This is a genomic window from Paenibacillus sp. FSL H8-0104 (assembly GCF_038050215.1).
GTDB classification, from domain to species: Bacteria; Bacillota; Bacilli; order Paenibacillales; family Paenibacillaceae; genus Paenibacillus; species Paenibacillus amylolyticus.
Genome location: NZ_JBBOTC010000001.1, coordinates 4786739 through 5709484 on the forward strand (window position 1 = coordinate 4786739; position 922746 = coordinate 5709484).

Sequence of the window (922746 nt, forward strand, 5' to 3'; positions counted from 1 at the left end):
ATGATGTGGTGATCTCCGTTTTCATCCGCGTAGATTACCTGACGCTTCACATCATCCGCTTCTCCATCCACATAAGGAGGATCTGCATACACACCTGTATCCAATTTCTCTGTCACGGAGAAGGGGATCAATCTGCCTTTGATGTAAGGAACCAGACCACGACATACCGCATCATCCCAATTCAGGATGGCTACGTCGTCAGGCTGCTGATTGGCGAATAGTTTGGCTTTGGAAGCCACATAATCATCCATGTTCCCGTGATAATCCAGATGTGTCTCAGCAACGTTAAGTAAGCTGGCAATCCGGGGTCGGAAATCAACCGTTCCTTTGAGCTGGAAACTACTAAGCTCAACAACCATCCAGTTATCTGGAGAAGCTTGCTCTGCCGCTTCACAGAGAGGTGTTCCGATATTACCGGCAACGATCGGCTTGAGGCCAGCATGCTCCAACATTTTACCCACCCAAGTGGTGGTTGTTGTTTTGCCGTTGGATCCCGTAATCCCGATCATGGGTGCAGCACATAGATGATAAGCAACCTCTACTTCGGTCACCACTTCAATGCCCAATGCCAAAGCTTGCTGCACAGGAGCTGCATGGTATGGGATACCGGGGTTTTTGACAACCAGCTTCACACCACTGTGAATCAGATCATCCGGATGCCCTCCGCATACAACAGAAATTCCCAAAGCCTCCAATTCGGAAGCTTCGGGACATTGATCTCTCTCTTTTTTATCATTTACTGTAACCTTCGCTCCGGCGCGATCCAGCACCTTGGCGACCTGTACGCCGCTTTTGGCCAATCCGAGCACGACTACTTGTTGTCCGCGATATGATTCAGGATGGTTCATGATCTACAACCCCTTGTTGAGATAAAGTCCAAGAGCGGCCAAAATTGCGCCTACCGCCCAAAAGGTAATAACAACCCGCCATTCTGACCAACCACTTAATTCAAAGTGATGGTGAATGGGGCTCATTTTGAATACACGCTTGCCACGAGTCTTGAATGATACCACTTGAATAATGACAGACAGGATCTCGATAACAAAAATACCGCCAATGATGACAAATAGAAGCTCTGTCTTGGTTACAATCGCTACCGCACCAATCGCACCGCCAATCCCCAGAGAACCGGTGTCTCCCATAAACACTTTGGCCGGATGTGCATTGTATACCAGAAAACCAAGTACGGCTCCGATCATCGCTGCTGCACACACTGCTGCCGGCATCGACGTGGCTTGCATCGCCACAATGGCAAACGCGCCAAAGGCAATTGCACTTACCCCTGACAGCAAACCATCCAGACCGTCGGTAAAGTTAACCGCATTGGTAATGGCAAGCATCATGAATACGACAAAAGGATAATAGAACCATCCGGTCCAGTCAAACGAGAATGACGTTCCCGGAATAGAGATGGCTGTGCTGTGTCCATTCTGGATCAGCAAGAAACACATCACTGCACTGAAGAACAATTGACCCAGCATTTTTTGTCTGGCTGTCAGTCCCAGCGAACGTTTGAACACAATTTTGATGTAATCATCCAGGAAGCCAATCAGCCCGAATCCCAGCGTAGCCACGAGCAAGACATAAAAGTCTGTATTCTTGACTGCTGAAAATTTCAAAAAGGCCAATGTGAACGCAACTAAAATGACGACTCCACCCATTGTAGGTGTTCCGCTTTTTTTCAAATGGCTCTGAGGCCCATCTTCCCTAACTTGCTGTCCGAATTTCATTCGACGTAACAGCGGAATCAGGAGCGGTGCGGCAATCACCGCCAGAATAAATGAAACGCCGATTGTTAACAGTAATACCTGAAAATCCATGGGTTCACCCCTCTAGTCTACTCGATTCTGTAATGGTGCTATTTGTAGTGCTTCGACCACGTCCTCCAGCTTCATGCCTCTTGAAGCTTTGAACAAAACAACGTCTCTGGGATGTAGTTTATCCAGTAGATAACGGGTCATTTCTTCTTTATCTATAAAAGCATGCACAGCCTCTGTAGGCATATGCTTGCTTGCTCCTTCAGCAATCTTAGCTGATAGCGGACCATATACCAGCACCATGTCCATTTTGGCCGATGTGATATACTCTCCGATTCCGTAATGCAGATCCTGCTCTTGGGGACCGAGTTCAAGCATATCACCAAGCACAGCCACTTTCATGCGGTATCCTTTCAGACCTTCTAGTACATCGATTGCGGCCTTCATGGAGGTTGGACTTGCATTGTATGCATCATTCAGCAGGGTTAGACCACTAACGCCTTGCGTAACCTCAATACGCATGCCTGTCAGTTTCAAGCGAGACAATCCCGCGGCAATCTGCTCCGTCGTCACTTTGAAATGACGGGCTATTGCCAAAGCAGCCAGACAGTTAACGACATTATGCGTTCCTAGCAGAGGTAGCGTAAATGCATGTTCTCCAGACTGTTTGGTGGTGAAAACTACCCCGTTCTGCGCATTCATAAGTCCGGTAGGATAGTCATCATTATCGGTTTGCAGACCAAATGTAAACCGCTGCAATCCATCGGGTTGTTTCGTTGCGGGTTCTTCAAGGACTTGTGCAATTAAAGGCTCGTCTCCGTTGTAGATCAGTAACCCGCCAGGCTTCAATCCCGCGGCAATCTCGGCTTTGGCTCTGGCAATCTCCAGTCTGGACCCCAGCTGAAGCAGATGTGATTCACCAATATTGGTAATGACCGCTACATCAGGCTGCGCAATAACCGACAGATCGTTAATTTCCCCGCGACCACTCATACCCATCTCCAAAATGATAATCTCGGTATCCGGGTCCATGCTTAGTACAGTCAGTGGTAAACCAATGTGATTATTGAAGTTGCCTTGCGTCTTATGCACTTTGAACGTCGTCGAGAGAATGGTATCTACGATGTCCTTTGTTGTTGTCTTGCCGTTGCTGCCTGTAATGCCGACTACAGCCGCTTTATTCTCCGTTAGATAAGCAGATGCGAGTGCTTGCAGCGCGACAAGTGTGTCGTCAACAACAATGACAGCTCCTTGTGGCGGAATACCATGATCCTTTTGCCAGATCGCGCCTGCAGCCCCCTTCTCTAGACAGACTTGCACAAATTCGTGTCCGTCAAACCTTTCACCCACTAGCGGGATAAATAAACTGCCTTCCAGAGGTTTACGCGAATCGGTAAACACCCCTTCGACCATTACATTGCCATGAGCAGCAACGTCACTTAATGTCCCTCCACACATCTCGGCCAATTGTGCCAATGTTCTTTTTATCAATTGGATTTGCCCCTTATCGCTTCTTTAGCTATGATTCGGTCATCAAAATCGGTTTTGGTTGTGCCGATAATCTGATAGGTCTCGTGACCCTTGCCCGCAATCAATACTACATCGGCTGGGCTTGCCATTTCAATAGCTTCATGAATCGCCTGGCGTCGATCCACAATCATCGTATAACGTTCAGCAGGAACGGATTCTTCAATCAGGCCCTGTTCAATGTCTTTAAGAATCAGATCCGGATCTTCTGTCCGTGGATTATCGGAAGTAACCAGTACAAAATCACTATAATTCGCAGCAATTTTCCCCATGAGAGGGCGTTTGGTACGGTCCCTGTCACCACCACAGCCAAACACGCAGATCACACGTCCTTCGGCAAATTCCTTCACCGTACGCAACACATTCTCAAGTCCATCCGGTGTATGGGCATAATCGACAATAACAGCAAATGGCTGTCCTTCGTCCACTCCTTCAACACGTCCATCCACGCCCGGAACCGTCTCCAGACTGCGCTTGATCTCTTCCAGCGGAATTCCTTCAACCAGCGCTGCAGAGATTGCTGCCATTGCATTGTATACATTGAATTTGCCTACCATGCGCAAGCGAATATCTGTGCTGCCTGCAAATGTATCCACGTGGAAAGAAGTTCCCTGAGACGTGATTGAGATTTGGGATGCGCGTACATCCGCCTTTTCACCCATGCCATATGTAATCACTTCAGCCGCAGTCACAGAGATGAAATAATCCGCTGCCGGGTCATCTGCATTGATAACAGCGAATTTACGCTGTGAGACATCTTCCGTATAACCGTTACCCAGACGTGCAAAGAATAATCCTTTGGCCCCGCGATATTCCTCCATGGAATGGTGGTAGTCCAAATGATCCTGCGTCAGGTTAGTAAATACCGCAGTACGGAAATTTGTTCCCTTTACTCGCCCTTGTTCCAATGCGTGAGAAGAAACTTCCATAACACAGCAGTCCGTACCCTTCTGAACCATATCATGCAGACTACGCTGCAGATCAAGCGCCTCTGGTGTTGTTCCTGACATCGGGTAGGTGCGACCGTCATACCGCATTTGAATAGTACCGATCAATCCCGTCTTGCGCCCGTAATCACTCATGATTTTTTCAATCAAATAGGTGGTCGTTGTTTTTCCGTTCGTTCCCGTTACACCAATCATATTCATCTTCTGGCTTGGAGAGTCAAAAAAGAAATCTGCCAGCACAGCCATCGCAAATCGGCTGTCCTTCACCAGCAATTGTGGTACAGGCAGATCCAGCTGCCGTTCAACCACCAATGCAACTGCACCGGCATTTACAGCTTTTTCTGCATAATCATGACCATCTACCGTATGTCCCGGAAGACAGATAAACAGATCACCCGGTTTTACCTGCCGGGAATCTGTCTGAAGGTTTTGGCATTCTGTATTTGATTCGCCCACGAGGCGGGCGGTGGTCAGCATCGATGCAAATTGTTTTAAAAGCACATGAATAACCTCACTTTTCCAATTATACTTCTGTTTTAACATATGTCTGTATTTATTAATATCGTCAATACAACCCAATAATGAAACGCACTTGGATGAATTTTGTTGCGCTAGAAGCCTCAAACTACCCCTAAGTCCTGTTATTCATCCTTTGTGTGATCATGTGCATCGTTCAGTACGTTCCCCATATAAATGCGGATGGTTGATCCCTGATCTACCCTCGCCCCAGGTTTGGGTGCCTGATTAATCACGTATTTACCACTGCCAGACTTCGCCAGCATAAAATTCATGTTCAGGTCTTCGTACAGATCTTCAACTGTAGCTCCTGTCAGGTCTGGGACTGTCACGATTTTGGTTTCACCATACTTGTATTCTTTGGCGACCTGATCCTTCCGAACAGGTACATTCATATAATGCAAAGCATCTTCAAGGATGTTCTGCACAATCGGGGCGGCAACCACACCTCCGAACTGAATTCCTTTGGGATTATCAACTGCGGTATAGACCACAATCTGTGGATCATCTGCCGGTGCAAATCCGATAAAGGATACGATATGCTCAGTCGAGGAATAACGTCCGTTGATAACCTTCTGGGCTGTACCTGTTTTGCCACCGACCCGGTATCCATCAATGAATGCCGGACGCCCGGTACCTTTTGCGACAACACTCTCGAGTGCTTCACGTACTTGTTTGGATGTATTCTCCGAGATCACCTGACGAACCAGTTCCGGCTTGGCCTCTTCCATGACTTCTCCCGTTACCGGATGGACCCACGCTTTCGTAACATATGGCTTGTAAAGTTTACCCCCATTGATGGCCGCTGACACAGCTGCTACTTGCTGAATAGGCGTAACCGATACACCTTGACCAAAAGCAGTTGTTGCAAGTTCGACAGGTCCTACTCTCGACAGTTTGAATAGAATTCCACTGGCTTCTCCACTGAGGTCAATTCCCGTTTTGGTACCGAAGCCAAAGTCTTTAATATAGGAGAAGAGCGATTCTTTGCCCAGCCTCTGCCCCAGAGCTACAAATCCCGGGTTGCATGAGTTCTCCACCACTTGCAAAAAGGTCTGACTTCCGTGGCCGCCCTTTTTCCAGCAACGCAGACGAGCTCCACCCACCTCAACATATCCGGGATCAAAAAATTGATCCTGTTGCAGATTGACCTTTTTCTCTTCAAGCGCTGCTGCCAAGGTAATAATCTTGAACGTAGAACCCGGTTCGTACGTCATCCAGATCGGTAAATTGCGATTGTATATCTCCGCGGGATATTGCTGATAATCGGCAGGTTCGTATCCCGGTCTGCTGGACATCCCCAAAATTTCACCCGTTTTCGGATTCATCGCTATGGCCAATGCTGAGTTCGCCTGGAACTTCACCATGGCCTGATCCAGTTCTCTCTCCATGATGGACTGAATGGATTTATCAATGGTCAGCTTGAGGTTAAGGCCGTCCTTCGGTTCCACATACTTCTCGGATGAGCCCGGCATTAGCCTTCCGGCCGCATCGGACAAGTAGGACACACTGCCATTCAAACCATTCAGCTTATCATCATATTTCTTCTCGACACCCGTTAAGCCCTGATTATCAATGCCCGTAAAACCAAGAATATGGGCAGCCAAATCATCATAAGGATAAAAACGTTTATTGTCTTCAGCAACAACGATACCCGGAAGCTTCAAATCACGGATGCGCTGAGCTTTCTCCATCGTAATTTTGCGGCCGCCGGGTTGTAGTCGTACAATGAGTTCTCGTTTCTTGATGGTTGCGAGCACTTTTTCTTCCGTCATCCCAAGCAATGGGGCCAGCGCTTTAGCCGTCGTTTCAGCTTCTTTAACCTGAGCCGGAATGGCCATAATGGTTGGTGTTGTCACATTATAGGCCAGAGAGGTTCCATTTCGATCCAGGATCTCCCCTCGCTTGGCTGAGTAAGGAATATTACGCCGCCAGGATTCTTCTGCTTTTGCTGACAATTCAGGGCCTTCCCCGAGCTGTACATAAGCAAGCCTGATCATCAGGGCCGAAAATAACAAAACTAAAATCATTAAACTCCATAGCAACCTGCGTCGCAGATTTACGCTTGATCCCTTCACTAAAAGATCCCCCCACTCGTCCCAAAATCATGACATTCGTTCCATTCATGAATATTCAGGACAACCGGGGGTTAGAACAAGCTGTCAGAGCTCCCTAAGGAAGTGTAGCTCCGTTTGTTGCTGGATCGTCAGAGGATTCGGATTCATTGGTAGGAGCCTTGTTGTTATCTGTTTCGTCTGTTTCGTCGGTTTTAGCTTCTCCGCCCGAAGCCTCTTGTTCCTTCACTTCAGCTTCTGATGACGGATCAGAAGAGATTGGAGCTTCATCGGCTATACCTGTCACTGCAGCTTTGGCAGTTTGCAAGTTCAGCTGTACAGTTCTCTGTTCACCTGCAACCTGCTCGGTTTGCTTCATGACATAACCCTCGCCCTTGACCGTAACCCCCACTTTCATGAGAGAAAGTACTTCAAGGGCATCCCGGAGAGATTCACCTGTTAGATCGGGAATCTTCATCTTGCTGCTTTCTTCCGTTAGCAGATAGATTCGTTGGCCTGGATTCATAGAGGCGCCAGCAACCGGATACTGCCGAATTACATTATCACCTTGACCAAGAGTCACATAAGCAATACCTGCGCTTAGAAGCTGGCTTCTGGCCTGTTTGGCTGTCTTGCCACTCAAGTCAGGCGCCTTGGCTTGCACGACAGAGACTTCTTTTGACTTTTTGTCAGGAGTTTTGGCTGTATCTTTGGGTATTCCCATGTATTGAAGAGTCTGGCTGACAATCTTTTTGAACACCGGCGCAGCTGCGGTTCCTCCCCCAATGTTGGTTCCATCCGGTTGGTCAATGACAACAAGTATAGCAATCTTCGGATTATTCACGGGCGCGAATCCAATAAACGATACAACGTCTTTTGACTTGCTGTATGCTCCGTTAACAACCTTTCTTGCTGTACCTGTCTTACCAGCTACACGGTAACCTTCAATATAGGCGTTACGACCGGTACCAATCGTCTGATCTGCAACCACTTGTTCCAGATAACCGCTCACCAGTTTGGAAGATTCCTTGGAAATCACCTGACGGACAACTTTAGGTTTGATGACTTCCGTTGTTCCATCATTCGGGTTCTTGATCTCCTTCACCAGATGTGGCTCCAACAATTTGCCGCCGTTGGCAATCGCAGAGATGGCTGCGACCTGTTGAATTGGTGTTACCTGTACAAGACCATGCCCATAGGCTGCCGTAGCAATCTCGGATTTGTAAACCAGTGGCTTGATCGGGGACGCTGCCTCATTTGGCAGATCAATACCCGTCTTTTTGCCGAAACCGAATTCGTCTATGTAATGACGCAGACGTTCACCGCCAAGCATGTTGTAACCCAAGTTAACAAAAGCAATGTTACTTGACCGTTTGACACCTTCGAGATACGAGATCCAACCATAGGAATGACCATTATCACTAATCGGGAAACCACCGATATACATGCGTTTGGATTCAAAACTTGCATTGGGATCGAAGAGTTTTTCTTCAACAGCCCCTGCTAGAGTAACTATTTTGAATGTACTACCTGGCTCATAGATGGATTGGGTAGCATGGTTGATAAAATTCTTTTGATCAGGTGTACTCCCATACGTATTCGGGTTAAAGGTTGGCCAGTTCGCCATCCCTAGAATCTCCATCGTGTTTGGGTCCGCAGCAATGACCGTCATGCTCAGTGGATTATACTTGGCAACGGCTTCTTTCATTGCATCCTCAATGTAGAACTGGATCGTATCATCGATGGTCAGCGTAAGGTTCTTACCGTTCTGAGGTGGCAGATAGTTATCCTGTGAATCCGGAAGTTTAATGCCTTTGGCATCCTTCTGATAATTCAGATATCCATCTGTGCCTGTCAGTGCTTCATCATATGAGACTTCAAGTCCATTGACAGCTTTCCCATCACGGCTCATATACCCCAAGAGGTGAGAAGCAAGTGTTTCTTCAGGGTAAAAACGCTTCGACTCCTGAGCCATCACAATTGCATTACGAGCCTTGTACTCTTCTTGTAATTCCTCACGCAGTTCGTTGACTTTTTCCGCAAGCTCTGGACTTATCTTATATCCTTCACTGCGTACTTCACGTTGTTGAAAAAAATCACCATCTTTATTCTTCGCTGTAACTAGAGTACGCATCTCACTCTCATTTTTCCCTAGAAGGGCAGAGAGCTTCTCCGTAACAACATCCTGTATGCCGAGTTCATCGATCAAGAGGGGATTAACGGAAACCGTATACGCAGGGGCATCGGTAGCCAAAATATTACCATTTCGATCCGTAATCGTTCCACGTGCAGCCTTAATCGTCTGTTCCCGCTCTACCAAACCGGCTGCCCGTTCCTGCCATACACCGCCATTCACAACTTGAATGAAAAAGATTCGGGTTACGAGTACAAGAAAAAAGAGGGTAATACATCCCCCTATAAGCAACGTGCGCATCTTTATTCTTTTTATCATCGGAACACCTCTTTACTTACTGCTTCCTGTATTCGAGGACGACTCAGTACCAGTTGATTTCGTACTTGTTGAGCGAGGTACATAAATGACATCCTTACCGGAAGCTTCAACGTAACCAAGTTGTTTTGCATTTTCGATGACCTGGTTGTTCAATGTTTCTTTTTCCACCTGCAGGTCTGCAATCGTCTTTTCATACCCCTTAATATCCGAAATAGTGGACTGCGCCTGCTTGTTCAAATCATAGATATGAGCATAACGAGACATCAAGGCTCCTCCAACAAGGATAACTGCAACCAGGGTAATCAGATACAAAATTTTCTCGCGTGCCGGAAGACCCGTACGACGGGTCACCACTTTGGTGGTTTCTTTGTATCGTTGCTGGGTCACACGTTCCTGGGACGCTTTTTCTTTTACAGCGAGATTACCACGTGTATATGCCATACTCCGATTCTCTCCTCCACTCTTGATCTACAATTTCTCGGCTACGCGCAGTTTGGCTGAACGAGCACGTGAATTTTCGGTCAATTCCGTTTCCGTTGGAATCAACGGTTTTCTGTTAACTAAACGCAGGCTCCCCTTGCCGCCGCATACACACAACGGAAAATCGGGTGGACATGTACATTTTTCCAGATAACTGCTGAAAATCTGTTTACATATCCGATCCTCAAGGGAGTGGAAGGTAATAACAGATACACGTCCTCCTGGTGCCAGACAACGAACAGCCTGATGTAAGCCTTCTTCAAACGCACCCAACTCATCGTTGACGGCAATGCGTAATGCCTGGAAGCTGCGTTTGGCAGGATGTCCACCTGTACGGCGAGCTGCCGCCGGGATGCCTTCCTTGATCAGTTCCACGAGTTCACCTGTCGTCTCAATGGTAGACTGCGCTCGTTTTCCGACGATAACACGGGCAATTCTTCTCGAAAACTTCTCTTCACCATAGCGATACAAAATTCGAGCAATCTCTTCTTCTGGCCACTCATTCACAATCTCTTTGGCCGTCAGCATTGCATCCTGGTCCATTCGCATATCGAGCGGAGCATCGTGATTGTAACTGAATCCACGTTCTCCTTCATCAAATTGCGGGGATGACACACCCAAGTCGTACAAAATACCGTCGACCTGTGGTGCACCATCCTTCATTGGTACATCCAGTTCCTTGAGTACCTGTTCCAGATCTCGAAAATTGGTTTTCACCAATGTTACACGTTCTCCATAAGCTGCGAGCTTCTCGCGAGCATTATCCAAAGCCCAATCATCCTGATCAAGTGCGATCAGACGTCCCCCTGGACCGAGCTTGGAAGCAATCACGGAGCTATGTCCGCCACCGCCTAAAGTGCAGTCCACGTATATACCGTCCTGCTTGATGTTTAATCCCTCTGTTGCCTCTTCTTTGAGTACGGTTATGTGGTGAAACAACCTGCACCCCTCCTGACTTTATAAATCAAAATTAAAATCGACCAGCTTTTCGGCAATGTCGTTGAATGCTTCTTCGGATTGATTGAAATAACTCTCCCATATGCCTTTGCTCCAAATCTCCACCCGGTTCGACACGCCAAGAACAACACAATCCTTGTCCAGCTTGGCATACTCTCTTAAATTGCCCGGCAGATTTACCCTGCCCTGTTTGTCCAGTTCACATTCGGTTGCACCCGAGAAAAAAAACCGGGTAAACGCACGTGCATCAGATTTCATCAATGGCAGTGCTTTGAGCTTCTGTTCCATGACCCCCCACTCCTCCATGGGGTACACGAAAAGACACTGGTCCAAACCCCGTGTGACAACGAAAGACGGTCCCAGAGATTCGCGGAATTTAGCCGGAATGATAACCCGACCCTTATCATCAATGCTATGTTGGAACTCCCCCATAAACATTGGCCCACTCACTCCTCACCCGTTTCTCCCACTTTGCCCCACTTTCCACCACCTAAGCATAATAGATTCGCACAAAAAAATCAAAACCCTTCTTGCATGACTTGATTTTTTAATTTTTCAGCATAAAAAAACGTCCTTGATCCTGTCACTCAGGATCAAAGACGCTTCCCTTAAACGGGCAATCGTATGTCTACCCGCACATGAGCCATATCATCAATAAACCATTCTATACCTATTGAATCATTTCATCAGCTTGTAATTATTGGATAGTGCTTAAAATTTCCAGCTATCCAGGTATTTCACTTGCTCAGCTGACAAGGAGTCGATGCCAATATTCAGGCTTTCAAGTTTATAGCTGGCAACTTGCTGGTCAATATCATAAGGTACATTAACAACGTTTTTACCCAAGTTTTCATAATTCTCACTTACATAACGCAGACCAAGCGCCTGCAGAGCAAACGTCGTATCCATGATTTCGGCAGGGTGACCATCTGCTGCACCCAGGTTCACAAGACGACCTTCTGCAAGAAGATACATTTTACGACCGTCTTTGAAACGATATTCCTCAATGTTGCGACGAACTGTGCGAATCGATTCCGAACGTTTAGCCAGTTCAGGTTTATTCACTTCAACATCAAAGTGACCTGCATTACTCAGGATCGCTCCGTCCTTCATCACATCGTAATGCTCACCTGTGATAACATCCTTATTGCCTGTAACTGCGATAAAGAAATCGCCCAATTTGGCGGCTTCCACCATCGTCATGACCCGGAACCCGTCCATGTGTGCTTCTACCGCTTTGATTGGATCGATCTCGGTTACGATCACATTTGCACCAAGACCTTTGGCGCGCATCGCTACACCTTTACCACACCAGCCATAACCTGCTACCACTACGTTTTTACCAGCGATAACCAAGTTAGTTGTACGAATAATCCCGTCGAATGCAGATTGTCCAGTACCGTAGCGATTGTCAAACAGATACTTGCAGTATGCGTCATTAACCGCAACCATCGGAAACTTCAATTGGCCTTCTTTCGCCAATGCTTTCAAACGGATAATACCCGTTGTCGTTTCTTCTGCTCCTCCGCGAATTGTTGCTGCGAGGTCAGGGCGCTCGGATGCAATAATGGTTGCAAAGTCTCCACCATCATCAATAATGAGATCAGGCTTCACCTCAAGCGCACGCAGTTGCAGTGATTTGAATTCCGCAGGCTCCGGATTGTACTTCGCATACACCGTAACCCCGTCTTCCACCAATGCTGCGCAAACATCATCTTGTGTAGACAATGGATTGCTATGCGTAATTGTTACTTCTGCACCACCCGCTTGGATCACTTTTGCCAAGTAAGCTGTTTTCGCTTCCAGATGAAGACAGATGGCAACCTTCAAACCTTTGAAGGGCAGATCCTGTTCGAACTGGCGACGAATGCGGTTTAGTACCGGCATATGCGCTTCTACCCAATCAATTTTCAGGTGACCCTCTGAAGCGAGTCCCATATCTTTAACAATACTGTTTTGCAATGCAGGTGTAGTCATTTCATATCCTCCTCGTTTATGTGTTTCTTCTATTATAAAGGGCTCTACAGTGCAATGACCTTGTGCTCTCCAAGGAATTCGCTTGAGGCCTTAATCAGTTCATCGATCCACTCGGTGCCATAACGATTCAGGTAAAAGAGTGCATTATGTACTCGTTCCTGTGGTTTGCCCGTTGGGAATAAGGAGTTCTGAATGCCGTGCCAGTGCCTTAGACTCACGTTATGTTTATCTTCGATAGCTTTGTGAGTCTGCTGTTTCAGATACTGCATTTGCTCGTTGATTTTACTCAAATTGGTATCGCCAATTCGTTCCAGCCCCGGATGAATCTCCGCGATCTCATCAAGCAACGGTCCATACAGATCAAGAAACGCTTCCTGAACCTTGTCAAACTGTTCATCTACCTGGAACGTCTCCTGCTGTGCGAGCCACTGCTCTTTCTTTTCTTCCATATGATATTGAACATCCTGAAAAGAAAGTCCATATTGTTTCATATGTTTGTGATGAATATCTTCCATAATGGTGAAAGACAACCGCGGCAACAAAATGGGCATTTGCAGTCCGAACTGACGGAATGCTTCCCGAGTCAAACCCCAATATGCAATTTCACCTTGCCCCAAAATAACAGCGGCTACAGGCAGCACGGAATCTTGCATTAATGGTCGTGTCAATACGTTGTTACTGAAGCGCTCCGGATGTTCTCCCAGTTCTTGAAGCAAACGTTCCTCTGTAAAAGAAACCAAACCTTTGCGATCACTATATAAACCGTCCTTCAACAACAAGAGCAGACGCGTACCTTCATGAATGTAGAACAGATTAGCTCCATCCTCCGCCACTTCGGCAGGCATAGCATAACCAGCTTGTTGTACCAGCGAAGCACCTTGAGTGTATGCGCTGCGCAGCACTTCATTTTTTCGTATCAACCGCTCAAACACGGGCTGTTCCAACCTGCGTAAATCTGGATCCGATGCATCCATTAGAACAAGTCCACTGCTGGCAAACAAAGCAGATATCATGCGGGCAAATGCATCACTCAGATTTGAACTGGATTGATGGATCTCTGTGATGCATTTCATCAGTCCTGGTTTATGTATCGTATCAGGTAAAAGATGTTCCACCTGTTCGAGTACATTCATCCACTGCTGCGTATCCACATGAACATTACTCACAGAATCCCTTCCTGCGAATCGTCCTTGTAACTTAACCTTGTTCATGTCTCCCTGACGATCAGGTAGATATGTGTGGTTAACCTCATCCCAGTCATGGTCTTCACCGGCAATCCAAAATACTGGGACTACCGGGCGTTGAAGTCTTTCTTCCGCTTCACGCGCAGCTGCCACTACGCTGGCGGCTTTGTATATGACGAACAGTGGTCCGGTGAGCAGACCGCTCTGCTGTCCTCCTGTAACCACTAGTGCATCTTGTTCTGCAAGACGTGTGATGGACGCATGAACCTCTCCATGGTCGTTCACCCGCTTATTATATATACGTAAATACTCTGCCAGATCACGACGATCAATACGTGTGTTTTCCGATTGGTCCAGCCACTCGGCACGCGCCTGAAGTCCTGATTCCCAGCGAATGTCATACTCGTAAAGGCCACGCGCAGCATCTCTTGAACAGATATAATCTTCTGCAAGTCTTGATCCGCTGCGGAGTGCCTCGGTAATACCGTTCATGAGGTCTGCCTCCTATTCTGCTTCAAAGAGCCTTTCTTGATTGTACCGAATTCAGGGCCGCTTCGTCAAAAGAAAGTAATTAAAATACGAAAAAAACCGCCGAACGAGTCGGCGGCATTTAATACATCAATAATAGCATATCGCTTTAATATTCCTATTATACGTAAGGTTCTGCAACCCAGTGACCTTTGGAAACCTCAATCAATTGAGAATTTTCCAGGTTGTACGGATCATTTGCAGGACCGCCAGATCCGTTCTGAATCGGGCTCATATGCTCTTCTGGCAGCAAGATGCGACGTTTGTTCGCTTCCACTTCCGGATCAGGTACAGGGATCGCGGAAAGCAATGTTTTGGTGTAAGGGTGGACAGGGTTCGCATATAGTTCTTCACTTTCTGCGAGCTCAACCACTTTACCCATGTACATTACAGCTACACGGTCACTGATATGTTTAACCATTGACAAGTCATGCGCAATAAACAGGTATGTCAAGCCGAGACGTTGCTGAAGCTCTTCAAGCAATTTAACGACCTGCGCCTGAATGGATACATCCAGTGCAGACAATGGCTCATCACAGATGATGAATTTAGGGTCTACAGCAAGCGCACGCGCAATCCCGATCCGTTGTCTTTGACCACCGGAGAATTCATGTGGATAACGAAGTGCATGACTTGGATTCAAACCTACCAGATCAAGCAGTTCCTCCACTCGTCTCTTGCGCTCTTTAGAGCTGGAAGCCAGACCATGAATATCGAGTGACTCCCCGATAATATCCATAACATTGAAACGCGGGTTAAGAGATGCATATGGATCTTGGAAGATCATCTGCATATCTTTACGCATTTCTTTCATTTTGCGCGGGGACAACTTGTAGATATCCGTTCCGTTGAAGTTAACATTTCCGCCAGTTGGCTCATAAAGACGCAGAATGGTACGACCTGTTGTGGATTTACCACAGCCAGACTCGCCTACAACGCCAAGTGTTTCACCTTCAAAGATATCAAAGCTTACGTCATTGACCGCTTTGAGAATGTTACCTTTACCCAAATTAAAGTACTGTTTCAAGTTTTTCACTTGTACCAGAGGCTTATTGCTGCCTTTGATAATACCAGCTGGAGCTGGTTTTTCCTTTTTGGGCTCGTCCAGACGTGGCAAGGCATTCAGCAATTTAATGGTGTATGGATGTTGAGGGTTACTAAAGATTTCTGCAGTTGTTCCTGTTTCAACAACTTCGCCTTCCTTCATAACAACAACACGGTCACACATACCCGCTACGACACCAAGGTCATGCGTAATCAGCATGATCGATGTTCCAAGCTTTTGCTGCATGTCTTTCATGACATCCAGAATTTGAGCCTGAATTGTAACGTCAAGTGCAGTTGTCGGTTCATCCGCAATCAGGAGGGATGGACGACATGCAAGCGCGATCGCAATCATGGCACGCTGACGCATACCACCAGAGAATTGGTGAGGATAATGATTCATGCGGATAGCCGCATTCTTGATACCTACAAGTTCCAGCATCTCCAAAGCCGCTTTATTCGCCGCTTGTTTGGACATGTTCTGATGCTTGCGCAATACTTCAGTAATTTGTTTACCAATTTTAATGGTAGGATTCAATGAAGTCATTGGATCTTGGAAGATCATACCGATATCTTTACCACGAATCGCTTCCATTTGTTTGTCTGTCTTATTCAGCAGGTCTTGCCCGTGAAAAGTAATTTCTCCGCTTTTGACCTTCGAAGGCGGGGAGGGAATCAATTTCATGATGGTTTGGGCGGTAACACTCTTACCACTACCCGATTCACCTACGATCCCCAGCGTCTCTCCTTTGCCAAGTTCAAAACTCACATGTTTAACGGCATCAAATTCACCAGAACGTGTTGAGAACGACACACTCAGGTCTTTGACAGTTAAAATCGGCTCCATAATCCCACCTCCTGTTTCTATTTACGTAATTTCGGATCGAGTGCGTCACGCAGACCGTCTCCGAGCAAGTTAAATGCAAGCATTGTAAGAACCATCAGACCTGCTGGGAACCACATCCGCCACGGGAATAGCGTCCAGCCTGTAAGTGCATCATTGATCATAGAACCAAGTGAAGATCTTGGTGCTGATACACCCAATCCAAGGAAGCTCAGGAACGCTTCAGCAAAGATTGCATTTGGAATGGACAACGTCAATGTTACAAGAATCGGTCCTATTGCATTGGGCAACAAATGACGGAACAATTGACGCCCTGTGCTTGCTCCCATGGACCTTGCAGCAAGAATAAAGTCTCTGTTTTTGAGTTGCATAATTTCACCACGCACAATCCATGACATGCTGATCCAGCCTGTGATGGTGAGGGCAATGATAATCGTTGTCAGACTTGGTTCCAGTACAACCAGCAACAAAATTACAACAAGCATGTACGGCAAGGAGTAGAGGATTTCGGAAAACTTGTTCATAATTCCATCTACACGTCCACCATAGAAACCCATGATCGCTCCATAAATAACCCCGATAACAAGGTCAATCAAGGCTGCGGCCAAACCTACAGTAAGGGATACACGTGCTCCTACCCAAGTTCTTACCCACACGTCGCGACCAAGCTCGTCCGTACCGAACCAGTGCTCCGCACTCGGTGCTGCATTGGCATTCAACAAATCATTGGAATAATAATTATAACTTGTAAACAAAGAAGTTGGACCAATCAAAGAGAAAATCACGACAAGAACCAACACGCTCAGACTGATCATTGCAGCCTTATTGGTTGCAAGTCTGTACATGGCATCTTTAAAAAGGGATACACTTTCTTGCGGTTTAACCGCTGCCTGACTAGTCAGGTTCGTGTTCGCCGTTTCATTCTTTTTATTATTCGTGCCAGACAACGTTATGCCCCCTTCCGGCTTTCCAGCTTAATTCTAGGATCAATCAGCACGTAAGCGATATCCGTAAAGAAACGAGCCAACATCAGGAGGATACCATAGAAAATCGTAATCCCCATGATCATAGTGTAATCACGGTTTGTGATACTCTCTACGAATACTTTACCAATTCCCCCGATGTTAAAGATCTGTTCAATTACAACGGAACCTGTGATGATATTCGCTGTCATTGGACCAACATAAGTTACTACTGGTAGAATACCGTTTCTTACAACGTGTTTAAACATAATTGCAGGCCACTTCAGACCTTTGGCTTTAGCTGTTTTGATATAATCTGCATGTAAGACTTCAAGCATGCTCGAACGCGTCAAACGAGCGATAAAAGCAATCGGAGATGCAGATAACGCTGCAACCGGAAGAACATAATCCAATGGACCATCAAAGCCCATAACGTTAAACCAGCCTAATTTAGTAGCAAAGAGGTACTGCAATAGTGACGCAAGCAAGAAGCTCGGAACAGCTATCCCTATGACAGCCAGGATCATCGTGATATCATCAATGAGTTTACGATGGTAAACTGCAGCAATAAGGCCCAGCAGAACACCCACGATAATGGAGATAACAATTGCAAACACTCCAAGCTTCAGCGAAGCGGTGAATGTTTCGCCGATCATTCCGGCTACATCTCGATTGAGATATTTCATTGAGACTCCGAAATCTCCCTTAATGATTCCACCCATATACTTCAGGTATTGTTCATACATCGGTTTGTCCAATCCATACTTCTGTTCCAGCAAGACCCGAATTTCAGGCGATACTTTTTTCTCAGATGTAAAAGGGTCACCCGGAATAGCCTTCATCAGGAAGAAGGTTGCAGATGCGAGTATGAAAAGCGATAGCAGCATAAATAATAGTTTTTTCAACACATACTTAACCAACCCTTGCACACCTCCACAAACAATATTTTGTATACAAATCGATTGTAGAATTAGACAGAAATAAAGTCCAATCCATTTATCGGAAATTTCAAGAATTATAAGGAAAATCGGTGCACATACAAAAAATCGGGATATATATGGAATTCCACATATATATCCCGAAGTATTCATATTAGACTTCAGAACAACTTATTTCTCTTCCAGATATGCACGAGTGTAGTCAATAGCTCCACTGAAATCAAGTTGTACACCTTTCAGGTAAGGCTTAGTCAAAGATACGTTAGTGTAATAATAGATTGGCATAACGCCCATTTCATCTTGAATCAGGATTTTCTCAGCGTCAGCAAATGCAGCCATACGTGCAGCTGGATCAGCAGATTTTACAGTTTCTTTAACATCTTTGTCATACTGTTCGTTGCTGAATTTGGAATCATTGTTTGTGTTTCCAGTAGTCCACATTTCCAAGAAGTTGTATGGATCGTTGTAGTCAGCAGACCAACCTGCACGAGCTACTTGGAAGTTTTGGTTTTGACGGTTCTCAAGGAATACGCCCCACTCTTGGTTTTCTGTTTTCACATCAACACCAAGATTTTGTTTCCACATGTCAGCAACCGCCAAAGCGATTTTCGCGTGACCATCACTAGTGTTGTAGATCAACGTAACAGCTGGCAATGTTGTGTAACCTTCTTCTTTCATACCTTCAGCAAGCAATGCTTTAGCTTCTTCAACATTTTCTGTGAAGTAATCGTCTTTGTGCTCATCACGGAATTCGCCGTTTTCACCACGGATACCTGGAGGTACAAAGCCGAATGCTGGAATTTGTCCACCTTGTGTAACTTTGTCAACAATCAGCTGACGCTGAATTGCCATTGCAAATGCTTTACGGATTTTTACGTTGTTAAATGGTGCTTCGTTTACGTTGAACTGATAGTAGTACGTACTTGCAATACCAGTAGCTTTGAACTCGTCCGGCAATTCCGCTTTTACAGAAGGAATTTGGTCGGATGGAATTTCACCGTTAGGTGCACCAGTGTAGTCCAATTGTCCTGATTTGTAAGCTTGCAGTTCGGAAGCACTGCTGTTTGTCAGAGACATATCGATTTGAGCCAATTTAATATCGGCAGCTGCATGGTAACCATCGTTTTTCTTCACAACAATTTTTTGACCTTTAGAGTATTGATCCATTACAAATGGTCCGTTAACGATCATGTTTTTGTAGTCTGTGAAGAATTTGTCATTGGTGTCAGCAGATGCATGTACTGGGTAGTACGTGTAGAATGCTGTCAGACCCAAGAAGTAAGGTGTTGGGTTTTCCAACGTTACTTCCAATGTGTGCTCATCATTAGCTTTAACGCCTACTTGTGAGAAATCTGTGACTTTAGTACCTTTGTATGTTTCATCTTTGCTGAGGTTGTAACCTTCAGCACCTTTAATGTAGTACAATTGGTATGCATATGGAGAAGCTGTTTCCGGTTTCAAAGCACGTTCCCAAGAACGAACAAAGTCTTCGGCAGTGATTGCATCACCGTTGCTCCATTTAGCTTCCGGGTTCAGGTTGAAAACATATTTCAAACCATCTTCGGAAATTTTCCAGTCTTTAGCTACGCCTGCTTGTTCTTTACCATCAGCATCAATGCGTACAAGACCTTCGTACAAGAATTTCAGAACTGTGTTGGTTTGGCTGTCTTTTGCTTGAGCCGGGTCCAACGTAGGAGGTTCAGCTGACAGGTTGATTTTCAGAATTTGATCTTTAGCAAGACCATTTCCTTCGTTTGCAGAACCAGTATCGGTGTTACCTGTGCCTTCGTTTTTCGATCCGCACGCTGCAAGTACGGTACCGAACGCCAAAATCAGCGTCAAAAGGACTAATAGACTTTTCCTTTTCATCTAACACGTTCCCCCTAAATTGATATGGTTTATATGTTTATAGATTATACAACCACCGGTCAAAAAAATCTACATTACTTTTTCAGAAAGTAATGTTTTTTTCAGTTTTCGACAAAATCGACACATTTTTTGCCTCTTTTGCGTTATGTAACCTTACATCAGTTGCATGAAGTATCTAAATAATCCAAATAAAGTAAACAAAACATACCCGAAACTCATGATAACGAAAGACATGCGCCATACGGCCCGGAACATTCTACCCCTATCGACCTTCCCTTTTAGTCGATTTTGCGCACCCCCGATGAATCCAAGTGCTACTAGTATGAGTATTAATGTCAGATAAAAACCAAAATTCGAATCAAATGTTAAGTTGAATAACGCTGAAACTGAAAATACAAGAAAAAAAGTGGTTACATCCATTGCCATTCGCAATGCTTTACGTTTGTCTTTTTTCCATACGTACATGCCCCAATAGACAAGAAAGAACGGAAAAAAGGGCAATATGCTCAACACAATAAAAAGTCCCATTAATTCACTCCTTCCGGTTGCATTCCTTCAATCAGATGAAGCAGTATTTCATGTGTAGGTGCAAAAAGGTCCAACTTCTGTGCCATCTTTACAATATGACCGTTAATTGACCTCACTTCTGTACCACGTCCAGCGAGAACATCTGCAAGCATGGAGGAAGTATTCGTGGCAGTAGAACGACAAACCGATATCAGTTGATCCCACATATCCTGATCCAAACATATTCCACTTGCAGAGTAGATTAACAATACTTCATCATATAACTGGCGCATTAGCCTCTTTCGTTCTTCCTTGACGATCAATTCTCCATTAGGGATTCGCCATAGTGCCGTGAGCGGGTTAATGACTGAATTAATCAATAGTTTTTTGTATATCAGCTTATCGATTTCATTCGACACTGTACAGTCAAATCCTGCCTGCTGCAACGATCCCGACAGAGTAAATGTTCTCTGCTCCTCTATAGAGGTAGAAGCTCCTATATGTATGTTGTACCTCCCCAGCCTAGTTTCACCTGTACCTGCACGAGTCACCTGACTTTGTGTTCGCTTCGCACCTTCTGTTGTAACCGCACTACACAGAAACGACTTTGGCAAAGCTGCTTGAAGTTTTGTAAGATGGCCCATCCCATTCTGAAAACAAGCGACATTCAGCACATGATCTTGTAATGGACTAATCTCATCAATGAAATCATCAATGCTTGTCTGCTTAACCATGAGCAGTAACCATTCTCCTTGTGTGTTCTTCCATGTGTCAGTCAGCTTACTTATTGGTTTCGCCTGTATTTGATCCGGTAGAATATGTATCTCCTCGTCTTGTTCCACAATGGTTACTCCATTATGGCTGAGGAGGTCTGCCTGAGCTGTTGTTCTGGTCCAAAATCTGACCTGGTTACCTGACGCCAGCAGTTTCCCGCCATACAAAAGACCAAGTGCCCCCGCTCCTACGATGTCAATGATCATATGATGCACTCCTCTCCGCTTCAGTAGTTTCTCCTTCTATTATCTATAATAGAACAAAAACACCAAACTAAAAACCCGTCATACCTGCCGTTGTGTAACGGAGGTGTGGCGGGTTCATACCTGACTTTCACAAATCAAACGTCTGAATTTGTTATTCAATTCGTTCCAGATTCCCGTTGGCATCCATCTTGAAACGTGTCTTAAGTTCCTCTTCTTCTTCGGACAAAAATGCGAGTCTGCGAGCCCGATCCATAATCTGAATCAAAGCTTTGTAGTCGTCATTCACCACACGGTAATCCGTCTGTACTTCATTCACTTCCTTGGAGAGACGGTCATTCTCAAGACGTAGTTCAAGCAATTCATCTTCTTTCTCCCGAAGCTCCTTCTCCAGCATCTTGAGTTGACGACTACTCTCCTGCACCGTTCCCTTCCATTGTCGCAGGAAGCGGATTACTGCATCCATCGATAATGAATCGTCTGAGATCCCATCTGATTTGTACAGATGTTCTTCAGTGTCCAGTGTAGACAGTGCTGCAACCTGCGGTCCGAGCATAGCTGGTTGCTTTCTGAGATAACTTCGTTTTTGTCGTTGTGCCTTGGCGTTACTGATGGCAGAATCATACTTTTTACGTACACAACTGTTCCAGCGAAAACCGCATGCGGCAGATGTTCTGCCTATTTTTTCGCCCACCTCTTCAAAAGCGGCCAATTGTGTACTGCCTTCCCGAATATGACGCAAAGTAACCTCAGCCAATATCAAATCGTCCTCTGTACTCCAAGCATCCTGTCTCACTGCAGTCATGCTATAATACCCTCCTAACAACATCCTAAAATAACCGTCCGCATTACCGGAAGCCCGGTATGTGAATTAGGTATAAAAGCTGCTTCATTCATTCTTATGCCTCTCATAGAGTTCATAGAATTGATTTCATACTAAAATGTATTTCCACATTCAGGCTTGCTCATACGTGACATATGTAAAACATATCCTTCTATACTTACTTTGAGCAAAAAAAGAATTCGCTTTCATATCCAAATTTGTTTACACGTTTTTCCTTTCCCGGTATAATGTTGTGTAGACAATCTATGAACGTACTTAGGAGAGGAGGATTTACCGTGGCACGCATGTTTCGGGTACTCGGGTTCTTCACGCTTGCAATTGGCCTGATGGCTTTTGCAGGAGATCTGGTCGAAATGGCTTTGCTTTTTTTCCTGCAGACTGCGTTTTTTGTCATTTTGGGATACTTGAAATTTACCGAGCGAACGTACATATTGCTCTTCTGGGGTTATATGATCGTAACATTCACGGGGTTCAGCTACTGGACCGTATTCGAAATGGGGTTGCCGCTCTAATCCACCTGCAGCATCAAAGTGATCCGATATCTGTCGGGTTGCTTTTTTGTTGTGTTCAGATTAAATGAATGCTCATGGTGTTATGTAACCACTAAGGATATTTCACGTATTTGTTTCATATATTGTCTGGAAGACAACAAGCCTGTACGATTGTCATTTAAGAAGTGGAAAGGAGAATGGATCGGTGAAACATCAACACGGCATTTCCGCCTTTATATTATGCATCATTTTATTCCTCCAGCTACCTTTAGCCTATGCCTATGGAGAGTCTTCACCTGAGGATACACGTGAGATATTACAAAAAAGTCTATCCATCGTTGAAATCGATCATGAAATCGAACGCATCACCGAAAGGCAGAAGCAGCTGGGTCAACAACACGAGACATTATCCGTCCAGCTGCAGGAACAGGAAGAGCAGATACATATTCAGCAAGATCGGGCCGGAGCTGTAGTGAGGTCCTACTACACAGGAGAACGCGACAGCCTCCTCATGACGGTCCTGGGAGCCAGGTCATTCAAAGACCTGTTTGTACTGTATGATTATTACCAGATTATTATCGGACGGGATCAGGCTGTGCTGGACAAGTATCAGGACCGTTATCGCACCCTGCAACAGACTTCCACTCAGATTCGTCAGACTACAACAGAATTAACCGAAATGAAGACTAATCTTCAAAACCAGCGGGAACGTGTAGTCGCCTTGGAAAAAGAAGTGGATGCCCAAATAGCCACCAGCGGAGATGCGGCAGCGATTCAGAAACTGATGGATGAATTAACCCTCTATTGGGAGAATATCGGCATCTATGAGGTGAAACGATATTTCAAAGCATTGGCATCTGCCATGCAGAACCTGCCCGATTTTATCCAAAAACAAAACGGAGGAATATCCACGACTGGAACAACGTATACGATTCGAATTGGACAGGATGAGCTTAATGCATTTCTACGTTCCCAAAATCCAATCTTTGAAGACTTTGCCTTTCAGTTTAATCAGGATAAGATTATAGCTTCCGGTCAGCGGGATCAGTTGCAATTAAGCATTGAAGGACATTATACGGTTGAAAATGAACCGCAAAACTCCATTCGTTTTCATGTGGACAAACTTGTATTCAACCAGCTTGAATTACCAGACACCACTCGCCGAATGCTGGAAAGAGAATTTGACCTTGGGTTCTATCCACAGAAAATCCTCTCGTTTGTGAAAGCAACCGATGTTTCGACAAGTGAAGGCATACTGGAAGTAAAACTAGCTATATCCTTTTAAAGAGGTTGAACACGAACTTAAAGTTAATTCGTTGTTTTAATACTGTCTACGTATTGATTCGCTGTAATTTCACCCTTTAAGAATTGTTGTACTTTTTTATGAAAACGAGTTATTAGAGCATGACTTTCGGTCGTTGCAGCAGGGACATCTTGGGTGGTCGGGAACCAGGATTGTCCCTTTGTCATGTCATAACGTCCAACGAGTTTCTCAGACTCCATATCCAGCTCCTGTTGCTTTGCGGGCAACCGGTTAACCTGTTGGTACCATTTCAGCTGTGTCGTAGCGGACGTCATTCCTTCAATCCATCTACTGGCCTCCTCAGCCTCAACCGACCCCGCAGTAATAACAAGGCTTCTGGAGTTTACGGTTTCCAAGGTTTCGAAAGAAATCCGCTCCAAAGAATCTTTATCAACTGCACTCGCTTGATCCGCACTTAATAATTGAGATAACAATGATACAACCATCGGTGTGCCGTTCTGGTCAGCAGTTGGAGAGAACTCTGAATTGGTAGACTCCAGCTTAATAAGGGGCTGAATCTGATTCATCAACTGAATCCCCTGCTGAAGATTCCCCGTTTGCGAATCTATCTGTGTTCGTTTAACTTGGTCTGGTGCCATTTTCGGTTCCAAATGATTCAGCCACGCATTTGTCCCGTACATATCATTGATGTTCATTGTAATTAAAGGGGTGCCTTCCGCAACGGCTTGTTGAGTAAGTTTGACCCACTGATCTTTATTGCGGGGTAATGACTCCAGACCAGCTCTCTTCAGAAATGAAGATTGTGTAGCCAGAATGTACGGATCAAAATCAAAAGGCATTCCCCACTGATAACCATTCCACTCTGTCATTCCCCGTAACCCAACTACCGTATCTCCTAGCGACTTCGATAATGTTGTTCCGTTTAACGGATACAGGTACCCTTTTTGGGCATAGTATTGCACTTCCTCACTATCAAGCAGAACAACATCACCGTTCTCCCCTAGTGAAAATTCAAGATCCAAAACATGCTTATATGTATCCGGCTTCTCATTCCGAAGATTAATCTCTACCAGCTGGGAGGCAGCAACTTCTTTGGCTATCTTTTGAAAGGCTTGAAACTCTTCATCCGACATGGCCACTACAATCTCCAGCGGAGCTTGAGCATCTTCATTACGGGACGAAGACCCAGGAAAAGCATCCTTCTCCTGATCGCGTTCCTGATTGAGCTGCGAACCTCTAAAGTCAAAACTCGGTGACAAGATCGTTAACGAAAGCAGCAATACCGCGAATAAAACAACCTGATGTCTACGCTTCATTAACTTCCCTCCCTGTTCACCTAGTTTTTTCCTGCAGCAATTATTGTAACAAATAAGTAGTACTCTTGTCCTACCCTGCCGAAAAACACTTTTTCGGATTTTTGCATAATACGAGCATATCGAGTTCTGTGTAATAACGCTTACTTATTTTTTCAGCAAAAAGCCGGCTCCAGGAGCCGGCTTCAATAACAACATTTTCCGGGAAATAAATCCCCTGAATTTTACAATAAATCAGCTGCAAGTTGTGCCAGCTTGGACCGTTCTCCTTTTTCGAGCATGATGTGTCCGCTGATTCCCTCTTGTTTGAACCGTTCCACGATATACGTCAGACCATTACTGGCAGAATCAAGATACGGGTGGTCTATCTGTTCGGGGTCTCCCATCAAAATAATCTTACTGCCTTCACCGACCCTTGATACAATGGTCTTCACTTCGTGGCGCGACAGGTTCTGGGCTTCATCAATAATGATAAACTGTCCAGGTATTGATCTTCCACGAATATACGTTAAGGCCTCCACCTGAATACTGCCAAGCCCCATTAGGATTTTATCGATATCTCCGGCTTTTTTGGTGTCAAACAAAAACTCCAGATTATCATATATCGGCTGCATCCATGGGCGAAGTTTTTCTTCCTTCTCACCAGGCAAATAACCGATATCTTTCCCCATTGGAACGACAGGGCGAGCGATCAACAGTTTTTTGTATTTATGATCATCCTCTACCTTAAGCAGACCTGCTGCAAGTGCCAGCAAGGTTTTTCCTGTTCCGGCTTTACCGGTGATAGTAACAAGCGGGATGTCATCATTTAAAAGCAGTTCCAGTGCCATGCGTTGTTGTGCGTTACGTGCACTAATACCCCAGACATTATCATTACTGAGGAAAAGCGGCTCCAGCTTTGTTCCCTCTGTGTTCACTTTAAGCAAAGCCGATTTATTGGTTCCCATCTCATCCTTGAGAATGACAAATTCATTCGGATACAACGAATAAGACAACTGTAACGGTTTGATTGGTAAAAAACGATATGTGTAAAACTCATCAATCACTGACGGATGAACTTTTAGGGCCGTATAACCTGGATATAACTCACTGAGTCCTGCCGTCCGATCTGATAAGTAATCCTGTGTGAACAGACCAAGTACATCCGCTTTGATACGCACAAGTACATCTTTACTGACAAGCACGACCTGACGTTCGACTACTTCCTTTTCATTCTCCTCAATCTGATAATTCAGTGCGACAGCCAAAATGCGATTATCGTTGGACACTTCACCAAACATTTCCTGAACTTTCACGAAACTCCGATGATTCAGCTCTACTTTCAGGTTACCTCCATTAGCCAAAGGTACCCCACTGTGCAAGTGACCCAGCTCTCGTAATCCATCTAACAGTCTGGATACATTACGGGCATTACGCCCAATTTCATCGGCATTTCTTTTTTTGGAGTCGATCTCCTCCAGTACAACCGCGGGAATGATTACCTCATGTTCCTCAAAGGCAAATATGGCATTGGGGTCATGCAGAAGCACGTTGGTATCCAATACAAAAATCTTTTTCATTCAATCCCCTCCAAAGCGGCGTCGTTAAAGGCATGAATAGTGTGATCTTTCAGCAGCGGCATGGACAATCATGATCCCATACATAAATGTATTCGACTAGGGCAAAATAATTGTCAACCATTCTGAAAAACTCCAAGAAAGGATGAACATTTATGAAAATATGGGTTTGCACGCTGCTTCTGATCTTTATACTTACAGGTTGCAACAGTTCCACACGCAGCGCTTCGCCGAATCAAGGTACACATGCGAAAGGTTACGGAGGAAATGTAACAACTCAGCAAGATCAAGGGAAAGGATCTCACATGCTCAATGCACAGGAAGATCGGATGAATCCTTCACGTTTGGACCGTCTCAATGAGAATACAGGTGAAGTCCATGATACCAACATTGCGGATGATGCACAGAGTGGCCGGATGCCCAATGAAAAACGAATCAATCACCTTAAAGCCCTTGCCAAGCAAGTAGAAGGTGTTGAAGATGCGAACTGCGTCATACTCGGTAATACAGCTGTAGTTGGCATCGATGTTGATGGTGAACTGGAACGTGCTCGGGTGGGTACCATTAAGTACGCTGTTGCCGAAGCACTTCGCAAAGACCCCGAAGGTATAGATTCCATCGTTACTGCTGATGCAGATGTCACTGAACGAATTAAAGAGATTGGTGAACATATTCGTCAAGGGCACCCAATTTCGGGTTTTGCTTCAGAACTCGCTGACATGGTGGGACGAATTATCCCTCAACTCCCGAAAGACGTCCAAGTCCGTCAAAATCCGGATGAACACATGAATCAAAAACAACAAATGCAGCAGCTGCATTCATCGGACAAAAGACAACAAAAAGCCCAGTGATCTCTCACTAGGCTTTTTTCATGGCAGCAAAAACCTGCTCATCTAATTTCTCAGCAGCACGCTGATCATATATTTTGACATATTGAGGCACAGAGGACAATTGAGCGCCGTAAAACAGAGCATTCCTCACCGCTTCAATTGTAATGTCGAAACAGCACATATTAAATGGAACGTCCAGCAGCGGATCTTGTCGTACCGCAGCACGTCCGTTCACTGCGTACACCGTCTCTTCTCCAAAGACAGTTACCGTAATGAGCGGATTAGTAATCATGTTATTCACTAAACGTGAACGATGATCGATCGCTACACGAAAAGTAGAAGCATTCTCCGCATAAATCCAGGAGATGGCTGTTGAAGTCGGACCTCCGGATTCTACATCCACTGTGCTCAGAAGCACAAAGGTCTCATTCTTGAATTGCTGTAAAAGAGATTCAGTTAATTGTGTGACGGCTTCGGACATTCAACCAGCCCCCTAACCTTCTTTATGCAATTCTTGTACTTGGTTTATGTTATTATAGCATACCGATTAACGTGCTTCCAATCCCAAAAGAATGAAGGTTATTCACTTGAAGGTGAAGCCGTTACTTTACCTGAAAGTGTATCTTGTAATGCCTGCTTGGCATTGGCGAGTTCCGTTTCATTAATATACACATATGGACTTCTCCACTCTCCAGTAACCGGAGTATAATGCACATCCGAAGTGGAAATGTTCCAATACGTTGAGATAAAGTTTTTCATTTGTTCCGATTCCACATCTGTCGTCATATTCTTGTCAACTGCACCAATCACTTTGCTGATCTTTGTAATGCCCCCAAGAGATTTCATCTGATCCAGCATAGAGTTCAGCACTTGGTTTTGACGTTTGTTACGATCAAAGTCATTGGATTCATCAGTCTTTGGATTACAATTGGATTTGCGGTAACGAACAAAATCTAGTGCTGCTTTACCATCGAGATGTTGTGCGCCTGCGACCAGATTGATATCTGTACCATCGGCTGTATCTCTATAACACATATTTTTATCCACAGTCACATCCACCCCACCTACGGCATTGACAGCATCACGGAATGCCTGGAAATTCAGGACGGTTGTATAATTAATATCTACATCCAAATACTTGCCCATCATTTCTTTCATCTGATCCTCTGCATTTTTGCCAGTGGTTTTTTCCTGTGCTTTGAATCTTGGATAATAGGAATTCAGCTTGTTGGATTTGTACCCATCCAATTGAATACGCGTGTCTCGAGGCAAAGATACAATGGTTGCCGTCTTGGTCTCCGGATTCAACGAAGCCACCATAACAACATCCGAGAGATGTGTGCCAGTTTCAGGACGGTTATCTGTGCCTAATAACAGCATCGTGATCGGTTTGGTTGTGGCTGACATCCCGGGAGGTACCGGTTTATCGATGCCTGTATCCACGACTTGATTGTATACCCAGTACGCATATCCACCGCCTACCACAATGGCAATAACCAATAGACTTAAAAGGATTCTGCCAAAAGCATTCATTCTCTTTTTCTTCTTAGGCTGCTTGCCCTTGCCATTCTTCGATCCAGAAGCACCGGATTGCGTTGGTGCCTGTCTCCGTGGAGGCAGTCCGTTCGAATTTGAGTTCATATCTTCAACACCTTTATCACATCTGTTTTTGTCTAAATAAAAGACAACCGCTTTCCCTAAGGAAAACGGATGGTCTGTACAAGACAGGATTTATGAGTTTCGAGCGGCAGCTTCCGCTTTTTTCTTTTGACGACCTTCAATAAAATAACGCACTCTCACTAATAACATCAAACCAACCGCCACCAGCAAACATTGAATGATGGGCAGCTTGTCGATCTGAAAAATAAGAAGCATGAATGTGCCCATCGCCATCAAAATATAGAGAACGATTTCCTTACCAAGTGGCAATTTCTGACGTACCCGAAACACCTTGTTATATACGTAAGTAATCAATACAAAGATGACGATGTAGGCTACGATCGGGTGTGATGCGAACCATGCTTGCATGCACAGCCAGCTCCTTTCGTGTTCATGCTAGGATAAGTTAACTGGTTGATGGAACAACACCAACAACATTAATTACAAAGCTCTGCAATATGACCGTTTCGGATTCGGATCGTTCTTTTGGTCGCTGTTATCCCCAGATTTTTTTGATCCATTTTTCAATGGTAAAATCCGGGGATAAAGGCGAACGCTTCGCTCCTACAGAATCGATTCCGTATCCTCCACTACTTTAGTGGATTGTAATCAACGCCGATGGTGCATATGTGTTCCATCAAATGCTAACTTATATAGTTTATTTTGTTGTTATTAGGCTTTAGAAGCCATTTTGCGTTGTTTTTCTGCACGTTCACGCTCGGATTTGTTCAGGATCTTTTTACGAAGACGAATAGATTTTGGTGTAATCTCACAATATTCATCTTCATTCAGATATTCAAGCGCTTGTTCCAACGAGAAGATAATCGGAGTTTTAATTTTAACCGTATCATCTTTACCGGAAGAACGAACGTTAGTCAGTTGTTTTTCTTTGCAGATGTTAACAACGATATCATTGTCACGTGTATGTTCACCAACAATCATACCTTCGTAGATTTCAGTACCCGGCTCCAAGAAGAGTGTACCGCGATCCTCAACGCCCATCATGCCATAGAACGTAGATGTACCCGTTTCAGTTGAGATCAACACGCCTTGGTGACGTCCACCCACTTGACCGGATACTACTGGAGCGTAGCTGTCAAATGCATGGTTCATTACACCGTAACCACGAGTCAATGTCAGGAAGTTTGTGCTATATCCGATCAAACCACGTGCTGGAATCAGGAACTCCAGACGAACTTGACCACTACCTGTGTTAACCATGTTAACCATCTCTGCTTTACGTGCGCCCAGGCTCTCCATTACGGAACCCATGCTCTCTTCAGGGATATCAATCAACAAGCGCTCAACAGGTTCCATTTTCTTACCGTCAACTTCTCTTACGATAACTTCTGGTTTGGATACTTGAAGCTCATATCCTTCACGACGCATATTTTCAATCAGGATACCCAAGTGAAGCTCACCACGTCCGGAAACGATAAATGCATCAGGGCTATCCGTTTCGTCAACACGAAGGGAAACATCTGTTTCCAACTCTTTCAACAAACGCTCACGAAGTTTACGGGAAGTTACCCATTTACCTTCACGACCTGCGAATGGACTGTTGTTCACGAGGAACGTCATTTGCAGTGTTGGCTCATCAATTTTCAGAACTGGCAAAGCTTCCGGGTTGTTAGGGTCGGCAATGGTTTCACCAATGTTGATGTCCTTGATCCCTGCAATGGCAACGATGTCGCCTGCTCCTGCTTCTTCCGTCTCAATACGTTTGAGACCTTGGAAACCAAACAGTTTCTCGATACGTGCAGTTTTACTCTTACCATCACGCATAATAACCGTTACCGATTGTCCTTGACGGATCACACCGCGGTTAACACGACCAATGGCAATACGGCCAAGGTATTCATTGTAGTCCATCAAAGTAACGAGGAATTGAAGTGGTTCTTCAACATTTTCGGTAGGGTGTGGGATATGACTAACGATGGTATTGTAGATCGCCATCATGTTGTCATCTTGTTTGGCAGGATCATTATCCATGCTGGATGTTCCGTTCAATGCGGAAGCATATACAACAGGGAATTCGAGTTGTTGATCGTTGGCACCCAGTTCAATGAACAGGTCCAATACTTCATCAATAACCTCAGTCGGACGAGCCGCTGGACGGTCAATTTTGTTTACAACAACGATTGGTGTCAGGTTATGCTCAAGTGCTTTACGAAGTACAAACTTCGTTTGTGGCATACAGCCTTCATAAGCATCAACAACGAGCAATACACCGTCAACCATTTTCATGATACGTTCAACTTCACCACCGAAGTCGGCGTGTCCTGGTGTATCCACAATATTAATCAAGTAATCTTTATAAGTTATAGCCGTGTTTTTGGCCAAAATCGTAATACCGCGTTCACGCTCCAAATCGTTGGAGTCCATTACGCGCTCCTGTACCGTTTCGTGATCTCGGTAAGTACCGGATTGCTGGAGCAACTTGTCAACGAGTGTTGTTTTTCCGTGGTCGACGTGGGCAATAATCGCAATATTGCGAATGTGTTCTCTTGAATGCATGTTTTGTATCCATATCCTTTCCAATTTCAAATCATATCTACTTAAACTTCCCGCAATTTCGCAGGTTACTCACAAAATAAGCGTCGGTGATATCCCGACGCATGTCTATATCCCTTATATTATAGTTTATTATAGGTAAAAATCAAGATATTTCGCACGAAAAGACCACTGGGAATGTTACCAGCCTCTCCCTTGACGTCCTCGTCCAAGTAATAACCAGACTCCACCCAAGATCAAAAGGACAGCAAGTACATAGATTATTCCCGTTTGCAGCAAGGTAAATCCGAATAATATGATGGACACCGCACCAAGGATCAAAGCTGCAGGTAACACATATTCCGGTCTTCGCCGTTCAGCCATTCCATATTCGAGTAACCCTATGGCGATCCCAAGCAAGAATGCTGGCCACAGCCTGCTCATAAGTCCAGCGCCCCAGGTATTCGTTATACTAAATAAAACACCATACACCGTTAGTATGCCGGCAGGAACGAGTGACCACGATGGTGAAATACGCGCATAATATAACGCATGAAGGGCGATGCCTGGCAGCAGGATCAGCAAAGGCCAGAAATTACGACCAATAAATCCAAACACGCCAAACTTGCCAAGCAGAATAATAATTCCCGCAGCTGCAATAAATAGTCCAATCGCTTTTTCATTTCTCATCCTCATCTAAAATCACCTCTTATACTATGGCTATGTACTTTATTTCTTCATAAACGATACGCATTCCATGCTGACTGTTGATAATCAAACCTTTAATCATGCTTCTAGTGTATCCGATGTTTCGGCAAAAAACTATACTTTATGTCGCACTTTGCGTGCGTCCTTTACCTGTATTACCCTAAAATGTGCAACTTATGACCAGCCCAATGATTGTTATATTGACAAGCGTATTATCTCACCACAAAACCGCCTAAACCGGACGGTTCAGACGGTCATATGTTCAAGCTTTTATCCAAAATTAAACTATGCGTTCTTCCGCACAAATTTATGTGCGCCTCCAATCGCAACCACAAGACAAGCCATGGCTACGGGTAGCAGCGTATGCACCTCTGATGCCATACCTCCCAGCCATTCTCCTAACTTGGGGTCTTTCATTACCATCTCACCTGCTGTGAAGGCCAGGATGCCTGATCCGACGAATATAAGAATCGGAAATCGCTTCAACAAACCAACAATTAACCCACTCCCCCATACGACGATGGGGATACTGATTGCAATACCAATGACGATCAGAGCCAAATCTCCATCTGCCAAAGCCGCTATGGCCAAAACATTATCCAAACTCATTACAAAATCGGCAATCAGAATGGTTTGAATGGCTTTCCAGGTCGTAGAAGCTTCTCGAATATGTACTTCATCCTCATTTTGAAGCAGCAGCTTTACTGCAATCCAGAGTAGTAACAGCCCACCTGCCGCTTGGATAAAGGGAATTCCCAGCAATAATACCGCTACAAAGGTTAACACACAACGCAGCAGTACCGCACCAAAAGCTCCCCACCATACCGCTTTTTTGCGTTGTATTGGTGGCAGATCCTTGCTGGCAAGCGCAATAACAACCGCATTATCTCCACTTAATACCAGATTGATCATTAAAATTTCAGTTAAAAGCCATAGTGTATCCATGTCCTCATCCCCCCACATTAACTTGTATGTCGGAGTTGTCCATGCTATTCTTAATGATTGAACCGTATATAAGGAGTGACATATATCATGGAGCTATTTAGTCCCACATTCTGGCTGGCTTTGCTGAACGTTGTCTTTATTGATCTAATTCTGGCTGGGGATAATGCCATCGTCATTGGTCTCGCAGCTCGAAACTTGCACCCTTCCGTGCAGAAAAAGGCGATTCTATATGGAACTGGCGGCGCACTTTTGATTCGAATTTTAGCAACAGTTGTTGTTTTATGGTTGCTTAAAGTTCCGTGGCTCTTGCTTGTGGGAGGCATACTTCTGATCTGGATTGCCTATAAATTATTGGCGGATCAGGGAGATGAACACAATGATGTTCAGGCGGGAACTTCCTTGTGGACCGCTATTCGTACCATCGTGATCGCGGATGCAGCCATGGGATTAGATAACGTGATTGCAGTTGCTGGAGCAGCGCAGCAGCATCTCGTGCTTGTCATCCTTGGACTCCTGATTAGTGTACCTATTATCGTCTGGGGCAGTACCCTGTTTATCAAGCTAATTAATCACTTTCCTTGGATCATCTATGTCGGAGCCATTGTTCTCGGGTATACGGCTTCCAATATGATCACTGAGGAACAGCGACTCTTGCCTTACTTTACGGAACATCCGGCATTACGCATTCTCTTCATCGTTGTGGTTATTGCAGGTGTAGTCTTTGCAGGTTATCGCAAACGCTCCAGCAGTTCCAGCCACAAGGGATCTGGCGGGGAGCAACAGCGCTCCTATTCGTAGGCTAATTTAAACTAACAATTTCATCTGAATACAGCAAAGGACTGAACGATATTTCATCGGACAGTCCTTTTTTGCAGTTAACATAGCCCTTATTATGTCAGCCATGCTAATTTTTATTGAGTTTAGAACCAGTCATCCTTCATGCCATTGTCTCCTGTTGGATTCGTTACCACAGAAGTTTCACCGGCGTGCAGTGTGATCGTTTCAGTTAGTTCCACCGCCTGATCCACCCATTCTGACAGATGGCTCATTGTTGATTCTATTTTATCCACAATTCGAAGATTTGGATTGGTTGAAGGTGACTTTGGCACAAAGAGAGTGCAGCAATCCTCATATGGCAAAATAGAAATGTCATACGTTCCGATCCGTTTGGACAAGGTAATGATCTCCTGTTTATCCATCATAACCAGTGGTCGCAACAGTGGCAGATCCGTCGCACGACCAATGACATTCATACTCGGAAGAGTCTGACTCGCTACTTGGCCCAGGCTATCCCCGGTGATCAGTGCGAGTGCCCGCTCACGCTCGGCAAGTTTGGATGCAATTCGCAGCATTGAACGTCGCATCAGCGTAATAATCAGATTATCCTGACCCAGCTGGGTAAATGCCGTTTGAATCTCTGTAAATGGAACCAGATGCAGCTTGATTGTTCCCGCATGATCAGCAAGGGCACGTGCCAAATCAATGACTTTCTCTTTGGCGCGCTCGCTTGTGAACGGGTAACTGTAAAAATGTACACATTCCACTTCCAGTCCACGGCGCATGGAAGACCAGGCTGCCACCGGGCTGTCTATTCCTCCTGATAGCAGTACCATCGCTTTGCCATTCGTACCCAGTGGAAACCCACCTACTGCCGGAATGGTTTCGTTGAAAATATAGGTGCCCTGATCCCGAATTTCCACTCGCAGTTCAATGTCAGGTTGACGAACATCAACACTTAATTGCTGAAACTTCCGAAGGATCGGGGAACCGACCAAATGGTTCATTTCATGGGAAGAGTTCGGGAACTCTTTCCAAACCCGCCTTACATTTACCTTAAATGTGGTGCCTTCTTTGAATTCGTCCTCCCTTTCGTCCATAAACGCAACTGCGGTTTTCACAATCTCATCAAGCTCAGATGGAGTAACTTTAACCGGACTAATCGACATCACACCGAATACCCGCTTCAGCACCTTAATCAGTTCAGTATGTGATTCACCGCCAAGATCCACATAGACACGGCCATATTCTTTGCGAAGGCTCGCTCCTGGATAAGGTTTAAGCAAAGCTTTCACCTGTGTAATGATCGTTTTCTCAAATCGGGCACGATTTTTCCCTTTTAACATAAACTCTCCGAAACGGAGAAGCAGCATATCATATTTCATATCCATTACATCCGCCTTTCGAGGGGCCGCAACTGCGCCACCATCTGATGTAAAGCCTGTTCAAGCAAGGCTACATCTTCTTCTGTATGTTCATCTCCAAGACTAATACGCAATCCGCCAACAGCACAAGCTGCATCTCTGCCCATCGCAAGTAGAGCCCGACTCGGTTCAGCCGAACGCGAAGAACAGGCAGATTGGGTCGATATGGTTACGCCAAGTTGCTCCAAGGTGTGCAGCGCCACTTCTGCCTTCATCCCGGGATAGGAGAAGTGTACAATATGAGGTGCACCCTCTGGGCGACTGTTCAATTCAAATTCAGGAATGGCACGTATCGTTTCCATCAATCGATCACGGAGCACCGTTGTACGCCGGGCAAAATCAACCTGATCTTCTGCTGCCATTCGCATAGCCTTTGCCATGCCTACCAGCAAGGCCACGTTTTCTGTGCCTGCTCTTAGGCCTTGCTCCTGTGATCCTCCTGACAATAGTGGCGTAAGCTCCACTCCACTTCGCACATACAGGAGACCTGCTCCCTTCGGTCCACGTATCTTGTGAGCAGACAGACTGTATAGATCTGCACCCCAAACGGCAGGTGTCGCCTTCATTTTTCCAAAGCCTTGAACACCATCCACATGGAAAAGCACCCGTGGTGCTTTCTTTTTGAGCTGTTTGCCAATCTCTGCAATCGGATGGATGGCTCCTGTTTCATTGTTTACATGCATCAGACTTACAAGCACCGTGTCGGGCCTGATCGCGTCTACAACCTGCTGAGCGTTGACCACTCCATCGGAATTCACGGGAACTAATGTCACTTCCCATCCCCACTGCTGCAATTGCATAAAACTTTCGTACACCGAGGCATGCTCGGTAGCCGTAGTGATGATGTGTCTGCCTCGTGACTGATAACGTAATGCCGCACCTTTTATCGCAAGATTGTTACTCTCGGTGGCACCGGAAGTAAATACAATCTCTTCAGGCTTAACGCCGATTGCAGCAGCGCATCCAGATCGAGCACGACGCAGCAACTGATCGGCACGCTCTCCATACCCATGGATGGAGGACGGATTACCGAATTGTGTCTCCATAATTTCGGCCATCGTACGAATCACATCAGGATGGGGAGGTGTGGTTGCAGCATAATCAAAATATTTCAAATGAGGTTAGACCTCCCTTATCTCTTCGTTCTTGAACCTACAGTGAGCATTGTAACACGATACCCATACAACACAAAAAGACCAACCGGGAACAGGCGTTTCAAGCGCTTCTGCTCCCACATTTGATCTCATCCTGTCTACCATGTGTTTTCACAACTGTCTATCTGTGAGTTTAGATCACATATTTCGACTGTGCCTTCTCCACCTTGGAGATATAATTCTGAGTTTCGGAAGGCAAACGGTTAAGTACACTCATCAGTTCGCTATCACTCGACACGCCCAGACGTGAAACACGCCCTGGCCCTGCATTATATGCAGCAAGTGCCATCTTCACTTCTCCACCGAAACGCTGGAGCTGAAGGGAAAGATACCTCGTACCCGCATCAATGTTCTGGGCAGGATCAAATGAATTACTCACACCCAGCCCTGCAGCCGTGCCATCCATTAATTGCATGAGCCCTTTGGCACCGGCAGAGGACACCACATTTGGGTTAAAATTGGACTCTGTGTCAATGACGGCCTTGATCAATGATTCAGGAACACCGTATTTGGCACTTGCCTCGGCAATCAAAGATTCATAATCCGTAGGTACAGATGCATCTGAATCCACGATTCCTGTATTGGATGAAGATAATAAAGACTCAACGATGTTATTGGAGACAGAGGACGATCCTGCCGTATTTATATCTGGATTGTACGTGCTTCCGAGTTGCAGCCACAACAGACCATCACTGGATCTTTTGGAGACCGTAGCGGTAGAATCTGTATTGCTCGTCGAATTGGCACCCGTACCTAACAGCCCGTCCATCACATTGGCGAAATCCACTGTTGAACCAGCATCCGATTGTGATCCACTGGTTTGGTTATTCACATTGGACAATTGCAGTTCCAACAACTGCCGCGATCCGCTTGGATCAATCTGCATGAGTTATACCCACTCCCGTATAATTAAGCGTATTATGACCTTATTCTACATCGTTTTACAGCAAGGTTCCATTGTTTTCAAAAAAATATATGAATCTCTCCACATAACCTGCGCATATACGAAAAAAACCTTCTGTAATTCACCGCATTTGGGTGAGAACAGAAGGCTTTTGAATGAATCATTTTACACGTTAGCGAGCGAATGGAATCATGAAAAAATAACTCAGCGTAGCTACAACACCCAGTCCAATGGACCAGGCTCCCGCTGTCTTACGACCATTCACATAGGCATAGTAACCCAGTACGGCTGCGGCCGGTCCAAGTACGATTGACCACATGAACAAAGACGCGATCCCGAAGGCAAGTCCCATGTAACCCGCAACCTTGCCTGTTGATTCCATGACCCGGTCTGCCTCATGCTTCTCAGGTACAGGTTCTGCCCGTTCGGTACCTCCAGTTCTTACGACAGTCGGAGGAGCGACCTCTGCCCCGTATTCTTCCCGATGTGCTTTTCTGGGATAATCGACGCGCATACGCTGTTTTTCACCGTCAACATTGATTTTAGGGCGATCCTGAAAATTAAACTTATTATCGTCATTTTTCATTGGGAAGCACCTCCGTTATGAATAGGGATGACTGCTCACTTGGGTTTGAACGTGTGACAGCATGTTGCAGAGGATGTGCGTGCATGATCATGGTGATCGGAGTCAAATGTCTCACCGGCAAATTCCTCATGCAGACGACGGGTGGCATGTTGGTCGATGTCAATCATGATGGCATCAGCGTGGCAGAAGTTGTTCTCTCCCCAAAAGTTGCAGTTGGAGACGCTGCATTTGACAATTGGTTTGTCTTGGCTCATTTTTTATCACCTCGACTACTATTGTCTCCCCGCCACAAACCTGATATTCCCCGTCAAAATGCCAGATGATGACATGATTACACCTCGTCCGATTCACACTAATAACACAAAAAAACCGCCACAAGGGCGGTTTCGTCCAATTTCATATTCAAGTTTAAACGTTAATTAGGCGTGATTCCGTTGATTTTGCATACGGCGCTGAGTCAGGTAATCACTTTCATAATATGCCAGATCATCGCGCAATTCTTCGTACGTTTTGGAAACCTCAAGAATGACATCCCGTACTGCACGGATTGGCTTGTCACGGAAACGAATGGCATCTTGTCCTGTGTAAGCGTATCTTCCGTCTTCGGAATAACATTCATTTTTGGGATAGAAAAAGCTGTTTACGCATTGGTGATACGTATTATAAAGAGCCTTTTCGGCAAAATCGACATCAAAGTTGGCACGACGCAGCACAACGCCAAGTTTTTCGTAAGAAACTTCAGAAAAAACGAGCAAATGACGGAGATCTGAAAGAAATCCTTTGTAGAAGGCTGTTGATTCTTCCGTCTGATTCTGATCCAGTTCAGGCAAAGCATTCTCATTCAAAAAATTTTCAATCCGATCGATAGCCGGTTTTAACTTTTCCCTAGTTGACTCACATGTTTTCTGTACATTGGCTGCTGACATAAAGGTAGCTCCCCCTTAAATAAGTCCTTACATATAGGTCGGCCAACGGTGGTTTTCCCCTGACCTTTGAATTCTCAGCTATAATCCTACCATAAAAAGATGACGAGCGGTATCCCTTAATCATGCTTTCCGCTTCTGCCGTTAAACATGCCTATTATACGCAGTTAGACTCGAACCCGCCTGCATAAAAATATCCGCTTTTTCTAACGATAGATATAACCAGTGACAACGACGAAGCACTGTTAATGATTGTCCAAAATGAACGAAGGAGGTTCCATCCACCATGTCCAGACCGAAATGGATTAACTGGGCCCTTGCAGCTGGTGCAGGAGCACTCGCCCTGACGCTTTTGCTCCCAACATCCAATCGTCCCGAACCTAAGCCAAGTGCCCTGTCCGACTCTGCTCATGAGGAGCACACGAGTAAGCATCGTCTGAAAGTGCAGGATGTCAAAGCAACCGATCTTCTGACCCGTATGGATGCCAAGCAACATCTCAGTATCATGCTGGAGAAAACCGCCACAATGAATGCTGCTCAGGTTAGCCGATATGTGAATGATCTCCAAAGTTCACATGAACATATCAGATCCATTCATCTGATGAATACCAATGGCTCTTTTAACAAGCCCTTTGATCACGCCTCCACACAAGGAAGCAAGTTGGAACAACAGAAGCTTCAACATTCGCTCAACCTTGCCAAAAAAGCGGTAAACAAACGTCAAAGTTTTGAATCCTCTTCTTTTCCTTTGGGAAAAGAAAAATATTTTGTTATGGGCCAACCCTCCAAAGATGGCAAAAGAGCTGTAATTGCCTTGTTCAGTCAGAACGTATTAAATGCTGTTGAACAACATCAGCGCAAAAATCTGCGCATGATCCCTTATCCGCGAGAGGGTAAATTCAAAATTGAGTCTGTTCACCCGGATACGCTTAACGAAATCACAGTGAAAACTGGACATGATAATGCAAATGCCAGTCATTTTTATGAAAATGAAATCGTCATCCGTTTTCGCCAAGATCCCGGTGAACGGGATATGCGTATCATTAAATCCGATCTGAGAGCGCAATCTGCGCGCAAGCTGGGATACACGTATGTTTTTCGGTCAGAACACATGAGTTACAAACAATTGCATAGTTATTTCGAAAGCAAATGGAATCCACTTTATATGGAGCCCCACTATATGTATTTAACCAATGATACTGTAACTGAACAAACAGATGTAACGATACCCAATGACATTTTGTTCTCCGATTATCAGTGGAACCTGCCTGCGATTGAGACAAACAGAGGTTGGAATATTACCAAGGGAAACAAAGATGTCATCGTAGCAGTAGTTGATACGGGGGTTGATATGAATCATCCTGACCTGAAGGGCAAGCTCCTTGAGGGTTATAATGTGGTCGAGCCGGGAAGCCAACCGATGGATGATGTGGGACATGGGACACACGTCGCAGGCATTATCGGCGCTACTGTCAACAATAATGAAGGCGTGGCAGGCATGAGCTGGTATAACAAGGTACTACCGGTTAAAGTACTCGACAACTCGGGTTCTGGTACCACATATGCCGTTGCCGAAGGCATCATCTGGGCAGCCGATCATGGAGCCAAAGTTATCAACATGAGTCTGGGCAATTATGCTGATGCGCAATTTCTTCATGATGCCATTAAATACGCTTTTGACCGGGATATCGTCCTGATTGCAGCCACGGGGAATGATAATACAGAGCGTCCAGGATACCCTGCTGCTTATCCGGAAGTATTTGCCGTATCTGCTACGGACCCGGATATGAGCAAAGCTTCCTATTCCAACTACGGGGACTATGTTGATGTGATGGCTCCAGGGTCCAGTATCGCCAGTACCTATCCAAATAATCAGTATGCGGCCTTGTCTGGAACGTCCATGGCTAGCCCTCATGTAGCCGCACTTGCAGGTTTGATTCGTTCGTTGAACCCGGACTTGACCAACACGGAAGTGATGGATTTGATGCGCCAAAGTGTTATTGACCTCGGTGATCCAGGTCACGACAAATATTTCGGCTATGGTCAAATCGATGTCTATAAGGCACTGCAAGCCGCATCAGGCAACAGCGCTCCTTTGCAGTTCTGGCCGCAACATGTCAGACAACAAATGGATAATACGATGAAAAAGTATACGCAGTAAGCGTAATGAGGATAATCTGTAAAAAATACAAAAGCAGCTGCGCCCCGGGGCGTACGCTGCTCTTTTTGGTTTATATCCAATTCCCCGGGGCACCCGCTGCGATTAGCGTTTGCGAGAAGTTGTGCGGGCTTTGCTTGATTTTTTTACGGATTTTTTCTTCGGATTATGGCTGGATACATAGCAAGGGTCTTCTTCTTTGACAACAACAGGATACATGTGGTGATGAATCGGAACACAGTGATGTTTTTTGATCACTTCAATCGGGTGGATTACAGGCACGATTTGTGGGATGTAATAATCCTCAACAACCTGGATCGGGTCACAAACAATCGGGCAAAGCGGTGGACAGTAATGGTTCATTTCAAAACCAACTCCCTTTCTGGTGATACTATAACCTATTGCAACAGATCGAAAGTGGATTGGATGTATGTCCATAGTCCGAAAAATTATATGAGCGGTAGCCTGTCCGCCACTGTCCCACCCTGCCCAGGTGTTACTCTGTCAATGACTTGGCACAGTACACGAAGTCCCTCACACAAAAGCTCAACGTTTGTTACCGTGAAGCAGATACGCAGACTTGGTGTATCCATCTCCCCTACATAACAGGCTGAACCAGGGAGGAAAGAGACCCCTGCAGCAAGTGACTGATGATGCAACTCACGCATATCCAAGTTACTCGGAAGTTGGAGCCACAGATTGAGTCCTCCCTCTGGCAAGCGCCATTGCATGCCCATAGTAGCATGCTCTTCCAGCACTTCAGATGCTGCGCACAAGCGAGAATACAATTCATCCCTCAATCGGGATACATAGGCACCGTACTGATTCTGAATGAAAGATTGCAGTGCCTTTTGTGTAAGCAGCGGACTCCCCAAATCCGCCGTAGATTTCGCGGCCACAAGCCGGGTCAATACACTTCCGTCTGCGATGGCGCAGGCTATACGGCAACCGGGAGACAACACCTTGCTGAAGCTTTTGATATATACGACATGACCTGTCCCATCCATCGATTTAATGGAAGCCGGGGGAGGTTCCCTAAAATAAAGATCTGCAAACGGATCGTCCTCCAGAATGAGGCAGTGGTAGCTTTGCGCGAGATTAAGAAGTTGTGCTCGTCTTCTTGCACTCATCGTGATACCTGTTGGATTGTGATAGGTCGGGATCGTATAGATCAGCTTGGGCGGATAGGTATCACATAATCGGGTCAACAGATCAATACGCATGCCTTCGTCATCCATCGGGACCGTAATGATCTTCGCGCCTCTACTCGTAAATACATCAATGGCTCCGGTATAGCTTGGTGCCTCCATGTATACAACATCCCCAGGTCCGACAAAAGTTCGTGCCACAAGATCGATCCCCTGCTGAGCACCACTTGTAATTAACATGCGTTCAGGTGCAGCCTGTAGTCCACGCTCGGCAAAGTGTTCGGCCAAGATCTGTCTAAGCTCCCGATCCCCCTGAAAAGATCCGTAAGCTGCCATACGCTCTGTATGATCAGAGGAGAGTCGGTAGGCGCTGTCGATAATCTCTCGTGTAGGCAACAGTTCAGGCTGAATCGCTGACATATGAAGTTCATACCGCACTTGAGGTGACGTATCAAAATGTCTCCAGAGCTGGGCTCGCGGTAAATAATCCACCAGTGCCATCTGCCAATTCCATGACGTACTGGATTCACTGTTGGCATTGTTTCGCTGCGTTCGGTCCACATCCTCCATCTGATCCACGTTCAATGTACCTCTCACATAACAACCTTTCCCCTGGGAGCAGGTGATCAATTGAATCGCTTCAAGTTCAGCATACGCTTTGGATACAGTGACCAGGCTGACACCCAAATCCGCGGTCATTTTACGCACAGAAGGAAGTCGGGTTCCGGGTTCGATGAGTCCTGATCTGATGCGATCGGCAATCGTTAGCGCAATCTGCACGTACAATTTGGTACTGCTTCCCCGCTTTAATTCAATATGCATATGTGCTCCCCCAACTGTTATGATCTTCATTTTACTGTTATAGTGTAGTCCGTCTATTATAGTTTATAATATCAGTATAACAGTGAATAACAGGAGATGAGAATAACATGAGTATCCCTTGGTCCAAAATGGCACAAAACACCCCGTCCTCTGTCGTTCGCGACATGCTCCAGGCCGCTCAGGCACCTGGAATGATCTCACTAGCCGGTGGATTACCCGCCCAGACTTCATTCCCGCTGGAAGCCATACGCGTTGCATATGAAAAAGTATTTATGAGCGGAGCAGCCGCTCTTCAATATGCGGAGACTGAGGGTTACCGTCCTCTTCGCGCCAAAATCGCCGAACGCCTTGAATCCAAGGGCATTCCCGCTTCACCCGATCACATGCTTCTCACTACGGGTTCACAGCAATCCATTGACTTGGTTTGCCGCATCCTTCTCGACCCGGGTGACCGCGTATTGGTTGAATCACCAACCTACCTCGCTGCTCTGCAAGTCATTCATTCCTATCAAGCTGAATCTCACGGCGTAGCCTGTGATGATCACGGTATGTTGCCTGAATCTCTGGAGGAACAACTCCAGTTGCATCGTCCAAAACTTGTCTACATTAACCCCACGTTCTCCAATCCTACGGGAAAAGTATGGTCACGAGAAAGAAGACAGCGAGCTGTGGATCTGTGCCGCAAGTATGGTGTACTTATTCTGGAAGATGATCCCTATGGTGAAATTCGGTTTAATCCGGAGCAATTGGATGTCCCTGCTCTCGCAGAACTGGATGCAGTATCCTATGACGGCCCTTCCAACGTTATCTACACCAGTACATTCTCCAAAACGGTAGCACCTGGCCTTCGTACGGGCTGGATACTGGCTGCTCCCGATATTGTCAAAATGGCAGCACGAGCCAAACAAGGTGCCGACTTGCACTCCAGCAGCATTGACCAAAGAGCGCTTCATGCACTGCTTGAATCTTTCGATCTGGATGCGCATATCCGCCATATTTCAGAGGATTATGAAAAACGCATGAAAACACTGACTACTCTTATGGCAGCCAAAGCATGGGAAGGTATCTCGTGGAATTCACCACAAGGTGGTATGTTCTTGTGGCTGCAACTGCCTGAAGGCATGTTGGCAAGCAATCTGTTCACTTACGGTATCCAGGAGAAAGTGTGCATCGTGCCAGGTGATTCTTTCTATGCAGGTACACCGGAGTTAAACCGCATGCGGATCAACTTTACTCATACGGACCCTGAGCTCCTTCCGGAAGCCGTGGAAAGAATGGATCGCGCCATCCAACGTTGGCATGCTTCCTTAACATCCGACAGTGTTGTTACACTGTAATGAACTGTCATAAACGTTTCGCGATTCTTTAGCGTATGAAGGTTAATAACTTGATATGAGAAACAAAAATAAGGCGGCAGGCCCGAGAATCTCGGAACTGCCGCCTTATTTTTATAGAACCTGTTATCAACAGGAGTTATGTTTTTTTAGATGTTTGTGGGTCCTTCTGATCAGTCAGGCCATCGGATAATTCATACGAGCTGTCCTCGACTGATAGGTGGACTACATTGTGTTGCAATAGTGTTGTTGTTGCAGTTAGGAAAGCTTACCGTAAGCCGGGTTCTGTGCTCTTCGTGGTTCATACGGGAACTACCCTCCCACCAGAAGCGACAATCATCTATCTAGGCCATACATTGCTGCACAGCTCAAGCGACCAACCTAGACACACCTCGGGCTAAGGTTGCCTCCTCCGAAAAGGCGGCTGTGTCCCATTAGGTCTTGCTCCAGATGGGGTTTACCAGGAACGAAGTCACCAGCGTTCCTCGGGGTCTCTTACACCTCGGTTCCATCCTTGCCTGTGCCGGAAAATCCGGCCATCGGCGGTCCATTTCTGTGGCACTATCCTTCAACTCGCGCTGACTGGACGTTATCCAGCATCCTGCCCTGTGGAGCCCGGACTTTCCTCTCGTGGCAACAAAGGCCACCAGCGATTGTCTGTCAAGCTTTCCGAACAACATTACATAGTATACAGGCATTTAGGTTCCCAGACAAGCTTAATATTACTGGGAGCTGCACATCAACGGTCTTTTTAGATAAACTGGAATACTTCCGTATTTACCTCAGAAGCCGTAACTTGCGTATCATATCGTTTTTCTTCCAAACGGGAACGAAGCCAATCCGCTGTTTTTGGTTTCATAATCTTCTCGGAATTATGTCCCGGGTCGATGATACACATACCTGCCATTAACGCATCATGAGCCGTGTGATAATCGATATCTCCGGTCACAATAACATCCGCACCTTTGAAGCGGGCAGTGAGCGCGTAACGGCTGCCAGAGCCGCCAAGAACCGCTGCTTTTTTGATCTGCTTGTTCAGATCTCCTACTACCCGCACATGAGGCACATTGAATTGGGTCTTCACGACCTCCACTAGCTCACCTAATGTCTTAGGTTCCCTAAGGGGTCCCAAGCGTCCCAGACCGAGCGTACGGCCCTTTAAATCCATTGCATAGAGATCATAGGCCACTTCCTCATACGGATGAGCCTTAAGCATCGCCTGAACGACCTTACTTCTCAGACTTTGGGGTACGATGGTCTCAATACGCATTTCTTCCACACGTTCCATCTGCCCTTGGGTACCGATAAACGGTTGAGTCCCTTCACCAGGTACAAACGTTCCTGTACCTTCCGTGTTAAAGCTGCACTTGTTGTATTGACCGATACTCCCCGCTCCGGTTTCCAGAATGGCCTGAAGAACCTGTTCATGATGGGTACGAGGCACAAACACAGCCAGCTTGTACAGATGATCTGTGTGTACATCTTCCAGCGATTCTTTACTCTCGATGCCAAGTGCCTCGGCCATCCAGTCATTCATCCCACCCTCGGCCACATCCAGGTTTGTATGACTGATATAGACAGCAATATCATGCTTAATCAGCTTTTCATACAATTTACCCATAGGTGTATCTGTACTCAGTGACTTAACCGGACGGAAAATGATGGCGTGATGAGCGATAATCAGGTTGGCTCCAATGCGAATCGCTTCGTCCACCACTTCATCCGTCACATCCAAAGCTACTAACACGTGACTGATTTCTTTTTGCAAACTGCCAAGCTGGAGACCAATGCGGTCATCCGGTACAGCCAGATGTTTGGGAGCGAGTTGCTCCATCAGTTGAATTACAGTTTGACCTTTGGCAAACATGCCAAAACCTCCTTCAAGTTTGCGATAAGACGCTCTACCTCAGCCGCCTTGTCCCGGGAAGAATCCTGATCGGATTTGGAGATGGAGTTAACAACCCCTTGCAGCTTGATGATCTCACTTTCCCATTTGGCAAAAAATACATCCGATGGACGATCCACCAAATAAGGTCCCATCCGCAGCAGCAAATCTTCCGTTAATTCTGCCCCGCCTTGAAGCGGACGTGCACGATACACCTCTACATTGGCAATCGGGCTTACAGATTGTGGCATCGCCGTTATAATCTCATAAATCTTGCCATCTTCTTCGAGCAACTGTTCTGCTACAACCACCCAGTGATGCTCCAGTAACCAGCGTCTGAGGATATCCTCACCCACATTTGGTTGCAAAATAAGTAACTGGACTCCTTCCAGTTTGGATATACCTCTGTCCAAAATAGAAGCAATCAAGGCACCGCCCATACCTGCAATGGTGATGACATCCACTTCACCCGCAGAGATCACATCAAGACCGTCTCCACGACGCACCGTGATTTTTTCTCTCAGGCCAGCATCGCTGACTTGTTTGCATGCAGCATCATAAGGGCCAGGATTGACTTCCCCGGCTACTGCACTTGCAGCTTTCCCACTGCGGATTGCGGCTACTGGTAGCAACGCGTGGTCTGAACCGATATCAGCCATGCGGCTGCCATCGGGAATTTGATCATGTATTCGCTGTAATCGATTCGAAAGTTTCATGAAGCACCTACACCATTCATTTAATTTATTGATTTGCATTGAACAAGGAAAAGCGATAAAATAAAATCCAATAAAACATTTCAAGGATGAATTTCCAAAACCAAGAAATCAAGACGTTTAAATTAAAAATAAAGGAGACCCCGCCGCCGCTAAAGCGTCTTGCGGAAAGTCTCCCATAGTTCGATTATTCGAGGAAATCCTTGAGTCGTTTACTACGACTCGGGTGACGCAACTTACGAAGAGCCTTGGCTTCGATCTGACGAATACGCTCACGCGTAACACCAAATACCTTGCCGACTTCCTCCAGCGTTCTCGTCCGTCCATCGTCCAGACCAAAACGTAGACGAAGCACGTTCTCTTCACGTTCAGTCAATGTATCCAATACATCTTCAAGCTGTTCTTTCAGCAACTCATACGCAGCAGCATCCGCCGGAGCAAGTGCTTCCTGATCTTCAATGAAGTCACCCAGATGGGAATCATCTTCCTCACCAATTGGTGTTTCCAGAGAAACCGGTTCCTGTGCAATCTTCGTAATTTCACGAACTTTCTCTACACTCAGATCCATCTCAGCAGCGATTTCTTCTGGTGTCGGTTCACGCCCAAGTTCCTGCAACAGCTGACGGGATACCCGGATCAGCTTATTAATCGTCTCCACCATGTGCACAGGGATACGGATTGTACGCGCCTGGTCAGCAATAGCACGAGTGATCGCTTGGCGGATCCACCATGTAGCATACGTACTGAACTTGTATCCTTTTTTGTGGTCGAACTTCTCAACCGCTTTGATCAGACCCATATTACCTTCCTGAATCAAATCAAGGAACAACATTCCACGTCCAACGTAACGCTTGGCGATACTGACAACGAGCCGTAAGTTAGCTTCAGCCAGACGACGCTTGGCTTCTTCATCCCCGTTCTCAATCCGTTTAGCCAGTTGTACTTCATCATCTGCCGACAACAGTGGCACACGACCAATTTCCTTGAGGTACATACGGACAGGGTCATTGATTTTGATACCTGGCGGCAAGCTCAGATCATCATCAAAGTGGAATTCGTCCTCTCCCTCTCTGGTGTTGTTCTCGGAATCTTCACTAGGACGAAGTGTAACCTCTTCATTGTTTTCATTCACTACATCGATACCCAGATCGCTCAGTTGCTCATAGAACTCATCCATTTGCTCTGCATCCTGCTCAAAAGGAGAGAGTTTCTCTATAATTTCCTTGTAATTCAGCGAAGCTCTTTTTTTACCTGATTCAATCAATTGATCTTTAACCTGATCCAGTGTCAATTCTGTTTCTAGTTCAGTATGCTGATCATTCGCCATAATTCGACTCCCTCCTCCCTAGAAACATCTAATCATCAGACGTTCACTGTCTCTCTAGGGCAATCATTTCAATTGCAATCTGTGCCGCGCGTACAGAATCACCTGCCCGCTCTGCAGCAATCATTTCTTCTTTTTTCAAATCGTACTCTTTCTTACGCGGATGCTTCAGCACTTCCCTGATGCAATCATCGAGCATTTGAATACTCCATTCACCTGGACCATCCATCATCGAGATTGAACTGACCGTTTTTTCCAGGCGATCGTCATGCAGTGAAGACATAAAACGGCTTGTATCCGACGGTTTGCCTTGCGCATAGTAGGCATATAGATAAGCAGCAATAGCTGCATGATCCTCCAAGTTAAATGCTTCACCAAGATGTTCATTCACGTACTGGGCAGCCTCATCATCCTGCAACATCCAGGCAATCAGTTTGCGTTCGGCAGCGTGATAAGCCGGCAACAGATTAGGTGTAGGCACCTGCCTATTTTGTTGCCTACCATTATTCCACCTTTTCGGGTTATTATCCCCAAACTGGAGGTTATTTTTCATCGCCTCCCGTTCTTCATTACACTCCTGCTTCAATGTTTCGAAGGATACGTCCACTTCTGCAGCCAGTTCACGAAGATACACTTCCCTTTCTGTTGGAGAAGGTAAGGGTGCAATCAACTTTACTGCTTCTTTCGAATAGGCGATTTGTCCGCCACCCTCTAGCAGTATATGGCTTTTTTTTAAGTTTATAAGTTTAAATTTTGTAGTTGTCACGGCACCGTCCACAATCTGGTTTCGGAACCGTTCACCACCATGCTTCCGGATAAAATCATCTGGGTCAAGTCCCTCGGGAATGAGAGCCACTTTGACCTGCAATCCAGCTTCCTCAAGAATAGGGAAGTTTTTGAGTGCAGCAGCCTGTCCTGCTCTGTCGCCGTCATAACATATAATGACTTCGTCGCACATCCCTTTGAGCATCAGTGCCTGATTCTCGGTTAACGCAGTGCCCATTGCCGCTACACCATTCTGGATATCCTGGTCCCATGCGGAGATGACATCACCATATCCCTCGAATAAAATGGCTTGTCTTTGTTTGCGAATTGCATTTTTGGCATGATGCAAATTATAGAGAACACGGCTTTTGTTAAATAACCGGGTTTCCGGTGAATTTAGATACTTCGGTTGCCCATCTCCCAATATGCGTCCTGCAAATGCAATCGGCTTACCGCTCCTGCCATTAATCGGGAACATAATCCGGTCTCGGAATCGATCCACATATCCCTGACCTTCATTTCGCGGTGACAGAAGTCCACCCTTTTCCATCTCTTCGAGCGGATAGTTACGTTTCTCAAGAAATTGTACCAGTGTGTCCCAACGATTTGGTGCAAAACCAATCTGGAACTGGTCGATTAACTTGTCGCCAAAACCTCTTGAGCGTAAATACTCCATGGCTGACTTGCCGTGCTCTGTATTTTTCAACAAAAAATGATACAGCTTCGCGGTAAGCTCATAAGCTTCCAACAGACGTTCCGTCTCCGGATTCACATGAGCAGATTCACGCCCTTGCCAGTCCCCCATAGAGATGTGACTTTCTTCCGCCATCGTTTTGACAGCCTCGGGAAAGGATAACCCTTCGATTTCCATCCTGAATTTGATGGCATTTCCACCCGTGCCGCAACCGTAGCAGTAGAAAATTTGTTTCTCAGGTGTAACGGTGAACGAAGGCGTCTTCTCGGAATGAAAAGGACAGAGGCCTTTCATATACTTCCCCTGTTTGGTCAGATGCACAAATCGGCTCACCGTATCGACAATATCATTCTGCTGTAACACCGATTCAATAATACTTTCGGGTATACCGCCTTGTCCGGTACTCATCTCTGGCCACCTTCATCTCTTCAACACGTAAATATAATTCGATAAACTTACACATTCTCCTGCAAATCTTTTAAAAGTTTTGTCAGTTTATGTTGAAACATTTCTCGATCCTGCTCTGTGAAAGGCTTTGGGCCTTTCCCGTAATGGCCTCTTTTTCGCGCTTTGGCCGCAGTATGACGAGAATCCAACATGAAATCAATGTCACGATCGTTGAACTCACGACCACGAAAGGACAAAACATAACAACGTTTGCCAAGCGCAAGTGCCGCAAGTCCATAGTCCTGAGTGATAACTACATCATATGGCTTAATATGATTAGCAATATACAGGTCTGCGCTCTGATCACTGCGATCCACTTGCACGGTTCGTACCCCTTCTCCTCCTTGAAGCAAATGATCAAATGAAGAGACTAACAGTACGGGGATGTTGAAAAGGCGAGCGGTTTGCGCAATCTCGGTTTTGACCGGGCAAGCATCACCATCCACAACAATGTGGCGTATATTTAACTCACTCAAACCCAGACCACCCGGTTTCATAAAATAGCTGCATATTGTTATATACGACCCCGGCCAGGCAAAATCCTTCTGCCGGAACGAGGGAAATCAAAGGCTAAAATACGGAGCGGTTGTCAAAAATACATTTCACAACCCGTTCCGTATATTTATACCCTCATATATCCTTCTTTAATACTGAATTTTAGCTTTGCGCCAAGTCTGTGGAAAAGGACTCATGAAATACGCCAATTACCAAACCAACTTGGAAAAATCAGCAAATCCTTTCAAGTCACGATCAATAGCCGCGAGCAAGGCAAGTCGGTTCGCCCGAACAGCTTCATCTTCGGCCATAACCATGACCGAATCGAAGAATGAAGTAATACCATCCTTCCAGGCAGATGCAATAGCCAGTGCTTCAGCAGCATGATGCTGAGTCAACGCCTGACGATATTCTGCATTCGTTTTGCTCCATGCCTCATGGAGCTGACGTTCTCCATCTTCTGTGAACAGTTCTGGATGTACGGAAGCATTGGATGCTTTGGCAGCCAGATTACCGACACGGTTGAACGATTCAACCGTTGTTTTGAATGCGTCTCCTGTCATAACAGCCGCCATCAACGCTTCACCTTTTGGAACCACAGCGCTGATATCATCGAATCCGGAAGAAATTACGGCATCCACTACGTCGTAGCGAACTGTTTCGGACAACAATTTTTTCACACGAAGACCAAAGAAGTCTTGCAGATCTTTACGAACCTCTTCGTCTGCACGTTTCAACAGGTTCATCTGGGCATGTACTTGAAGTGCTACTCCGAACACGTCAGACAATGTCAGCGGAAGCTTGTGATCCAGCAAAATCTGTACAATACCTGCAGCCTGACGGCGCAGCGCGTAAGGATCCTGTGAACCCGTTGGAATAATATTGATGGAGAAACAACCCACGATTGTATCCATTTTGTCCGCAGCACTCACAATGGCACCAACAAGAGAAGCAGGGGATTGATCTCCAGCGAAACGTGGCTGATAGTGTTCAAATACCGCTTTGGCCACTTCTTCTTTTTCGCCAGCTTTACGAGCGTAATCCTCACCCATCACACCTTGCAGTTCCGGGAATTCTCCCACCATCAGTGTCACCAGATCGAATTTGCAGATATCTGCTGAGCGGCTAACGGATTCAGCAATATCACCGGATACTTGCAGTTTGGCAGCAAGTCCATCCGCAATCTTGCGAATACGGCGCACTTTATCTCCAACCGTTCCCAGTTCTTCCTGGAAGACGATACTTTCCAGCTTCGACAATGCATCCTTAATCTGTAGCTTCTGATCTTCCTCATAGAAGAACTTGGCATCAGACAGACGTGCACGCAGAACTTTTTCATTCCCTCTGGCAATAACGTCCAGTGAATCACTTCCGCCGTTACGTACCGTCACGAAGAATGGCAACAATTGTCCTTCATTGTCCAGTACAGGGAAATAACGCTGATGCTCACGCATGGAAGTAATCAATACTTCTTGTGGAATATTCAAGAATGAGGAGTCAAATGTCCCGAACAATACGGTAGGTGTTTCCACCAGGAACAGGACTTCCTCCAGCAAGTCTTCCTTAATCGCGATATCCCATTTTTTCTCCGCAGCCAGTGCCTGAATCTGGGATACAATCATCTGTTCACGTTCCTGGATATCAGCAATGACATGTTCGGAACGCAACACTTCCACGTATGAAGACGGAGTGGAGATCACAGCCTCCTTACCGAGGAAACGATGTCCGCGAGTTACATTACCCGACTTAATACCTGTCACTTCCAGATCGATAACCTCACTGCCGAGCATAGCCACAATCCAGCGGATTGGACGTACAAATTTGAAATCATAGGAAGCCCAACGCATGAATTTTGGGAACGTCATGGCATGTAATACAGAAAGTAACCCTTCGCCAACCACAGACGCCGTCTCCACACCTTTGCTGCTCTTCGTTGCATAGATATATTCGACACCGTTCAGTTCCTTGAACGTGAACTGGTCCGGTTCAACACCTTGACTGCGGGCGAATCCGAGTGCAGCCTTGCTCCAATTGCCACTGTCGTCCAGGGCAATTTTGCGTGAAGGACCTTTCACTTCTTCCTCGATATCTTCCTGCTTTTCAGCCACATTCTGAATCAAAACAGCCAGACGGCGCGGTGTAGCATATGCATTCACTTCACCATAAGCAATGCGGGATGCGTCAAGCCATTTCACGACACGCTCTTGCAGCTGTGCGATTGCTGCGCGCATAAAGCGTGCAGGTACTTCTTCCAGCCCGATTTCAAACAACAGATCCTTAGACATGCTCGGCTCCCCCTTTCTTGATCAGCGGGAAGCCTAGCTTCTCACGCTCTTCCATATATGTTGCAGCGACTTGGCGAGCCAGATTACGAACACGTGTGATGTAACCCGTACGTTCCGTTACACTGATGGCTCCACGTGCATCCAACAGGTTGAACGTGTGGGAACATTTCAGCACATAGTCATATGCCGGGAATACCAGATGCTGCGCCATGGCTTTGTTTGCTTCTTCTTCATGCATGTTGAAGAGTGTAAACAGCATTTTGACATCAGATACTTCAAACGTATATTTAGAGTGTTCGAGTTCTGGCTGACGGAATACATCACCATAAGTGATACCTTCCACCCATTCCAGATCAAACACATTCTCTTTATCTTGTATGTAAGAAGCCAAACGCTCCATACCATACGTAATTTCAACAGCTACCGGATTTGTCTCGATCCCACCAACCTGTTGGAAATACGTAAATTGCGTAATTTCCATTCCGTCCAACCATACTTCCCAACCAAGACCTGCACAACCAAGGGAAGGATTCTCCCAGTTATCTTCAACAAACCGAATATCATGTTTGAGCGGATCAATGCCAAGACGTTTCAGACTTTCCAGGTAAATTTCCTGAATATTGTCCGGAGAAGGCTTGATGATGACCTGGAACTGATGATGCTGGTACAGCCGGTTAGGGTTCTCACCATAACGTCCGTCCGAAGGACGACGGGAAGGCTCCACATAGGCCACTTTCCAAGGTTCGGGTCCAAGCGAGCGTAAAAAGGTCATCGGGTTCATCGTACCTGCCCCTTTTTCCGTATCGTATGGCTGGACAATAATACAGTTATGCTCGGCCCAGAATTGTTGCAGCGTTAGAATCATCTGCTGAAAATTCATAATCATGCTCCTTTTCAATGGTTTGTTAGCAAGCTTAGGACGGTGAAGACAACAATAAATAGCCCCCGTCCTACGCCTGTTGTACAGACGTAGGGACGAGAGCTATTCCCGCGGTTCCACCCTACTTGGCTTAGATCAAACAAGATGATCCTGTTCGTTCCAGCCCACTTTTCCGTGTCCATTCATGCTCCCGAGTGCCGTTTCAAAGATCGATTCAGCCAGGCTCCCACCATCCCCGGCTCGCTCATTCATGATTCCCAAGTGTTATACAACGACTTGTCTCCATAAATGTAATAAATCCAGTCTTTTACTTTCTCGTTCAATGCATGTCTCATAAAGAGAAATTATATTTCATAATATATAAAATCTAGTATGAAGTCAAGATATAGTTTCACTTCCACCAAAACGCCTCAAATCCCGTACTTCTCCATCTGATCGAGGAAAGAACGGGATTTAAGATTCAGACCGAGCTGATGATCCATAAAGGCACGCATCAACTTTTTGATCTCATCACGGGTAGACTCACTCACTGATATATTCCCCAAGCGCTGCAGATCCAACTGTGCGAACAAACGCAACAACTTCAGAGCCTTTGGACTAACTGACATCGCTGGAGGATCAAAATGTTTGCATGCTCGACACAAGACGCCACCAAGTCTGGGACTTATAAACAACTGCTCATCTGGTCGCTCCTGGTTGCAGGAGATGCACTCATCGAACTGTGGACCATATCCGGATGCCTGTAATATTTTCATTTCGTACAGACTTGTAATAACAACCGGATCTTTCTCTTCCTTCAACGCCTGCAAACACGCCTTTAACTGTTTGAACCAAAATGTACCTGTTTCCTCATCCTGAAGCACCCGATCCAATAGTTCACACGCATAAGAGGCATAAGAGGCCTTGACCAGATCTTCACGCAACTCATGATAAGATTCAACAATTTCTCCAGCGTTCAATGTGCCTAGACCTGTATTGCGAAAATATACATATTGACCATACGTAAACGGCTGCACCAGTGCAGCATGTCGGCTCTTGGGCTTTTTGGCACCGCGGACGAGTACCCCTACTTTCCCGCCGCTTTCGGTGCAAAGCGTAATGATTTTGTTCCCTTCGCCGTAGTCCATGCTGCGGATGACAATCCCTTCCACCCTGTATAGCATGCCTCGTCACCTAACCATTCCCGAATCAGCCAGTTATCCTTCAGCTTCTTCATCTTCAATCACTTCCCTTGCATTATCCGACTCCTGTCCTAACGAGTTACAAGCCTCGGTATATAACAAATAGGACTCTACATCCCCCGTCATCGCAAAAACCTTCCACGAAAAATCTCGCATCGGAATTTCATCCTCTCTTCGGAAATGACGTCTGCATCTACCAAATAGGATGGAGTCTTGCAAGGTAAACTATGTGTTGCAATTACTGGATACAATTCCGACGATTAGTCGCGGCCAAAGCCAAGGTCACGCAGAACTCGATCCTGATTTCTCCAGTCTTTTTTCACTTTAACCCACAGGTCCATGAAAATTTTGGAGCCAAGCAAATTCTGAATGTCGTGTCGAGCTCGTTTACCCACTTCTTTCAGAAGGGCACCTTGCTTGCCGATAATGATCCCTTTTTGGGAATCCCGTTCCACAAAAATGACTGCTGAGATATAAACGACACCATTATCTTGCACTTTCATATCTTCGATCGTTACAGCAATGGAGTGAGGCACTTCTTCACGAGTCATTTGCAGAATTTTCTCACGAATCAACTCGGCACATACAAACTGCTCCGGATGGTCAGTAACCTGGTCATCAGGATAGTACTGTGGACCTTCTGGCAAATACTTGCCGAGCTGTTCCAGCAACGTGCTGACATTGCTGCCAAGCATGGCAGAGACAGGAACGATTTCAGCGAAATCGTGAAGCTTGCGATACGTCTCAATGAGTGGCAGCAGTGCTTCCGGCTCAATTTTGTCAATTTTATTCATGACAAGAATGACAGGCGTACGGATATTTTTCAACTGTTCCGCAATATAACGGTCACCGCCACCCAAGCCTTCCGAAGCGTCGATCAGGAACAGTGCTGCTTCTACTTCTCCGAGCGTATTCAGAGCAGTCTGGTTCATGTAATCGCCAAGTTTGGATTGACGTTTGTGAATACCCGGTGTGTCCAGGAATACGATTTGCTGATGTTCGGATGTATACACCCCATGAATTTTATTACGTGTGGTTTGTGGCTTGTCCGACATAATCGCAATTTTCTGTCCGATCACTTGGTTCATCAGTGTGGATTTACCTACGTTTGGACGTCCAATAATGGCTACAAAACCGGATTTAAATGCTTGTTTTTTCATATGTTCCTCCTCAGGCGCCTAGGCCTGGAATATTGGTTTATTTTTTGGCAGAATTCAGATCAGAAGGCCCAAAAGCCCAAGGTAACAGTTCAGCAACGGTGGTCTCTTGCAGATCACCTTTCAAGTTCCCCAAGATGACTTTCATATCAGGTTCACACAGTTCGTACATGACCTGACGACATACGCCACATGGAGCAATCGGACCATCCGTGTCTCCCACAATGGCAATCGCTGTGAAGCTGCGAGGCTTCTGCCCACCTGCAATGGCACTAAACATCGCCGTACGCTCAGCACAATTACCTGGTGTATACGCAGCATTCTCAATATTACAACCATGATGCACATGACCTTCACTGTCAAGCAAAGCCGCGCCAACACCAAAATGGGAGTAAGGCGTATACGCCTTCGTACGTGCCTTAATTGCTTCTTGCATTAACAAACCGTTATCCATTAATATTCTCTCCCTTAGGGTGCAATATAAAGTTAGTACCTACGAATTAAGTTCAACCAAAGCCAATTTTACACTAGCCACTCCGAGTCCAGAATAACCCTTCGATCGCTGTTACCCCCAGATTTTTTGATTCACTTTTTCAACGTGAAAATCCGGGGATAAAGGCGAACGCTTCGCTTCTACAGGTTTATTTCTGTCCTCTTCGTTATCGTGTAATGTCAACAAGTTCAACTTAAAAAACGGTCTAACTTCACAAATTTGTGTAGTATTAAAATCACAAAACAAATCAAAACAAAATCAGTACAAACCTAGCCAGCTCATCACCGGCTTAATGAAAACGATACAACCGATGATGACGGCGAATACCGCAGCCAGCAGAACTGCCCCGGCCGCGGTATCCTTTGCCGCTTTTGCCAGCGGGTGGATATGGGGGTGTGCCAAGTCAACCGCTGCCTCTACAGCCGTGTTCATCAATTCAGTCACCAGGACCAAAAAGACAGCGGTCAGCACAAACATCCAATCCGTTCTTGAGATTCTGAAAAAAAAGCCGGCTAAACACATCAAAATAGCCACTCCCGTGTGAACTCTCACATTACGCTGAGTCCGCAACCCATATGCGATTCCTTCCGCAGCATTGCGGAATACCAGACCCCAGGAGCGTCTTCTCATTATCGTGTCAACCCGGCCTGGGCCAATACCGCTTCTTGTTTGCCCATCATTTCAGCCTCACTTGCTTCATCCTGATGGTCGTATCCAAGCAGGTGCAAGAAACCATGGACAAACAGAAAACCAAGTTCACGTTCAAATGAGTGTCCATACTCTTCACTTTGCAGGATGGTCCGTGGTACGGAAATGATGATGTCTCCAAGAACATCCGGCATTTCTTCCATTTCTTCATCTTCGTCCAGCTCATAGATAATATCGAGCTCTTCATCCACCGTCTCGTTCATTGCAAAAGACAATACATCCGTAGGACGGTCAATACCGCGATAATCACGGTTCAACTCATGAATCTGCTCATCGTTCACAAAAGTCAGAGCCACTTCCCCGTCTGCAACACCTTCCGCTTCTCCTGCGAGATTCAGCAACTGTTCCAACATTGCAATCATCGGTTCTGTAATTTCTTTATCCTGTTGTTCATTATTCCATGCCAGATTAAGACTCATTCTTTCATAACTCCTGTCTGCTCATATTAGAGGTTGTTCAAAAAAGCATTTCTAGCTTCATCCCATCTTCTCGGTACTGAAAACCGGCCTTTTTGAACACAAACTATTATTAAATTAGCCTGCTTCGGGTGAAGTTGGCTTTGGTTTCTTGATCTCCTCCGGATATTCTATCCTGGAGTGGAAGATACCCATCACCGTTTCCTTCAATGTTCTGGCAACGATATCCAGTTCACGCATCGTAAGGTCACAATCATTGAATTGATGATCGTCCAATCGTCCTTTAATAATCTTCTCAATCATGGACTCCACTTGCTCCACTGTCGGTTTGCGCAAAGATCTCACAGCAGCCTCCACACTATCGGCAATGCCAACAATAGCCGATTCCTTGGACTGAGCCTTCGGCCCAGGGTAACGGAAATCTTCTTCCGTGAAATCAGGCTCAACGCCTGCTTCTTCCGCCTGGCGCAGTGCTTTGTGATAGAAATAGTGGAGAAATGTCGTGCCGTGATGCTGTTCCGCAATATCCCGAATAGGTCTGGGCAGCTTGTAATCCTTCTGCATTTCCACCCCATCGCGCGCATGGGCAACGATAATGGATTTGCTCAGTTTAGGATCAATTGAATCATGTGGATTCTCCATATTGTTCTGATTTTCAATAAAATAGATGGGCCGCTTCGTCTTGCCAATATCATGATAATACGAACCGACTCGGCATAGCAATCCGTTAGCTCCTATGGCTTCTGCTGCTGCTTCGGACAGATTCCCTACCATAACGCTGTGATGATAGGTACCCGGTGTCTCCGTCAGCAACTTGCGAAGAAGCGGATGGTTCGGATTAGATAGTTCTACCAGTTTGAGCGCTGATAAAATGCCAAATGAAGTTTCGAAAAATGGCATCAGCCCAATGACCAGTATGGCAGTCAGCACGCCACCAGCAAATGCAAACCCAACGCCATACAGTGTCGTGGTTCGATTCCAATCTCCCGAGTCAATCAAAGCCAAGGTGAAGACGGCTATCGACCCGAACAGACAGACCATAATGGCCCCTTTCAGGATCGTTGATCGCTGGCTAGCCTTATGAGTTGCGAAGATCGCAACAAACGAAACCAATACAGCGAAGAAACCTAATTCGAAGTCAAAAAGTTGACCCTGATGGGTATTCAAAATAATGCTGGACAACATACCGATCAAAATCGAACATACAAAGGCAAGCGAGGTATCCAGTAACAAGGCAATTAACATCGCTCCTACCGCAACAGGTGCAAGGAAGCCAACATAAGACCTCTCATTGGTCTGGATAATCGCCGTCACATGCATAACCACAATCGTAATAATAAAAATGAGAACAAGCATCAACAGCTGGGCATTATTATACTTAAAATGTGTTCCGCTGCCTTGCTGAATATACATCAGAATGGCTGCTGACAACAGGCAGGAAAACATAAGAAGTCCAAGCTGCGGCCAGTAGTTCACTTCATTTTTCAGCAAATCATTCTCACCCAGCAAAGTATACATCTCCGGGGTGATCATCTCACCCTTGGCAACTAATGTGTCCCCTTGCTTGATAAAGACGGTTTGCGTGTTCTCACGCGCCTGTACTTTGGCTTCCTTAGTTCCCTCTTCATCGTAGAAGCGGTTCGCGGTCACCACAAGGCGAGCAAGCTCTTGCACGACCTCACGTTGCGTACGCTTACCAAGAGAGCTGACACTCACCATCTCGGCTACTTTGGCACGAGCAGTGGTTGCATCGCTGATCTGATCCGTCATTAACCGGGCAACAATATCCCTCGCAACCGGCTTCATCTCCTGGATATCATCCGATGTCAGACGTGAGATTTTGATGTAAGTTTCTTCGGGAATACGGTAGCTTTGCTCCTGTACCACATTTCTGATTTCTTCCAAAAGAGTCTCGGAGTATGTACCGGCTTTCCGATTATTATTGATATAGTTGGTCACAAAATCCTTCTGGCGCTGCGGAATTTCATCCCGATATATATCAATCTTGTCCTGACTTGAGATCTGATCATCCTGATTTAATCGATCTACACGATCAAGCAGGGTAGTCATCAAATTTTCGTTTCGCAACTGGACAATCTGAAATATCGGCTGTACCCGTTCAGCAGCTTCTTCCTGTGCTTTGAGTGTGGCCTTGTTATTCGGAATCTGCATGGGCGCAGCAATGTCCACTTCACTCCGTGTCCCTTCCTGAATATCATAGCGCTCAGGGAGCAGTTTGGAAGCCAGACTGACGTAGAAAAGAATCACCAGAAACAAAAACAGAAGATAGCGTGCCCACACGCTATACTTCCATCCTGTAGCCTTATTCTGAAAAGATTTGCCTTTTGACGGTTCCTTCGAGGTCACTTTAGACAATCCCTTTCTATGCTTGATTTTCTGCGGCGTGGTTGTAAGCCACGATAATTTTCTGGACAAGGGAATGCCGTACAACATCTTGCTCGGCAAAATAGACAAATCCAATCTCGTTAACTTCGTTCAAGATCGTATTCGCTTCCACAAGCCCGGATTTCTTACCACGCGGTAAATCAATCTGTGTCACGTCTCCGGTGATGACCATTTTGGAGCCAAAACCAAGACGGGTTAGAAACATCTTCATCTGTTCCGGCGTTGTGTTCTGTGCTTCATCCAGAATGATGAAGGAGTCATCCAGCGTACGCCCCCGCATGTAGGCGAGTGGCGCGATTTCGATTAACCCTCGCTCCAGTGCCTTCGCGGTCTGTTCCTGTCCCATAACGTCATACAGGGCATCGTACAGTGGTCTCAGATAAGGGTCTACCTTCTCCTGAAGATCACCTGGCAAAAATCCAAGACTCTCTCCCGCTTCAACAGCAGGCCGTGTGAGTACAATGCGTTTGACGCTGCCTTCTTTAATTGCGGCAACAGCCAGTACAACAGCAAGGTAGGTTTTACCCGTACCAGCAGGACCAATGCCAAATACAATATCACGTTTTTTAATTGTAGTTACATAGTGCTTCTGTCCAATGGTTTTAACACGGATTGGTTTACCTCGGTATGTCGTTGTAATCTCGCCCTTGAACAGATCCAATAGCTGGTCTGCCCGCATATCCTTGGCAAGTTCAATCGCATACTTCACATCTCTCTCGGTTAACACATATCCATTGCGTATCAATTGCAGTAACACATCAAATAATTGTTCAAGCGATTCCACCTGCTGTGCGTTGCCAAAAATCACAATCTCCGCTTCACGGGATGCAATCTGGGCGGGAATCTCGGATTCAATCAGTTTAAGAAAAGTATCTTGGGGTCCAAAAAGAGATTGGCCCTCTCCCGCACTCTGGAGGGAGATTTGTATGCTGCGTGTTTGCTCTGACAAATATCCTCATTCTCCTTGACTATGGACTAGCGGAAGTTCTTCCGCAATGCTTTCTTCTACTTCAAATAAGACTTTCATATAAACTTTACCATTCTCTTTCTTCTCATGCAAAATTTTTTCACTTATAATTTTTGTTCCTTTGCCGTTTTTGGCGGTAATATCGTTCCTTGCTCCTTCCAATCCTTTCGTTCTGGCCCATTCTATCGTCTGTTGTTGCTCATGCTCTCGGGTCTCCAGATCTTTCTCTGTCAGCCAACCCATGGGAAGTGTAAAGGATCGCCACGTTAATGGTTTATGATTACTCTCGGTATCAAATGAACTGAACGGTGTACTTCCGTACCCCCACAGTTGAATCGCCCAATTCCCCAGCACCATGTAAAAACGTTCTTTGCTCTCACCTGTCATTGTATTATGTTTTTGCACCAGCGGAACCTCTACCTGATACTCACGCCATACCAGACCACGAACTTCGCCTTTGGCAACGATGGTTTTGGTGTTCTCCTCATCCCCGAGAATCCCCGAGATCAATACCTGACCCTTTTTGACACGCATGTCCTTCTGAACAACAGGGCGTCCCTGCTCCGCATAGATTTGAGTGACCACAGCATCTGACTTACTGATCAGATGCCTGGGATTCAGCAATGGTTCGCGCTTTGGTTGCGCCGATTCTACGACCTGAATGGTAATGGTTGTCCCTTCTTTGCTCACGCCAATCCAGGTTACATCCGGCAGAGCGAGTGCAAGCTGCCTGGAGAGCTTGTCTTGGCTTTGCAAACGGAACCCCCATTGCAAAGGATATATGCCCTCTTTTTTCGCTGCTGCAAGCACCTCGTCGGTGGGAATGGTGACGTTACCCTTGACCTCCACACTCCATACCATGGACGACAACGCAAACAAAGCTGCCACAAAAAACAGCATACCCCCAAGAAAGAACTTCCTCCGCAATAATCGGGCCGCAAAAAAAGGGAAACCGCTGCGATGGGTTACTTTCACCCTGCAGCCTGTCCGTTTCAACACAGGACGCAACCTGAAAAAATGCGGCAGCAGAATGTTCATCTCTGCCACGCGTCCATCGTGAGCACGCAGGTTCCACACTTCCAGTCCCTGCTCTGCCACCGTGTTGATCAATGTTTCAATGTCTCCCCCAGTGACCGTGATTCGGACTGCTCCCCGCAGTTTGTACAGACTGGGCTGCTTCATCCGTTCCCCTCCACTCCATTCATATGAATATCCAGAATCGTTCCTTCAACAGCTACTTCATCCGGCAAAATGTTACGTATCACCAAGGCAGTTCCTTTGATCTCTAACTGGCCTTGGGAAAGAGCCAACACGATACGATCCGGCGTGAAATGGATGACACCGCGATGATTCTCTATATACAGTTGCTTACTGCCGATCAGGGTTAACCGTGGCATATCATAAAGCACATCCTGCGGCAGATCCAACACTTCACTGGTCCATCTGCGCAGCTTGCGGCTGATCCGGGTCATTCGAAGGTCTTCCCCCTTCCTCTACAGTTCAACTTATGCGCAGATTCATGAAATTATGAAAATTCCGGGGCGTGTTAGGGACGAATGTTGAGAAAAAAGGGTAGAACACAGAAAAAGCCGTCTCCGGCGGCTTTATGCTCACCAGAGACGGCTTTATTTCCGTCCAATAAATTGACTTGTTTACAGTTTTCCTCTTGTACCAAACGGTTGCTTGGAACGAGGGGAACCCAGTACTTCTGCCCACAGGACACCTGTACGAATATCAGCAGGACGAAGTGGAGACGCTCCCGATTCATCGGTGCTGGTCTCATCCCAACTGGAATCAGACACAACTGGCCGATTCGCAGAAGAGATGCGATTCAAGCGTTCTTCAATCAAGCGCTGCTGTTCTTCCATGCCTCTCATCTGTTCCTCAAGTGAATTTGCCATCGCACTCATCGTGCCCTCACTTCTGTAGTCAGTTGCGGGGCGAGAAGATGCAGCAGGCTCCGAATACGGCTCATCATACTGATTCTCATATTGCACGTCATCATACCGATCGTCATACTGTTCATCATAGCGAGGGTCTGTAGGTCCGGAAGACTGCTGCGGAGATGAATTGTCTCTTGAACGTTCATCCCGGCCTGAATCACCACTGCCTCCAAATGTAGGCATCCCGTTGGCAGGACGCTTTTTGTTCGGATCAGCCGATTTGGCAGCTTTCCCCAAGAATGAGAAGAGTGCAAAACCGATGACGGCCACAATATACAGATTATCAAAAATCCATTCAAATAGGCCCATATGCACTCACCGCCTATCTTCCGTTTTTGGAATCACCCTGATCGTTGGAATTCGAACCTTCACCAGGTTTTCCCAATGTGTTACGCATTTGAGTATCTGCTTCAATGTTCTTCAGGTTCATATAATCCATCACACCGATTTTACCGTTACGAAGTGCCTCAGCCATCGCCAAAGGTACTTGGGATTCGGATTCAACAACGCGTGCTCTCATTTCCACTACGCGTGCTTTCATCTCTTGCTCTTGGGCTACGGCCATTGCACGACGCTCTTCGGCTTTTGCCTGAGCGATACGTTTGTCAGCTTCTGCTTGCTCTGTTTGCAAGAAGGCACCAATGTTCTTACCTACATCAACGTCAGCAATATCAATGGACAGGATTTCAAAAGCAGTACCTGCATCCAAACCTTTGGACAATACGGTACGGGAGATCAGATCCGGATTTTCCAGGACGTCTTTGTGAGAATTGGAGGAACCGTTCGTACTTACGATACCTTCACCAACACGGGCGATGATCGTTTCTTCACCAGCACCACCAACGAGACGGTCAATATTGGCACGAACCGTAACCCGCGCTCTAACTTTAACTTCAATACCATCTTTGGCAACCGCAGACACAATCGGTGTTTCGATAACACGTGGGTTAACGCTCATCTGTACGGCTTGTAATACGTCACGACCTGCGAGGTCAATCGCAGCAGCACGTTCAAATTCGAGTGGAATGTTGGCACGTTGTGCAGCAATCAGAGCGTTTACAACACGGTCAACGTTACCACCGGCCAAGAAGTGACTTTCCAGTTGGTTCATTGAGAGTTTAAGACCGGCTTTAGTTGCTTTAATCATTGGATTAACGATACGGCTAGGCGTTACACGTCTCAGTCTCATCGCTACCAGTGTAATAATACTTACGCGTACGCCGGATGCAATCGCTGAAACCCAGAGCATAACCGGGAAAAAGCTGAAGAATACGCTCAATACGATAATACCTACTACCGCAATGAGCAAAATCGTAATCATAGATGTGTCCATTGTTTAATTTCCTCCATTTGCAATTTGAATTTGATAAAAATGTTTGAGAAGACACTCATGAGTCCGCTGCTAAATTAAAGAATACACCACCTCGCTGGCAGCTTCAGCATGTGGTTATGTACATTGCCGAAGCGTTAATCCGCTTCGACAACAGAGCGAGTTACACCGGCAAAGCTTGCTGAACCACAATCCGGGTACCTTCCGCTTTAATCACAATAATCGGAGTATCGATGGGAATAAAATCTCCGTCGGTCACAACGTCAATTCGTTCCCCTTCAAACATCGCTGTTCCAGAAGGACGAAGTGGTGTCAGACTGATTCCTTGCAGACCAACCAGCTCTTTACGTTCTGTGGCTGATGAATAACCCCGATCCGCAGACATGCTATCACTCAGTATGAAGCGATTCCATATCCCTCGATCCTTAAAGATAATTGAGATGATCGCAATGACTACCAGTGCTGCTCCAAAAGCGATACCTAGAGATACAAATGCATCACTCGTATCATAAGCAGCCCTTACAACACCGGCCACAAGCGCAATTGATCCCAAAATCCCCAGAATACCAAAGCTCGGAATAAACATCTCCAGAATCATCATGATGAGTCCAACGGTAAATAGCACCCATGTCTCTGCTCCGGCAAATCCCGCAATGTAATTACCCGAGAAATACAACACGAAACACACGATACCTACAATACCAGGAACTCCAAAACCAGGAACAATCAATTCAATGATCACACCCGCGATTCCGAGGAACAATAACACAGTCATCACAACCGGATTGGTAAGAAAAGAGGAGATATTCTCCGCTGTTGTTCGTTCTACCTTAAATACGTCATCCTGACTGTAACCGAGCCAAGCTGCCGCTTCTTCCGGTGTGTTGCTGATGTGGTCGGCATAACCAACTTTCAGCGCTTCTTCAGCCGAGAGAGCAATAATTTCACCTTTTTGCTTGGTTTTATTGATCTCTGGCATTTCAACAACGATGTTAACATCCGTCATTCCAGCTGCAATCTTGCCATCACGACCACTGATTTCAGCCGCTCCCTGCATTTTGCTTTTCCAAAATGCAACAAGCTTTGGATCATCAACATGTTTACCCGTACTGTCGACCATTGCTGCCGCACCAATCATACTGCCTGGTGACATTACGATCTTATCTGCATTCAGAGCCAGAAAACTCCCTGCTGAAGCAGCATCTCCACGAACAAATGCAACAGTCTCAATCGGACTGTCCTTAATTAGGGTACCCAATGCTTCTGCAGTGTCGACACGGCCTCCCGGCGTATTGATATCAAGAACGATCAGGCCAGCATTCATCTCTTCTGCTTGCTTGAACCCGCGTTCCATGAACTTGCCAAGTCCCTGCTCGATTGGTTTATCAACCGGAATAATATATACGGCACCACTCTTCTCAGCTGCATGCGCTGACGGTGATCCAATCCAGACAGGAAGCAACAGCGTCAGCAGCATTAAGAGCATCAATGGCCCCGTAAGCTTCTTCCGGCGCTTTCCCTTCACAATAGTCCCCCCTTTTCCATTAATGTTATACTGTCCAGCTTATGGTATTTATTACGTGCAATGCAACATTTCGTTTCAAAATCTTAAAATTATATTTGAAAACTCAATCAATTGCAAGAATAAAAATCCATAATAATATATATTAACCATTAAAAAGAAATTTCGTCATCCCAAGGACATCATGCCTTCTGATAAATGGAAAAAACACCTCCTGACAAGTCAGAAGGTGTTTATTGATTTGCTTTATTGCAGAAATTGTTGAACTGCTTGATTTACCAGTTTGCCGTCCGCTTTGCCTTTAACTTTCGGCATAAGGGCCGCCATGACTTTCCCCATCTCGGCTTTCGAAGAAGCACCGGTTTCCTGGATGGTCTGCTGTACAATAACTTTAATTTCTTCTTCGGTAAGCTGTGTGGGAAGGTACTGGATGAGTACTTCAATTTCCGCTTTTGCATTTGCCGCGAGATCTTCACGGCCCGCTTTGTCAAATTCTTGGAGGGCATCTTTGCGCTGTTTGATTTCACGACTCAGGATATCAAGCACTTCGTTGTCATCCAAATCTCTTTTCAAATCTATTTCAAGATTCTTGATCGTCGAACGAATCAACCGAATGTTGGAGAGTCTGAACTTGTCCTTACTCTTCATCGCTTGCTTCATATCTTCGTTCAATCGTTCGCTAAGATTCATGTAATTAAAATCCTCCTAAAACTTTCTCTTACGAGCAGCCTCGGACTTTTTCTTGCGCTTTACGCTTGGCTTCTCATAATGCTTACGTTTCTTCACCTCAGCCAATACGCCATCTTTAGCGATGGAGCGTTTAAAACGACGAAGTGCAGCATCAATAGTCTCGTTTTTGCGAACTTTAGTTTCAGACACCAGTTTTCCCTCCCTCCGACCAGACCGTCCAAGAGCAATAACACGGTTCATCATCTTACATTATAGGCGAAAGATAATAAAGGTGTCAACCTCAATGTAATGATCACTTATTTGAATCCATTTTATAACTCAAAGGTATTATGAAATGGATTCATTATATAAGCATTTGGTCACACATTCATGGATTTAATGCATATGACTAAATCCTCAATAGTAGTACCCATCAGCTCGTTTATTTGTGAGAATCGGACAGACTTGTTAACACGCCAAGTCTGGTACCACCCAACAAGTGGTAATGCAGATGATGAACGGTTTGTTCTCCATCCTTACCACAATTGTTGATTAATCGATATCCTGTTTCCTCCACGCCAAGACGCTTCGCCGCTTCTTGAGCAGCCAGATGAATCTCGCCGATCAATGGCAGATCTTCTGCAGTAACTTCATTCATGGAAGCAATATGTTTCTTCGGAATGACAAGAACATGTGTCGGTGCAGCGGGCTGGATGTCATGAAAAACGATAACATGGTCATTCTCCAGTACTTTATTGGAGGGAATGCTGCCCTCTACAATTTTGCAAAATAAGCAATCCATAGTTCATACCCTCCTTTGTATTCCAGTGTATGTATTCCCCTCTATCATACTAAAAGTAAAAACCCACGTCCAATCTTTAGACACACAACCAGGTATTCTAGGTCAACTCTCCATCTATCATCGAGCCGAACACTATACAACATTGGATTGTATACCAAGCTCTTTTATCGAAATATGGTTTTATCACGCACTTTTCCTAATTAAACAAATATGTATGGTTAATGACACACAAAAGGAGATTGGTTAATTTGACCGTTTATCAACATGTGCAGGAACTTATAGGTAATACACCTCTGCTTGAATTAACTCGTTATCCATTACCGGAAGGAATCCGCCTGTTCGCCAAACTGGAATTCATGAATCCCGGAGGAAGTGTGAAAGACCGGATCGGCAAGTTTTTATTGGAGAAGGCCTTGGCAAGAGGAGATGTTAAGCCAGGTGGAACAGTGATTGAAGCTACCGCTGGCAACACAGGAATTGGTCTTGCAATGGCGGCTGTAGGCCTGAATTTAAAGGTCATTTTCACGGTACCTCAGAAGTTCAGCTTTGAGAAGCAGCAGTTGATGAAAGCCCTCGGTGCTACGGTCGTCAACACACCCACATCCGAAGGAATCACTGGTGCCATACGCAAGGCGGAATCGCTGGCGAAAGAAATACCGGGTTCGTATATTCCAGGTCAGTTCTCCAATGCGGATAACCCACTCGCACATTATGAACATCTGGGCCCTGAGATTTGGCGTGATCTGAACGGGCAGGTGGATGTATATATCGCCGGAGCCGGGTCTGGCGGAACTTTCATGGGAGTATCTCGCTATTTGAAGGAGCAAAAACCGTTAATTAAAACATGTATCGTAGAACCCGAAGGTTCGATACTCGCAGGAGGTCCATCGGGACCACATCGTACAGAAGGAATAGGGGTCGAAACGTTATCTTCTTTTATGGATGTGAGTTACTTTGATGCCATTCATACGATCTCAGATGAAGATGCCTTTGAGCGGGTAAAGGATCTGGCCTTGTTGGAAGGCTTACTGGTAGGAAGTTCCTCAGGTGCAGCTATGCAAGCCGCATTAAACGAAGCTGTTCACGCAGCTCCCGGAAGTAACATCGTCGTTATTTTCCCGGATAGCAGCGAACGGTATTTAAGCCAAAATATCTATAATGGAGGACAATGAAATGAGACCAAAAACCAAGCTGATTCATGCAGGTATTGTTGGTGATACACACACTGGAGCAGTGAGTGTACCGATCTATCAAGTAAGCACGTATGAGCAAGAATCGGTTGGCGTACACAAAGGATACGAGTATTCACGAACAGGCAACCCTACCCGTCATGCGTTGGAAGAAGTCATTAAAGAACTGGAGGATGGCGTTCGAGGTTTTGCTTTTAGTTCGGGCATGGCTGCAATTCACGCTGTACTATCTCTGTTGAAAACTGGAGATCACGTCATTCTGACGGATGACGTATACGGCGGGACTTACCGCATTTTCACCAAGGTGCTGAATCGTCTGGGGATCGAGTCTACCTTTGTAGATACCACCTCACTACAAGCACTGGAGCAGGCTTTGCAATCCAATACAAAGGCCATTTATGTAGAAACACCTACCAATCCGTTACTCAAGGTCACCGATATTACTGCTGTAGCGAAATGGTCAAAACAACATGAATTGTTATTCATTGTGGACAACACGTTTAGTACGCCTTATTGGCAGACCCCGCTGGCTCTGGGAGCGGATATTGTATTGCATTCTGCAACGAAATACATCGGCGGTCATAGCGATGTCGTGGCAGGACTTGCGGTTGTCAACAGCGAGCAACTTGGTGAAGATCTGCATTTTATTCAAAATGCAATTGGCGCAGTCCTGGGCCCTATGGATTCCTGGCTATTAATGCGAGGTCTTAAAACATTGGGATTACGGATGGAAGCGCAAGAACGCAATACAGAGCAGCTTGTGACATTTTTGAATCAACATCCAGCAGTAAGCAAAGTTTATTATCCCGGGTTGCCCGACCATTCACAGCATAAGCTTGCTTCCACGCAAGCGAGAGGTTATGGCGGTATGGTTTCCTTTGATGTAGGCAGTGCTGAAAAAGTAGATGACGTGTTAAGCAAAGTCCGTTATTTCACATTGGCTGAAAGTCTGGGCGCGGTGGAAAGTTTAATTTCTGTCCCTGCCCGAATGACACATGCTTCCATTCCCTATGAACGTCGGCAAGAATTGGGGATCACGGATGGTTTGATTCGTATCTCCGTTGGGATCGAGGATGTTGAGGATTTACTTGAGGATATGAAATCTGCATTAAGTTGAGGGCATATTTTGAAGTCCATGCTGGCTGAAACTTGCGAATGGGTAGTTGACCATTTTCTAAGGAACACAGGACGTCTTATTTGGCGTTCAGACCCACATTTGAAATTATAAGGGACATCAGGCACGTTATTTCTCGAAATAACTCAAAGAAATGCTGATTGCGGCTCTTTATTCGGTTATAACGTGTATCAGATTCCTTAAAATTCTGAGGGCGCTTCAAAGCCTTGAATAAGATGCCTGAGATTCGTCAGTACTCACACATCATGCTTTGCTCCTCCAACCGCGGGTAAGAGAACAGCATCGATTCCACACGAATCGAAGCTTTTTATCGGAATAGAGAATTAAAGCTATGCGGTGTCTTGATCATTTGCTCGCACATAGAAACGTTCTCGCATATTCAGGATGCAGTACACCAATTGCTGCTGCGTACACGTTCAGGTCAGGTTCTGCTTTCAGCAAGTTTGAATACACATTCTGTGCTACCCGTTTTTATTCGCTCTTACACTAATTAGGTTCAAAAAAAGGTCATACCTTACAGAAGTTCGCTTCTGCACAGGCATGACCTTTTTGGATATTCGGTATGTTGCCAGTTGTATTGCAATGACTATCGCGATACATCAGGCTGAGACTACATATGTGATAAGACCTCTCTATTTCATGCTGTACGGTACCATGAATGAAACATCCATCCTCAGCTTGTTATTTTCAAGATTTTCATAAGAAGCATGAGAATGAATCACGTTAGTTATGACTGTTTTTTCAATTTTAATAGTACGGTAAAAGGGTTAACGCTGTAAGCGCAAATAACGGGAGCACCAGTCGGTTAAAACGTCTACGGCCATAACCATAATACGGATAAGGCGTAGGGTAGCCGTAACCTGGATAAAATCCGCGAGTATGACCTATTGGATAGTTCGCTCCCGGCATTGCATTTGGAGCCCAGTTCGCATGATTCACCATGGCTTCCGGTCCAACGGGAACAGCCAGATAGATCATTTCGTCATCCACATTTTCCATAATGCCATCGTAGTGCATACCGTCATTCATCTGTACACATACATAACGGTGCATGTGTTCCTTACATATTTTCTTTGCTTCCACTTTTTCCACTTGCCAACGCCTCCCTGATTCTGCTCTTGATCACCTTTTCATGGTATTCAGAACTGGGCGAATTGACACTACTGACGAAAAAACACAAAAAAAGAAGCACCCCGTGAGCGGCTTCCTTGGAAGTCTGCTGCGCGGACATCTATTCAGGAAACGTCCTGATCAGATGTCCACCGGGGTACTTAAATAAAGTTTGTCGGCTTAACTGTAGTATAACAGCGGGATGAACCTGTATCTGTGATGTAACTCACTCCGCTAAGTTATCAAAGCAAGAAAAGAAATATTTTCACAAAAATAATATTACGTAATCGTGCGTGTTTAATAGGCACCATTCGTAATCAAAAGCGGACTTTTTGAACAACCTCTAATATTCATTTTGCTTGGACTATTAGAGGCACTTCTATGATCTATATTGCTTACACATTGCCCTCTACAGAGTCTCCAAGACCACACGTGAGCCGTTTCCGGCCTCACCTGCTGGAATCACCACAAGTTTGCGCGGCAAGCGTGCACGCAGTTCAGGCACGTGACTGATTACACCAACAGCCAATCGGTCGTCATGCAATTTTTCCAGAGACGTAATGACGGTATCCAACAGCTCAGGGTCAAGTGTACCAAACCCTTCATCCAGGAAGAAGAATTGAAGTGGGTACTGACCTCGCAGCTGAATCTGGGCCGACAGTGCCAAGGCCAGTGACAACGAAGTCAGAAACGTCTCGCCACCTGATAACGTTGATACCGGTCGTTTGACACCCCCGTTGGCATCATCACAAATTACAAAACCACCACCGGAATCCACCTCCAGTGAATAACGTTGTTTGGTCAGGAAACGCAGACGCTGAGATGCCGCATGACTAACCTGCATCAGTTGTTCTTCGGCAATATACTCGACAAAAGCATTGCCTCTGAACGCGGATTGCAGTTTGCTGAGCAGTTCGCCTTGGCGGCTTACCTCCACCCGCTTGTTCTCCAGTTCGGTCCAGCGAACATGTCGCTGCTCTACATCCTCCAGATCACGTTCTGCGCGTGCTTTGGCACGAAGCGCAGCTTCATCCTCAATCCGAACCTGCTGCAAACGTTCGGTGCAGGCTAACCACTGTTCCTCTGATACGACAGCACCATCCAGCTTTTGTTCCAATTCACGCAACTGGGATGCCAGTTCACGCTCACGTTCACGGTGCTGCTGGATCTCCCCTGCCAGTCGCTCTGCTTCCTGTGAAGGAATTGCCGCGGATACAACAGCATCATCCGAGTCAAACGGAGATTGTTCCAGCAATTGCTTCCACCGTTCCTGTGCCTGTTGCAGGTGTTCTGTGGCCGAGGCGGCTGCCTGTTGAGCCATAACGTCTTTTTTAGCTGATTCCTGCTTCAGCGTGTCCGCTTCTTTGAAGCGTTGTACCGAGTCCGAAGCTGTTTTCCGCAGTCCATCCAGACGAGCCTGAGCCGCAGTAATCAGATCTTCTACCCGTTGCTCCCCAACCCACTGGCGCAAGCGTTCTTCCTTCTCGGCCAGCTGTTTGCTATTGCCCTGCCACTCCGTTTGCCACTGAATCAGTTGTTTGTCCAATTCCACCAGCTTCTGCTGGAGAGATTGAATGATTTGGTCTTTTTCCTCAAGGAACGTCACGCTTTTGTTCAGACGTTCCTTGATGTCTTCGGCGCGCGCATCGCGCTCCTGCATCGCCTGATAGAGGGCCTTGGCCTCCTCCTGAGCGATGCCCGGTAGTTCCGCGGCCCAGCGGCTCTGCAAAGTAGCCGCTGCGGCCTCGCTCTCGGCCAGCTTGCGCTCCGCCTGAGTGAGCCCGGCACGGCCGGCCTCTTGCGCAGCTGCCGCTTCCATGCGGCGCTGCTGCGCGCCCACAGCCGCCTGCTGCAACGCGGCGGCTTCGGCCTGGAGCGGCGCTGCTGCGGTAGCCAGCGCCTGCGCGGCTTCGCGCAGCGCAGCGGCACGCGATGCCCAGCCTGCCGGGGAGCGCCCGTGTTCGGGCGACCCGGCGGGCTCGGGCTCCGCTGCCGCAGGCGCGGCCTCGGCTGCGGCCGGAGCTTCGCCGGCCGCAGCGCCAAGCTGCGTCAGCAGGCTGCGACGTTCGTGCAGCTGCTGGCGCAGCCCAAAGCGCAGCTCCTGCAGCTCCGCGTGCAGGCTGCGCAGCAGTTCCAGGTCCGCGTCGCCTGCGTGCGGACCTTCTCCCGGCGGCGCAGCCGGGAGCGGGTGATGCGGCGAGCCGCACACCGGGCATGGCTCGCCGTCGTGCAGTTCGGCGCGCAAAGCGGAGGACAGCCGGTGTAGCTCCTGCTCGCGCATCGTGCCACGCAGCCGTTCCTCCGCAAGGGCCAGCAGGCTTTGTTCGCGGCTAATATCCTGCTCACAGGCAAGCAAGGCCTCAAGACCTGCTGACGCCTGTTCTACCAGATGCTGACGCTGATCACTCAGGCGTTTTTCTTCCTCAGCCGCCGCCTTCAGCTTGTCGGCTCCCTGTTCTGCCGATTGCTTATAGGCTTGCATGTCAGCCTTATTTTGCTGCAACTGCTCCGCGGCAGTATCCACACGATGTTTCAGTTCTAGCGCAGCTTGAAGTTGCCTGCGTTCCTCTGACTTCACTTCATTTGGCTTGAGGCTCTCCTGTAGTTCCTCTCGCCGTTTGCGTCCGCGCTGTTGCAGTTCCTTTTCTTTCTCAAGCTGCTGTCCCAGCGTAGTTTGTTCGCTCTGCCCCTGTTCCAGCAACTGCGCGAGGCGCGAGCAATCGGCTTGAAGTCCGTCCCGTTCACGTTGCAGCTCTTTCGCTTGTTCGAGTTGCTCCAGGCGCAGCAGAAGTTTCGGTTCTTCCTCAGTCATTTGCTTGCGTGCCGTCTCAGCCTTCTCCGCTTCCTGAACAGCCAGACGCTCATGTTCCAGTGCTTGCTGATGAGCTGTCTCGGCAGTATCCTGCCGCTGCTTCTGTGTAGTCATGGCATCTCGAACCGTCTGCAATGCAGGCAGTATTGCATCTGCCGCAACGGATTGTTTCAGCCGTTGTTCGCCTACCTCTATCTGTGGTTCCAGTGCTTTCAGCTTCTGCTGTTCATCCGTCCGGGCCTGCCGTTCGTTACTTAACTCACGAATTTTGCCCAGTTGTTCAGCTTCCTTCACAGCTTCATCCAGCGCTTTGCGGGACAATTCAGACTGCTGAACAGCGTTTTGAAGAAGACGTTTCGTTTCTTCCAGCGTCTCCTTGCTGGCATTCCCAAGTCCCTGTTGCTCCGCAGCAAGAGATTGGTGAACCATATCATTATCCTTAACCCGCCGACTTAATTTGATGGCCAGCTGATCCCCATACTTCTCCAGATGGAACAATCGTTGCAGCATCTGACGACGTTCACTGCCTTTGAGTGACAAAAACTCGGCAAACTTCCCTTGCGGAAGCACCACTGCCCGTGTAAAATCATCCATCTTCAAACCGATCACATCTTCAACGCAGCGATTCACATCTGCCAATTTGTCGGCAAGTACCTGTTCTTCGCCATTAACCGTCTCTATGAATTTGCTGATTGTGTTACTCACCGAAACTTCATTATTTCGTTTGAAACGTCGCTCTACCCGGAACCTTCGAGTGCCTTCCGCCGACATCAGTTCAAATGTAAAAGCAACCGACAACGAATCCTCTGCATGATTCATAATGCCTTGCGTCCCGTTCACCGCGCGTTCCACTTTTCCGTACATGGCGAGTGTGATGGCATCGAGCAAAGAAGATTTACCACTACCCGTTGGACCGAAAATACCGAATAGTCCCGTCTCCGTCAGCACGGTAAAATCAATCTCCTGCATCTCCCGATAACTTTGCAGTCCGGCAACTTTTAATAAAATCGGCTTCATCTTTCCTCGACCTCCTCACGCGCACCCGGCTCGTCTTCATCCACAAGTTCCAGGAAAAGCTGTACCAGGCTGTCTTCCGGTTGTGCACCACCGGTCTGACGCTGATAAAATTTACGGAACAGTTCATGCACAGGTAGCTCGGATCGTTGCTCCAAAAGTCCTGCTGCAGCCATCTCGGGATACACCGGGCGAATATGGATGATACCTTCATGTGATTTTCGCAGCTGCTGAATCTCCTTCAGGGACATCGCTTCGTCCAGCCACACTTCCATGTCGATAAAAGCCTGTGGATCACGCCCCTCATCCAGCCAGCGATATACTTCTGCCAGACCACCACGGGCCTGCCAACGTACAAGCGGACGCCCGGACGTTAACAAAACTTCTTCTACCTGTGCTGCTCCACCCGGCGCCAGATCAACCATCGTGACAGACTTGCTCTGCCCTGCTTCCGAGAAGCTGTAGGCGAGAGGAGAACCGCTATATCGAATCACACCGTCTCCTTTGACAGCCTGTGCACGATGGAGATGCCCAAGCGCCGTGTATTGCGCACCAGTCGCTAAAGATGATGGATCCACCGTGTAGGCCCCACCGATTTGAATCGGACGTTCCGAATCACTCTCAAGTCCGCCGAGCACATAGATATGGCTCATGGCCAAGTTCACTGTATCCGGGCGAAAAGAAGCTGCCAGACGCTGCATTAACATGCCCACCCGGTGACTGTATGCCTGACGAAGCACATTTTCGTCCCCATCTGTTGTCAGCAATTCATTCAATCTGGCTTCAGAAGGATAAGGTAATGCGGCAATCTGTGCAATTTCTCCGGTTCGCTTTGCATGGATGGTTACCGCTTCTGAAGTAGGCATCCCTACGAGTGTAATGCCCTGTCTGTTCACAAGTGGAGTTACAGAAGCTACACGTTCTGGCTGATCATGATTTCCAGCAATCACCACGAGGGGTCTTCCATGCTCCGTCAGACGCGCTGCCGCTTCATAAAAAAGTTGTTCCGCCGCTGCGGGAGGATTCACCGAATCATACACATCTCCGGCCATCAATATGGCATCCGCCTGTTGCTCATCAGCGACCCTGACGAGTTCATCAACGAAATCTTCCTGTTCACGCAGTCGGCTTCGTCCTTCCAGCGTTTTTCCCAAATGCCAGTCCCCTGTATGCAAAATACGCATCGTCCGTTCCACCCCTCTCCCATGTGATATCCATGGTTTTAAATTCCGATCTTTTACAATTTCACTGCATGTCCACCATCAAAAAAGTACAGCCATTTCCGGTCAACTTTCCGACCCAATATATCTTCAATGGCCCGTCCATACAGATCTAGCTGGAAGCGATAATTTTTGGTGAGTTCATCCAAACCACCACGATGCTCCAATACCCGATCCGTCTTGTAATCAAGCAAGACAAGCTCGCCGTCCACCTCATACAGACAATCGATAATCCCCTGTACAAGCACGGTTTCATTTTCAATCGTTGCCTGCATTTTGCTATCTTCATTTATTATCTGCATATCTGAGTTCGCCGCCCGTTCATGTAGCCATTCCACAGGGGACTGATGTGCCGGAAGTCCATACACAAACGGAATCTCCCGTTTCACCCACGCTGCACGCAATAATTCTTTCCCTGGTTCTGTATTGAAAAATCCGGCCAGTTCTTCAGGTTCGATAGCCGCAGCATGATGGGGCAGCAAAATCTGAAGCTTAATCAATCGCTCAATTGTCTGTTCAATAAGTTGTGAATCAACAGATGATCCATCTATAGGAAGATGCTGCATCAACGTATGATACACGTTCCCCCGTTCTGCCCCTGTCAACTGCGTTGCCTCCATGAATTTGGGACGACGCAGGTGCAGTTTGAAAGACGTACCTGCAGATCCCGCATCCGGAAGGTTCACCGTACCGTTTGAATCTGTCCGTGATCCAGTCTCACGCTCGTTAGATTCATCGGATACGCCACGTAGTACATGGCCTGCTTCATCTTTGGTGTAATTGATTTCTGGGTTGTTGTGAGCCAATAATTTCTCGGACTGTTCTCCCAGTTCCTCCATCACCTCTACGGACTGGATATCCTGCATCGCAAGTAACGTTTTCAACTCCGTGACAGATGTACTGGCTGCTACTTGAGTTGCTGCTTCATAGGGGTACGTCCATGAAAGTCGTTGATCAACCTCGTTGATCAGCCGTGTCTCCTCTTGTTGAAGAGCTACTATGTCTGCACCTTCATCTCCAATGTTTTGGTTAGCCGTATCTTGTGCACTCTTCGTCAGCTCTTCTACAGTTGAAGATGTAACCAACTTCACGGGTTGGACGGCTTTTAGTGCAGCAATTCGTTCTTTCCGTACCTCATTTATCCCGTCTTCTTCTCCGAGTGTCAGATCTACCATATGGTCACGGGATACCTGATCTGCGGAAATAATAGAGATCGCCCATCGTGATTGATCATCTGCAAGACAAGCTGAGAACGAATCATTGCTTCCAGCAAGTTCACGCAGCACAGCCGCATCTGGATGTCTCATCAGGGATGGTCCAATCCAGTCCAGGTAACTCCGTCCAGCAGCAAGCAGATAGTCTGGCAATGCCAATTCAGGGCTATCCTTGACCTGAGACCACGCGAGCGCTTTTTTCGCGGCATCTTTTACAGTACCCAGCAGAATCATTTTCTCTTTGGGACGGGTCAACGCAACATACAGCACACGCATCTCTTCAGCAAGCAGTTCAAATTGCGCACGACGACGAATCGCCAGATTGGCTAATGTAGGATAGGCAACCCGATTCTCACGATCCACAAACCTCGGGCCAAATCCCAATTCCTTATGCATTAGAAACGGTGCGTTCAAGTCTTGCTGATTAAACATCTTGGATATGCCACCGACAAAGACAATTGGAAACTCCAAACCCTTACTCCGGTGAATCGTCATGATACGTACGGCGTTGTCCTGCTCACCAGAACTACTTGCTACAGTCCCGAGGTCTCCCCCGTTTTCCCGCAGTCTGGAAACATAGGTCAGGAAACGGAACAAGCCGCGATTCGCAGTTGATTCCTCATATTGTCGTGCGCGGTCGTACAATGCCTTAAGATTACTTTGACGTTGCAGCCCTCCTGGAAGACCACCAACCCAGTCCAAATAACCGGTTTCCCGATACATACGCCAGATCAGTTCACTTAGACTGCCTTGCCTTGCCTCAAGTCTCCACTGCTCCAATTGACGCATAAAACGAATTAACTTTTGCTGTAATTCCGAGCCTGAGATCTCCGTTATGCCCAAATCCTCACTTGCATGTCCCGCAACACCAGCATCTTGCATTCCATCTGTATGCAATGTATGCACATCGGATTCATAGACATCATCCAGGATCTCTGCCTCGACTGAAGCTGCTGTCTCCCGCTGTCCCTGTTCCATCTCTGCCCAGGCTTCCGGCCACTGCAACTGGACCATATTGGAATCAGGATGATTATCCTGCCGGGATTGTTGTACAGCATTAGTGGAGGAATCGCTCCAATCTCCCGCAGCCGATATAACCGCATCATAGAATGACTGTCTTTTGTCACCAAGCCGAATCTGTGCCAGTTCCTCTTCATCCAGTCCAACAATCGGGGAACGAAGCACGGAAGCAAGCGGAATATCCTGCCTTGGATTATCAACAAGCTGAAGCAGAGACATCATGATTTCCACTTCTGTAGCCTGAAAATAGCCCTTGCTCTGTTCTCCTCCAGCAGGAATTCCCTGCTGTCTGAACTCCTCAATCATGAGCGGAGCCCACATCAAGGTTGAACGCAGCAAGATGACCATGTCACCGTAACGTGCCGGGCGCATCGTTTGCAGAGCTTTGTCATATACATGAAGGGCAGGTTTGTCCGTGTCTCCAACCATCTCCCGAATACGCCTTGCGATTGCCCTCGCTTCCAACTGGGCTGTTTCAAGTTCGGCACTCTCCAGTTCTGCGGAGACCGATGCATCCCCATTCTCATCCGTACTCTCTGTCAGATCAGGACCACCACCCTGACGATCGATCAGCATGAGTTCAGGTGTATACGCCTCATCACCAAGTGTTTCTGACGGGAAGGTAGCCCCATATGCCAGTTGAGCTCGTTCATCGTAAGCAATCTCTGCCACACCTTCGTTCATGAGTTGCCGGAATATCATATTGACCGAATGCACGACTTCTGCTCGACTACGAAAATTCCGCGCAAGATCAATACGTTGACCTGTACGATGCAGACGTTCTTCCACCATTCCGTCCTCATTTGTGCTCGCTCCATACTGGCGATACTTGTTCATAAACAGACCTGGCTCAGCCAACCGGAAACGGTAGATACTCTGTTTGACATCACCGACCATGAATCGGTTACCCGGGTTTTCTCTGGAGATCAGTTTCACGATATCTTCCTGAACCGTATTGGTATCCTGATATTCATCAAGCAACACTTCATCGAATCGCGAACGGTACTCCATAGCCGCATCGGAAGGCATCGACAGTTCAGGCGTTGAATCCTCATGTCGCAAAATGTGAAGACAGTAATGCTCCAGATCACTGAAGTCAACTTGCCCACGTTCCTGTTTGGCCTGTCGATAACGTTCTCCAAATGTACTAACCAACCTCGACAACTCCTGCATGAGTGGTGCCGCTTGCTCCAACTCCTGCCAGAACGCAAACGCACTTCTCCCGAACAATGAACCTTTCAGGTCGGTAACTGCCTTTTTCGCGGCCTCACGGAGTTCCTTCACCTGATCCTGTAAAGCCGGGTCTGTTTGATCCTTTTTGCAAGGTTTCAGTTTGCCAAATGCAGCGGGTTGAAACACTTCAGGCAACCTCTCCCATGGCATAATCTCAACCGCAGACAACAGTTCTTCTACCATCACCAGGTCTTCTTTTAACGTATCTGCATAAGGTGCCGGACCTTCATGCTGCATGGAAATATGAATGCCTTGACGGAGCAATCCTGCTGCACCACTTAAAGCAAGAGCCGCATCACGCAAAATACTCTGAACCCATGCTGAATGTCCAAGTGCCTCTACACTTTCCACCTGAAAAGCAGACGCCATCTCTGAGAGCCAATGATCCGGCCAGGAATGACTGCGGGAGAAATCATACAAACGTTGCACCAGTCGATGCATCGCATCATCGTTTCGTTCTCCACTGAACCAGTCTACTAATTCGCGGAATGTACTCCCTTCATCTTCTTCGCCATACTTTTCCTCAAATAGTTCTTCAAGCAGTTCCTGCCGCATGATTTCCGCTTCATTTTCATTCAGGATACGGAAAGCCGGGTTCAACGGAATTTGCTGATAATAACGGCGAATGACTTCCATACAGAATGAATGCAGCGTTGTAATAGATGCCCGTCCAAGCAACGACAGCTGCTTACGCAGATGCTCTTCTCCAGGCTGTTCTTCCAGCGCACGTTCCAACGCTTCCCGAATCCGTTGTTTCATCTCGGCGGCGGCCGCTTTGGTAAACGTAGCTACAAGTAAACGATCCACACTGTATCCTTGGGAGGGATCTGCGATCTTGCGAATAATTCGTTCAACCAGCACGGCTGTCTTGCCTGATCCCGCCGCTGCGGCAACCAGTATGTCTTCTCCGCTTTCCGAGATGGCACTCCACTGGTCATCACTCCAGAAGCTACCCTCCGGTTTTGGCATATTCGTCATGATGTTTCCCCTCCCTTGGTGTGAGATAACATATCCCAGATTTGCTGTTTGCCCGGTTTGGACAACAGGTTATACTCATTTCCTTCTATATTCTCATCAAACTGACAAACAGGCTTATACGGACAGAACGTGCACGCCACTTCCTGCTGAATACGATAAGGCTCAATGGCCACATCCCCATCCGTAATTCGGGTACCAATCTCACGGATATTACTGCGAACCGAAGCAAGCAGCGTATCCCATTGCTCTGGCGTAGCTACAGCGGCGCTACTATAAAAGCTTCCGTCCGCCTTAAGAGCAACTGGAATAATAGCTGAATATCCCTTATCCAGGGTGTTGTCCATTTGAGCGATTGCGTCCCGATCAGCCAGAAGCAAACCTTTCATTTTGAACCGTTTCAGTAGTTCTTGTCCTGCCTGCTCTGATGTCATGCCGTTTGCAGATTGCAACAGCGGGTTATGCACATGGAAATACAACGTTCCTCCCGGCATCGCCGTTTCCCCAAGCCATTCTTCGGCAGCACTAAGCAGCACCTCCAGATAGGTGAGCATTTGCAATGACAGACCATAGTACACTTCATGTAACTTGAGGTCCGTCTGGCTTGATTTATAGTCAATGACACGCAGGAGCAGACCATTCTCTCCTTCTGCGACATCTACACGGTCAATTCGACCCACGATCTCCATCACACAGCCGTTCTCCAGTTCAAAACGTAGTGGCGGCAGTGTTTTATCGGGTCCAAAATCAAGCTCCAATCCAATCGGTTCAAAACTTCCACGTCTGGACTGTTCACCAAGAATAACCGATGCCCGGCTAACAATGTCCTTCAATTTGCGGAAAATATAACCGTATCGCTTGGTGCTTAGCAAAATCTCCCCTTGCAGCTGTGGTGCAATCTGCTCCACAGTTTGCTCGGCTTCCTGACGACATTGGTCTGGAGTCAAACTGCCCCAACTACGATTTTCTTCGCGCAATCGCATAGCCAACTGGCTTAGTGCAGCATGAAACAGCTGTCCGATATCAGGAGCCTGAAGGCGGTACAATTGCCGTTCTTTGAGACGCAGCCCATGCGAAGCAAAATGGGAGAACGGACAAGCGACGAACCGCTCCATTCGCGAGACACTCGTCCTCACCTCTGTACCATACAGTCTGCGACTGGTAGCTGTACGTAGTGGTAATGCCCGATTACGATAAAAGATTGATCCCATCAACCGTTCCAGCTGAGGTCTGCTTGTCTCTCGAGATACATGCCAATTGTAGACCGCCCACCACATTTCAGGGATGTCTTCTCCGCGGCGCCATTTGCGCAATTGTCCAATAAGCGTTGACAGACTCTGACCCGGATGGGTGACATAGGACCAATGCGCTTCTTCCGAGTTCGCAACCGGTGGTTGAGCGAGCAATGGCTGTTCTTGTAGACCAAACATCTTCCGTACATGGCGGACAATCTCGGAAGGAAGCAGTGCTTTCCCCTCATCATCAGCAACCGGGTAACTCAGCCACAACTGGCTGCTTGCGGCTGTAAGTGCCGTATAGATCAGAAAACGTTCATCCAGCATCTGCCTTGTTGCACCTGGTCCAAGCGCCACACCTCTTTCCGTCAGTAACGCTCTCTCCAGTTCCGTTAATACGCCATCATCCTGAGGTACGGCGGGCAATTCACCATCAACGGCGCCAAGGATAAATACGTATTTGATGTCCTGAAGGCGTGTACGGTCCATAGAACCAACTAATACCTGATCAAGTGCTGGTGGTACCAGGCCCAGCTTCAGTTCCGTCAATCCGGTCTCAATCATCCCGGCAAACAGCGTGATATCCAGCCGTTCATTCCCCATCATATCGACCATCTGATCCAATAAATCTAGCACAGCTCCCCACATCTGCCGATGTTCTCTCGACCGTTCGGGGTCACCTTGTGCCTTAGCTTCAGCAGACATGTTCTCCAGCTTCCATGCGATCTCAGCATCTTCCAGCAGTCTGTATAGTGCCTCGCACTGGGCTTTGGCTGTCTTTGCCTTTTTCATTCGTTTCTCAAAAGCACCCAAGGAATCTGTAATGACCGTTCGACAGCTCTCCATTAAAGAAAGCATCTGGTCCCGTCCTCGACTACTGCCATCCTGACCGTTATCTTCCAGTGATAAGCTAGGTACATACTTCCACGGTTTGCCGTCAGTCCAGCGATACCCGTGAATACCACAAGCCAGTACATAATTCTCAAGCTGGTCCATATCTTCACGAGTGATGGAACCATCACGCGGAAGTAGCAGATCCGTTTTGACACAGCGAAATACATCCTCGTAACGCCAATGTCGACGAACAATGTCGAGTGCAGAACGGATAAACTCGGATAATGGATGATGAAGTTCATTTCTTCTGCGGTCCAGAAAGACGGGTACGTCATAATCCCTGAATAGAGGTTCAGCTATATCAGCGTAGGTATCCAACTGACGAACAAGTACCGCCATATCCCGATAACGCGCACCTTCGTTTTGTGCCAGGCGCCGCATCTCACGCAGTGCTCCCTCCATCTCAGCTCGTCGGTTCTCCGCTGCAACCAGTCGAATTCCGGAATCAAGGCCTTCACTTTTCCAACGAATTCGCCGGTCGAAACCAGCCTCCAGATGAGCAAGTCCCGGGCGATCCTTGTATCTCGGTGGAATCTCCGAATCTAGCACGGTTATATCGCTCGTTACACCCAGTTCGTCAGCCATTCCTTTCAGGCGCGCATAGGCACTTGCCGTGGGATAAAATAGTTCCAGTTCTCCAGGCAGTGCGCCGTGATCATAAGGACGATCCAATGTCAGTGCAATCGTCACGGAAGAGGACTGCAACATCAGCCGACCAATCACACTCATCTCCTGTGGTGTGAATCCCTGAAAACCATCAATCCAGATCTGGGCATCCTGCAGCAATGCACTTTCCGACAAACGATCTGTCAGCTCGGTCAACGTGTCTTCATCATCAATATATAAATTGGTCAGTTCCTGTTCATAGTCACGATATATCAGATTCAAGTCATGCAACTTGTCCTCCAGAATTGGCGAAGTGGATGAGGTATTCCCTCCAGACAGCCCGTCTTCCAGCAATGATGGATCAACTTCATAACGTTTAAATTCACTATATAAGTCATTTAATTCGCCTATAAAACCCAGCTGGCTGCCGGATGCACCAAACAGCTTTAATTCTTCCTTACGGCGCTGGATGACCTTGTAGAGCAGCATCTTTTTGCCTTCGGCTCCGATCGGAATACGAGCAGAACCACCTGCTTCTTGCATTACACGATAGGCTAGACGGCGAAAGCCGAGCACTTCTGCACGCATGGTACCTTTAATTGCTCCAGAAGACACCAATGCCTGCTCTGTTCGAAAAGAATTCTGTTCGGGAACGAGTAAAATCAAAGGTGTGCCTTGCGGCTCCTTTTGAAGCAGGGATGTAATTTCCCGGGTAATCAGCAAGCTTTTTCCGCTGCCTGCCCGGCCAATAACAAAACGAACGGACATGTCTAATCCTCCAAACCACACGTACAAGATTTTAATTCCCAGTATAACATATCTGACTTGGTTCGGAACATACGTTTGCCACTATCCGGTAAAACCGGAGATCCTCTCCGTTAACACAGCAAAACAGCAAAAAGCCCGCAGCTATCACACTGTGGACTTTTGACTTGATCTATACTTGATTGGAACGAAAATCATACGATTAATTCTTTTTACTGCGCACTTCGAAAATAGCAAATTTCAGGTAATGTCCTTCATCCACACCCAAAATTTGTGGGTGATCCTTACCGGCTGCCTTCCAGTCGATCAAACGAAGCACTTTGCCTGCATCTTCTGCTGCATCAGCAATCGTATCTAGAAATAAGTCTGGACGCATGTGATACGAACAGCTGGCTGTTACCAAATATCCACCCTCATTGACCAGTTTCATTCCTTGCAGATTGATATCTTTATAACCGCGACATGCACCTTTAACTGCTGATTTCGTTTTGGCAAATGCAGGAGGATCAAGGATGACCACATCAAATGTTTTACCGCCAGCTGCCAGCGCTTTGGATGTATCCACTTTCTGTTCGGCTGCACGTGCACGTGCGGTACGTTCATCCAGTCCCTTCACTTGTTCACGCAAGTACTGGAATGCATCAGCAACTACGAATTCAACCCGGTCAGTGAAACCGTTCAGCTCCACATTTGTTCGTGCACTCTCAATGGCATGCTCCGAAATATCAAGACAAGTCACTTTTTTAGCTCCATATTTGCAAGCATTCAACGTAAAGCTGCCCGTGTGTGAGAAACACTCCAGTACAGTGGCACCATCCCAATATGGGAATGTAACTACTTTACCACTTTTATTCACAGGCAAGAGCTGCTCTGTGCCATCCTGCTCGGTCGTTTGTAGTGTGATTCCACTCTTGTAGCCCCAACCCTTCATAAGCGGTTCAATGGCTGCACGATTCTCGCGTTGGTCGAAGAAGTAACCTGTCTTCTGCCCTTCCACGATATCCACTTTAATGAGTAGTCCATTCTCTGTAACCGTGACATGTCTTGGGCAATCTCCGTACAGTGGACCTTTGGTCTGCTCCAAACCTTCCAGTTCACGAATCGAGACATCACTGCGCTCGTATATACCTTCCGGCTGCATTACTTCAATGAGTGCCTGTACGATGGCTTCACGGCAACGATCCATGCCAAGTGTAAGCAACTGTACAACGAGAATGCTGCCGAATCGGTCAACGATTAATCCTGGCAGAAAATCAGCTTCGCCGTAAACGAGACGGTATGCCTCTCCATCCTGGATAAAACGTTCCCGGTGACGCAAGCAATCGCGGAAACGCGCTGCAAAAAACGCGGTGTCCATCTGTTCGGACTCCAGAGGTTGATACGCTACAACCCTTACAGTGATCTGAGATGCAGGATTGTAATAACCTGTCGCCAGATAGCGACCTTGATGATTCAATACATTGACCAGATCTCCCGGTTCCGGGTTTCCGTCAACAGAGGCAATTTCATTGTTAAATATCCATGGATGTGCATGTTCAAGCCGCTTTTTGCGACTGCGTTCGAGTGTAACTGATGGCAAGGTAGATCCACTTCTTTCATAGTTAGTTAAAAAGATAGGTTTGGTGCGGCGCGTAGGTGGCGTTTCGGTTACGAATCGATCTTCCGATCGCTGTTGTCTCCAGATTTTTTTGATTCCCTTTTTTAAAGGGAAAATCCGGAGGCAAAGGCGCACGCTTCGCTTCTTCAGATTCGATTTCGTCCCCTCCACTACGTTTGCACGAATCACCGTATCTTTTGAATTGGGGTGGCACAATTAGGTGGCGCTACGGCGACGAATTGTTCCTCTGATCGCTGTTATCCCCGGATTTTCCCTTTTCTCAAAGGGAAAATCCGGGGATAAAGGCGCACGCTTCGCTTCTTCGGTAACAATTTCGTCTTCTTCGCTACGTTTGCACGAATCACCGTATCTTTCGAATTGGGGTGCAGCAGTTAAGTGACGTTCCGGTTACGAATCACCGTATCTTCCGAATTGGGGTGGGGTAATTTAGGTCGCTTCCCTCTGAATTCCTTTAGGCTTGTCATGGTTGTCTTTTCTTACTCATAGGATGAGTTAAGGAACCGGATGGAAGGAATGATATTTCTATGTTTAGAGATGTTATATTGCCCTTACTCTATGGGCTTATTATCTTTTTTGGTGGCATGAAGCTGATGGAAACGGCCTTGCAGCGCATGGCAGGGCCCATGTTGGCAGATTGGCTCAATCGTGCCACCTCTGCTCCATGGAAAGGCATGGCCTTCAGTGCAGGTGCAACGGCCCTGTTACAGAGCAGTACTGCGGTCACCGTACTCACCATTGGACTGGCTAATGCCAGATTAATTACCTATGGACGAACACTTGGCATCATCCTCGGCACCAACATCGGGACATGCCTGACGACGGAGCTGGTGGGACTGCAGATCGGACGTGCTTCCCTACCGCTACTCGTCCTGTCGCTAACGGGCTGGGCCATGTTTGTTGTTCTTGGTGAACGCAATCTGGCCGCTCCTGAACGCACGCGTCAGACTCTGTTTAACATCCAGTACAGTTTCCTCGCAGCTGCGGGATTTGCACTTGTTATGACAGGCATTCAGGTGATGCAATCCATTGCCTTACCCTTGCGGAGCATGGGCGTATTTCAATGGTTTCTCGACCGCTCGGCCGACAGCTTGTGGTGGGGCTTCCTGGCAGGTGCCTGTCTGACAGCGCTCATTCACAGCAGCGCAGCTGTCATTAGCATGGCGATTACGCTGGCAGCCACAGGGGTATTGCCTGTGGAGATCGGCATCGCCATTGTGATCGGGTCCAATGTGGGGACCTGCATCACCGCTGTGATTGCTGCCGCGGGCGGAGCATCCGCAGGCAAATTTGTCGCAGCCTCCCATGTTGTATTAAACATTGCGGGAGCGTTGCTGTTTATGCCGCTGATCGGCCAGCTGCATGCAGCTTCGGCCTGGCTGTCAGCGGACAACGGGGCACAGATTGCGCATGCCCAGACCCTTTTTAACATCACCAGTTCACTGCTTGCTTTGCCATTTTGTTACTTGCCAATCTGGCACAAAAAACCACCGGTCCACGCCCCCGCGGCGAAGTCACCCGTGGCTTGATGATCTGTCTATCCAGACCCACAGAGCTCGCGGCTAACTGACTCGAACAATAGTGCGTTATACGTTAATGCCTAACTTGTTCAGGGCTACACGCAAGATATCATCGTTATTATCATATCCGCTCTGCTGCTGTAAGGACCATGCTTCTTCCGGAGCATACCAATCCACACCCTTGATTTCTTCAATCTGAGGCTGTAGATCACCACTCTCGGCTTCAACGAGATAATAATGAACTTCCTTGTCCACCGGGCCAAAGTCTGCATGTTGGTACGTGTAAGCAATGATATCAACCGGCTCTACAATGCGGCCCACCATACCTGTCTCTTCCAAAATCTCGCGCAGTGCCGTCTGTTCAATTGTTTCTCCATCTTCCATTTTGCCCTTGGCGAGAGTTGTTTTACCATAACGATCTACGATAAGCTGAATTTGAAGACGTCCGTCTTCCCCTGTTCTATAAACAACTCCGCCTGCTGAAATTTCTTTTTTGTTCATCGTGCTCTCCCCCATCAACTTCGATATCTTTATCTTATTTTTTTGCAAAAGAAGGACCTCATCTCCCCGGGTAAGCTCCCCAAGGAAATGAAATCCTTGTTTCTGACGCCTCGATTACATCGCGGCGGACTTAAGATTCTCTTCCAAAACACGTACCAGCGTAGCCTGACTCTCGTTGACGCCGGCTTCAACCACTTTGACTCGGCACACTTTACCGACCATATCCATCGTTCCATCAAAGACCAGTTGAATGTAGTTGTCGCTATAACCGTGCAGCTTGCCACTTCCCTCGCGGCCTTTTGCTTCACCTTCGGGAATAACATCCAGTACCTGTCCGACAAACTGCTCAGCGTACTCCAGCTGCATCTGCTCAGACAAGTCAATCAGTTCATGCACACGTGCATTTTTGACTTCTTCGTCCACCTGATCTTCCATTCGTGCTGCTGGTGTACCCGTACGCTTGGAATAAGGGAATACATGCATTTCGGAAAAACCGATCTTCCGCATCAACTCATAGCCATTACGGTACATCTCATCCGTCTCACCTGGAAATCCAACAATGATGTCTGTTGTAATCGCTACATCCGGCATTGCTTCCCGAATGCGAAGCATCTTGTTGTAAAACTCTTCTGTCGTATATTTGCGGCGCATGCGTTTCAACACCGCATCATCACCCGCTTGCAGCGGAATATGGAAGTGACGAACGAGTTTATCCGAACGTTTGATCACGTCGAGCATGCGGTCATCGATCTGACTGGCTTCAATCGAGCTGATTCGAATACGCTCCAAACCCTCTACCTTATCCAAATCCCACAGTAGATCCGTCAGATCATAGTTCTCCATGTCATCGCCATACCCACCTGTATGAATACCAGTCAGAACAATCTCCTTGTATCCGGCGTGTACAAGTTGATGCGCCTGTTGAATAATGCTGTTCGCCTCACGGCTGCGTGAGAGACCACGAGACCACGGAATAATGCAGAATGTACAGAAGTTATTGCAACCATCTTGAATTTTTAGGAAAGCTCGGGTACGATCAGCAAAATCAGGTACATCCATTTCTTCAAACACACGGGTTTTCATAATATTACGCACCGCATTAACCGGTTGACGGGACTCCTGAATTTCATTAACATATGGCAAAATCTTGTCACGGTCCTGTGTACCGATAACCAGATCCACCCCTGGGATGTCCAGAATCTCTGCCGGAGAAGTCTGCGCGTAGCAGCCTGTAACGGCCACAATCGCCTCCGGGTTGCGCCGAATGGCACGACGAATAATTTGACGGCTCTTTTTGTCGCCGGTATTGGTTACTGTACAAGTATTAATCAAGTATACATCCGCTGTCTGTTCATCAAAGTCCACTTGATCGTAACCTTCGTTTTTGAACAATTGCCAAATCGCCTCTGTATCATAGAAATTAACTTTGCAGCCTAAGGTGTAAAACGCCACGGATGGCATAATTACATTCCTCCCATTTCTCCGGATTCATATAGCACGCAAGTTAGTGCTGCCATTCCAGCTGTCTCAGCACGCAAAATGCGTTTGCCCAGTCCAACAGATACAGCACCTGCCTGATCAGCCTCTGCCGTCTCCTTCTCAGAAAATCCACCTTCCGGTCCAACCACGATCAATACTTCTGCACTTGCACCAGGTGCAAGTTGCTCTACAAACGGCTTCAGTGCATCTCTCAGCTGTTTACCGTTTTCTTTCTCATAACAATAACATACCAGGCTATAGCCCTCAAAAGAAGATAACAGCCCTTTCCAGGAAAGCGGCTGCTCAACGGATGGAATACGATTCCGGTGACTCTGTTCGGCAGCTTCCTTGGCAATTTTCCGCCACCGCTCCAACCGTTTGCCTTCTTTCTTGGCATCATATTGCACAATCGTACGCTCTGATAGGAAGGGTACAAATGATACCGCCCCAATCTCAGTACATCTCTGGATGACTGTTTCCATCTTGTCACCCTTGGGTAAACTCTGTGCCACGGTTACACGAATCCGTGCTTCATGGTCCATCTCGATAGGTTCCACAATATTGGCTGTCACTTGGCCAACTTCAATACTCTCAATTTCCACGAGTGCTTCTCTGGAGTTTCCGTCACTGACAATCAGTTTATCTCCAGGTTTACCACGCATGACCTTGCCAATATGGCGTGCATCATCACCTGTGATGATCACAGCGTGTTCATTAAACTGTTCTGCAGATACAAAATATCGCTGCATAAGTCAATCCACCCATTCTGTCCTGTTATGACTGGAATTCACCCCGCCTGATGGTAGGCGTGAATCCAATCGCCACAGATGATCATACAACTTTTACGTGTTTCTGACCAGTATATCCGTCCAAAACACGATACGCTTTTAGCGATATAATTCAATAATCACCTTTGCCAGATCCACATACATCGTTTGCGCAGACTCATACAAAGGTTGAATCGTCACATTTTGCAACGGAGGTATAACAAGAATCAATAGGAAGATAAAAATAGACCATTGCTCCACCCCTTGCAGCTTGCGGCTGATTGAAGGTGGCAGTAGATCCTCTAGGATCCGATAACCATCCAGTGGTGGCAACGGAATCAAGTTAAACAGGAACAGGAAAAAGTTGGTTAAGTTAAAGATAGCGAAAAACGTCGTGATTGCTGTGAGCAGACGCTCATTATCAATCCCACCGAGTGCTCCCGAACCAACCAGTGAAGCATAGATGATTGTACCGATGATCGCGAGCAAAAGATTGCTCAGAGGCCCTGCTGCAGATACGATGATGCCCATCAATCTAGGTTTGTCGAAGTTAGCCCGATTAACGGGAACTGGACGTGCCCAACCAAAACCGGCAATAATGAGTAGCAGCACACCTAACAAGTCAAAGTGTACAACCGGATTCAGCGTGACCCGACCCAACAGCTTCGCTGTTGGATCACCAAATTTGTTAGCAAAATACGCATGCGAGAATTCATGCACCGTAAATGCGATCAGAATGGTCAGCAGGAAAAACGGAAGCTGATCGATCGGATAACGAAAGAACGAATTCCAAAAGTCCATACGTTACCCCTTTCTGGCTACAAACGCCAGCCAATCCTCATCACGGTGGATCGCACTCACTTCAAACCCCGAGGCTACAAGTGCATCATGCACAACCTGCTCTTTGTTCTTCCAAATGCCGGATACAATATAGGTGCCACCAGACTCAAGCGCATTATAGACATCGTCTACGAACAACAAAATGATCTCAGCCAGAATGTTCGCCACGACAACCTTAACCGGCAGTTGTACACCAAGTGCAGGGTCCTGACTCCCAAGGACGGACAACAGATCACTCTCTTTAACCGTAATTTGTTGCTCCAGCCCATTCAGTTCCACATTCTCCCTGGCACTAATTACGGCAACTGGATCAAGATCGAGCGCCAGTACATGTTTTGCCCCAAGTTTTATCGCTCCAATAGCCAAAATACCAGAGCCTGTACCTACGTCAATAACTTCCTCGCCGCCCTGAATAACCGTTTCCAGTGTGCGCAAGCAGAGTGAGGTCGTTGGGTGGGTTCCTGTACCAAAAGCCATGCCTGGATCAAGCTCAATAATTTTCTCATCCGGACTTTCAGGCGTATACTCTTCCCAAGTTGGCTTGATCGTCAAACGTTCCGATACACGTACCGGCTTGAAATATTGTTTCCAGGCTGTTGCCCAGTCATCTTCATCCACTGTACGCGTCTCATAACGAACCTCACCTGTATCAATTCCGAATTCGGAGAGTTCCTCAACTCTCGGATTAACTTCTGACTGTAATGCAACCATATCCGTACCTTCGGAGAAGTACCCTTTGATGACTGCAAAGCCTTCCGGAATATCATTCAAAGGAACGTCGTATAACTCACCATATGTCGTGTCCCGTTTTTTATTTAAAGTACCGGACTCTTCAATCGAAACCCCTCCAGCACCCGCTTCATGTAAAAAATTCGAAATCATCTCCACAGCTTCTTCTGTGGTATGTATTGTTAGTTCATGCCATAACATACTTGGTTTTTCCTCCTCATTTTTCAAACATCCCAACTATTGTACTACACAAGCTAGCCGGAGCACAAAGCCGCACCAGTAAAAGAAAAACAAAACAGGATATCCGCAGCCTGACTGCTCGAATATCCTGTCATCTATTCATACATATCTGTTTTATTTACTTCAGCATTTTGCATAATTTGAATCTCACTTAACAAAAACGCCCACCATTCTGCGTGATCATCTCTGCGGCTTGCGGGAGCGAATCGTTGGATACGGACACGGTTAGCAAAATTTCTTGTTTTAGCCTGTTGACCGAGTCCTCTTTGGGTGTATCATACACCTGACCATTGGACAACATTTCCGTTTCATCACTAATCAGGGCAAGTACATTTAGTTCGCCACTAAATCCTCCAACGACGGCCGTAGGAGAATTATCGGAGCCCGTAACATCGTTTGAGTCCAATGCAGAAGCTTCATTGCCAAGGCTCTCAATACTCAATTGGTTCGGGTGCAGCAATTCCAGGGCTCTGCGTGCAGACTCGGCCTCAGTCCAGCTTGTAAAAACAGCTTCGAGGGTCACTGCCGAGCGATCTTCAGTCATGAAGCTCCCGTCCCTGTCGTCGATCAGCCGCTTCACTGCGGCGTAGTGCTTCTATATCTTCATGATCCGCAGCTTCAGCGCTGAATTCCACGTCCTCATTTTTCGCGGATTGCATACGTTTCATCTTTTCCGTTTTTGTTAAGATCTTGCCTGGACGTTCATGTTCTGCCATTGTAATGCTCCTCCTTCATATTGGGAAACTAGATCATTCCACCGGCTTGTTCGATAATAGACATAGCGCGGTGATGTACCGATTCATCTACGATGACAGTTAGTAATACATCTCTTCCTGTAGGTCCACCCTGTCCACCATCACTCATGCCGCTTGCAGAAGGGTCCGCCGCAGCCATGATTCCAGCACTGGCATTTGTTTGCATCGAATCGGGCACCCATGATGAAAAACTGCCGGAAACGCCCGGCTTGTAGGAAGCCCCGCTTGGTCCTACACCCGCATATCGGCTGAATCGATTAATCGACAGGTCCTCCACTCGCAATGCCTCCAGTTTTTTGGCCGCCCCTTGAGCCTGCTCCGGGCTGTGAAAGTACGCCAAAATATTTTTCTCGGTCATCCGCTTCACCTGCTTTCCTAATTTCTCGCATATCAGCTATGCATATCATTCTCGCCATGCTATCTTTCCGCAAGTTCGCTCAGAATATACCGAAATGCTCCCACAAATTGCTGTCGTGCTTCGTAGCATAAATCCATGGATTTTTCGAAAACCACTCAATCAGTAAAAAAAGGCGTACAAAAAAGGACACCCCGCGGTAAAAACCGCTGTGGTGTCCTTTTGGACTTGCTTTATTTTATTCTCAGTCGCCGCGGAAGGCGCGTTTCACTCTATCAAAGAAAGATTGTTCATGCTCATGTGTTTGCTCTCCATCCAGCGAAGCAATTTGGCGAAGCAGATCTTTCTGCTCGTCATTCAGCTTACTAGGTGTAACCACAACCACTTTCACATGCTGATCCCCTTGCCCCATACCGCGCAGGCGTGGTACACCTTTGCCTTTGAGGCGGAAATACGTTCCCGTTTGTGTACCAGCTGGTACTTTCAACTTCACTTTCTCGGTCAACGTTGGGATCTCAACTTCATCTCCCAGAGCTGCCTGAGCAAAGGTAAGTGGGATTTCGCAATAAATATCGTCGCCTTCACGCTCGAAGAAATCATGTGATTTCACGCGAATGACAATATACAGATCTCCCGCTGGTCCGCCACGCAGGCCGCCTTCGCCCTCACCTGTCATACGCAGTTGCGCGCCATCATCTACACCCGCTGGAATGCGGACATGGATTTTGCGTTGCTTGCGGACTTTACCGCTGCCACTGCACGTTGTACATTTTTCTTTGATAATTTGGCCCGAACCGCTACAGTTCGAACATGCACGACGATTAACCATACGACCAAACGGTGTATTTTGCACGACTTCCTGCTGACCGCTACCTTGGCAGACCGAGCAGGTTTCCGGTTTCGTTCCAGGTTTGGCACCTGAGCCATGACAGGTATCACAGCCTTCGGTACGCGGAATCGTAATATCGGTTTCTTTACCGAATACAGCTTCCTTGAACTCTATTGTCATCGTGTACTGCAGATCATTCCCCCGTTGCGGAGCATTTGGATCACGTCGTCCACCGCCACCCCCGCCAAAGAACATGTCGAAGATGTCGCCAAATCCGCCGCCGCCAAAATCACCGCCACCACCGAATCCACCTTGATTCGGATCGACATGACCATATTGATCATATTGTGCACGCTTCTGACCGTCACTCACTACGTCGTAAGCTTCTTTAACTTCTTTAAATTTAGCTTCCGCATCAGCAGCCTTGTTTACGTCAGGGTGATACTGACGGGCAAGCTTACGGTAAGCCTTTTTAATTTCATCGTCGTTAGCCGTTTTACTAACGCCAAGCACCTCATAATAATCACGCTTTTCAGCCACTCTTCCACCCCCATATCATTCACCATATCGCACATCGTGACAAAAGGAAAGCCAAAGCGCGGGAGCCCCGGCTATGACTTTCCCTCTAATTCGAACGTCACCGATGTTTAATTCGCGTAGAACTACGAATTAGTTTTGTTTTTTATCTTCATCCACAACTTCGTAATCAGCGTCTACGACGTTGTCACGTTTAGCAGAACCTTGTTGTTGCTCTTCAGCACCTTGTGCTTCTTGCTCTTGCGCCTGAGCTTGCTCATACAGTTTCACGGACAGTTGTTGAACGATCTCTGTCAGTTCTTCTGTAGCAGCTTTGATATCTTCCAGGTTGTCGGAAGCCAGAACGCCTTGCAGTTTTTCTTTGGCAGCATTCGCTTTTTCAACTTCGCCAGCATCTGCTTTTTCGCCAAGATCTTTGATCGTTTTGTCAACAGAGTAGATCAATTGATCTGCACTGTTTTTCGCTTCAACGAGTTCTCTGCGTTTTTTATCTTCTTCAGCGTGCAACTCAGCATCTTTCATCATTTGCTCAACTTCAGCATCGCTCAAACCGCTGGAAGAAGTGATTGTGATTTTTTGAGTTTTGTTCGTACCTTTATCTGTTGCTGATACGTTAACGATACCGTTGGCATCAATATCGAAGCTAACTTCGATCTGTGGAACGCCACGTGGAGCTGGTGGAATATCACCCAACATGAAACGTCCAAGCGATTTGTTACCTGCTGCCATCTCACGCTCACCTTGCAGAACATGAATCTCAACGCTTGGTTGATTGTCTGCATATGTGGAGAACACTTGAGATTTGCTTGTAGGGATCGTTGTGTTACGCTCGATCATTTTAGTGAATACGCCACCCGCTGTTTCGATACCCAGGGACAATGGCGTTACGTCGAGCAATACAACGTCTTTCACGTCACCTGTCAGTACGCCCGCTTGTACAGCAGCGCCCAAAGCTACAACTTCATCCGGGTTAACGCCTTTGTGTGGCTCTTTACCCGTCAGTTTTTTGATCGCTTCTTGTACTGCTGGAATACGTGTCGAACCACCAACCAATACGATCTTGTCGATATCGTTAGGCGTCATACCCGCATCACTCAATGCACGACGAGTTGGTTCAAGCGTACGCTCAACCAGACCTTCAGAGATTTCTTCAAATTTCGCACGGCTCAGGTTCAACTCCAAATGCTGAGGAACGCCATCAGCAACTGTGATGAACGGCAAGGAGATCGTTGTAGTCAATACGCCGGAAAGTTCTTTTTTCGCTTTTTCCGCTGCATCTTTCAAACGTTGAACCGCTGCTTTATCTTTACTCAAGTCAATGCCTTGATCTTTTTTGAATTCACTTACGAGGTAATCAATGATCACTTGGTCAAAGTCATCCCCGCCTAGTTTGTTGTCCCCGCTAGTTGCTTTAACTTCGAAGAAGCCATCACCCAGTTCAAGAATGGATACGTCGAACGTACCGCCACCCAGGTCATATACGAGGATCGTTTGGTCTTCGGATTTCTCCATACCGTATGCCAAAGCTGCTGCTGTTGGCTCGTTGACGATACGCAGAACTTCCAAACCTGCAATTTTACCCGCATCTTTAGTCGCTTGGCGCTGACTGTCATTGAAGTAAGCTGGTACAGTGATAACTGCTTGAGTTACCGTTTGACCCAGATAAGCTTCAGCATCGGATTTCAATTTTTGCAGAATGATTGCAGAGATCTCTTGTGCGGAGTAGTCTTTGCTATCGATTGTTTCCTTGTGGGAAGTACCCATGTGACGTTTGATCGACATGATGGTACGATCCGGATTGGTGATGGCTTGACGTTTTGCTGTTTCACCAACAACGCGCTCTCCATCCTTTTTGAAACCAACTACGGATGGAGTTGTACGTGCGCCCTCCGGATTTGGAATTACGACAGCCTCGCCGCCTTCCATTACTGCTACGCATGAGTTTGTTGTTCCTAAGTCAATACCAATTACTTTGCTCATCCGAAAATTTCCTCCCTCAACAATTTAAAATGAATGGGTCTGATCTGACCCTTATTTAGATGTTCATGTTGCTAATCGTGCTCTATGTGTACAAACCTTTATATTAAACTTCGCCCACATTGTTCAACCATGGAGCCGACTCATTCCTTCCTATAAGGAATTTATGAGCTGACTTTAACCATAGCTGGACGAAGCACTTTATCTTTCAGCATGTAGCCTTTTTGGACTTCCTCAACAACGATACCTTCTTCGTACTCGTCGCTCTCCACTTGCATAATTGCTTGGTGGAATTCAGGATTGAACGGTTGTCCTACCGATTCCATAGCCGTCAGACCTTCATTATTCATCACGGTTTCCAATTGACGGAAAATCATTTGGATGCCCTTGGAGAAAGATTCGACCTCTGCTCCTTCCGGTACAGTAGCCATGGCGCGCTCGAAGTTATCAATAACCGGTACCAGTTCGGTGACCAGCTTCATCGAAGCGTATTTAGCCAATTCTTCTTTTTCCTTCTGCGTACGACGACGGAAGTTATCAAAATCAGCCTGTGCACGGACATAACGCTGTTGTTGCTCCTCAGCTTCTGCCTTCAGACGTGCAAGCTCATCCTGCTCCTGACCAGCCATCTCTTCAGCTTGTGCTTCTGCAGCGCCAGCTTCATTAATAGGCTCCTGCTCAGTTGCTGTTACCTCTTGTTCTTCTGTAAATGATTGCTCCTCTTTCAAGATGTTCACCTCCTTATACGAATGAAATGGTTCATTCCCGAATCTTATTTGAAACGATGTGTTAGCATCGCCGTCAAGTCACGGGATAGTGTATTTAAAATATGAATGACACGTGCATAATCCATCCGCGTGGGTCCTAGAATACCGATCGACCCCAAAGCCTCACCGTCCAATGAATAGGAGGCTGTAATCAGGCTGCAGTTGGCAAAGGCTTCATGATCATTCTCAGTGCCGATTCGCACTTGAATACCAGATCCACCCGGCACGGGCATCATCAATTTCATGAGTGTTGGTGTCTCTTCCAGCAGGTCAAGAATATCTTTTACCTTTTCGATATCTTTAAACTCCGGTTGAGTCAACATATTGGTGGCACCACTGAGGAACAGACGATTATCATGTTCGTTGTCAAAGGCACTGTTCAGCACCTGCATAACTTCCTCGTAACGTGTAATATGCCGTTCCATCTCTTGCCCAAGTTCGGTATAAAGACGGGATTTCAATTTGTAGATTGGTACGCCCACAAGCTTGGTATTTAACAAGCGAACCACATTTTCCATCTCGGCTACCGAGATTTCTGGTGGAATCTGAACCGTCTTGTTCTCCACTTGACCTGTATTGGTCACGATAATTGCCACAGCTTCACTCTCGTTCAACGGAAGCAATTGGAAGTGACGTAAGGACGTATGGAATACTTCCGGTCCAAGCAGGATCGAAGTATAATTCGTCATATGTGACAAAATATTGGATGCATGCTGAATAACTTGTTCCATGACGTTCAATTTTTCAGCGAAGAACGACTTGAGATCATCCAACTCCTGAGGCTCCACCTGATTCCAAGGGACCAAATGATCGACATAATATCGATAGCCTTTATGAGAAGGAATGCGTCCTGCCGATGTATGCGGCTGTTCCAGGAAACCCATATCTTCAAGGTCCGCCATTTCATTACGGATCGTCGCCGGACTGTATCCAACATCTCCCCTTTTGGAAATGCTCCGGGACCCTACGGGCTCAGCTGAACGGATATAGTCATCCACTATAGCGTTCAGAATCATTCGTTGACGCTCTGTTAACATGGTGAGTATCCCTCCTTCTGACTGTACTGTCCCATGTCGTTAGCACTCCGGTTAGATGAGTGCTAAGCGGTAATACAAAAATACCAAACTGACGTGAACATTGTCAAGTGAGTTTGATGAGTGGGCTCATCTATTTATAGTATAGACCAATGTCGACGAGTCCTAACAACTTTATTGAACATACTTTGAAGTAAAAAAGGACTGCATGTAGGGCAGAGGCTGACTCGGCTCGATTCATGCAGTCCATTCAGTTGTTATGCTGAAACGTTAAGCTCTTTTAATACCGCGATCTCATCGCAACAATCCTGCTTGCTGCAATGAACACAGTCGGTCCATACTTTCTCAGGGAAAATCTCTTTTTCCACCACGGCAAAGCCGTTTTTGAGGAAGAAGGATACTTCATATGTCAACGCCATAACCTTAGGAATCTGTTGTTTCTCTGCTTCTTCTACCAGTCGGTCCAGCAATCGGGAGCCAATACCGAGCCCTTTGTGTCCTTCCGAGATACCGAGTGATCTGACTTCCACCAAATCATTCCCCAGACGACAAAGCGATCCGCAACCCACCACTTCACCATCAACTTCGGCTACAACAAAGTGCTCCAGCTGTCGGTGCAGTATTTCCCGTGATCGCGGAAGCATGATCCCACGCTCTGCATAGCCCTTAATCATTTCATACAGTGGTTCAACATCTTCCGGCACGGCTTTTCTGCATATTACCGACATCCTGCTCTCCTCCTATTACCAAGCTTTCCAGAGGAAAGCTGACTTCGTAGTTGTTAAATTAACACGCTCTGTAAAATCAATATGAATAAATATACAACAGAGCGTATAGAATTTCAAGCTATGAATTCAGCGATAAGGACCCGATAAACTCCGCAAAAACGTCATTTCCGAACAGGATGCCCTGCTCGCTCAGTCGGAAGCCGTCTGCCGTCCGCTCAAGCAACCCTGCGTTCAACATTTTGCCCAAAGGCTTCGCAAACACTTCTTCCATGGACTCTCCGAACTGTTCGCTAAAGCGTGAGGCCGAAGCTCCCTCCAACATTCTCAGTCCAACCATCAGATAATCTTCCATAGCTTCCGGGCGAGCAATCTCAAAATGATCCAGACGAGGCAGTCCTGCTCGTGAAGCTTCAACATAAGGATTTATACCTTTAATATTCATATGCCGTTCGCGGCCCACATATCCATGCGCACCTGCACCCAGACCATAGTAGTCCTCATTACGCCAGTAGGTAATATTGTGACGACTCTCAAAGCCCGGCTTGGCAAAGTTACTAATCTCGTATTGTCCATAGCCCGCTTCTTTCATACGTCTCATTAATAGAAGATACATCTCCAGCTCATCATCTTCATGAGGAAGTGGTAACTGGTTCTTCTGATACAGGGTATGGAAAAGTGTATTCTCTTCCACTTTCAGGCTGTAGATGGAGTAATGCGGCAGATCCAGTTCCAGCGCTTTGTCGATACTCTCATTCAACATTTCAACAGTCTGGTTTGGCAAACCAAACATCAGGTCAATGGACAGGTTATTCAAGCCTGCTTTTCGAGCATTCTCCAAACTGCGGTATACATCATCCGTATTATGAATACGGCCAATGCCTGTCAGCAGATCATTCTGAAACGCCTGTACGCCAAAGCTGACACGGTTGACGCCGCCTTCTTTCATCGCAGCGAGTTTCTCCGCATCCGTTGTTCCCGGGTTGGCTTCCATCGAAAATTCAATATCGTCTGCCCAATTTGGGAAATACGTCTTCACGGAACGAAGAAATACGGCCATCTCATCCGGTTTCAGAGCTGTTGGCGTACCCCCACCTACAAATATCGTCTTGATCTCGCCCGGTGGATTGGCCTTAACTGTATGTTCCATCTCCCGTTCCAGCGCTTCGAGATATTGCATCACGGGCTGATCTTTCAGAACGTAAGAGTTAAAGTCGCAATAAAAACATTTATTCGTGCAAAAGGGAATGTGAAGATACACCGCTTGGGGCGCACCTGTCTTCCGGCTGTGTGCTGCCAATGTCATGGCAAGTCCCCCTCTATTTGAAAAAAGGAAAGCCATCCGGCTTCCCTTTCAGCTTAGTTATTTAATATTCTGTGTTGTAACCATGTTTGCAAGCAAACGTCCTACAATTCAATTTCGATACACACACTCTGTGATGTACCCGAGACAAAATATCGTTTATCCTTTCATACACAAATTATTGATGTACCAAAAGGATTCACGTGACGTTTGCAAGCAAACGTCCTAGTCATCAATTTTCAGTACCGCCATGAATGCCTCTTGTGGCACCTCAACGTTACCAACCTGCTTCATCCGCTTCTTACCTTCCTTCTGCTTCTCAAGCAGTTTCCGTTTCCGCGAGATGTCACCACCATAACACTTGGCAAGTACGTTTTTACGCATTGCTTTTACCGTCTCACGAGCAACAACCTTGGTACCTACAGATGCCTGAATTGGTACCTCGAACATTTGTCGTGGAATCAGCTCGCGCAGTTTCTCACAGACAATGCGTCCGCGGTTATAGGCACGGTCACGGTGAACGATGAAGGACAGAGCATCCACCTGTTCGCCATTGAGTACAATATCCATTTTCGCCAGATTGGACTGACGGTAACCGGACAGTTCATAATCCAGGGATGCATATCCTTTGGTACCGGATTTCAACTGGTCAAAGAAGTCATATACAATCTCGGACAACGGAATCTCATAGGTAATGGTAACCCGGGTTGTGTCCAGATATTCCATATTTACATATTCACCGCGTTTAGTCTGACACAGCTCCATAATGGTGCCTACATAATCATTCGGTACGATAATATCTGCCTTGACGTATGGTTCCTCGACGTAATCAATCCGTCCCACCTCAGGATAGTTGGATGGGTTGTCGATTTTCATCACTTCACCATTCGTTAAGGTAACGTGATAGATTACACTTGGTGCCGTTGTGATCAACGGAATGTTAAACTCCCGCTCGATCCGCTCCTGGATAACGTCCATGTGAAGCAGTCCAAGGAATCCGCAACGGAATCCAAAACCGAGAGCACTGGATGTTTCCGGTTCAAAGCTCAGAGACGCATCGTTCAACTGCAATTTCTCCAACGCTTCACGCAGATCAACATAGTCCGATGTTTCGATCGGATAGAGACCACAATACACCATTGGGTTAATTTTACGATAACCCGGCAAAGGTTCCAGTGTTGGATTTTTGGCATCCGTTACCGTATCCCCGACTTGTGTATCGCCAACATGCCGGATACCTGCAACGATAAATCCAACATCACCGACGTTCAGCTCGTCCACGATGGTCATACGAGGTTTGAACGCTCCAACTTCAATGACTTCAAATGATTTACCTGTTGCCATCATTTTGATTTTGGAACCGGATTTGATTTTGCCGTCAACAACACGCACATATACGATTACACCTTTGTACGGGTCGTAGTGCGAGTCAAAAATCAGCGCTTTCAAAGGCTGGTCAGGATCACCAGTTGGTGCTGGAACACTTTTCACCACTTGTTCCAAAATTTCTTTGATTCCGATTCCTGATTTGGCCGAAGCCAAAACCGCATTACTTGTGTCCAAACCAATAACATCTTCCACTTCCTGCTTCACCCGTTCAGGATCAGCGCTTGGAAGGTCAATTTTGTTGATAACCGGTAAAATTTCAAGATTGTTATCCAATGCCAGATACACGTTGGCAAGTGTTTGGGCTTCAATTCCCTGTGCCGCATCCACAACCAGCAGAGCACCTTCACATGCAGCAAGACTGCGTGATACTTCATACGTGAAGTCTACGTGTCCCGGTGTGTCAATCAGATTCAATAAATACTCTTCACCATCATCCGCTTTGTAAGTCAAGGCTACTGCTTGTAGCTTGATCGTTATTCCACGTTCACGTTCAAGGTCCATTTTATCCAGAACTTGTTCCTGCATTTCACGTGAAGTGAGCGCACCTGTGTGCTCCAAGATCCGGTCCGCAAGTGTTGATTTGCCGTGATCTATATGTGCAATAATAGAAAAGTTACGAATTTTACGTTGTCTTGCCCGAATGTCAGTCATTCCTTACCCCCAGAAACAGCCTAGTGTCAATCACTTCATTATAACAGTTGAAGCACAGTGCATCAATCCCGTGATGTCTCAACTTTATAATAAAGTGTCATCATGCACTCCCAGAGGTTATATTGTACCTTAAATTTATAGTATTTTATTCAGCAACGCCGCTAAAAAGAGAGACCACCCATTTGATTCCACTGTGTGAGAGATTTTGCAATAATCCAGCCGTTTTGTCTGCCAACACATCAACCGGAGCCTTATCTTGATCCGCCCCAAGCACTTGGCTTGGTGACTGAACAGGTACAAATGGTGGTTCTTTAATTTCCTTTTGGACAGGTGCAGTCGGAACAGATTCGGTCACCGATGAAGTTGGCTCAGTTCTCACAGCGGTTGACGTGCCGTCTGATGAATTACCCATATGAAAGTTGCTGCCAGCCAACTGCATTCCAAACAGCACACCCAGCAACATTAATACAGCGATGGATAACAGTCTTTTACCGAATCTGGACATATGCTTTGCCTCCTGTCACTCTCTACTATTTTTCCTTTTTACATATATGGTTCCTATCCACCCTGCGACGAGGTTTTGGCACTGGCTTTGTCCACCTTCTGATCTTCCCAATACACTTGGGCAATCATGTCTGCTAGAATCTTCGATGTCCGTTGGAGCTCAGCTCCTGTGTTGTCGATGCCACCAATCTCAATCAAAATGCTGTTGGGTGAAAGGGTTTGGTTATACTCTCCATTGTTGGCTCCTCCGCCATCTTTGCCCCACACACCACGGGATACCCCAGGATACTTGGCTTCCAGTTTCTTATGAATTTTCGCTGCAAAGGCTTCATTCTGCTGCCAATTTGGATTTTCATGTCCAATAATGAAATACACTTTGGCGTAGCCCAAGTCATTAATAGTGGTTGTTGTTTTGCCATGACGCTGTGAATCGCGATGAATGTCTATGAGATATGTCAGATCATCATTTTGAGCGAGTGCCGCTTTTACCGTTTGACGGGAGTATTTATAAGAATAGTTCCAGTTATAGTCCTTAACTTTAGTGGGGTAATCATCCTTGGCGTGTTCTACGCCGATTCCCAGCTTCTCCAGACTGTCTGAGAGGTAGGTTCCCACTTGAAACACATTGCCTGTTGATTTGCCTGATGATGGATTATCACTTTTCGTACCTAGCAGTGGATTGTAGCCTTCCCGTGGATGGGAATGATAGATAAGAATTGACTTTTTGCCTGTTGTCGGTGAGCCTGAATTGTCTTTCTCACCATTCTTTGCTGGGGGATCTTCTTTACCTTCTCCATCTCCAGGCTCACTCAACTCAGGTGGATCCGTATTATCCTGGCCTGGAGGAATGTGCAGCTCACTACCGGGTTTCCCTCCACCTGCGGAAGCCGTATCCGTAAGACCGGGACCGGGCTGATAATCTTCGGGAGCCTCGGCTTTTTCGTTACCAGATCCAGGACGGAGCAGAACAGGTTGGTTGGAACCCATGCCCGGCATTTCTCTCGCAATCAGGCTCTTTGGATCTTGAGGATTTACATTCGTTAGTAATTGGAAAACAAATGAGGTGAGATTTTCACCGGATATAGCTGAAGTCTGTTCCTTCTGGGTGAGATGGGGCATCTCCATACCGAGCATATCGACGAAAAAGCGGCTTGATACGGCACTCGCAAATCCTTTCATGGAAGAAACGGGTGAATTATTCAAGCGTTTCTCTGCCATTCCCCCGAGACCAAGTACGACAAAAAACAAAGCAGATATGATCATAAGCAACAACAACGTACGGCCCATGGCCAGCACGTGCAGACATCTTTTTTTCCACTTTCCAATATTCCAGGCCAATATCTTGTTCATTCTGCTGTCTCCTTCCCTGCTGGACAACTCTTATACTTCAACTCTATGAGCCCGCCCAATTTGATAGAACAGGAAAATGAAAGATTCCAAAAACAAAAAAAAAGAAAGTCCGATAGATTCGGACCTTCTTCTCAGCAGTTTTAAGTTTTAATGTGTATAGGCCGCTACGTTATCTGGATTCACAGCATCATGGAGTGCCGCGTTAAGTCCTGTAGCAATAACATTGGCAATTCCCTCAATAAACTCATCGATTTCCTTTGGGGTAACAATGAGGTCATGACCTAGTGGCTCCAGTACCTCTTTCACCAAACTCAAACGATCTTGCTCACCAATGTCGTCCAGCATACCCATGATCTGTTTGGTCTGATCCGTTTCCTGGCGGAAGTGTGAGCGCATCATCTCAATCACATTGTTCACAATGGTGGACGCATAACATACGGTTGGTACTCCGATGGCGATGCAAGGCACACCTAATATTTCACGAGTCAGGCCACGCCGTTTGTTCCCAATACCGGAACCAGGGTGAATACCAATGTCCGCTACCTGAATCGTTGTATTTACACGTTCCAAGGAACGGGAGGCCAGCGCATCAATCGCAATAATGGCATCCGGCTTGGTCCGATCTACAATCCCCTGTACGATGTCACTGGATTCAATGCCCGTTGTACCTAACACGCCGGGAGCAATCGCGCTGACTTCCCGATACCCTGGCGCAACCTGATCTGGCACCAATTCGAAATACTGACGCGTCACCATCAGATTTTCCACAACAAGTGGACCGAGTGAATCCGGAGTGACATTTAAGTTGCCCAAGCCAACAATCAAGACCTTGGAGGTTTTGTTAATTCCGGCCTTAACCATAAAATCTTCCATTTCACGTGTGAACTCGGCAGCAACTCGCTCCTGTAACTCGGTATCACCATTCCGTAGTGAAGGTACTTCCAAGGTGACATAGTGGCCTTTTACTCGACCAATAGCCGTAGCTGCTTCTTCAGTCAGGACATCAATACGTGTAATCGTAATGCCCTCTTTTTTCTCTACATCTTCCTGTAGTCCGGGAATCGTCTGTTTCTGTCCACCTTGCGCCATTTCCTTGGAGTCGATCGCCAAATCGGTACGAACTGTATAGTTTTGCAAATCCAGTGTCATTCTGTCCCTGCCTCCCTTACCGCATTTGAGCATATTGTGTGGGAAAAAGGGTTTCTTTATACAGCATGTCGAACATCGTAGGAATATCTGTTGCATTTTACATGCTAGCGTGATAGAATATTTTAAGTTGTGAAACGTTTGTATTCATGCAAATGCCTTACAGGAGGTGAATGTAATGCCAAACATCAAATCCGCTGTTAAACGCGTAAAAACGAGCGACAAGCGCCGCGCACTCAACGCTTCCCAGAAGTCTGCACTCCGTACAGCTGTTAAAGCTGCTGATGCTGCTCTGGTAAGTAACGAAGTTGATACTGCAAAAGCTGCGATTCAAGCTGCTTCCAAAAAGCTGGACAAGGCTGTAACTAAAGGTCTGGTTCATAAAAATGCTGCAGCACGCAAAAAGTCTCGCTTGGCGAAAAAACTGAACGCTCTTTCCGCACAAGCGTAAGAAGCGTTACTTATACGATCCAATGGAAAAATCCTGAACAGCATAGGCTTTCAGGATTTTTTAGTATCTGATTCGATAAGTATAAGACAAAGATAAAGCGACCTTTATTCCGATGATTTAACGATCATGGAGCAAAGGTCGCTTTGTTTGTTATTCACACTAGTAAGCTATTACGTTTCTTATCCATTCATGCACCAAGTCTCAATAAGAACAGCTCCAGACCAAGCACTTTATCCACCGCTCCTGTTTTCATCTGGTAATCCAGTTCGCTGAGGTGACTCAAAATCATTCTCAGACGTTCCGGCTGAAATTTCCGAGCTTGCTCACCTGCAATCTTAACAGCATACGGATGCAGACCTAGCTGACTGGCAATCTGCTGCTGGGAGTAACTTTGTTGGCCCAACTCTTTCACCTGGATCATGATCCGAAACTGGCGTGCGATTAGAGCCGCAATTTTAATCGGTTCTTCCCGCTGCTTCAGCAACTCATAGAAAAGAGCCAACGCTTTCTCCAGTCGCAAATTAGCGAGTTCCTCCACTAGCGAGAATACATTCTGCTCTGTACTACGGGCAACCAGTGACTCGATATCAGCACGTTTGATTGTCCCCCCATTACCCGCAAACAAACATAACTTATCTACTTCAGCAGACAGGGTCTGAAGACCTGTTCCTGCATAGCTGATCAACGTTTCCGCCGCTCCCGTCTCCAATGAAACATCCCGCTGCTTCGCAAGTTTTACTATCCAATTCAATAACTCTTCTCCACTGAGTGGAGCAAAAGCAAGAACTACTGCCTGTTTCTTGACAGCTTTCACCAGTTTCTTACGCTCATCCAGCTTATCCCCTTGGGCCAGGAAAACAATCGTACTGTAATCTGCCGGATTTTCCATATATGTAAGCAGACGATCAACCTGATGTTCAATCTTGGATTCTTTACCTGCGGTGAACAGGCTCGCATCCCTTACAATAATTAATTTGCGTGGAACCAGAAAAGGTACGGTCTCTGCTTCTTCAATAACGACCTCCACAGCCGTTTCAGACAAATCATATGGAATAATCGCAAAATCACGATGTTCTTCTTCAATAACCTGTTCTTTTAACATATCCGTAAATTGCTGTATCTGGTACTTCTCCGTTCCGTACAGCACATAGATCGGTGCCGTTTCTCCATTACGTATTGCCTTTGTTGCACTTTTTACATCCATTCACGGCGCCTCCTTATCCCTCTTATCCTACCAGAAAAAGCGCAAGACAACAAAGGGACCTTACATCCAGTTATGGATGAAGGTCCCCTGTCCTACATCTATATAAACGCTGACACCGGCAGTTCTAGAAAAAGCCGGTGCGCGGTCATACGACGTCAGTTGCTTGAACTGAGATAGGACGTTTTGTTACTTCCACTATATGCTTGTCATACTGAAAATGTTCTTTCGTTTTAGAGGAGCGCACTCCCCATTTTTAATTATTTCGCAGGAGCTCCACCTGAAACAGCAGGTACATTAAACGAGTTCTTCGCCGTTGTTCCGTCCTTGTCCGTTTCGTAATTAAATAGGGTACCATCCTTTGACCAACTCGCTGACTTCAGTGTCCCCTCTATGCTGCGTTGTTCAACCAAATTTAGAACATCCGGTTCGCTCACAGGTTTGGAGTATATGCTGATTTGATCACCAATAAGCATAACTACATAGGAGCCGTCAGGTGATTTCCATTCTTTTGGTGCTGCTGTTGTAGCCATTCCCTGATCCGGTCCTGCTGCGAATCCTTTGTTTCCTCCAGAAGCGTCTGCACCTGCACTGGAATCAGGTACAGTGTTACCTTCAACCGGAGCATCTTCAGTTATATTAGGTGTTGTATCCTGAGAAGTGAAGGATTGCGCATCTCCATTTTCTGTTTCTGTTACTCCACTCTCTTCCCCATCTGCAGAAGATTTAGGAGAATCTCCTGATCCCTGAATTCTCTGCTCAGAATCTTGGTTTTGAGCCGGATTCTTCTGATTATCGGTCGAAGGAGTTCTGGACGAATTATCCTGCGGTCCTTTATTCGGAGCAGGCGTTGATTCAGTGGCCGGTTGTTTAGGTGTCGGATCTGACTGAACTTCAGGCTCCTGTACCTCATCTCCACCGTCTTCAGGCATTGTTTCTACGTCTTGGTTATCTGGTTTAGTTGGTGAATCATTCGATTGACCCACAAACACATCGTTGTTGCTTGGTTGTGACGAAGTGGCAGGATCATAATTTTCAATATTCTTGCTTAACGAATTCTCATCCAAATTGCCGCTCTCTTGAGAAGCTCCAGAGCTCATCAGCATGGAATCGGCATTCTCAATCTGTTCAGGCGGATTTCCCCAGATGGCAAATCCCAATATAACTGCCGCAGCCGCTGCACCCATGGACATACGTCCTGCCATCGAGTTAAGCCATTTTTGCTTCGTTTTCCGCTCACTTGAACGTTGTAAATTCTCAAATGTAGCGGGGACAGGATTCATTTCCTGTATGGTGCTACTTTGTTCCTTCCGCGCTTCGTCAATGGCATCAAGCTGTGGCATAATCGCATCAACTAGACTAAATTTCGGGCTTACTTGCGGTAATTCTTCCAGTTCTCTGGAAAGAGCTCTGAGTAAACTAAAATTCTCGGCGCACTCCGGACACTTTGCCACATGCTGTAGCATCTGCGCGGTTTCCGCCTCGCCCAGATCATGATCCAGATAGCGGTGCATCCATTCCACCACCTCTTCGCATTTCATCCTGTCACACCACCTTTCTGATATTCCTGTAGTAGATTCTGTAACTGCTGTCTGGCTCTAAATAAATAAGATTTCACCGTATTCAACGGAAGATCGAGACAATCCGCAATTTCATTGTAGGATAAGTCCTGCAAATATCTTAGAACAATAACGGTACGATGATGCTCGGGAAGCTTGTTGATCGCATCCTGAATGTCCTGGGCCACATATGTAGACATGACCTCGTACTCCACATCCTGATTATCCTGAAAAACCATGTCATGTTCGTCAATGGAGACAGACGGCTTGGTTCTTCTGAATTTATCAATACAGATGTTCGTGACGATGCGTTGTACCCATGTTTTGAATTGGGCCTTTTCTTCGTATGAATTGATTTTGGTGTAAATTCGGATCAACGCTTCCTGCGCAGCATCCAAAGCGTCCTGTTCATTATTTAGAATGTAATATGCGGTCCGATAGACATGTTGTTCAATCTCCCGCAATAGGGTAATTAGAGCGTCGCGATCGCCCGATTGAGCGGCTCTGATGAGTTCCGGCTCTACCACAAAGGATCCCCCTCTCCCTGCAACCTTACAGACGTGATCATCAATAAAATTGTTGCAAAGTTAAGTATTTTTTTAATTTGCCATAACAAAATAACGGCGTATGTATTAGGGCCGCTGAAATCTTCTCTTAGAATAACAGAAATTGCATAACGAGTCACCAAACGTATCCAAAAGGGATTCCATTACTTACACGACTCAATTCAAATGCAATGGCATACATTATAGATAAGCACTTTTTTGGTTCCTAAAATAAAAAAAGTCGAAATTTGTCCAAATTTAAGCTGATTTTAATGCAATTTTCATGAAAATAGTGTATTGTAAATTTACATTCATAAACACGAGGTGATGAGCATGCCAGCTCTTGCGAAAATTCAAGCTTTAAAAGAACAAATGCCCAAAGAATATCAAAGTATTTCCCACTTTGTTGAACATGCATTGGAGTCCATTGATACTCTGGTCGAGGAACATCGGAAGTACGTAGCTGCACAGGCATTATACGGCGATAAAATCGTTGGATCGGAAGAACGCTTGTACAGAGAAACCGTACTGGATGTCAGAGCACAGCTATTGATGACTCTTGAGAAAACGGTAGAAGATCTGTTGCACAAGGGCGACAAACACTGGAGCAAACACTTTAAGGATGGCGTAGAGTAGTTCTTATATTTCTTCTACATTTTGAAAAAATGGCCCGTTTTCCGATATTCTCCCTCCTGGGGTGTAACGGAAAGCGGGCTTTTTTTGTACTGTGACTTGCAATCAAAAGAAGTGATTAATTGGTATATTCATCAGTAAATCGCCATCAGTTTGCCATTGAGAAACCCTAAAGCTCTTATGCCTGCGGAGCTGGCATACACCCAAACCTCGATTTTGCCTTTTGAACTCGTTTCATACGTAATGCTCGATGGATCTCCCCATGCAAGGCGCACCTGAGTTATGTTCATTCCTAAAGCTACTTCTCCAGCAATGATTTTATTCCAAGTAGACTTGGACCAATTGTATTTCTTATACGGATCAGAAGAGAAGAATTGGTTGGAATCGGCAAGCATCTCCGTCACACTGGAAGGCGCCCCTCCTGCATAGGCAGAAACGGTTTTTCCTTTTGCATTACGGAAGATAATAGAGTAACTTCGATCACCGTATTTAATCTTCTCAATTTTGATATCTGATATGGTCACTTTACTGAAACGTTGCCCTAAACTCGTATCACTGTTGATCCAGTAGGACTTGCCAATGAAGCGAGCAAGATTCCCCAACTCTTTTTTCTTGATCAGTGCAAGTGTATCCTTCGATTCCACCAGAATAGAAGAATTTCCAACCAGCACCTTGGCCTGCTTTAGCTCAGCATCCCATCGAACCTGAATACCCGCAGCCTGTCTTAACAAGTCCGCAGGAAATACAGTTTGCCCTCCAATGGTTTGTACTTTCCCTTTCAACTTCAGCTCTTTGTTGTTTAATCGCGCAACAGCACTCCCTTTTTGCAAAACAATACTGTCATCTCCAAATTGAATTTCAAAAGATGAACCCTTCACATCAATTTTGGCTCCCAAAGTTTTGAACACCGACTGTACTGGCAAGTATACATTTCCATCCAACAATGTGGCGCCTGTTAACTTTTGCTGTGAATCAACGTTCAGTTGAAGACTTGAGGCAAAATCACCTATCTTCAAAGTCACTTTGGTTGTTCCTATGCCCGTAACCTTCAGTTTGCCTCCTGCCTGAATTTGTGCAACTCGGGGCTGCTCCACTATAATTTCTTCAGGCAATGGCGCACGCTTGTTTTTGAAACCATTACTATAATTCTCCTGAACAGCAAGCGTGATCGTATCCCCAATATTAGCTTCCTTGGAAGATGCCGTAAGTGTCACTTGATTTAACGCGGGAGCTGATAGAGGAGTTAACTTTCCATTATCATATGTAGCCCATGATCCATCTTGTAACTGTGCATATAGCTCATCCAGATTAGGCGCATACACCATCCGCGATACGTTACTTAAACCAGGCAGTTGCTCGCCCTTATATTTGGCAGTTCGATCGTAGCTCCAGACGCTTCCATCCTGTTTCACCGTGAGCAGCTTATGCGTACTCCCCCACCAAATCAAAGATTGCACATTATTCGCAACCGTGATGTAGTCATCCTCATACAGCATACTTACGATCACTACCGAGTCATCATTTTTCAGCACTGCTGCGTAAACACCATTCGTTGCAATTGCTTTACCATCAGGTACATTTCCAGCTTTACGTATTTTGTTGTATTTGTCATAATATATATCTCCTGATGAAGATAATGCGCTATAAGAAGAATCGCTTCCAAAACTATAAGAATCCGCATCGATAATCGATTCCAAAACCTTAGCCTGATCATCAAAATTATAAAGGTTTCCATCCTGAAGCTGAACCCATCCATGGCCATAAACTTTCACAACGCCATTGAATTGTTTCGTTACTGGTTTATGCGCATTGTCCTTATTCCACCGAATCACTTGGCCATCGGCAGTCCACCCATAGATGGAATGGTCTTCTGATTTTGAAATACCAATCAGTTTTCGATTTTGTGTCCATACTCCACTTGTGGCCCCTTTAGACCAAAGTGTACCATCGTCCAGCAAATAGTCATTTCGGTCAAGAACTGAAGTGATGGAATTACCCGATCCAGATGATGCAAAAGCGGAGGACTGTCCTACGATCAAACCGATAACTAAAAGTCCAATGCATAGGGCTATCGCTTTTCTAATCCATTTCACTCTAAACTTCTGAGTTGCATTTCTGTTCTTTTTACTTTGCGACATTTCTACAAGTTCCATTTTCTTGATCCCCTCATTATTATGTATAGTGCTACGATCCCTAAGTATCTCTATCCCTCCTCTAAGGTGGGCCTAACTATTATTCGGTAAAAACAACCATAATCCTGCAACAAAAATCACATAACATTAATCAAATCCGTAACTAAAAACATATTTTTACATATATACAACAAACCAAATACAAATGATTGCATTTAATAATCTAAAATAGAAACATATTATAAACGAAATAGGGCGTGCAACCGTAACAAAACTATAAATGGATATGCGGGAGATTAAATGAATCTAATAATATTTTTCAAATACTTCCTGGGATTCTTTCTACTCAGTAGTGTGTTATTCATTGCATTTAATATGATAATTTGGCATAAAAGTTGGGATCAAATTGATCATATACTAAACTTATTCAGCGCAACTATAATTAGCTTGATAGTTGGCATATCAAAGGCAAGAGAGTAACTGATTTTTAGTCAACTATCCTAAGTGATAGTCTAGATGTCCTTACACTTCATGAAGTATTACTTACTTCTAGTACGAAAAGTTGAAAAAAAGATGACTGCATAACTAAAATATTATAACGCTGGAACCATCTGTCGCTAGCGAGTGAAGCAGCTTATGGACAAAATGTTCGTTAGAAAAACTCTTACATCCGTATCTGAATATAAGAAACTATGGAGAAATCGGAACAGCAAGGAATTATTTCAAATCCAAATAAAGGTCGGTTTATATAGGATGTGCAAATCCATTCTTATAGAGAAGGTACAAACCTTAGAAAAACGAAGGTTTGTACCTCTTTTGTGTGATGAACTTATTGATTATAATAAGGGCCATTTCCTGTGGATTTATTCAAGGACAACAACTGAGACACCGTTACGAATTGGTAGCCTTGCTTTTTTAGTGATTTAAGCATGTGGGGCAGCGCATCAGCTGTAGAAGCGTGAATATCATGCATAAGTACAATCGAACCTGATCTGATGTTTTTAGCAACCTCTTTATTTACGGCTTGAGCGTTCCGGCTTTTCCAATCCAGCGAATCCACTGACCATAAAATAATGGGTGTTTTCTGTTCTTTGGTGACTTTTTTGACTGATTCATTCATAGCACCATAAGGCGGACGGAATAGGGTTGGTTTTTCCCCAGTCGCATCTTTGATTCGGTGCGATGATTCTATGATTTGTTTGCGCACCTCACTCAGGCTCATATTCGCAAGATTCGGATGACTCTTGGAGTGATTGCCGATCTCGTGGCCGGCCTTAGCAACCTTTTTAGCCATATCAGGATAATACTCTACTTGTACGCCCAGCATGAAGAAAGTAGCCTTCGCGTTATACTCCTTCAAAGTCTTTAGAACTCTAGGTGTCACCTTTGGGTGAGGCCCATCATCAAAGGTAAGAGCAACATATTTCCCTTTAGGATCAAGCGGAGGCTGAGTTGGCCTCTTCCCTTTTGGTTCATCGTTATTTTCATAAGTAATATTCCATTTTTTAGTAAGGTCCTTCTTCAAGTAGGAATGCAAGGATTTCAGTGGAATGTTCACTTGGACCGTTCCGGCTGCACCTGCAGCGATCTCGTATTTATTAAAGTATAAAGTAAAGACTCCGTTACCTATGGACCATTTCCATCCAGATGGATTTTTTATAGATTTTTGAAGTTCTGCTTCGAATACATAAGAGTGAACGTTTTTCTGTTTCTTCAATTCCCCCTTCACGATGGACATAATATGGTTAACAGCTGCTTTGTCATAAGTCATGATATCAGATAAATTCAATATTTTATTTTCAGCTGTGTCGATATTAAAAGATTTTATTATCGATTGTCCATTAGCACCGCCTGTGGTGATTTGATAGGAAGTGAACACTAAACTATATAAATGGTCATTAATTTTATTCGTATCTACTGTAATATTCAATTCAGCACGATGATCGCCTTGAAGCGTTTTTGCACCGGTTTTAACCTGGGTTAAGAATTTCTTTTCCTGATCATTGACCCACGTCTGAATAGGAGTATTAATCTCCTTGCTGTTTGAGAGAACGTTGCTAATCGACAGTATATAATGCTTCGTATTCTTCGTCCTTGTTTCGATATTTAAGCCTGGGTATGCACTGGGCGACACTTCAACGTTCTCTGTAACGCTGTGGTTCCCAGCTAGAACATTTTGCACCATTAGATTGATTCCTAGAATCCCGCCAGCTAATACAATAAATCCAACCAGCCAAACGGGCCACCGTGTTTTCTTCCTTTTGTTCATTTCAAATCATCCTTATCTTTATTCTAGTCATAAAACTGCAAGTCATTGTCTATCATTTCTTCCGGCGATGGTGGCCCAAAACTATCGAAATACGATACCTGATGAAAAATCAACCATCAGTTATTCACATCAAACATCGATGACAGAAAGGCACCACTGAGTGCCTGCACTCTCGACAGATCGATAATGAGGAGCCACGCAAATCCCCCTAAGCCCATCATGCATTTTACTTTCGTCCTTATCTTTTTGATTTGTCGCTCATAGGCAGGACGCCGAGGTTGTGAAAAAAGTTTTCTCCAATTAATGTAATCAATGAAGAGAACAAAACAATTTCATGGAACTTCTGCCTTTAGAACTAAAAAAAGCATCCCGTAAGAAGAGAGTCTTCGGGATGCCACATTCAGAATAATCGTCATGTTTCCAGCATAAGACTTGAATTAATGTTGTACTTGTACATTTAGAATGTCGGACACAAATTGGATTGCACGTAAAACTGATTTTTATGAATCGAAGTGGCTGCGCCGAGCGCTTTGGGAGCCATTTTCGAGAAGAAGCAGGACTCCTCCTCGTAGGACGCGCTTGTCCACTGCTCATTTTATGCACTTTTGCAGACTTTGCGGCTGAACCTCACTACACTTCATATACAAGAGATTCTGTGCAATTTCGAGCAAAACGATCATCACGCCATAGGCTCCCTTAGTAAGCTGCCACCTTTTTCAGATCCAACTTTACTGCGACTTCTGGCTTCATATCATTCGGCTTTGCCTCAGAGGCTGGCATTCTTCAAATTGAAACGGAACTCCGGTGAACCCACATATCCCGGCGCGATACTGTATTTCGGGAAGACGATAACCAGTTCGCCTTTTTCAATATAAAACGACTGTTCCGTGAACGTCCCTTTGAATTCTTCCAGGAAGTATTGATCGGGATCCTTTCTCATTTGCGCAAGAATATCTGCATCAAGCTTTTCTTTGTAGTTAGAACCGAGGAGATCCTCCAGTGTCACGCGCTGAGCCGCATAGGCATTTTTCAAGTTGTAGGTATCGATCCGGGGCATGCTTGTTCCGCCCCTGTAACCTTCCGTGATTACTTCAAGCGAAACTACTCCTGCCGGGTTTCCAGTTCCGTCCGACTTTAGCTTATAGCTGACGTAAAATTCATAGGGGTGGAACTTCTGGTGATTTACTTTTGCCTTTTTGGCCGTTTTTGCGGCATCCTTCTCCCACTGAGCAAGATCCTTTTGCGCACGGGATAAAAGGATGCCATTCAGTTCATTCTGGTATCTGGTGTCCAGCATGCCGTCCAGCTGCGGTACCTTGATGTTCACAATAAGGTTCTTGCTTGTTGTGCTCAGTACCTTCTCCACGATTTTCACTCCTGTAGCCAAAGGGACGGTTGAATGTACCTTAGAGCTGACAGTTACGTTCGCTGAAACAGGTGCCGAGGCCAGCGCATTTGCAGATAAGCTCGCTGCGCCGACGCCGAGCATGGCTACACAGCCCATGGCCCCCATCTTCATGTATTTTATCGTTTTCTTTTTCATAGCTTTCATCCTCCATCTCTTTGTATGAGTGTCTAATCAAGCACACTCATTGGCTAGACGCATGAGATGGTACAGAAAGTTTTGGAAAATCAAAAACAGAACAATGTCTCTTCGACCAAAGTACTAACAAAAACCAGCTAATGTTTGTCAAGCATTTCTGGTTGGATGAGTTCTCTTTTCGTGGTATACTTTTTCCGACCAACACGAATAACCTCCACGGGTATGGAGGTTTTGGTTAAATATGGATTACACTTGGTAGGGCTGGCCTTTCTGCAAGATGGCGAAAATGTGATGTAACAGCTTGTTTGCGCAGGCGATCACGGCCACCTTGTAGGGCTTGCCCTCGTTTCTTTTTTTCTCGTAGTACGAACGGATTCTTGCATTCGCATTCTTTCGCATTCCACATTGCACCGCTAAATATAGTGAACGTCTGAGCCTTTTAGAGCCTCGTTTCGTAATTCGTGTACTTGTCGCTGTGAACTTTCCTGAACTGAAAATCCCTGGGTCAAGGCCCGCAAACGCTACAAGTTGCTTCGCATCACTAAACTGTTTCACATCACCTAGTTCAGCTACAATGGCTGCGGCCAGTTTCGTTCCAATTCCCGGGATACTTCTCACCAGTCCGACTTCAGGCAGATTTTCTGCAAGTTCCTCCATTTGTTTTTCGAGTTCCTCCAGTTGCCGAATCATCGTCAACAATAAAGAGACCATTCCGAGCAGTGCCTTGCTTTGAGCGGGGCTACGCCGAATTTCTCTCCATTCATCCAGTACTTCCTCCAGTTTTCTCGCTTTTTCATTGGTCCATCGCTTGGAATGGGATCGTCCCGAATTACCCTGAATGACTTCATTCCAATTCGTCACACTTCCCTCCAAACAATGAGACAGCACCGTCAATGATGTTGTTGAAAACACATTGTAAAATATCTGCTCATACGTCGGAAAAACTTGCTCCAGCAAGGCTCTGCTGTTCAGCTTCGCCTGCACAAAGATTCCCGTGACAAACTCATGCTGCCGAGTCAAATGCTGTAGCTCTGTAAACGTCTCATCCCAATTTCGATGCGGCTTCACGTCGCCGCGATAGTACATCTCTGCCAGATGCCAAGCATCTGCAGCATCTGTTTTAACTTTGCGTAACTGCGTTCCCTTCGCTCGCTTGGATTGCAAGGGATTCACAATGTAGTAGGTGTAGCCACTCCGATTCAGACAGGACACCAAGGCACGATGGTAATGCCCAGTCGCCTCCAAAACAACCACTGGAGCAACACCCGTTTCGGCTTGAAGGGCCCCTAACATCTCCGTGAATTGTTCGAATCCACTCGCAACATGCTCAATGACGATAGCTTTACCAACGGGCTCATTTCGTTTTTGAAACGCCTGTATCACACTTGAACCTTTAGCGACATCTACACCAACAACAGGTTCCATGCCCTCACTCCTTATCTTTCGTTTCGCCGGTCCTTTCCACGATGGTTCCAAACCCATAGCTTCGCTTGTTATACGGGGTCAACTGCCCCTACCAGCCCAAACATGGTCTTTTGGAGGTCGTGGGAGAACTGTTTTTGTTACGAGGTCCTAGCCCCTAAAACCGCCACGTTCTCCCGGCTTCCCCCATCGTAAAACGACCACAAAAAAAGGCCAACCAGTAATTACTGGCTAACCTGACAATACGAAAAACCGGCGCGGGGTACCCCATCACCGGTCTCTTCCATTACTTAATGTATTTGTTATTAATCAGAACGTCTTTCAACACATCCGTGGGAATGACGAATTCCACAGAACCCATATAGCCTGGCGCAACGTCATATTCGTTGAAAGCAATCACCAGCTTGCCGTCGTTGTTGATATAGAAGCCTTGATCCTTCGCGATGCTCTGGAACTCACTGGTGATCGGCACGTCGGTAGCTCCCGGAGCCCAGTAAATCTTATTAGGGTCCGCTTTCATTTGCACCTGCATCTGCTCTTTAACGTTGTCGCTGATGAGCCGTACATAACGATCGTCCTTGAACAGCATCGGCAGAGTTATGAGGATTTGGTTTTTCTTATCGATCGTATCAAACTGAAGCTCCTCCGAGGATGAAGCAGCGGTCTTGACCACGTATCTTTGTATAGATAAAATCTCGTCGTTGTCCGTCTTTACTTCATATCCGACATCAAGTCCCAGATGGCCTCCGCCTTGCTTCTTCAATTCGCTGATTTCCGCCTGGAACTTTTCGTAAAGCGCTTTGTTCTCCTTCATATATTTCTCGTTCAACCCGCTTTGCAACTGCTCATTCTCCATATCGGTAATGGAAGGCACTTTGATAATCGCATTGTAATTAGACTCGTCAACCACGTATTCCTTGAACGTGAGCACTTGGATAACCCGGTCCACACCCGGTATGGATGACAATGCTTTCGCTACAGGAGGGCTCACATTGATCGCAACAAGGAACATGACCGCAGCCGCACTGGAAACAGCTAACCATCTGTAATTTGAGCCGCGGCCCCTCCTTCCCTCCTTAGAGAATTTATGAATCGATTGGTTTACAATGCTATCCAATTCATCTGGAATGGGTATTTCTTGATATTCTTTTCGCAGCTGTTCCATGTTATTGTTCATCTTACTCGATCTCCTTTGGTTGTTTCATCATTCATTTTGATTCGCAATAGCTGATGCGCCTGATACAGCCTTGTTTTAATCGTATTCACATTCTCATCCAGCACAGCCGCAACTTCTTCGATCTTCATGTCTTCAAAATATCTCAGTATAATGACGCTCTTGTATTTATCCGGCAAGGATTCGAGCATTCGCTTCAAATCAATGTCCGTATACGTATCTTCTTCCCCGGGGCTGTAGGTTTCGATCATTTCATGATCCATCGCCTGAACCTTTTTGTTACTGCGCAGAAAATCCAGGGCGGTATTCACCACAATCCGGTAAAACCAGCTTTTGACCGCATCTGGGTTCTTCAAAAGTTCGAGATGCGTCATCGCTTTGTATATGGAGTCTTGTACGATATCCAGGGCATCATCCTTATTTTTGACATAGCTATACGCAAGTCGGTATACGTTCTCTTTATGCTCGGTAATACAGTGTGTCAGAATTTTTTCAGTTTTCCTATTGAACATGGCCGATTATTCCTTTTCTATATAAATCTTTTGTCGTAACAAGAAGTAAGACGTATACGGGTTCCCAAAAAGTTTTGGCATCCAAAATTTTTTTCACTTCTGCAAATCGTTCAAGGCCCTCACAAGCAGCTCAGCGTAAACCTCGGTGCCTCTATTAAATGCACCTCGTCCTTTTAAAAATAATCTTCCCATCCTTCACTTACCGAATACCAGTCTACTACCGATGACCGAATTCATTTGAAACTTTCGAAGGTTTCTTTCCGAAAAAACAATGTATCACTCGGAACCGAAAGTTGTTTGGTAGTCTGTAGCGCTTTTGTCGTTGTAGGCTTTCTATAGTAACGATATTTCATATTTTTAATCCGTCTCCTTCTGATCTGTGCCGGTGGAACCACGCTCCCCTCCCTCATTTCCTACCCTGCCACTACCAAAAAATATGTCACCACCATGCAATTAAGAAAAAAGTCGTTTCGCAGCGAAACGACTTCTTTCTTTTATAGGTCAACTAAGTACTTTCTTTCTCTAATTCCCACTTTTCCTCAACCTCTGTATGTTAAAATATAGTAACGCCTTAGCCTATCTCTTATTGAATATAGTTATTTAGGGAGGTCAATATTTAAATGACAAACACCCATAGAATCAATAGGCCGCGCGGAAAAATAGTTGCAGCTGTATTAACTGCAGTTCTCATTTCACTTGCAATGGGGATATATCACTATGTCCCTATAGATGAAAGATTAGAGAATACTTACTATTATTCATTCGGGTATAAATTTGCGGTTGGATTATTGATTAATCTCGCTATTTTACTTTTCTTACTTACGCCACTTTCTATATTGGTGGATGGATTACTTTTATACAGAAAAAAAGATAATACGTATAAAAGATTGCTCGTTGCAATCGTTGCATATGGTCTATTAGGCTTCATAGGTGGGATCATCTACTCGATATTTACACGTAACTTCAGTACTTTTTCTGCTCAAACTATCCACATTGTTGTATGTTCTCTTGTCTTTTTAACCTTCCAGTTGGTATTAAATCGGAGTTTTCTTCACTCATCTTCATACCGATAAATAGATTGCCTGCCTTCACTCAACTCCAAACAACTTGTACCGGATATCAATCTTCCCATCTTTCACCCTCATCTGAACCTCTCCCATCTGATCTGTCCGATAAATATCTGACCCGGTAGCCTCCAGACGTTCCATCACTCCCGGATTGGGATGCCCATATGTATTGTTAACTCCTGCAGATATCACAGCTGTTTTGGCGTTCCAGTATTGGAGCCAGGCTTCGGTGGACGACGTTTTACTGCCATGATGAGCGACCTTTAGAACGTCAATGGAGACAGATGCTGAAGCATCATTTAAATTACCTTGCAACGGGCGTGTAAGTACCCTTTGTACAACTCCCTCTGTAACTCCAATATCTGCACCTTTCTGTTCAAACTGGGCAGCCAACGAGCCATCCTGAATCATATAGAGCAGGTCCTGCTCGGCCGCAGCATCCATATCTCCGGTGAACAACATGGAAGCCCCCGCCATTTCCAGCAAAAAGACAACGGAATCGTGATTCTGATGTTCAGACACTGGTAAATTGCCTGATCCATTTACATCCATATGTTCCAGATCCGGAGCTATAAAATGTAAAATTGTCTCCTTATCAACCTTATAGGACATGCCTTGCTGAATGGCGTACAGAGGAATTTTACGTTCCATGGCTGTGTCCAGTAATTTATCAAAGTTTTCTTTACCACTGGTTGTGCCATTAAACATGAAACGTTTAACCGGAATCTGTTCCAGCACAGCCTGTAGTCCTCCGGCATGATCCTGATCGGCATGCGTTACAATTACAGCGTCCAGTTGATGGATACCTCTCTTTTTCAATAGAGGAACAACCACCTTGGCTCCCACCTCATACGGATCACGCCTTGTTTTCCACGATTGTTCGGTGTTCCCAAAACTAACCGTTCCCCCGCCATCCACCAGAATGTGTTTTCCTTCCGGGGTTGTAATCAATGTGCTGTCTCCCTGACCAATATCCAAAAACTGCACGATGCCGGTTCCAACAGGCTGCGGAGTCTGATATGCCCACCACAATCCAGCAATAAAGCTGAGCGCGAGCAACCCGCACAACCATTGCTGAGCTTTACTCATTCGTTCATGTGCATAATATCCTGCACCTCGTGCAGTAAATGCACTTGTATACTCCGGCCAGGCAATACTGGCTCCTAATGTCGTTAATGAAGTTTCTTTTCCATCTACACGGTTCTTACCTTGATCCTGTGCCACGTTAGACATAGAAGAGCGAATGCCCACATTCTCCATGGAAACTGGAGGTTGTCGCCTCACAAGAGGAGCCGTCTCTTCCTCAATAAACGTTGTTTCTCGCTGCTCACCATTGCCACGATGCAACAGGTAGAGTAAGGCATACAACACAGCATAATATGTGGAAATCCATAACAAGGGCGGTGTTGCCCAGATCAACACAAAACCTGGCAGGCTGTTCATCCACTCCACGCTTATAAATGTCAGTTGATTCAGTTGCATCGCAATCCATGCGAGAGGTTTCGCCAAGGGAACCCATATGAATGACAATAACATGGCGACCGTCCCCAGAGGTAATACAATAGCACTGATCAAAGAAACCAGCAGAAAGTTAGCTACAAATGAGAGTAGTGAGAACTGGTTGAAATACAAAATGGTTACTGGGAACGAAATCAGCTGAGCGGTCACGGTCACGGATGCCGTTGCAGCCAGAGATTTCGGCCAGCCGCTGAACAGCCGGTTAATCAATGGCATGTAGATCATCAAACCTGCGGTCACGAGAAAGGATAACTGGAAGCTCACGCTTAGCAAAAAGTACGGGTCCCACCACATCATCAGCAACGCTGCTGCACTGATCATCTGAAGACCGTCTCTGGCGAGACCACGACGTGCCATATACAACCCAATCATGGACATAATTCCTGCCCGAATCACTGAAGGTGAACCTCCGGATAACAGTACATAAGCTGGCACCAGGATCAGAACAATCGTGAGTGCCGTCTCTCTGGTAAGCCTTAGCCAAGATAGAATGAGAAGCAACGAAGCAACATATACAGCGACATGGGTTCCGGAGATTGCCAGGATATGCGTTAGACCGAGTTGTGAAAACTGACCATAGGTACCTGGATCGATATCAGTAGCCATCCCGATAATAAGACCCTTCATATAACCTGCATGAGGCTCTGGAAATAACTGCTCAACCGCCGAGCCCAACTTATGCCTAGTCCAATCCGTCCAACGTAGTACGTTATATTGTCCAAGTCCCTCAGGAGCAACTGCTGTGACCGAACTGGCTCCTTTCACTTTGAACAACCAGTGGATATGCAGGGTGCGCAAGTAACTGCGATAATCAAACCCGCCAAAGTTCCTGGCTTCACCAGGAAGGACAAAAGAACCATTAAGCGTAATCAAATTTCCCCTCTTCCAGCCCGCTGCTACCTGTTGTTCTTCTTCCTCCAACAGTCTGACTTGTACCATCAATTGTTCATCTATGTTGAATGCAGATGATGCTACAAGATCTGTATCTGCTGACGAATCCGATATTGGTAATATTGAAGACATCTGTATCTTAAAGTCAGCCCGATCTCCATCAATACGTACATCTGACACAATTTCACCCTTAATTTCAGCTGACCATCTGTCCAACTCATGAACAGCGATATGCATGGTCTCCGGCAGACTACTATGATTGCGTGCGTCATTCCACTCCCAATGTGCAGCGCCTCCAATAAAGGCAGCGAGTAAAAATAAAACAGACCATCCACGCACATCCATAAAACGAAGTAAAAGTGGTAAACATGCCAGAGCTCCAATTAACCCCCAGATTAACGCCCAGCCTGTTAACGCACATGCTATCCCGCTCCCGCACAACCAACAAATCGTAAAACTTAATAACGGTCTGCCTTTCATTTCTCCCCCTCCTTCATTTCACCCGTTGAACGCAGAAAAACCCCCGGAAAGCCAATTCAGGCTTGCCGGAGGTTCTCCCTCACATATTCGACCATATTCACATTAATTGCTCACAGTCATCATCGTTTCCCGCGGGGGCTGGTAATTCTCCAGCCTGCGGAACGTTATGCCCTTCTGTTCCATCATATTGGTAACCTTGCCGGTATCTTTAGGATAAGAACGATGAAACACGATTTCTGTAATCCCGCTATTCGCCAGCATATTGGCACATGTCCAGCAAGGTTCGTCGGTCACATACACGGACGAGCCTTCGCGGTCGATTCGATCTGTGAATAAAAGCAAATTTTGCTCCGCATGAATTGTGCGAATGCATCTTTGCTTTTTCACCATTTCTTCTTGCCCATCGGTCACGACCAACTCATACTCTTCCGATATCATGCAACCTGCTTCAGAACAATCCGGGACGCCGGTGGGTGCACCATTATAGGCTGTTCCCAGCAGTTTCTTTCCCTGAACAAGAACGGCGCCCACATGACGACGCGAACAGCGGGAACGGGTGGAAACCATATACGCGATGTCCATAAAATACGTATCCCAGTCCTTGCGTACCGCTGTACTCATGCTGCTTTCCTCCCGCTTAATACAATTTATATTTTAATTTTACCGGATCTGCACATACGGCGCCATCTTCTCCAGCATCTTCATCCCGATTCCTTTGACCTTTGTCAGATCACTGACTTTCGCAAAAGGACCATGTGCATTCCGATAGTCCACAATAGCTTGAGCCTTCTTCTCCCCAATTCCGGGAAGCTCGATAAGCTTGGAGACAGGAGCGGTATTCACATCAATCTTGCCATTGTCGCCAGATTCCTCACGAACTACAGGTGGATTACTGCTTGATGCCGTCTCCGAGGTAACCGAAAGATCAGAATTCGTACCCTGCGCAACTGGTTCAATCGAATTTGAGGTGTCCGGTGGATTATCATTCGTCTGACTTGTAGTTCGAACAGCTGTATCACCTTCAACCCTAACGCTCGCAAGCCCTTTAGACTCTTCTGCCTTTGTCTCATTCCCAGTCTGCATCCCACTTGCATCAGCTCCCGAAGATGCTCCTGTATTGCCCTGAACCGAAGTAGCCGACTGTACAACAGGGAGTTCCTGCTCTATCGTCGGCTTCTCGGTGCCGAGCTGCAAGGGTTCCCAGCCACTAGGTGGTTGTTCACTTTTGCCCGACCATAATATAAGTATACTTCCAACCACCGCAGCAGCAATGGTCATCCCTTTGTTCCATCTCATTCTTCCACACCTCTCCCTGAATTCAAAATCATTCATTTCGAACACGGGCGGTGCTTCCGAACCGTTGAACTTTCCTGATGAAACAAGTTGTGCATTTTTCATGTCATGTGAAACAGGTCCTCACGCATAGAATAGAGGGAATGAACTGCGCCAGTACCGTAAAGCATGAAAGGAGGCCTGAAACAATGAAGGTTGGATTTATCGGAACCGGCAGCATGGGCAGCCTGCTAATCTATGCCCTGATCCAATCGGGTGCACTTGAGCCCCGGCAGATCGCGGCCAGCAATCGAACCCCGTCCAAAGTACGTCAGTTATCCCTCCGTTACCCCGGTCTGCATGAATCCCAGAGCAATCGGGAAACGGTGATCCGAAGCAACATCATCTTCCTGTGCGTGAAGCCGCTTGAATTCAAACATGTTATTGACGACATCCTGCCTGTCGTGAATCCCAATCATATAATTGTCTCGATCACCAGTCCCGTGCAGCTGCGACATCTGGAATCTTCACTTCCTTGCAAAGTCTCCAAGGTAATTCCCAGCGTCACACACCAAGTCGGCAGTGGAGCATCCCTCTGCATACATGGCGAACGAATGACCAGTGAAGACCGCGCTGTGTTGGAAAGTCTGCTCAGTCATATAGGCAGGCCGTACCAAGTGGATGAAGCCTGTACACGAATCACATCCGACTTCTCCAGCTGCGGACCTGCATTCATATCGTTCTTTTTGGAACAGTGGATCGAAAGTGCAGTGAAGCTGACAGGCATCAAAAGGGCAGATGCCTGCGCTCTGGCTGGCGAAATGCTCCTGGGAACAGGCAAGCTGCTCACCGAAGGAGGATACACCCCGCAAGAGCTTCAGGCTCGTGTCGCTGTACCTGGCGGTATTACCGCTCAGGCACTCGCACTGCTGAAGGTTAGTCTTGACGGCGTTTTCGACAACCTGATCCACACGACACATGACAAATATGATGAAGATTTGTTAAAGCTGGATGAACTATTCCGAGCCGGTGAGATTAACCGGCAACAATATTAACGAGTTTGCCTGGAACGGCAATGACCTTGCGAATGGTCTTGCCTTCCAGCGCCTGCTTAACAGGTGCCAGCTCCATCGTAAAGTCCTGCATACCCTGTGCATCCAGATCCTTCGCGATCGTAGCACGAGTTACAATTTTACCATTTACCTGAACAACGATTTCTACTTCCGCATCCACTGTCATGGACTCATCATATTCAGGCCAAGCCACGTAAGAGATCCCACCTTCGTGACCCAAACGGCTCCACAGTTCCTCTGCCATATGCGGTGCCAGTGGTGACAACAGCTGCACAAATTTCTCCATCGCTTCACGAGGCAGTGTGTCCGCTTTGTATGCATCGTTGATGAAAATCATCAGCTGGCTGATGGATGTGTTGAAGCGCAGATGTTCCAGATCATCCGTAACCTTTTTGATCGTTTTGTGAGCAGTTCGTTTGAACTCATCCGTTCCACCGTCCACCGTAATCTTGTCATTGATGGCTCCTGTGTCTTCGTTAATGAAGAGACGCCATACACGTGACAGGAAGCGGTGCATGCCTTCAACCCCGTTTGCATTCCACGGTTTTGTCGCTTCCAATGGTCCCATGAACATCTCGTACAGACGCAATGTATCTGCACCGAATTCATTCACGATTTCATCCGGGTTAATGACATTACCACGAGATTTACTCATTTTCTCATTATTGGTACCCAGGATCATACCTTGGTTGACCAGTTTGTGGAAAGGCTCTTTGGTCTCCACAACACCCAGATCATACAGCACTTTGTGCCAGAAACGAGCGTACAGCAAGTGAAGTACGGCGTGCTCTGCTCCGCCAATGTACAGATCAACTGGCAGCCACTGCTGCTGTTTCTCCTTGGAGATCAGTTCCTTGTCATTGCGCGGATCGATAAAGCGCAGGTAATACCAGCAGCTACCCGCCCATTGTGGCATGGTATTGGTCTCGCGACGTGCCTTCATTCCCGTTTCCGGATCTACCGTATTCACCCACTCCGTAACATTCGCCAGTGGTGATTCTCCTGTACCCGAAGGTTTGATCTGGTCGATATCAGGCAGCAGCAGTGGAAGTTGATCCTCAGGTACTGTCTTCATCGTTCCGTCTTCCAGATGCAGAATCGGGATTGGCTCACCCCAGTAACGCTGACGGCTGAACAGCCAATCGCGCAGACGATAGGTCACTTTCCCTTGTCCTTTACCGTTCTCTTCCAACCAAGCAATCATCTTGGCAACCGCTTCTTCATTATTCAGTCCGTTCAAGAAATCGGAATTCACATGTGCGCCATCACCCGAATATGCCTCTTGTGTAACGTCTCCACCTTGAATAACCTCGATGATATCCAGACCGAACTGCTTCGCAAATTCCCAATCACGCGCATCATGACCCGGAACTGCCATAACCGCACCTGTGCCGTAACCTGCAAGAACGTAATCAGCAATCCAGATCGGCAGTTTTGCACCATTAACAGGGTTGATTGCATAAGCGCCAGTGAATACACCTGTTTTGTCTTTGGCCAAATCTGTACGTTCCAGATCACTCTTACGAGAAGCCTGCTCCTGATAAGCCTGAATAGCTTCACGTTGGTCATCGGTTGTAATTGCTTCTACCAACTCATGTTCCGGAGCCAGTACTGCAAAGCTCGCACCGAACAATGTGTCCGCACGGGTAGTGAACACCTTGATAACTTCCTCGCGACCCTCAATGGCAAATACAACTTCCGCCCCTGTCGATTTACCGATCCAGTTGCGCTGCATATCCTTGATGCTTTCAGACCAATCCAGCTCTTCCAGGTCTTCCAACAGACGCTCTGCATACTCGGTAATTCTCAGAACCCATTGACGCATCGGTTTGCGTACAACCGGATGTCCTCCGCGTTCACTCTTGCCATCAATAACCTCTTCATTAGCAAGTACCGTTCCAAGGGCTTCACACCAGTTAACTGCAACTTCATCTACATAAGCCAGACCTTTGTTGTACAGCTGAATAAAGATCCATTGCGTCCATTTATAGTATTCAGGGTCCGTTGTGCTGATCTCACGATCCCAGTCATAGGAGAAACCAAGCGATTTGATCTGGCGACGGAAATTGTCAATATTACGGAATGTAATATCTCGTGGATGTTCACCTGTATCCAGTGCATGCTGCTCAGCAGGCAGACCGAAAGCATCCCAACCCATTGGGTGCAATACGTTGTAACCGCGCATACGTTTGTAACGGGAAACGATATCCGTTGCCGTATATCCTTCCGGGTGACCTACGTGCAGACCTGAACCGGATGGATAAGGGAACATATCCAGTGCATAAAATTTCGGTTTAGCAGGGTCCTCACCCGTTTTAAACGTTTTATTTGCATCCCAATATTGCTGCCAACTTTTTTCCATGACTTGTGGCTGATAGCCGTGTTTCGGCTGGTTATTCTCACTCATCTATTGTTCCTCCTTCAGGTTATTCACTTTAGCTTTAATTGCAACAAAAAAACCTCAGCATCCCGTAGCGTTTGCAGCGCTAGGGACGAGAGGTTGAATTCCCGTGGTACCACCCTAGTTAGTGGACGAACGTGCTTCGTCATCCACTCCCTTTGGACCTGTAACGGCGGTTAACCGATGCGGATTTCCATTCCTGAACCCAAGCTTTATACAAGCAGGTTAAACAGAATGGTGTAATCACCGCATTTCTCCAAGGCGAGTTCGCAAATCACTGTCAACCGGCTTGCACCAACCGCCGGCTCTCTGTTATGTACAGGAATTACTACTGATCCTTATCATCGAAATATGTATACAATATCGGGACCATTATATAAAAAAGCAAGCCCAAAGTCAATATTACACGTTATAATGACCCTTTTAAGTCACACGGTTCGTACCGTTCAATAATACTCGTTGCTGTTCAGGATAACCGAAAACGCTCAATGCCTTCCTCCAGATTATGAATGGTCCAATTCACATGTTCCTGATTATCATATTGACGATAAGCGCACTCAATGCGCAGCACCAGATCAAAGTACAAGTCATAGAGACTTCTTCTTTTCAGCTCACTTTCAGTCGTAATCTCATGCCCATACCCTTTCACAAAACCGGGTGTATAGTTAAAATGACTGAAATAATGCTCCATCAGAGGATCTGCCCACAGTGAACGTTCAAAATCAATAATCGCTGTGATACGACCTTTGTCTACTAGAACATTGCCATCCCACAGATCCCAACTCACAAGAACAGGTTCTTTTACATCGTCCAGCACATCCGATTTCTCTTCAATCAAGCGTCTCAATTCAGGATAATCGATTGAAAATTTAATTCCGGCTTCTTCCCCGTCGGTAAGAATATCATCCATCAGATTCATAAATGCTTCTTTCCATGTGGAATATTGCTGTTTTTGCTCCGAGAAATATCCAAACTTCTCGCCTTTGATTTCATTAATTCGACGATTGTACCGACCGAGCTGGTGTTCAATGGCCTCCTGCTCTTCCGCAGAATATTGATCCTTGACCTGATTATAGGGTGTTCCAGACATGTACTCCATGATAAAATAACGCGCTGAAGCCATAGTTAACGAATCATCATAAGCCAGCACTTGGGGTACGGGAACATCCTGTAGCTCCGTGATGAGGCGTAGTGCCTCAATCTCAGCAATCATGAAATCCTGCTCACAGCGCATCAGATTTGTCGAAGCCGACGGTGCAATTTTGAGTACCACTCGCTGTGCGTCACTCAGTGTAATGAGATATGCATGATTGGCCCAGCCATCCACCATTTCCTTGTAGTCCTGTATACTTGCAGAGAAATGCTGCTCTATTATGGCATTCAACTGTTCTGACGTAAGTCTTGTTTTATATGTACTTTCCATTTCTACACCTCACATTGACATTTGATTTATTTCCTCAGAAAACGCTTTCTATCCGACTATTATCACCTTCTTTACTTTAACTGGCAATACTTTTTGTCACGTCGTTATGTCTTTTCTTGCATTCCTCTACCCTATTTAAGACTATTGCTATTCATTCTCCATAAAAAAATCAAACAAAAAACTGCCCTTATGCACCATAAGGACAGTTCTCATTATTCGCTCTTACTTCACAGCCACGTAGAACAAGCGCTGTGCGCTGTCTCCAGCTTCTTTCCATTCAAAATCCGCATATACCTTCACGTCTCTAAAACCTGCCTTGGACAACTCAAGCTTCATCCAGTCCGGGTTATATGCACGCTGGACATGAACTTCTTCAAACCGCTGATACATATCCTTGCTACCATCATCCACACGCGAAAAAATACTGAGATGATGTTCGATCTCACAGCGATCCTGATCCAGATCACATGTCCAAATATACGACACGGAGCGCTCATCCAGTACAAAAGGCTGCTCTTCATCATAACGAATAAGGGTATTGGGATGATGCACATCAAACAGGAACGTTCCATCAGGCTTCAGCATCTCGTATGTCCGCTGGAATGTTCGAACGACATCTTCTTGTTCAAGCAAATAATTGACGCAATCACAGAAAGATATCACCGAATCCACAGGTTCCGGAACTCGCCATTCCCGCATATCCTGCTGCACCCAACGGACACTGCCCTCACGATACAAGCGATGACCCTGAGGCGTAGCCTCCATCTTGCTGCGTGCAACCGACAGCATATCTGATGAGAGGTCAATGCCTGTAACTTCGAAACCGGAGTTCACGAGCGGGATCGTAATGGAGCCCGTTCCACAGCCAAGTTCAGCGACACTTTTGGGCATTCCATGCTTTTCCCATGCTGTTCTTGCAAACCTTATCCAGTCCGGATAAGGCATATCTTCCATTAATTCATCATACACATAGGCAAATTTCCGGTAAGACATGTCAGGCACCGCACTTTCAATTTCATTTTCCAATCCTGTTAACAAAAGAAAAAACAGGGGCATCCGGTGTTTACCCAGCCTATCCCTGCCTTATCCGAGTTCCATATTACAACTATTTAATCAGGAAGATTACTTGTTTTCACTTTGATCCGCAGGAGCAGATTCGGACAGATACGTCCAGCTTTCCTTTTGGACCACCAATCCGTCTTTCATCAATTTGCCCAAGGCACGCTTGAAGGCAGACTTACTGATGCCAAAGCGTTGCTTGATGATATCCGGCGGAGTTGCATCCGAGTATGGCATGCCACCCATAGGGCGTTCTTTCATAAAGGCGAGCAGCTTGTCTGCATCTTCGTTACGTCCAACTTGTTTGAGTTGAGTCATCGCCAGATTCACACGTCCGTCTTCACGTACCAGTGTCACCCGACATTTCACTTTTTCACCAAGACGCAGCATATGACTACGTTCGGATGAATGAATCATACCAATTGCGCCAAAGCCCAGTACACCGCCCTCTACAAGTACAAAAGTACCCATCTGCAGTGGCTTGTATACCGTCGCTTCAACCCACTCGTTCAACCATGAAGTTGGCGCATGGAAAGACAATGGTGAAAGCTCACGTTCCCCGGCCAATTTGGCACGCAGACGTCCCTGCTTGTCATGTTCCATGATTACAAAGACTTCATCCCCCACTTGAGGACGCAGTTCTTCCAGTTCAGGCAATTCACGAATAGGAAGCAGCAATTGCCGTCCAAGACCCATTTCCAAGAAACAGCCCAGTCGTGGGTGAACATCAGCCACAACCAGTCGTGCCATTTCGCCAAGCATGAGATAAGGCTTTTTCATCGTTACGGCCAGACGATCTTCTGTATCAAAGAATACAAATACCTCAAGCGTCTCACCAATTTTAATATCCCGTGTTAACTCGGTGTAGTGAAGCAGTACATCTTCCGATCCTGTCGTCAAAAAGAAGCCAAACGGAGACACTTCACGTGAAACCGGCAAAGAGACGACTGTTCCAGCAATCAAACTCATACAGTTTCCACCACTTTGGCATCAGACCATAGTCGTTCAATGTTGTAATATTCGCGCTCGTCACGGTGGAAGATATGAACAACAACATCGCCCATGTCCATCAATACCCAACGTGCGGAATCCATACCTTCGATACCTTTGATCGTCGCTCCGGCTGCATGAGCCTGTTTGCGAATTTCAGTGGCAATGGCTTGTACCTGTGTATCGGAATTCCCGTGACAAATAACAAAATAATCTGCCACCAGGGAAACATTAATCAGATCCAACGCTACAATGTTGGATGCCTTTTTGTCGTCAGCGGCAGCAACCGCCATATTCATAAGTTCTTTCGATGATACTGTCATGAACCAACCTCCATAATCTATAATTGTGCAATTAAGTCATTCCGCGACAGCATGGTCAAAGGATAAATGACACGTCGTTGCGAGATCAGCAAGCTGATCGTCGAATCGAATCCGGCAATTAAACCTTCCTCCAGACTACGTTCAGCCTGTTCGCGAATGTGATCCACTCCCGGGAAATCTCGTCCCGGTTCAATGTAATCGGCAAGACATACCACTTTGTCCAGCAAGCTCATGCCTACCCGACCCGAGGTATGCCACCGGATGGCATTAATAACTTCGGAATCTTCCACACCGTAATCACGCTTGGCTACAAAAGCACCGACTTCGGAATGCCAGAGTTGCTTGTCATGCTGCAGAAGTTCCTGGTTTAACCCGTTATCACGGATGACCGCTTCCATCTTCGCTACGGGCCAGTACTTCGCCACATCATGCAATATCGCTGCCAGATCTGCTTTCACAGGATCAGCACCGTATTTTTCAGCCAACATCACTGACGATTCCATTACACCCAGTGTATGCTTCCAGCGTTTTTCCGGCATTTGTCCGGATACGGCTTGAATCAGTTCATCACGGCTTAGTGCCATATAAACCGCTCCTTACAATGTATTGGTGCACTTCATCAGGAATCATGAAGCGTACCGAATGACCTTTGGCCAGACGTCTGCGTACGGCTGTCGATGAAATATCGACCAAGGGCATCTCGGCCAGCAGGACCCGATCCTGTAACTCGTCTGGTAAATCATCCAGATGTAACTGGAAGCCCGGCCGACCAACTCCGATAAAGGTTAAGCGTTCTGCAAGCTCTTCAATCTGCTCCCATTTGGGGAGATAGTTCACCATATCCGCCCCGATAATGAAATAAAATTCATGTTCAGGATGGCGACGCCACAGTTCCTTCATCGTATCGATGGTATAAGACACGCCGCCCAATTCCATCTCGATACCCAGCACCTCATATTGCTGCACACCATTCACAGCCGCTTCCGTCATATCGAGACGTTGCTGTCCCGAAGCTCCGGCTCCGCGTTTGTGAGGTGGAACATGGGAAGGCATGAACCAGATCTCATCCAGTGCATGTGAATCCCTTGCCGCTTCAGCTGCCAGGAGGTGTCCCATGTGGATCGGATCAAACGTACCACCCATGATGCCGATCTTCACCTGCGTCACGCTCCCTTATCTAGGTAGTTCGATTTGTTTGTTATCGCGAGATTCTTTGTACAGGATGATTGTGTTACCGATGAGTTGTACAAGCTCACTTCCCGTTTCACGGGCAACTTCTTCTGCCATCTCTTTTCTGTCCTCGTCATTGTTGTTCAACACTTGCACTTTCATCAATTCGCGCTTCTCAATCGCATCTTCGATGTGACGGAACAGGTGCTCGTTGGTTCCACCTTTACCAATCTGAAATACAGGGGTCAGGTGATGTGCCTGTGACCGCAAAAAGCGCTTTTGTTTACCGTTTAACATGAATACTCCATACTCCTTATGTTGAGCAGGCCCTGATCGACAGCGCAAAAACTGTCCGGACCTGACCATTCAATTATTATTTTTCAATGGTGAAAATGATCACTGAGTACACAAGGTGACTCCGATTGCAGTACCATCTTCCGATCGCTGTTATCCCCAGATTTTTCTGATCCCTTTTCACAAAGGGAAAATCCGGTGATAAATGCGACCACTTCGTTTCTTCAGATTGGTTCTGCACTCGTCGTCTGCCTGTACTCTTAATATCATTTTCACACTTCAAAACTGTTTAGCACTGCACGTCTCATCGTCTCCACAGGAGCCGGGATGCCGAGCCAATGTTCAAAGGCTACAGCGCCCTGATATACAAACATACCCAGACCACCGTGCACTGTGCATCCACGTAACCGCGACTCCCGAAGCAGGCGAGTTTCCAGCGGATTATAGATCAGATCACTCACAGCTGCGCCTTCACGAATTAGTGCAGGATCAACCGGTACGTCATCAACATGCGGGTGCATTCCGGCAGCCGTTGTGTTAATCACGATATCAGCCGTAGCCAGTACCGTTGTAGCGTCTTCCATGCCACTGCCCGAGATTTCTCCCAAGCCATGGCCTCGTAAATCCGAAGCAAGTGTAATAGCCCTGTCCGCTGTACGGTTCAGAATGTGGATCCGTTCAGGCTTCTCCAGTGCAAGTGCATATATGACACCTCTCGCTGCTCCACCTGCTCCCAGGACAGCGATACGTTTGCCCGCAAGCTCAGGCACAGCCTCTTCCTTCAACGATCGGACATAACCAATACCATCCGTATTGTACCCTGTCAGTGTTCCACCTTCATTAACGATGGTATTCACCGCACCAATCAGGCGAGCACTTTCATCGATCACATCCAGATACTGCATCACCTGCTCTTTGTGCGGGATGGTCACATTAACACCACGATAGCCCAGTGCCACAATTCCGCGAACGGCCGCTTCCAGTTGATCCGGATGAACATGCAGTGGCATATACATTCCATTCACTCCTGCAGCCTGCAGAGCCGCATTGTGCATTGCCGGAGACTTGGAGTGAGCAATAGGATCACCCATAACACCAAGCAACACGGGAAGTGAAGAGTTGAATTTGTTCTGCTCAGACATAGGTCCGCCTCCGATCCATCTGATGTACAGCTTCTGAGATTACTAGATCAAGGATGGGCGGATCTGTACACGAATGCCTTTTGGAGCATGAACAGCAACAAGCGCTCCAATATCGCCATTAACCTTAATCCAGCCCAGACCCGAGATGAATACATCCGATTGACTGCCGCGTTTGATGCGGAATTCATGTCTGGTCCATTCAGCCATCTCTGCTGCATCCTCACGGGTTGGCGGAGACAACAATTCTCCCAGATGGTCGCGGTACAGATCATCTGCACGCTCCAGCTTCGTCCGGTGAATATCAAGCGCAGTGCTGATAAAACAAGTGAACGACTGGCGATCACCTTCCACAAAGTCAAATCGAGCCATGCCGCCAAAGAACAGCGTCTGACCGGAATTCAACTGATACACAGCGGGTTTAAGCGGTTTTTCCGGCATGATGGCAGCGAGATCCTTACGTGAAACAATCTCGCTGAAACGCCATGGATAAACGATTCCGGGCGTATCAATGATATATTTTCCATCATCCAACGGAATGTTCACCATGTCCAGCGTTGTTCCCGGATAACGGGATGTGGTCAGTTCCTGCTCCAGATCGCTGTAATCACGGATCAGACGGTTAATCAGTGTGGATTTGCCCACATTGGTGCCGCCAACCACATATACGTCACGATCTTCGCGATAGGTTCCAACAAGCTCAAGCAGACGGTCGAAGCCCTGATTTTGCTTTGCACTGCACAAGACTACATCCACGGTACGCAAACCCTGTTCTTTGGCTTGCTTTTGTACCCAGTTGCGAATCTTGTTCCAGTTAGTTACTTTCGGAAGCAAGTCCGTTTTGTTCACAGCAAGCAATACCGGATTGTTGCCTACAAAACGTTGCAGACCGGAGATAATACTGCCATCAAAGTCAAACAAATCAACGATATGGATGACAAGTGCATCCTTATCCCCGATTTTGCTAAGCAGCGCCAGGAATTCGTCCTGATCCACCGTAACGGATGATGACTCATTGTAGTTTTTGATACGGAAACAGCGTTGGCATATAACCGGTTCACGATCCAATGCCTTCTCGGGGATAAACCCTGGTAATTCCGAATTTTCTGTTTGCAGATGCACGCCGCATCCGCTGCACCTTACGGCAAGGTTGCCGTTATGCGGTTCTGTCATTTCTTCTTTTCCTCCTCAAGCCATAAGCCTTTCTTGCGTAAACTCGTTAGAGCAATCCGTTCCACGCGTCGATTGAAGCGGGTCATAAAACCTTCGTCCCCAATGGAGATTGGCAGTACCAGAACGGTATATAACCCCATTCGGTTCCCTCCATAGACGTCCGTAAGCATCTGATCACCTACTACAATCGTTTTTTCAGGAGATAACTCCATCATTTTCATTGCTCTACGAAACGGTACATTCGATGGTTTGCGTGCACTATGCACAAACTGGATATCCAGCGGGGTCGCAAACAGGGATACACGATTCAAATTGTTATTGGACACAATCATCAGCTTGAAACCTGCCTCTTTCACACGTGCAAACCATTCAATCAGTTCGGGCGTAGCGTCAGGGGCTTTGGCTCCAACGAGTGTGTTATCCAGATCAGTTATAATTCCACGGTAGCCTTGAGCGTACAGCTCTTCCAGATTAATGTCAAAAACCGTGTCTACACGCAGCTTGGGCATTAACATTTTAAACAAAGAAGTCACCTCAGTTTCATACGACACACTATATCACAAATCCGTCTTTCCTGAAAATGCATACAGCGCCTGATGGCATAGGAAAAAAGGAAAAACGGGACGGGCAACAACTATGCCCGTTCCGCTTTCAGTTCCTTCCGCAGCTTCAAGGCGGTCTGATAGACGCCCTTCCAGTCGTCGGCAGTTACGGACGCCGGACTGTAACGAGTCTGTTCAAACTTCGTGAGAAGCTCATACAATGTTGCTTCTGCAGCAGGTTTTGCCTGGCTCCAGCGGGCTACCGATTCACGAAGTGTCTCGTCTCCGCTCCGGGTCAACCCTTTGCGTTTCACATACTGAATCCAACGCTCGGTCTCTGCCACTACCTTCTGTTCAGGGGTGAGCGGTCCACCTGTCCGTAGACGAAGCAGGAAGAATCGCATGGAGAAACGATTACGCCAGAACATATAGGCTACCCACAATACAATAATGGCTCCTGCAGCCCAGATAACAAAAGTTGGGATGGCAGACGATGTCTGCTCAGGTGCAGGGGTCTGTTCTTCCTCTTGTACCGGCTCCTCTTCTGGCTGTTCTTCAGGCTCATCTACAGGCTGTACATCAGGCTGTTCCGTCAGCAGCGGCATATCAAAGCCCGGCGTTGCTTCAACAGGAATCCAGCCATACTCACCAAAATAAACCTCTGCCCAGGAGTGTGCATCTGCATTGGTAACGGTGTAGGTCGTCTCAATCTCCGCGCCAGGTTGACGTGGGGCCTGCATGTCCGAATTCAGAGACAGTTGTCCAGGCGCATAACCTTTAACCCACCTAGCAGGAATGCCCTCCGAGCGCGCCATCATCACCAGCGCAGTGGAGAAGTAGTCACAGTAGCCTTCCATAATATCGAACAGGAAACCTTCCACAAAGTCGCTGCTTACTTTTCGAGATAAATCCGGATTGTTTGTGTATTCAAAATTAGTTTGTAAATAGTTTTGCAGTAATGCCACTTTTTCATACGGAGTATTCGCAGATGCCGTTATCTCGGCTGCCAGATTCGACACCCGGTCAGGGAAACGGGATGGTAACTGCAAGTACATATCATCTGCCGGATTACTGTTATACAGATCTTCAAATGACTTCGTACGAAGCTCATCTTCCACAATCACAGGGGCTTCCGATACGATAGTATACGTCTTGGGATACTGCGGTTGCTGACGGTCTGTCACCACATGCAGTTCAGCCTGTTCAGCATTCCACAACATCCGTTCCGTTCTGTCCTCACCATTAATTGAGCTCACTTCCGAGATCGAATAAGCACCAAAGAGAATCGGATAGACATTATCATTCAGCATCGTTACATTCTGAGTCACTTGTTTGGTATTCACATTACCGGATTCTTGGTTCTCCAGAGGCTGTCCAGCTTGAACATTCTCTGTCGTACCCCGTCCACGGTCATCCCAACCTGTGCCTGTATACTCTGCACGTGTCTCACCGCGCCAGTAACTACGCTCATTGGTCGTGACAGACATGACAGGGGTATAGTCGAAGTTGAATCCTCCACCAAGCTGATTGTCTTCCCTGCTGTATCCCGATTCGGTACCCGCGGGAATATCAAGGTTTCCGTTACCAGCCTGACTTGTGGAAGTTCCGGTATAGTTACGCCACGCCGTATATGGGTCCGTCAAGGTGGGTGGAATCTCAGGCATATTAACGCTGGCTACAATAATCAAAGAAAAGATAATGGCAATATTGGCCAGGACTTTATAAGGATACCGGATGATTCGTTTCCAACCTTGTGGATACTGTAGCTGATAGTTACGGAAATGCTGGCATACGAGCCATCCCATCCCCGCAAACATCACCCACGCGATTTCAATCCAGAGTGGAATCTGGGTGAAAGAATCGAGAATCCCCATCGAAATGATGTTAACACCCAGAAAAACAAGAATGCGACGTGTTGTGGTCACGAGTCGAAGCGCAGCTTCAAGCATCACCCATGCACACAGGGAGAACCAGATGTACGGCGTCATGTGTAATATGAATTGCTCCGCTCGGTCCGTTAAAGAGCCATAAGGGATGTATACCGTATAATCAATTAGCGTTTTATGCAAAATGTAACCAACAACGACCGCCTTGATGATCGCCCGATAGATCGTTTTGAAGGGCAGAATGACCTCCAGTACACTGACCGCTGCAAGTGTCCATAACACCAGAGAAGTTGTCTCCGTGTACCACGATTCCTGCGTAAATGAAATCCACTGCATTCCAATCAGGAAAATCCAGAGCAATGATGCTGCATGGTACCAGGATCGTTTGCCTGCAATACTTTCATTTCCTTTTGTACTCATACAGAACCTCCCCCCATCACCGTTGGAAGCTCCTGCAAGTGAGAAACAGTGAATGACCTCGTGCCTCTTCCACGCAACATGGCATTCCACTCGGCACTCCGGCGGGATTCACTGGTATCGATCAGAATATGACATGGAGTCATACCCCGCGTATCGGCCCAGCGCAACAGTTCCATTATTTTTTCATCCTTCTGGGGAGAAATCACAACAAAGTAAGCTCCCTGAGGCAGTTGACGTGCAATTCTTTCCACGCCGGGCAACAGATGGGTATCCTGACCGTTATATTGAATATCCACCAGATGATGCATCATCTTCTGTCGTTCCATCAGACTTTCACTGGGGGCCATGAAGGATGTCTGGTCTGACAATGTCAACAACCCCATCCCCATTCGTTCCCTGACACCATACTCCAGCAGAGAAGCAGCCGTGGAAACGGCAATTTCAAATGCATCCCCATGTTCATAACTTGATGCCAGCGCATCCAGAACCAGAACGGTTTTGGGCACAGACTCATGTTCAAACTCCTTGGACTTCCAGTTCCCTGTCTTTGCCGTTGCATTCCAGTGAATGCGGGAAAGTCGATCTCCGTATACGTAGTCACGTACACCATTGATCTGAGTGGTCTCTCTCCGTGAGCGGGTTAACGCCGTCTGAGGACCGGATAACCGTGATTTGCGGTCGTAAAGCTGCCAATATGGAATAAATGCCGTTCTTGGCAGTACGCGAAACTCACCTTTGGCCTTAAACTTTCCTCGATGTTCAATCAGTCCAAATATGTCCTCGCTGGCACATTCCGTTTCTGAAAAAACATACTTCCCCCGCTCAAGTGGTGGCGTCTGGAATGACAGCTCCCCATTACCTCGCATATTGGGAATCAAACTTTCCTTGAACGACCACGATTCTCCGTTATGCCGATGCAGCATTTCACGCACAACAACATAGGGAAGCGGGAGGAATCCCGGAATCGTCAGACTCAGCTGTACTTGAACCTGGTCACCCGCATGCAGCAATTCTTCGTGGTCTGGACCAGAAGATAACCTACGAACTCCTTGAGCACGTCTTACCCCGCTAAATCCAGCAATGGCAAGGTATACACCGAGCAGGGTCACCATCGACAGCAACATAAGGGATGTCTTCCCGCCCTGAAACAAAACATAAGCCAGACAGCACATCCACACCATTGCGATGCTCCATACGCGTGGGTGGCGTAACCCTCTATTCACTGTTCTCAAAAGCGGCTTCATGAACTATTGCCCCATGGAGACGGGCACGCGTACTTGCTGGAGTACGGCATTCAAAACGGCCTCGGAACTCATACTGTCCAGTCTCGATTCGGGACGAAGCACAATACGATGAGAGATCACATAAGGGGCCATCGTTTTCACATCATCCGGAAGCACATAATCACGTTCCTGCAAGAATGCAAAGGCTTTTACGGCCATCATGAACGATATGGCTGCCCGTGGGCTGGCACCCAGCAATACAGATGGGTGGGAGCGGGTTTGACGAACAACATCCAGCAAATAGTCCATAACCGGATCACCGATAAAGACCTCTTTAATCTCCTGCTGAATTGCCGAGATCTGGTCCATATGAGTCACGGATTCAAGGCGATCTACAGGCTGACCGAGCTGATGCTGTTTCAATAGGATTTTCTCAATTTCCTTATCGGGATAACCTAGACTTATTTTCAACATAAACCGGTCGAGTTGTGCTTCCGGCAACGTATACGTACCTTCAAAATCAATCGGATTCTGAGTTGCACAGAGCATGAATGGATGTGGCAGATCATACGTATCGCCATCAACGGTTACGCTGCGCTCCTCCATCACTTCGAGCAGAGCCGATTGGGTTTTTGTTGTGGCCCGGTTAATCTCATCAGCTAGCAAAATGTTGGTCATCACAGGACCTGGCCGGAAATAAAAACGCTCATCCTTCGGATGGAACACAGATACGCCCGTAATATCACTAGGTAAAATATCAGGATTACATTGAATACGTCGGTACTCACCGCGCATGGATTTCGATAATGCCTTGATTAACTGCGTTTTGCCAGTTCCCGGTACGTCTTCAATCAGAACGTGCCCGCCTGCAAGCAAAGCTGTAAGTAAAAGTTGAATTTCAAAGGATTTCCCCATAATGCAGGATTCCAGATTAGAACGAACTGCGGATATGATTTGGATCGACTCTTTGCGCACAGGCATGTGGTCTAACCTCCTAAAAAAGCATACAGATTTCCTTTTATTGTACATGATCCAGAGTCACGAGTACACTCGAAGGAACTCACAATTTGTTTCCAGCCCGTCAGATTCACCGCAGTTCTCGCATGAATACGACAAAAAAGCCCCGGATAAAAGTTATCCGGAGCCTCTGCTGAATCGCAATATGTTCAAGGAGATTCCTCATTCTATGTTAGCCTTTTGGTCTAACGACCAATGCCGCGAGAAAAGAAAAGATGATCGCTGACGATATTCCCGCAGCAGTCAGATCGAAAATCCCTGTAATCACACCCAGCCATCCCTCTTTTTCCAGCTCCGTCAATGCCCCGTGCACCAAGGAATTACCGAAACTTGTGATGGGGATGGTAGCACCCGCACCTGCAAATTTAACCAAGGGGTCATACACGCCAAATGCATCCGCAAGCGCACCTGTCACAACAAGTGTACTCATGGTATGAGCTGGCGTCAGTTTAACCCCATCCATTAGAAGCTGTCCGATAACACAGATTAAACCGCCAACAATAAATGCCCACAAGAACTGCATTACCTTTATCCCTCCTTTTCTATGGCTACGGCATGTGCAATACAAGGAATACTTTCACCCTGCTGGTACGAAATCGGAGATAACAGCGCCCCGGTAGCAACAACGAGCACCCGTTTAAGATCACCCTTCTGCATCCGGTTCAAAATATGACCATAGGTGACGGTGGCAGAACATCCGCAGCCACTTCCCCCGGCAACCACATAAGGCTGTTTCTCCCGATCATAGATCATCAGGCCGCAGTCATTAAAAACTGTCTGTTCCATTGGAATGCCTTCTTTTTGCAAAAGCTCTTTCGTAATTGGCAGACCGACGGAAGCCAGATCCCCGGTCACAATGAGATCATAATAGCCGGGTTCCAATCCCGTATCCCTGAAATGAGAGATTATAGTGTCGGCTGCTGCTGGCGCCATGGCTGAACCCATATTAAAGGGATCTTTGATGCCCAAATCCATAATGCGTCCAATGGTGGCTTTGGTAACAACGGGACCATCACCAGTACGGGAGACCACACCACACCCTGCTCCTGTGACGGTATATTGCGCATAAGGCGGCTTTTGGGAGCCATACTCCGTCGGATACCGAAATTGTTTCTCCACCGTACAGTTGTGGCTCACCGTTCCTGCAAGAACATAATCGCCAGCTCCGGAGTCAACAATCATGGACGCTAACGCTAACGTTTCCATGGAAGTAGAACAGGCTCCAAAGACACCCAAGTAAGGCACACCCAGTTTTCGCGCTGAAAAGGAACTGCTGATAATCTGGTTCATCAGATCTCCACCAACAAAAAATTGAAGCTCTTCCTTGGTGATATTTGCATTTATCAAAGCCAGTTGGGAGGCCTGTTCGAGCAGTTTACGTTCTCCCTTTTCCCACGTTTTCTCGCCGATCTCGAGGTTGTCGTAGACATAATCGAAATCAGATGACAGTGGACCCTCGCCTTCTTCTGGTCCTACAACTGCGGATTTACCGATGATCCGCGGACGATTCTCAAACTGCCATGTCTGGCGACCCAATCGTTTCACAGGTGCCCACCTCCAAATCCCAAAAAGGCATAAACGATCCCTACGACAAATGCTGCCACGACACCAAACACAATAACGGAACCAGCAAGTTTAAACATGTTGGCCCCTACACCGAGCACCAGTCCTTCAGCACGATGTTCCAGTGCAGCAGAACACATGGAATTGGCAAATCCGGTAACCGGTACAGCCGTTCCCGCTCCTGCCCATTGAGCCATTTTATCGTAAACGCCGAGACACGTTAGAATAACCGATATGAGAATCATGACCGCCACCGTAGGACTGGAAGCTTCCTTCGATGTCATGTCGAAACCGGCCATAAAAGCCTCTTGAATGGCCTGTCCAATCAAACAGACGGTACCCCCAACCAGAAATGCTTTGAGGCAATTTTTCAGGATTGGACGAGGCGGCTCATGTTTTTTTGCGACTTTTTTGTACTCCTTTTCATCCATGGACAGGGACGATGATTTTTTTTCGCTTCCGGATGCAGATTGAGCTGGCAAGATACAAGACCTCCTCTATGTGAAAATGGTTCAAAGCTACGGCTGAATGCCAATGTGTGTAATCCTATATTCATTGTTTGTTAATAATCGGAAGGTTATGTATCCGGCGACAGACAGCATATGTTTCCAACAAGATCATGTTGTGAAAGCAAGATGGGAATACGCCGGATCTGAGGACTTTTAGAGACGTCTATAAATAAAGAAGAACAATCACGAGCAAGATAAAAAGAACGATAAACAGTACTTTTTCCGTGCCCTCTTCTGGAGGCTTCATTGGATATTTAGCTCCTTCCTGTAAACAGACAAACAAATATTGAAATAAAGAACTTCACAAAATGATGACATCTCCTCCATATATTCATATTCATTGAAGTGGCATCAGGACTGCGACTACAGCGGATAGAGTCATGAAACTTGGACACGGTAAGCGCCCAAAATATGCCTTAAATACGTGACATAAACATGGACAATCACTTGCGCAAGGTTCATACTGTAATGTGACCAGTGGTTAAATAACAAGTCCTCAGCATATTAAAGTGCATGTTCAAAAAGATAAAAGACTTTTTGAACTACATCTTAAAAGGACAACAGGCGGGTAGCCGTTCTACTGTGACCTGAAATACATACCAACAGAGGAGTTGTTGACACATGAATGAAAAAACGATGGATATGTTCCGTACGTTGACGGAATTTCCTTCCGCATCCGGTTTTGAACGTGAGCTTCGCGGCTGGATGAAAGATAAGCTTTCCGCTTATACCGATGAGTTCGTCCAGGATCGCCTGGGGAGTCTATTTGGTGTATTACGCGGGGAGGAATCCGGTCCCAAAGTTATGGTAGCCGGACACTTTGACGAAGTGGGTTTCATGACTACTGGCATTACCGAAACAGGTATGATCAAGTTCCGTCCACTGGGTGGATGGTGGAGTCAGGCTGTACTGTCTCAACGATTGGAAATCATCACACCTGATCGTCGGATTACCGGAGTTGTAGGTTCTACACCTGCACACTTGCTGGACGAGTCCCAGCGGAACAAACCTGTTGATCTGAATTCCATGTATCTCGATATTGGAGCAGACAACCGTGCGGAAGCAGAATCCTGGGGCATTCATCCAGGGATGCAGATCGTGCCGATCTGTGAATTTACGCCTATGGCCAATCCTAAGAAAATTATGGCTAAAGCGTGGGATAATCGTTACGGCGTAGGACTTGCACTTGAACTGGTTGAAGCGCTGCACAAGGAAAAACTGCCTAACACGCTTTATGCTGGTGCAACGGTTCAGGAAGAGCTGGGGCTTCGCGGTGCACGTACGGCGGCCAATCTGATTCAGCCTGATATCTTCTTTGCACTTGACTGTAGCGCGGCGAATGATATGACAGGTGACAAACAGTCATTTGGACATATCGGAGAAGGAGCATTGCTTCGTATTTTTGACCCGGGTATGTTCACCCATCGCGGAATGGTGGAATATGTTCAAGATACGGCTTCATCCAATCAGATTAAAATGCAGTATTTCATCTCACCAGGGGGTACGGATGCAGGTCAAGTTCACCTGAGTGGCATTGGTGTACCATCAATAGTTGTTGGTATCTGCGCACGTTATATCCATACCTCTTCTTCCATCATTCATACGGATGACTACGATGCGGCCAAAGAACTGATCGTGAAGTTGGTCAAAGGTCTGGATCGGACAACGATGAATACCATAATTAATAACGCGTAACAGTTGACAAGAGACCTCCTAACCATCGGGAGGTCTCTTTTTTTATATTCACAACGATATCAGTTAGACACGTAGATTAATAGGCCGAACATTATAGGGAATTACACATAAGATACAATAACGGAAGATGAATTAAACACCAAGCAGCGGGGGACCTTTTATGGCAGTGAGAAGGAACGGAAAATCGAATAAAGGTTCCAAAAAAACAAATGCCGCAAACACCCTTCTCAATGGCAACCTTAAAGGAAGAAATCTGGAACTTATCGTTGCAGCATTACTGGTAAGTGGGAAGTTAAGAGTGGATGCGGTCACGTTGTTTCGAGAAGCTACACTGGTCGTTGAACTGGTCGGGCAGTATAAATCGCTACAAAATATTACACCCTCGAATCAAGACAAACTGGTGCAATTCCTCGATGAGATCGGTGGCGATATGACGTTGAATGACGTTATACGGGCTTTCCAACAGAGAATCAATTCCTAAACGCCAAGAAATGAGGTTGAAGTGATGTCTGACTTTGACGGAAATGGGTTCGCTGAACTACTGATCATTGTCATTCTTGTTGTTTTATTTGTATTCGGTTCTTCCGATATTGACGACCTGACTGATTCTCCTTCTCAATCCTGAATTGGCTAGGTTATTACGATTTATTCATTATGAAATCCATACCTGTAAACGCCAGCCCACAATATGCGGGCTGGCGTTTTTGGATGGCTATAGAAATAGCGGTGAGAATGCAATCCAGGCCAAAATAAGAGTAAGCACAATGCAGACATTCTCTACAACGGCCCCACGCTTGGTCCCTGTACTCATCAGATTCACCCGTATGCGCCACTTAAGTGGTGGTAACGGACGAATACCCCGATTGGTTAGTGAATCGGCCAACAGATGCATCGCATATGCCGTGCCTCCCGCTACCCAAATCTCCGGTCCCTGCTGCTGGGTCGTGCTGTACAACAAGCCCGCCCATATTGCGGTTCCGTATAGGGTATGTGTCAGTCCCCTATGAGTCAGTGTGGTGCAGAGCATTAACAAACTGCCTGCAATCAAGTTCCACGGTGCGAACGCGTGACCATAGAAGACCAGCCCAAGTCCAATCACAAACATCAACACTTTGCGAAGCGAACGTGAAGGCAGGAATGACACGAGCGCAATGAGGATCGCAAGCAACAGGTTCCATGGTTTGGCATGAACATAGAAGTACACAAATACAGCTGTGGGCAACAGAATCGTCTGTAACAACCTGATCAGACTGTTAGGCAAGGCTCTGGATACCAGCAGCGAATTTGGCTCATCAATGTCAGGCAATAACGAACCAATCAGAGCAACCGTAACTGCCGGTGCAGTCACCGGCATACCGGCCAACTGCAGAACAGAAAGCGACACGCCTGTCCCGATAATAAGGTGGGATCTTCCCATCATGATGCAAAAACGTCCTTTCGAAGAAATCGGGAACAATACGGCCCAGTTCCGATTTTACAACGAAAACAAAATAAGAACAATAGTTCGCATTTCTTATTTGTATGAAAATAAATATAACTTTCTGTGATAGGGCTCACACTATTATATTTATGACTCTTCTATCTTTATTAGTGAATTAAATCACATAAACTGTCGTCAACTACTTGTATAATTTCAAATATAAACCACTAAAATTGTTGGTAATGTACAGCGTCTATCCAAGGAGGCATACACACATGAACGGAAAAAAAGAGAAACTCGTTATCATAGGTAACGGAATGGCAGGAATCAGTACCGTAGAACAAATTTTGAAATTAACATCGCGATTTGATATTACTGTTTTTGGCACAGAGCCCTACCCTAACTACAACCGCATTATGTTGTCCTATGTATTGGAAGGAAGCAAAACACTGGATGACATCGTGCTGAACGACCTTCACTGGTATGAAGATTACGGCATTACATTGCACACAGGCACAACGGTGACACGAATCGATGCCGAGACACACGAAGTTGTGACTGAAGATGGAACTCGCGTTCCTTATGACAAAATCATCATTGCGACTGGCTCCAACTCCTTCATTCTCCCTGTACCAGGACATGACAAAGAAGGTGTTGTCGGTTTCCGCGATATCGCCGATTGTAATGTCATGCTGGAAGCTGCTAAGCAGTATAAACGAGCGGCCGTTATCGGGGGCGGACTGCTAGGCCTTGAAGCTGCCAAAGGTTTGGTACAACTTGGCATGGAAGTTACCGTAGTGCATCTGATGGAAGATCTGATGGAGCGTCAGCTTGATCCACAAGCTTCAGCCATGTTGAAGGCGGAACTCGAACGTCAGGGTATCCGCTTCAAAATGGGTGCGCAGACCTCCGAACTACTGGGCGGCGAACGCGTTGAAGGGATACGTTTTGCAGATGATACGGTTCTGAATGTTGATTTTGTTGTCATGGCTGTAGGGATTAAACCTAATACGGTCGTAGCTCGGGAAAGCGGTATGGAAGTCAACCGGGGCATTGTCGTGAATGACTATATGCAGACTTCACTTGAGAATGTGTACTCGGTCGGGGAATGTACAGAGCACCGCGGGGTATGTTACGGCCTCGTTGCCCCATTGTTTGAACAAGGTATGATTCTGGCGAAACATATCTGCGGTGTGGAGACCGCTCCTTATGAAGGTTCAGTTGTATCCACGAAATTGAAAATTTCGGGTGTAGATGTCTTTTCAACCGGTGAATTCATCGACAGTCCAGAGCACACCGTCATTTCGCACAAAGATGACTGGAAACGGACTTACAAAAAAATTCTGCTTCGTGATAATAAAATGGTCGGCGCTGTTCTTTTCGGTGACATTACGGATTCTGCCGAATTGCAGAAACTGATTAAAAATCAAACCGAAATGACCGAGGAATTGTACGGTTCACTCATGGGTACAGGCTGCGGCGGTCATAAGAAAGCAACTTCTGTTGAAACGATGCCCGAGGACGAAATCGTCTGTGGATGTAACGGGGTAACCAAAGGAGCCATTGTTGATGTAATTACAAACCAGGGCCTTACCACTGTTGATGAAATCAAAGCCTGTACCGGTGCAACACGCTCTTGCGGTGGGTGTAAACCGGTTGTGGAACAGATTCTGCAATATGTACTTGGAGACAGTTTCAGTACTGGAGCCAAACAGGGCATCTGCGGATGTACTTCCATGGGTCGAGATGAAATCGTAGCCGAGATTCGTGAAAAAGGATTACAAACGACCAAAGAGGTCATGAATGTACTGGGTTGGAGTCAGCCAGAAGGTTGTTCCAAATGTCGTCCGGCGATCAACTATTACCTTGGCATGATTGCACCAGACACACACGAAGATGAGAAAGAATCCCGTTTTGTTAACGAACGTATGAACGCGAATATTCAAAAAGATGGAACGTATACGGTTGTACCTCGGATGTATGGCGGTGTAACTACACCGGCAGACCTCAAACGCATCGCTGACGTTTCGGTCAAATATGATGTGAAAGCAGTCAAAGTGACTGGCGGTCAGCGTCTCGACTTGATTGGTGTCAAAAAAAGAGATTTGACCAAAGTCTGGGCTGAACTGGATATGCCTTCAGGTTATGCATACGCCAAATCGCTGCGTACGGTCAAAACATGTGTCGGCTCCCAATTCTGCCGCTTCGGTACACAGGATTCCATGGCCATGGGTGCTCGCATCGAACGTAAATTCGAACGTCTGGATCTGCCAGCCAAGTTTAAATATGCCGTCAACGGTTGTCCGCGAAACTGTGCAGAGGCATGTACCAAAGATATCGGTATCGTTGGTAACGACGGAGGCTGGGAGATCTTCATCGGTGGTAACGGCGGTATTAAAGCAAGACTGGCTGATTCCTTATGCAAAGTGAAAACGGATGAAGAGTTGATTGAACTGTGCGGCGCCATCATGCAATATTACCGCGAGACAGGTAACTATCTGGAACGGACGTCCGAGTGGGTGGAACGCATGGGTCTGGAGCATATTCGTTCGGTTGTTGTGGATAACCTTGAGGAACGTAAAGCGTTGATGCAGCGGATTGAATTTGCACTTGAGCATGTTGAAGAACCTTGGCAAAAAGCGATTCGCAATGAAGAAGGCCAAAGTAAAATGTTCCATGGCATCGAAGTATCAGCTCGTCCATAAGTAAGCTTGCAGATTAATACTGCCGGAATGTTAAATATAGATAAGGAGTGGTTTAAGATGACGACAAAACAATCAGGCACCTACTTCCCTGCCGGAGTAGTTGAAGAATTCCTGCCACGAATCGGAAGAGTAGTTGAGATTAAGGATCATCAGCTTGCTGTCTTTCTTGCATCGGATGGTACCATCTTCGCTGCGGATAATCACAACCCCCATCCTAAGGGTGGGCCGCTGGCTGAAGGCATCGTGTCCGGGCATTATCTGTACGATCCGCTGTATGATTGGAAAATCGACCTGACTACCGGTCTTGTGCAAGCACCAGACAACGGTCAAGTACAGATGTATCCAGTGAAGGTAGAGAACGGCCAGGTCTGGATTGAAATATAGCTCCATTGAAACGTTCGAAGATTGATGCAAAATAATGGGGGAAACCATGATGTATACACCAAGTGTTGAGGGAATTATTGAAGCTGCGGTTAAAAAACGGGATCAAATGAACGCAAGCCTGTCACGATATATGGTTGCTGCCTTGATGGCTGGTGCCTATGTAGGGCTTGGCATCGTTCTGATCTTCAGTATTGGTGCTCCGCTCCTTGCGGCACAGTCACCACTGCAAACTATGTTGATGGGCATGTCCTTCGGACTCGCGCTCACGCTGGTTATCTTTGCCGGATCGGAACTGTTTACAGGTAACAATATGTTCTTTACCATGAGTACACTGGCAGGCCGAACCACAGTGAACGAAACGCTGAAGAACTGGGGGCTCGTCTTTGTTGGTAACCTGCTCGGCGCAATTCTATTAAGTTTACTTATAGTCGGTAGCGGTCTATTCAAAACGGCCACACCGGAACATCTGTTATTCGTTGTCTCTGCCAAAAAGATGGCGGCGCCCGTGTCTGAGTTGTTCTTCCGCGGCATTCTCTGTAACTGGCTCGTCTGTCTGGCGATCTGGATGGCAGCTCGCTCCAAAGAAGATATCGCCAAACTTGTTCTGATCTGGTGGTGTCTGTACGCATTTATCGCAAGTGGTTATGAGCACAGTGTTGCCAATATGACTTTGCTGTCTTTATCCTGGTTGCTGCCAAACCACCCGGATACAATCACGATGGCAGGCTGGTTCCATAACATGATTCCGGTAACGCTTGGTAATATCATCGGCGGTGCCCTCTTTGTTGGAATGGCGTACTGGTATACTTCGCCGGTACGTAAAAAATCATAATTCTTGATTCAACTGCACTTATGTAGCGCTAGAGCACAACATCTACACACTGAAGCCACGATGGATGCCGAACTCACGTTCAGTCACACATCGTGGCTTTTTATTGTTTGTCGATAAGCTGCTACTCTCTTGTACGTTTCCCTTTCATCCTCTTGTCCTTCTATAGAGAATTAAAACTTCATTTTACCTTCGTCGCTATCCGCGTTAATCCACAGTTGACATAACTGGCGTATAGTCGATGGATACTCACACTTATACTCAACCAGCAAAGGATGAACGCTTATATGGGAATTCACACGTACTTCAGGTCACTAAACGATCTTGAACGTATTATTCGTACACCTGGCAAATTCAAATTCGAAGAACACAGCGTATCCGCCCATTCCTGGAAAGTCGTACAGTACGCCAAAACGCTCGCAGATATTGAGGAGCAACATGGAACCACCATCGATTGGAAGAAGTTATACGAAATTACGAGCAGTCACGATTATGGCGAAATCTTCATCGGTGATATCAAAACACCCGTCAAACATTATTCACTGGAGCTGCGTTCGATGCTGCAAAAGGTGGAAGAAGGCATGGTTGAACATTTTATTAATGAAAATATTCCTGAAGAGTTCCAGCCTATTTTCCGCAGACAGCTGCGTGAGGGCAAAGACCAATCGGTTGAAGGACTGATTCTCGAAGTCGCAGACAAGATGGATCAGGTATATGAAGCCTTTGCTGAGCTCCAACGTGGCAATACGGAGAAAGAATTTATCGTTATGTACCGTTATGCGTTGGTAAAAATCAAAAATATCGACCTCCACTGTGTGCAGTATTTCCTGGAACAGATTCTCCCCGACATGATCGAAGAAGGTATCCGCTCCCCGTTTGATATTCGCAAAATAACCGAAGAAGCTCTGGCCCAGTAATCAGCTCAAGTCAACATGGTGCTCATCATCCATGGACAGGGCTTTTTTTCGTTCCTGCAATTGCAGTCGGTACTCGCTAGGGTACATGCCCGTTTTGTTTTTGAAGATCCGGCTGAAATAGTGGGAATCACTATACCCTACCGCTCCACCAATAGTCTTGATATCCATATTCTCGTGCGTAACGAGCATGCGCTTCGCTTCATTAATCCGCAGGCCTGTCATATATTTTAGCGGAGTCTCACCCGTTACTTTCTTAAAACACTTTCCCAGATAGTCCACACTAAAATACATCTGTCCCGCCATGTCCTGGAGTGTAATCTCATGCATGTAATTCTGCTTCAAATACAACTTAACGGCCTCTGCGATATCCTCCGGCTTCACCTGCTCATCCAGTACGGCACTGACATGGGCAAGCGAATCCACAGCGCTCCCAAGCTTCAATTCCATCGCATCCAGCAGTGTACGAAGCTGGTCTTCCGATAATGGTTTGAGCAGATAATCCTCCACCTTGTAACTGATCGCCTGCCGTGCATATTCGAATTCATGATAACCACTCAGAATGACAATTTTCACATGCGGATAGGCAAAGTACAGATGTTTGGCGAGTTCCAATCCATTCATTACCGGCATCTGTATATCGGTTACAACCAGATCAGGTACAGAATGTTCAATGAGCTGTAATGCTTCCTGACCGTTCCGCGCTTCACCGATCACCTCGAACCGGGTGTCCAACTCTCTGAATTTGCGCGAGACATTCCGGCGAATCAGGGCTTCATCTTCCACAATAATCGTTCTATATTTGATTGTCACGGGTTCAGTCATGCTCCTTTCGAATGGAACCACCTATTGTAATCTGGACACCGCCGGAAGGCTTGTTTGTAATCTGCATGTGGGCTGCCGTGCCATACCATAATTTCAATCGGACCCATATATTCTTGAGTCCCATGCCGTTGATTTCGAGGTCAGGCATACGCTCCCACTCCTGTGACTGTTCGATGTAATGCATGATCTTGGCAAGTGCCTCGGGTTCCATGCCAGGTCCGTTGTCTTCCACGTGGATCTGCCAGGTCTGCTGTGCCGCATCCATATCTCCAGTAATATTCAGTTTCCATGGCGGGGTATCACCCAGTCCATATTTCATGGCATTTTCGAGTAGTGGTTGTACCATCAGCATCGGAACCTGGATATACTTCATCTCTTCCGGAATATGAAACTCGTAGTGTAGATCATCCTCAAACCTAATCTTCATACACTCCAGATATCGCTCACAATAATCCAATTCTTGAGACAGGGGAACCCCATTCTTTCCCGGAGTAGAAATATAACGCAGCATAGACGCAATATTGGCGCAGAACGCGACAATCTGCTCATTCATGCCCTCTTCCGCCATGATGCTAATATTAGTGATGTTGTTATAGAGAAAATGCGGGTTCATCTGGGATTGCAGCGCCAGTAATCTCGCTTCTGTCTCCTGAGATTTCATCGCCAGCCTGTCCTGAAACGATTGCACAAGCTGTTGATTCAGCCGGATAAACGTATCATTCAGCTCATCCATCTCCCGAATAGAACCGGGATGCTCCAGCTTGAACAACTGACCGGAATCCTGACCCGATACCAGATCATTCACACCCGTTTTCTGAATAATGCGCTGCAAACGATGTAGCGGCAAAGTAACCCGTTTGGAGATCAGATACGAGAGAACCAGAATCAGCATGAGAGTAGCTAACGTGGCACCGATAAACATCATAGCCATCCGGTTGAGACTCGCGAAAAGGGACTGTTTGGACTGCATGACAATAACGGTCCATCCCGTCTCCTGTGACGTCATGTACGTCATCATCTGTTTGGACTGACTCATAGGATCGGTGATCTCCTGCATCGTATCAGGCGGAAATGAAAGATTTTGAATCAAGTCCACATCATCGAAATGGCCTGCTTGAGAAGCATCGGCATCCGAAGAAAGTGGATACAACCTTGTATTTTGTTCATCCACTACATAGATCCGAAGATCGTCGTTATTTGTCTGCAAATCATTCAAATGCTGGAACAGGGTTCCGGCATCCTGCAAAATCTCAACGACACCCTGGCTGACATAATTGCCATCTTTGTATACACGGGTAAGCGAAATGTAAGGTTGATCTGAGTTACCCTCGCCGGTCGGCATGGGCAAGGCTCCGCCCTCTAACAATTGGATCACTCGCCAGCCACTCCGCTCCCAGGTTTCCTTGTACCACGGTCGCTGAGTCAGGTCTACCGACAGTTGACCGTTGAATGCACCCGCTCCCAGCATCTTGCCGTTCACATCATAGATGTTGGCCTGCTTGGCTGTATTGGAGCTGCTGATGATCGCGAGAATGACGTCAATTAGTGTGGTTGTATCCTTATACAATGCCGGATCACTCGTCATTGTCTGCTCACTGTCTTCTGCTGGTGCCAAGTAGTGACTGAAGTGTTCTTTGACCAGATTGGAATACACGATATTCATGGAGAAGTTGTTCATTTTCACCACTTCCTGATCCAGGTTACTGACAATTGATACCCCCAGTTGTCTTTGCTGTTCTTCACTTCGCTGACGAATGTCACTTGCGAGAAATACATACAGAAGCCCCGCCACAATCAGCGAAAAGATAATAAATACCGCAGAGTAATAGGCAAACAGACTTTGCTGAAGCGTTCCAAATCGATATCGCAATCCTCACACACCTCGTCCTATGATGATATCTGTCACACCATTCGAAAATGTCCACCCAACAGAACGCTTTTGTCTATTGAGCACATCCCTTGTTCACAGTAAAGTTATCCACATAAGAATACGCTTACATAAAGCGTTTCGGCAAGTGACAATTTTCTTTATATTCCGGGAGGTTCAATGATGAGAAAACGATTTCTATTTTCGCTTGCAAGTGTGCTCCTGCTCTCCACTCTGCTGCTTGTCGGGTGCAACTCAGGTAAAAGTACGGAAGGTTCGGGTAAGGTGACTCTCACGTTTGGAACAAGTCAATCCGGTATTCCGCGTACAGGCATCATGCAGACGATGGCCAAGGAATATGAGCAGGAGACGGGTGTCAAAATTGACTTCCAGGTCGTGCCTGACGCACAGTGGCGTGACCTGATCAAGGTGAAGCTCGCTTCTGGCGAAGCACCTGATATTTTCAATGTCGATGTGGACCCACTGAGCATGCCGGCTAACGTAAGACCGGAGGAGAATGCCATTGACCTGACCAATGAGGAATTCACAGGTCGGATGTCTGAAGAGATTTTGCCAACTGTCAGTCATAATGACAAGGTGTACGGGGTTTCTTTTGCGCCAACGAAAATCTGGTATGTGTACTATAACAAACGTATCTTCCAAGAGCTCGGCATAGAGCCTCCTACATCCTATGCGGAATTCAAGGCCATCAGCCAGAAAATTAAGGATAAAGACATCATTCCGTTCTATCAAGCACCTGCCAGCGGGTGGTATCAGGTTCTGCCTTTGTTCGAAACGGGACCTAACTATGAGCAAACAACAGCGGGAACTTACGAGAAATTAAACAACAATGAGATGAAAGTCGCAGATATGACACAGCTTAGGACGGTCATTGAACAGTTGAAAGAATTTGCGGATCTCGGTTATTTCGGCAAAGACTTCTTGTCCAATACGGTAGAAGCGGGCATTGAAGCGTTTGGTCAGGAGAAAGCGGCCATGCTGCTACGGGTGCCAGGTACGGAAAAGGAAGTGTCCGAAGCGTATCAGGAAATGGAAGACAATATGGGGTTCTTCGTCATGCCGTGGGGAGATAATCAGACGATTGGAGTGAATCCGGGCGGATCGGCTGCGATGTTTGGTAACAAAAACAGTAAACATCCCGAAGAAGTGCTGAAATTCTTCCGCTGGATTACCGAGCATGATCATCTGCAGCGTGTGTTCGATGAAGGTGAAGGCAACCTGACGATCTGCTGGCCGGAAATCGAACCAAAGCTGACACAGGACTACATCGACTATGAGAAAGATCATGAAAAAGGTACGGTTATGCAGGCCGCTGTGAAATACATTGATCCACAATGGATGGATATTGGCAAGGACTTGTCAGGCATGTTCGCTGGCGCAATGACACCGGATCAGATTCTGCAAAATATTGATAAACGTCGTGCTGAACAAGCCAAAGTGCTGAAAGATGAGAAGTGGTAGTAACAGCGCTCATCTCAGATAAATATAAACGCTGAACAACGTTACATGCAGCGGGCGTTTGCCCGCTCATGTATTTTGGCAGGAAGGAAAGGTGTTACGGATTATGAATGCGAACAAAATCTATCCCTGGTATTTCTCATCTGGAGCGATTGTGTTATATCTGCTGTTCATTGTCGCTCCCGCCCTGCTGGGCATCTATTACTCCTTCACCGACTGGAACAGTTATAGTTCGGAGAAGAACTTTATCGGTCTGGAGCATTTCCGCACCATTCTGGCGGGGGATCCGACCTATCTGCTTTTTATCAAAAACACAGTCCTCTTCACCCTGGTTACATCCATCGCCAAGACCGTGCTGGGCTTATTTCTGGCTCTACTCTTGGTTAGCGGTGTAAAGGCCGCCAATCTGCATCGGATGATTATCTTCTCACCACAGGTGCTATCGTTCCTGATTGTTGGACTTGTGTTCAAAAGTCTGCTTGACCCCAACAACGGGTTCGTTAACGTAACCCTGCGTTCCATGGGACTGGACGTTCTCGCCCAGAACTGGCTGGGCTCCCTGACCTGGGCCATGCCATCCATTATGGCAGTGGATACGTGGAAAGGCATGGGATACATCATGGTGCTGTTCATCGCCGGACTGCTCGCCATTCCCCGTGATTATTACGAAGCAGCATCCATTGATGGCGCCGGATTCGGGCAGAAGCTGTTCCGAATCACGATTCCGATGCTGATGCCTACCATTACCATCGCCACGGTGCTTAATATTACATATGGGCTGAGAGTTTTCGATGCCGTATACGTGTTAACCAATGGTGGACCCGGTAACGCAACAGATGTGATTAACACAGCGGTCTATTCCTCTTTTGCCAAAGGGTATTGGGGACTCGGAAGTGCACTATCCACCATCCTGTTTGTCATCATGGCAATCATCTCCTTTTTCATCATTCGTTTGATGAACCGAAAGGTGGAATACTGACATGCGATTGAGAAAAAGATTGGCTTCGATCGGGTTAAATGTACTCGCCTGGCTGCTTAGCCTGGTGGTCCTGATTCCTTTTGTCGTCATTGTACTGAATTCATTCAAGTCGGACGCCGAGGCCAAAGTGCTTAAACTGACGTTGCCCAAGAAGTTTATTTTCGAAAATTACAAAATTGTCTATGAACAGGGACATTTGGGCGGTTCCTTTTTCAACAGTCTGCTGCATTCTGGGGCTTCTTCTCTGCTACTGGTGTTTGTTGTGGCCTTCTCGGCCTTCACGTTATCTCGCAACCATTCGAGGCTCAGCAAGTTTCTGTACTTCTTCCTGATTCTTGGTATCACCCTACCGCTTAACTACATTCCGCTGATGGAAGTCATGAAGTCCATGGGTATGATCAATTCACATGTCGGCATGATTCTGCTCTACACGGCTATGGGGATTCCAATCTCGCTGTTCATTACGTATGCGTTTGTGTCTAACATCCCGAAGGAGCTGGATGAAGCCGCGATCATGGACGGATGTAACGGGATCAAGCTGTTCCTGAGAATCATTGTACCTTTGTTAACCTCGGTGCTGGTAACGGTATTTGTTCTTAATTTCCTGAGTGTCTGGAATGAGTTTACTGCCCCACTCTATATGCTGAATACAGTGGAGATGTGGCCGATGACGCTGGCTGTATATAACTTCTTTGGACAATTCAGTGCCCAGTGGAATCTGGTCAGTGCCGATATCGTGCTCACGTCATTGCCTGTGTTGATTGTGTTCCTCATTGGGCAAAAGTATATTGTAGGAGGACTAACTTCTGGGGCGGTTAAAGGGTAAGCTCCACCGACAATCTAAATACACAAACCCATCTTTTCTAAGTACATCTGCTGACTCCTCAGCACAAAAAGCCCTTGTCTGCTTCATCGTGTGAACAACTTCTTCGTACAGAAGAAGTATCACACGCTGCTGCGGACAAGGGCTTACGCTGTTGGATTCGAATTAATCGTGCGCCAACCCGCCAACATCGGATGGAGCCGCTATATCTGGGCTCTGCTCCAGAGATTTGATCATTTTCAAACGGGATGTGATTATTGCGATCAGAATAACAAACAGACCCGCGATGATAAACAGAAAGGCAATACCTCTGCCTGGCCCAGTTCCAATAATTTGACCAACAGACGAAGCCAGTGCTCCCCCCTCCATCAGCAACGGATTAAACACATGGTCGGCCAGAAATCCAGCCAAACTGTACGCGATAATAAACCCGAGTTGTGACAGAATACCAATGATTCCCCATACCCTGCCCTGCTTATCGTTGGCGATATTGTTTCGCACCAGCACATCTGCGCTCATATTGACAAACGGCAGCGATGACAGGAACAGAAAACCTGCGAAGATAATAAAATAAATGTTAGTGGATATCCCCAGAAGCGAAAAGGACAAACCGCACAAAATCAGCCCCATCACAAGTACACTTGCATATCTCTTTGTTATTGTAAATATGCCGATGCACAAGCTGCTAATCAGCATGCCGATGGCACTAACAGACTGAAACGTTCCAAGTGTCTTTGCATCCGTGAATGACAGAAGCATCGGACCAATGAGTGTCTCCAGGAATCCCAGATAAAAGGTGACAAGTGAAATAATCACCACCAGCAACAGTACTCCCTTGTTGGTTACAACTTCTCTCCAGCCCTCTTGAATATCGGTGATCCAGTTTTTTCCTTCTCGATCCTCTCGCTCCACCTTCATGCTCTTCCGAATAACCAGCACAGCCAGAATGGCAACCAGGAATGTCAGAATATTAATGACCAGAATGACTTCAATGGTTGTTATACTAAGCAGAATGCCCGCAATGATGGGTGAAAACAGAAACTTCGAGGATTCAGCCAGTTGTACAAGACCGCTTCCTTTTGAGAATTGATCCTTATCCAGCAGGTCCGTAGCAGAGGCCTTATATGCCGGGCTCTGCAACGCGGAAAACACCGAACTAAAGGCCACTCCCACATAGATATGCCATAATTGGATATCACCTGTGAGCATAATGGACAGAATGAAAATCAAACCGGCTGCCGACCCCAGGTCGCCGATAATCATCATCGTTCGACGGTCGAATCGGTCTGCCAGTACCCCTCCAATAGGTCGAAGCAGGATATTCGGCAGAAACGTGAATAAGGTAATCAATGCAACACTTGTTGCCGTATTCGTTTTTTCGAAGGCATACACCCCCAGGGAGAAGGCCGTAAGTCCAATCCCAATCATGGAGATGAGCTGACCGAACCATACGACCAGAAACTTTTTAAATGATTTTTGAACGGTATGTTCCATGGATAATACTCCTTTCTCGGCTAACCTTGATTCGGAAAATAAAGGCGAGTGACGTAGGCGAAGCTTCCTTGTTCTGCTCCCAGCACACGTTCCATAATATGTGTGAATGCTTCAACCTTTTTTTGGAGTTCTTCCTCCTCCCATTGAAAGATGCCTCGATCCAGCAAAAATTGTGACGATACGAGCAGGAATTCGATGGATTCCTTTGGGTTAGGTGTATGAAATACCCCCTCCTGAATGCCCTGCTCTACCACCTCGGCCAAGATGGGACTTAATCGAATTACCGTCTCAACAAGACTCTTTTGGTGCATCTCCACATTATGAACACTGTGCAATTGCTCGATGAGATCATGTTTTCTGCCGTCAGGCTGATTCTGCGCCATCATGATGCGAAAAATTTTGTCATGGGCATTCAGTTTGGGATCGGACACCACGTGCCTGGCCGATGCCTCCCCGCTCAGAATAAAACGCATGACGATGGCGTTCATGACCTCTTCCTTGGACTGAAAATAATAATAAAATGTACCCTTGGCAATGTTGCACGCCTGAAGGATATCCATGACCGTAGCTTTGGTGTACCCTTTTGTTATGAACAGAATCTCGGCGGCATCCAAAATCTCGTTCCTGCGTTCTTCCGGGTTTTTTATCAGTCTCATATCCTGGCCTCCGATACGTTCGACCGACTGTCGGTCTATTGTAGTCATGGAGTTCTTTTTTTAGAACCCCATTTCAGTCAACCATTGCGCCAAATGGCTTTCCCTTGTTTTCAGATCCTGACGCTCTCTTGCATATTTTCCAATATTTCTGTCTGCAACCAGCTTACCGTCCATCATAAACAGTACACGTTCCGATCTGGCAGCGACTTTCACATCATGGGTCACCAGCAGAATGGTTGTACCCGTTGCATTAATATCGCCCAGAATATCCATGATCTCATACGTTGATTTGGAATTCAGCGCCCCCGTTGGTTCATCGCCGAATAAAATATCTGGATTATTGATCAGCGCACGGCAGATGGCAATCCGTTGAAGCTGTCCGCCTGAGGCTTGGGTGATGTTATGCCCAGCAAGCTCATCAATCCCCATTTTTTTCATTAATGACATTGCCCGTGTATTAATCGTTTCTCTGCTGCTATTCTTGGCCAGATACGCGGAAAGTACGATATTGTCTAATAGATTCAGATTCTTGAGCAGATGAATATTTTGAAAGATGAATCCCATCTTGGTCAAACGTAGACTTGCCAGATCCCTCTCCTCAAATGCCGATATTTTTTTGCCATTAAAATAGACACTTCCAGCACTAATCTGATCCATACCACTTATGTTGTACAGTAAGGTAGACTTGCCTGAGCCAGATGGCCCCATGATGGAAACAAATTCTCCCTTTTTTAATTGAAGGTTGATATCTTTTAAGATGTTATGTTCTTCATTCTCGCCGATCGCTACGGATTTATTCACGTCTTTAGCCTCAAGTATAGTTGTCATCGTTGATCCTCCCTATTCGACAATCATTTTGGATATGCTCGTTTCCTTGATCGATTGGATACTAATCCATGCTGTCAGTACAATCGTGCCTGCAAGTAACAATGGACACAAAATATATGCTTGTAACGGGTTAACAACAAAGACAATATTGGAAGCACCAAACGTCGACATAATGGCACTAACCAGCAACGGACCCAACGTATTGGACAATATCGTTCCAGTAACAACCCCTAAGATTAATATGACAAGTGACATCACGACATACTTGAACTTGATTTTAGACAAGGCAAACCCAAGGCTTCTTAGTACAGCAATGTCGTTGTTGTCCTTGGCTACTAACATCTGAAGGAACAGTGCTGTAATTAAAATAGATATGAAGACACCGATGACCAAGGCCAGCATCGTCACCATTTTCAATTGTTGGATGGTTCCGCCTAACGTCTGATCCAGATAACCTTGAAGATCGGTTACTTTGGCTGGCGAGAAAGCCGCCTCATATTCAGCAATTTTGGTAGCCATGTCCCCGCGATTATTCAGATCCAAACTGACCACATACCACAACACACTATCCTTGTTGTAAGGTAATAAGGCCTTCGCCGTTTTCCCACCATTCGTAACGTCCTGGTATATTCCGCTGACCGTCATCATCTGGTCCTTGCCATTAACCAGCAAGGTAAGTTGCTCACCAGTCTTCAGGCGCAGCTCGCTACTGTTGGCATCAGATAACGCAATTTCATTCTCGGTTGTTGGCGCATTACCGCTAACATAAGACAATGGGAAAATACTGAAATCCCCAGTTTCTACACTCAGATTGTCGTAACTTCCTTCCGCATTTTTAATCTTGAACTGGCTTGTTACCAATGGGGAATACGTTTTGATGTCTTTATCATTTTGGATCTGGGCAACCAGATTGTCATAACGCTGCTCCACATCGTCTGTGTGCCTCAAGTCAATGCGAATATCACTTTGTCCAACACCCATATAAGAGATAAAACTTGGCGCCTGCAAAGTGTTCAGGAAGTTGACCGGCACAATCATGATAAATGAACTGACTACAAAGACAAATAACAATAATCGGAACATCTTGATTCGCTGTATCACTTCCTTCAGACCAAGAAAGACAGGTACGGAAGACCAGCGATTGCGGGACAAACTAAGCCGGTTTCGAATGATCTGTGTATCTCCCAGGCTCCCGGTACGGAGAGCATCCACCGCGGAGATGGAACGAAAACGCCGCAGTACCGTTCGACAAAACAGAACAACCATGGCAAATATTATTCCAGCGGCTAATAACGGAATCGCGAAATGCAACAGGGTTGCAGGTGCTTTTCCCATATACAACATGATGTTGGAAACAAATAATCTGTTAACGCCAAGTGATGCAATGTAACCAAGCACGGATGCAAATCCCGCCATAAATACATACTTCATCAGATACAGTCTTTTAATATCCTTCTCTGCAATCCCTATCGCTTTCATGACACTAATCTCACGATAATCCTCTTCGATGGTCGCAAGCATCGTGAATCGGATGCAGAGCATTGCAATCAGAATCAGCACAAGACTGACCAAAATAATAACGGCTGCAATAACTCCGTCGGTCATGGCATTCAATACCTGGAACAGCCCATAGGTTACGACTGGACCCGCGTTGGGAAGTCCGGCATTTTGGTAAGCCTGGGTAAATTCACTTGTCAGTCCGGGATCGGTCAACCGGAATTCGATGAGATACTCCATCTCTCCGATGCTCTGCTTCAGTTCTTGCAAATTCCCTGCACTCACGATAAAACGTTTGGAGTGCACAACCGATGGATTCATCTGAGCATCACGGACAAAATCAACGATGGTGTAAGAACGCTCAAATTGACCATTATCGATCCGAACCTGGTCGCCCACGCTCAATTTTTTTTGCTGCATGTAATATACCGGAACCGCGATCTCGCCATCGTTCACCTGAATAATCTCACTGTCCAGATTCAACAAATAGTCGAAACCCTGATTCTGTGTAACAAAGTCAATGTCCATAACGCTGTTCTTTTCGGACTCTGCTCCGAGAAACAGATTAGAGCCGTCAATGTTAACCATTTCCACAATCTGATGCTGCTGGACCATGGCATTTTCTTCAGCCCATGTATTCACTTTGACCTGATCGAGTTCTCCGGCATGCATTTGCACAAAATGTGGTGTTTTGGATTCAGAAAATAGATATTGGATGGAACTCGTCAGTTCCATAATCATTCGTGACCCCGAAGATACCAGCAAGGCGGCCAGCAGTACAAAAATAAATAAAGCAGCCGTAATCCCTTTTTTTCTCGTTATATCGTTTCTCAGCATTCGTAGCAGCATAAACGAACATGGCTCCTCTCATCTACAAGTTGTTCCTATTTATCTGGAGTCATAAAGCTTGTCAGACAATGCGCCACCGTTGAAGGTTGATGCATCATGAACATGTGAGCACCCTCTTTGATGGTTTGAAGCTTCATGGATGTGCCAAAATATCGGCCCCATCTCAACGCGGATTGAAGGGTAACGGTACGATCCCGTTCTCCCCACAGATACAACACCGGCAATGAGAGCGGCTCATATTCAAGCGTTGCTGCAGATTCCAGCATCCTGAAATCCGCCCGGATGACGGGCAGAAAATAATTCAATAATTCTTTTTCATGTATCAGTTCATGCGGGAGAGCTTCATAGGAAAACAGATGATCAATCAGATTTTCGTCTGACATCCGATCATAATTCTGCATCCCGCATTCGTCAGGCGTGTTGCAGGCTGATAACACAAGCCGTAGCGTTTTAGCTACATCTGGACGTTCCTGATATAAGCGCTGCGCAACGAAGTAGGCTGTAATTCCTCCCAGACTATGTCCAAATAACAGACTGCCAGGCTGTATAACATCCAGCAGCTTGCTGGTATACAGTTCTACGAGTTGCTGCATATGCTCCAGGGGTGTTTCGGTGTTCAGACCATGACCCGGGGGCGTAAACGCCCAAATTTCCGTGTCAGGAAGGTACGGCACTAGGGGCTGAAAACTGTTGGAGTTGCCACCGAGATAAGGAAAACAGACCATTTGTCTGTTTCCCTCCCCCTTTTGTAGCTGCTCCAAATAGATCGGTTCCATCACTTATCCACCACCATAACCAGGCTTACTTTCTTTCCAGAACATATGCAGGGAATGTCTGAAGTGAAGTATCCACATTTTTACGCTTGAAGATGACATGTATGACAATAGCCGATATTGCAAAAAAGAAGAATTGCATAATTTGAACTTGCGGATTAAAGTAGTACAAATCAATTTGACTTCCTGTAGCTACAAGCCAGAATGCAAGCAGATAAAACAGAAGTGTACCTTTGGTTGCATTGAAGATATAACTTTGGAACACGATAAATGCCATAAGCTGAACAACGTAGTATATGTAAGTGGTTGAGGTGCCAAAAGAGGAAATCAAGTATCCCGGAAGCACCCATAATCCGAACAACAGGCCGGTAATCAGACCACTTGTTATATTATTTTTTAACTTCCCTTGCAAGAATGGAAGCAAAAATCCGATCCAGCCAAACAGCCCACCAATCAGCCCCGTCTCCTTGATCAGATTCACAATCCCCAACCAGATCATTTCAGGTACACTATATGTCAGTTCAGGGACCGGTATGCCGAATAACAAGGAACCAAAGTGCATTGTTGATGCAAAGATGATGGAAATTCCAATAATGAGCGGTATCCAGAACAGGTCCTGTCTGCGCGGAACCAGCTTCATAAACATTCCTTTTAATGCTTCCTTTCCGCCCATCACATAACATGTAATTAATCCGGCAATGGAAGGTGAATACAGAGCAACGATCGCAAGTGGATGCATCAAGGTTAACTCACCTGTTATGGGTACAATAAAATCCGCAAAGAACATGAACAAACTTGCGATTCCATAACATGTGCCAAAGGAAATTCCCAAAAACAAATACATATATTTGTTGGACGGGCTGGTTGCCGGACTTGTGACTGGACGAATGGATGCCTGATTAGCTGTAATCATAGTGCCGCCTCCTTCTCAGTCAACTTTCTCTCAATAAGATCATGCAAACGGTTAATCGTGCAGAAATTAGCCAAATCCAGATCTTCATTTGCTATCTCAATCTGGAATCTACGCTCTACAAAGTCCACCAAACGCATCGCAAAGAGCGAATTGACGAACCGCTGCTCAAAATAATTGTCATTATCATTAATTTGAGTGTCCTCATGATCCATGGTGAGGTTGTTCCCGATAAACTCCCGAATTTCCTGACGATAATCCACTGCCCTTCCCCCTTGTTATTGATGTTGCCCCTCGGGCACTAAAACCTCAATGTAATCTGGAAATTCTACAGCCTGCTGCAAATCATGATAAAACAGTACTCTTCCTTCCTGATCTGCAGATTGCTGCTTGAAACCGGCAAAGCGATAGCTGATATTCATCATCCGGTTCCTTCCGGTATCCCTGAAGTCTGCAAGCATCTGTTTGCCCTGCTTCTGAGCTTCACGCATGATATACGTTAGCAGTACACTCCCTGCTCCCCTAGACATCACTCTGCAAGACATCAGAAGCATGTTTAGCCGCCATACTTTCTGCTGCATGTGAATTAGTGCAAGCCCAATTTTGCCATACGTCCCGTATTTGTCTTCGAGTTCACACACCAATAACATATGGTCCTGCGAGGTCATCAGTTGGTACAGCTCCTCGTAACTGTAGGTAATTCCCGTTGCATTTAGCTGATTGGTGCGAACGGTAAGTTCCTCTGCACGTTGAAGGTCATCCTCAGTAGCCTCGTAGATGGAAAATTTCATGCCAAGCGTAGCCAGAAATTGTTCTGAAGGTCCCTCATACTGTTCCTCAGCCTGTTTACGGAGCGTATCCGCCTGGTACATCTGCCTTCTGCACGCAGAGTCGGCTGTAATGAATCGAGGCATCAGCCTTGGGTCATCAAGCATGGTTTCATATTGATCCGCATGAAGTACCTGAATGTCAGCATGTACACTTTGCACTTCTTCCAGTTCAAAAGGTTGATCATCCACAAACAGAATGGCATCCATGCCGATATTAATGTTCTGCTGAATCCGCTGAACAGAGACGGACTTCGCATCCCAATGGATCTCGGGATACAGAAAATATTCGGCGATGCCCAGTTCGTTTAGTTTCGCCCAAGCCAGCTCTGCATCATTTTTACTGGCAACAGAGTGCAAAACACCTCGCTGGTCCAGTTTTTCAATCACCTCCTTTAAGCCCGGCTTCAGTTGCACATCTGCAGATTCAAGCAAAACCCCATCCCATATGGTGTGGTCCAGATCCCAAACGATACACTTGATATCCTTGAGCTTTTCCATGGTCTTGCCACCTTTCATCTTAGTAGGCATAGAATCCTTGACCCGTCTTCCGCCCCCACTGTCCTGCATCAACCATTTTCTGCAACATCGGACAGCATCGGAATTTGGGGTCCTGATAGCTGTCGTACAATACTTTCAATGAATGCACTACCGTATCCAGACCAATCAGATCCGCCGTCTCCAGCGGCCCCATCTGATAATTGAAGCCCTTCTTCATAATGGCGTCCACCTGCTCGGGTGTAGCGATTCCATCCTGTACAATGTACGCCGCTTCATTCATTAACAAGTGCGAGAGGCGATTAGAGACAAACCCGGGCAGATCCTCTATGACAACTGGACTTTTATCAAGAGTTTCCAAAAACGCTACCATCTCATGTTCCGTACCCTGCGTTGTATGATGTCCTTTGATCACCTCCACCATGGATTTAACGGGAACCGGATTCATCAGATGCACCCCAATGACTCGACCTGGGTCAGGCAAAAATGAAGCGAGCTTTGTCACGGAAATACAGCTTGTATTTAGCGCAAATAAAACATCCGGACGAACCTTGTGGGATAGTCGTGCATAAACTTCCTTTTTCAACTCCAGGTTCTCGGTTACATTTTCAATAATGATACTTGCCTCTTCCACACCTTCATCTTGTGTCTGGAACGAGATCCGTTCCATGATCTGATCCAGGGGCACCTGACCGTACCCTTGCTTCAGAAAGCAAGCTGAACGATATTCACGACGTATAACATCAGGGGCGTGTTCGATGACCGACGCCGAAATATCCTGCAAAATTACACGATAACCAGCCCTCGCGACATCCAGTGCTGTGGCGCATCCCATCACCCCTGCGCCAATGATTGCAATGAGTCGATTATGCATACCTAATCACCTCCTTATTGAGCTACCGTTAGATCAGCTCGTCGTAGATCTCTTTCATTTCTGCAAGTGCTGCGGGGACACGCTCACCGAACCAGGCAACATCTTGCATATCAAGCAGGATATTCGGATACATCCGCGAGAGCGTAGATACCAGAACACCGTGCTCAGCAAGCTTGCTATTTAACAAAATATCAAAAGACATCAATTCAAACGTATAATCAGCCGTATCCGTAAGCGGCTCCGTGCAGCAGTGATAAGAAGCACAGCCAGACGGACCCTGAACAATTAAAGGCAGACCTACCTTCACTGCTTCCTGGCAGAGTATGTCATGCATCATCTCAGCGTGGCGGTTCATGCTGTGCATCGCCTGTCCTCCATTGCGTCCCAACATTTCCAGCGTAGCTTTTACAGCAGCTGTACCTAATGGATAGCCATTAAACGTACCCGCATGAATTACTTTTTTGTCTACAAGCAACTTCATGATATCCGCTCGGCCAACCAGGGCTGACACCGGAACTCCGCCACCTGCGATTGCCTTCCCAAGTGTAGTCAGATCGGGCGTTACACCGAATAACTGTTGGGCACCACCGAGTCCCATACGGAATCCTGTTATAATCTCATCAAAAATGAGCACGACCTGGTACTGATCACATAACTGTCTGACTTTTTGCAGATAACCCGGAGCAGGCATGACTCCGCCTCCATTTACACAAACCGGCTCCATGATTACTGCTGCAATGTCGTCTCCATGCTGGCGAAATAGTTCCTCCAGACGGGGGGCGTCATTCCATGGCAGGAGGTAGGATTGAGATTCCATGGCATCCCTTGCCCTCCCCTTTGTTCCTTTCATGTCACCAGGATAATCTGAAGGTACAGGCAGACCTGTACGTGCAGTCTTGCCACCCATAATATTGTCCGCATTGCCATGATAATGGCCTTCAAAACGTACAAAGCGATTTTTACCTGTCCACGCCCGGGCAAGACGAAGTGCATTCTGGACAATCTCCGTGCCTGATAACCCAAAACGAATCATCTCTGCTGAAGGTACATATTGATGGATCAGTTCCAGAGCCTCTGCATCCAGATCGCAATGACTTACGGAAAGAACACGGTCAATGGTATCCTTCAGACACTCGTTATACTCCTCGTTGCCGTGGCCAACGATGAGGGCACCAAAGCGGGCATATAGATCCAAATACTCGTTGCCGTTCATGTCCGTCACTCTGCTTCGGGAAGCATGCTTGAAATGGAGCGGCGTCTCTTCCCAAGGAAGGTGAAAATTATAGTGCACACCTCCAGGCAGCCATTGTTTCACCCGCTGATTGTACTGCATCATCTCCGTGATCATCCCTTATCGCCTCCCCCACTTGTCTGGTTTACTGCTTCATATCGATCCAGTAACCTGGACCGATCTTGCGGATCATCCAGTGAATAGGCTGCAGACAAGGTCTTATTCTCAGCCAGCATATTTCTTACGCTCTGGCCTGGACCGATATCGATCCATACCGTCGTTCCCAGATTTTGAATGCGTGCCAATGCCTGATTCCAACGAATGGGTTGCAAAAGCTGGCTGCTCAGCAGCTTAGGAATGTCCTCGGCTCCGCGAATGAACTCCCCATGTACTGTAGAGCATATGGGAAACACCGGTGCAGAGAAGGAAATCCCTGCAAGCATCTCTTCAAGCTCAGGCTGAATGAACTGCATCAACTCGCTATGATAAGGTGCATCTGCCTTCATTGGCATCATGCGAAAAGGAATGAATTCCCCACCGTAGCCATCCACCTGATCATCCAGCAGTTGAAGACCCTTCGCAGTACCTGCGACGACAAACTGTCCCGGTGAATTATAACCGGAGATCGTCACATACTCGTTCTGACGAATATTCTTGACTAATTCTTCAAGCGCTTCTTGGTTTACATCAACAACAATACCCGCTCTTCCTTTTTGCTCCTGAATGGAGCGATGCATCAACGCACCACGCTGAGCTGTAAAACGGATCCCATCAGCAAATCGCAGTGCTCCCGCCGCTACTAAAGCCGAAATCTCCCCCAAACTGTGACCTACTGCATAATCTGGAGTCATTCCTGTTCGGCGAACAAATGAGTCAAATAAAACGTAGCTTGCCGTCAGTACAGCAGGCTGAGCATATTCAGAGACCGTCAATTGATCCAGGGTCCCTTCCATAACCAGTGCCTTCAAATCAAATCCGATCACCTCGCTCGCTTCCGCAAAGATCTGATTCGCCTCCGGTTCACTGTCCAACAACTCGCTGCACATTCCGATATACTGGCTGCCCTGGCCGGGAAATAGCGCACAGAACGTCATACGCTACCGCCACGCTTGTAATAGGCTTTTAGTCCGTAATGCGAGATCATCTCCTGCTGCATCTGAGAAGAACCTTCAATAATCTCCAGAATTTTGGCTTCCTTATACAGCCTGGCAACAGGATATTGGTTACTAATTCCGTTCGCACCATGAACCTGTAGCGCATCACTTGCAACTTCAACAGCAACTTTGGACGTAAAATATTTGGCGATCGTTGTCTCCATGGCGGCCTGCGGGTCCTTGGCTTCTCTCAGCTCGGCTGCCCGTAAACATAATGCTCGTGCTGCATGGACTTTTGTCACCGCATCTCCAATCATGCCGCGAATCAGCTGAAAATGACTCAGCTTCTGATCAAATTGCTTCCGCTTCCTTGAGTAAGTCACCATGGCATCCAGCGCTTCCTGCGCAATCGCCAACCCTGCCCAGGCAATGCTATATCTGCCCTGGTCCAGCGCCCCGGTTACGATGTACTCAAAACCTTCATTCAGACGTCCAATAATGTGATTCTTTGGTACACGCACCTCATGGAGATCAATCTCAGCTATACCTGTCTCTCCCGCAACCATGACACCTTCAATAGGTTGGGTCTGTACACCCTCAAACTGGCGTTCGACCCAAAAAGCAGTGCTTCGTCCCTGATTCGAGGCAATAATGATAAATACATCTGCCAGATGTCCAAACGTGATCCACTTCTTTTTTCCATTTAAAACAAAACAGTCCGATTCTTCTCTCCACTCGGTCTTTACACTTTTGGCATCCGAACCAACTTCCGGTTCAGTCAGACCAAAGGCAGCAATCCATTCTCCCTTCACCAACTTGGGCAGCCAGGACGATTTTTGCTCAGGCGTTCCGAAACGTACCAACGTTTCACTTACAAGTGAAGTATGTACCGTTAACAAGCTGCGAACGGCTGGAAGAGCCTTGCCAAATACTTCAGTCAACAGCCCGTACGCCTTAGGACCGAGACCCATGCCGCCATATTCAGCCGGGATCGAGGCAGCCAAGTAACCTTTTTCAGCCATGGCACGGATCAATGTTCTGGGAATGGCTTGCTGTTCTTGAATCTGTTGAGCATAAGGACGAATTTCACGGGCAGCAAACAATTCAGCTTCATGAATGATCTCTTGCTCTATATCTGCTTCAATCATTCGGCAACCCCCTCTTGAAGAAGAGATTCATTGAGATAAGCGGCGAACTCGGCAATTGTTTTGTATTCAAACAACGCAACCGGACTGATGTCAACTTGAAGATGCTTACGCGCACGGTTAATGATCTTGAGCGCCTGCACAGATGAGACACCAATTTTCAAAAAATTCATCTCTTCATCGATGTCCTCTGGCTCCTGATTCAACGCTGCAGCAATCTCGCTTTTAAGAAAAAGCTCAATTTCTTCTTTTGTCATATCATGACCTCCGTTCCCTGATTCACATCTATCCAATGTACATACGGCTCGAATGGGTGTGCTGGCAGATGTACGATCTGGCCAGAGCCATTCGGATGTAACTGTTCCCAATCCAGCGCAGCACCACGTACATAAAGCTGTCCCAGCAATAAAGCAAGCTGATCCTCCATGGTAAGTGTCGGCTCGGCAGACAGGCGGATGAAGCTCTCCTTGCCACTGTATTCAAGCTGCTGCTCTGTCTGATCTGCAGCAATCATAATTACAATGTCGGCGTTTGGCATCTTGCCAGGTGTGTCTTGCAGACTGTCTAACGTCACTCTGTTGTTCACTGGAAAGGATTGGCTTGCATGAGCGCTGTGATGTTCCTCGCCATCCAGATGTAAACTGGATACAAGTTCCTCTCCTGCAGCTATTCCTCGAATCTCTTGAATGGAAGGGACCAGACGTACAAGTGTCTCAAGCAAGGTCACCCAGTAGTTCAAGGTTGATACCGTATCTTCATTAGAATCGTCTGGCCTGAGTACCTTACGAGCTTGAGCTTCATCTTCTCCGCGAATCTCATGCCCCCCAACCACAATATTGACACGAGCAGCTCGGTTTCTAGGCTTGAAGCCAAATTCCATCTCTTCGATGTTCCACTCTCCGGTTGAGCTGACAGCTACTGCTGCACGATACCGATAATGTTTTCTATATCTGTTCCGGGTAAAACAAAGATCCTCTAGTGCCAGGTCCGCATGTTTCTTCACATATTGCTCCGTGTTATCAATCAGCTTTTTTAAAGCCTGTTCTGATTTCGCAGAGAACGTTAACAACTGGCCACGTGCGGGGGCATCTGCACGGACAGGGGCTTTCCATTCCTCCAGCACAATGTGGGCATTCGTACCTCCCAGGCCAAATGAACTGATGCCTGCCTTCCGTGTTTTTCCTTCAGGTACATCCCACGTTTTATGCTCGCTAACGATATGGAACGGCGATTGCTCCAGTCGGAGGGCCGGATTCGGATTATCCATGTGCAGACTTGGTGCCAGTTCCCCATGCTGCATACTGAGAAGAACCTTGGCAAGACTGGCTCCACTGGAGGCTGCAAATAAATGACCAATATTGGTTTTGACTGAACCTAATCCAATCGAATTATCGCTTGTATATCCATTTTCCCGGAACAGTCGGAGCAAGGCATTCACCTCAATTGGATCTCCAATCCTTGTCCCCGATCCATGTGCTTCAATATAAGAAATCTCGCTCGGGTTTAGGTTGGCGTCGCGATAAGCGGCACGGAGTACCTCATATTGCCCCTGAGGGTTGGGTGCCATAATGCCCAGGGAATATCCGTCGTTATTCACCGCTGTCCCGCGAATCACACCATAAACATGTTTATTGTTGCGAATTGCCTCTGTTAGCGGCTCCAGATATACAACAACAGCACCTTCTCCCAAGACTGAACCATCTGCTTCCCGGTCAAATACCTTCGTATGTTGAGTGGAAGAACAGATTCCAGCATTGCGTGATAGTTGATGAACATGCGGTGTAGCCAAAATGTTCGCTCCGCCTACAACTGCCCCAGAGATACGCTTGTCCTGAATGGCCGCCACAGCTTGTGTCAGTGCTACCAGAAAAGAAGAACATGCTGTATCTATGGACAGTGCCGGCCCTGTAAAATTGTACATGTGTGAAATGGAGGCCGCTGCAATATTGGACATATTGCCTACCATAGCGTGAGAATGAACAGCCTTTCCAAGACTCCGGTTCATATAATCAATAACCAGATCGAAGTATGTGCTGGGGTTAATCCCTACATACACACCCACATCACGCTTATCCTCATGATCCACGAGCATACCCGCATCCTCCAGCGCCTCATGAGCAACTTCCAGCAGCTTCCGATGTTGCGGATCCATAAATGCAGCTTGTTCAGACGGGATTTCAAAGAACTCATGATCAAACGTATCCGGTTGCTTCAGTTCCCCAATCCAGTCATCCCAACCAGGTTGCTTGGAACGTCTTGCACGCTCTAAACTAACCCGGTCAACACTATCTAACCCGTTAACCAGATTGCTCCAGAACTGTTCTTGGGTGTCAGCATCAGGCAGACGTAGAGACAGTCCGGTAATAGCAATAGCACGATGTACATTCAGGTGATTATCTGTTGTTTCAGCTTGTTCAGAGTCCTTCGTTTCTGCTGGAAGTTCCTGCAGATATTCCACCATCTCACGTACTGTACTGCAAAAAACAAGTAGTTCTTGTCCTAATTCACGTCCCATATGTGCAGACAGCTTGTCAAGTAATTGATAGGAGAAAATGGAATTGCCTCCAAGTGCAAGAAAAGAAGTATCCATCTCAATCTTTCCTGCGGGCAATTGAAGAATTTCGGCCCAGGCTTTACGTACGGTATATTCCAAAGACGATGTGGAAACCGTCTCGTGTCCTTGCTGTTGTGTGTTTTCGCGAATCAGCTCTTCAATGGCCTCGATGTCCTTGGTAAATACTCCACGCTCATATTCGTTTCTCAGCATGAAGCGCTGAACCTTGCCACTCGTCGTTTTGGGAATAACCTTGATTGGGAGAACATGGGTGATCTCAATACCCAATCCAGCCCTCATACGTTGGATCAGATCCTGTCGTACATCCAGAAACTGTGGAGTGCCCGATTTGTATTTAACAAATACAAGTAGCTCCTCTACTTGTTTGAGGCTGTTAAAGTGCCCGACTACCGTCAGATTCCCTCTCGGAATGCTGCTATTCTGGTACAAAATTTCTTCAAGATCATGCGCATAATGGTTCTGTCCCCGAATAAACACAATGTCCTTGATTCGTCCGCTTACAACTAGGGAGCCGTCAGCCATATAACCCAAGTCTCCAGTGCGAAGCCACCCATCCACATACATTTCACGATTGATCTCCGGGAGACTGTAATATCCGGAGGTTACCGATTCCCCACGGATCTGGATTTCGCCAACAACCCGTTCATCCAGCACTTCCCCCTGTTCATCCGCAATCCGGATCTGAATCCCTGTCATGGGATATCCTTCATGAACAAATTCGATCACATCCGAAGTATGGCTATCACTGCTAGGCAGCTGGACTGGCACAGCCAGTCCTTCCTGCACCAGCCGCGAACGCGAAATACGTTCAATTCGCGGCTCTTCCCCCAGTCTGGAGGTACATACACCTACTGTCGCTTCTGCCATGCCATACGCAGGAAACATCATATTGGAACGATAGCCACAAGAGCTGAATTTTTTGACAAATCGCTCGATAACAGACGTTGATATAGGCTCTGCACCATTCAAGGTCATACGCAATGAAGACAGATCAAGCGTTGAGAGCTTGGAATCCGGGATCTTCTGAACCATCCATTCGAAACCGAAATTGGTACAGCAAAACCATTTTCCCTGATGCTCCGTAATCTTGCGCAAGAACAGATAAGGCGACCGTACGAAGGTATAAGGTGACATCACCATGATGTTGGCTCCACTCAGGACGGGTGTCAGATGCTGTCCAAATATCCCCATATCATGCGTATGCGGCAACCAGGTAAACACATTATCTCCTTCTTCAGCTCCAAGAAAAGTCTTGCATGCAATACTGTTGGCGATAATATTGTGATTTGTTAACTGCACACCTTTGGGAATTCCCGTGCTTCCTGATGAGAATTGCAGGAACACAATGTCATCAGGAGAGGTTGGGCATAGATCAGCCATCTGCTGGCCTGCTTGAAGCTGGTTCACGCTAATCAACATAAGACCTTTGAATACCGGACTTTCCGCAAGCTGTTTATACTTGGGCATGTAGGCTTCCTCGACGATAACGACTGGACGCCCGAGTACCTCCCACACTTTCGTGAATTTCTCCAGACCGGCTGAGCCTGGTTCCCAGGCAGCCGGAGGACTAACCGGGGCGACAATAATGCCCCCCAGCATACAAGCCCAAAAGGTACGGTAAAATTCCTGTGACTGGTCAATTTCCAAAATAACAACCTGTCCTTGTTGAATGCCTTTCTCCTGAAGAGACTGCAGGTACTTGCGCGCCTGCATCAGTAATTCAGGATATGATTCAAACTGTTCGTCACCTGAAGAGCTGATATAGGTCATTCCCTTTTCTGGATGAGTATCTGCAATGTAGATTAGCATCTCAGCCACTGTTGAATAATGTTCTGGCACAATCAGCTCGGGTCCTCGCTGTATGGATTTACTGGACATGTTGCACCTCCATTGCCTCATTGTGAACTACCACTCTCACATCGCTACCAAGCTTGTCATCAATCAGCTGTTTCATACGTTTGATGTCCAGACCAGCCTGACAGGCCAGATGTACGTACAGACACTCTTCGTCGTAGCGAATAACCCATTCGAATTGGGCGAGTCCCGAATTCCAATCTTGGTCATCCGACGACTGAGACGACATTGGGATCGCTTCGCTGCTGGAGATGAAGCCTTGATAATTAAACAGAATCATCTGACGCGGCTCCTGTTCTGCTTGCCTGTAGGCAGTTCCCAATTGTTCCTGTATGCCATCATATTTTGCCGAGAGGGAAGAATCATGTGTAAGTGCCATAAAGTTAATGCTGTGTTGCTTCGTAAATTCCAGACGTTCCAACAGATCCTCCTGTGTGAATTCACTGTCTACCAGCACTGGAATCAGATCAAGGAATTCTCCCACATAATCGTAGTAGGAATCTTCGCCATACTCCCTTCCGTAATGCACCAGGGCTATTGGCAATTGGCTTATGTTCAGATAAGTCGCAATGATGTTGGAAAAAGTTTCAAAGCATGTCCACCAAACATCTGCAGGCTCCTTCCCTGCAAGGGACAACTCGACAGTCATCGCTGAAGGAGACAATGTTTCTGTTTCCTTCAACTTGTTCATGACGATGGTGTTACATCTATTCCATGCCTGAAGCGAAAATTGTTTCTCCATTTCATCTTCTGATACCCCTATGGGGCCTTGAGACAGAAAACTTACATAATCCTCATAATTTCGTACTTGGTACAGAAGATCACTCTCGATCTCTATACCTTGCGGTCTATATAATGCCTTCGACTCAAGTTGCTGCTTGATGATCTGGGCACTCATACCATCAAACGCAAGGTGATCAAAACTCCAAATCAGCTTATGCTCTCTGGCTCCTGTACGTAAAATACACAGACGCCAAGGTAGTTCCTTCAACGTATACGTTTTGTGTAACAGAGACTGAACCAGTTTGTACTCCAACTGCTCAATCGTAGCCGAAGCATAATGACGAATATCAAGATATGGGATAAGCTGTTGCAGCATGTCCGCCGCTAACGATATATCACATGGATGCCAATACAATTGTTCTTCCTCATATATCATGCTGTGCAGCAACTGATGCCGGGATATAACCCCAAGAATCAGGTGTTTTACAGCTTGTTCATTCAATTCGCCTTCCAGCGTTGTTGTAAATCCGCTTGCTCGTGAAGTCGTAGAAGCATGTGCTTGTTGAATTGGAGATAGTGGGAATTGCCCCATAGGGGTCATGCCCGCCATAAAAGATGAAACCTGATTGCAGCTGTCTAAGACATGCAGGACCAGGCTGTCCAGTTGTTTCTCATGAAGTGTTATGTCCTGTGGTATGACTATCGGGGACTGAATATGCAGGCTATCTTCGGACCAAACTGACGCCGGAGGATTAATATCTACCAATTTGGCAAGTCCTCTAACTGTCGGATATTGGAATAATTCGTTCACATTGATGGCAATTCCTTCTTTTGCCAAAATTTGAGTGAATGCAATCGCTTTGAGCGAATGCCCCCCATTTTGAAAGAAGTGATCTTCCACACCAATGCCCGGATTACCCAAGATCTGTCGCATGGCGGCAAGAATGACACGCTCTGTTATTGCCCGAGGTGAACTCACTTCCAGAGACCTCTGCTGCTCTTCAACCAAATGCTCGGACAATGCTCTTCGGTCCACTTTGCCATTGGCATTAATCGGAAGATAATCCATTCGAATAATGCGTGCAGGTACCATGTACTCTGGCAGCTGCTGGTGAAGTTCTCTTCGAATATACTCAGTATCTGCTCCAGTATCGGTTGTATAAAAAGCGGCAATGTATAGACTTCCTGATGATTCTGTAACTGTCATGACAAAGGCATCACGAACTCCCGAAACACGCTCCATACAATTGCCTATCTCCGATAACTCAATGCGAAAACCTCTAATCTTGACCTGGAAATCCGAACGTTCAATAAAAATCAGACTGCCGTCAATCAGACGTTTGACGATGTCACCTGTCCGATACATTCGTTCTCCCGTGCGGAAGGGATCATCAAGAAAGTGTTTTCGGGTAAGATCCTCACGGTTAAGATATCCAATACCTACCGCATCCCCACTGATATACAGTTCACCTGGAACGTTGGGTGGTACAGGCTTCAGCTTATCATCCAGAACATACAAGGCTGTGTTAGACAGGGGATACCCTATAGGCAGTGAGCCAGTATAAGGCTCTGTTTGCTGTAATAAGTGGTAGGAGGCAAAAAAGGTTGCTTCCGTTGGCCCATATCCATTTAACAGCTTGCCCGGCCCCACACATGCAAGCGCTTTGTTGGCATGACTCACCGATGCAGCTTCACCACCAAACATCACTCTACGCACATTCTTCAAGCATTCAGCATCCCAATCCACCAGCATATTAAACAAGGATGTCGGAATATAAAATACTGAAATCCGTTGCTGTCGGATGACATCCGCCAAACGAGCCATATCCAAAATGGTCTCTTTTGAGATTAATACAAGAGTAGCGCCATTTATTAATGAAGCAAAAATATCAAAAATGGAACCGTCAAACGCATAGTTAGAAATTTGCAGGATACGATCCTCTGGCACGACGGTGACAAAATTGCTATTTTTCATAACTTTGGTCACATTGCGATGACTCATCACAGTCCCTTTTGGGGTTCCTGTTGACCCTGATGTATAAATGATATAAGCCGGGTCAAGAGCAGTCTTGTTCATATGTTCAACGGGCTCCTGCATGTCTCCTGAATCAAATGCTGCCAGTTCATCTGCCGGCACGATACAAGGAACTACAGATTGCCATGTGGAGGCATACGCCGATTCAGTCAATAACACAGCCGCATCGCAATCTTGCAAAATAAATTCAATTCTCGATGGCGGCGAAGCCGGGTCGATCGGGACATAACTGCAACCCACTTGGAGTGTAGCAAGAATACTGATCATCTGGATCGGTCCGCGGTCCAGAATAAGAGCAATACTGGAGCCTGATTTTACCCCTTGTCCAAGCAACCTGAACGCCAGCCACTGAACACGTTCATACAGATCCGCATAGCTCCATTCACCGTCTTCCCAGACCAATGCTGTCTTCTGTGCATGCACATGAACTTGTTCCTCGAATAATTGGGAAATGGTCGCATCTCGCGGATACTGGGCGGCATTATCGTTGACTCCGTACAGCAGCCATTCCTCTTCCTCCGGTGTAGTGAGCTTAATCTGAGCAATTCGTTCATTATGCCCTGTTGTGATCTGAGACAGGATATACCGGAATTTATCCAGCATCAGTTCCATGGACTCCGCTTTAAACAAATCTGAGCGATAGTCAAGTTCAACCGTGTAACATTGCTTATGCTCGACCAGTGTCCAAGTCAGATCAAATTTGGCATCCACCTTACCTTCGACCCATGGTTCAAGTATCAGTTCCCCGGCTTCAGGATCATCGGTCCCCATATTAATGTAATTTAGCACCACATCAAATAGGGGGTTGCGGCTTAAATCACCGAATAGACCAAGTTGTTCCACCAGTGCTTCATAAGGATAATGCTGATGCTCATAACAGGATAACAGCTTGCCCCGCATCTCATTCAAATACGTCTCTGTGGACCATTCTCTGTCCATGCTGGTGCGAATGGCAAGCATGTTCACGAACATACCCATAACGTTATCGAGCTCTGGCTTATCACGCCCCGCAACCGCTGTACCAACGACCAAGTCGTCTTGACCTGTATACTTCCAGATTAATAAATTCAAAGTTGCCATAAACAACATATAAGGTGTAAGCCCTTGTTGAGTACAGAAGTCATTGACCTGTGTGCTTAACGACTCACCGAGTTCAATGGAACGTCTGTCTCCGCTGTAGGATGACGCGCCATGTCTTGGGAAGTCTGTAAGCAATTCAACCGGTGCAGGCATGTCCTCGAATTCCCGTATCCAAAACTCGGCGTCTTCAACAGATTGTGCATGTGACGCAGCTTCATCACGCCATTCCGCATAATCCTTATACTGAATGTCAAGAGATTGCAATGTTTCTCCTCTGTACATGCGTGCAAAATCCTGCATCAGGATCGCAATGGAACTCTGATCCGAAATAATATGATGCATGTCGATGAATAAGATGTGTTCCTCTTGAGAAAGGCGAATCAACTTAACACGAACCAATGGTGCGCTGGTCAGATCAAAAGGCTTGATCCATTCCATGACCTGCTCTAACCCTGCTGTTTCTAATTCCAGCAACTCCACAACGCTTGGAACCTGATCCTCGACAACCTGGAAAAGCTCACCGTCAATCATTTCAAATCTGGTACGGAATGCTTCATGTCTCTCTACAAGTGCATCCATTATTACTCTGAATTGGGTAGGGTCAAGTTTTCCTCTTACCCTATAGGAGCTGGCGAGATTGTACGCCGTACTCTCACCTTTCATCCACTCATGCACCACATACATTCTTCGCTGTGCAGAAGTGGTCTTATATTTCTCTTTCTTAGTAACAGGCAAGATTGGGTTCACTGAATCAGAGTCACTTGTAACCTGATGTTCAGCAATCCATTGAACCATGTGTTCAAATACAGAATGATCAAAAACCTCTTCCAGCCCCAAATTCAGTCCAAACATTTCTTTAATCCTCGACGCCAAGGAAATCGCTTTTAAAGAATGACCTCCAAGCTCAAAGAAATCATCTTCAAGGCCGACTGCTCCATTACCAAGCAACTCCTGCCACAATTGCGATAATACATGCCTTATCTCATCATCAGTCCGTTGAACCCTGACTTTCCCAGATGGAGATTGGTCTAATGCTGCGATAGAACCCGCTGCAACCTGCGACATACCTGCAAGCTGATACAACGCAACATCATGTTGATGAACAATGGGGTCAAAGGAATACGTCGGCAGCGAGATTTTCTGCCTACGCCCCGTTCCGTTTAACTGTTCCCAATCCAATTCCATGCCAGAGCACCAGCAAAAAGCAAGTACTTTCATTAAATACACATCTGCCTCAAGCAAGCTCTGACGATCTCCAGTAAGAGCAATGATGTTTGGCTCTGAAAATGAATCCGGGGCTATTTGTTCTGTATCCTGCAGCTGATTCGAAACGATCCACAGCGTATGCCCAGCAGATTCAGAAAGCGTCTTGCGATTTAGCAGCGTAAACAGGAAATTTGGAGATAACAGTGGTGCAATACTCGACGCAAGGTCTGTTACAGTTGCATCTGTCATCCTTCCTGTCAAAGCATCTGACAATGCTCCTTCTTCTAGTGACCAATGCTCCAGATTGTATAAAAGCCCCACGGCATGTACTGGATCAAGTGCATCACTAATAACCAACCCCACCAGTTCGCCAACGCCTTGCCCACAGACAGCATCTGGCTTGATACCAAGCTGCATCACGGTTTTATAAAGAGCATATTGCACAACAAAGCACTGCATGCGCTCAAGCCTTGAATCGGTTAACGATCGCCCTATGCCTTGGCGAATGGCATACTGTTCCTTGGACTCAAAGAGGTTCAGTATCTCTTCAAAGTGCTGTTTGAATATCTCTGAGACCTGACTGCGATACACAGAAGCGTATAGTTCCCGAATCTTGCGAGCTTCCCAACTTGCATTTCCGCTGAGATAAAACATGACCTTAGGCTTCCCATTCATCACACTTGCCTGTGTCTCAAACTCTACAGACTGCTCGCTTGGCGGAATATAACCATCTACAACGATCAGCGCTTTACGATGAATGAATCTGCTTCTTCCCTTCTGTAGCGTCCACGCAGCATTGGGCAACTGCTCCGGCAATGCATGGATCGCCTGTAGAACCGAATCGTACGTGCGTTCCAGCGCAGATTCACTCTTGGCCGAGAAGGGCAGCAGAAGCAAAGATTCATACTTGGCTTGGCTCTCTTGGACGGGCGGTTGCTCCAGAATGACGTGAGCATTGGTCCCCCCGATCCCAAACGAACTGACACCTGCTCGCAGGATACGCTTCGCGTCTTCTAATGGCTGTGGCTCCTTGTTGATATAGAAGGGACTATGCTCCAGCTCCAACATCGGATTCGTCCGATTCATGTGAATCTGTGGCGGAACCACCCGGTGGTAAAGCGTCAGTACGGTTTTAATAAAACCGGCGACACCTGCTGCCGCATCAAGATGCCCAATGTTGGCTTTCACAGAACCTAGAGCACAATAATTTCTACGATCTGTTCCCCATGACTGCCTGAGCGCTTCGATTTCAATCGGGTCCCCCAGTTTGGTTCCTGTTCCATGCGCCTCCAGATAGGAGATCTCTTTTGGAGACACTCCCGAACGATGCAGGGCTGATTGAATAACCTTGACCTGCCCGGCCACACTCGGTGCCGTATATCCAATTTTGTCCATGCCATCATTATTAATCGCTGAACCTTTAATGACTGCATAGATATGATCTCCATCTCTCTGCGCGTCGCGGAGTGACTTGAGCACAACCATTCCGCATCCATTACCAGACACAGTACCAGATGCCTGCTCATCAAACGGTCTGCAATGACCATCCTTTGAATAAATCATGCCTTCATGCCAGTGATAACCTTCTTTGAGCGGATAGGAGATAGAGACACCTCCCGCAAGTGCCACATCACACTCTCCCCGAATCAATGATTCAGCAGCTTGGTGGATAGCGACCAAAGAAGTTGAACATGCGGTCTGGACTGCCATACTCGGCCCTCTCAGATTTAATTTGTGAGATACCCGGGTTGTAATATAGTCCTTTTCATTTAAAGTCATGGCTTCAAAAGCCTGTAACAGATTACCGGAGCGACCGAGAAATTGCACCATCCATGGTAAGCTCAGTCCACTTCCGGCAAACAATCCTATAGATCCCTCATAACTGTAAGGATCACACCCGGCATGCTCAAGTGCCTCCCATGAGCACTGATGCAGCAGCCGTATTTGCGGATCCATCATGTTGGATTCCTGATGCGGATATTCGAAAAATCCGGAGTCAAAATACTCAGTATCTTCCAGTACACCTTTGGCCCGTACATAATCAGGATGTTTGAAGTCTTCCGGTCGTACACCCGCAGCGGTTAGATCCTCCTCATTCAGACGGGTGATACCGTCCTTACCTGCCATTAGGTTATCCCAGAACTCCTCGATATTTCTTGAACCGGGAAAATGCCCTGCCATACCAATGACTGCGATATCCGAGGAAGAAGAAATTCTGCTACTGTGTTCTGAAGCAAACGGGATACTCTGTTCCGGTCTGCCCTGATCTGGTCTTCTCTGTTCCACTTTGCTGTGTTCAACTGTGCTCATTACATACTCTTTTGGAGCTGTTGTCGGCTCCGGGTCCGTAACAGAATATCCAGTCGAAGCGATATGTCCGCTCTCCTCTTGTACCTGTTGTGTAACTGTCGGCAGCATCTGCTCAGCCACCAGATGATTGACCAGTGCTGCAATGGAGGAATGCTCAAACAATTGCACCAGCGGAACGCTTTTATCCAGATAGGCATTCAGCCGATTATTGATCAGAATAAGCCCCAGCGAGTTGCCTCCGATGTCAAAAAAGTGATCATGGATATTAACCGTATCCAGATTCAATATTTCCTTCCACGTTGCAATGAGCATCTGCTCTAGGTCAACTTTTGCCCGCTCGATTCCTTGAATCGATGAGCCATAAACCAGAGCCGGATTAGCCTTCTCTCCCGTTTCAAAATCAGCCAGACGAAGGGCATTGCGATTCAGTTTGCCATTAGGCAGCACAGGCAGATTTTCCAGACGAATCAAGCGAGAAGGCATCATGTACTGTGGAAGCCGCTGCTTTAACCAGGTCCGAAGCTGTACGTCTTCATCTCCCATAACGGAAGGCCCAATCCCAGGCTTCAGACTGTAGAAAAGGATTAATTGCAATGAATGTTGCTCGGCCCCTTCTACCTTAACGACAGCTTCTCTTACACGTTCATAATTCATCGCTGCCTGCTCAATCTCGTTCAGTTCAATCCGGTAACCCCGAATCTTCACCTGCTGATCTAACCGTCCCATTAACTCAACATCCCCATCCGGCAGTATACGGGCCAGATCGCCAGTTCGGTACAACCGGCCTCCCAAAACATTGGGGTTTGCAATAAATCGGGCATCGGTCTCAGCAGCATTGTGCAGATAACCGCGGGATAACCCTTTTCCTGCAATGCACAGCTCTCCATAACTTCCAGGTGGCAGTATTTCACCTTCATCATTCAGAATATAAATCTCTGTATTGGTAATGGGCTTGCCAATGGTAATTGCGGCTGTGTCATTCAATTCTTTGGTCGTTGACCAGATCGTAGTTTCCGTTGGTCCATACATGTTAAAGACTCGAGCGGGCGTAAGCCGCTTCAGATCGGTGAGGAGTCCCACAGGGACGTTTTCCCCTCCAGTAAGAACACACCGCAGATTACCCAGCGCCTGAGCGAATTCCGGATTTTCGACAAATGCCTTAATGCGTGAGACCGTGCTAAGAATGTGCGTAACACCATGTTCACGTATTCGACGTGAAGCAAGAGCCGGGTCAAGCTGCTCCTGCTCATTGGCCAGATACAGCGAATATCCGGTGCATAATGGTGTCCACACTTCAAATCCGAAAATATCAAAAGATATGGTCGTTACACTGATGATGCGATCTGTCTCATGTGCAAAAATATGTCGGTGCCTGATGTCCTCAACAAAATTGACCATCGCCTCATGAGTAATCATGACCCCTTTGGGACGACCCGTCGATCCTGAGGTAAAAATCACACAGGACAGGTCCGAAGACAGGAAGTTTACGTCCGGGTTAACGGATGAGCGCACATCCTGAGCAGTTGGATCATACACAAATCGCTCTCCGCTAAAAGTCACTGTGCCTTCTTCATCAGGCGTACACAGCAATACGTTCATTCGGCTATCTTCGATCATATTCACGATGCGCTGCGGCGGAAAGGCAGGGTCCAGAGGCACATAAGCCGCCCCAGCTTTCAGCACCGCCAATAGCATAATGATCAACGATTCATCTCGTCTGGATAATATGCCTACAGGTTCATCCCGGCGCACACCTTGATCAATCAGCTTCCAAGCCAGCGTATTAGCTTTTTCATTAAGCTCCTTGTAGGTTAAAGAGGCTCCGGATGATACAAGGAGAGCTTTCTTGTCTGGCGTGTGTTCTGCCTGCAGCTCGAACAGCCGATGCAGACCCACTGCAGGATTGTAATCCAGACGTGGACCAGCAAGACGATGGACTGGGTGCTCATGAGAAATGTTTCTCTCAAACAGTTCGCTCAGAGACAGATTAGGCTGTTGTACAACCTCTTGGCAGAGTCCGATAAACTCCTGCATCATACCTTCAACTGTGTCCTGGCGAAACAGATCCAGCGAATATTCGATATATCCTTCAATCACCTGCTTCTCCCTGTTTTCTTGACAGGTCATTAACAGATCATAAGTAGACGTACCCGTCTCCACCGGAAAAGAACTGAATTGCAAACCATGAAGTTCAAGTCCATGCAAGTCCATGTTCTGATAATCAAAACAAACATCAAATACCGGATTTCGGTTCAACTCACGTGTCACGCCCAGTTGTGCCACAAGCTCATTAAACGGATATTCCTGATACGCAAAAGCATCCAGTGTATGTTGTTTGAGTTCGCGTAAAAAATCAGTGTACGTCCGATCAAACGTTGGAAAATTCCGCATCCCAATCATATTGACAAACATGCCTACCGTCTCTTTCCACTCCTCTTGCATCCTTCCTGCAACAGGCGTTCCTACCACAATGTCCTGCTGACCTGAGCGGTGTGCAAGAAGAAGATTCCACACACTTAGCATTACCATATACATGGATGCTTCCAATGAGGAAGCCAGCTCATGCAAGTGTTGTGTCAACGAACGATTCAACGTGAAATGGAGACGTCCCCCTTGCATGGATCGCTGTGATGGACGCTCATGGTCAAGTGGAAGCTCCAGCACAGGTAAAGAAGGGCCAAGATGGTCCAGCCAGTACGTTTGATGTGAATTGTATTCATTTGAAGCGAGACGCTGCTGCTGCCATACCGCGTAATCTTTGTACTGCAATCGGACTGCTTGCTCTTTGCCAAAATATAAATCATTGAAGTCACGAGTGATGATTTCGACAGATGTACCATCCGCGATAATATGGTGAATATCAAAGAATAGCAGGTGCTTGCGCTCGCCTATCTTAATCAGTTCAACCCGCATAAGCGGAGCACTCCCCAGATCAAAAGGACGAATCAATGTCTCGATCATCGCAGGCAACTCTTGGTCATCTGCCACATGTTGCTCTGCATAACCCATACTTAAGCGAACCGAAGGTTGGATGATCTGAACGATCTGACCACCCCGTATCTCAAACGATGTTCTGAGCGCCTCATGATGTTGCATCAACTTCTGCAAAGCAGCCTCAACTCTTATACGGTCCAATTCACCTTCAATAATGGTTGCAGACGGTAGGTTGTAGGCCGTATTGCCTGGATCAAGCATCGCTTGTATGAACATACGCATCTGTGCAGAAGAGATTGGATACGCATCCATAGTGGGTGCAGATTGAATTATCTGTTGGTCCACTTTTGGTTTCGCCATGACATAGAGATGCTCCGCCAGTTGAATAGGCGTTGAATGATTGAAAACATCTGCTACCTCAGGCTGAATTCCTAAATGAGATCGGATCCATGCAGACAAGCTGACTGCTTTGAGAGAATCTCCTCCAACCGTAAAGAAATTAACCTCTTCATCTAGATCATCGATGCCAAAAATCGTTCGATATGCGTCCAGGACAATCTGTTTCAGTTGGTCTGAACCACCAGTATAAACTGTCCCTTTTATTAGAGTAGAGCCACTTCCCTTACCCAGATCTGCATGCTGCCTATCATCCCCGGTATCCATTCCTGCTGCCGCTGATGAGCCAGAAAGAGAAACACCCACAGGATAGGATTGTTTGTTGAAAACATAAGTAGGCAGAGAGCATTTGCGTCGTACCGTCTGACCTTTGAGCACCTTCCAGTCCGGTTCAATGCCTTCGCACCATAACTCCGCAAGTCTGCGGTTCACATAGATACTGTCCTGCTCCGTCTCCCTTACGTGACGTAGCATATTCAGTACCGTCTGGGAATCTCTTGATAGACTGTGCTGTCTGGCAAAGGAGCTTAGCGTTCGTCCTGCACCTACTTCAATTAATACAGCCCGTTCATCCTTTAACACTTCAGCCAGGTTTGATTCAAACAACACCGGCTGTAAAATATGACGGGACCAATAGTCAGGTTGTGTGATCTCATCTCCAAGCGCCCATGTTCCACTGGTATTGGACAGTAATGGGATCTGTGGCGTATGAAGTGTATGCTCCGCTAAATAACGTCTAAATTCCTCAGCGGCCTGATTCATCATTGGCGTATGGAATGCATGGGAAGTCTTCACACGAATGCACTTCCAGCCCAGTCCTTCAGCCTTGGCTTCCATCCGTGAAATGGCTTCAGCTGTCCCACCAATCACACTGGAACCTGTAGTATTCACCAGGGCAAGCCACACGTCTTCTTCCAGTTGTGACTTCACCTGCTGTGCATCCGCCATAATGGCAAGCATGATCCCGGGTTGTTGTTGCTGCATCAGACGTCCGCGAAGTCGAACTAACTTGACAGCATCTCCGAGTTCGAACACACCCGCTACCGCTGCGGCAGCCAATTCACCAATGCTGTGCCCGATCATGCCATCTGGCTTGATGCCCAGATCCAGCAGCGACTTGGCCAGCGCATAACTTGTCATGAACAGTGCGAATTGGCTGTACTCTGTTTGGTTTATTCGCTCAGGCTGCTGATCCCCGTATACAACGGACAGCATATCTTCTCGTTCTTCCGCAGGCAGAAGGTCCAATATTTCCTGAATATAACTTCTGAAGATTGGAGCTAGGCCTGCTTGCTCTATAGATCTGTATAGTTCTGCACCCATTCCCTGATACTGACTGCCCTGTCCGGGGAACATAAAGTATACGGGACGAGTGCCTTGAGCCGAATGGTATACCCGTGCTTTTCCCAGCTGCTGTATCAGCTTGTCCGGATTATCTTTCCATGTCTTATCCAGAATGAGTGCCTTGCGATACGCAAAAACAGATCTACCTGACTGCAAGGTCCACGCTGCGTTCGATACAGATTGATTCGACTGCTGAGTCAGATGTTCCATAATCCGTTCAGCGGTGCGGTTCAGCGAGTACTCTGTTTTGGCGGAAAAAAGCAATATATTTACGTCATCATCCGGACTGCACTTCTCCATCTCGGGAGCCTCCTCCAATACCATGTGAGCGTTCGTGCCCCCCACACCAAATGAATTGATCCCTGCGCGCATGACTCCAACATGGCCCTGTTTCCAATCCACACCTTGTGCATTAACTTTAAAAGGCGTATTTAAGAAATCAATTTTGGGATTAGGCTGCTCATAATTCGCTGTTCCAGGGATATAACCTTGTCCAAGACTGAGCGCTACCTTGATTAAACCAACCACACCTGCGGCTGTATCCATATGTCCCACATTGCCTTTGACCGAACCCAGATAACAAAATTGCTTTTGGTCGGAAGCAAAGGCCCGAGTTAACGAGTTTACTTCAATTGGATCACCAAGCAACGTTCCCGTACCATGTGCTTCGATATAACTCACCGTTTCGGGGTCTACTCCAGCTACCTTATAAGCATCCTGAATGACTTCAGCCTGTCCGCTTACGCTAGGAGCAAGAAAACTGAGTTTCTCTTGTCCGTCATTGTTAATTGCTGAGCCTTTGATGACCCCGTAGATATGATCTCCGTCCCGCAGTGCATCGGTTACCCGCTTCAGCACCACAATTCCCATACCATTGGAGAAGACGGTTCCACTGGCTGCCGCATCAAATGGACGACAGTGTCCATCTGTGGAGAACATCATGCCATCCTCAAATATGTAACCCCCTTCATTGGGCAACTCCACGGTGATCCCACCAGCCACGGCCACATCACATTCTCCAACGATCAAAGATTGACATGCCAGATGAGGTGTAACCAATGAAGTAGAACATCCCGTCAGAGCGGTATAGGCCGGCCCTTTTAAGTTCAGCTTATAAGCCATTCGGGTAGCGAGAAAATGATTGGTGCTGAGCGTAAATGCTTCGTATTTACTGCTATAGTTAGCATCGTTAAAAAGCACTTGACGGTACCATTCGAAGTCATCGGACCCACCAAGGAACACACCCACCTTACCCGCTTCATCCGGTCTGCAGCCTGCATCCTCCAGTGCTTCCCATATTCCCTGATACAAAAGTCTGAATTGGGGAGACATCATTTTGGCTTCACCGGGAGTATAGTCAAAGAACCCTGCGTCAAACTCATCGATGCCGTTGGCACGTCCTTTTGCCTTGACATAACGAGGTGAACGCAGCAGCGCTTCCTCCACGCCAAGCTCCCTCAATTCATCATCACTATAAAAGTGAATGCTTTCCCGCCGTTCAACAAGGTTACTCCAGAACTCCCTTATATCCTCAGCGCCCGGCACATTCACCGCCATGCCCACAATTGCAATGTCCTCACGCATAATGCCGTCTTTTCGTTGAAACAATTGTTCCCTTTCAGTCGGTATCCGAACTCCCTCATCTTTTGGTCCCAGCGCGGCAAATTGACGCAATGTCGGGCATTCGAAAAAACGAGGCACAGGGAACTCCACATCGGTATAATGCTTAAGTTTATTGTGAGCCTGAATGACAGAAAATGAATTTCCGCCCAATTCAAAGAAATGGTCATCGCGCCCTACTCTCTCAACACCGAGCACTTCGGCCCACACTTCGGCTATAACCTTCTCAAGCTCAGAAGACGGGGCGGTATAGAACGTACTGGAAGCGTGAGCATGCGTGATATCTGCCATAAGTGCCTTCCGGTCAATCTTCCCACTGCTATTCAATGGAAATTCGGATTTATGTACAAAAACGGATGGTATCATATATGCCGGTAACAAACGAGACAGGTGCTCTCTCAATTCGACAGAAGGCAGCTCCTGCTCTGACAGATAGTAGGCATACAGCAAGCCGGACCTACCTTCAAATGATTTCATGACTACCACGGTCTGGATGACACCCGGATAGGATGACAGGGTATTCTCAATTTCGCCTGTCTCCAGTCTGGCTCCCTGAATTTTAACCTGAAAATCAATGCGTCCCAGATATTCGATCGTACCGCTTGGGAGTGAACGTACCAGATCCCCTGTGCGGTACATGTACCTGAAATGCTCTGCGTCCTGTCCTTCTTGAAAGAAAGGATTAGGGACAAACTTCTCTCGGGTCATCTGTTCCAGATTCAGATATCCACGTGCAAGCCCAACACCGCTGAGACAAAGCTCCCCTGGAATACCTAACGGCTGAAGCTCATCATGATTTCCGACGACATACCATCTGGACTCATTGAGCGGGTAGCCAATCGGTACATTGCCCAAGCCTTCGTAATGGCTTAATGGATAATGAGAAACCCATATGGTGCATTCGGTTGGACCATATACATTTTCAAGACTTGCTCCAATGCCTAACCTGTTAAATTTCTCAATGATGTCTGGCGTGACTGCCTCTCCGCCAACAAACATCCATTTCAGCGTTTCCAATGCTGACAGATCGGAGCGAAGCTCCATCGTTTCCAGAAAAAGACGGAATAACGTTGGAACAAAGTTGATGTGTGTAACCTTATGTGATGCCACCGTAGACACAATACGAGCAGGGTCTTTTTCTGCTCCAGGCTCAAGAATACTTAGTGCACCTTCACCCATGAACCAGCCGAAAAGTTCCGTGGCCGACACATCAAAGGTATATGCCGTTTTCAGCAAGTAAACATCCTGCGCCTGCATTGGAAAACGACGCTCCAGATCAAGCAGTGTATTGACTACGCTATGATTTTCAACCATGACTCCTTTTGGCTTGCCTGTTGATCCGGACGTGTACATGATATAGGCAAGGCTATGCGGATTCAGCGCCTCTTCGAGGTTTGAGACATCCCCCGTATAGGCCTGATCGCCCTCAACGTAGATGTACTGGACATCCAGAGTCTCGTCATCTTTTTCGGGCTGCATAGCCAGCACGATGGATATGTCTGCATCCGATAAAATATAGGCCTTTCTGGACAAAGGATAGGAAGGGTCTACAGGCACAAAAGCACATCCGGCTTTTAATACAGCCAATAGGGCAATGACCATATCCGAGGAACGTGGCATCTGCACGCCAACTGCCGCGTTATCACTTTTTTTAATCGCAACGATCTGCCTAGCCAATTGATTCGCTTTTGCGTTGACCTGCGCATAGGCCTGATGCTGCTTGCCTTCCATTAGAGCTACCCGCTCCGGGAAACGTGCTACTTTATCGTGAAATATATCCATAATATGTTGTGGAGTGTAGGGAAAATAAGAAGTTTGATTGAATCGGTACAGTAGGTTTTCTTTCTCATCCTGCATCAGGAGGCTGAACTCCCTGATTTTTTGCTCAGAATTGGTTACTAGTTGATTCAGCAAATATAGAAATCGTTGGCCCATTCGCTCCATTGAATCTTCACGGAACAAGCTCGGTTTATATTGCAGCTTCAACTGAGCACCTTGCGGTAAACGGCTCAACACCACCATTAGATCTCCTGGAAACGTAACCTTATCTTGATCCAGAATACGAGTTCCGAGCATATCTTCCTCATAGGAATCATAAACAAAGGAGATATCAAACAATGATGGTGATCCGGGTTGAGCCTGTAACATGCTGTCTCTGACAATGAGGTTATTGGGATATCCGATGTTCCTGTACGTATCCATCCAGGTAGTGGCTACTTGTTGCAGCAGAGGTTTTAGAGTTGATTCGAGGTCAATATGGAATCGCATAGGCAACATATGGACAAAACATCCAATCGTTTCTTCCAAGTCCATACCGGGACGATGAGAATATGGGGAGGCAAAGGTGATATCGTCTGTACCGACATATTTACTCATAAGAATGCCAAAGGCACCCATAAAGAACATAAAAACGGTTACTTCATTATCTTTGGACATCTGTGTAATATCAGCCATTAACGATTCCGAAATATCAAATCGCAGTTCATGACCAATCCCTTCTTGTACAGAACCTGCTGGAAAGTCGTGCTTTAGAGAAAGAGGTTCCGCTCCCTTCATTTTGTTTAACCAGTATTCCCGCTCTTTGGAGTACTTGTTTTCGCGCAGTTTCTTGTTCTCTGCCTCAACATAAGAGATGAATCCTTCATCCAAATTGACATCCACAGGCTGATCTTCAAGAAGACACGTATATGACTGAATAAGTTTGTTTTTCATCAGTTCAAGCGACAAGCCATCACATATTAAATGATGAATACATAAGGTCAGAATATATCGGCTTTTATCCATCTGAACAATCATTATACGGAACAGAGGACCTTTCTCCAGCTCAAAAGGTGTCCCGATGCATTCATCCACCAGTGCTACTAACTGTTGTTCCTTTGGATTCTCCTGATTCTCGCTACTTAGGTCCCACAAGGCAAGTGAATAATCCATATCTTCATGAACGGATAACACGGGTACATCATTTTGAATCTCAATCCGAGTACGCAGCACCACTTGCTCATACATAAGCAATTCGATGGATTGGCGAAATATCTCCATTTGAAGATGATCAAATTGCATTGAAGCTGAGATGTTATACGAAGTGGGATCATTCACCTGACAATCAAAATAGATTCCCTTTTGTGTTTCGGAAAGTTCAACGGTTTTTTGTACCATCACGACCACACCTCATCGTTTAATTGAGATTCAAGCTGTGTAAGGCAAAAATCAGTTACAGCTTAGTGCATTACCCAGATTCCACCAGCCAATACGGAGAGAACCGTGATAAACGTTTGATACACCACATCCATAATGAGATTCCCGATACTGTCTCCATCTGCCTTGCGATTTTTAATCATGACATAAGTATGTGACCAAAGACCACTTAATCCGTATATGTACATCGTTACCAATACACCAACCCAAAAGTTCCCTTGGAACCAGATGGCCATAATCCCCATAACTCCAAGCCCTACCTGGGAAAAACCATATTTAACCTGAAATGGTCCACCAGGCCATCCTAACATTTTGGCTGTCTGATCCGCTCTGGCAATGTTGACAACATAACCAATCACTCCAACCAATCCAAACGTAACCACAAACTGATGAAGCAGCAACACCCTGCTAATCTCGCTCATTTCCCCGGGAAAACCTAACACATATAGGTGTACTCCCCCTGAAATTAGACCTAACAACCATAGAACCAAAAACCACATGCCTGTCCCACTCCCGCCGTTTGTTATTTGGAATCATTTGTAACTAAATGTACAATCTTGTAGTTAAACACATTATATAATCGCTTTTACATTTGTCAATTCATACATAATTTTCTAGTTTGTCGAAGCTTTTGTCCTTTTTCTTCTTCTGTACGCAAACAAGAAAACCATATAGTTCCATTTAACTTGAAAATAATAGGAATTTAGCCCTATTATTACATTAAAAGGTTTGAAACCTACTTCTTTTTTAACGCTTCAAAAGAACCACAACTCATTTATTTGACATAGCTGATAGTTCAATTATCATCTGTTTGATCATCTACGATTACAGAACAACAGCAACTATCCATTAAAATATAATATAAAGGAATTGACATCCGATCTCTTTGTAACTATTATAGTTACAACGGTGGTGATTATCCCATGAGACAAATCAGCAGTCGCTTTTCCATTGCGGTTCATACCCTGTCCCTGATCGCTGTTATGCCCAATGAATGCACCGGAGATGTGATCGCGCAGAGTGTGAATACAAATCCCGTGATTATTCGGCGGATTATGTCCAAGCTGAAACAGGCTGGACTGATTGACGTCAGACCCGGTGTGGGTGGTGCTTCCTTGTTGAAAGATCCAGCCGACATTACCCTTCTTGATGTATATCGAGCGCTTGAGGTCGTGGAGGATGGGGAATTGTTTAACTTTCACAAACATCCGAATCCGAAATGTCCAGTCGGCAACATGATTGAACACACCTTGCGTGCCGAACTCATTGAGGCTCAGACAGCCATGGAACAGCGCTTGAATCGTGTAACCATACAACAGATGATGGATCAGATTCATGTCTCTGAATAAAAAAGCTCATAATGAGCTTTTTTTAACCCTTTCGTTGTAATCACACCTGTTATAACAATTTTGATTACATCCATATGCAAACAAAACACATATCCTAGGAGGAAAAGAAAATGAAAATTTTGGTTACTGGCGCAACAGGTCAATTGGGTTCACTGGTTGTAGAGGCATTGTTAAAAAACAATTCTGCCAAGGATGTGGCAGTAAGTGTACGTAATCCGGAAAAAGCGGAAACATTCCGCGCTCAAGGCGTTGACGTACGTCACGGTGATTTCGATCAACCAGAGACGTTGGAGAAAGCTTTTGCCGGTGTAGATCGTCTGTTGCTCATCTCAACTGATGGTGACAATGAAACGCGTATTCGCCAACATCAGGCTGCCATTGACGCTGCCAAGAGCGCAGGTGTTGGATTCATCGCTTATACAAGCGTTGTGAATGCAGAGAAAAACACCCTTTCCCTGGCGGAAGTTCACCGCGCTACAGAAAAAGCTATTCGTGAATCCGGCATTCCGTATTCCTTCCTGCGCAACAACTGGTACCTGGAAAATGAAGCAGGCAGTGTGCAAGCAGCTACGCAAGGTGCACCTTGGGTTCATGCCACCAACAACAGCCAAGTAGGCTGGGCTACCCGCAGTGACTACGCCCATGCTGCAGCAGCTGTACTCGCAGGCGAAGGACATGAGAATACCGTATATGAATTGTCCGGCAAACTACGCACGCAAGCTGAACTGGCTGCCATTGTTGGTGAAGTGCTTGGGCAGGAAATCAACGTGCAAAACGTGGACGATGCCGCTTACGCCGACATCATGAAAGGTGCAGGTCTACCAGACTTTGTCGTATCGATGCTTGTTGATATGCAAAGTGCCATCCGTGAAGGCGCATTGGCTGTAGAGAGTGATACTTTAGAGAAATTGCTTGGCCGTCCGGCTCAGCCACTTAGCGAAGGTATTAAAGCAATTGTAGGCAAGTAAGTTTTGGATATGAGAAAGGGACACACCAACAAGTGTTGGATGCGTCCCTTTTTTTGTGTAGCTAACGATCAATACAACGGTATACAACTTGAACGGAAGACTGCACATTCAATCCATTCATTGCGACTGTTGCAATTCGAGATAGGTATTTATGCTTTCCACAACAGTTCATCACTCATTGCTCACCAGTCACTGCTCAAGAATATAACGTGCAGGAATGTGATCGGCCAGCCAGATATTTTCGTTTCCATGATAAAAGAGGATTCCGTCTGTGGAAGCTTGAGCAGCATTGATTCTCAAAATGACAGGCTGATCATCCCGTCTTCGTCCCACCTGATTGGCTGTATCGATGTCTGCGGACAGATGTACATATTGCCTTTGCCGCGGCTGTAAGCCATGTTCCATAATAGAATGCACTGCGCGTGCCGGGGTCCCATGGTACAGGGTTTCCGGTGGCTCAGCAGATATTTTCGATATCTTATGAGGTGTCGAATGTCCATACAATGCCCGAATGCGGCCAGAACGGATTTCATGTCTCTTTTTCTCCGAGGTTTGGATCATCTGCTCCAGATCGGCTTGCGTGACTTCCTTCCACTGCGGACTTTCATGTAAAGCCACCAGTAATTGCGAGATTTCCACCCAACCCTCTTCGTCCAGTTCCAGCTCATACTCCCATGGTGCATGTCGCAGAGCGTATGAGAGTTCCTTGCTTAATTTCATCAGATCCAATGCAATCATCTCCCACATCTAATAAAACCGTCTATTTTTGCGATTGAACCGCTGTTAAAATCTCCTGAATGTTACGTTCCAATCCTTCATCGTCTTCCTGATTGAATTGGCGGTGTCCATCAATCCCACGTTGGATAATCGTATTCATCACCGGATGAACCTCACGATCGGAAGCCACCCGAATCAGATCATCGGCAAAATCAACCGCCTGCTGTTCACTGTAATTAAACGGTTTAATCAGCATCCGAATGCTCAAGGCATGGGCCTGCGGCTCCGCCAGCTGATCCCGATGAGTGATGCCATACACCGCGCCAAAACCAAAAGCAGCCATGACCTGACGCTCCAGTTCTGTTGTCTGTTCCAAAGGCATGCCAATCAGCTCACACATTTTGTCCACCATCTGCTCCAACTCGTTTGCTGCCGCAGCCAGAATTACGTCATTAATATCGTCAGCGTTGATAAATTCAGTCATATTGGTTTTCTCCATTTCTGCACCGTATTTGATCCATTCTCTTAGACTCTATGAGAACATTGTATCGGAGTTGGGGTGTTCGTTTCAAATTCTATCTATAGGTGGAGCTGTTAATCACGGCATGATTTATCGTCTGGCTAACTTCGAGACGAACTCTATAAAATATAACGTCATTCAATTACATCCGATTCCCTATAACATAATAAATAACAAAAAAACCAAATCTCCTCTTTTATAAGTCGACTTGGTTTAATTTATCGTACGAATATGCTCATCTAGCATACCATTTTATAAAAGAGGTGTTATAACTCAAGCCATCTCATGTTGCTTTTTCGACTCCACTTCATAGACCTGCGTATGTTCATTCTCGGCTAAAGACCATTCCACTGTACCTGGCTTGCGCACTTTCCATACCCAGGCTTGAACTCGCAGCGAGCTTCTGACCCAAGCTAAGGAAGCACAGCGTTTCTCAGAACGAACCGTCAACCCCCAATGAATAACACGAGCGAGCCACGGATTCACATACTCATTATGTGAGCGAACAGATGGCAATTCATCCTGGAACAACCGCTGTTTCACGTCCATAGGGGGTTGCCCACATGTCCAATAATGGAGCAGAGCTGCCAAACTATAGATGTCCGACATCGGTCCTTGACTGGATTTCTCCGAATAAAACTCTAGCGGAGAATAACCTGCCGATGTAAATATCACCTGTTTCTCTCCAGATTGCATCGGCCAACGGGTAGCTGAGCCAAAGTCCAGAAGTTTGGGTGTACCATCCTCCATAACCATAATGTTGGAAGGTTTCACATCCCGGTGAAGAATGCCTTGCTTATGTATGTAATCCAATGTATCCACCAGTGGAAGCAGCGTCTCCGTTATGAAGGCAGCATCAAGAGCATGATTATGTTCATTCAAATACTCGGTCAATGTGATTCCCGTGCAGTATTCCATAACCAGATACCCCGTACCATTCGCTTCAAAATGATCCAAATACGATACAATATGAGGATGATCCAGTTTCGATAACAGTTCACCTTCGAGCAGAAATGCAGCCAGTAACTCCTGATATTGCCCACCGTATCCTCGTGAAGAGCAGAACACCCCTCGCTTGTCTGCCTGCCGTTCAGCCATTCTCTGTGGAAAAAATTCCTTAATGGCTACTTTGGCACCTGTATTACGATCTCGCCCTGCATATACAATAGCCAACTCACTGCTGGCTAATACCTGTCTTACCTGATATGTATCATTTATAATCACATTGCGCTGCAATGCCATTTTGCAATTGTCTTTTCTCATAACAGACCTCTTTTCAACCTTGTCGATCGGAAGACTTTCCGCGTAAATGCATCACTTGGTTCGACCAGTCAGCAATTCATCGCCAACTATACATATAAACCAAATGATGCAATTTGAAACACCTTACGCGAAATATTTAAATATTAATGATATCAAGCCTTCTTCGTTCTACTGCTAATCCCTATCCACACTATTCTATAGAAGAAAAGCATTCTCTTATATAGAGTATCGACAGATGGATGTAATTACTTTATTAAACTGGAGAATAACATTTCTCATCCTTCATTTACAGCTTTTATTAATAATTATTCTGTAAAAAACGCCCGATTTCCTCGTTCATCTGAACCAATACGTCCTGTGAAGGAAAATGTCCTGTATCATACTTGATGGCTTCTACATTCGTAATAATCTTTTGAGCTCGCTCAATACACTTATCCGCTGGGAAAAAGACATCCTTCTCCCCCACCAATAACAAGGTTGGTGACGTGTAGTTCACCAGTTCTTCCCGCTCCGTAAGCTTGGGCAGATCCTGATCTATGCTGACGTATTTAAAAAGTTTGCCGATAATGTTTTTATCCATTTCTTTCATGCAGTTGCATGACATGTTGTCCGTAATTTTTTGCAAAGAAGATGGTGAAGACGTCATACGATACTTGACGAGTGGCAGCGTGATATCCTGAGCTGTTTTAATTTTGGAATTGACCGCAAGACCCGCAGGAGCAACCAATACGGCACACGAGATGCGTTCCGGAATATAGGTAGCCAGTCTGAGGATAATGCCTCCTCCAAACGATGGACCGATAAATGCACTCTTTTCAATATCATAGTGATCTAACAGATCCGATACCCATAATGCCAAGCTATCAAACCGTGTCGAGATACTTGCTTCCTCACTATAACCAGGATGACCAATCGTATCAGGAGCAATAATCCGGTATTCTTTAAATAAAGAAGAGAACCAGGACAACGTCATCGGATTCACACAATTACCGCCTTGGAGAATAAATAACGGCTTGCCATCTAGAGGACCCGTCAGTAAAACATGTGTCTTTCCAAAACGCGTCTCTACATACTCCCGAGTAAATTCCTCACCCAACTCGTTCAAATAAATCTCATACTCTTCAAGTATGCTGCTCTTGCCTTCTTCACTTCTATAAATGGAACTCATGTCTGCCTCCTGCAATATATACTCAAATACCCCATTCTATTGAATGGACTTGCTAATCAGTGGACCAAAAAGATAAAGAGGGCCTGCAGATGACAGGCTCCTCCATATGTTTAACTAATCATATTCAGATGATTATAGAGCGGAAACTGGAAATTGTAAATAACGATTCTAATAGACCAGAAATAAAGGAGGCATCCTTTGGAAAAATCAATTTCATAACTCACTAAAAATGGATTTTTGTAACTAGATATAGACAAATTAAACCGCATTTATCTATATCTAGCCTTGATTGAAGCAGCGAAAGGTATTATGAAATTGATACGGATAAATACTTACTTCCGGCCGTAATCTGCCTTGATTTCGCCCCACTGCTTGGTCTGCCATTTTAGCACTTTATTGCTGTACGTATTCGTCTGGAGCCACTGCTCCGCACGATCAATCATCAGCCAGATCTCTTCCGTGGAGTTGTCTCTTGGCAACGTTGTGGCTACTTTTTTCTGCTTTAGCCATTTCATGGCATTGACCGAGTCGGTATACACCGTTTTGGTACTGCCTTCTTTTTTCAGATGTGCAAGGGCATGTACAATGGCCAAAAATTCGCCCAGATTGTTCGTGCCTTTGGAGATCGGTCCGACGGAGAAAATAACCTCACCGGTGCGGGTGTCTACTCCTTTGTATTCTACAGGTCCGGGGTTACCACGTGTGCCCACATCAACAGAGACGCTGTCGTAATCCACTTCCTCTGACGTTTCCATGCCAGCACTTCTTCCGCTACCAGCCGACTTTGTCTTCGACGCTCCGCCTGCACTTGAACCCCAGTTCCCTTTCCAGCCAGCACGATACGCTTCTTCTGCGGCTGTTTTGGACTCATAGGATTTATATTTTGCTCCAGTATAATGATCCGTCTGCGCTTTGCAATCTGCCCATGTGTTATACACACCCGGCTTCTTGCCTTCCCAGACAACATAATATTTCTGTTTTGCCACTGTAACCCGCTCCTTTGTTCACTTCATCAATACCCTATTGTAAACGATCTGGTGGGCGGAATGAAAGCTATGGATTTATCCATCTGCATAATTCCTCCAACTCCAGAACAGTCTAAGAAACAAAGCGCATACTGGAATAGAAAGGAATATACGTATGGACTGGATATGGAAATCTGTTTTACTTGTACTTATCGGCATGATTCTGCTGCGAATTGCAGGACGCAAGTCGATCTCACAGATGAGTGTCGCCACAACGGTCATCATGATCTCCATCGGAACAACGATTGTACAGCCCATCGCAAATCATGAGCTTGGCAAAGCGATTGGATCAGCATCGGTCTTCATTTTGACATTACTTGTGGTGGAACAACTGCAATTGAAATTTAATGTTTTTGAACGGTTAATGAGTGGCAGTTCCAAAATCGTGGTAGAGGACGGAAAGGTCATTATCCCGAATCTGAAACGCATGCGTTATACGATGGATCAGCTTGAGATGCATATGCGACAGCACGGAATTACAAGTGTAGACGATCTGGAGACGGCAACGGTGGAACCCAATGGCCAACTTGGTTATGTCCTGAAACGACATGCTCGTCCCGTGACGATTGGAGATCTGGAAGAGATCCTACGAAGTTATGCAATTACAGGCAGTAGTCCAGCAACGGGAGAACACCCACAACAAGACAACAGCAACAATTCTTCAACGCATAGCGATAACTCCTCAGATATTTTCCAAGAAGTCAGTAAAGGTGCTCATGTTCATCCCGTTGATCCTAAGCTTCAATAGACGCTCCTAGCCCCATCAAAAATTAAAGACCGGCCCTGCGAGCATGCAATAACATCGCTCCAACAGGTACGGTCTATGTTCATTTCAATTGATTATTTCGAAAGATTGCTCCAGGTCTCCAAACGAAGATATAGTCCCAATCAACGTGTACTCAGGTAAGCAATGCCTAAGCCGCCCGTAACTGGATTTGTATAGATTTCACAATCGACATCAAATACCTCACCAATCATCTCGCGAGTCAGAATATCTGCCGGTTTGCCATGGACTACAATCTGGCCCTTTTTCACCACATAGAGATAATCGCAATATTCTGCGGCGAGTTCGAGATCATGCAGCGCTGCCAATATACCAATGCCGAGTCCACGGACAATATTTAGAATTTGTAGCTGGTATTTGATGTCCAGATGGTTCGTCGGCTCGTCCAGGATCAGGAATTGGGGTTGCTGTGCCAAGACACGTGCCAAGACCACACGCTGTTTCTCTCCACCAGACAGAGACACGTAATTGCGGTCTGCATGTCCAGTCAGATGTACTTTTTCCAGAGCCTGCTCCACGATTTCGTGATCCCGTTCATTATCCGTCTCCAGCATTTTTTTGTGCGGGGTACGGCCCATCATGACCATCTCACGTACTGTAAAATCAAAACTCAATTCATTAAACTGGCCGACAACGCCCATGTGTCTGGAAACAAGCTTTGGACTGGATTTGAGAATATCGGTATTGTCCAGAAAAACCTTACCTTGCTGCGGTTTGATCACTTTATAGATGCTCTTGAGCAGCGTTGACTTGCCACAACCATTGGGTCCGATCAGTCCAACGAACTGTTTACCGTTCACCTGTAATGAAATATCCTTGATGATGTCCGTGTTCAGCACAGAGATGGATACATTTTCTACGTTCAGCTTCATGTTTAATTTCCTCCAAAACCGTAGCCTTTTTTGACCAGCATATACATAAACATTGGTGCACCAATCATGGCCGTAATAATACCTATTGGCAACTCCACGCTGGATATGAGGGATCGTGCAATAACATCCGTCCAGATGAGGAAAATGGCTCCAAACAGCACAGATACAGGCATCACTTTACGATGGTCGGAACCCACGAGACCTCTGACAATATGCGGAATAATGAGTCCAACAAAACCAATCATGCCACAGCTCGCCACCATAACGCCTGTCACCAAAGCGGTTAACAGCATGTACAGTCTGCGATACACACTCAGATTAATGCCCAGCGTAACAGCTGCTTCATCCCCCAATAACATCGTATTAAGAACTCTGGACTGTAAAAGGAAAAATAGAATCGCCACCAGCACGACGATACCCACGAGTGGAAGCTTGTTCCATCCGGAAGCCGCCAGGCTGCCCATGGTCCAGAATGTCACCGTTTTGATGCCTTCAGCATTGTTGGCAAAATAAATAATAAAGTTCGAAAAAGCGCTGCATAACGCGTTAATCACCATTCCGGCAAGCACCAGCTTGACCGACGTCATTTTCCCCCGAATCCCTGCCAAAGTCAGGACCAGTAAGGACGCACCCATCGCACCGGCAAAGGCCCAGAAAGCCACCCCCGTCTGACCTAGCCACCCAATCGCACCGAATCCAATAAGAATTGCAAAGGTTGCTCCAAGTGAAGCGCCTGAGGATATACCCAGTATGTAAGGATCAGCAAGTGGATTCTGCACAGCAGCCTGCATAACAGCACCGCACAAGGCCAAGCCTGCACCGATAAACATCGCCATCAGCACACGCGGGAAACGAATCTGCCAGATAATATCGGTAAAGGAACCTGCCTCAATGGGTGTTGTCCCCCACTGAAATCCCGTTAATTTGTATAAAAGAATACGATATGACTCCACCAGTGGAATTTGTACCTGTCCAATGGAAACTGCAATACCTACGGATATAAGCGTGATCATGATTAAAGCTGCAATCAGTAAAGCAAACCCGGATTTACTATGAATCAGAGACTCTCTTTTCCCCATACGCTGTGTCTGAACCTGAACCGTCTGTGCCATCTCTTCCCCCATCAATTCGCGTAAAATGTAGAACAAATTAAATTTAGCTATTTACAATGTGTTTTCTCGGATTATAATTGAGAATGATTATCTTTGTCAATTTAAAACACATAGAAAAGGGGTTCATCATTTAATGAAATTCACATCCAGAACCATTGGCTTTGCTGCTCTAAGTCTCCTGTTACTGCTACTTGCAGCCTGTTCGAACGCTTCAACTTCTTCCCCTGCCGAAGAAACAACTTCACCTACTAACACGACAGAAACTTCAGCTCCTGCTGAGAATACAAATAAAACGACGTACCCGCTCACCATTGAAAATTTCACGATCTCGGGTGAGGGTGGCGAGTGGAAACCCAAAGTGCAAGTATTCGATAAAGCACCTGAACGTGTTGTTGCGAATACCCAATCTGCGGCTGAGATGCTCATCAAATTAGGTCTGACCGATAAAATGGTCGGTGTTGCTGCTCTTTATGGTTCCGTTACACCCGATGTGGCTGATGATTTCGCCCAAATTCCGGTATTGTCCAAGGATTATGTAGGTAAAGAGCTGGTTGTAGGTGCAAGCCCGGATCTGGTACTCGGACGGGGCGACCTGTTCGCTGATGCAGACTGGGGCGTGGGTACCGTCGATGGATTGAATGACATGAATATCCGTACGTTCCTACAAACGACGAATCACAAAGGCACACTCGATAGCCTGTATAGTGATATTGCACAACTTGGGCAGATCTTCGATGTTCAAGATAATGCCGCAACATTCACGGAAAGTCTGAAGACTCGTGTTGCAGCCATTAAGGCAAGTGTAGCCGATCAGCCTGAGCAACGTTTTGCCTATATCGTACCCGCTACGGAAGACACCATTACGGTCAGCAGCATGCAAAATGATACGTATCAGCTTGATGCACTTGGCCTGTTGAGGCTGAAAAATACGTTTGATGGTGTGCAAGGTGAGGTAAGTGTTGAGCAACTGATCACAGCGAACCCGGACTACCTGCTCTTGTCCGCGTATGCCGGTTCACCGGATATCGATAAGCTGATTCAAAATCTGTATGCCAACCCTGCCCTGCAAAGTATGAACGCAATCAAAAACAAACAGATCTATGTCACAGATTTCAGCCAGTTCTGGGGTTATGGATATCAAATTCTGGACGGTATTGAGAAAATGGGACAGGAAATGAAAGCTAATCCGATGAAGTAATGACTTGAGCCAATGAGCAGGAGAAGACATTCTCACTGCTCTTTTTTTCAGTCCACTTTAGAACATACTAAATTAACGGATAAACTCACAAATTAAATTAAAAATCATGTTAAAACCTCCTTCTTACCTTTAATCCTGTATGCAAAAGTTTGATTTTTTCAGATAAGCTTATATGCATAGTTCTGGATAAGATTAAACGATAAGAAAAGAGGTTTTTTATTCATGGCCATTAACACACCCCTCCCAAAACAAAGGGAGCTGCCTTCCATATCTTCAGAACGCCTTCCGTGGGCTGGGCTACTTGCTTTAGCCATGGCGGGATTTATTTGCATCCTCACCGAAAGCCTGCCTGCGGGACTGCTGCCGCAAATTGCAAAAGACTTGGGGATCACAGAAGCCCTCACCGGACAATTGGTGACTCTTTATGCCATTGGATCACTTGTTGCTGCCATTCCCTTGACTGCTGCTACACGCGGATGGAGACGCCGGCCTCTTCTGCTGGTATGCATTAGTGGTTTTCTTGTCTTTAACACCGTTACCGCCTTATCTTCGGATTACATCCTGACACTTGCTGCTCGTTTCATGGCTGGAGTCTCTGCGGGTGTGTTATGGGGCATGACAGCTGGTTATGCTCGTCGAATGGTTCCGGATTCGTTAAAAGGTAAAGCCATGGCTGTGGCTATGGTCGGCACTCCGGTAGCATTAGCCCTGGGTGTCCCAATCGGTAGTTTTCTCAGTTCTTATGTCGGCTGGCGCCTCATCTTCGGGATGGTATCTCTTCTTACCGTAGCTTTAATCGTATGGGTTCTCTGGAGAATGCCGGATTTTGCCGGAGAGCCAGCTGGTGAACGTCTTCCACTGCATAAGGTGTTTTTAATTCCGGGAGTTAGGCCTATTCTGTTTGTTGTTCTGGCCTGGATGCTTGCCCATAACATCCTATATACCTATATTTCTCCCTACCTTGCCCAGACCGTATTTGCTAACAGAGTCGACTTGATTTTGCTCATTTTCGGTTTTACTTCCATTGTTGGAATTTGGTTAACCGGCATGCTCATTGACCGATTTTTAAGGAGATTGGTTATCATTAGCTTGGCATCATTCGCTCTGGCCTCTGTCGTGATGGGAATCGCTACTCATCAACCTATGATTATTATCCTTGGCATCATGATCTGGGGAATTACGTTTGGTGGGGCGGCCACGCTACTACAAACTGCCATTGCTCAAGCCGGAGGCAAAAGTACAGATGTCGCCCAATCGATGCTGGTTACAGCATGGAATCTGGCGATTGGCGGAGGAGGCATCATCGGGGGCATCCTTCTTGAGCTATTTGGAGCAGGATACCTTTCTGGGGCACTGTTTATCTTGCTCATTCCTGCGTTGCTTGTAGCTATGCGTGCTTATAAATATGGATTTCCTAAGTAAGTAAAATAACAGGAAGGCATTTTGCATGAGTTACACGCAGGAGGAAAGAGGAGTTCACTTGATGTGGACTCCTCTTCTGTTTTTCATTTTAAAGACCAGAATCTTATTCTGCCTGTGCCAACAGATTTGGTCCTTCCACTAGATTCTTATGTGCAATTGGAGAAGACATGGTGATTAAAGTCATGTAAGTACCGTACGGATCACACTTGTTCTGAAACTCCTCGAGTCCCTGAATGGTATCTGTGAGGATTTTCAGCAAGTAATTGTACTCTCCGCTTATCCGATAACATTCCACAACTTCAGGTGACGCACGACAGAAATCCAGGAAAGGATAACAATCCCGCGTACGAAAAAGAACATAGGCTGTGCTCTGCTTGCCCAATTTGGATGGGGAGATTACGGTTCGATATTCCTCGATAATTCCCTTTTCTTCCATTCGTTTGACTCGTTCAGTAACGGCGGGCTGAGATAACCCCACCAGTTTGCCGAGTTCGGTCATGGATAATCTCGCCTGATTCTCCAAGTGATACAGAATATGCTGATCTATTTCGTCCATGTGATCCACTCCTTTAAATACATAAGATATATTCAGAAATTACCTTAAGTATATTCGCCAATTCATTATAATGCCTTTAACAAACCATATAATACAAGATCAATCATTTATATAATAAAACACAGTTATCACGAGAAATCAAATACATCAGTTGGTGAGAGGAAGATAAGCATGAGAAAAAAAGACATGACGACATTGCATAATTATGTGGATGAAGCCATTGACCGCGCTCTAAGCGAAAAAAGAATCGTAGGAACAGTTGTACAAGTTGCTTTAAGAGGGGAACTGGTATACAGCCGGGCTGCTGGTTTCGCAGACAGGGAGCAAAAACGCACCATGTCGGAAAACGCTCTATTTCGACTTGCTTCCGTAACCAAACCTATTGTCTCGACAGCGGCTCTGGCATTAATCTCACAAGGAAAGCTGAGTCTGCATGATCCGGTGACACGCTGGCTTCCTGCATTCCGGCCCAAACTTGCTAATGGTCAGGACGCTTTAATATTAGTACATCAGTTGATGACACACACCGCAGGCTTGACATACCGTTTCTTCCAAAAAGATCAGGGAACCTATGAGCTTGCAGGAGTATCGGATGGAATGGATTGGTCTGAAATGAGTCTGGAGGAGAATCTGCAGAGGCTGGCTTCTGCTCCTCTTCTGTATGAGCCAGGCAACATGTGGAGATATTCCATTGCGACTGATGTACTTGGTGCCGTTATCGAAAAGGTAACTGGGATGTCACTACGAGAAGCTGTCCAAACGCTGGTTACTCATCCACTCCACATGACCGACACTGACTTTGTTGCGGTGGATTCGGAACGATTGACAGCCGCATATGCTAATGGTTCTGAAGAACCGCGTCTCCTTCATCAGGAGTTGGAGCAGATTCCTTTTATTGAGGGTACTGCTGGCTTCCGACTGTCACCCAATCGTGCGAATCGTACTTCTGCTTACTTGTCGGGCGGAGCGGGTATGGTTGGAACTACCGGAGATTTTCTTACTTTACTTGAAGCATTACGACAAGGAGGACAGCCTCTCCTTACAGAAGCCGTTGCGGCTGAGATGTCTACCAATCAAATCGGTGATCTCGTGATGCCATACTGGCCAGGAAGAGGGTTTGGCCTTGGTTTTACAGTACTTAAAGACCCTGTTGCAGCTGATACACCGGAATCCCCGGGTACGTGGCGGATGGGTGGAACCTATGGTCACTCGTGGTTCGTTGATCCACAAAAAGAACTTAGTGTCGTAGCATTCACCAATACAGCACTTGAAGGAATGTCAGGCCAGTATACTACCGATATCTGTGATGCCATCTACACAGGTATTCGTGAAGGCAAAGAGGCTGCAAGAATATAAATACGAATAACCGCCCAATATCATTGGGCGGCTTTATTTGGCAACGATGGTAAGACTACTGTCTGTTATTACTCAAATTTTTCTTTTTGAGAAGGTAGATCCCCGCAACAAGAATAAACCACACTGGCGTGACAAACAGTGCCACACGCGTATCTTCGGCCAATGCCAATACCACCAACACAAATGCCAGAAACGCCAGGATCAAGTAGTTCGAAAACGGATATAGTGGCAGTTTGAAGCGGCTGCGACTCGCCAGTTCCGGCTGAGTACGGCGGTATCTGAGATGACAGATTACCATGATGCCCCATACAAAGATGAAACACACGGTCGACACGCTCGTGATCAGCGTAAATACGCCTTCTGGCATGATATAGTTCAGCAGAATCGCGATCAAAATAACAATCGTGGAGAAAAACAGCGCGTTGGAAGGAACCTTCCTGTTATTCAATCGTGCAAACGATTCGGGTGCGTTGTGATCCTTTGCCATGGAGAACACCATACGGCTTGTACTGAAAATGGCACTGTTACACGCTGACGCTGCGGAAGTCAGTACCACGAAATTCACAATGCCGGCTGCAGCTGCAATACCCACAGCGGCAAACACTTGTACAAACGGACTTTCAGTAGGCACAATGGCGTTCCACGGGTAGATGCTCATAATAATCAGCAGTGCGCCAACATAGAAGAGCAGTACCCGGATCGGAATCTGGTTAATCGCTCTAGGAATAACCTTCTCCGGATTCTCCGTTTCCCCCGCTGTGAGTCCCACCAGTTCCATGCCTACAAAGGCGAACACCACCATCTGGAACGATATGATGAACCCATGCAGTCCATTCGGGAACCATCCCCCATGACTCCACAGATTGGTGAAACTTGCTGGACCCTGATCCGTGGTAAAACCTTTGAATATCATATATAAACCAACAACAATGAGTGCCAGAATGGCCACGACTTTAATCAGGGCAAACCAGAATTCCATCTCACCAAACAACTTGACCGTTGCCAAGTTCATGATTAGTAAAATGACTAACGCAATTAACCCTGGCATCCACTGAGGTACATTCGGAAACCAAAACTGCGTATACAAACCAACGGCCGTAATATCAGCCATGGCAATGGATATCCAGCAGAACCAATAGGTCCAGCCTGTAATAAATGCCGCCATATTTCCCAGGTAATCACGCACAAAATCGATAAAGGAATGATACTGCAAGTTGCTTAACAGCAGTTCCCCCAATGCACGCATGATCAGGAACAACACAACACCCGTAATGATGTAGGCCAGCAAGATGGATGGCCCTGTCAGCTGAATCGTTTTGCCTGCCCCGAGAAACAGACCTGTACCGATCGCACCTCCGATCGCCATCAACTGTACATGCCTGTTCTTTAATCCCCTTGTTAACGTTTCTTGCTGCATGATCAACCACCACTCTCTTTCTGCAAATGCTCTCTACGATGCAAAATATTATTACTCATCATATAATAATCTGCTCAGAATACATATCCCTCATTTATATTTTTTTTGCACAGCAAAGAGGCCACCTTTGTAAAAGGTGGCCTCTTCATATGCTCCTATTTCATGCCCCTGGCTTTTAAAACTTAAGTTGCATCCGATCCATACTATTCATCAGCCTATGTACATTCCTTTGTTATTCTCATGCCATGTCATGCTGATAATACATATCTATAGAAGTATTTTAAAATAAAAGCCAAGCATAGAGCGGCAACAACTAAAAAGGTAATCGCTAATGAACGTTCGTTTTTCCAAATTCGAATAGCATTTGCAACACTAATCATCGATAGCGCAATATAGTTAAGAACACTTGAATACGATTGGAACATGTTATAAACGATCATAATCATCCCCATGATACAGATTAACAAATACCACACTGGAATCTTCTGAAAAAGCTGCTTCATTATGATGTACTCCTTATATATTAAATTGGTCTGTGTACAAGATATTCTTCAACGGGAATGGAAATTCCTTTATTTAGGTCATAATCCCAAATAATTAATACTATTTAGATCCAGTTTTAAGTATCTTCACAGTAAAAAGGGCTCCCGATAAAGGCGCCCTCTGGTCTGTTAATCTATTCCTTTTTCTTTTCCAATCTGTTTTGAGGATATCAATTAGTGTAATTTCATTGCCCTCTTTGTCCGTGCCATTTTCAGAGAGCGCAGTGTATCAAATTTTCGATCTTAATGCATCTCCCTACAAATGCGGAAGGTTCAGAAAGCACCATCTTTTTAACGAAAAGCGCTATCTATCCAACAACTACTTTTGCTTATAAAACTCGTGGTACAGCTTCATTAACGCTCGCTTCTCAATCCTTGATACATAAGAACGTGAGATGCCCAGTTCCTTCGCAATTTCGCGTTGAGTTCGTTCCTCCCCGCCTGCCTCCAGGCCAAATCGACCGATTACAACTTCCTTCTCCCGATCATCCAGGATGTCTAGATTGCGATAAATTTTGCTTTTTTCAATCTTGAGCTGTACCCGATCTACAACATCATCAGCTTCTGTGCCAAGGATATCGATTAATGTAATTTCATTGCCTTCTTTATCCGTACCGATAGGGTCGTGCAGGGATACATCTTTGCGTGTTTTCTTCAGGGAACGCAGATGCATAAGTATCTCGTTTTCAATACATCTCGCCGCAAATGTGGCAAGCTTCGTGCCTTTGCCTTGTTGAAAACTTTCGATGGCTTTGATCAAACCAATGGTTCCGATGGAAATCAGGTCTTCCTGATCTTCACCCGTATTGTCGAACTTCTTGACGATATGCGCGACGAGGCGCAGATTGTGTTCAATGAGCAGATTGCGAGAGTGAGCATTGCCTTCAGCCATAAGGCGCAAATGTTTGGCTTCATCACCCTCAGCCAGTGGCTGGGGGAACGCATTATTTTTGACATACGAGACGAGTAACGTTAACTCTTTAATGAATAGAGCAATTGCGGTAAACAATCCGGGCACAGATGACACCTCCTGCAGTTTTACAACGATCTGGCCTGAGCACATGTGGGAACAGGGTCGATCTATTGTATGTAGGCAGAGGCCCAGAAGTGCACGTACACTTGAAAAAGGGGATGATCTTGCGAAGATTTCACAGACTCACAGAAACAATGGAGCCCACCCGCTGAAGCAGGAGAAATTCTTTTTCCACACTTTCGATAAAATACTTCTTTTCACCAAATAGGACAACATCATTCTGGGCTAATGAAACATCGCTTTTAAAATAGATTACATTGTCCGTTTCCCGGAATGCACCTTTGTAATAGAACATCCTATTTCTCTCCTTCATGTATCTACCTATGTAATTAACTACCCGCTCCATGTGGATCTGCTTCCTTCATGCTAACATATTCTCTCTCATTCATCATGTCATATTCGCACACTAACCAACATAAAGCCCCAGCCCTGTGCAGAACAGAACTGAGGCTACATATCGATATGAATTCCTGTTTCTCCTGTCGATTGCTTCAAGAAGCTAATTCAAATTAAATTATTTGAAGATTCGTTGTGAGAACTGATACAGGCCGCTGTTCCAGACAGATGGTTCATGTCCACCTACATCCAGATAAAAGGTATGCGGAATATTCATGCTGCTCAAGCCGTTTTTGAAGTTCTGGCTGACCCATAACAGACCGTCACTTGATCCACAGGAGATCCACAACAATTTGAGTTGGCTGGCTACTTGTCCCGGGTTGGAAACCAGCTGTGATACAGATTGCGTATTCGGTGCAGCCGAGAAGGCCCCTACCCAAGCGAAGGTATTCAGATTTTTCAATCCGAAGTTAAGCGATTGCCCACCACCCATGGACAGACCGGCCAACGCACGGCTATTCTTGTCTTTGTATACCGGATAATTGGCCTCGATATGAGGAATCAGATCCTTGAGCAGGTCTTGCTCAAACCGTTCAAACGCAGCCACTTTGTCCGGAGCAAAAATGTCACCGACTGGACGGTCGTCCTTCATGGCACGGCCATTCGGCATGACAACGATCATCTGGGACAGCTTGCCTTCCGAATACAGGTTGTCCAAAATGTTCTTGGGTTTCATTGCATTGACCCACTCATGCTCATCCCCGCCGATGCCGTGCAGGAGATACAAGACGTTATACTTTTTATTCGGAGAATATCCTGGCGGTGTATACACGGTCGCTTTCCGTGTATTGCCCACCGTTGTGGAGTAATAGGATATCAGATTGGTATTTCCGTGCGGAATATTGTTTCGATAGCCATCAAAACCCGGTGGTGCCGGCACCACCGGAGTATTAGCAAGCGCATTGTTTGCGTCATTGCCGGATACATTCATAGATTCATACGCTGTGTTCTGAGCACCAACCTCGCTGGAATCCGTAGCAAAAGCCATTGTTGGGGCAATCATGGCAACGATCATCGAAAGACTTAAAAGGATTGTAATACGTTTTTTCATCTCAATTTCTCCTCTCAATTTTGTCAAACTTAAGTATGCGTTTCTCGAAGTTTCACTGGATTACGCTTGATGCTGAAGTTCAACTTTTTCTAACGCGGTGAAGTAAGCTTCCTCTCAACCCAAAATTGAAAGCCCTTACAATAAACAGGTTAGATCACCTCCCTTCCCTTCAGAAAACACTGAAACATGTAGATTTCACTCTGTTTTCCCGACATAGAATTACTTATATAGTATATTTAAACTTATTTATCCATTTTTTGCAACAATATTTTCATTTCTAGCGATTCAATTCAATGGTCTTAGAGCATCAGAGTTTTTCTTCTTTCTTCTTTATTTTCGAATCATAATTTAAAATTGTAAAATACTGTTGTTAAATTGAATATTTTACCTTATTATAGCTTCCATAGGGGGTGTCTATGAACAATTTCAATAGATTCATAATATTTTTCTTCTGAGATATGCTTACGCAAAAGTTTCAACGTTTCGGCTACCAATATCTTTTGCAACTACTTTATTTTCTGGGAGGAAAATGATGATGTTCAATGTACGCTTTTCGATCAAAAAAGCATGGGCTTCATTCCTGGTTATTACATTATTGCTGCCTTTACTTGTGGGGTTATGGCCATCCAATGTCTATGCTGCATCTAACAATGAAGGAAAAATATCCATAACCGCAGATGATGAGTTCACACTTTTTATAAACGGCAGACAGACGGGAAAAGGCACCGACTGGGCCAAAGCCTATACGTTCCCTGTGCCGATTCAATCTGGCATCAATGTGATTGCAGTTCAAGCGAAGGATATAGGCCTCTATGCGGGACTGCTGGCAGACCTTAGCTACGGAGATGAGAATCTGGTTACGGATTTCAACTGGAAAGTATCTGAACGATATATCGAAGGTTGGGAGCAACCCAAATTCGATGATTCGTCATGGTCACGTGCTACTGACTTCGGACGGTATGGCAGTGATCCTTGGAAACAGATTAGTGGCATGCCTGAGGAGACCAGTGCACGCTGGATCTGGGCAGGCAAGACCAATGTGAATGCTCCAGTTTCAGAAGCATATTTTCGAATCTCATTTAACGTCTCCGAAGATGGACTGGCTATTAGCAACCCCATTTCTTCTTCAGGTCAATTCGAGCAAGTCGATTATCAGTTAAAACCAACCCAACCCATGCCTGCTTCCATGGTGAAGAGACTTCCCGTGGTAAATGCCGTCTTTGAAACGGTGGAAGAGAAAGGTTCTATAGAACTTAGCACCCAAGAGGCTGCCCAGATCGGTAATAACCTAGCTCCTGGTCAGATCTTTCTCGATCAGTCCTCTGCCCGGGCTATCAAAGTTACAAGCGTCAATAGAAGCTCTGGTGGTATGCGGGTAGATTACACCACTCCGGGTGTGGAGGAATTGTTCGATTACTATGATATTCCCGAGCAGGAGGTCTCGTTCGAAGAGCGCAATATCGTCATGCCTGATCCTGAGATGGTATTGGATAGCAAGGAATGGCTTGTTCAGGAAACCCCTTCCTTGTTAGAGACCGATATAGCTGATGATGCTGAAATGCGACAGTTCAACATCGACAACACGATTCAAAATGATTTGGATGCAAATACGGACATGGTTGCGGATGCAGAAACAATGGATATCGCTTCCACGGATATCGCACCCATGGACATGAATGATACAAATGATATGGATCTGAATGAAATAAACTCCACGGAATTAACTGATATTAATTCAACGGATCTGAATGATGTGATTCGTGCTGCTGGAGCAGGTGATTTTGCCAATTGCAAAAAATCCGGCAATGAGTTTGTCTGTGATTTCAAGAAGGTACTTGTAAATCAACAAAATGCAAACGGTAACAAAGTGTTCGTTGAAGCAGGTGGCAAGCTCACCTTGATTGCACCCAAAGTTACGGGGAAATACGGATTTTGGGGAAAATATGATCTGAAATTTACTGCTGGTGAGAAAGCCAACATCTATATTAAAGGTGATGCCAAGTTCAAAAAAGAAGTCAAAGTTCCAATCATGGGCTTCAACATTGGTGCTGGCAATCTCGGAGCCGTATCTGTCGGCGTTTTTCTGGTCATTGGTATTGACGGCAACGTCACCTTTGAATTTCAGGTCGATCAGGGATACACGGTTACCGCGGGAGTCAAAGGGAAAACACGTGTCTTTATTCCCGTGAAGATCCAGCCTTACAGCAGTGTGAACAGATATCTTACGGTAACCCATAAAATTGAAGGACAGATCACTGCTTGGGCAGGAGCCAAAGCGGAAGTCGGTCTGAAAATTGTCGGCAAAAAAATACTTGAGGTAAGTGTTTTTGCCGGCATTGAAGGCACAGGGAAATGGACAAGCAGCAATAATGTGCCCAGTACCATGTCTCTAAAGATTGATGCTCTCGTCAAAGGAGAAGGAGCTGTATTTAATAAGTCCTTCAAACTCTTCGAGTTGCGCTGGAATTTGGTGAATCTGGTGAAAACCCCTACCAATCCGGGAACCGGACAGAACCTGGCACGAAATGCTGCCATAACGGTAACTTCCACCTATCCCGGGTATTCAGCAGCCCGAATCAATGACGGGGATCGTAACACGGCCTTGGGGGAAAGTTATAGCTGGGCCAATAACCGTAATTCCTCACTTCCCCAATATGTCGTCATTGATTTGCCGGCATCGAGTTCAATCCAGCGAATTGATCTGTATACCACACAGGGATACCCGCTTGCCAATTATGATCTGCAATACTGGAATGGCTCAAATTGGGTGAATCTTGTACAGATTACAGGCAATCAAGAGTTAACGCGTTCACACACATTTTCAGCAGTCAGTACCTCCAAGATCCGTGTCGTAGCGAGTAAAGGTCCTTCGCATCAGCCAACCTATGTGCGAATCAATGAGCTTGAAATCTATTAAAACATCATGCCCAAAAAGCCTCAGCCCCTGGTTACACAGGATGGCTGAGGCTTTCTTGACATCTGTTTAGTGTACGGATACTGGATTAACTACCTCTGCACCCTCGGGTGAAGCCAGTCTGTCTTTCATCAACAGACTGATGAACAAACCCAACAAACCCAGTGCAGCAATTACTGCGGCATACAAAGGCACTGAGATAAGTCCTGTATGCGTAATTGCATACCCACCCATATAGGCACCAGCGGCATTTCCCAGGTTAAATGCCGAATGACTTGAGGTTGTCGCCAGTAGCGGCGCTTCGCGGGTCATATTCATAATCCGAATCTGAAGTCCCGGCATAATACCAAACGCGGCTACACCCCAGAAGAATATGGTGATTACCGCGAGATAAGGATTCTCTAGTGTAATCGTAAGTGCAGCTAACAGAACAGCTAAGATCCCAAAGTTGACGATTAACGAAGGCATCAGCTTCCAGTCTGCCAGACGGCCGCCAACCAAATTGCCCAAGGTTACACCGAAGCCAAACAACACCAGAATCCAGGTCACACTTTGCTCTGCAAAGCCGCTGATATCCACAAGCATCGGCGTAATATAGGTGAAGACTGTAAACAAACTTCCGCACCCCAACGCCCCAATAAGCAGAACCAGCAACACTTGTGGACGAACCAGATTCCGAAATTGCTGTCCGAGGTTCGCTGGTGCTCCTTGCGGGAGGATGGGAATGAAACGAATGATACCAATCAAAGAAACGATGCCCAAGATCGTAATCGCCCCGAAAGATGACCGCCATCCGAGCTGTTGCCCGATAAATGTACCAAACGGAACGCCAATAATGTTGGCAATCGTTAGCCCTGCGAGAACAACCGATACCGCTCCTGCCCTTCTCTCGGGCGCAACAAGCCGCGTCGCCATGATTGAACCTACACCAAGGAACGTACCATGAGCAAATGCCGTTAAGATCCGTGCTGAGATTAGCAACCCGTAAGTAGGAGCAATGACAGACAATGCGTTCCCGATAATGAAAATGCACATCAGCAGCACCAGCAGTTTTTTCTGCGGAATCTTGTGTGTAAATACGGTCAATATCGGCGCACCTACCGCTACACCAAGCGCATATCCCGTAATGAGTTGCCCAGCCTGCGGAATGCTTACATTCAGGTCTGTTGCCACATTGGGCAGCAGACCCATAATAATAAATTCAGTCATACCAATCGCAAAAGCTCCTATCGTCAGACATAACAGGGATAATGGAAACGCCCCTCGTTTACCTGACGGTGAAACCTGTGGTTGTACTGTGTGTCCAGTCGTGCTCATAGATGTTCTCTTCTCCTGTCTCTTAATCAACGATTTTCTGTCGCCTTCAACCACAAGGCATCGGTTAGTTGTTCGAACGCTCCACGCATAGCCAGCTTGTCCCGCCAGTGTGCCGGAATACCACTCAATCCATAATAAGCACCTGCGATCTGCCCATACACCGCACCTGTAGTGTCCGCATCATCACCCAGATTAACAGCTAACAACGCGCCTTCTTCAAAGCTTGATGACTTATGAAACGCCCATAGTGCTGCTTCAAGTGAACGAACCACATAACCACTGCCCTTAATTTCCGGCGGTTCTTTGCTCTGATAGGAACCCATAACAACCTCTTCAATAGCAGGCGAAAAAGTAGGTTCTTCCCTCCACTGTCTGCATGTCTCCGGCATCAGCATGACGCTCTTGTCCGCTCCGCGCAGACCGGCAACAATTATGGCGGCCAGCACTTCACATGCTTCCACGCTTTCCGTTGCAGCATGTGTTGTCCGGGAGCTCAGCCCAGCATAGTGGACCGCCTCGTTTGGTTGATTAGCGTAAGCCATCACGACAGGTGCAAGCCTCATGATAGAACCATTGCCCGCCGTCATCGGGTCGGTTGATCCGCTGTAAGCTTCTCCAGTTATCTCAAACCTCTCCAAGGCACTTCGCGTGGCCCCGCCGATATCAAAGCAATCGCCTGTGCTGCTCATATACCCGACCTTGTACCAATTGGTGTATCTGCGCATCTGATCCGCAGGATCAAAGTCTGCCTTACGTACCAGACTTTCTGCCAGACACAGAGCCATGGATGTATCATCTGTCCACTGCCCTGCCTCCAGCCCGAATACGCCGCCACCCACGATATCCGTTACGGGTTCAAATGCGCCCGGGCTACTGAATTCCACGGTAGTTCCCAACGCATCACCCGCTGCAAGCCCGATGAAGCAGCCATTGAAACGGTCCTTTTGCAGCATGTTTGTCTTCCTCCCTTACTCCATATACTTTTACAATCTTTCTTCCATTCTCCCACAGGGCCTGATCTGGCGTAAAGCTAATAAAATCCAATAAATTAAGCTCCATTTCTTCTATTATAAAAGTGTCGAAAGCTGTAGAACGGCCAGAATAGCAAATTTTCATAAAAAAAGTTTTATTTTTTTGAGCTGTAAAAACAGTTTATTCAGTACACCGCTTACATGCAAAAGGGTTAACGGTTTGCAACGTTCATCATTTTCTGAAAACAAATCATACATGTGAAAATTTTCAATGTAAACAATCATGACGCGCTTGACCCTTCGGTTTGTCCTATGTTACGGTTTTATTAGCTTCAAACGCATATTTTTTCCCAAATTAATATTCGTTTTCGGTGTATTGCGTCAACTAATATCCCGCAGGTTAATGAATACAGGGAATGAATTTGCAGAAAATTTTCACTTTTTATCCCCAAACTAATTCTGAAACAGGAGGAACAAATTTATGATTAAGGCACTGGTGTTTGATTTCGACGGAACGATTATTGATACAGAGACAGCATGGTATATTGCTTTTCGTGATGCTTACAAGGAACACGGCGTAGATTTAACCCTGGAGATGTATTCACAATGCATCGGTACCAGTCTGAAAACATTTAATCCATATGAGTACCTCATCACAGATTTGAATCTTCCCATCGATCGGGAAGAGTTCAGGGAATCCGTTCAGTTGCAGCACGCTGCATTGATGAACAAAGAAAAGGTGCGTCCTGGTATTCAGGAATATCTTGAACAAGCACGTGAAGCCGGACTAAAACTGGCTGTAGCATCCAGCTCCAAACGGGAGTGGGTTGAACAACATCTGGAACAACTGAAACTAAAAGATTATTTTGAAGTCATTCGTACAGCAGATGATGTTGCAAATGTGAAGCCTGATCCGGAACTCTACACTCAAGCACTTGAAGCCCTTGGAGTAACTGCAGACGAAGCCGTAGCGATTGAGGATTCACCTAACGGCGCGCGTGCAGCTGCTGCGGCTGGTATGCACTGCGTAGTCATCTCGAATACCATCACAGGAACACTGGAATTCGATATGCCTCACCAACGGCTATCTTGCTTGACTGACCTTACATTTAACGATTTGATTTCGAAGCCACTCGTCACTACCGTCTAAGGTCTGCACGAATTTCGCGATTCAATCCTTAAAGGGGGAGTTCACACATGAAAGCTGTACATTTTGGTGCGGGCAATATTGGCCGCGGTTTTATCGGTCATATGTTGTCCGCTTCCGACTACGAAGTCTGCTTTGTCGCACGTAACCCGAAGAAAATCTCCATGCTTCAAGAGAGACAGGAATATCCGATTACACTTGCCAATAGAGATCAGGACACTACGATTGTCAACAACGTGACGGCTATCAATGTGAATGAGCAGAATCTGGTTGCTGAAGAGATCGCTTCAGCCGATGTGATCACAACCGCGGTGGGGGTATCTGCACTCGGAGATATTGCCGAACCGATCGCCAAAGGCATTCAACTTCGCATGAAAAACAATAATCAGGCTCCACTGCATATTATCGCTTGCGAAAATGCCATCGGTGGTAGCACCAGGTTGAAGAAACGCATCTATCCATTTCTGGATGAACAAACTCGCAAAAAAGCCGAACGTTATGTTTCTTTCCCCAACGCAGCTGTGGACCGGATTGTTCCGGCTCAAAACCACAAAGACCCGCTGCAGGTCACTGTTGAACCTTTTTACGAATGGGTCGTTCATCGTCCAGCACTTCTGGATGGTTTTAAGAAAATAGATGGCGTCCACTATGTGGATTCGCTTGAACCTTACATTGAACGTAAAATGTTTACGGTCAATACAGGCCATTGTGTCGCTGCATACTTCGGCTATCTCGAAGGATTCAAGACGATCCGCCAGGTGATGAGTAATTCTACCCTGCGGGCCAAAGTGCGCCATGTTATGGAAGAGACCGGTCAGATGCTTATCCAGAAGCACGGATTCAACGCTCAGAAGCATAACAAATATATCGATACCATACTGGAACGCTTCGCCAATCCCAACCTGACGGATCAGGTCACCCGGGTCGGACGTTCCCCCCTTCGCAAGCTTTCGCCTCATGATCGGCTTGTTCGCCCAGCGATGCAGGCCAGTGAATTCGGAATTAAAATTCCTCATTTAACTTCTGCTATGGCGGCCGCAATGCTGTTCAATTACAAGCGCGACGAGGAAGCCATGAAGCTACAACACATGATTCGCAAAGATGGCGTCTCCGCCTTCATACGTGAACGCATGGGAATTCCCGACGAACATCCCGTTCATCAGAATGTAATCGCCCGTTATCAGGAACTCAAAGGGCGCAAGGAATCGACCATACTAACCTGAGTAACGGATCAGGGCATGGGTTTGATCCTGCAAACTGAATAGAAGCACGGCCAAGAAGCCGGGAGGAACCTATGCAGTTGCATCGCTCCTTCCGGCTATTTGTCTATGCACGGCGTGGCACGGCACGGTACATCTATCTATATTGTAGTAACGTTAATAAAACAGCGTATCTCCTCTCTCAAGGAAACACGCTGTTTGGGGAATCTTTTTAATTTATTTTCTACTCATTCATAATGGAATTGAGAGATGCATATGCCATGGGCAGGAAACCTTCCGAAGGCTCACCAATAGGTGCTTGGATGTGGAAAATGAAACCATTGCCGTCCAGTTCTTTCACGATAAAATACTCTGTTTTCTTATCATTCTGGGACATCATGTATAATTTTGCATCCTTCATCGGGCCGTTGCTGAGTTGTTCAGCCGTTAATTGCTTCACTTCTCCGGTCTCGGACAACTCTTCCTTGGCATCCATCTTCAGCGCATCCAGATTGTAATTCGCCGGCAGCTTCTCAATCTCTACCTCATAATCCGGATCAATCTTCATTGTTAATTCATGGTCTTCGGCGTCAAAAGCCATCGGTTCAAACACATAAAGTGAATAACCTTTCGCTTGTGCCAATGTCACTGGACGTTTCTCGGTCATTCCTTCTACCGTCACTTCCAGCTCTGATGTCTTCGGACGATCGGACGTTACTGTACCGCCTGCATTGGAACCGTTATTGTCATCACTCGATTCAATCTTTGTAATCTCTGTAAGTACCAACTGTTTCGTTGTTGCATCAATCGTTTTCTCTACATATTTGAAACGAACGGAATCTTCGTCATCGATATCATCCAGAGACTTCTGCAGATCTTCACTCACCTGGAATGACATCGGCTTCTCATTCACTCGAATCTCAACGGTATGCGGATCAGCCCATCCAGTCAGAATACCTTCTGCTTCAATTGCAGCACTTTCATTTGGTTGTTGCTCCGGTGCTGGTGACTGTTCTTTCGTATTATTCACTGTCGGCTGTGCAGCAGGATTACTGTTCCCACAAGCCACAAGCGAGAATCCCATAAGTAAAACCAGGAGTGATGCACTGACTTTCATTGTATTTCCTTTTCGCATATGAACACCTCCGTTAGCTTATACGCAATGATGCTTGTCCATGTTGCTTCTCATCCATTGGCTTGGCTGTATACTAGTACTTACACGGGAGACAGGCAGCTCAATCATGCAAAATGTCTGAATGGTTTCTCAGATCCTCTGCTCAGCTGGCCTGATCCATCTGTACCAGTTTGGCATTGGCTCCGTTAAACGCTTTGGTCTGGAGGTTAAATTGCTTTCGGAATTCAGCAAGCTTCGCATATTCGCTATTCCGTACCCGAATAGCTCGCTTAATCTTAACCAGATTAGGTTCTGTACTTTCTCTCATCAGATCATACAACTGCTCATCGGCACTCAGACTCAACTGATACGAAGCAACAAAATTTTCCAACGCACGTGCTCTAGCTTCATATTGATCCAGCACCTTTTCAGCCTGTGCCAATGTTTCTTCTTTTTCAAATGATAGATCCTTAAGGGAACTGCGCAAGGCCACCGTCTTCTCGTTGGTCTGTTTCATGGCCTCTTCCGCCTGTTTCAACAACGTTCTTCGTTCATGGATATGATCTGCTGCCTGATCCAGCAGTGCTTCGAGATCACTGTTTTTGTTCTTGCCTTTGTCTAAAATAGACTTGTATAACTTCATATCTTCCTGCTCATGACTGGTCAGCGTCTTCAAACTCTGATCGATCTCCTGACCGCTGAGCACCAATTGGTTTATCTGATTTGCCGCAGGCTCCTGCGGATCTCCACAACCACTCACCAGCAGAATTAGCAATACACTAACTGCCGCAAGCGCCACTTTTTTACTCGTTAGCACCCAAGTCCTTCCTCTCTTTCATCATCTTGTTGTTATATTACAAGCGGGTATCTCCGCTAAAATTGGCTACCCAGTGTGCATCCGGATCGTATACTTCGAACTCGTAACCCCGATCTTCGAGTAACTTCAGAATGCGTGGTAAAGCCTGAACCGTCTGCTCCCGCTCATGCATCAGAATCACTTCCTTATCCCGATGTACACTTTTGCTCACCCGGGCCACAATCTTGTCCGGCTGACCGGGAAGATTCCAATCGAGTGAATCTGTCGTCCAGTCCCACATTTTGAACCCGGCCGCAGCAATGTCCCCTCTGAACTTTTCACCGATCTGTGGACTGCTGCCATAAGGTGCACGAATCAGATGAGGCGTAAAACCAATCAGGTCTTGCACCATCTTCTGCTCCTTCTTGAATTCTTTCACAAAATTTGCAGAACTGCCGCTCTTATACAGCTTTTTATAGTTATGCGTCATGCTGTGGAGTCCAGGATAACTGCCTTCTTTCAACAGCCGTTTCACTGCTTCTGGATGCTGATTCAACTGACGTCCGATCATAAAAAAGGTAGCTTTCGCCTCATGCTGCTTCAATATATCCAGCAGTTGTTCTGTATATTCAGTTGGCCCATCATCAAACGTTATGTATGCCAATTTGCGAACCTGGCCCTGGAACCGTGCCGGCTCCTCCTTCGCATCCGGAGTAACTTGTATCATGCCGAGCTTGGCCGGCTGTTCGATTACAGTAATCGGAGGCGGCGCCACAACGCTTTTGATCCAATGCGTCATGCCAAAGAATACATATGTAATACCGGTAACGAACAGTACCAAGAGCATTAGAGCTATGATTACCCTTCCATACCGGATTTTTCTTCGTTTATGTGTTTTCGTGCGACTTGTGCTAGGCGGAATACTGCCACGTTCTCCCGCTCTCTCTTGTTGAACTCTCACTGTCATGCCACTTCCTTACTTTCATTTTTTCCCGATTATTGGTATATTATCTCGTTTCATGTCTCTATATAGAAGATTAATAGAAAAATGGATCGGGAGAATGACAGAATAGTTACAAGCCCGGTTACAATCTACTTATCTCTTCGTTCTCTTTATCTTTCCTGCGGTTGTCTTCTCCTGTATAATGAAGTGATTTACGCTATCAGACTTCAAGAAGGAGCTACACCCATGACAAGCTTGAACCGTGCCGGCAGATCCATCTATCTGTTATTCTTTGTCGGCATTATCGCCATTTCTTTCTCTTCGATCTTTGTACGCTGGTCTACCGCAGATGTTGCGGTCATTGCCATGTACCGTCTATTTCTGACCAATCTGCTAATGTTGCCTTTTGTCTGGAAATACAGACATGAGATGATGCGTCTGAGCTTACGGCAGTGGGGCTTGCTGCTTGCATCCGGTGTGATGCTGGCCCTTCATTTTCTGCTCTGGATGGGTTCGCTGCGGCTCACCAGTGTTGCCAGTTCCACAGTTATTCTCGCGCTGGAGCCAATACTGATTCTTGCCGGTTCGGTATGGCTGTTCAAAGCCAAAATTAACCGCATGATGATCATCGGCATGGGCATCGCCCTGCTTGGATCAATCGTCATTGGCGCAGGAGATTTCCAGTTGGCAGGTACTGCCCTGCAAGGTGATGTCCTGTCTTTACTTGGCACAATCGCAGTCGCCGTTCATATGCTGCTGGGTCAATTTTTGCGAGCGGGACTTAGTGCATTTTCGTATAACTTCTGGGTGTTCTTCGTAGCTGCTTGCACGCTGGCGGTATATAATCTGATCATGGGCCATCCGTTCGGAGGTTACGCTGCGTCAGAGTGGGGAATCTTCCTGCTGCTCGCCATTGTGCCAACGATCTTTGGACATTATCTCTTCAACTGGCTGCTTCAATATATGAATGCCACGACGGTATCCATGGGCGTACTTGGGGAACCCGTATTCTCTTCATTACTGGCCTGGATGCTGCTCGGCGAATCCCTCAGTGCATTACAGATGTCTGCCGGGGTCGTCATCATATTCGGGGTATGGATTTTCATTCGATATGGCAAAACCAAACCTCAGATTGCTTCAGCAGAAGCCTCTGTTGCGGGAAAAGGGCCTATTGAACCCACAACGGTATAACGTATTTTTTCGTAAATCATAGTAATAAAAGACTCTACCACTCTCATAAGGCGGTGTATTTTGATGAAAAATATTGTATCCATGCGCTGGCTGCTCGCCAGAATGTATGAACCAGATGTAGTTATTGCAGATTGCAGATTCTTGCTCGGTCAGCCGGAGGCTGGAAGACAAGCCTATGAATCTGGACATATTCCAGGAGCTGTCTATCTCGATTTGGAAAAAGATCTGTCTTCTCCTGTGTCTGCGCACGGAGGACGTCACCCACTTCCTGATCCGGCTGTGCTCGCAAGTCGTCTATCCAAAGCTGGCATCGGCTCCAATAGTCGTATTGTTGCTTATGACGATCAAGGCGGAATGAATGCATCTCGGCTATGGTGGCTGCTTCGCTATATCGGTCATGAACAGGTGTATATCATGGACGAAGGTTTCTCCGCTTGGAAAAACGCCAAATTCCCGGTGACTACGGATGTACCGGTTCAGATCCCATCTTCCTTTGAGGTGAATGTGCAGCCAGCCATGCTGGCAAGTGTTGAAGATGTTCAGCAGGCTTCGGCAAGTGGCAGTGTCGTGCTAATTGACTCCCGTGATGCTCGCCGCTATGCAGGTCTGGAGGAACCGATCGATGCCAAGGCCGGACATATTCCGGGTGCGGTGAATTATTTTTGGAAAGATGTGTTGGATTGGGATGGACGTTGGACAGATACTGCGGTGTTAGAAGAGCGTTTCAGTAAGCTGGACAAGGATGGTGCGATTATCGTGTATTGCGGCTCCGGCGTATCAGCCTGCCCGAACGTGATTGCACTGGAAGAAGCGGGATATACAAATGTGAAGTTGTATTCTGGAAGTTGGAGCGACTGGATCAGTTATGATGAGAATCCGGTGGCTACCGGGGAAAATTAAGAATGTAGCGAGGGTGCACATTATCTAAAAAAGAATACATCGCTAGGTGGCTTATCTGCCCCGGCGATGTATTTTTCTATGTTCGGAGTCAACATCAATTCAACAACACAACCCAGTAAGTATTTAAAAGCACACAGAAGTAGACATCAAGTGGCAGCTTTTTTTGATTCATGATAACGGAAAAAACCGTGATGGACATCTGTCCACCACGGTTAAATAATGAAATCTATTATTACTTTTTACTTAACGATACATTTGCTGTTAACGTCTTATCGATCGTCGTCCAGTTGACATAAGCACCTAGTATTTCATTAATAACAGAAACCGGAACTACGGTTTCGCTATTTAAAAGCTTAGGTACGTTACTATTGAACACTAGTTTATCGTTAATTGAATACACATCTGAACCAATTTGAGCACTTATATTTTTCGTACCTAATTTGATTTGCGTTGAACGCGTCTTATTATCCCATTCTACTGTGCCGCCCAATAGCTCCGACATTGTTCGAATCGGTACGTAGAACTCATCGTTATGAACAACCGGTTTGATTGTCGTACCACCCACATTCATGGCAACGTCAACATATTCAAGGAAATCGGTCTTTCGAATGAGTCCATGAACGCCTTTCGTTCGGTCCACGACCTGAGATACTTCGTAATCCGTTGCCGCCGATAAGTACGCATAAGCTACACTTCTATCCATATCAAGCTTATCGGATAAGAATTGAATCGATTCACGTACTGATTCTTTCATGGCTTCATCCAAATCAGGGTCCAGTCCAATCGGAATCCAATAATCCTCTGTTTCAGCAAAAGGTTGCGTGAATTCTCCACTGTGTGGTAATGATGAATCACCTTTCTTTAACACCGTTAACCGAACTGTCCCCCTTAAGGAGGCTTCCAATGCAGTTAACGCTACTTCTCCATCTCCTTGAGCAAAGTGTGGATCACCAGTATAGAATAGTCCGCCTTTAACTTGAATCGGATAATAAATAGTTGCACCAACACCCAACTCATTAATATCCATATTCCCTCCTGTTTCAATAGGTGGGATAGAACTCACAACTTCACTGGTATTTGGTGCAACCCCCATAACACCTAGAAACGGGTTAATTGGGAAACGTACATTTTTGCCAGCTTTTGTTGGTAATACCCCATACCAATTGCCGTTGATTTCTTCAATAGGCGTAAATATAGATACATTATTATATAATTCCGGTTTTGTTGCGCTAGCTCCCTCTTGTGGGCCTGTATTTTCTGGAAATTCGTTAGGAAGGGCACCTTTACCATGGCGGTTAGAAATGACACCATATGGAACTCGAGTTTGCAACGAAAGGACTTCTACTTTAAGAACATCTCCTGGCTCTGCTCCCTCAACCGCTACTGGCCCAGTGATAATATGAGGTCCGTCTTTTACATAATCATGCTTAATCTCAGAAGCCGCAATCACCTTCGCATCATCCAATACTCCATCGGGTGAGATACCGAATTTGCCGAAGTACTCCACTGGATTTCTCCCTTGATCCTCTATCAGTCCCTCATGCGATACCGTATCAAATGTTACAGCACTTCCTGATGGTACAGTAAGAATCGGAGAGCTGTCTCGATTAGGCAGTGATCCCCAGCGAATGTTCTTAATCGCAGACGTTACATAATAATCACCTTCTACCTTATCGATAGTTGTTGGTTGCAGCGGCATACTAAAACCCACTGAAGGTAGAGCAAATGTAAGCATACCTATAATCCCTACTGAAACTCCAAATCTCCTAATCGTTCGGTTAATAAACATTACGCTCCCCCTCTGTATTATGTAATATTTCCTAACATAAATAAACACTAACATATAAATATATTTACAACAATATTTTTTGTTAACAAAAGTAACATTAAAAAGCTAAATATCAAGAATAAACTTACAAGTATAAATGATATGTAAGTATAATTACCACAATTGAGTCATGTAAAACTTAAATACATTTAGCAAACTTAAGGATCCATCTTCAGAGATTTGAACAAACGAAATTAAGTTACAGGAAAACTATGTATGTATTTCATGTTTCTGAACCCGCCGCAGGAATACTACTGCACTCCGGTTCAGGCTTAATCACCTGTCTGCACGTGATTGCACTGGAAAAAGCGGGATACTCAAATGTGAAGTTGTATTCCGGAAGTTTGAGTTAGTGGATTAGTTATGAGGAGAATCCGGTGGCTATCGGGGAAGAGTAGGTACGGAGCACAAGTCTGCAGGATCTCAAAAACAAATACACTGCCATGCAGGCTGATGCCTGGGGCGGTGTATTTTCAGTGCCTGAGCGTCACTCGGGAATATGGGCGAGATAGAGGCATGTTTCATGGGGAGACTGATCCAACCAAATCCTTTCTCGCTCAATGAAACAGGATCTGCAAAAGAAAATGAGGAGAAGCATTCATGAGTCCATGTATCAAGATAATCACCCATATTTTACGATAGCGGGCCCATAAATAACCAAGAAACAGACCTGTAACCCCATGATTTGCAATTACTGTTGCCACATCAATATCCCAATGACCATTTCCTTGAATGGCGACATGCCAAATGGACCATAGTATTGAAACTAGTAGTATGGCGGGCCATCTTCCAAGCAACGTCTCCAATCGGGTTTGCAGCCATACCCGATAAAAAACTTCCTCCAATACGCTATTGATCATAAAACCAATCAACACCAAGAGAAGTAATTCTGTCATATCGGTTGCTACGATCTCTCCTTCTGGTTGTGCAATTGGAGAATAGAACTTTAGATAACCCCAGACCAAAATAACGATTAGTGGTACGATGACGTGTCTGCGAGTGCGAGGTTTTACCGAGATAATGTCTTGATGCCCGCCAGCCATTTTGCGATAAATCAGCAATAAAATCAACGGAGTGAACAATAATGTCGTTAACTTGAACGCCAAATAATATAGCTGGAAATGTAATCCTTGCTGGTCTATCGTTATCAGAGAAACCGTAAATAAAACGCCTGACAGCAATAATACAATCGATTGAACGACCAAGTGCTGTTTCTCCATTTGTTGGAAAATTGAGGAATCATGACTTTGATAAGGAATCATATGGATTAGAAAAATACCAAGGAATGCCGGTAACATACTATGCCATATTGGAATCACTTCCTCATGATCAGCCGTGTACCTTATATTCAAATTTCCGGTCCACACTAACCACAATACAGCAGCAAATATAATGATCATACATAATAAGCCGATTGCCTTTCCCCATGCTGGAAGCATTACTTTGAATTGCTGATTCATTCCAATTGCACTCCTTTGAGTGGCATGTTGCGTTTGCCCCATTCTTTTTTTAATTCAGTTGAGTTAAATAAATTCTAGCACATCCCTTCTTCATCGTCTATTTATTTCAGTTGAGTTAAATAATATGATATTCTGTGTGTATGCCAAAAATCGTGGACCATGAGAAGATGAAGAATATTATCGCTGAAGCTACTTGGAAAATCATTAGTGAGAAAGGCATTCATCATGCAACGTCAAGAACGATTGCGAAGGAGGCCGGATTATCACAAGGCGCTTTAAGACATTACTTTTCAAAACAAGAGAGTCTATTAGCGTTTGCAATTGAGTTAGTTAAGGAAAAGGTACTTACTCGAATAAAAAATCTGAATGCAAGAGAACTGGCGCCTCAAGAAAGAATTGTTGAATACTTGCTCGAACTAGTCCCGACGGATGAACAAACATTATTGGAAATGGAGGTTTGGTTTGCATTTGTAAGCTATGGAAAAACGCAAAAAGGGTTCGACGCCAATTATGAGGACCTGCAAAACGCAATCAAGAACTGCATCATGTACTTGAAAAATGAAGGTCTTCTGCGTACAACCGATGAAGAGAAGGAACAAGAAAAACTGTATGCCTTTATGAATGGGATGGCTCTCAATTTGTATCTAGAGCCGGATAAGATAAATAGAACACGAAGCAAAGAAATGATACAAGACTATATCAATTGGATTATACGTTAAAGGAAAACTTGATGCATAGATCAGGGAGCTAAGTCAGCTGACCCGCGCCTAGCAAAATACACAAGAAAGTCCGGTGGCTACCGGGGAAAAATAAAGATTAAAGAGCCCACGTTTTGCGTGGGCTTCTTTGTGCTTCCATTATATCCATGTAGCATTTTAGATGCTTACATTTCCGACCTCTGTAACGTTCAGATTCAGCCTATGTTTTCGGCATACTTCGTAAAAATTTTTTGAAACAATGGGTTTGAAGATATTTATATAATCCAGCATAAAAAATTCATGCTTGCCAATTCGCTCTTCATGAAGGCAGATTTGAGATACAACTTTGACGATCTTACGTGGAGGCTGTTGTACAGATGCAGCAATGACCGCTTTGCGCCCATATTCCGAACGTTCATAATCGAAAACATCCAAACGATCGAGCTGATGTGCAGTCCAATAGGTTTTTTCAACCGCACGACCGTCGTGGTAACACACCGTTGTCGGAATAAACTGTGTATTTGTTTTCGTTTCCTCCAATAGCATTTTAAAACGATCTGATACGTGTCTCGTTCCTGTGATCGTCTCAAAATAATCTACGTTCAGGTTACGCACCGTAGGCACTAACTCAACCTCTGCGGTTGTCCCCTCGGGCAACGGATTGTCTATCGCAAAATAATTCATATCTAATTGGGGAGTGAAGGTTGTTCCGCCACTAATAAACCCTCTACGTGGATATTGAGATTCCAGAAAATAATAGTTCAAAAGAATGATGTCTCCTTTCCAAATAAAGTGCCTTTCAATCAATTATACAGGTTAAGCGCCCCCTCCAATTACTCCGCGGTTTTAAGCAAGTTATCCACAATAAAATCAAGCTGTTTGTCTAACGAATAAATATCATTGTAGAAAAATAAACCAAAGCTCATATCAATCAGACGTCCTTCTTTGACTGCGGGGATGTTATTCCAAATTGAATTGTCTGACAGATCAACCATTCCTTCAAAGGAAGAACGGAATATATAATCACCCACATATTCAGGTAATACTTCATAAGAAACGTCTTTGCTTGTTGCATCGTTTCTTGCATTTTCAATTTCACGTTGCAAGACTTCAGGTGCTTTCATCCCTAAATACTGATAAATAATCTGCGACCCCCGGCCATAACCCAAGCCTGTCATTACAGCCATGGAACCTTTGTTACTTTCCATAATTGTGACGGTTTTATCCAAGATACCTGCTTGTTCAAGTTTTTCCTTGCTTTGCTCAACCTTTTTGTGAAGGTTATCTAACATTTCCTGAGCTTGTCCCTCTTTACCCAGAATTTCTCCAAGCAAATTCATACGTTCTTCTACTGGCAGGTCATAAGGAATATATACTGTAGGGGCAATCATTTTAAGTCCTTCATATATTTCTTCATTGGTAACAATAATGAGATCGGGATTAAGCGCAGTTACTGCTTCCGGGTCCGGCTTAAATGCTCCTAATGAAGTGGCACCTTCCAGTTCGCTCGCAAAAGCCGCTCCTTCTTCTATAGAAGAAATCCCCACAGGATTTACGCCTAAAGCAAGCAAATCACCCATTAGATACAGGACAACCACTCGTTGTGGATTAACCGGTACTTCAATATCACCTTTTATGGTGGTTACGGTCTTCATTTGAGATTGTGTATCTGTATTGTTAGCGTTGTTGGCCGATACCTGATTCGTTGGCTTCTGAGAACCTTCATTGGCTGCAGGACTTCCTGCCCCACCAGTTGAACAAGCACTAAGCAATAGGGTTAAACAAAGTAATAATGTGATAGCTAAGGGTGTCTTTCTACTTCTGTACATCAATAATTCCTCCTCAAATATATATTGATAATGATTATGATAATCATTATCAATATATAAGGAAGTTAGATCCTGTACAATGCCTAATCGTGCCACAGTCGATGGTACATTAGGACTTTCATGCTGCTTTCGATAACGAATAGGTGCAATCCCCATATATTTCTTAAATATTTTAGCAAGATAATAACCATCAGGATAACCAACAGCCTTGGCAATTTCCTGTAAAGTAGCATCTGTAGCAAGCAGCAGTTCCTTCGCTTTGTTCATCCGGATTTGAATGACAAAATCAATCGGACTATAACCAGTCTGGCGTTTGAATAGCCTTGATAAGTGACGTGGACTGCTATCCATAAGCTCTGCTAACAAGTCCATTGTGATGGGTTCAGCGTAATGTTCCTGCATATAATATTTCATTTGTGCAACCAGGTCTGGCTTTATTGTTGGCACGCGCCCATTGTGGATCTGCCATAACAACTCGTATACAAATTGATAAAATAATGACTTTACATGGAACTGTTCCAGTGCCTCTTGCTCTTCCCAAGCTGTCATCATGTATTGTACTTTGCTTAACAAGGAAACAGGCTGATCAGGTGCAAAGCCGTATTGAAGCTTGAAGGGATTACGGTGCTCCATCAAAGCCAAAATATCCTGACGCTCAGGTAGCGGAATGATGGCTTTGTAATAAATCATATAATATTCAAGGAACTCTTCAACAGGCAAAATGTTCAGGCAACAGCCCTTCCCACCATGCAAAACATGGAATCGTGAGACCTGATGATCTTTTCCATCCAACCGTATAACAGCATTGCCACGCACCATGTATAAGAAACAGCTCGCAGGGAATCGGTAGGAGTGAAGTACCTCCTTCCTTTGCATAGTTATATGGCGAATATCCATTATTTTAATAGATGCCTTGTTCCATAATAAAAGATGTTCATTGAAATGTAAGATGGCTTCCCAGCTCCTTAAAATCATTGGTCATATATAGTCAACAGAGAGTCAACTTGCATGCAAAATAGGGGCCGGATCACCCACTAACGTGAGTACCCGACCCCTTGCTTTGATATACATATGAATATACAGACCTTAATCAACACTTTAACAGATCAAAAAGAAACAGTCTATATTTTTGGGAAAATATTCTATATATTTAGGTTGCTGGCCGGCAAAATACAGATGAAACGGAGCATAGATCAATGACTTCCAACAACCATCTTACTCGTGAAGAATTACAGGATTATCTGCACAATGTATTTGGTGCCGGTTACCATATAACGCAGAGCGCAAGAATTCATGGAGGCGCACAAAAAGTCATTTACAAAATTGACTGCACGAATGGTTTCACTTGTATGCTGTACGTTTGGGATATTTCCAGCAACTATTTTCAGGAAGAGATCTTGAATGAGCCCACTTTCCACAGTTCCTATGGCAGCGAACTTTTCTCTTTGAATACTCGCTTTCTCGCTCAACATGGAATTCGAACACCAATCTTGTATGATCTGAATAACGATAGAGACCAGCACTCTTATGATTTTGCTCTTGTTGAGTATGTGGATGGACAGAAAGCCGAAGCCTATTTCCAGCACAAAAATCACAAAGATCGGGATGAGTTGTTTCAACGGATCAGGGATATGTTGTCTAATATGCATAACATCCAAAGAAACGTTTATGGAAGCGCCAACAATAACAGTAAAAAAGCTGGGCCTTGCTACCAAGTTCAGCGGTTGGATGCCGAAACAGCCTTATCCTATGCATCCAAGCACATGACAGATATAAGGAAAAATGACGAAAAGCTGCTTGAGAAACTTTACGAATTGGAAGCAGCGATTCAACCCAGAGATCTCTATAGTTTCATTCATGGAGAGTTGGGTCCGGATCATATATGGATAGATCATGCTTTGCAACCATGCCTTATTGATATTGAGGGCGCAGGATTCTTCGATCTCGAACATGAGCATAGCTTTCTGGAGTTTCGATTTGGAGACTTTTATCACTACTTTAAAAATAACGATATCGACCCGGAGCAGATGACATTTTATCGATTTTGCCATCATTTGTCCTTGATATCAGGAGGACTGAAACTGCTTCACAGACAATTCCCCGATCAGCAATTCGCTAGGGGTCTTGCAGAGTATCATGCCAGATGTGCAGTTCAGATGCTTTCATGAATATGGATATAAGCCTGGAAGGAGATTTGAGCATGGAGTTTATTCACGAAGATGAAAAACTTGCAGTGAGCGTTATTCAAGCCATTCACACTGGAGATATTCCAACGTTAGAGCAACTGCTGGCAGAGAATCCGGGATTGGCAAACATAAGAATATTGGAAAGAAAGCCTGACAACGTAGATGCAGACTCCAGTATCTCTCGAACGCTGCTGCACGTGGTGACGGATTGGCCAGGGCACTTCCCTAATGGAGCCGATGCCGTGCGAGTATTGACCAAGTTTGGTGCGGAAGTGAACGCTCCTTTTGTTGGTCCAAACATCGAGACACCTTTACATTGGGCTGCAAGCTCCAATGATGTTCAAGTGCTTGATGCCCTTCTTGATGCTGGCGCAGACATTGAAACGCCTGGCGCGGTGATCGCCGGTGGCACGCCGCTGGATGATGCTATTGCTTTTGCACAATGGGATGCAGCACGGCGCTTGGTTGAGCGCGGCGCGATCTTTGCCCTTTGGCATGCGGCCGCCCTTGGAGATATTCACGCCATACAAGAACATTTTAAAGGGGCCCAACTCCCGGGACGTTATCCTTGGGGAACAAGCACCTCCCCTTCTCCTCCCGATGCAGTAACCGTTGCCTTCTGGTGTGCTTGCCATGGAGGTCAAAGAGAAACAGCCGAATGCCTGCTTGACCAAGGCGCCGAACTGAACTGGATTGCCAGCTGGGATGGAATGACTCCACTGGACACAGCAAAACGTAATTTTTCATCGAAACTGATCCCGTGGCTTGAAAGTCAAGGTGCCAAATCCGCTAGCGAGATTCACAGGTAGATGAATAGCTTGGCATGGAATTGCCAATCGCCAGCGGCTGCGAATACAGTTATGAGGAGAATCCGGTGGCTACTGGGGAAGTGTAGAAGACTCCAACAAATAAACACAACGAAAAGGACATCGCCACTTGAGCGATGTCCTTTTCATTGTGTGGTGATTCTAAAACCGTGAGAGGCGACAAGGGTCTAATTCATTTCTTGATTTACCATCAATAATTTCACTTGCAGCCAGATGCGCAATCAGCGGCGCCAGCGTAATTGCAGAATGCATTACCGTCAGATAAAGTCCATTCATGTGATCATGGAAGCCCACAATCGGATAACCGTCTTCAGGCATGGGTCTCCATCCAACCTTTATGCTCTCCAGTTCCAGTTGATTTCCGTGCTTGAGACTGCGACGCAATGTATCGTAAGCTCGCTTACCGACCGCCTGTGGTCCGTTTTCCTCCGACTCGTCGATATAATCTTCCGCAGCCAGCAGCGTATAATCTGTCAGTTGACGCGCTTCAAATTGCGCATTGGAGATTAATGTGTGTATCCGTTTATTAGCAGTTTTCATCCGAATCAGAATTGAAGGTGACGAAGTTACCGGCACGTGACAACCTAACGGGTTACAAAGTTCGGGTGTACCTGTTCCTGCGGCCAATACCACAACATCCGACTCCACAAAACCCTTGGACGTATGAACACCAACCAGACGGGAACCCTCTTGCTTCAGCTGTGTAACGTTGGTGTCGAACTGAATCTTTGCTCCGTACTCTTGCGCTTTGCTCAACAACAGCTCCGTTACCGCTATAGGGTCCACCGCACCTTCTTTGCTGACAAACATGGCTTCATCCGGATATTCCTTCAGATTGGGCTCCAATGCCTCAAGCTGCTCCCGGTTTAATTTTTGAAAGTGTTGCTCCCTTAGAGGCGAAGTGTCCCAAGTTAGCGCGCCATGCCAATGAATTTTCAGTTCGGACAACTCTTGCTGAAGTGTGTGATACTCTTCCACAGCTGCATCGTACAAATGCCAGTATTCAGGAGCCACTCTATGCGTCGTATGTATCCAGGCAAATGATTTTTCCGTGACTTCACGCGCCGCGGCTGAGTGGCGTTCAATAACAGTTACATCTTGATTTCGTTTGGCTAGATGATAGGCCATACACGCCCCAACAATCCCTGCACCAATAATCACAATTTTTTGTTTATTCAAAACTAACTCTCCCTTGTCACCCTATCACCCCAAGGAATCGATTTTCCGAGGTTCGGATGGGTGTGCTCCTTTTTCGTCTTCTTCGCTGTACAGCTTCTCCATATGCTGCATATGGCCGGCTCCCCAGTCGCTCATTGTCTGGAGCACAGGTTTCATGAGCTGTCCGTACTCCGTAATCGAGTATTCGACCTTAGGGGGAATTTGAGCATATACTTCGCGATGTACAATATCGTGATACTCCAGTTCTTTTAACTGCTGGGTCAGCATTTTTTTTGAAATATCTGGAATGGCTTTTTGTAATTCGCTGAACCGCATTGTACCGTTGCTCAGCAGTCGTAGAAGAATCAAAGATTTCCATTTACCCGTAAGGATATCCAAGGCCGTTCCGAATTTACAATATACCGTCATTCTTATTCCTCACTTTCTGACCATACCCAGGTATACTTTTGGTTACCTGGTTAGGTTTAAGTGCCTACTTCCAGATTGGGCCTTCTCACTTTAGTATAGAGGCAGATATTAAAATCGAGCAAGTGAGGGGATAAGAAAAGATGAATGTAACGTTATGGATCGTACAACTTATATTGGCGCTAGGTTTCATATATTCAGGATGGATGAAAACCATTCGTATCGAGTCGTCAAAAAAGACCTGGGCCTGGGTTAATGATCTGCCAAAAAGTCTAGTTGTTCTGATCGGTATCGCGGAGCTACTAGGAGCGCTTGGCCTAGTTTTGCCTTGGGTGCTGAACATCACTCCGGTGCTTACACCCATCGCCGCAATCGCTTTGGCTACGGTCACCCTGTTCGGGATGCTGTTTCATGTTTGGCGTAAAGAGTACCGGGAGCTCGGCGTAAATATCTTTTTTATAGTTCTGGCATTGATCGTAGCCTTTGGAAGACTATAAAGGAAACGGGGAACGTTCTGGAAAGTGACAAAAAGCCACTAATATTATTATATAATAACCTCACCACATAAAAGGCTGGCTTCAACAGCTCATGGAAGGAAGACAACTCTCTATTGAAAGCAACCTTGAATGTACAAGAACACATACTCATCTGGAATTGTGCATCGCTCAAAATCATGGATGTACGACATATTGTCATACAGGCCGACGAGTGCGTACGTCCTTACCTGTTCCCTGCCAGCGCCTTTTTGTACGTAACGAATGGCAATGCAACCGTGATCTTAGACGGAAATGAGCATGCTACCAAACCATTTTATATGCTTCATGGGGGCAAAAACACCCGTCTGGACATCATCCCAACGGACGAATCCTTTCATTATTACCTGATTTTCTATAAAGCCTCCTTACCGCCGCCTGGCAAGCAGCATACACTTCAACAACCGGATCAACCATTGCCATTCCACCTCCAGTACGGTTTTATCCCATACCATCCTGCCATCCTCTACGAAATCACTGAGCGAATGCTGGGCGAGTGGAATAAACCGGGACGCTTGGAGCGACTCCATACCAAAACACTATTCTATCAATTTGTATATGAATTGCTCAGACAAATGGATCAACAGCAGGTAAGCATTGTTAGGCCTAACCTTGCTTCTCAGCTTATTCGCTATATGCAGGAGCACTACGCCAAGCCGCTGACGCGGGAAACCCTCGCTCATACATTCCATTACAGCGTCCCTTATCTGTCCAAGTACTTCCGACGTGAAACTGGCGCAAGTCTAATCGATTACTTAATCGGTATTAGGATGAACAAAGCAGTAACGCTGTTGCAAAAGACCGAGTTATCTCTGCAAGAAGTCGCTGCAAGCGTCGGATATGCTGATGTATCCTATTTTATAAGAATGTTCAAAAAACATACGGGAGTCACACCAAAGCAATTCAAGGATGAGTCCGGACAAGTGACAAAAGGTTCTTATCGTCCTATCCTTAGGCTTCGATCATCCATTGCTCCGCGTAAACTCCGTCGTTATATTGATATCAGAGATGATAATCATTATCAACATAGCGAAAAAGGAGATTTACGGATGTATAGAAGCAAACTACCTGTAGGAATTACCCTACTGTTGTGCCTAACTCTATTGGTTAGCGCATGTTCCAGGCCAGCAAACACGAATGGAAGCACTGGCAGTACGCAAAGTCCAACTGTAGGTGCAGAGAGTAATATCAGTAACACCACAAACGGAAGCTCGGAGATGGTAGCCTATTCTGCGGTTAACGGTGAAGTACAAATCCCCAAAAAACCTCAAAGGGTCGTAATGGTTGCAGGAGCCTTTACCGGTCATTTGCTAGCTCTTGGCCTTAAGCCTGTTGGAACTGGTGATGAATCCTTTAACAGTTATACAGAAGGAAAGCTCGATGACGTTGTCAACATCGGTAACGATGTACCTTACGAGAAAATCATGGAGTTGCAGCCGGACTTAATTGTCGTTTGGAATGACCCTGAAACGATCGAAAAGCTGTCCAAAATTGCGCCGACCGTCGCTGTTGAATATGGAATACCTCTACGGGAGCAATTGATGGATTTTGGCAAGATGACTGGTAGAGAAGAGCAAGCGAAGGCCTGGATCGCAGAGTGGGATGCTAAGATCGCTGAATATAAACCACTCGTGGAGCAAGCGGTAGGTGATCGCACGGTTTCGATTTTTGATACGGGAAGTGCCAAAGAATTTTATGCCTACGGGAGCTTTGGTAGAGGTGGAGATATTATTTATGGCGAGTTTGGCCTGAAGGCACCGCCGATCATTCAGAAGGAAGCCATCGATAGCGGCAAAGGTTGGGCCAAGTTATCACTTGAATTGTTACCACAATATGCAGGAGATTATATCTTTGTAAGTGGATGGACAGGTGATGAGAGTGGAAATTCCGTTTTTGAAGGTCCTATCTGGGATAACCTCCCTGCTGTCCAGAATAATCACGTTTATCGCGAGGAAAGCCGTGGCTTCGTGTTTAGTGACCCAATTTCGTTGGAAGCCCAACTTAAATTTGTCGTAGACAGCCTAACCAAAACAGAGTGAAATTGAGTAGGCCACGGTATGTACGAGGCGAGGAGCAATCCTCGTCTTTTTATGTTTTTGTATAGTCCTTATCTTTCATTTGAAGAGAGTTTGAAAACAAAAGCACACACATAAACAGGGACCTCTCACCATGTTGGCAAGAGTCCCTGTCTTTAAACTTGTTATATAGCCCATTTTCCGTTAAGTGATGGTAAGGCCGCCACTTGCATATCCCGCTACCGTTGTAGCCACATCAATTCCGGCTGTTACTGATGCTGAGAACACCATAAGCAGGCGGTCACCGGCAGATACCGGAATACTCAGTCCTGTAGTCACCCCGCTGGATATTGTGCCCAGTGCCAAAATGCCGGTCAGTGGAGGAGCTAAGGTTACCAATGCACCCGGTACAGCTGTAAAGGAGTTATTAGGTGTAGTGGATCGGAATAATTGTGCAGTTAAGGTTACTGTAGATCCAACCAAACTAAGTCCGGCTGTTGTGCTGAAATAAGCGGCCAGTGAAGTAATCGTTCCTGCACGCGATGCTGAGAAAGCAAAGTTAAGCAATGTGCCTGCAGCGCCTGTGAGATCAATAATTCCTCCGTTAACACTTACTCCGGTAGAACTGTTACCAAAACCAACTAAACTGGAAGTATTCAAAAGTCCACCCAAAACTGTAGTCAACACAACGGGAAGCCCTGATGCATAAGGAATAATTGTTCCAGAACCACTCGCACCCGTAGCCCCGGTTGTACCGGTTGTACCTGTTGCTCCGGTTACACCTGTTGTACCTGTTGTGCCTGTTGCTCCGGTTACTCCCGTTGTACCTGCTGTGCCTGTCGCTCCGGTTACTCCCGTTGTACCTGCCGTGCCTGTTGCTCCGGTTACTCCCGTTGTACCTGGTGCGCCTGTTTCTCCTGTTGCTCCGGTTGTACCTGCTGCGCCTGTCGCACCTGTTACACCCGTTGTACCTGGCGTGCCTGTCGCTCCCGTTACTCCAGTTGTACCTGCTGTGCCTGTCGCTCCTGTTACTCCGGTTGTACCTGATGCGCCTGTCGCTCCTGTTACACCTGTTGTACCTGCTGTGCCTGTTGCTCCGGTTACTCCCGTTGTACCTGCTGTGCCTGTCGCTCCTGTTACACCTGTTGTTCCTGCCGTGCCTGTTGCTCCGGTTACTCCCGTTGTACCTGCTGTGCCTGTTGCTCCAGTTGCTCCTGTTGTTCCTGTTGTTCCCGCTGTGCCTTGTGCTCCTGTTGCACCTGTCACTCCAGCTGTCCCTGGTGTGCCTGTCGCCCCCGTAGCCCCGGTTGCGCCTGTAGCTCCGTTGATGCTTGGGGTTTCACCCAGCAATTCGGAAGAAACCAAACGATGGGCTGTTACCAATGCGCCTGTGCTGCTCTTACCCCATACGGACACTTGAACAGGATCATTAACCGTCGCTGTTGTTGTAAAAGTAAACTCGAAGGCATCAAGATTCGCAAAATAGTTATTGGTTATTACTTGATTGGGTGCGATGTCAAAAGACTCACTGACATACAGGACCCTCATTCCACCACTCATGTAATACCCTTGTATTTGTATGGTTGAGGTACTCACATCACTACGGTTATCAATTTTGACTGTAACTGTCTGAGTCGGCCTTACACCGCTAACAGCATTATTTTCTATTGGCCCTGTTGATAAAAAGCTCATCGCTACATCTCCTCTTTTGGGGATTTCTGATCTCCTAGATGTCATTAACTGTTTTTTCGTGCTCCACCACCCGGTGTGCATCTACCAATTGCCCAGAGGCTTGTTTGCCCCACACTGAAATCCCTACTTCCTCCACACCTTCCACGTCTGTTCCAAAAACAAACTCAAAAGCAGCTAAATCTGCAAAATAAGTTCTGGTCACTGCTTCATTAGGAGCAATACTGATTACTTCACTCACATACAGCGTTCTTGTTGTGCTTAGCACATACCCCTGAATGGATACTGTTACAGAGTCCACCTCAGCCCGACTTACCAATCTAATCGTTACCTGTTGGGTCGGTCTAACCCCGGAAACCGGATTGTTTTCAATCGGCCCAGTTGACAAAATAGCCATTTTTCCCATCCCACCTTTATGAACCTCTGACTCTAGCAGTATTTGGCATAAGCTCACTAGATAGTAATATTCAAACACTCAATCAACGGTGTGGACAAAACACAGGGGGCACCCCACCATTATCACTTAACAACCTTCTACGCTCAGGGCTTTAGCTATACAAAAACTGGAATATGTACAACAAAGAGAAGAAATTATGCAATGTCAAAGTTGGTCAGCAAGTAAGAGTAGATTTTGTTATATAACCAGGATTGATTCCAGAAAAAAACGAAAATAACCGTTCCTCTGGTAGATTCCAGGGAAACGGTCACAGCTTAAGACGTCTTTTTCTCGTATCTAATTGTTGGCCGGGTAAAGCTATGCTTGAAAGTGTAGTTTTATAGAATATGAGATCGTATTTTACCATCAAGCCCAATGTTAAACACATAGAATAATCACTTTCTTCATCCTCTACTAAAAAATAGAAAAAGATTGTATTATCTTAAAATTGTGATATGATATCGTCAAGTTAATAAACATTTAAAAGAAAATATGAAAGATAATTACATTTAAATGTGACCAAACCTCTTTCTTCGCCAAATTTCAGTGTTCTAACCCATTTTATTGAAAGCGATTACAAAAAGAAACCTGACAGATTATAGCTTTTCTAATCGCACCCACAGATGCAGGCTTACTTCGGGTTATAGCCACTCCCCTTGCTGCCGTGACCACGTACCCGGTGCACAGGTTGTCTGGCTTAAACCATATATGACAACATGAAGACTTAACCTAACAGCCAACCTAACCATTATTTCAAGAAGGGGGTGACATGAGGAAAATCTTTTCGTTTTTTCGACATTTCATCATCTCAGTTATTCTGAATTTCAGCTCACCAACTAATCCAATCTCATGGAGGCGAAACGTATGATTCGTAAACCGCTAGTTTTGTTGTTGTCGTGTCTGCTAATCTTTGTCACCCTGCCCGTTGAATCGAGCCATGCAGCCAATGCAGCCGTTGCCAAACTTCCTGGAAACTCTAATCCCCTCATCGATCATAAACTGGGAGCTGATCCTTATGTGCTCGTCCATAACAATCGGGTCTATGTCTACATGACAGGTGATGCATATCTGTACAACAGTGACGGCTCTGTCCGAGAGAACCAGTACAGCACGATTGGGAAAATTAACGTCATCTCCTCAGCTGACATGGTGAACTGGACAGACCATGGTTCCATCCCTGTAGCAGGTGCGAATAATGCCAATAATGGACAAGGAATTGCCAAATGGGCTACTCAGTCCTGGGCTCCTGCCATGGCGAAGAAAACCATTGCTGGCAAAGAAAAGTTTTTCCTGTACTTTGCCAACTCGGGTGGAGGTATTGGCGTACTCACGGCTGATTCCCCCATTGGACCGTGGTCCGATCCAATTGGTCGTGCCCTCCTGACTCACGGTACACCGGGTATGTCTGGCGTAACCTGGCTCTTTGATCCGGCTGTACTTGTCGATGATGATGGCTCTGCTTACTTGTATGCTGGAGGCGGCATCCCGAACGATACCAATGCTGCTTCCATTGCCAATCCCAAAACAGCTAGGGTCATTCGTCTCGGTGCAGACATGACCAGTGTGGTGGGCAGTGCTGTGACTATTGATTCTCCTTATATGTTCGAAGATTCTGGCATCCACAAGTATAACGGCAAATATTATTACTCCTACTGCATCAACTTCGCGGGAACACACCCCACTGCATATCCGAAAGGGGAGATCGGATACATGGTCAGCGACAGCCCGATGGGGCCCTTCACGTATAAAGGACACTTTCTGAAAAATCCTGGCACGTTCTTCGGTGTAGGCGGCAATAACCACCATGCCGTGTTCCAATTCAACAACGAGTGGTATGTGGCGTACCATGCGCAAACGGTAAGCAAGGCATTCCTCGGTGATGGTAAAGGGTACCGTTCCACACATATCAACAAACTGACACATAATGCGGATGGAACAATCCAGGAGGTTCAGGGAAATATGACAGGTGTACCTCAGATCACTAACCTCAACCCGTATGTCCGGGTGGAAGCCGAAACCATTGGCTGGCAAGCAGGAATTAACACTGAACCGAGTCAAGCGAGCGGTGGACCTGTAGCCAATCAGAATGTCACTAATATTCATAACGGGGATTGGATCGCGGTCGGCAATGTTGATTTTGGCTCAGCTGGAGCCTCCAAGTTCAAGGCCAATGTCGCTTCTACCGGAAATGCCAACATCGAGGTTCGACTGGACAGTCCGACAGGCCCACTAGTTGGAACACTTAACGTAAGCTCAACCGGTGGTTCGCAGACTTGGCGCGAGATGGAGACCAATGTTACCAACGCTACAGGGGTACATCGTTTATATCTGGTGTTTACAGGCTCGGGCAATGGAAATCTGTTCAAACTGGACTACTGGCAGTTCACATCCGGTTCGGGCGGCAACCCTAACCCAAACCCAAATCCTAATCCAAACGTTACGCGTTACGAAGCCGAGAATATGACTCTTGGCGGCCAATACGCTGGCGTAATCAGTTCCCCTTTTAATGGAGTCGCTTTTTACGGGAACAATGATTATGCAGCATACAATCAATATTTTGCATTCCCAACCCATCAATTCTCTGTCCGCGGCGCTTCCAACAATAATAATACAGCCCGTGTTGATCTGGTCATCGGGGGTGTAACCGCTGGTTCTTTCTACTTCACGGGAACGGAGCCGACCGTTCAAACCCTCACCGGCATCACTCACGGTACAGGCAATCAGGAAATCAAGCTGGTCGTAACAACGGATAATGGCACTTGGGATGCTTACATTGATTATCTGGAGTACTCGCTTTAATTCATAGGACATGATCAATTGGGAGGATAGAATATGTGGAAAAAAATCAGTGCTCTTCTACTCGCTCTTCCTTTGCTTATAACATCATTCCCTTTGACAAGTCCGGCAGCTTCAGCCGCAACGTTCAGCAATCCGGTTATTTACGCGGATGTTCCTGACAGTGACGTCATTCGGGTAGGCAATGCATTTTATATGACAAGCACAACGATGCATATGAATCCGGGAGTCCCGGTCATGAAGTCTTATGATCTGGTCAACTGGAGCATCGTAAACTATGTATACGATACGCTTGGAAACGGGGATATACAGAATCTGAACAATGGACAAAACGAGTATGGACGTGGTTCCTGGGCGAGCAGCTTGCGGTACAACAACGGTATATATTATGTGGCCTTTGGATCGCTTTCCACGGGCAAGACGTATATTTACCAAACCAGCAATATTGAAACAGGACCATGGACACCTTACACATTGAACAGTTATTACCATGACCCCTCCCTTTTGTTTGACGGGAATCGAACCTTTCTTGTTCATGGCAGTGATAACATCAGTATCGTTGAGCTGACACCTGATGCCAAAGCCGTTAAATCCGGCGGGCTCAATCAGGTCCTGATTCCAAACGCAAGCAATGTTGCCGGCTCCAACATGATTGTAAAGGCAGAAGGAGCACACATTCAGAAGATCAATGGCATGTACTATGTATTCCTGATTGCCTGGCCTTCGGGTGATGGTCGCATTCAGCTTGCCTATCGTGCAAACACATTGACAGGTCCATACACAGGTAAAGTTGTACTCAGAGACTTGGGAATCGCCCAAGGAGGCATCGTGGATACCGCATCCGGCGCTTGGTACGGCTTGCTGTTTCGTGATAGCGGAGCCATTGGGCGCATCCCCTATCTCGTTCCAGTGACGTGGTCGGATAACTGGCCTGTGTTTGGAATGAACGGCAAGGTTCCCCTTAACATGAATATGCCTGTTGAAGGTCAGCCTGCTGCCAAAATCTACGGGTCCGATGAGTTCAACGCAACCACATCAGGCACACCCTCAGTAACGCAACTGTTAGTGAACGGCGGCTTTGAGGAAAGCAACATTCAGCCGTGGACCAGCAACAATACGGCGAACATCACCGTAACAAATGCCGAAGCATTCAGCGGTACAAAAAGCCTGCTCGTCAGCGGCAGACAGCAGACAGCAGGCGGAGCCAAACAGATGGTTACAGGGAAGCTAGTACCGGGAGGAACATACTCTTTTTCGGCAAAGATCAAATACACTACTGGTCCTGCAACCAAAACGTTCAATCTTAGCATCCAGAACGGTGCAAGTTATACCGGAATTACCATTATGGGCAGTGCGACGTTAACCCGTGGACAGTGGGGTACCATTCAAGGCACGTATACCGTTCCGTCGAATGCAGACCTGTCCCAAAGCTTTATTTTTGTGGAAACACCGTATAACTCGAATCCGGACCCGACCAATGATTTGATGGCGTTTTATGTAGATGACGTCTCCCTGAAGAGCAATTCATCTTCTGGTACATCCAGTCTCGGTACTTTCTGGCAGTGGAATCATAACCCTGATGCTGCCAACTGGTCCCTGCTCCAGCGGCCCGGTTTCCTGCGGTTAACCGCAGGAAAAATCAGCAAAAACCTGTTAGAAGCCCGCAACACGCTGACACAACGAACCTTTGGTCCAAAAAGCACAGGGATGACCGCTTTGGATACAGCCGGCATGAAGGATGGTGATTATGCTGGACTCGCTGCTTTTCAGGCGAAATATGGTTTTGTCGGCGTAAAAATGACGGGCAGCACCAGATCCATCGTTATGGCTAATGCCAGCTCCGGCACCATGACTGAATTAGCAACTGTGCCATTAAACCAGAACAGAATCTATCTACGCGTCATCTGTGATTTTACGAACCAGACCGACAAAGCCTACTTTGCTTATAGCCTGAACGGCAGCAACTGGACAACCATTGGCAATACACTTCAAATGTCTTACACCCTGCCACACTTTATGGGATATCGGTTTGCACTATTCAATTATGCAACGAAGTCTACCGGAGGATATGCAGATTTTGATTATTTCCGCGTAGAATAAATGTAGTTTTATTCGGTTATTAATGTTTCGTTTATTGACCAGGACCTGGAACTCCACCATGTGTGAGCCAGGTCCTTTTCAGTACATTTCTTATGAAGAGTTTCAGCTTTTAACTTTTAAAAATCCCGGAACAAGTGTTAATTCAACAATTGCGCGAGCTGGAGCGGGACGGCCTTGTCACCAGACATGTCTACCAACAGATGCCTCCCAAAGTAGAATATGGACTTACAGAATATGGCGTTACCGCCAACACCATCGTGGATGTCATGTGTGCTTGGGGGAGGGACAATATTGCTCACAGGCAACAACGGGGCGAAGATATCGTATTGTTGGAGAACAACGATTACGAATCTTGATTTCACAGTTGCACATTCCCCATACATTATGTAGGACATATGTCTCTTTTTCCACGAAAACGATTAAAAAACCTTTATATTCCAGACAAAATGATCGATATACAAAATGGGGCACCTGAATATCCCGTGTTGAGCATTGGATTCACATCTCACAAAAGCAACATGGGAAACAAAATGATACATACGGTAGCGAGAAAGAGAAGAAGAGAAGCTCTGTCTGGTGAGATGGCAAGGGCTAACAAAGGAGTAGTCATATGAAGGTACGAACGAGTCAAAGAGGAAAAACACGCAACATCTACATGAACTTGCTGTTATCTGTTCTGTTGTTGATTAGCAGCATCCCGCTGTGGCCGGTCTCAAAAGTGAACGCCGCTGATGAGGAACATCATCTGTTATCCCTGAACCGGCCTGTGTACAGTTCCTCATCTCTGGGCGGCAATACGGCAGATCTTGTGGTTGACGGCAACAAAAACAGCCGCTGGGAAAGCATATGGCAGCAAGATCCGCAGTGGATCTATGTTGACTTAGGCACGGTGGCCTCCATCTCGGGCATCTCCATCCAGTGGGAAAATGCGTATGCTTCCGCCTTTGATCTGGAAGTATCCAACGACGAGGTCAACTGGCAGTCTGTTTACTCGACAACGAAGGGGCAAGGCGGCCTGACAGAAATTGAGGTCACAGCGGAGGCACGATATGTGCGCTTGTTCAGTCATCAAAGAGCACAGCCAGCCTATGGCGTCTCTGTATACGAATTCAATGTATATGGGACGGGCGGAGCAAATCCACCTCCCAAACCATTAGCAATGAACCTTGCACTAGGACAACCGGCTACAGCGTCTTCGGAAGAAATTGATGAGCCCAGCCGTTCAGCCGAGGATAAAGCCAAAATGGAAAAAGGGAATTACGAAGCACGGAATGTAACGGATGGCCGTCCGGATACACGCTGGTCTTCCATCTACAAAGATCAGGAATGGATTGTTGTAGACCTTGGACTAATCCGGGAAATCGGGAACGTATCCCTACAATGGGAAAACGCCTTTGGACGTGCATACGATATTCAAGTATCAAATGATGCAGACCAGTGGACTACATTATACCGGGAACTGCACAGCGACGGTGGACGGGATGAGATTCCGGTATACGCCGAAGCACGGTATGTGAAATTAGCCGGACTTGGCAGAGGAACAACCAACGGATACTCCCTGTACGCATTCGACGTCTACGAGTATATCGAAGGCGATGCCAAACCTGTGCATACAATTCCGAATATCCCTGAATCGTCCTCGGTAAAGGTGGGTTCCGGCAGTTACGCTGTAAATGACATCACCATGCTGCAGCCGAAAAACCCGAAAAATCACACGGCTGACATCACAGCGCCCCTCCCTTCCAATGACTGGTGGCAGTCTATTCTTGTATCCGATCTGGGGGATGGCAACAGTCTGGTCACACTCCCGCTTAAAAGCAGATATACCAAACAAGGACTTCAACTTCTGAATCCCGGAGCTGGTTACGTTTCGGCTGATGGCGGTTCTATGGACGCTGACGGTGAACCGGATCTGATCATGAGCACCAGCAATATGAACCCGGCGGAGGTAAATACCAAGGTGGCGGGATATGGGGATTATTCCGCCACGATCATCATGAGCGATGATGACACAGCCAAAATGAATACCACGTTTGTGAAAGGTTCCCCTTTCCTGTACAACACCTTCGATAACCCGGATACCATTATTGTTCGTTCTCCCAACATCACACGTCTCTTCGATGATCAGAACCGTGAAATTGTTCTGAATGATGGAGAATCGCTGACGGCCGATCATATCGGTGTTGAAGTAACCAATCAGGACAGAGCGCCCACGCCTCAGACCTTTACAAGAAACTACGGGATCTTTGCACCTGAAGGAACCGTATTTATGAAACTTGGCAATACGCTCAAAATCAAGCTGGGCCAGAGCGAAAACTATCTGTCACTGGCTACCCTGCCGTCCGCGGCAGAACTGTCTTATTATTACCGGCATGCCTACGCCTTTGTAACCGATACAACAGTGGACTACAATTATAATGAGAGCACTTCACTGGTAACGACTACCTTCAACTCGGTAACCCGGACGAAGCGGGCAGGCTTTTCCTCCGAGACACTGATGGCCTTGTTGCCGCACCAATGGAAACTAGCGACTACTCCGGTAACGGAGCTTGCTTACCCTTCCATTCGCGGCATCATGAAAGTAAGTGAAGGCAATACGTTTACGACACAGGATCGATTCTATGGCATTATTCCGCAATTTGTGGAGCCAGATGATCCAACCTACTCGCGTGCACAATTAATCAGCTATCTGGATCAGCTTGACGCGGATACGGCAGGCAATCTGATGAGCGAGGATCCTTACTGGCAAGGGAAAAAGCTTCATCCGCTTGCGCTGGGTGTGCTCATCAGCGACCAGATAGGAGATACGGTACGACGAGACAACTATCTGTCCCTGCTTCGAACCATTTTGACAGATTGGTATACCTATTCGCCGGACGAACCTTTGCACTCGTATTATTTTTATTATTCGGATGAATGGGGAACCATCTTCCCTTACGGTAGCGGATTCGGTGTTAATACCGGATTGACAGATCATCATTTCACCTACGGTTATTACGTTTTTGCATCGGCTGTACTGGCCACATATGACAAAACATTCTTGCAAGATTACGGCGACATGGTTGAGCTTCTGATTCGGGACTATGCCAATCCTTCACGGACAGATGATCAGTTTCCATGGCTTCGCAATTTTGATCCGTACGCTGGTCACTCCTGGGCAGGTGGTTACGCCGATAATCGCAGCGGGAATAACCAGGAGGCCGCAGGAGAAGCGCTCTTTAGTTGGGTCGGCCAATATATGTGGGGTGAGGTGACAGGCAACAAAGCCTATCGCGACACCGGGATCTGGGGCTTCATGACCGAAGAGAAAGCTGCCGAGCAATACTGGTTTAACTATGACGGGGATAACTGGCTGGAGGATTACCAACACGCTACGATAGGTCATGTGTACGGCAGCGCCTACCTGTATGGAACGTACTTCTCTAATGAGGCGGAGCATATTTACGGTATTCACTGGCTGCCGCCAGCGGAATGGATGACCTATTATGGACGTGATCCGCAGAATACTAAGGCTCTCTACAATGGTCTCATTAAGGACCTGGGTGGTCAGCAGGAGCGCACATGGCAGCATATTATCTGGCCATTCCAGTCCATTGGAGACCCGCAAGGTGCTCTAGCCAAATGGAATACGAGCGAGATGCAGCAAAATGAAGTCTTTAACGCGTACTGGTTCATGCACAGCATGGCTTCTACGGGAACACGCACGATGGATATATGGGCAGATGATCCGGCAGCAACCGTGTATGAAAAAGACGGCGTCTATACAGCTCAAATCTGGAATCCGTCCGACACTGTCAAAACCGTTCATTTCTACAATGCCCATGGCGCTTTGGGTTCCGCTACCGTGTATGCCAAAGCGCAAGTAAAGGTTAACCCGCTGGAACATTCCGTCGTTAAACAGCCGGATGCCTCTCAGGGTGTAGTCTATCTCGATCGGAGCCAATGGACCATTACGGCATCCTCCAGTTCGGAGCCGGTAGAGCACATGGTGGACGGTGATCTGACTACACGCTGGTCATCCGGACAGATTCAGAAGCCCGGCGATTGGTTGCATATCGATCTGGGTAGCGAACAGACTATGGATACGGTATTCATGAACTCCGGCAACAACGGCGGTGATTATGCTCACGGGTACGAAATCTACGTATCCAAAGATAACGAGAACTGGAGCGAGCCTATCGCAGAGGGAGCAGGAACATCTCCAAGTCTGTCCGTTGATTTGGGCATGCAAACCGCCCGTTATGTCAAAATTGTATTGACTTCCTCTGCAGACAGCTGGTGGTCGATCTCTGAACTAAAGCTTGCCCGATTTGGCAAGCTTGAAGCAACACCAGAGCTCCCACAGCCCGTACCGCCTCCAGATCGCTCTTCATGGATCGTAACCGCCTCCTCTACTCAAGGAGCAGATGTTACAGCCAATATGCTGGACGGAAGTTCAGATACACTATGGACAAACGGTAGGAAGCAAACCAAAGGACAATGGATTACCATTGACCTCGGCCAGAAGAGCTTTTTCGATGCCATAGAATTGGACCCGGGTCATGCGAAAGAAGACTATCCGGGACAGTATCGGATTTATGCCTCGGATGACGGTGAACACTGGGGCACATCCATTGCGGGCGGCGAAGGCACGCCTGGACGCATGTCCATCACTTTCCCTGAACAGCAAGCACGTTATGTGAAAATGGTGCAGATCGGGGATTCCGATCAATGGTGGACGATCTCCGAGTTGTTTGTTCATCATAATGGAACGGGCAAACAAAAGAGGCTGCTGCCAGATGGCTGGTCCGTGACAGCTTCCTCCGGAGACGATGCAGCGGCTATACTCGACGGCTCGGACCAAACACGCTGGACCTCCGGTCAGACTCAAACAGGTGGCGAATGGATTCAGCTTGATATGGGAGCCTCGCAGCCAGTGAATCGGATTGTGCTCGACAGCGCGCACAGCCGGGAAGACTTTGCTCGCGGTTATGAAATATATACTTCTCTGGATGGAGAGCATTGGGGAAAAGCCTTGGCTTCGGGTGAAGGATCAGATGCGCTACTTTCTATCGCTTTTACACCGCATGAGGCACGTTATATTAAGGTCGTACAGACGGGTACCGATTCTCATTGGTGGTCCGTGGCTGAATTAGAGGTCTATACCGCTGATCAGACACCTTGGATATCCGGGGAACAGGATCATCTGCTACCTGCTGAACTGGATCGAACATCATGGACAGCGACTGCCTCCACCTCTGAAGATGTTGCGGCGATGCTCGACGACGATCTGAATTCACGCTGGACCTCTTCATCTGGTCAACATGCCAATCAATGGGTCCAGATTGATCTGGGAAGCAAGCAGAGCTTCAGCCGCTTGACAATGGACTCAGGCAGCAGCAACGATTATGCTCGCAACTTCCAGTTTTTCACTTCTGAGGATGGCGAACGTTGGGAAGGGGTTACGGAAGCACTGGGAACAGGACCTGTCATCTCACATACGTTCTCCAGACAAACGGCGCGATACATCAAAATTGCCTTGACCGCGGACACTCCCGAGTGGTGGTGGTCCATCGCCGAGTTAAAACTTCACCATTAATGTCATCATGATCTCTCCAACCATCTCTCTCCCGTCCTTGCGGGGCAGAGGTGGTTTTTCTTGATAAGGATGAAGCATACCTCATGTAAACTTCATGTTCCATATATCACCTTTATAGTAAGATATAGATTAATGTAAATATTATTAATTTCTAATCGATAAGGAGGGCTTTAATTGAAAAATATAATTGTCTTTGGTGCAAGCAAGGGATTGGGCGATGCATTTGTCAGAGGTGTGCCACAATCCGGTGATAAGGTCTGGGTGGTCTCCCGCAGCAAGCCGGAAAGTCTGTCCGTGGAGGATGGCGTCGAGCGAATATGGATTCAGGCTGATCTTTCCGAGCTTCAGGCCGCAGAGCAAGTTGCCAGCCAGCTTCAAGGCGAGACGTTGGATGTGCTTATTTATAACGTGGGGATCTGGGAAAAGGAAGGATTTGAAGAGCACTACACGTTTGATAAGGATGAACCCGCAGATATCAGTCAGCTGATCCATGTGAATGTGACTTCTACAATTGTATGTATACAGGCTTTACTGCCTCAGCTCCGCCAGTCTGAAGCAGGCAAGATCATCCTGATTGGTTCAACAGCCGGTTTGAGCAATGCAGGCAGCAGCCAGGTTTCTTTTGTCGCCTCCAAATTTGCCATACGGGGTATTACGGAAGCTCTAAGAGAACATACGAGGAATGACCGCATCGCGGTGACATGCATCAACCCGGGAGAACTGGCGGCAGAAATTCCGTATGAAGACGGGATGGAACGTGCACTGGCCGAGTATGATGGGACCCGCATTCCCCTGCAGGATATGGTCTCCATCGTTCGATGTATCATCAGCTTGTCCAAAGCGGCCTGCGTGAAAGAGATCAACATGCCCGCATTAACGGATACGAACACCTAGATAGCAATGACATCTACACGCCTCAATCGGTCCGTTCACCGGAGTGCGCTCTGTATACACATGCTGGACAGAAGCCCGTTTACATTAATACATGCGATAAGTGCGCAATACCTGCGGAATTCAGGCGTTCATGCTCAGGGATATTTTCATATAATAAATGGGATTTTCCGGCCTTGTCCAGATGATCACGCATAGCTGCAATTCGTCCTTTGTTAACATCAATGAAACGAAAATCGATTTGGCGCAAATGCTCCAGCCCGGTCAGTCCAGCAAACGAATCCGCCTTGAGCGCCGTATTCATCTCTTTCAGTTCAATAGACTCCAAAGCACGGGCTGTCCATAGATGTGTCGTATCCCGCAACGATTTCATATAGTCCAGTTCGAGCTGTCTGAGAGAGGTCAGAAGGGAAAAGTCGCATAACTGCTCCAGCTTGGGCAAGGACAGATGCAGATATTCCAGCCCGCGCATCTGTTCGAGTCCCTGAATACTCGTCAGTTTGCGAACAGAGCTGAGCTTCAACATCGAGATGGTCGACTGTGTCAATACATCTAGTCCCCCTTTTAACTCACAGTGATCCAGGGATAGATACTGAAGCATAGGCAGTTCCGCTAACACATCAGCACTTTCGATCGTGCAGTTCAGAATGAGCGTATGCAGTTGGAGACATGCCGCAATGGAAGCAAATCCGTTGAATTTGCCACGCAGTTCAAGAAAGGTCAATCGTTTGTAGTGTTTAATAAAATCGAGCACGGTTGCCTTTGCAGGTGAATTCAATCTTAGAAACTGCAGTTGCTCCATCGCACCCAGTATCGTCAAATCCTGAGCCTGCGAAAGATCAAGCTGCAAGGCAGACACATGTTTCAACTGTGCCAGTCGCCCCAAAAATCCGGATGAATATACCCCTTTAGGGTCCATATGTGATATGTGTAGAATCAGATCCGGCCGGGCAAAGAATACTTTGGCATCGAGCTCGGCAAGGTCCTCGTATGTATCCGCGTCAACGCGAAAATGAACCGTTGCTCTGCGACGCAACAGATGCACCGCCTGGTGCATCTTTTCGGCATTCCATGGAACCCCCTGTATTGAAGCATGCCATAACTCACTCACAGATAATCCCCCTTTTCCATCCATAGTTCCAATTCATTCCATTATAAACAAGATCGCCTGGATGAACCACTACCGATCCCGTTTTTTCATTCCTTTCCTCTTTTTTCATCCCTCCCCTTTCACCCTGCTCATAATCATACCTTTCCTTTCCGTTGCTTTCAGGATTATTCGACAGAAATCTACATAAAACTATAGATTAAGCCGACATATAACTTAGGCGTTTTGAGCTTTTTATTAATCATCTGGGGAGATGGAATATGTCGAACATGTTGAACAAGTGGGGGAAAAAGAGAGCACGGACATCCAGTATGGCAAATACGTTGTCCATTGTGCTGCTGATCATTATCGTAGTTGTCTTTGCCGTGCTGGGAACATTTATGTTTGCAAGCACACGAAACATTCTGGTGAAACAGCAGGAATCCATGCTCCAGACCAAGACACAAGCCATTGTTAGTGAATTTGATGCACTATTCAAGGAAAAAGGTGCACTGGTCAAGCAAATGTCCACCAACACATTATTTCAGCAATACATAGAAACAACAGCATCTGCTGCGGATGCGAAAAGTTCAACCTACGCTGCGGAAACACAGGCGACACTCGCCGCTATCGTTAAGGCAGAGCCTTCGTTTGCCGATGCCTGGGTCGCGGGTCTGGATGGAAAAGGCTTTTGGATTCAAAATGATGGTGTCGTATCTGCACCGGACTTTGATATCCAGTCACGTCCATACTACAAGCCGGTTACCGACGCAGACGGACTTTATTTCTCCGATCCGTACATTGATATTGCAGCAGGCGATGTACTCATGGGTATCTTTTATCCGATCAAAGACGAAAACAACACCACGATCGGCTTTGCGGCAGCGGATATTGCATTCAAGGATATCCCGGCGATTATGGAGAGTTATTCCCTTGGAAGCACGGGCTATTCCATGTTGCTGTCCAAGAGCGGGGAAATTCTGTACCATCCAGATCAAGAGAAGGTATTGAAGGAAAACATCCTGAACAGTACGGGGGACATGGGAGACATCGGCAAGAAAATGCTTGCGGGTGAAAACGGCGTACAACTTATGAACGACAATGGGGAACGTCGATATATCGGCTACGCTACCAGCAAAGATACGGGATGGTCCGTTGGTCTGACTATATCCGAAGAAGAAGTTCTTGCGGAATTAAAAACATTCACGTGGATTACACTTGGCGGTTTTGCTGCAGCTACCCTTCTGCTTGTGATTATTTGTTATATTACCCTTCGCCGTCTGTTACGCTCCATACCACAGCTGCTGGCCAAGATTAAACAGATTGAACAAGGTGACCTGACTGTCAAACTGGATATCAAATCTAATAATGAAATTGGACAGATCGCCACAGGCTTGAATTCCATGGTGCAGAAAATTCAGGGCATGCTGCAAATGGTCGGCAGCTCGGCGCAAATCCTGAACCAGTCGTCGAATGATCTGCAGGCCATCTCCTCACGAACGGCTGTGACCATGAATGACACATCAACAGCCATCAACGAGATTGCCAATGCAACGAATTATCAGTCCATCGAAACGGAAAATATCTTACGCAAAACAGGCTCATTATCCAGCCAAATTGATGAAATTGCTACCGATGCGCAGGCTATGGGAACGGTCGTGCAGACATCTGCTGATCAAAGCAGCCAAGGACTTGCGGTCGTGGAACAATTATCGAAATGGTCCGACGAAAACCACCAGTCCACCCAAGCAATGTCCTCTATTATCCAGGAGATTGACCTGAGTCGGAATGAAATATCCAGTTTTGTGGATACAGTCAAACAGATTGCCTCTCAAACGAACCTACTCGCCCTGAATGCCTCTATTGAGGCTGCACGTGCTGGCGAACATGGAAGAGGATTTGCCGTCGTTGCCGAAGAGGTCCGCAAACTTGCAGAACAGACGGCTCAGGCAACAGAGGAAATCAACAAAAAGGTGAATGTTATTGAAGAGAAAACAACCCTGTCGGTTGAACATACCATGCGCGGTATGAAGATTGCGGAGGAGAATGCCAAATCCGTAGAAGATACCAAACATGTTTTCTTCAGTATTAACAAAGACTTGAAAGATCTGCAGCAACGTATGATGCAGATTACCACTAATACCGCCAATGTACACAAACACAAAGATGAGATATTCCAGGCACTGGAGATAATCTCCTCCACCACAGAGGAGAACTCGGCATCGACGGAAGAAGTAAGCGCCAGCACGCAGGATCAGCTGGATAGTATCGAACAGGTAGCGGATCTGTCGAAACAGTTGAACCAGCTATCTGGCAAACTGCAAGACGAACTAAGTCAGTTTAAAGTAAAGTCATGATCCGCAAGCTTTCCCCTGCTCTTCTCTTTTAGTCGCTGTCCATTTATTATTAATGAATATGCGTACGAAGAGGATTGGAGGCTGAATCATCATCATGAACTTTGCCAAACGAATGGATCATTTCAACGAAGGAATTTTCACCAGGTTGCTGGAGATCAAACGCCGCAGACTGGAGAACGGTCAGCCCGTTATTGATCTCAGTGTGGGTACGCCGAATATCCCACCTGCGCAGCATATTATAACTGCACTATGCGAGGCCGCAGCTGATCCGGCTAATTATATATATGCTGTGAATGATCAGAGTGAATTGCTGCAAGCTACAAGCGATTGGTACAAGCAGCGCTATCAGGTCGAGTTAGACCCGGCAACACAGATCTGTTCCTTGCTCGGTTCACAGGAAGGACTGGCACATATATCCCTCTCCATTGTCGATGAAGGTGATCTGGTGCTGGTCCCTGACCCCTGCTATCCCGTCTTCGCGGATGGACCGTTACTGGCAGGTGCAGAACTCTATTATATGCCGCAAAAAGAAGAAAACGGGTATGTTATTCAACTTCAGGATATACCGGAAGATATCGCTCATCGGGCAAAATTCATGCTGGTCTCCTATCCTAACAATCCAACAACTGCGATGGCACCGGATCAGTTCTATGTTGACCTGATTGCCTTTGCGAAGAAGTATGATATTATCGTGCTTCACGATAACGCGTACAGCGAGCTCGTATTTGACGGAAAGTCATGTGGAAGCTTCCTCGCATTCCCTGGCGCCATGGACGTTGGTGTGGAATTCAATTCCCTGTCAAAAACATACGGACTGGCCGGAGCACGAATCGGCTTCTGTGTGGGCAATACAACCATGGTCTCCATGCTGAAAAAGCTAAAATCCAATATGGATTACGGGATGTTCCTACCGATCCAAAAAGCAGCAATTGCCGCCATTACCGGTGATCAATCCGAGGTTGAACGGGTCAGAGCAATCTATGAACAGCGAAGAGACATCCTCTGTGATGGATTCAGCAATCTCGGTTGGCCCATCGCTAAACCTGAAGCAACGATGTTCGTCTGGAGCCGGATTCCGGCGCACTACGACAGCTCGGAGCAATTTGCCATGGATCTGGTTACACATGCAGGAGTCATCGCAACCCCAGGCAGTGCCTTTGGTCCTTCAGGCAAAGGTTACGTTCGCTTCGCCCTCGTTCAGGATAATGAATTATTGCAACAAGCGGTACAATCAGTTGATGACAGCGGGATTCTGAAATCCAGCTAACGGGAGCACAATTCGAATGTGCTCAAGCCAAAATCCCCTCAAGGTCCACAGGGAGTAAGAGTTTCACGTTTGATAAACGTGGTCTCTACTTCTTGTAGACGTGAGGGGATTTTGGCATTTGGTGCGGGAGTAGACATTCATTGGGTGATTTAAGATTGCGGCTGAATGGTGCCAAGTTACAGCAAAAAGCCTGCTCGGGGAGCAGGCTTCAGGTCTGAACTTTTTATACAGACTTGCGCCAGTTGGAACGATACATCAGATACAGGAAGTACGGCGTTCCGATGATCGCAATGAGTATGCCTGATGGAATCTCTGTCGGTGCCATGACGGTTCTGCCGATTGTATCGGCGAGCACCAGCATGACTGCACCCGCTAATGCGGATAGGAACATCGAACGTCTTAACTTATTCCCCGTCAGTAACCGAACCATATGTGGTGCAATCAGGCCGATAAAACCAACGGTTCCTACACAAGCAACCGCACCTGCTGCAAGTAATACACCAACTGTCATGGCTAATAAACGTGTACGACGTACTCCGAGACCAAGCCCGGATGCACTATTGTCGTCAAATACCAGCAGTTCGAATCTGCGCGCCAGCCACCAAGCCACCGGTACCAAAATAACTAAAAATAATCCGATAACCCTCACCTGTTCCCAGGTACGAGCATAGGTGCTTCCTGTCAGCCAGATATATCCGCTGCTACCGTATACCGCACCACGGACAATCAGAATCTGAATACCTGCTCCAGCAATGGCAGACATTGCGATCCCTAGCAACACAACCGCCGAAGGGTTCAGTCCTTTCTTCCAGGCGAGGGAGAACACCACCACTGCAGCAATGGCTGCACCAATGATTGCCGCAATTGGCAGCAAGTATATCGGAAGACCCGGCCATAAGATGATGACCATCATCGCTCCAAGCCCTGCACCTGAGGACACACCAACAATTGAAGCATCTGCCAGCGGGTTACGTACAGCCATCTGAATGAGCACACCGCTAATTGCCAGTGCAGCTCCTGCACCTGCGGCAACAAGTGTACGCGGAATCCGAAGCTGAATCAGCGCGGAGAACAGTCCATCCGATTGGAACAGACTTGGTAACCAATCGGCCAGGGGAATTCGCATACCGCCAAACATCGTACTGAGCAAGATAAGCACGACCGTTATGACTGAGAATAATACAGCCATCGGGCCAAATGCAAAGCGACGCGCAGCTCCTCCTGTGCTCATTGAAGTTGACATGCCTGATCCGTTTGCAGCCTTCATGCGTGTAAGAACAAGCCAGATGAGCCACGGTGCACCAATGATCGCCATAACAGCACCCGTTGGCAGTTCCATGCTGGAGTTATGCACCATCTTGGCGAGGACATCTGCTCCAACCAGGAGCGCTGCGCCCCATATGAACACACCGGGTAAAAGTAATCGATTAGAACGTACACCACTCAATCGAACCAGATGTGGTGCGACCAGTCCCACGAAGCCAATCGGCCCAATTACACTTACAATCACAGCGGCCAGCAATACAGCAAGAATTAACCCTACTGCACGAGCCAATGTAACCTTTTGTCCCAAGGAAGAGGCTGTTGATTCATCCAACTCCAGCATATCCCACTGTCTGGACAGGATTAACGCGAGAAGGGTAATACCAACCACCCAAGGCAAAGCATAAAACACACCACTCCAGTCATTCTGGACAAGTGTTCCGGAGCCCCAAAGGAACAACCCTTGTGTCTCCATGGAGAAAAAAATATGTAATGCACTCGTAAATGAACCAAGCACCATCGATACAATCATACCGGACAACGCAAGTCGAACCGGGCTTGATGTTCGTCCGCCGCCCATGAAATAAGCCGCAAATGCTGCCAGCAAACCACCTAGTGCTGCGAAAAGAAAAGGCGACTGACTTAACACGCCTGGAAAAGCGATAGCTCCCAGCACCACCACAAAGTACGCTCCTGCATTAATGCCCAGCGTATCTGAAGCAGCCAATGGATTACGAGTAATCGTTTGCAGCAAAGCGCCCGCAACAGCCAGTGCGCCACCCGCAAGAATACCGATCACTGTACGCGGCATGCGCAAGTCCCAAACCATATTGTGCTCTAATGAATCCTGTCTACCTGTAAGAGCGTCCCAAACGACATGCAAAGGAATGGAAGCTTCTCCATAACACAGACTTACAAAAAAAAGCACGATGAGAGCGGTTAGACCGCCCCCATATATGCTTATTGTGCGCCAATTCATAGCTGGCTTAGATCCTTGAACCGAACTCATTTGGTAATCGCCTCGACTACCCCATCAACCAATACTTTGGAGGAGATCGGTCCACCAAATGTCCATGTTGTACTATCGAGTTGATATGTGCGTTTTTCCTTCACAAAGTTCAGTCCGTTCCATACCGAGTTATCTTTCATGGCTGTGCCAAAGACGTCATCGTCTGGTTGTGTAATATAAATGAAGTTACTGTCCTTTACATCGGTTAAGGATTCAATACCTACTGTAGAGAAGCCATAGTTCTCAACTTTATCCGGCTTCCATTCGTTAACCAGTCCGATTTTGTCCAAAGTACCAATCACAACCGAGTTATCGGTAAACATACGCAGGCTGACTGCATTTTGATATGTGAACGCTTGTGTCAGTGCAAAGTTGAAGTTTTCTTTCCCCGCAGCAGCCAGTTTTTCTTTGGCTTCTACATAGTGCTGATCGAGATTACTCAGAACTTCTTTTGCTTTGTCTTCTTTACCGAGAGCTGTTGCAATGTTATTAAATATCTCTGTCATCTTGTCATAATCATAGCCGTCACCATCATACGGATCATATTCAATAGTTGGGGCAATCGCGTTAAGCTGATCGTAGACCGCTGTGTTATTATCTGCATTAGCAATGATGAGATCTGGCTTCAATGCAGCAATAGCTTCCAGATTTGGTTCACTGCGTGTTCCGATATCCGTTACACTGTCATCCAGTGCTGCTTCGGATGTTACCCACACTTTATAGTTAGCGTTATCTGCGTTACCTACTGGTTGAACACCCAGGGCAACAACATCTTCCGTATATGTCCATTCAAGCGTAACAACACGTTCTGCTGGCTTGTCCAGCTTAAGCTCTCCACGTTTATGCTTCACGGTAACAGGACCTGCTGTCTCTTCAGCCGGAGCACTACCCGAGTCACTACCTTGACTTGTATCAGTTGTAGTCGTGGTTTTACCACAACCCGCCAAAACCAGCACAAAGGCCAGCATAATCAACAGTCCATTCAACCCTTTTTTCATATCTCTTTTCTCCCCTGTTAATATGTATTTATATGATAACAATTATCATTATCACTATTGGATTATGCCGTAGGAATGGATTTTTGTCAATGGAAAGTACCTTATTCCCATTCTTTTATCAAATAAAAAAGGAAAGGATAGCTCAAATGCCATCCTTCCCTTCTATTGATTGCTCTTAACTCAACTGCATCGTAGTGATGCATGTATTATCATTTTCGTATGTAGACAATTGCGTTTCTGCAACCTTTCCATCTCCAACAATACGAATCAGATAGGTTCTGTCTCTAGGCACCCAAAAATCCATAAATCCGTTCGCACCAGACTTAATCACTGCATCTTTCATAAAAGTGTTGCCTTGAGAATCGTGAATGGTAACGCTGAATTCCTTATTGCTCATTTCCCCCTGACAACCGGTCAAGCTATGAATTGCACAGGGATGGGTCTGGTCCACATAGGGTGCAATGGAAAGGAAAAATTCGTTCTCAGGCAAATCATATGTAATGGTTTTTTCATCTTGATCGGTGACGATTAACTGTTTAGCATTGATGGAGGCAGATTCCGGTGTCTCTTTTCCTGTGCTGATATCTTCCACCAATTTTCGGATGTTGGGCGCATTGGCTGTACCCGCCTCATCCTTGCCCGTATTGCTTGCAAACAGATAGGTTCCGATTACAATCACAACTGCAACACTTGCAATGATCCACATTTGTTTCTTCATTTGGAGTCCATCTCCTCGTCCGTTTTCATTAAGTATAATAGAGAATAAACTATGATGGACTTAAACATAGAGAAATTCACCAGATATTCACATATATGGTTGGTTCATTTCGGGATATGCATATATGTATGATATCTGGTCGATAAGTCTTACAGTTCATTGCGTGAGCGACAATTAATATGCCATAATCCGGTCTGCCATTTCCTCGGCTTGAAGTACCGCAGACAACGGGTCGGATAGAAAATATCTATTCCAGTCAAGGCTAATAATCCGGCAGTGATCTGTCTCGATGGACTTCTGCCATGGTTTGCCTGAAGCTTGATCAAGTCCGTGTCTTGGACCATTATCCAACACCAACAGGTAGTCCTCCAGGTACCCACCTACCGCACTCCGCGCAATATCCAGGTATTCCAGGCCCGGCTCCAATAGTTCCTGGCGAACCTTGCCTGCTGGCTTCAAGTTCAGTAACCCGTAGGCTGCCTTACCTCCACGAGTTCCCGTATTTCCCACAAGGGTAATATGTTCTCCCCAGTTCGGATCAATGACGGTAGATGTCTTCTCTGCGGAGACCTTGCCCGGGATCGTTTGCTGCAAAGTATGTACTCTCCGCCCGTATTCCTTAATCCATGTTTCGGCTTCTGTCTGGCGATTCAGAATACGTCCCATCTCTCGAATCTCCTCCGCGACAGAGCCGTAACCAGTCTCTCCATAGACCACCGTAGGTGCAATTCTGGCATAGGAAGCGTAGGCAGCAGGATTCCAGGTGATAATCAAATCGGGCTCCAGTTCAAGCACTTTTTCGAGCGAGATAAAATTATGATTGCCGATATCCTGTACTTGATCATAGATATAAGGCTCCAGCATTTGGTTACTTTCAATGAGTGAATGCGGCGCTCCAAGAGGCGTCACTCCCAATGCCAGTACTTCTCCCAAATTCCAGTCGACGACAACACGGCTAGGCTTGTTAGGTATCGTAATCTCGCCCATGCTTGTGGCAAGCATCCGAGTTCTGGCTCTTGGTACCGCGGGCGCTGGGGGTTTCCTCACTTGGACTCCTTTCAAATCTACAATCTCCTGTTCTGGCCAGGTCTGGTCGGCTTCAAGTATGGGTACCGTTCGTTCGCTCCATCCCGAATAATGACTTTCCAGAACGGCAAGTGGTTGGAATGTTTGCAGGGCTACATCTGGAGCACTGCACTCTCGACGCTTTCTGTAAAACTCAGGAGATACACCATAATGTTTCTTGAAATAACGACTTAGCGTGTAGCCGTTCTCATAGCCTACTCTCTCCGCGATTTCCTGTAAGGTCCCATTCGTGCTCACCAGTAGTTTTAATGCCTGTTCCATCCGAATCTGTGACAGCACACGGCTGGGACTCGTATTTAATTGAAGCTGAAACAATTGATTTAGATACCTTGGACTACAATTCAGCATTTCAGCTACCTGTTCTATCTTGAGTGGTTCCCCGAAGTGACGTTTCATATAATGCACCGCTTGATCTACCCGATCCAGCTTAGCATCGTTAAACTTCTGCTCCTGCATTTGTTTCAGCATCTCGGCGAGCCATTGGTAGAACAGCGCCTTGGTTTGAATCCGGCCTGCTGACTGTAGTTCATTCCATTGTCTGTATATCAACTGCATGATTTCAATTAATGGCAATGGACACGCTGGTTCAAAACCAAAACTTACTTGCAAAGACTCCGACCCAGTATATGTTTGGGATCTTTCAGTATTTGGCTTCTCTGACTCTGGTGACGAATAAGACAACATATGTATTTCCATCGGCTTCTTAGCCAGACAATCCAGGCGCGTTCCTTTGGAGGCGTGCAGAATATATGTCCCTTTAATGTGATGCATCGCCTGACCAAGCCAGATCTTCCCCTTGCCATTCGTAATTAGTAAAAAAGCATTCGAGGGAAGCGTCCACGTATTAGGATCTTCACTGATGTTAACGGTCATAATCCGAATATCCAGTAATCGGATTGTTATATGCTCCCATAATGCCCCGTATTCTTCTATGTTCATCGTCATGGACCTTTCTTTGTGTTTCCTCGTTACCACATCCAAAGCTTCGCCTCATCATATATGATAATCATTCTCAGTTCAACCTGTCGATTGAGTTCTGAAATGGTTATGCTTCCGCTTCCGAATTGGTTATTGTGCAATCGTTAGATTGTCTCTAGAGTTATATTAAATGAAAATCATTATCAATTAGAAAGAGGGTTCGTCATGTTGTTTAAGAAAGCTTGGTATCGTATCACCCTGCCTGTTTTGCTGATCATGGCCGTATTCATTAGTGGTTGTACCCAGAAAGAGACCGTGAAACCTGGGGCGACAGAAACAGGAAACACCGCACCGCAAACAAGAACACTCTCCACGATGATGGGAGACGTTACAGTCCCCCTCAACCCGGAGCGGGTTGTCGTTGATTGGAATATAGGACATGTTCTGGCTGTCGGCGTAACACCAGTTGGTGTGCCGAGTAGCCTGCTGGATTATGGAGTATTCCTGCGTGACAAACTTGTGGATAGCGCGGATTTGGGTAACCACAGTGAGGTTTCACTTGAGAAAATGGTAGAGCTGGAACCGGATCTGATTATCACATGGGACCAGGAGAAATTTCAGACCTATTCCAAAATCGCTCCGACTGTCGTATTCGTACCCGATCAGTATGCTTCCATGGAAGCAGAAGTGACAGCCATGGGCGAGATTCTGAACCACGAAGCAGAAGCTATAACTTGGAACGAATCATTTAAACAACGGATCGCAGCATCTCAGGCCAAAATTAAAGGTGTCATTCCGGATGGTGCCACCTTCACCGTTGCCGATTTTAACTTTTTGAAGAACCCAGCCATTATCGGCAACAGCGCCAATCGTGGTGGAAGAGCAGCCTATGAATTGCTTGGACTAACTCCGGCACCCAAGGTAAAATCAGATCTTCTGGACCAAGGCAAAGAAAACCTGGAAGCTAGCGCGGAGGTCTTTGGAGAGTATGTAGGTGATTACCTACTGATGATGGTTACAGAAGGCACGAAAGATCACTCCCTGTTGCCTACCGTCTGGGACAATCTGCCTGCGGTGCAGAACGACCATATCTACAAACTGGATATTCATAAATATTTCACTGCTGATCCCTATACCTCCATTCTACAAGCCGAAGAGATCGCAGATCGACTCGCAAGTGGACAGACTGAGCTGAATTAGCGCGAGTTTTCAATTCTAGTGAGGCCCGAAACCGAACCTGAACGTGTTCAGCGTAGGCAAGCGCACTGAATCCTGAATGTGTGAGAACGTGCCCTTCAAGTGCGAGCAAGGATTGAGACGTCGTAAAAGCAGATTTTCTCCCTTACAATGAAAAGCTTCGCTTTGGGCGGAATTCATGGTCGTCCTCTAGGCTCGCCGCCGGTTAGATCAAAACATGGAACGAGCGCTAACGAATCTGAGGCGTCTTATTCAACGGTTTGAAGCGCCTACAGAAATCTAAGGAACTTGAGACACTCTATATCCGATTAACAAGCCGTTTTCAGTGTTTTTATAAGGGAATTTTGGTAGATAACGTGTCTGATGTTCCTTACAATTTAAAAAGAGGAGCTGAAGGCCAAATAAGATGTCCTGAGTTCCTCAGAAAATCATCTATCCATTCGCCAAGATCGGCAGTCTGGGGTTCAAGACTCTTTATCCAGCTCAAAAAAGATTACACAAACAGCGCCCACCAGAACGATTCAGGTGGCGCTGTTTTATTTGGTTTGAATATGTCGCTATTTTCAATCAGGATACGTCGATATATTTTATCTAGTTACACAATTAAGTGTTCATACTTTCGAATCTGGGATCTTAGAATTTGAGCAACTCTCCCAAGAACTTGATCATGCTGTTCAATGAATTGAATAACTGAAGATCGATCAAATCGAAGATTTGTTTCCAGCGCACGTGCTTGTTTTGAAAAATCACTGCTAAATGGCTTCGCCTTAATCTTGCGCAGTGCAATACTTGTTGGCATGCTTAGCGGATAGTCTGTTGTATCTGACAAAAGGCTTAGACCATGATCAAAAAGTGGACAGAGTCTATATCCATCAGGACCATGTATAAAAGCGATATTATTCAAATGTCGGTCTTCATTTAGCAGAATAGCGTCCAGTGGTAACATGATTGAGAAGTATTCTAGCGTATCTAATTTCAATACATCCTTGAGAAAATCAACAACTAAAAGCACGGAATCTCGTGTGCTCTGTCCTTGCTGTAAATCATCAAATTTTACACCATAACTCTCCAAAATGCGATGCAAAGTAATGATACTCTCTCCCGGCTGCAGAAAATCTTCAGAATAGCACCCCGGATATTCAACGTTTTCCTCAATCAGAACACACTGTGTATAAGGAACTATAAGTCCTGATGGAATGTTGGATCGACTAATTAGCTCGAAAGCTACCCACTCCGCCAGTCCCTCATAACCAAATTTATTAGCTTTTCCCCACTTATTCTCAATTTTCCATTTTAATTGGTCTCCCTTGCTGCTACTGACAAAAGTCTTACGAGAATCCTTGCTCACCTGCAAAACGGGGATGGACATCAGCACAAGACAACTCCTCATTAGAAAATCGAATCCAGACATAATCATCATATAACACACCATGGGTTTGTTTTACGATCTCCGAAGCTACATAATCATTCAGACCCAATGATTGCAAAATTTTATCAGCATGGTGTCTGGTGCGAGGGAAGCATCTAGATTCGAAGTAATCCAGTACATCTCCTACGGTTACCTTGGACTTGCTTGGAAAAGGGAGAAAAACAGGAGATACACTTTTATCTTGCCATACATCAACCGTTTGTTTGCTATAATCCAATTTCACTTTGGCAATCACCTGATCATGCTCCAAGACCTCAAACTCAAGAGGAGAAGATATAAACTTATTCATTTTTTTCATCTGCTACCTCCATCAATTTTTAGTGAACAAATTTTGATGTTATTCGACAATATTATACCATTTCTTAGAACAGATTATATTTCATCTGTCTAAATTCTCAGATATAAAAAATAACCGTGATTCCCAAAAGGGATCACGGTTATTTTTTAGTTTTCTAATTATCAATATATAATTTCAAATCAGTTTTCAGACGTAAGATTGCGTTTGAATATTGTTCTATTCTTTCCTGCAATCTTATGCGTTCATGCTCATTACCAGTAAAACTTATTCTTTTAAAAATATCTTTTGCGTTTTTTATATCCTGAACATAAGTATTAATTTTACTTTTCCCTCGATATCTCATACTATCCCCATCGATCTCAAGAAGTGCGTCAGATAACTTCTTATCAGGATCTACTAAAAAACTTTTTAATTGTTCAGCGTTGGCTTTGTGGATAAATGAGTCCGCTTTAAGATCCAATATTCCAACTAATCCCCGCTCAATTTTGGACAACATTGTTGTCCTCACTGTATCCAATTTGTGATCTTCTACTATTTCAGGCTTTAATCTATTTAAATTGTTCAACCATTGTATTAAACAAGCTAGTGCGGAGATTGATATTTTATTATTGTTTAAACTTTGTTCGATTTCAGAATGTGGATAATAGCTAAATACCTTTACTCTTGCTGATACAAAAGCAACACTTTTGTTCATTTTGCGTGCGAGCTCACTAAACGAACACTTTTCCCAATAAATCCACATATCATAAGTGTGCTTAGCCCATTCATATACACTCCAATCTGATTTACCACCTTGGACTGATCCTAATCTTTCTTGTTCTTCTTCCATACTTTGTGGCTGCTCGACTAGATACACTGGAATTGTTCTTTGCATTAACTTTTTTGCTGCATGCCATCTTCGATGACCTGATAGAATTACATACTTATGATCTCTTTCATAGCATGTTATCGGAACCTCCCATCCTTTTTCTTTAATTACTCGTTGTAATTCATCAGTTTTAATTGTGTTATCCATTCGTGGATTCAACGGATTTGGTATAACATCCTTTATATCTGCCATTATCAAATTGGAATAGTTACTCAAGTCGATCTCCCTCCTTGTAATTCAAGGCTCTTACTCTTTAACATTTCCATTAAATCATTTAATTCGTCTATTAATATTTGTGCTTCTTTACGATCCTTACATTCGATTTTTTGAACAGTTGCTATCGAGTCGTCCATTGTTTTATAAATTCCGTTGTAATTATCATCTTTTCCCGAACGTTTGATCGTCATCTCAATCTCTGATTGTTTCAACGTTTTGGTAGTGTCCGACAGAAACGATATAATCTCTTTTTCACTAGCATTACACACGAAATTTCTATCATTCATAATGTTGCTATTAAAACATTTGTTTTCGTATTTTTTCAACATTTGATTTCTTATAAAATCCTCATCTAGCGATTTCACCAAGTTAGGATGAAATTCACACAATCGCTTAATCCAGGTAATGATGTAGTCAAGCATAGAAATCGAATACATGCCATTTTTCAGTTTATCTTCGATTTCAACACGTAAATAATATTTGTAAACGCGGATTTTAGAAGCAATTTTCGTTTTAGGTACTCCTATTTTTTTTGAAAACTCTTTATAAGCAATACCACCGCTGAATATCCAACGATCGTGTATGTTTTTCGCTATTTCATATGGTGTCCATTCCACTTGCGTACTTTGTAATGAGCCTAAACGATCTTTTTCCTCAGCAGATGTAATAGGAGCCTCCACTACAAATACAGGCATCTTGTCATGCCCTAATTGTTTTGCTGCATACCATCTACGGTGTCCAGACAATAAAATGTAGTACTCTCCTTTCTTATAACACGTTACTGGCTCTTCCCAACCTTTTGTTTCTATTATTTGTTGTAATTGATTTGTGTCGACGGCTAGATCTCTTCTGGGGTTACTGGGATTAGCAAAAATATATTCAATTGGCACCCATTTAAAATTATCATCACTTTTCTGCTGTGGTTGACCATTTAGATTGAGTGCTGAAATTTGCAATAGTAACGCCTCATTTCTATTAATAATTTTTTGGTAATCGAAATCGCATTTTCTTAATATTTCATCAATATTCATTCTTAATTGAGCTGCGGAGATCGTAAAATATTCTATTATATTCTCTCTGCTGTAGCCTTCTATTAGCTTGTCAGCAACTTTCTGTTCTATTGTAGAAAAGCTTCCTACACTTTCGATTTTAAATATTTGATCCTGATTTTCTTCGACCGCAATCACATCTATAAGCTGTCTTTCATCTTGGTTTTCTTGCTTTGAATTAATTGAGTCATATAAGTATAATTGACGCCTAATTACATAAAAATGCAAAGCTTGAACGGCCATATTGTGGGAGCATCCGAGTTCTTGGGAAATAACATCTGGTGACATTCCTAGTAGATTTCGACTCATTATTTTAAGGATTATGCTATTTATTTTTTGGCTAGGTCGTACAATATTGTAGTGTTGTATTGTAAACTCTATCATTCTTCCCTTTACAAATTTATAAGCATAACGCCAGAAAAACTCTTTTCCTTTTTTAAAATTGAATTTCGAATACGCCTCTATAAGTCCTAAATAGCCTTGTTGTGTGAGATCGTCCAATAGCCAATTGTCGTATAACATTCTAGAGTAGAAAAATCTTCTTGCTGTTCTTTTTACGTTTTTAGCATGCTGATCTATGACTTCTTCTATTGTTATCTCTGTGGATTGAGGCTGAATCAAATGCAAGTCCCCCTCTCCGATATCATCATTTCTATGATTATAATTTAATAGTTGAGGGAAATCTTTCATTCGTCAAAGGTTCTAACTAATCAACAGTAACGTGGTTTTTATGACAAAATATCTTATCTAGGTTCTCATAGAAATAATTTAATTCTTGATTGATAATCACCCTATAGCTCTTTCATTATGAGAAACACACGATTTTCTCACAAAAAAGCCCGATGCGTGTTTGAGAGAGATCTCGACACAAATCGGGCTTCTTGCTAGGACATGTTATCTTTTATGCATATGCAGTTTTACGTATTGGAGAGAGCTTTGTTTTTTTCATAAAACCGGGCATTGTGAGAGGATACACCCGCCATATCGGAAGCAGCAGGTTCCAGATACCGCTTGGCACTGTTCACCGCAAGCACGGCATCGTTGAAGGCACCGGCGATTAGCCGGACCTTGCTGCCATAGGTGATAAAATCCCCTGCTCCAAATACGCCGGGAATACTGGTACGCATCCGTTCATCCACCGATATGCCGTAATCCTCGCGCGCGAGTCCCCACTGTACGAGATTGCCGAAGTCCCGGTCATAGCCATGGCTTACAACAACTTCATCCACTTCGATCTGTTTGATCTCTCCAGACTCTGCATGAGCAAGATCCACACGATCAATAAGCGCTCCTGTGCCATACAACCGAGAGATGCTATAGGGTGTCATCACCTCGGCAAAGGTCCTCATTTGCGCAACCTGTGACTCATGTGCATTAAATTCATGGCGTCGATGAACCACAATAACTTCCCTCGCCAGATCGACCATTTCGTTCGCCCAATCAATCGCGGAATCGCCGCCACCCGAGATCAGAACACGCTTCCCGGCAAATCGGGACAGATCGGTTATCGTATAGTGCAGATTGGTCAGCTCATACCGATTGGCACCTTCGATATCCAGCTTTTGCACCTGAGTCATGCCTCTGCCCGCACATAACAGGATGGTACGTGTGTAATGACGCTCCCCTGTTTTGGAAATGAGTATAAATACACCATCCTCACGTCGTTCAAGCTCAGCAATTTCCTGCCCAAACACAATCGTTGGATCGAACGTTCTCGCCTGTCTCTCCAGCGATTCAATCAGCTTCTCACAGCGAATCGGATCAATCCCGCCCACATCCCAGATCAGCTTCTCCGGGTACGTACGCATGAATCCACCCAGTTCCTGTTTGGCTTCGATGATCTTGGTACGCATGGCTCTCATGCCACTATAAAAGGAGGCATACATGCCAGCTGGCCCACCACCAATAATAGTAATATCGTAGATATCCAATTGTGTCTCCGTTGTCATTTAAGGCACCAACTTTTCAACAACATAGTCCATCAATTTTACAGATCCAATCGGACCCACACCCGATACGAATTGGCTTGTCTTCAACGGGAAGACATGATCATTTTTCACAGCCTCCAGATTCGACCACACTTGGCTTGCTTTCAGATCTTCCATAGATTTCTTCGTGTCATAACCTACGAGGGTTCTGTCTTCCAGGAAAATATAATCCGGATTCATCTCAGGCAAGAATTCCAGGGAGAACTGGCTAAACCAATCTGTAGAGTCTTTGATCGCTTCAGGACTATTCAGACCCAGGATATCATAGAAGAAAACACTGCTGCTTCCTCCTTTGGGACCCATGAAACGGTAACGATTGTGCTCTACCCGGAGAACCAATACGGTCTTGTCTCCCAGGGCTGCCGCAATTTTCTCTTTCGCTTGTGAGGCTTTCTCATCAAATTCAGCCAGTACTTTGGCAGATTCTTCGGTCTTATCGAATATGGCAGCCAGCTTTGGCATAGCACGTTTCATTTCACTGTTAGCATCCAGTGCCACCGTAGGAGCGATTTTGGACAATTCATCATATACACCCTGTTCCATACCTTCGCCAGCTGCAAGGATCATATCCGGTGACAACGCAAGCAACTGCTCATAATTATATTGATATTGCTCAACTTCAATGATCTGGACTCCATGTTCTTTCAAATAATCAGGGCGGTATTCCGCTTCAACCTCGGGAGTTAACAAAACGATTTGGGGTGTAACACCCATTTCAATCAGATACTCGGCATAGATCGAATCAAACACAACCAGGTTTTGAGGATGAGTTGGAATCGTTACTTCTCCAAACTGATCCTTCACCACCTTAGTCCCACTTTCAGTCGCTGTTTCTTTTGCAGTACTCGCTACTCCTTCAGTTGGAGCACCTGCTGTTCCAGCTGTAGCATTCTCTTCCTTGGTTCCACCGGAACATGCCGCCAGCATTACACTAATCACCAACAGCATGATGCCCAACCCTTTAAATCTTCGTGACATGATATACTTCGCCCCTTATGTATATTGATAATGATAATTATTATCAAATAGTATCAAATAAGAAGTATTGCTTCCATAGCATATCGTGCGTATTCAGTTGGATTATTGTGCTCTCTCATGAAAAGGTTCCGTAAGATTGCGAACGATCTGATTGAGAATCAGAGTGTGTCCCGTAATTCCGTGACCGTCTACCCACAGGTGAGTATCTACGTAAAATATCCGATTATTTTTTACAGCCTTCAGCTCGTTCCATTGCGGACTCTCCCATAGTTTCCTCATATTCTCTTCAGCACTGAAGTGCTGCATGATCCGCTTCTCCACAAAAAGATAATCTGGATTGGCTTGCGTCAGCAGGTCAAGCGAACAAGGATTAAACCAGGCTGTACCTGAATCGAGTGCTTGCGGCAGTGTTAATCCAAGCTGTTCATATAACAAGAGTGATACCCCGTGTGAATGCCCACCCAGATATCGATAACCAAACGCTTCTACCCTCAGCAACATGACTGTGGATGCGGATTGGATGATGGGTTGCAACTGTCGCTTAGCTACACTGACTTCATGTTTCATTTGCTGATGCAGTCTATAAGCCTCATCTTCTTTAAGAAACCAGGCTGCTAATTGATCGAGCATTGGTTCTACATCTTGATGAAGTCCGGTAAGAATCGGTGCAATTGTGCGCAGCTCCCTTTTGACCTCTTCCGTCAATACGTTTCCAATCAACATCTCCGGTTGAACTTGTCGAACAAGTTCTATCTCCACCTCATACTGTGTCACCTCCAGCATATTCACTCCATGAGCTGTAAATTGTTCACGGTGATGTGGAGACAACAGGATCGGAGTTACCACTACGGCATGGGGAATGACACCCAGATGAATCATAATTTCTGCACAGATTGGAGAAAGTGATACGATCTTGCGCTGCGTCATCGTCTGCCTATATATCTTTGGTGATACGCCAGTCAACTGTTTGAATCGTCGGCTAAAATAATGAGCATCTTCAAATCCAGTCTTTTTGGCAATATCCTGAGAGGTTGCAGCGGTTAATAACAGTTCTTCCTGCGCGCGATAGATCCGGTAGTGGGCCAGATAATCCAGAGGTGGCTTACCATATCGCTCGCTAAATTTGCGGGAATAATGCCATGGACTAATACCAGCGATCTGAGCTAACTGTGTGCGTGTAATGACCTGATCATAATGCTGCTGCATATAGTCAATAGAGCGAAGTATACCGTGTTCTGGCTTCAACTCGTTATCCGGCTGTTTCCGATATAGATTACTTAACAACTCATATAACAAATGCTGATTGCCAACCCTTTCTGCACTCTGATTCTGTGTATACACTTCACTCCAATGCTGAATGATACTTGCCAGACCTCCACCGGACAGTTGCACTTTCTGATACGCCTCTCCTGACGGTAAATGCCATTCGAACTTCTCAGCTTCCCGTCGATCATGCAGCACCGAATATGTATCGAACTGAACATGCCAGCCTGCCAGATCCAGGTTGCCACCTTCAATGACCTCCATTACGGAATTCTCTTCAAGCGCAATTAATTCTCCATAGGAGACGTGAACTCGGTGTCCATTTATATTCCAGATCGCTTTTCCATCAATGATAAATATCAAAGTGTGACTGAAAAAGTGATGCAGCTCGCCTTTTGTTATCCAAGCGTTGCTTAGTGTATTCGTTGACTTCCATTGAGCAATCCATTCCATGTTGTCAGACATAGGTTATCCTTTCAAAGGGATTAGTAATCCAGATTTATAGGTTTCACTATATCAAAATACATGACAACGCCATAACCAACAAGCTATGGCTTGAATAAAATGGAGGACAGCTACTGAGCATTTCATACTTGTATTATTCAGAAAAACACAACAAAAGAGCCCGCACCATTAGGTACAAGCTCTTTCTTTCTTCTTTAATGTTATTTCTTCAATACTACGTTTTACATATTAATCAATACTAGCTTTCGGTGACCCCTGTCCCCGTTTCTGTCCTTTTCCTGCCATCCAATACGTTAGTCCACCTGAGACACCAAATGCAATAACCACACCAATGCAAGTGTGTAACAGATTCAAGCTACCCTCTTCGATGAAGAGCGGGAGGCTGACCAAGCTCGGATTCCCCACCATAGCAAATGCCTCGACAGATAACAATCCAAAATACAGTCCACCCGCAGCTCCACCCAGCATTGCCGCGTAGAAAGAGGATCTTTTTCTCAAGTTAACCGCATACAATGCAGGCTCTACCACTCCAAGGAGGGCTGTTCCAGTAGCCCAGAAAGCCAGGCTTCTTGATGTTGGCTCTTTTGAGCGCAAAGCGTTTGCAAGCGCGGCCCCCGCTTGTCCAACAATCGCCACTAACATGGCAGCAATCACCATAGAACCACCATTCATAACCATTTCATTAATAATGATGGCAATCAGCCAGTAGTGTAATCCTATAATTAACATCAGTGAGAAGACAGCTCCCAGTAACATCACCGACAAAACTGGAGCATTAGCTACTAGTGAATTCAATGCCTCCGGCAGATATTCATCAATCCAGGTGCCGACTGGACCAAGTATCATCAATACTAGCGGAACAAGAATCAGTAACGTCAGGAATGGAGCAACCATCCCTTTGGAGAATTTTGGACTCCATCGTTCAATGACTCTTTCCAGGTAGGCCGCTGCACAGATCGTGAGAATGACCCAGATGGGCGTAGAGTAAAAAGCAGGCTGGGACACAAGTGGCAAACCCAGGAAATGCACCTCTTTTTCCCCTGACATCAGCATGGTCATCTCCGGATAAAACATGAGTCCGCCAATAGATGCTGCAACATAGATATTACTCTTCAACCGATACGCTGTGCTGATTGCTACCAATATAGGCAGTACATAAAATACACTGTCTCCAATGATCCTGAAGATCGTAAAGGTCTGGCTGTCCATCAATGCTGAAGAGTCTGCAGAACTGTACGTATCCATTAACACAATAATGGCGACTATAATTTTAATAACAGCGGCTCCGAGAATCGCAGGCATCAAGGGCCTGAATACATCGGATACAAAATGTAAGATCGAGAATCCGTTTTTCTTCGCGTGTCCCGCTTCCTGCAACGCTGTCCCTGTCGAATCCCAAGCGTCCATACCCAGTAACGTATTGTAGATGAGTGAAGATTCATCTCTTATTACCAGATGACAATGCTCACCTGTTACCCGAATATTTGCTACAACATCTGCGGAGGTAAGAGCCGACATGTTCAACTGTGTACTGTCCTTCAGTACCAGTGTCGTTGTGTCCTTATCATGTTCTACGAGCTTAATGTTCTCCTTGCCACCTGCGAGTTTCAACCAATCTTCAATCTGTGTGTCATGCATTATGTACGATCTCCTCATATTACGGTAAACCCGTGTTTTGTGATGTGTTATGATCTAATATGCCTCTATCTATATACACATTTCCATGAAAAAACTTCAATAGGATAAAAAAACTAATTTCCCTGACATTTCATGTTCATTTATACAAGGTATATGGACCTATGACATTGTTTACGTAGCAAAAAAGCCTACTTTTATGTAGGCTCTTATCCAACTGTACTTATGAGTCATACTCTTCATACTCACAACCGACATTCGCAGTCATCAGATGATGTTGCACGTAAATATACATCCTCATCCTATGACAGTGCCAACATCGCGTTCATATCTTCTTCTGCCGTTGTAATTAACTTCAGACCAAACATATCTACGAGTACATCCAAGACACCTTCCGATATAAACTCAGGCGGTTTTGGTCCAATACGAATGTCCTGAATGCCAAGGCTGAACAGGCCAAGCAGGATCGCAACTGCTTTTTGCTCAAACCAGGACAGCACAATACTGACAGGTAACTCGTTTACAGTACAGCCAAAAGCATCCGCCAAAGCCATTGCAATTTTCACCGTAGAACCGGAATTGTTGCATTGACCCAGATCGATATAACGCGGTATACCCGTGCCTCCAACCGTACCATAATTCACATCGTTGAAGCGGAACTTACCACAGGATGTCGTCAGGATTACAGTATCATTCGGTAAGGATGTCGCGAGTTCACGATAGTAGTTGCCACCTTTGCCTGGCGCATCACAACCAGCAATAACGAAGAATCGACGGATATGCCCGTCTTTCACCGCTTGAATAATCTCGGGCGCAAGCCCAATCACGGTCTCATGATGATATCCTGTCGTTAAGACTTGCTCTGACTGTACATTAGCCGCAGGTAGTGACAAAGCACGTTCAATTAGAGGTGAGAAGTCATCATCCATAATCTTGGCAACCCCCTCCAGACCCGCCACTTCGTACGAGAAAAAGCGGTCTGCATATGTGCCTTTGATCGGCATGACACAGTTCGTCGTTGCGAGAATAGCACCCGGGAATTGTTCGAAAAGTCTTCTCTGATCGTACCAGGCTTTGCCGATATTACCCTTGAGATGGGCGTATTTCTTCAGCGCCGGATAACCGTGCGCAGGCAACATTTCCGAGTGCGTATAGATGTTAATTCCTTTTCCTTCGGTTTGACGCAGCAACTCCTCCAATGCATACAGATTATGTCCCGTCACCACGATGCACTGTCCTTCAATCTGGTTCTGGCTAACCGTAATCGGTTGCGGTACACCAAAGCGGTCCGTGTGCGCACGATCCAACACATCCATAATACGGATTGCTGCATTACCTACCTTCATCGCCATCTCCAGATGTTCCTGTACATTAAAATTCGAGTTCGTTAATGTCATATATAATGCCTCATGTGTAATCCGATCCACCTCAGGATCAGAATATCCCAACTGGCGTGCATGTGTCGCATAAGCAGCGATGCCTTTTAACGCAAATATCATCGTATCCTGCAAACTTGCGATTGTTTCGTTTTTGCCGCATACCCCTACCACGGTACACCCGCCACTCGGCGTCTGTTCGCATTGATAACAAAACATATGGTTTCCCCTCCAAACTTAGATTAAACGCAGTTCGTTATGTAATAGCGTAACAGACCCTGATATGAGCTAGTGTGATGGTGCACACAGTTTCTGATCCAACATCTATATTCGGTTCTCCAGACTATCATCCAAACTGGAAATAATAACATTCAAAAAAAGGCATATCTCGGATCATTATGAAAAATACTGTGTACAGCTAAAAACGTATAAATCCATAATCTTAAAAAAATACGAAAATGAAACGATTCTAGATTTTGCCCGTAAGGGTAATACACAGAGAAATCTAATATTCAAGGAGCTGGTCAATTGCAACATTACAGACACAGTGCGGAGGAAACCCTTCAGGATGTACAGAGTTCCTCCAAGGGACTCACGACCTCCGAAGCTGCCAAGAGAATTGAAACGGAAGGATATAACGAGTTAAAAGGTAAAGATGCAACACCAGTCTGGAAATTGTTCCTCGAAAATTTCAAAGATCCGATGGTCATCGTGTTGCTGATTGCAGCCGCGGTACAGGTTGTACTTGGACACCTGATTGAATCATTGATCATATTCCTGGTTATTTTGCTCAACGCGGTGATCAGTGTAGTGCAGACCAAAAAAGCCGAGAGTTCGCTTGACGCACTGAAACAAATGTCTGCACCTGAAGCCAAGGTCATTCGTGATGGCCAGAAAAAGACCATTCCAGCGAGGGAACTCGTTCCCGGTGATATTGTTATGCTGGATGCAGGTGATTATGTCCCGGCAGACGGGCGTATCCTGGAATCAGGAAGTCTGAAAATCAACGAAGGCATGTTGACCGGAGAGTCCGAAGCTGCGGAGAAACACGCCGATACCATCCCGGATGAGGCTCCAATCGGAGATCGTCGCAATATGGCCTTCAGTGGCTCACTCGTCGTATATGGACGGGGCATGCTTGTCATTACAGGTACGGCTCTCAAAACCGAAATCGGCAAAATTGCCGAACTGATTGAAAATGCCGAAGCCAAGAACACCCCATTACAGCGCAAGTTGGAATCATTCAGCAAAAAACTGGGCTTTTTCATCCTAGGCTTGTCGATTCTCATCTTTGGCATTGAAGCGGGTCGTGTATGGTTGACCGAAGGTACGGAGAATATCGGACCATCCATCGTAAATGCACTGATGTTTGCTGTAGCTGTTGCAGTTGCTGCCATTCCTGAGGCGTTATCCTCCATTGTGACTATCGTATTGTCACTCGGAACAAATAAGATGGCCAAACAACATGCGATCATTCGCAGACTGCCTGCCGTTGAGGCGCTCGGCTCTGCCAGTATCATCTGTACGGATAAAACAGGAACGCTAACTCAGAATAAGATGACTGTCGTGGATTATTACATTCCCCATGGCACCAAGGACGAATTCCCGGATGATCCCGACCAGTGGTCGGAAGAGGAACGACGTCTGTTACATATTGCAGTGCTCTGCAATGATTCGAATATTAACCAGGAAGGCAAGGAACTGGGTGACCCAACCGAAGTGGCCCTCATTGCCTTCAGCAACCGGGTGAACAAGGATTACAATGAAATCCGTGACCAGTTCCCGCGTGAAGCTGAGCTTCCTTTTGACTCGGATCGAAAACTCATGAGTACGGTGCATACCTTCGAGGGACAGACGGCTTTGCTGACCAAAGGTGGACCGGATGTGCTGTTCAGCCGCTGTAGTCATGTATTTATCAACGGTGAGGTTCAGCTCCTCACACCCGAGATTCGCACACAATTTGAAGAAAAAAATGAGGCCTTCTCCAAACGTGCCTTCCGTGTGCTGGCCTACGCGTACAAAAAATTCGATGATAAAAACCAGGTCACCATTGATGACGAGCATGATCTGACACTGGTTGGTTTGACAGCGATGATTGACCCACCGCGTGAAGCGGTATACGGTTCTATTGAAGAGTCCAAAAAAGCGGGCATTCGCACCATCATGATCACTGGAGATCACAAAACAACGGCTCAGGCGATCGGTGTGGATATCGGCCTTGCCGAACCGGATGACCTCGCCATTACCGGTGCTGAACTGGACAAAATGTCTGATGAAGAGCTGGATCAACAACTTGAACACATCTCGGTTTACGCAAGGGTATCTCCTGAAAACAAAATCCGGATTGTGCGTGCTTGGCAGCGTAAAGGCAAAGTGGCAGCCATGACCGGAGATGGAGTTAATGACGCACCCGCGCTGAAACAAGCCGACATCGGCGTAGCGATGGGTAGCGGAACAGATGTCGCCAAGGATGCGGCTGCCATGATTCTGACGGATGATAACTTTGTCTCCATTGTAAATGCGGTCAGTGTTGGACGGATGGTATTTGATAATATCAAAAAAGCCATCGCATACCTGTTCGCCGGTAACCTCGGCGCGATTATCGCCATTTTGTTTGCCTTGATCGTCGGCTGGGTTAATCCATTTACGGCCCTTCAGCTACTGTTCATCAATCTGGTGAACGACTCCCTGCCTGCCATTGCTTTGGGTACAGAGAAACCCGAGCCAGATGTCATGCGGCGTAAACCCCGTGACATTAACGAAGGCATCTTCGCAGGTGGAACCCTGCAGGCTGTGATTACGCGTGGTGTCCTGATTGGTGCGGCTGTTATTGTGTCTCAATATATCGGGCTTGGCATCTCGGAGGAAATCAGTGTGGCTATGGCGTTCACAACCTTGATTCTGGCACGCAGTCTGCAAACTTTTGCAGCACGTTCCAACACACAGACCATCTTCCAAGTAGGCTTTATGACCAATAAATTCGTGCTTGGCTCCATTCTGGTATGTCTGTGTCTCTATGCAATCACACTGATTCCAGGTGTTCGCGGTGTATTCGCAATCCCGGATACATTCGGCTGGAATGAGTTCCTGATTGCAGGCGGACTTGCTCTTGTCGCCGTCATTCTCATGGATGTCATCAAGTGGATTCGTAATCGCGGTAAACAAGTTACTGTGGCGTAAGATCTGCAGTTATAACATGCACAAACAGGCGCCCGTTATCGGAGCGCCTGTTTATTTACAGTTTTTTTTACACAAAGAGAACAGTCCACACACATACTGATGTTTCTAAAACATCCTCGCAAAATGTTTAAGCATTAAGCTGATATCTATATACCAACCAACAGATGGACAGGATAAGGATACATAATCCCCAGGATACCGAGGGGATGGTCGCCGACCAGTTAAACTTTTCTTTCCCTTTTGAACCATTTGTTAATCCGGATGCTATTAAAGCTATTCCAACAATTAAACCGATCTGGGCAAACAACAATAAAAATCCTTCTACCATTTAGATTACTCCCTCACATACTCCGCTATCAATTTGAACATCATTAGCGATTAATAAGTCCGTTTTCTGCGTCTAATTACCCTTGTTTGATGCCAAAAGCGATCCAGCGTCCATCGATATCCTCGATCACAAACTCCTTGTTATTATAGTCTGTATGATTGAGGGCACGTACGATTTTCACATCTGCGTTGATCAATTCCTGTTGAAGCTCTTCCTGGTTCTGGGTAATAAAATATGCATCATCTTCTCTTCATAAAACTGCGCGGTTCGATTCATATCAAGCGTCGGAAATACGCTATGGGACATTAATAATGCATGAGTCATGGGTATAATCTCCTTCATTTTCAATTCAACATGCTAATTAGTTACATATCTAGTTACCTAACCGCTGATCCATCTGCTTATGTATGTTCAATGATCATTTTAGTTAAATTCAGGAAATCCGTCTATTGTTTATTATTAAAATCTTACTATGCTCATCACATCCGAACGAATCAGTATGACATTATTGCCATATGATGAAATGGGGTGTAAAATGATATATTGGTTTTCATCAAATATCTATTAAAGATTCTATCCGAATTCATATTCATACCCAAGACAGGAATGGTACCGTGAAAGATAAAATTGTCATGCCAATCTGGACATGCTGCTTGTTCATCGTTGTGATGAATACCACCATGTTCAATGTTTCTTTGCCAGTCATTATTCATGATCTGCAGATTACCTCGGACCTGGGGTCTTGGGTCATCTCAAGTTATTCGATTGGTTACGCCCTGTCGACGGTGATCTACAGTCGATTGTCAGACCGTATCCCGGTACGCAAACTGTTAACGGTCGGGCTTCTGATCCTGGGGTTATCTTCGTTGCTCGGATTGTTCGCGCATAACTTCGCGATCTTGTTGCTGACACGCATACTACAATCTGCGGGTGCAGGAGTTATGGCCGGGCTGGGTCTCGTCATTGCAAGTCGTTACATCCCAGTGGAACGACTCGGAGCTGCCATCGCGCTGATCTCATCAGGTAGCGCCATGGCTTTTGGACTTGGCCCCATTGTCGGCGGACTCATTAGCGAATACTGGGGCTGGAACGGACTTTTTGCCATAACGGTGCTTGTCTTGCTCGCTCTGCCTGTATTGCTCTATTTCCTTCCACGGGAAACAGTCAAAACAGATCAGCCGTTCGATGTTATTGGTGCCATACTAACCGTCATTAATGCCACTACACTTCTGGTCGCGATCACCCAGCAGTCCTGGTTGTGGTTTGCCATTGGCGTTATTTCACTTGTTGTACACCTCCTGTATATTCGGAAAGCGAGTCTTCCGTTTGTGAATCCACAAGTGTTCCGAACGCCAGGATATACTCGGTTAATCCTTATCGGATTCTGCGTGCTGGTGGTGAATCTGGGCAATCTGTTTTTGATGCCGCTTGTGCTTGCTGATCTATATGGGCGCTCTTCGCTCGCCATTGGTTTGCTGATTGCACCTGGAGCTATTGTTGCAGCATTCTGCACCCGTTTTGTTGGACGCTGGATCGACCGTTATGGCAATATGCGATTTATGATCATCGGACACACCCTGCTCGCAGCGGTACTTGCTTTATTCATGCTCGAACTGGATCAATCCGCCCTGATCATTACCAGTGGTTATCTCTTTTTCTCACCGGCACTGTCAGCCTCCATGGCTTCACTGAATAATGAAGCGTCACGTGTGCTGCCCAAAGCGCAAATCGGTTTCGGTATGGGCATGTTACAATTGATTCAGTTCTTCGGTGGTTCGGTGTCTGTAGCCGTATGTGGGCTGCTGCTACACAGTATTCCGGGAGTCTCGGTCGAGGAAGCTTATCATGTGGTGTATGCTTGTCTGTTGCTCGTCTGCGTTGTTTCACTCGGGTTGACCATCTGGCATAGCAGAGCTTCACGCTCAAGCATTAAACCTGTTACATTGGACAATTGATATTTGATGTTTAAAGTTCAGAACAAAAAGGCTTGCGCCAAGCGCGAGCCTTTTTTAGTTTGGAACAGAAATGCCGTTTTTTTAAAAGGGGATTACTCAATGAACTTGAACTTACCGTTTACTTTTCTAATTTCGCCCTACAGCAGCATGCCAACTACTTCCCGTCCAGTGCGAACTTCCAGGCCTCCATTATGCTAATTGGGGCTTTACTACTGCTCTCGCCCTCACCTTCCTGCGTCCAAAGTGGTGGGTAATACGCGAATACTTGTCCTGTCTCGAGCTGAGACATATCCTCTTGCCAGCCTTTCCAGCGAAAGGTCCGATAGAACTGCTCCAGATCACCATTCGCCAGCCAGTTGATGAAACCTGAATATGCCAGTTCTGTCGATTCCCATTCGAGTGTATCCGGTGCAAAATAATATATGTGTCCCGTGCGGCCATACTTGCCTGTATCCAGTCCGAAGAAACCGCCTGCCGCATCATATGCAACGACCATCATACCTTCCAGCACATCTACCCAAGGTTGCTCACTCACACCATTCCAACTGGTGAGACTCCCCGATGTACTGTCACCACCCGCACCAAGCAGAGTAATCCAACCATGGTCCAGTACAATACCTTCTGTCTCATAAGCAACAGCCCCCAAATAGGATTTGGTGCTTATTTGCAGACGATAGAGGGTATCCTCTCCAGCCTCTTGTTTTGCTGGAACATACACATATGTATTTTGCCCGCTATTCAGGAGTTCCTTGAGTTCTTCCCATGCGTGATTCTCCCGATCTACTAATTCAGCTATCGTTAATGTATTCATGAGCAGTCTCCTCGCTGATTTTATAAGAGCATATCATGGGTTATTAACCCGTTCAAATCTGCTATAATCTATCTTCAAAGCTAAATTCAAGGGGGAAACGATTTGATTCGCGTAGTTATACTTATGATTCCGATTCTGATGGTGCTTGTATCCGGTTGTCAGAATCAGACATCTGCCATGAAGGAACCCGTTTCTGTTCAAAAGTCTGATCCCCAGGTCATCCATTACATATCACCCCAAGGAAACGACTCGAATAAAGGAACCATTCAATCTCCTTGGAAAACGTTGCAGCACGCAGCCGACCACGCTTCGCCAGGAAGCACGATCTATTTGCGTGAAGGTGTCTATCATCAGAAAGTCAAAATCACCCGGAGCGGTAATTCTTCCGCTAATCCAACCCTATTTTCAAGTTATCCTCAGGAGCAGGTTATCATTGATGGTAAAGGTTTATCTGTCCGGGGCATTGAAGGGTTAATTGAAATTGAAAATGCCAGTTATATCACGATTCAAAATCTCGAAATTCGTAATTTCACAACCACACTTGGGGGCCAAGTTCCAACCGGGATTTATGTCCACGGAGCAGGTGAGCATATTCAGCTGTTAGGCAACACCATACACGCGATTGCTAGTTACGCAACTCCTGAAGGTCCCGATTTGCGGGGCAGGGATGCCCACGGTATTGCCATATATGGCACAGAGCACCCTCAAGCTTTACGCGATATCATCATCAAGGATAATGAATTGTATGATCTTACACTTGGTTCAAGCGAGTCACTCGCAGTCAACGGTAATGTTGATACCTTTGCCATCCAGGACAATATCATCCATGATTCCGATAATATTGGTATTGATCTGATCGGGTACGAGGGTACGTCCGAGGACGACACGTACGATCAGGCTCGGAACGGCATTGTACGAGGAAACGAAGTATACGATATTACGTCCAATAACAATCCCTCCTACGGTACAGACCTGCCCAATGATACCAACTCGGCCGGCGGCATCTACGTAGATGGCGGGAAAGATCATATCATCGACCAGAACCGGGTATATCGGAGCGATATCGGAATTGAGATTGCATCAGAGCATGCCGGACGTTCAACCAGCAACATTACCGTGCGTGATAACCTGATTTATTCCAACAGATTGACGGGTATTGCCATGGGAGGTTATGACGAGGAACGAGGAGCTACCGAGGATAGCAAGATTATGTACAATACACTTGTGGGAAATGATACCCTGAATGCAGGCAATGGACAGTTATTCATGCAGTCACGGACAAAGAACAATACATTCATGCGTAACATTCTCGTATCAGGCAGCTCGGAAGTACTAATATACAACGAATATACTAGCAATACCGGCAATGTGTTTGACCATAATGTCTACTACTCACCAGGTGAGCAGGAAGATGCCCTGTGGGTTTGGAAAAATAAAGCCTACTCCGGCATCGCTGCCTACATCAAGGGATCTGGCAATGATGCACACTCCATATATGTGAACCCGGCATTTATGGATGAACCGAGCGAAGATTTTCGTCCTCAGGCGAACTCTCCGGCTAAGGTGTATGGTTACCTTGCTCCGCGATAGATTAACCCTGAGTCTGCCATCTCAACTTACAATAAAAGGAGCCTGTGCATGTGGGATCATCTCCCTCATCATACACAGGCTCCTTTTTGCTTTCTTTTGATGCAAACCAATCCTTAACTTTTTACCATCTGAGCTGCATGTGTCACCCGGTTTCGTCCTCCGGTTTTGGAGGCATACAGGGCGTTGTCCGCTCTTTGGAACAAGGACTTTTCCGTATCTTCCTCTACTACAGTGGCCGCACCGATACTCACAGTAATGTTATATTCACCCCAGTCGGCTGAAGCAACCTGTGAACGATATCGTTCTGCAATACCAATCGCCTGCTCCTCTTCACAATCTGGAAGAATGACAACAAATTCCTCTCCACCGTAACGTGCAACCACATCCGTACTTCGCGATACCGTTTGCAGCAGCCCTGCCAGATTGCCGAGCACCAGATCTCCGATCGGATGTCCGTACGTATCATTAATGCTTTTGAAATGATCAATGTCCACAACAAGAAGGGAGAAATAACGTTGTTTCTCCTGGAACATCATCAAGCTTTCAAGCATTTTTTCCTGGAAGAACCTGCGGTTCTTCAATCCTGTCAACAAGTCGGTGGAAGCCAGTGTCTCCAACTGATCATTCACTTTGATTAACGCTTGCTCTTTAATTTTATATTCCTCATGCAGTCGTTCAAGCTCCTTGTTCGCTTCTTGCGTCGCTTGATACAACTCTTGTAGCTTCGTTTTGGTATGCAGAATATCCTTCTCATGTTCGATTCGCTTACGCATGACTACAACGACACAATCCACAACGCTTTCCCCGTTACGGGTCTGGCGAACACCGTTAAGCAGAACAGGAACAGCCTGCTGATCACGGGTACGGAACGTGAAGTACATCTCGTCCACATGTCCATATAACTGGATGTAGGGATAGAAATACGTATGGAAAAACACCTTGTTGCTCACCGACATGGTGGATTCAATATGTTGCCCTATGAGCTCATCGCGTTCATATCCAAGCATCGTAAGCAAAGTTTGATTAACCGACTGTACGACGCCCGAATCAGAGATAGAGAAGTATCCACAGGGAGCCAGATCTAATTGTATATCCATGGAATAACTGCCTTTCTTCCGCTTTTTATGCGCTCGTTAAATAATCCTTAATCATTCGGATGGTTTCTTCCGGTTGACTTAGATGCGGATAATGTCCCTTGGCCGTCATCTGTTGCAATCGGCTATTCTTCAGATGAGCGTGTAAATAATCCCCTACTTCTACCGGGGCAATGCTGTCATCCGAGCACTGAAGAATTAATGTTGGCACAGTTGCCTGCTCCAGATCAATACGACAGTCCGATAAAAACGTCACTTCGGCAAATTGTCTCGCAATATGCGGATCTCTGGAGCAGAAGCTTTTCTCCAACTCTTCCGTCAGCTCTTTCCGTTCCGGATTGTTCATCACAATGGGTGCCAGATAACTCGCCCACCCAATAAAATTCATCTGCATCATCTCAAGTAATTCATCGATATCATTCCGATCGAAACCTCCATAATAATTCGGCAGATCATTCACGTAACGTGGGGAGGGCCCTAACATTATAATTTTTTTGAAATATTTGGGGTTCTGAATCGATGCCAGCATACCAATCATACTACTGACGGAATGCCCGACAAATATGGTGTCCTTTAGTTCGAGCGCTTCCATAACTTCCAGCACATCCTGGGCGTATCCTTGAAGGTTGCTATATTTGATAGCATCATAATAGTTAATTTGAGATTCGCCAGATCCAACATAATCAAACAACACCACACGGTAGTTCTCCATAAAACCTGGAATAATGTAACGCCACATATCCTGATCACATCCAAAACCATGAGCAAATACAATCGTTTGGCTACCCGAGCCAAGTACCTTAACATTATTTCTTACAAGTATATCAACAGTCACTACATATCACCTCTCCGAGGTAGTATTCACTTGAATCATTTTATCTGATTAGTATACCGGAAAATGTTGGGATATGAATTAAAAATAATTAATAACTTCTCTCATCCACCTAAAAATCATGAACCCCTGCTCTGAATACGCGCTTTACAATCTGACGATCGTCAGGTAAAATCAGTTCAACATGTCGCGCGACAGAGATCAATATTACGGAGGAAAACCATGAGTACTTCAACACATAGCTCTACACCTCAGCAACTCTGGGGAAGATCATTCCTATTTATCATGTTAGCCAACGCATTATTGTTTATGGCATTTGAAATGTTGCTTCCCACCTTGCCTTTGTTTGTCTCAAGTCTTGGTGGCGAAGCCTCCCAAATTGGGCTTGTTACCGGCGTATTTATGTTTTCTGCCATCTTGATTCGACCCTTCACTTCTGTTTTAGCAGCTCAAATAGATAAAAAATATCTATTGATTATCGGCATCACTATCTGTGCATTAATGACAGGCGCATACTACCTATCGTCAGGTATTTGGATGATTCTTGTATTTCGAGTGATCCACGGATTCGGATTTGGTTTGGCAACGACATATTTTGCAACGATTGCCACTGAAAACATACCAAGAGATCGCCGGGGAGAAGGTATGGGGTATTTCGGCGTAGGGGAGACAGTCGCTATATCCATCGGTCCATTGATTGGAACAAGCCTGTTGTTTAGGTACGACTACCAGAGCCTGTTTATGGGAGGTATGTGCATTTTGCTGTTAGCTCTCCTAATGACAGTGTTTGTATCCAGAAAGCCGAAAACAGAAGGTAGTAGCGAGTCTATGCAAACTCATGTCCCTTCGGTGAAACTGATTGAAAAGAAGGTACTTTTCCCTTCCCTTCTCATTATGCTCGTTGGCATTGCAGCGGGTTCAATCATGTCCTTTGTGGCTTTATTTGCCGCCGAAAGAGGGTTCGAGAATATAGCCTGGTTTTTCTTCATCGTTGCCATCGCCAGCTTCGCCGTTCGACTATTTTCGGGGAAAATGTTTGATCGATGGGGACCAGGTTCCGTGTTGTTACCTTCTGCCGTGTTTGCAATCGCGGGGCTACTGGTTCTGATTATCGCCCAGAGTGATGTGCAATTCCTGATCGCCGGCGCATTATATGGCTTTGGTTTTGGTGCCATATTCCCGGCCATTCAGACCTGGTGTGTGAATCTTGTAGAAGAACATGAGCACGAAAGTGCGATGGCTTCCTTCTTTAACTTCTTTGACCTCGGAATTGGCGGTGGTTCGTTGATCCTGGGCGTGGTGGCTTCTGCATTTTCCTATACGGTGGTGTATGCTATCTCTATAGGCATTTTTGTGGTATATATCTTGTTATATTTGGTATACTCCCAAAAACAGCAGAGGTATACAGCTCGCCAACTGGAGGTAGACATTGAGTAAAAAACGAATCAAGGAAATTGCCATTCAACATTTTAATCGTCTGGGTTACGAGGGGACCAAGATGGCGCAGATTGCCGAAGAGGCAGGCATTCGCAAGCAATCCCTGGCTTATCATTATTCATCCAAAAAAGCGTTATTGCTGGAGTTATATGAGGAAGTTGTGCAGGAGGAACAGCAGTTTGTACGCCAATTCTTCAGCGAGTCTGTTACCCAAACTTTGGATCAGCAGCTATATGCCTTTTTGCATGAACACAAAAATCGCTTTCTGACTCATCCAAACGTCGCTTTTATGTATATCCTGTCCTTTATCACACCGCTGGAGGTGCATGATTTTGTGCTGGCCCAGTATCGAACGTACCTCGGGACATTGAAAGAAGAGCTGGCAGCCGTATTCACCAGACATTCCGATATAAGCCTGAGTCCGGAAGAAGCCACCGTAGCTTTTGTCACCGTGATGGATGGATTGGATATACAGCTCGTGTATGAGACACGGCAATCCTATGAACAAGCTTTGGCGATCACCTGGAAAGTCTTCTGGTCAGGCATCCAGCGTTAACGGATCATTTACGATCAAACTACACAAATAAGAGGGGCGTCCCGCCAGCCATGTTGATGACTTTTGGGACTGCCCCTCTATTTCTTTATTTCACGGTTAGGATCACACGTTGATAATGCTTCAACTGATGCTCTCCATCATCCTGTACTTCGGCAACGATATGAAGGGTATCCCCCGATTTGGCATCGTCAGGAACGGTAAATGTCACCGCTTCGGTGTCACTGCCCTGTAATTTTATCGTATCCACCTGCTCATCCTTGGCAAGTTCACGATGCAATCCAAGCTGCAGGTCACCCGCCATTTCAGGCTGAACTTTGTTCGGTGTTACTTTGGAATCCTCATAAGTGTCCGCTTCGAAATATCTCCACCACGTATAGGTCAGTTGATCTCCATCCGGGTCTTTCCCCTCCGCGTGAAGAGTAACTTCCTCCCCAGGACTAACACTAAGATCCACCCCTTCCTTAATCGTTAAAGACGGATTATGGTTGGCACCTTCGTAAGTGTCTGCAACTGCCCAGTCTGCACGTGCTGCAAAATCATCCTGCACATCGTCAAACCATCTCATCAGAGAGTATTCGGCTTCATAGCGTTTGGTGTACGGATCGTAATCAAGCACATTGTTTCTAAACAGCTTGTCGTTCACAACTCCAAAGCGTCCACCCCAACCGCCGTAGGAAGGGTCTTCCATACTGCGCAGCCCATTATCAATCAGATAAAAGAAGGAAGGAGAGTCACCCTCAGATATAAAATCGTACTTGTCATATTGTGGATTGTTCTTCAGATACTCAGCACTTCCCCGTTGTTCTTCGGCTAGTTCGCCTTCGATCATTTTACCATCACCCATCGATGCATACATATCCATCAGCTTGCCATGTCCGTTCAGAATATTCTTGACCATCCAGTCGCCATGAAGCTTACTGTTCACTTCTTCGGCATGCATCTTCCATGCATAGGCAAAATGCCAGAAGTTCGATTGGTCGTTGAGAATGCGGATATCCGGCCAATTCTTCGCAATGTATTCGTTGTAGCTGTCATCCTGATCGAGGATGATGTACAGGACCAGTTTGTCACTGACTTTTTTGCGAATCGTATCCCACTCGGCCGTATCTTTGTACTGTTCTTCAATCGATTTTAGCGCTCTGGCTGTGGTATTGGTGCCCCCCCATGTCTGAACAATCAGGTCTCGGGAGTCATCATCGAGGAAAAGAGTTTCGAGGAACTCGGAACCTTCGGTTTCCTTCTCCATCTCCCCTTTATCGGAAATATTACCGATCTTGGTCATCGCTCGAAGCTGTTCCGGCTCCGGGTACCCATCCGCATGTTTGGATAAGTTCGGGTAGATCTCGCCATAGGCATCGATCATATCGTACACCCACTGTGTGCCTGTCCAGCGGAACGGCTTGATCCCTGCTTCCTCGTCTCCAGCATAATGATACACCGAGCTGGTCAGTACAATTCCGGCAAGGTCCATCTCATTCGAATATAAGAGGAAACGAATGACGGAGTTCATATCATCCACCTCACCGTCGGTTGTAATCACTGTTCTGCCTTTGGCAGCTTGGTTGTTTGCAGGTTCCTGGGTTTCATTCTCTGTCTGCTCTGTCGCCTGATTTGGTGTGTCACTCGCGGTTTGTGGCGCTTTGGATGCGCATCCACTAATTCCCAGGATGATACTGAGACAACCTGCGGCAAAACCGTTTAACCATTTTCTCTTGTTCATAATGCTCCCCTTTCTTCTGTACAGCGTGATGTTAGTTGGGTTGGAAATAAGTACGTCCTCTGTTTTTCTATCCTTAATATGGACCGTAGAATGCAAAAAAACCCGAACAACATTATGAATGGAACAAAGTCCACGCATAGTGATGTTCAGGTTTTGCCTGCCCGAAGCAGTAACAATCCTTATTTGAGTGAAAGTATATCATGTCCACTAATGAATGTAAACGTATTCAAATGTTTTTTTGAATTTATCTTTGATATAGTATAATGCTTATAGCCAAGAATCAAACGAATCGGCCTGTTATTATATCAATGTTATTAGGAGGACTCAGACATCATGCAACAACTGGATGCGGCCTTGAGCCGTTTGGTGGAACAGCAGGATTTATATAATGAAGCTTATGGACTTTTCAAAAATCATGATCTGCGTCCCCGCGAACAATATCACCAGCCGGAAGTGGATACACGAATACCTCTTTCTCCAGAACTTCAGTATCTGTACAGTCATTATGAAATGATGGATGCGGATGCGGAAGGTACACTCAAAATGAAAAATGCCGCCGTCGAAATCGGTGATGCCGCACTGATTTCCTTTGTTGCACCTGAACATCTGCTTCGTCAGCAACTGGGGTTCCGCTGGATTGGCATGAATGAACCTTATGAGGAGTCCTCCACTTGGCCAAAAAATCACGTCGTCATCGCAAACTTTAACGATGATCCGTTAATCGTAGATACTGAATCGCCGAACTCTCCTGTATATGCGGCTTTTACAGGGGGAGAACCTAATCGCGTCGCTGACTCGCTGTCAGACTTTTTCAGTGCACTAGCCATCCTGATTGAGGCGGCGCGCACCTATGCCGGAGAAGTAAAAGATGAAGAAACTTATGAAACCAAGCCCGAGTATCTGGAACAAGTGGAACCTTTATTGCAAGATCTGTTGGGAGAAGAGTATACCGCTCATCTGTTCGAGTATCTGTCCTTTTGTTAAAACGGTGAATTAAAGGAATTGGAGGGGCGCCCATATGATCTATGTGGCTTTGCTACGAGGCATTAATGTAGGCGGGAACAATAAAATTAATATGAAGCAGCTGAAAGAAACATTTGAACAAGCAGGTATGCTGGATGTCGTTACCTATATCAACTCTGGCAATATTATTTTTGCCGATCATCAGGAACGTGCCGATGCAAATAGGGAGATATCCCATGTGTTAGAACAGGCCATCGCCGCCGATTTTGGCTTACAGATCAGGGTAATGGTGCGGAATATGGATGAAATCCAAAGTGTTATTCAGACGCTGCCAACGGAATGGGCTAATGATGACACAGCCAAAAGTGATGTGATGTTCCTCTGGGATGAGATCAATGAGCCCTCCGTGCTGGACCAGCTGCCCATCAAACCGGGAATCGGCACACTAATCTATGTTCCTGGAGCGATTTTATATTCAGTCAGCAGAGAAGATGCGTCCAAAAGTGGCATGAACAAGCTTGTGGGATCCAAAGTATATGCCTATATGACGGTTAGAAATGTGAATACCACACGTAAGATATATGCCCTGATGCAAGCAGCAGCAGAGAAATAATACAGACAGGTGGAGATGATGCCACGCAGCTTGTGGCAATTGGAGGTAGTCTAATGAACAGAGCATGGACATTAAACGTCAGCGTCCGATCCGTAGAGCGGGAACCATTCTGGTATGCACCCCAGACTCCCTGGCAGATACAGGGACAAGGTTTTCGAGTGAAATTCTATACCAATAGGGCAATCGACTTGCTTGCTCAAGATCAACTGCTTGTTACCGTTGGTGAGGAAGGTACCGCGAACTGGGCTGCTTTTATCGGAACAGTCGTGGAATGCGAACCAGACTCTCTCCTGCTCTATACAAGTCCTCAGTACGAGGCACAGTTAATGGATATTCGGAGGTTGGAACGTGAATTTTCTCCTTTGGCTTCCATTCTCGGAGCGCAACATGTAATCGAAACTCTGGGCTATTTCCCTCCCTTCCATTATGACGAAATTACGGATGTGCAGCTGGAAACAGTCCAAAATATACAATCCCTCTCTCTTGTGCTAACGCATAATGCTGATAAGGAATGGGAACAGCAGGTGCACTTCCATTTTGAACATATTCAGCAAGAGATGTTCTCCCCTGTGGAGGCATCTAACGTTTGTTTACAGCTAAGTTTCACTAATGCAGCCGATCAGATCCGTGTTAACTTGGATGCCGTATCCGGCTTCTCCGCTACATTCCTATGCAGCACAATTCATATTCAATTCCATTAACCCGGTTATGTAAAAAATCCCTTCATGGGACAACATGACAAAACATCTTTACAGATGTTCTTCCATGCCTATTACCATAAAGGGATAGCTCAACTTCTTCAGCTACACATTTTGCATCTGGTTTAGTCAATTTGAATGCGTCTGCGAGATTGATCATCACCAGGACGTTTTGGAATCTCGAGCTTCAGCACACCTTCTTCCAATCTGGCCTTAATGTGCTCCTCATCAATATGATCAACATAGAATCGCCGGATAAACTCGCCGGAACGGCGTTCCTGCCGTATGATTCGATTGGAGTCATCCTTCTGCTCCACTATATCATTGCGTTTGGCACGAATAATCAATTCATTACCTTGAACCTGAATGTCTATGTCCTCTTTGGCGATGCCCGGAAGCTCGGCTTCTACCGAATATTTGTCTTCTTCCTCACGAATGTCGGTCCGGAATGGCTGGGAGCCAGTTCCAAAAGGGGAGAGGAATGAGTTCTCAACCATGTCATTGAAGGATTTCAACATGTGTCCGAACGGGTCTTCATTTCGTTTACGAAACGGAATCAGATCAAACATGAAAATCAGCTCCTTTTGTGTGGTTGGTTTATTGGTGTTGCTTACATTGATTATTATAATACCCTTGCAAATAAGGCTCAAAGTCTGTAAAAGACGAAAAAAACCGATTTTCTTTCATCATGGTTCACTATTTTAAAATAGATCCTTTTTTCTTTTATTTTGACCTTATTTGATCTTCTGACTTTGTCTGACTATAACGAATGAATGGGGTCCGTTACAGTATTGGATTCATTCTTCCGCATTCCCATCATCATGATTGCCAGCAAGACAACCAGAACAGCTACGAGCATAAATGGAACATGTTTGTCCACCTGATAAAGTGTCGTTGTAAGTAAAGGCGTAATGACGGCGGATATCCCCTGAATCGCTGCTACCAATCCCGCTGCACCTCCCTGCTGTTCTTTGCTAACTGCCAGCGAAGCACCTGCCATGAACCCGGGCATCATCAGACCTGCACCCATGCCAAACAGGAAAAACGAGAAATAATACATGGATAACACATCAAAGACCAAAAACAGGATCATGCTTGCGATCAGGAAAAGGGAACCAAGCAAAATCATCGGACGTGGCTGCCATTTCAACCATTTCATCTGAATGACCTGCATGATCAACATCGCTGCTCCAGAGAACATGAGTCCAAACGAAACCATTCGGGCCGTCGCCGCTGAGGATAGAGCCAGTTGATCCTGAAAATAAAATCCCCCGACAACCTGTAGTGTCATGATACCCATCATCGTGACCAAGCCGGCAGCAAGGTACATTCGTAAACCGCGTTGGAACGGGTTTACTTTAGGCGGTTTTGCCTGAATAACCGGTTTGGCTGACGGGATTAACAGCAAGGCAATAATAAACGCAGCTATCGCTATAAAAATGCCGAAATAAAGCGGCCAGAGCAGACCGATAAGGGTAAAGGCTCCTGCAATCGCAGGTCCAAATACTAGGCCCAGTCCATTCGCAGCACTGATAATCGCCATCCCGCTTCCCCGCTCCTCCCCTTCTGTCACATCACCCATATAGGCCTGGGCAGAAGAAAGTACGGCAGGAATAAACATGCCGATCAGACTGCGCGTCACAATCAGAAGGGTTAACAGTAGCCCTCCTCCGATCCATGCATTTAATCCCCCGTACAATGCCAGTGCAAATAATGCACAGCTCACAGACATTCCTATGAACCCAATCAATATGATGGGTTTTCTTCCTCTTATATCACTCCATCTGCCCCATACCGGAGCCATGACAGCCATCATAATGGACCCAAGCGAGATAATAAGACCGGAATGGCTTTCTTTCATGCCCAACTCGCGAATAAGTGGTGGCATAATGGGTGCAATTAGCATCAGACCCAACATGGCTGCAAATACGCTAAAAAAAATACTTCCTCTGATTCTATTCATGTTTGTACACTCCTCTATATTTCAGTACAGTACCCACTGTACCTGGAGTATACAAGGCTGAATGAATCCCCACTGCCTCTATACGGAACAATTCACGGCAAGCCGGATTATTAATCTTATTTTAAATAAGATCAACCCTTAAAACTTTACACCAGACCACTACGATTACAGTACCATCTTCCGATCGCTATTATCACCGGATTTCCGTGATTCCCTTCTATTAAAGGGAGAAATCCGTTGATAAAGGCGAACGCTCCGCTTCTCCAGACTGGTTCTGCACTCTTCGTTCTCGTGTAAAGTTTCTGTTCATCTTATTTAATAAATCTTTTTCATCTCGGAAGGCTTCACGCCGAATTTGCGATAAAATTGCTGCGAAAAGGCACTGACATTGCTGTAACCGACCGCAATCGCGGCCTCGGTGACGTTGTTATCCTGATTGCGCAACAACTTCATGGCGTTGTCGAGACGAACCTGACGCAAATATTCGAACACCGTGCTTCCGAAAAGTGCCTTGAATCCTTTTTTTAATTTAAAATCGTTAAGACCTACTTGTCTGGACAATGCTAGCAAAGATGGAGGATCTACCATACAAGCCTCCATAATCTCCCGTGCCGTATGTAACTTCCGGATGTCCTCTCTGGAGAATCCCGCGGGAATTGGCGCCAGATCAAACAATTGGATCATAAATCGATTCAAGATCTCCAACGCTGTCGCTTCCATCATTAAGGATGATCGATAGCTGTTGTTTAATTCCACAATCAAACTGTCGATCATCGTTCGTATCCGATTATCCAATTGAAATACAATCGGCTTGAACACTTTTCGTCCCAACACCTGATTAAACGCAATCGACTTGAAACCGCCCAGTTGCGCCGCAGCATAATTGAACAGAGAAACCGGAATCCCCAGCGAAAAGGACGTATACAGTTCCCTTGCCGGAGGATGGAACCACGCTTCGAAATCATGCATAAAAATAAGGGCCCCTTGCCCTATCGATAATGAATAATCCTGACCGGATATATCCACATTCCGCTCTCCTGACAAGGCAAATTGCAATTCCACAATGGGCGTTTCGGATGCAAAATACGTTGGATACGGCTGATGATATTCAACCTGGGAATATAAAATCTCAATGCCACTGTATGTTGTCACTCTTTTGACCTTACCGCTACCCGCCTTGGGAGAGAGCAGATACGTGTGTTCATCTTTCTGACTGTAAGGTTCCTGGGTCAGGTAATGCTGATATACTACGCCTAATGCATCATCCGTGCGCATGGGTATTCACCTCGCCTATATCTTGATCAGACTTGTCAGTAAAGAAAGTCTGAATTAATTGATAATGATTCTCAATTATAATTTTAGCGTATTTTCTCCCGTTCGACCAGTCTTATATAGTATGAAGGTTCACTTCTGCTTTTTTCTTCATGTGGCAACATCATTTTATACACTAACTTACATATCCAATTTGGAAAAATATCTCTTATTTAACCTTTTACACAAATCGCAGACTTCTCTTACCTTACCTTAACATTAGCTCCCTATACTAAAACAATTGTATAACTCATTACACAAGAAACGATAAAGGGGATCTGGAACATTGAAAAAGAGAAATCAATGGCTCGCCGTTCTGTCGATGACTGCCATTCTTACCGCAGGAGCAACCAGCTACACATCCATGATTCATGCCGCTGACGCAACTAAACCCGCCAACGATCATGTCGTACTGCGCACAGCCATCCAAAATATGCAGGGTACGGTCACATGGAACGGAAGCAGTCGCAGTGTTGATATCCAGATCGCAGATACTAAAGTACAACTTCCTGTAGGGACGTCTTCAGCCACCATCAACGGTGTGAAAACCCCTTTGGACAGTAAAAGCTACATCACCAAAGGTACAACGTATGTATCTTCCCAAACGCTAAAATTAATTACGGATCAATTGATCCTGAAACAAAATAAAACCGGTTTTGAACAGACCGCATCGTTTCAGATGCCTAGTGGCAAAGCAGAAATATCAGCTTCTACGCCAGATGGACAGCGCCTGCTCGTAACCGAAGCAGACAATGGCAGCATTTCCGTACTGGACATTGCTGACTTGAATAACATCAACGTATTAAAGACGGTTAGCTTCCATGACCTTTCCGCCAAAGCTGAAGTCACGAGCGTAACCGTATCCAAAGATGGCAAATATGGTCTTGCAGTTATTCGCACAGGTGATACGGACAGTGAAGCAAACAAAGGATTGCTTGCCATTGTGGATCTGACAACCTACAAAACCGTCAAAACGTATGAACTGGGCATTGGTCCTGACTCGATTGCACTGTCACCTGACGGTCTGCATGCGGTTATCGCGATAGAGGATGAAGAGCTGAATACAGCTGCGGATGAAATTGACTATGCCAACACCAAACGTCCGGGTAGCATTATGGTAGTATCTTTTGCTGGCGGGAACGTATTGGAGGGTGAGATCACCAACTTACCGGTCTCTCTGGACAATGTAAAAGGTGCCATCTATCCTAATGATCCACAACCAGAGTATGTTGCTATTAGTCCAGATAGTAAAACAGCAGCCATCACGCTACAGGAAAACAATGTCGTTGCCATTGTAGATCTGGAGACAAAAAAAATCAGCTCAATCTTCGCTCTGGGTACCACTTCACATCAAGCGGATCTGAAGGATGACGGTATCGTTCAGTTTAAAGAGACGTTGAGCGCTCGTTATGAACCGGATGGGATTGCTTTCTCGGCAGATGGTAAATACCTGCTGACAGCCAATGAAGGGGACTTAGGCAAGAATGAATTTGAGGATGGTGTAAAAGCAGGCGGACGTAATATTGCTGTCTGGAATCTGCAAGGCCAGCGGATGTACGATAGTCAGAACCTCATTGACCAGGCAACCGCTATGGTTGGCTTGTATCCGGATGATCGCAGTCCCAACAAAGGCAGCGAAGTCGAGAACCTGACCGTTGCTACTGTAGATGGCACTACGTATGCAGCCGTAGCTTCTGAACGGGCAGATGCCATTTTGTTCTTTGATCTTGCTGATCCAGTCAATCCGGACTACCTGGGTCTGATTCCTACAGCCGGAGAATCACCAGAGGGAATTCATCGTGTTAACGGACGCATCCTGTTTGTGAGTGCAGATGAAAGCACGGGAACACTTAGTTTTTTTGCCAAGAAATAGTTCGAGTGCCCTCGGTATGTAAAGGCTGAACTGAGCGGTGTCACGTTGTATTGAGTAGGTGGGGGCGAAAAGCCCCTATCCTCTCATACTATTGTACGCGCTATTCCACGTACCCACATATAATGCTGCAAAGGTTATCGACGCTTCATATTTTCCAATTCCCTCCTGTTCCGCTCTACTTCCTCTTGTAACACTCGTACTTCCATCCTTAATGCGGATACTTCCTCTTTGACGCCAGACCTCTTCATCCCAAGATAGAAAACCAGATATAATACAAGACCAATCATAATAAAGAAAATTAATAGCGTTATAATACCTGCAATACCAAAATTACTAACTCCATCCATAATGTACGTTTTCCCCTTTCCCATATCCTATTAATTTATATTTACAACAATACCATATTTAAGTATAACGAACAGTACAAAAAGCCAAGAGAGCATGCTCCCTTGGCTTACATTATATCTATATATACCTTCCTATCCGGTGATCCTTATTCCCAGAAGAAACGGCCTGCGAACACTTTTTCCGTCAACAGTTTATACGTTTCTTCAGGCAATTCTTTTTTCATCTTTGCCATAACGGCGTCTTTGCCTTGATTATATTGTGTGGACATGCCAATTTCTGCCGTTGTATTGCTTGCATCCAGACGCATGATTGGGGCTTGAGCATCTTTCGTCCAAGGTGTCCATGCCGCTAGATCAGGTGATCCACCCGTACCTGGATTGCCTGTGTACAGGAACTGCTTCAGATAAGCTGCCATCGCGGCGGACAACTGATCACGTCCTGGTTTGTTTGTATCGCTAAAGTACCCATCAGGGAAATAAGCAGCAATTCCGTCTGCGTGTCCTGTATAGAAGTCCATATCCGCACCATGTGGTGCGCCCAGTAACGTGAGCAAACGCTCAGAGATGACTCCAGGTTGTGTGCCCCATGCAAAACGATACGCATATACTGGTGGTTGACCTGCTTCACTCGTCAATTGCTCCGCTACACGCTCTGCATTAAAGCCTGCATAAGCTTCGCTACCATATTTCAACGCAGCAGCATATTGTTCCGCCTTGGTTTTATCAGTAAACAGAGTCTCATCCGTAATCGACGGAGAGAAGTTTGGATCACCGAAGGCAAAACCGGAGAACTCCGTTTCCAAGCTGCCGAGCAATACAGGTACTTTTTTATAATTGCCATTATTGATGGCGTCAAATCCTTCTTTTGGAATCACTGTGCCATCACGGAACAGATGCGGGAATGGGTCCATACGGATTGCGGTTGCACCAAACGCTGTGACCAGCTTGTCCGCAGGCAGTTCACGCAAATAGCTCTCCAGCTGTGCCTGAGATTGCTTGCCAATCCATGCTTTTGCTTCTTCTGCATTAGCCGCTTTCCCCTCTTGCACGAGTAGCTTCACAAGTACATCCTCGGATTTTTGCTCGCCTTCTTCCGGTGATGCTGTCGTCAATCCTCCGCTGAAAGCAACTGCTTTTTGATACAAACCTTTGCTAAGTGGCGAGATCAGCGTTGCCAGTACATCACGTGCACCAGCAGATTGTCCGGCCAATGTAACATTGCCTGTATCTCCGCCAAAACCTTCGATATTATCCTGTACCCACTCCAATGCACGGAATGCGTCAAGCAGACCATAGTTACCTGAGTCATCCAGGGCATTGCCTGTTTTCAGCGCTGCATTCTCGAAGAATCCAAGGGCTCCCAAACGGTAATTCACTGAGATGATAATGCTGTTGGTGCTCCGTGCAAGCTGTTCACCTTGAAAATCTTTACCTGATCCGGTCATATTCCCGCCGCCGTGCAGGAACACCATAACCGGAAGTTTCGAACTGGTTGTGTCGGGACGCCAGATATTAAGATACAACGAATCTTCGCTTCCCGCTGTAGTCTTGCCGGAGATCTGCAAGCTGTTCGCTGCAAATTCCTTAGCCGATCTGGTTCCTGTCCATGATTCCGGTTCTTGCGGGGCTTTCCAGCGCAGTTCCCCTACCGGAGGTGCCGCGTAAGGAACACCAAGCCAACCGAGCGTGCCATATTGCTCATAGGTTTTGCCATCAATTGTGCCATACTTGGTCTGTTGCACCGTTTGAGGTTTGAACGCTCCAGCTTCTTTATGTTTCAACCAACTCTGCTCCAAGGTTCCACTGCCATTCTTGAGCTGTATCTGCAAAGCCTGTGCGGTTGCCTCTGCCATCAGGCGGTTGGTAAGTTGACTCGCTCCCTTCCCTTGAAGCGCCATGGTTCCTTTCCCAGCCGCATAGGTGGAAGCCGATCCCTGCTCATAATCCGTACCTGCTTCATATCCAAGCACCTTCAGCAGCATTTCGGCATAACCTTCCGCTGTAAGGGGTGCATTAGGTTCAAACTTCTCCGTTCCTGTTACGATCTCAGACACATATGGATGCTGCTTCAAGTAACCAACGACCGGTTGTAATACTTTGCCCGCCTGAGCCGCATCGTCATACGTTTCCGATCCCTGATAAGCGAGTGCTTCTTTCTCCAATCCGGACAAACGCAAGTAAAGTACTGCGGCCTGAATGCGTGTTGCCTTTTTGTTCAGATAAGCTGCATTAACACCTTGACCGCTGCCGCGAATAAGCTCGGATTGAATCAACTTGTCCATCGCTGCTGAAGAAGAAGTTGTTGTGTTCCCTGCTGCATAAGCTGGTAGAGCGGATACACATAACCCCAGAATTGTTGCCACGGCAATCGAACGTTTAATGGTTTTCATGTCATAAATCTCCTCGCTGTCGAATAGTGTGTGATGGGATAATTTCATTGGAAATGTTCAGTTGAAATGCGTATCTAAGAATCAGTATTCCAATGTCTGGATGAGTCTATATCTCTATTTATGAAAAATTAAATCTGCTGCGCTCCTTTCTGCTCGAAATATCTGCTACGGCGCTTGCGGTAATGCCATCAGGCATTTTTTTATATAAAAAAACCTGAACCGAAGGCAAACAGACATCGCTTTAGCGTGGTCTACTGCCCTCAATTCAGGTTTTGCCTGCAATCAGTAACAACCCTGAGGAATGAGGTTCATTCCATATGAAAATGTAAACGCAATCAATCGTTTGATGAACAAACAACCAACGAATGAACTGACACAGGTATTGCCCTAAACACGGTTACAATCCTGTTGTTATGGTGATGTTAGCACATAATGTAAGCGTTCGCAATATCTTTTTTTAATCGTCAATATATCTCTCTGAATGGGTAACATTAAAAACAAGCTCTGCAAGTTCCATATCATATCGAATCGGAACCTACATTGCTTTGGGTATCTGCCTAGCCAGAAGCCCATAAATATTGAGCATGGCGGTCGCTGTGCCCAGAGGTTGTAAGCTTTAATCATACAGAACCGCCGACATAACAAAACAGGCCATAGGCGCATCCACCTATGAACCTGCTCTGATATAACGTGATTTGCGTCAAATTTGTAGAATGAAATGTTTTTTTATTCCTGTAGCTTGCTCACTTGCTCAATCAGGCTATCCAGCCCCTTGTCGACCAGATAAGGTCCATAATTCCAATAGTTGCGAGAAACATTAATGATCCGATGATTTTTGATCGCAGGAATACTCTGATACACCGGCTCATTGAATAGCTCCATCATCTGCTCCATCTCTTCATCGTCCATCTGAGTGAAGAAGTAGTCTGCAGGTTTATCCGCCAGCTTCTCCAATGAGAGCACGGTTCCACCATCTGCATAGGCTTTGTACTGTTCAGGCATATCAAATCCGAAATCCTGGTATATCAACTTGCCCAATGTGCCGCCTTCTCCCCCAAGTAATACCTCCTTATTGTAGATAACGAAGGACATGGCCGTTGTTCCCGGTTCAATATTGAAGTTCAGTTCATCCCGGATCCCATTCAATTTACTTTCGAAAGTAGCAATCCATCGCTCTGCTTCCTCTTTTCGATCCATAATCTCACCCATCGTTCTCAGGGTGTTGATGACATCTGGGTCACCGCCCCAGGCTACCGTAATCGTAGGCGCAATTTTCTCATAGGTGCCGATCACTTCCGTGCTTGTATAATCAGGTACGATGATCAGATCTGGCTCTAGATCCGAGACCACTTCTACGTTCCCTGTTCCTGATCCGATATCCGGTACATTAGCCATCTCTTCCGGGTACAGATCCAGTGTTTCCTTGTTGGCACCCGCCGGCTTCATTCCGAGTGGCAGCAAATACCCCCCATATGTGATCACAACCGGTTTGGCTGATTGGGCTGGAATCTCAACCGTTCTCCCCGATGCGTCGGTATACATTTTGGTTGCAGGCAGTGAAGCATCTTCATTTGCTGTTGACTGTGGATCAGTTCCTCCCCCGCAAGCTGCTAATAGCAGGGATAAACTAAATAATAAACTGACCGCCAAAGTAGGCTTAAAACGAACATTCAAGTCATTCACGCTCCAAGTGTTGTATTGATAATGATTATCGTTATTATCAATATAGCGTTGTGTGAGTTCTCCAGCAATGAACGATTCCGACTTCTTATTGGTACGATTTGAACCTTTAAACAGATGACTGTGCATTTTATATTGAGCAGGAGTTTCTCCCATCATTCGTTTGAAGATTCTGCTAAAGTAGTACAAATCTTTATATCCAACGCTCTCAGCCACATCACGAATCTGAGCCTCTGTCTCTGTTAGCAATACTTTGGCTTGGTTCATCCGGGTTTGGATGACGTATTCCATCGGACTGCAACCGAATTTTCGCTTGAATACCCGTGCCAGATAATGACTGCTGTAATGAAATTGGGCCGCCATATCCTCCATGGACACGGGATGTGCGTAGTGCTCCTGAATGTATGCTGCAATCTTCTCGGCTAATTCTGGAGGATCAGCTACCTGATCACTCGCCTGCTTCCATTGACGAAACTGTTCGTATACAAACTGATACAACAGTCCTATAACCTGCAACCTGTCCAATTCTTCGCTGCTTGCCCAGCATTCATGCATTCTCTCCATTATGGGAATTAGCGACAGCGGATATGTTGCTGCAAAATAATACTGCTGCGGGGAAAATTCATACTCTTGTTGTACGTTTTCTACTCTCGACGGGTCGGTACCAGTGGAGCTTGGCTGGGGTTTATATAAAATAAGATAATATTCCAAGGGGAGATCCAGACAATGGATATGTATAGTTGTGCCTTTGCCAACATGCAGAACCTGCGTCTGGTTGGACCTGAGCTTTTCTTTACCCAAATGAACAATGGCTTCTCCTCTGACCATCAGCAAAAAAGCATGGGCTGGCAAAACATACGGCTTAATTGCCTGTCCCGGCTTCAAGACCAGATGACGAATGTCCATGAGCTTCACCTGATTTTTATTCCACCACTGAATGGCTTCTGACCATTCTTTCATTACAAACCACCTCAATGCCGATCATTAGACGAGGGGCATTCCCTAGCCCGATTTTCTCCTTAACATACAAGAGTGGTCCTCATTTTGTCCAGTTCACCTGAATTCCAGCACCCTTCACTAATCGTAAATTTTACATATAGTTAATCCATTTCATACGTTAGTTTAGCAATTGTTGTATACACTTGGTTTGGGATACCAACTATACATATATTCTAGGAGGATGCATTCATGTTAAACCGGTTTAATGTCCGTGCAGCCAAAATGATGCTCGCGGTGACAACAATTGTTACGGCTACACTCGGAGGAAGCAGTGCAGCGTGGGCTGTGGAAGATACCACCTCAACGACATCTGCATCACCGATTAAAAATGTGATTATTCTGATTCCTGACGGTATGGCTAACGATGCTACCGCTCTGGCTCGTTGGTATAAGGGCTCGTCCCTGACGCTGGACTCCATGGCAAGTGGCATGGTTCGGACACACTCCGCCGATGCGCCGATTGCCGACTCAGCTCCTGCCGGAACTGCTTTTGCAACAGGTTATAAATCTCATACCGGATTTGTTGGTGTACTGCCGGACAAGGCTACGATGCCAGGGCAAAAGGCGATTGCGCCTGGAGACGAAAGAAAACCGATCGCTTCTGTACTGGAAGCTTCCAAACTGGCGGGTAAAGCAACCGGCATTATCGCTACATCCGAGATTATGCACGCCACACCAGCGGACTTCTCCTCTCACTATCCGGACCGTAAAAACTACGATGCACTCAGCAAACAACAAGTCTACAATGGTATGGACGTTGTGTTGGGTGGAGGCAGCAAATACCTTGAGCCAGCCGGACGTAAAGACGGCGAGAATCTGGTTTCGTCTATCAAGGCACTGGGTTACGATTACGTCACTACACCAGCTGCAATGAAAGCATCCGATTCGAACAAGCTATGGGGTATGTTCGCGCCAGCGGGCATGGCTTATAATATGGACCGTGATCCTGCAAAACAGCCAAGCCTTGCCGAGATGACATCCAAAGCCATTGAAGTTCTGTCCAAAGATAAAGATGGCTTTTTCCTGATGGTCGAAGGCAGTAAAGTCGACTGGGCAGCTCATGCCAATGATCCGATTGGTATTATCAGTGACGTGCTGGCTTTTGATGATGCCGTAAAGGTAGCCATGGATTTTGCCAAAGCGGATGGAGAGACTGCCGTTGTGGCTGTTACGGACCACGGTAATGGTGGACTCACCATTGGTAACAACGCAACTAGCGGCACATACGATAAAGAGCCGTTGTCCACATTTATCGGACCTTTGAAAAAGGCCAAACTGACAGGCGAGGGCGTTGAAGCGAAGCTGAATGCCAAGCGTACAAACATCAAAGCAGTGATGAAACAATACTATGGCATTACCGACCTGACTTCCGAAGAGATTGCCACCATTAAAGCGGCCGAGCCAGGCAGTCTTAACTATGCAATCGGTCCAATGATCAGCAAACGTGCAGGGATTGGCTGGACAACCGGTGGTCATACAGGTGGAGATGTTGTGCTGTACACGTATGCTCCGAACAATGACCGTCCATTCGGTGTGATTGATAACACGGATGTCGCCAAATATATGGCACGAGTACTGGATCTGGATCTCGACAGCGTGAGCAAACAATTGTTTGTACCTGCCAAACAAGCATTTACGGCCAAAGGCGCGACGTACAAACTGGACCTGACGGACGCCAAAAATCCGAAGATTCTCGTTTCAAAAGGTAACACCAAACTGGAACTGCAAATTTACAAAAATATTGCACTGGTGAACGGTAAAAAGACAACTTTGGAGGGTGTCATTGTGTATAACGGCGTAGAGGCATTTGTACCACAAACGGCCGTTGATCTGATTCAATAATTCGTTAGAACTACTAGGACTACAGGAGATTACACCATTTGGCTGCCGAATATTTCGGCAGCTATTTTACTGTTTATTATTAAGGAGTAGGTTCCTGCTAGCGCCTATCGTATAATGAACGTAACAAAAATACATATCATGCAAAACAAAAGGAGAGATTCACCCATGTTGATCAAATTAAACTGGATCACGCTGAGGGTCAGTAATTTGGAAGCTTCGCTCGGGTTCTACCACAACATGCTCGGACTTCCCATTCAGCGCAGATTCGAAAGCCGTGGACGACAGATTGCCATGCTGGGCATGGAGAATGAAGCCAAGCTGGAACTGATTGAGGGCAGTGAATCCATTCTTAAACCAGAGGCCGGCGTGTCGATCGGTTATGAGGTGAACTCGCTGGATGAAGCCATGGAACGACTGGCAGAACTGAATATTCCGATTGTGCGTGGCCCCATCCAGCCCAATCCGCATCTGCGGTTTATTTACATTACAGATCCAGATGGCTTTGAGGTGCAACTCGCAGAGCATGTCTAATTAGGCGATTGCGCACAAATGTGCGTATCACAATAACCAGTTGTTAGTGCGTGTTTGCAGTCAAACCAGATGCAAGCTCATACCTGCATCGGGCAGCGTAAGCACGTTTTTGTGTCTGTTTACAGCTTCATGCGGCGCATCAGCGGCACACCTACGCGATTCAACAACCGATCAAGCAGCAGCCAGCACCAGCGTCTGCCCCACGAAAGGTGGCGCTCATACACAGCGGAATATTCAAAATCCGCCACAGCACCGCGATTGCGCTTGAACTGCGCAGCCCCGGCGCTCTCATGTAACAGATGGCCGTGCTCGCGAGCCTGTCCGATCAGACAAGCTGATAACATGCGGTATAGTCCGACGGATTGGGGCACCGCTGTATCGTAACCGAACAGCGGCGTTGTTATGATTCCATTTCGGCAGAAATAACCCATCACCGCGTCCAGGCACCCTTCCTTCCGCAGTCCATAGAGTCTGAGTGTTCCTGATGCCAACGCAGCAGCAATGAACCGCTCAGTAAATTGCGGATTGTGATAGGAGTACTTTTCAAGGTATAACAGCTTGTACAATTCCACAATTCGCGGAATATCTGCATCCGTCATATCTAATTCGGAAACGAATTCGTATCCATGCTTGCCCAATAATTCGTAATCCCGCTTCAACAGCCAACGTGACTTCGAGTTGCCAAAATTCGGATCATGCGCATGGTACAGGTAGATTTGTCGGCTCGGAATTAGTCGACACCCCACTTCCGTTAGCCTCACCGTCAGATCGGGATGAAGTCCAGGGCACAAAGAGCGAAACACAATGACATGTTCAGGGTATCGCTCTTGTACCGCTGTAAGCAAACATTCTGCTTGTTCACCGGACATGGCTGGATACAGATTGGTGGACAACAACCAGTTGTTCACATGCACAACTTTGTTGATCTGCGATTGCTTCATTCCCCAACCTATTAGACTGATCAGCACAGAAAGACCTTTTTCCAACACGGTCTTCTGCAACATGGTCAATTCCTGCTTGGCGTAACTCACATAATGCGTATATGGCGAACAAACGTAAGCATTATCATACTCTGTATCATTCACCGTCAGCGGAATAACGAGATTATCAATCCGGGCGAGCAACAATGTCGTTTCCACATTGGACATAAAGCTTTGGGTTCCGTCCAGCATCATAGGTTCCAGATAGACTCTGGCATATCTGCCATCCTCCGTATCGGGCCAGTCCATGTCTTTGAACGATTGCTGATCATACAGCTGCACGCGTGCAGTTCGATTATCTTTCCTAACTTCATATGTACGGTCATCGTAGGCCGAACTGTATTTCATTCCTTTATTCTTCAACCTTTTACTCCCCCATGAGGTTACATCTTCTTTTAACTACCATTTACAGTTTCAGTTCTACGCTCTTCATACTCTACACATCACTGTATAGGAAAAAAATGTCGGCATCAAGCTGTTTGGCAGATGAAAAAAGCCCGTCCAGTACGCTAAATACGCACCGTCAGGCCCTCAACAATTAATATTAAAGTTTATTCTCAACGGAAGAAGCCTGATGATCCGAGACTAACTCATTCAGGTCTACAATCAGTTGCTCCAATTCTCCAAAGCTCTCTACCATCTTCTGTGTCAGGTTACGTTGTTCTTCCATGCTCGCCAGAATCTCTTCTGTCGCTGCACTGGATTGCTCCGTTACACTCGAAATCTCGGAAACTTCATTCACAACTCTGGTGGACGATTCCTTCATTGTAGCCGAACTAGTCTCGATATCTGTCGCTTGATTCAACACATGCTGAGAGTTGCTGTTGATCATACGGAATACTTCCTCTGCTGTATGGACACTATCTCTTCCTTGTTGTAACGATAGACGAATGCGTTCGAATCGATCTGTCAGTGCCTGCGTCTGTCCTTTTAATCGAGACAGGATGGTTCCGATATCACTTGCGGACTGACCCGAGTTCTCTGCCAACTTGCGAACTTCCTCTGAGACAACAGCAAACCCACGTCCATGCTCACCCGCACGAGCGGCTTCAATGGCTGCATTAAGCGCGAGAAGGTTAGTCTGACTCGCAATATCCGCTATGCTGTTCAGCATAAGCGTCATGGATTCACTTTCCTCGTTGAACTTTCGCATGTCATTTGCAGTTGTATTAATCGTTTCATATAGATCTTGCATCTGGATGTTTAGCTGGTCCATCTGTGTGCTTCCAGTTTGCGTGCTCGTTGCCATACTTGCGGACAACTCTTTCATCTGCTGCGAATACGAAGCAACGTCCTTGATATGCTGATCCGACACAGATAAGGATTCCGAGATCTCGGCCACACTGGTCGCCTGGAACTCAACACCTTTTGCAACCTCACTGAACCCAAGCGTCACCTCATTGGTGATGGAGCCGGTCGCATTCACTTTTTGCTTCAATTGATCTGTATAACGTGATAAACCTTCGACCGATTCCTTCACACGCTCCAGCATGGTTTCTACTCTTTGCTTAGAATGCTCCACCTCATTCTGGCGTACTTCACTTTCATGGAAGAGCCTTTGATTCAGCTGTGAGACCAGCATCAGAATGGCCCCCGTGAGAGCGAATAGTCCCACATTAACGATATTGCCTATTAGCTCAACAGAATCAACGGTATTCATAACAAATAATTGAAGAACACTGTTGACTAGTAATACCGAAAATCCAACCACAAAAAATTTCTTGTTAGGAAATAACAGTAGAACTGCGGTTATAACCAAACTTAAGGCAAAATTGACCGTTCCCCAACCGACATAGACTCCACATATTGTAAGTAATACAGTAATCAGCCATGGAATGAGATGAATATGTTTCTTTTTCGCATTAGCGTATGTAATCCAAACTACAAAGACTAGAGCTACTCCATTGGACACAAGTAACTTCGGCATCGTAAAGGCCAGCCCCATACCAATGGCAATAATAATCCACAAAATGATGCCGATTAATTTGTTCCTTTTCCAAATAATTTCGTCCATACGATCCATGCATACCCCGTCCTTTTATGTAGGTTAAATGTAAGTTGTAGGGCCTTTCTGTACTACATCTAGTAGTCTTTGGTCCTGCTTATGTGCAAATCGCAAATACGCAGCGCCTTAGCATAGTACATATTAACTTCATAAGTATGAAACCAGCGCTACTTTATGTATATCGGTATTCAACATTTAAAATGAATATGAAATGTAAAATGATATGTAAGCATATCATTTTACAAACAAAAAAAGGTCTGTCTCATGCGTTATGGCGCACAAGACAGGCCTTTTGGGTCGTGAAAGGATGTGCAACAGCTCTTACTTTCCAAATACAAGTGTTGTATTGGAGGAGCCTGCATACTTGGTGACGAACTCACGCGCGTAGCTGGCACTTTCTACCTGATAACTGTAATTGGAGCTTGGTCTCCAGTTCGTTTTAGGAGAAGTCGGACTATTAAGCGCTGGTGTACTGCCCGTATCCGTAAACTCACCTTTTCCTTTGTCATCCAGGATGCCTCCCTTTTCAGCGCCGGCACCAAAGTAGTTGTTTTCGGAATAAATTCGTGCTTTTTCACCAATTGTGATGGCCTGATTAAAGTTGTTTGCATAGTTGTTTTTGAGATGGAAGTAACCATATCTTAAAAGTCCAGGACCACGTACATATAAATTTTCAAAATAATTGTTGGACATCGTCACATGAGGTACTCCATTGTAACTGCTGTTACCATCATTCGGATGACCGAGGATGACGCCATACTTATGGTTCGCAAATTTGGAATTGCTAATCGTAATATAGTCGGCGCGATCGCCAATATACAGAAGTTTGTCCAGATCATTACCGCCAGAGCTGTAGCTGTGACCAGCAAACGTCACATGATCAATCCAGTAATTGGAGCCTGAAGTGATATACATCTGGATATCATCATTGGCATTAATATTGGAAGCGTGTTCAAAAGTCAGATTCTGAAAAATCACATTGCTTGAACTGCTTGTGGATCTGAAATGAATATTCGTTAATGTATGTTTGCCAAAGGAACCTACAAGTGTCTTGTTCGCTCCAAATTCAACCTTTTGCAGCGTAGAGGAAGAAATATTCTGTTCAACAACGACAATCTTGGCTGTAGAGCCCGCCATATGTGTTCTCAAGTCATTGAGATTACTAACATAAACCACCTGACCGTTCTTGCCACCTGTCGTAGCTGACTTGGATACACCATTTTCATTCTTGGCACTGCCTGCAAAACCAGTCAACCCGTTCGTACCTGTGTTCGGATAACTGGCCGCACCATATGTAGACGGGGCTGTGGAGACAGTTAACAACAATAGAGTTACAGCGAGTAAAAGCATCGAAAATTTCTTCAAAATTTCACCATCCTTTATAATATTATCCTCAAAGACAACTCGATTATATCGTGTAACTTTGGCTGTGACAATACAAAAATTGCAAAAAGACAATAATTATCATTTTTATGCAACAGCAGATCAGATATAGTGAAAAAACATAAAACCAGGCCATTCGTTCACACAAAATTGAGCCGCTAATTAGCGGCTCTATTAACGAGTACTATGTGATCCAACTTGGAACTGATCCACCCTTGGATCAGTTCCTAAAGCCTCTGACGAAAAACCATTTGCTTGCGGATAATAATATGTCACGACTTCTGATAGCTGCGGCGGAAGGCGCCAGGTGTGATTCGTTCCAGCTTCTTGAAGATGGCTCCATAATAGCTGGTCGATTCGAAACCGACTTGACGAGCGATATCCTCCATCCCGCGTTGCACATTATCGAGCAGCAGTTCCTTGCTCTTGTTGACTCTTACCTGATTAACATAGCTGATGGGACGAATACCTGTCGTTTTCTTAAACAAATGACAGAAATATTCTGGTGTGACACAGATCAATCCGGCAAGCGTTGGCAAAGTAATCTCTTCAGCATAATGTTGTTCAATATAGTCCAGAACCGGCTTTATTCGCTCATACTGCTGTCCGACGGTATCGCTGCCCTCAACAGATACGCGTTGAATAATCTCTGTCAATAAGGTATAGAGGACAGCGGAGCAGGCGTAATTGCTTAATGTCTGCTCTTGTGGTGTTAAGGCAGCTTGTAGCAGCTCCCGCATTCGGGATAGAAGGTATTCAGGCTGTGCAAGCGTGTATACGCATGTGTCGACAATGCCAACGGTTTCAAACAAGCTTGCTGTCTCGTTGCCATCGAAAATGATCCAGTCGACTTCCCAACTGCCGGATAGCGCATAGTATTCGTGCTTCTGTCCAGGGAATAACAGCATGCCCATACCTGGCTTGACAATATGTTCCGTTTCACTGAGCTTGAACTTACCCACACCGCTGCGGCATTGTATCCACTGATAATCCTCAATGCCTTGGTCTCGGCGGATATGCTCCTGTTCATGATGCAGGCCGATGCCAAGTAAATAAAAAGGGAGCAACTTGTCTCGGGCAGATAACACCGGAAAATTACGATTGGGATGAGGCATACGACTAACTCTCCTGATCTTAATATTGTTATATCATATTAATTATTTAAGATATTCACTCGAATTAATATAACATATAATCGCAATATATTGATAAATAAAGGAGATCACAGGATGACAATTAAGATCGGAATTGATTATTATCCAGAGCAATGGACCCCGGAGTTATGGGAGAAAGATGCCATACTTATGCAACAGACAGGGGTTGCAGTTGTGCGAATGGCGGAGTTCGCCTGGAGCCGAATGGAACCGACTGAGGGTAATTATCAGTTTGAATGGCTGGATGCGGCCATAGAAGTATTCGCTTCACGTGGTATGGAAATTGTGTTATGCACCCCCACCAATACCCCGCCAAACTGGATGACAACCCGTTATCCGGATGTGCTGCCCATGGATGAACAACGCCACATCATTCGGCCAGGTGTGCGTGGACATCGTTGCAACAACAGCCCTTCCTTGAGAATGCTGGGCTCCAAATTTGTGGAAGCGATATCACAGCGCTACGGTAAGCATCCCGCCGTTATTGGCTGGCAAATCGATAACGAGATGCACTACCAGGAATGCCATTGTGATACATGTAATCGTTCGTTTGTCGCTTGGCTGCAAAAGCGTTATTCCAATCTGGAGGAGTTGAACCGGGAGTGGGGTACGGTCGTCTGGAGTGGTGAGTACAGCAGCTGGGCTGAGGTAACAACGCCACTCGGTGCCAGCAAACCGATGAATCCTTCCTATCTTCTGGAGTACAAGCGATTTTGTTCTGACAGCGTAGGCTATCTGCTGGGATGGCAGCTTGAGATTTTACGCCGTAACTGTCCAGGCCAATTTGTGACGCATAACATGTGGCAATATCCGAATAGCCTGGACTATTATGATATGCACAACGAATTGGACTTCGTCTCTGTTGATTATTATCCGAATGAGCTGTATCGCGATTATGGCGATCGGTTTCCGAGGAACGGAGCGCTTACGCTGGACTTGGTTCGCGGCATCAAACGCCGGAATTTCTGGGTAATGGAACAACTCAGCGGGGCACAGGGCGCCTGGATGCCAATTCAGCGCACGCCCTATCCTGGACTGATCCGAGCTCGCTCCTGGCAGACAATCGCTCGCGGTGCGGATATGGTTGTCCATTTCCGCTGGCGGAGTGCTACCGTCGGAGCGGAACAGTTCTGGCATGGGCTGATCGACCACAGCAATGTTCCTGGACGCAGGTTCAGGGAGTTCGCGGAGCTTACTCGCGAGGTGAACCAGTTAGGAGAACTCTTGGCCGACTCATCCATTGTTACCCAGGTTGCTATTCTGCATTCGCATGATCAGCACACAGCGCTTTCCCTTCAGCCGCAGGCGGAAGGGGGAATGCACTATATAGACAACCTTTCCTCTATGCATAATGCATTTCTGAAAATGGGCGTTGGTACAGACGTTATCAACTGGACTGAGGAGCTCGATGGGTACAAGCTGGTCATTGTCCCTTCCCTCTTCCTGTTAAGTGAAGAAGTAGCACAGCGGCTGGAGCGATTCGCAGCCAAGGGTGGTACGGTTGTCCTTACCAACCGGACTGGCGTGAAGAACATGAGGAATGTATGTGAGATGCTGCCTCTGCCGGGGCTACTGGGTGAAGCGGCGGGTGTTGTCGTAAGTGAATATGATGCCATCGGCAACAGTGAGCATCGGATACGGAACGCGGAGGGCAAGACTTTCGCTGCGAAGCAATGGTGTGATCTACTGGAACTGCGAGGTGCAGAGCCGATCGCCTGGTATGACAACGACTTTTACGAGGGTGTACCGGCAGTTACTGTCAATAAGCTTGGTGAAGGTGAAGTGTATTATGTCGGCACTTGGCCGGAGCCATCGTATTTCTATCAGTTGTTTGAAGACATATTGAAGGAAAAAGGGTTGACGCCCGAGATCCAGCTTCCGGAAGGTGTCGAGCTTTCGATTCGAACGAAGGGGGAGCAGAACTTCCTGTTCCTGATCAATTTGACGAATGAGCAACGAGAGATTACGTTGGACGTTCCTTATCGAAGCTTGTTGACCAGCGAGAGGTTGGATCAGAAGTTGACCCTTCCAGCTCTGGGAGTAGATATTTTAACTGTATAAGATCAGCCGTTTTCATATTTAAAAAGGGATGTCTCACAAGGCTTACGACCTTGAGGGACATCCCTTCTCTGCTTTCACTAACATCCACCTAATCTGAATAAGAGTATTGCCAGTTAGTTCATCTTATTTGATTTTGATTTCCAGTTCATCATTCTTGGCTTCCTGCAAATCATCATAGACCTTATCTGGTTTACCACTAAGTTTTAACACCATGGACTCCGGATGGTCCAACAGATTGCTACTGAAAGAATACATCATTCCATCTTCCGATCCGCTTCCACCTACCATGGATAACTTGGTCTGCTTCCCATTACGGGAGGTCGAAATGATCTCGATAGGCCGAACAATCTCGTTGAGCGACAACTTCGTTTTGTAATCAGTCTCTTGATCAGGTGCATGGACAAATCTGACCCGAGTTACCAGCGGAGACACCTCCACCTCCGACAACAAGACCTCATAGCCTCCAAGAACAAAAGTCCGATTAACGTTAATGATTTCCGTTTTGGGGATAGAAAACTTGGGATCCAGAGGGAAAGAAACATTCATTTTTTTTGAGAATTGATATTTTCGTTCCTTCTCCCCGTTGCCTGTATAATCCACCACATCTGGTACAACTGAAGACAGCTGGAATTGTAGATTCACTTGATCAGGCAATGGTTTATTTCGATTTCGATCAATTGTACTTCGACCATACACTATATGCTTATCCTTCGAAAAATACACACCGCCTGAACTTCCGTTGTCAAGCAAATCGCCTGTCAATGCATCCGTCATCTTCATATTGACAGTCGAATACATCTCCTGCGAAGCATCCGTTTTGGCAGTATACAATACCGTTATTCTATTCTCATCTGCCAGAACTGCATTCACAGTAAACGCATATATGCCCGATGTAACCGTCTGATCTACAAGTTGCACATACCCATTATTAATTGCTGATGTTATCGTGGTTTTTTCCACATCGGTTGCCAACTCACGAAAGGGCTCTAGTACTCCCCAATGGGTCACAGGCTCAGTATATGTTGCCTGCTCTTGACCATAACTCCCAAGCGGACCTAAGAGAAACCAACCCGCAGCCAGAACCGTGACCAGTACTGCTGTGATCCATTTGACACGAAAGGTCCTACCTGATCGTCTTGTTCTGGCCATCGCGAGACCACGTTGAATTGCAACAGTCGTATCCGCCGGATTCCATTGCTGGTTCTCTCTTTTCACCTGATATGCATCTGCAAGAAGTGCTTTTTCCTCCGGGTTAGTGGTCATGCCAATCCCTCCTATTCTTCATCAACTTGCGCAACTGCTGGAGCCCCTTGTGCTGCCAGGTCTTGATCGTCCCTTCCGGTTTGCCGAGGATGGAGGCAATATCCGTCAGTGTCATGTCGTTATAATATTTCAGCAATAATACATGGCGATATTTCGGTTTCACCTTTTGCAAAAGAGATTCCATAGCGATTCGATTATCGTCAACGCTAATCATCCAAGATGCCGGAATACTGTCCTCCATATCCTCCTTCGCCAGAGGTGTCGCCCGCTTTCGGCGCCTCTGTTCATCGATACAGACATAAATCAGAATCCGAATGATCCAAGACTTGAACGCCTTCTCATTGTTCAGCGTACGACGTTTGATCCAAGCTCGGCACGTCATCTCCTGTACCGCTTCCAGCGCATCTTGCTGGTTACGCAGATAACTGTAGGCAATAGAAATAAGCGTATCTTGATGTTCCATAATGGATTGCACAAATTCCGTCTCGTCTTCGGTCTGCACATAGATCCTCTGGTTCATCTCTGCTTTTGTTTCCACCCCGCATCCCTCCTTCTCTCTCTCTCTCTTTCTGTGGTATAAGACGGGTGAGTGAAGCAAACGGTTTTTATTCATCAAAAAAAGCTCCGCCATCATCATGAGGGAGCTTGATTACATAGGACTTCGTCTGCCGATATACTGAATTACGTACACGCATGAACAATTCAAGATCAACTAACTTACAAATTGCCGGTGACTTCGATCCCGTCGGCCAATTGCAGATGATTTCTCACCCAAGTGGTGAACCGATTCAAAAAAATCCGTAATTCTGGCTCTGCAACCACCTGTTGATCCAGCTCTGATAAAATCCCCACCCACACTTCCTTCGTAATCGGATTCTCCCAGCAGGGATCAAGTGCCTTCATCTCTTCTCCAGTTCGCGGGTCAGTTAAGGGAAATGTGCGATCCAATGCGGGACGAATATAGTCAAAGTCTTCATTATATATGAACAGCATGTCTTCCATCTCTACTTCAACCGATTCTTCTATATATAAAGGGGATAAAACAAAACCCACATTCCGCTGTGGACCTTGATACTGATACATGAGCGCAGGAATTGTTCTCTTTGATTTTTTAGCCATATATGCTCCTCCTGTTTCAGGCAAATCTCTTACCGCTCAGAGTTCAAACCAGATTAAACCACCATCAACCTGTCTGGTTTCTTGCTCCATCTGCTTCATCCAGCTCCGCGCCTCCTCACCCCAGATATGAAACAAACAGTAGATATACGAATCCCCATCCACAATCTCTTCTAACCCGGAAACCTTTTCTATCCACACTTCAAGGGCTCTAGGCCAGGAAGGATCTTCACGTTTCAATACAAAGCCGTTGGCTTGGTGTTCCAAACTATACACTTCGGTAAATTTTAATGAACTTGCCAAACACTTCACAACTTCAGGTAAAATCGCAGGCTCCGTTGTTCTAATCCCATATTCCCAGCCCATATGTACAACCTCCTTCAGACTTCGTTCGCTCCAGATTGTTGCTTTTGTTCATGCATTTGATGGATTGAACGATCCAACCACAACTCATACCAGTCCAGAAAATGTAATCGATTCGTATTGCCCCAATACTGATCAGGATAGATTCCATTGCGGTTAGCCCGGTCATCAACCCAGATCTCTCCGTAGGAGGCCCCCTTAACAACCAGATTCATGGAGATGCCACAACCAAAATCACTGATGCGCAGCATGCCTGCCGACCATTTTGGATCAAAATATTCATGTTCCAGCACTTCCCATTCCTCTTCTTCCTTGCTATCATCGAACCAGTCATAGTTCCAGTTCCATGCTTCCGTGAATTGGAAAGGGTCCGAGATCGCATTCAGCTCATCATCATAACCAAGCACAGCGTATACGCCATCATTCGGGTTTTCCAGACCATAATAAGGTCCTGCACCACCCGTTCCCATATGAAGAAGCCATACCTTATACTCCTCCGGTAACTCAATTCGCCATTTCTGTTCAAATTGCGTAATATCCTCCTGCGTCCACACAGGTGCCATTTCATATTCATGGTTTTCTACGCCAAACAGCTCCAGATCCGGGTCCAGACTTCGGAGAGTGATCAACTTTTCACGCATACGTTCCAGTTGTACATTGTACATGGCCTACTTCCCTCCTTTGCTACTCCATTACGTTTGTTCCACGGCGTACCCGCGTTGCTGCAACTCACCCAGTGTGGCTGCCACATCTCGCTCAGGACACAACTGCTTAATCAGTCTGGCGGTCACCGGTTTTCCTTCATATACTTCAGCTACGGCTTCCAACGGCAGATTCTGCAGGTCGTAGTACCCTTTTGCCCAATCAACGTAATCTTCCGAGTTTTTTTCCAAATATCCCAGCAAAAATTCTGCGCCACCTCTGGCGTCCACTTTGTCTTCCTCGGCCATCGCCAGCTGAATCCAGTTACCAACCTTCCATGGCAAGTCGTTCCCTTCCTGCCATAGACAAAAGGTCACATCCTCCAGATCCAATGTTTCCTCCTGATCTCGCAGTACAGCCATCAAGGCCTCTGGTACTTCATCGTACATGCCCGGATAGATTTCTCCGTCCTCACGAGCATGTGGGCTCAAGGGTGACTCATGATCGAATCCTTTGATCAACGTGCCTGAGTTCGTAAACAATACATGCAGATGATCACCTGCGCCGTTATTGATGCTTCCCCATGCCACACCTGGCTGAAGTTCAGCTTCATAATGATGTACGCGTAACCATTTTTCCTCTGAAAAGATGATATCCAAAGCAGCGAGTATTCTCATCCATTTACGCAGGGCATCTGCATTCATCATCGTTATCTCGTTCCAATCCTGCATATGAATCCCTCCTGTTCGTATATGTACACTATATCCGGATTAAATCATCCAGCATGTTATTTCCCTGAATACTTGGTGTCATGACAATGGTGATCCGACTGGCTTCTCTGGAGACGATACAAGCATAATTTCCGGGTTTTAACTGAAACAGAACCCCTTCACACGTCTCATCCGGCTCCAATTCACCTCCAGTGACATCATCCGCCGCTCCCAGATAGACGTGCCCAGACGGAACTTGCAGATGATACACCCTTTCCCGTTCCGCTCCGTCATCTGGATCTGAATCCTCCTCTACATCCTCCAGGCTCCATTCCACCTCATACACTCCATCCGCACCCAGATTCAGGAACAGACAATGACCTGCATTCACCTCAGCCAGCTCATCCACTGAAATGGACCACCAGTCCGAAGTATCCTCAAGCCGATGTTTTAACGCTGCCAGATCATACAGGCACAATGTTGCCGTATCTGTAACCATTTGAAATGTACCTCTCATATTCATCCGTCCCTTCTGTCTGATCCAAGTCTGACCTCAGAAATATATTCCATCATTATATCAAGCCTGATACACGTGTAAAAGGAACCCATGGACCATCTCTGCTTGCGCAACTCTTCATTTCTCGCTCCAAATGGTCGATATAAGCATAACTGACTTTTTTTGAACCTGATGGAGGAAGCCAAGCCATGTCAATTAACAATAGAAAAGAACCCTTTCGCTACACATTGAAGGAACCGATCCACTTTGAGATCTATATTCTCAGCATCAACGGGGTTAACGCACCAGCCAAGCCCATTCAGGCTGAACTCTGTGACATCAGTCGATCCGGCTGTCAGCTGTCATTTCCGCTATCCCTTCCTGTAGAGAATAACGATATTCGGATTGGAATGAATATGCTGCTTTTTGAAGACCCTCTATATATGGAAGGCACTCTCCGCTGGGGTCAAGAAAAAAATACCTCATGGCACTATGGTGTTCAACTCGAAATGCAGGATGGGAACCAGGACCGTCTCTCTAGAGAGATGCGAATGCTTGCAGGACAAGGCAAAATTATCGTGAAATAGTTAGATAGCCTTAAAACCTGTAACAAAAACAAAAAAACAGCCCAATCAAATTGGACTGTCGCAAGATGAAACTCTTTATGCCGCTTTACTAACTGTCGCTGGTTGTTCCATTTTGGACCAGTTCACGGTTTTTTCAAGAACCAGTGAAACCAATACCCCTATGACGAGACCATTACTTATGATCGGAATGAGGTACATGGGCAAAGTTTGAAAGGCCTCAGCAGGAATATTTATGACCGCAACTCCCGTGAGGACCGGCAACGCTACACGATAGATCGTTTTAGAATTAAACGTCGTACCTTCAAGCGTTCTAAGTGCCGTGCCGAACATCTGAAGATAAGCCACGAACAAAACCGCACTGCCGACGCTTGGTGGTATTTGTGCAAAAAATGCTGTCACTGAAGGTGTAAGACCTATCACACATAACATCCCCGCTCCAATAATCAAGGCAGCACGACGCAGAATGCGAGTACTCTCCAGGAACCCGATCGATGATGCAAATAAACCAAAGGGCAGCACACCTACACAGGCTGACAACATCGTGAACAGACCCGTTAGCGCATAGGAATGCCTATACTGACGACTTGTTGTTTCTGTCCGGTATAGTTTCTCAACTGTGCTTAATGTGGTGATCGAATTCGTCATGTTCACCAGTCCCACGAAAAATGCAGTAATGACAATACCCGGTTCCCATCTGGGCGCTCCCCACGGAAACAGTTCGAGACCAGCCGGGGCCTGATTCGGCTGTCCGCTATGTTGTCCAGGAAACAATAGACTATAAGCGATCCAGCCTGCCACAATCCCAATCAGGATCGCGTAGTTCCCCAGTTTCCCCCTACCCTTTAATTGAATCCATGCCACCAAAAATGCAATGACAACGGACAATGCGGCAACAGGCAGATTGAAGCGGCCAAACTCCGTATATCCAATCATACCTTTGAAAAAATTCATGGTTAATTGAATCGTCATTAAGAACAACATGGCACTCTTCACCATAGGTGTGAACAGCTTTTGCAGCACTTGCGCTGCTCCCAGCCAACCCAGAATCACCATCGTTAATCCCGCTAACAGAAAACCTGCAGCCAGCCCACCGCCAATACGCTCCATACTCATACCGGCCGATGAAGCAGATACCGTCAAACTTAGCGTCAATCCCCACCATAATCCTGACGGACCATCCATAATCGCATATCGATGACCAAATACGGCTTGAAGAATACACACTGCTCCGGTAAGGATAAATGCGTGCTGCATGGAGGCAGCGATGGCATCCGGAGACAGATGAAAATTATGTCCAATGGATAGCGGAACAACAACGGTATTGGTAAACAGGAAGAAAAACCACTGTATACCTGCCAAAATCAGTGAAGATACGTCCTTCATATTCTTTTGTAAAAAATGCTCTTGATGTCTGTTCATTCGTTTGGAATATCCTTTCACTGTTCTGTATCATAAATGTATAGCCTTTTCAGACTTGGGTTAATAGTCGTTCCATCTCGGTATACCGATGCCGGTTCGCATGTGCAAGCGGTGTAATCCCGTCCCGATCCGCAATCTTTGGATCTGCACCATATTGTAAAAGCAAGGCAACAATCTGCTGGTGACGCGGCCCACCATCTCCCAAAATGACCGCTTCCAGCAAGGCTGTCCACCCCAGGTTGTTGATATGGTTCACATCCACATCACTGCGTGTCAGCAGAAGCTCCACAATGTCCACGTGGCCCCGATCCGCTGCTGGGATAAGGGCTGTGCCGCCAAAACGATTCGTTAACCTCGTATCTGCACCTGCTGTGATCGCCAATTCGACCATGTCATACATACCCTCAGCACTCGCGTATAACAGCAGGTTGTCCAATCGTGCATCCCGAAGATTAATGTCGGCTCCGGCGTCCACTAACATCCTTGCCGTGTCTATCTTGTTACCGTGCACCGCAGCCAGCAGAGATGTTCGCCCCAATGCATCCCGTTCATTCAACCGGCTACCCTGTTGTGTGATAAATCGAATGACCTCATCGGTATGGCCCGCTTGAGCAGCATCATGTATTGTTCTAACCACGTTGTTTTATCCTCCAATTCAAGGTCTTTCTCATGCAGTAATATTCATATAGAAACCAAACCCTGTTAGTCAGGTATGCAAATCTAATGTATGGTAACATAAGATCGTAGTATATTAAAAATACATGTTTTGTTGCCTTTCCATATGAATTACATATACATTGCAGGCGAAGGAGAACAACCACTTGGATATCAAACAATGTCGCTATTTCATTGCCATTGCTGAGGAGAAACAGATTACAGCCGCAGCTCGAAGACTGCACATGGCTCAGCCACCCTTAAGTCAGCAACTAAAGTTAATGGAGGAAGAGCTTGGCGTAATTTTGTTTGAACGCAAAGGACGTATGATGGAACTAACGCAGGCGGGTCGCAGCTTCTATGATTATGCGGTTACCTTGACCAAATATATGGAGGAAGCTGTAATGGAGATGCAAAGTTTCCGTCACGGCATACGGGGCAAACTCGCCATCGGCATCAATACCATATCGGATCGCCTGATCCCGCAAGCACTGCAACAGTTTCGCACCACCCACCCACAGGTTACCTATAAAATTCAACAAAATGAATCTGCGCAATTATGCCGATTGCTGGAAGATGGCAAAGTTGAACTTGCCTGTGTACGCATGCCTGTCCAGACTGAACGTTATGAGGTTCTGCATCTGCCACAGGAACCCCTTTTCTACATTTCTTCAACACCGCTTGATAGTCCGACAGAGATGGGACCAGGAGTGGAGATGGGGACTTATTTTGAGCAGCTTACAGGTATCCCTCTACTGCTTCCAAGCACAGAAGGACTCGGTATGTTCGAGCTAATTTTGGACAAGTTTCGGGAGCATCAGGTTACCCCCTCCATCATGGGTGAGTGCTCAGACATTAATATGTTGCTCGAGCTGGTCCGACTCGGCTTTGCCAGTTCCATCGTGCCTCACACGGTACTACAGCTATATCACGAGCACCCATTTCACGTATATCGCATTCAGGACCAGCATTCCACGGTTGGCTCGGCGCTGGTCTGGCTGCAGAACCGCTATCTGTCCAAGCCTGCACAACATTTTGTGCAATTGGTTCAGGGGATGCTTCCCGTGTAAAAGGCTATAAGCAAAAAAACAGCAGCTTTACCGGATTACATTCCAGTGAAGCTGCTGTTTCATTTTTATGGTTAAGCTTTAGCTGTGAACAACAAGTCTTTTTCTTTGATCGTAGTGCGACCAGCAGACTCAATCGACTCATACTGATGCATATTTGTAATAATGACTGGTGTAATCGTTGTGTAACCGGCTTTTTCGATCTGTTCCCGGTCAAACTCCATCAGTACATCACCTACAGCAACCTTCGCACCTGCTTGAACTTTAGGAGAGAAGAATTGACCTTTCAGCTTCACGGTATCAATCCCGATATGAATCAACATCTCTGCGCCTGTATCACTTACCAGACCAATGGCATGTCCACTCTTCGATAACGAGAACACGGTTCCGTTGATCGGAGATACGACGCGACCTTCAGATGGTTGAATCGCGAATCCTTTACCCATAATCTCTTCAGAGAACGCAGGGTCTGGCACTTCGCTCAGCGGTTTAACTTCACCTGTGATCGGGCTGAATACTTGCTCATCTTGTGCTTTTGCTTCTTCAGTTACAGCAGCAGAAGTTGTTGCTGCTGGTGTTGCCGGCTCTGCTGCTGGTGCAGCTACTGGCTCCGATGCATTTTCTTCTTGGAAGCCCAAGATATACGTAATGATTGCTGCCGCTACGATGGCAATCAAACCACCAACCAAAGCATAAATCAATGTGCTAATTGCTGGACTGACAAATGCCGCAATACTCGGCAGACCTGCAAGTCCTGTAATAACATACGATTTAACATTGAAGATTCCCATGAATGCACCAGCAATAGCACCCCCGCTGAGAGCTGCGATAAATGGTTTTTTGAACTTCATGTTGATACCATACATCGCTGGTTCCGTGATCCCCATAATAGCCGTAAGACCTGTGGAATAGGCCAGGGATTTGGTTTTGCTATTTCTCGATCTGAGACCTACACCAAATGCTGCACCACCTTGTGCCAAGTTAGCTGCAAACATCAGTGGAATAATAAAGTCGTAACCCAGTGTTGTCATTGAACCAACAACGATTGGCAGCAACGCATAGTGCATACCTGTAATGATCAGCAGTGACATCGTACCACCAATCAGGATACTTGCGAAGATGGACATGTTGTCGAACAACCATGAAATACCACCGGACAAACCATTACCAAGAACCGTACCCAATGGACCTACTGTCATCAACGTCAGTGGAACCATAATTAACAAGGTAACTGTTGGAACAATGAGTAACTTAAGTGAAGCATGTATAACACGATCAACGGCTTTCTCTACATATGAAGCAATCCAAACGGCCAGAACAATCGGAATAACTGTAGAAGAATACGTTGCCGCTATGACTGTAATCCCCATAAAGGATGAATTGTGACCATCGGCCAGCAATGCTGTAATGGTCGGGTGCATAATGCCCGCAGCAAGCGCCGCGGCAATATACATATTACTACCCAGCTTACGTGCAGCACTGATCGCCAGAATGATTGGCAGGAAGTAGAAGGCACCGTCACCAATTGCCGACAAAATGATATAGGTTGAACTAGTATCGGACAACCATCCAAGTGCGACAAGGATAGCCACGATCCCTTTGATCATACCTGCACCCGTAATTGCAGGCAGGATTGGTGTAAACATACCTGAGATGAAGTCGAACAGCGCACTTATTGGATTTCTCTTTTTCTTCTCCCCAGTTGAAGCGCTTGAGGTTGCATTATCTGCGTTTGGTGATTTGGACATGTTGCCAACGAGTGCGTTATACACGATAGGCACATCGTTACCGATGATAACCTGGAACTGTCCACCATTCTCCATCACGCCCATAACGCCTGGTGTATTTTTCAGCGTCGCTTTGTCCGCTTTTTGGTTGTCATTCAGGTTAAATCTGAGTCTTGTCATACAGTGAGTGACTTGATCGATATTCTCTTCCCCACCAACAAGCTTCAAAATGTCCTTGGACAATTGTTGTTTATCCATTGTGTTTTGCTCCTTTTATGTGTAATGAAGGTTAAAAAAAAACCTAAACACTGAATAATGACAAAGCAGAAAAGCTTATCATTATTCAACGTTTAGGTTTTGCCTTTTTAGCAGTAACAATCCCAACTTTATTCAATTGTTTGTTCATTTCTGACAATCCGTTCAATATGAATGGTCAGATACAGTATTTCTTCCTTGGACAATACCCGATTATAGATCTTACGCGTATAGTCACTGATCCTTACAGCACATGCATGTGCTTCCGGATACTGCTTGCTCACTAAGTCATGAAGCGGATTATCTACTTCTTTATCTTCAATCGCCGTTCCTTGCAACACACGTTGAGCAAAGAACTTCAGATGAGTTAAAAATCGATAATAACTCAATGAATCTTCATCAAGTTCAATCACAAAGCTACGTCTTACGATGTTAAGTATGTCCTTAACGATGTTCGTAATACTAATCGTTTCCCTCATCTCACCGTTCATCTGGGCGTTAACCAGATGCATTGCAATGAATGCGCATTCGTCTTCGGGTAGCAGGACACCTAACGTTTCCTCAATAATCTGTAGCGCCTTGAGTCCAATGGCATATTCCTTCCGGTACATGCGCTTGATCTCCCAGAACAATGCGTTACGGATCTGCAATCCTTGACGATGTCGATCAATGGCAAAATGAATATGATCCGTCAGTGAAATGTAGATGCTCTCATGCAGCTTCTGACCTAACACCGTCTCGGCATAACGGATAATCTCATCCGAGCACTCGACATATTCAACCGGGATATCAGACAGAAGCGTTTTGAGTTTCTGTGATACTTCCTTACTTTCAAGCGAGAATATTTTTTCGACGAGACTCTCGTCAATCGATTCACCAGTATGCTTTTTGAAGGCAATTCCACGTCCCATAACGACCAGTTCGTTTCCTCCCGGATCAATTACGGTAACTACGTTGTTGTTCAGCACCTTCTCAATTTTCATTTCTCCACATCACCTTGCACCGTCAAAGTAGTAAAAGGCAAAACCAAAGCAGGTCACGAAATATGCCCCGCCTCTGGTTTTGCCTGATTGAACAGTAACAATCCAGTATTCATTAGCCTTAGGCCAATCTTACCATATAATTATCCATATGACAATGTTTTTGTGAAAGCGGTTAATGTGCGTTAATGTGACATCAAAAGGTGCTTGCACAACTATGCTTATAGAACTAGTATTTACTCGTTGTTGTTCTTAAGACTTGTGCCATTTGTACTAATAACTTCCTTGTACCAATGGAATGATTTTTTCTTGTAACGATCCAATGTTCCTGAACCGTCATTGTTGCGGTCTACATAGATGAAACCATAACGTTTCTTCATCTCTGCTGTTGAAGCACTTACCAGGTCAATACAGCCCCATGACGTATAACCCATCACTTCTACGCCATCCTCAAGAGCTTCGCCAACCTGTACCAGATGGTCATTCAAGTATTGAATACGGTAATCATCGTTCACCGTTTTATTTCCATTTTCGTCCGTAATCAGCTCATCGACTGCGCCCAGACCATTTTCGACAATAAACAATGGTTTTTGATAACGGTCCCAGTATTTGTTCAAGGTTACGCGCAGTCCTTGCGGATCGATCTGCCAGCCCCACTCACTCGCTTTCAGATAAGGGTTTTGCACACCTGCGAACAGGTTTCCTTTGCCTTCGATACGTTTCTCGGGATCACCAGTCTCACAGATACTTACATAATAACTGAACGAGATAAAGTCTACGGTATGCTTCAGAATTTCAGCATCGCCATCTTCAAACTTAATATTGATATTATTCGCTTTGAAATAACGATTAATGTATTTCGGATAATAACCACGTGCATGGATATCAGCAAAGATATCATTGCGTTGTTCCGCATGCATCGCTGCAACCACATCATCCGGATTCGGAGTCAACGGATACGTAGGCATACTCAGTACCATACAGCCGATTTTGGCTTCAGGCATAATTTCATGTCCCAGTTTTACAGCTAACGCACTGGCTACCAATTCATGATGGATCGCTTGGTACAGATCCTGTTTGGACAGTTCTGCTTTTGGCGTATAGATGCCGCCACTCATGAATGGCTCTTCCAGAATGGAGTTGATTTCATTGAATGTCAGCCAGTATTTAACTTTGCCTTTGAAACGGTTGAAAAGAACTGTTACATAACGCTCGTAGAAATCGATCATTTTACGGTTAACCCAGCCATCATATGTTTTGGACAAATGCAGCGGTGTCTCATAGTGAGAGATCGTTACGAGTGGTTCAATCCCGTATTTGTGACACTCATCGAACAGGTCATCGTAGAATTGCAGACCCTTCTCATTTGGCTCCAATTCATCACCTTTAGGGAAGATACGGGACCAAGCGATTGATGTACGGAACACTTTGAAGCCCATTTCAGCAAACAGTTTAACATCCTCTTTGTAGCGGTTGTAGAAATCGATACCGATCAGTTTCAGGTTATCTTCTGTAGGTGCTTCCGTTCTAGGCGTTGTAATCCCGTGTGGCATTACATCTTGAACAGACAGACCTTTGCCATCTGTATTATAAGCTCCTTCAAGTTGGTTGGCTGCTACAGCGCCGCCCCATAGGAAGTCTTTCGGAAATGGTGTAGTCATATCAATCATTCCTCTCATTATTTATCATTATTAAGTTGGTTATTGAACTTAGTTTGTTGGCAATTGTTCCAATCGTTGCAGAATCAGCTCCAGCTGAGCACCTGTAACCGACTTCGATGAATCAAATTGATCTTTGGACATACCGGACATAATACCGGCTTTGGCACTATTTTGAACGGCTTCATAAGCCCAATGCTTATCATTCAAATCCTTGAACAATACTACAGTTGACTCGTCTGCATCATTCCAGCCGCGACTCGTCAAAATATGGTCTACGATCACTGCCATCTGTGCACGTGTTACTTCCTCTCCCGAGGCAAATATCTGATTGCTGACACCTTTCATCAATCCTGCCTTGGTCACTGTTGCGATGGCCTGACGAGCCCATTCAGGAGCAGAATCTGTGTACGGGTAAGCAGATTCGGATACTTCAGGAAGATTTAACTTGTCGGCAAGCACGAGGGCGATCTGCGCTCTTGTCACAGGCTCAGTTGGTTTTGTTCCATGCTCTATGTTACCTCCATCCTGTTCCCCTGAAGTCCCTTTGCTTAGTTGGAACAGGTCGGCAAGTACTTCTTTGTTGTCAAAAGCCGGTACCCATGACCAATGCTTCATGCCACCGTACAGTCTTTGGCTATCCATGTATGCATCGTCATACAGCGTCATATTGACATGCTTGGCTCCAAGCTCAGTCAAAGCCTGATAAGCCAAAGAGCTTGTCCGGCTGTCAGTGGTTGGATCATTTTTGGCATGCATAATCCATACTGGGACATCCACAATATCTTTCAGTTCTTTTTTGAATGCTTCTACAGATCCGGTGTAATCCGCTACCGTATCCTTGGCCGCTACAATAATCGCTCCAGCAAACAGATCGGGATATTGTGTCAAGAAACGGAAGGCACCACCACCGCCACTGGAAACACCAGACAGATAGATCCGATTCGGATCAACTTCACCTTCAGCAACCAGCTTCTGAATCAACTCATACTGCGCCACGAAGTACGCCTGCATCTGGGCCAGTTGCTCCGGGTTATCATAGATTTTGAAGCTGTAATTCTCAGGATACTGTACGGCCAGTACGGAAGTATCATACCCCGATTCCGTCCAGACTACAGCTCCACGATTTGCAGTAAGATGGCTGCGCCCGTCCGTACCAACTTCGCCACCACCATGGAGCCATACCATGAGCGGCTTCGGTTCTTCGGACGTGCTTCGTTTCAGTTGATAGAACAAGTTCGCACCATTACTGCCTGTAAATTGTCCTTTTTCAAACTCATCGACCGTACGCGTTTTGACTACATTTACATTTTTATCGTCAAAAGAAAGTTCAGGATACGCCTTGCTTGTGACTGCAAATGCTGACTTAAATCCACCTGGATATTTAAAAGGCTTTACCGCCATATGGATGGTATGATCCGTAATTGTCAATTTTATTCCGTCATCTTCATACTCATTCTGTATGATCTCTTCCGCTTCATTTAAAGGATAGCCATCATAATTGCCAGTAAGTTCGAAGTCTGAAGCTTTCAGATTCTGATATTTCTCCGGATTCGCTACAGTAATGTCAAAGGACTCTACCATCTCTCCAGGATCACCAACATAGGTATTGGCCTGGATTCGAGTAACCTGGGTGCTTTCCGCACCAACGGTTGCTGGCCAGATCACACTCAGACTTAGTGTCAGGGCAAGCATCCATCCCATACTTTTTGTGTTCATACTCCATCTTTTCAAAAGATATCCCTCCATATGTAATGTTTGCAGCACATAAAAAAGCGGACAAACGCTAATCAGCAGGCCCTCAGGAACATTAAATTCCATTAAACACTAACTGTTATATCAGGTTTGCCCGCTCAGAAAACGTGAGAATTACAGTTGCTCACCATTACTGGAGATTACGTTTTTGTACCAGTCGAATGAATCCTTTTTGGAACGTTTGAGTGTTCCGTTACCTTCGTCATCCAGATCCACGTAGATGAAACCATAACGTTTGGACATTTCGGAAGTGGACATGCTCACAAGGTCAATCGGGCCCCATGCTGTAAATCCAATCAGATCGACGCCATCTTTGATGGCTTCTTTCATTTGTTCGATGTGTTTTTTCAGGTAATCCACACGATAGGAGTCATGGATCGAACCGTCTTCTTCAACACGGTCATATGCACCCAGACCATTTTCTACGATGAACAATGGTTTCTGGTAACGATCCCAGAAGTTGTTCAAGGTTACGCGCAGACCGATCGGATCGATCTCCCAGCCCCAGTCGGATGCTTCCAGATAAGGGTTTTTCACGCCGCCAGTCAGGTTACCCGATGTTTCTTCCTTGTCTGCAGATGCAGATTTGGTTACGGACATGTAGTAGCTGAAGGAGATGAAATCAACGGTATTGTTCAGCAAGATCTCGTCATCGCCTGCTTCTTTTTGGATCACGATGTCGTTTTCTTCAAAATAACGAGCCATGTAGTTCGGGTATTTACCACGAGCATGCATGTCCGTGAAGAAGAGGTTAATCTGATTCTCGTGTTGAGCCAGACGAACATCTACCGGATTACATGTTGCTGCATAAGTTTCCATACGAGCAAGCATACAACCCACTTGGGAACCAGGCATAATCTCGTGAGCAAGCTTCGTTACCAATGCACTTGCTACAAATTGGTGATGCAGCGCTTGATAAGTGGTTTGCAGTTTGTTGTCCACTTTATCGATCAGAATGCCGCCGCCAGTGTATGGGCTGAACAGCATGACGTTAATTTCATTAAACGTCAGCCAGTATTTCACTTTATTTTTATAACGGTTGAACACCGTTTCTGCATACCGAACATAGTGCTGGATTACTTCACGGCCAGCCCAGCCGTTATATTTTTGCGTCAAGCCAAGCGGTGTCTCATAGTGAGACAATGTAACGAGCGGCTCGATGCCATATTTCAACAATTCGTCGAATACTTCATCATAGAATTTCAAACCTGCTTCATTTGGCTCTTGATCATAACCGTTCGGGAAAATACGTGCCCAGTGAATGGACAAACGGAATACTTTGAAGCCCATTTCAGCGAACAATGCAATATCTTCTCTAAAGTGATGGTAGAAATCGATACCAAAACGTTTCGGGAAACGTTCTTCAAATTTGCCGGAGAGGATCTCTTCGATTCGGGAAGAGGAAATTTCCATAGCATGTCCGCCTGTACGCTTCTCTTTGGGAACATGAGCGATCATGTCCGCTGTGGAGAGGCCTTTGCCGTCCTTATCGAATGCACCCTCCAATTGATTGGCAGCTGTAGCGCCGCCCCATAGGAAGTTTTCGGGGAATCCTTTTTTTGCCGTGGTCATGAACAACAACCTCTTTTCGAAATTTATTTTGGTTTTTCCAGGTAAAAAATGGTGTGATTTAGAGCAGAAAACAAGAAAAACCTAAACTCAAGGTAAAATAGCACCAAAAAAAAGGAGCTTTCATTTCACCATCAGTTTAGGTTTTGCCTGTCTTCACAGTTACAATCCATCAAAAGATGTTATTGCATATTCTGTTGTGTTTGCTCTTGTAATGTAAGCGTAACATATCTATTTTGCAAAATCAACTTCACTGGATCATATGATCGTTCGCACACTCTCACCATCGAAAAAATTAACGCGGCATACGCATAATCGCTGCCCTTAATGCCTGCGCTCCTTTCTCCGTTTCCAGGTAAACAGCGGGACTTTGGTCCCCTAAAGCCGGGATATCTTTCGCCATCCATTCAAAAGCGTACTCCCCCATTTCACACAAAAGCACCCGACTTATATCTGCCGGAATCCCTTGTAATCGCGCACGTTCTACCCACGCGGGGTCCATCTGTTGTCCAAGTTCTTCGAACAATTCGGAAAATGAGTCCCAGCTTGCCTGATTAAACTCCTTTAAATAGATACCTTTCATACTCATGTAATTTCACTCCCTGGATTGCAATTAATAACACCGAAGTCCTATCTGACACAATTCATCCTTAAGCCGCTTGAATCCGTTTCTGTAACAGGTAGACTTAATTTTAAATGTTTTTCGGGGGAAAGAACAGTCAAGGAGGATTCAAGAATGACTCAGGAAGAAAACACATCCGGTTGGGATGCGATTGATCAATCTATGCGTGAATTGTATGGGGAACAAGAGCCAAAACACTACGGCACTGCCCTTCCGTATATTCTTGGAGGTCCCGATCCACTCGATGGCATTAGTGTTTATGAGGTGAACACACCTATGCCTCACTGGCATTTTGTTACCTACGGTTTCTCTGAATTATATGAAAAAGAGATGCAGGATGCATCCAAGAGCGGGTATGGTTTTGAGCTCACCTTTCGTCTTACACGCAGTGAAGCAGAGACTGATCCGCCAGCCTGGGCGCTGAATCTGCTACAGAATGTAGGACGTTACGTGTTCAACAGCGGAAATATCTTTCAGCCAGGAGATTACATGGACGCCAATGGCCCCATCTGTCTGGAATCCGATACTTTGCTGACTGCTCTCTCGTTTATTGAAGATCCGGACCTACCCGCGATCTCAACGCCTAATGGTTCAGCGCAATTTATTCAGATGGTTGGCATTACAGGTCGGGAACTGGAAATGATTCAAAGTTGGAATGCTCGTGGCTTGCTGTCTGCCTCCTCCATGTTCATGCCCAAATATGTGACGGATCTGATGAGAAATTCGTACGCAGATATTCCTTCGGTTATACAAGCGGTTGAGGATGGAATGGAACAGGACGGGTCCAGCACAGCATTTTTATTCATACAACAACTGGCTTGGGAATCTCCTCGCAAAAAATTGCTGCAAAAATCGGTTCCGGCCAAACTCCAGCTTGGAGCCAAACAAGCCGTATTAGTTGGCACCATCCTTCGTAGCCGAATTTCGAAAGGTGCCTCTCTATCCTTGATCGGACCGGATACTAATATTCTGTTCGAAGCAGGAGAACATCCAGCTGTATTGGAATCGGACAGACAAGTTACCCTGACGGTGAACAAACAAATTGTTGATGAGCTGGCAGAGAACCTTCGCCCGTTTGAAGGAACATTTGAGATAACTTCATTGGATCATATTCTCGTTCAGATTGTTAGAACAGAGATTAAGAACCAGGAAGGACACGTCATTCAAACGATTGGATGAGAACTGTGCAGCAAGGAGGAAACAGCATGCCTGCCATTACATTTACCTCACGACACAAAGAGTCTCCGACTTGCTCGCATGCAGCAGGAACGGCTCCGTTCGACTATTTACCAAAATCCAGTCTGGACAGGCTTCGTAAAATCAATCATTTCCTGATTCATGCATTCCAGAACAGTATCTCGGTTATCCAAGAGAATTTAACGGGCACTTATCTTTTTCTACTCACAGATAGCAACGGTGTGCTCCTCTCGATGAATTATAGTTCAGATCTTAAAGCTGTAGTAGAACATTCCCCCATTCGTCCTGGCATGTTCTTCACTGCACAGAGCTGTGGAGTTAACGCCATATCTGTAACGATGGACAGCAACGAGCCTGTAGTGCTGCTGCCCGAGCAGCATGAAAGTCCTTTTTTTCAAAGCTGGCATTGTTACGCCGCACCTCTGTTCATGGGATCGCAACATGTAGGTTATCTGGATGTGTCCACCATTAATGCAGATATGCAAGGTGAACTGATTGCCATTGCCAAGTTAATTCCAGCGTACATGCAGAACTGTTGCCAGAGTCAACAGACTGCTGAAGTGTGCGACAAACCGGCGGTGGAGTTCACCGAGCGTCAGTTAACCATTCTGGAGATGATAGCCGGAGGCCTCACGGTAAAAGCCATTGCTTTGAAATTAAAGTTCAAGGAATGCACCGTGAATCATCACAAAAAAGTGATTTTTAACAAATTAGGTGTGCAATCCAGCACAGAAGCTGTTTCAATTGCCAGCCGAATGTCTTATGTATAGAAGACCCCTATAGATTCCTATAGGTAGTATATGAGAACGTTTGTGCTACAATTTAGGAAGCAGGCAACATGTAGAGAGAGAAACAAACACACACATTTCAGGAGGGTAATATGACAATTCCAAAAAAAGCTTCTTTATTCGCCATGCTCATTATGATTATGCTGGTTGCAGCCGCTTGCGGTGACAAAGCAGATAACACAGCCGCAACAGAAGAGCCTACCCCGACAGAAACAACGACAGGTACTGATTCTGATACAGCGACTACAGAAGAAACAGAGAACACAGAACCAGCAAGCGAAGAGTCCAAGGAAACTGATAATTCCCAAGACGTTGAGCTGGGGACTACGGAAAAAGGTTCTTACACCAATGACTATTTTGGCGTATCTCTGAAATTCCCGGAAGCATGGGAGTTCCAGGATGCTGCAGGCATGAATGAGCTGACAAGTGCTTCATCCGAAGCGATTGCTGGTGATGATGAAACAAAGAAAAAACAAATTGAACTGTCTCAGACCAAAACATTGAATCTGCTTATGGCTTCAAAGTACCCATTGGACGGAGGTCAAGTTGGCCCTTCCGCTATGGCCATTGCTGAGAAAGTAAGCTTGTTGCAAGGCATCCGTACAGGTAAAGACTACCTGGAAGCAACCAAAAAATTCATGGTGGATAGCCAGTTCCCTTACGATTATAAGGAAATGACAACGGAAACCATCGGTGGTAAAGAGATGGATCTGATGCAAATCACGATGGATCCAGGTGACGGTTCAACCGTTACTCAAGATTACTATAGTACAATTATTGAAGGATATGCTTTCAACTTCATATTCACTTACGTGGATGATAAGACCAAAGCCGAGATTGATACCATCAAGAAATCGGTTCAATTCAAATAATCGCTTTTGATTACTGCCATTATACGAAGAACATATAACTCAACCCCGATAACGATCTGTGGAGATCATCGTCGGGGTTCTTTTGTCGTTGAAACAGACTATATATTTCACTATCTAACTAGATATGGCTACCCAGTGCCCTTCCGTGACTTCTACCCACTTGGAATGTTCGAGATTATAACGGTCCTCTACTTCAACATTCTCTCTTGTTGTTTCTTTCACAACATGTCTCTTTTTCTTCGCTTCTACCGCCGGATCAGGGACGGGAATAGCAGATAGCAAAGCCTTGGTGTAAGCATGTTGCGGGTTGGAATAGAGTTCTTCACTCTCTGCAAGCTCCACAATTTTCCCATTATACATCACAGCCACTCGGTCACTGATATGTTTAACCATGGACAAGTCATGCGCGATGAAGAGATACGTCAATCCGAGTCGCTGCTGCAACTCTTCAAGCAATTGTACGATTTGAGCCTGTATCGACACATCCAGTGCAGACAACGGCTCATCACATACGATGAATTCAGGTTCCACAGCCAGAGCTCGTGCAATACCGATCCGCTGTCTCTGTCCACCCGAGAATTCATGTGGATAACGCTGCGCATGGGTAGGATCAAGACCTACCATCTCCAGTAGTTCCTCTACCCGCTTCTCCCGCTGAGATGCTGTACCTGCAAGTTGATGAATATCAAGGGCTTCTCCAATGATATCCATAATCCTCATTTTGGGATTCAGAGATGCATAAGGGTCCTGGAAAATAATCTGCATATGTCTACGCATCGTTTTCATCTCCGAAGCTGACAAGCGATTGAGCGGAACTCCTTTAAACAGTACATCTCCACCTGTTGGCTCATGCAATCGCAGAATGGCACGCCCCGTGGTTGATTTACCACTGCCGGATTCCCCTACAACGCCGAGTGTCTCTCCTTGACGAATATGGAAACTGATATCATTCACAGCCTTTAAGATGTTGCCTTTCCCCAGATTAAAATGTTGTCTGAGTGATTTCACCTCAAGCAACGGCTGATCATCCTCGAGATCTCTCGGGACCAACGATACCGGTTTTGGCTTTTTCTTCTGATCCAGACGTGGTAATGCATTCAGAAGTCTGATCGTATACGGGTGTTTGGGATTAGCAAAAATCTCTGTTGTAGTCCCGGTTTCCACGATCTGCCCTTCTTTCATAACAACAACCCGATCACACATGCCTGCCACTACGCCCAGATCATGCGTGATCAGGATAATCGATGTGCCCAGTTGGTCCTGCATATCTTTCATCAAATTCAGAATCTGAGCTTGAATTGTAACGTCCAGTGCGGTTGTCGGCTCATCGGCAATGAGCAATTCAGGACGACAAGCAAGTGCAATACCAATCATGACCCGCTGACGCATGCCTCCGGAGAATTCGTGTGGATATTGGTTGTAGCGTATTTCACTACGAGTTATCCCCACCCGCTCCATCATGGCAATCGCCTGTTTCTTGGCTTCCCTTTTGGACACCTTCTGATGTTTGATTAGACTTTCGGAGATCTGTTTACCCACTTTAATAGTCGGATTAAGAGAACTCATCGGGTCCTGAAAGATCATGCCAATATCACGCCCACGAATGCTCTCCATCTCTTTCTGCGTTTTATTCGCCAGATCGACCCCTTTGAACAGAATCTCTCCATTTTTCATCTGTGAAGGCGGCGATGCAAGCAGCCTCATAATGGAACGTGCGGTTACACTCTTGCCACTACCCGATTCGCCTACAATGCCTAGTGTCTCTCCTTTGCGCACTTCAAAACTTACCTCTCGTACTGCATGAAACTCACTCTCTCCAGAATGAAAAGAGACCGATAGATCATTAACTTTCAATAAAGGTTCCATGTTATCACCAGCTCTCATCCGTATTTCACATTCACTTATCTCATATGTATACCATTTAATTCCTTGACAATTGTTTAGACCCTAAATAATATATACTATATCAATCGGAATAATGCAATTTAAACCTGAATGAAAGGAGGCACGCTTGGTTTGAATCTTGCAGAAAGCAGCAGACTCTCGCGGTTGGTGCACAATTTAAGTTTTATTTATGGCAAAATGCTACTTCATCCTTCCTACCGATATGTTCTGTTCATTCTTGGATTACCGATCAATCTGGTCGTGTTTCTAATATGGCGTTCGAATCGAAAAAATGACGGCTGGGTAGCCGCCAGGCAGACGGCTGAGCAAGAACTGCTCGCTTCTTCCTATCGGAACAAGATGAAGTTGGAAGTCGAAGAACAGCTACGACGCAAACATCGTTTTTTCCAGCAGCAGGTCAGTGAGGAAGAATTCAGACGTCAGACCGAGGAATGGTTGGAAGAAACGGTTCAGAAAGAGTTGAAGGAGCGGACTTCTCGCATACTTCAGGAACAGGGAAGTCAACGTCTTACGATGGCCGATACATTCCACACCCTTATCGACAAACCGTGGTTTTTCGCGATATCCATTATTCCTGGCTGTCTGATGTATGGCATCCTCTTTTTGTATGGAAATCCTTATCTAAAGTACATATTTGAAAGAATACTGATGACGGTATTTGTCATTCTGGGCGTAGCCACACTCGTATTTACGATTTTGTATATGTCTCCGTTCAACCCGGCAGCTAACATTCTCGGAGAGACAGCAACGCAGGAACAGATTGCAGCATTCAATCAGGTGTATGGCTTGGATCAGCCTTATCTTACACAGCTCTGGAACAATATTAAGGGAGTTGCTCTCTTCGACCTTGGCAAGTCTTTTGCAGGAAATGAAGACGTAACAGCAACGATTGCAAGGAAGTTTCCAATTACATTGACGCTGGCGGTTATCTCCCTGCTGCTAGCACTCGTCATCGCATTGCCCATCGGTATCATCTCAGCGATTAAGCCTAATTCATGGTTCGATTATACGTTTATGTTCATCGCTCTGATTGGATTATCGATCCCGAATTTCTGGCAAGGACTTATTTTCATTCTGAACTTTTCGATCAAATTACAGTGGCTTCCCGCCACCTTCAACCCGCAGAACTGGCTGTCGATCATTATGCCAATCATTGTGCTGGGCACAGGACTTACGGCTGCGGTGGCACGGATGACCCGGTCTTCTACACTGGAAGTCATTCATGAGGATTATGTGATGACCGCCCGCGCCAAGGGGTTAAGCGAACGTCAGGTCATGCTGAAACACGCTGTACGTAATGCATTGATTCCAATCGTAACTGTGGTTGGACTTCAATTCGGAGCCATGCTTGGCGGGGCAGCAGTGACGGAGAAAGTGTTTAATATCAGCGGTCTCGGCAGCTATATTGTGGATAAGCAATTCATCCCCGATATTCCGAGTATCATGGGCGGAGTAATCTACACAGCAATTACGATCTCCATTATCAATGTAGCGGTTGATCTGCTGTACGCTTTTATTGATCCAAGAGTGCGCTCCAAGATGAAACAATATTAAAGTGTGTGTTGAACTACCTCTTAAAGCAGGTGTATTATGACAAACTCGTCCTTAACACAAGAAATGCGTTTCCGGCTTAAGTCTTCTCGAGAATACAGTCAGGCAAGCTTCGCCTGGATCACGTCCCTTCTCTTGACTGCCTTGTTGCTGTTCAACAGTTATGACTGGAGCGGGCAGACGTTCAAACCATTTCTGCTAACGATACTTGGGATCTATGTATTCTTCACACTGGTCCAAAGTGTCATCACCCTTCGGATTCGAAAAGACTTGATCCGTACAGGTACGATCTCTACTTTGACCCGCAGGTTAGCCTGGGTTCAGCTACTTGCCATCATTTCTGGCAACATATTTATCGTAACGGCAGCCTTTCATCTGATTCGAAAAGCCAGGAATGTGGAGTACACCTTTGCGGTATATATGCTGTTAACCCAGCTGTTCGTCATCGGTGTATCTGCGTTAAATGTTTTCAAACCCTATGTGGCTGACAACTTTCTGCCAGCTATGGCGGTGCTCATATTTATTCTGGTCATCGACCTGGTCGTACTGATTATCGTATCCCGATATAACGCGACCTCTATCCTCCCTCGCTGGATGATCGGTGTCAGTGTAGTACTGATTCTGACCTCAATCACAGGTAATGTATTTGCCCTATTGCTCGGCATTTCCATTATTGGGCGCATTCGCACACAGGGGAAACAAAAATCAAACTTCTGGAATGATCTGTGGGAGCGACTTGCTCCGAATATGACTGCCATGTCCGGTTTGTTTTTTATCATTTTTCTGTTCTCGATATCGATTTGCAGCTTCTTTACTTTTGATTACAGCATGGCTGTGGAAAACAACTACTCCGCTCTGCTTCAACCCCCTTCCCTTGCGTATCCCTTGGGAACGGACGACTTCGGACGATGTTTATTTTCCCGGATTGTATTTGGTGCCCGGATCTCCTTGATCGTAGGTTGCATGTCGACCATCATTCCTGTGTTGATCGGTGGAGTCCTCGGAGCATTCTCCGGCTTCTACGGAAGGCATACGGATAACATCATTATGCGGCTGCTCGATATTCTCTATGCGATTCCGGGAATTCTGCTTGCCATTGCCATTATTGCAGCGTTTGGAGCCAATACGATCAATCTCATTCTGGCGCTGAGTCTGGGTTCGATCCCAACTTACGCCCGTACCATGAGAGCCAGTGTGCTCTATGTATCTACTTTTGAATTTGTGGAAGCTGCACGTGCACTGGGGTACAACAATCGTACGATTATTTTCAAACACATTATTCCCAACTCCCTTGCGCCCATGATTATCAAGTCCACACTCACGATTGGTGGAGCGGTTATCGCTACCAGCAGTTTGAGTTATCTGGGACTCGGCGTGGAGCCGCATATTCCGGAATGGGGTAACATTCTGAAGCTCGGCAGTACATACCTGGAGACCCACTCTTATCTGGCGATTTATCCAGGCTTGGCTATTATTCTGCTGGTTCTTTCGTTTAACTTTCTCGGTGACGGTCTGCGTGATGCGCTTGATCCCAAGCTGGAAAAGGCATAACTGATTCGTCGTTGAAATGAATGATATAGAAAAAAGAAATCACACATCACACATTCAAGATATGGAGGGTAATCCCATGAAAAAACGTACACTGATCTCATTACTATTAATTCTCGTCATTGTGATTTCCGGCTGCAGTGTAAAAACGAAAACTGAATCCCAGGCGGAGACCGCACCAGCGGACGCAACAGAAACTGCACAAAAACCGGCAGACATTGAACTGCTCGCCATGAGTTCTTCCGAAAATGATGTAAACATTGTCCGCGACCAACTGACTAAAAACGGCTTCAATGTGAAGCTGAACCTGCAGCCGGATTACGGTAGCTTCAAATCCCAGCAGGATGCAGGGAATTATGACATTGCCTTGTCCAGCTGGACAACGGTAACGGGAAATCCCGATTATGCGGTGCGTTCCCTTTTCAAAACAGGTGGAGATTACAGTATCCTTGCGGATGGGGAACTTGATAAACTCATCGATCAGGCAGCTACTCAAACTCCAGATGAGTACAAAGACACGTACAAACAATTGGAAGATCGCTTGGTAACAGATCAAGCGTATATCGCTCCTTTGTACATTTCCCTGAAAAGTCAGGCTGTGAACAAAGACATTCTGAATGTCGACACCGTTCGTCTCTCCAAATCCCGCGCCATGGCTTGGGAACCGATTGAGTTCAAGGACAGCTCCAAAAATGCCAAAGATCCGTTGATTCTGACGCAAAGTGCATCCGTACTGACTTCCCTTGATCCGATCAAAGGAAACGACGGTTCCATCAACCAGTTGAACACCAATATGTATGTACGTCTCGTTAACTTGACAGATGACGATCAGCTGACAGCAGATGGATCACTGTCCCATAACTTCAGTATTGCTGAAGGTAATTCGGACTACTACTTCATTCTCAGAGACGATATCAACTTTGCGAAGATTGATAACAAAAAAGCTGTAGATACAGGAGAACGTGTCGGTGCAGATGATGTGATCTTCTCCCTGGATCGTGCTAAAAATAAAGATTCCGTTCCGGATCACCGGACGTACAGTCTGCATGAACACATCAAAGAAGCTGAGGTTGTAACGGATCTGAGTGCATTACAATCCATCAAACAATCCAGCGGTAACGGCACAATCCTCGAAGCATTGGAACAAGGATTGGGCAACAAAATTACAGAACTCGTGACGGACAAAACCAAAGCAGATAATAGCGCAGGTAAATATCAGGTCGTTAAACTGACAACAACTGAACCTTTCCCGCAAGTACTGAACTACCTGGCTCACCAATCTGCGGGTATCGTGTCCAAAAAACAGGTGGAGAGCATCAACACATATGATGTAGCTTCATTTGACGTCAACAAAGATATTCCTTACGGTGATCAGAACACGGTGACTGAAGGCGCAGCATACAATAACACCCTTTATACTAGCGGACCTTATATTTTGTCTTATAAAAATGACTATGAAGGTGTATTCTTAAAAAATCCGGCCTACCGTAAAGGCACGAAAGATGAGCCAAAAATTGCTCAGGTTAACGTCCGATTCATCGCGGATGCAGACAGCGCCCTCTCTGCTCTTCGCAGCAGTGAAATTCACTTATACTACGGTGTACCTGAAACCAAGTATGACATCATCGAAAATGACAGCAAACTGAAACTGCAAAGTCTGCCAAGTAACGCTGTCTCCTATCTGTTGTTTAATACGGCCAATCGTGAAGTTGCCAAGAGCAGTGACCTGAGAAAAGCCGTGCTGTACTCCATTAATCAGGATGAGATTTTGAGCTTCTACAAGAACAACAAACTCAAAGCATACTCTACAGTAAGCCCGCTCGTTCAGACCGGGAATGAATTGAAAGCTGATCCTGCAAAAGTAAAAGAATTCTTGAGTAACTACAACGCCTCCAAGTAAACGCATAACAAAAAAAGGTTGTCACCAGGATCATCTATTTGATCCTGATGGCAGCCTTTTTTATTCTTCCAGCACACGGCAATCTGCCAGAACATCGGGATAGTTTCGCATGCTGTCCGCATCAGTAATTTTGCGAATAACTTTGCACGGTACGCCTGCTGCAAAAGAATGCGGTGGAATATCACGAGTCACCACACTACCTGCTCCGATTACACAGCCGTCTCCAATCGTTACGCCTCCGCACACTGTGACGTTTGCCGAGATCCATACATCGTTACCAATCGTGACCGGTTTGGCATAACATAGCGACTTCACATCACCGTTCTGGTCCACCATCTGTCTCCGCTCGCTGGCAATCATGGGATGAATGGGGGTAACAATCGTAACGTTGGGTCCAAAACTGGTATAGTCCCCGATCGTCACTTGCGCGTCATCTTGTATCGTCAGATTGTAATTACCGAAGAAATGCTCGCCTATCCGGGTATGCACACCATAATGAAAAAAGATGGGACCTTGCATGAATCCACCTTCACCGATCTGCCCCAGTAACTGTTGTAATATCTGATTCCTTTCCTCAGTCTGTTCTTCAAAGGTCTGACTGTAACGCTGACTGAGATTATGGGCTCGCCTTTTGATGATCTTTAATTCGGGATCACTTGGACTAAACAACATGCCCTTCATGATTCTCTCTTCTTCACGCATCACGAATCCTCCTCTACAAGAGTAGCTTATAAAATAAAAGCCACAGACATGAACTGTGGGTTATAAGGCTTCTGATAGAATGCCTGACTTCAACGCCTGAAGCACCATTCCTCGTAACCCAGCATCAAAATCATGTTGGAACGAATCCTGATGTACAATCTCGGGCAACGACGGCATGGGGTGATCCTTCCCGTATTGTTTCCACGCCAAATCCAGCTCTTCTCTCTCCACCCTTTCCTGATAAATGACAATCTGGTGCGGGGCAACGACGGCATTAATCGTTTGCAGGATGTGACATACGTTCACTACAAAATCATCTTTGCTCATGTCACGGTGCCAATCAGGTGAATAAGGAAGATACTTGATCTCACCAAACATCCCGTTTTTCCCACGGATCATCTGTCCATTCAACATCATGCCCATACCCGGCGGGTATCGGTTCGGAAAATAAATTCCTGCTACACTCTGTTCCTTCATATCCGCATGCTGTGTACAGTATCCGCTAATCGCTGCATTCACATCATTCTCCACGAGAACTTTTAGTTGGAACTCACTCTCGATCTCCCGTATCAGATGTGAATGGATAAGCTCTTCATGACTGCTCACCGTGATGTCCCCATCCACGGCTTGCCCCGGAATACCGATGCCGATCATATCAATGGAGGGATATTCCTTAATGAAACGCGCGATAAGTTGCAGCATATGCTGTTTATCAAAAGCAGGCAAGATGCGCTCTTCCTTCAACACAACCTTATTCTCCAGATTCATGACCGTTGCCGAAATCAACTCCTGGCCTTTCATCTCTTTGATGTAAAGAACCAAAGCAAGCTTGAAGTTATAATTATATCGATATGCCTGAGCAGGACGACCGCCGTTAGAGGGAACCACTTTATCCTGGAACAACTCTCCGCCATCACATAATTCCTGAATCAGCGCATTAATGGTAACAACACTAAGATTGGTTAATAAAGCTAATTGCGGTTTGGTCGCCGTCTCAATCTGCTGCATGACTTCACGCACATTATTCAAATTGATGTATTTCATCATTGTAGCGTTGGCTTTTTTCATAACCCTCTCGTTTCTACTCTGGTTCAATTGAGCCAAAGCAATGGTATGGATGTCATTCACACCATATCATAACATAATGCCTTACTCGAACACATGAGTTCCATCGTGCTGGAAAAGGATCGAAATCGGCCGAGCTACTTTGTTCACTCAAACAAATCATCTATCGATTTCACAGGCTTCACTTCAATCGGTTGCTTTGACAAGACCATACTTGCATAGGTACCTGCCCATATTATAACTGCCATAATAACGTAGACCATCCATACTTACCTCCCCGTTTCATGTGGATTATGATTTTGCGATACTTACCACATGTGACTATTTCTCTAGTTAATAAACAAACTTTATAAAGTATATTACGTAAGTATGCGAGGATAATAGTTCTTTGTCAATATGATTTAGATTTATCCGAGCCCTTTTCAGTCCAAGGAACATGTGGACAACATGACTACAACAACGCGTATTATCTCGATGCCCATAAAAAATAACTGTCGAAAGAATCATTCAACGATTCTTTCGGCAGCCGTTTGTTCAATATACAAGCAGTTTATTTTGAATATATTCGCTGTACCCCGGGCAATAAGCTCACAACTTGGATACCCACTCCCCATGCAAAATAGACCAAGTGAATGATAGAGACATCCTGAATCCAGTACACCTGCGCCATAATCCAGATGATGAGAGCAAACCCCGTATACAACGAAAAAGTCCAAGCCCAATAGCGGTCAGGATAGAGATTCAGTCTCTCACCCAGCCCCCAATGAATGTAGCAGATGAGCGAAATAGCAATCATTGTAGGCATCACGCCAAGAACTAGCAATAGGATGATCCCCGGGAACAAAAAACTGGCAAGAGGATTATGCTCAAACCCTCTAGTACCATTCTCACACATGCCGCGTATTGTTCCTGTGCTTCTTTTCACTGTATTGATCTCGAAAATCATTCGTAATGGAAAAACTTGATAAAAGAACGTACGTTCGGTATAATGAGATTATCCTGAATAAGCGAGAGGCAGATATGGACGACAAATTTATTAAGGAATTACGCGAGATTAGTCGGGATGACAGACGAAGATCGGAATTTATGATCCAAGGTTTGAAGGAAACACTGCAAGAACGCAAAGAAGAAGGCTTACTCAAGCGCTGGATACGGCGTAAGAAAACAGAGAAAAAAATCTCTCAAAGATTTAATCAAGATCCTCACTCGGATCAAAAGTAACAACATAAAAAGGAGGCGGAATACGCCTCCCTTGCTATTTACATAAGTGAATTATTTAGAATTCATTAGTTGTGACTTAACCCATAAGTTTGCCAAAGCACACATTTATGCTTCTAAATAAATCAAATCCTAGCTGAACTTGGTTCCTCATAAGCTTACTTGCCTCTTGCCAGTTAGCTAAATGAAAAAAGAGCAGCCTGCCATCCTGCAGTCTGCCCCGTGCTTTATGAACTAACGTTTCCCGTTAGCTTATAAGTAAGGGTCTCTATAGCTCTTTTACCATCTTCACAACTTCAATTTCATAATTTAAATGCTTATAGAAATTTACGGCACGAAGGTTATTGTTAAAGACATTCAGTATAAGCTGTCGATAGCCTTTTTGCTTTGACCACTCTTCTGCTTTGGTCATGAGTCCCTTGCCGACCCCTTTTCCTTCTCCTTGTGGAGAAACCGCAATCGCCACAATATAGCCTTGTTCTATATCGTTCAATTTATCTTTATGCGGCTGTACTTCAAGGAAACCCAGTAGCTCTCCTGTTTCATCTTCCGCCACAAAAATCTCCGTACCAGGAGAAAGATTGTCTACTGATTCTTGGGCTAGGCTGAGCTGTGATTCTTCCATTTTGTCTGGATCACGCCAGCTCATCAGCTCAAAGTCCATAAATCGTAAAGCCAGACTTACAATGAAATCTTTATCGGACTCTTGAAAAGCTCTAATCTGCATACACTTACCCCTTATATATAATATAAATTATGGAATACCTGTTCTAATCTTAAAATTAATGCCGTTATTTCTCCCAAAGCTCGACCAGTCGACCTTCAGGAACTTCATTCAAAATAAACTTTCCAAATTCACTAATCTCTTTTTTCTTTGCAAGAAGTACAGTAATCTGTTCAAGATGCTTCATAGTCTCGTTTAGATTATGTACTTGGAAATTTAACATCACTTGTTGTTCTGTTGGAAAATAACTGTCATTCTCGATAAAGACTGTACCTTTTTTATAACTTCAAGATTCTTAGTTCTCCAAAATACTCCTCCGAAACCTTATATCATCGTATCTAACTCCTGTCTATCATCAAATTTTTAGCTATACGATTACATTAAATATTCGAGGTTTAAATTAAAATACCTTTTTCAACTATTCTGCCCCTTAGCTGAAAAACAGCCGACTATTTAGCCGGCTGTCTGCTTGAGTATCATTCTGAGTTCTGTGCCTGATTTAACTATTTCAGCTTTTGATCTACCCCGTATTACGGCAGAATGGCAAAGGATCGAACTGGAAAACCAGAAGCTTTCTCCGCTTTGGGTACAATATTGAAAATAACAGCGCCCTTGGCCGGCACCTGATCCAGGTTTGTTAACAGCTCGACCTGATATGTATCCTGGTCAAGTACATAATATTCTGCCAGAAGTGCTCCATTCTTCTGATAATCCACCGCTGAATCCGTGTCAAAGGTTTCATGCCCAATGGCTTGTACCTTTCTTTCCTCAAATAAAAACATGAGCGCACTAACCGACCATCCGGGTGCATGACTGTTGCCCTTATCATCCTTGTTATCAAATGTTTCATGGTTAGGCCAGCGTTTGCTCCAATCGGTACGTAAGGCTACAAAGCTTCCAGCTTCAATCAAGCCATGCTGTCTTTCAAATTCAAGAATATGCTCCACATCCAGTGTGAAATCCGGATTGTTCTCTACTTCGGCAGACTGGTCAATGACCACAAGCGGGAGCACAAGCTCCTTCAAACCTAGTTCATCCAGATACCGGGTATCCCGAACGAAGTGGATCGGCGCATCAAGATGTGTCCCGTATTGACCTGGGAACTTGAAGCTCTGGGCAAAGAAACCTTGATCGTGATCAAACAGTGTATCGAATTGTGCTGCCTCAAAAGCTGAAAAATGTGGAGAGCCTGGACCAAACGTATGGGTCAGATCCACCCATTTCTTTTCTTTTAACAATTGAATGGCTTGAATGAGTTCGTTGGACATCCTAATCACCTCATGCACAAAATGGAATAAATTTCTCCTATTATATCTTATTCCACTACAATTGGGGAGCAGTCCCTATATTGGTTCTTGGGGCTGTTAATTTTCAAATTTAAAAACTTCACTGACCGTAGATGTCAGTGAAGTTAATTTATAATACAAGAGTAATCCATTCAATCATGAAAACAAAAGGAGCATGTATGATGCAAACGAAGAACGTATATCTATATGTATTTGATACGATGGCAGATTGGGAGGTAGGATATCTAACTGCTGAATTGAACTCGGGAAGGTATTTCAGGAAAGAGATTAAGCCTTTACAGGTCGTGACCGTAGGCGTGGATAAACATCCGGTAACTACCATGGGAGGATTGAACATCCTTCCTCATATTTCTATTGATGAATGTACATTGAAAGGTGACGACCTCATCATTCTTCCAGGAGGAAACACCTGGATGGACACCATCCATGATCCCCTATTGAAAAAAGTTGCTGCCTCTATAGAAGAGGGGACAGTTATTGCGGCAATTTGCGGTGCGACAGTTGCACTTGCAAAAATAGGGATACTGGATTCCAGACAACATACAAGCAATGATTTAGAATACCTGAAGATGATATGCCCAGATTATACTGGAGAAACCTATTATGTAACGGAGCCTGCAGTAACCGATGGAAATCTAGTTACTGCATCTGGAATAGCTCCGTTAGAATTTACAATGCATGTGTTGAAGCTGTTGAATGTCTATACACCAGAAACCTTACAGGCCTGGTACAAACTATATCAGACTCATGAGTCCAAATACTTCTACGAGTTAATGAATTCTATTGCACCTGAATAACCAGTTTCCCGCGGGTATGATGGGTTTCACTCTTCTCATGTGCTTCCCTTACTCCCTGTTGAGTTAGCGGGTACGTTCCATCAATAATCGATTTGAGCTTGCCTTCCGCAGCCAGTTCAGCCAGCTGATCCAGTTGATCCCCTTTGGGCTCCATCATGAAGACGTTGGCCGTTACTCCGGCTTCCTTGGCAAGCTTCTCATCCGGTTGTTCCACCAAGGATACCAAATGCCCGCCAGACTTTAACACCTTGAAGCTATCGCGCTGAATATCACCGCCCATGGTGTCCAGCACAACATCATAACCGGAGAGAATCTCCGAGAAATCTTCTTTTTTATAGTTGATAAAATGATCCACACCCAACGAACGAAGCAACGCTTCGTTTGATTCACTTGCCGTGGAAGCCACTTCAGCGCCGAGGGACTTGGCGATCTGAATGGCATACGTTCCCACACCACCTGCACCAGCATGAATGAGTACCTTCTGACCTTTGCCTAAACGTCCGTGATCCACAAGTGCCTGCCATGCCGTCATCGCAGCCAGCGGGATCGCTGCCGCTTCCTCAAAGCTCAAGTTCTCCGGTATACGGGCAATAATGTCTGCATCAACAGCAACATATTCTGCATAGGTCCCGAATTGACGCGGACGTGCAAATACCCGATCACCTTCTCTGAACCTCGTGACATTTGAGCCTGCTTCAGCCACAATACCGGCAACATCGCCGCCCAGAATCAACGGAAAATTCTCCGCTACTTCTTTCATATAACCTTGTCTGATTTTGAAGTCTACCGGATTCACCGACGTGGCATGTGTTCGAATTAATACCTGATTCACTCCACATGTTGGCTTGGCTACTTCTTGTTCCTTCAATTGTTCCGCTCCACCAAATTCCTCAATCACAATTGCTTTCATTAGAAATCCCAGCCTTTCCATTGATTATTGTTATACTCTCTCTCCCTTCATTACCCTTTCCCGGCGATCACTTGACCTATTCATTCAAAATTCACAGCAATCTGGGATTCACAAGCCCGTTCAACAATCGTGATATAATGTCCATTATCGATTACGTTAAATCTTAACCCAATAACTGAACAAGCGAGGTAACACGATGGAAGTAGAAGTAAGTACATTACATTCATTTTCGGACAAGGCTCATGGCGGAAACCCCGCAGGTGTTGTTTTACAAGCAGCGCATTTGTCTGAAACCCAGATGCAGGAGATTGCCAGACAAGTCGGTTTTTCAGAGACTGCGTTTGTCATGCCGTCGGATCAGGCTGATTTCAAAGTACGTTATTTCACCCCAAGTGATGAAGTCGATCTATGTGGACATGCCACAATTGCTTTATTTTATCTAATGAAGACACAACATCTCGTTAATGTTGGTACATATACACTGGAGACACTGGCCGGAATTCTTAAAGTTGATATCGAAGTCAATGGAGAAGTCTATCTGTCTCAGACGTTACCGGAGTTTGGGGAGATCGTGGATCGACAGCAGATTGCCGATTCGTTACGTATTTCTATGGAGGATTTGAACGCCGAACTACCTGTACAGATCGTATCTACCGGGCTACCCGATATCCTGATAGCTGTTAGAGATGTTAATGTTCTGACCAAAATCGACCCTGACTTCCAGCGTATCACTGAAATATGCAAGGCTCATCATGCCGTAGGTTATCATGTGTTTACACTCGAATCAGATGCTGAGGACGTTCTGGCAGAATGCCGTAATTTTGCACCGCTTTATGATATACCGGAAGAGAGCGCGACAGGCACATCCAATGGTGCCATGCTCTGTTATTTATCCCAATACAACCAGCTTACAGATCCTCATCTTCACACGTACACGATCAGACAAGGGTATACCATGAACCGCCCCTCTGAGATCCGAGCCAGATTAACACTGGACAGCTCTAATGAAATCACACAGATTCAGGTTGGCGGTAGTGCAATTCATATCAAAAACATTCAAATACACCTCCCTTAGTGGGAGGTGTTTTACGTACTTAGGATATGTAAACTATCTTATGCGAAGCAGTGTAGTAGCCTGTGTTCATCATTGAATTTGTTGTAAAAATCGTAGTACAGCTACCTCCAACTGGTTCAGCCCTGGTTGCTCTATAGGAAAATGACCTGCCCCTTCCAAGATCACACATTCCTTCTCCACCACCAGACGATCAAAAAAAGATTGGCTGAACCTGATCGGTGTCATGGGGTCCAGTTCAGGGTGAACCAACAGGACCGGACACTGGCTGAACTGTTCCGGGCTTACCTCCGGTTTTTTATTAAGAAATGTTCTTAATAATTCCAACGGAATACGTGTAGCTGCCGCTTGTGGATCATCCATAATAAGCCGGGTTAAGTCCTTGTTATTAGTAATCAGTTGCATTCGGGATACCTGTTTGACCGAAATACGTACATGATCCAGCAGACCAGGGAACAGATCCATCATCCGTTTTCCCGCCCGGCTTACCAGACGATTCGGTGCAAGCTGGTCTCGCATTTTCGGATTACTCGTGTCTACAAATGTAGTTGCGATCAAACCCTTAACACGCTTGCTGCGTGCACTGGTGTGATAGGCAAGCATCCCTCCGATGCTACTTCCCAATACAACGATTGTCTTGCCGTCATTCTTGTATTCCCTTTCGATGAGTGACACAAGTAGCTCTATCCATAGTTCGTAGTTAATACGTGTACCAGACATTGCGTAACTTAACCCATATGGCGGAAGATCTGGCGATACCACCTCGTATCCATGTCGCTGCAACATGCGGGCATACGGAGCGAGCAACCTGCCATTGCCTCCCGCACCATGAATGAACAGAATTTTGATTGAAGATTCCGGGGCAGGTAAACGATCGATATGCAGATGAACCCCATTTGACTCCCACCATTCTTCCTCAGGAGCTGTATGCTCCCCTAACCTCACTTCTTCCGGGAAAAAGCCCTGATACTGTTTCCAATAGGGATGTGTTGTCTGATATGAAGGCAAACTTTTTTTCATACGTTACATTCTCCTCTTTTTGTATACAAAAAAAAGCCGTACAGTGTACGACTTTTCGTTAAGAATACGTCTATGACCATACTTCTTTTTATAACACCTTCGTATATCTGTCAATCGGGAAACTGTACATTGCCCGGTACGATATATGCACCACCTGACCCATCATTAGGCAGAGCTGGGATCGTGTCATTTAATACCTGACCGCGAATATCGGTAATACGAACGTTTAATTTTTCTTTGCCCAGTCCGGTTCCGAGGAAATGATTATAGTCTTGCTTTTCAAGATTGAGCCACGTACCATCCTTCTGTTTCACCTCGAACTTCAGCACCGGATATTTGTGATTACGAACCTGAATGGCTGCCCACCACTGACTGCTGCCTTCCTTGATCCGATAAGAGACGTTGCCTTGAATTGGAGCTTTGACCACTTTCCAGCTGATATCGATTTTGCCTGCCTTTGGGTCACCGATCAGGTTAAAAGCATTCGGTGAGAGATCCAGCGCTCCGCTGGCACCCTCTGGATAGAGGTCTGTTACATAGACTGTTGTTTTGCCTTTAGGACCCTGCACCTCGAGATAGGCTCCCGCTAAAGCGGCTTTGACACCGTTATAATTGAGTTGGAACGGATTAAGTGCAGTAATCTTCATGTCCGCCGGGATGGGATCAAGCAACACCGCACCTCCCGAGTAACCTGAGCCTGTATACGTCGCGTAACCCTGATATGTATCGTTCCATGCAGCAGATGCAGGCAGAGCAAATAATACGAGACTGAGCAACATCCCTGTACCGGCCCATTTTAACCGTTGAAATCTACTTTTCTTGTTCATGAGCTATTCCTCCTCGTTCGTTCTACCTTCTGTTACATTGAAACATAAGTTGAACTAAAGAATATTTACACTTGCCACTCCGATGACAGAATAACCTTCCGATCACTGTTATCCCCAGATTTTTTGATTCAATTTTACAAAGGTGAAAATCTGTTGATAAAGGCGAACGCTCCGCTTCTTCAGGTTTCTTCTGTCCTCTACGTTCTGGTGTAAATGATCCATTCAACTGCTAGATTTGAATATAACATTATTTTACATAATAACTTCTTATTTTCAATCCCTCTCAACTAAATCACATCTTTAGTCCTGCCCGTGGACTTGAACATTCACGACCACGCACAAGATATGGATACATACCATAATTTGGTGGAATGAGCATAATTACAAGCCGACATTGGGACGATTCCCAATAATAAAAAAACGCCACACCCCGGAGTGATTTCTCTCTCCAAACAGTGTGACGCTTATTAAGCATTACGGTTAAAATTCCCTGGCTGTCCAGCGACAACCGCATCGGCTCATCCTGTTTCCCTTCGTTTCATCCGCTTCCTTAGCCGCGCATACTGAGCATAGATCCGTGGAGATTCTTTGGTCAGGATAGGCCCCAGCACAGCCAGAATTAACACATACAACACGGCAAACGATTGGATGGATGCCATCAGCCCTCCGGCCTTGCCGATGTTCGCCATGATAATGGAGAATTCGCCCCGGGAAACCAGGGTAAAGCCCACATTCAACGAGGCCTTAGGGCTCATTCCAGCCAGTCTGCCAGCGATCATACCTGCACCATAGTTACTGGCAATCGTCAGAATAACGGCAATAATCGTCATCCCAACAGCTCCGCCAAGTGAAGCCGGCTCGATGGTCAGGCCAAAACTGAAGAAGAAAATTGCACCAAAAAAATCTTTGAAAGGCATGATCTGATGTTCAATCCGACTCACATGTCTTGATTCGCCCAACACAAGCCCCATCATCAACGCTCCAATAGCTTCCGCTACGTGCAGCGTCTCCGAGAAACCGGCTACCAGGAAGAGCAGTGTCATGACGGTAAGCAGAAACAACTCTGATGACTTGATATTCAGTGCCTTATCAATATATTTGATGCTTTTCCTGCCAATAATCAGGAACAGCACAATAAACAGCAGGGCAGACAGCGATACTAACAGAACACTTAGGAATGAAGTTGCCCCGCTGAGCACAAGCCCGGTCAGGATAGAGATATGAATCGCGATGAACAAGTCATCGAACATGATCATGCCCATAATAATCTCTGTTTCAGGGTTTGCCGTGCGTTTCAGATCAACGAGCACTTTAGCTACAATGGCTGTAGAAGAGCTGGTCATGATCCCGCAGACAACAAGTGTCTCCTGAAGGGGCAGATCCATGAACCACCCCAACAGCAATCCAGAGACAAAATTCAGGCCCACATAGAACATGCCCCCGGTCAGAATGGCTTTGCCAGACTTTAATAACCGGGAGACCGAGAACTCCAAACCCAGATAAAATAACAAAAACAGAATGCCAAGCCTGCCCATAAATTCAATAAAGGTCGAACTTTCGATAAAACGTAAATCCACTATGCCAATCTGTGGTGCATGTGGTCCAACAGCCATACCAATCAGGATATAGAAAGGAATGACCGAAAATCGTAATCGTGAAGATATCAGCCCAGTAAGTGTAATCAGCGCAACGGCAATTCCCACTTCGAATATGAGCATATCCATAGGCTAAGTCCGTCCATCAGTTAACAATTGTTTGAGATGTTTGATCTGATTCCGTTCACCGGCAACTACAATTGTAGCTCCAGCGGTAAAAGCATAATCCGGGCCTGGATTAAAATGCTTCTCCTTATCCTTGGTCACAACAGCGAGAATTACGGCGCCCGTGGCCTGACGGATATCCAGTTCACCAATCGTCATGCCTACGCTTGCGGCGTGAGGCTCAATCCGTAGCCATTCGATTAACAGCCCTTCAAGCATCACTTCACGCTCATCCTGAAACTTCGGTTTATAGGTCATACCACCAACAATAGCGGCTACCGCCCGGGCTTCATCATCGTCCAGGGTGACAAGAGATACCATATCACCCACCTCTTCAGGTGTATCTCCTGACTCCATATGGAACAGGTCACGTCGCTCGTCGTTATGAATCACTATGACCAAATGCTCACCACTACGGGTATGCAGCCAGTATTTACGTCCAATCCCTGGTAAGTCCGTCTCTTTAAAGTGCATGATCTGCACCCCCTAGCGCCGGCTCGTTCAAGGTTTCGCTTTTCAGCTCGATCCCCGTAATGCGGATTCTCATGGAACCTGATGGTGTATGAACGGACTTAACTTCCCCTTTACTGCCAAGCAGTAATTGACTCCCTACTGGAGAGAGGAAGGAAATACGACCCTCATCAGGATTAGTATCCTCTGGCATGACAATCATGAAAGAATCTGACGTATGAAAATCGAGATATTCAAAATCAATATGACTGCCGATCAATACAGCTGAGTCCAGATCTTCATCAGGACCCAGGAGCAGTTTTTCCACATACTCTGTATATGCAGACAATTGTTTTTCCAATTGTATCCGCTCTGGATCACGCGCGTCGAAATAGGCGTCGAGAAATGTTCTTTTCTCTTCACCGAATGTAAATAGCTGGCTCACCAGCTTCTCTCTGCAATTATGGCGGGAGGTCCTATGGTTCATAATAAATTTCACCCCCTATACAAGCCTTGTTCTCCATGTTGATTGGCATGTTTCTCTTCATCATCTTGTTTTCCTCCTTTATATTTTAAAAAGATCCCGGGATACGAGACCTTCTTACCATCTTACCAAAACTAATATTTTAATCCAGTATATTCGTCTAACTTGCTTTTTTATTATCATTTGTGGTCATATCTTCCATTTAATAACTTAATTCTTCACATCATATGGTAGATCCATAGAACATTTTAATTACTGCATAAAAAACATTTTATGAATTTTCATCTCGTATTTTTATTTGCTTTCCTGTATATTTAACTACAAACTTTTATTCAATTTATGCAAATAAGCCTCTACAGACTTTAACACAATAAAGGAGTGCATCGAAAAAGTGTCCACGATAACAAAAGAAACTAAAGAGTCCGTTCAAGTTACTGCCGCAGAATATGTTCATTCCGTTTATGAGTCGGTTGTTGCCAGAAATCCGCACGAAGACGAGTTCCATCAGGCTGTCAAAGAAATTCTGGATTCCCTTATTCCTGTTATTGAAGCACACCCTAAGTATAAGAACCATAGTCTGTTGGAACAGCTTGTTGAACCCGAACGTGTAATCACATTCCGTGTCCCATGGGTGGATGATCAGGGCAAAGTTCAGGTTAACCGTGGATTCCGGGTGCAATTCAACAGTGCCATTGGCCCTTACAAAGGCGGACTTCGCTTCCATCCTTCTGTATACTCGGGCATCATCAAGTTCCTTGGCTTCGAACAGATCTTCAAAAATGCTTTGACCGGTCTGCCCATTGGCGGTGGTAAAGGTGGTTCTGACTTCGATCCCAAAGGAAAATCAGATCTGGAAGTCATGCGTTTCACGCAAAGCTTCATGACAGAGCTGTACAAATATATCGGTTCCGATACGGATGTACCGGCAGGTGACATTGGTGTAGGCGCAAGGGAAATCGGTTACATGTTCGGCCAATACAAACGTATCCATGGCGGACATGTGGCAGGCGTTTTGACAGGTAAAGGACTGCTGTACGGAGGAAGCTTGGCACGTAAGGAAGCGACTGGCTTCGGCTGTGTGTATTTCGTGAAGGAGATGCTGCAATCCAAAGGGCTCAGCTTCCAAGACAGCACAGTCGTTGTCTCTGGCTCTGGTAATGTGTCCATCTATGCCATTCAGAAGGCACAGGAGCTTGGAGCTACAGTTGTGGCGTGTAGTGACTCAGGTGGCTATATACACGATCCACAAGGCATCAACCTGGATACCGTGAAACGTCTGAAAGAGGTTGATCGTCTTCGCATCAGCGAATACATCAAAGAACACCCGCATGCTACATATACCGAAGGTTGTGAAGGCATCTGGTCTATCCCTTGTGATATTGCTCTTCCATGTGCAACGCAAAATGAGATCGATGAAGAAGCTGCGGCCCTTCTAATCAAAGGTGGCGTGAAGGCCATTGGCGAAGGGGCGAATATGCCTTCCACCCTGGCTGCCATTGACGTCTTCCACGGTGCAGGCGTGCTGTTCGGTCCAGCCAAAGCGGCTAATGCCGGAGGTGTAGCCGTGTCTGCTCTTGAAATGTCACAGAACAGCATGCGGTTGTCCTGGTCATTTGAAGAAGTAGACGCCAAGCTGCATGACATCATGAAGAACATCTACACCAGCTGTGTAGAAGCTGCTGAAGAGTATGGCTGTGAAGGCAACCTCGTAGCCGGAGCGAATATCGCCGGTTTCCTCAAGGTAGCGGATTCCATGATTGCTCAAGGTGTAGTTTAATTTAAATACGTGATTCTCCACGATCAAAGGGCGTTCCCATCCATTTGGGTAACTGCCCTTTTTTCCTTGTCTTCAATTGCTCTAATCGCAATGCAATGGTAAAGTGGTACTGACGTAATTCCATCTATTTGTACTATTATAAGGAAGTGTTTACATTGTCTAACCAACCATTTGCCAGCACTGCGAGTCCTCATCTTAGCGCAGACTGTGAGCAATGTTTTGGCCTGTGCTGTGTTGCCTTGCCCTATGGCAAGTCATCTGACTTTGCTTTTGACAAGGCCAGCGGCACACCCTGTCCCAATCTGCGCACGGACAATCGCTGCGGTATCCATACCCAGCTTCGGCAGAAAGGGTTCAAAGGTTGCACGGTATACGACTGTTTCGGAGCTGGACAGAAGCTGTCCCAAGTGACCTACGCGGGCAAAGATTGGCGTGATCATCCAGAGTCTGCAAACGAGATGTTCGATTGTCTGCCTGCTTTGCGACAACTTCACGAGTTGCTCAGTTATATGAAGGAAATGATGATGAGACCGGAGACGTCATCCCTTCACTCGGCATTTGGTGAGTTATATGAGGAGATTGAGCGCTTGAGCAATCTGGAGCCTGCGGCACTCCTCCGTCTGGACATCGCCAATTATCGGTCCAGTGTGAATCAACTCTTGGTCCAGGCAAGTGAGATGGTACGCGCGAATGTGCCACCCACCGCTCATGGACAAGGGAAGTCGAAGAATAGTAAAAAACGTACCGGAAGTGACTTTTTTGGTGCCAATTTAAAAGGGGCTGACCTGCGGGGCGCAAGCTTCCGAGGGGCTTTAATGATCGCAGCCGATCTCCGAAATGCAGATACACGAAATGCGGATTGGATTGGCGCGGACTTGCGGGATACGGATCTGGGCGATGCAGACCTGAGAGGTGGCATCTTCCTGACGCAATCCCAAATTAATGCAGCCAAAGGTAATGTGAATACCAAGTTGCCGGATCATCTTAACATTCCCTCACACTGGGTGTAGGGTGCCATTTCCGCAAGAGCACGAGCAGGGATACAGGCAGCATAGTACCTGCCAATTTATATGAATATATGAATCGTATACAGCAACAGCAAAAAAAACAGCTCGTCCTATACATCCAAGGACGAGCTGTTTGTTATAAACTCACTGGAACGAATCAGAATTATAACAAGTCGCGGCGGAGATCTTCAGCCGATTTTGGAGACAAGTGACCGAGCGGAATATCAAATACCGTTTTCGCTCCCTTATGTCCTTCCACGCTCAAGCGTTGTGCGGCTCTTGCATACGCTACAAGTACGCTTGCTGTAAATTCAGGATTGCTGTCGAGTTTCAGACCAAATTCAATAATTTGCTTTTGACCAGCCCCTGTAACCCCACTGCGAATAACAAATCCACCATGCGGCATACCTTCATGCTCGGATTTCAATTCTTCTTCGCTAATAAACGTTACAGTTGTATCGTAATCTGCAAAATAGTTAGGCATCGACACAATCGTCTCACGGATCTCATCCTGATTAGCACCATCTTCTGCTACCACATAACATTGACGCAGATGTTTCTCACGTGTAGACAGCTCTGGTGTCTCCCCTGCACGAATGCGGTTGATTACCTCTTCAACAGGTACAGTATACTGTACACCCGCCTTAACGCCTGGAACACGACGAATAGCATCCGAGTGGCCTTGGCTCACACCTTTGCCCCAGAACGTGTACTCTTTTCCTTCTGGCAGGATGGACTGTGCAAGCAGACGGTTCATGGAGAACAAGCCTGGGTCCCAACCTGTGGAAATGACACTTACGTGACCGCCTTGCTCTGCCGCAGCATTAACTTCTTTGTAGAATTCAGGAATCTTCGCATGTGTATCGAAGCTATCTACCGTATTGAACAACTTGGCGATGGCTGGTGTTTGCTCTGGAAGGTCGGTTGCAGAACCACCACAGAGGATCATAACATCAACCTTGCCTATGTATTGCTCCACTGCAGAGATATGCTCAAAACGTACTTCTGTGCTTTCAGCGACCATCTGCTCCGGATTACGACGTGTAAACACAGCAATCAGTTCCAGATCCTCGTTCTGGGAAATGGCTTTCTCTACACCTTTACCCAAGTTACCGTAACCAACAATACCCACTCTAATCATGTTCAATCCTCTCCTGTCTTCTTCTATAGTTGTCTATTACTCTGTTTATAATGATATAACATAACATGTAACCTGTCAGGTTTCCAGTTCGAAATAAAAATACCTTGCAGCGGTGCAGCAATAATGCGGCTCCGTATGCAAGGTATTATGGCGTTCATTCGTTATTTTAGGAAGAAAAAAAGCAGGAAAGAAAAATAGCCCTTATCTTCTGCTTATGATTCTGTCCAGGTCAACGTCAGTTCAATGACGCCTTCCTGTCCCGCCAATGTTCCTCCAATCAAGGACCAGACATCCTGCGTTTCCGGATCGGTTCCCTGAATGATAATATTTTTGTCATCGATCGTCTGACCTGCATCCGTCAACTTTTTGGCGTTGAAGTAATCTTTATACAACTGGGATACGGTTTTCATATCTTGTTCAGTGGAGAAAATCACCATGGCCGATTGCTTGCCTTCATTCTCACCAGAATTGGCTAAACGAATCGTAGCATCTTCCGGCAATGGGAAATCACTTGGCAAGTTCTCCGGCAACTCATTGGTTCCAGCAGTCGCTTCTTCATCACTATCTGAATCCGAGTCGGTTGGTGCAGTCGTGCCCTCCGTTTCGGTCACTGCACTTGTTGTTGCTTCGCTTGTACCTTCATTAGTCGCTTGTTCATTAGTTCCGGAGGAAACTTCAGTGTCCACCTTCTCAGTATCACTCTGTTCATCTGCCGCGCTGCTGCAAGCACTCAGGGCCACCATCATCGCCAGTGCGGCACAGGCCAATACATATTTCCTTCTACTCACCATCTGTTACCACTCCTTCTTCTTCATTTTATGTGCTAATCTCGTTCAAACGGCTGGATCACAGGCACCGCATGAACGTTATTCTTAACCCATATCACAGATACAGATAATACACTTAGAGACAATAGACAACTGACTACAAGAATGGACAGGAAGCGGGTGATTACTTTAAACTTTTTCATCCATCCCTCCTCCTCCTGTTCATCATGTATTTGTGGAATCATGTTACTCATAGGTCACTGGACGGTTTCACTAATTTCATGATCTCGGCGGCGACAATATCCGGTTGACTGTTGTGGATACTGTGTGTCGCTTGTGGAACTGTCAGCTGTGTTCCGTGTCTTGACCATGAAGCAAAATTCGCTTGGTCGTCCTGCCATGCATGACTGTCCTCATCCGACTCCTCCGAACCGGCTGTGAGGATCGTCAGGGGGAAGCCAAACTTCGTTTTGTTCTCAAGCACACACGCTGCATTTGTTCTGGAATTCCGAACCTCTTCCATGACATTGTCATTGTACGCATGTCTCAGCGTGGATATCGTAACGGCTTTTTTCATCGGTTCCGTTACCAGATTTGGGTCAATGACCAGAGATGCCATCATGCGATCCGATTGCAGCAATGTTCGTGCGATGCCTGTTTTCACCAGAAAACGGGACCCATCCATCATCCATTCCGGTGTATTCAAGTCTGTACGACTGTAATACTCCGGGCTTCCGCCATCGATCATGACCATGCCGGCCACCTCATCAGGATACCTTTGCGCAAACCGCAGTGTCTCCAGCGCCCCCAGGGAGTGACCAACCATGATGTAAGGTGGACGTTGACCGGATGTGCGCAGCAATTGGTGGATCTCTTCCGAGATGGTATCAACATCACGAGGGTCATCCGTATAGTCGCTGTATCCGTACCCGAACCGATCATATACCGCAATTTTCACCTGTGATTTCAACTTGTCATATAGCGGACTGAAATCCACATACGGATTGGGTGTACCCCAGCCTGAGGCAAACACCACGGTTACCTCTCCTTTGCCGGCGGTGTAGAGGTGCATGTTGCGACCACTCACTTCATAATACTTGCCTGGCGGGGGATAGGACTTCATATCCTGCGTGGATTGATACGCTTCATACGCTGTACCTGCCAGCAGCAAAAGTCCTGTGGCAAGCATGATGCCTCCCAGCACTTTTAACCCTCTCCGTAACCCCTTCTTCATCTTCTCTACCCCTTACCCCAAAGGTTCATCTATATATGTATGCTTCAATCGTACCCAAGAAATAGCGGGATTGAAACAATCCCGAGTCCAGTTCTTTCCCCAACCAAAGTCCAGTGTTCCTCCCCTACCTGTGACGCAAAAAAAACTGCAAATCTCCCATTCAGGAAACTTGCAGTTCATCTATACTTGTATTCTAAAACTCTTACCTCAATCTATCTCACGATGATCCTTACCTATAGTTGCAAAGTAAGACCCACCGGGCAATGATCACTGCCCATCACATGGCAGTCGATATGCGCATCTGCCACCTTAGGTGCCAATTGATTGGATACGAGAAAATAATCAATGCGCCAGCCCACGTTCCGTTCTCTAACCTTCGGCATATAGGACCACCAGCTGTATACATCCGTACGATCCGGGTACAGATGGCGGAAGCTGTCTACATACCCGGAAGCAAGCAAATCAGTCATCTTGCCACGCTCTTCAAGGGTAAATCCGGAATTGCCCAGATTGGGCTTCGGATTCTTCAGGTCAATCTCCTGATGAGCCACATTCAGGTCTCCACAGACGATAACCGGTTTAGTCTGCTCCAATTGCAGAATGTAGCCCCGGAATCGATCCTCCCATTCCAGACGGTAAGGCAGCCGGGTCAGATCCCGCTTCGCATTAGGGGTATAGACGTTCACCAGATAAAACTCATCATACTCCAGTGTAATCATCCGTCCTTCCGGCTCACTGTCCTCCTCCATCCCGTAACGAACGGATAAAGGCTTGATTCGGCTAAATACAGCCGTACCGGAATATCCTTTTTTGATTGCATAATTCCAATATTGATAAACATCTTCCCCCAGGTCCATCTCAATCTGTCCGGCTTGTAATTTGGTCTCCTGAAGGCAGAAAATATCCGCCTGAGTCTCTTGATAATAATCCATGAATCCTTTGGTCACACATGCCCTTAAGCCATTCACATTCCAGGACACCAGCTTCATATCCTCATCTCCTCACATCTCTCCAATATAGCATGGGCTCATTCAGAGGGACAAGCCTTACGGCTCTGGAATGAGATGGAGTCATTGGAATCCTTGTGGGCTAGCTTGCCTATATTTCGCTTCGTAACTTAGAGAACACCGCAAGGTCAATATATCTGCCTTTCTCAAACTCATGCTGCCGCAGTACACCTTCCTGTTGAAAATCAAGTTTATGTAACAGCTGAATTGACGCCTCGTTCTCCGGTTCAACCTTTGCTTCGATCTTGTTGAGCTGCATGCATGTGAATCCAAAATGTAACACAGCACGGGCCACTTCAGTCATAACACCGCGGCCCCAGAAAGAGGAACGCAAATCGTATCCAATCTCTGCACGGTTATGTACATCTTCATAGTTCAGGAACCCACAGGTTCCGATCACTTTACGAGTTTCACGGTCTTCGATCATCCAGCGTAAACCCGTGTGTTCCTTGAAAATCTTCGTATACCAATTCATCTCGCCCTGTGCATCCTCCACGGATTCAAAGGGAGTGAATGGCATATATTGAACCACAGCTTCATCGGAATATAACGCGAGCAGATCATGGCTGTCTCCAGCCTCGGCTGACCGGAGGATGAATCGTTCTGTCTGAATTAATGGAAATAGATCAAACCTAAATTGCTCACTCATGCGAGGTCTCCTTTGCAACATTCATTGTAGAAGTCCATTTTACTACACTTGCCTTCATCAAGCTTTTACTATTAATATGTTCTATTAAGGCATTACTGTAGAAAAGGATACATAGGAGAGGACGTGCTATTATCACACAATCATATGACGTTATTATCGTTGGAGCCGGCTCCATGGGCATGAGTGCAGGATATTATCTATCGCGCAGTGGATGCAAAACTTTACTAATTGATGCCTTTGATCCTCCGCATACGGAAGGAAGTCATCACGGGGATAGCAGACTGATGCGCCATGTGTACAGTGGTGGGCCTGACTATATCGCCATGGCATTACTTGCACAGAAGTTATGGCACGAGCTGGAGGAAACGACCGGAGACCAACTGTTTGTTCCTTCCGGTGTAATAAATGTGGTTGATCCGGAGATTCATTCCTTCCACAACCGATTGAGCCATGCAGATGATGCAGGCATTCGGTATGAAACATTGCACGCAGCCGAGGTGATGAAACGCTGGCCAGGTATTACAGTACCTGAACATTACGAGGGCATGTATGAGCCTGATGCGGGTTATCTGTATAGCGAACCCTGTATTCGTGCCTTCCGCAAAGCAGCCGAGACTCACGGTGCCACCTTGTTAACGCACACGCTTGTGGAGCATATCGAATACGGACCACATTCCGTTGCAGTTCAGACTTCAGGTGGTGAGACATACCACGCGAATCAAATCATCCTGAGCGCTGGCGCCTGGTTTCAGACATTAAAACCTTTCGTGGATCTCCCCATTCAAGCAGTGCGTAAAACGGTTGGATGGTTTGATGCACCAGAAGCTTTGTACGGCGAGGCACACTTCCCCGGTTTTACACTGGCGGGAAAAGAAGGTACATATTATGGATTTCCAAGCATTGGCGGATCAGGTCTGAAGATGGGTCGTCATGATACGGGTCAGGTGTGGACACCAGGAAGTACAATGGCTCCTTTTGGTACGGAAGAAACGGACGAGGGGGATCTGCGCAGGCTGCTCGAACTTCATATGCCTCAGGCAGCTGGAGAATTGAAACGTGGTAGTGTATGCAAGTATGAATTCACTTCGGATGAAGATTTTATCATCGACCGACACCCTGCCCATGAACGTGTGTGGCTCGCAGGCGGTTTCTCCGGTCACGGCTTCAAATTCGCAAGTGCCATTGGGCAGATTCTATCCGACTTGGTGCAAACGGGGCACACGGATCAGGATATTAGCAGGTTCACCCTATCCCGTTTTCGTTAAGTACCAGCTGGGTGGATGAATATATGTATGTCTAAAATAGTTACTTTTCTTGAGGGTGCAGTGTTGCTTAGAGCACTGCACCTCCAAGAAAAAAGGACACGTAATAACGTTTAATTCATGTGTACTCACACTAATTAACTTTGACGAGGCTCCATTGCTGATTGGCCCCGCCATTGTCGGCCCATTGAATGGTGGAGGCACCCGCGGTCAGAGACCCTTGATTGATGTCAACCGTCAGTCCACTGTTTCGATTCGCAAGTACCACATATCCTCCCACATCAATTGGCAGCCATTGCTGATTGTTGCCCCCGTTATCCTGCCACTGAATCAGAGCGGCTCCGCCTTGTGTGGAACCCGAATTCACATCCAGCAAAAGCCCACTGCCTACATTGCGAATGTTGTAATATCCGTTACCTGCCGACTCCAGCTTCCATTGCTGGTTGGCTGCTCCATTATCATTCCACTGAATGATTGTTGCCCCACCCGTAGAAGAAGCACCGTTAACATCGAGTGCAAGTCCGCTATTTCGATTGATTAATTTGTAGATGGCCCCGGATTCATATCCTGTACCGCCATTGTAAGTTGCACCGGAAATGACGTAGGTTGTGACCGAATTGGCCTTGGCCGTGGCGGTAAAGGTTTTGTTTTGCACTGAAATATTGGTCAGTTGCTGCAACTTCTCCGTTGAAGAGGTCCGATATACTTGAGCAGACGTGCCTGTGTTCGTAAAACGACTGAGATCATAGGTTACCGTTGTATCCGTCGATTCCGAATTGGTTGTTACCAGCACAACTTTGCCGGAGGCTGCATCATAGGCTGCAAGGGTATTGGCATCATTCATGCCGATAATCTTGTATCCAGGACGAATAAATTTGCTGTAATTGCCCATGACATAATATTTATGGTTCACGGTGTAACTAGTCGTTTGGGTATTGTTCAACACGTTCTTGAAAAATCCCCATCCTTCTGCACTATCCACGGCTTGCCAATACACCCATCCACTTGCGCCCATATTGCGAATATCCTTGAGGATGGTCCGTGACATCGTAAGTCCGCTTGCATCTCCGTCTCCATATTCCGAGGTCCACAGATGTTTGCCCGCAGACGTCGCTGTGTTGCGCAAAGCAGTACGATTGCTTCCGCCATACGTATGGGTGTTAATCTGAGTGATCGCTGATTTAACCGCATTGCTGTAGCTGTTGAACGACACATTGGAATCATCGATACTGTATTCTTCCGGTGCGCTCAGCTTGGTGGACAGGCCCTTTGCATTCAATGAAGCTTGTACCTGACTCAGAATTGTGTTCTGATCCGCACGGTCAAAGTGCATGCCCTCCTGGTCATTGCCCTGCTTCCACCACGTCGAGATCGGTTCATTCAGCGGAGTTACGCTATCAAATGTGATCCCCCAGTTATCCCGAAAATGCTTCACAACCTCGGTTAAGTAATCGGCAAAATCATCGTAGTAATCGGGCTTGAGGTTGTTACCACCATTGGCCGAACCGGACACATTGCCACTGATCGTCATCCAGTAAGGTGCGGAATTCGCAAAAGCTTCGATGACATTCACACCTTGAGCTTTGGCAGCTTGCAGCATATATCGTTGGTTTGCATCTGCATTCCAGTCATACACACCAGGAGAAGGCTGGTAACCAGGAACGGCTTTGCGATATTCAAGGATATTGGATGATGGATTATCCCCGCCTCCAATGTTGTACCGCAGGATATTCAGACCCAGTCCGGTATTTGCATTGAACATTTTCTCCACATACTCATCCCGATTGGAATATTCTCCAACCACTTTGCCCCACCACGCGAGGGATGTTCCCCATCCTTCCATCGTCTGATATTGCTTCGATGGATCGGCAACAGCCGTGTAGGCTCCTGCAGCAGATACCTCTGTCCCCACACCTAAACTTCCTGTTAGCAGACTTCCTGCCAGCAGCAGCGAGCTCATCCGTTTTAACCACTTCATCCGCTTCACTCCTTATCATTTTACACTTGCACTCCGATGTCAGAACAACTTTCCGATCGCTGTTATCCCCAGATTTTTAATTATTCTTAAAAAGGGGAAAATCCGGGGATAGCGTATGCTTCCGATGTAGCTTTCTTTCAGAAAGCTTTTAGGCGCACGCTTCGCTTCTTCAAGTTATTTCTGACCTCTCCGTTATCGTGTAAATGTATAGTTTAACTTAGAAAATAAACACCTAATATTGTGCAACCTCGCGGAAAGTCGCGTCTGACTTATCGAGTGCGGTAACGACAGCTTCCAGTTTCAGCACATTATTATAATGTCTCAGATACAGGTTCGGGTTACTAAACGAGGCATACGATGTCCAACCAGCGTTAGCAAGTCCATTTACACGTTTGAACGTGGCGTCATTTCGGAACGTAGTGCTGCCGTCATTTTTCACGAGTGTGATGCTGCCATTATTATTGCGCAGGAAATAACCCGGATAATTCATGGACTCAAACGAAATGCCTGTTGCATTCGACAGCCCGGGAACGATACGGAATTGTGCATCTTCCGCCGGACTGACACTCGCATCAATCCGTGCCTGATAGTTATAGTGACGAATGAAGCTGCCAGGCACATTGAATGACTCCAGCTTGCGGATATCCCCCGGTTGTCCGGACTCTTTCAATACGGTCATATGCCGGACGAGTCCGGTAAGACCTGCAATCTCTTGTTTGGCACCCCAAGTCTGGAAGTTGTCAGCAGAGTCGCTGTAATAATATTTTTGTGTTGCATAGCCGTCAAAGTAGATTCGCCATGAACCATTATCCAGCTGAACAAGCGCCGGACCTTCCACCCAAGAACCCCAACCTGCCCAATCCCCTGTGCCTTTAAAGGTATAAGGACCCGTTAGCGAAGTTGATGTCGCATATTCAATGTATTTGGTGGTCTCGTTTTTGGTAAAAGCATGATAGGTTGACCCTGTCTTCACGATAAAAGTGTCGATATAATTGGGAGCAATGCCTGCCAGTTCAGTAGGTGCAGACCATGAGGTAGATGTTAGATTGCTACCTGAAGCTGTGAGTACATAAGGTTTGAAATTCTGATAGTTGCCTGGTGAGAGGGACACGATAATGTTTAGACTGCCGTTGCTGTCTTTGAACCATTCTGGTGCCCAGGTGTGTGCGATTGTGGTAGGTGTGGATAATGTAATGTTACGGACAAATGTCCAGTTTACCTTATCCGGGCTGGAGGCGATGCCAATGGTGTTACCTGACCAGTTCGTGGTGTAAACAACGTAATATAGACCATCTGTGTGCTTCATGATGCTGGGATCGCGGATCAGATCGGCCGGAGGTGTATAGGCTGGCCCTTTTAGCAAACCATAGTGGGTTGCATTATAGGATTCGTAGATATACATATTGGACTCACTTGTGTTCGTAAAGGCTGATATCGTATATACACTTGTCGCTGCTCTGGCTGTATTGGGGAATAACATCGTTAATAGAAGTAATGTTCCGAGCAGCAGAATCATTCCGGCCTTGAAACCTTTGGACTTTCCTACTCCTATTCCTCCTATTCCTCCTATTCCTCCTATTCCTCCTATTCCCTCTTCCTTCTTCGTCAACATTGGGTCATCTCCTTATCCATGAGTGATGAACAGAGGAATACCTCACTGTATTACCAAAGACAAAGCGTACCTGGGGCTGTCCCTGATGAGCAACACCTCACGACTACCTGTTCAAATTCCAATTACATGAAGCATCACTCCCTTCAAAGATCATGGATGAACACTCTTTATATATGTAAACGGTTACAATTAATTAAACTACAAGTGTTACCTTAGTTCGTTGTACCAACCTGATCACCACAGTTCCCCCATTCCCTTAGCTAATTCACTCCGCAAGACTGAATCCAAAGATTCACAAGCTCGAGTTATTTGACTAAGAAAATGAGGTAGTGTGACTGTAGTAAAAAAGGTGAAATGCTGCGCCCAACTCGAACTATCTCGATCCAGTTCTTGTTCTCAACTATAGTTGGATCAGTAAGACAGCTAACGATCCATGCATGAACTATTCCACCACAACCCACGGATAACGGGATAATGCGTCCAACAGGAATCGTACTCGTTCTGGTGTTCTGCCTTCTTCATCGAACAAAAGTAATTCATTCTCTTCCTGTAGCCATGCTACTGGAATTTTGTAATCCTCTTGCGGACCAATCTGCCAGTAACGGCCCAGATGATGTCCGTTTAAGTGAATGGTTCCTTTGCTCATTCCGGTCAGGCGAAGCATCAGGTTCACCTTATGGTGCTCGGAAATAGAAGGTTTCGCGAAACGCCAGCGGTACCAGACCGGCTGACCATACGATCCTCGGACTGGAGTATGATTGGATACAGGGTGAGACTTCTCACTCAATGTAGCACGATTAACCGATTCATTCGTGGTGTGGGGCACCAGATTGGCAGTACAATTGCCACCTGCGGCGATACCAGGCTGTCCTGCACGTTGGATTGATCCCTGTCCAGAATGGAGCGATTCCTGTTCTACCTCGTATCTCTCCCATTGTTGCGGAAGCAATGCATCCGTCTCTTCCATACGCCAATCCTTCAGTTCTCCCTGACTCGGATATGTGATCAGTTCCAGTCGATTCAGCGAAGAGCGGCTATACGGCATTTCCAGTGTATTTGTCTCTCCGGTCTTGATATACAAGGAGATGTCTAACGTCTGGAAGGCAAACCAATCCTGATATCCTTCCATCGGAACTTCGATACCATTGATACAAAGACCTTTGCTCAAGGCACCCACAAGAATCGCCCGATCCATGCCATCCAGCGTAAAACTTCTGCTCAGAAGTGGAGATTCTTGGAGAGAGTTCACCTCATCGAGATGCACAAGTCCACGCTCCATACGCCAATCCCGACGAATATCCTGAACCTTGCCATCCAGATACACAGCACCAGCCAGACCTTTGCTCTCACCCAAATACGGGGAGAAGTTCAATCTGCCCATATGCTGTACCAGAATCTGAAGTGTATTCTTCCCTTTGGCCACCTGCAACTGCACACCTGCTGCCCCTACCTGACGAACCAGTGCCTGCTGAACACCATTAACGATGATTCTGGCAGTATCCTGGATATCCGGCAAAATGAGGTTAGTGACCCCTTCGGTTGGACTCTTGAAATCACATTCGTACAATAGATAACCAAAATCTTGTCCGTATCGGGAAAAGTCTTCTGGTTGTCCACTCGCCGGACGCTGCTTCGCAGTTAACGTAACACGTGACAGCTCAGGAGAATCAGACAACGTCGGCGCACTCGGTGATGTCCATGGAAGCTGCTGCTTTATACCTGCAATAGACTCCTCGCTGGCAAAGAACTCGTGACCTGTGAACGTACGTTCTCCATCGGTCCAGTCACCAAGCAGCGTAATTGTGCGATCTGGGTCCGTGATCATACCCTTGACCTGACCAGATGGCAACACGTCCACGTCATCAAACCCGATCACATAACGTAGTCCCTTCTGATCTGTTGCTTCCAATCGCCATGTTCGATTCATCGTTTCTTGATCCAGAATGATGAATCGGATCGGTGTGCCGTTTGCTTCCAGCTGGATCGTTCCCGGCTCTTGGAAATGGAACAAATCGAAGCGGTATACGTTCCTGGCTGAATCATGTTCAACCAGCACTTGCACTGTACTGCCCGTGACGTTTAATACCTCGGCTTCCAGTTCAACAACAGAACGCTGCCCTGCAGCGGCCACGATGAACAGAGTCAATTCTCCGTTTATCATTTCATTGCCCGTAATCATCGTACCCGCAGTCAGGTATACGTGTTCAGCAATCCGTACTCGATCCAGCAACGGAACAATCTGTCCTGGATTCAGAGATACGGGAAGAGTACGGCCTTCTTCCAGTGTAATGTGCATCGTTTCGCGTTCATCCTTGTGACTCTCCAGGAACCAAATCTTCTGGTTGTTAGCTTGTCTGCCTCGTACAGATATGCCTTCAGGATGACGTACAACGATCTGTTCTTCTGGAATTTCCTCTGTTTCCATCAGAAGGGCCCCGAAAGCATGGACGAAATAGGACAAATTCTTGGTTACTGCATATTTCGGTGTCACCCGTCCATATTCGTTCAGCGGTGCATCATAGTCATAGGACGTAATCATGAAGATGTCACTGCTACCCATCGTTCTGCCGCCATATCCACCAAAGTTCGTGCCACCATAGAACATGTAGTGACTGATTCCGGTATACCCGGCACGCAGAATCTCCATGATACGTCTCTCTAGTAAAGGGGCTGTCTTCTGAATGGCCGAAGGTCCTCCCCAATTCTCAAACCATCCGGTCCAGAATTCCGTGACCATCTTCGGGGTGTCCGGCTGTTTGGCTCGGAGTTTCTCATAATGCCCGTCAGCACCTGACCAGAAATTAGCCCCTTCAATCGTGCCTTCCGCCCCGCCAACGCAAGTGATCAGCGTAGCGTCAATGCCACGTTGCAACAATCCATCTCTCAGCGTATTCATATGGTCACTTGCAGCAGCGTCATCCATCAGATACCCGTATTCATTTTCCACCTGAACCAGAATGACCGTGCCCCCAGCGGACAGCTGGCGTTCCCGAATAATCGGCACAATCCGGTCAAAATACAAATTCACATAGTGCAGATACTTCTCATTATTTTCCCGGAATTTTACGCCGTCCTTCGTACCAAGCCAGTATGGAAAACCGCCAAAATCCCATTCTGCACAGATAAACGGACCCGGACGCGCGATGACCCACATGCCCAGTTCTGCACACAAATCCAGAAATGCTCCGCAATCGTTGTCCCCTTCAAAAGACCACTGTCCTTCTTCCGGTTCATGCACATTCCACGCAAAGTAAGTGTCGATGCAGTTCATACCTGCCAGCTTCGCCTTCAGCAGAACCTCACGCCATTCCTCCTTTGGCATACGGAAATAATGGATCGTGGCACTGTTCAGAAATATACGCTCTCCGTTTAGGAAAAAACTGCGTGCATCGTATGTTAATTCAGATAGAACACCATTCTCAGCCCTCGCGATGTTCTTCTCCTGTTCCTGCAGCAAAAGGGATGCTTTCTCTGTCAAAGTTATCCCCTCCTTCTCTTTATTTATATAAATTGAACTAAAATTATTTACACTGGCACTCCGATGACAGAACAACCTTCCGATCGCTGTTATCCCCAGATTTTTTTTAATTCCCTTTTCTCAAAGGGAAAATCCGGGGTTAGCGTATGCTTCCGATGTAGCTTTCTTGCAGAAAGCTTGTAGGCGAACGCTTCGCTTTTTCAGGTTTTTTCTGTCCTCTCCGTTTGGTGTAAATGTTTAGTTTAATTTATATAGGTTCATATGTCCTGTAATCTTTTAAAAATATGAGTTCAACTAATGAATATTTACACTGGCACTCCGATGACAGAATAACCTTCCAATCGCTGTTATCCCCAGATTTTTTTGATTCCCTTTTCTCAAAGGGAAAATCCGGGGATAAAGGCGACCGCTCCGCTTCTTCAGGTCCTTTCTGTCCTCTCCGTTTTCTGTGTAAATCTGTAGTTGAACTTATATTCCTTAATCATCAGTTCCCCTGTAACGTCACGCCTTCCAGTACAACCGTTGTGATGGAATTGTCCGCCGTAGGTACTTCCACTCCGTTGGCGTACACCGGGATGTCTTCAAGCTGTTCCATGTTCCGATCCGGTGAAGTTTGATACACCTGAGCGGTGGATGATTTTCCATATGCATACCCTTCCAGTTCAAACGCCGTTGTACCCGCTGACAATTCATTGCGAATCACTAGCACCAATCTCTGGTGTTCCGGATCGTAGGCAGCCAGCGTGCGTCCACCATCGGTTGGAATAATTGTCGCGCCAGGACGAATGAACTTCGTGAACTGGGCCATGCCGTAATACTGTTTGGTCATCTCGTACTGCTCTTCTCCGTTGAAATTGGCATGAATGAAGCCCCAATTATTATTGGCGCCCTCATCTTCAACGGCCTGCCAGTATACCCAGGCGGATGGCTGCATGATTTTCAGATCAAACATGATCCGCTCCGCCAATTCTTGCACCGAGGTCATATCCTCATGACTGTGCGGCTCGCTGCCGCCGGTTCCGTACTCGGACATCCACAGCTTTTTGCCATGGCGTTCTGCCAGCGTGCGCAGCTCTTCCATTTTGCTACCATTATAGGAGTGGGTATTGATCTGCTGGATTACGTCCAGCGTGTCCTGATCATAGAGGTTGAAATTAAACACCGTCTCATCAATGCTGTTATCGTCTGCGGCACTAATGACAGTTCCATCCAGTCCTTTGCTCTTCAACGATGCAGCGACTTTCTTGATAATCTCGGCCTGTTTCTCATTCGTAAAATGACTTCCTTCCTGCATATTGCCCTTCTTCCACCAGTCGGAGGAAGGTTCATTGAGCGGATTCAGTGTGCGGAAGGTGATCCCCCACTCGTCCCGATAATGCTTTACAACTTCGGTCAGATAATCAGCAAATGCATCATACTGGTCATCACGCAGATTATTGCTGCCATCCACGGCTCCGGTAACGGATCCACTGATCGTCATCCAGTAAGGTGGTGAATTGGAGAATGCTTCGGTAATGTTCACACCGCGCTCCATCGAACCCTGTAATACAGCACGCTGACCTGCATCAGCATCCCAGTCCCACTCTCCTGGTTCAGGCTGGAAACCAGGTACATCCCCGCCAGGACGAAGAGCTTTCATCTCCGGATTTTCCTCGCCGCCAATATTGTAACGAACGATGTTCAGACCTAATCCTTTCTCCGGGTCAAAGACCAGATCCATCACTTCACTAACCTTCGCCTGATCCTTCCATCCGCCAAGATCGTTGGCCCACCAGGCAAGTGACGTACCCCAACCTTCAAAATGATCATAGGATTGATCCAGCTTCAGACGTACCGGTTCCCCTTGGAACTCAATTGTTTTGGATGATTCATTGGCAAAATGATTGATAACAATTCCTCCTCCTGCCAGCAGGGCAATCAGAGCGACACCCATGAGGATATAACTCCGTTTGCCTCTGCTGCGTTGTTCTTTATGCGCCATGGGCTAAACAATCCTTTCTCCATGTACGTTGATTACTCTATTGACCTTGAACGTCAGGTTCAAAACATACACACACTACAGACACCATCTGTGTTACTTGATTCCGCTGCTTCCGCCGCTAATGTTAGCCTCATAGACATAACGCTGTCCGAACAGATATACCAGCACCATCGGAATGGTGAGGAAGAGGGATGCGATCATGACCAGGTTCCACGGCGGCATCTGCCCGCCCCCTACCGTAGTCAACAGCTGTACCCCGAGTGCCAGCGGCATTTTCTCCGGATCATTGATATAGATGAGCGGTCCCATGAAGTTGCCCCAGTTATAGGAGAATGAGAAGATCGCAATGGCCGCAAGTATCGGATACGTCAGTGGCATGATGATCTTCCAGTAGATTCCCGGGTGTCCCATACCATCGATCATGGCGGCTTCATCCAGTGATTTTGGAATACTCATGACAAACTGCCGAATCAGAAATACGTTGAACGCTCCGGCAAAGAAACTCGGCACGATCAGCGGGTAAAATGTATTAATCCAGTCCAGATGACGGAAGATGATGAACTGCGGTACCATCGTAACCTCACCCGGAATCATCATCGTACTCAGCAACACAATAAACAGGAAACGGCTGCCTTTTGCTTTGATTCGGGCAAAGCCGTAGGATACGATCGAAGCTGATAATACCGATCCGACAATCGTAAAGATGGTAATGATGACCGAGTTTTTGAGATATGTTCCAAGATTATTATTCGTAAAAATCGTATAAAAGTTCGACCATTGGAACTCCATTGGAACGAAGGTAAAGGCTGATTTGACGGTTGTTGCGTCACTTGCCAGTGCAATAGAGATCATGTACAGGAAAGGCGAAGCAAGCAGCACCCCGACCAGAATCAGAAAAATATAGGATATCGTCTTCTCCACAGTCGATGGATTACTCATTGGCTTTTCCCTCCTCGTAGTGCACCCATAGCGCCGATGAACGGAATACAACGAGTGTCAACACCATGATGATGATGAATAGTACCCAGGCAATCGCCGATGCATATCCCATTTTGTAGAATTGGAACGCATTCTGGAATAAGTAGGGAACAACCATCTGACTTGAATTGTCAGGTCCCCCGGCAGTAACGATGAATACCTGCGCGAAGGTCTGGAGCGCTCCGATCATGCCAGTCACGAGATTGAAGAAAATGACGGGAGTCAGCATTGGGAATGTAATGTGGAAGAACGATTGTGTACTTTTCGCCCCATCGATGGCAGCGGCCTCGTACAGCTCCTGTGGAATGCCTTTCATCCCTGCAAGCAGCAATACCACGCCACCACCCACACCCCATAAGGACATGAGAATCAATGCAGGCTTAACCCAGTTCGGATCAAGAAGCCAGGCAGGACCCTGAATACCGAAGATTGCAAGTGCCTGGTTGATCAAACCTTCAGTTGGCGCAAGCAAGTGGATGAAGAGCAATGAACTCGCAACCACCGGAACAACCGACGGCAGATAGAACAGAATACGGAAGAAGGTGATACCTTTGATTTTCTTGTTGAGGTAATATGCAATCCAGAGCGAGATCGACATCCCCAGCGGAATGGATATTAGCGCATAGAAGAATGTATTGCCGACAGATTTCCAGAAGATCGGATCATCGGTCAGTAACGTTTTGTAATTGTCGATACCGATGAATTCAGGGGACTGGAACAGATCCCAATTCGTGAAGCTCATATAGATGGAAAACAGGATCGGACCCAGAGTCAGCCCCAGAAACCCGATCAGCCAAGGCGAGATGAAGATGTAGAACCATTTCCCGTCCTTTTTTCTCACGTTAAGCCCTCCCATGACGCAGAGAGCAGATGGAACCCGCATTCACGCCGATTCCACCTGTCCTGCTGTCGCTGCTATTTGTGCATGTTCAGAAAAAACCTCTATTTGTAGAGTCTTTCCAGTCCACTCTGAATTTCGGTTACGGTATCATCAAGCGAGGCTTTGTTGTTGAAGTAGACACCCAGCTTATCGTTAATGAGCTTCATCATTTCGTTCCATTGCGGGTTGAATGGTTCTGCATAGATCGTTGATTCACTGAACGCAGCCATGTTGATTTTTTTGCCGCCATATTCAGCATTCAGGAATTCATCACTGGACAGACCGGCTTTGGTTGCAGGAGCATCCTGACCGGCTTTGACCATTGGCATCTGTGCTTCCGGTGTGGTCAGTGCTTCGATGACTTTGAAAGCTTCTTCCTTGTGTTTGGAAGCGTTGGTAATCGTTAACCCGTTAAAGAATGCGTTTGTTTCGCCCCATACCGGAGAGATATCCCAATTAATTCCTTCCACCTTGGCAAGTGAACCGATGTTCCAGAACCCTGTCGTTTCCATGGCGATCTTGCCTTGAGCGAACAGCGGATCAGCTCCGATATTCCCCATGTCGGCAATCTCGGTTGGCGTTGGTCCCGCACCGTGTGTGAAGGTCAGATCATTCATGAATTGTAATGCTTTCCGCACAGGCTCTGTATTGAAGGTTGGTTTGCCACTCTCGTCGAACAGTGAGCCACCGTTCTGGTAGATCAGCTGCATCCATTGCGGCCACCAGCTACCCGGATAGTAACCCCATTGAGTCGTTTTGCCGTTCTCCTTCACCGTCAGCTTCTGAGCTGCCGCCATCAGATCATCCTGCGTCCAATCTTTGGTTGGGTATTCCACCCCAGCCTTGTCGAACAGATCTTTGTTATAAAAGAGGACCATCGCACCTGCCCGATCCGGCAAACCAAATTGTTTGCCATCATACTTCATCAGGTTTGCGATATCATCGGAATAACGTTCGGACATGTTCACATTGTTCGCCTGAATCATGTCATCCAGCGGTATAATCTGATTCTTGGAGGCGTAAGCCTGATAGTTCTCGGCAATCATCATGATGTCCGGCGCCGTTCCTCCGGCGATCATGGTCTGTACCTTCTGGTCATAATCCCCTGCAACCACGTTCAGCTTCACGTTAATATCGGGATACGTCTGTTTCACAATGTCGAGTCGTTCCTGATAAATCTTCTTCTCATCCTCCGAGCCCCAGATTGTCATGCTCAAATCAACCTTGCCACCGGACTCGCCGGAAGAACCGTTTTTACTCCCGCTGCTACAGGCTGTCAGACCCATTACCATGACCAGCATCAATAACGAAATGACCTTTAGACTTCTTCTCATACGTTACGCCCCCTTGATATAATGAATGGATGACTGCACTGAAACCCGTTTCATGAAATGGGTTTCATTAAGCTGAAACATAAAACCCGTTCCACTTTATGAAAGGGGTTTCATTCACGCACTCATTATATTTCACCCTTCGAGGAAATGTCAACGCTTTCTTTTCCAATTACAGGCCCCTTTATCTTGCAGCAGGTCCTGTACTTTGACGCACAATTAGCTCCGGTTGCAGAACGATCTGCTTCTTCGGTTTGCCTTGGTTAATCAGCTCATGCAGCACATCTACAGCCTGTTTGCCAAGCTGATACGTGTTCTGGGATACGGTTGTCAGTTCTGGTATAACGGCACTGGCGAGCGGTGTATCATCAAAACCTACAATGGATATATCCTTCGGAATCGAGAGCCCATGCTCAATCGTTGACTTAATGGCACCAATCGCTGTGTTGTCATTGACACAGATGACTGCGGTGGGTGGATTTTCACGATCCAGCAGTTTGGACATCTCCCGTTTGCCGTCGTCGATGGAGAAGCTGCCGAGCAGTTGCCGTTCTTTTGGTATTTCGAGCCCATGTTCCCGAAGTTTCTTCTGCACAGCTCTGACCTTGACCATGGTGGTGGATAACTCTTTCAGGCCGCCAACAAAGGCGATATCGCGATGCCCCAGTTCAAGCAAATGCTCCGCTGCAAGGGCTGCCCCTGCACCTTCATCCGTGTACACCCGGTGGAACCCTCCTTTGGCAATATTGCCATTAACCAGCACAATCGGCATACGCTTGCCCATATCAATCAATTCCTGAGCCATGTCATCCGGACAGACCTGCATGTTAATACGCCCGCCGAGAAAAATAATCCCGTCTACCCGCTTCTCTCGCAGGATGGACAAATATTCAGATTCCCTGTTGTAGTCGCCTGCGGTATTACACAGAAAGAAGGTATACCCCAATCCGCGAGCCTCATTCTCCGCGCCCCAGAACACTTCCGGGAAGAAGGGATTGGTAATGTCCGGCAGGATGATGGCAATGGTGCCCGTCTCTTTTTTGATCAGACTGCGCGCCTGCGCATTCGGCTGAAACTGGTGTTTTTCAATGATGGACATAATCTTCTCTCGGGTGCTTGCACGCACAGGTGCCGTATCATTCAGTACCCGGGAGACCGTCGCTACAGATACATTTGCTTCTTTGGCGATGTCGTATATGGTGATCGGTGTCATAGCGGAACCTTCCTTTTTCTCTAATTTTCCCTATTTTCCCTGCTTATCATACCAGATAAGGAATGCCGATGAAATGGGTTTCATTGACGGGAGAATGATTTCACACTGAACCCATAGAAATTCCGGGTATAACATTCATACGTGAATTGTTCGTTGCATTACGCATTAGCGTCAATATATACAGGACATGTTTGCTTTTCTTTATTTCACCTTCTAATCTGCGTTTATGGTCCATATATTAAATTGTAAGCGAATTCATTGGAGATTAGAGGAGTGTGAACAACGTCATGATCATTCAAGTCAGTCCGCTGGCAGAAGCAAGACTTACTGAAAAGCTGGGAGATCGACCAGGCTATTTCAAATTGTTTTATGATACCGATGGATGCGGTTGTGACGGAATTGCGGTACTTCTGATCTTGAACGAACCGGATAGCGATGATGTTACCGTAGAAGCGGGGTCGCTTCCCTTTGTAATCAACAAACAGCAGCAGATTTACTTTGAACCCTCTCTGCGTCTGCAATCCGAGCACAGTTTCCCTTCATTCCGACTGAGTAGCGATTCCATGATCTATGGCAGTAATGTCAAAGTCCATGATTTACGAGATACCGCAGACGTAGCCCCTCAGCCCACTGGATGGTTTGTACGATAAACGTTGAATTTGTACTATAATCAAAACCTCCCAAGCCCAGATGTCATGCGGGACGGGAGGTTTTTTATCAATTTTATTGAGTTTATTAGGCATTATTTTCGTAAACATTTCATGTGAACTAACGTTTGCTGTCAGTTCAATGTAACTAAAATTACTTCACAACAATTTCAATTGGGTTCATGGTCATAGAGATATCCGCGATCATATCCACAAAGAGATTTTGTTTCCCTTTTTTGGTTACTATAAACTCATCTTTAACCTCAACCAATTGACCTGATTTAAACTCAGTTACATATCCCACATCCGCATAATTACGCTCCTCGTTACTACCGGAGAAGAAAAAACGAATGATTGGTTCTCCATGAGATACTTCAACTGGTTTAATACCTGTATATTTTAAAGTTCCTTTTACTTTCAGTGCCTCACCCGTACTTATAACAGTTGGTGTGGTTACTTCAAGAACGAAATCAGATGCTACTACACGTTCAGTAATTGTATCTTCATTTTTTTCTTTTGGTGAACATCCCGCAAATATCATGGATACCACTAATACCAACATTAAGATGCTATTACTCATTTTATTAATTTCATATCACCTCTTTCATACTCTAACGAATGATGTATAGAAAGGGTTGCTCAATTTGTTCCTTGATTCTCCTGAACTATCGTTTACTGTTAGTTCAATCATATATCACACGAATTCAATTAACTTCCTATCTATTTCTGCGATATCACCAATTTCTGATGTACCATCCCAAAGGATAATTGAAGAAGCTTCATCGTTTTCAACAAAATCATCAAGTTGGCACAATTCACCCATGAACAGAGCTCCATACTCTGTCCGTTCAGGTCCATGATAACTTGGCTGGAGTCTAAACTTCATTAGCCCTTTGAATTCAGCCGAATTAATATTTTGATTGGTTTCCTCAAACAATTCTCTAATTACACATTGCTTCGCATTCTCTCCAGCTTCAATAATACCACCTGGAAGTTCCCAGTTGTTTCTCCACTTATTATGCATGAATAGATACTTCCCTTCGCACTTCACCACAATTAGAGCATGTGTTAGTGGAGCATCCAGTGTGCTTGTAATGACCTTATCGTACTCGATACGAATAAATTCCAAAAAAATGTTACCTCTTGAATCTGTCATGATTTCCATTTTTACGCCTACATTTCTTTTGTAAAAAAAACGCACTAGACCTAAGTCCTGCGCGTTTTACCAACTTCCGTCTAATAAAGTATTCACCTTTGATTCATGGTCTCTCTGTGCGCCGTTTTGAAATTTGATGTGAGAGAAGAAGGGAATAAGTAGAATAATATTGAACAACTACATAATCATTAAAATAATCGATGAACATATAAATGAGGTTGGCAAAATGAATAATGATAGAAACTGGACAGTTTTATTTATTGGTGGAGCATCAGGAATAGGTAAATCAAGTATTGCTTATGAGATTGCTCGATATTATGGTGTGAATGTCTTGGAAGTAGATGATGTTCACCTATCCGTAAAAACAGTTACAACAAAGGAGCATTTTCCTGTAATTCATTATTGGGATTCTGATATAGATGGGAAATACTTTGGAGTTGACGGCACGGTAAACTGGCTGATTGATGTCAGCAAAGAAATGGTTCCAGTATTAAAAGAGCTTGCAAACCGGCATATTGAAGATAAGTTACCTATCATTATTGAAGGCGATTTTATCTATCCCGAATTAACATTATCTTTCGATAACCCACAGGTGAAATCAATATTTGTACATGAATCAGATAAAAATCAAATAGTGCAGAATTATCTAGCAAGAGAAGGTGGCGAATTACAACATGATAGAGCTGAAGTAAGTATTTCGTATGGAGAATGGATAGCAGATACCTGTAAGAGAAATGGAATTGAATTCATTGAATCAAGACCTTGGAATACTGCTTTAAACAGAGTAATAAAGTGCTTAGTGTAATACGGACATTAGGATAAATTGCTTCTTGTAGCTCTATGGGGAATTAACGGCACTTATTGAACTAAACTGTCCATTAGTTGAATAAAAGCAGCCAATCAAAAATGATCGGCTGCTTTCTTTGTTTTATTGAGCTAACGTTTTCAGCTAGCTTAAGAGTAATTCACTTTTTTAATTGAGTCATCTTTTTCAGGAGTACCGCAGTGCAAACAGATATAACACTGGCTAAGTATAGAAGAGCATATGCTATGGCAGCATAATATGTAAGTTCAGCTTCAATATCGGAGCTTGTAAGAAGCAGAATAATGGAAAAGCCAACAACAAAAACCACAGTACCTAACAGCACATTTTTAATTCCTTCTTTCACATACTCACCTCCCAGGGATTTTTGACAGTTCCCGACCTGCTATTTTAGCATTTATAATTTTTCCTCCCTTAGGCTATTCTCGATTGTGATCTAGCCCTTTCCCAAAACAAGTTTTTTGGTTGTATGATTCGAAAAATTCGGAATGAATATCCAGTGTTTTAATAGTGAGTAGATATCCATTTATCGTTTTAGTAATCATTTCAATTTCAGATACATTGTATGAAGTTATATCCATTTTCGAAATGATCACTTGCTTACTAAGCACTTTTGATAAAGAAGAGGTAATTTGTTTCTTTACATCGTCATTTAAACTTTCAAACTGGAGTACAAGGTTTTCAAGGTCATCCTTGCTATCTTTCATAAAACTGTGGGATTGGATAGCACTATGCTTTGGAGATGAAGACTTGATAGCATAAATCTCAATGATGTCATCCATATTAAATTTAAAGTTTATACCTTCTTCTGTTTCAACAATTAGGTAGCCTTCCTTTAATCCTTTAGCAACACCACGGAAAAATTCATCTCGATTATTAACTTTGAATACTACAGAATGTTGTTCTTTAACTGTCATCTCAATAAATTGTCTCTTATTCATCATATTATGCAATGTGCTCCCCTCCCTTTTAAAGATAAAGTATTCTATATGAGATAGTACATTATTCCATTGTCCTTACACTAACCTGTCCGTTAGTTCAATAAGTTAGATGAACAGTATCGTCCGGGTCTGAACCAGCTGATCCCCATACTTCCCCTTCAACGCGATAACCGCCACCACTCCATTGAAGCAAGTAACCTCCAGTATTCATACCTTGGGTGAAACCTTCTTTAATATTTATCCAATCAAAAGATTCCCCGGCAGCAATCGTTCTAGCGAAATACACTTTACTAGTATCTAAGTGCGTTAAACTAACATTGACTTCATGGCTACTATTGTTCTTCATAAGCAGTTTTATGTGTACAAATTCCGGATTTACAGAAAAGGGTTGCTGTACCGTTGCGCCTCCAGAAGCAATATAGTGGGAGGGTTTGCTCTCTTGTTCGCTTAAAGAATTAGAAAGGGTTGTACTTTCGGACTCGCTTGATAATACACCAGATTTTGGAGTAGACATATTCTCTTGAGTTGGACTTGTTGAATCACAGGCAGTTACGGTCGCTGTTGTTAACGCTAATGCTACAATAGTAAAAAATAGTCTCTTTTTCTTCATTACTTCATTCCTCGTATTCTTTTATTAGTTATTCTAAAAACCTATAAGAAGCTCCTCGTTGTTAACAACGCTATCAATCAATAAAAGTTACACCTGTAATTCACAAGATGGCATTGAGTTACCTTCCCGTTGCTGAACAAAAGCAGCCGATCAGGTTGATCGACTGCTGTCTGAAATTTATTGAGTTACCGTATACTTTTAGTGTAACAAATGACGACTGATAGCATTTGACACTTCAGTCATCGAAAACCGAAATGCTTTTCAACTTCCAATAACATCTGATCTTTATTGGACTGAGATGTTCTCATAAACCATTTTAATTGGTACTGCTCTGCTTGTTGCAGGTAATGATTCGATGCTCGAACCACCGTGTTTAATGTTTCGTCCCGTGCACGTTGTGGATCTGATAAATTAGGGAACACATCCTCCATGCCTCTCAGATGATCTCGATCCAGATACTCCGCTCGAATTAGGCCATCTTCTGCAAACATATAAACAACGCGATTGGGGTTAACAATCTCCCTTAGATAAGCAGGTTCCATAAAAGTATCTACTACGATTGGCTTCTCTTTCCCCATCTGTAACAAATCCAAAATAATAAACTCAACGCTTTCATCAAACACTGAATTTAACCAGTGACTTCTATCGTTCCCACGCCCTAAAAAGAACCATTCCCAATCAATGAAGTGTCGTAAAATTGCTGGATGATCCTGCGGATTAGCCTTTTTTTGATAATCGAAAGTGTGGTCATCGGAGGAATAATAATTCATATCCCATTTTGAAGAAAGTAACTTTGTCATCGTGCTTTTGCCGCCACAAGGGCCTCCACATATCCAATAAACGTGATCTAAATATTGTCTTAATAGTCGGTCTGAAATTTTCATTATACAAATATCCCCCTTGTCTAAGATTATTTCTCAAAAGGGAGCACGTCTATTCTTGTTTGCACTAAATGTCCAGGTCGCTGGCATTGCCACACCGCCTTTCCGATCTTAATTTCTGATAAATTTATTCCTCGGAATCGCTTTTCAAAATCACAACTACTGATCTGTATACTGCAAAGCGTGAATCGGTGTACCTTTAGTGACTTCACCTGTCAATGTATTGATTTCTAGTGGCTCTACTAAAACCTTCCAGCCATTTTCGCTTTCGAAAATTTTATACGGGAGTGGTGGTGACTGTTCGTAGTCTTGTCCTGCATACTTTTGAACTACATAAAATTGAACTTCATCCGTGTTGATTTGTTTGCTTTCCACAATTTCATATCCTGTAGTTGGATTGGTTTTAAAATCCTTCACATATCCTTCTTCACGACTTTTCTCATCCAAATAATTGGTATCTTTAGAATAGAACATCATTCCTTCAACATCCCTAGCAATGTAAGCCTGAAAGTACTCCGTTGCCGCTTCCATCGGAGTTTGGGCTACGACTCTTTCCGCAGTAGTAGTCGATGCTACTAAAATAGAACCAGCAACAACACTGGCAAGTAAAAGCAATACTAATCCTTTTCGTTTCATGGATTGAGAACTCCTTTTTAGTGATAGAGTTGATAGAGTTGGTAATAGCGATCAAATTTTCTTTGAGATCTATTTAGTATAACGCATCGAATTATTGGAAAGTTTTTATATTTATGAGAAATATGTTTACATCTATCTTTTAGCCTCTTTATCCAAACACTTCTTTACGCCCACCTAACTTAATGTTAGATTTTATAACATATTATTATGAAAGCGAGTGGGTTGAAGATGGATCTGCAACAGTTATTGAATATCCCCATTCTCTCCAAAGCAAAGGTTATTGCAGGACATCGCGGACTAGATCGCTTGGTGCAATCAATTAATATTATGGATGCGCCAGATATTGTCCAATTCCTGAAGGCGGGAGATATGCTGCTGACCAACGGTTATATCTTGAAAGAGCGTCCTGATGCTCATCTTGCATTCATTACAGACATGCATACTATTGGCTGTGCGGCGCTTGCTGTCAAGACTCAGCGTTTCTCTCTTGAATTATCTCCGCAACTGCTTGAGACAGCCGACAGGCTGGGCTTCCCAATCATCGAACTGTCTGAGATTGACAATACACTCGGTGAGATATTTCAACATTCGATTAGTGCCATCCTTCAGAATAAAACCCATGAGCTACATTATGCCTTGTCTATTCACAAGCAATTTTCCACGATGGTCATGCAGGGAAAAGGCATACCATCCATCGTAGATACGTTGTCTCAACTGCTATCCTCACCTGTACTACTGCTTGGTTCGAAGAAGCAGATTACGGCAAGCTCCCATTATGCACAACAGATGGATGACCTGTCTCTTGCCGCGCCCATACTGACATTTATAGATGAGCACCCTTCCTTCCACACCGCAATCTCGATCTGCCTGCTTACTGCTGATAAATATCGACACGCCGAGCTTCATCCCATCTTCACGGATCGGCACGAGGGTTATTTGATCGCACTATACGACAGTTCCGCAACCTCTAAACTCTCCACTCTGGCACTGGAGCAAGCCGTCAATGTGATCGGTCTCGAGTTAACCAAGAAGCAAGCCGTCAAGGAGCGCTCCCGCCGTTACAAAAATGAATATTTCTCCGATCTCATTCAGGGTTTCATTCGTTCGGAACAAGAAGCGCTGCATCGCGGCAAGAAATATGGGCTGCAAGCCAAAGGAAGTTCCGTTCTGATCATTGCCAAAAAGGATGAATCCTTAGCGGGCATACCTAAACAGAACTCTACTTCCTCCGGGGAAGAGCGATTAATCTCGGAACGAGACGCTAATTATGAGCTGATTAAACAGGAATTCGCCAGATTGGATCTCTCCTTTGTCATGTTTACTAAGAACGACCAGTTCGGCATACTCGTCTTTTTGGCTGAAACGTCTTGGGACGAACACACCGTTGTTCAGCAGCTTGAGCGGATGGCGATCAATCTGTATACAGAGTCGCAGCTCAGCCTATCCTTCGGCATAGGTAATTCCTACACGAATGTATTGGATATTGGACTCTCCTACAAAGAAGCAGTCAAGGCGCTCCAGTCCGGCTATCAGATGCGAAAGACCCGCTTCGCTCATTCCTATCAAACCATGGATATAAGCCGTCTGCTGCGCATGATTCCCCACGATGAGATGCTGCAGTTCCATCATGAAACCTTTAAGCCCTTCAACGACCGAGATCCAAACGAGCGCAACGAACTGATGAAAACCTTGTCCTCCTTCTATGAGAATCATTGCCAGATCGTCGATACAGCCAAAGAGCTCTTTGTACATCGCAATACAGTGATCTATAGGTTGGAGAAATGCGAGAAACTAACCGGCAGGAACATTAAGGACCCAATGGAGAGCCTTCGCTTCCGACTTGCCTTCGCACTTGAGTCCCTTTTGAATGTTAATCCAGCCCCTAGTGAAGCTAATCATACGTCTTAAATCGAGAACGTGTCATGTATAATGACACGTTCTTTTGTTTTCTTTTCATATTCAATTCACGTTCAATCTTCATTTGTGCATTTTAACTGATTTAATTCTATTTTTATGTTCAGAGTAACTAATGACAATGATGCAAACAGTCTATATGATTAGGAATATATCCATTAATGTCATGTTAATTAACATCAATAACATCAAGAAACGAAAAAACATCAGGCTGTAGGAAAGGGGCTACCTATCATGGCTATACAAATACAAGGCGTATCCAAATCATTTGTCAGTGCAACCGGAGAAGATATTCAGGTCCTGGCTGAGGTTTCGATGCAAATCAAGAAACAGGAGTTCTTCAGTATCGTGGGACCGAGCGGTTGCGGCAAAAGTACGATTTTCAATATTATCGCAGGTCTGCTTAAGCCGACAAATGGGAAGGTTATCGTCTGTGGCGAAGAGATCGATCAGACCACCGGACATGTCGGTTATATGATGCAGAAGGACCTGTTACTTCCTTGGAGAAGCATCCTGGACAATGTCACGCTAGGCTTGGAAGTGAAGGGCATGTCCAAAAAGGATCGCGGCGATATTGCCATGGATTATCTGGATCGCTATGGCCTGGCCTCATTCGCAGAAGCCTATCCCTCCACACTATCAGGCGGTATGCGCCAACGTGTAGCCCTCATTCGTACCCTCGTTACCCAGCCCGATATTATATTACTGGATGAACCCTTCTCCGCACTTGATTATCAGACCAGACTCATTCTGGAGGATGAGATCTTGTCTATCCTGAAATCCGAGGGCAAGACAGGCGTCCTGATCACGCATGACATCGAGGAAGCGATTGCCATCTCCGACCGTATTGCCGTTATGAGTAAACGACCAACAACCGTGAAGCAGGTGTATGACATTGGTCTCGCCTCGCAATATGGCTCAGCACTGAAAGCCCGCTCCGACCAGAAGTTCAAACAGTATTTTGAATCGATCTGGTCAGAGCTTGATATCCAAATGGGGAGGATCAGCTAATGAAGAGCACATCACCTGAAGTTACCCTTGCCGGAAAGCCTGCTGGAGTTGCGAAAAGCAAACGCAGACAGCCCACCTTCTCCAAAGAATGGCTGATGACGATGCTGTGGCGGTTCATTATTGTAGCGGTCATCCTGGTGATCTGGGAATCCGCCGTTCGTCTGAAACTTGTTAACGGATTCCTCATGGGATCACCAAGCGCCATTCTTGATGCCGCCATCACCATGGCTAGCTCAGGACAACTGCTTACAGACGCGTTTGCAACGGTGAATGCCACCGTTATCGGCTTTGTAGCCGGAAGCTTAATCGGATCATTGGCAGGACTGCTCATGTGGTATTCCAAGTCCGTTGCCCGTGTGCTCGATCCATTCATTGTAGCGATGAACGGTATTCCGAAGATCGCACTTGCTCCCATGATTATCATCTGGTTTGGCTCAGGCATCTTCTCCAAAATTGCTCTGGCCTCCGTGGCGACATTTATCGTCGCGCTATTATCCGCCTACCAAGCGACGCATCAAATCGACGAATCCCAGATTAATCTGATGAAATCCTTCGGTGCAAAGAAATCACAAATTTTCCGCAAAATTATCGTTCCTTCCTCTCTGCCATGGATCATCTCGGCCTTCCGGATCAATATCGGTTTGGCACTGGTGTCTGTTGTAGGTGGAGAATTCATCTCTTCAGATAAAGGACTTGGACACATGGTATTCGTCGAAGGTAACCTGTTCAACCTTCCGGCCGTATGGGTCGGCGTGTTCATGCTTATGCTGGTCGCCATGCTCCTCTACACCTGTGTCGGTTATATCGAATCCCGTCTCCTTCCATGGAATGACAACAAGACCAGCAGCAAATCCACATCTGTATAGCTGACCTACAACGATTAAAGGGGACTGATGACTAATGCGTACATTCAAAAAGATAGCTTTTCTAACAGCGATGACGGTTATTTTGACTACACTGCTCAGTGCATGCGGAAGCAATGCCACAACACCCGCGAGTGGTGCAGGTGCATCTGATAGCGGGGGGCAAGCAAATACGCAGGTGGACAAAATTATGGTCTCCGAGGTGTATCACAACCTGCTCTACCTTCCCTTGTATGTAGCGAACAACCAAGGTTTTCTAGAGGAGAATCGCATTGAGCTATCTTCCATCCGTGCTGCCGGAAGCGGTCCAACAGCATTGTCTTCGGTGATCTCAGGCGAGTCGGCGTTCTCCTTCCATGGTCCTGAGCATGTCGCATTTGCTAATGCAAAGGGCGGAGATGCTCGCTCACTGGTCCTTCTATCCGGCAGTGCTCCAGTATGGGCAGTTGCGCGAGAAGGAGTAACCGTGAACTCGACAGCGGATTTCAAAGGTAAAACCATCGTTGTGGGCTTGGCACCTACAAGTTCGAACAGCTTACTGCAGAAACTATTCGCTGACAATAACATCGATATCGACAAGGATGTGACGATCACTGAGGTTCAGAATGGCTCCGAGCTTGGTGCTGTATTAGCCGGCAAAGCCGACATTGCCATCGTTTACGAGCCGCAGCTGGATCAAGGCATTGCTGAGGGACTGCATATTGTCCATGATTTTACGAAGGATTATCCTGACTTTGCCTTTGCAACCATGAATACAACTGCAAGCTTCATTGAAAAGAATCCTGATCTCACCCAGCGCTTTGTCACCTCTATTGAGCAAGCTCTGGACTACATTCAATCGAATCCTGAAGGCGCAAAAGCAGTTGCCGTGAAGGAATTTCCGAATCTGGACAAAAACGTCGTGGAGCAAGCGGTACAACGCATGATCGACAGCAAGGTATATCCTGCGGAGGGGCTCATCAATGAATCAGCCTTCGAGACCGCAATCGACATGCAACGCTTCATCGGCAATCTGAAGGAAGACCTCGCTTACGAGGAGATTATCGATTCAAGCTTCACCACCAAATAGAGAGAGAAAGGGTGATTACTCTGAACCAGGACGACTATCTCACACACCGCCGTACAGAAAGCGCCAAATATGCGGACGGAGTTATTACAAGCGAGGAGCTTGCCCTATTTACAGCAGACTTGGAGCTGATTCGAAACTTCAAGTTGCCAGAAGAAGTAGGGCCCAATCCCCCGCATAGGAGCGTGCCTCTGCGATGATTACGAAACCACTTAACGAGCTGACGATTGCTGAAGCCGCAACACTGATTAAAAATAAGTTGATATCTCCTGTTGAGCTTACAAAATCCTATTTGAATCGCATTGAGAAAGTAGAGCCTTCTGTGCAAGCCTTTGTTACGGTCACCGCCGAACAGGCTTTGCAGGCCGCGAGAGAGTCTGAACAAAAACTGATGAATGGCGAATATCTCGGTCCTCTGCATGGTATTCCCTATGGAGCCAAAGACATTATCCATACCGCTGGCATACGCACCTCCGCTGGATCAAGTACCTTTCCAGACTTCGTACCCGGAACGAATGCAACAGTGATTGATAAGTTGCAAGCTGCAGGAGCTATCCTGCTCGGCAAGACAACAACGACGGAATACGCCTTTCAGGGAGGAGAACCACCAACCCGCAACCCATGGAATTTAGAACATACCCCGGGCGGTTCCAGCTCCGGCTCTGCCGCTGCAGTAGCGGCTGGCATGGCTTCCTTCACACTCGGGACACAGACCTTTGGATCTCTGCTTAGACCCGCAGCTTACAACGGATTAACCTGTATGAAACCCACTTACGGCAGAGTTAGCCGTAATGGTGTCATCACAGCCAGTTGGAGCCTGGATCATATTGGCGCATTCACTCGGTCCGCACAAGATAACGCAATCGTTCTGGAAGCAATGGCCGGGCAAGATGAGCTGGACTCCTTCACGCTTCCTTATGGCAAGCCAGACTTAAAAAATGTTCTTGAGCATCCTATTTCAGAAATGGTGATCGGTCTCCCGAGCAACTTCTTCCAAACCGATGAACCAGCGATCTTGTTAGCGGTAGAGTCGGCAATCGCTGTGCTTGAGAAGCTGGGCATGCAATGGAAGAAAGTTGACCTGCCCTCTTATATGGAAGAGACCATTGCTGCTCATCGTACGGTTATGCGGGCAGAAGCTGCCGCCTTCCATCAGGAACGCTTCGCGGAAGCCTCTGATCGTTACGGCCACACGATGCGGGAGCAGCTTGAACTCGGTTACCAGACGAGTGCCGTTGATTATTTGCAGGCACAACGCATCCGAACGATATTCCGGAGCGAGATGATGATGCTTTTCGATGAAGTGGATGTGTTATTGACTCCATCAACACCCTATGTGGCCCCATACGGCTACAAGACGGGGAGCCCGATTTTTAACGGACCGTTCACCAATACGGGTCTACCGTCCATCACCGTACCCATCGGGTTTGATACCACCTCAGGGAAGCAATTACCTATCGGCATGCAGCTTGCTGGTCCACTCATGCGAGAAGACCGCCTGTTGTCCATCGCTCATCATTATCAGCAGGCTACGAACTGGCATCAGTTAACACCAATCATACACATTCATTAGGAAAGGAATGACAGCTACGATGTCTACCATCATACATGCAAGTGCAGCACCCAAGTTCCCGCTTCCTTTCTCCCATGCTGTCCGCGCAGGAGATTTCCTCTACGTCGCAGGTCAGGTAGGTGTCGATCCACAGACGCTTGAGCCCATTGGCGGCATTAAGGAGCAGACGGAGCAGTGCATTCGTAATATTGAGGTGATCCTGCAAGAAGCCGGACTTACACTCGATCATATTGTGAAGGTAACCACTCATCTGGCCCGAGTCGAGGATCAACCCGAATACAACGAAGTGTATGCGCGAATGATTAAACAACCCTATCCCGCCCGTATTACCGTATTCAGCGGTTTAGGCCCTTATTTAATTGAAATGGAAGTGCTGGCGTATGCGCCTTCCATTCGAGGAGAGTAACACACACCAAAGAGCACCTGTAGCCATAGATGGGTACAGGTGCTCTTTTTGTTCTAGAAACCCGGTTCTCTTTTGAGAAAAGGGTTTCTTTTCGTATTCCTATTTTGTTTTGAAGCGAGATGCTTCTTCGGCCAGTTGTTTGGTCAGTCCATCAATTCTCTGCACCATATCTGTCAAATGTTCCGTCATGCCGGACTGTTCCTGCATTGTTGCTGTGACTTCCTCAACAGAAGCCGACACCTCTTCACCGGAAGCAGACAAGTTCTGTGCCGCCCCAATGACATCATCCTTATCACGTTCAATGGATTCGATCTCTGTGGCAATAGCTTGAACCTGGCTCATCATCTCATTCATATTCTCGGTGACAAAATTGAATGTCTCCTTGGTCTGGCTAACGCTGCTCTTATGCTGTTCCGCAATTGCTTCAATAGCCTGAACACTTCGGTTATTCTGCTCCACGTGATCAATGGTCTGCATCACAATTCGGTTGATATCCTCCGATTGAGCTGTCGTCTGCTCTGCCAGCTTGCGAATCTCAGAAGCAACGACTGCGAAGCCACGTCCCTGATCACCAGCTCTCGCCGCCTCGATCGAAGCATTCAAAGCAAGTAATTTCGTCTGATTTGCGATTTCGGCAATCGTACCTGTAATCTGGTGAATGCCCGAGGAGCTTTCGGCGAGTTGCACTGTAATTTTGGAGATGTTGCCAACTTCAATCTCGTTCTGCCCGTTCACCGCAATGAGTGCATCAATAACTTCATGATTATTTTTGAATGCATCCGTAATTTCATCTGCCTTGAACTTCACTGCCTGCGACATTCCATTCACGTTGGCAATCTTGTTACCCACATTCATGAATTTGTCCACAATGGCTTCCGTATCGTTCGCCTGGGACTCCATCGCTCGTGAAATCTCAAATGCTGTTGTCGTTGTTTCGGCAATCGTGGTCGAAGTTTGCTGAGTGGACTGTTCCAGCTCGGACGTACTTGTTTTCAGGATGCCGATGGAATGGTTCATGCTGGAGATCAGCTGTTTATTGCCTGCTGCCATGGTATTGAAGCTGTCCACCAATTGTTTGAATTCTCCGCTATATTTACCTTGAGCCTGCACCGTCAGATCGCCGTCAGCAAGCTGTCTGAACAACACAGTTAGTCTTGTAATTGGTCTGGTTACCAGCAAAGAGATCAGAATACCCGCTACGACGGAGACCGCAATAGCACTAAACAGAACAATATACATCTGTTTTGCCATCGCACGCAAAGGTTTCTGCACATCACTCAGTTTATCTTCAACAACGACGGTCCAGTCTGATCTTGGTATTTTGGAGTAATACGCCACTTTCTCATCTGTGCTAATATCCCCTTGCTGTAGTTCAGCGCCAGGAGCAAGATCTATCAATGATTGGTATTCGCCGGACTCCATCTTCTGGCCTGCCAACTTCTCATCCGCTGAATCGTAGATGACCGTACCTGCACGGTCCAGAATGATCACTTTTCCCTCATCATTAATATTGATATTTTGTAGCTGATTAACGAAGAACGAGGTGGATGCTGCAGATACGAGCACTCCCTGTACTTCTTGATTCTCATTGTAGATTGGCATGGCAAAAGCCGTACCTAGTTGTCCTGAGGACTTGGCTACAATCCCTTCACTAATCACATTTTTACCCTGAATCGCTTCTTGGAAATATGCCCGATCTCCGCGTTCTGCCTTGATAACTGCCGGATCATTCGCTGCAATAATAATGCCATTCCGATCCAACAAAATCAGACTGTTGTTACCTTCCATACCTGCCAGACTGTCCGCAAGAATACCACTTGCCTTATCCAGCAGTTCATTGTTTTCCGAGAAAAAATTCTCCCCTTCCTGTCCATCCGTATTTCGAATCTCCAGCAGATCCTGGAAGGTCCGATGTGTTGTGATCAAAAAGGTGGATTGTTCTTCCAAACTTAGTGAAGCATACAAACCTGCCCCCACCCGGTCCGAGGTTGCTTTAATCTCATCTTTGCTTTTGTCGAGTGTGATGACAGCCGCTACAGTGTAGGATACTACTGCAGTTACCGCCAGTACGATACACACCAGCAGACTGATCATAAGTGGCAGTTTGACTCTGAACGACATGTTGCGCATGCGTTCTCTTGCCTTGCTAAATACCATGATTACATTCACCATCCATTTTCATTTTCATCATTATGAAGTCCAAATTCTATGTATCTACTTTATATCGGTCGATATCAAATAATCTGTAAGCTGTTTCCCCAGTTATTCTAGGTCAAAGGCCACTGCAAACGATTGGAAAATGAAGACTTTGGGTTAATACAAAATATTACATCAACATCGTATAATATATGAAATACATATCGTGCAGGAAGAGGGACAACGCATTGAATCCGAAAATGCCTACTTTATTAAATGTCGAATAGGAGAAGTGATATGGCAAAAACAGCATTACCTACGCTATTAAATGTCGTGCGCATTTTATTGAGTGTGAAACTGATCTACGTGATTGTGTCCTTTATCGTGTTCCTCATTGACTTCAACCAGAACATGGAGACCTATCTGGGTTTCTTACGCAAAGGAGATGATCTGGCTTACGCCTCTGGCGTAATCTTAGCCAGAATGTTGTTTATCATCGGTCCCAGCCTGCTTGCTGTTATATTCATCACCAAAAGAAAGTTCAAGCTCACCGTGACGTTTCTGAGTCTGGCGCTATTCGTTGCCATTCCGAATGAGAGTAACCTGTTCACCCTGATTCATCTCTTCGCCCTGCTCATCGTGCTCTTGCATCGTCCAAGCAAGATGTATCTGAAACGAAAGGATACCCCTGTCAATGTAGCCGTAGTTGAACCGAAGAATTAATTCGAAAAGGGGATCACATGATATTGAAGTCCAGATACACGGTGGAGCGCATAAGATATGATGTCATAATAAAAAAACAAGGACGTTCCTATGTATTACAGGAAGGTCCTTGTTTAATGTGACTCATTATACAAAGTGATTGTGAGATTTACAATTACAATGCAGCTTGATAAATTTGTACTACATCTTCACGTTGCAAGTTTTTGAAGAATCCGAACGGACCAAATCGCATCGCTTTATCAGCCATTACATCAATCTGACTGTCGTCGATGTCATAGTCCGCCAGACGGCTAGGGGCACCAATCGAAGTCCAGAATGTACGCAGCGCTTCAATGCCTTCTTCAGCAACTTGTTTGTCCGACTTTCCAGTAGGATTAATATCAAATACATTAATGGCCATACGTTTGAATCGATCTACATCCACATCCAGATTATGCTTCATCCAGTGTGGGAAGAGGATTGCAAGGCCACCCCCATGCGGAATGTCGTACACAGCCGAAACGGCATGTTCTATATTGTGAGAAGCCCAATCTCCGGCAAGCCCCATATTCAGGACATCGTTAAGCGCCATTGTTCCGCAGTAGAGAATGGTTTCACGCAGTTCATAGTTTTCCGGATCTTTGATCAGACGAGGGGCTGTATCGATAACGGTACGAAGAATCGTCTCACAGAATCCAAGCTGAACCGGTGTATTCGTATCCAGATGGAAATAATGTTCAAACACATGAGACATCATGTCTACCATGCCGTATACAGTCTGATCCAGTGGTACGGTGTATGTGTACTCCGGATCAAGAATGGAGAACGCTGGGAAAGAATACTCGCTGAACCATGCCCATTTTTCCTGCGTGTCCTGATTGGTTATTACTGAACCGTTGTTCATCTCGGAGCCTGTCGCTGCCATCGTTAGAATTGTACCCAGTGGAAGTCCGCCTTCCGGGGTTGCTTCGCGCACAACAACATCCCACATGTCTCCATCGTATTTGGCTCCTACTGCGATGGCTTTCCCGCAGTCTAGTACACTGCCGCCGCCAACCGCAAGAACCAGATCAATGTTATGTGTTCTGCATAGTTCTACACCCTTATGAACCGTAGACAGACGAGGGTTCGGTTCCACACCAGCCAGTTCCGTAACCTCTGCTCCGATTTCATTCAACTGGCTGATTACCTGATCGTACAGCCCGCTACGTTTGATGCTTCCACCACCATATACAAGCAAAATACGCTTTCCGTATTTTGGAACTTCGGTTTGTAGTGCTTGAAGTTGCCCTTTGCCAAAAATCAGCCGGGTCGGATTATAAAACTGAAAAGATCTCATAACGTATGTTCCTCCAAAGAAATCTGAAATTTTGTGCATCCACCATTATAGTTCTCTTTATTCGTAAAAACAAATACAGGCAAGAAGGAGATAATAGATGAGTATGGAGTCTGTCATGGCTAAACACTGTTTTCCTGAACAAAAAAAGCTCCTGCCAGCAAAGTGGCAGGAGCTTACATCACAGGGATTCAATATAACCATCGCATGCTTCCATAACATGCATGGTCTACATCCCCTCAGATATTAAGAATTCGGTACTTAGGTTCTAACCCAGATCGGCAATCCGCTGTCCAATACGCGGAAACAGCCCGAAGGCATTCTCATAGAAGACTTTATCATGATGCTGTTCCGGTACAAGTCGACGGACAAATTCGGCATACAGATCGATGGGCGCAAGCGGCCAGTCGGTGCCAAACAGCATTTTCTCGTAATGATCCGAATAGACCAAGGCCCGGCGGAAATGATCCATGAATAAAGGCTCGTTCATGAACCGTTCAAAATGAGGCCGATCCCCCACCACAAGACCAGACAAATCAGCGTACACGTTAGGATTCTTCGCCACCACTTCAGCTGCATCCATCACCCAGGGATCACCCAGATGACAGATCATGAAGTTCACACCACGTTGCTGCAAGGCTAATTCATCCACCGTCAACGGATGAGAATATTTGAGCAATCCATTCATGGAGTAAGTGTCACCCGTATGAATCACGACAGGCAGGTTGTACTTGGCTGCGAGTTCATAGACTGGGGTATAGATTTTGTCGTACACATAATGATGATAGTATCCGGCATAGAGTTTGATTCCGGCTACCTCAGGGGATTGCAGTCTCGCTTCAATCCGGTCCAGTTCGTCCTGAGCGTTTTTACCGTCTAGCGCATTGGGATTGATGCCCACGCATTCCATGAGGAATGACGGAACCTTCTCTTCCAGATCAAGTCCCATCGGGTTAGGGGAACTGGAATCCGGGAACGCTCCCTTTGTCTGCTCCGTAACCCCCATTCCGATACCCATAATGACATCGTTTTTATCAAACTCCGCTTTAAGACCTACGGCAGAGTAATCCACTTTCGACAGATCGATTGCTGTTCGGTGAAAGCTGTCGATGTCCGACAGGTGAATATGAATATCAATGATCGGCATGTGAAGCCTCCTTTTCATCGGTAGAAGTTACAAAATTCAGTTTGAGAAGGTCATGCACATCCGCTGAACTCAGCGGGATTGGTCCCAGAACCAGATACGTCGGCTCCGTCCAGACCGTCTCCCCCTGCTGGAGTGTCAGATGATGATGAACATTCAGACCAGTCACCTGATTATTGGCAAACCCCCATGCACTCTGATTCGGGTAACGATGGACCGCATGCAGCATGTTTTCACGCGAAACCGATCCTACTCGCAAAAGATCTTCAAGTGGCAGGCCCACATCCACCTTGCCCAGCGGGAATCGATCTTTACCCGGTTGCTCTATCCAACCTTCCGCAAATACAGATGAAGGCTGGAGGAAACGTTCCTCCGCAAGCGAGTAATCCGTCAGCGTCAGGCCACTTTCGTTTGTTACGGCAAGCAACGTGCATAGCACAGGAACACCGGGCAGCATCAGATAATGCTGGTGGATCGTGATTCCACGATTCGCTTCATGCTTCTCAATCCGGGTGGTCAGCTTTATACCCTTCCAGACGTTGCCGTATTGATCCTTCTGCTCTGTCCAGGAAGCGGCTCTTTGTTCCAACTGGCGGCTGAAACCATTCATGCCTGGAACCCCGACACCCAGCCCGCCATACCACGGATTCCACCACGAGCGTGGAGCCGGTTCAGGGTACGAGCTATCCAGCCATTCTTCTCCTGCATATTGCAGGGAATGTACTACACTCCCGAATACAGGAGCAACAGCGATCGACAACACTCCATTGTCTACAGTGTACAAAGGTCCAGCAGAACCTTCTTCAATCTTCTGCTTCACCTCTGTTCCGCTCTGCGGGAACCAAAGGGCAGTTCGCTCCTGAATCCGATCTTCGCCCCGGTATAGCCCACGAACTTTCCAACCACTCACGTGCTGGTCTCGGTCCGCTTCGTCTGGTGAAAATGTCAGCTTGGCGGAGTTTAGGTTCTGCTCCGGATTGAATTCCTTAGCATTGGCCATAACCTCCGGTTTGCCACCCTGTTGCACATATAGCTCCAGCTTGCCCGCAAGCGGAACCAGTTTGTGTTCAGTCAACGTTGCTTGCAGCACGTCCGGGGCAAATGGATTCCCCTCACTCAGTGTCAGATCCAGATGGCTGTCCAGCAACGGAATGACAGGGTTACGCTGCTTCCGTGCAAACGCACGGAAATCCGACCATTTGGCAAACGTGTTCAGGGCATATACAGTTGCCTTGGTCCGCACAACGGCTCCTGCGGGAATACGGCCAAGCTCATGCTGAAACCCCAGCGTGTATTCCGGGCGAAGCAGCTTCAGAGAAGGGTCCCAATAGATACCGCTGGCACCATACTCTTCTTTGCAGAACAGCCAGTTCTCCGTAATCTGTGAGCTATTCCAATGGCTCGGATCGCCAGCGTAAGAATCCCCCATATCCACAAAACGACCTTGGTAAGGAAGGATTAACCTGCTACCATAGAACCCAAAGTTATTCATTAGATACAGGTCCTCTTCCCAGGCAGTATCTCTTGTATTTTCGACTTCGTGGTGAAATTCGGCAACTCCATTCGCAGACAGCTTGACCACGGACTTAATTTGCAAGCCAGGGAAATCCTCTGAGTCATACAGTGCTTCAAGAACCTGACGTTCCCCTTCGGGATAAATATTCACTTCTTTTGCTTGTTTCTTGGATAACTCTTCGGCAAAAGGCTTACCCAGCTTCGGATAAGTCCACCAGAATGAATGACGGGAACCGGGATATTCAATCCACATGTTATTATCTTGCTTGCTCATATGAATAGAGAATGCACCATTAACAGCCACCCATTGATCCTCAATCTGCCCACCATATTTCCCTTCGATTCCCTTCATTAGTACAGAAAGTTTGCTTGTAAAAGAGATCGCATGGTTGCCCACTGGGACAGCCGTCACTTCTACTTCTTGGGAATAGAGACCATATGAACGCAAGGTGAAAGGTACTGGCACAGACACTTTGCCTTTGGCAGGCACCGTAAAGCGCACCGAACGCTCTGCCCATTCCAGGAATTCACCCTCAGGCAGGTCCAAGCTGAACTCCGTTTCTGCATCCACATTATTTTCCACGTTCAGAACCAACTCAGCCGGAATACCTGGATAGAGTTCCTTCACAGGCAAGATGGTCTTGATCTTGGCCGGGAATTTCGGGGCAATACCTAACCTGAACTCCGCTTTCTTACCGCCGATCAACCAGGTGCTGGCAACCACGGGATGAGTCTTATTGTTATTCTGTTCCTCTGTAATTGGATCAACGTGGAACTCACCTTCCACAATGATGGTTTCTCCCGAAGCGACTGCTTGTGCAATGTCCAGCGCAAATCGAATGTTTTTGTTATCCTCACCCTTGATCTCAACCGCCAGTTCGGACGCAGAATTGTTCTTAATGCGATAGCGAACCTTATAGCTGGAACCGAATACCAGATCATGATCATCGACTTCTGTTGAGATTTCGTAATCTAGTGTTTCGAGGGCAGTCAGCCCGCGACCCGACTTTTCAAATTCAGCCCGCAGGGAGACATCTCCCTTTTTCCACGTATAGTCAAAGAAATCGAAACCACGCTCCCGTCGGCCATCCGGCTCGATCACGAGTTCACGCGTGCTGTCTGCATACCAATCCAACTCCTCAAAATAAGGAGCAAGTGCTTCGGTCTGCAAAATGGTAGGAATGAAATTCATCAGATGCACATTATCGTCTTTTTTCTCCCAGAAGAATCCACATTTTTTGTACATCGGTACAGCCTTTGTATTTCCTGCCCATGTGAACAGATCCAGGCGAGGCCATCCGGCCTCCACGGTCTTGCGCACAGCATTCAGGATCAAATTACGTCCAACTTTATAACCGTGATAGTCGGGGCGTACGTTAAGCAGCGGTACATATAGTGCTCTCTCGTCATAGCGGTAATGAGCAAAACTGCAGAAGCCAACAACCTCTTTCTCATGAACGGCTAGAAACACATAAAGATTGGACGAACTCTCCATCTCCCGGCGAACTGTTTCCTCTGTTCTAAGGTTGGTGCCACCTCCCCAGCTTTCATTACTACGGTTCCACATATCCGCGAGTGCGGCAGCGTAAGAGGGATCGTATTCAATAATATGGATTTGGTCGATAATCGAAGTTACGGTCATATTTGGATCTCCTTATCTTTATGTACAGGATGGTGAAGAAGCTAGTGATAGTCTTATCATACTATAATTGGAAGCATTTTCAGAGAATTAAAAATCTTTCTTTCCAACTTATATGTGCCTTTCGGAAGCTCTTGTTAGAAGCGTCAAGGATGGACGAATCTATTTAGGCATGAAAGAAAAAATCCACGTCTTTTAGTTAGACGTGGATTTAGGAATATGATCAGCTACTAATTTTCAATTATGCCAATATAGAACGGACATTGCGTAGAACTGATTTCATAAATTCAGAGGTTGGTTCGGCATGCCCCGCAATTTGGATACGTCGTTGCCGCACATCAAGACTCTTCAACTGATCCGTCAAAACAACACCTGAAAATGGCAGCTCTTCTGGTAGTGTAACTTCAAAAGGATAATCCTTGGCTTGGCTCGTTATGAGACATACAACGGCAAAACCCGTTATTTCATTGAATTCAAGTTCCGATAGAACAATAGCCGGTCGTCTCCCGGCTTGCTCGTGACCCGCTTGAGGATCAAAGTCAAGCCATATCAGATCGCCTCGTTTGGGAATAATCAAAGTAACTCGTTCCCTTCAGTACCAAAGTCTATTTCTTCATGTCTTGTATCCCGTTTCACTTTAGAGAGCAAAGTCTTTAGATGGTTACGTAGTTCCTCATTGGACTCTACAGGCTTGGTTTTTGGACGCAACAACAATTCATTATCTTCTGTCACCAAAATCTCGATTTCCGAGCCTTCTTCCAGATTAAGACGCTTAAGCAATTGGTTAGGAATGCGAATTGCACTGCTATTTCCCCATTTGCTAAGTGTGGCTGTAGTCATGGCAATCCCACGCCTTTCGTTTGATTGATGCTCCAATTATACCTCACCTCCCTACAGTTGTATATCTATATGATATACATGAAACAATAAAAGGATACATTGGAGCTATAGTCCCTCGGTAGCTTACCCTTGTATAATGTGCCTTGATCTCGACTGCCAGTTCGGACGCAGAAGTGTTCTTAATGCGATAGCGAACCTTATAGCTGGAACCGAAAACCAGATCATGATCATCGACCTCTCTAGAGATTTCGTAATCCGGTGTTTCGAGGGCAGTCAGCCCGCGACCCGACTTTTCATATTCAGCCCGCAGGGAGACATCTCCCTTTTTCCACGTATAGTCAAAGAAATCAAAACCACACTCCCGTCGGCCATCCGGTCTCCACGGTCTTGCGCACAGTAGCGTAAGAGGGGGCGTATTCAATAATATGGATCTGGTCGATAATCGAAGTTTCGGTCATGTTCTGATCTCCTTCTCTTTATGTACAGGATGGTGAAGAAGCTAGTGATAGTTTTATCACACTATAATCGGAAGCGTTTTCAGAGGATTATATCATTGCTTCGGTATCCAGTTCTGTATGAAGTGTTCACAAATCCATATCTACCTTATGTACGGGTAAACATATTTCCGCAGTGTGTCCTGAAATGGCCTATCATGTGAACTTTGACAAGCTCTATTCGCTATTGTTACTCTTTGTACAGGAGTGTTTCTTATATATATAAAAAAGATAGATTCATGGAGGGAAAGCATGACAGAATGGATTACGCAATTTATACTCTTTTTTAAAGATTTGTCATACGCAGGTCTGGTCATTGCCTTGTCGTTTGAATTCGTACCTGCTGAACTCGTACTGCCCATGGCAGGATATTGGGTGTATCTTGGGGATATGAAGCTGTGGCTGGCTATTCTGGCTGGTACCGTAGGCGGAACGTTTGGACCTCTGACGTTGTATGCCCTGGGACGATACGGTGGCAGACCGATGGTCGAAAAATTCGGCAAATATTTCTTGATTCGCCCCCACCATCTGGACGCTTCCGATAAGTTCTTCGAGAAGTATGGCAGCGGGGTAGCTTTCTATGGACGTTTTGTACCCGGCATTCGGACCGTGATCTCCATCCCATGTGGAATGGCGAAAATGAATGTGTTTAAGTTCAGTATCTTTACCTTCTTGGCCATGCTTCCGATCACCTCATTGTACATCTACTTAGGCTTTAAACTAGGCTCTCAATGGGAGCACGTAGACGAGATTGTTAAGCCTTATATCGTTCCGGCAGCGTTGGTTTTCTTAGGCGCCTTTGGATTGTACGTGCTTTTGAAACGTTGGAAAAGAAGAACGGCTTTGAACAAGTCATAGGTTTGTTAAGTAAGGAAAAGAGATGCGCAGATTGATGTTTTTTTTGAAATAAGTCGTATGCTAAAATTCATCTGATTATATGTAAGACCCCACTCGATCCTAAGGATCAGTGGGGTTTTATCGGTTTAATGACTATCTAACTAATAAGATACTGATAGAAAAATTAATTTCTATTTTAAGTCCCTTTTAGAATTGTTTTTAAGTCTTTTATAGACTGACTTGATAGCTCATAAGCATAATTACTGTCAGATTCCATTACGACCATACCGACACTCTTATCAAAATCGATGTATAGATCAAAAATTTTGATATCATTGCTACTGTAATTAACAACTATTTTTTCGTCTGTTTTCCCTACATCAATAACCTTCTTGTTCTTTTGAGCAGATTCTAAAATATTTAGAATTTGATTAACAGTGTCTCTTTGAGTGATTTTGATTACATTTCCTTCCTTATGATATTCTATCTCTGCCACAACATCGTCATTGTTTTTTTGATTACAAGCTACAATGATAAGGGGACATAAACAAATTAAAAACAATAATACTATCCTTTTCATTTTGCATTTCCTTCCTTGTTCATAAAAAAACTCTTTTCCCACTCTAATGTTTAAGTGAGAAAAGAGCCATTAAAAATTATTTATTGCTTTGGTTTATAAGTATTTAAATCAGTTCCTGTCGTCTTTTCAAATACACATACAACACTACGCCAGATGCCGCACAGATCACCGCACATAAACCGATGAATCCATATCCCGCTTGAAGTCCGCGCAGCAGTCCCAACTGAGTCGTTGAACCGTACAGATTCTTCACACCTTCAATCACCCAGCCAATCACATAGTTACCGATAACACTACCAACCCCCATCAAGGTAACCGTGAATGTAATCGCGGTGTCACTGCCATTCGGATATCTGCGTGCGATAAACGCCATAACTGTTGGATAGATCATCGCTATTCCCGCGCCAGATATCGCAAAGAAAATCGCAAGTCGCTCTCCCCCTGCAAGCGCCACGAACGTACATACTCCCGAGAAAGCTGAGAACATAATCAGTGACAATACAAATCCGATCCGGTCCGTCAATGGTCCAAGCAGCAGTCGTCCCAGCGAGAACGTGAGGAAGAACGCAGATAATAACCCGGAAGCTTTGACCGTGTCCCACGTGTAGGCTTTTTCCAGGAAATTAACCAGCCAACCTCCAACCGCCAGCTCCGATACCACGCCAAAAGAAAGAATGAGCACCATCAGCCAAAGGGCAGGATCACGTGTTAACGTCCTCAGTGAAGTCCGATCTTCATGAGGAAGATCATCCCCCGGAAATTTGCTGCGCAGCGCCGCAATGATCGGCAGCAGACAGAGTGATAACATCACCAGATACATGCCGCGCCAGTCCAGTTCGTGACCAAACACTTTCAAGGACATGACACCCGTCGCCAGCAAAGGCGCCACCGTTGAACTCAGCCCATAGAAGAAATGGGACAAGTTCATCATCGTACCTGTGTTTTTCACAAAAATCCGTGCACCCAGAATCGCCAAAGCAATCTCCAGCATGCCGTTACCGATGTACATGAAGAAGTACGATGAAGCAAAGAGTGGATAGGTATGAGACACATAAATGAACACACCCGAGAGGATCATCGATGCAAACGATATGATGCTAACCGCCTTGATGCCCCATTTGCGAACCAGAATAGCCGTGAAAGAGCACGCGATCAGGTACCCCAATGCATTCAGGGACAATAACGTCCCGAGCTGTTTCTCATCCAGATTGAAGTCGAATTGAATGCGCGGAATGGCCGGCCCCTTAATATTTTCCGATATCCCGAATACGATAAATCCCAGAAAGATCGTTGCCAGTTGCATAGCGTAGAGCTTGTTGAACTTTCGTTTGTTCCCTTGTGTACCAGCTTGCTGATTCAAAATAAGTTCCTCCAGTGTGTTCAGGAAAATGATTGCACGTTATAACTACGATTGCAGTACCATCTTCCGACCGCTGTTATCCCTGTATTTTTTTGATTTGTTCCTAAAGGTGAAAATACAGTGATAAAGGCGTTCTTCAGATTGGTTCTGCCCTCTACGTTATCGTGTCAATGATTTGTACATTTGAAATAGGAAACATGGTTAAGCTTTATTCCTAAAAATAGAATACTCGTAAAAGCTCCTTTTTCCTTTACCATTGCTTCTCAATTACCTGAATACGGTAGGTCAGGCTCTCCAGGGTCACCGCGACCAGCCCCGTGACATATTCGCGACGAGTGTCTCTTTGGATGATCAACTCCGGCATATGCTCCAGTGGAATCATTCGATCCAGACAACCTTGCATCAGGTCATCCCTCATAGCAGGGTCCGTCGTATCCCCAGTGACTACAATCGTAGCGGGGTTAATGATCGCGATGATGGATACAAGCGTCTGTACGATGAGCTCCTGCAAACCCTCTGTCGTTTTCAACATGCGCAGTTGCTCTTCTCGTGACACGCCAAAAGGTAAAAAGGACACCTCGCCCCCAAATTGCGTATTCCCTGTCAGCGGACGACCATCAATGATAAAACCTGCACCCGGAAAATGGTTCTCCGGAAAAGTCACCACCGCAAAGTTCTTCTCTTCCTCAAATTGCTGCTGGTTGTACAGACCGTAAACGGTCAGGTTCATGTCGTTGCCAATGACCACTTCCACGTCTTCATATTGCTCCTTAAGCCTTGGCCCGAGTGGCTGATACATCAGCTCCGGTACGTCGCAAATGCCAATCACGCCGTTGTGCGCCACACCAGGTATACCGATACCAATCGCCTGCACATTGTGGTGTTGTTCAATCAGATTTGCAATTAGATCCTCTACCACCGTTACATTAATCTCATCCAAAAAGAGTGTCTGTTCATCCGCCATCTCTCCGTTCAGATTGGCATATGTATGTGTGATCGAGTGAATGCCACCCTCTGTTCGAATAATCAGGCACAGTACGCTTGCGTAGTCCGCATTGAACTGATACCGACTCGCAGGTCTTCCCCCACTCGATTCATCCGGGCCCAGATCGATAATTTCACCCGTTTGGAGTAATTCGTTAAGGATCGTGCCGCATGTTGCGACGCTGAGTTTTGTCAGGTTCGCAATCGAAGCCTTCGTGCCTACTCCCATGGATCTGAGCGTGTTCTTCACCAGTTCGACATTAATGCGCTTCACCTGTTGGGTGTTGTGTGATGTAGGTAACATGGTTAGTTATATGCCTCCTTTCGTTCATTTCGAACCATTCAATGAAAGTTTTTAAAAGTATTTTAATAATTGAAGTTTAGGGGGATTTGTGGGGAAAGTCAATGCTTAATTGGGAGCAAAAATCGTTTGGACGGGAAGGTAAAAAGAAAGTGCAAGATCATCTTGTATGATCCTGCGCTGTCCTTTTGTTAAGGTGATTTTATGTAGACTGGCTCATTTGATTTGCCAAGATGCTCTTCTCCAGTCGAACTTCAAATAACTTTCGGTTCAGATCCTGTTCCATGGCATGAAGGTGATACGCTGCTTGTTTCACGGTATCCATCTCTAGCACACCTGCCTGCTTTGCGATGATGTCCATGGCGTCTAATATGAGTTTGTTACATGTGACCAGTTGGTTAACGTAGTCGTCTTCCTGTTCAATGTGTTGTGCGTACTGTGAACTCAGGTCTTCGCTGTTGGTACTTGTCATGTCACCACTCCTTTGTTAAGGAGAGGGTAACATCTCACTAGAAAAGATGTGGTACGTGAGAACGTACCATTGTATTCCTACTCACATCATTGTTTATTAAAAGTAATCATCTATTTGACTGAATTTATAGTAATTTTTAAGCTTTGCATGTGTAGCAGGTAGCATCAAGATTTTTGTGTAAATGAAAACTTTGACGTTGCCAGAAGCAAATGCGGCTTTATAAAGTATTATTATTTTAGATTTCCAACATAAAACAATCATTAATTCAATTTTTTATATACATATTTGAAACATTTCAATAAATTCCACTGTCTAATTATTGGAAAGAACATAAATTTTGATTGGAGGTTAGCTTTATGAATAAAAAATTAGTTTTTTCAACAGTCATACTCTCTTTAATGACAGGTGGAATGATTTACTCAGGTACACTTGATCAAAGGAATTCAGGGACAGTCGTTAATGGGGATGCTCAGACTTCAGGACCTATTAATATTCAAGAAACGAATGAAAAGAAAACCTTCAGAGGTCAACTAGAGGTATTTCCCTTCGAGGATGGGGTTAAACAAGCCGATTTAATTGTCAAAGTAGTATTACGTGAAAACCTTGGTGAACTTACCGAACCTGTCCCTAAAAGTATATTTAATGCTCAAATTCTAAGTACTCAAAAAAGTGACCCTACACTAGTATCAGAAACTATTAGTATCATGCAACAAGGTAATAATGAAGTCTTGTTTAATGATAATCCGTTATTCCAAGAAAATGAAGAATATATTCTATTCTTGAAAAAAGCTGTTGGTTCTGTGGCAAAAGAATATCCAAACCTTTATTGGATACTGGGTGAAGAGACTAATATGTATAAAAATATTAGAAATAACAATGTTGAAAAATTAGGTTATATTGACAAAGAACTTTATGATATTGAGAATAACCATACTTTAAATCTCAATGAAACGACTAACACCCAAGTGCTCAACGAAGAAGAATTCATTAAGAAAATAGAATCAGTAACTAAGTAGTTATTAACAATGAGAAAGAAATGGGGTATAGATTATGAGAAAATTCCTAGTAAAATTGTCAGTATCATCTCTTCTTTTATCAACTCTTGTTCCTATAAATGCATATGCACATAAGTCTCCTAATACTTGTCACCAGAATGGAGAATCTTCTGGATACTCTGTTGATTGTAACAATCATCAAGGTTCTTCAAATTTCACTTATAATCTCCAAAATGTTGACTCAACATACGCTGGATATGTCAGTAACGGAGCCTCAAGGTGGGATACTACTGGTGTAGTTAATATTACAAAAACTAATACTGAGTCTACTAACGGAAGAGTTATTAAATACGCTGATCCGAACACGAGTACCATTGCTTACTTTGGTAATTATTATTCTGACGTTAACGGAAATTTATATGCTTGGACTCTAGGAATGAACACATCAATTATGTCTTCTAGGACAGTTGCCAAAAATCCCTAAGCAGCCTTGGTTCAATATTCGACTGAACTATGGATGCTTAATTTTTCTTGTATTCGAGTCCGACAAAATAAATAATATCCACTTGGCTACAACTTAGATAGCATATTTGTTACATTATTATTGGCATTCCCTCCCCCATTTGACACCCACCCTCAAAAAGGTCTATCCTAATAACGAACCAACCATTCACTATTAAGGAGTCGTTCCCGATGGTGCAAGCCAAGAAAGACGAAGTCAGGAAAGAGATTGAATACGCAGCGCTCAAGGTCTTTTTTGAAAAAGGCTATGTGGATGCCAAGATGAGCGATATCGCGGATGAGATCAGTATTTCCGTGGGCAATATCTATACTTATTTTAAGAATAAGAAAGAATTATTCTACGCCGTTGTGCCGCCGGATCTCGTGGATTATCTAAAAAATGTGCTGGTGGAGACGATCCACTTTGATAATCAGACCTTGTTCGAGGAAACGGATAGCGAGCGAAAGTCGGCACTGTTGCAGGAACAGGTGGATGTATTACGAAAATACCGGAATCAGATTGTCATTATCTTTGAAAAGAATAAAGGCACCATCTACACCAACGCCAAGAATGAGCTTGTTGAGCTGATGATCGAAACCAAGAAGGCCTATCTGAAGAATCAATATAAACGATATGAGATCGGCACCGAGGAGAACCTGATCTTGCTGAACATTCTCGCGCACAACGTGATTGATATGAACCTGGATCTATTGAAGCGAGAGATGAGTGAGGACAGCCGGAAGCAAATCTTTGAGGCGTTGTATGTATACAGACTGTACGGTATGAAGAGTCTCAACGAATAACGCTTCATCTCATCACTTATGCCAGGTAGACAAAGCGTGCAGATCAGATCAACTTCACTTGGTTTGCACGCAAAAAAACACTAATATTAAGTCACTCTATTTTTTTGACCCAAAAATGAATTTATAATTCATTTTTAAGTTGGATATTTACCATTTACCAAACTATTTAAGTTGAACCTACATTTACACGATAACGGAGAGGACAGAAATAACCAGAGGAAACGAAGCGTTCGCCTGAAAGCTTTCTGAAAGAAAGCTACATCGGAAGCATAAGCTATCACCGGATTTTCCCTATTAAGAGGGAATCAAAAAAATCTGGGGATAACAGCGATCCGAAGGTTGTTCTGTCATCGGAGTGGCAAGTGTACATACCCTCTTTCAACTTATATAATCCCATCCACATTCTAAGGAGGAACACAACATGAACACCGCTTACGCATTGAAAAACGTCAATCTGATCCACGGCGACTCAAGCCGCAATTTGCAAGAAAATATGACCATTCTCGTCAATGAACAAGGACTTATTCAGGATATCGGCCGAGATAACGATTTGCATATCCCAAGTCACTACACAACCATCGACCTCTCAGGAAAATACGTAATGCCAGGACTGATCAATGCACACGTACACCTCTTTGCAGATGGAAAACCGTTCAGTCTCTCGGTCAGTGAAGGCTTGTTGCAGTTTGGCTATGATCGAATATTGAACACGAAGTTTGGCAGAAACGTTTTGAAAAAACGAATGAAACGCAATGCACTGACCGCACTCCATGCGGGTGTAACAACGATGCGCAGTGTGGGGGAATTCTTTTACACGGATGTCCAGCTGCGGGATGAGATTAACAACGGTGACTTTGTCGGCCCCAATCTGCTCGTCTCCGGGTTTTTCCTAAGTGTCACGGGTGGGCACGGTGCTCCATTTCTGGCTCTGGTTGGTGACTCTCCGTGGGAAGCACGAAAAAATGTACGCATTAATGTGAAACACGGCGTGGATCTGATCAAAATCTGTGTGACGGGTGGTGTGACGGATGCGAAAATAGTCGGCGAGGCTGGCCGTTTACAGATGACGGTGGACGAAGTTGCGGCGATCTGCGATGAAGCGCATAAGATTGGTTTGCGGGTGGTAGCGCATGTGGAGAGCACGGAAGGCGTACGGGTTGCGTTACAAGGTGGCGTCGATACCATTGAGCACGGTTCGGAGATGGATGACGAAATCATTCGTTTGTACAAAAATAATCCCAATGCCTTGAATGGCTACACCGCACTCATCCCCACCCTGCAAGCCGCTTATCCCTCCGCTTCACTGGATACGAGCGTAACGAAGGTAAGTGCAACGGTAAAAGAGAATTCCAGACTCGTCTACGATTCAATGCTCAAGGGCGTAATACAAGCGATCGAAAACGACATCACCATCGGGATTGGCACCGATGCCGCTATGCCTTACGTGACTCACTATGATATGTGGAGAGAGATGGACCACTACATGAGACAGGCCAACCTGAACAACAAACAGGTCATCGACATAGTGACTCGAACCAATGCAAAGATCCTCGGTGTTGACGATGTTACAGGGACGGTGGATATCGGAAAACATGCCGATCTGATTATCATGGAGCAAAATCCACTGGAACATATCGAGGCCTTGTCAGACATCTCTATGGTCATGGTCAAAGGAAATCTAATTCAAACACCATCTGTCACAAGAATCAAAGAAGTCGACGATGTTCTAAACTCAGTTTGGTAAATTCAGGGGTGAAATCATGCTTGGTATATTGTTATCCTCTATGATTATTGGGTCAACGGTATTTTTACAACCTTTTGAAAAACACCCTACAAGATGGACTTTTTCAAAGTGTCTATCTTGTAGGGTACAATTTAGTTTTTAAAAGATGATCTGTATCTCAACTTATTAGATCATCATCAAATCAGTATTCGGTAAAGTTGTCTCATAATAGTAGTCCACTGATCTGGCAGAGCTATATTATGACTATTCCGAGTTTCCAGACCACTTCTGAACTTTCACTCGTCTTACAAATACACCTAGAACAAGTCCGGCAAGGGCTACAAACATCGTGAAGAATAATGCGTTCTGCATACCAGCGGTTAACGCCAGTGTTGCATTTCCCAGCTCCGTAGGATCAGCCACACCCTTAATAAAGTCTGCGGTTCCGGTTGTCATGATACTTACTGCCATTGCAATACCGATAGCTCCTGCGATTTGTTGAAGTGTGTTCAATATAGCCGCACCATCGGGGTACATATCAGAAGGTAGCTGATTCAGACCATTTGTCTGAGCAGGCATCCATACCATCAGAATTCCGACAATTAGACAGGTATGCATGACCATAATCAAAGCAATGGACGAAGCAACCGTAATATTAGAACAGAACCATAGAGTGACTGCAACTATGATAAGACCAGGGACTACCAAAAACTTAGGTCCGAATTTGTCAAATAGTGCCCCTACGACAGGAGAAAGTACAGCTGAAATTACACTGCCTGGTAGAAGAATAAGTCCAGTCGTCAGTGCGCTTAATTCAAGAACTCGAATCATAAACATGGGAAGAATGAACATGGACGATAGAAAAACCATCATACATATGAATACCAGCAAAGTACCTATAGCAAACATAGGGTTCTGTAGAGTTCTTAAGTTCATTAGAGGTTTTTTCATGTTCAGTTGACGAATGACAAATAGGATTAATGCGATAACCCCGGCAATCAGGGGTACAATAACAACAGGGTTACTCCAACCATGATCTCCCTCTCCTGCACTACTAATACCATAAACAAGTCCACCAAAACCAATTGTCGACAAGACTAGAGAGTATATATCAATACGTGGTTTGGTTATAGGTGCTACATTTTTCATAAACGCTACGCCTGCCAACAAAGCAAGCACCAGAGCCATCAACGATACCCAGAATATCCAATTCCAGCTTAGATAATCAATTAAAAGACCTGAGATGGCTGGGCCTAAAGCAGGTCCCGCTGTGAACACAAGACTGACTAGTCCCATCGCTTTTCCGCGTTTCTCGGCTGGGAATATAATAAGAGCCGTATTAAGCATCAATGGGAATAATAGCCCTGCTCCAGCTGCTTGAAGTATCCTCCCTAATAGCAAGATATCAAAACTTCCCGCCATAGCACCAATTGCAGATCCTACGATAGACATACTGACTGATGTCAGGAAAAGTTGACGTGTTGAAAACCATTGTATCAATAGTCCAGAAAGAGGAACTAAAATTCCCAGTGTAAGTAAGTAACCACTTGTTAACCATTGAACTTTAGCTTCCGTAATCGCGAACTGATTAATAATATCACTTATAGCAATATTAATTGCCGTTTCATTAAAAGTACCTATGATACCAGCAAGCATCAATGCAAACATAATAGGGAAAACCTTAACATTTGGAACTTTTTGATTTTCAGAAATAGTACCTGATTGCAAAACCTTCACTCCTCAGTGTCTTTCAAATTTTTGATTCATGTTAGAAATTAAGTAGAACAAAATACCTCTGTCTGCATATGTTAACCAGAACTGCAATAGCAGGAAAGGCATTGTGTTTTGCTCATATATAAACCTCCTTTTGGAAAGTTATCTGATTCTCGTTCAAAATCTGCAGGAGAACTTTCAACTTTTTGATCATAACATACGCCTGTCAAGGCCCCCCCTGAACCAAAGAGAAAGTCAACCCCCTTTTTTTTTTGATTCACAAAAAAACCGCAACGATGTGCTACTTTCTTACGATATTTATTTTTTTACAATTACCTATGTTCCCAGAGATTCAGCGATGTTTAAACTTAGTCTGTCGCGTCTGACCTGAAACCAAAAAGGTGTATTCAGATAATATGAGCAAGTTGCGAAGTCAGTTATTTTGGTTTGAAGTTTCTTCAAAAAAAATTGGCGACCTCTCCCCGATTGAATTCTAGGGAAAAAGTCGCCGCTTAGTGAAAATCTTTTTAATTGTCTCTACGTGATGGGGCTATGATCAGTGATGTACTTATTTATTAGCACTTTTACGATAATTTTGCTTCTCACTCATATTTGAATTTTTTGGGCCTTTCTTTCGAGACTCCTTAGCTAACTCATCTTGCAAATCAAAGTCAACCCGATTAAAAGGATTCACTCTAAAAGGTCGTGATATTTCTACAATTTTTCTCAGAGCTTGCTGTAAATGCTCTTCATTGATATGATCATCACCTTTCTTAGAAGCAATAATTTTAGATATTTCAAAAGGGTCTTCCGCCTTATCTCCAAGATCTACATCAAAGTTCGATACTTCTCTTTCAGAGATGGATTCAGTAATACATTCGGTCTGAATCTTTTTACCTAATAACATTACCAAGTTGGCTATCCATCTCATTGGAAATTTGACCTAGCAATAACAACTCCAGCGAATTGTTGATCGAGATATCGATTCTTGTAGAAATGATGCTTTAATTCAGTCCATTCCCGTTACTAGTCATTATTCTCAAAGTTTTCCCATCTATTATCAAAATATTTTCACTAATTGTAACAACTCACAGTTATTTATTCCGATCTTTCTGCTGAAGCTTCAGATATTTGCTTCAATTAAATACGCTTTATCTTTAGAGTTCAATAATTCAGGCATTATCCTTTGAGGTGGCGGAATATCTTCAACAGGTTCTCCATCCAAAAATAATTCAAGTGCTTCTTTCGCCATCAATAATGCTTCTTCAACTGAATCGCCACAGGTGATACATCCGGGCAGATCAGGAAATGTAACATTAATTCCATCCTCAGCAAAATTAAAAATTGCGTAGTATTGATAAGTTCGAATCATAGGGGACACTCTCCTGTTATCTATACTTTTAGCAAAAACAGCAAAAAGCCTTTCGGATTATATCTGAAAGGCTCTCAACTCGCTTTTACTCTTAATTTCCCTCAAATATATTGTTATAAGATTAATCATTCAACCCTTTGCCCTCCAGGATCGGTTGCATATACTTCTCGATTCGTGACACTTTTGTTTTGGATTGCTTCGGTTGTGAGAAATAATAAAGATATGCCCGCTGCCGTCCGGGTGTCAGTGCTTCAAATGCATCTCGGAAAGCAGGATTCTCATCGAACTGCTGTTGAAGTTCCTCAGGAACGCTATATTCGGCAGTTTTTTTCATTTCCACTTGCAGTCCGGCCTGTTCCACTTCAATCGCTTGCTGGATATAGGCTCTGATCATATCCTCCTGCTCCACAATCTGCTCCAGACTGGTGAAGCGAAGCTGGCGCTCTGCCTGTACATTCTCCGTTTGCTGGACCAAAATGCCGTGCGTATCTTTCAGCAGAGCACCTTTGAAAAATAGAATGGCTACGTACTCTTTGAATCCATGGATTAAAACGATGTTTTTTCCATCCAGCGTGTAACAAGGATGCATCCATTTCATATCCTCTGTCAGTTCAAAATCCCGAATAATCTCTCTCAGCTTTGTGGACTCTTCCTTCCACGTTTTGAGTTTCTTCAAATAACCGTCAACTTTGCGATTCCCACTTGTATCCGTCATGGAGAAATACCTCTCTTTATCTCATGTTCTTATAGGATCAATTGTACTGGTTTTCAGTGGATTGTACAGCGTTGCTTACAGAGCTTTTATTGACTTTTCCACTTAAATTTAAACCCTAATAGCAACAAAGACCATCCTGTTAGATGGCCTATCATTTAATTTAATATCATCTAATAAGTTTCAATCGACAGTTCTCTATACCCATAGTAAAATAATGGAATGTCTATTGCCATAATTCCAACATACGAAAGGATGATTTAAATGAGAGAGTACACAGTCGTTCCAGGTCCGAAAAATGTTCAAGTAAACCGAGGTGATACTCAGGCTGCTGTTAATTTATTTGCGGATATCATTAATCACAAAGCACAATCTGGATGGACCTATCAATCGATGGAGTCGCTATCCGTCACTGAGAAGCCCGGTTGTCTCCAGCAACCTGTTACAACGCATCATTATATGCTTATTTTCTACAGAGAGATTTAATAATAGTACAACAATCATGAGAAACTCAGAATCTGAGGAACTGATATATAATAACATGCCATCCGAAGAAGAACTTATTAGACTCTTACATACACATCATGAAGAAAACGATCCTCGAAGCAGTTTCTATATAAGAACTCATGTTATTCCAGAAATTGATTGGTTGAAGTCTTTGCTTAACGTTTCACTTGCATTATTCACAGGTCTAATCATCTCTATGATCTGTTTCTATCTCTTGAATCTATTCACCCCAGTATATGCTTTGCTAAGTGCCCAGATTGTTTTCATAGCAAGTATGTTATTCATAGTTCTACGACGTGTTAGAGTGATCCTGATATGGAGTATTAGAATTCATCAACGTTTTGCCCCCATTGAAGTGAGGAACAAATGTCGTTTTGAACCAAGCTGTTCTGTGTATATGATTCAAGCTATTGAGAAATACGGGGCGATTAAAGGTCTTTCCTTGGGCATTCATCGTCTTCGCAAATGTAATATCAACGGTGGAGGATATGATTATCCATAAAGCCAAAAGGTCCATAGACAATCTATGGGCCTTTTGCTTTGGTTAACATTTCTGGCTTAAGCTAATACCGAGCAGTGCCTGTGTCTCTTCTTCCAACATGGAGGAAGCTATCATCCTGAAGTCATCAACCCCAATTTCAAAGTGACCTTTACGAAATGGAAACCCCCAATTGCGATTCCCGCGTGTAAAACTGAGTTGGTCTAACAACGTTGCGATCTTTACTTCTCGACACGGAAGATAACGAAGATCTCGGCGAAAGGGTATAAAGGATTCCGACATCTGATATTGGTATATCCTGTCGTCGGTAATTTGACCAATAGCGGTAAAAGCCTGAAGTGGCTTGCCACTTGATATATCTGTGCGTGGAGAATAGTATATCATCCAGTCACCAGGGGACATCTGTCGCAACAGCGCTGACTTGCCATGGCACAACTGCGCAAACCCTCCCTCTACGGCTACATTCACATGAGAAGCAGATACAACACCAATCCAATATCTGCTGTCCTGATTTGGTTTCATGGATACATCTCATTCCCTTCTCTCGTTTACATTTCCAGATTCGATTTCAATCGGTCTAATTGCAAAAAATGATGTCTGTAGTGCATCTCTATCAACAAAAACCACTCCTGAGCGTTTAGAGCGCCAAGCCTTGGATGACGTATTTTGTTGTTTACCGATGCTTGGTATACAAGAGGTTCTGTACTCCTCATCCGGTTCACTACCTCGTGAAGCCCATCGATCAAGGAATCCATGCTCTCAGGTGGTTGCGGGGTGTACTGCGGGGAAGCGGGTACTCTAACGGGAACGGGAGGGAATTGTCCTAATTCAAACACTTGCCTACCCAGTTCTGTTTTTTCCTCATCCGAATTTAACGTCGAATCCTCGCTGCTCAAACACTGTTCAATATTATGTAGATGCATGAAGAGCGCTGATTGAATCAAATGTACATACATCTGTCCAATGGACCATTCCTCTTCACTCTGTTTTTTATATAAGCTAGACATATCCAAATTTTTCAGTTCTGCCAAATATCGTTCTACTGCCGTTTCAAATGATTTCAATACTTCCGTTGTACTTCTCATCCTTCAACCCACTCCTCTTGATCTGTGATATATCAAAGTATAAAAAAACACTACTGACAGGTGTATGTCAGTAGTGTTTTAAGATGTTTTTGGCTACTTCCTGCATTCGGAAGCGCAAAGACTCTGGCTCCAAGACCTCGATATCTCCACCCCATCCAAGTAAATAATGCAATATTTCTTCCGGGTAGCGGACACGAAAATGAAAAACAACATCTTCCTCTCGCTCCTCAAATGCATCCATATAAAAATGAAGGGCCTCCATAACTTTGTCAGCAATTTCAGGTTTTGCTCTGATTAATACTTGTTCGTTACGATCGTCAGGAGGTCGATAACTGTTTAGATCAAAATCCGGTGGCAAAAGGAATTGATCCTCCAGCACGGAAAGTTCAGTCATCCGTGACAAACGAAAATGACGAATGTCTTGTCGCATATCACAACGTGCAATTAACATCCAATTCTCCTGAACCAGTGAGAGGCCATAGGGTGAAACCTCTCGCATGTTATACCGATTTCCATCCGTTCCTGGCATTTTTTTCAGATACATAAAGCTGATTTTACGTTGATCCAGAATAGCATTACGTATCTGGTTAAGGTATGTTTTCACCCGCGCTCGGGTTAAAGGTTCAACCGTATGAAGCAGTCGCATCGTTTCCCGTACACGTATTGATTCATTACGAACGGATTCTGGTAAGATCGCTTCAATTTTGCGTTGAGCCGACTTAGCCTCCATCGCGTATTCTGTATCCAATCTCTGTTCGATAAAATCAGCTCCCATGAGCAGGGATACGGCTTCTTCTGCGGTGAAGCTTACCGGGGGCAGAAAATATCCTTCCATGAGGGAATACCCCTGACCCGGAGCTCCCATAATCGGAACACCAGCCTCACTTAATGCCTGAATATCTCGATATATGGTACGTACACTTGTCTCGAATTGAGCAGCTAAATCTTCTGCTCTTAACATCTTTCTTCGCTGCAATTCAAGCGTAATCGCAAGTTGCCGCTCCGTTTTGTTCATTCTCTAACCCCCACCGTTTCATCATCCAATCCGTTAAACTGCCTGAGCATGGCGGTGAAACGTTCCAGTTCCTTATCATCCCATCTGGTTATACGGTTATAAAAAGCTGACTCCTTCTCCTTGAGCGCACCAACCGTCGATTGTTGACCAAGTTCCGTAAGAGATAGTAACACCCCGCGCCGATCCTTGGGGTCTTGCTCTTTGCTTACATATCCCGACTTTTCGAGTTGTTTGATTAATCGGCTGACCGAGCTGCGGTCCATTGCATTTGCTTCTGCCAAAGCCGCGGCACTTGTTGGGCCATAGGAGTAGAGCCACCGTACCAGTTGAAAAGCGGCAGGTTGCAGGTTCGCATCAAAACGCTCGGCAGATCGAACGTTAAGCGCATGCGATGCACTGATCAGTGCATGAATCTGCTCACCCAGCGCTAGCTCGAGGGTTGCTCTATCTTTGGTTTTGACTGGATTTTCACTCATTATTGTAAACTCCCTCTCCTCGATACATGAAAGTAGACTCCTGAAATATAGTTGACAAATATCAATTAATATTTATAGTTGATTTATGTCCATTATATAATTCCGAATCTATTCGTGTCAAAAGGAGATCTTCTCATGAAAACTAAACATCCCATTATTGTAATTACCGGAGCAACAAGCGGTTTAGGGCAGCTTGCTGCCATGGAACTCGCCAAACGCGGAGCACATCTTATACTCACAGCCCGAAGCAAAGAACGTGCCGAGGCTACCAGGTACAAAATCAAGGAAATCATGCCTTCTGCCAAAATTGAATTTTTCTATGGAGACTTGTCCTTACTGAGTGATGTAAAACGTATTGGGCTGGAGATTGCAGCCGCTTATCCGCGTATAGACGTTCTTTTGAATAATGCCGGACTTCATGCTTTTGAACAGCGAGTCACGTCCGAAGGATATGCCGAGATGATAGCCGTCAACTATTTGGCGCCTTGGCTATTAACGCACACCTTGCAATCTTCCCTGATTCAATCCGGCCATGCCCGTGTCGTCAATATTGCATCTGAAGCTTCGCGGAATCACGGCACTCTGGTGTTGCCAGATGACTTAACGGATATCACTCCATTTACTGCACGCGGTTCCTCTCCAATCTATGGCAAAACCAAACTGCTCAATATTATGTTTACTGGGGAACTAGCCAGACAATGGCGTGGAACCGGAATTCGCGTAAATGCCTTGAATCCTGGCTTTAATGTTACGGGTCTAGGACGAGAACTATGGTTTGCAAGTGTGCTTGAACGCATGTTAACCTTTTTGCACATCGGCGACCCGCGCCGGGGTGCGGATATCATTACTAGGTTGGCTGTGGATTCGAAGTATGGCGAGGTATCAGGAGGATATTTTAATGTGGAACTGGAGCATCTATTGTTCCTATACATCCTGGCGGAGATGAGGGCATGCAAAACAGACTGTGGATCGTTACGAAACAACTGATGAAAGATCACGGCGTGCTGGATTAATTGAACAAGAACAGGGGTGTTCCATAAGCCATAAACACAGCTAGGAACACCCCCTCCTTTTTTCAGTAATTAGATTGCTGCAAATACCTTGTCAAAACCTGCTTTCGTCTTAGCGAACAGTTCACTTGAACTTAGATTCGATGCCGGTGCCAGTACTTCCTGAGCCACCACACCATTGTAGCCAATCGCCTGCAGGTTTCTCAGAAACCCACTCAGATCAATGACCCCTTCGCCGGGATACAAACGCTCATAATCCAATAATTCTTCCACAGGCAGATCATAAGCATCGTTGATATGCACATGAACAATCTGCTCTTTCTTCAACTTCAACAGATCTTCCATCGGTAAACCATTTGTTTGCCAGTGATAGGAATCTACCAGTAAACCTACGTTAGGCGCATGGATCGTCTCGATCCAGTCCAGCGTATCTTCCACACGCCAGATAAACGGATTCTTCCATTGCGTCCGCAAATGGTGGCAGCCAACAAACTCCAGCCCTAATCGAATGCCGTAAGCGTCCAAGATATCTGCGCAAAGTCTCAAGCGTTTCGTAGCCGCTGCCATAAATTGCGCTGCCGGTTGATCCGTTGAGGGTAAAATATACGTGCAACAGCTGTAACAGTCCAACGAAGCAGAAGCTTCTGCCATAGCGACCAACGATTGCAATCCCTCACGGAATTGCTCATCTGTCGTCCGCCACTCTACCGTCAGACCCGATGAACCGATGATCACCTGATTACTCTCTAGCAGATGTTGTGCCTGTTCCTTGCCATACGTTTCAATCAATGAGAGCGGATTCAAATCTACAGATCCGAATCCGTGCTTGGCCGCATCTATGATATATTGTTCATCAGACTCGATATTGCCCAGTCCCGCATTCGTTAACCCTCTAATCATCCCAATTTCCTCCTGTGACTCGTCTGGAATTGCTGCTTGTGTATCATTTTCTTTATCATTTTATAATAGCAGTACTCTCCGAAAAAGAAACCATCAAAAAAGAGCCGCAACAACGTTATATTAACGTCATTACCGCTCTATCTTTTTTATCTTACACTCTCTAACGTATACCGGTTACGCGGAATCTCAAGACCCAGATTCTCCCTTAGCGTCTCATGTTCATACTCCGTACGGAACAGCCCTCGTTCTTGCAGAACCGGAACAACTAGCTCCACGAAATCTTCCAAGCCATTGGGTACCACGGTACGAACATTGAATCCGTCTGCCGCTTCGCCTTCAAACCATTCCTGAATCTGATCTGCGATCTGATCCGGTGTACCAATGAACGATGTACGCGGGGTAGATGCCAGCAATGCCACTTGGCGCAGGGTCAGCCCTTGTTCTCGCGCCTGCTGCTTGATCTTGTCTGTTGTACTGCGGAAGCTATTGCTGCCAATCTCCCCAATCTCGGGGAAAGGTTCGTCCAGCGCGTGCTGGGAGAAGTCATAATGATCGAAGTACCTCCCCAAATAGTTCAACGCCTGATCAATACTCACCAGTTCGGCAATTTCCTGATACTTCTGCTCCGCCTCTTCAGTTGTTCTACCCACAATGGGGCCGATGCCCGGGAAGATCAGGATATCCTCTGCCTTGCGTCCATAAGCCACCGCTCTTGCTTTCACATCGTGGTAGAACTCCTTTGCTTCCTCCAGTGTCTCATGTCCCGTGTAGACGGCATCTGCCGATCGGGCGGCCAGATCTTTACCAGATTCAGATGAGCCCGCTTGGAAAATGACCGGATGACCCTGCTTCGAACGCCCCACATTAAGCGGACCCTGTACCGAGAAGTGCGCTCCCTTGTGATTCAGCGTATGTAACTTGGCAGGATCGAAGAATACGCCCTGCTCTTTGTCTCCGACAAAGGCATCGTCCTCCCAGGAATCCCAAAGTCCTTTGACCACATTCAGATGTTCTTCCGCAATTTCGTAGCGTAGCGCATGGTTCGGATGTTCGCCTTTGCCAAAGTTCAGTGCCGAACCTTCCAGAGGTGAAGTAACCACATTCCATCCGGCTCTCCCACCGCTTAATTTATCCAACGAGGCAAATTGCCGCGCAACCGTGAAAGGTTCACTATAGGAAGTAGATAATGTAGCAACCAGCCCGATGTGGGAAGTTGCCCCGGCGAGTGCGGACAGAAGTGTCAAAGGTTCGAAGCGATTGAGAAAATGAGGATTGGACTTCTCGTTGATGAAGAGGCCATCTGCAATAAAGAGCAGATCGAACTTGCCTTTTTCCGCGATACGCACCTGCTTTTTGTAGAACTCCAGACTAACGCTCGCGTTAATGGGAATATCCGGGTGACGCCAAAAGGAAATGCTGTTCCCCACTCCGTTCAGATTAGCTCCCAATTTCAATTGTCGTTGCGACATATATATTCCTCCCTATGTTGTGGTGATGACACTGCCCAAGCCGCTCCCAGCAATACAATCCCTGTGAAGAGAAAAATAAACGGAATGCCGATCCATCCACCGAGAAAACCACCGATTAACGGTCCAAGTACAATACCGAACTGACTCGCCGTCTGACTCAGACTGACAGCCCTCCCACGAAAATCGTGATCAGCATACTTGATGATCAGCGCATTAAGCGCCGGATAGACTGCGGCAAAGAACAAACCATAAACAAATCGCAGGCTGCCAAAATAAATCAGATTATTTGCTGTCATTTGCAGCAGACTGCCAATTCCGCCGCCAATCAGACCAATAAACAGGGTTTTCTCGTATCCGATCCTTCCACCAATCTTCCCCCATCGCGGCCCCATAATGACCGTTGCCACACCAATCGCCGAGAAGACAATCCCTGCACTAAGTGTTGCACTGCCAACATCTCCACCAATCTGGACCACATAGAGCGTCAGCACCGGTTCGATGATGAGCACGGAGGTCGAGACTAGGAGAATCAAACTGTAGATTCGAATCAAACCCGGCGTGGAAGCCGCTCTTTTCAAATCCCCTATGATCCTTGTTGGAACTATTGTACGAGCTTGTCGTGACTCCTTAACACCGAGGACCATCAGAGCCGCGAGTAATGTAATGACAGCGGATGCAATGAAACATCCCCGCAGTCCGATCCAGTGACTCAACACACCACCGGCCAGAGGACCAAGAATCCCGCCCGCAGCGCTGGCCGTGGAGATCACGCCAAGTGCATAACCCACCTGTTTCTCCGGAGTATTGGTGCCGATCAGTGTAATCGAGGCGGGATGAAAACCAGCCATGAGTCCCTGAAAGACCCTCACCGCGATAAACGTATACGGATCGTAAACAAAGAAGTTAGCCAGATGCGCAATACCTAGCCCCACTCCTGAACGGATGAGCATCAGTTTGCTGCCATATTTATCAGCCAGTGATCCCCAGAAGGGTGCGCATAATCCACTGATCAGAAAGCTGATGGAGATCGAAATACCGGACCAAGCTTCCAGACCGCTCTGTATACCAAGATCATTTTGCAGGAATATAGGAAAGAACGGAACGGACAGCGAGTACGCCATATGATTAAAAAACAGGCCGAACCACAGAATATACAGATTTCGCTTCCATTGTGGCATCTTGGCATTCTCCATACTATATAATTCCTATATAAAAAGTAGGTTATTATCCATATTAGGGTACGACCAATGGAAAGTATAATAGAAAAGTTCAATAGACCCATTCAAGAATTAAATGAATGGGTCTATCTTATCGGCGATACATCGTATTGGTTATTGTCCTAACTGTGATTGATACTCGTATTCGAATACATGTTTCATAATAGCCAATTCCATATTTTTCAATTCAATGATTTTATCAAGCATGACATCATACTTTTTGTATACACCCTGCTCCATGATGAATTCATTCATATACATGACCAGATTACGGAGTTTCAAAGCTTCGCTTACCAGTTCTTCCAATCGGATTTTTAACGAAGGATCGGGGAGAAAGTCAAGTATGGCTTGTGCAAGCAGTTGTTTATGTTCGTAAAGCAGGTGAAAAGGATGTATAGCAAACGGCTGATTCTGCATCCCTTTCTTCTGCATCGCCAGCATATCAATCATCTTATCGTATATTTCACTTCCAAGATAACGGTGATCCTTTCTCAGAATACTGCGAACTTGATTAGTCTCTCCTACGTATTCTTTCAAAATGTTCATTAGATCCTCTTTGGAAAACTGGAGAACCGTTTCATAATAATATTCACTGGGTTCCTTATACTCATCTGTCTTTTCAATGGCCCATATTCCGTTTAGGTAATCCGTAGACCATTCAGCATCGAAATTCGAATCTTGAATAACAGTGATCTCATCATAGGGAAGCCATTTCTCACCGTAGAATCCATCCCAAAAATCATGGCACAGAAACTCTTTACGTTCCGAATCAAATCCAGTGATGAATACCTCATGTTTACCACCGCCAGAGATATTTCTCAGGAAATAAATATAATTATTCTTTTGAATTAGTTCCACTATAAAATCTTGCAATTCCCACTGTTTTAAAATCATATCTCTATCGTACACCCTTGTAATCAACATAGGGCATGTCGACATTTTGAATTTGTGCCAAGGATAATATTGTGAACAGACGTCCAATCCATAGCCCCCTTCATCATTGTGACTCAGGATGACCAATAGAAAATTATGATAAATCCAGCTACGTGAACGCTTGTCCAAATCTAGCATCGAAAAGAGACTCGCATGATGTGGGTAGGTAGTCATTAAAGGCTCGTTCATTTGCAATTTTTTAATCATGACTGATCTCCAATCCTGAGCAATTTATTAAGTTATGCTTCTCCAGTTCATGAATGGCTTCCAGTTTGCTTGTGAATTTTCTCCACTGATTATGTGTCATATTCTCCCGATATACCGCCTTCGCCAGCACATTACGTAACTCACTCCAATGATCCTGTATTGCCTGAGCAGCAGAAACAAGATCGGTATGATCTTCATATAACCGTTGCATACGATAGGTTTCGACCTTTTTGGCATTCACAATGTCTACAATGGATTGGAGAACAAGTTCAGCATAGGCCATATCAGGTGAATCTTCTTCTTCATTGAACTGATACGTCTTCTGTATGAAGGACAGAAGATGACTCAGTTCCTGATTAATCTCTTCCGGTGTAACGCGCACATGATCAATAAACATGTCACGCAGTTCTCCCAGCATGATGTTGTTTCTTTTGTGTGAGACAGTCTCACAAGCTGAAAATGCGTAGAACGTGGGGGGTACTTCTTCTTCCTCCATGAAAAGTCGTACGAATCCTTCGTAAGCTTGTACAATATCATTCATAGGCATCTCCATCGGTTGATACGTGAGATTGTCCCGGTGATCATGTTCTATTACATGGAAGACTTGCCTCTGAAGATCATACCCATAGATTAATAAGGAATGAGGCCAGTGGGTACGTAAATACATGTCTTTGCGCAAGGACTCGTAATAACAGTCCACTCGGATAATTACTGGGCGGTTCAAATTAACCGCTTCTATAATCTCTTTTCGAACATCCTCGCTGTAGGTCTTCGTTTCATAAGTTAGCCCCATACGCTCAATTAGCTGGGCATCTGATAATACAGCTTGATACTCTAATCGGAGTATGCCCTGATGTTCATCGAATCTATAGTGCATTCGGTCATTGATCATCACAGGCAGTACACCAATAGAATAGAGGTTTAATACGGGAAAAAGTGAATTATAGAAGCAGTTTTTGTAGAAAACATCATTAAACGCCTCTATTCCTGCGATGATAACTATTGGCCTATGGGAATGATGTAAGATAAGGTGATCCGCTTCCGCTGTTGCCCCGACTTCTTCTGTAAATTGCTCCATTGCACCATCTGTCTCTGGCATATCCTGCTCTTCAAGAAGTATCTCTTTTTCAGAGTTATACTTATCCGCTTCATACCCCTTGTTTCCAAGCACTTCAGCCAGTGATGCAATAGTCTCATGCCGCATCACTTCATCAGCAGTAAGCGGAATACTCTGCCTCTCCATATCGGCCTCAAGTTTGATGACATTCAGTGAATGCCCTCCCATTTCGAAGAAGCGGGCATGAACGTCAATCTCTTTCAATTGCAATAGATCCGACCACAATTCGGCGAGCACCTGCTCTAATGCATTGCGTGGAAGTGTAATATCTGTCCCTTCTCCCTGTAAGAGCAAGGGATCTGGAAGAGCCTTTCGGTCCAACTTCCCATTGGCCGTATATGGCATATGATCCAACATGGTGTATCTGGAGGGCAGCATATATTCAGGCAATTCTATCAGCAAAAAAGATCGCAATTGCTCCTGATTGATACTTTGGCTCTCCGTTACTGTGTAATAGGCACATAACAGGGACTGCCCATCCTGATCTGACCGAACTGTGACCGCAGCAGCCGAGATAGCCGGGTACTGGAGCAACCTGTTCTCGATCTCCCCAAGTTCGATCCGATAACCACGTATTTTCACTTGAAAATCTGAACGACCCAGATACTCCAGATCTCCATTCGCATTGAGTCGTGCGAGATCTCCTGTTTTATACATATAAGCGCCTTCATGAAAAGGATCTTTTACAAACCTCTCGGTCGTAAGCTCAGGTCTGTTCCAATAACCTCTGGCTACTCCATCTCCTGCGATGCATAACTCTCCCATTGCCCCGATTGGCATATGCCGATGCCGCTTATCCAGAATATAAATACGGGTATTGGCAATCGGATGACCAATCGAAATTGTCGAGGTAGGTGAAAGTTCCTTAATGCTCGACCATATTGTTGTTTCTGTGGGACCATACATATTGTAGATGCGGGCAGAGGTCATCCCCGTGATCTCCTCATACAAGGCATACGGTAGAGCCTCCCCTCCGATCATCAATATTTGAATTACGCTCCATACCGGTGAATCTACTGTAAGTCCAATCTGAAGCATTCGCAGTCGAGAAGGAGTTATTTGTATTAATTCAATGTTATGAGTAACAATTAGATGCGCAATACGGCTTGGACTTAACTGATCCTCCTCTACTGCCATTATCAGTGTTAACCCGTTAGCGAGTGCCCCAAGCGTTTCCAGTACAAAGATATCAAAGGAGAATGTTGTGAGGGCGAGAATTCGTTTGCCAGTTTCAAAAGGAATGCTGCGGGATACACCTTCCACAAAGTTTCTTAGTGCCAGATGTTCAATCATGACCCCTTTTGGCCTGCCTGTAGATCCGGAAGTATATATCAAATAAGCCAACTGCTCCGACGAAACAACTGGCAGTGAGATATGTTGGTCATCCCATTCTTCCAAGTGAGAAATATCGATTATTGGGCCTGTGTATATGAGTGAGCCGATCAGATCGGGCTTCGTTAGCAAAATCTCAGTCTGGCTATCCTCCAGCATGAACTGCAAACGATTATTTGCATATGCGGGGTCCATCGGCATGTAAGCAGCCCCCGCCTTAAGTACACCCAGCATAGCCAAGAGCATGTCTTCCGATCGGGTTAACAGAATTCCTACAACGGCACCTGATCTTACTCCCTGAGCTAACAGGTATTTCGCAAGTTGATCTGATTTGCAATCTAAGCTTTGATAGGTAAGAATATTATCTCCGCAGATCACTGCGGGAATATCCGGCTGTTGTGCAGACCAAGACTGAATCATCTGGATGATTGAACGAACTTCAGGAAAACGTATCTCCGTATCATTCAGATGTTGAATAACCTGGTCTTCCTTGAGCGAGAGCATCTTTATATGATGTAATCCCTCATCTGGATGGGCTGTACACATTGAGAGCACACGCATCACATGGTCTACAATCTGTTCAATGGTTGCTGGAGAATATAATGTGGCATTGTAATTCATGCGCAACGCCAGCCCCACTTTAGACATTTGAAGTGAAAACACCATATCGGCTAGGGGGCCTGTTTCCTGTAAATTCGCCTGCATATTGTCCATACGAACCACAGTGGCCACCCTTGGCAAGTCTGTCCCTTCATGACCAAGCAATTCAAGAATTTTCTCCAGCGAAAGATGGTTATACTTTTTGGCTGCACCCACAAGGGTCCTGAGTTGAAGAACAAGCTCCTTAAAAGAACACTCTTCACCAAAATTGATGCGAATAGCACGTAGTTGACTTGAATTTGCTGCACCAGACGAAGCGGTAATACCTACAGTTATATCGTCATTGTCCAGATAACGGTGTAACACATATGTGACACCTGCCAGAAGAAGAATAAATGCCCCAGCTTCGGTGTTCCCGGAGATACGAAAGATTTGTTCTGAAACAGGTTGAGGAAATGCAAATTGCATCTCCTCAAACACTTGCTCACCCCATGTTCCCCTCGTTTTTTCACCAGGGAACATGCTGAATTGAAGGTCCCCCGAGAGATGGTTTAGCCAATATTGCTTCTCCTCTTCGAACTTTCGGCTCGATAATAGCAAATTTTGCATGAATGTACCTGGCTCTGCTGACAATTAGCACGCCTCCCATTCTCTTTGGGATCAAGAATAATCAGATCAGGTTGAGACCTTTTTTCTTTGCCATCTTTTCTACCTTGCGCAGCATAACGATTGAGATGATTGTATACGAAATGGCAAAAAAGATGAGGATGCACCATTCCATCCAGATCGGTGCAAGGGGCACCCAATCTGTTTTGAAACTGTAATAACGCACCATATCATACCCCCAGGTATAAGGCAGGAGATATGCGATCCAACGAACGACTGCAGGAAACTGGTCCACTGGGAAATAAGCACCTGCTACAAATTCAAACATGATAAACAAAATACCCACAATGGATGAGACCTGGCGGTACAGAATCCCCAGTAGTGCAATCATGACGCCAAGCGCCATTAACGCAACGATGACCACAAGACAGGTGACTAGAATCATCATGGATTCAGCAAAGTTGAGACCTGCGTACAGAACAAGCAGGATATACATCGGTATGAACACAATGACATTCATTAATGCACTGGCTACAACCGTCCCCACATAATACGCATAGCGAGAGATTGGATTGCAGTACAGATACTCCAAAGTGCCGTTATGGAGATCATTCGTCACGGCACCGAGCGGAGCGTTTAACGCTACTCCATAGAACAGCCATACAAGGATTGCACCCAGATAAAAGATAAACAGGTTATCTCCTTGAAGTACATTCTCTCCCTCGTATACAACAAACGTGGACATCAGCAGGAAAAAGAGTACTCGTAGACCCAACTGTAGGAAGTTACCGAAGAAGTTGGGCAGATACCTTACAGCAATCTGCAATTCCTTCACGGTTGTTGCCCACACGACGGTGAAAAATCCGGTAGGTTTACCTATGGCTTGCAGCTTTAGGGTTTCCTGACCTGTCCCGGTTTTAGCGTATTCGATACTCACTGTTCTCTGCCTCCTGCCAATGTGTACTCTAAATTCTCGTCAGACTTCACATAGAGCTGAACAAACAAATCTTCAAGTGTTAGTTGTCTATGCTGAATGGTCGTATGGATATTGCCTTCTTTTAATTCACTAATAACCGCACCCATCCCGTCGTACAGGTTCGTGATTCCGAAGGAAACCGTGTCTTCCTCCTCACGAATAATAGTGGAAGTTACCTCCGGCAGAGCAGTGATTCGCTCCTGAATGGAAGGGGGCAAGTCTGCTCTGGGAATGTCGATGAATTCGACTGCGCCCAGATTGGATTTTAGTTCGGCAATTGTACCTGTTTTAAGGAGCGTTCCTTTGCGCATCAGGGACACACGGTCCGTCATGTCCTCTACCTCAGTCAGAATGTGAGAGGTCAGAATAATGGATTTCCCCTCATCCCGTACATAACTTTTAATGAACTCACGTACACGTCTGGAGATCACGGGGTCCAGGCCCTTGGTCGGCTCATCCAGATATATCACTTCAGGATCATGCAGCAGGGCTCGCATAATGACAACGGTTTGCTTTTGGCCTCCCGATAATTGCATAAATTGCTTGTTCAGATGTTCCGAGAAATCCAGATACGTACTTAATTTGTCAATCTGGTTTGAAATCTCTTGTTTGCTAAGTCCGGTAAGTCTTCCAAAGAATATCAAGTTCTCTCGAACCGTTAATCTCGCATAAGCAGAGCGTTCAGTATCTTGACCCACGTATCCGATTAGTCTTCTGATGATGTTCGCATCGGTATCCAAATCGTAGCCGCCGATATTGACAATTCCAGAGTCCTTGGTCAACAGAGTCGCCAGGACTTTAATAAATGTTGTTTTACCTGAACCGTTGGTTCCCAGAATTGTGTGGATCTCACCCTTGCGAAGCTCAAAGGACATGTTATCTAACGCTAGGTGTTTACCATAGGACTTCGTGACGTTCTCAGCGGATAGCACTCTCACTTGTTCTCCCCCTTTATGTATTGCCTGTATTGCTGAATTCATGGGAGGGCGAATACGCTATTGCAGCGCATTTCGCCCCTAATGTAATCACTTTACGCCGACAGCTTCGTGTACCAGATACTCCGCCAGTTCGTAGTGATGTCCAGTATCATCAATGATATGATTCATCCACTGATTTCTTTCTTTAACAGGTAACTTTTTGGTTTCAAAGATGCCCTTGAGCAGTTCCAACGCTTCTATCATTTGCTCTTTTGAGGGTTTGTCCCCCGCATTTTCAACCTGCTCCTGAATTGCCTGGATTCGTTTGTAACGCTGAACAACACCTTGTTGATACTCTGCTTCATCCCAATTCTGGTTCGGCGTTGCCACTGCAATTGCTAAACATTTAGTTATGACTGTGGGTACTCCTTTTTTCTTCTTGCCATCCGATTGAAACATGCTGATCAATTTTTGTCGTTCCGCTTTTTCGCCAAAGCAGAGCGAATTGATATCAGGACAGTTCGTTTTGGTCAATTTATTCAATACATTTTTGGGTCCCATTTCGATGGCAAGTGTGACACCAAAACGCTCAAGGTACTGAAGAATCCGTGTCCATTGCACAGGTTTGACCATCTGATCTGTCAGCAATCCCGGAATTCGCTCCACATCACCATAAGGTTGACCTGTAACATTGGATAGTACCGGCCATTTGAACATATTGTACGAATACTTTGCCAGTTCTTGACCGAGCCGCTCTGCATCTTCCGCCATCAGCGAACTATGAATGGGTGCACTGGACATTAGGGGAGTAACCTGACCATCGGCATCCAATACAGCTGCTTCGATCTCCTCCAGTACGTATTGATGACCGGATACGGCAGCTTGTGTTGGCGAATTATAACAGGAGACTACAGCTACACCCTGCTCGCCGCTGTATTGTTCACAGAGTTGCTCCACGATGGATGCGTCAATACCGTCCATAATGGTCATGGATCCTGTGCCCCGATCAATATGAATCTGCATCATCGCACCACGCAATTTGGTGATTCGAACAGCATCGGAAAATGTCATGGCGCCTGAACATACCAACGCCGAATATTCACCCATACTGTGACCTGCACAGAATTGTGGTCGAATCCCCACTTCTTCCATATACACTCTGAAGGCCGCTACATTCGTTGCCAGAAGAGCCGGTTGCATGTTCTCATTCTGATTCAGTTCAGATAGACTTCCTTCAAAACATAGTTTTGCCAGATCCACACCTGCAACGTCACTCGCTTCCTCGTACGTTTGCTTGGCAATGCTATATTGATCATAGAAACTCTTTCCCATACCTACATACTGAGAACCTTGTCCCGGAAACAGCAGTGCTATTTTTTCCATGTCGTAACCTCCATTAATAGGGTTGGTGTATTAATTATTAATAATGTTCAGTTCCACATATGAAGGAATTTTCTGAATATAGCTCATGTCGTGTTCAAAAATGACAAGGTCCTCTTCTTGATGGATTTCTTTGAATCCGCCAAATTTATAGGTCAGATACATCATCCGATTACGATCGGTCATTTTGAATTCAGCCCGTATCTTGACCCCGGCTTCTTTCGCCTGTTCCAGGATATAATTCATGAGAATCGTGCCTACCCCTCGTGACATTACACGGCAAGACATCAGCAGCAGCTTCACGGTCCAGTACTCCTCTTCCATCTCAAGCAAAGCGAGTCCAATTTTTCCATATGCTCCATACTTGTCTTCCAGTCCTGTAATGAGAAGTTTGTGATTAGGAGATTGACTGAGTTGTTCCAGATCTTCATAGGAATAGGTATACCCTGTGGTGTTCAGCTGATGAGTCCGCACCGTCAACTCTTCTGCACGCTGCAGATCATCTCCCTTAAGGGGAGAAATCGTGAATGTCATGCCAAGTGAAGCCAGAAAGTCATCTTTGGGACCTGTGAATTCATCTTCCGCCTTATTACGGATCTCATCGCTTTTGTACATTAAACGGCGAAGTTTGGAGTCCTCCGTAATAAAACGGGGATTCATCATCTCCATGTCGGGAATGTCCAGGTACTGGGCAGCATCTATGCATCGAACTTCAGCATGCTCAAACTGTACCTCTTCCAGCTCAAACATCTGATCATCCACAAAAGCAACCGTATTCGCTCCAATATTAATGGAAGTTATGATGGATTGAATCGAGCTCGACTTGGAATTCCAGTGAATCTGGGGATATAGGAAGTATTCATGAATTCCGAATTCCTCAAGCTTCTCCATGGCTGTCTGATGGTCATTTTTACTGGCGATGGATTGCAGAACTCCACGCTCGTCCAGTGTCCTGATCACATCAATAATTCCCTCTCTCAAGACAACATTCTCATCTTCCAGAAGGACACCTTCCCAGATTGTATTATCCAGATCCCAGACGACCAGCTTCACCTTCTCTTGCTTTTGCTTGTCCATTACCGAACTTACCGATGGATCACCCATACCTGAACCCCTCCTTGGCATATTGTTCCAAATTATTGCTTCAAGACCATCAGGCAGTCTATGCTGTCTTTCGTTCAATCAGTTCATTAATCTTGTTCAACGTACGGAAGTTGCTCAGATCCATATCCTGGGTCTCAATCCGAATGTTGAATTCTTTCTCCAGAAACATCACCATCTGCATTGCAAACAGCGAATTGGCAAAACCCAATTCAAAAATATCCTCATCATCCTCAATTTCACGTTTGCGATAGAAACGACTCAGAAATGTTTTTACTTTGACCTTGGACTCCATGCACAGTCACCTCGTATAATTTATAGTTGATACACTTACAGAATCACGTGCTCAAAGAAGCCTTGACCGCTTTTTGCGCCTAACAATCCGGCATCCACCATCTTGCGAAGCAAGGGACATACTTTGTATTTCGGGTCCTGATAACTCTCATAGAGTACATTCAATGAATGAACCACAGTATCCAAACCAATCAAATCTGCTGTGTGAAGTGGGCCCATCTTATGTCCGAAACATTTGACGAATATGTCATCCACCTCTTCCGGTGAAGCTACCTGATCCTGAACAACAAAGGCAGCTTCATTCATGAGAAGATGGGATATTCGGTTAGATACAAAACCGGGAAGATCTTGTACCAGTATGGCTTCTTTGCCCATGGTATGGAGCAGGGATCTGGTCGCTTCAATCGTTGTATCCGAAGTGTGATAACCCTGAATAGCTTCGACTACGGGCTTTAACGGGACCGGATTCATAAAATGTACACCGATGACCTTGTCAGGCCGTTTGGTGATGGAACCAACTTTTGTAATCGAAATGCATGATGTATTGACCAAATAAATACAAGAATCGGGGCAATAGTTTTCAAGCTGTGCATAGACTTCTTTTTTCACATCCCATTGCTCAGGCACGTTCTCAATAATGAAATCAGCATCGCTGAGCGAATCGTAATGTGTCGTAAACTCCACACGCGAGAGCACCGTTTCCGGGTCTTCGGCCTCGGTATCCTTGTTGTAGAATCCCGAAAATCGGATATTGGTAAACAAGGCTGTTCTCGCCTGATCCAAAACTTCATCACTCACGTCGATCAAAACCACGTTGTGCCGGGACTGGGCAAGGCTCTGCGCAACCCCTTTTCCCATGACGCCTGCTCCGATTACACCAACCTTCATTCCTATCAACGCCCCTCTGTGATCTGGCTAGAAATTGAAATTCACTTCTTCATCTACAGCTTCATCCGTGATATCCGTGACACGATCAACTTCAATATCATAGATCAAAGTATCCGGCTGCTCTGAAATTATCTCAAGAATTTTCACAAAATCTTTGGCGATATATTCAGCTGTGCCAGGCAAGAACAAGCTTGTATTATATTCCAGAATAAACTCGATCGTACCGTCCCGCTCAATCGCATCCAGTGCCAGATCAAACCTTGAAACTCCACTGTCATAATCGATTAATGTGCCTTTGAAAGCCTCAATCTCTCCGGTGTACATCCCAACATTTTGCAGTGCAAAATACACATCAAACAGCGGATTTCTGCTCGGATCACGTGTACTATTCACAAGCTGTACAATTCGGTCGAATTGACAGTCCTGATGTGCAAAAGCCGATAACGTACGCTGCTTCACGTCCAGAAGTAACTCCCTGAATGAGTCATTGGGCACAGGTTCGTTTCTCAGGACAATTGTATTCACAAACATGCCAATCGTGGCATCAAAGTTACCCTGTTGGCGACCCGTAACAGGCGAACCGATGAGTATATCACTCTGGTTCGTGTATTTATGCAATAGGACATTTAAGGCGGATAAGAGTAACATGTATAGCGTGGTTCCTGTACGTGCTCCGAGCTTGCCTATACGTGCAGTGAGTGCTTCGTCAGCATAAAAAGTCATTTTGGCTCCATCATAGGTTTTTCGATCAGGTCGTGAAAAGTCTGTTGGAAGTTGCAGTGTCGGCAATGGTCCTTTCAGCGTTTCCAGCCAGAAGGCTTCCTGTGATTTAATCGAATCCGATTGCTGATAATGGTTGCTCCACTCCGAGTAATCCCTATACTGATAAGGAATATCCGGTAAAAGTGAACCACTGTACATTGACGTGATTTCGTGCATCATATTGTCCATCGACATACCATCTGTAACCAAGTGATGCACATCGAACATCAACAGATGACGACCGTCATCCAACGAACCGACAATCATGCGAATCAACGGTGCCGCTTCCAGATCAAACGGTCGGACAAACTGCTTCACTACATCTTCTACTGCTTCCGTTCCACAAATGACATCTGGCAACGTTTCGATCGAAAAATCCACGTTCTCGTGAATTCTCTGAATCGGCTCTCCTTGTTCCCAGTGAAATGATGTACGGAACGATTCATGGCGCTGAATCAGAGTGTTCATATAACCGTTCAACGTGATTGGGTCAAAATTCCCCTCCATAATCAACGCTTTGTTCAGGTTATAACTGATGTTGTCCGGGTCCTGAGTGCAAAGGTAGAATATCCTTTTTTGAGCTGATGAAAGTGGATATTTTTCTTTGGCTTCTGCATGAGGGATAGACTGTTGTCCAACTGTTGCATTCTCCACATCGACCAGAGATTGCAGGTGAACTCCCAGTCCCCAGATCGTTGGATATTGCAGCACATCCGAAGGATTAACCTGTATCCCCGTTTCCCTGTATATATCCGATGCCATCTTGAGCCCAATAATGGAATCTCCACCATATTCGTAAAAATCATCATACAGATCCATTTCTGTCAGTCCCAAATGAAGTGACCAAATCCGGGATAACATCTGTTCCATGGCTGTATATTGACCATCATTGCGGCCGTGTAATGAGACTTCTTTGTTCAGCGTTGCCTTTCTCATCTCCACTTCAGCAATCACGCTGGCACTTTGATCCTGAATCGTGTTGTATACTTCCTCCGACATCATCATTGGCATATCACCTACGTAGGCCATATATTCCGAGTCATAATTCAGTTCGCCGATGATAGATCGATGCACTTTACGCTGAAAAGCCTGGTCAAAGGCCTTTAATGCAGACTTTGTTAAAACAGACTTGAATACCATGTCATCATTTACGCCAAAATCTTTGGCCATCCCGGTCTCTTTCCAGGCCACCCAATTGATCGTTAACGTTCGTCCGCCCCTGCGATTTCGATACGCTGCATAAGCATCCAGATAACTATTCGCTGCTGAATAATCTCCTTGACCCGGAGAGCTGAATAATGTTGAAGTGGTTGAGAACAGAACAAGAAAATCAAGAGAGTCTTGGGCTGTTGCCTGATCAATATTCCAGGTTCCCTGGACTTTCGGAAGCAACACACGGTTAAAGGTCTCCGCATCCTTGGATGCAAGGAACCCCTCACCGGCTACCCCTGCACCATGAACAATGCCATCCACTTTGCCGTACTGCTCTCTGATGTTCTCCATGAGTCTGGATACTTGTTGAAGATCACCTGTATCCACGCTGTAGAGACCTACTGTGGAACCTCTGTTCTCAATCGAATGTATCCATTTAATTTTGTTGCATTGCTCCAGATCCTTGTTATCCTCCAAAATGGCTGGCCATGTTTCCCGATCAGGGAAATCCGATCTGCCTGCAAGAATCAAGGTAACGTTGTGTCTGTTAGCAAAATGTTCTGCGAATGCCCGGCCAATGCCGCCCATTCCACCAGTGATGAGATAGACCCCTTGCTCCTTAATGGTTACTTCAGAGAGCTCAGCTCCCAACAGATCTGTCTTCCTAAACTCTTCCACATATCGTTGACCCTTCCGATAAGCAGTGGAGTAGAAAACATCATCTGCATTCATTGCATTGAGCAAAATAGGAATAGCGGTGTCATCATCTATATCCATGACTTTGCATTCCAGCTGAGGATGCTCTTGTCCAATCGCTTTGCCCAGGCCAAACATCGTTGCATATTCAGGAGCAAGATGTGATTCGTGGCCGCTAACTTCGTGAACGTACTGGGATAACAGAACAATGCGCATTCGATTTCGCAATCCTGCACCTGCAATGGCTTTTGTAAGGTAAAACAAGCTATGCACACCTCGGCATAAGGCATCCTCCAGTTCCTTCGGACTCTCGGGTGCTGTATGACCATTTATGGTAAAGGTGTGAATAATCTGATCTATTCTGTGGTTCTTCGTAGCTTTCAATAATTGCAGATACTGATCCTCCGAACCATCGATCTGATAATGAACCGGAGAGATCTTCGCATAGGTTGCACCAAGCGTAACTTCAATTACATGTGCTCCACGTTCAGTAAGTTCCCGGGAGAGACTGTCACATAACGGAATTGTCCCCTTCAAAAGCAAGACGGTTTGCGGATTCGGAATGAGCCTCTCAGGATTAGTCGCTTCCACCCAGCCAATGGTGTAATGCATCGTTGGTTCTTCCTTCTGCACAACGGATGATTGAACCGCAACTCGTTCGGGAATATCAATCCAGCAACGATTGCGCTCATAAGGATACGTTGGAAGATGGAGCCGGAAGGTTTCCTCTTCTGCGTACAATCTGGACCAGTCAATATCGGCTCCCTGTGTATAAAGAATCGATATTTCCTCCAAGTGCTGATCTTCCCATCCATGCTCGTTAATGAGCTTCAGTACCCTGTCTGCTTGCTCGTTTAATTCACGAAGTTTTTGTTCCGTCAATTCGCCAACACCCGGCTCCTTCGTTTCGGGAACCATTCGATGTTCAGATGCATAAGCAACGGGCGGTTTAATCTCGCTAAACGGGCAGCCACGCAGCTTGTCTAATCGGGCTACCAGCTCTTCTTTGTCTTTAAAAGCAATGGCGATACGCAACTTGTAGTGTCCTCTTCCCTGAGCGGCTGTTCCACACAGGCTTAACAAATCCAGTTCATCGTAACTATCGAGATATTCATGATAAGCTACAATCAATCTGGATAGAGAGTCTTTACTTTTGGCGGAAAGAGGCAGAATATAAGGTCTGCGTTCCTCTGCCTGGACAAATGTCTGCACTGGGGCCTCTTCCAGGATAACGTGACAATTGGTTCCACTAATCCCAAACGCGCTGATCCCACAACGTCGCGGTCCTTCCTCTGAATGCCACGTACGAAGACGGGTATTCACAAAGACTGGTGAATTGGAAAATTCAATCATTCGATTAGGTCGATTAAAGTACAGTGTCGGAGGAAGCTTTTTCTCACGCAGCGCCATGACCGCCTTCACCAAACTAATCACTCCAGCAGCTTCCGAAGAATGCCCCAAGTTGGTCTTGATGGAACTCACCGCACAGAACTGCTTGCGATCTGTGTAGCTCGACAGTGCATCAGATATGCCCTTAATTTCAATCGGATCTCCCAATGTCGTGCCCGTGCCATGTGTTTCAATGTAGGTGATTGTCTCCGGTTCAACTCCTGCATCCTCCAAAGCAGATATAATTACCTCTGTTTGAGATGCCGGATTAGGTGCCGTGATGCCTATTGAACTGCCATCCTGATTCACAGCCCCGCCTTTAATTACAGCATGGATCGAATCATGGTCATCCAATGCCTGCTGAAGTGATTTCAGCAGTACCACTGCAACCCCTTCTCCAATACCTGCTCCATCTGCTTCATCATCAAAAGCTTTGGAGCGATGATCTGTAGACTCAATGCCAAGTTTCATATTTTCATCATCCACCGGACACAGATTAATCTTGATTCCGCCAGCCAGTGCATAATCACATTGTCCGCTACGAATAGCTTTGCAAGCCATGTCTACAGACACCAATGAAGATGAACAGGCCGTATCAATAACCATGCTTGGACCCTTTAGATCCAATAAATATGAGATCCGGGCAGACATCATTGCTGTCAGATTACCCACCATGGAGCTTGAACCGCTCCCAGGATCAACTTCATATAAGAGTCGTGCATACAGATCTCGCAAGGTTGCCGCATAGCCCAGATATACGCCCGTTTTACTACCGCTCAATCTGGTGCCGCCATACCCTGCATCCTCAATTGCAGTCCACGCAGCTTCAAGAAATAATCGCTGATTGGGATCCATTAGACTTGCTTCCTTGGGCGATAACCGAAAGAAACCTGCATCAAACTTGTCTATGTCTTCCAGATACGCGTTCTCGTTGTATTTCATCAGTGTCTGGTCATGACCTGTGAACGCAAAATGCTTGTCAATATCCACTTTTCTCGATTCCGGAAACGACCGAACCAGATCCGTGCCGTTGACGAGATGCGCCCACAGCTCCTCAGGTGTGGAAGCAAGCGGCACATTCACAGCCATGCCGATAATCGCAATATCTCCATCTCGTTCCGCCGCAGTACGCTTCTTGAGATGCATCGCTGGAGAAGAACGCTGTTCCTCCTTCTTGTTTTTTCCACCGATAAATTTTGCGAGATGATGTACATTCGAGTATTCGAACAGGTCCGTAACATTAATAGCTCCTGGAAAAATTCGCTCAATCTCACTCTGAATTTTCATTAGCAGAATAGAGTCCGCACCTAGCTCAAAGAAGTTGTCGTGAATATCAATTTGATCAAAACCTAATATTTTTCTGCAACATTCGGCCACACGTTTTTCCGTATCACTAAACTCTTCGTTGAGACTTCCTGTCAGACTTACTTCTCCTGCTGGATTTGTTGTTACACTCTTTGCTTTGTTCGCTTTTTCCTGCTTCTTTTTTTCCTTAAATAGTTCAATTTGCGCAGTCAGCACAGGAGAGAGCATCACCCCTGATTTTTCGAGCAGGAAGACTCCACCGTTCTCATAATTGAGATAACCTACAAGTGCTCTCGGTACATTATGGGATAACACCTGCTCAAACCCTTCAAGAGCCTTACCCGTTGGCAACGTCTTAAAAATGGTATCGATTGTGAAACCACCTTCAAGGGCCATACCGGTTTCTTTCCAGGTCGTCCAGTTCACCACATGTGTCCTTCTGCCGAGCTTGTTCCGATATTCCCCGTAGGCATCCAGATAAGCATTGGCTGCGGTATAATCTCCTTGAACGGCTCCGCTAAACATCGTTGCTACCGAAGAAAACAGAATAAAGAAGTCCAGATCATCCGAATGGGTAACTTCATCCAAAATACGTGTACCCATCACCTTCGGATTGAAAATGCTTTTAAACTGGTCATCCGTACGATTCATCAACAGGTCGGATCTTCCGATTCCCGCGCCATGGATAACCCCCCGGATCTTCCCATGACGTTGACGCAGCTCTTCTACAATTGGAACTACCTCTTCTTTTTTGGAAATGTCAGCGCTGTATATTTCAACGGTAGCTCCCATATTTTCAATATCAAGAACTCCCTGAATCTTTCGGCATAACGACTGATCCTGCTTTGCTTCCAAAATTGCTTCCCATGTTCTCCGGGGTGGAAAGGCAGTACGATTAATCCAGGCCAGATGTACCTTGTCCCTGCCAGCCAAATATTTGGATACTTCAATCCCGATACCTCCGGCTCCACCAGAGACAAGATATATCCCTTCTGAATGAAGAGCCGGAAATTGTCCATTGTTACTGTCCGACTCTGCAACAGGCTGGAGTGTACCGAATGACTGAATATACCGTTTTCCGTCTCGAATGGCGGTAAGGAATTGATCTGTTTTTCTGAAAACAGACTCTGCACTCCCCTTGCTCCATAGCGTATCTTCCAGATCGATAACTCGACATTGGATGTTCAGATGCTCCTTACGTATGACCTTGGCAAGACCTTCTAGCGGTGCGAGTTCGGGTCTAAGAATCTGTTCTTTGCCTGTGACATGATGGACGCATTGGGTCAAAATCACCATATCCATATCATAATCAATACCATGTCTGGTCAATGAACGAAGCAGATACAGCAGGCTGTAAACGCCGCGTTCCTGTGATTCATTCAACTCCACCAGATTCTGAACAGAAGTGTCCGAAGCAAAGGTAGGTGCGTAGATGACCTGTGACCATGATTTTGAATCCAAAGCATTGACTAAAGAATCAAAATCGACCTCTTTGGAACCAATTCGAAAATCAGTATCGTTCCTCTGTTCATAGTAATCTCCCGGGCAAACCTTAATGACGTCCTTACCCGATTGTTGCAAAAGCAATGCAAGGTCAGCCCCACCTTTGTCATCAGCCGTAAAGAGTACAACTCTCTCGCTTGAATGAACTTCGTTATCCTCGTAATCTCCCTCAAGCTCATGCCACGTGAGAGAAAACAATCCGTTGTCATGGTGGACACTCTCTTCTGCTGGTCTGCTTCCCATGTCAATCCAGCATTTCTGCGAATCAAAAGGATAACCCGCCAGAGGTACGGTCTTCGTAGACTTGCCCTCATACAGACGCCACCAGTCCACGGATGCCCCTTGCACGTAAAGAGTACACAGGCGCCCCCAGTCAAATGTAGCCTCATTTATCTGGTTCAATTCTTGCCGGACCTCTTCGCTTAACGCACGAACGTTTTTCTGAGTAATATCATGTACCCCTGAAACTTCCCGATTGTCGCTGATCAGTCGGTGTTCCCCATAATGAAACCAAGGTGCTGTGAACGTATGAATGTCTCCAGATATAACCTGGGTCAGCTTAATGCGCAAATCCTCCAAATGTTCAGCCAAAATGATCACTCGGTGAGCATAATGTCCGCGACATGCATTGGCTGTTCGACACACATCCAGTAATGAATACCTGTCGGAGAAGGTAGATACTCCGTCCAGATACTGTTTCATCAGAACTTGAATTCCATGATCTGATCCCGCAGACAACGTGAATGGATGAACACCCGTATGCCCATCATGCGTAACGTTCAAAGTGGCCTGTACAGGAGCTTCTTCCAGCACTATATGACAATTCGTTCCGCTCAAACCAAATGTACTTATCCCGCATCTACGCGGATCAGCACCTCGCTCCCACTCTCTTAACCTTGTATTGACATAGACGGGTGAATTCCCGAAATCAATATTCAGGTTTGGATAATTAAAATGAAGGGAAGGCGGGAGTTTCCGATGATACAACGATAAAAGTCCTTTAATCAGACTGGCCATACCTGCTGTTTCATACAGATGACCAACATTGGTTTTGACCGAACCAATTGCACAAAATTGCTTTTTATTCGTATATTTTCGGAAAGCACGTTCCAGCCCCTGAATCTCGATAGGGTCACCCAGATTCGTTCCTGTTCCATGGGTTTCAATATAGGCCAAGGATTCCGGGTGGATGCCTGCTCGCTTCCACGCTTCCTCGATTACTTCGGATTGAGCAACCGGATTGGGGGCCGTGATGCCCATGGACGTTCCATCCTGATTCAAAGCGATGCCTTTGATTACACCATAGATGTGGTCTCCATCCTTCTGAGCCTGACGAAGCGGCTTCAAAATTACTGCAGCCACACCTTCACCCATACCGGACCCATCTGCTTCTTTATCAAAAGCTCTTGTCCGGTAGTCGGTGGATTCAATCCCAATCTTCAGAAAATCATTGTCCACTGGCAAAATATCCAGCTTAACGCCTCCGGCAATCGCCATGTTGCAATCCCCGTTCATCAGCGATTTACAAGCCAGATAAACGGATACCAACGAGGACGAACAAGCCGTATCCACTACCATAGTCGGTCCTTTTAGATTAAGCAGATACGAGATGCGGGTAGGAAGCATTGACGCGATATTTCCAGTCATCGCAATAGACAACTCTTCCGGATGGGTATCCTTGATCATTTCCTTATAGTTGTTGCTATTGGCAAATCCGGTAAAGACACCGGTATTGCTTCCTGCAAGCCTTTGCCCGCCGTAACCGGCATCTTCGATGGCATGCCATGCTGTTTGCAAAAATAAACGATGACAAGGGTCCATCAGACTAGCCTCTTTTGGCGAGAGACGGAAGAACTTATAATCGAATTGATCCACTTCATCCAGAAAAGCACCATCCAGATATTGAAGAAATTCGTCTGAATATCCGCTTAGTCTGAGGTACTCATCCGTTACAGATTTTCGATCAGATGGGTAATCGCCTATGCAATCAATCCCCTGCTCAACAATGTGCCAGTATTCCTCCGGACGATTTGCATGGGGAAATTTAAGGCTCATGCCTATGACTGCTATATCCTCTTGATGATTTGCTTCTTCCTGCTTCAGCAGATTGATGACCTGAATCCCCGTCACTTTGTCAATTTTGCCGGAGGCTATGTTTTCAACAACATGTTTGTAGACTTTCTCCACAAGCTCACTCCCCTGGCCGTATTTCATCCAAACGATGAAGAATGTCTTCGACAGATACTTCCCCGTCCTGCAACTTGTCCAGCATATGGCTTAATGAGTCATTCCAATCTCCGTCCTGCTCTTCTGATGCGGATGTTATCGGTGCAGCTTGCAGGATATGTTGCTCATTGCCTGCAATGTAATTGCTGAGTTTGTCTACGGTTGTATATTCGAACAGATCTACCAGTTTGATCTTATTGGGGAAATGCCGATCCAATAACTCATGCATCTGGCCCAACATGATCGAATCTCCCCCTAATTCGAAGAAACTGTCATAAATATTGATTTCACTGAACCCTAGTACCGAACCGAAGATTTTGGCAATCAGATCCTCAGCATCGCTATATGCTCCTTCTCCTGTCCTGCCATCCAGAGTAACTTCTGCATAACCGGTCTGGTTCTGAGTTTCAGGAAACACAGTTTTCTCATCAGTAGCCAGGGATCTCAGGTCATCAGATAGTCTCACAGCAACACTTGACATCATGCCAAGCAATTTGCTTTCACGATTGATCTCGCCGACGATTACCCGATTCAAGTTCATTCCCATCGCACGATCCAGCCATGCAATGCCCTGCTCCGTAGGTATGGCAGAGAATACGCCATCCACATTGATGCCGTAACGAACGCCCATCCCCGTATCTCGCCATGTGTTCCAATTCATAGTTAGGGTTCGTTTCCCGAGCTTGCTTCGATATGCAGCAAACGCATCCAGGTATGCATTGGCAGCAGCATAGTCCCCCTGGCCCGGAGCAGCAAACACCGAAGAGATCGTGGAGAAGAGCAGGAAGAAGTCAAGATTATCCTCAAGCGTGACCTGATCAAGCGCCCATGTTCCATGGACTTTGGGACCTATCACCGCTGAGAACTGTTCCTCCGTCTTGCGTATCAGCATGCCTTCACCAGGTACACCGGCACTGTGGACTACGCCACGAATGGGACCGCAGGTATGTCGAAGTTCATCAAATACCTCACGTAGCCTATCCAGATGCCCGATATCCACTTGATAAAATGAACATGACGTTCCCTTCTTCTCCAGATCCATCACCCGGTTTATCGTCTCGCACACTTCCCTGTCTCTGTTCTGATCAAGCCATTCAGTCCACTGGTCACGCGGCGGAAAAGGTGAACGGGCAAGCAAAGCAACATGTCCTGCTCCCTTGTCAGCCAAGTACTGGGCAACTTCCAGTCCAATGCCTTTCGTGCCGCCAGTAATCACGTATACACCGTCATTTTGAATTGCTGGCGCATGGCCGATCACCGTCGTATCGTCTAAAGTCTCGAACTGTTCCTCATAACGAGTACCTTCCCGGTAAGCAACAAGATACAAATCAGACTTTCGGCCGATCTCTTGTAACACATCTTCAGCAGAGACAACATCATCCACGTCCAGAAACTTGCAGGATATGCCCATCAATTCCTGACCTACAACTCGTCCCATTCCCATAAAAGGAGCTTGTTGTGGCTGAAGGACACGTTCATTGCCTGTCACTTCGTTCACATAATCAGATATCAGCGTAAGGCTCAGTCCGCGCTCATAACCCACATGTGCCAGTGCCTGTGTAAGATACATCAGGCTGCGAGCCCCACGTTGCTGGGTCACCTCTAATTGTTCGATACTCTCGGGAAATACTGCTTGCTCAGTCGTTGACATATGGATAATATGTGTGAATTGATACTCAGATTGAAGATCTGTTAACAAGTTCTCATACGCGTGTTTATTTGAATCAACGCCATACCATCCATCGCCTGGAGTAGAATCCTTTTGAAGTCCAATCTCTACTCTTACAACCTTCCGACCCGCAGCTAGTAATCTCTCATAGATCGATGCCGAAAGAGCGGTTTTTCCTGTGAACAATAACACATCTCCAGATTCGGAGGACATCCATGATGTCCCATCGTTGGATGGCGTGTTAACCCAACGAATAACATGAAATGGTTGTTCCATACGTTCCACTTTTACAGGGGCGACGTCGGGTATGTCCAGCCAGTGTGTCTTACGCTCGAAAGCATACACCGGGAGCCGCACTTTACGAGTTGCCTGTCCGTCATTCCATAATAATGGTGGCAAATCTGCGCCCGCCGAATACAACTCACTAATTTTGACCTGCATGGATTCGTCCCTGTACAAGCCGTCCCTCCACGCTAATGCCACTTCTTGAATTTCGGCGTTCAAACTTTCCTTCTGAACCAGAGTAAGATCATCTGGACGTCTAATCCCATCCGTACCTGATACCAATCGGTATTCTCCATAACGATAGAAAACCTTGCCGGTGTCACCCAGTTCAGGCTCCCAAAAGTAGAGCCGGTTCAATTCATTCAAACGGGAAACAAGCTCCATTGTCGTATTCACTGCAAAAATTAATCGATGCGGATAATGACTGCGCCCAGCCTGGACCGTGTAACAAATATCCTGCAAATCCATTTGTAATAATTGCGGGCCATATGCTACGTACCTCGTAACAAGTTGCTGCAAGCTCTCACGTGATTTGGCTGAAAGCATGAACAACTGTGGCCCAACGTGAGGAACATGGTCAGGGAGTTCTTTATGGGTATACTCCGCCGGTGGCTCTTCCAGCACAATATGGGCATTGGTTCCGCTCATGCCAAACGCACTGACGCCAGCTCGCCGCGGATGGCCTTCAACCTCCCACTTACGAGTAACGGTGTTGACGTATATGGCAGAATCGTAAAACGGGATATTTTCATTGGGTCGATTAAAGTGAATCGTTGCAGGCAATTCCTTGTTTTTAAGTGCCAACGCTACTTTGATCAACCCGACGATTCCCGCTGCCTCAAGCAGATGACCCATATTGGCTTTGACAGATCCAATCGCACAGAAATTTCGTTTGTCGGTGAACATACGAAATGCATTCGTCAAACTGTTTACTTCAATCGGATCCCCTAAAGGTGTACCCGTCCCGTGAGCTTCCACATAACCAATGGTCGCAGGATCAATGCCAGCATCATCCCATGCCTTGCGAATCACGTCTTCCTGAGCCGCCGGATTTGGTGCTGTCATCCCGGCAGAACTGCCATCCTGATTGGATGCTGATCCCTTAATGACCGCATAGATTTGGTCGCCATCCTGTTTAGCTTTTTCGAGTGGTTTGAGCATGATTACACCGATGCCTTCGCCAAATCCCGTTCCTTCGCATTCCTCATCAAATGCACGCGTGATTCCATCCATGGATTCCATGCCTATTCCCATGCGTGTATTCGTGTGATGAATTGGCATGGTATGGATTTTAATTCCACCCGCTATGGCCATTTCACATTTGCCGCTACGAATCGATTGACATGCAGCATCTACAGCAACGAGCGATGATGAACAGGCTGTATCTACGACCATCGATGGCCCCTTCAAGTCCAGCATATAAGATACTCTTCCAGAGGTAACTGCTGCTGTGTTGCCCACCATAGCGCTAGATAGCAGAGTCGGATTGGTTTCATAAATGAGTCGTGAATACATATCGCGAATATTCGGCGAGTATCCAACAAACACCCCGGTATAACTTCCACTAATGTTTTCTACACAACCGGCATCTTCAACTGCTTCCCAGCATGCCTGCAGGAAAAGACGCTGATGTGGGTCCATCAGGCTTGCTTCCTTGGGAGACAAACGGAAAAAGGTACTATCGAACTTATCAATCTCATCAATATAGGACCCTTCCACAAGAGCAACGCTGCCCTCAGGAAACTGTTTATATCGAATATAGCGATCAATGGCATCCTTTCGTTCTGCAGACAATGCGGTCCTGCAATCCAACCCGTTACGAATATTGTCCCAGAATTCATCAGTATTGTTGGCGTTAGGCAGTTTGACGGAAATACCAATAATGGCTATGTCCTGTTCCGTTCCTTTCATCGGTGTATGATGTGTCATGTTGTTGCTTCCCTGGCGTTTATCTACCAGAAAACGGGCCAGTTTATAAACTGTTGCGTGCTCAAACAAGTCCGTAATCATAAGTGAACCTGGATCAAGCAGTTCCAATCTGGCATGCATCGTTTTTAACAAGAGGGAATCGGCTCCCAGTTCAAAGAAATTTTCATGGATGTTAATTTCCTCGAAACCCAATACCTGTCTGCAAACATCAGCGACACGTCGTTCTGCTTCGGTGTAATCCTCTTTTTCTTTTCCCGTTAGGATCACCTGACCCGTGCCATGTTGTGAAAGTGATCGGGTAGAAGCCCTTTCTGCTATAGACCTGGTCGTAGACTTCATTCTCTTCAATCGTTCGAGCAAATGTGGAGCAACCCGAATCCCTGAACGTTCGAGTAAACGAATGCCCCCACCATCTATGTTTAATTCCCCGATAATAACGCGGTCTACTTTTTGAGTAACAACGTCTGCGAGAGTATGGATCGCCTGTTCAGGTAAAATGGCCTTAAATATAGTATCCGCCGTAAAACCCGAACGTGCTGCCATTCCCCGCTCCCTCCAGGTCACCCAGTTAATCGCGAGTGTGTGAAGTCCCTGCTTGGTTCGTTGTGCAGCGAACGTATCCAGGTAGGCATTAGCTGCAACATAATCTCCCATAGTCAACGTGCTGAATGTTGTAGCGATAGAAGAACATAACAGCATAAAATCAGGCTGATCTTGTCGGGTAAGTTGATCAAGCAGCCATGTCCCCCTGATCTTGGGAGCCAACGTGCGCTTGACGTCATCTTCACTCTTCTGATCGGTAGACAGATCACTGCCCGTTCCTGCACAATGCACAATTCCACGTATAGAACCAAACGTTTGTCTGATATCATCCAACGTATGGGTAAGACGCATTTCATCGGATACATCTACGCTAAAATAAGTTACCATTGCTCCAAGACTCTCCATGGCATCTATTTCACGAATAATCTGCTGAACAGCTGTCTGGTCTTTCCCATTCTTACGAAGCAGGGGCCATTGCTCTCTGTTGGGTAATTCAGTCCGTCCCAGTAGGACAATTCGTACCTTTGTCTGACCAGCCATCCATCTCCCAATCTCTGAACCTATCCCCCCTGCTCCACCCGTTATGATGTATACTCCATCTTCAACCAGTTGCCAGTCGCTATTTTCCTGAGTCTCTGTGTTCCATTCATCCAGCTGTTCAACATAACGAGTCCCATTCCGATAGGCAAAATTCTCGTTGGAGATGCCTATGCCACCAACCAACTCCGGAATAGATTCAAGTGAACTATGTTCATCTCTGTCAATGCACTGACAACGGATATGCGGATATTCCTTTCCTATAACCTTAGCCCAGCCGATCAAGGCAGCGTGCTCAGGATACAGTTCCACTTCGTCCCCCGTCACTTGATAAGCAGTTGTCGTAGCAATTGATATGTCTACAGGGCCAGACACCGCCCTCTGCACCAGAGATTTGACCAGTCTGAACAGACTCAGAGGACCCTCTATTTCCGCCTGAGAAAGATCCGCCAGATTATGCACCTGCATTCTGGACGTTGAACTCAGTAGATGAATAACACGGGTTATATCATTGAAAGGCAGTGCACCAAGCAGATGATCATAAACATCTTCTGAAGAAAGTTGAACTAGACCTGAGAGTCCTTCCATAACAGCAACATCTCCGTCAAATGTCACGGATACCAGCTTTCGTCCCAGATTACGCAAGGTGGTTTCAAGCCTTTCGCCTTCAAGGTCTTTATCTTTTCGCAATATCAAGGTTATCCCATCATCAATTGGCTGCTGCTCCTCATCGGGTATGGATGGTTCCAAAGAATCCGCGATCCAGCGCGTTCTATACATGCTCCGATACATGTCATCTGTCTGGCGTTGATCCATGTCCGATTTCCAGTCCAGCCAGCATATGTTCGGTTCAAACTGGTATGACGGAAGTGGAATCCTGCGCACAGACTTTTCTCTGTACAGATCTTCCCAACTCACATCGGCTCCCTGAACATACAAATCACAAATGGCCTCCAACAGCACTTCCCTCGGATGAAGATGCGCTTCTGAAATCCACCCCTGTGCCTTCTGGCCAAGTAACTTGACCTCCTGCTCCGTGATTTCCCCTGTACTTCGCGTGGACTCCCCTTCACCCGCTGTTATAATCCGATGTATGCCTGTGTGTACTCCATTTATCTCGAGATCAGGACCACCATTTGCGTCTGATACAAGCTTCAATTTTCTTTCCAAATCCTTGCGATCACTGTAAGTGATCGCAAGCCTTTGAGTGTAGTGCCCTCTTCCGGTATTAGCCGAGAATGATAGATCTGCCAGCGAAAGTTCAGGATTTGAAACGAGTAAGGCCTGATACGCTTGCACCAGCTTTGTTAAGCTGGCAGCACTTTTGGCAGAGATCGTTAAAATTTGCATATCCGGGGTCACTGCGGTATCTGCCCTGTGATAACGTGGCGGCTCTTCAACTACAATGTGACTATTGGTTCCACTTAGACCAAACGCGCTGACACCACATCTGCGTGGAGCTCCTTCGGCATGCCATATTCTAGGGCGAGTGTTGAGATAGACTGGAGAATCTTCAAAGTTGATTTTTGAGTTTTGACGCTGAAAATGAAGTGTGGGTGGCATCATGCCTTCACGCATTCCCATAATGACCTTGAAAAGCGAAGCCATGCCAGCTACACAATCCAAGTGGCCCACATTTGTCTTCACTGAACCAATAGCACAGAATTGTTTCTTGTTTGTAAACTTTTGGAACGCTCTGCGAATGGCCTCAAACTCAATGGGATCTCCCATATCTGTCCCAGTACCATGTGTTTCAATATAATTAAGCGTCTCCGGGTTAATCCCCGCATTTTTCCATGCTTTCACCAGCAAATCTGCCTGTGAAGCAGTATTCGGCGCTGTGATGCCTACGGAAGTTCCATCCTGATTCACAGCACTTCCTTTGATGACTGCGTAAATATGGTCTCGATCCCTGAGTGCTTTGTTCAATGGTTTGAGGATAATAGCGGCAGCACCTTCACCCCACACCGTCCCATCCGAATCTGCATCGAACGCCTTCACTTTGCCATCTGGCGCTTCCACACCAAGCTTGTTCCCTTCATCCAGGGGAAACAAACGTATCTTGACGCCACCAGCGACAGCCAGATCACAATCCCCGTTTCGAATGGCCTGGGACGCGAGATGGATGGCTACGAGAGAAGATGAACATGCTGTATCGAGACAAAGGCTCGGCCCCTTCAGATCCAGCAAGTAAGAAATCCGGCTAGCCAGAATGGAGGCCAGATTACCTGGAACTGCACTGGGATCTGCCTGAGGTTCCAAGTCAGTGATTAATCTTTTGTAGTCATATACTTCATCGTTTCGAAACCCAACGTACACACCTGTGTTGCTTCCTTTAAGTTTCCCGCCTCCATATCCCGAATTCTCAATGGCGTGCCAAGCCGTTTCAAGAAACAACCGCTGATTGGGGTCCATGAGAGAAGCTTCACGGGGAGACAGGTTGAAGAAACGATAATCGAATCGGTCAATATGATTCAAAAACCCTGCTTTGGTATACGCGACCGACTCTCCCCGTGTCTTCATATAATAATCTGTGAAAGATTGTCGTTCTGCGGGAAAATCGCTGATACTGTCCACACCGTTAACCAGATTGCTCCAATATGCCTCGAGTTCCTCTGCACCAGGGAATCTGCCGGACATTCCAATAATGGCAATGTCCTTAGTCGAAACACTTTCGATATCGACCGATTCTGCTCCGGATTCCAGGAGATCATCCAGTTTAATACTTCCCATTAATCCTTTTCTCATTTTGCTCTCCTTTACAGTCGGCTTGAGATCATTCGAGTATCGGGTTCAGTAGTTTAAAGTAGAGTTGCAAGAGTGACTCTACCTTGCTCTTCCGCCATTTCATTGAACGGAATCCACATACGAAGTGCAGGCTGTCCTCCTGATGAACCACTTGTAACGTTAAGTCGTACAGTTCAGACACCGGCACTCCCGAAGCAACTGCACCAGCGTTATAGAACAAAGGTAATGTTCCTGTACCGGGCTCCTGCAAAAGTGTACTAACATGTTTGGTGTGGAAGGTCTCTCTGCCATCTTGACCCTTGGATTGATGGATAAGCTGGAATAATTCATTAAATTGTTCCAACGAGCCGAAGTCCAGATCAAATACTTGAATATAGTCGGACTGCCCAATGGCTGCATGCACACTTATCCGATCACGGTTGGAGGCCTGTGCGAGAAGGTACGCAAAGCCGGCAAATAAAATATCATCCACCTCCACATCCCACCTGCTGGCAGCATTCACCACACGATCATAGAGTTCTGCCGATAAGGCAAACTGCAACTCTTCTGTTTCGTTTGATGTTGAATCTCCTTCCACGAAATAATCCATGGACAAGGGAATGCGGGAGCGTGATACGTGGATTACATCCATCTCGTCCAACTGATTCTCGATAAATGCGGTAATATCCGAAATAGTTGGCAAATTAAACATGTCGGTTATCTTCACAATTCCCGGATATTGGTCATCAAGTCTGGCATGTGCTTTGATCATCAGAACAGAATCGCCGCCGATCTCAAAGAAATGCTGATTCACACCAATGTGAGTATTGCCAAGTACTTCGCTCCATATCTGTACCAATAGTTTCTCAATATCATTAGCGGGAGCCTTGTATTGGACCTGAGCTGTGTGTAGAGCAGTTGGTTCAGGTAATGCATTACGATTGATTTTTCCATTTGCTGTTAAAGGGATGGCTTCCAACCGGATAAAGAATGAAGGCACCATGTACTCCGGCAATCTGGATATCAGAAATTCTCGCAATTCAGCAATGGAAACTTCTTGATCAGAGACATAATAGGCACACAGATATTTTTTCTTTTGCTCGTTCTGCCTGTCCATTACATACACACGCTTCAAGGCGTGGTGCTGAATGAATATGGCTTCAATTTCACCGAGTTCCACGCGATGCCCCCTGATTTTGATCTGGTTGTCCTTTCTGCCCAAAAATTCAATGTATCCCTCTTTGCGCATGACGCCATGGTCTCCCGTTCTATACAATCGACCAAGGAGTGGGTGCTGAATGAATGCTTTCTCCGTTTTATCCAAGTCATTCACATATTGATTTGCAAGACCTACTCCGCCGATAAACATCTCACCTGGAACATCAACCGGACATGGACGCAGTTTATAATCGAGCACATGGAATGTTTGATTCGCCAACGGATACCCGTAAGGGATACTGTTCCACGCATCAGATATTGAATTAATAGGGTAATAAATGGACCAAATACTAGCCTCTGTTGCACCACCGAGACTCACAATGCTTGCATCAGGACACAGATTTCTGACTTTGCCCGGTAACGATAGAGGTATCCAGTCACCGCTGAGCAGTATAAGACGAAGACTGCTTTGATGGTTACCCTCGTTGGTGATGTTTACTGCTCTTTCTATATCAGAACTTTGGATATTTAAATTAGCCAGCGGAGCGGTCTGTGCACCCAGGACTGCTACGGAACGTTCCGATAATAGGGTTGGGTCAGCAGCCATTGGGTTTTCGCCATAGGATACCGATACGCTTGGATTTTGTCTGATATAATTTCTGCTGCTCCATTCTTCCATAGAAGCCATATCATCGTCTGGCTTCAATCCTGCTTCCACCGTGTGAAGCCAGATCTGATTTTCATTTAAATTGAATAACGGTTTTATTTTCTCAAAAGGCATATCTCCGATCGAACACATCCCAATGCCCAACATCTCTCCAACACTATTTAGTGTGGATACCATAATTCCGGTATCAATAAGGGAGTATAAATAACCTTGCGCGCCATATTTCGGCATGGTTGCTTCCGCGTTGTAAATGAAGAAAACAGTAAACGCTGAAGACTGATAAATGGACCTGTTCGTGTAATAGTGCATTTCATCAGTGAATGACTGATTCCCATGAACGAGGCGTACCGTGTAATCCACTGGACTAAAGTAGTACAAGCCCGCCTCCATTCCCGCAACTCTTCCTTCCTTCACATACACAAACACATCTATCGGATATAGCCCTCCCGCAGAAGGATAGTAATACCGAATTTCCTGTCCTTGATCATACTGACCCAGTACTCCCATCAGATCGGAGAACTGTGTCATGGTGACAGGCTGATCCTCCTTAAAGGAACGATGAGAACGTCGCTTGGAGATGAAATCAGGATATTCAACACCACGCTCCAGTGAGACCTCAAGTGTGGTGTTCTCACCGAAATTACGATGCAACTGTATTTTTTTAAATTCCTCGTATGCCTGTGCATCGTATGCCACCTTTTCGTCATACGGATTGCGGAATAACTGCGTCTGCTTCTTGAAAATTTCCGCTGGCTCCATAAGTCCGCTGACCAAAGCACGTTTACGAATGAGCAGTTCCATGAGCGAATTCACTTCACTAACAGGTACATTCGGGAAGAAAGAAGCAATCTCGGATTGCCGGATCCCCTTTTGTGCCAGGAAATACAGTTCAGGGAACATACCTGTTGCATATGCAGGGCATTTGAACTCATCCACGTAGATATGCTTTCCATCCATTCGCCACAGCGTGGAGAATGACCAATGGTACACCGATTCTACTGACTCTTTCTCCACAGCCAGTTGGGTTGACGCCTGAATCTCTTCATCACTTGCCCAACGGTAACTTCGTCCAGCATCGGATTCCAGTCGATCCATGAACATATCCATAATCGCTGGAACCGAATTCCAGATTGTAACCTGATGGCGATCAACGGCCTCTTTCATCATTCGGATATCTCTTTGGTCAGATACAATTACGAGAGCTGCACCCGAGGAAAGTGCACCGAACACGTCATATACGGATAAATCAAAACACATGGAAGATACGCCAAGCATGCGATCCTTCTCATGAACACCGAACTTTCTGTTCATATCCTGAATCGTATTCGTTACAGCCCCATGAGTAATGGCAACACCCTTCGGTCTACCCGTACTTCCTGAGGTATAGATTACATATGCAATATCATCAGGTGTTCCAGATGGCTCACCTTCGAGTAGAGGATAACCTGAAGCCGAGACCTGATCATAGGCATCCACGTCCAATACAATTTGGCAATCACTATTCTTAAGCATGTAAGCTTGCCGATCTTCAGGATAATCCGGATCAAGTGGTACATATGCCGCACCAGTGCGAAGTATAGCCATTACATTTACAATGGTCTCCATACGGCGCCTTGCTACAACGCCAACTCGATCCCCTCGCCCGATCTCCTGTTCAAGTAAATATCCTGCCAGTTGACCAGATCTTCGGTCCAGCTCCGAATACGTCATCCGCTCATCCTCAAACAACAATGCATCCTGATCTGGATAATGTTTGGCCATACGATCAAACAAATGTTGCAATGTTGTTGGCATGATATTTTCTTCTGATTGGTTATACCTTTCCAAAATGCTGCGATCGACTGAAGGAATGTCAGGCCCCGTAATCGTTTCTCCTACAATTAGGCCATCCAGCAGTGCAATATATTGCGCAAACATCGTTTCGACCACCTGTTGGTCAAACAAGTCATCCACGTAATCCCAGGTTAGCGTTAGCTGCCCTCCCGCATCCGAAGCCTGATGATCCAGATATACCTGCGATGTTTGGCTGACCCCAGTTCGAACCTTTCCAATCAGTCCCTGAGTTGCTTCAGATGTCTCACGTTCATTAAAGATCATACTTGTGAAGACAATTGGCATTACGGTCTTGTTCCCCATTTGATGATGCTTGGAGAGATCACGTATGAATTCGATGCCTTCATAATGCCTGTGCTCCAGCGCCTCCAGTATACTGTCCTGAACATGACGCACATGACCCATAAAATCATTCCCCGAAGCCATATCCACATCAATTAAAATCATGGAAGTAAAGTCCCCAATGATATCCTGTATGCTTGGGTGGAATGGATAACGATTGAAGACTGTCAGATTCAGTGCAATCTTCTGTTGATTGCTCCAGTACGATAAGATCTGGGCATAGGCTGCACAGAGAAGCGCTGAAGGTGTTAGCCCATGTCCATTAGCAATCTTTTTCAATATCTCCCAACGCTGTGGTTCAAACACTTCATTAAGTCGCTTGAATTTTGGTTCGCTGATCTGTGCAGGATCTGTTTTCAATGGGAGTGCAGGTGCTGCTGGGAACTCCTCTACTCGGGCAAGCCAGTATTGTTTGTCAGCCAGGTACGTATTCGATTTACGGAATTCATTGTAAGCAAGAATATAATCGCGGAATGTAAATGGATTAGGCTCCGGATTAATCTCGGGATGATGATAGAATTTCAGTAGATCATTATTGAAGATCTGTATGCTTGCCCCATCAGCAATAAGGAGATCATATCCAAACAATAGCAAATGTGTATCCTTAGATATTTTTTTCGCACGTATCTCAAATAATGGCCATTGCTCCAATTCAAAAATATGATGAGACATGCGTTCTCTTTCGGCTATGATCACCCGTTCCATCTCATCAGGACTCAAACCACTGATATTTTCAATATCCATCCGGTATACCGGTACATGTGGCAGGATTCGTTGCTCTCCGGTAGGCAGGATAATTGCCCGTAACATAGGATGGTGTTCAATCAGCTTGATTAGTGCTTCATTGAAGCGCGTCATCTCCAGTTGAGTTTCGAATTCGAGATACCCGTGTGTCGAAGTGCCTCCCATTTCAAAAGCCTGACTTCTTCCTGCGACATAAGCCATCTGTACCTCGGTCAGCGGGAATGGTCGGCCTTCAGGATCAGGGCATGGATCATGCTGCGGATAATGAATTGTTCCCACTGACTCTTCATTTTCCACAGAGCTCTCAAGCAAAGCCGCCAGTTCATAAATATCTCTCAGGGCCATAAATTCCTTGAAGCTGAGACGTTGATTGAATTCCTGCCCAATCCGATTCACCAGCTGCACCATTAGAATTGAATTGATCCCCATCTGGAAAAAGCTGTCGTGAGTTCCTACTCCATTCATACCAAATACCGATTCACAGAGTTCAATCAGCTTTTGCTCCGTTGGGCTTTCTGTCCCTGCAAGTGCACTGGACTGTTGTCCAAAGGTTGGTTCCGGTAACGCTTTCCGATCAATCTTTCCATTGGGTGTAAGTGGAAATTCAGGCAACTGGATTAAATGCTGAGGAACCATGTAATCCGGAAGTGCTTTTGCCAAAAGACGCTTCATCTCCAATTCGTCATAGCTGCGCTCCGCTGAGTAATAGGCTACCAGTACCTTTGTTCCTTGCATGTCCACTTTATCTATAACGACAGCCTGCTTCACGCTAGGAACTGTAGATAATCGGCTTTCAATTTCTCCAAGTTCAACCCGGTAACCCCTGATTTTCACTTGGGAATCCCGTCTGCCAAGGAATTCAATGTACCCTTCTCTTCGCAAGACTCCAAAATCACCTGTGCGGTATAAACGTCCCAATTCCGGATGATTAAAAAATGCATTGTCGGTCCTCACCGGATCATTAAAGTATCCTTCAGCCAATCCTGCTCCACCGATACAGAGCTCACCAATGACATCGACTGGACTCAGGCAACCCGTGTAGTCAAGCGTATAGAATGTCTGATTCGCAAGTGGTCTTCCATAAGGAATGCTCTTCCAATCAGACTTGACAGTATCAATGGGATAATAGATAGACCAAATGGATGCCTCTGTCGCACCTCCCAAGCTGATAACCTGTGCCGAAGGAAAACGCCCATGTACTTGCTCTGGCAATTTCTTCGGTATCCAGTCCCCACTGAGCAGGATGAGTCTTAATTGTTCATTGGTTTGTTCGGTTACGTAATCTGCCATCAGTTGCATAATGGCTGGAACTGAATTCCAAATGGTTACTTTATGCTGTTGTATCGCGTCGTACATGTCATGAATATCACGCTGATCAGCAATGATCACAAGTGCTGCACCCGTCGCAAGTGCACCGAAAATATCATAGACTGACAGATCAAAGCACATTGAAGAGATACCAAGCATCCGATCTTGATCCGTCACTTCAAACTTCATATTGATATCCCGAATGGTATTCATTGCCGGGCCATGGGCAGTAGCTACCCCTTTTGGAGTTCCCGTGCTGCCAGACGTATAAATAATGTAGGCAAGATCGTCAGGTGCTGCGTTATTTTCCAGTGGCTCCACCGGCAATTCAGCCAGTCCCTCAAACGTATAAAGTTCGGGTAATAACAGCATTTTGCAGTTACTATTTTGTAAAATGTATTGCTGACGATCTTCAGGATAATCGGGATCAACAGGCACGTATACCGCTCCTGCTTTGAGAATACCGATGGTATTCACAATTGTCTCCATACCACGTTTGGCTAACAACCCCACCCGGTCTCCCCGTGTTATTCCTTGTTGCGTCAAGTAATGAGCGAGCTGATTGGAACGTTCATCCAGCTGTTGATAAGTCAATTGCTGATTACCGTAAATCAATGCTGTCTGATAAGGAGTCTTGGTCGCCTGCTCCATGAAAGACCCATGCAGTGTAGATATAGGAAATGTTTGTGCTGTTGCATTAAATGCATTCCAGATGGCATTATCCTGTTCAGGCAAACCTGGTAAAAACTCGATATTCTCTTGCTCACACAGATGAGTAATTATCGCTGTATAATCATCGAACATGGCGGAAAGTGTATCGTAATGAAAAAGATCCTGAATATAGTCCCAGTTAATGGTCAGTCTCCCGTCAGTCTCCATTACCTGATTATCAAGGTAGACTTGGGAGGTCTGACTGATACCCATTTTCAGATCTCCGATATGCTGCCAGCTTCCGATGGCATCCACAAATAATGTGCTGGTATATACAATCGGCATAATGGCGGAAGTACCCGCTTCTCGATGACGGGCCAGTTCTCGAATGAACTCCACGCCGTCATAATGTCGATGTTCCAACATATTGAGCATGCCACTCTGCACGTCTCTTGCTTGTTCCCAAAAAGGCTTGTTTTTTTGTTCGTTAATTTCGAGCAACATGATGGATGTAAAATCACCGATAATTTGATCGGTTTCTTCATGAAATGGAAAGCGGTTGAACGCCGCCAGATTGATGGCAAGTCGATCCTGATTGCTCCAACGGGCCAAAACTCGAGCAAAGGCAGTACATAGAAGCGCGGAAGGTGTTACATTTTTTTGCTGTGCCTTATGCTTTAATTGCTCCCACGGATCTTGTTCTAATATCCAGCTTAGCCGTGAAAATTGCGGTTTCTTGATATGTCTTGGCTCCTGCTTCAGCGGAAGTGCTGGAGCGGAAGGGAATGTGTCCAACTGATCCATCCAGTACTTCTTGTCACGTGCGTACATCTCACCCTTTTTCAGTTCTCCGTATGCCATCATATAATCCTTGAACGAAAACTTGAGTACAGGAAGTTCCTTTTCCGGCTCACGGCAATAATGCACCAGGTCCTCTCCAAGGATCTGGATACTCGCACTATCACAGATCAGCAGATCATAACCAAATAACAGGTAATGCCGTGTATCATCTATTTTAAAAGCTTTGAATTCAAACAGCGGCCATTGGCTCGGCTCAAACACATGATGGGACATTCGATCCCGTTCCGCCTCAATGTGTTTCCACTTTTCCTGCTCATTCAGATGGCACACGTCAACGATTTCCAGTTGATAGTCTGGTACCTGTGGCAATATTCGTTGCATGCCCTCAGGCAATATGACCGCTCGCAGCATTGGATGGCGCTGAATCACTTTTTGCAATGCAGTCTGGAAATGCGTCATGTTCAATTTGGTTTCCAATTCCAGATAATAGTGAGTGGATGTTCCCCCCATCTCAAACCGCTCGTCTCGACCTAACAGATAAGCCATCTGTACTTCTGTCAAAGGGAAGTCCTCATACAGGGTCGCCGGTTCCGGCTCTTGCTGGGGATACTCGGATATCGCTCCAGTTTCCTTGAGTGCACCAATCAGATGAATTGCAAGCTTTGCCAGATTCATACCTTCAAAGAACGTGTGGTAGTTTAGGTGAACATGGTAGCGTACCCGTATTTCAGTAATAATGCGCATCATTGATATTGAATCAACGCCGAGTTCAAACAAGTTGTCGTATACATCTAACCCGGTAAACCCGAGAACGTGTCCAACCAGTTGGGCAAGTTCCTTCTCCGTAGTTGTATATATACCGTTATCTCGTCCTTGCAGTTCAACCTTCTGTTCATATTCAGTTCTCGCCAGCTGGTTGTTATGATAATTCAAATGATTACGTTCCTGTTGAATTCGAGCTGTCATGGCTTCCGAAAATTGGATAACCCTTGACGACTCTAACAACGGTAGGAGTTCACTCGTATAATTGGGCTCACCGATCAACACTCGGCGTATACGACGGCTCAATACCATGTCAAAAGCACTGATCGCTTGATGAGTCGCTAACGTCTTGAATGCTGTATCCACATTCAGACCAAATCTGGCAGCCATCCCGGTTTCCTTCCAGGCAGGCCAGTTAATGGTTAGCGTTCGGCCCGATCCATTTGCACGGTAAGACGCAAAGCTATCCAGAAAACAGTTTGCAGCAACATAATCGCTCTGCCCCGGTTCTCCTAACATGGATATGCCAGAAGAAAACATAACGAAGAAATCGAGTGGTTCCTGCGCCGTTACTTGATTCAGAACCCAGGTTCCCTGAACCTTCGGTCTCAGAACCTCTTGGAATGCAGTCTCTTCCTTACGGATAATCAAGCCATCATTGGCAACACCAGCGCTATTAATTACCCCATAGATTTGCCCATATTTTGTTCTCAACCGCTGCACAACCTGAGTCATCTGCTCCAGATCAGAGATGTCTGCACTGATTAATTCAACACTTGATCCTCCAGCTTCAAGCTCCATAATGGTTTTCATTCGTTCAATCATTTCCATGGATGTTATCTTTGGATCTTCTTGTTGAATAAGCTTGTCCCACACAGTGCGATCAGGCATCGCCGTACGACTGATTAGTGCCAGACGAATGCAGCGTTCATCAGCCAGATGCTTCGCGAACTGCAAGCCAATTCCGCCTGTTCCACCAGCAATAAGATATAAACCGTTCTCACGAATAGTCACTTCCTCATGACTGGCTTCCAGAATGTTAGCAATATCCAATTCTTCAACGTATGACTGATTATGGCGATACGCCACTTGGAAACGGTCATGGGAGCTATTCAATTCTGCATAGATCGTATCCGCATCGGTATCTGAATCCACATCAATGAATCGGCAGGATATTTCCGGATACTCCTGTTCAATGACTTTTGCGAATCCGTTAAGCGTTGCATTTTCCGGTCGTACCTGACTTTCATACCCCGTAACTGCATTCGCTAGGGAGGATATGAATTGAAGCTGAAGTCCCTCTGTCACATGATGATGTAGAATCGCACGGGTCAAGTAGAATGCACTCTGAATTCCACGGTCCTGGCTTAACTTCAATTGTTCCTCGCTTTGTAAATAATCATCTGAATCATTCTCTGCCAGAGTAAACCCGTGAATAATGCGGGTTAGCCCCTGACCCTTCATATCATCCAATAACTGAATGTAATCACTTTCATCACCACAAATCACATAGTGCGAATCATCATACTTCTCGTAACGATCCCCCCAGGCTACCTGAATGACTCGTGCTTCGAGCTCACGCTCCAATCGGACCGTCAAGGCAGCATTGACTTGATCGTTTCCGCGGAAGAGAAGTACGGCGCCTTTCATTTTTGAGACGACAGAATCTCGAGATACGGGCGTGTATCGTTGCCATACAGCTTGATAAAACATGCCCTCTGCCTGTACCTTTTCCGATCTTCTGTTACGTTTTGGAATGTCGATCCAACATCTGTGCGTCTGAAATGCGTAAGATGGCAAACTGACCTTGAATACATTCTGATTCGCATAAAGCGCTTCCCAATCAGCATCGCCCCCAGAGACATAGTATGAAGCAGCCTGATGTAACGCATTGATATCTTGCTGCCCACTGTTCATGAATTCTCCAAGAGCTTGTCCCAGCGATACGCTCATCTCATGCCTGGATGAGAGCGACATTCTGAATTCCTGATCCGCTGCCTCCTCATCTTGAACCAGCTTGTGAAAACCGGTATAGATGTGCGAACCATGTGAAGTACCAAATAGCTGTTTTGAACGCTCCAACTGAGTAAGTTTCTGATGCAAATCGATGTTGCTGTTCATTATGATTGCTACCCGATATGGAAACTTTCCTCTTCCCGTGTTGGCGGTATAACACATATCTTGTAATGTTGGCAGTTCATTTTTTTCAAGAAAATAGATATACTTACTGATCATCTGACGTAGCGATTCCTCAGACTTGGCGGACAACGTCAGAATGGATGGACCTGTTACAGAAGTGTTCGCTTGATGCGCTGCAGTTGCCCGATCAGGTGCTTCCTCAAGCACGAGATGACAATTGGTTCCCCCAATGCCAAAAGAGCTGATACCACACCGTCTTGGAGTTGTTCCATCCGTGTTCCACTCTCGTAGTGTAGTATTTACGTAAACGGGTGATCCACTGAAGTCAATGGCTCTGTTTGGCTTTTCAAAGTTCAAAGTTGGAGGGAGTTTTTTATTTTTCAGCGCCAGAATTGCTTTAATTAAGCCAGCAGTTCCAGCTGCTTCGTACAGATGACCGATATTGGTTTTAACCGAACCGATCGCACAAAATTGTTTCTTGGAAGTATATTTCTTAAACGCGTTCTGAATTCCCTTAATCTCAATGGGATCTCCCAATTCTGTCCCCGTACCATGCGGTTCGAAGTACGAGATCGTTTCGGGATCAATGTTACCGTCCTCCCACGCTTTTACAATCAACTCAGCCTGAGTGGATGGGTTTGGTACAGTTAATCCGCCAGAACTTCCATCCTGATTGACGGCCAAACCTTTAATTACCGCGTAGATCTGATCCCCATCACGCATTGCAGCGTCTAGTGGTTTCAGCAATAAAGCAGTGACTCCTTCGCCCATTCCCGCCCCATTTGCAGAATCATCAAATGTTTTGGTCCGGTAGTCTGGAGATTCCATCCCGATTTTCTCATTCTGATTCTCGCGTGTCATGAGATGAAGTTTCACACCGCCCGCGATTGCCATATCACATTCCTTGTTCCGGATAGCCTGGCATGCCATGGCGACAGCTACGAGCGAAGAGGAACACGCTGTATCAACAACAATACTGGGTCCCTTCAGATTCAGAAGATACGAGATTCGATTGGATAATATGGAAGCCAAATTTCCAACGATGGACAGTGCACTTGTCTGCATCGTTTCGGTAATATATCGCATATACATATCTTTGATATTGTTGGAAAAGCCTACATAGACACCTGTATTGGTGCCCGATAATTTATCGTTACCGTATCCTGCATCCTCCATAGCATCCCATGCCGTCTCCATAAACAAACGCTGATTAACATCCGTTAAACTGGCTTCTTTGGGAGGCAAACGAAAGAATTCATGGTCGAATTGGTCAATATTGTCCAGGTACGCCGCTTCGTAATATTGAATATCTCCCTCAGGAATATCCATATAAGAGAGAATAGCGTCCATATCCGATTTTCGTGTCTTGGGAATGGGACGTATGCAATCTACACCACTCTGGATATTATCCCAGTAGTCATCCAGTGTTTCCATATTGGGCAACTTGGCTGAAATACCGATGATGGCGATATCCTTGACGGGTTTCTTTTCCCCTTCTTTTAGCATTTTCACGATCTGAGCCGCCGTTGTTTTGTTCATCTTCTGGTCCTTGACACTCTCTACCAGGAGCTTCAGAATTTTCTCCACGCTTCACGTCCCCCTACATCTTTTGAAGGTTGATGATTGCTTCATCCAGATCCATTGCTCCACGTTCGATCTCATCGAACAGATTCTCAAGATCTGTATCCCGTTCCTCTTCGAAAGTTTCCTTTTGAGGAGACTGGTGAGGCTTCTGCTTTTCTGTGGTGCTCATATAAGTAGTTAGTCTGGAGATACTTGGATATTCAAACAGATCGGTCAGTATGAGTTTTCCAGGGTAAGTTTTGTCCAATTTCAAGAAAATCTGCTTAATCATAATAGAGTCTGCACCGAGTTCGAAAAAGCTGTCATGTACATTCATCTCTTTAATGCCTAAATATGGTCCAACTATATTCGCAATAGTCCGGTCCATCTCCACGGAAGATTCCAATTTAAGTTCATACTCTTCCTTTGGGATCTGAACAGTAGAAGCGGATTCCATGTTCATTGATATTTGCTTTGCTCTCTCAGGTATTTTCATCAATTTTTGTAACCTTTGTCCGATATTGGCATCAAGATGAAAGTGGTAGTTATTCAAAATGTTTAAATAGGGTGAATTCCAGTTCAATTCCCCCACCAGCAGACGGTCGGTCTGTTTTCCCATTATTTCGAACAATCGATCCAATGCCCAATCTTTAGGCATCGCTTTGAATAAGGTGTCAAAATCAAACCCGGCTCTGGAAGCCATGCCTACCTCTTTCCAGGTAGTCCAATTCAGCGATATCGTACGCATCCCTTTGCGGTTCCGCATCGGGGCATAGGCATCCTGATATGCATTCGCGGCGGCATAAGCAGCCTGTCCAGTAGAACCAAATAACGTAGCGACGGACGAGAACATGACTAGAAAATCCGGCTGATCTTCGGCTGTTAGCTGATCCAGCAGAGGAGTCCCCTTCACTTTCGGAGCCAGCATTGCTGTAAACTCTTCCTCGGTCATCTGGTCAGCATGTTGTGTACTCCCAACGCCTGCTGCATGGATGATGCCACGTATACATCCAAAACGACTTCTTAATTGTTCAATGGCTTGACTTAACTGATCTGCATCGGCAACATCAGCTCCGAGATACATCAACTGTCCGGCCCGTTTCTCCATATCAAGCAACCGAAGAAGCTTACTTTTTAGATCTGGTGAAGTATTTTTCGCATTTAGAATGATGTCCCAATTGTGACGTTTGGGCAGTGCCGTTCTTGCAATCAAAGCCAGATTCATACGTCCAAATGATAGCAAGCGTTCAGCAATCTCCATCCCCAGACCACCAAGTCCACCTGTAATAATGTATACGCCGTTTTCTTTCCAGTTCATATCAACATCAGGCATGGAACCCACATCAGCAGGTGCGAATTCAGCTTGGTATGCTTGTCCATTTCTAATCGCCAAAGACTTCTTCTCCAACGGCCCCAAAATGTAACGCATATACTGAGAGGTATCCCAATCTTGGTCAACATCTATACAGAAGCATTCGAGATTCTGAATCTCACGCTGTACCGTATGTCCGAAAGCCAGCATCGCCGAATTCTCCGGATACAGAACTTTCTCGTCACCCGTCACATCATTAGCAAAGCTTGTCACCAAAATCATCTCAACCTGCTCTGCAAAGACGTGTGAGCATGCCTTGGTAAGTCTCCATACAGACATAAGACCTTTGTCCAGCCTGTTTTCCTTATTTTCTACATGGTCAAGTGATGCTAAATGCACGATCCGATAGGGACCTCCAAAGGACACTTCCAGCAAAAGTTTGATATAATCACTCTCGTTATTTCGAATTACATATGTCTGTGCATCCTGTTGAAGGTAAGATGTTCCCAATATCACTTCGATAACTGCTACTCCAGCTTCACGAATTTGGTTCACCAACTGGGTTGCATGTAGCTGTGTATCATTTCGTATTAATAAAACACGTTCAACATTATGGATGCTGGATGAGTTAATCTTGCCGATCTCGCTCCAAGGCTTCCATGACAATGAATAATACATCGCTTCTTCCTCAGTCTGTACTGAATTATCGGGGTTAGTATCAATCCAGCACTTACTCTCCTCAAATGAATATGTGGGCAAGCTCAACTTGTTATAGGTCACATCTGGATAGATTCTTGACCAATTGATCTGAGCACCGCCTTGATAATGTGTGCACAACTCCTCTAGCACGGTTGCTCTATCACATCCTTCGATATGCCAGTTCGAGATAAGTTCTTCTGTAGTGAATAACTGATTTCTTTTCCTAAATGTATCTTGTTCATATTTACCGGTCTTGGGTTCTGCAAGAAAGTCGTTTAAATGCTGCAGCAATTGATTCAACGAACTGACCACCCACACCGCTCGGTGTGCATGATGCTGTCTTCCAGTAGCTGCTGTGCAGCATACATCCCTCACATCGGCCTTCGGGTTCTCATTGATCCACTTCACATATGATTGCACCTGACGGGAGAGATTTCCGGATGATACACTTGAGATCAAAAAGGGATAATGGTCATCGCGCCCCAATTCCACTGATATGTTCGGAGCTTCTTCCAGTACAACATGACAATTGGTGCCGCTTAACCCAAATGAACTGACTCCACATCTTCGAGGAGTGGCCGCTTCCCACTCCCTTGAAATGACATTGACATAGACTGGTGATGTATCAAATTCAAATTTTGGGTTTGGCTTATTAAAATGAAGTGTAGAGGGAATACGTTTGGATCTGAGTGCCATAATCGCCTTCAGCAGACCCGCTAATCCTGCACTGTCGTACAAATGGCCCATATTGGACTTAACCGATCCTATGGCACAGAATTGTTTTCTGTCCGTAAATCTGCGAAAAGCCGATTGGATTCCTTCCAGTTCAATCGGGTCCCCAATGAGCGTACCTGTTCCATGTGCTTCCAAATAGGAAAGACTCTCTGGATGAATTCCAGCATCACGCCAAGCATGCGTCAGTACTTTTTCATGAGCTACCGCATTGGGCGTTGTGATCCCTGCCGAATACCCATTCTGATTCACAGCTGTGCCTTTTATGACTGCATACACATGATCATGATCCCGCAATGCCTGTTCCACAGGTTTAAGTACAACACTTACTACACCCTCACCCATTCCTGATCCATCCGCATCTTCATCAAAGGTTCTTGTTGTTCCATCACTGGATTCAATACCGATTTTGTAATACTCTTTATCCAGTGGAATCATATTCAGCCTGATCCCTCCAGCGATAGCCATATCACAACTTCCTTCACGTAATGCACGTACTGCCATATCCAGAGCAACCAGCGAAGAGGAGCATGCTGTGTCTACAACCATAGCCGGCCCCGTCAGATTAAGTAGATACGCAATTCTTGCAGGAATGATGGACGAAAGATTACCTACGGTGGCGATTGGTAACATGTCTGGACTTAATTCCTCGACCATCTGTTTGTACTTGTAACCTTCTTGATCTCCGATTACACCCACGTACACCCCAGTTGAACTTCCAGCCAAACGGTCACCGCCATAACCTGCATCCTCAACCGCACGCCATACCGTTTGCAAAAACAATCGTTGGACCGGACTCATCAGCTTGGCTTCCTGTGCACTCATACGGAAGAAGGAATAATCAAATTCATCGATTTCGTCCAGATAAGCTCCGTTCAAATAACGTACATGCTCCAATGAACCTTGCTTGTGAAGCAAGTATTGATCCAACTGGCCCTTTCGATGATTGGGCAATTCCCGTATGCAATCAATTCCATAATCAAGCATCTTCCAAAATTCATCCAGCGACTCTCCGGTCGGCAACTTCGCACCGATACCTATAACAGCTATATCATGTCTATTATCCGTTGTTATATCCATTTCAGTAGTAGTGTCCTGGTCATCTTCTTCTTCCCATTGCTCTCTGTCGAACAATTGATCAAGCATGGCCGTCCCCCTATGAAATTTCATTTCAATTCCGGTTGTACCAATAGTTGAAGTCCTCTCACATAATTGGCAATAAGACGTTTCACACGGCTCTGTTTTAATTTACGTCCATTAAAACGACAGTTGCACTGCAGAATATCACCTTCGTCAGACACTAGGATAATCAGATCGTAATAGTTCAGTACATCGTCCGATGCCTTGAACAGATGCTGTTCACCATATAAAGGATTAATTGCCCACTCCGTGCTGCTTGTTCTGATCTGGCCCATCTGCTCGACGGGAAACGCTCGATCCGAAGGCGTGGTTATGATCTGTTGATGAACATTTTGAAAGAGCTCTTTCATTGTCTTGTATTGATCGAAATTCAATCGTACAGGTGTGATCATTCTCGCTGTACCATAGGATACGTGCATATCAATAGAGGGTTGTTCTGATAACGTGTGTAACAAGTAAGCATACATAGCTGATGCCAACACATGAATACTGATCGCTTCGGATTGTGCAATCAGTCGCATATCCTGTACCAATGAAGCTGGGAGAGTGAATTGATACGACAAGGCTTCGTAACCTCGATCCGTATGGAAAAAGCCCCGATCCATCCGTACAGGCTCCATTTCCACTCTGTCTTGTCTGATCAGATTCGCCCATGAGACAATAGAGGTATGTGAATACAAGCTGGAAATGGCCATTTTGTCTGGAAATGCATCATCAATTGCCTGATGAATCTGCGTTACTTTTAGCGAATCGAATCCAGCTTCAGCCAGGTTGTCCGTTACTCCGACATTCCTAAGTCCCGCTACGGACTCAACAATCTCAATCAGCTTTTGTTCGATATAATCACGAGCTGGTTGTACTTCTTTGATCTCCTGGATATGGCTTAACATGCTCTGAATAGATTGTTCGATTTCACTAAATTCTCCTGTTTCGTACCGCTCCTGAAGCCTGTAACGTTGAAATTTCCCACTCGTCGTTTTAGGAATTTGCTTAATGGGCAGCACGGACTTGAGTTCAATCCCCATCCGCTGCTGAATATGTGCTTTGGCTTCTCCAACTCTTGGAATAAAAGATGGCAAGTCCTTTTTATATAGCACAAACATTACAACGCTTTCCGATCCTGTAAGTGGATTGGAGACACCACATACAGCGACTTTCCCCAGATCAAACTGCTCCAGTTCCTCCGTTACACGTTCAATATCATGCGGATATACGTTTTGACCATTGATAAAGATAATGTCCTTGGTTCTGCCCGTAATGACTATTGCGCCATCATTCATAAATCCTATATCTCCAGTACGAATCCATCCATCGGCTGTACTTGCTTTTTCCGTAGCTGCTGCATTGTTGTAATAACCGCTTGTTACACTCAATCCTTTAATTTGAATACTGCCCAGCACCAATTCCTCGACCGGCTTATCATAATCATCACATATTCGTACATCACAGTATTGAACCGGCTTGCCTACTTCCACAAAAGAAACAGCATGTTCTGAGCCCGGTTCAACTTCTATGAATGGTTTCCCGGTCTCCAAATATCTTCTGTCCAGTACATAACAAGTCAAATCACCGACGTTACCAAAGGAAACACCAACAGTTGCTTCGGCCAAGCCGTACGCCGTCAGCATTGTATTGGAAGCCAACCCATAAGGACTCATCGCCTCCAGAAAATTGAAACAAAGTGCCGGAGATATCGGCTCAGCACCGTTCATAATAAAACGTACCGAAGACAAATCGGTTGATGCAAAGGTTAGTGGATTATATGAATCCAGAAAATATTTATAAGCAAAATTCGGAGCATATAGTTGGGTGACACGGTGTTCAGAAGTTTTGGTTAACCATAATGTAGGGTGACGGATGAATAAGGAAGTCGGCATAATAAACTGTTGCAGACCTTGGAAGGTACTTGTAAGATGAAACGCAATCAGACCCATATCATGGGTCAGGGGTAACCAACTCAAAGAACGGTCATTAGAGGAGATTTGGGTTGCTATATTCATAGCTTGTATATTTATCATGACATTGCGGTGTGTAATTACTACACCCTTGGTTTGTCCTGTAGAACCTGAAGAAAATTGGATAAAGGCTATGTCATCCGGCTGGATGCTAGCTTCAATTCCCTCAACAATAGGTTCCTCTCGTACGTTCGAGATGTCCTGTACTACGAAGATTCGGGCATGCATTTCACGGACAACCTCTTCCAATCCATTCTTCCGGGCAAACTTGTCCAAGCTTTCCGTGAGATCCCGATCAGCAGCAATAAACGGATGATTCAACGTTTTCCACACATTGTAAAGCTTCATTCTTTGCTCCTGATTTCCGCCTACGGTTATCGGAACCGGTATGATTTTTCCAAGCGTGCAAGCCCAAAAGGTGACAATAAACTCTTCTTCCGAGTTCAGTTGGAAGATCAATTCATTACCCGGCTGCATCCCAAATGCTTGAAGTTCTCCTAATCGGATTTTGGCAGATTGCAGAAGGGACTGGTACGATACAACCTTTTCTTCTTTGCTGCCATTCAGAAAAGTAATACCTCTGTCTGTGACTGAACCAAGGGAGCTAAATAATTGAGCCAAGTTATCCATGCTCATAACTGGAACACACTCCTTGTCAACTAGATTACATAAGGTTGCAGCTTTTCATTTATAATTCTCGTTGTTTCCTGAATATTATCCTGGATATAGAAGTGTCCTCCATCCAATTTGACAATGTCACATTGTGAACCAGCGTACTTTTTCCATCCGATCAGATCGCTAGATTTCACTCGGGTATCGCTTCTGCCAGTTAACACGGTAATATCACTCTGAACCTTGAAAGGCTTGGGCTGAAAACGATAGAGTTCGACAATCCTGAAATCCGCTCTAAGTACAGGTGCAAATAACGAAAAGAGCTCTTTATTGGTAAAGACCTCATCCGACGTTCCACCCATGTTCTGAATCGCCTCTCTGAACTCTTCGTCTGGCAATGCGTGAATATTCTCATCCTTGAAAATATGTGGTGCACGATTGCCTGAAAGCATCATATGTTCAGGCAATTGTTTCGTTGACTGTGCAAGTCGGTAATATAGTTCGAGCGCCATCCAGCTTCCCATGCTATGTCCGAAAATAGCATAAGGCCCATGAATTAGTGAGGAAACCGTGGGGTAGATATCTTCAATCGCTTCTTCAAAGCTTTCATAGAATGGTTCCCCCACTCGAGCGCCTCTTCCTTTTAATTCGATCGGTATTACGTCAATAAAAGGGCTTAAAGATGATTTCCAGCGATGAAAAATCATGGCTGATCCACCTGCATGAGGCAAACAAAAAAGTTGAATTTTCTTCATTAGCCCTATCATTCCTCGTATTCTTATTTTTATCGTAATTTATCATTTTACGTAAAAAAATACAATATTTTCTGTGTTATTGAATACATTATGTAGATTGAATAGATAGGGGCAAATCTCCCTTGTTGCTTCTGAATTGATTGCGATGTTCGGTCGGACTTTTGCCTACTTTTTTCTTGTACATTGCACTAAATTGTGTACTAGAACTGTACCCTAGCTTCGTCGTAATTTCAGAGATTGGAAGATCCGTCTTGGTTACGTACTCCTGTGCCTTATCCACCCGAATCTGCTGTAGGTACTTCAGTGGCGAAACATTGAAAACCTTAGAAAACAGATTACACAGATACACTGGATTATAACCAACCATATCCGCCAGAAATTGCAGAGTAATTGGCTTCTCATAATTGTTTTGGATATACTTGCATATCATGACCAAGTTCCGTTTGACTGAGTCCTCCCGATCCGTTTCCGGTCGCATCAAATTAGCCAAATTCGTTTGATAGTAACTGGAGTATACTTCAAGAAAATCTCTTTCAGCTATTTCGATGTCCTCTCTACTCTCTACCGTTCGGTTCAACAGACTTACAGCAAGATCATAGTGTTTACTACCATTCTCACTTAGTATGTGACAGCTTGGCAGTCGCTCAAGCAGATCCGATCCAAAAATAATACCTCTCATTTTCAGAACAGGTTTATCGTAATTTTGCAGTCTTATTTTATTTGCCAGCAGCACAGCCCCTGCCTTAACTTGCACCGTTTTGCTAAACACACTGATTTCCAATGCATCCATAACCTCAAATATGGCAATCTGTCTTCTGAGAGACAAATCAAATAGATGTTTTTTTTCACGGACGACCATATCATAAGAAACAACAGAACGTAGTTGGAAATCCATTATCGTTAACCTCCTGATTGTTTTTCGGACGGTTTTGACAAGTACGGTGCTATACATTCATTCCTAATCTTGATCTAAGTTGTGTTGAATTTTTTAAGCTGATTACGAATGTAATCCAATAAATCTTTTTTTTCCTCAGGTGGTATCCACTCCGTTAGTCTGGCTGCAGCAATGGGAAGAACCCATCGATGTATCTCGCGAATGTCCATGCCCGAGAGAGACAAGTAATACTCAATATACGCTTTACTCATCCTGCTTTTGATTATCTTCAGCAGAACTTTCATCATCAATGGAGCGCCTTTTGGCAAATTTCCGTATTTTAATAACACTAGCGTCCTTGCCACATCTGCTGCTGGACAGCCCGATGCGCCTGTCATCCAGTCTATGATCCAGGATTCTTTGCCTGTAATCACATTATTGGGATGGAAATCCCCATGACATAGAGATCTGCCTTCCGGCAAACTATGTACATAGTCCATGATCTGTTGCTTCTCAATGTCCGATAGATCACTTGCGTTTGATATATTCTTCTCTAATACAGTTTTATGCTTTTGTTGAATCTGTTCACCTGATCGCTGGTGTATTTGATGATGAAGTGCTGCCATCTGCCTTGCTCTGCGCTCAATGGACCATGGTTTAATAATCATCTCTTCCAAAAGTGTCCTTCCACTAGCCAACTCAAATATGATACCTTTACGATTATTGATCGTCACCATATCAATTGTTTGTGGGCATTTAACTCCAAGTTCCAAAACGATTCGAGTATTATCAAACTCATGCTGAATCGCTTCCGCAGAGAAATCTTCTCTGAAAAGTTTCAAAATTGAAGTTTCACCATGTCTGAATATTTCCGCTGTCTGTCCCTGCCCAATCCGTTTCAATCCTAATCAACTCCGTATCTTTCCTAAATCAATTATGGTAAAACATCAAAGAACCTAATGATCAAGCCCTTTTTTCATAGCATAATGAATGATCCTGCCTAATGCAAAAAAAGGGCTCTTCCTTAGGTCCTGCAATGCAAAATCTAAACGTTTCGATTCGCGCTATCCTTAACTTTTTCTACTTTATTTGAACGTCTCATTTCACGGCGGTGTGTTACAACCTCCTGTGTTGCGATTAAAATTTCATGCATTTGAGTCGTGCCTTCGATAATTTCATTGATCCGGGCATCCCGATAATATCTCTCTACGGGATAGTCTCGATGGCAACCATTGGCACCATGAATCTGCACCGCATCACTCGCAACTTTATTCACCATGGTTGAAGCAAAGTATTTGGCAGTCCAAGTTTCCATAATGCTCTCTGGATCACCCACATCTCTTAAATATCCTGCTCTGTAACACAGCATCCGTGCCGCTTTCATATTCACTGACATTTCAGTGATCATTTTTTGTATCATTTGATTCTCGCGTATAGCTCTTCCGAATTGGATTCTGGAATTGGCATAATGTACCGATGCATCCAGACATGCCTTGGCTAAACCTACACAGCCACAAGCGATCGTGTATCTTCCATAATCCAGACAAGGTAGAGCAACATGTGATAACCCTGTACCGACTTGACCCAGGAGGTTTTCCTTCGGAATACGACAAGAATCCATTTTTAGTTCAGCAATCATCGATGCTCTCGCTCCAAGCAACCCGCTCATAGGTTCAACGCTGAACCCAATGGAATCTCTCTCCACGATAAACGCTGTCGGCTTGTTCTCACATTGGGCAAGAATCAAAAATACGTCCGCAAGCTGCCCCATGGTGATCCATTTTTTATGACCGTTAAGTATGTATTCGTCTCCGTCTAATACGGCCGTTGTTTCAATGCTTTTGGCATCGCTTCCAACACTCGGTTCTGTCAATCCGAATGAACCCAAAGTTGTCCCCGTAGCTAATGCAGGCAACCAATACTGTCTTTGTTGCTCCGTTCCCCAACGCAAGATCGCTAAACCCACCATCCCCTGAACGGTTAACAAACTTCTAACAGAGGAGCACCCACGTCCAACCTCTTCGTTAAGAATCCCGATAGTGATATTGTCCAGTTCCATCCCGCCATATTCTTTTGGCAACATGGAGCCCAGATAACCAGCCTCTGTTATTTTCGCAAGGAGTTCCGGGTGAATTCGTTCTTCGCTGTCATTTAAACTAGCATATGGAATAATCTCGCTGTCTACAAAATCCTTGAATTGTTCCTGCCACATCAATTGCTCCGCATTCAGTTCAACTTTCATCACATATCACTCCTGATTTTGAGGTTATAAGTCCAATAAACGGAACTCGATGCTGTGATTGTCTGATATGAGCTTGTGTTGTCATTTTCCCTTTATGACTCATTGGGAATCTCATAATTGATGCACTTACGCAAACTGTCTTTCAGATGTTGCAATGTTGTGAAGTTCTCCAATTCAAGATACTCATCGTCCATCTCAATATTGAATTCGTTCTCCAAGGCAATGATCAGTTTGATAAATGAAATGGAGTTTAATCCAAGAACTCTTAAATCCTCATCCAACGCACTTACATCCAGCTTTTGTTCAGAAAACATTTCCACGACCTGATAGAAGTGAATATCAAACTGATCATAAGCCACAGGATATTCTTGCAAAAAGATTCCTCCTCGATGTGAGACATGTAATCTTTGAAAATCCATTTTTGTGACACCATTTCTGTGATCAGAATCTGTTCGAACGTTTGCCTAAGAGTATAGGAATCGCAACAAAAAAAGTCCTACATTTTGTAAATATTCCATATATTCTCTGACTTCGATACTATCATAATCTTCCTGAGTCAAGCAATCACTATTGCCATGTATTCACAAATATTTAATAGGTTTCCACCTTCGAGATGATATCCCTATCTTGCGACAAGGATTCATTCTCTCAAAGGTGCTTTGACATAAATACATCGACCTCATCTTCACTGTCCAATATAAATCCAAATCGTTCATACAATCGCCGAGCAGGGCTTCCCTGCAAAACATTTAAAATAACACGTTTCCCCTGAACTTCATCCTGTTCCAGCAGGATGTTCAGTACCTGAGTTCCTATTCTCTGGCCTTGATAATCGGGATGTATGTAGAAATGTTCCAATAGATAGGCCTCAGACTTGGGCTTCAATGCTACACAACCCACCATTGATCCTTCAAGTTCAATAATCTGTGTCTGGGCAGGATTGAATGTATTCCGGAAACGTTCACGCACCTTCACATCATCGTACCTTCCCAGTCTGGTTAGATCATCGTATAATACCAAGGCTCGCAAATCAGCGAGTTGCTCTTGGTCTGCCTGTACAGCTTGACGCATTGTTATTGGGTTCATTTGTTGAATTCCTTTCCATTAGAGACACGTTAATTTTTGAATGTCTTATCGCACTATAGAACACTAAAAATCATACCTTTGGCAGCTCACTTGAGCAACATCGGATTTTAGAACGCACTATATTTTTCAAACATACTGAACTCCTCAAAAAAATAAAAAAGCCCAAAAAGGACGGTGCAGTCTTGCTTATACCAATAAGCGAACCTGCAGCCATCCCTTCTGGGATGTAGATTATTGTAGAAAACTATGAAACATGTGAAGCTTGTGCTGCATGTTGCAATGCTTCCAGACCCAATGCTAGCGCACCACACAGGCCTGCATGCTGGCCCAATCCGGGCTGCACAATATATTGGTCGATATGTTGCGTGATTGGGGCAGCATTTACATAACCATTGAGATTCCGCACTACCTGCTCCCGGATCATAGGAAACAGATGATCTTGCTGCATCACACCACCGCCCAAGATGATCTTCTGCGGTGAATGAAGCAAGATGGCCGTAGTAATCGACTCCGCAATGTAAAAGGATTCGATCTCCCACGCCGGATGATCTGCCGGCAGTTCACTGCCAGGGATCTGCCAACGAGCTTCAATCGCTGGACCTGCTGCCATTCCCTCCAAGCAATCGCCATGATATGGGCATAATCCGGCAAAGCGATCGTCTGGATGGCGTCTTGTCCGAATATGTCCACCCTCGGGATGTAACAATCCGTGTACTCGTTTGCCCCCTGCCACAAGTCCGACACCAACTCCTGTACCAATCGTGTAATATACACAGTTGTCCAGTCCTTGCGCCGCTCCCCACGTCACTTCACCGAGCGCGGCAGCATTCACATCCGTATCCCATCCAAAAGGAACCGGAAATTCATGCTTCAAGGTTCCAACCACATTACAGTTTTCCCACCCAGGCTTAGGTGTGGTCGTAATATAACCATAGGTGGGACTATCCGGTTGCAGATCAATCGGACCAAAGGAGCCGACCCCTATGGCTTCCACATCTTTATCCCTGAAATAGTCGATCACCTTGGCAAGAGTGGTCTCCGGATGTTCTGTTGGAAAGCTGATCCGATCTTCAATCTGTCCATGCTCATTCCCTACACCACATACAAACTTTGTTCCGCCCGCTTCTATAGCTCCAATACGCATCGTTTTGGGCTCCTTTCCTTCATTACAATTAACCTTTAGCCTTGGTTGATGATATCTCATAGATATGAAGTGAAGAGAAGACCAGATCTGTATTTTCGGCATGAGCAGAGATGCCTTGGCAATCCGTATCCGGATAGATCAGATCCGTAATAACCGCCTGACCATCATTTGCAAATACCTCCACAGATGAATGATCTACAAAGATACGCAAACTTTGATTTCCGTTCACTTCTTTTAACTCAGCTGTATGACGACTCAGGAAAAGTTCATGAAAATTGCCGATGCCCGATCGACTACGATCAACGTACACTTCACTTCGGATCGAGTCTACACCAACGACCGTTTCGTGATCTGCGCCGCTTCTTAGTGCAAAATGGAACGACTGATCCTGAGTCCACTCTGCATGGATCTCATAGTTCACGAGTTGCAAAGCGTTCAACTGCTCACTCACTTGCTGAATCGAAGCATCCTGTAGGGAAATTACTGGAGTACGGGCTTGCTCAAGTTCACGTGCAGGACGTTGAATCAATATAACTTCTCCCGCTCTTGTCTCCAGTGTCAACTCCCGGGCAATGGTCATTGCTCCACGGTAATCATTGGTTGGCGTCTGGTTGGCATACATCCAGTTGCTCATCCAGCCGATAATGAGGCGTCTTCCATCTTCCTCAGGAACGTCAGACCAACTAACTCCTGCGTAGTTATCCCGACCATAATCAATCCAGCGAATCGTCTGGGATGCCTCGTCTGGGACAAATGTAGTTCCATCAAAATCTCCGGTAAAATATTGTGTTCTGGAGCCTTCAATAAAAGCAGGATCTGCACCGATGCTAACAAGCATCACCCATTTCTCCTGCCCTGAATCTCCATCCACTGCAAGCGGGAACAGGTCGGGGCATTCCCACACGCCATCGTGAGAACCAATCCCGGCGCCAAATTCACTTCCTAGCGTCCAATCCTTCAGATTGGGAGAACGATACAGACATACCGTTTGACCACAAGCGATAATCATAACCCACTCCTTGGTCTGCTCATGCCAGAACACTTTGGGATCACGGAAATCAATAAAGGACTCATGCTTTAATACCGGATTACCCTCGTACTTAGTCCAGGTTCTGCCGTTGTCTTTGCTATACGCCAGACTCTGGGTTTGTATGGCATCACGGTTTTCAACTTCAAGATGATGGGTGAAAATAGCAACCAACCCTGGCTCACCCTCAAAAAATCCGCTCGTATTATTCCAATCCACTACGGCACTTCCCGAGAATATAGTGCCATTCTCATCGGGGAGTAAAGCTATCGGAAGTTCCTCCCAGGAGATCAGGTCCCTGCTCACTGCATGGCCCCAATGCATGGGCCCCCATGTGGTTCCATGTGGGTGATGCTGATAGAACAAGTGATACTCCCCATTGAAAAACACCATGCCGTTTGGGTCGTTCATCCACTTCTCTTTTGGTGAAAAATGGTATTCATTTCTGTAATCTTGTTTAAGAATTGTCGACATTATGGTTTCTCCTCCGTACTTTTCTTTATTTGTTATTACGGTCATATCCCGCTTGTTTAATCTGTAGCCATTCTTGCAATCCAAGGCGATCCAGCTCTTTCAAGTAAGCATCCCATTCCTGATCTATTTTCCCGTTCTGATACCACTCTGTACGCAGACGTAACACGTAGGCGAAGAGATCGGTCTCAATCGTGGACAATCGATCCAGTTCATCGATGGAGAAGAACACACTTGGATATACGTTCTCCGCTTTCATATGCGGAACCATAACCTTGTCGAGAAGTTCCATCCGCCAAGCCGCATCTTCCGGTTTGGTTGTGTATTTGTCATAATAACTGTCGAGTATGGCCAATGGTCCTGCGATACTGGTTTTTTGTCTGAGTTCAACTGGTGCAGAGCCTTCCAGCGGAAGATGCTTCAGCATGCCTTTGGCTTCATCGAATTCAAAAATATTTTGCTGGCTCTCGTCTCCATAGGTACCCCAGTTGTTCTGCACAGATTGGAGCGGATCGTACAGTTGGTCTACCCACTTCGCTGTGGATTCCAGGTTTTTATTGCTACTGGTAATGACCATGCGACCACGATCAAGTCCTATTCCGTTTGTTCTTGTGACATTAACCTCTCCGTTAGGCCCGGCAACCGGAGGCAGAACATCGTACGTATCATTCATGCCTGTAATGTTAGCCTTATCCCATGTGAAGTACATGCCGTACTTATTATCCTTGCCTTTCGCAAGATACGTGTTCCAATCCTGCTGGTACGATTCGACATCGATCAGCCCTTCTTTAACCAGCTCATGAATGTATTTAACCGCTTCCTTGTATCCTTCATCAGCTGCCGTGAAGACCACTTTCCCATCATTGGTTACCACGGTATGATCCCAGTTCTCTCCGAGTCCAAATGCCGCAAAGAGAAATGTCAGATCTTCTCCGCCCGGTTTGTTAATGAAAGATAACGGAATTTCGTCGGCCTTACCGTTGCCGTTTGGATCTTGAGTTTTGAACGCGATCAATACTTCTTTCAGCTCTTCGGTTGTCGTTGGCATCTTCAGTCCAAGCTTGTTCAGCCACTCCACATTAATCCAGGGCAAGTTATCCACTGCCTGAATCCGTTGTTTTCCACTTCCGAGTTCTTCAATCCATGGGAATGAATAGATATGTCCGTCTGGGGCCGTGATCATGCTCTTGTATTCGGGAGCTTCCTCCAGCACCTTTTTCAGATTGGGCATGTGTTGTTCAATCATGTCCTCAAGTGGAATGATCGCCCCGTCCTTCGCCAGTTTCAGGAGATCATAATCCCCGTAACCTGCATCAAAAATGGCATCCGGCAAATCACCGCTGGCAACCGCCAAGTTTCTTTTTTCTGCAAACACATCACTCGTATAGTTCTTCCAGTTGATATGCACATTGGTTTTCTCTTCGAGTCGCTTGTTAATTAGCTTGTCGTTTGGATCAGCGGGAGCCAGCGGAGAGCTCTGTGTTATAAAATTCAATGTCACCTTGCCATCAGGGGATTGCGCCTCACTTGCCGCGCCGCCTCCACCCCCGCCACAGGCGGTTAGAAAGAGCATTGCAGATAACATGGAAATGGATGCCGTTGTAACGGCTTTTCTGGACTTGTTTACTTTTTTCATAATAATGACCTCCATGAGTTGGATTGGATCAACTTACTGTATCGCAGGCTGTTCACTATTTGAGGGAACCGACCATGACACCTTTTTCGAAATACTTCTGGAAAAACGGGTACATGATGATGAGTGGCAGACTCGAAATGACAATCGCTGAGTATTTAATCATCTCGGAGAGCCGTTTCAGTTCTGCCATCGCGAGCTGATCACTGATCATGCCCGGTGCAGCCTGATTCTGAATCAGAATGGAACGCAGAACGAGCTGTAACGGATGCAGGTTCGGATTATCGAGATAGATCATTGCATCAAAATAGGAATTCCATTGCCCAACGAACGCATAAAGTGCGAGTACAAAAATGATCGGTTTTGACAACGGAATGACGATCTGGAAGAAAATTTTCATCTCAGAGGCGCCATCCACGTTAGCAGCTTCTTTCAGTTCTCGAGGGACTCCTTTGAAAAAGGTTCTGGAGAGAATGATGTTCCAGACGTTAACGGCTCCAGGGATGATGATCGCCCACACCGTATCCAGCATGCCGAGATTACGTATGAGTAGATACGTAGGGATTAATCCCCCGCCGAAGAACATCGTAATGATAAAGATAATCATGAAAAATCCACGTCCCGCGAGCCTATCATCCGACAATGCATAACCTGCAAATATGGATACGGTCACGGTGATCAGTGCAAAGGAAACCGAGTACAATACCGCATTTGCAAACCCCCGAATCATGGCTGGATTGGACAAAATCATCTGATATCCGTCCAGACTCCAGTCCGATACATTAAAGGACAGTCCACGATTCAGTAACACCGTGGGGTCCATGAATGAGGCGATAACAATATAAATCAGGGGAACAACCACAACCAGTACAGCACAGGTGAGAAAGATGGCATTGAGTGTGAGGATCAACCGATCCATTCCCGTGTGTTTAACAACCATGGATAATACTCCTTTCCTAATAGAGGCCTTCGCCTTCATTCAATTTCTTCACAATCAGGTTCACCGTCACCAGCAAAATCACATTGATAACCGAGTTGAACAATCCAACTGCCGCAGAATAAGCGTAATCTCCAGACTGTAGTCCCACCTTGTAGACATACGTGGCAATAATCTCGGAGGAAGGCAGGTTCATGGACGTCTGCATCAGATAGGCCTTCTCAAATCCAATGGACATAATCCCGCCAGCTGCAAGGATAAAGACGATGGCCATAATCGGACGAATCGTTGGAAGGTCAATGTGGCGAATACGCTGAAGGAGATTGGCTCCATCCAGATTAGCCGCATTGTGAAGCTCCGGATCCACATTGGCCAAAGCCGCCACGTATATAATGGAAGCCCAGCCCGCTCCGGTCCAGATATCGGACAAAATGTAGATCCAGCGGAAATATTCCGGTTCAGACATGAACATGATTGGCTGACCTGTAATCCATGTGGCTAATTGATTAATCGGCCCTGTCGGTGAGAGGAAGATGAACAGCATACCCACAACCACAACAACCGAGATGAAATTGGGTGCGTACAGAAACAATTGAATATTTTTCTTGATGCCAGCTTTGCGTACCTGATTCAGCATGAGTGCCAGTAAAATGGGCACCGGGAAACTGAATATCAATCCCAAAAAGCTGAGTTTAAGCGTATTCATTAAAATGATATCGAAATTGGGTGAAGCTATAAATTTCTCGAAATGCTTCAGTCCTACCCAATCACTGCCCATGATGCCTTTGATCGGACTGAAATCCTTAAACGCAATGATGGCTCCGTACATCGGAATGTACTTGAAAATAAGAGTCAAAATTAAGGCTGGTGCAAGCAACATATATAAAAAGTAATTTTTTTTGAGCTGCTGCAACCTATGACCGCTTGTCGTCCTCACTTTCAGTACCCTTCCTTCGCCCTTTTTGCTGTCGGCTATGTTATCCAACACGATACCCCCGTTCATTCTAGAAGTTGACAATTGTTTTCAGTAAGGGCTTTCAATATTTACAATTGCCTATTTGATAATTTACAATTTATCAGGTTTCAACGGATTTAGTCAATACGTTTTGTAAAAAAACATTTGTGCATTTGATCATTTTATCTTTGCATTAATGTAACTAAAGAGGATTAAATTTGCATATATACAGCACTGAATCGTTAATACCAGCCTAGATATTTCTATATCATTACTGTAATAGATTATCATTGTTACACTAATTAACAAAACTTCTGGAACAATTATGAAAATAGAATTCGACTATCTAAATGTAAATGTAATTGTGCATTTGTAAAACAGAGATTGCTATTTGTCCCGTTCTATTATACATTTGACTTAGAGAAGAATGTGGATTGACTATTGAGGATTAGAGGTGAAGCATTAGATGGCAAAGGAAAAAGTCACGATACAAGACATCGCTGATGCTTTGGGGATCTCCAGAAATACGGCTTCCAAAGCATTAAATGATAGCGGAAACATCCCGGATGAAACCCGAAATCGTGTAATTAAAAAAGCAATTGAACTTAAATATAAACAGTTTGCCTATATGGACAATGAGCATGTTCTAACCAAGGCTCCGGGCAATATCGCCCTGTTAACTGAAAACCTGCCTAATACATCTCACTTTGGTTCGTTGTTAATCAGTGGTCTGGAGAAAAGAATCAGTGCGGAGGGATACAATCTCTCGATTCACATCGTGCGTGAAGACGATCAAGATACACTTACACTTCCCAACAATTTTGATATAGCCAAAGTGGACGGCATCATTTGCATTGAATTATTTGATTTGGAATATACACAGCTGATTACCGATCTGGGCATTCCCACCATCTTTATCGATTGCGCTTCCAACATATGTTATCCCGAATTCAAAGCAGATCTGTTACTCATGGAGAATGAACATAGCATCTATCAGTTAACCACAAAATTAATTGAGAGCGGCTACACAAGTATTGGATTCGTCGGAGATTACAATCACTGCAAGAGCTTTAATGAACGATGGGTTGGATATCAGCGTGCTATGCTGGAGGCGGGGTTGCAGGTCGACCTGTCCCATTGCATCGTAGATAATGATCGCCTGTGTTTCTCCAAGCCAGGATGGTTGAACCAACGAGTGGCAGAGCTAGCCTCCCTACCTTCCGCTTACGTATGCGCTAATGACTTTATAGCAGTTGATCTGATTAGAGCGTTAAAAGACAGAAATGTTGCTGTGCCACAGGATATTGCGATATGCGGATTCGATAATGCACCCCAATCTCGAATTATTGAGCCTGCATTAACAACGGTTCATATTTATAGCAATGAGATGGGCATTAAAACTGCGGAGATGCTGTTATCCCGGATTAATAACCCGACACAGCCGTATCAGGTCTCCCACATTGTGACCAAACCCATCATCAGGGAGTCCACACCAGCAATCATGGCCGATCATTCTCAGATGGTTCATAGTTCTGCAAAATAAAAAAACGTATGTCTCACGAGTAACAACTCGTGAAGCATACGTTTTTTTGTGGTTTCGATTGGGCTGGATGAAAACTCTATCCTATCCATCGTGGCCTAGATAAAAAATCATCTCGCGATTAGATCTCTTTCAAGATGCCTTTTACAAGTCCGATAAAGGTTGTTTTCACTTGCGCAGCCACTTCAATAACTTCATCATGACTTAATGGCTGATCCAGAATACCACAGGCCATGTTGGTCAGACAGGAAATGCCTAGTACCTTCATACCGCCATGAATGGCAACAATGGCTTCAGGTACCGTGGACATACCCACTGCATCCGCACCCATCGTACGAATCATGCGAATCTCCGCTGGTGTCTCATATGCCGGACCACTCCACCATGCATAGACACCTTGCTGCAGGCCAACATTCTGCTCTTCTGCAACCTTAAGGGCAATGCTGCGCAGTTCGCGATTGTATACCTGTGATACGTCTGGGAAGCGCACACCCAGTTCAGCATTATTAGGCCCCATCAAAGGGTTATTGCCTACCAGGTTAATATGATCTGTAATGAGCATCAGTTGACCCGGCTCAAAGCTTGTGTTGATGGCTCCGCACGCATTGGTGATAAGTAATTGCTCGACACCCAGCGCCTTCATGATCCGAACGGGGAAAGTCACTTCGTCCAATGTAAAACCTTCATAATAATGAAGGCGGCCTTTCATCGCTACAACCGTTTTGCCCATCAGTTCACCAATAACCAATTCATTGGCATGACCGATAGCCTCCGATTGAGCGAAATACGGAATATCTGTATACGGAATAACGGTCGCATTTTCAATCTCGTCCGCGAGCGCTCCCAGTCCCGAACCCAGAATCATGCCTACGGCAGGTTTGGTATGGATTCGGTTTAATATGTAATCTCTTGCTTCCTGAATATGTGCGGATTGATGCATAATGATATCCTCCTGATGATCTGAATTGAGTTAACGAAAACTGAGTTAATGAGGTGCTACTCATCAAGTGTAATGAACAATGGTCATGATGTAAATGGAAGCTGTTCTATATACAATAAAAAAACGACCCTATGCTCCAGAATCGTTTAAAAACATGGACATACCCTAATCCAATGTATATTTGTTTCTACTTTTCATGTAATCGATTGTCATGATCAGTAACAGCATCAATGTAGCAAACATCAGCGGTTTGGCAAAAGTACCTTCTTCAAAAATACAATACGCAGCGACCAAGTTTCCTGCAAATATTAACAGATAATTGCGGGTGCGATCCATCTTCTCAACTCATTTCGGAAAAGAATATTGTTCGAGATTGCCTTTCTTTTACCCTATCATAAACTTCCATAAAAAACCATATACTTATCATCCATACAAATCAACGCCTCTAATCATGCACGAGATAACCGCACTGTATAATCTATATTGACTACAGCAAAAAATCGGCCACATCGTGACCGATTCTCTCCACTTCCCTGATGTTCAGGACATAGGGTTAATGATACGCCAAAATGATTCCTTTGGCTGCAACTGCTGATCAAAAACAAAGGGCCAATTTTTTCGCCCACGAACCGGGAAATGGTCTAACCAGGTATAATTGTCCGCTACTCCCCAGAACGTCACAGAGGTAATGGATGATTTATACTCACGGAACAAATTAAAGATTTCTTCATATCGACGCTCCTGTAGCTCAGCCATCTCCGAAGTTGGCGCGGTGAGGTCCGTTCGACGATCCTCATGACGAAACACGGACATATCCAGCTCCGTAACATGCAACTGCACATCCAGTGAAGCATAACGCTCAATAGCCATTCGGATCTCCTCAATTGAAGGACCATGAATATTCCAATGCCCCTGCAACCCAATCCCGTGTACAGGCGCTCCCTTGTCCAGCAAAGACCGAACCAGATTGTAGATCTTCTCCCGTTTGACCGGATCCGTCTCATTGTAGTCATTATAGAAAAGAAGAGCATTTGGATCAGCTTCATGAGCCATACTGAACGCTTGCAGCAAATAATCTTCCCCCACCAGCTCTAACCACTTCGTGTCCCGCATGAACAGGTCGGTCTTATCTTCAACAGCTTCATTAACGACATCCCACGCATATATTTGCCCCTTATACCGACCTACTACCGTATCAATATGTTGCTTCAAGCGAGATAATAACAGCTCTCTGGAAGCGGGAGCACCTGAGGTATCCTCAAAGACCCATTTCGATGTTTGATTATGCCAGACCAAAGTATGTCCGCGGACCCCAATCCCTTGGGCAACAGCAAAATCAACAATTTTATCCGCCGCCTCAAATGTATAACGATCCTCTTCCGGGTGAATTTCTTCAAATTTCATCTGATTTTCAGCCGTGATACTATTGAAGTGTTTGGCAATGAAATCTCCTTCGGACTGCAACATTCTGGTATGTACAGCAGCACCTATTTTGAACGTATTAGCGTACGCAGCATGTAATGATGGAATTTCGGTTGGCATTCACAATTCCTCCCTGCCAGTTTTTATCCATCATATCGTTTGTTGAATACGCTTACAATGAACAAATTATACTTCTTCCCCCTCATATTTAACTATTTATGATCCTCGGCCCTGTTTGCACAACAAAAACACCTCCACGTATGTCCGACTGCTCATCTAAACAGAACATTTCTCGGAAGGTGTTTTGTGATCGGGCTGTTCAATTAAATTCAACTCATATACAAAGAGGATATGAAGCCTTACAGCTTGTCCACCTGTAACAAGGTCACCTGTTTCACTGTGCATGCCGGGTTAATTTGTTCCTCGGACAGAATGTTCAGCTTGATGAGGCTTTTCAGCTTATGGCTGTCTACCTTGGATAACAATCGCCAGATGTCCGGGTCTGGAAGAGAAGCATACAGCTTCTGATCATCGTATTCCTTCCGGTTCTGAAGCACTGTTTTCACGGTGTAACCACCAACCTGCGTCTCATACACCCCTTGTTCTGCACAATACGCGACAATCTCATCTCGTAGTACAGACAACTGCTGCTCAATATCTTTTTGCTGCTGTTTCAGTTCGAAGTAAGTTTGCACTTTCTGCTCCATATCGATCACGCTCCTCTACTATCATAGGTATGCGAGGATCGCTAGTTTAGGACTGGCTGTTTATTTTATTTAAAAAAAGTGGTCTTTCTATTACTTAGTCGTATACTGTCGTCATTGTATATCCTCGTATTACGATTACAGCAGATTCTCATGCAAATATGGATTATGGACAGCCATGTTGTGCACCCGTTGCATTACATTTGGCCCCATGGGGACATCCCCAACGCGCTTTAACAGAATCCAGCGAAGACAAGCTACAGCTTCAAAAACCTGCTCCTCTTCCAGCGTGTACGTATAACTTGCAGAACGTGCAAATTGAGCGTGATACATCTCGCCATAGCTTTCCCCATTATAGATCGTGATCAGAAAAACAGACCATGCCATATCGTACCTTGGATCACCATATTGCCCATTAGTCCAATCGATAATGGTGTAATGGTCGTCCATCTCAAGAATGTTTCCCAGATTATAATCGCCATGAATCAAGCGATCCTGTCTGATCTGGACCTGCTGGATCAAGTTTGCCAGAAGATCATTTATATCGTCATGTAACTCAATTTGAGGAAAAAAGTATTGAACAAAATCGTACCTGAATATGTATTCTTCATCTTCTCCAGTACCCACTTCATTCACCGGATAACGATGGACCTCCATTAATCGCTCAGCCAAATGTGTCAGTTTGGTTTGTGTTAATTGGGTAATCCGCTCTCCATCATAGCTCGTTAACAGCACTTGATTCTCTTGCTCGTCTAATCCCCAACCGTAGGGTTTGGAAACACGAATTCCACTTTGATAAAGCTTGGACAATAGTCGATATTGTTTGGCGATATCCGGTTTAGAATCCTTGTCCCAGACTTTCAAGACGTACCGCTGATCTCCCATTTCGATTTTCATCACAGTTGCTTCTAGTCCAGGTGACAAGGGAATGATCTGATACTCCTGTTTAATCACCTGCTGAATACGTTCATCCAGTTCTACCCAATTCACCTGGCTAAGTTGAATCGTCATCGTTCTCCTCCTTCCATGATACACAAGATTAGATTATAATCGTTTATCAAATACCTTCTGCCATTTCTTCTCTTCATATCCGATAGCTATATAAAATCGATGTGCAGATTCCCTTTTTCCGTTACAACGTACCCGAATCTTATCAAAGCCGTTAACCCGAGCCCATTCCTCGCATTCGCTCATGATTATCTTACCAATCCCCATCCCTTGATGAATCCCATCCACAACTAGTCCACCAATCTCGGCAAAAGATGGACTCTCAATGGAATGTCTTCCCTGTACATGGCCCCAGCCTACGACCCTCGAATCAATCTCAGCCACACATACATAATGGTCTGGTAAGGAAGAGAGAAGAGTTAGTCTCTCCTTGATTTCTTCAGTTGTGCTGACATAACCCAGTTGATGGGATAATTGGCTCATCACTTCGCCATCCTGAATCGTAGCTCTCCTGCAATGAATCATCACTTCTCCTCCGTTCATTCATGTCATGCCGCTCTCTCCTTATTAGTCAGGTATAATCAGGCCTTTGCCAATGACATTGGCGGATACTGGCTGTTTGCCCAATTCTCTGGCCCATACCGACAGCTGTCCCATATGGTGAATCTCATGGGCGATCACATGTCGCATAACTTCTCCCCATGAATATGTACTCGTCTTGCCAGCTGAGCGATAATCAATAAAAGCTCTTTTTTCCATACTCGAATCCCATGCTGTAACCAATGCCTCCACATCAGGACGTAACTTGCGATCGACTTGCCTTACCGCCTCAAGATTCTGGTAGTTTGCAAAATCTTCTGCATCATCCGGTTTGCCCTGAAGCAACTGAAGCCAGCTCCACTCTACATCAATGATATGAAATAATGTTTGTAATATGTTGCCTACTCCGCCCGTGCGAGGCCGAAGCAATTCTTCAAGCGGTACATCTTCACACCAGACATACCATTGCTCACGCACCATCCAGTTATAACGAAAGAAGGTTTCCATCGGTATATTCCCCTTTATCGGCTTTATTTTTCAGAGAGATTTGATCAATTCTGTATTGGCAAAGGTATCCTCCGAATGTTTACACTTACCACTCCGATGACAGAACAACCTTCCGATCGCTGTTATCCCCAAATTTTTTTGATTCATTTTATAATGGGAAACTCCGGAGATAAGCCTATGCTTCCGATGCAGCTTTCTTTCAGAAAGCTTTTAGGCGAACACTTCGCTTCTTCAGGTTTTTTCTGTCCTCTCCGTTTCGTGTAAATATTCTGTTGAATTTATTTAGTTAATTTCTTTTTTATATATAAGATCACATGAATACCTGCATAAATAAACAGGACATTGAACAAATATAGAAGTACATTTAAATAGATGCCAGATATAAACCAGATAGTTCCCTCAGAATTAGCATAATGATAATCCGTAAAAAATCGGAGCGGGAAACCATACTCTGTTCGGAGCGGTCCATCTTCAGTATGTAAAGTTCCAGGAATACATAGGATGGCTAATACAGCAAGCCAGGCTGATAGATTCATTATTCTTTTGTTAATCGTCAATACATCTCCCCCTTATTCAACACTAACGGTATCTTCACCAAAATACGTCCCTTCCAACTTTTGATCCAAAAAGTCTCTTAAGTCCTTTTGATCAAGTATATATTTCGAATCTCTATTAAATCTGCTTTTTGTGGATACAATAATCTGTTTCCGATTGTATTGAATCGTAACTTTAGCGTTATGCTTTAATTTCAAAGCAATTCCCGCACTAATACTTCCTGTGACATCATCTACTGGTATTTTGGCTGTTTCCGGGGCTGCATTCAGCCAGCCGACTATACGGCTAATGTCTTCTTTACTTAACGTAACATTGTCAATGCTAACGTGTGCTCCACCGTCGCCTGTCCTGGTGTACACGACTATGCTCATCTCTGTGTTTATCACTTGATTTCTTGAAATCGGCTTATTTGGATCAGGGTTACTCGTGATTAGAAAATACAGAAACATGATTGCCGCACCTATGAAAAACCAGAATCGCCTACGTTTTCCTAGCATTACAGCGCATTCTCCATATCCACCACGTTGGCAAACAGTCTCAGTACCGTATTGTGATGTGCAATGATCTGCTCTGCTTGAAGCGTCTTTGAATTCCATGTGCTGTGCGCATCTTGAACCAGATTGACCGTGTATCCCAGACTGTACGCTCTGCGGCATGTCGTGTCTACACATACCTCGGTCTGCATTCCCGTAAGGACTAACTCCTTCACGCCATTATCTTGCAATTTCAGATGCAGATCGGTTTTGTGAAACGAATCCGGTGTCTCTTTTTCGATAACAAGGTCACCAGCTATAGGTGCAATGGACGGATGGATGTCCCACCCCTGTGTTCCTCGTTCCAGTGGACTGTCTGGCCCTTCGCAGTGTTGGATATATATGATGGAATGCCCTGCTTCACGGGCCCTGGCAATTAACACCTGGATCTTCTGAAGCAATCGTTCCCCTTGATATACGGGATCTGCTTCATCAAACATCGCTACCTGTACGTCAATGATTAGAAGTGCACAATGCGTTGTCATTTTGCTTTCCTCCTGACAAATCAATTTAATTCAACTCTTTCTTCTTCGTACCTTTAACAAAACTTCCAATCCCATATCGATCAGTACAAATAGAATAGCGGCAAGAACGCCAAATAAGGTCAGAACTAACGTCTCTTTGAAACACAAGATTGCTTCTCCTGCGCCCATGACCAGATAATAAATATACATGCCTAGAACTCCAGCACATGCATAGTCTAATATCCTCGTACTTAGATACAACACATGATTAGGGAATTGTATTCGGCTGAGCAGATAGTCTAACAATATCGATAAAGGTAGCCCGATCAACAGGATCAAGGGAGTCGCGTAAAGTAAAACAAATGATGGTTAGAACGGTTGTTATCAGCTTTCTTTCCATGTTCATCTCATCACTCTAATACAGTTATCTCTATTCATTGGATGTGCTCATGCGTCAGATTTTGCCGGTTGCCATCCGATTTCTTGAGACCAACGATGTGCTCTCTTTAATATGCTCCACACCGTTGGCCCTTTTCCTTCAACATATTTGGGACGCTCATCTTTATACAATGACATGAGTCTGTGCTTTTCTTCTGCATATTTCAAACAATCTTCTGGGTGCTCCCTTAAATAGTCTCTGAACAGCAAGGTCATCTGCTCGGAGAAACTGCCTACCTGTCTAACGTGTATATGTATCCTTCTGTTTCCGGGTTCTTCACGAAAGTAACGTTTAGTCTTATCCGGATTTTCTGCTCTGAATACAAATCCGACTGTTTCGATCTCATGTTTGTAGTCCAACAGATTCTCATACTGGGAAACAGATATTTGTATATCTATGATGGGTTTGGCATCTATTCCAACAATTGAAGTGGACCCAACATGGTCAATCCGCACGGCCTTTTTTCCTAACGCTTCTCTTAATTTCGAACCCGTTTCGAGAAACAAATCACGCCATTTCGGATCATACTTTGCAATTCTCCATTGATCCTCCATACAACTCCTCCTTGGTTATCCAATCAAGCTATATAATTAAATAACACGTTCTTTTAACCTTTTGTTACATGTAGATTATTTAGTGATGCCATATAGATATCATGCAAAATCATCATTATTTATCCCTAGTTCTATTTGTTTTTGGGATTCGATCATATATTCGTACACATCATCAATTTCTGTTATACCTTTAATATTCTCTTTTAACAGTTCAATAATTAAATTATAATCACTCTCTCGCATCTTTATATCTTCCATATAGTTATCGTTATAGTCATTCATAAAATCTAATTTGTTCTTATAAAATCGAAATCTCTCCAAAACATATACTTCCTTAAGATTAATAAATAATGCTACAAAATCCTTAAAGTTTCTGGCCACTAAAGTTACTTGATTACCAAACGCAGTAGGTTGGATAAAGATAACCGGAGCTTCTTCCAAATCACTAATGGATCTGTTGAACGTAAAAAAAGCAAAATGGTCACCGTCTGCCCCTGTTCTTCCAAATATGATGGCATCATCTGGCGTACAATAGTATCTATCATCATCATTGTTAAAACTAATATAAAAACCCATATAATCGTCGATGGTTCCAACATGTTGTTCACGTAATTTCTTATCTATTCGAACGATGTCTACTAAGGATTCTGGCATTTTATAATGTACTTGCAAGTTTAAATTACTCTCTTCTATTGGCATTTATTAATATATCTATATTTTGACACAAATTAAAAAAAAGAGAAGGACCCTTAGGCCCTTCCCTTAACTTCTTAATGATAATCACACTTGAAATTTGTAAACTCAGCTGAAGTATCTTGCCCGCTCGCGTATAACCCAATAAGTACGCCTGTAAAACCTCCTGCCACCTCCGAGGATAGGTATCTCGTCTGTGCCGTGCCCAGCAGAATCTCTTCACCATCTGCTTTAAACAGGAAACTGTAGCGTTCCTGGCTTGAGCGGATCACCAGCGTTGCATGCTGTTTATTTCCCAGATCCACTTCATGTTCTCTCGATTTGATATCACCGATATTTAGACGCTCGATCACCTTATAGCCGTCCTGTTCCTGACGAATAGCCATTTCATAATGATGATTCTCATCCATGTAGATCGTAATACCGGCCTCGCCATTCGTCAGACTGACATCGACAGAAATCGTAGCATTAAAGTCTTTTTGACGTAACCCGATGAACGTCGGGGATGCTGGAACGTCCAGCGTTACATCGGTTCCTATTAGCGTAAGCTTGTCTGATTCAAGCTGATAATGCTCTGCATTCGGATGACGAAGATAACACCAGTCGAGGTTCCAGTCTGTATTTTCAAACGTATAATTCTTCTTATCCTGCTGGATCACCGTATCCGGGATACGATTGGTCTCAAAACTCGTCAGTGTTGTGCCTTCATGCCCGGCTGTAAACCATCCGTCTTCACCAAACGTAATTGGAGTCAGAAATACTTCTCGGCCCAAATGATGGTACGTAGCCCATCTGCCGATCTGTCGGAATCCCAAGTGGAAAAGCCACCAGTTCCCCAGATCATCCTGAACCAGATCACCATGCCCCACACCCTGTAACTCATACCCGCCCAGATTACGGTTGGTTAGAACTGGATTGTGCGCGTAGGCCTCGAACGGACCTGAAGATGAAGTTCCCCGGGCATACGTAACCATATGACCATACTCGGTGCCGCCTTCGGCTGCAAGCAGGTAATAGTAACCATTCATTTTATAGAGATGTGGGCTTTCGAGATATCGTCCACCTGTCCCATTCCATATCGAACGACTTGGGCTAAGTTTGCGGCCAGTTTCAATCTCAAGCTCACACTGGACAATTCCGCCAACGCCTTCATCATCCACGCCATTACTCATAAACAATGTTTTTCCATCTTCAAAATACAAATCGGGATCAATCCCGCCTTGATCCACATAAATAGGCTCAGACCATTCTCCGTAGATATTATCCGTCCAGACATAGAAATTCTGATGCGTCGTATCGTTGGTTGTGACCATATAAAAACGCCCGTTATTGTGCCTGATGGTTGGGGCAAATACACCCCCGGAGCTATTCACCGTCTCTAGCCGAATCTGGCTTTTACGAGTCAGGCAGTGACCAATCTGTTTCCAATTTATCAGATCCTTGCTTTCAAAGAGCGGTACGCACGGAAAATATTGAAAAGAACTACACACCATATAGTATGTATCGTGCACCTTAACCACACTAGGGTCTGGATAAAAACCTTTCACAACAGGGTTATTGTATTTCATTACTCCACTCCATCTCTTATTATAAAATTCACAAATATAAGAATTCAACTTCGTAACAACTACAAAAATTAAACACCATCGGGTGTAAACTTGCAATGAATCTGAATTGCATCTTGGAGTTAATTTTATTAAATTAATATATATGTGATTTTAGAAGATTGAGGATAGGGAGTTGTACAGATGATCAAAGCAAATGGGGAGCCCCAGTTCCTTCCTTTATATGAGGCGCTGGCAAGTGAAGTCAGATGGAGAATCATGGATATGATTGCAGATCGCGAAATGAATGTGAAGGATATTGCCGCAGTATTAGAGCTTAGCCCCTCCATTGTCACGATGCATATTCGCAAACTGGAGGATGCGGGTCTAATTGGCAGCAGACGAGTTCGGATCAACGGAGGGACGCACAAATTATGTTACCTCAAGCAAAATCAGATTGAGATCGAGCTGCCATCCCCAAGCCAAAGTTCACGAACCAGAGAACAGACGATAGCCGTTGGACACTACACTGCTTTTGATATTCACCCTACCTGTGGGCTAGGAACACTTGAAAAAGAAATCGGTGTATGGGACGACCCCCGTTACTTCCTTGATCCTGAGCGTGTACACGCCGCTATCTTGTGGTTTGGGAAGGGCTATGTCGAATATAAAACACCTAACTTTGTACTACCTGATCAGACCACCGATGCTATTGAAATTTCGATGGAACTGGCCTCTGAAGCTCCGGGATTGCGAGATCATTGGCCTTCGGATATTCGTTTCACCTTCAATGGCGTTTCTCTCGGAACGTGGACAAGCCCTGCCGACTTTGGCAGAGCAGCACGCGGGAAATACACACCAGAATGGTGGCATCGTAATGTAAATCAGTATGGATTGTTGAAGACTATTCGTATTGATGCCTACGGTACCTATATGGATGGTGAGCGGATGTCAGACGTTACTCTCGCGGATATTAAGCTTAGCGAACCGTTCTGGACGCTTCGCTTTACAGTTGACGAGGAAAGCCCCAATGTAGGGGGATTAACGATCTATGGTGCTGGTTTTGGTAATCATGATCAGGATATTGTTATTTGTGTATTGGGTTAAAGTGGCTAGCTGTGCTGCACAAGAATCCTCCCTTTCCTGACCTACAGGAGAGGGAGGCACCCGAAAATGCTGCTCCTTAGCAAATTTTAAAGCACAAGCCTAATCAATCCTTACCTTTGCTCTTTTAACAGTTCCTTAATCTCCCTTAACTCTGATAATATTTCTTTGGTGTGCTGGCTATTTTTGGAGTTATCTATTCCAACTTTCACAACATAAATACCGAGGAACAGATACACCACCAACATAATGATCATTCCCATGTACATCTCTCCTTTCCAAAGTAGCAGCACCTTGCTATGAACGTTTACTGCCGTCTATATCCTCTCTCTCCAACTGATTTCCATGGAATGCCTTCAAAAGAAAAGCCCGATCCGGAACGTTCAACCGTTCATACGATTTCAGATACTCCCTATTGTCATATGGTACTCCAATGAATTTCACGTCCACTTTGCCCTCTTGGAGATCCACGATGCCGTATCTGGCAATGGCAAGATCGTTACAGCCTAAAGCGCCCGGATTCATATATACTCTTTGATCTGTCTTATAATAATGAAGAATATGATAATGACCAAAACAAACCAAATCATGGGCCGTCCCCTGATACTTCGCGTCTAATTTGGTTCCGGATGGTTCTTTATCGATAACATCCAACTTGTCGTTGCTCATATGATAGTGAGTCAAAAGGAAGCGATGTCCTTCTACCTCTTTTTCAACGAATTTCGGTAGAGCTTGGATTTTCTTGATCGATTCTGCACTCAAATGCCGACCAATCCATTCGTGATGCTCGGCCATGCCTTTGTGCCCTTCTAATGGACCCTTATTTTGAAGCAAACTCAATACGGCCTCTTCGTGATTCCCTGAAATCGCTATCATATTTTTGCGGCTGTACAACATCTCGATCACTTCATTGGAGTAAGGGCCAATACCGATCATATCCCCCAAGCAAAATGTATGCTCAATGTCTTCTCTGGAATCGATATCAGCCAATACCGCTTGCAGCGCAGGAAAATTCCCATGAATATCGGTTAAGATGGCAACCTTCATTGTGATTCCTCCTCAGGAATATACATTGTCTGAATCTCCTGCACACCCGGAATAAAGCCCAGATTCAGATACACGGACTCCGCATCATTTCCTTGCATCACATACAATCGTAGAACGGGATACTTACCTTTAAGTTCATTTAATGCTCTCTGTAACATCAGTGTAGCAAGCCCTCTTCCTCTATATGCCGGACGAACACCTATGCTATACACAGCAGCCTGATTATCTTGCAAGCACAAGCGACAATTTGCAATAAGCTGTCCCGTTTCCTTGTCGTATACTAGCGTGGAGGCTTGAGTCAGAATTTCATTCGTATAATTAGGGTCATCACTTGGAATAAAATCTGCAAGCGTGGTATGTTTTCTTCGTGTAGCTTCAAGACTTCCTGCAAAACTCTCCAGGTCACATTGAGCAATTTCATCTTCATTCACATATTTTCTATTGCCGGTTTCACTTTCAATAATCTCTGGACTCTTCACGGTTACCCTGCTGTCCCATTCGATTTCAAAATGATCTGTCGGCCGCTGCATCCAGCGACATCTGAACTCCACTGGCCAGAATCCAGCTCGTGCGTATAGATCAACTTGGTCTGGAAGAATCTCAAAGGTCAGAATGCGTTTGGTGCGATCCGACCACTGTAATAATTTATGCTTCAGAAGCTTCAAAACATCAAAGCACTGCTGGAATGGCGGGACAAAAAACAAATGATACATCCGGTTAGGCTCCATTCTCACGCCACCTATTTTGCTTTCCCCTTTGTAAATCCAGTACGCACTGATCTTGGAAGAACTGAACTCTTCTTCCCTGAAAAATCCGACATAACGCCTATCATAATAAACCGTGCAATATAATCCCCATTCGGCAAAATCTGCTTTGCGAATCGAATATTCATCCGACAGATCATATTGAAGAATATCTGTAGACCACTCAGTTAAACCCATACGTAATTCCTCCTCAGTTTTAATTAAATGCCAAGCAATCAAATCATTTTTCTATACGCCACCTCGTGAACATGAATTAACACATGTTGTGCCTCCATACGTTCGAAGAAATCCAACATGTCCTTAAACGGATTCTCGAAATACGAAGACTACCAAGGAAAACCTCTAATGTCTGCCCTGTTTCTGTATTCTGGAACATACAGTGCTCGCCATGAACATCAAAATACCAATTTCCCGTTAATTCTTCTTCTCCATGGATTACATCCGCATTGGACAGCAAATGGTACGCACCTTCGAGAATTGCTGTCCGATCAGGCTGGTCGGTTTCCAATATCAATTGGTCGATCAATTGCCGCGCGATTCTCTGGTACATATCCATTACAGCCAATAATTCTTCCGTGATTTCCTGGGTTATCGCCTTCATACCTTCATATCCTTATCCGGGTATCCAATTTCTGTAATTTCACCTTCGATATCACTTAATTTCAGTTCATCATTTAATTGCTGTAGTAAGACCTCATTGATCGGCTTCATATCAAATACCTGTTCAACCAGTGTGATATCCAACGTTATCTCGTAGTAATCCTGTGCCCAAGCATGATAATATTTCGCGCCGCCTACCAAAATCTCTAACAGTTCGTATTCATGATCCCCAAGCTCCGTGCCCGCAGACCACCCTTCCTGATCCGCCACACTCCAGATACAGAACGTCGTCTGATCCATTACAAATGCCGGCTCTACCACAAAAGTATTAAATGCTTCTGGAACGCTTTTTACCACCTCACTCCTATCAACCTTATGCTGAAGTGTATACTCTTTAGCAAAGCCTTTAATAATCAGCCCATTCGGACTGAATACAGCAAAATAATGATCTCCTTGCCCATCTCTCATGGATGCCATTTGCTCATTCTTGTCCCACTGGGAATTATACGAGTAATACCTGTACTCCCATTCCGGCATCAAAATGGCATCCAGCATAGCTGCTGCCTTTAGAATCTGTTTGCATTCACTAATGTGAGGAAGTTTATCGATAAAATTAAGATTACCCATCGTGTGATACTGCCTCCTTTACCCTTTCAAATGGAATAATTAGTTGCCCGACCTTGCGGTTAGCAAGGATATAATAACGTATCCAAAAAGTTGAACCGCAAATACAATGACAACAAACTCAACCATTATGCTGTTCGCTGCATTAAAATCATTCACAAGATCCACAAAGATCTTCCCAGGTCGGGATAATACATCCCACGAATTCCACCGATTAAATCTCCCAATGTAAACCCCTATACTGCTCAATAGCAAAATAACACCGACAACCATCATGCTAATGTACTTATTTATTAATTTGTTTAACATGCCATGGATTTGAATGATTGAACAAGTCGAGAGCAGCAATCCGATGATCGCTACGGCAAACGTCAGGGTGAGTCCATACCAAAAATCAATATTAACCCAAAATCTAACCTCCCCTTGAGCATCAAAATATCTGAATGAATGCAGAATCTCCGTAAAAAGGTAGGCCGCATTGGGCAGAAAAAAGAGCCATACTCCACACATCAGCCCCATACATATCATGCTCGTTGTGGTTAATTTCTTATTAAATATGTATCTAATGCAGGATGAGATGATGAAGGGTACCCATGCCAGGAACATGTCCCAACTTAAAAATCGATACATATTTGTATCTGATTGGGCACGTAAATACATCACAACACCTAGACAACAAAGAGTAGCCACGAGCAAGGTAACGATGAGTCGGACATCTTGAACCGGATGTTTGTTATCTTTCATTTCTTTGCTTCTACTTCCTTTTCCTTGATGAATGTTATAAGTTATAAATACTTTTTAAATGCCTTGCTGGATTCTCCGTTGTACCCCAATTTCGTATAAAAGTGATGTGCTTCGTTTCTGGATGATCCGCTGGTTAGAAACACCTTCACACAATTTTTCTGCACACATACATGCTCTATATGTTTCATCAATTCAGATCCATATCCCTTGCTCTGCACATGTTCCGTAATGATAACCCGCTCAACTACGCCGAATGGTCTATTTTCCACCAAAGCATCCAGACAAATATGTAAATGAGCCGTGCCGATCACCTGATCACCCAGTTCATACACAAACAAGAAACTGTTTGGGTTATTCCGAACTTCTTCAATCCGTTCTGCCAGTACTTTTGTGTTTAAGTTGTTTGGCAATAATTCTTTATACAGTCTTTCGATAACCGCTGCATCTCTAGCTTCTGCCTCTCTTATCATCAAGCTTCTCCTCCCTGTTACCTCACTTGATAACTTAAAATGATATCACCGTTGTCCTCTAATTCACCCGTGTCCTGAAATCCGCAACGTTTATACAGCGCATTTGCCGCAATGTTATGTGGAACATGGGATACCCTGATTTGCTGGCAGTCACTTCTCTCTTGCAACATACGAACCACTTCTTGAATAGCAAGTTTGCCGTAACCCTTCCCCTGGTACTTCTCATCAATCATGAAGCGCAGAATCCAGTAATACCCGTCATTGTAGATCTCGTTATCAAATAAAATAAAACCTACCATCTGATCCTCTGCCAAAATGCCGTACGGCTTGGACGTAATTTCCTTCGTCGCATGCATCAATGAATCCGCATTGCTAGCTACCAAATCTAGCTGATCTTCCCGTGGTTTAAGGTGGATGCACTCGAGTTCATTTTCTTTGGTTATGGGTTGTAGGCTTACTTTTTTCATATCCACAATCATCTCTCCTTGCAGCTTATTTACTAGATTTTCTTGATCAACATAATCTCCAGAGGTTGTGTATCTAGCAATAGAGCCCCAGCATCAACATACCCCAGCTTTCGATAGAAATGTTGCGCATGTTCGTCTGATTGCGTTGAAGTCATCACCGTATCAAAGCCTTGTTGCTTCATTAGATTTTCCCAGTGATGTACCACTTTTTTGCCATATCCGCCGTTTCGATAGGGTTCATCAATCCAGATCATATTCATGAAGGGAAGGTTATCCCAAAAGTACCCGTACCTCATCCATCCAACTCTTGATCCCTCGTCCTCGTCCCACAGGATGAATATTTCTTTCTCACTAATCTTCGTTTTCACAAGTGGCTGATGGATATGCCGATCTCTTTCAATGATGTAGTCGTAGTCAGCTTCCGTTGCATACTCAATCTTCATTTGTAATACTCCCTTCATTAACTACGTCCATCATAACCCAAAATGTGGTATATGCGAACAGTTCTTTCCTCTTTTTCTCCCATGCCAAAAAACCACGGTTTCCCGTGGCTGCACCCGCTCTATTTCCCTCAATCCGCTGTTGATCCACTGACCAATTGCCCCTTGTACCATACGGCCTGCCGCGCAGATCGCCGCGCAACAGCTTCCGCCGAACAACTCGCATGCACTAATACAAAACTCGCGGTGTCGCCTACCTTCGGCCAGACTTGTTCCCCTTGTGAATCCAGAGGTGTAATCCCGCCTGTTACCCATGCCAAAGATTGAGACAAGGACAGTTCGTCGCTATATCCGTACAGTTCTGCGAATCGTCCCGCTTTCTCAAGCATATCCCCATTGCCAAAAGGAGACCAATGATCCGTCAGGCTGTCTGTGGCCAGCTTCACGTTCACACCCATACGGTGGAGCATGGGAAGAGGCATCATCGTTCTGCCAATAGGCACCGTAGAAGCAATGCTCATCCCAAGCGAGGCCATTCGCTGCGCCATGTCTTCTGCTTCCTGGTGCTCTGCGCGGGCGAACCAGAACGCATGACTTACCGTAACTTTACCCTGAAGCCCTGCTGCTTCGGTCAGATTTGCGAGTTCCAACAGCGTTTGTTTGCCGGCCTGCCCACCATCATGCAGATGAATATCGATGCCCGCCTGGTGCTGAACAGCCAGTTCAACCATGGCGTTCAGTGATTTCTCGATATGTTCGTCCACCGTATGAGGATCAAGTCCGCCCACATGCGTTGCACCTTCCTTCATCGCTTGGCCCATAAGCTCCACTGAATGGGAGCGAAGCAGTCCATGCTGCGGGAAAGCCACGATCTCCGAAGCGATTTTGCCCGAAAATGATTCCAGAGCCTGCCGCGTCGCTTCCAGTCTTTTCAAGCCACTGACGGGTTCAATATTGCAATGACTACGTACATGAGTGGAGCCGCACCCCTGAATCAAGGTCAGAATACTCTCCGCTTGACGCTTGGCATCTGGTAGCAACTTGGGCAACAGAACCTTCTCTTCTTCAATACGTTCGAAAATACTGGAGATACGCTTAACGGCTGTCCACGGCCCATCGTAGTAGGTTTTATCCAGATGAATATGTGCCTCCTCGAACGAAGGCAACAGCAGAAGTCCCTTGCCATCTACTTGTGGTAGATCGCTAGACAACGGGTTGTTTCCTTCCACAATCTCCGCGATCACTCCATCTTTAATCCGCAGATGAGCGGGGCTTGTCCGTGTCCCCGTCACCTGTTCCCCCTCCCGAATATAACTCCGCTCCACAGTCACGTTTGTTAACCAATAAGCCTGCTTCATCATGTCATCCCTCTTTTCTTACCCGGCATTACGTCCCCCGGATACCGATTGATCTATGATCCATGGTACCATACGGTTTCACAGGGCAAAAATACGTAAAACGTTGGTGTTCCATATGCGGAACGTTTGTATTACTCTACTTAATACATGTAAAAAAAACAGGCACAATACGTGCCTGCCCCGTCCACTCACCTTAATCTTCTTGATTACGCGAGTCTATTAAAAATGAAACCGCGCATGCCCTCCATCGTTCACGCCTTCAATCTGTTCGATATCCAGCAGTCTGCGCTTCATCTCCAGGCCTCCACGGAACCCGGTCAGCTTGCGATTAGCCCCAATAATGCGGTGGCATGGTAACAGAACCGGAATTGGATTGGCCCCATTGGCAGCCCCAACTGCTCGCACAGCCGAAGGTCTGCCAATTGCAGCAGCTATATCACCATAGGTCCGAATTTCACCATAAGGCACACGCCCTAGCTCTCTCCATACCTCCTGTTGGAAGTTCGTTCCGATCAAGTCCAGTGGGATCGCATCTGTATAAGCCATGGATTCTCCTGCAAAATAGGACAGCAACCAGTCCATCATACCTGTTCGTTTCAGAGCATGTTCGTTCTCCTCCAGTTCCACGCCAGGTGCAACCTTCTGTATCCAGCCGTTCCAATCTTCCAATGTTTCGTTTGGCATGACCACTCGGCACAATCCCTGTTCCGTAGCGAGCAGCACCCATGGACGACCGTCCAACTGCATCGTGGTGTACATCAACTTTTTTCTCATTCGTTTATCGCCCTCTCCCCGGTGGAATGCTTAATGCTAGAACTAGGAGGTAATCTGCTTCTTCACCTTACGTTTCATACTGCGGATCATTTGCTTGCTCTCTGGATCAACGCGATAAGATTCCGTGATTTTCTGAAGTGCCTTATTATACGTAAAATCATCCAGGGTATTGCGGTTCAAATAACGCATAGTCACCTCAGGTTGTTTCACATAAGCCATTGAGATGGCCCAAGCAACTGCCATTTTCACATAATACGCCTCGTGCCTAATCTGATCCAATGCAGATAGAACCTGATCGATATATCGCTCATTCAGATAAAAATTCAACAGCATTACCACACCAAACCGGATTTCATATTCCTGATCTGATCTCAGATACGGCTGCAAGAACGCCCACATGGACTCCGAATGGACCTTCGTATATTTCAGTCCCGCACAGAAGCTGTCACACACCGACCAGTTGTCAATCTTCGGTACAAATGTTTCAATAGCCTTTAACAGCTCGTCCAGATCAGCCTGTACATGTCCAATGACCATCGCTTGCAACATCACTTCTTCAAAATATTCATCCTCTGCCGTTTCCAGATACGTGCGCCAGTCCCCGGCGGCAAGTTGCTTGGCAATTTTTCGTAAGGCTGGCAACCTTACACCAAGTACATTCGTGATGTTGGGAATAAGTGCGGCCGAGAATTTTTGATACTCCGGCTCAACCATGCTGAGCAATTGTGTTCTGATATCTACTTCCACTAGCGCATGTCCTCCTTGTCTGTTGCTGTACAACAAGTATATCCTTGAAGTGGCTGTTTGTAAGCCCATATCGAATGTTTGAGCAAGATTACAATATCATTTTGGGACTCTCATTTTTTCTCCATTTGTTTAATTCCCAACCCATTTCGTTTAAAAATATGAAGCTGACCGAATAGAAAGGAGTGTCGATATGAACGGACCTCATACCAAGAAAGATTTCTCCGTGGAGGAGATCACCGAACAACTCGTGCAACATGTACAATCCCGGAACCTTCCCGATTTCTATAAATTGGTGAAAGAACTGCATCCCTACGACCTCTCACTTGTATATAAAAAGTTCCCTGAAGAAGAAACCAATCGGTTTTTGCTCCTGTTCAAACCCGATGCTCTGGCGGATCTCGCTGAGACCTTGAAGTTGCACGAACAGATTCAACTGTTTGAACGACTTGGGCCGGAACGAACACTTGAAGTCATGCAGCAGATGGACAAAAGTGATCTGATCCGGTTTATGCACGATTTACCCGCCAAACGCCGAGAAGAATTGCTGTCCAATATGAACCTGGATCACTCTGCCATTATCCGATCCGTGCTTAATTACCCGCCGGAAACGGCAGGACGCATCATGACAGATCAATATCGGACCCTGCTCGCTCATGAGACAGCCAAGGAAGCCTTACGACAATCGCAAGGTACCATGCATATCTCAGCCTCCAGTTATCTCTATGTAACCGATAATGAAGGCAAACTGGTCGGTGTCGTGAGTTATCGATCCCTTGCCTTGGCTGACGATAAGACCCAGGTTGAAGAACTGATGACCCGGCGGGTGATCCATGCAACGGTAGATATGGACCAGGAAGAAGCAGCACAGCTTCTACAGCGTTATGAGTTTATTGCACTTCCGGTGGTGGATGAAAATCACAGATTATGCGGTATCATTCAGATGGATGATGTCATCGATATTATTATGGATGAAGCCAGTGAAGATTTGGCCAAGATGGGGGGCGGCAGCAAGGATATCGACTTTGATACTAAACCACTCGTGGCCGTCAGACGCAGGCTTCCCTGGCTCATCTTGCTTCTATTGATTGGTCTAATCTCGGGAAGTATTGTGGATTTCTTCGAGGATACACTCAATCAGGTTGTGGCATTGGCATTTTTCATGCCGATGATCGCAGGTATGACCGGTAACACAGGAACGCAGTCTCTGGCTGTTGTGGTACGCGGACTGATCGGACGCAAGCTCGACAAAGCCACCGTACTCGCACTGATTGGTCGGGAGATCAAGGTAGGCATAATGATCGGCTTGGTATGTGGATTACTGATCACCGTCATCGCTTATTTCTGGCAAGGGGACTGGTTGCTGGGCGCCATTATTGGGGTATCTCTGTTCCTCACTCTGGTCATTGGTACACTGACCGGTACATGCATCCCGCTTCTGCTTAGTCGTTTCAAAGTCGACCCGGCTGTTGCCTCTGGCCCGTTAATCACCACATTGAATGATATCTTGTCCCTGTTTATCTATTTTGGCATCGCCACACGTTTCCTCGATGCCTTAATGTAACTAAGTCGTGCATACAGCAAAACAGACCTGATCCTGAGATCAAGGTCTGTTTTTTCATTTTACCAAGTGTTACGCTGATCTTTTATTTTTATTATAGATATCAAACGCTACAGCGAGCAGCAGTACCAATCCCTTAATCCCCTGTTGCCAGTCAATACCGAGACCAATCAGGGACATCCCGTTATTCAGCACACCCATAACCAAACCACCGATGATGGCACCAAATACCGTACCTATGCCCCCTGAAGCGGAAGCACCACCGATGAAGCAGGCCGCAATGGCATCCAACTCGAAGTTGGTACCCGCTCTTGGCGTAGCTGCATTCAGACGTGCGGCGAAGATCAACCCGGATACCGCGGCAAGTGTACCCATGTTCACGAAAACCCAGAAGGTTACCTTTTTTGTTTTGACTCCAGACAGGCCTGCGGCCTTCTCATTACCTCCAAGCGCATACACATGCCGTCCCATGACAGTACGATTCATAACGAAGGAGTACACAACGATCAGGACAAACAGCAGGACCAGGATATTTGGAATACCTGCATAACTTGCGAGTACAAACGTAAACAGATTTGTCACAACAGCCACCACAATCAACTTGAGCAAAAATAGTCCCTTTGACACGACCTCGAATCCATATTTTCGCTGGGAACGGCGTTCCCGCAGTTCATTGACAATGTACCAAACGGTGAGCACAAGACCCACAATGATAGACACTAGACCGAAACCTGAGAATTGAATGTCCGCCAAGAAGCCAGAGCTTATTTTCTGGAAACCACCTGGAAAAGGAGAGATCGATTGCCCCTCCAGCACGATCATCGTCAAGCCACGGAACAGCAGCATACCTGCCAGCGTCACGATAAATGCCGGAATCCGCACATAAGCGATCCAGAAGCCTTGCCATGCACCGATCAAAGCACCAACCAGCAAGGAAGCGATGACTGCAAGCCAAGCCGGAAGCTGCCAATCAACCATCATAATCGCGGCAACGGCACCAACAAAGGCTGCAATGGAACCAACAGACAGGTCAATATGCCCGGTAATGATGACCAGCACCATTCCGATCGCCAGCACCAAAATGTAACTGTTCTGCAAAATCAAATTTGTAATATTAATCGGCTTGAGCAACAGCCCGCCTGTAAGTACCTCGAACAAAAGCATAATCACTACCAGGGCAATAATCATGCCGTATTGACGGATATTATTTTTGAACAGTTTTGTTATCATTTCCATGCTTGCCGCCTCCAGACTTGGTCATATATCTCATCAACGTTTCCTGCGATGCTTGCTCCCGGCTGACTTCACCGGTGATTCGTCCGGCATTCATCACATAGATCCGGTCACACAGGCCAAGAACCTCCGGAAGCTCGGATGAGATTACCAGTACGCCCTTGCCTTCAGCAGCAAGCCGATGAATGATCGTATAGATTTCGAATTTCGCTCCCACATCGATACCGCGGGTAGGTTCATCCAGGATAAGAATATCTGGTCCGGCAAAAATCCATTTGCTGAGCACCACTTTTTGCTGGTTGCCTCCACTTAGATTACCGGTCTTCTGCAAAATACTTGGTGCTTTGATGTTCATGCTTTTCTTCATCTTTTCCGCCACCAGTACTTCTTCACGCTCGTTCACTACTGCGTTTCGCGTCAGCTTGCTCAGACCCGTTAAGGAAATATTGCGCTTGATGTCATCCATCAGAATGAGTCCGTATTCCTTGCGGTCTTCTGTCACATAAGCAAACCCATTCTGAATAGCCTCTGTGACGGTATTGTTGTGGATCGGTTTACCATTCTTAATGAGTTGACCCGAAATATTCCGGCCATAGGATTTGCCAAATATACTCATGGCAAGCTCGGTACGCCCAGCGCCCATCAGCCCAGCAATACCTACAATCTCACCACGTCTGATATTCATATCGATCTGATCCAGTACTTTTCGCTCGGCATGATGTTCGTGATATACCGTCCAGTCCTTTACCTCAAGGATAACTTCTCCAATGGTGGCATGACGCTCCGGATAACGGCTAGTGAGATCACGTCCTACCATTCCGCTAATAATCCGGTCCTCCGTCACTTTTTCGTTCTTCATATCCAACGTCTCAATTGTCTTACCGTCCCGTAAAATGGTCACGGAATCGGATACCTTGGATACCTCATTCAGCTTGTGTGAGATCAGGATACAGGCGATGCCCTGTTTCTTGAATTCCAGCATCAATTGCAGCAGATTTTCACTGTCGTCCTCGTTCAGCGCAGCGGTTGGCTCATCCAAAATAAGCAGCCGCACCTTTTTGGAGAGCGCTTTCGCAATTTCGACCAGTTGCTGCTTGCCTACCCCGATGCTGGATACCAACGTGTTTGGATTTTCGCTCAGTCCCACCTTCGAGAGCAGCTCCCGTGTACCTACAAAAGTTTCCTTCCAGTTGACAATTCCTCTGCTCGCACGCTCGTTGCCCAGATATATATTTTCCGCGATTGAAAGGTAGGGAATCAGGGCCAACTCCTGATGGATAATGACAATTCCCAGATCCTCGCTCTGCTTAATATCCTTGAACTCACAATTTTTGCCCTGAAATAAAATGTCGCCTTCATACGTGCCATGTGGATATACACCACTCAGTACCTTCATCAACGTAGATTTACCTGCGCCATTTTCACCACATATGGAATGAATTTCGCCTTCACGGACTTTCAGATTGACATTTTCCAGCGCTTTGACGCCAGGAAAGGTTTTGGTGATGTTTTTCATTTCCAGAATGATTCCGGCCATGGGATGTGCTCCTTTCATTTATTATTTCAGTCCGATTTCTTCCTTCGTGTAATACTGTGTACCAACGATATCCTGCTCCACATTTGTACGGTCCACCGAGATGGGATCCAAGAGATACGCCGGAACAACCTCAATTCCGTTGTTATATGATGTTGTATCATTAACTTCCGCCTGTTTTCCTTGCAAAATACTATTGGCCATCTCTACCGTCTTCTCCGCTAGCTTCCGTGTATCCTTGAACACCGTCTGCGTCTGTTCCCCGGCCACAATGGACTTGATTGAGGCAAGTTCGGCATCCTGTCCTGTAATAACGGGCAGCGGTTTGTTCGAAGTACCGTAACCAATCCCTTTCAAAGATGAAATGATACCAATACTGATTCCATCATAAGGAGACAATACTGCATCCAGATTATCACCCGAGTAATACGCACTCAGCAGGTTATCCATCCGTGACTGGGCCAGTGCTCCGTCCCAGCGCAAGGTCGCAATCTGAGCCATCGTCATCTGCTTGCTGCGCACGACCAGCTTGCCGGAATCGATGTACGGCTTCAGGACAGACATCGCACCGTCGAAGAAGAAATAGGCGTTATTATCATCAGGAGAGCCACCAAACAGCTCAATGTTATACGGTCCTTTTCCATCCTTGAGTCCAAGCTTTTGTTCGATGTAGGAGGCTTGAAGCACACCCACCTTAAAATTGTCGAACGTGGCGTAATAGGTTAAGTATGGCGTATTGCGAATGAGCCGATCATACGAGATCACTTGTATCCCTTCGTCATGCGCTTTCTTTATTACATCCGTTAATGTGTTGCCATCCACGGACGCAATCACCATCACATCCACACCTTTGGTGATCATGTTTTCAATCTGTGAAATCTGATTCTCGACCACGTCCTCAGCATACTGAAGATCGGTTTTGTACCCCTGCTCCTGAAACAGACGGACCATATTCTCCCCGTCTCCCACCCATCGTTCTGATGATTTGGTTGGCATCGATATACCGACATATCCCTTTTCTTTGCTGCCTGGGCCACTCTCTGCCAGATTGCAGGCCGAGAGCATCAAGGTCATCACCAGAAGCCAGATGAGCATTGCTCCTTTTTTCATATGAAGTTCCCCTTTCCTCACGTCATACGGTTCTGAATGAGTTATAAGATAACGCTTACAATACATGTAGTGCATCCTGTTGCTTGCTGTTCCTATCTGAGACTAATGGTAGCATTCGAGATGCCGCAAGGTCTTTGCACGTTTTGAACCTTTTTTATAAAAATTTAACTTTTGATGGAAACGCTTAAAGTATAAGTTTGATCCACGAGATACCATTCCAGAGTCAAAAAAAAGGACATGCTCCACTTCGCTTCACACGAAGTAGAACACATCCATCTCATTTATCACATGTCTAAGTGAATAACTGTAATACGATATTTAATTCGCAGAAGGATGATAGGCTGTCCCCCCGTTCTTTCGATACTGCACTGGTGAAATGCCCATTGTTTTCTTAAATGCAGTGCTGAAATAATGTTGGGTATCATAACCTACACGCTCAGCTATGGTGTGGATCGGCAGTGTTGTTGAATCTAATAACTGTATAGCCTTGCGAATGCGAGCATGCGTGACAAGCGTGACAAAGGAATCATTCAGCTCTTTCTTCAGCACACGACTAAGATATACGGCAGATACTTGTAGACGGGAAGCAAGCGATTCCAGGGTCAGTTCCCGCTCGGCATATTCTTCGTGAATAAGTTGTCTTGCCCGGCGAACCAGAGGCGACAACTGTACTTCCCCGAATACCCTTTCACGGCAATGACGGTACGTATCCGGCGTTTCTTCCAGTGTCCCTGCATGTGTCTCCACATGAGCATGAATGGCAATATTCAGGCAAGAACTGATCTGTTGTTCCAGAAGGGACTCTATTTCTTCAGGGGCTTCCTGCCACAGACACATGCCGATCAACCCGCTTACGTCCCGAAACAGGACATGTGGCACGTCCCCCAGCAGTTCACTAATTATATTTTCCACTGCAAACAGAAACAACTGACGATCATTCTCTCTCAGTATCGTCTGACGAGCTTCAGCGGCAGGCCAGCGTACGACCCCGATCTGCACAGGTGGGACGGGGGGCAGCCGCAAAAACACAAGCTGCTCCGTCAGATTCCTCCCTTCAGCCTGCCCCTCCAGCCACTCCAGCATAAATCGCTGGCGAAGCAACGGGATATTACGTTCAATCTGATGAGCTGCCTGTTGTACATATGCCGTCCTCTGGTGCTCTTCAGTAAGTCGCTGATGCAATCGCTCAAGTGCAGCATATAATTGTTCTGCTTGCACAGGTTTTAAAATGTAATCCTCTACGCCAAGACGAACCGCCTCCTGCGCATATGCAAATTCATCATGTCCCGAGATGATCAGGTAACGACAGCCTGGACACTTCTGCTGAAGGGCACGGATTAGTTCGATTCCGTTCAGAAATGGCATATTCATATCAACGAGAACAATATCCACACCCAAATCAGCCGCCCGTTCCAGCGCTTCCTCGCCATCTTCCGCTTCACCAACAACCTCCATCCCGAGAGTTTCCCAGTCAATGGCATCCCGAATCCCCTCACGAATGATCGGTTCATCATCAGCGATGAGCACGCGGTATTTCTTCGCCACATGGCTATCCGGCATAATCTCCATTACTGTAGTTAATGCGGATGTCTCATCTGTTTCAGTGGAAGTTGTCACGGCCGATTTCATGAATTTTCCCATTCACTCTCCTGCCTCTCTTCGTTATTGATTTGCTTGGTTGGTGGGAGCTCTCGCATCAACGGATGAATGATGGTCACACTCGTTCCTTCACCTTCCTGGCTCTCCAGCACAATACCGTATTCATCGCCAAAGGACAGCCGCAGACGGGCCTGCACATTCAACATTCCATAACTTTTGCCTGTCATCCCAGGCGAAGACGCTTCCAAACTTGCCAACGGAGCTTCGAGCAACTGCTGCATCTCGGCAAGCCGTTCGATGGACATGCCTGCTCCATTATCATGAATGGTCAGCAGCAGTCTGTTATGTTCCAATCTGGCCTCCACCCGAATGTGTCCCGGCCCACGCCTGCCCTTGATTCCATGATAGATTGCATTCTCTATCAGGGGCTGAAGCAGCAGCTTTAACACCAAAAGGTCCCGCAGTTCCTCTGGAATATTCAATGTATACTGAAGACGATCGCGGTATCGTGTCTGCTGAATTTGCAGATAACTGGTCATATGTTCAATCTCGGAATGCAGCGGAATGTAATCCTGTCCCTTACTAAGCCCTATGCGAAATAATCGAGATAACGCACCAACCATGCCGGATACATCTTCTGCACCCTCTTTGCGTGCCATCCAATGAATGGTATCCAAGGTATTGTACAAAAAGTGTGGTTTGATATGCTCCTGCAAACTTCGCATTTCAGCGTCGCGCTTCTGCCGCTCCCGCAATTCATTTAGTGATATCAGTTGTCGAATCTGTGCCAGCATTCGGTTATAACTGTTGCCAAGCATGCCAATCTCATCAGCGCGATCGCTCCAGCGGCCTGGTCTGAGATTGCCGGTCTCCGCCCTGCGCATATAGGACATGAGCCGGAAAATGGGCTGAGCAATGGAACGGGAGAACCATAAAGAGGCGCTCAGGCCAAACAGACACACCACAAATACAAAGCTAACCACGTAAAACTGGATTTGGCGTACTTCGGATATCGAGTCTCTTGTGGGAAATACCCCTACTGTTCTCCAACCTGTAAAGGTAGACGACTGATACATGAATAATAATGTTCCACCTTCTGTATCGGCGGTAAATGTTCCACTCTCACCGGAGGGGAACCAGTCTGTGGGAATGTGTTCTATTAGCGGGTGCTCCGGCTTGTATACACTTTGACCTTCTGCATCCGTCACCATCACATAACCGGATTTCCCCAAGGTTACATTACGGGCAGCCTGAGAGACCGACCTTAGTTTAAGATCAATCATAATAACCCCCCGCACACGTCCTGACGCTTCATCCGTTATGGAACGTGCAACCGATACAATCTCATCATTCTTGTACCGTACATGTGTCGTGAGATTACGCTCTTTCGGCTGACCCAATACCATGAAGATGCCCGGATTGGCCGAAGCTTTTTGATACCAATTTTCCTGGATCAGGCTCTGTTCCGCTCGGGGATACATCTCGTTGCTAATATAGTCACCATGTGCATTGACGAGAACAATCCCGGCGATTTCAGGATACAATGTTGTGAACCCCTGCAAGGTTTGTTTGATGCCATATAACCGATTTTGCTCCGTTTCGGCATTGGTGTCCATGTTCATTGGTACGATGCCTTCATCATCATTCGGTGGCATTTTGTCGTCCATAAAAGCATCAATATACGGGTCAAAGGCAATCAGGTAGGTCATGTTTTGCAAATTCTCCATTTTGCTGTTCAGAGCTTCATTCACTTTGCCAATCAGTTGCATGGTATGCCCTTCAACCTGTCGCTCAACTACGCGCTCCACCGTCCAGTTCACAAGCAACCCAAGCCCTACGGAAGGTACAATGGCGAATAACAGAAAAAGCAGCATCAGCTGGTAGCGAAGGGGCATATTACGCAAGCGTAAACGCCGAATCCCGTTCCTGAAAGTGGAGAGAATTGCTCTCCTGCTCCAAGGCCTTGGAATCTTGAAATCTTCCTTGTTATTTGGCATAGTAATCATCCACATCTGAGCGTGTTACCACAGAGATCCCTGTGTCTACCATCACGGGAAGTGGTGCATTTTCACCGGATGAAGAAGGGGCAGGAACCGTTAATTGGTGATGCAGATGGAACAGATATTGGAGTGACCAATATCCCATATTCCAGGTTCCCTGTGCAATTGTAGCTGAGATCGTACCGTTCTTGATCATATCCAATGTAGTCTTGTTTGTATCAAACGAAATAATCTGCAATGGATGTCTGTCCCCGGCAGTTTGAACAGCTTCCCCCGCTCCTGCCCCTCCGGTAGCTTCAGTCACAAAAATTCCCGCCAGCTCGGGATGTTCCTTCATCATTCTGATTGTTTCGTCTCTGGATACCATCGCATCACCGTGTCCGTCTGCAACTTCAACAATCTGCATGGAAGGGTATCTCTCCTTGATCGTATCGCGGAAACCCTTCGTGCGCTCTTCATGATTTTGTTGCCCAGGCAAGGTTAATACCGCGACCTCTCCCTCACGACCCAGCAGTTCAGCCATTTTATCGGCAGCCATTACACCCGACTTGTAATTATCTGTCCCAAGAAAAGAATAGGCCTGGCTATCGGGTGCATCCGCGTCAAATAATACAACAGGGATATCTGCGTCGATTGCCTTGTTAATCGCTGGAACTAACGATTGAGGATCGATTGCAGATATAGCAATGCCCGCGGGTTTACGAGCGATAGCCTGCTCGATCACCATGGTCTGCTCCTTCGCATCATACCGGGTAGCCCCGCGATATTCTACGGTCACGCCAAGTGCATCCGCGGCATCCTCGAAACCTTTGAGCGGGCTCTTCCAATACTCCAGCCCGGACTGGAATGTAATCATGATATACGTCTCTCCGATATCACCGCGCAGCCCCCGGTCCTCCCAAGAACTGTTTACCTGACTGGTGTATTCAAACCTCAATACATACAACGCAAATGCTGAGATTAGCAAAATGTAAACAAGTAGCATTTTTTTCATTCCGTTCACTTCCTCAAGTCGTCTGATCACCTTATACTTCGTTTAAATTGTAAACGCAATCATTCAAAAAGAAAACCATCCCTTATCTTTTAAAAGCAAGCTCCTGTTGCTAACCGTGTACCTGCTGCAATAATGTACTATATGGTTTCTCCCTTTGGACGTATGATCATGAAACTAAACTACAACCAGAGGAGAGCATCATCCTTATGAATCTTGCATCTTTTTTAATCTACTGTATTGTCGTTACGTTCACCCCTGGCCCCAGCAATATCGTAATTCTTTCTTCCGTACAACAGGTTGGGGCGCGTCAAACGATGCAATATGTGTGGGGAGCTACGCTGGCATTTGGTCTGCTGCTTACCGCATCAGCTTTTCTTAATCATCTTCTTGCGGGAGTGTTACCCGGAATTCTGAAGGTGATGCAGATTGTCGGCGGCCTGTACATGGTGTATCTGGCGTACCAGATCTACAAGATGGGTACCACCGAGGATGCACCAAAACAAGTTACCGGATTTTGGAACGGTTTCATCATGCAATTTGTGAATCCAAAGGTCGTCTTGTTTACTTTCACTGTCATTCCAAGTTATGTATTGCCCTTTTATCAAAGTTCATTTTCTTCGTTCCTGTTCGTGCTGCTCATTACATTCATTGGTTTTCTGGCCTATTCCAGTTGGGTTGTTTTTGGCACGGTTTTCAAAACGTTGCTGAATCGCCACCAAAAATTACTGAGTATTCTCATGGCACTTTTTTTGTTATACTCAGCCATTATAGTATCCGGATTAATCTAAAGCTTGGGAGGTGTGCTGCATGGAACGGTTTAACTATAAAAAGTCGCAAGACGTGCTGGCACTATCCGCCAGCTTTACTGATTTTGCATACAAAAAACATTGCCACGAAGAGTATGCGGTCGGCGTAACCCTGCGTGGCATTCAACAATACAACCTGGACGGACAATATCAGGCGTCTCACCAAAATGGTGTCATGTTGTTCAACCGTGAACAGTCCCATGACGGAAGCTCCTATGATAAGGCTGGCATTGACTATGTGATGCTGTATTTGAAGCCGGAATTGGTAGAGGAGATTATAGGCAAAAAGGAATTGCGTTTTGGAAGTCCCATCGTCTATGATCCCGAGCTTGCACGTAAGATCCTGATACTGAACGATGCCGTTCAACTCCGACAGGACGAAGCCGAGTGCAGCGAACGGGTCTTCGATCTGGTTCACCTTCTGGCTCAGAAGGAAATGGACACCAAGCTCTGGTTGCCTCAGGACAGTCTGGTTCGAAAAGCCAAGGAAATCATGTTTTTCAGCACCGAAGATGTGCTCAAGCTGGACAACCTAAGTTCCGAATTTGGCATGTCCAAGTTTCAATTTATCCGGGAATTCAAAGCACAAGCAGGTATATCTCCCTACCAGTTTTTCTTAAACTGCAAGGTGGAGCGTGCCCGTCAATCCATCGAAAAGCAGAAGGACGTATATACTGCTGTTGCCGATTGTGGATTCGTTGATCTGACCCATCTGAACCGTCATTTCAAACGGGTATTTGGTGTCACAGCTTATGAATACATGTTGCAGCTGAACTAGCTGCATCGGATCGATAATCTCGACTCCAAATGGGTGAAATTTTGACGCCACTCCTGAAAATCCCCGTATGGAACGCGGATGTACCTCGACGTTCTTACGGGGATTGACTTGTTTTTCAATCATACAAACCTTTTGTTATACAATCCAACTTTCAATTTTCATCAGACCTGCAATCAGATTCTTTTCTTTCGTTTCCATATCCACACGATTGCCAACGCTGCCAATAAAATGACTCCACCATATAATATGAGTTGGATATATTCACTTCTCCCATCGGTGGTTTCTCCAAAATCTTCTTTACTTACAAGCTTGCCCGCACCCAGCAATTTCAGATCGTCTCCGGCTTGTTCAATTGGAACATTGCGACTGCACAGATTCGTATGAAGCTTATGATCCACTTCATATTGATAAGCATAGATCAGGTAGGATTGATTCTTTTCAAATTGAATGCCACAGGAGTCAGACCCTCCGTCACTCGCGAGGATTTTCATCTTTTTGGCATTAACCCCCTTCCATGCAGTACCTACATCAAAGGTATACTCTCTTAATAAACCATCATGCTTCGACTGTTGAGAATTGCCTTTATTCACCACTTCTCCCGTAAATACTGCTGCGTAGGTCTTCAATCTCTCTTGAACATCATTCTCGACACAACTGCAAGCATACACTCTCTCTCCGGGAAATAGAGCTAACCCAGACGTAACCAACAGTAAGATCAACATGCACATCACCAAACGTCGTTTCATTCCGACCGCTCCCTCCTACATTCTCTGCTTGAATAAGCGTTGTTAAGGTTACATATTTTTATTGCTGCTATATTTATTGTAAAATTATAGCACAATATAAATATCGTTATGTCCAACATACGCAAGGACACAACATACGAAATCAACCATCACGGAGGAACTCAACATTTGATACACAACTGGAAAAAGAATATCTCATTCTCGCTGCTCGTTGCAGCGTTATGCATGATCGCTTTTATAAGCATCGCCCTGTCCATCAGCGACAACCAGATTCATCGATTTGATGACACGCTGATCGGCTGGATTCAGGGGTTGGAATCCCCTGGTATGACACAATTCATGCACCTTTTTACCTGGATCGGCAGCGAAATGCCAGTGGTCTTCATTACCATCATCGCCATGATTGTGTTGTACGTTTGCCTGCGACACAAACGCGAACTGCTCTTTCTGGCTTGTGTGCTTGCAGGTTCAACCCTGTTAAATGCATTGCTCAAACTGGTATTCCAGCGTGCCAGACCTACCATTAACCGGATTATCGAAGTGAGCGGCTATAGCTTCCCCAGTGGGCATTCTATGGCAGCATTTAGCCTGTACGGTGGACTGGCCTTTCTAATCTGGAAACATGTACCCACCGTAACAGGACGTGTGCTGATGATTGTTGCCAGCGCCGTATTTATACTGACCATTGGTATAAGTCGTATCTACTTGGGGGTGCATTATCCAAGTGATATCGTAGGCGGATACTTCTTGAGTGGTTGCTGGCTCTCCACATGCATATGGTTTTATCGGCGGCATTTGGAGCGCATGTCCCATCTGCAAAGCAGAAGGTTGGCCTAGGCGGCCCGCTATGGAACTACACAAAGAAATACCCGGCTTTCCTTAACTGACGGATAGCCGGGTATTTTTATATTCATATATTGTAGTCCTGAACTCGTTCAGGACCACATGGACCGCTTGTCCCATTTAAGGGAACAGACGGATCTGGTTTTTTTACACCAAATTATAACTCTTCACCATTGGATTCGATGACTTTTTTGTACCAGTGGAAACTCTTCTTCGGTGTTCTGCTCAAGTCTCCGTTACCGTCGTTGTCCTTGTTGACATGAATGAAGCCATAACGCTTCTTCATCTCTCCAGTGGATGCACTAACCAGGTCGATACATCCCCACATGGTGTAGGCAATCAGATCTACGCCGTCAGCTACCGCTTCTTTCATCTGTTCAATGTGACCTTTCAAATAATCAATGCGATAGTCATCTTGAATGGAGCCGTCTTCCTCTACCACATCGACAGCACCCAGACCGTTTTCAACCACCATCAGTGGAATCTGATAACGATCATACAGATGATTCAGCGTGTAACGCAGTCCTTTTGGATCGATCTGCCAACCCCAGTCGGAAGCTTCGAGATATGGATTTTTGATACCGCCCAGAAGATTACCTTCTGCTCTCTCAAGGGACTCATCCGCACTTTCAACCAAAGACATATAATAACTGAAGGAGTAGAAGTCTACGCAGCCTTCACGCAAGGTCTGCTCGTCTCCCGGTTGCATCTCGATCTGGATACCTTCTTCGGCAAAGAAACGTTTGGCGAATCCAGGATACGCTCCACGAACCTGTACATCACCGCAGATCATATTAGAGATTTGGTCTTTCTTCTGTGCAAGCAACATGTCGTCCGGGTTACATGTGTTTGGATAGGTTGTCATGAAAGCGACCATACAGCCGATCTGGAAATCAGGGTTAATCTCATGCCCCAGCTTCACTGCTTTTGCACTGGCAATGAATTGATGATGTAATGCCTGGAAACGAGTCTGTGGATCATCCACTCCGTCGACCAGTGTCTCTTTGCCTTCAAACAGAATACCTGCAGCCATATAAGCACCCATCGGCATCGTCAGACAGTTGATTTCGTTGAACGTAAGCCAGTATTTCACTTGATCTTTGTAGCGGTTGAAGAGAGTTGTACAATAACGGATATAACAGTCGATGACTTCACGGGAAGCCCAGCCGTTATACTTCTGTGTCAGACCGAATGGCGTTTCATAATGGGAGATCGTTACGAGCGGCTCAATATTGTACTTTTTCAACTCGGCAAAAACATTGTCGTAGAACTGCAATCCCTCTTCGTTTGGCTCCAGATCATAACCGTTTGGATAGATCCGGGACCAGTTGATGGACATGCGGAACATTTTGAAGCCCATCTCTGCCATCATGGCAATATCTTCTTTGTAATGTCCGTAAAAATCAACCGCTTCATGGCTCGGATAATACGTGCCCTCTTCCAATACAGGCGTAATCCGGCGTGGAATCGTGTGGGTTCCCCCTGTCATCATGTCAGACGTGCTTGGCCCCTTACCACCCTGGTTCCATCCACCCTCGAATTGATTGGCAGCCGTTGCGCCGCCCCAGTAAAATCCTTCTTTCATTGTCATGACCAGTTCCTCCTTCATAATTAACTCATTTCGGTATAAAGTGCTTGATATTATGCGAGTAGCCGTTCCGGTCACGAATCGTTCTTCTGATCGCTGTTATCCTCGGATTTCTTTTATTCCCATTTCTAAATGGAAAAATCCCATGATAGCGTTTGCTTCCGAAGTAGCTTTCTTACAGAAAGCTTTTAGCGAACACTTCGTTTCTTCAGAATCGATATCGTCCCCTTCACTACTCCCCAATAAATGAAGAACAAATTATAAATCTGAGTAAAATGTCTTGGTAAGACTTTTACACCAGTGTACCATCCATACCCTGACACCTATTGTCATGGTATAATCAGAGCATGGAAAATAACCGACTATTTCGAATGTTGCTTTTGTTATTGGAGAAAAAGAAAGCCACTGCACCAGAACTCGCCCGTATGTTCGAGATTTCTGTACGTACGGTGTACCGCGATATCGACCGGCTGAGCGCTGCGGGCATTCCCGTCTATACAACGACCGGCAAGCATGGCGGTATCCATCTGATGGACAACTATGTCATGGACAAGTCCCTGTTGTCTGAAGAAGACCAGAATGAAATTTTGATGGGACTATACAGCATCAGTGCGATCCCCCATCTTAACAGTGCCCATATGCTGCAACGGTTAACCGCCCTTTTTGATCACAAGCTGGATTGGATCGAATTCAATTTCTCACCATGGGGCAGCATCCCTCTGCAGGAGAGAGAACTGTTCAATCAGGTGAAGCAGGCTATATTAACGAATCAACTGATTACGTTTCATTATGTTAATTCGGATGGTGAGAAGAGCATTCCGACCGTGGAGCCACAGAAGCTTATTTTCAAAAACAGTACATGGTACTTCAAAGGATATATCCATGATGACCCTGATCGGAAAGAATTCGAGACATTTAAGATGAAACGGATCACCCAGTTGACTTTTCTGGCGAGAAAACACGATCACTCTGTTACTGCCGGATCAAACGATCCTGAATCAGAGGCAGCTCCTGTCCTGATTCCTCTTACACTCTCGTTCTCCAGCAATATTGCATACCGAGTGTATGATTTTTTCGAACCCTCCCTCATTAAAAAAGAGCCTGATGGCAGGCTCCGTGTGTCTCTCGAACTGAATGTAGGGGAATGGCTCTACTCCTTCCTGCTGTCGTTTGGTTCCGAGCTGACCGTAATCGAGCCTGTTCATGTTGGACAGGAATTGCTCAGACGTCATATCAAAGCCGTTGAACATTTGCAGAACGTCATGAACAAACTTCCCAACAATGAATGATATAATATAGGCCTATACAACTTTTGATCACAGCTGACTCTCCGTCATCCATCTGCCCGAAGGAGGTTTATCCATGCAAGACATTAGACGCAACAATGTGGAACGTTTCAAAGGTTTTGGTACGTTATACGATCAGAACCGACCAGCTGCTCCCACTGAAGTGGTGGATATTCTAACGACATATCTTGGCAGCACACCACGTATGGTCGCAGATATCGGTTGTGGCACCGGCTTATCCTCGTGGATCTGGCTTAATGAAGCTGAACGTATTATCGGCTTTGAACCCAGCGATGACATGAGGTCTGTAGCTGAATTCAAGTGGGAATCTGCCGGGAAGCCGGATAACCTGCGGTTTGTGTCCGGCTTGTCTCACGACCTCGGACTACCAGATGGCAGTGTGGATGTGCTGACCTGCTCGCAATCGTTTCACTGGATGGAGCCGCAACCCACACTACGCGAGTTTGCACGTGTACTTCGTACAGGGGGCATATTTGCAGCCTACGATTGCGACTGGCCGCCAATGTTAGACTGGCAGTTAGAACAAGCTTATCTGCAGCTGAATAAGGAAGCAGATCAACGAGCAGCCAGTCTGGATCCCCAGAATAGTCAGGCACACAAATGGAGCAAGGATGGGCATTTGCAGCAGATTCAGCAGTCCGGGCTGTTCCGATATGTCCGGGAAATCGTATTTCATCACCACGAGACATTCACAGCCGATCGATATGTCAATCTCGCCCTGAGCCAAGGCGGCCTGCAAACGGCGTTGAAACTCGGAGCGGATGATCTATTAACAGCTGCTGACGAGTTCAGAGCGCTGGCTAATCGTGTATTTGATGGAGAATCCAGAAAAGTACTTTTTTCTTATCGCATGCGCCTTGGTATTGTTTGAAAACCGTCCGTTGCTTGTATCTCTCATACATACCAAAATGAAAAAGGAGGTCCTACACGTCATAAACATGATCTGTAGGACCTCCTTTTGTCTACATCTTCAGGAGGAGAATAAGTCACTTAATTGTCGCTCCTGTACATTCAATGCCAACACCAATTTTGTTGGGTCTTGTCTTGAATAGATGATATTAATGATATGTCCTTGCTGCACCTGCGGAAGGGCAGATGACAAAATTTCTTTTTGCGTTGTCACATTGAAGGTTTCACCGTTCGTTTTCGTTATGCTGAGTTTGAGCTGAAGCTTGATCTTGTTATTGCCACCACTTCCAAGTGGAGTGACATCAAGGATCTTGGCCATTGCTTTTTCCCCTGTTCTTGCAATATCCATCATTTCAGGTGATACCCCTTGCTGTACCATCTTTTCATCCAGCAATTGCTGCATATCTTCCTGTGATAATTGCCCCTTCATATCAAGCCCTACCTTGCGCTCATCCTTTACGGAGACTACTAACGGAATGAAACTGCCCGGCTGAAACTGTGCCATGGAGGTCAGCGGAATGACGGCTTTCATCTCGGTATCGTATTTCTCGCGCCCCTTACGCGACACCGTCAGACCCAATCGAACCTCAGGCTGTTCATTAATATACGTCCCCGTCTGTTGTATAGTCTTAATGACCCCAACTGCTGGTAAACCTGTCTTCACTCGACCTACGCCAAAAATATTGTTCAAAATCGCAGGAACAAAGATCAGTGCAAACCCGGCAAAGATCGCCGGAGTGTACCACCATGCCTGCATAATCATAAACGGATCATTCCACAGCTGCTGTGCCAGAAATGGGGAGAACCCCACCCCGAATACAGTTAATACGCCAATGAATCTCAGGAAACCTACCATATGATCCACCCTTTCTTAATCCTTCTCTTAATATCTCTATCAATATATCTATTTAGCGTTGTTATAAGCATTTTACAAATAGATTATGACTCTCTTATAACCAAATACCTTCTAGATGGACATTAGCCCCATGTAGATCAGTTCGGAGGGATTCGCTGGATTCTGGCCCAGTCCCACTCGATCGCCAACTCGTGGAATCTGCATTTTGGACACCAGTGTCTCCAATGTTCGCTGATACTGGTTACCGTTTGTCTCTGTCACATCCAATACAAGCAGAACAATCGGATCAAAGTTGATCAGTTTGCCTGTATCGGTGATTGTCACCACCGTAGCCGTAGCTGTTAAAGGCAGAGAACCACTTGCCGCCAACTGTGCCTGCTTTGCCGAATCCAGACTTTGGTTGATAGCATCCCGATGTTCCTTTGATACAAAACCTTTCATCATCATGCCAGTGAGTCCTTTATTCATCATTTTATCCGCTTTAGCAATCGCATCTTCCTGTTTGTTCTTTTTACCGAACCATCCCATATCAAGCACCTCATTTGTTTTATTTGTTTTAGAAGTTGTTCAAAAAGTCCACTTTTGATTACGAATCATGCCTAGCGGCATCATCAACATCGAATATGAAATTCAGCCGAAATTTCCGTTGCTCACGTAGTTTGCCTACGCTCCGCTACTCCATTTCTATCTTCATTCCATCTTCTCGGTACTGAAAACCAGACTTTTTGAACACGTATTTATAATTAAATTATAAACACCACGGCTTGTCCTTGAATACCCTTCTGGTGGCATACAAAAAAAACGAAAAATCCGGCAATTGAATTACGGGATAATCGTTTCTTTGGTAAAGAATGATGCTAATTCCGCAAAAAAAGATACGCTAATCCGATCTTCATTTCACGATTAGCAGAAATATTTTGCGTCAAGTGCTTTGGCAATGCATAAAATCATGCCAAAAACAGTGTTATTTAACCTATAAGTTTTCCGCTATACACACTTTTCCAACCTTTATGTGCTTAGTTTAGCTATCATCTCATTATTGAGGTTCCACGGATCTTTCCCCATAGCTTTATACTTTCTTTCCTGAACCTCTAAACGAACTAGGACTTGAACAAAAATAGAATCGCTAATTGTGGCTCTGTGTACGTGTTCTGTTAGATATAACCTATTCACTTATCAGCGGTCAGATCAAACATAAAAAGTACCAACCTCCCCTCTGTAGACACCCCATGTTTGTTGAATTAATGTGTCCTGTTATCTTAATGACTTGTGATACGATATCCTTGTTGGATGTTTCGGCAACAATAAGATTTAACCACTATCGCTTAGCTAAACCTTTCCTAAGGGATCCATATGTACATCACTTCATAATAATTTCTAATATTGTGTAAATGTACTTTTAGCTGTTTTTCCAATAATATTTGTGCCGATTCCGTCTACCGCTCCTCCGATTAAACCGCCTACCACTGGAAAATATTCGCCTAAATTTATAACTAATTTTCCTAAAATTAGTAAATAATCTAGCTCCTTCTTTTTTGTTTATACCCTTAATCTACTTCGTTTGGAATCTTTTTAATCGCTTGCCTTGCTAATATATTTCCTGTTTTTATACCAGCCTGCTTCAAAATATCTGTAGCGATTTGTCCTGTAAGGCACACAAAAACCAACGTTTTAACTTCATCTTCTTTCATCTTAAATCGCTCCATTATCTCATCAACAAGTCCAACATCAGCCAGTATTGTACGAATCCATTGCAATACCTGCTCCTCAACCAACTCTTTTTTTGATCAGGTTAGTCTTACATTCCGTTATACCACAGGAGTGATAGGTCTGGCACATATAGTACAAGTGATAGCCTGAACCATCCCTCTTTTCCGACTTAATCATAACCGTGCCAGCACCATACATTGGAAAACGTAACAGTCCTGTCAAAATGAATTCGCCTTTCAAGTTACTATAGCTGGTGTGGTTTTCACTTTTAACTTTATTAACGGCTTGAACTGTATTCCACAGTTCCTCATGGATAATAGCATCATGTGCATTAGGAAACACAGTTGGTTCAGACTTTCCAGACCGCCGCTTACTACTCCAATCCCTCATTCCCCCCAGCTCATATCGCCCGAATATTTTTCATTTTAAAAAATGGTTTTTACAGCATTCAAGCTGAAACTACCGCCAATACTTATTCAGATCTCCAAACGGCCTGCCCCCGTCCCTTTATTGAACGAAAAAACTCAAGCGAAGGGAGCGCTTGAGCTTCTTGAAATAACGAAGATAAAGTTTAATATAATTGTGGCGGGAATCCTTTAACTCTGTTTACTTTTACTACATCGGCTTCCCATTGAGCTATAGTTTGTTTCCAGTCACCTAGTGAAAGATAAAGTTGAACAGGTATCGATGAGTCGAATTCTGGCAGATATAACCCTACTACTCCTTTTTGCAAAACACCTTCAGCAATGACACCCTTCTCTAGTAAAGATAAGATTGGCAATCCTAACTGATAAGCCATAGCCGTTTCAATTTGACAGTATGGGCTTGTGAACCATTTATCTGATACTTCCCTCGCTTCAACTGACTCCATATCAGCCTCAAACTTAGAAATACCATTATTTACATATAGACGTCTGAAGGCAACCGTAATAAAGCCATCCGACTCTAGCATTAGTCTTCTAATTGCAGCCAGTGGATTATTGTTGTCATAGTCAGTTACCCCCAGAGTACGCGGAGTTATATCCTTGTTTCTAAGATTTTCTATGAAATCATCAATAAACTTTTGTTGCTCCTGCCTATGTGGTTGCGGGTAACTAAGGAATATTGAAATCAGGAATCATTCACCTCATATAAAATCAAATTCTTTTATCCTTCACTAATCGCCAGTAATGATATCCCAACGCGGTCAATTTACACGACTTTGAATTCATTGCAGCAAAATACATATGATCTTCACCATTCGGTACTACTAAGCCAACGCTTTGTAACTTCTGCAGATCCTTAAATTTCAAAACATTTTCCGCTTTAGCAAAGGGTTCAATTACCTCATGCTCTATCTCAGTAGTATTTGTTACTTCAAACGAAGGATCTAACTTAAACTCCTGTTGCGCTGAAGGAAAATATGTAACCAAGCTTCTTAAGATTTCTATAGGAACTTGAGGCACAACAGTCCTTAGTGAAGTGAATCGAGTAATATTAGTTTTAAACACTGGCCGTTGATCCCAAGGCCCTAATGCCTGATCGATATAAGCATATATACTACCTGGGGTTATATGACCTCTTAAGTCTGACGCACCACCTTGCATGGCATTCAAGAGTAAATTGGTGAAAACCCCGTGACCGTTAATCTCCAGAGAAGGTTCATTATCTTTACTTGCAGTAAGGATGGAAACACCTTCTACTATTTGAGTAGCACTTCCTGCAATTTTTGGAGAACCAAAAGCCCCTGAATGGCAACAATCTAAAATTATAATTCTATTTTTCGCTTTGGATTCATTGGCTATATTTAGTATTTCGTCCATTGAGACTCCAACATCATATTTGCTATAATCCGGTGTCACTAAATAACCACCAACTTCATCTATATGACCATGTCCGGAAAAATATAATAATGCAGTGTCACTTTCGCCTTTAAATAACTCAATTATCAATCCTTTAAGCTCAGATTTAGTCTGCACGTCTGTAACAAGTCTCGTATCAAAGTTGGGAGAACCATCTCCATTCACTTCAATTACACTTTTAAAAGCGGAAGCATCATTAATACATCCATGTAGTGGAGAAGAAGGGTAGTTATTGATTCCAACTATCAATGCTTTTCTCATTTTATCCTCCTATAATGAAGAAATCCAATTTGAAATATTGTTCCAAGTCCAATTAGCCACCTTTACACCATTCAGTTCAGATGGAAGTGTAGCTGGGTGATCTTGATTTCCCCAAATAGCCATAACTGGAATCCCTTCCTCTTTTGCACACTTGATTTCCCAAAGTTGCCCATCCGCATTCTTAGTGTTTTTCGTAACAATTACAAGCACGCCATCGCATCCCTTAATTTTTGTTCTACATTGAGTTTTCCACGCAGAATCCCAGGGCTGTTTGACGGACATATCTACGAACTCGAATGGTGAATTCTCATTTTTAGCCTGACCAACCAGAAAGTCACGTAGCGTTTTATCCTCAATTGCAAAACTAGTAAACACTCTTTTTGCCATTATACTATACCCCTTTTCAATAGTTATCTTATAATTGCTAATGTTTTAGCCGCTTCAGTCAACATGTATAATGTATCCATTGGATGTTGTGTATCTTTTACTAATAGGTGTTTTTCTTCCCAGTTATCAAGATCAAACTGTGTAAGTGCAATAAGATGTTTCATATCAAGCTCGTACTTAACACTTAAATCCTGAGAGTTCTCAAATAATCCCTTTTTTATGATGCTGGGCTGCCTAGAGGGCTTCTTCTTCTCTAACAACTTTGTAATGCCAATCTCATAATAAATCCAAGGAGATTTCGTCTTATTTACAACTTCAAAAGATTGGATTGAGTTCGGTGTGTTGAGAATAAATACACATTCTGTCCTGTCCATTAATTTTGTTAGAGCGGTTGAAAGCATCATATGAACATGACTAGTTGATTGATTTCTTTTTTTATAATTATACGTGGAAGACTTGGGTTGCCAGCAGAATTCATTATCAATTTTCTCTAGCAACTCATCTGCATATCCCCAAACACAAGAATCAATAAATGTGCTTAAATTAAAAGTTTCCTTTATCCAACCAGCAAGCGCAATAGCATTTGCTTCATCCGCGTGCGAATGCGAGAGAAATATATCAGCATTTATTTGTGGGAACCATGTCTCTTGCATCTTTGAGCCATCAAGACTACCATCTTCAAGCACAAACTTATCCAGCTCTTCTTGGATCACTTTCTTGTTTCCACTGAAAAGCTGATTACCCTTATCATAAAAGTCCTGGAATTTAGGGTCCATTTTAAGATTATAACCAGTGTACATTCTCTCTCACCTCCCTTATGGAATCTAGTGCCTTAAAACTAAGACTAGTTCTTTAGTATCACTTACACTAAGAATAGACTAACATCCATCATTTGTAAATAAAAAAGTAGCATTAAAGGAAAATCTTTACTACTACTTTTGCGTATGTGAATATATTTATTTATAGACATATGCGCCTATTGGCAGTTTTAACATTGAAGCCTCTACATTCAATTCAACTTTCTGCTTTACCTCTATTTGTGATACGGTGCAGCGCGAATGAGCTTAAACTAATCTACAGTTAACTAAATGAAAGAAAGCCGACTAATTAGCCGGGTTGTATACTTGAATTATCGTTCTGGGATCTATAGGTCACTCACGACACACTTATGGGTAAATAATTTTTCCAGTTATGGGTTAAGGCTCTTCCAAGCCGATTCTCACTCTATTTTTTGCGTAACAGATAGACCAGCTTCCGATAATACATCGCCGCTTCTTTGTATTTCCGCTGATCCTCGGACACTACAGCCATTCCCTCATATAACGGTTCAAGCCGCATGACATGCTGCGCGGATTCAAAATAAGGCAGACACGCAAGCGCCCGCTCCATGAAAACTTCGCGATCTCCATGTGCAAGAGCCAGATGGCTCTGGTAGAAGGTTGCGCTCATCTGCTGGTCCTGTGTTGTTGCACATTTTAAGAGTTGATCTACACTCTGCGCGAGCACGCCCCAGTTCTTCCGTGCCAGAGCTACTTCGCATCGATACACACTGACGAGCGGCTGCATTGCGAGCTGTGTTTCTTCCGTTTCCTGCTGCAATAGCGATTCAAATCGTTCAATCTCCGCCTGTGCCTGATCCAGTTCACCTGTCATCGTTAACATGACAATCCGATTGTTGGCAATCGCCGTCACCAGATCTCCCTGGTTGCCAGCATACACGAGGTTTGCCTCCGCCATGGTTAATGCCGAGAGTGCCTCCTGAACCAGCCCCATCGCGAAGCAATAGCCACTATATGCCACATATAACCCGGACAACCGATGGAACATTCGCTGATCATAGACATGACGCATTGTAAGCTCGAATACCTGTTTTGCCTCTTCATACTGTTTGACCTGGATGTAGGCTTCCATCTTGATATTTTGCACAGACAGCCAGAATTCACTGCCAGGAAGCGCCAGCTCACTGAGCCTGGTTGCATGAGTTAGTACATCCACAAAAGCCATTTTGGAGCGATAATATTGTATTTTATAGAATAAAAGTGCCTTGACTAACGGACGCGGCAGATCAATATCGTCTGGACGACCGTATTTCTCCAGGTAAAAATTGAGGTAGGACGTATGTATATACTCATGAGCCGTTGCATCGTTTAATTGCTGATAATAAACCGCCTTCATCAAGGCCGTTGTCAGCTCAACGGTCAGCGTGTCATCCCGATCTGCCAGTGCATGCACCGTATCTTCGGATATCGCCGACGCTGGAACAGACATTTGTTCGAAAATAACCTCTGCCCGTTCGAGTGTTTCCTCGTCCTGAGCCGCAGCCTTTAGAATATAGGAAGGGGATACCCCAAGACGCCCGGCGATGGCTTCTGCCAAGTCCTCAGGGAGCGGATAACGATCCGCCAGGATATTGGCAAAGTGGGCCTGCGTGACCAGACCCTCCACAAGGTCTTTACGGGAGATTTGTTTTCTTTTGCTTAGCAGTTCAATGCGTTCCTTCAGCATGGTATCCCTGTCCTTTCTATCCTAACAAGCGAGTACATTCTATTCACATCATCGCAAAATTAGAGATATAACGCCACCCTTCCGGCGAAATCAAACGAAACGGTTTCCGTTTCCGAGGTAATTGTTTTACAATAAGAAAGTATGTGTAAGAGCATTTTATCGAAATGCTGAAACATGAGCTGAATATGAAAGGATGCAAATAAATGATTATTAAACCAAGAACACGTGGTTTTATTTGTACCACTTCCCATCCTGTAGGTTGCGCTGCGCAAGTGCAGGAACAGATTGATTATGTGAAATCCCAGCCTGAGCTGAAAGGACCGCGTAATGTGCTCGTGATCGGTGCTTCCACTGGATACGGTCTGGCGTCACGCGTTGTTTCTGCCTTTGGAGCTGGAGCGAATACAGTCGGCATTTATCGTCCAAGCAGTTCCACAGAGAAACGTACGGCTTCTGCAGGCTGGTACAATTCCGCTGCATTCGAAAAAGCCGCGGAGGAAGCAGGCCTGAAATCGTACAGCGTTACAGGTGATGCATTTGCAAACGAAACACGAGACAAAGCCGTTGAACTGATTCGCAGTGAACTCGGTCAAGTCGATCTGGTCGTATATAGCGTCGCCTCGGCACGCCGTACCGATCCGAACACGGGTGAAGTATTTAACTCTGTGCTGAAGCCAATCGGACAATCCTACACGAACAAAACGGTGAACTTCCACACAGGCGAAATTAGCTCCGTTACCCTTGAACCGGCAAACGAAGAGGAAATTCGTCAGACGGTAACTGTTATGGGCGGAGACGATTGGGAACTATGGATGGATGCCCTGCAACAAGGCGGCGTGCTTGCCGATGATGCAACAACCATCGCTTTCTCTTATATCGGTCCTGAACTTACGCATGCCATTTATCGTGATGGTTCCATCGGTCAAGCCAAGAATCATCTGGAAGCGACTGCACACAAGCTGAATGATCGCCTAAGTGCCAAAGGTGGACGTGCGTACTTAACTGTAGCCAAGGCGCTGGTGACTCAATCCAGTTCTGCGATTCCAGTCGTGCCGCTGTACATCTCAGCATTGTACAAAGTCATGAAAGAAAAAGGCTTGCATGAAGGATGCATCGAGCAATTGCAACGTCTGTTCGCTGATCGCTTGTATGCGGGAGGAGAAGTTCCAACCGATGCCGAAGGCCGTATTCGCATTGACGATTGGGAGATGAGAGCTGACGTTCAGGAAGAAGTGGCGAAGCTCTGGAATGAGTTGACCACAGAGAACATCTACGATCTGTCCGATCTGGAAGGTTACCGTCGCGAATTCTTCCAGCTGTTTGGTTTTGAAACCGATGGTGTGGATTATGAAGCAGATGTTGATCCCAACGTTGAAATGCCTCATCTGGTGAACTAAAGAAGTTTTGGCGTGGACGTGAGCTTAGGTTTTTTGTTTTCGTTAGCACTTCTGATGTAATACTAGAGATGTGATATTAAAATCAAATGAAGAAGGAGGGGCCCTCTGGCTCCTCCTTCTTTGTCCTTTTTAGATCCTACCCCTCCTTAACAATTCCATTTTCCCGTGTCCATACACTCTTTCGTATATCCCCTAATCAAATCGGTTTAAGCAGCTTTTTCAGCTCTTTTGGTACCGTCTTCTCGATAGTAATGGAACGTGCTCCATGCATGGACGCAAAGAATTGAAGCCCCCCCCCAAAAATCCGTAATCCATTCTTCCACAGGTGGAGCAGTCTCCTCCATCGATAACAAACGAACGGTAAGTACTCCAGTTTTGCGATCAAGTCGTGGGTCCATACGTCCAATCAACCGATCACCATGAAGAATAGGCATGGCATAATAACCGTAGGTTCTTTTCACCTCTGGCGTATAAATCTCCCATTTATAATGAAAATCAAATAAATCAACAATACGTTCTCTTCTCCATAACAGGTTGTCCAGCGGCGGCAGGAAACGTACCGGGCCAGACGGATCATAGTGTGGCTCTTCCCTTTCCATATGCAGCAGCAAATCCTCATCTTCAGCACGAATATAATAAGGCGTAGCCACGTCCTCCACCTTAAGTGGGATCATTCGCCCATCTGACACACGGGCAGCAATATCGGCGCGTCGTTCAGCCGCTGTAGATTTTAGCCAACCCAGACGGGGATCACGGGCATCTACGACACGATACGCATGAATGTATTTATCCAGCAGAGCCTGTCTCTGGGCCAACACATCGATGTCATCTTTCATCGTAAGTCCCTGTTGCTGCAACTCAGATTCGGTAATATGAAAATAACGTTCATTCCCCTGCCTCGCCACCACACGAATCACAGCGGAGTCCAACAGTAGATTCAGAGCAAGTGTGGTATCCTTTGTCTTTGGCACATCTGCACTGTCCCAATAACCACTTACCCTTTCAACAGCACGAAAAGCTCTTGAAGGCAAAGGTCCCTCTTCCTTCAAACGCTGTAACACATGCTGCACTGTTTTCTCCAGACCTTGCAAGGACGGAGCCAGACGCTCCCTTAATCGGGCACGCACAGGTTCAAAGAGAGCATAATCCTCGATTGGAATGACACAAGCAGCATTTGCAAAATATTCAAACACCTTGTGATCACTCAGCAGTGTATTTAAGCTGTCAGCAGTATAACCAGGGTCACGAGCACCTAGCACCAAATGCTGGTTTCCAGTTACAGCAGCCACAGGATCAATCTGCACGCAACCAAGGGAGCGAATCAAACTCAAAACTTGGCTGGGTCCCGAAGGTAAGGAAACTGCGGGCCAACGTCCCAGTAAAGCTTGCGTTTGCAGCAAAAAACGCCGAACGATTTTTTTATTCATGTGCAGCGCTGTTGTCATATGTATAGGTTCTTCCCTTCATTTAGTGTACAAAATTCTATCGTCTTACTTATCCAGCAACCGGCGCCTCATAGAAAAAATAAAAAGAAGCACCACCATCCTGGATGATCTGCTTCTTGTGTTTGACCTTTTGCAATTTTTCCTGCTTCGTAGGCATGAGCCGTACATGCTGGGATAACGCACCATAATCTCCGTTAACTCTTCGGCTCTGTTCCGAGCACCATTGACCTGACCGCTCTGCTTTACGTAATGCTTTTTGTGTTTGTGTACGTGCCATAATGGATCACACACTCCTTTGGTTGATATACACTCAATATATCATGTGCAGCTACGCAAGTGAAGGTGCTTCCTACTGGAATGGGCATATACATCATTATAAAGGCTTCCACCTAAGTACTTAGCGGGATTGCCGCTTTCGCCGGGACTGCCACGTCTCAATTGGTTCATGATCATCTTCTTCGATCAGTTCCAGTGCTTCTTTCACTCTTCTGGCTTTGAATAACAGAATTAATTCCATCAGGTCTTCCCGGTCCAGCAGCTTCACTCCATTAACCGCTGCAAGCGTCCGACAGGCTTCGGTGTAACGGGCGGACGTTAATACAATCGACCGGTCGGCTTCATAATAACGCATCGATGTATATATCTCCTGCACAGCACTCAACCCTACGGGATGGTTCGCACCATATCGCTTCGCTTGTATCACACTTCGTCTGCCGAGTCTATCAACAAACACCAGATCTGCCCCAAAATCCCGGCTGCTCGTTGTCTTATGCACCTCATCGTACCCGAGCTCTTCGAATAAATGATAGAGATATAATTCAAATTCCGAACCATCCTCCATCTTGTCGATGTCCTTTATTGTGATCTTACGAGGATTGGCTTCACTTCGGATCCGCTGCCCGCGCCCGATAACACGCCGAATAATCCAGGCCAGCAGCAACAATATGATGATACATCCAATGACCCAAAGGGTCACATTTTCACTCCAGTTCATAGCTATTCTCCTTGTTTCATTTCCTATGTTCTATCCAACGTCTTACGCAGATATGGCTTGTCACCGCACTAAATATATCAGACTTCCACCTTCATCGAAAGAAGATGAATTCCCTGTAACCCTTATACTTCCCCAAACATAGTCATTTCGACAAACCACTGATAAAAGGTTACAGTGCGTTCGGTTGAATTGAGCTTGACTTTAATGGTAAAATTCAACAATCGGTTCTATTTTGAACCGAAGAAGAAAGGTGGTTTATCACTTGCATACATTGACCAAACACAAGTCCAAAACATGGGCTGCCCTCATTCTCAGCGGCATGCTCCTCTTCACCATGAATACAACAGGTTACGCCGCTGCTTCAACCGAATCCATGCCCAAACCGGCGTGGACGTCATCGTCCCTGATGTTATCTGAGGCTAATACAGAGAAAGATGTCCTGATCAAGGGAATTCATGCCGTGCCATCCAAAAACCTTGTATATGTACATGCCTCCCAGCCCGTGACCAAAACAAGCAGCAAAACAACACTCGACTGGCAACTGGACTCTCTCCAAGCATTCGATGCGACAACTGGACAATTGAAGTGGAATACGATATTCCATGAGAAAAGTGGTCCTTATACCACCTACTCCGATTCGGTATATGCCAGCAACGGTACAGCTTATGTGTATATGGAATATTCGGACAAAACCAAAAAATTGTACTCATTCAATACATCCGGTAAAACCAACTGGGTCAAAACGGTGAATTCACCTGCAAGCATATCCCTATTGGATAACGATACGCTGATGGTTGCTTCAAGTCAGGGCGTACAATCGAATGGTTCGGTTCGCTCCGCCATCTCGTTATATGACAAAAAGGGCAAGCTGATTACCGAAAAGACCATCAACGGTAACGTGCTTAAAGCTGATCATGGTCGAATTGTAGTGGATGCCAGTAAACAAACGAAGGTAGGAAACTTCTGGCAGCAAGCAGCTAATCCCAAAGTAGAGATCTATGATCGTACGTTGAATCGTCTGTCCTTCTACCAATTCCCTGCCAATGCAAATACATTAGGAGATGGCGGCGGTGAATCGCTGGCCATTCTCGACGATGGTTCCATCATTATGCGCGCCAATTTTGAGAACACCGGTAACAGACTGATGGGCTTTGGCATCGATGGCAAGCTTGCTTGGGGACGTGCCATTGCTGGTGATGCCTACATTCAGACGGCTGGCAACGGTTATACAGTCTTTACAGGGCAGAAGCTGGAACTGTACACGATGAAAGGCAAAGTGACTGAGCGTACATTCAAGGACGCACAGCCTGCACTTATGCGTGTTGACCAGACACAGGATGGTCAGTATCAGCTTGATTTTGCCAAAACAGGATACATTCTTGATCCTCAGACGCTGGAAGACGTGCATATCTACACGACCAGTGCCTCGGTTCCTTCATTAGAAGGTGTTTCAACTTATGTGGATGATGTCATCTATTCCATGAACAATGAGACATTGTCCAAATATGTACTGAAGTCCAATTCTGCAAAATAAATACTCGATCTAATAATAAGCCGGGAGAGTTCCATAAGGAGCTCTCCCGGCTTATTGCATTGGCAGGATTGAATCATCCTATTTCCAATTCTCGTCTATAAATTCGTCCCGTCCGGATAACGCACGGTCTTCCTTATAATGTTTTTCGTTTTTCTTGTGGTAATCCTGATGATAGTCTTCAGCCGGATAGAATATAGCTGCATCCCGAATTTCCGTAACAATGGGTTGAGTGAATCGTCCGCTGGCTGCCAGTTCCTGTTTGGACTGTTCAGCAAGCTCACGTTGACGTTCATTATGCACGAAGATCGCCGTACGATACTGTGCCCCCCGATCCTGGAACTGACCTCCGTCATCCGTCGGATCAATCTGCGGCCAGTATAGCTCCAGCAGTCGTTCATAAGGGAATACATCTGGATCAAATGTAATTTCAACCACTTCGACATGACCGGTCTCCCCGGTTTTGACCTGCTCATATGTTGGATTCTCGACGTGACCGCCGGCATAACCCGATATAATGCCATGAATGCCCGGTTGTTCTTCAAACGGTGTAACCATACACCAGAAACATCCGCCGGCGAATGTAGCTTTTTCCATTCCGTTCATCCCCTCTTATCTAAACTAGCTATAGAATACTGATGCTAAGTTACGCATACATTCTTATATTTTAAAACAACAAGAGGTTGATTGAAAGCCATGGTTATGGCTCTCAATCAACCTCTTCATTGGTAAAACATTTGGCTGACAACTAATTCAAGAAATTATCTTGATTAAGTTACCCGCGACTACGTCCCATCGAACGGAAGATCAAGCTTACGATGGCTACAAGAACGATCGCACCGATCAATGCAGGCACAATGTAGAATCCGCCCATCTCAGGACCCATATCGCCCAAGATTACTCCACCTAACCATCCACCGATAAAACCAGCAATGATGTTACCAATAACACCACCTGGAATGTCACGACCAACGATCAAACCTGCCAACCATCCAATGATACCACCGATAATTAATGACCATAACCAACCCATATCATTCACCTCTAATTAAAGTTTTTGTTGTTGTCTGTCTACTATTAACCGCTACAGAAGCATTTAAACAATTGGCATAAAAATTTTTGCATATTACCTTTTGTCCCCATGCATCTCTCTCTGCAAAACAAGCCTTAGTCAGGTATGGAAACAGATCGCGTTACTTTCCGGCATCTCACCAGCTCAGGGCTGCGTTATGTACCTCCCGAAAGTCATTGTATGTTAGAGCAGACAAGGTTAGTATCACCAAATGAGATAGGATTATTTATAAAATTGCGTCATATTATAGGATGGATGGGTTAGGTCTGATCAATAAAAGCCTGCACGGCCCTTACCTGGCTGCGCCAGCCAAGTATGTTTATGGCTCTTATCCAGCTCGCCACGCATCGACTGAATGACTTTCACAATGTCTGTCTGTCCATTCTGATGCCATTCCAGCGCAGCGCTCACATACAACTCACCTAGCTGTGCAAGAGAAAACGTGTCGGTCAGGCGAGCAGCTTCAATTGTTCCTTCTTCACCCGCAAATACGGTGAAGCCTCGTTGGCGCAAGTATTGCAGACGCAGCGCTTCATCTGGCAACGGAATTTCGTAAGCCCGGTCGAACCGTCCAGCACGGTTCATGAGGCCAGGATCTATTTTCTCCGGATAATTCGTTGTCCCGATCAGGAAAATGCCTTCTTTTGACGTAGCTCCATCCAGTGTATTCAGGAAAAAGGAACGGACTTCATCCGGCATCGAATCGATGTCCTCAATGATCAGTACCATCGGTGCCAACCGCTTGGCAGCCTCGAACACTTCACGCACCGATTCACTGTTGGTATACTCCGTAATCTGCCAATACGCAGCCGGTCCCGGAATACTTCCCGCAATGGATTTCACCAACGTGGTCTTGCCATTCCCCGGATGCCCATACAATAGAATGCCCCGTTTGTACGGGATATCATAATCTCTGTAAAAAGAACGATCCGCTTCGAAGAACTGATCCAGCGAGCGGAAAATATCCTGCTTGATGTGCGCCGAGAGAACAACATCCTCTCGTCCCACGGAGCGAGTGATGGATTCGACGTGACGATCGCTGCCATTGCGGGCATCGGTGTAGACTGTTACTTTTTTCATATTTTGCTGACGTTCCCGTTCCCGGACACTTCCCAGAAATTGCTTCATCTCCTCATCACCGATGGCAAAGACAAAGTCTTCACTGTAGATCCCGTTCTCTCGGAAAAACGGAACCCGCACAAGTGCTACGCCCCATTTCGGATAAGCAAATACGTTGTTGCGAATGGAGTAATGCACACCATAAGTGGGTACATCTCCATCATCGTCGTAATGCAACGTCTGAAGTTCCAGATCCTCGAATATGCGGGCTACCAGTTCCACTTCGTCACTGCCATTTTGCAAGTCTTCCCGGAGTAACTCCCAGTATTCATTGTTCGGGTCAGAACTGGCATAAAGCTTGTACTCAACCCCATAGCGCTGATGGAGCGCCTCACTGATTCCACGAATCAGCCTTGAATAGATGGCGTACCCTTCCACTCGAATTCGGGTATCATGTTGTTCGTCATAGGTATAGATCGCCTGGGTTGGATCTGTTTGTTTTTCGTTTATTGTCATTATTTCGCTCCCTTTACCGCTACAAGCGGTTTGCATTTGGCTACAACTTGAGCCAGGCCTGCGCCGGTAACACTGTCTATAATTTCATCTACATTTTTATAAGCCTGAGGTGATTCATCAATAATGGATTCAAGTGAGCGTTGATTTACCACGATCTCATCTTCTGTACCCACACCCAGTGCCGTAGCAAAATCCTCCATGCTAATCAATCGTTTTGTTGCCGTCCGTGAACGGATTCGACCCGCACCGTGACATATTGAATAATAATTATCAGCACCCTGTGGCTGACCTACCATGATATATGAAGCAGTTCCCATGGAACCGGGAATAAGCGCCGGATGCCCTGTTGCCAGATAGGGCTTTGGATTGTCCGGATGACCTGCCGGCAACGCACGTGTCGCCCCTTTGCGATGTACAAAAACGGAACCTTGATCTGCGTGAGATTCCTCCCAGGCATAGTTGTGCATCAGATCGTATAACGTACGAAATTCACATTTGGAGCCAAACACATCCCGGAATGCTTCGCGAATAGCATACGCAATCAGGTGCCGATTGACAACAGCGTAATTCAACGCAGAATACATCATATTCACATAATGACGACCTTCCGCATGCTCAAGTGGAGCAAATACCAGTCTGGGATCGGATGTACCCAGGTTAAGCCGCTGCATGACTTTGGCAATCGCTGTCGAACTCGTCTGACTTACATAACCACCCCATGCACGAGAGCCGGAATGAATCATGACCACGACCTGTCCATCATACAAACCCCAAGCTTCAGCGATTTCACGATTCTCTTCAGCGATCTCAATCGCCTGGATCTCGGCAAAATGATTTCCCCCACCCAGTGTTCCAAGCTGACGATGTGAACGATGCCATGTCATATCAGGAACGTGGTTTAACACATCCTCATCGTAACTGAACTTGCTGCTTTCCACATGTGTCATCGCGGTTGATTTTTTCGGTGTATAGCTGTCTGGAATATACTTTTTGGGTAAACCATGCAGTCCTTTACGAACAATATGCTCCAGTCTGATATCCGAGTAATGACCTCGCTGGTTCGCCTCCATCGGCAATACTTTCTCAATGGCCTTGACGAGTTTGCGGCGGAGCTTGATGTCTTTCAATTCGTCCTTGTGCAAGTTTGTCATATGCACTCGCATGCCACAGCCGATGTCACTGCCCACGATGGAGGGAGAAACATATCCGCTCTGCGCATCCCACACGGCTGTCGTCCCAATGCACGTACCTACACCGACGTGTACGTCTGGCGTGTAACTCATATAAGAGATTCCCGGAATCTGCAGATTATTGTTTGCCATCTCAAACACCTTGTAATCAAGCGAGGAGAAGAGTTGTTGCGCCGCATATACGGTTAGGTCACCTGCAGGCAATTTTACTTCATGCCGGTAGGCACCTGTTAATTCGTTTGGATTGGTAAATAAATTAAATTCTGTATTCATAAAAGTGTATTATTCCTTCCTGTACGTTCAGCAAATTCGGTTTGCTGATTCAACTGTAAAATAAAACTAAAAAAAGCCATAGGCTAGTCGCCCATGACTTCTACTGAATGACAATAACGGAGAACAGAACAGCATAAACATGCTGTGTGTCTGTCATCCATCGCTATAATATAAGCGAAGAACGCATATCGATTATAAAACCTGCTAAACGATATGCCTATCCCCTATGTCGACCGTATGAGGCCAATGAAACGATGAGCCGGATATGCTATTATGTCTACGTTGCGCCCTGTTTGAATCAAATCATAACCAAGCATCATGTCTCTCGGCCTCCCCTCGTTAATGTTAGTCTTATATTAAGGGGACTAGAATTCATGTGTCAACCCTTTTCTTGGAAATTGGATCATGGTGTAGATTGCATATGTAAACAAAAACAGGAGATTGTCCTAGGACAATCTCCTGTTTCCCAAATAATAATGATGTTGTTAGCGTAACATGATTATTACAGTCCTGCTTGTTTTTCCAACTCTTCAACCGGATTTTCGTCTTCTTTTTCAGGAACTTTGGAAGACAGGAACCAACCACATACCGCAATGGTGATCAGTACAATATAGAATCCGAATTTCCAAATTTTATTTTCCGGGAAATGCTCATCCAGAACACCCAATGAAGGGTGTGCGAGTGTAATAACCGCCAGCTTAACCCCTACCCAACCTACGATTACAAAGGCCGCAACTTCAAGTCCTGGACGGGAATGAAGCAATTTTACAAAGTATGAGGCTGCAAAACGCATGATCACAAGCCCGATGAATCCACCGAGGAAGATAACGATAAACTGTCCACCGTCGAGTCCGCCAATTGGAGGCAATCCACTTGGTGGCAACGCCACAGCCAAAGCAACAGCAGCCAGAATGGAATCAACTGCAAATGCGATATCCGCTACTTCGACCTTGAAAACGGTCATCCAGAAACCGGATTGTTTTTTCGGTTTCTTCGGCGTTGAATCAGCTGCTTCATCTGTCTTATTGCGACTACCCAGTATCTTTTTAACGATATGGTTAATCGAAATATACAGGAGATACAGGGCACCGATCGCTTGTACTTGCCATACATCGACGAGGAAAGAAATCAGGAACAACGAACCTAAACGGAAAACAAATGCACCCATGAGACCATAGAACAACGCTTTTTTGCGCTTATCTTCAGGCAAGTGTTTAACCATGATTGCGAGTACCAATGCATTATCTGCTGCGAGTAATCCTTCAAGGACCACTAAGACAGCAAGCACCCACCCATATTCTAATAATAATGAAACATCCAAAATTGACTCCTCCTTAATATTCTTATGATGTACAAAAAAAAGGACCTTTACCATCACTGGTAAGGTCCTTTTATATCCACAAAAAGAGACCTTTACCGAGCATGAAAACTTGGTAAAGGTCTCGCTAACAACAAAATTGCTGCCAATAAAGCCGGGGATATAATCCCGAACTGACGACTTTACTGTAAAAGCTACTCCCCTTTAACAGGAATATGTAGTTTTAGTTGGAACGGGTTGTTTAACCTGTACTCATCATATTTCATAACGTTAAATAAAGTCAAGCTTTATTTAGTTGACGATACAGCTTACGGAATACGACAACATCATAGATCATATTCCCCAGTGGAATGAAAGAAACAAAGAACAGAGCAATTGGACGGCGAAGACGCCATTTCTGTGAGGTGTACATAGTCACCATAAATAACAAATACATTAAAAACAAAAAACCGTACAGATTCCCAAACCATGTGACAGCCTGCGGCATAACCCCGGCATCTCTCAACGGAAAAGCAACAAACAGTAACAACACGTACGAAATGCCCTGCAACCACAACATCAGCCGGAAGCGCCCCAGCGTAGAATGTAACATTATTTTCCTCCTGCTTTTATACATGTAACGAATTCAATTGTTCCCGTAAAGTATATCACAAAAGCTGAATATCTCGCTTGATGCCAAGCAGCAGATTATTCCTGCACGCTTATATGGGTGGTTCATCTACCATTTCGCAGGAGCCAAATGCTTCAACTTCTCATAAGATATATGACGAAGATTGTTACAGATGTCGGACAAGGAGGAGCCGGATCATGAAAATAGCTATGGTTGCACCCGAGAAATTGCCTTTACCCGGTAATGGTTCCGTGGAAATCTGTATCCTGGGCATCGCTCGTGAACTAGCCCATCGCCATCAGGTAACCATTATAAGTCGTCAAATGCAAGGTCTCGCCACCACAGAACAGATCGATGGGATCACCATTCAACGTGTCCCTGCGTCGAGTCCTGTCATGTACACCAAAGCAGTCATACGTTTGTTATCCCAACAACCCTACGATGTAATTCAAGTGGATAACAGGCCACGAAGTATGGCTACCATCAAACGAGCTTTTCCACGCACTCCCGTTGTACTCTATCTTCACTCGTTAACATTTGCTCAGCCCGGGCCTTCCAAACTCACATTAATGAAAAAAGCTGATTGGATTGCCGTCAACAGTCATTCCCTGCGACAAAGGTTAGGCCGCAGATTTCCGTTGGTAAAACACCGGATGAGTGTTGTTCCATTAGGTGCAGATCTAAGCCGCTTCAGACCTGTTGAATCCAGCGAAGAACAGATTCATCTGCGTACACAATTTGGAGTAACTAAACCATTCTCTATTCTGTATGTCGGCAGGCTGATCCCTGGAAAAGGTGTAGACGTATTAATTCGTGCGACTGCCCTCCTTCAGCAACAGGTATCTGTTCAACTGGTTGTTGCAGGCAAAGGACCTCCGTATTACATGCGTAAACTTCGCGAACTTGCCCAAAAACATAAGGTCCATGTTTCCTTCCGTGGTCAGATAAACCATGAGCATATCGATCAGTTGTATCGGGCAGTCGATTGTCTGGTCTGTCCGTCTCAAGAACATGAAGCTTTTGGCCTGGTTAATGTTGAGGCGATGGCTTCAGGATTACCCGTTATTGCTTCGGATAACGGAGGTATTCGCGAGATTATTGAATCAGGTATCAATGGATACCTTGTCACTGCTTATAAGCGTCCTCAACGTTTCACCTCTTACCTGTACAAACTTGCAAGCAATCCCACTTTTGCCGAGAAGTTAGGAAAGGCTGGCCGAGACAGCGCAAGGGCATATTTCAGTTGGGCAAGAACAGCCATGCATCTGGAAGCGACCTATACCAGGCTCATCCGTAAATGAGCCTTCTTTTGTTACGATGATCAAGCTTTTTCACGAAATTGCCATCCCTTAATCAAAGAATCCATCTGTGGAACAGGAATGTGACTCATCTCGATTAACTCCATAATCACCATATCTCTCATCATGAATCGTACTTTGGCACACGTTAGTTGATGAAATACATCGTAGAATGCCGTCCCGGCCCAACATCCATGAGGTACGACCAGCGGATCATTAACGATATAACCTACGGCTCCAATCGGGGGAATAACAACCTTAATTGCTTGATAATCCAAACGATTATCTGGATCTTTGACGAGATACACGGTATCCCCCACATGTAAAGCCTGTACTCCATGGTAGTGATCCATTCCATACATAGCTGCGAATAATTTGGTGCTCATATTACCTGCTCCTTTTCCTGTATTTCTCCATGATTAAAATTTTTACAATGATACATCGGTTTCATAATGTTCCAACCACTCGACAAGTTGCCTGCGTATCTCTCTACGAAACTCACGAGGTTCAAGTACCTCTGCCTCGGGCCCAAATTGATACAACCATTTCAAAAATTCTCTGCTGCTATTCAGTGTCACTTCAAATAACAATCCCCCATCCGACATATTCGTCATTCGCGGGCGAACAAACATTTCTTCTTCTTTTATGTAGGGGGCCACTTTCTCAGAGAATCTTACCTTGAAATGGATATTTTCGTCGCCACGGTCAATAGACCATGTGTTCTTCATGTACTGTGTTATGTTGAAATCACCCTTGTCGAAACCGGCATTTGTTCGTGTCACATCCAAAAAACGGCTGATCCGAAACAATCGAACTTTTTGCAGCAAATGGCAGTATCCAATCAAATAAAAACGTTGATCACGTGGAATGAGATAATAGGGATCGATATCCCGGACTGTGATCTCATTTCTTGTCAGCGTATGATATTGAGTACGAATGGTTTGCTGGCTTAGAATAGCTTCGATAATGGGAATCAGCAAATTAGGGTCTTTTCCTTCCTCACGATAAGCTGGCGTGCCCATCCGAATAATTCCCGCAATATTCTCTACAATGTCACTGTTTCTTGATTTTAATTTGGTATGAGCCGACATAACCTTGTCAAACGCTGAATCAAACTCAGCAGGTAACTTGGAGGTATCAACTACGGACGGGAGCAAGGAGAAAACCATTGCTTCCTGTTCAGTAAAATCTAATGGATACATCGCAAACTCACCAATAAATCGGTAACCTTTACCGTATCCTTCATTCATAATCGGGGCGACCCTATCCAAAATCCGGAGATCACGATAAATCGTGCGTACAGTCGTACCGCATTTCAGCGCCAATTCCTTGGCCGAAATTCCAGGATTTGCTTGTATAGCCTGAAGTATACGCAGCAGACGAATTAATTTCTCTGTCATGTAGTTTCTCCCCTTCGATATTTTATCGGCAAGGAAAACTAGTTCCTTTAGTACAGAACTAAATCTTTAGTCCCAATATTATTTTCGCAATTCCACCATTTTTGTATAGTCCAATTGCACTCTCACCCCCTTTTAATATACATTCTCTTACTCGCTTGCGTAAAACATTAACCCAAAAGACCTTAAACCTAAGCCTGAAAGCCTATACAATTTTCTAAAAATAATACAAAAAAAGCCCTGATCTCCACAAAGAGACAAGGCTTTTCTCGGAATTACTGGTTATGCAACTGTAATAATTGATTCATCACATTTGCCATATGCTCACAGAGTTCAGCAATGTCCCCCATCTGGTCTTCATTCACACTGCGGTCAAAATAAACATGAGCCGTGACGTTATACCTGTTTGGCTGTTCATCAAAGATATACTGGATGTTCTGGCACATCCTCTGCTCAGGCCAGCTCTTCTGTAATATCAGACGAATGGCTGGGCACTGCTTCTCAGGCTCCTTCACAACCATACTAAACCGTAGTTCCAAGCGGCAACCCGGATTCGCACCAGGCGTCTCCAGGATCTCCGCTGCAAGCTCCTCGAGGGAACTGCTTAATACAACCTCGCCTGTTACTTCCGGACGATCCCTGAGACAAAATTGTAATGTGAACTCTCTGGACATCACTGCCATCTCCAGCCGATCTTTACGCCCCGTAATCTGAATACGTTCGTCCAGGTTATCCATATCATAGAGATAATTCTCAAACCCGACTTTCAGATTGTCATACACCGTTGGATCAAACATTGAATTAAACCTACTTTCTTACCCTTTAACATGTATTGTAGTACATTCTCATTTTTCATGCGAACGATGTGCCTATTGAACTCTCTTGCTCAGCAAAAAAAGCCCAGTCACTAGGACTGGGCTCTGGTTAAGCATGAGATCTGGCAAGATCCCGTAGCTTGGCTTATTCTTCTGTAGCTTTTTCTTCAGTTGCCGGCTCAGCTTCCTCAGCAGAGGCCGTTGGCTCTTCCTCAGCCGCTTGTGGCGGCATGACGGAAGCGATGATGGATTCAGGTGATGTTACGAGTGTCAAACCTTTATCGAGTTTGATATCCGCAGCAGTCAAGCGATCACCGATGTCCAATCCGCTCACATCCACTTCAATGGACGTTGGCAGATCCGCAGGCAATCCTTCTACTTCCAGCTGTGTCTCCTGTGTCTGGAATACACCACCAGCTTTCGAGCCGGCCGCTGTACCCTGGAAGTCAATCGATACACTTACGCTGATCGGCTTGTTCTTGGAAATTTGCAAAAAGTCTACGTGCAGCAAACGTCCGTTACGCTCTTGCTGATCCTTGATCAGCACAGGAAGCGTTTTACCGCCCTCCACATTCAGGTTGAACATTTCGGAGCGGCCTGTGCGTGCCACTTTCAGCATTTCTTTTTCATCTACATGTATTGAAGCACCTTCAAGTCCCGGGCCGTAAACGACTGCGGGAACTCGTCCGCCTTGTCTTAACAGGCGCAGTGCTGCACCTTTCTTTTCCGTTCTTGGCGTTGCTGTAAGTTGAGCCATTTTTCCGTTGGATTTCATGATTGAACATCCTCCTTCAAGGGATCACTACATTATATTTGTTGGAAAGCACTGAGGCTTATCTCATAGACCATAATGGTCTTTTTTCCTTTGGCCGAATCGTGGGCCATATCTATATTTACCCCAATGATAGAGGATCTCAAACACGAAACAGGACAATTAATTTTTTTTTTGGCAAGTTATGCGGCTTATAATCAGACCAAAAAAAGCAGTCGGAATCTCTTCCAACTGCTGATTTATCAAGGTTTTGACGAACTACATTCAAAGTTATACATAAAGAAACTATGCGCTATTACGATCCTCTGTTTTTTCACTTTCACGAATGATCTGCATCTCGTCTGATCCGCTACGGACAATAATGTGTACATCCCCGTCTTCAGGTACAATGTCCACGTAACGGTCTCCGCACGTATCTTTAGCTTCCCATTCGTTCAATCGAATGATCAATCCCAGGTGATGCAGACCCGGAGCAACGCGGAAGCGGGCTTCGGCGGCATTACCGACTTGTTCCAGCCGTACGGCTCCGTCCTCCATACCTGTGCCCCATACCCAGACATCCCAACCTTCATAATGCTGGTCTTCCCGTTCGTATCGAAGCGTGACGGTTCGCGAAATCTGTTTATGAATCGTTACGCCAAGCGTTGCCCGAATTCCTCCAGCCTCAGCAATAATATGGGTTACTCCAGGTGTCATCGCACGTACGATCCCTGCTGCACTCACCGCTGCAAGTTCTGGATGAGAAGAGCTCCAGCGTATATTGGAATCCTGAAGCGGCTGACCAAATTGATCCAGAACCAAGGCACGGAAGCGACTGATTCGAGTCATGTACATGACAGGTTCACCCACAATTTCAATTCGTTCAGCATGACGATAATCCACTTGTAACATACAGCTTGCCGTTATGTCCCCACAGTGGACTGTAATCGAAGCTTCCCCTCGTTCCAGTGCATGGATTGTTCCATCAGGCTGGATCTGAATAATATCCGGATCAGAAGAAGTCCAGGTAACTGGAGCTTTTTCCACCACATTGCCAATACTGTCCCGTACGATCGCTCGTAGTTGAGTGGTCTCCTTCGGACTATATACCTGGCGAGGAAAACTAATCTCCACTGTTGATGGTTCAGCGCCTCCAGCATGCTCTGTGTCATACAGTACCATTAAAGACCATCGTTCTACCTGAACAGTACCACGAACAGTCTCGATCACGTCTGTGCCTGCCTGATGATCATTGACCACAACATGCCAGTCCCCTTCCCCCAGGTCGACATGCTGCTCATGTTCCGTTCCGTTATAGATGACCATAATCTGATTCCAGGTGTCCTGATTCGCACCATCCTGAAGTATAAAGGCAACTACATTACCATCCGCACGAATAACACGAAGGTGATTTCGTACCTGTTCAGCATCAATCATACGAAAAGCGGGATGTGTTCTCCGCAAATGAATAAGACCACGATAGTAGTCGAACACCGGTCTGAAGCGTGATTTGTTGGCCCATGTGATGGCGTTCACCGCATCCCCGCTCCGATAACTGTTATGATCACCGGCTTTGGATCTGAGCATCTCATCCCCTGAGTGCAGAAACGGAATACCCTGAGAAGTAAGCAGAATGCCGGAGGAGAGTAACGAGCGACGAACCATCTCATGATTCAAAACATCATCTGCATCCACATACCGATAAGGATCTGCTGCTTTTACCGCCGACTCAGCACTTCCGCCTCCCACCGGCTGTCCGTCCTTCCATACGGGAAAACCTAATTCATGTCTAAGGTTCATTGTTGTTGCAATTTTATCCCACAGATTGAGATTGTCATGAGCAGTTACATAATTGACAACTTCCACAGGTGAAGATGTGAAATCATCCAGTGCTCCCGCTAATCCCCTAATAAGCTCATATTCCTGCCCTCCGGCACCCGTGACAAACCCTCTGCCACTGCCATCACTATCACCCTTGATTGCACTGCGAAAATGATCATTAAATACTGCAAACCCCTGACCTCGCTGGGTTCCTTTTAATGTTTTGCGGTCCAAAGGTGAATCTCCACCCATCCAGGGTTCCCCATAGATCAGAAACGCCGGATCGATCTGCTCCCGCAATTCGCGTGTCAATTCATTCATCGTTTCCGTATCAATCAGGGCCATAAGGTCAAATCGAAATCCGTCCACATGATATTCTTCTGCCCAATATCGGAGAGAATCCAAAATATACTTTCGCACCATTGGACGTTCTGTTGCCAATTCATTGCCTACACCAGAACCATTACTGAGGGTCCCATCCTCCCGATAACGGTAATAATAGCCTGGTACAATCCGTTCAAAAGGTCCCTCTTCCACGCTATACGTGTGATTATAGACAACATCAAGTACAACGCGAATGCCTTGTCTGTGCAGCGATTGAACGAGTGATTTGAGCTCCCGAATTCGAACTGCAGGATCACGAGGATCTGTCGCATACGAACCTTCGGGAACGTTATAATGCTGGGGATCATACCCCCAGTTGTATGGTGCTCTGACATTTGAACCCACATCTGCTGTAGCGAGTTCATTCACCGTCTGATAATCCGCCACAGGCAGAAGATGTACATGAGTGACTCCCAGTTCGGCAAGATGGTCTACGCCAATACTATTGCCTGCTCTATCTGTCAGACCGGATGCCGTGAATGCCAGATATTTTCCCTTGTACGGAATATCTGCATGTGGATCCGAGGAGAAATCACGAACATGCAACTCATATAACACGGCATCAACAGGACGCAGAAAAGCAGGTTTGACATCCAGGTCCCAATCAACCGGATTGGTGGTCTCAGGATCTATAATAGCCGTTCGTTGCCCATTAGCCGTTACCGCTCTGGCATAAGGATCAACAACCACTTCAATCCGCTGATTATCATGGATAATTCGGTACATATAATAATGTCCTGCCCAATCGCCACTGAGCTTCAGACTCCATATTCCGTCCGCATCGCGCGTCAGATCATGTTCCTGCCCATTTTCATGATCTTGTACTTTACCACTATCGTTGTAATGCCCTTCATCGTCAAAAACCAATATATAAACCTGTTGTGCCGTAGGTGCCCACAATTTAAAAGTACTTGCTGCACGAGTATATGTTAAGCCAAGATCGTTGCCATCGTAACGAAAAGAAGTCCATTCCGGCATCGTTCCCACCGCCTTTATATCCATTGATTTCGTGTTGTCCCGATGTTACGGAGCGGGACGTTGTTTGTCAACCCGGGGTTGTCTGTACTCATCATATCGGTCCAATTTGCGTATTCAATTAGCAATCGCTTTCAAAATATAGGATATGAAAACAAGCGCCATAGATTGACAGCATTTGTACCTGTCCTGACAAAAAAAGTTTGGAATATACAAGAATAAATTGCAGGATGTCAATTGGTTGAGATTAAAGTGCACCAACAGGTGCACAGCATAAAGAAGGTCGAGACATGACAATGTATAGCCCTGCGACCAAGCCAATGGCTCTGACGCATCAACAAATCCCCCTTTCTTACGGGAAAGGGGGATTTGTTTTATCTCAATTTATTTGATTAAATTCGATTGATTGGATATCTTGAACGTGTCCTTGTTAGCGATTTTACTAATGGTTTGTTGGACCCTTCAATTCTTGGCAAGCTTTGCGTTCATTAGGAATTGGAATACATCACCGTAAGGGATATCGCATTCACATGTACCTGTCCGTCCTGTATGGTGCGTATCGTATTAACGCCTGCTTGTCCTTTCTCTACAATCACATTCCATGTCCCTGTGGGAATAGCGATGTCACGGTTTTCTTTTGCCGCGTTATAGATGACAACAATGCGTTCCCATGAATCGCTGGCTACTGTACCGTTCAGTTCATACGCCAGCAGTCCATTACCTTTTTCAAGAAGACGAACATGCTTCTCGATCTCTTCCCGTGTACGAAGTCGAAATACTGGATGCTCTCGCCGAAGACGAATCAGCCCACGATAATAATTAAATACCGGCTTGAACAGCTTCTTCTGCTCCCAATGTATGGCATTGACCACGTCTCCACTCTGGTGGCTGTTGGCGTCCCCATATTTGCTTCGAAGCAGCTCATCTCCAGCCGCGATCAGGGGAACACCCTGGGAGGTTAGAACGATACCATTGGCAAGCAGACTACGCCTAACGGTCTCATTCTCCAGAATGTGTTCCGAATCGATCTGCAGGTAAGGCTTAGCCTTCTCTACTGCCTCTTCCACACTCTGGCATCCACGAATACTTCCACCCTCGTCATAGGTGAGGAAATTCAAGGTATCGTGGAGTCCTTGTGTACGTGCGACTTTGTCCCACAGGTTGAGATTATCGTGCACTGTTACATAGTTAATCGTCTCGGATGGACCATCCGTAAAATCCTCAATGGCTCCCCGGACGCCAGTCCACAATTCGTCTTCTTTCCCGTCCGCACCTGTCGCAAATCCCGTACCCATCCCATCACTGTCTCCCTTGATCACTCCGCGGAAATTATCGTTAAACACAGCAAAACCCGCCCCGCGCTGCGTTCCTTTTAGGGTCATATCATCTCCAAGCAGCGAATCCAGTGCGCCCCATGGTTCACCATATAACAATATGGAAGGTGACACTTCGGTGTGCAACTCCGCTGCAAGCTGTTTCATCGTAGTTGTGTCGATCAGGCCCATCAGATCAAATCGAAAACCATCCACATGATACTCCTCTACCCAGTAACGGACCGAGTCGATGATAAATTTGCGAACCATGGTGCGTTCAGTAGCCACCTCATTGCCCGTACCTGAACCATTGCTATAGGTCCCATCGGCGTTTTGACGATAGTAGTACCCTGGTACAAGTTTTTCAAAAGAGCTGCCTGCCGTATCAAACGTATGATTATATACCACATCCATAATGACACCTATTCCCTTGTTATGAAGGGCAAGCACCATGGATTTGAACTCACGAATTCGTGTCTCCGGATCATCTGCACGTGATGCATAGGAACCTTCCGGGACATTGTAATGGAGCGGATCATATCCCCAGTTATAGTTGGAGCCATCAGACGTATCCCCATCCACCCCGGACTCATCCACTGTCGCAAAATCAAATACAGGCAGCAGATGCACATGGGTGATCCCCAGTTCAACCAAATGATCGATTCCCAGCGTGTTGCCCTCTGAATCCCGCAGCCCGGTCTCGGTAAAAGCCAGGTATTTTCCTTTATGCGTGATTCCAGATGATGGGTGTATGGAAAAATCACGTACATGCAGTTCGTACAGGACTGCATCTACAGGACTAGTCAATTCAGGGCGAATATCCTCACTCCACCCATGGGGATGCGTCTGCCCCAGTCTGATGATTACACCCATTTCTCCGTTCATGGTGACTGCTCGTGCGTATGGATCAACAGCAGTCGTTGATTGTCCATCTTCGAAAGTAGGCTTGTACATGTATCGGTAGTTATCTAACTCCCCTTCCAACTCCAGAGCCCAAATGCCTTGTTCTTTCTTGTGCATGGGTAACGCCCTCTGTTTCAATTGATTGGGCTCTTCCTCCGGGCTCCCACCTGTCAAAGGCGGGTACAGGAGTAGTTCCATCTGAACGGCTAACGGTGACCAGACTTTGAAGTGACAGGTTTGTGCTTCTAATGTGACACCTAAATCTCTTCCTTTGTATGTATCTTCTGAAATCATTATTTCCTGCTTATCCTCTTCAATCATGTGTGTTGTTCCCCTCTCGTTGAGAAAATTGATGAATATGGATGGTACGAGTGCTCCTTACCCTTTATACCCGTTCTGCTGCCCAACCATAATCCGAATTACACAAAAAAGAAGACAAACGTCATGTAGATTCACATTACGCTTGCCTTCTTTATGGGTAAAACGATATCTCTCTAATGTGGTACCTGGGATTGGAAATCATTCCGGCTGGATTGATCGGCGTGGTACAAAACCACGTCCCCATCTTGCATCGGCCAGCTTCTCCCCTGATTATCTACCGGGTTGTTATCAAAACCTTCCATTTGCCATTGATTCATCAACGGTGCGTGAATATATTGCAGATGTGGTGCACTCGTATTACCACTGCGCAATGTTTCCATATTGAAGTTAACCACAATGTAACCCTCCCTCAGAAATACCATTGCCTTCTCATCCAACTGGTTTTGTCTGGCAAGTGACTCGAGATCGGTTCCTTTGGGCACTGCATATACATCTGCGGGCAAGCTATATTCCCCATACCAGCGCTGAATCGCTGCATTCGCCCGATCCACATTAACACTGGAGGGAATATCTGCTTTTGGGCCAATGAGTGTGCGGATCTGTGAAGGAAGAATCATCCAGTCATAACGACCTACCCACGTTTTATGATGAGAGGTCTGATCCACGAAACGAACCATATGTTCCGCCATTGTACCCTGATTGCGTTCCTCCTCCGACAGTTCATAGGTATACTGATAGCGCGCTGTATCACCTAACTCCGTACCGGGGACATTCCGCAACCGTGAGTTCAGGACAACAAAGCGTTTTTCTAAATCTTGTGCCGATCCGATACGAATGAGTCGTTCCTGTCCTCGATGGTAGTATAAATCCACTTCTTGCCGGGTGGTGCCATCTTTACTCACAAAAGAGAACGACGGCGTGATTCGGATACCATCCTGTTTCCCAAACATATTGCCCTTTGTCTTCAGATCAAACTTGAAATGGTAACCCGTCTTCACTGCAGCATTTCGGAACCCCTGTACCGGATGACTACCGGGACGAATAGGCAGGACATAGGGAGCCAAATTACCTCGGGGATCTCCGTCTATACTGTTTCCTCCGGTCCAGTAACTCACACCTGTTGGTTCGGGGCTTCCCATCCGCTTGCGGAACACATTTTCCCAGTTGTAGTCTGAAATATCGGTGATGTGAAAATCATACAATCGTCCGATAACCTCTACAGCAACGGTATCTGCTGCGACATGATGGGTCAGATTGGTGTTCGCATCCTGTTGTTCTGTGAAGTTTGCAGGTGCATTTTCGGCGATATTTCGAAACTCAATTTGGTAATTCCCTTCATCTACCCATACAGGAAGATAAAAAGGGGTGTCCAACTGATTTACCGGAATATCCACCCATGTCTTGGCCGGAATAAACTGACTTCTGGCACCGTTATAGACATCGAATGGAAAACGAACCTGTTTGATCCGGAAATATTTCGCATAATCATGGTTTCCATACCCAAGATAACTTGCTACATCCAAATGTTGACCTGAGGTTGGGATTCGTACAATGAATGGGCGCTCTAAAATAAGTGCAGCTCTGGTCGGATCAGGCGTAGTCTTCTGATTATGAGGCTGATCATCTGACACCCAGGCATAGTTCACAACTGGAGTATGTACTGTAACCGAGTTAATGCCCAGAATGGGGAACTTCTGATCCTGCCCTCCGTTAACATTGCCAGGGAGAAGTCCATACGTAATCTCACCCGTGGTCGGCTGGTTAGCTTTGTTCATCAACGTGTTCTTGATCGTAAGCCGGTTCTGGTACAGAACATCGTCCCCGATCATGCCAGGCTGGGGGATCGTCCCAGGTCTTGGAGCTGTTTTTTCCACGGGAGCAGGGTCCATAATCGTCGCTCCATTAAAGGTTACCTTGTCATTATTGACGGTATTTTCTCTAACCTCCGCTTCAGCTTTGGATTGAAACAATGATGTTTCATCTGGCGTAGGCGGTTCAGCCGAACCACCCGGAACCCCTTTGATACCAAGATCAATTTCTCGACATGGCGCAGGTTTCACATGATTGGTAATCGCAATATCCTTAGCCGATTGCAAAGTCGGTGGTGTATATGCATTGGGCATAAGGGTCACGGTATCACCATAACCGCCTAGTGCATAGTTAGATACCTTTGCCTCATTTACCTTGTAGGCCTCTAGGTTATCGATCTGCCAATAGCTATATGTCCGTGTTACTTGCATATTTCTATCCCCGGGCACATCAAGTTCTTTGGGCTCAGGAGGTGTTCCTGGGTCCCCCTCACCACTAGAGGCTCTTCCCGGGATCGTCCAGGTTTTATGATAAACCCTTTTCACTTTAACGGTGTAAGTCACCGTTCCCGTCATGTTAACCCAGCGGTGCTGAAACAGATATTCCTTGGCCAAGACATTGGCATAGAGATCTTCCGAAGTTGGAATACCACGGGTAACATCGAACTTCTCAGATCCACGCTCGTCTGCCTTCAACACACCTCGGACAGATGGGTCCATAACCGATGCTTCAATAACCGTGCCTCTACTCGGTGGGCTGATGGTCACAGGGCAAGCGTTCGCAGGGTCGCCCCCCGGATCGCCATCATTACCACCTCCTCCATTATTCGTGCAGTCCTTCACCTCAAGCACCTGAGTCCCTTGTTCATCCAGTTGCTGAGCAGAATCAAGAAAATGAGCTTTTATGGTAGTGCTACCCACGATCCCTTTTGTCGTGATTTTGCCATCAGCACCGATCGTCGCTATAGTCGGATTCGAGCTCTGCCACGTCAATTTGGGATGTGCCGTCAGTTTATGAACAGAGCGATCCGGTTTGGTTAGAACTGCTTCTGCCTGTAGAGGTGTCGTATTGGCTTTACAAGCATTCGGCAGATTCACAACGAGTCCTGGCTCAGACGTGACTGTTATGGTGGCGGTATCCGAGATCAGATATGTACCATTGTTCCAGATCGCACGCACGGTGACCGTGCCTGGACTTTCGGCCGTTAACATCCCTGTTTTGAGCTCTATACTCGCAATTGTCTCGTCAGAAGAAAACCATTTGATTTCCGTTTCCCTTCGGGATACGTCGATGCCCCCATTAAAATCTGTTTCGCCATAGTTTTTGGTCTTCACCTTGGCTATCATCTGCTGAGTTTGTCCTATGGTAAGGGTTTTATTTGGAGTTACATCGATTTCTTTTTCTTCTACCAGATCACCCTCCCAGATGATGTCCATTGGTGTATGGTAGGCTACTATTTGCTTAAGACAACCTTGATTTGTTCTACCACCATTCTCATAATCATTCCACTCAGTTACTTGATGTGAGCCCCCTGTTTTGGTAATGATCTTTACGACAGTACTACCTTCTCTTATAACCGTAGTACCAACCCCAGTATAGAATAACTGCTTCACGCTTGTTTGATAATCTACACTCTTAATACGAACATTTTCTACCATTCGCTGTGTGATTCTTTGAGATTGAAACTCTGGCCAATGTTCAGCGGGCCACCTGGAAAAATCCACTTCGTTAGGTATTTCTTTCTCAGCTGGGTACGGTCTAGAACATGAATTACTATTAAGGTTATCCGAGAAAGTTGGTCCGTTAGTGTGATCTGCCCTGAAGCTACCATTATCAAGCTGATACCAATAAACACCCGGATTCGCTACCCTTTCTAACGACTGTATTGTATTTGAAATTTCTTGTTTCTTGGGTCCATACGAATCCGAGCTTGCAGCTTCTATAGGCGATGATAAATTCAAACATAGTATATTAATAAGAAAAATTAAGATAACAATTAGGTATTTCTTCTCACCATGGACCTGCAAAAACACTTCACCACCATTTAGTACTACTTACATATTCTGAATTTGTAGTACATTTTCACTTTTTTCATTAAAGATATATGCCCCACTTTTCCCTGCTAAAACGGATGTGATCCAAAATCTCTTCTTCACATCTTTTTTTATCAAATCTCTCGAACTTTCCGGAATAGTAACTAAACCGTTCTTAGAGGTGTGCTTAAGATCCAATCGATTAAATTGTAAAAAACCACTATATAGGCCACCATTGAAGGTGATTAAGTTGGATTTATCAATTTTGGATGTAAAAGATATATCTGCAAAAGCCATATAATTACCTTTGAATAGATGTGTTTCTGGACCAATAAATAATGGTGCATAGATACCTTTTGCTTTACCTTGAGTAACATCCACGACGATATATCTATGGAGTGTAACTACACCAGATTTATTGGATAAATTAATTTCTTCTTTTGATATATCACTAACTTTGACTGAATTCTTAGTGTACCTATAATTACTAATCGTCGTTAAATTCGTACCCGTCGTGCCGACCTCTCTCATTTCATTCAGGTCACTATACTTCCCGGCATCCGTGCCCTCTACGTCCATATAACGCAGCAAAATGGCCGATACTTCTGCACGAGTGGTGGAGTCCGCTGGTTTTAATGTGCCATCCTGGAATCCACCGACAATGCCTGTCCCACGGACAAGGGCAAGATACGGAATCTGCTCAGCACGAATGGTGCCACGGTTCACTTCCGGTGTGGGAAGCAGCGTGTTTTTTGTATCGTTAAAAGCATCCTGGAAGCTGGCTCCGGACTTGATCAGTCCATTTGCAATCCATTTCATCATCTCGTAACGCGTCAGTTCCGCATTTGGATTGAACCCTTTGGCGTAATCGCCAGCATTAATGAATCCTTGTCCAACAAGTTGGCTAACCGCGGCTTCAGACCAATGGCCCTTGAGATCAGCAAAGGGATTCTGCCCCTCTACCTTCTCTAGTCCAGTCGCGCGGGCGAGTATGGTCGCATATTCCCCACGCGTAATTTTGCCATTGGGACGAAACGTTCCGTCCTGGTAACCTGAGATCAGATTTTTTTCATAAGCTTTGGCAATTGTCGCTTGAGCCCAGTGGCCCTTGATATCCTTGAACTTGCTAAGGGCAGTGTCACTTGTTCCCGATGCGGCATTCGCTGTTGAAGTAAAATGTACGGGGCCCATCGGTAATAGTGTTCCTGCCAATACAGCTGTCGTTAATAATCCGACGATCCACACGTTCCGTTTTTTCTTCTTCTCGTGTCCTTTGATCTGCTTCTTCAATCTACTCACGCTCCTATGTACCTTAGTATGGGGATGCTTTACGTGGTCAATCTAGTCACTTCTCTTCATAACCAAAACCTAAATTTGCCATAATAATCAATATTCTACCATGTTGTACTAGGCTATTGATATTATTTTTCGTCCATCCCCGTTACTTCAAGGTGTGCGCCCCTCCTTCCATAGACCCATTTCATTCGCCTAAAACACAAAAAAAGGCCATGAATCCGCAGATTCATAGCCTTATGCTTTAAGGGTGTGGTTTTTCTTATGATATTGGAAAAATGAACTCACTCATAGAATAAACCATATCATTCCATTTGATCAACCTTTTTTTTATTTCAGCCAGCTTTATTTCCCGTTTAATTCCTTATAGGATGCTTCAAGTTCTGTGATCAATTGATCACCACCGGCTTTTCTCCAGTTTGCGATTTCCTGCTCCCAACCTGCGTCATCGATTTTACCCATAATGTACTTGGTCTGCGCATCCCAGATCATCTGATCCAACTCCTGACCACGCTCAGTATAGATTGCCGAAGACAAGGTGAGTGCCGGATTGGCAATGGCGTATTGCTCATTCTCACGCGCCATCTTTGTACCTTTCATACCAATGGGAACATCGACGAGTTCAGGTACATTATAACCTTCAATACTTAACAAATTATCCCGATATGGCTTCACTTCACGCTGATAAGCGTCAAAATCCTTAAGTTCGGTTTTCCCATCAGCAGTCTTGCTGTAGTGCACATCGAGCAATCCACGGAGTTGTAACGCGCTTAATTCCTCATCCATCAACTGGTCTAGGAAGGTAAGAACCTGTTTCAATTGCTCCTCATCCGTAACGGATGCCTTCGGGATGACCAGCATTCCGTAGTTTCCCGGCTCCCCGGCGATTCGAATTCCGTCGGTTCCCTGGAACGGAGCCACATCAATCTCTCCATCCGGAGCATTAGGCGTAAGCCGCTGCTGGGAGGACTTCCCGTTCTGGGCCACACCGTTAAGCTTCATGCCAACTAGGCCGGAATCCATTTTTTTGTCCGCATCAGAAGGGTCCAGAGCAGGGAAATCACTATTAATCAGTCCCTCGCTGAACAGTCGCTTGAAGAGTTTCATTGTATCCACATATTCGGTAGTCAAGAACTCCGGGGTCAGTTTCCCAGCATCATCCACTCCCCATTTGTTAACACCGCCAATACTTACAGCAATCCGCGTCAGTGGGGAAGAGACACCCTCATTATACTTTTTGAAGAGCAGTGCACCGTACGTATCTTCCTTACCATTTCCGTCAGGGTCATCCTTGCGAATGGAGCGCATCACTTCATACCAGTCATCCAGCGTTTTTGGTATATCCAGCTTCAATGTATCAAACCAGTCCTTGCGATATACGATCGCAGTCCGTCCAATATCCCGGAAGTTCGGAATACCGTAGACCTTGCCTTCAATTTTGATATTGTTAAAATAAGCTTCGGATTGGGCAGAAAGATTCTTATAATCCTTCAAGTAAGGCCCCAGTTCCCAGAACAGTCCCGTTTTGGCGGCATTAAATGTTGTCGGTACATAATTCACACGCATAATGGTAGGCATCTCACCTGAAGCAACCATAACATTCACCTTATCATCAAAAGCAGACTGCGGAATCCACTGTACATTGACATCCGTATTTGTATATTCCTCAATCTTCTTTTCAATCCCGTTCTCCTTGGCCGGTATATCACCTACCTGCATTAAAGAGATGGAAATGGGAAGTTTACCTTCCCCTGCAGCAGGTGCTTTTTCTCCCCCGCAACCTGCAAGCAATCCAGCGGACATAGCACCAATTACAACGATTCCGCCTAAACGGGACATTGGACCTTTTGGACTCATGAACCATCTCTCCTTTTGGATAAGGTTATGTACACAGACCACTCCGATGACAGAACAACCTTCAGATCGCTGTTATCCCCAGATTTTTTGATTCCCTTTTATAAAGGGGAAAATCCGGGGATAAAGGCGAACGCTTCGCTTCCTCAGATTATTTCTGCCCTCTCCGTTCTCATGTACATGTTAGTTGGACTTGTAAAGTTCAATCTCCACTCCTGCCAAAATGAACGGAGCGACCGACTTCGGATCATTGATCCGAATGGACTCGGTCACATAATACTCATAGGACCCGTCACGATACGGGCTTCCTCCAAGACCGGCTCCGCCATTACACTGCGTCAAGGACAGCACGCCTTCACGGTCCGTTTGCAGCAGATGCTGTAGCAGACCCTGATACCCTTTTTCTGCAATCGCTTTGAACTTGCCACTTAGATATCCTTTACGCACACCTTTGGCCAATGCATAGACAAACATTGAGGTCCCGGAAGCCTCCAGATAGTTCCGCTCACGTCCCGGTTGATCCAACAAATGTGGCCATAGTCCGGTCTGCTGATCCTGTACATGCACTAGTGCGTTTGCTACCCGTTCGAAGATACCCACAATCTGTCCGCGCTGCGGATGATCTACCGGCAGATGATCCAATGTATCCACAACCGCCATCACATACCAGCCCATCGCCCGACTCCAGACATGTGGTGAACATCCCGTCTCACCCGAACTCCAGCGCTGCTCTTTGCTCTCATCCCAGGCATGGTACAAGAGACCACTACGCGGATCACGTGTACGTTGCTCCACCAGCAAGAGCTGCAGAGCCGCCTTGTCAAACCACTTCTCTTCACCCGTCACTGCGCCAAACTGGGTCAGATACGGAGTAGCCATGTACAATCCATCCAGCCACATCTGGAAAGGGTAAATCTTTTTGTGCCAGAACCCGCCTTCACTCGTATGTGGCTGTCCCTTAAGCTGAGTCATAAGCAGCTCCGCAGCTTTGCGATATTTTTCTTCACCCGTTTTCTCATGTAGTAGGAACAGTGATTTTCCCTGATTGATCTGATCCAGGTTATATTCCTCAACCGTATAGGAGCGAATGGAGCCATCTTCCTGAACAAAATGATCCATCAACTCACGGATGTAGTCAAAATACTTTTGCTCCCCCGTATGTGTATACAGCTCCTCCAGTGCTTTCAAAAAGCAGCCGTTCTCGTAATGCCAAGTGGCGTACAGCTCATGGTTGCGATAACTTTCCATGAATTGCTGTGCCATGCGCACCGATGTGAGTTGCAGTGTTTCCTTCATGATCAAGCCTCCGCTTCCGGCTCTTTATTGAGCCTGTTTTTTATAATCTTCGGCATATTCCTCACGAATCTTGTTTCCACCCGCATTGCCCCAATTCTCGATTTCCTTTTCCCAGCCACTTCGATCGATCTTGCCCATAATGTATTTGGTTTGTGCATCGGCAATCACCTGATCCAGATCCGCCCCGCGGTCACCATACGTTGGAGAATATAACGTCAGTGCAGGGTTTGGCACAGCGTGCTCCGCCAGTTCCTTGGCAAGTGCCGTACCTTTTTCACCCAGTTCGGTATCCTTCAATTTCGGTACGTTATAGCCTTCGACATAAGGAAGGTTGTCACGGTAAGGCTTCACTTCACGCTGGAATGCATCGAAGTCACTCATCTCCACCTGATCTTCGCCCACTTTGGTGTAATGTTTGTCTTCCATACCACGCATCAACAGGGTCGCCATCTCAGGGTCCATCAGTTTATCCAGGAAGGAGAGCAGGTTCTTGAGTTCTTCTTCCGATTTCACCGTTGATTTAGGGAATGCCAGTATTCCGGAGTTACCCGTCTGTCCTGCAACACGATCTCCGTTCGCTCCAAGCAAACCAGCGATGTCTACCACACCATCCGGATTGTTTTTGGACAAACGCTCTTGCTGACTTTTTCCGTTCTGCGCAACACCAACACGGATACCAACAACACCGGAATCATACTTTTTCTCCGCTTCCGTAGAGTCGAATACGGCAAAGTCCTGGTTCAGAAGTTTCTCATCGTACAAACGTTTCAGCAGATCCAGCACCTGCATATATTCCGGTGTCATGAATTCCGGCGTGAAGCTGCCATCATCTTCGACCTTCCACTTGTTAGGTGCACCAAAACTTACGCCAAGGCGCGTTGTGAAGGAATATTGATCCTCATTATATTTTTTGAAAAGCATCAGTCCAAACGTATTATCCTGACCATCTCCATCCGGATCCGAGGTAGCCAGCGTTTTAATCGTTTCATACCATTCATCCGGTGTGGTTGGCACCTTCAGATTCAGTTTCTCGAACCAGTCCTTGCGATAGATCACTGTAGCCCGCGCAATATCGGAGAACACAGGAACCCCATAAATTTTGCCCTCTACCTTGATGTTGTCAAAAAAACGCTCGTTCTGTGCCGACAGATTTTTGTAGTCTTTCAGCAAAGGTCCCACTTCCCAGAACACGTCATTACGCATTGCGCTGGTCACCGTTGGGTTATATTGTACTTTCACAATTTTCGGCATATCGCTTGAAGCGATCATCACGTTAATTTTGTCATTGTAGGCCGAAGCCGGAATCCACTGGATATCCAGTTTGGTATTGGTATACGCTTCAATCTTTTGCTGAACTTCATTGCCTTTGCTTGGCACATCACCCACCTGTGCAATGGCTATGGACACATTTTGTACGCCGCCCTCGGCAGCCTGACCCTCGTCTGATCCGCATCCTGCCAGCAAACCTGTCACCAGTGCCAGTGTGCTTAAGACAGCTACGGCTTTCTTTTTTGTTGCTTTCATAACATGAAAACCTCCCTTTTTTTATGCAGTCATACTGAACTGACTTTGAACCATGTGACGACTCAACCTTTCACCGAACCCAGCATCACGCCTTTTGCAAAGTGCTTTTGCAGGAATGGATATACCAGCATAATCGGGATTGTGGAGAATACGATAACCGCCATGCGAATGGTAAGCGGCTGGATCTCGGTCTCTTCGATACTCGTGTCTCCGATTCGGCTCTGTGCCAGAATGACAATCTCACGCAGCCAAACTTGAACAGGCCACTTCTCACTATCGTTGATATAGATAACAGCGCTGAAGAAACTGTTCCAGTGGGCCACCGCGTAAAAGAGTGAAAATGTCGCCATGGCTGGCATGGACAACGGCAGTACAATCCGGAACAATACGCTGACATCGTTACATCCATCAATTTTGGCTGCATCCTCCAGTTCATCGGGAATGGCTTGGAAGAAGTTTTTCAGTACAATCAAGTTAAATGCACTAATAGCAGTAGGTAACATCAGTGACCACAACGTATCCGTCAGGTGCAAGGATTTCACGACAAAGTATGTTGGAATCATCCCGCCACTGAAGAGCATCGTGAACAATACACCGAGCAAAATGGGCTGGCGTCCACGCAAATATCTTCTGGAGAGCGGATACGCCATAAGTGACGTAAACAGCAGGTTAATGAAGGTACCGATCACCGTAATATAGACCGATACACCCAGACTGCGAATCAAGGTATCTGTAGAGAAAATGTAACGGTACGCAGCCAGAGAGAACTCTTTTGGAAAAAGAATGAATCCTCCCTTAGCCACTTCATGCGGACTGGTAAATGAGACGGCCAAAATATAAATGAACGGGATGACCGTCACAATTCCAATCAACAGCAGCAAGCCGTGATTGAGAAAATCAAAGATCCGGTTGCCCCACGTTTTATCCTGTTGCATCAATGTTCACTCCTGTCTGGTGAAGAACGTCTGCACCCAAAGGTTAGTAGACGCCTTCCTCCCCGAATTTTTTGGCCATCGTATTGGCACCAAGGACAAGCGCCAGCCCGACAACCGATTTGAACAACCCGACAGCCGCACTATAACTGTACTGTGCCTGTGTAAGACCCTTTGTGTACACGTAGGTATCAAATACCTCGCCCACATCCCGGTTTGTCGGAGTCAGCATCAGGAAGATCTGTTCAAAGCCTGTATCCAGGAAATTGCCCAGACGCAAAATGAGCAAAATGACGATGGTACTGCGAATGGCCGGCAGCGTAATGTGCCAGGTTTGGCGCCAGCGATTGGCACCATCAATCCGTGCTGCTTCATAGAGCTGTGTATCAACACCGGAAAGTGCCGCCAGGAAGATAATTGTGCCCCAACCAACTTCTTTCCAGATGGATTGTCCGACAATCATCGTTCGGAACCAACCAGGTTCAAGCAGGAACGCCACTTTTTGTCCTGTCAGGTTATAGAGCAATTCATTAATTGCACCACCCTCAGTTGTGAACAGCATGTAGAACACACCGACAACAACAACCCAGGAAACAAAGTGTGGAACATAGACGAGCGTTTGTACAAATCGTTTGAACCGTTCACGGCGAACTTCATTCATCATGAGTGCCAGTACAATCGGCAGTGGGAAAAAGAACACAATGTTATAAATGGCAAGTAAAAACGTATTTCGAAATAATGTCCAGAACTGCGGTTCTCCGAAGAAACGCTGGAAATGTTTGAACCCTACCCAGTCACTCCCCAAGATGCCCTTGTAAGGCGTGTAATCCTGAAAAGCCATCGTGATGCCATACATGGGTATGTATTTGAAAATAACAAAGTAAAGCACACCCGGTATTAACATGATATACAGCCACCGGTTTTTGATAATGTCCCTCCACAGCAGGTTTTTGTCACTGCGGGTAGCGGGCCGTGTTCGAGCCGCCGTTTCGGCTTTCATATTGTCTTCCTCCCCACATTGGAAACGATTACAAAATATCACTTCCTGAATTCATGTCTTCATTGTGGAGGATAAACGAATGACTGGCTATCGTCTCGTTTTAGCCTTTTGTTTTTCCTTATGTAGCAAGGGTTTAGCTCATTTATATCACAGAGTTCAAAGGCGCAATGAACTGCTTTCAACCTCTATATTCCTGTCTTAACTTCATAGAGAAAAGTGGTCTTCTTCCTTCATCCAAACATAAAAAAGCCTGCCTGCCATGGCGGGCAGAGCAGGTTTGTTTTATCGCTGCTGCTCCCGGTACTTGCCGGGGGTGGTTCCTGTGATTTTGCGAAATGTACGGATAAATGCGGTTGGGTTGGTATAGTTTAATTTCTCGGCAATCTCCGATATTTTAAGATTTGTTGTTTGCAGCCATGTCTTTGCTTTTTCCATACGATACTCTGCGAGATATTCCGTAAAATTGACTCCAGCTTCCTTCTTGAATACCCGACTTAGGTAAACAGGGTGAAAATTAAGCTCAGCGGCACAGGCTTCCAGCGACAATTCACGATCATAACGTTCCTCGATCAAACGAATCATACGTCTCGCAATATTCATGTATTGGGATTCTTCCTGCTCTCGCCAGAAACGAATGACGGGCAGGAACAGCCGCTTGCGGAACCAATTGGTCATTTCGTCCAATGTGGACAACTTCAGCAAATGTGACATGGATGCTTTTTCACCCAGTACTTCGGCTACATCCCCGCCTTGCTCCTGCACAAGCTGATATACACGAGACAATAACTGAACCATAATGACGGGGTATTCACTGAAATGAAGCTTTTTGTCTGCAAGCAGTCCCAAATATTGCTTAAAGTAGGTGTCCGTCTTCTCTTCATCTCCTTGCTTGAGCGCAGACGCGAGCTGATCCTCGATCATACGTAACTGGGTATACAACGCGGCCTCCATCTGACCACGTGGCTGAATATCCTCGTAATGCAAAATAATACGGCTGCCCAGACTGACCCGGCCCTGCAGAGCCTCGCGGCTCTCTTGAACCGCTCTTGGCGTATCTCCGATACAAGCGTAAGAACGACTGATGCCAATACTTACGGGCAGATTCAGGTAGGTCACGACACGTTCGCGAATCCAGTCTGCCTGAGTATGCATCCATTCCTTCAGTTTCACCTCATCCGTCAGTTCGGAGGCAAGTACGGTGACCTGAGCATCATCCAGCATGACCGGGGTGAACCGAACTGCCGAAGGAAGGAGCTCACCTACCATATTGTTGACAGCAAACAGCAGCAGATCGCGATCCTGTTCCTCATATCGGGTCCCTTCCAAGGTATCGATCTGGAGCATGAGTACGCCAAGATTTGCCCACCCTGTCGGGAAATCGTACAATTCTCCCTGATATCTGAAATCCTCTTCCGAGATTTTGCCTGTGAGCAGTTTGGTCATAAAAAACTCCTGGAGATGCACATGCTGCCCCTTCATCTGCTCACGCATCGTTTTCTCCGAGCTGAACAAGGTTGACAATTGCTCCTCAATATAGATAAATTCATCCTGTCGGCGTCCTGACGGAGCAACTGGGGAATCCAACCCCTTCGTAAATTGCAGCAGTCTGGAGATCGGTGAGTACATCCGCCGACTGCCGTATATGGCGAACAATCCCGTTACACATAACATGACCAGTGTAGCGATACCGGTAACCAATGCAATTTTCTGTGACTGGGCCGTAATCTGTCCAAGAGATACAACGGACACGTATAACCAGCCATTGAGCGGAGATTGCCTATAGCTAACCGCCACTTGATTACCTTCCACCTCCGCACTGAAGAAACCCTCTGGCTGGCCCGTCGTTTGCACCATTTCCTGAATTTCCTTATTCAGCCCGTCATATTTCCCGCCTTGCTGCATATCGTTCAGAAAATACTTCTGCTCCCGATCCAGAACGTACATATCTCCAGAATTCGTATTTCGGCTCAAGTAGGTACTCAGTTCCGTATCGGCGATATCAATTACAAGAAATCCCTTTGGTTTCACATTGGTTGGTATCATCGGGATTTTGAATACCATACTGACCACATTATCCGATGATATAAGAGCAGGTGCCTGTTCGGGTGTTAGTTCACCCATACCTGCTGACACAGGTACACTTTCTTTGGCTGAACTGGCATTCTGAGTGACCCAGAACAGGCTGTTGGTATAACTTAGGTAGGAGCCAATTCGGTCTCGAATGCTGAAATCATCCAATTTGCCAAAAGAACGCATCGAAACGACCCAATCTTCATCCAGATTGACCAGATAGGCTTGGTCAATGTTCGTAACCGCTTGCAAGTTGTTAAAACCTGAGGTCAGATCACGAATCTCTTGGAATTCGCTGCTGTCTAGTGGTTTCTTCATCGCTTGTAGTACCAAGGGCGAATTAACATACTGGATGGATGATAATTGCAGGCTGCGCAGAACTTGTTCCACCCTCATTTGGGTCTGATGCAATATCTGAAGATTGCTCTCACGCACTTTCTGTTCAATGTCACGTGATGCAATCGTATACGAGACCGAACCAATAACAATGACCGGAAGGGCTCCGAGGATCAGGGTAAAACAGAGCAAACGCAGTAAATACTTCGGCAAGAAGAGCATCCTCCTTTATACGTATGTTTATTAAAATAAATCGCTTTCATTGGATTAATTTACTATTGTTATTTTAAAACCCATTCTTATTCAAGTCCACTCATTTATTCTAAAGGTTGACTTCAAACCAATTTCCAGTTTATATTGGTTGCATATTCCTCAATCAAAGGAGAGATTTTTAATGTCGGTGAATGTTCTTAACTAACCAAGTTTCATATTCAGGAGTTTGGCCTTTCATTGCGCTTGTGCCCATATGGCATACGTGTATTTCATGATGCGCCAGATCCCTGTACTTAGTTAAGAACAGCGGATATCATAAATCGCCTCCGGGATTGTAATTGTCCGGGTCTATTTCCGCGCTGAGTTCAGCGCGGATTTTTTAATATAGACCTGTAGTGGACTTTGCTTTCCCATACGTTTAGGGCGGAGAATGACGTTTGTTCATTCTCCGCCCTTTTTGCGTTTTCCAGGAATATGTTTCAGCGCGTCAACTGAAATCCCAATTCAAATTCAAGGAGAGATTACGCATGAATGAGAACACATTAAACAGTTTGAGCTATCCACAAATTCAAAAAAATGTTGCAGACTGCGCCCTGTCTTATCTGGGCAAACGTTATGCGAGAGAACTAAAACCGATGGTAGATGCTCACCTGATCGAGATTCGCCTGGAAGAAACAGCAGAAGCTGCTGCGTTGATTCGCTTCGGGGCCAGCATCCCCCTCCCTTCACTCGACGGAATGGAAACCATTATGGATCTGCTTGGCACCGGTTATCTATTCAGTGAACGCGACTTCAGTCATCTCGCTCAGTTCCTGCGAAGCTGTGCACAACTTATGAAATACATGGAGGGCAAATCCGGGGCCGCTCCCACTGTCAGTCGTTATGCAGCATCCATGATTCTGATCGAACCTTTGCTGAGTGAGATCGAGCGCTGCATCCATAGTGGACGCATTCAGGATCAGGCAAGCAAAGAATTGATTCGAATTCGTAAAAAAATGACGGTGAATGAGGAGCGCATGAAACGAAAGCTTGATTCTCTGGTGAGTAAACATCGCTCCATTATGCAGGAACATGTCATCAGCCAACGGGGAGGAAGAACGGTCCTGCCCATTAAGAAAGAGTTCCGTAAACAGGTGAAAGGCAGTGTACTGGATGAATCCGGGAGCGGGCAAACCGTATATATCGAACCTGTTGAATTAGTAAGTTTACAGATGGAATTGGCCGCTCTACAAGCGGAGGAGTCCCGAGAGGAGATGAGAATTCTCGGTGATTTAACCTCTCTGGCCGAATCGTATAACCGTGAAATCGCTCTGAACACCGAAACGGTAGGTGTAATGGACTTCCTGTTTGCCAAAGCCAAATATGCGGCCACCATGGATGGGCGTACCGTTCGAGTCAATAAACAAGGCCACATCAGCCTTCAACGTGCACGTCATCCATTCATGGGTTCTTCCATGGTTCCACTTGATTTTGCAATCGGCAGAACGTATTCGTCGCTCATTATTACTGGCCCGAATACCGGGGGTAAAACGGTCGCACTCAAAACGCTAGGTTTGCTAACCCTGATGATGCAATCCGGTTTGCTTATTCCGGTGGAAGAAGGTGGCGAGATGGCCGTTTATAACGAGGTAGCGGTTGATATTGGTGACGGACAGAGTATGGAACAAGCGCTCAGTACATTCTCTGCACATATTCGCAATATGATTGGCATACTGGAACAGGCCAATACGTCGACGCTGGTGCTCATTGATGAGATGGCTTCCGGCACAGATCCCGGTGAAGGTGTCGGACTGTCCATCGCCATGCTGGAGGAACTTCACAGCCGCGGAGCAACCGTTGTGGCGACAACACACTTTGGTGAAATCAAACATTTTGCAACTGCCACGCCAGGATTCGAAAATGCCCGTATGGAATTTGACACCGTTTCTCTCAAGCCGCTGTATCGATTGCGTATCGGAGAAGCTGGTGAAAGTTACGCCTATTCCATTGCATTGAAGCTGGGCATGCCACAGCGAATTATCGAGCGATCCAAGTCCCTGTCCGATCAAAGTATTTCGAGAGATCGTACATTAGGATTCACGTCACCTCCTTCGGAAACTAAGGCCCTGACGCCTGCTCGTTCTGGTACAGAATCAGTCAGCCCAGCAGAGTTATCCAGAAAGAACCAGTCGAAACAGTCAAAAGATCCAATCCGTCTCAACAAAAAGACAACAACCAGAGAGTCGGATTCTCCTGCTCCTGCCAAAAATTTTCGCAAAGGGGATCGGGTGTATGCGGCCTATCTCAATCAGTCGGGCATCGTCTGTGATGTCGAGGATAGCCGTGGAAATATCGGGGTCATGTTACGGGGACGCAAAGTCAAAATCCATAAGAAACGCCTGACCCTGCATATATCTGCCAATGAGCTTTATCCGGGTGACAATTATGATTTGGACATTGTGCTAGAAACAAAGGAAAATCGTAAGAATCGTAAGTTGATGGGACGCAAACATGTGGAAGGCCTACAGATCGAATTACCGTCTGAAGAGTAGCCGATGAGAGAAACAGATGTGGTGAACTGGAAGTCATATATACAGAGTGAAATCCATAATCACCGGCACATTTCTGTTATACTGGGACCAGTATGTTCAACTTCAGCTCGTAGCTATTGCACAGGGAGGGAAGAACTGAATGTCTGCAGAACAAGACGATCAAGAGCACATCCATATCGATGTTCTTGTCTGCCCATTATGCGGGGAAGCTAATCGCTGTTCCTATGCCGCAGGACATCCTCATTCGGAATGCTGGTGTAACCGGGCTACTTTCCCCGAGGGTGTGTTTGACCGTATTCCGGCAGAGCAGCGCCGAAAATCGTGCATATGTCAACGCTGTCTCAATATCACTTAATACCGTTTACTAGGTTAGAACTAAAAGAATGAACCTGATTGCACATATGGTATTATACCCTCATGGTAGACAGTGAAAAAACAAGTCATGTTACAATCAACTCAACACTGGAAACCAGAGGGTATTTTTTAAAGCCAGCGAAGAACGACGATAAAAGAAGCGGATCGTCTGGGCGAGGAAGAATAAGATTGGGATTAAATGAGAGTTGGATCATCACATCGTTTCGTAAAAGCCAAATCGGAGAAAGTTTTAAGGATTAGCGTGAAAGTCGGACGAAGAAGAATTTTAGTAGCGTAGAAGAAAACGTCTATTTAAAACGCAGGTATAATATCTAAAAAAAGCTCAGACTTGCACGGGGAGGGAAGCTGAATTTTAAAGCCCGGTGTCAGTTTAATCAAGAAATAAGCACGTGGGTTCTTTGGTGGTTTGGCTATGTAGGATTGTTGAAATTTCACGTGCAGGTTATTACAATTGGAAGAAACTTGGCCCTCAGAGAGAAACGAGCAGACCGGGATGCAGACCTGAAAGCACACATGTTAAGCATTTACCGGCTTATCCTTAATTCGGCTACAAACATATCCGAACCGCTTTAGGAAAAGAGACTTCGTGGCCTATTACAAGAAGGCGCGCCGCTTATTCAGATAATTTCAGATTCATTCCTTGACTCGTTCCGTGATGTCTTAAATCGGGAAGGTCGCGCTCTCCTGGGCAAAGCACGTGACGGATATCACATAGGTCCGAATTAGTCATGAGTTTGCTATGTTATCTTTCGTTTGAGATAGATCTGTATAAACAACGAAATTGTGGCATGGGAACTCTCCGAGGGAAATGAACTAAAACCTATGACTGACACGTTGAAGAAACTGCAATGTGGAACACCCTTGCTCCATACGAACTAGTGGATTTATTATACAACACAAGACTAAACCAAGTCGCTTAAAGAGAAGACGCTGACGCGGAGCCATTCCCAACGTGAGAACTGCTTTGACAATCCTTGTTTCGTTCTTTTTCTCACACTTAAAGGAAGGAAAAACTGTATATAGATAAGCCTCTGAATCTAGAGAAAACAACGAGCCAGATTACGGAATATATTTCGTTTTGCAACAAGGAAGGTGTCCAAGATAAAATAGGCGACCTCTCCCTGGTTAAATTCCAGAAAAAAGCCGCCGTTTAATTAATTTTTTCTTTTTTATTGTCTACTTGATGACAGGGCTATAACTATACTCATTCCTTTGTGTCTAATAAAATCATTAAATTTAATGATAGACTGCAGTAAAAATAGTTCTCACAGAGTATGAAGTATGATAAGGAAGATCCTGTATCTCAACTTTCACTCTCAAATTACGACTCGCTGCAAAAATCACTTCGTCTGAAAGTAGAGAGTTGACACTCAGTGCTGTAGCTAGAGAAATTGCACTAACATACCCCCCCAATACAGGAGATACCCTTGAAGCTATCATTGGAGCGATTGTTTCAACTAAGATTGCAGAATTACTTGAAAACCTCTTCATATTCGCTGCCAAATCTTTTACCGTATTTGCATCCATGTAATAGGTTGCAATGGTTTTATACTTTGGTTGGGAAACATCACCAATATAATCACTATTAGCTGAAGCTAGATTTGTGTTAACAGGAAATAATGGATAGGCGGCTGTTGCTAGCATTGAAGCTATTACGACTTTCTTTAACATGTTTTTCATTTAATATGTACCTCCAAATATAATATAATATAAAAAATTAACTCAACTTAATATTCTCCAACAAAAACCATTATATTTCAACATTTAATTAATTTCAACTTATTTTCAATAATTTAGGATGAATAACCTATATGTATATAATTAGATTTCTTTAATACGAAAACTTTAAAGTCTAAAGTACATCAATTTGTATACCTTTTTTACTATTATCTTGTTCGCTGTCTTGTAACGAGGTTCAATATTCTTAGAAGGAATAAGTATTACCAAACTAGTTGGACACAAGTTTGGATAAGGGTAACTAAGACATTTGAAACCATAACGTAACCTTAGTTCTGCATGCTCCAAGAAATTTTGATAACGATATCATCCGTACATAAAACCTCCTTTTTATCCAAGAGCTATAAATCTCCAGGTTCAAAATTCAACAATCAGAAAATATCGACGAGAAAAACCTTAAGAAAGCATTTAGAAGAAGGCTTTCTTAAGGTTTTTCGTTTTAGTGGGCTTCCGTATGTTTCCGATACGCGTCTGCATTCATCAATGTAGACAATGCTGCTGTCAGATCTCCCTCAACACGGATCTCAATCATCCAGCCTTCCTCGTAAGGAGAGCTGTTCACAAGTTCAGGGGAGTCCTGCAACGAATCATTCACCGCAATGATTGAACCAGTGACGGGAGAGAACAAGTCCGACACCGTTTTGACCGATTCGATCGTTCCAATGCTGTCCTCTGCTTTTACATTGGTTTCAAGGTCAGGCAATTCCACAAACACAATGTCACCCAGCTGATGCTGCGCGAACTCGGTAATGCCAATACGTACAGTATCCTCCCCTACGGTTTGCACCCATTCGTGCTCTTCACTGTACAGGAAATCACTTTTCAATTCGCTCATCGATATCCGCCTCGCTTTTCATTAATGAGTACATGCGTTCTTTGACCTTAACCTTTTTCCCAGAACATAGCGTATGACATTTTTGAATCAAATGTCAAGATACCTCACAATTTATTTGCTGAATACCTCTAAATTCTGTAACCGGATTACACTCTTTCTTCATATACTGGTGAATATTAGAATAGTAAGCGTAGTCTTTTTAAATACACGAACAATAAGTTAAAAACTAAATTAAATATTCGGTTTTAAATCATTATCTATGATATCGTTCTTGACATCAGTAGTGGATTCACGTTTTAATGAGAGGAGTAAATGTGTTTATTGGACTATGTTATACCCGCGGATGAATGTAAAGGGAGAGATTACCCGTGACACCCGATTCGGGATGTACATGAGGTAACGCCGAAGGAGTAAACCACCGATAAGCGGGGGTGAATCTCTCAGGCAAAAGGACTTTTACGGGACGCAACTCTGGAGAGCATCTATTCGCCCTGTGCGGGCGTTATGATCACCCAAGGGGAAACCTGCTGCGCAACGCAGCGGGGTAACTCTCAGGTACAAGGGACAGAGCCTTAGAATACAGCGTGCTACTTGGCATGCCGATTCTTTGGCCTGTCCTTTTCCTTTTTCCCAAAAAACGAAAAACAGGATGTAGAATGGCGCTGCCATAGCTGCCTTACCATACTTATGTGATGAAAATATCTAGCTGAAAATTTAAAAATACCCTGGTTCATTGATCCACGATTGTATATCCGGCCGGCTGACGGCCCATGACGAGGTGATTTGATGTCTGATTTGCTTAGAACACCACTCTTCCCACTATATCAGCAATATGAAGGCGTACGGTGCATTGATTTTGGAGGCTGGGAGCTTCCCGTACAATTTAGCGGAATCCAGAAAGAACATGAAGCGGTACGCGAGCGTGCTGGACTGTTTGATGTATCCCATATGGGCGAATTCACTGTACAGGGTGAGCAGGCTGAAGTTTTTTTGCAACAAATGATGACTAATGATGTGACCACGCTGGTTCCCGGTCAAGCCCAGTACACCCTGATGTGTTATCCAGATGGCGGTGTGGTGGATGATCTGCTCGTGTATAAGCTGGAAGATCAGCATTATATGCTTGTGGTTAACGCCTCCAACATCGACAAGGATTGGGCGTGGCTGCAAGAGCACTTGATCCCCGGCGTAAGCATGACCAATGATTCGGAGCAGACGGCGCTACTCGCCTTGCAAGGTCCACTGGCTGTAGACATTATCGGGAAAGTTACAGATACGGATGTAAGCTCGATTGAACCGTTTCGTTTTGTGCAGGATGCTGAAGTATGTGGAGTAAAATTACTGTTGTCCCGTACCGGTTATACCGGTGAAGATGGCTTTGAGCTATATGTTCCTGCAGATCAGGCCGCTGTGGTCTGGAATGGGTTAATGCAAGCCGGTGAAGGTCACGGACTTGTACCGACAGGCCTCGGTGCTCGGGATACACTGCGCTTTGAAGCAAAGCTCCCTCTGTATGGACAGGAATTGTCGGCAACTATCTCTCCGCTTGAGGCTGGTGTTGGCATGTTTGTGAAGCTGAATGCCGGACCTTTTATCGGACACGAAGCCTTGTTACAGCAAAAAACTGACGGGCCCGCCCGCAAACTGGTCGGCATCGAAGTGTTGGAGCGCGGTATTCCCCGCCCCCACTATCCGATTTACGCCGAAGGCGTACAGATTGGTGAAGTGACAACAGGCACGCAATCACCTACATTGAAGCGTAATCTGGGGCTTGCCCTCATCGACAGCAAATACGCTGCGCTGGGAACCCCGCTTGAGATTGAGATCCGCGGCAAGAAACTAAAAGCCGAGGTCGTGAAGACCCCTTTTCATAAACGGACACGTACGTCGAAGACACCTACTCAAGGAGCTGATCAAGCATGAGCAAGCACCGTTACATTCCCATGACTGAACAAGATCAGAGCGCCATGCTCGCAACCATCGGTGTGGATACGCTGGAGGATCTGTTTCAGGACATTCCAAAAGAGATTCGTTATCAGGGCGAGCTGCCCGTATCCTCCAAACTTGATGAATATGCGCTGACACGTCACATGTCCAAACAAGCCGGCGCCAACGCCAATTTCGAAACACACGCCAGCTTCCTCGGCGCTGGCATATATGATCATCATGTTCCTTCCGTCATCAATCATGTCATTTCCCGTTCCGAGTTTTACACTGCCTACACACCTTATCAGCCTGAGATCAGCCAAGGTGAACTACAGGCCATTTTCGAATTTCAATCCTACATCTGTGAATTAACCGGTATGGCTGTAGCGAATGCCAGTATGTATGATGGCGCAACTGCCTTTGCCGAAGCAGGAAACCTGGCCGCAGCGGCAACTCGTCGCAAACAGCTCATCGTATCCCGTACCGTTCATCCGGAAGCCCGTCAGGTATTGCAGGCGTATGCGCACGGACTCCGTCTGGAGATTGTCGAGATTGGTTATAAAGATGGCGTCACTGATTGGGATGCCCTGCAAGCCGCCATATCGGACGATACCGCTGCTGTCATGATCCAGAGTCCGAACTTCTTTGGTGCTGTGGAAAATGTGAAGCAGGCTGCCGACCTCGTGCATGCGCACAAGGGCCTGCTCGTTGTAAGTGCAAACCCGCTATCGCTGGGTCTGCTGGAAGCCCCAGGCAAGCTGGGTGCCGACATCGTTGTAGGTGATGCGCAGCCCCTCGGCATCGCCGCTTCACTCGGCGGCCCAACATGCGGATATTTCGCCGTATCCCAGCCTCATATGCGCCGAATTCCTGGCCGAATTGTAGGCCAAACAACGGATCGCAACGGCAAGCGTGGTTTTGTACTGACACTGCAAGCACGTGAACAGCACATCCGCCGCGAAAAGGCGACATCCAATATCTGTTCCAACCAGGCTTTGCTTGCACTCAGCGCATCTGTGTATATGTCCATCATGGGTAAACAGGGCATGATCGATGTCGCGGATCTGAATTTGCAAAAGAGTCATTACACCCTCAATACATTAACTGCGATTCCTGGAGTTAGCCTTACTTTTAATGCACCAACATTTAATGAGTTTGTTATTAAGCTTCCTGAAGGAACCGACGTGGATGCCCTTCAGTTGAAATTGCTGGATGCGGGCTTTATTGGTGGTTACGAACTCGGACGTGATTACCCGGAGCTTGCCGGACATATGCTGATTGCTGTTACCGAACGACGCAGTAAGGAAGAGATTGACGAATTCGCACGAGCATTGGAGGGATCGCTGTGACTCAGGAAACGACAACGACGACAACGACAACATCGGTACAAGGACAATCGGAAACAGGTACCTCTGTCTCCACTTCGGCTCAATCTGTGACAGAAAAATTCAACGCACAGACCTTATCCCCTGCACCGGAGCAAGCATTGATCTTTGAACTCAGCAGCCCGGGACGTGTCGCTTATTCCTTGCCAGAATGTGACGTTCCTCGTCAGGCTGCGGATACGTTGATTCCCCGGGAAATGCTCCGTTCGGAAGCAGCGGCACTGCCGGAAGTGTTCGAGGTAGATGTTATTCGACACTATACTGCGCTATCCCGTCGCAACTTCGGTGTAGATAACGGATTCTACCCACTGGGCTCTTGTACAATGAAATATAATCCGAAGATCAATGAGGATGTTGCCCGTTATAACGGTTTTGCCAAAATCCATCCGTACCAGCATGAATCCAGCATTCAAGGTGCTCTTGAACTGTTATATACGTTGCAAAACGACCTTGCAGGTCTGACAGGTATGGACGCTGTGACCTTGCAACCCGCCGCTGGTGCCCATGGAGAATGGACTGGACTTATGATGATTCGTGCCTACCACGAAGCTCGTGGCGAACAACGTACCAAAGTCATCGTGCCCGATTCTTCTCACGGGACCAACCCGGCAAGTGCTACCGTTGCAGGATTTCAAACTGTGACGATTCCATCCCGCGCAGATGGACTGGTCGATCTGGACGCGCTCCGTGCAGCTGTTGGTTCGGATACGGCAGCATTGATGCTGACAAACCCGAATACACTTGGTTTGTTCGAGAAAGACATTCAGGAGATTGCATCCATCGTACACCAGGCTGGTGGCTTGTTGTATTACGATGGAGCCAACTCGAATGCCATTATGGGCATTACCCGTCCGGGTGATATGGGCTTTGACGTGGTGCATCTGAACCTGCACAAAACGATGAGTACACCTCATGGCGGTGGTGGACCTGGCGCCGGACCAGTTGGTGTGAAGAATCGCCTGATTCCGTTCCTGCCTAAGCCAATGGTAATTAAAAATGATGACGGTATGTATGCATTCGATTGTGAAGGAGATCAATCCATTGGCCGGGTGAAAGCCTACTACGGCAACTTCGGTATTTTGGTACGTGCCTATGCCTACATTCGCACTTATGGACCGGAAGGTTTGCGCCGTGTCTCTGAATGTGCGGTACTGAATGCCAACTATATGATGGCCCGTCTCGCCCCTTACTACGAGATTCCATATCCAGGCGTATGTAAACATGAATTCGTCATGTCTGGTCGGGGTTTGAAGCAATATGGTGTGCGTACACTTGACGTTGCCAAACGATTGCTTGATTTTGGATATCATCCACCAACGGTGTACTTCCCGCTCAACGTCGAAGAATGCATCATGATCGAGCCGACAGAAACCGAAAGTAAAGAAACGCTGGATGGGTTCATTGATACGATGATACGGATTGCCAAAGAAGCGGAAGAGACACCAGAATTAGTCCTGAACGCACCTTATGGCACACCGGTTACTCGACTCGATGAGACTACCGCCGCCCGCAAACCTGTACTGAACTGCGCGTGCAGTTAATCAAATCATTGTTATAACGAAGGCTCTTGCTGATGTTCCAATCAGCAAGAGCTTTTTGTGTTGCCTTCCCCTTTAAAGATGCCACTCTTACAGCTCGCCATCATCCTGTTAGAGTATTTCTCAACATTTATAACAAAAAAAGCCGATATCCACAATGATTCGCGGATACCGGCAAAATCGCTGCATCAATGCAGCTCATTATCGGAAAAAGAAAAAACCTCAAATCCGGAGGAAACCCCGGCAAAATTACGCTTGAATGCTTTGAACCAATTCAACGACTTGTTCAGCCGTTTGCATATCCAGAGCTTTAGCAGCCAGTTCCTGCATATCCGCACGGGACAGCTTAGTGATCTGACTACGAGCTGGCAGGATGGAGGTTGCGCTCATGCTGAACTCATCCAATCCAAGACCAAGCAACAATGGAATTGCTGTTTCGTCTCCTGCCATCTCACCACACATGCCAACCCATTTGCCTTCACGATGCGCTGCATCGATAACCATTTTAACCAAACGCAAAATGGCTGGGTTGTAAGGCTGGTACAGATAAGCCACTCGTTCGTTCATACGGTCAGCAGCCATCGTGTATTGAATCAGATCGTTCGTTCCGATACTGAAGAAATCCACTTCTTTGGCAAACTGATCCGCCAGAACTGCAGTCGAAGGAATTTCGACCATGATTCCGAGTTGAATGCTGTCAGAAACAGCAATACCTTCAGCAACCAGCTTCTCTTTCTCTTCGAGCAAGACAGCTTTTGCTTCACGGAATTCACCGAGTGTTGCGATCATTGGGAACATGACACGCAGGTTTCCATGTACGCTTGCACGCAGCAATGCACGCAATTGTGTACGGAAGATATCCAGACGGTCCAGACACAGACGAACTGCGCGGAAGCCGAGGAATGGATTCATTTCTTTTGGCAGATCCAGATATGGAAGCTCTTTGTCTCCACCGATGTCGAGTGTACGAACAACGACAGGTTTACCTTCCATTTTTTCCAGTACCGCTTTGTAAGCATTATACTGAATGTCTTCGGAAGGGAGCTTGTCTCTGCCCATGTACAAGAACTCGGTACGGTACAGGCCTACAGCCTCGCCGCCGTTTTCCAGAACACCCGTTACATCATTTGGTGTACCGATGTTGGCTGCAAGTTCAACATGAACGTTATCCACCGTTACCGTTGGCTCATCACGAAGTTTTCTCCACTCTGCACGTTGTGCATCATACTGTTCCTGTTTGGCACGGTATTCAGCAATAACTTCATCAGTAGGGTTAACCAATACGTGACCATCCAGACCGTCAACAATAATCATATCGCCTTGTTTCGCTTGAGCCAAGATGTCCTTGGTTCCAACAACAGCCGGAATTTCAAGAGAGCGAGCCATAATCGCCGAGTGAGAAGTACGTCCACCAATGTTAGTTGCAAAACCTTTAACAAATTGGCGGTTCAATTGAGCCGTGTCGGAAGGTGTTAGATCCTCCGCAAGCACGATCACTTCTTCATTGATCTCAGCTGGACTCATGAAGTCGATACCAAGCAAGTGATTTAGCACACGTTTGGTAACGTCACGCATATCTGCTGCACGTTCCTGCAGGTATGCACTCTTCATGTTCTCGAACATGGAGATAAATTGTGATGCCGTTTCGTTCAAAGCAAATTCTGCATTGATCATGTCATCCGCAATTCTAGCTTTAACCGGATCAATCAGTTCCGGGTCATTCAAAATGAGCAAATGCGAAGCAAAAATCTCTGCTTTTTTCTCGCCAAGCTCTTGTAAAGTACGCTCTTTGATCGCCTCAAGCTCAGCCTGGGATTTACCCAGAGCTGAGTCGAGTTTCGCGATCTCTGCGTCAACGTCGTTAATTTGGCGTTTTTCTACAGAGTAATCAGGATGCTCCAAGATAAACGCCTTGGCGATAGCAATACCCGCCGAAGCCGCGATCCCGGAGACATTAAGCATTAATTTCGCCCAACCCTTCGTTAACCATAACGTCAGTCAAAGCTTGAAGAGCTTCAGCTTCGCCTTCGCCTTCAACGATGATGCTGATAGTGTCGCCTTGTTCCAATCCCAGGGAAAGAACACCCAGAATGGATTTCAAAGTTACTTTTTTACCGTTAGCTTCTGCAAAGGATTCTGCACCTTTGAATTTGTTTGCTGTATTAACCAGGGCTGTCGCCGGACGTGCGTGGATACCATCTTCGTCTGTAATTCTGAATGTTTGTTGCATTACAATCATCTCACTTTCAGTAGTTTGGTTTAGGCATTGCATATATTTACACTTGCTTGCCATCGTCGTAACACTTCTTATTTTATCTCAATGATTGGCTGTTCGCCAACTTTCAGCACTCCACTCTTCTTCAGAGTTACTGTGGAGCCCTCTGGCAGGTTAGTGAAAATAACTGGTGAAATGATCGAAGGAGCGTTTGCTTTGACATACTCCAGATCCACTTCCATAATCGGCTGACCTGCCGATACCAGATCACCTTCCTGTACCAGTACGTTAAAGCCTTGACCTTTCAGCTTCACCGTATTAACACCTATATGAACAAGCACTTCCTTGCCACCATCGGACATGATGCCCACGGCATGTTTGCTTGGAAATACATTAAACACTTTACCATAGACAGGAGAAGTTATCGTACCATCATGTGGCAAAATTGCGAATCCATCACCTGTCATTTTCTCAGCAAAGACCGGATCAGGTACGTTTGTAATGTCCAGCAATTCACCATTGACTGGCATGACGATATCCTCAGCAACGATGCGCTCTCCCTGCTCACCTTGTGCCTTCTCCTCTTCAGGAGTTGGTTTGGCAGCTGCTGGCGTTGGTGCTGGAGTTCGTCCTGCAATAATATCCTGCATCTGAGATTTGATCGTGTCGGAACGTGTTCCGAAGATGGCTTGAACATTATTACCCACTTCAAGTACACCAGATGCACCCAATTGTTTCAAACGATCTTTTTTCACATTGGATTTCTCATTAACTTCAATCCGCAAACGAGTAATACAAGCGTCCAGATGTTTGATATTTTCCTTGCCACCGAAAGCTTCGAGAATGTTATGTGGCAGGTCATCCGTTGAACCAGAGCCTCCGCCAGATTCGGTTTCAGGCGTTGCATCCTCTCGTCCTGGTGTTTTGAGATTGAATTTGCGAATGATAAACCGGAAACCGAAGTAATAGATCACCGCAAGAACCAATCCGACAATAATAACGTCCCACCAAGGTGTACGGTTCGGAATAATCCCGAAGATCAGGAAGTCAATGAACCCACCGGAGAAGGTCATACCGATCTTTACACCCAGAATTTGCATGGTCATGAAAGACAAACCTGCAAAGATACAGTGTACTGCAAACAGGATTGGTGCCACAAACAGGAACGAGAACTCAAGTGGCTCTGTAATCCCTGTCAGGAACGAGGTTAGCGCAGCTGAACCCATGATCCCTGCAACATATTTTTTGTGCTCCGGTCTTGCTTCATGGTACATCGCAAGTGCCGCTGCTGGCAAACCGAACATCATGAACGGGAATTTACCAACTTGGAATGTTCCTGCTGTGAGAGCAACGCCATCACGTAACTGGCTGAAGAAAATCTTCTGATCCCCACGAATAACATCTCCGGCTTTATTCACATACTCACCAAACTCAAACCAGAATGGGGAGTAGAAAATGTGATGCAAACCGAACGGAATCAATGACCGTTCCACAACTCCGAAGATGAATGCCGACAAGGTCGGACTTGTATCTACCATGAAGTGAGATACAGCATTCAGTCCATTTTGAATCGGAGGCCAGATAATCACAAGAAGCAACCCGATTACAAGGGATACTACCGATGTGATAATCGGTACAAATCGTTTACCTGCAAAGAAACCGAGGTAAGACGGCAGTTCGATTTTGAAAAATCGATTGTAACACAGCGCGGCGGCAATACCTATGATAATACCTCCGAACACGCCTGTACTTAATGTTGGGATACCCAAGATGCTGGCATAACCCGGTACTTCACCGATCATTGCCGGAGTAACACCTACTGCAGATCCTAATGTAACATTCATGACCAGGTAACCGATGATCGCTGCAAGACCTGCAACGCCTTCGCCACCAGCCAATCCGACAGCTACGCCGACGGCGAACAGCAATGCCAGATTATCAAATACGATCTGACCTGCGTTCATCATAATTGTTGCGATCGAGTTCACCCAAGGGGTGTCGAGCGCCGTTACATATTGCAAGAAATCTGGATTAACCAGCATGTTACCAATTCCGAGCAGCAAACCTGCCGCAGGTAGAATGGCTACAGGCAGCATGAGAGCTTTACCTACTCTTTGCAATACACCAAAAAGCTTTTTGAACATCGCGTCGTTTCTCCCTTTCGTCTAATTTATATGTTGTGATGCAAGCAAGGGAACACAAAAAAGGCATGAATTAACAAAGTAAACTGTGCCAACCTTGGGGTATAGCATACCCTGTACAAGGAAAGAACAATCACACTTTAATTAACTCATGCCTGATCGAGTCAGTAACACGTCGCTTATGTTTATTCAGTTGCTTGATTACGGAAACCATTGTAGCACCAGTTCTAATCTATTGCAAGCCTTTACACCAAAAAAATAAATTCCACATTCCATCACTGGAATGACCTCACTTATTCTCTTCTTCCTTCCGCTGATTCAGTCTTTGCAGATGAATGGTCAGATAACCTACCTCCGCAGGATAAACCGGCAGTTTCAGTCTTTTCTCCATCACTTTGGTCAGTTTCCATGCAAGCGAGTACATTTCGGGATACTCCAACTTAAGCAGGGAATCCAACTTATGAAGCTCCTCCACTTTGTCTCCACGCCGAACACGCTCAAGGGCGAACCGAAGATGAGTCAGCAAACGAGAGTAATCCAGCGATTCCGTTTCAAACGAATAATCGAGTTGATCAGACACCAGGTTCACCAAATCAGTGATCAATTGTGAATGCTCACGTACCTGGGATATATTTTGATTGGTCATTGCGCTATAGATATGGAGGGCAACAAAACCAATCTCGTCCATCCCCAGATCTACACCCATTTTCTCTTTGATCAGACGAACAGCGTATTCTCCCATTCGATATTCTTCAGGGTAAATCTCGCGGGTTTCATATAAAAATGGATTTTGTATGATAATGCCCTGCTCCTTGCGTTTTAACGCGAAAGAAATGTGATCGGTTAATGCAATATGGATATGTTCATTCAGAGGAACGTCCGTACGCTCTGCAATATACGTAATAACTTCGTTAATAATCTCGATCAGTGCTTCATCCACCTGTGGAAGAAGCTGTTTGTACTGCTCTTGCTCCTGCTGGTTTTTCAAAATGAACATTTTCTCCACAGCCATCAATGGAATGTGATCACTCGGTTTTCGGTTAAAGCCAATGCCTTTACCAATAACAACGACTTCCCCGTGTTCTGGATGCTGTGCAATGATTACATTATTATTTAGCGCTTTATCTACATGCAAGCTGCTCATTGTTTGCACCTCTTTTTCACACCATCTTAGGTGTGATTAAGTCACACCCTGTTACGAACGAAAAGACACCCGGAGCGGGCAAACCGCGCCGGACGTCTCGCTTAAAAAGTAACAAAAATTCGCCTTAAGGTCAATAGAGCAACCATGCAAGATTGGAAGTGCTTCTTACTCGTCAACTCCAGCTCTTTCCACAATCTTGTCGATTATAGAAGGAGTTGTAACAGCCTCGCTCTGTTGAATGTTAACTGGCGCAGGTGTTTTAGACTTCGTAAGGCCTTTAATCAGCTGCTCTACATCGATGCCGGATACACTTTTGAGCATCTCTGGAGCGGTCGCCATAAGTTCAGTAACATAGTTACTCACTCGTGCTGCACCTTCACCTTTACCTGTATCTACCACCGTCAGTTTATCAATGGATGCAATTGGCTCTGCAATTTTGCCAGCCAGTTCAGGCAGCATTTTGACAATGATATCGAGTACAGCTGCTTCGCCAAACTTCTGGAACGCTTCGGCCAGTTTTTCTTTTGCTTCTGCTTCTGCAAGACCACGCAAACGAATAACTTCTGCATCTGCTGTACCTTTGGCAAGTTCCGCATCCGCCATGGCCTGACCTTCAAGTCGCTTCTGCTCAGCTGTTGCTTTGGCATGTGTTTCGATGGAATACTGTACTGCATCGGCTTCACGCATTCTTTTGGCTTTATCCGCTTCGGCAGCCTGCTCTACCGCATAACGATCCGCTTCTGCCTTTTTCTTCACTTCGGCATCGTATTGCTTCTCACGTACGACGATTTCTTTTTCCTGGAGGTCAATCTCACGTTCTTTACGAACGAGTTCAACCTTCATTTCTTCTTCCACCACGGTCTGTCTCGCACGAGCTTCATGGATATGGTACGCCTGGTCGGCTTCCGCTTTGGCTGTATCCTGATCCCGCTTAAACGTGGCTACTTTCAGTTCTTTCTCTTTGGCTGCCTCAGCGATATTGGTATCACGCAGCAACTCTGCTTTTTGACCCTGCTCTTCCGCATTGGCCTTCTGAATACGTGCATCACGCATCGCTTCCGCTTCAGCTATCTCTGCATCCCGCTTCACTGCCGCAATTCTCGGTTTACCGAGAGCATCCAGGTAACCCTGTTTGTCACGCACATCCTTGATGGTAAATGAAACAATTTGAAGGCCCATTTTCTTCAGATCTCTAGCTGCTACGCCTTGAACCTCTTGCGCAAACCGATCCCGGTTCCGATATACTTCTTCCACCGTCATTGTACCGAGGATGGCCCGCAAATGCCCCTCCAGTACCTCCTGTGCTTCGCTTCTCAGCGCTTCTACAGGTTTACCAATGAATTGCTCAGCTGCCGTAGCAACGTCTTCTACAGCGCCTCCAACCTTGATAATAGCTACACCGTCAGCAATAACCGGAACCCCTTGCTCCGTGTACACTTCAGGTGTGGAGACATCCAGCTTGTGGGATAATAAGGAGATAAACTCGGATTGCTGGAATATCGGCAGGATAAATGCACCGCCACCACGAACAATCTTAATTTTTCGGCCAGAATCATCATCGGAGATATTTTTGCTACCCAAGAATGATCCCGTAACGATCATCGCCTCATCCGGTCCAACCGTTTTGTATCTCGCCCAGAAAGCCAAACCTAAAATTAGAATGACACCGACTACAACTATAGGAATCAGCAATACATCCCAATTCAAATTCAAATTATCCATTCCACATCTCTCCCCTTATTCATTCATGATGAGTGCTTAAACTACTTAGGTGATAAGAATACTTTATAAATCTTTAAGTACATTTTCATCCCATTCCGACACACGCAGTACACCATCTACAACATCCACCACAACTACACGTGCTCCCGCCGCAATGGGGAGGTGTTCAAAGCTGGATGCCGTTTGAATCGTACTGCCGGAAGCAAAACGAATCATCACTTCGCCAAAACCTTTTTCCGGCACCGGAATGGTAATTTCCCCAATTTTCCCAGATAACTCTTTCATTGAAAATGCAATCGAGACATCGCTGTTACGCATCGGTTTGATATATGCGAAGAATACCAGCATGGCTGCAGCAATACCTATAAGCAGGGATAATATTAGACCCGACATCGCACTTAATGAACTATAACGTGTCAGCATAATGCCTGCCCCACCGAAGGTTGTAATGGAACCAGCTAACACAACGGGTTTGAAAAAATCAAGACCTGGCATTTCGAAGGCTCCGTCCAGCAAGCCGTCAATCAAGTCACCCAGCACAAGGCTGACAACCGCAAATATTGCTCCTCCGATCAGACACCCCCAATAAATTGTCTCCATCCCCTGTTCCTCCTCTCTCTGCCGCAAATTCATCCTAACTGGGCATTCCACATGTAAATAAATACGTAACTAACTTCAAAATGTTTCAAAATCTTTCCTCAAATGTATTCTGAACCCGATAATGGGTATTATCACGACATTCTGTTCTCCTTGCTTCATGTTCCTCCATCATTCACGTGTACAGCCCGAATACATGAAAAAACCGCAAGCCCCCATGAAGGAGACTTGCGGTTATTGGACAACTTGATGTGTCCTTTCACTTTGCAGTGATTATAGAATTACAGAGAAGCCTTGTAGATGGATACAACATCTTCCCGTTGCAGTTTCTTGAAATTACCGAATGGTCCAAACAGCATCGCTTTGTCTGCCATTACGTCGATCTGGCTATCATCGATATCGTAATCAGCCAAACGGTTAGGGGCACCAATGGATGTCCAGAATTTGCTGAGCGCATCGATACCTTCTTCGGCAATCTGTCTGTCAGACTTGCCTTCTGGATTCACTTCAAATACATTGATCGCCAGGCGTTTGAAACGGTCCACATTGACATCCAGGTTATGTTTCATCCAGTGTGGGAACAAGATTGCAAGTCCACCGCCGTGTGGGATATCATACACTGCGGATACCGCATGTTCAATATTATGTGTTGCCCAATCTCCTGCGAGACCCATATTCAGCACGCCATTCAGTGCCATTGTTCCGCAATACAAAACCGTTTCGCGCAGTTCATAGTTCTCCAGGTCTTCAACCAGACGAGGCGCTGCTTCCATGACAGTACGCAGAATCGTCTCACAGAAACCGAGTTGAACCGGTGTATTGGCATCCAGATGGAAGTAATGCTCCAATACGTGGGACATCATATCCACCATGCCGTATACCGTTTGGTCCAGTGGAACAGTGTATGTATTCACTGGATCCAGGATAGAGAATGCAGGGAATGAGTATGCGCTACCCCAGCCCAATTTTTCTTGTGTATCCTGATTCGTAATAACCGAACCGGAGTTCATTTCCGAACCAGTTGCCGCCATGGTCAATACGGTACCGAGTGGAAGAGCGTCCTGTGCCACGGCTTTGCGCTGAGCAAAATCCCACATATCGCCATCATATTTGGCACCTACAGCGATAGCTTTGGAGCAGTCCAGTACACTGCCGCCACCTACAGCGAGGATCAGGTCGATGTTATTTGTTTTACAGAGGTCTACCCCTTTATGCACCGTAGAAAGACGTGGGTTAGGTTCCACACCTGCCAGTTCAGTCACTTCTGCTCCAGCTTCCTTAAGCAAACCGATCACTTGATCGTACAGACCACTGCGTTTGATACTGCCGCCACCATATACAAGCAGAACCCGTTTACCGTATTTCGGCACTTCTGTCTTTAATGCTTCCAGTTGTCCTTTGCCGAAAATCAGCCGGGTTGGATTATAGAATTGGAAAGATCTCATATCTATTGTCGCCTCCAATGGAGTTTAGTATTTTTGTGCAACTCCAATTATAGTACCCTGTTTATAGAAAAACAAATCGATAGTCACTCACTTTATAACAACCCGTTAATCTCCAAATGAGCTCGAAACATCTCGCTTGATGAAGGCAAATTCTCAGCATCCACCCATGTTTCTGTGTCCCATAATCCAGCCTGTTTGAATGCCCGCGGACAATGGATAAAACACTCTTCCACATCTACAATAACAGCCGCACCTATGGTTTTACCACTCCAGCCCATACTGGCGATGAATTCCTCATCCTTAGTAATGGATGCTGTGCCATTAATACGCAGCACTTCATTCATACCCGGAATCAAAAAGAGCATACCAATACCAGGGTTCGACAACATGTTCAACAACGAGTCTATCCGCCGATTGCCTGGGCGTTCGGGATAAACGAGCCGATATGTATCATAGACTTTCACAAATCCTGCTCCATCACCCCGAGGTGACACATCACTTTTTCCATCACGATCGGAGGTGGAGAGGAAAAATAATGGTGACATGGATATAAAGTTCTGAACATGTGAATCCACAAATGAAATTGCCTTGTTACGCACATGTTCATGCGGTTCACCCACCATGCCTTGCAGTTCCTCAGCATCTGTAATCAACGGAATATTCAATGCCTTCTTTTCCAATTATTCGTCCCCGTTTCTTCATTGAGTTATGTTTTCAATGGCTTTCCACCATTATACATGCGGGAACTGACATCTTCCATTTCTGAGAACGAGTATGAGTGCCGTCATTCAAATACCGGGCCCCCATGTCCCCTCGGGTCACCTATTGGAGATTCAGTATTGTTAATCTCATCTAACAGTTGTACTGTAACCAAAAGAACTTCAAAATTCTTAATATAAATATAAGGAGGTTATTGGATTGAAAAAAGCAAGCATCTTCGTCTTTGCTCTGCTAATGTTCCTCGCACCCTGGGGACAGATGGTTATGTATGCTGAGCCGAATAAAGAAAAAGACTTCATAACGAGCGCTAATGCTCATGGAATCACAATAAACGACTATGTGGGCACTTCGAAAGATGTCATTATTCCCGAAACCATTGGCGGTCAACCAGTTACTTCTATTGGTGAAAAAGCATTTTACAGCGATCATTTGACTTCTGTAGTTATTCCGCATACCGTCTCCACTATTGGAGAAAGGGCATTTGAAATAAATCAACTGACTTCTATCGTCATTCCAGAGACTGTCACGACTATTGGAGACTTGGCATTTGCATACAACCGGCTGACCTCTGTCGTCATTCCGGACAGTGTATCCACGATTGGGAACTCCACATTCACTAACAACCAACTGGCCTCTGTCGTTATTCCCGAGACTGTTATGTCGATCGGAAATAGTGCATTTACAAACAATAAACTGACTACTGTCGTTATCCCAGAGAATGTCTCAACTATTGGGAACTGGGCTTTTGCATCTAACCAGCTGACTTCCATTGTTATTCCAAATCGTGTCTCTTCCATTGGACATGCTACATTTATGGACAATCAACTGACTTCTGTTGTCATTCCGGATAGTGTCTCCTCTATCGGGGCGATGGCATTTGCGGACAATCGGTTGGCGACTGTCTTCATTCCAGCTAGTGTCTTGTCAATTGGTTTCTTAGCGTTTGATGGTAACTCATCCCTTATTATTACGGGTTTTGATCCTTCAGAGGCTCAAGATTTCGCTTACTGGGATAACATTCCCTTTCAAAAACTGAATGTGGTCGTCTCCTTTGACTCCATTGGAGGGAGCCCGGTTGCAGTCACTCAAGCCACTTATGGGCAAACCATTGTTACTCCCACTCAGCCTACCAAGGACGAGTTTTTGTTTGAAGGCTGGTACATAGATTCGGTATACTCCCTTCCCTGGGATTTTGCCAGAGATACCGTGACTGGGGACATCACACTGTACGCCAAGTGGACGAGTTCAGTGACAACTGCGTCCAAATATACGAATAAGGAAGATCCCATTTCCGCTTTGACCGTCTCTTTTGATTCTCAAGGCGGAAGCCCCGTTTCCTCTACTATTACTAGGAATAATCAAGCAATAGCACCTCCCACTCAGCCCAGCAAAAGCGGGTTTTCATTTGATGGATGGTACATAGATTCGGCATTATCTCTTCCCTGGAATTTTGACCGAGATACCGTAAGTCGGGACATAACGCTATATGCCAAATGGGTAAAGACTGCTAGCTCTAAAAACCATGGTGGCAGTTTTTCTTCTTTCTGGACCAGCAGTTCTCCTACTTCCACATCTCCCCAGGAACCTGATACAGAAACGGAATTTAAAACCGAACCTAAACTTAAAGTTGAACCTGAACCTAAAGTGCCAATAACATCATTGACCCCAGTTGTATTCAGTGATATTTCAACCCATTGGGCACGCTTGATGATTGAAAGTATCGCTGCACGTGGTCTGATAACGGGATATCCCGATGCCACATTCAGGCCTAATCAGCCAATCTTGCGTAAACACATGGCTGGTATAATCAACGGAGCGTTTGAGCTACCCATAATCCGAAAGGCTGCTCCCTTTGAAGATGTAGAGCCCACACATCCCTACTTTGATGCTATATCTCGACTACAGGAGGTCGGCCTTATTGATGGATTCCATATTTCAAACGGCTTAAATGATTTCTTCCATCCGGATGCGGTACTTACACGGGCCGAGGCAGCAAAAATTCTGGTGCTCGCGCTGGACCTGCCGCTGATCCAAACGAGTTATTTTGAGGATGTCCCCTCCTCCCACTGGGCTCACGACTACATAGCCACACTGGCCCAGACTCGAATGGTTGTTGGATATCACGGACAGTTCAGGCCGGATGACTCCCTAACCCGAGCAGAGTTAGCTGCCCTGATCTATCGTTCAATTCCAACAGAACAAACGACTGGCTCACAACTCCGTTAAAAATCATATTCAAAAAAACACCAGCCCTTGTATTATGGGCTGGTGTTCATCGTTATACATGTCTATTCAGTGTATCCCATGCTGCTTACAAAACGACGGAAAGCTTGACGTCCTGCTTCATCATATTTGTAGACCCCTGCATGTTCCAGAATCTCGGCGAATTTCAAGCCAACTTCCTGTTGTACAATGGCAACGGCTTGTTCTTTGTCCAGGTTAGGACCAAACCGTTCAATCAATTCTTCCGCCCAGCCCAGGTGTTTGTTCAACACATGATCAGAAGCTTTGGCGGATTCAGCGAGTTTGGCATCTCCAGCGAGGATATCCGCGATACTGTCCAGTTCTTCTTTCAAACGACCTGGCAGGATGGCAAGCCCCATCACTTCGATCAGACCAATGTTTTCTTTCTTCAGATGGTGCATTTCACGGTGCGGATGGAAAATGCCTTCTGGATGCACATCATTTGTGCGGTTGTTACGCAAGACGAGATCCATCTCATACCCACCGTCTGCACTACGACGAACGATTGGTGTTACCGTATTGTGTGGTACTTGTTCCCCGTCTACTTCACTGAATGCTTCGATATCCACAGCAGAATCACTGTAGACCTTCCACGCTTCATATACGGCGTTACCCGCTTCTAGCAACTCTGCAGGATCGTGTGAAGCCAGACGCATCACAGACATTGGCCATTTCACAAGACTCAATGTAAGTCCAGGTGCATCCGCATGGCGGAAGACCGCCTCTGGCTGTGCATTTTGAATAGCGAATGTATGACGTCCACCCTGGAAATGGTCATGTGTCAGAATCGACCCACCTACAATCGGCAGATCCGCGTTAGATCCGATAAAGTAGTGTGGGTACTCCCCGACAAAGGCAAGCAGTCTGCGCAGTGTATCTTTGGTTAATTTCATCGGCACATGATCATGATGGAAAATGATGCAGTGCTCGTTATAGTACACATACGGCGAGTATTGGAACAACCAAGGCTCGTTGTTAAGCTCCAACGGAATAACTCTCAGATTCTGGCGGGCCGGGTGATTCACCCGACCAGCGTAACCTACATTTTCACGACACAGTTGGCATTTTGGATATACCGGAGGCGGAAGCAATTTCGCCATGGCAATTTCCTTTGGACTTTTCTCCGGTTTTGACAGGTTGATAGTAATCTCCATGTCTCCATAGGCCGTGTCCTGTGTCCAGTAGACGTTCTTCGAGATCCGATCCATCCGAATGTAGTTGGAGTTAATCGACAAGTCATAGAATTGAGATGTGGCCGCCTCAATGCCTTCCGTCTGCTCCGTGTGGCGGAATGTGCGTACCACTTCAGATGGGCGTGCCATCAAATGGCCCATGATTTTGGCATCCAGCAAATCACGGAATGTATCGCTATTTTCAGGAATGAGTCCAATAGTGAATCCATAATCGATCAACGTATCCAGCATCGCCTGTGGGCCATCGGGCACTGTCGTGTCCAACGCTCCGGCATAAGGCTCTGAGAATCCGAATTGTTCCAGCAAGAGGTTGCGGCTGTAATCCCAATCCGCTTCCTCGATTAATTGTTTCTGCAAGGCAAATGCAACCAGACGTTCAATGGCATGCAGTGCTTCCTGCTGCTCCGGTGTCCGCTCTGTGGCACCTGCTGCAATATGAGTCTGTGACATAAGGTGTTCGCCTCCTAGTTTTTTCCGTAGCCGTCAGGACGTGATTGGTGCCAGCTCCAAGCGCTTTGAATGACATCTTCCAGATTGGTCCATTTTGGATTCCAACCCAGGACAGATCTTGCTTTTGCAGATGAAGCTACCAGCACAGCCGGATCACCTGCACGACGTGGCTCCTGTACAACCGGGATATCCAGGCCAGTCACTTTTTTGGCTGTTTCGATCACTTGTTTCACTGAGAATCCTGTACCGTTACCAAGATTGAACACATTACTGTTCTCACCTTTACGAAGATAATCTACTGCACGCAGATGTGCATCAGCCAAGTCGCTCACGTGGATATAGTCACGGATACATGTGCCATCTTCTGTTGCATAGTCGTCACCAAACACGGCGATGTGCGGGCGTTGTTTCAATGCTGTTTGCAGTACAAGTGGAATCAAGTGACTCTCTGGTTGGTGATCTTCACCAATTTTACCGCTGTCATGTGCACCAGCTGCATTGAAGTAACGCAGGGAAACGTATTTGATATCCTGAACTTTATCGAACCATGACATCATGCGTTCCATCATCAGCTTTGTTTCACCGTATACGTTGGTTGGTTCTGTACGATCGCTCTCTTCGATTGGCACTTTCTCAGGCTCACCGTAGGTAGCTGCTGTAGAGGAGAAGACGATGCGGCGTACGTTCGCTGCATTCATCGCTTCCAACAGACAGAGTGTACCAAACACGTTGTTGTCATAATATTTAACCGGGTCTTTCATACTCTCGCCTACGAGTGAGTTGGCTGCAAAGTGAATGACTGCATCGATTGAATTCTCAGCGAACAGCTTCGCCAGAATTTCTTTGTCACGCAGATCCCCTTCATACAACTTACCGCCGAGCAACGCTTCACGATGCCCTGTCTGCAAGTTATCCAGTACAACAACCTCTTCTCCACGTTCCAACAATGCTGCTACCGTATGAGAACCAATATACCCTGCTCCACCTGTCACCAAAATTGCCATTTTACTTCGCCTCCTTCAATTCTTTAACACCGTCACCTACACCGCATACATAGAAATCACCTTTGAGACGGGTACGCGCTTCATATGCAGCGCCCACTTCACTTACAAAACGCTCGACATCATCTTCATGCACAAGTGATACGGTACAACCGCCAAATCCTGCGCCAGTCATCCGGGCACCAAGCGTGCCTGGAATCCGCTGAGCTTCTTCAACCATAACATCCAGCTCATCACAGCTTACTTCGTACAAGTCACGAAGTGATTCATGAGAAGCGTTCATCAGCTTGCCGAAGGTTTCCAGATCGTTACCCTGCAATGCTTCGACTGATGCGAGAACACGTGCGTTCTCTTCCACGACATGCTGCGCACGCTGCCTTACTTTCTCATCCTTGATCTGATCCTGTAGTGTTACGAACTGCTCTGGCGTCAATTGAGCCAGATAATTCAGTGCAGGCAGCTGTTCCTTCAAGATGGCAAGTGCCTGCTCGCATTGGGAGCGACGTTCATTGTAAGCCGAATCCACCAACCCGCGGCGTTTGTTTGTGTTACCGATGACCAGTTTGTAGGCACCTGTACGGAAAGGAACCTTTTCGTATTCCAGTGTGTCACACATCAGCAGGATCGCGTGATCTTGTGCACCGTTTGCGACAGCGAACTGATCCATGATTCCACAGTTGACACCTACGAACTCATTTTCCGCTTTCTGGGACAAAAGCGCCAGTTGAACCGTATCAATATCCGCTACGCCCTCCAGAGACTGAATCGCAAATCCGGTGAGCACCTCCAGTGATGCAGACGATGAAAGTCCTGCCCCATTCGGAATCTCCCCGTGATACAGGAAGTCATACCCTTTTGTTACATTCACGCCTTTGCCCTGCAATTCAACCATGACACCAACAGGATAGTCGGTCCATTCTCCGGTTTTTTCCTTACCTATGGAGGAAGTGTCTAGTACCCCTTCATAAGACATGTTCGTGGAAGCCAGTTGCAACTTGTTGTCCTCACGCTCACGAATGATCAATGTTGTTCCGAATTCAAGTGCTGCCGGAAGCACGTATCCACCGTTATAATCAATGTGCTCACCGATCAGATTCACACGCCCAGGGGCATGAAATACACGGATGTCCGCTCCACTCTCTCCGTACTTCTCAATAAACTTTTGTTTCAATTCAGTTACGTTCACTGCTGGTGCACCTCGCCTCGTTGTTGTGGTTTTCTTAATGTTATTATATAAGAAAGCGGTGCCTCTTGTAATGCAACCATGTGTGTTTCATATGGATAAATGTGACCTTAAGGCGTATAATGATCGGAGCATCCCGGAAAGAAGGAAACGACCATGTCAGATCAATCCAACCCCAAGAAAGAATCCCTTGCATCTTCTAACGAAAAAATACAGGAATCACCTTCCGGTAAAAGCGGAGCACTCAGTTATTCGGTTGCCTCCAATCCGGTCTATTATGAACAAGGCGCACTGCATGTCCTGTTTGCCGGAGCAAGCCAGACCCTTCCGGGTCACGCCCTCGGTCCTAAATTGTTTGATTATTATCTGCTGCATTATGTAGAAAAAGGGGCGGGTACGTTCCGTACCGAACTGCACACCTACGAGTTATCCGCAGGTGATTGTTTCCTCATTCATCCTGGGCAACTGGTAAGTTACCAGTCTCACGCCCGCAACCCATGGCAATATCGCTGGATTGCCTTCACAGGTAGCCAGGCTGGCCAACATACCGAGGAAGCCGGGTTCCGCCCGGAGAAGTCCGTTTTTCATGCTGGACCATCCTGTGGAATATCCGATTGGCTATCCGTGATGCAGGATGCTTTTGCCGAGCGCAAAGAAAGCTCCCATTTCACATCACTGGGTACGTTATATATGATTCTAGCCGAAGCACAGAATCACCTTTCGCAGGGCCAAACCTTAATTCCAGGTGAATCCTCCATCCGACGTACGGTGAAACAGATGATTCAATATATGTCTACCCAATATGCCTACCCTGTCTCCATTGAACAAATGTCTGCGAGTCTTGGATACAACCGCGCGTATTTATCCCGTATTTTCAAACAGGAAACCGGTCTTTCACCAGTCACCTATCTGCTAAAACTACGGATCGACAAGTCGCGCCAACTCCTGAGAGAACGCCCGGATCTGTCCATCGAACAGGTATCTGCATCGGTTGGACTGCCAGACGCACTATATTTCTCCAAACAGTTCAAACGATTTCACGGTGAAGCGCCTAGCTTGTATCGAGAGAAAATACTGTCCCGTCCACTACATCAGGGGTTACAGCAGAATGCTCAACAAATCAAACGGTGAGCAACACAACGGACGGAACACGTACGACAAAAAAAGGTGCATTCCGCCATTATGGCTAAGATGCACCTTTTACACTTTATTTATTTGTCATCAGGCTCTGGAGACAGGATGGATTCAATCCGTTCCAATTCCTCTGTAGAGAAATCCAATTGGCTGAGTGCAGCCACATTCTCTTCAATCTGGGAAGGACGACTTGCGCCAATAAGCGCGGAAGTTACCCTGCCATTACGCAACACCCATGAGAGTGAAAATTGGGCCAAACTCTGACCACGGGCTGCTGCAATCTGGTTCAGCGCACGCACTTTGCGGAGCGTCTCTGGAGAGATGTTGTTTTCATTCAGGAATACCGACGGTCCTTTGGCACGTGAGTCTTCCGGGATACCATTCAAGTATTTGTTCGTGAGCACACCTTGTGCCAATGGACAGAATGCAATACTGCCTGTTCCATACTCATCCAGCACGTCCTGCAAACCATCTTCAATCCAGCGGTCCAGTAGCGAGTATTTCGGTTGATGGATTAACAGAGGCGTACCCAGACCTTTCAGAATTTCGGTAGCCTGTCTTGTCTGCTCTGCAGGATAGTTGGATATCCCCACATAAAGGGCTTTGCCCGAGCGAACAATATGATCCAGTGCCATCATCGTTTCTTCCAAAGGCGTTTCGGGATCATAACGATGTGAATAGAAAATATCCACATAATCCAGGCCCATACGCTTCAAGCTCTGATTCAGACTGGATACCAGATTTTTGCGTGAACCCCACTCGCCATACGGCCCGGGCCACATATAATACCCCGCTTTGGTGGAGATCACCAGTTCATCACGATAAGGTTTCAAATCCTGGGCCAGTACCTGTCCAAATAACTGCTCTGCCGAACCTGCCGGTGGGCCATAGTTGTTGGCAAGATCAAAATGTGTAATACCCAGATCAAATGATCGGGTAATCATATTACGACCATTCTCAGCGTTATTGATACCGCCAAAATTATGCCACAGCCCCAGTGAAATCGCTGGCAGTTTCAAACCTGAACGTCCAACGCGGTTATATTTCATCGTTTCATAGCGAGTATCGCTTGCTACGTAGACCATTATGAATCCCTTCTTTCCCCAGGTTCCGCCTCTTGTATCCGGTCTATACCGGAGAATGCGGTTATTCAGTCCATACGTTCAACCAAGAAGCTGGTCTACATTATTCATTACCTCACCAATCGGCTCTGTAATCAGCAAATCAGCTCTGCTGTCGTAAGCGGTAGGTGTAGCGTTGAGCAGAACGGTATGTTTTCCCTGAAAATACGTAATTAACTGGGCCGCCGGATATACCGTCAGTGACGTGCCTCCCACGAGTAACAGATCTGCAGAAGACAGTGCATCAATGGAACGATACAATGTCGTCTGATCCAGCTCCTCTTCGTACAGCACCACATCCGGTTTGATCACACCACCACATGTGGTACAGCGAGGCACGGTATCTTGGGACTGTATAATATCATTTAGCGTATAAAACTGCTTGCAATCCATGCAGGCATTACGATGAATTGAACCGTGAAGCTCAAAAACATTGCTACTGCCTGCCTTCTGATGTAGTCCGTCGATATTTTGCGTGATCACTGCCAGAAGTTTTCCCTCCTGCTCCAGACGGGCCAATAGTCGATGGCACCCATTCGGTTCCGCATCTGGATGAAGCATTTTGCCACGATAAAAATCATAAAAAATATCGGCATGTTGATCAAAAAAATGTCGGCTTAATAACTCTTCCGGTGGATAAGGCGAATGCTGCTCCGTCTGATACAGACCCGCAGCCGAGCGGAAGTCGGGAATCCCGCTTTCCGTTGAAGTCCCTGCCCCTCCGAAAAAAACAATCCGGGAGCTTTCCTGAATCCAGGCAGCCAGTTGTTCTGTTGCGTTCATCCTCTCTCCTCCTTTTATTTACTATATAAATTGAACTAAAGAATATTTACACTGACCACTCCGATGACAGAACAACCTTCCGATCGCTGTTATCCCCAGATTTTTTTTGATTCCTTTCCTAAGGGGAAAATCCGAGGATAGCATATGCTTCCGATGTAGCTTTCTTTTAGAAAGCTTTTAGGCGAACGCTCCGTTTCTTCAGGTTATTTCTGTCCTCTCCATTTCGTGTAAATGTTAGTTCAATTTATATAGTCCAATCAGGTCAGGGTGACTTATATAATCACGCTTATCTCATTATAATGACGAATACTGGCATGGGCATCAACCAGGTGAGATCCTTGATCTAACTGCGAACAGTAACCGAGCGTATAGGATACCTCTGCGTGCCGCCCCATCTGCATATCCCCATTGCTGTCTCCAATTACAACTGCCTCCGCAGGATCGATATGTAATTCACGGCAAGCCAAGAGTGCTGCTTCTCCATCCGGTTTGCCCTGGGTCACCCGATCACAGCCCACAATGGAGGTGAAAAAGGAACGTATCCCCATCCAACCCAGATGTGTTTCTGCTGCCGCTGTACTGTCTGAAGTGACGACTGCCAGAGGTATGTCTGCTGCCCTGCAACTTTGTAAGAAAGCAAGTAATCCTGGCATCGGTTCAGCCGATTTGCGCTCTCTTACCGATCTCATGGCTACACTTGAAAATTTGCGTATCGTTGTGATCGCTTCATTCCATGGTATGCCTGATGCATATAGTTGCCCGGCAAGCAATCCCGTGCATTCATCCACAGTCGCAATGGCAAGTGGACCTTGCGGATCATAGCCGACAATGTGACCTTCTGCATTATGTATGGTGCCTAAGACGTGCTCCCGTTCAACCGTAAATGAAGCTCCAAGCTCATTCATACGTGCTTGTAACTGACTCAGCAACGTCTCTGCCCACGGCCCCCATAGCTGAAGGAATTCCAGCAGTGTTCCATCTTTATCGAACAGGATACCTTTACATGGGATCTGCACTCCATTCACTTGAAGCATGGTCATCCATATCACCTCCATTAAGTTATGCTATAAATGCATTCAACCCTTAATGCAGAATAATCAAAACCTACTTCATGGTACTTAACCAAGCGAGTACAGTCTTGACCGTCTGATTCAGCTGTTCTTCCCCACTCACTTCCGCCTCGCCATCTCCTTTTTGATGACCATAATCACCGAACTGGGCGTGGTTACCACCTTCAATGGTGTAATATACCGTGTCTTCTGGAAGATACATCCGTCCACTCTGATACTTCGTAGCATTCACGACTTCATCTTTAGTACCCAGAATAGATAAAGCAGGTATTCCAAGTGACTTTACGCTTCCTTTTTCATCCGGGTAAGATGCCAAGAAGAAGATCCCGTGAAGTGCATCAGGATGTGCGGCTACATAACGTGCAGCCATCGACCCGCCGAGAGAGTGTCCACCCATAACAAATTGTTCGTCCGAATATGCAGCCAGAATCTCATCTGCCAAGTTTGGCTTAAGCACTGCCAGGTTAACTGGCATCTTGGCAATAATCGTGTGATGACCCGCAGCAGCCAGCTCATGCGCAAGTGGTGCATAACTTTCCGGTTTTACCAGTCCACCAGGGTAGAAAAGCACACTTTTCCCCGTCGGTTTATCTGGCACAAAATCAATCCAGTTCTCTTGTTCACTCACCGTCACCGGATTGGCTGTTTCCATAGCTGTTTGAGCTGTTTCCTGTGGACCGTATGGTGTGAATAATTTCCACGCAACAAATCCACATCCAATGACAATGAGCGCCAGAAGTACGAGCAGGAATTTCCCGATGCCCCTCTTCTTGCGCCCTGTATTATACCGATTTCTCAACGTTAATCACCTTTCTTCACTTCCGCAGGTGCCGCGGCTCACAGAATTGGGAGCCTTTGTTTATCAGGCTCCCCTTCTACGAATTGAAAAAATATTATTCAGCCTTGGCCTTGCGGTAAGCATCCATATATTGTTCCGCTTTGCGACGGACATGACTCAGGTCACCCGTCTTCACAGCTTCCGATGTCAAGTCGGAGCCGATCCCTACAGCCACTGCTCCACCCTTGATCCAATCCCCCAGATTAGACAAGGATACCCCGCCAGTTGGCATAAAATTCGCCTGTGGCATAGGGCCCTTCATCGTTTTGATAATCGAAGGATCATACAGATTACCCGGGAACAACTTCACAATGTCCACGCCAAGTTCCAATGCGCGTTGAACGTCAGCAATCGTCATCACACCCGGCAGAATCGGAATTCGATACAGGTTGCAGATCTGAACCGTATCCGGATTCAGGGAAGGCCCAACTACAAACTCGGCACCCGACATGATGGCCGCTCTCGCCGTTTGCGGTTCAAGCACCGTTCCCGCACCAATAATCGCGAATTTCTCTGGATCTTGTGTGTTCCAATGGTATACACGGCTTAATTTTTCAATGGCTTTGAGTGCACTGGGTACTGTCATCGTAATCTCGATAACTTTAATGCCACCCGCAATCGCTTGCTCGGCCATGGCAATGACTTGATCCGCAGAATCTGCACGCAGAACTGCCACAACCCCATTGTCCGTAATCTTTTGCAACAGCTGAAGCTTCTTCATTTCATTCTCTCCCTTGTCAATGTGGTGGTTGTGTATACAAGCCTTACATTTAAGAACGAAGATGAGCCATATATGATTTCAGCAGCGACTAACGCTCAACATGGGCAACGTTGTTCAGCTTGGCCTCGACCTGCCCCCACGTCGGGAGCGCCTCCCAATCGCCAACAGCCTGTATAACCATGGAACCGGTCAAATTGCCGAGACGGGTTGCTTCCTGCGGGGAGTATCCTTTTAATAAACCCGATAAAAATCCCGCACAGAATCCGTCTCCTGCTCCTACCGTATCCAGAACATTATCCGCCTTAAAGTACGGAACTTCAGTTAGGGTACCATTCGCCAATACGTAGGTCAAATCAGGGCCACCCTTCACGATGCACACAGCATTCATGGCAGATAAACGCTCAAGTACTTTTTGATCATTTTCTTCGTTATATAGAAGTTTCATCTCGTCCAGACCCGGTAAAAAGTAGTCCGCCAGTTCAGCTAAACGCAGTATAACCGGACGGGCCTCATCCGCAGACCATAGTTTGAGACGCAGATTTGGATCAAAGCTTACTTTCACACCTGCCTGTTTGGCAATATGTATGGCAGCCTCTACCGTAGCAAGTCCTGACGGGCTTATCGCTGCCGTTATACCCGTAACGTGCAATATCTTCGCCCCGGCAATATAATCAGGATCAAGATCATCAGGTGTGATCGCACTTGCAGCAGATAACTTCCTATAATAATGCACCGAGGCTTTCCCGGAAGCGTTCTCACGAATCATCAAACCAGTTGGCTCGTGATCACTCAACCTTACCCGGGATACATCTACGCTTTCACCGCGAATGGCTTTCAGAATCATACTGCCGATCGGATCATTGCCCAAGCGTCCAAACCAACCACTGGTATGCCCCAGGCGGGATACGCCAATAGCCAGATTGCTCTCAGCACCCCCGAAAGACTTGTCCAGTGTGGCTGCATATTCCAGCCCTCTTGTATCCTTGGCAGTCAGCAAACCCATACTCTCCCCAAACGTAATAATTTCCGGGCTTGGATAGGGACTCGTTGACATGATTTCTTCCCTCCTTATAGTTACATTCCCTCATCTTCTTTTTCTATTGTCATCCTCTATGCAACCGTTGTCAATCCCGTTGCGTTCATTTTGTTGTCACAGCTTTGATAAAAGATAACGCTTACTAATGTGAATTAAATCACAATAGATAATGAACATCCATATTACCCTTATTACAGATGCAAATGACCTTGCAAACAGGGTCTATAAGGGGGCTACACCATGAAAAATCAGACACTGATCCGGGATGATCAGGAATCTTTCTTTTACAATCTGCGATTTATGCTTATCGTCTGTGTCCTAGCTGGTAATGCACTTGAACCACTCATTACACGTTTTGCAGGAGCGGAAGCTCTGTTCCTGTGGATATATACGTTTCACATGCCACTCTTTGTATGGGTAACCGGGTATTTTGCGACACACTCACTCCAAGGTGCATCTGGACGAAACGTCCTGAAGCAGATTGCACTACAGTATGTACTGTTTCAGTCCTTATACGCATTGATGGACTTCACCGTATTCCACACACCCCATATGCGGCTATCCTTCTTTGCACCTTACTTGCTGTTATGGTTTCTCGCGAGTCATTTCTGTTGGCGACTGTTGCTTCGTCTGACGATTTCCTGGAAACCGATATATCGGCTGATTGGATCGATTGCGCTTGGTGTAATTGCCGGGTATTTGCCCATCGACGGGTTCTGGCTCAGCTTCAGCCGTACGTTTGTATTTTTGCCGTTTTTTGTCATCGGTTATGACTATGGAGCAACCATCCGTTCACATTTATTATCCGGTTGGGGGCGAAAAACCGCAGCCATCCTCTCTGCTGCACTGTTGGTATGGATCGGGTATGGTGGTTTGAACATTTCATCCGGATGGTTACTCGGCAGCATGACGTACGCCGAACTGGGTCACCACGAATGGTATGCCGGTATCTTCCGGGTGGGTGTCTACTTGCTGGAAATCGCATCGGCAGCACTGTTCTTGGCTTGGGTACCTTCCTTGACTTCCAGACTGACGGACCTTGGACGACGCACACTCTATGTGTTCCTGTTGCATGGGTTTCTCGTTCGTCTCGCAATCTGGTCCGGAGTCTACAGTTATATGGGAAGCTCGGCGTATATTCCAGTCATACTTGTCATTGCCATACTCTTCGCAGTCACACTGGCTCTGCCGGCTGTACGTCACACGTTCAAACCCGTAATTGAACCAGATATATCCCGATTTTCTTTCAATCGACATGAGGTGTTTAAACGGTCGGCCTAATGCTCTGACAGATCTCTTCACCATCGATTCTATCCTGGTGTGTTGTTTCAGGCTGGAAATAAGGTGGTAAATTAGGGATACGCGCTACAAAAAACAACTTATCGTTGTAAGGAGTGATTTGTAATGGCACGTCAACCGACGTCAGAACACAAGATGAGCCGTGAGGAAGCTGGCAGATTAGGTGGCAAAGCGACTTCCAAGAACCATGATCGAAGCTTCTACCAGATGATTGGAAAAAAGGGTGGAGAAGCGACTTCAGATGCCCATGATACTGACTTTTACAAGCAGATTGGTCGCAAGGGCGGAGAAGCAACCTCCGAAACTCATAATAAGGAATTCTATCGTGAGATTGGACGCAAAGGCGGAAGCAACTAATGAATTCCGCTCGCCACATCGAAACATGATCATAGCTTTCCCGCAAATCAAGAAGTCTAATTCCATGAAAATGGTTTGAGGCTTCTTTCTATTGATTGTAGAAATATGACGACGGTTGTGATAGACTCAATAGAAAAACCGGGTGTTCACGGGTTTAAAGCAGCAAAGAATTTCACAAACTACGGGGAGCTCGACACCGGCATGCCGGTCCTTTTTTTTAGAGTACGGATGAAATTAAACGACAGATGCACTGCCATTTACTTTTCCATTCATGTTGCTCAATATTATATATTTGGGGGGAATACACCATGTCAGCCAAGAAGATGCGTTCCGATATGATCAAAAAAGGTTTTGACCGTGCACCACACCGGAGTTTGCTCCGCGCAGCGGGCGTTAAAGAAGAGGATTTCGGCAAGCCGTTTATTGCCGTATGTAACTCATACATCGATATCGTGCCCGGCCACGTCCACCTTCAGGAATTCGGTAAAATTGTAAAGGATGCTATTCGTGAAGCCGGTGGCGTTCCATTCGAATTCAACACCATCGGAGTAGATGATGGTATTGCCATGGGACACATTGGTATGCGTTACTCGCTGCCAAGCCGTGACATTATCGCGGATTCCGTGGAAACCGTTGTATCTGCACACTGGTTCGACGGCATGGTATGTATCCCGAACTGTGACAAAATCACACCAGGCATGATGATGGGTGCGCTTCGCGTAAACATCCCTACCCTGTTCGTAAGTGGTGGACCAATGAAAGCTGGTCGTGACAGCAATGGTAAAGCTCTTTCCCTGACTTCCGTATTTGAAGGTGTAGGTGCTTACCAAGCAGGTAAAATCGATGATAAGAGCTTGCTTGAACTTGAACAGTTTGGCTGTCCAACATGTGGATCATGTTCCGGTATGTTTACGGCAAACTCCATGAACTGTCTGGCAGAAGCGATGGGACTGGCTATGCCAGGTAACGGAACCATCCTTGCCGTTGCTCCTGAGCGTCGTGAGTTTGTTAAACAATCCGCTACCCAATTGATGGAACTCATCAAAATGGACTTGAAACCACGTGATATCGTAACTGTTGAAGCGATCGATAATGCGTTTGCACTGGATATGGCGATGGGCGGATCTACGAATACAGTACTGCACACGCTGGCACTGGCACATGAAGCAGGTATCGAGTATCCAATCGAACGTATTAATGAAGTAGCTAACCGCGTTCCACATCTGGCGAAACTTGCACCTGCTTCCGATCTCCACATCGAAGACGTTCACAATGCAGGCGGCGTAAGCGCAGTGCTGAACGAATTGCTCAAGAAACCAGGCGCAATTCATGGTGACTGCATTACAGTAACAGGTAAAACAATCCGTGAGAACGTTGAAGGAAAAGAAATTCAGGATACAAATGTCATTCATCACCTGGATAACCCGCATTCCGAAAAAGGCGGCCTGGCTGTATTGTTTGGTAACCTTGCACCACAAGGCGCTATCATCAAAGTGGGTGCAGTTGATGCTTCGGTTGGCGGATACCACAAAGGTCCTGCCATCTGCTTTGACTCCCAAGAGCAAGCGCTCGAAGGTATTGCTAACGGCAAAGTAAAAGAAGGACATGTTGTTGTTATCCGTTATGAAGGACCAAAAGGCGGACCAGGTATGCCTGAGATGCTGGCTCCTACTTCCCAGATCGTAGGTATGGGATTGGGTGCCAAAGTTGGTCTGATCACCGATGGACGCTTCTCTGGCGCATCCCGCGGAATCAGTATCGGACATATCTCTCCGGAAGCAGCTGAGGGTGGTCCAATCGCCTTTGTTGAAGAAGGAGACATCATCGAGCTGGATCTGAACAACCGTATCATCGAATTGCACATCAGTGACGAAGAGTTTGAACGTCGTCGCGCAGGTTGGAAAGGCTTTGAACCGAAAGTAAAAACCGGTTACCTGGCTCGTTATTCCAAACTGGTTACCAACGCAAGCAACGGTGGCGTACTGAGTATCTAATTCACTAATAAATAAAGGGTTGCTCTTCTGCCAAATCTGGCGAAGGGCAACCCTTTTCTTTTGCTGGTTGGTGTGATCAGTCCGTTTAGTTCCGCTCTGGCAGTATCTCTTGTTCAATTAACAACGATTCATCTCTGGATTCTTCTACCGTTGCTGCCACCTGCATCGTATGTTGACCGTAACGTTCCAACAGTAGATCCAGCGGCATGGCAATCATCTTGGGTACCAGTTGTTCTGTACGCTGTTTCAAACGTTTGGTTCCTGCCGGGTGGATTACACTTAACAGCAGCTTCAAGTATACTTTGGATGCAGCACTGAACGGTCCAGGAGGCAATTCTTGTATGGTAAATCCGAATTTTTCTGGGCCTCTGTTAATCATGCTCACACCGTATATCGCCTTGGCAGAGCGTAACTCAGGTTCGAGTGCCACCATGCGTGCCAAATCCGGCAATTGCTGTTCCATCGTCCGAATCATGCGAATAGCCAAATGCATACTGGAACGTGACGTCACTCCAAGTTCAAACAAGTTCTGATTGTCAAAATGCAGTTCTATTACCGGATCTCCATTTTGAATGACATGGCCATCATTCATCTCCACCCGTGCTCCGTGATATACACGTGATCTGAAGTGCAGCATTGGGTCCTCTGGCGAAGCCGTCCGTAGATGATATACCCAGTGGAACAACTTCTCCCAGCCCAGCCATAGGGCAACAACGATTCGTTTCCATAGTTTCAATGGTGTCTGTAATTGCATTTTGTTCTGAGATTCGCTCACTGTGATACCTCCCATCAACGTATCAACGCGTACGCTTTGCAGGCCAAGCCGTTCAGCTTCCTGTAATACGACTTCCAGCGCCTGAAGCATCTGCTCCGGCGCGTGTGCATCAGCACCAAGGGTCGTTCCTCGATCATGCAGCAACATGACCTCTCCGCCTCTCAGTTCCTTCAGCATCCGTTCAGTCAATCTCTGGGCACCTACTCGGCTTCTCCAATCTTCAAACATGGAAGACCACAGTACAATCTTTCGTTCTTTCTTGCTGAAAAAATCAAACAAATTCATAATCCCCCACGGTGGACGATAATAACAAGTCTTCACGCCGGTTACTTCATGAATAATCTGACCTGTTCGCTGAATCTGATCTCGAACGGTACGTGGCCGCATGAGCCAGTTCGTCTTGTGAATATAATTATGAATGCCAATAAGATGACCTTCCTCATGTATGCGCTGTATGAGTTCAGGATGACTCGCTGCATGTTCTCCAACGACAAAAAATGTGGCTTTTGCTTGATGCTGACGAAGCAGATCGAGCAGTCTTGGCGTATAATGTGGATCTGGTCCATCGTCAAACGTTAACGCAAATTGTGTATCACTTCTTCCCCGTCGAAATACACGAAAACCAAAAAGCCTGCTGATCAAACTTGGAATAAAGGCGTAAAAAGATGAAAGATACAATAACCACAGTAGAATACTCTGAAGTATCGTTGTCATGTTGCAAGCTCCCCACTTCTCCTGCTGAATTACGGTGCACTATGGCACTATCTAAAATAAACCGCCTTTAATTTTATCATAGTTCAGACTTTTCTTGAATCCTGTTTTCCCAAAAAGATAGCTATCGTGTACAATAAATACAATCTAATTATTGCCATCAAAGGAGCCATGTCCATGCTACCGCTTTACAAAAAATACGGGCGAACTGTCTTTGACATCGCATTGCTCGTATTAACCGTGTATGTGATCATGTACGGTTTCAGTCAATTATACCATGTGGCTGCACCGGTCTTTCTATCATTCATTGTGTATTGGATGATTGAACCGCTGGCCAAATTTTTACATCGCAAAGGATTGCCCAAGACGCTTGGAGCCGCCATCTCCGTCCTGTTGTTTCTTGCATTAATTGTCGCTGCCTTTTTTGGGGTAGGTTTGATTATCATTTCACAGATTTCCAATCTTCAAGATAATTTCCCCGTATACATTGAAATGATACAACGTGAATTCACCAATCTGGTGTTATTCATTCAGGACAAGTCAGACGCTCTCCCTGATGGAGTTATGGAAAAAGCGAATGATTATTTTGCAACACTGACCGGGTTCCTGTCCAAATGGGTAACTAGCGGAGCGCAATTCGTCGTAGGTTTCCTCAGTTCATTCTCTTCGTTTATTACGAACTTCGGAATTGCGATTATTCTGGCATTTTTCCTCAGTATCGAGATTGAATCCTGGCGCAAGTTCGCCCGTGCGAAAACGCCCAAAACATTAAAGTTAGCTATTGAATTCATGCGTAATCACGTGTTCAAGACAATCCGCTCGTATCTGAAGGCACAGATGATCATGATGCTCATTACGTTTGTATTGATTTATGCAGGTTTGTTGATTTTGGGAACCTCTAACGCCTTTACCATTGCAGCAGTCTGTGCGGTTTTTGATCTGGTACCCTTGCTTGGCGTTCCTGTTGTATTTATTCCATGGATCGTCTACTTATTCATTATTGGCAATAGTAGCCTGGCGATTGGCCTGATTGTGATTCTGGCAGTGACGATGCTGACACGGCAATTGCTGGAACCGAAAATATCAGGTAACTCGATTGGTGTATCTTCGGCGTACTTGATGCTTTCGTTTATGCTGATCTCCCTTTCGATCTTTGGCCTGGCTGGTGTAGTGTTATCTCCAGTGCTTCTGATCCTTCTGAAAGAACTGTTACAACAAGGATACCTGCAAAAGTGGATTCACCTGCCAAAAGATGAATTTGAATCCTCTCCATTGGTCATGGACCCACCCGTTAGTAAGGCTTCAGCGAATTCTGCCGAGTCTACTGTACAACGTACCGTTCCTGCGAAGGATCATGAGGACTCCGCCAGATAGTCCATCACCTTCCTGAAGAGAGCCGTCGCCTGATGTTGGCTGTCAGGAGAGACATTTTGGACAAGAACAGCTACAGCATATTTGGGTTGTTCTACCGGTCCATAACCAATGAACCATTGATTGTTGCGCTTCTCTCCATGTTTCTGTACTTGAGCTGTACCTGATTTCCCTGCAACATGCCACCGTGCACGCTGCAGGGATTTTCCTGTTCCCTCACGAACTACCTTATTCATCCAGGATAACAGTTTATGCGCTGTTGCGGGAGCAATCTGTCCTGATGCTGAAGGTGAATCATGCAAGGGCATCTCCAACATGGTGCCACCATCCGCATATTGGATGCGCTTAACGAGACGTGGGGCACTAACCTTTCCATTATGTAACAGTGTAACGATCAGATTGGCAGCTTGCAGCGGTGTGACCAAAACATCGCGCTGGCCGATTGCTGTCTGTATTTTTGCACCTTCATCAGCAGAAGAAACAGCCTCTGTTCTCACACGCCCGTGATCCTCATGATCAAAGTGTCTTAACACAGGCATTCCTGCCATCTGCTTCCCCTCCCAGCCAATCGGACGCGCGAGTCCCAGACGATCAGCCGTGTTCTCCAGTTGTTCCATACTAAGCCTGCGCGCCGTTTCCGCGAATACGATGTTGCAAGACTCAGCGAATCCTTGCTCCAGATTCAGGTCTCCATGCCCATGCTCCTTCCAGCAAGACAACCCATATCTTCCATACTCACCACCGCAATGGAATTCTTCTCCGTTAGAAACCGCATGATACTCCAAAGCAGCAGCCGCAGTGACAATTTTGAAAATGGAACCCGGTACGGCTCCCTGTATTGCACGATTCCCCCAGGCCGATTGCTTGGGGTCCACATGTTGTGGCTGATAGAAAGGGCGGGAGATCATGGCACGAACATCTGCGTTAGCGGCATCTAACACAACAATGGCCCCTTCTTGTAATCCAGATTCTTGCGTCAACTCTTCCAACCCACGCTGTAAGTCAGCATCCACAGTGGTTTCTACACGTAAAGGATAATGGCTATTGGCTGGTGCAATGACGTGCGGCTGAATATCAGGGATAATCTTCCCACCACCCGAGACCATACGTGATACAAGCGTAGGGCCAATTCCCCTTAACAGGGGTTCAAGTGTCCTTTCCAGTCCAGCTGCCCCTGATTTCATGGCAAATGGCTGTTTCACTTCATCCGGATGCCCAGTTAGAACTTTGGAGGACTCAGGCTGTTCAGCCAGATAACCCATCCACTGCATTCCTGTATGCCCCTGAAGATACCTTGTCATCATCGGATAGATGCCCGCTCCTTGCAGGTGCAAACTACGTAGGCGCTCCACCTGGGCAGCGTTCAAATGAACAGGCTGATGTGTACCTGCTGTCCAGAAATGGGGTATACTTTCCTGATTCCACTCCTTCTTCAATTGATCCGGATCGGTATGTAATATAGCTGCCAACTGTATCATCTCGGAGCCTTCTAATACCCCTTGCTTGCGTAATTTCTCTAATGGACTTGCCTGTGGAAAAAGAACCAGTCCCCATTGCAGCTTACCGGTCAACGCCTCACCCTTGTAATCCGTAAATTGTCCCCGCCCCGGGTCAAGCATCACCCCGCGTTCACGCTGCAATACAGACATTTCACGTACCGTTCGGTGAAATCCAGGCATCGTCTGATTCACCTGAACGATCTGAACCCATCCCAATCGTAATATAAGCAATCCAAAGACAAGAGTTAGAAGAATACAAGTTATATAGATTCGCCGTTTCGCAAGGAGATGCATCCCAATCTCACCTTTTGTCGTTTTTACATATTATTGCTGATATGGCTTGGAATTATCCGGTAAACAAAAAGAAAACCTGTCCCATGTGCGGGACAGGTTCTCCTCATTTCAACCTTGGCTTGTTAAACCGTAAAGCGTGACAAGGTTTCTTTCAGTTCAGTAGACACATTCTCCAGTTTGCCAGACAGATTGACCAGCTGGTTACTGATATTTTGCTGTTCACTGCTCAAGGAAGCTACTTCTTGGGACGTTGCAGAAGATTCTTCAGCTACAGCGCTGACATTGCTCATGGCTTCAGACAACGTACCTTGAGATTTGTTCAAATCCCCAATAGAACCTGTCACCATGCCCAGACGTTCCACAAATGCACCCATCTGTTCCTGCACGGAAGCAAAGATGACGTTGGTGTCTTTAACCGCATCCATCTGTTCCTTGAATAAAGGATAAGCTGCCGACAAAGCATCCACGGTCTCATTCATTTCGGTCATGATTTTGTCTGTAATCTCTCCAACCATCTCAATGGATTGTCTGGATTGAGCCGCGAGCTGACGAACCTCATCAGCCACCACCATGAATCCGCGTCCGGCTGCACCGGCACGTGCTGCTTCAATGGTTGCATTCAGGGAAAGGATATTTGTCTGTTTCGTTATGTTTTGCAGCACTTCAAGCACTTTCAGAACAGAAGACGTACTCTCTTTCAGTGAATCAACCTTATTCACCAGTGCACCAATCATTTCTTCTGTCTTCTGCGTTTTGGTCATCAACTGATTCAGATGTTGTGTTCCTGTCTGACTGGACTTCTCTACATGACGAGCAGAATCACCCATCTGTTCATTAGCAGCGATTACACTCTGCATCTGACGAGAGATATTGTCAGTTAATTCATTGCCACGTTCCGCTTCGGTTGCCAAACTGCCCGCACCGCCAGCGATCTCTTCTGTAGCTACAGCAATCTCCGAAGCAGACACAGCCGTTTTCTTGGATGCACTGCTCAGCTCAGAGGCCGTATCCAATACTTCCTGTGCAGAACGATTGGTTTGTTCAACCAGCTTAGTAATCTGCTCCATCATCAGATTGAAGGCAGTCGAGAGCTGACCAATTTCATCCTGGGAGCTATATGGTGTACGAACTTTAAGATTACCTTTCGCACCTTCCTGCATCAGGTCTTTCAATTTGCCAAGTGGACGAGCGATCATACGCACCATCCAGATCCCAATCAATACTGCAATCCCCGCATCAATCAGCGCCATCCACAGGGTCAGAGTCAGAATGCCTTTTGCGTCCTGAACCAAAACAGAGGTAGGTATCATACCAACCAGTTTCCAATTGGATGTATCCATCGTACTGTATACAGCCAGCATTTCCGTAGATTTGCCATCTACCGTATACTCCGTATTCGTACTACCTGCTGGTTCGGTCAACTCTTTGACAAATGCGAGCTCTGTATCTTGTCCTGTACGATCCGAGATGGAGGATGCAACCACTTTATTATCTGGAGCAATTAGTTGAAGAATAGCTCCTGGCCCCAGATCAAGCGATTTCAATTGTTCCTCCAAAACTTCCAGTTTCAGTTCAATAACCAGAACATACGACTGAGTAGTCCCCTGCAAGTTTTTCATGGAACGTGCAATTTTAAACGTTGGCGTTGAGCCACCTTCTTTGACCTCTGTTGGAAGCCAGCGATAACCGCCCGCTTCAATTAACTCACTGTACCATGCTTCCTGGCGAATGCTGCCCATGGATGAACTGTTGCTGCCGGTACCCATAATGGACTTTGTATCGTCCGTAGGTACCAAATAAATCGCTTCCATAGATTTATTTGTAAATGCAACATTGGACAGTTGCTTGTTGATTGAACTTGAGTTCACGAATGTATCATACGCAGTCAAATTCGTATCTGACATTTTTTGTAGCAAGGACTGCATTTCCGGATCAAAGAAAATCTGTGTGGATGTATCGACAAATCTCTCCAGAATAATGTCCATTTTTTGTTTGGTCTGATCAATGGTCTCCTGATTGGCACGCGAGGCATTTTTCTCTATCGTACCTTTGGCCTTCGAATAGGATAATAGACCTAAACTTACTACAAAAATCATAATTCCCGCAAAAAAGATCAAGAACAGTTTAACCCCTACGGATTTAACCGGATTTGCCTTCTTAATCTGTTGGAAAGAAGACCCTCCAAGGTTTTTCCAATCCCGGTTTTTAAATTGTTTCTTCACCCAATCAGTCTTGATCCAGCCCAGCTTGAGCTTGCTGCGGTCAATCTTAAACAATCTTTTGCCACTGCCTGTCGTTTTGCTTTTGACTACTTTTTCTTTCTTCACTTTCTGAACCTTCTCAGGATTAACCTGCTCGGCTTTTGTCACTTGCTCCCCACTGTCTTCCTGCTTCTTTTGAACCAATCCCATTCACCTGCCAGTAATTTACTTGTTAGATTTTTCTTTCTCTCCCCTATAAATATGTAGTATTCGACAGCTTTCTTCGTTCCCCTTTCACTTCCCAGAAATATTTTACAACTTTATTCCTATTTTTCTATAAAAAAAAGACCCCCATCTGCCGATAAACGGAGGTCCCCATGTAAATTTCATAACACTATGTTGTTAAATCATAATACAATATTGACACATTGTAGGTATTTGAGCCTACTTCTTTTTTCTCATCATATCGAAGTACGAAACCGGTTGATCTACCTTCATTTTAATCAGTTGCAACGGGTGACGAGCAGCATCTAGAACATTGCCTTCTTCATCCTGTATTTCACCGACGACCTGTTTGAAAAAGTGACCTCCCGGGCCGAAAAATTCAATTTCCTGTCCTGGTTTGAAGTGATTGCGCTGTTGAATGGTTGCCATTCCTGTTTCAGCATCATACCCCATGACCAATCCAGCGAAGTCAAAAGGTACAGCCTTTTCTTCCGGTTCATAGATATGATCTTCATGGTCTGGTGTATCATAGAAAAATCCGGTATTCAGCGGGCGATTCGCCGCTTTGTTCATTTCTTCAACCCATTCAGGTTTCAGAACATAATTTTCCGGGTCTGCCATATAGGCATCAATAGCTTGACGGTATACGTTAACCACAGTTGCCACGTAGTGGATCGATTTCATACGCCCTTCGATCTTGAAACTGTCCACGCCCACATCAATCAACTCGGGAATATGGCCAATCATGCACAGATCCTTAGATCCCATGGAGAATGAATTATCCTGTTCCTGGAACAGAGGAAGCTGATTCTCACCCAGTTTGAATGGTGCAGGTGCCTTCATCTGCATGTCCTCTTCGCTGACCCACACCGTATCTTCTCTCGCATCCTCAAACAGATCATACTTCCAGCGACAAGACTGGCAACAGCCGCCCCGGTTGGAGTCACGATCCGTAAAGTGATTGGAGAGCACACAACGTCCGGAATACGACGAACACATCGCCCCATGAATAAAGGCTTCAATTTCAATATCCACATTGGCCTTGATTTCTTCAATCTCTTCAAAGCTGGTCTCACGTCCGAGAACAACACGTGGAAGTCCTTCATCTTTCCAGAACTTCACGGCTTGCCAGTTGAGTGTGGATTGTTGAGTACTTAGATGTACCTCAAGGCCTGGCACAGCACGAAGGGCTACTTCAATAATAGCCGGATCAGCTACGATGATCGCAGAGATTCCCGCATTATAGAGGTTTTGCAGGTACGTTTCGATACCCTCAACATCCTCATTATGTGCATAGATGTTTGTCGCTACGAACACTTTGGCTCCATACTTTTTGGCAAACTCCACACCTTCACGCATCTCTTCAAAGCTGAAGTTATCCGCGTTGGAACGCAGTCCATAGGCTTGTCCACCGATATATACGGCATCTGCACCGTAATGGATCGCAAATTTCAGTTTTTCCAGATTACCCGCCGGAGCTAGCAGCTCCGGTTTGTCCAGACGGTTACGTTTCCCCGAGAACTTCCGCTGTACCGCCACTGTTTCCATTCTGTTCACCTCGTCTATTAATACACTTGTTCTTTATAGAAAAATCCAAACGACAATTCACGTTCAGGGTCCTGTAACTTCCGCACCTCAGCGAGCCACTCTTCAGAGAACGCATATGCATCAGCATCGGCTATATAACTGTCAATCGCTGTCCGATATGCACGTACAACAGCTTCATTGTAGGTGAGCGACTTTAACATACCTTCAATTTTGAAACTGTGCACACCCGCCTCCATCAACAGATGAAGATCTTCGAGGATACATATATCCTCTGAGCTCATAATGTGTGTACCGTTAATATCCTCGTAGATCGGGAATTTCTCATCCCGACGTTCAGCCTCGATCAGGAACAATCCCCGCTCTTTCCCCAGATGTCCCTCAACCGGCCGCCCTTGATGAGCCATGTAACTTTGTACCAGACTGCGCTTGGAATGATAAATATTCGTCATGCCATGCACCTGAACCTGAGCTTCCACCTTCAAAAAAGGAACCATTTCCGTCAACTCGTCCATATTCAGCTCTCGGGCAAGTACAACGCGACTCGCTCCCTTGGTTCCCCAATAGTTGGCCGTCGCATAGTTCGTTGAAGTCATCTCCGCATTCCAGTGCAGCTTCACATGTGGAGCGTATTCCTTCATGGTGGCCAGCACGGATGGGTCATTAAACTCCACACCATCAATACCGATCCTGCCAAGTGCTTGAACATATTCAGGCAATTCTTTCAACAGTTCGTTGGACATCAGATTAGTCATGGATACATACACACGCGCCTGATGTTTGGCTGCAATGGCAACTACCTCTGCTGTATCTTCCACGCTAAAGCTGCCTGGAAGACGCATGCCGAATCGATCATCTCCAATGACCAGAGCATCTGCTCCAGCCTGGAGCAGCACTTCTGCCTCTTTCACATTCGCTGCTGTAACGAGCAGTTCATGTTTCTTACTCATATAATCCCCTCCGCTTATTGCGCAGCCTTACTTTTGGCTATATTTTGCTGGTGTTCCTTATACGTTTTGGCAAATAGATGTCCAGACGAGCCATCCTTTTTTGTCACATAGAACAGATACTCCGAAGCTTCCGGATTTAGCGCTGCCTCAATGGACGGAAGACTTGGACTGGCAATTGGACCTGGTGGCAAGCCTTTGTTCAGATACGTATTATAGGGACTTTTCACCTTTAGATCCTTGAAAAACAATCGTTCCTTCGGTCTGTCGAGCAGATATTGCACGGTAGCATCAATCTCCAGCTTCATATCCTGATTGATCCGATTGTAGATTACACCTGCAACCAGAGCACGTTCCTCGTCCACTACAACTTCTTTCTCCACGAGTGACGCGATCGTCAGCAGTTCATGCAGGGAAAGGTTCTTTTCCTGGAGCTTGGCTTCCAAATCAGGAATGGAATTAATCTTGGTCTGGAATTCTTCCAGCATCCGTTGCATCACATCATGCGTGGAACTTCCCTTTTTCATCTCATACGTATCCGGGAATAGATACCCTTCCAATACGTAGCGAAGTTCTTCATCCACTGGAATATCTTTGATGATATCTACATCAAAGGCCGAAGGATCATTGGCCAGCTTGATGAATTCATCCCGATCTACTACATGCTCATAAGAAAGCTTACCCGCCATTTGCAGAACGTTATAACCCTCCGGAATCGTAAATTTCACCATTTCTTCCGGTACAACTTCGCCACTACTCAGCTTGCTAACAATCTCATCATATGTCACGCCAGGATTCATTGAATATGTACCCGCCATGAAATTAGAACCCAGTTTCTTCCACTTTAAATACCCTTTGAAGGTTAACCCACTTCGAATGAGGCCTTCTTCTTGAAGCTGATCCGCGATTTTCGAAGTTCCCGATCCGCTCTTAATCTCGAATACGACCGGTTCTGTAGAAGCTTCCACAGGACGCATCATACTCCACACGTAACCGCCTGCGCCTCCGACAAGAACTACAATGATAAGCAGTATGACTACAATTGCTTTCCCTTTCAAAAAAGAAACAACTCCTTTACACAACCAAAAAGAGCGGACTTCTCCGCCCTCCCGGTTTCTTCAATTTGAAGCTGATTTAATCTTCGTCAATGGGGAGTGTACACTCATCATACAGTTCCGAGATGTTCTCCCACTCATCGTCATCGTCGATCGTAACTAACTCTGGCATGATCTGGTCTTCACTTCCAGGTGATACCCGCAGAAGTTCAACCTCGTCATAAGGTCGCAACGAACTGCGGAGCACCGCGTACTGTTGACCGTTCACTTCGAACTCAGCCAACAAGTCATACGGTTGTGATTTACCGTTCTCTTCCTCGAGCTCAACATGAGCACCGAATGCCAGACGCAGTGAATCTGTCCATTTCAGGTCTTTGCGGCTATATTCCGTCATTTAGTTCGCTTCCTCTTCATCTTCAGCAAGAAATGTATTAAACGTCTCCTCGACGATATCCCATTCGGCATCATCTTGGATGACGAAAAGTTTAATATCGTCGCCCTCTTCTTCATAACGGAATGCATATACATCCGTTTCGCCATCTTCAGGTTCAACCGGAGCAACCATCATGTACTTGGCCTCCGAACCATCTACTTCAAACTTCATGATGACTTCGAATTCCTCTTCATTACCCTCGTCATCCGCAATGTAAATAATTTCCGCTTCTTCTTCCATACCCAGTTGATCTTCAGCCATTGTTGATCCCCCTCACCTTCTACTATTGGCATCCAAATAATTTTGCAAAATCAAGCTTGCGGCCATTTTGTCCACAACCTGCTTGCGTTTTTTCCGACTGACATCCGCTTCGATCAGCGTACGTTCTGCTGCCATGGTTGTCAGCCGTTCATCCCAAAGGTGAACAGGTAAATTCAGTTCATCCCGCAGTCGATCGGCAAAAGCAATGCATATCTCACCGCGCGGTCCTACGGTGCCGTTCATGTTTTTGGGAAGTCCGACTACGATCTCACTAATCTCATGCTCACGCACAAGTTCGGCAATCCGAGCGAACTCGCCTTCATCACGGCGGCGTTCTAGCACTTCCAATCCCTGGGCAGTCCAACCGAAGGCGTCACTCGCGGCAACTCCGATTCTTCGGTCCCCATAGTCCAAACCTAATATTTTCATCCATGCTCTCCCATCCTGGGGCCTGCTCAGGTCGATTACGAATAATCGCCTTCTCAAGCTTCAGGCTGTCTTCTGTCGGTTCATTTCCCGCTGTCTGCAAGGCTGCAACACAGCGGAAGCGGCGTACATTACCGGTGATTGGCCAGATAGGAACGTACAAGCTCTTCAATCAGCTCATCGCGCTCCTTTTTACGGACCAGACTACGTGCGTTGTTGTGACGAGGAATGTATGCCGGGTCTCCGGAAATCAGATACCCAACAATCTGGTTGATTGGATTATACTCCTTATCGACCAATGCATCATATACCGTGAGAAGAATCTCTTTGGATGATGCTTCCTGTTCGTCACCTTTCACATTAAATTTAACCGTCTTATCCATGGAGTCCATTGATGACACCTCGCTCCTGCATGAACATGGGGACCATGTCCTGCCGAATTGATTTCTGTTTATATAATAACATATTCTGACTGCCACAAGTAAACAAAGGATAAGGCAATTGTGTTTTTTGCTTGTCCTTTACTGGCTTCAGCATATTGCATCATTCGATTCCACACGCTCTCGGGTACAAAAAATAAACGAACAGAACCATTTCGATTTATTTTTTGACGATTGAAAGCCACTCAATGGATTTATGCATTATGCCCGCTAACCAGAGAAACCGCCAGTTTCAGCGCTTCATCCAGCTTGGTCGCATCCTTACCTCCGGCTTGCGCCATATCTGGACGTCCGCCACCGCCACCGCCGCACACTGCTGCGACTTCTTTGACGATTTTGCCTGCGTGTAATCCTTGTTTTACTTGTTCAGCAGGTACTGCTACAACAAAATTCACTTTGCCGTCCGCTGGAGCACCCAATACGAGTACCGCGTTAGGCAATTTTACTTTCAACTCATCTGCCACTGTACGCAACGCATCCATGTTCGGAGCATCTACGCGTGCTGCCAGCAATTGTGTATTTCCTGCTTGTACCACTTGATCGGTCAATTGACCCGCTTCCATGGCACTCAGCTTGCTTTGCAGGGATTCAGTCTCTCTGGCTGCTTCTTTCAGTTGTTGGTTCAGACCTTCAATCCGTTTAGGTACATCAGCCACATTTGCTTTGAGCAGTGTTGCTGATTGTTTAAGCAGTTCCAACTGGCTTTCCACATACAGATATGCGCCGCGGCCAGTTACAGCTTCGATCCGGCGTACGCCGGAGCCAATTCCGCTCTCGCTCACCAGTTTGAAGATTCCGATCTCTGAAGTATTATTTACGTGACAGCCGCCACAAAGTTCCAAACTGTAGTCTCCGACTTGAACAACACGTACAATATCTCCATATTTTTCGCCAAACAGGGCCATTGCACCCATTTCTTTGGCTTCATCAATAGCTTTCAGCTCGATGTTCACGTTCAGACGATTCCAGATCTGTTCATTCACCTGACGTTCAATCTCTGTCAACTCTTCCGGCGTAATACTACCGAAGTGAGAGAAGTCAAACCGCAGACGCTGTGGCTCTACGAGCGATCCTGCCTGGTTTACGTGTGTGCCGAGCACATCTTTGAGTGCCTTGTGCAGCAAGTGGGTAGCCGTATGGTTTTTGATAATGTCGCCACGTTTCGCTGAGTCTACTTCGGCGTTGATCACATCACCTACACGCAGTTCACCAGACTCCACAGTCACCAGATGTACATGTTGTCCGAGTGGAGCTTTGAACAAACCTTGTACTTTTGCTGTTACACCAGCACCTCGCAGCAAGCCCTGATCACTCACTTGACCGCCACTTTCCGCGTAGAACGGAGTCTTGTCCAGAACAACCTGACACGTCTGTCCTTCGCCTACAGATTCAACAAGGGCGTCACCAGCTACGATGGCTACCACTTTTGCTTCCGTCAACAGGTCAGTATAACCAACAAACTCGCTTTTAACCTCCAGATCAGCAAGTGGTCCGCCTTGGACTTTCATGCTCTCGTTCTCTTGACGCCCAGCACGTCCAAGCTCACGTTGTTTCTGCATGGAAGCATCAAAACCTTCACGGTCCACAGTCAGACCATGCTCTGCAGCATAATCTTCTGTCAGGTCAAACGGGAAACCGTACGTATCATACAGTTTGAAAGCTTCAGGTCCGCTAATAACGGTGCGTCCTTCGGATTTGGCTGTGCCGCTGATATCAGCCAGAATAGCCAGACCATCTGTTAGTGTTTCGTGGAAACGCTCTTCCTCGGTTTTGATTACTTTGGCGATGAACTCCTGTTTGTCTACTACCTCAGGGTAGTACATGCCCATCACTTCACCAACGGTTGTTGTCAATTCATACAGGAATGGACGGTCAAGTCCAAGCACTTTTCCATAACGAACTGCACGGCGAAGCAAGCGACGGATGACATATCCACGTCCTTCATTACTTGGCAGAACGCCATCACCTACTGCAAAAGCAACCGTACGGATATGATCGGCAATGACTTTCAATGCAACATCAATCTCTACGCTGTCGTTATATTTCACACCCGCAAGAGCGGCTGTTCTTTGAATCATCGGTTGGAACAGGTCTGTGTCGAAGTTGGAATCCACATTTTGCAGAATGGAAGCAAAACGCTCCAAACCTGCACCTGTATCAATGTTTTTGTTAGGAAGCGGTGTGTAGCTGCCGTCCTTGTTATGGTTGAACTGGGAGAATACCAGATTCCATACTTCCAGGTAACGTTCGTTTTCCCCACCTGGATACATTTCAGGATCGCTCATGTCGTTTCCGTAAGCTTCGCCGCGGTCATAGAAGATCTCGGTACAAGGTCCACATGGGCCTTCGCCGATATCCCAGAAGTTTTCATCCAATTTAATGATACGCTCAGCAGGCAGTCCTACTTTTTCGTTCCACAGTTTGAAAGCTTCTTCATCTTCCGGATATACCGTTACGGAAAGACGTTCCGGATCGAATCCGATCCACTCTTTGCTGGTCAAGAATTCCCAAGCCCATGTTACGGTCTCTTCCTTGAAGTAATCTCCAATAGAAAAGTTGCCGAGCATTTCGAAGAACGTATGGTGACGACGCGTTTTACCAACATTCTCGATATCATTGGTACGGATACATTTTTGGGAGTTCGCTAGACGCGGGTTCTCCGGCTTCTCACGTCCGTCAAAATATGGTTTGAGCGGTGCCATACCTGCATTGATCCACAAAAGAGAAGGATCGTTGTGAGGCACGAGCGATGCGCTCGGCTCGATTTTGTGACCTTTACTTGCAAAAAACTCTATCCATTTGGACCGGATTTCACTGGCTTTCATACTGGATGCCCCCATTAAATTATAATAGTCCGTTGCGTATTCGCTCCGGTTGGTCAACATTGTTTTTGTAAAAATAAACACAAAAAACGCCCCTGAATAATCAGGGACGATGTTATCGCGGTACCACCCTGGTTATTGCTGTTCATCCCTTGCTGCCCGGACAAACAAACAATCTCCTCGTTAATGCGAAATAACGGTCGCTCCCGGCAGGGTTGTCCTGCACTCCGAAATTAGCTTTCCGCCGCTTCATCTTTCAAGACTCTTCCAGCCATCAGTTCAGGCTCACCCTGATCCGATGAAGTCTATTCTCTGAGGAAAGGAACCCTCGGCGTACTTTATTTCATCATCGATTTCATGTTCTCAACATACACACTCATTATATCGGTAGCACAAGCGGGTGTCAACGCGGCCTCGTTGATGTTTTAACCCTGCTATTTAGTCGGTCCTTCGTTTGATGTAATAGGCGAAAAAGTGTTGCACAATCACCTTCAGCACGGCAAAAACGGGTACTGCCAAAATTAAACCTACAATGCCTGCCAGTTCACCTCCGACGAGCAGTGCAAATATAATCGACAGTGGATGCAGATGCAACGTACGTCCCACCACCTGAGGAGAAATAACATTACTCTCCAACACCTGGCACAGTGTGTTCACAATGACAACAAGTAGTACCATTTTAAACGATACGGTTGATGCCATGACCACAGCAGGAGCAGCTCCAAGGAAAGGCCCCAAGTAGGGCACAATGTTAAACACAGCTACAATGCTTGCAAGTAGCAGGGCATACGGCATATCAATGACGATATAACCAATGTAGGCAAAGATACCAACAATGACACAGACAATAAACTGTCCCCGAATGTAGTTCCCCAGTGCAGTATCGATCTCTTTCATCACCGAGACAATCGCTTTCCGACGTGAACGCGGAAGATACGCCACAATGGTGCGCTCAAACACCTCAAAGTCTTTTAACATATAAAAGATCAGAAATGGCACGATAAACACATTGAATAACACATTAATGGTCGCCCCGATATTGTCCATAAGCACAGTAATTCCCTGAGTTAGTCGATCCTCCATCTGAAAAAACCAACTGTTCATGCCTGTTCGCACACTTGGCGGCATTAATTTGTGATCCATATTGTTCATCAGGCTCTGGGCACGCATGGATAGCTCCGGCATATGCTCGTTGAGTTCCCCCAGCTGTTCAATCAATACCGGAATGACATTCATCAGAATGACACCGAGGCATGTCAGGAAAAAGGCATATATGAGTAGAACCGCAATTGTACGCGGCACCTTGCGCCCTCCCAGCATGCTGACAATCGGATTAAGTACATAGGATATGATAAGGGCTACGATAAAGGGTGCCAGCACTGTTTTCAGGAACGCATATATGTGAAGCAGTAAAGGCCGCAGCAGCCAAATAAAATATAAAATGATCAATCCGAGCAGCAGCCAGATCGCGTAACGGAACAGCTTGTTTTTGGTTAATTGCTCCACTTGCATCTCTCCTTTTGGACTGGCTCTGAGAGTCAGTATATGTAGGAAAGGTAATATTTATTAACACAGCGCAAAAGTGGAAAGGAGTAATCCGAACATTTTTTCTTAAACCCAAAAAAAACGCCTCCTTCATCAGAGAAGGAAGCGCATTTTGCAGTACGGGTTAGCATATAATCAACCATACACCAGCCGAACCACTATGTAACCGCATCTATATACATCTGCCAACAATTAGCGACAGCCTCCCATGACAGACATTGTCATGAAACCGCATATAGAGGAAGTTATTCTGCTTATTAAGAAGAAGCGTGAAGATGAGGGAAGTCTTGTGGCAGCTCGTCCCCGAAAAACAGATCATCCAGGGAACTCAGCGTACCGTCTTCTTCCACCTGATATACAGACATTTTCTCACCGTTCACCGTTAATTCGATAAAGCATCCCCAGCAATAAAACTGGTGGGAACCAATTTTCCCGATATCTTTGGAACTACAGTTTGGACATTTCATATTCATTCACCTATCCATTAACAGAATGAATGGCATTTTCCAAGCGTTGTTCACTCAGAGACGGCACCATAATGGCACTTTCCCCGATGGACATATCGCTTGTACATGGCAGCCATTTGCGGCCCTCGATCAGATCGGACACAAAACCGTCCGTAATTTCAATCCCTATTATTGTATTTCCCAACTCTTGGTCAAAATAAACATCGGAGACACGCCCGAGCAGCAAACCTTCTTCGGTGAGCACGGACATCTCCTTCAATTTAGACCGACCGAGGAGGTACGTGTATTTTATGTCGTCGGCTCCCGTCTTGCGGACAGCCTGTTGATTACGGATCATGACGGCATCTTCGCCGTAGGCAACGATATCTTGCCACTGCACGATTTTGACATGATTGGTAAACAGACCTTTGTTCTCAAGCTCAATGCCTTCGATCTCCCAATCATCATTCACAATGAAATCCTGGATTTTACCGACCTGCTTCCCGTCCTCAACATCAAAAACGGCAAGTCCGATCATTTCCTGAAGCTTCATCGCTGGGTCCCCCTCATCTTCTTATCATTAAATAGGCGCGGCGCTATTGCTAGGTATGCCCAAAGTTGATGAGTGGCAATCAGACGCCGATCATCAAAACCGCTTCTATCCAACCGATGAAATGGAACTTCTTCCCTCCTTCTGTTCCATGTGTAAAGTTCCCCTTAGGGTCTATTACGCAGTCGTCCAAGAATGGTTCCAATTTTTTCGGCGGTTATCATGATTTCTTCCGTAGTATTACCCAATCCCCAGCTAAATCGAATCGCAGAGTGTAAAAATGTTTCAGGCAATTTCATCGCTTTGAGCACATGAGAGACTTCAAGTGAACCGGAAGTGCAGGCAGAACCGCTTGCAACAGCAATTCCTTCCATATCCAGATTCATTAACATCGTCTCTGTGGACACTTCCGGAAAGCTGATATTCAGGATGTTTGGCAGCGTATGCTCCAGGTGTCCATTCACGTGAAAGTGCTCCGTACCCACATGAATTTCAAGCTGTTCCAACAAAAGTTTACGCAATTCCAAATCATGCTGACGATGCACCTCCGTCTGTGCTGATGCAATCTTGAGAGCCTCTGCAAATCCGGTAATACCTGCGATATTTTCCGTACCAGCCCGACGCTGACGCTCTTGCAACCCACCGTGAGCTCTTGCTTCCAGCACAATTCCTCGCCGTACATAGAGTGCACCCACGCCCTGAGGTCCGTTGATTTTATGCGCAGAGAAGCTGATCAGATCCACAGGCAGTTCCTTACAGGAAATATTCTGGCTGCCCAGAGCCTGAACCGCATCGGTATGGAAAAGGATATTATGCTGACGGGCAAGCTCACCTACCTCGCGAATCGGCTGAATGGTGCCCACTTCATTGTTGGCATACATCATGGTAATCAGCACCGTATCCGGCCGAATGGCCTCTTGCAACTCATCCAGATTTATTCGTCCATGACGATCCACAGATAGATAGGTTACTTCATAACCTTGCCGCTCCAATTCCTGACACGTATGCAAGACAGCGTGGTGCTCAATTGCGGTTGTAATGACGTGTTTCCCCTTATCCTGCCTGGATGAGACTGCTCCAAAGATTGCCAGATTGTCGCTCTCCGTGCCGCCTCCAGTGAATACCAATTCGTCCGGGAAACAGCCCAAAGACGCCGCAATGACATCCCTTGCTCCGCTGACAGTCCGTTTGGCCTCACGCCCAAAGGCATGGATACTTGATGCATTGCCAAATTGTCCTGTCATGACGTTCATCATCGCTTCTGCGACTTGTGGATGCATAGGTGTCGATGCGGCGTGATCCAAATAAATTCGTTTCATTTATCTTCACCCCGTTATATGTTAAATTTCTATCTCATGGCAAACTGTCAAAATTGGAAACTGAAACGGATGCTCTATTGTCACATCTTCGTGTATAATGTTATATATCCATTTCAAAAAGGAGAGAGAGACATGAGTAATCCCATTCTCAGGCAGATTCTGAATCAGCTTCAACAAATGGACAAACGATTCGACAGTATTGATGGACATCTTGGAAAAATAGACCACCGGTTTGATGCTATGGAAGAGAGGCTCGGTGCCGTAGAGAGCAGACTCGACACTGTTGATCGCACACTCAATGCTATTGAGGAACAAACTAAAAACATTCCGCTTCTTCAACAAGCTGTTCTGGAAACATTGACAGTTACGAAACGTCTTGACGCTTCCCAATCCGCCTCTGAACGCAAAGTAACTACCGAATTGAATACCCATCAGCACAGCATTGATATTTTGAATCGCCGTCAGTTACGCTTGGAAGCTGATATAGAAACCTTAAAAAGTCGCTGATTTACAAGTGATCCAGTTAAGTTCACACTTGACCATCTTGTTAATCCCGCGGCTGAATACATAGCCCTGCTCAATTAAAATGATCTGCAGAAATTGAAGAACAAAGTACCCATTGGCATGTCTAAAGCCCCCAAATTGGAGGCTTTATTGTGTCTTCTGTGATGCGAATTAGTGACCTTAAATGTAAAACATGTAGCTGTCTTTTTTGTCCTGATCCTGGAAGGTAATCAGGTCTTTCAGTGTTGTGGAATCCAATACTTCCGCAATCCCGTCACGAATACGCAACCACAGATCACGCTTCGCCGGATCATCTTCCTCCGTGAAGTCTACTGGAGAGATTGGCCCTTCCAGTACACGGATTACATCGCCTGCAGTCACGGTTGCAGGATCACCCGCAAGGATATAACCGCCGTAAGCACCTCTAATGCTTTTCACCAGTCCTGCATTACGCAGTGGAGCAATCAGTTGCTCCAAGTAATGCTCCGAGAGCTGGTTGCGCTCAGCAATGCTTTTAAGTGATGTAGGGCCTTCGCCTATTCTGGCAGCAAGCTCCATCATGATTGTGAGGCCGTAACGGCCTTTTGTCGATATTTTCAAAGGAGTCACCTCTTTCAATTTTCAGAAACGATTGGAAACTTTATATTTAATCCTATGGTCCATGACCGTCTGTTTCACGATCTGTCCACAGCGGAGATGCATTGAGATTAGCATAAACCTTCTAATCCTCCGTATTCCGATCATAACCCTCAGCTAATGTTAACATATCTGCATGCTTTATGGAAAAGAAAGATTGACGATATTCCAAAATGTGCGTCTGTGGTGGACACTATCCAAAATTGGCCGGGTGTATCGTATCTTGAGTCCGGTTATGCTAGAATAAGAAACGAAACACATTTATATATAGAAATGGTGATAACGATGTCCAAAACAATTGAAAATACACGGGTCGTCGTTGGCATGTCCGGAGGTGTCGATTCTTCCGTTACCGCACTGCTGCTGAAAGAGCAAGGGTACGATGTCATCGGCATTTTCATGAAAAACTGGGATGACACCGACGAGTTCGGCCACTGTACCGCTGAAGAAGATTCAGAGGATGTACGCCGCGTATGTGAACAGATCGGCATTCCTTACTACACTGTCAACTTCGAGAAAGAATATTTTGATAAAGTATTTACCTATTTCCTTGATGAATATAAGTCGGGCCGCACGCCAAATCCGGATGTCATGTGTAATCGTGAGATCAAATTTGGTGAATTCCTGAACAAAGCTCTGGATCTCGGCGCAGATTATGTAGCCACAGGACACTATGCTCGTCTGATTGAAGAAGATGGCACACTCAAGTTGCTTCGTGGTGTGGACAACAATAAGGATCAAACGTATTTCCTTAACGCACTCAATCAGAACCAGCTGTCCAAAGCCATGTTCCCGATTGGTCATCTGCCCAAACCGGAAGTACGCAAAATCGCAGAAGCGGCTGGTTTGTATACTGCCAAGAAAAAAGACAGCACAGGTGTCTGCTTCATCGGTGAGCGTAATTTCAAAGAGTTCCTGAGTAACTATCTGCCTGCCAAAGGTGGAGACATGGTTGATATCGCAACCGGTGAAGTCAAAGGTCGCCACGACGGTCTGATGTACTACACACTTGGACAGCGCCAAGGTCTTGGCATTGGTGGTTCCGGCAATGGTGAACCCTGGTTTGTTGCAGACAAGAACCTGGAGAAGAATCAACTGCTTGTTGTTCAGGGCGATGCCCATGCAAGCCTGTACTCCACTGGTCTTACCGCAACGGGTGTGAACTGGATTGCTGGTGCAGAGCACATGCCTAATGTGCCATACCGTTGTACTGCCAAATTCCGCTATCGTCAGCCGGATCAAGGTGTAACATTGACCTGGCAGGAAGATGGAAGTGTGGATGTACAATTTGACCAGCAGCAAAAAGCCATCACGCCAGGACAAGCCGTTGTTTTCTACGACGGAGAGGTCTGCCTGGGTGGGGGTACGATCGATCAGGTGCAAAAAGTACCTGTACCCGCAATGCAATAATAGAGCTTGTCCATTAAAATGCGGATTATACACAATACCGTGTATCCCTATAAAAAAAGCCGTCTTTCATGTATACCATGAAGGATGGCTTTTTTCCTGCTTATTTTTGCAAAAAAATAAAAAATAGTTCGTTATGCAGTCAACCAGACTCCTGCCCAGGCGGCCAACACCCCAACTAGAACCGAACTTACAACGTAGAGCGCCGCGCTTGCGTATCGTTGTCGACCCATAAGTCCTAACGTCTCATAACCAAAGGTAGAGAACGTGGTGTACGCACCGCAAAATCCGGTTCCCCACATCACCCAGATTCCATCTGAGATCATTGCAGATTCATGCCACCCATATAACAACCCAAGCAACAGTGAACCACTGATGTTGATGATCCATGTTCCCCATGGAAAGGCCATTCCCAGCAAGCCAGAGACCCATTTTCCCAGACTGTAACGCAGTACCGCACCCAGCACACCTGCAAAGCCAATCCACAGGATCATGAGGCATCACCCTCTTGTCTTTGTGCTCCCAACATACGATGTCCAAGGCTCATTCCCAGCGCACAGAGCAACAATCCTGCCAACAGACTCACGATCATATAAATAGCGGCACTGATCCATTCGCCCCCTTCGGATAAACGAACAATATCAAGCGTAAACGTGGAGAATGTCGTAAATGCGCCAGTAAAACCTGTACCAATCGCCAGTCGAAGTTGTGGTGTTATTTTGCCTGGAACAGCTATGGTAAAGAACCAACCCAAAAAAAGGCTGCCCATCGCATTGATTAACAGCACCGCCCAAGGGAACCCCCCATGGACAGTTGGTATCGCTAACTGTATGGCATATCGGGTCAATGTACCGAGAAATCCACCCGCCCCTATATACAAAAGCTCTTTCATGTTGTGTGCATCTCCCGAGTGATCTGACTGATCTTATAGATCTCTGCGCCGCTGTTGGTTCAGCCTGATCTTCGATTCGTTACCCTGCTCCGTTGCCTCATAGAATACTCTCCGTGAGAGCTGCTTTGGCAAATATTCTTGTTTCACGTAATGCCCCGGATAGTTGTGTGGATATTGATAGCCCTCATGTCCAAGCTTCACGGCACCTGAGTAATGCGTATCTCGTAAGTGAAGCGGAACTTCTGCCGATTTCATCTCATCAATCGCGTTCATGGCTTTGGAAATGGCGGTGTACACCGCATTGGATTTTGGACTTTCGACCGCGAACAGAATCGCTTGTGCAATGTTCAGCTTGGCTTCGGGCCAGCCGTTATTTCGGTACGCATCAAGTGCTCCAATCGCCTGAGTCATGGCTTGCGGGTTTGCAAGTCCAATATCTTCACTGCTCGCTGCAATCAGACGCCGAATGAAGGTCATCGGGTCCATGCCGAGCTTCTCCACCGCGTATAGAAACCAAAACAACGCCGCATCACTGGAACCCCGAATACTCTTGTGAAATGCAGACAGCACATCATACTGTGTGGATTCATCTGCCTTCACAATGGGGCGCCGAATAGACTCTTCAGCTACACCAAGCGTGATATGAATGGACCCATCCTTCTCCGGTGGCGTGGTCAACGCAGCCAGTTCAAGCGCATTAAGCGCACGCCGAATATCTCCGTTGGCCATCGTGGCAATATGCTCTAGCGCCTCATCGTCCGCCTGTAGTTCCATGAACCCCAGACCTTTGTCCACATCACTCAATGCTCTGCGCATTGCAATTAGGGAATGATCCTTGTTCAGCGATTCCAGCTGGAACAGGGTGGAGCGACTCATCAAGGCTCCATTGACATAATGAAAGGGATTCTCTGTTGTTGCGCCGATAAAAATAATCGTACCCTTCTCTACCGCTGGCAATAGCGCATCCTGACGTGAACTGTTAAACCGATGTACCTCGTCGAGGAACAAAATGGTTTTTGTTCCATACAGCTGTTTGTTCGTTTGGGCCTGTTCGATAACTTCACGCACATCCTTGACGGAAGCTTCCACTGCATTCAGACGTACGAACTGTCCTTGCGTTTGCTGGGAAATAATATGTGCCAAGGTTGTCTTGCCACATCCCGGAGGGCCGTATAACAAGATGGACGAAATCTGATCAGCCTCGATGGCGCGCCGGAGTAATTTCCCTGGTCCAATAATATGTTCCTGTCCAATATATTCATCCAGATGCTCTGGCCGCAAGCGGTCCGCGAGCAGTCTAGCTTGTGGTTTTGAGTCCTGTTGAAACGAAAATAAATCCATTGCTCATCACTTCCTTAACGGATTGCCTTGCCTTGATTACAATTATACTTCTGATGGTTCTCCACTCTCTATCATATCATACTCTCGCGGTAACATAGCCATAAATGCATGAAGTGCACTGCTGACAAAGGTATCCTTGCGAGTAATAAAATGAGTCATCATGCGATTCATACCTACGGGGAGTGTATGCGTGCGCAATAATCCATTTTTGATCTGATGCCTAATCACAATCTCTGGTAATAAGGAAATTCCCATACCGGACGTAACTCCACTAATAATCGCTTCAAGGGTTCCGAATTCCATAATTACTGGACGGGTAACACCACCCACCTCTAACCATTCCTCCAAAACCTGACGATAGGAACACCCCATGCTGTAGACAAGAATAGGTTTACTCTTAAGATCTTCATCCGTAGGACCCATACCAGAATAGACAACAAATAGTTCCTCATCAAATACGGGAATAGAAACGATATCAGGATGATCACAGGGACAGCCTATAAATGCTCCCTCCAATTCATACCCAATAACCTGATCCATAAGCATCTGCGAATTGCCAGTAACCAGTGACAAGGAGACATCTGGATACTGTTTGTAATATCTGACGAAAAGTTCAGGTAGCCGCACGGCCGCTGAGGTTTGTGTAGAACCTATTCGCATTGGACCCGATGGTGTGCTCGTCGCCCGAAGCGCCTTGGAAGCATCATTCAGCAAGCCAATAATTTTATCTGCATAGGTCAGCAGCATCTCTCCGGCTGGAGATAACGTCATGCCTCGGTTATGACGAATGAACAACGTTGTACCTACTTCTGCTTCCAGATGCCGAATTCGTGCCGTTACGTTGGATTGAACATACCCCAGTTTAGAGGCAGCTTTGGTCAGATTCCCTTCCTGTGCAACACACTGAAATATTCTAAGATCCCCGCTCTCCATGGTCCCTCCACTCTGACATCATTCAAAATGATATCCGCTTCATTACCAATCATTATACTTCATGTGTAAACCGGACTACAATTCATGTAGATCCCAAACCAGTCATCTGACTGGATGATGATAAGGAGTGTTCAGCATGACATACTGGAAAAATAGAGTTGCTCTGATCACAGGTGGTGGAACAGGTATAGGACGTGCTGTAAGTGAGATGCTCGCTGAACGCGGAGCCTTGGTCGCTGTCAACTATTCCCGCTCACAAGATGCAGCAAGAGAGACTGTTCAACACATTTTGGATACGGGAGGCCATGCATTCGCCGTTCAAGCTAATGTTGCCAATGATCTTGATGTCCGGCGGATGGTCACTACAATAACTGAAACCTACGGCCCGATCACTGCACTTGTAAATAACGCCGGAATCACGCGTCATATCCCCATGCACGATCTGGAGTCTGTTACAGATGACGTCTGGAATGAGCTACTTGATGTGAATGTGAAAGGCATGTTTCATTGCGCTCGTGCAGTGACGGAAGGCATGAGACAGGCTGGCGGTGGTTCTATCGTGAATTTGGGCAGCATCGCAGGCAGTACGGGCTCGGGCTCCTGCCTCCCTTACGCCGTCTCCAAAGCGGCCGTTCACGGTCTAACTTTATCACTTGCGCACGCACTCTCACCACACATTCGGGTGAATGCTATCGTCCCTGGCGCAGTTGCTACAAGGTGGTGGGCTGGAAACGAGGAGCGAATGTATCGTCTTGGTGGAGAAGTGTTATTACAGCATATTGCCTCACCTGAAGATATCGCACACATGATCTGTGCTGCGCTGGAACAGCAATCCATGACCGGGCAACTAATTACTGTAGATAGCGGACAGACGTTATGAGCTCCAGTCATGATAAAGATACCCGGATCATCAAACCATTGAAATATACATTATTGATCATTTTGACAACGTTAATCATGGGCACTTCTTTTCCAGTTGGCAAGATCGGCATGTTATATGCCCCACCTTTCCTGCTCATGGGCATACGTTATATACTGGCAGGTGGCTTGATGGCCTTGTTCCTTCGTAAACGTCCTTTGCCTACTGGATGGCAGTCTTGGTTGAAAATAATCCTTATTGGCCTGTTCCAATCCGCAGGAGTGATGGGCTGCGCCTACTACAGCATGAACTGGATTACATCCGGTGAATCCGCCATTATTACGTTTACCAATCCGCTACTGGTCATTATCCTCAGTGCTCTCTTATATAGAGTGACCTACCGTTTCAGTCAGTGGATCGGTGTTATACTCGGTTTCATCGGGATTATGTTAACCTTTGGAATGCAAATGAGCTTTAGCCCCGGAACCTGGATTGGATTTGGTGGAGCGATCTCCTTTGCCGTGTCCACATTGCTCATCAAACGCTGGGGCAATGGCTACGATACTTTTGTCTTAACAGCCTATCAGATGCTTGCTGGAGGTGCTGCGTTGCTTCTGCTGAGCGTATGGACTGAACAGCCTCACTTTACGATCAATACCACCTCGGTTATGGCGCTGCTCTGGTTAACGCTTGTTTGCTCCATCATTCAGTTCTCACTCTGGTTTTATCTGCTTCAGAATAGTGACCCAGCCCAAACCAGTTCGTATCTGTTTCTGGCGCCGTTCTTTGGTGTACTATCGAGTTGGATTTTACTAGGAGAGCACGTTCAGTGGTTTGCATTAGCAGGCGGTTTATTTATTGGTGTTGGCATATTCCTGGTGAACCGTCGCTCATCCAGAATGAGAAATAGCGTAACATAAACTTGAACTCCCCCATCGTTCTTCCTTGGAAGATTAATCATTTCTCGCACAAAAGCAAAAAAGGCATGCGCTTATGGGACTCTCCATAAACGTCATGCCTTTTTCTGTATAAATAAACTTTATCTAGCCAAGCTCTGGCCAACCCTGAATGGTTACGGACTCGCCATCGGGATTATGTGTTGCAGCCGCATAGATCGGCAGTTCACCGTCATGGAACAACCACAATTCGTGCAAGGCCCGTGTACAACCAACGTACAACAGCTTTGCATCACCTGCATTTGGCAAATAATGCTTCTGATCTACGTCTGCCACAATAACGGCATCAAACTCCAACCCTTTAGACAGATAGACCGGTAAAACGGAGTGCCCACCTGTGTACTGCTTTTTGCCACCATCGATCAAGTTTAGATCCCAGCCTGCAGCCTGTAGGTCACGGTGAAGTTCCTCTGCTTCATGCAGTGTACGAGTCAGGATGGAGACCGTTCGGTAGTCTTTGACCGTTAACAGCTTCAAAGCCTGCTCCAGACTCGCCGTCCGCCCTTCGCCTCCATAAGCCAACGTCCGAACCGGATCACCACTACGGAAAACAGGAATCGCCGTAATCCCGCTCTTGACACCACGTTCCAGAATCGTGTTGGCATAATCGATAATTTCCATCGTTGAACGATAACTTCGGGTCAATGCAAAGTATGCATTCTGTTCCTCAGGAAATAAAGAACTCATCTCTTCCCACGCATGAACACCACGGTACTCATGAATGCCTTGAGACAAGTCACCCAGTATGGTGAAGGAATGCCCTTTGACGAACTGATCCAATAACGCCACATGAAAAGGGGAAAAGTCCTGCGCTTCATCGATCACAATATGATCAAACCGCTCCGAGCCCTCAATATCATGGACCAATGTATGAATGTATACCAATGCAGGCAGATCCTCTTCACGGACGATATCCTGTTTCAGATCTGCTGCGGTTTGTTTCATGACTAGTTTTGGAATCAGCCCGCTGAGCGAGGCTGGCACACAGCCGCCCTTTCCAGCTTTGAACAGCTGTTTGTATAACGTAAGCGGCTCGTATTGAGGCCATTTTTTGGCATAAGCTTTCTCACGAGTAGACGCTTTTTTCTTGCGTTCTTTACGCACAGCTTCTGGCATCGGTTTCTTAAGTTCCATCTCAATCCAGCGGTGAACTCTCGCCATAACCCGTTCTTTGCGTTTGGCCAGTGGATAATGTTTGTATTCCTCACCGAACCAGTTCTCGATCTCTGTCTTGCTAAGCACCTTACCATCCCATGGACTGAAGTCCGTATCCGGTACGGAATCCGCTTCCATCCCCGACAACCATTCTCGAATAAGCTCCATGAAACGGATGGATCCTTTGTAACGCCCAGGTACATCATCATTCAATTCAGGTCGTGCATCAGGTTTTTCGAACCAGGTGTTCAATGTATCCGACGTATTCGCCAAAGGCATATCCAGCCCCAGCAGGTTCATCGCCCAATCCGGGAATGTCCGCTGTTGAATGTCCCCTACTCCAAGTTCCGGAAGCACATCAGAAATGTAGTCCAGGAACATATGGTTGGGTGCAAAAATAACCATTTTCTCCGCAGATACCTGCTCCTTATACTGATATAGCAAAAAGGCAAGTCGATGCAGGGCAACCGTCGTTTTCCCGGATCCAGCTACACCCTGAATGATCAATGCAGTGTTTCTCGCCGCACGAATAATCAGATCCTGCTCCGCTTGAATCGTAGATACGATATCACGCAGTTTGTTATCCTTGTTCTCTCCGAGACGATAAACGAGGAATTCATCAGATACCGCTGGCTGGTCGCTATCACGGTTATATGTATCCGCCACACGTTCCAATATCCGCTGCCGAATGACAACGTTTCGTTTCAGATATACGAGACCTTCAATAAGCCCTTCCGGGGCTTCATACGTAGCGGAGGCTTCCCCTCCCGTAAATGAGTAAAACAGGCTTGCGACAGGAGCACGCCAGTCGATGACGAGCGGATGCTCTCCCACCTCTTCGCGGTCTACGCCAATTTTGCCAATATACAGCGGTTTCCGTGCACCACTGCCCTGTTCTTCGAAATCCAAGCGTCCGAAATAGGGTTGCTGCGCGCTCTTGGACAAGGCGGTGCGGCGCTCTTCGCGTCCAGCTTCCAGCACTTGTTCTGTGAAGTCGTGGCCGGTGTATACCGGAATGTTCTGCAGTCGTTCCAGCTGACTATCCACTTCCTCCATCGTTCGCTCTAACCTGTACTCTTCTTCTTGATAGGCACTTTGAAAGCTGTCTGACATGTTTCAGTTACCTCCTAAGAATATGTTTTGCTCTGCATCGCCTAGATCTGGCAATACAAAAGGATACTTACTATATCACATAGGGCAATTGAAAGCCACATCCGTTTTTGTAGGCTTACTTTTGTAATATATGAGGCTCATCTGAATTGATAATTAATGATGGCACTGACAAGCGCACAACAACCAAACAGAATAAACCACCAGGCCCACTTGTTTCTGGCCAGCCTGCGCCTGCTGTTTAATGCGCCGTAAATCCCGATTAGCAGTACGATGGTGGAAAAACTAATCCCTACAATCCAACCAGCCATTATACCTACCGCCCCCCTTTGTTTTCAGTACACACGAACAGTCTCTCATTTCCTGGATTTTAGATGAAAAGCTCCTCCTCGAATATCCACTTGGAATTCACTTTTTCCACTTTTGTGTATTAGACAGTTGCTGTCCCCATGAAGGGGAGTCAAATCAAATTCGCTTTTTAACGCTCCTGATCTTCTTTTAAGTAAAATTCGGAAACCTTCGTTATCTGGAATGGAAACCACTACTTTTGATCCTGTGGATACGGAATGCAAGCTCTCCGGCATCTTGAGACAATCCATATTCAATCCTCTGCCTGTAGTTGTATACTGCAAGTGACGGAATTCCCCTGATATGTCGATCTTGGCTGAACTGGATTGAAGATTAAGCTTATCTGCACTAAGGTGCTGCCCTTTCACTATCGATGCCAATGCACACAGTTCAAGCTCATCCATCCTCCCTGATAGGTCTACACTACCTGAGGTGATCTTACATTGACAGCGAGTGGCCAGAAGCCGATTCAACCGGAGTTGTCCTCCTGTGGAGTTTAGTAAAATACGATCAAAAACCCGATCAGGAAGCTGAATCTCCAATGCTGTTCTAGCAATATTTATTCCAACGAGGCCTCTCCTTTTTCTCCCGTCTACAATGCTTAAGGTATCCCCTCGTATGTTAACTTGCATCAGCCTTCGCTTGGAAAAGCACGCATCCGCATATTGCATAACGTGAATCAGTTCATCCACACTCGGAAGAACTCTGATATCTCCTGACAACCAATTTAACTGTATATCATGAATGGGTTGATCAATGTCTATGCTCTTGCATATGGCAAGCTCACTACTTTTCAACATCTTTTCCCTCTCCATTTCAAACAATCAGGTATATGTTTATTCCGCCTCCGCATAGCCTCCTGTGCTGGCATGGCGATTCGTAATTCGCTGAATGAGCTGTTCGCTAACGATATCTGCTCCCAAGAGCTTCATCATGTGTTGCAAAAACTTAAGCCTTTCCAATGTCTGCTCCTGATCTCTGCCAAATAGAAAAGGGTTGATCCAAATGTTAACAAGCAGCATGAAGATTTCAGCACACTCCAGCGGATATTCGACTGAAATGGACCCATCTTCCTTGCCTTGTTCCATAATATTGGCAATAATTCGTGCATCCTTCAGAACACCTTTTCTGATCCCTCCAAGAACAAACTGCGGATTCTTGATCTGAGTGCTAAGAACCTGATCAATTGAGTTGGACTGAATTCCAGGATCAACGATAATATTTTCCAAAATACTGATGAGCTTCTGTCTGGCATTCGGAGCATGCGTGTTCTGGATGAGTTCCATAAACATGTCTTCTGCCCGCCCGAGCTCCTTCTCCATCACTGCACTAAGGATATCCTCCTTGGATTTGAAATGATGATATATCGCACCTTTAGACATACCTAATTCATCTATAATGTCTTGAATACTGGTTTTTTCATATCCCTTTTCGGTAAACATTTGAGTTGAGACAGTCAGAATCAGGTCCAGTGTCTGCTCAGGATATTTATTTCTGGCCATAAGTTCCTCCTTATACATACCAACGGTCGGTATCTATAATATAGAGTATGTTGGTCTTACTGTCAATATGAGGAATTTTAGAAAAAGAAAAAGGATCTCCGTTGAAATACCTCATGGGTATTACGGAGACCCTGTATTAATGAGAATTACTCTTCGTTTTGTACTGTAGTTGCATTGCCTTCCTGTGCCACAAACTGTTTTTGAGCTAACTCACGGTATACCGGATGATTGCTAATTAATTCCGTATGCGTTCCTGTTCCGGTAACATGCCCATGCTCCAATACAACAATCTGATCGGAATCCACCACTGTGGACAATCGGTGCGCGATCACGATCGTAGTTCTTCCTTCCATCAGATTGGACAATGCTTGCTGTACTTCATACTCCGAGGTGCTGTCCAGACTGGATGTCGCTTCATCCAACATAAGAATATCCGGACTGCGCAGTAAGGCACGAGCAATAGCAATCCGCTGACGTTGGCCCCCGGATAACTTGATTCCCCTCTCGCCCACTTCCGTGTCATAGCCCTGTGGCAGCTTGTCGATAAAGTCGGCAGAATAGGCCATCTCAGCAGCTCGTCGGATCTCATCCATCGTGGCCTCACGACCTAATCCGTACGTGATGTTGTCTTTGATCGTACCCGCCATAAGTGGACTTTCCTGAGATACATACCCAATCTTGCTGCGCCAGGAGGCCAAAGAATAATCTGTTATGGCTTGTCCCCCATATGAAATATGGCCTGAATCGGGCATATAAAACTGCTCCATCAAAGAGAACAGTGTTGATTTGCCGCTACCGCTTGGACCGACAATGGCTGTCACTTTTTGTGTAGGTACCGTCAAATTGATTCCGTGCAACACTTCCTCACCTGTAACATAGGAAAAATGTACATCATGGAATGCAATCGTCTCATTTCCTTTTGGCGCTACCTTAGTGCTGTCATGTGGCTCTTCCTCATCGGCAAGAATAGCTTGTATGCGCTCCGTTGCACCTACGACTTTTTGCAAACGGGAGTATAACGTCGTGAATTGTCCCATTGGCATAATGACCTGGAACAACAGTAAAATGAACGCAACCAGTTCACCAGGCGACAACAGTCCAGACGCTACGCGCATTCCCCCCACACCCAGAATAACGACTAGAACGGCAGTCATGACAAATGTAAACAAAGGACCGATCAGAGCAAGAATGCGCGCTTCCTGCAAGCCAAAAGCAAACATTTTACGAATCCGGGAATCTCCTGCTTCCACTTCCTGTTTCTCCGTTCCGTAAGCTTTCACCAAGCGGATCTCGCCAATAACCTGACTGAGCACGGACGTAAGACCAGCCATCTCATCCTGCTGCTTCTTGGAGATCTTGTACATTTTCTTACCCACCGGCAACAGAATCAACAGCGTAAGCGGCACCAGACTCAGAATAATGAGCGACATCACCCAATCCAAGTAAAATAGTAATGCCACGCCACCCACAACAGCAACGATGTTGGATACAAAGGAAACCAGATAATCCGCGATCAACGTCATGATCTGGCTTGTATCATTCGTAATCCGGCTCATCGTATCGCCTGTACGATTGCGGTCGAAATACGGCATTCGTAGCGACAATACCTTGTTCCACAGCTTGGTGCGAAGTGTTGCGACGACGCGTTGTCCGGCGTAATTTAACATATAAATGCTAATACCCGAGGCAATCGCCTGAATCACAAATGCCCCAAGCAATAACAAAATAACAGATTTGTTCAATGCCGAAGTGGTTAATCCATCAATCAGACCTTTGGTCATCAATGGCACGATCAGTCCGGCTGTAGTTTGAATCAGGGTTAAGATGAGGGCCAGAATCAAGATCAGTTTTGGCGGGTTCGTGGAAGCGATAAGCTTGACGAAATCCTTAAATCCCTTTTTTCCTACCTTCGGTTCATTCTGCCCTGTTTGTTGCTGCTCTTCCATTCCCGTTCCTCCCGTTCTCCATCTGCTCACCAGAGATCATACGTATGAACTTACATGACGTTGCCTTTTGTTATTACAAAACTCCATGCAACACAAAGTTGGCTAAAAAGAGGATGGAAATGCCATACATGACCACAGGCACCTGTTTACCTTGACCTGCTGCCAGCTTCGCTAATGGATAGGCAATAAATCCAAACGCCATACCGTCCACGATGCTATATGTAAATGGAATCATGACCATGATCAGAAATGCCGGGAATGCCTCTGTGAAGTCACCAAAATCCATATCTTTCACACCTTGTACCATCAGGCCACCAATAATGATCAAAATGGGTGCAATTGCACTGTCCGGAATGTAACCGAGCAGTGGGATGAAGAAAAAAGTAGCCCCGAATAACACGGCTGTAACGAGCGGAGTCAAACCTGTGCGACCGCCTGCTGCAATTCCGGCTGTAGTCTCGGCTGCAGCAACTGGAGGGCTGCTTCCGAATACGCCTGCCAATACGGTACTAATGGATAGTGCGCGTAGACTTCCTTTGAACCGCTCTGGACGACCAATCATCTGTGTCTGAGCGGTAATTAATCCGATATTTTCGAACACCACAATTAGCAGTAGCAAAAATACCGCGATCCAGAATGCGACATCAGCCAGTTTCATCAAAGATAATTCGCCAAACAAGCCGCCGTATTGACGCAGCGCATCCATAGCTGATACGGACTCACCCGGGTTCACTGCACCAAGTACATAGGCAAGGCCTGTCCCGACCAGAATACTGATCAGAAGTCCACCCTGTACGTTACGTATAAATAAAATCAAGGCAAGCACCAGCGTAACGCAGGCTGTAATGACATTGGGATCATTGAAATGCCCAATCGCAACAAACGTGGTCTGATGTGCGATAACGATTCCACTTTTTTGCAAACCGATAAATGTCAGAAACAAACCAATCCCGACCGTAATGCCATGCTGCAGATTTTTCGGGATTGCTTCGCTGATCATTTTGTATAGTGACGTAAACGCAACAATGGCAAACAGTATACCTGTAACGGTTACAACAGCCAGCGCTTCTTGCCAGCTTAATTTCATGGAATGTACAAGTGTATACGTGAAAAATGCATTAATCCCCATTCCGGGTACCACGATAATCGGTGATTTTCCGCCAAATGCCATGAGCAAACATCCTGCAATGGACGTCAGCAGTGTTCCAACCATAGCTGCCTGCAAAGGCATCCCGGCATCGGAAAGAATTGTAGCATTGACCATAACGATATAGACCACGGCAAAATAGGAAATGGCTCCCGCCACAACTTCCTTCTTCCACTGGTCTCCTGGCTCCATGCCAAGACGTCTGGTCATCCATCCGTGTTTCATTTCGTTCTATTCCCCTCTCTGTAGCCGCAAATTCTTTATGTATGTATCATCATTTCGCGCAGCAGTGAATATCATACACGGTTTTGACTTTGAAGTACATGACGTAACTCTGACATTTATCTAGGAATACAGTTCGGCTATCATAGACGATTGACGTCCCATCCGCTCCTCTCTTGCGAAGTATGATCACACAAAAAAGCGCAGATGCCTTATCAGCATCCACGCTTCTTCAGTTGGAAACAAGTTACAGCTGCTTGTTCTCTGCAATTTCTAACAAATCCTTAATCGCAACACTGACCATAATCAGTCCGGCTACCGGAGGCACAAATGAGTTACTCGCAGGTGGCTGTTTAGCCTTGCGAATTTCCGGAGCATTCTCGGGAACGATTTTTTGTGTTACATCCTCACGCGGTTTCATCGGCTTTTCAGTCGAGAAGACCACTTTCACACCTTTTTTGATGCCGTCTTTACGAAGTGTCGTACGCACAACACGGGCAATCGGGTCCATGGTCGTTTTCGAAATATCTGCAACCTGGAATTTCGTCGGGTCCATTTTATTCGCCGCACCCATACTCGAAATCATCGGAATTTTACGTTTCAGGCACTCTTTAATGAGATGGATTTTGTAGATAATCGTGTCGGATGCATCCAGCACATAATCCAGATCATATTTGAACAATTCCTCATATGTTTCTTCCGTGTAAAACATATTCAGGGCAATTGCATCACATTCCGGATTGATCAGTTTCACACGTTCCACCATCAGATCCGCTTTTTTCTGCCCCACTGTCGTAGTCAGAGCATGAATCTGGCGGTTAATATTGGTGATGTCCACGACGTCCTTATCAATCAGGATGATACGCCCAACGCCGCTACGGGCAAGAGCTTCTACAGCAATTCCACCTACGCCGCCAATACCGAGCACAGCGACTGTACTATTCTTCAATGTGTTCAGACCTTCAGGTCCGATCGCAAGTTCTGTTCTTGAAAATTGATGGAGCATTGAGAATCGATGCCTCCTTTATTTCTTTTCCGCTACCGGTTTACGGGCTACGCGGATATGCAGTTGTTCCAATTGTGAGTCATCCACTTCGGATGGTGCATTCATGAGCAGATCCGTTGCACTTGCCGTTTTCGGGAAGGCAATCGTTTCACGCAGATTCGTGCGGCCCGCCAGCAACATCACGAGGCGGTCCAGACCAAAGGCAATACCACCATGCGGTGGAGTTCCATATTCGAAAGCTTCCAACAGATAGCCGAATTTCTCATTCGCTACTTCTGTAGAGAGTCCAAGGGCAGCAAACATTTTCTCCTGAACATCACGTTTGTAGATACGCATTGAACCGCCACCTACTTCATAACCATTGAGAACAAGGTCATAGGCTTGAGCACGGATTGCACCCGGATCAGTGTCGAACAGATGTACATCTTCGTCTTTTGGACGTGTGAAGGGATGGTGTTCTGCCACATAACGTTTCGCATCTTCATCATATCCGAGGAGTGGGAAGTCCACAACCCAAGCAAATTTGAATTTGCTGTCATCGATCAGTCCAAGTTGACGGCCGATTTTCAGACGCAATGCGCCCAGAACGTCAGCAACCACTTTTTTAGTGTCTGCGGAGAAGAGCAACAAGTCGCCATCTTCAGCACCAGTACGTTCTTTGACAGCTTCGATTTCTTCAGGCGTGAAGAACTTCACGATTGGCCCTTTGAACTCGCCGTCTTTCACTTGAATCCAAGCCAGACCTTTCGCACCGTAACGTGCAGCAAATGGTCCGAGATCATCGATCTCTTTACGACTCCATGTGCCACAGCCTTTAGCGTTCAGCACTTTCACTTCTCCACCTTTTTCGATGACAGAAGCAAATACTTTCACACCACTGTTTGCTACGATATCGTTCATTTCAACCAGTTCCATACCAAAGCGCAGATCTGGTTTGTCTGAACCGTATTTACCCATTGCATCTGCATACGTAATCCGTTGGAAAGGCAGTTCCAGCTCAATTCCTTTGGTTTCACGTAGCAATTTGGCCATCAGTTCTTCCATCATTGGCAGCAGGTCATCCTGTTGCAAGAAAGAAGTCTCGATGTCGACTTGAGTGAATTCTGGTTGACGGTCTGCACGCAGATCCTCATCCCGGAAACAACGAGCGATCTGATAATAACGCTCAACGCCACCAACCATCAGCAATTGTTTGTAGATTTGTGGGGATTGTGGCAAGGCGAAGAATTCACCTTCATGCACACGGCTCGGTACGAGATAATCACGCGCACCTTCCGGGGAGCTCTTGGTCAGGATTGGTGTTTCCACTTCAACGAACTCTTCTCCATCCAGGTAGTCACGGAACACTTTGGATGCTTTGGAACGCAGTTTCAATGTTTCAAACATTTCCGGACGACGCAGGTCCAGGTAACGATATTTCAAACGAAGGGATTCATCAACTTCGACACCATCTTCAATGAAGAATGGAGGTGTTTTAGCTGCGTTCAGCACTTCGATTTCTGTAATTTGAACTTCAATTTCGCCTGTAGGCAGGTTTTTATTAACAGTTTCTGCATCACGTTTAACAACTTTACCCGTTACAGCGATAACATACTCGCTACGTACGCGATCTGCGATTTGCAGAGCTTCACCGGAATAAGCCGGGTTAAAGACAACTTGTACAATCCCGCTGCGATCACGCAGGTCGATGAAGAGTACGCCCCCCAAGTCACGGCGGGTCTGAACCCAACCGTTCAATGTTACTGTTTCACCGATGTGTGCGGGTGTTAATGCGCCGCAATGATGACTTCTTTTCATAACCAAACTCCTCATTATGTGAATTTCCGTTCTGTGTGGGCAGTTAGTACCTGCTCTTCAACAGTCCGGTTACGTGTAGACCATGTATTCGAAAAGGCATGTTACCTCTGGCTCGCCAACTTCCGCTTAATTGGAATCGTCGGTGAACCTCAGTACTTTTGCCGGATCAATTGTTTTACTCGAAAGTTTTGATCTTAATGTAACACTTCGTGCTTATTTACCTTCGCGAATTGTCGCTACCAGGTCATCAAGTTTCACGGTTTGTTGCTCACCCGTATCCATTGATTTGAGGGCGATCTCACCACGCTCCAGCTCGTCATCACCAAGGATGGCAGTGTAGCGGGATTTGAAACGGTCAGCTGATTTCATCTGTGCTTTCATCTTGCGACCCAGATAATCACGTTCCCCAGACAGTCCAGACTGACGAAGTTTGAACAACAGACGGTTCACTTCACGATCAGCAGCCTCTCCCAGAGCAACAAAGTACACATCCAGTGGAGCCAGCGTACTAACCTCAATATTTTGGTGCTCCAGAATCAGTTGAATACGCTCCAGACCAATACCGAAGCCGATGCCCGGCTGATCAGGTCCGCCGATATCTCCAACCAGACCATTGTACCGACCACCGCCGCCAACCGTATCTATTGCTCCAATACCTTGGGCTTTTAATTCAAAAGCAGTTAGCGTGTAATAATCCAAGCCCCGTACCAGACGATTGTTCACAGCATAATCCACTCCGAAATCATCCAGGTATGCCTGCAGCTTGGCAAAGTGATTCAAAGACTCTTCATCCAGACTATCCAGTATCGACGGTGCCCCAACGAATTTGTCTTGATCGACTTTGCAGTCGAGCACACGCAGCGGATTACGCTCCATGCGGGACTGGCAGTCCTTGCACAGGCTGTCTTTCATCGGTCTGAGGAACCCAAGTAACGTCTCGCGGTATTCTGCACGGCTGGTTGAGTTACCAACGGAGTTGATCTCCACTTTTACATCCTTCAAGCCGAGCTCGACGCACAACTGGTAACCTAGTGCGATTACTTCGGCATCAATTGCCGGGTCCAGCGCACCGATGGCTTCTACACCAAACTGGTGGAACTGACGCTGACGGCCTGCCTGCGGACGCTCATACCGGAACATCGGACCGATGTAATAGAGCTTGCTCACATCCGGTTCACCGTAGATTTTATTCTCTACATACGCACGGACAACACCTGCTGTTCCCTCTGGACGAAGAGTCATGCTGCGATTGCCTTTGTCATCAAAGGTATACATTTCTTTCTCAACGATATCGGTAGTCTCTCCTACACCGCGTACAAATAAAGAAGTCTGTTCGAAGATCGGTGTGCGAATCTCACGGTAATTAAACCGTCGACACAGATCTCGTGCTTTTTCTTCTACGTACTGCCATTTCTCGACAACTCCAGGCAGTAAGTCCTGCGTTCCAGTCGGTTTTTGAAAAGCCATCTTGATCCCTCCAGCATTGATTTTTTTCTCTAAAAGTTAAAAAATTCTACACGTGATCACTGCGCGGGCAGAACAACCTTACAATCGCTGTTATCCCCAGATTTTTCGAATTAATTTTATAATGTGGAAATCCGGGGATAGCATATGCTTCCGATGCAGCTTTCTTTCAGAAAGCTTTTAGGCGAACGCTTCGCTTCTACAGCTTGGTTCTACAATCTCCGTTTTCGTGTATTTCTTTTAAATCAACTTATATAACAAAAAAATCCCTCGCCCTGTCGCTGTGTATACAGCAAACAAGGGACGAGAGATTGTGTAATATACATTCACCCGTGGTACCACCCACATTCCGGAAACCTGACACTTTAGCCGTTCAGGTGATCTCTGATGATTCAACATTGCATAAGGCACTGTGATCAGCAGATATTCCGCTCTACGTGTAACGCACGTCCTGCGCAGGCCAGCTACTGGTCAACAGATCATATCTGCTGTGTTCGCCGTCTGTTCTCGGGGAAGTCATTCGTCCGCTCATCAAGAGAATCCTTACAGCCTGGGGATTCCTCTCTGGTCATGTGGGCACGGAGTACTTGGTCCCGTCATCAAATCAGTAATATAGTTCAAAAATCGACTTGTATTGACTATAGTCAACGTATTATTTTCTGATTGTAATGAACCGCAGTGCTAAAGTCAAGGGTTAACACGAAAAGATAGCTCTAAAAAAATTTTGCTAACACGCTGCACCGGATGGGGGAGTGACAGAAATCACGGATAATAGAAGCTGGATTCATCATATGAATTCCAACTTCTATTCGCTTCTTATTTCTCTATTGTTGCAGCATCCACTTCAACAGATCCGGCGCGCTCGCCCATAAACGGGAATGCATAATGACATATTCAATCGCTTCGTCGGAGTCGCCCATGCCGACAAAGTCAGGGAGGTTATGCGGCAGCCGTTTCAAACCCAACAGGTAATCAGGCACATGTTTGTTCACACCCCGGGCCACACGGTACAGCATTTTGAGCTGGGAGGTGATTCCGTTTTTCTTATATTCCAGAATGATCTTGTCATAGGCAAAGGCCGTTGCGGCGTCACCTCTTCCATACTCCTCCAGCAATTGCTCTGCCTGTTCCAATTGGTTGCTGTACAAATACACAGCAGCGAGCAGGTAACGTGCTCCGGTATTGTCTTCCGTATTAAGCTCCAGCATATGCTCCAGAATCTGTGCTGCTTCATTCGTATCTCCGCCAAACCAGCAGGATTCGGCATAACTTTTGCATATCCGGATATAGGGACGAGTCTCATGAAGCCCCCAGAAGTCCCCTTTGTTCTCCTCAAAGAACAGTTCGCCCAGTTCACGTTTGCCAGCAGCGATTCCTTCCTTGAGGTAAGATCGTGCATCATTCTCATTGTCCGATTCCTCAGCTAGAATAAGATACGCATCAGAGCTGTCAGGAAACATCTCCAGCGCTGTTTCCGCCAGATGTACTCTCCGTTTGGAAGAGCTCGCTTCCCTCGCCTTAGACAGCAGAGCCTGTGCTTTGTCTTTCGATGTGCCTGGACCGTTCAGCATCAATAGCTCGTCCGTTTCACCGCCCATGCCGTATTCTTCGATGTAACTATTCATCTCCTTAACCTTCCGGGAGATCGTGCCTGTCGTTACCTCATATTTATCAGCCAGCTCAGCCTTTGTGACATTGAAGCCGTATTCCTCGGACAGCAAAAACTCAATTGCAGCAGAGAACGAGCCTGTCTTCTTCACAGTAGGGCGGGTCTGACGGGAGTAGCCGTTCCATAACACCAGAGCTTCCAAAATTACCTCTGGCTCATATTGGTTCCTCATGTTCTCAATAGTCTGCAGGGCCAGCTGTTCGTGAGCCGGGTGCTCCCATCTCAAATCGCTTGCCACCATCTTTTTCAGCTTGGTCAAGGTCAGTTTGCTCTCAGGCTGAATGGAGGCTTCCCGGACCGGCTGCTCCGTTGATATTATCCCCAGTATGGATTCTACTGCAGAGGACTCCTTGTTCAGACAACATTTCTTATATTTTTTCCCACTACCGCATGGGCATAAATCATTTCTTCCAATCTTACTCAAAACTAATTCCCCCTTAAATCTGTCTCTAGCCATTCGCATGAGAACTCTGTTGCTTTAGCATTGTAGGTGTCATTTCTCAAACGAGGCATTCTATATTACTTTCAAATTCCATCGATCAAGCAGAAACCGCTGCCCCGTACTTATATAAAAAAGGCGGGGCCGTTTCAGCGAGTATATGTTCATCTGGAATATGACGGATCACTCTGGCGATGAATTCCTCATACTCTCTGTCATAGGATTGGATTCGCCTGAACCCAATCGCTGGAGCTAGATTTACCGTCCAATGTAGCCCAACTATGAAAACAATTCGCTGTAGAATATATAAACCCATCTCTCTATTCTAGCAAAAATTGAATAAAGGGGTAAGCTCTACCCAAAACATACACATTCTCAGCTCAAAAAAAATAGCCTGCACACGGTGTGCAGGCTCAAAGGATATATAAAAAAAGGGGGTCATGTGTGTTATTATAAGCCCACTATGTTAAAGGCTTATGTATGTAATATTACAGTAATATTACAAAAATGATAGCGCTTTATAAATTAGTTTTTTTAATATCCTCATGATCAAAAAGCCCTTGCACATCACTCGACTGTGTAGTCGAGCAGTGCAAGGGCCAAGAAGTATCTACACGTTAATTCAAATCTTCCACATAGGCATGGTTGGAACGAAGCTTATGAACAATCTCGTCATAATCCTCATCCCTTACTTTGGCAGACAGAACATAATGCAGATCATTATAATCCGCCGAAGACACATCTGCAGCATTCAGCAGGTCTCCATCCTCATTCACTCTGTCACGAGTATCCCGTTCTGCATCACGGTCCACATTGGCTACCACAGGGATCACATTTTCGCTGGCTGGAACACCAGGGGCTGCACCTACACCCATTGCTCCGTTGGTGCCTACGCCACCTGCTGTATTATAAGGCACCAGTGGCACCATAACACGCGTGTCTCTACCTATCGCACTATCCAGTTGACCTACTTCCAAATGCTCTGTACGGAACGTCTGAAGTGAAGTTCTTGCTCCCTCTGCCTCGTCCTCGGTTCGAAAATACGCCTGAATATGTTTTGTCATGTCAAACCCTCCTTTTTCGGAATGAGATGCAACGTGAAGTTTGGTAACCCCACGATGTAACGTAGTTAAGATACATCAATGTATGTCAGTTGTACTGGCTGAAGTTATATAACTTTTAGCAGTTCACGTACATACGCTGGCTCATCTTCAGGCGTTCGGGATGTAATATAGTTTCCATCCACAACGGCCTCATGATCCTTGAACTTTGCTCCTGCGTTTACCATATCATCCTTAAGTGGTGGATAGGATGTAATGGTGCGGCCTTTCAACAGACCGGCACTAGCCAAAATTTGCGGACCATGACAGATCGCAGCAATTGGTTTCTTCGCACTGTTGATCTCGGTGACAAATTTCAAGATGTGCGCATCACTTCGCAAATTCTCAGGGGATGATCCACCAGGAATCACGACTGCATCATAATCTGAAGCGGATGCATCACCAATCGCCTTATCTGTGGTATAGGAGGCCTTTCCTCCTTTACCTTTAAGGGTCTCACCGGCTTTTAATCCGATAATCTCTACTTCATGTCCAGCTTTTTTTACTTCGTCATACGGGACCTGCATCTCCGAATCTTCAAAGTCATTCGCCAATAAAAAAGCAACTTTACTCATAACGTATGTTCTCCTTTCCGTGTTCGAACTTTCTTTATAAAATCGGGTCTTGCAGTACATTGGCACTTCGTTGTGCCTCGTTTTGTTATTACCCTCACCAGAGCAATTTATAACAATTCAATGTAATTTCATTTTGTAACGAAGTCGTCAAACGAACACTTAAAAAGTTCTACTCACGACAAAAAGTCCTGATTCGGGAAGGAATCAGGACTTTTTCACAATCTGTATAATCCAAATATCGGATGTTTATATCCCTGTGTAAACATTCAAGATCGCGGAAGATGACTCTGCTTCCCTTTGTCCGAATCCTGAAGTGCCCAGATCGTTGCAACATACTCAGCAGCCGAACGGGCAAGGTGCAATGATTCATACAGGTTACCAGGGAGTAACAAAGGTTCTGTACGGGTACGTGTTTCTTTCGCAGATTGGCGCATAATTGGATGGATACTCCTTTGATCATGAAATAGTCATCAACGAATTATCCCTTATTATGGCCTGAACCCCATGGAATTATGCACGTGGTTCCTGACGAATCGGACTTTCAAGCATCAAAGTCACGGGTCCCCAGTTGGTAAATGTTACATCCATCATCGCTCCGAAACGCCCGGTTTCAACCTGAATACCTTTATCACGTAGCAGTTGATTAAACGTTTCATATAACAGTTCTGCCGCTTCAGGTCGGGCCGCAGCCGCAAAGCTCGGGCGCTTTCCTTTGCGACAATCTCCGTACAGGGTGAACTGGGAAACAGACAATACAGCACCGCCAACATCAAGCAGACTGAGATTCATCTTCTCCTGATCATCCTCAAATATCCGCAACCCACTAACTTTGTCAGCCAGATACTGGGCATCCTTCTCAGTATCCTCATGGGTAATGCCCACGAGCAGCATTAATCCGGATTCGATCTTACCTGTCAGCTCGTCTCCCACGGTCACCTGAGCCTCTTTACAGCGTTGTACAAGCACCCTCATCTTACAGGCTCCTTACTGCATAATCCGATGCACCGAATAGACATCTTTCACACGTTTGATCCGTTCTACAACGGATTGCAGATGATCCGTATTACGAATCAGAATTGTGACGTGCACCAATGCTAATTTATTTTTATCTGTCCGTCCTGTAACGGCAGATATGTTGGTTTTACTTTCAGATACAGCCTGAAGTACCTCGTTGAGCAAGCCATTCCGATCATGGCCTGTAATCTCAATATCCACACTGTAACTTGCTTCGATATTCTCTTCCCACTCGACCTCAATAACACGTGCTGCTTCTTCACCGTCTGCACTTGTCGGGATATTCGGACAGTCACTACGGTGTACGGAAACGCCGCGTCCGCGTGTAACGTATCCGATAATGTCATCTCCAGGTACAGGATTACAGCATCGTGCGAATCGAACAAGCAGATTATCGATGCCTTTAACACGAATACCGTTGGTTGGTCGATTTCTGCGTTCAGGCGCAGGTTTCAGCTCGCGCATCTCGGAATTTAATTCCAGCAAACTGGACTCTTCCTGCTCTTTACGCAGTTTTTCGGTTGCTTTGGTTACAATCTGTGCAGCAGTAATCCCACCGAATCCAACAGCCGCAAGCATGTCATCAATATCGTTAAACGCATATTTTTTGGCAGCTTCCATCAACTTGTCATCCGTCATCCATGCAGAAGGATCAAGCCCCATGCGCTTCAGTTCACGCTCACAGCTCTCCCGACCTTTTTCAACGTTTTCTTCACGGCGTTCCTTTTTGAACCATTGCTTGATCTTCGCTCGTGCATGAGAAGATTTCGCAATTTTCATCCAGTCCTGGCTCGGTCCGTAAGAATGTTTGGACGTCAAAATTTCGATGATATCACCTGTCTTCAGATGATAATCGAGCGGAACAATCCGACCGTTTACTTTGGCACCAATGGTCCGATTACCAACCTCCGTATGGATTCGATAAGCAAAATCCAAAGGAACAGAGCCGATTGGCAATTCGATGACTTCTCCTTTTGGCGTAAATACAAATACCAGATCCGAGAAGAAATCCATTTTGAGTGACTCTACGAATTCTGATGCATCCTGTGCTTCGTTTTGAAGTTCAAGAATTTCACGGAAGAACGTAATCTTGTCTTCAAAATGATTTCCGTTCGCAGCGCCTTCTTTGTAGGCCCAGTGGGCAGCAATACCAAATTCAGCAGTCCGGTGCATATCCCATGTCCGGATCTGTACTTCTGTTGGTTCGCCATTGGGACCAACTACCGTTGTATGCAGCGATTGATACATGTTCGCCTTTGGCATCGCAATGTAGTCTTTGAAGCGTCCAGGCATCGGTTTCCATAGCGTGTGTATAATTCCCAAGGTAGCATAACAATCCTTGATATTATCCACAATAATACGAATAGCAAGCAGATCATAAATTTCATTAAACTGCTTGTTCTTGGTGGTCATTTTCTTGAACACGCTGTAGATATGTTTCGGACGGCCAGAAAGGTCTGCCTGAATCCCCATCTCATCGAGCTTGTTCGTAATTCCATCCATAACCGTATCAATATATTGCTCACGTTCCGCACGTTTTTTGTGCATCAGGTTTGCAATTCGGTAATACTGCTGCGGATTCAAATAACGGAGGGCGATGTCCTCCATTTCCCATTTGATTGCAGAGATACCCAAACGGTTTGCAATCGGACAGAAAATTTCCAGCGTTTCATATGAAATCCGGCGCTGGCTTTCTTCCGACTGAAACTTGAGTGTCCGCATATTATGCAGACGGTCAGCCAATTTAATCACGATGACACGGATGTCCTGCGCCATGGCGATGAACATTTTGCGGTAGTTCTCGTTCTGCTGTTCTTCCTTGGAGCGAAACTGAATACGTTCCAGCTTCGTCAAGCCGTCAACAAGCATGGCACACGTATTGCCGAAATGATTGCGGATCTCTTCAAGTGAGACCGTAGTATCCTCTACTACATCATGAAGAAGCGCTGCTATTATGGAGATGGTGTCCATCTGCATGTTCACAACAATGTCGGCAACCGCAAGCGGATGCAGAATATACGGTTCTCCCGATTTTCGCGTCTGTCCATGGTGGGCCTGATCAGCAAATTCGTAAGCTTCTCGTATGCGCACCAGATCGGGTTCTTTGATATATGCCCCGGCCTTCTCGAGTAATTGCTCTATGCCCATTCTGATCTGTTCCGTGTCCTTTCTATACCAAATGGAACCCGTGACAGTGCTGCAACACAGGTTCCCCGTAAAAGTAATTTCCTATAATTATGACGCTTCGCCCGTTTCCCGTCAACTGCTGACGAATAAGAGCGCTTATCCAATTTTTATATTGGTGATCTGAATTACTTCTATCCCGTTTCCCTATGACTCACAGGGGATTGGATGTATTTCTTATTTCTTATGTATTATTGCCGTTATTTGCTGAAATAGAAGGAAAATTCATGAAAATATAAAATCCATCGCTTTGCTACGTCAAAAATGTTATTGATTAATTAAGAGAAACTCTGTAATCTATTGAAAGTTTGTGTTTCGGAAAAGGAGATGAAATTCATTGCAACGCGAAATTCAGGTTAATCAAAAGATGCCACTTGGCTCAGGTTCACTGCTTAGCCTTCAGCATTTGTTCGCCATGTTTGGCAGTACCGTACTTGTACCCAACCTGTTCGGTGTTGATCCAAGTATGATCCTGCTGATGAACGGGATTGGAACACTGTTGTACATACTGATGTGTAAAGGAAAGATTCCAGCATATCTCGGATCAAGCTTTGCCTTTATTGCACCTGTCACAATGGTATTAAAACAACATCCTGAGAATGGCTACTCCATGGCACTTGGAGCTTTTATCATAACAGGACTTGTTTTCTGTTTCGTGGCCCTCATTATTAAATTTGCGGGTACCGGATGGATCAATGTTGTCTTCCCACCAGCGGTTATGGGTGCCATCGTTGCTCTGATCGGACTGGAGCTTGTACCCGTGGCTGCCGGAATGGCAGGTCTGATTAATCCCGATATCCTTAAATATCCCAACTGGGCACCTCAAGCCAAACCAATCATTTTATCCATGGCCACGCTTGGTATCACTGTCATTGGTGCCGTAACGTTCCGTGGATTCCCCAAAATCATTCATATTCTAATCGGTATTGTAGTCGGTTATATCCTTGGCTATTCTATGGGTCTGGTTGATAAACAGGCTATTGGAAACGCTGATTTCATCTCACTACCAACCGTAACAACGCCTACATTTGACTGGTCCGTTATTTTCACCATTTTACCTGTAGCGCTTGTGGTTATCGTTGAACATATTGGACATTTGCTTGTAACGAGCAGCATTGTAGGCAAAGATCTTTCGAAAGACCCTGGGCTTCATCGTTCCCTGCTTGGTAATGGGGTCTCCACCATTCTGTCCGGGTTTGTAGGATCTACTCCCAATACAACCTATGGTGAGAACATCGGTGTAATGGCCCTGACTCGCGTATACTCCACATATGTCATTGGTGGCGCAGCAGTCATTGCAATCGTACTCTCCTTCTCAGGAACATTCTCGGCGCTTGTAGCCAATATTCCTGTGCCAGTTATGGGTGGCGTATCCTTGCTTCTGTTCGGGGTTATTGCAGCATCTGGTCTGCGTATTTTGGTTGAACAGAAAGTCGATTTTGCCAAACCGACCAATCTGCTGCTTACTACACTTGTATTGGTCATTGGACTGAGTGGTACAGAAGTTACCTTCTATGGCGTTCATCTGAAAGGGATGGCATTGGCAACCATCGTCGGAATCCTGATGAGCTTGTTGTTCAAACTGTTTGAAGTGCTGGGTTGGTTGAATGACGATTCACGTAAACAGCCTATCACTGAAAAAACGCCCGATTAACTTCCATCGTATACACATCAAAAAGCCTGTTCTCCCTAACCTTACGGTTGGAAGAACAGGCTTTTTGATAATCATTAATGCTGTATATTATTTCCCGGGAAACGGAAAAAACAATTCATGTTTCGTCACAGCGGTACATGTGGAGATTGCAGCTTAATAATTCATCAATGTGAATACATCGATTTCTGGCAATTTAGCACGACCATTCAGATCAGACAGCTCAATCAGGAAGGCAGCTCCGACAACTTTCCCACCCAATTGTTCAATCAAGTTGATGGAAGTTGCAATCGTTCCACCCGTTGCGAGCAGATCATCTGCGATCAGGACATTTTGACCTTTTTCAATCGCATCTGTGTGCATCGCGAGTGTATCCTTGCCATACTCGAGATCATAACCAACTTCAATCGTCTCTCCAGGCAGTTTTCCACTTTTGCGAATCGGAGCAAAACCGACACCAAGAGCGTATGCCAGAGGGGCGCCCACAACGAAACCACGTGCTTCAGGTCCAGCAATAACGTCAATTTTGAGATCAGAAACCATCACTTTCAGTTCATTGATCGCATTGCGGTACATTTCTCCATCCTTCAACAATGTTGTAATGTCCTTAAAGCTGATTCCCGGTTGTGGAAAGTCAGGAATGACACGAATATAATCTTTAAAATCCAAAATAATCTCCTCCTAAAATAAATACACAAACTTCCATCTAAGATACGCCCTTCATCCGGGATATCATCCATTGTGTCAGTTGCGGTGTGGCTGCATCCAGCATCACCTGTTCTATTTCGGCCATATTTTCGAGCGCCTGATAGTGACGTGAAGCGGTTAGTTCACGCTTAGGCGGGTTATCCACAAACGCAATTTTGCCGTTATCACGGGTAATGAAGGATAACTCTTCGAATACATCCAACATCATCGTAATCATGCGCGGCGAACAACCACACTGACGACTGAGCACAGGAGTAATCTCTTGTTCCTCCACGGGTTCAGCTTTCCATTTCAACACCTGCATATAAATACGCTTAAAGAGTTCTCTGGAAGGCATCTGAAGGCGATCTCGGCGGTTGCCTGATCCGTGCAGAAGGATGATATTCTCAGCTCCACTGAACAAAGCCAGCATGGCATTAAGTTGTTCCGGGGTTTCCGGCGTATCAAACACAAATAACGTCCGGACTTGTTCCTGTCCATAATGCTGTGCAGCAGCATTACACGGAAATAACCCGACCTTTCTATCATATACCCAAAGGCAAGGTTCATACAATGAATTTCCCTCGGAAACATCTGTTTCTTTCCGAACAATAGCACCAACAGAACCAGATTTATATCGCAGATGCACCTCAAGTGAGCTCAAGAAATGTTTCATCGCATTTAATGGCTCGGCATTACCGCGCAAATCAAACACTTGGACCTGAGGAACATGAATGTCCTGAAGCATCAATTGAGGTTTTCTCATCCCATTCCATTCATTGATGGACAGTTCTCCCATCACATCAATAACGGAACCTGGGAGAAGAAACTCTGCTAACGCTCCCTTACCAAAAGCGACGGTTTCCAGTTGCTGACCATCCTGTTCCAGAACCAGTTTCAGATGGCGTTTCTCTCGTCCCATCGTTCTGGTTTCCTTCACAGTCACACTTCTCAATACAAACCGTGGCGAAGGATTGCTCATTCCAAAAGGCTGCAATCTGTCGATCTCCTGGATCACTTTCAGCGGAACATCACTGATTCTGCATTCATCATCCGCAAGACGTTGAGGTACAAAGTCCTCTTCAGTTAATACAGATGCAGCAAACTCATTCAAACCAGCCTCAAGTTCTTCCAGCTGATCCCGATGCAAGGTCATACCTGCTGCTGCAGGGTGTCCCCCGTAATGGTCCATAGTGTGTTTATTGACTGTGAGTGCCTGATAGATATCCAAGCCCTCAATGGAGCGTGCAGAGCCCTTGCAGACACCGCTCTCTGGATCGATCCCAAGGATAAGTGTAGGTCGGTAATAACGCTCCAGCAATTTGGAAGCCACAATACCAACCACTCCAACGTTCCAGCCCTCACCAGCCAATACGATTACATCTGGAACGGATCCTGAACGAAGCTGTATCTTTTGTTCCAACTGTGCCGTTGCTTCTTGTAATATGCCCTCTACGACTTGCTGCCGCTCCCGATTCAATAGATCAAGCTGGCCCGCAAGCGTATGAGCTTCATCCAGATTCTCGGTGGTGAGAAGCGATACCGCTCTCCCGGCATGATCCAAACGTCCACTGGCATTAATACGAGGTGCCATGGCAAAGGCAATATTAATCGAAGTCACCTGACTCTGATCCACACCACTGATTTCCAGCAATGCACTTACACCAGGAAGACGTGAACCACGCATCGATTCTATTCCATAACTGACAATAACCCGGTTCTCCCCTTCCAAAGGCATCAGATCGGCAACGGTGCCGATGGCGGCAATCTCCATCCATTCACCGGGCACTTCCCCGATTAATGCCTGAGCGAGCTTCAAGGCTACTCCCGCTCCTGCCAAACCTTTAAAAGGATACGGGCATCCCGGAAGTTTTGGATTAATAAGTGTAAAGGCTTCGGGCAAAATTTCAGGCGGCTCGTGGTGATCTGTCACAATGACTTCGATGCCCAGCGTGGCCGCATAGGCAATCTGTTCAACAGCACTGATTCCGGTGTCCACGGTAATAATCAATGAAACGCCTTGTTGATGGGCCCAATCCAACGCATGGTTGTGCAATCCATACCCTTCATTCGAGCGATGAGGGATATATATATCGTACGAAGCCCCAAGATGACGCATCAAATGGATCATGAGCGATGTGCTGGATACGCCATCAGCGTCATAATCCCCGTAGATCAAAATATGTTCTTCCCGCTCCAATGCCAGCTTGATACGTGGCACAGCTTCATTCATGCCGAGGAGCAGATAGGGATCATGCATCTGATTCAGGTCAGGATGCAAAAAACGTTCGGCCTCCTTCTCATTGTGCACTCCTCGACTCACAAGCAAACGTCCAACAAGGGGTGAAACGGAAAGCGCCTGCGAGAGTCCCGCAGCCGCCTCCAAATCGATATTCGGTGTATTCCACCGGTATTGCGAATAAAGCAATGATAACGCTCCTTTCCTGATCTACTGGACCCGCGCTTCACTACTGAATTAATGTCGCTTCGTGATCGGGCAGTTCATGATTGGATTTATAGGGATAACCTGGATCATAAGGTATCGCTTGAATCTGTACTTCTTTCACATGACTAAATCGGGTTAACAGTAGAGTCTTGGCACGATTTGCAATCTCCTGTGCTTCCAGTATCGAGATCCTCGGATTCACACTAATGACCAGCTCAATCGTAACGTCATGTTCCTGTTCACGTGCAACCAAATGCTCAATGGTAATGATGCCATATACCCGCTGTACAGTCTCTTTGAAATCGGACGCTTCTTCCTGCTCCAGTTCCTGAACGAGTGAACCATAGACTGTGTCCACAATCATTCGGTAACCCTTGTGAAGCACAAAACAGGAAGCAATCAACGCAGCCGTGGGGTCCAGGTAGAGCAGCATGCTCAAACCCGTCTCTTCACCAGCCATCGATCCTATAATGCCGATTAACACGGTGAGCGAACAATAGAGTGCACGGCGATGTTGCTGTGCATAGGCCAGCGCCTGAGACTGGTTTCGTTTACGGAAATATCTGTACTGAAATTGAAAAATCGCTTCTTTCACAGCCAAAGCTGCAACAGCCACCAAAAGTACCGACTTGCCGGGTGCTTCCGGTTCACTTCCGGAGAGACTACCCAATGCAGAGATGGCAAGCTGTAATCCACCCATCAGAATCAGCACAGATAACAATACTGAGATTCCCGGTCTAGCAACACGTGAATGTTCTTTAAACCGTCCCCTGCGAGCCTTGCTCTTATCGCGTACAGACTTGGAGGGAAAGAGACCAGCCAGGGCAGAACCAGCTTCAGAAGCAGAATACAAGCCGTCAGCGAGCAATGATTTGCTGTTTGCCATATAACCAACTCCCGCTTTGATCACCGCAAGTCCCATATTACCGGCAATACCGCTCCATGTGGCAGCCTGAGCAGATGGGATATGTTCTCTGGTCATGAATATTCCCCCTTAATTCTGTACATAAAGTTGCAAAACCGCGCCTGGCAGACGCGGCTTCACAATAAGATGTTTAGTTAGATTCTTTAGCTACTGTTTTTGGCTTATCCACTTGTTTACCTTTGAGCATCAGCCATAGTGGGGCAGCGATATAGATTGAAGAATATGCGCCGAACAGTGTTCCGATAACCATCGCAAGCGAGAACATGCGAATGGATTCTCCACCAAATATGAACAAACAGATTGAAGCTGCAAACACGGTGAATGTTGTATTCAGGGAACGTGTCATCGTTTGAGCCAAACTGCGATTGACTACCTCGCGTAGGTCGGCTTTGGTTGTCTTTTTGGCAAAACGCAGATTCTCACGAATCCGGTCAAAGATAACGATCGTATCGTTAATCGAGAACCCGACAATGGTCAATACTGCAGTAATAAAGGTCAGATCGACTTCCAACCGGAAGATAGAGAACACACTTATTACAACAAATGCATCATGGAAGAGTGCGATAACCGCAGCCAAACCAAAGCGCCACTCAAACCGTATCGCAACATAGATCATGATCCCGATACTTGCAATGAGTACCGCGTAGATCGCGTTGCGCTCCAATTCTTTGGCCATCTCTGGATCAACGGTATTTACTTCATAGGAAGCAGATGCATCCAGTTTGGTAAATTCCTGTTTAAATTTGCTCTCTTGGGTCTCATCCAGTTCATTGGAGAAACGAACATTTACACGGTCAGCCCCCGGTGTAATGGTAACATCACCCTCATCAACACCGATGTCCTTAACGATAGGTTTAATCTGCTCCGCTGTGATTGCTTTGGATACCGAAATATCCACATTCGATCCAGCACGGAAATCAACTGCATAATTCAAACCCAAAGCCAGAATGCTGATGATCCCCGTAATCGTAAGAATAATCGAGAAGATATAGGCAATCTTACTACCTTTAACATAATTATAATTCCAATTAAAGCGCACGAATTTCACTCTCCTTCACTCCGAAGTACTTAGGCTTCTTCAACACGTTAGCCCGTACGAGCAGGGTCAACAGGAAGCGGGAGAAGAAAATATTCGTGATGATACTGGTGACAATATCAAAGATCAGCACGAGTGCAAAACCTTTAACCGCACCTGTACCCAGGAAGAACATAACAGCGGCCGCAATAATGGTAGTGACATTGGAGTCAATGATTGTACGGAAGGAATGTTTGCTCCCCGCTTTAACCGATGACAAAATCGACTTACCACTTCGCATCTCTTCCTTAATCCGTTCGTACGTGATGATATTGGCATCGACCGCCATCCCTATACCCAGGATAAACGCCGCAATACCTGGGAGGGTAAGTACGAATTCTCCCATATAGAAGATTGCAAGTACCAGCCACGTATGTGTGATCAAGGCAAAACTCGCAATAATACCAGGAATGCGATAAAGCCCAATCATGAACACTAGAATAATAACGGAACCAATCAATCCTGCTTTAATGGTCTGATCCAGAGAAAGCTTACCAAGTGTTGCACCAACACTTTGTGAATACTTCTCTGTAAGTTTCAGTGGCAATGCACCCAGGTTAATGGTGTCACGAAGCTGGTTTGCTTCGTCACGTGTGTAAGCACCCGAAATCTGAGCGGAACCATCTGTCAACTGTTGTCTAACGGTTGGAGCAGAGAGCAGCTCATCGTCCAAATAAATCGCGAGAGGTTGTCCGATCAAACGTTTGGTGATCTCGGAAAATTTGGCTTTGTCTTTCACTTGAATGTCAATCATCGGCTCATTCAATTGAGTGAACACAACTTTGGCTGCATTCTCAACAAATTCATTTCCGCGAAGCTCAATTTTGGTGTATTCGCCTTCCTTGTCGTTCTCTGCTTTACTACGGAAGGTCAAAACAGCAGGTTCTTTCATTTTGGCTCTAACTTCAGCCTCATCCGTAACCCCTGCCAACTTCAATCGAATCCGGTTGCTTCCTTCAGTGGTTACCTCCGGTTCGCTTGTTCCGAGCGCATTGGCGCGGCTTTCAAGGCTTTTGGCCGTTTGCACCAAAGATGCCTTGGTGACTTGTTGACCTGCTTCGAGCGGCTCTGCTTCATATAAGATCTCGTAGCCTCCCTTTAAATCAAGGCCCAAGCGTATATTTTTGAGCAGTTCCGGGCTTGTTCCCACCATTACCCCTGTGGTGACAAGCACGACCAGAATGAAACTGATAATTCTTTTCATGCCGTTCCTAGATCCCCTTTCGTTCTCAATATTCCTATTATAGCGATGCCGTAAAAAGCAGTCAATTTTCAACAAAAAAGATCCCTTTCGTCTAGAAAGAGGACCCCCGGTATGCAGACACGGTCATAAAGTTCATAAAGCTTGTTGCTTTCAGTGACAAAATGTCGTTCACCAGCTGGTGAAGCGGTGGAATGCCCTGTTTTTCATATTTATGACTGACGCAATTCCAGACATCTTTGCTGGTGACATATTCGTAACCTACAAGCCTTAATTCCTCCGCTTTGCTACGGCAGAGCATCTCTATTGACTGTTCCAACTCCACATCATTCATTTCTTCCAACGGGGAGCCTCCCTTCGTACATCCAAGCCTTTATGCGGCATCAATATTACATGATTCGACTTCGCCTGATCATATTCCTTCTTGCTGAATATGGTTCTTTTTGTTAATCGTGTCCAAGTTGTCATGAGAAGATAAAGGACTGGCATAGGATGAAGAACAACGGCTTTGTCCCGTTTATGTTGATAGCCTGTACTTTCAACCGGGAAAGAGGGGTAGTCTTGAAGAAACAGACATTTATCCAGGGGGCCATGATCCTGCTCGCGGCAGGCATAATTAATCGAATACTTGGTTTCATCCCGCGCATTGCGCTGCCACGAGTCATTGGTGCAGAAGGTGTTGGCATCTACCAATTGAGCTATCCCTTTTTTATCGTACTGGTGACATTAATTACGGGTGGTATTCCGCTCGCCGTAGCCAAGCTCGTAGCCGAAGCTGATACCGGTGCCAATCGTTATTCCCCCCAGCGAATCCTGCAGGTAAGCTTAAGCTTTACGTTGACCCTGGGTGTTGTATTCATGTTTTTGTGCATCCTGTTTGCACCCTGGGTTACCAAGTACGTGCTCACAGATGAGCGGGTATACCATACGTTCGTTAGTATGAGCCCCATGATTGCCATTATCGCCGTATCTGCTGTCTACAGAGGGTATTTCCAAGGTAAGCAAAACATGATGCCTACTGCCATTTCATCCATTGTTGAAACCATCATTCGTATCGTCTGTGTCATTTGGTTTGCCTGGCTTCTCCTCCCCCACGGTATTGCCCAAGCTGCTGCTGGTGCCATGCTGGGAGCGCTCGTTGGAGAATTCGGCGGTATGCTTATACTGTTGTGGAAGTATAACAGGCAGAAGAAAGAGTTACCGCTCGCTAACCAACAGAACATGTCCAATCTCACAGCCAAACCTTTAAACCCAATACCTTCAGTTCTGAAAGAAACGGGTACTCCACAGCCGGGATTAATCCGGCGTTTGCTTGCAATCTCTATTCCTGTTACAGCAGGCCGATTGGTTGGCTCCTTATCCTATTTGGCCGAAACCATCGTTACTGCCCAGAGTCTGGCTCTGGCAGGCATATCCAAAGGACTCGCTACAGCACAATATGGTGCATTACAAGGTATGATTATTCCTCTGTTGCTGCTGCCGGGGGCACTAACCTCATCGCTCGCGACATCACTTGTGCCTTCACTGTCCGAAGCTTCTGCTCAGGGAGATCGCGCACTGATTCACAAAAGAATGCATCAGGCATTACGCTTGGCACTTGTGACAGGTGCTCCGTTTTCCGTGTTTATGTATGTGCTTGCCGAACCGATGTGTCTTGTTCTGTATAATGATGCATCGATCGGAAGCATGCTGAAGCTAATGGCTCCTTTTGCTTTGTTCATTTATATTCAAGCTCCTCTTCAAGCTGCATTACAAGCTCTTGACCGTCCGGGCAAAGCATTGCTAAATACGTTTATCGGTGCTGTTATCAAAATTACGTTGATTCTAACGCTTGCGTCCCGGCCTGAATATGGCATCTTCGGTGCAGTCATCGCCATCTGTGTGAATTCTACGGTAGTTACCCTGTTACATGCCCAAAGCGTACGTAGCCTGCTACAGTTCCGCTTCAAAATTTTGGATTGGGTCAAGACGGGTGCAGGAATGTTTATCATGGGAGCGGCGACCCTACTCGTATACGAAGAGACTGCCATGATATTGCCTTTTTGGGTGAGGATGCTTCTCGCTCCTTTTGTCGGGCTTATCGTGTATTTCATCGTCATGGGCTGGACCAAAATGATTGACTTTCATGATCTATCCCGTGCTCCTTTGATTGGTTCATGGTTCAAGCGCCGCTCAGGCAAATGATTTTCATTTTTTATCATCTTTTGGACTGACATATATCTTCCCATTGTGGTCAATGGAGCATATAAATACATCTTTGAAATCCATAATTCCGTTCTGTTGAATTTGATTTTTCAGCCAAAATCTCGTTTTCTGGATGATCTCCAGATTCTGATCCTGGACCTTTCCGTCCATAATTAAGGGGAGTGGAAGACCTTCATATTTGATATTTGGAAATCCGTCAATCTGATTTTTCTCTGTTTTGGATTTACCGGAAGAAGCCCCTTCTGAATCAGAGCCGGAAGAACTGCTGCCGTTAGAAGTATTCTCATCCTTGGGAAACACGGTCAGCTTGCCTGTGGTCTCCAAAATAGCGAAATCAACCTCACCAATACTGTCTACATTCTGTTCACGGAGTTGTTGCAATAGATCATCCAGATTATATCGTTGCTTCCGCATCTCATCCCGGTGAAGAACGCCTTTGGAGATCAAAACAGTAGGTTTGCCATCAATTATCAGGCGAAGACGCCGACTTTTAAGACCTATAAACGCCATTCCGATCTGTACAATGATCAAGGTAAGCATGGGGGCAATCCCGTGAGAGAGCGGTTTATCAATATCTTCAATGACAAAAGCAGCCATTTCAGCAAGCATAATGGAGACAACAAGATCAAACATGGATAGCTTACCAATCTCACGTTTACCCATAACCCTCATTGCACAGTACACCAGAAAGTACATGAGAATGGTTCGAAAGATATGTGATCCGACATCTGGGAAGTTCACAACAGGGGTCCTCCTTCGAAACTGAGTTTTTAACAGTTAGCTGGGTAGTGCAATCCCTATTTTGACCTGAACCTTACATGCTCATGCAGAAATAATCCGTTCATTTAATGGAAAACAGTTCATAAGTCCGAAGGCTTGACCATACACTGTATTAACTTATAACTTGTACAAGGGGGTTGCTTCATGCAATTGATCCGCCGCTTGGTTTCGTTTCGAGTGTCCAATCCGATTCTGTCAGGCCTCTGTCAGGCTTTTGTATGGATGTTTATCGGGGCATTTATTCTCTCCTTGTTTCTCTGGATGAGCGGAATGCGGGAACAGGACCTCTCGTTGTATACCTATGTTGTTCATGGCTTGTCATTATTGGTAGGTGGTTTTGTCGCAGGCAAACGTTCTGGTGAAAAAGGATGGTACTACGGAGGGATTACCGGAATCGTATATGGACTCCTTGTGCTGTTGATCGGATTTCTCGCGCTGGATGCTTCGTTTAATTGGAAGGATAGTTTACAACTGCTTAGCGCGTTCTTCATTTCAGCTCTCGGTGGCATGTTCGGTGTTAATACGCATCGCTCCTAGCTGACTGGTACAGAACATCGACCTTCCCTCATAAATCAAAAAGAGAACCGGGTCTCCAAGGAGATCCGGTTCTCTACTAGGGAATACGCCACAAACGCACCCTCGTTATTCTATGTTACAGTAACTATTCAACAGCCGTATCACGAGCTACAGCCGTGCTGATTGCATTACGGTCAAATGTAAGCTTAGTTACATCGTTTACACGCAATACAACCACATCGTCCGTAATCTCAGCGATCGTACCGTGAAGGCCACCAATCGTTACAATTTTATCGCCTTTTTTCAATTGGCTTAGCATGGAATTCCGTTGCTTTTGCTTTTTGTTCTGTGGACGAATCATTAAGAAGTAGAAAATCGCAACCATGAGTACTAAAGGTACAATCAAAGATACGATCCCACCGCCTTGCGCTCCTGCTAGAGGCATTCCTTGAAACATTCAAACTCCCCCTTATCGACTATACATACAGATATTACTTGTTACGCCGGTTTCCTCAAAAATTCAATCAGAAACCTTTGTCATTGTCATGAAGACCATATTGATCGAAAAATTCATCCCGGAAATCAAGCAAACGATCTTCCATAATGGCTTTACGTACATTACGCATCAAATTCTGCAAGAAATGAAGATTATGGATCGTTGTCAAACGCAGGCCAAATGTTTCATCTGCTTTGATCAAATGACGCAGATAAGCTCTGGAATAGTTACGACAAGTGTAGCAATCACATTCAGGATCTAATGGTCCAAAATCGGTTGCAAACTTGGCATTACGAACTACCAGACGTCCTTGACTGGTCATCGTTGTTCCGTTACGGGCAATCCGAGTAGGCAGAACACAATCAAACATGTCCACTCCACGAATAGATCCCTCAATCAACGCATCGGGCGAACCTACCCCCATCAAATAACGTGGTTTATTGGACGGCAACAAAGGTAACGTATAATCCAATACACCATACATCAAATGTTTCGGTTCTCCAACACTCAGTCCACCAATAGCATACCCCGGGAAATCCATGGAAGTCAAATCTGCGGCGCTCTGACGGCGAAGATCTTCATGCATGCCTCCCTGTACGATGGCAAACAGACCTTGGTCATGCGGACGAGCGTGACTTTCGAGACAACGTTCTGCCCAGCGACTTGTTCTTTCGAGTGATTTTTTTACATATTCATATTCAGCCGGATACGGTGGGCATTCGTCAAACGCCATCATAATATCGGAGCCAAGTGCATTCTGGATTTCCATCGCCACTTCAGGAGAAAGGAACTTCTTGTCTCCATTCAGATGAGAACGGAAGTTAACGCCTTCTTCCGTAATTTTGCGCATCTCGCTGAGAGAAAACACTTGGAATCCGCCGCTGTCCGTCAGAATTGGACGATCCCAGTTCATGAATTTGTGCAACCCGCCAGCTTCACGGATGATTTCATGTCCTGGTCTCAGAAACAGGTGATAGGTATTACTCAAAATAATCTGAGCATCCATTTCTTTCAACTCTTCAGGGCTCATTGTTTTGACAGTCGCCTGTGTACCTACAGGCATAAAGGTTGGTGTCTCAATAATACCGTGAGGTGTATGTACACGTCCCAGACGTGCACCGGATTGTTTGCAAGTTTTGATATGTTCATACGTAATTGCTGCCATTGGTTTTAATCATCCTCTAAAAGTTAATCGTTATACCGTTATACTAATATATCAACATGGCATCGCCGAAGCTGAAGAACCGGTATTTCTCTTGGATGGCTTCCTCATATGCCTGCATAATATGTTCCCTGCCTGCTAGTGCACTAACCAACATAACCAACGTGGATTTCGGGAGATGAAAATTCGTAAGCATCCCATCGATCACTTTGAAGGAATAGCCCGGATAGATGAAAATGCTGGTCCATCCGCTGCTCGCTTGCAGTATTCCATTTTCAAATTTGCTGCCTACCGTTTCCAAAGTCCGACAGCTCGTTGTCCCAACCGCAAAAACACGGTGTCCATTCGTTTTAGTCTGGTTAATCAGATCTGCCGTTTCTTGTGACAAGGAGTAATACTCCTCATGCATAACATGATCTTCAACAACATCAACCGACATTGGTCTGAATGTTCCCAGTCCTACATGAAGCGTAATGAAGGCGACATTAACACCTTTGGCACGAATCTGATCCAACAATTCATCCGTAAAGTGCAGTCCCGCTGTAGGTGCAGCCGCCGATCCTTCATGCTTGGCATACACGGTCTGATACCGTTCGCGGTCATCCAATGTCTCCTTGATATAAGGTGGCAACGGCATCTCACCAAGACGATCCAGAATCTCTTGAAAGATTCCATCATACGTAAACGTAAGTGTACGTGCCCCCATCTCGCCCTCTTCTTCAATGATTGCCTTCAATTCATCACCAAATACGATGACCGAACCGGCTTTCAGCTTTTTACCCGGCTTAACCAGTGCTTCCCACTTGTCGCCTTCCACATTTTTGAGCAATAACACTTCCGCTTTTGCTCCGGTATCTTCTTTTGTACCGAACAGACGGGCTGGTAGAACGCGTGTATCATTCAGAATCAATGTATCACCGGGATTCAGAAAATCGATAATATCAGGAAACGTTTGATGATTAATCTCACCACTATCTTTGTTCAAGGTAAGCAAACGGGATGCCGTGCGATCAAGTAACGGCGTCTGTGCTATCAATTGCTCTGGTAATTCAAAATCATATAAGTTCACATTCATTTAGTTTCATTCCTTAACAATAGTCGCATTTTGATAATAGTGTTTCAATATTGCCTGGTAATCATACCCTTCATCTGCCATGCCTTTGGCTCCCCATTGGGACAAGCCCAATCCGTGGCCATTGCCCTGACCGATGAACATGAAGGTCTGACCCTGCGTCACCGCTCTCGCTTGACCATCACCACTCATAACCACAAGTGCATTACCGGATGATGTTCCTGCGCCAGAAGAAGACAATACAGAGGCACCATTTGAGCCGGTTTTACTGGCTGTTTTGCCGTCAGCGCCTAATACAGTATAACTTCCGGTCCCTGCAATATCAAATAAAGTGCTCGGTAATCCACCGAGCGCAGAGCGGTATGTATCGGCATATTTCACCGTCATAGCCTGTCCATTGGCAGTGACTTCAAGTGCTCTTCCGGAAGGTCCACGCTTGGTCACTTCCAAGGTTGAGATTGAAGCAGGAACAGACGCTGTTGTTTTACCCTGAAGGGATTTAACCAACTGGGCAGACGTGAAAGGTCCTCTCACCCAAGCATAATCGTTGGATTGAGCAACTTTTGCCAACACAACAGCTTCGTTGCCTGGATTCATTTTAGCTACAGGTTCAACGGTGGATTGAATTAACGGAACGGCACGCACATTGGTGTTCTGAGCGGTTACCGTTACTTTTGCCAGTCCCGCATTGGTCTTGGTTGTTAATTCTTTGATGTTATCCTCACGAATGTACCCACTAACACCTGTACCCAGCAGCACATGGTACCACGTATGTAATCCTGCCTGGGCTGATGTATCTCCCGAACTAACTACATTGGTGAAAACACCTGCTCCACCGTTCCATACTTCAGAAGGATGCGCAGTCTGTCCACCCGCATTGGAGGAGAACACAGCTTCGATGATTTTACCACCGCTCTTGACCACTTCTCCAGCAGTTGCATCCACTGCGCTGGTTACTTTATCGTTTTCCGAACCAATCCCGTTATAGGCTTGGCTGAGCGTTGTATCCACAACATTCGCAATTTTGAAACGTTCACCCTGTTGAAGCGCGTAGGATCGAGCAGCTACGGCTTGAACTTTCAGAGCTTCAGCAGGCCAGGAGGAATACACCTCTGCCCCTACGACAGAGTACAGGTATTGCTCCAGTGGAACAACGTTGACCAACGCCAGATCACCACTTACGATGCTGATTTCCATATCTCCACGATACGTTCGCTGGGAACGTTCCACTACTTTGATACCATTGCCATTCCCTTGTACCAATGCTTTGGATTCAGTACCTGCAATGGTGTAATGCGGAGCTGTTTTGAGTGCATCCGTACTTAATCCTGCATCCTGGCGGATGATGAGCCCTGCACTATTGTTGACAGGTGAAAGGCTTACCCCTGGAGCTTTGGCTTCCACACTGTTCTTCAATGCGGTTAATTCCGCATCCGTTGAAGCTTCACCCACCCATACCGCGTATGCTTGGCTTCCCCCACTCAGTTGAAGGACTGGATTGACACTACTAACTCCTACTGATAAAAGGTTGGCTTGTGCTGCCTCTGCTTCCTGAATCGAACCATAGGTTCCAGCAGACAGGCGTTTACTTCCCGTTACAGCTGGCTTTTGACCAGCCAATTGAGCTGCTGCTACCTTTTGTACCCGTGTAACAGCTTGTCCAGCAAGTGCCTCCGTTGCATAGTTGCCTGTGTAGAGCTGATAAATGGCATTTCCATTCACAGACGTTGTGAACAGCAAAGGCTTATCCGCTGTTGCTTGCAACAATTTTGCTGCTGCAGATGCTGCCTTGAAATCCGCTGTTTCCAACACTTTCACTCGGAATCCATCTGCACTGAAACGGACTTGCCCTGCCGGAAGGCTTACATTTGCGCCACTCTCCGATTGGATGCTCCATTGTCCCGTCGATTCAAGCGTAATGAGTGGTGTAGTTGATTTATACGTACTACCCAGATTTGCAAACATGGCAACCCGGATCGTCTGTCCATCATTTGCTGCTGCATACGCAGGCACTTGCAAACAACCCACTGTCAAAAGAGCTGCCGCCAGTACCTTCAATCGACGACTCCACTTCTTCGTTCGTATTGCTTTTCCCACAATCAGACTCCTCTCCATGCATTTCTTTCATTTTATATCGGGTTAACACGTGATTATTTCAATGTTTATGATGAATGTTCAAATGAGCATATTCAACAGATTTGATTATTTCCCGTCTCTTGGTGGAACAGGAAGACCCAAATGATGATAGGCGAGATCAGTTACGATCCTGCCCCTTGGTGTACGCTGAATCATACCAATCTGAAGCAGATACGGTTCATAGACATCCTCGATCGTCTGACTTTCTTCACCGATTGTAGCAGCAATTGTATCCAATCCTACGGGACCTCCCCGGAAGCTGTTGATCATCGATTTGAGCATCTTATGGTCAATGTCATCCAATCCGCGTGGATCGATCTGGAGACGTTGCAGCGCTTCTTCCGCCAGTGTCTGCGTTATAATCCCATCACCACGTACCTGTGCAAAGTCGCGTACTCGTTTTAACAAACGGTTCGCAATCCTTGGTGTCCCACGTGAGCGCAATGCAATCTCTTGCGCAGCATCTCCCACAATCTCTACACCCAAAATTTCGGTAGAGCGTGAGACGATATAAGCCAGCTCATCAACTGTATAGAATTCCAAGCGACTTATAACACCAAATCGATCTCGAAGTGGAGCAGACAGCAATCCAGCACGCGTTGTAGCCCCAATCAGAGTGAATGGCGGCAGATCCAGCCGAACGGAACGTGCACTTGGACCTTTACCAATCATAATATCCAATGCCGAATCTTCCATAGCAGGGTACATGACTTCTTCAACCGTACGATGCAAACGATGAATCTCATCAATAAACAAGACATCGCCTTCCTGCAGATTGGTTAACAATGCTGCAAGATCACCCGGGCGTTCAATGGCCGGGCCTGACGTAGTTCGTAAATTAACGCCCAATTCGTTGGCAATAATGTTGGCAAGTGTTGTTTTACCAAGTCCAGGTGGTCCATATAACAAAACGTGATCCAATGCCTCATTACGAAATTTGGCAGCTTCAATATATATCTTTAAATTTTCCTTCACCTGATTCTGCCCGATATATTCATTCAGATACCGGGGACGAAGACTCAACTCAACATTTTGGTCCTCCATCATCAGGTTCGCGGAAATAATCCGGTCATCCATGTTCATCCCTACCTTTTTTTGCAGGCTACAGCTATATTATAATATGCAATTTGTATTATCCCGTAAACAGCATTTGCAGCGCCTTTTTCATCAACACATCAACGGAATCTGCTGTAGTAACATCCTTTTTCAATTTGAGCCATACTTTATCAAGCTCACTGTCAGTATACCCAAGTGCCTTGAGACCTTCACGTGCCTCATCCCAGGCTGAACCACTTCCCGACTCTTCCGATGGAGGAGCGAACAACCCTGTTGCATACGTTGCCGCGCCAAAACTATCCAGCTTATCCTTGAGATCCAGAATCATGCGTTGTGCAGTCTTCTTGCCGATGCCTGGCAATTTGGTCAAGAACGTAAGATTCTCCTGGTAAATCGCCGTAACCACATGTTCTGGTGTACCTCCAGCGAGTATGCCCAGAGCTACTTTTGGACCGATACCGGATACTTCAATCAGTTTACGGAACAAACGCTGCTCATCCCGTGTAACAAATCCAAACAGCAACATCGCATCCTCACGTACATGATGGTGAGTGTACACGGTAATTTCGCCTTCTTGCTTCGCAAACGCAAATGGATTTGGACAGAATACGCGATAACCTACACCATGAACATCCAGCACAATATAATCATTCTCTACATGAATGAACTGTCCTCTTAGAAAATCAATCATTTTCGCAATACCTCATTCAACTTGGAATTTAATGTATAAGAGTGTGCGTGGCACACGGCTACAGCCAATGCATCCGCTACGTCATCCGGCTTAGGAATGACCTGAAGACGCAAAAACATTTTGACCATCTCCTGTACTTGCTTCTTCTCTGCTTTACCGTACCCCACAACAGCCTGCTTGATCTGCATTGGCGTATACTCTGCAATAGGCAAACCCTTCTGTGCGGCAGCGAGTACCATAACGCCTCTCGCCTGACTGACAGACATTGCTGTTGTAACGTTCCGATTGAAAAAAAGTTTCTCCAGCGCTACTGCGTCCGGTTTGTATTTATCAATCAATTGCACCATACCTTCATATACATGAAGCAACCGTTCCTCTTCAGGGGTATGAGCTTCCGTCTGAATACATCCATATTGTACGGGTACCACCTTACTGCCGATTTTATCCACAAAACCAAAACCAACAATCGCAATCCCCGGGTCAATTCCCAAAAAACGCAAAACCATCTCTCCCTCACAAAAGCGAACATATGTATCGTTCATTTCATTATAACAAAAGATAGACCCTGCGGCAGGAAAAACTTTGTCTAACTGATTACTCGTCTTTATTCGCGAATTTTTTACATGTTTATTCGTATTTTTAACTATTTTAGTTTAAACGACAAAAAGGACATCTCTTCGATGTCCTTCATCACATTCCACGTATTTTAGATTCAATCGCTTGGTTACGTAAACCACCAATGTTATTGCTTACCACCATCGTTTCAGTACTTCACAATTTTAATACCATAGGTGAGGACGTTTGGATTACCCGCCATTACGGATTAAATGATGGTCTTCATCCACGGCATAGTCACTGAACGTAGAGATCACGCTATCATACTCATCCTTGTCTTGAATCCGAATACCCTGCTGCAATTGTTCTAGTACGCCTTCAGGCAAAGAACTTTCCAACGTTCCAACATCCAATTGAAAGAACGTACGAATAACCTTCTCTTCTGCAGGCTTACCCTCGTACAAATTAAGGTTCCCTACAGCATCTATGCTGATATAAGCCTGTTGTTTACAAAGCGGTGAAAGGTCATCTACACGTTGCTTCAAATGCAACTCATCTGATGTTCCAACGGTAGCATCCCATTCCGGATGTTGAGCCAGCAGCATCTTCAACTGTGGTCTAGCCATCTTGCCTAACTGCTCTGTTTCCACTCCGCAGATGTACTTTGTCTCCAAAACCACACTTGTTAAATGATCCGGATCAGAATCAAGTTGCTCTACTAACGCCTGAATCTCCTGTTCTGATCTTGTTTCCTGCGTAACAGGGCCCATCACACTGGTTGCCTCACTAAAATTAGTTGTCAGCAAACGCTCTATCGCCGATGAGATAGACAACCCGCTGTAAGCCAATATCGTAACTGCAAGCAGAGCCGCCGTCATCCATACTGTTCGTTTCCACCGTCCCCAGCGTCTCTTGAATTGTTTTCTGAAGTTAAACGTGTTCACATGAACCCCTTCTATCACTTTTTAAACCTATTGTGACCTAAAGATTGAGGCTTTATGCACAATTAACTTGTAGTCTGAAGAAGGAACACACATGTGTTAGGTTAGAGAATTTGTCATAGTTAATATCGAACCTGCATTTATAGAATCTTATATAGATAAATAAAAAAAGCACTATCTAATTATAGATAGTGCTTTTTAGAGATCGGGATGACACGATTTGAACATGCGACCCCCTGGTCCCAAACCAGGTGCTCTACCAAGCTGAGCTACATCCCGTTATATATACCGGCGAGAGGACTCGAACCTCCACGGTTTCCCACTCGATTTTGAGTCGAGCGCGTCTGCCATTCCGCCACGCCGGCAAATTTGAAGTTATAATGGCGCGCCCTGAGAGATTCGAACTCCCGGCCTTTTGATTCGTAGTCAAACGCTCTATCCAGCTGAGCTAAGGGCGCAAAAATTGGAGCGGAAGACGGGAATCGAACCCGCGACCCTCGCCTTGGCAAGGCGATGCTCTACCGCTGAGCCACTTCCGCACACGGTATTATTAATATAAAAATGGCGGAACCGACGGGATTCGAACCCGCGATCTCCTGCGTGACAGGCAGGCATGTTAGGCCAACTACACCACGGTTCCAGATCACTTTCTCAAAGGAAAGTATAATTGCGGGGGCAGGATTTGAACCTGCGGCCTTCGGGTTATGAGCCCGACGAGCTACCGGGCTGCTCCACCCCGCGTCGTTATAAAGTTTATATGGTGGAGGCTGAGGGGATCGAACCCCCGACCCTCTGCTTGTAAGGCAGATGCTCTCCCAGCTGAGCTAAGCCTCCATAATATGACCCGTAGGGGATTCGAACCCCTGTTACCTCCGTGAAAGGGAGGTGTCTTAACCCCTTGACCAACGGGCCTTAATGGCTCCCCGAACAGGGCTCGAACCTGTGACAACTCGATTAACAGTCGAGTGCTCTACCAACTGAGCTATCAGGGAATATATGCATTTGCAGTGCAAATGCAATTCATCGTACAACATCAACATGCAGAGCCTGTTTTCTATGTATGATGAAAGAGTTCGCTTGGCGGCGTCCTACTCTCCCAGGACCCTGCGGTCCAAGTACCATCGGCGCTAGAGGGCTTAACGGTCGTGTTCGGGATGGGTACGTGTGGAACCCCTCCGCCATCGCCACCAAACGCATAGCTTAGCTTACATTTCAGAGATCGTTCTCTGAAAACTAGATTCGAAACGAAACATACGAATTATCACTTGCTATTGGATAAGCCCTCGACCGATTAGTACTGGTCAGCTCCATGCATTGCTGCACTTCCACCCCCAGCCTATCTACCTCGTCGTCTTCAAGGGGTCTTACATACTGGGAAATCTCATCTTGAGGGGGGCTTCACGCTTAGATGCTTTCAGCGTTTATCCCGTCCGTACATAGCTACCCAGCGGTGCTCCTGGCGGAACAACTGGTACACCAGCGGTACGTCCATCCCGGTCCTCTCGTACTAAGGACAGCTCCTCTCAAATTTCCTACGCCCACGACAGATAGGGACCGAACTGTCTCACGACGTTCTGAACCCAGCTCGCGTACCGCTTTAATGGGCGAACAGCCCAACCCTTGGGACCTACTTCAGCCCCAGGATGCGATGAGCCGACATCGAGGTGCCAAACCTCCCCGTCGATGTGGACTCTTGGGGGAGATAAGCCTGTTATCCCCAGGGTAGCTTTTATCCGTTGAGCGATGGCCCTTCCATGCGGTACCACCGGATCACTAAGCCCGACTTTCGTCCCTGCTCGACTTGTAGGTCTCGCAGTCAAGCTCCCTTATGCCTTTGCACTCTTCGAATGATTTCCAACCATTCTGAGGGAACCTTTGGGCGCCTCCGTTACTCTTTAGGAGGCGACCGCCCCAGTCAAACTGCCCACCTGACACTGTCCCCGCACCGGATTACGGTACCAGGTTAGAACCTAGATACGATCAGGGTGGTATCCCAACGTTGCCTCCACGCAAGCTGGCGCTCACGTTTCAAAGGCTCCCACCTATCCTGTACAGATCGTACCCAAATTCAATATCAAGCTGCAGTAAAGCTCCATGGGGTCTTTCCGTCTTGTCGCGGGTAACCTGCATCTTCACAGGTATTAAAATTTCACCGGATCTCTCGTTGAGACAGCGCCCAAGTCGTTACGCCATTCGTGCGGGTCAGAATTTACCTGACAAGGAATTTCGCTACCTTAGGACCGTTATAGTTACGGCCGCCGTTTACTGGGGCTTCGGTTCACAGCTTCGGATTGCTCCTAACCACTCCCCTTAACCTTCCAGCACCGGGCAGGCGTCAGCCCGTATACTTCGCCTTACGGCTTCGCACAGACCTGTGTTTTTGCTAAACAGTCGCTTGGGCCTTTTCACTGCGGCCCCCTCGTGCTATTCACACTACCGGGGCACCCCTTCTCCCGAAGTTACGGGGTCATTTTGCCGAGTTCCTTAACGAGAGTTCTTCCGCGCGCCTTAGAATACTCTTCTCGCCTACCTGTGTCGGTTTGCGGTACGGGCACCATCACCTGGCTAGAGGCTTTTCTTGGCAGTGTGAGATCATGACCTTCGCTACTATAATTTTCGCTCCCCATCACAGCTCAGCCTTACAATGTGCGGATTTGCCTACACATCAGCCTTACTGCTTAGACGGACATCCATCAGTCCGCGTCACTACCCTACTGCGTCCCCCCATTGCTCATAACGGCTTACGGTGGTACAGGAATTTCGACCTGTTGTCCTTCGACTACGCCTTTCGGCCTCGCCTTAGGTCCCGACTTACCCTGAGCGGACGAGCCTTCCTCAGGAACCCTTAGGCTTTCGGCGGATCAGATTCTCACTGATCTTTTCGTTACTCATACCGGCATTCTCACTTGTATAATGTCCAGCGCTCCTTACGGTACACCTTCAACCCTTATACAACGCTCCCCTACCCCTGATGCAAAGCATCAAGCCATAGCTTCGGTGGTGTGTTTAGCCCCGTTACATTTTCGGCGCAGAGTCACTCGACCAGTGAGCTATTACGCACTCTTTCAATGATGGCTGCTTCTAAGCCAACATCCTGGTTGTCTGTGCAACTCCACATCCTTTCCCACTTAACACACACTTGGGGACCTTAGCTGATGGTCTGGGCTGTTTCCCTTTTGACAATGGATCTTAGCACTCACTGTCTGACTCCCGGAAGTAAGTCTATGGCATTCGGAGTTTGACTGAGCTTGGTAACCCTTGCGGGCCCCGCACCCAATCAGTGCTCTACCTCCACGACTCTGTTTTCCGAGGCTAGCCCTAAAGCTATTTCGGGGAGAACCAGCTATCTCCGAGTTCGATTGGAATTTCTCCGCTACCCCCACCTCATCCCCGCATTTTTCAACATGCGTGGGTTCGGGCCTCCAGTGCGTGTTACCGCACCTTCACCCTGGACAGGGGTAGATCACCCGGTTTCGGGTCTACGTCCACGTACTCATTCGCCCTATTCAGACTCGCTTTCGCTGCGGCTCCGGCTCTTCACCTTAACCTTGCACGGGAACGTAACTCGCCGGTTCATTCTACAAAAGGCACGCCATCACCCCTAAAACGGGCTCTGACTTTTTGTAAGCACACGGTTTCAGGTTCTATTTCACTCCCCTTCCGGGGTGCTTTTCACCTTTCCCTCACGGTACTGCTTCACTATCGGTCGCTAGGAAGTATTTAGCCTTGGCAGATGGTCCTGCCGGATTCATACGGGGTTTCACGTGCCCCGCACTACTCGGGATCCGTCTCGGAGGGAACCAACTTTCAACTACAGGGCTTTTACCTTCTTTGGCGGGCCTTTCCAGACCTCTTCGCTTAACCGGTTCCTTTGTAACTCCATGTGAGACGTCCCACAACCCCAAAGAGCAAGCTCTCTGGTTTGGGCTTCTCCGCGTTCGCTCGCCGCTACTGACGGAATCACTATTGTTTTCTCTTCCTCAGGGTACTTAGATGTTTCAGTTCCCCTGGTATGCCTCTACATAACCTATGTATTCAGTTATGAGTAACTGGAAATTACCCCAGCTGGGTTTCCCCATTCGGACACCCCCGGATCAAAGCTTGCTTACAGCTCCCCGAGGCAGTTTCGTTGTTCGCCACGTCCTTCATCGGCTCCTAGCGCCTAGGCATCCTCCGTGTGCTCTTAGTAGCTTAACCATTTTGTTCCGGTTTCGGTCGCTCGCTTCCCTTGTTTTGCTTGCGCAAAGCCAAAAGTCGCTTTCACCCGATACCATCACAAAAGCAATTTAACTACCTTTATACACTTGACTTGTTTGCACAAGTTCAGCTAAAAAGGAATGTTCTAATTCGCGTTTGTTTCGTTTCGATATCTAGTTTTCAAAGAACAAGCTCCATGCAAAAGCAAGCTGTTTGAGAGTTTGAGCTCTCAAAACCGAACAACGAGTGAGTAGTTTGTGCTCTTCATTTCATCCACACCGAAGTGAAGGACCGAAATAAATCGCTGTTGCAGGTTCTAAGAACCTGCATATTTGAATGTTTCCGTTGCAGGAAACGATTCTCCATAGAAAGGAGGTGATCCAGCCGCACCTTCCGATACGGCTACCTTGTTACGACTTCACCCCAATCATCTATCCCACCTTCGGCGGCTGGCTCCTTGCGGTTACCCCACCGACTTCGGGTGTTATAAACTCTCGTGGTGTGACGGGCGGTGTGTACAAGACCCGGGAACGTATTCACCGCGGCATGCTGATCCGCGATTACTAGCAATTCCGACTTCATGCAGGCGAGTTGCAGCCTGCAATCCGAACTGAGACCGGCTTTGTTGGGATTGGCTCCATCTCGCGATTTCGCAGCCCGTTGTACCGGCCATTGTAGTACGTGTGTAGCCCAGGTCATAAGGGGCATGATGATTTGACGTCATCCCCACCTTCCTCCGGTTTGTCACCGGCAGTCTATCTAGAGTGCCCACCCGAAGTGCTGGCAACTAAATATAAGGGTTGCGCTCGTTGCGGGACTTAACCCAACATCTCACGACACGAGCTGACGACAACCATGCACCACCTGTCTTGAATGTTCCGAAGAAAAGGTACATCTCTGCACCGGTCATTCAGATGTCAAGACCTGGTAAGGTTCTTCGCGTTGCTTCGAATTAAACCACATACTCCACTGCTTGTGCGGGTCCCCGTCAATTCCTTTGAGTTTCAGTCTTGCGACCGTACTCCCCAGGCGGAGTGCTTAATGTGTTAACTTCGGCACCAAGGGTATCGAAACCCCTAACACCTAGCACTCATCGTTTACGGCGTGGACTACCAGGGTATCTAATCCTGTTTGCTCCCCACGCTTTCGCGCCTCAGCGTCAGTTACAGCCCAGAGAGTCGCCTTCGCCACTGGTGTTCCTCCACATATCTACGCATTTCACCGCTACACGTGGAATTCCACTCTCCTCTTCTGCACTCAAGTCACCCAGTTTCCAGTGCGATCCGGGGTTGAGCCCCGGGATTAAACACCAGACTTAAATGACCGCCTGCGCGCGCTTTACGCCCAATAATTCCGGACAACGCTTGCCCCCTACGTATTACCGCGGCTGCTGGCACGTAGTTAGCCGGGGCTTTCTTCTCAGGTACCGTCACCTTGAGAGCAGTTACTCTCCCAAGCGTTCTTCCCTGGCAACAGAGCTTTACGATCCGAAAACCTTCATCACTCACGCGGCATTGCTCCGTCAGGCTTTCGCCCATTGCGGAAGATTCCCTACTGCTGCCTCCCGTAGGAGTCTGGGCCGTGTCTCAGTCCCAGTGTGGCCGATCACCCTCTCAGGTCGGCTACGCATCGTCGCCTTGGTGAGCCGTTACCTCACCAACTAGCTAATGCGCCGCAGGCCCATCCCCAAGTGACAGATTGCTCCGTCTTTCCAGTTTCCTTCAGGCGAAGAAAACAATTATTCGGTATTAGCTACCGTTTCCGGTAGTTGTCCCAAACTTGAGGGCAGGTTGCCTACGTGTTACTCACCCGTCCGCCGCTAACCATCCGAGAAGCAAGCTTCTCTTCAAGTCCGCTCGACTTGCATGTATTAGGCATGCCGCCAGCGTTCGTCCTGAGCCAGGATCAAACTCTCCAATAAAGTATTGAAAAGAGCGATAAGCTCATTTTGAATCTGACGAGATTAAAAATCTCATTTGTGCTCCAGTCGATCCAAGCCAAGGCTTGTCTCCAACTTTCGCGTTCATTCTGCAAGCAGAATGTTTACTCACTCGTTGTTCAGTTTTCAAAGATCAAACTTGTTTCATCATCTCTTGTGTTTCCCGTGTCAGCACTGTGTTTCAGCGGCGACTTAAATAATATATCATACGGCTGAATGTAATGCAACAGTTTTTTCATTTCTTTTCTTTAGTAGTTTTACAACAGCTAAAGCTATCAATATCCGTACCCTATCTTGTCCTATCATATTAGGTCATGCTCATAGGGTACAAATATTTTAACATATTCATGAAAGGGTTTACAATAACTTCTTAATAAAATACTTTCTATTATTTCCTGAGCAACTATATCTCCGTTATGCGCAACTCAATGTTCACTCAGGTAAGCGGGAAGCCAGCTCTCTATTACAGAGCTGGCTTCCCGCTTATATAACAGGTACCTCACTTATTCATCAATCGCAATCCCCAGGTTAGTTTTGTATCCATGGATTACGACGCTTTTTATCGGATTTCCGTTGGTTGGAAGTAGCTGCACCCTCTCTGGATGTTTTCCCGGACACGGATACCTTGGATTTATTCTTCAGAGGAGCCTTGCTTGTTCTGCGTTTTGCAGCGGCCGGCTTATTCCCTGCTTGCTTAGACTTCCCTTCCGAATCTGATCCAACCTCTTCAATTGCTACCTGACTTAAGTTAGCGTCTTCACGCCCCCCTTTTTTGCCACCCTTCCCTTGCCCCTGAGGAGGATACATTTCACCAAATGCTCCAAGCGGGGACGGGGGAACCATGTTCTGAGTAGGGTACGGATTCTGATAAGCATACTCAATAGGCTGGTTTGGCATCGTTGATGTGGACATTTCAGGCGGCATACCGTACGAAGGACCATACATATTCCATGCCGGATCCTGATAACCATGAGAAGGATAAGTATACTGAGGCATAGGTGTATGTGAGCCACATCCGCATGGAGGGTACGGAAGCATTGAGTATGGAGATATGAAAGGCGGCTGATGATTCATATGACTAGGTGCTGCATACGTTGGGAATGGACTATTCACTTCGCCAGCTGGCGCAATCGGAAATGAGTTGTTTTGCATTTCTGCGGACAGATTCGGCATAACGTTATTGTGGTTATAACCCTGCTCCGCGCCAGTCCACAGACTGTTAGGCAGATCACTGCCACCATAGGGACTAACTTCCGGAATCCCTGGAAACGACGCATTGTTACTCGCTCCTGCCGTGTACATGTCTTGCTGAGCACCGTACACCTCTTGTACAGGAACGGGGATTTGAACATAAGGGTGCTCGGCTGGCGCATGATGCAACTTATTACCACAACCACAAGGCTTTTTCGTTGCTGGTGCAACCTCAGTTGGAGACTTTGTGTTAGGCATTACAGGCAAAGGCATAATTTCAGGCGAAAGATTAGGCATTGTATATTTCTTGGATTCTGCTACCGGTTTTACATAAACTTCGGGTTTAACCTCTTCTTTTTTATGCGTTTCCTTTTCAGGCTTCACTTCAGGAAGCTCCGGTAACTGGGGCAATACCTCCAGTTCAGGCTTCACATTCGGCTTCTCCATATTGGCTGGTGGTGGAGCAGGCACCGGAACAGGAACCTCTGCTACCGGAGCAGGGGGAGTTGGCGCTACTGGAGCCGGTGGTTCCGGTTCTTTGACTCCCGTGTATTCCTTACCTTCAGGTGACAACTTTTCATGAGCAGCAATATTGCTGGCACCCGAATTAGATGTGCTGTTTCCTTGTGCGTGCATAGATGGAATATAAACTGTCTCCCCCACCAGCAGAGCGTTCGGATTTTTCAACTGTGGATTGGCATTGACCATATCTTTTAAAGGAACTCCCCAGGCTTGTGCCAACTTCCATAACGAATCTCCTTGCTGCACCTTGTGACTGTGGAGCACACCCTCCGGTTTCGGTGTTACTGGCTCTGCAGGGATTTTAACCTTCATGCCAATATCCAACTTGTCGGGATTTGTGATTTGCGGATTAGCCGCGATCAATTTGTCCAGCGCTACATTGTATTTTTGGGACAGCAGATATAATGTGTCGCCTTTTTTCACCATGTGTATTTTCACAGGGAACTAACCTCCTAGACGTCATACTTGGGCAGTACATTCGCCCATACCGTTACTACATCCTATGCAGAAACCGGGCTAATGACATCAACTAAACAAAAAAAATCCTCCTGTCTCTAAAATCCCCATACACCAGGTATGCAGAATTTTATCGGACAAGGAGGATTCCTGTTCCCTATGTTATGCAATTCTAACTTAAGATTCCCACACTTTATATCCATCTTTGTCAACAATCTGACGGAATGCTTCCAGCAGTCTCAGCGTTACCGGACCTGCTACTCCCGTGCCAATTGTTCTTCCATCGACTTCATATGCAGCGATAACTTCTGCAGCTGTCCCGGTGAAAAAGACTTCGTCTGCGATATACACATCATGCAGGGTGAATGGCACTTCTTTTAATTCAAGCTCCAGTTCGCCACATAGATCGATAATCGCTTGACGTGTAATCCCTTCAAGTGCTCCGAGATAACAAGGCGGCGTGTACACTACACCATTTTTGATGATGAAGATGTTATCACTTGAACCCTCAGTTACGTAACCTTGGGAATTCAGCATAATTGCTTCACCAGCACCTGAATAGTTAGACTGGATTTTAACCAGGATGTTATTCAGATAATTTAACGATTTAATTTTTGGATTCAATGCGTCCGGAATGTTCCGGCGTTGAGATACAGACACTGCTTTCAATCCAGTAAGATAAGCTTCCTCCGGATAAATCGCCAATTGCTCCACGATGATGATTACGGATGCCTTAGGGCAACGTAACGGGTCCAACCCCAGATTACCAGGGCCACGCGATACAATAAGACGAATATAACCATTACGCATATCATTGCGGCGCACCGTTTCAGCCATGACTTCCAGCATCTCATCAATGGACAGCGGAATGTTCAAACTAATGGATTTTGCCGAATCATACAAACGATCCAAGTGGGCCTTACATCTGAAAATATTTCCGTTATAGATCCGAATACCTTCGAAAATCCCGTCTCCATACAAAAATCCATGATCATACACCGAAACGGTTGCGTTCTCCTTGGTCACATACTGACCATCCAAATAGATCCATTGTTCTGCCACTGATGACTGCACCTCCATAAAATATCCATTCCCTGTACTCCGAAACATTATTAACCCGTCCATTGTACACCAAATGACAAGCCATTACTCGCTCATTCTCCCCCTACTTATGACAACCTTCTAACATTCCCAAACACCATCAGGTCAATTATCTCGAAGGATATGTATAACAAGGATAGCTACCCAGAACACGCACCTGACAATTCAATGCTTCAATCTCTGCCATGGCTGCGCTAAGCAATACCGAATCGACCGTTTCCACAACATCAATGTAAAAATAGTAACTGCCCAATCGTTTCTTCGTTGGACGAGATTCGAGACGGGTCAAGTTCAGCTTCCGCCATGCAAAAGCCGACAATACCTGATGCAATGCACCCGGTGCATCTTCTGGCAACGTCACCAGCAAGCTGGTTTTTACATGATCCGGTTCACGTGGAATGTTCACAGGTTCATGGCCAATGAGCACAAAACGAGTGTAGTTGTTGTCATGATCTGTAACCCGTTCAGCCATAATGTCCAGACCATGCTTCTGAGCAGCAAGCTTGGTACCAATCGCTACCCAGCCCTTACCTGGATTTTTTTTCACAATTTCTACAGCCTCGGCTGTACTGTTCACACCTTCAAGATCGGCCCCGGGTGAATGCAGCCGAATAAAATTCTGACACTGCGGAATAGCCACAGGGTGAGACATGATCTTGGTAATTTTACTAAAATCATACTCGCCACTCTCTGTCTTAAATTCCGAGCCATGCCCAATAACATTCTGGATGGATGGATACACCCACTCCGCTTGCATCGGAATGTCCACCTCGTTCACAAGCCAGTCCATATGAAGACTAACGGAACCTTCAATGGTATTTTCAATCGGAATGACACTGTATTGTGCATTCCCGCTATCCGTTGCTCTAAACACATCCGAAATCAGCTTGGAATGAAGCAAATCTAATGGTTCCCCGTTGAAAAGGAAATCAATTGCCTCATGAGAGACTGAGCCTTCAGGTAATACTGCAATTCGTTTCATGCATTAACTTCCCCTTTGATTCTGTCCAGAAAAGGACGTTCGTCTTGATCAGGCAGCACGGTTACACCGTCCAAATCCGGATCGAGCCACAGTGCAGAAGAAGATATGCCCTCCCGCTCCATGGTGTCCAGCAAATATTGTTCCAATCCCGCTTTCCGGGTGTCATGACGATCCACCAAAGTCAATACGGTCGGTCCAGCTCCGCTCAGGGCAGCTCCCAACGCTCCATGATCAACAGCATGTTCCAATATCTCAGCCATGCCTGGCACCAATGATGCCCGATATGGTTGGTGAATTCGATCTGACATCGCCTTCTGAATCATATCCAGTCGTCCACTCGCCAAAGCGGCAACGAGCAGTGAAGATCTGCTAATGTTATGCACCACATCAGACATGCCAAATTGCTCTGGAATCACATTCCTTGCTTTTGAAGTAGACAGCTGGAATTCAGGTACAATAACCAAAGCCTGCAGATCCTGGTGTGGTTCAATACGTATATGATCTACCTGTTGACCATTCCATGCAGCCGTAATAATACCGCCATACAGAGATGCTCCCACATTATCAGGATGCTTCTCGAGGGATGTGGCCATATCCAGAAGCTTGGCATCGGATAAAGGAGCACCAATTAATGCATTCGCTGCTGCCAATGCACCAACGATGGCTGATGCACTGCTCCCGAGTCCCCGCGTAAGCGGAATATCGGAATACATGGAAATCTCCAATTCAGGGATGGATACCCCAGCTTCATTGAATACCATCTGTGCAACTTCGTAAATCAAATTCGATTTATCTGTTGGCAGGCCTGTCAAATGATTGCCGTGAAGATGAAATGACGTCTGCTCGGCAGGTTTCATTTCCAACCAGGCATACAAAGACAATGCCATGCCCAGGGTATCAAACCCTGGACCGAGATTGGCTGTACTTGCAGGTATTTTTACGGTTACCTTTTCACGCAAACTCATACAGATTGCTGCTCCAGTTGTGCAATGGCCGCCATTACCGCTTCTTCCGTATCTTCAACAACAAGTGGCTCGGTCGCTACTGTTTTGATCGCAATATTAGGATCTTTCAGGCCATTGCCTGTCAGTACACAAACTACAGTCTCTCCGCCTTTAAAGTACCCTTCACTCTTCAGTTTGTATACACCGGCAAGGGAAGCCGCAGAAGCAGGTTCAGCAAAAATTCCTTCCCGAGAAGCAAGTGTACGATACGCTGTCAGGATTTGTTCATCCGTTACATAGTTGATCTGTCCACCAGATTCCTCAGCTGCAGCTACTGCCGTTTTCCAGCTCGCAGGATTACCGATTCGAATTGCTGTTGCTACCGTTTCAGGTTCAAGGATCGGCTCACCTTTGACAATGGCCATCGCACCTTCAGCTTCGAAACCAACCATACGTGGAAGCGTGCTGGACTTGCCTGCCTCTTTATATTCTTTGAAACCTTTCCAATAAGCCGAGATATTTCCCGCATTACCGACTGGAATAGCCAGAACGTCAGGCGCTTCGCCAAGTTGTTCAATTACTTCAAACGCCGCTGTCTTCTGTCCTTCAATCCGGAACGGATTCACAGAGTTTACAAGCGTGATCGGATGTTTGGCTGTGATCTCACGCACAATCTCCAGTGCACGGTCAAAGTTACCATTGATCGCAATCACCTTAGCTCCATAGATCATGGCTTGGGCCAGTTTACCCAGTGCAATGTTGTTATTCGGGATCAGTACGATACAATTGAGGCCACCACGTGCGGCATAGGCCGCTGCAGCTGCTGACGTATTACCTGTGGATGCACACATGATCGTACGGCTGCCCTCTTCCATCGCTTTGGCAACAGCCATAACCATACCGCGGTCTTTGAAAGATCCCGTAGGGTTCAAACCTTCATACTTGAAATAAACATTCAAACCGAGTTCCTCAGACAGATTCTCTGCATGAATCAACGGTGTATTTCCTTCCTGAAGCGTAAGCAGGGGTGTATTTTCATTAACTGGAAGGTGCTCTCTGTACGTTTGCAAAAGTCCTTGATATCTCATTGTGGGTAAACTCCTTTATGTTTTAATAATCTGAAATGATGACCTGTTGAACCGGATATGATTAACTTGTACGTTATAACTGAAATAATTGAGATGCCGTATGGGATAAGGACAATTATCCTTCGACCCGGTAGACACTCTTAATGCGGCGAATGACGCTGAGTGATTCAAAATGTTTTAACACTTTATCCATGCTTGCCTTACTTGCATTATGTGTAACGATAATGATCTCGGCATCCGGGTTGTGCTCATTCGGCTGTTGAACAACCGACGCCAGACTGACATCATATTCTGCAAAAATTTGTGTGATTTGTGCCAATACACCGGCTTTGTCGTCTACATGTAGTAAAATAAAGTTTTTCGACACGATCTGCTCGTCGCTTTGTAGTCGCTTAATCTTATAAGGCACAATTGCTTTGAGACCGTTCACGCCAAGTTTAAGGTTTTTGGTAACCGCCACAATGTCAGCTACAACCGAAGTTGCCGTTGGGAGTTCTCCAGCACCCGCACCGTAGAACATCGTCTCCCCTACAGCTTCACCGTGTACATATACTGCGTTGAACACACCGTTGACTGAAGCAATCGGGTGATTCTGTCTAACCATTGTCGGCTGAACGCTGATGGTGATCTCATCGCCAATACGGTCCGCAATACCAAGTAACTTCATCTCATAGCCCAATCTTTTGGCATACATAATGTCTTCACGAGTTACGGAGGATATTCCTTTAACGGTTACATCCTTCAACTCCACATTGGTGCGGAAACCGAGTGTACTCAAGATCGCCATTTTGCGAGCTGCGTCAAGTCCCTCCACATCGGAAGTTGGATCCGATTCGGCATATCCCAGAGCCTGTGCTTCAGCCAGTACTTCTTCATAGGATGCACCTTCCTGACTCATTTTGGTCAGAATAAAGTTCGTTGTTCCGTTCACAATCCCCATAATGCGGGTAATCCGATCAGAAGAGAAACCTTCAATCAGCGTACGAATGATCGGAATCCCTCCAGCAACACTCGCCTCATAAAACACGTCACATTGTTTTTCCTGTGCCTTCGCCAAAATCTCTGTACCATGCAGTGCCATGAGATCCTTGTTTGCTGTTACGATATGTTTCCCACGTTCCAACGCTTCAAGAATATACTCCTTCGTCTGATCAATGCCGCCCATGACTTCAACGATGACATCAATATCCGGATGACGAATGACTTCCCAAGGATCTTCCGTAAGCTTGGCACGGTCTACAGCAATAACACGTTCTTTCTCAGTATTTTTCACTGCGATCTTCTCGATGACAATCGGCGATCCAACCTGACTGCTCAGATCCTCCTGATTCCCTTCCACAATGCGAACGACTCCCGTTCCGACAGTTCCCAGACCCAACAATCCGACTTTTACCGGTTTCACTAACGATCTACCCCCTAATGTCTATTCTTGTCCGTCAGTCCTGTATGTTAAAGCCTAATTACCCTTGGCCTACAATACGTGTACGTCTTACTCCAGGCATATCTTGCATTCGATCCAGCATTTCACCAATTTCGCCATGAAGATGTGTTGTTTCCACCGAAATGACAACATTGGCTCTTCCCTGAAGCGGGATACTCTGATTAATCGTGAGTACATTAGCTCCATAACCAGCTACATGTCCAAGCACACGAGACAAGATCCCTGACTGATGCTCCAGATCAATGGAGATCGTTACAATTCTCTCGCGCTCAAGCTGGTTGATCAGATGAATCCCATCCTTGTACTTGTAAAAGGCACTCCGGCTTAATCCGACCTGTTCAACCGCCTCATGCACTGTTTTAACATCACCAGAAGCCAGTAGTTCTTTTACCTGCATGGTCTTCACCACTGCCTCTGGTAAAATATCTTCCCGTACTAAGTAATAGCGTTCGTTCACAGAACGTCCTCTCCTCAAAGACTCATGTATTCATATAGTGGACATTATATAGGATCTATGACAAAAGGGCAATACATGACACGCCTATTTTTTGAAATACGTTCCTCACAGTATACAAGTTTATTCCTCTCCCATGTCAGGAAAAAACAAAAAAACGCAGAGTTGCGGGTCAACTTCCCACTTCTCTGCGTTCCTATATAGATCTGTCTCTCCACGGAAGACGGCTACTTAGTAGTAACTGCTACCTTCCACGAATTCGAATTCAAAGTCTCCAATACGAACGATGGTACCTTCTACAGCTCCGCGCTTACGCAACTCAGCGTCCACACCCATATAACGCAATGTACGTGCGAGCTTCAGTATAGCCTCGTGCGAGTTCAGTTGCATCCGTTTCATCATGCGGTCAATCTTGGCACTTTCGACAACGAACATTTCGTTCTCACGCACAATTTTGAAACCATCGTCTTCTTTTTTGTCCAGACTATATACTTTACGTTCAGATACATCTGCTACCTCTTCAACCACTCGCTCGTCTGGAGCCTGATCCAGCAGATCAGCTGCACGATACAGAAGTTCTTGAATCCCTTTACGAGTCAAGGATGAAATTGGCATCACTTCAATATCAGGTTGAACTTCACGAACTTGCTGTAAAAATTGCTCCAGGTTCGCTTCAGAGTCTGGCATATCCATCTTGTTAGCTGCTACAACTTGCGTTCTCTCGGCGAGAAGCGGATTGTACAACTTCAATTCGTCATTGATTTTCTGCCAGTCTTCAAAAGGATCGCGTCCTTCCGAACCCGACATATCTACGACATGAACAATAATCCGAGTACGCTCGACATGACGTAGGAACTCATGTCCCAGTCCGACACCTTCATGCGCACCTTCAATCAGTCCAGGCAAATCGGCCATAACGAAGCTTCGGCCTTCTCCTACACCGACTACACCCAGATTCGGTGTAATGGTTGTGAAATGGTATGCACCGATCTTTGGCTTGGCTGACGAAACGACAGAAAGCAATGTGGATTTCCCGACACTCGGGAAACCAACCAGACCAACATCTGCCATAACTTTCAGTTCGAGTACGATGTAACGCTCCTGTCCTTCTTCACCATTCTCGGCAAGTTCAGGTGCAGGATTGTTCGGTGTAGCAAATCGGATGTTCCCCCGTCCGCCCCGACCACCACGAGCAATAACAACCTGTTGACCGTGACGTGTCATATCCGCCAGTACTTCTCCACTGTCTTCATCCAAGATGATAGTTCCTGGTGGAATGCGTACAATCATGTTTTCCGCGTTTGCACCATGCTGACTTTTGTTACGTCCCTTCTCACCACGTGGGGCCTTGAAGTGACGCTGGTAACGGAAATCCATCAACGTACGCAAACCTTCATCCACGCGGAAAATGATGTCAGCTCCTCTGCCTCCATCGCCCCCGGCAGGTCCGCCGTTTGGTACATACTTCTCACGACGGAACGAAATAATTCCGTCCCCTCCGTCTCCGGCTTTTACATAAATCTTCGCTTTATCTACAAACATTGGTTAACCCCTTCTTCCTATATTCCACACGGCATTCTGAATTGTATAAACGTATCCTCAGACGGAAACTGCTCCGTTCTGACTTTTTTTCCTTTGAGTACGGCAGTAAGCTGCCGCAGTGTTTCCGGATCGGGTGTTTGATCCCCATCCAGTCGGACAACCACATCTCCATGATCCTGTCCGAAGTTTAAGGTCAGTTTGCGAACCTCTCCCCAAGAAGACCGGCCGCCGCCATATTGATAGGCCCTGATTGCATCAGCAATCGCCCCGGTAAGTGACTCGCCATCCTCGGGAGAGACCAGAGCACTAAGCTGCAACTCATCTTCTATTTCCACATGCAAGTCCAGCGCAATTCCACTGGCGCGAAAAGATTGAAGATAAAATACGAGGGAAGGAATACCTAATCTGGAGATTCGGCTTTCTTCTGTAACCCGCTCTTTTATTCTTTCCACACATTGCAAGGATTTATCAAGTTTGCCCAGCCGAAGATATCCATATAACACCTGAAGGTCGTTCATCCAGTCGTGTCGATGATGATTTAATGAAGCAATTGCTGTCTTTTCCATGGATTGTATGATGGCTCTGCGTTCCGCCTCCGCCTGTTTCTTCATCGCATTCACAGAAATGAGCAATACTGCGACGGACCACAATGCGCACACGACGCTTGAGATCATCGCCGGATACAACATAACGAAAACCAAAGGAATCAGAAGTGAACATGCCGCAATCCACGGCACTCTTTTCCAAGATTTCATGGCTTCTCCCCGTTCTACAAAACTCGGTTGGTCTACACCCACCGTAACCAAGTATAACATGTCTCTTCTGCCAGTTCATTATCGAATAACCGTTGAATACAAAAAACCTTCGGCAAAAATGCCGAAGGCTCCTTAGGCGGAATGCCGATATTACGCTTCTACTGCTGCTGCTACAGGAGCAACATTAACAGGGTAGATGCTTACTTTTTTGCGATCGCGTCCCCAACGTTCGAATTTTACAACGCCGTCGATTTTCGCGAACAAAGTGTCATCTTTACCGATGCCAACGTTAGTTCCTGGGTGAATTTTCGTTCCGCGTTGGCGAACGAGAATGCTACCACCAGTTACAGTTTGACCATCAGCACGTTTAACACCCAGACGTTGAGCATTACTGTCACGTCCGTTCTTCGTGGAACCTACACCTTTTTTCGATGCGAATAACTGAAGATTTAATTTCAACATGATTGGTTGTCCTCCTTCTTTGCTTATTTGAATTGCTGTATTTTAATATACTTCCCGTATGACTCTGCAATATTAGAGAGCATAACCACCATGGATTCGAGTAACAATTGTACCTGGGACCAAGTTTCCCCTCTCTCTAACAAAGGTAAAGAACCACTTAAAAAGCCATTCTTCATCTTGGCATCCATTTCGACACCGGTCAATGTTTCAATCGAGTTCACCGTACCCACTGTAACAGCGGATACCCCGGCACATACGATGTCTTCTCCCCGCTTGGCAAAATTAGCATGCCCTTCAATGGAAAAACGTTCGATGTTCCCGTCCTCATCACGAAAGATTTGAACGATAATCACTTATCGCACCTTCTTTACGCTTTGATTGTTTCGATAGTTACTTTAGTGTACGGTTGACGGTGACCTTGCTTCACATGGTAGTTCTTTTTAGGTTTGTATTTGTATACGATAACCTTTTGTCCTTTGCCATGTTTCTCCACTTTAGCCGTTACAGTAGCTCCGGAAATCAATGGTGTACCTGCTGTCAAACCTTGATCGTTAGATACAGCCAGGACACGGTCGAACGTTACGCTTTCGCCATCGTTCGCAGTCAATTTCTCGATGAACAGAACATCGCCCTCTTGGACTTTGTACTGTTTGCCGCCTGTTTCAATAATTGCGTACATTTGCCTTGCACCTCCTCATGTCTCAGACTCGCCCGTTCTCAGGTGACAGTGTCCTTGCGGAACTGTTCTTATACCCGGCCAGTGCGGTTACAGCATGTGCAAGACCATTAGGCTAAACACATACTTGAAGATTATATCACGCAATATATCAAAAATCAATGCAATGGTGAAATATATCTTTTTCCCGTACCATGACAGGAAGAACACGGTTCCACATAGGGCAACGTACTTTCTTCCCGCACTTTCTTACGGGTAAGTTCGAGCAAACCCAGCTTGGTCCAACCCATTACAAACGCTTTGGTCCGATCCTTCTTGAGCTCACCCTCCAAGGTTGCCGCGACTTCATGCCGATTCGAAGCTTCCTCCATATCAATAAAGTCGACAATAATCATGCCACCGATATCTCGCAGGCGCATCAGACGAGCAATCTCCACTGCTGCCTGTATGTTGGTCTCTGTCACGGTCTCTTCCAGACTGTCACCGCCAGCTCCCGTATATTTGCCTGTGTTCACATCCACTACAGTCAGAGCTTCGGTATGATCAATGACAATGTATCCGCCTCCGGGCAACCATACTTTCCGAGCAAAATCCTTATTCAACTGTTCCTGCACACCATAGGCAGCAAAGATGGATTCTGTTCCCCGATACACCTGTACTTTGGGTTGATGACCAGGACTAATCTCTTCGAGCAATGCTTTTACCTCACGGGCTTGTCCTTCACTATCAGTGATGACTTCGTCACTCCCTGGCGTATACACATCTCTGATGATTCGCTGTACCATGCTATGATCCCGATGCAAGAGGCTTGGTGAAGGCAAACTGTCCGCTTTTTCACGAATCAGATACCACTGCGCGCGTAATGTTTCCAAGTCCGACTTAATGGCTTCATGCTGCTCTTCTCCAGATACGGTCCGAATAATAAGTCCTTCTTCATCCCGCCTCAGTTGCTCCCCAAGTGCCTTAAGACGGGAACGATCCCCTTCACGGGCAATTTTCTTGGATACCGCTACATAGTCAGCAACAGGCATGTAGACAAGCCAACGGCCCGGGAGTGAATAATGAGTCGTCACCCGGGCTCCCTTGCCTCCAACCGGTTCTTTCAGAACCTGAACAATGACTTCCTGACCCGGACGAAGCAACTCCGAGATGGAAGGCTTCACCTTGGGCTGTTTCTCCAGATGGGGATGCAACACATCGTCCACATAGAGAAACGCATTCTTTTTCTGACCAATATCCACAAAAGCAGCTTGCATACCTGGTAACACATTCACGACCCGTCCCTTGAAAAAGGAACCCAGCAGTCCACGATCACGTGTACGCTCTGCCGTAAATTCCACAGCTTTGCCTTCTTCCAGAAGCGCCATTTGCATGAGGTTATGTTCATTATGTACTATCATTTGTTTCATGGCTTCACCTCTAGAAGACAATTCAAATCATCCACATCCATTTCAGTATCTTTTCAATTCTCATTGTACATATATTAACCCATTTCAGAACAGGTCCACCAGAACACTACAATTTATTACCATTTTGTTGAAAATAGGAACCGATAATCCGTTGCTCAGGCAATACGGCCATAATTCGACCCTGTCTGTTCATCACGTATACCATATGGTATCTTTCTCTCTTTAATAGACGCAAAATAGTGTCCAAAGGTTTCGCCGGGAATGAGATTATTGGCTGCGCCAAACTGCCAGTAGCCGCGTGACGAGCAAACGCACCCTCTCGATTCATCAGAAAACGAATAAAGCGATAGGGCACATTTCGGTAATCCGTTACGTTGGAATAGAACAAAAAAAGGCCGATTAACAGAATGTTGAGCGGTAGGCCGTAGTCTCCAGTAAACCATCGGCTGATAGCATATAAAATAACCCCTACGCTACACAGAATGCTAATTCTGTAAGTCCACATTAATGTTGTATAGTAAGGTGCCCACAGACTGACAAGTGCCTGAACAACTTTACCTCCGTCCAGAGGAAGTACAGGCAGCAGATTAAATAGGGCAATGAGCAGGTTCCCCTGAATGATATAGTTGAGAAATACCGGATCGCCCAGATTGCCATACTGCAACAGCATAACCACGCCAACCATCAGGATGTTTTGTAATGGACCAGCCAGAGCAATCATGATTTCCCGGTAAGCCGTGATCGTACCTCCATCTTCGATAACCGCAACTCCTCCAAAAGGAAGCATCTGGATCGACAAGACACGATAGCCCAGAAGTGCTGCCGCCGCAGCATGTCCACATTCATGAATGAATACGATGGCAAACAACGTAATAAGCTCAATAAAATGTCCAGTCAGAAGGGAGGCCATCATGATAATTACAAAAAACGGATGAAACGTAATATGGACTCCCCACACCCTAATCAAGGGCAACAACTTCCGCCGGGTCTACGTACTCCTCCCCCTCTTTGACTGCAAAATAGAGCGTGGCCGGTTGTTCACCACCCGTAGCCTTGAGACTCCCCACTGGATTCCCCGCTTCCACCCAATCATTCACGCTCACTTCACTTTCGTTCAGCCGACCGTATATTGCCGTGACATTGCCTGTATGTTGGATGACAACTGTGAATCCACTTGCTGCATCGCCGATAACCTCCATGACACGCCCAGCATCAGAACTTGCGACCTGTATAAGTTCTGCACCTGCGGCATCCGGAACGATCTCAATTCCCTTCATGCTCAGCGCGAATGGCTGAACCACTGTGCCTGAGATCGGTTTGCCCAGTAACTGCCTTACTTTCAATCCGTTCACGGCATCCGTCGTATGTCCGAGGACCGGAAGAAACGAAGGCGTTCCTCCAAAATGCCGTTCATACCAAGCCGATGCTGAGGCAAAATCCATATCCCGATGGAGTGCATCCGCAATTACTGTTTTGGGTGATGTCGTCCACGATGTATCCAACTGAAATAGACCCCATACTCCGCCAAATATCAAAGCGCTAATAACCGTCCGTTTGAGAAGTGACTTGAACAGGTTGAATCTCGAATGCCCCCCTGGAACGAAATGACCATTCTCTTTTTTCCACAACCATTCCGGATCTCTTTCCTGTGTCCCCTCACTAGGCGGCGTAAATGGTTTTGGGTGTATGATCTCATTCTTGTCCAACAGTGAACCTAATTTCTGCTCCTGTAAGACCTCCACAGTGGCACCATCCATCAGTCGCCGGATACGTTCTTCTCGTCTCTGCTTGATTCTGAGTTTCGTGTTCATGGAATGTCCTCCCGCCGAGGCTTGTTTACTACATCCTATGAAGAGGTGGTTGATAATATGAACAAGCCTGCCCGCAGGTAACAAAAAAAGCCGGGCTATAAGCCACGGCTGTCATGTAATCAGATAATGAATAAGTCCATTTAAATGAGTTAACCCATTCCCAAGAACTTTTTGAAACGAGTAAAAGCACCCTTTTTCTGCTCCAGCTGCATCAATGGGACCGTATCTCCCAGAATGCGTCGTGCAATGTTGCGATACGCAATTGCCGCAAGTGAATCCGGATTCATGACCGTAGGTTCTCCTGAATTGGCCGCTTTGATGACCAGTTCATCATCAGGTACGATGCCAATCAGGTCAATATTAAGTACTTGTAAAATACCATCGATATCTAACATGTCACCCGATTTAACCATATTATTACGAATTCGATTCACCACCAGCTTTGGTGATTGAATGTGCGAACTCTCCAGCAGGCCGATGACACGATCCGCATCACGTACTGCAGCATTTTCCGGTGTAGTGACCACGATGGCCTGATCTGCTCCTGCTACCGCATTTTTGAAACCCTGCTCTATGCCGGCTGGGCAATCAATAATGACGTATTCAAAATCTTTTTTCAATTCAAGGATAATATCCTTGACCTGTTCTGGCGACACTGAGTTTTTGTCTCTCGTCTGCGCCGCAGGCAACATATATAATTCTTCGAAACGCTTGTCTTTGACCAAAGCCTGATTCAGACGGCAGCGGCCGTCCGCAACGTCGCACAGATCGTAAATAATACGGTTTTCGAGTCCCATCACGACATCCAAATTACGAAGGCCGATATCGGTATCTACCAGACAAACCTTTTTGCCGAGCAGCGCCAGCGCTGTCCCGATGTTTGCCGAGGTGGTTGTTTTACCCACGCCGCCTTTACCCGAAGTGATCACGATCGCCTCTCCCATGAGCTACACTCCTTTAAACACATTAAAATCTCGGCGTAACCGAACGATATTGCTCATTTTGTCTATCTGCATCTGATTGTCCTGTAAGTAAGCAAATTCCATTCCGGTCTCTCGGCTCTCCCATTCATCGGGAGGACGACTGATGATATCCGCAATCCGTAGCTGCGTCGGTGCAAATACCGAAGCGGCAATGATCGCTTCCTCGTCCCCGCCAATTCCGGCATGAGCCATACCTCTGAGTGAACCCAACACATATATATCTCCGGTACACGTCACTGTGCCCCCCGGATTGATATCCCCAAGAAACAGGAGATTTCCTTCATGATGAAGCACCTGACCTGAACGCACCATACCACACATGGTTACAATCGGCGGTGGTCCTTTAACCTCCGGTTGGAGTGCAGGTGAGTCGATGGATCGAATAAGCAAATTCCCTTTTTGCTTCAATATATCGAGGATTGCTTCTTTCTGGTCCTCTGTCACTTCGCGGGCACCCAACTTGATATCCACATGAACAATCGGTCCGGTCAAAATATTTTGATGGCTGTGTTCCAGCTTATAGCGGAGCTCATAGAGCAATTCCTCGAATTCACATTGATCGTCCAACAGGAAAACCAGGCCGTCTCGGATGCCTTTAATCGTTACGTGATTCGATTTTACCGTCATAAGCCTGTCCCTCCCATCTCATTACATTTCGTGCCCGGGGCCCCAAGTTCCTGCTTTGCGCTCCATAAATGTATTTAGGAAGCTTCTTCTGTCTTGCTCCGTCTCTTGCCGATCCGCTCCAGTTGTTTCCGAAGCGGGACATAAATGATCAAGGCAAACACAAAATGAATGAACAAATTAGGAATCATGTATTCAATCAACGCCCAGTCAAAGGTCACGTGGTTAAGTTGGAAGAGCTTGTACAGGAAAAATAGCATGGTGTCATTAAGCAGACTTCCCAAAATGACAACCGATACCATAACCGGCAGTGGTGCACGTGGTGCTTGAAAAATGAGTCCCATCATATATGCCGATAATCCCATGGAGAATCCATAAGGTCCAATCATCTCGCCGTAGAATACAACGTCATGCAATAGTCCAAAAAATATACCGAGTACTAGTGCCGTGTGACGATGATGATATACAGCGATAAACAAAATTACGATATAGACCAGATTGGCAGAAATACGCATCTGCCAGCCAGAAGGGATGAGCAGCGGCAAAATTGTGCCTTCCGCAATGAACAAAAGGAATAGTAACAGGAACAAAACTTGCTTACGTGTTACCATTATTCTTTTACCTCAGGCGGGATAATGACAATCAGCTCTTTCCAATCAAGGAAGCTTGCGTATGGTTTGATAATCGCAGTTCGCGTTAAACCGTACTCCCCAACTTCAACCTTTTCCACTTCACCAATCCGCATGTACTTCGGAAAATTGTTAATAATTCCGGAGGAGATAATCTCATCATCCTCTTTGATATTAGAATCCTCCGAGATCTTGGTCATTTTGAGCATGCCCGTCTTCGGATCATAACTCTCAATCATACCAAATACTTTCTCCTTACCTACTGCCGTTGCTGCAATGGCATTGGATGTTGGATCATTGGCGTCCATGGACGTTAACAGATTAACCGTTGATGTATATGAGCTGACATGACTGATCACGCCGACCAGCCCTTCCTGGGAGGTAACGGCCATCCCCGGCTTGATTCCCGCATTTTCACCGATATCAATGTTAATGGTTCTGCTGTTTGGATCCGAATTGGCACTGATAACCTGAGCAATTCGTGAACCGTAATTATAGCGATTCTTCTGTTCTTCTGTGAAATTGAGCGCTTTCTGAAGCTGCTCATTCACTTGCTCCATATCATTGTACTTCAGTCGATCCCGGGTATAGTGACCCATCGCGATGCGGAGCTCTTCATTCTCTTCATATACCGTACGCATGTTCGCTACATCTTTGAAAAAGCCCGCTACATAGGAAGCGGGCTTGTAAAATACGTATTGTACAAATCCAACTGAATCCTTCAGGAATTTCTCCGGCCAGGATAGAGTGGTTCGCGGACTGAGCGTAAAGCCCATTAACGCGATAAATGTAACAAGGCCCACCAGCAAAACAAAAAGTCTTTTGTTGCCTAGCAGTTTAAACAGTTCGAACACCCTCTAACATCCATATTCTCTTCCGAGCCATGCCCGGCGGGGAGACTGTCAGACCTGTAGTCCCTGCGAGAATATCAGCCGATCCTCCCCTGTTAAGCGGGTAATAGCTCATCCCCGGGGTTAACCGGGTCCTCTATAAAGATATCTTGCCACTTGGTCGCTATGCCAAGTTAGGCAAATACCAATTAACGTTTGGAACGAACTGCAGAACTGCTTCTGCTTTTGAACAAATGAATATTCTCTAGCGCTTTACCTGTTCCGATTGCTACACAATCCAGCGGGTTCTCAGCCACAATGACAGGCATTCCTGTCTCACCAGCGAGAAGCTTGTCCAGGTTGCGAAGCAACGCCCCACCACCTGTAAGAACGATACCCCGATCCATGATATCGGCTGCAAGTTCAGGCGGGCATTTTTCCAGTGTTACTTTTACCGCTTCAACAATTGCATTCACCGTATCAGCCAGCGCTTCACTGATCTCGTCCGAAGTAATCGTAATGGTCTTCGGCAGACCTGTTACAAGGTCACGTCCACGAATTTCCATCGTTTCTACTTGTTCCAATGGCATTGCTGATCCGATGTCCATCTTCAATTGCTCCGATGTACGCTCACCGATCATGAGATTGTATTGGCGTTTGATGTACTGGATAACGGATTCATCCATCTCGTCACCTGCTACACGAACCGAACGGCTCGTTACAATACCACCAAGAGAGATAACAGCCACTTCCGTTGTACCGCCACCAATATCGACAACCATACTACCCGTTGGTTCCCATACAGGCAGATCTGCACCGATTGCAGCAGCAAAAGGCTCTTCAATCGTATAGGCTTCACGTGCTCCAGCCTGTTTGGTTGCATCTTCAACCGCACGTTGTTCTACTGCTGTGATCCCGGATGGTACACATACCATCACGTTTGGATGACGCTGGAACATAGAGCGTTGTTTTTGCGCCTCACGGATGAAATATTTGATCATCGTTGCCGTTGTATCAAAATCGGCAATAACGCCATCTTTCATTGGACGAATGGCACGAATGTTCCCTGGTGTACGTCCAATCATTTTTTTGGCGGCTTCACCTACTGCCTCGATGCTATTTGTATCTGTCCGTATAGCGACAACCGAAGGTTCTCGCACCACAATTCCTTTTCCTCGTACATAAACCAACGTATTTGCTGTCCCCAAGTCAATACCCAAATCTTTCGTAAAACCACCAAACATAACATAATCTCCTTTTCTGCCTCATATAGCCGCTCCATTCTGATCCAGAGCGTAATAATTATATTCCCACGCAATACGTGGAGCTAATATTCGCATTTGTTTTTTTGCATTTGTAAAGTGAACCTATCTTTTACGGACAACGCCGTTAACATTCATAGGAAAACATCAACGCCAACCATTATATTATACTAAGCCCTTCTCCTTCAAACTTACGTACGTTCCATCTCCGATAATAATATGATCAAGCACGTCAATGCCAACAATAGCGCCTGCTTCAATCAGTCTCTTGGTTATTTGGATATCCTCCGGACTGGGCGTAGGATCACCACTCGGATGGTTGTGTGCGCACACAATCGATGCGCTGCTGCATTTGATGGCAGCCCGGAACACTTCACGTGGATGTACAATCGAAGCGTTAAGGCTGCCCATGGAGAGTGTTTCCTGGGCAATAATATGATTTTTGCTATTCAGAAAGAGACACACAAAATGTTCTTTTTGCAAATAACGCAATTGTTCCATCAGGATATCAGCTGCATCACGCGGTGTACGAATTGAAGTCGACTGAGTTAGTCTGCTCTTGGCAATCCGATGACCCAGCTCAATGCCAGCTTTTAATTGCACAGCCTTGGCATTGCCGATCCCTTTCATCGCGGTCAGTTCTTCCAGACTCAAATCCATCAACGAGCGAATGCCACCCGCTTCGGCCAGAATCCGCTGTGCCATATGCACCGCGGATTCCTGTCTTGTGCCTGTTCGAAGTAAAATTGCCAGCAATTCAGCATGGCTTAAGGCGCCCGCCCCGTATTCCATCTTGCGTTCTCTCGGGCGTTCTTCCTGGGGGATGTCGCGCATCATGTATTGAGGCGACTCCATATGTTCCCTCTTTTCATTTCACAACATTTGGCTTCATTCATGTTCGTGGCAACACATGTACGCCGAACCCGTCCAACATATCACTTAGCAAAGATAGCGGCAAGCCAACCACATTAAAGTAACATCCTTCAATGCGGTCGATCAGTGAAGCACCAATGCCCTGAATGGCATATGATCCTGCCTTATCTGAAGGCTCACCTGTCTGCACATAAGCACGGATGGTCGCATCCGACAGCTCTTTCATCGTTACATCGGTCTGGCGGTAATGAACTAACGACTGTCCATTGCCCGCATCAATACAAGCGACACCCGTGAACACCCGATGTACGCGGCCCTGCAGCCTTGATAACATACGTTCAGCATCCGCTTCGTCTAAGGGTTTGCCTAGAATCTCACCATCCAGAACAACAACGGTGTCACTACCAACAATAATGGCTTCCTGCTCGCGGCCTTCAAGCCCGCGATACACGGCAAGCGCCTTGCGCAAAGCAAGTTCCTGTACCGTCTGTTCAGGTGTCCACTCTGGTGGTGTATCTTCATTGGCATGACTTGGTATTACATCAAACGCTAGGTGGAGTGATGCGATCAGTTCTTTGCGCCGAGGCGATGTGGAGGCCAGAATAATAGGGCGCTGTTGTGTGTTATCCAAAATGAACGGCTCCTTATGCCACGGCAACATCCTGTCCGGATCACGATAATAGATGTCACTGGTTTAATTTTTTTCGTCATAACTCGTCATTCTCCTACAGTCTGCGATAAAGCCACACAGCGGCAATCATACCGATCAGACTCAGAAGGCTCATTTGAAATTGAAGTGAAATATCATAACTGATAATATCCAGATCAGCCTGTGGCGACCAACGTATGGTCGTGGCTTTCGTAAGAAAGGCTACTGCCTTTACAGGCTGCAGTGCCTTGGCGATCCACGCTCCGGCCATCCAGCCGAGCAGCAGAAACAGCAATAACATGCCGAAGTTTTTTTTCATCGGTAATCTTCCCTCGCCATTTTTTGACACCCACATTATTATACGGGGTTTTGTACGTCAATACAAACACAAATCCGGCAAGGGGAACTATTTCCAGTTCCTTGCCGGATGGGTATTTCCAAGCGTTGTTATGGGAAAGAGCATGTTACTGCTTTATCGCTTCGAGCCATTTTTTCTGCTGCAGTACATATTCCATCAGATCGGACTGCACGGACCACATGTGTACATCATCCGGGTTTTTGTTGTACTCCGCTATAGCCGTAATTGCACTGTTCATTGATTTCTCCATTCCACCAACAATAGGTTGTACATCTGCGGTCAAGCCAGGTGTAAGACTATTCAATCCCGTCAGCCATGACTCGTGCTTATTCTGAATCGCGGTCATCGTTTCTGTAGAGACTGCTGCCGGAGCAGACTGTCCCAGCTGCTGAATGGACAAAGTAGATAATTGTTCCACCAGTGCAGAACTGTTTGTGAAGAAAAGCTGCACATCCTCTTGTTTGCCACCGAATATAGCCGGGTTGATCTCAGGGTTCACAATCTCCTTGACATACAGTTCAACTCCCTGGGCTTTTAACCTGGAGCTAAGTAGCTTGGCCTCTTCACGATCAGCCGAAATGCCTGCATATACTCGATTGCCATCTTCAGGATCAGAACCTGCGGCTATACCTGCCTGAGCCAGTTCAAGCTTAGCCTGCTCAGCTCGTTCAGGAGAACTGAACACGCCGTATTGAAGTGCATAATACGTACTGCCAGTCGCCGCTGTCTGAAGCTGCTGCTCTGTACCTGCAGCCCCCTCCTGACCCGTCACAGTGGAAACTGCCTGATTGACGGGCAGAAGATCGCCTGGCTTCGCGGCTCCTTCTTTATTAAAAAATGAAAGAATAACCATACCAAAAAGTGCTCCGGTAACAAGTGCACCAGTGACAGAACCAATCATTTTCCAGCCCCTTGGAGGGCGATTGCGTTTATAGGAATAGTTCTCCGAATCTGCAAGCCAGTCGTGGCCCTGATCATCATGGGCATTGGACAGATCACGACGCTCTTCCTCCGGATTATCAGTGTGATTAACATAACCGTAACCGGAACGGTTCCCAAAATAATGGCCCTCATCCAAGTTCAAGTTCGAATCATGACTCACCCGCTCGTCAGGTTCAGGTACAGTAGAGCTTGTCAGCACCGTCTCTCCCCAGTCTCCGGGGATATCCTCAGGCGTCCATGATGGGGTTGTATCCATCTTAGGCGTTAGCGGTTGATTATGCGGTAATTCTTCACTTAACGTCACCAATGGACTGGACGCAGATATCCTCTTGTTTTCAGGCTTGTCCGACTCATGATCCCCGAAGCGAAACGTCATTCTAGCATTGCTCACCCGTACCCTCTCCTTTGTCCCATTTATATAAGCTATATGCAGAGACTGGAGAATACATTCCATATAACGCAAAAAACGCCTGCTTCGTATCGAAGACAGGCGATTTCTCAATTGATCTATTTCAAACCTTTGGCAAGTGTATCGCCGACTTTCCAAATATCACCTGCGCCCATCGTAATCACAAGATCTCCTGGCTGCAGACGATGTTGCAGATCAGCTACCACTTCTTCTTTTGTAGGAAGGTAACGTGCAGAAGCATTACTGTTTTGAACGATCAGTTCAACCAGTCGGGCTGAGGTTACCCCTTCGATCTGTTTTTCGCCCGCAGGAGAATAGATGTCCGTAATAAGCACCTCATCCGCTTCCGCGAAAGCACGACTGAACGCATCCAGCAGGAAGAATGTCCGCGTATAACGCTGTGGCTGGAATACCGCAATAATGCGTTTGCCCGTTGCTTTGGCCGCACTAATGGTAGCTTCAATCTCAGTCGGGTGATGAGCATAATCATCGATGATCAGCATATCGCGCGCCTCGCCCAATACCTGGAATCTGCGTTTGGCTCCGTGGAATTGGATGATGGCTGCTACAATCTTCTCAAATGGAATGCCCGCTTCCAAACAGGTAATCACAGTAGCCATTGCATTATAAACGTTATGCTTACCCGGCACTGATAATTCCACCGTGCCCATAGCAGCACCCTGATGATTCATCGTAAAGGAGATACGGCGATCGCCCAATACAATATCCGTTGCCGTATAATCTGCAGCACGATCAATACCATAGGTTGTAATCCGTGACTTGAGTTCTGGCAAAATCGCTTGAACATTCTCGTCGTCAGAACACACAATCGCTGTTCCTTCCGGACGAATCTGGCTCAGGAACTGCACATAAGCCCTTTTGAGCTCCTCAAAATCACTGTTGTAATTCTCCAGATGATCTGCCTCAATATTGGTTACAATACCGAGCCATGGATGGTACTGCAAAAACGAACCATCGCTCTCGTCCGCTTCAGCGACTACCCAGTCTCCTTGACCGGCCTTCGCGTTGGTACCCACATTCATGATTTCTCCGCCAATAATGTATGTCGGATCTGTATCACATTTATCCATAACAAGTGCAATCATGGATGAAGTGGTTGTTTTACCATGAGCCCCAGCTACAGCCACGCCTTTACGTTCGTTCAACAAACGTGCAAGCATCTGGGAACGATGCAGAATCGGAATGTTCAGCTCTGCAGCTGCTACCCGTTCCACATTATCAGCAGGCGCTGCCGTAGAGTAGACAACCAGATCTGCTCCAGTGACGTGCTCTGCCGTATGTCCGATATATATTTTCGCTCCCTTGGCTGCCAACTTCTCGGTCAACTCCTGTGAAGCGACATCCGATCCGGTAACGGTGTATCCCATTTCCAACATAACTCTTGCGATGGCACTCATGCCATATCCGCCAATCCCTATAAAATGAACGTGTTCCGATGTATTTAACAAAACTTTCACCAACCTTTTTCAGAATCGGTTTGATGCAAAAGGGCTGCCCGCACATCCGCAATCAGGTACAGTGTGCCGGAGACCACCCCCAGATCTTCCGCTTCCGTCCGTGACTTCAATAGATCAAGTGCCTTTGCCCATTCGGGCTCGACGATGATTTCCAGTTCCTGCTTCGCAATGGCGGGACGTACCCGTTCGACAATCTGCAGCAATTCGGCTGCATCCATTTTGCGTCGGAAATCTGGCTCGGTCAGGATCAGCGTATCCACTAGTGGCAGTATATGCTGCAAATACGCTTCGTGATGCTTATTTGCCAACATACCCATCATCAAAATTAACTTGTTGTGCGGATAGACATCCATAATGCTCTTGGCCAGTGACTCTGCCCCTTCCGGATTATGTGCTCCATCAAGCACAATTCGGGGTTCATCGACGACTTTTTCGAATCTTCCTGCCCAGAAAGCATTCTCCAGTCCAAGTACAATATCGTTGTCATCCAGCATAAATGCCATGTATTGTCTAAGCAATTCAAGCACCATAAGTGCGGCCGCTGCATTGTCACATTGATGTGAGCCCTGCATGCGTATGCGAACGTCCAGATCACGGAACGGGCCTGTAAAATGAAAAGATTGTCCGTTCTCATTGCTGTCCAGTCTATGATAAGAGAATTGATCTCCAGCCAAATACACGCTTGATTGAAGCTGCTGTGCTTTCTCCTGAATCACCTTCACAGCTTCGGGTTGAGTCGCGCAAGTCACAACGGGTACTCCCGGCTTGATAATACCTGCCTTTTCTCCAGCAATCTGCTCAATCGTATCTCCAAGTACATCCGTATGATCCATACCAATGTTGGTGATGACGGACACAACAGGTGCGACAATATTCGTTACGTCCATCCTTCCCCCTAGCCCCGTCTCCCATACCACAACGTCAGGGTAACACTCCTCTGCATAGTACAGAAGCGCCAGAGCCGTGGACACCTCAAACATCGTGGGTGATCCAAGCGGAGTGGAGGCCATTTCCATGACTAGTGGATGTAATCGGTTCGAGAGCTTAAGCAGGATTTCTTCAGGAATATCCTCACCGTTGTATTGAAAACGGTTTGTAAACTTGGTGATATAAGGCGACGTAAAGGTACCCACATCATATCCAGCCTGAAGAAGCACTGACGTCAAAAAAGCGCAAGTCGAACCTTTGCCGTTCGTTCCCGCGACATGAATAAATTTGAGACGTTGGTGTGGATTGCCTAACATGGACATCAGACTCTCGATTCGTTCCAATCCAGGTCGGATGCCAAAAGGAATAAGGCCATTGATCCAGTCCACGGCCTCGTTGTACGTAAGTAAAGGAGCTGCTGCATCTGTCCCGTCTAATTCCGTCATCTGATTCACCTTCGGTCCCGAGATTGAGTGAAAAAAGCGGCCGGATGGCATAATGGCTCTCCATCCGACCCACATATATTAACCTTTAAGTTCCTTGATTCGTGCAATCACTTTATCCCGTTTATCGGAATAATCTGCTTGCTTGGCGCGCTCTTCCTCAATAACTTTGGCAGGAGCTTTGGCTACAAAGCCTTGGTTCGCCAGCTTTTTCTCTACACGGAGAACTTCGCCCTCAAGGTTCTCCAACTCTTTCTCCAAACGTGCCACTTCCTGCTCGATATCAATAAGACCTGCGAGCGGCAAGTATAGTTCTGCCCCCGTAATGATCGCAGTCATTGCCTTATCCGGTGAGTTTAAATCCAGCCCACTATCGAACTCGGACGTATTACAGAAACGTTTGATGTAGTGACTGTTACGCTCAATGATGCTGGACGTCTCAGGACTGTTTGCTTTGACCATCAACTCGATCTTTTTGCTCATCGGCACGTTAACTTCTGCACGAATGTTTCGAACTGCACGAATGGTATCCATGAGCAGGTTCATCTCGGCAACAGCCTCTGGGTTCTCAAGAGCAGGATCATATACCGGCCATGATGCCAGCGTAATCGTCTCACCTTCATGCGGCAGATGCTGCCAGATCTCTTCCGAGATGTATGGCATAAACGGATGAATCAGGCGCATGGTCTGATCCAGCACATAAGCAAGCACGGATTGCGTTTTCTTCTTGGCAACCGGATCTTCCCCATAGAAGGACAGCTTAGCAAACTCGATGTACCAGTCACACAGGTCATCCCAGATAAAGTTATATAACACACGACCCGTTTCCCCAAATTCATACGCTTCGATTAGACGCGTAATATCGCGGGAAGTTTCGTTAAGACGGTGCAAAATCCAATAATCCGCTGTACCAAGCTCTCCGCTGATGTCACGTTCCTCATAGGTGAATCCTTCCAGATTCATCAATGCAAAGCGCGAAGCATTCCAGATCTTGTTGGCGAAATTACGAGCCTGTTCCACCCGTTCCCAACGGAAACGGAGATCCTGACCTGGCGTGCTGCTGGTTGAGATCATGTAACGCATTGCATCTGCGCCGTATTTCTCAATCACATCCAGCGGATCTACACCGTTGCCCAGTGATTTGGACATTTTGCGTCCATCTGCATCACGAACAAGACCATGCATCAGCACATCCTTGAACGGAATCTCATCGGTGAATTCCAATGCAGTGAAAATCATACGTGCAACCCAGAAATATATGATGTCATACCCTGTCACAAGTACACTTGTCGGATAATAACGTTTCAGGTCTTCCGTATCTTCCGGCCAGCCTAGTGTGGAGAATGGCCATAAGCCGGAGCTAAACCAAGTATCGAGTACGTCTTCGTCCTGTCTGAGCTTGCGCCCAGCATACTCTGGCAGCGTTGTTGGATCTTCAGCAGATACGATGATTTCACCCGTTTCTTCATCATACCAGGCAGGAATACGATGTCCCCACCACAGTTGACGGGAAATACACCAGTCACGAACGTTCTCGATCCAGTTCAGATAGGTTTTCTCAAAACGATCTGGAACAAAATTAACCCCTTCGCCGCTCTGTTGTTTCTTGATCGCTCTCTCTGCAAGTGGCTTCATCTCAACGAACCACTGTGTAGACAGATACGGCTCAACAACAGCTCCGGTACGTTCACTGTGTCCAACCTGATGCGTGTGATCCTCAATGTTGATCAATACGCCCTGCTCTTTCAAGTCAGCAACAATCTGCTTGCGGCAGTCACTGCGATCCAGTCCCTGATACTTGCCTGCCTCAGCATTCATAGTGCCGCTCTCATCCATTACCGTAATCTGAGGCAGATCATGACGAAGACCTACTTCAAAGTCATTTGGATCATGCGCAGGCGTGATTTTAACTGCACCACTTCCAAACTCTTTATCCACATAATCATCAGCGATAATTGGAATTTCGCGTCCAATGATAGGCAGTACAAGTACTTTACCAATCATATCTGCATAACGCTCATCCTTCGGATGAACAGCAACCGCTGTATCACCCAGCATCGTTTCAGGACGCGTTGTTGCCACTGTAACGTAGCCACTTCCGTCTTTGAGCGGGTACCGCAGATGGTACAGGTGACCCTGAACCTCTTTATATTCAACCTCAATGTCGGACAGAGCTGTCCGGTTCACCGGGTCCCAGTTAATGATACGTTTGCCTCGGTAAATAAGGCCTTTTTCATACAGTTGAACAAATACTTTACGAACCGCTTGGGACAGACCTTCATCCAGCGTAAAACGTTCACGTGAGTAATCAAGCGACAATCCCATTTTGCCCCATTGCTGACGAATGGTAGTGGCATATTGATCTTTCCAGTCCCATACCTTCTCCAGAAACTTCTCACGTCCCAGATCATAACGAGTCAGACCTTCTTCACGCAGCTTCTGCTCCACTTTGGTTTGGGTAGCAATACCTGCATGGTCGGAACCCGGAAGCCACAGTGCGTCATAACCTTGCATCCGTTTGGTGCGGATCAGAATATCCTGCAGTGTAAAATCAAGCGCATGCCCAATGTGCAGCATCCCGGTCACATTTGGGGGTGGAATTACAATCGTATACGGCTCGGCATCTTTACGTTGACCGGCTTTGAAATATCCACGTTCCATCCAGGTGGAGTACCATTTATCCTCTGCCGCCTTAGGATCGTAAGTGGTCGGCATTTCTGTTGCAGCTGATTTTTTTTCCTCAGACATATGTCATTCCTCCGTTACTTCATCATCTTCGCCAAAAAAACAAAAAAACCTTTCATCCATCAAAGGACGAAAGGTTAGCTTTCGCGGTACCACCTTTGTTTCACGCCTACAGCAAGATAGACTTCACCCTCTGTACATGACGTGACACTTCAAGCAGATAACGGCTGCTACCGGCCCATCCTACCTCAGTAATAAATGACGATAAATCTCATTCATCCCTTGTATTCAAACAGGCAACTCCCGGGCGACTTCGATCAGTTGGTTCCTGCGGAATCTCACAGCGCTGCAATTCCACTCTCTGAAAGGTCATACTGTCTACTACTCCCGTTCCACGTTGTTCTTCAAAAAACCTACACACATCATACCTTGCTCGTGCGCGATAGTCAACCTGACAACAGCGGATAAAGAGCGCTAGAATGCAGGTTTAGGACGAATTATGCAAAAACCCGCAATCCTCAAGGGGATCACGGGTCGTAACGAAGGCTTTAACTACGGATTAAGGGATGTACAATATCTGACCTTCTTCCACAACCTGCTCAGATAATCGGTTATACAACTGAAGTTCCCTCGTGCTCAATTGATATCGATCTGCAATGGCATCCAGTGTATCTTCTCGCTGAACAATGCACAGTTTCACCTTGCGGAATGGGGTCTGGTCCACGATCGTTCCCAGGAACAGGTTCTTCCATTCCACATCATCCGCTGGATACGTTTCTTCCTGTACTACACCCGCAGGAACCTCATCGCCTCGCTCCACTTCAGCATCGCGTGCCGCTCTACCGGAGGATAACAAGGAAGAGATACCTACGCCCTCTTCTTGCCGTGGTGCGGATTCTTTTTTGCTGCCAAAAGCAACCTTCAGCTCCGGCTTGTCTTCCGTCTCAGCCACAGGTTCAGGAACAAATGCTTCGTTCTGTACGAACTCGTCTACCCCAGTCGCTTCAAAAGACGGTCGATCTTCCTCAGCGTTGCCTGGTTCGGACGAAGCAAATACACCTTGCCAGTTCTCCGCCTGTGATTCAACCGGGACATCGGCAACTGCCTGATTCTCCTGCTGAGGTACAGATCTCGCTGATTCGAAGTGCCATACCTCTGGTGCGTCCGGTACATCCTGTGCTGCCAACTCATTAGATGATTGAGCAGTAGGCTCTGAGACTGCTTGATCTGCACTTCTCGAGTTCGCAGGCAATGCATCCACGGAAGGCTCGGACCAACCCGAAGACTCATCTTCCAGAGGCAACAATGGTTCCGACTCAGGGTAAGAAGCTAATCGATCTGCGGTCTCAGCCATAAATGACGAGATCGGAGAAGGTTCGCTGTATTGCTCATGAGATGCCAATTCATCTCCATTCGCTGTCAGAGATGCGGGATCTTCATTTGCATCAGGTTGTCTGTTTTCGTTAACGTACTCCGCACTTAGCTCCTCAGATTGAAGTGGCCCTGCGGATGACGCATTCGCATAATCCTGCTGCCATTCTTCGCTATTCCTTAATGTCTCTTCCCGTGTGGACAGGTCAGCGAATTCCGGAGCACCATATGCAAGTTCTGCTGCATTCGTAAGTCTCTCTTCCTCACTCCGCTGGAGCAGGTACTCTTGTGCAAATGTGTTGGGATCGCTACCTGCCTGTGCTGATTCATCGGAACGGTTGGATTGCTGAGCATCAGGTGAATGAACAACTGTAAACTCATCTGCTGACCACACTTGTGGCTCTTCAACAGGAAAACCTTCGATACCTCGTAGCGACAACACGCCTGTAATGTTCAGACTGCGATTGGATAACAGATCCACGTCAAAATTTTCGATCTCGATGGAAATATCCTCAATCGATCTGACCCGGTTCAGCGGCACTGTGATCTCCACGGGAATGAAATGTTTGAGCTCCTCTGAAGCCTCATTCTCTCCTCTGTACGCACCTGTAAGTAAAAGATGTCCTCTTAACGTGGCATGATCATCCTGCCCTATGACTTGAATGCGCGGGTATAGTTCAATCTCCTCCAGTTCCTCAATCGCAGGGACTCCCTCAGACAAATGAACGCGCTCATAAATATCGAACCGCAAACCATAAGGTTGATTCAACAAAGGTGGCGTCCTCCTTTCGGCATATGTTCACCATGATCCTTCTCATGGGACTGATCCATGGTCCAAATCCTTCGTTACCCCATCTATATGCCTTGAATGAGAGGAGCATGCCACCTTTTGAAAAACCTTGCTATATATGTTCAACTCATGGTTATTTACACTGTCACTCCAATGACAGAACAACCTTCCGATCACTGTTATCCCCAGATTTTTTTTGATTCCCTTCTTCAAAGGGAAAAACCGGGGATAGCTTATGCTTCCGAAGTAGCTTTCTTTCAGAAAGCTTTTAGGCGAACGCTTTACTTCTTCTGGTTGTTTCTGTCCTTTCCGTTTTCGTGTAAATAGTTAGTCGAACTTATATAGTGTACTAGTAAGACCCCTCTCGCTCTGCCAATTGTGTGAAGTCGGATGGCCAACGGTCGTTCACTTCAATCATCGCTCCGGTTAACGGATGACTAAACTTAAGCATCTCTCCATGAAGTGCTTGTCGCCCAATGGCATCCGCTCTACCACCATACAACGAATCACCAATGAGCGGGTGTCCCGCGTAACTCAGGTGTACACGAATTTGGTGTGTTCGTCCTGTATCCAGCTTTAATCGTACAAGGGTTGCTCTTTCCCACACTTCGACGGTCTCCACATGAGTAACAGCTTCCTGTCCACCTTCCGAGACACGTCTGCGCTGCTTGTGATGTCTATCCTTGCCAATCGGAGCATCAATTTTGTGGAGTTCAAGGGGAATTTGTCCACCTGCAATAGCTACATAATGGCGACCAATCTCTTTACGACGCATCGCTTCATCCAGTTTGGCGAGGGCAAAAGCATTTTTGGCATATAGGACAGGTCCCGTTGTATCCTCATCCAGTCGATGAACATGGCGTACGCTCGCCTGTATTCCGTTCATTTCATAATAAGAGGCAACCACATGATCCAGCGTGATCGCCTGATCGGTACGGCTTCCATCTGGATGCAGTTTCATGCCTGCAGGTTTGTGCATAACCAGACAGAAATCATCCTCATATAATACATCCACATCAGCCCAGCGTGGCTCAACATCGATTGGCTGGGACGCAAAAAGGGCCAGCCGAAGCCGGTCCCCTGCAAGTTGTATTCCTTGGTTTACTTTCAGCTGACGGAGCAGTTTCTCCGGAAACTGAAGCTCAGACAATAACCATTGCTCTGCAGCCATCGGTTTGTCCGAGCTGCCTGTTACGGCTTTCCCTGGCATCAGCTCAAGCCATTCCCCGCGGCGTTTCCAACTTTTGATTGTCATAGCGATTGAAGAGCTTTACGATTCGCCTCAATCGTATCGTCAATATCCTGCTCCGTGTGCACACCAGAGACAAACATACCTTCGTATTGCGAAGGCGCAACACTCACACCTTGATCAATCATGGCCGCAAAATAACGACGGAATTGATCCAGATTGCTTTCTTTGGCAATATCATAATTGGTTACTGGAACGGCACTGAAGAATGGACAAACCATGGAACCCACACGGTTAATGGTTATCGCAATACCCGTCTCAGCTGCATTTTTCTCGAATCCGGCTTGCAGACGTGCAGACAATGTCTCCAGACGGTCATAGACCTCTGGTGTTAACAATTTGAGCGTTGTATACCCTGCTGCCATAGCCAGCGGATTCCCGCTCAATGTACCTGCCTGATAGATTGGTCCTGTTGGAGCAATCTGTTCCATCAGATCCCGACGACCACCATAAGCGCCAACCGGGAGGCCGCCACCGATAACTTTACCCAGACAAGTCAGGTCAGGTGTAACCCCATACCGTCCCTGAGCACAGTTCAACCCTACGCGGAAACCGGTCATGACTTCGTCAAAAATAAGCAGGCTGCCATATTGGGTCGTCAAACTGCGCAGCCCTTCAAGGAAACCGGAAGCCGGAGGAACAACCCCCATGTTACCTGCCACAGGCTCCACAATAACAGCGGCCAGTTCTTCACCATAACGTTCAAAAGCAAGTCTCACGGACTCCAGATCGTTATAAGGCACCGTAATGGTATTCACAGCTACGCCTTCAGGCACGCCTGGACTATCTGGAAGACCCAGCGTTGCAACACCTGAGCCAGCCTTGATCAGCAAGCTGTCTGCATGTCCATGATATGATCCTTCAAACTTCAGAATTTTACTGCGTCCGGTTACCCCGCGTGCCAGTCGAATGGCACTCATCGTTGCTTCAGTTCCAGAATTAACCATCCGCACGATATCGATAGAAGGTACACGCTCACAGACCAGTTTTGCCATCTCGGTCTCCAGCAAGGTAGGCGCACCAAAGCTTGTTCCTTTGAGGGCTGTCTCACGCAAAGCTTCTACAACGTCAGGGTGTGCATGTCCCATAATGAGTGGGCCCCAGGATCCCACATAGTCAATAAAAACATTGCCATCAATATCGTAGATTTTGGACCCTTCACCACGTTCTGCATAGATCGGAGTAAGTCCCACCGATTTGAATGCGCGTACAGGGCTGTTCACACCCCCGGGTATGTACTGCTTCGCTTCCTCAAACGCGCTGCGTGAGCGCTCATCATTGCGACGATTACCTTGTTGTGCAGTCATGAATATCCTCCTCAATGTAATTTATTTTATTTCTCAGCCAACCAGCGTGAAGCGTCTTTTCCGTAGTAGGTAATGATCATATCTGCACCTGCGCGTTTCATGCTGAGCAGGATTTCCATGGCAACTTTTTTCTCATCGATCCAGCCTTGAATCGCCGCCGCCTTCACCATGGCATACTCGCCACTTACATTATAGGCAACAAGCGGAAGATCAAATTGATCCTTAATCGTACGCATGACATCAAGATAGGACAGCGAAGGTTTAACCATTAGCATATCCGCTCCTTCGAGCACATCCGTCTCTGCTTCACGCAAGGCTTCACGCGCGTTCGCCGGGTCCATCTGATATGACTTGCGGTCTCCGAATTGTGGTGTGGAATCCGCAGCTTCACGGAATGGACCATAGAACGCGGATGCATATTTAACAGAGTAAGACATAATCGGAATGTGACTGAATCCATTCTCATCCAGCCCCGCGCGGATCGCTTGTACAAATCCATCCATCATGTTGGATGGTGCAATAATGTCCGCTCCTGCTTTGGCTTGAGACACTGCCGTTTGCACGAGTAGATCCAGTGATTCGTCATTTAACACATCTCCGCAGATGTGACCGTCAATCTCCACGGTGTGTACCATACCGCAGTGACCGTGATCCGTGAATTCACACAGACAAGTATCCGCAACAACCAGCAGTTCCGGGTACCAGGATTTGATCAATCTCGTCGCTTCCTGCACAATGCCATCTTCAGCAAAGCCAGATGAACCCACACTGTCCTTAGTCTCGGGAATACCAAACAATAACACGGCTGGAATTCCCAGCTCGGCAATTTCCGTTACTTCCTCCTGAAGACGATCCAGCGAGAAGCGGAATACGCCAGGCATGGATTTAATTTCAGATTTTACATTTTCTCCATACGTAACATAGATTGGTTGAATAAAATCATCCACGGTTAGATGGGTCTCTCTGACCATATTGCGAATACCTGTGGATTGACGTAAACGGCGATGCCGTACAATTGGAAAACTCATACGTGTAAAACCTCCCTGAAAGTTAAATAGAGCAAAAAGGGAAGCGCGCTGGTATCCTATCGAATTCAGCACGCTTCATATGTTGACATGATTACATGTGTATTAATTTCGAAGAGCGCCTTCTTTGGTGCCTGTCCGTTTCCAGTCGCATAGCACTGTGATCAAGCTATCCATCGTTGCTTCCTCTGCCATCAGTGTAACCTTTAGTCCAGCGGCTTCTGCCGTTTTCGCTGTAACAGGCCCGATACACGCAACCTCCACATCTTTCAATAAAGGCAGTGGGTCTTGCAACCCCATACGTTTCAACATACTCATGAAGTTGGTAACCGTCGATGAACTTGTAAAGGTCACCGCATGAATTCCACCTTCTTCAAGTAGCTTGAGCAGTTCGTCATCATCCTCACCAGCAAGGATCGTATCGTAGGTGATGGCTTCGGTTACCTGAAGTCCTCGTTCTCTCAACTGATCACGTAACCACGTACGTGCCAGATCACCGTGCGGAAGCAATACTCTCTGACCTTCCTTCAATTCGCTTTCAAAAGCCTCAAGCATGCCTTCGGCCTGGAAAGGACCTTTGACAACTTCAGCTACGATGCCATGTTTGCGCAAAGCGTCCGCTGTGGAAGGTCCTACGGCAGTAATTCTCGCTTGATGAACCGAGCGAATATCCTTGCCTTCCTGTTCCAGATGGCGGAAGAAAAACTCCACGCCGTTCACACTTGTGAAAAACACCCAGTCATAGGTATTTAAAGCACTGAAGGCGTCTTTGACACTTTGCTTGGCAGATTCACTGGATGGCATGACCGTCTCAATAACCGGAAACTCATACGGTTCGCCGCCGAGTTCCTCAATGCGATTCACCAGTTCACTCGCCTGACTGCGAGCACGGGTTACCAGAATTCGTTTGCCAAATAGCGGCAGCGCTTCTGCCCATTTCAATTGTTCCCGCTGATTGACGACATCTCCCACCACAATAACAGCTGGTGGTTGGAAATTGGCTGCGATCACTTTCGCTTCTATATCTTCAAGGGTACCTGTAAGGGTATCCTGTTCCGCTCGTGTTCCCCAACGAATCAGAGCTACCGGTGTTTGCGCTGGACGACCATGACGAATCAATTGTTCGCTGATATATCCAATTTTGGCAACCCCCATCATAAATACAAGTGTGCCCGTTGCATTCGTCACTTTATCCCAATGGATACTGCGATCAAGCTTGTCCGGACTCTCGTGCCCCGTAATAATAGAGATGGAAGATGCATAGTCACGGTGAGTCACAGGAATTCCAGCATACGCAGGTACACTTATTGCAGCGGTAACCCCAGGTACAATCTCAAACGGAATTCCGTTTTTGTGCAGCAAACCCGCCTCTTCGCCCACACGTCCAAAGATAGTTGGATCGCCGCCCTTAAGCCGAACCACAACCTTGCCTTCAAGAGCCAGATCAACCAACAGTTGATTGATCTCTTCCTGTTTCATCGTATGCCGATCCGGGCGCTTGCCCACGTAAATCTTGACTGCGCCGGGTTTCATTTGTTTCAACAATCTCGGACTTGCCAAACGATCATAGACTACAGCATCGGCTTTCCCGATGGATTCCCACCCTTTTACCGTAATCAGCTTTGCATCCCCAGGACCTGCCCCTACCAAAAAGACCTTTCCCACCATGTCTTCATCCCCTAACTTCTGCCAGTATCTGCTCTGCTCCCCGTTCGATCAATCTCCACGCCACTTCTTCACCCAGACGAACCGGGTCCTTGCCGATCATAGCTTCCTTAAGAATCAGTCCACCATCCGGCGTGCCGACCATACCTGTTAATTGTAACGTGTTTTCACCATTCAGGGAATCTGCATCTTGCTGAGGCACCCACACCGCATGAGCACCGATCGGAACCTGACAGCCCCCATTCAATACACTGAGAAAACGGCGTTCCGCCTGTACAGGAAATGCTGTCTCGGGATCGTTATACAGCTGTAGCAAGTGCAATAGTTCCTCATCGTCTTCACGACATTCGATACCAAGCGCGCCTTGACCCACTGCCGGAAGGCAAGCTGTTTCCGTCAGGTACTCTGTGATCCGGTCTTCCCAGCCCATACGGTACAATCCTGCAGCTGCCAGAATAATCGCATCGAATCCTTCGGTCTCCAGCTTCCGCAAACGGGAATCAATATTGCCGCGAATCGATTCCAATTGCAAATCTGGACGATAGGCCTTTAATTGACTCGACCGGCGCAGACTGCTTGTTCCGACTCTAGCTCCTTCTGGCAGTTGATCCAGAGTAAGTCCACCATTGGAGATCAGCGCATCCCGTGGATCTGCACGACGAGGAATAGCACCATTGATTAATCCTTCGGGTAACTCGGAAGGCATATCTTTCATGCTATGCACAGCCATATCAATCGTACGATCAAGCATCGCCTGTTCAATCTCTTTGACAAACAGACCTTTGCCGCCCACTTTTGACAACGTTACATCCAGAATGAGATCTCCCTTGGTAACAATCTTATGTACTTCAAAGTCAAAAGCTAATCCTTCCCGCTCACAAATATCGCGTAAATCCTGAATGACATGGCCTGTCTGGGTTAGCGCAAGCGCGCTCTGTCTACTTCCAACTTTAATTGTACGCATATCTACACATCCTCCTCATTACGGGATATCCAGTCCCCGATTTCTTCTTCGGTCCACCACCGAAAATGGCCTGTACGAATATCTTCTAATATGTGCATTTCAGTTAATTGCCGAAGCAACGTACTTCTGAGACTTGAAGAAGATACGCGTGACTTCACCTCAGTCCTCATCTGGTGCAAAAACTCAAGGTACGTCTCATACTCATCACCGAACTGTCGTTCGAGTGTGGCACGTATCTCCGCAGCTGCTGCCGGTCCCGCTCCTGCTGTGGATATGGCTATACTTAATCTCCCACGCCTTACCACGCTTGGTGTAATAAAGCTGCTGTGCTCCGAAGACATCGCGTTATTCACCAGTATGCCCGCAGCCTCAGCATCCCGAACCACAGTTGAATTGACCTCTGAACGGTCAGTCGCTGCATATACGAGAAAGGCCCCCCGCAAATCTCCATTGCGGTAGGACCGGTCTATCCATTGAATTCGGGATTCATGATGCAGTTGTTTTAATACGGGAGTAAGCTCCGGACTAATGACCGTAATCTGTGCCTCAGCATGCAACAATCCCTTAATTTTACGTTCGGCAACACGTCCACCACCAACCACGCAGCACTTTTTGCCTGAAGTATACACAAATATCGGCGTGTAACGGTCCATCCCCTTCACTCTCCCGTCCAACGATGAAACGCTGAATACGCATTGGATAAAAAACTTATAATGACAAATCCGTACCCAATCAGTGTCCATCTTGCCATGATAATTGTAGAGAACTGTTTCCTTCTCTTGGATACGAAGTACCCCACATAGATGGCTATAGCAAGACCTGTCGCAATAACTTTGAGATCCAAGAGTAGAATCCAGCGTCTTTCAGCCACAATGGATAATACGGCAAGCATCACAGAAACGCCAAGGAGCGGTGTACCTATGAAATTAGCACCATCCATGTATTTGCCGATCACTTCCAGGCTTGGCATCCGTCGCATCGTATCATTCCACTTTTTTTTCTTCAACTTACGGTGCAGGAACAGATATAACATGGCAAATACCGTAGCAACGGTTAACGCCGCAAAACCAAGATTCGCCAAGGTAATATGCATAATGAGTAATCCATGTACCGTTTGCCAGTTATGCAGTGATATCTCTCCGGCCGTAAACCACAGTCGGTTTAATACCGTAACGGAAAAACCTACAACATTCAGCAACAAAATCACAAATTCGGAACGCTGGATGCGAGTCATGACGAGAGACATCAGCACAATACTGAATGAAAATATAAACAAAAAATCAAAGGTGGTATAGATGGGGAAATGGCCTTCAGTCCACATGCGCAATATGACATGCGTTACCTGCAGTCCCCAAACAACGACAAGAAACCCTGTGCCTGTCCGCTTCGCCCCCGCATTGCGTCGAATGCAGTCCGAGAAATAGAACAGTAGGCTCAGGGCATACATATAGATTAGAGCTTCATAAACTTGTTCAGCAAGGGTCAAGCTGCCCACCCGCCTTATACGCCTGCCGGAGCATAAGCCGGCACGGGGTCTTGCCGGTTTTCGTTAAGGTGAGCGGCTGGTTTCGCCAGAGCTGTAGCATCACTCTGACTCACTTTTTCAGCGGCCATCTCTACTGCATCTTCCAGAGCGAAAATCTGAGTAAACATGCGCAGAGCTTCATCACCTTGCTTCGTGCCTGCCATTTCCTTAATCCGATTAATCGGATCTGTCGTCATTTGGTTCACAATACTCTTGGTCAAACGACGAATGACTTTACGTTGATGTTCATCCAGCTCAGGCAGCTTATTAAACAGGCTATCCATCGTTTCTTCATGAATGGAGACACCTTTTTCCTGCAAAGCGCGAATAACGGGACGAACACCTAACGTTTTGAGCCAATGGTAATAATCCTCCATCTCAAGCTCAATCATTCTCTCAATTTTGGCAGCTTCCACCTTACGCATCTCCAGATTGCTCTCCACGATTCCTTCCAGATCATCAATGTCATAGAGAAATACGTTGGATAATTCACCAATCGCCGGATCAATATCGCGTGGAACCGCAATATCAATCAGGAACAATGGACGAGATTGACGACGCTTCATGCTCTCCCGTACCACTGCTGCATCCATGACATAACGTTCAGCTCCAGTCGAACTAATCACAATATCAACTTCATTAAGTCGATCTAATGCCTGTTCCATCGTACAAGGTGTCCCCCGGAACTTGGCTGCCAATTCTTCAGCTCTTGCGAGCGTACGATTCGCCACGATGACCTCGGATGCCCCGTTGGCATAGAGATGTTTCACGGTTAGTTCACTCATCTTGCCCGCACCCAAAATGAGCACCTTCTTGTCTGTAAACATGCCAAAGATCCTCTTACCGAGTTCAACAGCAGCATAACTGACAGATACGGCGCTCTCCCCGATGGAAGTCTCCGAATGTGCCCGTTTGCCCAGCGTAACTGCCTGTTTGAACAGCATATTAAACCAGGTACCTGTTGATTTCTCTTCTTGCGCTTTAAGAAAAGCCTGTTTCACCTGTCCAAGAATCTGAGTCTCACCAATGACCATGGAATCTAGTCCGCAGATGACGCGGAACAAATGGCGCATGGCTTGATCATCTTCATATATATATAAGTGTTGCGTAAATTCTTCCCGTGGTACGTTAAACCATTGTTCCATGAATGTTCGAATAAAATAACCACACATGTGAAGACGGTCCACCACAACATACAACTCGGTACGGTTACATGTGGCTACGATTACACCTTCCAATACACTCTTGGTCAGCTTGAGCTGCTGCAGCGCTTCAGACAAATCCTTTTCTGCAAATGTGAATCGTTCCCTAACCTCTACAGGCGCCGTGCGATAATTCAAACCAACGACAACGATGTGCATTGCAAGTTCACCTGCCTAATAAATTTCCAATCAAAGTGCTTACTGCATATGTCTATCCATTTATGATTGACAAGGTTAATTATATCACACATCATAGCCATGACCGGGTCATTTTTATGAAATGTTTATGAAATCACCATGTTCATCATCATATGCACTGTCATTTATTGTAGTGTCTCACCAAAGTTCACCGTTATGCGTTAAAAAGTGTCGATTATGAATATTCATAACGATACGCATATTAAAACAAATAGCCATGGAATTATTCCATGACTATTTGAGTTTGGGAGGTTATGTGTCCATCCCGATATGTGAACATTGTGTATGCAATATACTTTTTATTTAAACCCGTTCAGTCTGATTGTTCATGTCTGGTGTTTCAACTTGCAATTCGCCCAAACCACGTACCAACTTCTTTGCATACGTTTTTTCAGGCTTTAATACGGATACCAGGTAGTCAATAGCAAGCTGTGGATCTACAGTCTCCCCACAAGTGTAACAATCAATCGCTGCAAAACCTCTCTCAGGATACGTATGAATGGAGAGATGGCTCTCAGACAATAGTACAAGTACGGTCGCTCCCTGTGGATCAAACTGCTTGGACTGTACGGACATCACTGTCGCACCACATGCCTCCGCTGCTTCAACCATTTGGGCTTCCAGATACTCTGCATTGTTCAGTAGATTAAAGTCGACACCCCAAGTATCAACAGCAACGTGTCTTCCGAAAGTTGAATATTCCATCCTTCGGTTCCCCCTTCCTAGGAATAAAATGTTTGAAAAATTTCATCCGCTAGGACCTACGTCATTCACTTCCCGAGGGAAAAATCTCTCGCAACATATAATGTCCTGAGTGAATCCTGGTTCCTATATTGTTTTCAACGAGATTAAAAATAACATTGAATCAGAGTGAAATCAACCCTTTTCCATAAGATTGTAAAATAAATATTTCCAATTCGGAATATTCCATCTCACATCAAAAAATCCCCCTGCAACCTCCACATTGGCGAGTGCCACTGCACGGAAGATACAAGGGAATTCATTATATACATATACGTTTATAAACATACAATTTTAAGCTAATAAGCTTCAAGCTCAAACAACCGTTTTTGATGACGAGCAAGGGTCTCATCAATCTGATGGAGCTGATCAGCAGTCGCATCTTTTCTAGTGTCCAGCAGTGAATCGATCTCGGCATACACACGGTTGATTTCGCGTTCTACATCTCTGGCCTGGAACAGATGTTGCAATTCAAGCAACGTATTTTTGTATTCATAGATCACTCGGGTGTTCTCCCCGGTCTTCTCCACAATTTTGCGGACAGTGCCTTGAGCATAAACATACGTCATGGTGAACCCTTTATAGATCCGATGAACGACCCCGTCACCCTTAAAAGTCACAAAGAGCTTCCGGACAACGTTGGTCAGATGCAGATTCACCAGGCGGCAAGATAATTCACAGATATAAAACCCTTCTATGCGGTCAAAAGGGAAATGCACTTCTTCTCCACTTACATCCCCCAGCACAACCTCCTGACAACCATTGTCCAACACCTTAACCCGGTGATGAAGCCTGCCGTCTTCTGTCATGCGCAAAAACTGATGCATCTGGGGTTCTGACAATTTCATAGTGGCCTTAACGTACTCTGTGGCTAACCGCTGAGCCATACAAATCCCTCAATTCTTTCCCGATTGTTTTGCCTTCCTGCACATGTAGCAGTCATCTCAAAATTCTTCAGGCCGGCATGGCCGGTAATTTTGGTACTGTTGGCAATATGCACCTATGCTCATTATACACTACCCTAACGTTATTTTTCTCCAGACCCAGATGATGAATTCTCACGAAATTCCTTAAAAAACCGGATTAATCTGGATCTCATCAAAGATTCATTTAGCATGCTCACTTTCCTGCACTAAAACGGTATACTATCTCGGTTATCCGTTAATTCCGTTGGTTTCTTCCTCATCAGAAGCACCCTCTGCATCCAGCACTGGTGCATACTTATCTATGCGGGCATGGCGGGTAATGATGTCCCATAACTCTTCTTTCCCCAATCCCTCTTCGGATGAAAACGGCACAAACAAATCCCCTGAACGAAGACCCAGTGATTCCTTAATGACTTTGATATATTTGGCTCTGCGTGTTTTTGGAATCTTGTCCATCTTGGTTGCTACAACAACCAAAGGCAGTCCATTATGACGAAGCCATTCGTTCATCATCTTGTCCTCTTTGGACGGTTCATGTCTCATATCAACCATCTGCATGACCAGTTTCAATTCCTCGCGTCCCAACAAGTATTTCTCCATCATTTTACCCCAGGCAAAGCGTTGCTCTTTGGAAACTTTAGCGTAGCCATATCCCGGGAAATCGACGAAGTAGAGATCCTGATTAATTTTATAATAGTTGAGTTGCTGTGTCTTACCCGGTGTTGAGCTCGTCCGAGCTAAATTTTTACGATTGATCAAACGGTTGATCAGGGAAGATTTCCCCACATTGGAGCGTCCCGCCAAAGCAATCTCTGGCAGACCGTCCTCGGGGTATTGTTCAGGCCGAACGGCACTGATAATAAATTCAGATTGATTTACTTTCATATTGTATCTTTCCTCTCTTGAAAACCTGTGCTATGCATCACCTGTTGAAGGTATTATGCCATGGATTGTTCTATCATACCAAAAAAACCGTTCCAGCGGACGCCGAAGCCTCCGCAGAACGGTCTAATCTTCATACGAACCTTTCGGATACGTGGATTACAGGTGAATTCCTGTCTGCTCAACAAGTGCATGCTGCAATACCTGATCCATATGGGCTACAGGGACAAACTCCACATCTTCCTTGATGCTGTCTGGAATGTCACGCAGGTCCCGTTCGTTATCCTTAGGCAATAATATTTTTTTATAGCCGGCACGATGGGCTGCCAGTGATTTCTCTTTCAGACCACCAATCGGCAACACACGTCCACGCAGTGTTATTTCACCAGTCATCGCGATATCCTTGGACACATGTTTGTTCGTCAAGGCTGAGATTAACGCTGTTGCCATCGTAATCCCGGCAGATGGACCATCCTTCGGAATCGCTCCTTCCGGAACGTGGATATGGATATCGTTCTTCTCATGGAAGTCAGGCGAAATTCCAAGCTGTGTAGCTTTGGAACGGGTGTAACTGAATGCGGCTTGTGCCGATTCCTTCATGACATCCCCCAGTTTACCTGTGAGAGTCAATTTACCTGTTCCAGGCACAACAGTCACTTCAATGATAAGGGTATCTCCACCCACTTCAGTCCACGCCAGACCCGTTACGGTACCAATCTGATCTTCCAGTTCGGCCATACCATAACGGAACTTGCCAGGTCCAAGGTAGTCTTTGATCTCATCGGATGAGATGTTAATCTGACCTTCCACACCCGATACGATGTTCTTGGCAGCTTTCCGGCACAACGAAGCCATCTGCTGTTCCAGATTACGCACACCTGACTCCCGTGTATATTCACGAATTACACGCAACAACGCGTCATCCGGGATTTCCAATTGCTCTTCTTCCAAACCATGGTCCTGCTTCTGTTTGGGCAACAAATAGTTTTTCGCAATTTGTTGCTTCTCCAGTTCCGTATAACCAGGGATGTTGAGCATTTCCATCCGATCCAGCAATGGACGCGGAATATTGTGTACCGTGTTGGCAGTTGTTATAAACATAACGTTGGATAAGTCAAACGGCAATTCTACAAAATGATCACTAAACGTATTATTTTGTTCCGGATCAAGTACCTCAAGTAACGCTGCGGAAGGATCTCCGCGGAAGTCTGAAGCCATCTTATCAATCTCGTCCAGCAGGAATACCGGATTGAGTGAACCTGCCGTTTTCATCCCTTGGATGATACGCCCAGGCATAGCCCCTACATAGGTTCGTCGGTGACCACGAATCTCGGCTTCATCCCGCACGCCGCCAAGAGATATTCTTACAAACTCCCGACCTAGCGATCTGGCGATCGAACGAGCAAGTGATGTTTTACCGACCCCTGGAGGTCCAACCAGACAGAGAATTGGCCCTTTGAGCTTCTTGACGAGCTTCTGGACAGCCAGATATTCAAGCACACGTTCTTTCGGCTTTTCCAGTCCGTAATGATCTGCATTGAGCACATCTTCGGCTTTTTGGATATCCAGATCATCCGCTGTCATCTGACTCCAAGGAAGGCCAAGCAGCCAATCCACGTAGTTGCGAATGACTCCGCCCTCGGCTGAACTTGCAGGCATTTTCTCCAGTCGATCAATTTCTTTCTCGACCTTTTCTTTCACCTTGTCCGGCAAGCCGAGTTCTTCCATCTGAGTGCGAAGTTCCTCGACCTCACCCGCACGGCCTTCTTTTTCACCCAGTTCTTTCTGGATCGCTTTCATCTGCTCGCGCAAATAATATTCCTTCTGCGTTTTCTCCATCTGTTTCTTCACACGTTGGCTGATCTTGCGTTCAAGCTCCAGCACTTCGCGCTCATTGTTCAGGATATCCAGCAATTTCTCCAGACGTTCCCGAACGTCGATGGTCTCCAGAATTTCCTGTTTATCCTTGATCTTCAAGGACAGGTGACTCGTGATGACATCGGCCAGACGCCCTGGTTCTTCGATGTCAGACACCGCTGCGAGTGTCTCTGGTGTCACTTTTTTGGACAGATTAATATAATTCTCGAACTGGTTCAGAACGGTACGCATCAAGGCATCCGTCTCCGGATGGGTATTCTCCTCTTCAGGCAGCTCTTTAGCCAGTACTTCATAATATTCCTCGTTGTCCGTATATTCAATAATTTCAGCCCGTTCCAAGCCTTCAACGAGTACACGAATCGTACCGTTCGGAAGCTTCAGCATCTGTCTGACCTTGGCCACGGTTCCGATTCTGAAAATGTCCTCTTGTGTTGGTTCTTCAATATTTACTTCGGCTTGGGAACATAGGAGAATCAGATGTTCTTCTACCATCGCTTTTTCTAAAGCCTTGACCGATTTCTCCCGGCCCACATCGAGATGCAGTACCATACTCGGGTAGACGAGAAGTCCTCTTAAAGGCAGTAAAGGAAAACGACGACCTTTCGCTTTGCTCGGTCCCATCGCTTTCGCACCTCCAATGGCTCTCAGGTTGTAGTCATTCATTATTCTATCAAATGTTCACATAAAAAACCAATGAAGGGAAGCGCTTAGCAGCTTCCCGAATCTGTAACCTGTCCTGGACGAGGCACGTCCGCACGCAAATAGGAAGCGGATGCCGGCGGAAAAATCTCCGGTGCAGGTGCAACTGTCTCCTCTGCAAGCTTCGTTTGTTCCATCTGTTGTGATTCCGGGACCCAGGCGAACACTTCACGGAATACGTCCTGTACCGTATCTACCGGGATAACGCGCAAGCCATCCAGATTCTCAAAAATGGACTGCCAGTTCTCCGCAGGAATAATAACGGTCTTCGCTCCTGCCTGAAAGGCAGCCTCCACCTTGGCTAGCACGCCACCGATAGGCTTAACCCGACCATGAATACTGATCTCGCCAGTCATCGCTGTCTCATGATCCACAGGACGCCTCTGAATGGCTGATGTAATGGCAGTCGCCATGGCGATCCCGGCGGATGGACCGTCAATAGGCGTCCCACCTGGGAAATTCACGTGTAAATCGTAATCATTCGGACGAATACCCATGGCTTTTAATACGGTTAACACATTTTCAACCGAGCCTTTGGCCATACTTTTTCGCCGGAGTGTACGCGAACCGCCTCCAATCTCTTCTTCATCCACAACGCCTGTAATGTTGATTCGGCCTTGATCTTTAAGAGCCGGAACAGCAGACACTTCGATCTCCAAAATGGTTCCCATATTCGGTCCGTATACCGCCAAGCCGTTAACAAAACCCACCTGCGGCTGTGTAGGGACCTTCCGATCAGGTCGTGGCTGAATCTGGCTGCTACCCGCCACCCACTCCACATCAGACGCCTGAAGCGTCTCACGCTTCTCTGTCAGCGCAAGTCCAGCAGCCAGCTGGATGATATTGACCGCTTCACGTCCATTGGTTGCATATCGCTTGACCACATCAACGGCATCCGGACATGGACTGAACCCTATTTTCTGAACAGCATCCTCTGCAATTCGCCCAATCTCCTCAGGCAACAGAGGACGGAAATAAACTTCCATGCAGCGGGAACGCAGAGCTGGTGGCAGTTCATGAGGCGAACGTGTCGTTGCTCCAACAAGGCGGAAATCGGCCGGCAGGCCATTTTGAAAAATATCGTGGATATAAGCAGGAGTATGCGTGTCTTCCGAGTTATAGTACGCACTCTCCAAAAACACCTTGCGATCCTCCAACACTTTCAACAGCTTATTCATCTGAATCGAATGTAATTCACCAATCTCATCAATAAAAAGCATTCCCCCATGCGCTTTCGTGACAGCGCCCGGTTTAGGTTGGGGAATACCTGCAACACCCATGGCTCCTGCTCCCTGATATATCGGATCATGAACCGAACCAATTAAGGGGTCCGCAATACCACGTTCATCAAAACGGGCTGTTGTTGCATCCAGCTCCGTGAATTTGGCGTCTGGCTTGAAAGGCGATGTTGGATTCTTCTTAGCTTCTTCCAAAACGACCCTTGCGGCAGCTGTCTTCCCGACTCCGGGTGGGCCATAAATGATAACATGTTGCGGATTCGCACTGCACAAAGCAGCTTTAAGGGCACGCAGCCCGTCTTTTTGCCCAACAATATCGTTAATGGTAGCTGGACGCGTCTTCTCCGACAGCGGCTTGGTGAGTGAGATCGAACGCAGCTTGCGCAGCTTCTCCAGTTCCTTGCGAGATTCACGCTCAACGGCACTGCGGTTTGTTTTCTGGCCACGCAGCAGGTTCCAGAAATACAAACCAATCACCACTCCAAAAAATAACTGAATCAACATGATGACCATACCAAATTCCATGTCTTCACATCCTCCTATTTTGTCGCTATTCTCATATGAGATCATGCTAATACTTGGTAGTATAGCCTTTTCAACGCGACGTAAACGGGCGATACGGAATTTGTATGCGAGAAAATAAAAAGCCGGCCATCGCTGGCGAGCTTTTGTTGTAACAAGATATGAATCAATCAGTGCGAACGACCAGGAATAACACCTGTCTCTTCGTAGGCTTCGACGATTTTGTCGATCTCTTTTTTTAATTCCTCAACCATGATTTCTTCAGGCACTTTACGAATCATCTTACCATGACGGAACAAAAGACCTTCTCCACGAGCACCGGCTATGCCGATATCCGCTTCTTTGGCCTCACCTGGACCATTAACCGCACAACCCAACACCGATACTTTAATCGGCACCTTCAGTTTGGAGATATACTCTTCCACTTCGTTGGCAATGGAGAACAGGTCGATATCCAAACGTCCACACGTTGGGCAGGAGATCAATGTAGCTGCATTTGTAATCAGTCCAAATGTTTTGAGCAGATCACGAGCGACCTTGATTTCTTCTACCGGGTCCGCACTCAGTGAGATCCGCATCGTAGAACCAATACCCATGGACAATAAGGCTCCCATACCTGCGGAGCTTTTGATCGTACCGGAGAACAATGTACCCGCTTCGGTAATCCCGAGATGCAACGGATACGGAATGATTTGAGCTGCTTTGGTATACGCCTCAATTGCCATCGGCACATCCGATGCTTTGAGAGACACGATGATATCATGGAAATCAAGCTCTTCCAAAATACCAATGTGATACAATGCACTTTCTACCATAGCATCTGCCGTAGGATACCCATACTTCTCAAGGAGATGGTTTTCCAAAGACCCCGCATTTACTCCAATCCGAATCGGAATACCGCGGTCTTTACAAGCCTTAACCACTTCTTCCACTTTAGCACGTTTACCGATGTTACCTGGATTAATCCGAACTTTATCAATGCCGTTCTCAATCGCAAGTAAAGCCAGCTTATAGTTGAAATGAATGTCCGCTACGAGCGGTATATTAATGCGTTTTTTGATTTCCTTGATGGCTGCGGCAGCTTCCTCATTATTCACCGTTACACGTACCACTTGACAACCCGCTTCTTCCAGCCGCAGAATCTCTGCAACCGTTGCTTCAACGTCTGCTGTTTTGGTTGTACACATACTTTGGATAATGACTTCGTTACTGCCACCGATCGTTACGTTTCCCACTTTCACGGGACGTGTATCCTGTCTTAAATACATGAGTGATTTCTCTCCCCACAACGTCAAAGCTCCACCCTGACAGAGACATGAATTCGCCTTCTGCCAAAGTGGAGAACTGACAAGTCTATATTTCAGAGTTCAACGGGATTGAGGCCTATATCAGGCGCTCTCTTCCTGCTTATCGTCCTTCGATTGGCTTAGTTCAGGCACGACTCTTTTCTCAACAACTTCCTCGGTAATGACACAGTTCGTAACATCTTCACGTGAAGGCACTTCATACATGATTTCCAGCATGATACCTTCAATGATGGCACGCAATCCACGTGCACCTGTGTTACGTTTAATTGCTTCTTTTGCAATCGCAAGCAATGCAGCTGGTTCAAAGACCAGATTCACATTATCCAGTTCAAGCAGTTTTTGGTACTGTTTGGTAAGCGCGTTTTTTGGTTCGGAAAGAATCCGTACCAGCGTATCTTCATCCAACGGCTCCAAAGTGGAGATGACTGGCAGACGGCCTACAAATTCCGGAATCAGACCAAATTTCAGCAAATCTTCCGGCAATACCATACCCAGGTATTCACCTGGTTTCAGATCTTTTTGCTCAGAAACGGTATTAAAGCCAATGACTTTTTTACCGATCCGGCGTTTGATCATTTGCTCCAGACCATCAAAGGCACCGCCGCAAATGAACAGGATGTTTGTTGTATCGATCTGAATGAATTCTTGATGAGGGTGTTTACGGCCACCTTGTGGTGGTACAGAAGCCACAGTTCCTTCAAGAATTTTCAAGAGAGCCTGTTGCACACCTTCGCCCGATACATCACGAGTAATGGATGGGTTTTCGGATTTACGCGCTACTTTATCAATCTCATCGATATAAATAATGCCACGCTCTGCTTTTTCCACATCATAATCAGCAGCTTGAATAAGTTTGAGCAGGATGTTCTCTACATCCTCACCTACATAACCCGCTTCTGTTAATGACGTAGCATCCGCAATAGCAAAAGGAACATTCAAAATTTTTGCCATCGTTTGCGCAAGCAACGTTTTACCAGAACCTGTTGGTCCTAACAGCAAAATGTTACTCTTTGACAATTCAACGTCTTCGATCTTGCTTTGCGTGTTGATCCGTTTGTAGTGATTATACACCGCAACAGACAATGATTTTTTCGCTTGTTCCTGTCCAATAACATATTGATCCAGAATATTACGAATTTCTTTTGGTTTCGGAATATCTTTCAGGTCTACTTCTTCATCATGACCAAGTTCTTCCTCAACGATTTCGGTGCAAAGTTCGATACATTCATCACAGATGTACACGCCTGGTCCAGCGACCAACTTGCGTACCTGCTCCTGAGATTTACCGCAAAAAGAGCATTTCAACTGCCCTTTCTCATCGTTAAATTTAAACATGAAACCACCCCTTTAGGAATTGATCGGTCTACTGAGCACCTGGTCAATAATGCCGTACGTCTTAGCTTCTTCAGCGCTCATGAAGAAGTCACGGTCGGTATCCCGCTCAATTTTCTCAAGAGGCTGACCCGTACGATCGACGTATATTTGATTCAGTTTCTGACGTGTTTTAATAATCCATTCTGCGTGTATCTTAATATCCGCAGCCTGTCCTTGAATGCCGCCAAGCGGCTGATGAATCATTACTTCGCTATTTGTCAGCGCATATCTCTTGCCAGGTGCACCGGCTGTCAGCAATAACGAGCCCATGCTTGCTGCCATCCCTACGCAAATGGTAGATACATCCGGCTTGATAAATTGCATCGTATCGTATATACCCATCCCTGCGGTGACAGAACCACCAGGTGAGTTAATGTACAAGCTGATATCCTTCTCAGGATCGTCGGCTGCCAAAAACAAAAGCTGTGCTATGACAAGATTGGCTACATCGTCATCAATCGCACTGGTTAGAAAGATAATGCGATCTTTCAGCAAACGTGAATATATATCGTAAGACCGCTCGCCTCGATTGGTTTGTTCTATAACCATTGGCACCAGACTCATGAGACCAACCTCTTTTCTACATGTAATTAGACATAGGCCACCTGTAAAGCAAACCCAAATTCATTCTAACACTTTCCTGTGACAATGTCATTTTTCACAAGAGGGGTGAGACATCAATTTGTTTACTTTTTTAGCCTGATCATATTTAACCATGTTTTCTATGTATGTGCAAATTGAAGCCATCCTATGCCGTCTTGCCGTTTTTTATTTGCATGAAGTACATAGGTATGTAAAAAGTGTACGCGGATCAATAAAATTAGTGTTCATCCATATAATTACTTCATTTTCTATAAAATGGATGTCATAATTTAAAAATAAGGCACGCAATAATTCACGTGCCTTATCGTTTATTCAACTGACAAGTTGATAACAGCTTGTCTTATTTTTCGTCAGCTTCTGCAACAACTTCTTCAGCTGGAGCTTCAACCGGTTCAACAACTGTGCTGTTCTCAAGGAGAACGTCAATCGTTTTACGCAGTTTAACTTCATCGCGAAGGCTGTCCAAGGAACCATTACCTTCGAGGATGCCACGGATCTCATCAGCAGGACGCTTGTAAGATTCAGCCATTTTCTCGAGTTCTTGATTCACTTCTTCATCAGATACTTCAATGTTTTCCGCTTTACCTACAGCTTCAAGCACCAGGTTGTTGCGAACACGTTTGGAAGCATCTTCTTGCATTTGCCCTCTCAGGTCAGCTTGAGTCTGGCCAGAGAAGCTCAGGAACATTTCAAGGTTCATACCTTGGTTACGCAGACGGTTGTCGAAATCACGCATCATGTTTTGTACTTCGCTCTCTACCATTGCAGAAGGAATGTCCACTTCAGCGTTCTCAGCCACTTTTTCTACAACTGCATTTTCTTGAGCAGCTTTGGCTTCGTCAGCTTTACGGGATTCCAATTGTGTTTTCAGATCAGCTTTGTACTCTTCAAGTGTGTCGAATTCGCTAACATCTTTAGCAAACTCATCATCCAATGCAGGAAGTTGTTTGCGTTTGATTTCGTGAATTTTCACTTTGAATATCGCTTGTTTGCCAGCAAGTTCTGCTGCATGGTAGCTCTCCGGGAAAGTCACTTCTACGTCTTTGAAGTCACCTGTGGACAGACCCACAACTTGTTCTTCAAATCCAGGAATGAATGTGTTGGAACCCAGTTCCAGGGAATAACGCTCAGCTTGTCCACCTTCGAAAGGTACACCATCAACGGAACCGTCGAAGTCGATTACTGCAACGTCGCCGTTAGCAGCGGAACCTTCGTCAATTACAACGAGTTCAGCGTGACGTTGTTGAAGACGCTCAAGTTCTTCAGTCACTTCTGCGTCAGTTACTTCGCCTTTTGCTACAGCAACTTCGATTCCTTTGTACTCACCAAGAGTAACTTCTGGTTTCACAGTTACTTTTGCTTTGAACTTGAATGTTTGTCCTTTAGCAAATTGTTCAACATCTACGTCAGGACGATCAACCGGGAAGATATCCGTTTGGTCGATTGCTTCTGTATAAGCTTCAGGAAGCAAAATATCGATTGCTTCTTGATAAAGGCTCTCTACACCAAAACGTGCTTCGAAAATGGAACGTGGTACTTTACCTTTACGGAATCCAGGTACGTTTGCTTGTTTAACCACTTTATTAAAAGCTTTGTCGAGTGCTGCAGTTACACGATCTGCATCCACTTCAACCTCAAGAACCCCAAGGTTCTTCTCTATCTTTTCCCAAGTTGCTTTCATTGTATACTTTCCCCTCCAAAATTCACATGTTCACGTAGGCAATCACGTACAAAATAACCATTTTAGTATAAACAAGATTAGATTCTTTTTCAAGGGGAATCCCTTGATACAGTTTAAGGAAAACGTTTCCGGCCTCGATTAACCATCCAAACCGGCAGATACAAACTGTTTCATGGAACGATAAGCCTGCTCCAGTCGAAAGCGCATCGCGCCTGTCACAGCATACATTGAGCGGGTATTTTCCTCATCATGCGAACCACCCAGACTGTCTGCAACGGTCATATGTAGAGCTGCTGCCCATATATCTGTCATGGAATCATTTTCTTCCAGCATCGATACATAATCACGGGTTCCATACACCGCCATGACATATTGTATCCACAGTTCCTGGGCAAAATAAAAGAGCGTAGGTTCATGAACCTCCGTCTGATCTGCCACTCGTTCCAGAATCTGAACGATTTGGAGCGGGAATTCCTCTGGTCTAAGAGGCACGGTGTCGATCTCGACTTCAACCTGCTCTTCGCCTCTCGTAAACAGGATCATACCTTGAACACCTCGTCGACGCAAGGTTTGCAACACCCGAAATTGAAGCAGAGGGTGAAGCGACTTATCTTTTAACCAACTCGTAAGTGCCTCGTCAATCTTCGGTAGATCAAGATAGGCCAGCTGCTCCAAAGCCAGCATCGTCTGTTCAGACAGCGGCTCCTCCATTACTGTGCGAAGCATCTTATCTGCATAACCATCATCCTGTTCAAGCTTCATTCGGGCATGTTGCCGTGCCATGTCTTCCTCACTAATCTCTTCTTCCTCTTCTCGTTCTTCAAGAACGGCAGGCGAGGTTTCTTCATATTGAGGAAACGCAGCCTGAAGCCATTCGAGCAGAGCCCGCCATTCATCATAATGGCGCTCTTCCTGTCCCTGACATTGCAGCAAAAAGTGAAGCAATTTCATCGCTTCACCATACCGTTCATTTTCAAGCATAACTGTCAATTGAATCTGGTAATAGTCCAGCGTCTTAGGAAACAGCACAATATTGTTGTTATGCTCGGTTTCCGGGGTCGTGGATTCCTTAATGGGAGCACCTCCTCTATATCCTGAATCTCCAGTCGGAATCAACATAAATAGATGTATATATTAAAACGATTGTTGATCTATTTTCTGAGTTCTCCTGATATTCTAACATAACCTTAAATATAATGAAAAAAACGTTACTGCCGCTAAATATCATATACGAAAAATAATTCAAAATAAAACGCTTGATATTCCTGTATGCATATGATAAAATCAATTTTGCTTGAAAAAATTCATGTCTCAGTAGCTCAGCTGGATAGAGCAACGCCCTTCTAAGGCGTCGGTCGGGGGTTCGAATCCCTCCTGGGACGTATTAAAAGAAGCTTCCTTCGGGAAGCTTTTTTTGCGTCTAGGGATGAGAAACCCAATGGTTCGTCGGAGCATTCGCTTCGTTAGCACCACTTCGCAGTCTCGACTGCAAGGAGAGTATCCCTCCTGGGACGTATAAAAAGAAGCTTCCTTCGGGAAGCTTTTTTTGCGTTCTAGGGATGAGAACCCCAACAGTTCGTCGGAGCATTCGCTTCGTTACATGCTCTATGTCGCTGCATTGGAGCGTCCGCGTTTGCTCACTCTATAAGCAACGCGTTGAAAGTACCGACGTTCTAACGAACATAGGACACTTTATTTGCTCCCAATTCAGCATTGTGGAATTCTAACGAATCTTAGAGAGCTTATTTCACCATTCCGGGGTATTAACTCACTTATTTGCGCTTCATAGCCTGATTAACGTCGCTGAGGTTCGTTAGAATCTGAAAATAGCGATTTTACCCATTATAAGACCTCGTGGATTCGTTAGAGTTCACAGGCTAGTCAAGGCACCCATTGTCCATTAGGTGTTTTTTCATTTCATTGCTCAATATTGACATAGAATGTTATGCTTACGGAGTGGATTATGTAACAATCCATACATATTAACTTCTTAGAAAACAGGAGATTTTATCAATGTCATCTTCAATACAGCAACACTCATCGATCCATACCGAGGAAGAACATTCTTCGACATCCAAAAGATTCGGCCTGTTATTAGCAGGCATTATCGTCATCGCCGCTACCATGAGGTCACCGATTACAGCAACCGGACCTGTAGTGGAGATGATCCGCTCAGATACAGGTATCGGCCATACGATGGTCGGGCTTCTGACCTCACTTCCTTTGCTCGCCTTTGCAGCAGTCTCTCCTTTTGCACCACGTCTTGCCAAACGTTTAGGACTCGAATCTGCTCTGCTATTGGCTGTTATGATCGTAACCATTGGGGTGGCCTTACGCTTGTTGCCTTCCGTTCTCTCCTTATATGCAGGAACCGCAATTTTGGGGTGCGGCATTGCATTAAGCAACGTGCTTTTGCCAAGTTTGATCAAACGTGATTTTCCATTACGGGTAGGTATCGTCACCGGATTATACTCTGTATCCATGAACATATTTGGCGCCATCGCCTCAGGTGTGAGTGTGCCCGTAGCAGGAGCCACATCTATGGGTTGGCGTGCTTCGTTAGGCATGTGGGCCTTGTTGTCCATATTGGCGCTTCTCTTGTGGCTCCCCCAGATCGCCGCAGGACGTCAGCGAATGTTATTCATAGCCACACAGAGTGAAGGGACACCTGTACGTCTACGGACCTCTTCCCTGGCCTGGTTCATTACTTTATTTATGGGTCTGCAATCTCTAATATTCTATACAACGATTACCTGGCTTCCCGAAATTCTTGCTGAGCAAGGATTCAGCCCCACCTCAGCAGGGTGGATGCTCTCCCTGATGCAGATGGTTAGTGTACCAGCTACCTTTATCGTTCCAATCCTCGCCGGCCGAACGCGAGATCAGCGTGTTCTAACCGCGATAACGTGCTCTTCTTTAATTGTCGGGTATGCTTTATTGTTAAGTGGCATCGCTTCGCTCGTTACCATTGGTGTCACGTTGGCAGGAATAGGTGCTGGAGCTTCATTTGGCATGGTAACAATGTTCTTCGTCCTTCGCACAAAAGATGCCAGACAAGCTGCCAGCCTGTCCGGTATGGCCCAGTCCTTCGGATATATGCTAGCGGCAGTTGGACCTTTACTGTTCGGTATGCTTCATGACTGGACAAAAGGATGGACCCTGCCGTTGCTAATACAGGTCATTCTGGCCATCGCTTTGTTAATCGCAGGGATTCAGGCCAGCAAAAATAGAATGATCGGTTAGTCATACAATTCATTTATAAAAAAACAAAACGGCCTCCATCCTGCAAATCAGGATGGAGGCCGTTTATGCATAGAACAATTCCTTCATTAATTGAATCCATTTTAATCAATTTCAATGAGGAATGAACTTACTTCACTTTTACCTTAATCGTGTCTGTGCTGGTAACACCGCCTGCGTTAATTAACTCTGCCCGATACGTATACGTGCCCGATGTTTTCCCGGACAGTGTAGTCACAGCACTTTGTGCATAAGGTGTAGCCGAACGGAGTTCTTGCGTATCGATCAACTTATCATTTTCATAGAGACGATACTCTGTAGCGTTGGTCCCCCACCATAGGTTCATGGTCACCTTATAATGGCCGTCGCCATCCCAGTTATCGTGAGAAATAACCGCTTTGCCTGGCGTTGCGTTGGTAACCCGAACAGTCAACGTCTGACTACGCGTTGTTCCCTTGTCGTTGGTCAGCTCAGCCACGTACGTATACGTGCCATTGGCTTTGCCCGTGATCTTCGTCTGAGCAAACTGCGCCCAAGGCGCGTTGTAAGTCAACTTCTGCGTATCTACCAAAACCCCGTCCTCATATAACTTGTAGCTAGTTGCGTTCTCGCCCCACCACAGGTTCATTGTAACGATATACGCGCCCTCTGGTAAGCCGTTGCCTACCCAGTTATTGTGAGACAATACAGGCGTACCTGGGGCCTTGGTTGCCGGAGTTTCAGGTTCGGTCTCCACTGCTTCCAATTTCAGTGCCGTATTGGCTGTACCCGAAAGCCCCTGTTGGTCTTTTACTGTAAGTTCAACAGCATACTCGCCTGCTTCAATTCCCTCCAAAGGAAGGTTGAAGGTACCATCAGCTTGTACTTCAAAGACTCCTTCTTTATAAACCGATCCATCCTCTTTTTTCACAACATACGTTGCTTCCAGAGAAGCGGCCGGATCAAACGTGATGTCCCATCCGCTGGCAAGCGCAGGAGCTACACGGAAGTACAAGTCTTCCACGCTACCGTTAAGGACAGCAGACTCATCCTCTTTGAACTCCAACGCTTCTGGTGCAGTTACAGCCGGAGCTGTCTTTTTCACCAAAAATGGCGAAGTGTCTTCCTTATAGGTTTTGCCGTCCGTACCAATAGTAGTGATGTCTACGGTATATAAACCATCCGGAATCTCAGTCACTTCATCGGTTGTGTAATCTGCATATGAGCCGTCCCAAGCAAGGTTGTATCTTGCATTGGCATTGAAGTTAAAATAGTTACCAAAGATGGAGCCGATATAACCATCTTGATAATATCCACCTTCCGGATTAAGACCATCATAGATCTCAATCAGGGCAAATGTCATCGGATTATAGAATTCCATCGCAACATTCAGCGTATCCAACGTACCATCAGCCTTCAATGGATAGTGGAATGGATTTTTCTCAGTGCCTTTTACGGTTTCGATATACTTAACTCCACTCAACGTAACGTTGAAATGAGCAACATATGGCACAGTAAAAGTATTGGTTCCGTTTGAGAACTCAATGTATCCTTGTGCTTCTGTAGTTGCAGTAACCCCTCGTGGAACGGTGATTGTTACTGCAAGTTCTTCCTCACCATTCAATGTGAAGGAACTCTTGTCCACGGCAACGAATACACCAGCGACATTACGAGTTGGATTCACATTTACGGTGTAATCCCCGCCACTCCCATTCAGCGCTTCAACTTTAATTGTTTTGGTAATCGTCTTTTCATCTGTGCTCAGGAAATTACCGTAGTTGATACTTCCGGTGATATTCTCCTTTTCAACAACAGAGCCACTTTCTGTGTATTGAGTTACATCAAGCACTTTGACAAAAGCAGCAGGATCAATGGTATTTACAGCCTGAATACGGCCAGCGCCTTGATCAAATACATCAAACTTGGTTGTATCCAGCACCTTACTATTGTTCATCAGTGCAACTTTGATATCAAATGGAGTCCATTCGGGATGCTTCTCGATCAGCAACGCAATCAAACCAGCTACATGAGGTGTAGCCATACTTGTACCTGATTTACGATCATAAGCTTGTGCGTAATCTGCGTCTGGCTCATCCTTGCCGTAGGCAGGAATCGTAGACAAAATGCTTGTACCTGGTGCAACAATATCCGGTTTGATGTCCAGTGTTACCTTTGCAGGTCCACGTGAACTGGATGAACTCATTTCATCGCCCGGAGTTTGGGAACGTTCAAAATCACTAAAGCTCACTTCAACGGCTTGGCCTGCGTCCAGCTCAGCCTTGATCACATCTCCATCTTCCTTGGACATGCTCAGTGTTGGAATGAGTTCAAAGTTATCGCCCAGACTTACACCAATTGGGCCAGGAATGTTGTTATATACAATAACAGCCACGGCTCCGGCCGCTTTAGCATTGGCGATTTTCTCTACAAATGCGATTTCACCACGCTGTATTAATGCCACTTTACCTGTAAAATCTTTACCTTCAAAATCAGTTGGCTTACCCAGTGCTGCAAATTCCAGCTCATATTTCCCTGTCAAAACAGTTTCAGGGTCTGCCGACAGGCTCCATCCCATCAGATCCAGACGGTAAACCGACTCTGTAATAGCCAGTGGAGCTTCAGTCGGAGCAATTACAGACTCTTCTTCCACAGGAGCAGCTTCAGGAGAAGCTTCAACGGGTGCAGAAGGTGATGCAGATGGAGTATTTTCTTCCGTTGTAGCTTCTTCTACATTCAGATCTTCAGCTTTGTTAGAAACTGTGTCCTCCACAGCTGCTGCACTTTCCTCATCAGCAATTGCGGGTACAACTTGCTCTGAAACTTCTGGTGCTTCTGTTCCAGGTGCCGTCCCCAGTTCAGGAGATTGTTCAACCTCTGGCACCGGTTGTTGTTCAGGTTGTGCCTCTTCGCCTTCCTCACCAATCCAGAAGTGAGTATCGGCTGTAATCAGCTGGCTAGGTCCTGTAGAGTTACCTACCGTAATGGCCATTGCAGACGCACCCGGAGAACCGAGTGTATAACGGTTAGGTCCACTGTTACCACTTGCTACAACCGCTGTCACACCAGACAACATCGCATTGTTCAGGGCAACCGAAGTGATATAACTCGGGTCGTTGGCGGCGTTACCTAACGAGAGATTAATTACGTCCATGCCATCTTGAACAGAACGATCAATTCCGCCGAGTACCCATGAGGTTTGACCACTACCATACGGTCCAAGTACACGGTAAGCATAGATATCTGCTTCAGGAGCAACACCAACAATACCGTAGTCCCCCGCTTCGCGAGCAGCAACGGTACCCGCTACGTGTGTACCGTGAGATGTGTAATAGGGGCTTCCAAGCTCGTTAAGCTCAGGCTCGCCCGATCCTTTCCATTCTTGATATGTTGTTTCATACGGATCATTGTCGTTTCCAACAAAATCCCATCCACCTTTGTAGGCTTCTTGCAAATTAGGATGTTCATAGTCAATCCCTGTATCAATGACGCCGACTTTAATGCCATTTCCTTTGTAACCCAGATCCCATACTTCAGGTGCACCAATAAAAGGCGCTGTGTCTTTCATGTACGGGTTCACTTCATCTGTCTCGGGCGCTATTGTAACTTCAAGGTCTGGATATACGCTGACCACGCCAGGTATTTGAAGCAATTGTCCCACCTGGTTTCCTTTAAGCTCAATCGCTACACCATTCAGGGCATATGCATATTCTTCCAATACTTCATGTTTGATTTTCTTCTGAGTGAGGCTATGTACAAATGACTGTTGTTGTTGCTCAACTTGAGTCACAGCCTTTGTTTCCATAGAGGAGGTAAAAGATTTTCCGGAGAGGGTTGATTCACCTTGCGCTACTGCAACAGGTTTATTGGAAAGCTCAACGATCACTCGGGTGTTCTCGCCACCCAGACCTTCCAAGCTTTTATCCAAAAATGGATCTGCGGCAAGTTTTGCTTCCCGTCCTGCAAGAATCTCTCTCCATTGTTTGGCTTCGGCTGTACTGGGTAAGTTGTCAAGCTGAATAACTGAATCTGCGGGAGCGGCTCCAGCCGCGGGGAGAATAATGGAAAAGACCATCAGAACACTTAATAACGTGGATATCAATCGTTTACTCAAGGCTTTGCCCCTCCTTTTAAATGTGAATACGTCACCAAATGATGGGTTCCTGCTGTGTTTGTGCGTACTGCAATACGCACTCCAATTTCACCGCCTATCTGCAAGAAGATTGACCCTTGGTAAATTATTCTATCAAAATACCACATTTTCCTTCTAAATACTTACAAATATGATATAGAAATTACTTATATGGGTCTTGAGTATGATAAAAATATCCATTTGTAATTATTTGTCGTTTGAATATTTCATTTTTGAAATAATGCATCAAAAAAAGACCAAGAGCCTCTTTATCCGAAAGAGATTCCTGGTATATAGGGGAAGCGTGATTAGTATACAAAGGATCGTGATAGTTCGTCTAACATCGATAAAATTGCTAATTATCGCGAAATTTCACTTTATTCTGGCTTCACGGCTTCAATACGCAGGCGCTTGTAATCGGCATACATCGCATCATCTTTCCAAAGGTGAGACATCACGATCTGACTGGTTTCATGGCATATTTGTTGTATCTCTTCATGACTGAGACCTGCAAAATAGTCGCCTCCAAAATGAGCCAACCAGCCTACTATACCCTGCTCACCATCTGCCAGTCTGGTAGGACGGTCGTAGTGATAGACATGACGCACCATAAATCCACTTTGCTCTAAAATATGGCTATATTCTCCGATCGAAGGAAAGTACCAAGGATTGCGTTCCGATGCACGAATGCCCGTGTTTCGCTCCATAACCTGCTCTAATGCATTCACAATGGTCTGCACGTTCCCTTTACCACCAAATTCTGCGACAAAACGTCCTCCAGGCTTCAAAGATTTCCATATACTATCCACCACTAATCGCGGGCTTCGCATCCAGTGCAGGGCTGCATTGGAGAAGATGGCATCATATAGTCTATTCGTCTCAAACTGATGACCGTCTCCTTCCACGAACTCAAGTTCAGGGAATTTCTCCCTCGCACGGCGAATCATGTCCGTCGATGCATCCATGCCAATAACTTCAGCTCCGGCCAGAGAAATTTCATGCGTCAAATCCCCCGTCCCGCAACCCAGATCAAGGATGTATTCCCCTTTTTGGGGTTGAAGCCACGAAATCAAGTTTTTGCCGTATCCGGACACAAAAGCCAGTTTGTTGTCATACTCATCTGCTTGCCATTGATTTAATGATTTCATAGATACCACCGTCGCTTTCGTTATTGATGTCCTCATTGTGGCATAGAATTGTTTATTCTTTAAATATATAAATTCTATATTATTTATAGGTATAACCAATAGAACACTTCCTCTGAACGCAAAAAACTTCCCGAAGGAAGTTTCTTTTTAAAACGTCCCAGGAGGGATGCTCTCCTTCCAGTCGAGACTGCGAAGTAGCGCTAACGAAGCGAATGCTCCGACGAACCATTGGGGTTCTCTTCCCCTGAACGCAAAAAAAACTTCCCGAAGGAAGTTTTCTTTTAATACGTCCCAGGAGGGATTCGAACCCCCGACCGACGCCTTAGAAGGGCGTTGCTCTATCCAGCTGAGCTACTGAGACAAATATGTATAATAAATTTTCGGCGCGGTTCTTATTATACTCTGATTTCTATATTTTTCAATAGTTTTATAAAAAAATTAATAATTATACTTAAATGCGGGTTCAAAAACTCCGGTTTTCAGTACCGAGAAGATGGAATAAAGCTAGAAATGGAGTAGCGGAGCGTAGGCAAACTACGTGAGCAACTACATTGTTTCCAAAGGAAACAACCTTCGTAAGCATCCTCTTATTTCGGCTGAATTCCATATTCGATGTTGATGATGCCACTAGGCATCATTCGTAATCAAAGGCGATAAATGTACTTTTCGGTGTTATTCTCATAATCCAGCCCCTTTGAGAATATGATAGCTTGAACCAGGTTATATTGAGGAGATTGGGACATTTAGAGTAAGATTAACATCAGACATTTTCAATGTCAGAATTGCTGGGTAATCTTTTGCATACATACATTTCAATGATCCATTGAAGGAGAGAATCGTCATGAGACAGCTTTTATCAGCCCTATCCTATTTCAGTATTTTCTTTGCCCCGTTCCTGTTTCCGATCATTATATGGATTGTTGCCAAGGATGATTACATTGAGGGACATGCAAAACGCGCCTTATTCTCACATGTATTCCCCTTTCTCGCTGCCATTCCGTTATTTTATTTCTTCGTGACTGCGCATAGTCTGGGTTCCGCCGTTGGGTTTGTCATTCTATTCTTTGTGATTTACGGATTAAGCTTTGTGTACAATGTGGTTAAAGGGATTCAAGTGCTGCGCGAGTATGCTTGATCACATCTCCACCTGATCTGACCATCGCATAACAAAACCCGCCGTTCAACAACGGCGGGTTTTTCCAGTTACAGATACAGTCAGAGCAACCAGCAACAGCAACAGGTCACATCTACATGTAGCTCAACATCGAACTCTATCCCACTATCCGCCACATGTGTTGCTGGAGCGTTACCTGTTAAGCCTGCCCGATCAGATAACGCTGAAGTGTTGGACCAAGCAAACCAAAGGAAAACAACTCACTTTGAAACCGAGCTTTATCTTCTTCTACTGTCATACCTTCGCTGTTCTCAAATGCGGTATCTGTCGCCTCTTCAAACGCAGTATGCATATTATTGTTATACCAGTCGATCGCCGAATCGGAGTGATTGCGTACAATTCGAACAACTTCCAGCGAATTTCCGGGCTGTGTTGAAGCCACGTATACAAGTAACGACGGATCTCCGGCATTTCCAGGCTGCACTTCAACCTCTGCACAAGACAATCCATCCACCTCGGTTAATCTGCGTATTTTGGCATCTTGAATGGCATACATTCGTCATCGCGCTCCTTTTCCTTTGTGCTTATCATGTACTTTGTTCAATCTGGTATCGTGTCTCTGGTGTGCCTAATCGGTAAATCTCTCGATACACCTGTTGTAATACCGTTTCATAAGCTCGGTTTACGGACTCCTCCGGTGTATCTGGCCATGGGAATACCATGCCAGGAAAGGCCTCTTCCTCCTTTTCCTGCATGAGGCTCAGCAGTCCCAGTAATTGCTCCGCTTCCTGCGGCGTTGCCTGAATGATCCATTCATATGATGTTACCGACGGATCCGGAATAACGGAGCGGCCCATGACAGACACATAATACTTCATACTGTCCATTGCATGTTCTCTCCTTCACAGGCATGTTGAGGCCGTTGTCCCTAGAACTAGTTTCCGAAGAGGACAGACATTTTATGCCTGCTTTCGGCATATATTTGTTACGACCTCTGACGAAAAGACAACATTTGCTGGTTGCCAGTAACTAAGCAGCCATACGGATGAATGACTCGACCAAGAAAGGATGAACAAACCATGTGCGGTATTACCGGCTTCATACAGTGGAATCGGGATTTGACCCAGGAATCAGAGCTGCTGGTCCGTATGACGGATAGCTTGTCGAACCGGGGGCCCGACGCTTCAGGTACATGGATCTCCAATCCTTGTGCCTTTGGACATCGGCGTCTTAGTGTAATGGACCCCGAGAACGGCGCACAGCCCATGCATGCGTTACAGGGAGATACCTCCTATACCGTCGTGTATAACGGAGAACTATACAATGCACCCGAGTTGAAAAAGGAATTGCTCCAGCGGGGGCATCAGTTCCGCACGCAATGTGATACGGAAGTGTTGCTCGCCTCTTATATTGAGTGGGGACCGGCATGTGTTGACCGGTTTAACGGTATTTTTGCTTTTGCCATATGGGATGGGGGACGCGAACAGGTTTTTATCGCAAGAGATCGCCTTGGCGTGAAACCTCTGTTCTACAGTAATAACAAAGACACTCTCGTATTTGGTTCAGAGCCCAAAGCTCTGCTTATTCACCCTGATGTGGAAGCCGCTGTTGGCCCGGAAGGATTGGCCGAAGTGTTTATCGTAGGGCCTGCACGGACACCAGGACACGGCGTATACTCTTCACTAAGCGAACTCAAGCCTGCGCACGCGCTGATCTATAACCGAAACGGTATCCGAACCTATGCCTACTGGAAACTGGAAAGCCAGAACCACGAACATAACCTGGAAGAGACGGCAGCAGAGGTACGCTCTCTCTTGCAAGATACACTGGAGCGCCAGTTGGCTTCGGATGTTCCAGTATGCTCTCTTTTATCAGGAGGACTGGACTCCAGCGCCTTGTCTGCATTAGCCGTTGATTATTACAAGCGAACCGGGCAAGGCCAAATCAGTACGTATTCTGTCGATTATGTGGATAACGCCAAGCATTTCCAGGCGCATTCCTTTCAGCCGGGTGCAGATGGACCCTGGATTAAGCGAATGGTGGATGAACTCAAGACCGACCATCACTGGATTGAGATTGAGAACGGAGAACTGATTCATGCACTGACACAGGCCATGTTAGTCAGGGATCTGCCAGGTATGGCAGATGTAGACTCCTCGCTCTATTTGTTCTGTAAAGAAATCAAAAAAGGGGCCACCGTTGCCATTTCAGGCGAAGCAGCGGATGAAGTGTTTGGCGGTTACCCCTGGTTCCATCGCGAAGATATGCTGAACTCCGGTACGTTTCCGTGGTCTGTAGCACCTGATATGCGAGCAGCGTTGTTATCCCCGGATATTCGGGAATGGATTCGGCCACTCGATTATTTGGCAGACCGCTATTCGGATGCAGTGGCTGAAGTGCCTCTGTTGGATGGGGAAACAGGTAAAGCTGCACAAATGCGGGTGATGTCCTACCTGAATATTACACGTTTCATGCCTACACTTCTGGATCGCAAAGACCGGATGAGCATGGGGGCAGGACTGGAAGTGCGGGTACCTTACTGTGACCATCGTCTGATCCAGTATGTGTTTAACATCCCTTGGGAAATGAAAATAACGGGCGGACGGGAAAAAGGTATTCTGCGTAAAGCACTCGAAGGTGTCCTGCCTGACGATGTGTTATATCGCAAAAAGAGTCCGTATCCGAAAACACATAATCCGCAATATCTGGCCGCGGTCAAACAGCAGGTACTTGATATCCTGGATGATCCCACTTCGCCGATTTTGCCTTTGATCGACAAAACTCAGATCCGCAATCTTGCGTCTTCACCAGATGCAGCTTCCAATCTTCCCTGGTTCGGACAGTTAATGTCTGGGCCACAGTTATTTGCATATCTGACTCAGATCAATACCTGGTTGCGGACATATAAAGTCGCTATTCGTTAAGATCAAGTTATGCATTGATTCAGCATGATGAATTATTTAAGGGTGCCCAAACAGTAACTACTGTGTTTGGACACCCTTTTATTACTTTTTTATAAGAATCTCTGTCGTATGCGCTCGTTCTTCATCCACATTCCACTCAGTTCGATTTATTGCACTTTGAAACGACTGACGGTCTGTTGCAACTGTTCTGCCATCAAGGAGAGATCATTGGCTGCGGAAGCAATCTCCTGCATCGCAGACAACTGCTCCTCTGAAGATGCACTCACTTCTTCTGTTCCAGCGGCCCCCGTTTCGGTCACTTCCATGATTGTTTTCATAGACCTATTAATCTGTTCTACCCCTGTTGACATTTGCTCAATTGAAGCAGAGACTTCCTGTGTTTGCCCCGCTACGCCCCCAACCGCCTCACGAATTTCATCAAATGTGGCTCCCGCCTGGTGAACAAGTGTAATCCCCTCTTGAACCTCTGCGGATACAACCACCATAGATTCAGCAGCATTTCGCATTCCCTTCTCAATCGATGCCACCAATGGAACAATTTGATTAGCAGAAAGCGCAGACTGCTCAGACAGCTTCCGAACCTCTGTAGCAACAACCTGAAACCCTCTTCCCTGTTCGCCAGCTCGTGCAGCCTCAATAGCAGCATTAAGGGATAGGAGATTCGTCTGTGCTGATATTTCCGAGATGCTGTCCACCATTTTCACAATATCCTGAGAGTGTCTGCTCAGTTCCTGGATCACGACCGACAGATTCGACACCGTCCCTTGTATAGAATTCATTTGACCTATCGCAGACTGAACTGACTCGCTACCCGATATTGTTTTTACGGAGACTTTGGTAGCTTCTTCAGACATATGGAGTGTGTTCTCCGTAACTTGTTGAAAGCCTGTCGTTAACTCATTCATCGTTTGGAATCCATCACTCGCCATTCGAACCTGTGTATCCATACCTGTTGCAATCTCACCCATTGTGATGGCCACTTGCTCTGTGGCGGTTGCTGTCTGTTCGGTGCTTGCCGTCAACTCCTCTGAAGAGGCAGCTACCCGTTCTGCACTGTCTCCTACCTGATGAATGAGTGTACGCAAATTTGCAGACATGATGTTAAAGGCTTGGGCGAGATCACCAATCTCATCCTTGTTACGGACCACAATAGGCTCACCAGTCAGATCTCCGTCTGCAATCCGGCTCGCGGATTGGGCAATAGCAGCAACAGGCAAGGATATCATTCTGCCAATGACATACGCCACAAGTGCCCCGATTAGAAGAGAAACCACTCCAATAATTGCAATCCACCTAAGGACCTGCACAATCTGAAGATTAGCCTCCACAACGCCTGAGTTCATGGCATCTTGTTGATGCGTTTCCATACCTTCCACAATGCCTTCAAATTCAGAAATCAGACTTGGGGCTGTATCCTTCAGTAATCTTGAGATTTCACTGTTATTCCCCTGTCTTGTCAATGTCATAATCTGCTGCGCAAGTTCATAATATTGGCTCATCGCTTCATCCGATCGTGAAAGGTAATCTTTCATCGTTGAACTTGAAACTGATGATTTTAATTCTTCATTTAATGCTATGTAATCTTCATAAGCTTTATTAAATGCCTGTTCGTTCTCCGCACTGTCTTCCAGAATATAATTTCTCAAAGCAATCTGCTGTGATTTAAGATCAATCGACATATTTTTAATGAGTAATAGTTTGCTTGTTCTATCATTAATTAATTCTGTATACGTTTTCTCAACGGCTATAAACTGCGTATATGTTATAACCGTTATAGCCACCAATAATAACAGCACAGATGAGAAACCCATAAGTAATTTACGGCTAATTGAGATTTTTTTCATGTGTACTCCCCCGAAAGTTCAGATAACGTGCATGATACTTCCTACATCCACCCTCCTTTCAATTAAATTGAGACTTTAGACCCAATTAAAAATATAATTCGCGATTATATGTACAAATACTATTCATAACAGGGTCTTTTTTCCTATTCATACTAACCCATAAAATATAAAATTTGAATCATAAACTTAAAAATATTATTTTTCAAAATTGTCAAGGCCCTTTTAATAAAGAACACAAACACTAACTTTAGTCCGGTAAAACAAAAAAACACCTTCCAGAAGGCAAGTCCAAACCAAAGGTCTGATCCTGCCTATACTAAAAGATGCGTTTGAAGTTACGCTGATATGTGGTTTAGAAACGGATAAACCTATTCCAGCTCCCCAGTGGAATAGCTAAATATGAAATGCCGGTCAACGAATCAATACCGGATTACGTTCAAGCAGCCCGCTGCCAAACGTTTCTCTGAACGGGGAATCCTCCATATGGATATAACCGATGTAACAGCCACATTTTTTCATGCGACAGGGCCGATCCTCAGACAAAGCCTGCAAACCATCGCGATATAGATGTCCAATGATTCGACGATCCTTGTAACATCTCTTCACATGCCCGGACCCCTGTACATAAAACACTTCCGAACCGGCAGCACATCGTTTGCCCAAGCTCTCATAATCCTGCAGATTACCTTCAAAAAGCGGATCAAGCCCACGTAAAAACTGAATTTCCTCTGGAGTGTAATACTTGGGCCGATCTTTGAAGGCATTAACCCACATATACACATCATCCGGCAAAGCCTGTCTCATGGACTCAATTGAGGGGAAAGCACTACGGAGTCCGACAGTACCGACACTAAAAGCAAGTCCCATCTGACGCAAGGTCAGACATTGTTTAACAAAAGAAGCCTCTTTTGTCTCACGAGGATGATACGTCGCCCAAAAGGCTGCTTTGCTCGCATCCAGCTCCCTCGCCCAATCCAGCTTGACGGACAGGTTGGTTTGAATTGCAACTTTATCCACATGTGGCATATGTGACAGCTCAACCATCGCTTCCCGGTACCAACGACGCACCAAAGCTTCACCGTAGGGATTGAAGAAAATCGAAAATTGGTGTCCCTCAACTTCCTGCTCCCTCACCCAATTCACAAATTGACGCAATTGTTGTTCATCCACTTCCAACGTCTCTTTGGAATCTACGGTTTTGCTAAACGGGCAGTATGGACAGTCGTAATTACAGGAAGACAACTTCCCCCGATAATACAAAGTCGCTCTCATGAGAAAACAAACCCTTCCATCTGTTCACGAATTTCGGCAGATATAAGCCAATCTCCAATCGCATCGGAGTAACCCAGTCCTTCCTCTGTCAGACGCAACACCCGCTTGCCCTCATCACTCTGCAACTCCGCCATGCCCTCTGTCAACAGTTCAGCCAACCAGGCATAGTCGGACATCACATCGGTACCAAAGCGCTGTTGGTAGTCAGACAACGTCAATCCCTCCCGATGCAGCAAGGCTTTCAGAATAAAGCGACGTCTCTGTTCCTCACGGCTTAACACGATGCCATAATCCGCCACATCGTAGCGCTCGGTCGCTACATAATCGGCAATGATGCTCTGTGTGGCCTTGTAACTCACGCCATACTTCGAAGCATAATGTACTTCACTCGTATAAGAGCGTGCGCCACACCCCAGACCAACCATACCCTCCTCCTGACAACTATAAGGCAGAAGCACTTTGGAGGACGACTGTTCTTTGGCAAATCTGCGCATCGAATATTGAACATAACCTTTACTTTTCAAAGTCTCACGTGCAGCTTTATACAGCTCCATCCGAATGTCAGGTCCCTGACGTCGAATATCATCAGGTTTCACGATTGTATTTTCCCGTGTATACAAGGGATAGATGAAGATTTCGCCCGGTTCGTAGGCCAGAACTCTTTCCAGTGAATATATCCACGATTCCACCGTTTGACCCGGCAAACCATAGATCAGATCCAGATTTAACAATGGGAAATCATACCGAGTAAGCTTCTCAAGCGCTCGTTCAACTTCCTGCGGTTTTTGTGGACGATAGATGGCAGATGCTTCAGCTTCAATAAAACTCTGGATGCCCATACTGACACGATCCACACTTCGTTCCTTCATGATGGCCAGCTTGGCTTCCGTAACGGTATCCGGCGACGTTTCCACCGAAATCGATGCTTGCGCAGGGTCCAGCCCCATCACATGTTCAGCAATATCAAACAGACGATTCAACTGAACCTCATTTAATAATGTAGGCGTTCCCCCACCAATCGCGAACCGCGAATACGGTCTTCGAGATGTAATAGGTGCCCACTGCTTCGCCTGACGTTCCAGCGCATCTACATAGCGTTCATGCGTATCATCCCGTCGATCCGGCAGTGTGAACAGATTACAGAATCCGCAACGAGCAGCACAAAAGGGAATATGCATATATAAAAAATACGTATCGGTATTTTCTCGTTCCCACAGTGGCCCTAACGGCAGTGGTGGGTCAAGCTCCCGATAGGCTGTCTTGTGTGGGTACGAGTATAAGTAAGAACGATAAGGGAATGCCAGTACTTCACTGAGACTTGTAGCTATATTGGATCCGGACTGTGTGGAATGGCCTGTTGTTGTATGTTGTATATGTTTCTCCATCGGTTTCCTCCTGTCTCCGGTTGTTGTCCTCATAAGATCAATACATTCTATACTAAAAATTCACGGTAAGGCACCGTCCAGACGACATCATGTGCAAGCCGGTGTCCTTGATACCCGTCTTCACCGTAAGCTGTACCATGATCGGAAAAAGCTAGGCAATACGCAGGCCGGGCGCGTTTTCGCACCGCCTCGAACAATGGTCCAAGAGCCTCATCTACATATCGAAGTGCAGCTCTCTGAGTCTCCACCGAATCCTCCTTCGCTCCTTCTACAAAGTAACGATTGGGTCCATGAATGGCAGACACGTTCAAAAACATAAATATCTTTTCATCCGGCGCTGTCTGTTCAAGCAACTTTAATGCATGCTGTACCTGATGCTCTGTTGATTTGGGGTTGGTTACCCCAAAGTTCATTCTCCAGTAGCTCTGTTGGAAATAACCGGGCAATACTTTTGCAAGCGGATTTTTTTTCGTAAAAAAGATGACGCCGCCAATACAGATGGTACGGTAACCTTCAGCTGCGAACCCGGATACGATATCCGGTGTATCAAACAGCCAGGTGTGCGGATGTGTTTTGAGTCCGGTATTCCGGGAATGAAATAGCCTTACATGAGATGCCTTATCTGTATTGGCAGGAGTCGGCATAAAACCACCAAAAAAAGCATGGTGTGCCGCATATGTAAAACTGCCTGGGGTATGACGCTTCTCCCACGGACCCGAACCACACAGATTAGGACAATTCTCCTCTTCCAGCTTGGCTACGTCATAGCGTAACGTATCCAGCGTAATCATTAACAGATCATGGGAGCCCACAATGGTGTTCATATCAGGCATGTTGAATAGGCTCCTTTCGTAAAAGTTCCATTTCCCACTCATAGGTTCCGAGGCCATGATGCTCGACCCTGTATAACAGATCTCCAAATGGATTCACATCCAGCACATAGGCACGCGGATTCGAACCACTAGTAAGCATCACATCAATCCCAGCTGACCACGAGTTGGGAAATGCAGACATGGCTGCTTGCGCTGCCAACCGTACCAGCGCCATCCGCTGTTCATCCAGGCCTGCTTCAGCAGGCAGCATACGCTCATTGCGCAGATGCAGATTGGTAATCGGGGTACGGCTCAGCCGTATAATCGCGTGACCTGCCTGTCCACCTGCAACCAGTTGGCGAATATCATAGGCCCGCTGATCAAGCGTGGCTTTTGGCATCCATCGTTCAATCTGTGCACCTTCTGCACATAACCAGTTCATCAGCGTAGCAATCTCTTCACTGCGGGTATACTTGCGTAGACGTCCTTCATTGAAGAAAATCGTCTTGCCCTGTCTCTGTTCCATCCCCATCGTTGTTACAGCGATTTCATCACCCGTTCGAGGATTGACTTGATAGGCAACAACTCCTGAAGCCCCGGAGCCGCACGCAAGCTTCACAAACACACGATGCATCTCGGCAGACTTCATTGAGCTACGCAGGTCCATATAATTACGGATTGGCCGCGAAAATTGCAGCGCCGGAGGTACATCAACTCCATGTGAAGATAGATGTTGCTGACAAGTTCTCTTGTCAAACATCAATTGGATATCGGCGGGATCATTCATGAATCGGACTTCAGACCATATCTCCCGAGACTCACGGCCGATTCGATCCAAGCATGCTTTCCAGCCACGAAACCACTGGGCGGGAGCGTAGATTCTTCCCCACTCCTGTTCCAGCGCAAGTGCCTGTTCTGCGGAAAATGCTTCTGTACCCATCCCAGCCGTTAATGTTGACGAATCATTCATAGCTCCAAGGAACAGTAGTTCACGCTCCACGTCCCAATCCTCACCAGGAGCATCAATCCGAATCAGGGGTACAGGCAGATTGAAATCTACTGTATCAGCGATGGTTCGTCCGTGTCTCCAATTCTGCAGCAATTGAGCATATGGCAGTACAACCGCAGGTTTCAGACCCAATCTATGCCTAGCCTCTTGCAGCCCTTGTGTTCGTCGGTTATCAGGGTTTCCGATCAATAAAAAGGGCTGATCTTGCGTTAGATCAGGTACATCTATTGGTTGATGCAAACTCTCATTCATTTCCTTTACACCTGACATCGACTATTCCGTTAACGATGGATAGCGCCAGTCATCCTCATCACTCTGTTGCTGGTCGCTAACGTCTACAGATATACCCGATCGGTTCCATCGACTGATCATTTCATTGGTCATGTAATGGTAACTTAGATCAAGATGTTTCAGTTTCTTGATCTTGTCACTGGCAAGCAACGCCTCAGCCCCTTCATCGGACAACGTTCCTTGCGATAGATCCAGTACTTCAAGTTGATCCAGAATAGGTGCTTCAGCTGCTACTTTGGCAATCTCATCCTGAATTTCACTGTCTTTCAGACCCAAGTAAACCAGCTTTGGAAACAATCCTTTTTCTAGCAAAGGAAGCACATCTTCAAGTGATCCATTGAAACCATAATTATCCACACCCAGGTACAGTTCCAGTTTACGCAATTCAGGCAACTTGGCATGGGTGATTGAAGATAACACTTCTTTCGGGAGACCACCACAAATAATAATCAATTCTTCAAGCTTGGCATGCTGGAGTGGTTCCAGACTGAGGCCGCTACTGCCCATTACAGAGAATGATTTTAATTCTGGAAAGGCACCTAACAGTGGTGTGAGATTTGTCTGGATAATCCACGATACTTCACATTCTTCGAATCCCATATCTCCAATAAACAGTTTCTTCAATGACGGAAAGCTTGGAGCAGACTCGACAAGCGAACCTATGAACTCGTCAGGCGAATTTTCATAAGCCTGTCCCCAATCTCCGATGACCAGACTTTCCAATGAGCTAGCCTCCGGTTTAGCTGCCAGTTCCTTAATTAACTTTTCCATACGAATGCCGTCCTCATAATCATCGTAAGATACAACAAGCTTCACTTCTTGCATGAGTAGATCCCTCCGTTTAAGGTTCATATATGATTCGTTAGTTTGAATGTTAACCCATACCACACAAGGCTTGCAACTTCTTCCAACTCCAGTCCCAATGAGATTCCCAATCGTGCAATGTAAACCATTTCTCATGTAGGTACAAGAACATACGTTCTTATGTGTAGTCGCAGAAATAGCTATCTTCAATTAGGTATATGGATGGACCTTCACTAAACCCGATCAATACTTCATTTCATAGAAAAAGCGTTAATGGCGGATGAAGCATCCCATCGGAATGCTTCTGTCCTTCCATTAACGCTTTGATGTTCACATATCATGAAGTTAAATCAAAATGTTTCGTTTAGTCTCAGCCTTCAAGTCTGGATACAAGCGCTCTCAGCGCATGACCACGGTGACTAATCGCCTGTTTTTGCTCAAGCGTCAGCTCTGCCATCGTCATCTCGTATTCAGGGACATAGAAGAGTGGGTCATATCCAAAACCGCCAGCACCTGCAGCTTGAGCCGTAATCCAGCCTTCCGCAGTGCCTTCTGATTCATACTTATCACCTGTTGTCGGATCGTACAGGACCAGCGCACAAACGAAACGAGCCGGACTTAGTAGCGGCTGCTCGGTGTCCTCACCGGATTTCAACGATTCCAGCGTCTCCAGCAACTTCGCATTATTCTGTGCATCCGTTGCTCCTTCGCCTGCATATCTCGCTGAATATACTCCCGGCTCACCATCCAACAGGTCTACACATAAACCTGAATCATCTGCCAGAACCGGCAAACCAAGCGCATCACCAACCGCTTTGGCTTTCTTCCAGGCATTCTCCGCAAACGTTACGCCATCTTCTACGACATCGGGCAGCTCCGGATAGTCAAACATACTCTTAACCTCTTTGCCAAGTGGTGCGAAAGCATGAGCGAATTCACGGACTTTCCCCGCATTGCGGGTTGCGACAATGAGGATTGGGCTGTCCAAACTCATCTTAGGCTTCCCCTAATCCACGCGCGCCGATCTTGAGCGCAATCGGTCCAAGCACTTCTTTTTGACGCTCAATCATCTCCAAAATCCCCTGCTCGCCCAGTTCCAACATGGCGTTCAGCTCACGGCGATCAAATGGTGCTTCCTCACCTGTTCCCTGAAGCTCGACGTATTTACCGCCACCTGTCATCACCAGGTTCATGTCTACCTTGGCTTTGGAATCTTCATCATAGTTCAGATCCAGTACAGGCTGTTCACCCACAACACCCACACTTACTGCGGCAATGAAATCCGTAATCGGGAACACTTGCAGTTTGTGCTGTTGGGAGATCTTGTTCACGGCAAGCGCCAGCGCTACAAACGCACCGGTAATGGACGTTGTGCGTGTGCCTCCGTCAGCTTGAATAACATCACAGTCCAAGGTAATCGTACGCTCACCAAGAGCCTGCAGATTAACTACCGAGCGCAGTGCCCGACCAATCAGACGCTGGATTTCCATGGTGCGTCCAGTTAATTTGCCACGATTGGCTTCACGTTGGTTCCGGGTATGTGTTGCACGTGGCAACATGGAATATTCAGCTGTTACCCAGCCTTTACCCTGCCCTTTCATAAAGGGTGGTACACGTTCCTCTACTGTAGCTGTACAGATCACCTTTGTATCTCCAACTTCAATCAGTACAGAGCCCTCGGCGTATTTATTCGTGTTCACTGTTAAATTCAGCGGGCGCAGCTGTTCGCTGGTTCGTCCGTTTGATCTCATATTTTCTGCCTCCTACGACTTAAGCATCCTGTAATGTTGAACTTATTCACACTTTTAGAGATTGTTCAAAAAGCTCGCTTTTGATTACGAAAAATGCCTTAAGGCATCATCAGCATCGAATATGGAATTCAGCCGAATAAGCATAAGCTTACGAAGGTTGTTTCCTTCGGAAACATTGTAGTTGCTCACGTAGTTTGCCTACGCTCCGCTACTCCATTTCTAGCTTCATCCCATCTTCTCAGTACTGAAAACCGATCTTTTTGAACACGTATTTTTACGAATCCCTTATATTTTACCAAAGAGTTCGGTTAAAAGCATCCTTAAGCATTCTGCGTTCATTAAATCGGAATTTCGTTGATATATTCAGGCTTGGAAACCGGCGCACTGTAATCCCTGTTGTCGTCACCCATGACCGTTTTTTGGCCGTTCCACTCGATCTGTACTTTGGCATCCTTGCTGGCTGTGTTCTCCGCAGTGGTTAATACGACAGATTGTAACAGCTCGCTTGGCACGATATCCCCTTCGGCAAACATATCATCTTTCAAGGCAACCGTGACCGTGCCATCCTCTGCCGTTTTGACCGATTGCAGCTCGGTTCCGCCTGTCATAACCTCTTCCAGTTCTCCACCTTTGTCAGGTCCTTTGATCAGTTCGTTCAATGCTGCCTGCACCCGATCTTCACCAGGTGTAACCAGACGTGTAACCGGAACATAATATTGGATGCCTGCTGGCGAAGCAGCGGAGAAATAGACCGTTACCGGGCTGCTGTTGGTCACAAACGTATCACCCAGATCCAGATTGATTCCCACAGCCCGATTCAGCGGTTCAGGCAACGGCGTGCTGTTCACAGGCATTTGTGTTAACTTTTTGCCATCCACCCAGATCTGCACATTCTCCACATCAGGCGTTCCCGTCAATGTCCACGTGACAGCTTCTAGCATTTTCCGTTCTTCCTTTGCATCATACTTGGCAAAATTACCCGAGAACTCAACAACCGCCAGCTTGTCATCCGCGTGAATCGTTACATTCTGCACAACCGTACCCTGCGGGAGAACGCCCTGGAATCCTTCAGGCAGCATACCCGCATAGGCCCCGCCTGTTACAAGTGTATCCAGAGCTGTCTTTGGACTGCTTGCGTCTGTTCCAGAAGGAAGTGTCAGGGATACCGGAGCGAGCAGCCCCTGCTGGTCTTGCAGATATACCGTCGTTAACGGGAGCATTGCGAGTGCTCCATTCCCTTCGGCCGCTTGAATCATAGCCGCTTCCTGGATGGGCGGTGGTGGATCAACAGCTTCGGAAGACTGTGCTCCAAACATGCCGCAGCCTGACAATACCATAGGAATACTCAGCAGCGCTGCTGCCGATACCGTACGCAAAGAATGGATCTTTCTCATGATCACGTTCCCCCTCATCATTTTTACAGTTTGTACTACCATGTATACGAGCCTTTGTCCAAAAAATAACTAAAAGATAATAAGAAAAATGTCTATCAACGCACTTTCACGGAAGACAGACCGTGTTTAGCTGAAATTTTCCATGTAGTAATCGAATTGCTCAACTTCACTGAAACTTATATTTTTATTATCTTAAAGAAACGTAAACCAGGTTAATAACGTATTAGGAAGCAAGAGTAGGGACATTGCTAACTTCAGAGGAGGAATCGCCCATGGAACATCCTGAGCAAGAAAAAATCCCTTACAGCCTGAATAGCCGCAAGGTGGCGGAGGCAACAAGGGAATGGCTGCATAAGCGGGGCGTCACGATCCCTGAGATCGCAGAGCTGGTCATGTTATTGCAACAAAAATATTATCCAGGTCTTACGATGGAAGAATGTATCGAAAATGTGGAGATGGTTCTCCGTAAACGTGAGGTACAGAATGCTGTTCTGACCGGGATTCAGCTTGATATTCTGGCAGAACAGGGGCAGCTCATATCTCCTTTGCAGGAGATGATTGAGAACGATGAAGGACTGTATGGCGTGGATGAGATTTTGGCATTCTCCATCGTCAATGTATATGGCAGCATTGGATTTACTAATTATGGTTATGTGGACAAGCTGAAACCGGGGGTGCTTGAACGACTGAATGACAAGAGCCTGGGCCCTGTCCACACGTTCTTCGATGATATTGTTGGTGCGATTGCATCAGCAGCGAGCAGTCGGATCGCCCATCGCAAACAATCCGAGCTTGAAGAAGCACTGGGAGAAAAACCTGTTAGTGATGACGCTGTATAATCCGTAACTCGTTTCATACCTGAAGCTATGTAGAACATTGGACTGTGTGTGGATGCTTCGTGAAAGAATTGTTTGAGGAAATAACTATTATGGAAAAAGCGGCCAGTTGGCCGCTTTTTTGCATGTGTAAGATACTTTTCGATCATCCATATGTTATTATTTCAGATGTTTAGGTCGTACCGTTCCCACCAAACCAAAACCTTCAACCCAATTCTGCTCGGAAGGTGAACCAGATGTTGCCCGTTTCGGTCCAATTGTGATTTCCGGGCCTTTGCGTTCTCTCAACATCCCACGCAACACCGTAATACCGAGAATGCTCAGTCCGGTAAATACATATATCATCCGCATGATAATATTGCCAGAATCCGTTCCGGTAACCATGCCGTGAACCAGCAGACCAATGAACACCGGATAGGACAACATGTGGAACATGAACCACCATTTACGGCCCAGCTTGTTCCGCAGATCACTGGATACCAGGACAATCACTAATCCGTAGAAGGCTAACGTTCCCAGACCACTGCCGATCGGATGTACGGAGGCGGTAAAAGGAATCAGAAGTTCGCCCCAGGTAAATGGGCTGTAATGATCAATATATAACGTTAATGCGTGCACGAGTCCAAGTCCGAAGGCGAGCCAGGTCGTTCGAGTATGCCATTTGAACATGGCTGCTTTTGGTTTGCCTTTGGCCATAGGCATCCCTTGCGCAATACCCAGAAACACACCGGCAAAGAGCAACACATAAGCAGCAATTCCACTAATTCGAATGATATTCCACGTTGGCAGGTAATCTACAATCCATTGTGCCATAACCGGCTCCCCCATATCTGTTAGACTTGTCCTAGATCAGACTGAAGCGATGATCCGGATCAAAACCGGACCAATGCTCAGCAAGCGTATCCGTATTCCCTCTGAAATAATTACTCCCATCCCGTGTCATCCACAGGACGTCATGCCGATCGTAATGTCGGTTTAACCAGCCCACGGCTTCGGCACTCCCCAGAATGCATACCGTCTTGGCAATGATCTCGCATTGCGAAGCATGCTGTCCCATAACGGTACACTGCAATACGTCCGTATCTGCAGGCTCCATCGTCCGGGGGTCAATGAGGTGGTGTGCAAAGCTTCCATCCGTATTCTGCCATTGTCTGCGGGAAATACCCGAAGTGGCAACAGCTCCTCGCTGTAAACGGATCGCTCCCGACATAGCACCCTGATTCTGCAAAGGATCTGCTACTTGCAAGGTCCATTGGGAATGGTCTGGTGAACCCCATACTTGAATATCTCCACCCGCGTTAATCAAACCCGCTGGAATATGCAATGTTCGCTGCAACCAGTCTGCGATACGCTCTACTGCCCAGCCCTTAACAATGCCTCCCAAGTCCAACTCAGCTCCGGGGTCCAGATGAACCATCCGGCTACCTTCCCGCTGGATCCAGCTCGGACGGCTGTGGTCATATCGATCTTCATTCAGGTGTTCTCGTTCGCAATACACGTTCAATTAATGGACGTTTCAATTGTCGTTGTTGCACCTTCTCGAAGCTTAGATCATATCCCGAAGCCTGAAGAGCCTGCGAGATACCCGGTTGAAAAATCCCTTCGGTCAGGCCAATATATCCATAGGCCAAACTCAAAACTTCATCCATCGCAGCGGAGATGGGCATCCATCCGGTTGAAGCATTCAAACGATTCAGTTCACTGTCTGCAACAAATCGGCTGAAGCGCTGCTCCTGCGTCTCAAACCAATTCTTCACCACGGTTGCTGCATGTTCAGCTTCTTCCCGCCCAGCTGACAGTTGCACTTCAACATCCGTGTTCATCGCACGGAATTGAAATCGGAGCGGACGAGCAACTTGCTCCGTGCGGCTCATGATGCACCTGTACGTGACTGATAGTTGCCACTGCTGTATCCGGAGTCTGTACCCTGGTTATTTTGCCCGATACGCTGAGAATCTGAATAATTCCCCTCGTTACTCGAGCTCTGATCTGGCCGAGCTGCTTGTGTGCTATCGGATGTTCCATTATATTGACTATCATTATTGTCATTGTCCTGCGTGTTCCAGTTGTTGCTGTCCGTTGTACTGTTGATCCATTCATCCATCACATCATCATGCGTATCCACTTGGCTTGAAGCAGTAACGCTTGTATCTGTGCCATTTGCTGCTGCATAGGCCACATCAAAGGCATCCGAAGTTCTTACATATTGAAAAAGTGCAGCCACAGTCAACGTTGCTGCCGCTGAAGCTTGCCATTTTCTCCATTGATTCCGTTTTCTTCTGGTCATCGCTCTTCCCTGCTTTCTTTAGGGTGTGTCTCAAGACATGCCCTAGCGAAGTTCATAGATGTATCATAGGCGCGCTGGCTTAAAAATAGATGAATGAACCGTTAAGAGAGGCTAAAAAGGCCCAGAACAGGTGAATTTCCTGTCCCGAGCCTCTATATAAGATCGTATTATCATTTCATATCGATATCATCATTCCGTTTAGATTTGAAAATAGAACGTGCCATCCGGTTGCTGCTCTTGTTTCACTAGTTCGCGTCGAATTAACTCCTGCAAATGGGCTAACGTCTCACTCATGGCAAACCGCAGTTGATGGGTACCCAGCCGATTGCCAAACATGTGCACACAGATGTCATAAGCATTCGCCGGTGACTCCTGAATTCGCTCCGTCATCTTCTGAAGACGTTCCTCGTGATGAGCCAGCAATTGAACTGTCCGTTCGTTGAACTGGGCAAAAGGATTCCGATGCCCCGGATACGCCTGCTTGACATTCAGCTCCCCAAGACGTTGCAATCCTTCCATATAAGACAATAATGGCTGAGGGTCACTGCCGGGTTGCAGACTGATATTCGGTGAAATCTGTGGCAAAACTGCATCTCCGCACAGAATCTCCATGGACTCCGGCGCATAAAAGGATAAATGGCCTGGGGCATGTCCACCCGTCTCCACAGCAACCCAACGTTTCCCGCCCATATCAAGCCACTCGCCATCTTCAATGGGTGTCACCTTCGGAAGTGGTGTGATCTGCGAAGTAAATGCCTTCATATGTTCATGTATCTGCTCAGTCTTGTCTTCCGGCATACCATGACGACCATAATAATCAGGTAATATTGTATTGATGCGTGAATCAGGTCCCCACATATAGTCGGCCTCTTGGCGGGAGCGTGTGGACATTCGAACGGGTGCCCCCGTCATCTGTTGCATCCAACCCGACAACCCAAGATGATCGGGGTGATGGTGGGTCAGTACAATTTGACGAATATCGCTAAAGGTCAGGCCGAGATCTGCCAGTGCTTCACTCCACTCCTGTTCTGTTTCCGAATTACGCGGTCCCGGATCTATAATGGTTATCTTCCCATCCGATTCTGATAACACATAACTGTTCACCCATCGTAAGGGAAATGACATGCTGATCTTGACCCGGTGTATGCCCTCTGTCATGGGCATCTCTTCTGTGCGCTTCATGTTATCCCCCTTCCAGACTGTCTCTGTTCACTCCACAGGACGACGACCAACAAAAATCATGCGCGGAGAAGTCTGCTCGTCATATTTCTCTTCGTCATAGCCGCCATGTACCTGATCTACCCGGAGTCCGGCGGCACTTAACATCTGACTCAGTTGTTCACGTGTGTACAACTTCACACGTTCCTGATATACCCGCGGTTCATGTCCGGATGTGGTATCCGTAATGCGAATTTCCTTTTGCACAAACCCTTCCTCAATCTTGCGATACTCCTCAATCCGCTGCCCCTCATCCTCTCGAACGGAGTGCTGCACCAGATGCCGAGTCACATAAGCCGTATTCATAAAATCAATTATAAAGCTGCCACCCGGGCGAAGCATACGATGAATGGCACGTAATACTTTCAGTTGTTCTCCGTCCTCCAGGAAATAACCAAACGATGTGAACAGATTAACTACAGCGTCAAAGCCACCTTTCAGCGGCAGTTCACGCATGTCTGCGTGACACCAAGATACTCGGTGTTCAGTGTCCATTAGGCGCGCTTCACGTAGAAGCACATCGGACAGATCAACTCCGGTCACTCGCAATCCTGCGTCAGCAAGTGCCATGGAGTGCCGTCCCATACCGCAGCATAGATCCAATACTTCAGAATTGGGCTCAAGCTTCAACCAATTAATCATTTTATGTACTTCCTGATGGGCACCCTGCACATCCCGGTGCTTGTATACGAGAAGATAATCTTCTCCAAAACTCTTTTCATACCATTCCGTCATCCATTCTCGCCCTCCACTTGGTCACTGGCTCTCTATCTGTAGTACGCTATGTACAGGCCTGATCATTTCCACTAGCTTTAATGTATTGTAACGTCTTTATTCTGCAAACTCAAAAAATTCCAGTAATTTTCCAACATTAAAGAGCCAAAATGCACACGAGGGAATACTCTGTTTATTGAATGTACAACATTATTAAAATGTACATCATTAACCTTGAGCACTTAAAACATGTACATAAATGAATAATATTTACACAAATCAACGTTAATAAAAACCCAGATTTAATAGAAAGAACCGTTTGAATAAAGAAGGTAGCCAGAATTTTATTCTGGACTACCTTCTTTTCCTATCTTTATTTCAATTAACTTATAGCTTATTTTTGAATCGTATTCTGTTCATTAATTTTAAATACATAATCAAAAAAATTCGAGGAATAGAAGTTTTTCCCTTCTTAGAGAGGTTGTTTAACATAATCTGTAGAGGTATCTATTTATAAGTCTCAAATATTGTCTGTAACAGTTAATCGGTTATGGATCTGATTTATGAATTTTTAAGTGGCAACAACGCTTACATTAAAATCAAAGGAAATATCCTCATTATAAATATAATATATAGGTTTAAAAATACATTTACTTTAATTCGATTATGTAAGGTTGCTATTTGATTTGATAAGCTTATATATGCCAATTGAGCAATATTTTTGTAAGTACAAGATTTTCAAAAGGAGAGGGCATAAATTGAAAAAACTTAAAACCACACATAGTAACACTGCGGATGCTGCATCTTCTGTCCGCCTCCCATGGGTAGGGCTAATTCCGCTTGCCTTAGCTGGATTTATAAGTCTCTTAACTGAAATCATTCCGGCTGGTTTATTGCCACAGATAAGCGAAGGACTTGGAATCTCAGAGGCATTAGCTGGGCAATTCATAACGTTGTATGCCCTTGGCTCTGTCTTGGCAGCAATTCCACTAACTACAGCTACACGCGGTTGGCGGAGGCGGCCACTGTTGTTGCTAAGCTTGATTTGTTTTTTCTTGTTTAACAGTGTTACAGCTCTATCTTCCAGTTACACAATAACTCTTGTTGCCCGATTCTTGGCAGGTGCAGCCGGAGGTGTTTTGTGGGGAATGTTAGCAGGTTATGCTAGCCGCATGGTGCCTGATTCGCTCAAAGGTCGAGCTATGGCGGTAGCAGGAATAGGTACACCTTTGGCTATGGCGCTTGGTGTTCCCGCGGGAACAATACTCGGCACTCTTGTAGGCTGGCGTACAGTTTTTGGAATCATGTCAGTGTTTACTGTCTTGTTAATCGTTTGGATACTCTTAAAAGTTCCAGACTTTGCTGGTCAATCAACGAATAAGAGACTTCCCCTTCATAAAGTTTTCGTTAAACCGGGGATTCGCCCTATCTTGTTTGTCGTACTAATATGGGTACTAGCTCACAATATTCTATACACATATATTACGCCTTACCTCGCTCAAGTTGGGCTTGGTCAACGTGTTGACATTATACTATTTGTTTTTGGTATTGCATCGGTTGTGGGGCTCTGGATTACAGGAATATGGATTGACCGCATGCTTCGTCCATTGATTCTATGCAGCCTTGCGGGTTTCGCTCTAGCATCTATGATGTTTGGGATAAGTAGCAGTCAGCCAGTAGGGATCTTTTTGGCTGCTGCATTGTGGGGGCTGACTTTTGGCGGAGCCGCTTCACTGCTTCAAACGGCTGTAGCTGAAGCTTCTGGTGATAATGTGGACGTGGCTCAGTCTATGCTGGTAACAGCATGGAATTTGGCTGTAAGCGCTGGCGGGTTAATTGGTGCGGCCCTTCTTGTAACAGTTGATGTCCTCTCATTTCCATGGGTTATGCTTATTCTCGTACTCATTGCGCTACTCGTAGTATGGAAAGCGAAAGAACATGGATTCACAACAAAGAGTGGATAGATTCATTTTTCAACTCTTCGAGAGATGGAATGATGGGTTTATAATCAATGGGTGAAGACATAACAATTAGAATCGTATACGTTCCATATTTATCACAGTCATTGCCGAACTCTTCAAGTGCGTATGTAGAGTCGGCAATGACTTTCATTAAAAAATTGTGTTCTCCGCTTATACGATGACACTCGACAACAAAGGGTGACGACCGAACAAAATCGAGAAAAACATTACAGTTTCTAGTACTAAACAGGAAATAGGCGGCAACATTTTTTCCGGTTTTTTGCGGAGAAATGATTGTGCGATATTCCTGAATAATTCCCTTTTCCTCCATCCGTTTGACTCTTTCCGTTACAGCAGGTTGGGATAGCCCCACCAATCTACCGAGTTCAGTCATGGAAATCCTAGCTTGATTTTGAAGGTGTAAAAGGATTTGGTTATCAACATGATCCACTCTAAGTATCCTCCTTATAATTTAAAGGTATTATTATATTATCGTTTATACAAATTAATTTATCAATTCATGGACATCAATGCCGTATTCATAAAATCAATTATAAAGCTGCTCCAACATTGAAGAGCCAAAATGCACACGATATAATGTTAGACATATGCCTGCAAATCGGTTAATTATAAGAGGTTGTTCAAAAAGCAACAGGAGGTGTTCTTATGATTCACATCGGACTTACCGGATGGGGGGATCAGGAAGATCTCTATCCAAACCGTACCAAAGCTAAAGACAAGCTCAGTCTATACGGACAGTACTTCTCCACCGTGGAGGTGGATAGTTCCTTCTACGCCGTTCAGCCGCGGGATCGAATGGCACGGTGGGCTGCCGAGACGCCCGAATCCTTTGCTTTTATCATCAAAGCCTATCAGGGAATGACCGGACATCTGCGGGGCAAGCCCTACTTCACCAGCACGTCGGAGATGTATAAGGCTTTTCGAGAATCACTAGAGCCCGTCATTGAAGCTGGCAAGATGCAGGCAGCCTTGTTTCAATATCCACCTTGGTTTGAGTGCAATAAGGACAACGTGAAAGAGCTTCGTGAAGTGAAACTGAGAATGGAAGGTATTCCGTGTGCCCTGGAATTCCGTCATCGTAGCTGGTATGAAGGTGACATGCGCGAGCGGACGCTTTCGTTCCTGAAAGAGCAAGGCTGGATTCACAGCGTCTGTGACGAACCTCAGGCAGGTCTTGGTTCTATCCCCATCGTGCCACAGGCGACGGATTCCGAGATGACACTGGTTCGCATGCACGGACGTAATGTGTCCGGGTGGCATCAGAATGGTGCGCCCAATTGGCGCGAGACCCGTTACCTGTACCGTTACAACAAGGAAGAATTGTTGGAATGGAAAGGGTATCTGGAGCAATTGCAGGAGCAGAGCAAGGATGTCTATGTTATTTTTAATAACAACTCCGGTGGCGATGCAGCGGCGAATGCCCAGATGATGATGGACCTGCTGGATCAGCCGGTGAAGCCTTTCCCTGACCGTACTGAACCGGAGAAGGAAGAAGGACCAGAGCAACTGGAATTATTTTGACTCGTGTAAAAGACGGAGTTACTCACATTATAGGGTGAAGATACGTGAGTGTTATTGCTATTATGCAGAGCGGATTCGAAATTGGAAACAAACTAAAAGCGGCAAGCCCGAGGGCTTTGCCGCTTTCTTTAGCTGGTAATCTATCTATAGAAGGCTATCCACATACAGCCGTTTCGTTGTGTCAAACATCAGCGCTGCGCGGCTGTAACCGAAGAATCGATAGACGCCTTACGGAGCTGCTCGTTCATTTTATGCGCTTCAATGCCTGCTAAGAGCACAATGCCGATCCCATGGGTATCGTTCAGATTCCATCCCAGATCATCGCGATAATACAAGGCGGTAAACGAGTACCCGGAGCCCCGGCATACCCCGTATATATTGCCTTTATAATCAATCGACAAGCGCGTTATGCCTTCCCATCCTCTGCGCACTGCCTCCAGATAAGACTCTGGCTGTTCCAGCCAGCCTTCCCGAATACCACGGGCATAAGCGTAGATGAACATGGATGTGCAGGAGGTTTCTTCATACGAATCTGGGCGGTTCAGCACCTGATGCCATAGTCCATTTTCCCCTTGCAGCGCCAGATAACCTTGACTTAAATCACGATAGAAAGTTAGCAGTTCCGACCGTTTCACATGATCATGTGGCAGGATAGATAACAACTCGGTTAATGAAAAGAGCACCCAGCCGTTCCCCCGTCCCCATGGAATACCTGTCGCCCGACCACGCACAAAATCATACACGTGGGACATGATCTGTTGATCGGGAAGGTAGAGGTATTTACGGAACATCAGAAACTGATTGATCGCATCATCCCAATACGTCGCATCGCCTGTCAATTGACCATAACGCATCAGAAAAGGTGTACTCATGTACAAGTCATCACACCACATCGTCTCCTGACGCATCTCCCCACTGCCGCGAACCCGGTAAAAGGCACCATCCTCCAGACGTTCCTGCTCATCCGTAATGTAACCCGCAATCCGATCCGCAGTATCTCTTCCCCCACGAATATCACCGAACTCCATCGCAGCAAGCAGCGTAGACCCAAACGAACCGCAATCATCCAGACTGTCGATGGCAGACAGCTGATTATTAATCCCTGCCGCACCGTAGCCTTCCCGATCCCACAGACCATAGCGGTCAAATGAAGTGCTCAGTTCAATATGTTGCCGCACATACTGAATGTAATCATCCCGTCCCAATTCCTGTCCCGTCTGTAGCAGTCCAAGCAGGGTAACGCCAAGCGGATAATTCCACTTTCCGTAATGTGTATTTTCCAGGTAAGGACGGACATGGGTGTCGGGAAGATCTACCCGCCAATACACACCTTGTGCGCCATCATCAAATACGGTATCTGTTCGCACGATGTCGGCATGCGATGGTTCAGCACCGGGAGCAAACACACCCGTGTACAGCCAGGGGTCAGAACATCCCGCAACCGGATGAGGCGATTTCAGTCTCCAGCCTTTGGAATCCGAACGCTCGGCATCTTCCAACGTGAATCCCCATGGACCGCCTACTGCCTGGATTTCACCTTTCGCGACCAGATCGGATGAACCGTAACGGCGTGCGAGTTCAACTCGGAAGTTACCGCTACCTCCAGCAGAGTATACTTCCGTACCATCCACATACAGAGTCAAAGCTCCATCATGACGACCTTTTAAAATAACTGGTGATGTTCCTGGCAAAGTTACATCCAATCTGGACCATGCGTAGGCAACAGCGGGCTTTTCTGTACCAAAGATGCGGGCAAAAGAACCCATGCTCTGTTCCTCATCTGTCCAGCCCCTGCACGGATACCAGGAAAGGCCCGTTTCTTCTTCCGTCATGCCATCACGAGGAAGAGATACTACAGGTTCATCGACGGGTTCCGAATATAACCAGCCCTCCTGACCCTGACGATCTGCCCCAGGAGTGAGGAAGTGCAGGGGGAAATTTTTGAACGAGGCTGTTCCGTAGATACCGCCGAATCCCACTTCTGTTTTGACAAAACACAGCAATACATCATTCCAGCCATAGTTCATGGAAATCGGAATCTGGGTTCTTCGCTCGGGAAATAACTCCTGTAACAACTCAGACTTGAATATCTCTTCACCGTTCACATAAATCGTCACCGGACTATAACAGTTCAGGCCCGTATTTAACGTTGCATTCTGCTCGCTCCATAACTTGCCCCATACATACACGTATTGCCCTGCATGCGCCTCTACGCATTTCTCATTCAGATTCAGGTCGTAGCGGTAGTCCCCACGTCTACGAAAACCTCCCTGATGATAAGCTCTGAACAAAAAGGAATGTTTCGGATGATCGCCAATATAACGCTGAGCCACCGTTGTCAATATATCCGGAATTGAATCGTACACCTTACCTGCAATCGCCTCGTTCTCATGAAAATAACGAATGATCGTCAGCTCCCTTCCTTATACCTTGATTCGTTCGCTTAGCCGCAATGTCTCTCCGCCCTGCACTTCAACAACCTGCTGATCTGCGGTGAACCAAACCGGGATGGCAGACGGATTATGGATGATGGAGCGATCTGCTGAACACTCCAATCGTTGCACCGCTTTCCAATAAGCAATCACTTCGATGTTCGTGGCATACCAGATATCGTCCCTGCCGCCAATCTGCTCACCGAACTGTTCGATGATCTCCCAGTTGTCGTTGTCATTGAACTCATAACTGTGACCCCAGACGTAGAGTAATAGTGGCGTACCTGTTTTGGAATGTTGGATAAAACGTTTGGCATGCCCCGCCAGATCATGGTTATGATGACACGTCGGATGCCATTCAAGCGACCGATCTGGCAACGTGTATCTGCCATGTGATTCAACGGTACGGGCATAATCAATGCCAAGCCACGCCAGCTTTGTACTTAACGCACGGTCGTACCCTCCGTTGGGATAAGCCATGCCTCGTACCGGATAACCGACGAGCTGCTCCAATGCTTTTCGGTCTTCGATAATCTCTTCGGTCAATAGTTCATTCGGAACATAAGGCAGCGTAGGGTGAGTAACCGTGTGAACGGCTACTTCATGCCCCGTATACAGTTCAGCGACTTCCCCAGCCTCAATGCGGCCTGGATTACCCAGGGTACCGGAGTTCAGATTAAAGGTTCCCCGCAGACCATACCGATTACAGATTTCCACCAGTCTGCGATCATGCACCACTCCATCGTCATAACTGAGCGTTAACGCTTTCATCACACCACCTGGATAGCGGTCAAACTGAATACGATGTCCCATTCCTTACTTCCACTCCTTTATCCCAATTCTTCAACAGGTACATGACCTGCATCCTGTAATCGATGATGTTCCGAATCAAAATACGTACCTTCCAGCAGGCCGATCAATGTGTTGGTAATCCGCACTTCAATGTCGTTGTCTCCCGGACGCAACCAGGAGGTCTCTCCCTTCCAACGATACGGAGACCAGCATCTTACACCCAGGCTATGTCCGTTTACCCGCACTTCCACCACATCCTGCACACGCCAATCGCTAAATTCTAGTTCAAACGAGGTAATATCTTCCCCTGGCTCATCCAGCCAGAACGTGCGTTTATAACTCATTTCCCCGGCAAAATGGGGATACAGCGGCTGCGGTTCAGGTCCGATGCAAAGGGCCGTGTCCGGTTCCCGTACAAGCGAAACCATGCCTTCATGATGGAACTCCACGCCGAATCTTCCCTGTAGATACAAGGGATCCACGATGCCATCCTCATCTTTCGTTACCTGCACAATCACCGCCATTTCGTTGAGACCGCTGTGCAACAACTCCGTGATATCACAAGCGATATTATTGTGATCGGTGATTTCAATTGGATCGAATTGTTCTTTTCCAAGTGGTTGCCCATTAATCTCCATGGACCAACTGCCCGAGATCGCCGCTCTGTCCATAAATAACAAGCATGCAGGCAATGCCGTTCTCAGCTCAAATGTAGTCGTATATCGACATTCGATGGGATAGGCTAAGGATGCCTTTTTCGGTGTGCCAAATACCTGATTAAACTGGACTGGCAGATGCTGCTGCTCCGATAATTCTGCCGCTTGATCAATAAACGGTTTCACAGCTACATGCTGGCTTTCCAGAATCACACCATTAACATTGGAAGCCTGAAGATGGAATTGTCCCATTCGCAAAATGTTAGGTTGCACCGTTTCGAGTCGCCATGGCCCTTCCGAAGGGACCATGATCTTACAGGCTTGATTAGCTCCTGCCAATACATCCGTTACGAACGTCGAACCCGTTTTGTCTGTTACATCCACCTTCGTTGTTAATGCCTCTTCCTTCGCAGGTTGTAAAGTAAGACGAACAGCATGCGCTTCATAAGGCGCCAGCGTTAGTGAAATGCACCATTCCCCGCCACTGCTCGTATACGGCAATGTCTGAAGCTGCCCTGTCTCCAGATCAAGTCGTTCTGCCACCAGACAAGCACCCTCTGTCAGCTCCGTTCCATCCCACAACTGCCTGGTGACCAGCTTCAATTGTCCCTTCAGGTCCTGACCCTCCTGATTGGTCAAGAAAACCATATGCTCTCCAGCCGACAATTCACGGGTGTGCATCAGCAGGGAGGCACTTTCCTCCTCCATGATCCAACAGATGGGTTCCGGCAATACCTGATCGAGCAGGAGAGAGATTAGCTCCAGCGAAAAGTCATCTCCCTGCCCCGTTCCTGCGGGTAGAAAATAGGCATTCCCCTCACCCTGATGCCACATGGTTTCACGGTTATCGTGATCTGTTGTCACGTTACGGCCCCAGTACACCTCTTGCGGCTGCTCGCCCGCACCAAAGAACTGGGCAGCTTCATCTCCCTCTGGACTTCCCTGCTGAATCGCAATATGCGGAGGCATCCCAACAGAGATGACAGTTCCTCCCTGCCGAACAAATCGCTTCACCTGTTCCCAGGCCACGGCCTCCAGATTCAGCATCGGTGGCAGAATTAATACGTCATAACGGGCAACGCCGATCTGAATGATGCCATCCGTTAAGTCAGCTTCAACCAACAATTCGGGGTCAAGGTGATCATAGTCACGTCTGTTTTCGAGCAGATGTGTCGTGATCCTCATCCAGTCCTTCGTCAGGCGCTCCAGTTGCACCCGTTCTGCTTCGTCCTCGCCGCTATACTCAAATCCATGCAGCGGATTACCCATCAGACTCCAGAATGTCGTCGTTGGGTCAAGCACAGCAATACGAATATCTGCTGCTCCGGTGCTCATGAGATAGCTCAAACGTCCGGTGTAATCCCCTAACTGCCGGAAATGCTTCCAGTAGGGATTCTGCAAAAATTGAGACGGTGGTGCGTCATGCTTCGCAAGCCCACCAATCGTATAGAAAAAGGCGTGAAAATTATAAAAATTAGTGCCCATGGCGGCCATTCGATCAATCATCCATTTCGCATCTTGTAGCGTCATCGACCAGCCTACACTATGAAAACATTCAATCAGATTGCGGCTTCGGCCCAATTGCCGGGCAAGCGAACTGACCATCTTGGGATTGTCACGCATCTTTTGGCCATATCGTTCCAGAATCCACGATAAGGATCGTCCGATTTTCTCATGGGCCGAATCACCGCCTGGCATATGGCTAAACAACTGGGTGGTCATCCGTACGCCAGGCACCTCTGCTGCGTACTGGATTCCTGCTTCCTCACACCAATCATGCACCTGTTTGTGATAGGACTCCCTGAGAAGCAGATGCAGTGACTGATAGTAGTCATACCGAATCCGGTGCGCGTCCGGAACATCGCCATATAACAGGGCCGGTAGCGAATCGATCAGACTATATCCACAACGCTCGCTGAAATAACGGGGAAGCTGGTGTGACCATGGGATACGACCCAGCGGTGCAATCTCATCCGAGAACATGCCTTTGATTACGCTTTCAAATCGATCTCCAACCGCTGACTTATAACGCTCATGTGTCAGTTCAATAAAACGACTCATCGCTTCCTTGTGGCAAGGATCAACAAAGTTGCCGTAATATTTGAAATCATCGATCTCCATTTCTTGAAATACAATCAACTCCCAATCACCCGGGGGAACATCCCACAACAAGCGGAACGCTGTTCGGTAGGTGAAGAACCGCTTGCGGTTATACGATGTGAGTCCGGTCTCCTGATAGACCTGATCGGTCTGGATATTGCCGATTTTGCTGCGCAGATCGATGGACCCATGCCACAGACGCTTGCCCTGTTCATCCTTGGGAATCGCCTTGGCAACCAAGACTCGTCCCCATGGCAACTCCATATCCACAGCTTCTCCGCCCTGAACCACCAGTTGGTGATGCACGAGCTGTCGTTGCTTCGCTTCAGGGAAATCAAGGGTCACTTCCCCACCAGCCATCCCACTTGGATATGGATATTCGTCATATAACCATACCTGCATGCCGTGAGCAGCCGCCGCTTCCACTGCAATCCGCACCTTATCAAACCACGCTTCCGACAGATAGGGAATTTGCAGTCCCTGACGTGGACAGATGAAGAATCCACCTACACCTTGCGCCGCCATCTCAGCCACTTGCCGCTTTATCTGTTCTTCTTCCATATCCCCGTTCCAGAACCAAAAGGGATGGACCCTGTACTGCGCCTCGGGATTTTCAAAAGCATCCCCGTTCCACATGTTGCCTTCCTCCCTGCGTGTCCAAGAGTGTGTGGTGTCCAGCTTTACCAATAACGTTCATTTCAGTTCAAATAGGTTTTTTTCGATTTGATTATACATCAAAAACCATATTCAGGAAGTCATAATTCCCAGAAAGTTGGATGAATCTTTGTTCACGGATCAAGCCATCACAGCGATAAGCAAAACCCGGCTGTTTCCGCTACACTGAAAGTACGGCTACCGGGCTTTGGCTTATAAGACTACTTCAGTGCAGCGTACAATTCATTGACTTCTTTGACATAATCGTCTCCGCCGTTATTCTTCCACAGGGCAACAGCATCTTCGAATCCTTTCTCATCAATCTGACCTACGATATATTTGATTCGTGCATCGTTAATGATATTGTCCAGCTGTGGTCCTTTCTGAGCGTAAACATCAGAGATCAGCGGTTCGCCAGGATTGGCAATGACAATCTCTTCGTTGGCTTTCTGCACCTGTGCAACCTTTTCACGGACAGGTGTCTGTTGGACACGAAGCGTTCTGTCCTCCGGCACAAACATCAAAATCTGATTTAAACCCTGCAGGTCGCGGAGCGCAAGCTTGTCAGTGCTCGGTATGATGTAGTCTTCTTTTTTCTCATACTGCTTGCCTTCCAGTCCGTTGTACAACAATGCCTGCAACTCCGGTTCATTCAGCTGATCCAGAAAGCTCAGTACCTTCTTCAGGTCTTCTTCCGTTTTGACACTGCTTTTGGAAATGGCAATCAGGCCTGAGTAACCGGACGTTGGCATATCACGCAATCCCTTTGGACCTTCCATCGCTTGCAGCACATCCACACGTCCTGTCGCATTGGGGTCTTTATCGAGTATTTTCTGATCCATCCGCTGTGCATTATCTGCTACATCCACCATGACACCTGCTTGACCATTCACAAAAGGATCAGGCAGTTTCGTTGCATCCATCACGGCAAAGTCCTTGTTGACCAGACCTTCACTATAAATTTGACGGAAAAATTTCAGAGCTTCCATGTATTCTGGTGTCTCATGCGCCGGGATCAGGCCTCCGCTGCCATCATCTCCCCATTTGTTGGGTGCACCGAACCATACCTGCATGTTATCCCATGGGCCCGTGAACTTGCTGGCAACCAGACCATACGTATCATCCTTGCCGTTACCGTCAGGATCATCTTTCGTGAACGCTTTCAATACATTGTAAAATTCATCAATCGTCTTCGGCTCTTCTAGACCCAACTTCTCAAGCCAATCTTTGCGGATTGTGACCCCATTACGTCCTAAGGCGCGTGCCCGGTAGATCCCATAGGTTTTGCCATCAATTGACGCATTGTTGGTAATGATTTCATTCATCTGGCTCAGATTCGGATAGTCTTTCAGATAAGGACCAAGCTCCCAGAATGCTCCGGTTCGGGCCGCATTAATAAAACTCGGAGACTTCCCTAACACCACCATAATCTGAGGCAGCTTTCCCGAAGCCAGTGTGATGTTAAATTTGTCTTCGTACGAGCTGCTTGGCACCCACTGCAGGTTCACATCCACCTTGGTCAGTTCTTCAAGCTTCTGGATGACCGGGCTGTTCTCCGGCGGATTCTCCGCTTCAAAGTTCGGCAGCATAATGGTAATTTCGTCTGTGCCACCGGCAGCGCTCCCTGAACCTGTTTTATCCATGGAGCATGCTCCCAGAATTGTACTCAATACCAGTGACACAGAGAGTAACAGTGCACCTTTTTTGAATCCCGTTTTTTGTTCCATACCTTCTCCCCCTTGGCTTTAGCCTTTGATTGAACCTAACATGACACCTTTGGCAAAATGCTTCTGCAAAAACGGATACACCAGCAAAATCGGAATGGTACCTACAACGATCACCGCCATTTTGATTGACTGCTCTGGTGGCTGTACAAAATTGGGGTCCATGTTCGCCATATCGCCGACACTGGCTTGCGAAAGTAACACGATCTGTCTCAGCATGACTTGTAACGGCCATTTGTCACTGTCGGAAATGTACAGCAGTGCCGAGAAAAAATTGTTCCAGTGCCCTACGGCGTAGAACAAGGCAAACGTGGCAATGACCGGTTTGGATAAAGGCAGAACAATTCGCCACAGCACCCCGAGATCTGAACAGCCGTCGATGCGGGCCGCTTCCTCCAGCCCGGGCGGCATTTGCTGAAAAAAGTTTTTGACAACTATTAAGTTAAAAGCGCTGATCGCGCCAGGAAGCATAAGGGCCCAGTAAGAATCGAGCAGTCCCAGTCCACGAATGACGAGGTACGTTGGAATCATGCCACCGCCAAATAACATCGAGAAAATCACCATGTTCATCATGACGTTACGGCCCCAGAAGTCACTTCTGGATAGTGGATAGGCCATCGTTAGTGTGAAGAACAGATTGACCAGTGTACCTGCCACCGTGATGAAAATGGATACACCAATGCTGCGAAAGATCGTGGACGATGAAAAGATATACTCATACGCGCTGAAGGAAAACACCTTCGGAATGAGGAAAAAACTGCGTTCGGTGATCTCGGCTTCCGTTGCGAAAGAATTCCCTATAATATACAGGAACGGAAGGACGGTTAATATGCCCAGAATCCCCAGCATGACGTAATTGAAGATATCAAATACCTTGCCGGCAGGGCTGTTGTATAGACGGCTGTTCATGGGCGCTCCTCCTTAATAAATTCCGGGATGGCCGAATTTTTTCGCAAGTTTATTACTGCCAAGCACCAGAATAATCCCCACCACAGACTTGAATAGTCCCACAGCGGTACTGTAACTGAATGCACCTTGCGTAATCCCCACCGTGTACACATACGTATCAAATACGTCCGCCACATCCCGGTTGAGGGAGTTGGTCATCAGATAGATCTGCTCAAATCCGGTATCGAGGAAGTTCCCCAGTCTGAGAATGAGCAAAATGACTATGGTCGTACGAATGGCTGGAAGCGTGATATGCCACATCCGCCGTAACCGTCCTGCACCATCCACAATGGAGGCTTCATATTGTTCCGTATCGACACCTGCGAGGGCCGCCAGGAAGATAATCGTGCCCCAACCCATCTCCTTCCACATCATCTGAACAATAATGAGCGGACGGAACGAACCCGGACTGGAGAGTACATCAATGGGCTTGCCTGTAATCCAGGCGATCAGGTCGTATAACACTCCGCCCTGCGGGGTCAGGAACACGTACGTGATACTGGCGATAATAACCATCGATACAAAATGGGGTACATAGACCAGCGTTTGAATCGTTCTTTTGAAGAAAGCGACCCGAATTTCATTTAATAACAAAGCGATAATGATTGGTGCCGGGAAAAAGAAGATGAGATCATACAGGGCAAGGACCAGCGTATTGCGTAATAGTCGGAAGAAGTCCGGATTGGAGAAGAAGTTCGTAAAGTTCTCTAGCCCTACCCAGTTACTCTCCCGGATGCCCAGGAAAGGCTGGTAGTCCTGAAAGGCAATGATGATCCCCCACATGGGCAAGTATTTAAAGATGACAAAGTACAAAAAGCCGGGAAGCACAAGCACATATAACCATTTGTTTCGTTTGATCTGTCTTTTCCAATTGGACTCCTGTTTTAATGGTCTTGTTGCCATATCCGCTTGAGCAGTTGCAGTGCCGTTGGTATTCCAGTCCGTCTTCCCGTTCATCATGTCTCCCCTCCCTCAACGATGTAAGCGTTATCAATTAACCTGTTATTCAGACTATACAGACGCCTGGTTTCCGGCAACCTTCATTTTTTGCATTGCTACGACATGATGGCCGAAAAGCCCGCTATAACGCCATTTTCACAAGAAATTGCACATAACGTAGCGGGTAGAATTGCACATTTTTGCGGGTTTATCCTTCTTTGTATCACGGTAAAAAAAAGAAAAAACCGGCATCCGCTAAAGCCGAATGCCGGTCTGAAATGACAAAGATATAAACGGTTATTGCCCAAACCATTGATCGCGATACTGACTCGGGGTAACTCCCTCCTGTTTCTTGAAGATCCGATTAAAATAACTGTGCTGATATCCCACAGCCGCTGCAACATCATTGATTTTCATCGTTGTCTCCCGCAACAATTGCTTCGCCGCATCCATTCTCACACGTGTCAAATAATCAATAAAGTTGATGCCCGATACCTGTTTGAAAGCCTTACTCAGTGCATAGGGTGTCATCTGCTCCTCGTCAGCACAATTCTCCAGCGAAATGTCGCTGCGGTAATGTGTATCGATATACAACATCGTTCGTTCCACCACCAGTTTCAGCGGTTCCTGCGATCGTACCTCAACCTCTTGTATATAAGGTATGAATACCTCATTCATCATCCATTGTCTCATCTGTATAGGTTCACGAATACCGGATAAGCGCTCATACATGTTGCTACCACCAAACAGCTTATAAGGTGTGACTCCCGTTTGCAGCATCATGTGCTGAATGCTACCGAGCAATTGAAGCATCATCTGTTGCACCTGAAATTCGGTACTGCCCGTCCGCGTAATTTCACTCATGAATTGTTCCAGCACACGTTCCGCTTCGGTTTGTTTGCCCAGCCTGACCGCCTGTAACAACTCCCGTTCCAGCCCAAGCGGATAGGAAGCCGCTTCATTTCTGCAGAAACACGCCTCATCCTCCAGATCGAGAATCTGACTTCCTTCCTCCACACTGCGATAAGCCACGGCCTGTTCCATCTCGACGAATCGTCCGGGCAGTTCCTGAAGTGAAGCTGCCGGGCGACTGACCATCAAGGTCACCTTCATTTTGAGCGTACGTCCAATGACCTCCACCAGTTCCCGTCCCCATAACAGCGCTTGTGACTTCACAGGTTCGTCCTGGGGAGCGATCACAAGCATGGCGGAAGACAGGTCATGGAAGTTCATGACACTGATCTGCCTGAAATAATTTTTCGCAACTTCCTGTGTAATATTCACTGCTGCAAAGGTGACTAATCCCGTGTCTTGGCTTCCAAATCTGCCTTGCAGCTGCTCGTACCCCGTAAAATACATCTGCACCAGCAAATACTGCTGGCCCTCCAGTTCAAATCCGAGATGACGCATGCGCTGCTGGAGATCCTGCTCGTTATAGGCGTATAGATGGCCCTGGACAAGTTGTAAAACAAAGCTATCGCGTAGATGGGGAAGCTGCTCTTGCAATTGGCGATGTGCCGTAACACTGCGGGAGGTCAGTTCGTTCCACTGTTGCTCCAGCAGCTCAAACTCATCCAGCTTGGCATCCGTTGGTGTTGTTTCGGTTCTGCCAGGCGTAAGCAGATGCAGCATCCGTGCTACAGGCGAATAGATGCGGCGGGAAGCAAACCAGGATAACAATAATCCCAGGATGAGACTGCCTGCACTCGCAATGACGATGATTTTGGATACCAGCTTGACTGGCGAAGTGACTGAGGTCAGAGGTGCTGCGGAGACATAAGTCCAGTCTGAATCGATCCGGCTCAATGAACCGTATGAGACAGAATAGGTCTGATCCTCATATCGGAACAGGAATGAGCGGCTGCCCGCATGCAGGGCTACTTCTTCTTTTAGCTGCTGCTCAAAAGCAGAAGTCTCTCCCGCCGTTCCCGGATTACCGGTAACCAGTGTGTTTCCTTCCTGATCCATGAGGAACGTTAACCCTTCGTCGTATGGAGTAAGCGTTTTCAATAAACTGGCGACTTTCTCGTTATCCAGCGTGATGATCAGTGCACCAAACGGATTAATGCTCTCCCCCGGTATCTTATGTACTAGAACCAGTGCATTGCCTGCATCCGTATGCAGTGGACTATCGTTGGTCGAAGGTTCGGTATCTCTGTTGATGCTGGAAACCCAGTCTGTCCAGTACACGTGGTTCCCCATGGAAAGGTATCGATCATATGCTTGTACTTTGGCTTCATCGTTCAATTCGGTATAATCCCGATTAAACAAGATTGGCTTCGGTTCCTGCAAATACAGCTGTGCTGACTTGATCAGTGGATGAGAACCTTGTAATACGTATAAGGTAGTCACAATCTCCTGCGTTTCATTGAAATAATATACAAAATCCAACGTTCGCAGTGCATTGCCAAACCTCGGTTCAAAAGCCCAATGGGATAAGTTCATCTCCAGATAAGCCAGCTGGTCATCCACATTACGTGCCCGGTTCTCAATCTGGTTCTGGTGCATCTGATTGAACTCGGTTTCCATCCGGCCAACAACCTGTTGATACATGACGATACCTGTGATTAGTCCGGGAATGCTGGCAATGAGTAAAATAAGCATGAGGCTGTTTCGATAAAATCGTCCTTTATGCCTTCCAGCCTTCAAATCGGATAACCGCTTGAATCTGCCAAATATTCGATCACTCCTAGTCGGTTCCATCGCTGCTCACCTGCCTGCTTGCATCGAGTCTGACTGTCATGGAAACTTCCTCAACTCCCCTGAGAATATATGGATGAAATCCTTTTCTTGTATTATACGCACAATCCTCAGGTGAATGAAACGATCTGTAACCGATCATTTTTTTAACCAATGTTTTATTAACATGACAAAATGGATTACAATGAGATATAGCAAACATGAAGGAGGCCTTTTTAATGAAAGAACAGACTTATTTTGAACAAAATAGAGAAAAACACCTGGCAGAACTGAATGAATGGTTGTCCATTCCAAGTATCTCTGCCATTTCAGAGCATAAAGAGGATATTAACCGTGCAGCACAATGGGCAGCAGATGCGCTCACACGTGCAGGCATGGAAAACGTAGAGGTCATTCAAACGGCTGGACATCCGATTGTCTATGCAGATCACCTGCATGCACCCGGCAAACCAACGGCTCTGATCTATGGACACTATGATGTACAACCTGTTGATCCGCTTAACCTGTGGGAGACACCTCCTTTTGAACCTACCGTTCGTGATGGCAAGCTGTATGCCCGTGGTGCAACGGATGACAAAGGACAGATCTTCCTACATATCAAGGCAGTTGAAGCCATTCTCGCCGAAAACAAGGAACTTCCAGTTAATATCAAGTTCTGTATCGAAGGCGAAGAGGAAATCTCCAGCCCGAACTTGCCCATCTATCTGAATGAACATACAGACAAGCTGCGTGCAGACATGATACTGATCTCGGATACGTCCTTGCTTGAAAAAGGTAAACCGGCGATCTCTACAGGCCTGCGCGGCCTTTGCTCGCTTCACGTAGATCTGAACACAGCCAATACCGACTTGCACTCCGGTTCATTTGGTGGCGGTGTACCCAACGCACTGCACGCACTCGTATCCTTGCTCGCTTCGTTGCATGATGAGCAAGGCCGTGTAAGTGTAGATGGTTTCTACGACGGCGTACTGCCACTGTCTCCTGAGATGAGAGAAGAATTTGTGAAACAGGGCTTCAATGAAGAACAGCTTCGTCAAGACCTCGGGCTGGAGCAATTGTACGGTGAAGAAGGTTACTCGTTCGTGGAACGTGTTGGCGCTCGTCCAACATTGGAACTGAATGGCGTATGGGGTGGTTTCCAGGGCGAAGGCAGCAAAACGGTTATTCCGAAGGAAGCTCATGCCAAAATTACATGCCGCCTCGTTGCGGATCAAGATCCACAACATGTATTGGATCGTATCGAAGCACATCTGCGCGCTCACGTTCAACCAGGTGCAACGCTGCATGTGAAACAGATCGAAAAAGCTTTTGCTTTCAATACCGATCCTTCCAATCCAATTCTGCAAAAAGCAGCAGATGCGTATGAGCACGTGTATGGCGTTCGTGCCCTCTTTACCAAAGATGGCGGCTCCATTCCGATTGTTGAGAAACTCTCACGTGTACTCGAAATCCCTGCTGTTATGATGGGCTTTGGCTTGCCGGATGAGAACCTGCATGCACCAAACGAGCACTTCAACCTGGAGAACTTTGATAAAGGGTTGTTGACGATTGTTCAGTTTTTGAAGAGTTTGTAATAGTTAGGGCTCATCGTGTTAAAACCAGTTCATGAGGGCGTGCTGAGTGGACGTTCCGGGGCCGAATCGTTCTTTAGATCGCTGTTATCGTCGGATTTTTTTGGATTCCCCTTCTCAAAGGGTAAAATCCGACGATAAAGGCGAACGCTCCGCTTCTTCAGAATCGATTACGTCCCCTCCACTACGTTGCAGCTTCTCGCATGACTGATTTTAAGATTGAGCTAACTATTGATTGGTTAGTGTAATTAGGAGAACAAAAGGACGGCCTTCGGGTCGTTTTTTTGATTTATTTTGTTTTTTTGTTTTTTTGATTTTGTTTCTTGGTTCTTTTGTTCTTGGTTCTTTGGTTCTTTGGTTCTTGTTTCTTGTTTCTTGTTTCTTTGGTGAAATTGTAGTTTTTTTTATGGCTGCTTTTTATTATGGAGACGATGAAGACTTACTTTTAAATGGGTTAGTGTATTAGAGCTAACAACATGGTGACCTTATAGGCCGTTTCTTTGGATTTTGTCGCGATCGTTACGTTGTAGCCTTATCGCGGCTGCTTCGAAGGATTGGGTCTCACTTTGATGGGTTAGTGTGATAGATTACCTTAACGATGGGCTACTGAACACTTTTTCGATTTTTTTCTCGATCATTTCGTTATCGTTGTTCCTATGACTGATTTTATAGACGTAGTCTCAGTTTTAATGGTTTAGTGTATGGGAGATAACATACGCGACGGCTTATCGGCCGTTTTTTTAGATTGATCGGTATCCTTCACTAGGTTTCAGCTTTTACCCTGACTGGGCTACTTTATTGTGACTGGTTTTAGACGACGGCTAACTTTTAAGGGTTTTGATAGAGATAACTCAAGCGTTGGCCTTTGGAGTTTTGTTTGAATCGATTGATATTCAGTACTTAGAATGAACCTTATGGAGTATGATGTGGATCGGGTAACGAAGATGTTGATAGCTAAAGGGGTTTTGTGGATGGGAGGGTCTTTCGGGATTCCTGCATTTTGACTTGTTTGTGCTTAGCGACTTCGGCGCGGGGCTTTTGCCATGAGTGTTTACGTGCTGTTGCGCCCCGGCAAGCTAATCCAAAATGATGAGGTGAATGTTGTGTCTGCTTCTCACCTGACCAAAAATGCGCTGGCTCACTCGCTCAAATCACTGATGGAGCATACTCCATTGAACAAGATTACGGTCAAACATCTGGTGGAGAATTGCGGAGTGAACAGGCAAACCTTTTATTATCATTTTCAGGATATTTACGCGCTGCTTGGGTGGATCTATCAGACTGAAGCGGTGGAGAGTCTTACGGAGTACCGAAGCTACAGCACATGGACGGACGGATTCTATAAAATCTTTTGTTACATCGAGAACAACAAAACGTTCTGCTGCAACACACTCAACTCGCTCGGGCGTACCCACCTGGATGTATACCTCTATGAAGTAATCCATGATCTGATCATGGGTGTTATTGATGAGCTGGCCTGCGGGATTAAGGTCTGCGGTGAAGACAAAGAGTTCGTTGCCAACTTCTATACCCTGGCTTTCACTGGGCTGATCATTCAATGGATGAGGGGCAACATGCAAGAACCGCCAAAACAGATTATTGAGAAGCTCAGTAAGCTAATCGAAGGCAATGTCCTGAGAGCACTGCACAGGTATGAGAATAAGCTGCCATCCACTTAAGGATGCGCGGCTTTTTTCACATGTGATCTAAGCCTGATTTTTAGACACTTTTCCAAAAGTGACTAAAAATTGGACACCACCGTTCTTTTGATCATACCTTACGGAACCTGCAAGGTTTACATTAGGGATGTGATTACAGTAACTTTTGGAGGCGAATGATCGTGAAGAAAGAACATGGTAATAAACAGGTCTATTTTGTAGGCGGCGGCATTGCATCTTTGGCGGGTGCAGCTTATCTGGTTAGAGATTGTGACTTTCCCGGAGAACATATTCACATTATCGAAGAAATGCCGATTCTCGGCGGCAGCAATGACGGTGCTGGTAATCCCGATCAAGGATATATCATCCGCGGCGGACGGATGCTCAATGACGAGGCCTATGAGAATCTGTGGGAGTTGCTGGCTTCCATCCCTTCCATCGACCGTCCGGGCATATCTGTCCGACAGGAAATCACTGAATTTGACGATGCCAATCCCACACATTCCAATGCGCGGCTCATCAACCGTGACGGCAAGATCGAAGATGTGCTCTCCATGGGTTTTGATATGGCGGACCGTTTGTCGATGGGCAAACTGATTATTACTCCTGAAGACACACTGGGTAAATTGCGAATCAACGACTGGTTTGGCCCTCATTTTTTCAAAACAAACTTCTGGTATATGTGGGCGACCACCTTCGCTTTCCAGCCTTGGCATAGCGCCGTGGAATTCAAAAGATACATGCTTCGCTTTTTTCACGAATTCCCAAGAATTCAAACGCTGGAAGGTGTCACCCGCACACCGTTCAACCAATATGACTCGATTATCCTGCCATTGCATAACTACCTGGAGCCGTTTGGCGTAGATTTCACGCTGAAATGTACGGTTACCGATCTGGATTTCAAAGACGGAGACGGCATTACGGTAAGTCGGATGCATGTGCTCAGGGGAGGTGAAGAGGAAGTCATTGACATCCTCGAAGGTGATCTGGTCATTGTCACAAATGGTTCGATGACCGAAGGGGCTGATATCGGCTCCATGACTTCCGCACCGAAACTGAACGGCAAGGGCAGCTCATGGAAGCTGTGGGAGAACATTGCCGCCAAGAAACCACTGCTGGGCAACCCTTCTTCTTTTAATGATCATGTGGATGAGTCCAAATGGGAATCGTTTACGGTCACCTTCCAGGATTCGGTCTTCTTCGATCTGATGGAGAAATTAACACGTAACCGGGCAGGTACTGGTGCTCTGGTTACTTTCAAGGACTCCAGCTGGTTCATGTCTGTCGTTCTAGCCTTTCAACCGCACTTCCGCGGTCAGCCAGAGCATGTCAACGTATTCTGGGGATACGGATTATACCCGGATAACGTGGGCGATTACGTGAAGAAAAGAATGTGCGACTGTACAGGGGAAGAGATTATGCAGGAGTTGATCGGCCATCTTCATTTTCAGGAACATCAAGAGGACATCATGGCTACCGCCAACTGCATTCCTTGCATGATGCCATACATTACAGCGCAATTCATGCCTAGACTAAACAGCGACAGACCGAAGGTTGTACCTGAAGGCTCCACCAATCTGGCCTTTATCAGCCAATTCTGCGAAATTCCCGATGACGTGGTATTCACAGAAGAATATTCGGTCCGGGCAGCACGGATCGCCGTCTACACTCTTCTCGGAGAGAACCGGCCAATTGAGCCGATCAATAAGCATCAGTATGATGTTCGGACGCTGTTCAGTAGTTTTGTGACTTCGTTTAGATGACCACTTCAAAGAGGATTCAGACATTAGATGAATGAAAAATGTTGGATGGATCTGTGGATGGGGATAGATCTTTGGAGATATCTATAGAATTCGGTGAGTAACTTTGTGATCTTTAGGAAGCTTTGTTATCTTAATTCTATGGATTGTGCCAAGTTAGTAAGATATGAGTTACTACATGAGTTAGCTTCAGAAGCTTGCATCCCCGTTGAACGAGATAATGAGTGAATATGGTTGTTGCTGAACTGATTAGTCGTTGTATAAAGAAAATAGAGAGAGTTCCGTCAGCTATGACAGGACTCTCTCTTTCGTTTACTCGTGTACTATCTAAGTCCAACCCATAGCTTTCATCGAGATTGCCAACTGTCGTCTAAAGAACCTCACAAACCTTATTACTTGAAATTTCGCAGGTTTGAAAATCTAACGAATCGTAGACATCTTATTTGCGCTTTAGACATGTTTAAGTAACGAAATATCGTTAAATTGCATTAAATAGCGTGTCTGAGATTCGTTACATTTTCTATGACTGCCAAATCATTGGAATAAGGCTTCACAGATTCGTTAGCGCTACGCGGCCTACGGAGAAAACTACTTATGAGAATGGAATCGCAGTGATATGTTATTGTCGAGATCCTAGTCCATTCTTTCTTGAAACTTAACTTATTACTCTTCCATGTTACTCACGTATACTCTTGTAGTGTTCTTATTATTCTTGGTGTTACTTTTCATTTTTTCGTTGACTCATCGCTTATGAGTGCCACATATTATACTCTTCCTACTCACGCCGCTTATTACAGCCTACATATCACACTTCGCTTATGTGCGGAATGTTGTGAACTTCAGCATGTGCACAAGCTTGGATAAATGTGTGATCTCCTGCTGGACTCCAGCGGTGTCCGTACCTGCCATTGCCTGGTTTGCTCGGAGCGTTCTGCGCGTGTTCAGCATACCTTCGATCAGTTTCATAACCGTGTTGCGTCCACGATGATCAACAATCATATACTTTTTGCGTGCATCCAGCTCTACCCATACGATGTTGCTGAATGATGTGAACAGATGCCTGCGGTACAGCTCCATATCGGTCTCATTGTAATGCTCGCCATAAAAGGCATAATATCCGTGTATATGCAACTTCTCCGCCAGCACTGTGATGAACGGATCATGTTCGAGCATAGCGTTACGTTCCATGTTTCACGCCTCCGTTATGCGTGATCCGCAGATCCCGTCTTTTTGAGATCTATTTTAACATATTGCGCACGGTGTTGCCTCTACACAGATAAAAGCCAAGTTTTAACTCCGAAGACTGATGCATCACAAATGATAGTTATTAGCACGATACTAATTTTCTAAATCTAATATGACTCTCCTATCCGTCTGCCCTTCACCCACACACCCTCAATATCCAGCTCCGCATTCAGCAAAACGATATCTGCCTGTTTTCCTTGAGCCAGGGAACCTGTCCGGTGATCAATGCCGAGCAGACGTGCAGGGGTTAGACTTGCTGCCCGTGAAGCAGCCTTCAGACTCAAGCCCACTTCCTGCACCAGATAACGGAAACCGCGAATCATCGTCAGTGTGCTTCCAGCCAGCGCACCGCCGTCCTTCAGTCTTGCCTCCCCATGCTTCACGATTACGGGCAGATCGCCGATCTTGTATTCCCCATCATCCAGTCCCGCAGCAGACATGGCATCCGTGATCAACACGAGTTGATCATCATGTTGCTTCAGCTGAGCCAAGATTGAGATCGCCGCAGGATGCACGTGAATTCCGTCGGCAATCACCTCAGCACTGATACGTGGATCACTCAGCACGGCTCCGGCAGCCCCGGGTAGCCGGTGATGCAGCGGTGTCATGGCATTGAACGTATGTACTGCATGATGTAGTCCTGCCTCAACTGCCCGCTCCACCTCTTCATAGGTGGCATCCGTGTGACCAAGTGCCGCTGTAATCCGTTGTTCTCGCAGCCATGAAATGACTTCCAACGCGCCTTCACGTTCCGGTGCCAACGTAACTTGACGGATCAGGCAAGGATATTGCTTCTCCCACGCTTCGAGCCAGGATACATCAGGCAGTATAATATGTTCCGGATTTTGCGCTCCAGGCCATTTCGGACTAAAAAACGGACCTTCCAGGTGCACACCCTCAAGTTGTGCATAGGGCATTTCACTCGAACGATAGCGGTCGACTTCGGCAAGTACGCTGTCCAGGCGCTCTTTCGGAGCCGTCATGGAAGTCGCAAGCATCGCTGTTGTGCCCTGTGTACTATGGAAAGAAGTGATCTTGTCCAACACCTCCGGGCTTGCGTCCATAAAGTCTTCTCCGTTCCCACCATGCACATGGATATCAATGAATCCAGGCACAATGAGACCACGTTCCGGTACTGACAGCGGCAAAGCCTCGCTCCGAATCCGTTCAGGAAGACCTTCCGGTATCCCAACATAAAGGATTTCCCCATCCTTCCAGGCTATTACACCGTCTTCCAATAATTCATCTGCAAGGAGCAGCTTGCCCCGAAGAAGAGAAGTATTTTCATCACGCTGGCCCCAGCTAACATGGCTATTCTCCTCGGTCATCTCACCAGCCTCCCAGCTGCACGGTCCAGCAATACCACCACATTTGGATGACATTGCAAAAGCGATGCAGGACAGGCCGTTGTGATTGGGCCCATAAAAGCTTCGCGGATAATCTCGGCTTTTTCCTCTCCACGGGCAATGAGCAGAATCTGTTTGGCTTTCAAAATGGTACCGACACCCATTGTAATCGCCTGAGCCGGAACTTCATCAATGCTGTCAAAGAAGCGTGCGTTTGCCTTTCGCGTCTCGTCTTTCAGATCCACGACATGTGTTCGTCCTGTAAGTTCAGTTCCCGGTTCATTGAAGCCAATATGACCATTATGTCCGATGCCCAGCAGTTGAAGGTCTACCGGTCCACGATCGTCCAGCCGTTGTTCATAGGAACTACATTCCTGTTCCAGATCTGCAGCCTGACCATCAGGCACTTGCGTTCTAGCAATATCTACATCGATATGATTGAATAATTGTTCGTTCATGAAACTGCGGTAACTTTCGCGATGTTCTGTTGGAAGTCCAACATACTCATCGAGATTAAAAGAAGAAGCCTGTGAGAAGCTGACAAGCCCCTTCTGATATAACGTGATAAGCTGTTTATATATGCCTACAGGAGAACTTCCTGTAGCAAGCCCCAATACAGCCCGTGGTTTGGTCTGCAACAAGCTGGCAATGAGGCCAGCACCTGTGGCGTTCAAATCTTCTTCATTTTCAAAAATGCGTATATTCATCTTCATCTGTCAGGCACCTCCGTTGTGTTGGACTCGATAAGATTGCACATTGTGATAGGATTGTTCCAGTCTGGGGATAAAACGGTCGAAGTCGGCACTTACCATGCCTGTGAACAAAATATCGACCACATGCAGCAGTGCAATACGTGAAGCCATATCTCCACGCCTCATGCCTTCTTCCAGAGAAGAGGTGAATAGTGGGATATCCGATACCGTTGCGAGTGTGTTACTGCCATAGGAAGTCAGTGAAATCGTAGAAGCTCCGGCCTGTTTGGCACAATGCAGGGCATCGATGGTTTCTGGTGTTTCGCCTGAATAGGATACGGCCATCGCAACATCTCCCTCTGCGAGCGAAGATGCGGATGTAATCTGCATGTGTGAGTCGGAGAAAGCGGTACAGCTCTTGCCGATCCGCACCAATTTCTGATAGAAATCCTGTGTAACAATCGACGAGGTCGCCACACCATACAGATCGATGCGGCGAGCCTGGCACAATAATTGCACTGCTTGCTCCAATCTGCCCAAATCCAGCAAACGGGTGGTATCTGCAATCGACGCGAGGTGGTTGGCTTCGATAGCTTCAACAATTTTGGATAGGGAATTGCCCGCTACAATATCCTGATACGCCGTTTCATCAGATGCGTGGGACAATTCTGCGGCGAGTTTCATTTTGAAATCGGGAAATCCCTTGAAATGAAACGACTTGCAAAAGCGGGTTACCGTCGCCGCACTTGTGCCACTCTGCTCTGCCAGATGACTAATCGTCCAGCCGGGAATGTCCGATGGAGATTGCATAATGACTTCGGCAATACGTCGCTCCTGAGACGGAAGGTTATTCAGTTCTTGCTGCAACGCACGTAATATGGCTGCCATGAGGACCTCACTTCATGAAAATTATTTTTATTTATTTTTAATGAATTAAGAAAATCATTTTTATAACTTCATTCTAATCAAGACGATCCTGCAAATCAAGAGGTATTTCCCATGGCTTTTGCAATATCAAAAAAAGGAGCAATTCAATGAATCAAAGACAACGGAGAAAGTACATTCCTTCCACCTGGATTATAGCTACCAAACAAACAGAAGCACATGCCTATTATGCCCTCTATGCTATTGACTGGAAACGCGGAGGTCGGCTGAGTTGGGAGGGCTGGAATCAGCTCGAAGACCTGCTGCAATTTCATATTCCGATCAAACGAAAAGCCGGAGGCCGGAAATCTTCTTCCCAGCCTGCCGCCAAGATTGCAAAAAGAGCGCTAAAAATTCATCTGAATGATGCACAGTTCGAGGAATTGGAGCAGCTCTTTTATCAGCCATTTTCGAAGAAAAGATGGAGGATGTTCATTCAAACAAATAGGAATCTATAAGTGATATGTATTCGGTTGTTTCATTTTTTCACGCTAAAACAAAAAAGCCTCTTCCCTTCTTTGGATGAAGAATAGGAAAGACTTTCGCGGTACAACGATTCAATTCATTTTGATTCAAGTTAGCTCGTTCTAGTTGATGCCATCATATCGTTTTAAGAACTTGCTGGCTAAGCTGGGGACAGTCATTTGATGAACCGATTGATTCTCAATCTCCTCCGCCAAATCGTCATCTGTGAGAGAAACGAAGAACGTAATGTCTGCTTTGGTTTGACCATATCGGGCAAAAACGTCATCTGCTGTCTCATTCACAACTTTGGCAATGATTCGAATGATCTCATCCTTATACTTCTGGACATCTTCTGTTGCATACAACAATCGGCTGATGTGGTTAAAGTGCGTATCCTCGCCATATTGATATTCGGAGCAGCCCCATCTGTAATAGATCTCGTCCTGCTCGCTGTCGCACAACCCCTGTTCCTTCATATTGGTAATATGCCTAGTCAGGGATTCCTCTGTATTTACCGCCATGAACAGCGTTATCCAATCACTGTCTGTTCCAAATACACAAGCATATACTTTCTCCTGCTCTACTTTTGCCAGCGTTTGTTCCAGATCGGGTAGAAAACCCGCTCGAAATTGGTTTTCAAATTCATTTAAGAAACCGTCCATTTAGCTCATCCTTTCATTATCAATGTAGATTAAGATTCAATTGGTTCATAATATATAGGTCTCTCAATAACTACAAGGTACCACATAATTACAAATAACGTGCTTACTTCCTACATCCTTAAACAACTATGCTATAATAAAAATACGACTATCCAAGTGAGGTGACGCCGATGAAATGGGGAGAGATTACTGAATTACACCCAGATCGTTTTGTGCTTGTGGAAGCAATCAAGGCAAGCTCCAGCAACCGTGTCCGTCAACTAGAGGATATAGCTGTTATTCAAAACTATGATAATCCTCAAGAAGCCTGGAGCGGTTACAAAGAACTGCACAAGCTCCATCCGACACGCGAGTTATATGTATTTCATACGAGCAGAAGCGATGTTGAGGTTGTAGAAGAATTTTTCTCAGGAGTACGGCAACGAACATGAAACTTCAACTACAGCAAGGTTTACCTATCGTATCCTTGACCATAAGCCATAATGAACAATCTATTATTTTGCATAATATTTTATTTGATACAGGCTGTGCAGCAACTGTATTTGATACCGATGCATTAGCTGCAATAGGTATACACATTGATTTTATTAATGGACGAGCTAAGCGAATGTATGGGGTAGGTGGAACGAGCGAAATCTGCTATGAACAGCACATTCCCAATCTTCATATTGAGCATATTGCTTTGACTGATTTCCCAATTCAACTTGGTTCAATTCAGGAGCCTTATGGCTTTGACGGAATTATTGGTATTGATTTTATGATGAGAGCCTCATGCAAAGTTGACTTTGAATTAATGGATGTTCAATTTTCAACTTAAGCCATGTAATGATAACCTTTGAATGGTTGTCGTTGCGTGGCTTATTTTTGTACACCATGGTTGTGTGACTCAATCCCGGAACAGCGGATCATCTGATGTAATAAACTATAAATCAGCAGCAAAAAAGCCTTGCCCCATTCTTCATGACAAAGAATAGAGAAAGGCTTTCATGCTGCTACTTAATCCTAACTGTAATTCGCAACTAAATCTTCAGTTCTCCAAGCTTAATCAGCTCGACAACTGCCTGCGAACGACCCTTAACATTGAGTTTCTGCATCACATTCGAAATATGGTTACGCACCGTTTTCTCGCTGATGAATAACTGCCCTGCGATGTCACGCGTTGTTTTGTCTTGAACCAGTAATTCGAATACTTCGCGTTCACGGTGGGTCAACAAAAATTTGCTTTTATGATCGATACCCTTCAATGTTCACCCCTCCTTGCTCGGGTTGTGTTGGTGTAACAAGGTTAAGGGGATACAGTCAACTCATCTTATGTCAGGTCAAGGGCGTTGGTTCAGTTTTATAAGAAAAATGGGCAGTAAACATGTGATTCATTGTCCAAAGAGAACGTGAGCAGTTGTCTATATATTTGAGATTATGTAAGACAAACATGCCCCTGCAGCAGATGTTACCATCTGCGCAAAGGCACACTTGTTCATGTCAAAAAACTACCGATCCATTCGATTCATGACACCACCGTTGTGATTACGGTTCATCAGGCCATCGTCAAGGATGCCATCACGGTTATTCGTATCTGTTCCGTTCGTTGGGAAAATGCGCTCCACCATCGATTGGAACGTATCGATCATGCCACTAACGGGCTTACCGTTACGAATATCTGTGGCATAGTTCTCGACATGCTCCACAAAATCAGGATTGGCTGATACATATACATTCTCGATATTTGGTGCAAACTGTTTGATTTTGGCTGAAATCTTACCCTTAATCTCAGCTGATGTGTTATCGTCCGTGCTATCTACACGTTGTCCTTCACTTTTCATACCATAATGCCCATCGTCTGTCCCACGTGCTTTACCGCTGTTTGTCAGACCTCGCATCATGCCAACGGCGCCTGTGCCCATGGTTCCATAGATGCTTCGGTCATTCCCCATATGGCTGCGATCCGTTGCCGAATTTGTGTTCAGTCCTGGAGCAATTCCGCTAGTGCTGTACGGAGACATTGTGCCCGTACCGCCATTCACACGCATACCACCCATATCGTGATTCATGTTGCCCCCACGCATGGTATCACTGGCATGATTACGCATCGTTCCATTCAGCATGCTCGTACGACCATTGGACTTGCTCTCCAACTTGCCTGCATGACCATCTGCCAAACGAACTGCGACATAAGCATTACGATCCGTTAACATGACACGGGCGGATTTTACTTCCTTCATCTCCGTGATACGTTTTGCCAGCTCTTCACTGGATTTCAGGTCAGTAACATTGTGCATGCGATAACTTTTCGCACGGATGCCATCCATGCCATTTGTTTCCACACCATAACGGTTAATGCCGTTGGCTTGCTGACGAACACTTTGCGTATGCATATTGTTGGTATCCCGATTCGTGCCACAACCTGTCAAACCGGCCATTACAAAGATTGCAGTAGATAATGATAACGTAATAGCTGTTGCCTTTTTGACTGCTGGCATGTACTCATCCTCCAATGTTTGTTGGTTTTGGTCACAAAGATAGGATGCGCTTCTGTACGTACCGATATGCTGAAAGGATATGGTACCTTACCCTGTAGATTCAGGTATTCTGGTTTTGGTCTTTGTTTAGAAGTCTTTGGGTTTTGATCTGTGGACAGTGAAATTCTTCGCTATATAAAATAAAAAAACAGTGCTGCTTGTTCGCAGCACTGCCTCGAAATAATATCTGCATTTCAAAACAACAATATCACTTATCCTCCGCCCCGCTCATTTCCCGTCTGTTGATGAGGAAGTCGTTTCGTCCTTTGGAGAACTCGATGACTCTTCTGAAGAAGTTGTGGATGCTTTAATTGTATCCGGGAATTTCTCGGCTTCCGTTAGACTTGTCGCATCCATGCCATATGCCCATTGACCATCCGGTGTAATGACCCAGATCTGATCCGATTCGGATGGCACCGTAATTCCCCGATATACATCTCGAACTTGTTGCCCATTGACCGTCTGTTCAACAGACAGGGTGAATCGGGGAACCGAATTCTTCAGCTCGGACGCTTTGCGCACATCATCTGCTATCGACAAGTTTTTGATTTTGCCGATAAGAGATATGGCATCTGTGGCTTCAATCGTTTTTCCATTCAGTGTCCAGGTCTGTTCTGCCGCATCGTTCTCCGATGTCGATGTTAACATCCAGGTAGCTGCTTCACCTTCCCACTCTAGAGACTCAACATTAGTCTCATCCATGTTAAAAGGTGTAGTGTCTAATAAGTCACGACGAGACAAAGCTATGCTGGTAATCGCCTCTGTCTGCACGGCAACCACAGGGCCCGAATCAACACGCACATAACGTGCATCATCTGCTGGAAGCTGGCCGCCAATAGCCAGTTTGATCTCCCGATTATCTTTGAGTTTGATATCCATACGTGTAGCATCTGTTCCTAATCCGTACTTATCCAGATCCGTCGGCGCTTCTTCCACCACCAGTTCCTGATTTGCACCACTCAGAGCATCCAGCCAGCTGCTTACACTGTAACCGTTCAGAGGATAGGCTTTTGGCTCAACCATCTGCCATACGCCATTATCAAGCGTCAGGGTCGAAGTTGCTGCTGTACCGGATGTCTCCTCCGTTGTGTCATGTATCGTGATGGATTGGATATCCCCGGATTGAATACCAAGCAACTTGGCTTGCATCGCTTCTTCTTCCCGAAAATAATTTTGACTGGCCGCGTACACCCAGCCCACAATTAGTACGATGACCACCAGAATCGTTGGAACCCATTTTCTCATACTCGTCTGCGCCTCCACCATAAGAGTACACCAATAATAACAAAGATGAGTGGGAATGCTACAATAGCCACGAAGAAAATCGTTCTGGCTTGTTCGCCATTCAGGTATGCCATCTCATACCCAGCTTGTACCCTTGGACGAATCGTCAATCCATTTTCTTTCTCACTCAAATAGTTTACCGTATTCAAAATAAAGTCCCGATTGCCACCATTCGCAATTTCCGAATCCTGCATGAAAATGGACGAACCCAGAATAACTGCCTTCGGTTTACCATCCGTCGTATCGGCTGCATATCCTAATTCAACGGGTCCCTGAATGTCCTCTTCGGCATCATTGGTTGTTTCATTCTGCAATAAGCCGCCGATATTCGTCTCCCCATAACTGTCATTCGAAGAATGAATTAACGGTGAAAGCGTATATTTATCCTGTTCTTTGCTGGTCAACGCAATCGACAACGACAACATCGGATACAATTGGCTTGCAGCAAGTTTGTCCGTAATTGCATGTGTACCATACTCCGGCACCACCCAGAGTGGTCCCATCGTACTGGCTTGCTGATTATCCACCATGACCGCATGCTCATCAACGACGCCATAGTCAGCCATGAGGGCATCGATGTTTTTCCAACTGGATTTCATATCTTCCACAAATCCGAGGGATAATAATAGCTTGCCTCCATTACTCAGATACGTGCGAATGGCTTTCATTTCCGTATCACTGAGATCACGTTGTGGGCCAATAATGGCCAGCACATCTGCATCTTCGGGAACCTTACCAGCTTGATTCAGCTGTAACTCTTCCGTCTGCACATTATTTTGTTCCAAGGAGGATTGCAACGTAGTCATCTGAGCGAGACTTAACTCTTCATGTCCAGTCAAAAAGACCATTTTGTGCATCTCCGTGGATGACATATTCATGAGCGCCTGCGTAAGTTTTTCCTCACCTGTGAATTGATATGATCCGTCACTTCCGTCCCCTGTCGCGGTGAACAAACTGGCGATATCAATCACTTTGTGTTGATCTCCCTGCTCCAGCACAATGGAGCTGCCTGTTATGCCGTATTTGGATGCAAGCGCAGGTTCCTGCGTCAGATTATACTGTTTTAGCTTCAACTTGCTATTGCGTTTCGTGTATTCCTCAACCATATCCGTGACCTCACGGTTCAAGACGGTGTTGTTGGCATTTTCGACCGTTAACACCAGAATGTTGACGTCATCCTTCACATTTTTGATCGCAGTAAGAGACTGGTCAGATAACGTGTATTGTTTGTTCGAGGTCAGATCCAGCTGGAAGCCGCCAAGTGAATTCAGGAACAGTGTTAGCAAAATAAAGATGCCAATCACCGCTACGGACAGCACGGTACTGTTGGTATGACTTAACCATTTTTTCATCTTCTCACCTCCACCGCTTCCGTTCCACAATTTGAATGCTTAACAGCAGAAACACACCCGAAAGGGTGACATAATACAAGATATCCGGCCCACTAAGCACACCTTTCATGAAGCTGTCGAACCGGTTGGTCAGAGCAAACGGGTCCAGCCACTGCTGTAAAACAGAACCTGTATTGCCTGCGAATGAATCAAGCATCCACAAAACGAGCAAAATAATAAAACCCGCCACCGCAGACACCATCTGATGCTGGGATAATGTAGAAGCGAACAGTCCAATCGCCATCATGCTTCCGCCCAGGAAAAATAACCCCAGCGCAGACATCCATACCGTCGTCATATCCAATGTCCCATAGAACGACATGATGAAAGGGTACACGAGACTGCACAGGATGAGCACGACCAGAATGGCCAGAGAAGCAAGATATTTGCCAAAAATAATTTCTGTTACTCGTGCCGGAGAAGTCAGCAACAATTCATCCGTTCCTTGTCTAAATTCCTCTGCAACCAGTCGCATCGTTAACAACGGCACGACAAACAGCAGCATGGACAACGTATCGCCTAACACGAGACGATAATCGACAATACTCGGCTGGTAATATACAAAGCTTGAATAGAACAGCAGACTGGTCATCAGTACATATACGGCAAAAGCAAAATAGGACGTTGGTGACAGAAAATAAGCTTGCAGCTCTTTATTGCATACCGCCATCATTCGTCTCATTTGGAGTCCTCCCCTTTGCGAGCTTGGGGCGAAGCATCGACTGATGTACCAACTGATGTTCCCGATATACTCGACGAGTCGATGTCCGAAGTTATGTCCTGATCCATCTCTGCCCCAACAACCTTATCCACATCTGCCGAATTTGCGTCTGTGTCTGTTGCCTCGGTTGTGGTCAGCTTCAGGAAGATTTGCTCCAGACTCAGGTTCTCCTTCTTCATCTCCAGTATCGGTAATCCTGCACCTGACAAAAGGTAGAACAGCTCCTCCCGGAAATCTTCCGAGTTTTCTCCAGTAAGCAGCATTTTAACCGTATTCGCCGAATCTGAATTAAGTGAAGTATCTTTGCTGGTATTCACATCCGACGCTTGAATAACTTCACTCCGCACCTTCTCCCATGGTGTCAGCACATTATGTAATTGCTCCGCAGTGGCCTTCACTTCAATCGATACCTTGAACTGATCCCCCATTGCTGATCCGAAATGCTGAGGTGAACCATCCAGCACGAGCTGTCCCTGATTAATGATCAACATTCGATTACAGAGCGTGCTCACTTCAGGCAAAATATGCGTACTGAGCAGCACCGTATGGTTCTCGCCCAATTCTCGGATTAAATCCCGGATCTCGATAATCTGATTTGGATCAAGACCCGATGTTGGCTCATCCAGGACCAGCAGATCCGGCTTGTGAATAATGGCTCCTGCCAGCCCAAGGCGTTGTTTGTATCCTTTGGATAACCCACGTACCATTTGCCTTTCCCGACCCTGAAGTCCCAGTCTGCTAACCATCTCACTGACCCGCAGCTTAACCTCACGTGCCGGGACATCTCGCAAATTGGCTACGAATTTAAGATAGGACTGCACGGTCATATCCGGATAGAGTGGCGGAGTTTCAGGCAGATACCCAATCTTGGAACGAACACGCTGACCCTGCTCATGCACCGACATTCCATCCACCATAATGGAACCCGCGGTTGGATGCACATAACCCGTAATCATACGCATCGTTGTTGTTTTTCCGGCACCATTGGGCCCGAGAAAGCCAACAATCTCACCACGTTCCATGGTGAAATCCAGTTGATGTACGCCGCGTTGTCCTTCGTAGACTTTGCTGACCTGTTTCACTTCGAGCACATCATTCATCCTTTCCCGTTAAAATACCCGTGCACCATCGTTCGTTATATAAATTCAACTGAAAATATTACACTTGCACTCCGATGACAGAATAACCTTCCGATCACTGTTATCCCCAGATTTTTTTGATTCCTTCATTTCAGAAGGAAAAATCCGCTGATAAAGGTGAATGCTTCGCTTCTTCAAGTTATTTCTGCCCTCTCCGTTATCGTGTAAATGTTATGTTGAACTTATGTAATAGATGATAGACACGGGAAGTTCCTTGTATCTTACGTGAGCTATCCTAGCCTCAGCTTAATGACACTTAAAAGACAGCTTAAAAATATTTGTCCAAAATGTGAACATTCTGACCAACACCCACACCCTGCGCTTAAAGCCAACGTAACATAGAGTACAGGAGAATGTGCTCCTGACCAAAAGTCAGAGGGTGAATCGTGTGAAAGTATTATTCACGTTTTATGTTCCGAGCGGTGGCGTGGATACGTTAAATCGACTGCGCACCGCTGTTCTGAAACGCCATGGCATTGAAGCGCACCTATTGTATCTCAGCACAGGCTCGGGATTGCAGAACAACAGTGATACACCCATTTTCACCGCGTCCAGTGACGAGGATATCCATCATATCATCCATACTCATCATTATGATGCCATCATTGCCACTTCAGACATCGCTATGCCCGGCCGCTTGAGAGGACTTGGTTATACGGGACGAATTATTTTTGAAGCGCAGGGACTCGGAGCACGCGATCAAGCTCTGGAAACGATACAGATGGGTGTCCCATACCTCCAAGCTCATTGTGATGCTGCCGTTATACCTCCCACAGACCACCTGCTGGATATGTTCATTCATATCTGTCCCTGGCTTCATCGGTTTGTTATTCCCAATATGCTGGATACGGACACCTTCGCACCAATCTTGGTGGATACCCCACCCTATCCGGTGCTGGCTTGGGTAGGACGACTTGAACACAACAAAAACTGGCGTGAATATCTAATCATATCGAGTGAAATCGTCAAAAAAAATCCGGAAGCCAGACTATGGTTATTCCACGATCCAACTTTGGCTAATCCAGAAGATGAAGTCATGTTCCGGCACATGCTGGCAGAATACGGGCTTGAGGATCGGATTGGCATCTTTATCAATGTTCCTCATTCTCAGATGCCTGCATATTATTCCATGATTGCCGCTTCAGGGGGCATCATGTTATCCACTTCCCTGCTTGAAGGATTCGGTTATGCCGTCGCTGAAGCCATCTCTTGTGGCTGCCCGGTGCTCAGCACGGATTCGGATGGTGTGCGTTCATTTATCACACATAATAAGACTGGTAAGTTTTATCCAATTGGAAATGTAGAGGCCGCTGTAGCCGAAGCAAGGGACCTCATGAATAACAAGAAATTGCGTGAGTATATTCGCATTCAGGGCAGGCAGCATATGAGCTTGTCTTTTTCACCAGATCGATATGCCATTTCTTTCCGTGAAATGATGACAGCACTGCGAATTTTCCATTGAGCATAGCAAAAAAGGCAGTTCAGCAAAATTTCTCTGAACTGCCTTAGTATGGTTTTTATGGTTTTTATAAAATCTTAGTGTCCCATCATCATCGCGGGATCAGGCTTGTCGCCATTTTGAAGTTCTTCTTCCGGCATCGGTTTTGGTTTCCGCAGAATCAGACTGAGCAAACATCCGAACAATGCAATACACGCGGCCAGGAAGAACGTATCATTGAAACCAGCCACCAAACCATGCACGATAGCGGTCGGCTCTGTACTCGTTGTATTGTCTGCGATTCTTGAAGTCAGGAAGCCTGTAAGCCCTGCAACCGCAAAGGACACGACTACTTGCTGTGCAGCAGCCGTGAGCGGTGTAACCCGTCCAACCAACTTGCGCGGTGCAGCATTTAATACATGCGTATTGAGTGGCATCATGGACAAGCCCATACCCAGACCCATCATGACCAGAGCCGTTATAATCAGGCCAAGACCTGTCTCTGCCGTAATGGAGGACAGAATAAACAATGCTCCTGAGATAATACCCAGACCCACGAAGGCCAGAGGTCTAGCACCGATTTTATCAAACAACCGACCACCAAGCGGCATACCCACTCCGGAAGCCAATGCCTGTGGCAGTAGAATCAATCCTGTTTCCAGTGCAGTGTAACCTTTGATCTGCTGCAAATAAAGCGGGATCAGGATCATCGCACCGAACAGCGCCACTTGTGACACCCATGCGAGAATAATTCCCCGTGAGAAATCAGATGATTTGAATACCCGGAGTTCGAGCAATGGATTTTGATGACGAAGCTCCACAATAATGAACAAAATGAGCGCTACACCACCCACAATGACACCCGTCAAAGTTGTTGCAGACGTCCAGCTCGTTCCGCCCTCACTCACACCGTAAGCCAGCATCGAGAACGCAATTGGCGCCAGAATCATGCCGAGCAGATCCAGTGCAGGTGTGCGTCCACGATCTGTATCCGGCAAAAACTTGATACATAGAATGAAAGCTGCAATACCAATGGGCAAGTTAATCAGGAAGATCCAGTGCCAGCTCAGTGATTCAATAAACCACCCGGACAACACCGGACCCAATGCGGGGGCAAGCAGCATGGGAATTCCCAGCATCCCCATGATGGAACCTCTTCGCTCAGGCGGAGCCAGACGAAAGACCATCGCCATACCAATAGGAGCAACCATGCCTCCACCAAGGCCTTGAATGATACGGTAAATGATTAATTGCTCAGGTGATTGAGCGATCGAGCATAATACAGAACCCAAGGTAAACATGGCAATCGTGAACAGAAATACTCTTTTGGCACCAAAACGGTCCGTTAACCAGCCTGCCAGTGGAATAACTGCAGACAAAGCCAGAGTGTAACCCGTAACCGTCCATTGAATGGTCTTCAGGTCGGTCTCGAAATATTGAACGAGATTCGGAATGGCCACGTTCACCACCGTGCTGTCCAGAATAACCATAATCATTCCGACGATAATTGCCAGGAGTGGCAGTATAATGGCTTTAAGCGAAAACTCTGCCGGCTCCTGGGGTACTGCTGTTTGTTCTTTCACGTTCTCCACACTCTTTTCCAGCCAGGAGATCGCAGGCTTAGCCATGCGTCTCACTCAGCCTATATTGACGACCAATTTCAAACTATCGTTTTAAATCGTCGTTTTAAACTTTCGTTTAATACTGATCTAATTCTAATGAAAATACCTTTGCTGTCAAGCTATTTTTTTCAGACAATTCTACTATGGATGCACCACAAAAAAATGGAACAGGCACCTTCCCTGCTCCACACGTTGGTTAATCATGATTATGCAATGATGTCCATATCAATCTGCAAGCTTCATCATCTGATATTCTGACAGTATGCCCAATGTCTGACCGTGAATACTTCTGCAATATATTCGAATAACCAGATGCTTCGGTGAAGAACTGTTGCTGATGATCCTCAGTTCATAAGGCTCGGATGACACATCCAGATTATGAATGACCTGATTACCGCCCGCTCCCCCCGAATTTGACGTTAGATGAAAAAGGTGTCGATACAGTTCTCCGTGAATACTGGCTCCACCAACAAATACATCCGTCCCTTCCTCGCCGCCCACATAGGCCAACTCCACATCCATGTACTTGACGGGAACAAATGTCTGTAACAGATTCTCATGAATCTCAAGTAAATATACCGCCACTGTAGATCCCTCCTTCGGAGCACACGAACCTTCCTGTACATAGGATATGCTTCCTCTCGTCCATTGCCATTTGCATTCACCCATTTTCGACCAATTACACGGAAATGCCCGACCTTCCGGTCCTCTTTTTTCATAGAATAAAAGGATAGAAGCTCGGCCGGTGCAGGCCGTGACAAGGAGGTAGCTATGAAAGTTCTGCTCGTTACGTATTGGGAGCTTACACATATGGGAGGCATATGGACATATGTTAAACAACTGGCCGACAGGTTAATCGCACTTGGTGTAGAGGTTGATATCATGGGCACAAATGGTGCCAATAACGAAGTATATGTTCGTAATCTGAACCGAGCTTTCTCCAAGGATAAGGTGTGGCCCATGTTGCAAGCCAAACTCAATCCGACTGATCTGCCACAATTCACTGCCGATCCTCTCCTCGCTTATTATGAACTGAATAGATATGCCTTCGAGATGGCAGCCGCTTATCTGGGGGTGGACCACTACGACGTTATTCATGCGCAAGATCCGGTAGCTGCCGTAGCCATAAAACGCATATTGAACCGCAATATCCCACTGGTTACAAGCTATCATGGCGCTCTTGCACGCGAAGCCTTTTACGATGCTCAAAATTCCAACCCACAGCTTACTCTCCCTTCATATTTGCAATCCAAGCGTGGACGTTATTTTCTCTCATTGGAAGAGCGAAGTGCAGCACAGTCCGAGCTCATTCTCGTGTCAAGCCACTGGATCAAGAGTACGCTTACAGAGCTTGCCGTTCCTGAATCAAAGTTCAGACAGATTCCCTATGCTGTAGATCTCCCAGCCTACCGTGCCTCAGCAGCTGTGAAGTTCCGCCAGCGACCACCTGCGGGCAAGAAAGTCATTGCCTTTACCGGACGACTTGAATACATCAAGGGCGTTCATGTGTTAATCAAGGCCTTAGCCAGTCTGAAAAATAAACGTTCCGATTGGGTCTGCTGGATCGCAGGAGAAGGCAATCTAACCGATGAATTGCGTTCACAGGCCGCGTCAACGGGGATTGGAGCCGATGTTGTGTTCTGGGGCAAGCTGGACAATATTCCTTCCTTCCTGCGCCATGCAGATATCTATGTCCAGCCCAGTCTGCAGGACACCCAGCCGTTCTCCGTTACTGAAGCGCAACTGGCGGGTGTACCTGTTATCGTCAGTGGCACAGCCGGCATGCCCGAGATGGTTGAACCTGGACGTACGGGATGGGTTGTTCCTCCGCAGGATGTCGACTCGCTCCGTGAACTGTTGGATGCACTACTTGAGGATGATGTTACCCGAAGAACAGTGGGGGCGGCGGCGAAAGCTTGGGCTGAACAAAATCGTTCACTGGAAGTGATGGGATTTCGTACATTTCAAGTCTACCAAGAAGCCATCTACAGAGGAGGACATACAATATGACGTTACTTGTACCAAGTGATCTATACAATCGCTGGTTTTCGACTCCAGTTTCCACACCTCACATCAACGTGGATTACGCTGTAATGAATGAATTGATGAAAAAGTTGCCTAAAGGATATATATTTCCCGATCCTGCATCCATGGCGATCATGAATTCAAAAGATTGAGTTGTCCAATGATATGCCGTCTTCATATAACATGCCGAAATATCAAACAAGGGGTGTCCCATCTGTCATATGAATGACTGAGGACACCCCTTGCTCGCTTCAAATGTGTTCTAACGGACCGAGAACACGCTATTACAGATCGTTTTAATCTGTCACCAACTTGGAATACATATTCAGATCACTGAACGTTTCGCCTGCCCTCTCGTATGCTCTGAGGGTGCCTTCGTATGTGAAATTGAGCTTTTGCAATAGCTTGATAGAATTCACATTATCGGGGTCAACCTTTGCCTCAATACGATTCAGCTTCATAGTCGAGAATGCATGAGCTAATAAAGAAGAGATCGCTTCCGTAGCATATCCTTTCCCCCAGTGTGATCTGGCAATGTCATACCCAATTTCTGCTTTAAGATTGTCAAAATCCAGTGAATTATAACCACATGAACCTATGATTTCGTTGGACTCTTGCACAAGGATAGAGAACCGAATGGCCTTGTTTTCCTGAGCAAGATCATTCAGAAGATTAATCATGGCTATAGCTTGATTTTCATCCGTAAAATGAGTGATATTCATAAATCTAGTCACATCCGGATCAGACCAAATCTTAAACAAGCTGGCTGCATCCGACACGTTCATTTTTCGCAAATATAACCGTTCTGTGTGTAACTCTGTAATCAATACTCTTACCTCCATTAGTTTATTAATAGTTGGGTTTAAGATATTGATATCTGCGCATAGTCCAGTCCCTTCCGTGTATGAATCATTTCATTATACAGAGACTTCAGCAATCGATCACCCTTTCTGTCCACGTATCTGTCCATAAAGCAAAAAAAGAGCTTCCACTTATAACACTTAAAAAGTGTTTCATAAGGGTGCTCTCCTGTCCAATTAACACCTATTCCATTCAGCCATCGTTGCCAAAACCATCTACTTCCAGTACCCGCCAACCTGAAGTAAGTTGAACAGAATAGGCCGATGCTTCGCCTGAACCTGTTCCATCTCGGCAACCAGTGCCTTGAAATGGCGTTTGGTCCCCATCGATTCATGCAATCGGTAACACATCAGAGGTTCATTGTAGTAGAACAGCTCATACATTGGAAACAGCCTCATCCACATCTCATAGTCATGGGTGTAGCGAAAATCAGTGTCGAACAGTCCGAACCGCTCGAATGCTTCCATCTCTAACATGACAGTACAGCCGTTGATCGGACAACCTTCCAGCAGTACCTGCAACATCTCCAGACGACTTCCCACTTCTGGATGCACCGTATCCAACCATTCACTCTTCTCATTCACATAATGGTAGGCACCATGACAGAATGAAGCCTTGACCTCTCGCATAAACTTCAGTTGTTTCTCCACCCGATCCAGCAGCATCACATCATCCGAGCTAAGCCAGACAAAGTAATCCCCTGTTGCCTGTTTGATGCCCTCATTTAATGCTGTCGCTGTTCCACCGTTTTCTTTGCGAATATAGCGGATGGAATCCATGAATGGCTGTAGCCGCTCCACGTGCTCGGTTGACCCATCATCCACCACGATGACCTCGATATGCGGATACGTCTGGTGAATGGCACTGTGAACAGCCTGCTCGATATAAGCACAATTGTAAAAAGGAATGACGATCGATACTTTTGGCTCCATTCGGGCCTTCCCCTCCTCTTACTGTCTTAGGTAAAATGCTGCGCAAAGAGGGCGTTAATCAGCCATCTTTTGGCTTTCTTAACTGCCCTCCCTACGCTACCCGCCAAGCGTCGCTATTCGCTGCAACAGCGGTTCCCGATATCTGGACCATACCATGGATGCCTCTCTGCCGATGACATCCGCATGACGTACCGATCCCATTCCACCATGCCACCGATAGGCAGTAAGCGGTTCATTCAGGTATGGGAACCGATGACCGTTCAGTACAATACGCATCCAGAGATCCAGATCATGGGTGTAGGGAAGAAGTTCATCGAACAGCCCCACTCCACTAAAGAGATCCTTGCGAATCATGACCGTGCAGCCATTCACTGGATTGCCGTTAACAAACCGTCTTAGTAAATCCATATCCGACATCGGTTCAGGCCCACCATGCATTTTGGTAACTGCCGAATGCTCGTTGATATAATGAAAGTTCGTATGGGAGACGAGCACATTCTCACGCTGCATAAACTCCAGCTGATAACGAATTTTATCCGGGTACAGATAATCATCCGAACTGAGCCAGGCTACATAATCACCAGAGGCATGGCGGATGCCATGATTAAGTGCCGAAGCCGTCCCGCCATTGCTTTTGCCAAGCACATTAATATAAGGAAGATAGGGTTGAAGCAACTCTGCATGCCGGGTTGAACCGTCATTCACAACAACGATCTCCACATCGGGATACGTCTGGTTCAGCGCACTCTGAATCGCCTGAGGCACATAAGGACAGTTGTAGAATGGAATGACAATGGATACTCTCGGATTCAACTTGTCGTCCTCCCTTGCTGGACACGAACATCACTCAGGATATCCTGAAGTGATGTGGCAAATGGAATCATCGGCTGCCAGCCAAGCTTGCGCAGCAGTGATAATTCCTCCTGTTTCCCCGAACCATCCGGACCAGAAGATGCCCCATCCCAGCGAACAGGAACTTCCGCTTCTGTCATGGATAACAGCAGATCTGCAATTTCACCAAGACTGCGCTCGACTCCAGACACCACCGGGTATACTGTACCACTAGACCCTTGTATCAGGAGGGTTGCATACGCTCTGACGGCATCCCGCACATCCAGAAAGTCACGGGTATTGTCCCGTCCGGACAGACGGAATGCCTCGGTTTTGCCCGCCTGCTCACAGGCAACAACATGGCGTGCAAGCAGTGAACAGATGCCTGTGGAAGGACCCGCTCCAATCAGATTGCCTGGCTCCGCCAGCATGATCTGTTGTCCGAAGAGCGACATCCACGACAAGGACACCATCTCTTCCAGCGCTTTACTGAGGCTGTATGGATGCGGAGGCTGGGGAATCCGGCCAGGTTCCGGCGTATATTTTAACCGCGATCCTACAATAACGGTTCGTGCTGTTGGACAACTGCGAAGCGCATCCAGCAGATACAGCACGGCCATCACATTCGTCTCCAGGACCAGTAGCGGATCAGACCACGAATCAGGCACTGAATTTTTGCCAGCGAGATGCAGCACATAGTCGGGCTGCACCTCGCCGATCAGATCACGTACTTGCTGTTTATCGTTCAGATCACAGACATGGACTTGTGCACCTTTTCCGAATGAATACACATCCGGCCTCCGGACTACCGCCGCAACCACTGCACCAACTTCCCGAAAATAAGATACGGCATGTCGCCCGGTAAAACCGGAGGCGCCTGTAATCAGCACTTTTTTGCCTCTCAGCTCTGCTCCATCCATAATGCCAACTCCTTCAGCATTGTAGAATAATCCGGCAGGTCTGTCTTCACATCCTCGCGAGTGGACACCAGCGTACGGTCCTGCACTACACTGTCATCACGCACAATCGTCACATCCTGCTTATCCCAGGTCTGCTTGAACAATACAAGCAGGTCATGCTTGCTGACAGGTGCCGGATGAGCTAAGTGGATCAGACCACTAACCGATGAGGCCAGGTAATGGTCTACCCATTTGGCCAGCTCAAGGGTGGTCACACCGTTCCAAAATACGCGGGTATACCCCCCAACTTCACCTGTGCTGGACATAAACCATTGCATCAGACCAATGCCGCCCTGGCGAATCTCGGGTCCAATGATGGACGTACGGATCGTCAGATGACCTTCATCCTGAACTTCGCCAAGTGCTTTGGTGATAGCGTAAGCTGAAGTCCCATCCGTAACATCATCTTCCCGGTATGCTCCCCGTTCTCCACTGAACACACAGTCCGTGCTGATATGAATCAGGCGTGCACCAATCGTATCTGCAACCCGCCGCAGACGATGTGGCAGGAAACCATTAATATGATATGCAGTAATTTTGTCCTCATCTGCGAAGTTGTTCAACACACCTACAGCATTAATAATCACATCCGGGTGCACAGCTTCTACCAATCGATCAACCATGAAGCTGTCGTTCACATCCAGGAGCAGACCATTGGGGTCTGTTACATCCCGAGATGTGTAGAAGACGCTGTGTACACCTTGACGGCGGAAATAGTCGACCAAAATATGGCCGGCCATTCCGTTTCCACCAAGTATCAGCAGTTTCATGACAAGAATCCTCCGCGTTTCAGAATTTCACGAATCTCCTCTTTGGTCATGAGTTGGTGTTCAGAACTGAAACTGTTAAAGGAGACCGGAGGACAATTGGTATAATGTTCACGCAGGCCCGGTATGCCCAGGGTAGGAAGAATTACCAGGTACTGCTCATCGTAGACAACGGTGGTCATGCTCTCGAATTCACTCATCAATATTTCATGGATTTTCTCCCCTGGACGAATGCCCCGTTCTACAATGCTCACATTCTCCACACCGGAATCCTCAATCAGTACTTCCGCGAGATCAACGATTTTGCAGGTAGGCATCGTCATGACAAAGATCTCTCCACCGACACTTTCCACCGAAGCTTTGAACAGCAAGGTAATTGCGTCCTTCAGCGTAAGAAAGAATCGAGTCATACTCATATCCGTGATGGAGACCTGCCCTTTCTGGCGGATCTGATTCTTGAACAGATGTACCACACTGCCGTTTGTTCCCAGTACATTCCCACCCCGTACCGTAACAAACTTGGTATCGCTGTGTAACAAGTTTGCATATACAATTAATTTCTCGCCGATCGCTTTTGTCATGCCATAGAAGTTGGACGGATTGGCAGCTTTGTCAGTCGAGATATAGATTACTTTTTCCACCTTGTTCTCAATAGCAGCCTCAATTACGTTCTGTGTACCAATCACGTTGGTTTTGAGTGCTTCGTACGGTTGGTCTTCACACACCGGAACATGCTTGAGCGCAGCCAGATGAAATACATAGTCCACATGCTGGCAAGCCGCCGTCAAAGCGTCCTTGTCACGAATATCTCCAATCCGGAAATGAAGACGCGGGTCTTCAAATTCACGACTCATAGCCACTTGGCTAGACTCGTTCCGGGAATATACAATAATTTCTTTGGGCTGCTGGGGCAGTAGTTGAGCCACAAGTTCATAACCCCATGATCCCGTACCGCCAGTCACGAGTATACGCTTATTTTCAAACATGCATTTTCCCTCCAAGCAGAAATTTAACCACTTTACTGGATACATCTGTGGCTTTGTAACCTTGCGGGCAATCCCAGTCGCTAGACATCTTTGTCATGACTTTCACGCAATCAGCGATGCGCGCGGCATCCAGACCGGAGACTACATTGCTGCCGCAATCGACCGTTTCCGGCCGCTCGGTAGTTCGACGCATCGTTACGGTCGGCACGCCCATAATGCAACACTCCTCCTGCACGGTACCGCTATCCGTAAGTGCACAGCGTGCATGACGTTCAAGCATTACAAAGTCGAAGAATCCAAACGGCTCGTGAAACTCCACCAGCGGGTTCATCTCCAGATGAAGATGCTCCGCAATCCGGATCGCTGTACGCGGATGAATACTGCAGATCACACGCAACCCGTGTTCCTCTGCGACCTGATTCAGCCCTTTCATAATCTCCAGCAAATGAGGGGCATGATCCACATTCTCGGCTCGATGGGCAGTAACCAGGAAGTATTGCCCGGACTTCAGCTTGAGCTTTTTGAGTATTTTGCTGGAACTTACTTGCGCGTCGTAGTGCTGCATGACTTCATAGATGGGATTGCCCGTTAGCACGATACGCCTGCTTGGTACCCCTTCACTGACCAAATGTTTCTTGCTCTGTTCCGTGTAAGGCATATTAACGGTGGAGATGGCATCAATAACCTTACGATTTTTCTCTTCAGGCACATCCAGGTCGAAGCAACGATTGCCTGCTTCCATATGAATAACAGGAACACCCATGCGCTCAGCCAATATTGCACATAATGCGCTATTGGTATCGCCGAGCAGCAGCAATTTATCGGGCTTCTCCTGCAAAATCAGATCTTCCATCTGCGTAAACATCGAGGATAGCTGTCGTCCCAGAGTGGCCGCTTCATCCTGAAGAACGTAATCCGGTACGCGCAGGCCCATTTCCTTGAAAAAGAGACCGCTGAGACTTTCCGTGAAGTTCTGTCCCGTATGCACCAGAATATGTTTGGACGCGTACTGGTCCAGCTTGGAGATGATCAGGCTGAGCCGTATGATCTCAGGTCTCGTACCCAGCACCGTCATGATCTTCATCGTAATCCCTGCCTTCATCTTGTATTGGAACCCTTGCGCCCTGCACGGCTACGTCCCGTCTTGGCAGATTTGCGTCTGCGACTAGCCGATTTCCCCATATGTGGACGCGGTCCCTTCGTTGTACGGGTTCTCCCCTTACGTCTGCCAGTTCCGGAAGTACGTTTCAGCCCCTCACGGTCTCGGCGAGAATGAGGTGCAAGTGGTTTGCGACGACGTTTCTGCATTTTGCCCCTCTGTTGAATCGGCTTTGCAGCTGTGCCAGTACCTGAGGCAACAGGAGCATCGTGACCCAATGCGATTGGAGGTAATGAGGAATGTGGCAACGCCTGTATGACGGTCAGTGGGAATAATAGTGCCCGAACCGTAGTTGGCTCCAGAACCAGTACAGTGCGTAGTCCTCCCTCCCCATGGGTATACACAGGTCCATTCGGAGGTTGGATATAAGCAAACCATCCGGGAAAACGCAATAACCACTGTGTCACCATCGTATGCAGTTTCGTTCGGTAGGTTTCAACGCCGTAGAGCCTTTCCGCTTCTGTCCGATTACGCCACCCCGTATTTGAGGCCAGCTCTGCATCATTCAGCAAGGTTGTTGCCAAGGTGACAAGCGCTTCGGTATCACCCGGCGGGGCCAGAAATGCATCACTGCCTACGGATTCCATTAATTCCTTCAGTCCACCCTGAGCAAAAGCGATGACCGGTTTGGCAAAATAGAGACCCTCCAGTGCGGTCATGCCAAACCCTTCTTTGACCATGCTTGGGATGACCAGGATATCCATCGCGGTATACGCCAGAGATACGTTCTCTTCAAATGTGGTGAAGGTAAACCGGCGTGAATACCCGGATTTTTTCACCCGTGATACACACTCGTCGTAATACTTTTTATCCGATGCTGCCCCGATGATCCAGAAGCGACAGCGCGAATGTGTTTCACAGATCCTCAAGGCCATATCTACAAAAGGTTTCAACCCTTTGGCATCATATATAAATGAAGAAATATAACCGATACAGGTCTGCGATGATTTGAAACCGAGCTCCTTACGCTTGCGTTCGCGCAGATGAACCCAGCGGTCCGGTGCTGGTAGCGCGGGTTCCCAAGTTGGGGAGATAATGGTCACTTTGTCACCTATGCCGGCTTCGTGGAATGGGGCTACCGCTGTCTCGGATATACCGATAATCCAATCCGCGTAACGCCCAATCATCTGGATCGCCTCGGTTGTATGTTCATTCGTATGAATGATCTCGGTAATCTTCCAGATGACCGGAATCTGAAGGGACTTTGCCGCTACAGCCGGCATCACATTAACGCAGGTGTTCGTTAACACCATATCGGGAGCAGTCTCCCGTATTAGGGAGACTGCTTCCTGATACGCTGGTGTATGACGAAGATGCTCCGCATCATCTGCAATGCCCAGGTAAGGTGTGTACACACCGTGAAGCATCGGCAGAGTGCATATTTTGACCTGAATGCCGAATCTTCGCGCAAGCCCCGCAAGCTTCCCCTCCTGAGGGGCTACGAGCACACATTCAAAGATCGTACCGATCTCTCTCATAAAATGAAGCAGCAGCTTCTCGGCGCCTGTAATGCTGCGAGTATTACACACATGTGAAAATAACATCATCTTTGGTTTCATTGCCATGGCCGCACGGACCCTATACACGATTATCCGATACAGGGTACTGTGCACACCTCCTCCCGGCCAGAATTAAGGGAATATGATGGTTAACATTTCATTAATTCTTTTGCCATACGTGTGGTCTTTCAGTGTACGTTCAAGTCCACGAAGTGCAATCTCACGACGTTCCTTTTCATGAGTAAGATAATATTCCACTTTGTCGAGTAACTCCTGCGGCGAGGAATATGTCTCAATCTCCACACCCGGTTTGTAGAAACGTGCAATGTCATCCCGGGCGTCGGTCAGCTGTAGCGTCGTGGACGCGGCAATTTCAAACGTTCTCGGGTTTGGTGAAGCTGGCGCGATTTTGAGGTGATTATTATTGACGGAATCATCTTCGTGGGATCGATGCAGGTTGATGACAATTTTGGTGCCATTGTACACATCATTGGTCTCCGGCGGACTCATCCAGCGCCCGAGCTCAATCTTCTCGCCATAGGCAGTATAGTCAGGCAGACGGTCCCACCAGATTCCGTTAAATACCGTATTGTGTGACATCAACTGAGGCATGATCGGATTGAAGAAGTATACCCGGTTCCAGTAGGCCGAGCCGATAAAGCTGACATCCCGTTTTAACGTGGAAGGAGTTGTAATCGGAAAGTAATGATTAGTAAATGCGGCAAAAGGGAGGTAGTGAACGGACGCGCAGCCGATTTGTCGATATAGATCGATACAGTTCAGTTCCAACGTGAAGACATGGTCAAAATGTGTCACAATATCCAGCGTCATATCTGTATAGTACGGGTCATCCGTGAGCCAGATCGCCGTCTGAATGCCCGCTTGGCGAATCGCATCGATATGCTCGATGGGGATATCCATTCCATCCAGCACAAGCACAAGATCAGGACGCGTCTGCAGCGCAATTTCAGAAATCGGTTGACGCGGATCAGAGAGGGTTACTTGAGCTACCATACCCTGTAGCGTGGCCATAATGGCCTCATCCAACGGGGAGTAAGGGAAGCCTTTACCCGAGGATACATACAGCACGTGAAGCTGTCGGAAAGGCAACGGTTCCTGTGCACAATTCACAATATAGTTGGCGCGACCGCGCAGATATCCTTCTTCCTTACCTGCGTCATATCCGGCATGTTGCCCATTTTTGCGTGCTTGATCAGCCAGGCTCAGTACGGGTGCATGAACCTTTTTGGTTTTACGGTGTTTGAGAGACATACCGCCACTCCTTTATTTTTTGGGATAGGGTTCTCGTTGGTGCTGCACTTCAGACGGGGATTACAAATGTTCCAGCAACTGACCGATCCGGCGAGTGAATGTATGCTGGTTCATCGTGGTGAGAAGTCCACGCCACGCCATCGCCTGTCGTTCTTCTTCATGCTTCAGATAATAGTGGATCTTGCGCTGAAGTTCTGCTGCGTTGGTGAACGTCTCGATGTCATATCCCGGCTTATAATAACGGGGTAAATCTGCACGTGCATCCGTAATCTGCATTGTGCCGCAGGCGCTGATCTCATACGTGCGTGGATTAATCGAGTGACCTTTAAGATGATGTGTATTGCGATTGTCTTCCCCATTCTCGCAAGTCCGGTGAATGTTAATGACAATCTTGGCGCCATTGTAATAATCTACTGTCTCTCCAGGAGCAATCCATCCTTCGTGGATGAAACGGCCTAGTACATCATAGCGTGTCAAACGATTCCACTGGCTACCCGCAATGAATACCTTTTTGTCCGCTAGAAAAGGGGCCAGCTCATCAAACAAGGCAATCCGGTTCCAGAATCCGGTACCGATAAAACAAATGTCGTGCTGATGCTGCGGTGCGGCGCGCCGCGGTTGAAACATGCTTGGATTCACCGCGAGTGGCATATAGATGACCTGGTTCGCTCCATGTCCCAGATAGAAGGGTACCGCGGCCTCTTCATGCGTGAACACGACATCATAGTGCTGGCAAAGGGACGTTGTATCTTCGGTGAAATACGGATCATCCACAAACCACACGGCAGTTCGGATACCGAGTGCACGTATGCCATTCACCTGCTCTACATGATCTGCGGGGAATACATGCAGACCATTCATGACGAGCACAACATCGGGCCGATGCTGACTGGCTTCCTGCAACATCGCTGCTGGCGATCCAACAACGCATTCACGTACAGATTGTTGCAGAGCCAAGGTGACACCTTCATCGATGGCATCGAATCCTTGCGGGATATATAACACCTTCATGTCCCGCAGGGTCGGTTCAAACATCTGCACCCGCTCCATCATGGCTTGACAGCCGCCAAATCTGCGGCCTTCTGCATATCCGCCGCGGTAAGCCGTTTCCGCTTCGGTCAGCGGACGGTGCCTTCGTTTTGCCACATTATTCACCCTGTCTTCCTTCAGGAGATCTCACTTCCAGACTCTCCCCGAGATTGGTCTTCCCTCTAAAGGATATGCCTCGGGGTCAGATGCATCATGGACGGGTGTCCTGCAAGGCGCAAAATTGGCGCATGCCCTCCACATCCGCCTGTACGGGCATGTCCGCTTTTGCGGCGATGCAAATAACCCGGAGGGATCTGTCCCCCCGGGCTAACATCATTTGTTAGAGGATGTTCAAAAAGTCCGCTTTTGATTACGAAGGATGCCTATCGGCATCACCAACATCGAATATGAAATTCAGCCGAAATGTCCGTTGCTCACGTAGTCTTCCCTACGCTCCGCTACTCCATTTCTAGCTTCATCCCATCTTCTCGGTACTGAAAACCGGTCTTTTTGAACTGGCACTGTTAGTAGGTATCATTCCATGCAGGAATAATCCGGTCTAATCGGTTACTGTGCTTTGTAAGCCAGCTGATGTCCGTCCTCGAATCCCTTGGCGAAACCCGCGTTGAATCCCTCGTTGTACGCCTCGTTGTATCCCTGGCTGTACGCACCGTCCGGGTTCGGATCGGTAGGGGTAGCCGGGACGACTGGTTGTACGGGCTTTGGACTCCGGTGCCGCCGTACCGCACGTTTCTTTTTTTTGAGCCACGCACTGCGTCCTTTAAGTGGACGTTTGTGAAGAACACGTTTGGCTCTGAGCGCACGCAGTTTGCGAATTTTGCGCAGACGGGCTCCACGGATTAACAAAGCTCTTTTGGTTCTCAGTCGTATTTTCTTTTTCTTTAACATGTCAACATTCCTCCTGTATGTCCCGAACGATACGAATTGCACACCCGGGGTCTTTGAGCCACGGCAAGCCAGGCTCCCCATGCTGGATTCGGGCCAGCCTGATTCCCGTAACCATACGAGACATTTCTGCCTGATAGCGACTCAGCAAACGAATGTTTTCGGCCAGAATGCGGGCGGATACTTCCGAATGAGCGGTTACACTGGCTACACTGTCCAGAATGCGTGCCAGCGCCTGCTGACTGTGTGCAATGGATTCAATGAGCGCCAGTTTGGCTTCCTGCTCACGCCGCATCAGACTCATTTTCCCATGTCTCCCAGATCCATGCCGCCAAACATACCACCGTCCATACCGCCGCCATCTTCGCTATCGTTCTGCACCATCACCGCTTTGAGATTGTTGCACAGTCCGGTCTCCATCCGGGTTAATCCTTCCAGCAATTCCACCAGCTGATCATGCATTTTGAGCGGCTCGCCTACCTGATCCCCATGCGTCAGAAAGGTATCCCCATTCAAATGATTCAGCGTCCAGTTCCGTACCTTCTCGGCCTCAATCGCTTTTGCCTCCAGGATCAGGGCAATATTCCACTGCATTTTGGCTGCTGCGTCCAGCATCAGAATGAGGCTCTGTTCTCTACTCATGTTCCTTCACCCGCCTTCCGGGCTTATTCTTCTTCTTGAACCGCGATCTCCCGCATGACTTGGGTCAGCGTTTCGGCTACAGCCTCTTCCAGATCTGCAAGGCCCCCCAAGTAAGAGATGATGCTTTTGTTGATTTGCCCAGAGCTATCCAGCAGACCGTCAACGCCATCCAACTCCGGTTCGATATCTGGCAAATGATTGATGATTTCAGACATGCGTACAGCGACTTGGCGTTTGGCATCCAGCACACGTGCGATCTGCTGGTGAGAGTGTGCAATATGTGTGATGATTTCATCGATTTTGCTCTGCATGGTCCTCCTCCTTACCGTCACGGCCTGCTTCACCCATAGAAAAACCCGGCCTATCAGCATTTGCCTGTTACAGCATATGCCGGGCCGGGATCGTCAGTTACTACAGCTTGCGCCTATATCGTCAGATGACATAACTCCAGTCGGAAGAATATCGACTGAGGAATTGGCGAGTACGTTCCTGCTTGGGACGTACAAACACCTCCTCCGGGGTTCCTTCCTCCACAACGGAACCTCCATCCATGAAAACAACCCGATTTGCCACCTCACGGGCAAACCCCATTTCATGGGTGACTACAATCATGGTAATCCCCTCTTGAGCAATGGAGCGGATGACAGACAACACTTCACCCACAAGCTCGGGGTCCAGCGCAGAAGTCGGTTCATCAAACAAAATCACTTCGGGATTCAGTGCCAATGCTCTGGCGATGCCCACCCGTTGCTGTTGTCCACCTGACAACATACTTGGATACTCATTGATTTTGGCAGACAGTCCGACTTGTTCAAGCACGCGCAAGGCACGCGTGCGGGCATCGGCTTTGGACATTTTCTGGGCAATAATTAAACCTTCCGTGACGTTATCCAGCACCGTCTTGTGTTTGAACAGATTATAATGCTGGAACACCATCGCCGTTTTTCGTCTCAACTGCACAATGTCATGTTTGCGTGCATGCTTGCAATCGACGGTTAATCCACTGATCTGAACCTCGCCCTCATCGGCACGTTCCAGAAAATTGACGCAGCGCAGCAGCGTTGTTTTGCCTGATCCACTCGGTCCAAGGATCGCTACGACATCGCCCTGTTCCACGGTCAGATCAATTCCCTTCAATACTTCCTGCTTGCCAAAAGTTTTGTGTATGTTGGTTAGTGTAATCATGACACGCCTCCTTTGCTATACACGGCAACCCGACGCTCAAGCAGAGCAGTGATCCGCTCGGCAATGATGGTCAGCCCCCAATAGATGAACGCTGCGGCGATAAAGGCCTCCAGAAACTTCAGACTGACGGATGCCACCACATCCGCTTTACCGAGGATGTCCATCTGAGACACGGTAAAAGCGAGTGTTGATCCATGCAGGAACCCAACAAACATACTGCACAGGTTAGGCAATACAGCCCCGATCGCTTGAGGGATGATGATACGCCTTAAAGCCTGGAATGTGCTCATGCCTACAGCGTGAGCCGCCTCCATCTGGCCGATATCCACAGCAAGAATGCCTGAACGGATAATCTCCGACATATAGGCGCCCGCAGTGAGGGAGAAAGCAATCAGTACAAATACGAGAATTGGAATCGACGAGGATTGGAAAGCCCAACCGTAACGTTCCGCCAGCCTATCGATAATCATCGGAATACCGTAATAGATGAGAAATAGATGCATCAACATCGGTGTTCCACGCAGGAATGAAACGTAGAAGTCAGCAATGCGGTGAATCCACCGCACGCGATAGATACGGATCAGAGCCGTAGCCAGACCGATTCCGAAGCCTGCAATCAACGGAACAATCGTAATGACGAGTGTCAGTGGCAATGCCTTCAGGATTTGAAAAAAAGATGTATAGATAAACTGGAGATCAATCGACATATGCTCACCCCGCTATTCGTTTCAGGCGTTTGGTTCGAATTGCCGGCTTGTGTACAACTCTCTTGCGTTCATGACGCTGGAGTCTGCGTTCTGCAAAGGCAAATCCTTTTTCAAGCACAATAACAATGACATAATAGACCACAGACAGACTGATATACACTTCAAGTGCGTGCGATGTAGCCGAAATTAACGTCTGCCCTCTGCCCACCATATCCATGACACCAATGGAGAAAGCCAAAGACGTATCCTTTAATGAACCGATTAACGTGTTAGCCATGTTCGGAAAAGCAACAATCAGTGCCTGCGGAACAACAATCCGCCGAAAAGACTGGAATGTGGTCATACCGGCAGCATAGGCTGCTTCCGTCTGACCTTTATCCACACTGCGCACCGCTCCGCGAAAGATCTCGGCAAAGGATGCCGCGTCACTAAGCGCATAGGTCACAATGACAAATAACAACGGGTCGGTTCTCGACAGGTCGATGCCAATGGGTTTGAGCAACTCGGGAAGTCCGTAATACACCAGGAACAATTTGATCAGGATCGGTGTGCCCCGCATGAATGAGACGTACAGGGTAGCCAACTGGCTTAGTACCGGAATCCGATACAGCCGGGGAACGGCCAGAAGTACGCCGCCCACCAGTCCGAGCACGATGGAACCACCCAGTACAATCAGTGTTATATGCAAATATCGTAGCAGTTCCGGGATGAAATCCAGAACCAATGACAGATCAAATGATTTTCCCATTACCGCTGCACACCTTTCTCAGACTACTCTTCAACCGTATAGTCAGCTCCAAGCCACTCTGTGCTCAGTTTGCCTAACGTTCCATCTTCTTTGATCGCTTTGAGCGCTTCGTCCACTTTGGTTTTGAGCTCCTGCTCATCCTTGTTCAGAATGAAGTATACTTTGGAGTTGGAGAGGGCATCTCCTACCGTTTTCAACTGAGCATCAACCGCCTTATTCTGATAATCAATGGCAAACTGAGTGCTGATGGTGGCATCCACCCGGCCTGTTTTAATCTGAGTAATGGTATCCTCACCCGCTCCGGAATATACGATATCAATCCCGTTGCCGTTCGCTGCATTCCATTTCTCAGCAAGTACAGCCGCATTACTTGTAGCACCAACAATCAGTTTTTTCCCTTTGAGATCCTCAATCGATTTTACTTCCTCATTTTTCTGACTTACGACAATTTTATTTGGAAAAATATTATAGGCTTCATCATTAAACAGGAACTTGGCCTGTCTCTCATCATTGACTTCCATCTGGTGAGCGATCAGGTCAATTTTTTTCGTTTCCAGACTCAGCAGCAGATTTTTAAAATCCATCGTGCTGAATTCGAATTCATATTCAGGCAAACGTTTGTCGATCTCCCGGATCAGTTCCACATCATAACCTGTTAACTTGCCATTCTCATCAATGAAGCAGACATTTGGGAACTGTGTACCTGTTCCTACAATGATCTTTTTCACTTTGGTGTCGCCTGCTGCCGAAGCAGATTCTGAATCATTACTTGCAGTTCCTGTGCTGCATCCAGCCAGTACCGCCAGCATTGTAATGAACAGCAGTGCTGTCCGGAATTTTTGAATCCCCCGTTTTTTAACCATTCCCAATCTCCTCCACAGGCTGTTATCACAGCAAATATGATGTGTACTCCCATTCCTCTTCCTATTAACAAACCATTCTTACTTGTATAGTCGGAATTAGGTTGAACAAAGAATATCATTACAAGTCATCTTAGGGCAATAACTAAACTAATAGGACATCCTGATATGGTTATAGGATTTCTCTATAGTATAAGAAAAAGCCATCCCCCATATCGATTGGCGGATGGCTTCTTCTTGTATGACTCTCATTGATTATACCATTTTGGCGGTGCATCACTTGGTGTGTACACTACTCATCTATCTGCGACTCGCCCATTTAATTTTACGTGCAACTTCCACTCGCTGTAATTGTAAGAGACCGATCCGTTCCTCGAACTTCTTGCGTTCGTCCATGGAATGAGCGGCATGAATCTGGTGGCACAGACCTGTCAGTTTGCTGTTGATGTAATCAAACCGTGTCCATAGTTCCTCTTCAGGTGTGCGTTGCTGCTCCGTCGCCGTCTGAAATATTTTGAGTTGGCGGATAAGGGATTGTTGCCATTCCTGATCCTGAATTTGGATGGCAAAATGCAAAAGATCCAGATAGTCATCAATTTGCAACGAAACGCCGCAATCAGATTTAGTGTTCATCGTCGTCTCTCCTTATTTCAGTACTTGGCTGGAATCCATTACTTCTATCTTACAGGAACAAGCCCACTGAAAGCGAGTACTGAACGATTAAATTTCGGGAAAATTTTTATTTTTTTATGTTAAAACAGCTTTACATTTCCATTAAGACCAATTTGGCAGGATATTGATATTGGTACATATGAAATTGGTAATAAAAATCCGCGTTAAGGAAAAAAGTTCTTTCCTCAAAACGGATTTTTCATCATTTTATATATAATATTAACACATATCAAATTAGTCATTTTTTCCATCTCGCTGCTGTCTGGTCATCAGTAACATGAGAAACGAGATGATAATAATGGAAACAGTCCATGCCCAGGCCATGGTCTGATTGCCCGAATCTACAGCGACATAGATTGCCGTGGGTACCGTTTGTGTTTTGCCCGGAATATTGCCTGCAATCATCAGTGTCGCACCGAATTCGCCGAGTGCCCGGGCAAAGCCCAGGATGAAGGCGGTCATCAATGCTCTGCCTGCGAGCGGCAAGGAAATGTAACGAAAGACCTGCCACTCATTCGCCCCAATCGAACGACCCGCATCCTCCAGATCACGATCCACACCACTGAATCCCGATTTCATCGTCTGATACACCAGTGGAAAAGCAACCACCACCGAAGCAATCACCGCAGCCCACCAGGTGAAAATAACCGGTGCGGAGAATATGGCTTCAATCCATTGTCCAAACAGACTTTTACGCCCCAATATGACAAGTAACAGAAATCCAACCACCGTCGGAGGAAGGACTAGCGGCAGCATAAATGCCGTTTCCAGCAGAATCTTTCCCCGAAATGAAGAACGTGACATCTTCCAGGCTATCGCAATTCCGAGCACAGTGGCCACTACGCTGGATAATAACGCTACCTGAAGCGATAGGCGCACCGGTGACCAGAATACGGACCAGTCTATGGCGTTCACATTCATTCCGGAATTGTGAATCCGTATTTCGCGAAGATATCCAGTACTTCAGGGGTTTGTAAATACGCATAAAATTGTTCGGCCTCTGTACGGTGTTTGGTTCCTTCAATAATGCCTATTGGATAGTTGGCTGGTGTGTAGCTGTTCTTGTCCACCTCAAACGCAATTTTCACCTGATCCGAAGTAAGAGCATCCGTTTTATATACAAATCCTGCATCTGCATTACCCGTCTCTACATATTGAAGAACCTGTCTAACGTCTTTCCCCTGCACAAGCTTACTTTCCAGTTCATCCCACAGCTTGGCATTGGTCAGAGCTTCCTTGGCATAGGTTCCCGCAGGAACACTTTCCGGAATCCCAATGGCTACCGTCTTGATGGAGTCGCTGGTGAGATCCGTTTCACTGGTTACTGTGTGGGTCCCATCTGCTGGCACTATGGCCACCAGTGAATTCTGTAGCAGATTCTTCTGATCGCCCGATGCAATCAGGTTTTCATCCACTAGCGCATTCATATTTTTCGTTGCCGCCGATACAAAGACATCAGCCGGGGCACCCTGTTCAATCTGCTGTTGCAAGGCACCCGAGGCGCCAAAGTTAAGATTAAGTTCTATATAAGGATTAGCTAGCTCATAATTGGTTTCAATCTCTTTCATTGCATCGGTCAGACTGGCCGCCGCAGAGATCGTCAGATCTACCGTTTCCTGAGGATCGGTATTTCCTGCTGATGAACTTTCACCTGATGCCGCTGGCGTTGAGGTCGTTTGTTCTGCACCCGTGGATGTATCCGTAGTGCCCGTGCTTGCGCCACAACCTGCCAATATAAGAGCCAGTCCCAGTGACATACTTCCCAACACATATCCGATTCTCTTTCCCATTCTTTTCTCCCCCAACGTTATCTTTAGATATAACTAGTTATAATTGATTATATCTAATTATACACAAGACAAAAAAAATGGGAAGGTGATTAAGATCACATTTGATTTTTGTTATCTGTCCTATGCGTGTATTGCGTGCTCTCAGGTTTATGGCATCCCTCAATTAATGATATAGTACAAGAAACATTCATAACAAAACCATCATTGCTCTATACCTTTGAAGGAGGATCTTCACTTATGACGGAGGAGCAATCCTACACAACCGAAGAAATATCCAAGCTGCTCAAAATATCGAAACTGACGGTCTATGACCTAATCAAAAAAGGAGACCTCGTCGCATACCGTGTAGGTAAACAAATGCGAATTGATGCAACCGATCTGGAGGCATATAAACGTCGCTCCAAGCAACTTCAGTCCTCAGGTCAGCGTATCCCGACTCCTCATCAGACCTCGGAATCAGGGACTCAGCCAAGTCCGGGTGATTTTCAGGGAACTTCCTTACAATCGACTACACCCGTTGGGTCTGCGCATGCGATTACTCCAGCGAGTTCTGCTCATGCAATGACTGCTGTACCACGGCATCTGGTCATAACAGGTCAGGATGTCAGTCTGGATATCCTAATGCGCCATATGGAAAAACAAACTCGGGACATTCGTCCGCTACGTTCGTTCATGGGTAGTCTGGATGGGCTTATCTCGATGTATCGCGGTGAGTCCGATCTGGTCAGCACCCATCTGCTCGACGGAGATACCGGTGAGTATAATCTGCCGTACATTCGCAAAATTCTGACAGGACGGTCCTATGTTGTGGTGAACCTGCTATCACGTCCTGCCGGACTGTACGTACAGCGTGGTAATCCGCAGAACTTACAGAATTGGACCGATCTGAGCAAGCCTGAGCTTCGACTCGCTAATCGGGAGATAGGTTCTGGCGCGCGAGTATTGCTGGATGAGCAACTTCGACTGCATGGAATTCCTGCCGCAGGTCTGATCGGATATGAAACCGAGGAAACCAGTCACATGGGCGTGGCTGCCAAAGTCAGTTCAGGCGAAGCTGATGTCGGAGTTGGCATTGAGAAAGCTGCACGACTTGTGGGACAGGTTGATTTTATCCCGCTCATTCAGGAACGTTATGATCTGGTCATGCTGAGGAAGCAAGGTAATGAAGCCTGGACAGAATCTGTACTGCGAATTCTCCAATCGCCGGAGTTCAGGCAGGAACTGCAATCATTCGAGGGATATGACGTATCCCGGACAGGTGAGATTTTGTACGAAGCATAGTTATACCAAATCTAGACAATAACAGCCAATGCTCAACGTGTATTACACATTACATCATGCATATACAAAACGCCTTGCAAGGGCTGCAAGGCGTTTTTGGTGTTTCTTTCTATATATAACGCATGATATCGATGAATGGATTGCTTAATGTGGCAAATCGATCTCAAAAATGAACACACCATACGCGGGCATGTTGATCTCATTCTGAAGTGTTGTACCTGACAGTAACTCTTTTGCTTGCTTCTTAAGCTTAATGGGGACTTGTTGATCCGAGTAGTTGAGTAAAAAGACATAAGCTTTATCCTTACCAGAACGGATACCAAGCTCAACTTCGGACGATACCTCTACCAGGTCACCCACAGGTGAAGATAGCTCTATTTCATCCAGGAGAGCATCTACGACCGGTTCATTGTAAGCCGCTCCATAATACCATACTTGCCCCTGACCTACCGTACGTTTGGTCAATGCAGGACTACCTGCATAATATTCGGATGTATACTCAGCCACAACCTGTACGTCAGCATGCTCCACATAAAGAACTTCGTTAAATCCGGCCGTTGACGTTCCCTCCTGAAGTCGCTCACTCGCCCCATTCCATTGCAGCTCAGCTGCTGGAATGGTTCCTTTGATTAAGGTAAAGTCCTCTACGGTTACACCACACAACTCAGCGACAGCCCCAGGGAACGGTCTCATATAACAATGCCCCCTGAGATCCTTATATCCAGTGCGCGCACCGAAAAACAGCGTGCCTCCTTGACTGACATAGGCTTGCAGAAGTTCTGCTGTCTCGTCTGTCATGATGGCCGGGTGAGCATAGATGATCACCTTATAATCGGATAACTCTTCCAGTGTTGTCGTTGGTTGCAGTGTAACCATGTCCGTCGGAATATGACGATACTGGAGCTGTTTATACCAGGAGCGTACACTCTGTTGCTGAAGCGGGCCGTGCCATTCATCCAACTCTCCATCCCAGATGTTATCGTAATCCTGTAGGATCGCAACATCGGCTTGATATGTAGTGCCCGCAATAACACGCCCGATCTTGGCAAACTCTTTCCCTACTTGTGCAACCTCGCGTACTCTTCTGTTGGGTTGATTATGGTAATCATTGATGCCATGCCAGTACATCTCGGTGCCAAATGTTGCTGTCCGCCAGCGGAAGTAGACGAGTAGATCTGTTCCGTGAAGAACAGATTGATACGACCATAATCGGATCTGGCCCGGTCTTGGCGTACCCATGCCTATACTGTCAACCCAGCCTCCTGGCCCAGACTGTTGTTCCATGACGCAGAAGTTCGGTGACATGTTACGTACGTTCGACAGTTTCATGCTCCAGGCCCGATCTTGTAATGAGTTATCGTCTGTCCCTGGGAAGATCGTGGCAAACTGCGGATACGAATCATAGGAGAAGAAATCCAACAGGTCTTCTGTCATTTCATGATTATCCAAATGTCCAAACGTACCATTTGTTGTGATCCAATGTTCAGGGTCCAATTCGCGAATAATGTCCACCTGAAGCTTGGCAAAAGAAATCGTATTGGCTGAGATAAATCTCTTCTCATCCAATGCCAAATGAGGATTTGGAGATTGGCTGACCATATTTCGGGTAAGGTGAACTTGCGCCCAGTCGGTATAGGTCTGACTCCAAAAAACAGTCCCCCATGCCTGGTTCAGATTCTCCAACGATTCATAACGATTCTTGAGCCATTCACGGAAGGCGACATGATCTGCCTCAGCATAGAAAACATCCATATGACAATTAAATTCATTATCAATCTGCCATCCAATAAGAGCCGGATGATCTTTATAGGCAATCACCATATTGCGCACGATTTTTTCACATTGCTGTCTGAAGATTGGGCTGCTGTAGTTGGTATGACGCCGCATGCCGTGTTGATACAATACCCCGTCCTTATTTGCGTTTAATACTTCAGGATATTTGGATGTTAACCACGCTGGTGGAGTTGCAGTAGGTGTTCCCAAAATAACACTTAAACCGTATTGATGCGCCAGATCCAATGCCTTCTGGAAAAAACTAAAATCGAACTGGTCTTCTTCCGGTTCAAAGATGGACCATGCAAATTCAGCCATCCGAATAACTGTGATATTCATCTCTTTCATTCTACGGAAATCGTCCTCCCACAACGCTTCCGACCAGTGCTCAGGGTAATAACAGACCCCCATTTTTAATTCATCCAATTGGATTGATTTTGCCACCTTTGATTGCCCCCTTAACCTGCCATATTGCCTCCATTCTATTGGAACCTTCACATATAATAAATGACAAGATTATGCGACTTATAATAAAATATTGTCATTGTCCAAGATTCAAATAACAGTAGGCTGAATCTATTTCAGTTCACTACATAAAAATATTGCGTTTAAATGGAGGATGCACGTGAAAGAACACATCTTTCTCCCCAAGCCGGTTTTCCCCAGACATGTATGCTTTCCCGATTTTATTGGAGGGTACAGTGACTTTCCGAAACATTATGTGAATCGGGAATATCGAACGAAAGATATCAACTTGGATCATTGCTATAATTTGCACCTTGTACTTGAAGGTAAAGGATTCCTGGACACGGAAACCACTCGTTATGAGCTAACACGAGGGCAGGGATTCCTCTACGGTCCCGGTCTCAGACAAACCTACTATTCAGATTTGGATGATCCGTGGAGTATTCGTTGGATTCACTTTTACGGCATTCGTCTCGAAGAACTGTTAAATGGAAAAGGCGTTGACGAGCCCTGGCTGTTTCAATGTTCCAACTTTCCGGTGGTTACCGCGCTCATGGATCGATTGCTGGAGCTAGGCAGAGGCTATCAGGTGGAGGACGAGCACAGTGTGGCAGCAACATTATATGAACTTCTGACCCGATTGCAATCCGCAGCGAGTCAAATCAATGTTTCTTTAAATCACACTTCAGAGCGAATTCGTGAAGCAGGGAATTATATTCGCTCTCATAGTAATGAGCACATCACACTTGATCACGCTGCCGGAATTGCCGGATACAGTACAACATACTTTAGCCGCAAGTTCAGTCAGACGTTTGGCATCTCCTTCCCGGAATTCCTCTTGGAATCCAGGTTATTACATGCGAAACAACTGCTCGCAACAACCAACCTTTCCATTAAACAAATTACGCTGGAAACGGGATTTTCACAGTCAAGCTACTTCATCCGCTGTTTTAAAACCCAGGAAAACGTAACACCTATGCAATTCCGTATGATGCACAATCTTTCGTTATAAGGTACGGGACGTATTCCTTGAACAAGCTGATGCAAAAAAAGACTCTGCATATAACATGCAGAGTCTTTTTCGTTCATTTTTCATAGATGTTCATTTGTATCTTCGTCCTCATCAGCCTTATATTCCAATATATCTCCAGGCTGACAATCCAGTGCTTTACAGATCGCATCCAGAGTGGATAAACGGATCGCTTTTGCTTTTCCTGTTTTTAATATGGAAATATTGGCGATTGTGATCTCAACTCTCTCTGCAAGCTCGGTAACCGTCATTTTCCGCTTTGCCAACATCACATCAATATTGATTATAATGGCCATATATTCACCTCAGACCACTAGGTCATTTTCTGATTTGATATCAATCGCTTCCTGTAACAATCTTTGGAGCACCGCTGAAAACACTGCAATGACCAATGAAGCAAAAACAGGAACCATTCCCATAAGAATGAGGCCTGGGGCATCATCTTTCTCTGCTACAACATAAACAAATGGCAACATCACAAAATAGAGACTACTGATTACAATAGCACAATATTTTATTGTTTTTAAGGATTTCACTGACATTAGAGAGAACGCTTCATTTTTGTCGATGTAGCTCAGCAGACGGAATGCCTGGTACAGTGCAACGATAAACGGAATAACGGACACATACATAATAATCACTATGGGGTATAGTGCACCTGCATAATTCGGATTCACCGGATTGTTTGCTAACCAGGGTATGCCGAATATACATAAGGCAAGAATGGGAACACCAATAAGCAACACAGCCAATTTTAAAAAGATGGTTGTACCTCGCTTCACAAAAAGCACCTCACTTGTTTTAAGTGATATGAATTTATCATAATATTTATCGTTTTACAATAAATTTTTATTGTAAAACAGATTTTATTTATTCTTTTTCCCATTAAGGAAGGCAGACCAAAAGATCGCCCCCCTCTTTGCTTCAATGATTCTTTGACACAAAAAAAGCCCGATGCTAGCCACTGTTTCGCTAGCTTCGAACTCGCTCACGTACGCCAGAACAACCCCGCCTCATCCCGTTCCACCTGCTCGAGCACATTCTCAAAATCGGAACAAGGTGTAATAACATCTACCGGATTCCAGCTGCTCTGTTCATCTCTGGCATACACTTTCCACTGATTTTCTTCCCAGTAAAATCGGGCAATATGCATCTTATCCCATTGATAACGTTCCTCGGCGGGTCTTTCTTCGGTCAGGATCAATTCATTGTCATTCATCTCATATGTCAACTTCACCATCGTACGCAGTGGCGCAGGTACCTTCTCGTGAATATATCCGTTCATTACGGACTGAATTCTTCGTAACGTAAACAAGTCCAACATGAGATGCACATCCTTTCAGCAAAATACCACCTCTGTTCTACGCACCACATGCAGCTCCAAGCACACAACAACCTGCCTTCATGCAATGGTGGTCAGCTACATCCCTTGATCATTTTACCAGCTGGATTTTGTTACACCAGGAATCTGTCCTTGATGAGCCAGTTCTCTGAACTTAATTCGAGATACCTTGAACTTGCGTAGATAACCCCGCGGGCGACCTGTCACTTCACAACGGTTCTTTAGTCTGGTCGGAGATGCATTACGCGGCAATTTCTGCAATGCCTCGTAATCCCCTTTTTCCTTCAATTCCCGGCGCAGGTCCGCATATTTTGCCACGATCGCCTGACGTTGCTTCTCACGTACCACTTTAGATTTTTTAGCCATGAATTACAGCTCCTTTATCCATTAAATTTATGTTTAGAACATCAACTTCCGAGTTATACCGCTTCCACAGGCCATGGCAGTGGATTGTCGAAATGGCCCCAGTCTCCCAGCATTTCTTCATCACTGAGCAGGCACTGGTCCAGCTCGTCTTCAATGCTCGCACGCTCCATTTCGATCCCAATCATGACAAGCTCCGTCTGACGATCTCCCCACTGGGCATCCCATTTCTCCAGAACATCCGGCTCGTTACGTAAAATCTCTTCTTTGTCCGCTTCCGGCAACGCAGCGACCCAATGTCCCGCAGGACCGAACTGGATGGATGGCCCTGCCTGACTGAGGCTTGCAGCAACATCCCCTTCAGCCGCAAGCCATACTAAACCTTTGGCACGTACCACTTCTTCCGGCCAGTAACTCATGAATTCAGCCAGACGGGAAGGATGGAACGGCTTTCTGCGGCGATATACAAAGGAACCAATGCCATATTCCTCAGTTTCCGGTGTATGCGACTCCTTCTCCAGCTCCTGAATCCATCCAGCGGACATGCTCACCTTCTCAAAATTAAAGCGGCCTGTATTCAGAATCTCGGACGGATTCACCTTTCCATTCTCAGTCCGAATGATCTTGGCGTTAGGCTGTAGCTTCCGGATGATGCCTTCGAGCTTGTTCAGCTCGGTGTCATCGACCAGATCACATTTGTTCAGTAGCAGCACATCACAGGTTTCGATCTGATCAATCAACAAGTCTACAACGTCACGGGTGTCCTCATCTCCGGTCGCCTGATTACGATCCAGAAGACTCTGTCCTGATCCAAAATCATGCCAGAATCGATTGGCATCTACTACCGTTACCAAACAATCCAATCGGGCCAGACTAGTCAGGTCAATACCCGACTCGGCATCGGCGTATGTAAAGGTCTGTGCAACTGGAACAGGTTCACTGATGCCGGTGGATTCGATCAAAATATAGTCATACTTCCCTTCGTTCACAAGCTTCTCAATCTCCTGCATCAGATCATCCCGCAAGGTGCAGCAGATACAGCCGTTGGACAGCTCCACCAACTTCTCTTCCGTTCGAGACAAGGTTGCCTCCCCCTTAACCAGCGCTGCATCAATATTAACCTCACTCATGTCGTTAACGATCACAGCAACCTTAAGCCCTTGTCTGTTGTTGAGCACATGATTCAAAACCGTCGTTTTCCCTGAACCGAGGTAACCACTTAGTACGGTTACCGGAACTTGCTTTTGTGTCATAGAAATCTACTCCTTATATTTGCAGTCTGTGTAATTTAGACTTTAATAGTAATTATTACGATTAACAACAATGACTATAATCCTGTTGCACGGTCGTTGTCAAACTATTTTTGATTTCAACCTGCAAAAAAAACAAAAAAAGGCTGACGACCAGCCCTTGCACTTTCGCATCCTGAGGATACGTTTTGGCAAGAAGTGAGTCATAAACCTCCTCTGTAAATGTTCTTTAGTTCAATTTATATAGTCACTCCAGATCTGGCCTTATTGCCCGCTTCCATCCGTTGCCTGAACACCAACACCAGTACCATCGCTGCAATAGAGAGCAACGTGCAGATCATAAACATGGTCGAATACGAACTCACTTGCACAATGAGCCCCATCGCCAGTCCACCCAGAGAGAATCCGAGGTCATACGAGGACATGAAAATCCCTATGAGTACATATCTGGAATCCGCAGGCAGCACAAAGGACAGATATGTGGTTAACGTCGGGTACAACAGTGCCAGGGCAAAACCGCTAAACACCGCGGAGAGATACACCAATGGCCCGATGATCTCCATTAAGCTGAGTAACTGGGTTCCCAGTGCTGCACACAGCATTAACCCTGCCATCAGCCAGGTATTCCAGCTACCATCGGACGGAATTTTTTTTCGCAAAATAAACCTGCACAAGATCACAACCAATCCCTGTATCGTCAGAAATACCCCTGCACTCGCCAGTCCAGTGGATACCATATACAGGGGAAGAAAGGTCGCTGTCGCCCCAAAGACGCAGGACGCAAACAACATCACCACACTGCTAATCAGCAGTGGCGTACTGCGCCAGATGCCGCCGAATGAACGAAACATATCGCCCAAGGTGTACGATTTGTTCTGCACGGTACTCCGCGGCAGATCCACATTATATCCAATCAGAAGTGGCAAAGCCGCCAGTCCGATCATCAGCAGCGTAAACGCCAGATCACTGGCATTTTCCCAGATTTGTATGGCAAGGATCGGAATGACCAGTGAAGGAACCATCGTAAACAGGGTGTACATGGACAGCCCTTGTGCCCGGTCCTTGTCCTCCAGCTTTTCCACAATGCCTGCCTGCATCGTCATGGAGAAAAAAGCCGTAGCCACCCCTTGCAGGGCCCGCAACCACAGATACGTCTCCACACCAAAAACAACAAACAGCAGCAGCGTTCCGGCATGCAAAATCAATAACCATTGCATCACACGAAGCGGCCCATGCTTACCCAGCAGCTGTGCTGCAAAAGGTCTCAAGAGCATACAAGTGAACATATATGCTCCCATCATCAGACCAATCTCAGCCTGATTTAATCCCGCAGCCTCACTTCTCAGGGGCAGAATAATCGTCAAAGCTGAATTTGCCGCAAAAAATAAAAAGGCCAGCATATAAAACCGGATAAACGAAAAGGATACCGGATTTAATTTCCCATTGGATGTTGCATTCATCGAAGACTTCAAACGTTCGTCACCACTTTCTCTTCTGGCAATCAACTCACAGATGTACCTGTCCCGGGTCTACGCCGTTCATAGGCAAAAACGATCATTACCGCTCCTAGAATAGCACAGATCATGTACATAAATGAATAGGAAGAGAAGTCAGCGACGGGTCCCATAATCACCCCACCCAGAGAAATACCCAGATCCGCCATTGCAATAAATAACCCGATCAGAACGTTCCGATTCAGCTTAGGCAAGACAAAAGATAAATAGGTCGTGAGTGTCGGATACAGGATCGCCTGACCGATTCCCATGAATACAGCGCCCGCATAGAAAAAGACCACCCCGCCTGTCACGGCAAAACTGACACATTGCGCAGCTACGGCGAGCAGACACATCGTACCCACGATGAAAGGAGAATGCCAACTACCATCGGACGGAATCCTTTTTCGGAGCATAATTCGAGCCAACACCACTGTTCCTGCCTGAAGCATCAGATATACACCCGCATTCCCGTCTGGTACTTGACTTGCATACAGCGGAATAAAGGTGGTAATCGCGCCAAATACAACCGAAGCGGCGAGCATTAACACACTGCAACGAAATAAATGTGGATTCTTCACCAACTGACCAAAGGATTCCCACATGCTCACGTTCTGCTCCGAAAGATTCTCAGCAGGTTGCTCCTTGTTTGGTTCCATTTTGGCGGTATATCCGAAGACGCCCGTACAGACGGCAATACCGATCAGAACCACTGTAAAATAATCCATACCACCCGTCTGCCAGATTCCTAGCGCGATAACAGGCCCCACAATCCCCGGTATATAACTAAACAACGAATAATACGAAATTCCCTGTGACCGATCTTTCTCCGGAAGTGCATCAATAATGCCAATCTGCAAAGCCATAGAAAAGAACGCTGTCGATACCCCCTGCAAAATACGAGCAACCAAATAACCTCCGAGTCCCGTAAAGGTATATAAAATCAGCGCAAATCCATTGATAATCAGAATTAGACGCAATATCTTAATCGGACCGTGCTTTTGAATAATCCGACCTGCCCAGGGTCTGAAAAACATCGTTGTGAACATATAAGCGCCCATGATCAGTCCAATCGTTGTACCGCTCGCACCCAAAGACTCCCCTTGTAATGGGATGATCACGTTAAGAATGGCATTGGCACTGAAATATAGAAGAACCAGTATGTACAAGCGCAGAAAAGGCCAAGACATCGCTCCACTCACAATGGGTGTTCCCCCTAAAATGTAATTAAATGCTTCAATAATCGCTTCGCATAGTCGGACTGTACGTCCTTGAGTTGCTTGGTCGGAACGATCTCTACAACCTGTCCCTCTCTGAAAATGATTACCCTGTCACAGATATAGGCTGCCGCCTGTATATCATGTGTGATAAAGACATAGCTCAGCTTATAGATTTCTTTCAACTCTTTCAGTAATTGCAACACCTGGATCTGAACAGACACGTCCAGTGAACTGATCGCTTCATCGAACACAATAAGTTTTGGGGCTGTCGAGATGGCCCTGGCAATGCACACTCTCTGAGCCTCCCCGCCGGATAGTTCATGCGGATATTTGGATCTATAGGAAGGGCCCAGTCCAACTTGGTTCAGCAACAGATCTACCTTCTCTGAGTTTCCCTGATGCTTTCGCAGCTTTTGCTGCGCTTGCATCGGTTCCATAATGGCAGTTTCCACGGTAAGAAATGGATTGATGGAGGATGTATAGTTTTGAAAAACAGCGCTGAGGTTTCCCATCCGTACACGCCGATTCTGTACGTCCTGACCATCCAGCAAGATCGTTCCAAGATCTGGGCGTTCAATGCCCAGAATCAGACGGCCCAACGTCGATTTACCGCTTCCGCTTTCACCGATGATACCCAGACATTCACCCTGTTGGCATTCAAAGGTAACCTGTTTCAATACCTGTTGTCTGTGCTTGGAGAACAGTCCGCCTTGGTTATATGATTTTTCGATACTTTCCACCTTTAGCATCTATAAGTCCCCCTGCATCAACGCCTTAAAATGATTGCTCAACTCCAATCGGGTAGAGACCAGATACTGCGTGTAGGCATGCTCCGGTTCCGTCAAAACAGAATGCATGTTGCCACGCTCTACGATGTTTCCGTCTTTCATGACCATCACGTCATCTGCAATCTTCTGAACGACGCCGAGGTCATGGGAGATGAACATCATGGAACAGCCCATGCGTTCGCGTAAATGAATCAATTGCTCCACCACTTCATATTGAGAGATCGTATCCAGCGCCGTTGTCGGCTCATCCGCAATAATCAGATCAGGCTCAAGCACTAATGCCAGTGCAATCATGATTCGTTGCAGCATTCCACCGGACAGCTGATGTGGATATTGATTCAGAATCTCGCGCGGATGTCTGAGCATGACGCTTTCCATGGCATTGATGATTTTCCGTTCACTCTCGCGGGTATTCCAGCCAAAATGCTGCTGAAGCGTCTCCCGAATATGAACACCAATGACACAGGAAGGATCAAATGCACTCATGCCATTCTGCAAAATCATACATAGATGCTTGCCCCGCTTACGCCGCATCTCCGGTTCCGAAAGCTGGTTCAGGTCTTCGCCCTGAAATAACATCCTGCCCGATTGGCGAATCCATGGCTTGTTCAGTCGCATGATAGCCCTGCACGTAACGGACTTCCCGCTACCACTTTCCCCCACGATGGCCATACAGCTTCCCTGCTTAACTTCGAATGAACTGTTATGAATGATCACTTTACCTGTATTGGTATCCCATACTTTCAAATGTTCAACCTCGACTATATTCATAAGTGGCCTTTCTCACCTCACTTTCGTAAGACTTGTCAGACTTACCTTGAGAGGTCATCAATTTGGGGTCCAGAGCCACTTGAAGGGCATCCGATAGAAAATTAAAAGCAGACACGACCACCACAATGGCCAGGCCCGGTGCCAACATTAATTCTGGTCTGGAGAACATGACTTCCCTCGCCTCATTGAGCATCATCCCCCACTCCGCATGCGGAGCCTGAATGCCAAGCCCCAGAAAGGAAAGGCCGGAGATCTGCAACATCATTGAACACATGGAACCACTCGCAATGACGGCAATATCGGCAAAGGTAACCGGAACAATATGTTTGGTTATAATTCTCAGATTGGGTGTGCCGGAGGCTTTGGCGAATTTTACATAATCCATATCAGAGAATTGCATCACAGATGTGCGAATAACACGGGCAAACCAGGCCCATTTCATCCACACAAAGGCAATCAGTATATTCTCCAGTCCTGCACCCAAAATGCCAACCACCGCCAGTGTCATCACGTATCCGGGAAAAGACAGCATGATATCACAGACTCTCATGATCCATGCATCCACTTTCCCCTTAAAGTAACCTGCGATGAATCCAACAATAGCCCCGATCAGAACAGATAGACTGAGCGCAACCAGAACCCATAACACACTTGGACGGATGCCATAGATAAGCCGGGATAATACACATCTGCCCAGATGATCATTGCCTAATAGATACTCCCAGGACGAGGAGGCATATCGAAGCTTCATGTTCACTTGTCCAGGATCATGCGGCGCAATAAGCGGAGCCAATATGCCCGCCATAAGCGTGAACATAATCACTACCAAAGAGGTCATCGCAAGCTTGTCTTTGCGCAGATTTTTCAATATTCGCATCAGTATTCCTTTCTCAACCGGGGATTCATCGCCGCATTAATGATGTCGGATAACGTGTTAAACAAGACAAAGGTGACAGCCAACATCAGAACATACGCCTGAATAATCGGAAAATCCCTGCTTAAAATGGATTTCACGCTGAGCCTCCCGAGCCCCGGCCAGGCAAATACATTTTCAATGACTACCGTACTGCCCAACACAATTGGGATCGCCATGCAAAAGATGGACACGGCCACCTGTAATGAATTTCTCAGAATATGCAGGGTTACTTTCTTCTCACTCAGACCGCTTGCCCGTGCATATAACACATAGTCCTCATTCATATTGCTCAGCATGGAACTTCGAACCGTTCGGAAATAAATGCCTGTATAACTCACCGTGATCACAATCACCGGTAGAATATAGCTTCGATACGAGTCCATGCCACTGGTAGGTAACAGGTCCAGCTTGACGGAAAAATACCAGATCATCATGGCTGCAAGCCAGTAGGACGGCATGGCTGTAAGGAAAAATGATACGCCTCTGACCGATCGATCCAGCAACTTGCCTTCTCTCATGGCACAGATCACACCCAGCAGAATGGACAGCGCAATAATAAATACCGATGAGACAAGCGTTAACTTCAATGTGTTCATAAAAGCCGGCCCCATTAATGACCACACAGGTTCACCAGATACATAAGAGTTGCCAAAGTCCAACTGTACAACAGCCATGATCCAGTTCGCATACTGGATCATGAACGGCTGATCAAATCCCAGCGCTTTATTCGTTTGGGCGATCAGTTCATCCGTGATCTGCGGAACTTCCTGTGCCTGTAACACAACAACCGCCGGGTCCAAGGGAGATAGATTAATCAGAACAAACGTTATAAATGAAATGATAATCAGTAAAGGGATGGTTAACAGAATCCTTTTGACGATATAACTTCCCATATCCATCTCCGCTCTATTTAAATTGAACTAAACAATATTTACACTACACTCCGATGACAGAACAACCTTCCGATCGCTGTTATCCCCAGATTTTTTTGATTCCTTTTATATAGGGAAAATCCGGGGATAGCGTATGCTTCCGATGTAGCTTTCTTGCAGAAAGCTTGTAGGCGAACGCTCCGCTTCTTCAGGTTCTTTCTGTCCTCTCCGTTTTGTGTAAATGTTTAGTTCAATTTATATATTTAAAATTCATTTTTTCAAATGGCAGTTCATATTGGGTCTGCTTGAATGAGATTCCATCGAGATTCTCAGGAGCGACTATGGTGACACGCCCGTTGGTAATCGGGATGAAGACCGCTTCATCATGGACGATCTTCATAATGTCGGCATACAGGGATTGGCGTGAAGCCTCATCCGTGGAAACCATGACCGCATCGATTTTTTTGTACAATTCATCTGCTTTGGCAATTCCGCTTGTCGTATGCTTGTATGCCGAATCGGATGTAAATGCAGCAATGGTACTCTGTGGATCATAGGCCAGTCCCCAGGTTTGATTAAAGAGCAGATCATATTCCCCGGTGGCTCTCCGATTTGCGATGGAAGTGGACTCTTCGCCCACAATCTCAAGCTGAACACCCAATTCTTTCATGGAATACTGGATCAATTCGGCCTGTATTTTCTGTGAAGACGAGTTGCTGTCATAGTATAATTTCATGGCTAGAGGCTGACCGTTCTTCGTTCTCACCCCTTTACCGTCTGCCAATGTCCAGCCTGCTTGATCCAGAAGTTTTTTAGCCATTTCCGGATCATACTCCCGTTTCTTCAGGTCCACCTTGGCGTAATTGACATTGGCTGAAAATAGCGTGTCCGCAACAGTCTGCGTACCGTTAAAAATATCGTTACTGATCGTTTCCCGGTCGATGGCATACCAAAGCGCTTCCCGCACTGCCGTTTCCTGAACTGGACTATTCTCGCGACTGCTATTGGCTACGATCATATTGGTATTCATTGCATCACTTCGGATCACTTGATAATCACCGGATTCAGCCAATTGGTCCATGGCTTCGACATCGATACTATCTGCTCCCCGGTCATCGGTGAACACAAAGTTGATTTCTCCTTTTTGCAATGCCAGGAATGTTGTTTCTCCAGCCGGAAGAACCTTGGATGTGATTTTCTTGATTGCAGGTGCACCACCCCAATAGTCTTCATTGGCTTCAAACGTGGCATTCTCTTCAACTTTATGAGCAGTAAGCTTGTAAGGTCCTGTGCCGTGGAAACCACTTACTCCGTCTTTGGTTCCCCCATCCTTGAAATCCTTGGGTGATATGAAGACGTAAGGTCTTGTCATGGACAATTCCACCAGTGCCGGATAATAGGCTTCCGACAGCACCAACTCCACCGTATACTCATCGATAACTTTTACACTTATGATTTTGGTAGACAGCTTGATCCAGACATGTTTTTCGGCATTCGCCTGTACTGCATCGATATTTTGTTTAACCGCCTCTGCGTTGAATGGCTCTCCATCATGGAATTTCACATCTTGTCGCAGATGAAAAGTATAGGTCTTGCCATCCTCGGAAATATCCCATGATTCAGCCAACAATGGCTTGATTCCGTCAGGCGTGTTTTCCACCAGAGACTCATATACCATCCCTTGTGCAGGCATGGAGCCTGTGTACAGATGAGGGTTCATATCATTAATATCTTTGGCAGAAGCATAGATAAGTTCCGTTTGTACTTGGCTATTGGCAGGCTCCGTTTGGGCGCTCTCTGTCTCTTTTGGGCTCTGTCCGCATCCGGCGAGCAGCGCAATGGCAGACACCAGCAATAGTATAGATGTAAAAGTAAGACGCTTTTTCACAACATTTCCTCCTGATGATTAAGTTACAAGCAGACCTTGTAGGTTACATCGGACCACTCCGATTGCAGTACCATCTTCCGATCGCTGTTATCCCCAGATTTTTTTGATTCTCTTTTCCAAAGAGAAAATCCGGGGATAAAGGCGACCGCTTCGCTTCTTCAGATTGGTTCTGCACTCTCCGTTATGATGTAAACATCAGGTTCAACTTGATTAATTTGAGATGTAATTAACCCTATTACTCAAAGTCCGGTGCAGATCATGCGGATATCCTCGTCAAAGGATTGGATCACAAAGGCGTCGGACAAGTGCTGATCCGGGTGTGCCTCAGCCACTTCCTGAATCTTCGCCTCATATTTAGCGATAAATTGATCAATGGTTGGGCAGCTTACATCCAGATGTCTGGCAATGCCCTGAATGATTTTGATGCGGTAGTAATCTTCCTTGGGCATACGGGGGATGTCCAGTTCCCCTTCGTGGTTCATGAACGTTTGACGGAATGGGACTGCTGAAAAGTCAAAATATTTCCCTTCCGAATTGGGTTCCGAGAATGGATCAATCAATAATGAGGTGTACCGTATGTATAATAAATACTCTTGATGAATGACCTGCAGCTGATTAAAATTCTCGATATCCTGGCGTGATATACTCTCTAATCGGACCGGATAGTTGTCATCCGTCATGAATTGAAGCAGGTTCACTCCCTGGATATGGAGTCGGTCCGTAATATTCTTAATCTCCTGCCACTGTGCCCGCATTTCCCGTATCAAAACTTGTGTAATCGGACCTTCAGGATACATCTTGTATATGTATTTCTGAATATTCGATGCTCCAAAAATGGCTTCTAATGAGAAGTCATTCATGAACAAGGGTGGATGCACGTACAACGAGATATTTCTCGTTTCCGCCTCCAGTGGGGATCGCATCACTTCCAGCGCAATACCCAAACGCTCATACACTTGGCATAGCTTACTGACCTGTTCAGACGGGGAACGAGTGGAACCGATATAAACCTTTTTCTTAACCCCTGTAGTAATCACATGATTTGACGGATGTTCGTGCATCCAACGGGTATCTCCAAGGTAGGTAGAGAAACTGATCACTTCCGGCGCTGCATTCCGCTCTCTCATATAATGGGTCACGAGTCGATTCGACCCAAACGTTGGAGAAATCAAAATGATACACTTCAGTTGTTTGATGAATTCATCATTCATTTGTTCCAGTACATCGATATACGCATCGGTGGTAACCGCCAAAATGAGTGTATCCCATTTACCATCAATGGTGTCATATCCCTTGAACACATGATCACCATAACACTCACCTGCGAGCGATTGATGTATCTCATTTTGAATGCTGACCTGAATGCGCCCATTGCTCTGTTCGAGGGCTGCGAATACGGACGCTGAACGAACCGATGGTCTCCCCGCAATGCCTATACAGCAATTGAGATGATCTTTGAGCGTTACCGCAAGCTGAATGGATGCAGGTCCGGTTCCGAGTATCAGGATTCGCTGAAGATTGCTCATATAAGCCTCCTTAATTCAATGTTCAATCTGTAATCCATTTGGATTTGGACGCACTTGGATGCACTTGCATGGCTATGCTTTTTGATACAACGCAATATCAAACACATCATCCGGGCGCAGGATCTGGTCCACCAGCTTCCACTTGCTGCTGTCCGTCTCTTTCATTGGATAATTAAACAAGGACTTCAACTGGTCACCATATCTCATGGCTACAACCACCTGTGCATTCGTCAGAGCATGTAGTTGATCGAGCAGATCATATTTAGGGGCCACGGTAGAGCTGAAAATGATATGGGTTGCTTCCTTGGTATACTCCAGATTTTCCAGCAAGGTTGACTGCAAACGAATCTTCAAGCCCGCGCCCAGCGTCTCCACCACCTTCTGCCCGAGTGTAATGGATTCTTCATCAACATCGATTCCGACGACCTGTGCACCTGTTCGCTTGGCGATGAGTAATGGTGTCATGGGGAAGGAACCGGAGCCTACCAACAACACTTTCGAATCGGAGGTAACATGGAAACTACCGAATTCTTTATCGATACACTCTTCGATGTTTTTGAAATAATCGGCAATCTGCACATCCCCGTTCTCTAACTTCAATGCACGATATTTCTCCATGATCGCCACACACTGGGCGGATTTATTTCTTAACTGCCATATAAGCGAATCAAGTTCTTCCAGCTCTGAATGCTGCAACTGTTCCCAGGCAGCCTTATTCTCCTGATCGGTCACAAAGCGGGAGTAGTCATTGATCACAGCCTCCAGCTCCGAACTATGCTGAATCGTATGATCATACTTGCTCGCGAGCTTATCGAATTTCTCTGCAAATTCACTCAAACATGTCTGAAAATGGACCAATGTGATCATTTCTTTTCCCCCTATACGTTGTCTCGATCATGTATCATGTACCTCATGCGTTTACAGCGCTCCATTCTGCTGGAGCATCTATGAAGGCTTTGCCCTGTGCCACAATGCCAACCGATCCCTCAATCGTAATACTCCCAAGTTCTGCGCCATTCCACTGGGCCGCCACTTTGATCGCACCACCAGGCTGCTTGATGTACTGCGTAATCTGCCGCTGTTGGCTCCACGCGAGATAGGCTCCGACGGAGGCCGTACCCGAACCACACCCTCTCTCCCAGATCAGACTATCCAGCTCAGGAACATAGATGAGTGGGGCCATTTCTTCCGAGTGCGATTGATATAACAAGATACCGATCAGCTTATCTCCCATTGTTAATCCCAGTAACCTTGCAAGGGTCTGTGCCCTCTTCTTCATCGTATCGTCGAAGTCATCGACTTCAATCACGATATGGATGAACTCAGTGTAACGGATGATTACCATATCCAGCTCGATGCCTTCGTACCGGATTGTTCGCTGCTCGATCTGTTTGGGAACCGGCATGGTTACCTGGCAATCGTATTCGTTCTGCTGCTTCTTCACATGGCACATGATCAATTGATCGGTTCCGGAAACCTCCAGCGCGATGTCCATCGATTCCTGATGTGCCAGTCCTGCTTCGGATGCGTGGTGTGCTGCAAGTGCCATACAGGCATTGCCACAGAACTCGCCTCCGGCCATTTCCAGACGTGCCACAGCTTCCGGTCTCCTCGTTGGCTCAATGAATCCCACTTGTTCAGCGTAAACGTTATCATACGACATTAGACGCGTCGCAATATGATTGTATTGCTCGGCTACATGATCCGTTTTAACCAGAATCGTCATGTTTTGGGTGGGACTGAACTTGATAAAATCGATCTCCTGTTTCATCGCAGCGACTACTCCTGTTCTTCTTTTTATCTAATAGTAATTATTACGATTAAAAGGTCGAGAAAAATATAGCACATCTTTTTGGGGAGCGTCAACAAATATTTCCATTTCAAAAATAAAATTTCATAATACCTTTAGCTTCCCTTCCTGTAAGAAAACCCAAACAGAGCTGACGCTTCTGCGCCAGCCCTAGCCATAATTACACCATCTGATAAGATTCAACAAATACGAAAAACGGTTGCCACAGAACGGAACCGTTTCGATCTGGATATGATCCAGGGATTTACTGTACCTATCACTCCTGATGTGCTTGCACATTGTGCAGTGCCTGTTCAGCCAGTGCAGCCAGAAGATGTGCTCCTAGCGGCAATGCCCGTTCATCCACATCAAAGCCAGGGTGATGCCACTCATTCGGGCCAGAGGTGCCCAGGAAGAGGAACAGGCCCGGAACTTCTTTTTGATAAAAAGAGAAGTCCTCTCCTGCCGGAGAAGGCAGCGGTCTGATGCTGTTCAGTCCAATCTGGCTTGCAACTTGCTCCGCCGCAGATGCCAGAGACTCATCGTTGACCACAGCAGGTGGTCCCTGAATCCAGCGAACCGTAGCCCGTGTGCCATAGGCCGCCGCAACACCGGCTACCACCTGATTGAAACGCTCGCGAATCCGCGCACGCACTTTCTCATCAAAGGTACGCACTGTGCCATCAAGTATCGCTTCATCGGGAATAACGTTCCAGGCTGTGCCGCTATGTAGCTTGGTGACGCTGATTACAGCGCTCTCCTGTGCTCCCACATTGCGACTCACAATGGCCTGTAATGCCGTAACAATGTGGGCAGCAACCACAATTGGATCAATGCCTGCTTCCGGCACGGCTGCGTGTGTGCCTACACCTTCCACTTTGACAACAAAACCGTCTGCTGCTGCCATCAATGCACCTTCCCGAATACCCACCGTCCCCACCTGGAGATCAGGCTTGTTATGCAACCCAAATACGGCCCGAACATCGGACAATGCGCCGCTCTGGATCACTTGTCGTGCACCCGTTGCTTTTTCCTCCGACGGCTGGAACAACAAGCGTACTTTCCCAGGGAGCGTGGACTCGCGCTGTTTCAGTAATCGTGCAGCACCGATCAGAATCGCCGTGTGTGCGTCATGTCCGCAAGCGTGCATCTTCCCATCTACCTGGGAGGCAAAATCAAGCTTTGTCTCTTCCTGAATGGGCAGCGCATCAATATCTGCTCTTAGGGCGACCACAGGTCCGTCCCCTTGGCCTACTTCAGCGACGAGCCCTGTCCGCAGCACATATTCGTCTGCAATACGGACGCCTTCCTCTTCAAGCCAGCTGCGAATAGCAGCTGTCGTCTCCCTTTCCTCGCCGGACAATTCCGGGTTACGATGCAGGTGTCGCCGAATGGTGATTAAACGTTCCGCGAATGCTTCCGCCCGTTCACCGTGAAGTTCATGCTCGGGGCCCTGTACTTGTTGGTCAGAATGCTGCTTGGGCTGTTCCAGATCACTTTTCATCACATGGCCTCCCATTCGTATATATTCACTGCTATATTAACTGCCTAACTCTATCCGATTGCAGCTTCCTGTTCCTTGGATTCCAGTGCAAATTCACTGAGTCCCTGCTCTGCCAGAATCTCACGCAACAATTCGAATGAACGAATTCGCTTGGTAAAGTCCCGTGTAGCTGTAGTCACAATGAACTCTTCCACAGCAAACTCCTGCTGGAACTTCAGCAGTGCCTGACCTACGCTTTCCTTCGTACCCCGGGTCACACTTGGCTCCAAAATCTCGATCCGATAGGTTTCGTTTGATTGACGGCCGAATTCTTCCGCCTGTTCCACAGAACCGACAGTGAGTACTTTCCCACTCTCCAGATGGATCTTCACCAGCATATGCTCGCTCGCAAGTCCTTCCGCTTCCTCCTCACTCTCGGCCACAATTAACGATATGGCCAGTGCAGCGTAGGGCTCTCGTCCCTGGGAACGATCAAATTGTTCACGATATACACGGATCGCTTGAAGCGCTACCTCTATATTACTGTTAATGAACAGTGAAAAGACATATGGGAGTCCCAGTTCCGCAGCCATGCCCGCACTATCGACACTTGCTCCAAGTACGTACAGCTCCGCTGGAATGTCCGACACTGGCGAAGCGCTGAGACCTGCAAGTGGATGCGACTGATCTTCAAGCGGCTCATTGTGGATGTATCGTTTCACCTGAACAATTTTCTCTTGAAGAGATGCGGCTTCCTGAATACCTTCCTGCAACGCCTGTGTCGAACGTGGTAACCCGCCTGGTGCACGACCGATTCCCAGGTCAACTCTTCCTGGTCCGAGCGCGGCGAGGATATTGAAATTCTCGGCGACTTTGTATGGACTATAATGCTGGAGCATTACTCCGCCAGACCCCAGCCGAATCCGCTTTGTATGCGCAAGCAAGTGGGAGATGAGTACTTCCGGGGAGGAACCTGCAACATGCCCTGAATCATGGTGCTCCGACACCCAGAACCGATGGAATCCCAGCTGCTCTGCCCGCTGTGCCAGCTCAATCGTATGCCGAAAAGCATCCACCGCCGTTTCCCCTTCATAGATGGGAGTCTGATCCAAAATGCCAACACGAATACTCATATCCTTCTCCTCCTTGATTGTGCTGAACCTCTGTTCTTGAATCTTACAAACAATCTATAACTTCCGCAGCAGTTCCCCGAAGGGCTCTGCCAATGGCGAATATTCTTCTTTTAAAGTAACGACGCTGATCTGCAACGATACACCTGCTACCTCATGTACCTGAATGGGGAACAGCTCCTGATTTTGCACTTCCTTCTTCACCGTGAGTCCCGGGAGAAAGGCAATGCCTGCCCCTTGCATAACCAGTTTCTTCGCCGTCTCCGAATTATCGACATGGTATGTAATATTCGGCGGATGTTCCAGCGAGTCGAAAGCCCGGTGAATGCGAAGCCAGTCCAGTGAACCACATTCAAAAAAGACCAGTTGCTCATTCCGGATAGCTTCCATGCTGACATGCCCGCTCTCAATGAATGGATGCCCTTTGTACACATAGAGCTGAATCGGATCTTCATAAAAAGCAACCGTACGGATCGCAGGATGCATGACCTTGCGCACAAAAGCAAGATCGATCTCCTGACCAAGCAGTTTGGCAATCAGCTGATCCGTCGTTGCGGTCGTCAATTTGATATTAATTTCGGGGTAAGCTTCCTTGATCTTGGGTAAAAAATCGGGAATGACATAGTTGGATACCGATACTGTACTACCAAGTCGAAGAGCATCCGGTGTTGATCGCCGTTGCTGAATCTTCTGCTTGCCCTTCTGAATCACTTGCAGCACTTGCTGCGCATATGGCAGGAATTTACGGCCTTCCTCTGTCAGCACAATTTGTTTGCCAAGCCGATCAAACAACTTGCAGCCCAGCTCCCTTTCCAGTGACTGAATGCGAGCTGTGACCGAAGGTTGGGACAAGAAGAGTACTTCGGCAGCCTTATTGAAGCTTCCATAATGATTGATATATACAAATGCTTCAATATTCTCGATATTCATGAGCGCCTCCGTATCCACGTCCGCAGACGTTTGATCTTATATTGATTTATCCAATACACTTACTTGGTTTTATGATATCGTAATCCCATCCTTTTCCAGTGTCAATAACAATTCATCCAGCGAGCGATCCAAACGTGTAGTAACATCCGCCGAGAGTACAAATTTCCCATCATCCAGTCGTTCAATTCCCTGATCCACTGCATACACGCCACCCAAGATATGTCTTCCACCAAGGGCTGCCAGAACAGGTTTCAATGCATAATCAATGGCGAGCAGATGAGCTATAGAGCCACCAATAACGAGCGGAAGTGTCAACTTGCCCCGTAACCCTTCTTGCGGAATCAGATCCAGGAACAGCTTGAGTACTCCCGAGTACGATGCCTTGTATACCGGTGTAGCCACAATAACTGCATCCGCCGCTTCCACGACAGCAAGTGCATCACGAATGAATGAGCTGTCAAACCGGGCTTGCACCAGATCCTCAGCAGGCAGATCCACAACATGAATGACTTCAACGGTGATGCCTGCCTCCGTTAATTTCTGGCTGCTGTAATCCGTCAGACCTGTCAAACGCGAACGTTTGGAAGGTGATCCTGCAATAATGACAACATGTGACATGAATTTCTCCTCCTCAAGCGTAAACGGCTGTCGCCGTCCTCTGGTGGCACAGCTACCGTTTCGCAGTGAAATATAAAAATGGAAAGGGTGAAACTTATAAATTCTTATATTTTGGAATAGCGGTCAAGCCGCTCCTTTTACTTTAGGGTCCAGCCGATCGCGAATATCGTCTCCAATCAGATTAACCGCCAGTACAAACAACGTGATCGCCAGACCCGGGAACGTACATATCCACCAGGCAACCGTCAGATAACCTCTACCTTGCGAGAGCAATGCGCCCCAATCCGGAATTTCCTTCAACACCCCAAGTCCCAGAAAACTGAGTCCGGAGCCCGTCAGGATTGATGTCCCTACGCCCAGCGTAGCCATGACCAGCAAGGGGGACAACGAATGTGGCAGTACATGTTTCCAAAAAATACGGGTATTGGAACCGCCCAGTGAACGTGTTGCTGTAATGAAAGGGAGACCTTTGACTGATATGACCTGCCCACGCATCACCCGTGCGTAGCCCGGAATGGAGGAAACCGCAACAGCCAGTGCAATGTTCATCAGTCCTGGCCCAAGAGCAGCTGCAACAGACAATGCAAGGAGCACGCCGGGTACAGCCATCAGAATATCGACAGCCCGCATCGTGACAGTATCAACAATTCCTCCGGCATAACCGGAGATAATACCAAGCGCACTACCGACAATACCGCCCACTAGAACGGAAGCAAATCCAATGAGCAGCGAATCCCTGCTTCCATGCACAACCACACTGAAGATATCCCTGCCAAAATAGTCCGTCCCGAACAGATGCGTAGCAGAAGGAGCCTGCAGTATGGCATCCGTCATCATCTGAGTTGGATCATAGGGCGCAATCCAGCCCGGTACAATCGCACATGCCACGGTAAACACCACCACCAGCAATGCTGCATAAAAGAATAATCGGGATACCGCGAATGAGACGCGATAACGCCAAGGGCGGCGATTCCACAGATGGATACGTCCTACACTGCCGGCCCATGCTTTTTTGTCACCAGCCAAAGGTTTCATGCTCATGAGCAACAACTCCTCCTTTCATACTCCGTGTCAGGACACTTCTGACTGTTCTATCCGATATCATGTTCGGACTGCACGCCGAACCCGGGGATCAATGTACGAATACGAGATATCCACCAGCAGGTTCAAGACCACATAGATAATGGATGTAAAGAAAACAACGCCTTGCACCACTGGCAGATCCTTGGCCATTAGCGCATCCGCAATAATTCGGCCGATCCCCTGTCTGGAGAAGACGGTCTCCACCACAACGGTTCCCGCAAGCAGATCACCGATCAGCATGCCGATTACCGTTACAGCAGGAATAAGCGCATTACGCAGTGCATGGCTATACATGATTGCACGCTCCGAAAGTCCTTTGGCCCGTAATGCCACGATAAACGGTTCATTGATGACTTCCAGCATGCTGTTCCGCACCATCCGTACGATAAACCCTGCACCCACGAGACCCAGCGTAGCTGCCGGAAGAACCAGTGAGCTGAATCCGTCGGAACCCATCGCCGGGAACCAGCCAAGCTGTACTGAAAATAACAGGATGAGCAGAATCCCCGTCCAGAAGGTTGGCATCGAGATGCCAAACAGTCCAACGAGCCGGGCGACAAAATCAATCACGCCATTGCGATGAATTGCAGACAATACACCAAGTGTAATCCCAATCGTGATGGCAATGATTGAGCTGAGTGCGGTCAAAGCCAGTGTGGCTGGAAAATGTTCCAGTATTTTTGGCAGAACTGGATCGGAATTGATCATTGATTTACCGAAATCCCCACGCAGCATATCACCGAAATAGTTCGCAAACTGGATGTAAAACGGTTGATCCAGTCCAAGCTGAACCCGCAGATTCTCGATCATCTCCGGGGTAGCCGAGGATGGGTCCAGCATGAGCAGAACCGGATCACCCGGCAGAAGATACATGATGCAGTACACCAGCACCGAAGCTCCGAAAATAACCAGAAGCGATGTTGCAAGTCGTGACAGTATCGTTTGAACCATACCGGGATATCTCCTTCCTCAATCTGGATTGGCCGTTCCTATAGTGCGTGTTCAAAAAGACCAGTTTTCAGTACCGAGAAGATGGAATGAAGCTAGAAATGGAGTAGCGGAGCGTAGGAAACTACGTGAGCAACTGAAATGTTTCCGAAGGAAACATCCTTCGTAAGCCCCCCGCTTATTTCGGCTGAATTTCATATTCGATGCTGATCATGCCATTAGGCATGACTCGTAATCAAAAGTGGACTTTTTGAACAACCTCTGTTAGGGCTGAATGCGGACGTCGTTAAAGAGTGGATAACCCAATGAATCAAACTTGATGCCTTCGACCTTTTTGGATGCAGCGACGGTATACGGGAATACATAGATCGGCAGAATTACCGCTTGCTCAATCAGGTATTGCTGGATTTGATTGTAGATCTGAACACGTTTATCAGGATCCGTCTCGACCGCTCCCTGCTCTAACAGTTCATCGATCTTTGGATCAGACAAACCGGACAATGTCGGGCGCTCGCCCTCTGCACTCGTATGGTAGAAAGCGTACAAGGCATTTGGGTCAGAATTGACCTGACTGTTTCCATAGAGATCATAATCCCAGTTCTGATAGATGACTGTTGCGATATCTTTTGTAATCTCGACTTCAACAGCAATGCCAACCTGTTTCAACTGTTGCTGGATAATGGCGGCAATGTCATTGCGTTTCTCCCGATTGGGCGAACCATCGACATAACGCAGGGTCAGTTTCTGGCCGTCTTTTGCACGAATACCGTCAGCGCCTTTCACCCAGCCTTGTTCATCGAGCAGCTGATTGGCTTTGTTGATGTCCGGGTTAATGCTACCTTCCAGCGATGCATCATAACCCAGGATTCCAGGAGACAGTGCAGACCATGCTCGTTCGTAGTTGCCCAGATACAATGTTTTGACAATCGAATCTACATCTACGGCGGATTGTACTGCCTGCCTTACTTTCACATCGTCCCAAGGCGCTTTGCGCAGATTGAAAAAGAGTGTGTACGGCAACCCAACTGTGTTGGCCTGTAACAATTGCTGGTTCGGATCGTTTTTCAAAGCAGCAATATTTTGCGGGGGAACCGTCTCGGCAGCGAGTACCTGACTACTCTGAACACTTCCGATACGCGTCGCTTCTTCCGGTACAATCTTGAATGTGATCGTATCCACATGTGGTGCAGCTTTATTTTCAACCGTCTCAGGTCCCCAGTTGTAATCCTTGTTTTTGGCAACGACGATATCCGCATTTTCATCCCATTTCACAAAGGTATACGGACCTGTGCCCACCGGATTTTTACCTAGCTGGTCACCATATTTTTGAGCAGCTGTTGGGGATACGATCCCCAGAAGTGCCTGGCTCAAGTTACCGAGAAAGGCTTGCGATGGTGATTCCAGATTTACCTTGATGGTATATTCATCAATGACTTCGGAGGAGCTATACGGTCTAATCAGGGCCAGAGAATTGGCAGCTTTGGTGGCCGGGTCGATCACCCGGTCCAGATTGTATTTCACGGCTTCCGCATTAAACGGTGTACCATCATGGAACTTCACGCCTTCACGCAGCTTGAATGTATAACTCTTGCCGTCTTTGGATACGCTCCATTCCGTGGCAAGCCAAGGTTTGATGGAACCATCAGGCAGCTGCACGACCAGATTGTCGTAGATCGTCCGGATGGCGCGTACCGTTACAGCAAGCCCACTACGATGAGGGTCAAGCGTATCCGGTGAAGTGGCGAGTGCAAAAGTCAGGTTGCCTCCTTCGGCTTGCCCGGCCTGCCCCCCGCCTGATGCCTGTGCCGTACTGTTCGTGCTGCCTCCCGTCGCTCCGCAACCGGATAATACAATCACCAATACTGCTGCCAATGCCATATATTTCATCCATGAGATAGACCTGTTCATATCGCTTCCCCCTCTGTGTATACAGGTGTCATTAAATTGATGTTTATACCAATACTCTTTATATCCTATGAGTTAAGTCGGTTTTAAGATAGTACGAAACCTAGTAATTACTTTATTACCGTTTGGAGAACACAACAGACTAAATCAGATGCTCGTTCGCTCCCTATCCGTTATGCCAAATCAGATACAACTTGCTTCTTCGCAGCCGTATAACGGTTAACCGGAATCTGTACCCCAAGGTTACCTCGCAATGTATCGTGTTCATAGTCCGTACGATACAGACCGCGTTCTTGCAGAATCGGAACAACCAGTTCCACAAAATCAGACAATCCACTTGGCAGCTCCGAAGCAATAATGAAACCATCCGCTACTTCCGTCTCGAACCATTCCTGAATCTTGTCAGCAACCTGCTCCGGTGTGCCCAGGAATTTGCTACGCGGTGTTGCTGCCCGCAGAGCCACTTCACGCAAGGTCAATCCCTGCTCTTTGGCATCCTTCTTGATCTTGTCGGTTCCACTGCGGAAACTATTGCTTCCAATGCCATTCAGCTCCGGGAACGGTTCATCCAGCGGATATTGGGAGAAATCATGGTGTTCGAAGAAACGTCCCAGATAATCCAGCGCTTTATCAATGGTAACCAGACTTGCGATCTCCTGATATTTCTGTTCAGCTTCCTCTTCCGTCCGTCCAACAATAGGATTGATGCCTGGCAGAATAACAATATCCTGTGAAGAACGTCCATAGGAAGCCGCCCGTGTTTTCACATCCTTATAAAATGCCTGTGCATCTTCAATCGTATCGTGTCCGGTAAAGACAGCATCCGCTTCTTGCGCCGCCAGCGTTTTGCCATCTTCCGATGAACCTGCCTGGAAAATCACCGGCTGTCCTTGCCGTGAACGGGCAATATTGAGCGGACCTTGTACGGAGAAAAACTCTCCTTCATGATTAAGCGTGTGCAGCTTGGATGGATCAAAGAAGACACCGCTCTCTTTGTCTCTCACAAAGGCATCATCTTCCCAAGAGTCCCACAACCCTTTGGTTACCTGTAAATATTCCGCGGCAATGCGATAACGTTCCGGATGCGAAGGGTGACTGCTCTTGCTATAGTTCTTCGCTGTACCTTCCAGCGGAGAAGTCACGACGTTCCAGCCTGCACGGCCATCACTGATCTGATCGAGGGAACCGAACTGTCTGGCTACGGTGAACGGATCACTATAGGATGTCGAGAGGGTGCCTACCAGTCCAATATGTGAAGTAACGGCAGCCAAAGCGGAGAGGATACTGATTGGTTCGAAGCGATTGAGGAAATGCGGAATCGATTTCTCGGTAATATACAGACCGTCTGCGATAAAGACCAGATCGAACTTGCCTTCCTCCGCTTTCAGTGCCTGACGTTTGTAGAATCCAAAGTTAACGCTGGCATCCGACAGAACCTCCGGGTGTCTCCATGTGGTGTTGCTTCCTCCAACCCCATGAATAATGGCTCCAAATTTCAAACTGCGTTTCGCTGTCATATGCACTCCGCCTTCCTTGGATTAGAATCTTCAAAAGAATGATCAAGGGCCAACTGAACTGATTACGTATGCGAAATAACTTAAAAGTTAACTATTCCTATGAGTTTGGTTTGTTTTAATTTCACAAATCTTATCACTGCCCCGTTAAAGGGTCAACAGCGTGACTAATAGATTTTTTCTATATGAACATTGAAGATGTAAATAAGACCATTTACATCCCAAGAGAGCTATAACTTATTGAACGTTCCGGCTGCTGTACAAATGCGATCTTGCATCATGCAGCAACCGGAACGGCTTGCTCCAAAGGTATATATCAACTCCCGTTAGACTGCTGCCGCTTCGTCCGCTCGTGCCAGAAGTTCAGCCAGCTTCTCCAGATCAGGTTCCAGCAAGGCTTCAAACTTGCCGTCCCCTCCCACTTCAATAACGGGTACATGCCGAATGCCATATTTTGCTTCAAGCACATCACGCAGCACGTCATTGCCCTGCACTTCAATGTTCTCAAAAGGCTGGTTTCGCTCTGTCAGAAATGCTTTCACTTCCCCGCAGAAATGACAGCCTGTTTTGCTCCACAGCACGACTTTTTTGGTTGATGATGACATCGACATACCTCCTGATTAGTTTTAAGATCAAGGTCTGGGTGATTAACTATGAACGACCTAGACCCTCAATTCCCATCTGTTAAATAAGAATTATGGCTCTAAATGTACTCCTGTGCCCTTCCTGCGTCAATGGATCTGCTAATAGAATAAACCTATAACCAAATAGAAAGATTAAATTATAAATTTGAAAGATGGCTTATTTTACAGGAATGAATCGCACTGCTTCAGTAGTCTAGCTACCAACTCATATGTAATATTCGGATGCGGAATGAATCAGAGCGATTACACAGGGTACCGCTACATTTTCCATTCCGCATCATGCTGCTGATTCGCATAAACAGATCGCCTGACATTACAGATCGGGGTTCAAGAGCTGAGGTGGGGCGATAATGGGCCAGCCTTCTTCCATCGAATTAAGTTGGTCCGCAGACACGCTGATAATATGCCCAGAATGTACACCCCAACGTTCTGCCGCATAGACCGATACAAATCGTCTCCGCTTGTCTCCGCTGATCTGATATCGAATCTCGGGTGCATCCACTGCAGCAACAATACTTCCTTCTGCCCAGCCATTGTGAGAACCATGAACCGCTGTCGTATGCACCTGTTGTGATTCCCTCGGCCATCCTTGCACGTCCCCCGCTGATATCAGTGCTTCTCCGGCAGGAATGGCGAGCAGGTCCGGTTTGGCAACCTGAACAGGAGATATTCCACGCGGTACAGGGATGTTCAACTTACGCCGCCGGCCGCCAGTTAAAGTATAGACATCTCCTTTGGCATCGGACAGGAACGAACCTTCCGGGTAGAAGTCATAACTGTGTCTGAACTGTAATGCTGGATCTTGGCTGCCCTGCGTTGAGATTCGCTGACGCGGATCCATTGGGTTTGTGTCACCCTCCTCTTGTTGACCGGATGGGGTACCAGAGGTTTGTTGTCTAGCCAAGCGGGAGGTTTCGGCAACCAGCGCATGGGGATCTCCCCACTTTTGGCTATAAAACTGCTCGTTATCCTTATTCACTACAGCAAAGTCTTGCTCACCCAAGGCTTTCATACTGACACTTCCGAAGTGGTGGATAAAAGCATCCCCGGCTACCGCAAGCTGGTATCCTGCCAGCTTCACCCGAATGATCCAGTCATCATCTTCGAAATTGCCCACCGCGTACCCTTCGTCCAGATAACCTACCCGTTCCAGCAGCTCCCGTGAGAACAGCCAGCAGAATCCGACCAGGCGATCGGTTATTCGATGTTTGTCTGCATCCGGACGATTATGTGTAGCGGCAAAAGGCCACATCTCTTCTACCTCACGGTACGGAACCTGAATCTGCTGATCCCCGCCAATATAGTTGGTCACCGGACCCACTACACCAATCTTCGGATCACTGGCAAGACAAGTCATCATGTTATCCAGCCAGCCTGGAGTAACGAGCGTATCGTTGTTCAACACGATGATATGTCGTCCTCTCGCCATCATCAGCCCATGATTGACACCTCCGGCAAACCCCCGGTTCTTATCCAGGGATGCCACCCTCACCATGCCGCCTTTGCGGAGCATGGCCTCGGCAGTTCCATCCTTGGAGGCATTATCCACAACAATGATTTCGAAAGGGGCAGGGGTATGTTTCTCGATACTGGACACACATTGCAGCACATACTCCCGCTGATTGTACGTGGGGATAATGATGCTAACTCCTTCAAAAACAAGACCAAACGAGCTCTGTCCCTGGCGGACACCTTCGTTGTATCCTCTGGTATACCCCTGTTTGTAGAGCCTGGCGCCTTTGGGTGTGCGCCTGCTTTTGCCTTTACGTCTGGATTTCCGTATTGAGCGACGACCTGCTGCATGCAGGACTGCCATGTCAGATCGCGAGACATCGTGCTGTGTGACACGGCGGGCCGCTTTTTTTTCGTTGCTTATGCTGCCATTCCTGTTGTTTTCACTGCGGCTGTTGTCACTGTGAGTGCTGATATTTGGAGTGATGTTGTGATGACTGTGCCCCTTTCGACGGACGACGTTTCGAGCCTTTACCTTGTTGCTACGGCTATGACGTTCTTCCCCGCGCTGTTGATCGGGTGTGCTCATGTTGCTCCCTCCATTTCCACTTGTCCGTGAGGCTAACACACACATGACCAGCCCTCGGACGGTCCACTAGAGTTGAAGTTCTCCTGTTACCAGTTTGTCAGCCAAATGTCCAAAATCCAGAGCAACCTTGCCGAGCTCACCTGCAATTCGCCGACACAGAATGACCGCCGGAATTCCCGCCGCCACCAACGCGATATCAAAAGCATGTTCTGCGGTTTGCTGCATCACCCTCGGAATATCCATGACTCCTGCCACAGAACCAATGATGCCTGTGACATGAATCCCTCTGCTATGCAGCAGTGCCGCAAGCTCTGGTGCCTGGCTGCCTATGAGCAGAACCCGCCGTCCTTGCAGCAAGGGCAACACCAGACCGGACTGATGCAGACTGTAATTGATCGTGGAACTGGTCAATTTCAGCCGGGACCAGTCAATCCCGAAGTGGCGCAATACCGGGAATAACAGCCCCTGGAATGTCGGCGCCCGCGAGATCGGCACGCCAACCCAGTCGACGGCCTGTATGGCTTCCGCAAGCATCGCGCGGATGTCGGGGGTTGAGCATGGCACCCCTGCATAGGGCAGAAACGGTGCCAGCTCCTGCACTTCCTGACCTGGCAGCACCGTATCGGCTGCCAGCGTGAGCAGTTCGCCATCTCCGAGGCGAACGACAGACAAGGGGCGCTGCGCATCCAGCGCCGCCGTGATGTGTCCAGCCATCTCATGAGGGCTGGACAGCCGGGCCAGGCTGGGCGCATATTGGCGGAATCCCGCCGCGATCAGATCTGCCGCCGCCACGGCAGGCAGAATGTGATCCGGCGGGATGTGCTGCGCCACCAGCGCCTCCCCGCCGGCGAATACGCCGTCGCGGTAGCCCTCGGCGTAGCCGCCGGGCACGGCCTCCGCCTGCACTGTGTGCTCCGCGGGCGGAGGCGGCAAGCCCTTCGCGCTGCCCGCCTTCGCGCCGGCAGCGCCTCCCCGCCCTGCGGGGGCGGCACCCTTCGGGTGTGTCGCCTGGCGCGGGGCGGGGCCAGCACCGCTGGCAGGCATCGCCTGTGGCGTGCTGGCTTGCGGTGCTGGCATGGGCGCACGGCGCATCTCCGTGCGCTGCTTGGCGCGGGCAGCGGCACGCCGGCCCCGCGCTGATGCAGGCCTGCGCCCAGCAGTGGCCTGGCGCAGGCCGGCTTTGCCTTTGCCGGTGCGGCTGGCTCTTGCCGCTCTGCTCGCGCCCGCAGAGCCAGCTTTGCCTGCTCTGCCAACAACACTGCCTGTGCTGCTGGCTTTCCTTGCAGCAGCCTTATGCGCTGCGCCTGCAGATGTACCCGCTTTGGTCAGGGTACTACGTTTCCCTGACTTCACACCTCTGACTCCAGCAGACCCTGTACCTGCTGCTGCCGGAGTGCCACTGCCCATAAATACGGCCGGGTGGATGCCCCGGGGTTTACCCGACACGGAGGCCTTAGCGGCCCCGGTGCGTGTCACTACTCTCACGCCATTCCCTCCTTTGGCATGCACGAGGATTGTCGCTGCGCAAAGCGCCGGAGCATCCTTCCAGCTCCGGCGCAGAGTGTTCTGCTCCCATGGGGCACCGCACAGCGGCAGCATCAGTCGCATATATTTTAGGGTAATTGTCCTTTCATACGGACAGCTGCTTCCTGGAGCGATTCAAATGTACCTGCATCACTCCAGTATTTCTGCAAAATGTCGTATTCCAGTCCGCCAGCAGACGCGTAGTGATTATTCACATCCGTAATTTCAAGTTCTCCACGCGCAGACGGCGCAATGTTGCGAATCAGGTTAAATACATGATCGTCATACATGTATATGCCCGTCACACAATAAGAGGTTTTCGGCTGGCTTGGCTTCTCCTCAATGTACGAGATTCGCTCTGGATGCTTTGGATCAAAAACAGGCACCCCGTAACGTCGTGCATCATCCACCTCTTTGAGCAGAACTCGTGCTGTGCCAGCAGGCTGCTGCATGTAACGATCCACATAAGGCTTCAGATCATCGCTGAAGAGATTATCACCGAGAAGCACAACGAATTTTTCGCCAGGAAGGATAAATGTGGTCGCCAGATCCAACGCTTCCGCAATCCCGCCTGCCTTTTCCTGAATGCGATAAGTCAACTTGACCCCATGATCCGCTCCCCCACCAAGATACTCTGTATATAACCCGGCGGAATGTTTGTTGATCACAATCAATAGTTCATCAATGCCTGCCTGACGGAGCCTGTCGATGCCATACATAATCATCGGATGTTTACCGACTGGAAGCAGATGTTTGTTAATGAGCCGGGTCAGCGGATACAGTCTAGTTCCTGTTCCGCCGGCAAGAATTACACCTTTCATTCCACGTTCCCTCCTTCATCGGATATGTCCATATATTCAAGCGGATCGACATGCCATTTGTTCATAAAAATCGAACGATTACGCTCAAGCAGCTGTTTCCACGCTACCGGATCTGTCTTCTGGAAGCTGGCACTTCCCTGATGATGCACGAGAACATCTCCACATACCAGCAGGCGATATCCCTGCAATCTTGCTCTATAACAATAATCGTCATCCTCATAGTGTCCCGGAGAATATGCCTCGTCAAGCAGCCCAACTGATTCCACGACATCTCGTTTCATCAGCATGCACAGACCGACGATCCGGCGTACTTCCCTCCACCTTGAAGAATCCGCAACATTATTGGAATTGGCCAACTCCTGAAAATGTTCCATGTCCCGAAACTGCAGTTTAATCTGCTGGATGCCGCTTGCATAATTCGTAACAGGACCCGTGATCCCAATACTTGCGTCACTGTACAGAGCCGTTCGCAGGTTCTCCAGCCAACGGGGCGTGACCGTAACATCATTGTTCAACAGCAACAACTCATCCCCGCAAGCTGCACGAAGTCCAGCGTTACACGCTGCCGGAAACCCCCGATTGTCCGGGAACCTTACAAATCGAATTCGCTCCAGCGCACAATATTCAGCCGTTCCATCCGTCGAACCGTTATCTACCACGATAATTTCATATGACGCAGGATCGCCCGAGTATTGACGTATGGCATCGATGCAGGGCCTGATCAGATCCAGCCCATTGTAAGTTGGGATAATCATACTCGTCAGTGTCATTAGGCGTTCCTCCTGTAAGCGACTTCTACACGGGAGAGTGTATGTGCCTGGGTTGGATTCCAACCTGTACCCAGCAATGTAGCCAGTGCCTCCAGATGATCTCCGATGATCAATTTGGCGACATCATTCCCACTTCCCGTGTTACCAGGACGCAACCGATTGGAACGAATAACATCCACCTGACTTGGTGCCGAGACGTTCATTCCATGCTGAATAGCTAGACTTTGTGCCTTAGGTGGAACGGCCAGTGATGCTGGCTTCACGGTCTGAATCATACGACGAGACAATGCATGAGGCACGGCTGTCATGGAATTGGAACCCAGATCTGCCCTGCCTAATGTCCGGTTCAGATATGCTTTGATCCGGCTTACCTCATCCTGGCCTGCAAACGCAGGCAGCAAAGACGTCAGATTATTCAACGCCACATCCTGTCCCCAATCAACCGCGAACAGAAAGGGTGCAAGCTGTTCAGCCGAGACGACCATATCTCCATCCACAAAAAGTACCGTCTCCGCATCCGTCATCTTGGCTCCAAGTGCCCGGCCCACATCATGTCCTGCCCGATCCGGTTCATAGATTACTGTAAGTCCCGGCTGCCTTAGTACCTGCTTCAAACTGTCATCTGTCGTTCCATTCAGTACCACAATAATATCCGTCAGAGGCAACCGCTTTAGTTGCAATAACACCTGCCCCAGTGTGTGTTCCTCATTACAGGCACAGACAACAGCAGCAGCCGAATGACGAAGAGGTAGTGGCACAATCTGGAATGAATGCCCCGAGGCCTGAGCATAACCCTGCATAAATGCCTTACCTGCCTTCAGAGCTAGCTCGAAGTTGCTTAGCTCCGCAACGTTCACCGCGTGTGCATTCCATACGAGACGTGCATGTTCTTCTGATAGTGTGTTGTTCGCCTTTGCCTCCCTTCCTGCAACTTGCCCCGCTTTCCACATCAAGTGTAGATCTACTTGGCCAGACTTTGCTCGGCTTCTTCTTTTTTTTTGAATATCTACATGTTTCTTGTTCCTATGACGCTTGTTCATTACTGTTCTTCCTGCTGTCATTTGTCTACTTGTTGTCCGCCTGCGGCGGACAACCCCTGAACGTCCCTTCATTTCCTCACCTCCAGCATGTTGCATCATCCGATGCGACATGCTTACCTCGCCAGGTTGCGAACACGTTGCAGATCGGTATAACCTCCGCGGGGACCGAGCGTATCCGTAATCCACTTAATCGCTGCCATATGATCATTCAGTACCACTTGACTGAGCGGATCAGGTCCTCTTCGCTTCTTGATTCGTACTGCATTCATTCTACCCACAGGTACGTGATGAACAGCGCGTACCCGAAGTCCGCCGATCACTGCCTTCGCTTGTGCGAGTGGCGGAACTTCCAGTGAGGATATCCCCATGACCTCAAGCCCTTTTCGGCTTATTGCATGTGGAATTGCTGTCATGGATGCCCCCCGGAGATCGGATCTTGCGAGTATGCTGTTCAACATGTGTTTGGCCTCCACTACCGGATGAACGGGATGATGAGTGACCGGCCCATGGTAGTCGTTAAGCGCCACATCCGTTCCCTTCAGCACAGCCTTCACGTAAGGTGCAAGGTGCTCTGCGGGAATTGCGATATCTGCATCAGTAAATAACAATACCTGACCGCGCGCCTCCGCTGCGCCTACTTTTCGTCCTCCATCATGCCCCAGTGCTTCGGCATACGTGAGCACTCGTGCTCCAGCCCGTTTGGCTGCGTTAGCCGTACCGTCTGTAGAACCATTCACAATGACAAGCACTTCAGCATCACGGCATATCCGCAGCGCTTCACGGACAACTGCACCAATCCTTTTCTCCTCATTCATAGCAGGGATAATGACCGAGAGCATCGGTCGCTGAGACCCCCCCCTGTGTGAAGGAGCATCACTCATGCCATTTTCCGCTCCATTCTCTACTCCATCCTTAGCCTGTGACATCAGCTGTTTGGATGGAATAACGAACGTATAGGCCTTTGTACCCTTTTTGTGTCCAGACTTCCATCTTCGTTTCTTCAGCACTGTTTTTCTTCGTGTCACATTGGTTCGGGTTGCATAACGTGCTGTGGTACGGGTTTTGCGCAACAGTTTCACCTCCCGCATTCGATCATCGGCATGCCAAGGGAGTACACGTTATTCTATGTATTCGTGGAGCAGTGGAAACGGCGTTTGTCCTTGCACTAAGCAGGTTCTCCCTGTGAACACGAGGGTACAGGCCTTGCTTTTAGACAAAATACGTCAAAATATTTGAAAAACGCTACCTCTCCCCTACTTCAGACACAAATTTAACAAAAATCTAAAATTGTATCTTTTCCAAAGTTTTACATTGTGATAATATACGTTCCAAGCAGTTTTATTTACAAAAATAACCTTGTGGTGAACATAAGTTCCCATATATTTTTTAAATCAATTTATTGACCTTAGGTTGATTAGATTATGACCTCATTCACAGATCTTGTTAAGCAGATACATTCTACTCTTGAGAGGAGTGATGCCGTTCAGAACATACTGCCTTTGTCATTTACGCAAACCCGGATTGAACACCCCAGTTTTCCGTGAACGTATCTTCTACCTGCGCAATTGGACAACCCCCGGCTTTCTGAAAGAGGAACACAATAGACGATTCAACCTTCGGGTTGAACTGAATAAACGGTTATCCTTTTTGTTTGGTGTCGTGCTTAACACTTCCCGAGCTAAGGCCAAGCCAATTTTGTTCCAATCGTTTCTTGTCTCATTCCACGCTTCAGGTCTAGCCCCACGCTCCGCGCTGCCCAAGTTGCAGACGGAATTCCAACCGAGACTGGCATGAACATTTTCCAACCAAAAATAAGTTTAAGAATGGGAGAGTTTACTATGAAATTTGCCAAAGTTATGCCAACAATTCTTGGAGGAGCTCTTTTGCTCGCTTCCGTGTCCTCTGCTACTGCAGCTCCAGTGTCTGATCAATCCATTCCACTTCAGGCCCCTTATGCCTCTGAGGAGGATATTCCATTGAACAGTGGAACAGATGACACTATCTTTAATTATCTTGGACAGCAGGAACAATTTCTGAATTCCGATGTGAAATCCCAGCTCAAAATTGTCAAAAGAAACACAGATACATCTGGCGTAAGACACTTCCGCCTGAAACAGTATATTAAAGGTATCCCGGTTTATGGTGCAGAACAGACGGTTCACCTGGACAAAACCGGAGCCGTGAGCTCCGCACTTGGCGATCTTCCACCGATTGAAGAGCAGGCCATTCCAAATGATGGTGTAGCCGAGATCAGCGGAGAAGACGCGATCCAGATTGCAACCGAAGAAGCAACCTCCCGGATTGGAGAGCTTGGTGCCGCGGAAATCACACCTCAAGCTGAATTGAACATCTATCATCATGAAGAAGATGGTCAGACATATCTGGTTTACATTACGGAAGTAAACGTACTGGAACCTGCCCCTCTACGGACCAAATATTTCATTAACGCAGTGGATGGCAGTATCGTATCCCAGTTTGACCTCATTAACTTCGCTACTGGAACAGGTACAGGTGTACTCGGTGATACCAAAACCCTGACAACCACCCAATCCGGCAGCACCTTCCAACTGAAAGACACCACTCGTGGCAATGGCATCCAAACGTATACGGCAAACAATGGCTCCTCACTGCCTGGTAGCTTGCTTACAGATTCGGATAATGTATGGACCGATCGTGCAGGTGTAGATGCTCATGCTCATGCCGCTGCTACGTATGATTTCTACAAAAACAAATTCAACCGTAACGGTATTAATGGTAACGGATTGTTGATCAGATCAACCGTGCACTACGGCTCCAATTACAATAACGCCTTCTGGAACGGGGCACAGATTGTCTTTGGTGACGGAGATGGAACGATGTTCCGATCCCTGTCTGGTGATCTGGATGTTGTGGGTCATGAATTGACGCATGGTGTTATTGAATATACAGCCAATCTGGAATATCGCAATGAACCAGGTGCACTCAATGAAGCCTTTGCCGATATTTTCGGTAATACGATCCAAAGCAAAAACTGGCTGCTTGGTGATGATATCTACACACCTAACACTCCAGGAGATGCGCTGCGCTCCCTCTCCAACCCTACGTTGTATGGTCAACCTGACAAATACAGCGATCGCTACACAGGCTCACAGGACAACGGCGGTGTCCATATCAACAGTGGTATCATCAATAAAGCCTATTTCCTTGCTGCTCAAGGCGGAACACATAATGGTGTGAGTGTTACCGGAATCGGCCGGGATAAAGCGATCCAGATTTTCTACAGCACACTGGTGAACTACCTGACACCAACGTCCAAATTTGCCGCTGCCAAAACAGCTACCATTCAAGCAGCCAAAGATCTGTACGGAGCAACTTCCGCTGAAGCTACTGCTATTACCAAAGCGTATCAAGCTGTAGGCCTGTAAAATCTTATTTTATTGTAGTTGAACTTATAATGTACTCATCCTAATGGTAACAAAACGTTCAGACACCCCTCACCGTCCGAACGGATTAAGCTTATATCAATCAAAAGCGGTGTCCCGGACAACTCTGGACACCGCTTTTGTCATTTGTTTATTACGGATACAATCCTGCACTATCCTTGCGAAGGTCCCGCAGCAATCCATGACAACAATCCGTACGTATGCTTGCAATCTGCTGTACGTGACACTTCAAGTACCGCTTCATCCTCACTCTGCGAGAGCAAGGAAATCTGGAATCCCCGATCATTACTCATGCCCACAATCACATAATGTTCTGAAGCAAATGATTCTTCAAAAACAACAGTTACCTCTGTGCATACTTCACTCTCTGGCAGTACAAAAGCTTCCATTCCGAATTGTTGTACAACCGGTTGTTTGCTTACGCTACGAACGGGCTGGAAGGCCAGATGTTTGGCTTGAACTGCCCCCGATTGCAACTGGTTGCTGCCCACGGCATCATCACACAGATGCTCCTGTTTAATCGATTGTTCACTTAACATAAACTCCGTAGTTCCAGCGATCTCCTGTGACTGTTCAAGCTGTGGTTGCTGAGCCTGTTCTGCCGGCTCTGTCGTGAACAAAGCTGCCGGTAGTTCGCCAAGCTGATCTGTTTCGGATATCAGCTCTTGTTGTTGCTCCAGACCAGCACTCGGTATTGCCTCGACGATTACCTGCTGTGATTGCTGTACACCTTCATTTTCTGGTTGAAGCAATCCCTCTTGTCTTTTGATAGCTGCCAGTTGCTCCAGCGTTTCTCCACTGAACTGACGGATCGCATTCCATATCTCTTCGCTCAGATGCGCTGGACCTACAATCCCCGCATTCAAATGATTAGAGGTAATACTCTGCTCACTCAGCTTGCTGCCGTTCACGCTGCCATCGGCCAATTTGGCACTGGTGACGGACCCATTTTGCAGATGAACCCCGCTTACTGCTTCCTCTTCCAGATGAGTTGTGCGAATACTGCGTTCTTGAATATGATCAGCATGAATGGTTCCATCCTGGATATGACGTGTTTGCACACTCTTGTCGGCTATGTGGATAGCAGATACCGCACCTTCAAGCAATTTATTACCGTTCACACTGCCGTCAGCCATTTTGGCACTTGTTATGGAACCATTGTGCAGATGAATCGAACTTACCGATTCCGCTTTGAGGTGGGAGATTCCAATGCTTCGCTCTTGAATATGGTCAGCATGTATGGCTTTCTCTTGGATATGACGCGATTGCACACTTCCATTGGCAATATGGACATCCGACACCGCATCTTCAAGCAGTTTGTTGCTGCTCACACTGCCATCCGCCAGTTTGGCACTCGTTACAGATTCATTTTGCAGATGAACCGCACTTATTGCTTCCTCTTCCAGATGGAACGTACCAATGCTGTGCTCCTGAATATGATCAGCAAGGATCGCTCCTGCCTGGATATGGCGAGTTTGCACACTTTCCGACGCGATATGGCTCCCCAATACAGTATCTTCGAGCAATTTGCTGCCACTAATGCTACTGTCAGCCAATTTGACACTTGTTACGGACCCATTTTGCAGATGAACCGCACTTACGGCTTCCTCTTCCAGATGGGCTGTGCCTATGCTTCGCTCCTGAATATGACCAGCATGAATAGCTCCTGCCTGAATATGCCCGGATTGCACACTTTCCGATGCGATATGAACCCCGGATACCGTACCTTCGAGTAACTTGCTGCCAGTTATACTGCCATCCGCCAGTTTGGCACTCGTTACAGATCCATTTTGCAAATGAATGGCACTTACAGACTCCTCTTCCAAATGTGCTGTGCCGATGCTCCGCTCTTGAATATGATCAGCATGAATGGCTCCTGCCTGAATCTTACTGGATTGCACACTATCGTCTGCAATGTGGATATCTGATACTGCACCTTCAAGCAACTTGCTGCCGGTTACACTGCCGTCGGCCAACTTGGTACTTGTTACAGATCCATTTTGCAGATGAATGGCACTTACTGCTTCCTGTTCCAAGTGAAGCATGCCAATGCTGTGCTCCTGAATATGGTCAGCAAAGATTGCTCCTTCCTGAATATGGCGGGATTGCACACTTTCCGATGCGATATGGATTCCCGACACCGCATCTTCGATCAACTTGCTGCCCGTTACACTGCCGTCGGCCAGTTTGGTACTGATGACAGACCCATTTTGCAGGTGAATCGCACTTACTGCTTCCTCCTCCAGATGGGTTGTGCCGATGCTCCGCTCCTGAATATGGTCAGCATGAATGGCCCCTGCCTGAATATGCCCGGTTTGCACACTTTCGGACGCAATATGAACCCCCGATACGGTTCCTTCAAGCAATTTGCTGCCGTTGATACTGCCATCCGCCAGTTTGGCACTTGTTACAGATCCATTTTGCAAATGAACTGCACTTACAGACTGCTCATCCAGATGAACTGAGCCAATACTGCACTCTTGAATATGATCAGCAAGGATTGCTCCTTCTTGGATATGATGGGTTTGCACACTTTCATTGGCAAGGTGAGTAGCCGATACGGTTCCTGCAGCTAATTTGCTGCCATCCACACTACCCGTTGCTAGTTTGGAGCGTGTTACAGATTCATCCTGCAAAATAATCGTACTTACCGCTTCTTCTTCCAGATGAGATGTTCCGATGCTGCGTTCATGGATATGATGAGGAAGAATTTCACCATCTTGAATATGACGGGAATGCACAGCTCCTTGCTGCAGGTGAACAGCACTTGTCGACTCTGCCTGAAGATGCAAACCACTGATCAAACCTGGCTGAAGGTGGGCCGCTGTAATGGATAAAGGTGCCAGATGGTCTGTTTCGACAGATCCGGGTGCCAAGTGATGCGATGTTACCACCTGTTCAGCAATATGCTCCTCATGAATGATGTCTGGCTTCAGATGCTGTGAGCTCACTACTTGAGTCCCCAAATGGTCAGATTTCACGCTGCCTTCAGCCAGATGGACGGATTGTACAACGGATGGCTGCAAGTGCTCGCTACCTACAGCATCCTGTTGCAGTTCTGTCCCGGATACCGAGTCTGCTGTCAAATGGTCCGCACTTATGGAGCCATGTTGAAGTTTGTTGCCGGTAATACTGCCATCAGCAAATAATTCCGGCGAGCGTATTTCTTCCGACAAATGTTCCAGTGAAACGGCATGCTGCTTCAGGTGATATCCGCGAATGGTTCCTGCTGGAATATGTTTGGCGTTAATACTCTCTGCCATAATCTTGGAAGAAGTCACGCTGCCGTCTGCCAGTTTAGCTGACGTGACAGCAAAATCCGCCAGTTTATCTGTGGCAACACTTTCTGGTGAGAGCTTGGGGGAGGTAACCGCATGATCTGTTAGATGAGGCGGAAAAATGGACCCGCCAGCCAGCTGGGCTGAAGTTACACTATCAATAGCCAATTTGTCTGTGGTGACCGCGGCCCGTGCAATCGCATCCGTTTCAACACTACCCGGCTGAAGATGAGGTACACCTACGGCATGTTCTGTCAGATGTTCCGATTTCACTGCATAAGGTCTCAGGGCCTCGGAACCCACGCTGCCTGGAGCCAGATGTATCCCTGTGACTCCACCACTCGCAAGATGCGAGGATATAACACTTCCCGGGGCAAGCGCTCTGCTACTCACCGATGCCGTTCCAAGCTTTTCTGTTGTCACACTTCCATCCGCAAGTTTAACGTCTGTAACGGCACCATCCTGCAATTCATACGTACCCACGGCCGACTCTGCAAGATGCCGCTCACACACCACGTCGTCTGCAAGAGCGTCTCCGGACACACTTCCGGCAGATAGATGAGCTGCCTCGATGCTTCCACTTGCAATGTGAATAGAGTGAATTGCGGAATTGTCCACATGTACCGGCGTAATTCCCCGATTTGCAATGTGTTCCGCACGAATGGACCCTTTGGCAAGATGTTTACCCTGTACGGCTTCATCCGCAATTTTGGAAGAAATTACGCTCTGATCAGAGATCTTGGATGCCGTAATGGACTGTTCCAGCAATTTTGCTGTTCCAACAGACTGGTCTGCCAGTTTGCTACTGGTTACTGCACCTTCTGTCAAATGCTCACTGCCCACTTCTCCATTACCAATCTGCTCCTTGCCAACGGAATGAGCTCGAATCTGACTTGATCCGATTGAACCGTCCAGCAGATGTCTTCCAGTTAGTGAACCCTCAGCTAAATGTCTTGTTTGTATGGATCCATCCTCTATCTGGTCACTTCCAATACTGCCATTTAATAGTTGTGAACGACCGACAGACCCTTCTGCCAGATGTGTCTGTTTAACAGCACCTGCCTGAATATGGTGAGACTCGATGGAGTGTTCTTCGATTTTGCTGCCTGTGACAGCAGCTTCCCGAATTTTGGATGTAGTCACTGCATCGTCAGCCAGTTTGGAGGTATTCACAGCTCCTCCCGTGAGATGCCTTGTATCCACCCCGCTAATCGCGATCTTGTCTCCAGTTACGGCATGATTCTTGATTAATTCTTCCGTTACCAGCATGCGGCTGAGATGTCTTGTGCTGATGGAGCCGTCGGCAATTTTGGCCGAATCGATGGCCTGGTTGCCAAGCTTCTGAGAAGTAATACTGCCATCTCTGATTTTCTCGCCTGCAATAGAAGCATTTCGTATTTTGTGACCAGACACAGAACCGTCAATCAGGTGCTCCTCAGATACAGACGCTTCCGCAAGTTTCGCTGAAACAATGGCCCCGTCTGCAATGTGTATGCTGGTCACCGCATAATCCTGCAATGCTTCACTGCCGACCGCATCCGGTTTCAGCTTGGAGGCATCTACAGAGAAAGGAGCCAATTTGCTCTCCGTAACAGCAAATTCACTCAAGTCGTCCGTGTAGATGTAATGTCCGGTATGACCCGGCATCTGGTTCTGGTTCAGGATCTGCAGCCGGTCCTTGTTTGTTGTTTCTTGCTTGATGATACCCACCTCTTCTTCCAGAACAAGCGGAGCCACACTGCTAACCTGAATCTGCTTATCCGAGCTATCTTCTGTCTCGATTTCCTTGCTATCAGACTCTACGGGTTCCAGCTTGATTTCGGCTTCGATCTCCCACTCTTCCAGCTCATTTGTTGAAGAAGGTAGCTCCATTGAGTCGAATAGGAATTCTTCCGACTCCTGAACAGCTCTCGAATCCCTTTTATTCGTATTCAAGCGTTCTTCCCTATTCACAGTGAAACCTGAGTTCATCTTGTCTGCCCGGCGATCAGTCAGTTCCAATTCCTTGTATTTCGGGCTCACATGCCGCAGTTTCGGCGTTGGAACCTTCTTTTTGCCATTTTTACTCATGCAGCTTGCTCCTTCCTCTAACGTTCGTCTCCGGCATCATATGCTTCCATATGGGCATCTGCCACTTCATTTATGACTTTTGCGGATTCCAGAGCACGAATGTACAGGCGTCAAGACAGGAAGGTTCGATGATCTTCGTGGAAATAGGCGTGTCAGGGCTGCAGAGGAAAGGCGGCTGTCCACGCCCCCGTCCCAGTCATGTCATAGGATATTATATCTAGGTCGTGTCTGAAAACTCGCTGAAGTGCATCTTTCACCGTCTTTTCGCCCCCTGCTGTGTCACTTTCCCTAGACGTGCCCCGGCACGCCTGCGGAAAACTTCCTTGCTTGGAACGAAAATTCGGCAAAACCTGCTTCCTTCAGAGTTTTAGACACGCCCTGAGCAAGCACTAGTGCTTGGCGATGCATCTTACACACCGGTCTGCGTTATCGCGATGTCTGAGCCATGCGGTGACAGGCCGGCATTCCATGAATGGACGATCCATGGTCGCGATAACATCGAAGGAGGAACGGTCATGCTCCAAGAAACGATCGGCATTATGTTCGATTCACGCATGTACCGGGGGATACCGGCCGGAAGGACCGGTCAGGAATCACTCGCGAATTATGAACAGGCAGCGGCCAGTTATGGATTAACTCCCTGCTTTTTGCGGCTGGAAGATATCGATTCGGATCAAAAAACATGTCTTGCCTATGTAAAAAAAGAAGGCAGATATGTTCGCGAGCGCATGCCACTGCCCTCCGTCATTCATAACCGATCACTCCAGCTTCGCCGGACGGAACAGCATCAGATTACCAAGCTGATGTTGCAGGGTATTCAGGTATTCAACGTTCGCAACCGGTACCGTAAAGATCACATTCATGACATGCTTCAGCAGGACCCCGCCTTGAGAGAACACCTGCCCCATGCAGTTAAAGCTACGCCGGAATCTCTGGCCTATATGATGGAACAACATGATGACCTCGTCATCAAACCATGTAGCGGTAGCATCGGTCATGGAATTATGCGAGTCTTTGAGCGAGATGGACAGTGGAAACTAACCTGTGAGACGAAGGCTGCACGCAAAGGGTGGGCTACCTTCCGATTGAGCAAAGGACAGCTCCCTTCCGCCACCCTAAGGCGGATCTTTCGCCATGCTTACCTCATTGAAGAGCGTATCCCACTGGTACGTTATGAGGGCAGGCCGGTAGATTTGCGGGTATCTGTACAACGTGGCGGCGATGGTCTTTGGGGAATAACAGGCATGTTTGCCAAAGCGGCTCCTGCCCATACGTTTGTCAGCAATATCGCCCAGGGCGGTAAAGTCATGAAGCTCGCAGAGGCCCTTGGATTAGGGGAATCTGGCTTCGACCTGGCTCGATTGGAATACAGAATCGGACTCGTTGCACTTCGAATTGCCCAGAACCTGGCGGCCAGTCTGCCACATCTGGCTGATCTGGGTCTTGATCTCGGGATAACGCGCAGCGGCCAGATCTATTTTATTGAATGCAATGGACGGGATCAGCGTTACGGTTTTCGCAAGGCGGGAATGTCGGAACACTGGAAGGCAACGTACAGCAAACCGATGGCTTATGGGCGTCTGCTGCTGGAACAGAATTCGAGAATTCCGAGACAACCGCAGACATACGATAGGAGACTATATTGATTTCGTGTGCATTCTGTGTCAATATTATGCAGAACGGCCGGTCTTGCCGGCCTTGAAGTTCGCATTAACCCTAAGGGGGATATTCATGGCAAAAACGCTGTTGCGATTAATGACCGAGCTTTCTTCGCGCAAATGGATCTCCCGGACTGTGGGAGCCTTCTCCAAAAGCCGGGGAAGTAAGGCATTTATCCCTTATTTTGTCCGGACCTACGACATCCCTGTTCAGGAGGCCGAGAAAGACTGGAAGGAATACCGTTCACTGAACGATTTCTTTACCCGCAAATTAAAGCCGGGCATGCGCCCGTTGGAACTTTCAGAGCATGCACTGATCAGCCCGGTAGATGCCAAGATTACGGCAGCCGGTCCAATATCTGCAGGGACACTCCTGAATGTTAAGGGACAAAATTATACACTTGCTGAATTATTAAACCATTCTCCCCATCTGGAGAAGTACAAGCACGGGTACGGGTTCGTCCTCTATCTCAGCCCTCGCGACTATCACCGCATTCATGCACCTGTCAGCGGCCGCAAAATAGAGAGCGAACACATCAAGGGCAAAGTTTATCCCGTGAATGACTTTGGCCTGACCCATATGAGATCCGTGCTTAGTCGAAACGAACGACTCATTACGTATATCGCACATGATTATGGTGAAGTGGCGGTTGTCAAAGTAGGTGCGATGAACGTGAGTAGCATACAATATGCTGATACGGACACAAGTACCTGGGCACAAGGCGATGATCTGGCCTATTTTGAATTCGGTTCCACCGTTGTTCTGCTGACGCAGAGTGGCACATTCGAACCAAACCCGGGCTTACAGCCAGGCGATTCTGTCAAAATGGGCGCACTGCTTGGTCGTTTGAAACCGAAGAACTAATGAGTCCATACGCAAATAAAGAGGATGGCGCAGCACCTGTAACCAGGTATTGCGCCATCCTCTTTATGAATTCATATTCATCCATATATACATGCAATACGAAGCTTCGCTCCGTCGTTATTGGTCTGCTGAGTTCTCCTCAAAACCACACATCTTGCAAGTCCTCTGCCGGTTTGAAGCGACGCAGACGGTTCCGGAAAATATTGCATCCCTTCGTAGAGCATCCCCGGTTGCGGACCCGACGTTTTCCGTTCATCACAAGTTCCCCCTTTTGGTCATCTGGAATGCTAGATAATTACCCTTGCATTCCAGACTTGAAACGGTTTCCTGTTTTTCTCATCAGAATTTTAACGAATCTCGGACGGGCTTTTGCCGGTATACTGCTTGAACTGACGACTGAAGAAGAAAATATCCCGGTAGCCCAGAGCATCCGCCACTTCGGTCACATTCATGCCGGTATGCACCAGCAGATGTTCCGCCCGTTCAATACGCATGCGGATAATATAAGATTGCACCGATGATCCCACCAGTTCCTTGAACTTGATCGAGAAGTATCGGGGCGATAAGCCAGCCCGCGCAGCCAGATCTTCCACCCGATGCGTAATCCCGGGATGCTGACGCACATAATTGGCGACCTCCTGGATCACATCGGACAACTGGTTGCTCACCTTTTTCTCCACAGGTTCTTCCGTATCGGCGCGCAGCAAATGAATCATCAATTGTTTCAGAATCAATCGGCTCTCTTCATCACGTCCGTACACATCTGATAAGAACAGTCTTACATAACGTGCCAGCAAGTGCTCAAACTCCACCGTTTCCTGTACCTCGCGATAGGACTGGGGAACGTCAGCAACAGGCACGTCCACATCAAAGTGAATATACGTAAGTACCAACGGTTTTTGCTTATTATGTGTTGCAGTAGGATGATCTCCTGGCCTGAACAAAAAACAACTACCCTTGCCAACTTCATACGACTGGTCATTCAGTACAAGCGTTCCTTCACCACTCCATACATAAAATAAATCATAGTTTTGCATCGGTTTTTCCCGTTTCTGCCACTTCCAGCCCGGTTCACAGACAATTTTGGCGACAGCGGGCAAAATAACAAATGATGACGGCGATGCCTGCAGCATGTCGCCACTCCCCCTTGATAGTTAATCTCTCTGCATATGGCATCATTCTGATCTGAATCTCACTTCTTCAATCCAGGCCATATGTATTTCAGTATCTATAGAAATTGAACTAAAGAACATTTACACTTGCCACTTCGATGACAGAACAACCTTCCGATCGCTGTTATCCCCAGATTTTTTGATTCACTTTTACAAAGGTGAAAATCTGACGATAAAGGCGAACGCTCCGCTTCTTCAGGTTATTTCTGCCCTCTACGTTTTCGTGTAAATAATTAGTTCAACTTGTATAGCATGATTAAATACAACTTGCTCATATATGATCTCTGCTCCTACAGGAGCGAAATGTCTTATCCCATTATACAGCGGAATTCACCGAAACGAAAATGTGCACTTCTCCCAGGCTAGCCGCATTCGCCGGATTCCCTCTGTTATCTCTTCTTTCTCCAGATGTGCAAAAGCAAAGCAGGCCGCCGGATGACCTGAACTCAGCCGATATCGCTCTGCATCACGGAACAGTATGCCATCCTCCTGAGCAAGCTTTTTAAATCGCTGATAACTGTCCACATCGCCATTCCAGGTAGCGTAGATATGCAGTCCTGCATCACCAAGCTGCATCGTGAATGCTTCCGGCCACTGTAGTTCCATCTCTCTGACAAAAAAATCATGCCGTTCCCCATATAACCGGGTTAACCGCCGTAAGTGTCTCAGGTAACCTCCTCTGGTCATAAACTTTGCCAGTGCGCGCTGCTCCAGCAGTGCCGGAGGTACCGGTTCATACAACGCCTTGGCGGCAAGCAGAGGTTCTACCAGACCAGGTGGCAGGACGGCGTAGCCAAGTCGAAACGAAGCAACCATCGTTTGTGAGAATGAACCAACGTAGATGACGCGCTGTTCACGATCAAGCACTTTGAGGGGTTCAATTGGTCTTCCACCCCATCGGAATTCACTGTCGTAATCATCTTCAATGATGACCGCATTCCGCTTTGAGGCCCACGCAAGCAAGGCACGTCTTCTGTCCAATCCCAGCACGGCCCCTGTTGGAAACTGCCGGGTAGGGGTGACAAATAACGTCTGTGCCTCCCAAGGCTGAGGAATAATGCCTGCGGCATCCACCTCTGCCGGGATGATATGCCCACCACAGGACTTGACGGCATGAGCAATGCCCGGATACCCCGGATTCTCTAATACAACTGCTGCCCCCTCTGCGATCAACAGCTGGGATAGAAGGGTGATGCCTTGCATTGAACCGCTGAACAATACAATCTGAGATGGTTCAGCCTGAATACCACGTGTCCATCTGAGATGGGAGGCGATGGCCTCACGCAGCTCCGGATCACCGGCTACACCGCTTGATTCTCGCCAACCACTGCGATGAACCGCAGCGAGTGCACTCTTCCACTCGCCTAACGGGAAATGTTCCGCAGGCATGCGCTGCATTTGAAAATTAATGACGGACGGCTTCGGTGAAGACATCTGAGTCCGCAGGACTTCATGTTGTGTATTCAACCTCTGTACTCGTTCGCCCCAGGCAGACAGCTTGAGAACGGCTTCCTGTTTTTCATTTTCCTGAGTGGATAATGTTTCGGTGACAAATGTACCTCTTCCCCGATGTGCATGGACATAACCATCCGCAAGCAGCATGTCGTATACCTGAGCTACCGAACCACGTGACATCTCATATTGTTTTGCCAACTCACGGGTGGAAGGAAGCCGCGTGCCTCCCACCAATGTGCCTGCATGAATGGCATCACGTAACGCATGGTACAATGCCTCATACTTGTATCGATGCTGAAGTTCATAGGTATCCATCGGCAGCCACAATTCCATCATGCACCTCTCTTCATTTGTCTTCATCTGTGATCCCTGACTAATTGGCCTACTAAAGTGAATGTAAATTGGATCTATTTCATTGTCAATGTATGAACTATTGTTATCCATAAGATATGGCGTTTTATTATACATTTCAATGATGGGGGATTACACATGAGACGGAAAGAATTCACAGTAGATGAAGAACAGGAAATTACCGCATTTCTGGATCAGTGCTCCTTCGGGTTTCTGGGAACGGTCAGCCCGGACGGACAACCACGGGTTACACCGCTGAATTTTGTATATATGGACGGTTGCTTTTATTTTCACGGCAGTCTGGCTGGCGAGAAGATGAAACAGATCAAACAGGATTCGTCGGTCAGTTTCACAGTAGCTGAAGAGTTCTCCCTGATTCCATCCTATTTCAGTGATCCTGAGCTTGCTTGTCCAGCGACTTCTTTCTTCAAAAGTGTCATGGCCTTCGGTCAGGCTGAACCGGTTAAAGATCTGGACATCAAAGGTAAGGTACTGCAACGATTCATGGAGAAACTCCAGCCGCAAGGCGGATATGTACCCATTGACGCTACTGACTCGCGTTACACAGGAAACCTCAAAGCTGTAGCCGTAGTCCGAATTATCCCAGAAAAGATCAGCGCCAAGTTTAAATTTGGACAAAATTGGTCTATTGAACGCCTGGATCATATCCGTGGTGAACTGGAACAGCGCAATGAAGGAAGAGATGCCGAAACTGCTGAAATGATGCGGAAATACTGTCCATTTCATCAACAATAAGTTTCATTTCTTGAGGATTACTCCAAGGTCGAATACAACGATAACCCACCCGAAAACCCTCTGCAACAACGCGGTAAAGTGATATAACTGTCATATTGCGTAATTTCCGTGACGGGGGCATGTCAAGGTGATATAATGTTAGGCAGTTGAATCACAAAGACTTGGAAGGATGAAAAGAATGAATCCACTGGCTGAACAGTTGAACGAAAGTATTCAGACAGGCAGCAGTCACGTCTACTCCATGCTGTCACAGCTTGGCAAAGAAATTTATTTTCCTAAAGAAGGGATCTTGAGTCAATCTGCTGAAGCAGCAAGCTTGGCCAAGACCCATAATGCCACGATTGGTATCGCCCTGGAGGGTGGTGTGCCGATGCATCTTCAGGTTATTCAGGAGAAGCTGTCTGCATTCCAACCAAAGGATCTGTATCCTTACGCTCCACCTGCAGGCAAACCTGAATTGCGGACCGTTTGGAGAGACAAGATGCTGAAGGAAACGCCTTCTCTGGAAGGCAAAACGTTTGGCAATCCGATTGTAACCAATGCATTAACCCACGGACTTAGTATCGTAGCCGACCTGTTCGCCGATGAAGGGGACGCTGTCATATATCCAGATAAAAACTGGGAAAATTACGAGCTGACCTTCGGAATTCGTCGTCATGGCCAGTTGGTTCATTATCCCCTGTTCGATGATCAGTTGAACTTCAACAGTGATGGTCTGCTTCAGGCTTTGCTTGATCAAAAGGACAAAGGTAAAGCCATCGTTCTGCTCAACTTCCCGAATAACCCTACAGGTTATACGCCTGGAGCCGAAGAAGCAGATGCCATTGTGAACACGATTCTTCAGGCAGCTGAAGCCGGCGTTAACGTGGTTGCTGTAACAGATGATGCCTACTTTGGACTGTTCTTCGAAGATTCCATTCATGAATCCCTGTTTGGCAAACTTGCCAACATTCATCCACGTGTGTTGACCATAAAAGTGGATGGTGCAACCAAGGAAGAATTCGTATGGGGCTTCCGCGTTGGATTCATTACGTATGCCCATGAAGATGCAGCCGTTCTGCATGCATTGGAACAAAAAACACTCGGTATTATCCGGGCAACGATCTCCAGTGGCCCGCATCCTTCCCAGACTTTTGTACTGGATGCGCTCAAAGCACCGGAATTTGAAGCACAGAAACAGGAGAAGTTCGAGATTATGAAAGGCCGCGCCAATAAGGTAAAAGCCATTCTCGATAGCGGCAAGTATGGAGATGTATGGGACTATTATCCGTTCAACTCCGGTTACTTCATGTGCCTGAAGCTAAAAGAAGTTGGCGCTGAAGAACTTCGAAGCCATTTGCTGCACAAATATGGTGTGGGTACAATCGCGCTGGGTGAATCGGATCTTCGAATCGCCTTCTCCTGTATTGAAGAATCCGGGTTGGAAGATCTGTATGAAACCATCTATCGTGGAGTTCAGGATCTGCGGACGACTTAGTTTAAATACCGTAACAAAGTTACAACAATCTCAGTAGCTCAGGGGAAACAGGATCATGTCTGTACCCTGAATGATATAAGAACCCTTTGTATAACGGCGACGCTTCATGTCTCTGGATATACGAAGGGTTCTTTTGTGTTTTACATTTGCCTGATACTAGTCCATTCACCCCGGACAGCTGCCCAAAAGCTTTAATTTCTGGCTTTACCAGGCATCGGCCCAATCAGCCTACCCCCACGGCACATAATATACGATGTACGCAAGGGCGTGCCAAACAACCACTTGAAAGGGGAATGACCATGTCTGGAGTTGAAGATACAAGAGGCGGTTATGGATGCGGCGGTTACGGCGGAGGATTTACAAACACAGGTGCTATTCTCGTTCTGTTCATCTTGCTCGTGATTATCACTAAATCGTTCCTCTGTTAGTACCAATACACACTTACGCGAGAACCAAGTGATCTAACTACAAGATTCCATTACAGCACAAAGAAGGGTATTCCGGGACACAGCCCGGCATACCCTTCTTTTGTTATCTTTTGTACCTCTCACTGATGAACCCAATGTAATAATCCGAGTTGGTCAGGTGTCCGATCGTTTACTCGTCCTCTTCTTCCTTCAACCACTTGTTACCTTGCGAACGCCGCATGATCACAATCACCAGTATACCCAAAATAAGTGCTACTCCGGTGACAGTCAGTCCGCTTGCTCCGGCAGCCAGCATAGGCAACCACATGAGTAACGCAGCCAGTGCATGTAGATGGAATATGAATCCCAACACCTGAGAACGACGACTCTCACCCGAGATTGGATAGATCATAATCCAGAACGATTCACTATGACTGCGACGCAGCGCACCTAACTGAACACCTGCAAGCAACAGGAAGAACAGATACACCCCGACACCAAAGTAGCTGCCTGCTGTCCACCAGGATAGTAACATGCCCAGTACAACTAGGCGTAACACGATTGAGAACACTTCGGTTCGAACAAACGTTTTGGTGATCAAGTAACGGTAAGCTTTCCCTGCATTCCAGGGAAGACCACTCCCCAATTTGCTAAGCCAGCGACGCGAACTTACTTTCTGTCCGGATGAAGGTACATCCACAAACCAGCCAAGCGTACGCATAACCCTGCCAGCCTGACCCTGCTCTACCTGAATCAGTCGTTCCCACGCAACACGATGTTTCACCGGTATACGCAAGGCGACGATGTAGACAACAGCCAGCAACAGCAGGAACCAGACGCTGCGCTGCGGTGGCTGCCACAGCCAAGCGCCAACCGCCAGCACTGCCAGAGCCCATCGCAAGAGACGATATCCTCTTGCCGCACCGACCTGAACCATTCTTAGCTCTTGCCATGCTCCATAACTGGACAACCCTTTCCACAGCAACAGGAATACAATGAACCAGCCAAATGGCCGTGCATCCAGATCTGCTCTGACATAGAGCGGCCACAGTGTAACAAATACAAGCAGCAAGCCCAGAGTTTTATAGATGATGCCCCGGGCAAAGCTGTTCTTCAAATATTCCTGCATCCGGTATTCCTGTGGTCGCAGGAACACAATATCTGCCGGAAGCAGATATGTACGATAACTGCTAAACAGCACTAGCGGTGCCAGCAGCAGCAATGCAACCCAGCGAATCGGAAATTCCGCCGGAATGTTCTGGACAAACGATGTATACCAGGCGGAGAACGCAATGACGAGAAATAAAAAGACCATAGCTACACCGCTCTGGATCACATAACCCAGATAAGGAAGAATTCCGTTCCAGAATCCTGTGCGTCTTTGCTTCCATAGCAGCTTGAGATCCATGCTCAATCCCTGCCTTGTACGAGGGAATAGAACATGTGCTCCAGCGTGGCATCCGATTCCCCGAATTGGGAGCGCAGTTCATTCAGCGTACCTTGAGCAATAACCTGCCCACGGTGCAGAACGATAAAACGGTCACAGTAATTTTCAATCGTGGACAGAATGTGTGAACTGAGCAGGATGGATGATCCCGAAGCTTTCATCTCCAGCATAAAATCAAGCAAAGAGCGAATACCCAGCGGGTCCAGTCCCAGGAAAGGCTCATCAATGATGTACAGTGGTGGTCCGGCCACAAAAGCACACATGATCATGACCTTTTGTCTCATCCCCTTGGACAGGTGAGTCGACAGACTTGTACTTTTCTCATTCATACGGAACAGTTCCAGTAGTTTCTCCGTACGTTGTTTGAAATCAGCCTCCGACACATTGTACGCTCTTGCCGTAAACTCCAGGTGCTCCATCACCGTCATCTCATCATACAGTTCGGGTGATTCCGGTACAAATGCCATAGCCGATTGGTAGATCTGCGCATCCTCGTCCCGCTTCTTGCCCATCACTCGCACTTCGCCCTGTTGAGGTGTCATCAAGCCGAGGATGTGTTTCATGGTTGTGCTTTTGCCAGCACCGTTTAAGCCGATTAGTCCGACCATCTCTCCACGTCCAACTTCCAGATCGATGCCGTGAAGGACGGGCCGTTTGGCACTATAACCTCCGCTTAACCCGCTGATTTGCAGAACAGGCGATTGAACGTTTTCCATCTATCCCTGCACCCCTTTCGTCAGATTCTATTCTTCGGAGCGTGGCGTTTTATCTTTACTCCACTTGGGTGCTCCTTTGTTTTTACGATCCTGGTCGCGCTCCGTGCGGCCTGTATTACCCGTTGGTTTGCTACCTGCTGGACGCGAATTGGAGATTGTAGCTCTGGTTCCCCCATTACGATTGCCCTGACCTGGTTTGCGATCTCTGGATTGTCCTGGTTTTCTGGAGAACGAATGTCCCTCAGGCCGCGTGTCCGGACGCGGGTCAGCCTCCAGTACTTTACCGCCAAAGAGTACACGTTCTGACAGTTCGATTCCGAGTTCGCGTGCGAATTTACGCATAATAAAGATCTGTGTTTCATCCACAATGGACAAAACGATACCCGAGCGTCCCATCCGGCCTGTACGACCTGCACGGTGAACATAGTGCTCCGAGTCAAAGGCAGGGTCATAGTTAATGACCATTGGCAAACCTTCGATATCCAGTCCTCTGGCAGCCACTTCGCTGGCAATCAGCAACTGAAGTTTGCCATTACGGAAGGCAGACAATACGTTACTGCGCGTCACTTTGTCAGCATCTCCATACAGCGCAGCAGCGGACAAGCCCAGATGATTCATTTTTGCTTCAACTTCACCAATATCTTCGGTTGCATTCACAAATACGATTGCCCGATCCGGATTGTACTGTCTAACCAGACGACGCAGCATGTCAATTTTGTTACGGTTTTCTTCTACAAAATAATAATGCTCAAGGCCCGCAGCCGTAGCTCGATCCGGTTCAATTCCGATCTGCACAGGCTCTTTCATCTCACGCTTTGCGAGTCCAGCTGTATGCTCATCAATGGTTGCTGACAGGAAGATCAGCTGACGGTCCCGCAATGCGCTCTTGAGTACAAAGTTCACGTCACTTACGCCGCCAAGTTGGAACACTTGGTCTGCTTCATCGATAACAATCGTAGAGACGTTGTGCATTTTCAGTTTTTTGAGTGTAATCAATTCCTTCAGTCGTCCCGGTGTACCCACAACCAATTGTGGATGCTCACGTAGCTTCTCGATCTGACGTTTAGCCGCTGCGCCTCCAATTAGACCCAATACGCCAATCTTACGTTCTTCCGCATAACGCTGCGCTTCACGTACAATTTGCATCGCCAGCTCTTGTGTAGGTGCAATAATGAGTTTCTGCGTACCTTTGATATCCATTTTGATGGATTGTAACAGTGGCAGCAGATATGCCAGCGTTTTTCCTGTTCCCGTCTGGGATTTGGATACGACATCTCGGCCTTCCAAAATAACCGGGATCGTCTGAGCCTGTACAGGTGAAGGTTCGTTAATGCCATGTTTCGCCAAAACGGCCTCCAGATCCTGTTCCACGCCAATTGAAGCAAATGTTTGATTCGTCATGTATGTCCATCCTTTTAATTTATTCATTTTGATGCTAGCCTTGCTTGTACGGATATTACCGAAGCCTGTCATCACATTACCTTTCATTATATGCGAAAAAAGCCTGTGTACCAAATCTTATTCCAGAATTGTATGTATACACGCCAAAAAAAAGAAAAGCCCCTCGGCGGAGCCTTTCTTTCATTCCGTATATGATGCCTCGTATCACATTTACTTCTGATTCATTACACCGTGCGACAATCGATCTGCAAGACGAGGAAATAGCTGGTACAACCATATGCCAGCAGAAGCAAGTCTTGGCAGATTCACTTCTTCCTTGCGCTTTTTCATCGCCCGAATCATATGACCCGCAACGTCTTCCGGTTTCAACATCATCCAGCGTACATTATTCACATAATTGCCAGAAGGGTCAGCCCGATGGAAAAATGGTGTATCAATCGGACCCGGATTAATCGTTGTCACCAGGACGCCAGTCTTGCGAAGCTCTTGACGCAGCGCATTACTAAATCCGAGGACAGCATGTTTCGTAGCTGTATAGGAAGCGGATTTGGCGGTACCAATTTTGCCAGCCATGGAGGCCACGTTCACAATCTGACCTTTGCCACGTTCCAGCATTTGTGGAAGCACTGCTTTGGTGCAGCGGACAATGCCCATGTAATTAACGTTCATCATCTCATCGAATTCCTGTACAGACATCTCAGTCATCGCTGCGAATTTCCCGTAACCTGCGTTGTTCAGCAAAATGTCGATTCGTCCGTATTTATGCAATATCGCATCCACAGCTGCCTGAACCTGCTCACTATCCGTAACATCAAGTGTGAGTAATTCATGCTGCCCTTTCAGCGAGGCACCAATCTCTTCCAGCTTGTCCCGTGAACGGGCAGCCAGAATTGGGATGGCTCCTTCTTCTATCAGCATCTGCGCACACAGCGCACCGATACCACTCGATGCACCTGTGATAAACACTACCTGATCTTTCAGCATCCGTGATGTCCTCCCGTATTGAACACATATTGCCTTTAGAGGCGTATGGTTCTATTCTACGAGATCATGACCTGAATATCCATCTCACCAATGCCGTCCATCAGCAAAGGAATGCTCAGTGCTTTCGTTGCACTAAATGTAGTCAGATGTTCGGACTTCATTACTTGTGGAGGTGTAATATCGACAACAACACCCTGGTTTGACAAGATAGTGCTGGCATTACCACTGATCATATTCCCCAGTTCGGAAATCGCACTTTTGCTCATTTCATCCATTTCTGTAATGACAAAACCACCCATCATCGCAGATACAATTTTCAATGCAACTTGTTCATTAATTCCAAATACAATGTTTCCGCTAAGTTGTCCGGTCATTCCGATCACGATCCAGACATGGTCTGCAATGTACTCTACATTTTTCACGCCAAGACTCCCGGTGGAAGGCGAAACCTGGATGAGCTGTTCGAATACGTTCCGTGCCGATTCCAGGAAAGGATTAATCACTTCCGCTTTCACTGTCTATGTCCCCCTCGCACTGGGTTATTGGTCACACACCAAAAGTCCCATATTCATTAAATTTATTATACTTTATCACGTACAAGAATTCATTAAGAATTCGTTAAACCATGTGTACTATAATTTATCGTCATCCGTGGGGCAAATGTTTATAGCTGATTCTAGCGAATAAACAGCGCTTTTCACTTCTTTTGAAGAAAGCATTTCGATCATCGTGCGTGGCAAAGGGTATTTAGGACTTTATTACTGCTTTCTCACAACTGTAAAAAAAATCAAATTCTTGTATTCGCGTTTTTTTCACAGTCTCTTGAACTACTTTTGATCCTGATCATTACCTTCATTGCTCTGCTGTCCTGAATCACCTATAATTTAAGATAACGGAACAATAACCAGTTACGGGATTACATCACACTAAACATTACATAATCAAGAAATTTTGCCTGCAAGGAGGTCACCTATGAACATAAGCCAACTGGAGACACTAATTACCATTTCCAAAACGATGAGCTTCCGCAAAGCGGGAGAACTTCTGAACCTGACCCAGCCTGCCGTCTCGGCCCAGATCAAAAGTCTGGAGGACGAATTCAGCACCGTTCTTGTGGATCGTAACCAACCCGTTACCCTGACAGACCGTGGACAGGTATTCCTGGAGCACGCTGAACGGATGCTCGATATCGTTGATGAGTTGAAACAAAAATTGTCCGATCTCGATGAAACGCCTCAGGGACGTATCGTGTTAGGCACAACAACTTCCATTGCTATTCAGATCTTGCCAAGGGTGTTATCCTATTTCCAAGATCAGTTCCCGCTGATCAAAACCAGTATCCAGTCCCTTCCTTCATCACAGATCTATACCCAGGTCGAAAATGGTCTGGTTGATATTGGTATCGGTTATCTCACGGAGCGTAATCCCAACCTGAATACATCTGTGCTGTACTATGACACATTTGAACTCGTGGTATCTCCTTCCCATCCGCTGGCGAAGAAGAAACATGCTGCAGTCGATGTGCTCCGGAGTACACCATTGATTCTGCTGTCCCCTGATACCGTAGGACGAAGGTTTACGGAAACTATCTTCAAGAAACATAATATTGAACCTAATATTGTAATGGAGTTGTCGAGCAGCGAAGAAGTGAAACGGATGGTCGAGATTGATCTCGGGGCAGCTGTCATCTCCAAACAATCTGTTGCGCATGAGTTGCGTCAAGGTACATTACGAATGATACCCTTAAGTGAGCTGGAGGTCAGTCACCCTGTTGGTGTCATCTATAAGTCCAGTCGATACCTTAACTCAGCGATGCAGCAGTTCATAAGTGACCTCAAAGGTATGCCGGAAACCCAATTCATCAGTTCAGAATGACAATGAGCCATGAGAAAGGAAGGATTCCATATGAAATTTGATCTTCATACACATCATTTTCGTTGTGGTCACGCAGACGGCAACATCCGCGATTATATAGAGGCAGGTATTAAGGCAGGACTTCAGGCCATCGGTATCTCGGATCATACGCCGTACTTTGGCAGTGAGCTTGAGCAGGCATTTCCCCGGATCGCAATGGGCAAGTCGGAATTGCAGCATTATGTGGAAGAAGTCCTTGCTTTGAAAGAAGAATACGCTGGTAAAATCGATGTGCTGCTCGGCATTGAATCCGACTACTTCCCTGTTCATGCAGAATTGTACCGTACCACACTGGGACAGTATCCTTTTGACTATATTATTGGTTCAGTTCATCATACCGAGGATGTGAGTATCTTCAACAAAACCCGGTGGAAAGGACTGAGCGATGCTCGCAAAGTTGAAGTGAAAGAGAGTTATTATTCATTAATTCGGGAATCGGCTCGCAGCGGTATGTTCCAGATTCTTGGACACATTGATGCGATGAAAGGAAACTATCCACCCTTCTCTGAAATTATCGCTGATCAGGCCATTGATGAAACGTTGCAGGTCATTGCAGAATCCAACGTAGCGATCGAAATTAACACATCTGGCAAAACCAAACTCAGCGGTGGCTGGTATCCCTCAGATGCCATTCTGGAACGCGCCCATCATTATGGAGTGAAGGTGACATTTGGATCGGACGCTCATAAACCACAGCGGGTTGCAGACGAGCTGGATGACGTTCGTACACGTCTCAAGGAGATCGGATTCACCGACTGGGTATACTTCAAGCAGAAACAGATGCAGGTTGTTCCACTGTAAAATATAGCAAACACAAAGGCCCCCACAGCGCGCTTGTTCACGCCGTGGGGGTTTAGGTTTAATTCTAAATTAAAATTATTATATAAGTTAAACTGAACATTTACACGATAACGGAGAGGACAGAAATAACTTGAAGAAGCGAAGCGGTCGCCTAAAAGCTTTCTGAAAGAAAGCTGCATCGGAAGCATACGCTATGACCGGATTTTCCCTCTTAAATATGGGAATCAAAAAAATCCGGGTATAACAGCGATCGGAAGGTTATTCTGTCATCGGAGTGGCCAGTGTAAATATTCCACAGTTAACTTATATGGACAAAAAAAAATGAACCCGCTCGCGCGGGTCCCAACAGCATTATCTATTATCAAAAAGGGGGTCATGAGATAAGTTTACCCCCTGTCTGTTAGAGTTCAATTGCAGCTATATTTCAATTGTGTAACAAATGATTGAAGTTCGATTCATTCACGTTTGACTACTCTTACTCTATGTCATTGCGGCTTGTCAGATACCAAGGTTTGCAGGTCTTTTTCCTGAAGCGGGCGTACGTATTGTTCCCGGTACATACTGTACACTTTAACATCCATCAGGGATTCTGATCCCTCGTCATCCTCATCATGCAGTACAAACGAGGGAAGACTCCGCTCATAGGACATCCCTATTTTGCTTAGCACCCGTTGTGAAGATACATTGGCCTCATAACAACGTGCTTCCACCCTCCCCAGATGAAGATCGTCAAATCCAAACTGCAGCAGCCGCTGTACCGCCTCGGTAGCCACACCCCTGCCCCAACAGGACCTGTTCAGGATGTAACCAATCTGTGCGGTACCATTCTGATCATTCCAGTGCTGGAATGAGGTGATCCCAATCACTTGTTCCTTGCCTCTCCAGCAGATCCCATAATGTAACGAATCCAGCTTGGCGCTGCTGCTCCGTATCTGGTTCAATAACCGTCTCGCCCGGATTGGCGTGGGCTGGCTTCCCCTATTCACATATCTTATGACTTGAGGATCGGAAAAGAGTTCCGATAATGTGCTGTAATCACTTTGACGTAATGATCGCAGGACAAGACGCTCTGTCCACAAAGCCGGCAGACCTTGAACCAGCATTTTTCGGGTAAGCATGACAATCGCTCCTTTTGCCTAAACGGGCTCTAGTCCGGTAAGACAAGCATGCTCTGATGATGATCCGGCGTAATACCATTTGAACTGATCCACGAACTTTAGTATTCGCATTTTAGTATTAATATATTGCAACATTCAATTCCTCACGCTAAAAGGCCCAGATGCTGACTACTCCTGCAGCCCGCGATAGATACCCGTACGAATCTCACGAATATAGAAATCCAATGCAGGAACATTCGCCGACTGTGCAACCTGTACTTCTCGCTCAATATCATAAGGCACCCTCACAAATTGAACATTGAACGGGGTGTTGTTATCGTTGCAGTCTTCACCCTCCAGAATACAGTAGGAAGCTTGGGGAAGATCGAGTGGATTACCAACACTGCCTGCATTAAACAGTAACTTGCCGTTCATATACTGCAAGTATGCGTTATGCACATCCCCATAACCTACAACATCTGCAATACCTTGCTCAGGCTCATCATCCGGAGGATCAAACATTGCCAACCTCTTTTCCATCGCGTCCCACGGCTGTACACGATGGTATACACTTTGAGGTGAAGCATGGAGCAGACGGATGGTGCGACCACTCAGTTGAAATTGATGACTGAAGGGTAGGCCTGCCAAGTACGCCAATCGTTCCTCACCCAGCCGCTCTGCTTGCCACGTAAAGTTCTCGTTGTCTTGGTTAACCGCAACCAGTTCATCCCAATTGCCACGGATAACAAGTTCGCACGTCGCTCTCACCTGATCCACAACCTTTACCGGTTCTGGCCCCTTGCCCACGAGGTCACCAAGACAAAAGATTCGCTCCACGCCACGACTTCGGATATCTTCTAACACTGCTTCCCAGGCAGTCATGTTGCCATGAATGTCGGATACAATCGCAATTCTTTCCATCTGGATAACCTCCATTCATGTTAAATCCTTTATGTTTTACATTCATCTTGTATTCTTTTATGTGGTTGATCCTTTAAGCTCAAAAACCGTTAATTCTGGTCTGCACAGAAAACGAATGGGCAGTTGAGTCATGCCAAAACCACGATTCACATACACGGGCATCTGTGTCTGGGTGGTGTAATATACCCCCTGGACATCCGTGTAATACAATCCTTGAACATACTTGTGTGAACCTCGCGGAGTTGTCAGTGCCCCAATCCAGGGAAAACGTACCTGTCCACCATGGCTATGACCGGAAAGTTGTAATCCGAAACCATAGGGAGTGGCAATGTCGGCATAATCCGGTTCATGCATAAGTAACAATTTCCACACATCATGATCCAAACCCTTGATGGCTTGGACAGGATCAGGCCTGCCTGTAAGTGCGTCATCCAGACCAGCTATGGCCAGACGTTCGCCCCCTTGTTCAATCACCACATGTTCGTTCCGTAACAAAGTGAATCCCGCTTCACGGAACATGGTTGTCACTTCATTCTGCTGTCCGCCCCGATAATCATGATTCCCCAAAACAGCAAATTTGCCATACTTCGCTTGCATGGAGGCGAGTACCGGAATACATTCACGCATAGGCTCTGCTTCCCTCTCGACGATGTCTCCGGTAAAACAAATCAAGTCCGGTTGCTGCTCCTCAATCGTTGCTGCCAGCTTCTTCAGCTCTTTCACCCCGGTATGAAAACCAAGATGGGCATCGCTGAACTGAACTACACGCAAACCGTCAAATGCCTTTGGAAACTTCGGAAGTTTCAGCTCCACTTGCTTGATCTCCAGACGACGCGGTTCCCATAGCCAGGCATAACCTCCTGTAAGCAAACTGGCACCCGCTGTCATCAAAACCATGCGCAATAAGAAACTTCGGCGAGAGGGATCATGATCCTTTTCTTCCCCAGGAAACACAGACTCTTCTGCACCTGATGCTTTGTGCGAGCGCTGGGACGGCGAGTTGTTGCTGCCCTGACGCGGTGTCTCTGCCATATCTCCCCCTCCTTCTACGCTCTTAATCCATCCCCTTAGTATATCATATTCTGCATGGGTAGCCCGGTTCCTCTGCTGTATTACAAAAAGAAGCCGGGATCTCCGGCATGTTGCTGCACGGGATCACGACTTCTTCTAAGTTGCAGATTACACTTCTGCACATGTTATGACGAGATTATACACCCAACCAGCGTTTGAACATATGCTTGGTCGTTTGTTTGTTCATTTCGGCAATGGAGGTTGTCAGTGGAATGCCTTTTGGACAGGATTGCACACAGTTCTGTGAGTTACCACAGCCCTCAATGCCTCCGTCTTCCATCAACGCTTCCAGACGATCGTCGGCGTTCATCTCCCCTGTTGGGTGAGCGTTGAACAGGCGCACTTGGGACAGTGCTGCTGGACCGATAAAGTCTGTTTTCTCATTGACGTTCGGACATGCTTCCAGACATACACCACATGTCATGCATTTGGACAGCTCATATGCCCACTGACGCTTCTTCTCAGGCATCCGTGGACCTGGTCCGAGGTCATAGGTACCATCGATCGGAATCCATGCTTTTACGCGTTTCAGGGCGCTAAACATCCGGCTACGGTCGATGACCAAGTCACGAACCACTGGGAATGTCTTCATCGGTTCGATACGAACGGGCTGTTCGAGCTTGTCGATCAGGGCTGCACATGCTTGACGTGGCTTGCCGTTGATGACCATGGAGCAGGCACCGCAGACTTCTTCGAGACAGTTGGAATCCCAGCAAACGGGTGCAATGGATTTGCCATCTGTATTGACGGGGTTCCGCTGAATCTCCATCAGGGCGCTGATCACATTCATGTTGGGACGGTACGGAAGCTCAAATTCTTCGTTGTACGAAGATGACTCCGGGCTATCCTGACGGGTGATGATAAACTTGACGGTTTTGTTGGCTGTAGCTTGTTCCGCCATATCGTAGTCCCCTCCTCTGGTGACGATGATTGGTGTTGCTGATACGCAAAGTTACTGGTTTGGTGCACGGGAGACGCTTCGTCAGCGGAATGCCCCTCTGATCGCTGTTATCCCCGGATTTTTTTGATCAACCCTTCCCAGGGTTAAAATCCGGTGATAAAGGCGAGCGCTTCGCTTCTTCTGGGCATTTCCGCTTCCTCCGCTACGTCGTGCACGCAGGGTCACTTTGCTGGAAACTGCACTCCATTCATGCTGGATGGGCAGTATTGAAGTTCTGAAGCATCGCTAAGGCGCTTTGCTTCTTCTGGGTATTGTTGTTTCCTTCGCTATGTTGTGCACGTTGGTCACTTTGCTGGAAACTGCTCTCCAATTCATTGTGGATGGCAGTATTAAAGTTCTGAAGCATCGCTAGGCGCTTGCTTCTTCTGGGTATTTCCCTCACTTTGATGGCAGTAACTTTGAAGAAGCTCTGCTTCTCCAAAGTTGTCCTGCCTCTCCGTTCAGGTGCTTAATATTTAACTTTATAAATAAATCCGTGATATTTAATCCTTGGAGTAATCCCGGATACGTGGTGGGATCAAGGATACGTCTACTGGCTCGTACGAGATTTTCGGGCCTTCCTTCGACCAGCTTGCGATGGTCGTTTTCAGGAACTCTTCATCATTACGTTCCGTGAAATCCGGTTTGTAATGCGCGCCGCGGCTTTCGTTACGGAGTAGAGCACCGAGAGTCATTGCTTCTGCCAGTTCAATCATGTTCCACAGTTGGCGAGTGAATGCTGCGCTCGGGTTATTCCAACCAGAGCTGTCATACATATTGATTTTGCCATAACGCTCTTTCAATTCCTTGATCTTGCCAATCGTGGCTTCAAGCTTGTCGTTGTAGCGCACAACCGTCATGTTGGCTGTCATCCACTCGCCAAGCTCTTTATGAATGACATAGGCATTTTCCGTGCCCTGCATTTTCAAGATGCCTTCGTATTTGTCGCTTTGTTGTTTGGTGTGTTTCTCAAATACGGAAGATGGGATATCAGCGGACGATTTTTTGAGTCCTTTGATATATTCAGCCGCTTTTGGTCCAGCCACCATACCACCATAGATCGCAGATACCAATGAGTTTGCACCCAGACGGTTCGCACCATGGTATTGATATTCACATTCACCAGCTGCGAACAGTCCCGGAATGTTAGTCATTTGGTTGTAATCTACCCACATGCCGCCCATGGAATAATGGACTGCCGGGAAGATTTTCATTGGGATTTTACGCGGGTCATCACCCATGAACTTCTCATAGATCTCAATGATTCCGCCCAGTTTAACATCCAGTTCCTTCGGATCTTTGTGCGACAGATCGAGATAAACCATGTTCTCGCCGTTCACACCCAGACCCATATCAACGCAGACGCTGAAGATTTCACGAGTCGCGATATCACGTGGAACCAGGTTACCGTAGGATGGATATTTTTCTTCAAGGAAGTACCAAGGTTTTCCGTCTTTGTACGTCCAGATCCGTCCACCTTCACCACGCGCGGATTCAGACATGAGACGCAGCTTGTCATCCCCTGGAATGGCTGTTGGGTGAATCTGAATGAACTCCCCGTTGGCGTAATTTACACCTTGCTGATACACCGCACTTGCTGCTGTACCTGTGTTAATTACAGAGTTGGTCGTTTTACCGAAGATGATCCCCGGACCACCACTCGCCAGAATAACCGCTTCAGCTGGGAAGGTCTGTACCTTCATCGTTTTCAGATCCTGAGCCACGATCCCGCGACATACGCCTTCATCATCCAAAACCGCCTGCAGGAACTCCCAGTTCTCATATTTCGTAACAAGACCCGCTGCTTCCCAGCGACGTACCTGCTCGTCTAATGCATAGAGCAATTGTTGTCCTGTTGTCGCTCCGGCAAATGCCGTACGGTGATGCTTCGTTCCCCCGAAACGACGGAAATCAAGCAAACCTTCCGGTGTCCGGTTGAACATTACGCCCATACGGTCCATCAAGTGAATGATGCCAGGTGCTGCTTCGCACATCGCTTTAACAGGAGGTTGGTTCGCAAGGAAGTCACCGCCGTATACCGTATCATCAAAGTGTACCCATGGGGAGTCACCCTCACCCTTGGTATTTACCGCTCCGTTAATGCCGCCTTGTGCGCATACAGAGTGGGATCGTTTAACAGGAACCAGTGAAAATAAATGAACATGGACTCCGGCTTCAGCCGATTTGATCGCCGCCATCAATCCCGCGAGACCGCCGCCCACAATAATTACATTCGTTGATGCCATTGCTGTTCACTCCCTTATAAGTCAGCATTTATACGCTAAATGCTTAAATTAGAACTGTTTTTACTGCGTCAATCATCGAAGTAGCTGTTTGGAAATCAATGCTCCGGAAAGCAAATAGTGAAGCAATAAACATGATGGAAACAATAGCGAACAAGCTCATACATACGTAAGAGGATACACGTTGCGCACGCGGACCAACCGTAATTCCCCAGCTAACAAGGAACGACCACAGACCATTGGCAAAGTGATATGACGCCGCAACCACACTGATCATATATATCGCAAAGGTTATCGGATTCGTCACCGCATCATGTATGACGCCGCCAATCTCTTCATGGGATACATTACCCAGCGCAATCTGTACTCGCGTCTCCCATACGTGCCAGATGACGAATACAAACGTAATAATACCGCTTACCCTCTGTAACGTGTAGCGCCAGTTGCGCTCATTACCGTAACGCCCAACGTTAGGCTTGGCCTGATAGGCAATGTAAAGACCATAAACACCGTGATAGAACAACGGCAACCAGATAAGTAATGCCTCAATTACAATAACAAGAGGCAAACCGTTCAGAAATGCAACGGCACCGTAAAAAGCTTCTTTGCCGCCTTCAACTGCCGTGAAGTTCGTCACCAAATGCTCAACAAAAAACAAACTGAGCGGAATGACGCCAAGCAAGGAGTGCAGCTTTCTGGAGTAAAACCCTTTCATAAAATGTCGATCCCCTTTCGCTAAATACAACGTTTTCATAAATGATTTCACTTATCATGACACGAATCCTTTTCCATGAAAAGGTTCGACAAATTGTTCCGTTTTCCCCAGGTGTGAACAACTTGTGTCACGGTTCATGTTACTCCTTTTTTTCTTATAAGGGAATTGCAATATAATTATTAAATGTTATAACCTATAGGTATAAGCAGTGAAACATTGGGTTTACAGGCTATACAACATGGAAAACGATTGAGCAAGGGCAAGAATCACATTCATGGAAAAGAGGTTATTGTTCATGTTTGAGGAGTTAAATGCATTTGCAGCGGTCGTGGAGCAGTCCAGCCTCAACCGTGCATCCAAGTTACTGAACTTGTCCCAACCCGCACTCTCACGCAAAATTGCCAAATTGGAGGATGAACTCGGGGTTGCCCTGTTCCACCGCCGTGGCAAACGGCTGGAGTTAACCAGTGTGGGCCAGTTCACCTATACCTATGCTGTAGAACAGAAGCAGCAACAACAGAAGTTCCTCACTATGCTGGCCCAGTATAAAGACGAAGAACAGAGCACCATTACACTCGGAGCCAGTCTGACGACGCTTCAAACTACGTTACCACCTCTCGTCAATGCCTTTATGGAGAAACATCCAAATGCCGAACTGAAACTGTTGACGGGTAAAACACATGAGATTGTGTCGTTTGTGCGTGACAAAAAAGCCGATGTGGGCATTGTCGCCTCCTCCATCAGCGAAGTGGGGCTTAACTGTGTGCCGCTCTTTGACGATCACCTGGAACTGGTTGTGCCGCTTACACACCCCTTGTCCGGTAAGGAAGCCGGGATGGAACATTTGCAAGATCTGCCGATGATCACGTTCTCCAAAGGCACCTGGTACCGCAAATTAACGGACGATCTCTTCCAGCGCTGTGCCGTGATGCCGGATATTCGCATGGAGATTGATTCCTTCGAAGCGATCATCCGACTTCTGCCTTCCGCCAAAGCTGCTGCTCTATTGCCCAAGTCATATCTTCGTCCACAATTGCTCGCGGACAATGATCTTGTTTCTGTTCATTTGCCTCAATTACAGCAGACCCGCAGAACAACTTGTATGATCTATGGGGAAAAAGAGGACCTCAGCGAGACCTCCAGACAATGGGTCAAGGAGACGGCTGCACTCTTTACAGCAAAGGCGCCATTGCCCTCACGGAGGGCTACGACGCCTTTGCCTTGATCTGAATCAGCCAGGCTCTAACGCCTGGCTTCCATATTTAACTCATGATAATTATCAGCTCTCTTGGCTGATAACCTCTTCTTCAAATCGGTCGATATCTGCATTATTACCAATAATGACCATGATATCCCCCATCTGAAGCGAATCCAGTGCCGTCGGAGCGATAATGACCCCAGCTTCTTTCTGTAACGCCACAATACTGCAACCAAAACGTACGCGTGCATTAAGGGTGGAAAGGGTTTTGTTGTGCAGACAGGCGGGAACCTTCATCTCGACAATACTGTAATCATTGGATAATTCAATGTAATCCAGCAAGTTCGGGGTAACCAGCTGGTGGGCAACCCGAATGCCCATATCCCGCTCAGGATAAACGACACGATCAATCCCCAGTTTATCCAATGCGCGTCCGTGAAGGACGGATATGGCCTTGGCCACAACCGTCTTGACGCCCAGCTCTTTTAACAGAATCGCGGTGAGAATGCTCGTCTGAATATCATCCCCGATAGCAACGATACAGCAGTCAAAATTTCGAATACCCAGGGAGCGTAGCACTTCCTCATCTGTGGCATCGGCTACAACGGCATGGGTGACCAATTCACTAATGTCTTCGACGACTTCTTCATTTTTATCGATCCCGAGCACCTCGTAGCCGAGTTCCATTAATTCCTGTGCCAGACTGGAGCCAAATCGCCCAAGCCCAATCACCGCAAACTGCTGTGTTTTCATTGTTCTTCACGAACCCCTTATCCAAATCAATTTCAAAACTCACTAAAAATAGATTTATCCAATAATCATTTTGCCTTCCGGATACCTGTATAACTCTTTACCCTTTTTCTGCCCAAGTGCATACGCTAATGTGATCGGTCCAAGCCTTCCTGCAAACATCGTAAAACAGATCAGGAGTTTGCCCAATGTAGTCAGTTTCAGCGTCAGTCCAAGCGATAATCCAACGGTACCAAAGGCCGATGTCGTTTCAAATAAGATCATCATAAAACTGGCGTCTTCTGTGGTACTTAATGCCATCGTTACAGCTATGATGAACAAGAGTGCCAGCAATGTAATGGTAAGCGCCTTGAAAATCCGTTCCTGTACGAGCCGGTAGCGGAAAAACACGATATCTTCACGCCCACGCATCATGGCGATGACCGCTCCCGCCATAATCATAAATGTCGTTGTTTTGATCCCGCCTCCGGTAGAACCTGGCGAAGCACCAATGAACATCAGAATGATCATAAAGAACTGTGTTGCCTGCCTGAGTCCGGCAATATCTACCGTATTGGCTCCTGCTGTTCGCGGCGTAACGGACTGGAAGAATGAACCGAGAATTTTGCCACCCCAGTTCAGGCCACCCAGTGTCCGTGGATTGCTAAATTCAAATACGAAAATGACAAGTGCACCAAACACAATTAACAATCCAGTCATTAACAGTACAACTTTGGAGTGCAGAGACAGCTTCCGCGTTTTGCGGTAATCCACCAGGTCTGACAACACCACAAAACCGATACCGCCAGAGACAATCAGGAACATTGCTGTAAAATTAACCAACGGGTCATACACATAACCGGTCAGACTGCGGAAATCCCCAAACATATCAAAGCCCGCATTGTTGAACATGGAGATCGCATGCCAATAGCCATAATAGATCGCCTGTCCAATCGGCATGTCGAACGACCAGCGAATGGCAAACAGTGTGCCACATATGCCTTCGATAATGAGTGAGTAGATCACAACTTTACGGATCAGCCGGACGATGCCCTCCATCGTGCTCTGATTCATCGCTTCCTGTAGAATCAACCGTTCTCTAAGCGAAATCCGCCGTTTGAACGCAATGGCAACCAATGTGGACATTGTCATGAAGCCCAGTCCGCCAATCTGAATCAGAATCGCGATTACAACCTGACCCAGCACCGAGAAATGAGTCCCTGTATCCACCACAACCAAACCAGTGACACAAACAGCCGAAGTTGCTGTAAAGAGCGCATCAATAAATGCAAGACTGTCTCCGTTACGGTTGGATGCCGGAAGCATTAACAACATTGTGCCTACCAATATGATGCCAGCAAACCCTAACACAAGAATACGGGGTGGCGATAATCGCATCCATTGCACATTCAGTTTCACTTGAGTATCTTCCACCTCTTCTAAAATGAAAATAACTCCACACCCGTGGAGCGTTCTTCATTTGAAATGCTGTTGCCAAACGTTAAACAAGTATGATTCAGATTAAAACGACATATATAATGAAGTTGGAATATATCCTATTCGTTCCCTTGTTGGGCGAAAGACATGCGAATCATTGCACATTTGTTTCAAAATTATAAGCGCTGCGACGTTTGTAGACAAAACGTTTTTTGTGTAAATCGGATCGAATTCAGCCAAAAAGGGAAGAACTCAGATATCGCGACGGATGGATCAGATTCTTTCGGTCCTTTTCATTCATTTTCAAGGATTTACACCTGTTTTCGTTACATCATTGGCATTCGGTGCTTGGCCTGTGCTATGTTAACTTTAATATCCATATTAGTGCGTGTTCAAAAAGGGCGGTTTTCAGTACCAAGAAGATGGGATGAAGATAGAAACTTTTTGAACTACCTCTATCAATAAAGGAGGAACACCATTACATGAATCCCTTAGGGCAGCCTTTGCAACTCAAGGCTAACTTCAAGCGGCTGGGGTTGCTTGCGGCGATTGGCCTGATTCTATTTTTTGTATTTCAGATCTTTCCTGCTACCTCATCACAAACGACAGAAATTTCGTCTACGTCCTTCATAACCAAGGAGCAGGCGAAGCAATCCGCACGATCATTCGCAGCTTCTGTGAATGACTATACACTGCCAAATGATGATGCAAAAACCCTGGTCACCTACCAGACACATTCGGATATCTACGGGTATATGGCCAAAACCAAACAACTTGATACCTATAACCAGAAATGGGAAACAAGCTATCCTTACGATGTATTCCGCGTTCGTTTGCCTGATCAAGACAAGGGCGGTTATCTTAATGTTGACGTACATATGAAAACAGGAAAAGTCGTCGGCTTCAAACGGGAACTGCCTTCTTCACTCTATACCGCCATTGAGGCGGAGCAGGTTAGTGGACGAGTGACCACATCGCAAGTACTTGCTGAAGGCAATATGTCTCTGGACGAGAAACAACAGCTCGCGGCTGGCGTTCTGACCGAATTCGGTTATGAAGTGCCGGTACTTCAACTGGAGACTCGCGATGGTGAAGCGGGACTGAAGTATGTGGATTCTGAAAAAGCCATTGGAGACTCTAAGCTTGAATTGAATTTTACGTTTGAAGAGGGTGCGGTACGATCCTTCGATCCTGGATTCTCTGTCCCTGAATCCCATACCGATTATGTGAAAGATCAAACGCGCCAAGCCAATTGGATGACCTATGGCGGCTATGCATTCCTGACCTTTGTTCTGGGCGTGCTGGCAATCATCTATAGCATTCTGACCCGAGCACATACGTCTTTCAAACGCGGGATCATCCTCTCGCTGGTGTATTTCGCAGCTTCGGTAATTGGTACGCTGAACATGATTCCACTCTTTCAGGCACAAGGGCTCTCCAACTTCATGTTAGCGTTCCTGATGTTAATGCAGGCGGGAATTACACTGGTCATGAGTGCAACCATCTATCTGTCTCTTGTTGCTGGTGACGGCATGTGGCGCAAAATAGGTCTGAACCCATGGCCTCGTGCCAAAGAACCCGGATATGGAAAATATGTACTTCACAGCATGGTTGCTGGTTACCTGTGGGCATTCATTCTACTGGGTGTGCAATCCATCCTGTTCTTCATTCTGGAGCGAAGCATTGGCACATGGTCAACAACGTCAGCAGATCAATCTACATTTAATATGACCTATGCCTGGCTCTTCCCGATCATGGCCTGGATGGCCGGTATTGGTGAAGAAACTGTTTATCGACTGTTCGGCATTCGCATGATGCAAAAGATTGTGCGTAACACGTTTATTGCCTGTTTGATTCCAACCATCATTTGGGCACTTGGACACACATTGTATCCGATCTATCCAGTAATCACCCGTCCCATTGAGCTGTTGGTGATTGGATTGCTGTTCAGTCTGATCATGCTGCGTCACGGCTTCATTGCCGTTGTATTCGCCCATGTGATCTTCGACAGCTTGTTGATGGGACTCAGCTTGGTCTTTATGGGCGATGCCCTGAATATGACAGCTGGACTCTTCTGGATTGTACTCCCGGCAATTGTTGGATATGTGGTCTACAAATTCAATCCAAAACAAAAAGAGAAGCCGTATGTTACGACTCCTCATCCCGAAGTGCTGCAATAATCTGATTTGCCAGTTTGTCACCAATAGATAGAGGCCGGAAGTCTTCAACGCTGGCCTCTTTTATTTTGCGCAAAGAACCAAAATGCTTCAACAGCAGCTTACGCCGCTTCTCTCCAATACCCGGAATGGCATCCAAACGTGATGTCACCATGGATTTGCCACGCTGTTCCCGGTGGAACGAGATCGCAAAACGGTGGACCTCTTCCTGTATCCGCTGCAACAGGTAGAATTCCTGACTATCCCGTGGCAGGGAGATGACTTCCGGTGGATTACCGATCATCAACTGTGAAGTCTTATGCTTCGCATCCTTCACCAGACCACATACCGGAATAAACAGCCCCAGCTCATTTTCCAAAATATCGACCGCAGCCGAAATCTGTCCTTTACCACCATCGACCACAATCAGGTCAGGCTGGGTCAGGTTTTCTTTTAATACCCGTTCGTAACGGCGACGGATGACCTCTCTCATCGTTTCATAATCATCCGGCCCTTCAACCGAACGGACCTTGTACTTCCGATATTCCTTCTTATCCGGTTTACCATCGGTAAATACGATCATGGCAGATACCGGGTTTGTACCCTGAATGTTCGAGTTATCAAACGCTTCAATACGGTGAAGCTGATCCAGTCCAATAAAACGTCCCAGTCCTTCGGCAGCTTTGGAGGTACGTTCTTCATTTCGCTCAATCAAACGGAACTTCTCTTCCAATGCCACACGTGCGTTGTCCACGGCCATCGTGATCATCTGCCGTTTCAATCCACGTTGCGGAATGAGCACTTTGATCTCCAACCACTCTTGTAAAGCAGCAGCAACCTGAGTTGGGTCTTCCAGTCCTGATGGAAGCTTTTCATTTGAAGCAGTTATATCCGTTATTGGAGCATCCTCTTGCATACTGTCAGGTTGTTCACCTTCTGCCTCAGTGGAACCTCCGTAAGCTGCACGACTCTCAGCAACCAGTGGCTGGGAAGCGTTACTGCGCTCCACTTGTCCCATCTGCTCGAATTCTACCGTAACTGCGGCAGGCACCGATCCCTCAGCATCAGATACTGTATCCAAACTTTCGTTATCCGTTGCAAGATCCTTGGGCATTTCCGGCAACAAAATTTCTTGTGGCAATGCCGGATTATCGCTGTAATACTGTGTTACATAGGACATGAAGTCACTATACGCCTCACCGTAAAACGGGAAGGTTGATACGTGACGTTCAATCATTTTACCCTGACGCATATATAGAATCTGGACACACATCCAGCCTTTATCAATGGCAAAACCAAATACATCACGGTCTCTGGCATCGGCCATCGTAATTTTCTGTTTTTCCATCATCGCATCGATGGCGATCACCTGGTCGCGCAGTTCCTTGGCTCGTTCAAAATAAAGATCTTCCGCGGCCTCCTGCATCTTACGCTGCAAATCCTTCTTGATCTCTTCGTGACCACCGCTCAGAAATGAACCAATCTCTTGGGAAATCTGGTCGTACTGCTCCTTCTCCACTTCCTTCACACAAGGGGCGAGACACTGTCCCATGTGATAGTACAGGCACACTTCTTTGGGCATTACACCACATTTGCGCAGTGGATACATGCGGTCGAGCAGTTTTTTTGTTTGGTGTGCCGCATACGAGTTCGGATAAGGTCCGAAGTATTTGGCTTTATCTTTCAGCACACGCCGGGTTACTTCCAACCGGGGGTGCTTTTCATTGGTAATTTTAAGATATGGGAATGTCTTGTCATCCTTGAGCAACACGTTATACCGCGGCATATGTTTCTTGATTAAGTTACACTCCAGAATGAGTGCTTCCATGTTACTGCCCGTCACGATATATTCGAAATCACGGATTTCGGACACCAGACGCTGCGTCTTTCCGTTATGACTGCCGATAAAATAAGAGCGTACGCGGTTCTTCAACACTTTGGCCTTACCTACGTAGATAATGGTGCCTTCACTGTTTTTCATCAGGTAACATCCAGACATGTCTGGCAGCAAAGCGAGCTTGTGACGAATCTGCTCCAATGCCTTCTCCTGATCCTGCAAATCATTGATGAATTGGTCCATAATTCGGTGAATCCTCCTTCCCGAAAAAAGTATAAATAAAAGGTTACACTAAGCCATTCTGATTACAGTACCGTCTTCCAATCCGTTATCGGATTGTCTCTGAGTCACCTTTTTTATAAGAAGAAACTAAAGATAATTCACACTGACACTACGATGACAGAACAACCTTCCAATCCCTGTTATCCCCAGATTTTTTTCATTCCCTTTTCTCAAGGGAAAAATCTGTTGATAAAGGGGAACGCTTCGCTTCTTCAGGTTTTTTCTGTCCTCTCCGTTACTGTGTAAATAATTAGTTCCATCTATATATCAGAGATGAATCCGGGATAAACGCGAGCACTTCGCTTCTCCAGATCGGTTCTGTACTCTACATTCAAGTGTGAAAAATATTTTTACTTTATATTGTCCTATATAAAGGTATTCGACGCAAAACGCCCCCGGCATGTAAACCGGAGGCGTATGTGTAAGCCTGTAAATTATTGGTGTTTTTCGATAATTCCTTTGAGCGCATCTTTCGAGTTCAGACCAACCACTTTATCTACCGGTTGACCGTCTTTGAAGAAGATCAAAGTTGGAATGCTCATTACGCCAAAGCGGGAAGCAGATTCCGGATTTTCATCCACGTTAACTTTAGCAATTTTCACTGCATCGCCAACTTCTGTGGACAGCTCTTCCAAGATTGGAGCGAGCATTTTACAAGGACCACACCAAGGCGCCCAGAAATCAACAAGAACCGTTCCTTCGCCTTCTACTTCAGCGTTGAAGGATTGATCGGATACGTTAACAATAGCCATGAAATTGTCCTCCTTATATATACTTACGGTTTATTTTAACCTGTAACGTCGTGAACGACACTTCCAGTATAACACAGGTACGTCAAACTTGTGAATTGAACGCTGCAATGTTCATCTTCCCAACATCAAATCTTCACAATTACAGGATGTGGGATACTAACTGCAAAATCTTTACAAACGCTTTCTTTTCCAAGTATACTAAAATTACTCCGGGTTTCAGCCCCCATACGGGCAAGCTGTTTCCCCATAAGGAGGCAATAACATGGATGCAAATGTGCGGATCAGCGACCCGCGTGAACATGTGAACGAGGAACCCCGCAACGATCTATTTGATCTGATCGCGGGTGTTGCCGGCATGGCCGGCCTGATGACAGTGATCTTTTTCGGTATGGTTATCTTCAAATTCCTCACCGAATAGGACACTCACAGGTCTCACGCAGGACCAGAAAAGCCCGGTTTTCGCAACAATGCGAAAGCCAGGCTTTTTTTGGGACTACTTTAGCTTTTGATTGCAATCAGCTCAGCTTCTAAATCCTAAACTCCACCGATAATTTGAAGATTAACCTTGTCCAGAACCGTTTCGTTCAATTAGATCGGTTTAACGTTTACCGCGCTGATTCTCACCCCGAACGGAGATAACATCCACAAATGGACGAATACGGTCCATCAAACGTTGACCTTTATTCATTTCCTCGCCGTCCCGATTGGTGAAACTAAGATGTTTTTCAAGCCCATCCAGATTGTAATTGGACGTATAAAACGTTGGTTTGCGATTCATCCGATAGTTCAAAATGGACCCCATCACATGATCTCGAACCCAAGGGTTCAAATTCTCTGCCCCGATATCATCAAAGATAAGCAGATCACAACTTTTCAGAATATCCGTCATTTCCTTCAGCTTCTGCCCTTCACTGATCATAGATTTCAGATCCTCCACAAAGTCAGGCATATAGATAATGACACCCGTGTGGCCTGCAACCGCCAGTTCATGCAGCAGATAACACATCAGAAACGTCTTACCCGTCCCGAATGTCCCTTCCAGGAACAGTCCTTGTGGAGACAGTCCGTTCTCCTTGGTCTCGCTAATATACCGAAGCACCTGATTCACAGCCGGAGCACGCATCCGATCCTTGCCCATAATCTCTACATCGTTGTATCCGGCACTGAGCGCACGCTCGTCCACATAGAAACTGCGAATTCGTTGCTTAATGATATGTTCATTTTGCCGGGCGATATGTTTGGAACAAGGTGCTTTTATATCTATGATTTCGGGTTTACCGTTAAAATGTTCTACTTCCAGTTTGCAAAAGTGGCCCTGAAAATCGTTAGGGCAGTTGTCGAGTCCCGGACAATTCGCACAGTTCTTGGAGTCTTTAGCGTACTGAAATAGCTTGCTCAGATCGGTCATGAGCTGTGCATCTTGCAGTTCAGGATGACCTGCGCGGAATTCGCGTACGTACGGATTTTCCATCAATTCCGCCGCAATCCGCCGCGATTGCTCACGAAAGGCAGGGTTCAGCTGCTGAAGCAGTCCTCCCAAGGATTCCATGGCTTCAAGCCCCCTTAATGTTTCAATATAGAATGAACAATGAAGTGTACCCCTGACCATCTTGATGGCATAGGAACTTTCGATCATTTGCAATTCTACTGTTCATTCTATAGAAAAACAACCAATAACTCAACTCATAGATCTGGTAAATAGCGTAACCCTTCCACCACCGTACGTAATGCCTAGTTTAGAGCACACTGCAGTCCTGTACCTTTTATTACGTGGTCAAAAGTCTGTTTTTCGACCTTTTGAACAACCTTTATTAGCGCCGCAAGCCGACAGTAACGATCTCGCATGAGCCTGTCTGTATGGTCCATTCTTTATTGGCAAATGATAATGTCGACGCCTCTTCTATGCTGCGGGCAATAAGCCTTTCGCCCTCTTCCTCCAGGATGTTGCTTTTGTATGCCGTTTCGAATGGCTGTGGATTCGCTTGCGATGCAGCAAACTTCAACGTAGCAGATTCGGTGGTCATATTGAACCAGCGGAGCATCACATCACCGGAATCTTCATTTACCTTGAGTGAAGAAAATGCTAAACCGTCTCCTTGCCATGCAAACGGTGTGTTGCTAGGTGTCAGATAACCCGGGTGTACTTCGGTTTGTGCCAGCGTCCAAGGAACCTGGAACTGATACGCCTCGATATATGCACCTGATGCTGCACCATTGCCATCATGCGGAGTGATCTCGATCTGAAATGTATGTTCACCAAGACATTGTGCTTCCGGTGTCGGGAACAAACCCCAGTCTCCGAGTTCGCCTACCGCACGAAGCAGCGTCACGGCGATGGTGTTGCGTCCATCCTGAAGGACTTCATATTCATTCAGACCCAGATTGGCTACGACCAATCCTGCGTCTTGTTCACTTACATCTACAAAACTCTGTTGATGCTGTGTATTGCTTGGATTTTGCCACTCCGGTGCAGGCTTGTTATCACGTGTTGCAATTTCGAACATGGAATCCACATGATGAACAGCAGATACCAGATCGGTTGGGAAAAGAGAACGCACCCGATGATCCTTCGCCTGATTGTTGAAGGTTGTTTCCATTTGCACTCCTTTTCCACTACGACTGAGGGATACAACCGTGCGAATCTGGAGCGGAATCATCTTCGTTGAACGCTGGGCTTTGCGATGTGGATAATAAATCAGTTCTCGCTGTTCCTGATCCAGCATCTCATCCGCTGACTCCGGTATTTCCCAATGATGAATAACTTCAAACGAGGCCAAGTATGATGTATCCTCAAGAACCCGAATCTCGGCCTGAAGCTCGTGTGTTGTCGATGCAACTTCATTCTCTGGTTGTTTGAACATGTATTCATTGCCGATATCACCCACATTTTCGTATACGCCAAGGTCCTTGTAAGTCCGGCCTGTTCGTTTGTCTGTGATTGTGAATGAACCGTTGTCTGCAATCGTGACGATCATATATTGATTTTCCATACCACGTTCACCACGCAACAGCGAAGTCGTTTTCGAAGGAGTACCACTCTTAGCATCATCCGCAACGTTGATCAATGCATAGGTTTTCAGGCCAAATGCAGCCACATTCTCTGTTTCAAAACGAATACGAACGCGCCGACAGCTATACGGCTGACGGAAGCGATCATCCGGCAGATCATAGCCGAATTGCAGACCCAGATCCTCCACCGTACATGGAATGTGATTACCATCTTCATCTACCAGTATGCGATCTGACAGGTCAACGGCTTTCATCTGTGCCGCCATTTCCTCCAATGTATGTCCATCCCGGAAATACAACCGAGTCGCGTCCAGTTCCATCTGAACTACACCGCTGCGTTCCCACCCCGTTGTATTAAACACTACAACAGGCCGGGCATTTTCGCCGTAACGCTCAAAGATGGAGGTATCGACAGCTGTAGCAATCTGGCTGGTGCTCTCTTCAATTAAAGCCTCTGCTACATGACGGCTCTTATCAAACCGTGTCACCATCTCGCGATGCACCTCATCCACACTGCATCCACAGATGCTGTCATGCGGATGATTTTGCATCAGCGTTTTCCAGGCATACGTCAGTTGATCATGTGGATAGGCATGTCCAAGCAGATAGGCGTAGGATGCCAGGGGTTCAGCCACCTTTTCCAGCATGGTCTGGCCCAGTTGGTTCATCTGTTTCAGATACACACGAGCCGAGGCGGTGTTCACCAAGGTTCCCCAGCCATCGGTACGCTGGCTGCGCAGTTCTCCTTTGACCGTGGACAACTCATGTTCAGAAGATGCTCTCAGAGCCTCCAGATAATCTGGAAAATTCGAGTGAATGAACTCGATATCGGGATGTAATTGTTCAGCCATGCGAATCGCTTCTGGCAGATCTCGCTGAATCGGCTGGTGATCACATCCGTTCATGTACAACAACTCATTGGTCGATGCATATTTCTCGGCATCTGCAAGCTTGGTTTCCCAGAACTTGCGGGCCGATTCCTCGTCTACAGGAACTTCATTTCCGTTGGAGTACCAGTTGGCAAACAATACGCCGAGCACTTTTGATCCGTCTGGTCCTTCCCACATCAGCTCCGAGAAGCTTGATTCATATCCGGCATCCGATACCGTATTGTTAAATCCCGTCGGCTTCACACCACGTCCAAAAAACACATTATCAATGCCTGATTGCTGCATCAGCTGTGGAGTCTGCCCGACCAATCCAAATGTATCGGGAAAGTAACCAATTTTCGAAGGGGTGCCGTAACGTTTGGCGTCCTTATGTCCAACCTGCATGTTGCGCACATTGGCTTCTCCGCTCGTCAGAAACGCATCCTGCAAAATGTACCATGGTCCAATCACAATCCGCCCATTGCGGATATGCTTCTCCAGTCGTTCTTTCTGCTCCGGTCGAACCTGAAGATAATCTTCGATGATAATCGTTTGTCCATCCAAATAAAAGCTTTTATAGTCCGATCCCTCATCCAGCTGATCCAACAGTGAATCGACGAGCTGAATGAGTCGCATATGATGCTTCTCATACGGCAAGTACCATTCCCGATCCCAGTGGGTATGCGAAATAATATGTGCTCTCTTTTTCTTGGTCATCGTGTTATCCCACCTCTTTCATCTTGTTGTACAATCTCAACCTCATCAGGGCGATACACGCCATTCAGCTTACCGGAAGCATCTGTCGCAAACAGCACCGAACGATTTTTCTCCAATTGGAACGAATACGATACACCTGTACGTTGATCTCTCACGTGAACTTCATGGTTCAAGGAAAATTCCGATACAAATACATACAGATTTCCTTTTGGAAAACTCAGCTTCCGGCCATAGATCCCTGCGATATCTCCGCCAGATATCCATTCCAACTCCTGTTCGATGCCCGAAATCTCGGTTGCATAACGATACAATTCAGCAAGTGGCTCGTCCCGTCCATTTAACTCGAGCGGCAGTGGAGTCCAGATTAATTTCCCTTTACCCAAAGGCAAAACGGTTACTTCATCTGCTGTACCTTTATCCCCATGAAGCAACGTCTCCTTTGCCACCTCGGCGATACGACGCCGTCCATAGGTCACACGGTGATTCACGCCATTAATATTCAGCAGTTCTTCCCGCTGCACGTTACCCAGACTGCGTTTGCCGACAATATGATCTGCCCGGTCAGTTGCCTTCCAGTATGCATCCAGTCCCAGTGGTCCAGTGATGAGCAGACTTGTACCTGTCTTCTCCGCAAACGTGAGCAATTGTTGAAGTGCATCGCTGTCCATATTATGCGGACTCGGTACGATGATCAGTTTCGGTGGCTGCTGCTCCAACGCTTCCAGATGATATTCGGATAACGCACGGAATGGCAATTTCAGATCATAGGACATTACACGAGTCAGCTTTGTTGTAGCATCATAGGCCAGGGCACGGTTGGAGAAGTCATTGGAATACGGGAACACGACTGCAATATCCTCCAGCTCGCGGTCTTCAAAGAGATCACGAATGCCATGCATGAATCGGCCAAAATCATAAGACACATCTGCCTCTGGTTTCTCCGTACCATCTGCACGCAAGGCTCCGATATGAGACTCATTGGCATTATCCATATAAAAGTTGGTGTTCCAGATCCATTGCACCGCTCCTGCGCCGCCTGTCGAGAACGCATAGGCGTACTTGCATTCGAGAATGCCACGAAGCTCTTCTTCCGTACGTTTGGCTCGTCCATCCGGGGTTTCCACATACATGATGCCCGTCTCCTGAATGAGATTTGGTTTATGTGGCGTTTTAGCGAAAATGCCATCCCAGATCAGATCATCGTTTAACCACCAGGAATGCACCGTTGTATAATCCACTTCACGTTCATAGAAGAAAGGCGAAGGACGCTGTGCACCAAGGGCTTCGTCCTGTCCCACAGTAACCAGATGATTCGGTACCAGATCCTTGATCGTACCTACAAGCTCTCTTGCCCAAACATTGTGCATCTCCATAGAGAAGAGACAGTAATCGAGCCAGCGTGTTCCCTTTTTGGCCTTGTGCATGTCCTGTACATCAAAATTAATCTCTTCCGCCTCCGGGATCACTGCGGCTGCAAAGTTGGGGAGCTGCTTCGGCGACATGTTCCATGCCTCCTGCAACGCTTCAATCGTCTCATGACGCTGCTGAAGCCAAGCGATATAAGCCTGCTGTTCATACGAATCCCTCGCCGAGCGTGGGCCAGCTGAGAAGATACGTACTGGATCGAACATCGATGGCTCATTAATCAGATCCCAGTCCACATGTGTTGTATGCGTGTGACGACTGACGATGCTGCGGATGAAACGTTTCTGTGCTTCGACACTCTGCGGGTCCAAATACGGATTCGTGCCTTCCCATGTCTCTGGTGTAAAGGAGAAGAAAGTGAACGTGACCTGTAAGCCGTGGCGTTTCGCCGTTAAAATAAATGCATCAATGGCACGAAGCACATCCTCTGCCATATGTCCGTCCACCTGCATCATGTTGCGATAGGCGGTCCAGATTCCGGTCCGAATCCAGTTGATTCCTGCTTTCGCCATCTGAGCCATATCTCGATCCCAAACATCTACGTTCGGCAAAAACAGAAATTTCCGTGCCACGTCGGAGGTCATGTAGGTCATGCCCACAACTGGGAGAGGACGTCCGTCTTTTACAAAATAGTCCCTGCTGCGGGTAATCACTTCCCCTTCTGCCAGCAGTGCAGCATCCTGTCCCCAGAAGCCTTGACGCAAGGTCCGAACTTCACCGTCAGGAGCCTGCGCCTGGCATACGATCCGATACAGCCCACTTTCAATGGATACCGGGAGAAGTATACGTTCGAAACGCTGCTCACCGGAAAGTTCCATCTCCAGTCGATGGCTCCATACCTTCTCCGTCGTGCCACTTGTGCGATCTTCATGCTCGACTGTTATGTCGAATGCCCACAGCTCGGACTCGGTAAGTCTGTTCCCTGCTCGCTGTAAAATCTGGCCTTGAAGTGTGAGTATAGCCCGCTCATCTGGCTCATACGAAGCATAATTCGTTTTGAGGGATAACTCAGTTACACCTTGCGCACAGAATTGCGCCCATTTCACAATCTCGGCAGCGCCATCCTGCGTCCAGAATGAGGTGGTCAGCGGCAGATGTACAAACATCCAGCGTGAACCTACGAAAGTCCCGCGCGAGTTTTCCCACAGAACGACCGGAGCGGCGACACTGCGCCCGTCTTTACTCATGCCACGAAGCAATGGATAAATCTGCGTACTCATCGGTCCTGATGACCCCATCTGGTGGGGCAGATCACTTGTTTTGGTTGTATGTGGAACCAGATTCCATGTATCTGCCTTCTCAAACAGCCCCTCTTTCCCAGTGAGAAGCGGGATCTGTTCGGATGAAGTGTACGATTGCACATTGGCAGAAGATACGTTCAGTGCCTCATGAATATAGAGTTCCTGATGATACGCGGTCTGCTCGGACTCTACAACCCATGCCCCATTTTCATATCGAACCGGACGTTTGAAGGGCGCACCACCAACACTAATCAGGCTCCCGCCCTGATGCAGGTAAGCTGCAATTTCCGTCCAGGCGAACTTAGGGAAATAGGGTGCATGCAGATTCACCAGACATCCTTCACCTGCTGTGGTCTTCAAAGCCTCTGCAAGTTCTTCAGCGTTTACAACGGTGATCTCTTCTACTGCTTTCCATGCATTCAGAGCCTGCTCAGTTGGAAAAGTACCATCCAAAGGAAACGTAGAGTCAGCGAAGATAATCAGCTTTTTATCATTAGGTTGGATACTCATAACAGGCCATCCTTCATGGATTTATAGACCAACTGGGAGAACAGGCTGTTGGACCATGCAAACCATTTTCGTGTAAAAATCGTTGGATCATCGGCGTGGAAGCCTTCATGCATATAACCCGTATCTGCATCTGTCGCTTCGAGCATGCGAATAATCTCCAGTTTCTCCTCGGCAGACTGCGCAGTCAGTCCTTGCATGGACAATCCCATATGCCAGATGTAATCTGGTGGGGTGTGAGGGCTACCAATCCCTTTGGCAACCTTGCCTTCATAATAGAACGGGTTCTCTTTGCTCAGGGCAAAACGGCGCGTATTCTGGTAGATCGGATCATCCGCTGTGACGTAACCCAGATATGGAATGGACATAAGTCCCGGTGTACCCGCATCGTCCATGAGACAGTGGTTGCCATAACCGTCCGTCTCGTACGCATAAATCGGTCCAAATTCCGGATGACGATAAATCCCGTACAACTGAATGCCGTGATCCACATCCTGCTCCAGATCCTTCAATTCCTGCAAAAGTTCCATATCCCGGAACACCCACTCGGCAAACTCCTGCATTTGACGCAGAGCGACAACCGCGAACATGTTGCCAGGGATATTGTAGTGGAAATCACACGCATCATCACTGGAACGGAAACCGGACCAGATCATACCCGTGTAGTTGACTGGCATACCTTTTCCGTGATTGCGCAGGGAATCTGTTGGGATGCCGTTATTACGAGTAAAGCGATATGGAGATTGTTCCATGTGATGCTGTTCGACTTTGAACAGGTCCACAATTTTACGCATCGCTGCCTTGAAGCTTGAATCGAAAATGTCGGTCAGCTCGGTTTCCTTCCAATATAAATACGCCAAACGTACAACAAAACATAATGAGTCAATCTCAAATTTGCGTTCCCACACCCAAGGCGACATCTTGGTTTCGTCCGTGGTGTTCCAATGCCAGTCGTTAGCAGTCTCATTGAAGGCATTGGCATATGGATCGATGTGAACATACTGGATATGACGTTTGATCAGCCCGCCAATAATGCGTTGCAGGTCCTCGTCTTCTTTTGCAAACGGAATGTAATGTACCACCTGCTCCACGGAATCACGCAGCCATGAAGCCGGAATATCCCCTGTGATAACAAAAGTCGTACCGTCCTCCATCAACTTGGTTGTTGTTTCGATGGTGTTGGGGAAGCAGTTTTTGAATAATTGAAGCAGTTTTGGTCGGTGAGCCAGTTTCTGTTCTGCTTCTTCGAGCACAGCCTGAATGGATTGTGGCAAAGCAACCGGTGGCATGGGTATTTTGGGTAATCTGAACTGTTCCATGGATGAGTGCAACTCCTTAAACAAATTGAATGGTGTAGCTATACAGGATAAAACAAAAAATTTACACGGGACCACTGCGCGGTCAGAAATATCCTCCGATCGCTGTTATCCCCAGATTTTTTTGATTCCCTTTTCTAAAGGGTAAAATCTGGGGATAGCGTATGCTTCCGATGTAGCTTTCTTTCAGAAAGCTTTTAGGCGAACGCTTCGCTTCTTCTGGTTATTTCTGTCCTCTCCGTTAACGTGTGAATAAAGAGCTGGACATATATAGCTCAAAAATTTTCAAAAAGGTTTACCGCAGTAACACGGTTTGTATTTGGTAAGGTTTAAAAGATAATGTAATCTGGCCATTGGTATGGGCCAGTGGTTGGACCGGTTCTTCCAGTGCGTTGGAGTGATACGCCTGTTCAAAGGCATGTGGCCATTGCAATGTGATGTTTTCGCGTTTGCCTGATGATTCATAGAAACGAAGGACTGTTCCGTGCCCATCCTCTGCCAATTTGACGGTATCTAGAATCACGTGGCTACTGTTGAAGTTAATCCAGGAGCCTGTTGCTGGACGTACAGGTGCCGCAATTGCAGTTGCATCTGCAATTGGATCGACTCCAGTCCCTGTGCTTGGCTGCACCTGCTCTATCTGCTGCTCTTGTTGTATCTGGCCCTTTTGTTGCACTTGTTTCACTTGCTGTACTGTCACCTCATGATTCAGCTCGGCAGCCTGACGTACGGTGTGTGCAGTTCGCCAGTCTCCGTCGTGAGGGTAGAGGGAATAGGTGAATTCATGTTCTCCCAGATCGGCTGTGCGATCAGGCCATTTCGGTGCACGCAGCAAGGACAAACGAATGGTGCTGCCCTGCACGTCATACCCGTACTTGCAGTCGTTGAGCATGCTCACGCCGTATCCATATTCGGAGACATCCGCGAAGCGGTGTCCACAGACTTCATACTGGGCTTGTTCCCAGCTTGTGTTGCGATGTGTTGGGCGTTCCAGTGAGCCAAATGGAATTTCAAATGTGGCCTTGGAGGTCACCACATCAATCGGGAAACCAACTTTTAGAAGTTTGTGATTCTCGTTCCAGTTCACCTGTGTCTGGAAATCAATTCGCCGTGAGTCATGATAAAAGACGATATCTTGTGTAATCACCGATTGATGTAGCTTCCAGCGGAAGCGCAGGACATCTTTCGTTGAACCCGCCAGCACCAGCTTTTTCTCCAAAAGTTCCACTTCGCCAGCAATCTGTTCTTCATAACGACTGTCGATATCCCATGCATCCCAAAGCGTTGGACGATCGTGGAAGAAGTGAAGTTGATTTCCTCGTTCACCCGGCTTCAGCATCTCACGCTCTGCGGTTTTATCCCACAGACGGGTGATCTCCCCACGTTCGTTGAACTGCACATGATAAAAGGCAGTATCCCATGTATCATTAAAGGTTGTTTGTGCGGCAAGGTTCTTCATTTCCCGTACATTCGTTTCCCTTGTATTTTCCGGTACCAGCCAAATCGTCTTATATCCAAACGCCGGAATGTCTGTCACGAGAATAGACATGTTGCCATCCTCCCGATCCATCCGCAAGCGCTGGTCTTCTTCATCGATGCCGTAGCGATCCAAGCCCTCCTGCACAGGAAGTTGAACGACTGCACTCCGTTTCCAGCCCAGGCTGTTGAATACAACATAGGCTACTGAACCTTCTGGTCCCTCTGTATTGATACCCGTTGTCAATGCTGCAATGCCTTGATCCAGTCCGGTTCTGCCTAATTCAAATACCTGTACATATTCCTCATTCGAAGTGACGTAGGACTCCGTAATCGCCGATCCCGGTATAATATCGTGGAATTGATTCAGCAAAATTAATTTCCAGCCTTCATGCAGATTCGAACGCACTTCAGCTTCTGCATCTGCCTCCATATCTGGCAGAGCGAGTGTATTCCACAGCTCAGCTTCTCGATACAGAACCTCCGCTTTCCGGTTGTTACGCTTATTGCGCGCATGGGTCGTATAGGTTCCCCGATGTAACTCCAGATACAGATCGCCATGCCACTTCGGAAGTACAGGTTGCTCCTTTTCAATTCCGGCAAAGAAAGCTCCAGCTGTGCTATATCGGCTCGCAGGCTGACCTACCATCAGGTCTGCGCGATCCACATACTCCAGCATCTCGCGTGTTACGCCACCGCCGCCATCTCCGTGTCCGTATAGAAGCATATGCTCCGGATGAGCCGCTTTCTCACGGTAGGACTGCCAGTGATCATGAATGTCCTTCGGCAACGTATGCTCGTTAACACCATGATTGAGGTAGGACAGGATCGGTGTGCCGTCAATGCCCACCCAGTGGAAGAGATCGTATGGAAACACATTTGTGTCGTTCCATCCGAGCTTTGTTGTCATGAAATATTCCACATTGCCATGCTTCAAAATCTGTGGCAGGGAGGCACAATACCCAAACGTATCCGGCAACCATTCAATCTGTGATGTCTTGCCAAACTCCTCCATATAGAAACGCTGACCATATAACATCTGGCGAATCAGGGACTCCCCGCTTGGGATGTTCAGATCCGGCTCAACCCACATGCCGCCAACCAGTTCCCAGCGGCCTTCTACAATCCGCTGCTTCACCCGTGCGTACAGCTCGGGATCATGCTCCTTCAGAAACGCATATAGTAAGGGTTGGCTCTGGGAATAAACATAGTCCGGATATTCATTCATGAGTGTATCCACGGTGGAGAAAGTACGGCTCGTTTTGCGTACCGTCTCACGTACAGGCCACAGCCAGGCAATATCAATATGGGACTGTCCCACCATATGCTCCAGACCTTCCGCGTTTCCGCCAATCTCACGCACATGATGCTTCAGATTATTCTCAATCTGACGAATACCCTCTCCCTGCTCAATCTCTTCTGCTGACATGCCTACAAATTGATCCATCGCACGATACACCAGTTCTAACAGGCGAACCCGCCGAAAGTCACTTTCCGGTAGCAACACAGCCGAATCACGGACAATAATGACGGTATACATCAGACTACGAACCGCTTCATTGGGTCTCACCAGCAAGCTCGTAATTGATGTGATTGGCGGCTGAATAACCGCCTGTTGATTCAACGGGTCTACAGGTTCAGGTACCGGATCAAACATCTCGATCTCCAGTTCTGGAGCGTTTCCGACTTTGGATGGATCAAGCGTGACGTAGGTATGATTGCGGTCCAGACCCTGATAAGAGTGCCCATTTACCCGAAGCAAGCCTTCTCCGCCTGTCTCAAATACAAGCCCATAAGGTGTTTGCTGCCATGTAGCAGGAATCTCCAAACGTGTTCTAAAGAAATAAGTCGTACCCTGTTTACTCGGAAAACGATCAAAATCTTGGCCTTCCGGGTACTCACCCTGATCCTCATACTGTCCTGGCACATTATAATAAGCGCGGGTAATGCCCCAGCTGCGCAGCTGTATTTGCTCCAGCCACTGATGTTCGGACAACTCGCGAATAAATCGTCTGATACGTTCCATCGTCTTACGCCTCCCTTACGGTCAGTTCGGCTATTTGCGTATCGTTTACGCTGCTGCCGATATGAATATGGAATTGTCCAGGTTCAACGACAGGCTTCAAATCACGACCAATATACTGCAGCTGCTCGGCTCCGATTCGGAATTCCACGGTCTGTGTCTCTCCTGGCTCCAGGTTCACTTTTGCAAACCCCTTCAGTTCCTTGGCCGGACGAGTTAGTGAGCTGACCATGTCAGAGATGTACATCTGTACAACTTCTGCACCTGCATAACGGCCAGTGTTGGTCACATTCACCGATACCGAAACCATATCACCAGCTGTCATGGATGCAGCACTCAACTGCGGTTCACTGTACTCATATGTGGTATAACTCAGTCCGTATCCAAATGCATAACGTGGCTCCAAATCCTCTTCCAAATACCTTTTGCCTCGGGACCGTTTGCCGTTATAGTAGATCGGTAACTGACCGACATGCTTCGGAATGGAGATCGTCAATTTACCCGATGGATTCACATCACCGAATAAAATATCTGCAATGGCACGACCGCCCTCTTGACCCGGATACCACGCCTCCAGAATTGCATCGGCATGTTCATCCACCCAAGGTTCAGTGATGGGACGACCATTAATGTAAACAACGACAAGTTTTTTGCCGAGCTTGTGAATCTCCTGAATAAGTTCCAACTGTACTCCGGCAAGATCCAACGTCATCCGGTCGATCCCTTCGCCACACTCCATATCATTCCAGGAGTTATCCGACACATTGGAAGCCCCCGTCTTCAGATCAATTGTTCCTTCTCCAAAGTCACGTGCACTTGAGCCGCCAACCACCATAATGACCGTATCCGCTTGACTGGCAACTTCGATCGCACGCTCGAATCCTTCTTTCGAATCACCTTTGATCCGGCAGCCTGGTGCATAAAGAACCTGATCTGTACTGCTGTCACCAGTCAAAGCACCAACAGAACTCTTCTCCGTTTGCCCATCCACATGATTAGCCAGCTTAATGCGAATCCCATCTAGTACCGTCGCCACTTTCGACTTCGGTTGCGGAGATGTGTAATCGCCCAGTTGATTGTAGGCCTGATCCGCATTTGGGCCGATCACGGCAATCCGGCCCACATTTGCTAACGAGAGAGGTAACGTGTCAGCCTCATTTTTGAGAAGTACAACCCCTTCCGCAGCCAACTGGCGTGCCAGTTGAATATGCGCTTCACTTCCAATTACTTCTGCTGCCCGATCGGCATCCACATAAGGATGTTCGAATAAGCCCAGTCTGAACTTCAAGGCCAGCACGCGAGAGGTAGCCTGATCCAGAACCTGCATATCAAGTTTGCCTTCTGCCACCGCCTGCACCAGATATTGCCCAAACATCTCACCGGACATTTCCATATCGATGCCTGCCTCAATCGCCTGTACGGAAGCTTCCATTCCATCTGCCGCGACATCATGCCCACTTGCTAGCATGTTGATCGCACCACAATCCGTAATGACCAGACCGTCAAAGCCCCAATCCTTACGCAAAACATCTTCCAGCAATTCCGTATTCACGGTGCAAGGCGTGCCATCAATTTCGTTATATGCTGGCATGATCGACGCAGCGCCCGCTTCCACCGCTTTGCGGAATGGATAGAGATCCACTTCCAGCAGCTCGCGCCAGCCCATATGTACAGGCCCTGCATTACGTCCGCCTTCTGAGCTGCCATAACCAACAAAATGTTTCAGCGTTGCCGCTACTGTATCTCCACGGTCAAGACTTTCACCCTGAAGCCCTTCTACGGAAGCAACTGCCAGCTCTCCAATGAGAAACGGATCTTCACCGAAACATTCCTCCGTACGTCCCCAGCGCGGATCACGCACAACATCCAGTACCGGAGAATAGGTGACCGCACCACCTTGAGCACGTGTCTCCCGTGCTACTGCCCGGCACATCTCCCGATACAGATCCACATTCCAGGTGCTCCCCAGTAAAAGAGGGACAGGATAGACCGTTCCGTCAATAGCCATATGACCATGCGAGCACTCTTCCCCGATCAGAATGGGAATCCCCAGTCTGGAATGTTCTATTGCATAACGTTGAATCAGATTGACCGCCTCAGCGCCTTCTCTGGCGGATAGTCCATTTTCCAGCGTAACGCCCGTCCACGGATCTGCGCGAAGTGCACCATAGAGGGAGCCGATGCCCCCATTTTCCACTTGCTGTTTAAAGGATTCGTTTAACGTGATGTTCCCTTGATCATTCGTATAGGTCTGCCAGCCAAATGGCTGCGTAAGTTGACCTACCTTTTCTTCCGTAGTCATCAGGCTAAGCAGGTGTTGTACCCGTTCCTCTACGGATTTGCTTTGGTCCTTATAAGTCATCAATCTGCATCTCTCCAATCCTATAACGTGATCCGGTTATTCTTTGACCGCGCCCACCGTCAGACCCTGTACAAAATAACGCTGGAAGAACGGATAAGCGAATATAATCGGCAACGTAGCAAGCACAACCATCGCCATTCGGGACGTATCCTGCGGAATGGACTGCATGGCTGCCAGACTCATCGAACTGTTAGCAGAGTTCTGCTGGATAAATTGGATACTCGACTCAATCCGCATTAACATAGATTGCAGTGGTACCAGATTCGGATTATCGATGTATAACAGCGCATTGAACCAATCATTCCAGTAACCGAGTGTACTGAACAACCCGATGGTTGCCAGTCCCGGCAAGGAGAGTGGAACCACGATTTTCATAAAGGTATAGAACTCACCGGCGCCATCAATCTTCGCCGATTCAATGACTGCATCCGGTACACTGGTGGAGTAGAATGTACGCAGGATCATAATATAGAAGGCGTTCATCGCCAGCGGCAGAATCAGTGCCCATAACGTATCTTTCAACCCAAGCAGCTGGGATACGACCATATAGGTTGGAATCATCCCGCCGTTGAACAGCATGGTAAGAATTGCAAAGATGGAGAAAAATCTCCGATATCTGAAGCTCTTGCGGGAAACCGCATACGCATACAGTGACATGAGAATCAAACTGATAATGGTACCGAGTACCGTCACCAGAATGGTAACTCCATACGCTCGCAGCAGCGTGTCCCCACTCTGCCAGACAAACTGATATGCCGCGAGACTCCATTCTGCCGGAATCAGACGATACCCATCACGGGCCAGTGCTTTCTCGTCTGTAAACGAGATGATAACTACAAATATGAAAGGAAATACACAGATTAGAGCGAATAGACCGGCGATAATGTTCATGATCACGTTCCATCCGTTGGATACGTGGTGGAAGTCGCGTTTTTTAACAAGCCCTGCTTGAGCCATAGTGGTTCACTCCTTTCACTGTCCTAGAATAGGCTGCTGTCTTTATCTACTTTGCGAACAACATAGTTGGAGATAATAACAAGCACAAAGCCCACCACGGATTGATACAATCCCGCTGCTGTACTCATGCCGATCTCACCACTAGTTTTCAAACCTCGATATACATACGTATCAATAACATTGGTCACGGAATAAAGCGTACCCGAATCCCTTGGCACCTGATAAAAGAGTCCAAAGTCGGCATAGAAAATGCGGCCTACGGCCAGCAAGGTCATAATCGTGATGATGGGCGACAGCAACGGAATCGTAATATTGCGAATCTGCTGCCATTTGCTTGCTCCATCAATCATGGCTGCTTCATACAGTGATTTATCAATCCCCAGTATGGAAGCCAGATAGACAACACTGCTATAACCTATGGTTTTCCATAACGCTACGAATACCAGAATATACGGCCAATATTTCGCCTCGGAGTACCACTGAATTGGTTCCATCCCAAACCAGCCGATAATCTGATTCAACATCCCGCGGTCCATGCTCAAGAAGCTGAATGCGAAGTAACCAACGATAACCCAGGAGAGAAAATACGGCAGAAACATGCCGGTTTGATACAGTTTGGCGAGTCGTTTATTCACTAGTTCCGAGAGCAGGATTGCCAATGCTACAGCAAATACCAGTCCCAGGAAGATAATGGCGATGTTATAAAAGAGGGTGTTGCGTGTAATGAGCCATGCGTCACTTGTGCTGAACAGGAATTTGAAATTGTCCCAGCCAACCCATTCACTCTTCATCAGACTTGCCCAGAACCCTTCACGGCTGAACCGATATTCTTTGAAAGCAGCCACTGTACCCACGAGTGGCAAGTAGGAGAAGAAGAAGAACCAGATGGCGCCTGGCAGCACCATGAGCAGCATGACTCGGTTTCTAATCAGGTTTTTCAAAAATGTAGTCATTGTGGAGATCCTCCTTCAGGCTTGAATGAAAAAGGACCGGACGCGATAAGCAGCCGCCCGATCCTTACGATGTACTGTTACTTGTTTTCCGCTCTCCAGGCATCCAGCTGGCTTTGGGCTTCAGCCATTACTTTCTCCAGTCCGGCTTGATTGAACTTCTCAATCACTTGATCCAGATTGGCTGCCGGGTCCAGTGTACCTGTCATCAGTGCTGCCCAATATTGCTCTTTCACGTTCTGTACCGCCGTCAGTTCGGACGATACATTGCTTGCATCAAAGTTAAAGCTGAGGATCGGGGAATTGACACCTTCAGCGTTAAACTTCTTGAACTCATCCCATTTGTTATCCGGGTCATTGCTGTTCAGATAGAGCAGCATGTTGTTCCCAAGGGAGTATGAAGGCATATCGTAGTTTTTCGATTCAGGCAGATTTTCCATATGCGTGTCATCCACTTTTTTGTAGTGTGTGCCCTCAATACCGGAGTCCACCATATTACGCAGCACAGGATCTGTATTCAGCAGGTTCAGGAATTCCATCGCTTTCTCCGGATATTCCGAGTTCGCCGAGATGGCCATAATGGAGCCTTGTACAGATGTATTTGTTATAATTGCTTCACTTGCAGGTGTTGAAACGACTTGATAACCGTAACTTGCAGACCATTGATTGTCCGCGAGCGGCTGAGTCTGTGCACGATCCAGGAACCAGTTGCCCGATGTTGTCAGGTCGTTCGTGGAACCTGTTGTTGCCGCTTCTGCCGATACATAACCAGCCTTGTAGTATTTATGCATCGTAGTAAGTGCTTCTTTCATTTCAGGTGTTTCCAGTATGTTTACAAGCTTATAGTCTGTTGTATCCAGCTTGATTGCCATTGGCAGATTCTGAATGACATAGTCATAAGGCACGTAAGGAACATAGTTTTTATCCATGGCAAATGGTGTTACACTCGCCTCGTTTTCCTTAATTGTTTTGAGCAGAGGCTCCAGACTGTCTAACGTACGAACGCCAGAGATGTCCAACTTGTATTTATCAACCAGCATTTGGTTAAAGCGCCATACCTCTTGTTGTGGCAACTCTTTGTTGGCTGGAATTCCGTAATTGTGTCCATCTACCTTGGAACCGCTGAGGAATGCAGGATCAATGGTCTTGGTAAGATCCTGACCGTATTCAGCAAGCAGGTCATCCAGTTCAAGGAATGCACCTTTTCTGGCATTTTGTACATAATCGAATCCACCAGAAGAAGTGAACAGAATGTCCATTGGCTCACCGGATGCTACGTTAACCTGCATTTTCTGCGGGTAGTCACCCCAGTCAACCATCTTCATCGTTACCGTGGCATTAATTTTCTCTTTGGTATACTTGCTCACTTCTTCCATCACTTTGTTGACGTCTTTCTGAGGGGTACCAATGGTATACCAGATCAACTCTACCGCGTCATCTCCAGCTCCCCCGGATTCTGAAGCATCTTTGCTTCCTCCACAGGCACTAAGAACAAGTGTAACGGCCATTAACAATGCAAGAACGAGTGAGAAGCGTTTTCTTTGTTTACTCATTTCTTTGATCCTCCCTTTTCGTGTTCCCTTAGGCTCTACTTACTAACTGCTTTAACCTTATCGAATGAAAGCATTTACAAAAAGAAGATAAACTTAAGTTTTCGAGGTACAAATTAAAGAGAAATCGTCCTTGGGCAACTTTTTTGTACCTATTTAAATAAATCGCTTACATGAAAGAGACATGCCGGGTAACGTATGCCATGATTTTCTACCATGCCATTCCTGTTCCCGATATGTCTCTTGGCTCTCTGTCCGCATGGTTGGATCTACCCGTCACCGAATTAACCAAACACCTTGAAATCAGTCGGTGAAATCCCCACATATTTGCGGAACTGTTTATAGAAATACCCCGTCTCCCAATACCCCACATTTCGGGCGATCTCATGTACCTTCAGATTGGAATTGCGTAGTTGCTCCTTCGCACGTTCAATCCGGTATTTGTTGATATATTCGGCAAACGTCTCCCCTGTCTCCTTATGGAACAATTGTCCCAAATAGACCGGATGCAGATGATAGTGGGCACCCAGCAGCTTCAAGGAGAGCTCTTCTGCGTAGTGTTTGTCGATATGCTGAAGCACCTGGTTCACAATTGGATTTTTCAGATCCTGCAATAGGGATTGGATCGTCTGCGACCCAACCTGCTGAAGCGCCCGCACGAGTTCATCAAAAGTACCACTGTCCAGTACAAGTTGAAGCCCTTGTTGGTATATGGCAGACTCATCCGAGTGTTTGATGCTCTCCAGTTCCATTTTGAAGCGAATCACAACTTCCAGTGCGGTATTCTGTAACTCCCCAGGTGTAAGCCCATCGCGATGCTGTTCAAAATCCATGCGAATCCGGTCGGCAAGTTGTTCTGTATTGCGGGATAGAATGAGTTTGGCATACTCCCTCCATTCAATGAAAAAGGTCGCCGTTGAACTTCCGCACCTTTCCAGCATGGCATGGTCGATGACTTTAAGGTCGGGATAAATCATCACATACTGGAGTGCTTTTTTGGCCTCCGCATAACTGGTCGGCGCATGGTATAACCCTTTCATCAATCTGCCTGCTCCAATGCGTGCCGCCGGATGGGTTACGGTTATCTCATCAGATAATGCCTGCAATCCATCCATCAACTTCTGTTCCTCGTCACTCGTACCCTGAATATTGGCAATAATGACGATGTCTCCATCGATATCATGAAATACGTTCAGATGGCGTCTGTCTCTCAGCATCTCTTCTACACGTTCAAACATGCCGGGTACTTGCCCTTTGTCACGCAGAATGGCCACAGCAACGTCCGGTGCATCCAGCGAAAGGTTCATGAACTGGGCACGTTCTTCAAATTCAGTAGCTGCAATATGTCCCGTAAGCCATCGATGAAGAATGTTATCTTTCAGAATCTGGATGCCATACGCATCATCGGCTTGAGGTGATACCGTATGATCCAGCTTGGACGCCGTGTTGCTCAGCGTGGATTCCAGTTCCTCTACATTAATCGGTTTGAGCAGATAGTTTTCGATCCCCAATTGCATGCCTTCCTTCAGATATTCGAACTCATTGAAACCACTGAGGATAATGACCTTAAGCTCAGGTTGCACTCGCCTTGCTTCCCGAATCAGATCGAGACCATTCATGAGTGGCATGGATATATCCGTAATCAGAATGTCCACAGGCTGAGAAGAGAGCGCCTGTAACGCTGCTTGCCCATTACCTGCATGGCTCACAATTTCCATACCAAATGAAGACCAATCCACAATATCGTATAAACCTTCAATGATGAATGGCTCATCGTCCACAATAAACACCTTGTACATATTACACACCTGTCCCTTCTGTATGTGGATAACGCACCCTGATTCGTGTTCCTTCTCCGAGGGTGCTCTCTATGGTGATACCGAACTCTGGCCCATACAGGAAGCGCAATCGACTATGGACACTGCGCAGCCCGAACATCTGACCAGACTCTTCAGGACGTTCCAGTTCTTCAAGGATTTCCGTCAGGCGTGCCGGATCAATGCCTTTGCCATTATCTTTGACTTCCACTTGCACCACATCATCTGTCTCTTCCACAACAATGGATAATCGGTTATCCGAACGTTCTGTCTGAATGCCGTGTACAACATAATTCTCAATGATAGGTTGCAGCGAAAGTTTGACCACAGGGTGTTGATAATATGCAGCATCGATCTGGATCGTATATATGAAAATATCCTTGTAGCGGATTCGGAATAATTCCAGATACAAGCGGCAAGCTTCCATCTCATCCTTCAGCGTATAATTTTTCTTTTGCTGTACCAGGCTCTTGAACAATACGGATAAACTATAGATCATCTCGCCAACATCTCTCGCCCCTTGGGATATCGCCCTCATCCGAATCACTTCAAGCGTATTGTAGAGAAAATGAGGGTTGATGCGCGCCTGTAATGCGACCAGCTCGGTCTCCTTCTGTTTGATCTCGGCTTTGTAGACCCGTTCAATATACAGATTCAGCTCATCCAGCATGTCGTTGAAGCTATGTGAGATCTGCCCCAGTTCATCATCTCGCGGATCGTCGATGCGAGCCGTCAAATTTCCATATTTCACTTTTTGGGTGAAGCGGATAATTCGACGGGTTCGTTTGGCAAAGTTAATAATGAAAAATGCCGGAACCAGCACGGCAAACAAAATACATACGATACTGATCGAGATAATGGTATTGCGAATGCCCGCATAGGTTTCAGCCATCTCTTCTACCGGAACGGTGCCAATGACCACATACCCCTGATCGGCGGAGACAAACTTGTTGACGTACATGTTCTGCTCCTTTTTCATTGAATCCATATCCGTCTGATCAAACAGGGAATCGGCCACATTCACGTAGGGATACTTCTTCCCGTAATAATGATTGTTGGAGTCAAATAACACTGTCCCTTTCGCCGATAACACCACGATGTCTCCCTTGAGATTACTCTCGTAGTTATCCAGCGCATTACCGATTCCTTCTGAGTCAAAGAAGACAAGAAATTGGCCCAGATTCCGAAGAGTCTGTGTATTGTTAATCGGTACGCGGATGGAGTAGAGCGCAGGGTCCCATTGATTAATCTCTTTGCGAATCCAGTAGTTGGGTGCACTGATATTGGGCGTTTCCATCGCCATCACGTCCGGAATATAGGAATGAGCTACATTGGCGTCCAGCTTGCGGAACTGCTTGTGTTGATTAAAGGTAGACAGATCCTGCTGCTCAGCGCTATACAACATGAGTTGGTTAATCTGCGAATTACGATCCATAATGTTCTGAAAATGTTTCAATACATCGGCCGAATAGTCATCCTGATTAGCATAATATCCATTGGTCATGTGCTGAACATATTCAGCGTACGAATGATTCATCAGATAAGTAATGTTAGCGGACAGCGCCTCATTCTGATGCATATCCCTCACCATGTTTTGTACCGATTCATACTGCCGATGAATGTACCGGTCCACATGTTCCATCGCCGCTTTCTGGATCGCCAGTTCCCGGCGAATCGTGGAGTCGGACACCGACAGGAAGATGATATAAGACAATGTAATGATCGTGACAATCGATATCATCGAGAAGATCAGGAGCATTTTCATAAACATATTATTTTTGAAGAAATTATTGTAAACGCTAACAATTTTCAATTCGCATGTTCCCTCCGATGCTGGTTTCCTGACTTGAATTATATCATCAGGCTTCTGACATTAACTTGTCACCTGCAACTTTTCTTTAGTTTATATCTGTGTTTCTTTAATTTCACCCTATTTAAAAACGCTTTCATCCACTATCGTTAACCATAAGTTTAGCTTTGTGTAAAAGAATACCTTACATTCATTCCACTTGAAGGAGGAACAGCATGACACGCAAACTCAAAGCAAAAGGCATCATTCCCAAGGTCACTGCCATGGTCCTGACTACGGCTCTGCTTGGACAAGTTGTTGCATCATCCATTTATGCCGGAGACACGCTCCCCTACACCGGTGAAAGTGCCAAAGGGGTGAATCAGCCCTATCAACACGGATACACCTCAGCCCAGATTCTGAACTGGACACCGGAAAGTGATATTCATGGTGACCTGCTTCGTGCCCATGTTCCCTTGCAGCCCCGTAATGAAGCGTTCGCTGCTACACAGGCTTATCCTGAGCTTAGCCCGGACACCCAGCTATTCACAATGAGTGGTGATTACGGCAATGCATTCTTCGATAGCACACCTTATACCAATGAATTCAGCCAGTACCTCTTCAATTATTGGCAATATACAGACTACTACAGCTATTGGCACGGCATGGCCTCTGCGGGAGTACCTGAGGAGCTATACGATCCGAGTAAAGAGTGGACGGAGAAATACTTCGAGTTTGGCATTTTGAACATTCCGAATCCGGCCTACACCAATGCAGCCCACAAAAATGGCGTTAAGTCCATTGCTAACATCTTTTTCTCGGACAATGACCGCGGGCCACAAACCTATAAACAAATGCTGATCCAGGATGAAAACGGTAATTTCCCTGTGGCCGAGAAACTGGCCGAGATGGCAGAATACTACAACTACGATGGATATTTCTTCAATCAGGAAGAAGTTGCCCGGGGTGTAGCCCCGGAAGATATCGCTTCCTACAAGAAATTCATGAAATATCTAAGAGATAAAGGCCTGTACGTTCAGTGGTATGATTCTACCATCAATACAACAGGTAAAATTCAATACCAGAACCAATTTAATGGGCTTAATAGCCCGTTTGTACAGGATTCCGTTCTCGGCAGAGTCTCGGATTCCATCTTCCTGAACTATGTGTGGAACCACAAGATGCTCCGCGATTCCCGTGATCATGCCCTTAGCTTGGGACTGGATCCACTGGAAACCGTATTTGCTGGTGTCGAAGGTGGACATGACAAATTCGGCCGCTGGAAGCAATCCTATGACCTGCGCCATAACCTGGATGAGAACGGTCAACCGATGAATAGCATTGCGACACTGGGTGCCGACTTCACCCACAACGCCCTGGATGAAGAGATGGGCGATGGCAGCACCAATCATCGTGCGGAAGATGAGTACCAGTGGATGACCTTTGTACGTGATCGTGCCTGGTGGTCTGGTCCAAATCAAGACCCGACAGATGCACGTCGTAATGCGTCTGCCGATCTGTCGGATGTGTATGCTTCCGGTGCAAATTGGGATGGAATTGCCGCTTATCTTACCGAGCGATCCGTCATCAACGGCTCCAATTTTGCAACCAGTTTCAATACGGGGCACGGTCTGAAATATTATGAAGACGGTGCTGTCTCGAACGATAAAGAATGGTCCAATATCAACATTCAGGATATCCCTGTCACTTGGCAATGGTGGATGGATAGCGAAGGCGACAAGCTCAGTGTTGATTTTGACTACGGTCCCTCTTACGAGAAAGGCGCACGGTACAACTATGACTCCATTGGCGCGTTTAATGGCGGCAGCTCTCTCGTGGTGAACGGTACACTGAACGCGGAGAACTTCCTTCGCCTCTACAAAACCGACCTGTCCGTCAACGGACAATCGAAACTGGAGCTGACGTATAACAAACCGTCTACCAGCGATGCTTCTTCCCTACATGTTGGGCTGATCTTCGAAGATGATCCATCCAACGTGGTCAATGTGGAAGTGCCTCAGTCAGGCCAGCAAACGGAAGGCTGGAAGACAACTTCGCTGGATTTGAGCGCCTATCATGGAAAAACCATTGCCGCTATGGGGTTATCTTTTGACCCGAATGGCAAAGCGATTGAGAATTACCAGATGAATATTGGCGAGATCCGCATGTTCGACGGTTCAGCGGCTGTACCGGATGCACCGACAGGATTCCATATTGCCAAGGCACTGACCAACACCGACGAACTGGTTGTTGCATGGGACATGAAGGACTATTCAGAGGTCAAACAATACAATTTATATGAAAATGGCGCCTATGTAGGCGGCGTGTATGATTCCACTTTTTATATCAAATCGCTAAAACAGCCTTCTGGTGAACTGTCCATTCGTGCTGTTGGTGCAGATGGTACCGAAAGTGAAGCAAACGTCCTGCCTTACGATCTGAATGCAGCCATTCAGAATATCGATGTGAAATTCAAAAAGAATGGCGATGCCATCGTAAGCTGGAAAAACCCGAAAAAAGCAAAAGATTCGGGCAAAGACAAAGATAAGAATACCGGTAAAGACAAGGATAAAAATAAAGACAAAGATAAAGGCAACGAATCGATTCAGCTTACACTAGAAACTGAATACACGAAAGAACCATTCACCAAGTCACTTCAGGTTAAAAAAGGAAAACAGTCTGCCGTCCTGACCGGACTTCCGACCAATGGTGAACATTACGTGCTGAACATCGCCATTGGCGGGCAGAACCCGGTAACCCATACCGGACAGCTCGCAGATCTTCAGATTACACCATACGCCAAGGAAAAGGTCACGGTAAAAGATGGAAAGTACACATTAGCCCTCCCGGATCTGGAGGACTGGTATAAGATCTATGTATATGAAAATGGGGTACCACGCGAGTTCGGAGTCACTTACGTTTCGCAGAAATTCCCGTATATCATTCGGGGAAGAACAAAGCTGAGTGAACTGACCTTTACGCCATCGTCCAACAACAGCTCATTGAAGCTGGTTATTGAGGATTATGCGGGCAATCAGGTCAGTACGATTTTGAGATAATACTGCAAAGTATTTTTTGTTCTCGCCTGCATAACAGTTGAGATAAAAACGTACAGCCCTTCACTTCCAAAAGGAAGTTGAAGGGCTGTTTTTGTTGATTTAACAATAAATATTCAATCCAACAGCTATTAAACAGCATTCCCGTTAGCATAGTCCTTCGGATGAAATTGAGGATAGATGCTTGCGCAACTGCTTTTTATCTATTTTATCCACGGCTGTTCTCGGCAAAGTATCCACAATGAACAGTTGAGTCGGCCATTTGTACGGAGCAAGGTGTGGCTCACAAAACGCCCGCACCCGCGTCAGATCCATACTTTCACCGTCCCGTAACACGATGAAAGCGACGAGTTCCTCGCCTTCGTCAGGAAGAGGATGTCCAATTATAGCCGCCTCGCTTACCGACTCATGTCTCACCATAACATGCTCCACTTCGGCGCAAAACACATTGGAACCGCCCACAATAACCATATCCTTCAAGCGATCAAACACATAAAGATAACCTTCGACATCCAGACAACCGACATCCCCAGTTCGAATCCAGCCATCGGACATGGTCTCGGCAGTAGCCTCCAACTGGAGCCAATACCCCAGCATGGTCTGTGCACCCCGAACAACGATTTCTCCAGCCTCGCCCGTAACTGTCTCACTTCCGTCCGTATCTATTATCCGAACTTCGAAGGCCTGCTCACCTTGGGCAGCCAAGTCAGCAGGACGACCTACGGATCGAAGGCGATGAGGATCGCCCATATGCTGAGCAGGAAAAAGGCGGCTTATGGACATTCCACATTCCGCTTGTGAGTAGTTGTTCACAATGATAACTTCAGGAAATTGCGATACGACCTCCTGTAGTGTATCCGGGGAAATGATGGACCCTCCGCAACCAATAAGCGATAGGCTCTTCAAGTTTCTACCTCCTACGGATGCCTCGCGGGTAAGATCACGAAGCAGTTGGCCTACTGTGCTGAGTTGTGTAATCTGATCACGTTCAATAGCTTCCATAATGCGGTGTACATCCGCTGGGTATTCGTCTAGGAATACAAGACAGCCTCCAGCAGCCATGGTCGCCCACAGCTGGAACTGACCCACCAAATGGGATAAGTTGAGCACTAACACACGACGCCCGAGATCATGACCGAAGCCTGCAGAAGGCGTAAGTTGATTCCAAGCAGCCATACCACGATGCGAATGCATTACTCCTTTTGGCCGACCAGTTGTCCCACCCGTATAAATCAGGACTGCCGTATCGTCTACACTTCGTTTGAAATGGTCTTTTGGAGAGAACGCGGGTTCCTGTTGTAAAAGAGCAGCGAGCGAACTGCTCTTCGTCTATCGTGAACAGTTTTGGACAATACCCAAGAAGCTTTACCGTGGCAATAGCTACTTTAGCATGTTGGTCATCATGAATAACCATATGTGGTTCTGCATCCTGAAATATCGCAGCGAGTTCAGTCACTGTTAGTAAAGGAGACGGCACGAGCGGTATAGCTCCAATCTCAACTGCTGCATAAAACGCAACAACGAGCTGGGGATCTGGATCACCTAAAAGGGCAATACGATCACCGGCCCGGAGTCCTTCAACATACAGGGTATGACTGAATCTTTCAACCAGACCGTAAAGCTCCCCATAACTCATCGTTTGCCCATGTCTCATTAACGCAGGTTCCTCAGGGTACAGACTTGCTGCAATTGGCAATCGTTCGGATAGAAGCAAGCAATTACCCCCAACATTTAAATTTCCATTTCTCCGTTAAGAAAACTATGGAATAAAAAGAGAGTAGCATATATCTGGAATAATAAGTAATCATCATCCCCTATTAAGCTCATAAATTCTCCTGATATTACAGTTCTGCCCATAGACGATCCTTGCCGTTAACCTACTTGCTAGCTTAATTAGGCAGATCAAATTGGGCTCCTTTTTAAATCCGTTAGTTGTAAACCGCCGTTGATTACGTTGATTCTTTGAGCATTAAGCTAAAGTTTCCCGTTAGTTTAATGCACCTCAATTATGCATTTGAATAATTAATCGAGACCACTCCTGTTAACTACGGAACGAAGGAGTACCCCAAGTACCCGAAGAAGAACTTCGGCTCGTGCTCCTAGTTTGTATCCTCCCATAGTTGAACGGAAAAGAAGTATCTTTATATACTAAAAGTGAGACCTTTACATCTAAAGTAATCTTCATCTCGTTTAACAAAAAGTTCATAACGTCTCTTTAACCATTTAAATAACCTACTCATGATGTTGATGTTTGTAATTATACATGTATGAGCGATCCGTTAGGACGTCCAAATTTTTTAAAAAATAATCCCAACCTTTATTTCGCCTGGCACACTATATAATTGTCAGGAATTACAGATGCAACTATGGAGGCATAAGATGGATTCAATTGGTAAAAACGGAAAAGAAGCAGCGGAAGCAATTCGGAGCTATGTCAAACCGATTTTCGGTTTTGCGTTAAACCGGGTCAAGCAGCGGGCCGAGGCGGAGGATCTGGCTCAGGAGATTATGTTGCAGTTGTTAAAATCCTTCTCCGGGGTGCGGGACATTAGAAGCCTTGACGCTTACGTCTGGACGGTTGCCCGATACACTTGGGTGAATTGGTTGAAAAAGCGTGCGCACGCTCCCCAAGCGATCGAAATCAACGGCATGTCCGAACTGTCGGCCGCCCCTTCCCGAGAGCCGCTTGACCGGTTGCTGGTAACCGAAGCTTACCGCGAGCTGCGCCGAGAAGTCGCGTTTCTGTCCGACATCCATCGCAGGATCGTGGTCATGCATTACTACGACGAGCTTAAAATCGGCGATATCGCGATTGCTCTGAACATTCCTGTCAACACGGTGAAGTGGCATTTGAGCGAGGCCAAAAAGAAGTTACGGAAAGGGATGAAACGTATGCGTGCAACAGGAACTTTAAGTGTCAATCCGATCAGCATGGGGGAAATGGGCCATTCCGGTTCGGCCGGCAGCCTGGGCGAAACCAACGATTTTCTTGGACGCGCCTTGGCGCAAAATATCGTTTACGCGGCTTATCATAAGGCGCGTACCGTACATCAAATCGCGGAGGAGCTCGGAATGCCGCCGTCTTTGCTGGAAGGCGAAGTCCGGCATCTGGCCGATTACAATTTTCTCATCCAAACCTCTCCCGGCAAATATCAAAGCAATACCATCGTCTGGGACCTCTTCGAGTTAGCCGTAGCTGGTCATCAATTCTGGCAAGATTGCGCCGCCGAAGTGGCCGATGTTCATTTCGACGCGTTAATGGAAGTTCGCCGGCAAGTCGAGGATAGCGGAGTGTACGTTCCGGACGGCGACTATAACTTCCTGCTCTGGACCTTGCTGCCCAAGAACGTCGAGGAGCAATCTTGGCGGAGCATGCCGGCGGGCGACAACTTCGATGCGGTCGCACCAATGCGAAAGGACGGAGGTCAGTATATTGCCTATGCGGCGTTGAACACGAGCAGCAATGCCGATCCGGGTTTTGATTTGAGCAGTTACATCACCTTCGGTCCGTCGCTCCGCTACGTCGAAGACAGCCCCTTATACTTGTGGCAATTCAATACGTACTGGAGCGACCGCCAGGTGGATTGGCGTTCCCTGGAATACCGGAATGTCGAGATTTGTCATGCGTTCCAACAAGGAGAACTGCCCGACAACGAAGAGAACAGCGAGCAATATTCGTTCCTGCTGGAGAAGGGGTACATCCGCAAAACGGAGGAGGGGTACAAGTTCAATGCGGTTTGGATCGACTCTCCGCAAACGTTGGATCGGTTGAACAAGGCAATGCCGGATTTGTCCGCTCTGTATGCGCCTGCTGTCGGCAAGCTCTACGATAAAATGCTCAAGCTGTTCCTGCAAAATCAGCCGAAGCATTTGGAGCCGCAACTTGCTTACATGGTGAGAGGCAACACCGGCGGAGGCCGGCTTGTCGCTTATATTTTGAAGCATTTGATCGATAACGGGAAGTTGAAACCGCCGTTGCCGCACCAGCAGAAGACGATTTCAACCTGGATGGGGCCGGTCAAGTAAGTCGGTTCGGAAATGTATACGAAGGATAGTCGTTCCCGGACGGTGGCCATTTTTACACAAAACTTTGTCTGTCCTGTCCAACGAAGTGATTAGGACATCGCTATTTCACACGGCCCCCTCCTGAACGTATGGAAATGATTAAAAACTACCCATGACGCATGTGCGTCATGGGTAGTTTTTAATCGCAATCGTATAACGTTTCCCGTTAGCTTAATGAGGAGCTCATCATCCTAGTATAATTTTCGTGTTCTCTACCGTCCCCAAAGGTATACCAATAAGGATAACGATCCCTGTTGTCAGTCCACTAGTTGAAATAATCAACTGATTACTTTGATACCTGCCGACTATAGGCCCTAGGAATATTAAGATTGCATCTGTTTACAAACAGTATTCCAATTATAGAAAGGAGACCTGAGATGATTCGCCTGTTAGCCATGATTTTATACATCAAAAGGAATTACTTATGTAAGGTCACAGCCACTCACCCTAATTAGAGCGTCTCAACCAACTTCTGAATCTTTGAGTGGGAAATTAAATATACAGGTCCCATTATTTCTATTTTGCCGTCCTTTACACGTATAGCGCTCTCCTGTTCTGCTGCATAAATATCAATCTCTTCAGACAAGGGGAACAGGTAACCTTGAACAAACGTTGCGTAATCGCGTTGAGAATGAGATTCGTAGGCAAAATGATCAAAGCCAATACCATCATAAATAGTACTTGTTTCAACTTCATCAGTGTTATTCAAGCTTAACCATTTTGCAGCCATGTTTAACGCACCGGCGCTGGCACCCATTATAATGGCATTGCTATTCTTAATAACATCCGATAATTCATATTCCGTCAAAAATTCGTTCTGCAGAACAGGATATCCACCGCATAAAAAAATGACAGAAGCGTTCTGAATGAATCGCTGAGCATCTTCTTTCTGCATACGGTAATCAATGAAATGATATTCATCAAAAATAATATTAGCCTGATTCAACCATGTCCATTCAGAAATATCATCAAAGTTAACTTGCTCATCTTTATAACCAGACGGTTTAGCACTAATCATAACAAGCGATTTTCTGTCTTGTATATCCTCCTGCAAATAATGGACCAGCTTCTCAGGAAAAAAATGATTAAACCAACTGAAATAGTAGTGAGTTTTCAAACTTAATTACCTCCATATGTATTATTTACATTCATCCATAGGATTCATAGACAACCTCTTTTTATATGCATTATACAAAATAACCCAATTTATTGATAGTACCTTTACCATAACTCTAACCACGTTAAAAAAAGCCCGGTTCTTCCCCCCGGGCAACATACATTTTTGTATGGGTTACTTACTTATAAATTCTACCATCTTCTGATGTAATTCCTTCTCGGAACATTGAAAGATACCATTAAAATCCTGAGGGTCACGGATCAATTTGTTTAAATGGTCTATTCCATATCGTTGAACAACAAACTCCACAAATAGGAACGAAAACTGAAATCCTTTCATCGTTTCGAAATCCCAGGTATCATTATCTAATTGTTCGAACGTTGGGATCTCTAAATTGTGAATAGCCTCTTCTGTTGTACCTTCAATATAGTCCTGAGTCATCAGCTTGGCTTCATATCCACCAATTCCTTGCCTTATCCATTTCGGAGCCTTCGGATTGATCTCACTTATTAGCCACATGGTGAACAAGTGAACCGTACCTTTAAGAATCGATTGATAGGTATGCTCCGGTCCTGGATTTAATGGAGATACAATTTTGAGAATACTCCCTTCATAGGTACCCATGAACCAATTCGGAGCATCTGCTTCTCCGACCGCTTGGTGAAACGATGGCATATCAGGATATACTTCAATCGTTACTTTTCGCGATGGATGATAATTGTACTTTAACGAGATTCGTTCAATATGATCACTTAGTTCATTGAACAAATCATGGTGTACTTTATTAGGCGTATTGTTCAATCCCTCGTTTTCACCCTTATTAACAATTGAAATCAAATCTTGAATAGACATGATCGTAACGCCTCCCCATTCTTTCAGTTCCTTTTTAAGTTTTTCCAAAGCTCTATAGAGCCTGTTCTTTACTGCACTCTCACGCATCCCTACAATCTTAGAAATTTCAAGCAATGTGCAGTCCACAAAAAAGCGTAATGCAATGATTTCCTGGTCGGTTTCATTTAACTTTTTCAGCGCAACTCCGATATCAATTCGAAAATCAACATACTTCGTAAATTCAAGGGAGATCGACTGTGATTCATATCCCGTAAAATCAAACGGCGTTTCTTTTTTTCGCGATAATCTTCGATATTCGTTTTTCACTGTATTCTGAGCAATCTTGAATATCCATGTAAATAAATTTGATTTCCCTTGGAATCGGTGAAGATTCTCGACTGCTTTTAAAAACACCTGTTGAGTCAAATCATCTGCAACCATCGGATTCAATTTCAGGGAAAAGTAGTTGCAAATTCTTTGACGATACAGCTCATAAGTGTTCTCAAAGTTAGTGATACTTTCCTGTTTATCCGGATAAACAGGTTTTGTGTCATGAGCTCCTGACATGGTAAGAACCTCCTCTTGATTTACAATGAATTAGACACCAGAGAGAGTCAGAAGGCCACATAAATATAAAATAAATATGTATTCAATCTTTCAGGTTTGTTACTTACAGGACTAATCACCTTTTTGAAATCTCACTTCATATCATCTCTATGATTTCATATCTTTACAAATTTATAATGATAAGCAAAGATTGGAATAGTTCTGGAGGGAATCACATCATGTAACCGCCTTCCCAAAATGAAGGAGAGATAATAATGAAATACACTAATGTTTTATTATCAAGCGTCATTGTTTTAGGTAGCTTAGGCACGTTATCAACTGCATCATCTTCACTTCATACTTCAGATAAAATAGCACATATTGTTGCTAACTCAACATCTGTGAACTCTTCGACATACCAGAGTATATCTAAGTTTGGAAAAACAAAAGGCTCAAACAAAATTGTCTGGAGAGGCGACGACATCACGATAACCGCGAACACCTTAAAGCAAGATGCTGCTGCTGATTTCGAGCAAAACATCATTGACACCATTGTAGTTACTCATGGTAAAGAAAAGCACACCCTACAAACGGGAGATTTTGAAGTTAAATTATTGGATATCACTAGTGTTGCTGTATCTCCATCGAATGAATGGATTACTATCCAAGTAGAAAAAAGTGCTGGCAGCAACCTCATTCTCATGAACCTTAAAACAGGAAAGTACACGATTATAAACGAACGTCTTGAAAAAGCAGGTAAACAAAATGTAGAAACCAATTTATCATATAATTGGTCACCAAAAGAAAACATCATTGCATTTTCTTATGGAAGTACGGAGAAAAGCACGTTAGCAATATACGACACTATGAAAGACAGTGTTGTTTATCTCCCTCGGGCAACCAACTATATTAGCACAGGTCTAATATTATGGCATAAGAACGGAAAAAGTATTGATTATATTAGTGAGTATCCTTCAGATCAATGGATTCTTTTCAGATACGATACAGGAAGCAAAAAAGTTAAGCCTGTAAAAAGAATCACCAAAAAGGAATTTCAGCAGTGGTTTAAATTAGATAAATATCCTGCAAAATAATAAAAAAATTGGATTAAACGTAAAATACGTTGCTTCAGTTCAACTTATATAGCAAAAAGGCGAGTCTCCATTAATCGGAGGACTCGCCTTTTTGCTATATAATAAATATTTAAGAAGTTCCTTTTTGCTTACTCGCCTGCATCTGCTGGGCAAACCTCATCATCTCTTCGAACTCTTCCTCGGATACGGCATCTCCATCTGTGCTTATGTCTTGTACAATCGGAATTTCGGGTTTGGCTTTGGTTCCTTTGCCGTATGTACGGGTACGGGTTCCAGCTGCACCAGCAGCCTGTTTGCCTTTGACCTTGGCCTGATCGCGAATATATTGCACGGCTTTCTCGTAGGAGTTTACCTGTTTAAGCAACATGTTGGAGGCGATCGCCTCAACGAAGTTACGGTTAATCCGCTGCTCACCACCGGATACAAGTAATGCCATCAAATAATGAATCAATACATTGATAACTTCACCCGGCAACTTGTAACTCAGATCAATTTTCTCAAATATATCGATGAGATTGTCCGGTACTGCACCTGGAAAGAACGTCTGCAGCAGACGTGTGTATGGCTCATTACGCAACATCATATTGTATTGATGAATATCACACTTGGTCATAAATTGTGGAGGCACTTCGACGTAGTACTCCATCTGCACTCCATGCTCAACAGGTGGTTCACCAGAGTCCTCTTTCCGTTCAGGCTCCTCCATATGCTGTCTCAGTGCCACTACCTTGGCCGCCTGTACGGTCTGTTGCTCATGACGCTTCTTCGTCTGCCTGAACTGCATGCTCGCCTTATGCTGGAGATCATCCAAAATCAGCTGGCCCTGTGGACTGAAGATATCATCTTCGTCCAGCAGTCGGCATACATCCTGCACACTGAGGTTGAACTTGTTCACTACATAATTTACAATGCCTAGTTGTTCATGATCAAACCGCAGCTGTTCTACATGACGGCGATTGACGGACTCCCGCGGGAAACGCAAAATAATGTCGGCATAGTTCAAACTATTTTCTTCCGCTGCATCATTCGTGCCTGTCCGCTGGGCCGTAGTTGATACTTCCGACAATGCTTGCTCCAACTCATAATCAATTACGTGGGTATTCAATTCAAATATATCGTAAAAGGGAACGGAAATATTCTCTTTATTGGCTGCCGGATAAGGCGCGTCCCCATTTTCCACTGCCGAGAAACCGGAACGCAAGGAAAGTACGGCGAATTTGCCTATCTTGTCACGAAGCAGCAGTGTCAAATGCTGTGTCCGGAAAAACTCTGCCGGAGAGAGCGGCGGTTGCAGCTCATATTCGTAGATGTAATCATCATTTTCCGGTATATATAGACGTGATGTCTGAAGTAGCCCCACTGCCTCAAGCTTGGATGTCTGCTCTAACAAATATTTGCGCCCTTTCTCACTTGGCTCCAAGCCAAGCGTCATGAACAGCCTCCGTTGCTGTTCAAGCGGCGAATAACCGACCTGTTCACCGGGAAGATGCTGAAACAACAGCCGATACAAGCCAACCGCAAAAGCACCTACCATGGGCTGATATGCTCCTGTAAGCATACGGTCATCCAGGGCGCTAAGTCCAAACTCCCTGTATACGCAGTAGCGATGATGTTCAGTATAATGGTGCAGATTCTTCATGCGCATAGCCTGATCTCCTTCTCCCCAAAAGTATGTTTATCTATTCTATCATAAATGTCTGATCCTCAAATGCTCAAAAACAGGTAAAAAGATGGCCTGTTCTCGTTCCGTTTCGTCCTAGGTCGACATCATTCACGTTTTCGCCGAATTCAGCAAATTTCTAAAATAAAATGTCGAGAGCCGCTAGAATACTATAAAAGCTGTAGCCGCAGAATACAAGGGAATATCTAAAGAGAATGTTCTCCAGATGTATATGAAGTACAAGTGTACAATAATCCTTCTAATATAAATGAATAGCAAAAAAGCCTTCCCTTTGTACTCGTAAGCGTTTACGACAAAGACAAGACTTTCACGCGATTACAGTGGCATGTGTTACCTCTTTCCAACAATCTAAAACATTCTGTACCCACCCAGTCGCAACTTCTGGATCGTCCAGCCACTGATTACCGCACCAGCCAGTCCAGCGATGCCCGTCATATAGTCTACAAGCTGGAAAGAACCCAGATGTGACATCAGAGATGACGAATGATCCCATAGAGAGTACACGACGACAGGCAAAATTACAATAATGAACAGATAGGAAGGAAACCAAGTTGTCTTCATCAGCATGTTCAGAATGAAACCGATACCAAACATCATAACGAAAAATAATACCATCAATACCAACACAGGTATAAATTGCATCGGGCGACATTCACCTCTTCTTTCACACATTCAGGTTTCACTTCTGGATAGTAGTTAGTGTACCGCAAAAAATGTGGCGAAGCAACGAACTTTCTGGACAAATTTCCCTATATTTATACTCTGTTCATTTGCCCTTCTGCTTCATGTTGGGATACAATGTAAACGATAAAGCAATCACCCGTCCCTTATAAGGATTTGGAAATATACCTTGCAGGAGGAACACAACCAATGAACGAAGCCGCATCAACACTGGAGGGCTGGTACGCCCTGCATGATTTTCGCTCGATTAACTGGGCCGCCTGGAAAGCAGCAGATGATGAAGAACGCGCTGTTGCACTGGACGAGCTTCAGGAATTCTGGAAAGAATGGAAAGAAGTCGAGGATTCATCCAAAGGAAGTACCGTTGTATATACGGTTGTAGGTCAAAAAGCAGACCTCGTCATGATGCACCTGCGTGAAACGCTGGAAGATCTGAAGGCTGTTGAGAACGCGTTTAACAAAACGATGTTTGCCCAATACACAACCAAATCGTATTCATACGTCAGTGTAGTGGAACTGAGCAACTATCTTGGCAAAGAAGGCGAAGACCCGATGCAGAATCCGGATATTATCGCCCGTCTGAAACCTGTTCTGCCACAACGACAATACATCTGCTTCTATCCAATGAACAAAAAACGTGAGCTGAATGACAACTGGTACATGCTGTCCATGGACGAGCGTCGCACCATGATGCGCAGTCACGGCATGATTGGCCGCAGCTATGCGGGTAAAGTAAAACAGATCATTACCGGCTCTGTCGGTTTCGACGATTGGGAATGGGGCGTTACGCTATTTGCGGATGACGCACTTCAGTTCAAGAAACTCGTCTATGAGATGCGTTTCGATGAAGTTAGCGCCCGTTATGGCGAATTCGGTTCGTTCTATGTGGGAAGTCTGTTGAACGAAGGAACACTGGAAGACATGCTTAAGCTGTAAAAATAGTACAAAGCACAATAAAGCACCGCGACATCTCCTGTAAAGGATACTGTCTGCGGTGCTTTATTATCTATCTATATTCTACTACCTCAAGCTTGATTTAGATCTATATTGTTTGAACTATTTATTTACACAAAAACGGAAAGGACAGAAAAAACCTGAAAAAGCGAAGCGTTCGCCTTTATCACCGGATTTTCCCTTTAACAAAAGGGAATCAAAAAAATCTGGGGATAACAGCGATTGGAAGGTTATTCTGTCATTGAAGTGTATGTGTAAACATCTTTAGTTCAACTTATATCGTCTCTAATCCTCGTCCTCATCATCTACCGCTTTCAGCGATTCGAGGAATTCGGCTGTGGCCCGATCACGGTCACGACCCTTCTCTTTAAGCCGCTCAATCGCAGGCATAATGAGAATATCCACTTCTTTCTGCACAATGTAGGCCAGATCATATTGATCCTGTTCCTCGAGATAACCACCGACCTGCATCAGGGCGTTGTATCGATCCAGCTCTTCACGTGTTAATAGTCCCCGGACCTGAACACTGCAATGTCTCATCCAAAAAACCGCCCTTTCTTCAAGACTAACGGAATACCACCAATGATGAACAGATAACGCAGATCAACCAGCTTCTTCAACTGAGCCGCTTTCCAGCCCTTGTATTTCTTGCCGCCTACAACAGCAATAGCTTCACCTTTACCCAGTGATGCAACCGTGCCTTTGCTCGTAAATACAAAAGGTTGTGGCTGTTTCTTGCGAATGGATGCCACGACGTTCTTAGCGCAGTTCACACCCTGCTGCATCGCAATCTGAGCTGTTGGCGGATAAGGCCGTCCTTCAGCATTGAACACAAGTGAATTATCTCCAATGACATAGACATGCTCATGCCCCGGAGCACGCAAGTAGTCATCTACTTTCACACGTCCTCGCATCACTTCAAGACCTGCCTGTTCAAGCAGTGAGTTACCGCGAATACCGCCGGTCCATACGACTGTAGCTGCATCGAGCTTTTCACCTTCACCCACAATAACCCCGTCCGGGAGACATTGCTTGATTGGAACACCAATTTTGAAAGTAACACCCTTTTTCTTGAGCACATTCATTGCATGTTCTACCAATTCCGGGTCAAATCCAGGCAAGGCCGAAGGCGCTGCCTCTACATTATAGATATGCACATGTTTCGGATTCACGTCGAACTCCTTGCACAGCTGTGGAATACGATCTGCAAGTTCAGCTACGAATTCAACACCACTGAAACCCGCTCCACCTACGACAAACCGAATACGATTTCGTTTGTTATCGTTTTTGTACATCGCAAATTGATATTCGATGTGTTCTCGAATCAGTCTGACCGAGTTAATGCTGCGGATTGTCATGGCGTGATCGAGCATCCCCGGAATCCCGAAGGTCTCAGGCTCACCGCCTAGTCCAATAATCAGATAATCATAGGATAACGTGCCATCCTCCAGAATAATCTTCCGATCCTGCAGACGAATCTCCTTCACGGAAGACTTGACCAGATCAATCTTGAACTCATCAATCAGCTTGGAAATGGGCACTCTTGCATGCTCAATGGTATCCGTGCCGGCTGCTGGCATATGTAGATGTGTAGTAATATAATGATAATCATGCCGATTCACCAGTGTGACGTCGGCCTCGTTATAGTTCAATTCCTTCTGCAGCCGCTGGGCTGTCAGAATCCCGCCATAGCCCGCGCCGAGGATGACGATTTTGGGAATACTGCTCATGTCTATACCCCTTCCGGTTTCACTTGCATCAGCCCGATCTTGGGTGAGATGCAAAATGCACATACTTACAAATATTGATGAGGTCTTGCCCATTATGACGACAAATGTTAACTTCGCGAATTTATTTAAACGTTTGCATCAATTTCATAACTCACTAAAAATGGATTTTATGAAACTAGATATCGACGTATCGAACCGTTTTGATCTATATCTAGACTTGATTGAAGCAACTAAAGGGTTTATGAAATTGATACGTTTGCACGCAAGTTATCGTTTCAAGTTGTGAAATTAACCACAAGATTCTACAAAACACGGGATCTGTCTACATATTACATATTGACTCTAAATTAGACAAAAAAACACATAGTACAGGTCAAGGATATCTGTATTTCTAGTAAAGATCAAGGTTTTTTTTGTTATTTTTCATAACCTTTCATTTCCAATTTCATCCTATTCTCATCTGATCTTCATCAATTGTTCCCAGTTTCGTGACGCCGCTAACTTTGCAACCCTGAATACACCGTTTATAATAGGAAAGACAGTTCAGCACCCATGCCGGTTACGATACGTAGCCTGCACATTCTTTCTGTTAACTACCTATTAAAATATGAAAGGTGTTGTTGATTCTTGACTGCACAAAATTCCAGTCATGATATGACTGATTTACTTATTATCGGTGGAGGCCCTGCGGGTCTGTTCGCCGCGTTTTATGGTGGGATGCGTCAGGCATCCGTTACACTGGTTGAAAGTATGCCACAGCTTGGCGGACAACTTGCCGCTCTTTACCCGGAGAAATACATCTATGATGTAGCCGGATTCCCGAAAGTAACAGCTCAGGAACTGGTGAATAACCTCGTTGAGCAAATGAATCATTTTAACCCGAACATCCGCCTTGAAGAAAAGGTTGTATCGGTGGAGAAAAAGGATGAGCAACATTTCGTCGTGAAGACGGATGAGAATGAATATCATGCCAAAGCCGTCATTATTACAGCTGGTGTAGGTGCATTCGAACCACGTCGCCTGGAGCTTGAAGGTGCTACCAAGTTCGAGAAGAGCAACCTGCACTACTTCATCAGTGATCTGAATGCCTTCGCTGGCAAAAAGGTACTGATCAGTGGTGGCGGTGACTCCGCAGTAGACTGGGCACTTATGCTGGAGCCTATCGCTGAGCAAGTGACACTGATCCATCGCCGGGACAAGTTCCGTGCACATGAGCACAGTGTCGAAAACCTGATGAATTCCAAGGTGAATGTCGTTACACCGACCGAAATCACGGAACTTCATGGGGATGACACGATTACCAAGGTAACCCTTTCCCATGTGAAAACCAAAGAAACTCAGGAAATCGAAGTAGATGACGTGATCGTTAACTTCGGATTTGTCTCTTCTCTCGGACCGATTGCCGAGTGGGGTATCGAAATTGACAGTAACTCCATCGTTGTTGATTCCCGCATGGAAACATCTATTCCAGGAATCTTTGCTGCCGGAGATATCACAACATATCCGGGTAAACTGAAGCTGATCGCTGTCGGATTCGGCGAAGCTCCAACAGCCGTCAACAATGCGAAGGTATACTTCGATCCGGATGCCAAGTTGTCCCCAGGACACAGCAGTAACATGAAACGCTAGTTTTGCTGAAATAACATATATTGATACAAAAAAGGGTATCTTACTCCTGAGTGAATCCATATCAGGAGGGATACCCTTGTCTTATATATGCCCGCTGTGTAACGGTCTGGTTGTACCGGAGCAGGCTTGCCCCCACTGCCTTCAGGGACTGTTAGAATGCGGCAAATTGGATGATTACACCGGACCATACAGCCCCTACGTATTCCAACCTTCCTCTGACACGGCAGACGAAGTCGAAAACGTTTGCAATCATGTGATGTACTGTCACCATTGTCAGACGAGCACGCCATGGCCAGTCTCACTATGGGACTTGTCCGGAAACCTGTAACATTGCCTGCAATGAGGATCTCTAGTGAAGAATGGCAGATACGTCGGTACCCAGTTTGCGCTTATGGATTTCTGCCAACAGCAGTGCGATGAAATCTCGTTCGAGATTCAACTCAATCGCTTTATGGTAGGAATCCAACAACATCTCATCGGATAACATAGCCATTTCCCGCCACAACCTTTCCTTTTTTTTCCTCAAAACTATCATATCAGAGATTCATATAGAGAACAAGCGTTCTTGTTATCCACAACGATATGTGGAAATCCTGTGCATAGTTTGTTGATAAATGGAAAAAATATAGAGTAATCAACGTGTATAGTGTGGACAATATTTATGCACAGGGAGTTTGTACTACTGTCAGAACGTTTATCAGCGTATTTTTTTTGGAATAAATTCATAGTTTCAAGACTTGTTGCGAGTAAATTACCCGGTAATGTAAAATTTCAAACGGTTTTCATACCGTTTTCTTTTATATATTATCGGTTTTTCTTGAATTTTCTTGAGTTTTCCCATTCATTTTCTATTGGGGTCTGGTATTCACTTCCAGAATCCAGATCTTGCCTGAATAATCCAGTCCATAATCAAATCCAAGCTGACCTACACCAGGGAACTGACTTTCCATAATGTACGTACATGTCAGCGTAAGGGAACGCATCTCCCGGCGTTTGTGCCGACCGGATATATGCGGCAGGGATAAACCAAGAGCTCGCCTTCCTGATAACATGGTGCCACCCTTGCTCAGATTTGTCACACAGAGTCCGGGACGAGCGAGTCGTCCTACTAATGAACGGAATACCCAGCCTCGTTGGGTTTTGACAACTTTGACTCTGTAATCAACAGGTCTCCCTTGAATTGTTGCCAGATGAATGCCTTGCTGGATCAAGTACTTGCGTCTAGCCTTTACACGCACCAGAGAGCGATACATCTGGCTGAAACTGGCGAAAGAACGGGTCGTTTTCATATGGGTGTATCGATAAGCCCCACCGCTGGCCGATACCCGGATGACACCGTAACCTCCGCCTCCTACAATAGGTTTGACATACACCATTCCATAACGACTGAGCATTTGCAGCAGATTACCCGAGTTGAATGCCTTGGTCTGTGGGATATGGACAGCAGCTACCGGGTATTTCATCAGAGCCGCTGTCTTCCGCCATTTGCTTGCAAGTTGTCTCGACATGGGTTGATCTCCTTCCTTGAAACAATAGTCCTTCCTTATACATACTCAACAGAAGCCTTGCTTTCTTGGATGTCTGTCCACGGCAAAGGCCCCTTTTCCATGTAACCTGTCCCAGGGGTGATGGCGGAAACGGGAACAAGCGCCCGGTTTACTTTTCAAACAAGTCAATCTGTCGTATGCTACTAAGGAATGGCTTGGAAGGGCTTAAATATGAGGATCTAAGGAGCGTTAAGAACAAATGGAAGCATTTTTCAAATCACTTTATGGCGTAGCCTATTTTGCAATGTCGATCGTTCTGGTAGCTGTTACGGTACTTCTCTTTGTCACAGGTATTCGACTGTTTATGCAAAAGCGTAATCGCGGCTTTGCCGTGAGTTGTCTTATATTTGCCTGTTTCATCGTCTTTATCATTGTTGTTATGTTAACTACGCCCTTCTCTGCCACACCGCCGGGTTCACCGGAAGCCATGGCTGCCCTTCTTCACTTCGGGTAGTTGAACCTCTGTAGAAGGAGATGCTTATGACACGTACTAATGAAACCTTAGGAATTATTGATATCGGCTCGAACTCCATTCGTCTAGTTATCTATGAACTGGACCAGGACGAAGCCTATCGCATCATTCATGAAGACAAATACGCCGCTCGTCTAAGCAGCGTTGTTGAGTCCGATGGAACCATTCTGCGCCATTCTCTGGATAAAGCCATCACCATCTTGAGTCAATTCAAAGCGACCTGTGAAGCGTACCAGACCAAACTGATTCGCGCAGCAGCTACCGCAGCTATTCGTAATGCAAGCAATGTCCTGGAGATTATCGAATGGCTGGAGACAGAGACGGGGCTTACCATTGAATGTGTATCGGGAGATCGGGAGGCCTATTATGGGTTCCTTGGTGTCACTCAATCCATTGATCTGGCAGACGGTTACGTCGTGGATATTGGAGGCGGCAGCACAGAGATCACGGTCTTTCGGGATCGGAAAAGGTTACATAGCATCTCCCTCCCTATTGGTGCAGTGAATTCACATGCCCGTTACGGGGGCGAAGATCAGTGGACCGAGGAAAATGCAAATGCATTATGCAACGAAGTCACTGAGGCTCTCCGCGGACAGGATTGGATTCGTGAGCATCCTGGTCTGCCACTCATCGGACTTGGCGGCACAATGCGTACACTCGCCAAAGTGGAACAGAAGCGTACCCAGTATTCTTTGCCTGTCAGCCATCATTATGAGATCAGTGAGGAAGCGATGGAGAACATCGCTCGCTCCTTACCACATCTCACCTCGGCACAGCGCAAAAAGGTACCTGGGCTCGCCAAAGATCGCGCTGACATCATTGTGCCCGGCGTACTGATCCTACGAACTGTCTTCCAGATAATACAGGGAGATCGTTATGTGGTTAGTGGCGCGGGTCTACGAGACGGGTTGTTGCGTGATTACATGGCTGGAGGGCAGCCGGTCGTTCCAGACGCGCTGAAGGACAGTATCCGCAACTTTATCCATTTTGGTCCACCTATTCCAGAGAAACGTCTGCAACGGATTCATCAGGATATGGTTACCCTGTATACAGCATTACAAGGTACCCCTCCTGATCAAGCAGATGCCCGAATCCTGTATGCATCCTCCATGTTGCACATGGCAGGTAAACAGATTAACTATTTCCGTTATACACAGCACTCGGCCTATTGGATCATGAATTCAAGCATTTATGGACTTTCTCATCGGGAGACCATTCTAAGTGCCAGTGCAGCTGATTATCATCCCAAAAAAAGAACGCCCCAACTGCTGAATAAGCACCGGGACATTCTGAAAAACTCGGATGAGCGGCATGCTCATCGTTTAGGCTCTCTGCTGCGCGTAGCTGAAGCCATCAATCGATCCGAGAGCATCGCTGCGATCAAAGCAACAAAAGAAAACGACTCGCTGCAGGTGCAATTCACCTGTACAGCTGAGCCGTTACTGGAACTTGATGGCCTGGAAGAGGCCGTCAAGGATCTGAAGGAAGCCTGGGGAGTTACGTTAACGCACTCCATTCAGCAGGCTTCCAAGGGATAATACCCATGGCCTCCGTCTGACTTCTCAGCGGGGGCTTTTCATTTTCTACAAATACATAATTGCCACCAGGCATAAGTTGTCTCGCTTTGACATTATCCATAAGGGACAGATTAAGAATATCGACCAGCATCTTTTTCAGCTCTGGATCAAATACGGGACACATGAGTTCAATTCTTCGATTCAGATTACGTGTCATCCAGTCTGCACTGGAGATGAATACATCCGGGTTGCCGCTATTTTCAAAATAAAACAACCGTGAATGCTCCAGAAAACGATCCACAATGCTAATGACCCGAATATTCTCACTGAGCCCCTCTACCCCCGGACGCAGACAACATACCCCACGTACAATCAGATCGATCTGCACGCCGGCTTGAGAAGCCTCGTACAATTCATCAATCATTTCCTGATGGGATAAGGAGTTGATCTTGGCAATGATTCTGGAAGGTTTGCCTTTCAGCGCGTGCTCTGTTTCTCTACGAATCAGTGCAAACAACTCATCCTTCATACCATCCGGAGCTACACGGAACGCCTGCAATGCCTTCGGACCGGAGTATCCGGTAATCTCATTGAACAATTCGGATGCATCTTCCCCAATAATTGGATTAGAGGTGAACAGTCCCACGTCCGTATAAACTTTGGCTGTACTCTCATTATAGTTACCGGTTCCTACATGAACATAACGTCTCAGCCCCTGCTGTTCCCTGCGTACAACAAGAATGATTTTGGCATGGGTCTTCAGTCCAACCAGTCCATATACCACGTGACAACCGGCTTTCTCCAGCTTACGCGCCCAAGCAATGTTGCGCTCTTCATCAAACCGGGCTTTCAGTTCCACCACCACCGTGACCTGCTTACCACTCTCAGCGGCAAGTGCAAGTGCCGGAATAAGGCGTGAATCGCCATTGACCCGATATAAGGTCATCTTGATGGCCAGAACTCTTGGATCTTCCGAAGCCTCCAATATAAAATCAGTGACTGGTTCAAACGATTCGTACGGATGATGCACCAGTACATCGCGTTTGCGCAGTAGCTCAAAATGACTTTCTCTTGGCAGAAACTCAAGTGGGTAGACTGGCTTCACCGGACTGTATTTCAGATGTGAGAAACTTTCCAGACTGTCTACGAATCCCGCCAGAAAACTCAGATCAAGTGGTCCATCAATTTCATATACCGGGTCCTGAATATCAAATTCATCCTGCAATTCCAATAAGGCATCCGGACGAAAATCCTTGCACACTTCCAGTCGTACAGGAGCCCCGCGGCGTCTGCGGCGCAATTCTTTTTCAATAGCCTCAAGCAGATCTTCCGCTTCTTCTTCATTAATGAACAGATCCGCATTACGGGTCACTCGGAATTCCTGTGCAGCAAGCGAGATATATCCGCTGAAGAGCGTATGGATATGATGTTTGATAAGATCTTCAATCAGTATGAATGTTTTCTTTTTGCTATTCGCCCGAATGGGAGCCTGAACTACCCGCGGCAGATTGGAAGGTACCTGAACAATAGCCATAAACGGCTCTCCCTCTTGCTCCCCTTCCTTCTGTAACATCACGGACAGATAGACAGACTTGTTGTGTACCAGTGGGAACGGACGACTCTGGTCAATCGCCATCGGTGTGAGTACCGGAAAAATAATTTCATGAAAGTACTGGTCCATTGCGCGCTGCTGTGTCACATTAAGATCTGTATATTCCTGAATGTTCACGCCTTTCTTGGCGAGTAGACGAATGAGTTCACGATACGTTTTATACTGTTCGGCGACCATGGTCCCGGTTCGTTTGATCAATCTGCGGTACAATCCCGATGGCGTGTATCCTGTAAAATCTTTTTGCGTGAATCCGGCCTTGATCTTCTCTTTTGTCTCCGCCACCCTTACACTGACGAACTCGTCCAGATTACTAGCGACAATGCCGAGAAATCTCATGCGTTCCAGCAGAGGCGTTGTTGGATCCTGGGCCTCCTGAAGTACGCGCCGATTAAATTCAACCCAACTCAAATCACGATTAACGTAGTTGCCTGTTTTGACGTCTCTATGCATGTATGGCCTCCGAATGTGTTGCATATCTATTCTTGGTTAGAAGTTCTCATATAATTGTACTATTCGTAATCAACATCAAGCGTCAGCGCAGTGTAAACGCTACGTAAAATTTATGTAAATGATACCTCATGGCCGCAACTTTTTCCATCCCTTTACAAAGGTCAATAGACAGAGTAAAGTGAAGTACAGTGTGATTTGGTCCGGTTGCTTGTTCTCATTCCAAATATAGTTGATTAAAGGAGTATATAATGAAATCCAACAAACCTAGAACGTTACAAAAAAATATAGAGTTTTTCACGGCTGCACTATCCCAATGTATGGTAAGCGCATGGCAGGAAGACCCGGCTGGCGTCTATTGCGAGGTCGGTTGTGGCATTGTGGAGCGGATCAGTGAAGACAGTGTGCGCATCCGAAACAATGACGGAACCAAGAGCCATTATGCACGAGATATCACGATGTTCCAGACTGAAAAATAATTTTTCGTAAATACGTAAAAAAGACTAGCTTTCCGAAACAAGGTGTTGTATACTCTTGCCACAAGGAAAGGAGGTGCGTCAACATTTCTAATGTCATGTTGAACGTGTCCCTTACCCGATCCACTAGCTCAAATTAAAAGAGTCTGGTGGAGGCGCGGGATACGGATCAATGTTTCAAAAAGCGCCACGGGTAGAAAAGCCGTCTTCGGACGGCTTTTTGTTTTCTCTTTTTCTGTAGAGAGGTTGAGAAAACACCCAAAATATTGGAAATGGACCCTTTAGTAGAGAAAACCAGGATGGCTATAATTAGGATGCAACTCAACCTAAATCCGAGGAGGCATCTTGTAATGTTCAAAAATGTAAGGGGTTTCAAGACATCCATCATGTTGGCTTTTGTTTTGTTATTCACCTCCATCATGTTGCCCGCAGGTCAGCATGCCAGCGCAGCACCAAGTTTCGCCAAAGGAGCCGATATCAGTTGGGTTCCCGGAATGGAAGCCCAAGGCTACAAATGGAAAGATAAAAACGGCGTACAGCGCGACATCATTGATATTTTGAAAAAAGACTATCAAATCAATTCCGTTCGCATTCGGGTATTCGTTAATCCTTCGAATGATTATGGGAACGGTTACATGAATAAGGATCGTGCGGCTGCACTCGCACAACGTGCCAAGAATGCTGGCATGAGTGTAATGCTCACTCTGCACTATAGCGATTCTTGGGCAGACCCTGGTCAGCAAACCAAACCTGCTGCCTGGAAAAACTATACGTTCCAACAGCTCATGGATGCGGTATGGAACCACACTCGTGAAGTTATGACGGCGATGCAAAGCAAAGGCGTTACCCCTGACTGGGTACAGATCGGTAATGAAACAAGCAACGGCATGTTATGGGAAGATGGTAAAGCATCCACCAACATGAAAAACTATGCGTGGCTGGTGAATACAGGCCATAACGCAGTAAAATCCCTGAGCAGCGGCACCAAAACCATTGTGCATCTGGCAGGTGGAGATGATAACGCCCTCTATGTATGGAACATCGGTGGTCTGATTAATAACGGAGCTAACTTTGACATGATTGCCATGTCCCTCTATCCTTCAGCTTCCGGCTGGAACACCGCTGTGACAAATACGGTAAACAACGCCAAGGACATGATCAACCGTTATGGCAAAGAGATCATCATCTCCGAAATTGGCATGGACAATAACCAAGCTGCAGCTGGTAAAAGTTTTGTTGCTGCGATGAAAAACCAAATCCGCAATCTGCCAAATGGCAAAGGTAAAGGTGTATTCTACTGGGAGCCTCAGGCTACACCAGGTTATAACAGTGGATATGGTAAGGGCGCTTGGCAGTCGAATATGATGCCAACTGTTGTCATGGAAGGATTTATTGACTAGAACACGGAGAGGTTAGAAGTTTGGATGGGAGCAGTGGTGGCGTTCCGGTGGCGGATCGTTCTTATGATCGCTGTTGTATCCTAATTTCTTGAACAACTTTCAAAAGTTGAAATTAGGATACAAAGGCGAACGCTCCGCTTCTTCAGAATCGATTCCGCCCCCTCCACTGCGTTGCTGCTCCTTGAGACACTTCTAAAACCGTGTGTAGGCAAATGGATTAGGGTAATGAAGAGCGGAAGGCGCTTTCCTGTGGGATTAGCGCCTTTTGTGTGTTTGCGGGCAGCGTGGTGGGCGTTCCGGAGGCGGATCGTTCTTATGATCGCTGTTATCCCCAGATTTTTATGAATTCCCTTTATAGGGGGAAATCGGGGATAGCCTATGCTTCCGATGTAGCTTTCTTGCAGAAAGCTTTCAGGCGAACGCTCCGCTTCTTCAGAATCGATTCCACCCCCTCCACTACGTTGCTGCTCCTTGTGGCACTTCTAAAGCGTGTCGCGTTCAATCGAGGAGGAGTACACCACTCGGGCTGGAGACTGATGTTCTTTTGGCTTACATATGAATATAATAAGTTTATTGAGATAACACATAGGATCAACTTCTAATTGGAGAGGAGGCATAAGGATGAGTTTTTTAAAAGGGCTCGGTCAGTTAGCTGGGGAAGTTACCGGAAAAGTGTTGGGCGGCAGCGTGAGGGTTGTTGGTGAAATCGCGGGAAGCCCCTTTATCAAAGAAATCGGGAACGGCGTAGAGAAAGCCACAATTAATACAGGCAAAACCGTTGGACAACTCGCTAGCGGGACATATGATCTTGCCAGTGGTGCAATTCGAAAAGATGATACCGCCATAGACGCGGGGCTTGCCGATATTGGAGGTGCTGTAACCACTACTGCAAAAGGTGTAGCGATATCAGCCAAGTATGTATATAACAGCGGTAAAGATGTTGTTGTGGGCATGAAAGAGGAAGATAAGGACAGAGTCAAGCTTGGTGCCAAGAATCTTTTAGCTGCTGCTGCGGTAACAACACTCGCTGTCGGTGTCATTGATGCAGTCGATGGGGCTGATGGTGTAGATACGTAGGGATTTGGATTAGATCACCAATAACACAACAACTGAAGAAATACAGCCTAGCAGGGCAACCAAAATATGGAGAAAACTAAATGAGATTTTTTCAAGAAAAATCCGTTGTTTCTTCTGAATAAAACACGAGTAGATGAACACCGTAACCACAATGGGCAGATATAAATGAAGATCCGGACCATCCGTGCTCGGTAATAGTTTATTAATATATCCACCTATCGTCTCGTTGACCATCATGAACCCATATATACTACCGATTATCGCTGAAACTGCAAACTGAAATAGTATCTGAACTACAGCCTTCTTTACAAAGAATGGATCCCGTTTGCGGTAAGGGTTATTAACCATCATATATCTGTCGCCTCCTCGTTTTTCTATTACTCTTTTTGGTTACTATTTTTGATTACTACTCCTGTATTTTACCATAACTTTGATCAGCCTTCCTTTTTAGTTTTTATCGATCTATCGCTCCCCCACAAACAAAAAATTGCCCTCTCCACCTCATTGGCAGAAAGGGCATTTATAACGATTAAGATACCTCTGTTCAGCTTACCTTAGCGAGTCTCGTAGCACGTATCGATGCGGCAGCGTATACGATGAGCGCTGTCCAGATGAGTGCGAAACCAACAAGCAGAACTGGCGAGACCGTTTCCTTGAACACAAACACACTCAGGATCAGCATGATTGTCGGACCAATATACTGTACAAAGCCGAGTGTGGACAACGACATTCGAGCAGCCGCCCGTGCAAAGAACAGCAGCGGCAACGCCGTCACCACGCCGGAAAGCAGCAGTTCGAAGAACATCGGTGCAGGCAGCGTCCATGCCGTTGCTTTTCCCACAATGGCCAAGTAGATCCAGTAGCCGAGTGCGATGGGAAGAACTACAGCTGTCTCCGAAAATAAGCCCACAGAAGCATCTTGCTTAATCTTCTTCTTCGCCAGACCGTACAAGCCAAATGACACGGCCAGCGAGATCGCAACCCATGGGAAACGCCCGTAGTCGATAGCGATGATAAGCACCGCGACACCAGCGATGGCAATCGCGAGCCACTGTCCACGGTTTGGCTTTTCATGAAGGAAGACAACTGCCAGTAACACGTTCAGCAACGGGTTCAAATAATAGCCCAGACTTGTCTCAACGACATGACCGTTATTAACCGCCCAAATGAAGATAAGCCAGTTAATAGCAATTAGCAGCCCACTCGCGGTAAGGGACAGCAGGGTCGAACGACTGGTCAGAATGCGCTTCATGTCACTCCAACGACGTTGGACGGCAACGAAAATCCCCATAAAGACAAATGACCAGACAACCCGGTGCGATAAAATCTCGCCTGCCGGTACATTTTCAAACAACTTCCAATACAGCGGGAGAACTCCCCACATGATATACGCAATGATCGCGTTGATTAATCCACTATTCATAACTGTATCCCCTCTTATTGCTCTGATATCTCAACGGATTATACGCCTCGATCCTCGTTTAAGTAAAGGGGGTAATAGGTCATACAGGAATCCATGCCTAGTTCAAATGACTTTTTGTTTGAGCAAAAGCTTCACGTTTAGCGCTACCAAATTATGCTTTGTGCTTTTTCTTTCTTACTCTCATGATGAAGGTAAAGATCGCCGCAAATACGACCACACCTACGATAAACAAATCAATATCTTGCTCAAACATAAACCACATTTTGTGTTCTACGTTCACTTGTTGTTTTGGTGGAAAGCCTTCCCCGAATAGTTCAGTTGCTTGATTAATATTGTTCATTTCGATGGTTGAACTGCACGGACTACTACTTAATTCACCATCCACTTCGCTAAAGTATATTAAGTATTTATTACCTTCCTTGAAATCAAATCCCCATGTGAAGTTGGTTGCGATAATTAGTTGAGAGTCAACTTCAGTATTCCAACTCCTCTCAACTTCCACTAAAATATATCTAATTTTCTCTTTGGTCCCCGTAAATCCCTCTTGCTTCAAGTCGACCTTTACTTGCTTTACTTCACCATATACAGCTCCATCATATATTTCTAACTGTTCTTGGGGACCTCCCGATTCAATACATGACAAAGCGTTAACATCTTGTGCATTTGAGATAAAGAACACGCTAGATATAAAAAAAATTAACGTGATTATACGAAGCTTCAGTTTTTCCACCTTCTTCTCATAATGTTAATTGGTACATCTTTATTGACCTGTTTAACAGGAAAAATGTTGCATTTTCCCTGGCCGTTAGGTGAATGAACAAAGAAGCAACCAATCGGACACAATTCTTTGCTCCATTTGTCTTTATTAAGTTATTATTCAAGACTAATCTAAAAGAAATAAAACTAAGATATTTTTCTTACAGCAAACCATAACTCAACAAAATTCAGTCCATCTTTAACTCCAGTAATTTCAAATTCCATTCCGTCGACCTGTTCATATCCTGTAGTAGGAAGCCATTCAGAAAAGAATCGTCTATGTATGGTAACGTCACATTTGATCCTATTTTGGTTCCTTTCACTTTCCTCCAACACGAAACACACCGATTACGGTTTCACCATCCTTGTCATACAGTGGAATATCACGACCATCTGGTGATCTGCTGTTCTGTATCGCAATAGCTTCTTCAGGTGTTTTGGGTTGCTCGCCATCCATGTCTTTTTTCAGCAGATATCCGTCTGTACCATCCACACCAGTAGCCAAGATTAAATCAGGTTCCGTTTCCGGAGAAGTCGCATATGCGGCAGAACCATATGTCTGTCCATTCTTATTTTTCGGATAAAAAGAAGTGATGTGAAATTGATTCATCGTATTTTTAACGTTTGTATATTGGGATAACCCTGAACCACTCGATACACTAATCATAAAAACCGCAAAGATCAATAGTATAACTCCATTAGAATACATCTTCACAACTGTTCACTCCCTCATACTTTTGAACTAGCAGAAATTCCAATGAAGAGAAGATGGTTTTCACATAATCTCATTCCATTCCCATCTTTAGAATAATATAACATAGATTCAAAGGAGTAGTTGGAAGTTGAACGATAATCATCTAACCTGTCTAACATTATTGCAGAACTTCCCTCTTCGAAAACATAAAAAACGGACACCGATCTGTGGAGATCAGCGTCCGTTTGTATGTTCCATATTATCATTTAAAAGTATTACTTCACTTCACCAACAACGGTAAAGCGCTCGTTTTTGTGTTGTGGATTTTCGATCTCATCAACCAAAGCAATCGCATAGTCTGCATAGCTGATGTAGCTGTTGCCTTCGCTATTCACGAGAATAACGTCGTTGCCTGCTTGATATTTGCCGGTGCGTGCACCTTCTGGATTAAAGAATCCAGCCGGGCTCAGGAACGTCCATTGAATACCTGAGGATGCTTGCAGATCCTGCAAGTTTTGGCCTTGGTTCGTTGCAGTTGCTTTGTAAGCATCCGGGAATCCTGGGGATTCAAAGACACGCAATGTTTTGGACTCATCTGTGAACAGGCTTCCTGCTCCACCCACCACGATCAGACGAGTGTTTGGTGCATCTTTCAGGATGTTGATCAACGCTTGTCCTACTTCCACATGCAGGTTTTCTTTACCAGCTGGAGCACCAAATGCATTTACAACCACATCGAATGCTTTAAGATCTTCAGCTGTAAGATCAAATACATCTTTCTCCAGCGTATTCAGGCTTTTATCTTCCAATTTGGATGCATTACGAACGATTGCCGTTACTTTATGCCCTCTGTCTGCTGCTTCTTTCAAAATTACACTTCCTGCTTTACCTGTTGCACCAATGATTGCAATGTTCATCATGATCTCTCCTTTAAATTATCGATATTGTTTATGTTTGAACTTTATATTGTAACTATAGTTGTTACAACTAAGTTTGTCAACCATGCACAATCAGTACACGCAAAAAAGCCCCTGATATCATGCCCGTGCAAAACGGATACAATTCAGAGGCTATCTATTAAAGGGACTACATACTGCTTATTTAAAACAAGATTGGGAAACCGCTGTACAACTCAGTTTCTTAACAATCCTTATCAGGCACACCCGCATCTTCCTTCGTACGGAAAGAAGATCCACATCCACAAGTGGCTACCGCGTTAGGATTATGGATGGTGAACCCACCCGTCATACCGGACTCTTCAAAATCAATTTCGAGACCATCCAGATACTTCAGGTTTTCCTTCTCGACTACAACCTTCATACTCTGAATATCCATATACAGGTCCTCATCGGACTCTTTATCGTCAAAGCCCATGGCGTACGAAAATCCGGTGCAACCGCCCGGTGCTACGCCAAGACGCAGGAACATACCAGGTGTTTCTTGCTGTGCAAGCATCTCTTTCAATCTGTCAGCAGCCGTTTCGCTGATGTTAATCATGCCAGGTCACTCTCCTTTTTCATATAAAATCATGTTCAAAAAGGCGCTTTTCAGTACCAAGAAGATGGGATGAAGATAGAAATGGAGTAGCGGAGCGTAGGCAAAACTACGTGAGCAACGGACATTTCGGCTGAATCCCATATTCGACGCTGAGATGCCGCTAGGCATCCTTCGTAATCAAAAGCGGACTTTTTGAACTACCTTTCATTAACTCTTCTTTAAATTATACTCCACCCCGTCAAGGGTCTCAAGTCATGTTTGCCTCTTTCCGCGTTCCCCCTGAACTCCTTTTTCTTCCCAGTGTATTGAACCCCCGCGACACGAGGTTTATAATGAATAGGTGGTCGCACTGAAATGTCGATATTTTGCCATGACTTATTCAGGTGACGATCATATATAGAGTTGTAATTTTTTTCACATTTCGAGACTGTCCGCAGTCCCCAATGCATATAGAGTCACAAGACTCACTTTAATGAAAAAATTAGCTTTACGTACGCAGCACACGCTGCACCGGGTAAATAAGAGTTAGTCCATATAAGAAGGCGGCAGTTGACCGCATCTTTGCTATGTAGTTCTGTATGCAGATCCTACACACAACTCAAATCCGGTTAAGAACAGGAGGAAACAGTATGTCTACATTGGTAACACCGTTCACAGACAAAAGAATGGCTGAAATCGTTGAGAAAGTGCAGAACGGCGTAAGGCTGAACGTAGAAGACGGCGTATATCTGTATGAAACAGATGATCTGCTAACTTTGGGCCAGCTGGCCAATGAGGCCAACTTGCGGAAAAATGGTAAGAAAGTATACTTCATCGAAAACATGAGTCTTTATTTTACGAACGTATGCGAAGCCCACTGCGCTTTTTGTAATTTCCGTAAAGATCAGGGTGAAGAAGGCTCCTATACATTATCCGGTCAGGAAATGATCGATTATGTGGAACAGCATATTCATCCAGGCGTACGTGAGTTTCATATCGTAGGCGGACATAACAACCATGTTCCTTTTCAATATTATGTCGATTCCCTGCGTGCTTTAAACGAGAAATATCCGGATGTTACGCTGAAAGCCTACACGGCAGCCGAGATCGATTTCTTCACTCGCATCAGCGGACTCAGTATTAAGGAAGTTCTGCAGGAGCTGCAAAAAGCAGGTCTGAAAACATTGACTGGTGGCGGCGCTGAGATTCTGTCGGATGAATATCGCAAAAAAATGCGTGTAGACAAAGCGAACGTCGATCGTTATCTTGAGGTGCACCGTACTGCTCATAACCTGGGCATGCGTACCCATACAACGATGCTGTATGGATCGATTGAATCCTATGAGGACCGCGTCAACCATATGGTGCAGATCCGTGAATTGCAAGACGAGACCAACGGATTCATGGTCTTTATCCCACTTTCCATGCAGCCAAAAAGTAAAAACGCGAGCATTATGCGTCGTAACTCGGCTTATGAGGATCTCAAAACAATTGCGATCAGCCGTCTGATGCTGGATAACATCGATCATATCAAAGCATACTTCATTAACATCGGTCCACAGCTGGCTCAAGTTGCTCTTGGATTTGGTGCTTCGGATGCACACGGCACAATCGTTCGCGAACGGATTAGTCATGCGGCAGGTGCACTCACACCTGAAGGCCTTACACGTAAAGAGCTCATATGGCTCATTAAAGGTGCAGGACGTATTCCGGTAGAACGTGATACGTTCTACAATGAAATTCAAGTGTACGAATAGGATATAACTCCATTCACAACCAATATTGCACCAGCACCACTCCAGAACGCAGCTTTCATTATAGGGAGACGTTTGAATTCGAGTGGTGCAAACTGCTGAATAATATCTTCAATTTTCAATGTCTACTTTTCAATTATTCAAATCATAACAAAAGGAGCAGCTATGTTATTGCATAGCTGCTCCACAGTTTACAGCCCCATTTCAGTGGGACTGATGCAGAAAGGAAGCCGAGTCATGAAAAATTTCGTCATTCTTGGAGGCGGTTATGGCGGCCTCACCATCATCAAGGAACTTCTGGAGGGTAAAATTCCATCCGATACACAAATTATTTTGGTGGACCGCAGCCCCTTTCAGGGATTAAAGACAGAATATTACGCACTCGCAGCAGGAACCGTATCTGATTATGACCTGCGTATCCAATTTCCAGTGAGCGATAAAGTCACTTACCGTTATGGAGAAGTTACTTCGATTGACCTGGAACAGCGTCAGATTGAATTTGAAGGCCAAGACCCGCTTGTGTACGACAAACTTGTTATTGGACTTGGTTGTACAGACCGTTTCCACAACACACCAGGCGCCGAAGACTACAGCTGTACCATTCAGAGCTTTAGCAAAACACGCGAGACCTACCTGCGCCTTAATGAAGTCAAAGCCTATGGCAATGTGCATATCGTAGGCGGCGGATTAAGTGGTGTCGAGATAGCAGCCGAACTTCGTGAGAGCAGACCGGATCTGAACATCAGCATTTTGGATCGTGGTGAACGTGTATTATCCGCTTTCCCGCAACGTCTATCCGTGTATGTGCATGAATGGTTCAACGAACATCAGGTAGAGACACGCGGGCATATCGCCATTTCACGCGTTGAACCTAATGCCATCTATAACCGGGATGAACAGATTCTAACAGATGCTGTCGTATGGACTGCAGGCATTCAGCCAGTAAAAGTGGTACAGGATCTGGACGTAACCAAAGACCCTCAAGGACGTGTCGTCTTGAATGAATACTACCAAATCCCGGAATATACCGATGTGTATGTCGTTGGTGACTGTGCCAGTGTACCTTATGCACCTAGCGGTCAAGCTGCGGAAGTACAGGGTGAGCAGATCGCCCATATTCAGCATGCCCTCTGGAAAGGCGAAAAGCCCAATCCACATCCACTCAAGCTTCGTGGCACACTGGGTGCACTCGGCAAGAAGTCTGGGTTTGGGCTGATGGGCAAAACGTCCATGATGGGACGTGTACCTCGTATTTTGAAAAGTGGTGTGCTCTGGATGTCCAAGCGTCATCTCGGTTAATCGAGATCCA

At 46.2% G+C, this 922746-nt stretch carries 756 protein-coding genes, 11 tRNA genes, 3 rRNA genes, 1 other RNA gene, 3 pseudogenes, 2 riboswitches and 3 other annotated features (2 of these 779 only partly in view); of the genes and pseudogenes, 161 read left to right on the forward strand and 613 right to left on the reverse strand.

The features are described from left to right. The 18 genes from murD to NST38_RS21360 all read right to left on the reverse strand — a co-directional run. Window positions 1-848, reverse strand: partial view of a UDP-N-acetylmuramoyl-L-alanine--D-glutamate ligase gene (gene murD, locus NST38_RS21275; protein WP_076250750.1) — the 5' portion only. The gene continues 574 nt to the left of window position 1, outside the view; only the first 848 of its 1422 coding nucleotides appear in the window; the start codon lies at window positions 846-848; its stop codon lies off the left edge, out of view. A 3-nt stretch (window positions 849-851) separates the two neighbouring features. Beyond that, on the reverse strand, window positions 852-1820 hold the full coding sequence (gene mraY, locus NST38_RS21280) for a phospho-N-acetylmuramoyl-pentapeptide-transferase (RefSeq protein ID WP_047843751.1): 969 nt from the start codon (window positions 1818-1820) through the stop codon (window positions 852-854). A gap of 12 nt (window positions 1821-1832) precedes the next feature. Beyond that, complete coding sequence (locus NST38_RS21285; RefSeq protein ID WP_076251203.1) at window positions 1833-3245, reverse strand: UDP-N-acetylmuramoyl-tripeptide--D-alanyl-D-alanine ligase; 1413 nt, start codon at window positions 3243-3245, stop codon at window positions 1833-1835. Continuing rightward, complete coding sequence (locus tag NST38_RS21290; RefSeq protein ID WP_076250748.1) at window positions 3245-4732, reverse strand: UDP-N-acetylmuramoyl-L-alanyl-D-glutamate--2,6-diaminopimelate ligase; 1488 nt, start codon at window positions 4730-4732, stop codon at window positions 3245-3247. The genes NST38_RS21285 and NST38_RS21290 overlap by 1 nt, the downstream gene beginning before the upstream one ends. Before the next feature lie 140 nt (window positions 4733-4872). After that, on the reverse strand, window positions 4873-6825 hold the full coding sequence (locus tag NST38_RS21295) for a stage V sporulation protein D (protein ID WP_036614879.1): 1953 nt from the start codon (window positions 6823-6825) through the stop codon (window positions 4873-4875). A gap of 94 nt (window positions 6826-6919) precedes the next feature. Then, window positions 6920-9253, reverse strand: coding sequence for a penicillin-binding transpeptidase domain-containing protein (locus NST38_RS21300; protein ID WP_076250745.1), 2334 nt, complete (start codon window positions 9251-9253; stop codon window positions 6920-6922). A 12-nt stretch (window positions 9254-9265) separates the two neighbouring features. Further along, the gene (locus NST38_RS21305) at window positions 9266-9694 is read right to left on the reverse strand and encodes a hypothetical protein (RefSeq protein WP_076250743.1); all 429 of its coding nucleotides are present in this window, start codon (window positions 9692-9694) and stop codon (window positions 9266-9268) included. A gap of 27 nt (window positions 9695-9721) precedes the next feature. Further along, entirely contained in the window at window positions 9722-10672 is a 951-nt protein-coding gene (rsmH, locus tag NST38_RS21310) for a 16S rRNA (cytosine(1402)-N(4))-methyltransferase RsmH (protein ID WP_076250741.1), read from the reverse strand. An 18-nt stretch (window positions 10673-10690) separates the two neighbouring features. After that, the gene (gene mraZ, locus NST38_RS21315; protein WP_017687291.1) at window positions 10691-11128 is read right to left on the reverse strand and encodes a division/cell wall cluster transcriptional repressor MraZ; all 438 of its coding nucleotides are present in this window, start codon (window positions 11126-11128) and stop codon (window positions 10691-10693) included. A 273-nt stretch (window positions 11129-11401) separates the two neighbouring features. Further along, window positions 11402-12667 (reverse strand): adenosylhomocysteinase, encoded by a 1266-nt coding sequence (locus NST38_RS21320; protein WP_036614885.1) that lies wholly within the window; start codon window positions 12665-12667, stop codon window positions 11402-11404. A gap of 44 nt (window positions 12668-12711) precedes the next feature. Then, a complete protein-coding gene (gene bshC / locus NST38_RS21325) occupies window positions 12712-14343 on the reverse strand; it encodes a bacillithiol biosynthesis cysteine-adding enzyme BshC (RefSeq protein WP_076250739.1) in 1632 nt (543 codons plus the stop codon). 157 nt (window positions 14344-14500) lie between these two features. Beyond that, on the reverse strand, window positions 14501-16270 hold the full coding sequence (locus NST38_RS21330; RefSeq protein ID WP_036614890.1) for an ABC transporter ATP-binding protein: 1770 nt from the start codon (window positions 16268-16270) through the stop codon (window positions 14501-14503). 17 nt (window positions 16271-16287) lie between these two features. Beyond that, complete coding sequence (locus NST38_RS21335) at window positions 16288-17169, reverse strand: ABC transporter permease (RefSeq protein ID WP_370511422.1); 882 nt, start codon at window positions 17167-17169, stop codon at window positions 16288-16290. A gap of 47 nt (window positions 17170-17216) precedes the next feature. Further along, a complete protein-coding gene (locus tag NST38_RS21340; protein ID WP_036614893.1) occupies window positions 17217-18149 on the reverse strand; it encodes an ABC transporter permease in 933 nt (310 codons plus the stop codon). Window positions 18150-18338: 189 nt separating this feature from the next. Then, window positions 18339-20036: a peptide ABC transporter substrate-binding protein gene (locus NST38_RS21345; RefSeq protein ID WP_076250737.1), complete on the reverse strand. Its 1698-nt coding sequence runs from the start codon at window positions 20034-20036 to the stop codon at window positions 18339-18341. A gap of 153 nt (window positions 20037-20189) precedes the next feature. Beyond that, window positions 20190-20564, reverse strand: coding sequence for a DUF3397 domain-containing protein (locus tag NST38_RS21350; RefSeq protein WP_036674826.1), 375 nt, complete (start codon window positions 20562-20564; stop codon window positions 20190-20192). Beyond that, window positions 20564-21523: a ketopantoate reductase family protein gene (locus NST38_RS21355; protein ID WP_341344055.1), complete on the reverse strand. Its 960-nt coding sequence runs from the start codon at window positions 21521-21523 to the stop codon at window positions 20564-20566. Before NST38_RS21355 ends, NST38_RS21350 begins: the two co-directional genes overlap by 1 nt. Window positions 21524-21674: 151 nt before the next feature. Next, window positions 21675-22325, reverse strand: coding sequence for an RsfA family transcriptional regulator (locus NST38_RS21360; protein ID WP_036674824.1), 651 nt, complete (start codon window positions 22323-22325; stop codon window positions 21675-21677). A 314-nt stretch (window positions 22326-22639) separates the two neighbouring features. Between NST38_RS21360 and NST38_RS21365 the strand changes: the two genes are divergently transcribed. Continuing rightward, window positions 22640-22876: a DUF2626 domain-containing protein gene (locus NST38_RS21365; protein ID WP_017687281.1), complete on the forward strand. Its 237-nt coding sequence runs from the start codon at window positions 22640-22642 to the stop codon at window positions 22874-22876. 184 nt (window positions 22877-23060) lie between these two features. Next, window positions 23061-24140: a hypothetical protein gene (locus NST38_RS21370; protein ID WP_076250733.1), complete on the forward strand. Its 1080-nt coding sequence runs from the start codon at window positions 23061-23063 to the stop codon at window positions 24138-24140. Between the two features lie 23 nt (window positions 24141-24163). Here NST38_RS21370 and NST38_RS21375 read toward each other — a convergent pair whose 3' ends face one another. Together NST38_RS21375 and NST38_RS21380 are read right to left on the reverse strand one after the other, a co-directional pair. Beyond that, the gene (locus NST38_RS21375; RefSeq protein ID WP_076250731.1) at window positions 24164-25435 is read right to left on the reverse strand and encodes an ABC transporter substrate-binding protein; all 1272 of its coding nucleotides are present in this window, start codon (window positions 25433-25435) and stop codon (window positions 24164-24166) included. Window positions 25436-25656: 221 nt separating this feature from the next. Further along, on the reverse strand, window positions 25657-26991 hold the full coding sequence (locus NST38_RS21380) for a PhoH family protein (protein ID WP_024628438.1): 1335 nt from the start codon (window positions 26989-26991) through the stop codon (window positions 25657-25659). 152 nt (window positions 26992-27143) lie between these two features. Between NST38_RS21380 and NST38_RS21385 the strand changes: the two genes are divergently transcribed. Then, entirely contained in the window at window positions 27144-27839 is a 696-nt protein-coding gene (locus NST38_RS21385) for a YhcN/YlaJ family sporulation lipoprotein (protein WP_076250729.1), read from the forward strand. A 7-nt stretch (window positions 27840-27846) separates the two neighbouring features. Here the strand turns inward: NST38_RS21385 and NST38_RS21390 are convergent, their stop codons facing one another. The 6 genes from NST38_RS21390 to NST38_RS21415 form a co-directional block, all read right to left on the reverse strand. Continuing rightward, complete coding sequence (locus NST38_RS21390; protein WP_017687276.1) at window positions 27847-28299, reverse strand: pyridoxamine 5'-phosphate oxidase family protein; 453 nt, start codon at window positions 28297-28299, stop codon at window positions 27847-27849. Window positions 28300-28397: 98 nt separating this feature from the next. Then, window positions 28398-29459 (reverse strand): LCP family protein, encoded by a 1062-nt coding sequence (locus tag NST38_RS21395; RefSeq protein WP_076250727.1) that lies wholly within the window; start codon window positions 29457-29459, stop codon window positions 28398-28400. A gap of 90 nt (window positions 29460-29549) precedes the next feature. Continuing rightward, entirely contained in the window at window positions 29550-29846 is a 297-nt protein-coding gene (locus NST38_RS21400; RefSeq protein WP_036614990.1) for a YlaH-like family protein, read from the reverse strand. Between the two features lie 303 nt (window positions 29847-30149). Continuing rightward, window positions 30150-31994, reverse strand: coding sequence for a translational GTPase TypA (gene typA, locus NST38_RS21405; protein WP_036614992.1), 1845 nt, complete (start codon window positions 31992-31994; stop codon window positions 30150-30152). A gap of 177 nt (window positions 31995-32171) precedes the next feature. Then, window positions 32172-32666 (reverse strand): hypothetical protein, encoded by a 495-nt coding sequence (locus tag NST38_RS21410; protein WP_036614997.1) that lies wholly within the window; start codon window positions 32664-32666, stop codon window positions 32172-32174. Window positions 32667-32963: 297 nt separating this feature from the next. Beyond that, complete coding sequence (locus tag NST38_RS21415; RefSeq protein WP_076250725.1) at window positions 32964-33623, reverse strand: TerC family protein; 660 nt, start codon at window positions 33621-33623, stop codon at window positions 32964-32966. Between the two features lie 87 nt (window positions 33624-33710). Here NST38_RS21415 and NST38_RS21420 point away from each other — a divergent pair, with 87 nt between their 5' ends. Beyond that, entirely contained in the window at window positions 33711-34421 is a 711-nt protein-coding gene (locus NST38_RS21420) for a TerC family protein (protein ID WP_047843768.1), read from the forward strand. A gap of 122 nt (window positions 34422-34543) precedes the next feature. On the opposite strand, the gene thiI is transcribed toward NST38_RS21420, so the two are convergent. The 6 genes from thiI to NST38_RS21450 all read right to left on the reverse strand — a co-directional run bounded on the left by thiI (window position 34544) and on the right by NST38_RS21450 (window position 39394). Further along, window positions 34544-35785 carry a tRNA uracil 4-sulfurtransferase ThiI gene (thiI, locus tag NST38_RS21425; RefSeq protein ID WP_076251201.1) on the reverse strand — a complete coding sequence of 414 codons (1242 nt, stop codon included), beginning with the start codon at window positions 35783-35785 and terminating at the stop codon, window positions 34544-34546. A gap of 5 nt (window positions 35786-35790) precedes the next feature. Beyond that, window positions 35791-36939 (reverse strand): cysteine desulfurase family protein, encoded by a 1149-nt coding sequence (locus NST38_RS21430; RefSeq protein WP_076250721.1) that lies wholly within the window; start codon window positions 36937-36939, stop codon window positions 35791-35793. Between the two features lie 172 nt (window positions 36940-37111). Next, window positions 37112-37864 (reverse strand): lytic transglycosylase domain-containing protein, encoded by a 753-nt coding sequence (locus tag NST38_RS21435; RefSeq protein WP_076250719.1) that lies wholly within the window; start codon window positions 37862-37864, stop codon window positions 37112-37114. Between the two features lie 190 nt (window positions 37865-38054). Beyond that, entirely contained in the window at window positions 38055-38468 is a 414-nt protein-coding gene (locus NST38_RS21440; RefSeq protein WP_036615008.1) for a hypothetical protein, read from the reverse strand. 35 nt (window positions 38469-38503) lie between these two features. Then, window positions 38504-38722, reverse strand: coding sequence for a DUF1540 domain-containing protein (locus tag NST38_RS21445; protein ID WP_074095869.1), 219 nt, complete (start codon window positions 38720-38722; stop codon window positions 38504-38506). A gap of 165 nt (window positions 38723-38887) precedes the next feature. Continuing rightward, on the reverse strand, window positions 38888-39394 hold the full coding sequence (locus tag NST38_RS21450) for a YpuI family protein (protein WP_017687263.1): 507 nt from the start codon (window positions 39392-39394) through the stop codon (window positions 38888-38890). Between the two features lie 283 nt (window positions 39395-39677). Between NST38_RS21450 and NST38_RS21455 the strand changes: the two genes are divergently transcribed. Continuing rightward, window positions 39678-41552, forward strand: coding sequence for a S8 family peptidase (locus NST38_RS21455; protein WP_076250717.1), 1875 nt, complete (start codon window positions 39678-39680; stop codon window positions 41550-41552). Window positions 41553-41654: 102 nt separating this feature from the next. Here NST38_RS21455 and NST38_RS21460 read toward each other — a convergent pair whose 3' ends face one another. After that, on the reverse strand, window positions 41655-41987 hold the full coding sequence (locus tag NST38_RS21460; RefSeq protein ID WP_256720005.1) for a hypothetical protein: 333 nt from the start codon (window positions 41985-41987) through the stop codon (window positions 41655-41657). 11 nt (window positions 41988-41998) lie between these two features. Further along, window positions 41999-43519: a MocR-like pyridoxine biosynthesis transcription factor PdxR gene (pdxR, locus tag NST38_RS21465; RefSeq protein WP_076250715.1), complete on the reverse strand. Its 1521-nt coding sequence runs from the start codon at window positions 43517-43519 to the stop codon at window positions 41999-42001. 107 nt (window positions 43520-43626) lie between these two features. Here pdxR (NST38_RS21465) and NST38_RS21470 point away from each other — a divergent pair, with 107 nt between their 5' ends. Continuing rightward, the gene (locus NST38_RS21470; RefSeq protein WP_076250713.1) at window positions 43627-44856 is read left to right on the forward strand and encodes an aminotransferase-like domain-containing protein; all 1230 of its coding nucleotides are present in this window, start codon (window positions 43627-43629) and stop codon (window positions 44854-44856) included. A gap of 256 nt (window positions 44857-45112) precedes the next feature. Here NST38_RS21470 and rnpB read toward each other — a convergent pair. The 25 genes from rnpB to NST38_RS21595 form a co-directional block, all read right to left on the reverse strand. Next, an RNA gene (rnpB, locus tag NST38_RS21475) (RNase P RNA component class A) lies at window positions 45113-45522 on the reverse strand. Between the two features lie 82 nt (window positions 45523-45604). Continuing rightward, window positions 45605-46720: a Nif3-like dinuclear metal center hexameric protein gene (locus tag NST38_RS21480; protein ID WP_076250711.1), complete on the reverse strand. Its 1116-nt coding sequence runs from the start codon at window positions 46718-46720 to the stop codon at window positions 45605-45607. Beyond that, a complete protein-coding gene (locus tag NST38_RS21485) occupies window positions 46696-47454 on the reverse strand; it encodes a tRNA (adenine(22)-N(1))-methyltransferase (RefSeq protein ID WP_076250709.1) in 759 nt (252 codons plus the stop codon). Before NST38_RS21485 ends, NST38_RS21480 begins: the two co-directional genes overlap by 25 nt. A gap of 184 nt (window positions 47455-47638) precedes the next feature. Continuing rightward, window positions 47639-48778: an RNA polymerase sigma factor RpoD gene (rpoD, locus tag NST38_RS21490; protein WP_017687256.1), complete on the reverse strand. Its 1140-nt coding sequence runs from the start codon at window positions 48776-48778 to the stop codon at window positions 47639-47641. 43 nt (window positions 48779-48821) lie between these two features. After that, window positions 48822-50642: a DNA primase gene (gene dnaG / locus NST38_RS21495; protein ID WP_076250707.1), complete on the reverse strand. Its 1821-nt coding sequence runs from the start codon at window positions 50640-50642 to the stop codon at window positions 48822-48824. Window positions 50643-50689: 47 nt separating this feature from the next. Next, window positions 50690-51157, reverse strand: coding sequence for a YaiI/YqxD family protein (locus tag NST38_RS21500; RefSeq protein ID WP_017687254.1), 468 nt, complete (start codon window positions 51155-51157; stop codon window positions 50690-50692). A gap of 228 nt (window positions 51158-51385) precedes the next feature. Continuing rightward, window positions 51386-53461, reverse strand: a complete 2076-nt coding sequence (gene glyS, locus NST38_RS21505) for a glycine--tRNA ligase subunit beta (protein WP_076250705.1) — start codon at window positions 53459-53461, stop codon at window positions 51386-51388. Then, on the reverse strand, window positions 53454-54341 hold the full coding sequence (glyQ, locus tag NST38_RS21510; protein ID WP_076250703.1) for a glycine--tRNA ligase subunit alpha: 888 nt from the start codon (window positions 54339-54341) through the stop codon (window positions 53454-53456). The genes glyS and glyQ overlap by 8 nt, the downstream gene beginning before the upstream one ends. A gap of 135 nt (window positions 54342-54476) precedes the next feature. Next, a complete protein-coding gene (locus NST38_RS21515) occupies window positions 54477-54602 on the reverse strand; it encodes a hypothetical protein (protein ID WP_256720004.1) in 126 nt (41 codons plus the stop codon). Between the two features lie 149 nt (window positions 54603-54751). Beyond that, window positions 54752-55504 (reverse strand): DNA repair protein RecO, encoded by a 753-nt coding sequence (gene recO, locus NST38_RS21520; protein ID WP_047843778.1) that lies wholly within the window; start codon window positions 55502-55504, stop codon window positions 54752-54754. A gap of 33 nt (window positions 55505-55537) precedes the next feature. Continuing rightward, the gene (locus tag NST38_RS21525; RefSeq protein ID WP_074095877.1) at window positions 55538-55678 is read right to left on the reverse strand and encodes a YqzL family protein; all 141 of its coding nucleotides are present in this window, start codon (window positions 55676-55678) and stop codon (window positions 55538-55540) included. 104 nt (window positions 55679-55782) lie between these two features. After that, the gene (gene era, locus NST38_RS21530) at window positions 55783-56682 is read right to left on the reverse strand and encodes a GTPase Era (RefSeq protein ID WP_047843779.1); all 900 of its coding nucleotides are present in this window, start codon (window positions 56680-56682) and stop codon (window positions 55783-55785) included. Between the two features lie 37 nt (window positions 56683-56719). Then, window positions 56720-57133, reverse strand: coding sequence for a cytidine deaminase (locus NST38_RS21535; RefSeq protein WP_036615035.1), 414 nt, complete (start codon window positions 57131-57133; stop codon window positions 56720-56722). Between the two features lie 297 nt (window positions 57134-57430). After that, entirely contained in the window at window positions 57431-57802 is a 372-nt protein-coding gene (locus NST38_RS21540; protein WP_076250701.1) for a diacylglycerol kinase family protein, read from the reverse strand. Further along, entirely contained in the window at window positions 57802-58299 is a 498-nt protein-coding gene (ybeY, locus tag NST38_RS21545) for an rRNA maturation RNase YbeY (RefSeq protein ID WP_036674804.1), read from the reverse strand. The genes NST38_RS21540 and ybeY overlap by 1 nt, the downstream gene beginning before the upstream one ends. A gap of 114 nt (window positions 58300-58413) precedes the next feature. Next, window positions 58414-60663, reverse strand: a complete 2250-nt coding sequence (locus NST38_RS21550; RefSeq protein WP_036615038.1) for an HD family phosphohydrolase — start codon at window positions 60661-60663, stop codon at window positions 58414-58416. Window positions 60664-60679: 16 nt separating this feature from the next. Next, the gene (locus tag NST38_RS21555; RefSeq protein ID WP_017687243.1) at window positions 60680-61651 is read right to left on the reverse strand and encodes a PhoH family protein; all 972 of its coding nucleotides are present in this window, start codon (window positions 61649-61651) and stop codon (window positions 60680-60682) included. A gap of 6 nt (window positions 61652-61657) precedes the next feature. After that, window positions 61658-62851 carry a sporulation protein YqfD gene (yqfD, locus tag NST38_RS21560; protein WP_036674802.1) on the reverse strand — a complete coding sequence of 398 codons (1194 nt, stop codon included), beginning with the start codon at window positions 62849-62851 and terminating at the stop codon, window positions 61658-61660. Continuing rightward, window positions 62848-63141, reverse strand: a complete 294-nt coding sequence (gene yqfC / locus NST38_RS21565) for a sporulation protein YqfC (RefSeq protein ID WP_017687241.1) — start codon at window positions 63139-63141, stop codon at window positions 62848-62850. Before yqfC ends, yqfD begins: the two co-directional genes overlap by 4 nt. Before the next feature lie 180 nt (window positions 63142-63321). Continuing rightward, a complete protein-coding gene (locus tag NST38_RS21570) occupies window positions 63322-63921 on the reverse strand; it encodes a hypothetical protein (protein WP_047843783.1) in 600 nt (199 codons plus the stop codon). Window positions 63922-63934: 13 nt separating this feature from the next. Further along, a complete protein-coding gene (gene floA, locus NST38_RS21575; RefSeq protein ID WP_036615045.1) occupies window positions 63935-64945 on the reverse strand; it encodes a flotillin-like protein FloA in 1011 nt (336 codons plus the stop codon). A gap of 160 nt (window positions 64946-65105) precedes the next feature. Beyond that, window positions 65106-66428 carry an NfeD family protein gene (locus NST38_RS21580; RefSeq protein ID WP_051450046.1) on the reverse strand — a complete coding sequence of 441 codons (1323 nt, stop codon included), beginning with the start codon at window positions 66426-66428 and terminating at the stop codon, window positions 65106-65108. Between the two features lie 282 nt (window positions 66429-66710). Further along, window positions 66711-67154: a GatB/YqeY domain-containing protein gene (locus tag NST38_RS21585; RefSeq protein ID WP_017687237.1), complete on the reverse strand. Its 444-nt coding sequence runs from the start codon at window positions 67152-67154 to the stop codon at window positions 66711-66713. 15 nt (window positions 67155-67169) lie between these two features. Continuing rightward, a complete protein-coding gene (rpsU, locus tag NST38_RS21590) occupies window positions 67170-67343 on the reverse strand; it encodes a 30S ribosomal protein S21 (protein WP_005547957.1) in 174 nt (57 codons plus the stop codon). Window positions 67344-67575: 232 nt separating this feature from the next. Continuing rightward, window positions 67576-67935 carry a histidine triad nucleotide-binding protein gene (locus tag NST38_RS21595; protein WP_024628477.1) on the reverse strand — a complete coding sequence of 120 codons (360 nt, stop codon included), beginning with the start codon at window positions 67933-67935 and terminating at the stop codon, window positions 67576-67578. A gap of 221 nt (window positions 67936-68156) precedes the next feature. Between NST38_RS21595 and NST38_RS21600 the strand changes: the two genes are divergently transcribed. Continuing rightward, a complete protein-coding gene (locus NST38_RS21600; RefSeq protein WP_422395224.1) occupies window positions 68157-69107 on the forward strand; it encodes a PLP-dependent cysteine synthase family protein in 951 nt (316 codons plus the stop codon). Window position 69108: 1 nt separating this feature from the next. Continuing rightward, window positions 69109-70242 carry a bifunctional cystathionine gamma-lyase/homocysteine desulfhydrase gene (locus NST38_RS21605; RefSeq protein WP_076250698.1) on the forward strand — a complete coding sequence of 378 codons (1134 nt, stop codon included), beginning with the start codon at window positions 69109-69111 and terminating at the stop codon, window positions 70240-70242. Between the two features lie 765 nt (window positions 70243-71007). Here the strand turns inward: NST38_RS21605 and NST38_RS21610 are convergent. The 6 genes from NST38_RS21610 to NST38_RS21635 all read right to left on the reverse strand — a co-directional run bounded on the left by NST38_RS21610 (window position 71008) and on the right by NST38_RS21635 (window position 85937). Further along, entirely contained in the window at window positions 71008-71352 is a 345-nt protein-coding gene (locus NST38_RS21610) for a hypothetical protein (protein WP_036674796.1), read from the reverse strand. 427 nt (window positions 71353-71779) lie between these two features. Then, entirely contained in the window at window positions 71780-75199 is a 3420-nt protein-coding gene (locus tag NST38_RS21615; protein WP_076250696.1) for an AAA family ATPase, read from the reverse strand. Further along, a complete protein-coding gene (locus tag NST38_RS21620) occupies window positions 75196-76380 on the reverse strand; it encodes an exonuclease SbcCD subunit D (protein ID WP_036672068.1) in 1185 nt (394 codons plus the stop codon). Before NST38_RS21620 ends, NST38_RS21615 begins: the two co-directional genes overlap by 4 nt. A 53-nt stretch (window positions 76381-76433) precedes the next feature. Continuing rightward, window positions 76434-80861 (reverse strand): helicase-exonuclease AddAB subunit AddA, encoded by a 4428-nt coding sequence (gene addA, locus NST38_RS21625; protein WP_076250693.1) that lies wholly within the window; start codon window positions 80859-80861, stop codon window positions 76434-76436. After that, window positions 80858-84361, reverse strand: a complete 3504-nt coding sequence (addB, locus tag NST38_RS21630; protein ID WP_076250691.1) for a helicase-exonuclease AddAB subunit AddB — start codon at window positions 84359-84361, stop codon at window positions 80858-80860. Before addB ends, addA begins: the two co-directional genes overlap by 4 nt. A gap of 199 nt (window positions 84362-84560) precedes the next feature. Further along, window positions 84561-85937: a class I SAM-dependent rRNA methyltransferase gene (locus tag NST38_RS21635; protein ID WP_076250690.1), complete on the reverse strand. Its 1377-nt coding sequence runs from the start codon at window positions 85935-85937 to the stop codon at window positions 84561-84563. Window positions 85938-86500: 563 nt separating this feature from the next. Here NST38_RS21635 and NST38_RS21640 point away from each other — a divergent pair. After that, on the forward strand, window positions 86501-87502 hold the full coding sequence (locus NST38_RS21640; protein ID WP_076250688.1) for a Na/Pi cotransporter family protein: 1002 nt from the start codon (window positions 86501-86503) through the stop codon (window positions 87500-87502). A gap of 57 nt (window positions 87503-87559) precedes the next feature. On the opposite strand, the gene NST38_RS21645 is transcribed toward NST38_RS21640, so the two are convergent. From NST38_RS21645 to gpr, 18 genes are all read right to left on the reverse strand, one after another. After that, window positions 87560-87994: an NUDIX hydrolase gene (locus NST38_RS21645; RefSeq protein ID WP_036615070.1), complete on the reverse strand. Its 435-nt coding sequence runs from the start codon at window positions 87992-87994 to the stop codon at window positions 87560-87562. Between the two features lie 114 nt (window positions 87995-88108). After that, the gene (mtaB, locus tag NST38_RS21650; protein WP_076250686.1) at window positions 88109-89455 is read right to left on the reverse strand and encodes a tRNA (N(6)-L-threonylcarbamoyladenosine(37)-C(2))-methylthiotransferase MtaB; all 1347 of its coding nucleotides are present in this window, start codon (window positions 89453-89455) and stop codon (window positions 88109-88111) included. A gap of 2 nt (window positions 89456-89457) precedes the next feature. Further along, entirely contained in the window at window positions 89458-90222 is a 765-nt protein-coding gene (locus NST38_RS21655; protein WP_076250685.1) for an RsmE family RNA methyltransferase, read from the reverse strand. A 138-nt stretch (window positions 90223-90360) separates the two neighbouring features. After that, a complete protein-coding gene (locus tag NST38_RS21660) occupies window positions 90361-91041 on the reverse strand; it encodes a site-2 protease family protein (protein ID WP_076250683.1) in 681 nt (226 codons plus the stop codon). Window positions 91042-91044: 3 nt separating this feature from the next. Beyond that, entirely contained in the window at window positions 91045-92010 is a 966-nt protein-coding gene (gene prmA / locus NST38_RS21665) for a 50S ribosomal protein L11 methyltransferase (protein WP_076250681.1), read from the reverse strand. Between the two features lie 190 nt (window positions 92011-92200). After that, the gene (locus NST38_RS21670) at window positions 92201-92593 is read right to left on the reverse strand and encodes a hypothetical protein (RefSeq protein ID WP_076250680.1); all 393 of its coding nucleotides are present in this window, start codon (window positions 92591-92593) and stop codon (window positions 92201-92203) included. Further along, entirely contained in the window at window positions 92586-92765 is a 180-nt protein-coding gene (locus NST38_RS21675; RefSeq protein ID WP_017687220.1) for a YfhD family protein, read from the reverse strand. The genes NST38_RS21670 and NST38_RS21675 overlap by 8 nt, the downstream gene beginning before the upstream one ends. 28 nt (window positions 92766-92793) lie before the next feature. After that, window positions 92794-93162 (reverse strand): hypothetical protein, encoded by a 369-nt coding sequence (locus tag NST38_RS21680; RefSeq protein WP_017687219.1) that lies wholly within the window; start codon window positions 93160-93162, stop codon window positions 92794-92796. Window positions 93163-93403: 241 nt separating this feature from the next. After that, complete coding sequence (gene dnaJ, locus NST38_RS21685; protein WP_036615086.1) at window positions 93404-94528, reverse strand: molecular chaperone DnaJ; 1125 nt, start codon at window positions 94526-94528, stop codon at window positions 93404-93406. Between the two features lie 129 nt (window positions 94529-94657). Then, on the reverse strand, window positions 94658-96505 hold the full coding sequence (gene dnaK / locus NST38_RS21690; RefSeq protein WP_036615087.1) for a molecular chaperone DnaK: 1848 nt from the start codon (window positions 96503-96505) through the stop codon (window positions 94658-94660). 161 nt (window positions 96506-96666) lie between these two features. Then, window positions 96667-97230 (reverse strand): nucleotide exchange factor GrpE, encoded by a 564-nt coding sequence (grpE, locus tag NST38_RS21695; RefSeq protein ID WP_036668567.1) that lies wholly within the window; start codon window positions 97228-97230, stop codon window positions 96667-96669. A gap of 44 nt (window positions 97231-97274) precedes the next feature. Further along, entirely contained in the window at window positions 97275-98306 is a 1032-nt protein-coding gene (gene hrcA / locus NST38_RS21700) for a heat-inducible transcriptional repressor HrcA (protein WP_036615092.1), read from the reverse strand. Window positions 98307-98560: 254 nt separating this feature from the next. Further along, window positions 98561-99031 carry an N-acetyltransferase gene (locus tag NST38_RS21705; protein WP_017687214.1) on the reverse strand — a complete coding sequence of 157 codons (471 nt, stop codon included), beginning with the start codon at window positions 99029-99031 and terminating at the stop codon, window positions 98561-98563. A gap of 118 nt (window positions 99032-99149) precedes the next feature. Then, complete coding sequence (gene hemW, locus NST38_RS21710) at window positions 99150-100334, reverse strand: radical SAM family heme chaperone HemW (protein WP_076250678.1); 1185 nt, start codon at window positions 100332-100334, stop codon at window positions 99150-99152. A gap of 222 nt (window positions 100335-100556) precedes the next feature. After that, window positions 100557-102371, reverse strand: coding sequence for a translation elongation factor 4 (gene lepA / locus NST38_RS21715; protein WP_074095901.1), 1815 nt, complete (start codon window positions 102369-102371; stop codon window positions 100557-100559). A gap of 145 nt (window positions 102372-102516) precedes the next feature. After that, on the reverse strand, window positions 102517-102876 hold the full coding sequence (locus NST38_RS21720) for a hypothetical protein (RefSeq protein WP_076250677.1): 360 nt from the start codon (window positions 102874-102876) through the stop codon (window positions 102517-102519). A 53-nt stretch (window positions 102877-102929) separates the two neighbouring features. Next, complete coding sequence (locus NST38_RS21725; protein ID WP_076250675.1) at window positions 102930-104225, reverse strand: stage II sporulation protein P; 1296 nt, start codon at window positions 104223-104225, stop codon at window positions 102930-102932. Between the two features lie 147 nt (window positions 104226-104372). After that, window positions 104373-105374 (reverse strand): GPR endopeptidase, encoded by a 1002-nt coding sequence (gene gpr, locus NST38_RS21730; protein ID WP_036615103.1) that lies wholly within the window; start codon window positions 105372-105374, stop codon window positions 104373-104375. A 175-nt stretch (window positions 105375-105549) separates the two neighbouring features. Between gpr and rpsT the strand changes: the two genes are divergently transcribed. Beyond that, window positions 105550-105822, forward strand: coding sequence for a 30S ribosomal protein S20 (rpsT, locus tag NST38_RS21735; protein ID WP_024628504.1), 273 nt, complete (start codon window positions 105550-105552; stop codon window positions 105820-105822). Between the two features lie 187 nt (window positions 105823-106009). On the opposite strand, the gene holA is transcribed toward rpsT, so the two are convergent. The 3 genes from holA to NST38_RS21750 form a co-directional block, all read right to left on the reverse strand. Further along, window positions 106010-107026, reverse strand: a complete 1017-nt coding sequence (gene holA / locus NST38_RS21740) for a DNA polymerase III subunit delta (RefSeq protein ID WP_036668560.1) — start codon at window positions 107024-107026, stop codon at window positions 106010-106012. 257 nt (window positions 107027-107283) lie between these two features. Then, window positions 107284-108564, reverse strand: coding sequence for a zf-HC2 domain-containing protein (locus NST38_RS21745; RefSeq protein WP_076250674.1), 1281 nt, complete (start codon window positions 108562-108564; stop codon window positions 107284-107286). Then, complete coding sequence (locus tag NST38_RS21750) at window positions 108561-109109, reverse strand: RNA polymerase sigma factor (RefSeq protein WP_017687205.1); 549 nt, start codon at window positions 109107-109109, stop codon at window positions 108561-108563. The genes NST38_RS21745 and NST38_RS21750 overlap by 4 nt, the downstream gene beginning before the upstream one ends. A gap of 351 nt (window positions 109110-109460) precedes the next feature. Here NST38_RS21750 and NST38_RS21755 point away from each other — a divergent pair, with 351 nt between their 5' ends. Then, window positions 109461-109763, forward strand: coding sequence for a hypothetical protein (locus NST38_RS21755; RefSeq protein WP_017687204.1), 303 nt, complete (start codon window positions 109461-109463; stop codon window positions 109761-109763). Between the two features lie 131 nt (window positions 109764-109894). Here NST38_RS21755 and NST38_RS21760 read toward each other — a convergent pair whose 3' ends face one another. The 6 genes from NST38_RS21760 to NST38_RS21785 form a co-directional block, all read right to left on the reverse strand. Then, entirely contained in the window at window positions 109895-111913 is a 2019-nt protein-coding gene (locus tag NST38_RS21760) for a copper amine oxidase N-terminal domain-containing protein (protein ID WP_083684407.1), read from the reverse strand. Window positions 111914-112721: 808 nt separating this feature from the next. Beyond that, window positions 112722-114161, reverse strand: coding sequence for a polysaccharide deacetylase family protein (locus NST38_RS21765; RefSeq protein WP_076250672.1), 1440 nt, complete (start codon window positions 114159-114161; stop codon window positions 112722-112724). A 766-nt stretch (window positions 114162-114927) separates the two neighbouring features. Further along, window positions 114928-115704, reverse strand: a complete 777-nt coding sequence (locus tag NST38_RS21770) for a DUF3298 and DUF4163 domain-containing protein (RefSeq protein WP_076250670.1) — start codon at window positions 115702-115704, stop codon at window positions 114928-114930. A 246-nt stretch (window positions 115705-115950) separates the two neighbouring features. Further along, entirely contained in the window at window positions 115951-117129 is a 1179-nt protein-coding gene (locus tag NST38_RS21775; protein ID WP_076254983.1) for an IS110 family transposase, read from the reverse strand. A gap of 283 nt (window positions 117130-117412) precedes the next feature. Beyond that, a complete protein-coding gene (locus NST38_RS21780; RefSeq protein WP_076254424.1) occupies window positions 117413-118303 on the reverse strand; it encodes a DUF3298 and DUF4163 domain-containing protein in 891 nt (296 codons plus the stop codon). Then, window positions 118300-118812, reverse strand: coding sequence for an RNA polymerase sigma factor (locus NST38_RS21785; protein ID WP_036615117.1), 513 nt, complete (start codon window positions 118810-118812; stop codon window positions 118300-118302). Before NST38_RS21785 ends, NST38_RS21780 begins: the two co-directional genes overlap by 4 nt. A gap of 620 nt (window positions 118813-119432) precedes the next feature. Here NST38_RS21785 and NST38_RS21790 point away from each other — a divergent pair. Next, window positions 119433-119885 (forward strand): hypothetical protein, encoded by a 453-nt coding sequence (locus tag NST38_RS21790; protein WP_076254422.1) that lies wholly within the window; start codon window positions 119433-119435, stop codon window positions 119883-119885. Between the two features lie 15 nt (window positions 119886-119900). On the opposite strand, the gene NST38_RS21795 is transcribed toward NST38_RS21790, so the two are convergent. The 3 genes from NST38_RS21795 to NST38_RS21805 form a co-directional block, all read right to left on the reverse strand. Further along, a complete protein-coding gene (locus tag NST38_RS21795; protein WP_076254421.1) occupies window positions 119901-122768 on the reverse strand; it encodes a ComEC/Rec2 family competence protein in 2868 nt (955 codons plus the stop codon). A 102-nt stretch (window positions 122769-122870) separates the two neighbouring features. Then, on the reverse strand, window positions 122871-123389 hold the full coding sequence (locus tag NST38_RS21800; protein WP_076254419.1) for a deoxycytidylate deaminase: 519 nt from the start codon (window positions 123387-123389) through the stop codon (window positions 122871-122873). 39 nt (window positions 123390-123428) lie between these two features. Next, on the reverse strand, window positions 123429-124064 hold the full coding sequence (locus NST38_RS21805; RefSeq protein WP_076254417.1) for a ComEA family DNA-binding protein: 636 nt from the start codon (window positions 124062-124064) through the stop codon (window positions 123429-123431). A gap of 185 nt (window positions 124065-124249) precedes the next feature. Between NST38_RS21805 and comER the strand changes: the two genes are divergently transcribed. After that, window positions 124250-125095: a late competence protein ComER gene (gene comER / locus NST38_RS21810; protein ID WP_036668550.1), complete on the forward strand. Its 846-nt coding sequence runs from the start codon at window positions 124250-124252 to the stop codon at window positions 125093-125095. Here comER and leuS read toward each other — a convergent pair. From leuS to spoVAC, 17 genes are all read right to left on the reverse strand, one after another. Then, window positions 125076-127520 carry a leucine--tRNA ligase gene (leuS, locus tag NST38_RS21815; RefSeq protein ID WP_036615125.1) on the reverse strand — a complete coding sequence of 815 codons (2445 nt, stop codon included), beginning with the start codon at window positions 127518-127520 and terminating at the stop codon, window positions 125076-125078. The genes comER and leuS overlap by 20 nt on opposite strands. Window positions 127521-127598: 78 nt before the next feature. Beyond that, window positions 127599-127868, reverse strand: a binding site (T-box leader). Window positions 127869-127980: 112 nt separating this feature from the next. Continuing rightward, window positions 127981-128937 (reverse strand): phosphotransferase family protein, encoded by a 957-nt coding sequence (locus tag NST38_RS21820; protein ID WP_076254415.1) that lies wholly within the window; start codon window positions 128935-128937, stop codon window positions 127981-127983. A 222-nt stretch (window positions 128938-129159) separates the two neighbouring features. Continuing rightward, entirely contained in the window at window positions 129160-129930 is a 771-nt protein-coding gene (locus NST38_RS21825; protein ID WP_076254435.1) for a class I SAM-dependent DNA methyltransferase, read from the reverse strand. A gap of 129 nt (window positions 129931-130059) precedes the next feature. Further along, complete coding sequence (locus NST38_RS21830) at window positions 130060-130965, reverse strand: CvfB family protein (protein WP_036668546.1); 906 nt, start codon at window positions 130963-130965, stop codon at window positions 130060-130062. Then, on the reverse strand, window positions 130962-131309 hold the full coding sequence (rsfS, locus tag NST38_RS21835; protein WP_036615136.1) for a ribosome silencing factor: 348 nt from the start codon (window positions 131307-131309) through the stop codon (window positions 130962-130964). The genes NST38_RS21830 and rsfS overlap by 4 nt, the downstream gene beginning before the upstream one ends. A 17-nt stretch (window positions 131310-131326) precedes the next feature. Then, entirely contained in the window at window positions 131327-131893 is a 567-nt protein-coding gene (yqeK, locus tag NST38_RS21840) for a bis(5'-nucleosyl)-tetraphosphatase (symmetrical) YqeK (protein WP_076254414.1), read from the reverse strand. Next, window positions 131877-132467: a nicotinate-nucleotide adenylyltransferase gene (locus NST38_RS21845; protein ID WP_076254412.1), complete on the reverse strand. Its 591-nt coding sequence runs from the start codon at window positions 132465-132467 to the stop codon at window positions 131877-131879. The genes yqeK and NST38_RS21845 overlap by 17 nt, the downstream gene beginning before the upstream one ends. 15 nt (window positions 132468-132482) lie before the next feature. Then, a complete protein-coding gene (yhbY, locus tag NST38_RS21850; RefSeq protein WP_017687186.1) occupies window positions 132483-132776 on the reverse strand; it encodes a ribosome assembly RNA-binding protein YhbY in 294 nt (97 codons plus the stop codon). Between the two features lie 269 nt (window positions 132777-133045). Continuing rightward, on the reverse strand, window positions 133046-133915 hold the full coding sequence (aroE, locus tag NST38_RS21855; protein ID WP_076254410.1) for a shikimate dehydrogenase: 870 nt from the start codon (window positions 133913-133915) through the stop codon (window positions 133046-133048). 42 nt (window positions 133916-133957) lie between these two features. After that, a complete protein-coding gene (gene yqeH, locus NST38_RS21860) occupies window positions 133958-135085 on the reverse strand; it encodes a ribosome biogenesis GTPase YqeH (RefSeq protein ID WP_036615146.1) in 1128 nt (375 codons plus the stop codon). Beyond that, a complete protein-coding gene (locus tag NST38_RS21865) occupies window positions 135082-135609 on the reverse strand; it encodes a YqeG family HAD IIIA-type phosphatase (protein WP_036668542.1) in 528 nt (175 codons plus the stop codon). Before NST38_RS21865 ends, yqeH begins: the two co-directional genes overlap by 4 nt. 110 nt (window positions 135610-135719) lie before the next feature. Continuing rightward, entirely contained in the window at window positions 135720-137933 is a 2214-nt protein-coding gene (locus NST38_RS21870; protein WP_076254408.1) for a DUF4129 domain-containing transglutaminase family protein, read from the reverse strand. Beyond that, on the reverse strand, window positions 137930-139177 hold the full coding sequence (locus NST38_RS21875; RefSeq protein WP_179087962.1) for a DUF58 domain-containing protein: 1248 nt from the start codon (window positions 139175-139177) through the stop codon (window positions 137930-137932). The genes NST38_RS21870 and NST38_RS21875 overlap by 4 nt, the downstream gene beginning before the upstream one ends. Window positions 139178-139180: 3 nt before the next feature. Further along, window positions 139181-140137 carry an AAA family ATPase gene (locus NST38_RS21880; RefSeq protein WP_036615157.1) on the reverse strand — a complete coding sequence of 319 codons (957 nt, stop codon included), beginning with the start codon at window positions 140135-140137 and terminating at the stop codon, window positions 139181-139183. Window positions 140138-140345: 208 nt separating this feature from the next. Next, window positions 140346-140696: a stage V sporulation protein AE gene (gene spoVAE, locus NST38_RS21885; protein ID WP_036615159.1), complete on the reverse strand. Its 351-nt coding sequence runs from the start codon at window positions 140694-140696 to the stop codon at window positions 140346-140348. A gap of 5 nt (window positions 140697-140701) precedes the next feature. Beyond that, window positions 140702-141718, reverse strand: coding sequence for a stage V sporulation protein AD (spoVAD, locus tag NST38_RS21890; RefSeq protein ID WP_036615162.1), 1017 nt, complete (start codon window positions 141716-141718; stop codon window positions 140702-140704). Next, complete coding sequence (spoVAC, locus tag NST38_RS21895; protein ID WP_036615164.1) at window positions 141715-142218, reverse strand: stage V sporulation protein AC; 504 nt, start codon at window positions 142216-142218, stop codon at window positions 141715-141717. The genes spoVAD and spoVAC overlap by 4 nt, the downstream gene beginning before the upstream one ends. 648 nt (window positions 142219-142866) lie before the next feature. Between spoVAC and NST38_RS21900 the strand changes: the two genes are divergently transcribed. Next, the gene (locus tag NST38_RS21900) at window positions 142867-143940 is read left to right on the forward strand and encodes a M42 family metallopeptidase (RefSeq protein ID WP_036615166.1); all 1074 of its coding nucleotides are present in this window, start codon (window positions 142867-142869) and stop codon (window positions 143938-143940) included. Between the two features lie 160 nt (window positions 143941-144100). Beyond that, a complete protein-coding gene (locus tag NST38_RS21905; protein WP_036615167.1) occupies window positions 144101-144421 on the forward strand; it encodes a hypothetical protein in 321 nt (106 codons plus the stop codon). A gap of 231 nt (window positions 144422-144652) precedes the next feature. Here the strand turns inward: NST38_RS21905 and NST38_RS21910 are convergent, their stop codons facing one another. Next, complete coding sequence (locus NST38_RS21910) at window positions 144653-145360, reverse strand: metal-dependent hydrolase (RefSeq protein ID WP_076254404.1); 708 nt, start codon at window positions 145358-145360, stop codon at window positions 144653-144655. A gap of 275 nt (window positions 145361-145635) precedes the next feature. On the opposite strand from NST38_RS21910, the gene nirB reads away from it, so the two are divergent. From nirB to NST38_RS21930, 4 genes are all read left to right on the forward strand, one after another. Then, window positions 145636-148065 (forward strand): nitrite reductase large subunit NirB, encoded by a 2430-nt coding sequence (nirB, locus tag NST38_RS21915; RefSeq protein ID WP_341344056.1) that lies wholly within the window; start codon window positions 145636-145638, stop codon window positions 148063-148065. Between the two features lie 57 nt (window positions 148066-148122). Next, a complete protein-coding gene (gene nirD, locus NST38_RS21920; RefSeq protein ID WP_076254401.1) occupies window positions 148123-148449 on the forward strand; it encodes a nitrite reductase small subunit NirD in 327 nt (108 codons plus the stop codon). Window positions 148450-148498: 49 nt separating this feature from the next. Continuing rightward, entirely contained in the window at window positions 148499-149281 is a 783-nt protein-coding gene (locus NST38_RS21925; protein ID WP_076214272.1) for a formate/nitrite transporter family protein, read from the forward strand. 284 nt (window positions 149282-149565) lie between these two features. Then, complete coding sequence (locus tag NST38_RS21930) at window positions 149566-150195, forward strand: YfbR-like 5'-deoxynucleotidase (protein WP_074095934.1); 630 nt, start codon at window positions 149566-149568, stop codon at window positions 150193-150195. Here NST38_RS21930 and NST38_RS21935 read toward each other — a convergent pair whose 3' ends face one another. Together NST38_RS21935 and NST38_RS21940 are read right to left on the reverse strand one after the other, a co-directional pair. Then, on the reverse strand, window positions 150196-151017 hold the full coding sequence (locus NST38_RS21935) for a response regulator transcription factor (RefSeq protein ID WP_076254399.1): 822 nt from the start codon (window positions 151015-151017) through the stop codon (window positions 150196-150198). Next, window positions 151010-152887 carry a cache domain-containing sensor histidine kinase gene (locus NST38_RS21940; protein ID WP_076254397.1) on the reverse strand — a complete coding sequence of 626 codons (1878 nt, stop codon included), beginning with the start codon at window positions 152885-152887 and terminating at the stop codon, window positions 151010-151012. The genes NST38_RS21935 and NST38_RS21940 overlap by 8 nt, the downstream gene beginning before the upstream one ends. A 180-nt stretch (window positions 152888-153067) precedes the next feature. Between NST38_RS21940 and NST38_RS21945 the strand changes: the two genes are divergently transcribed. From NST38_RS21945 to NST38_RS21955, 3 genes are all read left to right on the forward strand, one after another. Next, complete coding sequence (locus NST38_RS21945; RefSeq protein WP_076254395.1) at window positions 153068-154366, forward strand: ABC transporter substrate-binding protein; 1299 nt, start codon at window positions 153068-153070, stop codon at window positions 154364-154366. A 103-nt stretch (window positions 154367-154469) separates the two neighbouring features. Then, window positions 154470-155342, forward strand: a complete 873-nt coding sequence (locus NST38_RS21950) for a carbohydrate ABC transporter permease (protein WP_017687164.1) — start codon at window positions 154470-154472, stop codon at window positions 155340-155342. A 1-nt stretch (window position 155343) separates the two neighbouring features. Next, entirely contained in the window at window positions 155344-156168 is an 825-nt protein-coding gene (locus NST38_RS21955) for a carbohydrate ABC transporter permease (RefSeq protein WP_076254393.1), read from the forward strand. 162 nt (window positions 156169-156330) lie between these two features. On the opposite strand, the gene NST38_RS21960 is transcribed toward NST38_RS21955, so the two are convergent. The 16 genes from NST38_RS21960 to NST38_RS22035 form a co-directional block, all read right to left on the reverse strand. Next, a complete protein-coding gene (locus NST38_RS21960) occupies window positions 156331-157659 on the reverse strand; it encodes an MFS transporter (protein WP_036615192.1) in 1329 nt (442 codons plus the stop codon). A 20-nt stretch (window positions 157660-157679) separates the two neighbouring features. Then, window positions 157680-158315, reverse strand: a complete 636-nt coding sequence (locus NST38_RS21965; RefSeq protein WP_036615194.1) for a TetR/AcrR family transcriptional regulator — start codon at window positions 158313-158315, stop codon at window positions 157680-157682. A 60-nt stretch (window positions 158316-158375) separates the two neighbouring features. Continuing rightward, a complete protein-coding gene (locus NST38_RS21970) occupies window positions 158376-159143 on the reverse strand; it encodes an ABC transporter ATP-binding protein (RefSeq protein WP_047843824.1) in 768 nt (255 codons plus the stop codon). Between the two features lie 12 nt (window positions 159144-159155). Next, on the reverse strand, window positions 159156-161489 hold the full coding sequence (locus NST38_RS21975) for an ABC transporter permease (RefSeq protein ID WP_076254392.1): 2334 nt from the start codon (window positions 161487-161489) through the stop codon (window positions 159156-159158). Between the two features lie 35 nt (window positions 161490-161524). Continuing rightward, the gene (locus NST38_RS21980) at window positions 161525-162265 is read right to left on the reverse strand and encodes a thioesterase II family protein (RefSeq protein ID WP_076254390.1); all 741 of its coding nucleotides are present in this window, start codon (window positions 162263-162265) and stop codon (window positions 161525-161527) included. A 25-nt stretch (window positions 162266-162290) separates the two neighbouring features. Beyond that, window positions 162291-163175: a hypothetical protein gene (locus tag NST38_RS21985; protein WP_017687157.1), complete on the reverse strand. Its 885-nt coding sequence runs from the start codon at window positions 163173-163175 to the stop codon at window positions 162291-162293. Continuing rightward, window positions 163172-163435: an acyl carrier protein gene (locus NST38_RS21990; RefSeq protein WP_017687156.1), complete on the reverse strand. Its 264-nt coding sequence runs from the start codon at window positions 163433-163435 to the stop codon at window positions 163172-163174. The genes NST38_RS21985 and NST38_RS21990 overlap by 4 nt, the downstream gene beginning before the upstream one ends. A gap of 15 nt (window positions 163436-163450) precedes the next feature. After that, window positions 163451-164530: an HAD-IIIC family phosphatase gene (locus NST38_RS21995; protein WP_445933719.1), complete on the reverse strand. Its 1080-nt coding sequence runs from the start codon at window positions 164528-164530 to the stop codon at window positions 163451-163453. Next, window positions 164520-165371 carry a 3-hydroxyacyl-CoA dehydrogenase family protein gene (locus NST38_RS22000; RefSeq protein ID WP_047843827.1) on the reverse strand — a complete coding sequence of 284 codons (852 nt, stop codon included), beginning with the start codon at window positions 165369-165371 and terminating at the stop codon, window positions 164520-164522. Before NST38_RS22000 ends, NST38_RS21995 begins: the two co-directional genes overlap by 11 nt. Before the next feature lie 28 nt (window positions 165372-165399). Next, window positions 165400-166719 (reverse strand): aspartate aminotransferase family protein, encoded by a 1320-nt coding sequence (locus NST38_RS22005; RefSeq protein WP_076254388.1) that lies wholly within the window; start codon window positions 166717-166719, stop codon window positions 165400-165402. Continuing rightward, window positions 166716-167696, reverse strand: coding sequence for an ACP S-malonyltransferase (locus NST38_RS22010; protein ID WP_076254387.1), 981 nt, complete (start codon window positions 167694-167696; stop codon window positions 166716-166718). Before NST38_RS22010 ends, NST38_RS22005 begins: the two co-directional genes overlap by 4 nt. Next, window positions 167693-168844, reverse strand: coding sequence for an acyl-CoA dehydrogenase family protein (locus tag NST38_RS22015; protein ID WP_036668521.1), 1152 nt, complete (start codon window positions 168842-168844; stop codon window positions 167693-167695). The genes NST38_RS22010 and NST38_RS22015 overlap by 4 nt, the downstream gene beginning before the upstream one ends. Next, entirely contained in the window at window positions 168841-169098 is a 258-nt protein-coding gene (locus NST38_RS22020; RefSeq protein ID WP_036668520.1) for an acyl carrier protein, read from the reverse strand. The genes NST38_RS22015 and NST38_RS22020 overlap by 4 nt, the downstream gene beginning before the upstream one ends. Beyond that, window positions 169095-173294, reverse strand: coding sequence for a beta-ketoacyl synthase N-terminal-like domain-containing protein (locus NST38_RS22025; RefSeq protein ID WP_076254385.1), 4200 nt, complete (start codon window positions 173292-173294; stop codon window positions 169095-169097). Before NST38_RS22025 ends, NST38_RS22020 begins: the two co-directional genes overlap by 4 nt. After that, window positions 173284-190074 (reverse strand): hybrid non-ribosomal peptide synthetase/type I polyketide synthase, encoded by a 16791-nt coding sequence (locus NST38_RS22030; protein ID WP_076254383.1) that lies wholly within the window; start codon window positions 190072-190074, stop codon window positions 173284-173286. Before NST38_RS22030 ends, NST38_RS22025 begins: the two co-directional genes overlap by 11 nt. Window positions 190075-190136: 62 nt before the next feature. Continuing rightward, on the reverse strand, window positions 190137-190613 hold the full coding sequence (locus tag NST38_RS22035) for a DUF6790 family protein (RefSeq protein WP_026080959.1): 477 nt from the start codon (window positions 190611-190613) through the stop codon (window positions 190137-190139). Window positions 190614-191036: 423 nt separating this feature from the next. Between NST38_RS22035 and NST38_RS22040 the strand changes: the two genes are divergently transcribed. Further along, on the forward strand, window positions 191037-191462 hold the full coding sequence (locus NST38_RS22040) for an Rrf2 family transcriptional regulator (RefSeq protein ID WP_036668516.1): 426 nt from the start codon (window positions 191037-191039) through the stop codon (window positions 191460-191462). A gap of 110 nt (window positions 191463-191572) precedes the next feature. After that, window positions 191573-192430: an SDR family oxidoreductase gene (locus tag NST38_RS22045; protein WP_076254382.1), complete on the forward strand. Its 858-nt coding sequence runs from the start codon at window positions 191573-191575 to the stop codon at window positions 192428-192430. A gap of 189 nt (window positions 192431-192619) precedes the next feature. Here NST38_RS22045 and NST38_RS22050 read toward each other — a convergent pair whose 3' ends face one another. From NST38_RS22050 to rnhA, 5 genes are all read right to left on the reverse strand, one after another. Next, complete coding sequence (locus NST38_RS22050) at window positions 192620-193159, reverse strand: RNA 2'-phosphotransferase (RefSeq protein WP_076254431.1); 540 nt, start codon at window positions 193157-193159, stop codon at window positions 192620-192622. Window positions 193160-193190: 31 nt separating this feature from the next. After that, window positions 193191-193631, reverse strand: a complete 441-nt coding sequence (gene imm48 / locus NST38_RS22055) for an Imm48 family immunity protein (RefSeq protein ID WP_076254380.1) — start codon at window positions 193629-193631, stop codon at window positions 193191-193193. Window positions 193632-193940: 309 nt separating this feature from the next. After that, on the reverse strand, window positions 193941-194930 hold the full coding sequence (locus NST38_RS22060) for a serine/threonine protein kinase (protein WP_076254379.1): 990 nt from the start codon (window positions 194928-194930) through the stop codon (window positions 193941-193943). A 298-nt stretch (window positions 194931-195228) separates the two neighbouring features. After that, entirely contained in the window at window positions 195229-196098 is an 870-nt protein-coding gene (locus tag NST38_RS22065; protein ID WP_036615225.1) for an alpha/beta fold hydrolase, read from the reverse strand. A gap of 332 nt (window positions 196099-196430) precedes the next feature. Then, the gene (gene rnhA, locus NST38_RS22070) at window positions 196431-197084 is read right to left on the reverse strand and encodes a ribonuclease H (RefSeq protein WP_036615228.1); all 654 of its coding nucleotides are present in this window, start codon (window positions 197082-197084) and stop codon (window positions 196431-196433) included. A gap of 154 nt (window positions 197085-197238) precedes the next feature. Here rnhA and NST38_RS22075 point away from each other — a divergent pair, with 154 nt between their 5' ends. Then, window positions 197239-197871, forward strand: a complete 633-nt coding sequence (locus NST38_RS22075) for a DUF421 domain-containing protein (RefSeq protein WP_076254377.1) — start codon at window positions 197239-197241, stop codon at window positions 197869-197871. 140 nt (window positions 197872-198011) lie between these two features. Here NST38_RS22075 and NST38_RS22080 read toward each other — a convergent pair whose 3' ends face one another. Then, entirely contained in the window at window positions 198012-198779 is a 768-nt protein-coding gene (locus NST38_RS22080; RefSeq protein ID WP_047843839.1) for an ABC transporter ATP-binding protein, read from the reverse strand. Between the two features lie 2 nt (window positions 198780-198781). Beyond that, window positions 198782-199858 (reverse strand): FecCD family ABC transporter permease, encoded by a 1077-nt coding sequence (locus NST38_RS22085; protein ID WP_218640811.1) that lies wholly within the window; start codon window positions 199856-199858, stop codon window positions 198782-198784. A 166-nt stretch (window positions 199859-200024) separates the two neighbouring features. Here NST38_RS22085 and NST38_RS22090 point away from each other — a divergent pair, with 166 nt between their 5' ends. Continuing rightward, window positions 200025-201089, forward strand: coding sequence for an ABC transporter substrate-binding protein (locus NST38_RS22090; RefSeq protein ID WP_076254373.1), 1065 nt, complete (start codon window positions 200025-200027; stop codon window positions 201087-201089). Window positions 201090-201247: 158 nt separating this feature from the next. Here the strand turns inward: NST38_RS22090 and NST38_RS22095 are convergent, their stop codons facing one another. After that, window positions 201248-201403 (reverse strand): hypothetical protein, encoded by a 156-nt coding sequence (locus NST38_RS22095; protein WP_341344057.1) that lies wholly within the window; start codon window positions 201401-201403, stop codon window positions 201248-201250. Here NST38_RS22095 and NST38_RS22100 point away from each other — a divergent pair. After that, complete coding sequence (locus NST38_RS22100) at window positions 201402-202511, forward strand: MFS transporter (RefSeq protein ID WP_341344058.1); 1110 nt, start codon at window positions 201402-201404, stop codon at window positions 202509-202511. The genes NST38_RS22095 and NST38_RS22100 overlap by 2 nt on opposite strands. A gap of 103 nt (window positions 202512-202614) precedes the next feature. Here the strand turns inward: NST38_RS22100 and NST38_RS22105 are convergent, their stop codons facing one another. Continuing rightward, the gene (locus NST38_RS22105; protein WP_017687134.1) at window positions 202615-203067 is read right to left on the reverse strand and encodes an Lrp/AsnC family transcriptional regulator; all 453 of its coding nucleotides are present in this window, start codon (window positions 203065-203067) and stop codon (window positions 202615-202617) included. A 171-nt stretch (window positions 203068-203238) separates the two neighbouring features. Here NST38_RS22105 and NST38_RS22110 point away from each other — a divergent pair, with 171 nt between their 5' ends. After that, window positions 203239-204423 (forward strand): serine hydrolase domain-containing protein, encoded by a 1185-nt coding sequence (locus tag NST38_RS22110; protein WP_076254369.1) that lies wholly within the window; start codon window positions 203239-203241, stop codon window positions 204421-204423. A gap of 55 nt (window positions 204424-204478) precedes the next feature. Here the strand turns inward: NST38_RS22110 and NST38_RS22115 are convergent, their stop codons facing one another. The 5 genes from NST38_RS22115 to NST38_RS22135 all read right to left on the reverse strand — a co-directional run bounded on the left by NST38_RS22115 (window position 204479) and on the right by NST38_RS22135 (window position 208742). Further along, window positions 204479-205840, reverse strand: a complete 1362-nt coding sequence (locus NST38_RS22115) for an amino acid permease (protein ID WP_076254429.1) — start codon at window positions 205838-205840, stop codon at window positions 204479-204481. 248 nt (window positions 205841-206088) lie between these two features. Then, on the reverse strand, window positions 206089-206343 hold the full coding sequence (locus NST38_RS22120; protein WP_076254367.1) for a hypothetical protein: 255 nt from the start codon (window positions 206341-206343) through the stop codon (window positions 206089-206091). Window positions 206344-206701: 358 nt separating this feature from the next. After that, entirely contained in the window at window positions 206702-207400 is a 699-nt protein-coding gene (sigK, locus tag NST38_RS22125) for an RNA polymerase sporulation sigma factor SigK (protein WP_017687130.1), read from the reverse strand. A 130-nt stretch (window positions 207401-207530) separates the two neighbouring features. Then, on the reverse strand, window positions 207531-207710 hold the full coding sequence (locus tag NST38_RS22130; RefSeq protein WP_036615241.1) for a hypothetical protein: 180 nt from the start codon (window positions 207708-207710) through the stop codon (window positions 207531-207533). A 219-nt stretch (window positions 207711-207929) separates the two neighbouring features. Further along, window positions 207930-208742 (reverse strand): alpha/beta hydrolase, encoded by an 813-nt coding sequence (locus NST38_RS22135; protein WP_370511457.1) that lies wholly within the window; start codon window positions 208740-208742, stop codon window positions 207930-207932. Window positions 208743-209397: 655 nt separating this feature from the next. Between NST38_RS22135 and NST38_RS22140 the strand changes: the two genes are divergently transcribed. Next, window positions 209398-211779, forward strand: coding sequence for a galactose-binding domain-containing protein (locus tag NST38_RS22140; RefSeq protein WP_179087960.1), 2382 nt, complete (start codon window positions 209398-209400; stop codon window positions 211777-211779). Window positions 211780-211845: 66 nt separating this feature from the next. Here NST38_RS22140 and NST38_RS22145 read toward each other — a convergent pair whose 3' ends face one another. Further along, the gene (locus NST38_RS22145; protein WP_076254363.1) at window positions 211846-213093 is read right to left on the reverse strand and encodes an MFS transporter; all 1248 of its coding nucleotides are present in this window, start codon (window positions 213091-213093) and stop codon (window positions 211846-211848) included. Between the two features lie 26 nt (window positions 213094-213119). Next, the gene (locus NST38_RS22150) at window positions 213120-214046 is read right to left on the reverse strand and encodes an ADP-ribosylglycohydrolase family protein (protein ID WP_076254361.1); all 927 of its coding nucleotides are present in this window, start codon (window positions 214044-214046) and stop codon (window positions 213120-213122) included. Window positions 214047-214545: 499 nt separating this feature from the next. Here NST38_RS22150 and NST38_RS22155 point away from each other — a divergent pair, with 499 nt between their 5' ends. Then, window positions 214546-215214: an HAD family hydrolase gene (locus NST38_RS22155; RefSeq protein WP_036615249.1), complete on the forward strand. Its 669-nt coding sequence runs from the start codon at window positions 214546-214548 to the stop codon at window positions 215212-215214. Between the two features lie 47 nt (window positions 215215-215261). Beyond that, window positions 215262-216434, forward strand: coding sequence for a mannitol-1-phosphate 5-dehydrogenase (locus tag NST38_RS22160; protein ID WP_076254359.1), 1173 nt, complete (start codon window positions 215262-215264; stop codon window positions 216432-216434). Window positions 216435-216654: 220 nt separating this feature from the next. Here NST38_RS22160 and NST38_RS22165 read toward each other — a convergent pair whose 3' ends face one another. The 3 genes from NST38_RS22165 to NST38_RS22175 all read right to left on the reverse strand — a co-directional run bounded on the left by NST38_RS22165 (window position 216655) and on the right by NST38_RS22175 (window position 219281). Then, window positions 216655-217545: a hypothetical protein gene (locus NST38_RS22165; protein ID WP_076254357.1), complete on the reverse strand. Its 891-nt coding sequence runs from the start codon at window positions 217543-217545 to the stop codon at window positions 216655-216657. Between the two features lie 142 nt (window positions 217546-217687). Continuing rightward, window positions 217688-218341 (reverse strand): YkyA family protein, encoded by a 654-nt coding sequence (locus NST38_RS22170; RefSeq protein WP_076254355.1) that lies wholly within the window; start codon window positions 218339-218341, stop codon window positions 217688-217690. Window positions 218342-218378: 37 nt separating this feature from the next. After that, window positions 218379-219281, reverse strand: coding sequence for a polysaccharide deacetylase family protein (locus NST38_RS22175; RefSeq protein ID WP_235193735.1), 903 nt, complete (start codon window positions 219279-219281; stop codon window positions 218379-218381). 228 nt (window positions 219282-219509) lie between these two features. On the opposite strand from NST38_RS22175, the gene NST38_RS22180 reads away from it, so the two are divergent. Together NST38_RS22180 and NST38_RS22185 are read left to right on the forward strand one after the other, a co-directional pair. After that, entirely contained in the window at window positions 219510-220454 is a 945-nt protein-coding gene (locus tag NST38_RS22180) for a DMT family transporter (RefSeq protein ID WP_036668496.1), read from the forward strand. A gap of 63 nt (window positions 220455-220517) precedes the next feature. Next, window positions 220518-221354 carry a sulfurtransferase gene (locus NST38_RS22185; protein WP_076254352.1) on the forward strand — a complete coding sequence of 279 codons (837 nt, stop codon included), beginning with the start codon at window positions 220518-220520 and terminating at the stop codon, window positions 221352-221354. 232 nt (window positions 221355-221586) lie between these two features. Here NST38_RS22185 and NST38_RS22190 read toward each other — a convergent pair whose 3' ends face one another. Next, the gene (locus tag NST38_RS22190; RefSeq protein WP_083685110.1) at window positions 221587-223143 is read right to left on the reverse strand and encodes an acetamidase/formamidase family protein; all 1557 of its coding nucleotides are present in this window, start codon (window positions 223141-223143) and stop codon (window positions 221587-221589) included. Window positions 223144-223739: 596 nt separating this feature from the next. Continuing rightward, window positions 223740-224642, reverse strand: a complete 903-nt coding sequence (locus NST38_RS22195) for a CPBP family intramembrane glutamic endopeptidase (protein ID WP_076254351.1) — start codon at window positions 224640-224642, stop codon at window positions 223740-223742. Window positions 224643-224782: 140 nt separating this feature from the next. On the opposite strand from NST38_RS22195, the gene NST38_RS22200 reads away from it, so the two are divergent. Beyond that, window positions 224783-225361, forward strand: coding sequence for a TetR/AcrR family transcriptional regulator (locus NST38_RS22200; RefSeq protein WP_036615266.1), 579 nt, complete (start codon window positions 224783-224785; stop codon window positions 225359-225361). Window positions 225362-225517: 156 nt separating this feature from the next. Here NST38_RS22200 and NST38_RS22205 read toward each other — a convergent pair whose 3' ends face one another. Beyond that, window positions 225518-226105, reverse strand: a complete 588-nt coding sequence (locus NST38_RS22205) for an imm11 family protein (RefSeq protein ID WP_076254349.1) — start codon at window positions 226103-226105, stop codon at window positions 225518-225520. A gap of 68 nt (window positions 226106-226173) precedes the next feature. Next, entirely contained in the window at window positions 226174-227961 is a 1788-nt protein-coding gene (locus NST38_RS22210) for an AraC family transcriptional regulator (RefSeq protein WP_341344059.1), read from the reverse strand. A gap of 404 nt (window positions 227962-228365) precedes the next feature. Between NST38_RS22210 and NST38_RS22215 the strand changes: the two genes are divergently transcribed. Further along, the gene (locus NST38_RS22215; RefSeq protein WP_076254343.1) at window positions 228366-229337 is read left to right on the forward strand and encodes a phosphotransferase; all 972 of its coding nucleotides are present in this window, start codon (window positions 228366-228368) and stop codon (window positions 229335-229337) included. Between the two features lie 65 nt (window positions 229338-229402). Beyond that, entirely contained in the window at window positions 229403-230164 is a 762-nt protein-coding gene (locus NST38_RS22220) for an ankyrin repeat domain-containing protein (RefSeq protein WP_256720199.1), read from the forward strand. Between the two features lie 159 nt (window positions 230165-230323). Here the strand turns inward: NST38_RS22220 and NST38_RS22225 are convergent, their stop codons facing one another. Both NST38_RS22225 and NST38_RS22230 read right to left on the reverse strand, forming a co-directional pair. Further along, the gene (locus NST38_RS22225) at window positions 230324-231361 is read right to left on the reverse strand and encodes an NAD(P)/FAD-dependent oxidoreductase (protein WP_076254339.1); all 1038 of its coding nucleotides are present in this window, start codon (window positions 231359-231361) and stop codon (window positions 230324-230326) included. Between the two features lie 24 nt (window positions 231362-231385). Next, window positions 231386-231769, reverse strand: coding sequence for a winged helix-turn-helix transcriptional regulator (locus NST38_RS22230; RefSeq protein WP_076254337.1), 384 nt, complete (start codon window positions 231767-231769; stop codon window positions 231386-231388). A gap of 140 nt (window positions 231770-231909) precedes the next feature. Between NST38_RS22230 and NST38_RS22235 the strand changes: the two genes are divergently transcribed. Together NST38_RS22235 and NST38_RS22240 are read left to right on the forward strand one after the other, a co-directional pair. Beyond that, window positions 231910-232263 carry a DoxX family protein gene (locus tag NST38_RS22235; protein ID WP_076254335.1) on the forward strand — a complete coding sequence of 118 codons (354 nt, stop codon included), beginning with the start codon at window positions 231910-231912 and terminating at the stop codon, window positions 232261-232263. 113 nt (window positions 232264-232376) lie between these two features. Beyond that, entirely contained in the window at window positions 232377-234338 is a 1962-nt protein-coding gene (locus NST38_RS22240) for an AraC family transcriptional regulator (RefSeq protein ID WP_341344060.1), read from the forward strand. A gap of 180 nt (window positions 234339-234518) precedes the next feature. Here the strand turns inward: NST38_RS22240 and NST38_RS22245 are convergent, their stop codons facing one another. Then, window positions 234519-236006 carry an exosporium glycoprotein BclB-related protein gene (locus NST38_RS22245; protein ID WP_341344061.1) on the reverse strand — a complete coding sequence of 496 codons (1488 nt, stop codon included), beginning with the start codon at window positions 236004-236006 and terminating at the stop codon, window positions 234519-234521. A gap of 34 nt (window positions 236007-236040) precedes the next feature. Next, window positions 236041-236400: a hypothetical protein gene (locus NST38_RS22250; protein WP_036617491.1), complete on the reverse strand. Its 360-nt coding sequence runs from the start codon at window positions 236398-236400 to the stop codon at window positions 236041-236043. Between the two features lie 903 nt (window positions 236401-237303). Here NST38_RS22250 and NST38_RS22255 point away from each other — a divergent pair. The 5 genes from NST38_RS22255 (at window position 237304) to NST38_RS22275 (ending at window position 247807) form a co-directional block, all read left to right on the forward strand. Then, window positions 237304-239238 (forward strand): carbohydrate-binding protein, encoded by a 1935-nt coding sequence (locus NST38_RS22255; protein WP_341344062.1) that lies wholly within the window; start codon window positions 237304-237306, stop codon window positions 239236-239238. Window positions 239239-239271: 33 nt separating this feature from the next. Then, entirely contained in the window at window positions 239272-241335 is a 2064-nt protein-coding gene (locus NST38_RS22260; protein WP_341344063.1) for a beta-xylosidase family glycoside hydrolase, read from the forward strand. Window positions 241336-241457: 122 nt separating this feature from the next. Continuing rightward, window positions 241458-241691: a winged helix-turn-helix transcriptional regulator gene (locus NST38_RS22265; RefSeq protein ID WP_339200037.1), complete on the forward strand. Its 234-nt coding sequence runs from the start codon at window positions 241458-241460 to the stop codon at window positions 241689-241691. 254 nt (window positions 241692-241945) lie between these two features. Next, the gene (locus NST38_RS22270; RefSeq protein WP_341344064.1) at window positions 241946-246913 is read left to right on the forward strand and encodes a discoidin domain-containing protein; all 4968 of its coding nucleotides are present in this window, start codon (window positions 241946-241948) and stop codon (window positions 246911-246913) included. Between the two features lie 174 nt (window positions 246914-247087). Next, a complete protein-coding gene (locus NST38_RS22275; protein WP_036617480.1) occupies window positions 247088-247807 on the forward strand; it encodes an SDR family oxidoreductase in 720 nt (239 codons plus the stop codon). A 79-nt stretch (window positions 247808-247886) separates the two neighbouring features. On the opposite strand, the gene NST38_RS22280 is transcribed toward NST38_RS22275, so the two are convergent. Next, window positions 247887-248915 carry a hypothetical protein gene (locus NST38_RS22280; protein WP_036617478.1) on the reverse strand — a complete coding sequence of 343 codons (1029 nt, stop codon included), beginning with the start codon at window positions 248913-248915 and terminating at the stop codon, window positions 247887-247889. A 257-nt stretch (window positions 248916-249172) separates the two neighbouring features. Here NST38_RS22280 and NST38_RS22285 point away from each other — a divergent pair, with 257 nt between their 5' ends. Both NST38_RS22285 and NST38_RS22290 read left to right on the forward strand, forming a co-directional pair. Further along, on the forward strand, window positions 249173-251248 hold the full coding sequence (locus NST38_RS22285; protein ID WP_256721296.1) for a methyl-accepting chemotaxis protein: 2076 nt from the start codon (window positions 249173-249175) through the stop codon (window positions 251246-251248). A 94-nt stretch (window positions 251249-251342) separates the two neighbouring features. Further along, window positions 251343-252515, forward strand: a complete 1173-nt coding sequence (locus NST38_RS22290; protein ID WP_341344065.1) for an aminotransferase class I/II-fold pyridoxal phosphate-dependent enzyme — start codon at window positions 251343-251345, stop codon at window positions 252513-252515. 223 nt (window positions 252516-252738) lie between these two features. Here the strand turns inward: NST38_RS22290 and NST38_RS22295 are convergent, their stop codons facing one another. The 4 genes from NST38_RS22295 to NST38_RS22310 all read right to left on the reverse strand — a co-directional run bounded on the left by NST38_RS22295 (window position 252739) and on the right by NST38_RS22310 (window position 258528). After that, complete coding sequence (locus NST38_RS22295; protein ID WP_076252758.1) at window positions 252739-254787, reverse strand: iron ABC transporter permease; 2049 nt, start codon at window positions 254785-254787, stop codon at window positions 252739-252741. Beyond that, window positions 254784-255785, reverse strand: a complete 1002-nt coding sequence (locus NST38_RS22300) for an ABC transporter substrate-binding protein (RefSeq protein ID WP_076252759.1) — start codon at window positions 255783-255785, stop codon at window positions 254784-254786. The genes NST38_RS22295 and NST38_RS22300 overlap by 4 nt, the downstream gene beginning before the upstream one ends. A gap of 175 nt (window positions 255786-255960) precedes the next feature. Continuing rightward, on the reverse strand, window positions 255961-256503 hold the full coding sequence (locus NST38_RS22305) for a CueP family metal-binding protein (RefSeq protein ID WP_076252760.1): 543 nt from the start codon (window positions 256501-256503) through the stop codon (window positions 255961-255963). Between the two features lie 174 nt (window positions 256504-256677). Then, a complete protein-coding gene (locus NST38_RS22310; RefSeq protein WP_341344066.1) occupies window positions 256678-258528 on the reverse strand; it encodes an AraC family transcriptional regulator in 1851 nt (616 codons plus the stop codon). A 204-nt stretch (window positions 258529-258732) separates the two neighbouring features. Here NST38_RS22310 and NST38_RS22315 point away from each other — a divergent pair, with 204 nt between their 5' ends. Continuing rightward, window positions 258733-259707, forward strand: coding sequence for an ABC transporter substrate-binding protein (locus NST38_RS22315; RefSeq protein WP_341344067.1), 975 nt, complete (start codon window positions 258733-258735; stop codon window positions 259705-259707). A 592-nt stretch (window positions 259708-260299) separates the two neighbouring features. Here the strand turns inward: NST38_RS22315 and NST38_RS22320 are convergent. The 9 genes from NST38_RS22320 to hcp all read right to left on the reverse strand — a co-directional run bounded on the left by NST38_RS22320 (window position 260300) and on the right by hcp (window position 271488). After that, window positions 260300-261079, reverse strand: a complete 780-nt coding sequence (locus NST38_RS22320) for a hypothetical protein (RefSeq protein WP_143781269.1) — start codon at window positions 261077-261079, stop codon at window positions 260300-260302. Continuing rightward, entirely contained in the window at window positions 261033-261431 is a 399-nt protein-coding gene (locus tag NST38_RS22325; protein ID WP_076252764.1) for a hypothetical protein, read from the reverse strand. The genes NST38_RS22320 and NST38_RS22325 overlap by 47 nt, the downstream gene beginning before the upstream one ends. Window positions 261432-261585: 154 nt before the next feature. Further along, complete coding sequence (locus NST38_RS22330; protein WP_076252765.1) at window positions 261586-262515, reverse strand: ParB/RepB/Spo0J family partition protein; 930 nt, start codon at window positions 262513-262515, stop codon at window positions 261586-261588. Further along, a complete protein-coding gene (locus NST38_RS22335; protein ID WP_076252766.1) occupies window positions 262512-264185 on the reverse strand; it encodes a ParB N-terminal domain-containing protein in 1674 nt (557 codons plus the stop codon). Before NST38_RS22335 ends, NST38_RS22330 begins: the two co-directional genes overlap by 4 nt. Window positions 264186-264481: 296 nt before the next feature. Continuing rightward, window positions 264482-265513 carry an NAD(P)/FAD-dependent oxidoreductase gene (locus tag NST38_RS22340; protein ID WP_076252767.1) on the reverse strand — a complete coding sequence of 344 codons (1032 nt, stop codon included), beginning with the start codon at window positions 265511-265513 and terminating at the stop codon, window positions 264482-264484. After that, window positions 265514-266530, reverse strand: coding sequence for an ABC transporter substrate-binding protein (locus tag NST38_RS22345; protein WP_076252768.1), 1017 nt, complete (start codon window positions 266528-266530; stop codon window positions 265514-265516). It abuts the gene before it with no gap. Window positions 266531-266632: 102 nt separating this feature from the next. Further along, entirely contained in the window at window positions 266633-268258 is a 1626-nt protein-coding gene (locus tag NST38_RS22350; RefSeq protein ID WP_076252769.1) for a helix-turn-helix domain-containing protein, read from the reverse strand. Window positions 268259-268486: 228 nt separating this feature from the next. Further along, window positions 268487-269896 (reverse strand): PTS transporter subunit EIIC, encoded by a 1410-nt coding sequence (locus tag NST38_RS22355; protein WP_076252770.1) that lies wholly within the window; start codon window positions 269894-269896, stop codon window positions 268487-268489. Window positions 269897-270195: 299 nt separating this feature from the next. Then, entirely contained in the window at window positions 270196-271488 is a 1293-nt protein-coding gene (hcp, locus tag NST38_RS22360; protein ID WP_076252771.1) for a hydroxylamine reductase, read from the reverse strand. A gap of 309 nt (window positions 271489-271797) precedes the next feature. On the opposite strand from hcp, the gene NST38_RS22365 reads away from it, so the two are divergent. Then, window positions 271798-274449, forward strand: coding sequence for a cation-translocating P-type ATPase (locus NST38_RS22365; protein WP_076252772.1), 2652 nt, complete (start codon window positions 271798-271800; stop codon window positions 274447-274449). 127 nt (window positions 274450-274576) lie between these two features. Here the strand turns inward: NST38_RS22365 and NST38_RS22370 are convergent, their stop codons facing one another. Continuing rightward, window positions 274577-274777, reverse strand: coding sequence for a hypothetical protein (locus NST38_RS22370; protein ID WP_076252773.1), 201 nt, complete (start codon window positions 274775-274777; stop codon window positions 274577-274579). Window positions 274778-275391: 614 nt separating this feature from the next. Here NST38_RS22370 and NST38_RS22375 point away from each other — a divergent pair. After that, window positions 275392-276732, forward strand: coding sequence for an MFS transporter (locus NST38_RS22375; protein WP_076252774.1), 1341 nt, complete (start codon window positions 275392-275394; stop codon window positions 276730-276732). 154 nt (window positions 276733-276886) lie between these two features. Here the strand turns inward: NST38_RS22375 and NST38_RS22380 are convergent, their stop codons facing one another. Then, complete coding sequence (locus NST38_RS22380; RefSeq protein WP_076252775.1) at window positions 276887-277543, reverse strand: DUF2625 family protein; 657 nt, start codon at window positions 277541-277543, stop codon at window positions 276887-276889. Between the two features lie 102 nt (window positions 277544-277645). On the opposite strand from NST38_RS22380, the gene NST38_RS22385 reads away from it, so the two are divergent. Next, the gene (locus NST38_RS22385; RefSeq protein WP_076252776.1) at window positions 277646-279133 is read left to right on the forward strand and encodes a DUF1565 domain-containing protein; all 1488 of its coding nucleotides are present in this window, start codon (window positions 277646-277648) and stop codon (window positions 279131-279133) included. A gap of 113 nt (window positions 279134-279246) precedes the next feature. On the opposite strand, the gene NST38_RS22390 is transcribed toward NST38_RS22385, so the two are convergent. Together NST38_RS22390 and NST38_RS22395 are read right to left on the reverse strand one after the other, a co-directional pair. Then, a complete protein-coding gene (locus NST38_RS22390) occupies window positions 279247-280230 on the reverse strand; it encodes a sensor domain-containing diguanylate cyclase (RefSeq protein WP_076252777.1) in 984 nt (327 codons plus the stop codon). Between the two features lie 25 nt (window positions 280231-280255). Then, window positions 280256-281062, reverse strand: a complete 807-nt coding sequence (locus NST38_RS22395; protein ID WP_036617433.1) for an alpha/beta fold hydrolase — start codon at window positions 281060-281062, stop codon at window positions 280256-280258. Between the two features lie 219 nt (window positions 281063-281281). Here NST38_RS22395 and NST38_RS22400 point away from each other — a divergent pair, with 219 nt between their 5' ends. Then, complete coding sequence (locus NST38_RS22400) at window positions 281282-282496, forward strand: MFS transporter (RefSeq protein WP_076252778.1); 1215 nt, start codon at window positions 281282-281284, stop codon at window positions 282494-282496. Further along, a complete protein-coding gene (locus NST38_RS22405; RefSeq protein WP_076252779.1) occupies window positions 282489-283052 on the forward strand; it encodes a TetR/AcrR family transcriptional regulator in 564 nt (187 codons plus the stop codon). The genes NST38_RS22400 and NST38_RS22405 overlap by 8 nt, the downstream gene beginning before the upstream one ends. 85 nt (window positions 283053-283137) lie before the next feature. Here NST38_RS22405 and NST38_RS22410 read toward each other — a convergent pair whose 3' ends face one another. Then, window positions 283138-284772 carry a DUF1593 domain-containing protein gene (locus NST38_RS22410; protein ID WP_076252780.1) on the reverse strand — a complete coding sequence of 545 codons (1635 nt, stop codon included), beginning with the start codon at window positions 284770-284772 and terminating at the stop codon, window positions 283138-283140. Between the two features lie 333 nt (window positions 284773-285105). Between NST38_RS22410 and NST38_RS22415 the strand changes: the two genes are divergently transcribed. The 3 genes from NST38_RS22415 to NST38_RS22425 are packed head-to-tail and all read left to right on the forward strand — an operon-like array spanning window position 285106 to window position 287049. Beyond that, on the forward strand, window positions 285106-285756 hold the full coding sequence (locus NST38_RS22415; protein ID WP_076252781.1) for a hypothetical protein: 651 nt from the start codon (window positions 285106-285108) through the stop codon (window positions 285754-285756). A 34-nt stretch (window positions 285757-285790) separates the two neighbouring features. Continuing rightward, window positions 285791-286348: a DUF1697 domain-containing protein gene (locus NST38_RS22420; RefSeq protein ID WP_076252782.1), complete on the forward strand. Its 558-nt coding sequence runs from the start codon at window positions 285791-285793 to the stop codon at window positions 286346-286348. 53 nt (window positions 286349-286401) lie between these two features. Continuing rightward, window positions 286402-287049: an Imm50 family immunity protein gene (locus NST38_RS22425; RefSeq protein ID WP_076252783.1), complete on the forward strand. Its 648-nt coding sequence runs from the start codon at window positions 286402-286404 to the stop codon at window positions 287047-287049. Between the two features lie 122 nt (window positions 287050-287171). Here NST38_RS22425 and NST38_RS22430 read toward each other — a convergent pair whose 3' ends face one another. The 3 genes from NST38_RS22430 to NST38_RS22440 all read right to left on the reverse strand — a co-directional run bounded on the left by NST38_RS22430 (window position 287172) and on the right by NST38_RS22440 (window position 290284). After that, the gene (locus tag NST38_RS22430) at window positions 287172-287615 is read right to left on the reverse strand and encodes an Hsp20/alpha crystallin family protein (RefSeq protein WP_047843886.1); all 444 of its coding nucleotides are present in this window, start codon (window positions 287613-287615) and stop codon (window positions 287172-287174) included. Between the two features lie 191 nt (window positions 287616-287806). Then, window positions 287807-289009, reverse strand: coding sequence for an MFS transporter (locus NST38_RS22435; RefSeq protein ID WP_076252784.1), 1203 nt, complete (start codon window positions 289007-289009; stop codon window positions 287807-287809). 315 nt (window positions 289010-289324) lie between these two features. Beyond that, the gene (locus NST38_RS22440; RefSeq protein WP_076252785.1) at window positions 289325-290284 is read right to left on the reverse strand and encodes a helix-turn-helix transcriptional regulator; all 960 of its coding nucleotides are present in this window, start codon (window positions 290282-290284) and stop codon (window positions 289325-289327) included. Between the two features lie 322 nt (window positions 290285-290606). On the opposite strand from NST38_RS22440, the gene NST38_RS22445 reads away from it, so the two are divergent. Further along, window positions 290607-292193, forward strand: coding sequence for a choice-of-anchor I domain-containing protein (locus NST38_RS22445; protein ID WP_076252786.1), 1587 nt, complete (start codon window positions 290607-290609; stop codon window positions 292191-292193). Window positions 292194-292686: 493 nt separating this feature from the next. On the opposite strand, the gene NST38_RS22450 is transcribed toward NST38_RS22445, so the two are convergent. Together NST38_RS22450 and NST38_RS22455 are read right to left on the reverse strand one after the other, a co-directional pair. Next, window positions 292687-294930 carry a carboxylesterase/lipase family protein gene (locus tag NST38_RS22450; protein WP_076252787.1) on the reverse strand — a complete coding sequence of 748 codons (2244 nt, stop codon included), beginning with the start codon at window positions 294928-294930 and terminating at the stop codon, window positions 292687-292689. A gap of 726 nt (window positions 294931-295656) precedes the next feature. Then, a complete protein-coding gene (locus NST38_RS22455; protein WP_341344068.1) occupies window positions 295657-297570 on the reverse strand; it encodes an AraC family transcriptional regulator in 1914 nt (637 codons plus the stop codon). A gap of 228 nt (window positions 297571-297798) precedes the next feature. Here NST38_RS22455 and NST38_RS22460 point away from each other — a divergent pair, with 228 nt between their 5' ends. Together NST38_RS22460 and NST38_RS22465 are read left to right on the forward strand one after the other, a co-directional pair. Continuing rightward, window positions 297799-299451, forward strand: a complete 1653-nt coding sequence (locus tag NST38_RS22460; protein WP_036668659.1) for an alkaline phosphatase — start codon at window positions 297799-297801, stop codon at window positions 299449-299451. Between the two features lie 165 nt (window positions 299452-299616). Next, window positions 299617-299982: a VOC family protein gene (locus tag NST38_RS22465; protein ID WP_076252789.1), complete on the forward strand. Its 366-nt coding sequence runs from the start codon at window positions 299617-299619 to the stop codon at window positions 299980-299982. A 119-nt stretch (window positions 299983-300101) separates the two neighbouring features. On the opposite strand, the gene NST38_RS22470 is transcribed toward NST38_RS22465, so the two are convergent. The 4 genes from NST38_RS22470 to NST38_RS22485 all read right to left on the reverse strand — a co-directional run bounded on the left by NST38_RS22470 (window position 300102) and on the right by NST38_RS22485 (window position 305465). After that, window positions 300102-301325, reverse strand: a complete 1224-nt coding sequence (locus NST38_RS22470) for a GNAT family N-acetyltransferase (RefSeq protein ID WP_083684678.1) — start codon at window positions 301323-301325, stop codon at window positions 300102-300104. Between the two features lie 181 nt (window positions 301326-301506). Then, on the reverse strand, window positions 301507-302985 hold the full coding sequence (locus NST38_RS22475) for a methyl-accepting chemotaxis protein (protein WP_076252790.1): 1479 nt from the start codon (window positions 302983-302985) through the stop codon (window positions 301507-301509). A 303-nt stretch (window positions 302986-303288) separates the two neighbouring features. Then, window positions 303289-304332 (reverse strand): pectate lyase family protein, encoded by a 1044-nt coding sequence (locus NST38_RS22480; protein ID WP_076252791.1) that lies wholly within the window; start codon window positions 304330-304332, stop codon window positions 303289-303291. Between the two features lie 290 nt (window positions 304333-304622). Then, window positions 304623-305465, reverse strand: a complete 843-nt coding sequence (locus NST38_RS22485; protein ID WP_076252792.1) for an AraC family transcriptional regulator — start codon at window positions 305463-305465, stop codon at window positions 304623-304625. A 114-nt stretch (window positions 305466-305579) separates the two neighbouring features. Between NST38_RS22485 and NST38_RS22490 the strand changes: the two genes are divergently transcribed. Continuing rightward, window positions 305580-307565: a beta-galactosidase gene (locus tag NST38_RS22490; RefSeq protein WP_083684680.1), complete on the forward strand. Its 1986-nt coding sequence runs from the start codon at window positions 305580-305582 to the stop codon at window positions 307563-307565. Window positions 307566-307688: 123 nt separating this feature from the next. Here the strand turns inward: NST38_RS22490 and NST38_RS22495 are convergent, their stop codons facing one another. From NST38_RS22495 to NST38_RS22525, 7 genes are all read right to left on the reverse strand, one after another. Continuing rightward, window positions 307689-308828, reverse strand: coding sequence for a DUF4179 domain-containing protein (locus NST38_RS22495; protein ID WP_076252793.1), 1140 nt, complete (start codon window positions 308826-308828; stop codon window positions 307689-307691). Beyond that, complete coding sequence (locus NST38_RS22500; protein ID WP_256720093.1) at window positions 308818-309366, reverse strand: sigma-70 family RNA polymerase sigma factor; 549 nt, start codon at window positions 309364-309366, stop codon at window positions 308818-308820. The genes NST38_RS22495 and NST38_RS22500 overlap by 11 nt, the downstream gene beginning before the upstream one ends. Window positions 309367-309545: 179 nt before the next feature. After that, window positions 309546-309947, reverse strand: coding sequence for a hypothetical protein (locus NST38_RS22505; RefSeq protein WP_076252794.1), 402 nt, complete (start codon window positions 309945-309947; stop codon window positions 309546-309548). 36 nt (window positions 309948-309983) lie between these two features. Continuing rightward, window positions 309984-310310 carry a hypothetical protein gene (locus NST38_RS22510; RefSeq protein WP_076252795.1) on the reverse strand — a complete coding sequence of 109 codons (327 nt, stop codon included), beginning with the start codon at window positions 310308-310310 and terminating at the stop codon, window positions 309984-309986. A gap of 14 nt (window positions 310311-310324) precedes the next feature. After that, entirely contained in the window at window positions 310325-310972 is a 648-nt protein-coding gene (locus NST38_RS22515) for an SMI1/KNR4 family protein (RefSeq protein WP_076252796.1), read from the reverse strand. Window positions 310973-310999: 27 nt separating this feature from the next. Next, a complete protein-coding gene (locus tag NST38_RS22520; RefSeq protein WP_076252797.1) occupies window positions 311000-311680 on the reverse strand; it encodes a hypothetical protein in 681 nt (226 codons plus the stop codon). Window positions 311681-311708: 28 nt separating this feature from the next. After that, a complete protein-coding gene (locus NST38_RS22525) occupies window positions 311709-312176 on the reverse strand; it encodes a DUF6386 family protein (RefSeq protein WP_256720094.1) in 468 nt (155 codons plus the stop codon). A 188-nt stretch (window positions 312177-312364) separates the two neighbouring features. On the opposite strand from NST38_RS22525, the gene NST38_RS22530 reads away from it, so the two are divergent. Next, a complete protein-coding gene (locus tag NST38_RS22530; protein ID WP_036617371.1) occupies window positions 312365-312742 on the forward strand; it encodes a PilZ domain-containing protein in 378 nt (125 codons plus the stop codon). A gap of 75 nt (window positions 312743-312817) precedes the next feature. Here the strand turns inward: NST38_RS22530 and NST38_RS22535 are convergent, their stop codons facing one another. Together NST38_RS22535 and NST38_RS22540 are read right to left on the reverse strand one after the other, a co-directional pair. Next, on the reverse strand, window positions 312818-314161 hold the full coding sequence (locus NST38_RS22535; protein WP_256720095.1) for a uracil/xanthine transporter: 1344 nt from the start codon (window positions 314159-314161) through the stop codon (window positions 312818-312820). Between the two features lie 49 nt (window positions 314162-314210). Next, window positions 314211-314798, reverse strand: coding sequence for an ankyrin repeat domain-containing protein (locus tag NST38_RS22540; RefSeq protein WP_076252799.1), 588 nt, complete (start codon window positions 314796-314798; stop codon window positions 314211-314213). A 184-nt stretch (window positions 314799-314982) separates the two neighbouring features. On the opposite strand from NST38_RS22540, the gene NST38_RS22545 reads away from it, so the two are divergent. After that, window positions 314983-315885, forward strand: a complete 903-nt coding sequence (locus NST38_RS22545; RefSeq protein WP_076252800.1) for a LysR family transcriptional regulator — start codon at window positions 314983-314985, stop codon at window positions 315883-315885. Window positions 315886-315956: 71 nt separating this feature from the next. On the opposite strand, the gene NST38_RS22550 is transcribed toward NST38_RS22545, so the two are convergent. From NST38_RS22550 to NST38_RS22575, 6 genes are all read right to left on the reverse strand, one after another. Next, complete coding sequence (locus NST38_RS22550) at window positions 315957-317867, reverse strand: beta-glucoside-specific PTS transporter subunit IIABC (protein WP_076252801.1); 1911 nt, start codon at window positions 317865-317867, stop codon at window positions 315957-315959. Between the two features lie 128 nt (window positions 317868-317995). Next, window positions 317996-318847 carry a BglG family transcription antiterminator LicT gene (gene licT / locus NST38_RS22555; RefSeq protein ID WP_341344069.1) on the reverse strand — a complete coding sequence of 284 codons (852 nt, stop codon included), beginning with the start codon at window positions 318845-318847 and terminating at the stop codon, window positions 317996-317998. Between the two features lie 233 nt (window positions 318848-319080). Continuing rightward, complete coding sequence (locus NST38_RS22560; RefSeq protein WP_076252802.1) at window positions 319081-320505, reverse strand: glycoside hydrolase family 1 protein; 1425 nt, start codon at window positions 320503-320505, stop codon at window positions 319081-319083. Window positions 320506-320553: 48 nt separating this feature from the next. Beyond that, window positions 320554-322236, reverse strand: coding sequence for an S-layer homology domain-containing protein (locus NST38_RS22565; protein WP_076252803.1), 1683 nt, complete (start codon window positions 322234-322236; stop codon window positions 320554-320556). A gap of 135 nt (window positions 322237-322371) precedes the next feature. Further along, entirely contained in the window at window positions 322372-323829 is a 1458-nt protein-coding gene (locus tag NST38_RS22570) for a glycoside hydrolase family 1 protein (protein WP_036668687.1), read from the reverse strand. Between the two features lie 292 nt (window positions 323830-324121). Next, window positions 324122-324415 carry an antitoxin Xre/MbcA/ParS toxin-binding domain-containing protein gene (locus tag NST38_RS22575; protein ID WP_083684686.1) on the reverse strand — a complete coding sequence of 98 codons (294 nt, stop codon included), beginning with the start codon at window positions 324413-324415 and terminating at the stop codon, window positions 324122-324124. A gap of 147 nt (window positions 324416-324562) precedes the next feature. On the opposite strand from NST38_RS22575, the gene NST38_RS22580 reads away from it, so the two are divergent. The 3 genes from NST38_RS22580 to NST38_RS22590 all read left to right on the forward strand — a co-directional run bounded on the left by NST38_RS22580 (window position 324563) and on the right by NST38_RS22590 (window position 327305). Next, entirely contained in the window at window positions 324563-325627 is a 1065-nt protein-coding gene (locus NST38_RS22580) for a suppressor of fused domain protein (protein WP_076252804.1), read from the forward strand. A 26-nt stretch (window positions 325628-325653) separates the two neighbouring features. After that, window positions 325654-326415 (forward strand): LuxR C-terminal-related transcriptional regulator, encoded by a 762-nt coding sequence (locus tag NST38_RS22585; RefSeq protein WP_341344070.1) that lies wholly within the window; start codon window positions 325654-325656, stop codon window positions 326413-326415. A gap of 110 nt (window positions 326416-326525) precedes the next feature. Beyond that, on the forward strand, window positions 326526-327305 hold the full coding sequence (locus NST38_RS22590; RefSeq protein ID WP_076216443.1) for a hypothetical protein: 780 nt from the start codon (window positions 326526-326528) through the stop codon (window positions 327303-327305). A 114-nt stretch (window positions 327306-327419) separates the two neighbouring features. On the opposite strand, the gene NST38_RS22595 is transcribed toward NST38_RS22590, so the two are convergent. Continuing rightward, window positions 327420-329171 carry an ABC transporter ATP-binding protein gene (locus NST38_RS22595; RefSeq protein WP_306068611.1) on the reverse strand — a complete coding sequence of 584 codons (1752 nt, stop codon included), beginning with the start codon at window positions 329169-329171 and terminating at the stop codon, window positions 327420-327422. Between the two features lie 150 nt (window positions 329172-329321). Here NST38_RS22595 and NST38_RS22600 point away from each other — a divergent pair, with 150 nt between their 5' ends. The 3 genes from NST38_RS22600 to NST38_RS22610 all read left to right on the forward strand — a co-directional run bounded on the left by NST38_RS22600 (window position 329322) and on the right by NST38_RS22610 (window position 334209). Then, window positions 329322-330764: an ABC transporter permease subunit gene (locus NST38_RS22600; protein ID WP_256720096.1), complete on the forward strand. Its 1443-nt coding sequence runs from the start codon at window positions 329322-329324 to the stop codon at window positions 330762-330764. Between the two features lie 36 nt (window positions 330765-330800). After that, window positions 330801-332312 (forward strand): ABC transporter permease, encoded by a 1512-nt coding sequence (locus NST38_RS22605; RefSeq protein WP_341344071.1) that lies wholly within the window; start codon window positions 330801-330803, stop codon window positions 332310-332312. 76 nt (window positions 332313-332388) lie between these two features. Then, the gene (locus NST38_RS22610) at window positions 332389-334209 is read left to right on the forward strand and encodes an ABC transporter substrate-binding protein (protein ID WP_341344072.1); all 1821 of its coding nucleotides are present in this window, start codon (window positions 332389-332391) and stop codon (window positions 334207-334209) included. Window positions 334210-334269: 60 nt separating this feature from the next. Here NST38_RS22610 and NST38_RS22615 read toward each other — a convergent pair whose 3' ends face one another. The 3 genes from NST38_RS22615 to NST38_RS22625 all read right to left on the reverse strand — a co-directional run bounded on the left by NST38_RS22615 (window position 334270) and on the right by NST38_RS22625 (window position 336901). Beyond that, window positions 334270-334911, reverse strand: coding sequence for a sugar O-acetyltransferase (locus tag NST38_RS22615; RefSeq protein ID WP_341344073.1), 642 nt, complete (start codon window positions 334909-334911; stop codon window positions 334270-334272). Between the two features lie 60 nt (window positions 334912-334971). Then, complete coding sequence (locus NST38_RS22620; protein WP_341344074.1) at window positions 334972-335979, reverse strand: ROK family protein; 1008 nt, start codon at window positions 335977-335979, stop codon at window positions 334972-334974. A gap of 547 nt (window positions 335980-336526) precedes the next feature. Beyond that, entirely contained in the window at window positions 336527-336901 is a 375-nt protein-coding gene (locus NST38_RS22625; protein ID WP_341344075.1) for a hypothetical protein, read from the reverse strand. Between the two features lie 26 nt (window positions 336902-336927). Here NST38_RS22625 and NST38_RS22630 point away from each other — a divergent pair, with 26 nt between their 5' ends. After that, a complete protein-coding gene (locus tag NST38_RS22630; protein ID WP_308599677.1) occupies window positions 336928-337197 on the forward strand; it encodes a hypothetical protein in 270 nt (89 codons plus the stop codon). A 265-nt stretch (window positions 337198-337462) separates the two neighbouring features. On the opposite strand, the gene NST38_RS22635 is transcribed toward NST38_RS22630, so the two are convergent. The 3 genes and pseudogenes from NST38_RS22635 to NST38_RS22645 all read right to left on the reverse strand — a co-directional run bounded on the left by NST38_RS22635 (window position 337463) and on the right by NST38_RS22645 (window position 339186). Next, window positions 337463-337921, reverse strand: coding sequence for a GNAT family N-acetyltransferase (locus NST38_RS22635; RefSeq protein ID WP_076252813.1), 459 nt, complete (start codon window positions 337919-337921; stop codon window positions 337463-337465). Window positions 337922-337985: 64 nt separating this feature from the next. After that, window positions 337986-338200: pseudogene (locus NST38_RS22640) on the reverse strand (hypothetical protein). 248 nt (window positions 338201-338448) lie between these two features. Next, window positions 338449-339186 (reverse strand): cyclase family protein, encoded by a 738-nt coding sequence (locus NST38_RS22645; RefSeq protein WP_341344076.1) that lies wholly within the window; start codon window positions 339184-339186, stop codon window positions 338449-338451. A 200-nt stretch (window positions 339187-339386) separates the two neighbouring features. Between NST38_RS22645 and NST38_RS22650 the strand changes: the two genes are divergently transcribed. Continuing rightward, window positions 339387-340022: a type 1 glutamine amidotransferase family protein gene (locus NST38_RS22650; RefSeq protein ID WP_341344270.1), complete on the forward strand. Its 636-nt coding sequence runs from the start codon at window positions 339387-339389 to the stop codon at window positions 340020-340022. Here the strand turns inward: NST38_RS22650 and NST38_RS22655 are convergent. Next, entirely contained in the window at window positions 340006-340932 is a 927-nt protein-coding gene (locus NST38_RS22655; RefSeq protein WP_341344271.1) for an NADP-dependent oxidoreductase, read from the reverse strand. The two genes, NST38_RS22650 and NST38_RS22655, sit on opposite strands and share 17 nt — an antisense overlap. Before the next feature lie 196 nt (window positions 340933-341128). On the opposite strand from NST38_RS22655, the gene NST38_RS22660 reads away from it, so the two are divergent. Continuing rightward, window positions 341129-342007 carry a PhzF family phenazine biosynthesis protein gene (locus tag NST38_RS22660; protein WP_341344077.1) on the forward strand — a complete coding sequence of 293 codons (879 nt, stop codon included), beginning with the start codon at window positions 341129-341131 and terminating at the stop codon, window positions 342005-342007. Between the two features lie 69 nt (window positions 342008-342076). On the opposite strand, the gene NST38_RS22665 is transcribed toward NST38_RS22660, so the two are convergent. From NST38_RS22665 to NST38_RS22685, 5 genes are all read right to left on the reverse strand, one after another. Further along, on the reverse strand, window positions 342077-343024 hold the full coding sequence (locus tag NST38_RS22665; protein WP_341344078.1) for an alpha/beta hydrolase: 948 nt from the start codon (window positions 343022-343024) through the stop codon (window positions 342077-342079). A gap of 110 nt (window positions 343025-343134) precedes the next feature. Continuing rightward, complete coding sequence (locus tag NST38_RS22670) at window positions 343135-343851, reverse strand: expansin EXLX1 family cellulose-binding protein (RefSeq protein WP_036668609.1); 717 nt, start codon at window positions 343849-343851, stop codon at window positions 343135-343137. 518 nt (window positions 343852-344369) lie between these two features. Beyond that, a complete protein-coding gene (locus tag NST38_RS22675; RefSeq protein WP_017687037.1) occupies window positions 344370-345575 on the reverse strand; it encodes a cation:proton antiporter in 1206 nt (401 codons plus the stop codon). Window positions 345576-345578: 3 nt separating this feature from the next. Further along, window positions 345579-346085, reverse strand: a complete 507-nt coding sequence (locus tag NST38_RS22680; RefSeq protein ID WP_036617317.1) for a cation:proton antiporter regulatory subunit — start codon at window positions 346083-346085, stop codon at window positions 345579-345581. Beyond that, window positions 346075-346548: a GreA/GreB family elongation factor gene (locus tag NST38_RS22685; RefSeq protein WP_051447473.1), complete on the reverse strand. Its 474-nt coding sequence runs from the start codon at window positions 346546-346548 to the stop codon at window positions 346075-346077. Before NST38_RS22685 ends, NST38_RS22680 begins: the two co-directional genes overlap by 11 nt. 388 nt (window positions 346549-346936) lie before the next feature. Between NST38_RS22685 and gdhA the strand changes: the two genes are divergently transcribed. Next, window positions 346937-348322 (forward strand): NADP-specific glutamate dehydrogenase, encoded by a 1386-nt coding sequence (gdhA, locus tag NST38_RS22690; RefSeq protein WP_179087907.1) that lies wholly within the window; start codon window positions 346937-346939, stop codon window positions 348320-348322. Between the two features lie 155 nt (window positions 348323-348477). Further along, window positions 348478-349332, forward strand: coding sequence for a pentapeptide repeat-containing protein (locus tag NST38_RS22695; protein ID WP_076252817.1), 855 nt, complete (start codon window positions 348478-348480; stop codon window positions 349330-349332). A gap of 160 nt (window positions 349333-349492) precedes the next feature. On the opposite strand, the gene NST38_RS22700 is transcribed toward NST38_RS22695, so the two are convergent. From NST38_RS22700 to NST38_RS22725, 6 genes are all read right to left on the reverse strand, one after another. Further along, window positions 349493-350470, reverse strand: coding sequence for a diaminopimelate dehydrogenase (locus NST38_RS22700; RefSeq protein WP_370511437.1), 978 nt, complete (start codon window positions 350468-350470; stop codon window positions 349493-349495). 212 nt (window positions 350471-350682) lie between these two features. Further along, window positions 350683-351261: a hypothetical protein gene (locus NST38_RS22705; RefSeq protein ID WP_143781272.1), complete on the reverse strand. Its 579-nt coding sequence runs from the start codon at window positions 351259-351261 to the stop codon at window positions 350683-350685. 32 nt (window positions 351262-351293) lie between these two features. Next, window positions 351294-351440 carry a hypothetical protein gene (locus tag NST38_RS22710; protein WP_165790037.1) on the reverse strand — a complete coding sequence of 49 codons (147 nt, stop codon included), beginning with the start codon at window positions 351438-351440 and terminating at the stop codon, window positions 351294-351296. Window positions 351441-351487: 47 nt separating this feature from the next. Further along, window positions 351488-352471 carry an alpha/beta hydrolase gene (locus NST38_RS22715; RefSeq protein ID WP_076252819.1) on the reverse strand — a complete coding sequence of 328 codons (984 nt, stop codon included), beginning with the start codon at window positions 352469-352471 and terminating at the stop codon, window positions 351488-351490. A gap of 233 nt (window positions 352472-352704) precedes the next feature. Continuing rightward, the gene (locus NST38_RS22720) at window positions 352705-353460 is read right to left on the reverse strand and encodes an exodeoxyribonuclease III (RefSeq protein ID WP_076252820.1); all 756 of its coding nucleotides are present in this window, start codon (window positions 353458-353460) and stop codon (window positions 352705-352707) included. Window positions 353461-353569: 109 nt separating this feature from the next. Further along, window positions 353570-354127 carry a GNAT family N-acetyltransferase gene (locus tag NST38_RS22725; protein ID WP_036617301.1) on the reverse strand — a complete coding sequence of 186 codons (558 nt, stop codon included), beginning with the start codon at window positions 354125-354127 and terminating at the stop codon, window positions 353570-353572. A 131-nt stretch (window positions 354128-354258) separates the two neighbouring features. Here NST38_RS22725 and solA point away from each other — a divergent pair, with 131 nt between their 5' ends. Continuing rightward, window positions 354259-355392: an N-methyl-L-tryptophan oxidase gene (solA, locus tag NST38_RS22730; RefSeq protein WP_143781273.1), complete on the forward strand. Its 1134-nt coding sequence runs from the start codon at window positions 354259-354261 to the stop codon at window positions 355390-355392. A 130-nt stretch (window positions 355393-355522) separates the two neighbouring features. On the opposite strand, the gene NST38_RS22735 is transcribed toward solA, so the two are convergent. The 8 genes from NST38_RS22735 to NST38_RS22770 form a co-directional block, all read right to left on the reverse strand. After that, window positions 355523-357367, reverse strand: coding sequence for an RICIN domain-containing protein (locus tag NST38_RS22735; protein WP_076252822.1), 1845 nt, complete (start codon window positions 357365-357367; stop codon window positions 355523-355525). A gap of 232 nt (window positions 357368-357599) precedes the next feature. Further along, entirely contained in the window at window positions 357600-358979 is a 1380-nt protein-coding gene (locus NST38_RS22740; RefSeq protein WP_143781274.1) for a glycoside hydrolase family 43 protein, read from the reverse strand. A 442-nt stretch (window positions 358980-359421) separates the two neighbouring features. Then, the gene (locus NST38_RS22745; RefSeq protein ID WP_341344079.1) at window positions 359422-362457 is read right to left on the reverse strand and encodes a beta-galactosidase; all 3036 of its coding nucleotides are present in this window, start codon (window positions 362455-362457) and stop codon (window positions 359422-359424) included. A gap of 484 nt (window positions 362458-362941) precedes the next feature. After that, entirely contained in the window at window positions 362942-364438 is a 1497-nt protein-coding gene (locus tag NST38_RS22750) for a glycoside hydrolase family 30 protein (RefSeq protein ID WP_083684692.1), read from the reverse strand. A gap of 93 nt (window positions 364439-364531) precedes the next feature. Further along, window positions 364532-365377, reverse strand: coding sequence for a carbohydrate ABC transporter permease (locus NST38_RS22755; RefSeq protein ID WP_036617294.1), 846 nt, complete (start codon window positions 365375-365377; stop codon window positions 364532-364534). Then, window positions 365370-366257, reverse strand: a complete 888-nt coding sequence (locus tag NST38_RS22760; RefSeq protein WP_017687021.1) for a carbohydrate ABC transporter permease — start codon at window positions 366255-366257, stop codon at window positions 365370-365372. Before NST38_RS22760 ends, NST38_RS22755 begins: the two co-directional genes overlap by 8 nt. A 101-nt stretch (window positions 366258-366358) precedes the next feature. Further along, window positions 366359-367630 (reverse strand): ABC transporter substrate-binding protein, encoded by a 1272-nt coding sequence (locus NST38_RS22765; protein ID WP_076252824.1) that lies wholly within the window; start codon window positions 367628-367630, stop codon window positions 366359-366361. A 181-nt stretch (window positions 367631-367811) separates the two neighbouring features. Then, on the reverse strand, window positions 367812-368840 hold the full coding sequence (locus tag NST38_RS22770) for a LacI family DNA-binding transcriptional regulator (RefSeq protein WP_076252825.1): 1029 nt from the start codon (window positions 368838-368840) through the stop codon (window positions 367812-367814). Window positions 368841-369127: 287 nt separating this feature from the next. On the opposite strand from NST38_RS22770, the gene NST38_RS22775 reads away from it, so the two are divergent. Next, on the forward strand, window positions 369128-369490 hold the full coding sequence (locus NST38_RS22775) for an iron-sulfur cluster biosynthesis family protein (protein ID WP_017687018.1): 363 nt from the start codon (window positions 369128-369130) through the stop codon (window positions 369488-369490). A gap of 151 nt (window positions 369491-369641) precedes the next feature. Here the strand turns inward: NST38_RS22775 and NST38_RS22780 are convergent, their stop codons facing one another. Together NST38_RS22780 and NST38_RS22785 are read right to left on the reverse strand one after the other, a co-directional pair. Beyond that, window positions 369642-370067, reverse strand: coding sequence for a hypothetical protein (locus NST38_RS22780; protein WP_341344080.1), 426 nt, complete (start codon window positions 370065-370067; stop codon window positions 369642-369644). A 114-nt stretch (window positions 370068-370181) separates the two neighbouring features. Continuing rightward, a complete protein-coding gene (locus tag NST38_RS22785) occupies window positions 370182-370643 on the reverse strand; it encodes an NUDIX domain-containing protein (RefSeq protein WP_341344081.1) in 462 nt (153 codons plus the stop codon). Window positions 370644-370812: 169 nt separating this feature from the next. On the opposite strand from NST38_RS22785, the gene NST38_RS22790 reads away from it, so the two are divergent. Then, window positions 370813-371448: a hypothetical protein gene (locus NST38_RS22790; RefSeq protein WP_341344082.1), complete on the forward strand. Its 636-nt coding sequence runs from the start codon at window positions 370813-370815 to the stop codon at window positions 371446-371448. A gap of 160 nt (window positions 371449-371608) precedes the next feature. On the opposite strand, the gene NST38_RS22795 is transcribed toward NST38_RS22790, so the two are convergent. The 5 genes from NST38_RS22795 to NST38_RS22815 all read right to left on the reverse strand — a co-directional run bounded on the left by NST38_RS22795 (window position 371609) and on the right by NST38_RS22815 (window position 374534). Then, complete coding sequence (locus NST38_RS22795; RefSeq protein WP_047843932.1) at window positions 371609-371812, reverse strand: hypothetical protein; 204 nt, start codon at window positions 371810-371812, stop codon at window positions 371609-371611. A gap of 73 nt (window positions 371813-371885) precedes the next feature. After that, entirely contained in the window at window positions 371886-372419 is a 534-nt protein-coding gene (locus NST38_RS22800; RefSeq protein WP_076252829.1) for a hypothetical protein, read from the reverse strand. Between the two features lie 85 nt (window positions 372420-372504). Further along, window positions 372505-373017: a hypothetical protein gene (locus tag NST38_RS22805; RefSeq protein WP_076252830.1), complete on the reverse strand. Its 513-nt coding sequence runs from the start codon at window positions 373015-373017 to the stop codon at window positions 372505-372507. Window positions 373018-373256: 239 nt separating this feature from the next. Then, entirely contained in the window at window positions 373257-373901 is a 645-nt protein-coding gene (locus tag NST38_RS22810) for a hypothetical protein (protein WP_076252831.1), read from the reverse strand. 156 nt (window positions 373902-374057) lie between these two features. Then, on the reverse strand, window positions 374058-374534 hold the full coding sequence (locus NST38_RS22815; RefSeq protein WP_076252832.1) for a hypothetical protein: 477 nt from the start codon (window positions 374532-374534) through the stop codon (window positions 374058-374060). 228 nt (window positions 374535-374762) lie between these two features. Between NST38_RS22815 and NST38_RS22820 the strand changes: the two genes are divergently transcribed. The 6 genes from NST38_RS22820 to NST38_RS22845 all read left to right on the forward strand — a co-directional run bounded on the left by NST38_RS22820 (window position 374763) and on the right by NST38_RS22845 (window position 381367). Continuing rightward, window positions 374763-376442: a PucR family transcriptional regulator gene (locus NST38_RS22820; RefSeq protein ID WP_076252833.1), complete on the forward strand. Its 1680-nt coding sequence runs from the start codon at window positions 374763-374765 to the stop codon at window positions 376440-376442. Window positions 376443-376682: 240 nt separating this feature from the next. Beyond that, window positions 376683-377459 (forward strand): ABC transporter ATP-binding protein, encoded by a 777-nt coding sequence (locus NST38_RS22825; RefSeq protein WP_036617567.1) that lies wholly within the window; start codon window positions 376683-376685, stop codon window positions 377457-377459. Further along, window positions 377459-378325, forward strand: a complete 867-nt coding sequence (locus NST38_RS22830; protein ID WP_076252834.1) for an ABC transporter permease — start codon at window positions 377459-377461, stop codon at window positions 378323-378325. Before NST38_RS22825 ends, NST38_RS22830 begins: the two co-directional genes overlap by 1 nt. 34 nt (window positions 378326-378359) lie before the next feature. Next, entirely contained in the window at window positions 378360-379391 is a 1032-nt protein-coding gene (locus NST38_RS22835; RefSeq protein ID WP_076252835.1) for an ABC transporter substrate-binding protein, read from the forward strand. 193 nt (window positions 379392-379584) lie between these two features. After that, complete coding sequence (locus NST38_RS22840) at window positions 379585-380961, forward strand: amidase (RefSeq protein WP_076252836.1); 1377 nt, start codon at window positions 379585-379587, stop codon at window positions 380959-380961. Between the two features lie 19 nt (window positions 380962-380980). Next, window positions 380981-381367 carry a RidA family protein gene (locus tag NST38_RS22845; protein ID WP_047843941.1) on the forward strand — a complete coding sequence of 129 codons (387 nt, stop codon included), beginning with the start codon at window positions 380981-380983 and terminating at the stop codon, window positions 381365-381367. Window positions 381368-381466: 99 nt separating this feature from the next. Here the strand turns inward: NST38_RS22845 and NST38_RS22850 are convergent, their stop codons facing one another. Further along, a complete protein-coding gene (locus NST38_RS22850) occupies window positions 381467-383524 on the reverse strand; it encodes a methyl-accepting chemotaxis protein (protein WP_179087909.1) in 2058 nt (685 codons plus the stop codon). Window positions 383525-383800: 276 nt separating this feature from the next. Here NST38_RS22850 and NST38_RS22855 point away from each other — a divergent pair, with 276 nt between their 5' ends. After that, window positions 383801-384226, forward strand: coding sequence for a hypothetical protein (locus NST38_RS22855; protein ID WP_047843942.1), 426 nt, complete (start codon window positions 383801-383803; stop codon window positions 384224-384226). Window positions 384227-384380: 154 nt separating this feature from the next. Here NST38_RS22855 and NST38_RS22860 read toward each other — a convergent pair whose 3' ends face one another. From NST38_RS22860 to NST38_RS22880, 5 genes are all read right to left on the reverse strand, one after another. Beyond that, window positions 384381-385544: an iron-containing alcohol dehydrogenase gene (locus NST38_RS22860; protein ID WP_036674351.1), complete on the reverse strand. Its 1164-nt coding sequence runs from the start codon at window positions 385542-385544 to the stop codon at window positions 384381-384383. Between the two features lie 265 nt (window positions 385545-385809). Further along, the gene (locus NST38_RS22865) at window positions 385810-386688 is read right to left on the reverse strand and encodes an amidohydrolase family protein (RefSeq protein ID WP_076252837.1); all 879 of its coding nucleotides are present in this window, start codon (window positions 386686-386688) and stop codon (window positions 385810-385812) included. Then, on the reverse strand, window positions 386675-389842 hold the full coding sequence (locus tag NST38_RS22870; protein WP_076252838.1) for a GNAT family N-acetyltransferase: 3168 nt from the start codon (window positions 389840-389842) through the stop codon (window positions 386675-386677). The genes NST38_RS22865 and NST38_RS22870 overlap by 14 nt, the downstream gene beginning before the upstream one ends. A gap of 238 nt (window positions 389843-390080) precedes the next feature. After that, complete coding sequence (locus tag NST38_RS22875; protein WP_076252839.1) at window positions 390081-390416, reverse strand: type II toxin-antitoxin system PemK/MazF family toxin; 336 nt, start codon at window positions 390414-390416, stop codon at window positions 390081-390083. Further along, window positions 390413-390715 carry an AbrB/MazE/SpoVT family DNA-binding domain-containing protein gene (locus NST38_RS22880; RefSeq protein WP_051449997.1) on the reverse strand — a complete coding sequence of 101 codons (303 nt, stop codon included), beginning with the start codon at window positions 390713-390715 and terminating at the stop codon, window positions 390413-390415. Before NST38_RS22880 ends, NST38_RS22875 begins: the two co-directional genes overlap by 4 nt. 710 nt (window positions 390716-391425) lie before the next feature. On the opposite strand from NST38_RS22880, the gene NST38_RS22885 reads away from it, so the two are divergent. Then, window positions 391426-392031, forward strand: coding sequence for a DedA family protein (locus NST38_RS22885; RefSeq protein WP_076252840.1), 606 nt, complete (start codon window positions 391426-391428; stop codon window positions 392029-392031). Between the two features lie 175 nt (window positions 392032-392206). On the opposite strand, the gene NST38_RS22890 is transcribed toward NST38_RS22885, so the two are convergent. The 4 genes from NST38_RS22890 to NST38_RS22905 form a co-directional block, all read right to left on the reverse strand. Further along, window positions 392207-392590, reverse strand: coding sequence for a hypothetical protein (locus NST38_RS22890; RefSeq protein WP_076252841.1), 384 nt, complete (start codon window positions 392588-392590; stop codon window positions 392207-392209). Between the two features lie 103 nt (window positions 392591-392693). Continuing rightward, entirely contained in the window at window positions 392694-393893 is a 1200-nt protein-coding gene (locus tag NST38_RS22895; protein WP_076252987.1) for an MFS transporter, read from the reverse strand. A 307-nt stretch (window positions 393894-394200) separates the two neighbouring features. Then, window positions 394201-395238: an ROK family protein gene (locus NST38_RS22900; RefSeq protein ID WP_076252842.1), complete on the reverse strand. Its 1038-nt coding sequence runs from the start codon at window positions 395236-395238 to the stop codon at window positions 394201-394203. Window positions 395239-395437: 199 nt separating this feature from the next. After that, complete coding sequence (locus tag NST38_RS22905; RefSeq protein WP_076252843.1) at window positions 395438-395707, reverse strand: hypothetical protein; 270 nt, start codon at window positions 395705-395707, stop codon at window positions 395438-395440. 356 nt (window positions 395708-396063) lie between these two features. On the opposite strand from NST38_RS22905, the gene NST38_RS22910 reads away from it, so the two are divergent. From NST38_RS22910 to NST38_RS22925, 4 genes are all read left to right on the forward strand, one after another. Then, entirely contained in the window at window positions 396064-396723 is a 660-nt protein-coding gene (locus NST38_RS22910; RefSeq protein ID WP_076252844.1) for a hypothetical protein, read from the forward strand. Window positions 396724-396757: 34 nt separating this feature from the next. Further along, entirely contained in the window at window positions 396758-397186 is a 429-nt protein-coding gene (locus NST38_RS22915) for a hypothetical protein (RefSeq protein ID WP_143781275.1), read from the forward strand. 209 nt (window positions 397187-397395) lie between these two features. Beyond that, window positions 397396-398007 (forward strand): TetR/AcrR family transcriptional regulator, encoded by a 612-nt coding sequence (locus tag NST38_RS22920; protein WP_076252845.1) that lies wholly within the window; start codon window positions 397396-397398, stop codon window positions 398005-398007. Between the two features lie 421 nt (window positions 398008-398428). Then, window positions 398429-399751, forward strand: coding sequence for an amidohydrolase family protein (locus tag NST38_RS22925; RefSeq protein ID WP_076252846.1), 1323 nt, complete (start codon window positions 398429-398431; stop codon window positions 399749-399751). 243 nt (window positions 399752-399994) lie between these two features. On the opposite strand, the gene NST38_RS22930 is transcribed toward NST38_RS22925, so the two are convergent. From NST38_RS22930 to NST38_RS22945, 4 genes are all read right to left on the reverse strand, one after another. Further along, the gene (locus tag NST38_RS22930; protein ID WP_076252988.1) at window positions 399995-401398 is read right to left on the reverse strand and encodes a DHA2 family efflux MFS transporter permease subunit; all 1404 of its coding nucleotides are present in this window, start codon (window positions 401396-401398) and stop codon (window positions 399995-399997) included. A 613-nt stretch (window positions 401399-402011) separates the two neighbouring features. After that, window positions 402012-402374, reverse strand: a complete 363-nt coding sequence (locus NST38_RS22935) for a hypothetical protein (protein WP_076252847.1) — start codon at window positions 402372-402374, stop codon at window positions 402012-402014. 192 nt (window positions 402375-402566) lie between these two features. Continuing rightward, entirely contained in the window at window positions 402567-402815 is a 249-nt protein-coding gene (locus NST38_RS22940; protein ID WP_076252848.1) for a type II toxin-antitoxin system HicB family antitoxin, read from the reverse strand. A 121-nt stretch (window positions 402816-402936) separates the two neighbouring features. After that, a complete protein-coding gene (locus NST38_RS22945) occupies window positions 402937-403530 on the reverse strand; it encodes a YdeI/OmpD-associated family protein (RefSeq protein ID WP_076252849.1) in 594 nt (197 codons plus the stop codon). Between the two features lie 261 nt (window positions 403531-403791). Here NST38_RS22945 and NST38_RS22950 point away from each other — a divergent pair, with 261 nt between their 5' ends. After that, window positions 403792-404013: a hypothetical protein gene (locus NST38_RS22950; protein WP_036617217.1), complete on the forward strand. Its 222-nt coding sequence runs from the start codon at window positions 403792-403794 to the stop codon at window positions 404011-404013. A 295-nt stretch (window positions 404014-404308) separates the two neighbouring features. Further along, on the forward strand, window positions 404309-404536 hold the full coding sequence (yidD, locus tag NST38_RS22955; protein WP_341344272.1) for a membrane protein insertion efficiency factor YidD: 228 nt from the start codon (window positions 404309-404311) through the stop codon (window positions 404534-404536). 42 nt (window positions 404537-404578) lie between these two features. Here the strand turns inward: yidD and NST38_RS22960 are convergent, their stop codons facing one another. From NST38_RS22960 to NST38_RS22975, 4 genes are all read right to left on the reverse strand, one after another. Continuing rightward, entirely contained in the window at window positions 404579-405055 is a 477-nt protein-coding gene (locus NST38_RS22960) for an EVE domain-containing protein (protein WP_340934896.1), read from the reverse strand. Between the two features lie 26 nt (window positions 405056-405081). After that, window positions 405082-405618 (reverse strand): DinB family protein, encoded by a 537-nt coding sequence (locus NST38_RS22965; protein WP_340934894.1) that lies wholly within the window; start codon window positions 405616-405618, stop codon window positions 405082-405084. Window positions 405619-405685: 67 nt separating this feature from the next. Next, the gene (locus NST38_RS22970) at window positions 405686-406633 is read right to left on the reverse strand and encodes a helix-turn-helix transcriptional regulator (protein WP_340934893.1); all 948 of its coding nucleotides are present in this window, start codon (window positions 406631-406633) and stop codon (window positions 405686-405688) included. Then, on the reverse strand, window positions 406630-407109 hold the full coding sequence (locus tag NST38_RS22975; protein WP_341344083.1) for a MarR family winged helix-turn-helix transcriptional regulator: 480 nt from the start codon (window positions 407107-407109) through the stop codon (window positions 406630-406632). The genes NST38_RS22970 and NST38_RS22975 overlap by 4 nt, the downstream gene beginning before the upstream one ends. Window positions 407110-407244: 135 nt before the next feature. On the opposite strand from NST38_RS22975, the pseudogene NST38_RS22980 reads away from it, so the two are divergent. Further along, window positions 407245-408122, forward strand: a pseudogene (locus NST38_RS22980) (SDR family NAD(P)-dependent oxidoreductase). A 69-nt stretch (window positions 408123-408191) separates the two neighbouring features. Here NST38_RS22980 and NST38_RS22985 read toward each other — a convergent pair. The 27 genes from NST38_RS22985 to NST38_RS23115 all read right to left on the reverse strand — a co-directional run bounded on the left by NST38_RS22985 (window position 408192) and on the right by NST38_RS23115 (window position 468246). Then, window positions 408192-409019, reverse strand: coding sequence for a sugar phosphate isomerase/epimerase family protein (locus NST38_RS22985; RefSeq protein ID WP_341344084.1), 828 nt, complete (start codon window positions 409017-409019; stop codon window positions 408192-408194). Between the two features lie 146 nt (window positions 409020-409165). Then, window positions 409166-410488 carry an LLM class flavin-dependent oxidoreductase gene (locus tag NST38_RS22990; RefSeq protein ID WP_341344085.1) on the reverse strand — a complete coding sequence of 441 codons (1323 nt, stop codon included), beginning with the start codon at window positions 410486-410488 and terminating at the stop codon, window positions 409166-409168. Beyond that, a complete protein-coding gene (locus NST38_RS22995) occupies window positions 410470-411666 on the reverse strand; it encodes an MFS transporter (RefSeq protein ID WP_341344086.1) in 1197 nt (398 codons plus the stop codon). The genes NST38_RS22990 and NST38_RS22995 overlap by 19 nt, the downstream gene beginning before the upstream one ends. A 153-nt stretch (window positions 411667-411819) precedes the next feature. Then, window positions 411820-412845, reverse strand: a complete 1026-nt coding sequence (locus NST38_RS23000; protein ID WP_341344087.1) for a hypothetical protein — start codon at window positions 412843-412845, stop codon at window positions 411820-411822. Beyond that, window positions 412838-416527, reverse strand: coding sequence for an amino acid adenylation domain-containing protein (locus NST38_RS23005; protein WP_341344088.1), 3690 nt, complete (start codon window positions 416525-416527; stop codon window positions 412838-412840). The genes NST38_RS23000 and NST38_RS23005 overlap by 8 nt, the downstream gene beginning before the upstream one ends. Window positions 416528-416564: 37 nt before the next feature. Continuing rightward, a complete protein-coding gene (locus NST38_RS23010; RefSeq protein WP_047843969.1) occupies window positions 416565-417437 on the reverse strand; it encodes an ABC transporter permease in 873 nt (290 codons plus the stop codon). Then, window positions 417434-418414 (reverse strand): ABC transporter ATP-binding protein, encoded by a 981-nt coding sequence (locus tag NST38_RS23015; protein ID WP_017686951.1) that lies wholly within the window; start codon window positions 418412-418414, stop codon window positions 417434-417436. Before NST38_RS23015 ends, NST38_RS23010 begins: the two co-directional genes overlap by 4 nt. 87 nt (window positions 418415-418501) lie before the next feature. Then, the gene (fabD, locus tag NST38_RS23020; RefSeq protein WP_047843970.1) at window positions 418502-419776 is read right to left on the reverse strand and encodes an ACP S-malonyltransferase; all 1275 of its coding nucleotides are present in this window, start codon (window positions 419774-419776) and stop codon (window positions 418502-418504) included. 30 nt (window positions 419777-419806) lie between these two features. Continuing rightward, the gene (locus NST38_RS23025; protein ID WP_047843971.1) at window positions 419807-420877 is read right to left on the reverse strand and encodes an HAD-IIIC family phosphatase; all 1071 of its coding nucleotides are present in this window, start codon (window positions 420875-420877) and stop codon (window positions 419807-419809) included. Between the two features lie 58 nt (window positions 420878-420935). After that, complete coding sequence (locus NST38_RS23030; RefSeq protein ID WP_076252859.1) at window positions 420936-421169, reverse strand: acyl carrier protein; 234 nt, start codon at window positions 421167-421169, stop codon at window positions 420936-420938. A gap of 35 nt (window positions 421170-421204) precedes the next feature. Then, on the reverse strand, window positions 421205-422056 hold the full coding sequence (locus NST38_RS23035) for a 3-hydroxyacyl-CoA dehydrogenase family protein (protein ID WP_076252860.1): 852 nt from the start codon (window positions 422054-422056) through the stop codon (window positions 421205-421207). Window positions 422057-422083: 27 nt separating this feature from the next. Next, window positions 422084-431077 (reverse strand): SDR family NAD(P)-dependent oxidoreductase, encoded by an 8994-nt coding sequence (locus NST38_RS23040; protein ID WP_083684702.1) that lies wholly within the window; start codon window positions 431075-431077, stop codon window positions 422084-422086. After that, a complete protein-coding gene (locus NST38_RS23045) occupies window positions 431055-438800 on the reverse strand; it encodes an SDR family NAD(P)-dependent oxidoreductase (protein WP_076252862.1) in 7746 nt (2581 codons plus the stop codon). The genes NST38_RS23040 and NST38_RS23045 overlap by 23 nt, the downstream gene beginning before the upstream one ends. Before the next feature lie 28 nt (window positions 438801-438828). Beyond that, window positions 438829-450771, reverse strand: coding sequence for a non-ribosomal peptide synthetase (locus NST38_RS23050; protein WP_076252863.1), 11943 nt, complete (start codon window positions 450769-450771; stop codon window positions 438829-438831). A 13-nt stretch (window positions 450772-450784) separates the two neighbouring features. Continuing rightward, window positions 450785-454636: a type I polyketide synthase gene (locus NST38_RS23055; RefSeq protein WP_076252864.1), complete on the reverse strand. Its 3852-nt coding sequence runs from the start codon at window positions 454634-454636 to the stop codon at window positions 450785-450787. A gap of 20 nt (window positions 454637-454656) precedes the next feature. After that, entirely contained in the window at window positions 454657-457221 is a 2565-nt protein-coding gene (locus NST38_RS23060) for a non-ribosomal peptide synthetase (RefSeq protein ID WP_076252865.1), read from the reverse strand. A gap of 23 nt (window positions 457222-457244) precedes the next feature. Then, complete coding sequence (locus tag NST38_RS23065) at window positions 457245-457952, reverse strand: thioesterase II family protein (protein WP_256720101.1); 708 nt, start codon at window positions 457950-457952, stop codon at window positions 457245-457247. Window positions 457953-458040: 88 nt separating this feature from the next. Continuing rightward, window positions 458041-458847, reverse strand: a complete 807-nt coding sequence (locus tag NST38_RS23070) for a helix-turn-helix domain-containing protein (RefSeq protein WP_076252867.1) — start codon at window positions 458845-458847, stop codon at window positions 458041-458043. A 74-nt stretch (window positions 458848-458921) separates the two neighbouring features. Continuing rightward, on the reverse strand, window positions 458922-459728 hold the full coding sequence (locus NST38_RS23075) for a phosphotransferase family protein (RefSeq protein ID WP_076252868.1): 807 nt from the start codon (window positions 459726-459728) through the stop codon (window positions 458922-458924). 143 nt (window positions 459729-459871) lie between these two features. Next, window positions 459872-461068, reverse strand: coding sequence for an acyl-CoA dehydrogenase family protein (locus tag NST38_RS23080; RefSeq protein ID WP_076252869.1), 1197 nt, complete (start codon window positions 461066-461068; stop codon window positions 459872-459874). 92 nt (window positions 461069-461160) lie between these two features. Beyond that, window positions 461161-461442, reverse strand: coding sequence for an acyl carrier protein (locus NST38_RS23085; RefSeq protein WP_076252870.1), 282 nt, complete (start codon window positions 461440-461442; stop codon window positions 461161-461163). A 274-nt stretch (window positions 461443-461716) separates the two neighbouring features. Continuing rightward, window positions 461717-462154, reverse strand: coding sequence for a GNAT family N-acetyltransferase (locus tag NST38_RS23090; protein ID WP_076252871.1), 438 nt, complete (start codon window positions 462152-462154; stop codon window positions 461717-461719). A gap of 244 nt (window positions 462155-462398) precedes the next feature. After that, the gene (locus tag NST38_RS23095) at window positions 462399-463298 is read right to left on the reverse strand and encodes an ROK family protein (protein WP_036674414.1); all 900 of its coding nucleotides are present in this window, start codon (window positions 463296-463298) and stop codon (window positions 462399-462401) included. Window positions 463299-463326: 28 nt separating this feature from the next. Then, on the reverse strand, window positions 463327-464799 hold the full coding sequence (locus NST38_RS23100) for a glycoside hydrolase family 32 protein (protein WP_076252872.1): 1473 nt from the start codon (window positions 464797-464799) through the stop codon (window positions 463327-463329). A 25-nt stretch (window positions 464800-464824) separates the two neighbouring features. Beyond that, entirely contained in the window at window positions 464825-466432 is a 1608-nt protein-coding gene (locus NST38_RS23105) for an ABC transporter substrate-binding protein (RefSeq protein ID WP_101314522.1), read from the reverse strand. 55 nt (window positions 466433-466487) lie between these two features. Continuing rightward, window positions 466488-467369, reverse strand: a complete 882-nt coding sequence (locus NST38_RS23110; RefSeq protein WP_036617174.1) for a carbohydrate ABC transporter permease — start codon at window positions 467367-467369, stop codon at window positions 466488-466490. A 16-nt stretch (window positions 467370-467385) separates the two neighbouring features. Beyond that, complete coding sequence (locus NST38_RS23115) at window positions 467386-468246, reverse strand: ABC transporter permease (protein WP_223200008.1); 861 nt, start codon at window positions 468244-468246, stop codon at window positions 467386-467388. Between the two features lie 541 nt (window positions 468247-468787). Between NST38_RS23115 and NST38_RS23120 the strand changes: the two genes are divergently transcribed. Beyond that, window positions 468788-469864 (forward strand): LacI family DNA-binding transcriptional regulator, encoded by a 1077-nt coding sequence (locus NST38_RS23120; protein ID WP_076252873.1) that lies wholly within the window; start codon window positions 468788-468790, stop codon window positions 469862-469864. 118 nt (window positions 469865-469982) lie between these two features. Here NST38_RS23120 and NST38_RS23125 read toward each other — a convergent pair whose 3' ends face one another. The 13 genes from NST38_RS23125 to NST38_RS23185 form a co-directional block, all read right to left on the reverse strand. Beyond that, window positions 469983-470801, reverse strand: a complete 819-nt coding sequence (locus NST38_RS23125; RefSeq protein ID WP_036617166.1) for a purine-nucleoside phosphorylase — start codon at window positions 470799-470801, stop codon at window positions 469983-469985. Window positions 470802-470966: 165 nt separating this feature from the next. Beyond that, on the reverse strand, window positions 470967-471137 hold the full coding sequence (locus NST38_RS23130; protein WP_157116213.1) for a hypothetical protein: 171 nt from the start codon (window positions 471135-471137) through the stop codon (window positions 470967-470969). Between the two features lie 204 nt (window positions 471138-471341). Next, on the reverse strand, window positions 471342-472343 hold the full coding sequence (locus NST38_RS23135) for an endo-1,4-beta-xylanase (protein ID WP_076252874.1): 1002 nt from the start codon (window positions 472341-472343) through the stop codon (window positions 471342-471344). A 239-nt stretch (window positions 472344-472582) separates the two neighbouring features. After that, window positions 472583-472930: a hypothetical protein gene (locus NST38_RS23140; RefSeq protein ID WP_081746078.1), complete on the reverse strand. Its 348-nt coding sequence runs from the start codon at window positions 472928-472930 to the stop codon at window positions 472583-472585. Between the two features lie 135 nt (window positions 472931-473065). After that, window positions 473066-473938, reverse strand: coding sequence for an aminoglycoside phosphotransferase family protein (locus NST38_RS23145; RefSeq protein ID WP_076252875.1), 873 nt, complete (start codon window positions 473936-473938; stop codon window positions 473066-473068). A gap of 33 nt (window positions 473939-473971) precedes the next feature. Further along, window positions 473972-474400, reverse strand: coding sequence for a GNAT family N-acetyltransferase (locus NST38_RS23150; RefSeq protein WP_164783343.1), 429 nt, complete (start codon window positions 474398-474400; stop codon window positions 473972-473974). Between the two features lie 42 nt (window positions 474401-474442). Beyond that, a complete protein-coding gene (locus NST38_RS23155) occupies window positions 474443-474922 on the reverse strand; it encodes a DinB family protein (RefSeq protein WP_076252876.1) in 480 nt (159 codons plus the stop codon). Window positions 474923-475491: 569 nt separating this feature from the next. Further along, entirely contained in the window at window positions 475492-475848 is a 357-nt protein-coding gene (locus tag NST38_RS23160) for a hypothetical protein (RefSeq protein WP_179087913.1), read from the reverse strand. A 125-nt stretch (window positions 475849-475973) separates the two neighbouring features. Beyond that, the gene (locus NST38_RS23165; RefSeq protein WP_076252878.1) at window positions 475974-476495 is read right to left on the reverse strand and encodes a cysteine hydrolase family protein; all 522 of its coding nucleotides are present in this window, start codon (window positions 476493-476495) and stop codon (window positions 475974-475976) included. A 30-nt stretch (window positions 476496-476525) separates the two neighbouring features. Further along, window positions 476526-476684, reverse strand: coding sequence for a hypothetical protein (locus NST38_RS23170; protein WP_179087914.1), 159 nt, complete (start codon window positions 476682-476684; stop codon window positions 476526-476528). Window positions 476685-476921: 237 nt separating this feature from the next. Continuing rightward, the gene (locus NST38_RS23175; protein ID WP_076252879.1) at window positions 476922-477467 is read right to left on the reverse strand and encodes a GrpB family protein; all 546 of its coding nucleotides are present in this window, start codon (window positions 477465-477467) and stop codon (window positions 476922-476924) included. A gap of 99 nt (window positions 477468-477566) precedes the next feature. Next, a complete protein-coding gene (locus tag NST38_RS23180) occupies window positions 477567-478121 on the reverse strand; it encodes a hypothetical protein (protein ID WP_155985152.1) in 555 nt (184 codons plus the stop codon). A 116-nt stretch (window positions 478122-478237) separates the two neighbouring features. Continuing rightward, window positions 478238-479728: a glycoside hydrolase family 43 protein gene (locus tag NST38_RS23185; RefSeq protein ID WP_076252880.1), complete on the reverse strand. Its 1491-nt coding sequence runs from the start codon at window positions 479726-479728 to the stop codon at window positions 478238-478240. A 180-nt stretch (window positions 479729-479908) separates the two neighbouring features. Between NST38_RS23185 and NST38_RS23190 the strand changes: the two genes are divergently transcribed. Then, window positions 479909-480811: an ArsR/SmtB family transcription factor gene (locus NST38_RS23190; protein WP_076252881.1), complete on the forward strand. Its 903-nt coding sequence runs from the start codon at window positions 479909-479911 to the stop codon at window positions 480809-480811. Between the two features lie 110 nt (window positions 480812-480921). On the opposite strand, the gene NST38_RS23195 is transcribed toward NST38_RS23190, so the two are convergent. The 12 genes from NST38_RS23195 to NST38_RS23250 form a co-directional block, all read right to left on the reverse strand. Then, window positions 480922-481071, reverse strand: coding sequence for a hypothetical protein (locus NST38_RS23195; protein ID WP_167544423.1), 150 nt, complete (start codon window positions 481069-481071; stop codon window positions 480922-480924). 34 nt (window positions 481072-481105) lie between these two features. After that, window positions 481106-481855: a metallophosphoesterase family protein gene (locus NST38_RS23200; RefSeq protein WP_076252882.1), complete on the reverse strand. Its 750-nt coding sequence runs from the start codon at window positions 481853-481855 to the stop codon at window positions 481106-481108. Beyond that, complete coding sequence (locus NST38_RS23205) at window positions 481852-482796, reverse strand: GNAT family N-acetyltransferase (protein ID WP_076252883.1); 945 nt, start codon at window positions 482794-482796, stop codon at window positions 481852-481854. Before NST38_RS23205 ends, NST38_RS23200 begins: the two co-directional genes overlap by 4 nt. Before the next feature lie 76 nt (window positions 482797-482872). Continuing rightward, window positions 482873-483220, reverse strand: a complete 348-nt coding sequence (locus tag NST38_RS23210) for a hypothetical protein (RefSeq protein WP_256720102.1) — start codon at window positions 483218-483220, stop codon at window positions 482873-482875. Further along, a complete protein-coding gene (locus NST38_RS23215) occupies window positions 483217-483846 on the reverse strand; it encodes a hypothetical protein (protein WP_076252884.1) in 630 nt (209 codons plus the stop codon). The genes NST38_RS23210 and NST38_RS23215 overlap by 4 nt, the downstream gene beginning before the upstream one ends. Before the next feature lie 39 nt (window positions 483847-483885). Further along, the gene (locus tag NST38_RS23220; protein WP_076252885.1) at window positions 483886-484587 is read right to left on the reverse strand and encodes a DUF1361 domain-containing protein; all 702 of its coding nucleotides are present in this window, start codon (window positions 484585-484587) and stop codon (window positions 483886-483888) included. A gap of 41 nt (window positions 484588-484628) precedes the next feature. Further along, the gene (locus NST38_RS23225) at window positions 484629-485057 is read right to left on the reverse strand and encodes a GNAT family N-acetyltransferase (protein WP_076252886.1); all 429 of its coding nucleotides are present in this window, start codon (window positions 485055-485057) and stop codon (window positions 484629-484631) included. Between the two features lie 17 nt (window positions 485058-485074). Beyond that, window positions 485075-485524, reverse strand: coding sequence for a GNAT family N-acetyltransferase (locus NST38_RS23230; RefSeq protein ID WP_076252993.1), 450 nt, complete (start codon window positions 485522-485524; stop codon window positions 485075-485077). A gap of 32 nt (window positions 485525-485556) precedes the next feature. Further along, entirely contained in the window at window positions 485557-485967 is a 411-nt protein-coding gene (locus tag NST38_RS23235; protein ID WP_074096147.1) for a GNAT family N-acetyltransferase, read from the reverse strand. Between the two features lie 128 nt (window positions 485968-486095). Next, a complete protein-coding gene (locus NST38_RS23240) occupies window positions 486096-487322 on the reverse strand; it encodes an amidohydrolase (protein ID WP_076252994.1) in 1227 nt (408 codons plus the stop codon). Between the two features lie 219 nt (window positions 487323-487541). After that, window positions 487542-488096 carry a methylated-DNA--[protein]-cysteine S-methyltransferase gene (locus NST38_RS23245; RefSeq protein WP_076252887.1) on the reverse strand — a complete coding sequence of 185 codons (555 nt, stop codon included), beginning with the start codon at window positions 488094-488096 and terminating at the stop codon, window positions 487542-487544. A 42-nt stretch (window positions 488097-488138) separates the two neighbouring features. Next, window positions 488139-488843: a DNA alkylation repair protein gene (locus tag NST38_RS23250; RefSeq protein ID WP_076252888.1), complete on the reverse strand. Its 705-nt coding sequence runs from the start codon at window positions 488841-488843 to the stop codon at window positions 488139-488141. A gap of 190 nt (window positions 488844-489033) precedes the next feature. Here NST38_RS23250 and mgtE point away from each other — a divergent pair, with 190 nt between their 5' ends. Next, window positions 489034-490404, forward strand: coding sequence for a magnesium transporter (gene mgtE, locus NST38_RS23255; protein ID WP_051447459.1), 1371 nt, complete (start codon window positions 489034-489036; stop codon window positions 490402-490404). 69 nt (window positions 490405-490473) lie between these two features. On the opposite strand, the gene mmsB is transcribed toward mgtE, so the two are convergent. From mmsB to NST38_RS23285, 6 genes are all read right to left on the reverse strand, one after another. Further along, on the reverse strand, window positions 490474-491637 hold the full coding sequence (mmsB, locus tag NST38_RS23260; RefSeq protein ID WP_036617110.1) for a multiple monosaccharide ABC transporter permease: 1164 nt from the start codon (window positions 491635-491637) through the stop codon (window positions 490474-490476). Further along, on the reverse strand, window positions 491606-493171 hold the full coding sequence (mmsA, locus tag NST38_RS23265; RefSeq protein WP_076252889.1) for a multiple monosaccharide ABC transporter ATP-binding protein: 1566 nt from the start codon (window positions 493169-493171) through the stop codon (window positions 491606-491608). Before mmsA ends, mmsB begins: the two co-directional genes overlap by 32 nt. 21 nt (window positions 493172-493192) lie before the next feature. Beyond that, window positions 493193-494278 carry a multiple monosaccharide ABC transporter substrate-binding protein gene (gene chvE / locus NST38_RS23270; RefSeq protein WP_076252890.1) on the reverse strand — a complete coding sequence of 362 codons (1086 nt, stop codon included), beginning with the start codon at window positions 494276-494278 and terminating at the stop codon, window positions 493193-493195. Window positions 494279-494596: 318 nt separating this feature from the next. Further along, window positions 494597-495895, reverse strand: coding sequence for a response regulator (locus NST38_RS23275; protein WP_076252995.1), 1299 nt, complete (start codon window positions 495893-495895; stop codon window positions 494597-494599). Between the two features lie 8 nt (window positions 495896-495903). Beyond that, a complete protein-coding gene (locus tag NST38_RS23280; RefSeq protein ID WP_076252996.1) occupies window positions 495904-497772 on the reverse strand; it encodes a cache domain-containing sensor histidine kinase in 1869 nt (622 codons plus the stop codon). A gap of 91 nt (window positions 497773-497863) precedes the next feature. Next, window positions 497864-498871, reverse strand: a complete 1008-nt coding sequence (locus NST38_RS23285; protein ID WP_076252891.1) for a substrate-binding domain-containing protein — start codon at window positions 498869-498871, stop codon at window positions 497864-497866. A gap of 206 nt (window positions 498872-499077) precedes the next feature. Here NST38_RS23285 and NST38_RS23290 point away from each other — a divergent pair, with 206 nt between their 5' ends. Next, window positions 499078-499659: a LysE family translocator gene (locus NST38_RS23290; RefSeq protein WP_076252892.1), complete on the forward strand. Its 582-nt coding sequence runs from the start codon at window positions 499078-499080 to the stop codon at window positions 499657-499659. A 19-nt stretch (window positions 499660-499678) separates the two neighbouring features. Further along, window positions 499679-500455 carry an AraC family transcriptional regulator gene (locus NST38_RS23295; RefSeq protein WP_076252893.1) on the forward strand — a complete coding sequence of 259 codons (777 nt, stop codon included), beginning with the start codon at window positions 499679-499681 and terminating at the stop codon, window positions 500453-500455. Between the two features lie 173 nt (window positions 500456-500628). Here the strand turns inward: NST38_RS23295 and NST38_RS23300 are convergent, their stop codons facing one another. Then, entirely contained in the window at window positions 500629-501201 is a 573-nt protein-coding gene (locus NST38_RS23300; RefSeq protein ID WP_076252894.1) for a hypothetical protein, read from the reverse strand. 168 nt (window positions 501202-501369) lie between these two features. On the opposite strand from NST38_RS23300, the gene NST38_RS23305 reads away from it, so the two are divergent. Then, on the forward strand, window positions 501370-502038 hold the full coding sequence (locus NST38_RS23305) for a phosphatase PAP2 family protein (protein WP_256720104.1): 669 nt from the start codon (window positions 501370-501372) through the stop codon (window positions 502036-502038). A 163-nt stretch (window positions 502039-502201) separates the two neighbouring features. Here NST38_RS23305 and NST38_RS23310 read toward each other — a convergent pair whose 3' ends face one another. Next, window positions 502202-503635, reverse strand: coding sequence for a glycoside hydrolase family 1 protein (locus tag NST38_RS23310; RefSeq protein ID WP_076252895.1), 1434 nt, complete (start codon window positions 503633-503635; stop codon window positions 502202-502204). A 368-nt stretch (window positions 503636-504003) separates the two neighbouring features. Here NST38_RS23310 and NST38_RS23315 point away from each other — a divergent pair, with 368 nt between their 5' ends. Next, entirely contained in the window at window positions 504004-504921 is a 918-nt protein-coding gene (locus NST38_RS23315; protein WP_083684720.1) for a helix-turn-helix transcriptional regulator, read from the forward strand. 73 nt (window positions 504922-504994) lie between these two features. Next, the gene (locus NST38_RS23320) at window positions 504995-505810 is read left to right on the forward strand and encodes a class I SAM-dependent methyltransferase (RefSeq protein WP_076252897.1); all 816 of its coding nucleotides are present in this window, start codon (window positions 504995-504997) and stop codon (window positions 505808-505810) included. Between the two features lie 99 nt (window positions 505811-505909). Here NST38_RS23320 and NST38_RS23325 read toward each other — a convergent pair whose 3' ends face one another. The 9 genes from NST38_RS23325 to NST38_RS23360 form a co-directional block, all read right to left on the reverse strand. Beyond that, window positions 505910-506704 (reverse strand): hypothetical protein, encoded by a 795-nt coding sequence (locus tag NST38_RS23325; RefSeq protein ID WP_076252997.1) that lies wholly within the window; start codon window positions 506702-506704, stop codon window positions 505910-505912. A 111-nt stretch (window positions 506705-506815) separates the two neighbouring features. Then, on the reverse strand, window positions 506816-507232 hold the full coding sequence (locus NST38_RS23330; RefSeq protein WP_076252898.1) for a hypothetical protein: 417 nt from the start codon (window positions 507230-507232) through the stop codon (window positions 506816-506818). A 1019-nt stretch (window positions 507233-508251) separates the two neighbouring features. Next, window positions 508252-508479 carry a hypothetical protein gene (locus NST38_RS23335; RefSeq protein WP_179087916.1) on the reverse strand — a complete coding sequence of 76 codons (228 nt, stop codon included), beginning with the start codon at window positions 508477-508479 and terminating at the stop codon, window positions 508252-508254. Beyond that, a complete protein-coding gene (locus NST38_RS31685) occupies window positions 508472-508831 on the reverse strand; it encodes a recombinase family protein (protein ID WP_370511439.1) in 360 nt (119 codons plus the stop codon). Before NST38_RS31685 ends, NST38_RS23335 begins: the two co-directional genes overlap by 8 nt. A gap of 154 nt (window positions 508832-508985) precedes the next feature. Further along, a complete protein-coding gene (locus NST38_RS23340; protein WP_218640798.1) occupies window positions 508986-509366 on the reverse strand; it encodes a hypothetical protein in 381 nt (126 codons plus the stop codon). A gap of 184 nt (window positions 509367-509550) precedes the next feature. Further along, window positions 509551-510516, reverse strand: coding sequence for a caspase family protein (locus NST38_RS23345; protein WP_076252902.1), 966 nt, complete (start codon window positions 510514-510516; stop codon window positions 509551-509553). A 9-nt stretch (window positions 510517-510525) separates the two neighbouring features. After that, complete coding sequence (locus NST38_RS23350; RefSeq protein WP_076252903.1) at window positions 510526-510903, reverse strand: TIR domain-containing protein; 378 nt, start codon at window positions 510901-510903, stop codon at window positions 510526-510528. A gap of 23 nt (window positions 510904-510926) precedes the next feature. Further along, window positions 510927-511703, reverse strand: coding sequence for a hypothetical protein (locus tag NST38_RS23355; protein ID WP_076252904.1), 777 nt, complete (start codon window positions 511701-511703; stop codon window positions 510927-510929). 424 nt (window positions 511704-512127) lie between these two features. Continuing rightward, on the reverse strand, window positions 512128-513408 hold the full coding sequence (locus NST38_RS23360; protein WP_076252905.1) for a transcriptional regulator: 1281 nt from the start codon (window positions 513406-513408) through the stop codon (window positions 512128-512130). Window positions 513409-513611: 203 nt separating this feature from the next. On the opposite strand from NST38_RS23360, the gene fabV reads away from it, so the two are divergent. Continuing rightward, entirely contained in the window at window positions 513612-514805 is a 1194-nt protein-coding gene (gene fabV, locus NST38_RS23365; RefSeq protein WP_036617082.1) for an enoyl-ACP reductase FabV, read from the forward strand. A gap of 206 nt (window positions 514806-515011) precedes the next feature. Here fabV and NST38_RS23370 read toward each other — a convergent pair whose 3' ends face one another. The 3 genes from NST38_RS23370 to NST38_RS23380 all read right to left on the reverse strand — a co-directional run bounded on the left by NST38_RS23370 (window position 515012) and on the right by NST38_RS23380 (window position 517244). Beyond that, window positions 515012-516232, reverse strand: a complete 1221-nt coding sequence (locus NST38_RS23370) for a DNA glycosylase AlkZ-like family protein (RefSeq protein ID WP_179087917.1) — start codon at window positions 516230-516232, stop codon at window positions 515012-515014. Between the two features lie 67 nt (window positions 516233-516299). Beyond that, entirely contained in the window at window positions 516300-516527 is a 228-nt protein-coding gene (locus NST38_RS23375) for a hypothetical protein (protein ID WP_101314540.1), read from the reverse strand. A 120-nt stretch (window positions 516528-516647) separates the two neighbouring features. Beyond that, window positions 516648-517244 carry a restriction endonuclease gene (locus NST38_RS23380; protein WP_076252908.1) on the reverse strand — a complete coding sequence of 199 codons (597 nt, stop codon included), beginning with the start codon at window positions 517242-517244 and terminating at the stop codon, window positions 516648-516650. Between the two features lie 271 nt (window positions 517245-517515). On the opposite strand from NST38_RS23380, the gene NST38_RS23385 reads away from it, so the two are divergent. Then, window positions 517516-518778, forward strand: a complete 1263-nt coding sequence (locus tag NST38_RS23385; protein WP_341344089.1) for a hypothetical protein — start codon at window positions 517516-517518, stop codon at window positions 518776-518778. Between the two features lie 78 nt (window positions 518779-518856). Here the strand turns inward: NST38_RS23385 and msrA are convergent, their stop codons facing one another. From msrA to NST38_RS23415, 6 genes are all read right to left on the reverse strand, one after another. Next, complete coding sequence (gene msrA / locus NST38_RS23390; protein ID WP_076252910.1) at window positions 518857-519372, reverse strand: peptide-methionine (S)-S-oxide reductase MsrA; 516 nt, start codon at window positions 519370-519372, stop codon at window positions 518857-518859. A 178-nt stretch (window positions 519373-519550) separates the two neighbouring features. Then, complete coding sequence (locus NST38_RS23395) at window positions 519551-519808, reverse strand: GlsB/YeaQ/YmgE family stress response membrane protein (RefSeq protein WP_017686880.1); 258 nt, start codon at window positions 519806-519808, stop codon at window positions 519551-519553. 309 nt (window positions 519809-520117) lie between these two features. Continuing rightward, window positions 520118-521422 carry an ATP-binding protein gene (locus NST38_RS23400; RefSeq protein WP_076252911.1) on the reverse strand — a complete coding sequence of 435 codons (1305 nt, stop codon included), beginning with the start codon at window positions 521420-521422 and terminating at the stop codon, window positions 520118-520120. Continuing rightward, window positions 521422-522885, reverse strand: a complete 1464-nt coding sequence (locus NST38_RS23405) for an RtcB family protein (protein ID WP_076252912.1) — start codon at window positions 522883-522885, stop codon at window positions 521422-521424. Before NST38_RS23405 ends, NST38_RS23400 begins: the two co-directional genes overlap by 1 nt. A gap of 502 nt (window positions 522886-523387) precedes the next feature. After that, window positions 523388-524206, reverse strand: a complete 819-nt coding sequence (locus tag NST38_RS23410) for a TerC family protein (RefSeq protein ID WP_036617064.1) — start codon at window positions 524204-524206, stop codon at window positions 523388-523390. Window positions 524207-524483: 277 nt separating this feature from the next. Then, window positions 524484-524795, reverse strand: a complete 312-nt coding sequence (locus NST38_RS23415; protein WP_036617062.1) for a DUF3817 domain-containing protein — start codon at window positions 524793-524795, stop codon at window positions 524484-524486. A gap of 215 nt (window positions 524796-525010) precedes the next feature. Here NST38_RS23415 and NST38_RS23420 point away from each other — a divergent pair, with 215 nt between their 5' ends. Then, complete coding sequence (locus tag NST38_RS23420) at window positions 525011-526114, forward strand: glycosyltransferase family 4 protein (RefSeq protein WP_076252913.1); 1104 nt, start codon at window positions 525011-525013, stop codon at window positions 526112-526114. A gap of 20 nt (window positions 526115-526134) precedes the next feature. Here the strand turns inward: NST38_RS23420 and NST38_RS23425 are convergent, their stop codons facing one another. From NST38_RS23425 to NST38_RS23490, 14 genes are all read right to left on the reverse strand, one after another. After that, window positions 526135-526497, reverse strand: coding sequence for an HIRAN domain-containing protein (locus NST38_RS23425; protein ID WP_076252914.1), 363 nt, complete (start codon window positions 526495-526497; stop codon window positions 526135-526137). A gap of 42 nt (window positions 526498-526539) precedes the next feature. Next, window positions 526540-527511, reverse strand: a complete 972-nt coding sequence (locus NST38_RS23430) for a helix-turn-helix transcriptional regulator (protein WP_036617058.1) — start codon at window positions 527509-527511, stop codon at window positions 526540-526542. 272 nt (window positions 527512-527783) lie between these two features. Next, window positions 527784-528305: a hypothetical protein gene (locus tag NST38_RS23435; protein ID WP_076252915.1), complete on the reverse strand. Its 522-nt coding sequence runs from the start codon at window positions 528303-528305 to the stop codon at window positions 527784-527786. 163 nt (window positions 528306-528468) lie between these two features. Further along, entirely contained in the window at window positions 528469-529098 is a 630-nt protein-coding gene (locus NST38_RS23440; protein WP_036617054.1) for a 50S ribosomal protein L25, read from the reverse strand. 282 nt (window positions 529099-529380) lie between these two features. After that, window positions 529381-532257 (reverse strand): type I pullulanase, encoded by a 2877-nt coding sequence (pulA, locus tag NST38_RS23445; protein ID WP_076252916.1) that lies wholly within the window; start codon window positions 532255-532257, stop codon window positions 529381-529383. A gap of 485 nt (window positions 532258-532742) precedes the next feature. Then, entirely contained in the window at window positions 532743-534791 is a 2049-nt protein-coding gene (pulA, locus tag NST38_RS23450; RefSeq protein ID WP_076252917.1) for a type I pullulanase, read from the reverse strand. A gap of 173 nt (window positions 534792-534964) precedes the next feature. After that, entirely contained in the window at window positions 534965-538213 is a 3249-nt protein-coding gene (locus NST38_RS23455; protein WP_257468008.1) for a DUF5704 domain-containing protein, read from the reverse strand. 441 nt (window positions 538214-538654) lie between these two features. Further along, entirely contained in the window at window positions 538655-539932 is a 1278-nt protein-coding gene (locus NST38_RS23460) for an S-layer homology domain-containing protein (RefSeq protein WP_370511438.1), read from the reverse strand. A gap of 339 nt (window positions 539933-540271) precedes the next feature. Continuing rightward, window positions 540272-541783 (reverse strand): extracellular solute-binding protein, encoded by a 1512-nt coding sequence (locus tag NST38_RS23465; protein ID WP_083684726.1) that lies wholly within the window; start codon window positions 541781-541783, stop codon window positions 540272-540274. Between the two features lie 180 nt (window positions 541784-541963). Then, on the reverse strand, window positions 541964-543076 hold the full coding sequence (locus NST38_RS23470; protein ID WP_076252920.1) for a glycoside hydrolase family 88/105 protein: 1113 nt from the start codon (window positions 543074-543076) through the stop codon (window positions 541964-541966). Window positions 543077-543100: 24 nt separating this feature from the next. After that, a complete protein-coding gene (locus tag NST38_RS23475; RefSeq protein ID WP_076252921.1) occupies window positions 543101-544600 on the reverse strand; it encodes an extracellular solute-binding protein in 1500 nt (499 codons plus the stop codon). Window positions 544601-544662: 62 nt separating this feature from the next. Then, complete coding sequence (locus NST38_RS23480; protein WP_036617041.1) at window positions 544663-545535, reverse strand: carbohydrate ABC transporter permease; 873 nt, start codon at window positions 545533-545535, stop codon at window positions 544663-544665. A 43-nt stretch (window positions 545536-545578) separates the two neighbouring features. Further along, a complete protein-coding gene (locus tag NST38_RS23485) occupies window positions 545579-546532 on the reverse strand; it encodes an ABC transporter permease (RefSeq protein ID WP_076212382.1) in 954 nt (317 codons plus the stop codon). Window positions 546533-546814: 282 nt separating this feature from the next. After that, window positions 546815-549151, reverse strand: a complete 2337-nt coding sequence (locus tag NST38_RS23490) for an AraC family transcriptional regulator (RefSeq protein WP_179087918.1) — start codon at window positions 549149-549151, stop codon at window positions 546815-546817. A gap of 527 nt (window positions 549152-549678) precedes the next feature. On the opposite strand from NST38_RS23490, the gene NST38_RS23495 reads away from it, so the two are divergent. Next, window positions 549679-551682, forward strand: coding sequence for an endonuclease MutS2 (locus tag NST38_RS23495; RefSeq protein WP_076252923.1), 2004 nt, complete (start codon window positions 549679-549681; stop codon window positions 551680-551682). 139 nt (window positions 551683-551821) lie between these two features. Beyond that, window positions 551822-552037: a cysteine-rich CWC family protein gene (locus NST38_RS23500; protein WP_076252924.1), complete on the forward strand. Its 216-nt coding sequence runs from the start codon at window positions 551822-551824 to the stop codon at window positions 552035-552037. Window positions 552038-553293: 1256 nt separating this feature from the next. Here NST38_RS23500 and NST38_RS23505 read toward each other — a convergent pair. Together NST38_RS23505 and gcvH are read right to left on the reverse strand one after the other, a co-directional pair. Then, a complete protein-coding gene (locus NST38_RS23505; RefSeq protein ID WP_076252925.1) occupies window positions 553294-553737 on the reverse strand; it encodes a hypothetical protein in 444 nt (147 codons plus the stop codon). A 496-nt stretch (window positions 553738-554233) separates the two neighbouring features. Beyond that, on the reverse strand, window positions 554234-554629 hold the full coding sequence (gene gcvH, locus NST38_RS23510) for a glycine cleavage system protein GcvH (protein WP_076252926.1): 396 nt from the start codon (window positions 554627-554629) through the stop codon (window positions 554234-554236). Between the two features lie 343 nt (window positions 554630-554972). After that, window positions 554973-555095, forward strand: a riboswitch (glycine riboswitch). A gap of 3 nt (window positions 555096-555098) precedes the next feature. Next, a riboswitch (glycine riboswitch) is annotated at window positions 555099-555199 on the forward strand. Window positions 555200-555415: 216 nt separating this feature from the next. Here gcvH and gcvT point away from each other — a divergent pair. The 3 genes from gcvT (at window position 555416) to gcvPB (ending at window position 559481) form a co-directional block, all read left to right on the forward strand. Further along, window positions 555416-556552, forward strand: coding sequence for a glycine cleavage system aminomethyltransferase GcvT (gcvT, locus tag NST38_RS23515; RefSeq protein WP_036617019.1), 1137 nt, complete (start codon window positions 555416-555418; stop codon window positions 556550-556552). Then, window positions 556549-557904 (forward strand): aminomethyl-transferring glycine dehydrogenase subunit GcvPA, encoded by a 1356-nt coding sequence (gene gcvPA / locus NST38_RS23520; protein ID WP_076252927.1) that lies wholly within the window; start codon window positions 556549-556551, stop codon window positions 557902-557904. Before gcvT ends, gcvPA begins: the two co-directional genes overlap by 4 nt. Window positions 557905-557990: 86 nt before the next feature. Then, window positions 557991-559481, forward strand: coding sequence for an aminomethyl-transferring glycine dehydrogenase subunit GcvPB (gene gcvPB / locus NST38_RS23525; protein WP_076252999.1), 1491 nt, complete (start codon window positions 557991-557993; stop codon window positions 559479-559481). A 246-nt stretch (window positions 559482-559727) separates the two neighbouring features. On the opposite strand, the gene ptsP is transcribed toward gcvPB, so the two are convergent. The 8 genes from ptsP to NST38_RS23565 form a co-directional block, all read right to left on the reverse strand. Further along, complete coding sequence (gene ptsP, locus NST38_RS23530) at window positions 559728-561440, reverse strand: phosphoenolpyruvate--protein phosphotransferase (RefSeq protein WP_047844045.1); 1713 nt, start codon at window positions 561438-561440, stop codon at window positions 559728-559730. Next, window positions 561433-561708 carry an HPr family phosphocarrier protein gene (locus NST38_RS23535; protein ID WP_036617010.1) on the reverse strand — a complete coding sequence of 92 codons (276 nt, stop codon included), beginning with the start codon at window positions 561706-561708 and terminating at the stop codon, window positions 561433-561435. The genes ptsP and NST38_RS23535 overlap by 8 nt, the downstream gene beginning before the upstream one ends. Before the next feature lie 77 nt (window positions 561709-561785). Beyond that, window positions 561786-563837, reverse strand: coding sequence for a glucose-specific PTS transporter subunit IIBC (gene ptsG, locus NST38_RS23540; protein ID WP_036617007.1), 2052 nt, complete (start codon window positions 563835-563837; stop codon window positions 561786-561788). Between the two features lie 286 nt (window positions 563838-564123). After that, a complete protein-coding gene (glcT, locus tag NST38_RS23545; protein WP_047844046.1) occupies window positions 564124-564978 on the reverse strand; it encodes a glucose PTS transporter transcription antiterminator GlcT in 855 nt (284 codons plus the stop codon). Between the two features lie 165 nt (window positions 564979-565143). Further along, window positions 565144-566700 carry a flotillin family protein gene (locus NST38_RS23550; RefSeq protein WP_076252928.1) on the reverse strand — a complete coding sequence of 519 codons (1557 nt, stop codon included), beginning with the start codon at window positions 566698-566700 and terminating at the stop codon, window positions 565144-565146. Between the two features lie 63 nt (window positions 566701-566763). Further along, window positions 566764-567300, reverse strand: a complete 537-nt coding sequence (locus NST38_RS23555; protein WP_017686844.1) for a hypothetical protein — start codon at window positions 567298-567300, stop codon at window positions 566764-566766. A 278-nt stretch (window positions 567301-567578) separates the two neighbouring features. Next, window positions 567579-568742, reverse strand: coding sequence for an iron-containing alcohol dehydrogenase (locus tag NST38_RS23560; protein ID WP_076252929.1), 1164 nt, complete (start codon window positions 568740-568742; stop codon window positions 567579-567581). Between the two features lie 92 nt (window positions 568743-568834). Beyond that, complete coding sequence (locus tag NST38_RS23565; RefSeq protein ID WP_256720106.1) at window positions 568835-569422, reverse strand: MSMEG_1061 family FMN-dependent PPOX-type flavoprotein; 588 nt, start codon at window positions 569420-569422, stop codon at window positions 568835-568837. A gap of 238 nt (window positions 569423-569660) precedes the next feature. Here NST38_RS23565 and NST38_RS23570 point away from each other — a divergent pair, with 238 nt between their 5' ends. Further along, window positions 569661-571688: a leucine-rich repeat protein gene (locus NST38_RS23570; RefSeq protein WP_076252930.1), complete on the forward strand. Its 2028-nt coding sequence runs from the start codon at window positions 569661-569663 to the stop codon at window positions 571686-571688. Window positions 571689-571750: 62 nt separating this feature from the next. Here NST38_RS23570 and NST38_RS23575 read toward each other — a convergent pair whose 3' ends face one another. Genes NST38_RS23575 through NST38_RS23585 form a run of 3 tightly spaced genes read right to left on the reverse strand, consistent with a single transcriptional unit; the run spans window position 571751 to window position 575536 of the window. After that, entirely contained in the window at window positions 571751-573349 is a 1599-nt protein-coding gene (locus NST38_RS23575) for a UDP-glucose--hexose-1-phosphate uridylyltransferase (protein ID WP_076252931.1), read from the reverse strand. A gap of 14 nt (window positions 573350-573363) precedes the next feature. Further along, complete coding sequence (gene galE / locus NST38_RS23580) at window positions 573364-574353, reverse strand: UDP-glucose 4-epimerase GalE (RefSeq protein ID WP_017686840.1); 990 nt, start codon at window positions 574351-574353, stop codon at window positions 573364-573366. A gap of 1 nt (window position 574354) precedes the next feature. Continuing rightward, the gene (locus tag NST38_RS23585; RefSeq protein WP_076252932.1) at window positions 574355-575536 is read right to left on the reverse strand and encodes a galactokinase; all 1182 of its coding nucleotides are present in this window, start codon (window positions 575534-575536) and stop codon (window positions 574355-574357) included. A gap of 153 nt (window positions 575537-575689) precedes the next feature. Here NST38_RS23585 and NST38_RS23590 point away from each other — a divergent pair, with 153 nt between their 5' ends. After that, window positions 575690-576664 carry an AraC family transcriptional regulator gene (locus tag NST38_RS23590; protein WP_243391440.1) on the forward strand — a complete coding sequence of 325 codons (975 nt, stop codon included), beginning with the start codon at window positions 575690-575692 and terminating at the stop codon, window positions 576662-576664. 80 nt (window positions 576665-576744) lie between these two features. Here NST38_RS23590 and mgrA read toward each other — a convergent pair whose 3' ends face one another. The 6 genes from mgrA to NST38_RS23620 form a co-directional block, all read right to left on the reverse strand. Beyond that, window positions 576745-577752, reverse strand: a complete 1008-nt coding sequence (gene mgrA, locus NST38_RS23595; protein ID WP_076252933.1) for an L-glyceraldehyde 3-phosphate reductase — start codon at window positions 577750-577752, stop codon at window positions 576745-576747. 78 nt (window positions 577753-577830) lie between these two features. Beyond that, a complete protein-coding gene (locus NST38_RS23600) occupies window positions 577831-578571 on the reverse strand; it encodes an NAD-dependent protein deacylase (protein WP_076252934.1) in 741 nt (246 codons plus the stop codon). A 272-nt stretch (window positions 578572-578843) separates the two neighbouring features. Continuing rightward, complete coding sequence (locus tag NST38_RS23605) at window positions 578844-579611, reverse strand: HAD family hydrolase (RefSeq protein WP_076252935.1); 768 nt, start codon at window positions 579609-579611, stop codon at window positions 578844-578846. Between the two features lie 64 nt (window positions 579612-579675). Further along, window positions 579676-580440, reverse strand: a complete 765-nt coding sequence (locus tag NST38_RS23610; protein ID WP_076252936.1) for an alpha/beta fold hydrolase — start codon at window positions 580438-580440, stop codon at window positions 579676-579678. Between the two features lie 94 nt (window positions 580441-580534). Then, window positions 580535-581200, reverse strand: coding sequence for a bifunctional 2-keto-4-hydroxyglutarate aldolase/2-keto-3-deoxy-6-phosphogluconate aldolase (locus NST38_RS23615; RefSeq protein WP_017686833.1), 666 nt, complete (start codon window positions 581198-581200; stop codon window positions 580535-580537). Window positions 581201-581288: 88 nt separating this feature from the next. Continuing rightward, entirely contained in the window at window positions 581289-582254 is a 966-nt protein-coding gene (locus NST38_RS23620) for a sugar kinase (RefSeq protein ID WP_076252937.1), read from the reverse strand. A gap of 222 nt (window positions 582255-582476) precedes the next feature. Here NST38_RS23620 and NST38_RS23625 point away from each other — a divergent pair, with 222 nt between their 5' ends. From NST38_RS23625 to ilvD, 3 genes and pseudogenes are all read left to right on the forward strand, one after another. Continuing rightward, entirely contained in the window at window positions 582477-583517 is a 1041-nt protein-coding gene (locus tag NST38_RS23625) for an acyltransferase family protein (protein WP_076252938.1), read from the forward strand. A 123-nt stretch (window positions 583518-583640) separates the two neighbouring features. After that, a pseudogene (locus tag NST38_RS23630) lies at window positions 583641-583883 on the forward strand (KGG domain-containing protein); the annotation flags it as partial. Between the two features lie 317 nt (window positions 583884-584200). Further along, window positions 584201-585886 (forward strand): dihydroxy-acid dehydratase, encoded by a 1686-nt coding sequence (ilvD, locus tag NST38_RS23635; protein WP_036616973.1) that lies wholly within the window; start codon window positions 584201-584203, stop codon window positions 585884-585886. A gap of 85 nt (window positions 585887-585971) precedes the next feature. Here ilvD and NST38_RS23640 read toward each other — a convergent pair whose 3' ends face one another. After that, complete coding sequence (locus tag NST38_RS23640; protein WP_076252940.1) at window positions 585972-587375, reverse strand: polysaccharide deacetylase family protein; 1404 nt, start codon at window positions 587373-587375, stop codon at window positions 585972-585974. A 174-nt stretch (window positions 587376-587549) separates the two neighbouring features. Here NST38_RS23640 and NST38_RS23645 point away from each other — a divergent pair, with 174 nt between their 5' ends. Beyond that, the gene (locus NST38_RS23645) at window positions 587550-588746 is read left to right on the forward strand and encodes an AI-2E family transporter (protein ID WP_076252941.1); all 1197 of its coding nucleotides are present in this window, start codon (window positions 587550-587552) and stop codon (window positions 588744-588746) included. On the opposite strand, the gene NST38_RS23650 is transcribed toward NST38_RS23645, so the two are convergent. The 14 genes from NST38_RS23650 to NST38_RS23715 form a co-directional block, all read right to left on the reverse strand. Next, complete coding sequence (locus NST38_RS23650; RefSeq protein ID WP_076252942.1) at window positions 588725-590536, reverse strand: peptidoglycan D,D-transpeptidase FtsI family protein; 1812 nt, start codon at window positions 590534-590536, stop codon at window positions 588725-588727. The genes NST38_RS23645 and NST38_RS23650 overlap by 22 nt on opposite strands. 122 nt (window positions 590537-590658) lie before the next feature. Further along, a complete protein-coding gene (locus NST38_RS23655; protein ID WP_076252943.1) occupies window positions 590659-592947 on the reverse strand; it encodes a methyl-accepting chemotaxis protein in 2289 nt (762 codons plus the stop codon). Window positions 592948-593181: 234 nt separating this feature from the next. Then, window positions 593182-594510: a peptidase U32 family protein gene (locus NST38_RS23660; RefSeq protein WP_076252944.1), complete on the reverse strand. Its 1329-nt coding sequence runs from the start codon at window positions 594508-594510 to the stop codon at window positions 593182-593184. Window positions 594511-594527: 17 nt separating this feature from the next. Continuing rightward, window positions 594528-595457 carry a peptidase U32 family protein gene (locus NST38_RS23665; RefSeq protein WP_076252945.1) on the reverse strand — a complete coding sequence of 310 codons (930 nt, stop codon included), beginning with the start codon at window positions 595455-595457 and terminating at the stop codon, window positions 594528-594530. Between the two features lie 14 nt (window positions 595458-595471). Next, complete coding sequence (gene mltG / locus NST38_RS23670; RefSeq protein WP_256720109.1) at window positions 595472-596512, reverse strand: endolytic transglycosylase MltG; 1041 nt, start codon at window positions 596510-596512, stop codon at window positions 595472-595474. 76 nt (window positions 596513-596588) lie between these two features. Beyond that, complete coding sequence (locus NST38_RS23675; RefSeq protein WP_047844066.1) at window positions 596589-596903, reverse strand: DUF1292 domain-containing protein; 315 nt, start codon at window positions 596901-596903, stop codon at window positions 596589-596591. After that, window positions 596904-597203: a DUF1292 domain-containing protein gene (locus tag NST38_RS23680; RefSeq protein WP_017686820.1), complete on the reverse strand. Its 300-nt coding sequence runs from the start codon at window positions 597201-597203 to the stop codon at window positions 596904-596906. Window positions 597204-597215: 12 nt separating this feature from the next. Then, window positions 597216-597632: a Holliday junction resolvase RuvX gene (ruvX, locus tag NST38_RS23685; RefSeq protein WP_036616953.1), complete on the reverse strand. Its 417-nt coding sequence runs from the start codon at window positions 597630-597632 to the stop codon at window positions 597216-597218. Window positions 597633-597760: 128 nt separating this feature from the next. Then, on the reverse strand, window positions 597761-598021 hold the full coding sequence (locus tag NST38_RS23690; protein WP_036616950.1) for an IreB family regulatory phosphoprotein: 261 nt from the start codon (window positions 598019-598021) through the stop codon (window positions 597761-597763). 242 nt (window positions 598022-598263) lie between these two features. Next, window positions 598264-600894, reverse strand: a complete 2631-nt coding sequence (gene alaS / locus NST38_RS23695) for an alanine--tRNA ligase (protein WP_076252946.1) — start codon at window positions 600892-600894, stop codon at window positions 598264-598266. Window positions 600895-601329: 435 nt separating this feature from the next. Continuing rightward, a complete protein-coding gene (locus NST38_RS23700; protein WP_076212453.1) occupies window positions 601330-602397 on the reverse strand; it encodes an AI-2E family transporter in 1068 nt (355 codons plus the stop codon). 296 nt (window positions 602398-602693) lie between these two features. Then, window positions 602694-602903, reverse strand: coding sequence for a hypothetical protein (locus NST38_RS23705; protein ID WP_017686815.1), 210 nt, complete (start codon window positions 602901-602903; stop codon window positions 602694-602696). A gap of 10 nt (window positions 602904-602913) precedes the next feature. Beyond that, the gene (locus tag NST38_RS23710; RefSeq protein ID WP_017686814.1) at window positions 602914-603435 is read right to left on the reverse strand and encodes a PRC-barrel domain-containing protein; all 522 of its coding nucleotides are present in this window, start codon (window positions 603433-603435) and stop codon (window positions 602914-602916) included. Between the two features lie 164 nt (window positions 603436-603599). After that, window positions 603600-604751, reverse strand: coding sequence for a cysteine desulfurase family protein (locus tag NST38_RS23715; RefSeq protein WP_036674524.1), 1152 nt, complete (start codon window positions 604749-604751; stop codon window positions 603600-603602). Between the two features lie 132 nt (window positions 604752-604883). On the opposite strand from NST38_RS23715, the gene NST38_RS23720 reads away from it, so the two are divergent. Next, a complete protein-coding gene (locus NST38_RS23720; RefSeq protein ID WP_076252947.1) occupies window positions 604884-605258 on the forward strand; it encodes a hypothetical protein in 375 nt (124 codons plus the stop codon). A gap of 177 nt (window positions 605259-605435) precedes the next feature. Here the strand turns inward: NST38_RS23720 and cymR are convergent, their stop codons facing one another. Then, window positions 605436-605855 carry a cysteine metabolism transcriptional regulator CymR gene (gene cymR / locus NST38_RS23725; protein ID WP_017686811.1) on the reverse strand — a complete coding sequence of 140 codons (420 nt, stop codon included), beginning with the start codon at window positions 605853-605855 and terminating at the stop codon, window positions 605436-605438. A gap of 321 nt (window positions 605856-606176) precedes the next feature. Here cymR and mnmA point away from each other — a divergent pair, with 321 nt between their 5' ends. Continuing rightward, complete coding sequence (mnmA, locus tag NST38_RS23730; RefSeq protein WP_036616942.1) at window positions 606177-607301, forward strand: tRNA 2-thiouridine(34) synthase MnmA; 1125 nt, start codon at window positions 606177-606179, stop codon at window positions 607299-607301. A 131-nt stretch (window positions 607302-607432) separates the two neighbouring features. Here the strand turns inward: mnmA and crcB are convergent, their stop codons facing one another. The 4 genes from crcB to NST38_RS23750 are packed head-to-tail and all read right to left on the reverse strand — an operon-like array spanning window position 607433 to window position 610464. Then, complete coding sequence (crcB, locus tag NST38_RS23735) at window positions 607433-607792, reverse strand: fluoride efflux transporter CrcB (RefSeq protein WP_076252948.1); 360 nt, start codon at window positions 607790-607792, stop codon at window positions 607433-607435. Beyond that, the gene (locus NST38_RS23740; protein ID WP_036674530.1) at window positions 607789-608190 is read right to left on the reverse strand and encodes a fluoride efflux transporter FluC; all 402 of its coding nucleotides are present in this window, start codon (window positions 608188-608190) and stop codon (window positions 607789-607791) included. The genes crcB and NST38_RS23740 overlap by 4 nt, the downstream gene beginning before the upstream one ends. A gap of 33 nt (window positions 608191-608223) precedes the next feature. Continuing rightward, on the reverse strand, window positions 608224-609531 hold the full coding sequence (locus NST38_RS23745) for a replication-associated recombination protein A (RefSeq protein WP_076252949.1): 1308 nt from the start codon (window positions 609529-609531) through the stop codon (window positions 608224-608226). 42 nt (window positions 609532-609573) lie between these two features. Continuing rightward, window positions 609574-610464 (reverse strand): LysR family transcriptional regulator, encoded by an 891-nt coding sequence (locus tag NST38_RS23750; protein WP_076252950.1) that lies wholly within the window; start codon window positions 610462-610464, stop codon window positions 609574-609576. A 136-nt stretch (window positions 610465-610600) separates the two neighbouring features. On the opposite strand from NST38_RS23750, the gene NST38_RS23755 reads away from it, so the two are divergent. Both NST38_RS23755 and NST38_RS23760 read left to right on the forward strand, forming a co-directional pair. Beyond that, a complete protein-coding gene (locus NST38_RS23755; protein ID WP_076252951.1) occupies window positions 610601-611344 on the forward strand; it encodes an SDR family NAD(P)-dependent oxidoreductase in 744 nt (247 codons plus the stop codon). Continuing rightward, window positions 611341-612243 carry a DMT family transporter gene (locus NST38_RS23760; RefSeq protein ID WP_076252952.1) on the forward strand — a complete coding sequence of 301 codons (903 nt, stop codon included), beginning with the start codon at window positions 611341-611343 and terminating at the stop codon, window positions 612241-612243. Before NST38_RS23755 ends, NST38_RS23760 begins: the two co-directional genes overlap by 4 nt. 123 nt (window positions 612244-612366) lie before the next feature. On the opposite strand, the gene NST38_RS23765 is transcribed toward NST38_RS23760, so the two are convergent. The 15 genes from NST38_RS23765 to NST38_RS23835 form a co-directional block, all read right to left on the reverse strand. Continuing rightward, complete coding sequence (locus NST38_RS23765; RefSeq protein WP_076252953.1) at window positions 612367-614547, reverse strand: HelD family protein; 2181 nt, start codon at window positions 614545-614547, stop codon at window positions 612367-612369. Window positions 614548-614684: 137 nt separating this feature from the next. After that, complete coding sequence (locus NST38_RS23770) at window positions 614685-614855, reverse strand: hypothetical protein (protein WP_164783408.1); 171 nt, start codon at window positions 614853-614855, stop codon at window positions 614685-614687. Window positions 614856-614900: 45 nt separating this feature from the next. Beyond that, window positions 614901-615707, reverse strand: coding sequence for a DUF4097 family beta strand repeat-containing protein (locus NST38_RS23775; RefSeq protein WP_127551062.1), 807 nt, complete (start codon window positions 615705-615707; stop codon window positions 614901-614903). A 21-nt stretch (window positions 615708-615728) separates the two neighbouring features. Then, window positions 615729-616394, reverse strand: a complete 666-nt coding sequence (locus NST38_RS23780) for a TetR/AcrR family transcriptional regulator (RefSeq protein WP_076252955.1) — start codon at window positions 616392-616394, stop codon at window positions 615729-615731. 146 nt (window positions 616395-616540) lie between these two features. Next, window positions 616541-618340, reverse strand: coding sequence for an ABC transporter ATP-binding protein (locus tag NST38_RS23785; RefSeq protein ID WP_076252956.1), 1800 nt, complete (start codon window positions 618338-618340; stop codon window positions 616541-616543). Window positions 618341-618413: 73 nt separating this feature from the next. Next, window positions 618414-619712 (reverse strand): NCS2 family permease, encoded by a 1299-nt coding sequence (locus NST38_RS23790; protein ID WP_036616916.1) that lies wholly within the window; start codon window positions 619710-619712, stop codon window positions 618414-618416. Between the two features lie 244 nt (window positions 619713-619956). Beyond that, window positions 619957-620715: a tRNA threonylcarbamoyladenosine dehydratase gene (locus NST38_RS23795; RefSeq protein ID WP_076252957.1), complete on the reverse strand. Its 759-nt coding sequence runs from the start codon at window positions 620713-620715 to the stop codon at window positions 619957-619959. A gap of 18 nt (window positions 620716-620733) precedes the next feature. Then, window positions 620734-622512 (reverse strand): aspartate--tRNA ligase, encoded by a 1779-nt coding sequence (gene aspS, locus NST38_RS23800; RefSeq protein WP_036616911.1) that lies wholly within the window; start codon window positions 622510-622512, stop codon window positions 620734-620736. A 213-nt stretch (window positions 622513-622725) separates the two neighbouring features. Then, on the reverse strand, window positions 622726-623979 hold the full coding sequence (gene hisS / locus NST38_RS23805) for a histidine--tRNA ligase (protein WP_076252958.1): 1254 nt from the start codon (window positions 623977-623979) through the stop codon (window positions 622726-622728). An 821-nt stretch (window positions 623980-624800) separates the two neighbouring features. Next, on the reverse strand, window positions 624801-626069 hold the full coding sequence (locus NST38_RS23810; RefSeq protein ID WP_076252959.1) for an SEC-C metal-binding domain-containing protein: 1269 nt from the start codon (window positions 626067-626069) through the stop codon (window positions 624801-624803). 632 nt (window positions 626070-626701) lie between these two features. Beyond that, window positions 626702-627148: a hypothetical protein gene (locus tag NST38_RS23815; RefSeq protein WP_076252960.1), complete on the reverse strand. Its 447-nt coding sequence runs from the start codon at window positions 627146-627148 to the stop codon at window positions 626702-626704. A 104-nt stretch (window positions 627149-627252) separates the two neighbouring features. Then, window positions 627253-627759, reverse strand: coding sequence for a type 1 glutamine amidotransferase domain-containing protein (locus tag NST38_RS23820; protein ID WP_076252961.1), 507 nt, complete (start codon window positions 627757-627759; stop codon window positions 627253-627255). 266 nt (window positions 627760-628025) lie between these two features. Then, the gene (locus tag NST38_RS23825; RefSeq protein ID WP_156946186.1) at window positions 628026-628193 is read right to left on the reverse strand and encodes a hypothetical protein; all 168 of its coding nucleotides are present in this window, start codon (window positions 628191-628193) and stop codon (window positions 628026-628028) included. 76 nt (window positions 628194-628269) lie between these two features. Continuing rightward, a complete protein-coding gene (dtd, locus tag NST38_RS23830; protein WP_076252962.1) occupies window positions 628270-628731 on the reverse strand; it encodes a D-aminoacyl-tRNA deacylase in 462 nt (153 codons plus the stop codon). Between the two features lie 12 nt (window positions 628732-628743). Continuing rightward, the gene (locus tag NST38_RS23835) at window positions 628744-630921 is read right to left on the reverse strand and encodes a RelA/SpoT family protein (RefSeq protein WP_036616894.1); all 2178 of its coding nucleotides are present in this window, start codon (window positions 630919-630921) and stop codon (window positions 628744-628746) included. Between the two features lie 373 nt (window positions 630922-631294). On the opposite strand from NST38_RS23835, the gene uraA reads away from it, so the two are divergent. Further along, window positions 631295-632611, forward strand: coding sequence for a uracil permease (uraA, locus tag NST38_RS23840; protein ID WP_036674549.1), 1317 nt, complete (start codon window positions 631295-631297; stop codon window positions 632609-632611). 153 nt (window positions 632612-632764) lie between these two features. On the opposite strand, the gene NST38_RS23845 is transcribed toward uraA, so the two are convergent. The 6 genes from NST38_RS23845 to NST38_RS23870 all read right to left on the reverse strand — a co-directional run bounded on the left by NST38_RS23845 (window position 632765) and on the right by NST38_RS23870 (window position 639276). Then, window positions 632765-633277 carry an adenine phosphoribosyltransferase gene (locus NST38_RS23845; RefSeq protein ID WP_017686780.1) on the reverse strand — a complete coding sequence of 171 codons (513 nt, stop codon included), beginning with the start codon at window positions 633275-633277 and terminating at the stop codon, window positions 632765-632767. Window positions 633278-633314: 37 nt separating this feature from the next. Then, window positions 633315-635723, reverse strand: a complete 2409-nt coding sequence (gene recJ / locus NST38_RS23850) for a single-stranded-DNA-specific exonuclease RecJ (protein WP_076252963.1) — start codon at window positions 635721-635723, stop codon at window positions 633315-633317. Window positions 635724-635763: 40 nt separating this feature from the next. Beyond that, window positions 635764-636723 carry a cation diffusion facilitator family transporter gene (locus NST38_RS23855; protein WP_076252964.1) on the reverse strand — a complete coding sequence of 320 codons (960 nt, stop codon included), beginning with the start codon at window positions 636721-636723 and terminating at the stop codon, window positions 635764-635766. A 73-nt stretch (window positions 636724-636796) separates the two neighbouring features. Next, the gene (secF, locus tag NST38_RS23860; protein WP_076252965.1) at window positions 636797-637705 is read right to left on the reverse strand and encodes a protein translocase subunit SecF; all 909 of its coding nucleotides are present in this window, start codon (window positions 637703-637705) and stop codon (window positions 636797-636799) included. Further along, the gene (gene secD / locus NST38_RS23865; RefSeq protein WP_076252966.1) at window positions 637695-638945 is read right to left on the reverse strand and encodes a protein translocase subunit SecD; all 1251 of its coding nucleotides are present in this window, start codon (window positions 638943-638945) and stop codon (window positions 637695-637697) included. The genes secF and secD overlap by 11 nt, the downstream gene beginning before the upstream one ends. A 91-nt stretch (window positions 638946-639036) precedes the next feature. Further along, window positions 639037-639276: a post-transcriptional regulator gene (locus NST38_RS23870; protein ID WP_036617497.1), complete on the reverse strand. Its 240-nt coding sequence runs from the start codon at window positions 639274-639276 to the stop codon at window positions 639037-639039. 227 nt (window positions 639277-639503) lie between these two features. On the opposite strand from NST38_RS23870, the gene spoVB reads away from it, so the two are divergent. Then, window positions 639504-641126 carry a stage V sporulation protein B gene (spoVB, locus tag NST38_RS23875; protein WP_076252967.1) on the forward strand — a complete coding sequence of 541 codons (1623 nt, stop codon included), beginning with the start codon at window positions 639504-639506 and terminating at the stop codon, window positions 641124-641126. Between the two features lie 3 nt (window positions 641127-641129). Here spoVB and NST38_RS23880 read toward each other — a convergent pair whose 3' ends face one another. After that, complete coding sequence (locus NST38_RS23880; protein ID WP_076253003.1) at window positions 641130-641843, reverse strand: YetF domain-containing protein; 714 nt, start codon at window positions 641841-641843, stop codon at window positions 641130-641132. 228 nt (window positions 641844-642071) lie between these two features. On the opposite strand from NST38_RS23880, the gene NST38_RS23885 reads away from it, so the two are divergent. Further along, window positions 642072-642464 carry a TIGR04086 family membrane protein gene (locus NST38_RS23885; protein WP_036616878.1) on the forward strand — a complete coding sequence of 131 codons (393 nt, stop codon included), beginning with the start codon at window positions 642072-642074 and terminating at the stop codon, window positions 642462-642464. Window positions 642465-642588: 124 nt separating this feature from the next. Here NST38_RS23885 and yajC read toward each other — a convergent pair whose 3' ends face one another. The 66 genes from yajC to NST38_RS24215 form a co-directional block, all read right to left on the reverse strand. Then, the gene (gene yajC / locus NST38_RS23890) at window positions 642589-642900 is read right to left on the reverse strand and encodes a preprotein translocase subunit YajC (protein ID WP_036616875.1); all 312 of its coding nucleotides are present in this window, start codon (window positions 642898-642900) and stop codon (window positions 642589-642591) included. Between the two features lie 67 nt (window positions 642901-642967). Beyond that, window positions 642968-644104, reverse strand: coding sequence for a tRNA guanosine(34) transglycosylase Tgt (tgt, locus tag NST38_RS23895; RefSeq protein ID WP_036616872.1), 1137 nt, complete (start codon window positions 644102-644104; stop codon window positions 642968-642970). Between the two features lie 43 nt (window positions 644105-644147). Next, entirely contained in the window at window positions 644148-645176 is a 1029-nt protein-coding gene (gene queA, locus NST38_RS23900) for a tRNA preQ1(34) S-adenosylmethionine ribosyltransferase-isomerase QueA (protein ID WP_076252968.1), read from the reverse strand. Between the two features lie 6 nt (window positions 645177-645182). Further along, window positions 645183-647270, reverse strand: a complete 2088-nt coding sequence (locus tag NST38_RS23905) for a SpoIID/LytB domain-containing protein (RefSeq protein ID WP_101314554.1) — start codon at window positions 647268-647270, stop codon at window positions 645183-645185. Between the two features lie 105 nt (window positions 647271-647375). Then, complete coding sequence (gene ruvB / locus NST38_RS23910; protein WP_036616868.1) at window positions 647376-648386, reverse strand: Holliday junction branch migration DNA helicase RuvB; 1011 nt, start codon at window positions 648384-648386, stop codon at window positions 647376-647378. Window positions 648387-648441: 55 nt separating this feature from the next. Then, on the reverse strand, window positions 648442-649056 hold the full coding sequence (gene ruvA / locus NST38_RS23915) for a Holliday junction branch migration protein RuvA (RefSeq protein ID WP_076252970.1): 615 nt from the start codon (window positions 649054-649056) through the stop codon (window positions 648442-648444). Continuing rightward, on the reverse strand, window positions 649053-649556 hold the full coding sequence (gene ruvC / locus NST38_RS23920; protein ID WP_076252971.1) for a crossover junction endodeoxyribonuclease RuvC: 504 nt from the start codon (window positions 649554-649556) through the stop codon (window positions 649053-649055). Before ruvC ends, ruvA begins: the two co-directional genes overlap by 4 nt. 306 nt (window positions 649557-649862) lie before the next feature. Further along, on the reverse strand, window positions 649863-650555 hold the full coding sequence (locus NST38_RS23925) for a BofC C-terminal domain-containing protein (RefSeq protein ID WP_076252972.1): 693 nt from the start codon (window positions 650553-650555) through the stop codon (window positions 649863-649865). Between the two features lie 202 nt (window positions 650556-650757). Then, window positions 650758-650831: transfer RNA gene (locus NST38_RS23930), tRNA-Pro, on the reverse strand. A 7-nt stretch (window positions 650832-650838) separates the two neighbouring features. After that, window positions 650839-650917: transfer RNA gene (locus tag NST38_RS23935), tRNA-Leu, on the reverse strand. 16 nt (window positions 650918-650933) lie between these two features. Beyond that, window positions 650934-651010: transfer RNA gene (locus tag NST38_RS23940), tRNA-Arg, on the reverse strand. A 6-nt stretch (window positions 651011-651016) separates the two neighbouring features. Beyond that, window positions 651017-651091 (reverse strand) — tRNA-Gly (locus NST38_RS23945). 23 nt (window positions 651092-651114) lie between these two features. Beyond that, window positions 651115-651192 (reverse strand) — tRNA-Asp (locus NST38_RS23950). Window positions 651193-651219: 27 nt separating this feature from the next. Beyond that, window positions 651220-651293 (reverse strand) — tRNA-Met (locus NST38_RS23955). A gap of 17 nt (window positions 651294-651310) precedes the next feature. Then, window positions 651311-651386: transfer RNA gene (locus NST38_RS23960), tRNA-Val, on the reverse strand. Window positions 651387-651392: 6 nt separating this feature from the next. Continuing rightward, a tRNA-Glu gene (locus tag NST38_RS23965) sits at window positions 651393-651464 on the reverse strand. 4 nt (window positions 651465-651468) lie between these two features. Beyond that, a tRNA-Asn gene (locus NST38_RS23970) sits at window positions 651469-651544 on the reverse strand. A gap of 83 nt (window positions 651545-651627) precedes the next feature. Further along, window positions 651628-651744, reverse strand: a 5S ribosomal RNA gene (gene rrf, locus NST38_RS23975). A 79-nt stretch (window positions 651745-651823) separates the two neighbouring features. Next, window positions 651824-654749 (reverse strand): 23S ribosomal RNA (locus NST38_RS23980). Between the two features lie 368 nt (window positions 654750-655117). Then, window positions 655118-656670 (reverse strand): 16S ribosomal RNA (locus NST38_RS23985). Together the 16S, 23S and 5S rRNA genes with 9 tRNA genes alongside form the textbook arrangement of a ribosomal RNA operon. Before the next feature lie 546 nt (window positions 656671-657216). Continuing rightward, window positions 657217-658839 (reverse strand): LysM peptidoglycan-binding domain-containing protein, encoded by a 1623-nt coding sequence (locus tag NST38_RS23990; protein WP_076253329.1) that lies wholly within the window; start codon window positions 658837-658839, stop codon window positions 657217-657219. 195 nt (window positions 658840-659034) lie between these two features. Next, window positions 659035-659919: a branched-chain-amino-acid transaminase gene (ilvE, locus tag NST38_RS23995; RefSeq protein ID WP_017692630.1), complete on the reverse strand. Its 885-nt coding sequence runs from the start codon at window positions 659917-659919 to the stop codon at window positions 659035-659037. Window positions 659920-660067: 148 nt separating this feature from the next. Continuing rightward, window positions 660068-660940, reverse strand: a complete 873-nt coding sequence (gene pheA, locus NST38_RS24000) for a prephenate dehydratase (protein ID WP_076253328.1) — start codon at window positions 660938-660940, stop codon at window positions 660068-660070. Then, window positions 660937-661905 carry a homoserine kinase gene (gene thrB, locus NST38_RS24005; protein WP_076253327.1) on the reverse strand — a complete coding sequence of 323 codons (969 nt, stop codon included), beginning with the start codon at window positions 661903-661905 and terminating at the stop codon, window positions 660937-660939. Before thrB ends, pheA begins: the two co-directional genes overlap by 4 nt. Then, the gene (thrC, locus tag NST38_RS24010; protein ID WP_036673546.1) at window positions 661902-662972 is read right to left on the reverse strand and encodes a threonine synthase; all 1071 of its coding nucleotides are present in this window, start codon (window positions 662970-662972) and stop codon (window positions 661902-661904) included. The genes thrB and thrC overlap by 4 nt, the downstream gene beginning before the upstream one ends. Before the next feature lie 115 nt (window positions 662973-663087). Continuing rightward, a complete protein-coding gene (locus NST38_RS24015) occupies window positions 663088-664374 on the reverse strand; it encodes a homoserine dehydrogenase (protein WP_017692626.1) in 1287 nt (428 codons plus the stop codon). Between the two features lie 58 nt (window positions 664375-664432). Further along, complete coding sequence (locus tag NST38_RS24020) at window positions 664433-664870, reverse strand: ACT domain-containing protein (RefSeq protein ID WP_017692625.1); 438 nt, start codon at window positions 664868-664870, stop codon at window positions 664433-664435. Window positions 664871-665098: 228 nt separating this feature from the next. Continuing rightward, window positions 665099-666409 (reverse strand): GTPase ObgE, encoded by a 1311-nt coding sequence (obgE, locus tag NST38_RS24025; RefSeq protein ID WP_036673545.1) that lies wholly within the window; start codon window positions 666407-666409, stop codon window positions 665099-665101. A gap of 17 nt (window positions 666410-666426) precedes the next feature. Then, window positions 666427-667224 (reverse strand): Spo0B domain-containing protein, encoded by a 798-nt coding sequence (locus NST38_RS24030; RefSeq protein WP_235193928.1) that lies wholly within the window; start codon window positions 667222-667224, stop codon window positions 666427-666429. A 90-nt stretch (window positions 667225-667314) separates the two neighbouring features. Next, window positions 667315-667626: a 50S ribosomal protein L27 gene (gene rpmA, locus NST38_RS24035; RefSeq protein ID WP_017692622.1), complete on the reverse strand. Its 312-nt coding sequence runs from the start codon at window positions 667624-667626 to the stop codon at window positions 667315-667317. A gap of 23 nt (window positions 667627-667649) precedes the next feature. After that, a complete protein-coding gene (locus NST38_RS24040) occupies window positions 667650-667979 on the reverse strand; it encodes a ribosomal-processing cysteine protease Prp (protein WP_036605912.1) in 330 nt (109 codons plus the stop codon). Window positions 667980-667993: 14 nt separating this feature from the next. After that, on the reverse strand, window positions 667994-668305 hold the full coding sequence (gene rplU / locus NST38_RS24045) for a 50S ribosomal protein L21 (protein WP_017692620.1): 312 nt from the start codon (window positions 668303-668305) through the stop codon (window positions 667994-667996). 14 nt (window positions 668306-668319) lie between these two features. Next, window positions 668320-668404 (reverse strand) — a sequence feature (ribosomal protein L21 leader region). A 56-nt stretch (window positions 668405-668460) separates the two neighbouring features. Next, window positions 668461-669711 carry an Rne/Rng family ribonuclease gene (locus NST38_RS24050; RefSeq protein WP_036605911.1) on the reverse strand — a complete coding sequence of 417 codons (1251 nt, stop codon included), beginning with the start codon at window positions 669709-669711 and terminating at the stop codon, window positions 668461-668463. 106 nt (window positions 669712-669817) lie between these two features. Beyond that, complete coding sequence (locus tag NST38_RS24055; protein WP_036605910.1) at window positions 669818-670678, reverse strand: M50 family metallopeptidase; 861 nt, start codon at window positions 670676-670678, stop codon at window positions 669818-669820. Next, window positions 670671-671522 (reverse strand): M23 family metallopeptidase, encoded by an 852-nt coding sequence (locus NST38_RS24060; protein WP_076253326.1) that lies wholly within the window; start codon window positions 671520-671522, stop codon window positions 670671-670673. Before NST38_RS24060 ends, NST38_RS24055 begins: the two co-directional genes overlap by 8 nt. Window positions 671523-671671: 149 nt before the next feature. Further along, a complete protein-coding gene (gene minD, locus NST38_RS24065) occupies window positions 671672-672466 on the reverse strand; it encodes a septum site-determining protein MinD (protein ID WP_017692616.1) in 795 nt (264 codons plus the stop codon). A gap of 3 nt (window positions 672467-672469) precedes the next feature. Further along, complete coding sequence (minC, locus tag NST38_RS24070; protein WP_017692615.1) at window positions 672470-673132, reverse strand: septum site-determining protein MinC; 663 nt, start codon at window positions 673130-673132, stop codon at window positions 672470-672472. A gap of 74 nt (window positions 673133-673206) precedes the next feature. Then, window positions 673207-673740 carry a rod shape-determining protein MreD gene (gene mreD, locus NST38_RS24075; protein WP_036673543.1) on the reverse strand — a complete coding sequence of 178 codons (534 nt, stop codon included), beginning with the start codon at window positions 673738-673740 and terminating at the stop codon, window positions 673207-673209. After that, complete coding sequence (mreC, locus tag NST38_RS24080) at window positions 673740-674612, reverse strand: rod shape-determining protein MreC (RefSeq protein ID WP_076253325.1); 873 nt, start codon at window positions 674610-674612, stop codon at window positions 673740-673742. The genes mreD and mreC overlap by 1 nt, the downstream gene beginning before the upstream one ends. 185 nt (window positions 674613-674797) lie before the next feature. Beyond that, window positions 674798-675832, reverse strand: coding sequence for a rod shape-determining protein (locus NST38_RS24085; RefSeq protein ID WP_017692612.1), 1035 nt, complete (start codon window positions 675830-675832; stop codon window positions 674798-674800). A gap of 183 nt (window positions 675833-676015) precedes the next feature. Then, a complete protein-coding gene (gene radC / locus NST38_RS24090) occupies window positions 676016-676705 on the reverse strand; it encodes a RadC family protein (protein ID WP_341344090.1) in 690 nt (229 codons plus the stop codon). Between the two features lie 37 nt (window positions 676706-676742). Beyond that, the gene (locus tag NST38_RS24095; protein WP_036673538.1) at window positions 676743-677354 is read right to left on the reverse strand and encodes a Maf family protein; all 612 of its coding nucleotides are present in this window, start codon (window positions 677352-677354) and stop codon (window positions 676743-676745) included. 94 nt (window positions 677355-677448) lie between these two features. Continuing rightward, window positions 677449-677691 (reverse strand): DUF4321 domain-containing protein, encoded by a 243-nt coding sequence (locus tag NST38_RS24100; RefSeq protein WP_047841183.1) that lies wholly within the window; start codon window positions 677689-677691, stop codon window positions 677449-677451. A gap of 145 nt (window positions 677692-677836) precedes the next feature. Continuing rightward, window positions 677837-679063, reverse strand: coding sequence for an SPOR domain-containing protein (locus NST38_RS24105; RefSeq protein ID WP_076253324.1), 1227 nt, complete (start codon window positions 679061-679063; stop codon window positions 677837-677839). Window positions 679064-679179: 116 nt separating this feature from the next. Then, window positions 679180-680499 (reverse strand): UDP-N-acetylmuramate--L-alanine ligase, encoded by a 1320-nt coding sequence (gene murC / locus NST38_RS24110; protein ID WP_047841184.1) that lies wholly within the window; start codon window positions 680497-680499, stop codon window positions 679180-679182. 56 nt (window positions 680500-680555) lie between these two features. Then, window positions 680556-681932 (reverse strand): bifunctional folylpolyglutamate synthase/dihydrofolate synthase, encoded by a 1377-nt coding sequence (locus NST38_RS24115; protein WP_076253344.1) that lies wholly within the window; start codon window positions 681930-681932, stop codon window positions 680556-680558. Window positions 681933-682010: 78 nt separating this feature from the next. Then, window positions 682011-684677 carry a valine--tRNA ligase gene (locus NST38_RS24120; protein ID WP_076253323.1) on the reverse strand — a complete coding sequence of 889 codons (2667 nt, stop codon included), beginning with the start codon at window positions 684675-684677 and terminating at the stop codon, window positions 682011-682013. 59 nt (window positions 684678-684736) lie between these two features. After that, window positions 684737-685018: a binding site (T-box leader), on the reverse strand. 155 nt (window positions 685019-685173) lie between these two features. Next, window positions 685174-686757: a LysM peptidoglycan-binding domain-containing protein gene (locus NST38_RS24125; RefSeq protein WP_076253322.1), complete on the reverse strand. Its 1584-nt coding sequence runs from the start codon at window positions 686755-686757 to the stop codon at window positions 685174-685176. A 367-nt stretch (window positions 686758-687124) separates the two neighbouring features. Further along, window positions 687125-688030: an RluA family pseudouridine synthase gene (locus tag NST38_RS24130; protein ID WP_076253320.1), complete on the reverse strand. Its 906-nt coding sequence runs from the start codon at window positions 688028-688030 to the stop codon at window positions 687125-687127. Next, window positions 688027-689331, reverse strand: coding sequence for a glutamate-1-semialdehyde 2,1-aminomutase (hemL, locus tag NST38_RS24135; protein WP_036605898.1), 1305 nt, complete (start codon window positions 689329-689331; stop codon window positions 688027-688029). Before hemL ends, NST38_RS24130 begins: the two co-directional genes overlap by 4 nt. 26 nt (window positions 689332-689357) lie before the next feature. Further along, the gene (gene hemB, locus NST38_RS24140) at window positions 689358-690359 is read right to left on the reverse strand and encodes a porphobilinogen synthase (protein ID WP_017692601.1); all 1002 of its coding nucleotides are present in this window, start codon (window positions 690357-690359) and stop codon (window positions 689358-689360) included. Window positions 690360-690461: 102 nt separating this feature from the next. Further along, on the reverse strand, window positions 690462-692024 hold the full coding sequence (gene cobA / locus NST38_RS24145; RefSeq protein WP_076253319.1) for a uroporphyrinogen-III C-methyltransferase: 1563 nt from the start codon (window positions 692022-692024) through the stop codon (window positions 690462-690464). A gap of 4 nt (window positions 692025-692028) precedes the next feature. Continuing rightward, entirely contained in the window at window positions 692029-692985 is a 957-nt protein-coding gene (hemC, locus tag NST38_RS24150) for a hydroxymethylbilane synthase (RefSeq protein WP_036605896.1), read from the reverse strand. Window positions 692986-692987: 2 nt separating this feature from the next. After that, on the reverse strand, window positions 692988-693638 hold the full coding sequence (locus NST38_RS24155; RefSeq protein ID WP_076253318.1) for a precorrin-2 dehydrogenase/sirohydrochlorin ferrochelatase family protein: 651 nt from the start codon (window positions 693636-693638) through the stop codon (window positions 692988-692990). 5 nt (window positions 693639-693643) lie between these two features. After that, window positions 693644-694471, reverse strand: coding sequence for a cytochrome c biogenesis protein CcsA (ccsA, locus tag NST38_RS24160; protein WP_036605894.1), 828 nt, complete (start codon window positions 694469-694471; stop codon window positions 693644-693646). A gap of 14 nt (window positions 694472-694485) precedes the next feature. Then, entirely contained in the window at window positions 694486-695871 is a 1386-nt protein-coding gene (hemA, locus tag NST38_RS24165) for a glutamyl-tRNA reductase (RefSeq protein WP_036605893.1), read from the reverse strand. 342 nt (window positions 695872-696213) lie between these two features. Next, entirely contained in the window at window positions 696214-696615 is a 402-nt protein-coding gene (speD, locus tag NST38_RS24170) for an adenosylmethionine decarboxylase (protein WP_036673526.1), read from the reverse strand. A gap of 335 nt (window positions 696616-696950) precedes the next feature. Further along, window positions 696951-697538, reverse strand: coding sequence for a hypothetical protein (locus NST38_RS24175; RefSeq protein ID WP_036605891.1), 588 nt, complete (start codon window positions 697536-697538; stop codon window positions 696951-696953). A 267-nt stretch (window positions 697539-697805) separates the two neighbouring features. Beyond that, window positions 697806-698462 (reverse strand): ribosome biogenesis GTP-binding protein YihA/YsxC, encoded by a 657-nt coding sequence (yihA, locus tag NST38_RS24180; protein WP_036605890.1) that lies wholly within the window; start codon window positions 698460-698462, stop codon window positions 697806-697808. A 156-nt stretch (window positions 698463-698618) separates the two neighbouring features. Continuing rightward, on the reverse strand, window positions 698619-700958 hold the full coding sequence (gene lon / locus NST38_RS24185) for an endopeptidase La (RefSeq protein ID WP_036605889.1): 2340 nt from the start codon (window positions 700956-700958) through the stop codon (window positions 698619-698621). 86 nt (window positions 700959-701044) lie between these two features. Further along, window positions 701045-702799 carry an ATP-dependent protease LonB gene (gene lonB, locus NST38_RS24190; protein ID WP_036605888.1) on the reverse strand — a complete coding sequence of 585 codons (1755 nt, stop codon included), beginning with the start codon at window positions 702797-702799 and terminating at the stop codon, window positions 701045-701047. A 167-nt stretch (window positions 702800-702966) separates the two neighbouring features. Next, window positions 702967-704064: a flavodoxin-dependent (E)-4-hydroxy-3-methylbut-2-enyl-diphosphate synthase gene (gene ispG / locus NST38_RS24195; RefSeq protein ID WP_017692591.1), complete on the reverse strand. Its 1098-nt coding sequence runs from the start codon at window positions 704062-704064 to the stop codon at window positions 702967-702969. Between the two features lie 120 nt (window positions 704065-704184). Next, window positions 704185-705438 (reverse strand): ATP-dependent protease ATP-binding subunit ClpX, encoded by a 1254-nt coding sequence (clpX, locus tag NST38_RS24200; RefSeq protein ID WP_036605887.1) that lies wholly within the window; start codon window positions 705436-705438, stop codon window positions 704185-704187. 12 nt (window positions 705439-705450) lie between these two features. Then, window positions 705451-706041: an ATP-dependent Clp endopeptidase proteolytic subunit ClpP gene (gene clpP / locus NST38_RS24205; protein WP_036605886.1), complete on the reverse strand. Its 591-nt coding sequence runs from the start codon at window positions 706039-706041 to the stop codon at window positions 705451-705453. Window positions 706042-706420: 379 nt separating this feature from the next. Then, the gene (gene tig, locus NST38_RS24210) at window positions 706421-707761 is read right to left on the reverse strand and encodes a trigger factor (protein ID WP_076253317.1); all 1341 of its coding nucleotides are present in this window, start codon (window positions 707759-707761) and stop codon (window positions 706421-706423) included. A 138-nt stretch (window positions 707762-707899) separates the two neighbouring features. Beyond that, a complete protein-coding gene (locus tag NST38_RS24215) occupies window positions 707900-708880 on the reverse strand; it encodes a hypothetical protein (RefSeq protein ID WP_370511445.1) in 981 nt (326 codons plus the stop codon). A 189-nt stretch (window positions 708881-709069) separates the two neighbouring features. Between NST38_RS24215 and NST38_RS24220 the strand changes: the two genes are divergently transcribed. Together NST38_RS24220 and NST38_RS24225 are read left to right on the forward strand one after the other, a co-directional pair. Next, a tRNA-Arg gene (locus NST38_RS24220) sits at window positions 709070-709143 on the forward strand. A 631-nt stretch (window positions 709144-709774) separates the two neighbouring features. Further along, window positions 709775-711004 carry a CynX/NimT family MFS transporter gene (locus NST38_RS24225; protein WP_036605884.1) on the forward strand — a complete coding sequence of 410 codons (1230 nt, stop codon included), beginning with the start codon at window positions 709775-709777 and terminating at the stop codon, window positions 711002-711004. Between the two features lie 127 nt (window positions 711005-711131). Here NST38_RS24225 and NST38_RS24230 read toward each other — a convergent pair whose 3' ends face one another. The 3 genes from NST38_RS24230 to NST38_RS24240 form a co-directional block, all read right to left on the reverse strand. Then, complete coding sequence (locus NST38_RS24230; RefSeq protein WP_076253316.1) at window positions 711132-715091, reverse strand: S8 family serine peptidase; 3960 nt, start codon at window positions 715089-715091, stop codon at window positions 711132-711134. Window positions 715092-715486: 395 nt separating this feature from the next. Continuing rightward, window positions 715487-716257: a class I SAM-dependent methyltransferase gene (locus tag NST38_RS24235; RefSeq protein ID WP_076253315.1), complete on the reverse strand. Its 771-nt coding sequence runs from the start codon at window positions 716255-716257 to the stop codon at window positions 715487-715489. A 287-nt stretch (window positions 716258-716544) separates the two neighbouring features. Beyond that, a tRNA-Arg gene (locus tag NST38_RS24240) sits at window positions 716545-716618 on the reverse strand. Window positions 716619-717098: 480 nt separating this feature from the next. Here NST38_RS24240 and NST38_RS24245 point away from each other — a divergent pair. Next, on the forward strand, window positions 717099-717392 hold the full coding sequence (locus NST38_RS24245; RefSeq protein WP_017692583.1) for a DUF4870 domain-containing protein: 294 nt from the start codon (window positions 717099-717101) through the stop codon (window positions 717390-717392). Window positions 717393-717570: 178 nt separating this feature from the next. Here NST38_RS24245 and NST38_RS24250 read toward each other — a convergent pair whose 3' ends face one another. Both NST38_RS24250 and NST38_RS24255 read right to left on the reverse strand, forming a co-directional pair. After that, window positions 717571-717927 carry a hypothetical protein gene (locus NST38_RS24250; protein WP_036605881.1) on the reverse strand — a complete coding sequence of 119 codons (357 nt, stop codon included), beginning with the start codon at window positions 717925-717927 and terminating at the stop codon, window positions 717571-717573. Between the two features lie 31 nt (window positions 717928-717958). Next, window positions 717959-718258 (reverse strand): hypothetical protein, encoded by a 300-nt coding sequence (locus NST38_RS24255; protein WP_017692581.1) that lies wholly within the window; start codon window positions 718256-718258, stop codon window positions 717959-717961. Between the two features lie 192 nt (window positions 718259-718450). Here NST38_RS24255 and asnB point away from each other — a divergent pair, with 192 nt between their 5' ends. After that, window positions 718451-720295: an asparagine synthase (glutamine-hydrolyzing) gene (gene asnB, locus NST38_RS24260; protein ID WP_036673522.1), complete on the forward strand. Its 1845-nt coding sequence runs from the start codon at window positions 718451-718453 to the stop codon at window positions 720293-720295. 146 nt (window positions 720296-720441) lie between these two features. Here asnB and NST38_RS24265 read toward each other — a convergent pair whose 3' ends face one another. The 9 genes from NST38_RS24265 to NST38_RS24305 all read right to left on the reverse strand — a co-directional run bounded on the left by NST38_RS24265 (window position 720442) and on the right by NST38_RS24305 (window position 730857). After that, on the reverse strand, window positions 720442-722139 hold the full coding sequence (locus NST38_RS24265) for a methyl-accepting chemotaxis protein (protein WP_076253314.1): 1698 nt from the start codon (window positions 722137-722139) through the stop codon (window positions 720442-720444). Window positions 722140-722550: 411 nt separating this feature from the next. Beyond that, a complete protein-coding gene (locus tag NST38_RS24270; protein WP_076253313.1) occupies window positions 722551-723411 on the reverse strand; it encodes an STM4011 family radical SAM protein in 861 nt (286 codons plus the stop codon). Continuing rightward, the gene (locus NST38_RS24275) at window positions 723408-724796 is read right to left on the reverse strand and encodes an STM4012 family radical SAM protein (RefSeq protein ID WP_076253312.1); all 1389 of its coding nucleotides are present in this window, start codon (window positions 724794-724796) and stop codon (window positions 723408-723410) included. Before NST38_RS24275 ends, NST38_RS24270 begins: the two co-directional genes overlap by 4 nt. 47 nt (window positions 724797-724843) lie before the next feature. Beyond that, the gene (locus NST38_RS24280) at window positions 724844-725629 is read right to left on the reverse strand and encodes an STM4013/SEN3800 family hydrolase (protein ID WP_036673514.1); all 786 of its coding nucleotides are present in this window, start codon (window positions 725627-725629) and stop codon (window positions 724844-724846) included. Continuing rightward, complete coding sequence (locus NST38_RS24285; RefSeq protein ID WP_341344091.1) at window positions 725622-726887, reverse strand: STM4014 family protein; 1266 nt, start codon at window positions 726885-726887, stop codon at window positions 725622-725624. Before NST38_RS24285 ends, NST38_RS24280 begins: the two co-directional genes overlap by 8 nt. Window positions 726888-726890: 3 nt before the next feature. After that, a complete protein-coding gene (locus tag NST38_RS24290; protein WP_076253310.1) occupies window positions 726891-727733 on the reverse strand; it encodes an STM4015 family protein in 843 nt (280 codons plus the stop codon). A 349-nt stretch (window positions 727734-728082) separates the two neighbouring features. Continuing rightward, window positions 728083-728706, reverse strand: coding sequence for an XTP/dITP diphosphatase (locus NST38_RS24295; protein ID WP_017692573.1), 624 nt, complete (start codon window positions 728704-728706; stop codon window positions 728083-728085). Window position 728707: 1 nt separating this feature from the next. Beyond that, window positions 728708-729463, reverse strand: coding sequence for a ribonuclease PH (gene rph / locus NST38_RS24300; protein ID WP_017692572.1), 756 nt, complete (start codon window positions 729461-729463; stop codon window positions 728708-728710). A 338-nt stretch (window positions 729464-729801) separates the two neighbouring features. Then, window positions 729802-730857, reverse strand: a complete 1056-nt coding sequence (locus NST38_RS24305; RefSeq protein WP_047841205.1) for a GerMN domain-containing protein — start codon at window positions 730855-730857, stop codon at window positions 729802-729804. Between the two features lie 272 nt (window positions 730858-731129). Here NST38_RS24305 and NST38_RS24310 point away from each other — a divergent pair, with 272 nt between their 5' ends. Next, complete coding sequence (locus NST38_RS24310) at window positions 731130-731696, forward strand: phosphatidylglycerophosphatase A family protein (protein WP_017692570.1); 567 nt, start codon at window positions 731130-731132, stop codon at window positions 731694-731696. Window positions 731697-731852: 156 nt separating this feature from the next. On the opposite strand, the gene NST38_RS24315 is transcribed toward NST38_RS24310, so the two are convergent. From NST38_RS24315 to NST38_RS24340, 6 genes are all read right to left on the reverse strand, one after another. After that, window positions 731853-732506: a ferric reductase-like transmembrane domain-containing protein gene (locus tag NST38_RS24315; RefSeq protein WP_076253309.1), complete on the reverse strand. Its 654-nt coding sequence runs from the start codon at window positions 732504-732506 to the stop codon at window positions 731853-731855. A gap of 31 nt (window positions 732507-732537) precedes the next feature. After that, entirely contained in the window at window positions 732538-733110 is a 573-nt protein-coding gene (locus tag NST38_RS24320) for an FAD:protein FMN transferase (protein WP_341344092.1), read from the reverse strand. 52 nt (window positions 733111-733162) lie between these two features. Beyond that, window positions 733163-733567 (reverse strand): FAD:protein FMN transferase, encoded by a 405-nt coding sequence (locus NST38_RS24325; RefSeq protein WP_341344093.1) that lies wholly within the window; start codon window positions 733565-733567, stop codon window positions 733163-733165. Beyond that, window positions 733564-733980: a hypothetical protein gene (locus tag NST38_RS24330; protein ID WP_036605873.1), complete on the reverse strand. Its 417-nt coding sequence runs from the start codon at window positions 733978-733980 to the stop codon at window positions 733564-733566. The genes NST38_RS24325 and NST38_RS24330 overlap by 4 nt, the downstream gene beginning before the upstream one ends. A 198-nt stretch (window positions 733981-734178) precedes the next feature. Further along, window positions 734179-735162 carry an MBL fold metallo-hydrolase gene (locus NST38_RS24335; RefSeq protein ID WP_076253307.1) on the reverse strand — a complete coding sequence of 328 codons (984 nt, stop codon included), beginning with the start codon at window positions 735160-735162 and terminating at the stop codon, window positions 734179-734181. A gap of 27 nt (window positions 735163-735189) precedes the next feature. Then, window positions 735190-735933: a class I SAM-dependent methyltransferase gene (locus NST38_RS24340; protein ID WP_076253306.1), complete on the reverse strand. Its 744-nt coding sequence runs from the start codon at window positions 735931-735933 to the stop codon at window positions 735190-735192. Window positions 735934-736670: 737 nt separating this feature from the next. Between NST38_RS24340 and NST38_RS24345 the strand changes: the two genes are divergently transcribed. Then, window positions 736671-737876, forward strand: coding sequence for an MFS transporter (locus NST38_RS24345; RefSeq protein WP_076253305.1), 1206 nt, complete (start codon window positions 736671-736673; stop codon window positions 737874-737876). Here the strand turns inward: NST38_RS24345 and NST38_RS24350 are convergent. Continuing rightward, on the reverse strand, window positions 737857-738324 hold the full coding sequence (locus tag NST38_RS24350) for an Lrp/AsnC family transcriptional regulator (RefSeq protein ID WP_076253304.1): 468 nt from the start codon (window positions 738322-738324) through the stop codon (window positions 737857-737859). The genes NST38_RS24345 and NST38_RS24350 overlap by 20 nt on opposite strands. A gap of 215 nt (window positions 738325-738539) precedes the next feature. On the opposite strand from NST38_RS24350, the gene NST38_RS24355 reads away from it, so the two are divergent. Then, window positions 738540-739415 carry a DUF72 domain-containing protein gene (locus tag NST38_RS24355; protein WP_076253303.1) on the forward strand — a complete coding sequence of 292 codons (876 nt, stop codon included), beginning with the start codon at window positions 738540-738542 and terminating at the stop codon, window positions 739413-739415. A gap of 188 nt (window positions 739416-739603) precedes the next feature. Here NST38_RS24355 and NST38_RS24360 read toward each other — a convergent pair whose 3' ends face one another. From NST38_RS24360 to NST38_RS24390, 7 genes are all read right to left on the reverse strand, one after another. Next, on the reverse strand, window positions 739604-741781 hold the full coding sequence (locus tag NST38_RS24360; protein WP_256720145.1) for a glycoside hydrolase family 88/105 protein: 2178 nt from the start codon (window positions 741779-741781) through the stop codon (window positions 739604-739606). A gap of 57 nt (window positions 741782-741838) precedes the next feature. Continuing rightward, complete coding sequence (locus NST38_RS24365) at window positions 741839-742660, reverse strand: polysaccharide deacetylase family protein (RefSeq protein ID WP_076253301.1); 822 nt, start codon at window positions 742658-742660, stop codon at window positions 741839-741841. Window positions 742661-742677: 17 nt separating this feature from the next. Beyond that, a complete protein-coding gene (locus NST38_RS24370) occupies window positions 742678-746031 on the reverse strand; it encodes a glycosyl hydrolase (protein WP_076253300.1) in 3354 nt (1117 codons plus the stop codon). Between the two features lie 239 nt (window positions 746032-746270). Beyond that, window positions 746271-747776, reverse strand: coding sequence for an extracellular solute-binding protein (locus NST38_RS24375; protein WP_076253299.1), 1506 nt, complete (start codon window positions 747774-747776; stop codon window positions 746271-746273). An 18-nt stretch (window positions 747777-747794) separates the two neighbouring features. Further along, a complete protein-coding gene (locus NST38_RS24380; RefSeq protein WP_017692544.1) occupies window positions 747795-748682 on the reverse strand; it encodes a carbohydrate ABC transporter permease in 888 nt (295 codons plus the stop codon). A 12-nt stretch (window positions 748683-748694) separates the two neighbouring features. Next, complete coding sequence (locus tag NST38_RS24385) at window positions 748695-749624, reverse strand: ABC transporter permease (RefSeq protein WP_026081491.1); 930 nt, start codon at window positions 749622-749624, stop codon at window positions 748695-748697. Window positions 749625-749957: 333 nt separating this feature from the next. After that, a complete protein-coding gene (locus NST38_RS24390; RefSeq protein ID WP_083684803.1) occupies window positions 749958-752363 on the reverse strand; it encodes an AraC family transcriptional regulator in 2406 nt (801 codons plus the stop codon). Between the two features lie 215 nt (window positions 752364-752578). On the opposite strand from NST38_RS24390, the gene NST38_RS24395 reads away from it, so the two are divergent. From NST38_RS24395 to NST38_RS24405, 3 genes are all read left to right on the forward strand, one after another. Next, window positions 752579-753934: a dipeptidase gene (locus NST38_RS24395; RefSeq protein WP_076253298.1), complete on the forward strand. Its 1356-nt coding sequence runs from the start codon at window positions 752579-752581 to the stop codon at window positions 753932-753934. Between the two features lie 1040 nt (window positions 753935-754974). Continuing rightward, window positions 754975-755610 carry a TetR-like C-terminal domain-containing protein gene (locus tag NST38_RS24400; protein ID WP_256720144.1) on the forward strand — a complete coding sequence of 212 codons (636 nt, stop codon included), beginning with the start codon at window positions 754975-754977 and terminating at the stop codon, window positions 755608-755610. Window positions 755611-755765: 155 nt separating this feature from the next. Then, window positions 755766-757352, forward strand: coding sequence for an oleate hydratase (locus tag NST38_RS24405; RefSeq protein ID WP_076253297.1), 1587 nt, complete (start codon window positions 755766-755768; stop codon window positions 757350-757352). An 813-nt stretch (window positions 757353-758165) separates the two neighbouring features. On the opposite strand, the gene NST38_RS24410 is transcribed toward NST38_RS24405, so the two are convergent. The 4 genes from NST38_RS24410 to NST38_RS24425 form a co-directional block, all read right to left on the reverse strand. Next, entirely contained in the window at window positions 758166-758537 is a 372-nt protein-coding gene (locus tag NST38_RS24410) for a hypothetical protein (RefSeq protein WP_047841215.1), read from the reverse strand. Between the two features lie 164 nt (window positions 758538-758701). Further along, complete coding sequence (gene nagA, locus NST38_RS24415; RefSeq protein ID WP_076253296.1) at window positions 758702-759922, reverse strand: N-acetylglucosamine-6-phosphate deacetylase; 1221 nt, start codon at window positions 759920-759922, stop codon at window positions 758702-758704. Then, window positions 759919-760647 carry a glucosamine-6-phosphate deaminase gene (gene nagB / locus NST38_RS24420; RefSeq protein ID WP_076253341.1) on the reverse strand — a complete coding sequence of 243 codons (729 nt, stop codon included), beginning with the start codon at window positions 760645-760647 and terminating at the stop codon, window positions 759919-759921. Before nagB ends, nagA begins: the two co-directional genes overlap by 4 nt. A 9-nt stretch (window positions 760648-760656) precedes the next feature. Beyond that, complete coding sequence (locus tag NST38_RS24425) at window positions 760657-761520, reverse strand: MurR/RpiR family transcriptional regulator (protein ID WP_017692537.1); 864 nt, start codon at window positions 761518-761520, stop codon at window positions 760657-760659. A gap of 146 nt (window positions 761521-761666) precedes the next feature. Here NST38_RS24425 and NST38_RS24430 point away from each other — a divergent pair, with 146 nt between their 5' ends. Then, window positions 761667-762014: a hypothetical protein gene (locus NST38_RS24430; RefSeq protein WP_076253295.1), complete on the forward strand. Its 348-nt coding sequence runs from the start codon at window positions 761667-761669 to the stop codon at window positions 762012-762014. 129 nt (window positions 762015-762143) lie between these two features. Here NST38_RS24430 and NST38_RS24435 read toward each other — a convergent pair whose 3' ends face one another. Continuing rightward, window positions 762144-762683, reverse strand: a complete 540-nt coding sequence (locus tag NST38_RS24435; protein WP_076253294.1) for a DUF4303 domain-containing protein — start codon at window positions 762681-762683, stop codon at window positions 762144-762146. Window positions 762684-762853: 170 nt separating this feature from the next. Between NST38_RS24435 and NST38_RS24440 the strand changes: the two genes are divergently transcribed. After that, window positions 762854-763114, forward strand: coding sequence for a hypothetical protein (locus NST38_RS24440; protein ID WP_036605854.1), 261 nt, complete (start codon window positions 762854-762856; stop codon window positions 763112-763114). After that, window positions 763111-763500: an aspartyl protease family protein gene (locus NST38_RS24445; RefSeq protein ID WP_076253293.1), complete on the forward strand. Its 390-nt coding sequence runs from the start codon at window positions 763111-763113 to the stop codon at window positions 763498-763500. The genes NST38_RS24440 and NST38_RS24445 overlap by 4 nt, the downstream gene beginning before the upstream one ends. Before the next feature lie 202 nt (window positions 763501-763702). Here the strand turns inward: NST38_RS24445 and NST38_RS24450 are convergent, their stop codons facing one another. The 6 genes from NST38_RS24450 to NST38_RS24475 form a co-directional block, all read right to left on the reverse strand. Then, window positions 763703-763927, reverse strand: coding sequence for a helix-turn-helix domain-containing protein (locus tag NST38_RS24450; RefSeq protein WP_017692532.1), 225 nt, complete (start codon window positions 763925-763927; stop codon window positions 763703-763705). A gap of 243 nt (window positions 763928-764170) precedes the next feature. Further along, window positions 764171-765160 (reverse strand): YhcN/YlaJ family sporulation lipoprotein, encoded by a 990-nt coding sequence (locus tag NST38_RS24455; protein WP_076253292.1) that lies wholly within the window; start codon window positions 765158-765160, stop codon window positions 764171-764173. 267 nt (window positions 765161-765427) lie between these two features. Then, complete coding sequence (locus NST38_RS24460; protein WP_076253291.1) at window positions 765428-766444, reverse strand: DUF4340 domain-containing protein; 1017 nt, start codon at window positions 766442-766444, stop codon at window positions 765428-765430. After that, entirely contained in the window at window positions 766441-767835 is a 1395-nt protein-coding gene (locus tag NST38_RS24465; protein ID WP_076253290.1) for a GldG family protein, read from the reverse strand. The genes NST38_RS24460 and NST38_RS24465 overlap by 4 nt, the downstream gene beginning before the upstream one ends. A 4-nt stretch (window positions 767836-767839) precedes the next feature. Beyond that, window positions 767840-768556, reverse strand: a complete 717-nt coding sequence (locus tag NST38_RS24470; protein ID WP_047841224.1) for an ABC transporter permease subunit — start codon at window positions 768554-768556, stop codon at window positions 767840-767842. After that, the gene (locus NST38_RS24475; RefSeq protein ID WP_076253289.1) at window positions 768553-769686 is read right to left on the reverse strand and encodes an ABC transporter ATP-binding protein; all 1134 of its coding nucleotides are present in this window, start codon (window positions 769684-769686) and stop codon (window positions 768553-768555) included. The genes NST38_RS24470 and NST38_RS24475 overlap by 4 nt, the downstream gene beginning before the upstream one ends. Window positions 769687-770113: 427 nt before the next feature. Between NST38_RS24475 and NST38_RS24480 the strand changes: the two genes are divergently transcribed. Beyond that, window positions 770114-771196, forward strand: coding sequence for a glycosyltransferase family 4 protein (locus NST38_RS24480; protein WP_307720256.1), 1083 nt, complete (start codon window positions 770114-770116; stop codon window positions 771194-771196). Between the two features lie 74 nt (window positions 771197-771270). Here NST38_RS24480 and NST38_RS24485 read toward each other — a convergent pair whose 3' ends face one another. Together NST38_RS24485 and NST38_RS24490 are read right to left on the reverse strand one after the other, a co-directional pair. Further along, window positions 771271-772800, reverse strand: coding sequence for a DHA2 family efflux MFS transporter permease subunit (locus NST38_RS24485; RefSeq protein WP_256720142.1), 1530 nt, complete (start codon window positions 772798-772800; stop codon window positions 771271-771273). A gap of 219 nt (window positions 772801-773019) precedes the next feature. Then, window positions 773020-773379, reverse strand: coding sequence for a hypothetical protein (locus NST38_RS24490; protein WP_076253288.1), 360 nt, complete (start codon window positions 773377-773379; stop codon window positions 773020-773022). A 186-nt stretch (window positions 773380-773565) separates the two neighbouring features. Here NST38_RS24490 and NST38_RS24495 point away from each other — a divergent pair, with 186 nt between their 5' ends. Together NST38_RS24495 and NST38_RS24500 are read left to right on the forward strand one after the other, a co-directional pair. Beyond that, window positions 773566-774804 (forward strand): glycosyltransferase family 4 protein, encoded by a 1239-nt coding sequence (locus NST38_RS24495; protein ID WP_076253287.1) that lies wholly within the window; start codon window positions 773566-773568, stop codon window positions 774802-774804. Further along, entirely contained in the window at window positions 774801-774971 is a 171-nt protein-coding gene (locus tag NST38_RS24500; RefSeq protein ID WP_164783209.1) for a hypothetical protein, read from the forward strand. Before NST38_RS24495 ends, NST38_RS24500 begins: the two co-directional genes overlap by 4 nt. 144 nt (window positions 774972-775115) lie before the next feature. On the opposite strand, the gene NST38_RS24505 is transcribed toward NST38_RS24500, so the two are convergent. The 21 genes from NST38_RS24505 to modA all read right to left on the reverse strand — a co-directional run bounded on the left by NST38_RS24505 (window position 775116) and on the right by modA (window position 792624). Beyond that, window positions 775116-775646 carry a GNAT family N-acetyltransferase gene (locus tag NST38_RS24505; RefSeq protein ID WP_076253286.1) on the reverse strand — a complete coding sequence of 177 codons (531 nt, stop codon included), beginning with the start codon at window positions 775644-775646 and terminating at the stop codon, window positions 775116-775118. A gap of 249 nt (window positions 775647-775895) precedes the next feature. Continuing rightward, window positions 775896-776612, reverse strand: coding sequence for a glycosyltransferase (locus NST38_RS24510; protein WP_076253285.1), 717 nt, complete (start codon window positions 776610-776612; stop codon window positions 775896-775898). A gap of 96 nt (window positions 776613-776708) precedes the next feature. Next, complete coding sequence (locus NST38_RS24515; protein ID WP_074096304.1) at window positions 776709-777425, reverse strand: glycosyltransferase; 717 nt, start codon at window positions 777423-777425, stop codon at window positions 776709-776711. Continuing rightward, entirely contained in the window at window positions 777422-778363 is a 942-nt protein-coding gene (locus NST38_RS24520) for an NAD-dependent epimerase/dehydratase family protein (RefSeq protein WP_076253284.1), read from the reverse strand. The genes NST38_RS24515 and NST38_RS24520 overlap by 4 nt, the downstream gene beginning before the upstream one ends. Further along, window positions 778345-779172, reverse strand: a complete 828-nt coding sequence (locus tag NST38_RS24525) for a dTDP-4-dehydrorhamnose reductase family protein (protein WP_036605842.1) — start codon at window positions 779170-779172, stop codon at window positions 778345-778347. The genes NST38_RS24520 and NST38_RS24525 overlap by 19 nt, the downstream gene beginning before the upstream one ends. Then, the gene (locus tag NST38_RS24530; RefSeq protein ID WP_017692517.1) at window positions 779169-780155 is read right to left on the reverse strand and encodes a polysaccharide biosynthesis protein; all 987 of its coding nucleotides are present in this window, start codon (window positions 780153-780155) and stop codon (window positions 779169-779171) included. Before NST38_RS24530 ends, NST38_RS24525 begins: the two co-directional genes overlap by 4 nt. Then, window positions 780148-781239, reverse strand: coding sequence for a non-hydrolyzing UDP-N-acetylglucosamine 2-epimerase (wecB, locus tag NST38_RS24535; protein ID WP_076253340.1), 1092 nt, complete (start codon window positions 781237-781239; stop codon window positions 780148-780150). Before wecB ends, NST38_RS24530 begins: the two co-directional genes overlap by 8 nt. Before the next feature lie 14 nt (window positions 781240-781253). Then, window positions 781254-782879, reverse strand: coding sequence for a glycosyltransferase (locus tag NST38_RS24540; RefSeq protein ID WP_143781288.1), 1626 nt, complete (start codon window positions 782877-782879; stop codon window positions 781254-781256). Window positions 782880-782945: 66 nt separating this feature from the next. After that, window positions 782946-784085, reverse strand: coding sequence for a CgeB family protein (locus NST38_RS24545; protein WP_076253283.1), 1140 nt, complete (start codon window positions 784083-784085; stop codon window positions 782946-782948). Between the two features lie 60 nt (window positions 784086-784145). Continuing rightward, window positions 784146-785240, reverse strand: coding sequence for a CgeB family protein (locus NST38_RS24550; protein ID WP_083684797.1), 1095 nt, complete (start codon window positions 785238-785240; stop codon window positions 784146-784148). Window positions 785241-785681: 441 nt separating this feature from the next. Beyond that, complete coding sequence (locus tag NST38_RS24555) at window positions 785682-786023, reverse strand: hypothetical protein (protein ID WP_051446920.1); 342 nt, start codon at window positions 786021-786023, stop codon at window positions 785682-785684. A 1-nt stretch (window position 786024) separates the two neighbouring features. Then, a complete protein-coding gene (locus NST38_RS24560) occupies window positions 786025-786324 on the reverse strand; it encodes a hypothetical protein (RefSeq protein WP_076253282.1) in 300 nt (99 codons plus the stop codon). Further along, entirely contained in the window at window positions 786321-786662 is a 342-nt protein-coding gene (locus NST38_RS24565) for a hypothetical protein (RefSeq protein WP_017692510.1), read from the reverse strand. Before NST38_RS24565 ends, NST38_RS24560 begins: the two co-directional genes overlap by 4 nt. Before the next feature lie 23 nt (window positions 786663-786685). Then, entirely contained in the window at window positions 786686-786973 is a 288-nt protein-coding gene (locus tag NST38_RS24570; RefSeq protein ID WP_017692509.1) for a hypothetical protein, read from the reverse strand. A gap of 121 nt (window positions 786974-787094) precedes the next feature. Further along, the gene (locus NST38_RS24575; protein WP_017692508.1) at window positions 787095-787847 is read right to left on the reverse strand and encodes an amino acid ABC transporter ATP-binding protein; all 753 of its coding nucleotides are present in this window, start codon (window positions 787845-787847) and stop codon (window positions 787095-787097) included. Next, on the reverse strand, window positions 787844-788554 hold the full coding sequence (locus NST38_RS24580; protein WP_076253281.1) for an amino acid ABC transporter permease: 711 nt from the start codon (window positions 788552-788554) through the stop codon (window positions 787844-787846). Before NST38_RS24580 ends, NST38_RS24575 begins: the two co-directional genes overlap by 4 nt. Before the next feature lie 4 nt (window positions 788555-788558). After that, window positions 788559-789302, reverse strand: coding sequence for an amino acid ABC transporter permease (locus tag NST38_RS24585; RefSeq protein WP_076253280.1), 744 nt, complete (start codon window positions 789300-789302; stop codon window positions 788559-788561). 23 nt (window positions 789303-789325) lie between these two features. Beyond that, window positions 789326-790147 (reverse strand): transporter substrate-binding domain-containing protein, encoded by an 822-nt coding sequence (locus NST38_RS24590; RefSeq protein ID WP_036673581.1) that lies wholly within the window; start codon window positions 790145-790147, stop codon window positions 789326-789328. Between the two features lie 315 nt (window positions 790148-790462). Next, window positions 790463-790795 (reverse strand): hypothetical protein, encoded by a 333-nt coding sequence (locus tag NST38_RS24595; RefSeq protein WP_017692504.1) that lies wholly within the window; start codon window positions 790793-790795, stop codon window positions 790463-790465. A 273-nt stretch (window positions 790796-791068) separates the two neighbouring features. Further along, a complete protein-coding gene (gene modB / locus NST38_RS24600; protein WP_083669918.1) occupies window positions 791069-791755 on the reverse strand; it encodes a molybdate ABC transporter permease subunit in 687 nt (228 codons plus the stop codon). Beyond that, complete coding sequence (gene modA / locus NST38_RS24605) at window positions 791752-792624, reverse strand: molybdate ABC transporter substrate-binding protein (RefSeq protein WP_076253279.1); 873 nt, start codon at window positions 792622-792624, stop codon at window positions 791752-791754. Before modA ends, modB begins: the two co-directional genes overlap by 4 nt. A 237-nt stretch (window positions 792625-792861) precedes the next feature. On the opposite strand from modA, the gene NST38_RS24610 reads away from it, so the two are divergent. After that, the gene (locus tag NST38_RS24610) at window positions 792862-793905 is read left to right on the forward strand and encodes a substrate-binding domain-containing protein (protein ID WP_076253278.1); all 1044 of its coding nucleotides are present in this window, start codon (window positions 792862-792864) and stop codon (window positions 793903-793905) included. A 144-nt stretch (window positions 793906-794049) separates the two neighbouring features. Here NST38_RS24610 and NST38_RS24615 read toward each other — a convergent pair whose 3' ends face one another. Beyond that, window positions 794050-796122 carry a beta-galactosidase gene (locus tag NST38_RS24615; RefSeq protein ID WP_076253277.1) on the reverse strand — a complete coding sequence of 691 codons (2073 nt, stop codon included), beginning with the start codon at window positions 796120-796122 and terminating at the stop codon, window positions 794050-794052. A gap of 175 nt (window positions 796123-796297) precedes the next feature. Here NST38_RS24615 and NST38_RS24620 point away from each other — a divergent pair, with 175 nt between their 5' ends. Beyond that, entirely contained in the window at window positions 796298-797155 is an 858-nt protein-coding gene (locus NST38_RS24620) for a helix-turn-helix transcriptional regulator (RefSeq protein ID WP_076253276.1), read from the forward strand. 80 nt (window positions 797156-797235) lie between these two features. Here NST38_RS24620 and NST38_RS24625 read toward each other — a convergent pair whose 3' ends face one another. The 30 genes from NST38_RS24625 to NST38_RS24770 all read right to left on the reverse strand — a co-directional run bounded on the left by NST38_RS24625 (window position 797236) and on the right by NST38_RS24770 (window position 828912). Continuing rightward, a complete protein-coding gene (locus NST38_RS24625; RefSeq protein WP_076211193.1) occupies window positions 797236-797469 on the reverse strand; it encodes a helix-turn-helix domain-containing protein in 234 nt (77 codons plus the stop codon). A 9-nt stretch (window positions 797470-797478) separates the two neighbouring features. After that, window positions 797479-797955 (reverse strand): DUF2975 domain-containing protein, encoded by a 477-nt coding sequence (locus tag NST38_RS24630; RefSeq protein ID WP_036605833.1) that lies wholly within the window; start codon window positions 797953-797955, stop codon window positions 797479-797481. A 206-nt stretch (window positions 797956-798161) separates the two neighbouring features. Further along, a complete protein-coding gene (locus NST38_RS24635) occupies window positions 798162-798497 on the reverse strand; it encodes a DUF3024 domain-containing protein (protein ID WP_076253275.1) in 336 nt (111 codons plus the stop codon). 114 nt (window positions 798498-798611) lie between these two features. Continuing rightward, window positions 798612-798881, reverse strand: a complete 270-nt coding sequence (gene rpsN / locus NST38_RS24640) for a 30S ribosomal protein S14 (protein ID WP_036605831.1) — start codon at window positions 798879-798881, stop codon at window positions 798612-798614. A gap of 53 nt (window positions 798882-798934) precedes the next feature. Next, a complete protein-coding gene (locus NST38_RS24645) occupies window positions 798935-800131 on the reverse strand; it encodes a GTP-binding protein (protein ID WP_076253274.1) in 1197 nt (398 codons plus the stop codon). Window positions 800132-800367: 236 nt separating this feature from the next. Beyond that, window positions 800368-801588: a staphylopine family metallophore export MFS transporter CntE gene (gene cntE, locus NST38_RS24650; protein WP_076253337.1), complete on the reverse strand. Its 1221-nt coding sequence runs from the start codon at window positions 801586-801588 to the stop codon at window positions 800368-800370. A gap of 41 nt (window positions 801589-801629) precedes the next feature. Beyond that, on the reverse strand, window positions 801630-802823 hold the full coding sequence (cntE, locus tag NST38_RS24655; RefSeq protein WP_076253273.1) for a staphylopine family metallophore export MFS transporter CntE: 1194 nt from the start codon (window positions 802821-802823) through the stop codon (window positions 801630-801632). Between the two features lie 14 nt (window positions 802824-802837). Beyond that, window positions 802838-803590, reverse strand: a complete 753-nt coding sequence (locus tag NST38_RS24660; protein WP_076253272.1) for an ABC transporter ATP-binding protein — start codon at window positions 803588-803590, stop codon at window positions 802838-802840. After that, on the reverse strand, window positions 803591-804400 hold the full coding sequence (gene cntD / locus NST38_RS24665; protein ID WP_076253271.1) for a staphylopine uptake ABC transporter ATP-binding protein CntD: 810 nt from the start codon (window positions 804398-804400) through the stop codon (window positions 803591-803593). Next, on the reverse strand, window positions 804381-805277 hold the full coding sequence (cntC, locus tag NST38_RS24670; protein ID WP_076253270.1) for a staphylopine uptake ABC transporter permease subunit CntC: 897 nt from the start codon (window positions 805275-805277) through the stop codon (window positions 804381-804383). Before cntC ends, cntD begins: the two co-directional genes overlap by 20 nt. After that, window positions 805277-806209 carry a nickel/cobalt ABC transporter permease gene (opp1B, locus tag NST38_RS24675; RefSeq protein WP_076253269.1) on the reverse strand — a complete coding sequence of 311 codons (933 nt, stop codon included), beginning with the start codon at window positions 806207-806209 and terminating at the stop codon, window positions 805277-805279. The genes cntC and opp1B overlap by 1 nt, the downstream gene beginning before the upstream one ends. A 229-nt stretch (window positions 806210-806438) precedes the next feature. Continuing rightward, window positions 806439-808076 (reverse strand): staphylopine-dependent metal ABC transporter substrate-binding lipoprotein, encoded by a 1638-nt coding sequence (gene cntA / locus NST38_RS24680; protein WP_076253268.1) that lies wholly within the window; start codon window positions 808074-808076, stop codon window positions 806439-806441. A gap of 239 nt (window positions 808077-808315) precedes the next feature. Continuing rightward, entirely contained in the window at window positions 808316-809602 is a 1287-nt protein-coding gene (locus NST38_RS24685) for an opine metallophore biosynthesis dehydrogenase (protein ID WP_076253267.1), read from the reverse strand. A 72-nt stretch (window positions 809603-809674) separates the two neighbouring features. Next, entirely contained in the window at window positions 809675-810469 is a 795-nt protein-coding gene (locus tag NST38_RS24690; protein WP_076253266.1) for an SAM-dependent methyltransferase, read from the reverse strand. A gap of 43 nt (window positions 810470-810512) precedes the next feature. Then, complete coding sequence (locus NST38_RS24695; protein WP_076253265.1) at window positions 810513-811373, reverse strand: diaminopimelate epimerase; 861 nt, start codon at window positions 811371-811373, stop codon at window positions 810513-810515. Window positions 811374-811668: 295 nt separating this feature from the next. Beyond that, complete coding sequence (locus NST38_RS24700; RefSeq protein ID WP_256720140.1) at window positions 811669-812895, reverse strand: amidohydrolase; 1227 nt, start codon at window positions 812893-812895, stop codon at window positions 811669-811671. Window positions 812896-812945: 50 nt separating this feature from the next. Then, a complete protein-coding gene (locus NST38_RS24705) occupies window positions 812946-814007 on the reverse strand; it encodes an LLM class flavin-dependent oxidoreductase (protein ID WP_036673426.1) in 1062 nt (353 codons plus the stop codon). 54 nt (window positions 814008-814061) lie between these two features. Beyond that, on the reverse strand, window positions 814062-814934 hold the full coding sequence (locus tag NST38_RS24710; RefSeq protein ID WP_076253264.1) for a LysR family transcriptional regulator: 873 nt from the start codon (window positions 814932-814934) through the stop codon (window positions 814062-814064). Window positions 814935-815003: 69 nt separating this feature from the next. Next, window positions 815004-815552 carry an NADPH-dependent FMN reductase gene (gene ssuE, locus NST38_RS24715; RefSeq protein ID WP_076253263.1) on the reverse strand — a complete coding sequence of 183 codons (549 nt, stop codon included), beginning with the start codon at window positions 815550-815552 and terminating at the stop codon, window positions 815004-815006. Between the two features lie 123 nt (window positions 815553-815675). Continuing rightward, complete coding sequence (locus NST38_RS24720) at window positions 815676-816593, reverse strand: ABC transporter permease (RefSeq protein WP_143781287.1); 918 nt, start codon at window positions 816591-816593, stop codon at window positions 815676-815678. 60 nt (window positions 816594-816653) lie between these two features. After that, complete coding sequence (locus NST38_RS24725; RefSeq protein ID WP_076253262.1) at window positions 816654-817586, reverse strand: ABC transporter permease; 933 nt, start codon at window positions 817584-817586, stop codon at window positions 816654-816656. A gap of 261 nt (window positions 817587-817847) precedes the next feature. Further along, complete coding sequence (locus NST38_RS24730; RefSeq protein ID WP_076253261.1) at window positions 817848-819491, reverse strand: ABC transporter substrate-binding protein; 1644 nt, start codon at window positions 819489-819491, stop codon at window positions 817848-817850. A gap of 170 nt (window positions 819492-819661) precedes the next feature. Beyond that, a complete protein-coding gene (locus tag NST38_RS24735) occupies window positions 819662-821005 on the reverse strand; it encodes an LLM class flavin-dependent oxidoreductase (protein ID WP_076253260.1) in 1344 nt (447 codons plus the stop codon). A 323-nt stretch (window positions 821006-821328) separates the two neighbouring features. Next, window positions 821329-821607 carry a glutaredoxin family protein gene (locus NST38_RS24740; RefSeq protein ID WP_036605813.1) on the reverse strand — a complete coding sequence of 93 codons (279 nt, stop codon included), beginning with the start codon at window positions 821605-821607 and terminating at the stop codon, window positions 821329-821331. Between the two features lie 352 nt (window positions 821608-821959). Beyond that, complete coding sequence (locus NST38_RS24745) at window positions 821960-823687, reverse strand: glycosyltransferase family 2 protein (protein ID WP_179087929.1); 1728 nt, start codon at window positions 823685-823687, stop codon at window positions 821960-821962. 66 nt (window positions 823688-823753) lie between these two features. After that, the gene (locus tag NST38_RS24750; protein WP_341344094.1) at window positions 823754-825295 is read right to left on the reverse strand and encodes a GT-D fold domain-containing protein; all 1542 of its coding nucleotides are present in this window, start codon (window positions 825293-825295) and stop codon (window positions 823754-823756) included. 5 nt (window positions 825296-825300) lie between these two features. Next, window positions 825301-826032, reverse strand: a complete 732-nt coding sequence (locus tag NST38_RS24755) for a sugar phosphate nucleotidyltransferase (RefSeq protein ID WP_074096322.1) — start codon at window positions 826030-826032, stop codon at window positions 825301-825303. Beyond that, window positions 826029-826802 carry a glycosyltransferase family 2 protein gene (locus tag NST38_RS24760; RefSeq protein ID WP_047841258.1) on the reverse strand — a complete coding sequence of 258 codons (774 nt, stop codon included), beginning with the start codon at window positions 826800-826802 and terminating at the stop codon, window positions 826029-826031. The genes NST38_RS24755 and NST38_RS24760 overlap by 4 nt, the downstream gene beginning before the upstream one ends. Then, window positions 826802-827914: a glycosyltransferase family 2 protein gene (locus NST38_RS24765; RefSeq protein WP_179087928.1), complete on the reverse strand. Its 1113-nt coding sequence runs from the start codon at window positions 827912-827914 to the stop codon at window positions 826802-826804. Before NST38_RS24765 ends, NST38_RS24760 begins: the two co-directional genes overlap by 1 nt. Window positions 827915-827955: 41 nt before the next feature. Further along, window positions 827956-828912: a glycosyltransferase gene (locus NST38_RS24770; RefSeq protein ID WP_083684788.1), complete on the reverse strand. Its 957-nt coding sequence runs from the start codon at window positions 828910-828912 to the stop codon at window positions 827956-827958. A gap of 451 nt (window positions 828913-829363) precedes the next feature. Between NST38_RS24770 and NST38_RS24775 the strand changes: the two genes are divergently transcribed. Then, on the forward strand, window positions 829364-829636 hold the full coding sequence (locus NST38_RS24775) for a hypothetical protein (protein WP_143781469.1): 273 nt from the start codon (window positions 829364-829366) through the stop codon (window positions 829634-829636). A gap of 44 nt (window positions 829637-829680) precedes the next feature. Next, window positions 829681-831246: a M4 family metallopeptidase gene (locus tag NST38_RS24780; protein WP_076253259.1), complete on the forward strand. Its 1566-nt coding sequence runs from the start codon at window positions 829681-829683 to the stop codon at window positions 831244-831246. A 170-nt stretch (window positions 831247-831416) separates the two neighbouring features. Here the strand turns inward: NST38_RS24780 and NST38_RS24785 are convergent, their stop codons facing one another. Then, complete coding sequence (locus NST38_RS24785) at window positions 831417-836612, reverse strand: WIAG-tail domain (RefSeq protein WP_076253258.1); 5196 nt, start codon at window positions 836610-836612, stop codon at window positions 831417-831419. 515 nt (window positions 836613-837127) lie between these two features. Here NST38_RS24785 and NST38_RS24790 point away from each other — a divergent pair. After that, a complete protein-coding gene (locus tag NST38_RS24790; protein ID WP_076211131.1) occupies window positions 837128-838258 on the forward strand; it encodes a YheC/YheD family endospore coat-associated protein in 1131 nt (376 codons plus the stop codon). An 85-nt stretch (window positions 838259-838343) separates the two neighbouring features. Next, on the forward strand, window positions 838344-839135 hold the full coding sequence (gene asd, locus NST38_RS24795; RefSeq protein WP_047841263.1) for an archaetidylserine decarboxylase: 792 nt from the start codon (window positions 838344-838346) through the stop codon (window positions 839133-839135). 347 nt (window positions 839136-839482) lie between these two features. Here asd and NST38_RS24800 read toward each other — a convergent pair whose 3' ends face one another. Further along, window positions 839483-840268, reverse strand: a complete 786-nt coding sequence (locus NST38_RS24800; protein WP_036605807.1) for an AraC family transcriptional regulator — start codon at window positions 840266-840268, stop codon at window positions 839483-839485. 369 nt (window positions 840269-840637) lie between these two features. Beyond that, window positions 840638-842098: a MocR-like pyridoxine biosynthesis transcription factor PdxR gene (gene pdxR / locus NST38_RS24805; RefSeq protein WP_445933720.1), complete on the reverse strand. Its 1461-nt coding sequence runs from the start codon at window positions 842096-842098 to the stop codon at window positions 840638-840640. 153 nt (window positions 842099-842251) lie between these two features. Between pdxR (NST38_RS24805) and NST38_RS24810 the strand changes: the two genes are divergently transcribed. From NST38_RS24810 to NST38_RS24820, 3 genes are all read left to right on the forward strand, one after another. Continuing rightward, on the forward strand, window positions 842252-842869 hold the full coding sequence (locus tag NST38_RS24810; protein WP_047841265.1) for a pyridoxamine 5'-phosphate oxidase family protein: 618 nt from the start codon (window positions 842252-842254) through the stop codon (window positions 842867-842869). A gap of 178 nt (window positions 842870-843047) precedes the next feature. After that, window positions 843048-844346 (forward strand): aminotransferase class I/II-fold pyridoxal phosphate-dependent enzyme, encoded by a 1299-nt coding sequence (locus tag NST38_RS24815; RefSeq protein WP_047841266.1) that lies wholly within the window; start codon window positions 843048-843050, stop codon window positions 844344-844346. Window positions 844347-844645: 299 nt separating this feature from the next. Next, window positions 844646-844774, forward strand: coding sequence for a hypothetical protein (locus NST38_RS24820; RefSeq protein ID WP_017692471.1), 129 nt, complete (start codon window positions 844646-844648; stop codon window positions 844772-844774). Window positions 844775-844943: 169 nt separating this feature from the next. Here NST38_RS24820 and NST38_RS24825 read toward each other — a convergent pair whose 3' ends face one another. The 5 genes from NST38_RS24825 to NST38_RS24845 form a co-directional block, all read right to left on the reverse strand. Further along, window positions 844944-846161: an ABC transporter permease gene (locus NST38_RS24825; RefSeq protein ID WP_047841267.1), complete on the reverse strand. Its 1218-nt coding sequence runs from the start codon at window positions 846159-846161 to the stop codon at window positions 844944-844946. 2 nt (window positions 846162-846163) lie between these two features. Beyond that, complete coding sequence (locus NST38_RS24830) at window positions 846164-846916, reverse strand: ABC transporter ATP-binding protein (protein ID WP_036605802.1); 753 nt, start codon at window positions 846914-846916, stop codon at window positions 846164-846166. Window positions 846917-846943: 27 nt separating this feature from the next. Then, window positions 846944-848317, reverse strand: a complete 1374-nt coding sequence (locus NST38_RS24835) for a DEAD/DEAH box helicase (RefSeq protein WP_047841268.1) — start codon at window positions 848315-848317, stop codon at window positions 846944-846946. A gap of 210 nt (window positions 848318-848527) precedes the next feature. Continuing rightward, window positions 848528-849301 (reverse strand): SDR family NAD(P)-dependent oxidoreductase, encoded by a 774-nt coding sequence (locus NST38_RS24840; protein WP_076253255.1) that lies wholly within the window; start codon window positions 849299-849301, stop codon window positions 848528-848530. Window positions 849302-849357: 56 nt separating this feature from the next. Beyond that, window positions 849358-849816: a chemotaxis protein CheX gene (locus NST38_RS24845; RefSeq protein ID WP_036605799.1), complete on the reverse strand. Its 459-nt coding sequence runs from the start codon at window positions 849814-849816 to the stop codon at window positions 849358-849360. Between the two features lie 457 nt (window positions 849817-850273). Here NST38_RS24845 and NST38_RS24850 point away from each other — a divergent pair, with 457 nt between their 5' ends. Both NST38_RS24850 and NST38_RS24855 read left to right on the forward strand, forming a co-directional pair. Then, on the forward strand, window positions 850274-851176 hold the full coding sequence (locus NST38_RS24850; protein ID WP_036605798.1) for a LysR family transcriptional regulator: 903 nt from the start codon (window positions 850274-850276) through the stop codon (window positions 851174-851176). 30 nt (window positions 851177-851206) lie between these two features. Further along, window positions 851207-852016, forward strand: a complete 810-nt coding sequence (locus NST38_RS24855; protein ID WP_076253254.1) for a histidinol-phosphatase — start codon at window positions 851207-851209, stop codon at window positions 852014-852016. 485 nt (window positions 852017-852501) lie between these two features. Here the strand turns inward: NST38_RS24855 and NST38_RS24860 are convergent, their stop codons facing one another. From NST38_RS24860 to NST38_RS24890, 7 genes are all read right to left on the reverse strand, one after another. Next, the gene (locus NST38_RS24860; protein ID WP_076253253.1) at window positions 852502-853134 is read right to left on the reverse strand and encodes a GNAT family N-acetyltransferase; all 633 of its coding nucleotides are present in this window, start codon (window positions 853132-853134) and stop codon (window positions 852502-852504) included. Window positions 853135-853302: 168 nt separating this feature from the next. Next, complete coding sequence (locus NST38_RS24865; protein WP_076253252.1) at window positions 853303-854034, reverse strand: metallophosphoesterase family protein; 732 nt, start codon at window positions 854032-854034, stop codon at window positions 853303-853305. Window positions 854035-854091: 57 nt separating this feature from the next. Further along, window positions 854092-855066: a metallophosphoesterase gene (locus NST38_RS24870; protein ID WP_076253251.1), complete on the reverse strand. Its 975-nt coding sequence runs from the start codon at window positions 855064-855066 to the stop codon at window positions 854092-854094. Window positions 855067-855241: 175 nt separating this feature from the next. Beyond that, window positions 855242-856006, reverse strand: a complete 765-nt coding sequence (sdhB, locus tag NST38_RS24875; RefSeq protein WP_036605794.1) for a succinate dehydrogenase iron-sulfur subunit — start codon at window positions 856004-856006, stop codon at window positions 855242-855244. 247 nt (window positions 856007-856253) lie between these two features. After that, the gene (locus tag NST38_RS24880) at window positions 856254-856487 is read right to left on the reverse strand and encodes a hypothetical protein (RefSeq protein WP_076253250.1); all 234 of its coding nucleotides are present in this window, start codon (window positions 856485-856487) and stop codon (window positions 856254-856256) included. A gap of 61 nt (window positions 856488-856548) precedes the next feature. Further along, entirely contained in the window at window positions 856549-858291 is a 1743-nt protein-coding gene (gene sdhA / locus NST38_RS24885; protein ID WP_036605793.1) for a succinate dehydrogenase flavoprotein subunit, read from the reverse strand. Window positions 858292-858334: 43 nt separating this feature from the next. Beyond that, window positions 858335-859003 carry a succinate dehydrogenase cytochrome b558 subunit gene (locus NST38_RS24890; protein ID WP_036605792.1) on the reverse strand — a complete coding sequence of 223 codons (669 nt, stop codon included), beginning with the start codon at window positions 859001-859003 and terminating at the stop codon, window positions 858335-858337. A 295-nt stretch (window positions 859004-859298) separates the two neighbouring features. Between NST38_RS24890 and NST38_RS24895 the strand changes: the two genes are divergently transcribed. Continuing rightward, window positions 859299-860228: a LysR family transcriptional regulator gene (locus tag NST38_RS24895; protein ID WP_036673385.1), complete on the forward strand. Its 930-nt coding sequence runs from the start codon at window positions 859299-859301 to the stop codon at window positions 860226-860228. Window positions 860229-860282: 54 nt separating this feature from the next. Here NST38_RS24895 and NST38_RS24900 read toward each other — a convergent pair whose 3' ends face one another. Together NST38_RS24900 and NST38_RS24905 are read right to left on the reverse strand one after the other, a co-directional pair. Further along, the gene (locus tag NST38_RS24900) at window positions 860283-860954 is read right to left on the reverse strand and encodes a potassium channel family protein (RefSeq protein ID WP_017692455.1); all 672 of its coding nucleotides are present in this window, start codon (window positions 860952-860954) and stop codon (window positions 860283-860285) included. Window positions 860955-861008: 54 nt separating this feature from the next. After that, window positions 861009-862328, reverse strand: a complete 1320-nt coding sequence (locus NST38_RS24905; protein ID WP_076253330.1) for a TrkH family potassium uptake protein — start codon at window positions 862326-862328, stop codon at window positions 861009-861011. 521 nt (window positions 862329-862849) lie between these two features. Here NST38_RS24905 and NST38_RS24910 point away from each other — a divergent pair. After that, window positions 862850-864547, forward strand: a complete 1698-nt coding sequence (locus NST38_RS24910; RefSeq protein ID WP_076253249.1) for a CPBP family intramembrane glutamic endopeptidase — start codon at window positions 862850-862852, stop codon at window positions 864545-864547. Here NST38_RS24910 and uvrC read toward each other — a convergent pair. Together uvrC and trxA are read right to left on the reverse strand one after the other, a co-directional pair. Then, a complete protein-coding gene (gene uvrC, locus NST38_RS24915) occupies window positions 864516-866603 on the reverse strand; it encodes an excinuclease ABC subunit UvrC (RefSeq protein WP_076253248.1) in 2088 nt (695 codons plus the stop codon). The genes NST38_RS24910 and uvrC overlap by 32 nt on opposite strands. Window positions 866604-867076: 473 nt before the next feature. Continuing rightward, a complete protein-coding gene (gene trxA, locus NST38_RS24920; RefSeq protein ID WP_036605788.1) occupies window positions 867077-867394 on the reverse strand; it encodes a thioredoxin in 318 nt (105 codons plus the stop codon). Window positions 867395-867656: 262 nt separating this feature from the next. On the opposite strand from trxA, the gene NST38_RS24925 reads away from it, so the two are divergent. Next, entirely contained in the window at window positions 867657-867812 is a 156-nt protein-coding gene (locus NST38_RS24925) for a hypothetical protein (RefSeq protein ID WP_017692450.1), read from the forward strand. Between the two features lie 180 nt (window positions 867813-867992). Here NST38_RS24925 and dnaI read toward each other — a convergent pair whose 3' ends face one another. From dnaI to NST38_RS24980, 11 genes are all read right to left on the reverse strand, one after another. Next, entirely contained in the window at window positions 867993-868943 is a 951-nt protein-coding gene (dnaI, locus tag NST38_RS24930; protein ID WP_036605787.1) for a primosomal protein DnaI, read from the reverse strand. A gap of 262 nt (window positions 868944-869205) precedes the next feature. After that, window positions 869206-871989, reverse strand: a complete 2784-nt coding sequence (locus NST38_RS24935; protein WP_076253247.1) for an alpha-mannosidase — start codon at window positions 871987-871989, stop codon at window positions 869206-869208. Continuing rightward, on the reverse strand, window positions 871986-875165 hold the full coding sequence (locus NST38_RS24940; protein WP_076253246.1) for a beta-galactosidase: 3180 nt from the start codon (window positions 875163-875165) through the stop codon (window positions 871986-871988). The genes NST38_RS24935 and NST38_RS24940 overlap by 4 nt, the downstream gene beginning before the upstream one ends. Further along, window positions 875162-876481 (reverse strand): glycoside hydrolase family 125 protein, encoded by a 1320-nt coding sequence (locus NST38_RS24945; RefSeq protein ID WP_076253245.1) that lies wholly within the window; start codon window positions 876479-876481, stop codon window positions 875162-875164. Before NST38_RS24945 ends, NST38_RS24940 begins: the two co-directional genes overlap by 4 nt. 292 nt (window positions 876482-876773) lie before the next feature. After that, a complete protein-coding gene (locus NST38_RS24950) occupies window positions 876774-879980 on the reverse strand; it encodes an alpha-mannosidase (RefSeq protein ID WP_076253244.1) in 3207 nt (1068 codons plus the stop codon). Between the two features lie 4 nt (window positions 879981-879984). Continuing rightward, entirely contained in the window at window positions 879985-882339 is a 2355-nt protein-coding gene (locus tag NST38_RS24955; protein ID WP_076253243.1) for a glycoside hydrolase family 3 N-terminal domain-containing protein, read from the reverse strand. Window positions 882340-882375: 36 nt separating this feature from the next. Beyond that, window positions 882376-883296: a carbohydrate ABC transporter permease gene (locus tag NST38_RS24960; RefSeq protein ID WP_036605781.1), complete on the reverse strand. Its 921-nt coding sequence runs from the start codon at window positions 883294-883296 to the stop codon at window positions 882376-882378. Window positions 883297-883319: 23 nt separating this feature from the next. Further along, the gene (locus NST38_RS24965) at window positions 883320-884249 is read right to left on the reverse strand and encodes an ABC transporter permease (protein ID WP_036605780.1); all 930 of its coding nucleotides are present in this window, start codon (window positions 884247-884249) and stop codon (window positions 883320-883322) included. A 77-nt stretch (window positions 884250-884326) separates the two neighbouring features. Then, window positions 884327-885799: an ABC transporter substrate-binding protein gene (locus NST38_RS24970; protein WP_036605779.1), complete on the reverse strand. Its 1473-nt coding sequence runs from the start codon at window positions 885797-885799 to the stop codon at window positions 884327-884329. Window positions 885800-886080: 281 nt separating this feature from the next. After that, window positions 886081-887595, reverse strand: a complete 1515-nt coding sequence (locus tag NST38_RS24975; RefSeq protein WP_076253242.1) for a response regulator transcription factor — start codon at window positions 887593-887595, stop codon at window positions 886081-886083. Window position 887596: 1 nt separating this feature from the next. Next, the gene (locus tag NST38_RS24980; protein WP_076253241.1) at window positions 887597-889426 is read right to left on the reverse strand and encodes a sensor histidine kinase; all 1830 of its coding nucleotides are present in this window, start codon (window positions 889424-889426) and stop codon (window positions 887597-887599) included. 212 nt (window positions 889427-889638) lie between these two features. Between NST38_RS24980 and NST38_RS24985 the strand changes: the two genes are divergently transcribed. After that, window positions 889639-892461 (forward strand): endo-beta-N-acetylglucosaminidase, encoded by a 2823-nt coding sequence (locus tag NST38_RS24985; protein ID WP_076253240.1) that lies wholly within the window; start codon window positions 889639-889641, stop codon window positions 892459-892461. A 144-nt stretch (window positions 892462-892605) separates the two neighbouring features. Here the strand turns inward: NST38_RS24985 and NST38_RS24990 are convergent, their stop codons facing one another. Together NST38_RS24990 and NST38_RS24995 are read right to left on the reverse strand one after the other, a co-directional pair. After that, a complete protein-coding gene (locus tag NST38_RS24990; RefSeq protein WP_341344273.1) occupies window positions 892606-893694 on the reverse strand; it encodes a class I adenylate-forming enzyme family protein in 1089 nt (362 codons plus the stop codon). Then, window positions 893588-894172 carry an AMP-binding protein gene (locus NST38_RS24995; RefSeq protein ID WP_076253238.1) on the reverse strand — a complete coding sequence of 195 codons (585 nt, stop codon included), beginning with the start codon at window positions 894170-894172 and terminating at the stop codon, window positions 893588-893590. The genes NST38_RS24990 and NST38_RS24995 overlap by 107 nt, the downstream gene beginning before the upstream one ends. A 665-nt stretch (window positions 894173-894837) precedes the next feature. Here NST38_RS24995 and NST38_RS25000 point away from each other — a divergent pair. Next, complete coding sequence (locus NST38_RS25000) at window positions 894838-896484, forward strand: RNA polymerase sigma factor (RefSeq protein ID WP_076253237.1); 1647 nt, start codon at window positions 894838-894840, stop codon at window positions 896482-896484. Between the two features lie 490 nt (window positions 896485-896974). Here NST38_RS25000 and NST38_RS25005 read toward each other — a convergent pair whose 3' ends face one another. Next, entirely contained in the window at window positions 896975-897640 is a 666-nt protein-coding gene (locus NST38_RS25005) for a Type 1 glutamine amidotransferase-like domain-containing protein (protein ID WP_076253236.1), read from the reverse strand. 174 nt (window positions 897641-897814) lie between these two features. Continuing rightward, window positions 897815-899038: an RNA polymerase sigma factor gene (locus NST38_RS25010; protein WP_341344095.1), complete on the reverse strand. Its 1224-nt coding sequence runs from the start codon at window positions 899036-899038 to the stop codon at window positions 897815-897817. Between the two features lie 254 nt (window positions 899039-899292). Between NST38_RS25010 and NST38_RS25015 the strand changes: the two genes are divergently transcribed. Next, a complete protein-coding gene (locus NST38_RS25015; RefSeq protein ID WP_341344096.1) occupies window positions 899293-900111 on the forward strand; it encodes a hypothetical protein in 819 nt (272 codons plus the stop codon). Window positions 900112-900220: 109 nt separating this feature from the next. On the opposite strand, the gene NST38_RS25020 is transcribed toward NST38_RS25015, so the two are convergent. Further along, on the reverse strand, window positions 900221-901756 hold the full coding sequence (locus NST38_RS25020; protein ID WP_036605770.1) for a helicase DnaB: 1536 nt from the start codon (window positions 901754-901756) through the stop codon (window positions 900221-900223). Between the two features lie 384 nt (window positions 901757-902140). After that, window positions 902141-902434, reverse strand: a complete 294-nt coding sequence (locus NST38_RS25025; RefSeq protein ID WP_017692435.1) for a YuiB family protein — start codon at window positions 902432-902434, stop codon at window positions 902141-902143. Between the two features lie 228 nt (window positions 902435-902662). Between NST38_RS25025 and hemQ the strand changes: the two genes are divergently transcribed. Continuing rightward, window positions 902663-903409: a hydrogen peroxide-dependent heme synthase gene (gene hemQ, locus NST38_RS25030; protein ID WP_036605768.1), complete on the forward strand. Its 747-nt coding sequence runs from the start codon at window positions 902663-902665 to the stop codon at window positions 903407-903409. Between the two features lie 303 nt (window positions 903410-903712). Here the strand turns inward: hemQ and NST38_RS25035 are convergent, their stop codons facing one another. Further along, window positions 903713-903967: a hypothetical protein gene (locus NST38_RS25035; RefSeq protein ID WP_036605767.1), complete on the reverse strand. Its 255-nt coding sequence runs from the start codon at window positions 903965-903967 to the stop codon at window positions 903713-903715. After that, window positions 903964-905157, reverse strand: coding sequence for an NAD(P)/FAD-dependent oxidoreductase (locus NST38_RS25040; protein WP_036605766.1), 1194 nt, complete (start codon window positions 905155-905157; stop codon window positions 903964-903966). The genes NST38_RS25035 and NST38_RS25040 overlap by 4 nt, the downstream gene beginning before the upstream one ends. A 654-nt stretch (window positions 905158-905811) precedes the next feature. Between NST38_RS25040 and NST38_RS25045 the strand changes: the two genes are divergently transcribed. Continuing rightward, entirely contained in the window at window positions 905812-906786 is a 975-nt protein-coding gene (locus NST38_RS25045; RefSeq protein ID WP_218640802.1) for an NAD(P)/FAD-dependent oxidoreductase, read from the forward strand. A gap of 76 nt (window positions 906787-906862) precedes the next feature. Next, window positions 906863-907114, forward strand: coding sequence for a hypothetical protein (locus NST38_RS25050; RefSeq protein ID WP_074096361.1), 252 nt, complete (start codon window positions 906863-906865; stop codon window positions 907112-907114). Window positions 907115-907135: 21 nt separating this feature from the next. On the opposite strand, the gene NST38_RS25055 is transcribed toward NST38_RS25050, so the two are convergent. Both NST38_RS25055 and NST38_RS25060 read right to left on the reverse strand, forming a co-directional pair. Next, window positions 907136-907279, reverse strand: coding sequence for a sporulation histidine kinase inhibitor Sda (locus tag NST38_RS25055; protein ID WP_017692430.1), 144 nt, complete (start codon window positions 907277-907279; stop codon window positions 907136-907138). A gap of 355 nt (window positions 907280-907634) precedes the next feature. Further along, entirely contained in the window at window positions 907635-908294 is a 660-nt protein-coding gene (locus NST38_RS25060; protein ID WP_076253234.1) for a YheC/YheD family protein, read from the reverse strand. A 238-nt stretch (window positions 908295-908532) separates the two neighbouring features. Between NST38_RS25060 and NST38_RS25065 the strand changes: the two genes are divergently transcribed. Further along, a complete protein-coding gene (locus NST38_RS25065) occupies window positions 908533-908787 on the forward strand; it encodes a hypothetical protein (protein WP_017692428.1) in 255 nt (84 codons plus the stop codon). A 26-nt stretch (window positions 908788-908813) separates the two neighbouring features. Next, window positions 908814-910343, forward strand: coding sequence for a Ppx/GppA phosphatase family protein (locus NST38_RS25070; protein ID WP_047841288.1), 1530 nt, complete (start codon window positions 908814-908816; stop codon window positions 910341-910343). On the opposite strand, the gene ppk1 is transcribed toward NST38_RS25070, so the two are convergent. Continuing rightward, window positions 910303-912384: a polyphosphate kinase 1 gene (gene ppk1 / locus NST38_RS25075; protein ID WP_036605760.1), complete on the reverse strand. Its 2082-nt coding sequence runs from the start codon at window positions 912382-912384 to the stop codon at window positions 910303-910305. The genes NST38_RS25070 and ppk1 overlap by 41 nt on opposite strands. Before the next feature lie 248 nt (window positions 912385-912632). On the opposite strand from ppk1, the gene NST38_RS25080 reads away from it, so the two are divergent. The 3 genes from NST38_RS25080 to NST38_RS25090 all read left to right on the forward strand — a co-directional run bounded on the left by NST38_RS25080 (window position 912633) and on the right by NST38_RS25090 (window position 915334). After that, window positions 912633-912860, forward strand: a complete 228-nt coding sequence (locus tag NST38_RS25080; protein WP_017692425.1) for a hypothetical protein — start codon at window positions 912633-912635, stop codon at window positions 912858-912860. 347 nt (window positions 912861-913207) lie between these two features. Further along, window positions 913208-914257, forward strand: a complete 1050-nt coding sequence (locus NST38_RS25085) for a glycoside hydrolase family 53 protein (protein WP_036605759.1) — start codon at window positions 913208-913210, stop codon at window positions 914255-914257. A gap of 621 nt (window positions 914258-914878) precedes the next feature. After that, entirely contained in the window at window positions 914879-915334 is a 456-nt protein-coding gene (locus NST38_RS25090; protein WP_341344097.1) for a hypothetical protein, read from the forward strand. 9 nt (window positions 915335-915343) lie between these two features. Here NST38_RS25090 and NST38_RS25095 read toward each other — a convergent pair whose 3' ends face one another. The 6 genes from NST38_RS25095 to NST38_RS25120 all read right to left on the reverse strand — a co-directional run bounded on the left by NST38_RS25095 (window position 915344) and on the right by NST38_RS25120 (window position 919704). Next, window positions 915344-915685, reverse strand: a complete 342-nt coding sequence (locus tag NST38_RS25095; RefSeq protein WP_341344098.1) for a hypothetical protein — start codon at window positions 915683-915685, stop codon at window positions 915344-915346. Between the two features lie 193 nt (window positions 915686-915878). Next, window positions 915879-916757 carry an EamA family transporter RarD gene (gene rarD, locus NST38_RS25100; protein WP_340018462.1) on the reverse strand — a complete coding sequence of 293 codons (879 nt, stop codon included), beginning with the start codon at window positions 916755-916757 and terminating at the stop codon, window positions 915879-915881. A gap of 151 nt (window positions 916758-916908) precedes the next feature. Further along, window positions 916909-917487, reverse strand: a complete 579-nt coding sequence (locus NST38_RS25105; protein WP_341344099.1) for a hypothetical protein — start codon at window positions 917485-917487, stop codon at window positions 916909-916911. A gap of 345 nt (window positions 917488-917832) precedes the next feature. Further along, complete coding sequence (locus NST38_RS25110) at window positions 917833-918228, reverse strand: hypothetical protein (protein WP_341344100.1); 396 nt, start codon at window positions 918226-918228, stop codon at window positions 917833-917835. Between the two features lie 254 nt (window positions 918229-918482). Then, on the reverse strand, window positions 918483-919124 hold the full coding sequence (locus NST38_RS25115; RefSeq protein ID WP_341344101.1) for an NAD(P)-dependent oxidoreductase: 642 nt from the start codon (window positions 919122-919124) through the stop codon (window positions 918483-918485). 223 nt (window positions 919125-919347) lie between these two features. Then, complete coding sequence (locus NST38_RS25120) at window positions 919348-919704, reverse strand: HesB/IscA family protein (RefSeq protein WP_036605753.1); 357 nt, start codon at window positions 919702-919704, stop codon at window positions 919348-919350. A gap of 629 nt (window positions 919705-920333) precedes the next feature. Here NST38_RS25120 and mqnE point away from each other — a divergent pair. Both mqnE and NST38_RS25130 read left to right on the forward strand, forming a co-directional pair. Then, a complete protein-coding gene (gene mqnE / locus NST38_RS25125; RefSeq protein WP_047841294.1) occupies window positions 920334-921440 on the forward strand; it encodes an aminofutalosine synthase MqnE in 1107 nt (368 codons plus the stop codon). A gap of 234 nt (window positions 921441-921674) precedes the next feature. Further along, window positions 921675-922736, forward strand: coding sequence for an NAD(P)/FAD-dependent oxidoreductase (locus tag NST38_RS25130; RefSeq protein WP_036605751.1), 1062 nt, complete (start codon window positions 921675-921677; stop codon window positions 922734-922736). Here NST38_RS25130 and NST38_RS25135 read toward each other — a convergent pair. Further along, window positions 922733-922746, reverse strand: the 3' portion of a protein-coding gene (locus tag NST38_RS25135; RefSeq protein ID WP_341344102.1) for a YuzB family protein. 241 nt of this gene lie beyond the right edge of the window; the window shows 14 of its 255 coding nt (coding positions 242-255); its start codon lies off the right edge, out of view — the gene reads right to left on this strand; its stop codon occupies window positions 922733-922735. The two genes, NST38_RS25130 and NST38_RS25135, sit on opposite strands and share 4 nt — an antisense overlap.

What these genes read in the sequence shown, in the direction of transcription:
- mraY (WP_047843751.1), bottom strand. Translation starts at nt 1,820, where the DNA reads ATGGATTTTCAGGTATTACTGTTAACAATCGGCGTTTCATTTATTCTG.
- NST38_RS21300 (WP_076250745.1), bottom strand. Translation starts at nt 9,253, where the DNA reads ATGATAAAAAGAATAAAGATGCGCACGTTGCTTATAGGGGGATGTATT.
- NST38_RS21305 (WP_076250743.1), bottom strand. Translation starts at nt 9,694, where the DNA reads ATGGCATATACACGTGGTAATCTCGCTGTAAAAGAAAAAGCGTCCCAG.
- mraZ (WP_017687291.1), bottom strand. Translation starts at nt 11,128, where the DNA reads ATGTTTATGGGGGAGTTCCAACATAGCATTGATGATAAGGGTCGGGTT.
- NST38_RS21320 (WP_036614885.1), bottom strand. Translation starts at nt 12,667, where the DNA reads ATGACTACACCTGCATTGCAAAACAGTATTGTTAAAGATATGGGACTC.
- bshC (WP_076250739.1), bottom strand. Translation starts at nt 14,343, where the DNA reads ATGAACGGTATTACCGAGGCACTCCGCAGCGGATCAAGACTTGCAGAA.
- NST38_RS21330 (WP_036614890.1), bottom strand. Translation starts at nt 16,270, where the DNA reads ATGGAGCCGATTTTAACTGTCAAAGACCTGAGTGTGTCGTTCTCAACA.
- NST38_RS21345 (WP_076250737.1), bottom strand. Translation starts at nt 20,036, where the DNA reads ATGAAAAGGAAAAGTCTATTAGTCCTTTTGACGCTGATTTTGGCGTTC.
- NST38_RS21350 (WP_036674826.1), bottom strand. Translation starts at nt 20,564, where the DNA reads ATGGGACTTTTTATTGTGTTGAGCATATTGCCCTTTTTTCCGTTCTTT.
- NST38_RS21355 (WP_341344055.1), bottom strand. Translation starts at nt 21,523, where the DNA reads ATGATCATTGACATCGTAGGAGCGGGGGCACTTGGTCTTTTGTATGGC.
- NST38_RS21360 (WP_036674824.1), bottom strand. Translation starts at nt 22,325, where the DNA reads ATGACTGCAGTGAGACAGGATGCTTGGAGTACAGAGGACGATTTGATA.
- NST38_RS21375 (WP_076250731.1), bottom strand. Translation starts at nt 25,435, where the DNA reads ATGAAGCGTAGACATCAGGTTGTTTTATTCGCGGTATTGCTGCTTTCG.
- NST38_RS21380 (WP_024628438.1), bottom strand. Translation starts at nt 26,991, where the DNA reads ATGAAAAAGATTTTTGTATTGGATACCAACGTGCTTCTGCATGACCCC.
- NST38_RS21385 (WP_076250729.1), top strand. Translation starts at nt 27,144, where the DNA reads ATGAAAATATGGGTTTGCACGCTGCTTCTGATCTTTATACTTACAGGT.
- NST38_RS21390 (WP_017687276.1), bottom strand. Translation starts at nt 28,299, where the DNA reads ATGTCCGAAGCCGTCACACAATTAACTGAATCTCTTTTACAGCAATTC.
- NST38_RS21395 (WP_076250727.1), bottom strand. Translation starts at nt 29,459, where the DNA reads ATGAACTCAAATTCGAACGGACTGCCTCCACGGAGACAGGCACCAACG.
- NST38_RS21400 (WP_036614990.1), bottom strand. Translation starts at nt 29,846, where the DNA reads ATGCAAGCATGGTTCGCATCACACCCGATCGTAGCCTACATCGTCATC.
- typA (WP_036614992.1), bottom strand. Translation starts at nt 31,994, where the DNA reads ATGCATTCAAGAGAACACATTCGCAATATTGCGATTATTGCCCACGTC.
- NST38_RS21410 (WP_036614997.1), bottom strand. Translation starts at nt 32,666, where the DNA reads ATGAGGATGAGAAATGAAAAAGCGATTGGACTATTTATTGCAGCTGCG.
- NST38_RS21415 (WP_076250725.1), bottom strand. Translation starts at nt 33,623, where the DNA reads ATGGATACACTATGGCTTTTAACTGAAATTTTAATGATCAATCTGGTA.
- NST38_RS21420 (WP_047843768.1), top strand. Translation starts at nt 33,711, where the DNA reads ATGGAGCTATTTAGTCCCACATTCTGGCTGGCTTTGCTGAACGTTGTC.
- thiI (WP_076251201.1), bottom strand. Translation starts at nt 35,785, where the DNA reads ATGAAATATGATATGCTGCTTCTCCGTTTCGGAGAGTTTATGTTAAAA.
- NST38_RS21435 (WP_076250719.1), bottom strand. Translation starts at nt 37,864, where the DNA reads ATGCAGATTGATCCAAGCGGATCGCGGCAGTTGTTGGAACTGCAATTG.
- NST38_RS21440 (WP_036615008.1), bottom strand. Translation starts at nt 38,468, where the DNA reads ATGAAAAATGACGATAATAAGTTTAATTTTCAGGATCGCCCTAAAATC.
- NST38_RS21445 (WP_074095869.1), bottom strand. Translation starts at nt 38,722, where the DNA reads ATGAGCCAAGACAAACCAATTGTCAAATGCAGCGTCTCCAACTGCAAC.
- NST38_RS21450 (WP_017687263.1), bottom strand. Translation starts at nt 39,394, where the DNA reads ATGTCAGCAGCCAATGTACAGAAAACATGTGAGTCAACTAGGGAAAAG.
- NST38_RS21455 (WP_076250717.1), top strand. Translation starts at nt 39,678, where the DNA reads ATGTCCAGACCGAAATGGATTAACTGGGCCCTTGCAGCTGGTGCAGGA.
- NST38_RS21460 (WP_256720005.1), bottom strand. Translation starts at nt 41,987, where the DNA reads ATGGACATACATCCAATCCACTTTCGATCTGTTGCAATAGGTTATAGT.
- pdxR (WP_076250715.1), bottom strand. Translation starts at nt 43,519, where the DNA reads ATGCATATTGAATTAAAGCGGGGAAGCAGTACCAAATTGTACGTGCAG.
- NST38_RS21470 (WP_076250713.1), top strand. Translation starts at nt 43,627, where the DNA reads ATGAGTATCCCTTGGTCCAAAATGGCACAAAACACCCCGTCCTCTGTC.
- NST38_RS21480 (WP_076250711.1), bottom strand. Translation starts at nt 46,720, where the DNA reads ATGTTTGCCAAAGGTCAAACTGTAATTCAACTGATGGAGCAACTCGCT.
- NST38_RS21485 (WP_076250709.1), bottom strand. Translation starts at nt 47,454, where the DNA reads ATGAAACTTTCGAATCGATTACAGCGAATACATGATCAAATTCCCGAT.
- rpoD (WP_017687256.1), bottom strand. Translation starts at nt 48,778, where the DNA reads ATGGCGAATGATCAGCATACTGAACTAGAAACAGAATTGACACTGGAT.
- dnaG (WP_076250707.1), bottom strand. Translation starts at nt 50,642, where the DNA reads ATGAGTACCGGACAAGGCGGTATACCCGAAAGTATTATTGAATCGGTG.
- glyS (WP_076250705.1), bottom strand. Translation starts at nt 53,461, where the DNA reads ATGTCTAAGGATCTGTTGTTTGAAATCGGGCTGGAAGAAGTACCTGCA.
- glyQ (WP_076250703.1), bottom strand. Translation starts at nt 54,341, where the DNA reads ATGAATTTTCAGCAGATGATTCTAACGCTGCAACAATTCTGGGCCGAG.
- recO (WP_047843778.1), bottom strand. Translation starts at nt 55,504, where the DNA reads ATGCTATACAGGGTGGAAGGGATTGTCATCCGCAGCATGGACTACGGC.
- NST38_RS21525 (WP_074095877.1), bottom strand. Translation starts at nt 55,678, where the DNA reads ATGCGAGATTTTTCGTGGAAGGTTTTTGCGATGACGGGGGATGTAGAG.
- era (WP_047843779.1), bottom strand. Translation starts at nt 56,682, where the DNA reads ATGAAAAAACAAGCATTTAAATCCGGTTTTGTAGCCATTATTGGACGT.
- NST38_RS21535 (WP_036615035.1), bottom strand. Translation starts at nt 57,133, where the DNA reads ATGGATAACGGTTTGTTAATGCAAGAAGCAATTAAGGCACGTACGAAG.
- NST38_RS21540 (WP_076250701.1), bottom strand. Translation starts at nt 57,802, where the DNA reads ATGAGAAGACGCTCCTGGGGTCTGGTATTCCGCAATGCTGCGGAAGGA.
- ybeY (WP_036674804.1), bottom strand. Translation starts at nt 58,299, where the DNA reads ATGAGTCTTAATCTGGCATGGAATAATGAACAACAGGATAAAGAAATT.
- yqfD (WP_036674802.1), bottom strand. Translation starts at nt 62,851, where the DNA reads ATGAAGCAGCCCAGTCTGTACAAACTGCGGGGAGCAGTCCGAATCACG.
- yqfC (WP_017687241.1), bottom strand. Translation starts at nt 63,141, where the DNA reads ATGACCCGGATCAGCCGCAAGCTGCGCAGATGGACCAGTGAAGTGTTG.
- NST38_RS21570 (WP_047843783.1), bottom strand. Translation starts at nt 63,921, where the DNA reads ATGGGCCTATTTGAATGGATTTTTGATAATCTGTATATTGTGGCCGTC.
- floA (WP_036615045.1), bottom strand. Translation starts at nt 64,945, where the DNA reads ATGGACACATCTATGATTACGATTTTGCTCATTGCGGTAGTAGGTATT.
- NST38_RS21580 (WP_051450046.1), bottom strand. Translation starts at nt 66,428, where the DNA reads ATGCTCTTAATGCTGCTGACGCTGTTGCTTCCTGTCTGGATTGGATCA.
- NST38_RS21585 (WP_017687237.1), bottom strand. Translation starts at nt 67,154, where the DNA reads ATGAATCTTAGCGAACGATTGAACGAAGATATGAAGCAAGCGATGAAG.
- NST38_RS21595 (WP_024628477.1), bottom strand. Translation starts at nt 67,935, where the DNA reads ATGGATTGCTTATTTTGCAAAATTGTAGAGGGCAGCATTCCCTCCAAT.
- NST38_RS21600 (WP_422395224.1), top strand. Translation starts at nt 68,157, where the DNA reads ATGACACACAAAAGGAGATTGGTTAATTTGACCGTTTATCAACATGTG.
- NST38_RS21605 (WP_076250698.1), top strand. Translation starts at nt 69,109, where the DNA reads ATGAGACCAAAAACCAAGCTGATTCATGCAGGTATTGTTGGTGATACA.
- NST38_RS21615 (WP_076250696.1), bottom strand. Translation starts at nt 75,199, where the DNA reads ATGAAGCCGATTTTATTAAAAGTTGCCGGACTGCAAAGTTATCGGGAG.
- NST38_RS21620 (WP_036672068.1), bottom strand. Translation starts at nt 76,380, where the DNA reads ATGCGTATTTTGCATACAGGGGACTGGCATTTGGGAAAAACGCTGGAA.
- addA (WP_076250693.1), bottom strand. Translation starts at nt 80,861, where the DNA reads ATGACGAATATGCCAAAACCGGAGGGTAGCTTCTGGAGTGATGACCAG.
- addB (WP_076250691.1), bottom strand. Translation starts at nt 84,361, where the DNA reads ATGTCCGTTCGTTTTGTTATTGGCCGGGCAGGCAGCGGAAAAAGCTTG.
- NST38_RS21640 (WP_076250688.1), top strand. Translation starts at nt 86,501, where the DNA reads ATGTTTAGAGATGTTATATTGCCCTTACTCTATGGGCTTATTATCTTT.
- NST38_RS21645 (WP_036615070.1), bottom strand. Translation starts at nt 87,994, where the DNA reads ATGAACAAAAAAGAAATTTCAGCAGGCGGAGTTGTTTATAGAACAGGG.
- mtaB (WP_076250686.1), bottom strand. Translation starts at nt 89,455, where the DNA reads ATGCCATCCGTGGCGTTTTACACCTTAGGCTGCAAAGTTAATTTCTAT.
- NST38_RS21655 (WP_076250685.1), bottom strand. Translation starts at nt 90,222, where the DNA reads ATGCAGCGATATTTTGTATCTGCAGAACAGTTTAATGAACACGCTGTG.
- NST38_RS21660 (WP_076250683.1), bottom strand. Translation starts at nt 91,041, where the DNA reads ATGGACTTTTGGAATTCGTTCTTTCGTTATCCGATCGATCAGCTTCCG.
- prmA (WP_076250681.1), bottom strand. Translation starts at nt 92,010, where the DNA reads ATGTTATGGCATGAACTAACAATACATACCACAGAAGAAGCTGTGGAG.
- NST38_RS21670 (WP_076250680.1), bottom strand. Translation starts at nt 92,593, where the DNA reads ATGACTGAAGATCGCTCGGCAGTGACCCTCGAAGCTGTTTTTACAAGC.
- NST38_RS21675 (WP_017687220.1), bottom strand. Translation starts at nt 92,765, where the DNA reads ATGGCAGAACATGAACGTCCAGGCAAGATCTTAACAAAAACGGAAAAG.
- NST38_RS21680 (WP_017687219.1), bottom strand. Translation starts at nt 93,162, where the DNA reads ATGACCGAGAAAAATATTTTGGCGTACTTTCACAGCCCGGAGCAGGCT.
- dnaK (WP_036615087.1), bottom strand. Translation starts at nt 96,505, where the DNA reads ATGAGCAAAGTAATTGGTATTGACTTAGGAACAACAAACTCATGCGTA.
- hrcA (WP_036615092.1), bottom strand. Translation starts at nt 98,306, where the DNA reads ATGTTAACAGAGCGTCAACGAATGATTCTGAACGCTATAGTGGATGAC.
- NST38_RS21705 (WP_017687214.1), bottom strand. Translation starts at nt 99,031, where the DNA reads ATGTCGGTAATATGCAGAAAAGCCGTGCCGGAAGATGTTGAACCACTG.
- hemW (WP_076250678.1), bottom strand. Translation starts at nt 100,334, where the DNA reads ATGACATTGGCAGCACACAGCCGGAAGACAGGTGCGCCCCAAGCGGTG.
- lepA (WP_074095901.1), bottom strand. Translation starts at nt 102,371, where the DNA reads ATGACTGACATTCGGGCAAGACAACGTAAAATTCGTAACTTTTCTATT.
- NST38_RS21720 (WP_076250677.1), bottom strand. Translation starts at nt 102,876, where the DNA reads ATGTCCAGATTCGGTAAAAGACTGTTATCCATCGCTGTATTAATGTTG.
- NST38_RS21725 (WP_076250675.1), bottom strand. Translation starts at nt 104,225, where the DNA reads ATGAACAAGATATTGGCCTGGAATATTGGAAAGTGGAAAAAAAGATGT.
- gpr (WP_036615103.1), bottom strand. Translation starts at nt 105,374, where the DNA reads ATGACACTGGATTTGCAAAACTATACAGTTCGTACCGATTTGGCGATC.
- rpsT (WP_024628504.1), top strand. Translation starts at nt 105,550, where the DNA reads ATGCCAAACATCAAATCCGCTGTTAAACGCGTAAAAACGAGCGACAAG.
- holA (WP_036668560.1), bottom strand. Translation starts at nt 107,026, where the DNA reads ATGGATGTAAAAAGTGCAACAAAGGCAATACGTAATGGAGAAACGGCA.
- NST38_RS21745 (WP_076250674.1), bottom strand. Translation starts at nt 108,564, where the DNA reads ATGAAATGCGAAGAGGTGGTGGAATGGATGCACCGCTATCTGGATCAT.
- NST38_RS21755 (WP_017687204.1), top strand. Translation starts at nt 109,461, where the DNA reads ATGCCAGCTCTTGCGAAAATTCAAGCTTTAAAAGAACAAATGCCCAAA.
- NST38_RS21760 (WP_083684407.1), bottom strand. Translation starts at nt 111,913, where the DNA reads ATGGAACTTGTAGAAATGTCGCAAAGTAAAAAGAACAGAAATGCAACT.
- NST38_RS21765 (WP_076250672.1), bottom strand. Translation starts at nt 114,161, where the DNA reads ATGAACAAAAGGAAGAAAACACGGTGGCCCGTTTGGCTGGTTGGATTT.
- NST38_RS21770 (WP_076250670.1), bottom strand. Translation starts at nt 115,704, where the DNA reads ATGAAAAAGAAAACGATAAAATACATGAAGATGGGGGCCATGGGCTGT.
- NST38_RS21775 (WP_076254983.1), bottom strand. Translation starts at nt 117,129, where the DNA reads ATGGAACCTGTTGTTGGTGTAGATGTCGCTAAAGGTTCAAGTGTGATA.
- NST38_RS21780 (WP_076254424.1), bottom strand. Translation starts at nt 118,303, where the DNA reads ATGAACAATAACATGGAACAGCTGCGAAAAGAATATCAAGAAATACCC.
- NST38_RS21785 (WP_036615117.1), bottom strand. Translation starts at nt 118,812, where the DNA reads ATGTTCAATAGGAAAACTGAAAAAATTCTGACACACTGTATTACCGAG.
- NST38_RS21790 (WP_076254422.1), top strand. Translation starts at nt 119,433, where the DNA reads ATGACAAACACCCATAGAATCAATAGGCCGCGCGGAAAAATAGTTGCA.
- NST38_RS21795 (WP_076254421.1), bottom strand. Translation starts at nt 122,768, where the DNA reads ATGAAAGGCAGACCGTTATTAAGTTTTACGATTTGTTGGTTGTGCGGG.
- NST38_RS21800 (WP_076254419.1), bottom strand. Translation starts at nt 123,389, where the DNA reads ATGAGTACAGCGGTACGCAAGGACTGGGATACGTATTTTATGGACATC.
- NST38_RS21805 (WP_076254417.1), bottom strand. Translation starts at nt 124,064, where the DNA reads ATGAGATGGAACAAAGGGATGACCATTGCTGCTGCGGTGGTTGGAAGT.
- comER (WP_036668550.1), top strand. Translation starts at nt 124,250, where the DNA reads ATGAAGGTTGGATTTATCGGAACCGGCAGCATGGGCAGCCTGCTAATC.
- leuS (WP_036615125.1), bottom strand. Translation starts at nt 127,520, where the DNA reads ATGAGTGAGAATAACCAGCCGAAACACGGCTATCAGCCACAAGTCATG.
- NST38_RS21820 (WP_076254415.1), bottom strand. Translation starts at nt 128,937, where the DNA reads ATGGAAAGTACATATAAAACAAGACTTACGTCAGAACAGTTGAATGCC.
- NST38_RS21825 (WP_076254435.1), bottom strand. Translation starts at nt 129,930, where the DNA reads ATGTCTTACCGGAAATTTGCCTATGTGTATGATGAATTAATGGAAGAT.
- NST38_RS21830 (WP_036668546.1), bottom strand. Translation starts at nt 130,965, where the DNA reads ATGAGTTTGATTGCTGGAACAGTCGTCTCTTTGCCGGTTTCACGTGAA.
- rsfS (WP_036615136.1), bottom strand. Translation starts at nt 131,309, where the DNA reads ATGACAGTATCATCGAAAGAACTTATGAATATGGCGGTTGCTGCCGCT.
- yqeK (WP_076254414.1), bottom strand. Translation starts at nt 131,893, where the DNA reads ATGGCACTAAGCCGTGATGAACTGATTCAAGCCGTATCCGGACAAATG.
- yhbY (WP_017687186.1), bottom strand. Translation starts at nt 132,776, where the DNA reads ATGTTAAACGGTAAACAAAAGCGCTTTTTGCGGTCACAGGCACATCAC.
- aroE (WP_076254410.1), bottom strand. Translation starts at nt 133,915, where the DNA reads ATGTCTGAGCAGAACAAATTCAACTCTTCACTTCCCGTGTTGCTTGGT.
- yqeH (WP_036615146.1), bottom strand. Translation starts at nt 135,085, where the DNA reads ATGACAGAACCGCATAACGGCAACCTTGCCGTAAGGTGCAGCGGATGC.
- NST38_RS21870 (WP_076254408.1), bottom strand. Translation starts at nt 137,933, where the DNA reads ATGAGTACAAAAGGAAATGAAAGTATTGCAGGCAAACGATCCTGGTAC.
- NST38_RS21875 (WP_179087962.1), bottom strand. Translation starts at nt 139,177, where the DNA reads ATGAAGCCGCTTTTGAGAACAGTGAATAGAGGGTTACGCCACCCACGC.
- NST38_RS21880 (WP_036615157.1), bottom strand. Translation starts at nt 140,137, where the DNA reads ATGCCTGTGCGCAAAGAGTCGATCCAAATCATATCCGCAGTTCGTTCT.
- spoVAE (WP_036615159.1), bottom strand. Translation starts at nt 140,696, where the DNA reads ATGCAGTTCTTGTGGGCATTTATTGTTGGCGGTTTAATCTGTGTTATC.
- NST38_RS21900 (WP_036615166.1), top strand. Translation starts at nt 142,867, where the DNA reads ATGAATGAAAAAACGATGGATATGTTCCGTACGTTGACGGAATTTCCT.
- NST38_RS21905 (WP_036615167.1), top strand. Translation starts at nt 144,101, where the DNA reads ATGGCAGTGAGAAGGAACGGAAAATCGAATAAAGGTTCCAAAAAAACA.
- NST38_RS21910 (WP_076254404.1), bottom strand. Translation starts at nt 145,360, where the DNA reads ATGATGGGAAGATCCCACCTTATTATCGGGACAGGCGTGTCGCTTTCT.
- nirB (WP_341344056.1), top strand. Translation starts at nt 145,636, where the DNA reads ATGAACGGAAAAAAAGAGAAACTCGTTATCATAGGTAACGGAATGGCA.
- nirD (WP_076254401.1), top strand. Translation starts at nt 148,123, where the DNA reads ATGACGACAAAACAATCAGGCACCTACTTCCCTGCCGGAGTAGTTGAA.
- NST38_RS21925 (WP_076214272.1), top strand. Translation starts at nt 148,499, where the DNA reads ATGTATACACCAAGTGTTGAGGGAATTATTGAAGCTGCGGTTAAAAAA.
- NST38_RS21930 (WP_074095934.1), top strand. Translation starts at nt 149,566, where the DNA reads ATGGGAATTCACACGTACTTCAGGTCACTAAACGATCTTGAACGTATT.
- NST38_RS21935 (WP_076254399.1), bottom strand. Translation starts at nt 151,017, where the DNA reads ATGACTGAACCCGTGACAATCAAATATAGAACGATTATTGTGGAAGAT.
- NST38_RS21945 (WP_076254395.1), top strand. Translation starts at nt 153,068, where the DNA reads ATGAGAAAACGATTTCTATTTTCGCTTGCAAGTGTGCTCCTGCTCTCC.
- NST38_RS21950 (WP_017687164.1), top strand. Translation starts at nt 154,470, where the DNA reads ATGAATGCGAACAAAATCTATCCCTGGTATTTCTCATCTGGAGCGATT.
- NST38_RS21955 (WP_076254393.1), top strand. Translation starts at nt 155,344, where the DNA reads ATGCGATTGAGAAAAAGATTGGCTTCGATCGGGTTAAATGTACTCGCC.
- NST38_RS21960 (WP_036615192.1), bottom strand. Translation starts at nt 157,659, where the DNA reads ATGGAACATACCGTTCAAAAATCATTTAAAAAGTTTCTGGTCGTATGG.
- NST38_RS21965 (WP_036615194.1), bottom strand. Translation starts at nt 158,315, where the DNA reads ATGAGACTGATAAAAAACCCGGAAGAACGCAGGAACGAGATTTTGGAT.
- NST38_RS21970 (WP_047843824.1), bottom strand. Translation starts at nt 159,143, where the DNA reads ATGACAACTATACTTGAGGCTAAAGACGTGAATAAATCCGTAGCGATC.
- NST38_RS21975 (WP_076254392.1), bottom strand. Translation starts at nt 161,489, where the DNA reads ATGCTGCTACGAATGCTGAGAAACGATATAACGAGAAAAAAAGGGATT.
- NST38_RS21980 (WP_076254390.1), bottom strand. Translation starts at nt 162,265, where the DNA reads ATGGAACCGATCTATTTGGAGCAGCTACAAAAGGGGGAGGGAAACAGA.
- NST38_RS21985 (WP_017687157.1), bottom strand. Translation starts at nt 163,175, where the DNA reads ATGATTACAGCTAATCAGGCATCCATTCGTCCAGTCACAAGTCCGGCA.
- NST38_RS21995 (WP_445933719.1), bottom strand. Translation starts at nt 164,530, where the DNA reads ATGCCTACTAAGATGAAAGGTGGCAAGACCATGGAAAAGCTCAAGGAT.
- NST38_RS22000 (WP_047843827.1), bottom strand. Translation starts at nt 165,371, where the DNA reads ATGCATAATCGACTCATTGCAATCATTGGCGCAGGGGTGATGGGATGC.
- NST38_RS22005 (WP_076254388.1), bottom strand. Translation starts at nt 166,719, where the DNA reads ATGATCACGGAGATGATGCAGTACAATCAGCGGGTGAAACAATGGCTG.
- NST38_RS22010 (WP_076254387.1), bottom strand. Translation starts at nt 167,696, where the DNA reads ATGACGTTCTGTGCGCTATTTCCCGGCCAGGGCAGCCAGTATATCGGA.
- NST38_RS22015 (WP_036668521.1), bottom strand. Translation starts at nt 168,844, where the DNA reads ATGATTGAAGCAGATATAGAGCAAGAGATCATTCATGAAGCTGAATTG.
- NST38_RS22020 (WP_036668520.1), bottom strand. Translation starts at nt 169,098, where the DNA reads ATGACAAAAGAAGAAATTGAGCTTTTTCTTAAAAGCGAGATTGCTGCA.
- NST38_RS22025 (WP_076254385.1), bottom strand. Translation starts at nt 173,294, where the DNA reads ATGTCCAGTAAATCCATACAGCGAGGACCCGAGCTGATTGTGCCAGAA.
- NST38_RS22030 (WP_076254383.1), bottom strand. Translation starts at nt 190,074, where the DNA reads ATGGTACAAAAAACCGTTGAACTTTCCGAAACACAAAAGGGAATCTAT.
- NST38_RS22035 (WP_026080959.1), bottom strand. Translation starts at nt 190,613, where the DNA reads ATGTGGTTTTTGGTTCTATGGTTGTTAGGTCTAATTTCAGGGGGAGTA.
- NST38_RS22040 (WP_036668516.1), top strand. Translation starts at nt 191,037, where the DNA reads ATGAGACAAATCAGCAGTCGCTTTTCCATTGCGGTTCATACCCTGTCC.
- NST38_RS22045 (WP_076254382.1), top strand. Translation starts at nt 191,573, where the DNA reads ATGAAAATTTTGGTTACTGGCGCAACAGGTCAATTGGGTTCACTGGTT.
- imm48 (WP_076254380.1), bottom strand. Translation starts at nt 193,631, where the DNA reads ATGACTGAATTTATCAACGCTGACGATATTAATGACGTAATTCTGGCT.
- NST38_RS22060 (WP_076254379.1), bottom strand. Translation starts at nt 194,930, where the DNA reads ATGAGAAAAGACAATTGCAAAATGGCATTGCAGCGCAATGTGATTATA.
- NST38_RS22065 (WP_036615225.1), bottom strand. Translation starts at nt 196,098, where the DNA reads ATGAGTTCCATTTATAGAAGTGAAGAAGGCAAGAGCAGCATACTTGAA.
- NST38_RS22075 (WP_076254377.1), top strand. Translation starts at nt 197,239, where the DNA reads ATGGACTGGATATGGAAATCTGTTTTACTTGTACTTATCGGCATGATT.
- NST38_RS22080 (WP_047843839.1), bottom strand. Translation starts at nt 198,779, where the DNA reads ATGAAGCTGAACGTAGAAAATGTATCCATCTCTGTGCTGAACACGGAC.
- NST38_RS22085 (WP_218640811.1), bottom strand. Translation starts at nt 199,858, where the DNA reads ATGGGGAAAAGAGAGTCTCTGATTCATAGTAAATCCGGGTTTGCTTTA.
- NST38_RS22090 (WP_076254373.1), top strand. Translation starts at nt 200,025, where the DNA reads ATGAAATTCACATCCAGAACCATTGGCTTTGCTGCTCTAAGTCTCCTG.
- NST38_RS22100 (WP_341344058.1), top strand. Translation starts at nt 201,402, where the DNA reads ATGGCGGGATTTATTTGCATCCTCACCGAAAGCCTGCCTGCGGGACTG.
- NST38_RS22095 (WP_341344057.1), bottom strand. Translation starts at nt 201,403, where the DNA reads ATGGCTAAAGCAAGTAGCCCAGCCCACGGAAGGCGTTCTGAAGATATG.
- NST38_RS22105 (WP_017687134.1), bottom strand. Translation starts at nt 203,067, where the DNA reads ATGGACGAAATAGATCAGCATATTCTGTATCACTTGGAGAATCAGGCG.
- NST38_RS22110 (WP_076254369.1), top strand. Translation starts at nt 203,239, where the DNA reads ATGAGAAAAAAAGACATGACGACATTGCATAATTATGTGGATGAAGCC.
- NST38_RS22115 (WP_076254429.1), bottom strand. Translation starts at nt 205,840, where the DNA reads ATGCAGCAAGAAACGTTAACAAGGGGATTAAAGAACAGGCATGTACAG.
- NST38_RS22120 (WP_076254367.1), bottom strand. Translation starts at nt 206,343, where the DNA reads ATGAAGCAGCTTTTTCAGAAGATTCCAGTGTGGTATTTGTTAATCTGT.
- NST38_RS22130 (WP_036615241.1), bottom strand. Translation starts at nt 207,710, where the DNA reads ATGTTCTATTACAAAGGTGCATTCCGGGAAACGGACAATGTAATCTAT.
- NST38_RS22135 (WP_370511457.1), bottom strand. Translation starts at nt 208,742, where the DNA reads ATGAATGTATCCGGCAATGACGCAAACAATGCGCTTGCTAATACTCCG.
- NST38_RS22140 (WP_179087960.1), top strand. Translation starts at nt 209,398, where the DNA reads ATGTTCAATGTACGCTTTTCGATCAAAAAAGCATGGGCTTCATTCCTG.
- NST38_RS22145 (WP_076254363.1), bottom strand. Translation starts at nt 213,093, where the DNA reads ATGAGCACGACTGGACACACAGTACAACCACAGGTTTCACCGTCAGGT.
- NST38_RS22150 (WP_076254361.1), bottom strand. Translation starts at nt 214,046, where the DNA reads ATGCTGCAAAAGGACCGTTTCAATGGCTGCTTCATCGGGCTTGCAGCG.
- NST38_RS22155 (WP_036615249.1), top strand. Translation starts at nt 214,546, where the DNA reads ATGATTAAGGCACTGGTGTTTGATTTCGACGGAACGATTATTGATACA.
- NST38_RS22160 (WP_076254359.1), top strand. Translation starts at nt 215,262, where the DNA reads ATGAAAGCTGTACATTTTGGTGCGGGCAATATTGGCCGCGGTTTTATC.
- NST38_RS22165 (WP_076254357.1), bottom strand. Translation starts at nt 217,545, where the DNA reads ATGCGAAAAGGAAATACAATGAAAGTCAGTGCATCACTCCTGGTTTTA.
- NST38_RS22180 (WP_036668496.1), top strand. Translation starts at nt 219,510, where the DNA reads ATGACAAGCTTGAACCGTGCCGGCAGATCCATCTATCTGTTATTCTTT.
- NST38_RS22185 (WP_076254352.1), top strand. Translation starts at nt 220,518, where the DNA reads ATGAAAAATATTGTATCCATGCGCTGGCTGCTCGCCAGAATGTATGAA.
- NST38_RS22190 (WP_083685110.1), bottom strand. Translation starts at nt 223,143, where the DNA reads ATGTTTATTAACCGAACGATTAGGAGATTTGGAGTTTCAGTAGGGATT.
- NST38_RS22195 (WP_076254351.1), bottom strand. Translation starts at nt 224,642, where the DNA reads ATGAATCAGCAATTCAAAGTAATGCTTCCAGCATGGGGAAAGGCAATC.
- NST38_RS22200 (WP_036615266.1), top strand. Translation starts at nt 224,783, where the DNA reads ATGCCAAAAATCGTGGACCATGAGAAGATGAAGAATATTATCGCTGAA.
- NST38_RS22215 (WP_076254343.1), top strand. Translation starts at nt 228,366, where the DNA reads ATGACTTCCAACAACCATCTTACTCGTGAAGAATTACAGGATTATCTG.
- NST38_RS22230 (WP_076254337.1), bottom strand. Translation starts at nt 231,769, where the DNA reads ATGACGGTATATTGTAAATTCGGAACGGCCTTGGATATCCTTACGGGT.
- NST38_RS22235 (WP_076254335.1), top strand. Translation starts at nt 231,910, where the DNA reads ATGAATGTAACGTTATGGATCGTACAACTTATATTGGCGCTAGGTTTC.
- NST38_RS22245 (WP_341344061.1), bottom strand. Translation starts at nt 236,006, where the DNA reads ATGAGCTTTTTATCAACAGGGCCAATAGAAAATAATGCTGTTAGCGGT.
- NST38_RS22250 (WP_036617491.1), bottom strand. Translation starts at nt 236,400, where the DNA reads ATGGCTATTTTGTCAACTGGGCCGATTGAAAACAATCCGGTTTCCGGG.
- NST38_RS22255 (WP_341344062.1), top strand. Translation starts at nt 237,304, where the DNA reads ATGATTCGTAAACCGCTAGTTTTGTTGTTGTCGTGTCTGCTAATCTTT.
- NST38_RS22260 (WP_341344063.1), top strand. Translation starts at nt 239,272, where the DNA reads ATGTGGAAAAAAATCAGTGCTCTTCTACTCGCTCTTCCTTTGCTTATA.
- NST38_RS22270 (WP_341344064.1), top strand. Translation starts at nt 241,946, where the DNA reads ATGAAGGTACGAACGAGTCAAAGAGGAAAAACACGCAACATCTACATG.
- NST38_RS22285 (WP_256721296.1), top strand. Translation starts at nt 249,173, where the DNA reads ATGTCGAACATGTTGAACAAGTGGGGGAAAAAGAGAGCACGGACATCC.
- NST38_RS22290 (WP_341344065.1), top strand. Translation starts at nt 251,343, where the DNA reads ATGAACTTTGCCAAACGAATGGATCATTTCAACGAAGGAATTTTCACC.
- NST38_RS22295 (WP_076252758.1), bottom strand. Translation starts at nt 254,787, where the DNA reads ATGAGTTCGGTTCAAGGATCTAAGCCAGCTATGAATTGGCGCACAATA.
- NST38_RS22300 (WP_076252759.1), bottom strand. Translation starts at nt 255,785, where the DNA reads ATGAAAAAAGGGTTGAATGGACTGTTGATTATGCTGGCCTTTGTGCTG.
- NST38_RS22305 (WP_076252760.1), bottom strand. Translation starts at nt 256,503, where the DNA reads ATGAAGAAACAAATGTGGATCATTGCAAGTGTTGCAGTTGTGATTGTA.
- NST38_RS22310 (WP_341344066.1), bottom strand. Translation starts at nt 258,528, where the DNA reads ATGAACATAGAAGAATACGGGGCATTATGGGAGCATATAACAATCCGA.
- NST38_RS22315 (WP_341344067.1), top strand. Translation starts at nt 258,733, where the DNA reads ATGTTGTTTAAGAAAGCTTGGTATCGTATCACCCTGCCTGTTTTGCTG.
- NST38_RS22325 (WP_076252764.1), bottom strand. Translation starts at nt 261,431, where the DNA reads ATGAAAAAAATGAATAAGTTTATATCTTCTCCTCTTGAGTTTGAGGTC.
- NST38_RS22340 (WP_076252767.1), bottom strand. Translation starts at nt 265,513, where the DNA reads ATGACAACGGAGACACAATTGGATATCTACGATATTACTATTATTGGT.
- NST38_RS22345 (WP_076252768.1), bottom strand. Translation starts at nt 266,530, where the DNA reads ATGTCACGAAGATTTAAAGGGTTGGGCATCATGCTGTTGGTGATTAGT.
- NST38_RS22350 (WP_076252769.1), bottom strand. Translation starts at nt 268,258, where the DNA reads ATGTCTGACAACATGGAATGGATTGCTCAATGGAAGTCAACGAATACA.
- NST38_RS22355 (WP_076252770.1), bottom strand. Translation starts at nt 269,896, where the DNA reads ATGCATGACACACAGATTGAAGATTGGTTGAAACTCGCAGGTGGCAAG.
- hcp (WP_076252771.1), bottom strand. Translation starts at nt 271,488, where the DNA reads ATGTTTTGTTATCAATGCGAACAGACGCCGAGTGGCGGGTGTACCGTG.
- NST38_RS22370 (WP_076252773.1), bottom strand. Translation starts at nt 274,777, where the DNA reads ATGGTAGAAGGATTTTTATTGTTGTTTGCCCAGATCGGTTTAATTGTT.
- NST38_RS22380 (WP_076252775.1), bottom strand. Translation starts at nt 277,543, where the DNA reads ATGAATACATTAACGATAGCTGAATTAGTAGATCGGGAGAATCACGCA.
- NST38_RS22390 (WP_076252777.1), bottom strand. Translation starts at nt 280,230, where the DNA reads ATGGATATACAATTAGATCTGGCTCCCTGTGGATACTTCTCTATCTCT.
- NST38_RS22400 (WP_076252778.1), top strand. Translation starts at nt 281,282, where the DNA reads ATGAGTACTTCAACACATAGCTCTACACCTCAGCAACTCTGGGGAAGA.
- NST38_RS22410 (WP_076252780.1), bottom strand. Translation starts at nt 284,772, where the DNA reads ATGAACAAGAGAAAATGGTTAAACGGTTTTGCCGCAGGTTGTCTCAGT.
- NST38_RS22415 (WP_076252781.1), top strand. Translation starts at nt 285,106, where the DNA reads ATGCAACAACTGGATGCGGCCTTGAGCCGTTTGGTGGAACAGCAGGAT.
- NST38_RS22420 (WP_076252782.1), top strand. Translation starts at nt 285,791, where the DNA reads ATGATCTATGTGGCTTTGCTACGAGGCATTAATGTAGGCGGGAACAAT.
- NST38_RS22425 (WP_076252783.1), top strand. Translation starts at nt 286,402, where the DNA reads ATGAACAGAGCATGGACATTAAACGTCAGCGTCCGATCCGTAGAGCGG.
- NST38_RS22430 (WP_047843886.1), bottom strand. Translation starts at nt 287,615, where the DNA reads ATGTTTGATCTGATTCCGTTTCGTAAACGAAATGAAGACCCGTTCGGA.
- NST38_RS22435 (WP_076252784.1), bottom strand. Translation starts at nt 289,009, where the DNA reads ATGAATAGAATCAGAGGAAGTATTTTTTTTAGCGTATTTGCAGCCATG.
- NST38_RS22440 (WP_076252785.1), bottom strand. Translation starts at nt 290,284, where the DNA reads ATGCGCACGGATGATGCATTAGGCGTAGTATATCAGCATTACCTGACC.
- NST38_RS22450 (WP_076252787.1), bottom strand. Translation starts at nt 294,930, where the DNA reads ATGAAAACCATTAAACGTTCGATTGCCGTGGCAACAATTCTGGGGTTA.
- NST38_RS22455 (WP_341344068.1), bottom strand. Translation starts at nt 297,570, where the DNA reads ATGAAAGAATGGTCAGAAGCCATTCAGTGGTGGAATAAAAATCAGGTG.
- NST38_RS22460 (WP_036668659.1), top strand. Translation starts at nt 297,799, where the DNA reads ATGTTAAACCGGTTTAATGTCCGTGCAGCCAAAATGATGCTCGCGGTG.
- NST38_RS22465 (WP_076252789.1), top strand. Translation starts at nt 299,617, where the DNA reads ATGTTGATCAAATTAAACTGGATCACGCTGAGGGTCAGTAATTTGGAA.
- NST38_RS22475 (WP_076252790.1), bottom strand. Translation starts at nt 302,985, where the DNA reads ATGGATCGTATGGACGAAATTATTTGGAAAAGGAACAAATTAATCGGC.
- NST38_RS22485 (WP_076252792.1), bottom strand. Translation starts at nt 305,465, where the DNA reads ATGCCTCATCCCAATCGTAATTTTCCGGTGTTATCTGCCCGAGACAAG.
- NST38_RS22490 (WP_083684680.1), top strand. Translation starts at nt 305,580, where the DNA reads ATGACAATTAAGATCGGAATTGATTATTATCCAGAGCAATGGACCCCG.
- NST38_RS22495 (WP_076252793.1), bottom strand. Translation starts at nt 308,828, where the DNA reads ATGACCACTAACCCGGAGGAAAAAGCACTTCTTGCAGATGCATATCAG.
- NST38_RS22505 (WP_076252794.1), bottom strand. Translation starts at nt 309,947, where the DNA reads ATGGCTAAAAAATCAAAGAGAACAATTCCTGCGCTCATGTATCAGTAT.
- NST38_RS22510 (WP_076252795.1), bottom strand. Translation starts at nt 310,310, where the DNA reads ATGGGCTGGGAATATGGGATTAGAACAACGGAGCCTGCGATTTTACCT.
- NST38_RS22515 (WP_076252796.1), bottom strand. Translation starts at nt 310,972, where the DNA reads ATGTACAATGTACAACTGGAACGTATGCGTGAAAAGTTGATCACTCTC.
- NST38_RS22520 (WP_076252797.1), bottom strand. Translation starts at nt 311,680, where the DNA reads ATGCAGGATTGGAACGAGATAACGATGATGAATGCAGATGCCCTGCGT.
- NST38_RS22525 (WP_256720094.1), bottom strand. Translation starts at nt 312,176, where the DNA reads ATGAGAGGTACATTTCAAATGGTTACAGATACGGCAACATTGTGCCTG.
- NST38_RS22530 (WP_036617371.1), top strand. Translation starts at nt 312,365, where the DNA reads ATGTCAATTAACAATAGAAAAGAACCCTTTCGCTACACATTGAAGGAA.
- NST38_RS22535 (WP_256720095.1), bottom strand. Translation starts at nt 314,161, where the DNA reads ATGAACAGACATCAAGAGCATTTTTTACAAAAGAATATGAAGGACGTA.
- NST38_RS22550 (WP_076252801.1), bottom strand. Translation starts at nt 317,867, where the DNA reads ATGGATAAACAACAATTGTCCAAGGACATTTTGAAGCTTGTTGGTGGG.
- licT (WP_341344069.1), bottom strand. Translation starts at nt 318,847, where the DNA reads ATGAAAATTGAGAAGGTGCTGAACAACAACGTAGTTACCGTAATTGAT.
- NST38_RS22560 (WP_076252802.1), bottom strand. Translation starts at nt 320,505, where the DNA reads ATGACTACACCATTTCCGAAAGACTTCCTATGGGGCGGCGCTGTAGCA.
- NST38_RS22570 (WP_036668687.1), bottom strand. Translation starts at nt 323,829, where the DNA reads ATGACCACGGCAAAAAAAGGATTCCCCGAAAACTTCCTATGGGGCGGC.
- NST38_RS22575 (WP_083684686.1), bottom strand. Translation starts at nt 324,415, where the DNA reads ATGAGTATGAAAGGTATCTATTTAAAGGAGTTTAATCAGGCAAGCTGG.
- NST38_RS22580 (WP_076252804.1), top strand. Translation starts at nt 324,563, where the DNA reads ATGACTCAGGAAGAAAACACATCCGGTTGGGATGCGATTGATCAATCT.
- NST38_RS22585 (WP_341344070.1), top strand. Translation starts at nt 325,654, where the DNA reads ATGCCTGCCATTACATTTACCTCACGACACAAAGAGTCTCCGACTTGC.
- NST38_RS22590 (WP_076216443.1), top strand. Translation starts at nt 326,526, where the DNA reads ATGACAATTCCAAAAAAAGCTTCTTTATTCGCCATGCTCATTATGATT.
- NST38_RS22595 (WP_306068611.1), bottom strand. Translation starts at nt 329,171, where the DNA reads ATGGAACCTTTATTGAAAGTTAATGATCTATCGGTCTCTTTTCATTCT.
- NST38_RS22605 (WP_341344071.1), top strand. Translation starts at nt 330,801, where the DNA reads ATGACAAACTCGTCCTTAACACAAGAAATGCGTTTCCGGCTTAAGTCT.
- NST38_RS22610 (WP_341344072.1), top strand. Translation starts at nt 332,389, where the DNA reads ATGAAAAAACGTACACTGATCTCATTACTATTAATTCTCGTCATTGTG.
- NST38_RS22615 (WP_341344073.1), bottom strand. Translation starts at nt 334,911, where the DNA reads ATGCGTGAAGAAGAGAGAATCATGAAGGGCATGTTGTTTAGTCCAAGT.
- NST38_RS22620 (WP_341344074.1), bottom strand. Translation starts at nt 335,979, where the DNA reads ATGAAAAAAGCCAACGCTACAATGATGAAATACATCAATTTGAATAAT.
- NST38_RS22630 (WP_308599677.1), top strand. Translation starts at nt 336,928, where the DNA reads ATGGAAAAACTTGATAAAAGAACGTACGTTCGGTATAATGAGATTATC.
- NST38_RS22635 (WP_076252813.1), bottom strand. Translation starts at nt 337,921, where the DNA reads ATGCAGATTAGAGCTTTTCAAGAGTCCGATAAAGATTTCATTGTAAGT.
- NST38_RS22645 (WP_341344076.1), bottom strand. Translation starts at nt 339,186, where the DNA reads ATGTCCAACGAACTCATTCAAGCCATTCAATTGTTAAAAGAAAAGAAA.
- NST38_RS22650 (WP_341344270.1), top strand. Translation starts at nt 339,387, where the DNA reads ATGCAAACGAAGAACGTATATCTATATGTATTTGATACGATGGCAGAT.
- NST38_RS22655 (WP_341344271.1), bottom strand. Translation starts at nt 340,932, where the DNA reads ATGAAAGCAATTGTGATTGAGGAATTTGGTGGAGCGGAACAATTGAAG.
- NST38_RS22660 (WP_341344077.1), top strand. Translation starts at nt 341,129, where the DNA reads ATGGAAGTAGAAGTAAGTACATTACATTCATTTTCGGACAAGGCTCAT.
- NST38_RS22665 (WP_341344078.1), bottom strand. Translation starts at nt 343,024, where the DNA reads ATGAAAAAAAGTTTGCCTTCATATCAGACAACACATCCCTATTGGAAA.
- NST38_RS22670 (WP_036668609.1), bottom strand. Translation starts at nt 343,851, where the DNA reads ATGAACAAGAAAAGTAGATTTCAACGGTTAAAATGGGCCGGTACAGGG.
- NST38_RS22675 (WP_017687037.1), bottom strand. Translation starts at nt 345,575, where the DNA reads ATGGATATGCTCATATTCGAAGTGGGAATTGCCGTTGCGCTGATTACA.
- NST38_RS22680 (WP_036617317.1), bottom strand. Translation starts at nt 346,085, where the DNA reads ATGCACTTTAAAGAGACGGACTTACCAGGGATTGGACGTAAATACTGG.
- NST38_RS22685 (WP_051447473.1), bottom strand. Translation starts at nt 346,548, where the DNA reads ATGAACCATAGGACCTCCCGCCATAATTGCAGAGAGAAGCTGGTGAGC.
- NST38_RS22700 (WP_370511437.1), bottom strand. Translation starts at nt 350,470, where the DNA reads ATGATTAGAGTGGGTATTGTTGGTTACGGTAACTTGGGTAAAGGTGTA.
- NST38_RS22705 (WP_143781272.1), bottom strand. Translation starts at nt 351,261, where the DNA reads ATGGTGAGTAGAAGGAAATATGTATTGGCCTGTGCCGCACTGGCGATG.
- NST38_RS22710 (WP_165790037.1), bottom strand. Translation starts at nt 351,440, where the DNA reads ATGAAAAAGTTTAAAGTAATCACCCGCTTCCTGTCCATTCTTGTAGTC.
- NST38_RS22715 (WP_076252819.1), bottom strand. Translation starts at nt 352,471, where the DNA reads ATGAAGAAGGGGTTACGGAGAGGGTTAAAAGTGCTGGGAGGCATCATG.
- NST38_RS22720 (WP_076252820.1), bottom strand. Translation starts at nt 353,460, where the DNA reads ATGAAGCTGGTGTCCTGGAATGTGAATGGCTTAAGGGCATGTGTGACC.
- NST38_RS22725 (WP_036617301.1), bottom strand. Translation starts at nt 354,127, where the DNA reads ATGAGTGAGCAATTTAGGTTTGATCTATTTCCATTAATTCAGACAGAA.
- NST38_RS22735 (WP_076252822.1), bottom strand. Translation starts at nt 357,367, where the DNA reads ATGAAGTGGTTAAAACGGATGAGCTCGCTGCTGCTGGCAGGAAGTCTG.
- NST38_RS22740 (WP_143781274.1), bottom strand. Translation starts at nt 358,979, where the DNA reads ATGTTGACGAAGAAGGAAGAGGGAATAGGAGGAATAGGAGGAATAGGA.
- NST38_RS22750 (WP_083684692.1), bottom strand. Translation starts at nt 364,438, where the DNA reads ATGGCGCATAAAGAACAACGCAGCAGAGGCAAACGGAGTTATATCCTC.
- NST38_RS22755 (WP_036617294.1), bottom strand. Translation starts at nt 365,377, where the DNA reads ATGAGTAATCCATCGACTGTGGAGAAGACGATATCCTATATTTTTCTG.
- NST38_RS22765 (WP_076252824.1), bottom strand. Translation starts at nt 367,630, where the DNA reads ATGAGAAGAAGTCTAAAGGTCATTTCGTTATTGATGCTGGTCATGGTA.
- NST38_RS22770 (WP_076252825.1), bottom strand. Translation starts at nt 368,840, where the DNA reads ATGACACCGATCACCATATACGACATCGCCAAAGAAGCAAATGTATCT.
- NST38_RS22775 (WP_017687018.1), top strand. Translation starts at nt 369,128, where the DNA reads ATGATCATTCAAGTCAGTCCGCTGGCAGAAGCAAGACTTACTGAAAAG.
- NST38_RS22780 (WP_341344080.1), bottom strand. Translation starts at nt 370,067, where the DNA reads ATGAGTAATAGCATCTTAATGTTGGTATTAGTGGTATCCATGATATTT.
- NST38_RS22785 (WP_341344081.1), bottom strand. Translation starts at nt 370,643, where the DNA reads ATGACAGATTCAAGAGGTAACATTTTTTTGGAATTTATTCGTATCGAG.
- NST38_RS22805 (WP_076252830.1), bottom strand. Translation starts at nt 373,017, where the DNA reads ATGAAGAAAAAGAGACTATTTTTTACTATTGTAGCATTAGCGTTAACA.
- NST38_RS22810 (WP_076252831.1), bottom strand. Translation starts at nt 373,901, where the DNA reads ATGAAAATTTCAGACCGACTATTAAGACAATATTTAGATCACGTTTAT.
- NST38_RS22815 (WP_076252832.1), bottom strand. Translation starts at nt 374,534, where the DNA reads ATGAAACGAAAAGGATTAGTATTGCTTTTACTTGCCAGTGTTGTTGCT.
- NST38_RS22820 (WP_076252833.1), top strand. Translation starts at nt 374,763, where the DNA reads ATGGATCTGCAACAGTTATTGAATATCCCCATTCTCTCCAAAGCAAAG.
- NST38_RS22825 (WP_036617567.1), top strand. Translation starts at nt 376,683, where the DNA reads ATGGCTATACAAATACAAGGCGTATCCAAATCATTTGTCAGTGCAACC.
- NST38_RS22830 (WP_076252834.1), top strand. Translation starts at nt 377,459, where the DNA reads ATGAAGAGCACATCACCTGAAGTTACCCTTGCCGGAAAGCCTGCTGGA.
- NST38_RS22835 (WP_076252835.1), top strand. Translation starts at nt 378,360, where the DNA reads ATGCGTACATTCAAAAAGATAGCTTTTCTAACAGCGATGACGGTTATT.
- NST38_RS22840 (WP_076252836.1), top strand. Translation starts at nt 379,585, where the DNA reads ATGATTACGAAACCACTTAACGAGCTGACGATTGCTGAAGCCGCAACA.
- NST38_RS22845 (WP_047843941.1), top strand. Translation starts at nt 380,981, where the DNA reads ATGTCTACCATCATACATGCAAGTGCAGCACCCAAGTTCCCGCTTCCT.
- NST38_RS22850 (WP_179087909.1), bottom strand. Translation starts at nt 383,524, where the DNA reads ATGGTATTTAGCAAGGCAAGAGAACGCATGCGCAACATGTCGTTCAGA.
- NST38_RS22855 (WP_047843942.1), top strand. Translation starts at nt 383,801, where the DNA reads ATGGCAAAAACAGCATTACCTACGCTATTAAATGTCGTGCGCATTTTA.
- NST38_RS22860 (WP_036674351.1), bottom strand. Translation starts at nt 385,544, where the DNA reads ATGAGATCTTTTCAGTTTTATAATCCGACCCGGCTGATTTTTGGCAAA.
- NST38_RS22865 (WP_076252837.1), bottom strand. Translation starts at nt 386,688, where the DNA reads ATGCCGATCATTGATATTCATATTCACCTGTCGGACATCGACAGCTTT.
- NST38_RS22870 (WP_076252838.1), bottom strand. Translation starts at nt 389,842, where the DNA reads ATGACCGTAACTTCGATTATCGACCAAATCCATATTATTGAATACGAT.
- NST38_RS22885 (WP_076252840.1), top strand. Translation starts at nt 391,426, where the DNA reads ATGACAGAATGGATTACGCAATTTATACTCTTTTTTAAAGATTTGTCA.
- NST38_RS22890 (WP_076252841.1), bottom strand. Translation starts at nt 392,590, where the DNA reads ATGAAAAGGATAGTATTATTGTTTTTAATTTGTTTATGTCCCCTTATC.
- NST38_RS22895 (WP_076252987.1), bottom strand. Translation starts at nt 393,893, where the DNA reads ATGCAACTGGCAACGATCTTTCTGGGATTTATCGTATTCGGGATATCG.
- NST38_RS22900 (WP_076252842.1), bottom strand. Translation starts at nt 395,238, where the DNA reads ATGTTACCTACATCACACAACACCCAACAGGTGAAGCGCATTAATGTC.
- NST38_RS22905 (WP_076252843.1), bottom strand. Translation starts at nt 395,707, where the DNA reads ATGACAAGTACCAACAGCGAAGACCTGAGTTCACAGTACGCACAACAC.
- NST38_RS22910 (WP_076252844.1), top strand. Translation starts at nt 396,064, where the DNA reads ATGAATAAAAAATTAGTTTTTTCAACAGTCATACTCTCTTTAATGACA.
- NST38_RS22915 (WP_143781275.1), top strand. Translation starts at nt 396,758, where the DNA reads ATGAGAAAATTCCTAGTAAAATTGTCAGTATCATCTCTTCTTTTATCA.
- NST38_RS22920 (WP_076252845.1), top strand. Translation starts at nt 397,396, where the DNA reads ATGGTGCAAGCCAAGAAAGACGAAGTCAGGAAAGAGATTGAATACGCA.
- NST38_RS22925 (WP_076252846.1), top strand. Translation starts at nt 398,429, where the DNA reads ATGAACACCGCTTACGCATTGAAAAACGTCAATCTGATCCACGGCGAC.
- NST38_RS22930 (WP_076252988.1), bottom strand. Translation starts at nt 401,398, where the DNA reads ATGTTTGCATTGATGCTTGCTGGTATCATAGGTACTTTTAATGAAACG.
- NST38_RS22935 (WP_076252847.1), bottom strand. Translation starts at nt 402,374, where the DNA reads ATGAGATGGATAGCCAACTTGGTAATGTTATTAGGTAAAAAGATTCAG.
- NST38_RS22940 (WP_076252848.1), bottom strand. Translation starts at nt 402,815, where the DNA reads ATGATTCGAACTTATCAATACTACGCAATTTTTAATTTTGCTGAGGAT.
- NST38_RS22945 (WP_076252849.1), bottom strand. Translation starts at nt 403,530, where the DNA reads ATGACGGATACAAGTGGGAATCGCAAAGTTGACGGTTATTTGAAGAAA.
- NST38_RS22950 (WP_036617217.1), top strand. Translation starts at nt 403,792, where the DNA reads ATGAGAGAGTACACAGTCGTTCCAGGTCCGAAAAATGTTCAAGTAAAC.
- yidD (WP_341344272.1), top strand. Translation starts at nt 404,309, where the DNA reads ATGTTATTCATAGTTCTACGACGTGTTAGAGTGATCCTGATATGGAGT.
- NST38_RS22960 (WP_340934896.1), bottom strand. Translation starts at nt 405,055, where the DNA reads ATGAAACCAAATCAGGACAGCAGATATTGGATTGGTGTTGTATCTGCT.
- NST38_RS22965 (WP_340934894.1), bottom strand. Translation starts at nt 405,618, where the DNA reads ATGAGAAGTACAACGGAAGTATTGAAATCATTTGAAACGGCAGTAGAA.
- NST38_RS22970 (WP_340934893.1), bottom strand. Translation starts at nt 406,633, where the DNA reads ATGAACAAAACGGAGCGGCAACTTGCGATTACGCTTGAATTGCAGCGA.
- NST38_RS22975 (WP_341344083.1), bottom strand. Translation starts at nt 407,109, where the DNA reads ATGAGTGAAAATCCAGTCAAAACCAAAGATAGAGCAACCCTCGAGCTA.
- NST38_RS22985 (WP_341344084.1), bottom strand. Translation starts at nt 409,019, where the DNA reads ATGATTAGAGGGTTAACGAATGCGGGACTGGGCAATATCGAGTCTGAT.
- NST38_RS22990 (WP_341344085.1), bottom strand. Translation starts at nt 410,488, where the DNA reads ATGTCGCAACGACAATTGAAATTGGGAGCTAATCTGAACGGAGTGGGG.
- NST38_RS22995 (WP_341344086.1), bottom strand. Translation starts at nt 411,666, where the DNA reads ATGCCACAATGGAAGCGAAATCTGTATATTCTGTGGTTCGGCCTGTTT.
- NST38_RS23000 (WP_341344087.1), bottom strand. Translation starts at nt 412,845, where the DNA reads ATGATTAAAAAATTGCAAATGAACGAGCCTTTAATGACTACCTACCCA.
- fabD (WP_047843970.1), bottom strand. Translation starts at nt 419,776, where the DNA reads ATGGAAAAAATAGCACTGCTGTTTCCGGGACAAGGTTCTCAGTATGTA.
- NST38_RS23025 (WP_047843971.1), bottom strand. Translation starts at nt 420,877, where the DNA reads ATGGGTGATCCATCGGTAAGTTCGGTAATGGACAAGCAAAAGCAAGAG.
- NST38_RS23030 (WP_076252859.1), bottom strand. Translation starts at nt 421,169, where the DNA reads ATGGAGTCCAAGGTCAAAGTAAAAACATTTCTGAGTCGTTTCTATCGC.
- NST38_RS23035 (WP_076252860.1), bottom strand. Translation starts at nt 422,056, where the DNA reads ATGAAGGTTGGTGTAATCGGAGCAGGCGTCATGGGAAAAGGGGTTGCG.
- NST38_RS23040 (WP_083684702.1), bottom strand. Translation starts at nt 431,077, where the DNA reads ATGAAATACGGCCAGGGGAGTGAGCTTGTGGAGAAAGTCTACAAACAT.
- NST38_RS23045 (WP_076252862.1), bottom strand. Translation starts at nt 438,800, where the DNA reads ATGAGAAAAGGATTAATGGGAAGTATTAAACTGGATGATCTCCTGGAA.
- NST38_RS23055 (WP_076252864.1), bottom strand. Translation starts at nt 454,636, where the DNA reads ATGCTTGATCAATTGTTCGACAGAGAGCAATGGGAAGAAGAAGATGAC.
- NST38_RS23060 (WP_076252865.1), bottom strand. Translation starts at nt 457,221, where the DNA reads ATGAGCATGGATAACTTGGCTCAATTATTTAGCTCCCTTGGTTCAGTC.
- NST38_RS23065 (WP_256720101.1), bottom strand. Translation starts at nt 457,952, where the DNA reads ATGAAGAAAATTCAACTTTTTTGTTTGCCTCATGCAGGTGGATCAGCC.
- NST38_RS23070 (WP_076252867.1), bottom strand. Translation starts at nt 458,847, where the DNA reads ATGGATTTCCAACTACGTTCTGTTGTTTCTTATGATATGGTCGTCCGT.
- NST38_RS23080 (WP_076252869.1), bottom strand. Translation starts at nt 461,068, where the DNA reads ATGAAAGTTGAACTGAATGCGGAGCAATTGATGTGGCAGGAACAATTC.
- NST38_RS23090 (WP_076252871.1), bottom strand. Translation starts at nt 462,154, where the DNA reads ATGAACCCAATAACAATGCGTCAAGCTGTACAGGCAGACCAAGAGCAA.
- NST38_RS23095 (WP_036674414.1), bottom strand. Translation starts at nt 463,298, where the DNA reads ATGCGTATTGGAGCTATAGAAGCGGGCGGAACAAAGTTTGTATGTGGT.
- NST38_RS23100 (WP_076252872.1), bottom strand. Translation starts at nt 464,799, where the DNA reads ATGTCGACAATTCTTAAACAAGATTACAGAAATGAATACCATTTTTCA.
- NST38_RS23105 (WP_101314522.1), bottom strand. Translation starts at nt 466,432, where the DNA reads ATGAAAAAAGTAAACAAGTCCAGAAAAGCCGTTACAACGGCATCCATT.
- NST38_RS23110 (WP_036617174.1), bottom strand. Translation starts at nt 467,369, where the DNA reads ATGGTTGTTAAACACACGGGAATGGATCGGTTGATCCTCACACTCAAT.
- NST38_RS23115 (WP_223200008.1), bottom strand. Translation starts at nt 468,246, where the DNA reads ATGTTGCTTGCACCAGCCTTAATTTTGACTCTTATTTTCAAGTACATT.
- NST38_RS23120 (WP_076252873.1), top strand. Translation starts at nt 468,788, where the DNA reads ATGGCAAAGGAAAAAGTCACGATACAAGACATCGCTGATGCTTTGGGG.
- NST38_RS23125 (WP_036617166.1), bottom strand. Translation starts at nt 470,801, where the DNA reads ATGCATCAATCCGCACATATTCAGGAAGCAAGAGATTACATATTAAAC.
- NST38_RS23130 (WP_157116213.1), bottom strand. Translation starts at nt 471,137, where the DNA reads ATGGATCGCACCCGCAATTATCTGTTAATATTTGCAGGAAACTTGGTC.
- NST38_RS23135 (WP_076252874.1), bottom strand. Translation starts at nt 472,343, where the DNA reads ATGCCAACCGAAATTCCATCATTACATGCTGCGTACGCTAATACGTTC.
- NST38_RS23140 (WP_081746078.1), bottom strand. Translation starts at nt 472,930, where the DNA reads ATGGAGCAGAAAGTGCAAACTTACTTCGAACTGAAACAGCAGCAAAAA.
- NST38_RS23145 (WP_076252875.1), bottom strand. Translation starts at nt 473,938, where the DNA reads ATGACGATTCAACTTAGCCAGGTGAATTGGGTAGAACTGGATGAACGT.
- NST38_RS23150 (WP_164783343.1), bottom strand. Translation starts at nt 474,400, where the DNA reads ATGATTCATTGCAGGAGAGCTACGATTCAGGATGGCGAAGTGATGAGC.
- NST38_RS23155 (WP_076252876.1), bottom strand. Translation starts at nt 474,922, where the DNA reads ATGGAAACCTTCTTTCGTTATAACTGGATGGTGCGTGAGCAATGGTAT.
- NST38_RS23160 (WP_179087913.1), bottom strand. Translation starts at nt 475,848, where the DNA reads ATGAGCATAGTCGTGTACACCAGGACAGGCGACGGTGGAGCACACGTT.
- NST38_RS23165 (WP_076252878.1), bottom strand. Translation starts at nt 476,495, where the DNA reads ATGACAACGCATTGTGCACTTCTAATCATTGACGTACAGGTAGCGATG.
- NST38_RS23170 (WP_179087914.1), bottom strand. Translation starts at nt 476,684, where the DNA reads ATGTATATTTATTATCTGGTCATGGGCGCAGGAGAAGCAATCTTGTGT.
- NST38_RS23175 (WP_076252879.1), bottom strand. Translation starts at nt 477,467, where the DNA reads ATGGAGGATCAATGGAGAATTGCAAAGTATGATCCGAAATGGCGTGAT.
- NST38_RS23180 (WP_155985152.1), bottom strand. Translation starts at nt 478,121, where the DNA reads ATGCCAGAATCCTTAGTAGACATCGTTCGAATAGATAAGAAATTACGT.
- NST38_RS23185 (WP_076252880.1), bottom strand. Translation starts at nt 479,728, where the DNA reads ATGAAATACAATAACCCTGTTGTGAAAGGTTTTTATCCAGACCCTAGT.
- NST38_RS23190 (WP_076252881.1), top strand. Translation starts at nt 479,909, where the DNA reads ATGATCAAAGCAAATGGGGAGCCCCAGTTCCTTCCTTTATATGAGGCG.
- NST38_RS23195 (WP_167544423.1), bottom strand. Translation starts at nt 481,071, where the DNA reads ATGGGAATGATCATTATGTTGGTGGTGTATCTGTTCCTCGGTATTTAT.
- NST38_RS23200 (WP_076252882.1), bottom strand. Translation starts at nt 481,855, where the DNA reads ATGAAGGTTGCCATCTTAACCGATATTCATGGGAATTTTCCTGCGCTG.
- NST38_RS23205 (WP_076252883.1), bottom strand. Translation starts at nt 482,796, where the DNA reads ATGGGTTTAACTGAGTGGTCTACAGATATTCTTCAATATGATCTGTCG.
- NST38_RS23210 (WP_256720102.1), bottom strand. Translation starts at nt 483,220, where the DNA reads ATGAAGGCGATAACCCAGGAAATCACGGAAGAATTATTGGCTGTAATG.
- NST38_RS23215 (WP_076252884.1), bottom strand. Translation starts at nt 483,846, where the DNA reads ATGGGTAATCTTAATTTTATCGATAAACTTCCTCACATTAGTGAATGC.
- NST38_RS23220 (WP_076252885.1), bottom strand. Translation starts at nt 484,587, where the DNA reads ATGAAAGATAACAAACATCCGGTTCAAGATGTCCGACTCATCGTTACC.
- NST38_RS23225 (WP_076252886.1), bottom strand. Translation starts at nt 485,057, where the DNA reads ATGATAAGAGAGGCAGAAGCTAGAGATGCAGCGGTTATCGAAAGACTG.
- NST38_RS23230 (WP_076252993.1), bottom strand. Translation starts at nt 485,524, where the DNA reads ATGAAAAAAGTAAGCCTACAACCCATAACCAAAGAAAATGAACTCGAG.
- NST38_RS23235 (WP_074096147.1), bottom strand. Translation starts at nt 485,967, where the DNA reads ATGAAGATTGAGTATGCAACGGAAGCTGACTACGACTACATCATTGAA.
- NST38_RS23240 (WP_076252994.1), bottom strand. Translation starts at nt 487,322, where the DNA reads ATGAAGCAGGCTTATTGGTTAACAAACGTGACTGTGGAGCGGAGTTAT.
- NST38_RS23245 (WP_076252887.1), bottom strand. Translation starts at nt 488,096, where the DNA reads ATGAGAAAAAAGTTGATGTACACCACGATGCAGTTGGACGGTCGTCCA.
- mgtE (WP_051447459.1), top strand. Translation starts at nt 489,034, where the DNA reads ATGAACGGACCTCATACCAAGAAAGATTTCTCCGTGGAGGAGATCACC.
- mmsB (WP_036617110.1), bottom strand. Translation starts at nt 491,637, where the DNA reads ATGGAAATGATAACAAAACTGTTCAAAAATAATATCCGTCAATACGGC.
- mmsA (WP_076252889.1), bottom strand. Translation starts at nt 493,171, where the DNA reads ATGGCCGGAATCATTCTGGAAATGAAAAACATCACCAAAACCTTTCCT.
- chvE (WP_076252890.1), bottom strand. Translation starts at nt 494,278, where the DNA reads ATGAAAAAAGGAGCAATGCTCATCTGGCTTCTGGTGATGACCTTGATG.
- NST38_RS23280 (WP_076252996.1), bottom strand. Translation starts at nt 497,772, where the DNA reads ATGCCCCTTCGCTACCAGCTGATGCTGCTTTTTCTGTTATTCGCCATT.
- NST38_RS23285 (WP_076252891.1), bottom strand. Translation starts at nt 498,871, where the DNA reads ATGAAAAAAATGCTACTTGTTTACATTTTGCTAATCTCAGCATTTGCG.
- NST38_RS23290 (WP_076252892.1), top strand. Translation starts at nt 499,078, where the DNA reads ATGAATCTTGCATCTTTTTTAATCTACTGTATTGTCGTTACGTTCACC.
- NST38_RS23295 (WP_076252893.1), top strand. Translation starts at nt 499,679, where the DNA reads ATGGAACGGTTTAACTATAAAAAGTCGCAAGACGTGCTGGCACTATCC.
- NST38_RS23300 (WP_076252894.1), bottom strand. Translation starts at nt 501,201, where the DNA reads ATGAAACGACGTTTGGTGATGTGCATGTTGATCTTACTGTTGGTTACG.
- NST38_RS23310 (WP_076252895.1), bottom strand. Translation starts at nt 503,635, where the DNA reads ATGACAATGAAAGAAGGATTTTACTGGGGCGGCGCAACGGCTGCCAAT.
- NST38_RS23315 (WP_083684720.1), top strand. Translation starts at nt 504,004, where the DNA reads ATGTTGCTTTTGTTATTGGAGAAAAAGAAAGCCACTGCACCAGAACTC.
- NST38_RS23320 (WP_076252897.1), top strand. Translation starts at nt 504,995, where the DNA reads ATGCAAGACATTAGACGCAACAATGTGGAACGTTTCAAAGGTTTTGGT.
- NST38_RS23325 (WP_076252997.1), bottom strand. Translation starts at nt 506,704, where the DNA reads ATGGTAGGTTTCCTGAGATTCATTGGCGTATTAACTGTATTCGGGGTG.
- NST38_RS23330 (WP_076252898.1), bottom strand. Translation starts at nt 507,232, where the DNA reads ATGGGATGGTTCGGTAAAAAGAACAAACAGGAAGATGCGATTGCTAAA.
- NST38_RS23340 (WP_218640798.1), bottom strand. Translation starts at nt 509,366, where the DNA reads ATGCTAGAGTCGGATGGCTTTATTACGGTTGCCTTCAGACGTCTATAT.
- NST38_RS23345 (WP_076252902.1), bottom strand. Translation starts at nt 510,516, where the DNA reads ATGAGAAAAGCATTGATAGTTGGAATCAATAACTACCCTTCTTCTCCA.
- NST38_RS23350 (WP_076252903.1), bottom strand. Translation starts at nt 510,903, where the DNA reads ATGGCAAAAAGAGTGTTTACTAGTTTTGCAATTGAGGATAAAACGCTA.
- NST38_RS23355 (WP_076252904.1), bottom strand. Translation starts at nt 511,703, where the DNA reads ATGTACACTGGTTATAATCTTAAAATGGACCCTAAATTCCAGGACTTT.
- NST38_RS23360 (WP_076252905.1), bottom strand. Translation starts at nt 513,408, where the DNA reads ATGCTGAAGGAACGCATTGAACTGCTAAGCAAAAGAAAACAAATCTCC.
- fabV (WP_036617082.1), top strand. Translation starts at nt 513,612, where the DNA reads ATGATTATTAAACCAAGAACACGTGGTTTTATTTGTACCACTTCCCAT.
- NST38_RS23370 (WP_179087917.1), bottom strand. Translation starts at nt 516,232, where the DNA reads ATGAATAAAAAAATCGTTCGGCGTTTTTTGCTGCAAACGCAAGCTTTA.
- NST38_RS23375 (WP_101314540.1), bottom strand. Translation starts at nt 516,527, where the DNA reads ATGGCACGTACACAAACACAAAAAGCATTACGTAAAGCAGAGCGGTCA.
- NST38_RS23380 (WP_076252908.1), bottom strand. Translation starts at nt 517,244, where the DNA reads ATGAACTGGAGTGAAAATGTGACCCTTTGGGTCATTGGATGTATCATC.
- msrA (WP_076252910.1), bottom strand. Translation starts at nt 519,372, where the DNA reads ATGGAAAAAGCTACATTCGCCGGCGGATGTTTCTGGTGTATGGTTACA.
- NST38_RS23395 (WP_017686880.1), bottom strand. Translation starts at nt 519,808, where the DNA reads ATGGGTTGGTTATGGTCATTAATTATCGGTGGTATCATTGGATGGTTG.
- NST38_RS23400 (WP_076252911.1), bottom strand. Translation starts at nt 521,422, where the DNA reads ATGACAATAAACGAAAAACAAACAGATCCAACCCAGGCGATCTATACC.
- NST38_RS23405 (WP_076252912.1), bottom strand. Translation starts at nt 522,885, where the DNA reads ATGAATACAGAATTTAATTTATTTACCAATCCAAACGAATTAACAGGT.
- NST38_RS23415 (WP_036617062.1), bottom strand. Translation starts at nt 524,795, where the DNA reads ATGTTACATTCTACGCTGGGGCGCTTCCGGCTGATGTTGTGGTTGCAG.
- NST38_RS23420 (WP_076252913.1), top strand. Translation starts at nt 525,011, where the DNA reads ATGAAAATAGCTATGGTTGCACCCGAGAAATTGCCTTTACCCGGTAAT.
- NST38_RS23425 (WP_076252914.1), bottom strand. Translation starts at nt 526,497, where the DNA reads ATGAGCACCAAATTATTCGCAGCTATGTATGGAATGGATCACTACCAT.
- NST38_RS23430 (WP_036617058.1), bottom strand. Translation starts at nt 527,511, where the DNA reads ATGACAGAGAAATTAATTCGTCTGCTGCGTATACTTCAGGCTATACAA.
- NST38_RS23435 (WP_076252915.1), bottom strand. Translation starts at nt 528,305, where the DNA reads ATGTTTGATCCAACGGTGTATGACAATCTGAAAGTCGGGTTTGAGAAT.
- NST38_RS23440 (WP_036617054.1), bottom strand. Translation starts at nt 529,098, where the DNA reads ATGAAATCCAACGGAAAAATGGCTCAACTTACAGCAACGCCAAGAACG.
- pulA (WP_076252916.1), bottom strand. Translation starts at nt 532,257, where the DNA reads ATGCCGGAATGGACTTCTTTTCGTTACGATGGCAACGATCTTGGCTTA.
- pulA (WP_076252917.1), bottom strand. Translation starts at nt 534,791, where the DNA reads ATGATTGAAGAGGATAAGCAGGAAATAATGATTTCAGAAGATACATAC.
- NST38_RS23465 (WP_083684726.1), bottom strand. Translation starts at nt 541,783, where the DNA reads ATGAGTCCAAAAGGTCCAATGTCCCGTTTAGGCGGAATCGTTGTAATT.
- NST38_RS23470 (WP_076252920.1), bottom strand. Translation starts at nt 543,076, where the DNA reads ATGAAGGAAACACTGCAACTCACATCGGTGCGCATGGCACAGCAATTC.
- NST38_RS23475 (WP_076252921.1), bottom strand. Translation starts at nt 544,600, where the DNA reads ATGAAAGCAACAAAAAAGAAAGCCGTAGCTGTCTTAAGCACACTGGCA.
- NST38_RS23480 (WP_036617041.1), bottom strand. Translation starts at nt 545,535, where the DNA reads ATGCAACAGGATAAAACGTGGGGCAACCGGATCTTTGATTTTCTCAAT.
- NST38_RS23485 (WP_076212382.1), bottom strand. Translation starts at nt 546,532, where the DNA reads ATGAAAGCCGAAACGGCGGCTCGAACACGGCCCGCTACCCGCAGTGAC.
- NST38_RS23495 (WP_076252923.1), top strand. Translation starts at nt 549,679, where the DNA reads ATGAATGAGAACACATTAAACAGTTTGAGCTATCCACAAATTCAAAAA.
- NST38_RS23500 (WP_076252924.1), top strand. Translation starts at nt 551,822, where the DNA reads ATGTCTGCAGAACAAGACGATCAAGAGCACATCCATATCGATGTTCTT.
- NST38_RS23505 (WP_076252925.1), bottom strand. Translation starts at nt 553,737, where the DNA reads ATGAAAAACATGTTAAAGAAAGTCGTAATAGCTTCAATGCTAGCAACA.
- gcvH (WP_076252926.1), bottom strand. Translation starts at nt 554,629, where the DNA reads ATGAGCGAATTGAAAAGTGATTTCCTGTACAGTGAAGAGCACGAATGG.
- gcvT (WP_036617019.1), top strand. Translation starts at nt 555,416, where the DNA reads ATGTCTGATTTGCTTAGAACACCACTCTTCCCACTATATCAGCAATAT.
- gcvPA (WP_076252927.1), top strand. Translation starts at nt 556,549, where the DNA reads ATGAGCAAGCACCGTTACATTCCCATGACTGAACAAGATCAGAGCGCC.
- ptsP (WP_047844045.1), bottom strand. Translation starts at nt 561,440, where the DNA reads ATGCTTAATGTCTCCGGGATCGCGGCTTCGGCGGGTATTGCTATCGCC.
- NST38_RS23535 (WP_036617010.1), bottom strand. Translation starts at nt 561,708, where the DNA reads ATGCAACAAACATTCAGAATTACAGACGAAGATGGTATCCACGCACGT.
- ptsG (WP_036617007.1), bottom strand. Translation starts at nt 563,837, where the DNA reads ATGTTCAAAAAGCTTTTTGGTGTATTGCAAAGAGTAGGTAAAGCTCTC.
- glcT (WP_047844046.1), bottom strand. Translation starts at nt 564,978, where the DNA reads ATGAGCAGCTTGCATGTAGATAAAGCGCTAAATAATAATGTAATCATT.
- NST38_RS23550 (WP_076252928.1), bottom strand. Translation starts at nt 566,700, where the DNA reads ATGGATAATTTGAATTTGAATTGGGATGTATTGCTGATTCCTATAGTT.
- NST38_RS23555 (WP_017686844.1), bottom strand. Translation starts at nt 567,300, where the DNA reads ATGGAGACAATTTATTGGGGGTGTCTGATCGGAGGAGCAATATTTGCG.
- NST38_RS23560 (WP_076252929.1), bottom strand. Translation starts at nt 568,742, where the DNA reads ATGAGATCTTTCCAATTCTATAATCCAACCCGGCTGATTTTCGGCAAA.
- NST38_RS23575 (WP_076252931.1), bottom strand. Translation starts at nt 573,349, where the DNA reads ATGTCACAGACTCATATTGCAGCAGGTGCCACAGAGCGGACACCGGAG.
- galE (WP_017686840.1), bottom strand. Translation starts at nt 574,353, where the DNA reads ATGGCAATTTTGGTGACAGGTGGAGCAGGGTATATTGGTTCTCATACG.
- NST38_RS23590 (WP_243391440.1), top strand. Translation starts at nt 575,690, where the DNA reads ATGTCAGATCAATCCAACCCCAAGAAAGAATCCCTTGCATCTTCTAAC.
- mgrA (WP_076252933.1), bottom strand. Translation starts at nt 577,752, where the DNA reads ATGGTCTACGTAGCAAGCGATACTCGCTATGAAACGATGAAATATAAC.
- NST38_RS23600 (WP_076252934.1), bottom strand. Translation starts at nt 578,571, where the DNA reads ATGAACGCAACAGAACAACTGGCTGCCTGGATTCAGGAAAGCTCCCGG.
- NST38_RS23605 (WP_076252935.1), bottom strand. Translation starts at nt 579,611, where the DNA reads ATGACCATGCTTCAAGTGAATGGAGTGCAGATCCCATGTAAAGGTATC.
- NST38_RS23615 (WP_017686833.1), bottom strand. Translation starts at nt 581,200, where the DNA reads ATGAAGAAGCTTCAGCTGTTGCAAAAGATTACGGACAATGGGGTTGTG.
- NST38_RS23620 (WP_076252937.1), bottom strand. Translation starts at nt 582,254, where the DNA reads ATGTCAACGAGTCCCTATCCAAGCCCGGAAATTATTACGTTTGGGGAG.
- NST38_RS23625 (WP_076252938.1), top strand. Translation starts at nt 582,477, where the DNA reads ATGAAAAATCAGACACTGATCCGGGATGATCAGGAATCTTTCTTTTAC.
- ilvD (WP_036616973.1), top strand. Translation starts at nt 584,201, where the DNA reads ATGTCAGCCAAGAAGATGCGTTCCGATATGATCAAAAAAGGTTTTGAC.
- NST38_RS23640 (WP_076252940.1), bottom strand. Translation starts at nt 587,375, where the DNA reads ATGACAACGATACTTCAGAGTATTCTACTGTGGTTATTGTATCTTTCA.
- NST38_RS23645 (WP_076252941.1), top strand. Translation starts at nt 587,550, where the DNA reads ATGCTACCGCTTTACAAAAAATACGGGCGAACTGTCTTTGACATCGCA.
- NST38_RS23650 (WP_076252942.1), bottom strand. Translation starts at nt 590,536, where the DNA reads ATGCATCTCCTTGCGAAACGGCGAATCTATATAACTTGTATTCTTCTA.
- NST38_RS23655 (WP_076252943.1), bottom strand. Translation starts at nt 592,947, where the DNA reads ATGGGATTGGTTCAAAAGAAGCAGGAAGACAGTGGGGAGCAAGTGACA.
- NST38_RS23660 (WP_076252944.1), bottom strand. Translation starts at nt 594,510, where the DNA reads ATGGAAACAGTGGCGGTACAGCGGAAGTTCTCGGGGAAACGTAACCGT.
- NST38_RS23665 (WP_076252945.1), bottom strand. Translation starts at nt 595,457, where the DNA reads ATGAGTAAGAAACATGAACTGCTCGTTACAGCAGCGAATGTGAAAGAG.
- NST38_RS23675 (WP_047844066.1), bottom strand. Translation starts at nt 596,903, where the DNA reads ATGACGGAATATAGCCGCAAAGACCTGAAATGGACAGATTCACTGCGT.
- NST38_RS23680 (WP_017686820.1), bottom strand. Translation starts at nt 597,203, where the DNA reads ATGGCTGAAGATCAACTGGGTATGGAAGAAGAAGCGGAAATTATTTAC.
- ruvX (WP_036616953.1), bottom strand. Translation starts at nt 597,632, where the DNA reads ATGAAAATATTAGGTTTGGACTATGGGGACCGAAGAATCGGAGTTGCC.
- NST38_RS23690 (WP_036616950.1), bottom strand. Translation starts at nt 598,021, where the DNA reads ATGGACTCCATGGATAAGACGGTTAAATTTAATGTGAAAGGTGACGAA.
- alaS (WP_076252946.1), bottom strand. Translation starts at nt 600,894, where the DNA reads ATGAAAGCCAGTGAAATCCGGTCCAAATGGATAGAGTTTTTTGCAAGT.
- NST38_RS23705 (WP_017686815.1), bottom strand. Translation starts at nt 602,903, where the DNA reads ATGAAATGTCCAAACTGTAGTTCCAAAGATATCGGGAAAATTGGTTCC.
- NST38_RS23710 (WP_017686814.1), bottom strand. Translation starts at nt 603,435, where the DNA reads ATGAAGCTTCAGGAAATGATCGGACTTGCCGTTTTTGATGTTGAGGAC.
- NST38_RS23715 (WP_036674524.1), bottom strand. Translation starts at nt 604,751, where the DNA reads ATGAAACGAATTTATTTGGATCACGCCGCATCGACACCTATGCATCCA.
- NST38_RS23720 (WP_076252947.1), top strand. Translation starts at nt 604,884, where the DNA reads ATGAGTAATCCCATTCTCAGGCAGATTCTGAATCAGCTTCAACAAATG.
- mnmA (WP_036616942.1), top strand. Translation starts at nt 606,177, where the DNA reads ATGTCCAAAACAATTGAAAATACACGGGTCGTCGTTGGCATGTCCGGA.
- crcB (WP_076252948.1), bottom strand. Translation starts at nt 607,792, where the DNA reads ATGATCCTGTGGATTGGCTTTGCAGGTGTGCTGGGTGCGGTACTGCGT.
- NST38_RS23740 (WP_036674530.1), bottom strand. Translation starts at nt 608,190, where the DNA reads ATGAAAGAGCTTTTGTATATAGGGGCGGGTGGATTTCTCGGTACATTG.
- NST38_RS23745 (WP_076252949.1), bottom strand. Translation starts at nt 609,531, where the DNA reads ATGGATTTATTTTCGTTTCAACAGGACTCAAAACCACAAGCTAGACTG.
- NST38_RS23750 (WP_076252950.1), bottom strand. Translation starts at nt 610,464, where the DNA reads ATGGAGAGCGGGGATCTTAGAATATTTCAGTGTGTTGCACAGGAAGGG.
- NST38_RS23755 (WP_076252951.1), top strand. Translation starts at nt 610,601, where the DNA reads ATGACATACTGGAAAAATAGAGTTGCTCTGATCACAGGTGGTGGAACA.
- NST38_RS23760 (WP_076252952.1), top strand. Translation starts at nt 611,341, where the DNA reads ATGAGCTCCAGTCATGATAAAGATACCCGGATCATCAAACCATTGAAA.
- NST38_RS23765 (WP_076252953.1), bottom strand. Translation starts at nt 614,547, where the DNA reads ATGTCAGACAGCTTTCAAAGTGCCTATCAAGAAGAAGAGTACAGGTTA.
- NST38_RS23770 (WP_164783408.1), bottom strand. Translation starts at nt 614,855, where the DNA reads ATGGCTGGTTGGATTGTAGGGATTAGTTTTTCCACCATCGTACTGCTA.
- NST38_RS23775 (WP_127551062.1), bottom strand. Translation starts at nt 615,707, where the DNA reads ATGGAGAGGGAAAAGATGTTGAAAAGTAGTGAGCTTGCCATATGCAAG.
- NST38_RS23780 (WP_076252955.1), bottom strand. Translation starts at nt 616,394, where the DNA reads ATGGCCAGAAATAAATATCCTGAGCAGACACTGGACCTGATTCTGACT.
- NST38_RS23785 (WP_076252956.1), bottom strand. Translation starts at nt 618,340, where the DNA reads ATGGAAGAGCAGCAACAAACAGGGCAGAATGAACCGAAGGTAGGAAAA.
- NST38_RS23790 (WP_036616916.1), bottom strand. Translation starts at nt 619,712, where the DNA reads ATGAAACACGGATGGATGACCAGACGTCTTGGCATGGAGCCAGGAGAC.
- NST38_RS23795 (WP_076252957.1), bottom strand. Translation starts at nt 620,715, where the DNA reads ATGCTCCATCAATTTTCAAGAACAGAACTTGCGATCGGACCTGAAGGT.
- aspS (WP_036616911.1), bottom strand. Translation starts at nt 622,512, where the DNA reads ATGAAAAGAAGTCATCATTGCGGCGCATTAACACCCGCACACATCGGT.
- hisS (WP_076252958.1), bottom strand. Translation starts at nt 623,979, where the DNA reads ATGGCTTTTCAAAAACCGACTGGAACGCAGGACTTACTGCCTGGAGTT.
- NST38_RS23815 (WP_076252960.1), bottom strand. Translation starts at nt 627,148, where the DNA reads ATGACAAAACATATTCAGGCGTATTTTCGAACCGAGGACGAGGCAGAG.
- NST38_RS23820 (WP_076252961.1), bottom strand. Translation starts at nt 627,759, where the DNA reads ATGAGTAAAGTTGCTTTTTTATTGGCGAATGACTTTGAAGATTCGGAG.
- NST38_RS23825 (WP_156946186.1), bottom strand. Translation starts at nt 628,193, where the DNA reads ATGCGCCAATCTGCGAAAGAAACACGTACCCGTACAGAACCTTTGTTA.
- dtd (WP_076252962.1), bottom strand. Translation starts at nt 628,731, where the DNA reads ATGAGGGTGCTTGTACAACGCTGTAAAGAGGCTCAGGTGACCGTGGGA.
- NST38_RS23835 (WP_036616894.1), bottom strand. Translation starts at nt 630,921, where the DNA reads ATGGGCATAGAGCAATTACTCGAGAAGGCCGGGGCATATATCAAAGAA.
- NST38_RS23855 (WP_076252964.1), bottom strand. Translation starts at nt 636,723, where the DNA reads ATGACCAGAGAACATATCCCATCTGCTCAGGCTGCCACATGGAGCGGT.
- secD (WP_076252966.1), bottom strand. Translation starts at nt 638,945, where the DNA reads ATGAAAAGAATTATCAGTTTCATTCTGGTCGTGCTTGTCACCACAGGG.
- NST38_RS23870 (WP_036617497.1), bottom strand. Translation starts at nt 639,276, where the DNA reads ATGAATGATGTGGAGTTGGAACAGTCAATAGAGATGCTCTGCCGTAGC.
- NST38_RS23880 (WP_076253003.1), bottom strand. Translation starts at nt 641,843, where the DNA reads ATGTACTTTCTGGTGTACTGTGCAATGAGGGTTATGGGTAAACGTGAG.
- NST38_RS23885 (WP_036616878.1), top strand. Translation starts at nt 642,072, where the DNA reads ATGCAATTGATCCGCCGCTTGGTTTCGTTTCGAGTGTCCAATCCGATT.
- yajC (WP_036616875.1), bottom strand. Translation starts at nt 642,900, where the DNA reads ATGTTTCAAGGAATGCCTCTAGCAGGAGCGCAAGGCGGTGGGATCGTA.
- tgt (WP_036616872.1), bottom strand. Translation starts at nt 644,104, where the DNA reads ATGGCAGCAATTACGTATGAACATATCAAAACTTGCAAACAATCCGGT.
- queA (WP_076252968.1), bottom strand. Translation starts at nt 645,176, where the DNA reads ATGAATGTGAACTTATATGATTTTGAATTACCAGAGCAATTGATAGCA.
- ruvB (WP_036616868.1), bottom strand. Translation starts at nt 648,386, where the DNA reads ATGGATGACCGGATTATTTCCGCGAACCTGATGATGGAGGACCAAAAT.
- ruvA (WP_076252970.1), bottom strand. Translation starts at nt 649,056, where the DNA reads ATGATTGATTTTCTAAGAGGACAGTTCATTCATGTAGAGAATGATTAT.
- pheA (WP_076253328.1), bottom strand. Translation starts at nt 660,940, where the DNA reads ATGAAACGAATTGCAGTATTACCTGAAGGCTCAGTCTCTCATGAGGCA.
- thrB (WP_076253327.1), bottom strand. Translation starts at nt 661,905, where the DNA reads ATGAGTTTGCGTGAAAAGGTAACCGTAAAAATACCTGCAAGTACAGCC.
- thrC (WP_036673546.1), bottom strand. Translation starts at nt 662,972, where the DNA reads ATGAGATATCAAGGACTTTTGCAAACGTACAGAGAGCACCTTCCAGTT.
- obgE (WP_036673545.1), bottom strand. Translation starts at nt 666,409, where the DNA reads ATGTTTGTAGATAAAGCGAAGATTTATGTAAAAGCCGGAGACGGAGGG.
- NST38_RS24030 (WP_235193928.1), bottom strand. Translation starts at nt 667,224, where the DNA reads ATGTTATACTTGGTTACGGTGGGTGTAGACCAACCGAGTTTTGTAGAA.
- rpmA (WP_017692622.1), bottom strand. Translation starts at nt 667,626, where the DNA reads ATGTTGAAATTAAATCTTCAGTTATTCGCATCGAAAAAAGGTGTAGGT.
- rplU (WP_017692620.1), bottom strand. Translation starts at nt 668,305, where the DNA reads ATGTACGCAATTATTGAAACAGGCGGCAAACAGTACAAAGTCCAAGAG.
- NST38_RS24050 (WP_036605911.1), bottom strand. Translation starts at nt 669,711, where the DNA reads ATGAAACAAATGATAGTACATAATGAACATAACCTCATGCAAATGGCG.
- NST38_RS24060 (WP_076253326.1), bottom strand. Translation starts at nt 671,522, where the DNA reads ATGAACACGAAACTCAGAATCAAGCAGAGACGAGAAGAACGTATCCGG.
- minD (WP_017692616.1), bottom strand. Translation starts at nt 672,466, where the DNA reads ATGGGAGAGGCGATCGTGATCACTTCGGGTAAAGGCGGCGTGGGTAAA.
- minC (WP_017692615.1), bottom strand. Translation starts at nt 673,132, where the DNA reads ATGACGGTAAAATCGAATCACGTAACGATTAAAGGCATCCGAGACGGC.
- mreD (WP_036673543.1), bottom strand. Translation starts at nt 673,740, where the DNA reads ATGGTAACACGTAAGCAAGTTTTGTTCCTGTTACTATTCCTTTTGTTC.
- NST38_RS24085 (WP_017692612.1), bottom strand. Translation starts at nt 675,832, where the DNA reads ATGTTTGGTGGTTTTACGAAAGATTTGGGTATTGACTTGGGGACAGCA.
- radC (WP_341344090.1), bottom strand. Translation starts at nt 676,705, where the DNA reads ATGGAGTCGCCTCAATACATGATGCGCGACATCCCCCAGGAAGAACGC.
- NST38_RS24100 (WP_047841183.1), bottom strand. Translation starts at nt 677,691, where the DNA reads ATGAAAAAAAACTTCGGCATGTTATTGCTGTTTCTGCTGCTCGGCTGG.
- murC (WP_047841184.1), bottom strand. Translation starts at nt 680,499, where the DNA reads ATGAGTGCCATCGCAAGAGTTATGTTGGAAATGGGATACACCGTTACC.
- NST38_RS24115 (WP_076253344.1), bottom strand. Translation starts at nt 681,932, where the DNA reads ATGACGGAATTAGACGGGACAGATGCAGCAGCTCCTTTACTTACGTAC.
- NST38_RS24120 (WP_076253323.1), bottom strand. Translation starts at nt 684,677, where the DNA reads ATGTCTGAGGAAAAAAAATCAGCTGCAACAGAAATGCCGACCACTTAC.
- NST38_RS24130 (WP_076253320.1), bottom strand. Translation starts at nt 688,030, where the DNA reads ATGACAATCAAAAGTTGGAAACGCCGCGGGGAATGGCTTGAGCTGATG.
- hemL (WP_036605898.1), bottom strand. Translation starts at nt 689,331, where the DNA reads ATGACTGCACAACAAGGTAATCGTCGCAATGATGAGCGCTCACGCAGC.
- hemB (WP_017692601.1), bottom strand. Translation starts at nt 690,359, where the DNA reads ATGAGTTTTCCAATTGTACGGCATCGCCGTTTACGTCAATCCACAGGT.
- cobA (WP_076253319.1), bottom strand. Translation starts at nt 692,024, where the DNA reads ATGGTGGGAAAGGTCTTTTTGGTAGGGGCAGGTCCTGGGGATGCAAAG.
- hemC (WP_036605896.1), bottom strand. Translation starts at nt 692,985, where the DNA reads ATGCGTACAATTAAAGTTGGAAGTAGACAGAGCGCGCTTGCGCTAACC.
- NST38_RS24155 (WP_076253318.1), bottom strand. Translation starts at nt 693,638, where the DNA reads ATGGACCGTTACACGCCGATATTTGTGTATACTTCAGGCAAAAAGTGC.
- hemA (WP_036605893.1), bottom strand. Translation starts at nt 695,871, where the DNA reads ATGCACATCGTTGTCGTTGGTTTGAATTATCGCACGGCGCCTGTAGAG.
- speD (WP_036673526.1), bottom strand. Translation starts at nt 696,615, where the DNA reads ATGGAATATTCAACTTTCGGAAGACACGTTGCTGTTGATACTTGGGGT.
- NST38_RS24175 (WP_036605891.1), bottom strand. Translation starts at nt 697,538, where the DNA reads ATGGCTCAGCGGTTAGCCACAGAGTACGTTAAGGCCACTATGAAATTG.
- yihA (WP_036605890.1), bottom strand. Translation starts at nt 698,462, where the DNA reads ATGAAAGTAAATCAATCTGAATTTATTATCAGTGCCGTTCGGCCTGAA.
- lon (WP_036605889.1), bottom strand. Translation starts at nt 700,958, where the DNA reads ATGGGACCGAGCAAAGCGAAAGGTCGTCGTTTTCCTTTACTGCCTTTA.
- lonB (WP_036605888.1), bottom strand. Translation starts at nt 702,799, where the DNA reads ATGGAATTTGGTATGGTCATCATGTTGATTCAGTTATTTTTTGGAGTG.
- ispG (WP_017692591.1), bottom strand. Translation starts at nt 704,064, where the DNA reads ATGTATTTAAGACAGGATACACGTCCCGTGAAAGTGGGAAACGTAACG.
- clpX (WP_036605887.1), bottom strand. Translation starts at nt 705,438, where the DNA reads ATGTTTAAATTTAACGATGAGAAAGGGCAGTTGAAATGCTCTTTTTGC.
- clpP (WP_036605886.1), bottom strand. Translation starts at nt 706,041, where the DNA reads ATGAGTCTGGTGCCAATGGTTATAGAACAAACCAATCGAGGCGAGCGG.
- tig (WP_076253317.1), bottom strand. Translation starts at nt 707,761, where the DNA reads ATGAAAGCAACTTGGGAAAAGATAGAGAAGAACCTTGGGGTTCTTGAG.
- NST38_RS24215 (WP_370511445.1), bottom strand. Translation starts at nt 708,880, where the DNA reads ATGTTGATTCCGACTGGAGATTCAGGATATAGAGGAGGTGCTCCCATT.
- NST38_RS24225 (WP_036605884.1), top strand. Translation starts at nt 709,775, where the DNA reads ATGTCATCTTCAATACAGCAACACTCATCGATCCATACCGAGGAAGAA.
- NST38_RS24235 (WP_076253315.1), bottom strand. Translation starts at nt 716,257, where the DNA reads ATGAAATCATTAAATCAATGGCAAGCAGATGAGTATGACAACAAACTG.
- NST38_RS24245 (WP_017692583.1), top strand. Translation starts at nt 717,099, where the DNA reads ATGAGACAGCTTTTATCAGCCCTATCCTATTTCAGTATTTTCTTTGCC.
- NST38_RS24250 (WP_036605881.1), bottom strand. Translation starts at nt 717,927, where the DNA reads ATGTATGCCATTCAAGATGCCAAAATACGCAGATTAACCGAGGTGGAT.
- NST38_RS24255 (WP_017692581.1), bottom strand. Translation starts at nt 718,258, where the DNA reads ATGGACAGTATGAAGTATTATGTGTCTGTCATGGGCCGCTCCGTTATT.
- asnB (WP_036673522.1), top strand. Translation starts at nt 718,451, where the DNA reads ATGTGCGGTATTACCGGCTTCATACAGTGGAATCGGGATTTGACCCAG.
- NST38_RS24265 (WP_076253314.1), bottom strand. Translation starts at nt 722,139, where the DNA reads ATGAAAAAAATCTCAATTAGCCGTAAATTACTTATGGGTTTCTCATCT.
- NST38_RS24270 (WP_076253313.1), bottom strand. Translation starts at nt 723,411, where the DNA reads ATGAGAGCGACTTTGTATTATCGGGGGAAGTTGTCTTCCTGTAATTAC.
- NST38_RS24275 (WP_076253312.1), bottom strand. Translation starts at nt 724,796, where the DNA reads ATGGAGAAACATATACAACATACAACAACAGGCCATTCCACACAGTCC.
- NST38_RS24280 (WP_036673514.1), bottom strand. Translation starts at nt 725,629, where the DNA reads ATGCCTGATATGAACACCATTGTGGGCTCCCATGATCTGTTAATGATT.
- NST38_RS24285 (WP_341344091.1), bottom strand. Translation starts at nt 726,887, where the DNA reads ATGTCAGGTGTAAAGGAAATGAATGAGAGTTTGCATCAACCAATAGAT.
- NST38_RS24290 (WP_076253310.1), bottom strand. Translation starts at nt 727,733, where the DNA reads ATGCAAGAAGTGAAGCTTGTTGTATCTTACGATGATTATGAGGACGGC.
- NST38_RS24295 (WP_017692573.1), bottom strand. Translation starts at nt 728,706, where the DNA reads ATGAGTTTGGACAGCCCAATCCTCATTGTCGCAACCCGCAATGCGGGG.
- rph (WP_017692572.1), bottom strand. Translation starts at nt 729,463, where the DNA reads ATGAGATCAAACGGACGAACCAGCGAACAGCTGCGCCCGCTGAATTTA.
- NST38_RS24305 (WP_047841205.1), bottom strand. Translation starts at nt 730,857, where the DNA reads ATGAGAAAGATCCATTCTTTGCGTACGGTATCGGCAGCAGCGCTGCTG.
- NST38_RS24310 (WP_017692570.1), top strand. Translation starts at nt 731,130, where the DNA reads ATGGAACATCCTGAGCAAGAAAAAATCCCTTACAGCCTGAATAGCCGC.
- NST38_RS24315 (WP_076253309.1), bottom strand. Translation starts at nt 732,506, where the DNA reads ATGGCACAATGGATTGTAGATTACCTGCCAACGTGGAATATCATTCGA.
- NST38_RS24320 (WP_341344092.1), bottom strand. Translation starts at nt 733,110, where the DNA reads ATGGTTCATCTGGACCCCGGAGCTGAGTTGGACTTGGGAGGCATTGTT.
- NST38_RS24325 (WP_341344093.1), bottom strand. Translation starts at nt 733,567, where the DNA reads ATGAGCCGCACGGAGCAAGTTGCTCGTCCGCTCCGATTTCAATTCCGT.
- NST38_RS24330 (WP_036605873.1), bottom strand. Translation starts at nt 733,980, where the DNA reads ATGACCAGAAGAAAACGGAATCAATGGAGAAAATGGCAAGCTTCAGCG.
- NST38_RS24335 (WP_076253307.1), bottom strand. Translation starts at nt 735,162, where the DNA reads ATGAAGCGCACAGAAGAGATGCCCATGACAGAGGGCATACACCGGGTC.
- NST38_RS24340 (WP_076253306.1), bottom strand. Translation starts at nt 735,933, where the DNA reads ATGACGGAATGGTATGAAAAGAGTTTTGGAGAAGATTATCTTCTCGTA.
- NST38_RS24355 (WP_076253303.1), top strand. Translation starts at nt 738,540, where the DNA reads ATGATTCACATCGGACTTACCGGATGGGGGGATCAGGAAGATCTCTAT.
- NST38_RS24365 (WP_076253301.1), bottom strand. Translation starts at nt 742,660, where the DNA reads ATGGGACATCGTATTCAGTTTGACCGCTATCCAGGTGGTGTGATGAAA.
- NST38_RS24370 (WP_076253300.1), bottom strand. Translation starts at nt 746,031, where the DNA reads ATGTGGAACGGGGATGCTTTTGAAAATCCCGAGGCGCAGTACAGGGTC.
- NST38_RS24375 (WP_076253299.1), bottom strand. Translation starts at nt 747,776, where the DNA reads ATGGAACAAAAAACGGGATTCAAAAAAGGTGCACTGTTACTCTCTGTG.
- NST38_RS24380 (WP_017692544.1), bottom strand. Translation starts at nt 748,682, where the DNA reads ATGAACAGCCGTCTATACAACAGCCCTGCCGGCAAGGTATTTGATATC.
- NST38_RS24385 (WP_026081491.1), bottom strand. Translation starts at nt 749,624, where the DNA reads ATGGCAACAAGACCATTAAAACAGGAGTCCAATTGGAAAAGACAGATC.
- NST38_RS24390 (WP_083684803.1), bottom strand. Translation starts at nt 752,363, where the DNA reads ATGGAACCGACTAGGAGTGATCGAATATTTGGCAGATTCAAGCGGTTA.
- NST38_RS24395 (WP_076253298.1), top strand. Translation starts at nt 752,579, where the DNA reads ATGAAAGAACAGACTTATTTTGAACAAAATAGAGAAAAACACCTGGCA.
- NST38_RS24400 (WP_256720144.1), top strand. Translation starts at nt 754,975, where the DNA reads ATGAGTGTTTACGTGCTGTTGCGCCCCGGCAAGCTAATCCAAAATGAT.
- NST38_RS24405 (WP_076253297.1), top strand. Translation starts at nt 755,766, where the DNA reads ATGATCGTGAAGAAAGAACATGGTAATAAACAGGTCTATTTTGTAGGC.
- NST38_RS24410 (WP_047841215.1), bottom strand. Translation starts at nt 758,537, where the DNA reads ATGGAACGTAACGCTATGCTCGAACATGATCCGTTCATCACAGTGCTG.
- nagA (WP_076253296.1), bottom strand. Translation starts at nt 759,922, where the DNA reads ATGACCGAGGAGAATAGCCATGTTAGCTGGGGCCAGCGTGATGAAAAT.
- nagB (WP_076253341.1), bottom strand. Translation starts at nt 760,647, where the DNA reads ATGAATATACGCATTTTTGAAAATGAAGAAGATTTGAACGCCACAGGT.
- NST38_RS24425 (WP_017692537.1), bottom strand. Translation starts at nt 761,520, where the DNA reads ATGGCAGCCATATTACGTGCGTTGCAGCAAGAACTGAATAACCTTCCG.
- NST38_RS24430 (WP_076253295.1), top strand. Translation starts at nt 761,667, where the DNA reads ATGAATCAAAGACAACGGAGAAAGTACATTCCTTCCACCTGGATTATA.
- NST38_RS24435 (WP_076253294.1), bottom strand. Translation starts at nt 762,683, where the DNA reads ATGGACGGTTTCTTAAATGAATTTGAAAACCAATTTCGAGCGGGTTTT.
- NST38_RS24440 (WP_036605854.1), top strand. Translation starts at nt 762,854, where the DNA reads ATGAAATGGGGAGAGATTACTGAATTACACCCAGATCGTTTTGTGCTT.
- NST38_RS24445 (WP_076253293.1), top strand. Translation starts at nt 763,111, where the DNA reads ATGAAACTTCAACTACAGCAAGGTTTACCTATCGTATCCTTGACCATA.
- NST38_RS24455 (WP_076253292.1), bottom strand. Translation starts at nt 765,160, where the DNA reads ATGCCAGCAGTCAAAAAGGCAACAGCTATTACGTTATCATTATCTACT.
- NST38_RS24460 (WP_076253291.1), bottom strand. Translation starts at nt 766,444, where the DNA reads ATGAGAAAATGGGTTCCAACGATTCTGGTGGTCATCGTACTAATTGTG.
- NST38_RS24465 (WP_076253290.1), bottom strand. Translation starts at nt 767,835, where the DNA reads ATGAAAAAATGGTTAAGTCATACCAACAGTACCGTGCTGTCCGTAGCG.
- NST38_RS24470 (WP_047841224.1), bottom strand. Translation starts at nt 768,556, where the DNA reads ATGAGACGAATGATGGCGGTATGCAATAAAGAGCTGCAAGCTTATTTT.
- NST38_RS24485 (WP_256720142.1), bottom strand. Translation starts at nt 772,800, where the DNA reads ATGGCTAAGCCTGCGATCTCCTGGCTGGAAAAGAGTGTGGAGAACGTG.
- NST38_RS24495 (WP_076253287.1), top strand. Translation starts at nt 773,566, where the DNA reads ATGAAAGTTCTGCTCGTTACGTATTGGGAGCTTACACATATGGGAGGC.
- NST38_RS24500 (WP_164783209.1), top strand. Translation starts at nt 774,801, where the DNA reads ATGACGTTACTTGTACCAAGTGATCTATACAATCGCTGGTTTTCGACT.
- NST38_RS24510 (WP_076253285.1), bottom strand. Translation starts at nt 776,612, where the DNA reads ATGGAGCCAAAAGTATCGATCGTCATTCCTTTTTACAATTGTGCTTAT.
- NST38_RS24520 (WP_076253284.1), bottom strand. Translation starts at nt 778,363, where the DNA reads ATGGATGGAGCAGAGCTGAGAGGCAAAAAAGTGCTGATTACAGGCGCC.
- NST38_RS24525 (WP_036605842.1), bottom strand. Translation starts at nt 779,172, where the DNA reads ATGAAACTGCTGATACTTGGTGGAAACGGAATGGCCGGCCATATTTTG.
- NST38_RS24530 (WP_017692517.1), bottom strand. Translation starts at nt 780,155, where the DNA reads ATGTTTGAAAATAAGCGTATACTCGTGACTGGCGGTACGGGATCATGG.
- wecB (WP_076253340.1), bottom strand. Translation starts at nt 781,239, where the DNA reads ATGAAGATCATGACGGTGCTGGGTACGAGACCTGAGATCATACGGCTC.
- NST38_RS24540 (WP_143781288.1), bottom strand. Translation starts at nt 782,879, where the DNA reads ATGGCAATGAAACCAAAGATGATGTTATTTTCACATGTGTGTAATACT.
- NST38_RS24545 (WP_076253283.1), bottom strand. Translation starts at nt 784,085, where the DNA reads ATGTCTCTCAAACACCGTAAAACCAAAAAGGTTCATGCACCCGTACTG.
- NST38_RS24555 (WP_051446920.1), bottom strand. Translation starts at nt 786,023, where the DNA reads ATGTTAAAGAAAAAGAAAATACGACTGAGAACCAAAAGAGCTTTGTTA.
- NST38_RS24560 (WP_076253282.1), bottom strand. Translation starts at nt 786,324, where the DNA reads ATGAGTCTGATGCGGCGTGAGCAGGAAGCCAAACTGGCGCTCATTGAA.
- NST38_RS24565 (WP_017692510.1), bottom strand. Translation starts at nt 786,662, where the DNA reads ATGAGTAGAGAACAGAGCCTCATTCTGATGCTGGACGCAGCAGCCAAA.
- NST38_RS24570 (WP_017692509.1), bottom strand. Translation starts at nt 786,973, where the DNA reads ATGCAGAGCAAAATCGATGAAATCATCACACATATTGCACACTCTCAC.
- NST38_RS24575 (WP_017692508.1), bottom strand. Translation starts at nt 787,847, where the DNA reads ATGATTACACTAACCAACATACACAAAACTTTTGGCAAGCAGGAAGTA.
- NST38_RS24580 (WP_076253281.1), bottom strand. Translation starts at nt 788,554, where the DNA reads ATGTCGATTGATCTCCAGTTTATCTATACATCTTTTTTTCAAATCCTG.
- NST38_RS24585 (WP_076253280.1), bottom strand. Translation starts at nt 789,302, where the DNA reads ATGGGAAAATCATTTGATCTGTCATTGGTTCTGGATTTCATCCCGGAA.
- NST38_RS24595 (WP_017692504.1), bottom strand. Translation starts at nt 790,795, where the DNA reads ATGAACACTAAATCTGATTGCGGCGTTTCGTTGCAAATTGATGACTAT.
- modB (WP_083669918.1), bottom strand. Translation starts at nt 791,755, where the DNA reads ATGAATGTGAACGCCATAGACTGGTCCGTATTCTGGTCACCGGTGCGC.
- modA (WP_076253279.1), bottom strand. Translation starts at nt 792,624, where the DNA reads ATGGGAAAGAGAATCGGATATGTGTTGGGAAGTATGTCACTGGGACTG.
- NST38_RS24610 (WP_076253278.1), top strand. Translation starts at nt 792,862, where the DNA reads ATGACGGAGGAGCAATCCTACACAACCGAAGAAATATCCAAGCTGCTC.
- NST38_RS24620 (WP_076253276.1), top strand. Translation starts at nt 796,298, where the DNA reads ATGCACGTGAAAGAACACATCTTTCTCCCCAAGCCGGTTTTCCCCAGA.
- NST38_RS24625 (WP_076211193.1), bottom strand. Translation starts at nt 797,469, where the DNA reads ATGGCCATTATAATCAATATTGATGTGATGTTGGCAAAGCGGAAAATG.
- NST38_RS24635 (WP_076253275.1), bottom strand. Translation starts at nt 798,497, where the DNA reads ATGTTGGACTTGTTTACGTTACGAAGAATTCAGTCCGTAATGAACGGA.
- rpsN (WP_036605831.1), bottom strand. Translation starts at nt 798,881, where the DNA reads ATGGCTAAAAAATCTAAAGTGGTACGTGAGAAGCAACGTCAGGCGATC.
- NST38_RS24645 (WP_076253274.1), bottom strand. Translation starts at nt 800,131, where the DNA reads ATGACACAAAAGCAAGTTCCGGTAACCGTACTAAGTGGTTACCTCGGT.
- cntE (WP_076253337.1), bottom strand. Translation starts at nt 801,588, where the DNA reads ATGAATGCAACATCCAATGGGAAATTAAATCCGGTATCCTTTTCGTTT.
- NST38_RS24660 (WP_076253272.1), bottom strand. Translation starts at nt 803,590, where the DNA reads ATGCTAAAGGTGGAAAGTATCGAAAAATCATATAACCAAGGCGGACTG.
- cntD (WP_076253271.1), bottom strand. Translation starts at nt 804,400, where the DNA reads ATGAATATAGTCGAGGTTGAACATTTGAAAGTATGGGATACCAATACA.
- cntC (WP_076253270.1), bottom strand. Translation starts at nt 805,277, where the DNA reads ATGCGAATATTGAAAAATCTGCGCAAAGACAAGCTTGCGATGACCTCT.
- opp1B (WP_076253269.1), bottom strand. Translation starts at nt 806,209, where the DNA reads ATGGGAAGTTATATCGTCAAAAGGATTCTGTTAACCATCCCTTTACTG.
- NST38_RS24685 (WP_076253267.1), bottom strand. Translation starts at nt 809,602, where the DNA reads ATGAGCAATCTTCAGCGAATCCTGATACTCGGAACCGGACCTGCATCC.
- NST38_RS24690 (WP_076253266.1), bottom strand. Translation starts at nt 810,469, where the DNA reads ATGATCACATTGGTCCATTTTCAGACATGTTTGAGTGAATTTGCAGAG.
- NST38_RS24695 (WP_076253265.1), bottom strand. Translation starts at nt 811,373, where the DNA reads ATGAAACAGGAGATCGATTTTATCAAGTTCAGTCCCACCCAAAACATG.
- NST38_RS24700 (WP_256720140.1), bottom strand. Translation starts at nt 812,895, where the DNA reads ATGAAAAGTGATCTGGAACAGCCCAAGCAGCATTCTGACCAACAAGTA.
- NST38_RS24705 (WP_036673426.1), bottom strand. Translation starts at nt 814,007, where the DNA reads ATGAGTATTCGTGTTGGCATTTTGGATCAGACTCCCATCTATGAAGGG.
- NST38_RS24710 (WP_076253264.1), bottom strand. Translation starts at nt 814,934, where the DNA reads ATGAATATCGAGAATATTGAAGCATTTGTATATATCAATCATTATGGA.
- ssuE (WP_076253263.1), bottom strand. Translation starts at nt 815,552, where the DNA reads ATGTCACATGTTGTCATTATTGCAGGATCACCTTCCAAACGTTCGCGT.
- NST38_RS24720 (WP_143781287.1), bottom strand. Translation starts at nt 816,593, where the DNA reads ATGAGCATGAAACCTTTGGCTGGTGACAAAAAAGCATGGGCCGGCAGT.
- NST38_RS24725 (WP_076253262.1), bottom strand. Translation starts at nt 817,586, where the DNA reads ATGGTTCAAACGATACTGTCACGACTTGCAACATCGCTTCTGGTTATT.
- NST38_RS24730 (WP_076253261.1), bottom strand. Translation starts at nt 819,491, where the DNA reads ATGAACAGGTCTATCTCATGGATGAAATATATGGCATTGGCAGCAGTA.
- NST38_RS24735 (WP_076253260.1), bottom strand. Translation starts at nt 821,005, where the DNA reads ATGACAGCGAAACGCAGTTTGAAATTTGGAGCCATTATTCATGGGGTT.
- NST38_RS24740 (WP_036605813.1), bottom strand. Translation starts at nt 821,607, where the DNA reads ATGTCATCATCAACCAAAAAAGTCGTGCTGTGGAGCAAAACAGGCTGT.
- NST38_RS24745 (WP_179087929.1), bottom strand. Translation starts at nt 823,687, where the DNA reads ATGAGCACACCCGATCAACAGCGCGGGGAAGAACGTCATAGCCGTAGC.
- NST38_RS24750 (WP_341344094.1), bottom strand. Translation starts at nt 825,295, where the DNA reads ATGCGACTGATGCTGCCGCTGTGCGGTGCCCCATGGGAGCAGAACACT.
- NST38_RS24755 (WP_074096322.1), bottom strand. Translation starts at nt 826,032, where the DNA reads ATGAAAGGTGTAATTCTTGCCGGCGGAACAGGAACTAGACTGTATCCG.
- NST38_RS24760 (WP_047841258.1), bottom strand. Translation starts at nt 826,802, where the DNA reads ATGACACTGACGAGTATGATTATCCCAACTTACAATGGGCTGGATCTG.
- NST38_RS24765 (WP_179087928.1), bottom strand. Translation starts at nt 827,914, where the DNA reads ATGAAGGGACGTTCAGGGGTTGTCCGCCGCAGGCGGACAACAAGTAGA.
- NST38_RS24780 (WP_076253259.1), top strand. Translation starts at nt 829,681, where the DNA reads ATGAAATTTGCCAAAGTTATGCCAACAATTCTTGGAGGAGCTCTTTTG.
- NST38_RS24785 (WP_076253258.1), bottom strand. Translation starts at nt 836,612, where the DNA reads ATGAGTAAAAATGGCAAAAAGAAGGTTCCAACGCCGAAACTGCGGCAT.
- NST38_RS24790 (WP_076211131.1), top strand. Translation starts at nt 837,128, where the DNA reads ATGCTCCAAGAAACGATCGGCATTATGTTCGATTCACGCATGTACCGG.
- asd (WP_047841263.1), top strand. Translation starts at nt 838,344, where the DNA reads ATGGCAAAAACGCTGTTGCGATTAATGACCGAGCTTTCTTCGCGCAAA.
- NST38_RS24800 (WP_036605807.1), bottom strand. Translation starts at nt 840,268, where the DNA reads ATGCTGCAGGCATCGCCGTCATCATTTGTTATTTTGCCCGCTGTCGCC.
- pdxR (WP_445933720.1), bottom strand. Translation starts at nt 842,098, where the DNA reads ATGATGGAATTGTGGCTGCCGATGGATACCTATGAACTTCAGCATCGA.
- NST38_RS24810 (WP_047841265.1), top strand. Translation starts at nt 842,252, where the DNA reads ATGAGACGGAAAGAATTCACAGTAGATGAAGAACAGGAAATTACCGCA.
- NST38_RS24815 (WP_047841266.1), top strand. Translation starts at nt 843,048, where the DNA reads ATGAATCCACTGGCTGAACAGTTGAACGAAAGTATTCAGACAGGCAGC.
- NST38_RS24820 (WP_017692471.1), top strand. Translation starts at nt 844,646, where the DNA reads ATGTCTGGAGTTGAAGATACAAGAGGCGGTTATGGATGCGGCGGTTAC.
- NST38_RS24825 (WP_047841267.1), bottom strand. Translation starts at nt 846,161, where the DNA reads ATGGATCTCAAGCTGCTATGGAAGCAAAGACGCACAGGATTCTGGAAC.
- NST38_RS24830 (WP_036605802.1), bottom strand. Translation starts at nt 846,916, where the DNA reads ATGGAAAACGTTCAATCGCCTGTTCTGCAAATCAGCGGGTTAAGCGGA.
- NST38_RS24835 (WP_047841268.1), bottom strand. Translation starts at nt 848,317, where the DNA reads ATGACGAATCAAACATTTGCTTCAATTGGCGTGGAACAGGATCTGGAG.
- NST38_RS24840 (WP_076253255.1), bottom strand. Translation starts at nt 849,301, where the DNA reads ATGCTGAAAGATCAGGTAGTGTTTATCACAGGTGCATCGAGTGGTATC.
- NST38_RS24850 (WP_036605798.1), top strand. Translation starts at nt 850,274, where the DNA reads ATGAACATAAGCCAACTGGAGACACTAATTACCATTTCCAAAACGATG.
- NST38_RS24855 (WP_076253254.1), top strand. Translation starts at nt 851,207, where the DNA reads ATGAAATTTGATCTTCATACACATCATTTTCGTTGTGGTCACGCAGAC.
- NST38_RS24860 (WP_076253253.1), bottom strand. Translation starts at nt 853,134, where the DNA reads ATGCTTACCCGAAAAATGCTGGTTCAAGGTCTGCCGGCTTTGTGGACA.
- NST38_RS24865 (WP_076253252.1), bottom strand. Translation starts at nt 854,034, where the DNA reads ATGGAAAGAATTGCGATTGTATCCGACATTCATGGCAACATGACTGCC.
- NST38_RS24870 (WP_076253251.1), bottom strand. Translation starts at nt 855,066, where the DNA reads ATGGCAGAGACACCGCGTCAGGGCAGCAACAACTCGCCGTCCCAGCGC.
- sdhB (WP_036605794.1), bottom strand. Translation starts at nt 856,006, where the DNA reads ATGGCGGAACAAGCTACAGCCAACAAAACCGTCAAGTTTATCATCACC.
- sdhA (WP_036605793.1), bottom strand. Translation starts at nt 858,291, where the DNA reads ATGGCATCAACGAATGTAATTATTGTGGGCGGCGGTCTCGCGGGATTG.
- NST38_RS24890 (WP_036605792.1), bottom strand. Translation starts at nt 859,003, where the DNA reads ATGAAAGGGTTTTACTCCAGAAAGCTGCACTCCTTGCTTGGCGTCATT.
- NST38_RS24895 (WP_036673385.1), top strand. Translation starts at nt 859,299, where the DNA reads ATGTTTGAGGAGTTAAATGCATTTGCAGCGGTCGTGGAGCAGTCCAGC.
- NST38_RS24900 (WP_017692455.1), bottom strand. Translation starts at nt 860,954, where the DNA reads ATGAAAACACAGCAGTTTGCGGTGATTGGGCTTGGGCGATTTGGCTCC.
- NST38_RS24905 (WP_076253330.1), bottom strand. Translation starts at nt 862,328, where the DNA reads ATGCGATTATCGCCACCCCGTATTCTTGTGTTAGGGTTTGCTGGCATC.
- NST38_RS24910 (WP_076253249.1), top strand. Translation starts at nt 862,850, where the DNA reads ATGAATCCCTTAGGGCAGCCTTTGCAACTCAAGGCTAACTTCAAGCGG.
- uvrC (WP_076253248.1), bottom strand. Translation starts at nt 866,603, where the DNA reads ATGGACCAATTCATCAATGATTTGCAGGATCAGGAGAAGGCATTGGAG.
- trxA (WP_036605788.1), bottom strand. Translation starts at nt 867,394, where the DNA reads ATGGCTATTGTTAACGTATCCGATCAATCCTTCAACGCTGAAGTAGAA.
- NST38_RS24925 (WP_017692450.1), top strand. Translation starts at nt 867,657, where the DNA reads ATGGATGCAAATGTGCGGATCAGCGACCCGCGTGAACATGTGAACGAG.
- dnaI (WP_036605787.1), bottom strand. Translation starts at nt 868,943, where the DNA reads ATGGAATCCTTGGGAGGACTGCTTCAGCAGCTGAACCCTGCCTTTCGT.
- NST38_RS24935 (WP_076253247.1), bottom strand. Translation starts at nt 871,989, where the DNA reads ATGACCAAGAAAAAGAGAGCACATATTATTTCGCATACCCACTGGGAT.
- NST38_RS24940 (WP_076253246.1), bottom strand. Translation starts at nt 875,165, where the DNA reads ATGAGTATCCAACCTAATGATAAAAAGCTGATTATCTTCGCTGACTCT.
- NST38_RS24945 (WP_076253245.1), bottom strand. Translation starts at nt 876,481, where the DNA reads ATGGAACAGTTCAGATTACCCAAAATACCCATGCCACCGGTTGCTTTG.
- NST38_RS24950 (WP_076253244.1), bottom strand. Translation starts at nt 879,980, where the DNA reads ATGGAACGTATCAGACGATTTATTCGCGAGTTGTCCGAACATCAGTGG.
- NST38_RS24955 (WP_076253243.1), bottom strand. Translation starts at nt 882,339, where the DNA reads ATGACTTATAAGGACCAAAGCAAATCCGTAGAGGAACGGGTACAACAC.
- NST38_RS24960 (WP_036605781.1), bottom strand. Translation starts at nt 883,296, where the DNA reads ATGGCTCAAGCAGGGCTTGTTAAAAAACGCGACTTCCACCACGTATCC.
- NST38_RS24965 (WP_036605780.1), bottom strand. Translation starts at nt 884,249, where the DNA reads ATGACTACATTTTTGAAAAACCTGATTAGAAACCGAGTCATGCTGCTC.
- NST38_RS24970 (WP_036605779.1), bottom strand. Translation starts at nt 885,799, where the DNA reads ATGAGTAAACAAAGAAAACGCTTCTCACTCGTTCTTGCATTGTTAATG.
- NST38_RS24975 (WP_076253242.1), bottom strand. Translation starts at nt 887,595, where the DNA reads ATGTACAAGGTGTTTATTGTGGACGATGAGCCATTCATCATTGAAGGT.
- NST38_RS24985 (WP_076253240.1), top strand. Translation starts at nt 889,639, where the DNA reads ATGACACGCAAACTCAAAGCAAAAGGCATCATTCCCAAGGTCACTGCC.
- NST38_RS25000 (WP_076253237.1), top strand. Translation starts at nt 894,838, where the DNA reads ATGGATTCAATTGGTAAAAACGGAAAAGAAGCAGCGGAAGCAATTCGG.
- NST38_RS25010 (WP_341344095.1), bottom strand. Translation starts at nt 899,038, where the DNA reads ATGTCAGGAGCTCATGACACAAAACCTGTTTATCCGGATAAACAGGAA.
- NST38_RS25015 (WP_341344096.1), top strand. Translation starts at nt 899,293, where the DNA reads ATGAAATACACTAATGTTTTATTATCAAGCGTCATTGTTTTAGGTAGC.
- NST38_RS25020 (WP_036605770.1), bottom strand. Translation starts at nt 901,756, where the DNA reads ATGCGCATGAAGAATCTGCACCATTATACTGAACATCATCGCTACTGC.
- NST38_RS25025 (WP_017692435.1), bottom strand. Translation starts at nt 902,434, where the DNA reads ATGCAATTTATACCTGTGTTGGTATTGATGGTATTATTTTTCGTTATG.
- hemQ (WP_036605768.1), top strand. Translation starts at nt 902,663, where the DNA reads ATGAACGAAGCCGCATCAACACTGGAGGGCTGGTACGCCCTGCATGAT.
- NST38_RS25035 (WP_036605767.1), bottom strand. Translation starts at nt 903,967, where the DNA reads ATGAGACATTGCAGTGTTCAGGTCCGGGGACTATTAACACGTGAAGAG.
- NST38_RS25040 (WP_036605766.1), bottom strand. Translation starts at nt 905,157, where the DNA reads ATGAGCAGTATTCCCAAAATCGTCATCCTCGGCGCGGGCTATGGCGGG.
- NST38_RS25045 (WP_218640802.1), top strand. Translation starts at nt 905,812, where the DNA reads ATGACTGATTTACTTATTATCGGTGGAGGCCCTGCGGGTCTGTTCGCC.
- NST38_RS25055 (WP_017692430.1), bottom strand. Translation starts at nt 907,279, where the DNA reads ATGGCTATGTTATCCGATGAGATGTTGTTGGATTCCTACCATAAAGCG.
- NST38_RS25060 (WP_076253234.1), bottom strand. Translation starts at nt 908,294, where the DNA reads ATGTCGAGACAACTTGCAAGCAAATGGCGGAAGACAGCGGCTCTGATG.
- NST38_RS25065 (WP_017692428.1), top strand. Translation starts at nt 908,533, where the DNA reads ATGGAAGCATTTTTCAAATCACTTTATGGCGTAGCCTATTTTGCAATG.
- NST38_RS25070 (WP_047841288.1), top strand. Translation starts at nt 908,814, where the DNA reads ATGACACGTACTAATGAAACCTTAGGAATTATTGATATCGGCTCGAAC.
- ppk1 (WP_036605760.1), bottom strand. Translation starts at nt 912,384, where the DNA reads ATGCATAGAGACGTCAAAACAGGCAACTACGTTAATCGTGATTTGAGT.
- NST38_RS25080 (WP_017692425.1), top strand. Translation starts at nt 912,633, where the DNA reads ATGAAATCCAACAAACCTAGAACGTTACAAAAAAATATAGAGTTTTTC.
- NST38_RS25085 (WP_036605759.1), top strand. Translation starts at nt 913,208, where the DNA reads ATGTTCAAAAATGTAAGGGGTTTCAAGACATCCATCATGTTGGCTTTT.
- NST38_RS25090 (WP_341344097.1), top strand. Translation starts at nt 914,879, where the DNA reads ATGAGTTTTTTAAAAGGGCTCGGTCAGTTAGCTGGGGAAGTTACCGGA.
- NST38_RS25095 (WP_341344098.1), bottom strand. Translation starts at nt 915,685, where the DNA reads ATGATGGTTAATAACCCTTACCGCAAACGGGATCCATTCTTTGTAAAG.
- rarD (WP_340018462.1), bottom strand. Translation starts at nt 916,757, where the DNA reads ATGAATAGTGGATTAATCAACGCGATCATTGCGTATATCATGTGGGGA.
- NST38_RS25115 (WP_341344101.1), bottom strand. Translation starts at nt 919,124, where the DNA reads ATGAACATTGCAATCATTGGTGCAACAGGTAAAGCAGGAAGTGTAATT.
- NST38_RS25120 (WP_036605753.1), bottom strand. Translation starts at nt 919,704, where the DNA reads ATGATTAACATCAGCGAAACGGCTGCTGACAGATTGAAAGAGATGCTT.
- mqnE (WP_047841294.1), top strand. Translation starts at nt 920,334, where the DNA reads ATGTCTACATTGGTAACACCGTTCACAGACAAAAGAATGGCTGAAATC.
- NST38_RS25130 (WP_036605751.1), top strand. Translation starts at nt 921,675, where the DNA reads ATGAAAAATTTCGTCATTCTTGGAGGCGGTTATGGCGGCCTCACCATC.